Here is a 922746-nt window from a genome sequence, read left to right as displayed (position 1 = left end):
TTTCACCTGTTCTTCTGTGAGCAGACCGATTTTTATGAACTGTTTAGTGGCTTCCTCTCCTACCATTTCGTGGTATTTGGCGATGGTGATACCCGGGCGGAGAATGGATTTGGCGTAGTTATGCAGGTGCAGGCAGGCATCATATACCTGGCGCTGGCGGGGCGAAAACTTACCATTTACCGGTACAGAGCGGGTAAGATCCGCATTGTATCCACCGTATTCTGCACCGAAGTCCATCAGGATTACTTCACCATCCTTACATTCCTGGTTATTAGAGATGTAATGCAGGGTGCGTGCGCGGTCGCCGGAGGCGATGATAGAACTATAAGCTTCACCGGCAGAGCGGTTACGCAGGAATTCGTGTAAAATTTCCGCATGGATTTCATGTTCCCATACGCCGGGTTTAATAAATTTCAGCAGGCGGCGGAAAGTTTTTTCCGTGATGTCCATTGCTTCCTGCATCACCTTGATTTCTTCCGGTGTTTTTACCGCGCGCAGTTCTTTAAAGATAACGGCTGCACGCAGGTAGTTATGGAGCGGGTAGCGTACTTTCATTTCCTGTACATAGCGGTAGTCTTTTACCGGTACCTGGTTTGCCTTGCGGTTATTTTCGTTGGAATTCAGGTAGATGTTGGCGGCTTCGTTGATCCACTGTTGTAAAAGCGCATCCAGGCTATCGAGCCATACTACAGTATTCATACCTGACACCGCATATGCCTCGTCTTTGCGCAGCCTGTGCCCATCCCACTTTTCCTTTAACTCGTTGGGCCGTACCAGCACCAGTACTTCGCGGTACTTCGGGTCGGGGTTATCGGGATATAGCACCACCATCGTATCCTCCTGATCAATGCCTGTGAGCCAATACAGATCAGCATTCTGTTTGAACTTGTACAACGCGTCGCCATTGGTGGGCAGTTCGTCATTGGAGTTGATAATAGCTATAGACTGTGGCTGCATTTTAGCCACAAAACGCTGGCGGTTCTTCACGAACAGCTGCGGATCCAAGGGCAGATTCTTCATATCGCTTAATTTCAAATGAGGCTTCAAACCTATGTAAAATTCGGGAGGTAGAAATATGAAAATGGCCGGAACCGGCAAATCGGTCAATATCTGCACCATTAAATGACAAAATCGTACTAATATTTCCTTACAATTATTTAATAGTATATTCTCTCACTTGTGGTTAGATAATTCCGCAATGAAAAGTAGACATTCTGAAGATATCGCAACAACTACCTCAATCCGCTATTTAATTTCTAAATTTCAATGGTATAACACCTATAAAATTTGACAATATCAAAAAATCGCTAGTTTTGCTTTTACACCAAAACAATCTTGCTTTTATGCAAATGAGTAGCGTAAGGAATCCTGTTGCTGACTTACGGGGACTTGGCATAGAGAACGTAACGAACGTCTATTACCAACTTTCACCCGAGCAACTGGCGGAGCAAACGGTCGCCCGTAAACAAGGGGTATATGCCGATTCAGGGGCATTAGCTGTAAATACCGGCGAATACACCGGCCGCTCACCTAAAGACAAATTCATTGTAAAAGACAACATCACCACAGACACTGTTAACTGGAACGATTTTAACCTCCCCATTTCTGAAGAAAATTTTGATCGTTTATATAGCAGAATCACCCGTTATTTCAGCGGGAAAGATGTATGGGTACGTGATTGCTATGCGTGTGCCGACCAGGATTACCGGGTCAACATCAAAGTAATTACAGAACTGCCCTGGTCAAGTCTGTTTGCCTACAACATGTTTTTACGTCCTTCGGAAGATGAACTGGATTACATGCACCCCGACTGGACCGTGATCCAGGCGCCCGGCTGTTTGGCTGATCCCGCCACTGACGGCACACGGCAGGGAAATTTCTCCGTCGTGAATTTCACCAAAAAGATCATCCTCATTGGTGGCAGCGCCTATACCGGTGAAATTAAGAAAGGTATTTTCACGATCCTGAATTATGAATTGCCGCACAACAAAAATGTGTTAAGCATGCATTGCTCCGCCAACGTGGGCGATGACGGCGACACGGCCATCTTCTTTGGTTTGAGCGGTACCGGCAAAACAACGCTCAGCGCCGATCCTTCGCGGAAGCTGATCGGCGACGATGAACATGGCTGGACTGCGACCGGCGTCTTTAATTTTGAAGGCGGTTGTTATGCAAAATGTATTGATCTTTCTGAAGAAAAAGAACCACAGATATTTCATGCAGTCCGGGAAGGTGCGCTGCTGGAAAATATCAACTTTTTTCCCGGCACCAATACCGTGAATTATGCGGATTGCCGGATCACCGAAAATACCCGTGTGTCTTATCCGTTGCCGTATATCGACAATGCCATGGAGCCTGCTATAGGAGGCATTCCAAAGAATATATTCTTTCTTACCTGTGATGCCTATGGCGTATTACCACCGGTTTCCAGGTTATCGCCCGGGCAGGCCATGTACCAGTTCATTTCCGGTTACACCGCTAAAGTAGCGGGTACGGAAGCGGGCATTACTGAGCCGAAGTCCACTTTCAGCGCCTGTTTCGGTGCGCCGTTCATGCCTCTGCACCCGGCGCAGTATGCACAGATGCTGGGTGAAAGAATGCGGAAATACAACGTAAACGTATGGCTGGTCAACACCGGCTGGACCGGCGGCGCTTATGGCACCGGCAGCCGTATGAAATTGTCGTATACCCGCGCTATGATCACTGCGGCATTGAATGGCAGCCTGGATAAGGAAACATTCCATACGCATCCTGTATTCGGTTTTTCAATCCCCGACCGTTGCGCCGGCGTTCCGTCCAACATCCTGAACCCACGCAATACCTGGGAAGACAAAGCCGCTTATGACAAGCAGTTGAGGGACCTGGCCGGACAGTTCATCCGCAATTTTGAAAAATATGCGGGAGCTGCAGCACCGGAAATCCTGGCTGCGGCGCCTAAAATTTAATAAATAAAGTACTGTGATCCGGCTCTTCCGTTGTATACATCAACAAGAAGATTTATATTTAAGTTTTGCCTTATAATTTCCACTGAACAACTCGTAAGTTCCTGACGGGCGCAATGCCTGAGCAAAGCAAGTTCCTTTACAGGAGCTTGTTTTGCTGGATCTTCGGAAGATGTAAGTCCATAGCTCCCCACTCCTTCTGACAGCGCTTCCCTAAAAAGCTGATTCCCATAGCTGATTACATACAGCTTTTTCTTACCTTTGCACATGCAAATTTTAGACGGTAAACTCGTTTCTGAGGCTATAAAAGCCCAATTAGCCGCTCAGGTGGCTGAATTGAAGGCCGCTGGGAAAAAGGTCCCTCACCTGGCAGCCATATTGGTAGGTAATAATCCGGCAAGTGAAACCTACGTAGCATCCAAAGTAAAATCATGTGCAGAATGCGGTTACAATTCCACCCTCCTGCGTTTTGATGCGCAGATCTCTGAAAAGCATTTGCTGGACCAGATCATTCTGTTGAATGAGAATCCGGATGTGGATGGTATCCTTGTACAATTACCTTTACCAAAACATATTAATGAAGAGCTGGTGATCAACACCATTGATCCGAGCAAAGATGTGGATGGTTTCCATCCCATGAACGTAGGTAAAATGGTAAGCGGTTTACCTGCCTTTATTCCTGCAACCCCTTATGGTATTATGCTGATGCTGGAGCATTACAACATCCCTACCAAAGGAAAACATGCAGTGGTGATAGGCCGCAGCCATATTGTAGGTACGCCTATGAGCATTTTGCTGAGCCGCAATACCAATCCCGGTAACTGCACCGTTACCCTTACCCATTCCCAGACGCACAACCTGGCTGAAATTTGCCGGCAAGCAGATATCATTATTGCCGCTATCGGCAGACCGGATTTTGTGACGGCAGATATGGTGAAAGAAGGCGCCGTAATTGTGGACGTAGGTATTAACCGGGTGGAAGATGCCACCAGGAAAAGCGGATTCCGCCTGAAAGGGGATGTGAAATTTGACGAAGTAGCTCCTAAATGCAGCTATATCAGTCCTGTACCAGGTGGCGTAGGTCCGATGACGATTGCCGCATTACTCAAAAATACCTATCACGCCACTATTGGTTTGAAAGGAAGTATGAATTAAATATAGCCGGAACTAAAAAAACCGGACCTTTGTGAAGTAAGTCATGTCTGTAACAACGATAAATATTAGTACCGATACCCTCCCGCTGATGGAACGCTTTTACACTATCCAGGGTGAAGGCTATCATCAGGGACGGGCTGCCTATTTCATCAGACTGGGTGGTTGTGATGTGGGTTGCGTGTGGTGTGATGTAAAGGACAGCTGGGATGCAGATAAGCATCCGCAGGTAGCCGTTGCCGATATTGTAACTGAAGCTGCGACTTATCCAGGCCGTATTGCAGTGGTTACCGGTGGTGAGCCTTTGCTCCATAACCTCGATGCACTTACCCGTTCGCTGCATAAGCAGGGTTTTCATACGCATATTGAAACCTCTGGTTCGTCGCCGCTCAGCGGAAAGTGGGACTGGATTACTTTATCGCCCAAAAAGTTTAAGGCGCCCCTGCCGGAAATCTGCAAGGCCGCGCATGAACTGAAAGTGGTGATCTTTAATAAAACAGATTTTGCCTGGGCCGAAAAATATGCAGCCTTAGCCGGCAAACACTGTAAGCTGTACCTGCAGCCCGAATGGGAACGCAGCGCCGAAATGACGCCGCTGATAACGGAGTATATCAAGGATCATCCGGAGTGGACAATGTCATTGCAGATCCATAAGTATATCAATGTTCCATAGCGCGGATTTTGTCTTTCTCGCTGATTACGCTGATTATACTGATTTTTTTGATTTTTACTTTTGGATTTTTTTGATTAATAATAATTAAGGGAGATAAGAGCGAATATCCGCTTCTATCTCCCTTAATCCTTTATAAAATCAAAAGTAAAAATCAAAAAAATCAGTATAATCAGCGTAATCAGCGAGAAAGACAAAATCCGCGCGCACTATTTTCACAGTATTTTCGTTAATTACACTGCGAATACATACTATGAAAAAGACCTCCCTGTTAATACTGATTTGCCTGCTGGGCTTCGGACTGCTGTTACAAGCCCAGACAGTTACCTATGAAAATGCCCCTAAAAAAGCCAAAGCCAGTTTTGACCGCGCTATTGATGCCGTAAGAACTTACCAGACAAAAGCTGCTATCGGATTTCTGCAGGATGCCATAAAAGCGGCGCCGGGATTTACTGACGCATACGGACAAATGGGTTTGTGTTATGTAGAGCTGAAAGAATATGCAGCAGCCACTTCCGCATTTGAGAAATTAAAACAACTGGATAGCAGCGGGCTGCGGCCAGTGATGGTGCCCTATTCTAAAGCGATGGCAGGCACCGGTAATTTCGTAGGTGCGTTACAGTTAATCAATCAATACATTGCGTCCATAAAATCGAAAAGTGCAAACGCAGAGAAGCTGAAAGTTAATTATGAATTTGCCGTTAACAACAACCGTCAGGCAGTGCCATTCCACCCGGAAAACCTGGGTGATCCGGTAAACAGTAAAGATCCGGAATACTTTCCCTCATTAACTATTGACAGTAAAACATTGATCTTCACCAGGCGCGTAAATGGCCGCAATGAAGATTTTTATATTACGTACCGGGACAACAATATCTGGTCAGCGGCACAAAACATGGGTGAACCTGTAAACTCCTCTTTCAATGAAGGCGCACAAAACATTTCACAAGATGGTACCATGCTGGTATTCACAGGCTGCGAATTTCCGGAAGGCAAAGGCAGCTGCGATCTCTACTACTCCGAAAAAACCGCTTCGGGCTGGACCGCCCCAAAGAATATGGGATCGCCCATTAACACACGCGACTGGGAGTCACAACCCTGCCTCAGCGCCGACAAACAAACGCTTTATTTTGCACGTGAAACACCAGATCATGGTGCAGATATATTTGTAACCAGCTCGGCAATCCAACGGGCAATGGAGCGTACCACAAAAAATGGGACCCAATATCAATACCAACGGCAGGGAAACCACGCCCTTCATACATGCCGACGGACAAACACTGTACTTCGCCTCCGACGGGCATCCCGGATATGGCGGCCTCGATATCTTTTACTCACGGCGGCAACCGGACGGCAGCTGGGGACCAGCCACCAACCTCGGTTACCCGATCAACACCATCGATGAAGACGCCTCGCTGGTTGTAGAAGCAAATGGTAAAACAGCCTACTTCGCCTCCGACCGCTCCGATACCCGCGGCGCACTCGATATTTACCGCTTTGAACTCTATCCCGAAGCACGCCCTCTGCAAACACTCTACGTAAAAGGCTATGTGTATGATACCCTCACGCAGCAACGTTTAACCGCCAGCATAGATATCATCGACCTCCAGGGCGGATATAACATTGCCACCGTGAAAACCAATGAAACCGGCGACTACCTCGCGCCATTGCCCGTAGGAAAGGATTACGCCATGCACGTAAACAGGAAAGGATATCTCTTTTATTCAGATAATTTTTCACTGAAAGAACATAACCCCGGCATCCCTTACGAAAAAAATATTCCATTGCAGCCACTGGCTGCCAATGCCAGCATCGTATTGCATAATATCTTCTTCGACAGCAAACAGTATAACCTGAAACCCGAATCGGTAACAGAACTTAATAAGCTGGTAAACCTGCTAAAGGATAACCCTACCATAAAAATCGAGATCGCCGGGTACACCGATAATGTAGGCACCGACAAAGACAATCAACTGCTTTCCCAAAACCGCGCAAAAGCAGTAGTGAGCTACCTCGTTGAAAAAGGCATCCCGCTGGATCGCCTTACCGCAAAGGGTTACGGCGAAAACGACCCGGTGGCTACCAACGATACAGAAGAAGGAAGAGCTGCTAACAGGCGGACAGTGTTCAGGATTATCAGCTTGTAGAGCGGCGCGTAGGTTGTCTTTCCCGCTGATTACGCTGATTATATTGATTTTAAGGATTTGAACACTTTGGATTTTAAATGATTTTGGGAGATATAGGCGAATATTTGATTTTATTTTTTTGATAAAAATTTTGGGAGATATAAGCGAAAATATCCGCTTATATCTCCCAAAATCATTTAAAATCCAAAGTGTTCAAATCCTTAAAATCAATATAATCAGCGTAATCAGCGGGAAAGACAACCTACGCGGCAAACCCCTGCATCATTAGTAGTTGCGCAACCGGCTTTGCAGGATGGAGTCTTTTTGTTGGGTGGTTAGTTTGTATTGGAAGTTGTACAATGCCCCTTCCCAGTCGCCGTACATTGGGTTGGGCAATACGATATAGCGGCTGCCGAAGTTGGGGGCTGCGTGTAGGGCAGCGGTATTTCTTTCTTCAAAAGGTTTTTTATCGAAGGTGGCGGAGAAGTCGCCGAGGTTATCGCCAAACAGCATTACAATTTCGTATTGCTGTAATACCTGTTGCCGGCGGGGTTCTTTGCCGGAGGTGGTGGTTTTCAGCAGCAGGTGCTGATCGTCGGCATCGGGAAACTGATAGCGTTGCAGGTTTTGCAATGTAACGGCTCGTTCGCTTTCGGCCCTGTTGGTGATGTAAAATACTTTTACGCCTTTAGAGGCTGCATACCTGAAAAAGGAAGGTGCGCCGGGAACGGTGTCTGCGGCGGCTTTTGCGGTCCATTCCATCCAGCTTTTATCATCGTAGGTTTTACCTGCCAGCGCCTGGTGTACGGAGTAGGGGCTGTTATCCAGCACGGTTTCGTCGATGTCAGTAACTACTGCCAGCGGTTTGTTTCCTTTGGCAGCGAGGTATTGATCGAGGCGAAGGGCCGCCAGTTGATAAGCCTGCAGACACAACGCCTTGTATTCCCCGGATTGTTGCTGCCATAATGCCGCCCATGCCGGTCCGCCCGGGATCAGTGGCGATCCGGTGGTTTTCTCTGCTGCGGGCCGGGTAGTTTTGCAGGCAAACAATCCTGCTACCATTACGCCTGTCAGTATCCATTTCATCTTCATAAAAATATCCGTTGGTAGCTGCAAAAATAATTCATGCAGTGCAGAAAAAGTGCCGCAGGAAAATTGTAAATTATGCGGAAATATTGTTTGTTATGCCCCAGGAACTCATGTATCAACTGGCATTAACCCGTATTCCCCTGATCGGAGATGTGATTATTAAAAAACTGCTCGAGCATTTTGGCAGTGCCGGCAACATTTTCAACGCGCGGAAGCAGGAGCTGGAAAGAATTGAAACGGTGGGCGTCATCAGGGCCGCCGCCATCCGGAATTTCCGTGATTTTACGGAGATAGAAAATGAAATCAGTTTTATGGAGAAGTACAGGATACAACCGTTATTTTGTACAGACCCGGCGTATCCGCAGCGATTGCTTCATTGCTACGACAATCCGGCGATGTTATATTACAAGGGCTGCGCGTCGTTGAATGCCCCGCGGATGATCAATATTGTGGGCACGCGCCATCCATCCGCCTACGGGAAGAGTGTTTGTGAAACATTGGTAAAAGGGCTCTCTGAGGCGGGGATTACCATTGTGAGTGGTTTGGCCTATGGTATCGACATCATTGCCCATAAAACGGCCTTAAAAGCTCAAATACCTACCATTGGGGTGCTGGCACATGGGCTGGACCGGATTTATCCGCCGGCGCATAAGCAGGTAGCTGTGCAGATGCTGGAACAGGGTGGGCTGCTGACGGACTTCCCGAGCCAAACGGCGCCTGACCGGCAGAACTTCCCCAAGCGGAACCGGATAGTAGCCGGCATCTGCGACGCCACTATCGTGATAGAAAGCGGGATGCGCGGCGGGTCGCTGATTACAGCTGATCTGGCCAATGGCTACAACCGGGATGTGTTTTGTATCCCCGGCAGGCTTCATGATCCCCAATCTGCCGGTTGTAATTACCTGATCAAACAAAACAAAGCTGCCCTGCTGACGGGAGCGGAGGATGTGCTGGCGCTGATGGGCTGGCAGGAGAAAACAGCTGCTGTTAAGGCGCCGGTAGTGCAACCGGGGCTATTTCCGGAATTAAGCGAGGACGAACAGCTGATTATGTCGCTTTTCCGGGAAAAATCGCAGCGGCACCTCGAAGAATTGTACCTGCAAACCCGTTTATCCGGAAGCCAGGTGGCTACCGCTGTGTTCAACCTGGAAATGCAAAGTGTGCTCAGAAGCTTACCCGGACAGCTTTACGAGCTGGTTTGTTAATGATTTATTAACAACCAGCGGCGCCTGGCGGGAAGTGATTATTTTATTTATTGGGTAATTAGGTGTACATTTGCGTGCAATTATTTTTTAACTGATTAATAGTTGCATCATGCCTGCGGGAAAATCTAAACCCAAATTTGTAGCTGACGGACTTACATTTGATGATGTGCTCCTGGTACCGGCCTACTCTGAAGTTCTGCCTAAAGAAGTAAATCTCTCTACGCAATTAACAAAAAACATACGTCTGAATATACCAATGGTATCTGCAGCGATGGATACTGTTACAGAAGCAACGCTGGCCATTGCGCTGGCGAGGGAAGGCGGAATAGGTATTCTCCACAAGAACATGAGCATCGAACGGCAAGCCGAAATGGTAAGACGTGTAAAGCGCAGCGAAAGCGGAATGATCATTGATCCCGTTACGCTGAAGGTGGATGCCACCATCGGAGAAGCGCTGCGACTGATGAAAGAGAACGGTATTGGCGGTATTCCCATCATTGATGACCACAACAAGCTGGTAGGCATCCTGACAAACAGGGACTTACGGTTTGAAAAAAATAAAAAACGCCTTGTAAAAGAAGTGATGACCAGCGAAAACCTGATCACTGCTCCGGAAGGCACTGACCTGAAAAAGGCAGAAAAAATTCTTCAGCAATATAAAATCGAAAAGTTACCGGTTGTTAACAAGCAGGGCAAACTGGCAGGACTGATCACTTACCGTGACATCCTTCAGCTGACCAGCTATCCCAATGCAGTAAAAGACGAATTTGGCCGTTTACTGGTGGGTGCAGCATTAGGTATTACTGCCGATTTACTGGACCGCGCACAGGCCCTGATTAATGTAGGTGTGGATGTAGTTTGCCTGGACAGCTCACACGGTCATTCTATTGCCGTACTAAACAACCTGAAGAAATTAAAGAAAACATTCCCCAAACTGCAGGTGATTGCCGGTAACGTAGCTACCGCAGATGGTGCGCTGGCACTGGCACAGGCAGGAGCCGATGCAGTGAAAGTAGGTGTAGGACCTGGTTCTATCTGTACTACCCGTATTGTTACAGGCGCTGGTTTCCCGCAACTGTCCGCTGTAATGGAAGCTGCTGATGCACTGAAGAAACTGGGTATCCCGGTAATTGCAGATGGTGGTATCCGCTATACCGGCGACATGGTGAAAGCCCTCGCCGCAGGCGCTTCTACCATCATGGCAGGATCTATTTTTGCAGGAGTGGAAGAAAGCCCCGGGGAAACTATCATTTACGAAGGACGTAAATTTAAATCTTACCGTGGTATGGGTTCTATTGAAGCCATGCAGGAAGGTAGTAAGGACCGTTACTTCCAGGATGAAGATGATATCAAGAAACTGGTACCGGAAGGTATCGTTGGCCGTGTTCCATACAAAGGTATGTTGTCAGAAATAGTACAGCAATTTGTAGGTGGTTTACGGGCTGGTATGGGTCTTACCGGTTCCAAAGATATTAAGGCTTTACAGGGAGCGCAGTTTGTAAAAATTACAGCAGCTACCGTAAAAGAAAACCACCCGCATGATGTGGTGATCACAAAGGAAGCACCTAACTACAGCAGATAAGCAACTGTTTAGATATAACGCCTGGTATGAAAGTACCGGGCGTTTTTGTTTTCAGTAATTCCCCGCTTATCTTCGTCGTAATTCGTAATTCATAATCCGCAATGCTTACATGAAGAAGCCTTACCTGTTGCTGAGTATACTGAGTGGTTTGATTTGCTGGCTTGCCTGGCCCACCCTGCCGTTTACCCCGCTTATTTTCATCGCCTTTACGCCCCTATTATATATCAGCGATAAGGTGCAGCACCGCTGGAAATATTTCGGGCTTCTTTTCCTGGCTTTCCTCGTTTGGAATGTGGCATCCACCTGGTGGGTGGGCAATACCACCCTTCCGCTGAGCGGCGTTTTTGCCAATTGCTTCAACGCCCTGCTCATGAGCATTCCCTGGCTGGGTTTCAAAAACACGAAGCGGAAATTGCCGGAATCTGTGGCTTACTTTGCATTGATCGTATATTGGTTAACGTTTGAATACATTCACCAGACCTGGGAATTCAGCTGGCCATGGCTGGTGCTTGGTCACGCCTTTGCACTGCGGCCGGGATGGATCCAGTGGTATGAGTATACCGGTACCAGCGGAGGCACTTTCTGGGTGTTACTGGCCAATGTTGTTATTTACAATGTATGGAAACGGGCCCGCCTATACGATTTTACGTGGAAACAGATCCTGTTGGGGGAAAGCTGGAAACCGCTGCTGGTAATTGGTTTACCGTTGATTATTTCTGCCTTTATATCTGCCCCGGTGGATAACCCTTCGCGGAAAACAGAAATCGTGATTGTGCAGCCGAATATTGATCCTTATGATGAAAAGTTCAGCGCAGGATCGGCGATGGAGCAGCTTGGAAAGTTTTTACATCTCACGGAAGAAAAAGCAGATAGCAATACCCGTTATATTATATGGCCGGAAACGGCATTGTTCCCGCAGGGCGCCTGGGAACATGAACTGAACTATCAGCCGGAAATTGTGGCCATCCGTGAAATGCTGCGCAAATACCCGAAGGCGAAGCTTATCAGCGGTGCTGCCACTATGAAACGCTACCTCACTACCGATGAAATACCCACCACCGCCCGCACCATGAATGACGGCACCCGTTGGGATGCCTATAACAGCGCGATCCAGGTAGATACTTCCCGCAACGTCCAGGTATATCATAAATATGAGCTGGTACCCGGCGCCGAACTGGTGCCGTATGTAGGCTACCTATCGTTTATGCAAAGTGTGGCGCTGGATTTTGGCGGTATTACCGGCAGTTATGGCAGGATGCCGGGTGTGGAAATGTTTACAAATCCCGCCGACAGCATTAACGTGTTCCCCGTAATCTGCTATGAATCTGTGTTTAGCAATTACATGGCCACCCATATTAAACCCGGTGCTAATTTATTAGTCATTATAACCAACGACGGATGGTGGGGAAACACCGAAGGTCACCGGCAGCATTTACAGTATGCCCGGATACGCGCCATTGAAACCCGGCGCTGGATAGCCCGCTGTGCCAATACGGGTATATCGGCCGTGATTGACCCGGCAGGAAACGTGCATCAGCCACAACCCTATTGGAAAGAAGCTGTTTTTAAAGCAACTGTAACACCGGAGGCAGGTATTACGTTCTATGTAAAAAATGGTGATCTGGTTTCGAAAGCGGCACTAATATTTTGTATCTTGTTTGTGGTACATGCTTTTATTTCACGATTTATTCCCGGCTTAAGACATGCGGAAATCAATCAATAACGGAAACATCACCTGGCTCGACGAAGGCAAGGGTGCAGCGATAGTGCTTATACACGGTTTTTCAGAAAATGCCACGCTTTGGCACAACCAAACAACGCGACTAAAGGAGCATTACCGGATTATTATCCCTGATTTGCCCGGCACCGCATTATCGCCGCTCACTACTCCGCTGACCATTGAATCTATGGCGGAGTACGTATATGCCATCCTGTTAGCAGAAAATATCAGTGAAGCAGTTGTTATCGGTCACTCGATGGGTGGCTACATTGCGCTGGCGCTGGCTGAAAAATACCCGGCACTGCTGAAAGGACTTGGACTCTTTCATTCGACTGCAAAGGCAGACAGTGAAGAGAAAAAAGAAGGCAGGCGCAAATCCATCCGGATGATGGAACAATACGGAGCAGAAACATTTTTACGGCAAACACTGCCCAATATGTTTAGCCCGGCTACCAAAAGTAAACATAACGAATTAATAGACGCCTATGTAAAACTAGGCATGGAATGCCAGCTTCCTGCGCTGATAGCGTATTACGAAGCAATGGCAGTGAGACCGGACCGGACAGCCGTATTGAAAACCCTTCGGGTGCCGGTATTATTTATGATCGGGAAAGATGATAATGCAGTGCCACTGGATAACGTGTTGCCTCAGATAACTTTACCCCCGGTTAGCAGCATACATATTTTTGAAAACGTGGGCCACATGGGTATGTGGGAAATAGCGGAAGAGAGCAATGTGATATTGGAGCAGTTCATCGCATTTTGTCAACGATAATCTAAAAACACCTGTTGTGAAAAAACTTCTTGTCATCCTGCTATGCATGGTGTGCGCCCTGGTGGCGCAGGCCAGTCATATTATAGGCGGACAGGTATATTACAAGTTTCTCGGGCAGAGTGGAAACAACCTTCAATATTCCATCACACTGAAATTATACCGCATCTGCGGCGATGGGGAGCGGATTGCCAAAATGCCCTCTGCTGTGTATCTTTCTTCTTTTGACAGAAGTGATTACCGGGCGGTAGGCCAGTACAAAATTTCACGTACCAGCTTTGAAGTAAAAAATCTTGCAAAAATAGATCCTTGTATCGTTAACCCACCGGTGATCTGTTACCAGATCGGAACTTACACTACCACTATTTCCATTCCGGTAAACGCCTCGGGGTATACCATTGCTTTCCAGAGCTGTTGCCGCGATCCATATATGGAAAATATAGTGGCAGAACCTATTCCCGGCGGCCGTCCCGGCGACCTGGGCACTGGTGCTACCTACTACGCGGATATTCCCGGCAGCAACTCCGGCGCTACCAATAATTCCAGTCCCGTTTTTAATAAAGAAGAAGCTACCCTTGTTTGTGCAGATAAGAAATTCACGTATGATTTTTCTGCGTCGGACCCGGATGCAGATTCGCTCAGCTACGAGTTCTGCGATGCTTATAAAGGCGGTCAGACCAGTGAAGGAGATGTACCACCTGCAGCGGTAGCGCCTCCCTACAGTTTCGCCAGCTATGTGTCGCCATTCAGCGGCAGCAGTCCGCTGGGATCTACCGTAACCATAGATCCGCATACCGGCATTATTTCCGGTGTGGCGCCGGCGGCGGGTAAGTACGTGGTAACTGTTTGTGTAAATGAATTCCGCCGCGGCCAGAAGATCGGAACGTTGCGGAAGGACTTTCATATCAACGTTACCTCCTGCGTAAAACTGGCCACGGCTGCCATGCCCGAAAAATATGCAGACTGCAACAGCTTAACCGTTACCTTCACCAATAACAGTACGCTCGGAAAACCCTACCACTGGGACTTTGGAGATGGCACCACCCTTGATACCACTACTGCCAATCCTATTCAGCATACCTATGCACGGCAGGGCACTTATACTGTAAAACTTTATGTAGATAAAGCCAGCAATTGCGGCGACAGCGCCACTGCTATCGTATATGCGTACCCGGTATTCAAGCCGGCATTTACCAGCGCCGGCGCCTGTGCGAATAAAGAAACGAAATTCAACTCTGCTCCTACCCGGTCCGATGCCGGTGGTATTGCGTATTATAAATGGGATTTTGGCAACGGGGATACTTCCAACCTGGCAAATCCGCCTTACACCTATACCACGCCGGGCACTTATAACGTAAAGCTGTATGCCCGCAATGTGAAAGGATGTGAGCAAACCATTACACAACCGCTGGTGATTTATGATAAGCCGCCATTCACGGCCACCAACGATACCTTGCTTTGTGCAAAAGACAGTTTGCAGATGCGGGCAGGCAGCGCACTTGCCGGCAGTTATTCCTGGACGCCGGATAATTACTTTATCCTGAATCCCAACGCACCAAACGCCGTTGTATTTCCGCCGAAGTCGGCTGTTTATAAGGTAACGTTTACGGATACACAGGGTTGTACCAATTTTAAAGAGGTAAAGGTAGATGTAAGAGATACCATCCGGGTACGGACGATTTCCGACAGCACCGTATGTACCGGTGATGAGGTGCATTTACCGTCCGTTACAGATGGGTTGTATACTTACCGCTGGACGGACCTGGACCGCAACCAGGTAGTGTCGCTGGTGGCCGATGCGTATGTTACTCCGGCTCCGCCCAAACAAAGCTATGAGATACAGGTAGCATTGGGGAAATGCCGTTCTGCCGATACCGTTACACTCAAAGTGGTGGATCCGCCCAGGGCTACTGCGTCTCCTGATACCACGGTTTGTTTTGGTATTCCGCTCACGCTGCGCGCTACCGGGGGCGCTTATTATAAATGGACGCCGGCTTATTATGTGGATAAATCCACATCGGCAGTTACATTGGCCCATCCGCCGGACACCACCTTGTTTACCGTAACGGTAACGGATACACTGGGTTGCCCTAAACCGGTTACTGCCACCGCGATGGTAAACGTGGTGCCTAAAGTAAATGCGTTTGCCGGCAACGATACCATCATCATGCTGAACACGCCGTTCCAGCTGAATGCTACCGGGGGGGTGCGATATACCTGGGCGCCGCCGGACGGATTGAATAACCGCAATATTTATAATCCGGTAACTACGTATAACCGTGATATTACATATACCGTTACCGCCTATACGCAGGAAGGTTGTTCCGGAACCGACAACATTTTTGTGCGCTTTATCAAAGGGCCGGATATTTATATACCTAATGCATTCTCACCCAACGGGGATGGTTTAAATGACCTATTCCGCCCGTTACCGGTAGGTATTGTGCAGATGGAATTCTTCCGGGTGTTTGATCGCTGGGGTAAGCTGATGTTCTCCAGTACGGCGTATCTCAAGGGATGGGATGGAACTGTTAACGGCAATATTGCTGCAGTGGGTACCTATGTTTGGGTAGTTCAGGGGAAAGATATTAACAATAATACTGTTCAACGTAAGGGGACCGTCACACTTGTAAGATAAAGTTGGCCGAATTGAACCGTATATGCTCTTTTTGTGTTAAATTCAGAGAGCAGTATCCCCCATCATGAAGAGAGCAGTTTTACTGATATTGAGCTGCTGTTTGTTCCCTGTTTTTGCGGCTGGATATCATATCATTGGTGGCGAAATTTTTTATAAAACATTAGGAATGACTGAAGATAACTCCCGCTACCGTTATCTCATCACTCTCAAGTTATACCGCGACGCAGATTTTACCTGTGGCGACCGACAAGGTTGTATTGACAGATTTGAGAACCCGGTTACTGCTAACGTGTTTAGTTCCAATGGTTCCAAAGTTTTATCCTCCGTTTACCTCTACATCGCTTTTACCCGTCCGCTGATAGATACTCTGAAAAATCCTTGTCTTGCTCCGCAGGCGCAACACCTTGAAGTGGCTTTTTATACCGCTACCATCGAGCTGCCACCTGTTGCCGGGGGGTATTATGTTTCCTCCCAACGCTGCTGCCGGGGCGAAAAACTGAGTAATATCTATGATTCTGAACACGAAGGATCCACCTATTATACTGTGATACCGGGAATTGAGTCGAGGCCCAATAATAACAGCGCGTACTTCGACCGGGATACTGCTATTGTCATTTGCAGTGCCATGCCGTTTAAACTGGATTATGCAGCGTATGATGAAGACGGCGACAGTTTAACTTATAACCTCTGCAGCGCCTTAACGGATGGTTCCGACGCCAATGAAAGCAACTCCACCACACCGCCGCCTTATAATTCTACCGTAAGTTATATCCCTCCTTATTCGGGCAATAACCCGATGGGAGGCAGCCCGGGAATCTCCATCTCTCCACAGGGACTGATTACCTGTACTCCTAACCTGGCAGGAAAGTATGTAGTGACGGTATGCGTAAACGAATTTGACCCGGTAACCAAACAGTTCCTGGGTACCCACAGCAAGGATATCTTACTGACCGTATTTAACTGCCAGACAAAAATTACCGCCATCTTTCCATCGGTGCTGAATAACTGTACAGAAGACCCTGCCTTACACGTTCCTATTACCAATTCCAGCGTAGCCGGTTATACATCTACCTATTACTGGACCTTTGGTGATGGTACCGATACGCTCACGGACACCAGAACAATGTTTTATCATCAATATCCCGACACCGGTGTATACAAAGTAAAGATGGTGGTAAACCCCGGGCTGGCCTGTACCGATAGCAGCGAAGGGGAAATATTTAACTACCCGGGATTAACGGCGGGCTTTACCACTACCGGGCACTGCAGGGGTGATCCTGTTCAGTTCAATGATACTTCCTCCTACCGGTATGGAAGTATTACAGGCTATATCTGGGACCTGGGCTTGCTGGACAGTGTGGTTACACCTGGTACACAACGGTCTATGAGATATGTTTTTCCTAAAGGTGACGTATATACGATTTCTTTGACGTTGCTAACGGATAAGCAGTGCGTAAAAACTGTGAGTAAAAACATCAGGATATACGAAGTAAATCCCTTTGCCGGCAACGACACTATCCTGGCGAAGGGGCAGCAAATGGTGATGCAGGGCAGTGGCGGCGAGTTTTATTCCTGGTCGCCGGCAGACGGGCTTGATAATCCCAATATTGCGCAACCCCTGTTAAACTATAATAAGGACATCTCTTTTGCGCTGCGTGTATCTAATCAACAGGGATGTTTTGGTTTCGACTCGGTACACGTAAAATATTACACCGGGCCTGATATGTATATCCCTAATGCGTTTTCGCCCAATGGCGACGGGCTGAACGATTATTTCCGGTTTATTCCTGTGGGCATTACTACCTATACCTTCTTCCGGATCTTCAACCGGTGGGGAGCGGAAATTTACTCCTCAACAAATTTCCGCACGGGCTGGGACGGCACCTTCAAAGGAATGCCGGCTCCGGTGGATACCTATATCTGGATATTACAGGGTACCGATTTCAATGGAAAAGAGATCATGAAAAAAGGAACTGTGACGTTGGTCCGCTGATCCTTAGTAAATTGCACAAAAAAATAACCACTCATGGGAATTGTTCTTATCACCGGCGCAACTGCCGGTTTTGGTCAGGCATGCGCTATTACTTACGCCGGCAAAGGTTATGATGTGATTATTACCGGTCGCCGGAAAGAAAGGCTCGAAGCATTGCAAACCCAGTTAACGCAGGAATTTGGTATCAATGTGCTGGCATTGAATTTTGATGTTAGAAAAGAGGAAGAAGTGAAAGCCGTTTTAGGCACTATTCCGGAAGATTGGCGCAAAATTGATATCCTCGTGAACAACGCGGGCCTTGCTGCCGGTTTAAGCACCATCGACGAAGGCAGCACGGACGATTGGGATGCCATGATAGATACTAATGTAAAAGGACTCCTGTATGTGTCGCGCACCGTTATTCCATGGATGCGCTCCCGCACGATGGGACATATTATTAATATCGGTTCCACTGCCGCCAAGGTGGTATACGCCAAAGGCAATGTGTACTGTGCCACCAAAGCAGCGGTAGACGCTATTTCCCAGGGCATGCGTATTGATCTGCTGCCTTACCGGATAAAAGTAACCGCTATTCACCCCGGTGCGGCAGAAACAGAGTTTTCGATGGTGAGATTTAAAGGAGATGAAGATAAAGCGAAAGAAGTGTACAAGGGATTTATCCCATTAACCGCCCAGGATGTGGCAGACGTAGTATACTACTGCACATCGCTTCCACCGCATGTTTGTATCAACGACCTGGTAATGACGCCATTACAACAGGCCAACGCATATTACATAGATAAAAAATAACACATAGGTGTGATTTCATTACTTGATGATAGTCTTTATATTTGGAAACATTTATATATTTTCTGTACATACCTTACCGTTTCGCAGAAATCAATGCCAATGCAGACTATCCTAAACTATGAAACCATATCCCTATGCTTACATTTATGACTGTGTACATGCTGCGTCTGTACTATCCCCGGTGGAAAGAAGGCTGGCGCTTCTATTTCGGTAATTCCCGGAAAGGCAATTATGGCCGTTGGGCATCGCGTAAAGATTGGGCCGGACAAAAAGGCTTTTCCCTGGGTTACAGCTGAAACAGGTTTTTAAATTTTGGGATTTAGTTATTTGATTTCCCCTTTTTTATTCCGGGAAACAAACAGCTAAATCCCAAAATTATTTTACGGCATACTCAACAGGCTTACCACTACTTCACTCCTGTTACCTGCTCTTCTTTTATAAGCCACCAGTGTTTTATTATCCTTTACTCCGCTGATCACCGGGAAATTAGCATAGGTGCTGTCGGCAGTAAGGTTGCCTGCCTCCATCGTTTTACCATCTGCTGCTTTATACTGAAAGCCGATCCTGCTATTGAAGTCGCCCTTCCACTTTACCGGTTCATCCCATACAATCATGATATGATCTGCGATGGTAGTCATTTGCGGATGCTTTGCCATAGGTGATTTACTCAGCGATTCCTTTTGCGTATAGGTGTTACCGTTATCAACAGAGCGGCAGTAAAAGGCGCCCTGTCCACCACCCATGGTAAACCATGCAAAGTGAAGACCGGTGCTGTTGGCCGTAAGCGTTGGCCCGGTATGTGGGCAGCCATTTACTACCCAGTTATCTGCACTGATGCGCACGGGAGCAGAAAAGGTGCGGCCACCATCTGCAGATACCTGGTGTACCATATCACGGATAGAGTCGTTGATGATATCGCGGTAGGCCAGGTGAATATTGCCGTTTTCTGCCACATACATTTTAGTGCGGCAGCACTGGCAAATAGTGGATGCTACCGGCATTGCATGCTGAAAACCGTTACGGCCGACAGTGGTAGCGAAGTAAAGCGTAGAGCCTTCAGCGTTAGTATCCTTGCGGTTATCCAGCCAGATGGCAGCAGCTTCTCCTCCTGGCAGTAATGCCATATCAAAATACCGCTGGTCGTAGCCGGCGGTATCTGTTACCATGGGTGCGGCCGGCTGCCAGGTTTTACCATCGTCGAACGACTGTGTGTACATTACTTTGCCTGCATATTTATTCCGCGGATCATTGGCTTCCACACCAAAGAGCGCTATCACCGTACCACCGGGCTTAAACAGCAGCTTGGGTAAATTTTCATCATGCGGGTATACGCCTGCAGAAGCAGGAATAGCAACGGGAGTTGAAAACGTATAACCATTATCGTTAGACACTGCATAGTACATCAAACCGGTATCTGCACCGCTGTTCGTTTCCACCCAGCTGATCACCGGGCGGTTATCTGCATCCTTTGTAATAAACGGGCAGGACGCATCTTTCCCGGCGTGCGACACCACTATTGCCTGACCAGGTTGTAAGGCGCCGGAGCGGCACGCGGCAATTCCAATCATCATTAATATCCATACTGCTGCTTGCTTCATTTGTTTATTTTTTTCCGGTGAAGGTATATGCCACGCCGAGGTTAAAAGTTTGACGCGGACCTACCCTGTATGTTTTACCATAGGCGGATTGCTCTGCGGTGGTGGCATACAACTGGTCTCCAACATTCATGCAGTTCAGCCAGCACTCAAATCCCTTATAAGCATATCCTACCCTGGCATTAAACAGGTTATAGCCATTGTATAAAGAAGTGTTGGCGGGATCCATATAATACTTACTGATATGCTGCCATTCGGCGCCGAGCCTGAAACCATTTAACAGCACCGGTTTCCACGTAACTTCTGTATTCGTGATCCACTTAGGCGCACCGCTCATCTGGTTGTTATTGTACACTTTACTGCCATCTGCGTAAGCTTTAAAAATATGTTCCGCGTAAGTGCCGCTGGCGCGGATGAACAAGCTACGCAATGGTGTGTACTTTACGTTCCACTCTACCCCGCTGTGCGTGGTGGCGCCGGTATTCCGGTTTTCATACACACCATCCGCATTTCTTACGCTGATAATTTCATTGGTGCCATTCATGCGGTAAATGCTCACATCGGCATAACCCTTCTGCTGTGCAAAAGCAAACCAGCCGCCGGCTTCATAGTTCTGATAAGTAGCTGATTTCAGCACCGGTACTTTTACGCCTGTATACAATTCTGAGATATTGGGCGGCGCAAAACCTACACTATAATTTGCATACAAACCGCGGTTTTTACCGAGGTTGTAAGTGAGTCCCAGCTTGGGTGTAAGCGCATTAAAATTATTCCGTTCGCTGGGGGCGCCGGTATAGGCTGATGGCGTAAGGTGGTTGTCAAAATTATAATCCATGCGATCATAACGCAAGGCAGCTACCACCCTCATTGCCGGCCATGGAGAAAACTCGAATTGCGTGTATACGGCGCTGTTAAGCAATCCTACACGGTAATCCGTGAGCAGGGAGTCTGTGTTCCGGTAACTCGTATAATAGCCTGCAGCGTCTTTTGTAATATCAATATAATTGGCCACGTAGGTGGCAGGACTGTAATCGGCGCTTACTCCTGCGATGAGTGCCGCCTGTTTCCAGCCGAATTGTTTTTTGTGTTGCGCAATAATGCCATAGCTGTTAAAGCCGTCGCTGTTGATTTGTCCGCCTGCTTTGAGAGTACCTCTTATATCCCTGATGGCATAAAAGGGATTTTGCCCAATGGTATTATTGCGGAAGAAGGCGGTAAAAATAGTATGGTTGCTGTTATCCCATTCATGTTCCAGCGTACTGCGTACCCGTAATGCCTTTACTTCCCGGTAGGTAAATGTTTGAAAGCTGCGGTAATCTTTTGCAAAGAAATGGGCGCTGTCGAGGCCACCGGTTTGATCTGTTTTATAGTTGATGAGTGTAGCGGCATTGGTCCATTTACTCTTTTCATTGACCTGGTAATCCACTTTCGCGGTGAGCGCCAGTTTATGAAAATCGCTGTGATCCATATAACCATTGGTTTGGTTGGCGTAATAGCCACTCACTGCAAATCCAACTTTCTTTACGGTATTGGATACACTGAAATCTGTTCTTTTGTATCCCCAATTGCTACCTTCCAGCTGTATCCGGGCAGTAGGCACCAAGGTTGGCGAAGCGGTGATGAAATTAACGGCGCCGCCTACCGCTTCGCTTCCATACAGGGAAGAGGCCGGACCGCGGATCACTTCCACTGTTTTCAATGCGGCCATATTAATTTCAATCAGCGCATTGTGGTTAAAGTCGCCGATGGTTCTGATGGGTATACCATCTTCCAGGTAAAGGAACAGGCTTTTATACCCGATGGGCTGACGGATCGCCATGGTATGCTGTTCGTTGCCCAGGTCTACCATATATACGCCGCTCACTTTATTCAGTACTTTATCCAGCGTGGTGGCTTTGGTTTCACTCAGTGTTTGGGCAGATATAGTGCTGATAGCTACCGGTGCTTCCGAGCGTTGCTGCTTATCGCGCGAAGATGATACGATGATCTCATTCAGGCTGGTAGTGCTCTGGCGCAGGTAGATCACGGGCATTCCGGCCGCTGATTCAGCGGGTATTTGCACAGGAACGTATCCCACGTAAGATATTTCTATAGAGTCTGCAGCAGTGGCTGTTAATTCATATTTCCCTTGTGCGTTGGTATTACATCCGTTGCCGGCATGCAGTAGTCTTACGTTCACACCCGGCAGGGCCTCTTTGGTTTGTGCATCTGCCACGCGCCCATGTATCTGCTGTGCATAACTGTTAGCAACAGCCATGCATGCAATGAGGAGTAAACAACATTGTTTCATGTATGTATATGTCATTGACTGTTCGCCGGTGGCGAACAGGGTTAGTCAGGTAGTATAAGTTCCAAAAATCAGGCTACTACCAGCTGTGGTGGGTGGAAAACGGAAAGAATCAGTGTATGCGGGTGGGGAGCTTTATAATACGAGGTAAAAACGAGCTGATTAACGGGGGGCGTGGTGTGGAAAGATTGTAACGTTTCTACGAACATCACCTCATATTTATCTTTCCCGGTATTATTATTTTTGTCTTGTTGGGCGTCCCGGTCGAGCTCTTTTTTGAGATGGCAGCGGCCGTTACAGTGCATCTGGGGCTTATTCTTATTTTCACAAAGAACGCTGGCGATATAGGACTGGTTCACTTTAAACTGCACAAAAACCACGCTTCTGCTGAAGTTTTGCAGCAGCAGACCCAGAAATATGCATATAATACCCAATCCTTTCACGCCGCAAACCTAGTAAATAGTTACCATTCCCCTGCCAGGAAAAAACGGATTTATAGTTAGATAAACGGGACAGTTGCTGCCTTTGTTCATCTAACTATAAATCCGTAAAATATTTTTATTACCTACTGTGATAATACAAACCGGAAGGTAATACCACCGCTGGTGCTGGTTATCGGGTAAGCGGTGGAGATAACCGGTATGGTTTGCCGACGGTCGTAGAAGAAGCGTAAATTCAGGCGGTTGTTCACTACGTAGTCGATAGAAGGCGAAATGCCCACTACTTTCTGGCCGCTGGTAGGAATAGACAGGTCGGCATCCAGGCGGTTATTGGCCGTTTTATCGTCCCGGAAGCTCAGATCCAGCCGGAAGTTCATATCGTTTTGCAGTTTTTTGCCACCATTTTTACTGAACGAGAATGGCATCTGAACACCTCTTACCCTGTAGCCTGCTCCAATGATGATTTCGCTGGAGCGTACTTCTGTGAGCTGGTAATCGATGAGGCTCAAGCTGAGGGAACGGCTCTTTCTGAATTCCACCCTCGCATTCAGGCTGTTCACAAAAGTGAGGTCCACACCCAATAACGGGGAGAACGATTCTATAAGCGTGAGGTTAGGTACCAGGAAATAAGGGAAATAATTTCCGGATATAGTATCCCTGAACGCCGGGAACCCGGTGAGCCGCGGATCTTCAAAATACATGGATGTATTATAGGAGTTCATGCTCAGCGTACCGGTGTAGGCGTGCCTGATGGTAAAATTGGTGAGGAAGGAACGGAATGGTTCCAGCTTGGTTAAACCATTGTAGGTAATACTCCAGTTCGGTTTTGGAACATAATTACTGAATGGGTTGCTCTTCACATTATCATTGCCTTGTTTCAGCAGTGATACCTTATCCGGGTCGGCGCCGGTATATGCCGCCAGGAAGGCTGGTATCAGCACGTCCTGCGCATACCTTGTATAACCGTATGCATAAGCCGGATCTTTAGGATCGGTGGCTGGTACGCCCGGATCTTTATTGTATGGATTGGCGGCGCCCAGTCGTTTTGAAATGGCGTTGCGGTATGATTCAAAGTTGCGGAAGGTTTGTGAAATACCATCCGACGTATTGATTTTACCGAACATGGTTTTGATGGCGATGTAAGTAATTTCAAAACCACCGGCATCATATGGACTCAGGTGCTGGAAGTCTGTTGGATCTGTGAGATTTTTGAACAGTTCCGTATGTGTTTTGGTAAACGACTTCGTCATGGTCAGATCAATACGCAGATCGTTTAGCGGTTCCAGCTGGGCCTGTAAGTCCCATCTTTGTGTAAACTGTTGTTGTGCCTGGATATTAAACATGGTATCCGGGGTAATGAGTCCTTTCTGCGCAAACCTGTCGAGCCATTTCCTGTCGGGCTGGTAACCAAATACGAAGTTAAGTCCCGGCGCCATGGTGGGCCCAGTTCATACCAATAATTTTGGTACTGTCGATATACCCTGGCAAACGGGTACCGGCATTTTCATTGTAGTTAAACCCGATTCGTTTCAGCATCATCAGTGGTTTCAGCAGTCCTTTTACCCACGGTGAAATTTCGCTGGAAGAAGCGGTCTGGTTCTGATTGGACTGTTGATTGCCGTTGTTGTTTTTGTTATTGTTATTATTATTCTGATTGTTGTTATTCTGTGGTTTCCTCGCATTTATTTCGCGCAGGAATTTCGATTTATTATACAGTTCCGTGAATTTGAATTCCGCCGTCAGTGTTTTCTGCTGAGAGTTTTCGATCGCGTTACCGAGGTATAAAGCCAGCTGGGAGGCGCCTGTCCACCGGTATTCCGTGCTGTAACCGAATGCGATGTTGGTCCAGCTGAGTGCAGGGAACTTCGACGTAGGCAATGTGTACGTGAAGTTGGCGTTGTGCATGTAGTTGGTATTACGCCCGCCTTTGAAGAAGTTACTGCGCACTGTATCTTTCTTCGCCGAGTTATTGATACGTCCGGCGGGTTCGTCGATGCGTGCGTTATTTACTGCGTTGAATTCAAAATTGATACTACGGGTAAGATCCCATTTAACGGTGTAGTACCGGTCGAACGTAAAGTATTTATTATAGGTTTCCGGGAGCTTGTATTTCACGTCGCCGCCTACATTACGTACGCGGGTAACGCCAAACTGCCTGGAAATATCTGCCCTGAAGCTCAGGATAGAAGGTACATAGTTGACATTGAAATCCCGTATCAGGTCGAGCCAGTGCGTTTTACTTTTGATCAGTTTTTTAAACGGTTCAAGGTAGTGCGGCTGACCGGCATAATTATATCCCAGGCCTCCCCTGTGTTTGGTAAGCACATCATTTTCGATGAGAGGGTTGTGCCGCATGATCTGGGAGAAGGAATAGCTGATATCAAAGTTTTCCACATCCCACAGGTGTCGTTTTCCGCCGCCACCCAGGTTGAGTTTCCGGACGTTGGTGAAGTTGAGACTTTTGATAGAGGTGAAGTCCTGTGCATCGCGCCGGATAGAATCTTTTTCCCGTCTGCTTCTGGCCAGGGCAATTTTATCTTTCAGTTTTATATCCAGATCGTAAGGATCATATTCCGGGTTGCTGGCCGACTGTGAGTAACCGGCATATACGGGGATGGAGATACCTGCTTTCTTTGGCAGCAGTTTACCCAGATCCAGGTTGGCTGCGGCATCGTATTGCAGGAAGTTATCGCGGAACCGTTCATTTACGCGCTGATCAATATTTCCGAAGCCGGCGGTATGCATGTTGCCGGAAACAGAGATGGATCCCAGGTCGGAGAGTTGCACATCTACCCTTGCCAATGCAGCGTATCCGCCTTTCTCATCGAAATCGGAGAGACGCAGTTCATCCAGCCATACTTCCGCGCAACGTGGCTGACCGTCATCTTTCGGGTTCTGGATACCGATCATCATGGTACGGGCATCTCCCAGGCTGGGGTTACCGATTACCGTCATAAAGTTTCCGTACTGGTCGGCTACCGGGTTAGCAGGATAAGGCAACAGCGGTGAACAGGAATCGCACATGTTGCGTTGCTGTTTCAGGGTGCTGAGCTGCGACATGAGCAGGTCGAGATTATTACGTTCCGGCCAGATGTCGAGCGCTGTTTTAGGACCGTTCCAATCCGTTACTTTCAGCGGGATGCGGTATTCATAATAGTTGCTTACAAAGTCGCTACCAATGCGGATTACCGCCTGCACCTGTCCATCTTTCAGGGCAGTAGCGGCGCCTACCGCTTCGGCGTGAATATACATCTGCAGTTTTTTATACTGGCGGAGATCCATATTCAGTGTTTTGTACAATGCGCGGATTTCCCCATCCTGCAGATTACATAACTGAACAGACAACGATTGTTCATTCAGTTGCAGGGTGGTGTTATTGGTGCTGATGGTATTTTGCCTTACTACTCCCGGTGGTAACACGTATGGTATTGGTGTACGGGAAGAGTTTTCTTCAATATTAACAGCAGATGAATTAAAGGTAGTGGTATTATCCAACGGGATAGGATCACCGGGACGCAGTTCGTACATATAACGGCGCCATTGGTTACGTACCAGTTCCAGTTTACCAAAACGCACTACGATGGAGTCGTTAAAGTTGGTAAGGAACATACGCATAAACCGGATGGATTTAAAATCCGGTATGCTGCCTATTTTAGCGTTGTATTGGTTCAACGGTACTTTGAACTGGTACCAGGTTTCTGTTGTTTTCTGGTTATTGGGCAATGTCACATCTGCCTCTACTTTATCCACAATAAAGTTGGAACCTACCGCCATATTGGGTTTCAAATCTACCCTATACTGGAAATATTCCTCTGTTTCATTCATGGTATTATCCCTGTTCAGGTCTTCTGATTCAGGAATATTGGTAGCGGCGGAGGAGAATTGTGATTTCGGGTCAGACACCGGGGAGTTACCTTCCGGGTTGCTGTAGTTCTTATAGCGCTGCAGGATGGTGAGACCATTATATACCGGATCGCGGTAATGCTTGTAGTCATCATTGGCCGGGTCCTGTAAAGCGTGGTTATATACCGGGCTGCCACCGAAATTTTGTCTCAGCGTATCCATGTATCCTTTAAAGAAGGCCCCTTCGTCCTGTGACTTCAAGCCGTCGTAGCCCACATCCTGGTAGTTACGGATATTGGGGTCGTTATCAAAGGCCTGGGTGATCTGCTGCTGGAATTTAGGTACGCGGCCCCATTTGGAAGAGTCAATCTTATTCGGATCCTGGCGGGGATCGGGCATTCCGTTTTCAAAGAACTTTTTGGAGTCTTTGAGGATATCTTCCGACACGTTACCGAGGTTGAAATACAGGGAACCGCCGGTGCTGTTAGGCTGTTTTATAAAGGGGTCCTGTATCCAGAATTCGATGTATTCTATATTGGCTGTTTCGAAATCACTGTTGTCAATAGCCCTCATGATACCGCCCCATTTACCCTGTGGCCGTGCCAGGTGACCGTTATTGTCCATGGCTATGGGGGTATTGGTAAAGTTATAAGGACCTCTTTCCGTAGGATAGTAAGCCAGATCGAGGGTGCTCAGCTGGCTTTGCCCGAAATCGGTAGACCTGTTCTTGAACACTTCTTTCTGGTATACCAGCCTTACCCGCGGGTCCGACTGATCATCTACCGAAATACCTGCCGGCAGGTTGGGGGACTTTGGTAACTGGAGGGTAGGTTCGATGATATACCAGGACAGTTTTGCCCTGTTTTTTCCGTAATCCAGTATATTATTCAATTCTGCTTCCGGGAACATTACCCTGCCGCTGGCATCTGTAGCGCCTTTTGGCGTAGAGGCGAGCGCCCAGCTGGTAGCAGGGAACTTCAGGTCGTAGCCACTTTTTACACCTTCGAAATCGTCGATATAAGCAGTACCGCTTTTGCTGCCGGGTTCATTAACCAGTTTGCTGTGGCCCGGGAATAAGCGGGCTACCTCACCGGTGAACAGGATATTGGAAGGGGAAGTGCTGTTATAGTTGGGTAGTTTATCCAGGAAGCGGTTAAGTCCTTTCCATTCGGAGGCGTAGTTTGCGTCTACGCCCACCATTGTATTTTTAATGGGGTCTTCACCGTAGTTCACCTTTTGGTAATAGGGCCGTTCGCTCATACGCACCACAGTACCTCCGAGGCTTAACTTATCATTTACCAGATAGTCCAGGCGGGTGCCAAAATAGTTCCGGACCTGTTGCCCGAACAGGGAGTTATTTTCAAACTGCACGTTGATAGGTACGCCGGAGTTGAGTACGCCTCCATTGATAATTTTCAGACGTCCGAGGTTATAATCAATGATATAGTCCACATTTTCGCGGAGTTGCTGGCCCCCGGCGGTTACTACCACTGACCCTGGCGGGATGGTGGTGCCGGAGCCAAGGTTGATTTCCGAGCTGCTGGCCGATTTATAGGAGCCCCTGATCACGTACCGGTTCAGCTGCGGGAATTGTTGGGCTATAACTTTGATGGAATCGTATAATACGTTGTAGAGATATTGTTTTTCCAGGCTGGCGTCGCCGTTAAAGGCTTTCTTCAATCCGTCGGCAAAGGGTTCCAGTACGGGGAACATGATTTTACCCGACAGGGAGTTGATCGTATAGCCTTCCACGTAGTCGAACACCCCATCCGGCTGTGGATCCAGCTGGTTATTGAGGCGGTCGAGGCTAAGGATGGTGATGATGGGTGCGCCGGCGTAGTCGCCTTTGGCATCGGGGATATACCGCTTATCGCTGGGGGGCCTTCCTTCAGCGCCCGGATCTTTATAGTATACGTCCATGCGGAAGTCTTCCTTATTTACCTGGAAGGCGCCGGTGGCATAAATATTTTTCATCATCAGGTCCCATACCGGGAGGGTGGGACGGGCGGACGTGGCTTTAAGCAATTTGAGGAACAGAACGGGCTGGTTGGCGCTGTTGTTCTGGTCCGGCGGTACATCCTGGGAGAACTCACCCACCTGGTACACCCTTCCGTTGTAGGTGTATTGATAAGCTACGGCCAGTACTTCATCCGGTTGCAGCTGTTGGTTAAGGGAGATAAAGCCCAGTTGCCTGTTGTAGATGTATTCGGTAGAATCGAGTTTACGGGCGAATGTTTTTTCGAACTCTGATACCGGCTGCAAGCCGATATTGAGCAGGCGGCTCACCACTGTCCCGGTATTCCGGCTGCCCGGATCGCTGATCAGTTTTGAATAGAGGTCGTTGGTTCCTCTATCCGGCAGCTTGGAGCTGGTGAGTACAGTGATATCATCCTTATTATAAGGCTCCTGTTCTGCCAGGTCCATCAAACCAACGATGTCGCGGGTTTGGGTGGTGGCCCCGGTTTTATTGGTAACCCATACTTCCAGCCTGGTGATATTGACCAGTGACTTGATCACCGGCAGGTTGGACATGGCGCTGTTGAAATTATTGCGGAAGTATTGTGCCAGCAGGAAGTGGCGGTTATCTTCATATTCGTCGGCCCTCAGGTTATAGTCCTGTACCTGGGTACCGCCTTTGAGCATGAGGTTTTGTTTCTGCGACTTCTGATTGGAGAGTACACTGGTAACGGTTAAGCGGCCGAACTGCAACTGGGTTTTCACCCCGAAAAGCGACTGGATACCGGATATGAGGGTACTGCGCAGGGGAAAGCTGACGTTACCGGCTTCAATTTTCTTTATAATTTCATCGTTGTAGCCGGTGTATTCCAGTTTTACCTGGTTTTCAAAATCGAACTGTGACTGGGTATTATAGTTGGTGATGAGTTTCAGTTTATCCCCGATTTTGCCGACTACGTTCATGTTGATGCCCATATCAAAATTAAACCCGCCATTTTTCCTGGCTTGTTCCACCAGCACGGGGTTTTTGATATTCTGGCCCTGGTATCCGAAAGTGAGGTCCAGGCTACCTTGCGGGCGGATATCCACTTTGCTGCCTCCGAAGATACGGTCGAACAGGTTGTTGCCATTGTACAGGGTGGGTCCATTGGCACGTTGGTTCAGGTTACCAAGTGCGCTGGCTCTTTTCTGCCAGTAATCCTGTTCACTTTGTTTGGATTGCAGTTTATAGAACTCGTCGAAGTTCATATAGGTAGGGTTACGGTAATACTGGTTACCTATTTTTTCGGTAACGGTGTATTGTTTGGTAACCGGATCGTATTCTACTGACTTGTTGATATTGGAAGGGTCCTTGAGATCAATAGCATTCCCTGACCCCTGATCCGTTATTTTGGGGCCGCGTCTGTCTTGAAGGGGGTATTTCAAGGTATCTTTTTTCCCGGTAGTATCGATTTTGGTTTGAGGAGTAATGGTGGTATCCGGTTTCCATCTACTTCTCGATAATTTCAGATTCCCAGAACGATCCCTAGCGGCAGTATCAACAATGATAAAAGATACAATTGCTGTCACTACAAATGCACCATAGTATGTCTTTCTTGCCAAGAAAAATAGGTTTTATAGAGGATTTTATTTACTTCTTATAACGTTTTCAGAGCCTTCTTTATCAGTTCTTCCAAATTTTGCAATAGCGGCTCGGTTTTCATGACCTTCTGGATAGATGATTCTGCCATACCCCGGGCTATCCCCAGAGTTATCAGAGCATTTAACGCATCTTCGTGGATTGTATTGTTCACGTTTGCAGATAAATGTATACCGGTATCCTTATGCTTCGTCAATTTGTCTTTGAGTTCCAGGATTATTCTTTTGGCTGTTTTCGCACCGATCCCTTTCACGCTTTCGAGCATTTTTTCATTTTCCATCATGATAGCGCGTTGTACATCTTCCGGTTGTAAGGACGACAACATCATGCGCGCGGTACTCGCGCCTACCCCTGAAACACTGATCAGCAGGAGAAAAAGGCTTCTTTCTGCTTCTTCAAAAAAACCATATAATGTGTGTGCATCTTCTTTAATCTGGAGGAAGGTCAACAGTTTGCAACTTTCCATATTCTGTATCCGGGAATATGTATTCAGGCTAATCTGTACTTCATAACCGATTCCATTCACATCCATATGAACAAGAGCAGGTGATTTATATGCTAATTTACCATTCAGATAAGCAATCATACGAGGTAAAGGTTCAGTAAATTAATTAAACTTTTGGAAAATGGTTAATAATGTATCCGGGAAAACCGGGGCAAAGATGCTAACTTTTAACGGATTGACAATCCCTAATATTTGTCATATGCGACTTTTTTAGGAAATATACGTTTATATCGTATTTTTACGCCTCGTTTTAAACACATATTTAGTTTATATGAATAAAATAACGGCCGCTATTACAGCGGTGGGTGGGTATGTTCCCGATTACGTGCTAACCAACCAGGAATTAGAAAAATTAGTAGATACAACGAACGACTGGATATTAACCCGGACGGGCATTTCGGAGAGAAGGATATTGAAGGGAGAAGGGAAAGGTACTTCTGATTTGTGTGTTCCGGTAGCATTGGAAATCTGCAAAAAGAGAGGAATTTCCCCCGAAGAAATCGATCTGTTGATTGTGGCCACCGTAACCCCGGATATGACTTTTCCAGCTACTGCCAACGTGGTAACCGACAAAATCGGCGCTAAAAACGCTTTTGGCTTTGATATCAGCGCTGCCTGTTCCGGCTTTTTATACGCCCTCGAAACCGGTGCCCGGTTCATTGAAAGTGGCCGTTACGCCAAAGTAATGATCATCGGGGCCGACAAAATGAGTTCTATCATTGATTATACCGACAGAACCACCTGTATCATCTTTGGCGATGGCGCCGGTGGTGTATTACTGGAAGCTAATACAGAAGGTTTCGGGTTAATTGACAGCATCCTGAAGAGTGATGGTCACGGCCGTGAATACCTCCACATGAAGGCCGGCGGCTCTGTAAAACCTGCCACCATTGAAACCGTAAACAACCGCGAACACTACGTATACCAGGAAGGTAAAATGGTATTTAAATACGCCGTTTCCAACATGGCTGAAGCCGCGAAGGATGTAATGGAACGCAATAACCTTACCTCAAACGATATTTCATGGCTGGTACCCCACCAGGCGAACAAACGTATCATTGCGGCTACTTCCCAATACATCAATGTACCGGATGAGAAAGTAATGATGAATATTCACCGCTATGGCAACACCACCGCGGGCACTATTCCTTTATGCCTGTGGGATTACGAAAAGCAGCTTAAAAAAGGCGACAACGTAATGATGGCTGCCTTTGGCGGCGGATTCACCTGGGGCGCCAACTACATCAAGTGGGCGTACGATGGCGATAAATATGGTAAATAACCTTACTCCCGATATTACAACGGATAACAGTGGCGGATCACCCGCAGCTGTTATCCGTTTGTGTTTTTACGCCTTCCAGCACGGCCGTAAACACCAGGTACCGTCCTTCGCTGGTGGTAGCCAATACAGCCCCTTTCATCTTTTCCATAAAATCCCGGGTAATAGCATAACTGAGGGCATACATATCATACTGCCAGCAGGCCAGTTGCTGTAAGATCTCTTCTGTAGCAGGGCCGGTATCGGCAATGATGCGGATATATGCTACCCCTTCGTTGTTCCAGGCCGACAGGATCAGCAGGCTGCCCGGCTGTGCATACTGTATGGAGAGCCGCAGCAGGTGCAACTGTGCAATACGGAGCATTTCCGGATCCGCCATTACCACCGCCCCTTCCGGCAGCAGGTTAACTACCACCAGTATTTTTTCCTTTACAGCAGCCGCTGTTTGTTTTAATACCTGCCGGAAGATATCACTCAGCTGGCAATGTGTTCCCTGATAAGCAAACCCCGACAACTGCATGCGGATCCACATTAAGATGTTGTCAAATACACAGAGCGTGCTACCGGATACCGACGCAATTTCCCTGATCAAAGCAGCCATGGCGGGCTGGCCGGCCTCCTGATTCCGCAGCTTCATGGCCACCTCCGAAATATAATACAGCGGTGCGCGGAAGTCGTTGGCGATGATGGTAATCAGCTTGTTCTTAAACTCATCATTTGCCCGCAGGGCCACATTTTTTAGCGATACCTGTGTATAACTGTCTGAAATGGCAGCTTCCTGTTCCTGCCAGGTGATGTATTGCCGGTACCTGCTGTAAAGCAGGATAAACAGCAGGATCACAATAATAAACAGGCCGGCTATTACAAACTGGCTATGCTTTTTCCGCAACTGCACCTGTTCCAGCTCCAGCTGTTGCTGCCTGTTGCTGCGCGACAGCTGTTGCAGGGATTGTTCTTTTAAGAAAAAGGCCATGTAATTAATTGGGTCCTTTCCCTGCTGGTAGCGGTGTTGCGCGGCCAACCGCATGATTTCCCGGCTGTAATAACCGGTTTTCACAACGTTGTTATGCCGTTGGTAATAGTCGTATAACCCCGCCAGCACCGGCAGGTTCAGCTCAATGCACCCGGCCTTCTTCGCCAGCTCATAAGACAGCTCCCTGTAACGGGTAGAATCTGTATGATAGCCGAGCCGGTGATAGTCTTCCAACCGGTTATAAATATCCATGGCCACATAAGGTAGTCCCCTGTTCAGCGCCGCCGCAGCCAGGCTGTTGATCCTGGCCTCTGCCTCTTTTCCACCTCCCTGTATTACCAGCGTATCTGCTGCATAAGCGTCGATGTACAACGGCAACCGGCTTTGCGGATACTTCTTACTGATACGCGCAGCTGTTTGTAATGCCCATTGTACGGAGTCCTTACGGGTACTATCCCTGTAAAAACGCATCGCGTAATTTACCAGTAGTATACTGTAGACAGAATCCTGCGATGCCGGAAGCCTGGCAGCCATATGAAAGGCTTCATAGAAATAGTTATTGGCATCTGCCGGCCGGCCCATATTCCGGTAATAGAGATACAGGTTGCTCAGCGTTTTAGCGATGCGTGCGCTGTCTGATGACGCTTTATGCAGCCGCAGTGCTTCGTAGCCGTAAATGCCGGCAACATTAAAATCTGTTCTCAGGGCGTAACAGAAACTCATCACATCGCAGGCGTCTGCCAGGCCTTGTTTATACTGCCATCGTCCGGCCATTTCATGTTCCCTGACCGCATAGATAAAGCTGCTGTCGAGGTTAATCATCATGTACAGCGCCCCGAGTTTCCCCAGGGTGTTGATATAAGCGATGCTATCCTGCTGAACAGACAACTCATGCAGCAATTCCGGCAGCTGCGGACTTTGGGGTACAGCGCGCTGTGCAGCGCACAACAATGCGAGCGCCAGCAACGTGGCGGATACCCAGCGTTGGTAATATGAGTTGTTTATGCTGCGCGTCATGCTGTTTCCGGTGATTCCGGCAGCTGATAGTAAAAGGTGCTGCCTTCCTCGTAATTGTTTTCTGCCTTTATTTTTCCGTTCATTTTATCTATAAAATCCTTGCAGATGATGAGCGCCAGCCCGGCGCCTTTCCCTGCACGTTCGGGCTCGCTGGTGTGGCTGCCCCAGTTAAAGAGATGCGGCAGTACAGCGGCATCGATGCCGGAACCTTCATCAATAAAAGAAACCGTAAGCCAGTTATTTTTACGTATAGCCTTAATTGTTATTACGCCATAGTCGGGCGAAAATTTAACTGCGTTATGCAAAAAATTCCGGTGGATGAACTGCAACATTTCATAATCTGCCTGAACGGTGGTACCTGCAGGAATGTCGATCGATAACCGGATGTCTTTCGCGGCAAGTAAATGCTGCAGGGCGTTTGCCGTGGCGTTGATCATTTCTTCCAGCAGGAATATCTTCGAATGATACACAAAGCCGGACAATTGGGTACGGATCCATCGTAATATTTCTTCAAAAATAACCAGGGTGTCTGAGGCCGTATGTTCCACCTGTACAATCATGCTGGCGGCATCTGTTACGGTGAGCGCTTTTTCATCTATAAACCCGGTGATATTGACGATGTTATACAGGGGCGTTCTGAAATCATGCGCGATCATGGAAATCAGTTTATTCTTAAAGTCGTCGCTATCCTGGAGCGCTTTATTACCCAGGCGGATCTCCTCCTGCAGCGTGGCCATACTGGCGGCATTTTTCCGGGAAAGGCGGTGGGCGCGCACATAGTAAGTGAGGAGGATGATGAGCAGGATGGCAATGCCGGCAATGATCAGCAGCTGGTAATACCAGAAGTGATTTGCGGCTTTATTAGAGGCCAGTTGCTCCCGTTGTGAGTGGTGTTGCAGCCGGAGAGAGTCCAGCCATTCATCGCCAAAGGCATAGGAAAGATAATCTGCTTCGCCGGCCAGCATATCTTCCTGTTGCTGCTGCATTACGCCGAGGGCGAGGCGGCTGTAACCGTTGGCGTTGGGAGTGTCTCGCAATTGCAGGCAGGTGTTATACAGCCCGGTGATCACGGGAAGCATTAACCCGGTGTATCCGCCTGCTACTGCATAGTCCACCGATTTACGCTGATATAGCAACGAATCTGCCTTTCTTTGCCAGATACAATAGCCTGTTAGTTGCATGCAGGCGTACATGGCGATGTAGTTAAACCCTGCACTGCCGGCCGCGGCCATTACTTCTTTCAGGGTTTCTTCTGCTTTCCGGGTTTCGCCTGCGCGCAGTTGTTCGTGCGCTGCAAATAAGTGGGTGTATAAAATACCCGGGACGTCGTTATACCTGTGTGTGAGGTTGATGGCCTGTTTCAGCGCTTTCTGTGCAACGGGCAAAGCGGTGGAATCCGATTCATTAATAAGGTAGTAACTAACCAGTACCCATGCCCGCAGGGAGTCTAATCCTGCATCCCAGGCTACTTTCAGTGCCTTGTTAATATAGTGCTGGGCTTCCGCATGTTTTTGCTGGTATTGATAAAAGGTGCCAATATTCATCAGCGATACGGTAACCCCTGCGGAGTCGCCGGCAGCGCGGCAGGCAGCCAGTGCATTGTCATAGAAGAGAAAGGAAAGATACCGGTGGGGTCTCAGCGCATAATACCGGCCCATGCCCCGTAATGCGTCGCGTTGCCCTTTGCTGTAATGAATACGCTCCGACAGTTCGTTGGCGCGCCTGGCATATGCCCCGCTGCTGTCCAGCTGTTGCGGCAGATACAACGATGATATCCTGTTTAACGCATCTGCATAGTCAGCACTGTCCGTTAACCGTGGTAACGCATGCTTAATTGCTACAATATCATTATGCTGGGCGCACAATGTCCGCGAAATAAAAAGCAGGGCACACAGGCCCATACGGCGTAAACATGACATAAAAGGGAATCAGCGGCCTGTAAAATAATTTTATTTACAGTCCCTGCTTCCATCCATTTTGTTCATTTTACCACCTAGATTTCAAATACCAATCCCTTACGTTTCAGGGCTTCATATTTTTCGGGATCGAAACGGTACAGGTGAGCCCCTTTTTTGGAGGAGGTTTTGTCTTTTTCCTCCAGTTTTTCCATCACATCCAGCGACAGGATCTTCTTCCGGAAGTTACGTTTATCGAGGGTTTTCTGGTAGATCTCTTCGTAGAGACTTCTCAGTTGCGAGAGGGTAAATTTCTCCGGCAGCAGTTCAAAGCCAATGGGATGGAACTGTGCATTGTTGCGGAGTGCGGCCAGTGCGTCTTCAATCATTTTTGTATGATCGAAGATCAGTTCCGGTATTTCGTGGAGTTCCAGCCAGTGCGCACCATGTTCACGGGCCAGTGGCTTATCGTGGTTTTTAATACGTATCAGCGCATAATAGGCAACAGATATAACCCTGGCGCCGGTATCACGGCCTACATTACCGTAGCAATGCAATTGGTTCATGTAAATATCATTCAGCCCGGTGGTATGTTCCAGCACGCGGGCGGCCGCTTCATCGGTACTTTCATCTTCCTGCACAAAGCCGCCTACCAGCGACCATTCACCGGCCATAGGAGCAACTTTACGTTGCATGATCAATAATTTCAGGCGGCCCTCATCAAAACCGAAGATGATACAATCTACTGCCACCAGGTGTTTCGGGGCTTTAGCATAAAAAGAAGCAGCATTCATATAGGAATTTTAAAAGGCGGAAAATCTATCAAAAATAACAAAACCAACCTATTTTTTCGGCTTAAAACGACTGTATTCCGTAGCCGGTATCTTACTTATGCCTAACAACTCTAACATATATACGAGTTGACCACGGTAAAAGGTACTACTGTTGCACGCCTGCATGATCACATCCTGCACCGCTATTTTATAGTGCTCACTCTTTTTGAGGGTGTAGGCAACGGTGTGGTTCAGCTTTACCTCGCTGGCCTTTTGTACCCATTCTTCCAGTTGTGCCGACTGTGTAAGCCAGGCAGCGCAGGCTGACGCAAAGCTCCCGCTGAAGCCCGCCGTAGGATCGGTTGTTTTCTCCGTGAGCTGTAAACGCTGATACCAGAGGCTTTCCGTATGCCACAGGTGATAAACGGCAGCGCGCAATGTAGAAATCCCTCCTCCCAGGTCCCGGTCCAGCTGTTCATCCGTTAGTTTAAGTAACCCCTTTGCCAGCTGCTGGTTTGCCCAGCAATTGTAAGCAGCATAATGCGCAAGCATATTTTTCATGTAAGAAGAGATTAATGCCGTTTCCATCCCAAACAACCTACAAATTACAATATTGTTTGTCATTTTAACCCACCGATATTTAGTTGCCGGTACATGGGCATCCGTGTACCGGAATGCATGACGGCGACGGACTTCGCAATTTTGATTAATTTGCAGCCTGCGGCCGGAGGCCGTTCCTGCAAACGGGTGTGTATAAACAAACGGCCAGGGTACCTGATTAATATATACAGATATGGAAGATATAACGTTAAGGGTTGCACGAAGAGAAGACAGTGCCAGGTTGATGGAACTGATCCGGGAACTGGCGGCGTATGAAAAAGCATCGGAAGAAGTAACGGTGAGCCAGGAACATTTTGAGGAAGCCGGATTTGGTCCCAACCCGGTGTGGAAGGCATTTGTAGCCTCCACTGCAGTTAACGGGCAGGAAGTGATTCACGGGTTTGCGCTGTATTATACCCGTTACTCCACCTGGAAAGGTTGCCGGATGTACCTGGAAGATATTATTGTTACAGAGAACTGGCGGGGCCGGGGCATCGGCAAGCTGCTGTTTGATCAGCTGATCATTGAAGCAAAGGAAAAGCAGTTCAGCGGCATCGTATTCCAGGTGTTGGAATGGAATACACCTGCCATTAATTTCTACCAAAAATATACGGATAAATTTGATCCTGAGTGGATTAATGTCAGCATAGAACTGCAATAATTTTCCGCTCATACAATTCCGGAACGGTATGTCGTTAATCCTCGTTAATATTGATGACATACCATTCCACTATGATTTTTATCCAGGACTTCCGGACACTTCACAACGTATCCACACCCGACCTCTGCGACACTTTCAACGCGGCTTTCAGCGATTATATAGTACCGTTGCACCTCACTCCGTCTATACTGGAACAAAAGATGCAGGGCGAAAACCTGCTACGGGATTATTCTATCGGCGCCTTTGCCGGGAATTCGCTTGGCGGATTCATTTTACATGCTGTGGACGACAAAGTGCATCCAACGGTGTTATACAACGGCGGCACCGGCATTATTCCCCAATACCGCGGCCAGCACCTCGTGCAGAAAATGTATGATCAGTTTATTCCTGCATACCAGCTGCAGGGTATCCGTAAAATAATACTGGAAGTAATCAGCACCAACCTTCCTGCCATCAAAGCATATACGAATACAGGGTTTCATAAAACCCGCACTATTCATTCTTTCAAAGGCAATATAAAAACGCATAAAAACCCGGCGGGCATCTCCATAAAAGAAAATACAACACCCGACTGGCCCCTGCTGGCTACGTTTATGGATATGATGCCCACCTGGTCCAACAGCGTGAACAGCATACAGCGGGAAGCGCCTTTTACAGTGACCTGGGAAGCTACTGTGGACGGACAAACGGCGGGCTTTATCAGTGTTCACAAAGATACCCGCAGAATCAGGAATATAGCGGTTCACCCCGGGTTCCGCAGAAAAGGTGTTGGCAGCGCCTTATTGCAATACGCAGCCGATCAGTTTATGGGTGCGGCGGTGAGCATTATTAATATCGATGAACATTTTCCGGAGATCGACAAATTCCTGCAACAGGCGGGGTTGATGCATTACCTGTCGCAGTACGAGATGGAGATTGTATTATAGCGGATTTTGTCTTTCCCGCTGATTACGCTGATTTTATTGATTACTTTGATTTTACTTTTTGGATTTTTTAAAGGATTTTAAAAGACTATGGGAGATATAAGCGAAAATATCCGCTTATATCTCCCATAATCTTTTAAAATCAAAAAGTGATCAAATCAGCGTAATCAGTGTAATAAGTTTAATCCTGAGGAAGACAAAATCCGCGGCATTAATTAATTCCGTTTACCACCGTTTCCTTGTTGATTTTCTGGATCAGTCCCTGTAATACTTTACCGGGGCCTACTTCGGTGAATTCCTTGCCGCCATCGGCCACCATAGCCTGAACGGATTGTGTCCATCTCACAGCACCGGTTAACTGATCGATCAGGTTTTGTTTGATCTGTGCAGGTGCTGTTACGGCTACGGCTACCACATTTTGGTATACGGGGCAGGAAGGATTATTGAAGGTGGTGGTGTTGATGGCTGCCTGTAACTCTTCTTTGGCAGAAGCCATTAAAGGAGAGTGGAACGCGCCACCTACCGGCAGGATCAGCGCTCTTTTGGCGCCGGCGGCCTTCATTCTTTCGCAGGCAATTTCCACGCCTTTGAGGGTACCGGAAATTACCAGCTGGCCGGGACAATTATAATTGGCAGGTACTACTATTTCGCCCGTTTCAGCGGTAACAGCAGCACATATTTCTTCTACTTTAGCATCATCCAGGGCCAGTACTGCGGCCATGGTGGAGGGTTGCAGCTCACAGGCTTTCTGCATGGCATTGGCGCGGATAGCCACCAGTTTCAGGGCAGCTTCAAATGACAGCACGCCATTGGCTACGAGGGCGGAAAATTCCCCGAGGGAGTGACCTGCCACCATTTCGGGCTGAGAATGTTCCGTGCAGAGGAAGGCGATCACTGCATGCAGGAATACGGCTGGCTGTGTAACGTTGGTTTGTTTCAGGTCTTCCTCTGTACCATTGAACATGATATCAGAAATACGGAAGCCTAAAATGTCGTTTGCCTGTTCAAAAAGTTCTTTTGCTTTTGCGTTGGTGTCGTACAGATTTTTGCCCATACCCGGAAACTGGGAACCTTGTCCGGGAAATACGTAAGCATGCTTCATGTGAATATAAATTAATATTTTTTCAAATATAAATAAGAATTACGGATTTACAGGTAGCTGATAAATATAAATTACTATTATCATCTACCCATAAATCCGTAATCCGTAATATAAATTATTTTATTTGCTGATCAGTTTCATGAATTCGGCCCTGGTGGTACCATGTTCGAACTGGCCACTGAAAGCAGACGTGGTGGTAAGGGAGTTTTGTTTTTGTACACCGCGCATCATCATACACAGGTGCTGCGCTTCAATCACCACTGCAACGCCCTGCGGCTGCAGGGTTTCCTGGATAGCATCCAGGATCTGGTGTGTTAAACGTTCCTGTACCTGTAAGCGGCGGGCATATACATCCACCACCCTGGCTATTTTGCTCAGGCCAGTGATATACCCGTTTGGAATATAGGCTACATGGGCCTTTCCGAAGAAGGGCAGCATGTGATGTTCACACATAGAGTATAACTCGATGTCTTTTACAATCACCATTTCACTATATGCTTCGGTAAACTTCGCTCCTTCCAGTATTTCGCGCGCGTCCTGCTGATATCCCTGTGTGATGAACTGCATGGCTTTAGCCATCCGTTCAGGTGTTTTCTGCAGTCCTTCCCTTTCAGGGTCTTCCCCCAGCAGGTGCAGGCATTCTTTATAGTTTTCTACAAGACCGGACGTGATCTTTTCATCGTAACTCTCGTTCTTATTATACGCCATTCTTATATGATTTAACAAATTTCAAAGGCCGGTAATATACAGGCATTACTTGCCACCATAGTACTCCACGTAGATGCGCGGGGTTTCATACAGTTTGATACAATGCAGCTGCACTTCTGCAGGCAGGTGTTTGGCCAGCTGATCCCAGATAGCGATAGATAAATTTTCAGCGGAAGTGAATTTATCTTTCATAAAATCAACATCCATATTCAGGTTCCGGTGATCGATCTTTTCTATCACCGCATCCCTGATAATTACCCCTAAAGTCTTGGCATTAAATACAAAACCCGTTTCCGGATCAGGATTACCTTTTATAGTGACGTGCAGTTCGTAATTATGACCATGCCAGTTCTCGTTGGCGCATTTACCAAAAACTTCTTCGTTCTTTTCTTTGCTCCAGCCCGGGTTAGATAACTTATGCGCAGCATTGAAGTTCTCTACTCGCGTTAAATAAATCATTATTGCAAAAAATTTTTGCAAAAATACCACTATTAAGTGAGTAGAGCCAATTTATCCTAATTCCTGTCAATTGTTTTACACGGGGAGCAATCATTTTTGCTGTATTTTTACAGGATGAAAATATTGGTGACCGCGGCTACCACGCTGGAAATACAGCCTTTTTTACAGTACATCGACCAGCACATTCCGGCCCTTAAAGCCGCGAACTGCAATATAGACATACTGATTGCGGGTATTGGCATGATGCACACCGCTTTCAGCCTCGGGAGGCACCTGGTGGTAAACCGGCCCGATATAGCCATACAGGCGGGTATTGGCGGTAGTTTCCGCCACAGCTGGGAGCTGGGACAGGTGGTACTCATTAAACGCGAATACCTGGCCGACCTGGGCGCGGAAGACAACGATCAGTTTAAAGATTTATTTGATATACAGCTCTGGCAGCCATCACAGCCGCCCTTTACCGGTACCAGCCTGGTGAATACCTTTGCTGGATTGCCCGAAGTACCTCCCCTGCCCACGGCTACCGGGGTGAGCGTAAACCTGGTAAGCGGCAGCGAACCTACCATAACAAAGCTGGTGGCCAAATACGACCCAGATATAGAAAGCATGGAGGGCGCCGCCTTTCACTATGCCTGCCTGTTGGAAGAAATACCGTTTTTTCAACTGCGCAGCATCTCTAACTATGTGGAAATCAGGGATAAAAGCAAATGGAAGATTCCCCTGGCAATAAAAACACTCAACGACGAACTGATAAAAACCGTGGAAACACTGGCCGGCATTTAACGACAGACTATAAAATTTTGATAGCTATGCATTTATCTTTAGGTTTTTCACCTTGCCCGAATGATACTTTCATTTTTGACGCACTGGTAAACAATAAAATAGACACCAGGGAATTTACCTTCGATACCCACCTGGAAGATGTGGAAACACTGAACAACTGGGCACTACAAGGCAAACTGGCCATTACAAAGCTGAGTTTTGCCGTATACCTCAAGGTAAAAGATCAATACGAACTGCTCAACAGCGGCAGTGCACTGGGACGTGGTTGCGGCCCCTTGCTCATTGCAAAGAAGGATATTCCCCGCGAAGAGATAAAAAATCTGACCATCGCCATTCCCGGAGAAAACACGACTGCCAACCTGTTGTTCTCCATCGCTTTCCCCGAAGCCACGAATAAAAAGGTAATGCTGTTTTCAGAAATTGAAAACGCTGTGCTGAACGGTGATGTGGATGCTGGCGTGATCATCCACGAAAACCGCTTCACTTACCAGCTCAAAGGCCTCGTAAAGCTGATGGACATGGGCGAGTACTGGGAACAAACCACCGGTAATCCTATCCCGCTGGGAGGCATCTTTATCCGTAAAGATGTACCTGAAGCGACCCGTGCACAACTGGATGCGCTAATCCATAAAAGCCTGCAAAACAGCTATACTACTTACCCGCAGCTGTCTGAATATGTGAAATCACACGCGCAGGAAATGGATGAATCCGTGATGCGCCAGCATATTGATCTGTATGTGAATGATTTCAGCTTAGACCTGGGCGAAGAAGGCAAAGCCGCCGTAGTAGCGCTGATGGAAGCAGCGGAAAAAATCCGCCCGTAAAGCAGCCGATTTTTTCGTTCTTTTGTTGCGGTATGATCGAGAATAAGGATACAGACCTGTGGAACAGGTTCCGGCAAGGAGAGGAACAGGCGCTATATACCTTGTATGAAAAGTATTATCACCTGCTCCTTTTCCTGGGCCTTAAAATATGCGCAAGAAGCGAACCGGTAAAGGATTGTATCCAACAGGTGTTTCTTTATTTTTGGGAGAAGAAAGAAGGACTGGATACCGTCACCAATGTACGCAGCTACATTATCACCTCCTTTAAACGCAAACTGTTATTACATCTTCAGCAGGAAAAAAAGGACAATGGCCTGTTGTCGCTATGGATGGAGACCGAAACCGGCAGCGACATTCCTTCTGCTGAACAATTGCTGATGCAGCAACAACAAAACAAAGAAGCCATCGGACGTATACAGGAAGCCATATCTTTACTGAGTCCGAGACAGAAAGAACTAATTAACCTCCGCTTTTACGAAAACCGGAGCTACGACGAAATAACAGGTATCACGGGCCTTACGCACCGCACTGTTTACAATCACTTGTACGAAGCACTGAAATCACTCAAACAATCACTGGAACAGGATCTTAAATCCGGCAACCTGCATTTGAGAACTTTACTGCTGTTACTTCCCTTATAATTTCCCTGTTAGATTATTTTCAATAAAGCCTCTTTAAAATAAAATTTATCAAAATCTGAAAATTTACCGGTCCATACCCGGTAAAAGAGCAATGATTGTCGCTCTACTTTAAAAATAGATGGGGAATGCTGCCAAAGGACCTGACTGAATTAGACCTGCTGCTCGACGACACCTTTCTGCAATATATCCGGCGAAACAACGACACGGCTATTGCTAAATGGGAAAGCTATATCCTGTTGCATCCTGAAATAAAGGATAAGGTGGCAGCGGCAGTGGCGCTATATTATAACATCAATACGGTTGAGGCGGAAAAAGACAGGACGGTACAGCTAAACAGGCTGCAACAGGCGATCAAAGCCACTCACCCAGCGCGTATCCGGCGGATCAACTGGCGGCAGGTGGCCTGGCGCGCAGCAGCAGTACTCCTGCTCGTGGGAGGCGCTACCCTGTTATGGTCCCGGCTAAAGCCACGGAAGCCCGCAACGGCCCCCAACACCTTCCTGGTGTATTCCAGCGAATGGGGACAACGGAAATTGCTCACCTTACCGGATGGCTCTTCAATCATTCTCAACGCTAATACAACCATTAGGATTCCTTCTGATTACAGCAACCGGCACCGGCATGTAGAACTGGTAAAGGGCGCCGCCCTGTTTGATGTAAAAACAAATTCCGATGATCCCTTTATGGTAACCAGCAAACAGATACAAACCACGGTACTGGGGACTTCCTTCTTAATAAAATCTTATCCGTATGAGCCACAGTCGACCGTTTCCCTGCTCAGCGGAAAAGTAAAGGTAAGTGAGAAATCAGGTAAGGCAGATCCGCTCACACTGGCGCCGGGAGAGCAGGCGCGGTGGAATGAATCTACCCGAAAAATGAGCAGGTCAACATTTGATACCATTGCATTACGCACCTGGAAATCAGGAAAATTAGTGTTTAACAATGCCAGCGCTTTTGAAGTTATACGTGAACTGGAAAGTTGGTATGGAATACCATTCGAGGTAACCGGAAATTCATTATATGCCAAACGGTTCTCCGGAGCCTTCGACAACGATAAATTAGAAAAAGTTTTGAACATCTTTTGTTTTACAGCCGGATGTAGTTTTCAAATACAACCGGACAAAGTGCTGATTCAATTTTAATAACAAAGCGTTTCCACCAAAATCGCTAAAACCGGGATCACATGCAGGCTGCCGGCGCCTGTAGTGACCATATCAACCATCATTAAAAAATCTGATGCATGACTTTTAATTATGCGCGCCTGCGTGCGCCGTTAAGCACTGCAGTAAAATGGCAGTTCCCTCTTTTGGTGTTGTTAATGCTGATGATCTGTATGCTATCATACGCCCAGCAAAGAAAATCAATAGCGCTCCGGGATGTGACAATTTCTACCGCCTTCAAAAAAATTGAAAGCACCTACCAGGTAAAGTTCTTTTATGATGCCGCCACCTTGCCCATCCGGCATGTTACCCTGGCCATAAAAAACAGGAACATCCGCGAAGTGCTGGCAGAGCTGGAAAATGCTTCCGGCCTTCAATTCCGGGTAAGCGGTAACATGATCGGCGTAGTAAAGCCTTACAATCCAACCGGCGTTACAAAGGCCCTACCCATGATAAGAGGAAGGGTAACCGACCGTCAGGGACAGCCGCTTCCCGGCACTACCGTGCGGGACATTATTACCGGCAAAGGCACCGTAACAGATGCTAACGGCATGTTCGCTGTTAGTGCTGAAGAAGGCCACCCGCTGCTAATCAGCAGCATTGGCTACCGCCAAAAAACGCAGGTAGTATCCGGGAAAGAAAATCATATTTCGATGGAGGAAGATGCTACCAGTCTTGGCGGCGTAGTAGTAATGGGCTATACCAATAAACAAGCGGCTGAACTAACCGGCGCTGTGCAAAAAGTTTCGGGCGACCAGTTGCGCAGCTCTGTTTCTTCTTCCAACATCCTCTCTATGCTGAAAGCCAAAACCACCGGCATGTACATCGTGGAACCCAGCGCCGATGCCGGCGCAAGGGGACAGGTATTGCTGCGCGGCGAATCTTCCCTCCCATCCGGTACCAGCGCTTACTTCGGACCGCTGATCGTAATTGACGGTGTGATTTCCAACTCACAGAACCTGCAGGATGTAGTAAATCCTGCTGATGTGGAAAGCGTTACTATCCTGAAAGATGCTGCGTCTACGGCCATCTATGGTTCACGCGCGGCACAGGGAGTCATTGTGGTAACCACCAAAAAAGCTGCCGCCAACAGCGGGGTGCATGTTACACTCGATACCCGTTACGGCGCTATTAAACAGAACCGCGCCATCCGCATGATGAACACCACAGAAAGTACTGCGCTGATGGATAAAGTAATGCAACGCAGATGGGAGGAAACACCTTCTCTTCAGCAACAATTTCCTACTGCAGCAGATTTTATTCAGCAAAGAAGGATTTATACAGATGAAGATAAATCCAAGAACTTCGACTGGGAAAAAGCCATGTTTGATGATGGTGATTTTTCTGATATCAGCCTGGGACTTAACAGTGGCAACGATAAAACAATGGTGTACGCAGGCGTAAACTGGTACAAGGAGAAAGGCATTAACATTGGTAATACCTTCGACCGCCGTAACCTCCGGCTGAACCTTGTCCAGAACTTCTCCAAAAAAGTTTCCGGCGGATTGAACACCAGTGCCATCATCGATAAAACCATTTCCCGCAACGGTGTGCCGGCACTTTATATGACTCAGCCTTTTGTAACGCCTTACAATGCGGATGGTACACTGGCCGACAGTATCCCGGTGAGGCAATCCAATAATTTTGGTGTTCCTTATACCACCTGGTCACAGAATTTTTTAGCCGAAAAGAAATTCGATAATACCGCGGTTATAAACAACCAGCACTTCACTGGTACCGCGTGGCTTAGCTATCGCGTATTGCCCTGGTTAAGTCTTAAAACCACCAATACTATCGATTATATCAATACCCACCGGAACTCATACCTGGATCCCCGTAGCTTCTCCGGGAAATATGGTGGTTATCCTTACCTGTTTGCTCCTGGCGCTGCTACTCCTAACGGAACGCTTACTATTGCAGATACCAGGTTCTTTAATTTTACCTCCACAAATACACTGAATGCCTCCAAACAGTTTGGACAGCACAGCCTGAATTTCCTGGCAGGAACAGAATGGGCAAGACGTAATAGTGAAACCAGCAGTACAGATATGTATAACCTGCTGCCGGGTGAAAGAAACATGGGCGCAGCGAAAAACTTCGGTAGCGCTATCAATGTGGCGTACAATTCCCCCTACCGGCCCTCCGGCGGGTATACAGAAAGAGCGAGCTTCTCTGCTTTTAGTGAATTAAATTATAACTACCTCGCTAAATATTATGCTGCAGCCTCCCTTCGTACTGATGCCTTTACCAACTTTGGCCGTAATAAAAGATACGGTACTTTTTATGCCGTAAGTGCCGGATGGCTGATCAACAAAGAAGCTTTCCTGGCAGATGTGAAAGCAATAGACCTGCTGAAGCTGAGAGTAGTGCACGGAACTTCCGGAAGGGATGTAGGCGATGGATACCTGAACCAAACCCTTTATGCTGCTGCCAGCAACTATACCTACGACAACGTTAATAGCATTGGCTCCGCCATCACACAACTGGAAAACCCGGATATCAGCTGGGAAACCACTGTTAACAATACCGCCGGGATAGACCTCAGTCTATGGAAACGCGTGGAACTCACGGCGGACCTCTACTCCAAGCTCAGTAAAAACCTGCTGCAACAGGTATTCGTAGGTTCTGCACAAGGATCTTTCCAACAGTATCAGAACGTGGGAGAAGTATTGAACAAAGGGCTGGAACTGATGCTGAACACCCGGAATATAGATGCCCGGAATTTCAGCTGGACCACCAACCTCAATGTGAGCTTTAATAAAAATACGATACAAAAATTATACAGCGATTCTCTTCTTGATAACTACAACCGAGCGTATTACCGTTATGAAGGAGAAGACCTGAACGTGATTAAAGCGATCCGCTATGCAGGGGTAAATCCCGACAACGGCGCTCCACTGTTTGAAAATTATGACGCATCCGGCAAGAAGCAGGTGGTGGAAGGCATTGGCGCCATGTCAGATATCCGCAATTACCAGACAGTGGGTTCTGCTACACCCAAATTCTTTGGAGGTTTTACCAACACTTTTACCTACAAACAATTTTCGCTGAGTGCAGAAATGTGGTTCCAGGCAGGCAACTATACTGCGATGAGCCTTATCAACAACTTCCAGGATCCTGGTGCGCCGTTTCTCGGCAGGAACAATGTCAACTGGCAATCCAGCCAGAAAGTATGGCAACAACCCGGTGATAAAAATGCTAACTACCCTGACGTGTACAGCAGCAAGATGAATACCTGGCGGGCATTCGACAGCCGCTCATCGCTGGTGTATGGTAACGCCAGCCATATCCGCATGCGCAACATCAGGATCGGATACGATCTTGCTCAGAAAACACTGGCAAAGATCCACGCACAGCGTGCAGGCGTATTCGTTAGCATGGACAATGTTTTTGTTATCAAACGTAAAGACTATGTAGGCGCAGATCCCGAAGGTGCCTCCATCGGCACGTCCACTTCCTATGGAGGAGTAGGTATCGGGAACGCAAATCCACGGCGCATTACTGCTGGTCTTAATGTTACATTCTAAACTACTGAAAAATGAAGCGTACAATAATAATAGCCGCCGTCAGCCTTATTTCATTAAGCGCCTGCAATAAACAACTGGATGAATTACGTCCGCATAACGTCATCAACGAAGATGCCCAGTTCAGTACTCCCGAAGGATTTTCCCAGGCAGCACTGGGTTTGTATCCGATGATCACCTCGGGTGTTGCTATGGAAAACAGCAGCTTTGGATATGGTGATGTTACGATGTTCCTTTCGGAAACACACGGCAACAATATCCGTTCACTCGATCTGGGGCCCAATCGTTACTCCGATGCGTTCGATTATACCAATTCGCCCGATAAAGACCACAGCTGGACTTACTACTTATGGAGAGGGAGTTACTTTACCATCCTGCACGCCAACAAGTTGCTGGATAATGTAACCAAAGAGGAACAACGTCCTGCCATTTTACAGGCGAAAGCAGAAGCGTTGTTTGTGAGGGCGTTTGTATACTTTAACCTGGTGCGTTTTTATGCAAAGCCTTATTACCAGGACGCAGCAGGATCGCCCGGTGTGATGCTTATTACCACGGCGGCCAACGGCACCGGCTATAAGCCCGCGCGTGCCAGTGTTAAAGCCGTGTACGAGCAGATAGTTTCAGATCTGGAAACAGCTATCCCCTTGTTTAACCAGGAAAAGTCCAACAGCTTCGCCGGTAAAATGAGCGCCGCTGCTTTGTTGTCACGCGTGTACCTTTATATGGGCGGCACGTTCCAACAACCCGACGCCACTTTTAACCAGCAGGCAGTGAGTTATGCTGACCAGGTGATTAACAGTAACAAGTACACCCTGCTCACCGGCAACGACTACCGGGCCTACTACAACAGCAGCAATGCCGCCAATAAGGAAGATATTTTTGCGGGCAATACGGATTATGGCAGCACCTCTATCAGTCAACAGTACGCCTATCCTCCGCAGATCAATTATACCGGCGGTTACTATCGTCCTTCCCCCGATTTGCTGACGAGGATCAGCACAACAGATCTGCGCACATCGCACTATAAAGTAAACGTAACTCCCGGCTTTCCAAACGACAGCATTGCCACGGCCAAGTACATGTACCTGTACTCAGCCATCTATAGTAAATCGCCGTTCCGGTACATCCGCCTCGCGGAAGTATACCTGAACCGCGCAGAAGCCAACGCCAAGCTCGGCAAAAAAGATCTTGCACTGGCCGATCTGAATATCATCCGTAACCGCGCAGGGCTCGCCTCCGTAGATCTTTCCGGGCAGGCACTGTTGGATGAAATCCTCCTGCAACGGCGCCTGGAACTCGCCTTTGAAGGGCATATCGGTTTTGATTTTTTCAGGAATGGATTACCGATGGTACGCAACTATGCTTCTGCCAGCAGCGGCGCCATGACGATTGCCGCCACGAGCCCGAAGATATTACTGCGCATTCCGCAGGAAGAAATTATCCTCAATCCTAATCTTACACAAAACGAACAATAGCATTATGAAAAAAATAATTTGCGTACTATCGTTACCGTTAGCATTCAGTCAGCTGGTAACCGCACAACAGAAATTCAGTATAACCGGTACCGTTACCGGCAATGCGCCCGCGAAATACTACCTGCAGTATAGCAATGGCACGAAATACATTACCGATAGCGCTGAAGTTAAAAATGGCAGGTTCGGCTTTGCGGGTACCTTATCGCAGCCCACGCCCGGCGTGTTTTCTGCAGCGCTGATCAACAACATGACCGGCAACAAAAAAGAGCAGGCCTACCTGTTCCTGGAACCCGCCGCCATGACGATCACTATCACAAACGGTGACCTCAGTACCACCGTTCTGAAAGGCTCTGTAAGTAATGACGAAAATGTACAACTGGAGAAAGAAAGAGAAATCGCTACTGTAAAATACCAGCCATTACTGGAAGCATTACGGAATGAAAAAGATCACGACAAAGCCGGGGCTATCCGCGAGCAACTGGCGCCTTACTTTGAAACAAACAACCAGTTGTCCAGGAAATTTATCCGGGAACATCCTAATTCTTTCCTGAGTATTTATCTCATGCGTTTCCAGGTAGGCAGCATGACATTGGATTCTGCCAAATATTATTACAACGGCTTAAGCGCCGCTTTAAAACAAAGTAAAAATGGTGTGGAGATAGCCCAGGAGATTAAAAAAATTGAACAAGGTTCGCCGGGCAGCGTTGCGTTTAATTTCAGTAAAGCAGATATCAATGGCCAGCCACTCAGTTTATCCGATTTCAAAGGGAAATATGTATTGGTGGATTTCTGGGCCAGCTGGTGCGTACCGTGCCGCGCGGGTAATCCTCATCTGCTGGAACTATACAAACAATACAAGGATAAAGGTTTTGAAGTGATCAGTGTGTCCGACGACGACCGCAATCATGACGCCTGGAAAAAAGCGGTAGAAAAAGATGGTATTGGTGTATGGAAACACGTACTGCGCGGACTGGACATGAATAAACGCCTGAAGAATGAACCTAACCCGGATGATATCAGTGAACACTTCGGCATTCATTCTTTGCCTACCCAGATATTAATTGATCCGAAAGGGATAATTATAGCCCGCTATGGCGGCGGCGGAGAAGAACATGAGGCATTAGACGTTAAGTTGAAAGAAGTATTTAACCACTAACATTCACCATAAAAAAGCAGTGGAGATGAATGATCATCTCCACTGCTTTTTTTATTATTTCTTCAGCGCTTTTCCATATACTTCCAATGCGCGCCGGCGTGCTTCTTCATGCGACACGATCGGTTTAGCATATTCAAATCCTTCAAATTCCGGCACCCACTTACGGATATATTTTAAATCTTTATCAAACTTCTGTGTTTGCAGCGTGGGATTAAATACCCTGAAATAAGGCGCAGCATCACATCCCGAACCAGCTGCCCATTGCCAGCCACCGTTATTTGCAGCGAGATCATAGTCTAACAGTTTAGCTGCAAAATAAGCTTCCCCCCAACGCCAGTCGATCAGTAAATGCTTGGTTAAAAAACTCGCGGTGATCATGCGAACACGGTTGTGCATGAACCCGGTAGTATTCAGTTCCCGCATACCGGCATCTACTATCGGGTAACCGGTTTGGCCTTTACTCCATTTCTCAAACTCTGTTTCATTATTACGCCATACTATCTTATCATATTCTTTCTTAAAAGAATTTCCTACTACATGCGGAAAATGCCAGAGGATCATCTGGTAAAACTCCCGCCAGATCAATTCCTTTGCAAAAGTAGCATTGAGCTGCATGGCCTGCCGCATTAATGCGCGAATGCTTACCGTACCAAAACGCAGATGGACACCTAATTTGGAGGTACCATTCACAGAAGGGAAATCACGGGTTTCATCGTAGTGTTTAATCAGTGCTTCTTTCAGGTCTTTTGCAGGAAAATGTTTTTCACCCGCTGTAAATCCCATCTCTTTTAAGGAGGGAATTTTTACAGGGGATTGTTTAAAAAGATGCTGATAATATTTTTTACAGGGATAAGGCTTCAGATGAAAAAAGGTGAGGGTATCATGCCATTTCCTGCTGTAAGGCGTAAATATCGTATATGGGTCACCGTTATCTTTCAGTACTTCTCCTTTTTCAAGAATCACCTGATCTTTGTAGTTGTGAAAAGAAACACCCTGTTCGCTGAGCTGCTTTGCTATGGCAGCATCCCTGTTTCTTGCATAGGGTTCATAATCATGATTGGTGTATACGTTGGCAATGTTGTATTTGGCGGTCCAGTGCGCAAAAGCAGCCTGCGGAGTACCATAAAAAATGTCCATTGAGGAACCCAGCTGTTGCAGTTGCTCCTGCATATCCTCCAGTACTTCGTGAATAAAGGTGAGCCTGCGATCGTGTTTATCTTCCAGGTCATTGAGAATGTGGGTATCAAAAACAAATACCGGTACTACCGGGTTTCCGGCACGTAATGCATAATAGAAAGCGGCCTGGTCGTCCAGCCGCAGATCACGGCGAAACCAGCATAAACTGATTTTTTGTTCCATGTTAACGGTGATTTTTACAGCATGCTTTCATGTAATACTTCGTGCAAAATAGCGGCGGTGGCGTTACCATAGCTACTGTCGCGGAAGAGGCCCACCCAACGGATACCATAGATGGCGTTGGTTAAAAATACTTCATCCGCATTTTCGAGGTCTTCTATATTGAGTGGTTTTTCTTCTATTTTGAATGGCAGTTCTGTTTTCAGCAGGAACTTGCGCATTACGCCGCACACACCGCCTTCAGACAGCGGTGGCGTATAAAGTACTTTATCCCGCACAATAAATACATTGGCGATGGTGCTGTCGGCAACCCTTCCATATGGATTAAGTAATATCGCCTCGTTCAGCCGGTGCTGCTTGGCATACATGGCAGCCATCACATAGGGCAGGCAATTATTTGATTTAATAGCGGATAATTTATCACAGCTCTTTTTTACATCGGGGAAGACGTCAGTTACGAGTCCGTTCTCATTTAATTCCAATACTGTTCTGCTTAATTCCCAGCATTGGATAATGTAGTTTGGTAAGTTATTGATGGGATCGTATAAGCCGCCATCGGAGCGGAAGATAGCCAGCCGTACGCGGGCCATCTGGGATATATCATTTTTATTGCAGAGTTCCAGTATCTGCTTAACAAAATATGCTTTGGTAAAATGTGGGGGGATATCAAAATGCAGCAGGTGTAAACTGGCGAGCATCCGTTCAAAGTGCAGGTCAGCCAACAACACTTGTCCCTGGTATACTTTCAGGGTTTCAAAGAAGCCATCCCCGTATCTGAAAGATCGATTATCTGCCGTAAAAATCGGGTCGGCTGCAGGAATATATTTACCGTTATAACAGAGAAATCCAACTTGCACCTCGAACTATTTTAGCAGTTTGAAAGGTACCAATTATTTAGGTATTTTTAAGTTTAGAGATTTAGACATTTTGTTTCAGTGAAGTATGTATTCCAAAAACAAAACATCTAAATCCCTATACAGGTTACGTATTATTTACGGAGTTGCAATCCTCCGAAATGCAGACATACAAAGCCATCCGGCTGATGAGAAGATCCTATGCTTCAGCTAAATTTTCATCTCCGGGATATCTCCTTCAATGATCAGCTTACCGGCTGTTTTAGAGCGGATTTCCTCTACGGTAACACCGGGTGCACGTTCCAGGAGCTTAAACCCATCGGACGTTACATCCAGCACCGCCAGCTCTGTAACAATTTTCTTTACACAGTTGACACCGGTAAGCGGTAATGTACATGCTGGTAGCAGTTTGCTTTCTCCTTTTGGATTGGTATGCATCATGGCTACAATGATGTTCCTGGCAGAAGCCACCAGGTCCATAGCGCCACCCATGCCTTTCACCATTTTACCCGGTATTTTCCAGTTGGCAATATCGCCGGTATCGGATACTTCCATTGCACCCAATACGGTAAGATCTACCTTACCGGCGCGGATCATACCAAAGCTTTCTGCGGAATCAAAGAAGCTGCCACCGGGCAGCAGGGTAACTGTTTCCTTTCCTGCATTGATCAGGTCTGCGTCAACGTCATCAGCGGCAGGATACGGTCCCATACCAAGGATCCCGTTTTCAGACTGCAGCATAATAGAAACTCCGGCAGGTATATAGTTGGATACCAGCGTAGGAATACCAATACCCAGGTTTACATACATACCATCCTGCAGTTCCTGTGCAATTCTTTTTGCGATACCATATTTATCGAGCGGCATAAAATATCAGATTGAAGCGTGGAGAATTGGATGAACTACATCTTAACGGTTCTGCGTTCGATCCGTTTTTCATAGTTGCCGCCTTTGAAAATGCGGCGTACGTATATACCCGGCACATGTACCTGGTCTGGTTCCAGCTCTCCGGGTTGCACCAGTTCCTCCACTTCGGCAATAGTGATTTGTCCTGCCCTGGCCATGGATGTGCTGAAATTCCTGGTGGTTTTACGGAATACGAGGTTACCCAACGTATCTCCTTTCCAGGCTTTTACAATAGCGTAATCGGCGTGCAGCGCCAGTTCCATCAGGTGAGGCTTGCCATCGAATACCCGAACTTCTTTTCCTTCAGCGATCTCGGTTCCGTAGCCGGCAGGCGTGAAAAAAGCAGGAATTCCCATGCCTGCCATCTGGATACGCGTAGCCAGTGTTCCCTGTGGAATGAGGTCTACTTCCAGCTCTCCGGCCAGCAGTTGTCTTTCAAATTCTGCATTTTCACCAACATAGGAAGACATCATTTTCCTGATCTGCCTGGTTTTCAGCAGCAGGCCAAGACCAAAATCATCTACTCCCGCGTTATTGGAAATACAGGTCAGATCCTTCACTCCTTTTTTTACCAGGGCGGTAATACAATTCTCCGGAATTCCACACAAACCAAACCCTCCCAGCATCAGTACCGCTCCATCCCGGATATCTTGTATGGCTTCATCGGCATTTGCTACTACTTTGTTCATGTTTTGGTGTTTTATAGATTAGGGCTGCCGCTTGATAAAAGGCCGGGTTGTATCCGCCTTCGGCAGCAATAGTACGCTGTCTGCATAGGGGAAAATACTTTTCATACGAAACCGGAGCGGTGCATTTTCATCGATTGGATTGGGCAACCGTTGTTTCCTGGAAGCAATATCTGTTTGTACCATCTGGAAAACTTCCTTCAGCCTGTTGGGATGACTTTCGTAATACCGGTAGCTCTCCACTAAATTCCTTCACGCTTACTTTATGCAGGTCCAGTATCTGTTTGTAATAGACCTTTACTTTCTCCTGCCGGAGGGAATCGAAATTGGGCGTATAAGTAACCTGCATTTGTTGCTCATTGCTGTAGGCATCTGCAATAGACATATCTACCAGGATACCTGCCATATGTTCCTTTGAAATATATTTACCCGGCACCTGGTCGCTGTTGGCACAGGCAACCAGGAATACCACTAACAAAGCCAGGGAGGCGTATTTCATCATCATGTTCATCATAGCGTTACTTCATCTGTTGATACTTCTGTGCATTGGGCACATCCATCTGGGAGAGCAATTCCGCTGCACGGCTTTTCTCCTGTGGTGTGGCACGGGAGAATATTTTTAATAGCTCCTCTCCTTTGGAAAGGAAGAAGGTTTGCATCAGCATGGAATTGGGGATATCCTGGTGGATGGAATAGAGCATATTCAGGCAGTTCAGAATGGCTGCACGGCCTTTTATCACATCATCATACATCAGGTCCAATCCCTGCCGGTGATACTGGTACATTACATCATGGAACCGGAGGAACTTTGCGTTCAGTAGGTTATCCTGTAACCAGTAACGGTTGCGGTTTCCTTCGAAAGCTTTCCATCCGGAAATCTCCTTTCCATCCGGTGCATTATTTACAATATTAAGCGCTTTCTTAAAATATACATCTCCGCCTTTGGGGGAGAAGGAATCATAATCGAGCCCGAGGATGATATTAACATAATAGGCCAGGATAGCGGTTAAGTTGGAGGCCAGCGGATCATTTCCCACCACCCTGGTATCGCTGAACTCCAGCTGCTGGAATTCCACGTACCGGAACACCACATTGGGATCCTGGATATTCAGCAAACTCGTTACATAGCTGGCGTTATATACCGGCCTGGTGGCCTGTATGGTCAGGGTAGCCTTGTAACTGTCGTTCCCTGAAGTACCGGTGATGTTTAGCAAAAAATTACATTCTATCCGTTCAGCCGGTGTAAAGGCATCGTTTGCCCAATGCCGGTTATTGAGGAAATCCCGGACGGAATTCTGCAGGGTAGTAAATATTTTTTTGTCTACGCCCTGTATCTGTTGGGCAACTACAGACACATTGGCCCTTATTTCCTGGGCTTTAACGGCCGGGGAGCAGCATAGTAAAAAGACGCCTGCAAGCAGCAGGAACAACGGGAAACGATTATGCATGTTGCAATTCGATTATAGCGGAAACAATATCCTGGGCCACGGCCTGTTTGGATTTGAGGGGGAAACTGCGTTCATTCCCGTTTTTGTCAAACAGGGTTACTTTATTGGTATCATAATTAAAGCCTGCACCTCTATCTGCCAGTGAATTCATCACGATCAGGTCCAGGTTTTTATCACGCAGTTTTTTCAGAGCATATTCTTTTTCGTTGTTTGTTTCCAGGGAGAATCCTATGAGCAATTGCCCCGGGCTTTTATTATCGCCCAGCGAGCGTAGTATATCGGGTGTTTTTTCAAGATCGATATGAAGCTGGGCTTCCCCTTTTTTAATCTTTTTGTCGGCCACATTTGCCGGGCGGTAGTCTGCTACGGCGGCGGCGGCCACTACTATTCCGGCGCCGGAATAGCGGGCTGTTACGGCATCAAACATTTCCTGGGCGGTTTGCACATGGGTAATGGTGATACCGGGGTGGGTTGTTTTCTGAGAGGTGGGACCCAGTACCAGCTGTACATCAGCGCCGGCATCTGCCAGGGCTTCCGCAATGGCAATTCCCATTTTGCCGCTGGAGTGGTTGCTGATGTAGCGAACCGGGTCAATATGTTCGATGGTAGGGCCGGCTGTAACAATAGCAGTGGTACCGTTCAGGGCTTTTTTTCCGTTTTTCTGTTGAAAATGCTGTTGCAGGAAAGTCAGGATCTGTTCTGGTTCTGCCATGCGGCCTTCTCCAAAGAGTCCGCTGGCCAGTTCCCCGGATTCCACGGGAATCTGCTGGTGACCGAAGGAAATGAGCTTTTCCACATTGCTGCGGGTAGCCGGGTGATGCCACATGTCTTCATCCATTGCGGGGGCGAAGAGTACGGGGCAGGTTGCCGAAAGGTATACCGCCAGCAGGAGGTTGTCGCACAGGCCCAGGGCCATTTTGGCGAGGGTATTGGCAGAAGCGGGTGCGATGAGCATAATATCTGCCCAGCGGCCCAGCATCACATGATTATTCCAGCTGTTGTGGTCGCTGATATTCAGGGGAACCTCGTTTTTAGAGAGGGTGGCTAGGGTGAGGGGGGTAATAAAGCCGGCGGCGGCGGTGGTCATGACCACTTTTACTTCGGCTCCTTCCTTTACCAGCAGGCGTATGAGGGTAGCGGACTTGTAGGCGGCGATGCTGCCGCTCACTCCGAGCAGGATTTTTTTTCCTTGTAGCATTTTGATAGCGTCCATGGACATATATAAAAACAAAAGCGGCAGAAATCATTCTGCCGCCATGAAATTAATATTTTTATTTTTCGCAATCACGCACCTCACAAAATAATGTGTGGCGGATTAGCTAAACAAATCGTCGTCGTTCTTGCGGAAATAAATTTTGCTGTCCAGGAACTCCTGAGTAGCCTGGATGGCCGGATTTGCCAGTCTTTCATAAAAACGGGAAATCTCAATCTGCTCCTTGTTCTCGTGCACTTCTTCGAGGTTGTCAGTATGACTGGCAAACTCTTCCAGTTTGGAATGGAGCTCCTCTTTCACGGAAATATTGATCTGATTGGCGCGTTTGGCTATTACGGCAATAGACTCATATAAATTACCAGTTCTGTTCTTAATGTCGGTAGTATTTTTGGTTTCTACCCAGGGATTAAGGCTACTGGTTAGACTTCGCTTTAATTTGCTCATTATCCAGTGTTTTTATGTTGTTTTGTGCTAAGGTATAAAATTTTTCGGCATCTGGCTTTAATTTGCTGTTCGGGTAGTGATCCGCGAAGTCCAGGTATTCGTCGAGAACCGTTGCGTAGCGCTCTTTTTGTCTCTCCGGAATACTGTTTTTAGCATAATTATAGTAAGATCTGATGGCCATTACTTTGTAACTGTCGCTTTTATCAGAGTCGGGATAGTTGCGCATCAGGTTTTTGAAGGCAATACCGGCGGCTTTGAAGAAGCCCAGGTTATAATATAGCTCTGCGCTGGAGAATTCTTTCTTTTCCAGCTTTCGTCTGCACAACTCGATTACCAGGTTGGCTTCCGACACTTTATCTGCGGTAGGGTAGTTATTAATGAAGGTTTGCATGGCAGCAATTGCCTTCATGGTATTGGTTTGATCCAGTGATACCTTTGGCGACTGCTTATAGTAGCAATAAGCCTGCATATAATCTATTTCCACCGCTCTCGGGCTGTTTGGGAACAGGTCCAGGTAGTTTTTAAACTGGAAGGCTGCCTGAACGTAGTCCTTAACGTAGTAAGAGCAATATGCGAAATTGTAATACATGGGCTCAAACTTCTCAGTTCCCTTGTACACCTGAACCAGGTCAGTGTAGAGTGTTATTGCCGTATTGTATTTTTTCTTCTGGAACAGCTGATTGGCGTAATCCAACTTCTTTTCAAAGTTGTTACTTTTTTCTATTCTCCGTAACTGGTTGTTACAGGAGGTAGTTACGACAACCGCAAGAACACTGATGTACAATAAAAATTTCCGCATAAAAGAGTGGCAAAATTAAGAATTAAATGTAAATGTAAGGCAGAGAGATTTTGATTGCTGTTAAAATTTTGCAAAAGAGGGAATTAAATCGCCGAAAGACAGGTTTTCCACCACCGCCGGGGTTGCTGACATTTTTCCCACCCCGATGTGGAAAAATTGATTTCAGGTAACGGATGTACCTGAAAAAAGGGCTCAGATTATAAAAAAAATCCACTCATAACGATTTCTGCACCCCATTTTCCCACCCGCTATGCTATTCGGGAATGTCTTATCCCAAGGGGCATCTGCAAGATATAAACACATAATTCACACTTATAAACACGTTATCCACACGTATTATTGTTTAATGCACCGTAAGGGTGCATAAATGAGGGTAAAATGGCTCTGATGCGGGCGCTTGCATCTGTGGAAAAAATTTATAAAGTATTTTTTCGTTAAAAAGTGGGAAAAAGTGTTATTTTGTGTTAGAAAAAGGATTTTCAAGGACTTTGCCCCCATGGTATGACAGGATTTCTCGGTGAATATGAATCGACGCTGGACGCAAAAGGACGCTTTCTGTTACCTGCCGGGTTTAAAAAGCAGTTGACAGACGGGGCCGGAGGACAGTTTGTGATTAACCGTGGGTTTGAAAAATGCTTGTCCCTGTATCCCATGAACGAATGGCAGCCTATTTTCGAACGTATCAGCAAGTTGAATGACTTTGATCCAAAAGTAAGGGAATTCAGGCGGTACTTCTTAAACGGGGCCACCATTCTGGAGTTAGACAGTGCAGGAAGACTGCTGGTACCGAAAAACCTGCTGTCGTACGCCAATCTGGAAAAAGATATCGTGCTGGCAGCAGCAGCATCCAATAAAATTGAGATCTGGGATAAAGGTAAATACCAGGAGTTCTTTGAAAATTTCTCACCAGGGGCGTTCAGTGATCTGGCACAACAGGTAATGGGAGGAGGAGATAATAACATATCAATTTAAAGAGGGGAGCATATGGGCGAACAACAATATCATTTACCCGTTCTGCTGCAGGAAACGACGGAGCTGTTACAGATAAATCCCGATGGGATCTATGTAGACGCTACGTTTGGAGGCGGAGGACACTCAAGAGCCATACTGGAGAAACTGGGTGAAAAAGGACGGCTGATAGTATTTGATCAGGATGAAGATGCTTACCGAAACAGGATTATAGACGAACGTGTCACTTTTGTACAACAAAATTTCCGTCATCTGCAACGCTTTCTGAAGTTACATAAAGCAGACCAGGTAGACGGCCTGCTGGCGGATCTGGGCGTTTCATCGCACCAGTTCGATACAGCAGAAAGAGGATTCAGTATTCGCTTTGATGGCGACCTGGATATGCGGATGGATACCAGAACGGAATTTACTGCCGCTCAGTTGCTGGCAACATGGGGAGAAGCAAGGTTACAACTGATTTTCCAGGAATACGGAGAAGTAACCAATGCAAAAACCCTCGCCCAAACAATTGTAAAGCAGCGCAAAACACACCCCATGCGCACCATCGCAGAATTTAAATCTGTGATTCAGCCCATTGTAAAAGGCAATCCGCAAAAATACCTGGCGCAGGTTTTCCAGGCATTGCGTATAGCCGTTAATGATGAACTGGGCGCACTGAAAGATTTACTGGAACAGGCTACCAATGTGCTGAAACCCGGAGGAAGACTCGCCGTCATCACCTTCCATTCGCTGGAAGACAGGATGGTAAAAAATTTTATGAAGACCGGAAGTTTTGAAGAAGCACAGGAAGACCCGTTTGCAAAAGAAACACCCCCTAAATTGTTCAAATTAATCACAAAAAAACCGGTTACCGCCAGTGATGCAGAATTGAAGCTTAATGGAAGATCCAGAAGTGCAAAACTGCGGGTAGCCGAAAAACAAGCGTGACAAGGTTGTAAACTGCCTGTCACATCCTACCCTATCCTATACACACCCGTTTTGAATTTGCGTTCAGATTAATATTGTCAATTTTTAAAAAGACATAGCGCGTGGGAGACGACTTAGATACAATCCAGGAAAATCCGGCTGAAGAAAGTACCCTTCCCCCGGAGCAACGTAAAGAATGGCGTTTGCGCATCAACTATAAAGCATTGGTGCAAAACATGCCGTTTATCGGTTTCCTTTCCCTCCTGGCTTTAGTATATATCGCCAACAGTCACCTCGCTGAAAAAAAAATCCGGCGCATTAACAAACTAGGCAAAGAAATTAAAGAGCTGAAGTGGGAGTATATCAATGTGAAAAGTGAGCTCATGTTTCGAAGCAAAATGAGTGAAGTCAGTAAGTCAGTAGAGCCGCTGGGCCTTAAACAACTCAGCTCCCCTCCGCAAAAGATTGTGCTGAAAAAGGATACAGAAAAATGAATTTAATATTGATGCCTGACGCTGCCCGCCTGACCCATCACTCAGGTCGGGGATGCTGGTAAATCAAATCAATGGCAAGCATCTCAATTATAAATGCAGCCAGTGTCAGGTATCTTCTTATAAGTTATCAGCCTTTAGCCGTCAGCTATCTGCCCCAGGGTAAATAACTGACAGCTAAAGGCTAAAGGCTAAAATGCTAATACAACATCGTGGATGTAAAAAAGGACATATTGTGGAGAGTGTATCTGTGCCTCATCGGCATGGCGCTGTTCAGCGTCGCCATCCTGGTGAAAGTGTTCTATATCCAGAACGTGCAGGGCAACTACTGGCGTAGTATGGCCGATAGCCTGCACACCGGCTACGTGGCACTGGACGCAGAAAGAGGCACTATTTACTCGGAGGAAGGCAGGATGCTGTCGACCTCCATCCCTTATTTCGACATCCGGATAGATTTTGCAGCAGATGGCCTTCGGGATAAGAACGGACTGGTGTTCAAGGAAAACCTTGACTCCTTATCCTACCGCCTGTCCCAGATATTCACTGACCGCAGCAAAGCCGCCTGGAAGCAGCAGCTGCAGGAAGGATATAAATCAAAGGACCGTTACTTTTTACTTAAAAGAGACGTACCCTTTAATCAATACCAGGAATTACGCAGCTTCCCGATGTTTCGCCTCGGCAAAAACAAAGGCGGCATGATCGCTGAATCCAAAAGTAAGCGCATCAATCCCTTTAAACTGCTCGCCAACAGGACCATCGGGCTGGCCCGCGAAAATTCACAAAGCGTAGGACTTGAAAGAACCTACAACGAATACCTGAAGGGCGTTACCGGTAAAAGACTGATGCGCCGCATCGCAGGAGGTACTTATGTACCCGTAGACGGTTACGATATTGAACCTGAAAACGGGCGTGATATAGTTACCACTATCGATGTAAACATGCAGGACATCGTGGAAACAGCCCTCATGAATATGATGGTGCAGAATGAAGCCGAACACGGCACCTGCATTCTCATGGAAGTGAAAACAGGCAAAATAAAAGCAATAGCCAACCTCGGCAAACAACCCGACGGCAACGGCTACTGGGAAGATATGAACTACGCACTGCAGGTAGGGGAACCCGGTTCCACTTTTAAACTGGCTACCGTTATCGCAGTGCTGGAAGATAAATACGCCACCATGAACTCTATGGTAAACATGGATGGTGGCCGCTGGCAGGTAGGACGCAGAACCGTATTCGATTCTGAACCTCACCCGGGCCCGCAAAATGTAACGATCAAACACGCATTTGAACTCAGCTCAAATGTGGGTATGGCAAAACTGGCCTACCAGTTCTATAACCGGCAACCTAACAAATTCGTCGGCCATCTGAAAAGATTAAGGCTCGACCAGTTTTCCGGTATAGACCTGATAGGCGAAGGAAGACCGGTTATTAAAACCACCGCTTCCAAAACATGGAGCGCCACATCCCTGCCCTGGATGGCATTCGGATATGAAGTGCTTATCAGCCCGCTGCAAACGTGCATGCTGTACAATGCAGTGGCTAACAACGGTAAAATGATGAAACCCTACCTCGTCAACTCCATACAGGAATATGGCCAGGTAGTAAAACAGTTTGAGCCTACTGTATTGCTGGACAGCATCTGCACGCAAAGCACGCTGAAACAGTTACAGGCCATGCTGGAAGGTGTGCCCATTGATGGTACTGCAAAAAAACTGCGCAGCCAGTTTTACACCTTCGCAGGTAAAACAGGTACCGCACTCGTGGCAAACGGCAACCGCGGGTATGCAGATAAAATTTACCAATCGTCATTCGCCGGTTATTTCCCGGCAAATGATCCGCAGTACACCTGCGTGGTGGTGATAAAAAATAAACCGCATGCATTGCACTTTTACGGTGCAGGCGTTGCGGGTCCCGTGTTTAGAGAAGTGGCAGATAAATTATATGCCATCGCGGTAGAAAGACAAAAACCCATGCAGGCCACCATGCAACTGGATACCCTGCTGTCACTGAAAAATGGCAAAGGCAGTGAATGGAAACAAATCCTGGGTAAACTGCAGCTGCCCATCGGCAACGCCCCTGCTAATAACAGCTGGGTAAGCGCTAAGGTAACAGACCGCAAAATTGCCTTCCAGCAGGTAGCACAAACAAAAGGCGCAGTGCCCGATGTTACCGGAATGGGCCTCAAAGATGCCCTGTATCTGCTCGAAAATGCCGGGTTACGGGTAGTAATAAAAGGCGCCGGTAAAGTGAAAATGCAATCACTCCCCGGCGGAACTAAAATAGGAAACGAACAAACAATCGTAATAGAACTGAGCTAGATGAAGACGCTGCAAGACATATTGTATAATGTAAGCATCCTGGCAGTGCATGGTAATACAGATATTGCCATTCACGCACTCGCCATCGATTCCAGATCCATCGGGTCCGGAGATGCTTTTATTGCAGTGAAAGGCGTACACACAGACGGACACGTGTACATTGAAAAAGCAATTGCGTTGGGCGCCGCAGCAGTGATCTGTGAAACATTACCCGAACAACTGACAGAAAATGTTTGCTATGTACAGGTAAACAACAGCGCTGTCAGCAGCGGTATCATGGCAGGTAACTTCTATGATAACCCTTCTCATAAAATACAACTGGTAGGCGTTACCGGTACCAACGGAAAAACAACCATCGCTACCCTGCTGTTCCGTTTGTTCACCAAACTGGGATATCACTGCGGACTATTATCCACCGTGCAAAATCAGATAGGCGATACCGTTATACCCGCCACACATACCACGCCTGATCCCATTAACCTGAATGCCCTGTTGGCACAAATGGTGGATGACGGCTGCCTGTATGTGTTTATGGAAGTAAGCTCCCATGCTATTCACCAGCAACGTATTGCCGGGCTAAAATTCGCGGGAGGCATCTTCAGTAATATCACCCACGACCACCTCGATTATCATAAAACTTTTGATGAATATATCCGGGTAAAGAAATCATTCTTTGACAACCTGCCCTCCTCCGCTTTTGCACTCACTAACCTGGACGACAAAAGAGGAATGGTAATGCTGCAGAATACGAAAGCTAAAAAAGCAACGTACAGCCTGCGCACACTGGCAGATTTTAAAGGAAAGATCCTGGAAAATAATCTCACAGGACTGGTAATGCTGACAGGAGATACAGAAGTGCATTTCCGCCTGATCGGTGAATTCAACGCCTATAACCTGCTGGCCGTTTACGGCGCCGCAGTGCTGTTGGGCATCGATAAAGCCAAAACATTACAGGCCCTCAGCGACACCTCCGGTGCAGAAGGCAGATTTGATTATATCATTTCCGATAAAGAACAGATCATCGCTATAGTTGATTACGCACACACGCCGGACGCACTGAAAAATGTGCTGGCTACCATCAAAAACCTGCGCAAAGGCAATGAACAGGTGATCACAGTAGTAGGCTGCGGCGGCGATAGGGATACCACCAAACGCCCTGTGATGGGAGATGTAGCCGTGGAAAACAGCGATCGCGTTATCCTTACCTCTGATAATCCCCGCTCGGAAGATCCGGCGGAAATTATCCGGGAAATGGAAGCAGGCGTTCCTGTTCACCTGAAAAAGAAAGTCATTTCCATTACCGACAGAAAAGAAGCCATTAAAACGGCGCTGTCGCTCGCCAACCGGGAAGACATCATCCTGGTGGCAGGTAAAGGACATGAAAAGTACCAGGAAATAAAAGGCGTTAAACATCACTTCGATGATAAAGAAGTGCTGCTGGAGCTGATGAAAACCCTGGAGAAATAGACTAAAACTAAAGATAGATACTTAATAATCCAATGACTTAAAAGCCTGTACTCCCCGGACAGCGGAGAACAGGTTACGACTAAAACATATGTTATATTATTTTTTAAATTACCTGAAAACAGAATTTAAGATCAGCGTCATCGGCGGTGGTATGTTTCAGTATATCACTTTCCGTGTAACGATGGCATTACTGCTGTCGCTGGTTATTTCTTTGCTGTTCGGTAAAAGGATTATTAAATTTCTACAGAAAAAACAAATCGGCGAAACGATCCGTGAACTGGGCCTCCAGGGAGAAAACACCAAAAAAGGAACCCCTACGATGGGCGGACTCATCATCTTATCTGCCATCGTAATTCCCACTTTACTTTTTGCACAACTGGCAAATGTATATATCTGGCTGATCCTGTTATCTACCGTATGGTTAGGAATGATCGGGTTTGTAGATGATTATATCAAAGTATTTAAAAAGAATAAAGAAGGACTGGCAGGACGTTTCAAGATCATGGGACAGGTGGGACTTGGTTTGATTGTGGGCTGTACACTTTATTTTAATACAGATGTGGTGGTATCCCGTGAGGTAATAGGCGCAAAAACACTGGCGCCTTATGAAAGACAGGTGACTAATCACCCGGAGCGTGTAACCCGCGACGGACACCGTTTTGTGGACGTTAAAACGCCGATTACCACGATTCCGTTTGTAAAAAATCATGAGTTCAACTACTCCAAACTGATCTCCTGGATTCCCGGCGCAGAAAAGTACACATTCGTACTCTATATCCTGGTGGTCATCTTTATTATTACGGCCGTATCCAACGGCGCTAATCTTACTGATGGTTTAGATGGACTGGCAACAGGCGTTTCGGGCATCATCGGGATAGGACTGGGCATCTTTGCCTATGTATCCGGTAACATCCAGTTTGCGGAATACCTGAACATTATGTACATCCCGAACCTCGGGGAGCTGTCAATTTTCATTGCAGCCTTTGTGGGCGGATGTATCGGGTTCCTCTGGTACAATGCTTATCCGGCGCAGGTTTTCATGGGCGACACCGGTAGTCTGGCGTTGGGTGGCATCATTGCTTCACTGGCCATTATAGTAAGGAAAGAATTACTGATACCTATCTTCTGTGGTGTATTCCTGGTGGAACTACTGTCGGTGATGCTACAGGTATCTTACTTCAAATACACTAAAAAGAAATATGGAGAAGGCAGGCGTATTCTGAAAATGTCGCCGTTGCATCACCATTATCAGAAGATCGGTTACCACGAAAGTAAAATATCAGTGCGCTTCTGGATTATTACCATCATGTGTGTGGTAGTAGCTATTGCAACACTGAAAATGAGATAAAACAACACTAAAACAAGAAGATAAAACGAATGGAATATAAACTCGTCATATTAGGAGCAGGAGAAAGTGGAATAGGTGCGGCTTTGCTGGGAAAACAGCAAGGGTATGATGTATTTGTATCTGATGGAGGAACAATAAAAGATAATTATAAACAGGAACTGGCGGTAAACCAGATCTCTTTTGAAGAAGGACATCATTCCTGGGATATTATACTGGATGCAAACGAAATCGTTAAAAGTCCCGGTATTCCTGAGAAATCGGAATTGATGAAAAAGGTGCGTGAAAAAGGCATACCCGTGATTTCTGAAATAGAGCTGGCCTACCGTTTCTCGACAGGTAAAAAGATCATTGCCATCACCGGCAGCAACGGCAAAAGTACCACTACGGCCCTCACCTATCACATCTTTAAAAACGCAGGTTTGGATGTGGCGATGGTAGGCAATATTGGCGTGAGCTATGCCAGGCAGGTGGCAACCGCACCAGCGGAGTATTATGTGATTGAAATCAGCAGCTTTCAGCTGGATGACATTAAGGACTTCAAACCCAATGTGGCCATCCTGTTGAACATTACGCCTGATCACCTGGATCGCTACGACTATAGCATGGAAAATTACGTAGCCTCCAAGTTCAGAATTGCCATGAACCAGACAGCTGAAGACTACTTCATCTACTGCATGGATGATCCTGAGATCATGCGACATTTAGCGCAGCAACCCATTTATTCAGCATCAATACCTTTTACCATCATGAAACCACTGAAAGAAGGCGGCTCTATTGCCAACGACCAGTTGCACATAGATGTCAACGGAGAACCGGTTATCATGTCAATGTATGACCTGTCATTAAAGGGAAAACACAATCTGTACAATTCAATGGCAGCAGCAATTGCAGGCAGGACCATGGATATAAGAAATGAGAAGATCCGCGAAAGCCTTGCGTCGTTCGAGAGCCTCGAACACCGCATGGAATATGTGACATCGGTTAGAGGCGTGGATTTTATTAACGACAGCAAAGCGACCAATGTAAACTCCGTTTGGTTTGCACTGGAAAGTTTTGACAAGCCCATTGTGCTGATCATGGGCGGCGTGGACAAAGGCAACGACTATGATGCCATCCGCGACCTCGTGAAAGAAAAGGTAAAGGCAATTATTTGTATGGGTGTGGACAACACCCCCATCTTTACTGCGTTATCAAAAGACACACCGGTGATGATCAACACTACCAGTATGCACGACGCAGTACAGGAAGCATTTAAACAGGCCGCAAAAGGAGACATCGTTTTATTGTCGCCCGCCTGCGCCAGCTTCGACCTCTTTAAAAATTATGAAGATCGTGGCAGGAAATTTAAAGAAGAAGTAAAAGCATTGTAACAGGTGTTGATAAACAGAATAAAGGGTTACATCTTAAAAAATAAATGAAAGCAAAACGCAGCTAATGATGGGATTGCTCTATAGAACAAAAGGCGATAAGGTTATCTGGACGGTAGTATTTTTTCTATCGCTGGTAAGCCTGCTTGCTGTATATAGTGCTACCGGCTCACTCGCTTACCGCGAAAGGGGCGGCCATACGGAGTATTATCTCCTGAAGCAGCTCACGGTACTGGTAATGGGATTGCTGATCATCTATTTTGCACACCGTGTGAACTATACGATTTATTCCCGCGTGGCACAAATCGGTTTCCTGGTATCCATACCATTGCTGATGTACACACTGGCCTTTGGGTCTAATATCAATGAAGCCAGCAGGTGGATCAAGCTGCCGATCATCAACCTTACCTTTCAAACATCCGATGTGGCTAAACTCGCCATATTCATGTATGTAAGCAGGCAATTATCAAGACGGCAAAACCTGATCAATGATTTCAAAAAAGGATTTCTGCCCATCATTATACCGGTAGGCATTATCTGCGCACTGATCATGCCCGCCAATATGAGTACCGCACTTTTGCTGGGTGCCAGCTGTATGCTCCTTTGCTTTATTGGCAGGGTGCCTATCCGGTTCCTGGCCTCTATGGTGGCCGCGGGAGCGGTAATGGTAGTGCTGCTTTTTGGAATCGCCAAAGTAACCGGCATGGAGATGCGTACGAAAACATGGGAAAAACGTATCGATAACTTCCTTCATGGTGATCATACAGAAACGCCCTACCAGGTGCAACAGGCCAACATTGCCATTGCAGGCGGCGGTATTTTGGGAAAAGGACCCGGCAACAGTACACAACGTAACTTCCTGCCACACGCCTATTCCGATTATATCTACGCTACTATTATAGAAGAATATGGCATGTTTGGCGCTTTCCTGATACTGGCGGCTTATATGATTTTATTACTGAGAAGTATCAGGATTTATAAAAGATGTCCATATGCTTTCGGGGCATTCCTGGCAGTAGGACTCAGTGTAACATTGGTCATACAGGCGTTAACCAATATGGCGGTAAACGTACAGCTGTTCCCGGTTACAGGGCTGCCACTGCCTTTGGTAAGTATGGGTGGTTCCTCTGTATTATTTACCAGTATGGCCATCGGTATTATATTAAGTGTATCCCGGAACGTGGAAGAGATGGAAGGTAAACAGGCAGAGAAAGAGCGATTGGAAAGAGTTATTGCGCAATCGGAAACCGCTGCAGTCGCTTAATACGTATTTATAACAATAATTGTAATCAGGAATAGAACATGCAACGCAAAGTGATCATAGCAGGCGGCGGTACGGGGGGACACATCTTCCCGGCGATAGCGATCGCGAATGCGTTGAAAAAAATAGAGCCGGACATCAACATTCTTTTTGTGGGCGCCACGGGGAAAATGGAAATGGAGAAAGTGCCGCAGGCAGGGTATCCGATCGAAGGACTTGAAATAGCTGGTTTTAACCGCAGCAATATTTTCAAAAATATCCTGCTGCCGTTTAAAATATGGAAAAGCCTGCGTCGCGCAAAGGCCATCCTGCAACGCTTTCAGCCTGATGTGGTAGTAGGTGTGGGCGGGTATGCGAGCTTCCCCATGCTGAACAGGGCACAGAAAAACGGTACGCCTACCCTGATACAGGAACAAAATTCCTTTGCGGGTAAAACGAATAAAATACTGGGCAGGAACGCGAAAAAGATCTGTGTGGCATACGATGGTATGGATAAATTTTTCCCGTCAGAAAAACTGGTGATGACCGGCAATCCTGTGAGGAACAGCATTTCCCAGTCGGCCGTAACACGGGAAGATGCCTTGCAGCATTTCGGACTGAGTACGGCAAAGCAAACGGTTTTCGCCGTGGGAGGAAGCTTGGGCGCCAAGTCAATAAACGAAGGATTACAACCACTGTTAAAAGAATTAGTGGCTAAGGATATACAGCTGATCTGGCAAACAGGGAAGCCTTATTACGAAACAGCGAAAGCTGCCGCGGCGCCATACGGATCGCATATCAAGGTATACGATTTCATCAACGTAATGGACTTTGCCTATAAAGCGGCTGATGTAGTGTTATCAAGGGCCGGCGCACTGGCGATTGCTGAATTATGTGTAGTGAAAAAGCCGGTAATATTTGTGCCCTACCCGTTCGCGGCAGAAGATCATCAAACGTCCAACGCCATGAACCTGGTAAACAAACAGGCGGGCCTGATCATTAAAGACGACCAGGTGCCATCACAACTGGGCAACGTGCTGTTCAGCCTTTTGCAAAATAAAGCGCTGATGGAACAACTGGAAAGCAATATCGGCAAGCTGGGAAATCCGCACGCGGATGTGACAATTGCGAACCAGGTTTTAGGAATCATTTAGAAGAGATTTTTTAGAAGAGTATATGGATTTGAACAACATACAAAGGGTTTATTTCATCGGTATCGGTGGTATTGGCATGAGCGCCATTGCACGCTTTTTCAATGAGAAAGGGGTGCAGGTAAGCGGTTATGACCGTACCTCCACAGCGCTCACAAAGCAGCTGGAAGCAGAAGGTATGCAAATCCATTATACAGACGATATTAACTTAATCGACAAAACCGCTAACCTGGTCGTATATACGCCGGCGATTCCAGCTACTCATACGGAGTTGCAATGGCTGCGCGATAATGGTTATGAAGTAGTAAAGCGCAGTGATGTGCTGCAGGAAATTACCCGTTCCCTGTTTGCTATCACCGTGGCAGGTACGCATGGCAAAACCACGGTATCTACCATGATCGCCCACCTGCTTACCGACAGCGGTTATGGCTGTAACGCTTTCCTGGGTGGCATCAGCGTGAACTATAATAAAAATTTCTGGAGCAGCGATAAGGCGGTCGCAGTAATTGAAGCAGACGAATATGACCGTTCTTTCCTGAAATTAAGTCCGGATATCGCGGTGTTAACTGCCATGGATGCAGATCACCTGGATATTTACGGCACTCCGGAGGCAATGGAAGATGCTTTTATCCAGTATACGCACAATATTAAGCCCAATGGCACGCTGATTGCTAGGTTCGGCCTGCATCGCAACAAGGAGCTCAATGCAACAAACAAGTTGTTGTACAGTTTACAAAACGATGCTGCCAACGCTTACGCCTCCAACATCCGCATGATCAATGGCGGATATGAGTTTGATGTAATGCATCAGGACTGGATGATCGATAACATTTCCATGCACATTGGTGGTATGCACAACGTGGAGAATGCAGTAGCAGCTATTACAGTAGCACACCTGCTGGGAATAGATGCGGCTAAAATCCGTGCAGCCATTGGTAATTTCAAAGGGATCAGGCGGAGATTTGAATATGTGGTAAAAACAGATCAGCAGGTATATATCGATGATTATGCACACCATCCGGAAGAATTGCGTGCATTGATCACCAGTGCAAAGGCATTGTTTCCAGGTAAAAAATGCACCGTTATTTTTCAGCCGCACTTATTTACCCGCACCCGTGACCTCGCGGATGGCTTTGCAGAAAGCCTTTCCCTGGCAGACGAGGTGATATTACTTCCGATCTACCCGGCGCGTGAGCTGCCGATAGCCGGTGTTACCAGCGAAATGATTGCAGATAAAATAACAGTACCTGTAAAGATTTTACCGAAAGAAGCAGTAGCGGAATACCTGGACAAACAGGACGTGCCATTACTGATTACCGCCGGAGCGGGAGATATAGACCAGTTAAAAGAACCATTGGCTCATCTTCTTAAAAATAAAACAACACAACATTAAAAATAAAAAGCTTGTCTAAAACTACCACAATATTAAAACGACTGGGTGTCGCCGTTCTCTGGGGAATGGTGCTCACAGGCTTTACAGTATTGCTGGTGGCGGCTATACAGGACAAGGATGCCGGTAAATGTAAAAGTATACAGGTAAAATTTGAGGGGAAAGATGATAACTTTTTTATCGAATCAAAGGATATCAAATCTTTGATCACGAAAGATAAAAATCTGAACCCGGTCGGTAAAAGTATTGCCGATATCAATATCGCTCAGCTGGAATCCATTGTAGACCAGGATCCCTGGGTAAAAAATGCGGAGATCTATTTTGACAACGGTCAGCAGCTGAATATCAAAGTAACACAACGCGAACCGGTAGCAAGGGTATTTACTTTCTCAGGGAACAGCTTTTACCTGGATGGCGCCGGCGAACATATACCGGTATCCAGTCGTTACGCAGCCAGGGTGCCCGTATTCACAGGGTTTCCCACGGATGCAGAAAAGCTGCAGCAACCCGACAGCCTGTTGGCAGCGCAGATAGTAGATATGGGTACATACATTGGTAAGGATCCTTTCTGGATGGCTCAGGTAGAGCAACTCATGATCACGGGCGACCGCAGGTTTGAGTTCATACCGAAACTGGGAGACCAGGTGATTGCATTCGGAGAAGGTATAGACATAGAAAAAAAATTCACCAAACTGCTGGCTTTTTATAAGGAAGGATTGAATAAAGTAGGCTGGAATAATTATACACGCATCAACATCGCATTTGAAAACGAAGTGGTGTGTACCCGTAAGGATGGCGTTGTTCCATTGCAACCAGTGATCAAAACGGATAGTTTGAAACTGGCCGATGCAGATGAACCGCCGATAGCGGACAGCGAAGATTCAACGACGGTAGCACCGGTAGTAGCAAAACCGGTACATTCCGAACCTGCCAAACCGGTAACTAAACCGGCACATGCAGCGAAAGAAAAGGCTAAACCGCAGAAAGCAAAGGTGAAGAAAGAAAAAGCAGCTGCGCCGGCCAAACAACAACCTAAAGCAGTGTATAAGCCAGGGAATAAATCTGTTAACACATCAAAAAAACAAAAAACGCCATGAATCAGGAAGCTCCCATCATTGTAGGACTCGATATAGGTACTACGAAGATTGCTGCCATTGCAGGACGGAAGAATGAATACGGGAAACTGGAAATCCTGGGATTCGGTAAAGCTACATCGTTTGGTGTACAGCACGGTATGGTGCTGAACATTGACCAAACCATTAAAGCTATCAGGCAAGCACTCGAGAATTGTTATGCATCCAACCCTAACCTGGAAATTAACGAGGTATATGTTGGTATAGCCGGTCACCATATAAAAAGTTTGCAAACCCGTGGAGATATTGTACGCAATGACACTGATGCGGAAATATCCCAGAAAGACATCGACCAGCTGATCAACGATCAGTACAAAACAGTTATTCCCGCGAGCGATCAGATCATCGATGTGATTCCGCAGCAATATATAGTGGACAGCCTGCAGAACATCACTTACCCTATCGGTATGTCCGGGGTAAAGGTGGGTGCAAACTTCCATATTATTACCGGCGACAAAAACGCCATCCGTAACATTAACCGCAGCGTGGAGAAATCCGGTCTCAAAATCCGCGACCTGGTGCTTCAGCCACTGGCTTCTGCTGCAGCGGTAATGTGCGACATGGATTTTGAAGCAGGTGTAGCCATTGTGGATATTGGTGGTGGTACCACCGACCTGGCAGTATTTTATGAAGGTATATTGAAACATACCGCCGTTATTCCGTACGGTGGTGAAAACATTACCAACGACATCAAGAACGGCCTGGGTGTATTAAAAACACAGGCAGAACAGATGAAAGTACAGTTCGGTTATGCCCTGGCAGATGAAGCCAAAACAAATGCCTATATCACGATCCCCGGATTAAGAGGTCAAAGCCCCAAAGAGATCTCCGTGAAGAACCTGGCACACATCATCCAGGCACGTATGAGTGAAATACTCGATTTCGTGGTATATCATCTCAAGCAGATCGGTATGGATAATAAAATGTTGAATGGCGGCATCATTCTTACTGGTGGCGGTTCTCAGCTGAAACACCTCATACAGCTGACAGAATACACCACCGGTGCAAGCGCCCGTATAGGATTCCCCAACGAGCACCTCGCAAGCGGCCACATAGATGAATTAACAAAACCTATGTATGCTACCTGCGTGGGCCTGATCCTGAAAGGCTACAACGATTTTGAAAACGATCGAAAAGCACTCGAAGAAAATTATGTAAAAATTAATACCAGCTATCTGGCCAAAGAACAAGCTGCTCAATCGGTAGCTTCAGCCGAAGACTGGATAGAAGAAGAAACCCCCAGCAGTCAGGAAATACAGGACCGGAAAGCAAAAGAAAGAAACGCCTCATTGAAAAACTTCCTGGACAAAATGAAAACAAAAATCATTGATATGTTCACCGAAGAAGAAGATGCAAAACTTTAAAAGTTTAATGGCGCAATTGTTGCAAAAAGCAAACGTTTAATATAATAAGAATTAAGAACGATAATTAATAATGACAGGACAAATGAACCATAGTAACATACAAGCATACACGCACTTAATTCTTAATAGTTCATTATTAATTATTCGTACTAACCCATAAAAGTATAGAGTCATGATACATTTTGATCTTCCTAAGGAAAAATCTTCCATCATCAAAGTCATCGGTATCGGTGGCGGTGGAAGTAATGCGGTGAATCATATGTATAGCCAGCGCATTGAGGGGGTAAATTTCATTATTTGCAATACCGATGCACAAGCTATTGCTAATAGCCCGGTTCCCAATAAAATACAGTTGGGCCCGCACCTGACACAGGGACTTGGCGCCGGTGCAAATCCTGAAATCGGGAAACAGGCGACGGAAGAATCCTTTGAAGAAATCAAAAAAATACTGGAGGTAAATACCAAAATGGCCTTCATTACCGCCGGTATGGGCGGTGGCACCGGAACCGGTGGCGCTCCTATCATCGCACGGATATGTAAGGAACTTGGTATTCTGACCGTTGGTATTGTTACCACTCCCTTTTCTTACGAAGGAAAGAAGAGAATGCTGCAGGCTGATGAAGGCGTTAACCGCCTGAAAGAGTATGTAGATACCCTGCTGATTATCTCCAATGATAAATTACGTCAGAAATTCGGCGACCTGAAGTTCAAGGCTGCTTTCGAAAAAGCAGATAACGTGCTGGCTACTGCCGCCAAATGTATTACCGATGTAATCAACTCTACCGGTCAGATCAACGTGGATTTTGCCGACGTTTGTACCGTTATGCGTAACGGTGGCGTAGCGATCCTCGGTGCAGCACTGGCAGAAGGCGAAAACCGTGCACAAAGGGCTATCGAAGATGCATTAACTTCTCCGCTGCTGAACGACAACGATATACGCGGTGCTAAATGGATCCTCATCAATATCTCTTCTTCTGAAGGTGAATTTGAACACACCCTCGATGAAATGGATATTATCCAGGCATATGTACAAAGCCAGGCGGGTGAAGATTGCGATGTGATCCTCGGTGTTGGCTACGATCAAACACTCGACAGGCAACTGGGCGTAACCATCATTGCTACCGGTTTTGAACAAAAACCCATTACACAGCAGAAAATCACACCCTCCAACCCGGAGCGCGTAGAACCTAAAATTGTAATGCAGTTAGGTAAAGATGGTGACGAAAAAAAGATGAGCGTACAACAGGCACAGGGCACCTTATTCCAGGAGCCGCAAGACCTGATGGCGCCACGCCTGATGGAGCCGGTAGTAAGTCATCCTGAGCCTGTAATGGCTTATACGCCACCGCAGCCACAACAACAGGCGCCTATTGCTCCTGCACGTCAAAACTATGTGCTGAACATACAACAGGTACCACCTGCACAGCCACAACAGCCAGACCCGCAGCAGATACAACAACAAATGCAACAGGCGCAACAGCAACAGATGCAGCAAATGCAGCAACAGCCTGTTCAACAACAGCCTGTTCAGCAAGTGCCACCTGCACATACACAACAGCCTGGTGTAAATATCATTCAACCGCAAACAGGTAATGCGGCCGGAGGATATTTAAACAGACCTGCACATATTTACGTGGAACCAGGCGCTCCTGCTCCCGAAATGAAAATGGTATTTAAAGAGGAAGAAGAAAGTGCGGTAAACGTACCTCCTGCTCCTCCGGAAGTGCCTATGCAACAGGCTTACGAAGACCTGGAAGAACAGAAACGCAAACAAGCGGAAAGAGTGGCCAAATTACGCAGCATCAGTTTCAATGTGAAAAACATGGACAACAACGCGGAACTGGAAAACGTACCTGCTTACCTGCGCAGAAATGTGAACCTGGATAATGGTGCTGGCTCTGCTGAACACCTCTACTCCAACTATACGGTGAGTGGTGATCAGGGCCCTAATAATCATACGGAAATCAATACGATCAATACCTTTTTAGATGGGAAAAAGCCCGATTGATGAACACATTTGATTGTTTTTTAGTTGTGTTAAAAAAAGTCCTCCGGTTCCCCGGAGGACTTTTTTTATAATACTTTTATTCAATTAAAGTTCGTTCAACCCTTGCTTGGCTGTATTCAGTATTTGAGCTGCCGGTGTGGTTTTCAGCGTTTCTTCCTCGAAAGGCTTTACTAAATTATCCAGCTTACTCAAACCTGCCGCGTTGCCGCTTTTTGTAAATGCTTCGCGCAATATTCTAATCTTTTCATAGTCCTGTATACCTTCTATCAGTCTTTCATAACGGATAGAAGACCTTGGTCCCGGATATACGAAATAGGTATCTCCTGCAGCCCATGAGCGGAAACGGGAATCATGCAGCGGATCTGCAACCCAGCAGTTGAAAGCCCAGCGCAAATACCCGTTATATCCTTTGTTTGCAGCATGCCAGCCCATAAAAGCTGCTTCTGCAGGTGGGGAAAAAGTAAAAGTATTGGGGAATCCTTCTGTACAACAGGTGTAAAAAGTAGTGGGCAATCCCTTCTCTAAGCGGGTTTTCATGATGTTGGCAGGAAAAGATTCTTTCAGTGCGATACAGTAATCATGTATTTCATTGGCCAATGGTTCATGATAGCTACCCGCCAGTGATAATTTGAAGTCGCTGCTCGCACCACGGATCACTTTCAGTGTTTGCAGCATGTCTTCCATAGGCCGCTCATCCATAGCGATAGCCGTAATATCAAACCAGCCCTTTGCCTTCAGGTGCTTTACAAAATCAGTCAGCATAGGCTGCCAGTGTTTTGTATATTCCGCAGAGCCAGGCTTCGCTACAATAAAAGTATCCTTTGCAGCTGCCTCATCATAATAATAGAACTTCAGGTTCCAGGGGATCATGCTGTAGCAGTTGATTTCCTTCCGGATGCCCTGGTCCATCATAAACTGCACCCATTTATCAAAGATGCTGTAGTCGTATGTCCAGCTGCCATTTTTCTTCTTTGTCCATTTTACCATTGTGCCATAAATGTCCTGTGTCTGGCTATTCCAGGGATCATAAATAATGGTGGTAGTGATCACTTTCTGACCTGCATTTGCCAGCATTTTCATGTAAGGTTTCATAGCTTCGAAGTGTGCATTACTCCAGGGCTTTACGCCATATACGCGTGCTATTGCATAAGGGCTCTGCCACAAATCAAGATGAAATTGCCAGTCTTTCGGAGCAGGCAGGGTATGTTCCAGCACGGTTACTGCAAAAGGCATATCCACTGTTGTGGCGCCTGATTTTACACTTACCGAGCCTTTATATATGCCGGCTGGTGTGTTTGCCGGCACCTGAACGCTTAGCCATACCGGCTGTGTAGTACTGGCGGCAATAGTGCTTTTATTGATGATATCAATGCCATCTGCCACGAGCGAGGAGTCGTAATCCTTCGGGTTGCGGTGCCCGCAGCCGCCGCCGTCTTTATTCAAACCATCTGTGAGTACATATCTAACAAAACCGGTAGTGACTGCCGAAGCCGCAATTTTATTGCCTTTGCTGTCCTGCAGTACAGATGCCCGGAGGCTTACTTCGGGCTGCACAGTGGCAGACCAGATCACCAACTGGGTATGGACCCTTTCGCCTTTCCATGCTTTCGTTTCCCAGGTTGGCGTTAATCTGCTGTTATCGGGTGCATTTCTTTTTTCATAACGGGTATCTGCAGTACCGAATGCAACGTGAAGCCTGGTGTCATTAACAGCCGCCCAGGACGCTTTATTAACGGGTTTGGGATCGGGCAGGTCCCTGTAGCCAGCGGCGGGAGATATTTGCGCCCATACGTTTTGTTGCAGTGCCAGCATTACCAGCACGCCAAAAAATTTGTTCACCATACTAAAATTTAGCGTTTTCAGATATTCGGATAACGTGATTTGTTCACTGATCACCGTCATCCGGAAACCTCAATATCTATAAAAAAAGTGGATTTTTCCCTTTAAAGAGGACGATCGGTTATATAAAACAGAAAAGCCGGATCATAATAAGATCCGGCTTTTCTTGTTAAAGATTTATATTAATGTACGATCCGCTTCAGCTGCAGATTGGTGACCGGCGCTACCACCAATGGGTATTTCTCGATGGTCACATAGCTGGAATCCAGTCCAAAGCCCCTTTCTTCTGACAAACTGATCTTTTTCAGGAAGAAATACATCTTCATCACCATTCTTTCATACAAAGGCAGGTCGTTGTCGTGCGACAGGAATTTCTCCATAACAATAAACTGGAAGTCACCCACCACATTATTCTTACTCAGTGATTCATAGCGGCTGGTGATATTTACTTCCTTGTTACGAACCATATCTTCCACCACCATTCTGAACATCAGGTTAATACGTTGTTCCACTTTGAAGCCCAGGCGAAACTCTACGCGTATCACTTCGTTTGGAATAATTGTTTGTACAGAGTATTCACTCAGGTAAGGTTCGTCTACCACATCCACGTGTACAAACCAGTATATATCCGCCCGTTTGGGTTTTTTATTGAGAATTGAATAGATGATCTTATGTTCTATTTCTTTCGGATTATCGGCACTGCTCATATACACCAGGTGGGTAGCGTATTTTGGAATGGAGGTATCATTGCTCAGTTCCTGGATGATAGGCAGATAATCTTCCAGTCGCACAAATTCCACGTAACGGTTCTTGATCTTACGCGATTTGAACCATACAATCATCACGAGGAAGAGTGCGCCGGCTACAATAACCGTTACATAACCTCCGTGCATGAATTTAATCACATTGGCGAAGAGGAATGAAAATTCTATGGTGAAATAAACGATGAGATATAGCAATATCCAACCTACCCATACCCGCTTTGTATAAAGGTAAAAAGCGAAGAGGCAGGAGGTCATGAGCATACAGATAGTGATGGAGAGGCCATAAGCCGCCTCCATATTCGACGATTCCCGGAAGATCAGCACAATGGAAACGCAACCTACAAACAGCATGGTATTGATACCGGGAATGTAGAGCTGTCCTCTTTCTTCTGTAGGATAGTTTACCCGCATTTTGGGCCACAGGTTAAGCCGCATGGCTTCTGCAATAAGGGTAAAAGAACCTGATATGAGTGCCTGACTGGCAATTACCGAAGCCAGTGTGGCAATTAATACCCCGAAAATGATGAACCATTCCGGCATAATGGTGAAGAATGGGTTCTGATCTTTTGGCAGGATCTGACCTTTTTGCGTGAGCAGCCAGGCACCTTGACCGAGATAGTTCAGGATAAGACATGTTTTAACGAAGATCCAGGATACCCGGATATTGCCTTTACCGCAGTGACCGAGATCAGAATAAAGGGCCTCCGCTCCGGTGGTACAAAGGAATACAGCTCCCAGGATCAGGAATCCCCGGGGATAAGTAGTTAAGAGTTCAATGGCATAATGGGGACTAAATGCTTTTAAAATGCTTAAATCATCTGCTACATGCGAAATACCAAGGATTCCCAGCATCGAAAACCACAATACCATGATGGGGCCAAACATCCGGCCAATGGAAACGGTACCGAACTGTTGCATAACAAAGAGTCCTGTAATAATGGTCAGCACTATTTTGACGATGGTCAACTGGCCCAGGTCTTTAAAGACTTCCAGTGTCCGGAGACCTTCAATGGCGGCAGTAACAGTGATGGGTGGGGTGATGATACCATCTGCGAGCAGAGCGGCGCCGCCAATCATACCAAAAAATCACGGTCCATCTGGCGTGGCGTCTTACGAGTGCATAGAGTGAAAAGATTCCGCCTTCCCCCTTATTATCTGCCCGGAGGGTGAGGATAACGTATTTAACGGTAGTTTGAAGGGTTAGTGTCCAGATGACACAGGAAATACCTCCAATTACCAGCAGATCGCTGATGGGGTTCCCTCCTACGATGGCTTTGAAAACATAGAGTGGAGATGTTCCAATATCGCCGTAGATAATACCGAGCGCTACTACCAGGCCTGCCAGGGATACCCTGTTGATGTTAATTCCCACGTAATAATAAGTTTATTAAAAAAGCCTCCAAAATTAGGGGTAATAATTGACACTTCAACAATATTTCGTACAGGAGTGTTTGCTTCAAAAAAAAGTCCTCTCCCGAATGAACGGGAGAGGACTTTTTTTAAGTTATCATCTTAATGAGTGATACCGATTAGTTAGCAGGAGCTAAGTCAACAGTGCCAGACTCACCAGGAGTGTTTTGTTTGATGAAACGACCGCGGTCGATACCTTGTTTGTCAGCCAGGTAGTCGATTACTGAGTCAACACGACGGCTGCTCAGGTCAACACCACCTTTCTTACCTTTAGCACCTGCGTGACCGGTAACCAGTACGTTGCAGGAAGGGTTAGATTTCAGGGAAGCTGCAACAGAAGCCAGGATAGCTTCCTGATCGTTACCTATTTTGGTAGAGCTGCCTTTGAAAGAAACGCTAGGCAGAACCAGGCTTGCGCAAGGCGCAACTGGAGGATTCTTGCAGCATTCTGGATCTGGGCATTTACCAACACCATCAGCATCAACTGGCTGGCAGTAAGTAGGAGTGATCAGTTGTTTGTCTTTGTAATCAGGAACACCGTCACCGTCAGTATCTTTAGCAACACCGTGAACATCCACTGGTGCACCTGCTGGGGTGTTAGGTTCGCGATCGAACTGGTCAGTTACGCCATCGCCATCAGCATCAGGTAGAACCGGAGTTGGAAGTTTCATGTGACGTGGGTTGCTCAGCTCGCTGTAAGCATATTCCAGTGGGTTGATCCACCATAATGGCTGTACACGTTTAGCTGGGTTACCCAGGTTGAAGTTCAGACGTACGCTTGTGTAAGAGTAGAAATCTTTAGAAGCACCGCCTGGTCCAGCATAGCCGTCCATGTATGCATCGAAAGGCATAGTTACTTTTTCTTCAATACCGATGTTGAAACGTTTAGAAACTTTAAACGCAACGCCAGTACCTACATCCAGTGCATGACGGAGTAACTGGTTGTCGTCGTTACGGCCGATGGAAATACGGTTACCCTGAGAAGGAGCATTTTGCTCGTATTTATCATCTCTCAGATCTTTGATCTGTTTTCTGATATCACTGCGTTTTGCATTGAAATTAATACCGGAATAGTTATAGCCATTTCCGCTTGCATCTAATGCATCAACGTCAACGTCAGCCATTACGATAGAGTAACCAGCCAGTAAATACCAGTTAACCTTAGGTTCAGCTCTGTAGAACAGGATGTTGCTTAAAGAAGCAATCACATCCAAAGACAGCTGATGGTTTTGAGACTTGTAGTTAGGAACAATCATGCCGCCGTTTAAAGCTGCAGTTCTTCCCCATGGATTGATACCACCTGCAGCCTGAGTAGGACGCAGTTTGTAGTCCTGACCCTTATCGATGGAACCGATGTACTCAGCTCTCAGGGAGAAAGTATGTCCCAGTGCTTTTCTCAGGGAAACACCGCCACCAAAACCTGGTTGAGGAGGAACGGTTCCGCTGATCAGGTGTAAACCACCACTAAAACCCAGTTCCCACATATCTCTCGGTTTAGCCGGGAAATTTGATTGGTGGTTCGTGAAGTTATTTTGTTGTACCATACGCTTGCTAGACACTTTGGAGCTATCCAGAGCATCGTAGCCGGTTGGTTGAACCTGTGCAAAACTAGTAGATGCTGATAGTAAACCCACAGCGCCTGCCAGTAATAAGTACTTTTTGCTTGCCATAATTGTTTTTTTTTATTAAAAACTGTTAAAAATTTACTAATAACCCGTTTTTTACCTAGCAAAGGTAAATATCATAAATGAATATACAAATTTTTCTTGCAATATTATTTTCATTGATAAGTCCTTCAAAATTAGAGCTTAAATGAAAGTATTTATATACCTTAATTCCAGTTAAGTTAAAGATCTGTATAACTCGTGTTAAAGGATTCCTTAACTCGTGTTAAAGGAATGTTATACTCCTTATACAAATTAAAGGCCAAAATGTTAAAATGTGATTTATAAAAGTTAGCTTAGCAATCCTTTTTTATTTAATACATGGACGATATTAAACACCTGATAGGTAAAGAATTACAGGATTTTGAAAGTAAGTTCGCAGATTCAGTAAAAAGTCATGTGCCGTTACTGGACCGGATCATGCATTATATTGTAAAGCGAAAAGGGAAGCAGATCAGGCCCATGTTTGTTTTATTATCCGCCAAACTTTTCAGTGACAATATCCAGGAAAGCACTTATCGGGCCGCCGCCCTGGTGGAACTGCTGCATACCGCCACCCTGGTACATGACGATGTGGTAGATGATGCCAACGAACGCCGTGGCCTGTTTTCCATTAATGCCCTCTGGAAAAATAAAATAGCGGTACTGGTAGGCGACTACCTCCTTTCAAAAGGACTACTGCTGTCTCTTAACAATAATGATTTCCGAACTTTACAGATATTATCAGAAGCTGTTAAAGAAATGAGTGAGGGAGAACTGCTGCAGATCGAAAAAACCCGCAAACTGAATATCAAGGAAGATATTTATTTTGAAATTATCCGCCGCAAAACCGCTTCATTACTGGCTTCCGCCTGCGCTGCCGGCGCATGGAGCAGCAGCAACGATGACCATACCACCGAACAAATGCGCCTTTTCGGCGAAAAAGTAGGCATCGCCTTCCAGATTAAAGATGATCTCTTCGACTATGGCTCCGCCAAAATCGGTAAACCTACCGGCATCGACATCCGGGAGAAAAAAATGACCCTTCCGCTTATCTATACCCTGGAACATGCTTCCACTGAAACACGCAGGAGGATTATTAATATCGTCAAAAATCATAATACAGAAAAAGACCGGGTAGAAGAAGTTATCCGGCTGGTAAAAGCATCCGGTGGCATTGACTACACCAGGAAAAAAATGTTTGAATACCGGGATGAAGCCCTTACCATCCTGAATAAATTCCCTGAAAACGCTGTCAGAAACGGATTAGAATCCCTCGTACGATTTACAACTGACAGAACATTTTAGTAAGAATAAAAAATAATGTAATATGCGGAAGAAGCGAGAAGCTTAAGCCTTTAAAATATAATAATGCAAAAACGCTGGACAGTAAAGGCATATCAACCAAACCAGGAACAGTTACTACAGTCATCATTACGCATACATCCGTTGTTATGCCGGTTACTGGTACAACGCAATGTGACCAACTATGAGGCTGCCCGGCAATTTTTTCGACCTACACTGGAAGATCTGCACGATCCCTGGAAAATGAAAGACATGGACAAAGCCATTTCCAGGATTGAACTGGCTTTTTTCCAGCACGAAAAAATACTGATCTACGGGGATTACGATGTAGACGGCACTACCGCTGTTGCTACCGTGTACGCCTTTCTGCAAAAACTCTACAGCAATATTGAATTTTACATTCCCCACCGCTACCGCGAAGGATATGGTATTTCCATACAGGGAATCGAATACGCCAGGGATAATGATTTTAGCCTGATCATCGCGCTCGATTGCGGCATTAAATCAATCGAACATATCACTACTGCAAAGGAATGGGGTATCGACTTTATTATCTGTGATCATCATTTGCCGGATGCAATACTGCCGCCTGCCGTGGCGATCCTGAATCCGAAACAGCACGATTGTCCCTATCCTTATAAAGAACTGAGCGGATGCGGGATCGGATACAAACTGATCTGCGCCTTCGCACAAAAAAGAGGCCTCCCCCAGTCGGAAGCCAATAAATTCCTGGACCTGGTGGCTACCAGCATTGCAGCCGACATCGTTCCGATGACCGGTGAAAACAGGATACTGGCTTTTCATGGTCTTATAAAAGTAAATGAAGATCCTTTACCTGGTATCAAAGCACTGATTACACTCAGCGCGCTGAAAGAAAAACTGACCATTGCCAACCTCGTATTTGTAATTGCCCCACGGGTAAACGCCGCCGGCAGAATGGACGATGCCCGCAAAGCAGTGAACCTCTTCATCGAAAACGACGTGGAAAAGGCTGCTGCCATCGCAGCTGTACTGCACGCCGATAACTTCGACAGAAAAGAAATAGACAGCACCATTACCCAGGAAGCAATCGTTCTGTTACAAAATGATGTGGATATTGCACGCAGAAAATCAACCGTGCTTTACCAGGCCCACTGGCATAAAGGAGTGGTAGGCATTGTGGCTTCCCGTCTGATCGATAAATATTATTATCGCCCTACTATCATCCTCACCCAGTCGAATGATAAAGTAGCCGGCTCCGCCCGTTCTGTGATGGGGTTCAATGTATATGAAGCCATCCACCAGTGTAAAGATCTTCTCGAAAATTATGGAGGACATTTTTATGCGGCAGGGATGACCATGAAAACAGAAAATGTAAAAGCTTTCCAGGAACGCTTTGAAGAAGTGGTAGCCCGGACCATCCACCCGGATCAGCTGGTACCGGAAATAGTGATAGATACCGAAATCCATTTCACGGAAATCACTGCTGCATTTTATAATATTCTCCGGCAGTTTGAACCACTGGGACCAGATAACCTACGCCCTGTTTTTCTTGCCAGAAACCTTGTTGACAACGGCTACTCGAAGATTGTAAAAGATGACCATATTAAATTCTCCGTCAAACAGGGGAGATATGGTCCCACTATGTCCGGAATTGGCTTTTATATGGCGGAGAAATTTCCGTTGATGGCAGATAAAAAGCCTTTCGATATGGCATTTACACTGGATGAAAATGAATGGAACGGACAAACGTCGCTCCAGCTGAAAGTAATTGATATCAGGACTGCAGCTATCCAGTAGCTTTTATAAAAGAGAGATGAAGGCAGTTACAAGTGTTGCTTCAGCAGCCAGGTATAAACATCCTGGTTGGCGTAAGCCCTTGTCCAGGCATCATGGCCGCCGTTTGGATATTCCGTATACTGCACATTATTACCCAACGCTCTTAATGCCTTTACCAGGACACGTGAATTCTCCACATTTACAGTAGGATCGTCTGCTGAATGGAAAACCCATATAGGCATGGTTTTCAGATTTTTCATACGGTTTATATCACCTCCCCCGCTGATAGGAACAATGGCGGCAAATTTTTCGGGGTGTGCAGAACTCCAGTCCCAGGTTCCGTAGCCGCCCATGCTCAATCCGGTCAGATACACCCTTTTGGGATCCACATGATATTTGCTGATCACTTCTTTGTATAATATATCAAGGTACTGTGGATTCCACCATCCGCTCAGGCATTGTGGTGCAATTATCACAAATGGCTTTCCTGCTGACACTTTTACCAATCCAACATTCCTTATCATATCAATATTATTCCCCATTTCCCCTACCCCATGAAGAAATATCACGATCGGCCATTTGTAATCTTTCTTCTCGTTATATCCATCAGGGATATAAAGCAGGTAGCTACTGATGTTGCCTCCTTTGGTGTCTATTTTTTTCGCAGTGATGCCTGTTTGCTGTGGAGGAAAAGTATCGCCTGGCGGCGGCGTTACCGGTATAGTATCCCCCGGCCGATTAGTTACCGGATTAGTCATTTCTGTTTTTGAACAGGAAAAAAATGCGAGCGCACTCAGCACAAAGACATGGCACAAAATTTTAATTGCTCTTTTTTTCATATAACTAGTACAAACTAAAGTCCCCCGGCCTATGGCCGGGGGACAGCTTTACAATATTTTTCGTTTCAGTTTTTCTATTGCAACAACTGCAAATAAAAGACCAAAAGAGCAAACACCGTTATTTTTTTTATTGTGCCCGTCTTATTATTTTTTCTCGCCCATCAATTCCACACTTCTATTCACAAATGCTGTAAGATCTGCACCTGTCAACAGGTTCTGGGACAACAGCGCCAGGTCTGCCAGGTTCTTTATCTGCTTCTGTTGCAATGCGTTGTCTCCTTCCTTAAGAATTTGTGTGTATACCGGGTGGTTGGCGTTGATGGTCATATTTATTTCATCAGGCATACTCGCATACCAGCTCATTCCGCCGCCGCCCATGGCTGCCATATCTTTCATACGACGCATCAGCTCCGGACGGGTTACAATTACCGGTTGCGCTTCTGCGCTGAGCCCTTTCATTTCTACTTTGATATTGGGTTGCGTTACCTGGGAGCCAAACAACTCTTTCAAAGCACCCTCCTGTTCTTCAGATAATACGGTAGTGGTATTTTCTTCTTTATCAATCAGGTTATCGGCAATATCTGCATCCACACGGGTAAAGGAAACGTTATCCCATTTGATCTCCATGTTGTTGATGAATGCAGCATCCACCATTGTTTCCATCTTTACTACCAGGAAACCTTTATTTTTGGCGGCCTGCACATAGCTGTCCTGCTGCACAGGGTTGGTAGCATATAATACCACCAGTTTCTGTTCCTTGTTGGTTTGCAGGGCTGCTGCGGCAGTACGGTATTCTTCCTGTGTATAGAATTTACCGCCTTCCACATCTTCCATTATCAGGAACTTATTGGCTTTTTCCATGAACTTGTCGTCGGTCATCATACCATACTTCACAAACAGTCCGATAGAATCCCATTTATCCTCAAAGGAAGCGCGGTCGTTACGGAATATTTCATCCAGTTTGTCCGCAACTTTTTTGGTGATGTGAGCATTGATCTTTTTTACGTTAGGATCACCCTGCAGATAGCTGCGGCTCACGTTCAGCGGAATATCCGGGCTATCGATCACACCATGCAGCAACATCAGGAATTCCGGAACAATATCCTTCACTTCGTCTGTTACATATACCTGGTTGGAATACAGATTGATCTTGTCTTTCTGCATCTCATAGCTCTTGTTAATTTTCGGGAAATACAGGATACCGGTGAGATTAAAAGGATAGTCTACGTTCAGATGAATCCAGAACAAAGGAGGTTCTGCATATGGATATAATTCTTTGTAGAAATTCTGATAATCTTCAGTGGTCAACTCGCTTGGTTTCTTTGTCCAGGCAGGAGTGGTGTTATTAATCTGCGTGCCTTCAAAAGTTACCGGAACAGGCAGGAATTTACAGAACTTTTCGAGGATAGTGCGGATGCGTCCATCTTCCAGGAATTCTTCGCTTTCCTCGTTGATGTGCATTACAATTTCAGTTCCCCTGTCGGCCTTGCTGATTTCTTCCAGTTCATACTCAGGGCTTCCGTCGCATTCCCAACGTACAGCGGGAGCTTCCTCTTTCCAGGATTTTGAAAAGATTTCCACCTGGCTGCTTACCATAAAGGAAGAATAAAAGCCGAGGCCAAAATGACCAATGATATTGGTACCATTTTCCTGTCCTTTATATTTTTTCAGAAACTCTTCTGCACCGGAAAAGGCGACCTGGTTAATATATTTATCCACTTCTTCTGCAGTCATACCGATCCCATGATCTGCAATGGTGATGGTTTTCTTTTCCTTATCTACTCTTACATCAATAGCAATGTCTCCCAGTTCTCCTTTAAATTCTCCCACACTGGCCAGGGTTTTCAATTTCTGGGTTGCATCCACGGCATTACTTACCAGTTCGCGGATAAAAATTTCATGATCTGAATACAGGAACTTCTTGATAATTGGAAATATGTTCTCTGTCTGAACACGTATTGCACCTTTTTGCATTGATATCTGATTTTTTTGGTAAACTTTTTTCAAAGTGTGTGCCAGCGGGATGAGGGCTGACAAGATGACAACACACAAGTTGAAAAAATATTAAATATGAATATTACGGCTGTGAATATACACTACCTGGGTTTATCCATCATTGTAATTTAATTCTGAAAAAAGGGCAGTGCAGAAAATATCTATAACAAATATTAAAATAAAACCATATTACATTCCGTCAAATTAACAAAATAATCATATTAAAAAAACCGCCGAGAGGGTTTATTCAGTAGATTTATTGTATCGAAACCCGGATTCCCCAATTTTTCAAATATTACTATGGAAAGACCTCTACTCATCTTCTTATTTATGGCTTTTTTTGTTTGTGGTAATGTAAGCGCACAAACCAATCCGGCTGTGCAGCCATTACCGTATGAACAAAATTTTGACGCGTTACCATCGACTGCTGTGATATACCCGGCGGGATGGCAGGGATGGCTGCTCAGCGGCGCTCCTTCCGGCAGCTTTAATACAGCGGCACCGGCATCCGATAAACCAATGATCAGTAACGGCAGTGCATCGGCTACCGCCAATGGTGTTTATAACTACACCGGTAAACTGGGCTTCCTGAACAGCGGCAGCGCCGACAATTCACTGGTGCTTTCCCTTAGTACCAGCGGACAGCAGAATGTACGTTTAAGCTACGATGCCATGACCATCAGGAATCCTTACGATGGCAACTCCAATACAAGGATCAATGAAATGGTTATTCAATATCGTATAGGCGTAACCGGTACCTTTACCAGTATCAATGAAACGGCCTATCAGAATGACACCATTCAGCAAACCGGTTCAGGTGTTACCTCACCGCAGCACCTGGTGAATATGTCAGTGATACTGCCGCCGGATTGTAATAACCAGGCAATACTGCAACTGCGATGGGTAAACCGCCAGATCAGCGGCGCCGGCTCCAGGCCGGGATTTGCCATTGATAACATCACTGCATCCGGCAGTGGCAGAGATACCACTCCCCCGGTAATCACCCTCCTGGCACCGGTTAACGCGGCAGCAGACGTGTCGCCTGTTACATCTCCCGAAATTATATTCAGCGAAAACATAAAAGCCGGTAACGGGTACATCAGGTTGCACAACAGTAACAGCGGAATAACAGACAGTTTTCCGGTGACCGGTAACGCTATTGTAATTAATAACAATGTGCTTACCCTGAAACAAATCCTGCAACCCCACAGTCATTATTACATCACGCTGGACAGTGGATTAGTAAAGGATCTGTCGGATAATAACTTCACAGGTATGGCAGATACCACGCAATGGAATTTCACTACTGGCAGCCAGGAACTCAGCTATAACTTCAACGACTGTACGCCAATTGGCAGCAGCCAGTTGAGCGGGGGTTTCACACAATACAGTGTAACCGGCGCGCAGCTATGGGGATGTACAAATTTCGGTCAGCAGAACAGCAATGGTGTACAGATAAATGGTTACAGTGGCGGAGCTGTTGAAAATGAAGACTGGCTGATATCTCCCGTATTTGATCTCACCGGTTTGCAATTCCCGCTGTTACAATTCAGCAGCCGCACTGCGTTTGCCGGCCCCGCACTTAGCCTGCGTGTTTCCACTAACTACACCGGCAGCGGCGATCCGCGCAGTGCTACCTGGACTACGCTGAATGGCCGTTTTCCTGAACCCGGCAGCGACGTGTGGACGTTATCTTCCGGTATTAATCTCGCTGCCTACAAACAGACAGGCGTTTATATTGCTTTTGTTTATACATCCGGCCCTGCCGTTCAGGCGGCACGCTGGACGATTGATGATTTCAGGCTGACGGATACCACCGCTGCGCCGGCGCCGAGTTTGAACAGCAGTCCTGCTGCTATTGACTTCGACTACGTAAAATCCGGGCAAACATCAGAAGCACAGCGTGTTAGTTTCTGGGCCAATGATTTTACCGGAGAGCTGAAAATCACTGCCCCGGCAGGTTTCATGGTATCAGGTGACAGCTCCAGTTACAGCAGCCAGGTTATTTTCACTGCAGCAGCATTGGCTGCCGGTCCGCAGGAAGTATTTGTAAAATTCGCTCCCACGGCTGCTGATCAGGCTTACAGCGGCCAACTTACCTTCAGCGGTCCCGGTTTCCCCAGCCGTTCCATTGCACTCAGCGGCACATCGTTGCGGTCATTAAAAGTGGTGAACTGGAATATAGAATGGTTTGGCAGCCCGGCTCAAAACCCGGCCAACGATAGTTTACAGCAAGCCAATGTAACTACCATCCTGAAAAAACTGGATGCCGATATTTTTGCGTTGGCAGAAGTAGTGGACACCGCCCGTTTCCGTGCGGTGGTGAGCCAGTTACCGGGTTATAGCTATGTGTTATCTGACTTTGGTTCTTATGCAGATAGTACCACGGATGCTGATTATGTTTCGGCGCAGAAACTCGCGTTTGTGTATAAAACGGCTGTGATCCGTAAAATCAGCACTTACGGCATATTAAGACAGGGAGGCAGCAGCAATGCTTATTATAACTGGTCGTCCGGCAGGTTCCCTTATGAAATGGAGGCTACTGCCAAACTGGGTAATGACTCGGCGCGTATCCGGTTTATATTATTGCATGCGAAGGCTAATACAGGTACAAAGCCCGAAAAGATTACTTCCTGGAATCGTCGCAAAGATGGGTTGAAGGAGTTGAAAGATACGCTGGACGTGCAATATCCGTATAGCAATATTATTATGCTGGGAGATTTTAATGACGATCTGTCAAAAACTATTACAACGGAGTTATTACCGGATACTACTACTTCATATATTGACTTCATCCGCGACAGTATCAATTACCGGCCGTTGACCCTGCCCTTGAGTTTATCGGGTCAGCGTTCCACCGTCAGCTACGCCTCGGTGATCGACAATGTGATCGGTTCCAACGAGGTGGGTGTTGCTTATTTACCGGCATCCGCACGGATACAAACCCAGGTAGCGGGGCTGGTAAGCAGTTATGGTACTACTACCACGGATCATTACCCGGTATTAAGCAGGTATAATCTGGGTATTTTGGGTAATCCTTTACCAGTAGAAAACTTCGATGCCCGGGCCGATGGCGGTAAAGTGCTGGTTAGCTGGCATACGCCTTATGAAATCAACAGCAGCAGGTTTGTGATAGAACGTTCCCGGAATCTCCGGACTTATGAGGCGGTGGACACGGTGGCTGCTCATGGCAGTACCGCGGAGGCATCCGATTATATTTCCTATGATGAGCAACCCTGGCCGGGATTTTCCGCTTACCGGTTAAAAACAATTGGTCTGGACAGCAGCGTAAGGTACAGTCCGGTTAAAATGGTATTGGTAACGGACAAGGACTTCTGGCGGAAGCTGTTATGGTGCATATTTGGCCACCAGTTGCAGTATTGGCTGGATTGGCCCCGCAGTGGTGATGCTAATATAACGTTGCTGGATGTGCAGGGTCGTGTTCGTTACCAGGGCAGAACTACCTTTGTAAAGGGCAGGAACTACAGAACTATCGCTACCGACCAGTTACCTGCGGGCATATATTTCCTGAGAGTGCAGTCGGGTGAATTGGTGCAGGTGACCAAGATTCTTATTAATCAGTGATCTTTTTTGAAAAAACCATGCAAATGAGACGCCGCCCTGCTTACCGGGGCGGCTTTTTATGTATGGGTATCAAGTAATTACGCATTATTCTCTATAAAAGGCAAGATATTTAGGGAAATCGGCCTTTCATGCGTGGAAATAAGGAATAGTTCAGTATCTTTGCGGTCCTAATTTTTTAATTAAACCATTTAAAACAGGGAATTATGAACTACGAATTGATGGTGATCTTTACCCCTGTGCTTTCTGAGGACGACTACAAAGCCGCCCAAAAGAAATTCGCTGATATCATTAAAGATAACGGCGGAGAAATCACGCACGAAAATCCCTGGGGATTAAGATCACTGGCGTATCCTATCCGGAAGAAGACTACAGGAATGTATGTTGTTCTGGAATACAATGCGCCATCCGACCTCAATGAGAAGCTGAAAATCCAGCTGAATCGCGATGAAAATGTATTACGTCACATGATTACTGCGCTGGACAAGCACGCTGTTACTTACAACGGTCGCAAAAGACATGGCGTAAATGCTGAATCTAAAACCACTGAAGCTTAAAACTATGGCAGTTAAACCGAAACAAGAAATCAAGTACTTAACGGCCGTAAAAACCGAGAAACGTCAGAAGAAATACTGCCGTTTCAAGAAGTTGGGCATCAAGTACGTAGATTACAAAGACGCGGAGTTTTTGAAGAAATTTTTGAACGACCAGGGCAAGATGTTGCCACGTCGTATTACGGGTAACTCCCTGAAATTTCAGCGTAAAGTAGCCCAGGCTATTAAGAAAGCTCGTCAAATGGCTTTATTGCCTTATGTTACTGACCTTTTAAAGTAAGAAGTTATGCAAATTATCTTAATACAAGACGTAGATAACCTGGGTCAGAAGAATGAACTGGTTAGCGTAAAAAATGGTTACGCCAGGAATTTCCTGATTCCTCAGAAATTTGCGGTAGAAGCAAGCCCTTCCAACATGAAGCAGCTTCAGGAACGCCTGAAAGTGCAGAAAGTGAAAGAAGAGAAACTGCTGGCTGAAATTGCGAAAGTAGTAGAAGTGTTTGAAAGCTTCTCCTGTTAAAATTGGCGCTAAAACCGGTACATCCGGTAAGATCTTCGGTAGCGTAACTGGTGTTCAGATTGCCCGTGCAATTAAAGAACAGAAAGGTTATGAAATTGACCGTCGCCGCATCCACATCCTGGATGATGTTAAAGAACTGGGTACCTACAAAGCTCGCCTCGATTTCGGTAAAGGCAACGAAACCGAATTGGAATTTGAAGTAGTAGCTGAGTAATATTCCAACTTGTTTGGAAAGAAGAAAGTCCCGGGCTGAATCAGCCCGGGATTTTTTTTGTATCAATATGATTGCATTTATGTTTCATTAACGAATGGCAACTGAGTTGTTGATAGATTTGGTTATATTTGTAATGTAACCACAATGAAACCAGCAAAACACATATCAACACCTGATCCTAAATTTGTCGCTATTTTAAAAAGAATGATAGCAGACAAAAAGATAATTCATGAGCATATCCGAAGCGGAAAAAGCTTAAGTGAATTAGAAGCTAAAGGATTTAAGTTTGTTAAGTTCCTATAACGTTTCCCAGCTAAAAGAAGGAGATTATTTATTCACTACCGATTCCGGCATTGTATATAGTGTATATATGCTAGATGAGTCATTATACTTTGATGCATATCCTGAATTTTCAGCTGATGTGCATACACTCGGTTTTGATATGATATCTAATCCCTTAAGGAAAACGCCTTTTGATAAGAGGGTGCGGGTCACTATTTCCAATATTATCATTGATTATCTGACGACTCACCCGGAAAAGGTTTTCTTTTTGTGTGCGATAGTGCCGATGCCCGGGAAAAAAGCAGAATGAGGATATTCGAATTATGGTATCATCAACGGCAAACAGATACGATTGAAAAATACAACGAATCTATTCATACCGCAGATATGGATATCTATTTTTCTATCATTATTCATTCGAAAAACAACCTGAAGAACTATATCCTTTCCTGCTTTCGCCAACTAACCCAATCCACCGCCGAAAAACTCAAATCTTATTAGTATTTTCATACCAATATTCCGCCATGAGTATGAAAAAAATTATCTTCTTCTTTATCGTTGTTGTTACCGCCTCGGCCTGCAGCACCAGGAATCACAGGCCCGGACTTCCCCGGCTGACCACCATCAGCATCCAGGGAGAAAGCATGCCCCAGTATACCTTCCGGTATGATCAGCAGGGCAATCTCGCTGAACTGGTACATCACCGGCCATTAAACGATACCATCAGCACTTTTTCCTATGATCATTCCCACCGGATTACCGGAATGGTATTATCCAACCGGGAAAATAACGTCACAGCAGTAAAAGAGCGCGCTAAAGTCACTTCCTGGGATAAAGATGGTAACATCGCTACCGTACAATACTTTGATGCAAAGGAACAACTGCTCCGCGTTGCCAATGTTCGCTGGAAGAACGGGTTACCCGCTGCCATGAAGTACTCCGATTCCACACAGGCAGTCAGCTGGAATTATGATGCCGCAAACCCTGTAAGAAAAGATATCTGTATCGATAGTTTCTCAGGCAAAAAAGAAGATACCTTAGTTACTTTGAGAACTGCAAAATACGAATGCGAAGATTCTATTAACCCCCTGCATCCCCTGGCCAATCAGTTGCTGCTCAGTCATGCTGTGGCTCCGGTCGTTAACCTTTCTCCCCAGGGTGACTTATCAGACACTTTTCTGCACCTGAATACCCATAATCCTTTTCTTATCAAGATTACAGAAAAAGAAAAAACACGCTGCCAGCAAGGTTTATTCGAATATGACCGCACTACCACTGTTCAATATGCCTACTATTTCAACGGCGGCCGCCAATATCCGGCTGGCGCCTGGGTGCATTTACACAGTGAAGGATATACCAAATTGGGAAGCGACAACCATTTTGCACTTGAATATCAATACGAATAACGCGCAATTGGGGATTTTTCATTAACTTTTAGGAGATGAAAATCACAGACCGATTAAAGGCGATGCCGGTTACACTGGTGTTGATCGGCATAAACGTACTCGTATTTCTTTACACCATACTAACAGGAATGAATATATGGTGGGGAGATGGAACCCACCTGCTGCATGCCGGCGCCAACTATTGGTCACTGACCATAGAGCAACAGCAGTACTGGCGGCTGTTCGTCAGCATGTTCCTGCATGCAGGAATGGGCCATCTTTTCACAAATATGCTGGGACTGTTTATTGGAGGCATTTTCCTGGAACCGGTATTGCGTAGTTTCCGTTATGGCCTTGCCTATATGATCACAGGATTAATATCCGACTATGTCAGCATCTGGTATCATAAAGGCGCAGTGGGTGTAGGCGCTTCCGGTGCTATTTTTGGTATTTACGGTGTATTCCTGGCGCTGCTCACCACTCCCCTCTTCCCGGCGGAGATAAGGAAAGCGTTTCTGGCTTATATTGGTTTATTTATAGCATTAAATGTAATCGCTGCTGCGGTTTCACAAGGAGTGGATAATGCAGCGCACCTGGCTGGCTTTCTGAGCGGCGCCCTTACCGGGTATCTTTTCTTTTTTACACTGACAAAAGCAGATGGGGAAAGACTTACCCGCTAAACCTCTTCCGAAATTCTAAATACTTACATTTGTACACTTAAATGCAACAAAAGATGATGAATAAGTTATGGTTTCTGCTGTGTGTATGCGCAATAATGATATTGAGCTGCAAAAACAAAACAGCAGTTAACACCAACGCCACTGCCAACGATTCCACACCGCCTGCTATTAATAAAACTCCCGATGATACCGTTCAGCTGGGTAATAAAACCTTCTTCGTGTACTTTATCGAAAAAACAGATTTCGATAAATTTCCGCTTGCTCCCCCGGATTCCAGCGAAGCAGATGTACTGGCAAAAGACAGCCTCGTAAAAAGGGAAGGTAATAAACTAACCATCCAGCTGGAAAATGGAAAGCAAAAGATCATGGCGAATAACAACAACGACGGCGAAGATTATATCGGCTATACCTATGCCGGCAGTTATCCAGCTATCAAAAGAAAAGGATTTTTTATTACCTACTACGAAGGCAGTGCCTTTGAGCTGGTAAATACCCTGAATGGCGATTCTATGGTAACCTGGTCGGCCCCCGCCGTTTCACCGGATAAAAAGTATATCATCACCGCATCAATGGACCTCGTAGCCGCTTTTGATCCTAATGGGTTTCAACTGTTTTCTGTAAATGGTAACGACATAAAAGCCGTGGGAGAAGCCAGCCTCGACGACTGGGGTCCGGGCCTGGTACACTGGATCAATAACAAAACCATTCTATCTGAATACATTACAATAGACGAGGAAGGAAATACACAAATACGCTATGTAAAAATGGTAATGCAATAACAGTATTTAGTATATTTAGTGAGATATCGCATATCAAATCCACGCTCATGAAAAAACTGTTCACCGCTGGTTTATTAATAGCACTCACCTGTTGCTATACCGCTTTTGCCGCGCTCTCCCCAGTTAATACAAGATTTCAGGCGCCTACCATGAATGTGGAGGGAACTGCCAGTTCAATCGTGAGCAAACTGGATAAATCGTTGATCCTTACCGAAACGCAAAAGCCCAAACTACTTAATATCGTGACTAATTACCTGCGACAAAAAGTCAATATCCAACCACTGCAACAAAGTAACCTGAAAGCTTATACTACCAAGATGAACAGTATGCAAAATGGATTGCATGCAAAGCTGAAACCCCTGCTAACACTCACACAATACACAGAGTTCCTGGGGCTAAAACCTAAATCCTTCGACGACACAAATGTTTTGTCGCAATTATATTACTGAGCAACGCGGATGTTGTCTTTCTCGCTGATTACGCTGATTATACTGATTACTTGATTTTTACTTTTGGATTTTATAAAGGATTAAGGGAGATAGAAGCGGATATATTCGCTCTTATCTCCCTTAATTATTATTGAATCTAAAAATCTAAAAAAAATCCAAAAGTAAAAATCAAAGTAATCAGTATAATCAGCGTAATCAGCGAGAAAGACAACATCCGCGGTCCTCAGATAATAATCTGCCGGTCGCGCGCTACGATACGCCAGTTGGCGCCCACCGCATTGCGCTCCGCTACATATGCTTTTTCATATAGCGCCACGGTGGGGCATATATGTTTTGGTACTCCATACAACACTGTGCCAACGGGATATTGGGTTGCATCCGCTACTTTCAATACCAGGTGCTCTTCACTCTGCGATACAGGTTCTGCTGCCGGTGCATTCAGGAATTGCACCCGTGGCTGCGGATTCTCTGCTGCTACGGATTTATGCCCGAGATCAACGCAAATATGCTGTTCATCGATAACAGAAATCACGCGGCTGATTACCAACGCAGCCCATTTAAACGGCTGCTCCGGCAGGTTGGCTGCATAACCCGCATCCCAGAAAATGAAAGTACCCGGACTGCAAGTGATACCTTTCCTTGCTGCATGTACCGGGAACGTGGGTGTGCCACCTGCAACAATCTCCGGCTGTGGTAACCCACTATTTGTTACAGCCGCTGCCAGTGCAGCAACAGGTGCATATGCTTCATCACAACGCCGTTTTCGTATATCCATATCCGTATCATGCAGGTGACCGTCGTATGCGTGTAACCCTACAGGCACTACTCCCGGCAAAGTGTTAAGATATTGGTATAACTCCAGCGCGTCGGGCCCGGGCCTGATACCGGTGCGGTTCATTCCTACATTAAGATCCACATATACGGGCAACCGGCGCCCCTGCGCAGCGAAAACAGTACTGATAGCCAGGGCAGCATCAGCGTTGTCGGTAACACAGGAAAAAACGGTATGCGGATACTTCTGTACCAGTTCCAGCAAACGCACAATCTTCGGTCCCACCGGCTGATAAGCCATTAAAGCATCAGCTGCATTTACCATCCCCAGCATCTCTCCTTCGGCAATGGTGGCAAACTTAAAACGCGTTATTCCCTCTTCCATGATCAGCTGTATTACCTCAGCGATCTTACTCGTTTTTACGTGTGGGCGTAACCGTCGTATGTCATCGATCATTGTTTTTAGCAATGAGATGTTATCCTTTATTCTGTCTTTATAAATAACAATTGCCGGAGAATCAATCTGCGCAGCATTTGTAAGTTGACACCATTCCATGCAGAGAAATTTAAACTATACTACGTATAATCATACACGTTATACAAACAAACTTAGGATCAAACAGCCAATTAAACCTGTTACTGATACAATAGTTTCCATTATCGACCAGGTTTTAATAGTGTCTTTCACAGACAAGTTAAAGTATTCCTTAAACATCCAGAAACCGGCATCATTTACATGGGAAAACATCAGGCTGCCCGCACCGGTAGCCAGTACCATCAGACTCGGATTTACACCGGATGCAGCAATCATAGGCGCTACAATCCCGGCGGTTGTGAGTCCTGCTACAGTAGCAGATCCTATACACACCCGGATGATAGCCGCAATACCCCATGCCAGGATTAACGGGTGCAGGTGCATATTCTGAAGCGTGGTAGCAATGTAACTGCTAACCTTGCTGTCGTGCAGCAACTGCGTAAGCGCACCGGAGCCGCCTATTACCAGGATGATAACGGCTACATCCCGCACAGCATCATCCATTACTACCATTACTTTTTTTGCGGGCATTCCTCTTCTCAATCCCAATAAATACATGCCGTTCAACACTGCCAGCAACATCACTATCAACGGCTCTCCCAGCCAGTTGGCCAGTCTGAAAAGAAAAGTATCTTCAGGTATCCATAACTTTACCAAAGCCGTCACCGCCAGTAAAAATACCGGTAACAACGCAGCAAAGAGACTCACAAACATACCCGGCAACTGCTCCTCAGGAATCGGTGGCGCCACAAACATTTTTCCCGGGGGATTGGTGTAGTGTTTCAGGAAACGCGAAAATACCGGTCCCGCCAGCACAATAGCCGGAATAGCCACCATAACACCGTACAACAAAGTAAGCCCCATGTTGGCATGAAACTGCTGTATCAACGCAGTTGGAGAGGGATGCGGCGGCAGGTATCCATGCGTTACTGATAAAGACGCGAGCATAGGAATACCGAGATATACCACCGGTAACTTTGTACGTGCCGCCACGGTGAAGATCAGGGGTACCATCAGCACAAACCCGATATTGTAAAACAAGGGAATCCCCACTATAAAACCAGTGAGCATCAACGACCATTGCACATACTTTGGTCCGAACAGGTTCATTAAACCTCCGGCAATCTTTTGCCCGGCGCCGCTTTCCGCCACCAGCTTTCCAAGCATGCTGCCGAAAACAATCACCACAATCAGGGACCCTAACGTTTTACCTATGCCTGTTTGAATAGACTGCGTGATGTCTGTTACGTTCATATGTAACGCCAGTCCCATCAGCAAAGACACTATAAGGAAAGAGAGGAAAGTATTTAAACGCCACCAGGCGACCAGTATTACCAGCAAGAGGATGGCCGCAATAACAATTAATAAGGGCATACAGCTGTTGTTTTACATGAACATGGAAAACAACAAGATAATAAAATATTATTCGTATCTCAAGGCTATAATCGGATCTAATTTGGAAGCCTTATAGGCAGGATATAAACCTGAAACGAGCCCTACTGCAGCACAGATAGTTACTCCAATAATGATCCAGAACCACGGTACAATGAAAGCAGAGCTCAGTAATACGGAAACAATATTTCCCAGGAGCATGCCCATAATTACACCGATCACCCCTCCCATTACACTGATAATAATAGACTCATACAGAAATTGGGTACGCACCACGTGACTAGTGGCTCCCAACGCTTTGGTAACACCTATTTCGCGGGTTCTTTCGGCTACCGATACCAGCATAATGTTCATCAGTCCAATAGCAGAACCAAAGAGCGTAATAAAGGCAATAACAATAGCAAAGAGGTTTACTTTGCCCAAACTGGAAAAAAGCATTTCTGCAATACTATCGCTCTTGCTGATTTCGAAATTATCTTCTTCATTAATGTTCAATCCGCGTATAATACGGAACAGGCCTGTGGCCTCTCCCTGGGCGGCGTCCATTTGTTTGATATCTTTTACAGCTACTGCTATCTGGTAACTGGCGTTGGGCCGGTTAAATACCCTGCGGGTATTGTTCACCGTGGTGATCACCACGTTATCGGCGCTCATCATTTTGCTGCTGCCTTTTGATGCCAGTACCCCTACTACGCGGTACCGGATGTCTCCCACGCGGATCGTACTGTTCACCACATTTTTAAGCTGTTTACCAAATAGTTTCTCCGCCACATCAATTCCAAGAATAGCCACATTTCTGCCGGACTGAACATCCAGCTGGTTAAAATCCCTTCCCTGTGAAATCTCATAATTGGAAATCTGCAGGTAGTGTTCATCTCCCCCTATCACCTGTACATTGGGATTCGTTTTCTTATCATCTTTGTATACCGTGGCAATACCGGTGGCCTGGAAAGACACACTCACCACAGCCGGGAAGTGATAACGGTCCCGGAAGGCCACTGCTTCCTGGTAACGGATAATTTTATTGCTGTTGGATTTTTTTACCTTTTTTACATGCTTGTTTCCCTTGGAAGCTTTGTTGTTGTCGTCCCCGATATGCACCTGCATCCCCCGGTTACGGATGGAGAAACTGTTGGCGCCCATGCTCGCAAAGCTGCTGTAGATGCTGTTCTTCATACTGTCGATCGCCGTAAGAATACCTACCAGTACCGTGATACCCAATGCAATGATGGACACAGTAAGACCAGTACGCAACTTGTTGCTGGTTACAGAACGGTATGCCAGGGAAAAAATATCTCTTGATTGCATAATAACGGGTTACCTATAAAGTTAACGTAATATAGCTATTTAATCCATTCAATTTGGGATGAACGGCGGGTAACGGCGATCAGTATAAAAGAGAAGACCGAAGCGGATCAGGTAAATCGCTTCGGTCTTCTCCCTATGTTATAAGCTCACAGCTTTTACATCCAGCATAATAACAGGTTCGGGAACAGGCCCAATACCAGCACCAGTGCTATGGCCAGGATCAGGGCAGCCTTAAAACCGCCTGAAACAGGTTCTACTTCGGGTTCACCCTGTTTAAAATACATGGCAATGATCACGCGGAAGTAATAGTACACGCTGATAGCAGCACACAATACTGCTATGATCACCAGCCATAAAATATGACCATGTTCGATAGCCGCGGCTAAAACAAAATATTTTGCAAAGAAACCAGCTGTAACAGGGATACCAGCCAGGGAAAACAGGAACACTGCCACCGCTGCCGCCAGCAAAGGCTCCTTGCGGGCCAGGCCGTTGAATCCTTCAAAGGTATAATCTTTCAGCTTCATCAGTACCGCAAACACGCCGATAGTGGCAATACTGTAAGCGGCGGAGTACAGGATAATTCCCTGTGCGCCCCTGTTATTCATAGCCACTACTGCGAACAGCATAAAGCCCGCCTGCGCAATACTGGAATAAGCCAGCATCCGTTTTACACTCTGCTGGAAAACTGCGCTGAAGTTACCAAGTATCAGGGTCGCCGCTGTGATAATAGAAAGGATCAGTGTCCAGTGTCCGCTGATGCTGCCACCGGCAAAACTGGTGTGGAACATCCGCAGGAAAGCCACAAATCCACCTGCTTTTACTACGGTAGACATAAAGGAAGTGAATACAGTGGGAGAACCATCGTATACATCCGGTGTCCAGAAGTGGAATGGTACTGCAGATACTTTAAAAGACAGGGCAAATACCATCAGGATGATACCGCATAACGCCAACGGATGCACGCTTTCTGCGCCTAGTCCTAATGCTGCAATATCAAAAGTGCCGGCGGCGCCATAAATCAGGGTAATACCCATGAGCAGGATACCGGTAGAAAAAGATCCCATCAGGAAATACTTCAGGGATGCTTCATTACTTTTGAGGCTTTTCTTATCTGCTCCCGCGAGAATATATTGCGGGATAGACATAATTTCAATCGCCAGGAACAACATCAGCAGGTTACTGAACGAGGTAGCCAGCGAAATACCCGCCAGGATAAAGAATACCAGGGCGAAATAATCAGCTACATGTTCTCCTACCTTTTCAAATTCACTGCCCGACAACAGGAAATATAACAAAGTGGCGCCCAATGCTACAGCGTTGAACAACACACCAAATTTGGTCACTTCAATCATGCCATACATGATATACCCGCCCTGCTCTACAGACGGATATTGCGCCAGATTAGCAATAAATGCTATGAGGATGGCCGCGATGGCAAAAAATTTAATATGCTGCTTATTGCGTACAAATAAACCAACAAACATCAGTACAACGCCCGATAAAGCAGTAGAAATTAGTGCATTCATATTTTTGCGTTACAAAACCCCGTTACAAATTTTTCCATTCCGGTATTCAGTTTTTGGCTGAAGATCAGAATAATTTACTTACCACATCAGACGTGCCGCTCACCAGATCCAGCATAGGTTTGGGATAAACGCCCAATACTATGATCATGATCACCACCAGGCTCAGTGCCAGCGTTTCACCCGGCTGCAGATCTGTAGTAGTTTCGGTTAATTCATTTCCTTCGCCAAATATCACTTTCTGAATCATACCCAGGGTATATACAGCAGAGAGAATGATACCTAATCCGGCAAATGCCATAAACCAGTGATTATATTGGAACAATCCGCTGAACATCAGGAACTCACCAATGAAACCATTGGTCAGTGGTAAACCGATGTTAGCCAGACTGATAATAACGAGGAAAATAGCCATGCGTGGCGCCTTCTGTGCCATGCCCCCCATCTGGTCGAGATTTTTGATCCCTAAGCGGTTCTGAATTACTTCCACGATGATCCACAAACCAATGATATTGATACCATGGTTAAACATCTGTACCATTACCCCCTGCAGGCTTTGTTCGTTGTTGGCGAAAATAGCAGCGCACATCAAACCGATGTGGGCAATGGAAGAGTAAGCAATCAGGCGTTTCAGATCATTTTGTACCATCGCAATGCAGGAAGCATAAATGATACCGATGATGCATAATACAATAGCTACATCAGACCACATGGCAGCGCCCTGTGGCACTACCGGCAGCAGCCAGCGGATCACTCCAAATAAACCCATTTTCACCATTACACCGGAAAGGATCATGGTAACAGGAGTGGGCGATTGCTCGTAAGTATCCGGCTGCCAGGTGTGAAATGGAAATACCGGCATCTTGATGGCGAATGCCACAAAGAACAGCCAGAACAGCCATTTCTGGTCATCCGGATTCAATGCCGCACTTGTAAAGGAGGCCCAGCTGAAGGAATGATCCGGTGTTTGAAAGTAGATATAGATAATACCTACCAGCATCAGCAACGAACCGAGGAAAGTGTATACAAAGAATTTAAAGGTGACGGCGATCCGTTTTTCACCACCCCATAAAGAGCAGAGGAAATAAACAGGTATCAGGGCCAGTTCCCAGAATATGTAAAATTGCAGGGCATCGAAAGCGGTGAATACACCAGTTAAGCCAGCCTGCGATAATAACATCAGACCATAAAAGGCATTGGCCTTTTCGTAGTTGCGGTTATAAATAGTAATGAAAACAAGCAGAGAAGCAATCGCTGTAAGTAAGCAAAGCATCACACCCATTCCATCTAATCCAACACGGAATTGACTTCCCAGCTGCGGAATCCAGTCGGCAACAAAGTTCAGGCTGTCGGGAGCAGTACGAAAGCGGCACCACGATCCAATTGCCAACACCACTGTTGCCAGCGATGAGATCATGCCCAGCACTTTTGGCCCGGCCCCCTTCAGACCAAATGCAATAAGGCCCGCTATGAAAGGAATCAATATTAATAAAACTGTCAACATAATTTATCTGCGCTTGTAACTTCTGCTATTGGTTTATAATAAGAATCCGATCACAAATAATACGATCATACCGATGACCATGGCAAAGATGTAAAAACCTACCTGCCCGTTTTGTACCAGGCGGATCTGCTGACCTCCCCATTGTACACCGCGGCCTACACCGTTCACCAGCTTGTCGATACCCGCCTTTTCCACCGTATCACGGAAGAAACGGGACAATTCATACAATGGTTTTACGATAATAGTATCATACAGTTCATCTATATACCATTTGTTTTCGAGCACTTTTGCCAAACCAGTACTTTCTGTACCCGCATCTTCAAACTTCGTAAATTTCTGACGCGCCAGCAGGATAAATACAATCACCAGCACACTGCTCACACCCATCAGCAACCATTCTGTACCATGCGACAGGTGATGTTCCACTGCAAAAGGTGCAGATGGTGCAAACACCGGCGCCAGGTATTCGGCCAGCATATTCTTTGTTCCAAATACTTCGGGTAAACCAACATAGCCACCTATCACGGAAAGCACTGCCAGGATTACCAAAGGAATGGTGATAGCAGAAGGACTTTCATGCAGGTGATGCTCCTGTTCGTGTGTGCCACGGAATTTACCGGTGAAAGTGATGTAGTATAAGCGGAACATATAAAAGGCAGTCATCAGTGCGCCTACCAGGCCCAGTACATATAATACCGGGTTGTTGGCAAATGCCTGTGCCAGGATTTCATCTTTGGAGAAGAAGCCGGAGAAACCGGGAATACCTGCAATCGCCAGGCATCCTACCAGGAACGTCCATGCAGTAGTAGGCATGAATTTTTTGAGGCCACCCATCTTCCTGATATCCTGTTCGCCACCCATTGCGTGGATCACGGAACCGGAACCCAGGAACAGGAGGGCTTTGAAGAAGGCGTGTGTCATTACATGGAACACAGCCGCTCCATAAGCGCCCACACCGAGGGCAAGGAACATATAACCTAACTGGCTCACCGTAGAATAAGCCAGTACTTTTTTAATATCGTTTTGCTTTAAAGCAATAGAAGCTGCAAACAGGGCAGTAGCCAGACCGATGATCGCGATTACTGTCTGGATATGCGGCGCGAGTGTATAAATCACGTTGCTGCGTGCAATCATATAGATACCGGCGGTAACCATGGTAGCAGCGTGGATCAGGGCAGACACCGGGGTTGGACCAGCCATCGCATCCGGTAACCAGGTATATAAAGGAATCTGTGCTGATTTACCCATTGCGCCAACAAACATCAGCATGGCAATAGCGGTGATAACGCCATTGTTCATTCCCAGCGGCGCCGCTTTGGCAAACACATCAGGGAAAGTAACCGTACCAAACTGCAGGATCATGAAGAAGATGGCAATCAGGAAACCAAGGTCACCGATGCGGTTCATCACGAATGCTTTCTTAGCAGCATTGTTATAGCTGGTATTTTTAAACCAGAAACCGATGAGGAGATAGGAACAAAGACCAACGCCTTCCCAGCCAATGAACATCATCACGTAGTTAGCGCCCAGCACCAGAATCAACATGGAAAACACGAACAGGTTGAGATAAGCGAAATATCTTGCGAAGCTTTCGTCACTTTCCTCATGCATGTAAGAAGTAGAATAGATATGGATCAGGGTACCTACGCCGGTGATCACCAGCAGGAACAAGGCACTTAACTGATCTACCTGGAAGGCGAAAGGAATCTGCAGGGAGCCTACAGAAATGAAATCAAACAGGTGTACTGTCTGAGCAGAAAATCCCGGGGCTTTAACTTCCAGGAATATTAATAAGCTAATCACAAAGGACGCCAGAACTGCGCCACTGCCAACAAATCCTACCAGGGACTTGGATAAAAATCTGCGTCCCAATCCATTCACCAGGAAACCCAATAATGGTAAAAATGGTACCAGCCAAACTAGATTAATCATTTATCAATTCTATTTACGACGTCGAAAAATTTAATAATTAAGAAAGCAGAATTATTAATTTTTCAGCCTGTTAAGAATGTTAATATCTACTGAATGTGTGTTTCTGTAGACCATAGTAATTATAGCCAGTCCTACTGCTACTTCCGCAGCCGCTACCACCATAATAAAGAATACAAAGAGTTGTGCAGCCCCTGCATCTACCCGTCCTGCATCTGCCCACATTTTGGAAAATGACACCATCAACAGGTTTACTGCATTCAGCATCAGCTCTATGCACATAAAAATAATAATCGCATTTCTGCGCATCAGTACACCCATCACACCTATGCAGAACAAGGCGATACTCAGGAATATGTAATATTGAACAGGCATAAAATAAATTACGGGTTAGGAATTACGAATTACAACAGATAATCCGTATTACTATTCTTTTTTACCAATTACCACGGCGCCGATCATTGCGCTGAGGAACAAAATACTGCTCACTTCAAACGGCACCACATATTGTTTGAACAGGATCATACCGAGATTTTTAATTAACCCGATATCAGTAGCATTTGTGCTCAATGCCGGCATGCTGGCATCGCGTAATGCAGCTACCAGTACCACCAGTAAAGCCCCCCCGCTGATAGCGCCGGCGTACTTCAGCCAGTTGCGTTTCTGCGGTTCCAGGTCAGCATTCAGGTTCATGAGCATCAGCACGTACAGGAACAATACCATGATGGCCCCTGCATATACAATGATATGCACTACTGCCAGGAACTGGGCATTCATCATAATATAGTGCCCGGCTATGGTAAAGAATGTTACGATCAGGCACAACACGCTCGTCACAGGATTCTTACTCAATACCACGCCCAACGCTGATACCAGCGCCACGACCGACAGCACCATGAAAATTATTTGTTGTATACTCATTCCCATCTCTGCTATGTTTGACTATTGTATTTTTAGCTAAATGTGCGCTGTGAATAATATTATTTGCCTTCTTTCGGATGAGGAATCAGCAGATCATCTTTTCCGTAGATAAAACCTTTACGCTGATAGTTTGCAGGAGCAAAAGTTTCAGACATATACACTGCATCTTTGGGACAAGCTTCTTCACAAAAACCACAGAAAATGCAACGGAGCATATTGATCTCATATTTCGCTGCATACTTTTCTTCCCTGTACAGGTGCTCTTCTCCCTCTTTCCTTTCCGCTGCTTCCATGGTAATGGCTTCAGCAGGACAGGCTACTGCGCACAATCCGCAGGCAGTACATCTTTCACGGCCTTCTTCATCCCGGTTCAGTACATGTAAACCACGGAATACGGGACTGAAATCACGTGTCTTTTCAGGGAAACTAACGGTAGCTTTCTTCTGAAAAAGGTGCTTAAAAGTGATCCCCATACCTTTGGCAATAGCAGGGATGTACATCTTCTCGGCGAATGTCATCGGCCGGCGGTCTACTGCTTTCGCCCTGTTAGTTAATGCTTGCATAATGAATGCTTTATTTAATCCACACGTTTGGTGTGTATTTTAATCAGATAATATTAATGTTGACGTGCCAATACCAGTGCCCCGGTGATCAGCATATTTACCAGTGCCAGCGGAATCATGATCTTCCAGCCCAAACGCATCAGCTGATCGTAACGGAATCTCGGAACGGTCCAGCGCACCCACATAAAGAAGAAAATGAAAAACAGTGTTTTCAGGAACAGCGCCACAAATCCGAGGATGGTGACCATATTCGGATCCAGTCCCAGCTGATCCATATACGGGAAGGCATACCCGCCGAAGTACATGGTAGAGATCAGGGCAGAACTGATAAACATGTTGATATATTCCGCAAACAGGAAGAAACCCAGCTTCATGGAAGAATACTCCAGGTGATAACCACCGTTCAATTCGTTTTCTGCTTCCGGTAAATCGAAGGGAGCGCGGTTACATTCAGCAAAAGCGCATACCAGGAAGATGAAGAAGCCTAATGGCTGATATACTACGTTCCATAAACCATGACGCTGTTGTTCCACAATATCCTTTAAGCTCAGGGAACCGGTCAGCATCAGTAATGCGATCAGGGCCAGTCCCATTGGCAGTTCGTAGGAGATGATCTGCGAAGCGGCACGTACAGATGCCAGCAAAGAGTATTTATTATTGGAAGCCCAGCCGCCAATCATGATACCATACACACCCATGCTCACTACGCCGAAGATGAAAAGGATTCCGATGTTCACATCTGCTATCTGCAGGGAAACAGGACGGCCGGCAATTACCAGGGTATCGCCCCAGGGAATCACGGCACTGGTCATACAAGCCACCAACATCGCGATGGAAGGGCCCAGCACGAAAAGAAAGCGGTTGGCGTTGGTAGGAATAATTTCTTCTTTGAAGAAGAGTTTGCCACCATCTGCCAGTGGTTGCAGCAATCCCATAAAACCGGCGCGGTTTGGACCTAAACGGTCCTGGATCCAGGCTGCCACCTTTCTTTCACCCCAGGTAGAATACATGGCCACTACCAATGAAAGTACCAGCACCCCTGATATCAGGAGTACTTTTTCAATTATAAAAAACCAATCTATGCTTAATAAGGTCATACTTACACGTAATTACGATTGTTACTTCTTAAAATCATCAGAGTGAGCCGGGCCGTCGATCTTCGACAAATCAATGTCCGGTCTGTTTACCTGGCTTTCAGAGTGAATATTAAACAACAGTTTGGGTTGTCTTCCGTCCAATACATCCACCAGCGGATCTTTAGGTTTTACAGTATTCACGTAATGCCCCTGGGAAATAACGCTGTTACGTTCTATTTTGCGTGGACCTTCAATGATCCAGTCTTTTGCTTCTTTTTTATCAAAGCGGCAAACATCGCAGATAAAGTCTTCCACTTCGCCGTATTTATCTTTACGGGCGGTTACGCGGAATACTTCGTCGCCGCGCATCCAAAGCACAGTTTTACCGCAGCATTTTGGATTTTCGCAATTGCGGTGTGCATCTACCGGTTTCAGGAACCATACGCGGTTTTTGAACCGGAAAGTTTGATCGGTTAAGGCCCCTACCGGGCAAACGTCAATGACGTTACCGATGAAGTCATTATCGAGCGACTGGGAGATGTAGGTGCTGATTTCAGAAGCATCACCACGGCCCAGGATGCCATGTTCGCGTTTTTCGGTAAGCTGATCAGCGGTGTACACGCAGCGGTAGCAAAGGATGCAGCGCGTCATGTGCAATTTGATATGATCACCGAGATCTACTTTATCAAAAGTTCTGCGTTTAAATTCGTAGCGGGTGCTGTCGGCGCCGTGTTCGTAACTCAGATCCTGCAGGTGGCATTCCCCGGCCTGATCACATACCGGGCAATCCAGCGGGTGATTGAGCAACAGGAATTCCACTACTCCTTTACGAGCATCCAGTACTTCCGGGGAAGTGATGTTGGCTACTTCCATACCATCCATTACAGTAGTACGGCAGCTGGCCACCAGTTTAGGCATGGGGCGTGGATCGGCATCGGAACCTTTGGATACTTTTACCAGGCAGGTACGGCATTTACCGCCGCTGCCCTGCAGTTTGGAATAGTAACACATGGCCGGCGGCACTACCTCTCCTCCTATCTTCCGGGCCGCATTCAGTATGGTTGTACCGGGTTCCACCTCCACAGAGATGTTATCGATTTTAACCTTAAATAATTTTATTTCCTCCGCCATCTTAATATCTTTTGTGCTCGCGGGGAGCAACGTTTATTTTATATATTGATTCTTTATTTCAGTATATGCATACCCGTTATACAGCAGCTGGTGTTGGCGCCGGCAATGGGTCTGCGTAATGAGCCAGACCGAAATTGCGGGTCTGTGATTCTTCAGGATTTGCCACATGCCATTCAAATTCATCGCGGAAGTGGCGGATAGCTGCTGCTACCGGCCATGCTGCTGCATCGCCAAGCGGGCAGATGGTGTTTCCTTCAATTTTGCGTTGAATATCCCACAGTAAATCGATGTCGCTCATTTTGCCTTTACCATACTCGATGTTCTGCAGCACTTTCTTCATCCAGCCAGTGCCTTCACGGCAAGGGCTGCACTGACCGCAGCTTTCGTGGTGGTAGAAGCGGGCAAAGGTAAGGGTATTGCGCACAATACACTGGTCCTCGTCCATTACAATAAATCCGCCGGAACCCAGCATAGAGCCTGTTGCAAAGCCGCCATCGGCCAGGCTTTCATATGTCATCATACGGGTTTCACCTTTTGCTGTTTTCAGCAGCAGGTTAGCCGGTAACACCGGAACGGAAGAACCGCCGGGGATACAGGCTTTCAGGCGTTTGTTATTTTTGATACCACCGCAGTATTCGTCGGAGTAGATGAATTCTTCGACGGAGATATTCATTTCTATCTCATAAACGCCGGGTTTGTTGATATTACCGCAGGCAGAAATGAGTTTGGTGCCGGTAGATTTGCCGGTACCGTATTTAATATATTCGTCGCCGCCGATGTTGATAATAGGCACTACTGCAGCGAGTGTTTCCACGTTATTTACTACGGTTGGCGATTGCCATAATCCTTTTACCGCGGGGAATGGTGGTTTGATGCGCGGATTACCGCGTTTCCCTTCCAGGGATTCTATCAGGGCAGTTTCTTCACCACAGATGTAAGCGCCTGCACCACGTTGTACGTATATTTCGAGATCGAAGCCGGTGCCCTGGATATTTTTACCCAGCCAGCCTTTATTTTTTGCTTCTGCAATGGCCTGTTCCAGGATGTCCGGAATCCAGGCGTATTCACCGCGGATGTAGATGTAGCAACTGTTAGCGCCGAGGGCAAAGCTGGAGATCAGTAATCCTTCAATGAGGAGGTGGGGGATGAATTCCATCAGGTAGCGGTCTTTGAACGTACCTGGTTCCGACTCATCTGCATTGCAAACCAGGTAGCGCGGAACGCCTTCCGGTTTGGCGATGAAACTCCATTTCAGGCCGGTAGGGAAACCCGCACCGCCACGGCCTCTCAGGCCACTCTTCTTCACTTCATCCAGTACGCCGTCCGGCCCCAGGGTTTTCAGCGCTTTTTCAGCTGCAGCATAACCGCCGTTGCTCCGGTAGGTGTCATAGTACCGGATGCCTTCAATATGTGCTTTATCTAACAGTAATTTGCGTCCCATTGTCTTCCTTATGGTGTAATGTTACCGGTATTCCCGGCGCCATTATCAGATTTGTGTATATCTTTTATGCCTTACGTATGCCGTGTTGCGAAATGCGTTCTGCCAGTCTGTAAAACAGGAGCCCGGCACTTACGCCACAAATAACGGAAACCAGCCAGTTATCGATCCGCCATAATGCGGTGAGTAACGCCATCAGCAGTATTGCTTCCACTACCTGTAATTTGTGGCGCTGATACATTTCCTTAAAACGCATGATCAGGTTATTTTTTGGATGCATCAGTTGGCGTTTGCTTTAGATCTGCATTCTGCGATGATTTCATCTACTTTAGCCGGTGTAAGGTGCTCCCGGTAATGTTTTCCCAATTGCATCATGGGAGCATAACCACAGGCGCCGAGGCATTCCACCGTTTTAAGGGTAAACAGCCCGTCGGCGGTAGTTTCACCTACGCCGATACCCAGCTTATTTTTAATGTAATCAATGATCTGATCAGAACCACTTACCATGCACGGGCCTGTTTGGCACACCTCAAATAAATAGGTGCCTACCGGTTTCAGGTTAAACATGCTATAGAAAGTAGCTACCTCATACACTTCAATTGATTGCAGTTGCAGTAAAGTTGCAACGTAGTCCATTGTTTCTGCACTCAGCCATCCACCAAATGCTTCCTGAGCCAGGTGCAACACCGGTATCAACGCACTTTTCTGCTTCCCTTCCGGGTAGCGTGCAATGATTTCTTTTACTTTATTCAGTTTCTCTTCAGAAAATTGAACCACAGCCATTATTTTATTCAGCTTTAATCTTCGAAATATTCAATAGCGTAACTACGCATCCAGTTCACCTGCGATCAGGTTCAGGCTACTCATACAAACGATCGCATCGCTCAACATGGCGCCTTCCACCAGTTCGGCGTAGGCCTGGTAGTAAATGAAGCATGGACGACGGAAGTGCAGCCTGTAAGGACTACGGCCACCATCGCTGATCAGGTAAAAACCAAGTTCGCCATTGGCGCCTTCCACTGCGTTGTACACTTCACCCGGAAGCATGTCTGCTTCACCCATCACAATTTTAAAGTGATAGATGAGCGCTTCCATCTTTGTATAAACATCCTGTTTTTCAGGGAGGTAATAAGCAGGTACATCTGCGTGGAACACATCTGCCGGCAGGCTTTTCACCTTATCCATGGCCTGGCGGATGATACTGAGACTTTCCCACATTTCTGCGTTACGCACCTGGAAACGGTCGTAGCTGTCGCCGGTAGTACCTACCGGTATGGAGAAGTCGAAATCCTGGTAAGAGCTGTAAGGATTGGCTACACGTACATCGTAATCCACGCCTGCTGCGCGCAGGTTTGGACCGGTGAAGCCGTAGCTGAGTGCCCTTTCTGCAGTGATAGCACCTACGCCCTGTGTACGTTCCATGAAGATACGGTTACGGGTAAGCAGGGTTTCAAACTCTTTCAGTACAGCAGGATATTCGTTCAGGAAGCGTTCTATTTTTGCGAAAGCTGCGGGTGTGAAATTTCTTTCAAAGCCCCCAATACGACCAATGTTGGTAGTAAGACGGGAACCGCAGATCTCTTCATATATTTCGTATATCAGTTCACGGTAGGTCATCACGTATACGAAACCGGTTAATGCGCCGGTATCTACTCCCATTACGGAGCTACAGATCAGGTGATCTGCAATACGCGCCAGCTCCATGATAATAACACGCAGGTAATCCACTCTTTTAGGCGTTTCAATGCCCAGGAGCTTTTCTACGGTCAGTAACCAGCCCATATTGTTAATAGGGGCAGAGCAGTAGTTCAAACGGTCTGTCAGTGGCGTGATCTGGTAATAGGGACGGCGTTCTGCGATCTTTTCAAATGCGCGGTGGATATACCCTACGGTAGAAACAGCGCTCACAATACGTTCGCCATCGATTTCCAGAATGTTCTGAAATACGCCATGCGTGGCCGGGTGTGTAGGACCCAGGTTGAGCGTGGTCGTATCTTTTTCTATAGAGCCTTCCGGCAGCTTTATATGTTGTTTCTGATCTAACATAACCTCGTTGTATTAAAGATTTCCTCCCCTTCCAAACATCTCATCATCTTTATCAATACGCATGGAGTCTTCCAGCGGAAATTCCTTTCTCATGGGGAAATAGGTCATTTCGTCCACATTCAGCACACGGATCAGGTTGGGATGTCCTACAAAGTTGATCCCGTAGAAGTCGTAAGTTTCGCGTTCCATCCAGTTGGCCGATGCGTACAGCTGGGTAGCGGTAAAAACGTCCGGTTTGGCTACGGGTGTGAATACTTTCAGACGGAGCCTGATGTTATCCTGCAGGTTGTGCAGGTGATATACTACTGCCAGTTCTTCGTTTTTCCTGTCGGGATAATGCACTGCGGTGATATCCGTTAAAAAACGAAAACGCAATTCCTCATCATCAAACAGGAATTGCATTACTTTCAGGTTATAATCTTTCTGTGCGGTGAGGGTAAGCAGCCCAAACGGCTCTTCAAAGCCGGTTAGCACATCTCCAAACTTCTCCGTCAGGCGTTGCTGTATGCGTTCGTTTGTTAAAGACATTAACAATTTGAAATTTACGATTTACAATTAACCATTCCCCTCTCCTTACTTGATACCGTAAGACTCCATCAGTTCTTTATACCTGTCGGAGTTACGGCGGCGGAGACTTTCCTGGCCTACCAGGGCCTGTATTTTCATGAAGCCATCGATGATACCTTCCGGTCTGGGAGGGCATCCTGGCACATATACATCTACCGGGATCACCTGGTCGATTCCCTGTAATACAGAGTAAGTATCAAATATACCACCGCTGGAAGCGCAGGCGCCTACGGCCATTACCCAGCGTGGCTCTGCCATCTGCAGGTATACCTGGCGCACAATAGGTCCCATTTTTTTGGAAATGGTACCCATTACCATGAGTAAATCGCACTGTCGTGGCGTAAAGGCCATACGTTCTGCCCCGAAACGGGCCATATCGTAAGTAGCCGCCATGGTAGCCATGAATTCGATTCCACAGCAGGAGGTAGCGAATGGTAAAGGCCAGATGGAGTTTTTACGCGCCAAACCTATTACCTTGTCAAAAGAGGTGGCATAAAATCCTTCACCGGAATATCCCTCGGGGATTTCCACCATCTTCACCTTGTTATTATATTGAACCGGACGAGCCATTGGTTTTAATTTAAAGAGTTAATTAATCTTCCCATTTCAGAGCACCCTTCTTTGTGATATAGATAAATCCACACAAAAAGAAGCCCACAAACATCAGCACGGCCGTAAAGCCTTCCCATCCCAATTCCCTGAAATTAACCGCATAAGGGTAGAAAAAGATTACTTCTACATCAAATAACACGAAAAGAATAGCGGTCAGAAAGTATTTGATGGCTACCGGCTGGCGGGCGTTACCCTTTTGCTCGATACCACTTTCAAAGTTGATAAGCTTGTCGCTGGTTTTGCGTTTAGGACCTAAAAAGTGAGTAGCTAACATCGTGATCCCAACGAAACCTAAAGCAGCAATTAATTGCAGTACTATAGGGAAATAGCTAAAAGGAGTAGTCGTTGCTGACAAAAATACAGTTTCTGTATACATAAGCTTCCCGATAAAAACATTGTCCGAATGCGCAAAAATACTGTAAGTTGACCAATTATCAAATCTATTAAGAGTTAAAATATTATCTTTTTTCACCAACCGGAAACTAAAAAACCTCCTGCGGGTACAGGAGGTTTTTAGCAATTATATGTAATTAATAACTATTTCTTGTTCTGACCCTGCTTTGCAGCTGGTTTGGCGGCTGGTTTTTCACGGGCAGCCATATTTTCGTTGATCTGTTTAACAGCGGTGTTATTCGGATCTAAGGCAGTCAGTTTATCAGCATATACTTTTACATTGGCTTTATCTTCCTTAAAGTAGTAGTATAACAGCTCATAAGTGTAAGCGTTGATCAGCGTACCCCTGTTTTTAGCAGGATCAACTTCAGAGATTTCTATGTATTTATCATAGAAAGGTTTTGCTACACCGGCCTGGGCCTGTGGATCTTTAGCAAAATTGCTCTGGCCTCTCCAGTAGTAACCGGTACCCAGCTCAGGTTTTGCTTCAATTACTTTCTGGAAAGCAGAATCGGCTTTAGCCAGCAAAGTAGTATCGAAAGGCTTAACATTTACGGCACCGTAGTAGTAGTTGATACCTACGTTGAAGTAATCGATCGCCTGCAGTTGCTCTTTATTAGCGAGAGATAATTCGTTCGCTTTTGCATACCATTCTGCCGCAGCAGTGTAGTTACGGGCTCCTTTCAGCTGCTCTGCGATCTGGATAAAGGTTTCCGGATCTTTTGTAGTGATAGAACCTGCATATTTTTCCAGGTAAGCCAGGGCCTTTGTATTGTATTGGTTCTGGGTAGCGGAATCAGAAGATTTCAGCTTCATGTAGATGGCTGACAACAGTTTGTAATCCGCAGAATCCAGTTTGCTTTCTCCCACCTGCTGCACATAAGTATCCATTGTTTTCTGCGCGTTCAGGGAATCACCTTTCTGGAGGTAAGAGTCCCCGATCAGCAGTACCAACTGGTTCTTATAGGCGTCGGTGGCATTTGGCAATGCTGCCTGACCTTTACTGATAGCGGCATCATAATCTTTCTTGAAGAAAGAAATAGAAGCTGACAGCAGTTCATTCTTGGTTTTATCAGCAGGATCGGCTACTGCCATATATTTCTCCAGGTATTGCGCTGCATTTTCCCAGGAAAGCTGATCTTTTTTAGGAGTGGTGTAGAACAGAAACAGTTCATATAAGGCCGGACCATATTTCGGATCCATGTTGGTGGCTTTCGTATAATCTGCTACTGCTTCTGCTTTCAGCCTGGCGTTATAGTTCACCAAACCCTGTTTCATTACTGCTTCAGCGTTGTTTGGATCAAGTTCCAGTGCTTTTTCATAAGTGGTGATGGCTTTACCGCCGTTTTCACCACCGAGGAAGCGGTAAGCATCTCCCAGCTCAATATAATCGGCTGCAACGGGAGTATATTGTTCTTTTTTCTTACGGCCTTCGTTGTTCAGGAGTTTCTCCATTACAGTGAGGGCATAAGCGCGGTCGCCACCTTTGATTTCGCTGTTTGCATCAGCAATAGCGCGGGCAACATCTCCATCGCGGCCCTGTGTGGCGGCGCTGGCGGCATCAAATTTCTGTTTTGCGGCGGCGGCATTACCATTGATCAGATCAATACGGCCCATACCAGCCTGCAGTAAAGCAGATGTGGGTACTGCCTGTAAGCCTTTCTGGAAGGTAGCAGCAGCACCTGCAGCATCATCCATTCCGAGTTGGGCTATACCGAGGTAATAATACGCTTTGTCTTCCGTAGGCTTTGCTGCGATCACTTTCTCTAAATTCTGCTTGGCAGACAGGTACTTACCGTAATACAGGTCTTTCAGTCCGTCCTCCACAGATTGGGCCATCACACCGCTTGAGGCGGCGCAAAGCAATGCTACGATTAAACTTTTCCGTTTGTTCATGCAATCTGGTTTTTTAGTTTTAGTTGTGTTTTTCTTCTACTTAAGGTTGGCTTCCCTGAATACTACATTCAATCTCGCCGGGAATAAACGGAACTGCTTCATTACCAGCTGTCCCTCATAACTACCGAGAAAGGTTGCAAATCCACTGCCAAGTCCATGATATGGTTCTTTCAGGCAATAGAAGAAGCCGCGTTTTAACGGATAGGTGCCAATACCAATATAGGCCTGGTATGGCTTAACAAATTCTGAACCATTGTCTGCTCTTAGTCTGACTACAGATACCTCACGTGTAAAAGCCATAGACAATGAATCGTTCGGATCAGAGATCCAGCTAACACCTATAACACCAATCGCGTCTTTGTTTTTTGTCACATAATCCACCACTTCCGGGTTGGTTTTCGCAGCCATTGTATTGGTTGGCAGAGGTTTACCCTTGTTGATGGAATCCATGATATACCGCACGGTGCTTGAGTTGGCATTGTCAAACACCAGTTGCCACTTCCTGTCTTTATTGGTGCCGTCCATAATCTCACGTACCTGATTCATATTCAACACAGAATCAGGATTCTCCTTATTTACCACCAGCGCAAGCGCGTCCCAGGCAAGTAAAAGGCTGTTAGGCGTAATTTTGATTTGCTTGAAGTAATCGCGTTCCTGCTGGTTGAAATCGCGGGTAACGATTACCAGGCGGGCACTATCATTTAAAAGATCTTTAAAGCAATCAGCCTCCGGTTTATAGGTAGGGATGATATGTGCTTTTGGATACAGCGATTGAAAAACTTTTATTTCCGAATCAATCAGCGGCTTATATGTCTCATCCACACTTATATGGATGGTGCCTTCTGTAGCTGTATCTAATTTTTTCGCATTTGGATTCTGTCCGCAAGCGGCCATCATCAATGTAATAGCTGCTAAATATACAGCATTCATTCTTTCTAAACTGAAAAACATATCACACCTCTTTAGTTCCTGTTAAAAAAAAGTTTTCTCACTCCATTATAAACCCTAAAGAGGCCGTAAACTATTAAAACCGCACCAACAATACTCATCATCTGTGGCGATATTCTAAATTCCCCGAATCCCAGTTTCTCCGCAAAGATTGCGAACAAACCAAAGAGGATAAAAAATATTCCCCTGATCAGCTCACCCATTGGCCGATACCTGTTTTCCTGCCGTCTGCTTGTTTGTTCTTCGTGTGTTTCCATGTTGCGAATTACAATTATACAAAAAATAATTTTTTAATCGGTCATAGAGAATTTTAGAGGAATGTTAAAAAACTGACTTAAAACCGCACCCTTTTGCTTGTCCAGCCGCAATTTGAGGCATTTTTTCAACATGTTGTTATTTTTTGATTTACAATATGATCATTTACTGACTATTACAATTTGCGGCAAATACTTCTTTGTAACTCATAAATCCCCGTTTTTTTCTTCTAATTCCTGTTAAAAGATGCAAATACACCCACATTTCCATAATATCTTGTAGGTTTGCGGCCTGATATTCAAATATTCATCCGCATGAAGATATTGATGGTTTGCCTGGGTAATATTTGCCGCTCCCCCCTTGCAGAAGGGATTATGAGGCACCTGGCAGCAACAAGGGGACTGGACTGGGAAATTGATTCTGCCGGTACCGGCAACTGGCACGTGGGCCATTCACCAGATCACCGCTCCATAAAGGAAGCCCGGAAAAATGGTGTGGATATCACCGGCTTACGGGGCAGGCAGTTCCAGACCGCCGATTTTGATACCTTTGACCGCATCTATGTAATGGACAGGAATAATTATGCCGATGTGCTGCGCAAAGCCCGGAACAACTCGGATAAAGCAAAAGTAGCCTTCCTGCTGCCGGATCAGCAGGATGTACCTGACCCCTGGTTTGACGATGCCCTGTTTGCTCCTGTTTATAAAATGATCTATCAGGCCTGTGAAAACATCGCAGACCAGCAACCATAAAACTTTTAATATTTTTCAGAGATGATAAAGCCCGGTATTCCTAAAGGCACCCGTGATTTTGGCCCGGTGGTAGTGAGAAAACGTAATTATATTTTCCAGACCATCCGCGAAACCTTTGAGGTATTTGGTTTCCAGCCGTTGGAAACACCCGCGATGGAGAATTTATCCACCCTCACCGGCAAGTACGGAGAGGAAGGAGATAAACTGATGTTCAAAGTACTGAACAACGGAGAGATCTATAACGAAGCCCATCAGGCTAAAGATAATAAGGAACTCGTTTCCGCCATTACTGAAAAAGCATTGCGCTACGACCTCACCATTCCATTCGCACGCTACGTGGTAATGAACCAACACGAACTGGCCCTTCCCTTTAAACGCTACCAGATGCAACCCGTATGGCGCGCAGACAGACCGCAGAAAGGCCGCTACCGCGAGTTTTATCAATGTGACGCCGACGTGGTGGGCAGCAATTCCTTACTTAATGAAGTAGAATTACTGCTGATATATGATACCGTGCTAACAAAACTTGGCTTGCAGGGTTATGAATTACGCATCAACAACCGTAAAATATTATTCGGCCTCGCTGAAGTGATCGGTAAAACGGAATTACTCACCGATATTACCATCTCCATAGATAAACTTGATAAAATTGGTGCAGACGGCGTAAGAAAAGAATTACAGGAACGAGGTTTAACCCCTGCCGATATTGACACCATCGAAAAGTTCCTGGCGATTGAAGGGAGCAGCGAAGAGAAACTGGCACAACTGAAAGAACTCCTTCAGTCTTCTTCCACCGCGTTAAAAGGTATTGAAGAATTGTCGTTTGTGCTCAACTCCGGCTATGCTACCTTCAATACCACTCCCATCATTGATGTGACGCTTGCACGTGGACTTAATTACTACACCGGACTAATCGTGGAAGTAAAAGCCCCGGCTACCGTGAAAATGGGCAGCATTGGCGGTGGTGGCAGATATGATGACCTTACCGGCCTCTTTGGCCTGCCAGGTATTTCCGGCGTAGGGATCTCCTTTGGCGTTGACCGTATTTACGATGTGCTGGAAGAACTGAAACTATTCCCGCAAACGGCGCAGCAATCTACCAAAGTATTATTCCTCAACCTGGGAGAAGCCAGTTCCCGCGCAGCTTTCAGCTATATGATGCAATTACGTCAGCAGGGCGTTGCCGCGGAGTTATTCCATGAACCAGCGAAGATGGATAAACAAATGAAGTATGCAGATAAAAGAGCAATTCCTTATGTCATTATCCTCGGAGAATCTGAACTGCAGGAAAACCTGGTAAGCGTAAAAAACCTTACCACGGGCCAGCAGGAGAAGATCAGCGGGGCGGAATTGATCAGCTACGCATTTTGAATAAACTCATTTCAAAATAAACAAAGAGGGCTGCACAATTAATTGTGCAGCCCTCTTTGTTTATCAGAAGAAACTAACTATTTAGCACCTTTAAATGCATCCAAACCACATTTCAGCCAGTCTGCATATGCTTTTGGGTCCGGTGTGTAACCAACAGGATGTGTCAGCAACTTTTCATCAGGACTAATTAATACATAAAATGGCTGGGAGTTATTGGTGAAGTTTTCTGTTTGCATAGTGGCAAACTTGTCTCCTATTGTTTTAATCTCCTTTTTAAACCCATTGCTGGTAGTAAACAGGAATTGCTGATCTTCGGGCAATAACTTCCTGTCATCCACGTAAAGAGAAACCAAAATGTAATCTTTCTCTATCAACACTTTTACTTCGTCTTTAGGCCAAACGTTCTCCTCCATTTTACGACAGTTAACGCATGCCCAACCCGTGAAGTCAAGCAACAGGGGTTTGTTTTGCTCTTTAGCCAGTTTGAGTGCTTTCTCGTAATCGTTTACTACATTGGCTTCCACTCCTTTGGCCGCATCTTCTCCATAAATGCTGTAATTCAACGGTGGGGGAAATCCACTGATGAGTGAACGGTTCGCATATTTAGTATTGGTGACTCCTGGCAACAGGTATACTGTAAATGCCAGGAAAATCAAGGCAAGAACGATTCTGCCTTTGCTAAGTTTCTTAATCGGAGAATCGTGTGGGAAACGAATTTTCCCAAACAAATACAATACAATACAAAATCCGATAATGATCCAGATAGCAAAGAATACTTCGCGTTTCAGAAGCCCCCAATGCTTAACCAGATCCGCATTTGAAAGGAACTTAATGGCCATCGCCAATTCCAGAAAACCTAATACTACCTTTACAGAAGTAAGCCATCCCCCAGATTTGGGCAATGAATTAAGCCACCCTGGAAACAGTGCAAAGAGCGCAAAAGGTAACGCAAGTGCAAATCCAAACCCGGCCATACCTACCGACAACTGAATAGCTCCACCATCTGTCGATAAAGAGCCCGCCAGTAAAGATCCCAGAATAGGACCAGTACATGAGAAAGACACAAGGGCCAATGTTAATGCCATGAAGAAAATTCCAACAAGACCTCCCACACTGCTTTTGGCATCTACTTTATTAGCCAGGCTACTTGGCATCTGGATTTCAAAATAGCCGAAGAATGAGATAGCGAATACAATGAAAATGACGAAAAAAGTAAGATTTAGCCAAATGTTGGTGGAAATATTATTCAATATTTCCGGATTCAATGAATCCAGGAAGTGGAATGGCAAGCTGAGAAGTACATATATCAGGAAAATGAAAAAGCCGTATATGATAGCGTTCATCACCCCTTTTTTCCTGTCCTTTGATTGTTTTGTAAAGAATGATACTGTTAATGGAATCATTGGGAATACACATGGTGTAAACAACGCGATGAACCCTCCTAACATACCAAGAATAAATAACCCCCAGAGGCTCTTTTTGGCACTGCCTTCCTGGCCTGTGCCACCACAATCTTTTACAGGATGTTGTAAATCGATAGCTGTGCGCTTTAATGTTTGCGCATTATCCGCAGATTCCTGTAAGCCAGCGGCCACATTTATCAGGTTACCTGAAGCGTCTTTATTGAACTTAAAAGCCTCTTCTTCCGGCCCGGCTACCTCTTCTCCTTTCAGTGCCATATAGTTAACACTGCCTTTGATGCTGGCGGGAACTGGTCCATCGAATTTTACCGCTGCCACCAGTTCTACCTCATTTTCAAAATATTTGATTTCCAGATTATCGAATAATGGTTCTTTGCGGTTTTCCAGTTTACCATTTTCTGTGATACCTGTAATAGTGGCTTTTACGCTGCTATCCAGTACTACCCTGGTATTAGGATCATCGTTTCCCATTGTGGTGGAAAAAAGCAACCAGCCTTTTTCTACAGTGCCCTTCAGATGCAGCACATATTCCTGGTCAGTTTTCTTTTCTGCAGAAAACTGCCATTTAACAGGCTTCGGGCTTGCGTCCTGCGCGTTTGCACTAAGTGCGAACAGGGCAAAGACAGGTATTAGAAATGAAAGCAAATGCTTCATATAGTCAATAGGCTTTAAATAATATAAATCTGAGAAAACAAGAAACGAGTTCCGTTGAGGAACTCGTTTTGCAAGTATTGTTATCAGTTACCGGATTCAATTTATTTTCCTCCAACACTTACTGCAAATTCCACTTCTTTCGGTGGCAGGCACTGATGGTCATCACAAACCATGTACTCCACAGATCCTTTTACTTTGGTAGCGGCTTTGCCTTTTACCGTTACTTTTTGTACAAAGTCTACAGAGCTTTCGTAGAATTTCAGTTCTGAGTTAAAGTTTTTGTCGAATGACTTATGCAGTTTACCTACTTCTTCCACCTTACCTACAGCGGCAGTCAGTGGATTTTTGGTGAACTTAAACGAGGTAGCTACCGGACCTTCTCCCGCTTCCTGTGCGTACAGATGCCAGCCGGCATCGATCGTAGCAGTAGCGTGTACTTCGTAGGTAGTGGCATTCACCTTCTTCGCAGTAAAGCTCCATTTTACCGGGTTCTCTATCTGTGCACTTGCCAGGATGGGCAAGGCGAATAAAGCCAGTGCTGTTAATAATTTTTTCATGCTTTTCTTTTTAATTGGTTGGTTGATTTTAATCTATCTAGTTGTTATTGATCAGACTTTGTAAGATCAGCTGCCCGTCTGTATTACCCAGGGCCAGGCTGGTAGCCCTTTCCGGGTGAGGCATCATACCAAAAACATTTTTTGCTTTGTTACAGATGCCTGCTATGTTACGGATGGCGCCGTTATGGTTAGCAGTTTCAATAATGTTGCCAAACTCATCGCAGTAGCGGAATAACACCTGGTTGTTCTTAAACAGCTCATCCAGGGTAGCGTCGTCGGCATAGTAACGGCCTTCTCCGTGTGCGATCGGGATCATTAATGGTCTGCCGGCTACATCTTTGGTGAGGGATGCAGTGGTATTTTCGCTTTTCAGGTATACATTTTTGCAGATGAACTGCTGGTGCTGGTTCTGTAATAATACGCCCGGCAGAAGACCTGCTTCACATAATACCTGGAAACCGTTGCAAACACCAATGACACGGCCACCTTTGTTGGCAAATTCAATCACACTCTGCATCATAGGGCTAAATTTCGCAATAGCGCCGCAACGCAGGTAGTCGCCAAAGGAAAAGCCGCCCGGTAATACGATACAATCTTCTGTGCTGAATGCGCTCAGGTCTTTATCCTTATGCCACAGTTCTATAACTTCCTGTCCCAGGTCATTACGCAGGGAATCAATCATATCATGATCACAATTAGAACCGGGAAAGGTGACAACGCCAAATTTCATCTGAAAATGTTTTGTGTTTATGTGTAAATAATGCTTTTAAAAAACGTTTTTCCCCACATTTTTGCCACCATTTATACGAATGACAAAACTAATGGGAAAGGACAAAATTACTTCGCCGTTCGCAATTTTCCATTGCCGTTTGTCCTGATTTAACAAATTACTGGTAATCAGGCCCTTAAAATGAAGGGATCAGCTGAAATATTGCATAACAATCACATATGCCAGTGCAAAGAAGTGGATAATGTTGGCAAAAGTGTCGTTGGTAACCGACCAGAATACGTTGCCGGCGAACATGGAAATCGGCAAAACTGCCAGTACCCAGTAGGCTGCTGAAAAGTGAACATTAAAGAACGGTACCATCATGGCTACCAGTACATATATGATGAGTGCCGCCCATATTTTACGGCCCTGTATCAACATTTTTTTAAGCGGGCGCTGCAACAGCAGCCATCCTATCACGAAAAAGAGCAAACAGGCGATCATGGCGCCCCAAACCTTATAATCGGTGATCATGGGCAACGAGGCGCCCATATTCGGGATTTTCCAGAGCAGGGTCATCTGACCGGTGAGGAACAGGTAGGTGCCCATCAGGTATAACGGACAAATCAGGCCCAGCAGGGCAATGATCCATTCCGCCAGCCGGAAAGCCCGCATAATCAGCATGCTGGACAGCAACAAAGAACAGAATATAACAGAAGGAAAGTAAAAGAGCCCGCTTATCCCCAGTGCAAACCCGATATTAAACACTACATCACGGGCGGAGGTACGTGTATACAACTCCGTTATACTGGTAAATACCCACAACATGATGAGGTTTACGATCAGTGCCGGAGAAAATACGTTCCAGCTTTGCAGCATGGACGTAAACAGCAGGTAACACATGGCCGGCAGGTAAGTAGGCCGCGGAAATAACCGGTGATGATTAATGATACGGGTGAAAAGCAGGGATTGCAGAAACAGCAGTAGCACGGCCATTGACGTAAACACCAGCGGGCTGCCGCCTGTAAACGTATGCATCCATTTCACCAGCAGGTGATACAAAAGCCCTTCTGATCCGTCTGCCATATAGGTAGATGGGTGGATCAGATAGTAAAACTTAACAACCAGCGTGTATATTAACAACAGCAATACCGTTAGCGGATTGCCTGAGCGGAAAAATCTTATCACAGTGCAAAGGTGTGATTAAAAGTCAATTTTAGCAAAGCAAATATAATTCCTGTAAATGCATGGTATCACTACCGTACGGCCACTGATTTGTTTGCCATACCGGGGCATCCAGGTGAAACCCTTATCCAGGTTACGCAGCGTAGGCATGCGGTTCACTTTACCTCCCGGGGCCAGACTTACATCTGTCAACATATAATTCCTTCTGTCCAGTTCATTATACAGAAAACGTAATTCGCTGCCCACGTTTACCATCAGGTAAGACAGGTACAGGTCGGCGTTATCGTCATACTGGCTCTTATGAACAAAGTTATTCCACTGCATATTGCCCTCATCGTCGAAAGACAATACCGCTACGTTATCATAATGATAACGTAATCCCTGTGAATTATTCCAGTAGTAGGGATTGTAGTACATGGAAGAGTAAGGCGAGTAGTAATAGGGGGCGTACATGCCGCCGTAAGGACTGCCGTACATATAATTCCACCGGTTCCAGGGCTGGTAGCGGGAAGAGGTGGAGAAAGATTCTGCCGTAAGGAGGAATCCACCGTTACTGGTATTGATGATCTTACGGATGAAGTAGTCGTTAAAGGCCGCGGCGGTGCTGGATTCGCCACGGGCATTCATTTTCAGGTCATCGGGGAATACCTGCGATTTCTCATACACCGTTTTATGATTGGCGTAGTCGTACTTGTACAGATACAAGCCATCTACATTTCCCCTTTTCTGTTTATAATAAAAAGCGGTGACCAGGGCCGTTTGCTTATTATTATCAAGCTTCATTTTCACTTCATCCAGCAGCTGTGCTTTGAAGGCCATTACAGAGGTTTCAAAGCTGTCGACCAGCGAACGTTTCACGACCATACTGCCGCTCACCACATAGTCGCGGTTGGACGTGCGTTCCAGCTTATTAAAGAGCAGGTCGCCGGTATTGGTAAGATTAAAGTTGCTGAGGAACTGTTTCTTTTGCATGGGCATGGATAAACGGCTGTTGTTCACCAGGCTCATGGCACTGTCGTACAGGAAGGTATAGAATACGTTGTTGTTTTCGTTATCCTGGTTGATCTTATACACCATGATGCGATTCTTATCTTCCGATACTTCAACAGAATATACTTTGTTCTCTTTGGAGTAGATACCGATGCGGGTGGAGTCGATCAGGATGGGTGCATCTGCAAATTTAGCTTCCGGCGACATGGTGGCGCAGAAACTGTATACCGCATCCTTGCGCTGGAATTGGTAGATCATCAGCACTTTATCCAGATAGGCCACAAAATCCATACTGATCACCTTACGGGGCAGGAAGTCCAGTTTAACCCTTTCTTTCAGCTGCATCGCATTGTCATATACAGACACCACATAGTCGCCGCGGTCTGTTTTATACACCAGTATATTCCCTGCTACCTTGCCAATAATCTCAAACTCGGTGCTTTTATAGTCGTCCTTCTCCGGTTCAGAATAGGTTATTTTCTGTGCCGTTGCTGCTGTGCCGGCGAAAAGCAGCAACAATAATAACTGTAGGCGGTATAGCGTATGCATGCGGTTATATAGATTTCAGATATTTTTGTGATAATGCAGATGGCCCATTTGTATGTGCCATTTTCAAACTTACATTAAAATTCAGAAATTAACTTGTCAATTTAAAGCCGGTAAGTCCTGCTTTTACATAAATTCCAAAAGGCCCGATTTATTGTGTATTTTTAATAAATTATTTTAAAAAAGCAGCTATTATTGGATGGAAACCGTTATTATAACCGGTGGAACAGGACTTATAGGGACGGCATTAACCCGGCTGCTGCTGGAGCGCGGCTATAAGGTGATTATTCTCAGCAGGCGTCCTGATAAACGCAGCAACACGAATGTAACATATGCCCACTGGAACGTGGAATCCCAAACCATAGATAAAGAAGTTATTCAACAGGCGGATTATATCGTACACCTGGCGGGCGCCAACGTGGAAGAGAAACGTTGGACAGCAGCGCGTAAACAGGAAATCATTGACAGCCGTACCCAAAGCAGTGAATTAATTTTCACTGCGCTTAAAAACTTCCCCAACAAGGTAAAGAAGGTGATCAGCGCTTCAGCAACAGGTTATTATGGCGACTTTACAGACCACATCTTCACCGAAACAGACCCTCCTGCTACCGACTACCTGGCCACCACCACCCATGCCTGGGAACAAAGCATTTCCAAAGTAACTACACTTGATAAAAAGCTGGTGATTTTCCGGACCGGCATTGTGCTCAGCCCCGATGGCGGCGCTTTAAAGGAATTCTACAAACCATTGCGGTTTGGATTTGCCACCATACTTGGATCTGGCGAACAATTTGTTCCCTGGATACATATTCACGACATTGTACGGTTGTACTTCAATGCTATTGTGAACGACCGGCTGGAAGGCGTTTACAATGCAGTGGCGCCCAATCCTGTTACCAACCGTGAACTGATACTCAGTATGGCCCGGATGGCCAAAGGACGCAGCTTTATGACTACCTATGTACCTGCTTTTGCCCTGAAACTGGCATTGGGGGAAATGAGTGTGGAAGTATTGAAAAGCGTGAAAGCGTCTGCCGACAAAATACAACGAACCGGTTTCCAGTATTCTTATCCTACCATTAACGATGCAATGGAGCAGCTGTTTAGCCGATAACGGTTTTCTCCATAGCAGCAGCTTTCAGTAAGCACTCTTCCCATTCTTTTTCCGGATCACTGTAAAAAGTGATGGCAGATCCGGTCTGAAAAGAGAGGTAGCGGTTATCTGCGTTGTACAGTATGCTGCGGATCACCACATTAAAGTCGAAATCACCTGCCGGCGTAATATATCCTATGGCTCCGGAGTAAAGTCCCCGGCGGGTTTGCTCATATTGTTCAATCAGTTGCATCACCCTTAATTTTGGCGCGCCTGTCATGGATCCCATCGGGAAAGCATTCCGCAATACTTCCGTGAAGGGCGTTTCGGGAGATAATTGTGCGGAGACGGTAGAAATCATGTGATGCACATGGGCAAAGGAATAGATGCCAAACAGTTCTGTTACCTCCACGGTGCCCTGCAAGGCAGTATGGGATAAATCGTTGCGAACAAGATCTACTACCATTACATTTTCTGCACGTTCTTTCGCACTGTTCAGCAGGTCCTGTTGCAGCTGGCGGTCTGTTACCGGGTCTGCATCTTTCCGGCTGGTGCCTTTAATCGGCTGGGAGATAACGGTGTTGCCTTTCTTTTGCACAAACCGTTCCGGGCTGGAACAGGCAAGGTAACGGTGATCCAGGCGATAATATGCGGCAAAAGGCGATGGCGACAAGGCATTGAGCCGGGTAAATAAAGCCGGTGGATGTATGCTGATATTTTCCATGAAGTTTTCGCGGCAGAAATTAACTTCATAGCAATCGCCCTGCAGGATGTGTTGTTGCAGGCTTTTCACTGCGGCAATATAGCGTTGGTGATCCAGGCGGCTTTGCAGTGGCTGCACCGGGGAAGTAACTACGGGTGTAGGATCCGGCGGCAGGTGCAATACTGCTGTAAGGATCTCCTGCGCGTCTTCCCTGGTAAAGGCTTCTCCACCGATATGCACCTGGTCTTTTTGCAGTTGTATGATGATGCGGGGCACAAAAAAGTGCATATCCGGAAAACCGATACCATCGTAGTGGTGTGAATGCAGACCTGCCGTTTCGTTTTTGAGATCATAGGCAAGGTGCCCGAAGAGCCAGCCGGCGTGTGTTTGATGGAATTGCTGTAAAGCGGGGAATGCGTTGCCGGCGTTTACTTCGAGGGTATGCAGTGCATCTGCAGCGAGTATGGCTTCATATTGATGCCAGGGAGAATCGTAATTATTATTGTCTAAAAAACAACAAATGTTGAACTGGTTTCCCCAATCCAACATTTGTTGTTTAAATATTTTCTGATTATCAACCGGAAAAGTGTGAAATATCCTGATAACAATCGTGTTTAGTGCTTAAAAATCATCATCGTCATCATCAAAACGATCGTTGAACAGATCCATGTCTTTGAATTCATCATCGATACCCAGATCGTCGTCATCATCGGCTTTTTTGCTGCCAGTGCTGGGACGGCCGCGTTTACCTTTCGACTTAGGCATGTCAAATTCCTCAAAATCAGGATCATAATCATCATCTTCTCCTTTCTCCCACGCATCATCTACATCATCCTCTTCATCTGCGTCGTCTTCTTCCTCATCATCATCTTTACGTTTTGATTTGGATGCAGACTTATCTGATTTCTTTGAGGCAGATTTGGAAGGTTTCACATCTTCATCATCCTCCTCATCATCATCATCATCCACCTCTTTCTTAGGCTTGGCCGCAGCTTTGGGAGCTTCTTTTGCAGTCTTAGGAGAAGTAGTTTTTTTGGTCTCTTTCTCTTTATCAGATTTTGATTTCATAATAGGTTACCTTATTTCTTTGCCGTAAAGTTTTAATAGTTTTTTTTATTCGCCAAATTTTTTTTGCTGTTTTTTTTCCTTACTTTTTGGTTCTACTTTTCTAGGATCTGATCGCGCCCAGGTCCGTTGGAAACGTATTTCACGGGCACACCCAGATAGGTGTCTACTGCTGTAACAAATGCTTTCATCTCCGCTGGTAACTCGTTGAACTGCTGACAGGTAGAAGTTTTATCACTCCATCCTTTAAATGTTTCCCAGACTGGTTTAATGTCCAGACCGTTAATCTGGAAAGGCAGTTGCTTTGTTTGTTTTCCGTCAATTTCATAAGCGGTGCAGGCGAGTACTTCGTCGAATTCGTCGAGCACGTCGCTTTTTGTCATTACCAGTTGGGTAACGCCGCTCAGCATACAGGTATAATTCAGCGCTACCAGGTCGATCCAGCCGCAACGGCGTGGACGGCCGGTTACCGCACCAAATTCATGGCCTGCAGAACGCAGTTTCTCGCCGGTTGCATCATGCAGTTCGGTAGGGAAAGGACCGCTACCAACGCGGGTGCAATAGGCTTTGGTAACACCAATCACTTCTCTGATCCACTGTGGAGCAATACCTAAACCGGTACATACGCCGGCAGAAATGGTATTGGAAGAAGTAACGAAAGGATAAGTACCAAAATCCACGTCCAGCATACTTCCCTGGGCGCCTTCAGCCAATACTTTTTTACCGGCTTTCAGTTTCTCATTCAGGAAATATTCGCCGCTTACCACATTCATTTGCTGCAGGAAAGGGATGGCTTCGAAGAATTCAGCTTCCCAGTTGGCAATATCTTCTGAAAATTCATTTATATCGTACTGACATAACAGCTGCAGGTGTTTCTGCTTCAGTTTTTCGTACAGTGTTTTAAAATCGGGGGATAAAACATCACCTACGCGTAACCCATTTCTGCCGGTTTTATCCATGTAAGCAGGGCCGATACCTTTTAAAGTAGAGCCTATTTTATCATTTCCTTTCGCTATTTCAGACGCTTTGTCCAGCGCGCGGTGTGTAGGAACAATGATATGGGTTTTTTCAGCAATAAACAGATTTTTTGTCAGATCTACTCCCAGGGCTGAAATATCTTCACTTTCTTTTTTGAAAGCTACCGGGTCCAGCACCACGCCGTTACCGATCAGGTTGATGGTCTTATCATGAAATACACCGGATGGAATGGTGCGCAATACTACTTTCTGACCGTTTACATACAAAGTGTGACCAGCATTTGGTCCACCCTGGAAACGGGCAATCACGTCGTACCTGCCGGCAAAATAGTCCACAATCTTACCCTTGCCTTCGTCGCCCCATTGCAGGCCTAACAAAACGTCTACCATAATGATTTAATTAAATATCGGAGGTTTGTTGCTTTAAAAGAAGTCGCAAAATTAAGGCGAATATTAAGAATTACAAACAAATTACTAATTACACACCGGAATTGCGGATAAAAGGGAAGATTTCATCAAGATCTTCTGAAATCTTCCCTTTTACCCGCCCTGCTTTATTTGCTGTTTGTATTTTTTACTTTAAGATTCTTCGAGGCGCTGGATAGATTGTATTCCATCGAGCGTTTTAAGCCTGTCCACGAGCTCGTCCAGTTCTTCCTTATCGTGAACATATACTTTGATCAAACCCTCAAATAAGCCTTCTTTTGACTCAATGCTGAGGGCGGAGATATTAATCTTCAGTTCACCGGAAATAATGTTGGTGATTTTGTGGATCACCCCTACATCATCCATCCCGATAATGCGCAAGCCTGTCAGGAAGGAAATTTCACGGTTCTTCACCCATTTGGTTTTTACCACGCGGTGGCCATAATTAGCCAGCAGCTGTGCGGCATTGGGGCAGTTGGTACGGTGTATCTTCAACCCTTCGCTGGCAGTGATAAAACCAAATACGTCATCTCCCGGGATCGGGCGGCAGCAGTTCGCCAGTTTGTAGGCGATTTTATCCGAGCTTTCACCGAAAATGATCAGTTCTGCATCCTTTTTGGAAGGCAGCTGGTGTTTTACATGTTCTTCCGGTACGTGTTCCGGTACTTTCACCGGTTTTGGAGGTTCCAGTTTATCGCCCAGTACAGAAAACTGTTTGAGTTCTTTCAGATCAATGTTGCGGACCGCCACCTGGTAATATAAATCCAGCGGGGACGGTTGTTTATAGAACTGTACCAGTTCATTGATATTATGCTGACTGAAAGAAATATTCATGTGCGACAGCTTACGCTCCAGTGCAGCCTTTCCGTCCATTGCCACTTTCCGCTTTTCTTCCTTCAGCGCATCCTTGATCTTGGATTTGGCTTTGGCGGTGAGCACAAAGTTCAGCCAGTCTTCCGAAGGCTTCTGTTTATTGGAGGTAATGATTTCCACCTGGTCTCCGCTGCGCAGTTTATGGCTCAGGGGCACCAGTTTGTAATTCACTTTGGCGCCGATACATTTATTACCCACGGCACTATGGATAGAGTATGCAAAGTCAAGCGCAGTGGAGTTTACCGGCAATATTTTCAGATCCCCTTTGGGGGTATACACATAAATTTCTTCTGTGAACAGGTTACTCTTAAAATCCGCGAGGAAGTCGAGCGTATTGGAATCGGGGTTGTTCAGGATTTCCCGGATCTGGGTGAACCACTGATCAAATTTAGATTCCTGCTGGGCGGAGGCATTGCTGCCTTCCTTGTACCGCCAGTGTGCGGCCACCCCTTTTTCCGCATAGTCGTTCATGCGTTTGGAGCGGATCTGCACTTCCACCCATTTACCACTGGGACCCATTACGGTTACGTGCAACGCCTCGTACCCATTGGATTTGGGGTTGCTGAGCCAGTCGCGGGTTCTTTCCGGGCTTGGGTGGTAAAAGTCGGTAATAATGGAATACACCTTCCAGCAATCTGCCTTTTCCTTATCTATCGCGGAATCCAGGATGATACGGATGGCAAAAAGGTCATATACTTCTTCAAAGGCAACGCCTTTTGTTTTGATCTTGTTATGGATGGAATGAATGGATTTCGGGCGGCCATAAATCTCGAATTCAAATCCTTCCTCCTGCAGCACCTCTTTGATTGGCTTGATAAACTCGTTGATATAGCGGGTGCGTTCGCGTTTGGTTTCTTTGAGACGCTTGGCTATTTCACGGTAGGTTTGCTGCTCCGTGTATTTCATGGCCAGGTCTTCCATTTCGGATTTAATATTGTATAACCCAAGACGGTGGGCCAGCGGCGCATAAATGAACACGGTTTCAGAAGCTATTTTCAGCTGCTTTTCGCGGCTCATGCTGTCGAGCGTACGCATATTGTGCAGCCTGTCTGCCAGCTTGATCAGGATCACCCTGGGGTCATCTGCCAGCGTCAGTAATATTTTCTTGAAGTTTTCTGCCTGTGCGGTGCTGGTACTGGAGTCTATTACGGTAGATATTTTTGTGAGACCATCTACAATGTGAGCGATCTCATTCCCGAACTCGCGGGACACATCTTCCAGTGTTACTTCGGTATCTTCCACGGTATCGTGGAGCAGGGCACATATGGCGGAGCGTACGCCGAGGCCTATTTCTTCCACACAGATCTGCGCTACGGCCAGCGGATGCAAGATATAAGGCTCCCCGGATTTACGCCGCATTTCCTTGTGTGCATCTGCTGCCATTTCAAAAGCAGTACGTACCAGCTCCCTGTCGCCTTTTTTCAAACGGGGCTTCAACGCCCTCAATAAAGCACGGTAATGCCGAACGATTTCCTTCTTTTCCTGCTCTTCGTCTAAATTATATTTTTGTACAACCACTGTTTCCATTGCAATAAAGTTACGATTTAATATAATCTGAAAGAAAAAACAGGGTGCTGCAAAAAAACACCCACCCTTTGCCGGGATAAACCGGAAAGGGCGGGCAGGTTGATTATCAGGCGGGAAAAAAATGCTATCAGTGAAGAGGCACGGTGATCTTTACCGGCAGGATGTCTTCCGGCACATTCAGGCGGAGCCCAACGTTGTAAACGGTTTCCAGCTCTATGCGCGGCACCAGCCGGAGCAGCCTGCGTACGCGGCCGATAAATACGTCCATACTGCGACTGGCATAAAAATCTTCTTTTCCCCAAACCCGCAGCAATACTTCATCCTTTTGGACGATGATATTGGGCCGGCTGAGGAAATAACGCAGCATTTTTGCCTCGATGGGAGAAATTTTGCCTTTGGCCAGTTTGCTGCTGGTTTCGAAGATCTTGAGTTTCCGGTAATGGAAGGTGTAATTCGCCACTGTGTGCCCTACCAGCAACTCTGTTCTGTTGGGACGGGTCCACTTCAGCATCACCTTCATTCTTTTTACCAGTTCCTCAAAGCTGAATGGCTTTACAAGGTAACCATCCCCTCCCAGCTGGAATCCGCTGATGCGGTCAGCTTCGTCCGTCTTTTCTCCTGTCAGGAAAAAGATCGGCGTCAGCATGGTCACATTCCGGATTTCCTTCGCCAGTTCAAATCCGCTCATTTTCGGAAGAACGATGTCGATAAGACAGATATCATATTTGGACCTTGAGTAAAGGTTCCAGGCATCTACGCCGTCGAAGCAATGTTCCACACTGTAGCCGGCCTGCTCCAGGTGCTGTTTGACGATACCGCCGAATGCCTTGTCATCGTCAACAAGCAAGACTTTTGGATTTCTGTTCATATAGCTACCATTTGTGATCAGTTCGACTATAAAACAAAAAAGAGATGTCCGCGGGTAAGCGTCCATCTCTTTTTTTTATTTATCAACACTAATTCACATTAATTCACACTACAATCACAGCTTTTCCACAGCCGGTATTTTGATAGCTATAGCATGCTGAAATCCTTTATCGCGGATAGATGCAGGGATCTGCACTTCCACTCCTGCTGCCGTAGTTTTCCACACCAGCTTATTATTGGTCCCCAGCACCTGTAAACGGGCGCCTTTAACCGGTGTTAATCCTTTAAATGAAATTACTGCGGGCAGTTTCTCATTTTGATCCAGGAGATAGATCGCATATACGCTGCCGTCTTTTTTACGGGTGAAACACACTTTCCCGTCCTTGTAAGGCGCTACCGCCCGGGTGCCGTAAATAGCGTCCCCGTTGATATGGATCCACTCGCCAATATGCTTCATGGTAGTATATGCATCGTTATGCAGCTCGCCATCAGGACCAGGCGCCACATTCAGCAGGTAGTTACCGCCTTTGGCTACAATGTCCACCAGGTTGTGGATCAGTACATTCACGGACTTGTATTTATCGTCCGGCACATAAGACCAGGAGCTGCCCATTGTCATGCAGGTTTCCCACGGATAGCTGAGCGGCTTGTCGGGGATCTGCTGTTCAGGAGTACGGTAATTTTCGTACGGGCCATGCACACTTCGATCCACTACAATCAGGCCGGGCTGATGGCTGCGGGCCATGGTGGCAATTTTGCCCATGTCTATATCCTGGTCCTGCGGAGCCGTTTGGCTCCAGGAAAGCGATTCCTTGGTTTGCTGCTTCAGCGGGCGCACCCAGCCGCCATCTAACCAGAGGATATCCAGTTTACCATAGCCGGTCATCAGTTCTTCAATCTGGTTATAGGTGTATTGTTTAAACTGGTTCCATCTTTCCGGGTATTTCTTCAGGTCATAATTCGGATTGCGGTCCTTTGGCGGAAAGTAGCTCCACCAGTAGTATTCAGTGTGCCAGTCGGGCTTGGAAAAGTAAGCCCCTGCGTGAATACCTTCCTCACGGAAAGCCTGGAATACTTCCTTCGCCAGGTTGGCGCGGGGGTTCTTGCTGAAAGCGCCGTCCGCAGCGGTTATTTTATAATCGGTTTGTTTGGTATCAAACATACAGAAGCCATCGTGGTGCTTAGTGGTAAACACCAGATACTTCATCCCTGCGTCCTTTGCGGCTTTTGCCCATTTTTCGGGGTTGAAGTGAACCGGGTTAAAGGTTTTCCCTAATGCCTCGTACTTTTTCAGGTAATCGTAATAAGGAATCCCTGCCGGCTTACGCTGTGTCCAGCCTTCATCTTCCGGGCAAATGCTCCAGGATTCCACCACGCCCCATTGGGAATAAGGTCCCCAGTGCATGATCATCCCAAATTTCCAGTCCTGCCACTCATCCAGCTTCTTCACCACCGCCTGGTCTGTTTCAGGCACATAAGGCGGTTCTTCATTCTGTGCGTGCAGACTATTAAAGCCCAGCAACGCAAATCCCAATAAAACCAGGTATTTCTTTTTCATTGTCAGTTTTTATAAGACGATACTAAAGTAGTTACTTTCAAAGCCTGGTGAATAAGTTCGGGCAGTTGTCCTGTCCGCAACCGGATGGTCCGGGTTTCTCCCGGCAACAAATCAAAGTAATTATCTTCAAAATGATCGGTTGCAGTGGCATTGTCAAGCGACAGGTAAACATTTCTTGCCAGCTTATCCGTTTTCAGGCGGATATAAACAACGCCGTTATCTTTGGACACCTTGCTGGTTACCACATCCAGGTGCGGCACTTCCAGGTTCATATCTTTCGCTGGAGCAAAGTAAAAGATATTCCGCTCCATATCCTTACTGTCTATTCGCAGTTGCGCATAGAATATTACCCTTGCCGGGTTATTTCCCTGTAAAATAGCGGCGGTATCTATGCTGTGTAGTTTTTCGCTGGTATTTCCTTTTACAGCGATATCCGTTAATTCCTTTTGCCAGATCACCTTGCCATTCAGGTCCACGGCCTTCATCAATAAATCAGCTTTGCCTTCGTATTCGTCTGTTACGAGGTAGGTACACAGCTGTCCGTTTTCAATGACGCTGGATACCAGTCGCGGCTTGAACGCATCTTTTACATAATACTGCAATGCTTTCCAGCGGCCATCGTAATCCCTGCCCGACCAGGAAGCTCCCGGCCAGCAATCATTCAGCTGCCAGTACAGGGTGCCCATGCAATAAGGCATAGCCCTTCGATGGGCTTCTATGGCTACTTTCATGCCCTCTGCCTGTAAAACCTGGCTGAGGTAAACAAAGGAGGGAAAGTCTTTCGGCTCGCGGTAGTAATGCAGCATATACGTTTTGATAGCCGTATTTCCTTTCGCAGGACTTTTCTGGTGGGCCTGCATTACATTAGAGAAGATATCGTAATCCTCTTTCGCGGCAAATGTGCGGATCGTTTCCATAGATGGGAAGGACTGGAAACCATATTCACTCATGAAGCGTGGTATATGTGTATTGAATGCTTCAAACCATTCCATGCCATGCCATACGCCCCAGTAGTGATTGTCTCCTTTGGTAAAATCTTCCGGCTTGCCCCAGTTGCTGATGGGCGAAGAGTGGAAATAAAAAGCGCCCGGCTGATAAGCCGCTACCTGTTGTGGCAGCACTTCTTTAAACAGTTTATCATATCCCTGCTGCAAACTTTCCCACTGCGTATTCGTATAGGCGTAACCGCTTTGCCAGCCCCAGTTTTTGATAGCTACGGCCACTTCGTTATTGCCGCACCATAGCGCCAGCGAAGGATGATTGCGCAAACGTTTAATATTATCCACGGATTCCTGCTTTACATTTTCCAGGAACGCCTGATCGGAAGGATAAAGGGTACAGGCAAACATAAAATCCTGCCAAACCAGTATCCCGTGCTGATCTGCCAGTTTGTAAAAATTATCATCTTCATAAATACCTCCGCCCCATACGCGCACCATATTGAAGTTGGAGCTTACCATATCCTGAAACAGTTTTTCCTGTTTTTCTTTCGACACACGCGGCAGAAAATTATCCTGGGGAATATAGTTGGCGCCTTTCATAAACACCGGGCGGCCGTTTACTTTTACATAAAACGACTCCCCGAGGCTGTCTGGTTTATTCACTACTTCGATGGTACGTAGCCCCACCCTGGCGCTTTGCGCAGCCAGTACTTTTTTATTGCTGAGCAGATTTGCCTGCAATTCATAAAGGAACGGCGTGCCAATACCGGCAGGCCACCACAGCACCGGTTTGGGTATGGAGAAAGGTACTTTTATTACGTTTATCCCCGCTTGCAGGCTTACCGGCAATTTTGCCAGTTCGCGCATAGCTTTCCCTGGCAGCACCTGCAAGGTATAATCGCCTGCGGCAGCGGCTTCAATGGTTATTTCCGCCTGCATGTCTGCCTTCGCGGAATCCAGCTGCAGCTGTTGCCAGTACACATCGCGGATCACTGCTTTATTCCAGCTCCGCAATACAATTGGGCGGTAGATCCCGGAGGTAACCAGCCGTGGTCCCCAGTCCCAGCCATAGTGATACGGCGCTTTACGTGCATAAATACTTAACGGCATATCGCTGGCATCATTACCAGCGGGATAGATGATGCTGTCCTGCAAAAATTTGGGCATGTCTGTTTTGATGGGACTTTTAAACAGGATGCGCAATTCGTTGTCACCCGCTACCAGCCATTCTTTCACACTTACCGTATGCGAAACAAACATGTTGGCCGATTGCAAAATTAAATGGTTATTGAGATATACATCTGCATAGGTATCCAAACCTTTAAACTCCAGTTCTATCACCTCCGCATTCAGCTCCTGCTTTTTGATATGCCATCTTTTCCGGTATTGCCAGTCTTTCTTATCTACCCACTGCACGGCCTTTTCATTGGTTCCCGCAAAAGGGTCGGGGATTAAATGCTGTGCCAGCAAATCGGTGTGAACCGTGCCGGGTACGGTAGCCGACCGCCAGATGCCTTCATCGGCGCGGGAAAATTCCCAACCGGTGAGCATAGGGTTATTTTGTGCTATTCCATTGGTAAACAGGGTAAAAAACAGTCCCACTGTTAACAGTAAATATTTCATGTCCTATTTTTTCAGAAGAACCAAAAATAGCACTGATTTACGATCTTTGGGAGATGAAAAGTATCTGGCAACAAATATTGAGGTATCTGTATATAGGCAAGAAGGATCCCAATGCACCAAAAACACGTTATGTGGCTATGATGCATGGGATGAACAGAATTTCACTGTTACTTTTTATCATCGCTATTATTATCATGGTGATCAAGCTGATCAGGCGGCACTAAGCGATAGCGTATTCGTAGATCACTTCTGCAGCGCGGCGGGAAGCATCCTTTTCTCCCAGCTTATGCCACAATTCTGCATAGTCTTTCATGACGCGGCTTCTGGCAGCTTCATCATTCAACAGCGCATTTAATTCCTTTAACAGGTTTTCTTCTGTGAGGTCGTGCTGAATTAATTCTTTTACCACCAGTTTGTCCATCACCAGGTTTACCAGGGAGATATATTTTACTTTGATGAGGTGTTTGGCGAAGAAGTACGAAATAGGATTTCCTTTATAGCATACTACTTCCGGCACGCCGAACAAAGCTGTTTCCAGCGTGGCAGTTCCGGAAGTTACCAGTGCGGCTTTTGCCTGGCGCAATAACTTATAGGTTTGTCCTTTTACCATGGATACGTTGGGATGCTGACCGGTGAGACTTTCCAGGAAATGGTCGTCCAGGCTGGGCGCCTGTGCCACTACAAACTGGTATTGCGGAAAGTGCTTTGCCATGGTGAGCATAATCGGCAGCTTTACGCTGACTTCCTGTTTACGGCTGCCCGGCAATACGGCGATCACGGGTTTATCTGATAACGGCGCATCTGCGGGCTGTTCCCTGGCAGCTTTGATTACTTCCACCAGCGGATGCCCTACGTATTCCGTTACATAATTCCATTTATTGTAAAAGTCAGGTTCAAACGGGAGGATGCACAGCATTTTATCTACATACTGCCTGAGTTTTTTTACCCTGTTCTCTTTCCAGGCCCATACCTGCGGGGAAATATAATACACTATTTTAAATCCCTGTTGTTTGCCCCATTCGGCGATGCGCATGTTAAACCCGGGATAATCCACCAGCACCAGCACATCTGGTTTAAAGGCAGCGATATCTTTTTTACAAAGTTCTATGTTCTTTAAAATGGTGCGCAGGTTCATCACCACTTCCACAAAACCCATGAAGGCCAGTTCTTTGTAATGCTTTACCACATGGGCGCCGGCAGCTTCCATCAGGTCGCCTCCCCAGCTACGTATATCCGCAGACGTATCTAATTGCCGTAATTGTTTTACAAGATTGCTGCCATGCAAATCACCTGACGCTTCTCCTGCAATAATGTAATATTTCAATATTCTTTGATTAAAAATTATCTGATCAGTTTGAGTAACAATATGCCGATAGCATACAGCATGGTCATCAGGAAAATACCTTTGGCTGTAATATCCAGCCGTTTTCTTGTATACAGGAAAAATACCAGTCCGTTTAATAACAGGCAGATGCTGGTGAGCTTCGGAATCATCTGTTTATTATCTTTCAGAATACCGAGAAACTGTCCCAGTCCCACGTTATTATGCGGTTTGATAACAAAAAAGTAATACAGGAAAAACGCAAGCAGGGGTGTTAAAAACCCCAGTAAAATCCCTAACGGAAGATTGTCTTTTTTTAACATACTGTAATTATGATGGCGATATAACGAATGTTTACAGGTCTTTCCAATCTTCTTCCAGCTTCTTTTTCAATGAATAGTTCGTCAGGTCAAACTGCACTGGTACCATAGAGGCGTAATTATTTTCCAGTGCCCACACATCTGTATCCTGTCCGGTATCGCGGTTTTTAAATTCTCCTGTCAGCCAGTAGTATTTTTTACCGTGCGGGTCGCGGCGTTCATCAAATTCTTCCACCCATTTTGCGTCTGCCTGCCGGCTGATCTTCAGTCCTTTGAAATCCTTTTCACTCACTATCGGGATGTTCACATTGAACAGGGTGCCTGGTGGCAGATCGGATTCCAGCATTCTTTTGGTGACACTGTGCGCTACTTTTTTGGGCAGCGAAAAATCAGCATCATAGCTGTATTCCAGGAACGAGAAGCCAACGGAAGGAATGCCTTCAATGGCCGCTTCCATTGCGGCAGACATTGTACCGGAATAAATCACGTTGATAGAGTGATTGGCGCCGTGGTTAATGCCGCTCACGCAGATGTCCGGTTTGCCATGCAGGATTTTGTCGCGGGCCAGCTTTACACAGTCGACCGGCGTGCCGGAGCACTGCCATGCCTCTATTCCTTCAAAGATATCCACCTTTTCCAAACGCAAAGGAACGCCGATGGTAATGGCGTGTCCTTTACCCGACTGCGGACTGTCCGGCGCTACCACCACCACTTTGCCCAAGGGTTTCACTGCTTCTATCAGCGCCCGGATGCCCGGCGCCGTGATGCCGTCATCGTTTGTTACCAGTATAACCCGCTCTTGTTTTGCCATAATTCACCTTTTTTCTTTGCTCAACAAATTTAAGCTCTCTGCCAAACATTTCGCTTTAAAAGAATGTGAAATATATGGATATTTCTACAGATCGGATTTTAATATTTTCCTGAAAACCAGGTAGATGCCCAATGCGATATAGGCTATCATGGCGGTTACATACACATACGCTTCGTACTGATCGCCGGTGGATACCATTTTGCCCACCAGTGGAAACGGCAGCAGCTCGTCGCCGCTCTGGAGCGGCAGCAGGCCGCCAACAGGGCCGGCATTTCTTTTAACAATAAAAGACAACAGCTGATCCAGCATCATATTATACGCCACAAAAAGCACAATGGCCAGTCCCGCCCGTTTCACCAACACGCTGATCAGCAGGGCGATGGTCAGCATCACATTAAATTGCAGGAAGTAATACAGCATGTAATGGTATCCATCCAGGCTGAAGGGCTTGTTGCCATAAATGATTCCCACCAGGGCGCCGCTGATAGTAGCCACCACTAGTGTGAGCAGGGAAATAGCCACCAGCCAGAATAACTTTGCGTATACAAACTGGCTTCTTTCCCAGCCGTCGATTACGTTCTGGCGGTTGGTGCGATACGTATATTCATTGGTTACCAGGATGATCAGGAGCAGTCCGAATAATGCGGAGATATAGCTGTTGAGCGAAGCCATGGTTAACCACACTTCCGGGAAGCTGAAGGGATTGCCAAGCATTTTGCTTATCTGTTCCAGGTTTCCGCTGAGTTTGTCGGCTACCATGAAATTGCCGGCGGGGATAATCACCAGTGCCAGCAGCAGCATTACCCAAAAGGTGCGGTAGTTCCTTACTTTCAGCCATTCGGTATAGATGATCTGTTTCATGATGCGGCGATGTTAGTGATTTCCAGGAATGCAGTTTCGAGACTTTTCTTGCGGAGTTGCAGGTAGCTGAGCCAGATGCCCTGTTGGGCGCAGTAGCTGTTGATGGCTGCGGCATCGGGGGATTCAGCGAAAGAAGCCCTGACAATGTTGCCCTGTATGATGGCGCCGGTGCAACCGGGGAACCTGAGCATGGTGGCCTGCAGCTGCGCGTTATCTGCTGCCGCCAGTTCCACGAAGTCGTTCCGGCTGATGACGGTGTTTACCGGTCCTGACAGCAATAACTTCCCGCTTCTCAAAATAGCCACATGTGTGCATACCTTTTCCACTTCATCGAGCAGGTGGCTGGTGAGGATAATGGTTTTGCCGCTATCTGCCAGTTTACGCACCAGTTCGCGCACTTCCGCGATACCGGAGGGATCGAGGCCGTTGGTGGGTTCATCCAGGATGAGTACATCGGGGTCACCGAGTAAAACAGCGGCAATGGCCAGCCGTTGTTTCATACCGAGTGAATACGTTTTAAAGGCCGAGTGCTGGCGGAGTGTAAGACCGCAGATCTCCAGTACCCTGGCAATATCGTCTTTCCCGCGCTGTTTGATAGCAGCGGAGATTTCCAGGTTTTTATACGCGCTGAGATAGTGATAGAAGTTGGGCGTTTCCAGCAACGTTCCTATTTGCCGGCGTTCTGCGGCGGAAGGCGCTTTATCAAAAAGGGTGAAGCTACCGGTATCTGCTTTGAGCACATCAGTAACAATGCCCAGCAGGGTTGTTTTGCCGCTGCCGTTTGGGCCCAGTACGCCGAACACGCTACCAGCCGGCACATCGAAGGATACACCGGACAATGCCTGCACCGTTCCGTATCGTTTGGAAATGTTTTGTAAGGATAGAATTGGCACGGGAGTAAGTCTAAAAGATGAAAATAAAAAGGGAAATGCAGCGAATGATCTTATGGCTAATCTTCACTACATTTCCCATACATTAAAATAACAGTTTCTAATTTCGTACGGGTTTGCCCGTTTTAATCACGCTTTGTAAGCGTTCCAGCGTTTTGCGTTCACCGCATAAACTCAGGAAGGCTTCCCTTTCGAGATCCAGCAGGTATTGTTCGCTTACAAAAGAGGCTTCTGTAAGATCGCCGCCGCACATCACATAAGCGAGTTTATTTGCAACTTTCTGATCATGTTCTGAAATATAATTACCAAACTTCATGGCGTATACACCTGCCAGTAAGGCTCCCAGAGCGCCGCGGCCCATTACTTTGATGTCTGTTCTTTCCACGGGGCGGGTATAGCCTTCGTCGGCCAGTGCAATTACGCTGCGTTTGGCATCGGCAATAAGGCGGCTGAGGTTCATGGTAATTTCATCGTGTCCTTTCTTTAGCACGCCCATATCAAATCCTTCAAAACCGGAGGTGGCTACTTTAGCGGTGGCTACGGTCATGAAGTAATCCTTCAGGGGTTCTTCCTCGATGCGGCCTTCCTTGTATTCCAGGCTGGCGCGGAGCGCCATTTCTTTGGTACCTCCGCCGCCGGGGATGAGGCCTACGCCCAGTTCCACCAGGCCGATATACGTTTCGGCTGCCGCCTGTACTTTATCGGCGTGCAGGCACATTTCGCAGCCACCACCTAAGGTGAGGGCATGTGGGGCCACCACTACAGGTACCGATGAATAGCGCAGGCGCATGGTGCTGCGCTGGAAGAGGCGCACTGCCATGTCCAGCTCATCAAACTCCTGTTCTGCTGCGAGCATGAAGATCATGCCCACGTTGGCGCCGGCAGAGAAATTGGTGCCTTCGTTGCCTACTACCAATCCGCGGAAATCCTTTTCGGCGCGGTCTATGGCCTTATTCAATCCTTCCAGCACTTCCCCGCCAATGGTATTCATTTTTGTTTTCCAGTCGAAACAAACCACGCCATCGCCGATATCAATCAGGTTGCAGGCGCTGTTTTTCCAGACTACATTATTGGAGAAGTTTTCCAGGATAATGAATTGTCCTTCTCCCGGTAATGGTTTGTAGGTTTGGGTAGCTACGTCGTAATATAATTTCTTGCCGTTGTCTACTTTGTAGAAGCTGGTGATTCCTTTCGCCAGCATATCTTTTACCCATTGGGCAACGGTGAGTCCTTTTTCTTCGATGAGTTTTACGGATGCTTCCACGCCGAGCAGGTCCCAGGTTTCGAAGGGGCCGATTTCCCAGCCGAAGCCGGCTTTCATGGCGTCGTCTACTTTATACAGGTCGTCCGCTATTTCAGGAATGCGGTGCGACACGTAGGAGAACAGGAATGCGTGGAACTGTTTGTAGAAGTCGCCGGCCTTGTCGGAAGCTCCTGCCAGCGCTTTGATGCGTTGTTTCAGGTCTTCGATGGGTTTGGCTGCGTCGATACTGGAAAACTTAGCTCTTTGCTTTGGTCCGTACTCCATTGACTGGAGGTTCAGCGTAAGGATTTCCTTACTGCCGCCGTCTCCTTTTGTTTTCTTGTAGAAACCCTGCCCTGTTTTATCGCCCAGCCAGTTGTTTTCCACTACTTTCTGGAGGAAGGGAGGTATTTTAAAGATGCCGATGGCTTCATCCTGCGGGCAGTTTTCCATAACGCCTTTGGCTACTTTCACCAGGGTATCTATCCCTACCACATCGGCGGTACGGAAGGTAGCTGATTTAGGGCGGCCGATGACAGGGCCGGTGAGTGCATCAATTTCGTCGATGCCGAGGCCCATTTCCTGCATGATGTGAAAGATGGCCATGATAGAGAACACGCCTACCCTGTTGGCAATAAATGCCGGGGTATCTTTACACAGTACGGTTGTTTTACCGAGGAAAAGATCGCCGTAGTGCATGAGAAAATCTATGACAGCGGGATCGGTATGTGGTGTTGGAATTATTTCGAGTAAACGGAGATAGCGGGGCGGGTTAAAGAAGTGGGTACCGCAGAAGTGTTTCTGAAAATCTTCGCTGCGGCCTTCTGTCATGAGGTGGATCGGGATGCCGGAGGTGTTGGAGGTGATGAGGGTACCAGGTTTCCGGAACTGCTCCACCTGGGTAAACACGCTTTTCTTCACATCCAGGTTTTCCACAACTACTTCAATGATCCAGTCAACATCCGCGAGGCGTTTCATATCATCGGTGAAGTTGCCTGTTTTAATGCGTTTGATCACATCTTTGGTAAAAACGGGCGACGGGTTGGATTTTATGGCGGCCTGCAGGGCATCATTCACAATCCGGTTCTTCACAGCGGGACTATCCAGTGGCAGATTCTTTTTCTTTTCTGCCTCGTTCAGTTCCTTTGGCGCTATGTCCAGCAGTAAAACCTGTACGCCTATTCCTGCAAAATGGCAGGCAATCCTTGATCCCATTACCCCAGAGCCTAAAACGGCTACTTTGTTGATGTGTCTCATTGCTTTGGCTTTTGGCTGTCAGCTTTTTATTCATTACGCGGAGCTTCCAGCATTTGTAACTTAAATTTACCGATCCTTGAATTTAGCATTTTTTGGAGTTCCATCATCAGGGGGCACCCGATTTCTGTAAAATTTGCGGATCGGAGCGTAGTTTGTCTTTCTCAGGATTAAACTTATTACACTGATTACGCTGATTTGATCACTTTTGATTTTAAAAGATTCAGGGAGATATAAGCGAAAGTATCCGGTTAGGGGATTTGACCTCCTTTGATTTTAAAAGATTCAGGGAGACATAAGCGGATATTTTCGCTTATATCTCCCTGAATCTTTTAAAATCAAAAGTGATCAAATCAGCGCAATCAGTGTAATAAGTTTAATCCTGAGGAAAGACAAACTACGCTCCGATCCGCAAATTATACCGGCTTTATGAAGGCTTCGCCATTACTTCGTATTCGCTTTGCACCTGCTTTACACCCGGAGTATCCGTGCAGTGTACACGGAGGTGACGTGGACTTGATCTGGAAACCAGCTACCCTGCCGGGTTTCAGCTTACTCCGCTGCCCGGCTTTACACCTTCGGCGGGGTTTACGAAAATCAGCTTGCCATTGTCTTCCGCCATCAGGATCATGCCCTGGCTTTCAATTCCGCGCATTTTGCGGGGGGCCAGGTTGGCTACCAGGGTTACCTGTTTGCCTACAATGTCTTCCGGGTTGAAGTGCATAGCGATACCGGAAACGACGGTACGTTGTTCGGTACCTATGTCTACCAGCAATTTCAGTAATTTATCGGCTTTGGCTACTTTTTCTGCCTGCAAAATGGTTCCTACGCGCAAGTCCAGTTTAGCGAAATCGTCGTATTGAATTTCGGGCTTTACCGGGGCGGGAGGCGCTTCTTCCACGGCGGGCGCAGCTGCAGCGGCGGCATCCATCGCCTGTTTTAAACCTGCATGGAGTTTTTCCACCTGAGCGGTTACCTGGTCGTTTTCCACCTGCTTGAATAACAGTTCCGGCGGACGCAGGGTATAGCCCACACTCAGCAGTTTGTCGCTGCCGGCGTTGTCCCATTCCAGCATACGGTCCACCACTTTCAGCATGTGGCAGATCTTTTTCGCGGTAAACGGCAGGAACGGCTGGGAGAATATCGCCAGGTTGGCCGTCATCTGCAATGCGATGTGCAGGCAAATGTCGATGCGACCCTGTAAAAATGCGATGTCCTTTTCTTCGTACTGCGGGTATTTGGCGTGTTGTTCTCCATTCTTCAACTTTTCAAGTACGCTTGCCAGTATCCAGGGTTCATTTTTCTGGAGGTATTGATTGCCTTTCCGGGCAAATTCAATCACCTCAGACAGTGCTTCCCGGAAGCGGTATGTTTCGATGCTGGTTTCAATCTTCTCTTTTGCCAGGCCGAACTCTTTCAGCATTTCGGTATCGCCGTCGTTCATGAACTCAGGATGCAGTGAAGGTACTTTTCCACCGCACAGTTTATGCATCAGCACCATTGCGCGGTTGACGAAGTTGCCGAAAACGGCCACCAGCTCGCTGTTATTACGATCCTGGAAATCCTTCCAGGTGAAGTCGTTGTCTTTTGTTTCCGGCGCGGTAGCACAAAGTACATAACGGAGTACATCCTGCTGATCGGGGAAGTCTTCGATATAGTCGTTTACCCACACGGCCCAGTTACGGGAGGTGGATACTTTTTCCCCTTCAATATTCAGGAACTCGTTGGCAGGTACATTGTCCGGCAGTACAAATCCGCCGTGCGCCTTCAGCATGGCCGGGAAAATGATACAGTGGAAAACGATGTTGTCCTTACCGATGAAGTGCACCAGTTTGGTATCGTCTTTACACCAGTAGTCCGCCCAGTTTTCGGTCAGCTCCTTTGTAGCGGAGATATAACCGATGGGGGCGTCGAACCATACGTACAATACCTTGCCTTCCGCATCCGGCAGGGGTACTTTGATGCCCCAGTTGCTGTCGCGGGTCATGGCGCGGCTTTGCAGGCCACTATCCAACCAGCTTTTACACTGACCGTATACGTTGTTCTTCCACTCTTTATGACCATCAATGATATATTCTTTCAGCCACGGTTCGTAGTTCTGCAAAGGCATATACCAGTGCTTGGTTTTCTTTTTCACCAGCGGTGCATTGCTCAGCGCAGAATGTGGGTTGATCAGTTCATCCGGGCTCAGGGTTCTGCCACAGCGCTCGCATTGGTCGCCATAGGCTTTATCGTTACCACAATTAGGACAGGTTCCGATAATGTACCTGTCTGCCAGGAACATTTCTTTCTCCGGATCAAAAAACTGTTCGCTTTCTTTTTCTTCAAACAAGCCGTCGTTGTACATCTTCAGGAAAAAATCCTGGGAGGTCTGGTGATGTATGGAAGCACTGGTGCGGGCAAAAATATCGAAAGAGATTCCCATTGCAGCAAAGCTGTCGCCTATAATTTTATGGTATTTATCTACCACATCCTGCGGACTCACGCCTTCCTTCATTGCTTTGATGGTGATGGGAACACCGTGTTCATCTGTGCCGCAAACAAACTTCACATCTGCCTTTTTTGCACGTAAATAACGCACATAAATATCTGCAGGCAGGTAGCAGCCGGCGAGGTGTCCGATGTGCACCGGGCCATTGGCATACGGTAATGCCGCAGTTATTAAATATCTATTAAATTTTGCCATATTCTCTTAAAGAATGCTTAAATAAACTTTAAATCAGTGATTGTTTTTGGAATCACCATAACAATTTATCACCTTAGTCAGCGAATAAAGAATGAATTTACGCTAACTAATCTGCAAAGGTAAACAAAAGGAACAATGGTAAAAATTCCGCCCATATTTGAAAAAAGGTGATCTGATCGGAATTACCTGCCCCAGTAGCAAAATGGATCTGCAGGCAGCGGAGTATGCACGTGGCGTACTCATTTCCTGGGGTTACCGTGTACACCTCGGTATCACGGTAGGAACCAGCTTCCATAACTTCTCCGCGCCGGATGAACTACGGCTGGAAGAGTTACAGGATATGCTGAACGATCCGGAAATAAAAGCGATTATATTTGGCCGTGGTGGCTATGGAATGGTGTGTATCATAGATAAACTGGATTTCACCCGTTTCCGGAAGCAGCCCAAATGGCTTTGCGGTTACAGTGATATTACTACGCTGCATGCGCATGTGCAGCGGCACTTTGGAATTGCCACGCTGCATTCCGTAATGTGCAGCGGTATTACCCCCGATACATTTGATAATGAATATACAGAAAGCCTGGCAACAGCGCTGAGAGGGAAAGCCTACCGCTACTCCGCACCAGCGCATCCAATGAACAAGGAAGGCAAAACCACCGGGATACTGGTAGGCGGCAATTTATCTATCCTGGCCAACCTTTCCGGCACTTCGTCACAAATCAACACCAAAGGAAAGATCCTGCTGCTGGAAGATATCGGTGAATACCGGTATAACATCGACCGTATGATGTATAACCTCAAACGTGCCGGTTGGCTCGACAACCTCGCCGGACTGGTAGTAGGCGCCTTTACGGATGGCAAAGAAACAGATACTCCTTTTGGCCAGTCGGAGTATGAAATTATCAGTAACCTGGTTAAAGACTACGACTTCCCCGTTTGCTTTGGTTTCCCCAGCGGACACCAGACAGCCAACTACTCGCTCAAACTTGGTGTGAAGCACGAGTTGAAGATAGGCGCCAAAACCGTGCTTGCGGAGGTGTAGCGGATGGATCGGCAGGCAGCTTCCGCACTAGTCCTCTACGTCAGGAACGATCTCCAGGCCGTATTCTTCCGCGGTGAGGACACCAGCGGCGCGGGTGCTTTCTATCAGTGCGGTATCGGGTTGCAGGTCGTGAACCTGGGTTTGATTGTGGAGGTAGTCGATACCATAGAATTTGCCGGCGATGCCCAGGGGAACACCGATCAGGTATTTGACCACTTCGCAAACGATTTGGGTACCGAGGGCGCCGTGGGTAGCGCCAAGGGCGCCAGCATCGAAATTGCGGTAGCCTTCCGTGAGCGGTAATGCGCAGCGATAGGATGCTGAAGTGGTGCCATCCGGCATGGGCATATTAAACCCGGCGAACCAGCCCATCCAGTTATGTACTTCCCCGGTGATATAAGGTTTGTTGTGTACCAGGCAGGCATCGTTGATCACCAGGTGGGTGGGCAGATGCTGGGTGCAATCTATCACGAGGTCGAATCCTACCAGCATCAGGTTGATGCTGTCGGGTTTTACCTGCATGAGGATGGGGTAATGTTTTGTATATGGGTTGACTGCCCACAGGCGGCTGGCAGCCATTTTTGCTTTGTGTTTGCGGATGTCCTGCATCTGGTAGATGGGCTGACGGTGCATGTCTTCATCATTGATCACGCCATAGTCGGCAATGCCGATTACGCCCACTCCGCTGGCGCTGAGGTATTGTACCACCGGGCTTCCGAGGCCGCCGGCGCCTACTACCAGTACGCGGGCTTCCTTGAGCTTCTCCTGCATGGTGATGCCCATGCCCGGCACGGCAATAGGATTTTTGAAATGTTGTATTTCTTTTTCGCTGAGTATCATATGCTTTATCCTTTATCCAGTTCCTGCGGAAATTCGAGGGTAAACTTGCTGCCTTTACCTACTACGCTTTCCACTTTAATTTTTCCTTTATGTGCGTCTACAATGGCCTTTACATACGTGAGTCCTAGGCCGAAGCCTTTTACGTTATGTACGTTGCCGGTATGTGCGCGGTAGAACTTTTCAAAGATACGTGAAATAGTGTCGCGGCTCATACCGATACCGTTGTCTGCAATCACGATGAACAGGCTTTTGCGGGTATTGTAAGTTTGTATTCTTATCTCCAGCTGATCATTGGAATATTTGATGGCATTATCCATCAGGTTGAAGATGAGGTTGGAGAAGTGAACATCATCTGCCATGATAATGGGGTTGATGGCATCCAGCTGAAGATCCACCACGCCATTTTTGGTGGCCAGCTGCAACTGGAGGTTATCGGCGGTACTTTGAATAACGTTGTGCACATCAGTCGGCTGGAGTTTCAGCGTTATTTCATCTTTCTCAAGGAGGGCGGATTGCAGGATGCTTTCCACCTGTTTGTTCATACGTTTATTTTCTTCTTTGATGATGCCGGAGAAATACTGGATTTTTTCCGGTTTTGACATTACTTTCTCATTCCTGATAGCATCGATGGCCAGCGAAATAGTGGCCAGTGGTGTTTTCAGTTCATGGGTCATGTTATTGATGAAATCCGATTTTATTTCCGAGAGTTTTTTCTGATTGAGCAGGGTGCGGATGGTAAGTGCAAATGCAGTGATGATGATCATGGTAAACAGGACGCCTCCTGATATCATGATACCTAATTGTTTGGCCACCGAATCATCGTTGGGCATGATGATGTAAAGCTTTTCTGCCCGTGGATTAAAATCATTGGATTCCGACAGGAGGATCACCTGTACGCGGTAGTCTTTCTTCTCTTTAATGCTGTCGGCTTCATTTTGCTGGAACATCTTTTCAAACCCGGCCGACTGCATCCGGATGGTACCGAATTCCGATCCGGGAACAGTGCCGATGATGGCAAATTCGAAGCTGGAACTATCGAGGTGATTTTTCCTCATATTGTTCTGGATGCAACGTTTCACTTCCTGCACAGTAAAGAAGTCGCTCACGGAGGGAACGCTGTATTGGGGTACCCGGTTAATGTCGAGATTAAATCCTTTGGTAGCGGCTCCTTCTTTGTTATCGAGCTTAAACATAATGGCAGCCTGGCGGCGGTACATCATATCGTTATATACGTCCCTGGACATACTGACAGCGCGCTGAAAGAGCTGGTCCTGTTTGATATGCACGGCACTGATGATCCAGCTGACCTGGATATAAATGATTCCAAGCAGGGACAAAGTGATCAGGATAACGATGACGGGGAAAATCTTCTTCAGTGGTATCATGTAAGTTTTTGTCAGGCTTTAATTATCTCAAAGATAAGTGCGAAGAAATACTAAAATATGTTAAAAAAGATGTTTGCTATAGCAACTATGATACAAAATTCCAGACGGGATATTGCCTCTGTACTTATTCTCCGCAATACAACATCACTTTAACGTAATTTTAACTGGGTACTGCTGTTTTTATTAATGCTTCTTTCCTTACCTTTGCTTCAGAATCTTGGTACTAAATTTGATTAGTTCAGGATCATAACAAAGTAATTAAACTTTCTACATACATCGATGTGGATTCGTTCCATAAGCGATTTAGATTTTGGTTGATAAAATGGTAAGGAGGTTTTCTAGCCTCCTTTTTTTATTTTTCCTACTTTCCTCTCATTTTTCTTTTTACTTTACTATTCAATGATTTAGTTAAATTTGAACAGGCTATAAAATTGTTTGTCTATGGTAACTTTGTCGCCCGGCATTTTGCTGATAGCTGATCCATTTTTAAAAGATCCAAATTTTGCGCGCACGGTAGTACTTCTTTGTGAATACCAGGAAAAAGGCAGTTTTGGCTTTGTAATCAATAAGTTGTTTGATCAAACGCTTAGTGATCTTGTGCCCGAGGTATTGATAGGCAATGTCCCGGTGTACTATGGTGGTCCGGTACAGATGGATACCATTCACTTTGTGCACCGGCATCCGGAGCTGATCAGCGGGGGGCAGGAGATATTGCCTGGTGTTTTCTGGGGTGGCAGGTTTGACCAGGTAGTGGCTGCCATCAATAAGGGTTTGCTGGAGCCGGACAAGGTTAAATTCTTTATTGGCTATTCCGGCTGGACAGAGGGTCAGCTGGACGAAGAGGTAAAGGAGAAATCCTGGATCTTATCTGACACCGACACTTCACTGATATTTGAGCGCAGGGAGCAGCAAATATGGCAGCAATCCCTTAAAAATCTTGGCAGTACCTTTGCCATGATGGCAAATTATCCAATTGATCCTTCCTTAAATTAATGGTAATATTCTGAGACAGAAGGAGATGGGCTGTGCCCGGTATTTAAAGTGAAAAATGAACAGGATGAATGCTGTTTATTTAAAACAAATTAAATATCTTGCTAAAGTAATTGGGGAATCAAACCAGCTACATAGCCCGTTTTCAGGTAATTTAATAACCGATAAGATACACCTATGAAGGCAAAACCTATGAACATTTTGCTCCTTCTATAGACCGATACCAGCATTTACCTGATCACTAACTGATTATTGTCAAAGGCATTCATTAGGTAATATAAACAGCCTTGATGAGGCTGTCTATTGATGTACATGTAGTTACTGCGGATATCTCGTATAGCCGTGCAGGTAATGTATTGTACATAATGAATAGGAGGAAATCCCGGTGGACAGTCCTGTCCTTAACCGGGTCATCTAAGATTGGAATAGTTAGGACAAAACGAAGGCCGGGTATTCTTACCCGGCCTGGTTATTATATTTTAGCTGGTATGCTTTATTTTTCCACTGCTACAGCGCCTTCTACGAGTACGGTAGCCTTATTGCGCAACACTTCCACAAATCCGCCGCTGATGGTATAGAACTCTGCATGAGCTTTATCTTTCAGCACTTTCATTTTACCATTTCCGAGGGCTGCAATTAATGGCGCATGTTTATCCAGTATTTCAAAAGAACCGTCAATGCCCGGCAGTTGTACTCCGTACACTTCTCCGGCATATATTTTTCTTTCAGGTGTTAATACTTCTAATAGCATGTTATGATCGTAAATGGTGAAGGGTAATGATCCCGGCGGAACCGGGATCATTGACTTAATTAGTTATTCGCTGCTTCCAGTAATTTCTTACCTTTTTCAATAGCTGCTTCGATGTTACCTACCAGGTTGAAGGCTGCTTCAGGATACTCATCTACTTCACCGTCCATGATCATGTTAAAGCCACGGATAGTTTCTTCGATTGGTACCAGTACGCCTTTCAGACCGGTGAACTGTTCTGCTACGTGGAATGGCTGGGACAGGAAACGTTGTACACGGCGTGCACGGGATACTGTCAGCTTATCTTCGTCGCTCAATTCATCCAGACCGAGGATGGCGATGATATCCTGGAGTTCTTTATAGCGTTGCAGGATCATTTTCACGCGCTGTGCACAGTTATAGTGAGCTTCACCCACGATAGACGGAGACAGGATACGGGAAGTAGAGTCCAGCGGGCTCACAGCCGGATAGATACCGAGATCGGAAATCTTACGATCCAATACGGTGGTAGCATCCAGGTGGGAGAAGGTTGTTGCCGGAGCCGGATCCGTTAAGTCATCCGCAGGTACGTAAACGGCCTGTACGGAAGTGATGGAACCATTTTTAGTGGAGGTGATACGTTCCTGCATCAGACCCATTTCAGTAGCCAGTGTTGGCTGGTAACCCACGGCAGAAGGCATACGGCCTAACAGCGCGGATACTTCAGAACCTGCCTGGGTGAAACGGAAGATGTTATCTACGAAGAACAGGATGTCTTTACCACCACCTGCAGTGCCATCTCCATCACGGAAATATTCTGCCAGTGTTAAACCAGACAAGGCCACACGCGCACGTGCTCCGGGAGGTTCGTTCATCTGACCAAACACAAATGTAGCCTGTGATTGTTTCAGTAATTCTTTATCTACAGCGGTAACATCCCAGTCACCGTGTTCCATTGATTCTTTAAACTTGTCACCGTATTTAACGATGTTTGCTTCGATCATTTCACGCATCAGATCGTTCCCTTCACGGGTACGTTCACCAACACCGGCGAATACGGATAAACCTTCGTAACCTTTTGCGATATTATTGATCAGTTCCTGGATCAATACAGTTTTACCCACACCGGCACCACCGAACAAACCGATTTTACCACCTTTTGCATAGGGTTCGATCAGGTCAATTACTTTAATACCAGTGAACAGTACTTCTGTTTCGGTAGCCAGATCTTCAAATTTAGGCGGCTCACGGTGAATAGGGTAACCGTTTGAAGCATCGATATCACCTAAACCGTCAATCGCCTCACCTACCACATTGAACAAACGTCCTTTCACCTGGTCGCCAACCGGCATTTTAATAGGCGCGCCTTTATCAACTACAGCCATGCCACGAACCATACCGTCGGTGGAGTCCATTGCCACTGTACGAACACTGTCTTCACCCAGGTGCTGCTGTACTTCCAATACTACCTTCTGACCATTTTCGCGGGTAATTTCCAATGCGCTGTAGATTTCGGGCAATTTGTCATCAAAGTGCACGTCCACCACGGGACCGATAATTTGTTTGATCTTACCTGTGTTAGGCATATTTTTAAAGAGGTTTATAAAAATACTAAAATGTTACTGTTCCAAAAACCGCACACAATTGCATGTATACAGTTTCCAAAATTTGCCGCAAAGGTAAGAGTTAATGGGTGAAAATCAAAACGCTAACGATGAAAAAAAACCTTTTCCCACCGCATTTTTCGCCGATTTTATCATTAATAAAGTTTTATACCCCGGCAATGCAAAGCGGAGCCTGTCAAATTATATATTTTCATTATTCATAAATAACGTGAAGCTACAGGCGCCATTCATATAAAAATAGCTTCCTTTTCTTAATTCCTTTACTATTTTTAAATCGCTATCCTGATATATACAATATATAAATATGATAAAGTCAAACAGTGAACAATCCCGCAGGTCATTCCTCGGCAACCTTTCCAAAGCAGGATTACTGGGCATCACCGGCATTGTACCGGCCGCCGCCAAAGCTGGCATCTTGTCAGCAACATCCACCACGACAGCTGCTGAACACGCTTTTCTCTGCAAACCGTACCTCCAGTATCCTGGTCCGCATACCATTTCAGTGATGTGGCTCACCAGCCGCCCCTGCTACAGCTGGGTGGAATACGGAACAGACGGGCAGCTTAGCAAAAAAGCCCACCGCGTTACAAACGGACTGGTAGACGCCAATAACCGCCTCCACCGCATAGAACTGGACCAGCTGGAGCCTGGAAAAAAGTATAGCTACAAGGTATGCTCAAAAGACATTGTTTCCTTTGAACCGTATAAGCTAACCTATGGCGAAACCATAGAAAGCGCCACTTACACCTTCACCGCTCCTGATCCGAAGGCGAAAGAAGTGTCCTGGGTGATCATTAACGATATCCACGACCGGCCGGCTTCCATCCCACACCTGATGAAACTGAACGGCGATGATCCTTATGATTTCGTGTTTTTTAACGGAGATGTATTTGACTACCAGGCCGATGAGCAACAGATCATTGATCATATGCTCACTCCCTGCGGTGATACCTTTTCCACACAAACCCCGTTTATGTATGTAAGGGGAAACCACGAAACCCGCGGCAAATATGCCAGGGAATGGCACCAGTATTTTGACAACCCGGGCCATAACAATTATTTCACCTTTAATATAGGGCCGGTGGCGGCTATTGTGCTGGATACAGGAGAAGATAAAGAAGATGAGCATCCTGTATACGCGGGCATCGTTGACTTCGACGCCTACCGGGAACAGCAGGCCCGCTGGTTGGAGCAGCAACTGCAAAGTCCGGCCTTCCGGAAAGCGAAACATAAAGTAGTGATGATGCACATTCCGCACTACCACTCCGGCGAGTGGCATGGCGTAAAACATTGCCGCGAAATGTTTGGCGGCCTCTTTAACAAACACAAAATTGATATCCTCATTTGCGGCCATACCCATAAATACGGCGTGTATGCCCCGGCAAAAGGACAGCATGAATACCCGCTCATCATTGGCGGCGGGCCCAAAGAAGGTAATCGTACCCTGATAAAGATAAAAGCCGATCAGCAGCAACTGGTATTAACCATGCTGAGAGACGACGGCACCAAAGTGGGTGAGTACACCGTGTAAGTACAAAATGGCGGAGTGGGGACTCCGCCATTTTATTTTAACCCTTTTTGCCGGATAATATCCAGCCATTCAGCAGTTCCCACAGCTTTAGTAAAAACCAGGCGCTCCCTGCGGCAAAGAAAATGGCCGCTACCAGCACTGCATAGTACTTGATAGTCCATTCCAGCGCTACTTTTACACGGGTAATAAAAGCAATACCTTTAACGGCGGCGCCTTCATACATGGAGAACTGCACGGTACAAAATTCATTTTCTTCTGCGAAATTGCCAAGCTCCACGCCCAGGCCCTGCAGTTCCTTTTCTACTTCATAGATCTGGTTATGCAGCTGGATAAAGTCCTCTATTTTGCCTTCTTTCTTTTTCAGTTCATTAAAATAAGCCAGTGAATTTTCAAGGGAAGCCTTTTGGGCATTGAGTTTACGGTATTCGCTTGTTTTATCTGTTTTGGTTATTTCGGTAGATTTTATTTCTCCGATCCCTTGTGTTGCCTGGTAAAATGAATCGAACTTTTGAGGCGAAACGCCTATCAGCAGTTGTATCTGGCGGTTCCCGCTGTTGCCGGATTGCTGCTCGTACTGTACAATGGCATCAAATTTTTTAATGGTGCCATGCAGCAGTTTTTCATCTTCCGAAAACTGTGATGATTTCGCCCGTACATTGGCTACTTTTTCATACTTCTGATTGCCGGAAACCATATCCGGTGCATTGTTCTGTGGGTTAAAGGCTTTTATTTTTTCAGATGCATAATTTTTCTGTTGCCTCATTACGCCGGATAAAAAATCATTTTCACCGGATGCTTCCTGCTGGCGGCCTTTATAGAGGTAACCATACCCGATCCTGCAGAGGAACATCAATACAAAAATGGCTATAAATGTAAGGGCTATACGACGGAATTTCTGTTTAAAAGTAAGCATAGGGTTATTTATTGGTAAGTTGTTGCTTATATGTTTTCAACCATTTTGCCAGTCCCATGGCGGCAATGATGAGCAAAATAAAGTATTCTATTCCAAGAAACTTTACATCTTTCTGAAAATAAATAAAGGTAGCTATTGCATCTACCGTTACCCATAGCAGCCAGTTTTCCCAGATCCTTTTCGCCAGCAGGATATTGGCGATCACGCTTAAAACCGCCACCAGTGAATCGGTATAGGGCCATGCTGCGGGATGTTCAAATACGTGGGGCCACCACAGGTGCAGCTGGCTGATAACATAGCCGGTAGCTGCCGACAGCAGCAGGGCTGCAATTCCCAGCCACCAGCGATGACGGGGCTGCAATGCATACACAGGTTCATTTTCCGGTTGCTTCCTGTACCAGAAGAGCCATCCATAAACCCCGGTGGCAAAGAAGTATACCTGCAGGAACATATCGGCATACAATTGCAATTGCCAGAACAATACAAAGAAGCAACTCACGTTGACCAACCCCACCGGCCAGGTAAGGATATGATCCCTTGCGGCCAGCCATACGCATAACAAGCCGGTGACCGTACCGATAAACTCCACATAACTGACCGGATATCCCAGCGTGGTAAAGAAAATATGATGAATACTGAAAAAGGAAGCCATCTTTGATTTAAGTGAGCTGCTGCAATATTACAGGAATGTTTTATTATTCCGCATATGCTTCTGTTACCGGCTGTAATGCAAGCTCTTACAGCGGTTGCGAAATTGGAACCATTTTTGTCTAATGATATATATGACGCTGTAACTGCAGCAAAGCGTTATAAAAATTTTAACATAATCCTTTAACAATTTAAAATGATTCCGCCTTCTATACTTTATTCACAGACCATTAAAAAATGCTTGTCGATATAAACACAATTTTACGCAGCATTCATTACATCTCCAGAGTCTTACAAACAACAATACCTATCAGGACTAAAAAACAGGAGTTATGAACAGTTTATTAAAACACACAGGAATATTACTTTTATTTATAGGTTCATTCATCAGCAGTTGTGCATCAACGTATGCACCCGGATATGATGATCAATATGGCTCATCCTACTCCGGCGGACCGCAGGTGCAGGTGAGCGGATCGATTTCTTTTTATGATGAATTGAGTCCTTACGGCCGCTGGGTAAGTTACCCCGGATACGACAGGGTGTGGATCCCTAATGCGGGCCGTGATTTCAGACCTTACTATACAAACGGGCACTGGGTATACACCGACTATGGCTGGACCTGGGTATCTGATTACGCGTGGGGTTGGGCAGCCTTCCACTACGGTCGCTGGTTATATGACGATTTCCAGGGCTGGATGTGGGTACCGGGTTACGACTGGGGTCCGGCGTGGGTTAGCTGGAGAACCGGTGGTGACTATTATGGATGGGCGCCAATGAGTCCGCAGTATTCTTATAATGCACCTGCTGATTACTGGGCGTTTGTACCAAGACAGTACATTAACAGTCCGCGGATCAACAACTACTACGTTAATAACAGCAGGAACGTTACGATCATTAACAACACCACTGTTATCAACAACACTAATAATTACGGAGGAAGAAGAGTATATACCGGTCCGAGTGCCAACGAAGTACAACGTTATTCCGGCCAGGCAGTACGACCAGTGAGAGTGGAAAATACCAACAGACCGGGAACCGGGGGAAGACTAGAGAATAACCAGTTGCGTATATACCGCCCGGATGCCGCAGCTATCCAGAGAGGACGTGAGGTAGACCGTACAAGACCGGTGCAGGCAGTAGATAATAACAACAACAATCGTCCGGGCCGTGTTACACCGGGCAATACTACCCAACCGGGTAATAATAATAACAATGGTGGTAACCGGGTACGTCCCGGAGAAGCGAATCAGCCTGGAAATAACAATACCGGAAATATACCTCCATATAACAACGGAGGAAGAGTAAGGCAGGGAACTACTACCCAGCCGGCAAATCCGGCTAATAATGCGAATCCGGGTAATAACAATACCCCGGGTAACTTTAACAGGCCATCGAGAGTAACACCAGACAGAACTGCTGAACAACAGCAACAGCAAAGGATCCAGCAACAACAACAGCAACAGCAGTTACAGCAACAACAGAGAGTTCAACAGCAGCAACAACAACAACAGAGAGTACAGCGGGACCAACAGCAACAACAACAGAGGATTCAGCAACAACAACAGCAGCAGCAACAGCAACAACAGCAAAGGGTACAAAGGGAGCAACAACAGCAGAGGGCTCAGCAGCAACAACAACAGCAACAGCAGCAACAGCAACAAAGGGTTCAAAGGGAGCAACAGCAACAACAGCAGAGGGTACAGCAACAACAACAACAGCAACAGAGACAACAGCAACAGCAACAACAGCAAAGGATACAAAGAGAACAGCAACAGCAGCAACAACAACAGCAACGGCAGCAGGAGCAACCCAGACAACAGGGGGAACGTCCTTCACGTGTAGGATAAACTTCCTTTGACATAACGAAAGTACGAATGATAACAGCGGCAAAGATGTTTGTGAGATTACATCATTAATGCCTTGTATCTCATTCGTACTTTTTTTATTTGTTATAAACGTATTTATACAACTGTTCCTTTATATTTGGAAACATAGCAGCAGCGGGCGCTAGTCCTTTCTGCATCAGGCGCAGTTCCAGCGGCGGATAGTGGGGATGATACGGAGGCTGGTGATAGGATTCAGCAAACGCCTGGTAGCCCAGTCGTTCATAAAATTTAATTCTACGTATAGCCTGTTCCGTTACAGGCGGTTCCACTTCCAGTACAATTCCGTTCAGTTGCGCCTCCATCAGCTGCATTACCTGTGTTCCGGCTCCTCCTCCCCTTGTGCCGGGATGAATAGCAAAATGTTCTATAAAACTAAATTCAGGAAGGTTCCAGTAGAAAATAAATCCGGCAAAAGCGTCTTCGCGGTGAATATGCAATAGCTGCAGTTTCCCGGATGCGACCAGCTGCACCTGCTGGTTCCAGGGTCTTCTTTCCTCTTCGGGAAATGCTTCTTCATACAAATCCCTGGTCGCTTCATTGGCGATGGTGGTGAGTATTAGCCGGATCATGCGGCGAAGTTACTGATTATCCTGTGCTGGTGGCGCCGGTATATTTTTAACGGAGGGTACACACTCGAACGGATCGGGATTGCCGGCGGGGGCAGGTTTATCGGCAGCCCAGCAGAAATTCATTGGCTGGCTGGTAATGCTGATCAGTTTTACGGCCACCTTGCTGCCTTTACGGCTGTTGGAGGCTGCAATGCTGCGGGTACCTTTCTCCGGAATATTACTGATGGTATACCGTTCTGTTTTAAAAACTTCGTTGTTGTTGCGCATGTAGGAAACGCTGACTACTACATTATCCAGCGGGTATTCTGTTTGATTTCTTACGATAATATCCAGGTCTTTGATCCCTCCCAGCAGCCCTGTGCGGTAATCGCCGGCGGTAACGGCAATGAACTGTTGCCAGTTTCGCCGGTAATAAGCCCTGCGTTCAATAAACTGGCCGGCCACCCTTTGGCGGAGTTCCTGGTGATCGGTTATTTGCCGGGAAACTGCCCCGGATTGATCCAGACTTTTACGCAGATCACGGTTTTCGTTCCACAGGCGCTGATTTTCGGACAGCACTTTGCGCACTTGCCGTTGTTGCTGACAATAGCCCAGGGTAAATACCACGATGAGCAACAGGAGTATGGCGGGATAAACATAAGTTCTTTTCATATCAGGGGAAAGAGAAAAAATAATGCCAATGCATTTTTATTACATTTGTACAAATGGTTTCAATGCAGCTGATTATTGTAAATAATGAACAAACCGCCCGGCAATTTATCGACGTGCATGTGAATTTAAATAAAAATGTACCTGGTTGGATAAGGCCGCTGGATAAAGATATTAATACTGTTTTCGATCCTGAAAAGAACAAGGCATTCCGTCATGGGGAGTGTATCAGATGGATTTTAAAAGATGACAAAGGCCGGTTAGCCGGCAGGATTGCGGCTTTTACTAACAAGAAATATAAGACAAAAGGAGATGAGTGCCTGGTAGGCGGTGTGGGTTTCTTTGATTGTATAGATCAACAGGAAGCAGCCAACCTGCTTTTTGATACGGCCAAACAATGGCTGCAGGAAAAAGGCATGGGAGCGATGGATGGTCCTATTAATTTCGGGGAGCGCAATAACTGGTGGGGATTGCTTACAGAAGGGTTTCATGAGCCATTATACTGCATGAATTTCAACCCTCCCTATTACATCCGTTTATTTGAGCAGTATGGTTTTCAACTTTTCTTCCACCAACTTTGTTATGGAATGAGGGTTAGTGACCAGCTGCTGCCAAAATTCTTTATCCGGCATGCAGCTATTGAAGCTGATCCGGCTTTCAGGGCGGTGCATATCCGGAAGAATGATCTGCCGCGGTTTGCCGAGGCATTCAGCATTGTGTATAACAAGGCATGGGCGCAGCACATGGGTGGAAAGGAAATGGGGAAAGCGCAGGTGCTGGCGCTGTTTAAGCAGATGAAGCCGTTGATGGACGAAAAGATAGCGTGGTTCGTTTATCACAACGACGATCCTATTGCCATCTGGCTGAATTTACCGGATCTGAACCAGTATATAAAACATATGAACGGGAAATTTGGCTTGTTACAAAAGCTGAAGTTCCTGTGGTTAAAGCAAACCGGTTACTGCAAAAAGATGGTGGGAATTATATTTGGTGTAGTTCCTGAATTCCAGGGGAAGGGCGTGGATGCTTATATGATTGTAGAAGGGGCGAAATTAATTCAGAGCGGCATGTCTCATTATGAAGATTATGAAATGCAGTGGATTGGTGATTTTAATCCGAGAATGCAGAATGTGGCCGAGGGGCTTGGTGCTACGCCAACCCGCAGGCTCGCCACCTATCGTTATTTATTTGACCGCTCGGCTCCATATAAAAGGCATCCGATCCTGGCATAAAAAATAATCCGCCGGAGCGGGGTATATACATCTCTCATATGAATATATGGGAGCATTGGGGGAGTATATAAGTTTATGAATATTATGTAACATTTAAATCTCTTTTGCTGTTACAATCGTATCTAACCTGATGTTTTGTTATGACCAACTTATACCCTGAGTGCCCTGATAACGCGGATCTGGCACTTATTCAGCCCACGTTACTATTCAGGCAACAGATAACGAAAGCCGTCAGCTGCGTGGTGTTGTTCTTTATTCTCTACGTGGTACTGCTATTGGCAACCGTTGCGCTGGCTGTGGCCTGTGTGTCGGGGGGGATTATGTTATTCCGCGCTTATCCGGCCTGGAGCACCGGCATCATCGGACTCAGTTTCATTTTACTGGGTGGGATGGTATTGTTTTTTCTCATTAAATTTCTTTTCAACAAACGTTCTGCGGGTAACCCTTACCGTATGCAGATCTTCCGGGATCATCATCCCCGTTTATTTGATTTTATTACGCAGCTGGTGAAGGACACGCGCATCAGTTTTCCGAAGAAAGTATTTATTGTACCGGATATGCATACTACGGTATTCTATCATTCCAGTTTTCTGAGTTTATTCTGGCCGGTGGGGAAAAACCTCGAAATAGGTTTAGGATTAATTAATAGTGTAAACGTGAGTGAATTTAAGATGTTGCTGGCGTATGAGTGTGCACATTTCTCGCAGCGTAGTATGAAACTGGGCAGCTACATCTATGCATTGAATAAGATGTTGTATAATATGCTGTATGAAAATGAACGGTGGGATGAAATAGAGGCCCGCTGGAGCAGTGGCAGCAGCCTGTTAAGTTTCTTTGCGCATATTACTACGAGGATACTGAACGGAATGCAGTATGTATTGCGGAAGATATATGCGATCATTAACCGGCAGTACCTGGAATTAAGCAGGGAGATGGAATATCATGCAGATACAGTAGCTGTGAGTCTTACCAGTACAGAAACAGCTATCAGCGGTTTACGGCGGCTGGAAATGGGCGGATACTGCCTGGATCATTGTTTTCATAAAGTACCGGATCTTGCAGAAAGAACGCTGCGGTTTGCCAATATTTTTACGGCGCAGCGGGCCATGATCCGTTACTATGCTTCACAGAACCATCTCGCAGTGGATGCTGCCGGATTACCGGTTATCACCGACAATTATTTCCATACTTTTCTGAAGAGCCGGGTGCAGCTGCGGGAGCAGTGGACTTCGCATCTTTCCAGGGAGGCGCGGGAGGCGCATTATTTAGCGGCGAATGTTTCCTGTAAGCCGGTCAGCCTTAGTGCCTGGAACCTGTTTAATGAGCCGGAAAATGTGCAGCAGCACATGACTTCGCTGATATATAATTTCACGGTACATAACAGTGACGAAACATTTACGGAGATCACTCCTGCCGCCTACATTGAAGAGCTTTCGCAACGGCACCGGTTATACGAATATCCGAAAGCATTTAATGATTACTATGATAACCGGCCATTCTGCGGCATTAGTGAGGAGTTTACCCGGCTGTTGCCACCGGAGGAAATAACCGCCGGCAGTTTACAGGCGCTTTATCATCCTGATATTATTATGAGGATGCGGGCTTTTTACCGTGACCGTCAGGATGAGGAAACGTTGCAGGCTATCAGCAGCGGGCAGTTTCAGACCAGTTATTTTGAATTTGACGGACAGAAATACAGTGCCGCGCGGGCAAAGCAGCTGGCCCGGATGTTATCTGCGCAGGTTACGTCCGAAGAGGCGTGGCTGCAGTGTCATGATCAGCAGGCCTTCCGGTATCATTATACCGTTGCCATGCAGCAAAGTCCGGCTAAGGCGGCCCTGCTTAAGGAGAAATACACCCAGATCCTGCAGTATCAGCAAACCGGCCAACAGTTGAATGAGCAGGTGATCCGGATCATTCATTGTATCAGCCTGTTGTTTAATTCCGGCGAACAGGATATCGAATCGCTGCCGGCGCTTTTTGATGAGCTGTCGGCCGAGTGCTGGGGTTTCCGGATGATGACGGAAAACATTCAGCAGGGTGCGTTGTTCGGCAGTTTTCCCGAAGGTATGGAGGAAAAGCTGAAAAGATTCAGGGAGCATGATTGCACTTTTATACAGGATATGATCCCCGACTATGTGGCTATCCAGGAGTTACATGAAATCAGTTCAGCGATGATGGAACATTTCAACAACGGAATCATATTACTAAAAAAATCATATCTGGAATTTATTTTAACCTTAGAGCCGGGAGCGTACCCCGTTTGAAGCGCTGTTCCTGTTGTGCATTTTTCTCTTACTGAATTTGTGCGTATTTTCGGCGCTCGCGAAAGCGTAGCAGTCATATGGAGAATTTTATCGTATCAGCCCGTAAATACCGTCCACAGAACTTTTCAACTGTAGTAGGACAGGCACATATTACCACCACTCTCAAAAATGCCATCCGCAATAACCAGCTGGCGCATGCCTTCCTGTTTTGCGGGCCTCGCGGAGTAGGGAAAACCACCTGTGCGCGTATCCTGGCCAAAACCATTAACTGCGAAAATCTGCAGCCGGATGGGGAAGCCTGTAATGAGTGTCATTCCTGCAAGTCGTTTAATGAGGGCAGCTCCTTCAACATTCATGAGCTGGATGCTGCTTCCAACAACTCGGTAGATGATATCCGTACCCTGGTGGAGCAGGTGCGTTTTGCGCCACAGGCGGGAAAATACAAGATCTACATAATAGATGAGGTACACATGCTTAGTTCCTCAGCTTTCAATGCTTTCCTGAAAACCCTGGAGGAGCCGCCATCCTATGCGATTTTTATCCTGGCCACTACGGAGAAGCATAAAATATTGCCAACGATCCTGAGCCGTTGCCAGATCTTCGACTTCAAACGTATTACCATACAGGACACGGTAGACCATTTGCAGGAGATATGTACCAAAGAGCATATCCAGGCTGAAACAGATGCCCTGCACCTGGTAGCACAGAAAACAGATGGCTGTATGCGTGATTCCCTGAGTACGCTGGATAAGATTGTGAGCTTTACGAGCGGGCATCTTACTTACCAGAATACGCTGGAGCACCTGAATATTCTTGATTACGATTATTTTTTCCGGGTAATGGCTTCTGTGCTTCAACAGGACGTAGCCAATGCCCTGCTGATATTCGATGAAATTTTACAGAAAGGTTTTGAAGGGGATAATTTCCTGAACGGGTGGGCGGAATTTTTGCGTAACCTGCTGTTATGTAAAGAAGACAAGGCTCTTCACCTGGTGGAGGTTTCCGGTAACCTGAAAGAACGATATAAGCAGTTGTCGGGCCAGGTGAGTCCTGCTTACCTGATCACTGCCCTTCACCTGCTGAATGAAACGGAGATCAACTACCGCATGGCGCGTAACAAGCGGTTGCATGTGGAGATGGCGCTGATTAAGCTGTGTTTTCTGCAACAGGCAGTAACCCTGGTCAGTGATGACAGTAACGGGGAGGTGTCAAAAAAAAAGCTGGTAGCTGATGGTTCTCCCCCGCAGAAATTGCGGGCCCCTGTGGCCCAGCCGGTAACTGCTAAAACCATTACCGGGAATCCGGCTACTACGGAGAGTATCGGCACGGTGCCGGGACCACGTTTAACGGTAGACAAGCCGGTTCAGCCTGCTCCGCAGCAAACGGCGCCCGTAGCGGCTCCTGTGACAACAGCGGCCCCTGTGGCAGCACCTGCGCCACCGCCCACACCTGCATTCGTTGCTCCTGCGCAGCCAATACCTTCCAATGGGCATTCAACTGCTACCCACGAACCGGCAACGGCGCCTGTGGCCAGTCAGCCGGCAACCAGCCCTGTATCTGCAACGCCCGCACCTGCCACCGGAGCACCTGCGGCCGGCGGCACCTCCGCAGCTGCTCCGGCCAGCAAACTAACAGGGCTGGCTGCCATGAAAGAAGCGATGGCTGCCAAACAGCAGGGAACCACCCATGTGCAGTCGACGCCGCTTACGATGGGAGCGATCCATGTGTACTGGGACGAATTTATTGATCTGTACCGGCAGGCCAACAAAATGACGGTGGTAAGCAATTTGCAGCTGGCGCAACTGAAACTGCTGGGCACTACGGAGGTGGGAATTGTGAGCCGGAACATTGTGCAATTCCGGTTTATGGAAGAAGAAAAGCTCGTGATTGCTGAGTTTCTGAAGAAGAAATTTAACAATCCGGCCATTGTGCTCACCCTGCAGCTGGATGAGAGTCAGCAGACTCAGGATATAGGTCCGGCGCCGCTTTCCAGCCGGGAGCAATTCCAGCAGATGGCGGAAAAATACCCGCTGGTGAAAGAGTTGAAAGACCGGCTGAACATGGAGTTAGACTTCTAGCGTGATTGCGCTGATTAAATATTAACGATAGACAGACATTTTTAAACAGTTTACAATTCCTTCTTTGCGTTTTTGCGCAAAAACATGTAGGTTTGAACAAAATTTTGAATAAAGCACTATGGCAGAAGTTATCAGAATGCCCCTTTTGAGTGATACGATGACGGAAGGGGTGATTGCGGAATGGCATAAAAAGGTGGGCGATACAGTAAAGGCAGACGATGTAATTGCTGAAGTGGAAACGGATAAAGCCACTATGGAAGTGATGGGTTACGTAGAAGGAACCCTCCTTTATATAGGTGTTGAAAAAGGAAAGGCAGCAAAGGTAAACGGGATCATTGCCATTGTAGGTAAACCCGGAGAAGATTACACTTCCCTGCTGGAAGGTGAAGGTAAAACAGCTGCTGCTGCCCCGGCGCCTGCTGCTAATGCTGCACCTGCTGCTGCTGCACCTGCACCACAGGCTGCTCCGGCTGCTGCTGCACCGGCTGATGACGCTGCATTAAAAGAAGCGCTGAAAAATGCTACTGTTATCCGTATGCCGCTCCTGAGCGATACCATGACAGAAGGTAAAATAGTTGCCTGGAACAAAAAGGTAGGCGACGTTGTGAAGAATGACGATGTACTGGCTGAAGTGGAAACGGATAAAGCGACCATGGAAGTAATGGGTTATGCCGACGGTACCTTATTATATATAGGTGTGAAGGAAGGCGAAGCGGCCAAAATAAACGGCATTATAGCCATTGTGGGCAAACAGGGTACTAATGTAGATGCGATCCTGGCTGCTGAAGGCGCTGCCCCGGCAGCATCAGCTCCATCCGCACCTGCTGCCCCATCACAGAATGGCACGACTGCTGCTCCGGCGGCAACTCCGGCTCCTGCTGCTGCAACCACCAGCGCCGATGGCCGTGTGAAAGCATCTCCGCTGGCTAAGAAGCTGGCAGAGGAAAAGGGCATCGATATCAGCCAGGTTCCTGGTTCAGGTGACGGTGGCCGTATTATCAAAAAAGACGTAGATAGCTATGTTCCTGCAGCCAAGGCGGCTCCGGCAGCACAAAGCGGCGCAGCGCCTGCTGCTCCGGCGTTTGTACCTGCCGGCCAGGAAGGCTTCACAGATATTCCGCTGACCAAAATGCGCCAGGTAATTGCTAAACGCCTCAGCGAAAGCAAATTTAGCGCTCCTCACTTCTACCTGAAAATAGATGTGAATATGGATAAGGCGATAGAAGCGCGCAAATCCATCAACGAAATTTCCCCTGTTAAGATTTCCTTCAACGATATGGTGATCAAGGCTTCTGCCATGGCACTGCGTCAGCATCCGGCAGTGAACAGCAGCTGGATGGGCGATTTTATCCGTCAGAACCAACATATACACATCGGTTCTGCTGTGGCTATTGAAGAAGGTTTGATTGTTCCGGTAATCCGCTTTGCAGATCAGAAAACACTCAGCCAGATTGCCACTGATGCGAAAGGCCTGTACGACAAAGCCAAAAACAAAAAGCTGCAGCCACAGGAATTCAGCGGCAATACCTTCAGTATCTCCAACCTGGGTATGCTGGGTATCGACGAATTCACGGCGATCATCAATCCACCGGATTCAGCGATCCTGGCGGTAGGTAATATCACTGAAACTGCGGTGGTGGAGAAAGGCCAGATAAAAACAGCCAACATCATGAAACTGACCCTGAGCTGCGATCACAGAAGTGTGGACGGAGCGGTAGGCGCACGTTTCCTGGCTACCCTGAAAGGGTTCCTGGAAAACCCGGTAACAATGCTGGTATAAACTAATTGTAATAGCAATACGAAAAGGCGGAGTGTATACTTCGCCTTTTTTGTGCCCGGAAGACGGCTGTATGCCCCGTCATTCACCGGTAAAATGTTTCATTAGCTTTTGAAAGTTCAAAAACTTGATATACATTTGACCTTGTAAATTGTCAAACGCTATAAAATAATAACCTACATGAATTTAGTGGAAGCAAAGGCACAGTTTATTCAAACCTGGGGCTCATTAGGTGCCCAGTGGGGTATTAACCGTACGATGGCCCAGATTCACGCTTTACTGCTGGTAATGCCCGACCCGTTGAGTGCCGATGATATCATGGAGGAACTGAACATTTCCCGTGGAAACACCAATATGAATGTGCGGGAACTCATTAACTGGGGGCTGGTAGAACGTATCCTCATCCCGGGAGAAAGAAAAGAATTTTTTGTAGCAGAGAAAGATATCTGGAAGGTGGCTACTTATATTGCCCGCGAAAGAAAGAAGCGCGAACTGGATCCTATCATGAAAGTGCTGTTACAGCTGCAACAGGCGGAAGGTGATCCGAAGGATAAGGAAATGAAAGCTTTTAAGGATTCTATCTCCAATATCACCAAGTTTGCCCAACAAACGGATAAGACGATCAGTGCATTTATTAAATCGGAAGAAAACTGGTTCTACAGCAGCCTGATAAAACTCATTAAGTAATTTTTTTTGGGCCTTACTTTCATTTATTTCTGAAAGTTCCAAACAAATAAAAAATAAAGATGAAGTCATATTATATAGCAGATGGTATTGTTCAAGGGCTCCTGACTGTTATTTGCGCGATTGATCTGACTCATCTTGTTGTTTTTTCCAAATTCTCCCTGCCGCCGTATCTTACTTTCATCCTCCTGGCCTGGCAATTCTCTGCAGGCGTTATCAATTTTATACTAAGGAAAACAGCTCCTGATGACAGGATGCTACGAAGACTCCAGTGCGTACTGTTCTCTATTATAGGAACCTTATTTCTCCTCGTACAGGCAAACAAGTTACGGGTATTCAGATCTATCGATTTTTTCAATATTTACGGATGGCTGGTTTACGCCAGTTTTTATATTGTGCTGCCGGCGCTGATATTGTCTGTAACGGTATTAACTATACGGAGATGTATTGTTACCCTCCGTAGCAGGGCTACTTCCACCCCGGTTTAACTTCATTTTATGCAAAATAAACGTATTGTTATTGCTGCGGACACCGGCTGTACTCGCGCATCTGCCCCGGAGCGCTTATCACTTGTGGTGAATTCCGTAAATTAGCTATATGGAAACCAATAACGATAAAAAGCTCACCGTGGTACTGGGCGCATCGCCCAACCCGGAAAGATACAGCAACCTGGCCGTGAACCGGCTCAAAGCCAAAGGGCACCCGGTAGTGGCGATCGGCAAACGGGCCGCCGCCATTGGTGATACGCCGGTGATTACCGCGCATCCGCCGCTCGAAAAAGTAGATACGGTTACCATGTACCTGAACCCCGGCGGCACAGAAAGAATATTATGATTATATTTTGCAGTTGCAACCCCGCCGTATCATCTTTAACCCGGGAGCAGAAAATCCCGAACTGGAAGATATTGCCAGGGAGCATAATATTCAGCCGGTGGAAGCATGTACCCTTGTAATGCTTAGTACGGGGCAGTTCTAGCCGTTTTATTTTCTGAATCTTCTTATTTTTTTAATGTACAGCTGTTGGCTATTGCTAACAGCTTTTTCGTATATTCGTAAATATTGCTGTTATTCCCCAATGAACGCATCCCATATTGTTGACCCAATTAGCGCATGGAATTACTTCAGCAGGCAGGCATTATAGCATAACCCAAATACGCATGTTCACCCTTAATTATACATGTATGCAATGGAGAAGATTTAATGGAGAGGTTATCCACCTTCCGGTAAAGGAAGAAGTAAGACAAGCCATCGTTCGTGAAACCGCAAAGGGGTTTCGCCTGAAAGTGTGCATTGGTACTGATTCCCAGGTAAAAGGAGTAGATACGGAATTCGCTACGGTGATAGTATTCCTGCGGGAAGGCCACGGCGGATTTATGTTTATTCACAATGAAAAAACAAAAGACCGCTATTCTATCAAAGAGCGCATGCTGGTAGAAGTAGCGAAGAGTATTGAAATTGCGTATGAATTGTGCGACCTGTTTACAGAATATGATGTAGACATGGAAGTGCATGCAGACATCAATACGAACCCTCAGTTCAAAAGCAACCTGGCCTTGCGGGAAGCAATGGGCTATATCCTGGGTATGGGCTTTGCCTTTAAAGCCAAACCGGAAGCCTTTGCCAGCAGCAGTTGCGCTAATAAAATAGTGAACTAAGGCGCCTCTTTTTTTGTACCTCTCTCAGATTTTTTATGACGTGTTGCCACGTCAGGTGGCATTTTCTCCCCTTATCGAGCTATACAATCCCTCCTTCTGTTGTAACTTTTTCCTGGTTTCTACGCTATACTTTCAATAAAACAGCCTCCTATATGACACTACCAAAATCATTGGCAGCCATACTGTTGCTGGCGTGCCTCTGCGTTCTTTCCTGTAAAAAAGACAAAGTGGAAGCTCCCGATACTACGTCGTTGTTTGTGTATGACGCAGGCTCGAGCATTCCCAACGCCGAATTCAAAACGCTACAGATCACTGCAGATGGCAGCTATATTATTACTCAAAAAAATAGTGAAAAAAGTACAAGGAAATTACCAAATAACGTGCAAGATAGCCTGAAACCTTATCTCACCAACTTTCCCCGGGCAGCTATAAAAGCCGATCCTAATACTTACTCATCACGTGGGGCAGCAGATGGCATCTTCCGGGCATTTATATATGTACAAAAAAATCCAACAGACACTACCGCCATTTATTTAGATATACCCGGTGGTCCCGCTCCCGCCTACTTCGTGGAATTCGAGAACAAGATCAATCAAACGATCATCAACAATAAAATATTTAACTGATCATACCATCTATAAATTATTAAATTAATCCCCCGTTATGAAAATTTATTATTCCCTCATTCTCTTGTTTTTAATACCTGCTTTTTCTGCCTGTAAAAAGAAAGATGCTCCCCTGCTTACTTCTATAGAAGGGAAATGGCGGCTGGCAAAGGTGGAAGGATGTTTCAGTGGGCAAGGCGCATCTGTTACCAATAAGCAGGAAATAATTTTCAAGGGCAAACAATACGAATTATTTGTTGATGGCGTAAGAGAAACCGCCGATACGTTCCACCTTAAACAGGTTAACAATCAAAATGTACTGACAATAGGGAAAAGCAATGAATTCTTTGTCACTTTTACGAGCAATGCAATAATTCTGACCGGTAACATTTCTGATGCCTGCACAATGACTTACGGCAAGGTAGCCTATTAATGCAGCAATTATTATTAAGCAGGGGGATGAAAACGAATATCGCTTTCATCCCCGCTTTATACTTTAATCTTTCAATAACCACATCACGCTATTCACATTATCACTGCCGCTAAACTGCCGCTGTATGGCCTCGTTGAGGTTCGCATTGTTATAACTCAGTTCATTATCAGGATAAAGCCATCTTACCGGAAACTGTGTAGCAGGTGTATTCAGGTTGGTGGTAGCATTCAACTTGAATACGGGATATCCTGTTCTCCGTTGCTCATACCACGCGTTATAATTAGAGCCCTGCAGGAACCCCGCGAGATACTTTTGTGTAATAATCTGCGATAACTGTTGCTGCATGCTGCCAGTGAGTACTACCGATGCTACATACGACTGAATATAACTATCATCCATTTTCATGTTGTGGTGATAATCTTCTATGTCCGGTGTATAGGCGGCGGTGAATTTCATGGAATTGGTAATACCTGCCGCATAATAACTTTGCGCCGGCGTACCGGTGATCCATCCCCGCAGGGCTGCTTCTGCCAATACAAACTGTAATTCGGAGTAGCTGAAAACGCTTACCGGTTCTGCATTCACCATGTTTACGTAACGGCTGTTCAGGTCGGAATAATCTTTTGACAAGCGTATAGATTGCAGTGCGGGGAATGCATCAGAAGGCTCCGCTCCTACATAAGCGTCATAATCATCCGCTGTTTTACCGGCTGCAATTTTTACCGGTGAGGGCTTTGCATAATAAAACAAACGACGATCGTGCAATGTTTTCAGCGGATCTATCAGCGTGGCTGACAACATGGTGTAATTTGACTTTACAAAAGAGTTGCCGGAGCCCGCCGGCACATCGGACCAAGGGTAATTCTGGCCTGCTGCTGCCGTATAGGTAAGAGCAAAATTATCAGCATAAGAACGCATTAAAGGCCTGTTGGCAACTATCTCTTTAAACCGCTCCACTACTTTCAGATCCGCATCGCCTGTTTTCCTGTACAGGTTCATCAGCACATGCAGTTCAAAACTGTTGGTCAGCCGGCGCCAGTTATCCACTTTGCCGTTATACACCGGATCACCGCTAAAATCTTTCCCTGCTGCAAAAAGAAGATTGGCGCTATCCAATTCATTGAGTATGCCGAGAAATACTACCTTCTGCGTATCGTAGCCAGGTTGGATAACGTTTTCTGATTCTCCTTTCACCGCCTGTGAGTAGGGAATATCGCCTACCTGTATAGTGCTTTGAAAAAATTGCCAGGCTCTTATAAAATGTCCCAGTGCATTGTATGATTTCCGGAGTTCTTCATCAGGTGCATAGCCTATCATGGGCGGCACATTACGCAATAATGCGATCCTGTTAAAACTGGCTCTTCCGAATTTATTATACTGGAAATTTTCCTGTCCTTCTCCCCAGGTAAGATATTTACCCAGCAGATAAGGTTGCATAAAACTTTTGGCGGTACTGATATCCGACCTGGTAATACTCAGGATCATATTGGTGGCCAGCATGGCGGAACTCACCTGTGTAGTTTTATTTGGGTTGGTATTGATTTTATCAAATTTTGAGCAGCCTGTTACCATTGCGGCAGTAAGAGATACGGATAATATATATTTCAGTGATTTGTGTTTCATGAGATTTTCTTTGATGGTGAAAGATATCAGAACCCTACTTTGAAATTAACTCCCAGCATCCGTTGAGATGGTGAATTCAGGTTTTCATCATCCACATCGGGATCTGAAAATTTGAAGTTTGTAAACAGGAACAGGTTCTGTGCAGTTAAAGAAACAGATGCATTTTTTATACCGCTCTTTGCCAGCATGGTGGCAGGAAACCGGTATCCGACAGATATTTCACGCACCTTTACAAATGTTTTCTTTTGTATGCCGTAATCGCCTCCCCTGAAATTTTGCGCGTAGTTTTGGTAAGATACTTCTGTATCATTCACCGCATACTTGCGGGTATCGCTGGTGATGTTGCCAAAGTTGTCGTAGGAAACACTTCCGGAGAGTACTTTTACGCCTTGTCCTACATAATTGGTGAGGCCGTTCACTACTTCATCGTAGCGGTATTGGTTATCAGATTCGGGATTGGTACCGGAATCCCACATCTTATCGTAGATATAGTTATACATCACCCCGCCAACGCGGCCATCGATATTAAGTGATGCTGTAAAATTTTTATAGGAGAAGGTATTGATAAAACCAAAACTGAAACTGGGATCACTGTAACCATATTTTTTTTGGTAATCGCTTTCCACGGGATAGCCGTTGTTGTGGATTACATTGCCATCGGGGTCTCTCAGCCAATAGTAATCTGTATAGGTATCGAGTCTTTCTTTTTTCTTCACCCAGGGATTTTGCGCAGAGTACACCGGATCGAGGTTTACATAGTAGCGGTGCTGGTTAGACCAGTTGATGGTGGATCCCCATTGGAAATTCTTTTTCTTTAATACCGTTCCGCCGAGCGTAATTTCCAGTCCTTTTCTTACATAGGTTTCGGCAGTATTTACCAGGGTATTCAGGAATCCGGAGGAGCCGGGAATAGATACAGAAGTTTGCTGGTTGTAATAGTATTTATTGAAGTAAGCAACGTCGATATTCAAACGTTTTTTGAACAGGTAAGCGGGCAGTACCAATTTCCCAGGTACGCTGTGAACTTGGCAGCAGGTTAACTCCCAGCAGGTTACTGGGGTAGCTCGCGGAGTTGGCGCCGTTCCACGCGCCGGTAGTGGTAGTATAGAGACGGTTGATATCATATACGCCTGCGGGTGTTTTAAAGGTAGCCCAGGAGCCCCGGATTTTCCACATATCTGTAAATGCAGGCATTTTGAATAACTCGGACAATACTACACTGGAACCGATGGAAGGATAAAAATACGCCCTGTTTTCTTCCGGTTGTGCGGAGTTCCAGTCGTTACGGCCGGTAGCATCAATAAACACGGTATTTCTCCAGCTTACAGCAGCCCTTCCATACAAACTGTTTACCTGTCTGCTGCTATAGGCAGGTGTGAATGTAGGCGGTTCTACGGAGCCATTAAGCGAAAAGAAAGTCGGGCTTGTTAACCCGTTTTTGGTGGAAGCTTTCAGTCCTTCGTCTACCCAATAATAAATTGTTCCGCCCACCATTGCTTCGAAGTTCCAATCGCCTGCTTTTTTACTGTAGCTGAGCATGGCGTCGTCGTTGGTACTCCAGCCCCAGGTGTTGTTGATGCTGTACAGGCCCCTGGCATTCCATCCGCCGCGGGTGGAGTAGATATTAGCCGTTGGATTGGTAAAGGTTTCTTTATTATGATACACATCATAGCCGATACGCACCAACAGGCTAAGGTCAGGGGAAAATTTATAGTTAGCGGTGAGACTTGCGTTAGTGGTATTTTGCTGGATCGCATTTAATTTCTCGTAGGCAATCAGGTAAGGATTATCATACCAGTTGGTGTACATCCAGTTTTGTGTTTGATTGGGTGTTTTCCAGTAATCACGGTACTGGCGGATATCATATTCGGGGCCTGTCCACATGGTTAGCTGGTAAATGTATCCCTGGTTACCATAGCCGGTGCCCCATACCTGTGGCGCCATTCTTTTGCTTACGCCCATGTGCCCTTCGAGGCTGAATTTCTCTGTCGCCTTGAGCTCACCGCCGAGAGTGAAGTTATACATATTCAGTTTCGCATTAGGAAACTGTCCTTTGTTATAAATATGGTTCAGGGAGGCGCGGAAACTGCCGTATTTCCCACTTTGTGATACGTTGATATTATTATTGGTGATTACGCCCAGTTCCATAAAATTCTTCAGGTTATTTTTTCCTACCGAATTCAGTGGCCGGTTATCCTCAAACTGTTTGGTGACCGGGTTCCAGTCCCTTGCAGTGTTGCCTGCATCCAGCCGGGGGCCCCATACATAATCGTTGTCAATTTTTCCGTTTTGTCCACGGCCGTACGAAGTTTGTGTTTTTGGAATGGCCAGGAAACCGCTCTGGATCATGGTGTTGCTGTTCACGTTTACAGACAGGGCTTCGCCGGTTCCTTTTTTAGTGGTGATGAGGATCACGCCGCCGGCAGCCCTGGAGCCGTACAATGCGGATGCAGTAGGACCTTTCAGGATATCCAGGCTTTCGATATCATCGGTAGGGATATCGCGTAACGACATGTTGCCATACGGCACCCCATCTACCACCAGCAAGGTACCTTCCCCTCTTAACTCAATAGCGGGTTTAGCAAAAAACTCGGTGGAGTTTTTAATAACCAGACCGGATACCTGGCCGGTGAGGGAAGTGGCCAGGTCCACTCCTTTTACCGTTTGTACGGCCTCGCCTTTTACTCGTTGTACGGCGTATCCCAGGGCTTTTTCCTGGCGTTTGATACCGAGGGCGGTTACTACCACCTGGTCGATGCTGATGGCCTGATCGATGAGAACGATGTTAATGGTTTGTTCCCCTTTAATGGTGTATTCTTTTGGTGTGTAGCCGATGAAGCTGAATAAAAGAACATCGCCATCTTTTACGTTATCGAGGGTGAAGTTCCCGTCTTTGTCCGTCATCGTAGCCTTGGAGGAGCCTTTCACCTGGATAATCACGCCTGGTAAGGCATTACCGGTGGAGTCCTTTACAGATCCCCTGATGTTTTGTTGTGGTGCAATGTTGCCGGCGGCAGCCATTACAGACCTGGTATTGGCAGCATCTTCTGCTTTTACCACATAAAGCTTTCCATTGATTCTGCGGCATACTAATCCTAATGGTGCGATGCATTTATTGAGGTTGTTCTCAATGTTATCTGCCTGAAAAATGTCCGTATTCTGCAGTAGAATATTTTTCCCTTTCAGCAGGTTGGTGTTGTAACTGAAGCGGACATCGAACTTTGCTTCCAGTTCATTGATCACCGAAATAAGCGGCACAGTGGTTACCTTGTTTTCGCGGGTTGCTGCTTTTAGTATCTGTGCTTTTGACCATTGCAAACAGCATAGCAAAGCGGTAACCATTACCAGTTGGAAACTGATTGATTTAAATTTTTTCATAACTGAATTTTGGTTGTCTCTAAAGGATTTTTTTGTTGTTCACCCGAATAGTCTTGTGTTGTAAAGTAAATTGTAAATTAAAGGATTCTTCTATCGTAATAATGGCCTGCTGCAGGTTATCGGACGGGAGATAGCCTGTAAACAGCAGTTCCCCGGTTCTTTCCTGGTCAAATACTATTTCATAATCATATTGTTCCCCAAGTTTTTGCATCACTATTTTCAGTGGTTCACTTTTGAATGCGAGCAGGTTGTATTTCCAGGATGTCTGGAACAAGGTATCTACCTTTTGCCTGGTGAGCATTTTAGTGACCGCATTATAGCTGGCCATTTCCCCGGGACTGAGCAACAGGATGCCGGCGCCGGCGTTGACTTTCACGCGTCCTTCGTTCAGCACTACCACTGCGTTTCCATTTGCCGTATTTACATTAAAGGCAGTGCCCAGTACGTTTACATCCACGCCGTTTTCCGTGTGCACAACAAAGGGCATTGCTGCCTGGTGGATCACTGTAAAAAAAGCTTCTCCTTTCAGCCATGCTTCCCTGGGCTGATTTTTACGGGGAGATGTGTTTACGGTGAGGCTGCTGCGTTGATTGAGACTGATCACCGTACCATCTTCCAGCCGGAAGGTTTGCACCTGGCGGGTGTTGTTTACAAAATGGCGTTTATCATTTTTATCTCTGTAAAAAAATAACAACAGGGTAGCCAGGCCAATGAGTGGTACCAGGGCTGCCGCCACTCTGAAGCCGGTTCTTTTCCATAGTGGGATCACCGGTTTGGACGGTGTATGTTGCAGGATAGCGGCAAAAACCTGACCGGCCCTATCCGCCGGCATTGCGGGCCAGTTTTGCTGCAGCAACAACTCTTCCACCGCAGGCAAATACTCCGGCGATGGATGATCCTGTAACCAGGCGAGGAGCTCCAAACGCTCTTCCTGTGTACATTTCCTTTCCGTTAATTTAATAAAGAGAGCAGTGATCCGTTCCTTATTTTCTTCCATTGTTCCTGGTTGACATAACAATAGTACGATCGGGCGGATTTAAAAGACGACCGGACTTAAAAATATTTTTTTCTCAGCGAAGGATATGGCAAAAGGCGGCAATAATAACAGAGATATCGGCATGTTGATAAAGGTAGTGCCTTACAAAGCGGGAAGCCTTTACGAGCTGGTCTCTCACGGTGTTGACAGAGATGCCCAGCTGATCGGCTATTTCCTGGTTGGAACAGCCCTGTACTTTGCTCATTCTGAAAATCAGCTGCCGTTGTGCAGGTAACTGGGCGATGGCATTCATTTTAATGGTTTCCAGCTGCCGGGTGTAGAGCATGTCGTCCATAGCGCCGGTATCTTCTGTATACATCTGCAGAAAATATTCGCGGAATTTCTGATCATGCACCGCCTTTCTCAGGTAATCGAATACATAGTTTCGGGTGGTGGTGTACAGGTAGGCTTTGAGAGATAATCCGGGATTCAGGGTATCTCTTTTTACCCATATCTTCATAAATACTTCCTGAACGGCGTCGGATGCTACTTCCGGCAGGCCGCAGAGTTTCAGGGTGTAGCCATAAATATGATCCCGGTATTTTTCATACAGTACCCTGAACGCTTCCTCATCCTGCGCTATTATCTTTTTACACAGTATTTCATCTGTTGCATCCAGCATTCCAACAAGTATTTGGGTAAAAAAATGCCATCACTGATTAAGATAAACAAATAAAAATAAAAAATTACCCCAGATTACTGAGGTAATAATAGTGTGCAGAAAAGATGAGGCAGCGGATCAGGCGATAGCCCGGAATTGTGCGTTGAGTTCATCGATATAGTTGAGGATGGCATCCCGGCCGGATTTCTTTACGGTAGATGTAACGAAGTTGGGGGGCAGGAACTGCCAGGTTTCCCTCATTTTATTGAGAAAAGATTTTACGTTTTTGCTGACTTCTGCCTGGGTACTTTTATCTGCTTTGGTGAATACCAGGCTGAAAGGGATATTCCATTCTCCCAGTTTGGTAATAAAATCGATGTCGATTTTCTGTGGCTGATGGCGGCTGTCGATGAGTACAAATACGCTGACGAGGTTGGGCCGTTTGCGCAGGTAATTTTCGATCATCTGTTCCCATTGGCGGCGTTGCGACAAGCTTCTTTTAGCGAATCCGTAGCCGGGCAGATCCACGAGGTACCAGGCGTTATTGATGGCAAAATGATTAATCAGCTGTGTTTTACCGGGGGTTCCCGACGTTTTGGCTAATTTTTCATTATTAGCCAGAATATTGATCAAAGAAGACTTACCTACGTTCGACCGGCCGATGAATGCGTATTCCGGCCATATGGGATTGGGGCATTTTTCCCAATCGGGACTACTGATAAGATATTCTGCTGACTTAATAACCATAATGATATTGCTTTGTTCCATTAAAAATCCCGTATCCCTGTTTTTGCATACTGTCACATGACTACATTTCTTTAACTTTGCGCACTATGTCAGAAAATGCAAATGTTCAGAAGATCGTTCCCTTTGAAGGGTCAAAATTAAGCAAGAAGGAGCAGATAGCGACCATGTTTGATGATATTGCTTACCGCTACGACTTTCTTAATCACTTTATGTCGCTGGGGATCGACATTATATGGCGTAAAAAAGCCCTGGGGTATTTGAAATCGCTTCAGCCCAAACTCATGTTGGACGTGGCTACCGGCACGGGCGACTTTGCTATAATGGCGGAAAAGCGTCTTCATCCCGACAAAATTGTGGGCATTGATATTTCTGAAGGGATGTTGAGTCATGGCCGTGAAAAGATCCTGAAAGCGGGGTTAGGCGATAAAATTACCCTGCAAACGGGCGATAGTGAGACAATAAGTTTTCCCGACCAAACGTTTGATGCCATAACGGTGGCATTCGGTGTGCGTAATTTTGAGCACCTGGAAAAGGGGCTGTCTGAGATGTATCGTGTGTTGAAGCCAGGAGGCAAGTTGGTGATACTGGAGTTTTCGAATCCCACAGTTTTTCCTATTAAACAATTATATAATTCGTATTTTCGTTATATCACACCGCTGATCGGGAAATGGATAGCTAAAAGCCAGGCGGCTTATAGTTATCTGCCGGAATCTGTGAAAGCGTTTCCGCAGGGTGAAGCAATGCGAACTATTTTAACCAACACCCGTTTCCAGGCCGTTACATGCAAAACGCTAACATTCGGCATATGTTCCATTTACTGCGCTACGCGCTGATATTCATTGTATTCGGGGTGCTTCCTGCAAGGGCGCAAACCCAGATGAATATGTTGGAACACGATGCAAAACCCTATTACTTTGGTATTACGCTGGCGGCAAACCAGTCGTATTTCAAACTGGAGCATTCTCCTGCCTTCCTGGCCGATGATTCTATTATGGTAGCGGAACCGCTGAAAACCATGGGATTCAACCTGGGACTGCTGGCCAATGCCAGGCTCAGTGAGCATTTTGACCTTCGCTTTAACCCGCAGCTCATTTTTGCATCCAAAAACCTTTACTACCGCGAAACTTATCCCAAGCCACAGGATACTGACAAGAAGATTGAGTCGATATTACTGAGCTTCCCGCTGCAGATTAAGTTTAAATCGGACCGCATCGGCAATATGCGCGTTTATACCATTGCGGGCCTTAAATATGACTATGACCTTGCCTCCAACGCACGCCTGCGCAGAGCAGAGGACCTGGTAAAGATCAAAAAGAGCGACTACGGTTATGAAGCCGGCGCTGGCTTTGAGTTCTATTTCGAGAGCTTCATCTTTGCCCCGGAGTTTAAGATCAGCAATGGTTTTGGCAATGTGCATGTGAAAGACCCTAACCTGCGATATTCCAATGTGGTGGAAAAATTACAGTCGAGGATGATTGTGTTTTCGATTCACCTGGAAGGGTAACCGGAGAGATTGCCTCCCAACCACACCGATTAACCATCATTACGCTGATTTTTTTACCTTTGCGCCATGCAAAATTACCTCATCAGGAATATAGCCGTGGTAAACGAAGGGCGCACCACGGTACAGGATGTATGGATCAAAGACCACCGCATTGAAAAAATAGCGCCTAATATCACTATCAGCGGTAATTACACGGAAATTAACGGGGAAGGTAAGCACCTGCTGCCAGGCGTTATAGACGACCAGGTACACTTCCGGGAGCCCGGCTTAACCCACAAAGCCACCATTTATTCCGAAGCACGCGCTGCGGTAGCCGGCGGTACCACCAGTTTTATGGAAATGCCCAATACCAAACCGGCGGCGCTCACCCAGGAACTACTCGAAGACAAATACACCATTGCACAACATCATTCACTGGCCAATTACTCCTTCTTTATGGGGGCTGCCAATGACAATGTGGAAGAAATACTGAAAACAAACGCCAAAAAAGAAAGCGTTTGCGGCGTGAAAATATTCATGGGATCTTCTACCGGGAATATGCTGGTAGATAATTATCTCACCCTGGAAACGGTGTTTTCCAACAGCGAACTGCTGATTGCCACCCATTGCGAAGATGAAAAGATCATTCGCGCCAATATGGAGGCGTTTCAACGGGAAAAAGGAGATCGCCTCACCGCTGCGGATCATCCGTTGATACGCGATGTGGAAGCCTGTTTTGAATCATCCCTGGTAGCCATACAGTTTGCGCAGAAACACAATGCCCGCCTGCATATCCTGCACATCTCCACGGCGAGGGAGCTTCAGCTGTTCAGCAATATGCTGCCGCTGGCAGAAAAAAGGATTACGGCGGAAGTGTGTGTACACCATCTTCATTTTACGGCCGATGACTACGCACAATACGGCAACCTGATCAAATGCAACCCGGCCATTAAAGCGCCGGAAAACAAAACCGCGCTCTGGCAGGGACTCCTGGACGACCGGCTGGATATCATTGCCACCGACCATGCACCGCATACCTGGGAAGAAAAACAACTGTCTTACCTGCAGGCGCCGTCCGGTGTTCCACTGGTGCAACACAGCCTCCTGCTAATGCTGGAATATGTAAAGAAGGGAAACATCACCCTGGAAAAAGTAGTGGAAAAGATGAGCCATGCTCCCGCTATCTGTTTCCAGATAAAGGAAAGAGGATTTTTGAGAGAAGGGTATTATGCCGACTGCGTAATCGTAGACCTGCAGCACCAGACGAACGTAAATAAAGAAAACATATATTATAAATGCGCCTGGAGCCCGTTTGAAGGCCATACCTTCCCGGCGGCCGTTACGCATACCTTTGTAAGCGGACACCTCGCTTATGCGGATGGCGTTTTTAATGAGAACGTATTGGGTCAGCGACTGGCTTTCAGCCGGTAGTTTTTGCCTCCGTAAATGCAGCGGCAGCCGCTGCATTTACGGAAATGCCGGTACAGCCTTTCAATTCTTATGGAATTTTTCTATCCTTGCATCTTCCACCGTATATTCACCAAAAAGATGCTGCATGCAACTGGACAAAACATCCTACTACGACCTGTCTATCTTTAACCGCGACGAAGAATTTTCCCTGTTCCACCGCCTCGATTTTACTACCACTGCAGGCGGCCGTGAATACCTGCGGCAGCTATACAGCAATCCATTATCCGATATCAACACTATTAAGAACCGGCAGCGTGCATTGCAATATATACTGGAACAGGAAAGCAACTGGCCTTCCATTATTTCCAACGGTACCATTGTAGTGGTGGAGAATTACATGGATGCCCAGATCGAACCTATTTCCAGCACAGAAGGACTTGCCTTATATCTTCATGCAGCTCTCAACAAAACGCTGTATGCGCCTGATTATGGCTATATCAAATTTTCGTTTACACAACTGGTGATATTACTGAAAGGATTTCGTTCGTTTATCAACGTTTTCAATTCAAACGAGACCCCAACAGTGCTGAAAGTGTTGCTGGACAGGGCGCAACAGTTACTTGCCAAAAAAGAGTTCTATGAAATTTTAAAGGCAGATGAAGAGGGAAAACTGAACTTTGTGGAGATCCTTCGTTATGATAATTATATCCGGAAGCGACACAGAAAAGTAATTCAGGAGCTGGTAACCCTTTACCAGCAGCTGGATGCGTACTATGCGATGGCCAAAGCCATGAAGCACTATAACCTGCAGTTCCCGGTTTTCTCCGGCGGCACCACACCTGTTATTAAAGCCACACAACTCTATCATATCATCCTTCCTGAGCCGGTGGCTTATGATGTAAAACTGGATGAAGCAGCTCATTTCATGTTCCTTACAGGTGCCAATATGGCCGGCAAAACCACCTTTATCAAAGCCGTTGGCGTAGCCGTATTCCTGGCACATATAGGCATGGGCGTGCCCGCTGAAAATATGGAGCTGAGCTTCTTTCACGGCATCTTCAGTAACATCCAGGTACAGGATAATATTTTTAAGGGAGAAAGTTATTTCTATAGCGAAGTACAGCGTATTAAAAACACTATCCTGCAAATCAGCAATGGTAAAAACTGGCTGGTGCTGATCGACGAAATGTTTAAAGGCACCAATGTGGAAGATGCCAGAAACTGCTCGCTGGCAGTGATCCGGGGATTTTTGAAAAGTACCAACTGCCTGTTTATCCTTTCTACTCACCTTTATGAAGTGGCGGATGAACTGAGCACAGAAAAACGTATCCAGTTTAAATATTTTGAATCTACCGTTATTGACGACGACCTGCATTTCACCTACCTGCTCAAAGATGGAATTGCCAAAGAAAAAATAGGTTACCTGATCCTGAAAAGGGAGAAGGTACTGGATCTGCTTACGCAGATAAAATAAAAAAGGAAAGCATTTAACTGCGGGCGATGTAACGATGTTTCCAGCAGTTAAATGCTTATATTCGTATCTGTTAACCCAGATATCGATATGATTGTTAAAACCTACGGCAGCGCCATCCTCGGCGTAAATGCCATCACCATTACCATAGAGGTAAATGTATCTTCCAAAGGCAACAAATTATTTATAGTAGGACTACCAGATAATGCGGTAAAGGAAAGCGAGCGGCGTATTGAATCCACTATTCAGTGCATGGGCCTGCGTATGCCCAGAACACGCACAGTGGTAAATATGGCGCCCGCCGCTATCCGCAAGGCCGGCGCTGCGTATGACCTGCCCATTGCCGCGGGTATTATTGCTGCCTCCGGGCAGGCCTCTCCCGTTCATCTTGAGCATTACCTGATGATGGGCGAGTTGTCGCTGGATGGTACCATTCAACCGATCAAAGGTGCGCTGCCAATGGCCATGCAGGCACTGAAAGATGGTTTCAGCGGCTTTATACTGCCCAAACAGAATGCGCTGGAAGCCGCCATGGTTAGTGGTTTGAAAGTGTATGGCATTGCTCACATTTTGGAGGCCATTAATTTTTTAAATGACCCGGATTGCCTCATCCCTGTAACGGCTGTCCGTGACGAATTTTACGCCACGCAGGACCATTGGGGCATTGATTTCAGCGAAGTAAAAGGGCAACAGCATATTAAACGCGCCCTTGAAATAGCCGCCGCTGGTGGGCATAATGCCATATTGATTGGTCCGCCGGGAGCAGGAAAAACTATGCTGGCAAAACGTTTGCCCACCATCCTTCCACCGCTCACATTGCAGGAGGCGTTGGAAACCACTAAAATCCATTCTGTGGCAGGGAAGCTCCCCGAGCACACTTCGCTGATCACGCACCGCCCGTTCCGTTCTCCGCATCATACCATCAGTGATGCGGCATTGGTGGGTGGTGGCAGCATTCCCCAGCCGGGAGAAATTTCACTGGCGCATCACGGCGTATTATTCCTGGACGAACTGCCGGAGTTTAAACGCAAGGTGCTGGAGGTGATGCGGCAGCCGGTAGAAGAAAGAAGAGTGACTATTTCCCGTGCCAGAACAGCCATCGACTTTCCAGCCAGCTTTATGTTGTTGGCGTCTATGAATCCCTGTCCGTGCGGGTATTTCAACCATCCGGAAAAAGAATGTTCCTGTGCGCCCGGGCAGGTACAGGAATACCTGAATAAGGTATCCGGTCCGCTGCTGGATCGTATAGACCTGCACGTAGAAGTAACGCCGGTAAAATTTGCGGACCTGTCGTCCTCCAGTGCGGCGGAGAAAAGTACGTATATACGTAACCGTGTGATTGCTGCGAGGGCGATCCAGGCAAAGCGGTTTGCCGGTCATGACGGCGTGTATTGCAATGCACAAATGCATAGCCGGTTGCTGGCCACGGTATGCGTTATCAGTGATAAATGCAGGGAGCAGCTGGGGCAGGCGATGCAAAAACTAAAGCTCTCTGCGCGTGCATACGACCGGATACTGAAAGTAAGCAGAACGATAGCCGATCTGGAAGGCAGTCACAGTGTAGAACCTGCACATATGGCGGAGGCCATACAGTTCAGGAGCCTCGACAGGGAAAACTGGGGGAACTGAGCATGGGGCAATGGCCGCTGCCAGCGGTAACGATGGTGGCGCACACATTATCCCGTTAAACGCCCAGGTCTTCCTTATAACTTTCGCTCAGCTTACGCTGCATCTCTGCAGGAACGGGTGCATATTCCGCAAACTGGGATTTCAACTTGGCTTTGCCCTGGGTAACATTGCGCAGTGCAGCAAACAGTTTATCTATTTCTGCCTGTGGGGTGCGTGCTTTGATCACCTGGTAACCATTCAGTGTATCCATTCCCGTTATGATGCTGCGATGTGTTTGCAGTTCGCTCATTATGTCGCCCATCATAACATCGGGGGCTACGGCTTCCAGGTCGTACACCGGTTCCAGCAACTGCGGGGCGGCCTGGTGGAACGCTTCGCGAAAAGCCATCATACCGGCTATTTTAAAGGAAATATCGTTACTGTCTACCGGATGCATTTTACCATCGTATACGCTTACACGTATATCGCGTACATATGATCCGGTTAGCGGGCCTTCCTGCATTTTTTCCATCACTCCTTTGAGGATTGATGGCAGGAAACGGTTGTCGATAGCGCCGCCTACGATACAATTGTTGAATACCAGTTTGCCGCCCCAGTTCAGCGCTATTTCTTCCGAATCGCGCACGGTATGTTCCTTGTAGGGCGGCATACCCTCGTACCAGGGTTCTATTTTCATGTATACCTCTCCAAACTGGCCGGCGCCACCGGATTGTTTTTTATGGCGATAGGAAGCCTGGGCAGGCTTTTGGATGGTTTCGCGGTAAGGTATTTTGGCGGCGTGAAAAGCCACCTGCATTTTATAAATATTTTCAAGGCGCCATTTGGTCACCAGTAAGTGCAGTTCCCCTTGTCCGTGGAGGATCACCTGTTTCAGTTCGCGGTTGAACTCCACTAGGAGGGTTGGATCTTCCATGTGTATTTCCGCAAGCACTTCGCTGAGTTTTTCATCGTCGCCTTTATTTTTTGCTTCAATGGCCACCCTCACTTTAGGGGCGGGAAAATCGATGGGAACAATTTGCCCAGGGAAATTCTTTTCGGCCAGTGTATGATTGGTGAGGGTACTTTTCATTTTAAGCGTGCAACCGATATCCCCGGCCTGCAGGCGTTCTATGTTATTGCGGTTCTTTCCGTCTGCGATAAACAGCTGGCTGATACGCTCGGTAGTATTGCCCTGTTCGTTGATAAGCTCCATGCCGCCTTTTACTTCTCCCGACATTACCTTAAAATAAGTGAGCCTGCCGATATGCGGCTCCTGTAAGGTTTTAAAAACAAATAATCCTGCCGGACCAGCAGGATTACAGGGAACAGGTTTACCTCCGGTAGTAACTTCGGCAGGCATTTCCGCTGCACCGGGAGCTACGTTATCGATAAATCCCATGAGGCGGCCGCTGCCCATATTATTTTTGGCGGATAAACAGAACAGGGGGAATACGTGGTGATTGAGCATGCCTATTTTGATGCCTTGCCGGAGTTCATCTTCATCCAGGCTTCCTTTTTCAAAATACAGTTCCATGAGGGTATCGTCGTTTTCTGCTGCTTTTTCCACGAGTTCGTTGTGCAGCTGGTCGGCTCTTTCCTTTTCGCTGTCGGGGATGGGAAGTTTTTCGGGTTTGCCGCCTTTTTCGGGAAAGCGGTACATGGTCATTTTCAGGAGATCGATGATCGCATTGAATCCGGGGCCGGCATTTACGGGGTACTGCATAATAGTAACAGGCTGACCGAATACCCGGGAGGCGTCTTCCACGGTTTTATTAAAATTGGCCAGTTCAGCATCCAGCTGGTTAACGGCCAATATGGTGGGTTTCCGGTATTTGTCCACATAATCCCATACCAGTTCTGTACCTACTTCCACTCCATACTGGGCATTGAGCAGGAGAACAGCAGTGTCGGATACGCGGATGGCTGCAATTACTTCTCCTATAAAGTCTTCCAGTCCGGGTGTATCTATAATGTTGATCTTATAATCTTTCCATTCGGTGTGCAACAGGGTGGCATATACGGAATTTCCCCGTTCGTGCTCAATATCGTGGTAGTCGGACACGGTATTTTTCTCTTCAATTGAGCCTCGTTTACTGATGATGCCGGCTTCAAATAACATGGTTTCGGAGAGGGTAGTTTTGCCGCTTTTGGGTGCACCTAACAGTACGATGTTTTTGATGTGTTTTTCATCATACGTCTTCATATGTGGAGATTTATTTAGATAATAGATACTCACCTGTGTCTTTACAAAGAACTTACTATTAAGTTAACGTTTTTTGACTAAAATAGCCAGTACTTTTCCCCGGAATATGTGACAACATACAGTAACTTTGCACCTCAGGAAAACGGACATATGAAACTATTACTGCATTATTTGAAGAGATATAAATGGTTGGTCGTATTAGCAATGGCTCTGGCCAGTATTAACCAGCTTTTCTCACTGATGGACCCTATGATCTTCGGATGGATCATTGACAGGTTCGCTTCTCATCCAAAAACTTTTAAGGGTGGCACTATATTCCGGCCGGAGAACGAGTACCTCACAGGGGTACTGCTGCTGGTTGGCGCTGCGATAGGCGTTGCAATGGTATCCAGGATCGCTAAGGCTTTCCAGGACTATTTTGTGAACGTAATTGTTCAGAAATTCGGCGCCCAGGTATATACGGATGGCTTGAAACACTCACTCCGGCTGCCATACCAGCAGTTTGAAGACCAGCGCAGCGGTGAAACGCTGGCTATTCTCCAGAAAGTGCGGGTAGACTGTGAAAAATTCATCACCGCCTTTGTGAATGTGCTTTTTGTATCGCTGATAGGTGTATTGTTTGTGATGGTATACGCCACCACCGTACACTGGAGCCTTCCCTTCGTGTATCTGACCGGCTGTATTTTACTGACTATCCTGATGAGTTTACTGAGCAGGAAAATTAAGGTGATACAGAAGACGATCGTAAAAGAAACCACCGCGCTGGCAGGATCAACGACAGAATCGCTCCGGAACATTGAACTGGTAAAGAGTTTGGGCCTCTCCAACCAGGAAATCAGGCGTTTAAACTCCACTACCATGAAGATCCTGTTGCTGGAACTGAAAAAAGTGCGGAGCATCCGCAGTATCAGTTTTGTACAGGGTACTTTTGTGAACCTGATGCGCTCTGCCATCCTGTTCCTGCTGCTGTTCTACATTTACCGCGATGTAGTGAGCATTGGGCAGCTGATGACCTTACAGCTGTATTCCTTCTTCATTTTCGGACCATTACAGGAACTTGGTAACATTATCCTGAATTACCGCGAAGCGCAGGTATCGCTGCTGAATTTCCAGAGCATCCTGAATACGCCGGTAGAGGAAATGCCCGCCAATCCTATCAGGGTAACGCATATTGATGAACTGCAATTCAAACAGGTAGGATTCAAGCACCTGACCGCAGCCACCAAAGCACTTGATAAGGTGAACTTCTCCGTAAATGTAGGGGAAACCATTGCGTTTGTAGGACCATCGGGGTCCGGTAAAACCACGCTGGTAAAGCTGCTGGTAGGATTATACAAACCAAATGAAGGGCATATCTACTACAATGGCATTGATGCCAATGAAGTAGATATGGAAGACCTGCGTCACCAGGTAGGTTTTGTGACACAGGATACCCAGCTGTTTTCAGGTACCATCCGTGAAAACCTGCTGTTTGTAAATCCGGGCGCCACTGATGCCGACGTAATGGAAGCACTGGATAAAGCTTCGTGTTATTCTTTACTGGCCAGGGCCGACAAGGGCCTTGAAACGGTAATCGGCGAGGGCGGTATTAAAATTTCCGGTGGGGAAAAACAACGTTTATCCATAGCCAGGGCGTTGTTGCGCAGACCGCGTTTACTTGTATTTGACGAGGCAACCTCCGCGCTGGACTCTATTACAGAAGAAGAAATTACTAAAACCGTACGTGAAGTAACGGCCAGCAAACAGCATATTACCGTGATGATTGCGCACCGTTTAAGCACTATTATGCATGCCGACCGTATTTACGTGCTGGAAAAAGGACAGATCGTGGAAATGGGTAAGCATGCCGACCTGGTAGCTGAAAAAGGACTTTACTATGCGATGTGGAGACAACAGATCGGCGAGCGCAAAACAGAAGCGGTGTAAGCTCCACTTTCAGTTGCTGAAAGTAATTGATTAATTTTGCAGCATGAGTACACAACAGCCCAGGCGCCCTAACTATTTTGTCAGCATGCTGACTATGAAATGCCCGAGATGCAGGAAAGGAGATATGTTCAGAGATCAGAATCCGTTTCACGTGAGGTTTTCGAAGATCTTTAATATGTATGATCACTGCCCTGTATGCGGACAAAAATATGAGTTGGAAACTGGCTTCTGGTTTGGAACGGGCTATGTTAGTTATGCTTTATCGGTGGCATTCAGTGTGTTTAACCTGATCTGGTTCTGGTTATTTTTTGGATTAACCTGGAGAGATAACAGCATTTTTATCTGGCTTGCCGTGAATGGGGTCCTGTTGGTACTTATACAACCATGGCTGATGCGGCTATCCAGGGCTATTTATCTTTATTTCTTTGTGTATTATGACGACGATACAGAGAAACTGGAAAAGCCGACACATCAACATTAAAAAAAATAACTGAAAAAAATATGGGGCTGTAAAAACAGCCCCTTTCTTTTTCAACCAAAATCTGAACCAATGGTGGTCAGAAAAGTCTTAATAACAAAAACCAATTTTTGAAAACTGAGGGGACTGTTCCTCCTGGCAGGACATTCAATCTGACACTTACATAATTAACGATCCTCTAAACTACAAAATCTATCAATATTTCAATTAAATATTTACATCAATGGTAAAACCACCGTGTATTTCTACTGAAAAAACGATTTTACTTATCAAGCCCGTCAGGACCGGGTTTACGTCCGATACGGCAAATTAATATAAATTAGAAAAGATCATAACGTTATTATTAAAAATAATGTATAAGTAACCTTTATATATTAACAGGAGTCATGATGAGTTCCGTAAAAATTCAATAGCTTTATCTTTCAAACAGTTACTTATCGTGCAAAGAACCTTATTACTGCTCCCTGTTTTACTACTTGGCTGCAAACAGCCGGCTACCCAAACCCCGCAGGAAGCAACTCCGGCCGATGTTACCGGAGCCCAAACAATACCAGTCCCTTTTAGCCTTATAAGTGGAAATATAAACAGCGACAGCGCTGTGTTTGAGGCGGCAGGCATTACGGCTTCCATCGCCAATTCGGGATCGGGCATGCAAACCATCCATATTACGCGGGAAGGCAAACGGCTGATCAACTACATGCGGGCGATTGATTCTGCTGCTGCAACCATACCGGTGCCTCAACTGATGATAACGGGAACGGATACTGCGGTTGGATTTAATACCGAACCCGCGGCCAACCGGAAGATCTTCTTCAAAATAAAAAATAACAGGGCTACCTATACTAAAATGGGAAACGCTCCGGCAGGACCGGCGCCTGACACCATAAAAAAAGCCCCTGCTGACGCAGGAGCTCTTTAAAAGAAACCTTAACACTATTTGAAATCAATCGGAACTGCAAGCTTCACACTGAAATTCCGGCCAACGTTATATACGCCTGATCTGCCCGTTACTTCATTGATGGGTGCATACTTCAACCTGCTCAGGTGATTCTGGTAAGCCACATCTGTTAAGTTATTGACAGCGAAATGCAGGGAGAACAAAGTTTTATTCTTCTTATTTACAAAATCACTGCCTAACCCTGCGTTAAACAAAGTATAACCGGAAGTAGGCGTTTCTGTTTCGTAAGCTGAAAACACATCGTTCTGCGCAAAGTTCAGGTCCATCTGCACACCGATATAAGCATTATGCAACGGACTTTTTCCCACTTTTTTAAATCTTCCTTTTAATTCAGACAGCCAGTGTGCCGCCGGAATATTAGGCAGGTATTTCGTAGAGTCGCTGCTGTTAGCAGTAGTAGCCCTTACGTACGAGAAAGTATTCTCAAAATGAAGCCAGTCGATCGGATGCGGGTGAATATCCACCATCAGCTCTCCGCCATACAGGTTGGCATCTGTTTGCTGGTATTTAAATGCCGCATATCCTTCGTCATTATCCGTTGCCGGAATAGAGTCTGTACCGGCTGCATTAAACAGTTTGCGGGAGAATATGAAGTTATTGATATGATTGTAAAACAGGCTGGCCGACAGGGAAACGTGCTGAGTATTGAAATCCACTCCTGCATCTACCTGTGTGCTTACTTCCGGTTTCAGGTCCTGGTTACCATATTCGTATTTGATGGTTCCTTCATGCACGCCGTTAGCAGACAGTTCTGCCACATTAGGCGCACGGAAACCTCTTGCTGCATTGAGTTTCAGCACTACCTGTTCGCTGGCTTCATAGCTGAGGCCTATGCTACCGGATACGTTATTGAAGTTGCGTTTGAATGCATCAAATTTTGAATCCCCTGTATTGGATGGTTTGCCATCTGCATCCAGGAACAGTGATTTGGCGTTCATGGAACGGTTATCAAAACGCAGTCCGCCGCTCAGTGTGAGTTTATTAAAAGTTTTGCTTGTTACCGCGAAAGCGCCAAAGTCGAACAGATCGTATGCAGGGATCAGGAATTCTTCTCCCTTGTTCTGATTTGTTTGTTGCATGCCATTCACCCCTACAGTTGTTTGCCAGCCGCTCATTTCAGGCAGATAATATTTCAGCGCGTAGTTGAAAGTTTGCAGATGCAGGTACAATTCCGGTGTGGAAGGTTCCAGCACGTTACCGAATTCGCGGCGCTGGTTCAGCTGATAACCCAGAGTAAGACCAATACGACCACCATTATGCAGATAGAGGTTGTTGTCCCATACTATTTTCTGGTGGTTGATCTGTTGCTTGGGTACCGTCATGCTGTACGATTTATTATCGCTGCTGGTGGCGGGTACTTCTTCTTCTGTGCCGTTGTTGTTGATGAGTTTCAGGAAATCGCCGTTGCTGTCGCGGTCACCTTCCACCAGCCCGAGGTGCTGGTTAAAGGACGTGAAGCTCAGGTGAGAGTAGCCCCATTGTTTATTGATCCCGATATTAGCGCCGAAGTTGGTGTTATTAAAGCGGGAATTAAATACGTAATCGTCGTATTTATTCTTGTAGTCGTGCGCTTGTTTTTGTGTTACGAAAGCGCCCCAGCTAAAGCCGTTGTTATTACCGGCAATGTCGGCATGATAGGCCATCAGTCCGTTGTTGGTCTGATAGTTGGCTTCCACGTTGCCTTTAATTTTTCCCAGGGGCAGCGGTGCAGGCGGCACAATGTTCACCACACCGGCCAGTGCATCTGAGCCGTAGATGAGGGAGGCAGGGCCTTTCAGCACTTCAATCCTGCTTACATTGTAATCGTCGATTTCAATTCCATGTTCATCGCCCCATTGCTGGCCTTCCTGGCGTACGCCGTCGCCTACCACCACTACGCGGTTGTAGCCAAGGCCGCGGATAAAGGGTTTGGAGATGGCCGGGCCGGTAGAAAGTTGTGTAACACCGGGCACTTTGGCAATAGCGTCTATAATGTTGGTAGAAATATTATCGTCGAGATAGTCGCGGCGGATTACGCTGATGGGCGTTGGTGTTTTCCTTGCAGATGTTGCCAGGTTGGCGCCGGTGATTACGATTTCATTTTTTTCTATCAGTGTTTCCCCGAGTTCAAAATCCCGGGTAGTAGCGCCGGAAATAGCTACGGGAGCACTGAATGCGGCGTAACCGATGTAGTGTACATCTACTACATACTTTCCTTTTGGAAGATTTTTGATGATATAGTTTCCCTGTGCATCAGCGGCAGCGCCAACGCGGAGATCCGGCAGGTAAACAGTAGCGCCGGGTAACGGTGTATGGGTTAATTTATCCACCACTTTACCGGTTAATGAATTTGAGTATTCCCCTTCTTCGGGGTTAGTGCCGGCATAGGCAGCAGGTAACGCCAGTAACATTACACTCCAAAGGCCGAGTATAAATACACGCAAATAATGCATATCTGAAAAATATAGAATCAGTAATAAAGAATAAACAACATGTACCGATGGTTCACGTTGCAAAAGAGAAGTTATGCCAGCTGTGCGGGCGGCGCTCTGGGAGTAAGATTAAAATAAGGGACGTGCGTGGTTTCCGGTAACGTAAGCGGAGAAAATACCCAGATTACTTTTTGGACCGGTGCTATATATAAAGTAACAAATGACTCATAAGGTTCTACCCCTATCTGCAGAAAATCACAGTGCCGGTGATGTTCAGATATCGTGAGGCCATCGTGTTGATGGAGGGGATCTGTTGTATCGTGGTGACCTGCAAATTCGTGTATAAATTCCCTTGGGATGGTATTTAGAGAAAATACACCCAGGAGAATAATCGCTAATATTTTATGCAGATAGCTCTTGTACACGGAGGCAAAGGTAGCAAAATCCATCTATTTGCAACAGCGTTGCACGAATATTAATGAAATTATAAGGTCAGTTTACTTTCAGCATAGGTCTTACCTGTTGTACCGGGCCGTTCTGGAAGCGGGCGTAGTAAATACCATTGGGCAGGCTATGCGCATCGAAGGTGAACGTATAGGTGCCGGGCGTATGTACTTTATTGACCGGTACGCTGATGAGGCGGCCGGTGGTATCAAAGATCTGGACCAATGTATTGCCGCTGCCGGTGATATAGGTAATAGTGGTATAATTTGAAAATGGATTGGGAGAGTTGGTAATCAGCTTCTTATCATCTGTATTCAGGTCGGGCAGGCCAGTGATGGTACCACAGGCCACGCCGCTGATGAGGGGCAGGCGTTGGTAGTCTTCCCGGAGAATAGTTTTCAGCACGGTTTGATCCACGCAGAACCATTGTTCCAGGATAGATGCATAAATAGAGCGGAAATCGTACTGCATGGGGATGTTATCAATTACAGAAGAAGCGTCCGGCAGTGCGGGTGAATTTCCGAGCACACCCTGGTTCACGTAATCTCCGAAAATGATAATGGGGGCGGCAGCGCCGTGATCCGTACCCATACTGTAGTTCGATTTGATGCGGCGGCCGAATTCGGAGAAGGTCATGCCCACTACCCTGCGGGAAGCGTGCAATCCTTTCAGGTCGTCCATAAAGGCTTTGATGGCATCGGAAACGCCACCGAGCAGGTTAGCGTGACCTCCTTTGGTGGTATCACCACCTTCTGTTTGGTTGGCATGCGTGTCAAAGCCGCCGGTGCTTACCATGTAGAGCTTTGTTTTCAGTCCGCCGGCTACCAGGCGGGCAACAATTTTCAGTTGTTCCGCGAGGCTGTTATTGGCCGGGTAAGCGCCCTGTGAGGTCACTTTTTTCGCGGCTGCGGTGATGGCCTTTTCGTAGCTATTGGTTTGTTTGGCGATGAGGCGAATATATTCCAGTTCTTTTCCCCATTTGGTATTGGGAACAGGATCTGTTACACCATCGATCAGGTTATAGAAATCCGTAGCGCTGGTGATAGCGATGCCCATGCTGGCGTTGGGGCCCTGGAAGGCGGGCGATACGATAGAGCCTATCTGTACAGCCAGCGGATCGGGCGCCTTATCGTTGGGATATCCATCCGGGAAACCTTCAAATTGTGTATCCAGGTAGCGTCCTGCCCAGCCGGTGGTGAGCACTTCGTTGGAATTAGACCCTGTGAGCCAGATATCGGTAGCGCGGAAGTGTGAGAAATTGGGAGAAGGGTATCCGACACTTTGAACGATACTTACTTTTCCGTCGTTATACAATTTCTGTATGCCTGTCATGGCGGGATGCAGGCCTGATTTAATATAATTATCGAGGCGGAGTACTTTTCCTTCCTGGATAGCGATATTGGAACGCGCGGCCTGGTATTTACCGTATACATCCAGTGGGATGACCATGTTGAGGCCATCATTACCGCCGGTCATCTGGATCATAACCAGTACGTGATCATTATCTGCCGAGGCGGTGCTCAGTGCGTCCAGCATCGGGGATGAACCGAAAGCTTTGATAGAAAAGCCATTGATTAAAGTTGGCAGGATAGCAGCTGGCGCTGTATATTTCAGGAAGTCTCTTCTTTTCATAAAAAGGTTTTTCTGCTATCAGGATAATTGATATTCAGACAGGTCCATAATGTATTTATACAGGGCCTGGAGGCGGCTTTCCACATTATCTTTCAGGGTGGCATCCGAAGGCGAGGCTTTCCATGCGTTCCAGGCCTGCGTCCAGTAGTAGTTGCTATCAGGGCTTTGGTCGCTCAGGAGGATTTTATTTTTCAGAAATCCTTTAAGGTTATCGGAAACGCCTACACGATAAAGTATATCCAGGGAATCGTTGACCAGTGCTACGGGGTCTTCCGGGTGAGGAAGGCGGCTGGCAAAAGCGAGTGTGTCTATACGGACGCCGTTATAACCGTTGCTGCTGACGAGGCCATCGCTGAAGCGGTTACGTTTGGGCAGTGTATCTGTATTGATCCACAGTTCATGAAACGAAGGGGCCTGGTAGTATGCGTCCCATCCGGCTACCAATGGGGGATCTCCGAAGTTTTGCAGCATCGAAGCGGCCCTGTCGTGGACCACAGCCCATGCTTTATATTGATTGGTATAATCCGAAGGGAAGGTGATGCCATATTCGCGGCAGATACCGATGCAGAAGTCGGCGGGACTTTTAATCAGGCAGGCCATGTTCAGCGGATCAAAGAAATGTTCGCTGGTGAACAGTGCGTTGAGCGTGACTTTAATATCATAGCCGCTGCTGCGGAAAATATCTGCCAGTGGTGTAATTACATTCTGTTCCGTGGCGGCATCAATATCATAATACACAAAGAAGCGGTATAGTTTACGGCAGATAAATTTTGCGACCTCCGGTTGCAGGAAGATGATCGTGAGGAGTTCATCCAATTCTTTAGCGCCATCCTGGCCTGTTTTACCAGAGATAACTTTATTGAGATAGAATCCTGAAAATTCTTTGTTGGTAAGATCGTGTTGTGTGGTATCGAATAAGCTGACGATGTTGGTTCTATCTACCCGGAAGCCGGTGAGTACGCGGGCGGTGGCCCTTACATCATCTTCTGTATAATGGGAATCGGGGCCTTTTCCTACGGTAAAAAGTTCGTGCAGTTCCCGTGCATAATTTTCATCCGCGGCGCCCTTGGAGTTGAGGTATCCGTTGAGATACACCAGCATGGCCGGATCCAGGGTTATTGCCTTTGTAAGATCTTTAAAATTACCGAGGGCATGTTTACGCAGGGTAAGGTTATATTGGTAGATAAACCGGCTATCGCCAACCATGCCAGTTTCTGTAACGAAATGATTGTGCCAGAAGAGCACCATCTTTTCGTGTATGCTTGCCTGTTGGTTAATCATCTGGCCTGTCCACCATGCTTTATAGGAGTCAATTCTTTTTCTTTCCAGCATTTCATCACCGAGGGGAGCTTTTACCCATGTGGCACCGGGCGTAACGCCGGTGTCATCGATACCGTAGTTGTTAACGGGAGGAGCAGGATCTGGCTGCGCGGTGAGCAATGTATCTACTGCCTGCTGCATACTGAGGCTGCTGAAGGCATTGACGTTTGCGGGTGTAACCCCGAACAGGGTGCGTTTCAGCAGGTGAATGCGTTGTAAAGTATCCCAAGCGCCGGTATACGGAGTAATGCCGGTGGCGGTACGGGCGACAGTAGTGGCAGTCCGCTGTTGCTGGCGGTCAGGTGATAAGGTTAGGAATTGTCTGCGATCCATAAGGCGATATGGTTGATGGCTTAGGGGCCGATTATAGCGCCAAATTAACAAAAAGTTTAATCTAATTAAAAAGAAAGTGAGATTATATTAATAAGAAGTTTCACAATGATATTTTTTATATCATATTGATATCTAAATTATCATTTTAATATCTATCTAATTACTTTGATATCAATTTGTTACAAATATTTTATTTGCCCGATGCACCAAAATCTACTACATTTGAAAATGTATGTTTAATACCTTAATAGCCAAAAGAGAGCTGCCCGTTCCTGGAAAGAAAGACAGCTCCTTTGGTTTTTGTCTTACAAACAAAAAAATTTACGATGGATTTTTTTAGAAATCCGGCGATTGGCCGGTTGTTACATCAATCAGTTTTCCCTTCACCTCTTCTTCCTTCCTCTTCATCTGACTATTTTAACAGCTGTTAGTACCCGCTATTAAATGATTGCATCTCCACATCTTTTTTACCGGTACGCCGGTAATGGGTGTTTTATGTTCAAAATGAAAATCTATCTATCAAAAATTCGCCGCTCATATCAATTCAACACTTTTAAGATCAGTGATTTACACATTACGATACAAATATAGTTAATAATTGTTACAGTGGCACATTTTTGTAACATTTTTAATCCTAATCCATGCAATTATATAATAAGCGGGTAATCAGAATAATCCGTAAATCGCTAAAACTAACGCAGCAGGAAATGAGCAATTTGCTGGGTGTATCGCGCGCCTGCTTTGTGACCTATGAGAATGGAAGAGCAAAGGGAAAGCGTTCTTTTTTTTATGAGAGAATGATGTCCGAATTTGGCATTGACCTGCGACAGCCGGCCGATTCGCGTCGCATTGTATTTGTAGATGCCAGTAAGATTCCACAACCGGTATACCGGTATTTAAGTAAACTGGAAATAACAGGAGAATAAAAAAAGAAAGGAGCCAATGGCTCCTTTTTTAGTATAAAGGTGAGTTGACCGGTATTTATCAGTTGATATTTTCTATGATACCTGCAATGCCTTGTCCCCCGCCAACGCAGGCGGTAACAATACCATATTTTTTATTCAGCCGTTTTAAATCGCCCAACAACTGCACTGTTAATTTTGCACCGGTACATCCCAGTGGATGCCCTAACGCAATAGCGCCGCCATTGATATTCACAATATCCGGGTTGATGCCCAGTTCGCGGATAACCGCAATAGACTGTGAAGCAAATGCCTCGTTCAATTCAACCAGGTCGATATCCTGCAACGATTTCCCCACACGTTGCAACACCTTTGGTATGGCGGCCACAGGTCCTACTCCCATGATACGCGGATGCACTCCTGCAGAAACACAACCCACCAAACGCCCGATAGGCTTCAGTCCCAACTCATTCACCATCCGCTCGCTCATTACCACCACGAAAGCAGCACCGTCGGATGTTTGTGAGGAGTTACCTGCTGTAACGGAACCTCCCGCGGCGAAAACAGGTTTCAGCTTTGCCAGCGCTTCCAGAGAAGTATCGGCACGCGGCCCTTCATCGGTATCCACGATGTAGGAACGTTTTTGTTTCTTTCCTTTTTCATCTACATATACTTCTTCTACTGAAACAGGGAGTATGCCCGGCTTGAAATAGCCGTTCTGAATAGCGTTCAGCGCTTTCTGATGTGATTTATAAGAGAACTCATCCTGGTCCTGGCGGCTTACCTTAAATTCATTAGCCACTGCTTCAGCGGTGAGTCCCATTCCAATATAATAATCGGGATTAGTGCTGGCCACGGTGTAATTGGGGACTGTTTTCCAGCCGGCTACCGGCACCAGGCTCATACTTTCGGTACCACCTGCAATGATACAATCGGCCATACCGGTTTGTATTTTCGCGGTGGCAATCGCAATTGTTTCCAGGCCGGAGGCACAGTAGCGGTTCACCGTCATTCCCGGCACATCAATGCCCAGTGCTCTAACTGAAATCATACGGCCAATCTGTAACCCCTGTTCTGCCTCCGGTACCGCGTTTCCCACAATGAGATCGTCGACCCGCTTAGGATCCAGCTGTGGCAAGGATTTCAGCAATCCCGTAATTACGTCTACAGCCAGGTCATCAGGTCTGTAAAAGCGAAATCCGCCTCTTTTGGATTTTCCCACCGCAGTGCGGTATCCGGCTACTATGTACGCTTCTTGCATGAAAAAAAATTTATAATGAGCTAACGGTTAGATTTTCAACATAATGGGTATTTATCCACATTTCGTCCTTCTTATCAAATTTAATTAAATAAAGTACACAAATATTCAGAAGATCCGTTAAATTTGCGCTCACGTTTTTTAACAAAGACGGTGGAAAGACTCCCTAGCTCAGTTGGTTAGAGCTACTGACTCTTAATCAGTAGGTCCTGGGTTCGAGCCCCAGGGGGGTCACAAAAAATGAACAAAGAAGCCTTCAAGTCGCAAGATTTGAAGGCTTCTTTGTTCAATCAACTTAACAGCCCCGCAATCCTACCTATCTGCCAATTATCGTCTTCCTATGCTCCATCCCCCAATCGGAAAGATTATTAATCACTGTCTGCAGCGTTTTACCGTATTTTGTAAGTTCATACTGAACGGTTACAGGCTGTGTATCCAAAACGGTTCGTTTTACCAGTTTATTGATCTCTAACTCTTTCAATTCCTTGCTCAACATCTTGTTGGAGATACCATTTACATCATTCAAAATATCAGAAAACCTTCTTTTATTGTAATAGCAAAGAGCCGTAATAATAGATATTTTCCATTTTCCATTCAGCACATCCATTGCATCATGGACCGCCATGATTTCTTTCCTGAATTCTTGTTGAAATTCGTTGTCACCCATATGTTACCTGGTTACTCAAAAGTTACTGTTACTTTTTGTTACTTAATATCAAATATAAACAATCACTGCTTAGTTTTGCAGTGTAACCAATAAAAGAATCAAAGAAGATGGGAAAATTAAAGAACAAAGTAACAGTAGTTACAGGGGGTAATAGCGGAATAGGATTCGGCATTGCGGAAGCCTTCCAACAGGAAGGTGCTGTGGGTGCAATCACAGGAAGGAACCAGGCAACCATTGAAGCTGCGGTTAAAACGCTGGGCGAGGGTTTCATAGGTATCAAAGGGGATGTAACAAACCTGGATGACCTGGAACATGTATTCGAGGAAACGTTTAACAGGTTTGGAAAAATTGATACGCTGGTGGTCAACGCAGGCGGGGTTGTAGATGGCAGCCCTATGGCAGCCGTTGCCGATGTTACGGAAGACAACTATGACCAGTACATGAACTTAAATCTGAAGAGTGTTTACTTCACTGTTCAGAAATCACTCCCCTACCTGAATGACGGAGCTTCTGTTATTCTTATTGCCTCCAGTGCTGCACACCGGGCCGCACCAGGCATGACGATATATGGAGCCGCAAAAGCTGCAGTTATATCATTAGCCAAGGGCTTGTCGCTGGATTTATTATCAAGAAATATCAGGGTAAATGCACTTTCGCCAGGTTCTATTGACACGCCGGTATTTGGTAAAATAGTGCCGCAGGAACAGGTAGAGCAGGTTAAACAAATCTGGAGAGATCTGACTCCTGCAGGGCGACAAGGCCTTCCATCTGATATAGGAAAGGCAGCTGTATTTTTAGCATCGGACGACTCCTCTTTTATCGTCGGTACCGAACTTCTTTCAGATGGCGGGATGACAAATATCAGCCTGATGAAATAATGCTTAGCAACAAAAAAAAGCCGCATAAATCATGAAATTTACGCGGCTTTTGTTTTCCGTCCGGAACTAAATCAGGCATCCGGTATATTAGGTTCTACCAGTTTCGCTAATTTTTCCAGAGATTCCTGCCAGCCCAAGTAGCACATTTCTACGGGTATAGCGGCAGGTATTCCTTCCTGCGTAATTTTTATTTCTGTACCCGCCATTGTTTTGTTAAGCCATACGGTAGTGATCATTTCGCCGGGCAGGTTGGGATCGTCAAATTTATCAGTGTACTTCAAAAATTCATTGGGTTTGATTTCCAGGTAGGTTCCGCCGAATGAATGACCATTGCCGGTGGTGAAATTCTGGAATGACATCTTAAAAGAACCACCTGTCTCCGCCTTCATTTCATGTACGGTACACAAAAATCCGTAAGGAGGCAGCCAGGAGGCGATTGCCAGGGCGTCAGTAAATGCGCGGAATACTTTTTCCGGAGATGTTTTAAGAACTCTGTGCAGTGAAACTGTATTGTTTGACATAAGATATATTTTGTTCCTACTCATCTGGCTTTTCGGTCCCGCCCGTTTTTTGTGGTTGCTGCTCCACTTTTATTTATGTTGTTTGATTACTTCGTTAAAACAAAGATGATAAGAAATGAGGATTCGGGCAGGGGGAGTATACGACAATCCAGAGGGTTATTTGCGACCTGAACATCTCCCCGAAAAGGTGAGCCATACAGACAAGTAAATTGAGCCATAAAAGCAAGTGGTGGTAGCCTGCAAAGCCGATCTTTGTGCTGTTAATCAATAAAACAACAATCATGACAACAATAACAAAGATGCCCTTAGGCAAAAATGGACCACTCGTGTCTAAACTCGGATTAGGCTGTATGCGGATGTCGTCCGTTTGGGGCAGCAAGGCAAATGATGAAAGCGAGAGTATTGCTACCATTCAGAGTGCATTGGACAACGGCATTAATTTTCTGAATACAGGAGACTTTTACGGCAGCGGCCACAACGAGCTCCTGGTAGGCAAAGCCATCAAAGGCAGACGCGACGACGCCTTCATAAGTGTGAAATTTGGCGCTATCTTCTACGGCAATCAAATGCTTGGACTTGACCTGCGCCCCATAGCCATCAAGAATTTCATTAACTACTCCCTGGTACGTTTAGGTGTAGATACCATAGATCTTTATCAACCTTGCAGACTCGATAACAGTGTTCCGGTAGAAGATGTGATTGGAACTGTAGCCGACCTGATCAAAGAAGGAAAAGTGCGTTACCTGGGCGTTTCTGAAATCACTGCAGATCAACTCCGCAAGGCGAATAGTGTTCACCCGGTAACAGCATTGGAAATAGGTTACTCATTGGCAGACCGCCAGATAGAAAACGACCTGCTTCCTGCCGCAAAAGAGTTAGGTATAGGAGTGGTGGCGTTTGCCAATACTGCTGAAGGACTACTCACCGGCGAAATGAAAGCGCCTCTTCCGGCCAATGACTACCATCTTCACTTCTCGCGTTTCCAGGGAGAGAACCTGATAAAGAATCTGGAGAAAATAGACCTATTAAAGCAGATGGCAAAGGATAAAGGATATACACCAACCCAACTGGCGATTGCCTGGGTAAATGCGCAGGGTGATCATATCATGCCATTAGTAAGCATGAGCAGGAGAGCACGGCTGCCGGAAAACATACAGGCCATGGATATCAGGTTCACCGCCGATGAATTAAACACGCTTAATACCCATTTTTCGCAAGGAGCAATACTTGGAGGTACCTACCTGCAGCGATAGTGAAATGACACATACACCCCGCCTGTTTTATATCTTTACATCATGATGAATCCAACTGAAATAATCCCGGGAGTCATCTTTTTCTCTTATCACTCCGCCATGAGAAAGGAGAAGATTGCATTCCTGGAACATAACACGCTGGTATTGCAGGTTTTAGGCCGGTTCACATTGGAAACTGCCACCCAAAAGATCTCCATGGAGGCCGGGGAAATGTTGCTGATACGAAAAAATCAACTGGGAGAAATTACCAAGATGCCTTTGGATGGCCAGGATTATCAAACCATTGTGATTCGCCTGACGGAAGACTTGCTCAGGAAAATCGCGCTGGAGGAACAAATAGAGGTAGCGCAGAAATATACAGAAGCTTCCAATCTTCTGATCCCGGGGAACGATTTTTTGCATGCTTTCTTTCAATCCCTGATGCCCTATGTTCGTCACCCGGAAAAGAAAATAACGAATGAAGTAGGCATGCTTAAAGTGAAAGAAGCCGTGTATCTCCTCCTGGATATCATGCCCGGGCTCAGAGAGTTCCTGTTCGACTTTTCGGAACCTTATAAGATGGATCTGGAAAAATTTATGCTCACCAATTTTCATTACAACGTTCCCATTGAGAAATTTGCACACCTCACGGGAAGGAGTCTTGCGGGGTTCAAACGTGACTTTCAAAAAATATTCGGCATGGCGCCCCGCCGGTGGTTATTGGAAATGCGGCTAAAGGAAGCCCTGCACCTTATAGAAAAAAAGAATAAAAAACCATCCGGGATTTATCTTGACCTGGGATTTGAAAGCCTCTCTCATTTTTCTCATTCTTTTAAAAAGAAATTCGGTAAGGCACCTACCGAATGGTTAATTTAAAGCTGCAAACATAACATATGAACAAACCGGTTATTACAAAGACGATCGAAATAAACGCATCCCCAAAAAAAGTATGGCGCGTTTTCACAGATCCTAAGGTAACGAGGCAAATGGGCGGTGAATATGTTTCTGAATGGAAAGCTGGCAGCTCTTTTGGATGGAAAGGGAAAGACAGCAGCCTTTATACGAACGGAGTAATCCTTGAATTGGAACCGGAAAAATTACTGAAGCATAATTTATTTGACCTCAAAGATAAAAGCAGGTTGCTTTCCGTGATAACGTATGAATTTACAAAAAATGGAGATGGAACCATTCTTTCAGCAAGAGAGGAAATCAATTATGAAATTACGGATTACCTGCTTAAAGAAGCAAATGAAGGTTGGGATGCAGCGCTTCAATTGGTAAAATATGTAGCCGAGAAATTATAACTTAAAAGAAAAGCCTACACAAGTTGGCTTTTCTTTTAAGTTACTTTACTTCATTTTAAATTTTGTTTTCAGAAACTGATCAAGATCCGTTACATAGCCATCGAAGAATGATTCCAGGCGCTTCTTATTGCCGGGGTTTACAACTTTGCCATCCGGATCAAAAATACTGTCGGGATAAGCCAGTTTATAATTGATTTTACGTGAAGTTGCCTTACCCAAAAGGCCGCCATGCGGAGCCACGGCACTTTGCGTACGGCCGTCGGCGGGCTGTATAAACTTATACTCATTGAAAGGCACATCTTCCTCAGATACTACATCGTCGCCCGGACTGATACGCAGCTTTGCATCAAAAACAGAAGCGTATATCTTTGAATTGCTTCCGGGACGGATGGAAATATATCCTTCTTCAGGTATCGCAAACAGGAAAATAAGCCCGGTAAGATCAGCAAAACAATTTTGCTTGTTGCCGATCGTGGCAAAATCACGATATACAACAACAGATCCATTATTAAGCACTGTATCAATTTTCAGGGCAGGTCTGTTTTTCAGGTATTCCAGTATGCCCTCCAAAAGCTGCTGCCGGTTTTTGCCCCCATAAGGAAGTTTTACATCGTACTGGTTATTAAGTGGTCTTATTCTTCCATAGTCCATTCCATTGAACACGCCCTTCTCAATAGCTACTTCAAAGTATTTACCTTGTGAGAACCCCGAAAAGTTTATGGCCAGCAAACTGGCCGCGAGTATTGTCTTGAATACGTAATTCATATCAAAAATAGTTACCTGACCGCGAGCTGTTTATTTTATAGTCCACTTTTGTAACGATCCCGTTTTTATCTACAAATACAGTGGTAGTTTCCACATACTGACTGGCCCAGCGCGTATCTTTAGACTGCACTGTTTCTGAGTTTACAGCCTGTCCGAAAACATTGTAACCCGTTATCGTATATCCGGGGGTATAGCTGCCACCCCCATAGTTAGACATCTTTTCATATACCACTACCTGGCCCCCATCTGCATCCGGGAAGGCTTTTGCGGGAGCACCCCATTTTTTATAAATATCTGACAGCCTGGCCCCTACCCATGAATTCTTCCAGTTTTCCCGGTTATAAATACCTCTTTGAAAATCAGCGTAATACTTATCATCCTGATAACGCTGTTCCAGCGCCTCTTTCGTCCGTTTGTCCAGTTTCGACTGCGCATAAGAACCGGCTGCAGAGAAAATGAGCGTCAGCACAATGATGATGGATGTATTTTTCAGGAGCCGCATGAAAAAGTATTAAAATTTGTAATTGAGGTTAACCGTTAATACCGTACCTGGACTGGATGATGCTTCCTTTTTCAATTGGCCATCTACATAAATCCCTACCTTCAATGTGGAGGCATTGCTGGTGCCTATTCCATTCATAACGATATTGGCATTGTACGCGCCTGCCGGCGCCGTAAGCTCAGGACTGCTCCAGGAGGTACCACTAAGGTTAGTAGCACTGTGGGCGTCCGCATCGACCCCATAGGCGGCCCTGTCGACTGTGCCACCTCCTGAAGTTTCGGCTTTAAATACTACTTTGTGTGTCGTTGGGGAATTGTTATCATCCTTATCTTTGGAACAGGACGTGGTGAGCATTGCTGCGAACAGGATACTTGCAATGGATAATTTTCTGTACATATGCTATGGTTTGAAATGATATTCTTTGAATTTAACCCGGTTTTTATGTCAGTACGCAGAACAAAATTACTTATGAAAACAAGGGCGTCCTATACCGTGAAATGGTCATTTTGCGTATAGCTGTTTTCAGTCATTCTCTTCCCGTATCTTTATTATGACGATAATATGTAACAACTTGCAAATTGTTATGAAATCATTTACACTCGTACTTATTCTTCTGTTGTCGGCAGTCCGGAGTTATGCGCAGCAGGCTCCCGGAAAATTTGACAAGGATAGTCTTGCCCATATCCTTGAACAAGCGGTAAACGATAGCATCAAAGCCCGTGTAAGCTTTCGTTTGTCGGATGAATGGGAAGAGACGGACACTACGCTCTCGAAAAAATATATGCAGTCAGGTAAAAGACTTAGCAAGGGCTATCCATTTCTGCAGGGCGTGACACTGTATTACGAAGCCAGGAGACTGACCGCCGCAGCACCGGATTCTGCTGCCAAGATGTTCATGCAGGCGGAAAACATCCTGAAGAAATTTCCGGGCAAAGATGCATTGCTTTTCCGTTCCATGTGCTGGCATGATTACGCGCGGGTATTCCACTTCGAAAAAGATGATCCGGAAACTTATGTAAACCTGCTTGTAAACCAAGCCATCCCGCTGGCCCAAAAAGCCGGCGACCAACTGTACCTGGGAAAGAATTACCTGGATCTGGCTTATGGATTTAAAAACCTGAAAGAATACGCCAAAGCTAAAGCCTATCTGCAACTCTCGATTGAAACGTTACGGAATCAGCAAGGAAATATAAAATACCTGGCTACTGCCTATCATACCTTATCCGAGAATTATTCGTTATCGGGTGATTCCGCGAAAGCCGCTTTGTACCTTGATAGCATGCGGGTGTTATTGGCTCCCTACCCCGAAGCAAATGAGTGGCTGGATTATTATGCCGGAGAAAGTATGCGGCTTACCATCGCGGAAAAATTTGAGCAGTCCCTTGCAGTTGCAGAGAAAGGCATTGCATTGGCCAGGCAACTGCACCAGCCTTATCCTGAACAACGGTTATTGTTACAGAAATTCTATGCATTATACAATAAGAAAGATCTGCAGCAGGCCCGCAGCGTAGCCCTCGACCTGTACAGTAAACAACCATTTATGAACAATTCAGCCAACCGGCTTTTATTGTTCTATGGCCTCGTAGTAACCAATGAAGATCTGAAAAATATTCCGGAGGCCTTCCAGTGGTTGAAACGTTATAGTTACCTGAGCGACAGCGTTGCGCAAAGCAACCTGGAGACAAAAATAAATGCCCTGGAAATAAAATTCAGGAATGCAGAACATCAACGGAAAATTACGGAACTGAACGCGTCCAACGACAAGGCAAACTTTGCATTAAAACGAACTATCCTGCTAAGCTGGTCGTTGGGATTGGTAAGTATTCTTTTATTTATGATCTTACTACTGGCTTACTTCTTTTATAAAAATAGAAAGAGAACTGCCATCCAGCAGGAACAAATAAAGGTTTCGCATGCCATGCTGCTGGGTCAGGAAGAAGAACGCAAACGGGTGGCGCGGGATCTTCACGACAGCCTGGGAGGACTATTGGCTTCCACAAAAATCAATCTTTCTAAAATTGCCGGCGCCGTCAATACCAGTAACCGCCCTGAACTGGAAGGCATCATCGCACAGATGGATACATCAGTGACAGAGTTAAGACGCATTGCTCATAATATGATGCCCGAAATGCTGTTACGACTGGGTCTTGAAGCCGCATTGAAAGATCTTTGCGATTCATTTTCCTCCGAAAAAACAACCATCCGCTTCCTGTGTTTCGGGATTCAGACAAATATCCCGCAGGGAGAACAGCTGATCATTTATCGCATTGCACAGGAATTACTCACCAATGCAGTAAAACACGCCGCAGCAAAAAGTATCCTGTTACAATGCAATCAACGGGATAATAAGTTTTTTATTACTGTTGAAGATGACGGCACCGGTTTCAATGAAGATATGCTGCATGAAAATAAAGGAATGGGCTTCATTAGTATTAAAACCCGTGTAGCGTATCTGAATGGTACAATAGACATCGTTTCCAGAGGAAATCAACCAGGTACTTCCATAAATATTGAAGTGTATGTTGCAACCAAAATATAAGCTGGCCATTCTTGATGATCATCCGGTGGTACTTCAGGGGCTCGTGAATGTTCTTGCAGGGGAAGCGGCATTCGAAATTACAGGTACGTTTACCCATGCCAGGGATTTCCTACAGTTTTTCAATACCAACCCCGTTCATGTGGTGCTCCTTGATATTATACTCCCGGATGGAAACGGAATGGATATCTGTAAGGAAATTAAAAGAACAGCTCCCGATACCATTGTCCTGGCGCTGAGTAATCATGATCAACGCAGCGCCATTATGAAAATGCTTGAAAACGGCGCAAGTGGTTACCTGCTCAAAAATGCATCTGTAGAGGAATTGGTGCGCTGCATCCATGAAGCCCTGCAACACCAGATCGTATTCAGCAATGCCATCAAAGAAATTATTGCCCGGCCCGGAGGGCGGGCCACAAAAGACGTTCCGGCGATTACTACCAGGGAACTTGAAATCCTGAAACTTATTGCTTCCGGTATCACCACCAGGCGCATTGCAGAAATGCTTTTCCTAAGCAAATTCACCGTTGAAAATCATCGTAAAAATCTGCTTCAGAAATTCCAGGTAAAAAATGTAGCCGGGCTTATCAGCGCTGCAAGCCAACAGGGGCTACTTTAGTTAGCGTGCAATAATTATAAAGGAGGGATTGCCAATGCAACCCCTCCTTTATATCATTATGAATAGCTCTGCTATGGATTCTCTACTGTTTTTGTTTCTGCCAGTTCCGCCTCATCCGGTTCTTTTTCCAGATCCCTGTCCAGTGCATACAATGCTTCACCGGTTGCCTTTTCTCCACCTGCCACTTTGATCTTATCCAACAGGTTCAGCGCCAGGGTCTCTTCTTCCGTTTGTTCCTTCACAAACCACTGCAGGAAATTCCATGAAGCCCAGTCGCCTTCGTCAAAACTCATCTTCACCAATTTATAGATTCCCGTTGTGTTATTAACCTCCTGCTGAAATACCTGTTCAAAACAGTTTTGTACGCTGACAGGATTTGCAGGCGGTTGCGGAATAGCGGCTATCTCCACTTTACCACCTCTTTCCAGGATATATTCCAGGAATTTCATCATATGATTACGCTCCTCGTTGGCATGGCGGAAGAGGAAATTGGCAATCCCATTATATCCTTCACTTGCAGCCCAGGATCCATAAGACAAATATATCTGTGCTGCAAACGCTTCCTGGGTCATTTGATTATTAAGTCCTGCTTGTAAGCTGGCTGAAAGCCTGTTCTTGTTCATGATAGTAATTTTTAGGATTTCGCTACGAAAGGCCAAATCAAAAACTACACCACAACAATGTTGCTTTGCTCCTGTGTTTGCTTCATTTGCCGGGAAACGCCATCTCTGTATGGGATTGGCAATCAGCAGGCGGTTGGTGGGTTTAGTTCAGTAAAATATAATGGGACATCTTTCTCTTTATATCCACGGGGAAAAATATGGACGTAATGCGGTATAAGATTATTTTATCATCCTTATCACTGCCAGATCATCTGTATGATTCAATCCAAACTTGTGCTCGATCACTTTTAATTTCATATTCAGCATTTCTTCATTGCCTCTCCCGGTTTGATCATTTAACAGAAAATCTACCGGATTTATTACCTCGGAATTTTCCGGCGCTGCCACCCTGGTAAATGTTTCTAAACCATCGGTAGCAATGCTGATATCGATGAGTTCATGTAAAAATATTTTCTGCAGCTGACATTCATACCAATGATCAAAATCTTCCGACAGATGATAGCCCAGGTAATCAGGCTTGTTATCCTGATCAAAGGTAATAACGGCGCCGTTAATGTTCACTATACCATCTCCTACTACTAAAACCAAACCTTTATCTGCTTTGGTATCTGCCAACAAAATAATCAATGTGGTTAACAACTCTTCTCTCTCCAGTTGTATTTGATTTTTGATAACTTTTAATTCTGAGAATAATTCTTTTAAGATGATTTTCAGATAGTCATCCAATGACATTTCGGGGTATTCTTTGGAATAAAACGATTTATAGCTTAGCGATTTACAGATTTTTCTCAACAGCTTACCTACCAGTGAAGAAATCAGATAGCTATCCTTTCCCATTGTACAGCCGTCCATAACGGCACAAATGATCTTATTGCTATCGATATGATCGAAGAAGAGATAGTCTTCACAGTGGTTAACATGATAGGCGCCTATCTGAAGGGTTGTATATATTTCCATACTTAAACATCAAGATAACAACTTTGCCCCCCATTTCAAAACGTTTTACAGGTTGCCACCACCCGCGGCAACCTGTAAAACGTAACATTAAAATGCAGGATCATCCGGCGTATTCGGATTGTCATTCCGTTCTACAAACGGATATGGAAAATAACTCCGCTTCCGTTCCAACACTGGTCTTCCAAACCGGCGGCTGTCCTCCAGCTCCTGGGCTCCCATAAACAATTCTATTCTCCGGTGCTTATAGATCAACGTCAGCAATTCCGCTTCAGTGACTGCCACTACCGGCGGCAATGCTGCACCAACACCGAACGCATCTTCAGATGCCTTCTTGGTAACAACTTTGTTCAGGTAAAGCAAGCCGTTCACAATGTCATGCTGACGGGCATAAGCTTCTGCTTTAATAAGCAGCATTTCCCCCGGCAGGTAAATGGGCACAGCAGTTAAACTACTTCTGAAAAAGCCGTTGATATTAAACTTCGGCTTCGCTGGCCGGGCAATATAAAACGGTACCCGCTGGTCAGCCAGATCCGGTTGTATAGGCACCGGCAATCCCATCGTAGAGTCAACAACGTTATAGATGTTGTTGGTAGCCGTTACCAGCGAAAAGATGGGGTTGTTGATCTGTGGATTAAAAGAAAGCGTAGACTGTACACCCAGGTTTACTTTATCAGCTGCACTTATTGCCGCCGGGTAGTCACCTGCGTAGAGGGCGTACCTTGCTTTCAGTGCATACAGGGTATTAATGATATCCACATTCTGGGGGATATTGGCCAAAAAGCTAGTTCCTATAGGCGTAGCCGTTATAGTGCTGATCGCGTTGTCCAGGGCGGCTACTGCCATTACATAACCCTGCTTGGCCGGAACAAATTTCACCCCACCGGATGACACAGGGGTGCCGGTATTTTCCGGTACCTGCTCCCAGAAATTCGCCTGCACGCCCAGGGCGAGGGCCTTAAAAATAGTGGTATAACCAATAAGGCCACTGGCAAAGCCTTTATCGGCAACAACAACGCCGGTACGGCGTAAAATGCTATCGGCTTCATACCTGATCTTATTAGACACATTCCACATACCAGTAACTACCACGTTGGTGGTCAGGATTTTATTCCCTCCTGCAGCGATCTGCCCTTCATCTGCGTTACCCGGGTTGGTTACAAAGGTTTCTCCCAATAGCAAACTGCCGGAAGTAACCGTGGTGTATAACAACCCTGTGCGATCTTTTGCATACCATGCCTGCAGGCCCACTGCTGCATTCGCCAAAGTAGCGGGCGAGCTGTAAGCCTGTTCTGATGAAGGTCCCGATGGATCCTGGTAATCTTTCTTACAGGCGGTGAAAATGCAGAACAAAGCGATGGCGAGGATACTATATTGCATATATCGTTTCATAATAGCTCTTTTTTTGTGATTAAAATTTTGCGCGAATAGCCAGGTTATAACTCCGGGGCACCGGCACGGCGCCAAAATCAATTCCGCGCAATACGGTACTTTGTCCTGCCGCATTTAATTCCGGATCGTATCCTTTGTAGTTGTCCCAGGAAATCAAATTCCTGCCGCCAACACTTATCGTTAAATCACTGAGTCCTTTCAGCTTGCCAAAGCTATAGCTGAAGGCAACTTCCCTCAACTTCACAAAGGAGCCGTCATCAATTCTCCATTCCTGTATATTGTAATTGCCCGCTACAAAACCGCGTGGAAGCAACCCGAGATCCTCCTGTTCAGCTACCTTTCCGTTATCAACACCTTGCCTGGTTCGCCAGTCGGCATTGAATACATCGCCACCCTGCACAGCATCTATCTGTATATGAAGACCCAGTTTTTTATATTGGAAATCATTGGTAAGTGTGCCGGTCCAATCGGGGTTAGGATCACCTATTTTTTTATTCAATGCCGTAACGCCTGTTGTTGGCGGCAACCCGGTAGCCGGATCACGTGCAACCGTATACGTTAGTGGTGAATTTTGTTTGCCTGCTTCCGTAACCGGTATGCCGGCAGGTGTTTTCAGGAGATTACCACTTTCGTCCCTGGCGAAGAAGGTACCATAGAAAAAGCCGATCGGCTCTCCATTGGCAATGCCCACAGGAGCGCCGCCTACAGTGTTATAGAGGATCAGCGATTGTCCGATATCCACCGCTTTATTGCGGTTACGGTTATAGATAGCAGTCAGGTTCCAGTTGAAATTAGTCGTCTTCACCGGCATTACATTCAACACTACTTCCACACCGGTGTTTTCCAGTGTACCGATATTATCCTGGTAAAAAGAGTAGCCTTTGGTGGGGGCCACTGCGCGGCTGATTAACAGGTTTTCAACACGTTTTTTATAATAGTTAACGGATAAGCCTATACGATTATTCCAGAACGCCAGGTCCGTACCTACTTCCAGTTCTTTTTGCTTCTCCGGTTTCACATCCGGGTTTGTATAGGTGGAGGGCGACTGGAAAGCAGCGGCGCCTATAAAGGCTGTGGCAGCATAGGTATTGTAACGGCCATATGCGGGGATACCGGTTAAGTTACCGGATTCGCCGTAGGCCGCTCTTAATTTCAACAGGTTCCACCATCCGGCCACGGATGATTTTTCCCAGAAATCTGTGCCGGATATCACATAGCTGCCACTGAGTTTAGCATATAACTGGTTCCTTTCATCTACCCCAAATACGGATGATCCATCCACACGCAGGGCGCCGGTAAGAAACAGCTGGTTGCGGTATTTAAAATTCTGCTGGATATATTCTCCGGAAACAGATAACTCCGTCCGTTGATCTGCACCGGGAATAATAGTAGTGGCCTTATCTGCTGTTTGCACAAAAGGAGGCAGCCCTCTTCCCTGTTCCAGGGTGTAGTGCATGCGCTGGTATTGCACGGAGTAGCCCACCTGTGTTACCGAACTGAGTTTATCATTGATATCCCAGTTATAGGTAGCATTGAGGTCGTGGTTGATCAGAAAGGAATTATTATTACCGGCGCTGGCATAACCATTCTGCGCAGGGTCCAGGGTAGGACCGCCGCCGTAAAAACCAGGACTTACAAAGTAAGCGAATGCGGGCATGAAGGTGGTGCCTTCCTGGTTATAGTTGTCGATACCGAGCCGGTAATCTACCGTAAGGTTCTTGATTGGCCGCAGCTTGACGCCGGCGCCGGCAATCACCCTGCCTACATGTTGCTGCTGTTTAAAATCCTCCATGATAGACACGGGGTTTACGCGGCCGCGTTCTCCTACTTTCATCAGCTGACCTAAGGCGTTACGCTTTTGTATATCATAGTAGTTACCGATGATGGTTACGCCATTCATGGGAGAATAGAAGGTATTGCCATCAGGTTTTTCATTTGCTTTGCTGTAAACATAGTTCAAACTGGCATTGAAGCTTATCCAGCTGGCCAGCTCCTGATCGAGGTTTAAGCGGAAACTGAACCGGCTGAAATCTGTTTTATTGATAATTCCCTGGTTATAAAAGTAACTGCCGGATGCGTAGTATTTTGTTTTGTCTTTGCCACCGGCCACGGATATATTATTATCCGTTCCTACGCCGGTGCGGAAAATATAATCCTGGTAGTCGTACCTGTTTACCGGTGTTTTACTCACGATAGCAGGAGTCAGGATGTTTTGTGTGGAATCGTCCGGAGATCCGCCAAACTTTACCGGGGCCTGATTCACGTCCAGTTTTTTACGCAGTTGATTCACGGAAAAACTGGTGGAAAAATTAACCACCGGTGCTCCGGCGCTGCCTCGCTTAGTGAAGATCTGTACAACACCGGCGTTGGCGCGGGAACCATAGATGGCTGCCGCAGCAGCGCCATTCAGTACTTCTATGCGTTCAATATCTGCCGGGTTAATATCAGAGATACGGCTTTGCCCTACGTTACCTACAAAGTTATTGCCTGCGCCACCTGCCGGATCGGTTGTTCCTCCAACGCCGTAGCTCGGATCAGCATTGGTTACACGCGTAGTAGAGTTATCAATGATTACCCCGTCGATGATATACAAAGGTTCTGTAGAACCTGATATGGTACTGATACCACGGAGTTTTACAGAGATGCCGCCTGCCGGATCCCCGGAGTTCTGGGAAATCTGTGCACCGGCAGTTTTACCCTGCAGGGCTGCCAGCACGTTACCCGAGCCGCTTTTACTCAGTTCATCAGCTTTCACCGTGCTGATATAGTTACCCAGCTGCCGGCGCGTGGTTCCTTCGGAGGTACCGGTTACCACGATCTCATCCAGTTTGGACACTTCTGCCGACAGTTGAATGTTTTGCGTATAGGTGGTGTTGCCGGCGCTTATTACCAGCACCCGCTCACCGGGTGCGAAGCCAATACCTGAATAACCCAGTGTGTAATTGCCGGGCGGCAGGTTGCCGCTGATGGTATAACGTCCGTCCACATCTGTTTTGGCGCCCAGTTTTGAATTCTTCACTACTACCGTGATGCCGGGAATAGGAGATTGCTGGTTATCCGTTACCTGGCCTGAAATTTTTACCTGGGCATAGGTAGCAACGGCCAGCACGTTCATGAACAGGAATAGCAAAAAGGACCGGCCTTTAGCCATCTTCAATAGAAACAAGCTCATAGAAAAAATTTAGCGGGTTTAAGTTTGGTCGATTACAGTCATGGGTAGCATACTAACTACCTTTTCTAATTTTGGTTGTCTTTGTTTTGATTCAATTCTCGCATTTATGTGTTTATCAATACTTTAAGTTCGCTAAAAATTGGCAGGTCACCAAAAGGACCATTAATGTTATTGCAGCACCTGTTCCAGCGGATTGAAATGATATCCCCGCTGCTTCAGCGCCGTGATCAATGCTCCCAGCTGTTTGTAAAATTTATCTGTTCTGCGGGGATCCGTGCCTATATGCAGCAGCAACAGGAAGCCATTCAAACCGCCGGGACGGTTTGCTTCATATTGCAGAATGGATTGATAAATTTCTGCTGAGGTACGGTATTGCTTTCCCAGCGCCGGATAGGTATAGTCTGCATTGGAACGGGTGCCTGGTGTAAAGTTAATCAGCTGCAAACCCGCTGTGGCAGTCCATGCAGCGATGCTGTCATTGTACCATTCATACGCAGGCAAAAACCAGGGGGCAGCTTCTTTTAAAATTCCTGCCACTGCCAATTTTTTATAATTGGCTTGCAGGTCGTCAAGGAACTGTGTTTTTGTAACCAGCAAACTATCCCTGTTTTGCCAGTCGCAATACAACAGGTGCTGATCGCCGTGCGCTCCTAAGTAATGCCCGTCTGCTTTCAGCTGCCGGATGAGCGCCAGGTTAGCGGGTTGCTGATAAAATCTGCCGGTGAAAAAGAATGCCGCTTTTACATGCTGCTGCTGCAATGTTTTGCGGATTACCTGCGCGCCGTCCGCATATTCATCTCCTGTGAAAACAAGTGTCAATTGTTTTTTGCTGCTATCTCCCCGGATTAATCCGCCATGATCGTATTGCCGCTTCCCGGCCCCTTCCTGTGCTTTTGCCGCCAGCAGGTATACCAGGGAAGCCGTGCCATCCATGGTGGGCTCATTGGTGCTGTAATCACCAACATCGTCGTGATACACGGCGAGGTTACTTTGAAATGCCGCATATTCATCGGGGTTCGACAACCGGATGCCGATGAGATTTTTGTAGATGTTGGTATACACAGGTCCGTCTACCAGTCCGCCATCCACCGGGTAGTGGCCAACAGCGGAGAAGGCGGCGTGCGGATCTGCAGGCGTATCGCCGTTTGCAGGCAACCCGTATACCATGCTGGTGCCCCAGGGGTTACAGCCGAAAAGCCAGTCGATGTTTGCCTGCTCCAGGGCAGCAAAAGTATTTTTATGACTGAGTTGCCGGTACCAGTAACACTGGATGGCAAAGGCGGTAGTCAGGTTATTACTGCACCAGATAAATGGTATACCGCGATAAAAAGCATTATGCTTTGCTTTGTTCCACACCCGCTGGATACCGGTTTCATAATAGCTGGTGAGACGGTCCTTTTCCGCACGGTTGCTTTGCTGGGCCAACGCATAATGCCCCAGGTTGATGAACGGATACCACTGGTAATGATGAGCGGTATCGGCGCCCAGCCATGGCGTTACTTCTTCCTGCGCGGCATAGCCGGTGGCCGCCTGTTGGTATGCCGTTTCTTTTGTGATCTGGTACAGTTGTGCAGCGGCCAGCTCCATGTCATCGGTCCAGTTATCTTCTGCATAAATGTAGGGCGATAGTACCGACGCCGTTTGACATACGCCGGGTTGTTTTCTTCCCATTTTCCAGGCAGACAAAGCCCGGGTTTTCAGCAGCTGCGCATAGGCAGGCGCAGTTGTTTTCAGCAGATCATATCCCAGCGCGAAAGTGCTGGAAAACTTTCCTGCCGTAGAAGCTACGCCGGTGCTTTTGTTTTTGTATTTACCTAAGCCCTGCGGTTCTCCTGTGCAAAAATATACGGGTCGTTCAAAGCCTTTGCCATAAAAGTTATCTTCACCGGGCAGGCGAAGACCATGATGATCGCGGTCGTCGGCTAACTGGTTAAACATCACGTTATCCGACGGATGCATTTTCAACAGCCAGTCGAGGCCCCATTTTGCTTCGTCCAGCACATCGCTGATATGATTGCTGCCCGGCAGGCCATTGGCCGAATAGCTATCTCCAAAAACACCCGGAAAATCGCGGTAAGCTGCCAGCAGGTGAAAGGCTGCATTGGCAGAAGTAGTTACATACTGGAGGTAATCGGTGGCATCATGCCAACCACCGGTTACGTCGATATGCGTACTGTCTGGCATAGGACCGTACATGGTGTAGCCGTCGTGCGTGTGACAGGAATCTTTGAGCGTAGGATTGAACCCGCTTCGCTGCTGCCGCATATAACGCAGCAAAAAGTCTGGCGTACGCGCGTACACGTTATCGCCTATACGAAATTCAGGAGAAATGATACTATCTGTTTTCAGGTAATATTTCCCGGGAGATGAATACGCGGAGAAGTCCAGCCGATAGGTTTGATCAAACGGACCGTAGGCGCCGAAAGGCGTACCTGTACCGGCTGTAAAAACAACTTTACCGGTAACCGCCGACACTAGTTGAAAGGTGCGTGGCTGCATGCTTCCTTTGCCGCCCCAAACGGCTACTTTAACGCCACCGGGAAGATAGCCAAGCTGGTTGATGCGTATCCATGCGGCAGGCGCCTGTGCATGGCTACAGGCAGCTACGCACAATAAGAATAACAGGTATGCCGCAAACAGCCGGACGTTTTTCATTATTCAAAAGCGGGTTGAGGATATTCAATAAAAATACCTTTTTTACCGCACAGGGAAAAGAAAAATTATTCTGCCCGCAGGCTCTTCACTGGGTTCGACAGTGCTGCTTTTGCGGCCTGGTAGCTTACGGTGAGCAGCGCTATCAGTAAGGCTCCCAACATGGTGAACACAAATATCTGCCATACGATGGTGGTGTGGTATTCGTACTGCAGCAACCATCTGTCCAGGCAATACCAGGCTACCGGAATCGCAAGGCAACAGGAAATACTGACCAGTATCACAAAATCTTTCGACAACATTTTCCACAACTGGAATACAGAGGCGCCCATTATTTTACGGATACCTATCTCTTTGGTACGTTGCTCTGCGAGGTAAGAAGCAAGGCCAAACAAACCCAAACAACTGATCATGATAGCAAGTATAGCGAAGAAGGTGGAGAGCTGCCCGATGCGTTCTTCTTCACTGAATTTCTTTGCGTATTCTTCGTCGGCAAATTTATATTCAAATGGTGCAGCCGGATTATATTTCTGCATTACTTGCTGTATCACTGCCATCGCTTTACCAGTGGTCACGTCCGGGTTGATCCGGATGTTTACAAAATTGCCGGGTTCACTCAAGAGGTAATAAATAGCCGGTCTTACTTCTTCATAAGGAGAAGCCATGATCATATTATGCACCACGCCGAGTACATGATACTCGAGGCTGTCCTTACGTATAATTTCACCTACAGCATTATCAAATCCCATGTACTTGGCAGCTGCTTCATTCAAAATTATTCCCATAGAATCGGAAGCAAATTGCTCGGAGAAGTCCCGGCCTGCAATAAACTGCCAGTCAACTGTTTTGCCATAACCCATTCTGCCGCCAATTACAGCAAAACCGTCCTCCTGGTCAGATCGCTGTCCTCTCCATTTATAACCGCCGGCGCCGGCCCATATGTCGGTGAGTGGCCCCTGCGACTCCGATACAGCGGTGACCATACCCGAACTTTCCAGTTCATTCTTGATGATCTTATAGTTCCTATAGATCTCCGGGGTGGTCATTTGTATGGACAGCAGGCCGTTACGGGTATATCCTACAGGACGGTTTTTCGCAAACTGAATCTGCCGGTAAATAACAATGGTGCCGATAATTAAAATAATGGATACGGTGAACTGTACTACGATCAGCGCTTTACGCGGCATAGCAGCAAAGCGGCCGGCGCGGAAAGTGCCTTTTAATACTTTCAGTGGCTGAAACGAGGAAAGATACAACGCGGGATAGCTGCCTGCCAGCAAGCCGGTGAGCAAACTAAATCCCAGGCCAATGAGCCAGAACACGGGGCTGCCCCATAATACGCCAATATGTTTGTTAGCTACCTGGTTAAACCAGGGCAACACTATTAATACGATCAATATAGACAACACAAAAGAGAAGAATGCCACCAGCACCGATTCACTTAAGAACTGCCAGATCAGCTGCCGGCGCATAGAACCAATGGCCTTACGGATGCCTACTTCTTTTGCCCGCTTTTCAGACCGCGCGGTGCTCAGGTTCATAAAGTTGATACAGGCCAGCATTAACACAAACAAGCCTATCAGGCCAAATAACTTTACATAACGTATTTGCCCGCCGGTATTCACGCCATTTTCAAAAGAAGAATACAGATGCCACTTACGCATCGGGTGCAGGAATAATTCCTCTTTCAGGCCAGGCTCGAGGGTTAAATGCGGTGTTGCTACCTGGCTTATTTTTGCTGATACTTTGTCCATATCCGCGTTATCTGCCAACTGCACAAACAGTTTCGTCATGTTGAAGTCCCACTTGTCTCTCGCGTCGCCTATCCAGGTCCAGTTATTTATAAACAGCGACCATGGCGCAATATAGTCGGTGCTACTGAAAGAAGTATTTTCAGGCAGGTCTTCATATACACCCGTTACTTTCAGCACGAGGTTACGGTTGTTATCCATCTTCACCAGCTGGTCCATTGGATCTTTGTCGCCAAACAAAGCTGTTGCTAACCGGGCAGACAGGAGTACAGATGCTTGTTCTTTCAGGCCACTATAGGTGCCTTTCAGCATTTTCAGGGAAAGCATTTCAGGGCCGCCGGGTTCAGAAAAAATGCCGGTCCGGGTAAATTTTTTTTCTCCTGCAGCAATGGTATGTGTGCCATCTGCCATAATTACCACCTGCTTAAAATCGTCGGGATAGGAAGTCCGCAAAGCGGCTGCCAGGGGAATGGGGGTTGAATTAAAAGCGCCCGCCTCGTCGCCCTTCGACATCCGTTGCCATACCTGGGCAATACGATCGTAATTAGCGTGGTACTTATCGTACGACAATTCATTCCAGATCCATAGTCCTATGAGCATGGTTACCGCCATGCCGGCAGATAAGCCGAAGATGTTGATAAAGGAGGTGCCCCTGTTCTTCAACAGGTTCCTGAAAGCTATTTTCAAATAATTCCTGATCATGGCAAGGCGGATTTGATGGACGCCCTTAAAGACACAAGAAGACCGCCATAGTTGCATGGCCTTATCCACAAAGGGTTACAAGGGAAGTATTCGTCTCCTTTTGTCCGGAAATGGACGGCAAATGCCCGGAAATGAACAATCAGGAAGGCTGCTGGAGAATCACGCACACGCCTTCTGTATCTCTCAGGGCAAATTCCAGTGCTCCCCAGGGTTGGAGCTTTATCTCCGGTAAATTGGGGTGTAGTAACTCAGGGTGACTTCCTTTCACCAGTGCATATGCTGCTTCTATGTCATCGGTTTCGAGTCGTATTTCCGGCCTGTCCTTGATCGCCCATTCATGACTTTCAATCAGGTGAATCACCAGGTTGTCCCGCTTGATGATGCAAAACGGCTGTTCCCCGCTGTCATCACGGTATGCCACAGAAAAGCCCAGCGTATCCACAAATAGCTGCAAACCCACATTCATATCCGAATAAAAGATATTCGGGATCAGTTTGGTTAGTTGCATATGCTCAATTTTTATAGAAAAGTAAATAATAATTCATCAATTCAGTAGCTTTGAAACCATGAAAGATTACAAAAAACATTTTATACTCGCGGCCCCGCCTGAAGAAGTATATGCGGCACTCACCAATCCCGCCACCATTCAGCTGTGGACAGGCGAAGTAGCTGAAATGTCGACAGAGCCGGGTTCTGAATTCGCTTTATGGGAAGGAAGTATTGTGGGTAAAAACCTGGAATTTGAGCAGGACAAAAAGATTGTGCAGCAATGGTATTTTATGGACGATGAAGAGGAAGAAGAGGAAAATCCATCCATTGTCACCATCAAACTGCATCCATCTGCAAAAGGAACAGATGTGGAGTTGAAGCATGTGAATATTCCGGACGAAGCTTATGAAGATATTATTGCCGGCTGGAATGAGCAGTATTTCGGCTCGCTGATAGATTTTTATAAAGATTAAAATAAGCGGGGCCGGCTAAAAATGTGATTTTATCCCCAACATTTTTAGCCGGTTTGTTATCCTCTTGTCTGGTAAGGGAAGCTGCTGTCCAGCCATTCAAAGCTCATTTCTTTCTCTACAATTTCGTGCAGGGCCACATTGGTCAATCTTCCAAAATCATATACTGCCTCTATGATACCTGCCTGGCGTGGTGTGAGGTAAGGTGCATGTGTGCGCAGGAAGTTGCGGCAGTTTTCTTTCATGTTACCATGTGCAATCAGCGAAGGGTTCCTGGGATCCAGGTCTGTTACTGCTTCCAGCATTTGTAAAAAAATAAAGTCCTGCAGGTTTTTAGCCAGGATGCAGGCTTCATTGGAATCATGAAACACCTGTACAATGGGCACATCGTCGCCGTTTTGCAGGTTGAAGTAAAAAGCGAACCAATCGCCGGCGCCGCTCATGGCAAAGGGAACGAACTGGTGTACAGGATCTGCAAAGAGCAGCCCTTCGTCCATTTCTTCATCCACCGTAGGCAGGGCCATTATTTCGAGATCGTTGGCGTATAGCAGTAAAGGCGGTGCAGTTTTAATAGCAGGGTATACTTTATCCAGCCAGTCTTCCCCAAACTCACCCCAGTTCAGCATACCATCCTTATATAATTGTTTATAGAGCGTAGGATAGGTAAATCCGTAGTCTTTTTCAAGTTCCTCCAGCATAGATTTTCTTTTAGCATCCCGATTGGACCGGCAAAATAGCTAAACTTTCGGAAAAACCCTTTCGTTCTGTCTTTTCAGCGGGTTCATAATAAAAGAGAGCAGGCTGCCGTCTTCCTTTAACTCCACTACCCGGAAACCGTGATAGCCAACTCCCCAGCTGCCGCCTACGTGACCATCGAACAGGAATGGGATGGGGCAGTTATCGAGCATTTTTACGCTGTCCTGGTCATGGTCATGCCCGTTGAAGATGGCCCTGATATTCGGATACTTCCGGATGAGCTGTTGAAAATCCTGACAATCCAGCCCGTTATCTGTCCATTTTACCGGGGTAATATGTAAGAAGATGAATATATTTTGAGCGGTTTTATATTGTTCGAGCTTTTGCGTGAACCAATCAACGTCGGGGCAGATGTATTTTCCTTTCTCATCGGCGGTATTACCGAGGAGAATAACATGGTTACCCATTACCATATCGTGGTTGAGCGGCATTCCCCAGGCCTGTTCCCAGGCAGCAGCCGGCACCATGTCGTGGTTACCATGGGTAACCAGCAACTTGGGATGCAATTGCTTCAATTTGGCGGCGGCAGGCAGCAACAGGGCGGGATCGTTGTGGATAATATCCCCGTTGAGCGCAAAAAATTCGCAGGGATACTGGTGCTGGTATTGGTTAAAAGCGGTTTGCAGATCCAGGAAATACTGGTCGTAATTGGTTTTAGGCTCGCCGTAATGCCAGTCGGACCCGACCGCAAAGCGGAAAACGGTTTTACTGTCGAAGTGCCGGGGCGTTACGGCCTTTACTATTTTACCGCAGGCAGAAATCACTACTGCTGCGGATACTCCTTTTAAAAACAGGCGTCTGTTCATCATAAAATAAAAATAAACTTTCCGGGCAGTCAATTATTTCATTGCCAAATGCTTAACCAAAATATAAATTTATATATACGCAACGAGAAATTCAAAACTTTCAATCCGTTCAGAAAGAATTGTAATAGTATTGTTAAAGTGTAGTAAACGATCAATTTATTCTCCCTGCATAAGTGTTTTGATTGTAACTTTGCACCTCGAATAAAAATGGGGTTATGTTTAGAAGCAAGAGTACAGCTGGAAGAGGTCCGGATGTGGTTTTAATCGGCGCCGGGATCATGAGCGCAACACTTGGAATGCTCCTGAAAGAGCTGGAACCTGAGTTAACCATTGCAATTTTTGAACGACTGGATGTGGCAGCTGCAGAAAGTTCCGATGCATGGAACAATGCGGGCACAGGACACTCTGCATTTTGCGAGTTGAACTACACGCCACAGAAACAGGATGGATCAGTAGACATTAAAAAAGCGGTGAACATTGCAGAGCAATTTGAAGTATCCCGCCAGTTCTGGTCCTACCTGGTAGAAAATAACATTATCTCCAATCCGCACAATTTTATACAGGCTGTTCCCCACATGAGTTTTGTTTGGGGAGAAGAGAATGTGGATTACCTCAGAAAGCGCTACAATGCCCTGCAACAGTGCCATCTGTTTAAAACGATGGAGTATTCTGAAGATCCGGAAAAGCTGAAAAACTGGATGCCCCTGGTAATGAAAGGTCGCGATGCCTCTCAGAAAGTAGCGGCTACCCACATGGAAATGGGTACAGACGTGAACTTTGGCGCATTAACCCGTGCCCTGTTTAATCATCTCGCAAAAATGGATGGTGTAAGCATGCACTTTAACCATGATGTGCGTGACTTTAAAAAGGAAGACGACGGCAGCTGGACCATCAAGGTAAAAAACCGTGGTACACGCGAAAGACAATCCATCAACACTAAATTCGTATTCATTGGCGCCGGCGGCGGTTCCCTGCCGTTGCTGGAGAAGTCGGACATTCCGGAAGGAAAAGGTTTCGGCGGTTTCCCGGTAAGCGGACAATGGCTGCGTTGCAATAATCCTGAAATAATTGAACAGCACCGTGCAAAAGTATATGGCAAAGCCTCTGTAGGCGCCCCTCCTATGTCGGTGCCGCATCTCGATACCCGCATGATAGATGGACAAAGAGCCTTGCTGTTTGGCCCTTATGCCGGGTTCTCCACCAAGTTCCTGAAAAATGGTTCTTTCATGGACCTGCCTTTATCTATCAAAGCCAACAACATTGTACCCATGGTGTCTGCTGGTTTGGATAATATTCCGCTGACCAAATACCTGATTGCACAGGTAAGACAGAAGCCGGAAGACCGGCTGGAGGCGTTAAGGGAATACTTCCCCGAAGCTAAAATGGAAGACTGGGAACTTGAAATTGCCGGACAACGTGTACAGGTGATTAAAAAAGATCCTGAACATGGCGGTATCCTGGAATTTGGTACTGAAGTAGTAAGTGCTGCCGATGGCTCCATTGCAGCGCTGCTGGGCGCTTCTCCCGGTGCATCTACTGCAGTATCCATCATGCTAAACCTGCTGAAACGTTGTTTTAACGAAGACGTTGAAACCGAAGCATGGCAGATCAAACTGAAGAAAATGATCCCGTCATACGGACAGTCGCTCCTGAATAACCCTGCCCTCTGCGATGAGCTGCGTACCTGGACTACCCAGGTGCTGGAACTCGGCGAAATGGAAATGGCGCAATAATATTCCTCCAATAGTTGGATATTTTATTCCTTCTCCCGGAATAAAATATCCAACTAAAAAAATACCAGCTTCCGGTAAAATCATCCCACTTCGGACCAGTTTTTTTATAGACATTTATGTGAATTGAATAAAGATCAGCGCGATAAGCGCTTATTTTTAAACCCTTTTTGCAATCGTTTGCATAACCGACAATACTTTCCACATGACGTTTATGAAAAAACTCACGCTATTCCTGATGGTGCTGTTACCCGCAGCTTCTCTTCACGCACAGCACACACTTACCCACGACCAGCGCATGCAATGGTGGCGCGACGCCCGCTTTGGCATGTTTATCCACTGGGGCGACTATGCCGTACTGGCCGGAAACTACAAAGGACACCAGGTAGGCCGCGGCGGCGAATGGATCATGAACCGCGGCAAAATACCGGTACTGGAATACCAGCAATACGCCAAACAATTCAATCCCGTTAAATACGACGCCGACGCCTGGGTAAAAACAGCCCGGGATGCGGGCATGAAGTATATCGTCATCACCGCCAAGCACCACGACGGCTTTGCTATGTTCAAATCTGCCGCCAGCAAATGGAACATTGTGGATGCCACTCCTTATGGTAAAGATGTACTGAAGCCGCTGGCTGCCGCCTGTAAGAAATACGGTATCAAACTCGGCTTCTATTATTCCCAGGCGCAGGACTGGAACAACCCCGGCGGCGCCGCTGCCCGCAAAGTGGCCACCGAAGGCTGGCCCAACCCCGATTCCGCCAAAATAGATGCTTATACCCTGGCGCACACCGGCCACTGGGACCCTTTGCAAACCTCCGCTACCATGTCGGACTACATCACTAAAGTAGCCGTGCCCCAGGTAAAGGAACTCCTCACCAACTACGGCGAAGTAGCCGTGCTGTGGTGGGACACCCCTACCAATATGACCGACGAATACGCACAGCAACTACAGGAGGTGCTGAAGCTGCAACCCAATATCATTACAAACGACCGCTTAAAAAGACCCAACTTCCCGGGCGACTATAAAACACCGGAACAAAAGATCCCCAACCAGTCGGAGCTGGATGGCAGGGATTGGGAAACCTGCATGACCATGAACGGCACCTGGGGATATAAAGACTACGACCAAAAATGGAAAAGCACGGAAACGCTTATACGAAACCTGGCAGACATCGCCTCCAAAAACGGCAATTACCTCCTCAACGTAGGCCCTGATGCGCTGGGACAATTCCCCGAGGGTAGTCTTACCGCGCTGAAAGGAATTGGCCAATGGATGAAAGTAAATGGCGCCTCCATATACGGTACACAAGGCAGCCCGCTGCCACCCCTGGAATGGGGCCGCTGCACCCAAAAAATAAAAGGAGCCACCACCACGCTATACCTGCACGTTTTCAACTGGCCAACCGATGGCAAACTGCATGTTCCTGGTATAAAAGGAAAAGTAAACAGCGCCCGCCTGCTGGCAACCGGCCAGCAGCTCTCCACCACCGGCAACGCAGAGGACCTCGTCATCTCCGTTCCAGCAACAGCACCGGACCCTATTGACGCGGTGATTGCGGTAACCCTGTAGCGAAGGTTGTCTTTCTCAGGATTACGCTGATTATACTGATTTTTGGGATTTTGTTTTTTTTGATTTATAAAGGATTGGGGGAGATAGCAGCGAGTGTTTTAAAAGATTAGGGAAGACAAAAGCAAAATATCCGCTGCTGTCTTCCCTAATCTTTTAAAATCAAAAACAAATCCCAAAAAAACAAAATCCAAAAAATCAGTATAATCAGCGTAATCCTGAGAAAGACAAAATCCGCTCACCCCGCTAATCCGCCCAGCATGCTGAATAGGATGATACCCAGTACCAGGAGTGTGATGCCTACGTACAGGTAGTCCTTCTCTATTAAAAAGGCGATAACGGAAAAGGCGATACGGATGATAGGCGTGGCAATTAATAATACGATGCCCAGCTGGATGATGTTCATGCCTTTATTTTCCATTACACCCTGCCAGATGCCGGGCAGGTTGGTTAAACCTTCTCTTACACCGGTAAAGTCGCCATAGGAGGGGTGTTCATGGCCATGACGGACGAGGTAAATGACACCACCGATAAATACGATGATGCTGGAAACAATTACGCCTATACGCAGTTGTTTGCCGATGAGCTGCTGGATATCCTTATCCCGGAAATACTTTGCGAGTGCCTGTTTCATCGTTTATAATTTTCCGGTTATCCCATTATAGATCATCTGTAAAGCGAGCAATCCGATTACTACGCTAAAGACTATACGCAGTCCTTTTACATTGGTGCGTGTGAGCAAGCGGGAGCCTGCAAAGGCGCCTGCCAGCACTCCCAGTACTACCGGCATACACAGGCCCGGAGAAATATATCCCCGTTGCAGATATACAACTGCACTGGCAGCGGCGGTAACACCGATCATAAAATTACTGGTGGTGGTAGACACCTTAAAAGGAATACGCATAATATTGTCCATCGCCATCACTTTCAGTGCGCCGGAGCCGATGCCCAGCAACCCGGACATGATGCCGGCGAAGGTCATCATAAAATAGCCCCCTGGTACATGATGCACTTTGTAATTGACCATCTCACCGTCGGAAGGATAGCTTCCGTTGAGCCGCAGCTGCTTCGCTGCTTTGCTGTCGCTATGCCCTGCCGGAAACTCCATTTTCTTGCGAAAAGACATTACGGACGAGAAAATGAGGACCAGTCCGAAAATAATGGCTACGATATTGGTGGGCATATATACGGCTATCAGTGCGCCCATAACGGCGCCCGTGGTTGTGGCTATTTCCAGGAACATGCCCAGCCGGATATTGGTAATGCCCTCCTTTACATAAGCAGCCGCTGAACCGGAAGAAGTGGCAATGGAGGCTACCAAAGCGGTACCAATGGCATACCGGATATCGGTATGAAATACCAGGGTTAGCAACGGGATGATCACAACGCCCCCGCCTAAGCCGGTCAGCGATCCCAGCAGCCCAGCCAAAAAGGCCCCGCCGAGGAGGATCAGGGTGAATGATAAAATCGTCATAAGATAGTTTGGTTGGTTTTAGACCGGATACCCGGGAATTACCAATACTGCCCGGTATCTGATGCTTACAAAAGTAAGCAGAATATGATTCTCGCAATCCGGCAATCTATAAGTAACTTGCAGCCTGACAATTAATCGTTTTTTATGATAAAGGTGGGTGAATACAACCTGTTAAGGGTGAAAAAAGAAGCTGATTTTGGTGTGTACCTCGAAGGCGTAGAACAGGAGATCCTGCTACCCACAAGGTTTGTACCCGACGGTACCCGTGTAGGCGATGAACTGGAAGTATTTCTTTACCATGATTCCGAAAACCGCCTGATTGCCACTACCCAGCGCCCCTACGGGATTGCAGGGGATATTGTGATGCTGAAAGCGGTGAGCATTACCAAACAGGGCGCTTTCCTGGACTGGGGGCTGATGAAAGACCTGTTTGTGGCCTCTTCCCAACAGCTTACCCGCATGGCGCCCGGACAGGAATACCTGGTAAAAATATACATCGATGAGCTGACCGGCCGCCTTGCTGCCACAGAGAAGATTGACCGTTACCTCAGCAATGAAAACCTCACCGTACAGGAAAAAGACCAGGTAAACCTGGTGATTTACCGCCGTACCGACATCGGTTACGTGGTGATCATCAACAACCTGCATACCGGTATCCTGCATCACAACGAAATATTCCGGACCATTGAAATCGGTGACAAATTACCGGGCTTCATCCGCCAGATCAAAGACGATAAAATAGATGTGATCCTGGGTAAACCCGGATTTAATAAAGTGGAAGACGAGTCAGAGAAAATTATGCGGTTACTGCAGGAAAACGATGGTTATCTGCCGTATCACGATAAATCGACACCGGAAGAGATACAGGAGTTTTTTGGGATGAGCAAGAAAACATTCAAAATGACCATTGGCAACCTGTACAAACAACGGAAGATCGTGTTTACACAAACAGGCATCAAAGCAGAAGAAGAGGATAAATAATATCATCGGCCGGTAAGTGCTGTAAGGCATTTACCGGCCGGTAGTCTATTCACTCTGGCTTTCTCCGTCAATAGGAAAACTAATCAGGAAAGTAGTCCCTTCTCCCAATATACTATCTACTGCAATCGTACCCTTATGCTGAAGTATAATATTCTGGGTAGCCGTTAATCCCAATCCCGTTCCCTTTGTTTTGTTGGTAAAAAAGGGCTCAAAAAGTTTCGCCAGGTTCTGCGGGGAAATACCACTACCGTTATCGGTTATACGAATAAATACTTTCTCCGCGTCTTTCCATGTATTGATGGTAAGTTTTCCTTCCCCGGCTTTCATGGCTTCAATGCCATTGATAATAATGTTCAGAAAAGCGATGAGGATCTTGTCTTCATCTGCCAGGATCATACAATCAGGTTGGCACATTTCCTTTACCACGTTAACGTTGCTTAGCTGCAACCTGTCGGCTGCAAGTTGCAGCGCTTTTTCTACCAGCATATTCAGTCCCAGCGGCAGCATATTGAGTTCCGACATCCGGGTGGACTGCAGTAATTCAGTGACCAGGTGATTGATACGATGGCAGTTGCGCTCCATAATATCCAGGTATAAGGTGGCATCTTCTGTTTCAGCCACCGGCTCCGTTTTAAGCTGGGATACTGCCAGCAGGATATTTGTCAGCGGGTTACGGACCTCATGCGCTATCAGGCGGGCAATGCGCCCGGTAATCGCGAATTTTTCCTGTTGCTGCTTTTCCCTTTCCTTCCGTTTGCGGGCGGTGATATCCTGGATAATACACAGGTATAACTGCTTTTTTTCATCCAGCAGGGAAGCGTTGATCATTACATCGAGCTGTTGACCCAGTTTACTGCGGAATACATATTCCTTTTGCACCACACCTTCATCGCTGCACAGCTGGTCGAGGAAAGAATTGATCACTCCTTCCTCCGCGAACAGGCTCTGGAGATGGCTGCTATACAGTTCTGCTTCCTCATACTTTAATACATTGAGTGCAGCGGGATTAGCCGCTACAATTTTGTGCTCGCAGTCTGCCAGCAGGATAAGATCATTGGATTTTTCGAAGATGCTGAAATAGCGTTTCTCGCTTTTTTCAATGGCCAGAAGGTGGCTGAATTTATCGAGGGTGTAGCGAATAGCCCGCTCCAGCAAGGCTGCGTTGATCTCGCTTTTTACCAGGTAATCAGACGCACCGGCCAGCATGGCTTCCTTGTCTATATGGTAATCGCCCTTCCCGGTAAACAAAATAACGGGGGCTTTATATCCCAGGTTGCGGAAATGATGCAACACATCAATACCAGTATGAGCGCCAAGACGATAATCTACCAGGTAAAGATCGTGTGAGCGTGCTTCAATTGCCAACAACCCTTCTTTGTAGGAAGAAACCCACTGCAAAACGTATTGATCGGGCGAAATATCCTGTAGTAAAGAGTTTACAAGGAAAAAGTCATCTTCGTCGTCGTCGATCATCAATATGTGCTTCTTACCATTTGTTGTCATAAATGCCGGAAAAGTTAACCTATCCTCACCAATAATCATGCACTAAAAAAGTCAGGTATCAATGTGGGCATCTGTATCTTTTAATACCACATTCCGGCGCGGAAGGAACCAGGCGGGTATCAGGGTTATCAACAGGATAAACAGGGAAATATGAAAACCCTGCTTGAGTGCCAGGTGATGGGCATAATGGCCTTCCTGTCCGGCCAGCACATGTTTATTGTAGGCAGCCTGGGTTACAATGGCCAGCACTGCGATACCTATGGCGCCGCCCACCTGTTGCATCAGGGTGCTGATAGACGAGGCCATTGTTACTTCGCTTGGCCGTACTGCGCTTAGTGTTGCGGCATTGAGCGGGGCGAGTAAAAGCCCCATGCCCAGCCCCCTCACCGTCATAGTGATGATCACGCCGGTAATAGTGCTGCCTTTGTCCAGCAGGGCAAACAGGTACATAGACACCGCCAGCAACGCAATTCCCAGCATGGATATTTCCCTGGAGCCGTGTTTATCGGACCAGCGCCCTGCAAAAGGCATCATCGCCGCCATAAATACGGAATTGGGGAGTATCAGCAACCCCGACATCCCTTCTGAAAAACCCATCTGTTCCTGTAGCAGGAACGGCATCAGGAATAAGCCGCCGAACAGCGCAGCCGACCTCGAAATAGTTACGAGGATACAACTCACAAAAGAATAATTGGCAAAAAGATCCAGGTTAATGATCGGCTCTTTTTTATGTTTGTCTATCCAGATAAAAACAGCAAACGCAATCAGGGCCACACCCAGTGTAGCCAGTATTTCGGGAGAAGTGATCCCTACTACTTCTGCCCGTGCCACACCATATTGCAGGCAAACCAGGAATATGGTGAGCATTACAAAACCGGTAAGATCAAACGGCAGTTTCAGCTTCGGCTGCTTCCGCAGTACATCCAGGTAACGGAAGGCGAGGATCACTGTAAGGATACCGATGGGAAGATTGATATAAAATATAGAAGGCCACCCGAACTTTTCAGTGAGTATACCTCCCAGCGTGGGTCCCATGGCGGGGCCCACCAGGTTACCAAGGCCCCACCATCCCAGCACAGTGCCGCGCACCCTCGCCGGGAACACGTAAGAAATAATAGCCATAGAGGTAGGCGCCATAGCACCGCCTCCCAGCGCCTGGATCACCCGGGCGGTAAGCAGGCTGTCCAGGCTAGTAGACAAGGCGCACATTAAAGATCCCAGCGTAAAAAGGGAGATAGCGCCAATATAGAGATTGAAAAAGCCAATCCTGTTTTTCAGCCAGTTGGTGAGTGGCATCAATACGGAAAAACTGAGCATGTATACGGTAATCACCCATTCAATCTCGTCGAGCGTACAGTTAAACTGCCTGCTCATAACGGGAAGGGATATATTAACAATACTGGAGTCTATCCCTGCCATAGTGGTGCCCATGATCACTACTATGAGGATGCCTGTCCGGTTGATATCTCTCATACCCGGTCTTTCATCATAAATATCAGCTGGGCTTTCGCTACAAAAGGATTCAGCGGATTACAGTTGATCATGAACAGGTAAGTAGCCAGTTCCGATAACTGCCAGTCGGTGGTAAGTTCCCCATCCCGAAAGCAGTATACTTTCTTGAAATTATAGTCCACCGGGATGTTCAGGGCGGCACACGCATGCATGGCCCTGTCGAGCGGCTCCTGTTCCATGCCCGACTGGCCATATCCCATTTCCTGCATAATTTCGCTGGCGGTATACAGCAGGCGTGGGTTATTGAGTTGTGAGATCCGTTCTGTGGAAATCACTTCTTCCAGATAATCAAAAAGTTTAAGCATGGCCATTCTCATTTAATTGTGAAAGTTGCTGAAACAATTCTTTTTCCTTGTCGGAGAGGTTTGCCGGTATATGTACCATTGCTTTGATGTATAGATCCCCGGCTGTTCCGCTGTTGTCGTAAGCGGGCATCCCCTTGCCTTTTAAACGAAAAACCTTGCCGCTGTCTGTTCCGGCCGGAATATTCATATTCAGGGAAGCGCCCGGTGTGTTTACGGTCAGCTTTCCTCCCAATACGGCAGTATACAAAGGCACTGCCAGATCTGTATAAATATCTTTCCCTTTCAGTTCGTATTGCGGGTTTGGCGCCAGTTGCACGGTAATGAGCAGGTCGCCGTTCTCCCCGCCTTTGCGGCCGGGGTTCCCTTTTCCCTTTAACCGGATCACCTGGCCTTCGTACAGTCCCGGCTTCAGCTTGATATTAAGCCTGCTGCCACCCACTTCTACCTGGCGGGTAGCACCGGTATAAGCATCCTCCAGGGATACTTCCATGGTTGCCTGCACATCGCGGCCCCTGCCAGGACCCTGCTGCTGCCGGCGGCCACCGCCAGCGCCTGAAAACCGGCTGCCAAAAAGCTGTTCAAAGAAATCGGAGAAGTTACCTTCACCGCCGCCGAACATATCATCCATATCCCCGCTGCCATAAGAGTAGGTGCGACGCTGTCCGCCGCCACCACCGTACTGCGACCAATCGTAGTCTTCCGGCCGGCCTCCGTGCTGCTCGTAATACTTGTAGTTTTCGCCAAACTGGTCGTACTTCTTACGCTTTTCAGCGTCACTCAGCACCTCATAGGCTTCATTGATCTCTTTGAATTTATCTTCAGCGGCTTTATCATCGGGATTCTTGTCCGGATGATACTTTACCGCCAGTTTACGGTAGGCTTTCTTAATCTGTTCAGCTGTTGCCGTTTTCTCTATCCCCAAAATCTTATAATAATCCTTTACGTCCATAGCTCTAAAACATGTTAAGGTGATAACTTGTTTTATGAATTTACGAATTAACGGGGAAAAATAACAGGTAAACAGCCACAGCATAGCCAGCAGGGACTTCCGCCGCCGTCCGGCAGGGCGGGCAGCAGGAGAAGCGCAACTTTAGCGCTCATGATTATTCCATTTTTATGCAGATGATCAGAATTTGAAGAACGCGCTGAACTGAGTGCGGATATCATCGCCGGAATGATCATCCGTATTCACCCTTTTCCCATACAGTACTTCACCGGCTATTTTAAAGAAAGAAGTGAAGTAATAAGTGGTATTAAAAGAACCGTAGTGTGTTGCTTTCAGTGTGCCTACGGGCATATCGAGATCCGGCGTGTTCAGTTGCAGGTAACCATACCCGAGAGTAGATCCGAGACTTTTTGTCCAGAAATGATCGAAGTACAGCCAGGTAGCCAGCATGCTGATGTTACTGATACTTTTATCATCTGCCGTTGCGTATCCGTCGTATCCCTGCCCGCTGATATCTTCGCTGTATTTTGCATAGCCGCTGCCATAAGCGAACTGGAATTTCACATCATCGTTTTTAGCGAGATTAATATTTCCGGAGATATTAAAGGCGCCGCCTATACTTGTTTTCGTATCTGCGTCACTGTTCTTGTAATCGATCGGGTGCAGCAGGCCGGACAGCCGTACATGGCTGGCATTCTTTTTTCCAAAGTTTTTCTGAAAAGCGGCTGTTACATCCGGGTAGATGGTTTTGCTGCTCCAGGTGGAAGGAATGGAAATATCGCCACCGGGTTGTTCTGCGGAAACGGAGAAAGTCATTGATTCAGATATGGCCTGTGTAAAGCGCAGCTGTACCTGGCGTGTCCATACATAGGAATTTGGCCCCCAGTAATCCATGATGTTAGGCCAGTTATCACCATCCATAAAGTTGCTCCAATACTGACCGAAGATCCATTTGCCGTGTTGAATATAAGCATGGCGCAATCTTGGCGCACCGGATAAATTACCCCAGAGATCAAATTCCAGCACGGCTTTGAGGGTGCGCCCTTTGGCGTCCGGAACACCAAAGGCGGAAAAAGCAAAACGGGACTGCCGGATGGTAAAGGCCGTGTTGCCATCACTCAACGTGGGCACCGTGATAGTAGATGGCTGCATGGCATGTATGTTGCCGATTTCACTGAAGTCGTGGATAAAATCCGCCTGCACATATCCGCTAAACTGCAGCCGGATGCCCTTTACATCCGTAAAAAGAAAGCCCTGCGTTTTCCCGCCCTCAATCATGTTACGGGTAAGCCCCTTTCCGTTTTCAGCAGTATCTGTTTGTGCATGTGCCTGCGCCGCCCACAAAAGAATGGATATAACGTAAACGACCAAACGTAAATAACTGGTAGGGGTGTCTGTCACGGTGTATCTCATTTATGATGAATAGTTATTCACAACATCAGGTCATCAGCAGCACAATCACCACGCCCCAGATGATGAGCAGCGTATTGCCCACCGCGTATGTAATGGTATAGCCCAATGCAGGCAGGTTGCTTTGTACCTCTTCCTGGATAGCGGAAAGTGCAGCGGTAGTGGTTCTGGCGCCTGCAGTACAACCAAGCACTAATGCCGGATGAAATTTAAAAATATACTTAGCCATCAACACCCCGGATAACAACGGGATAGCTGTAGCTGCAATACCTACTAAAAAAAGTCCCCACCCTACTTCTTTGAAACCCGCCACAAAGCTGGGACCTGCGGTGATGCCCACCACTGCAATGAAAGTATTTAAACCCACATTGTTCATCACCCACAATGCCGGCTCCGGGATTCTGCCAAAGGCAGGATGCTGTGAACGTAACCAGCCAAAAACCAGTCCTGCTATGAGCGCACCGCCACTTGTACTCAGGCTGAGCGGCACCCCTCCTACATGAATGCTCATGGCGCCAACAAGCCCCCCTAACACAATACCAAGGCCCACAAAGATCATATCTGTTTTATCGGTAGGAATATCCGCGTAACCAATTTCTTTGGCAGCTTTGTCCATATCTTTTTTGTAGCCTACCAGTTCCACATGATCCCCTTTTTCCAGTACGGCCTCCGGATACACCGGCATGGCGATTCCTGCGCGCCTGATGCTCTGCACCGGGATACCGTGCATGTAATCCATGGCACGTAAGGCTTTCACTGTTTTCCCAACTACGTTTTTATTCATCACAAATACCTGTACATTTTCCACGGGGAAGTTCAGCAATTCCATATCTACTATTTCTTTACCGATACCCTGTTCTTCTCCGAGGATAAATTCCCTGCGGCCGCTGAGTACAATTTCATCACCGGGATTAATTACATAATCCGGCGTGGCTTCCACCAGCTTCTTGTCTTTCCGGCGAATGCGTTCTACAAACAGACGGTGATTGCGTTGCAGCAATTCAGCTTCCAGTTGCTGTATTGATTTGCCTGCGGCAATGGATGATGCATCAATTAAATAGGCGCGGAATGTAACCGGGATAAAAGCAGAGCGCATGCCGGGATCCTGTGTGGGATCACCGGCGCCCATTGTTTTTTCCAGCTCTTTGCATGCAGCTCTTACCTTTTCAATTCCGCCCATCATCATGGGAGCAATACTGGATAGTAACCACGCCGAACCTGCTGTTCCGAAGATATAGGTTACTGCATAACATACCGGCATGGCGTTGATCCATGCAGCTTTTTGTTCGGCAGACACATTTAACTGGTTAATGGTATCAGAGGCCACTCCCATAGTAGCGGAAATGGTTTGTGAACCGGAGATCAGACCGGCGGCCTGCCCTACGTTATAGCCGCAGGCAAGCGCCAGCAACCACGGCGCCACCAGGCAAACAACACACATAAGTACAGCAAACAATACCTGCGGCAGCCCATCTTTTTTCAAACCACGAAAAAATTGCGGTCCCACACTATAGCCTACTGCAAACAGGAACATGAGGAAAAAGACCGACTTCACATTGGCAGATACCTGTATGTCCATCTGCCCTACAATTACTCCGGTCAACAAAACACCGGTTACGGATCCTAACGAAAATTTCCCTACCCGTATGCTACCTATAAAAAATCCTGCGGACAAAGTAAGAAATACGGCCAGTTCAGGATATTCCTGGAATGTATGCTGTAACCAACTCATTTATATATGGATTATGAGAAGAAGAATATGGTCATCATTCAATTGTAATAGGTAACACAAGTCGTTTCGCATTTGTTCACATAAAATCAATTTTGATCATGGCTGAACAAGTAGCCATCCCGGTTGTTAAATAACAGCGCGCGCTGTCATATTCCGTCTGAAGGCGGAATATGACAGCACGCGCTGATCCGGGATTATAAGAAGGGGCGGCATTTATCATTAGCCGGCAGACTGGCATCCGGAGGATGTTTCCAGGATATCATAGGCATCAATCAATGCCTGTACTTCCGCTGTTATATTTGCCAGCGCAGTTATTTCAGCAGGGGTTACCAACATCATCACATGATCCGCCGGCAGGGGCAAACAAATCATCTTTTCATTTTCTGATGTGTGATAGTGTTCATCCGATAGCCGGTTGACCATCTTTTTGAAGCACTCAAATTCGGTGATATCAAGGTTAACAACCGTTGTACCAAAGGCTAACTGAATGCCTTTGCAATGCGGGCAGCGGATCACATATCCTGCAGCGCCGTGGTATAATGTCTGGTAATTACACATGGGCCTATGGGTTTGTGCCTCCAGCGACCGGGTTACGGCCGCTGTCAGGACTTAATTCATCACTCTTTACCTTTGAAAAATGGTGGTGGCAAACAACGGATGTATGGACTATGTATAGTTAATGACTCCGGGGTATTATTTATATCTCACAAAAATACAGCAGGAAATCGGGGAGTAATGATCGGATCAGGAAAACGACTTACGCAAAAGGGAAAAGATCGCCTTCGGCGATGCGGATTTTGTCTTTCTCGCTGATTACGCTGATTTTACTGATTACTTTGATTTTTACTTTTGGATTTTTTTTGATTTTTAGATTTATAATAATTAAGGGAGATAAAAGCTATATATCCGCTTCTATCTCCCTTAATCCTTTATAAAATCCAAAAGTAAAAATCAAAGTAATCAGTAAAATCAGCGTAATCCTGAGCCAAGACAAAATCCGCGCTAGTAGCCTGGATTCTGCACCAGCTTTGGATTCAGCGTGATTTCATCTACAGGTATGGGGTAAATGCGGTGCTGGGTATTTACATCTGATTTAAAACCCCAGGTGCCTTCAAATACGCCAAAACGGATCATATCATTCCTGCGCCATGCTTCCCAGGCTAATTCCCGCGCACGTTCTTCCAGCAAACCGCTGAGGTTGATACCGCTTACCGACGGGGCATGTGCCCGGGTGCGGATTTTGTTCACCAATACATCTGCATCCTGTAATTCGCCTTTCACTGCTGTGGGAGCAGCACCCCTCAGGATGGCTTCCGCCTTCATAAGCATTACATCTGCCAGCCTGAAAACGGGCACATCATTATTGGAGTTACGTTCTGACGGTTCAGTGTTTTTATCAGGGTAATACTTAATGGAACGCACACCGGCCGCTTTTGCCAGTTCATCATTCCCGATATCCATGGTAGTATCTACACGTAAGGTCATGGTTTTAGAGAACGTAAGCTGCCATTTGATTTCCTTCTTAGGTTCCGAGCCGGCATACTTATCATCTAATCCTTTGTTGGTGGTGGTAATCAGGATAGGCGAGCCGTCGGAATTAACCTGCGGTCCTTCCAGCCAGGTATTATTGCGGACATCCCCTGTTAAATTGAATTTATCATAGAAAGAACCGATGGTGCTCATTGCAATACTTGGGCGGAAAGGTAATGAGTACTTTGCCACCAGGTTTGGATGTAATCCGAAACGGGAAAACTGGTTGCCTTTGATCACATATCCATCATAAGGAATCGCAAAAATGGTTTCCATAATAGCAGGACCGTTATCAGGCATAAAAATGCTGGCGTAGTTGGCATCCAGCTCATATTTGCCGTTGGTCAGGATACTATCAGCCATTACTACCACGTCGTTATACCTGGGCTTGCCGGTGTATACCATTGAATTCAGGTACATTTTTTCCAGCAGTGTAAAGGCAAACCATACAGTAGGCTTCGAATAGGTAATTTGCCCACGTTCCCTTCTCAGCAATGGTAACACTTCTTTCAGTTCCTTTTCTATGAAATTAAATACCTCTTCGCGTGATGATTGCTCTGGCGGTGTTGGATTACCAAATGTGGTGATGATGGGTACTTTGCCGTACAAGTCCATCAGGTAAAAGTAATACAGCGCGCGCATCGCCCTGGCCTCCGCCATTGCCTGCGGTTTGGAATCGCTGTCGGGTGCTTTTTCAAAAAGCGCGAGAATACGGTTGCAGGTGTTCACGCCGCCAAAAGCCCAGCTCCACACATTTTTCACGGTGGTGTGATCTTTCGTCCAGGAATGCCTGTGCAACTGCGCATACACCCCTCCATCCACATAGTTACCACCACGGGCAGGGATAATGGCTTCATCAGTAGAGAGTTCCTGCATCCGCCAGTAGTCAACGGCATAGCCTCCGCTTAGTTGTGTATAAATGGGACCGGATGCGGCAATAAAGCCATCGGGTGTGGTTGGAAAATTTTCCTTTACATATTCAGATTCCACATTTACATCCAGCTTCGTACATGCTGAAAGTAAAGTAAAACTGAGTGCTAGTCCTGTGATAAAAATATTTTTCATGTCGCTATTTTTAACCGTCAGTTTTTAGAATGTTGCGTTTAAGCCAAAGAGGAAAGAACGTGTCTTTGGATAGAAATTGCTGTTGTCAATTCCCGGTGTAAGTCCGCCCATATTGATTTCCGGATCAATACCTGAATAATCGGTAATGATAAACAGGTTATTACCGGAAACGTATAAACGCAGTTTCCTGATATACTTATTCTGCATAGGAACCGTGTAGCCAATAGTAGCATTATCGAGCCGGAGATAAGCGCCATTTTCCAGGTAGCGGGAAGAGATGTAAGGCGCATTTACATCGCTGGGCGACTCTTGTTTGGAATACTGTGGAATATTGATGATACCCGCTTCATAAGGTGCATTCAGGTTAGCCAGGGTAGCGTTCAGTATCTTGTTTCCGGATACGCCGCGCAGAAAAATATTGGCATCAAAATTACGCCAGGTAAAGCTGTTGCTCCAGCCATAGGTAAAGGCCGGCTGTGCGTCTCCGGTATAAACCCGGTCGGTGGAAGTAGGGCCGGTAACCAGGTTGCCTTTGGCGTCGCGGAATTGTGAAAGACCGGCAGCGTTTTTATCCACGTATTGCCAGAGGTAGAACGAACCCAGTGCATATCCGCCTTCCACACGCTGTGATTTATTGCCTGATTGTCCCCTGCCGCCAAGTTCTGCGGTTTCAATATATTTCACAGAAAAAATATCATTGGAGAGGGAGAGTACCCGGTTCTTATTATGCGCAATATTAGCGGAGGTGGTCCAGTTGAAATGAGCTGTTTTTACCGGCACTGCATTCACCTGGAATTCAACACCTTTATTGCTCATGGAGCCTACGTTCGCCAGCATGGTAGATACAAAATACTGCGTGGCGGGTACATTGTAGGAGTAGATCAAATCAGTGGTGCGCTTATCATAGTAATCCACTGCGAAGCCGAGGCGTCCTCTCAGCGTGGTGAAATCCACGCCTATATTAGCCATGCCGGTGCGTTCCCATCTGAGGTTGGGGTTATCGTTCTGTACGGGTCCGATAGCGTTGATCAGCCTGCCGTTGTTATAAAATTTACCGGTGATATCATACCGGAGTGTGGCGATCAACGGATCGAAGCCCAGCGAGTTACCGGTAACACCATAGCCTGCACGCAGTTTAAGATCTTCTATCCAGGATACGCCGGAGAGGAAGCTTTCCTTATTGATTTTCCAGGCGGCGGATACGGCTGGGAAATAACCCCAGCGGTTGTTTGCGCCGAAGGCAGAAGAACCGTCCCTTCTCACAGAGGCCATCAGCAGGTACTTTCCGTCAAACTGGTAATTGGCTCTTGCATAAAAGGAGATGAAGCGCAGGGTTTGAATGCGGGTGGTACCAAAATTAGGCTGGAAGGCGCCATCGGGACTTCCCAGGCCCAGGTTATCGCCTTGGGTGGCGTCTGATACAAAACCCTGGTTGGAGGTCTGGAATCCGTCGCCGCGGCGGTCTTCCTGCCAGGAGTAGCCGGCCAGCAAACGCAGGTCGTGTTTACCAAAAAGCACGTCGTAATTGAAATAGGTTTCCAGTACTTTCCGTGTATTCGTATAGGCGCTGCGGGTAGCTCTTCCGTTAACGCCCTGTGCCAGGCCGGAAGCGCGATTGTTATAAATGTCCCGGTTGATCTGCTCATCCTGCATAGATACATTCAGCGTATAACGCAAACCCGGCAAAAGATTGAGCTCTGCACGGGCATTCCCCAACATGATCTTGTTTTTGGTGCGGTCGCTGTTGTTATTAAGGAGTGATAAGGGATTCAGGTAGTTGCGTGTACGGGAGAAATCTTCTTTATAAGTACCATCCGGGTTAAAGATATTCACGGTAGGCATATAGTTCAGCATGTTCATAAACACCAGTTCCGGGATCTGGTTTTGTGTGCTTACGCTGTTACTGATCGACAGGTTCAGTTTCAACAGGTCGTTGAACGCGCGTTGTTCCAGGTTTGCTCTTACGTTTAGCCGTTCCAGTGATGATTTTTGCATGATACCATTATTCTGCAGGTAGTTCACGCTTCCATCGAATACGGTTTTCTCATTACCGCCGCCAAAGGAAATATTATGGCTGTGCGACAGGCCGTTGCGGGTTACTAGTTTCTGCCAGTCGTTATCAGCGTTATCATCATAAGCCGGTGTAATACTTTTACCGTTGTCTTCCAGGTATTTCGTGAGGTCGGCGCTGGACATCATATCGATGGAATTGGAGATGCGCTCGCTGGCTACGTAGGCATTGTAGCTGATCCAGCTTTGACCGGGTTTTGCGCGGCGGGTGGTGATCATAATCACCCCGTTGGCAGCGCGTGCACCATAAATAGCGGTAGATGCCGCATCTTTCAATACATCCATTGATACGATATCTGACGGAGATACCAGCTGGATATTAGCGCCGGGTACACCATCAATAACATAGAAAGGCTGTTGTGCTTCACCATCGCGGAAAGTGGACGGGCCACGGAGGATCACTGCGGGTGTAGCGTTTGGATCACCGCTGCGGGTAATATTCAGGCCGGGTACTTTTCCCTGTAACAGCTGTTCCGGGGAGCTGAATACACCGGTATTAAAGTTTTCAGCGCCTACATGGGATACGGCGCCGGTAAGATCGCCTTTGGTGGTTGATCCGTAACCTACTACTACCACGCTGCTTAACAGGCTGGCATCGGTTTTCAGTTTAATCGCCAACCGTTGCTGCCCGTTTAACACCAGGCGGGTGGATTTATATCCCAGGGAAGTAAATAACAGGGTATCGCCGGCGTTATCAGCCTGCAAGGAAAAAGCACCGTTAGCATCCGTGATGCTGCCTTGTGTATTTCCTTTTACCAGTACGCTGACGCCGGGTAAACCCACGCCGGTTTCTTCGTCGGTGACTTTACCGGTGACCGTTGTTTTGTTCTTTTCTTTTTTAATGATGTATACGCCTTCTGTAGCGGAGAAGTGGAACCCGCTTCCTTTCAGTAAAACGCGCAATACTTCTTCTATGGGCTGTGAACGGAAGTCCTGTGTTTTCACCGTCAGGTTCTTCAATAAAGCTGCATCGTATACAATGTCAGCGCCGCTTTGTTTTTGCAGCATTTTCAGTGCGTCGGCAAGCGGGCCTGCGGTAATATGCAGTTCCTGCACGACGGTTGTTTTTTGCTGGGACATGACGCTGCCGCATAGCGACAGCATAAGCGCTACAAGAAATATCTGTTTCACAGAGCTCCTTGTACGCAAGTGGGTACTACGTACATTCATAACCGGTGTTTTAGTTTCAGTTCAGGGAATAAATATTTATTGATCTATGTTGTAATTTCCTGCGCCGGCAGGTGTTATTTTCAGCTGATGATCCGTAAGATCTTCCAGTACATTTATGATCTGCGTAATTGTTAAGTGCATGTTGAGCGATCCGCTGATTTGCCTGCCGGGCGCGCTCTTAACGTGGAACTTCACCGGGTAATAATTCTCCAGTAACATCAATGCATCCATAACGGGCATATTATCGAACACTATTTTATCCTGCTTCCAGCCATTTATATCTGGTGAGGATACAGACAACCGGGAAGAAGTATAATTATTTCTGTTAACCTGCAGTAGTTGATTGGCTGTTAAGATATCTATTACCTGGCCGCCTTTGTTAACGCTCACTTTCCCGGTATTCACCCCTATTTCCAGCAGCTGCCGGGGATAGGCCCTGATATGAAACGAAGTGCCCAGCACCTGCACCTGCAGGCTGTCGGTGATTACGCTGAAAGGTTGTCCCGGAGCCTGGGCTATATCAAAAAAGGCTTCCCCTGATACCAGTTGTACCTGCCTGTTATCCGTAAAATGGTCCGGGTATTTCAGTACGCTATTGGCGCCCAGCCAGATCCGGCTGCTGTCGGGCAATAACAGCACTTTCTTTTCACCGATGGCCGTACGCAGTTCCAGCCAGGCGATCTTTTGGGACGACCGGTAACTCATCATCCACCAGCTGCCTATGCCCACCATCAGCAATACCGCCGCCGCTGCGGCCAGTTTCTTCCAGACAGGATATATGGCAGCCGGCTCGCCGGTACGTTGCTTTATGACCTTTAAAATGCTGCGGCGCAGCCGTTCCCGGCTACGGGCATCCTGTTCCGTTCCCGGACCGGCGTCTTCTGCCAGTGCATCCAGCCAGTGGGTAAGCAATTGCTCCTCCTCCGGAGTGGCTTTGCCTTCCAGGTATTTACCGATGAGTGCATTTATTTTTGATCGGATCAAGGTGTGGTGTTTATGACTAAGTTGCACAAACCACCCTTTTTAACTATCCGGAATCCCGGCTTAACGTTAAGGTAACATGGAGAGGGAAAATCAGAGGAACATTAACAGGCGGTTTCAGCAATGGACGGGCTTTCTTGTAGGCGTTTCCGAGCTGGTTACGTACCGTTTGCTCGGCCGTGCCATGCATCATGGCTATTTCGCGGATGCTCAGCTCATCGAAGTGGTACCATTCAAATACCTGCCTTTCTTTTTCCGGTAAATGCTGGAGGTCTTGCTGGAGCTGGTTCAGAATATCTTTATGGATCAGGGAGTTAAGGGTAAGTTCGGACCGCAGCTCACTATGGGTAATAAATTTTTCGAGGTGCTTTTCTTTTAATCCGTCGTCGCGGAACTTACGCAGGATTTGCTTCCTTACCGCGCTAAACAGGTAGTAACGGATATGAGTATGCAGCTCCAGCTGCTGCCGGCGCTCCCAGATACTGGCAAACAAATCCTGTATGATATCCCGTGCATCTTCTTCACTACCCGTAACCTTTGCTGCGTAGGCATACAGCTCTTCCCAGTATGTATTGAAAATCAACTCAAAAAGCTTAAAGTCACCAGCACGTAACCGGTGAATAAGATCAATGGGGAATTGTTCAGGCATATAAATATATATATCCTAAAAATAGATCAGGTTTTTAAGATAAAAAACGGGATAACAAAAATATAGCGAAGTATTAATATAGCGCCGTAAAACGGCTTAAAGCATGCCCGTTTCTTTAAATGGCAGCGTCTTCACTGCGATATTATCTTATTTAGCTATGTTATATCACCGCGGGGATCACTGTATTTTAAAGGTCATCTTCCTGGTATTGATGCCGCCAACAATGCCATAGCCATTGGTTACATTGGTAAATACCCTTACATGGGACCCCAGGGATATCCCTGCATCTTTTTGGGCGGCGAGAGTATTGAAGTACTGGTAGGTAGTATGGGTCAGCGCACTTACCTCTACAGTCATTTCACCTGCATTCATGATGGGATCTGCTGTTTGTAAAACGAAGTTCACGGGTTTACCATTAAAGCGCTCATCATTCATGATCAGGCTGTTATAATTATCCTGGGAAAAATAGTCAACCAGGTTATTATTAAAGGCAGGGTCCAGCCTGAAAAGCAGGAAGGCGCCCTTTCCGGTGGAGGCATCGGTCATATAAATGCGGATCCGGTAATAATCCGCGGAGGCTGGCTGGTCTTTCAATGTGAACTGCACCCGGCTGCTGCTGCGCTGCGCGGTGGCATTGTATGCCACCGGGGCTTGCGGGAGTGTATCCGTAGCCGTTACCGCCTGTAACCCCGCCGCTGCCACGGCCACTTGGTATCGTTGTCCGAGCACCGCTTTCTGGCCAGACACATAGTAGGAAAGTCCTTTTATCGTTTGTACCTGCAACGGCATCACGGATGATTCATTTGTGGTAAGCGTTACGGTGGCGCCGGGAATATCCTTATACACGCCATCGTTATACACGTTGGAGGGCACGCTGCGCGTTACCCGGATATAAACCACACTATCCGGTTGTATCAGCGTGTTCACCACTATTTTATCGCCTTCATAAGGCAACTTAATTTCTTCCCGCTTTTCACATGCGCTCAATAGCATGGATAACCCGATCGTACCTACGAAAAAATATTTTATACTCATCTCTTTAAAACTTAACCGAATAAGTAATACTGGGTAATATAGGCAGGATGCTTACCCTGGACAGGTACCGCTTTTGCGCTGCCGCATCTTCACTGATATAATAGAAGTAAGGATTCTTCTGGTTATAGGCGTTAAACACGCTCAGGTTCCAGCTCCGGATCCAATATTTTTTTTGCTTACTCCAGGTAACACCCACATCGAGCCGGTGAACAGCCGCGCCCCGGTAATTGTTCCGGTTGTCGAAACGATCAATACTGCTATTACCGGTACCCGGCTCCCAGGGAGAGGAGCCCTCCGTTCCGGCATACGTGGATACCGGCAAAGTAAACGGCGTTCCACTGTTAAAATGCCAGGAGGCAGAAAGCTCCCATTGTTTTCCCAGTTGCTGTACCAGCACCAGTTCAATATCATGCCGACGATCATATTTATAGGGATAGATATGCCCGTTATTCACGCCGGGAAACCGGCGGGTAGACCAGGCCAATGTATATGCCAGCCATCCCGTAGTGCTTCCTTTTTTCTTCTGCAACATTAATTCCGTACCATAGCTCCAGCCTTTACCTACGGTTACATTTTCATCCCACCGGGTAGCGGCAGTAGTAATGATACCGTTGGTTTCCCGGGTTTCAATCATGTTGTGCATGGATTTGAAATAACCCTCCAGTGAAAATTCATACTTCAGGTTAGCGGAAGTTTTAGCTACGCCGGCAGCCAGTTGCCGCGAAAACATAGGCGCTACATGTTGCGTGGATGGCACCCATATGTCTGTAGGCAAGGTAGTTCCATCGCCGGACAACAGGTGAATATACTGGTTCATATGTGTAAACGCCGCTTTTACCGCCCAGTTGCGGGGCAGCACGTAACGCAATCCCAGCCTGGGTTGCAGGGAGTAATAAAAACGGCCTTCCACTAAAAACGCAGATGCGTGCAAGCCTATGCTGGCAAAAAAATCAGGCCTGATCTGCCAGTCATCTTCCGCATACAACGACAATTCATAGCCCGTTACTTTCAACGAAGCATCAGCCGTATCCAATGGTATCACCTGGCTGTCCCTGTCTTCGAAACTGGAGTTGCCGGGTTTAAATTTATGTATGGTAGTGATGCCGCCAAATCGAATAGAATGGCGGGGATCCGGGCGGTAGTCAAAATCTATTCTGCCACCGTTATTCTCCATCCTCGAGTTGTATTTTCCGTATACATCCGCCTTTTCACCGGAAGCAGCCAACATATACCTATGCTCGATTTCTGTAAAAAACTCGTATTGCGAATAGTTCAGGGTTACATTGGAAAACAGCTTGGGGTTATAAATGTGGTTCCAGCGTATCGCGCCAATGGTATTGCCCCATCCAAGCCGGAACCGGATGCTTTCAGCAATGTACTTCGACGGACTGCTGAGGCGGGAAGTATCAGGCACCGTCTGTTTCAGCAACAGGTTATCTTCTCCCTTATAAAAACTAAAAAAGAGCCGGTCTTTGGATGAAAAAATATGATTCACTTTTGCATTCACATCAAAAAAGAATGCCTTAAAATCCCCATCCGGGCCTAGTGTATTATCTGATTGTAAAGCCGCCTTGATCAGCAGATCCGGATAAGAACGGCGGGCAGAAAACATGAAGGAGGTTTTGTCTTTTACGATGGGTCCCTCGATATTAAATTTAGCCGCAATGAACCCGATGGACGCGTCTCCGTGAAAGGTTTTCATATCTCCTTCTTTCATCGAAATATCTACCACGGAAGATATCCTGCCGCCAAAGCGCGCCGGGAAGGCGCCTTTATACAGGTCAGTAGTTTTTACCACGTTGGCATTCAGCATAGAGTATACGCCGAAGAAATGAGAGAAATTAAATACCGGTGTGCCGTCTATCAGCACGAGATTCTGATCAGGGCCACCGCCTCTTACATATAAACCACCGGCGCCGTCGGTGCCACCGCTTACGCCCGGAAGCGATTGCAGGGCGCGCATTACATCCACTTCACCGAGTAACCGCGGCATCGCCTGCAAATCAGACGTACTAAGATGCACCCTGCTCATCTGCGTTTGCTCCTGGAGCTTACTGCCCTCCTTTGCGCTGATCACCACCTCTTTTAAGCTGCCCAGGGGTTGCAGGTGGATGTTGATCAGCTGGTCGCCCTTAGCTTTTACCTTTTGCAGATAAGGCTTGTAGCCAATGTAAGAAATCAACAGGCTGTTGGTGTCTTTCACCGTAGTTAAACTATAAAAACCATACTGATTGGCAGTAGTGCCCTGTTTGAGCGCAGGTGAATAAACAGTGGCCCCAATCAGGTTTTCACCACTGACCGCATCTTTGATATAACCACTGATGGTGCGGCTGCTGCGTTGCGCGGGTGATAGCACGATCTGATCGCCTACACGGGTGAAACGGATATCATCGGGAGAAAATAATTCGTCCAGTAATTTTTTAAGACGTTGCTGATGGGCGGTTAACGTAACCTTCCGGGACAAGTTGACAAGTTCCCTGCTATATGAAAAATGAATACCATATTCTTTTTCCAGTAATCCACATACTGCCTCCAGGGGCAGATCCTTTGCTACTATTGTTACTCTTGTTTGCCAGTCCCACCCGAAAACCTGTAAGGGGAAACTACATATTAATATTCCCGTCAGCAGTTTTAAGGCTAACGACATAGTATATCTGAATTGAAAGTGTGACTACAGCTTTAGTTGACGGCTAAAACCTATTTTAATTTGTATTGACGGTCGTTTACTTTTTCGTATGATGCGTTCAGCATAAGTGCCAGCGATTTCATCACCTCTTCTGTTGATTCATCTGTAAAGCTGGCCCGTACCGGCAGTTTCAGCAGGTCGGTGTCCATTACTTCTATTTTAACATCATACACCTCGGTGATCGTATGCAGTACTTCTTCAAGCGGGGTATTGTTGAACGACAACGACCGTTTACCCATATCAGTTACATGGGAAGCGATCCGGAAAGCGGGCCTGTCGTTATCCTTTTGTAATAACATACCATCGGTGAGCACTACGCTGTCTTTTTTATCATGATTAATCACCATTACCTTACCGTTGCTCACATGTACTTTCAGCGTGGCTTCGCCGGGTTGATAATTGATCATAAACCGGGTACCCAGCACTTTTACTTCGTTGTGCCCAAGTATGATCACAAAAGGGTTTTCCGCACTGCCATTTATATCAAAACTGGCCTTACCGCTGAAGGTTACTTTCCGGTTGCGGTCATTAAAGCCCCTGGCCACTTCCATTTTTGCACCTGCTGATAATTCAATCTTACTTCCGTCGCTGAGCACCGCGCTTACCGGGCCGGCATATACATAGTCCGGCTGATTACGGGTGATAAACCACAACCCGGCGCCCAATGCAACCAGCAGTACAGCGGCAATTTTCAGCCAGGTAAAGCGGGGTTTGGACCTGATGGCAATCAATGCCGGCCTATCATCCATTTTTTCCTGGAGTTGCGCCCAGGCGCTACCGGTATCGGCCGCCACTGTTTTTTCGTTGGCCGCAGCAGTATCCAGTACTTTCCCCAGCGATACCAGCAGGGCCATATTACCGGGGTCCGTTTCCCTCCATGCTTCCACCCACGCACGCTCTTCCTCATCCGCTTCATTCAGCAGATACTTGCAGAGCAAGGTATACAGCGCCTCATCGGGCAGTGCCTCGTTAGGAAAAGATGGTGTCATCAGTTGTTGTAAGTTTTTACAGTCGTCGCCCTTCGGGCGGTAATATATTAATAAGACGCACGCGAAATACAGATGCCCCTATGCGCCCGGAAATATTTTTAGAACAGGAATCCTGTCAGTAACGGCAGGTACTCCTTCAACTCCTGGTGGAGGATCTTCAGGGCCTTGCCCATCTGATTTTCCACCGTTTTTACAGAAATATTCATCGCTTCCGCTATTTCTGCATATTTCATATGCTGCTGGCGGCTGAGGATAAACACTTCGCGGCAGCGCTCCGGCAACTTTTCCAAGGCCACCCGGTACAACCGCTCCAGCTCCTTCACTTCTTCCCCCGCGCCAACCGTTGTTTCTGTTATTTTCCCATACCCATTCTCCTTTTCCGAGCGCACAACATCCTTTCGCCACTGGCTGATGGCGGTATTACGGATGGCAGAAAACAAATATGCTTTTACCGGGCCTGTAATAGTGATAGTGTCCCTTTTTTCCCACAACCGCAGGAATACCTGTTGTACTATTTCCTCCGCTACATGGGTATCCCCGGTGTAGTGAGTGGCAAAGGCCAGGCAATAAGCATGGTTTTCCTTAAATAATGCTTCAAATGTTTGGAGCTCCAGCATGATGAAGGGCAAATATAGGAAGGATTTTCACTTACGCGAATTTTGTCTTACTCCAAACCACACAAAATTCGCCCCCTGTCTTGCTCCCAATCGCGTAATGCTTATCTTTGTTCCCGCAATGTACAACCTGATTAAAAATTTCCTTTTCCGCTATCCGCCGGAAAGTATTCACCACAGCGTTATGCGTGGTATGAAAACAATTTATTCGCTGCCACTTGGCAAGAATATCCTGAACGCCTTTTGCGGAGTAAAAACCCCGGGCCTGGAACGTGAAATATTCGGACTTACCTTTTCTAATCCCGTGGGCTTAGCGGCAGGTTTCGATAAAGATGCAAAGTACATTGATGAACTGGCCTGCCTGGGTTTTGGTTTTGTGGAGATAGGTACCGTAACGCCGCTCCCACAGCCGGGTAATGAACTCCCGCGGTTATTCCGCCTGCCGGAAGATAAAGCCCTCATTAACCGCATGGGCTTTAATAACGAAGGAGCTGTGGCTGCCGCAAAAAGACTGCAACGCAAAAGATCCAATATTATAGTAGGCGGGAACATCGGGAAAAATAAAGTGACCCCGAATGAAGAAGCTGTCAGCGATTATGAAAAGTGTTTTCATGCGCTGTATGATGTGGTAGACTATTTCGTGGTAAATGTAAGCTCTCCCAACACGCCAAACCTCCGCGCCTTACAGGAGAAAGAGCCGTTGAAACAACTGCTGCATCACCTGCAGGTACTGAATGCCCAGAAAGTAAAACCAAAACCCATCTTACTTAAAATAGCACCCGACCTCACTACCGAGCAACTGGATGATATTATTGAAATAATAAAAGAAACAAAACTCGCCGGCATTGTAGCCACCAATACTACTATCAGCCGGGCAGGATTAAAAACACCGGCAGCGGAAGTAAATGATATCGGCGCCGGTGGACTCAGCGGTTTACCTGTAAAAAAGAAAGCCACAGAAGTGATCCGCTATATCCATACGCATAGCCAGGGCAGCATTCCCATTATCGCTGTGGGCGGTATTTTCACCGCGGAAGATGCGCAGGAAAAACTGGATGCCGGCGCATCGCTGGTGCAGGTGTATACCGGGTTCATTTATGAGGGCCCAACGATCGTGAAAAAGATCTGCGCGGGCTTACGCCCAACTGGCATTCATTAGTGTTACCGCCACCATACCGGCCGTTTCCGTACGCAGGCGGGTATCTCCCAGCGATACGGGTATATAGCCTTCGTCCAGCGCCAGCTTTATTTCTTCCGGTGTAAAATCACCTTCAGGGCCTATCAGTATAATGCTATCCTTTGCAGGCTGCATCACTTGCTGCAACGGGGTTTTCTGCTCCGGCAAACAATGCGCAATCAGCCGCTGCGGATCTTTATTATTTTTCACCAGCTTTTCAAAAGCCTGTGGTTCCTGCAATTCCGGTAAGTAAAACTGCTGCGATTGCAGCATAGCCGACACCAGGATATTCTGCAATCTCTCCGCCTTCATCTTTTCTTTCTCCGTACGCTGGCTTACCAGCGGAATGATCGTTTGAATGCCTATCTCTGTGGCCTTTTCCAGGAACCATTCTATCCGGGATGCATTTTTTGTAAAGGAGATAGCGATCCGCAATGCCCGCGCAGGCGCCGGCATCGTTTCAGAAGAAACAATCTTTACTACACATTTCTTGCGGTTATCATCGGTGATCACCGCGGTGATCTTATGCCCGCGGCCATCTGCCAGCAACACCTCATCGCCCTTTTCATGACGAAGCACCTGGATACAATATTTGGAAGTATCCTCATTCATGGTATACACTGCGGCATCCTGCTGTATTTCCGGCGCGTAAAAAACTGACATATATTTTTGATTATCCTGATGTGCGAAGATAGTATACAGAGATGATATGGATTTTATCCGGCAGATGATATCCGTAGTTTCCTGGTTTTAACCTGGAAACGCACAAACAACAGCACAGAAGCCACCAGTAAGCCCAGCAGCAACGCCCACCACACGCCTTCCACGCCATAATTCAATTTGATACCCAACAGGTAACCCAAAGGAATCCCCAGCACCCAGTAAGCTAACAACGTTATCACGGTAGGAATACGCACGTCGCCCAGGCCGCGCAAAATACCAAGTCCCACCACCTGCATACCATCAAACAACTGGAAGAAAGCCGCAATGATCAGCAGGCGGGAAGCTATCTGGATTACCTGCGGGTCCTGGATATAAAATGACGGCAACAGCTGATTACCCAGCGTAAACAACAGGGCAGCGGCTCCCATCAGCAGCAGCACCATATGATAACTGGCGATGGCGGATAAACGCAGCGCCCCGAAATCTTTCTTCCCAAAATTATTCCCGCTTTTGATACCCGCTGCCGCGGAGATACCGCTGGCCATCATGTAGGTCATGGCAGCAAGGCTCAACGCTATCTGGTGCGCCGCCAGTTCTGCCGCTCCCATCCAGCCCACCATCACAGCCGCGCCACTGAAGGCGCTTACTTCAAACAGGTATTGCAGCGCCACCGGCGTACCGATGCCCAGGATCTTTTTAATGGCGGCTGCCTTCAGGTTCTTAAACCCGAACGATTGCAGGTATGGTTTGAAGCGGGGCGCACGCAGCACATAAAACGCCATCGTAATTCCCATAATAAGGCGGTCGGTAAAAGTGGCGATACCCACGCCGATCACACCCATCCTGGGCAATCCGAACAGGCCGTACACCAACGTAATCCCTATCAGGATATTCAGCACATTCCCGATGATACTGATATTCATAGCCTGGCGGGTAAACCCAAGCCCTTCGGCAAACTGCTTGAAGGAAAGGAACAGCATCAGCGGAATAAAGGAAAATCCCAGGAAACGCAGAAAGGGCCGGGCCTGATCTGCCACATCCCCTTCCTGGTGCAGGAAAGATAAATGGGCGCTGCCAAAATAAATAACGGCAGACAGCACCACACCCACCACCATATTGATAATAAGACTATGACTCAGTAAATGCCCGATGGCGCCTTTGTTGCCACGCCCGTTTTCCTGTGCAATCAACGGGGTTAGTCCGTACGACATACCAATACCGGCCACCATAAATACGGAAAACAAGCCATTGCCCAGGGATACTGCTGCCAGCGGCACCTTCCCGGTATGACCAATGATAATACTATCTGATAATGCTACTAATGTGTGCCCCAGTTGGGAAATAACTACGGGGTAGGCTAAACTGAAATTGTCTTTGTAATGACCTTTGTACTTTAAATACAGTTGTTTCATTGATTGTTCTGTTATGCGGATTTTGTCTTTCCCAGGATTACGCTGATTATACTGATTACCTGGATTGATTTTTTGGGATTTTTTAAGGATCTGGGGAGATATAAGCGATATATTCCGCTTACATCTCCCCAAATCCTTAAAAAATCAAAAGTGATCAAATCAAAGTAATCAGTATAATCAACGTAATCCTGAGTAAGACAACCTCCGCGTATAAAAAAAGCCGGCGATCATTTCGATGCCGGCTTTTAGCAATATCTTTTTATGCGCTAAAATGGTGCATCTTCAAATCCTTCATCGAAGTTCATGTCGTTCATTTTGGATCCCTTCTGTATGTACAGCTTCGCTTCATCGTTGCCGCCGCCACCTTGTTGCGGACGGTTCATGCCTGCGTAGGGATTGCCGCCACCGGGGTTTTCCAGGCTGCCATCATCTTCAAAGCGCTGATATTCCAGTACGGCTCTCAATTTGATGGTATCCAGCTGACCATTACGGTGCTTGGCTATACGAACGTGGGTTTCACCTTTATTGGATTCGCCCATTTCATTGGTGTTGATTTCATAATATTCAGGACGGTACAGGAACATTACCATGTCCGCATCCTGCTCGATGGCTCCGGATTCACGGAGATCACTCAGCTGCGGCATTTTGTTACCGTCTTTACGTTTTTCCACATCACGGCTCAACTGCGAGAGGGCGATTACCGGTACCTGTAACTCTTTTGCCAGTCCTTTCAGATCGCGGGAAATCTTACTGATTTCCTGCTCACGGTTGGAACCTTTACCATCGCTGCTGCCGCTCATGAGCTGGAGGTAGTCGATGATGATAACGCCTACGCCGTGGTTATGTACCAGCCTGCGGCATTTGGCGCGCAGTTCAAAGATGTTGAGGGCCGGGGTATCGTCAATGAAGATGGGAGCTTTTGCCAGGCGTTCGATACCATGGGTCATCAGCTTCTTCATTTCATATTCTTCCAGCTTACCGCGGGAAATTTTTTCCAGCTTTATTTCTGACTCGGCCGAGAGGATACGTTGTACAATCTGGCCGGACGACATTTCCAAAGAGAATACCGCTGCTCCTTTAGGGAAGCGGGGGTGGAGGGCCGCGTTACGCGCCAGGTTCAGCGCAAAGGCGGTTTTACCCACAGATGGACGGGCAGCGATGATGATCAGATCTGTGGACTGCCAGCCATAGGTTACTTTGTCCAGTGAAGGGAACCCGGACGGTACCCCGGTAATATCATCTCCTTTATTCCGCAGGTCCTCGATGCGTTTCATGGTGTTCACCAGTACGCGGTCGATGGAATCGTAGTTTTTACGGAGGTGATTATTTGTTACTTCAAATAGCTTTGATTCGGCGCTGTCGAGCAGGTCAAACACATCCGCAGTGTCTTCATAAGACTCTGTGAGGATTTCCCCCGAAATGCGGATCAGTTCCCGCTGGATAAATTTCTGGAGGATGATGCGGGCATGCGCTTCGATATTTGCAGAAGACACCACCATGTTGGTGAGCTTCATCACGGTAAATGGTCCGCCGATTTGTTCCAGTGAGCCCATGGATTTCAGCTCTTCTGTTACGGTGAGGATATCCACCGGCATCGACTTACCCGCCAGGCGGGTCATGGCACTAAAAATAATCTGGTGAGCTTCCACATAGAAACACTCCCCTTTCAATATCTCGATAACGGTGTCAAATGCACCTTTTTCCAGCATTACGGCTCCCAAAACAGCTTCTTCCAATTCTTTAGCCTGTGGTGGTATCTTGCCATACACCAAGGATGACACATCAATGGACGGTTTTCTGCGCACATTGCGGTCCTTCTTAAGATTGAGATCCATTTATGGTTAGTGTATTAAAAAAAGTTAATAAAAGGTTACTGTCAATGGGCCTTTCCTGTTGTTTTTACAATCGATATCTGCATTTTCCCGCATTCTATAGGGGTCATAGCTACGTTAAGAAATTGTAAACTTTTTCAAGCCGTACAAACTAAGGTAAAGGCATTTTTCCGATTAATACCCTCTCCTTAGTTATTAAATTTATTAAGCCTCATACACAGGTTATCCACAAGCAAAATGTCAGTTATCCACTGACAGCGCTATGGTTATCCACCAAAACACAGAAAATTCCCTGGCAAAGGTCCGATTATTCACACACATTGTGTAAAAAGATTTTCCACATCCTGCAAAAATACAGCACTGTAGCGGTTTTGGGCTATTTTTAATTTCAAAGAATCAAAGCAGATAAGCCGCAAAGCCCGAAAATCAATTCTAGTTGTTAACTTTACGCCACTTATATAAACCGAGCAGATAAATGACGATTTCATACAACTGGCTATGTGATTATTTACCGGTGAAGCCTACACCGGAGGAACTGTCTACCATTTTAACCAGAATAGGCCTGGAGGTAGAAAGCCTGGAGAAATTTGAAGCAGTAAAGGGAAGTCTGGCTGGATTAGTAATCGGAGAAGTACTGACGGCAGAAAAACACCCCAACGCAGACAAGCTGAAACTCACCACCGTTAACATTGGCAACGGCGAGCCCCTGCACATCGTTTGCGGCGCTCCCAACGTGGCACCCGGACAAAAAGTAGTAGTGGCGCCCATCGGTACCACCATTTACCCGCTGAGTGGCGAACCGCTAACCATGAAAAAAGCAAAGATCCGTGGAGAAGAAAGCCAGGGAATGATTTGCGCGGAAGACGAAATCGGGCTGGGTAGCAGTCACGACGGCATCCTGGTGCTGGACGCCTCCCTGCAGCCAGGCACTCCTGCCAGTGAAGTCTTTAAACCCGCACAGGATTGCATCTTCGAAATAGGTCTTACCCCCAACCGCATGGACGCCATGAGCCATATTGGCGTGGCCAAAGATGTTTGCGCATTCCTTAATAATTTAGAACATACGCATAAATACCAGGTACAGCTGCCTGAAATAAAGGCCCTGCCCAAAGCAGATGCGCCTTTAGCCATCAGCGTTACCATCGAAAATACAGATGCCTGCCCCCGGTACAGTGGTATTTCAATTACCGGCGTACAGGTGGCGCCATCCCCCGAATGGCTGAAAGCCAGGCTCACCGCCATTGGCGTTCGTCCTATCAATAACATTGTGGATATCACCAATTTCATCCTGCATGAAACCGGTCAGCCACTGCACGCATTTGATGCGGCAGCGGTAAAAGGCAATGCCATCGTGGTGAAAAATCTCCCGCAGGGAACGCCCTTTGTTACATTGGATGAGAAGGAAAGAAAACTGGATGCCACCGACCTGATGATCTGCAACGGCGCCGGCGAAGGCATGTGCATAGCAGGCGTATTCGGCGGATTGCACTCCGGCGTAACCGATACCACCCACAACATTTTCCTGGAAAGCGCCTTTTTCAGCGCCGGTGGCATCCGTACCACGTCGTTCCGTCATGGTTTACGCACTGATGCGGCCACTCGTTTTGAAAAAGGAGTGGATATCTCTAATGTCGTGTTCGCCCTGCAACGTGCGGCAGATCTGATCTGTGAGCTCAGCGGCGGAAAAGCAGCATCGGAGATCATCGATGTATATCCGGCTGTAAAAGTAAAAACGCAGGTGGAAACTACGTATAGCTATATCCGTAAACTCAGCGGCGGCAACTATCCCGGCGATAAGATCAAAAACATCCTGCGCAGCCTGGGCTTCGACATCCTGTCGGAAACCACCGAAGGACTCCGCGTAGCCGTGCCCTTCAGCAAACCGGATATCAGCCTGCCGGCCGACCTGGTGGAGGAAGTAATGCGCATCGATGGCCTCGATAATATAGAAATACCATCTAAAATAGCGATTTCCCCTGCCCTCTCCGCCCAACCGGACGCTGAAAGGGTAAAGGAGAAGATTGCAGACTATCTCGCCGGCAACGGGTTCAACGAAATATTCACCAACTCCATTACTAACAGTAAATACTATACGCCGGAAGTGCTGGAGCATGCCGTGAAGATGATGAACAGTCTTACCGTGGAACTGGACATCATGCGCCCGTCCATGCTGGAAACCGGCCTGGAAAGCATTGCCCATAACCTGAACCGCAAAAACGAAGACCTCCTGTTCTTCGAATTTGGTAAAACCTACCAGGTGCTGGAAAAAGGCTATGGCGAAAATAATCACCTGGTATTATATCTCACCGGTAAAAAAACAGCGGAAACCTGGATGCACAAATCCAGCCCGGTAGACTTTTACTTCCTGAAGGGTTTTGTGATCAATATCCTGCAGCAACTGGGTTATAAGCAGTTCACCTGGGCGGAAAGCACCGAAGAGGGCCTGCAGCCCTCCTGGGATATCAAGATAAAAAACCAGGTGGTGGTGACACTGGGAGGCGTGCCCACAGCTAAACTGAAGCAATTCGATATCCGCCAGCCCGTATGGTTTGCTACCTTCAACTGGGATAAAATACTGGGACTCTTGCAAAAAAGTGATAACTTTTACAAGGAAATTCCGAAATTCCAGGCCGTTAGAAGGGATCTGGCACTGGTGCTCGACAAACAGGTTAAGTTTGCCGCCGTGGAAACAGCCGCACGCAGCGTGAAATCGGGCCTGTTACAACAGGTAAATCTGTTCGATGTATTTGAGAGCGAAAAACTGGGTACTGATAAGAAGTCTTACGCCGTGAGCTTTACCTTCCTGGACGCTCAGAAAACACTTACAGATAAAGAAATTGACAGTGTAATGGACAAACTTATCAAAACGTTTGAAACACAGTTACAGGCGGAGATAAGAAAATAAGTAAATGAAATGGTGCTCGAGCAATACATTCAACGTGTAGAAGAAAAATTGCACCTGCTGGTAAAAAAGCTCCAGCAGGTGCAGGCTGAGAATGCATTGCTGAAAGAAGAAGTGAGCATACAGCAACAGGAGCTGCAACAGCAGCAACAGGCGGTACAGGGACTGGAGGAAAGACTGCAACTGATGAAAATTGCATCTACCGCCCAGGGAGGTACCACCATAGCAGCAGAAGACGAAGCGTTCAAAAAAGAGATCCGGGGCAAAATCAATGATTACATTAAAGAAATTGACCGTTGTATCGCTTTGCTGAACAGTTGAATTAAAAATCATACATCATGGAGCAACTCATTCCTGTTAATATTATCGTAGCAGACCGCTCTTACCGGATCAAGATAAAACCGGAAGAAGAAGCGGAAGTACGTCGTATTATGAAAGAAGTGAATGAGAAGATCGTCGATTTTAAAACTGCCTATGCAGGGAAAGACCTGCAGGACTATATCGCTATGGCCCTTATCATGTACGCCACGCACCCTGTAACCAGCGGCGGTAAAGCCCAGGCTAGCACTGCGCCTTTTTTGCAGGAGAAGCTGGAAAAGCTGGAAGAAATTATCAACCAGGCATTGGGTTGATCACGTTACCCATTGCTTAACAATGAATTAGCTAATTGGCTAATTATCACGTATCAAACACGCTTTAACTGCTATTTTTTTGTATTTTCGCGGGTCAGTTCTCGCCCCTGTCGTGTTTTAGCAGCGATATGGGTATGAGGATACTACATAAATCAAGTATAAATAATTCATATGGATGTTACACTTATCACGACAATAGCTGCAGTAGTGGCATTGATCATTGGGATTGTGCTAGGTAAGGTGATTTTTGCCAAAAATACGCAGCATAAGATAGACGAAGCTGAACTACAGGCTAAAAAAATCATTGCAGATGCGCAGATCAGTGCAGAAAATCTTAAAAAAGACAGACTGCTGGAAGCCAAAGAAAAATACCTGCAACTAAAAAGCGAATACGAAAAAGACGTATTGCAACGCAACCAGAAACTGGGAGAATCGGAAAACCGCATCAAACAGAAGGAACAGGCATTAAACCTGAAAAACGAGCAAATCCAGAAGCAATTAAATGAAAATGAGGCGATCAAGGAAACCCTGAACCGCCAGATGGAACTGGTAACCATCAAACGTACCGAACTGGAAAAACACCAGGAAGAGCACATCCGCCGCCTCGAAAAAGTGGCTGGCTTAACCGCAGACGAAGCGAAACACCAGCTGGTAGAGAGTTTGAAAGAAGAAGCCCGCTCACAGGCCCTCTCTCATATCCAGGAAATCATTGAAGACGCTAAATTAAAAGCGAATAAGGAAGCAAAGAAAATCATTATCCAATCCATTCAACGTACTGCTGCAGAGCAAACCATTGAAAATACCATCACGGTATTTACCCTGGAAAGCGATGAAATCAAAGGCCAGATCATTGGCCGTGAAGGTCGTAACATCCGCGCCATTGAAGCGGCTACCGGTGTGGACCTGATTGTAGACGATACCCCTGAAGCCATCGTATTATCTTCCTTCGACCCGTTACGCCGTGAAATTGCCCGTTTATCCCTGCAACGCCTTGTTCAGGACGGACGTATCCACCCTGCACGTATCGAGGAAGTAGTAGAAAAAACCAAGAAACAACTGGAAGAACAGGTAATGGATATCGGTGAAAGAACCGTTATTGAACTGGGTATCCACGGCCTCCATAAAGAACTGGTACGCCTGGTAGGTAAGATGCGTTTCCGCTCTTCCTACGGTCAGAACCTGCTCATGCACTCCAAAGAAACCGCTAACCTTTGTGCGGTAATGGCAGCTGAACTGGGACTGAACCCTAAACTGGCCAAACGCGCCGGCTTACTGCACGATATCGGTAAAGTACCGGATGAAGAAACTGAACTGAGCCACGCTCTGCTCGGCGCCAAGCTCGCTGAAAAATACGGCGAACATGCCGCCGTGGTAAATGCTATCGGCGCCCACCACGATGAAATGGAAATGCAATATGTTATTTCTCCCATCGTTCAGGCCTGTGATGCTATCAGTGGTGCACGCCCCGGCGCACGCCGCGAAATCATGCAGAGCTACCTGCAACGTATTAAAGACCTGGAAAACCTGGCGCTTGCCCACGATGGTGTGGAAAAAGCCTATGCTATCCAGGCTGGCAGGGAACTGCGTATCATTGTAGAAAGTGATAAAGTTTCCGATGGAGACGCAGATCGCTTATCCTTTGAAATTGCCAATAAAATACAAACAGAAATGCAATATCCCGGCCAGATTAAAGTAACGGTAATCCGTGAAAAAAGAGCAGTGAATATAGCAAGATAGTTTTCTGATTTAATAATTCAGGAATTTGAACTTATATTGGAGTCCTCCGGTTTTACCGGGGGACTTTTTTTATAGATCAATGACTGATCTTCATTCACCTGAAAATCACTAAATCTTAGCAGTGTTATGAAAAAAACCTTTTTCAATTGTTTACTGGGAACCGCCCTGTTATTGGGCTCAGGCAGTGCATTCGCACAAAAAGCACAGTCTTTATTCAATGGTAAAAACCTCGATGGCTGGAAAGTATATGGTACAGAGAAGTGGTACGTGGAAAACGGAGAACTGATCTGCGAAAGCGGCCCGGATAAAGAATACGGCTACCTGGCCACCGATGGGCAGTACAAGGACTTTGAGCTGACCGTACAATTCAAACAGGAAGCCAATGGCAACAGCGGCGTGTTCTTCCACTCTTCATTAGATGGCACCAAAATCACCGGCTGGCAGGCAGAAGTAGCGCCGCCCGATATGCATACCGGCGGTATCTACGAATCTTATGGCCGTGGATGGCTCATTCAGCCCGATAAAGAGAAAGAAAAGTTCCTGAAAATGGGCGAATGGAATACCATGAAAGTAAAGGTGCAGGGCGACAATGTAACCACCTGGCTCAATGGTCATGAAATGATCACCCTGAAAGATGACAAGATTGGCGCGGCCAATGGCCAGATAGCCCTCCAGATTCATTCCGGCGGCGGTATCAAGGTAAGATGGAAAAACATCAAACTGGTGCCTTTAAAGTAAATACACCGTTGAATGCACTTTACGGATAAAGTAATATTAATTACAGGCGCCAGCTCGGGTATAGGCCACGAGCTGGCGCTTTTGCTGGCAAAGGAAAAAGCCCGGCTGATACTCGCAGCAAGGAATCAGCCCGCCCTGGAAGCAGTACGCAACCAATGCCTGCTGTACACACCCCATTGCGAAATATTGCTGATGGACGTAACCGATGAAGTCCAGGTAAATGAAGGCGCCCAACGCGCCCTTCAGTTTTTTGGGAAGATAGATATCCTCGTGAATAATGCCGGCGTTACGCAACGGTCCAAACTGATAGATACCTCCATAGCGGCTATCCGCCAACTGATGGAAGTGAATTTCTTTGGCGCGGTGATGCTCACCAAAGCCCTGCTGCCACATTTCAAAGAACAGGGCAGCGGCCAGATCGTGGTGATCAGCAGCATGGCCGGCCTTATGGGCTATCCCTGGCGCTCCGGCTATAACGCCGCCAAACACGCCCTGCAGGGATACTTCGAAACACTGCAAACCGAACAACCCATCCCCCGGTTATATACTACCATTGTTTGCCCGGGCCGCATACACACGCCCATTACCTATTCCGCCATCACTGCCAACGGCGAGCCTTACGGGAAAATGGACCCCGGCCAGGCGAATGGCATACCGGTTGACCGCTGCGCGCAGCAGATCCTCAGGGCCATGCATAAACGAAAAAAAATAGTGCTCATCGCCCGGGAAGAAAAGCTCCTGCTATGGATTAAAAGATATTTTCCACCACTGTTTTACGTGATTGCGCGCAAAGGGAATTAATTTGCAGCAAATTCAACAAACGTATGGACCTGTTACTGCAACAAATAGCTGCGGCTACCACCTATCTGCAATCCTTTTCCTTTGAACAACCGCGTGTAGGCGTAGTATTGGGCACAGGCCTCGGGGAACTGGTAAATCATATTAAAATAGCCCATTCCATTCCCTACCAGCAAATCCCTCATTTCCCTGAATCTACCGTAGAATCACATAAGGGCCACCTGATCCTCGGGCATATCGGCGATACACCAGTAATCGCCATGCAGGGCCGCTTTCATTACTATGAAGGCTATACGATGCAACAGATCACGTTCCCCATCAGGGTGATGAAAGCACTGGGCATCCAGCAGCTGCTGCTCAGCAATGCCGCCGGTGGCATGAATCCGGATTTTAAGAAAGGCGACCTCGTATTGCTGGATGATCATATCAATATGCAACCAGAAAACCCGCTGCGGGGGCTCAACTCACCGGCATACGGTCCACGCTTCCCGGATATGAGCTGCCCGTACCACCCGGAGCTGGGCAACAAATTACAGGCGGCTGCCGCCTCACTGGGCACCACGTTAAAAAAGGGTATATACGTATCCGTTATGGGGCCCAACCTTGAAACACGGGCGGAATACCGCTTCCTCCGCATGATAGGCGCAGACCTGGTGGGAATGAGCACTGTGCCGGAAGTAATTGTGGCCAATCAGCTGCAGTTGCCTTGTGCAGCAGTTTCCGTGGTAACGGATGAATGCGACCCGGATAACCTGCATGCCGTTTCCATAGAAGAAATTATTGCCGTAGCCGGCAAGGCGGATAAATTGCTGAGCGGACTTTTTGCGGGGGTGATTACCGGGTTGTAGCGTAGGTTGTCTTTCTCTGGATTACGCTGATTATACTGATTACTTTGAGTTTTTTAAATAAAACAGCGGCTTCGATGAGCCGCTGTTTCTTTATTTTTTTCCGGAATTGTCGTTTTTTTCGTCATTATCGTCGTCTTCATCATCTTCATCATCTTCATCATCTTCCTCTTCTTCCTCCTCATCTTCCACACCGGGTCCGCTGACCACCAGCAGCTTTTCGCCTAAAATGGCATCTTCCATCATATCATCCGGATCTTTATCGCCATCGTCCTCATCATCATCTTCTTCAGTATCTTCTTCTTTCTCCTCTTCCACATCATCTTCTTTTTCTTCTTCTCCGGAGATGACATCTTCCACGATACCATCGGGATCTTCATTCTCTTCGTTGGGGCTATGAGTAGCGGTATCCTTTACGGCATAAGGGTCTTCGTCTTCTTCCTCCCCATCCTCTTCGGTGGTGCTGGTGTCGCTTTCACCTTCTTCTCCGCCGCTGAGTTCTTCATTTACTTCTTCAATAATATCATCAAAACGAACAATTTCATCGTCAGGTTCCACTTCCTCATCTTCTGAGGCGGGCGGCTCTTCTTCGACGTCCGGGGCGGGGGGGGCCAGGTGATCCAGCTGGTGATCGGGGTCCAGGAGTTCTCCGTCTTCCGACACCATCAGGGAATGGACTGTTTCCGCTTCGGCGGTATGGGTGTTGTGTTCTCCCCGGCCGAGGGTAGCGGTATCGTCGGTGATAAGAGTAGGTTGCACCATTTCCTCATCAAATAATTCTTTCAGTTTAGGCAAATCAGCTACGGAGCTGATGCCGAAGTAATCCATAAAGGAGCGGGAAACGGCGTACAGCAGCGGTTTACCGGGTTGGTCTTCGCTGCGGCCGGTAATCACGATCAGTTCCTTTTCCAGGAGTTTTTGGATAGAATAATCGGTGCTTACCCCGCGGATATATTCAATTTCGCCTTTGGAAATCGGCTGCCGGTAGGCGATGATGGCCAGGGTTTCCAGGGCGGCAGTGGAAAGGCGTTTCAGGAATTTATCCCCGTTGAGCTGCGCCACTGTCTGGTAATACTCTTTTTTGGTGAGGAACTGGTAGCCTCCCCCGCTGCTACGTACTTCGAAAGCATAAAATTCAGAGTTGTATTTCTCCCTGATCGCCTCCATAGCGGCTTCCACCTGATCCAGGTTGGTACGGTCTTCCAGAAAAGCCAGTGCATTGTTGAGCAGATCCACTATTTCCAGCAAAGGTAACGGCCGGTCGGCGGCGAAAATTAATGCTTCCACGTGCGGGATGATCTGTGATATTTCCATACGTTAACAGGAGATGTGGATTTACAAAAAAGGTCAAAGACCGAAAATACAGTCTTTGACCCTAATCTGAAAATATTAATTCAGTTGTTGACTTAGTGTTAATAACCCCTCTATCCTTAGTTCGCCAATGCAGCCGCACCACTCACGATTTCTGTGAGCTCGGTGGTAATAGCAGCCTGACGGGCACGGTTGTAAGAGATCTTCAGGGAACGGAGCAATTCGCTGGCGTTTTCTGTAGCCTTATCCATCGCGGTCATACGGGCGCCATGCTCGGAAGCGTGGGAATCCAGGATGGCTTTGAAGAACTGGGTGTTCAGGATCTTAGGCATCAGTTCAGCAATCAGGGTATCTTTTTCAGGTTCAAAGATGAAGTCCGCTTTCAGACCACTCTTTTCCTTATTTTCTACTTTCGCGATTGGCAGGAACTGCTCTGCTACAAAGATCTGCGTAGCAGCATTTTTGAATTCGCTGTAAACGATTTCAACGGCATCGTAAGTACCATCGGTAAAACCCTGCAGCGCTACTGCTGCCGCTTCTTTCACGTGATCAAAAGTAAGACTGCCAAAAAGCTGCCAGAACTTATCATTTACTTTGTAACCGTTCTGTACAAAGTGATCATATCCTTTTTTACCAATTGGTAAGATTTCTACCTGGCCCTGTTCAAACTGTTCAGCATACTTTTCGCGGATCACACGTTTAGCTGTTTTGATCAGGTTGGAGTTAAAGGCGCCGCACAAACCCCTGTCTGAAGTGATGACCACAACCAGTACTTTTTCAACCTGACGCTGAGCTGCCAGTGGTGTATCGATATTGCCTTCGCTGTTGGAAACAATATTCTGCAACATTTCCTGGAGCTTTACGGCATACGGACGCATCAGCATGATGGCATCCTGTGCACGTCTTAATTTAGCAGCACTTACCATTTTCATGGCTTTGGTGATCTGCTGACCAGATTGAATAGATTTGATTCGGTTACGAACTTCTTTAAGCTGTCCGGACATATATAAAAATCAATTACGAATTACGAATTATCAATGACCAATGCAGGGATAGCCTCCTGAATTTGGCTGCAAAGGTAAGCAATGGCCGTTTAATTTGAAAATCCATGGAAAGATAATTTAAACTTTCTTTCTTCTTCTGATAATCAATTGTTTACACATGTCTATCGATTACAGGGTGATGCTGGTTCCCAGTACCTGCAAAAACGCTGCAATCCACTGCGGATGAGCCGGCCATGCGGGTGCAGTTACCAGCTTGCCATCTACCACGGCCTCATAAACATTTACAGATACATAAGTACCTCCGGAAGCGGTTACTTCCGGCGCTACTGCCGGGTAAGCCGTCAGTTTCTTTCCGCGTACCACATCGGCAGCCGTCAGAATCTGGATACCATGACAAACAGCCGCCACCGGTTTATCTTCCAGGAAAAAATGCCTCACCAGCTCCAGCACATTTTTATTCAGCCGCAGGTATTCCGGGGCACGGCCGCCTGCTATCACCAGCGCATCGTAATCAGCGCCGGCCACATCGTTAAAAGTGGCATTCAACACAAACCCATGACCCGGTTTTTCACTGTAAGTCTGGTCTCCTTCAAAATCATGGATGGCCGTTTTGATTTTATCTCCTGCTGCTTTATCCGGACAAACCGCATGTACATCATGACCAATCATCTGCAGCATCTGGAACGGAACCATTGTTTCATAATCTTCTGCGTAATCTCCTGTCAGTAATAATATCTTTTTCTGTGCCATAGAATTGAAAGTTTTATTGCGTTAAAAAAGGCTGATGAAGATACGCATTTAGCTTTTAGCAAAAATGCAGCAAACGATCATGATGTGATCCCCTGCTGCATTTTTTTATTCCCGTAATATTTTTTGTTTAAATTCGGCTATGGGTTTATAATTCAGGCCATTAAAGTTTTCATGTTAAGCTCATCATTACCCTATATCAAAGCAAATTCCAGATAGAAATGAAACAATTAACCTATTTTCTTACAAAGAAATTTTATCTGCCACTGTTATTTCTGGGTGCCGTAAGTTTCGGACCAGGGTGTCAGAAAGCAAAACACGCCGATCCCTGTGAAGACGTACTGAGCGAAGGCATGCCTACCCAGGTGGGATTGATATTTATAGATGGACAAACAGGAGAAAATATTCTTTTGTCAAAAAATATTGATACTGCCACTATAACAATTACTCCGGAGCCGGCAGATCTTCCCTCAGAACGGGGAGTGATAGAAAAACGACCGGGGGCGCCTATGTATGGATCACTGATTTTTCATATTGCTGATACAAAAAAGGGCGCATTCAAATATAGAATAAACATTCCCACAGTAGGAAGTGCTACCCTGTCTTATATTAATAAGGAAATAAAATCAGACAGTAAATGTAAACCGTTTTATATCAGTGTAACTGATCCGGTAATTGAGGACCATCAGTTTACAGTTTCCAGCACAAACTCCCGGCTGATATTTAAAATAACGCTTTAATTTTCATTTCATCATAACCGGTATCTGCTACTCATAAAATGCAGTAGCAGATACCGGTTTATTTTATCTGCCGGCATTTATCCTTCCGCCAGCAATTTATCCAACAATGCCCGCAGCGCAGGATTGGAAGGCCGCAGCGCATCAGCACTCACAATTTTCCCATCGGGCCCTATCAGTATAAAACGCGGAATGGCATTGATATTGAATTTCTGGATGAAATCAGATTGAAAATCTTTATCCGCCAGCAACTGTATGCCTTTCAGGTTTCCTTTCTGCACAAAATCTATCCATTTTTGTTTGTCTGCACTTTTGTCTACCGACAGGCTTACAAACCGGATCTTTTTGTGTTCATACAATGCTTCTATTTTCGACAAATGCGGGATTTCCATTTTACACGGACCGCACCACGTTGCCCATACATCAATATAAACATACTCCCCGCGTAAATCTTTCAGGGAAACTTTTTTGCCATTAACATCTTCATAAGAAAAATCGGGAGCAGGCGTGTTATCGCTGTAAGTATTGGCATTGCGGTAAATTTCCCGGATCTCTTTCAGGTAAGCAGGATGCTTTGCACTAGCCACGTAACTGTTATACAAACTATCCCGCACCTGTTTATCCTTCAGCATTTTTAAAGCATTCCGGGTGCCGGTATAAGTGTAGTACTGGAGCATAAAAGAATCGCTGATTTCGCCCTTTGAAATATACAATCCCATCAGGGTCCGTATATTATTGTCTTCTACAGATGCTTCAAATAAATGTCTGTACTTGTAGTACTGAATAGTAGAAAGATACCGATCCAGCACCTCCCTGTACCAGGCGGATTGTTGAAACAATGCAGCATCATTCTTATCCCAGTCGCTCATTGTCAGTTTATCCAGCAGCGCACGTTCTGTGCTGTCAAGCCTTTTCACATGCATGGCGCGGCCTGCTTCCTGCATGAGCCGCTGGTATGCTGTATCTTTCCTGTTACCGGTTTCCATCAGTTTATAAAACGCCTCCTGCTTCTTCAGGTCCGTTCCGTAATAGAGGCTGTAGTGGGCTAATACATATTTACCGTAGTACGCCAGGTCCTTACCGGCCATCTCCCGGAAAAATACGCTGGAGGATTGGTCAAACAAATGTTGTCCATCTTTTACGAAAGCATCCATCTTACCGATAAATTCCGGAACAGGGGTATACAAAGCTTCCTGCCCAAGCATATGCTCGGGGTCGGTGGCTACATATTTGGATAATGCTTTCCGTGCGTCTGCAGTGGCATTGTTTTCAAAGCTGCCCTTGCCGCTGAAGCGGTAGGTACTATCCGGCGCCAGTGCCATCTGAAGCTGGTAGCCAGGCTCCAGGTATACCTGCCCCACGCCGGTGAGGGAATAAAATCCCTTTGCAGGCAGGGCTACTTTTGAATGAAAGGTGCCGTCTCCATTTACAGGAATCAGCAGGTCGGCGCCGGTCATATTTTTCAGGTGCAGCGGTGTGGTAATATCGTTGCCACTCAATTTTCCTGAAAGTGTAGTAGTCATTTTCTGCGCAGCAGCAGTTGTAAACAGCAGTGTGCAGGATATCAGTACGGGAATAATATTTTTCATATAAGATGATTAACGGTCATTTAATTGCATGTCTGGATTAAATTGTTGTACGCGTGCGGGGATCTGGAAAACATACTTCTTGCTGCCTGGTTCCAGCGTGGCTTTCAAAGCGCCGGTGCCGTGCACTCTGCGCTCTACCAATGGCATCCGGCCTTCGCGGTCGAGGCGTTTCATATCCATCCAGCGTTGCCCGCGGAAAGCCAGTTCCCTTCTGCGTTCCTGCAACACTTTCATTAACGCATCTTCCTTTCCCGTGGCAGTCAGCGGCGTATAAGCGTCTGTTTTAAACCGGTATTTCCGCAGCTCATTCACGATGTTCATGGCGGCCTCGATTTGATTATCACGCGCCAGCACTTCTGCTTTTGTCAGGTGCATTTCCTGGAACGTTGTGCCAAAATTGGCATAGCCGTTTGTGCCGGAAAAGTAATAGTCATCAGGAAAGTCGTCAAACGCATAAGTGAGCAACAGTTTCCGGAGATCACCGGGTTCGTATAAATCACTCAGCGCGTGTTGCATGCCCATCATAGAAGGGATCGTATAATCCAACGAACCGCGTTGCCATAGTACTTCCGGGCTCAGGTCCGTTTCCGGGAATGAGTAAGGATCTTCGTAATCATTATAATTAACCATGCTGTGCGGCGCCGTTAATGCCAGGTCGGTATACTTTTTCGTTTTTTCATAATCCTGCATGTAGAGATAGATCCTCGACAGCAAACTATACGCAGCGTACTTTGTGGGCCGGTACTTGTTGAGATTGGTGAGCGGCAGCGATGCGATGGCATCCGTTACATTGGTAAGGATCGTATCCAGCGTTGTTTGTACAGAAGACCGCGGCGGCGTTTTATCGGTCACATTCGTGCTTCTTACCAATGGTAAACCCGGATCATTGGCAGCGGTGGCCGGATTATAGGCTTTTGCAAACAGCGTCAGCAACATGAAGTAACAATCTGCACGGATCACCAGCGCTTCCGCCAGTGTGGAAGCACGGGCTGCCGGCGTACCATCTGTGGTAGCCATTACATTATTGATGATTACATTGGCATTGTAAATAGTGTTATACAGATCGCCCCACGCTGCGGGATTCTCTTTTTCATTCTGGTCAATGCCAGGGCGCCAGTAATAAGCATTGGCTGGCGGTACTGTGCTCAGGTCATCAAATTCCTCGTAATAATCGTCTGTACAATACAACAATGCAGGCGGAAAAGTAAGCGTCATTGACCTGGAGTTCAGCATCAGTTGGTAGTCGCTCAGCTTCTCCGGAATTACGATCCCTTTTGGCTTCACTTCCAGGAACTTATCACAGCCGGAAAAAGCAGCGATGGCAAGTAAAAGGATAAAGACAATATTGATTGATCTCATAGATGAATGATTAGAAGTTAGTAAAAAGGGAAATGCTGTAAAGTGGCCGTTGCGGCAATTGGCGCACCCCGCTGGTCCGGTCTATCGCTTCCGGATCAATGTCGTTCCCGCTAAACGTATAGTAGAACAGGTTCTGGCCCTGTAACCGGATCTGCGTTTGACTAAGTCCCATCCGTTTTATAAAATTAAACTTCGGGTTATAGGTAATGATCAGGTCACGCAGCCGGATATAATCCGCCCGGCGTACGAACTGCGATGCATACTGGTAACCGTAACGGGCATACGAAGAAAAATAGAATGGATCCTGTGCAGCACCTGGTGTAAACCCGGGAATATTGGTATGCAGTTCATCTCCGGCTTTTTTCCAGTAATTGGCAGATCCTTCCAGTAATGATGTGCTGTAAGTACTCAGGTTTACAGGATTGGGCTGTTCTACCCGCATCACATGACCACCATAATACATGAAGAGAAATGACAGGTCAAAAGCGCCTACGGAGAACTGGTTATTCAGGCCCAGTACATATTTGGGAGTGGTAGTACCGTTGTAGATCAGGTCCTCAAATGCTACATCTACCTTTGCATTACCATAAAAATACAGGATATGCTGGCCTCCTTTCCGGTCATACACAAATGGTTTGCCCATGTTCGTTAGTCCGCCGTAATTATAGCTGAATAACGCATCCATCGGATACCCCTGCCGGTTAATACGGCTACTGGTTATATCCTCTGTACTTTCATATTCACTGGCTTTTACCGCCAGTACTTTATTATTGTTCAATGAAGCGGTAAGACTTGTACGCCACCCGAACCGGCGGTTTTGTACATTCACGGTAGAAATCAGCAGATCCACGCCGCTATTCCGGATAGTAGCGGTATTGGCATTATACTGGTTAAACCCGCTGGTGGGATCAGCATCATATTGTCCGAACACATCTCCCGTTCTTTTATAATAATAATCCACAGAACCAAACAGGCGGTTGTTAAAGAACCCGTAGTCCAGGCGCAGGTTATAAGTGCGGGTGGTTTCCCAGCGCAACGACTGGTTCTCGGGTGTTATCACATAAAAGGACGGTTGGGGAACCACAAACACATTGTTCAGCTGCGAAGCCAGGATCAGGAAAGGGCCGTTGTTACTCACCGGCACATTACCATTGAAACCCGTAGTAGCATTCAGCTTCAGCTCACTGATCCAGGTGTTGTCTTTCAGAAAATCCTCCATGTGCAGTCGCCAGGCGGCGCCGGCCGACCATAACGGACGATATTTATATTTGGGGTCCACACCAAACAGGTTGGACTGGTCGATACGATAACTACCGGTAACAATATATTTACTGTTGTAGATATAGGTGCCCTGTGCATAGTAAGAAAGAAAGCGCCGGTCGGCACTGGTTTCATTGACATAATCCCTCATGGCAAGAGCACCGCCGAACTGGGTTACATCCGGGAAGGCAGAATTGATATAAAGGCTCGCACGTTGCAGGTTAACGGGTCTGCTGATCAGCGATTGTCCATCATACCCGAAGTAACTGTTAAGATAGCTGTCGTTAGTGGTTTTTCGCTGTTCTACGCCCAGAATACCCGACATTTCATGCCGGCTGTTGGCAGAACGTTTATCAAAATTCAGTTGTGCACGCAGGGTGTAGTTGATGGCTTTCTGATCTGTCCTCCGGAGAATATTACCCTGCGGAATGTCGATGAACATAGGTTTTCCACTGGGGTCTTTGCTGGCTTTAAGGTTCAGCAGCCTGCGTACGGTGTAAGATTGTTCATCCAGGAAGTTGTCCTGGATCCCTTGCTGCCGTTCATAATTACCGCCTACTTCGGCAGACATCCAGTCTGTGATCTTTCCTTCCAGGCGGGCTTGCACCCGAAACGCATTTGTGTTGACCTTAGTTGTATTGGCAGTGAGTTCCCGGTAAGGATAATAAAGCTGGTCATACAATCCCAGGGCGATCAGCCGGTTGTTCCTTGCACGGTTTACACCAAAGTTGAGATAGTCCCTGTTCACTCCCTGAGCTACCGGCAGCGGGGTGCCATCGGCATCAGCCAGCTTTTCATACGGATAAAAATCATTCATGGGAGCGGTAGTACCTTTTTCGGATTCCGCATGCGAATACACGCCGCGAAAATCCATTTTCAGCCGGTTGGAAAGCTGGTAGGTATTGGCAAAATTCAGGATCAGCTGGTTGTTCTTCGATCCCACATTCACCGGTTGCTCCGCAATGTAATTCACCCCCAGCAGGTAAGTGCTTTTTTCATTTCCGCCGCTTACATCCAGGTTAAGATTGGTGGCCTGCCGTGTACGGAAGTAGAGGTCTTCGTATTCCCGTGTATTATCATAGCTCCCCAGCGAATCCAGTTTCTGCCTTGCTACCTCCGGGCTAATGCGTTTTTGCTGCTCGTCGAAGAGGATGGCAATGGCAGGAGCCATAGGCCGGTCATAAGCGGTATAGCCGATTTCATTCGGATTGGCACGCTTGAACTGTGCTTCCTGTAAGGTCACAAATTCCTTTGCCCCGGCAAACTTCAGGTAGCCAAAATCGGGCGACTGCTGCAACGCAGTGGTCGCGCGCAAACTAAATTTTGCCTTACCGGATTTCCCCCGCCTGGTTTCTACCACAATTACACCGTTGGAAGCGCGCACGCCATAAATGGCCGCGGCGGCGGCATCCCGCAGTACGGAAATAGAAACGATATCAATAGGATTGATAGTGTTAAGATCTATTTCTGTTGGAAAGCCATCCACCACTATCAACGGCTTCTTTACCGCATCAAAGGTAGAAACGCCGCGGATAGATAACTCGCCGGACTGACTGTTATACACCAAACCAGGGACCTTGCCTTCCAGGCTTTCCAGGAAGTTACCGGTAACGGCTACACGCTGATCGTATTCTTTTTGCGTTATCACAGAAGCGGCGCCGGTCAGCTGGTATTTAGGAATCTTTTTATACCCCGTGGAAATGGTTACGTTTTCCAGGTTCCGCACATCTGCCTGAAGGGCGATGCGGATATCGCTGCGGCCATTCACGGCAACTTCCTGCGGGGTATAGCCGATCATCTTTACCATCAGTGTTGCGCCGTCTTCTATATCGGCAGTGATCAGGAAAGCGCCGTCATCATCGGTAACGGTACCACGGGTAGTACCTTTCAACAGCACGGTCACACCAGGCAGGGGTTCCCCCTTTTCATTGACCACCGTTCCTTTTAACAGGACCGGCCGGGCCGCCGCCAGGCTGGTTTGTGCGGGGTTCGATGCCTGCTGCGGCCGGGGCCTCCCGGTTACAAGGATGGTATTGTTCCGGATCACATATTTCAGCGGTTGCTCCCTGAACGCAAGGTCCAGGAACGTTTCCAGTTGCATGTTATGCGCATCTACCGTCACCTTTCTGGCATCTTTCAACAGGTCAGCATTATACACCACCAGGTACCCGGTTTGCTCCCTGATGACGGAAAACGCTTTCTCAAGCGGTACATTTTTTCCGGAAAAGGTGATCTGTTGCGCATAGCTGCCCGCGGTTACATGCAGGAATGCAGCTGTAAGAAGAAGCATGGTCAATTTCATGACTTTCAGTATTGGGATCCCCGTTCGGTAAAGGGATCCTTCGATTTTAGTTGACAACCGGGCGCTGCACATAGCTGGTGCTCCGGGGGCATGCGGACGTCGCATACCTTTCCCGGACCGGTTACAAAGAGCATTTAATTGCATAGCTTTGCAATGGTTTAGTTGATAAATAAGCAGTCTTGTGGGACTTGTTTTCTCAGTTAAGCCAATCTTTAACCGGAAGTGCTTCGAACCGCTTCCGGTTTTTTTATGGCATATGACCTGGTTGATAAAAAAATTTAAGGCATGACCGTCAGTTTTCTTCCCGATAATTTAAAATGAACCCCTGATTCCTGCAGGAATTCCAGCACGTCTTTCAGTTCAAGGTCCCGTCCCATTTCACCACCGAAAGTAATGGCCGGGATATTTTTTTCATATACTACTTCTACATCATACCAACGGGCGATTTGCCGCATTACCACTTCCAGCGGGGCTCGCTGGAAATTGAAGATGCCGTTTTTCCAGGCAATTGCCTGACTGGTATTGGCATGCGCATCTACCGTAATGGATCCGGCTACCACCGCCTGTTCACCGGGTAACAATACCTTGCTGGCGGTAGCGGATTTTACGAGTATCTTTCCCTGCAGCAGGGTAGCCCGTAATGCCGATTCATCCGTATAGGCGTTTACGTTAAAGCTGGTGCCCAGTACCTGGATGGCCGTGCCGTTGTCTGTTTCCACGGTAAAAGGTTTGCGGGCATCAGCGGCCACTTCCAAGTAGGCTTCTCCCGTAATCATCACATTCCTTTCTCCTGCGGGAAAAGCAACCGGATACCGGATAGAAGATGCGGCATTGAGCCAAACGGTGGTACCATCCGGCAGTATTACCTGGAACTGGCGGCCACGTGGCGTAGCCACCGTGTTGTAGGCAAGTGAAGCGGATGAAGATCCATTCCGGCTGTTGTACAACAACTGTCCGTTCCGGAGCTGTACGTCGGTGCTTCCCTGCTGCGTGATCACGCCGTTTTTCAGGCTGTCCAGTACCACCTGCGAACCATCCGCAAGAGTAAGTATGGCGCCTTCCCTGCCTGGATGGATGATGTTGTTGGAGCGTTGCGCTATTTCCATATGTGCTTTCGGACGGGTAAGGAAATAAAGGCCCGTACCCAGCAATAATAAAACCGCTGCCGCCGCCCACCAGGTGCGCATGCCCACCACTCCTGCACGCGGGAGCGGAGCAGTGCGACGGTTCGCTTCTTCCAATATGTAACTAAATACTACCTGTTTATCTGCCGGCATTTCACCAGGGTAGCTACTTTTTTGCAACACCGCTTCTATTGCGGCTTCCTGCATATCTACGTCTCTTTCTTCCAGCACCCATTGCCGGAAGCGCTGCAATTCCTCTGTGGTAATGCTATCGTCCAGGAATTTTTGTACAAGGTGCTGAAATTCGGATGGCGACATAATGATGCGTTGTTAAAATGGTAATAGTACCTGCAACCCGAAGGTCATTCCAGGTAAAGACAACCAGATAAGCAGGGGTAAGACGTTTGGAAAAAAATATTTTTTATCTGTAGAGGAAAAAGATCACGATTCCCAGTTTACCGGCATTTTTGCCAAGATGCCTGCGAATCGCCAGGAGGCAGCGGACCATATAGGTTTTGGAAGAAACAACGGAAATATTCATGCGGCGGGCAATCTCTTCATGCGTTAACCCTTCCTGCCGGCTTAGCAGGAATACCGTTTGCATTTGTGGCGGCAGGTTTTTAATGGCCTGATGAACAGATGTTTCCAGCTCCTTATATTCTATCCGTTCCTGCGGCGTTAAATTATTGTCCCTGAAATAAGCATGCAACATCTCCCCGTTCTCTACCGGCAGCACCTTTTTCTTTAGCTCATTGCGGATTACATTCCTGGCCACTGTAAACAGCCAGGCATCAAAGCGATCTACACCGGCCAGTTTTAACCGGTTCATCCATATCCGGATAAAGATTTCCTGTGTGAGGTCCTGCGCCAGTTCTGCTGATTTCGTAAAATGCAGCGCATTCATATACATCCTGTCCGAGTACCGGTCAAATAATACCCGGTACGCCTGCTCGTCTCCGGCAGCTACCTGCCGGAGCAGTTCCCGCTCGTTGTCTGAATTATTGAACATCCTGAAATATGCTACCCTCCTCAGCTATTGGTTGATTTCTGCTAAAAGTAGCAAAAAAGGTCAAAAAAGGGGCCGACCAATTTTACCTGGCCAGCCCCTTTTTGATTTTTTTTGAAAAAGAAAGAAGTATTAATATCCCGGGTTCTGCGGGAACTCATTCACTGTTCTATCGATCTGGTCCTGCGGAATAGGCCGCAGCATATGTGTAAGCTTGATGTTACTACGTGCTTCGTCGTTATGCAGCTTCACCCTTTCCACCAGTTTATGGGTGCGGGTGAGATCAAACCAGCGCAGTTGTTCACCTACCAGTTCCCGGCCTCTTTCATCCAGGATAAAATCGATGGTCATGTCTGCAGCGGTTACGGTCATCGCATCACGGTTAGCCTGTGTTTCGGCAGGTGTAGCGCCAATACGTGCAGATCTCCAGCGAACCACATTTACGAGGTCGGCGGCTTCCTGTTTTTTGCCATCCATCATCAGGGCTTCTGCTTCTATCAGGTAAGCTTCGGCAAGACGCATGGCAATAAAGGGTCTTACGCCGGAAGCCTGGTTATCCGGACGGAGCGCGTCGGCAAATTTATTCAGGGAAGGATACAGCTTTTCAGTGTACAATCTTGGTGGCACCAGCATATAAGGTTTGGTGGCAATCACTGCGTCGGATACGTCATAACCAGGAAGGAACACAGCGGTATCGCCTGTTTTCAGGTTGTCAACCGGCGCATTGGTTCTCCACAGGGTGGTGTAGAATTTTTCATAACGTACATCGTGTATCCTGTCTTTATACAGTGTATCGATCAGGAACTTTGTAGGTCTGAAACGCTTCCAGGGCGTACCGTTGGCCAGATCCCGCTTCATTCCTTTCAACACATCATACTGCATCAGGAAAAAGCGGCAGGCGTTGTTATCAGGGTAACCATAAAGCGGGTCGGTGGTATACTGCGCTGCCCAGATAGTTTCATCGTTGTTTTCTTTTCCCTGTGCCCATACCTGTCCAACGTCGGTGAGTAATTTGAAACCGTAGTTTTTAATGACCATGTCGGCGTATTTGGCGGCATTGGCATAGTCTCCTGCCTTTGCCTGCGGAGAGGAGGCGCGGGTCAGGTAAACCCTTGCCAGCAGGTGTTCTGCGGCAGGCTTGGTAGCACGGCCCCATTCTGCCTGTGTAGCCGGCAATTCAGCTTCTGCTGCAAGCAGGTCGTTGATCACGGCATCGTAGATGGCAGATACGGAGTCGCGGTGAGCTTCTCTTATAATTTCCGCATTTTCGTGCAGGCGTAAGGGTACGGCGCCAAACATCTGCATGAGTACAAAATGATAATGCGCCCGGCAGAACAGCGCTTCTGCCACGCCTTTTTTCTTTGTTGCTTCCTCGAGGTCGGGGACCTTGTCGGCCCGGTCTACCACCACGTTACAGGTGTTGATGGTTTGATAGAAACTGTTCCACACTTCCCTGATATGATCGTAGCGGGAATCCAACTGTGAAGTATACTGACTTGTAAATTTGAAGTTACCGTCGGAACCGTTGGTGACAATATCGGTACCGGTTTCCGTAAGCGTCATACCGCGTTCCGTGCTGTAAAAGTTGCGCATAGACACGTAAGAGCCATTCACGGCTGTTTGAAAGCCGGCTTTAGTATTATAGAAATCATCTGTTACGTTGGTGACAATCTCTTCATCCAGCATTTTATTGCAGGAGGCGGTACCAACGGCCAGCAGCATGATGAGAGGAACTAAATATTTCATAACGTTTTCTTTTAAAGATGTTTAATCAGGATCCGTTGATTTAAAATTTGGCATTTATTCCGAACTGCAGCATCCAGGTGGCTGGTGCATCGATGCCGATCACATTTACGTCTTCAGGATCAACTCCTTTCCAGGTTTGGCGGTAAGGCGCCAGGATCATGGGATTTTTCACTCCTACGTTTACCCGGAGATCTTGCATGCGCATATGTTTCACCACTGCGTCCGAGAAGGCGTAGCTGAGTGTTATGCTCCTGATCTTAAAGAAGGAACCATCAAAGTAGCTCAGCGACTGGTAGTTGCTGGGTCTTTCCTGGTTGGCATTAGGCCGCGGGAAATCGTTGGTAGGATTGGCCGGTGTGTTATAGTCGATATTCAGGTTGTTATAACGGCCAAACAGGGTGTTATAGTTCTGGTAGAAATCACTTTTGATCATGCTTCCCATACGGGCAAAGGCCACGATGGATAATTCAAATCCTTTATAGGAGAAGCGCTGGGTGGTACCGGCAGACCATTTAGGCTGCGGGGAGCCCAGGATCTGGCGGTCGTTCTTAGCATCAATGAGGGTATCTTTATTTACATCTTCCAGCCTGATTTCTCCTGGCTTCAGGTTGTAAAGTTTAGCCAGCTGGGCATCCTTTTCCTGCCATACGCCGACTTTCTTAAAATCATAGTATACATAGGTAGGCTGACCCACAAACCAGGCGTTTCCAATATCGGCTGTTCTGCCATCGCCGAGCGACAGGATCTTGGACCTGTTCAGGAACATGTTGGCGTCCATTTTCCAGCTGAACCCATTAGGGTTGTCAATAATGGTGGCGCCTATTCCGAATTCAAAACCGCGGTTCTGGGAAGTACCGAGGTTCATCAGCACTTCATTAAACCCATTGCTGAACGGGAGCGATTGTGGCATGAGCAGGTCGGTAGTGCGTTGGTTGTACCATTCTACCACACCGGTGATACGGCCGTTGAGGAATCCGAAATCAATACCAATATCGGTAGAGGTGGTAGATTCCCAGGTGAGATTAGGATTACGCAGATCGAGCGGTACAAAGCCCAGTACGCCTTTATTTCCGAAGGAATAAGGAATTCTGCTCAGGTTACCCTGTGTAGCATATGGATTAATACCGGTGTTACCGATACGGCCAAAGCTGGCGCGCAGTTTCAGGTTATCCAGGACTTTCTGTTCTTTCAGCCACTTTTCACTTACCATGTTCCAGGCTGCTGCAATGGAGGGGAAATAACCCCATTTTTTGCCGGGTGCAAACCTGGAAGATCCATCCGCGCGAAGGGTGAGGGTCAGGAGATAGCGATCATCATACCCGTAGTTCAAACGGCCCATATAGGAAAGGATGGTCCAGGAACTAAGGCTGCTGGTTACGCCGGTTACGTTGAGCGACTGACCCAGGTTGTAATATTGTTGTGTTTCTACCGGGATACCTCTCACGTTGGTAGTAGAAATATCTACATTCTGACGTTGAACGCTGTACAAGCCGGTGAAGCCGATATTATGTTTTTTGATCTCTTTGTTGTAGGTAACGATGTTTTCAATGGTATACGCCATGGTAGCAGCGTTTCCTTTGGTAGCTGTAGCGTCTCCACCGCCGATCAGCAGGTTGGTATTGTTTTTACCCTGGAAAAGACCATAGTTATAGTTCTGCACATCCGGACCTACGTTGAGGCGGTATTTCAGGCCATCTATGATTTCCACTTCTGCGAACAGGCTGGTGAAGATGCGGAAACGTTTCATTAATTCAACGCGGTTACCGGGTACATAATCCAGTAACGGGTTAGGCTGCTGGCTATCGCCGGTGGGATAGGTGATCAGCTTTCCATTGTCGTCGTACGGAGCGGCGATGGGCAGCATTTTCAGGGCATTGTCTATCCCGTTGTAGGTTTCGCCATTACGTTCACTGTAAGCGCCCAACAGGGTAGCTCCCACGCGAACGCGGTCGCCGATCATCTGGTCGATGCCCACATTGAAATTATAACGCTCGTAGTCCTGCAGTTTCAGCACGCCCTGGTCTTTGAAGTAGCCCAGTCCCACGGTGTATTTTGTTCTTTCCGTACCGCCGGCTACGCTGAGGCCGTGATTGGTTTGATATCCGGGAGAGATCATCAGGTCCTGCCAGTCTACGTTTGTGCCTTTCTGGATATTCGCGTATTCAACGGTATTAAATATTTTCTTGTCGGAGGCATCGGGGTTGGCATCATCGTATTTACCGATGGTGCGGTTAGCTTCCCGGCGCATTTCTATGAAGCGGTTAGCGTCCATCATATCGGATTCGCCGAGCTGTTGTACATAACCGTAGGAGCCGGTATAGGAAACCACGGGTTTTCCTTCCTTGCCTTTCTGGGTAGTGATGAGTACTACGCCATTAGCGCCCCTGGAGCCATAGATAGCCGTTGCAGAGGCATCTTTCAAAATATCCATCGATTGTATTACTCCCGTACCGATATCGCTGAGTGTACCGGCGTAAGGGATCCCGTCTACTACATAGAGGGGGTCATTGCCGGCCCTGAGGGAGCGGCTGCCGCGGATACGCACAGTGGGTTCATCACCGGGCTTGCTGCTGTTGTTGAGTACTTCCACACCGGGAGCGCGGCCCTGCAAGGCTTGCTGCGGGTTGGTTACCGGTACGTCCTGGATAGCTTTGGTACCTACGGAGGAAATGGAACCGGTTACATCTTTTTTCTTCTGCTGGCCATATCCCACTACCACAATTTCTTCCAGTTTTTTGCGGTCTTCTGTTAAAACTACGGAAACGATTGCACGACCTTTTACAGGTTCTTCATAGGTGTTAAATCCGATGTAGGTAAATACGAGTACTGCGTTGGCGGCATCTGTAACTTTGAGCCGGAAATGTCCCTGGGCATCTGACTGGGTGCCTGCATTTTTCCCTTTGATAGAAACGGTTACGCCTACCAGTGGTTGCTTCTGGGCGTCGAGAACATTACCTTCTATGGTAATTGGGGTGCCTTGTGCCTGGGTGAGTTGGTAGAATAGCAAACATGCTATCATACAGATAAGACGTGAAAAAACTTTTTTCATAACGTAGTTTATAATGATTGTAGATAAAGAGTATTACTTTTTCGATTTTGGCTGTTGCTACGTGGATACTTTCGGAACCAAAATAAGATATTTTTACATTGCTGCAATCGTTTGCATGAATATTTTTATTTCTAATTCTGCAAAACCCCATATTGGTCAGATTATCATGTGGTTAAAAAATAAAAAATAAGATTAAAGTTTTGCAATCGGTTGTAAAAATCATTTTCATTGTTTATTTTGGTCACCTTATTCCGTTTAAGTTATGAAAAAGACGATCCTTTTATTTGGCACCCTGCTGTGTATGTATGGTGGCCTTTTCGCTCAGAAAGCCCAGTGGCAGCAGCTTTTCAATGGTAAAGATCTGAAAGGCTGGAAACAACTGGGGGGTGAAGCAAAATATAATGTGCAGAATGGCGAGATCGTGGGCACCACGGTGATGAATACGCCTAACTCTTTCCTTGCTACTGAAAAAGAGTACGGCGACTTTATCCTGGAGCTGGAATTCAAGCTGGGCAAGGAATTCAATTCCGGGATCCAGTTTCGCAGTCAAAGCAGGCCTGACTACCAGAATGGCCGTGTATTTGGCTACCAGATGGAGATTGACCCATCCGACCGTAAATGGAGCGGTGGTATTTATGAAGAAGGCCGCAGAGGCTGGCAGTACCCGATGGAACTGAACCCTGCCGGTCAGAATGCCTTTAAAAAAGACGGCTGGAACAAATACCGCATCGAGTGCCGCGGCAATGAAATGCGTACCTGGGTGAATGGCGTGCCTACTGCCCACCTGGTAGATACCGCATTACCAAAGGGTTTCATCGCTTTACAGGTACATAGCATCGGCAAAAATGCGGCAGACGACAACAAAAATATCTACTGGAAAAATGTAAGGCTGATAGAAAACCCTGCTGCTTCCCAGTATTCTCCCTACGACAACATCTACGTTGTTAATAATGTGGATAACACTATTTCCGGCCAGGAAAAGAAAAACGGCTACCAGCTGTTGTGGGACGGAAAAACCAGCAAAGGCTGGAGAGGCGTGTATAAAAAGAATTTCCCCACTGCCGGCTGGACCATGCAGAATGGTGTGCTCACCATTGGTAATTCTACGGGAGATGAAGAAGGCAGCGGCGGCGACATTATTACGGAGAAACAATACGGTGCCTTTGAACTGGAATTTACCTTCAAACTCACGCCGGGCGCCAATAGCGGGGTAAAATACTTCGTGAGCGAGTCCTACGAAACAGGAGGCAAGTCGGCTATCGGGCTGGAGTACCAGGTACTGGACGACGAAAAGCACCCGGATGCCAAATTAGGACGCGATGGAAACCGTACTTTAGCAAGTCTTTACGACCTCATGACAAGAAAACAGGAAAAACGTGCCATCAACCCTATTGGAGAATGGAACAAAGGTCGTATTATTGTGTATCCAAATAATCACGTAGAACACTGGTTAAATGGATTTAAAGTGTTGGAATACGAGCGTGGCTCCCAGGCCTTCAAGGATCTGGTGGCGATCAGCAAGTATAAAAGCTGGAAGAATTTTGGTCTGTGGCCTGAAGGGCACATCCTTTTACAGGACCATGGTAATGAGGTTTCTTTCAAAAGTATTCGTATAAAAATTCTTAAATAATATTTTTTACCTTTTTTTTCATTGTTCACTGTTCTAAATAAGCATTCCGATTCTTCGGAATGCTTTTTTTCTTGGATAAAACGGTAAATTACTACCTGTTCACAACCCATCAATATGAAAATGTTACAACGAAAAGGCTACCTCCTCCTGTCGGGGGCTTTGCTGGCCGCAGCTTGTCAGCAACCGGGCAGTCATAGTAATCCGCAGGCCACGCAGGACTCCCTGCGTCAACTGGCCACGCGGTACTACAATGAAAGCATGGCCCTGAACCCGTTGCAGGCTACCCAGAACGGGGAAAACCAATACAACGACCAGTTGCCGATAGATATCAGTGAAGGCTACCGCGCAAAAGCCGATTCTTTCTATGCCAGCTACCAGCAGGCAATCAAAGGCATCGATACAGCGGTACTCTCCGGCAACGACCGTATTACCTATGACATGTTGCAACGGGAGTTCAGCATCAACCGCGAGGGGCTTACCTTTCACGATCACCTGATGCCAGTGCAGCAGTTCACCTGCCTCCCAATCACACTGGCGCAACTGGGTTCCGGTTCTTCCGCCCAACCTTTTAAAACGCTAAAGGACTACCATAACTTCATGCATCGTATGGAGCGCTTTGCCATATGGACCGACACAGCCATCGCCAATATGCGCAGGGGAATGGCCACCGGCTATGTATTGCCGCAAAGCCTGGTGGTGAAAGTGATTCCGCAGGTAACAGACCTGGCAAAAAAAGATACTGCCAACAACGTATTCTATTCGCCGCTGAAAACGATCCCGGATTCGCTGGATGCAGCCACCAAAGTAACCCTGGTGAAAGAGTACAGCGCGGCCATTGAAACATACATCCTGCCTTCTTTTGCAAAGCTGCGCGACTTCATGCAGCAGGAATACCTCCCTAAGGCCCGCACCAGCAGCGGCATTGGCGCTATTCCTGATGGTAAGGCGTATTATGCTTTCCTGATAAAAAGCTGGACGACCACCGACCTTACCCCCGAAGAAATTTTTGCTTTGGGAGAAAAAGAAGTGGCACGGATCCGCGGTGAAATGGAAGCAGTGAAGAACAGCACTGGCTTTAAAGGCGATCTGCCGGCCTTTTTTGCATCGGTGCGTACTGATAAGAAGCTGCGCATCTTTAAAACACCTGCTGCTGTCCTGGATTCTTTCAAAGCCATCGAGGACAAGATCATGCCGGGTGTAAAAAAGATGTACGGTCATCTTCCCAAAACAAAATTTGAAATCCGCCAAACCGAAGCTTACCGGGCTGCTTCCGCCTCCGCAGAGTATATGCAGGGCAGCGCCGATGGTACAAGACCGGGCGTATTTTACGTGCCTATCCTTGATGCAACGGACTTTTCATATACCGGTATGGAATGCCTTTTTTTACACGAGGCCATTCCAGGTCATCATTTCCAGATTTCCCTGCAACAGGAAAACGACTCCCTGCCTAAGTTCCGCCGTTTCTCGTGGATTGGCGCCTATGGCGAAGGTTATGCCCTGTATTGTGAAAGTTTAGGAAAAGAACTGGGATTATACACCGATCCATATATGTACTTTGGCCGTTTAACAGATGAAATACACCGGGCTATTCGTTTAGTCGTGGATGTTGGTTTGCATACCAAAGGCTGGACCCGTGAACAGGCCATCAAGTATATGATGGATAATGAGCCGGTATCCACACAGGAAGCTACCGCTGAAATTGAGCGGTACATGGCCATTCCCGGCCAGGCGCTTTCCTATAAGATCGGGGAACTGAAGATCCGCGGACTGCGGAACCAATATACAAAGTCGCTCGGCAGCCGGTTCAGCTTATCATCTTTTCATGATGAGTTGCTGAAAGATGGTTGTGTGCCACTGTCGGTGCTGGAACAAAAAATGGCGCGCTGGGCAGCTGCCCAACCTTAGTAAAGGCTTATCCATATTGACTTTCGGCTTGTATTACACCCCTGGGGGTGATAGTACAAGCCGAAACTTTTTTGCCTGGAAGGGATTAAATTTCGATTAAGAAAAAAAACGATGTTCCCTTGAAATACCCGCTGGTACAGGGCAAAGGAATTTCCTGCCGGAAGGAAAGTTCATTTTAACATTCAGGATTGGTTTTTATTTCCTATTTTTATAGGGCAGTTTCATTCACTATTTACAGCTTAGATTTACGTTAACCACACATACTTCATATTTTAATATGTTAGTCTGTGCATGTAAACTATTGACACATGTCGTCCTTAAAAAACGGCCCTAAATAATATTCTTTTAAAACCTGCTGCTATGTTTGATCATACCCTTGATCTGTGCCGGTCACTTCCGGCTGTCATCACTGAACAAAAGTGGGACAACGAATTGCGCTTTTACGTAGGCGAAAAATTATTCTGCATGATATCCCTGGAGCCGCCTCACCGGGTATCGTTTAAGTGCAGTCAATCGCAGTTTCATGAATTGATTTCGAGACCTGGTATTGTACCGGCCCCTCACCTGGCGCGGTATCACTGGGTGCAGCTGAAACAGGAAGATATGCTGCCGGCTACCGAGCTGGAAACATTCCTGCAAAATGCCTACGAAATTATCGTGAGCAGCCTGCCCCCTTATGAGCAGGAAGCCATCCATAAGATGAAGGCGCATGCCTGATTACTTCCAGATAGTAAAGAAGATATCGTATACCCCAAATACGATAAGGGTAAGTGCAAATAATTTTTCGAGAACGGGCGTTTTCATTTTCACCGCCGTTTTGGCTCCCAGCCAGGAAGCAGGGAATGCAGTAAGCGACAGCAGCAGCGCTATATTCCAATCTATATGACCCAGCCACCAGTGCGTTAAAGCGCCGGGTATGGATAAAACAGCCGATAACACTACCGCACAGGCCAGCGCCTGTTTAATGGGCATTTTTAATTTCTTTATAAAGAAAGAGCTAAACAATATCCCACCGGCATTTGCCAGCAGCCCTGATAAAAACCCGATAAACAAAGCGGCTACCACTAATTTACCCGTCGGCACGTCTTCACTTACCACGGTTAATTCACCAGTTGATTTACTGCGCAGAAAGGAATACATGAGCGACATACCTGTGGCCATGATAAAGAGGGCTGTCATGATCATCAGTGTTTTGCCGGGCAGGTAACTGCTGAGCCAAGACCCAATGACAGTGGCCGGGACACCGAAAGCAGCCCCCAGCAGGATCACCCGTTTATTAAACAGTTTCTCCTTACTGTATACTGCCGTGGCAGATAAAGTACTGGTGATAGACGCCGGCAGCGGCGATGCCAGTGCAAAAAACGGGTTTACGCCTGCAAAGATCTGCAGGGCTGGTGTGCTGATGGCACTGCCCCCTTTCCCTAATAAACCGGACAAATAGCCTACTACTAAGCCTATCAGCAATACTGACAGGTACTGAGATTGTTGTAAAAACTCCATTCAAATCATCCCTCCGGGGAACGCGCAACTTTTGTGGTTGGTGTGGTTGGTTATAAAAATTACAGGTAGGTCAAAAGTAGGGGATCATTATTAATTACAACGATAACTAAAAGTTATGGGGGATAACAAGATATTATATTTATTGTTAGCCTATAAACCCAATAGGAGAAAGGGTTTATAACTTCGTAAAGATAGGAATTCCGGGTAATAGTACAAGCATTTTTTTTACAAATTTTGTGCTTGCAGCACTATTACCCGGAACCCGTTTTACTGATTTATGCTTTCGGTGTCCAGCCTTTTTCATACTCCCTTTCCCACATTTTCATGGCTTCCTTATCGTTCAGGATATGGCCATTGGAAGGATCGGTATGAAGGATGCGGCCGGTGCGTTGCGCTATATTGCCTAGCAGGCAAAGCAGCGTACTACGGTAACCGATATTGATTTCGGAGTTGAGGGTAGCGTTGCCGCGGATACTTTCCAGGAAGTTGTTGATATGCACGGCGTCATAAAACTCACCGGCGGGACTAACGGTATTGGTTACACTCTGGTTAGGATTGGCGGCCTGTTTTACTTCTTTGATCACTTTACCTTTGGTGTCGATCAGTTTGTAGCTGTCGCCGCCGGAATTATACAGGCTTCCGTTTTCGCCAAACAGGGTAAATCCGCGGCCGCTGCCTTCCAGGTTAAACGGGCTACAGCTGCGGCCTTCCCAGGCGATGGCTTTATTGCCTTCAAACTCGAAGTTCAGGGTTTGGGTATCCGGTGTTTCCCAGTCGTCCTTGGCATAAGCATACCGCCCACCGGCAGAAGTGACTTTGGTAGGGAATTCCACATCCATAAACCAGCGGAGGCAATCCAATTCGTGGGTGGCGTTGTTGCAGGTTTCGGAGGTACCCCAATGCCAGCGCCAGTGCCAGTTGTAGTGTACAATGTTATCCAGGTAATCGCGGCGGGGAGCGGGTCCCTGCCACAGGTCCCAGTTGAGCGTACCTGGAACCGGGATCTTTTTCCCAATACCAATCGGTTCGCGGTTATTTACATACCACCCGCGGCCATAATACACTTTTCCCAATACGTTTTGCTCTTTCACTTCTTTTACTGCCTGCTGGAGATTAGGCCAGGAGCGGCGCTGGTTTCCCATCTGCACGAGGCGGTTGTGTTTTTTTGCCGCTGCCAGCAGTATTTCGCCTTCGCCCGGATTGTGTGCACAGGGTTTTTCCACGTACACATGCTTACCTGCCGCCGTGGCCATGATGGCCGCAGGAGCGTGCCAGTGGTCGGGCGTTGCCACGATGAGTGCATCAAAATCTTTCCGTTCCAGTAGTTTCCGGATGTCCTTAACTACTTCCGGTTTGCGGTCCTGAGCGCCCGCAATGGCCTTGAGCCCTTTGGCGATGGCGCCGTCTTCCACATCGCAGACATAGCCTATTTCAGCTCCGGGCAGTTTCGCTGCACACTGTGCCAGCCAGTTGCCCCTGGAGTTAACGCCCATTACACCCAGTACCAATTTGTTGCTGGGGGCATTTTTTCCAAATACGGGGAAATTGAGGATGGTTAATCCTGCTCCCAATCCGGCCATGCTACCGGTTTTGAGAAAATCTCTTCTTTCCATAACGGTGATATTATTTATTCGTTTCAATCGGTTGCATGAATGTAGAAAAATAAATCAGTGATGGGGAGTTTTTTTGATGAGCGCGAGTTTTGTCTTGAGCACTGATTACGCTGATTTTGCTGATTTAGTTTTTGGATTTTGGGAGATTTTTGGATTATTTAGACGGTTTTTGGGAGATTTTTGGGAGATTTTTGGGAGATTTTTGAGGATGGAATATGGATAGGTGGATGATACTTTGGATATGAAGCAAAGTTAGATAGGTGATGCTAAGCAAATGCTTTGAACATGCTTAGGACATGGAGTAAACGCGCTCTTGATGCGGAGATGAGGTGGACTTGATCGGTAACTGATTGTTTATCATTGGGTTATAGGCGGTTTTTTGAAGCTGCTTAGAACAGCCCTGTAGTCGTAACCAGATGGTTATGAATAAGTTAATACAACCGGAGGATTATTTACCTGCCGGCTGATTACTGATCATTGCGGAGCCGTTATTTGCCTGTCAGCTGGTTCCAGATAACCCCGTACACGTCTGTTGCCTGAAGCTGCGACTTGGGAGCGGGTTGGGAACTGATGACCACCGGGTGATAGGCGGGGTTTTCTTCGATCCTGCCGTGAGAGCCTTTAATGAGGGTTGCATCGAGCGGGATGACGTTCATCAGGTAGCGGAAACCCAATTTCTTTTTGAGCAATTTTCCTGCCGCTTTCAGCTTAATGAGCGGGTCTGCGGGGTCCATGAACATCTCTACAGGATCATAACCCGGTTTACGGAATATATCTACAATTCGGGCGAAATCGGGGGCTTTGTTGTCATCCATCCAGTAGTAGTACGTGAACCAGCTGTTGGCATCGGCTACGGCAATGAGTTCGCCGCTGCGGCTGTGATGGAGATGATGTTGCCGTTTGCCTTCCCGGTCCAGCACCAGTTGTACACCCGGCACCTTTTCCAGGATGGAGCGTACTTTTCTATAACAGGAAGGATCATTGATATAGATATGCGCGATCTGGTGATCTGCTACTGCGAATGCTTTGGAGGCGCCTGCATCCAGCAGTTCGAGGCCATTTTCCACACGCAGGGCCAGCAGCCCTTCTGCCCTCAGAATCCTGTTAAGATGCACGGGGTTATTCACATTGGTAATGCCGTATTCCGACAGTACAATCGGATCACAATTCTTCTGCTGATAATAAGTAATCAGCTGTTTGCATACCGCATCAATTTCTGCCAGTTCCTTTGCATTTTTTACCGGGTCCTGTCCGAATTTCTGCAGGCAGTAATCGAGATGGGGAAGGTAAATAAAAGTAAGGGTAGGATCGTATAGTTTATCCGTGAGGATAGACGCATCAGCGATCCATTGGCTTGATTTTATGCTGGCTGTGGGACCCCAGTAATTAAACAGGGGGAACTTGCCGAGTTGTTCGGTGAGATAATCCCGGAGTGTAGATGGAGAAGTATAGCAATCGGGCACTTTACGGCCATCGGAAAGATAGTTGGGACGGGGTGTCAGTGAGTAGTCCACGTTCGCGTACATGTTGTACCACCAGCACATTTGTGAACAGGTAAAAGATGGATCCAGTTTGCGGGCACGGTCCCATATTTTGGGAGCGTCTACCAGCCGGTTGGATTGTTTCCAGAACTTAACTTCCGCATCGGTTCTGTCGTACCAGCCATTGCCTACTATTCCATGCTCACTGGGCCATTCGCCGGTAAGGTACGTGCTCTGTACAGCCGTAGTCACCGCAGGTAACATAGGCATTACGGTGGCCAGGTGCCGCTGTTGTGTATAGGCCTTTAAAAAAGGCAGGTACTCCAGCAAAGAAGAGGAGAGCCCTACTACATCAATTACTACTGTCTTTCTCATATATTCAATCGCCGTTACAATTCCGGCATAAAGCTATAATACCGGGGGGACAATTCCAAGATTGCGTGTTGCCGCCGGGGCTACCGGTGTTTATCCGGTGGCACCGCGCGGCACTATACAAAGATACTTATAACTGTTCCCTTATCCAGTTCAGCTCACGGGAAACGGATAAAGACATCTCCTGTTTAAGGGCGGGTGGTAACACGTCCCAGGTATATGTTTCCGCCTCCATGTGCTGTGTAAAAGGATGTTCCCGCTGTATGGCCAGTACTTGTTTTATGTCTTCCTGCGTGGATTGCAATACACCGAATTTATCGAGGAACACCGGTACATGAAAATGGGAGCGCCATTCTGTAACAGCTGCATTATTTTCATCTGCCAGCGCTTCCGGTAAGTCGGGATAATGAATAAAAGTGCCGTCCTTTCTTTTCGCGATCACCTGGTGCAGGTATACCGGTTCATTGAATTTACGGAAGGCGTCTGTTACTTCGTTGCGTGCGGTGGTATCTGCGGGCATATCGGCTTTCAGTGCCGCGCTGATCTGCAGTTTGCCGATCTTCAAACCATGATGCTGCATGCGTTCGATGACCCGCTGGGGTGCTTCGTATACAAGTGCAAAATGGCAAACATCGTAACACAGCTGAATATGCGTTTTGATGATATCGGCTGCTGCCTGGTCATCTTCTATATTAAATTTCTCTTTGATAAACGGGATGCCGGCAGGCAGTAAATTTTCGAAGTACCAGTTAATATACTCGCTGGTATTTTCCATCATGCCATCGGGTTCCGGCTCAATATCGAGGTGCATCAAAGGGCCGCCGCTGCGATGTGTGCGCACCAGCTGTTCCAGCACCAGCAACATATTCAGCGTAGCGCTTTCTGTGTAAGAATTCTTTTCTTCTTCGCAGCGGTTGCACCAGTGTTTATATCCGAGCGGATTGGTGGAAATACCTCCTTCCATACCTTCGGGCAGCAATGCTGCCAGGATCCTGAACAGGCGGATGGTATAGGCTACGCGGTCAGCGCTGGTCCAGTCGGGCGCATGTACCTGGTCTTTTACCACTACGTTGTGAAAGCCGCCGTAAGGAAAACCGTTCATCGTAAACACATAGCAATCCTCTTCCCGGAGCCATTGCTGAAATGCTTTCAAAGGCGCTTCCTTGCTTAGTTCCAGGCTGGCGGTATTAGCCAGTCGCAATCCTATTCCAAAAGGTTTATCTGGTGATACCTGTTGTTTAATGGCAGGTATAAATTTTTTGAGTTGCGCAAAATGGTCGTCCCAGTTTTCGCCGGGATGAATATTTGTGCAGTAGGTAAGATGTCCTGCAGCTGTTTTCATTACTGATTATTTTTGCAGATAGCTACTGCTTTATATAATAAGTTAAGGTCCATTTCATGCACTTCTTCTCCTTTTCCTACTGCGCGCAGCAGGGAAATTGTTAAGCGGCCACCGAGATGTTCACGGAATTCTTCCAGTCCTGCTACCACCGGAGAAGGCTTACCATCCTGCATTTCCAGCAAAGGATGCCATACCGGCAGTTTCATATTTTTTAATACCGTGAGAATGCGGTGCATATCTTTTTCGGAGAGCCATCCTAACAGGAACGAGTATACGCTGTCGACCGCAATACCGATAGATACTGCTTCACCATGACGTAATTCAAAGTTGGTGAGTTGCTCCAGTTTATGTGCGCTCCAGTGACCGAAGTCCAGCGGGCGGGAGGAGCCGCTTTCAAACGGATCGCCGGCGCCGCCGATATGTTGGATATGCAGTTCTGCGCAGCGGTAAATAAGTTCGTGCATAGCGGTCATATCACCACCGGTTAGCGCCACTGCATTTTCTTCTATGCGGTTAAAGAAAGCGGCGTCTTTAATAAGGGCTACTTTCACGGCTTCCACCATGCCGGAGCGCCAGTCGCGCGGGTCCAGGGTGGTTAAAAATACCGGGTCGTTGAACACGGCTGCGGGCGGCGCAAAGGAACCGAGGAAATTTTTCTTCCCCTTATAGTTTACGCCGTTTTTCACGCCAACGCCGGAATCGTTTTGCGACAGTACGGTCGTTGGAATCCTGATATGTTTCACACCGCGGTGTGAAATTGCGGCGGCAAACCCCACGAGATCCAGCAGGGAACCGCCGCCGATGCCTATCACATAGGAGTGGCGGTCGATGCTATATTTATCGATGGCATCGACCAGGCTGAAAAGCAGGGGCAGATCATTTTTCACACCTTCGCCCCCGGCGATGGTGATGATTTCAGGGGCCAGCTGAAAGCCGCGCACCTGTTGAAAGTACTGATTGATCTGTTGGGTTAGTTCCGGGTGATGCGTTGCAACGCCACCATCCAGTATAACGAGTAATTTCTTAACGTATGCACTCTCTGCTTTTGATTCCAGGAAGGTAGCTAAACAGGTGTTGGCAGGATCGAATAAATTACTGCTAAAGAAAACACCGTAAGAGAAGTTGACATTGAAGTTTTGTTGAATATATTCCATGGCTAAATCCGCATCATCTGACTAAAAAAAACTATAGCCTTTAAAAGTACATAGAAAAACGTGATTTTTTACAAAGAAAAAGGCCCCGGGAACGGAGCCTGTTTTTTTGGGGTTAGTCTGTAGAATCAATTTATCGGTATGCAAAGAAATTTGTTTTACCCGGTTTTAGCTACGGTATAAACCATTATTTTATAAATTGCGTAGTTCTACTTATATGCGCAGGGCACCCGCCAATGCCTTACCAGCAGGCAATCTACGTAGTTCCCCCGATCTCCTGATCCGCTCCTGCTTCCGTTCATCCCATACGCTGTTGCGTATTAAAACAGAAATACTGAACTTTAGGCCGCTGTAGAAATGAACGACGGTTTCACAGTCTGAGAATTAAATTGTTTGACCAAAAAAACATGGGACGCCCATGTTGTTAACCCTGTAACATCGGTTGTATTTCACATCTTTTGTTGCATGCTGAGCATTTGTCAACGCACTGCGCGATGGCGGGTAATAGCTTTCCGGCTGTTATCCGCCGGGGCATTCATTGTGCGTAATAACCGGTAACCTTGAATTATTAACAATAACAGCCTTCCGGGCTGTAAAAGTGAATCAGAAATGCTGAGAATATTACTTTTTGTTTGTTGTATTTCGATGGGCAGCGGCGGGGTGCTGCAGGCATCCCCGTTTCCTGCGGATGACAGTGTGTTGCAAACGATTAACCGGCAGCCGGCAGGTGCAAACCAGGTACAGGCGCTGATTGACTATGGCTGCCGGCTTTTTCCTTACCAGCTTGATAAGTCGGCTGCCGTCTTCATGCGTGCCTTGCGGATCAGCAGGCAATTGGGGTACCATAAAGGGGTAGCCGATTTTGCGTGTTACTATATGTATATCCAGGATATGCGGGGGCAGTATTTGCAGTCGCTGTACATGCTGAAGCAGGCGGTGATCATTTATGCTTCCCTAAAAGATACGCTTAGCCAGGTGAGGGCCATCAGCTATTGCGGGATGGAATACCAGCAGATGGCGAATTTCCCGGCAGCTGCGGCGGCTTACCTGGAAGCGCTGAAACTCGCCGATGCGGCGAAAGACAGCGCCAGCACGGGCATGATCATGAACTATTTATCGGATGTTTTTATTTCCCTGGGAGATTATAAGAAGGGGTTTAATTATGCGGTGCAGGCTTATGATCATGGGCGCCGGCTGGGCAGCAATTCGCGCATGGCGGCGGCCCTGCTCAACCTTGGAGAAAGTAAAAGCCGGGAGGGTAACTATACGGCTGCCGGCAGGTATTTCAACCAGGCGCTGGAGCTTGGTAAAAAAGCTGGCGACCAGCTGCTGGTACTGAATGCGCTTACTGCAACCGGGCGGGTATATACTGATCTTTCGCAACATGAGCAATCCTTGCAAACCTTTGAAAAAGCGCTGCTTATTTCCACTGATGATCCCGGGCTTGAAAACCGGATGCAGTTATACATGGGATATGCCAATGCCCTTTACCGGAGCGGGAAGCACCCCGCTGCCGGTATTTATCTACAGAAAACAATTACCCTGGCCAGGCAATATTATGCGGGCGATGAACTAAGGCGGGCTTACCTGGCGGCATCCGACAATGAAGCCGCGCAGCAGCATTACCAGCGGGCCTTTCACCTGCGGAAGGCTTATGAGCAGCTGAATGATTCACTGGTAGGGAATGCCACCAGGCTGAATGTACAGCAGCTGGAAATGCAGTACCAGTCTGAGAAAAAAGACAGGGACCTGGCGGAGAAAAAATTAGAGCTGATCCGGAAAGACCTGCTGTTACAGCGGAAAAACAGGTGGCTTGGTTTCATCTTTGCCGGCGTAATACTGATCCTGGTTGGTTCTTTCCTGATATGGCAGAAATTACTGCACCGGCACCGTTTACAAAAACAGCAGCTTCAAACGTTGGAAGTAGAAAAAACCGTACAGGTGCTGGAGGCAATGATGCAAGGCGAGGAAAAAGAGCGCACGCGCTTGTCGAAAGACCTGCACGACGGCGTTGGCGGGCTGTTATCCGCCGTGAAAATGCATTTCTGGGCGCTCAAATATGAACGTACTTTTCTGCAGCAGGATAAAGGTTTTAACCATGCGCTCAACATGCTGGACGACGCCATTGGTGAAGTCCGGAAAACTGCCCATAACCTGATGCCTGAAATCCTTTCCAGGATGGGGCTTGCGGGTGCGCTGGAATTATTCTGCCATAATGTGAGTCACTCCCGGAAGCTGCAGATCACGTTCTATACTTCCGGCGACATGCAGCGGTTCAGGGGCAACTTTGAATTATCGGTATACCGGATTGTGCAGGAGCTGATCAATAATGTGATTAAGCATGCCCATGCTACCGAAGCCCTGGTTCAACTTACGCAACATGACCAGTTGCTTACCATTACCGTAGAGGACAATGGCGTTGGCTTTGAAGATATCGCGAAAAGCACGACCGGTATGGGATTAAAGAATCTTCATACGCGGATCAAATCATTAAACGGACACCTAACGCTGACGGCTATACCGGGTTGCGGCACAACGGCATATATAGAATTTAATATTGCCATTATGCAGCTGATGGAAGTGCAGTCATCGTTTTAATTTAAAAAGAAGATGAGTATCAAACTGGCTATCACGGATGATCACCTGCTGGTGATCAGCGGCATCAAGGCGATGCTGACGCCTTACCCGCACATTTGCGTTGTTTATGAAAGCAACCGGCCGGGCGCACTGATGGAGGCTTTACCCGGTATACAACCCGACGTGTTATTACTGGATATCCAGATGCCTGAAATAGATGGCATAGCGCTTTGCAAGCAGGTGAAGAAAAAGCATCCGTCTGTAAAAGTGATTGCGATCAGCAGTTTTATGGAATCGCATTATGTGAAGCAAATGCTGCGTAATGGCGCCGCCGGCTACCTGTTAAAAGGCACTGATCCGGAAACGCTTATCCGCGCTATTGAGGAGGTGCATGCCGGCGGGCAGTTTCTCGACGACCTAATCAGGAATCAGATAGTGAATGAAGCCATTACCGGTCAAAAGCGCATTAATTACGAGATTCCACTTACGCGCAGGGAAAAGGAAATACTGAAACTGATTGCGGACGAATATTCCAACCAGGAGATTGCAGACCTGTTGTTTATCAGTTTGCGTACGGTGGAAACGCACCGGTTAAATCTTACGCAGAAGCTTGCGGTGAAGAACACCGCCGGGCTGGTAAAAGAAGCGATGAAGCGGGGAATAGCGGAATAGCTATCACCGGAATAATGGTGCCGGTACCCGGCTTGTGGCCGGACACCGGTAATGTGATCAGGTGACGGCAAATATTTTACCCAGTACCAGGGATATCGGTAACAATAATATTACGGCAATTGCGAATGGTATAGTAGCAAAAGCGGCCACCCAGGCGGCATTCATGGCAATCAGTGCGATGATTCCTCCTTTCACTGCCTTTCCTATATTTGGACCCGAAGGGTTTTTCATGGCTTTGAAAAGCGGCACATTGATCATAATAATAAACAGCGCGATAAAAGGCAGTGCCAGCCAGAAGCGGTGGTGCATATATGCCAGGATACCCATTGTAATATATACCAGTGCATAACATACAGCGGTAAAGCGCAGGCTTTTCACGCTTCCACCATGTACTTCTCCCCTGCTGATGTTGGTAACAGCGGCGATATAGAGAATGGGGATGAATCCCATCCACCAGTATACTTCCAGCATTTCCGGTACAATACTGATGCCCAGCAGGAGGTTAAGTCCACGGCAAAGTCCCATGTTGAGGGGCCCGAGGAAGGAATGATGTTTCCCCCATTTATCATAAACGAGTGCGCTGGCAGCTACGCCGATGGCGAGCCAGCCGGCATAGCCGGTAAGGCGGCCTACGGAAAAAGCGGCCAGGATACCTACCAGGAGCAGGTAGCTACCGAGGATAATGGCCTGTGTTTTTGAGATTACCCCGCTTGGGATGGGCCTTTCCGGGCGTTCTGTACTATCCAGTGTGGCATCAAATACATCATTGAATACCACACCACCACCATACAGCCCCATGGTGGCGAGGCACAGGCATACCACCGGCAGCGTAAGATCCAGTGTAACAGTACTGAACGTAACATTTATAAAATAGGCCGACACAGCGACGCCTGCCAATATATCTGCTATTGCAGTTACGATGTTGGCTGGTCGCATCAGGCGTAGGTATCCAAATAATTTGCTAACAATATAACTCACCGCGTAATTAGGTTTTCATGGTTCATTGCCAGCAGGGACGCTGTCAGGCCGTTACCGGATGATGGTTGTGTTTTTATCAATTCGAGGCTGCTGTCCTCCACGTAGTATAGAGCTTCCGTTAAATTTCTCACTTTGATCAATATTTGCTGCTACATCAAAATCTGCTTCATTAATCTGGCCGCTCTGCGCAAAGGCTTTTACAGCATTGGTGTAAGTTACCAAATGAATGTCATTCAAGTCAATACCACTTTCGTGCATTAAAGCGGCGGTTTTGGGAACTGCCAGGGGATCGCTGATTCCCCAGTCCGCAGCGGAATTCACCATAATACGTTCACTTCCATACTGTTTAACCACGGCTACCATGCGTTCATTCCCCATTTTAGTGAATGGATAGATGGTAAACGCAGCCCAGAAGCCACGATCGAGCACTTCTTTGACTGTTTCCTCGTTATTATGGTCTACAATGATCATGTGAGGCTCCAAACCATGTTCCAGTGCAATATCCATACTGCGCTGGGTTCCTTTTTTCTTATCGCGGTGGGGAGTGTGAATTTGTACGGGGAGCCCTGCTTCTTTGGCCAGTTCCAGCTGGGCGCGGTAATATTTTTCTTCCAGGGGGGTTTGATCATCGAAACCGATTTCGCCCACGCCTACTACGCCTTCTTTATAAATAAACTGCGGTAATATTTCCATTACTGCTTCTGCGAGCTTTTCGTTATTGGCTTCTTTGGAGTTGAGGCCAATGGTGCAATAGTGTTTGATGCCGAACTGGGAAGCGCGGAAACGCTCCCATCCCAGGAGGCTGCTGAAATAATCGCGGAAGGTATCTACGCCGGTGCGTGGTTGTCCTAACCAGAAAGCGGGTTCAATGATGGCTACTACGCCTGCATCGGCCATTGCCTGGTAGTCGTCGGTAGTACGGGCGGTCATGTGCACATGCGGATCAAAGAAGCGCATGCCTTTTATTTTATTAAGATAAGCGGGGCTGTAGGTGAGTGGTTGAAGATCTTTTTCTGTTAAGTCATGAATTCCGCACATATCTGATCAGTTTTAATTTAATTATTTAATTATTTTTTGTGCCAGGGTATCCCAGGAGATAGTACCGGCGTGTATTTCTGCCTGCAGTGCCGGGTCTGTGGCCAGCAATGTTTTAGCGGGTTCGTAATGGCATTGGGCATAAACGAGTGCAGCGGCTTCTTTTTCAGCGCTGTTGACGGAGTGCCAGACGCGGGTAATGTCGGCAAAGTTACCTTCGTTTACAAAATTCACAAGCAGCCGCCACTGCATGGGATCGAGCGTTCTGCCGGCGGCCCATCTTTCATGGGCAAAGTCCACGAGAATGCCGGCCAGTGCAGCATTGGCTCTTTCATCCAGCCCGGTGATCCTGTGTAATGGTTTATCGGTAAAGATGGCTTTCATGACCAGCTGGTTCCAGGCGGGTTCCGGGAGATACTCGGCCGGGTAAGGATTGTGCAGCATAATGGCTTCCTGTACAATACCAATATTGGACCTGATCCCTTCCGACGTGCGGGCGATCCATTCTTCCGGCCAGGGCAACAGCGGGAGTGCGCTGTATAAAGCTGCCAGCTCATTCATTTCCGCGCCATTGAAGAGGTTTTCCAGCACCTCCAGGTACATGGCTTTGTTTGTTACCGGCAACTGGAGCAGCCACCATACCCGTACGAGGCGGTCTAACGTCCATCCATGTACGAATAATGACGGCCGCAGCGCTTGCAACTGTTCATTTTCCGTTGCGGAAAGATGGATCAATTCTTTACCTGTGAAGCGCGGAATAGCTGTGAAAGTTTGATTAAACTGCGGGATGGCACCGGTTTGCTGTTGTAGCTGCAAACGTTGTTGCAGCCAGGTATTCGCTTTTTCGTTTCCGTTGTTCCTGATGATCGTTCCAAGCAGCGTGCTCACTTTATCCTGATCGTATACATATTCAGCCACTGACATATCCTGTTTAAAATAATAATGCTGATTTCCCAATAAAATTAACCAGTAATAATGGGATTTTAAGAATCCGGCCACTTTTTTATGATAGATGGCAAAAAAAGAAGATTAAACCGTTCACATCAATGGTTGAACGATGGGATATGCCCCAAAATAAAAGAGAGGCATTACTGCCTCTCCTTCCGCCATTCTAAAACCTGATTATACATCAGGATATCTTTAGCCACGGTGCCTCTGACGACAGGCACAGCGCAATAAGGTATATGTTGGGAAAACGTTGATCAAGAACGATGGCACTTTAAAGATCTGTAATATATGAGTGCTCTTCCTATAAATTCAGATCCGGCAATAAAGCAAAAATCCATGCAGCAATAAATACGGCCGTAAGATACATATTTCTCCTTTCATTCCAAATAAACAAGTGATTTTTACGTTCCGTTTAATGCACAGCATTGTTCTGCAATACTATAAACGGCTGATACTCTTTCCAGTCAGGCTTATAATCATCAAGTATAATAAAACCCTGCGCATAGTTTCCTAGTACAATATCCTGATCGCCATCGTGATCATAATCTTTCACATCCATGCAGATCCACCTTCCTTCCTTCTCCAGTGGCGGTGAATGGGGAATAAACGTAAGTGGTTTATTTCCACCTTCAAAGAAAATAAATTTCTCTTCCGGGCGGTGTTTAAAATCAGCAAAAAAGGCGATGGAAGCAATATCCAGTTTACCATCACCGTTAAAATCCGCTGCCACTGCCTTTGTACAGCCATTCACCGGGTAATGCCATGCTTCTGTATACTTGTTATTTCCGTCATTCAGGTAGACGAATAATCCGTGATAAGGTTTAAGCACCATAGAAAAATCTGCATTGTCACCGCAGGTATATAAAATATCCAGCCTTCCATCTCCGTTAAAATCTGCCAGTTGAAACCCGGTAGAACCATTAACAGGAGGGAATTTCAGCAGGTTGGTAGATACAAAGCCACCTTTCCCTGTCGTTTTCAAATAACCAGATCCCTTCATCACCAGCGGCGAACAATACCATAAAGTCCGTATAGCCGTCGTGGTTAAAATCGCCGGTTTCTGCATGGATAGCGCCGGGCACTTCCCATATGGGAAATTGCTGGTACTTGTGGTCTGGTAACTGTTTCAGCCAGTAGAGGCCTCCCTGGTTATGTCCGAATGCGCATACCAGCAGGTCGGGCAAACCATCTTTATCAAAATCTGCCTGCAGGGTTTGTACCGGTCGTTTGAGGAAAGCCATGAGGTCGTGCTGCCTGCTTTCCGCGTCGTTGGGCCGGATGCTGGTAATAATGCCGGCAGGCGCGTCCAATGCGCGCATGTTGCCTATTTCTGTGAGTATGGCCTGTTGTTGTCCTGCAGTATCTTTTACAAAAAGTATATCAACAGCAGGGGAAGGTAAATTCCGGATGTTAACGACTTGTAAATTTTCGTCCCACTGTGTGAGTGTGTTGGTGAGACCATCGCTGGTCATGAGGTGGCCATTGTCCGGATTAAAGGCCACCATGGTGGTAGCTACGGGGACGGTATCTTTCAGTGCCGGGTGTTTCAGGGTAAAGAAGGACCAGTCGCGTTGCAACGGCTGCGGTATTTTTTCTGCCGGCAGTTTATCCGGGGCGGTATGTTCATAGTATGCCACCAGCAGTTCCCAATCCTGGATCGAAATAAGCCCTGGCTTTTCGCCGGGCATTGGCGGGTAATAAGAATGCTCTCCCCACACTTTAATGCCCAATTTGGGGGCCATAGCGGGCAATACATGCTTTGTCCAGGTTTCCTTATCCAAAAGGTCGGAAGACACCGGCAAATGGCAGCCGGAGCAATATTTATCTGCCAGGGCTTTTCCTTTTTCTTCCGGGGTAGGGGTATGACAGCTGATGATGATGACAAGGCAGGTGGTGATTAAAAATAAAGCGGCGAGACAATACCGGTTCCTCATTGGTTGGTTGGTCATCAGTGAATATTTTAACGGGCATTGTAAAGTACTAAAATGTTATATAAAAACGAATGCAGCGAAAAAGATCGCTGCATTCGTTTTGTTTAAAAAGGGCGACAGATATAGCTATTAATAATTCGGGTTCTGATCGAGTACTCTTACTCCGCCCACCATTGTCAGATCGATCTGGCGTTGCGGGATGGGGAAGTATTCATTTTTCCCTTTTGTAAAATGTCCACCTTTCAGGTCGTCGGTGATGGCTGATTCGTATTGAATAAACGCATTCAGCGCCACATCGGCAATGCCCCAGCGAACGAGATCGAAGAAGCGGTGGCCTTCTGTAGCCAGTTCCAGTTTACGTTCAAAATAGATGGCTTTTAATGCCTGGTCTTTACTTGAAAAAGTAGCGGTGTACCTGCCTATTTTATAATTAGCTGCCATTTGTGTTGGATCGAAACCTAACATGGGTTTCGTATTGTCTTTGTATTTATGGAGCCAGTTTTCAGGGTGATTGATCATCCTGTCGCGGATCTGGTTTACCAGAGCAGTGGCTCCCGGGAGGTCACCGGTTTGGGCATGGCATTCAGCGGCCATGAGGATAACGTCGGCAAAGCGGATCAGCAGTACGTTGATGGCAGATCCTGGCGCCCAGGAGTGAGCATCTTTGTATTTGTCCTGGTTGAACTGCCAGTACACCATTTTCTTTGGTGCATAAGGGCCGGCATATTTCTGGTCCCTGATCCAGTTAGCACCGGGGTGATTGCCCCAATCGTGATAAGGTAGTCCGCGGCGGCCAACGGTCCAGTCGAGGCGTGGATCCAGTGTACCTGTTTCCGGTGTGAATGCAGTGCTGGAAACAATGCCCTGATCGTTTTTCACGGGATTTGCGTTCCAGGTGTCGAGGTTAGGCAGCCCGGTGGCGGGGTCTGTACGGTATGAGTTTACGAGGTCCTGGGTAGGCTGATAGAATCCGCAGCAGCCGAAGGGGCTGTTGTAGGGGAAGTTCAGCATTTCTCCCTGGTTTGCGTTTGCGATGGTATTGGTACCATCGTTTGCGGTCATTTGAATAGCAAATACAGACTCTGAGTTATTCTTCTTGGCGGCATCGAAGTTGTCTTCGAATGCGTTGGTGAGTGCGTATTTAAGGCCATTGGAAGTAACGCCGGAGGCGATTGCCTGGTCGAACAGCGGCATTGCCTCTGTATATTTTTTCTCGTAGAGATAAGTTTTGGCCAGGTAGATCTGTGCAGCCCATTTATTTGCTCTTGCCACATCGCTTTGTGTTGGCGGCAGATTATCTGTTGCAAATTTAAAATCGGCTTCAATAAAAGGCCAGATATCTTTATCATTCTTGATGCGGACTTCCAACGTGGTATCTGTGATATAAGGTACTTTATTGAACAATTTTTTCAGTTCAAAATAATAGTGGCCACGAAGGAAGCGGGCTTCTGCTTCCACTTGTGTTTTTTCGGCGTCACTCATATCTGTTGCCTTTGGAAGTGCTGCCAGTACCGCATTGCAACGGATCACCCCTTCATACACGGCTCTCCATTTGGTGTTGAAGAAACCGTTGCTGGGATCTACCGTAAATTTTGCGATGGGATCGATACCTGGCTGGTCACCACTGAAGCTGCCTTTGTGTGCATCGCCACCGGCCACGCTGCCATAGATCCAGTTGGTAGGAGATGCTTCCCATGGGCCGCCGCCGCCGAGTGCTGCCTGGGCGGTTTGCTGTCCGTCGAGTGAGGCATAGGCGCCTACGAGTAAATAACCGATACCGGATTTATTCGCTACAATTTCATCACTGAGGGAGCCGAGTGGTCCCCGTTCGAGGAAGCTCTTTTTACAAGCACTGATTCCTACTGCTGCCAACGCAAGAATTACACTTAAATATCGTAATGTTTTCATTTTTCTCAATTTTACTTTTCAGGAAAAAATTATCAGAATGTTACATTCACACCAAGCAGGTACTGACGCTGATTAGGATATGCTCCTTCATCCACACCAAAATTGCTGGTACCACCGGTAATTTCAGGATCTATACCTGAGTATTTTGTAATGGTAAACAGGTTTGCAGCCTGGCCATATACCCTGAATTTTGTAATACCCACTCTCTGGAGTATGTTGCTGGGTATGGTGTATCCCAGCATGATATTTTTCGCACGCAGGTAAGAACCATTCTCAACAAAATAGGAGTTCGGCACATTGGAGGTACTGAAGGATGGAGATGTTTCCTGGATAGGTGCTGTTGCGTTCTGACGGGTTGGCAACCAGGAATCATACAGGGCGGTTTTGCTTTTCGCACCTTCGAAGGAAGGATAGAAGTCGGTCCACCATTTCACCTGGTTCCAGATTTTGTTGCCCTGTACTCCATACACGAACATGCTGAAATCCCATGCTTTATAAGTGAGGTTGATATTGAGGCCATAGCTGAACTTCGGATTAGGGTTACCGAGGTAAGTACGGTCTGCTTCTGTGATCCTGCCGTCGCCATTCACATCTGCATATTTGAAACGGCCTGGTTTTGTATCTGTCTGGTATACCAGTGAATTATCGTTATACTGTTTCCTGGTAGCTTCGTTTGCAGCATCTATCTGTGCCTGGCTGTTCCAGAATCCATCTACTTTATAACCAAAAAATTCGCTGATGGATTGGCCCACAGCATTACGGATAATAAATGTACCGTTAAACCGGCGTTGTTCCTGGTCGAAGTAAGGAGCAGCGTCTGATATTTTAACGATTTCATTATTATAGGTAGTGATGTTACCGTTCACTTCCAACTTGAGGTCTTTAGTAAGATTCAGGTTGGCGGTAGCAGAAAAGTCGAATCCTTTATTTTTCATTTGTGCCACGTTCACATAAGGAGCGTTGGCTATACCATAAACACCGGGTAATTCGGGGTTATACAGCAGATCTTTTACATCTTTACGGTAGTAGTCTGCGGTAACTTCCAGTGCGCCTTTGAACAGGGTCGCATCGATACCGATGTTAGCGTTTACGTTACTTTCCCATTTTGCATTGGGGTTACCGATGCGTGTGCGGTAGAAGCCCTGCATGATGGAGTTACCGGTGCCTTTCAGGTCATAGAAGGAGTTTCCTTTTTCAAATCCGTAAGCGGTGAAGGAGTTCTGGGGATCTACGTTGATCTGGTTACCCATGATACCATAGCCTCCGCGGATTTTCAGATCTGAGATCCAGCTGACACCCTTCATGAAACCTTCCTGCGACATACGCCAGGCGGCGCTTACAGCGGGGAAGTTACCATACCTGTTGGATGAACCGAACCGGGAAGATCCGTCACGGCGAATCAGGGCGCCCAGGAGGTAACGGTCTTTATAGGAATAATCTACTCTTGCGAACAGTGAGAATAGTCCATCAGAGAAACGGCCGCTATAATTGGTTGGTGTACCGCTACCTGTGCTAAGGTTGGTGAAGTCGGGATCAAAAGTGAAATAATCGAGGTTGCTTCCACCAACGGTGCGTCCCTGGTTATCGAATGCCTCTGTACCCAGCAGTACTTTCAGGTCGTGTACCTGGTTAAAGTTCTGATGGTAAGTGAGGGTGTTGGTCCAGGTCCAGTCGTAACCATTTCCTGCGTTTTCTGTGTACGAGTTCACCTTATTGTTCTCGGCGTTTTCGTATTCAGGCAGCGTAAAGCTGTGGTTATTGAAAGAATAGATTTCACCGCCAAAGCTGGTGCGGAGGGTAAAATGTTTCAGGATGTCTGCTTCTGCAAACACGTTACCTAACAGGCGGTTAGCCAGTGTTTTGGTAGTACCGAAGCGGTCCTGGATGGCTACGGGGTTACGGGCATTACCCAAACCTTTACCGAAGCTGCCTGCATAGTTGCCCTTGATGTCGTGTACCGGGATGATAGGCATTTCGCGGAAAGCCATACCAATACCGCTACCTTCCGTAAGTGCGCCGATCTGTGGGTTATTGATCAGGGAATATTCCATATTCTGTCCTACACGGATATGATCCGTAACGTTATAAGTGCTGTTAGCGCGAACTGCATAACGTTTGTTATAGGTATTGGTTAATGTACCCTGCTGATTAAAGTAATAGAAGGAGAAAAAGTAGCTGCCGATATCGCCGCCACCTGCTACTGATATATTGTGGCTGGTGATAGGCGCCGGGTTAAATATTTCGTGGAACCAGTCGGTACCTGACTTGTTGGCCTTTACAATGCGGTGAAAAGCATCCACATCACTGGCTACCTTGTAGTTTGGATTTACGAAATAAGTAGATGGATCTGTGCCGGGATCTCCTTCCATTGCGCCCTGCGGCGCGATATAATCCGGCAGGCGTGGTGTGGCGCCGGAGCCATATTGTTCATCATTATATACAGGGTTGGGCGTTGTATTGGCGATGGCCATCCATTTCAGGTTTGCTTGTTCCTGCGGGCTGAGGATATTCCATACATTTCCGCCTTTAGGACGCTGTGTACCATAATACCCATCATAAGAAACCTTTACTTTTCCGGTTCCTCTTTTGGTGGTGATGATGATAACGCCGTTGGCCGCACGGGCACCGTAGATAGAGGCAGCGCCTGCATCTTTCAGTACCTGCATGGTTTGCACATCGTTGGGGTTTATGTCTGTGATGTTAGAGATGGGTACTCCATCTACTACATACAGTGGTGTATTATTTCCGAAGGTATTTACGCCACGGATCTTCACCTGTGGTTCCTGGCCGGGCTGACCGGAGCCGAGGATGGTAACTCCGGAAACCTGTCCCTGCAGCTGGTTAGCTATCTGGGAAGTGGGTTGTTTGGTGAGATTTTCCACTTTTACAATGGACACTGCACCGGTAAGGTCTTTCTTTTTCTGGCTGGCATAACCGGTTACTACTACTTCTTCCAGTGATCCTACTTTCTCGGTGAGAGAAACGTTTACTGGTCCGGTTCCCACTACTGTTTCCTGCGGATCATATCCCACAAAGGAGAATACAAGTGTTTCGCCTGATTTGGCCATGAGGGAAAATGCACCGGAGGGATCTGTGGCAGTACCCCGGTTGGTACCTTTCACAAACACCGTAACGCCTGGCAGCGCATTGCCGGAGGCTTTGTCTGTTACTTTACCCGAGATTTTTGTTTGTGCTGATACAGTGTTGCCGGCCAATAGCAACAAGAGGCCGCATAGAACGGCGAGTGCCTGGTAAAATTGCTTTTTCATAACGTGATTTAAGGGAAACGTTTAAGAAAAAAAATTGTTAGTAAATAAGGATTCCTATCTATTCTATATATGTCACCTTATTGAACAGTCACAACTTTGCATGCAGATTCCTTACCCGCTGCATTTATTTTTTGCGGCAGGTCAATTTTCAATAAATACAAAGCATTAGTTTTTCATCACTGTGCATGATGCGCTACACGGTGTCAAAAAAGAAACAAGTGTCTGTTCAACAGTTAAACGATACCTACTAGTGAATGATGAATTATACTATAAAACAAACACTGATGGTCAAGCTGATTCAGGTCATTTGACTTTGTTTAATTGTTTAATCCGATACGATAATTTAATTAATAATAATGTGAGAATCTTTTGCTCTAGTAACAAACATTTCTAATCTCAGATTTTGGTTCTCACGTGGAACGATGTAATGAACCGAATATATAACATTATTTTAGCCCAAACAAGTAGTCTTTTAACATTTTCTTTAAAAGTGACAAAATTGCAGACTGTCATTCCACTATTCCACACTGCCGGGATAAAATAATACAAGGAATATAGTTTTGAAATTCTTTTGTGTATGTTTAAGTCCTAATTTTTGTGTCATGAAAATATTGAATATTGTGTTTTGCCTGATGTTCGTTTTGTTTGCAGGTTTACAGTACAATGATCCTGATCCTTATATATGGATGCCCATTTATCTTTATTCTGCCTTGTTTTGCTGGTTTGCCGCCCGTAACCGCTTTTACCCGAAGTGGTACATTGCTGGTATACTGGTATACCTGGCTTATGCCATTTATAAGTTTTTTGATCAGAACGGGGTGGAGGACTGGTTCACCAAACACAATGCGGAGAACCTTGCCGAAACCATGAAAGCAACCAAGCCCTGGATTGAAGAAACACGCGAATTCTTTGGATTGTTCATTTGTATCGGCGCATTGGGGATAAATTATTTTTACTCGCGAAGGAAATAGCGCGGATGTTGTCTTTCTCGCTGATTACGCTGATTATACTGATTAGTTTGATTTTTTTTTGGATTTTTTAGATTAATAATAAGGGAGATAAAAGCGGATATATTCGCTTCTATCTCCCTTAATCCTTTATAAAATCCAAAAGTAAAAATCAAACTAATCAGTATAATCAGCGTAATCAGCGAGAAAGACAACATCCGCGTTACAAAACGATTTCCTGCGGCCCACCGTGCAGCGTGATCTCCTTTCCGCGCCAGCGGAATTTGCCAGTGATACCGAACGGGACCCTAACGGTGCCGGTTACACGATTATTTTTAAATGCAAGGTCTACTTCTATTAAGCCATCAGGGTGTACCATGGTGGCTTTTACCCGCGGCGAGGCGCCGGGATCCGGCGCTATTAATACGGTTCTGAAGCCATAGGAGGAGGATTGGATACCGGCCGTAATGCCCAGCAGGAAAAGATTGACCACTGAGGCCGTTGCCTGGTAAGCGGCTGCATTGTTCTGTTCCGGCAGCACGGTGAGCGGCTGCAGTTCTGCCGGGAAGGTTTCTGTGATGCCGGTTTTCTGCATTGCTTTGAAGATGTAATACTTTTCACGCAGCGATTCGCCTGGCGCCGGCTTTTCTGCTAATAACCGCTGCATCACGTTTTTTACCTGCCGGGGTGGCACCGCCTGTGCCAGTACAGCCAGGGCATTGGTATAGCGCGAAAAAGTTTTCTTTGCGGCGGTTTCCGCGTACAACCCTTTCCCCGCATCATAACATTGCTGATACCATACTTCCCTTGCTTTATCTGCCGTGCGGGTATAGGCGAGAGAGTCTGCCGGCTTGTCGCAATAGCCCGCAATAACAGCTGCCTGCCGCAGCGCATACAGGTACTGACCTGTGGCGGGCGACAACGCCACGCTATCGTTGTAAGGCATAGTGCCGGGTAAACCGGTAACGGGGTCCTGGTAGCGATCCACCCAATCGAGGATACTGCGTACTCCCGGGAAACATTGTTTCGCCAGTTCTTTATCTGCTTTATAGCACAAATAATCGTGGATAGCGCCTATCCATACCAGCGCATCTGTTACCGATACCAGCCGGTCGTCCGACGGATAACGGGAACGGACAAGGCCCTCTGGAATGCGCGACTGGTCTGTTTGTACCAGCGCATTTCTGAGCAGTTGATCATCTCCCGAAAAAAAACTGATGGCAAGCCCCTGTATGCGGGCATCCTGTATATACTGAAGCTGCTCATTGAACGGATCATTGTACAGGTTATCCTGCGCACCTGTGAGTGCAGCCTTTTTTCCGGCGGCCCAAAGCGAGTCTGCTGCCGCACCGGCGGTGAAGGTTGATTTATCATTCAGCAGGTATTGTGTATATATGTTATAATAGTCGTGTAATGTAACAGGCGATTTGCCGGTTTCAATATCCAGTTGCACATACCGGAAGCTGCGATACCCGGAAGAGATGAACTTACGGCGGGCGCCGCCATCGGGATGAATAACATCCTGTATCACGGTGCTGCTGGTATACGCCGGCTGATAAGTAATTTTGATAGCAGCATCCAGTCCGCCGCTGATCAGCATTTCAGGGAAGCCGATGGTTTGTTGTCCTGCGTCCAGCAGCAGCCTTACTTTTCGTTTAGCCGGAATCGTTAATGGCGCGGTGCCTTTCAGCAGGGCTGCTTCTGCAGTAATTCCCTGTTGTGAAGTAATGCCGGCGAACGACTGCCGTTCCTGGTACAAGCGGCCTATGGGAGATGGTGCAAGCAGCGGCCAGTTGTCCGCGCTATTGCCTTGCAGTGCTACGCCATGCCCCGCTGCTGCGGATTCCCAGGCACTGTCGTTATATGCAGGCTGTTCCCAGCCCCAGGGATGGTATTGCGCAATTATGCTATCGCCCGGGAAGGCGCCGTAGAAAGCGTTACCGGTGGTTTTTACGGCAGCCGGATGTACCGACTCATCTTCCATTACTTTCCACAAAGCAGAACCGGTGTTAATAATAGCGGCTTCGCGTGGTGTATGTCCCTGTATGACCAGGCCGGTGCTATTGGTGAACTGGCCGCGCGGCTTACAGGGGCCGAAGTTGATCACTTCTGCGGCAATTACGTTGACTCCATATTTCAGGTAAGGGCTGATATCTATTGTTTCATAGTACCAGTTGGCAGCGTCGGAGCGCGCAGGTCCCATTCCGGCAAAGCGTCCGTTTACATACAAACGGTAACGGTTATCCGCAGAAAGGTGGATGATAAAGGGACCGGAATAATTGAGCAGCTGGAACTGCTTCCTGAAAAGATACACCCCATAGGCGGCCGGGGTGGCATTATTGCCGGAAATCCACCTGGCGTCCCATTGAAAGGGGCTATCAGGGCTCTTCTCCTGCCCTTGCAGGGTGGTGGCAAATCCGATGAGCGCCTGCAGCAGCAGGCCCCGTAACAGATATTTCATAGAAAGAGATTGTAGGTAGTCAGGATATATTACTTACAAATATATTAAATATATTATTAAGATGATATAATAAGGGGAAACGGTCTGCTGCCAGGGGAAAATGTTCGTATATTCAGTTTGCTTTAAAACTCACCAGATGAAAAAAAATGCCATCCACCCTGACCCGGGATATTACTCTACCTATACTAACCTGGTACCAGACGTAGATATCAAAACTGCCCTGGAGCAGTCGTTACACGCACTGAATGAACTTGATGCCGCGCAGCTGGAGCCATTGGGGAACTATGCCTATGGTCCCGGCAAATGGACTATAAAGAATGTACTTCAGCATATTACGGATACCGAGCGGGTGTTTTCTTTCCGCGCCCTGTTATTTGCCCGGAAAGATGCCCAGATACCGCCCACGATGGAACAGGACGACTACGCAGCGAATGCAGAAATAGATGAGCGGAGCGTATCAGAAATCCTTGCGGAACTGAAAGCCGTACGTGCGGCCAGCATTATGCAGTTCAATAATTTCTCGGAAGCGGCACTGTTACGGACAGGGATGTGCTGGAAAACGGAAATGTCGGTACTTGCCCTGGGCTTTGCCATTGCCGGGCATCAGACACACCACCTGAATATACTCCGTGAGAAGTACCTCCAGCCCAATTCTAACATGAAGGTTAGTAGTTAACAATTAGTACTCCTCTTCTTTACACCGGTTAGCCGGGCTAGTTTTGCCAGCATAAAATCATTTATTTATGAAACGTCTGGAGAATAAGATAGCCCTGGTAACAGGAGGTAGTCGTGGTATGGGCGCCGCCATTGTAAAGCGTTTAGCCGGAGAAGGCGCCACCGTGGTGTTCACCTATGTAAAGGGCGCAGCGCCGGCAGCAGCGCTGGTTGAAGAATTAACCGCAAAAGGACAGCAAGCTACTGCTGTGGCAGCAGACAGCGCTGATGTGAATGCAGTGCTGGCCGCTGTGGAGCATACGGTTAATAGTTATGGCCGTATAGACATACTCGTTAACAACGCCGGTACCGCCGTAATGAAACCGTTTTCCGATTATACGCTGGAAGACTATGAGCATACCATGGCAGTAAACACCCGTGCCGTATTTGTAGCTACACAGGCAGCCACGCGGCATATGGGCAGCGGCGGCAGGATCATTACCATTGGCAGTTGCATGGCCGACCGTGTGGTAGGCCCGCAGGGCACACTGTACAGCATGAGCAAATCTGCACTTACCGCTTTCAACAAAGGATTGGCGCGCGACCTGGGTTCCAGGGGTATTACCACCAACCTGGTACAACCTGGACCAGTAGATACCGATATGAATCCGGCCGATGGCCCTCATGCCGATTATCAACGCCAGCATATCGCACTGGGTCATTACGGTACGGCCACTGATGTAGCCGGCCTGGTGAGCTTCCTGGCGGGTCCTGAAAGCGGTTTTATCAACGGTTCCGCGCTGACGATCGATGGCGGGCTGAATAGCTAGTCCAGCGGATTTTGTCTTGGCTCAGGATTACGCTGATTTTACTGATTACCTGGATTTTTACATTTGGATTTATAAAGGATTAAGGGAGATAGCAGCGGAGATATCCGCTTCTATCTCCCTTACTTATTATATTATTAATCTGAAAATCCAAAAAACTCCCAAAGTAAAAATCCAGGTAATCAGTAAAATCAGCGTAATCCTGAGCCAAGACAAAATCCGCATAAAATTTGGCAATATGAAAAATACACTTACCTTTGTTGTATAAACAACAGTTGTAAATGTAATTATGAAACTGGAAGAGGAACTGAAGCAAACCCGATTTAAGGACGAATACCAAAAAGCTATTCTCAATATCATCTTTACTGGTAACTGGCTGGAGGTGGGCGCTTCTCATATGCTAAAGCAGTATGATTTGTCCAGCCAGCAATACAATGTATTACGTATACTTCGTGGAAGCAGTCCTAATCCGTTGAACCTGCTGGATATCCAGGAGCGGATGATGGATAAGATGAGTAATGCCACCCGACTGGTAGAAAAGTTACGCCAGAAGGGATTATTAACGCGTCAGCAGTGCGACAGCAACCGCCGGAAAGTGGAAATTGAGATCACTGACAAAGGACTGGCTTTATTAAAGGAACTGGATCCGGTGATAGAAAATAACCACCAGGAAGTGACCATGAAACTGACCAAAGAAGAGGTGAATACCCTCAACAATTTGCTGGATAAACTACGTAGTTGATTTTTTTTGCCCTAATACTTGTATATACAATAAAAGTTCAAACGCTAATAATTATACCCTTATGTTTAAAAGATTACTTCGCACAGACGATCACCTCACTTCCTTTATTATCCGTATTACCGTAGCACTGGTAATGTTGCCACACGGCGCACAAAAACTACTTGGCATGTTTGGCGGTTATGGATTCAAGGCCACTATGGGTTACTTCACTTCACAGGGTACTCCTTCTATCCTTGCTTTCCTGGTAATATTTACCGAAAGCATCGGTTCACTGTTAATCCTTTTTGGATTCACCACCAGGATATGGGCAGCCATGCTAACTATTATCATGCTGGTAGCTACGAACATTCATTCGGCGAACGGCTTTTTTATGAACTGGGGTGGCACGCAGGCAGGTGAAGGCTTTGAGTATCATTTACTGGTAATTGGAATCAACATTGCATTGATCATCAAGGGCGCCGGACGCTGGTCCGTTGACCGTCAGCTTTCTAAATAAATAACTATCACATTCAATAAAAAAACAATCATGAAGAAAAGTTTCTTTTTTACTACCCTCCTGGTATTAGCCAGCATCGCTACCTTTGCACAGGTAAAATGGAATGCAGATCCTGCACATACCAGCATCATCTTTGGCGTAAAACACTTAGGCCTGAGCTACGTACAAGGTCATTTCACCAAATTCAATGGCACCATTGAAACGGCCGACAGCACCAACTTTCAGAATGCAAAGGTAGAGTTCACGGTAGATGCCACCAGCATTTCCACTGGCGTAGATCAACGTGATGGCCACCTGAAAACAGATGATTTCTTCAACGTTGCGGAATATCCTTCTATTACCCTGAAAAGCGTTTCCTTAAAGAAAGTGACAGGCGATAAATATGTTTTGCTGGCAGATCTCACCATCCGCAATACAACAAAACGTGTAACCTTCGACGTTACATACAACGGTGTGATTAAAGATCCGTGGGGTTTGAGAAGAGCAGGGTTCACTGCTAAAACTACCATCAATCGCCTTGATTTTGGAGTAAAGTATGCAGACAAATTACCTTCCGGTGTATGGGCAGTAGCACCTACTGTTGATATCACTGTAAACGTAGAAGCAGTAAAGCAATAGTTACAGATTTAGATAGTGTTTTTGAGTAGCGGTCCCGGTGTAAGCGGGGACCGTTTTTTAGTTGATGATACTAAATATGGACATTCAGTTTATTCTGTACAAACTGCTTTTCCTTCTTCCTGATAGATTTATCTGTTTTAATAAAATGTTCTTTTTTCTTTTCCACTAGCCGATACCAGTAATCGGCGGGAATGGCCCGGTTAGAGTGCAATTCCAATCTTACTGTCACATAATCAGGCGGATCCCTTTTCAAATTGATTAACTGGCTCAACAAGGTTTCATCAATACTGATTTCTTCTGCAAATACCTTCCGTTTCTTCTCTAACAAGCCAACATATTCACCAAGGAAATATCCGAATGACAAATCAGGATTAAAAGTATTGCCATTTATATAATCTTCGAGCTGAAAACGCAGACTTAATAAGCCGCTGATAAGCTTATCCTTATCTGTTGCAGCCGCCCGTCTTTTTCCCCTGGCCATTGCCAGCTGTACTGCCGCTTCCTTTCTTTGCTTTTCAGAGAGCTTAACCGGGAAGACAAAAGAAGATGCCAACTCATCTGGAGATTTTTCGTTTCTTGATTTCTTCTGTCTCATAAAGTATATTTTGCAACAATGTTATTTAATGCGTCCATATCGAGATAAAGTTGCCAGCCGGCATCGAGCATACCATATTTTTTCATATAGTGTTTTTTCAATGCAGTTTTTGGAACCAGCGAAACACAAGCATAAGGTCCATACTTAGCGAGCGCTGTGCGGCCGGCAAAGGCTATCATACAACCCGCAATTCCTTCATACGGGCCATTTTTTCCTACATATTGTCTGGAAACTTCCAATAATTTTATTTCTACCCGTTCTTCCACGGCATAATATATCAAACATACTAATCCCAGAATGTTATGATCTGGCAAAACCAGTTTATAAACTTCGCCACCCTTAACCACTTTCTTCCAATCAAATAAAAACCGTTCCCGTGATATCGTTTTAAAATCTTCTTTTTCAATCAATTGAATCAAAACATCTATAGATATCCCGGATGATTTTTCTATGATCTTCATCCTTTAAATTACAGAAAAATTGACAAAATATGCCAACTTAAGCTCAGAAAAAAAGCTATTCCTTCCGGAATAGCTTTTTTCTGAGCTTTTTAAGATCGTTTTATTTCTTCTTCGCTTTTTTCTTCACATTCGCCGCCGCTCTCTTCTTCACTTTTTTCTGCACTTCCTCCATTTCCTTGTTGTGCTCATCCAGCAGGAGTTGCCAGTTGTCATTGGGAATATCTTCAGAGAAGCTGATGGTTTCGCGGTAATCGTCCTTATTGATCTTCATTTCAGTGATTTCCTTACCGAGGAATTTCTGAATTTCATCCAGGATCGGCTTCTCTTCTGTGCTGCAGAAGGAAACGGCCTGACCTTTCTGCACACCACGGCCGGTACGGCCTACACGGTGTACATAATTTTCCGGGACATCAGGCAGGTCGTAGTTTACCACATAGTCGACATTGGGGATATCGATGCCGCGGGCGTTTACATCTGTGGTAACGAGTACTTTTATATCGCCATTTTTGAACTCTGCCATTACATCGAGCCGGTCGCCCTGCTCTTTGCCACCGTGCATGGTGAGGGATTTGATCCCGATACGTGCCATAGCGGCCATTACGCGTTCTGCCCGTACTTTGGTACGAACAAATACAAGGATTTTGCTTTCAGGAAATTCCTTGATCAGTCTTTCCAGGAAGAAACGTTTATCATCCATTTCCACAAAGGCTACTGCGTGGCTTACATTTTTGGCAACGGGATCTTTGGGAGATATTTGTATGCGGATAGGATTATTTACGACAGAATATGCCAGGTCCTTAATGTCTTTATTCAGCGTAGCGGAGAAAAACAGGGTCTGGTGTTCGCGGGGAATGTGTTTGATTACATCGCGGATATCACGGATAAAGCCCAAATCAAGCATATGATCGGCTTCATCGAGTACCAGGGTTTGCACCTGGCTCAGGTCAATATGTCCCTGGTTAATCTGGTCAAACATCCGGCCGGGAGTAGCAATGAGTACATCCACGCCCTTTTCCAGCACCCTGATCTGGGGAGCTTGCTCAACCCCGCCTACAAGGGCCAGGATGCTGAGTTCTGTATATTGGGCGATAGATTGGAAAACTTCTGCTATCTGGATGGCGAGTTCCCGTGTGGGCACCATTACCAGGCACTTCACTTCGTACTTATTTTTCCGGGAGCGGCGGTCCTGCTGTTGCAGGCGGTGCAGGATAGGGATGGCAAAAGCCGCTGTTTTACCGGTACCGGTTTGTGCGATCGCCATTACATCATCCCCGTTGAGGATGGAAGGAATGGCCTTAAACTGTATATCTGTAGGCTTTTTAAAGCCCATTTCTTCTAAACTTTCCTTTATTTCTGAGGAGATATTATATTGTTCAAATTTCATGTGACATCATTGGAAAGCACAAAGATAGCCAATAGCTGTTAGCTTTCCTTTTTTAACAAAATGGCGTGGAGAAGAAAGGAAATCCCTTCTTCTCCACGCCATTATACGTTGCAGGGAAAGCTATTCTTTCACCAGTTGTATTTCCATGTTGAGTTTCACTTCGTCGCTGAGCACAATCCCCCCGGCTTCGGTGGTGGCATTCCAGCGCAGACCATAGTCGGCCCTGTGCAGGCGGCCCTTGAGTGCAAAACCGGCTTTGGTCTGACCGTAAGGATCTACGGTTACGCCCGCATGCACCACATCCAGTTCAATAGGATGTGTTTCGCCTTTAATAGTGAGGTCGCCGAGCAGTTTGTATTTCTCGTCATCAATTTTCTTCACTTTCTTAGAAACGAAGCTGATCTTCGGGTGATTGGAGGCGTCAAAAAATTCGCCGTTGCGCAGGTGCTCATCCCGTTGATGGTTTTGCGTGTCAATACTATCTGCTGCCGCTTCGAAAGAGATCGTAGCATCACGAAAATCATCGCTCTCTGTTTGAATTTTCCCGGTAAACCGTGTAAAATATCCACTCACGTTCGTAATCATGAGATGCTTAACTTTGAATCCTATTTCGCTGTGTGATTCATCAATTTTCCAGTTTGTCATAGCACATTGTTTTTTATGTTTTCAAAGACTTAATAAAAATAAGTGTAAATCACAGCAATGACGTTGGACATTTTACCGGAAATGGTGGACGATTATAACATTAACATTTCCTTACCAGATTTATTAAAATTCAATTAAATTTATTAGACAATTCCCGAAGATGCCATTTACGATATCACATGCAGCGATAGTTGTCCCCTTTGTAAATACCTCCCGCAAATACCTGTCAGCAACCGGTTTAATCATCGGCAGTATGGTACCCGACTTTCTTTACTTCATTTTACTGAATCCGTACTTCAGTGGCGGACATCAGTGGTGGGGAATTTTCGTATATGATATACCGTTAGCCCTGCTGCTCGCGTATGTTTATCATCTCATCGTAAAACCGGTCGTGCTTCCTTACCTGCCGGCATGGGCCAGCGACCGGCTGCATCTGTTCAGGCCGTTTAACTGGGACACCTACTTCCGCGAACATTATGGCGTAGTGATCTATTCTGTTATACTGGGCATACTCACGCATTTTTTCCTCGATGCGTTTACGCATGAAGAAGGCGGATTTGTGTCATATATACCTTTTTTACAAAAGGATATAACGGTATGGCATCATCCTATGAAGATGTGGTACCTGATGCAATACCTCAGTTCTGTAGCAGGGCTGTTGGTGATGTTATATTTCTTTCTGAAACTGCCGCGGGTGAATAATCTCCCGAAAGTATCACTGCAGCTGAAAGCACGCTTCTGGATTACCGTGGCCGTAATAAGCGGATTAATGTTACTGGTGAATGAGTACTTTCATCATATCGACTGTAAAGGCATGGATTACCTGGCCACCGCGCTGGGCGGCGTTTTCTACGGCATCCTGTTTACCGTGGGATGGTATTGGTGGGTTACTTATTCATCACGGTCTATGCGGTAACTCCATTCCATGTGGAGCGTATCCATAATAGCTTTATACTTTTCTTTCAGGCTGGTACCAATATACACACCATTCGCCTGCCCGTTCTGCTCGGTAGTAAGCACAAGGATATCTTCATAATCATTGGTAAAGAAACGTAGCAGCTGGTTAGAAATACCGGTTTGCTCCTGCCAGTTTGTAGTAACGGCGGCGATGTGTTCCGGCGTGAGGTCTTCTTCCAGGTCGGTGAAGGCCGTGTATGGAAGTCCACCCAGCGCGCCATTCCACCAGGCCATTGATAACAGGAAATGTTCCGTTGTATCGGCGTCGGTAAACCACTCCTGCCGGGCACTGTCGTAGGTACCAAATACCGGCGGATCCGGCAACGCGAGATCTGCTTTGGCAATGCCCCACAGAACCACCGCCTGGTTCTCTTCATAAAAAATCAGGTGATCATCTTCCGAAAAACCAATTTCTCCCAGGGAAGTTAAACGGTTAAAACTATCGTTCACCATTTTGTTTTTACCTATAGCAAGATAGTATTGCCGCAATGCTGCCGGTAATTGAAGCTGTAAGCGGGCTTCCAGCGCGGCTATTTCTGCGGCTGTATAACCGTGATTGGCATCTTCCGGTAAGTTGTATAATTTGTGGATGATTTGTAGATAGTGCATGATAAAACAAACATACAAAGTAAAGTTGAAAACCACATGGCCAGATACGTTGCATTTTTAAGAGCAGTAAACGTTGGAAAACGAACCGTTAAAATGGAAGATCTGCGCCGGCAGCTGGATACCGCAGGCTTCAAAAATGTAAGCACCTATATCCAGAGTGGCAATGTGATGTTTGAATCCGGCAGCAATAATGCGGCGGCGCTGTCTGCAAAAATAGAAAAGCTGCTGCTCACTACTTATGGTTTTGAAGTGCCCACTATTATCCGGTCGGTGCCCGAACTGGAAAACGTGGTGAAACTCACCCCGTTCCCGGGCGTTATCCCGGATAAAACCATGCAGGTATACATCACCTTCCTCTCTGCCGAGGCCGGCGCACATGCCGCATCTGTGATCGCCTCGCTGCAGTCGGCCGCGGAAACCCTGCATATGAACGGCCGCGAAGTGTATACCCTTATACGGAAAGACCTGGAAACCAAACCCCTCGATGTGATTACGCGACTGGAAAAAAAGCTCGGGCTTCCCTGTACTACCCGCAATTGGGCTACGGTGAACAAGGTGATCTGGTAACGGATCAATAATTTCTTTGTGAAAGTGTAAGTTTTTTCCGCATCCTGCAACTAACCCTGATAAATACCCTGCATGGACAAACCCGCATTTCTCGATACCATACAGCAGCACCAGGGCATCCTGCATAAGTTGTGCCGCCTGTACCGCGATAGCCGGGAAGACAGGGAAGACCTGTTCCAGGAGATGATCTATCAGCTTTGGAAATCATATCCTTCTTTTGAAGGCAATGCCCGCATCAGCACCTGGATTTACCGGGTGGCACTCAATACCGCGCTGGCCGACTTCCGCCGGAAGAAACCCGATATTACCTATACCGATAGTTTGCCGGAACTGCCCGACAGCTCTAACAATGCGGCGGCATCAGTACAACAGGAACAGCTTTTTGCAGCACTCAAACAACTGACTGATGCTGAAAAAGCCATCATTGCACTGTATCTGGGAGATATGAGCTACCAGGAAATTGCAGATATTATTGGCATAGATGAAAATTATGTGGGCGTAAAACTTAACAGGATTAAAAGCAAGATCAAAAATATTCTAAAATTATAAACACATGGATCCTCTAAAATCAGCATGGGACAACGCTCCCACCCCTGACCGGGACATTTCCGCTATCATTGTCAAACACACTTCTCCCGTATTAAAAGATATTAGAAAACAGGTGATACTGGAAGCCATCGGATACAGTATTTTCCTGATCGTATACTATGATTTTTTTGACGGCGACAAAAAACCATATTACCTGAACCTGCTGTTGGTGGTATCGATATTATGTATGCTGGCACAAAGTGTTACAGGGTATGTATTGGCCCGCAGTCCTGCGGTGGAATACAACCTGCTGGAGAGCATGCGAAAAAAATTGCACAATATCAGGAAGTACGCGCTGATTACCATCTTCACAAAAATCCTTGCCTTTGCGGGCATCTTTGCATTCTTTCTTGCCAGCATTCGCTGGACGCAGCAAAAGTACCTGACATTGATCCCGCTCGTTATCATTGTTGGTGTACAGGCTTATTTCCAGTGGAAAATATGGAAAGGAAGAATTTACCGGGTAAAGCAAACAGTAGAAGAGTTAAATCAGTAAGAAGATTGATGGTGGTAATCTCTGGCAGAAATAATAGCTTTATGGCTGTTAAAATGAGCCTATGCACCATGTGAGGAAATTTTGTTTTATTTTATTACTGTTAGGAATGGTAACGGGAGATAGCTTCGCTATTGGTTACCCCATCAGATACCTGGGTATAGAGGACGGTCTTTCCAACAATGCCGTTACCAGTGTATACCAGGACCACAAAGGCTTTATGTGGTTTGGTACTTACGACGGACTAAACAGGTTTGACGGCTATAAATTCAGGATCTACCGGAATAAAATTAATGACAGCAGTTCCCTCGTGGATAATGGTGTATACACCCTGGCCGATGACATCCATCACCAGTTATGGGTAGGCGGGCGAAGAGGCGTTTGTGTTTTCAACCCGGTGAGCGAAAAATTCACACTGCCGTGCTACCTGCCCCTTCACAGCAACACTTCCCGGATCATCAGCGAAAATACGCATACCATAAAATCAGATGAAACCGGCAATATTTTAATCGGCACCGAAAAAAGCGGGTTATTGCTGTTTAACAGCCGGCAGTCTGCCGGTAAACAGATTCCTTTAACGATGTACCACGGCGATGTTACCGATTATGAAGTAACTGCCATTGAATTCAGCGGAACTGCAGCCTGGGTATTTGTACAACATGTAGGTTTGTGCAAATATGATATTGCGAGACAGCAGTTGACCATCATCAACAGGGATATCAGCAGGGGCAATTGCCTTACGGCAGATGGAGCCGGCAACATCTGGCTGGGTACAGATGCCGGGGTATTCCGCTACGTTCCTGCCACCGGCAAATATTCAGAAAATGTACTGCCCGTAAACAGCAAGATCGTTAACCTGTATATCGATAACGACGGGACCATGTGGAGCGCCTCGGATGGTAATGGTATTTACCTGGTGAATACCGCCAACAGTACCGCCAAATCCTTTACCACCGCTGGCGAACAACAACTGAGCAGCAATGCCGTGTATTCCATTTATGAAGACCGTCAGGGCCGCAAATGGATTGGCACCCTGCGTGGCGGCATCAACATTGTAGAACCCAAACGCAACCCGTTTGAATTTAATATGCCCAACAGGGACCCGGTGGCCCGCGTAGTGGACAATTTTATCTTCTCTTTTTGTGAAGACAACCACAAAAATATCTGGATAGGTACTGATGGCGGAGGGCTTAAATACTGGAACAGGGAAAACAATACCTGGACCACCTATAAACATACCGGCAACAGTAATACGGATATCAGCAGCAACTTTATTACCTCCATTATCCAGGACGCCCGGCAGCACCTGTGGATTTCCACCTGGTTTGGCGGCGTAAACAGGTATAACGCTGCCACCGGCACTTTTGAACACTTTGTATGTTTTAATCCTTACACCCGCACTGCCGAAAACAATGTGTGGACCGTGTATGAAGACCGGCAGCAACAACTTTGGGCCAGCACCACCAACAACGGCACCCTGTACCTGTTTAACCGGCAGCAAAACCGTTTTGAACTTTTCGACAGCAGCCTGGTAAACCTACAATGCCTGGCAGAAGACAGGGATGGCCAGCTGTGGGGAGGCAATTATTCCACCCTTATCCGGATAGACCGCGACCGGAAACAGCACCGGCGTTTCAACATTGGCTACACGGTGCGCTCCATCCACCAGGACCAGAACGGAACGTTTTGGGTGGGCACCGATGGTGGCGGATTATTGAACTTTGACCGCAAAAACGGAAATTATACACGATTTACCACCTCAGAAGGACTTCCCAGTAACTCTATACTGCGGATGCTGGAAGATAAAACCGGCAATCTTTGGCTTAGCACATTTAATGGTTTATCGCGGTTTGACCCGAAGAAAAAGAGTTTCCGCAACTTCTCTGCTTCCGATGGACTGCAGAGCAACCAGTTCAGTTTTAATGCCGCCCTGAAATTACAATCCGGGGAATTCCTGTTTGGTGGCATCAAAGGATTCAATATTTTTTACCCGGATAGTATTTATTCTCAAACCACAATTCCCCCGGTTTTATTAACCGCCGTGAGAATTAATAACACTTCCGTGACGGAGCTGGATCAATATGTATCCAAACGAAGCCAGGAAGAGATCAGGGAAATTACCGTGCCTTATGATAAGGCCACCATTGCATTTGACTTTGTAGCACTGGAATATACCTTACCGGATAAAATCAGCTATGCGTACCGCCTGCAGGGGTGGGATAATAACTGGAACTATGTGGGGCAAACCAGAACCGCCAACTATACGCATCTGCAGGAAGGCAGCTATGTTTTTGAGATCAAAGCCAGCAATGCCGACGGCGTGTGGAGCAATGCCATTCACACGGTATCAGTGGTGGTATTGCCACCCTGGTACCGGACCTGGTGGGCTTATCTCCTGTACATTAGCAGCATTATGGCCGCTATTTATGCCTACACCCGGTATAAGGCGCGGGAAGAAAGGCTGAAATATGAGATCAAGCTGGCGCATCTTGAAAATGAAAAAGAAAAAGAGTTGAATGAGAAGAAATTATCCTTCTTCACCAATATTTCCCATGAGTTCCGGACGCCGCTCACGCTGATCATTACCCCGCTGAAGGAGCTCCTGCAAAATAAAGAATACCCTGATCTCAGCGTGGTATACCGCAATGCCCGGCGCCTGCTTAGCCTGGTGGACCAGCTCCTGCTGTTCCGCAAAGCCGACCGGGAGGGCGATCAGCTGAACATCTCCCGGCTGGATATTGTGCACCTGTGCAACGAAGTATACCAGTGCTTTTCCCAGCAGGCGAGGATGAAACAGATCGACTACCGTTTTGAATGCCGCGATACGCAACTGGAAATATATGGCGATAGTGAGAAACTGGAAATCGCTGTATTTAATCTTCTTTCCAATGCGTTTAAATTCACCCCCGAAAACGGCAGTATCATTTTTGAAGTAACCGGTGATGACGCACAGGTTACGATTGTCATAAAAGACAGTGGCTGTGGTATTGAAGGAAGCGCCGGTAACCGGATCTTCGAAAAATTCCAGCGGGCGCAGGACCGGAAGGAGTCGCTGCAAACAGGCTTTGGTATTGGCCTTTACCTGGTAAAGCGTTTCATCGACAGTCATCATGGCAGTATTACCTACCAAAGTGAGGTCAACAAAGGCACCGCTTTCCATATCACCCTGAAAAAGGGAAGCGGACATTTTGCCGGTGTGCTGCTAAGGGAAAATGCACCTCAGAAATCTGCTTTCCTCGAAGAACTCACCACTGTTGCGGCCTTGCCTCAACCGGAAGTTCCCGAGGCAGAAGGGACGACTACCACGATTACCGAAAAGAAATCGATCCTGCTGATTGATGATCATGATGAAATACGGCAATATCTCCGGCAGCTATTCAAAGACAAATTTATTGTATATGAAGCTGACAATGGTACCAGCGGGTTTGCCGCGGTTCAGAAATTTATGCCCGACCTGGTGATCAGCGACATCCAGATGCAGGGTATGGACGGGGTGGAGCTATGCAGTAAAATCAAACAAACGGACACTGTAAGTCATATCCCTGTGATCCTGCTTACCGGGTCTTCCGCATCGGATACACGGCTCCGCGGCCTGGAAGGCGGGGCAGATGATTATATTACCAAGCCATTTGACAAGGACCTGCTGATGGCCAAGGTGAATAACATCATCAAGAACCGAAACCTGCTGCAGCAGTACTTCTTTGACCGCATCACCCTCAAAAACAGCAATATTAAGGTACCTGCCGAATACCAGGACTTCCTGAAACGGTGCATAGAGATCATTGAAGACAACCTCGAAAACGAGGAGTTCTCCATTAAAAAGTTCACCCTGGAAATCGGGATGAGCCACTCCAGTTTGTATAAAAAGGTAAAATCCATTTCCGGTCAAACCATCAATTCCTTTATCCGGTCCATCCGCCTCCGGAAGGCAGCCGTTTTGCTGCTCAAGGAAAACTACACCATTACGCAGGCAGCCATGCAGGTGGGCATTGGTGATGTAAAATATTTCCGTGAACAGTTTGTAAAACTGTTTGGGATGAACCCTTCCGATTATGTAAAAAAATACCGCCATTCCTTTAACCGGGACTTCAATGTAACCGAAACAGAGGGGTAAATCCCTATAAATAGCCGTGGTTGGCGCTTTCGATATCTTCCGGGCAAGACGCCCGGGGGAAATACCCCTGTAATATTTTACGATTTTACCCCCTTTTTTAAATGATTTACCCCCTCTATGATGTCTGCCCGGCATAGTACATTGCGGGTATCATGAAAAGATGCGCACATCTTCCATGCAACCAAAATGGGTATTCCACTCTTCCAATTTAAATTATTGCGTTATGAAACAACTTCAATCCGGAACGGACCATCAGGTGTTTGTCCTATTACGGCGCCAACCTTTCTTTCAACTTATGCTGGCAATCACCTTATTATTGATGGGAATGAACGTGCAGGCACAACAAACCCCCATTACGGGAAAAGTAACCGATGCCAGTGAGCCTGTTCCCGGTGTTACAGTACGTGTAAAAAATAAAGCTACTGGTACGCTGACAGATGTGGAGGGCAAATTTTCCCTTAACGCCGCACCGGGTGATACCCTGATATTTAACCACATCGCCTATGAAGCGATGACGGTGCCTGTAAAGAACCTGTCTCCCTTAAAAATAGCATTGACATCCCTGAGCAAAAGTGTAAATGAAGTAGTGGTAGTGGGATATGGCACTCAAAAGAAAGCTACGCTGACCGGATCTATTTCCGTGGTAAAAGGAGCTGATATTTTGCAGAGTCCACAGCCGAACGTGTCCAATGCTCTCACTGGCCGCTTTTCCGGGGTTATTGCCAACAACCGCTCCGGCGAGCCGGGAAAGGATGGTTCCCGCATTACTATCCGCGGACTGGCCACTACCGGCAACAATGATGTGCTGATGGTAGTAGATGGCGTACCCGGACAGATAGGTGGTTTGGAACGGCTGGACCCCAATGATATTGAAAGCATATCGATATTGAAGGATGCATCTGCCGCGGTATATGGTAGCAGGGCCGCCAACGGCGTAATGCTGATCACTACTAAACGGGGTAAAACCGGCAAACCGGTGATCAATTACAGCTTTAACCAGGGATTTTCATCTCCCAGCCGGCTGCCCAAAATGGCCGATGCTGCCACTTATGCGCAGATCAGGAATGAAATCCAATATTATAATAATCCAGCTGGTGGTATGAACCAGTTTTATACTGACGAGCAACTCCAGAAATTCCGTGACGGGTCAGACCCGGTGAATTTCCCAAATACCGACTGGCAGGAAGCTACTTTAAAGAAAGTGGCCACCCAAAACCAACATAGTCTTTCCGTAAATGGTGGCAGTGAAAATGTGCGTTATTATGTTTCACTTGGCATGATCAGCCAGGATGGATTGTACAAAAGCGGGGTGACCAAATATAACCAGTATAATTTCCGGTCAAATATTGATGCAGATGTAACGAAGAGATTAAAGGTAAGCCTCTATTTATCGGGCAGGGAGGAAGACCGCCTTTACCCTACTACCAGTGCAGATGACATTTTCCGGGGTATTTACCGTGCTTATCCTACCGTGTTGGACAGGTATCCGAACGGATTGCCTACTACCGGTATTGAAAACAATAACCCGGTGATGCAGGTAACTGACGCCGGTGGTACTGCGCGCAACCCTACACAGGTATTTAATGGTATCCTGAAAGGATCGTATGCCATACCGGGTGTAGAAGGGTTGTCGCTGGACGGATACTTATCGGCTGATAAATCCTGGAGTTCCAATAAAAGCTTCGCCACTCCTTATAAAGAATATACTTATAACCAGACTACACAATCGTACGATAAAACAGTGGTAGGCGGTTCCAACGGACTGGCTTCACTTGCCCAGCAGCAGCGGAACATGACGCTGATCACCAGCAATATTAAGCTGAACTTTGCCCGTCGTTTTGGCCAGCATAATATCACGGCCCTTGTTGGCTATGAGCAAAGCAAAACTGACCAGGATACCTTAGGTGCGACCCGCTTGAACTTCCCAACGCCGCAAACGCCTGAGATGTCGCAGGGAGGATCTGCTGCCACGGATAAAAACAATTCCGGCACCAGTTACAGTTTTACGAGAAAAAGTTATTTCGGCAGAATTGCCTATGACTATATGGAAAAATACCTGCTGGAAGTACAGGCCCGTTACGACGGTTCCTCTATTTTCCCGAAAGGCGAGCAGTATGGCTTTTTCCCTTCCGTATCTGCCGGCTGGCGCGTTTCAAAAGAAGAGTGGTTTAAAAACGTAAGTTTTATTAATGATCTGAAGCTGCGCGGCTCTTATGGTACCCTGGGAAATGACAATGTGGGTTTATTCCAGTATTTCGATAACTACTCCATCGTAAACCAATACGTAACCGGTGGCCAGATCCTTTCTGGCATTGATCTTACCAAACTGGGCAACCCGTATATCACCTGGGAGATTGCGCGGAAAATGGACCTGGGTTTTAATATGGCTTTCCTGCAACATTTCAACCTGGAGTTCATTTACTTCCAGCAGAAGCGTTCCAAGATCCTTACCCAACGGAATGCGTCGCTGCCGCAGACTTCCGGCATTGTGAATCCATTCGATCCTGCTTTCCCGCTGGTACCTGCTGAAAATATCGGTAAGGTAAACAGCAATGGTATAGAAGCGACCCTGGGTTACGACAACACTACCAGCGGCGGTTTTCACTATAACATTTCCGGTAACATCACCTATGCAAAGAACGAAATCAAATTTATAGATGAGGCCCCCGGCACACTGTCTTATCAACGGAAAACCGGTGGTCCTATGAATAATTACCTGTTGTATGATGTGATCGGTATATTCCGGACTGCGGATGACCTGAATAAGAACGTACACCTGTCGGGCGCACAACTGGGAGACCTGATTTACCGCGATGTGAATAATGACGGACAAATTAATGCAGATGACCAGGTAAGAACAAAGTATGGCAACATTCCTGAAATCACCTATGGTATTATACTTGGCGGTGATTACAAAGGATTTGATTTGTCGGTGTTATTAGCCGGACAGTCGCATGTAAGTCAATATGTATTACCTGAATCCGGTACCATTGGTAACTATTACAGCAGCTGGGCAGATAACCGCTGGAGTCCCACCAATACCGGCGGCTCGTATCCAAGAGTAGATGAACGCGCTTCTAATTCTGTAAATGGCGGCCGTTTCCAAAATAATTTCTGGCTCAACAACGCTGCTTTCCTGCGGTTGAAAAATGTATCGCTCGGTTATACGTTCAAACCGGACATTCTGTCCCGCATAAATATTGGCAGTCTGAGAGTGTATGCCAACGCATTTAACCTTTTCACCATTACCAAGGTAAAAGACTACGATCCTGAAGGAAATAATGAAAGGGGACAGTTTTATCCACAGCAGCGGATCATCAATGTGGGGGTAAATGTTAGATTCTAAACCAGAAAAAAAGCAGTCATGAAAACAACGCACTTTATATACAGTTTAACTTTAGTTGCCGCAGGATTATTTTCCTCCTGCAAGCAGGACTTTCTGAATATTACGCCTACCGACCGTATCCTGGCCGACGCCGTACTGGGCGATTCTGCCCTGTTTCAGAATTACGTGATCAACCGGTACACGAGCATCAAATTACAGGATAAAGAAGGAGAAGGTACTAATCCTGGTTTTGGCAGAGGTTTTGAATACGGCCTTTGGAGCTCTATCACCGACGAATCCATTTATAACAACGACGATAATACCTGGGTGATCCAACAAGGGCAGATTGCACCGGAAAATACCGGCATTGCAGGTACTATCTGGGGAAGAAGCTATCGCAGTATCCGGGAATGTAATTACGCACTGAATAACATCGACAGCGTGGAAATGAGCGCCTCTCTCCGTAAAAAGCTGACCGCAGAGTTGCGCTTTATCCGGGCGTTCCGGTACCATGACCTGATCCGCAATTATGGCGGCGTGGTGCTGATGGGTGATAAAGAGTACCAGCTCACCAGCGACCTTACAGATCCGGCTTTATTTAAAAGGGCCACCCTGCAGGAATCCATGAATTATGCCGTAAGCGAACTCACTGCCGCAGCAGCAGACCTGCCGGTTGACAACGACGGCAGCTGGCAGACCGGCAGGGCTACCCAGGCCGTTGCCATGGCGCTGAAAGCACGCTTATTATTATATGCAGCAAGTCCGTTGTACAACGTTGGCACCTGGCAAGCCGCCGCCGATGCTGCCAAAGCAGTGATGAACCTGTCGAAGTTTTCCCTGGCAGCAGACTACAGCCAATTGTTCCTGAAAGCAGATAACAATGAAATCATTTTTGCACGGCAATACGCCGTAGGCGCCCGCCACGTGTGCCTGGAAATATCCAACGGACCAAACGGTTACGGCGGATGGGCAGGTAATACGCCGCTGCAGAACATGGTAGACGCCTATGAAATGAAAAATGGGAAACTGATCACCGATCCAACATCCGGCTATAACGCCCAACAGCCGTATGCGAACAGGGATGCCCGTTTTTACGCCACTATCCTTTATAATGGCGCACCTTACAGGGGATCTACTGTACAACCATTTTCTCCCGGTGGAAAAGATGGAAAGGATGGCCCTTCCAACTGGAACTCTACTAAAACAGGCTACTATCTTAAAAAATTCATGGACGATAAAAACCCGATCGATAATCCCTGGGACGTAGCCGGATTACAGCCCTGGATCTATTTACGTTATGCAGAAGTATTGCTGAACTATGCAGAGGCACAAAATGAAGCAGCAGGGCCTGACGCCAGCGTATACGCCGCGGTTAACCAGATCCGGCAGCGTGCCAGTGTACAGCAACCGGTGCTTCCGGCTGGCCTGAGTAAAGACCAGATGCGTGAGGCTATTCATCATGAAAGACAGGTAGAACTGGCATTTGAGGAACATCGCTTTTATGATGTACGGCGCTGGAGAACAGCTATTGTAACAGAAAATGTTCCTGCTTACGGCATCAACATCAGCGTTAATAACAGTGGCGTATATACGTATACTAGAAAAGTAGCGCTTGCCGGCCGGTTGTTCGCTGAAAAAAATTACTGGCTGCCGATTCCGAGAACAGAAATTCTGTCTTCCAATGGCCTGTTGGAGCAGAACAAGGGTTATTAAACACTCATCCGCTTCACACAAAGCTGCTATGTTAGCCTGCCGGTTATCATAATTGAAAAATATTTAACGGGCATTTTGCTATTTTCCGGCGGCTTTGTGTGAAGCAAAGCGTTTTAGGAACATGAAAAAAATCATTTGCTCACTGCCGCTGTGCTTTGCGCTGCATACTGCATTATCGCAACAAAGCAACAGCAACATTATCCAGGTAAACATCGACCTACATAAACCGGCGCAAACGATCCGCAACTTCGCGGCTTCGGATGCGTGGGCGGGTCAGTTTACCGGCAACTGGCCGGATAGCAAACGTAACCAGATAGCCGACTGGCTGTTTAGCACCGATACCACCGCCAACGGCCAGCCCAAAGGCATTGGCCTGTCGATGTGGCGTTTTAACATCGGCGCCGGCAGTGCGGAACAAGGCGATAACAGTGGCATCAAAGACGAATGGCGCCGCGCGGAATCCTTTCTGCAGGCGGATCATACCTACAACTGGAAGAAACAATCCGGCCAGTTGTGGTTTTTACAGGCGGCAAAACAACGCGGCGTTACGGATTTCCTGGGTTTCCTGAATAGCCCGCCGGCAGCGTTTACCAGCAACGGCAAAGCCTTTGCTGACAAGGGACAATGCAATCTCTCCCCGGATAAGTACGCTGCTGCCGCTGTTTTCCTGAAAGAGGTAGTGCAGGGAATACGTGTAGCCACGGGCGTTAGTATCAACTATATCAGCCCGGTAAATGAACCGCAGTGGGACTGGAGCGATGGCGGACAGGAAGGCTGCCCTTATAATAATGAACAGATTGCCGGCTTTACCAAAACCATCAGTAAAACTTTCAGCGAAGCAAAACTGCCGGTTAACATACTGATTACAGAAGCAGGAAAAATCAATTACCTCTATGCCCCGGAAGATAAGCCGGACAAAGGCTCACAGATAAATGCCTTCTTTGATCCGCAGAGCCGGACTTACGTGGGCAACCTCCTTAATGTATACAAAGGCATCGCCGCACATAGTTATTTCACTACTTCCCCGGAAGATACGGCCACCGCTATACGAAAACGGCTGCATACCGCCCTGAACGGGCTGGAATTCTGGCAATCGGAATATTGCATACTGGGAGATAACGCGGGAGAAATAAATGGCGCCGGTGTAGACCTGGGCATGGATGCAGCGCTTTATATGGCGCGTGTAATCCACTCCGATCTTACTATTGCAAATGCCGCTGCCTGGCAATGGTGGCTGGCCATTTCGCCGTATAATTATAAAGACGGATTGATTTATATCGATAAAAATAAAACAGACGGGCAACTGCGTGATACCAAAATGATGTGGGTATTAGGTAACTACAGCCGGTTTATAAGACCCGGCGCTACCAGGGTGCAGGCAGTTATGAGCGATAGCGCAGCGTCGAAAAATCTCTATCTGTCTGCTTATAAAAACAAAGATAATACCCTCCGGATAGTAGTGATTAACAACGGCAGCACTGCCGCCAACGCCAACATACACTGCAGGGAGCTAAAAGCAGGCAGTATGCGCAGCTATACCACCAGCGCAAAGGAAAACCTAAAGCCAGGCTATATTTCCGGTAACATTATTCACATTCCGCCACAGTCAGTAGTTACATTGACAGGTAACCTAAGCAATAAACAGTAGATAATGAAAAAACTAAGCGTTGTAATTTTAATGGTATTGTGCAGCATACAGTTGTTTGCACAACACACTTTCCAGCTCGGCGACTCCGCCTTCCTGCTGGACGGCAAACCTTTCCAGATGATTTCAGGAGAGATCCATTACCTGCGCGTGCCGCGTGAAAGCTGGCGTGACCGCCTGAAAATGGCAAAGGCAATGGGACTGAATACCGTAGGCACTTACGTGTTCTGGAACATGCACGAGCCTGAAAAAGGACATTATGATTTTTCCGGCAACAACGATGTAGCCGCCTTTGTAAAAATAGCACAGGAAGAAGGGTTGTGGGTGGTGTTACGCCCTAGTCCGTATGCCTGCGCCGAATGGGAATTTGGCGGATATCCATACTGGCTGCAGAACATAAAGGGTCTCGAAGTACGTAGTAAAGAACCGCAATACCTCGCCGCTTATAATAATTACATCAAGGCAGTTGGAAAACAACTATCGGGCTTGCAGATAAATCACGGCGGCAACATCCTGATGGTGCAGATAGAAAATGAATATGGTTCTTATTCCAATGATAAAAGCTACCTCGACATTAACCGGAAGATGTTTATTGATGCAGGTTTCGACGGGCTGCTTTACACCTGCGATCCCGCAGCCGATGTAGCCAAAGGGCATTTGCCTGGTTTGCTGCCGGCTGTAAACGGCATCGATGATCCGCAAAAAGTAAAGCAGCTGGTGAGAGAAAACCACAATGGCAAAGGGCCGTTTTATATTGCGGAATGGTACCCTGCCTGGTTTGATTCCTGGGGACAAAAGCACCATACCATTCCTTATGAAAACTTCCTCGACCGCCTGGATCGTGTACTCGCAGCCGGCATTTCCATTAACATGTACATGTTTCACGGTGGCACTACCCGTGGCTATATGAATGGCGCGAACTATAATGATAAGAGCCCTTATGAGCCGCAGATCAGCAGTTACGACTATGATGCACCACTGGATGAAGCAGGAAATGCCACGCCAAAATTCATGAAGTTCCGCGAAGTGATAGCCAGGCATCTGCCGGCAGGTGTAACTTTACCTGAAGTTCCCGCAAAGAAACCGGTGATCACCACCCCACAGATCACCTTTGAACGCAGCGCAGCAGTTTTAAGTAAATTGCCCGTGGCCATTAAAAGCGTAGATCCGTTAACGTTTGAAGACCTTAACCAGGCTTATGGATTTGTGCTGTATCGCACTACCGTTCCCGGTGGGCATAGTGGCCTGCTGAAAATAAAAGATCTACGTGATTACGGTATTGTGTTCGTGAATGGCAAAAGAGTGGCTATACTGGACCGCCGTTTGGCGCAGGACAGTGTGGAGGTAATGCTTCCAGCCGGTACTGTTACCCTGGATATCCTGGTAGAAAATCTTGGGCGTATCAATTTTGGCCCCTATCTTCTTAAAAATAAAAAAGGTATTGCCGGCCAGGTATTATTTAATGGCCAGGCTATTCATCAGTGGCTGCAATTTAAACTGCCCTTTGATGTTCAGCCGGCTGTAAAGCCTTCCGCTGCCGGTACGGACGCACCGGTGCTGAAAGAAGGCAGCTTTACGCTTTCCTCTACCGGCGACACCTACCTGGATATGACGCAGTGGGGCAAAGGAGCCGTATGGATCAATGGACACCACCTGGGCAGATACTGGCAGGTAGGTCCGCAACAAACCTTGTATGTACCTGCTGAATGGCTGAAAAAAGGCAGCAATAAAATTACTGTTCTGGAACTGATCAAGCCCGCTGCCAACACCTTGCAGGGCATCGATCATCCGATACTGGACGTATTACAATAACACAAGAGAAGTTTGTAAAAAGCTATTGGGGCGGGTTTCCGTTTCAATAGCTTTTTACTTTACCTTTATACGGTACCTCTAATCCCACTGCTGCCGTATGAAAAAAATTGTTCTGTTAGTAATTGCCTGTATGGCCGGATTACCGGTTTTCTCTCAACGTTTTGTACATGGCATCGGGTTTTCTACATTTATTGATCATACTTCCAGGTACGGCAGCATCGCGAGCTTCAGCCTTTCCTATGCCATCCGTTACAATGTGATGGAAACAGATAAGATGACTGTTTCGGTGGGTATTCCATTATCAGTTGGCGGGTCGGGGGAATCTGACAGCAATATGGAATCGTATTATGATGCGGAGGGTAATATTGTGTATTACTATACCCGTGACGAGGATGATGGTACCAGGACAAAGCCCAGGGGTATGGTCGATATCCCGCTTATTATTAACCTGAACTTCGCCGGATTTTCTTCCCTGGATAATAAAAGCTCCGTAGGTTTCTTTGTGGGAGGCGGGCTGGCCTACCATTACGGCCCTGTAAATGTAAAGTACAAAGACCGTAACGGCGGCAGCTTTACAGATTCTACTACCCAGCATGCTGTGGGGCCGATAGGCAACCTGGGAATGCGGATCGGGCTTGGCAAAAAGAAGAATGGCGCTATTGAAATCAAGGGCTCTTATATGAAGAGCTTAACAAAGCGACAGCCCGACATTTATGGCATCAGCTTATTATATATACTTCCTAAAACAGGCAAATACGCTAATTCCGGCGGTTTATATTAATTCCCACCCTTGCAAAATAAAATGATCCGAGTGTACCCATCTGCACCGACGCATATTTAAACACGCCGAAATAACTGTTGCCATATACCTGTTCGTCCGGGAAAACATCGAGGATGTTATTGGCGCCCACCGTAATGGTAACGGGTTTCAGGTTATAGCTGAAAGACAGGTCCGTTACCACTTTTCCTTTGTGCACCTGCACTTCTCCAAAGGGGAAACTGTTGCGGGATACTTCTCCGAAATATACATTGCGCAGTAACACACTGAATTTTTTATAACCATAGGTAAGCGATAAATTAGCCTTTACGCGTGGTGTACCATCTGTGATAAGAATACTGTCGTTGGGAGAAAAGAAGATCTGTTCCTGTCCTTTTAAACCGTCGGGAATATGCAGGTTGCCGGTGATCTTATTTTTATTGTAGTTGAATCCCAGCGAGGCATTGAAACTATGGGGACCGGAACGTAAGTTATAGTCGGCCACCACATCAATGCCAGCGGTGCGGGTATCAATACCATTGCTGAAAAAGCGTGCAGAACTGGCGCCCAGCGGATTGATAATCTGCTGGATGGCATCCACCGGATCGCCGTTGGCATCAAAGCCAAAGCTGCCGGTTAATACAATCCTGTTTTTGATGTTAGTGAGATAACCATCTACGGAGATGCTGAAATTATGGGCGGCCTGTGCAGTAAAGCCCAGGCTGTAGTTTACAGATGTTTCCTGTTTCAGCTTTGGGATACCCAATGCTTTTGCCACGGTGCTCTGGTTGGTAAAGAACCCGGATTGACCGAGCGTGTTGTCCGGTAAAATATCTGTGCTCACATAACTGAAATACTGCTGATGCAGGGAGGGCGCCCGGAAACCATTGCTCACGGCGCCACGCACGTTGAGCACATCAGAAATTTTATACCTCGTCGCAAATTTACCACTCAGCGCTGTTCCGAAGTCGCTGTAGTGTTCCAGTCGCGATGCCGCGCTGATCAGCCACCTGGAAGTAACATCCAGTTCGCCATCTATATAAACACCGGTGTTATTCCTGTTTTTATGGATGGCATTATCCGGTGAAAACCCGGTAAACGACTGCGATCCGCCTGCCAGCCCGGAGGGGTTAGATACGGTACCATCCGGGTTTTCCACCAATGCATAATTTTTCCAGGAGGCCTCTTCCCCGGTGCGGATGCGGTAATCATCTACCCTGAACTCCGCGCCAAAGGCCAGGTTAAAGCCAGCAGCCACGCCTGCAAAGCGACGGCTGAAATCGAGGTTGGTAGTGTTCTGTAAAAATTCATGTCCGCCGGCTTTGAAGCTGGTGGGAGATGCATTCTGCAACGAGGCATTTACGGTATGATCTACCTCATAGTCGAAACGGTTATCGCCCAGCGTATTGCTTAAGTCGGCCTGCCATTCACCAAATTTATGTTTCAGTCCTACGGCGATGGAACGGTCGTGGATACGTGAATCAGTAGTAGGCTGAAAACCATCCGGATAAATCGTATATACGTTTACGGTAGGATCGCTTGGTAAGCGTCTGAAGCCGAAGCCTTCGCCCTGGCGGTAACTGTAGCCACCAAAAGAATAGAATTCACTTTGGCTGTTGTTAAAAGGGAGCGATAAATTATAGAATACGCCACCATTCTTTATTTGTGCATCGCCGATCTGGAAATTAAAATCATCTCTTTTTAGTCCTTTCTGCTTCAACATATCGTCGTCGTATTTCCGGGAAGCAGCGGGATCGTTGGTAAAGTCGTACGCGAAATAATTATCGAGGGACGACTGGTCAAAGATGATCAGGTTATTATTTTGCGCGCGGGTAGTTTTACCTCTCTGGTAAGCTTCCCCGGTGATATTGATATAACCGCCCTGTTTGCCGAGGCCGGCGCCGTAGTTGAGGCTCAGCTGACCAAGACCGCCGTCGCCACGGGAGGTAACGCCGCCGGTTAATGCAGCAAATAGTTGCTGCGTGTTTTGCTTCAGGATGATATTAATCACGCCTGCAATGGCATCGGAGCCGTATTGCGCAGAAGCGCCGTCGCGCAGCACTTCTATGCGTTCAATGGCAGCAGAAGGAATGGCATTGAGATCTGTTCCTACAGAACCGTTGCCAACGGTGCCCTGGTTATTGACCAGCGAGGTAGTATGACGGCGTTTGCCGTTAATCAGTACCAGCAGCTGATCGGGACCTAGCCCGCGGATGCTGGCGGGATCAATATGCTCGCTTCCGTCTGAAGAGGACTGCCGGTTGGAGTTAAAAGATGGGGAAATATACTGCAGGATCTGGTTCAGATCATTTTGCGGTGTGAGTATTTGTATTTTGGAGAGATGAAAAACATCTACGGGCGCCACGGTGTTTAGTCGTGTGCGGCCACTGCTGCGGGTACCTACTGTTACCACTTCATTCAAAGTGCGTATAGCCGGGGCCGGTATAGTATCTGCCGCGGTTTGCGCAGTGGCGGCGCTGCTGATCAATACAAAAATAAAGGCAGGGTATAAAGATCTTATCATCAGTAGCGATTTATTTTTTAGGAGATAAAGTTACTTCCACGCTCCACTCACTACCGCTTCCGATGTGATAGGCAGCGGCAAAGTTGCCCTGGTTGAGCGCAAAAGACAGCTGCAGTAAGCTGTTCAGGTAGCTCAATGGTTTTCCTTCCGGTACTGCGCCAAAAGTTTGACTGTACGGCGCCGCTGTTTGATGTACTTTTTTCCCGTTATGGAAAAATGTTACCTGCAGTACATCGCCGTATTGAGGATGCAGCTGGTTGAGAAGATCGGCGCTGATGTTGGTCCACACATTACCATATTGCACATCCAGGATGGAGATGTTGCCTTTCAGTTTTCCGCCTTCCAGCACGGCCGCCTGGTAAGGTATTTTTACTACCTCTTTGGGCAATACCGGTCCTACCTCTTCAAAGGTGATAGCGCCTGCTGCCAGTCGCGCGCCGGTATAGGCATATACATCCCTGCCATGGAAAGTGTAGGATTTCTGCGAATCCTTACGACGGTTCACGGCTTCATTGATTTCACGTATTTCCGCGATGCCTTCGGAGGCTGCAATGAGGGTGAGGGTGCCGTTGTCTGGTGTTACAATAAAGTGGCCATTGTTTGTTTTGAGCACTACCGATTTACGGCTGGTGCCTACGCCGGGGTCTATTACCGATACGAACACGGTACCTGTTGGCCAGTAGGGAACTGTTTGTTCCAGCCGGTAGGCGGCCTCCCATATATTGTATGCGGGTATTTCGTGGGTGAGGTCATATAGTTTCAGGTCGGGCGATACGCCGGAGGCTACGCCTTTCATGGCAGAAACGGCGCCATCTTTCAAACCGAAATCCGACTGGAAAACAACTATTTTATTTTGTGCAAATCCAATGCTGGTAGCTAGTAATAATGCCAGGCTGGCGATGAAACGGTGTGTTGCGATGCTCATGGGGGAATGTAATTAGTCTACAAATTTAGTAGATTATTATGAAATCATTAAAAATTATTACCTTGAATATAATTCATCTGCTATTAAAATGAAGTACCAGGAATTACCACCGCCGGCATATCTTAAAAACCACGTCCGTTATTTCTGGACACTGGAGAGTAATGATGTTGCCCACGTGCCTAAAATTTTCGGGCCAATGGCAGATGGTTGTCCCGGTTTAATTTTCCAGCAGTCGGCCAGCGGTACCTTTTACCAGGAAAACAAAGAGTTGCCTGATTTGTTGTTGTACGGCCAAACCACGAAATATACGGAGCTGCATGTAACCGGCACTATCTGTTCCATTGGGGTATGCTGTTATCCGCATGCGTTGAAATCAGTTTTTGGTTTGAATGCCGATGAGTTAACCAATTCCTGTTTAGACCTTGATATACTGTCGGCTAGCAGGGATTTTTACCTGGCAGAAAGGCTTGGCAACACGCCTTCATTAACAGAGAAGATAGCCGTTATTGCTGCCTTTTTATTTAAGCAGATAAATGAAAACAGCACGCCTGCCGATGAGGTGACGCACTTCGCCTTATCGCAGATCATTGCATCCGGCGGCAGTATTCCGTTAAAGGACTTACAGCAGCAGTTGCAGTTAACGGAAAGAAGTTTCGAGCGCCGGTTTAAACAGGGCGTTGGCATCTCTCCGAAATTATTTTCCCGCATATGCCGTTTTCAAAATTCCCTGAAGCAATTAAAAAGCAACAACTACAGCAAGTTGTCTGATATTGCCTTTGAGCATGATTATGCTGACCAATCCCATTACATCAGGGCCTTCAAAGAGTTTGCAGGCTTCTCTCCTTACCAGTACCAGAAAAAATCGACTGAAGCAGAAGCAGGAAGTAATTTCCTGTTGATGACCAGGTAAGTACTCCCAATTTTTGTTCTTATAGATAGTTCCTTTAAATTGGACGGCAAATGACACGTGTATGGAGATTTTCGCATCCACCCCCCGGCTGATTTTAAGGGAACTGATACCTGCTGATGCCGCCGGCATGTTTGAACTGGATTCAGATGAAGCGGTACATTTATACCTGGGTAACAAACCCGTAAGCACCATAGCAGAATCGCGGGAGGCCATTCAGTTTATCCGGCAGCAATACCGGGAGAACGGTATTGGCAGATGGGCGGTGATAGAAAAAGACACCAACCAGTTTGTGGGATGGGCGGGATTAAAACTGATAAAAGAACCTACCAACGGCCATGTTAACTACTACGACCTCGGCTATCGTTTTATAAAAAAATACTGGGGAAAGGGGTATGCTACGGAATGTGCGCGGGCCTGCCTGGAATATGGCTTTAACCGGCTCGGGCTGGAAAATATTTATGCCATTGCCGATGTAAACAACGATGCGTCGAAGCGCGTTTTAGAGAAGGTGGGCCTGAGCCTGGACGGCACTTTTCACGACGGCGAAACGATGCTTAACTGGTTTACAATCAGCCGGGAAGCATGGAACAGATCGCGTAACTGACAGGAGGATACTGACTGAAGTGTAATTACAGCAGCCCGGTTTAACTTGCTTTACACAAAAGTGACCGGTGTTGCCATCCTTTACCCTCAATCAGTATCCCTTTTTATGAAGATTAACAGCATACAGTTATTAAGGGCAGTAGCAGTTATCCTCGTGGTACATGTACACGCCATCGACTTACAGGAAGCATTCACCGTTTCCCATCAGCAAAAATTTTATTTCCTCGAAAACTTTGGTGCTATTGGCGTAGATCTCTTTTTTGGGATATCGGGGTTTATCATTAGTTATGTAGCCAGTAACTATTTTGGTGCGCGTGACGGGGTGGACTTCCTGAAGAAGCGGTTCCTGCGGATCAATCCTATTTATTATGTAGCCAGTGTGTGTTACATGGTATTCTTTTGTTTTTTTGACCAGATGTACCCCATCACGGCTATTCTTTACGGGTGGAGGGATACGATCTTTATGTTACCGGTATTGAACTCGCAGAAGTGGCTGGCGCCTATCCTGGTGGTGGGCTGGTCGCTGAGTTTTGAGTGGTGGTTCTATTTCCTTTTCTTCTTCCTGATCCTGTTCCGTACAAAATACAAAACCTTATTGCTGTTACTTGTTATTCCTGCGCTTGTGGCGGTGGGTCAGTTGCTAAAGCCAGCTGATTTCCGGCTGATATTTTACACTAACCCTATCATGCTGGAGTTTCTCTTTGGGGTGATCATTTTCTGGCTGTACCGGCATGTAAAAGTGGCTGCCGGCATAGCCGGGCTGCTGCTCCTGCTGGGCGTGGGCGGTTATATTTATAACATTGTGTATGGATTTGGAAATATTTCTGAACTGAGCAGTGTGACCGGTGGCACCGGCAGTTTGAAAAGGGTGTTATTGTGGGGGTTGCCAAGTGCGTGTATCCTGGCGGGTTGCATTTTCCTGGAGAAGCAGGGTGTATGGACAAAGCTCTGGAATAACAAACTGGGTTTACTGATAGGCGATGCTTCTTATTCTATTTACCTGACCCACTATACTTTTTATTATTTCATCGCGCAGATATATGCCGCCACCGGCTACTTCCTGAATGCCGATCTTTCCGTTATCGTACATATGGTGCTGGCGGTGGCGGTAGGGGTTTTCTTCTACTACAAGGTAGAGCGGCCGCTGATAAAGCTGCTGCATTCCAGGCCCGCTGCGCGACCTGTTCATACGGCTATGCCATGATTTAATATCAGATCAGGGGGTGTTGGGAATCCAGCCCCCTCTTTTCATCCACCACACCATGGGGTCCAGCCATTCGTTTACGGGTAACCGTTGGGTGAAGCCGTGGTTACCGGTGGGATAGAGATGCAGTTCAGCGGGAATGCCTCCTCTCAGCATGGCCAGGTAAAAGGCGATGCTGTTATTTACATTCACCACGGCATCATCGCTGGTATGCGTAATATAGGCCGGCGGTGTGTTATTGTTCACCCACTCTTCGTTGGAAAAGAAGGCAATTTTTTCTTTGGACGGCTCATTCCCTATCAGGTTAATGCTTGATCCCTGGTGTGCCAGGTCCTTGTTCATGCTTATTACGGGGTATACGAGGATCATGAAATCCGGGCGCAGATCGGTGTTTTCCTTATTGGGCACATAGCTCCTGGCGCTGTGGGTGCCCAGCGTGGAGGCCACGTGTCCGCCGGCGGAATAGCCTGCGATCCCAATTTTATGCGGGTCCAGCCCCCATTCCGCGGCATTCATGCGTACCAGTTTAATGGCCTGCTGTGCGTCCTGAAGCGGTCCTATGCTTTTATCGCGCATGGTGGCATCTGAGGGCAGCCGGTATTTTACCACGAAGGCGGTGACTCCTTTTGTAATGAATGCTTCTGCGATTTTGGTGCCTTCCTCTGCGAAGGCCAGGAAGGCGTATGCACCGCCGGGGAAGATGATCACCGCCGCCCCGTTGGGCTTTTCCGGCTTATAGATGGTGATGGTGGGGGCATCTGCCGGTGCAGTTTTCCCGATACTGTTGGGAATGGAATCTTTGTACAAAGGTCTTATTTCCTGGGCCTTTACGGATATAGCGGTAAATGGCAGCACAAAAACAAGGAGGGCCAGCATTTTCCCGATGCGGGGATAATTATGTTGAATCATCCGTCAAAAGAAAAAATTCCGGCCCGCCGGAGTGTTTTACAATTGTAAAAACGAGGTGATTAACAAATGACTCACCGGAATGGTAGCGTGGTAGTTTGCGTGTTTTTCTGCAAAGGCATAAGAAAAATGGGAACCAATGGTTTTCCCTTACCGGACACATGCTTGGATATCCTTTACCCATCTGCCTAAAAAATATTTTAAAAAAATTTCCGGAAGATGTCCAATTTCCTTTTTCCCGATCCTTATTGGTGTATAAACGAACAAATTCATCACCAATAAAAATTTAAAACCATGAAACAGAGAATCAATCTGCTGACAAAAGGAGCTAACGCAGTAAAAGCATTATATGGCGTAGGTGCATATCTTGCAAAATCATCATCCATTGAAAAATCCCTGCAGCATTTAATTTATTTCCGGGTATCCCAGATGAATGGCTGCGCATTTTGCCTGGATATGCACTCCAAAGATGCACGTGCAGAAGGGGAAACGGAGCAGCGCATTTATATGCTGGCGGGCTGGAGAGAAGCTACTGTGTATACCGACCGTGAGCGGGCTGCCTTTGCCTGGGCAGAAGCAGTTACCAGGCTTACCAACGGCGATGTGCCCGATGAAGTATATGACGTAGTTCGTCAGCAGTTTTCAGAGGAAGAGATTGTAGATCTGACAATAGCAGTTACTACCATTAACAGCTATAACCGTCTTAATGTAGCTTTCCGCACCTCAGCAGGAAGCTATACGCCGGGGATGTTTGCCGCCAAAGCAAATTAATCATATATTTCGTCCGTGATTTAAATTATAAAAAGATGAAAGAATTCTTATTGTTATTTCGCCAGTCGGAATACGCCTACCGCGAATTATCGCCGGATGACTTCCAGTCGCTGATGAAGAAGTGGCAGGATTGGGCGGGCGGTATTGCTGCACAGGGCAAACTGGTGAGTAACGGCCGTCGCCTTTCTACGGAAGGGAAAGTATTAAAACCAGGAGGCGTTATTACCGATGGTCCGTTTGTGGAAATCAGGGAACGGCTTGGCGGCTTCCTGGTAGTGCAGGCCGATACGCTGGAAGAAGCTACTACATTGGCTCATGGCTGCCCGGTGCTGGATGCCCAGGGCTGTGTGGAAGTGAGGGAAATAGTTTCGTAACCAGTATCAGGGGAAATAAAGAAAACCACTCTTTCGTTAGAGTGGTTTTTACTGTTTTAGTATGGAAAAGGAACACGAATCACTGAAGGATTTATTTAAGCAGGAATTCTCAAAGATGGTAGCTGTGATCAGCAAACTTTTCGGGTTGCAGCATATTGAGATAGCAGAAGATATTGTGAGTGAAACATTTTTACTCGCGTCGGAAACATGGGGCGTGAAAGGACTCCCTCCCAATCCTGCTGCCTGGCTTTATACCGTAGCCAAACAAAAAGCCATACATCATTTCAGAAGAAATAAAATATTCGACAAAAAAGTACTGCCTGAAATAATGGCCAGGCAGGAACTGGTGGATGATGCCGAAGCGTTGAGTTTCTCGCAGGAGAATATCAAAGACAGCCAGCTGCAAATGCTTTTTGCCATCTGTAATCCGTCTATTGCCAGCGAGGCACAGATAGGGCTGGCGTTACGCATCCTTTGTGGTTTTGGGATAGATGAAATTGCAGAAGCCTTTTTATCCAACAAGGAAACCATTAATAAAAGATTGTTCCGGGCGAAAGAGAAACTGCGCGAAGAAAAGATCAGGATGGAGTTGCCCCGGGAAAATGAAATTCCGCAGCGGCTGGATAATGTCTTGCATATTATCTACCTGCTTTTCAGTGAAGGATATTACTCCCAGACACAGAACCAGATCCTGCAACAGGATCTTTGCCTGGAAGCGCTCCGCCTGGGATTAATGCTTACCGCTTACGACAAAACCAACCGGCCCAAAACAAATGCGCTCATTGCCCTCATGTGTTTCCACGCTTCCCGCTTCAATGCCAGGCAGGCCGGCGAAGGCGAGGTGGTGCTGTATGAAGCGCAAAACGAAGCGCTGTGGGACCAGGCATTGATCAACCAGGGCATTTATTTCCTGCAGCTTTCTGCTGAAGGCAATGAAATCAGTTCCTATCACCTGGAAGCCAGGATCGCTTACTGGCATTGCATGAAAGAGGATACGCCGGAAAAATGGGAAGAGATCCTGCAGCTATACAACGCGCTGCTGATGATCAATTACTCCCCCAGTGTAGCGCTAAACCGTACCTTTGCCCTGTATAAAGCAAACGGGCAGCAGGAAGCGCTGGCAGAAGCAGAAAAGTTGAAGCTGGAGAATAATCATTTCTATTATGTGCTGCTGGGAGAACTGTATAAGAATATTGATAATGATAAAGCAAAAGCGAGCTTTCATAGAGCCTGGCAGTTAGCTAAAACAGATACCGAAAAACAAGGCATACAAGTACAAATAAACCGGCTTACCGATGAGCATACACACTAATCTGATCAGGGCTATGGAACATTTCATCCGTATGAATGAAGCCGAGAAGCTATTCATTTCCTCGTTGTTTGTGAGCCGGGAATACCAGAAGAATGATTATTTTCTGCGGGAAGGACAGGTTTGCCGGGAAGCGGGTTTTATTGAGAAGGGATTGATCCGGTACTACAGCATTAAAGACTCCGGGGAGGAGCTGACATTTGATTTTGGAAAGGAAAATGAATTTACCTGTAATTACGAAAGCTTTCTTGATCATTCTGCTTCGCAGCGCAGCATCCAGTGTATTGAGCCAACCACAATACTGGCGATTTCTTATGAAAATCTTCAATTGCTTTACAGCAAAGTAAAAGAAGGGGAAAAATTTGGCCGGTTGATTTGTGAGTACCTGTATTTGAATGCCATAAAAAAAATCACTTCTATTTATAGCGATCAGCCGGAGCAACGTTATCTGCAATTCGTTAACAACTATCCCGACCTGCAGCAGCGCATCCCGCAGTATTATATTTCTTCCTTTGTAGGCGTAAAGCCTCCGTCTTTAAGCCGGATCAGGAAAAGGCTGGCGATGTAGATTTATTAACCTGGGTGAACGAACCCGTGGAAAGCTGTTTTTACCTTTGTTGCATCATCATAAAATAATGCAACAAATGAAAAACACATCTGAAAAAATCGCCTTTTACGCCACCGTATCCATGGGGATATTGCTGGTATTTATCGGGCTTCGCTTCCTCCTCTCCCCGCTGGTGGCGGAAGCTGCTTTTGGCATCCACGTACCTGTAAACGGTAATTTCTCCTTTCATTATATCAAAGGTATCCGCGATCTGTTTACCGGCATTGTTATACTTGGCGTACTATGGACCGGCGAGCGGCGTGCATTGGGAGTGCTATTACTGGCAGGAGCCATTATCCCGGTGGTGGATTTCAGCCTGGTGTTGCAAAATCCCGTATATGAAACCGGCAAACTGATTCCGCACGTGGTAGCTATTGTAATGGCGCTGGTGCTGGGAGGTTATTATCTTTCTTCCACCGCCCAAAAAACATCCCATGCTCTTTAATATTGTGTTGCTTCTGCACTTCGGATGCTTTTTAGGATATCTCGCTATATTGGTGGCGCAGCGGACCGATTACCATACAAAAGTGCGCGACCATAAAGGGCTGATACTGGGCATTGTACTGCTGGTAACCGGTATCATACTGGTGGCGCTGAAATATCCGCATGTCAATTATTACAAAGTGATACCCAAAACCGGCCTGTTCGCGGTGGTAACGTTCATCAATATACGTTTCACAAACAAAGTATTTACAAAGCCGGCTTACTATGCGTTACTGGCGTCAACGCTGGCAGCCGCCTGCATAGCGGTATGGCATTAAAAAAGGGAGCTAACCAATATGGTCAGCTCCCCATCGACATCATTGCTCTCTGCTATTGATAATTATAATTATCCCAGTAAGGATTTTTTGCTCTTGCTGCAGCAGGCACCCAGAAAATCGGGCTGGTTAAATTATTTTCTCCTGCTACTTTCTTGAAGTTATCCGGGTTGTTGGTCAGCTCAATAGTTGGATAACGTACTCTTTCCGGCATTGGTTTCCATACGGAAGTATGCCAGGTGAAGGGTTCCAACTTCGGATGACGGGTCCTTCTCAGTTCTGCCCACAGTTCGTAAGGCTGGTAGAGGTTCAGGTGAATATACTTTTGCTGCATCAGGATTTCCATTTTGTCGTCCAGTGTAGCGGCCAGTGTAAATTTGGCTTTAACCACATCGCCCCATGCGCTCACTACTGCTGCAGATGGTTTCGTAGGGTATACCATGGCTGTTTGCTGAGGTGTCATCTGGGTTTTAGCGTAGCTGCTCAGTTGATTAATGGTGTACCAGAAATCTATCGAGTGTGTTACCTCGTCTTTGATGTGTTCCTCAGCGGATTTGCCAGTATTCGCTAATCCTTTCAGCGCTATTTCCGCCAACAGCAGATCCAGCTCTCCCAATGAACTCATATAAACCGGCATCTTCGCATTCTGGTGGAAGGTAGCATGGTTGTAAGTAGATTTGGCATTGGTAGAAAAAGTAGAAGCGATATTATCTGCATACGGATAATACCTTTCTCCGCTGTTATACAATGCCGTTTGTTCTTCAATATTAGCAGATACACCACGGTAATCCAGGTATTTGGTAGGCATAGCCAGCACGGGCAGGCGTGGATCATCAATCCCTTCCTGGTAAGCAGGTGTGCCGTAGTTCATCCTTTTCATGATGATGTTCGGGATAAAGGAGGCGAAGGTATTTTCATACACCCCACGAATCCATGTGCCGCCACCGGTGGGATCAATATCAAACCAGTAGAACCAGTAAAGATCTGTTTGTGGCAAAGGCTTAGCCAGTGCTGCCTGGATCAGCGGTTTGGCATATGCTTCTTCCACTCCGGCGATTCTTACCAGCAATTTCAGGCGGGTAAAATTGATCAGGGATACCCACTTATTGATATCACCGTGGAAGGCTATATCCTGCTCCGTAAATACGGTTTTGGCATCGGCCGACATCTGTGAATAGGCAGCGGGCAGTTCATCCACAATAGTTCCCAGTTCCTGTATGATAGACTGGTAGATCTCTTTTGGATCATCGTATTTAGGGAAGAGGTATTTAGGTTCTTTTTTTGCTCCCTGGAAAGCATCTGAATAAGGAACCGAATTAAAGAAATCTACCAGCTTGGCGCTTTGGTAACATTTTATAAAGCTAACCAGTTTCAGGTATACATCTCCATCCTGTTTCAATTGCCCGGTACGTGCATTCACAGAATCCCTGATCACTTCATAATTCTTCAACCGGGTATAACTGTGTTGAAAGAAAGATTGCCCGTTGATGGGAGAATCATCAAATCCGTTACCGGTGGTTAAATCATTGTATGTGGAGAACCAGTCGTAGCGATAAGATACAAACCGTTGCACCACTTGCTCATAGCCGGTGATACTGGTACCTCCGTTGAGCAGGTAATACCACTCGCCGTAGTCCTGTGCAAATATTTTATTGTTTGTAAGCACGCCGGTAAATAAGCCGGGCACCACATCTATAGTACTGCCGGTGGAGAGCTTGTCTTTGTCGTAGAACCGGTCTTCCAGGTCTTTTTTACAAGCTCCCAGGACGGAAGCAGAAAGCAGGAAAATATATAAGTAAGCTTTTTTCATTTTTTTCAGTTTATACATTAGAAAGCAACATTTAACCCCAGGGAGTAAGTCCTTTGGGAAGGGTAGATGGTATTTTCCACGAAAACATCTGCACCCAGTGCTCCTTCCGGATCAATATTGGGAATAGATTTGTAGAGATAGAACAGGTTACGGGCAGCTGCGGTGACAGTGAGCCTTTGCATTCTTATCCTTTTGGAAATTTCCGCGGGTAATGTATAGGAAAGCGCTACTTCTCTCACTTTGATGTAATTGTTTTTGAATACGCGATCCGGTGGGAAAGAGGTAGCCAGGTCGTTTGCATAGCTTCCATAATAAGAAGAAGCACTGGTGATGATATCATTGGTTACATACTTCCCATTATCATCAATTTTCACACCGGGCAGGACCAGACCATCGTGATACACCTTACCATCCGCAGACTGAGCAGGCGCTGGCTGTGAATGCTGCCACGGCACGTTCTGTTCGTTAGAATTAATATAATAGGCCAAACCGCCGTTTTCTTCATCGCGGTATTTCATGGTATTTTCTAACTGCCCAACACCTGTTAAACGGTTGTTGGTGTAGCTGAAAATAGTACCGCCGTATTTGTAATCCAGCCCGATACGGAAGTTGAAGTTCTTATACTGGAAGTCGGAAATAAACCCGCCGTATACTTTTGGCATTACATTGCCGGCTACGGTTGATTTCTGATCATCGAGTATATAGATACCCTGGTTGTTGACTACTTTATTGCCAGCTTCATCACGTTTATAATCGTTCATTACAATTTCACCATACGGGCGACCTTCATCTGCATGAATAGATGCAGCAGCGCCATTAATCAGGTTACTGAAAGGATAATTGGTAACGCCCGGATACAGGTCTATTACTTTTGATGCCTGGCTGGCGGCATTCAGGGTGAGGCTCCAGCGGTAGTTTTTACCTACCAGTGGTACGCCTGTTAATGCCAGTTCAAAACCCCAGGCCTTTACATCACCCGCATTCACGATCAGACCAGTGGAACTGGAGGCTGAAGAAATAGGTAAGCTGATGATCTGGTTGTAGCGGTGGTTGGTATAGAAAGAGAAATCGAGGATCACCCTATCCTGTGGCAGGAAGGTGTTGTTGATCCCAATTTCAAATTCCCTTTTACGCTCTGGTTTCAGGGCGCCCGGTAACAATTTGTCGGGAGGAGAAACGGAGTTGGCGCCTGTACTTGGCAGACGAGTGTATCCATACAGGTTATTGGCGAAATAACGGGTAGTGCCGTTACCTACATCCGCCCAGGACAATCTCAGCTGTCCACTGTTTACGCCGGCAAGCCGGTAACGTTCTGTATAATTCCAGGTAAGTGCAGCGCCCGGATAAAAATACTTGTTGTTTTCCGGAGGAAGAGTAGAGTTCCAGTCCTGGCGACCCTGCAATTCCAATGTAAATTCATTCTTCCAGGACAGTGCTGCTGAGGCCAGCAAGCTATATAATACGTCAGAACCTCTTGTATAGTTTCTGAGCAGGTGTGCATTGTCGGCACTGGGTGTTCCCAGCTGATTGGAGAAAGAATACCAATCGGGGAAGGTAAGTCCACCAACGGTGCTGGTGGCCAGGTAATCCACATTACGCAGGCGGTACACACCGCCTCCAAATGCGAACAAACGGAGATCGTTGTTCAGGAATGATTTATTATAGTTCAGTAACGCCTGGTAAGTTTGGGTGGTAGCGTTTTCCTTTGCTACGCCAAAACTTCCTTTGTCTACCGTGGGAAGCAACCTGGTTATACTTACCTCTGTATTATAATTGGTGTTATCATAATCCAACCCCGCCTGTCCTACGAGGAAAATATTCTTCGTAAAGTTTAATGTTACTTTGGCAGAGGTAATCATGTGGATGTTTTCATCCTTGTAGCGGTTCTTTTTGTTATTCCAGATATAGTTGCCAAGTAAGTTAAAGGCATCGGATACACGTGCATTGGAAAGATCCCTTTTATAGCCGGTGGCATCTGTATAATAAGGATATACCAGGTTATAATCATAGTCAACCGGGTATCCCCATGCTACCGGTCCATCGTTCTGGGAACGGCGGTTTTGGGTAGAGATGCTGTAAATGTTGGAGATCACTTCAAAGGAAGCCAGTTCGGATGCTTTGATATTACCATTGAAGCTAAAGGAGTTCCTTTTCTGCCAGGAATTATCACCGGCAATATCCTGGTAATTATAGTTGGTATAAGAAGCCCTGATACTACCCTTTTCATTGCTGCCCGCAATTGCTACGTTGGCAGAAGTAGAATGACCGTTCTGGAAGAGTGACATAAAGTTATTCGCGTGTGGCGAATTCTTCACCATGGAACTATCGTAGAACATCACATTGGCACCATCGAAAGCAGGACCGAAGCTGAAGCGCTTATTGGGCAGCATCCTGGTTTTTACGCCATTGATGGTTTCATAGGTCGTATCATAAAGGTTGTCGCCCAGCCCATATTTGGTTTGCAGCTTCAGGTAAGATACCGGTTGTTCTATGGTGTGTTGTATGTTACCGGTCATACCAAATCCTTTCACATTACGGCCGTTTTTGGTAGTAATGATCATTACACCGTTGGCGGCATCGCTACCATACAATACGGTAGCTTTTGCCCCTTTCAGGATATCGATTGATTCGATATCGTCCGGGTTAATGTCATTGATACCGGCGCCATAGTCGAATCCTTGTCCCACATCACCGCCTATCTGTGTTTTACGGTCGCTCAGGATCACGCCGTCTACCACGAACAGGGGTCTTACGTTCTGATCGGGGTTCATACTGGCTGCGCCGCGGATGTTAATCCTAACGCCGCCCTGCGGACCGGATGCGCCCACGTTTACGCCTACACCGGCTGCTTTACCATACAGGGCGAGGAATGGGTTCATGGTTGAACCGGCCTTGGTAAGTTCATCACCTTTGATGGTGCTGATCGCGTATCCGAGTGTTCCCTTCGGGCGTTTGATACCGAGAGCGGTAACCACCATTTCATTCAACCCGCTGGAGGCAATGGAAAGTGTTACGTTCAGGAATGTGGAGGTGCCGAGGGTAACTGATTTTGATTCATATCCTACAGAGGTGAATACCAGTACTACATTGCCTTCCGGCACATCAAGACTAAACCGGCCCTGTACATCTGTGGTGGCGCCGTTTTTAGTGCCTTTGATGAGAATAGTGACGCCGGGGATGGGTGTTCCGGTACTGTCTTTTACCAAACCGCTTATTTTACGGAGTACTACTTCCGGTATGGCGATGAAGGGAGTGGCATTTTCCAGCCTGATATCTTTCTCTTTTACAGCGATGATTTTGCCGATCACTTCATAACTGAAGGGTTGGTTTCTGAAAAGCAGTGCCAGTACATCTTCCAGCGAACCATTCCGGATGGAGATATCTACCGGCTTGCTTTTCGTGAGCATAGCATCTTCATACCAGAACCTATAGCCGGATTGCTTTTTTATTTCTTCAAATACCTTTTGGATCGGTGCGTTCTTTTGCGACAAGGTTATCTGTTGCGACAGAGATTTGGCGCTGATCTGCAAACAAACTACCGTTAAGAGGATAGCCGTAATCTTCATTTGCTTAATCAGTTGTTTTTTTATCCTCAGATGGGCACCTGATTTTCGGAATCTCAGGACGCGATCTTTGATGGTTGATAATAGCCCAGGTACAAAGACGGGCTTTGCATGACAATTAGATTGCATACATTTGTGGTGTTTGGGTTGAGATAAATCTTGATTTCTGATAAGTATTGATGTCAGGTACCAGACCCAGGCTCTTTTCCAGGGGCGGGTGAGATCGCTCCTGGTTTTTTATGCCGGTTCTTACCACACGTCATTCAGGGACCTTTGTTCATGGTAATAGCAATTTGGTTGATATAATGAATAAGATACTTACGGCATAACGATCAGCCTGCGTTGTTCCATTTTAAAATGGATCCTGCTGATTTCCAGTAATCGCAATAATTCTGACAAGTTCGCGTCTCTCGGAATATCTCCTGTGAAGCTGCGGACGGGTATTGCGCCGCTATATACTACTTCCACATCGTACCATCTTTCCACCTGCCGCATGATTGTTTTGATGTCTGCACTTTTAAAAGAAGTAAGTCCGTTTTTCCATGCTACCGCCAGGCTTACGTCAGCATTTTCTATTACTTTCATTTTGCCATTTGGCTCCAGCAGTGATTGTTCTCCCGGCTTTAATACACTGGAAGCATTTGCCTGGCTTACTTTTACGGCGCCTTCCAGCAGGGTAGTTCTCATGGCAGCTTCATCGGCGTAAGCCATTACATTGAAGCTGGTGCCCAATACCGCGATACTGGCGTTATTAACGGATACAAAAAATGGCTGGCTGGCATTCCTGGCTACTTCAAAGTAGGCTTCCCCGTTTAGTTCCACCCGGCGTTCCTTTCCAACAAAGGCAGTTGGAAATTTCAGGGAAGAGGCGGCATTCAGCCACACTTTTGAGCCATCCGGCAGTTCCAGCTGATACTGTCCCCCTTTAGGGGTTTTTAATATGTTATAGGCTATACTATTGGCAGCTGTCTGCTTGTTTTGGTCGTATTTCAGCATTCCCGGGCTCACATGTAAATTCACATCCCCTTGTTTCGCCAGTGTGCCCTTCAGTGAGCTATCCAGCGCTATCACATTCCCGTTTGCCAGTGTGAGCATGGCTTTTGTTCCGCCCGGTTTCACATCTTTTTTTATATTTTCTGTTACCACAGCTGGTAACTTATCTGCTTTCCGTGTTTTGGTGACCAGCAGCAAGATGCTGGTGGCGACGATCAATAATAATACAGCAGCGGCCCAACGCTGCCAGTAAACCCATTTAAGCGGCTGCCGCGCCGGTACCTGGTTTAGCTGGGGCGAGGGAAAAAACATGTCATCTTCCTCACCGGACTGTATCCAGGCTTCTTCGATCAGCAATTCCAGCTGCGTTTGATTATCTGCCGCATTTAAAAAATCACTTAACTCGGATTGTTCCGCCTGGGTGATTGTTTTACCCGCATATCGGCTAAGCAGGTAGCGCAACCTGGTATTATCCATCAGCATAGATTGATTCTACCCTATAAGACAGCAACAAGTATAAAAAAGAGGTAATGGTGTAAGAAAAAAAATTTACCCCCTGAAAGGTGTGGCCAGAATAAGCATCAGCAAATTAATTTCCGGATGCGTCATTGCATAACTCCGGATGGAACGCAGGGCCAGTACCATGTGCTTCTTAACTGTTTCCAGTGAAATGGCCATGCGCTCGGCAATTTCAGCCTGGCGGAGACCTTCATCCCGGCTTAAAAGATATACTTTCTGACGCTGGGCCGGCAGCTCTGAAATGGCCTGGTCTATGATGCGGCGGTAATTCCGGATAACAGTATCATCTTCCTGGTCGTGAGTAGCCGCTATACTGGTTTCCCATGCCTGTTTCCTGGCCAGTTCCCGGCCAAGCTTTTTCAGGAAGGATATGCTATAGTTCCTGGCTACTGCATACAGGTAAGGATGAAAATGTTCTACCTGCCTTAACTTCTCCCGTTTTTCCCAAATCCGGATAAATATTTCCTGTACAATCTCTTCGGCCAGCGGTTTGGACCCCGTCAGCTGCATAACAAATGCTCCCAGCCTGTTTTGGTAGGTATGAAATAAATGTGCAAAGGCAGCCTCATCGCCCTGCGACACCCTGAATAGTAAATCTGGTTCACTATTTAATTGCACGGTATTCAAAATAAATGTAAGTGCTTCCCCCGAAGCTAATCTGGTTGATATAACGTAAAGGTATGCATTCCTGTGCTGATAAAAAATCACACCTTTCGACCACCTGCCGGAAATGTTAATTCCACATCAAGGATTGTTAACCAACAATTAATTTCCACTGCAATGAACCAAATAGTATTCTCCTGTATTTTTAATATAAATACTTCCATTATGAACCTGAAAACCCTTTTGGTGGCCCTGGCCATCCTTTCTCTTTTTGGCTGTAAAAAAGACCTGGCAATTCCTGATGCAGCAGCTGGCGATGAAGCAATGACAAAAAACGCTGTAACCGGCGCTTTAAGCGTAACCCTTACCGGCTGGATGAGCGCCATTGCAGACAATACCAGTCTCACGGCCCTGTCTATTCCCGGCACACACGACAGCGGCGCCCGTGTGGAACCGGTTGGCGGCACCGCCAAATGTCAAAACCTCAGCATCCGCGAACAACTGGATGCCGGTACACGCTTCCTTGATATCCGTTGCCGGCACATCGGCGATGCTTTCGCCATTCACCACGGTTCTATTTACCAGAACCTCAATTTTACGGACGTACTTACCGCCTGTTATGATTTCCTGGCAGCAAATCCTTCAGAAACGATTGTAATGTGCGTAAAAGAAGAGTATGATCCCACCAACAACACCCGCTCCTTTGAGCAAACGTTCGACAGCTATACGCAGCTGCAACCTTCCAAATGGTATCTAAGCGATGCGGTTCCCAACCTCGGCCAGGTAAGGGGCAAAATCGTGCTGCTGAGGAGATTTGGCGCCACCAGTACCCCAAAAGGTATTGAAGCCACCAACTGGGCCGACAATACCACGTTTTCTATCAATAACACCAACTCCTCCCTGCGGGTGCAGGACCAGTATGTAGTACCCGATAATAACGCGAAATGGACAGGCATTACCAACCTGCTCACAGAGGCAAAGAACGGCAGCCAGTCGGTACTATATATCAATTTCACCAGTGGGTATAAATCCCTGATCTTTGGTATTCCCAGCATTACTACCGTTTCAAATGCCATTAATCCACAGATCAACACTTATTTTACCAGTAACACGCATGGCAGATATGGTATCATCCCGATGGATTTTGCAGCGGCCGACCGGAATACGCTGATCATTAATACCAATTTCTAAAGATATATGGTCAATAAATGAAAGGAGGCCGCTTCATCGGGGATGACGCGGCCTCCTTTTTCCCGGTTTTTAAAATGCCGGGAAGTTGTTATCTTTAGATAACTCCAAAAAAGATTCATCAGACAGCTATCCCATAACAGTATAAAACCATTGTGAAATAATATTCTTACCCCCAAATTTTAAAAATCAATTGTTATGAATTACCCCAACAAAGTAATTAAGGCTGGCGAAACAAACAGCCAGATTGTAAAAGCCATTCAACAAAGACTGATTGAACTCGGTATCGGTACTCTACAGGGCACAGGCACCTTTGGCCCTAAAACTGTGTCTGCCGTAAAACAATTCCAGGCGCTGCACCGCGACCGGTTTGGTAATCCGCTTATTGTGGATGGTGACGTGGGCGCCATTACCTGGGAAGTATTGTTTGACGATGGTGTACCGGAAGAAACAAATGCGCCCAATACGCTACTTGCCAAAGCGATTGAAGTGGCCGAAAGCCAGATTGGCGTGATGGAAGTGCCTCCTGGCAGCAACCGGGGACCACAGGTAGAAGCCTATCTGGCCAGTACCAATACCCCTCCCGGCAACTACTGGTGCGCAGCCTTTGTGTACTGGTGCTTCAAAAAAGCCGCAGCAGACCTGGGTATTGCTAATCCCGTTGTTAAAACTGCCGGCTGCCTGGACCACTGGAACAAAACAAAAGCGCTGAAAATCACTACCGCAAAGGCTATCAACAACCCCTCCCTGATAGTTCCGGGCAGCATCTTCATTAAAAGCCATGGTGGCGGCTTCGGTCATACCGGTATTGTAACCGCTGTAAATGGTGGCTTTATTGAAACCATTGAAGGCAATAGCAACCCCAACGGCAGCAGTAACGGGATTGGCGTGTTCCGTATTAAATTCCGGAAGATAAATTCCATTGAAAAAGGGTTCATTATTTACGGATAAATCTCCTGCTTCCGGGCCGCCAACCTGTTGCCCGGAAGTATTACTTCATTACAAATGCCGCTCTTTTCATTTTATAATAAAAAAGATATTTCAAATGACCTTTTATTCCCTTCTTTTTTGATTAAATTCATTAGCGAAAACCTAAGTGTACTACCCCAAATAAATACCCTCAATAAATGATACCTCATTGGAAAGTTATCCAGGAAGTAGCAAATCGTTTTGGTGACCGTCAGCCACAGTTTGAAGCTGCCGAAAGAAAGCTGTATGCCTTACGGGAAGCCAATCAGCCTTTAGTACAACTGGAAGATAATCCCACACGGGTGCAATATCGTGTGGCCCGCGAAAACACGCCCCTGGTGGCAACTGCGCTGGAGCGGATTACAGGCACGGCCGACTTCCAGGACAAATATGTACTGGACAGGTTATCTGAAATGTCCAGGGCCGTGTGCCGTATCCTGAAAGGCGGGACGCCCATTGGCACCGGTTTCCTCGTAACAGAAGACATCCTGCTAACCAACCACCATGTGATTGAATCGGCTGATGATGCAGAAAACATGATTGCAGAATTCAACTATGAAGTGGACGCTACTACAAAAGCGCTGAAAAGAAGCGCTTCCTTCAAACTGGATGCCCGCAAGTTTTTTATGACATCGAGCCTGGAAGTAAGTAAAACTACGCTGAACAGCGGTCTCGATTTCACCCTGATAGGTGTAAGCCTGACCGGCACTTTCGGTGAATTACTGTCGCAGTTTCCCCCAATCCGTCTTGACGGCAACCTCGGCAAAATCATTAAAGGCGAATCCTGTGTAATTGTGCAGCACCCCAACGGCCTGCCTAAAAAAGTGGTACTGAAAGATATCCGCTTCTTCTCTGAAACAGGTACCCGCCTGGTATATGAATCGGATACACTCCCCGGCAGCAGCGGCTCCCCGGTGTTCGGAATGGGTACCTGCGAGATCATTGCCCTCCATCACAGCGGGCTTTCCCGCACGGATGATCAAAACCGCGTACTTACCCGGAGTGGGCAACTGGCCACCCCTGAAACACCGGACGACGAGATTGACTGGATCGGCAATGAAGGCATTAAAGTGAGTGTAATTGTCAGCGCCGTGCGGGAAGCCACGTTAAGTCCGGATATGGAAAAGGGCCGCCGCGCTTTATTAAAAGATACCGACAATATTGCACCGCAGCTGAAGCAGGCCTTACCCGACCAGGCCAGCGTTCGTAGCGGTGTAAACAATGTAGTAACAGCTGCCGCTATGAGCAATAACAGCGCTCCATCCAATGTTCCCGATATTCCTTCATCTCCCAAAGAAAATACTATGGATGTTCCTTCATCTGCCAATATTAGTACTCCCACCGCATTTATAATCTCTGCATTGAATAAACCGGAAACGGTGTCGCAGATAGAAGCGGTATTATCTGTAAAATATCCGCCGGGCATTAAGCTGTCGTTGCTTACACCCGCCACCGCCGTTGCCGGCAAAGAAGAGTTGTTTACGTTTACCACCAACTTCAGTGGCAACGCGCATGAAGAAGCCGGAAAACTGGCACAGGTACCAGGCATCTTTTATGCAGAAGCAGATCTGCCTTTATACCTGAATGCCGATACCGTTAATATTATCAGGAAGGGTGGCGGTCCTGCCGAATCCGGCTTTCTGTTTGACGACGGCTATGGCACGCCCAACGAAGATGCTTTCCTGAAAAATTATACGGTAACGGCTGTGAGCAAATTTGTTGCCGGCCGGAAAGCAGAAGAATACCGGCGTTGGAACTGGTACGCCACCGGGTTCGATAAGATACTGCTGACACAACAAACACCTGCATCGCCTCATGAAAAAGGCATCCGTGTAGTACAGTTTGACACCGGTTATACCGACCATTCCAAAGTAGCCGGTGCATTTGACACCGACAACGATTATAACTTTCTCGATAATACCAATGACGCGTTGGACTTGCGCACCATTTCGCTGGGAAAGCAACCCGGTCATGGCACCCGTACCGGCAGCCTGTTAATTGGCCACGACTTTTCACCTGCCGCAGGTAACGGCAACTGCGGCTTACTGGCTCCCGATAATTACAAACTGGTTCCCTTTCGTATAGCCGAAACAGTGGTCATCATCAACAGGCAGCAGCAACTGGCAGCAGCATTGGATGCAGCTATTGCCCAGGGTTTTGATATCATTACCATGAGCATGGGCATTCCCCCTACGCTCACCACTGCACGGCTGGCAAAAAAGGCATATGAAAGTGGCGTTATCTGGTGCTGTGCAGCCGGTAACAGCGTGCAGGCGGTAGTAGCGCCCGCTGTGTTTCCCGGTACTATTGCGGTGGCAGCATCCAATCCGCTGGACAGGGAATGGACCGGATCTTCGAGAGGAGATACAGTAGATATTACTGCGCCGGGAGAAGATGTGCTGGTACCCATCTGGCAGGCGGCAGGCGACCACCTGGAAGGTTTTGCCTATGGCGATGGCACCAGCTACGCCACACCGCATGTTGCCGCCGCAGCAGCCTACTGGTTGGCAAAATACCAGGACCAGCTCAGGGCGCCGGAATATGCCGGCTGGAAAAGAGTAGAAGCTTTCCGTCAGGCGCTGAAAGACTCTGCCCGCAAAAGCGATCAACTACCCACGAAAGGTTTTGGAAGTGGTATTCTCAACGCAGAAAAACTTCTAAACACTCCCCCTAAACCTGCCGGCAAATTAAACAACCAATACAACGGCTGGAACGAAAGCGCTTTCCTGAACTCGCTGCAGGGCTATGGCGAAATAGTAAAAACTTACTGGAACAAACTTCACAATGCCATTTTTGGTACGAGAAGAGGCAACCAGGAATCGCTCACCGCTATTTCCACTCCAATGTCCGACAGCGCGCGGATGCTGGAAAGCGCCACCTTTGGAAAAAGCAGAAGCGCCTATGAAAGCACCACTCCTGCCACCTATCCGGATCTGCTTCAACGGTTTAACACCGTTCAGTCTATTATTGAAAATGCCGCTAAATAAGTGACCCCATGACAAACAAGATATTCGACTTTCATTTCCATCTGCTGTTTAAACATTATCTCAGCAATGGTACCCCTATAAATGAGCAAGTGAAAACCACCGGCCTGGCCAGTTTGCTGAACGATCTTTTCGGCGGACCGTTTAATAGCCAGTCGTCACCCGACCAGGTGAAAGACAGCCAGCTCTATCTGGGAGTGGCTTCTATTATCAGCCTGGAACATGCTTTTGCCCGTAGAATTTTGCATGTGCTCGGCATCGACTTCTCCCATATATTACCTTTAAACAAAGACATCGTAAATAAAACCAGGGACGGTAAAACCAGCTACTACGCCGAGTTTCAGCAACAGGTAAAAATGTACCTGGATAGTAAGGCCATCCTGGAACAGGCGCCCTATCATATAAAATATACGGGGAGGAAAGATTGGGAAGGCAAAACGCCGCAACAAATAGCAGATGTGCTGAAAGATGATAACACACAACGCTACCTCATTTTTTCTATAGAAGGCGGTCATAATTTGTCCGATGTGCCTATCCGGGGCGCCGCGTTATCCAGGACGCCGGAGCTGAACCTGAAAGATATCCAGGATAACAGTGAACTGGATTTTATCAGCATTAATCTCTGTCACCTCAGCTATATCCCGGAGCAGCCGCTGGGCGGGTTTGCGCAGGGACTTAACAAGCAGGCGCAAATAGCTTTCAGCAGCGAGGACTTCATGCCTAAAGCTGGCCTCGGACTTACACAGCTGGGAAAAAAGGTAATACGCCAGGCGCTGCTGCATGAAAAGAGACCGGTGCTCATCGATCTGAAACATATGAGCGTATACACGCGGTTTCATTATTACCGTTACCGCGAATCGCTGATCAATGAATCGCCCGCCGTCAACAGGCTGCCGATCATCACCTCTCACACTGGTTTCACATTCACTTCATTGAATAACTATCTCGCTAAAAAACAATTCAGATCCACCACTGGTCAGCAGGATGGCGTATTGGTGAGTATAGTGGAATCTGAAAACCGGAAAATCGGAAAAACAAACGACAGCATTAATAGCGGTCTTTATGGCAATCCCTGGACTATCAATTTATTCGATGAAGAAATTATAGAGATCATGAGCTCGCGGGGAATGATCGGTATCAGTCTTGACCAGCGCATCCTGGGTGCAGAAAAAATGGTTGACAGTAACCGGCCTGAATATTTTGATCCCGAATACATTGCCCGGGAAGAATGGGAAAAGCTTTTCAGGGATGGTCAACTTCCAGGCGCAGAGAAATTATTTGATTTCCTGAGCATTCCTTCGAGGGCGGAGCGGCACCTGATGCTGTTGTGTCTTCACATTATTTATGCCGTGAGGATCGGGAATGCCGGCATGGGATGGGAGCCTGGTACTTCACCGTGGGATCATATCTGTATTGGCTCTGATTTCGATGGACTGATTAATCCTATCAACCGGATAGATAATATCCTGAAATTATCCGACCTGGCTGCCGGGTTAAAAAAATATTTACCCGTTGCCGATAAATATCTGAATACGGGAGATGGTAACAATGCGCGCTCACTTCGCTACAATCCTGCAGACGGATCACTGGATATGAATTACCTGGAGGAAGTGATTGGGAAGTTTATGTATACCAATGGGCTGAATTTTACCGCGAGGTACCTGAGTAACTGGCAGGAATAGCGCCGATTTCAAATATCTGTATCGTAGTATAAGATCATTGTTTAACAACCACACTGCGCACAGGTGATGCTCCTCTATGCGCCGCATACACTTCATATTATAATTTAAGATGATTATTCCATTTTGTATATAAGAATCATAGTCGTAAATTGATAACATAATTATCACCAGCAAGCGCGAAATCACCTCATGGAGCAAGTACAAATTGGTAAGTGTGTGTACATTCTGAACACAGGTAAAAACCTGTATAAGATCGGTAAAACGCAGGACCTGCATAAGCGTCTGGCGGCTTATCATACACACCTGCCCGTAATGTTCCGTGTTATCAGGCAGTATGCAGCGTTGAATATGACAGACCTGGAAGAGAGTCTGCATATTGTTTTTCAGCATAAACGTGTAAAAGGCGAATGGTTTGAGCTCAGCAAGAGCGACCTCATCATCTGCGATAATATTGCCCGGAACTATGCTCTGCAGGCCTTACAGAAGCAGCACCGGAAGTATACTGACATTGCTTTCAGCGATAATCCCCTGTTACAGGTAATGGAAGCCAATGAAAAATACCTGCAGGATTATTCCAGGATTGCTGATGACATTAAGCTGGGACTTAATAATGACGAGGTATTTGAGCTTCATGAAGGCACGGTGAATAAATCCATTATTGAAACGGTGAGGCGATTAATGCGGTACCGTACTCCCAATTCAGAATTCCTTGGCAAATGGCTGCGGGTAGTAAACGAGCTGAGTGATGGCGTTAGTGAAAGTACTATTCTCCAAAAATACAAAGGCCAGATCAGCCGTTCCACTATACAAATGATCAAAAGAATTTTACGTAATCAGTTGTATTGAGACCGGCGGCTCATTCCACTTTCTTTGCGACAGCTACACCATTTTGAATTTTTGTTAATCCTGTAACGGTTCCATTTTTATCCAGGATGAACACCAGCTGCGCATCTAAATTTCTTGCAAAAAACCCACAAGTATCATAGGGAACTATTTCCTGCCTGATTTGCCTGCGACCCGGGCCTGTGCCATATAACCGGTTACCATCCCGGGTAATGGCAAGAATAAAGTTATCCGGAAACTGATATTTCCCAATATACCTTTTCAGCGCTTCAGGGGGAATATTTATCGCGTACAGGTTGTTCAGTTTAATACCTGTCCGGATGAATGTAACTGCTTTCCCCGCTGTTTCAGAAACGAGCCCGCCGATACTTCCGTCTTTCTTCTTCAAAAATTCTATGATGGCCAGGTTGTTCTCAAAATAAAATTTGTCATTCCCAAAAGGGATCAGCTGTTCTTTCGGTCCTCCTTTTACAAAGTACAGGAGTCGTCCATCTTCATAAGATACGGTTCTTTGTCCCTCTGTTGCTGATTCATAGATGGCTGCATATGATTTAAGTTGCGCTATGGGCAACCCGATTTCGTTGGTGTGATAAGGTTTACCGATAGCTATGCCCGCAATTTTTGATCCGATGACTTCAGGGTTATTGTTTTCACAGTTGGTAAAAACAGCCACAAATACGTTCTCCTGCGGAAGATAAACAGCGAATGTTGAGAATCCATTGATCAGGCCATCGTGTTTAATATCCAGGCTTCCCTGGATATTTCCCAGCCACCAACCGTATCCGTAACCAGTGGAATTTCCTTTGTTCAGTTGATGGGAGGTATGTGCTTTTTCCAGGCTTTTTTTACTAATAACTTTCCCATCCATCAGGGCTTTATTCCAGATGTACAGATCTTCAACGGTAGAAAGAATGGAACCTGCTGAATAGGGTTGGGTCATACTTAGGAAGTCGGCATTTTTATATGTGTCGTTGTCTTTTTGATAGCCACTGATGCGGCCGGGGATTATAGATGCAGTATTGTCGTAGCCGGAATTTTTCATTCCTAAAGGTTTAAAGAAATTTTCACTGATATATGCTTCATAGGGCATACCCGAAATGCGTTCAATAATATAGCCCAACAGCACATATCCGTTATTATTATAGCGGAAACTCTCGCCGGGCAAAAAGTCTGACGGCTGGTATTTAAAGGAATCAATCAGCGCCTGCGGAGTAAAATCGCGCTTTCTTGCTTCAGCTGTCCATGCGCCTGCACCGGTATTTATTCCCGAAGTGTGCGTAAGTAGCTGTTCAATGGTAACATCCGGCACAGGATAATCACTGATAAATTTAGTGATCTCATCCTGCAACGATAATTTTCTTTCCTCTGCCAGCTTTAAAATTGCGCAGGCGGTAAATTGTTTGGTAATAGAACCTATCCGGAATACATGATCAGACTTCAATTGTACATTCAGCTCCAGATTAGCTTTACCAAATGCTTTTTTGTAAACAATTTTATTTGCTTTAGCCACCAGCACGGCAGCTCCCGGGCCTGCGGATGGAAACGTCCGGGCTAACATGGCATCCAGCTCTTTTTCCAGGTGCTGACCAAAGGATATAAGTGGCAGATATATCAACATGGAATACAGCGCTATTATCAATAATTTTCTCATGGTGTTTATGTTTAATCCTTAAAAAAGAGCAAAGGCTTCCCCTAGCGGGTTAAACCCGCCAGTTCTGGCTGCAATAAATGAAGCAGGAAGTATTACTTTTTCTTATCTATGCTCTTTAGTACAAAATAGGAGACTATCAAACTAATTCCCAAAAACAGGAATATGGTAGCCGGCAGTATAAAATCTCGTATTCCATCAATATTTAATGATCTCAAAAAAGTTCCCAGTACAACTCCCAGGGATATGCCAATACTCACAATGCCAAGAAGCAATATAAATAACAGGTAGTTGGTACCTCCTTTAAAATAGTCAGAAGGGAGTCCTTTTTCAATAATGGTCATTCGCTCTTTATACCTTGTTGTGAAATAGTAATAACTTATCCCGAAAACGACAAGTGCAAGCGAAATGATTAAAGATGCGGACGTTATTTGCATGACTATATTTTTAGATATTTTTGAGTTCCTAATAATAAGACTGCTAAAAAGCCAAAGTGGTCACAATGTGACCACTTTGCTCCCCAGGTAGTCTAAATCATGAGATGGCAACCCACAGAGAAAATAAACAGGAAAATGAAATATGGAATAAAGCCATAAATGGCGATATAAATAGTATTGCCGAATTGGTAAATACCTATAAGGACTTTTCTTTTACAATTGCAAAATCTGTTGTTGCCAATAATGAAGACGCGGAAGAGGTAGTACAGGATGCTTTTATGAAGGCATTTGCAGCGCTGGGTAAGTTCAAACAGGCGTCCAGATTTTCTACCTGGCTATACCGTATTGTTTATAATACGGCGTTGACAAAACTTAAAAACAGGAAAACGCCTACTGTCAGTATAGACCAACAACCCGAAACCGAACAGGATGAGGCTACAGAAAATCATGGATGGAATCTGGTAAAGGACGCGGAAAGAAAAAGATACGTCACCTTAGCGCTTAACAGGCTATCGAAGGAAGACCGGCTGGTACTAATCCTCCACTATATCGAGGAAAAGAATATTGCTGAAATCTGTGAGATCCTTGGCGCCGGAAAGTCTGCCATAAAGATGCGTTTATTAAGAGGAAGGAAACAGCTGGAAGCCGAATTAGGGTTATTGTTAAACCATGAAATAAGAAATTTACTATGAAAAATAATAATACGTCAGAAGATAAGCTCCCGGCTATCCTGAAAGAAGACGGCATAGAAAAGCCGTCGGAATTCTTCTCCCATCGTTTAATGCAGGCCGTTGTACAGCAACAAAAGGAAAAAGCAGCTGCAATTTTTAAACCTGTCAATTGGATAGGAAAATTCATTTTGGGTATCCTCCTATCATTTAACCTCCTGTTACTTTATTATTTGAACCCCTTACGGGAGCAATCTGTACTATTCATTGCCATAGCTGCGTTCTTAGCGGGTACATGGGGCGTAATTGCGGTGATAAGGAGATTCTGGGTATCAAGTTAAACTATCTGTGTCTGATGAATTAAGGGATATGCGTACCGCAGCCCCTCCCTGGAGTTGATGGCTATGCAATCCTTGGCTGCTGGTTGATATCTGAGCCACGATTATTCGTGAAATTATCTGCGGAAGCCGGCGCGATCAGTTTTAAAAGTCAGATTACATTGTTTGCCCGTTTTTCTCTACTCAATTGTTTTCTAAATATATTTTGTACTAATTGGTAAAGTATATATCTTTACGGCAGCAAATTACTTCTATATGACACACTTCACGCAATAATCATAAACAAACACCCGCCACAAACGATATTTTTTTAATTAATAATGTACCAAATAGTACAAAAATAAAATTCAGATGCAAACACTCACTACTACCCCCGTTCTCCACAAAACAGTTACTGTCAATCATCTCAATATTTTCTACCGCGAAGCCGGTCCGGCAGACGCGCCCGTGATATTGCTGCTCCACGGCTTTCCATCCACCTCGCACATGTACCGTGATCTGATCCATGACCTGGCCGGCAGGTATCATGTAATAGCCCCGGATTACCCGGGATTTGGTCAAAGCAGTATTCCCCCGCAATCAGCATTCGATTATACCTTCGATAACCTGGCCCTGGTAATAGAACAGTTTATCGACAAGCTGGGATTAACAAAATTCAGCTGGTACCTGCAGGACTATGGCGGCCCCGTTGCCTTCCGCATCATTAGTAAAAGACCAGAACTGGTGGAAGCACTGATCATACAAAACGCTAATGTATATAACGAAGGATTGGGCCCGGATGTACAGGAAATTGGCGCATTGCAGCAGGCCGGAGATGAGAAAGCATTACTGGCAGCTATTGTGCATAAATTAAGCCTGGAAAAAATCAAGGAAGAACATCTCCTGGGCGCGGCCAACCCCGAAAATGTGAGCCCCGACAGTTATGAACTGGCACATGCCTATATGTCGAGGCCCGGCGTGGAAGCAGTACAGGTAGCCCTGTTTCAGAATTATGGCACCAACTTCCCCAGGTACCCTGAATGGCAGCAATACCTGCGTACGCATCAACCACGGTTGCTGGTAGTATGGGGCAAACACGACCGCATCTTTACCTGGCCCGGCGCAGAAGCTTATAAAAAAGACGTACCCAATGCAGAAGTTCACTTACTGGAAGGCAGCCACTTCGCACTGGAAGAATACCATGAGGAAATAGCTGCCCTGATACATGATTTCTTAAAAAGATAATTACTAAAAAATATTTTATGTCGCACACAAAAATTGCCATCAACGGATTTGAAGAGTACACAGCGACATCATCGGCAGCCACTACGGCTCCCTCTTTGATGCCACTCAAACAAAAGTTTTATCTGCAGGGCAACAACAGATTGTAAGAGTGGTGAGCTGGTACGATAATGAGATGAGTTATGTATCACAGTTGGCTCGTACCGTCATCTATTTTGCCCGGTTAAAACAGTAGTAATTTGCTCATAAAAAAATGCGTCCCGGAAATCCCGGGACGCATTTTTTCTTTACATCTCTTTTTCTACTTCACTACCTCTACCCACTTGCCTAGTGCGAAAGCATGTATGGTATTATCATACATCGCCTCGCAAGAGGTTGCCGGCAGATAATACCTGCCGAGATAGGCAGCGTTCAGCAATACATTATAAGTACGTTTCTTGCTTTCTTCTATATTGAAATAAGTGTATACCCGGTCGTCACGTATATCCATATACGTAGCTGGTGAAGAATGGAACGCGCTGTCGTTTTCCATCAAACGGGTGTTTATTATTTCCCAGCCGGAAGGGAAGACCTGCGACAGGGCCATTTGTTCGTAGTACCCTCTTTTACCAGGGTTATTGACGGTAACGGTAGCCATAAAATCGCTTCCCTGGCGCAATGTAGCCGGGTCTAGCGGTTTGCCATCGCGGGTACTGAAGCTTACCTGCATGCCCAATATATCCGGGTTATTGGTAGCCAGGGGTTCCTGACCAGCATCCGGCTGGCCCTGGAGGATAAGGCGCACGTACAACACATTTTGCCCGTTATTCTGGATGCTGATATTGCCCGCACTGCCGTTGACCGCAACAGGTATTTGCGTAACAAAAGATTGCCCGTTTACACTGCCTTTGGTACCGTTAATAGTATACGCAAAACTCATCTTGCTGCCGCCCTTGTTGTTGCCGCAATATTTGGCAACGGCAATCAGTGAATAAGCAGTTGTTTGTGTGCTGTACCACTGATCGTTTTGCGATAGTTGCGCAGCAATTTGTTTCACGAGTTCATTAGCGCGGTTACGTTGTCCCATGATGGTGAGCGTTTCCAGGATCATAGCTTTGTCGCGCAGATCAGAGCCAAAGGTGCCGCCCAACTGTGTATACGCTTTCACCTCGGTGGTAAGTCCCTGGATAAGGGAATTGGCTACTTCCGGCTGACCGGAAAGCTTATAAGCCGCAGCAAGCCGCCATTTGGCCGGAACGGACAGATATTTGAATTCTTTTAACCGGTTCATTGCACCCAGTTCCGGTGATTTGGCCAGTGCCAGCAGGTACAGGCGGTACGACTGTGTAAGATCTCCACCATAGAAATTAAGGGTGCTGGGCGCCCAGGTACCGGCCTTATTACGCTGGTACTTCTTCCACTGATCCAATAATCCCGCTGGCAACGTATAACCTTGTGCCTGTGCTTCTATAAGGAAATGACCGCCATAGTTGGTACCCCACTCATCAGAGTTTCCTTCACCCGGCCAGTAGCTGAAACCACCGTCGGAAGTCTGGAAACTTTTCAGCCTGTTGATACCCGCTTTCACGTTACGGTCTACTTCTGCCCGCTGACTTTCTTTCAGATCCATCAACTGGTTCAGCACCAGTTGCGGGAATACGCCCGAAGTGGTTTGTTCAATACAGCCATGTGGATACTCTATCAGGAATCGCAGGCGTTTGCCCAGGTTGAGCGACGGAATGGTAGATACTTCCAGCACACCGGAGTTGGTGCCTGTCATGCCCACCGGGCTGAAAGCAGATTGCCAGCTCTTATTTCCCTCCAGCGTATTTTCAATAATGTTGGTGATCACCGGGTTGGGATTACGAACATTCAGCTCAATGTTTTCTTCTGCCTTTTCTGCACCACTGGTGGCTGTTACTTTTATTTTAGCTACGCCCGTTTGCGGACGTACTTTTACGTCGAAGTATACAATTTGTTCCCCAGGTTGAGAGAAGGTCACCGTTTTAGTTTGTTCACCTACAACTTCCAGTAATGAGCTGGTAGATAAACTAACGTTCACGTTGCGGATATTAGGCTCCAGGCCAAACACGGTTACCGGTACCTGGATGGTTTCTGACGGACCAAGTACACGTGGTGCGGTGGTGAGCAGCATCAAAGGTTTCTTTACTGCTACCGCTTTTTCAGCAAAGCCATAGGCGCCGTCCTGTCCGGCTACCACCATTGCTTTTACCGATCCTATGTACGGCGGCAGCTTAAATTTATGTGTTTGTTTTTGTCCTGTTTTCAGGTAGAAGGGACCCATGTATTTTACCACGGGCTTAAAGCGGTTGGCTTTAGCGCCACCTGCATTTTTATCCAATCCTTCATCACCGCCTATACTCAGGATACGGTCCATATCCGCTCCCCAGGCGCCTATTACGTAGTCGAACAGATCCCAGGTTTTTACGCCGAGTGCTTCCCTTGCATAAAATGCATTATGAGGGTCTGGTGTTTTGAAACGGGTAAGATCGAGCAGGCCTTCATCTACAATAGCGATGGTATAGGTCATTGGTTTCCCATTACCTTCACTTACGGTGATGCTGGCTTCTGTTTCGGGTTTCAGCTTGTCGGCCATGGTGATTACCGGTTTCAGGACAGTGCCCGGATCCTCAATGGAAATCGGAATAGTCCCATACATACGGATTGGCAAATCGTTGAGGGTTTGCGCATGTGGTTGCAGCAAACTAACGTTCACGTATATATTGGGCGTCATCGATTTTTCTGCCTTGAATTTAAAAGTAGTCTGTCCCTGTTTGGTAGTGATCCAGTATGTTTTCAGCACTTTGCTGCCGGATTCAATGCTTACCAGTCCGCGGCCGCCTTCACTGCTTGGAATGGTGAGGTTAATATCATCGCCGGTTTTGTAGGTTTGTTTATCGGAGGTAAACACCAGCATGGAGGCCTCAGCAGGATTATCCTTCTGCATCCTTTCCGCCCAGCCGGGCCAGTCGATATACACCGCTTTACCTGCGGTATGACCGCTTTGCAGGTCTTTTACCCTGATCAGGTACCGGCCCCAGTCCGGCGAGTTTACGCGCAATTCCCATTTACCTTTACCATTCTGCAGGGTAACGGTTTCTTTACTGAGTAACTGGTTATAGCTGTCTTGTGTGAAGTTGGAATAGTCGTCCTGTTCACCTTCATCCCACCACCATCTCCATTTGATCTTATATAGTTCTACCTGTACTTCGCGGCTGCCGGTAGTGAGATTGCCATTGCCGTCTACATCTACCAGGTCGATCGAATGTGGGCGGTCGGTAAGCAGCATGCCGGTAGTCCGGTCGCCTGCAGGAATGCGTATGCCGGCGTAGGAAGTGAAAGGATTATAAGGCATGGAGAAGTGGTCGATACTGAAATCTCCTCCCGGTTCAAATACTTTTACTTCAAAGTTAGCTTTCAGCTGGCCCGGTGCTACCTTACCCAGTTGAATATCTGCGTTCACAGGAGCGCTGCCGCTTTCACTCAGCGGGCCTTCAAAGATGGTTTTGTTCTCTGCCTCGAAATGGGTTACCGGGTCATCGAAAGCATAGTCCCCGAATTTAGGGAAGCTGGTGCTTTGCTGTACCAGCGACACATCTACTTTGGCTTTCAGATGCTGTGCAGTGGCGCCAAACAGCCACATGGCAGATAAGTTGCCTGTAGCGCTGCCTTTCGACAAGGAAGTGATACTGCCGAAATCCATTTTTATTTTGAGGCGGTTAGGCTTCACCGTTTCAATGCGTATATTTTTCTGGAAGGTGGCGCCGCCTACTTTTACTTTTGCCACCCAGTTGCCGGTTGGATCATCCGGTGCAGTAGCGGTAGCAAAGCTGTAGAAGCCATTTAGTCCTTCATGTTGATTGATCCGCTTGTAGAGTTGTCCTTTAGGATTATATAATTCCAGCGAAACAGGATGGTCTGCCGGTAATTTCTCTCCTTTATCTTCCAAAATAAAAGTAAGATAAACGGAATCACCGGGACGCCATACGCCACGTTCGCCATAGAGGAAGCCTTTGATACCGTTTTGTACTTCTTCTCCTTTCACATCAAACCGGCTTAATGGAAGCGAGCCGCCATCGTCGAGTTTAAGGTAACCTCTCTCATTTTCTTTTTTGGCGATGAGCAGGTAGGGTTTGCGTTTCAGATCAAAGGAGGCAAGTCCTTCCCCATCACTTTTAGTTTTGAAGATGACCTGGTTTTGATAGTCAAGTAACTCCAGCTCCACTCCGATGAGCGGTTTGGTGTCGCGTATATCGGTTACAGCCACCAGCATGCTGTTATCGTTTCCTCTTTTGGCGATGAGACCGATGTTGGAAGCAATCACGTTGCGGGATGCCCATTTATCTTTGCTGTAGTAGGAGTTGGAGCAGGCATCATTGCGGCGGTCCCAGTTATAGCCATATGGATAGTAGCTGTCATACCGTTGCCAGAATGAGTCATCATCATCAATTTTTTCTCCGCCATAATATTCTTCTTCTCCTTCCTCATCGGAAGACGCATTGTCACCATCCTTGGTAGTATCTGCGGAGCAGGCAGTCATAGCGTATGATTTCCGGAAGCCGATAGTAATGCGGTAAATGGCGCCGGGTTCGGTGCGCAGCATTTTATCCAGGTCCAGGAAGAAGCGGTTCTTCTTATGCAGGTTCACAGATTTATCTCCATCGAGACGGATAGTTTTTTCTACTACGGGCTTGCCTACACGACGGAGCTCCTGGCTGCCGTCGAGGTCATTCCGCTGAAGATATTGCGGCACATTATTCTCGTAGATTTTTATAATGGAAACGTCCACGGCATTGAGGTTCACCGCTTCAAACGGCATCACCAGCTTATTACTTTCCGGGAGAATTACGCCTTTGCCGGGAATGCTCACGCTGGGTAAAGTATTTTCAAAGTTAACGTTGGCGCTGAAGGTTTTACCTAAGCGTTTATCCGTGATGTTTATAACGCCTTCATTTACGATGACGTTATAGCTTCCTTCCAGCCGCACCGGTGCATATACGCTTACTTCGCTGCCATCAATGGTGTAACGCAGGTCGCTTTGACCGCTGATGCCGATCAATCCTTCCAGGGTCTGGGCCATACTTACGGGGTCCGAAAACTGTACCAGGAGATGTTGCTCCGGATCTGAGAGCGCTTTTACATTCAATACTTTAAAGTCGCCGATAGCGGGAACTTCGATGGTATTTTTCCCGGTATTATCCACTTTCAACGATCCGCCGTTCCAGCTCAGTTCCATGTTACGGGCAATGTTAGCCCGTGCAATGTTGGCAATGGTGAAACGGGAAGTACGTTCTGCGGCATTGTGTTGCCAGGTAATAGGTAAGCCTTTACCGGCGTATTGTGCGGTGAGTATTTTTTCAATCGCCTGCGGGTCTTCCACATCCGCTGTATAAATAGCGCCGGTGCAGGTCATGCGGTCGAGTGTATTATTAGTGCTGGCTTTCAGCCCGAAATTCTCAATAGAGAATGATGGCTTGATGATCTTGAATTCAAAATCAAACGATTTGAGTTCCTTGGGCACTTCCAGTATTTTGCCAAGTTTAAAGTTGGCTTCATACGTTTTACCGGGTTGCAGGTTTTCATCCGGTCTGAATTCGATAGTGGTGGCATCAATCCAGTAAGCCTTTCCTTTGATGGAAGGGGAAAACTCAAATACTTCCTTTTCCAGGGGTTCGTTCTGAGTATGGGTTACATTGGTTTGTGAGGTGAGGTGAACACGGATGGCGCTTTGTTTGGAAATGATCCCCGCGGTATATGCCTCAATGTACCGGGCAAATTCGGGGTTCATTTCTTTCTTCGCCGTACGGCAACCATTGATCACAAACAGGGCGGCCAGGAATAAAAACAATGCTGCTACAGCGGTAAGCCTTTTTGTTGGGTGCATCGGGAAAGCAGATTAGGTGATTAACTATTAGGTGCGAATGTCGGGAATTTTCCTTAAACGCGGATTTTGTCTTTCTCAGGATTACGCTGATTTTACTGATTAGCTGGATTTTTACTTTTGGATTTTTTTTGATTTTCTTACTGATTAATATAACTAAGGGAGATAAGAGCGATATATCCGCTTCCATCTCCCTTAATCCTTTATAAAATCCAAAAGTAAAAATCCAGCTAATCAGTAAAATCAGCGTAATCCTGAGAAAGACAAAATCCGCACTACACCATTTCACCCTTGTCCAACCGGATGAACTTATCTACACACGAAGGCAGTTCATCTTCGTAGTGGGTAACGAAGATGAGTGTCACCGGCATGTGTTCACACAACTGTTCTATTACTTTTTTGAAATGTAGCTTTTGTTGGGTATCCAGTCCCTGGCAGGGTTCATCAAAGATCAGCAGGGGTGGATTTTTAACCAGGGCGCGTGCCAGCAGGGCTAAGCGCTGGGCGCTTTCAGGCACCTGTTTGAACGGTGCTTTTTCATGTTCCGCTATATTGAGAACGCTCATCCAGTCGCGGGCCACCTGTTGCTGTTCAGCGGTAGCTGGCCTGGTGCTGCCGATTACATCGGAGAAGCCGGAACATACTACCTGGAGGCAGTTGTCGCGGGAGGTAAAATACTGGTGTAATTCAGGGGAAACGAAGCCGATTTTTTTCTTGATATCCCAGATGCTTTCGCCGCTGCCCCGCTTCCGGTCGAACAACCAGAGCTTATTGGCATATGCCTGCGGATTATCCCCATTCACAAGACTCAGCAGCGTAGATTTGCCGGCGCCGTTGGGACCAAGCAGCGCCCATTTTTCGTTTGGTTTTACCGTCCAGTTGATGCCATTCAGGATGGTGTTTTCACCGTATTTAATATGGATGTCTTCCATCCGGACAATAGTGTCGAACTGTTGCTGCTGACTGTTTTGCACCAGCGCGGCTATTTTATGGGCTTCCATTTCCGGCAGCGCTATTGCTGTTGCTGCGGGCAGCGGCAGCTGTATAAATTCACTGCGTGTATACTTACCTGTTATACCGCCATTTTCCAGGGTAAGGACATGTGTAATATGCTCAGGAATTTCATGGGGAGCGGTGGCCAGCAATACAGTGGCGCCACCGGCAATGATTTCATTGATCATATTGCTGAAATCTTTCCTGGCCTGCACATCCAGCCCGATGTAGGGATTATCCAGCATAAGCAGTTGCGGCTGTTGGATGAGGGCACGTGCAATCATTACCCGGCGGGTTTCGCCATTGGATAATTTGATGAGCCGTTTTTCCAGCAGCGGCGCAATGCGGAGAGGCTGGAGTAATGCCGGTACTTCAGTGAGTTCCAGGTATTCCGTTACAGTAGGGGAATTATCAGCGTCCATACTATTGAAGCGTTGCTGATAATAAAAATCCGTGGTAGTATTGGAGAGATTCCGGAAAGTGTGATGATGCCCTACCAGGGCTACCAGGTTACGGTAATTAAACCAGGGATCTGTGACGGTATGTTGCCGGCACCACTCATCGTAAAAGTGGTAATGGATACTGCCATTGATGATATTAAATTTACCAAGAATGGTATTCAGCAGGGCTGTTTTACCGGAACCGCTGGGTCCTGTAATGGCCCACTGCTCTCCTTTGCTGATCTGCCAGGTGAGGGTATTGAATAATGTTTTATCAAGATACCTCACCGTAATGTGTTCCAGCGAAAGGAACGGTGTTTGCTGTTCTGTCATAGTTTGAACGATTGGGCTCAATATTCTTCTATCGGATATAAAATTAATCCGATTATTGAAAGCTTCCAGTAAATTTATGGCAAAGTTTGAGGGTATGATCTGGAATACAAAATCATTTGAGGAGTTAACTACTGCCGAGCTCTATGCTATCCTGCATTTGCGCAGTGAAGTATTTGTGGTGGAGCAAAACTGCGCCTACCAGGACCTGGACTATTCCGACCAGAAAGGACTGCATTTAATGGGAACAGATGAAGAGGGCCGGTTGCTGGCATATACCCGTATTTTTCCACCGGGAATCAAATTTAAGGAGGCATCTATCGGCAGGGTAATTACATCCCCGCTGGCCCGCGGCAAAGGTGCGGGAAGGGAATTGATGGAGCGCTCTATTGCCACGTTGCAGAAGCATTATGGCATGATTCCTATCCGGATAGGGGCACAGCAATATTTGCAACGGTTTTATACTTCGCTGGGATTTGAGCAAACCAGCGATACTTATATGGAAGATGGGATTCCTCACATTGAGATGCTGCGGCGATAACGCGGATGTTGTCTTTCTCGCTGATTACGTTGATTTTGCTGATTAGTTTGATTTTTACTTTTGGATTTTATAAAGGATTAAGGGAGATAGAAGCGGATATATCGCTCTTATCTCCCTTAATTATATTAAATCTAAAAATCTAAAAAAAATCCAAAAGTAAAAATCAAACTAATCAGCAAAATCAACGTAATCAGCGAGAAAGACAACCTCCGCGTTATCGCTTAGGTATTTTCTTCTTCTTCACTTCTTTATCGGGCGCGTGTTCTTTTATCCGGTAGAAGGGGATAGCGTATGAAATGGTGTATTGCACATCAAAAACTGATCTTTTAGAACCATTACCAAAACCGGGAATGACGAGTGGCGTCATGTTATCGGTTTTTACGTTGTTAACCAGGATGCGTTCCCGGATGTTCCAGCCCATGAAAAAGTTCTTGAGCACTTCTACTTTCAATCCTACCAGGAGCTCCACCCAATGGGCATTTACTGCGGTTTTGGGGACGCTGCCCGTGAGATTATCGCCCCAATAGGTATTTTTAATGGAGTAGGTGGGAACCGAATAATTAAAATGAGAGAATCCATAACGGAAGCCCACATAGAACATATTCTTTTCGGAAACATATTGTCTTTTCAGAAAATTATAATCAATGCCCAGGGTAACAAACATACCATTCCCTTTATAGGTATAATTGGTATCGCTGTACGGGGTATTGGCATATCCGGCTTCAAAGGCAGCGTAAAGATTACTGTTGATACGAGCATCTGCCACGGCAGTTACTTCTTTTCTGTAAGGATAATAGATAGCAGAAACGATACGGCTAAGATCCACTCCTATCCGCACTGCCCCCGGAATAAACCAGGAGCTGTCTTTATGCGCCAACACTGCCGCTTTTGCTGAATCAGCCAGCACTTTATGCGTGGTATCAGCTTTAACAGCTTTGGGCAGCGTATCCGTTTTAGCGGCGGCCGGCTTGTTTTGTGCCGTGGCAGCAACGCTGAGCAGGATACTAGTCAAAAAAGAAATACAAAGTAAGATGCGTGTCATTACTGCTAGTTACGGACTTATTATTAATTACGACAGAATCGATGGTATGCATGGTGGCGATAACAGTATCTATATTAAAATAGGTACCAAAACCACATCCGGGGGAAATAAAATGCTGTTGCCGCGTATACCTGATCTTTAAAGTATCAGGCACAAAGCTGGAATCCACTTTCACGTAAAAGAGGCTGCTGTCTGCTATCGGTGATAGCTGGAAGAACAGGTCGCCCAATGCCTGGCTCCTGTAAATGGTATCTCTGCCAAATGCATATGCGGTTACTTTCGGCATAACAGTGTCTGATAATCTGTCATTGAGTTTGCGCATAAGATGCGTATGGTAATCATTCCGTAAAGTCTGATCGCATACTTTCGTTTCATTTTCACAGGCAATGATGCCCGCGAAAATGAAACAGGTGAGTAATATCTGGTAGATGCTTTTCATTGCTTGTTTACAGTTGGCAAGATATTAAATTCCCAGCTCCTTTTTGAGGAATCTGGCGGTATGACTTTCTTTGCAGGTACTTACCTGTTCGGGAGTGCCGGTACATAAGATGGTGCCGCCGCCGCCGCCGCCTTCCGGCCCCAGGTCTACAATGTAGTCCGCCATTTTAATAACATCCAGGTTATGTTCAATGACCAGTACGGTGTTGCCCCTGTCGACCAATTTGTACAGTACTTTTAACAGCAGCTGTATGTCCTGGAAATGCAGTCCCGTTGTTGGTTCATCGAGTATATAAATAGTCTTGCCGGTATCTTTCTTGGATAGTTCGGTGGCCAGTTTTACCCGCTGCGCCTCGCCTCCGGAAAGGGTTACGGCAGATTGTCCGAGCGTAATGTATCCGAGTCCCACATCCTGCAGCGTCTTTATTTTGCGGTAGATCCATGGTACCGGCTGGAAAAACTCCACGGCTTCGTCTACTGTCATGTCCAGCACATCGGAAATGGATTTGCCTTTATAGCGGATTTCCAGCGTTTCACGGTTATACCGGCGACCGTTACATTTTTCGCAATGCACATATACATCCGGCAGGAAGTTCATTTCGATCACGCGCATGCCGCCGCCTTCACAAACATCACAGCGACCGGTTTTTACATTAAATGAGAAACGGCCGGCATTATATCCCCGGATCTTAGCCTCCGGCACGGAAGCAAAGAGGGTCCTGATGTCGGTGAAAAACCCGCAGTAGGTAGCCGGGTTGCTGCGCGGGGTACGGCCTATGGGCGACTGATCAATTTCAATCACCTTATCTATAAACTCCAGTCCCTTGATGCTTTTGTAAGGCATGGGCACCATCTTGGAGTCGTAAGCGTGTTTAGAAAGAATGGGATACAGCGTTTCATTGATCAGGGTAGATTTACCGCTGCCGGAAACGCCGGTAACACAAATGAAAGTGCCCAGGGGCAGTTTCAGGTTTACATTCTTCAGGTTATTGCCGGTAGCGCCTTTCAGCTCGAGGAAATTACCATTGCCTTTGCGGCGTTGTTCGGGTACTTCCGGGGTGGCGTTACCATTCAGGTATCCCGCGGTGGGTGTATTGAGTTTAAGTATTTGTTTAGGCGTACCCTGTGCAATGATCTGGCCACCGTGAACACCGGCGCCGGGACCAATATCTACCAGGTGATCCGCATGGAGCATAATGTCTTTGTCGTGTTCCACTACAATAACGGTATTGCCCATGTCTTTCAGGTTGCGAAGGGCATCTATCAGCTGCATGTTATCGCGCTGATGTAAACCGATACTGGGTTCATCCAGGATATAGGTGATGCCCATGAGCTGGGATCCTATCTGTGTGGCGAGGCGGATACGTTGCGATTCGCCGCCGCTGAGGCTCCGGGTGGGGCGGTTCAGCGTAAGGTAGTTTAATCCTACGTTCAGCAGGAACCCGAGCCTTTCACGGATCTCTTTCAGGATATCCTTCGCAATTGCATTTTGTTTTTTCTCAAGACGGGTTTCGATATTTCCAAACCAGGCCAGGAGCTTATCCAGGTCCATGTTACCGAGTTCGGAGATATTTTTTTCATCAATCTTGAAAAACAGGCTTTCCTTTTTGAGGCGGGCGCCGTTACATTCGGGGCAGGTGCTTAGCTTCATGAAACCTTCTGCCCAGCTGCGTACATGATCGGAGGAGGTGTCGTTAAAATAACGGCGAACCATGTTTACTACTCCTTCGTATTCAGTGGCGTATTCGGTGCTGCCATTGCTTTCTCCAAATTCCAGGTCTACTTCCAGTTTGCCGTTTTCATCACCAAACAACAATACGTTGAGAGCTTTTTGCGGGATGCTGGAAATAGGGGCTGTTAAGGAAAATTTATACTTTTTGGCGAGTTGTTGTACCTGTTTAAAGGTAAAGGTATCGCGTGCTTCACCTAATGGTTTTAGTCCGCCGTCGGTGATGGATATGTTGTAATCCGGGATTACTTCGTCCATATCTATCTGGTAGATGGTGCCAAGACCTTTACAGCGGGGGCAGGCGCCATAGGGGGAGTTAAAGGAGAAGGTGTTGGGGCTGGGTTCTTCGTAGGAAAGGCCGGTTTCCTCACACATCAGTTGTTTGCTGTACTGGCTCACTTTATTGGTATCGTGGTCCATGATAAATAGCAATCCTTTTCCCATGGTGAGCGCCTTTTGTACGCTCTGGCTGATACGGGTGCGCGCATCTTCCTGAACCTGGATACGGTCTATCACGAGTTCAATGTCGTGGATCTTGTAGCGGTCCACCTGCATTCTTTCTTTCAGGTCTTCTATTTCCCCGTCGATCCGCACTTTGAGGTAGCCTTGTTTACGTACCTGTTCAAACAGTTCCCGGTAGTGGCCTTTTCGTCCACGTACAAGCGGGGCGAGGATGGCAAGCTTTTTATTTTTATAATGTTTGAAAACATGCGCCAATATTTCCTCTTCTGAGAAGCGGGTCATGGGTTTGTTGGTATTGTAGGAGTAGGCGGTTCCGGCGCGTGCATAGAGCAGGCGGAGGAAATCGTAAATCTCCGTGATAGTACCAACGGTAGACCGTGGATTTTTATTGGTCGTTTTCTGTTCTATAGAAATAACGGGAGAAAGTCCGGTGATTTTATCCACATCGGGCCTTTCCATATCGCCGATAAACTGGCGGGCATAAGCGGAAAAGCTTTCCATGTAACGGCGTTGTCCTTCTGCATAGATGGTATCAAATGCCAGTGATGATTTCCCACTGCCACTGATGCCGGTGATTACTACCAGCTTATTTTTGGGCAACTGCAGGTCCAGGTTTTTCAGGTTATGCTCCCGGGCGCCAAAAATGACTATTTGTTCATCTGCCGGGGCTTGCGCAACGGAAGTATCGGGTACATTCTCTTTTTTCTTTGCCATAATATTAAACTACTAAGCTACGGCATAATTGCGAATTTTCGGTTCTGTAATGCTAAGAATTTTAGCGAAGTGAGGGGAGGGCGCCCTCGGCGCCTGTAAATTGTCTTGAGCAGGATTTTGGAATTAACTGTGATGGCACTGATTTTACCACTTTTTGTTATTAATTTAATTAAGGGAGATGTAAGCGGATAATTACTAATTGTAATTACACGGATTTCCTGATTATTAACAAGGTCGTTAACAGATTCGGGGAGATAAAAGCGGATCTATCCGCTTTTATCTCCCCGAAATATTTACAACAAGAAGTGGTAAAATCAGTGCCATCACAGTTAATCCCAAAATCCTGCTCAAGGCAATTTACAGGCGCCGCCTACGCCTTATATTTTTTGAATATTACAATCGCGTTGTGTCCGCCAAAACCGAAAGTATTGCTCATGGCTACGTTCACCGTACGTTGCTGTGCCTTACCGAGGGTGAGGTTCAGGTTGGTAGGGATGCCTTCACCCAACACGGAAGTGTTGATGGTGGGTGGAATGATATCTTCCTGTGTGGCTTTGATACAAGCGATGGCTTCAATAGCGCCGGCCGCTCCGAGCAGGTGACCTGTCATGGATTTGGTAGCGCTGATATTGAGTTTTTGCACATGGTCACCAAAAGCGGTAACAATGGCTTTTAATTCGCTGAGATCTCCTACTGGTGTGGAGGTAGTGTGTGAGTTGATGTAATCCACATCGGTAGTCGCGATGTCGGCATCTTCCAGGGCCTGTTCCATACCTAAGCGTGCGCCCATGCCTTCCGGATGGGTGGCTGTGAGGTGGTAGGCATCGCAGGTCATGGCGCCGCCAATCATTTCTCCATAGATGGTAGCACCCCTGGCGATAGCGTGTTCATATTCTTCCAGGATAATAGCGCCTGCGCCTTCACCCATTACAAATCCGTCGCGTTCTATATCGAACGGGCGGGAAGCGTGGGCTGCATCTTCGTTGCGGGTGGATAAAGCTTTAAGGGCATTGAATCCGGCAATACCGGCGCGGGTTACAGGAGCTTCAGAGCCACCTGCCACAATTGCGTTGGCTTTACCCAGGCGGATGTAGTTAAAAGCATCTACCAGGGCGCTGGTAGAGGAAGCGCATGCAGAAACTGTACAGAAGTTGATCCCCATGAAACCGTATTTCATAGCTATCTGGCCTGCTGCAATGTCACATATCAATTTAGGGATAAAGAAAGGATTGAATTTAGGGACAAAGTTGGCCTGTGTAAATTCAACGATCTGTTCTTCGAACGTAAGCATCCCGCCATTGCCTGATGCCCAGATCACCCCAATTTTAGTTTTGTCGATGTTGGCATTATCGAGGCCGGCATCCTGTACTGCTTCCTGTGCAGCCGCCATAGCGTACTGGGTGAAGCAATCCATTTTGCGGGCTTCTTTCTTTTCCATATATTTTTCCACCTCAAACCCCTTGACTTCACAGGCGAATTTTGTTTTAAACTCTGTGGTGTCAAATTTAGTGATGGGGCCGGCGCCACTAACGCCTGCCTTCATATTGTTCCAAAAAGTATTTACATCATTCCCGATAGGTGTCAATGCTCCCAATCCGGTAACCACAACCCTTTTCAGTGTAACAGTACGCATATTTTTTACTTTAATAAAAAAAGTTAGAGCGCAAATTTAGTTACTTATTGTTATGATTAAGCATATTCATTAAGATAATATAATATAACTTTTTGGAATTTACGATGAAGCGCTGTGCAGACGCGGGTTCGTGCGCATGAGGGCGCAGGATCTGACAGTTCCCTTACTCTTTTCCTGGCATTTTTATCTTAAAAATGTGAGAATGCAAGGGAATTGTAACCTTATAAAAGAAAACCTCCCGTAAATAGACAGTAATATTATCAGGCTGCAGCCACAGCTGCCGGTACAGGCAGTGCGGTAATTTTACGGGTACGCTGCTTCAGAAAGCAAATGATTTCAGCATCTGTCTGGAAGCGGTCGCCGATATTCACAAAGTGTTTTGCCAGCAGGTCGTAACGTTTGCCCATAAGGAAAGCCCATACATGCAGGAAATGGATGCCATCAAATACGATAGCTTCGTTGCTGATGTATTCGTCCAGTGTTTTAGTGAAGTATACGGGATGCTCTGTCCAATGCATGTTTGGTTTTACGTGATGACTGATATGATAGCCATCGTTCCAGCATTTATGGTTATACTTTGTATTGATACAGGTGATGCTGTTTTTATAGGAATTATCCGGTTCTTCCGGGCAGATAAAAGCATGTTGCGCCCAGTTGCCCACCATCATGATTACGCGGGAAATCATAAACGGTAATATAAATACCACGAAAGTAGCAGGGAAGTTGATAAAGGATAAACCAACGCAGGCGCCGAGAAATAATACTTCTCCCCTTACCAGTTTTACCATCAGTTTACTTCTTTTTCTCTGTAAATGATAGCGGGCGGTATCATAAACACCGAAAGTGATAAAGCTTCCCAGGTAAGAAAGAAATCCACGGAGGGAGTCGCGCTGGTAGATCATGGTGCAGCTATCATCGTCGGGCATATTATTTTCCGGATGATGCATGCCAATATGATGAGAATAATAGCCTTCCGGCGTTTGGCCGAACAACGGACCGATGGCCCAGGGCAGATAATTATTCCAGAACTGGTATTTTTTTTCAAAGAAAGCACGGTGGCTGGTGCAATGCAGCATCAGGCCAAAAGGCCCTTTGAAAGTAAAGTTATTCAGGAACTGGTAAGCAATAGCAGCGCCCCACCAAACCCAGTTATTTATTCCGGGAATATACATGAGGATAGCCAGCGGCCAGAGGGTGAAAGTAATTTTCAGTGTCAGGTACACAAAGGGAAGGTCGCGTTCATCCCTGATCCAGCTTTTGAAAAGACGGTCAAGTGCAGTTTCATGTGTAGGCTTGATGTAAACCGGGTCAGTAAGTTGAGAAAGTTGCTTCATATGCTCAGTGTATTTTTTACTACAGTTGTAATAATGTTGGCCAGGAGCCGGTAGATTATTATAACGTTCCCACGGAAGATATATTATGCCGTACGGGGCTACTGAAGATAACCATTTTTTTCTTCCCTGGTAGTAATTACAGGTATTTTTGTAATTTCCGTTTCAATGTGTATCTGTCAGAGGGTAACATACCCTGTAATATGTAATAGATGGATGTGTGGGAATGTCCAGGTAATTCCATTTTCATATATGCCAAAACCAATCACTATACATGAAGCGATTAACCCTTAAGGATGTTGCAAAAATGGCCGGAGTAGCGCCTTCCACGGTATCTTTCGTTTTAAACGGAAAGGGGAAGCAAATGCGTATCCGCGACGAGGTAGCCACCAGGATCATGCAGGTGGCGGAAAAATCCGGGTATGAGCCTCACCGTATGGCGGTGAACCTCCGCACCGGGCAATCCAAGACCCTGGGTCTGATTGTGGAAAGTATTTCCGGAAGTTTTTTTGCAAGTCTTGCTAAAACAATTGAAACGGAAGCAGAGCGCAAAGGATACAATGTGGTGTATTGCAGCACCGAAAACAATGCGCAGAAAGGCGGGGAGTTAATCCGTATGCTTGGCCGGCAAATGGTAGACGGTTACCTGATTACGCCTGCACCAGGTATGGAAAAAGAAATCCAGCAACTGGTGCACCAGCATAAGCCGGTAGTGCTGATGGACAGCTATTTTCCATCTATCAAAACGCCCTATGTGCTGATCAATAACTTTGACGGTGTGCAGCAGGGGATGAAACACCTGATAGGCAAAGGCCTCACCAAAATAGGCTTTGTAATGGTGGACGTGAAACTGATACAACTGGAGGAGCGCCTGCGGGGCTACACCACGGCACTGAAAGAACATAAGATCCCCGTAAAGAAAAAACATATCCTGCAGTTGCAGTACCACCGGCAGCGGGAAGACTCGCTGAATGAGCTGCAGGCCTTTATAGAAGCCAACCCGGAGCTGGACGCCATCTTTTTCTCCACCAACTACCTGGGTATCCTGGGACTGGAAGTAATCGCCAGGATGGGATTGAAGATGCCCGATGATATTGCCGTGCTCTGTTTCGACGATCACGATATCTTCCGTTTATATCCTCCCGGTATATCGGTGATAGAACAGCCGATAGAAGGCATTGCCAAAACGGCCATAGACCTGCTTATGCATCAGCTGGACAAAAACAGCGGGCCAATGAAGAAAACGGCGATAGAATTGCCCGGAAAGTTCATCCTGCGGGGATCGGCTTAATTGCCGGTACCGCTCGTAAAAAAACCATTAAATACTTGCAAATGCTGGAAAAATATTTATACTTTTAGAACCGGCTATTGTCGTTTAAGAGAAAAGGATTCGATGAATCTTTTTTTTCTGTACCTGTGCTAAATCGATTTTGTAAAAATTTCACGGTATCTTCACACAACGGAGTGTGATATTGGCCTAAGGATCATTTTTGTTGTATATAATATCTAATCATGAAAAAAGTTGGACTGTTAGCAGCCGCTTTATTATGCCTGCATGGTGCACACAGCCAAACGGTAAATAAAGTTGCTGAGCCGGCGGACTGGGTAAATACCCTGATGGGCACTGATTCCAAAGTGAGCTTATCAAACGGGAACACCTATCCTGCCATTGCCCTGCCCTGGGGTATGAACTTCTGGATGCCACAAACCAATACCATGGGGAATGGCTGGGCATATCAATATACCGCTGATAAAATCAGGGGATTCAAGCAAACACACCAACCTTCACCCTGGATCAACGACTATGGCCAGTTTGCCATTATGCCCGTTACCGGCACCGTGAAGTTTGATCAAAACAAACGTGCGAGCTGGTTTTCTCATAAATCAGAAGTAGCGAAACCATACTATTACAGCGTATACCTGGCCGACCCGGATGTTACCACGGAAATTACGCCCACGGAAAGAGCCGCCCAGCTGCGTTTTACCTACCCCGCTACCGACAGCGCTTTTATCGTGGTAGACGCATTCGACAAAGGTTCCTATATTAAAATATTGCCGGACGAAAAGAAGATCATTGGATATACCACCAAAAACAGCGGTGGCGTACCTTCCAATTTCAAAAACTACTTCGTTATCAAATTTGATAAACCATTTACGGTAGCCGATATCTGGCATGACTCGGTACTGGTGAAAGGCCAGCTGGAACTGCAGGCAGATCATACCGGCGCCGTGGTTGGTTTTAAAACAAAGAAAGGAGAGAAGGTGGGAATTAAAACCGCGTCTTCCTTTATCAGTTTTGAACAGGCAGAATTAAACCTGCAACGCGAAATCGGCCAGGATAATTTTGACGCTACCTGTAAGAAAGCAAAAGACAGCTGGAACCAGGAACTCGGCAGATTGGCCATAGAAGGCGGTACCAGCGAACAGGTAAGCACCTTCTACTCTTCCCTGTACCGTACCATGCTCTTCCCGCGCAAGTTCTATGAAATCAACGCAAAGAACGAAATCGTACACTACAGCCCGTTCAATGGCCAGGTGTTACCAGGCTACATGTTCACCGATAACGGGTTCTGGGACACTTTCCGTGCAGTACATCCTTTCTTTACCCTGATGTATCCTACGCTTAGCTCGCATATCATGGAAGGACTATCCAACGCTTACAATGAAAGCGGCTGGTTACCTGAGTGGGCAAGTCCCGGTCACCGCGATTGCATGGTGGGTTCCAACTCCGCATCCCTGATCGCTGACGCTTATTTAAAAGGTATCCGCGGATACGACATCAATAACCTGTACAAAGCGATTCTGAAAAACACGGAAAACGAAGGTCCGCTCAGCTCTGTAGGCCGCCTGGGCGTTAAATATTACAACACACTCGGCTACGTGCCTTACGATGTGGAAGTAAACGAAAACGCTGCACGTACACTGGAATATGCATACGACGATTTCACCATCTATCAGCTGGCAAAAGCACTCAACCGTCCGAAGAACGAAATCGACCGTTTTGAAAAACGTTCCCAGAACTACCGTAATCTCTTTGATCCGGAAACAAAACTGATGCGTGGAAAAAAAACAAGGATGGCAAATTCCAGGCGCCGTTCAATCCATTCAAATGGGGAGATGCCTTTACAGAAGGAAACAGCTGGCACTATACCTGGTCTGTATTCCACGATGTGCAAGGCCTGGCCAAACTAATGGGCGGCCGTGAAATGTTTGCCAAAATGCTTGATTCCGTTTTCAATATGCCGCCGGTATTTGATGAAAGCTACTATGGCACCGTTATCCACGAAATACGCGAAATGCAGATCATGAACATGGGACAGTATGCACACGGCAACCAACCCATTCAGCACATGATCTATTTATATAATTATGCAGGCCAGCCCTGGAAAACACAATACTGGATCCGCCAGGTAATGAGCCGTTTGTACAAAGCCACCCCGGATGGATACTGTGGTGATGAAGACAACGGTCAAACCAGCGCCTGGTACGTGTTCTCCGCCATGGGCTTCTATCCTGTTTGTCCGGGTACTCAACAATATGTACTGGGTACGCCACTCTTCTCCAAACTGACCATGACTTTCGAAGATGGTAAGAAAATGGTGATCAATGCTCCGGGCAACAGCGACACGAACCTGTATGTGCAAAAGGCCTCCCTTAACGGGCAGCCTTATACGAAGAACTGGATCAGCCACCAGGACCTGCAGAAAGGCGGTACCCTGGAATTTAACATGGGCGCTACTCCTGAGAAATCAAGAGGAACCGATCCGGCGGCTTATCCTTATTCCTATTCAGCAACAGCGAATAAGTAATATATACCGCCTGTAAACGATTTTCATTGTTCACTGAAATATTTCATCCCGACTCTTCGGGATGTACCAAATTTCTTACGCGAAGGTTGTCTTACTCAGGATTACGCTGATTTTGTTGATTTTGCTCTTTTGATTTTTTTTGATTTTAAAAGATTTTCTTTCAAATTATTTAAAAAAAATTCAGTGAAATCAACAAAATCAGCGTAATCCGGAATAAGACAACCTCCGCTAAAATCAACCGCTATGAGGAAACTACTTTTACCTTTACTCTTCTTTCCATCCCTGTGCGCAATGGCACAGGAGAATGTAATACAATATGTGAAGCCGATTACCGGCACACAGCGGATGGGCCACACCTATCCGGGCGCTACGGTGCCTTTTGGTATGGTGCAGCTTAGTCCTGAAACCGATACCATTCCTTACGAAATGAATGGGAAGTATAACCCCGATGTATATAAGTATTGCGCGGGTTATCAGTATGAAGATAAAACGATTGTTGGCTTCAGTCATACCCACTTCAGCGGTACCGGCCATTCCGACCTGGGTGATTTTCTCATCATGCCTACCGTGGGCGCATTGCAATTAAACCCCGGTACGGCAGATCATCCTGAAAGTGGCTACAGGTCTAAATTTTCCCATAGCACGGAAATAGCGGAGCCTGCTTACTATAAAGTGAAACTGGAAGATGATAACATCCTCGCAGAACTTACCGCCAGCAACCGCGTGGGATTTCACCAGTATACTTTTCCGGGTACCGGCCAGGCGCATATCATCCTGGATATGATGTCCGGTATTTACAACTACGACAATAAAAACGTGTGGACCTTTATCCGGGTAGAAAATGATACCCTGATCACCGGGTTCCGCCAAACTAACGGTTGGGCACGTACGAGAATAGAATATTTTGCCATGACCTTCTCGAAACCCTTTGTTCAGTACGGGCATCAGAATTATGCCAAAGATGTGTACAAAGGCTTCTGGAGAAAGTTTGACCAGTCGAAGAACTTCCCGGAAATGGCAGGAAAACAGATCCGCGCCTATTTCGACTTTAAAACAACACCCGGTGAAAAAGTCAAAATTAAATTTGCTTTATCTCCGGTCAGTACCGAGGGCGCACTGAAAAACCTGCGCGCGGAAATTCCGGGTTGGGATTTCGACCAGGTAAAACGCGATGGACAGGCACTTTGGACCAAAGAGCTGAATAAAATTCATATTGAATCAAAAAGCCGGGAAGAGAAAGAAAACTTCTATACCGCCATGTACCATGCCTTCATCAACCCTACCACTTACATGGATGTGGATGGACAATACCGCGGACTGGATATGAACATTCATACCGCAAACGGGTATACGAACTATACTACCTTTTCACTCTGGGATACCTACCGGGCATTGCACCCACTGTTTAATGTGATCCAGCCGAAACGGAATGCCGATATGATCCAGTCGATGCTGAATCACTATGAACAAAGTGCACAACACATGCTGCCTATCTGGTCGCATTATGCCAATGAAAACTGGTGCATGATCGGCTATCACAGCGTGTCCGTTATTGCTGATGCCATCATGAAAGGCAACGCTCCGTTTGATGTGAACAAAGCACTGGATGCATGCGTAACGACGGCGCGTCACCGCACTTACGACGGATTGGAATATTATATCGACAGGGGTTATATACCGGAAGATAAAAACGGTTCTTCCGTTTCCAAAACCCTTGAGTATGCATATGACGATTGGTGTATTGCACAGGTAGCTAAGAAATTAGGGCGGACAGATCTCTATGAAGAATTTATTAAACGTTCGCTGAATTATAAGAATGTATACGATTCCAACACCGGTTTCATGCGTCCAAAACTGAACGACGGTACCTTTAAAGCTAACTTTGATGCGCTGCAAACGCACGACCAGGGCTTTATTGAGGGGAACGCCTGGAACTATAGTTTATATGTGCCTCACTACCCCGATGAAATGATTGTCATGATGGGTGGTAAGAAACAATTTACCATTCACCTCGATTCCCTGTTTACCATGGAATTGCCCGATAAATTTTTTGCTGAAACAGAAGATATCACCCGCGATGGCATTATCGGTAACTACGTTCATGGCAACGAGCCTTCGCATCATGTGGCTTACCTGTATAACTGGACCGGCTATCCGTGGAAAACACAGGAGCGTGTACGCATGATCCTGAAAAAGATGTACCACCCGGGACCTGATGGTCTTGGCGGTAATGACGACTGCGGACAAATGAGCGCCTGGTACATTTTCACCACGCTGGGCTTCTACCCGGTTTGCCCTGGTTCCGACCAGTATTCGCTGGGCAGCCCGGCTATTGATAAGGCAACGCTGCAGCTGGAAAACGGTAAAACCTTTGTGGTGGATGTAAAAAATCAGGGCGATAAAAATGTGTATGTACAAAAGGTATTGCTCAACGGCACGCCGTTGAACCGTTTGTATATCACACATGCCGATATCATGAACGGCGGCACCATCACTTTTTATATGAGCGCCAAACCAAAGAAATAACAAGAGTGCCCAATCAGACAACTGGCTGTTTCCGATTACGGAAGCAGCCTTTTTTATGCCGTCATATTCCTATCTTGGCGGTAATAAATAACAAAAATGATTGCTATTGTTAAAGCAAACATCAACAACCTGGTTGATGTATGGCGTATAGCCAGCACCCCTTTCAACGCCTGTGTAGAAACGCCGGATTTCAGCTGGTGCAGTGTGCCTGGCCTGGAATGGCCCAATAAACTGTGGTTTAACGGAGATATTACGGAAGAAGTAATGCGAAAGGCACTGGATAGTATTCCTTCCGGCAAAATGGTCATCCCTTATTGGAATGCTACGGGGGAAGAAATTATTATCGCGCAGGGAGGGATAAAGGGTTCTGAGCAGATGGGGTGGGCGTGATTCCGGAGGCGAGAAGAAAAGGATTTGCCAATGAAATTATGGCGTTTGTATTGAATGAATCCCTGGCGCTGAATGCACGCTATGCTACGCTGCAGGCCTCACAAATGGGGAAAGGCATATACCTGGACATGGGATTTGAAGAACAGTTTGTTATCAGGAATTATGCCGTGCATAAGTGAATTTGTCTTATAAAAAGAAAGGGGAACTCTTATACAGAGCTCCCCTTTCTTTTTATAAAAAACTAGTATTATGGATGCAGGGTAAATGACACGATACCCAACTGTACTTTTTGCGCCGCATCAATTGCTTTGTAGCGGAAATACAGGTTGTGTTTCTTGCCGTCTGTTACCGGGGTAAAGCTGAAGTTTACCTTGTTCGGAACTTTTGGTTGTGCACCCGGACCAATGGTCACTTCACCGAGGCGGGTGCCGTTGGCATCATCCAGGAATGCTTCTACTATAAAGCCGGACTGTGGTGTTTCCTGCACCAGGTAAGCGAGTTCGATACCGCTTACACCCGTCAGATCCAGGTTGTTGTAAGTGGCCCATCCTGCTGTGTTAGAAGGAATAAGGAACTTCGTACCATTTACAGCGAATACCGCCATGCCATCTGCTTTGCTGAAATCTGCCGCCGCCAGTTTGGGGCTGATCAGTTCTGCAGAAGCAGTGCCGGTGATAGGCTTAATGCCAGGACCACCCTTATCGGTATAGCTGGCCAACAGGTACAACACACCGTTGTCTTTTGGTTCGCCGCCCAATGTAGGGTTGACGCTGCCGGTTACGGGCAGGGATGGTACCTTAGGTGCATTGCCACCGATGGAATAAATATATTCCACCAGTTGTTTTGCTTCACCCACAGAGATGCCTGGATGTGCAGACATGGCTGTTTCGCCCCACACGCCGCCACCGCCGTTGATGATCTTTTTAGCGAGCATTTCAGGTGCGGCAGGATCGTCCTTATACTTTTCTGTTATTTGCTTAAAAGAAGGCCCGATAGATTTTTCGTCCGGCTTGTGACAGGTTTTACAATCGGATACTTCCATGATATTTTTACCGGCAATAGCACCGGTAATGATCTGGTGTCCCTGTGGTTGTGCAGCTTTGTCACGACCTTCTACATAGTCCGCCTTTACAAAAATGTTATTGGCGTCCAGTTTACCATCTGCAGAATTGCCATCTTCCTTATCCGAGATATTAACCGCATACTGGATGGGTTTACCGGGGAAGTAGAACATCTGGTTACCGGTAATATTGATCTTTACATCAGGTGTTTCATTACCGGCGTAGAGGTCAATGGATTTGCTCTTTGTTTTGGCGCCTTTATCATCTGCCACTTCCACAAATACAGGATATTCACCTGCAGCACTGTAGGTGTATTCTACACTCGGCTCAGTGGTTTCTTTCTTTGTGCCATTACCAAAATTCCAGAGGTAGGTGAGTTTATCGCCATCAGGATCTTTAGATCCTTCTGCGGTTAATTTCACTTTAAATGGTAAGCCGCCGGTGGTGCGCGTAGCGTGTATATTAGCTACAGGTGCGCGGTTGCCGCCATTGAAATCAATGCGGGAAAGACCTGCATCTGCATTTTTGCTGAACCATCCGTTACCATATTCGAGGATATACAGGCGGCCGTCCGGACCCATTTCCATATCGATGGGTGCGTTCAGCTTGGTGTTAGGCATAAACTTTTCCATTTTGGAGAAGTCGCCGTTCTTATCCATGGTTACGGCCATTATCCATCCGCGGATCCAGTCGTAGATAAACAGTTTATCGTTATAGTAATCCGGGAAACGGGTTTCTTTTGGATAAAATTCGCTGTGATAAATGGGGCCTGCCTCTGCGTTACGGCCACCACTACCTACAATCGGGAACTCATCTGATTTCGCATAAGGATACCAGATGAAGGCGGGAGTAGCCGGTGGCAACTCTCTCAGACCGGTATTGTTGCGGGAATCATTGATCGGTTTCAGCGGATCAAAATAAGGACCGCTTTCACCTGTTTCATAATTATATTGACGGTAAGGTTTATTGTTGGCAATAAACATCGGGTAACCGAAGAAGCCGGGCTTTTTCGCCTGGTTTATTTCATCGTATCCTCTCGGCCCTCGCAGGGAGTCGTCGTTATTGGCATCCGGCCCTACTTCTCCCCAGTATACATATCCTGTTTTCTGGTCTACCGACATCCGGTAAGGGTTACGGGTACCCATTGCATAAATTTCAGGACGTGTGCCTTTTGTACCTTTCGGGAACAGGTTACCGTCCGGAATAGTATAGGAGCCATCTGCTTCTACTTTGATACGGATGATTTTTCCGCGGAGATCGTTGGTGTTCGCAGAACCGCGGCGGTCATCATACTGCAGGTGACCGGGACGGTCATCCGTAGGACCATAACCTTTGCTCACATATTGCTGTCCGGGTTCGTCAAATGGCGTGGTGTTGTCGCCTGTGGATAAGTACAGCAGTCCGCCCGGCCCGAATGCAATAGAACCGCCGGTATGGCAGCAGATATCACGCTGGGAGTAGAATTGCAGGATTACTTTTTCAGAAGACATATCCAGTTTGTTGTTTTCAAATTTGAAACGGGACAAACGGTTTACGGAAGTATCTACCGGTGAATACATCGCATAGATGTAGTGATTGTTTTTAAAGTCGGGATCTGCGGCAAGGCCGAGGAATCCTTCTTCTGCATTTACCTTTGGTACATCGGTGTGGTGATATACTTTGAGGAAACCTACCTGTGAAAGTTTCTTTTCTGCTGCATTGTAGAGCATCAGTTCCCCGCGGCGTTGCGCCACCAGGATATCCAGGTTAGGGAGTATAGCCATTTCCGTTGGTTCGAAGAACTCACCGGATACCAGTACATTTTTGGTAAAGCGGTCTTCTTCCGGTACACGCAGCGTTTTAGCGGCGCTGTAGTCAAGTACCTGGTTTTTACCAATGGCGTATTTGATACCGCCGGCGAGGTGTTTCAGGAACAGGCTGTCGGTATAAGATTCTTCCGTATGACCAAGACCGGTATAAAAAGCGCGGCCGCCATCATAATCGTGATACCAGCTGATGGGGTGATTGCCGCCCATAGTACCACCCTGGTAGGACTTTTCGTCCAGTTTCAGCAATACAGTAGTGGTGGTATCTACATTTTTATAATTATACCACTCGTCGGTATGTTCCCATTTTTCGGGAAGTCCTTCTGTAGCGGGAAAAGACTTTTCAATTACATCAACTATAGCTTTATGAACGCCCGGAGGATGGCTCTGGAACCATGCACCGGCGAGGTGGTTATACCAGCCCCATTCGTATTCGGTGTCGGCTGCTGCATGTACGCCTACGTAGCCACCACCTGCCTGGATATATCTTTCGAAATCGGCTTCCTGGTAGTTATTGAGCACATCACCGGTAGTGCTCAGGAAGATAACGGCGGCATATTGCGCCAGGGTATCTTCATTAAATTTAGCGGCATTTTCTGTAGTGTCTACATCAAATCCGTTTTCCAACCCCAGTTTCTGAATGGCTTTAATACCAACAGGGATGGAGCTGTGACGGAAGCCGCTAGTTTTGGTAAATACCAGTACCCTGGGTTTACCGGGGCGTGATTTTTTACAGGCTGCGAGACCAACAACAACGAGTGCCAGCAGCAGAAAAATTCGGAGAGTATGTTTCATTATTACGGATTATTTTTTGGGTTTCCAGTTGCCGATGGCGTATTCGATGCCACCCAGCAAATGTTTTAGATATACGGGGTCCTGGTAAGCTTCTTTCACATGGCCCATTTCGGTATAAAAGGCGCGGCCGCCTTCAAAGCTGTGATACCAGCACATTGGATGGTTATCACCATTTTTGCCACCGGTATAGCTGGATTCATCAATTTTGATGAGCACATGTACGTCGGGGTTAAGATCTTTGAAATTGTACCATTCGTCTTTGCGGATCCATTCGTCTGGTAAATCTTTTGTAGCCGGATGATTATGGTCCACTACTTTGAGGGTAGCTGTTTGCTGGCTCGGATGACTCAGGAACCAGGCGCCTGCCAGTTTGTTATACCACGGCCAGCCGTACTCCGTATCTGTAGCTGCGTGGATACCCATCCATGCACCGCCTTTGTGGATATAATTCTGAAAAGCCACCTGTTGGGTGCTGTCTAGCACGTCGCCGGTGGTGCAGCTGAAAATGACGGCTGCATACTTTTTCAGGTTGTCGGCAGTAAAGGCACTGGCATCTTCAGTAGTGTCTACTTCAAAGCCATTTTCCTTTCCGAGTTGCATGATAGCTATTTTGGAAGCGGGAATGCAATCGTGCCGGAAGCCTTTTGTTTTTGAGAACACGAGCACCCTTTTGGTCTTGTGTTTATGCTTTGCCTGCACGGAAATGGAGCCGGCGAGGAGCAAGAGTGTAATAAACGCGGTTAATGCTTTCATCTTATTTTACGTGGGAATGGAAATAAAAAAAATCAGAGAAGTAAAAAGCAAAAAGCTACTGAAGTATTGAGATAAGCGAGCGCCCATCTCCGCTTCAGTAGCTTTTTGCTTAATGCCTTTGCGCTATCGGAAATTAAAGAACTCTTATTTTGATATTACGGTACCATACATCATCGCCATGATCCTGCAGGGCGATATGACCTTTCGCATGTTTGCCGAACTCTTTCCAGTCGTGGAATTTGCTTTTTGCCACCAGTGCATCCCATTCTGGTGTGCCCATGGTAGTTTCGGCAGTTTTCACGCCATTGAGCCAGAGGGTCAGGTGACCATCTTTCTTCGTTAATTTGGCGGAATTCCATTCACCAACCGGTTTGGCGGGCCTGGTAGAAGCTTTGATGAGATCGTATAATTCACCCGCATTGTGTTTTGGGTTTTTACCATCGGGATGGCCGGCATCATCAATCACCTGCATTTCAGGACCGGAGAGGTAAGTTTGGCTTAAAGAAGGATCTTCATGAACGCTGAAGATAAGACCGCTGTTGCCGCCGGGAGAAATTTTCCATTCGTAACTCAGCTCATAATTTTCGTATTCTGCGTCAGTAACGAGATCTCCGCCGGGTGCGCCATTCTTTTTGGCTTCCTGGTTAAGGCCAATCGCACCATCAGTTACGCCCCATGCGGGACTGGCTGTGGATTTCAGGTAAGTATGCCAGCCTTTGGTAGAAGTACCATCGAACAGGAGTACCCATCCTTGCTTCTTCTCCTTCGCTGACAGGGTATTTAATTTCTGGGCTTTTACTGCGGTGGTACCGAGAACGGCAGCTACCATCAGTGCACCCATGATTAATTTTTTCATTCCGGATGATTGAGTTTATGATAAATCAATTATTTGCCAATAGATAAGATATAGCTTACCATTTCTTTGGCATCTTCTTTTGAAATCTGTGGGTGTGGCAACATAGCTACTTCGCCCCAGTTACCTGAACCGCCTTTGATTACTTTATCGGCCAGTTTTTCCACATTCTCCGGTGTGTTAGGATACTTGCCTGCAATGTCTTTCAGGGCAGGTCCTACCACTTTCATTTCTTCTTTATGACATGTTTTACAATCGCTTTCAGCCATCAGTGTTTCGCCTTTGCTTACTGGTTTGTTGGCATTTGGTGAAACCATTGAATTATCTGCTGCTGGGCTTTCATGAGTGCTAACGCTGTCTGCGTTTTCTGCTTTTTTCTCACCACCTCCGCAAGCTGCAAAGAATAATACACTTAATACGAGCGGCGCCAGATATCTCTTTCTCATTTGTTGATTTTTTTATTTGGTTATTGTTTACTAACGATCGGTGGATTGGTTGGCTTACAAGCCTAATATTCTTTTATTGAAGGCATCATCTGTACCGCCTCCTGCAAAGTCATCAAATGCCTTTTCAGTGACACGGATAATATGATCCTTGATGAAGGGGGCGCCTTCTTTAGCGCCATCTTCCGGATGTTTAATACAACATTCCCACTCCATAACGGCCCAGCCGGCAAAATCGTATTGGGCCATTTTACTGAAGATGGATTTAAAGTCTACCTGGCCATCGCCCAGAGAGCGGAAACGGCCCGGACGATCGATCCATGCCTGGTATCCGCCGTAAACGCCGGAGCGGCCGGTGGCGTTGAACTCTGCATCTTTTACGTGAAAGGCTTTAATCCTTTCGTGGTAAATATCGATATATTCCAGATAATCGAGGCATTGCAGCAACAAGTGACTTGGATCGTACAGCAGGTTGGCGCGGGTATGGTTACCGGTGGCTTCCAGGAAGCGCTCAAAGGTGATACCATCATGCAGGTCCTCTCCCGGGTGAATTTCATAGCAAACGTCTACGCCGTTGGCATCAAATTCATTGAGGATCGGGAGCCAGCGTTTTGCCAGTTCAGCAAAACCTGTTTCCACCAATCCTGCCGGACGTTGTGGCCACGGGTACATCGCCGGGGCCCACAATAGGGCGCCGCTGAATGTGGCGTGGGCATTGAGGCCCAGGTTACGGCTGGCTTTCGCAGCATACTTCAGCTGATTTACCGCCCACTCCGTGCGTGCCTGGATATTATTGTGATATTGTGCAGGCGCAAAGCCGTCGAACATCTCCGTAAAAGCAGGATTTACTGCTACCAACTGCCCCTGCAGGTGTGTGCTCAGTTCGGTGATTTCAAGCCCGGCTGCATTAACAATGCCCTTGATTTCATCTGCATAGGTTTTGCTTTCAGCAGCCTTTTGCAGGTCTATCAGGCGCGTTTCCCAGGTGGGGATCTGTACTCCTTTGAAACCAATGGAGGCGGCCCATTCACAGATAGATTTCAGATTATTGAACGGCGCTTCTTCTCCCATGAACTGCGCCAGAAAAATACCAGGTCCTTTTATCGTTTTCATATGCTATATCTCGAAGTTAGTCCATTTAGCATCGCTTTGTGAAGAGCGTACTACGTTGTCGATGAATGCCATACCACGTACGCCTTCTTCTGTACCCGGGAAATCCAGTGATTCCGGAGATGGCTGAACACCATCGATCTTTGCAGATAGCGTTTGGGCGAAGTTGCGGTACAGGTTACCGAATGCTTCCAGGTATCCTTCCGGATGGCCGCCCGGCGTGCGGGTGTTGTGGGTCATGTAAGACGACTGGAAATTGTATCCGCCGCCTGCGCGGTAAATTTCGGTTGGTTTATCCAGCCATTTTACCAGGAGGGTATTAGGCTCGTGCTGTGCCCATTCGAGGCCACCCTTTTCGCCGTATACACGGATCTTCAGGGCGTTCTCTTCACCGGCTGCCACCTGCGATGCCATTAATACGCCGGCAGCGCCGTTGTCGAAGCGGAGCAATACTGCGCCGTCGTCATCCAGCGCGCGGCCTGGAACCATAATGTTGAGATCAGCGCACAATTTTTCAATTTTAGCGCCGGTGATATATTCTGCCAGGTTCGCTGCGTGGGTACCGATGTCGCCCATACAGCCGCTTTTACCTGATTTTTTTGGATCTGTTCTCCAGGCTGCCTGTGCGTTACCTTCTCTTTCACTGAGTTTGCTGAGCCATCCCTGCGGATATTCCACCCAAACTTTACGGATTTTGCCCAGTGCGCCGTCTTTCACCATCTGCCTGGCTTGTTTTACCATAGGGTAGCCGGTGTAGGTATGTGTGAGTAAAAGCGTTAAGCCGGTAGCTTCTACTTTTGCTTTTAATTGTTTGGCTTCGTCGAGGGAAAATGTGATCGGTTTTTCGATAACTACGTTGAAACCCAGGTCCAGCGCCATCATGGCAGGTTCAAAATGGGCGAAGTTTGGCGTAACGATGGTTACGAAGTCCAGCCGTTTCTCTGCCGGCATTTTCGCTTCATTTTCCAGCATGGTTTTAAAATCGAGGTAGGTGCGTTCCGGATCGAGGAACAACATTTTACCTGATTCTACTGCTACGTCGTTATTAATGCTGAGGGCGCCGGCAGTCAGCTCAATCAGTCCGTCCATATTGGCTGCAATACGGTGAATTGCACCAATGAAGGCATCCTTACCGCCTCCTATCATTCCCATTCTAAGTTTCCGTGTCATATTTACAATTATCGTTTTATAATTTATACTATTTGAACGTGTGCTTTTTCTACTTTTTTGCGGCTGCGCATGTAAAAGAAAAGTCCTGTGAAAGCCACTATCAGGATAACGGGTATTATCAGGGTGGCGTTAATGATTTCCGGACCGGCTACTGCGGTGGCCTGACTGAAAGCGGTAGCTTCTGCAGAACCGGGGGCAGCGGAGCGGTAAGCATCCAGGGATGCACCGGCAGGCAGTTGTTTTACGATGATACTATCATAGAACCCGCCCATAAAATACATGTATACAGATACGGCAAACATACCGGCGCCGCCCATCAGGTTCATGCCCAGTGCACCTGATTCGGGGATATTTTCTGATATAAAGCCCAGCATGGTTGGCCAGAAATAAGTAACGCCCATACCAAAGATAAAGGCCGCCACAAATACCATGTTGCCAGATACATGAGAAAGTAAATATAAGCCCAAAGCGGATAAAATCGCAGAAATAAGTAAAACGCCGGTAGGAGAAATTTTATGCACCACAGGGCCGGCGATGCCTCTTCCAAGTACCTGTACACCTGCAGTTAATGCCAGTATGAGGATGGAATTTTCGGTTACATTTTTCAGTAATACCTCAATCCACTGTCCGGTGAAAAGCTCTGTGATGGCAGTGCCAAACATCAGGATAAACATCACAATAAACAGGGGGCTTAATACAGATTTGTACATCTGCGCAGAAGATACGCCGGATGCCACTCTTTCTGTAACAGGAAACTCAAGCTTCATAAAAAGATAACCATAGATCAGGGTGGGGATCACCATAGTGGCTACCTGCAGCTGCCAGCTGAGGCCAATTTTGGTAAGTAAAAATACCAGCAGGGTACCCACTACGATACCGCCGGGGAACCACAGGTGAAAGTGATTCAGTTTGGTGGTTTTGTTGTCGGGGAAAATAGTGGCCACGAGCGGATTACACGCCGCTTCCACGGTACCGTTGGCCATCCCGATAAACAGGGTGGAGATGAACAGCGACCAGAAGCCGTTCGCAAATACCGTTAGCACAATACCCAGCAGGTGCAGGATAAAAGCTGCCAGCAGTAACCGTTTCATGCCTATGGCATCTACAATGAATCCTCCTATAATCACTGCCAGCGGGAATCCCCAGAAAGCAGTTCCCGCAATGATGCTCAATTGTTTGGTATCCAGGTGGAACTCAACGCCTAAGCGGCTTAATATTCCGGCACGGATGCCAAAGGATAATGATGTTACCAGTAGCGCCATACAGCTTGCTACGAACAATTTTTGCGGCTGAATTGCATTTGCCATAAACGTGGATATTTGTGTAAATAAGTTAAAACGGCTATTAAACCTTTAAATTTATAAAAAGTATTTTCATATTTCCATCTTTTTATATGGACGACAGGCATTTTTTTTGAAAATTTTCTTTTCTGACGCTGACCAGCAATCCCAGCGGGGAGCTGGTCGCAGATCCCCTGTTTGGCTGGTCATATTTTATGATAAGCGGTTTGCCGGGAAAGTGCCGGAATGCCCGGGGTAACACGATAATAAGGCTAACAGTGGCATCAGCCGCAATTTCGTACAGGCGTTGGCGAAAGATATAACGGGAACATCCGGTTAGAAAGCCAGGGCTTAATGCGTTGCAAAATATCCTGCCGGATCTTAGCTTACAGCCACGGATATCCATGCACCACGCCGTGTACTGGTATTTTGGCAGATATAAGCCTGAGCCCTCCCGGCAGCAATACTGCCAATTTGGGCGCTGCGCTATAAACAAATAACCGGCAGCTGGCTGATTGGCTGCTTTCCTGCGACAGTCCTATATTGTACGAAGCCATTTTCCAGGGCATTGCCGGCCGTGGTTTGTTGTATTACTTCCGGAAATTGGCTTGGTATGAGATTTACTGCCCTTAAAAATGGCAGGACTGGCTCGTAAAAAGAATACAGGGTATCCGGCCGGAGTGGCTATACCACTAACTTTTTCCGCTGATATGAAAGATATGTTAATTGATAATGGCAAAATGCAAAATCCCTTCAAAATCCCCCTTGAATCACCGAATTTATTCCTACTTTTACAGGCCTTGCCGGGGCGGGCTGTAAAACTGACACCTTGACAGTTCGTCTTTAACAAGCACAATATTTGAGTAATCTGGATGCCGTCTATCCAACTGACGAAGCCCGCAGCCTTTGTGCCACAGGCTGGTGAAGCAGAAATCTATCAACTGATACACGCTGCCTGGATGGGATCAGGTTACAATAAATAGAAATCGTAATTCGTAATTAAACATTTAACATGTTAGGTTTTTTATCAAAGCTATTTGGAGGGAATAAATCAGAAAGGGATATTAAATCCATCTCTCCGGTGGTGCAGCAGATTAATGAGGAGTACGAAAAACTACAGTCCCTGCCTATCGATGACCTCCGCCATAAAACGCAGGAATTCCGCGCACGTATCGCTGAGCATCTTGCCACTATCGATAAAGAAATAGCGGAAAAACAAGCCAGCGCAGATGAAGAGGAAGATGTAACTGTAAAGGACACGATATACCAGGAAATAGATATTCTTAAAAAAGACCGTGACAAGCAACTGGAAGTAGTACTGAAAGAATTACTGCCCGCCGCTTTTGCAGTAGTAAAAGAAACTGCCCGCCGCTTTACCAATAACACCACGCTGACTGCTACCGCTACAAACCTGGATCGTCAGCTCGCTGTGAGAAAGGATTATGTGACCATTGAAGGCGATAAAGCCATCTGGAAAAACAGCTGGAGCGCAGCCGGCAGCATGGTTACCTGGAACATGGTACATTATGATGTACAGCTGATTGGTGGTACCGTACTGCACCAGGGTAAAATTGCCGAAATGGCAACAGGTGAAGGTAAAACCCTCGTATCCACACTCCCTGCTTATCTCAATGCGCTGGCAGGACAAGGCGTACATATCGTAACGGTGAATGATTACCTGGCACGTCGTGACTCCGAGTGGAACGGACCTCTTTTCGAATTCCTCGATATTACCGTAGACTGTATCGATAAGCATCAACCCAATACACCAGACCGCCGTAACGCTTACCTGGCGGACATTACGTATGGCACCAACAATGAATTCGGTTTTGACTACCTCCGTGATAACATGGTACACAACCCGGATGAAATGGTACAACGTAAACACCATTACGCCATGGTGGATGAGGTGGATAGCGTACTGGTGGATGATGCCCGTACTCCGCTGATCATTTCCGGCCCTATCCCCCGCGGTGAAGAGCAGGAATTCCATGCATTAAAACCACGTATCGAATACCTGGTGGAAATGCAGAAGAAAGCAACCAATCAATATCTGCAGGAAGCAAAGAAACTGATTGCAGAAGGTAAAGATGATCCTAAAACCGGTGGACTGGCCCTCATGCGCGCCTGGAGAGGCTTGCCAAAGAGCAGTGCACTGATCAAATATCTCAGCGAACCTGGTAACAGGGTATTATTACAAAAAGCTGAAAACTACTACCTGGCAGATCAGCAACGCGAAATGCCAAAAGTAGATGAAGGCCTGTTCTTCGCTATCGAAGAAAAACAAAACAGTGTAGATCTCACTGATAAAGGTATTCACCTGATCACCCAGGGCGGAGAAGATGCTAACTTCTTTATCCTCCCGGATGTGGGAACTGAACTGGCCGAAATTGAAAAGCTGCCGCTGACACCAGAAGAAAAACTGCAGCGTAAAGATGTACTGCTGCAGGACTTTGCCGCTAAATCAGACCGTATCCACTCCGTGCAGCAGCTGCTGAAAGCCTACACTTTATTTGATAAAGATGTGGAGTATGTGGTAATGGACGGTAAGGTAAAGATCGTGGATGAGCAAACCGGCCGTATCCTTGATGGACGCCGTTACTCAGACGGATTACACCAGGCAATTGAAGCAAAGGAAAATGTAAAAGTGGAAGCTGCCACCCAAACATTTGCCACCATCACCCTGCAGAACTTCTTCCGTATGTATCATAAGCTGGCCGGTATGACCGGTACAGCATCCACTGAAGCCGGTGAGCTCTGGGAGATCTACAAACTGGATGTGGTAACCATTCCTACCAACGTTCCTATTTCCCGTGTAGATGCGGAAGATCTTGTATACAAAACAAAGAGAGACAAATACAAAGCAGTTATCGAAGAAATCAAGCAGCTGCAGACAAAAGGACGTCCTGTACTGGTAGGTACTACCTCTGTGGAAGTGTCTGAATTGCTGAGCAAAATGCTCACCTTCGAAAAAGTGCCGCATAATGTACTGAATGCGAAGCAACACGCCCGTGAAGCACAAATCGTTGCGGAAGCAGGTTTGCCCGGAGCAGTAACCATCGCCACCAACATGGCGGGTCGTGGTACGGATATCAAGCTCGGACCTGGCGTGAAAGAAGCCGGCGGGTTAGCCATCATTGGTACAGAAAGACATGAAAGCCGTCGTGTTGACCGCCAGCTGCGTGGTCGTGCCGGTCGTCAGGGTGATCCGGGAACTTCACAGTTCTTCGTTTCCCTGGAAGATGACCTGATGCGTATGTTCGGTTCAGAACGTATTGCCGGCCTGATGGACCGTATGGGCTATAAAGAAGGAGAAGTGATCCAGCACAGCATGATCACCCGTTCCATTGAAAGAGCGCAGAAGAAAGTAGAAGAAAATAACTTCGGTATCCGTAAGCGTTTGCTGGAGTATGATGATGTAATGAATAAACAGCGTACGGTGATCTACGCAAAACGTAATCACGCCCTGTTTGGCGAACGACTGGCAATAGACATCGATAACGCTTTCTACGATGTAGCGGAAAATATGGTGTCTACCCACAAAGCCAGCGGAGATTATGAAGCATTCAAGATGGATGCGATCATGAACTTCTCCATCGATACAAAAATCACCAGTGAAGAACTGGCCAAGACAGATATTCCTAACCTGGCCAACAAGCTGTATTTCGAAGGAAAAGATAACTATACACGTAAGGTAAATGATCTTATCAGTAATACTTTACCGGTAATAGAACGTATCTACCAGGAACAGGGCCACCAGATCGAAAATATCTCTATACCATTTACAGATGGTAAAAAAGGTATCAACGTACTGGCCAACCTGCAAAAGGTAGTGGAAACAAAGGGACATGAAACCATGAGCGCCCTGGAACGCAGCATCACCCTGGCTTTGATTGATGAGTCGTGGAAAGAGCACCTGCGTGCAATGGATGACCTGAAACAATCCGTACAGAGTGCCGTATACGAACAGAAGGATCCTTTGCTGATCTACAAATTTGAAGCATTCAACCTGTTCAAGGCGATGGATGGTGAAACCAGCCGCGATATCGTTTCTTTCCTGACCAAATGCGGTATCCCCGTAAGCAACCAGGAACAGGAAGCTGCTCCGGAAATCCGGGAAGGCCGGGAAGAAAAAACCGATATGAGCCGCATGCGTGCTTCTCATGAGGAACTGGCGGAAAACGGCAGTCACCAGAACAGCGCCCCTGAAATTCAAACGGCTGAAGAAGTAAAAGCAGAGCCTATCCGCCACCAGGGTCCACAAATAGGTCGCAATGATCTTTGCCCATGTGGTAGCGGTAAAAAATACAAACAATGCCACGGTAAGAACGCCTAAGCGCACCTGCCTGGAAATGATATCAGAACGGATTACGGCAACGTAATCCGTTTTGCATTAATTTCGCCTTGTAATCAAGTAAATGAATGATGGAGATTAACCGCTATATAGACCATACCGTATTGAAGCCCACCACCACACTGGAAGACGTTAAACAGTTGTGCATGCAGTGTGTGGAGTACGATTTTGCAGCGGCCTGTGTGCCCCCGTTATATGTGAAGCTCGCCAAACAATTCCTGGGCGCTACCAATACCAAAATAGCCACGGTGATCGGCTTCCCTTTCGGTTATTCCGCTATTGAAGCCAAAGTAGCCGAAACAGTACTGGCTATTGTAGACGGCGCCGACGAACTGGATGTGGTGATCAATATCTCTGCTATCAAAAATAAAGACTGGGAATACCTGGAAAAAGAGATCGCCAATATCATGTACCTGGTGCGGGAAAAGAATAAAGTCATTAAGATCATCATTGAAAGTGGCATATTATTGGAAGAAGAAATTGTGCAGTGCTGCCAGCTGTATGCGAAGTATGGCGTGGATTTCATGAAAACGTCTACAGGATATGCAGAAAGAGGCGCTACCGTAGAGGCAGTAAAGCTGATGCGGGCTAATTTGCCGGCTAACATACAAATAAAAGCTTCCGGAGGTATTCGTACCTTTGCTTTTGCGAAAGAGCTGATAGATGCCGGCGCTACCCGGATCGGGGCCAGTGCCAGTGTGAACATAGTAAAAGAAGGCAAGGAAGCCCAGTAACGATTATTCATAGTTAATTATACCGTATTCATGCAAAAGTTATTCATCCTGGTGTGCTGTCTGTTGGGGAGTGGTGTGGCCATGGCGCAGGACAATGCAACCGCCGGCAACGGAAATGTGAGAGTGGTGAAAGATAGTCGTTTGGACGCGCTGATTAAAAAACAGATCTACATTAACACCCTGGCCATCCGCAACCAGTCCGGTTTCCGGGTACAGGTAATTTCTACCAACAAACGCGGCGATGCCAATGAAGCCAAAGCAAAAGTAATGCAGCTTTTTGGCGACTACCGCACCTATCTCGATTACCAGGCCCCGTATTTTAAAGTGCGCGTAGGCGATTTTAAAACCCGTGAGGAAGCATCTGAATTACGGGACAAATTATCCGACCTGTTTGCAGGTGGTGTATTTGTAGTACCCGCCATTATTAACGTGTCACTGGATAAAGAACTATCGAATGAAGAACCGTATTAAAGAGCTGGCAAAAGCATATGCCCCTGAATTTACTGCCATCAGGAGGCATCTGCATTCCCACCCCGAATTGTCTTTCCAGGAATTTGAAACCACTGCTTATATACAACAGCAGTTAACCGCGTTCGGTGTTCCTTTTAAGGCTGGTATTGCCGGCACCGGCATCATCGCGCTGATAGAAGGAAAGAACCCCGCCTCCAAAACCATCGCGCTGCGTGCTGATATAGATGCATTGCCCATCACTGAAGCCAACGATGTGCCCTATAAATCCACCAACGTGGGCGTAATGCATGCCTGCGGGCATGATGTACATACTTCGGTGGTACTAGGCGCTACCAAAATATTGAATGAATTAAAAGAGGAGTTTGAAGGCACCATTAAAGTGCTGTTTCAGCCGGGTGAAGAGAAACATCCCGGCGGCGCCAGCATCATGATTGAAGAAGGCGCTCTTGAAAATCCCCGCCCGGATGCCATCCTCGGATTACACGTGCATCCTTCCATGGAAGCCGGTAAACTTGGATTTCATGCCGGTAAGTATATGGCTAGTGCAGATGAAATTTATATAACCATCAAAGGAAAAGGCGGCCATGCCGCGCAGCCACATCTTACGGTAGATACCATCCTGGTAGCCTCTCAACTGGTAGTAAGCTTACAGCAGATTATCTCCCGTAACAATAATCCTTTCTCCCCCTCTGTATTATCAATCTGTGCTTTCAATGGCGGATTTACTACCAATGTGATTCCCAGCGAAGTAAAGCTGATGGGTACTTTCAGGGCTATGGATGAAACCTGGCGTTTCAAAGCGCATGAGCTGATACGCAAACAGGCCACCGGTATTGCCGAAGCGATGGGCGCCGGAATTGATATTGAAATATTGGTAGGCTATCCTACTTTATATAATAATGAAGAAGTAACCACGAAAGCCCGTGGCTTTGCTACGGATTACCTGGGCGCCGAAGCAGTGGGTGATACCGAAATCAGGATGGGTGCGGAAGATTTCGCCTTTTATTCACAAGTGGTACCGGCGTGCTTCTTCCGGCTGGGTACCGGCAATACAGCCCGTGGTATTACTTCCGGTGTACATACGCCCACTTTTGATGTAGATGAACATGCGATCGAGATAGGTATCGGAACGATGGCCTATCTGGCTACGCAGTTTTAAAGAGAGATAACAACTTTAAAAAGATATAACAGCAACGTCCCGATAGAAATCGGGACGTTCATTTTTAACACAAAAACTTGTTATGTAATTTAAAACCGGCTGAAAAACCGGTTTATGCATTGATAGAATTTATTGCTAAATCTTTAGTTAATCCGTTTTAAACTTTGTAAGGACCTGCCGGTTATATTCAGGTTGTCTAAACTATCCACGCTGAATTCTCCCGACTGATACGGTGCATAAAAATACAGTGAGCCATGTTTAGCCATCGTTACTTTCACCGAGTCCAAAATATTATCTTCATTTACTTCAAGCGTATTGTTTTCTCCTCCCGTAAAGGCAAAAGAATTGATTTTTGTATTGATCACAAAAGTCCGCAGACTTTTACCTGCATTGATTTCCAGCTTTGGCGATTTAACGTCCGAAATGGTCAGGCTGTAATCACTTTTGTTGTCGATATAGCTGATAGCAGGAGTATACAAGGTGATGTCACGCGCCTTATTGATCGCTACGTAAAGTGTGTCGCCCGACATATCATAAGTAGCGTTCTTATAGAATTCGAGACTGTATTCCGGCGATTCACGCACATAGATAGTAACTCCACCATTTGCGGTGGTGTTCTTTAGCACCAGTGCTTTGAAGGCAGGCAGGGTCACTTTCGCATAATCCGGGTCTTGTTGTGGCTCATGATTCTTTATATTAGTGATGCCTTTATTGTAATTGGCTTTTAGTATAATGGCAGAAAACAGCATGAATAACACCATTACACCTGAAAAACCTAATAGTAATTTACTGCTGGTTTTCATGTTAGTTGAAATTTGATTTTTTGAATTTCTCAAAGTGAGGTTTCAGTTCATCGAGATCGAGATCGAGCAGGTACATACTGCGGAAGAAACTTGGCAATTCGTTCCGGATAAAAGCATCTTTTTTGAATTGCTTTATTTTCTTCACTGCATCTCCGCTGATAAAATAGCCGATCCCTCTTTTATTCTGAATAATTTCCTGTTGCTGCAGGAGCTCGCAGGTGCGCATCACTGTATTGGGATTTACTTCCAGCGAAACCGCCAGTTCCCTTACAGAAGGAATACGTTCTTCCGGCTGCCATTTGGTAAGCAATATCTGTTCGCAGATGTAATCCGCGATCTGTATGTATATTGCCTGTGTATCTTTGAATTCCATTTCGCTAAGTTTTTAAATTTCTTGATCCTTCAACCGGAAATAAGCAATGGTCCAGAGCACAGGTGCTATCACAAATTTTATCATAAACAGGTAAGTGTTTTGCAGCCATTCCGGGATCAGGTATACTTTGGTGTGCCATGAGGTAGGGCCGCCTTCCAGCTTGGAGACCAGCAGGAATGGCATCGATCTTTTCCAGAAGTCGTGCCCGAATCCGAAAATCAGGGTAACGATAACACAGTTAATAAGCCACAATGCAAATCCTAATACAAAAATCGATAACACTGTTTTGATAAAGCTGTACTTATGGAAGTAGGTGGCGCCGAGTAAAAATGCCGCGTGCAGAATAATATAGCCGTAATAGATATATACTTTTTCTTTGGGATCATCCAGGAACGCATAGTTGTTAACTATTCCCCTGCCAAATGCCGCCAGTTGTACGCTTTCAATAATTTTAAAGCTGAGGTAACAGCTGATATGATAAAACAACAGGTAGCCTATGCCGGTAACCAGGAACAATGTGATGAACTTTTCAAACTGCGAAGCAGGTAACATCAGGAAGTCTACGCCCTTTTCCTTGCTGCCCAGTTCATTAAAAGCCCTGCTGGTGAACAGCAATCCGCAAAAGAACATGCCGGCGTAATAAAAGCCTACAATGTCGCTCGTTTGGCGGAAAGGTTCGCGGGCCACCAGTATCGTTAAAAGCGCGATACCTGTCATCAGCCCGAATACGGCAAGCATGCCCATTCCGTAGAAGCGGTAATGATCGGTAAAGTGTTTTTGCAGGTATAACTGCATACGACGAACATTAAATACGTTGTTTGGTTGCATGTGTGGATCAGTTGAATATTTCCTGGATGGGTTTATGATTGGTGAGGATCGCGTTGAACAGCAGTTCCATATCTATTTTACTTTGTTCCTGGCCTGCGTTGCGGGTAATGATGGTATGTCCGCGCAGGTTGCTGTCGGCGAAGAGGACACCGGTTGTTTCCTCGATCCTGCTCACGGTTTTGAAGCTCAATTTGTCTGTCACTGTTTGTACATCTTCCCGGAAAATAATTTTGTGGTCATCAATGATCACGATGCTGTCGATGAGATTATCCAGGTCGCGTACCTGGTGGGTGGAAATCACAATGCATTTTTCGTCGCTCACTGCGGCGGCAATCACTTTACGGAACTGGCTTTTGGAGGGGATATCCAGGCCATTGGTGGGTTCGTCCATGATCAGGGCTTTGGTGTTGGCGGCCAGGGCAAAACTGATCAGTACTTTTTTCTTTTGTCCGTACGACATTTCCGTCAGCTGCTGGTCTTTTGGAATTTCAAATTCCTTGAGATAATTGTAAAACGCCGCCTCGTCGAAGTTGGGATAAAAAGGGGCGTAGGTGTTTACATATCTTTTCACACTTACTTTTGGGAGATAGAATTCTTCCGGCACCAGGAATATCTCCCGGAGGAAGGCGGGTTGTCTTTTGGCAGATGGATAGCCCATCACCTCACAGGTGCCGCTGTCGGGGAATAGTAAGCCGGCCATTTGTTTGAGGAGCGTGGATTTGCCCGCACCGTTTTTTCCAAGCAAACCATAAATATGTCCTGCTTCCAGCCGTAGCTGTAAGTTTTCAAACAGGGGTTTGTTTTTCCGGTAGCTGAATGTCAGGGATTGGATGTTAATCATATCTTGTGGTTTAGTGTACTACTTAACTAGTACACTATAAAGATAAGGGTATATTCCGGAAATCAAAATAAATGCAGCGATTTTTTTTGCGGGCCGCTTTCGCCTTCGGCGAAGCGGAAATTGTCTTGGCTCAGGATTATGTTGATTATACTGATTAGCTGGATTTTTACTTTTTTGGATTTTTGGATTTTATAAAGGATCAGGGGAGATAGAAGCGGATTTTGTGTTTCTCTCTGATTACGCTGATTTTTACTTTTGGATTTTTTTCTGATTTTTAGATGTAATAATAAAGGGAGATAAGAGCGAATATCCGCTTCTATCTCCCTTAATCCTTTATAAAATCCAAAAGTAAAAATCCAGCTAATCAGTATAATCAGCGTAATCCTGAGCCAAGACAAAATCCGCCTACAACTCGGGATACAGCGGGAACTGCTGCATAAACGTATTCACTTCGCCTCTTACCTTGAGGATCAGCCCTTCATTGTCTGCATCCAGCAGCAAGGCATCGATCCAGTCAACGATCTGCCCCATATGGCTTTCGTTCATACCACGGGTGGTGATAGCGGGAACGCCAATACGGATGCCGGAAGTAACAAAGGCAGATTTATCGTCGAAAGGCACCATGTTTTTATTGACGGTGATATCGGCCTTTACCAGTGTTTGTTCCGCTTTTTTACCAGAGATATTTTTATTACGGAGGTCAATCAGCATCAGGTGATTGTCGGTACCACCGGAAATGATTTCATATCCTTTGCCTACAAAGCTTTTAGCCATGGACTGCGCATTTTTCAGGATCTGATTGGCGTATACAGTGTACTCGTCAGACAGTATCTCGAAGAAAGAAACAGCTTTAGCGGCAATTACATGTTCCAGCGGACCGCCCTGGATACCAGGGAATACAGCGGTATCAATGAGAGAGCTCATCAGGCGGGTTTCGCCTTTTGGTGTTTTCAGACCGAACGGATTTTCGAAATCTGCGCCCATCATGATCATACCGCCGCGGGGACCACGGAGGGTTTTATGGGTAGTGGTAGTTACGAAATGGCAATGGGCAAACGGAGAGTTCAGTAAGCCTTTGGCAATCAAACCTGCCGGGTGCGCAATATCAGCCAGTACAAAAGCGCCTACCTGGTCAGCTATTTCGCGGATACGTTTGTAATCCCAGTCGCGGCTGTAAGCAGAAGCACCACAAACAATCAGTTTGGGCTTTTCGCGGTTGGCAATTTCTTCCATTTTATCATATTCTACCAGGCCTGTTTCTTTGTTAACGCCATAGAAATGAGGTTGGTAGAGCTTTCCGGAGTAGTTTACGGAAGAACCGTGGGTAAGATGGCCTCCCATGCTCAGATCCAGTCCGAGGATTTTATCGCCCGGTTGCAGAATAGCCAGCATAACAGCGGCATTGGCCTGTGCCCCTGAGTGAGGTTGTACGTTCACATAAGCAGCGCCAAATATTTCTTTAGCCCTGTCAATTGCCAGTTGTTCGCTCTGGTCCACAATTTCACAGCCCGCATAATATCTTCTGCCAGGATAACCTTCGGCGTATTTATTCGTCATCACATGTCCCATCGCCTGCATTACCTGTAAGCTGGTAAAGTTTTCAGATGCGATCAACTCAATGCCGTGGCGCTGACGCTCCAACTCCTGGCCGATTAAATCAAATATTTGCTGGTCTCTTTGCATGTTGCCTTAAATTTGGTGCAAAAATAAATTAAAGCCGGATCAATTGCAAGCGTAAAGGCTTCTGCTTTATGCTTTCCGCTTTTTATGTTAATTTCGCCGCATTCGAGCAGCAATAGCTAATCCTAACTACAACACTAAATGAAGGCAATAATACCAGTGGCAGGGGCAGGCACCAAGCTTCGTCCACATACATATACACAGCCTAAAGCATTAATACCTTTAGCCGGCAGAACCATTCTCAGTATCATTATTGATCAGTTGGTGGATGCGGGTATCACAGAATTTGTTTTTGTGGTAGGCTATCTTGGTGAAAAGATCCAGCATTACGTAGAAAAGAAGTATCCGCAGCTTACCTGTCACTTTGTGCAGCAAAACAGCCGCGAAGGTACCGGTCATGCTTTATCCCTTACCCGCGATGTGGTAGGTAGTGATGAAATACTGATTGTACTGGGCGATACCATCTGCGAATGCGATTTTAAAGAAGTGATCGCCTCCCCTTACTCTATGCTTGGCCTGAAAAAAGTAGATGACCCGCGTAACTTCGGTGTTGCCGAACTGGATGAACAGGGAAAGATTACCCGCGTAGTGGAAAAGCCGCAGATCCCTAAGTCGAACCTCGCACTGGTGGGACTTTACAAGATCAAGGAAACAGAGCAGCTGTACGACTGCCTCCAAAGCAATATTGATAACAGGATAAAGTCGCACGATGAGTTCCAGCTCACAGATGCACTGGAATGTATGATTGAGCACGGTGTGCAGTTCAATGGCTTCAAAGTATCCAACTGGTTCGATTGCGGCCGGAAAGATACGCTGCTGGAAACAAACGCTATCCTCCTGAAGAAATATAAACTGGCCAGCAATCCCGTATTACCATATGAAAATACGATCATCATCCCGCCGGTAAGCGTAGGGGAAGGCTGTAACATTAAAAACGCCATTATCGGCCCTAATGTGGCCATTGGTGATAATACGGTGATCAACTACTCTATTGTAAAGGATTCTATTATCGGCTCTTTCAGTAACCTGTATGAAGTAGTATTGAAATCTTCCCTGATAGGCAGCGACGCCAATATCCGCGGATTGAGCCAGAGCCTGAACATAGGCGATAATACCGAAATAGACCTGGGATAATACCGGCAGCATCAAGCTATAGTATATTCGCTTATGAACAACCGTATCACTTCCTTATTCGATATTCAATATCCTGTTATCCAGGCTGGCATGATCTGGGCGAGCGGATGGCGTTTAGCCAGCGCCGTTAGTAATGCCGGCGGCCTGGGGCTCATCGGCGCCGGAAGCATGTATCCTGCCGTATTGCGGGAGCACATTCAAAAGTGTAAACAGGCAACTGATAAGCCTTTCGGAGTGAATGTGCCGTTATTATACCCGGATATTGACCAGCTGATAAATATTATCCTGGAAGAAGGGGTACAAATAGTGTTCACTTCTGCCGGGAATCCAAAAACATGGACACCGGTATTGAAAGCCGCAGGTATCAAGGTAGTGCATGTGGTATCCAGCGCAGCCTTTGCATTAAAAAGCGAGGCCGCCGGAGTAGATGCAGTAGTAGCAGAAGGATTTGAAGCCGGCGGGCATAACGGCCGCGAAGAAACTACCACCATGGTATTGATCCCGGCAGTATGCGAACAGGTAAAAATACCGGTTATTGCAGCCGGGGGCATAGGCTCCGGGAAAGCCATGGCAGCAGCATTTGCCTTAGGCGCATCCGGTGTGCAGGTAGGCAGCCGTTTTGTAGCAACCCCCGAAGCATCTTCCCATATAAATTTTAAACAGGCGGTGGTAAATGCCAAAGAGGGCGATACCATGTTAAGTTTAAAGAAGCTGGCGCCCGTTCGCCTCATCAAAAATAATTTTTACCAGGCGGTGCGGCAGGCAGAAGATAACGGCGCAGATATAGATGCCCTGAAAACCTTGCTGGGACGCGCCCGCGCCAAATCAGGCATGTTTGAAGGTAACCTCGAAGAAGGGGAACTGGAAATAGGCCAGGTAAGTGCTTTGATACATGATATAAAGCCCGCAGCAGCTGTATTGGCGGAAATATGGACGGAGTTCAGGGATACCATCCGCCATTTAAATAGCTTCGATATTTGATTGGTTACCGGAACCACCGCTCCGGTAACCATCTCAAAAAATTTTTTATGGTTTTCTTACTACCCACTTCATCGCTTCTTTCAGTGTAATTTTCTTTCCATACATCAGGATCCCTGTGCGGTATATTCTGCCGGCTAACCAGGTAGTGCCCAAAAAGCCACCAATAAGACAAACAAACGACAATATCAGCTGCCAGTAAGGTACTGTGCCGGGAACCCCATAGGGCAGCCGCGCCATCATTACCATCGGCGATGTGAATGGAATAATACTGCCCCATACCGCGAGCGGACTACCAGGGTCCTGTACTGCCTTCATCATAATCATGATACCAATGATGATGGGCACTGTTACGGGAATGGTGAGCTGCTGTACATCGGAGGCATCTTCGTTGACCAAACTGCCAATGGCGGCATACAAGGCAGAGTAAAAGAGATAACCTCCCAGGAAGTACAACACAAAGCAAGGTACCAGTAAGCTCCAGTTGATACTGCCTATCACTTCCCGCATTCTGTGCACCATTTCAGCCGTTTGCGCCGGGTTGCCCTGGGCGGCAGCTGCCTGCATGCTTTCAGGAGAAAAGAACAGCGGTATCAGGGAGTATATGGCTGTAATGAAGATACCCCATATAAAAAATTGCAGCAGGCCCACGGCGGCTATGCCTACAATTTTTCCCATCATCAGCTGAAAAGGCTTCACGCTGGAGATCATTACTTCTGCAATGCGGCTCACTTTTTCTTCCATCACACCCCGCATAACGGAGGTACCAAACAGTAACAGCACAAAGTAGATAATGAACCCGCTGGCGTAGCCTACTCCATAAGACACCCAGGAGCTGCCTTTCTTTTCGTCCTTACCATTTTTAAAGGTTACTTCCACATCCGACCTGATTTCATCCATTTTAGAGGGTTCAATCCCCTGCAGCTGCATGCGCTTCTTTTCAATGATGCTGTTGATATCCTTGTTGATACTGTTTTCTATGGTGATGCTTGCCTGGCCGCTGCTGTAAAATTCAAAGCCGGAGGGCCTGTTGATATCAAACTCGGGGATATACAGCACTCCTTCATAGCCGAGATCACTGTAATGCAGTTTGAGGCTATCGATGGGCTGGTTTTGCACGTATTTGAAATATACGCCTTTGGAATCGGGGAACTTGTTTTCAAACAACCCGCTTTTGTCTACCACCGCAATGAGCTTATGTTCGCTGGAAGAAGTAGATAAAAGGATGGGCACAATGATCATGGCGGCAAAGGCCAGTGGTACCAGTATAGTGGTGATGAGGAATGATTTTTTACGCACGCGGGTAAAGAATTCCCTTTTTATAATGAGCCAGATTTTCTCCATAAGTAGCAGGTTAATCAGGCCAGCGGCAAAGCAGCTACGGGGGCGTTGCTGTTTTCGGTTTGCTGTACCTGGGTGATAAATACCTCGTTGATAGAAGGAAGGATTTCTTCAAAATATGTAACAGGAATGTCCTGGCGGATGAAATGCAGCAGGATATCGTTGGTACTGCTGTCTTCATTCATTTTTACGGTAAACGCCTTATCGTGTGTTTGCACAATGTTAAAGTGATAAGTAGCCATTTGTGCAGGATTAGGCATTGTGCCCAGGCCTACTTTAAAAAGGCCCTGTTTAAAGTCCTGCTGGATCTGCTTTACACTGCCATCCAGTATTTTATGACCTTTGTTGATCAGCATGATATGGTCGCAGATTTCTTCTACCTGTTCCATGCGGTGGGTAGAAAAAATGATGGTGGTACCTTGCTGACTGAGGTTGAAAATTTCCTGTTTAATGAGATTGGAGTTGATAGGGTCCAGGCCGGAGAAGGGTTCATCGAGGATCAGCAGCCTGGGCTGATGTAGAACAGTGGAGATGAACTGCACTTTCTGCTGCATGCCTTTACTGAGTTCATCGACCCGTTTGTTGTACCAGGAGTTGATATCGAATTTATCAAACCAGTATTGGATCTTCTGTACCGCTTCTTTCCGGGAGAGTCCTTTGAGCTGGGCGAGATAGAGTGTTTGTTCGCCTACCTTCATTTTTTTATAGAGACCTCTTTCTTCCGGCATATACCCGATGTACTGCACATCGTTTTCCGGGTTGAATTTTTGCCCGTTGAAAATGATCTGGCCTTCATCGGGGTAGAAGATACCGGTAATCATGCGGAGCAGGGTTGTTTTACCGGCGCCGTTAGGACCCAGTAATCCGAAGATGCTGCCCTGCTGTATATCAAAGCTAACATCATCCACCGCTTTGTGGGTATCATAATGTTTTTTCAGGTGTTTGACTTCGAGTAGGTTCATGGTGAAAAATTAGTGATTAATCCCCAATAAATAAGTCGGAATATCGTTACGACAACTTTGCGGCAATGATGGCGGCCACGCGTTCGCCATCCATTGCAGCGGATACGATCCCTCCGGCATATCCGGCGCCTTCGGCGCAGGGATAAAGACCTGCCACCTGCGGGTGTTCCAGCGTATCATTGTTGCGGGGAATGCGTACCGGTGAAGATGTGCGTGACTCTGTGGCCACCAGTACAGCATTTTCGGTGTAGTATCCTTTCATTTTGCGGCCAAAGGCTTTAAAGGCGCCGGCGAGGCGCTGGTGTACTACTTTGGGTAATACGCTGCGCAGGTCCACGCTGTTGAGGCCAGGTACATACGAGCATTCAGGCAACGAGGCAGAAACTTTTTTATTGACAAAGTCGGTCATACGTTGTGCGGGCGCTACGAAATTGCCGCCACCGGCATGATACGCCTGTTTTTCAACCGCCTGTTGAAAGTACATCGCTGCGAGCGGGCCGTGATGTGCGAATGGTGCAAAGTCGGATTCATCAACGGTAACCACCATGCCTGAATTAGCGAAGGGGTTGTTTCGTTTGGAAGGCGACCAGCCATTCACTACCAGTTCGCCGGGATCGGTAGCTGCGGGGGCGATTATGCCACCCGGGCACATACAGAAAGAGAATACGCCGCGGCCTTCCACCTGTTCTACCAGGCTGTAACTGGCTGGCGGGAGATATTCGCCACGCACCTGGCAATGATACTGTGCATTGTCGATGAGTTCCTGCGGGTGCTCCACGCGCACACCGAGGGCAAAGGGTTTGGCTTCCAGCAAAATGTTTTGCTGGTGGAGCATGATAAATATATCGCGGGCGGAGTGGCCTGTGGCGAGAATGAGTTGTTTGCCTTCAAATATTTGCCCGGTGGCGGTTTGCACGCCTGTAACTGCGCCGTTGCTGATTTGTATGGCGCTTACTTTTTGTTCGAAGTGTACTTCTCCGCCGCTGTTGATGATTTGTTCGCGCATAGCGGTGATGATATACGGGAGTTTGTTGGTGCCGATGTGCGGGTGTGCATCGATCATAATCTTATCTTCTGCACCGAAGTGTACGAATATGTTGAGGATGCGGTTAATATCGCCGCGTTTATTGGAGCGGGTGTATAGTTTACCATCGGAGTAGGTACCGGCGCCGCCTTCGCCGAAGCAGTAGTTGGAGTCGGGGTTTACGATACCTGTTTTATTGAGGGCGGCGAGATCACGGCGTCGTGCGCGTACATCTTTACCGCGTTCCAGTATAACTGGTTTTACGCCTGCTTCTATGAGCCGCAATGCGGCGAAGAGGCCCGCGGGTCCGGCGCCTGCAATCAGCACCCGTGGTGCATTGGCTGGCAGGGATGCATATACCGGATGGGTGTGTTGCCTTTCTTCAAAAGGTTCGTTAATGAATACCTGTATGGTAAGGACAAAGAACACCTGCTTGGAACGTGCGTCTATAGAGCGTTTCAGCAGATTGAATCCTGTAATGTCGGCAGGCTTTACACTTAGTGCGGCAGCAGCGTGCTGTATGATATTTGTATGAGAGGCGGCATCGGCCGGCAGTAATTTGAGAGATATTTGTTGTATCATATTAGCGGTTAGGTGTTTATCCTAAAACTGCGGCAAAGATAGCAAATGCGGGGTAATGTATAAAATGAGTAAAGCGAAGACATAAGGGGATGTAATCCGCTTATATCTTCGCTTCAATAGCTTTTGTGTGATGCTTTCAGCTTAGAAAGGCAGGTCGTCGCCGCCATCTCCGCCGCCTGCAGGCATCTGTGGAGTATTGTAGTTAGGCTGTGGATCTGTGCCCGGAGCAGGTGCTGCCATTACAGATTCCATACGCCATGCGTCCAGGTTGGTGATGTAGTTCACTTTACCATCTTTTTCCCATCTGGTGCCTTTGATATTGAAATAAACTTTAACGTTTTCACCTTCATTGAACCGGTCTACAATACCAGTGCGGTCTTGCACCGACTGAAACTTTATATAGTTGTTGATAACACGGCCATTGATGTCGTCGGACTTCTCAATAACGAACTCTCTTGTCTTAAAAGTTTCGCTACGTTGTACCGTGTTGTACTTCACAATCAGCTTTCCGGTAATTTCAAAACTCATAGAAAAATTATTTTAAATTCAGAAGGGTCAAAGATAAGGTATTCGGCTTAGTGCGGACAAATATTTTTTATTAATCCGGTGCGCGCGGATATAAATAAATACTTTCACAATTACTATCCCCTAATACATTTTTTTAAATGGAGATACTAACATAGTTTTGCACCCTCTCCCGAAAAAGTGTGAATATCTCATGACTTATCAGTGAACGTTTTTTTTTGAGAGAAAGGATACAATATTATTTTATCAATTATATATCCATATTTATGATAAAAAGGAGAATGGAAAAGATAAAGGTGCTGTTAATCAATGGGGTTTATAGTAATGAAAACCTTGTCACGTCTGGGCTGTAAAGCCACAGCAGTAGTGGAAAAAGGGGTTTTGGTACTCTGTAATCAGGAGAATATAAACAAGGGTAGATAAATTTTTTTTTTCAACATTTTCTACAGATATTCGTCGTCCTGTCTGAAAATTTTTCAACTTCCTGCGTTGGGGAATTTCGAATTCGAGAACTAAGCATCCTTAATTAAGAAACAACTAATTTTTTTTATCTCAATGAATAAAACTTGCGAACAAGTTTGGGAAAAGTGTCTTAATATAATTAGGGATATAGTAGAATGGCAGCCGTTTAAGACATGGTTTGAACCTATTAAACCCATTAAACTTGAAAACAATGTTTTAACCATCCAGGTCCCCAGCCAATTCTTTTATGAATACCTTGAGGAGCATTATGTGGGATTGTTAGGAAAAACCATCAAGAGAGAATTAGGTAAAGAAGCCCGGTTGGAGTATCGCATTGTAGTAGAGAACGGTACGCCACATCAGCATCCCAGAACAGTAAACATGCCCACGCAGTTTACCAAACCTCAGAAAGACAATGAAGTAGATTTTCCTTTAACGATTCACAACCCGGTTAAGAATCCCTTTGTTATTCCGGGCATTAAAAGGGTACAGATTGACTCGCAGCTCAATCCCAATTATACGTTTGATGCGTATGTAGAAGGAGACAGTAACCGTGTGGCAAGACGTGCAGGTAAAACAGTGGCCGAAAAGCCCGGTGGCACCTCTTTTAATCCGCTGGTAATATATGGTGGGGTAGGTTTGGGAAAAACGCATCTTGCACAGGCAGTAGGCAATGATGTAAAACGTATACATCCGAACAAAGCGGTGTTATATGTAAGTGCAGAGAAATTCATTAACCAGTTTATAGATCACTCCAAGAATAATATCATCAACGACTTTATCCACTTTTACCAGTTGATAGATGTGTTGATCGTAGATGATATCCAGTTCTTTGCCCGCGCAGAGAAAACACAGGACGCCTTCTTCGCTATCTTTAACCACCTGCACCAATCCGGCAAGCAGCTGATCCTAACGTCTGATAAGGCGCCTAAAGATCTGGATGGCGTACAGGAAAGATTACTGAGCCGTTTCCGCTGGGGACTGAGCGCTGATATCCAGATCCCCGATTTTGAAACCCGGATGGAAATCCTGGAAATGAAGATGCGGAACGATGGACTGGAAATGCCGAAAGAAGTAGTGAAGTATGTAGCCTATAACATCCAGACAAACGTACGTGAACTGGAAGGCGCACTGATTTCCCTGCTGGCACAATCATCGCTGAACCGTAAGGAAATTGACCTGGAACTGGCGAAGCGCGTATTGAAATCTTTTGTAAAAACATCTTCCAAAGAAATTACAATCGAGAGTATCCAGAAAATGGTCTGCGAATATTTTGATGTGCCTTATGATAAGCTGTTGCAAAAAACACGTAAACGTGAAATTGTGCAGGCCAGGCAAATCACCATGTATCTCGCTAAATCATTTACTAAAAATTCCCTGAAAACAATCGGTGAACATTTTGGTGGACGCGATCATACCACCGTTATCCACAGCTGTCAAACTGTAAAGGACCTGATGGATACTGACAATAACTTCCGTGACAGCGTAATTGAATTGCAACAGAAAGTACAACTGGCGGCCATGTAAAGCCTGCCTTAGCCCTGAGAACCTATTTTAAAAAGCCGTGCACAACTGCACGGCTTTTTCATGTTCACCCGCATGGGGACTGCCTTTCAGCGGATTTTTATATACTTAGGGCAAGTTTTTTTGTAAAAAACCGAATTTGCTTTTGGAGAATATAAAACTTTTCCTATTTTTGCAACCCCTTCAGGGAAATAATGGAGAGATGCCTGAGTGGCCGAAAGGAACGGTTTGCTAAACCGTCATACGGGTTAAACTGTATCGAGGGTTCGAATCCCTCTCTCTCCGCAAGGAAAAAGCCTTCAAATCGAAAGATTTGGAGGCTTTTTTGATTTGAGGGATTGAGATTGGATGGGCAGCAATCCCACTACCAAACCTTATCCGATCTTACGCGCTACCATCATATGTCTATAAATCTGGCATGTCGATTTTGATGTTTCGCTAATCTTAGGTGCTTGCTTAATAACATTCTCCAAAAAGCTGCGATTAGCATCACCCCATTGGTTCATGGCATCAATAATAGGCATCAGTGAACAGCCGATCTCCGTAAGCGAATACTCCACTTTAGGCGGTAGTTGCGGGTAGGTTTTCTTCTCTATCATTCCATGTCCTTCCAATTCTTTGAGTTGTACATTCAGCACCCTGCGGGTGGCGCCAGGAAATAAGCGTAGTATCTCGCTGGGACGCTTTACATCCATCGAAATAGCACGGAGGATGGCTGGCTTCCATTTGCCATTCAGCACTTCTTTAGTCAGGTGCAGTCCGCAATCTATTGTGAGGGGAGTCTTTCTTTCATACATATGCTGTTCACTTTATTCAAAAATAGGCATTGTATTTTAATTCCTTAATGGGATAAATTTATCCCTATGGTATTAGTTTTTCCCATATTGTAACGCTGGGGCATATGCCCGAAGTTTGCCTTAAAAAAACAATGGGAAATACAGCACAACCTCTGTTAGAGGAATATCAGATAGGTGATTTGAAATTGAAAAACCGGGTGGTAATGGCGTCACTTACGCGTGGACGTGCCACCAATAAAGGCCTGGTTCCTACACCATTGATGGCCAGGTATTATGCACAACGCGCTTCAGCAGGCTTAATTCTGAGTGAAGGTACCTGGGTGAATCCGAAGTCTATTGGTTTTATTAATGTGCCAGGCATTTATACGCAGGAGCAGATTGAAGGATGGAAACTGGTGACCCAGGCAGTACACAACAAAGGAGGACTAATCTTCTCTCAATTAGGGCATATTGGTGCTGCATCTCATCCGGATTTTTTTGATGGTGAATTGCCGGCAGGCCCTTCCGCCATTAATCCGCAAAATCATTCTTATACACCCCAGGGCTTTAAAGATACACAAACGCCCCGCGAGTTCACCGTTGCTGAAATTAAACAAACTATACAGGATTACAGGCAGGCGGCTAAGAATGCGAAAGAAGCAGGATTTGATGGCGTTGAAGTACATGCACAGGCTGGCATGCTAATTCCTCAATTTCTAAGCCTGGCCACTAATCATCGCACCGATGAGTATGGTGGCAGTATTGAAAATCGTGCACGTATTATATTTGAAATACTGGATGTCATCCTGGAAGTATGGGAAAGCACAAGGGTAGCGATCAAGTTTACACCGGTCGCATATAGCCATGTAGGCATCGTGACGCCGGATGAAGAAACTATCCCCATGTTCCAGTACATCCTTAAAAAACTGAATGACTACAATCTCGCTTTCCTGCACATTGTTGGGCCTGCAGAAACTTTAACAGGTACCCCGGTAGAAGTATTGCAGGATAATTATTTCAGCCATTTCCGCTATCACTACAGCGGCAGGTTGATGGCTAATCTGGGCTTTACGCAGGAAAGCGGGAATGCCATCCTGAAAGAAGGCATAGCCGACCTGGTATCTTTTGGTGCACCATTCATTGCCAACCCCGATTTGGCAATCCGCTTTAAATATAATTTGCCATTGTCAGAAATCAACCGCGATACGTTGTATAGTGGGGGTGAAAATGGATATACCGATTATCCTGAAGCGATGTTTTAATATTCCGGACATTGAAGTAAATACTTCTTATATCAATGCAAGAAGTATTTACTTCAATGTCGTTACGTGAAGACAACTAGTCTTTGTAAAAAGACTATCATTTCATGAAAGAAGCGAAAGATTTAGAGGCTTTTTAATTCCAAACATAGTACCCTGACAAAATAACTTAATCTGTTTAGGCTTATAGTTAAACCCTGGGCTTGTAATACAAATGGTACCTCGTCGGGAACATGAATACTTTTCCTTTTTTACGATACGCTCTTATAGAAGAAAGAAGCCATTTTGAATAGAAGGAAAAGTCTGCATCACTGTAGTCGGAAACAAGCTCAAATATTTCACCGTGTCAGTCTACGACTACGTAGGAATAATACTCGCCAATTTTTCCTGCGCTCCACAAGAGACTGTCTGTAGTTCGATACATTGGGTAGCCAAAGGCTTCTGCCATGAATTTTTTATAGTTATCATCGTTCCAGTTGTAATCGCTGTCATATGCTCTGAAAAAGAAATGCATTTGAAAAACATCTTTCCCATTAGAGTACCTATCGTCTTCTCCGGTAGTATTGTCACCTTTTATTAATTTAAACCCCTTAGGAAAGGATGCTTGTCCTAGAGTAGTGATTGCGTAGAGCAAGAGGAGAAAACTAAATAAATATTTCATAAGTCGGATTGTGTTAGTTACTTGATAAATAAGTTCAATTAGTAATATTATCGACTATTCATTAAATAGCAAATAATCTCTCGTAAATTTTCATTAAATAGGTTCGAACTTTGCCCCTCATAGCCCGTTAAATAAATCGAAAGATTTAGCACATAGTTAAAAGCCTTTAGATAATGTCTGCTGCATAGTTTTGATCCTTTTCATCCCAAATATTTCCACTTACGTAACATTTTCATAGATCATTGGACTCATTCGTGTATTTTTAAAATCAATGCCAGGCGCATTGATTCAGGACACATTTAACAAATCTCAATGACTAGAGTAAAGTTGATCCATACCCTATTGTTACTATCGCTGATAATTTGCACTTCGCTCAATATTGCTTCAGCACAAAGCCTTGAAAGCAGGATGGATAGTTTGATTCTAACCCTGTTCAATGATAAAGATGGCCCCGGTGCTGTATTTATGGTTGCTCAAAATGGGAAGCCTATTTATCAGAAAGCGTTCGGCAAGGCTAACCTGGAATCAGACGTGAATTTGACGCCGGAGAACGTGTTCCAGTTGGGTTCCATGACCAAACAATTTACGGCTGTAGCGATTCTCATGTTAGAAGAACAAGGCAAATTAAGTGTAAAGGACCCTGTCTCCAAATACATAGCCGATTATCCTTCAGGAAGTAAAATAACGATACATCATTTATTGACCCATACTTCAGGCATTAAGGACTTCACCAGCATGAAATCTCTTTCGACGATTGCGCAGAAAGATATGAGTCCTGAAATGATGGTCAATTTTTTCAAAAACGAACCAGCTGATTTTGCACCGGGAGAAAGGTTTGCGTATAATAATTCGGGGTATGTGCTGCTGGGATATATCATAGAATTGGTTTCCGGAGAGACATATAAAGATTTCATCGGGAAACATATTTTCGATAAAGTTGGGATGAGTCAATCTTACTACTGCAGCGACAGACAAATCATCAAAAAAAGAGCATACGGGTATCACAAAAAGGAATATGGATACGTGAATAAAACGATGATCAGTTTCAGTGTTCCTTTTTCATCTGGTTCGCTCATGTCCACCACCGGCGATATGCTGAAATGGCAGAATGCTTTGAATCAGCACCTGTTACTCAATGCAGCAGCAACCCAAAAGGCTTTTACGAAGTATAAATTGAACAATGGAGAAGAGTTTGCCTATGGGTATGGCTGGCACATCAGGGAAATAAAAGGGATGCCGGCCAGGGAACATGGCGGCAGTATATTCGGGTTCAAAACAATGGGCGTTTATATTCCCGGTGAAGATATTTACGTAATTGGAATGAGTAACTGTGATTGTAATTCACCGACGAAAATAACAGAAGATCTGACGGCATTGGCGCTGGATGAGTTAAGAAAGCAGAAGTGACGAATGAAAATTTGTTATACCCTTAAGGGTATAACAAATAATGAAAAACCCCATACAATACACTCAACCCAATCAGGTATAAAATATTCATTTTAAACCTCAGCATCAGCACCAATGATACGATCATCCATACCAGCGCCAGGATATCCGGCTTGCTGAATAAAATGCCACCCGGAAAAATCACATCTTTCCCGAGATATAAAGTAAGATTTAGTATCACACCCACTACAGCGGCGGTAATTAATCCAAGAATACCTTCGATGATGTCAATACCGTGCGTTTTCTCAATCAGGGGAGCCCCGGCGAAAATCATCAGGAAACAGGGCAAAAAGGTAAAGTACGTAGTGGCGAGCAGTCCGGCTGCACCCATCCATAAAGAGCCGCCAAAATGGTTATAACCGGCCATAAAACCCACGAATGATAATACAATGATGAGCGGACCGGGTGTTGTTTCCGCCAGTGCAAAACCATCGATCATCTGTAGCTTACTGAGCCAGTGCAGTTTTGTAACACTGTATTGCGCCACATAAGGCAGCACCGTATACGAGCCGCCTACAGTCACAAACGCGGTTTGTGTGAAGAACAACCCCATATTTTTCCAGAAAGTAAAGTCGCTGAAAAACAACAGAAACAGTCCAAACGGAAGCAGCCAGGCGATAAAGGCAATACCCAGTAATTTCAGGAGCCGCCGTGCCTGGAAGCCCTCTCCGGGCGATACGGTGTTTTTATTCAGCACATACGTATGTTCTTCATCTCCGGTTGTTGCTGTATTTTTTTCCTGGTGTTGTAATGCGGCTGGCCATATCATGCGCGTGACGACACCAATAACAACTACGCCGCCAATGATGGCCAGTAAGGAAATATTGAAGAAGAAAATACATACAAATGCCAGCGCCGCCACGCCGTAATGCAGTGGTCCGTGTAACGCTTTCTGCCCGATCCTGAACATGGCGATAAGGATGAGGGCAATCACAGCAGGCTTTAATCCGGCGAACATGGCGGTTACCCACGGGATATTGCCAAAGAGCACGTAAATAATGCTTAGCCCAAGTAAAATGAACATCGATGGCAATACAAACAAGATACCGGCGGCAAGCCCCCCTTTTCTGTCATGCAGCAACCACCCGATATAAATGGATAATTGCTGTGCTTCCGGTCCGGGCAGGATCATACAATGATTCAGGGCATGCAGAAACTTACTGTTGCTGATCCACTTTTTCCGGTCCACTAAATAATCATGCATAATGGCAATGTGGCCGGCGGTACCGCCAAAACTTATCCATCCTAATTTAAACCAGAATTTAAGCGCTTCTCTAAACGCCGGCTTCTGTGTAATAATTTGTTCTTCCATATGATTATTCTTCCTGCCACTGCTACTTTAAAAGCAAATAATCCCCTCCTGTATCCGGAGATACCGTTTTTACATGCAATAAAAGCAGTTGAAAACAACCGGGCAATAACCACCGGCTGAGTGGCAAAAAAAGTAGCTGTTTTACGATTAAAAAAGACTGTCTGATGGCTTCCGGTAAGCAGCAACGAAGATACGAAAATGCTCCCGGTAATGCAAGGATTTTAGCCGGTAAAAGACTGATTTATTTGACATAGCAGGATAACCGTAAGTCCAAAAATAAAGAGACTATTTACCCGTGGAATTGCTCCTGATTTTATGCATGTATTGCGAAATAATATTTTTATCGGCAGCCGTTTTTGCCAGTTGCAAAGCGCTGGCAAAATATTGCAGCGCCTTTCCATCATCGATGCCGGCAGACTGCGGTCTTGTTCTTCATATAAAATATACGCGCCGGAATCACTGGTCCTGGCTTCAAACCGAGAGGCGTGGAAACACATCAGCGACATCAATGCATTTACGGCTGGCGTATTGGTAGGCGTATTTTCCAACAGAAAATAATTCAGCCGTATGGCTTCCAGGCACAACTCTTTGCGCAGCACAAAGCCGCACAGGATACGGAGAGAAAGCCCTATCCGGGCTTCCGTAGGGATAGCCGGGTGACAGATGGCAAACATCATTTTCAACTGGCTGTCCTGGATGTTGGCGGCGGAGAGATCAATATCAATTTCCTCCGGTGGTGGCCGGTGCAGTTTCAGATCGGCAGCTATCTTTTCGCTGAAAATTTTATTTCTTCTGAGGTAATCTTTTGTTTTGTTTTTAGCAACGGTGTACAGCCAGGCGGAAGGATTCTCCGGAACGCCTTTTGAACTCCATGTTTTAGCTGCCAGCAGAAAAGCATCATTAACGACGTCTTCTGCCGTTTCCATGTGCGGGAGGCCGAATAGTTTACAGAGTACAGCAATAATTTTGCTGTACTCTGTTTTGAATAGTTGAGGAAGAAGATCATTATACACCGGACCTGATGATTGTGTTAATTCATTTTTATAATGTCCCTTACTTCCACATGGCCGCCTGCAAGAAGAATAGGACAACCATCAACCAGCTGCATCGCTTCTTCCAGTGAAGCGGCCTTTACAATCAGGTACCGCCTACTATTTCCTTTACTTCTGCATAAGGGCCGTCGGTAATCACGTTATCGGCCCGGAGCGTTTTTGCCTCCTGCCCCAGTTGATCGGTGCTTAAAAACTTCCCCTGTGCAGCAATACCGCCTATCCAGTCCTGCCGCTGCCGGAGGATGGCCTGCATTTGCCCGGGGCTTATCACCCGGTTGGGGTCCGGTGCATGTCGGAAGATCATCATGAATTCTTTCATTTTTTCTGAATTTTAACGTTAAATGATGTTGTTTACGACCTTATGACGAATGACATCCGGACTATTGGACAAATTATTTTTTGCGGAAATTAAGAGGCAGATTTTTGCAGCGGATTAAACCTGCAATCTGCAGGCAGGACAGGTTTAAAAATGAACATATTATGCTTTAAAACCGGACACATTATAAATACTTTAAAGTATAATTATCTAGCATAAAGATATTTCATATCTGGCACCTTGTTGGCTTTTCACAAAACAATCAATCTTGCACCCGTATGTTCAAAAGTTATCTGAAAACAGCCTTCAGAAACCTTTTCAGGAATAAGTTATTTTCCGGCCTCAATATTTTCGGATTAGCTACAGGCATGGCCTGCAGCATTCTTATTTTCCTGTGGGTGCAGGATGAACTGAGCTACGACCGCTTTAACGCTAACGCAGGGCATATTTACCGCCTCACGGCCCGTGTAGGGGATATAGCAGCAGCAGTGGTGCCCGTGCCTGCTGCAATGGCCATCAGGGAAGCTGTTCCGGGCATAAAGAACACCACCCGGCTGGCCGCCCTGCAAAGCATGGTAACAGTAAATAATCAAAAGTATGAGGAGAAAAACATCTACTACGCCGACAGTAATTTTCTCTGCATCTTCGATTATCCCCTTTTGCTGGGAGACGCGTCCAGCCTACTGTCCAGGCCCGATGGCGTGGTACTCACCGCCAGCAGTGCAAAGAAGTACTTTGGCAGCCCGGAAAATGCCATGGGCAAAACCCTGCACATTGACAATGATTACAATGGCAATAACCTGCTGGTAACGGGTGTACTGAAAGACATTCCCCGTAATTCGCACCTGCAGTTTGATATGTTGCTTCCCATTCAGCTCTATGAAAGAACCATCAACCTGGAACAGGGATGGGGTAATTTTGATGTATATACTTACCTGCTGATGGATGATCATTTCAGTGGCACACCAGCAGCCCTGGCATCGTTACAGCAGCAGATCCAGGCGCTTTACCGCCGCCTGGATATAACGAAAACAAATGGATTCCTGTACGTTCAGCCGCTAAAGGATGTGCATCTGCGTTCCCGCCTGATGCTCGATGTAGCCGGCCAGGGTAACTATCAACAAGTAAAGATCTTTTCCCTGATCGCGGTTTTTATTTTACTGATTGCCGGCATCAATTTTATGAACCTGTCCACTGCTTTGTCCGGGCAACGGGCCAAAGAAGTAGGGATGCGTAAAACAGTGGGCGCTTTGCGGTCGCAACTTGTAATGCAGTTTTTAAGTGAGGCGTTATTATTATCTTTTATCTCCCTGATTATCGGGCTGGTGATAGCATGGGCATTGATACCATTGTTCAACCAGCTGGCAGCGAAATCCATCTCCATTAACCTGCTGAATATAAAATTCATAGCGGGTCTTTTAGGAATAGCAATAGGTGTAGGTTTGCTTTCCGGAAGTTACCCCGCGCTGTTCCTTTCTTCTTTTAACCCGGTGAAAGTGCTGAAAGGTGTAAAGATGCTGCATGGCAGGAAAACGTTTTTCAGGAACAGCCTGATCATCGTGCAATTCTCCATTGCAGTGATCCTGATAGTGAGCACTATTGTAGTGTATAAACAACTGCACTTTATCCGGACCATGGATATCGGTTACAACAAGGAAAACCTCCTGTATATACCGATTCCCCGCCTGGGCGACCTGCAGCGGAACCAGGTGGCGCTGAAAGCTGTAATGAGCCAGTATCCGGAGATAGATGATTATACTTTTATCAGTCACCTGCCTACAGATCTGCCCACCGGTACCCGTTCGGTTGAATGGGAAGGAAAGGACCCACAGGCAAACCTGGTATTTCCACAAATGTGGGTGGATGATCATTTTGTGCATACTTTCAGGATGCAGTTAAAGGCCGGCAGGTTTTTTTCCAAAGATTTTAAAGGAGATGAAAATAACTATGTGCTCAATGAAACGGCCATAAAAGCAATGAAGCTAAACGTGGAAACTGCGCTGGGAACGAGAATAACCATGGATAGCCGTACAGGCATTGTCATAGGAATAGTAAAAGATTTTAACTTCAAGCCAGTGCAACAGCCCATACAACCACTGATTATCAGGAACGGCAGTTCCGGCAATTTTAACGGGAACACAGGGTATATTGTACAGCGGACTACGGCTGCCAATATGCAGCAAAGCCTGGCGACGATGAAAAAAGTATTTCAGCAGGTATATATCGATTTCCCATTTTCTTTCGGTTTTGTAAATGAAGACCTGTCGCGCTTATACCTCGCCGAGCAGCGCATGGGAAAGCTTTTCAATATTTTCTCTGTGTTATCTGTAATGGTGTCTTGCCTGGGACTTTTCGGCCTCGCTACTTTTGCCACACAAAAACGTATTAAGGAAATCGGGGTCAGGAAAGTGCTGGGCGCCAGCGTAGCGGGTATTGTAGGGATGTTGTCGAAAGATTTTTTAAAGCTGGTGGTATTTGCTTTGCTGATCGCCTTCCCCGTGGCGTGGTGGGTAATGAATAAATGGCTGCAGAATTTTGCCTATCATATCAGCATCCGCTGGTGGTTTTTCGCGTTGGCTGGTGTTATTGCCATTGTCATCTCCTTTATAACCGTCAGCTACCAATCGATCAAAGCGGCCAGGTCCAATCCGGTAAAAAGCTTGCGTACCGAATAAATTTTTCCGGAAAGGGATGGGCTTTGAGCGATCTTATTTCACAGGTTTGTTACTTTCTTGAGAAAATTGTCACCTCGTGTAATCCAGCGTAGCAGGGCATTCTATTATATTTTGCGTCTTTTTGTTAAAAAAATTTGTTTTTATGTTAAACATTTTCCTACATTTGCACTCCGCAATTGAAGCAAAGGTATTGCCGCAAGGGCAGCTGTTAATGCAGAAGATGCGGACTAAGAAGGGATTTCGGGGCGTAGCGTAGCCCGGTATCGCGCCTGCTTTGGGAGCAGGAGGTCGCAGGTTCGAATCCTGCCGCCCCGACTTAGCATTTAAAAGGCTTTCCGTAAACGGAAAGCCTTTTTTAATTATGTATAACCTCATAACTGCCTCACAGCACTATTTCAAACAAGCTGGAAGTACCCTTCTTGTAATGCACAGGTAACTCATCACTCGCCACCGGCGCCACCACGCCAAGATAATTAAAGCCACAGCTTACATAATAGTTATTCAGCTTATCATTGCCGCTGCCGGTATCCATCCTGATATAGTTTTTCCCGATACTTACTGCATATTCCCTGGCCCACCGTACAATATGCTTTACATAACCATTGCCCCTGAAGTCCGGATGAGTGGCGATACGGTGAATGTAAATGGCCGGATCTTGATCTTTCTCTTTCCATATAAAGGGATCCTGGAATGTAAGAGAAAAGATGCAGGCAATCCGGTCGTCCTCCATTATCTTCCATAACCTCTTTTCACGGATATCTGTTTCCACCAGCGCCTGGTCAAATCCCTCCCAGTGCTTCTGTGCAATTTTCTTTTGAAGTTGTGTGCCGGCTTCATAAAGACTAAAGATTACATCGATATCTTCCGGCGTGCTGTTAATTATCTGCATCATAGAACAAATATTGAGACCGTAAAATTCAGCTATAAAAGGCAAATAAAACAGATTCAGTTTTGTTCATTTCGACCATATCAGATTTGTCGTTATACCTACTGGTGGAGAGTCTGTAAAATATATCTATCTTTATAACATAACTAAGAACTACTGATGAAGCTAACGATATCAGGCTACTCTACCGCCTTATTTTCCACCTGGTACTTCCTGGAAGAACTGGGTATTTTAATGGATGCGGGAGATGGATTAACGGCTGCACTTTTGCAAAAAAGCAGGAAGATCAACTATGTATTTATTTCTCATGCGGACAGGGATCATTTAACGGGCCTGCTGCAGCTAAACCAGCTGAATGCACGGGATGGACTGCCGGTAATCTGTTATCCAAGGGACAGCAGTTCTTTTCCGGCGATGGAAGCATTCTCCAAAAATTTTGATCCTCATATTGCCGGTACACAATGGAGGGCGGTAGCACCGGGCGATGAAATATGGGTAAAAGACGATGTAGTGGTTATTCCTGTGCGTAACGAACATGTAACTACCGATGCGCACATCATCCGGAGCCTGAGCTATAAGGTAATGCAGGTGAAACAAAAAGTGAAGCCGAAGCTGGCAGCGCTTCCCCCCGAAACGATCCGGCAAATCATTATGGAGCAAGGAAAAGAAAGCACCACAATGGAAGTAAGAACCAACCTGGTCGGCTATTCGGGCGATACGCCTGTACAGGATATGGAACGCTGGGATGGCACCGATATCCTGATCCATGAAGCTACGTTTCTAGCCAGTGAAGGGGATGTGAAAATAGTAGCACATAAGAATAAGCACAGCAAACTGGGAGAAGTGATGGATATGGTAAGCCATATCCGCGTAAAACAGCTGATCCTCGGACATTTCTCCTCCAGGTACAGCGCGGAACTCATTGACCGGAGCATTAAAGAACTGTGCAATAAATACGGCATCAGTATTCCCGTATTCCGTTTGTTACCCGGCCTAACGGTGAGGGATATACTTTCCGGTGCGCCTGTCAATAAATGAATATCATTACTGAAGTTTTTTTCAGCAGGATTTGTTTTTGTGGATATTTATTTCCTACATTTGCATCCCGCTACACAGCGTCGGAGACGGGGCGTAGCGTAGCCCGGTATCGCGCCTGCTTTGGGAGCAGGAGGTCGCAGGTTCGAATCCTGCCGCCCCGACTTAGAAAGATTAAAGCCTTACAGTTTGCACTGTAAGGCTTTTTTATGCTGCAAAATCCGTTGCTCTTTTAAACACAGTCCGGAGCCCACCATTCCTACAAAGTGTTAACCGAAAAAATGAACTGACCATCCTGCTGACCTGTTTCTTATCACTCCAAATAAATAAAGCCTGTCCCCCGGTACGTATATAGAATGCGTTGCATCCTTATATGTTTACTATAGCAACATCATATTTGTTTACCCTCTTAATTATTAATTATGATTATTCAAAACATTGATGCCCTTAAGGCACTAGCTTCCCCTGTAGCTACTGAAATTTATGAGGTATTATGCTATTATACCCCCGGCGATAACGGGGGCGGTTCATTTTACTGGGACAGTTTATCCGGAGAGACCCCTAATAATGGAACTATCATTCAGGGTGTAGCATCAGGCCGGTGGAAAAGAATTTATACTACTTTCATTGATTTACGGTGGTTTGGTGTAAAAGATGGGATTGATTGTTCTGCATCTTTAACTGCGGCATTGGGACTCAGCAACATTGTGATATTAGAAAATAAGGTATTTACCACTAGTACAACTGTCGTAGTACCTTCAAATAAGCAATTATCCGGTAAAGGAGCCACTATTTCTTCTACCGCCAATCCGGTGTTATCTGTACAGGCATCTTCAGAAAGAATTGAGATTACAGGCTTATCTATCGCTGGAAACGGATCTAATACTGCTATCGAAATCACCGGAAATTATACGAACTCATATGCTTCAACCGCCAAAGCGTGTGATCTGAATTTTGTCCGGGTAACCAATTGTGCGTTAAGTCTCAAGCTCACTAATGCCAGAAAGATCAATCTCCAATCTTGTGAATTTAATTCCAAGTCCGGCATTTATTATTACGACAGAACCGCAGAAGTAAATATTGATAATTGCTTCATTGTTTCCAATTCAAGCGGTCCTGATGATTATGGATTGAAAGCAGAAGCTAATCCGGGAAATGCCCCGCAAACGCCTGAAGGCTTAACGGTATCCAATACGCTATTCTATTTATTCCCTGTGAATATATGGATTAAGGATCTTTTCATCAGCATGTTTTCGAACTGCTATTTTGATGCAACCGGCAGAGCACAGAATGTCCTCATGGAATATGAAATTAAAAATGAAGGGTCACAATTTAATAACTGTTGGTTCCTTAATCAAGGCATTTCCTATGCTCCTGTTGCTGCAACGAACGTTAAACCGTATAGATCGTCAGTTAGTAACTGTTATTTCCAGAGCCAGTCGGGAACAACTATTAATATCAAGTCATGGCCCCATGAAATAGCTATTTCTTCAAGCAGATTTAATGGTTTGCTTACAGGTACTCAGGTTGGGCTGGTTTGTGCTAATCTTAACAACAATATATCCCTTTCAGATTGCAACTTTTCATATTATGAAAGTGTAGCGCAGTTTAAGGGTAACGGGCAATTCAACACGGTGTCAAATATTGTCTGCAACGGAACAGTAGCGCCTTATTATTGTCAATACCCCGTTAACATTTCTAATGCTGAGGGCATGCCCCGCAGCTTGCAAAGCACTATAGCGCAAGGGTACAGCTTCCCGGTTGCGGGAAACATTTCAAGTATTACCGGAATCTTCTTTGGGGGTATATACAAGGTTGTGCTCAGCGGTGTTATTTCAACCAGTCATGCGGGATATGTTGTGCTTAATTTGCCAATGGGGTGCAAAGTGTTAGATGGAACATACAGGTGGCTGGAAGTTTCAAATACAGCAGTTGAAATATCCTGGATGGTACAAATGGCAGATTACGGAGTAAATGGCACTATCTCCGTCATGTCTGAAACTGGTGGTAATGGTTCAGCAGGTAGTTTTTCTTCATTTTTCAATTATTTTACTGCAGTAAAATTGACTTAATCCTATGATCATTCCTGCATAGCTTATTTTAGTCCCTATACCAACAATGACAAAATGGAGTATCTCATTTTGTCATTGTTGGTATAGGGATTTTGTGATTTAGAAATTAGTATTAATAATTATGTATTCCTGCCGGAATTAATAAAATCCACTGGGAAATGTGCCCTGCCGCCCCAACTTAGAAAAAAGCCTTGCATGTATGCAGGGCTTCTTTGTTTTAGCCATTCCCGGGCAGGTGAAGCTGATCAGTTCCGGATAAGAGAATTCTTCCTTAAGAGCCAACTTCAAGCCTATATCCTTTTTCCTCGTATAACCACAATTTTGATATTCGGATCAAATTCCAGTTTTTTTCTAAGCTTTGATATGAACATATCCAGGCTACGCCCTACAATAACACCTTCATCTTCCCATATCTCTTTTTGCAGCCGGCTTCTCTCTATAGTCTCGTTAGGAGACAACGCGAAAATTTGTAGAACACGGGTTTCAGTTCCGGTTAAGTCTATCGTCTTTCCATCAATTATGAGCTTACGATTCTTCGCATCAAACAAAACCGAACCCAAAGTAATGATGCCCGTATCCTGATCATCCCCTGGTAAAGCGCTTTTCTCAGGTAAAGGTCTCCGCGGCTTAACAGATCTCAAAAAAAGAAAACCAACAAATGCTAAAAACGGCAGGCTGCCCAGGAGATATCCATTCTTTGCAGTATTTATACCCACCGGTTTGAATTTAACATTGATCATGTAACATCCTTTGGGCTGTTTTCTTCCCATACAGGTTACAATATCATCTTTTGTATTTTTGGAGATAGCGTATCCATAGGCTACACTGGAGTTGCTACAGTTCAGCACATTAACAACATAATCACGTGCGAGCGGGTCTTTGGCCAGCAAACGCCGGGTGGTATTCACCAGGGAGTCCGGTTGAAAAGTAAGATCATTCTCAAACGTGATCCGGTATTCATTTTCAGCGATCTTTTTTACCGGGAGCACCCTTGAGGTACTGTCGCCCGACTGTAAAAGTAGTTCATGTCCGATCCGGCGAAGTAAAACCTCCCTTCTGGAAATATCAAAATCGTCACTTCCACCCATAATGAAAGCCACGCAGATGACGGAGACAAACAAGAATAGGATCAATCCCAACAGGTATTTGCGTTTCCCCAGGAGGAGATTTTGACCAAGGTGCATAGTGTCAAGTTATTATTTACAAAGTTTACAATTTTATTTACAATCCAAGCTCCCTGTACTGAAAGATATCAAAGTAATTTCGCCAGATCAACTTTGAGCCCCGCAAAGGCGAAATCGTGGAGCTGGTTGCCCACCAGAAAGACAACCTGGTTGATACAATATAAATACATTATCAATAACAAATTGACATAATGATGTATAAATCTAACAAAACAATTATTCAGACAATCTTCCTTGGCGTCTTTATTGTCGCAGGCATCTTTAATGTTTCCTACGGACAAACTAAAACCGGACCTAAATCCATCACCCGAAATATCATGCAAGATAGAAAGGGCAACATCTGGATTGCCTCGTGGGAGGGAGTTTTTCGATACGATGGAAAATCTTTTACCAATATTACCAGTAAAGTGAGTACGGCCCGTTTTTTTTCTGTTTTAGAAGATAGTAAAGGCAACTTGTGGTTCGGCTCTATTGGTTCAGGTGTTTATTATTATGATGGGAAATCCTTTCAAAATCTCACCACCAGGGATGGACTTCTCAATAATGATGTTGGTAGTATTTATGAAGATAAAAAAGGCAACATCTGGTTCGGTGTTTTTGGAGGAGCAAGCCGTTACGACGGGAAATCCTTCCGGAATTATATCATCAATGGAGATGTAATGAATGAGGACCGGATAGGGAAAACTTTTCCGGAGAGGCCCCCTTATGAAGTTACTGCTATTATTGAAGACAAAACAGGTAAGTTTTGGTTTGCTACAAGAGGCAACACTTTCGTGTATGATGGAAAAACATTCTCCGTTTTTACCCATGAGGACAAACCTTTTAAGAATGTTCGTTCCATAATCGAAGATAAAAAAGGTAATATCTGGCTTGGCGGACCTGATGGTCTTTGGCGCTATGATGGCAGTACATTTATAAATTTCACACAGAAGTTTGTTGGTTATATAGTTGAGGATAAAAAAGGTAATATCTGGACTAGTTCAGAGAGGGATCATAGCCAGGCTTTGGCAGTTCCCAAGTACGACGAAAAGTTTCTGCGCAATCAAGCCTGGGCACTTTCCCGGTATGACCAAAGGTCTTTGCCTGATCAGAGGCCCACGGTAACCGAAATAACGTATAACCCAATGTTCTTTGGGATTCTGGAAGCTAACGATGGAAGTATTTGGTTTGGATCTGTAAACGGAGTGTATCGTTATGATGGAAAGACCATTACGGATTTTAAAGGCAAAGAGGGTCAGAAGTAATGTGTAGAGAGCAACCTGTGATTACACCCTGACTACCAGATATACGAGCCGTTCAAAACAATAAGTTAACTTATCTTTGAACGCGCATAAAAAAATAATGAAGCCTGATATCCTTAAACAATGGTGCATCAAAAAAAAGTGGTGGCTCGCAGCGGCCGCTATTGTGCTCATTGCCTACTATTTTTGTTTACCCAAACAACTCTTTACCAGCCCTACCTCCTATGTGCTGGAAGACAGCAACGGCGATCTGCTGAACGCCAGCATTGCACCGGATGGCCAATGGCGGTTTCCGTACAATGCGCATGTGCCGGATAAATTTGAAAAGTGTATCGTCGCATATGAAGACAAACGTTTCTATTATCACTGGGGCATAGATCCTATCGCCATAGGCCGGGCTATTAATCAAAACGCCCGTGGCAGAAAAGTTGTAAGCGGTGGCAGCACCCTCACGATGCAGGTTATTCGCTTGTCGCGCAATCAGCCCCGCAATATCTGGCAAAAGATGATGGAAGCGGTGTTGGCCACGCGGCTGGAATTTGCGGCCTCTAAAAAGAAGATTATCGCGTTATATGCTGCTAATGCACCTTTCGGGGGCAATGTAGTTGGACTGGAAGCCGCCGCCTGGCGGTATTATGGCCGTAAGGCCGATTTATTGTCGTGGGGCGAAATGGCCGCGCTGGCGGTATTACCTAACAGTCCCGCGCTGGTACATCCCGGCCGCAACAGGGTAACGTTGCTGAATAAACGAAATCAACTGCTGAATAAATTATATCACCAGCGCACCATCGACAGCATCACCTGCCAGCTGGCAAAAATGGAACCCCTGCCGGATCAACCCTTGCCATTGCCACAGGAAGCGCCGCACCTGCTGGACCTGTTCCGCCGTGATTACCTGCAACAGCAAACGGACGAACCTACCCGCATCAAAACAACCCTGCAGGCCGACCTGCAACATAACGCCACCGCCATCGCCGAACGTTATCATAATGCTTATAAGGCGAACGGCATCAATAATGCAGCTGTATTGGTACTGGACGTAGAAACCGGCAACACCCTGGCGTATGTAGGCAACATTTATCATCCTTCAGACCCCGAGCTGGAAAGTCATGTGGATATTGTGCAGGCGAGAAGAAGTCCGGGCAGTACATTAAAGCCCGTGCTCTATGCCGCCATGCTCAACGACGGCCTCATATTGCCCAATACACTGATCCCCGATATTCCTACGCAGATAGCCGGCTATTCGCCGCAAAACTTTGATCTCGGTTACGATGGCGCGGTACCTGCTTCCCGCGCGCTGGCCAGATCCCTCAATATTCCCGCCGTACGTATGTTGCAGCAATACCGCTACGAACGGTTTCATTCCCTGCTGCAAAAAATGGGCATCACCACCCTCAACAAACCAGCCGACCACTATGGCTTATCACTGATCCTCGGCGGCGGCGAAACCACCCTCTGGGAAATGTGCGGTATGTATGCCAGCATGGCCCGCACCCTGCTACACATGGATCAATATAAAGGTAAGTACGATATGGATGATATTCATCCTCCCAATTACCGGCTTAATATCCAACGCCCGTCGAAATACGGATTGAGTAAAGACGGCCTGCTGGATGCGGGCTCCATCTGGTACGCCTTTCAGGCAATGACCGAAGTGATGCGGCCGGGCGAAGAATTGCTTTGGCAGCAGTTCTCCTCTTCGCAACGTATCGCCTGGAAAACAGGCACCAGCTTCGGCTTCCGGGACGGATGGGCGATTGGCGTAACGCCGCAATATGTAGTAGGGGTATGGGTAGGAAACGCCGACGGAGAAGGCCGCCCCGGCCTGATAGGGGTATCCACTGCCGCGCCTATTCTCTTTGATGTGTTCCGTTTATTGCATACCAGCGGCTGGTTTAACACGCCTTTTCAGCAACTGAAAAAGATTGAAGTATGCCGCAAAAGCGGATTCCGCGCAGGCGAACTATGCGATGAAAAAGATTCGATTTATGTACCGGCGGCCGGGATCAGGGCAGGGGTATGTCCGTACCACCAGTTGGTACATCTCGACAGAACCGGCCAGTGGCGTGTAACAGAAGCCTGTGAATCACCCTCGCTCATGCAGCATAAATCCTGGTTTGTATTGCCTCCCTCACAGGAGTATTACTACCGCAGCAAAAACTATTATCAGCAGCTGCCGCCGTATAAGCCGGATTGCCTCGCCTCACTGGGACAGGATAAGGCGCCTATGGAACTGATCTATCCCCGGCCAGGGGCGCGTATATTCGTGCCCGTTGAAATCGACGGAAAGCCTGGTCAAACCATCTTTACCGCCACTCACCGGAACAATGCCACTAAAATATTCTGGCACCTCGATAACAACTTCATAGGCGCTACCACAGAGTTTCACCAGATGGCGCTACACCCCGCAGCCGGGAAACATATTATTACACTGGTAGATGAAAACGGCGAAAGGATAGAACAATCATTTGAAATTTTAGATAAAGAAAGAGAGTAGTATAAGCACACTATCTTCCGGGAACCAGTAATACGGCATCTGCCACAATCACGCCACCCGCCTCATTATTGGAAATAGTGATGTCGGCTTTTTTGCCTGCCGGCAGATTAAATTTCCCTAAATGTACCCATTCACCACTGGTCTGACCGTTTACAATCACCTTCTCTTTAACAATAGTTATCTCCCTGGATTGACTGCCATCAAATACCATTACTTTGGTAGCGGGAGATACATTATTTATCCGCGGCAACACATAGGTGTAGATGTCATAGTTTCCACCTTTCTTCACTTCCGGTATAAATTTTACGGATTTAGGCTCGTCATTTTCAGAAGAATAAAGAGCAGAAGGACCGTAAGTGCCTCCTTTTTTAAGCGACCACTTACCGGTGATTTCCACATGGGCAGCATCATCATTATCCACCAGGATCTCTGGCGTGCTGCCATCCATCAATGGATTTGCAGCCAGCAATGTCTGTATCTTTTTTACATCTACCTGCTGCACCGTGGTGTGCCCGTCAACCGCAAACGCAGCAGCCACCGCGGCCGACTGCCCCAGTACCATGAATACCGGTTCCATTCTTATAGAGCCATAACCAATATGACTGGCAGACAAACAAACAGGCACCAGCAGGTTTTTACATTCGTTCTCTTTCGGCGTCAGTGACCGGTAAGCAATAGGGTACGGACCAGCGCCGCCTTTTTCCACATCTCCCTCATTCTTTACCATCCCGTTAATAACAAGACGCTGGGTATTGTGAGAATCCATGCCATATGCGGCCATCCCTATACCATCCGTTACCACTTCCTTCCGCTCACAATTAGCCTGCGTCATTACATATACGCCGCGCATTCTGCGGGCTTCCCTGATGTACATTTGCGGGCTCCAGTGATTGTTATCAGCGTATTCATCTTTAGGGTATCCCCAGTTCAGCATAAACCGGCGCACACTGTCCGGTATACGGGGATCATGCCCGATAAAATACAGCAGCCCCTTGTTGTACAGTTCATGTTCCTTTTGGATTTTTTCCCTGGTAGCGTAATCTCCATCCGGATATTCCCAATTCCTGCCTATCATGTCGGTAGAAAAGCCGCCACCATTGTTGATGTCTGTTTTATGATTAGGCATCAGGTCAAATTTCAGGATATCCCGGATATCATTCGGTGTAGTGAGCTTTGCTATATAGCGCGGCAATATTTCATACCGGCTGGAATCATAGTCCTCCGGGCGGGTAATAGGTATACGGTTAGCAGGATCGTCGGTTAAACAGATCCGGAAATTATAAGCCTGCACATGGTTATCGCCGCTTCCTATTGGCGCCAGCCTGGCATTGCTGATGCCCCACAGCAAGCCACTGGATGGATTGCCGGATATCTTATACGGGTCTACGCCGTCGGGTACCTGGTTACCATGCTGCGGTGTAGCGGGAGGCTGCACCTGCACGCCATTGTACGATTCGTTGTAAACAGCGGAAGATTCCCTTCCTACCGTATAAGATACACCGGCCCTTGCCATCAGGTCACCTTCATAGGAACAATCAATAAACACGGTTGCACGGATATGTTTTTGTTGCTTCGATGGAGCCGCTGTGCTCTCCACTGAGATCTCCTTAATAAAACCATTTTCCTTTACCGCCGCCACCATCCTCGACTGGTAAAGCACCGGCACGTTGGCTTCCCTGATATACTGCATAAATACATCCTCTGCCACATGCGGCTCAAATATCCAGGACTCAAACTGCCCGTAATGATTACCCACCCTGCGGTAAAAATCAATACCCAAACCGGTAACCGCATACTTGTTGCCGATATCAGTGTATCCCAGTCCGCCGGATGACATGCCGCCAAGGTGCTTCCCCGGCTCAATCAGCAATACCGACTTTCCCATTTTCTTCGCCGTATAAGCCGCTATTACACCCCCGGAGGTGCCGCCATACACGCATATATCATACGTTTCCTGCGACTTTGCAGCTATCGAAAAAATAAGACCCGCCAGTAAAAGAAAGTTTTTCTTCCTCATTATATATGTTTTGAAGAGATAATAATTTATTCCGTGTAGTTAAGATCTTTGGAGAAAGTTTCTTCCATCTTCCATACTGCCAGCAGCGCAAGTATAATGGTAATAATGCCCACCATACCCGCAGCAACGGTAACACCTGAATGATTTTTCAGCAAAAGGAATGCAGGCGTAAAAATATTCACGCTGCCACGTACAAAATTGGGAACCGTAGTGGCCACCGTTGCCCGCATATTGGTACCAAATTGTTCTGCGGCAATCGTTACAAACAACGCCCAGTAACCAATGGCATACCCCAGAAAACCGCACAGTGAATAAAAGACAACAATACTCTGCGACCGCTGACTTAAGTAAACAACTATCGCCGCACAGGTGAGCATCACAAAAATAAGCACCGTTTTTCTCCTGCTTTTTAAATACTGGCTTAACAAGCCACTGCTCATATCTCCCAGCGAAAGCCCGATATAACAGAACATCACCGCTTTTCCCGCTTCCACAGCTGTAGCAAGACCAATAGCCTTTCCGAACTCCGGCGAAAAAGTAATCAGGATCCCGATCACGAACCAGATAGGTAACCCGATCATAATACATCTCAGGTATTTAAAAAATATTTTACCGGAAGAAAATAAGGAGAAGAAATTACCGCGTGATCTTTGTGCTTTTTTTACTTCTTTAAAAATACCCGATTCAAATACATTAAACCGTAGTACAAGCAACGCCAACCCTAGTCCACCGCCAATAAAATAAGCGATCTTCCAGTCGAAAAGGTCTGCTATAAAATAGGCCAGGACTGCTCCCAGCACGCCTACTGACGCTACAATGGCGGTACCATAGCCACGTATTTCCTTTGGCAGTATTTCCGCCACCAAAGTAATGCCGGCGCCCAGTTCCCCCGCAAGCCCTATCCCCGCTATAAAACGCAACAGGGCATATTGATCTACCGTAGTCACAAAACCATTCAGGATATTGGCCACCGAGTATAAGAGAATAGAGCCAAACAATACAGACAGTCGTCCTTTCTTATCTCCCAATACTCCCCAAAAAATGCCGCCGAGCAACATCCCCGCCATCTGCATATTGATCAGGTAAATACCCTTTTCCATCAATTCATTTTCTGCCACGTGCAGGGCTCTTAAGCTCGGCATGCGCACAATGCTGAACAGCAGCAGATCGTAGATGTCAACAAAATAACCCAACGCCGCTACAATCACCGGGATGGAAAGCAGCTGGCCTGCCCTTGTGCTCTTTTGCATAATGTTTAGTTGATTATTGGTGAATACCGGCCACTTTACGGGTTTCTGCAGGATTGTGCTGCATCCTGATCCGCCATAAAAGTTCTTCAATGGAAACAACCTTTGTTCCTTTATCAAGGAGATCCTTTGTCCATTTAACCGGTGTTACGCCGCGTTGGGCGGTAGTAATGCTTTTATCTTTAGTAACAATGGAATGATGTGTGGCACTGTCGCTGAAATGCGACCATGCATGTACAATGGTCCAGTTCAGTTGTTTGCTTCCTGAAGAAGATGATGCGTTGTCGTTGTTTATCCAGCCTGCCAGCTGCACCGGATCACCGGAGCCTTGCTTGCTCAGGTTGGCCCATAGCTGGTATTTACAGGTAACTACCGGTATCTCTGTTCCTTTTTTATTTTTCACCCAGAAAACTTTTCCATAACCGCCATTATAAGGCGAATACTGCACGGCTATCATACCGGTGAGGTCTTCTATCTCTTCCGCATAGATCCTGTAGGTTTCCAACGCCTGCTCACCTGAAACATCTTTACAGATAAATCCGAAAACTTTTGCGCCGGTTCTTTTCATCTGTGTGTTGATCATACCGGCATATTCCCGGAGCAGCTTAGCTGGTTCCGGTCTTGACCTGGCAAAGAGATCCGGGTAATAATAGCCGGCGCCATACTCCACTATGGAGTTGTGTTTGGGCTGGGACTTCGCCAGGCAGGTATATACATCGCTGCCCGCCTGGGCAAGGTTAAGCACGCAAGTGGTAAACGACATCGGGATATCTTCATTATAGGGGTTACTCCAATAGTCTTTATTGTGTATAAAATTGCCGAATGTCCACTGCATGTTGTCACCGTCGCTCATTACAAAGGCATGATAGTTTAGCTGCTCCTCCCAGTTAATTTTCCGGGGATCAAGAGACCGGATCTGCGGCAATTTATTTACCGGCGGTATCGATAACAATGCCAGGTTCATGCACCAATCTGAAGCAGTATTGATCAAACCCCATCTGGTGCAAGGTTCTACATGTTTAAATTCTTCTCCCTTATTCCATCCTATTACCGGAGAAAGTGGCTTTACCCACCTGATAATGGATTGGAAAATAGTATCCACGCCATAATAAACCATAGTTTTCTGCGCAATCGCGTAATCCCTGTTATTGGAATAAGCCGGGTTGGCAATCACCAGCGCATGAGGATTCAGCTCCGGCAGTAAGGCATGAAGAGTGGCTTCCTTAATATCAGCTTTGGTGGCATCATATAATTTTTTCAGCCCCTTACTGCTGGCCATGGCTTCCTGTGTAATATCTATCAGCACTCCTTTTTTAAGAGCGGCGTAAATGGTAGCAAGGTTAACGGAGTTATCATTCCTGTTGAAATCATACAGGATGTAACCTTTGATAATTCCCCTGGCCTTGTATCTTTCTACCAGTTGCCAGGGAGTAAACGTACCCGGCACTTTAGCCTTTAATCTTGCTACCAGTGAATGAAAATAAATGTTGTAGTCGGGATTGGATGTTTCAATCCACACACCTTCATCGCCGGTGCCTTCATTCAGCGCCTGTGCAGCCAGCCCGGCAACAGATTGCGCCAGGTTCATTTCACGGATATCCGAAGGGTGTTTTATGGCAGCAATTACAATTGACCGTGGCACTTTTTGCCCTGGCCACCAGCCAGCATGGGCCGGCAGCCAGAACAGCAATAAAAAGATAAATACTCGCATTTTTAGTCTATTGACGCTGGTGCAGGCAAGTCGCTGAGTTGCTTTATTTTTGACTCCAGCTTAGCTCCCTGTGCTATTAATTTATTACCCAATACTTTCGTATCCACATCCTGCACGGCTTTATTTTCCTTAACAGCCAATGCCGCCGCTGCGCCTGCTGCCTGCCCCATGATCATATACTGCGGCTCCATCCGGATGGTGGCATATACCACATGACTTACCGATATACACACGGTTACCAGTAAATTGCTGGCTTCTTTTTTCTTTGGCAACAGCACGCGGTAAGGTATCTGGTAAGGAATATGCTTCATCCGTTCAGGTTCGGTACGTTGTAACCCGCCCTCATATTTGAGACGGCCTTTACTGTCGGCGTACCCTTGCACACGATGCACATCCAGGCCATAGGAGCCCAGGCCAACTGGATCGGGTTTCTGCATTTCTGAAATCACATCTTTCTGTGTCATCACCCAATCACCAGTCATGCGACGGGCCTCACGCACATATAACTCATAAGGCCAGTTATTATTATCTGCAAATTCATCTTTCGATAATCCCCATTGATTAAACACATTCCTGAATTCGGCAGGCAAACGTGGATCATTTGCCAGGAAATAAACATACCCGGCTACATAATCAATATGGTCCTGCCATATTGCTGCCCTGCGCTTATACGAACCATCAGGATAATCCCAGTTGCCACCAACATAATCCGCCATGTTAAGATCTACTTTACCGTTGGGTATTTTTCCCATGCCAGGGAACAGCTTTGCAGCGGCTTCCGCGGCGCCGAGTTTTTCAATGGCATCCATAGTAGAATAATAAAGTTCAATGTACCTGGCAGGATCATATTTGGCCGGTTTAGGATAAGGTACCTGGTTCGCTTTATTGTTGGTAAGGGAAAGTCTGAAGTTATAAGACTGGGTTTTCTTATCGCCAGCGCCTATTGGCCCCGGAGGTGTTGGCTGGATGCCAGGCAATAATTTCCCGTTTTCAAAAGCGCTCCTGGTCCCGGAGCCTTCCCTGATACCGGCAGAATACTCATCGTACAAACTCTGTGCTTCCCGGCCCACGATATACGATACGCCTGAAAACGCCATCAGGTCGCCTTCATAGGTGGCATCAATAAATACTTTGGCAGAAAAAGAAGCGCCGTTCTCCATGGTAATCGCGGTTATTTTTCCCTCTTTCTTTTTAACGCCGTTCTTTTCTTTCAGGCGGTGATTAAAAAATACGGTCACGTTGGCTTCTTTCACCATATCGTTTAATATTTTTTCGGCTACATGCGGTTCAGGAAACCAGGCAACCGTATCAGTGAGACCGTAATACTTACCGCAGCGCTGGTATACTTCCTTCGCATATCCGCCGATCACGTCTTTACGCCCGAGATCAGTCGCAGAAAGGCCGCTGGTGACCATGCCGCCGAGATGCTTCTTTGGTTCCAGTATGGCTACTTTAAGCCCTTCACGCGCCGCTGTAACCGCCGCCATTACGCCCGACGCGGTGCCGCCGTATACTACCACATCATATTCAGCCGGCGCCATACTATTCGCGCTAACAGAAAATGGTAAGATCATTCCAATGATCCATTTGATTAATACGCTTCTTACTTTCATTTTAGTAATTCGGGTTTTGTTTAAAGTTTTCTTTGTTGGTAGACAAGTCTATTTCAGATTGTGGAATAGGAAACAGGTAATGCTTTGCCGGATCAAAACTGGTGGCTGTATTTACAATTTTTGTATTGCCGGCATCCCGGTTCTTTTTCAGGAATGCCTCAAACCTGCCTGTACGCGCGAGATCGAACCAGCGTTGAAATTCAAAGCAAAGCTCCCGGGCTCGTTCCATCAGTATTTCATCGGTAGTAATATCTGCAGCGGTATAATCATTAAAGCCCGGCGTTTGTGCGGCGGTAACAGGAACACCGCTGGCATCCAGTCCGCGGGCGCGTTGCCTCACTTTATTGATCGCAGCCAGCCCTTCTGCTGAAATGATTCCGTTCATTTTATAATCCGCTTCCGCAAACATCAGCAACACATCTGCAAAGCGCAGCACAATCACATTGTTAGGGCAATTGGAATACAGGTATTGCGAAGTGGTTTGCCAGGAAGCCCCCCAACGGTATTTGGTAACGCCGCAGCGTCCCAGGATAGTTTGGTTGTAAGCATCCGGCGAGTAGGGCGAAGTCCAGATATACGTCAATTTAGACGGTGCATTATTCGCCACATTGATCATGGAATCGGAAAGGTTCCATACCCTTCTTTTATCATAATCCACGTCTTTCGGCGTTTTCTTGTAGTAGGTGTAAAACTTCGGCACATACACGAGGTTATTCACGCCGGCCATAGAATTGGTATAGTAGAGCGGGTTACCATTCACCAGGCCGCCTGTGTAAGCCATACCATATTCCTTGGTCCACTGTGTGCCATAAGGAACGACCGGGCTAAACTGCAATTCAAACAACGATTCCCTGTTCACATTTTTATTCTCAATTTTGAACACATCTCCGTACACCGGCAGCAGATCCGCACCACTGTTATCTTTCACGTCCTTCAGCGCTTCCCAGGCTTTTGTATACAACGCTTTTACATCCATTGCTATATCCTTGTAGCCATCTACTTTGCCCGTTTGTTTGGTGAGTGCGGTTTCCTTTGCAGAGGCCATGGTGAGATATACTTTGCCCAGCAACGTTTTGGCGGCCCATTGATTGGCATGTCCGTCGTTTGTTTTTTGGGTTGTCAGCACACCATCCTGCGACGCAAAGGTGAGATCGCTGAGAATGAAGTCGTACACTTCTTTGAGGGGGCGTCTCGGAAGACCGTAATCAAATTTTCCACTGATTGGCTTCTCTATGATGGGAATATCCCCAAAAGCCTGTACCAGCCGGAAGTACACAAAGGCGCGGATAAAACGGGCTTCTCCTGTAATCACTTTCCTGTCGGCATCAGAGATGGTGGCAACTTTAGCGGCAGCATCAATAACAATGTTAGCCCTTGCCGCAATTTCATAGTGCCTGATCCAGTATTCATAGATCGATCCTTCGCTTACAGAAAAAGTATAACGGTCGAAATTAAAACGTACGCCGGAAGTCCCTTTGAACATGGCTTCATCTGTACCTATTTCTGTCATGAACAACGGGGTATTGGTGTATACGCCGAACAGGTCTTTTGCAGAAGAATACATTCCTACAATTCCTGCTTCCAGTGTGGACTTATCAACAAAAAAATTGTCGGTGGTATATTGAGTTTGCGGTTTTTCTTCCAGAAATTTTTTACAGGAAGAAAAAAGTACGATCGTACATGCAAGTATAATAGCTGATTTCATAACATTTAGAATTGAGCTTTTAAACCGAATGAGTATACCCTGGAGCGTGGATAAGAGGCGTAGTCCAATGATGGCATCAGGTCTCCGAAACCTCCCTGGCGGGTGTTTACCTCCGGATCATACCCGGAGTATTTTGTGCTGATCCAGAGATTTTTACCGCTTACAAAAAGCGTGATATTCCCTACATTCCGCGCAGTAAAATGATAGGACAAGGTTACATCGCTCAGGCGGATAAAACTGCCATCTTCTATCCAGTCGGATAACATCAGCAATTCTTCCGGACTACCGGGCATGCGGTAGCTGTTATTCGGATTCCCTTTTTCAACCAGTTCCCCTGATGTCATATCGTATAAAGACGGACGCCAGGCGTTAACGGATCCTTTCGACATATTATTTGTGCTCCTTCCGGCTTCCATTGCCACCCTGTTGGCATTGTACAGTTTATTGCCATAACTGTACTGCACCACCACATTCAGATTAAATGCTTTATACCGGAGTGAATTAGTGAGGCCGCCGGTAAAGGATGGTTGTCCCTGCCCCAGCACCACACGGTCGGCTGCATTGATGATACCGTCGCCGTTCTGGTCAATAAACTTCCTGGTTCCAGGCCGTATTTTACTGATGGCCTGTCCGTTGATAACGGTAAGCCCCGATGCATCTATTTCCGCCTGCGACTGGAAAATGCCATTGGTTTGGTATCCGAACCATTGCCCTATCGGCTGACCGTTCCTGATAATAGCGGTGGTACCAATTCCTGCTACCACGGCAGGATCGAGACCCAGATCCGGTCCTATTTCCACCGCCTTTGAGCGGTTAACGCCAATGTTAGCATCCAGGTTCCAGCCAAATTGCGCCCGGGTAATCAGCGGGGAGCTGATATTAAATTCGAACCCGCTGTTCTGGATGGAACCGAGGTTATTCCATGAACTCCTGTAGCCGCTGTAACCAGGCGTGATTTGTTGTATCAGCAGGTCTTTAGTCCGCTTCAGGTACCAGTCGGCCGTAATATTTACTTTATCATTCCATAATCCGAGGTCCATGCCGGCATCCACCTGTGTGGTGGTTTCCCATTTGAGGGAAGCGTTTTCAGGTCTTTCCACCACCACCCCAAAATCGGGAGTGTTGCCATCCATCGGGGAAAAGTAAGTAGTAATCGTAGATAGTGTCAGGTAAGACGGGATCGCCGTATTGCCGCTTTGCCCCAGGCTTGCGCGGAACTTCAGGTTACTGATTGCGTGTACATATTTCAGGAACTTTTCATCGCTGGCTCTCCAGGCTACTGCGGCAGAAGGAAAGTAGCCCCACTTGTTATCTTTACTGAAGCGGGAAGACCCGTCGGCCCTCATGGTAAGTGTAGCCATATATTTTTGGCGGTAACTGTACTCCGCCCTTCCCAGGAAAGAGGCCATCGTCCATTTGGTAATGTTATAGGTGGGTATTACCGGCACGGTACCGTTTCCCAGGCCGTATGGTCCCAGCAACTCTATATCGTAATGCTGGTTTTCGGCGGTAACAAGGCTCGCTTTGTTCTGTTCAAAGATGGCGCCGCCCATGATGTTAATACTGTGATCCCTGCCTATATTGCCTTTATAGTACAGCAGGTTTTCATTCATCAGTTTATCAGTGGCGCCTCTCGCCAGCACTGCGCGCCCGCCGTACTTGGCGCCGGAAGATGTATTCTTGGGATAATAGGCATCTGTATTGGTATTTACAGCAGAATAATTGGCGGTTGTGCGAAAGGTGAAATGCCTGTTAATGTTCCAGTCCAGCGCCAGGCGCGTTACCCATTCGGCATTGGATCTTTTATTGGTAACATTCTTTGCCAGCGAATAGGGATTGGTGCTGATGTAACCTTCCACCCCTTCATTATCTTCAATATCGGAAAAGGTGAGCGGCTTTATCGGCTGCTGGCTGAACATACTGGTGATAACACTATTGGAGGTGATGCCGCCGTTCTGTGAACCGGAGATAAAACCGTTGATAGTAGTCCGGCTGCCGGAAATATTGCTGGTCAGGGTTACCGCAGGTGATAGTTTCTGTTGAAAATTAAACCGCCCGTTAAAGCGCTCATAGCCGCTGTAAACGATCAGTCCTCCCTGGTTGAGGTAACCGCCCATAAAAGAAAACTTCGTGTCTTTTGAGCCTCCGGAAGCGATAATACGGTATTCCTGTATGGCGCTGTTCTGAAACATGGCCTTTTGCCAGTCGGTATTTGTTGAATCGGGGTTATTATAGTTGTACCAGTCGTGATATGTTTCATCGGTGGCTACTCCCCAGAAACCGGCGGGACTGCCCAGTGGGGCATCCCGGTAATAGGTGTAGCCGGTGAGTTCTGTGGCCGGCTTATTGGGATCTGTGGCATCTGCGGGCGTATAGGTATAGGCCGAAGCCAGGAAGCGGGCATGCGCGTACTCCGAAGCGTCCATTACGCCTACCAGGTGGCCGGGTGTCTGAAAACCGGTATTGGCGTACAGTTCCACCACTGTTTTTCCTGCCTTGCCGGTTTTGGTGGTGATCATGATAACGCCGTTGGCGCCCCGGGCCCCGTAAATAGCAGTGCCGGAAGCATCTTTCAAAATCTCAATGGATTCAATATCTCCCGGGTTAATATCATTGGCATTTTCCTGCATCACCCCATCTATTACATACAAGGGCGTGCTTCCGCCACTGATGGAGCTGGCCCCGCGGATGCGGATGGTGCTTTCAGAACCAGGCGTGCCATCGTTCTGGGTGATCTGCACACCCGCTGCTTTGCCTTTCATGGCATCTGCCAGGGAAAACAATGTTCTCTCCGACATGGCTTCCTTTGAGATAGAGGATACAGATGCGGTCACATCTTTCTTCTTCACCGTACCATAACCTATTACCAGCACGTCGTTCAGGGTAGATCCTTCGCCCATCAGGCTTACATTGATCTGCGAGCGGTTTTTCACGGCTACTTCCCGGCTTTGAAACCCGATATAAGATACCACCAGTATCCCCGCGCCGTGCGTAACATCGGGGATGTCAAATTCCCCTTTTTCATTGGTAACGCCACCCTTGTCGGTGCCTTTCAGTTTCACGGAGGCGCCGGGCAGCAGTACGCCTTTCTGGTCTGTGATCTTCCCCGAAATACGCATAACAGTATCCGTTAATGCAGGCGCATTGCGCGTGGAATCCGGGGGCAGACCTTCCTTTTTTTTAATGTAAATGACCTTGTCGCGGTACTGCCAGGTAAAACCGTTTCCCAATACGGCTTTCAGTACTTCCTGGAGAGCCGCCTCCTTCAGGTTCAGCGACACCTTTTGCTGGTCGTTGATCTGCTGATTGCTGTAAAATAAGTCGTAGCCAGTTTTAACGGTAATCTGATTAAAAATTTCTTTTAACGATACATTCCTGACATTCAATGAAATTTTGTCTGACGGTAATTGGCCACTGGCCGGGATAAAGTAAAAACATGACAATAGAAAAATAAAAGCACCTCGTACATAATGTGGCATACGTTCAGTTTTTCAAGTACGTGAAATTTGTTCTATAGACAACTTTTGTCTGTAACGGGTGACAAATTTTTTATACTGTTTTGAATATTTTTTTTGTTTAGGTTTGTAAGAGAAATTCCAACCTGTTCCTCGTTAGATTGCTGCTATAAGATGTCAGAACAAAACCAGAAAGCATTCGGTGAAATATTCTCTGTTCATTACAGAAGAATGGTAATGGAGGCATTTTACCTGCTGAGGGATGAGCAGCAGGCTAAAGATGTGGTACAGGAAATATTTATTGATCTGTGGCATAAACAAAACCTGGAAGATATTCTATCCATAAAAGCATACCTGACCCAAAGCGTCCGCAACAGGTGTCTTAATTTAAAAAAATCAGAGAAGTCGCGCGAGCAGAAAGAATTAGGATATCAATATGCGGTACAGTCAGATACCGCTGTAATAAAAGTACACGGAGACGAAGATCAGGCCGTGCAATATCAGCAGAGGGCCGATCATTTATTACAGGTAATGGGGGAATTGCCGCCAAAAACCGCGCGGATCTTCCAGTTGTATTACATAGAAAAGAAAAGCCGTAATGATGTAGCGGCAGAATTAGGGGTGAGCATTAATACTGTTAAAACAGTACTATCCCGTGCCCTGCAATTTTTACGAAAGAAAATGCTTTGAGCTCAAAATATATGGACCATACTGCAGAAGAAATAAAAAGCCTGATGATAGATAAACTGGACAATCATATTGATCCGGAAGATGAGCTGTTGCTACAGCGCCTGATTTCGGAACAGGAAGATGTACAGGTGATGTGGGAGGAAATGCAGCAGCTCTTCTCTGTTGGCAAAGGCAAGGTAATGATGGAGAAACTGGATACGCGCGAGGAATGGGCCAACCTGCACAATGAGTTGAAAAAAGCACGGAGAAAAAAAATCACCCGGTATATCGGCATGGCAGCCGGCATTGCTGCCGCTGCAACAGCCGTTTTGCTGTACCTGAAATTGCCCGGGGCTACTCACCAAAAATCCATCGCCGCTACGGCGCCGGCCAAAGCCATTCTGCTGAAAATTGACGACGGCAAGGAAATTGATCTTACTGGTAGCGGCAGCCAGGCTATTGTAGCCGGAGATGCCCGCTTTCATAACAACGGGAAGGTATTAACCCTGCAGGGAGGCGCCAGCAATCAATGGAGTACGATCAGCGTTCCAACCGGAATGGATTACCAGGTAAAGTTATCCGACAGCTCCATACTTTGGCTGAATGCAGCTACCACCGCGCATTTCCCGGTAAATTTCACCGGCAACACCCGTGAAATAGAGATCAGGGGAGAAGCTTACCTGCAGGTGGCCAAAGACGCTTCGCGGCCTTTTATCGTGCATTTGCCCGGCGGCGCAGCCATTGAAGTACTGGGCACCGCTTTCAATATCAACTCCTATGACCCCGCAGCAGTAAAAGTTGCACTGGTGGAAGGAAGTGTAAACATGCGCACGTCCACGCAAACCGTAGGATTGAAGCCCGGTTACCAGGCACGGGTTACTGCCGGTGCGCCTGTACAAGTAGCTGCTTTTGATGAGCGGCAGGTGCTGTCGTGGATGAAAGGACAATATATATTTTACAATACGCCCGTACAGGAAATTGCACTGACCCTTCAGCGCTGGTACGATGTACAGGTAGTGATAGATAACCCCGCAGTAGGGAAGAAGTGCTTTACAGGGGTTATTAACAAACAAAAGAAACTCCAGGACTTCCTCGACAACCTCATTTCAACTGCTGAAGTGAGTTACTATTTCCAGGAAGGTGTTTTGCATTTCAAATAGGGGAAGTGTATAGGGAGTGTATGAGGAGTGTATCATGAGTGTATCACGAGTGTATGGGGAGTGTATCGGAAGTGTATAGGGACTGTATGGGGAGTACGACACATACGCTACTCCTAAGTATCTGAGAAGTATCCGAGAAGTATTGAAGAAGTATCCGGGAAGTATCCGGGAAGTAACGCCTGCATAAAGACAAAGCGGCCTGTTCAGCAAACTGAACAGGCCGCTTTGTCTTTAATACTTTATCTTTAATAATTATATTTTTCCTTCCACAAACTCTTCAGGTAATTCCTCAATTCATTTTCACGCGGGTTATTTCCCGGATCATAAAATTTCGTTCCCTTGATAGCATCCGGCAGAAATTCCTGTATCACAAAATTGTTTTCATAACTATGTGCGTATGCATACCCTTTGCCATAGTCCATCTCTTTCATCAATTTCGTAGGGGCGTTCCTGATATGCAAAGGCACGGGCAGGTCGCCGGTTTTAGCGACTACCGACTGCGCCGCGCTGATAGCAGCAACCGCTGCATTGCTTTTGGCAGAAGCAGCGAGATAGGTAACGCATTGCGACAGGATAATCCTTGATTCAGGAAAGCCGATCAGGTTTACGGCCTGGAAGCAGCTGGTGGCCAGCAACTGTGCATTGGGATTGGCGTTGCCGATATCTTCCGACGCCAGGATCACCAGCCTGCGGGCAATGAATTTCACATCTTCTCCGCCGTCGATCATCCGGGCGAGATAGTACAATGCCGCATTGGGATCGCTGCCCCGGATGGACTTGATAAACGCGGAAATAATGTCGTAGTGCTGTTCTCCTTTTTTATCGTAGATAGCTACCCGTTGCTGGGCGATGTCCATTACTTTTTTATCGGTAATCACAAGCGGATCTTCCCGTAAAGTAGTCACCACCAGCTCAAAAAGATTGAGCAGTTTACGTGCGTCTCCGCCGGAAATATTAAACAGGGCGCCGGTTTCCTTTATCTCGATATTTTTACTGCGCAGCCACTCATCCCGTTCCATGGCCTGTTGCAGCAACTGCATCAGCTGATCGTTGCCGAGAGGTTTCAATACATACACCTGGCTGCGGGATAATACCGCCGCATTTACCTCAAAAGAAGGGTTCTCGGTAGTGGCGCCGATAAGCGTAATGATCCCTTTCTCTACAGCGCCCAGCAGGGCATCCTGCTGTGATTTATTAAACCGGTGGATCTCATCAATGAATAACACCGCATGCTGTTGCCGCCTGGCCATTTCTATCACTTCCCTCACTTCCTTCACCCCGGCCGATATAGCACTGAGTGTGTAAAAAGGCACCTGTAATGTATGTGCGATGATATTGGCAATAGTTGTTTTTCCAACACCGGGAGGACCCCACAAAATCATGGAAGGAATCATTCCCTGCTCTATCGCTTTTCTTAAAATACTGTCCTTGCCGGTAAGATGCTCCTGCCCCACCAGTTCATCCAACGTTACCGGTCTTAACCGCTCCGCTAATGGTTGCATACTACACTTATTGGTTTATTGTTTATTGCCCGGGTTAACGAGCGGAATTTGATTGCCGGTACCAGGATGATTGATCTGGTTCATTTTAAACGACATGATCCCTTTTACAGACCGGGCGCGGGTAACTGCCAGTGCGGCTTTCTCTCCCGTAAAATTTTCGGCGACGGTGGCTTCAAACAGTTGCAGCCAGCGGTCAAAATAGGCAGGCTCCAATGGGATCAGTTTATTCAGCTTAAAATGAGGATCCATCACATTTCCCTTGTAATTACCGCCGTCCAGCAGAATCCCTTCCCAAAAATTATACATAATGGGCAGGTGATGCGGCCAGTCTACCTTTGCTACATCATTAAAAATAAAGCCGATCAGATCATCCGCTTTTACTTTATCGTAAAAACTGTTTACCAGTAATATGATATCATCCCTGTTGGCTATCTCCCGCTTTTCCATAACTCCGTTTTTTATTCTTCATGTTCTTCGCTCCTCCCGCCCTGCAATTGCAGCCACTGGCGGAGATACCGGAACGACAACCCTATATTCAATGCGATCAAACTTCCCACCACCAGCAGAAAAACGCCTATCGGCGCTATCAGGGTTTGTTTAACCGCCGCCTGCTGATCCGGCGGCAGATTGTCGATCTCCGCTTTCATCTGCTCCGGCGTAACCAGCAATATGGTTAACCCCGACAAAATGAGCAGAACAGCAAATATCAGCCCTATTGTACCCATAAATCTCATGCCACCCGGCGTACTCTCTTTCAGCGGAATTTCCGGTAATAACAGGCTCCGCTGAAGATATAATGATAAAACGCTATGAATAAAACAGGCCCCCATAGAAAGCAGGAATACAATTGACCCGAAGTTGGTACCCAGAAAAAGTATGCTGGACAAGAGCATGAATGTGAAAATACCGGATATCATCAATACTATAGCCGTGGTAACCCTGTACAATTTAAACCTGAAATCCATTTATATGTTAATTTACGTAACACAAACCTACCTAATTATTTAGAGATTCCGGGATTTGATCGGCAACAGCCATCATGGCGGCGATTGCCGTTCATAAAAAACCTTTCATGCAACCTGACCCGTTTTCCATAACTTAGGATACTAAACCTGTTTTAAATATGAACAAAACCAATGCGGTAAAACTACCGTTGCTGGCTGCCATGGTTACATTTGCAGCCTGCAATTCCAACAGTTCCTCGCAGCAGGCGGAAACGGCCGACACCACCAAGGTGCCCGCTTTTAACCTGGCTGATATCGATTCTTCCTACAAAGCCTGTGATGATTTTGACAACTACGTGAATGGTAACTGGAAAAAAAACAACCCCATCCCTTCTACAGAAAGCCGCTGGGGAGCGTTTAACGTTCTCGATAAAGAAAACAAGGAAGTTCGCCTCAAAGGAATCATTGCTGAAATTACCAGCAAAACAGACCTGAAAAAAGGCACAGAAGAACAACAGATCGCCGACTATTACTCATCTTTCCTGGATACCGCTACTATCGAACAACGCGGCATCACCCCGCTGCAACCCTACCTCGATAAGATTGCCGCCATTAAAACACTCGCCGACTGGGCCAGCGTAACCGGTGAACTCCAGAAAATCGGGGTATCTTCCTTTACCGGTTTTGGTGCAGACCCAGATGCCAAAAACAGTAAAATGAATGTGCTTTACCAGGCACAGGATGGCCTGAGCCTCGGTGAAAAAAGCTACTACGAAAGACAGGATTCCGCTACCAAAAATGTGCGCAGCGAATTTGTTAGTCACGTTGATAAAATGTTTAAACTGGCAGGTTTCCCTGAAGCAAGCGCCGGACAAACCATCCTGGATTTTGAAACCAAACTCGCCGCTATCCAGCTGAGCAATGTAGAACTGCGCGATCCGGTTAAAACGTACAACAGGGCCGCCTTCTCAGAACTGAAAACACTGGCGCCCGACTTCGACTGGGAAAACTTCGCCGCTAAACAGGATATCAAAACCGATACCCTCGTGCTCCAGAACAAGACCTATCTCACCAAAGCCAACGCTTTGCTGAAAGCTACGCCACTCGAAACACTGAAAACATATTCCAAATGGCAGCTGCTCGGCCAGTTTGCCGGTTATTTACCTGCTACTTTCGATAATGAAAATTTCCATTTCTACGGTACGGTAATGACAGGTAAAAAGTCGCAGAAAACCCGCGCAGAACGCGCTATCCGCTCCACCGACGGAAAAATGGGCATGCCGCTGGGTAAACTGTTTGCCAAAAAGTACTTCCCGGAAAGCAGCAAACAGAAAGTATCTGAAATGATCGAAAATGTGCGTAAAGTATATGGAGAAAGAATCGATAAACTCACCTGGATGGGCGATTCTACCAAACAAATGGCACACAAAAAACTCGCTTCCTTTACCTATAAAATCGGTTACCCCGACAAATGGAAAGATTACTCTTCCATCAATATAGAAAAAGGTAAACTGGTGGAAAATGTAATCGCCGCAAGCTTATATGTACACAAAGAAAATGTTGATAAAATAGGCAAACCGGTAGATAAAAGCGAATGGGGTATGACGCCTCAAACTGTAAACGCATATTACAACCCGTTAAACAACGAAGTAGTATTCCCTGCAGGTATCCTCCAGCCTCCTTTCTACAATCCTAATGCAGATGATGCCATCAACTATGGCGGTATCATCGCCGTTATCGGCCACGAATTTACCCACGGCTTTGACGACCAGGGTTCACAGTTCGATGCAGAAGGTAACCTGAAAAACTGGTGGACAGAAGCCGACCGCAAGAACTTCGATAAACTGACCAAGCGCTATATCGACTACTTCGGCAGCCTCGAAGCACTGCCTGGTTTCAAAATCAATGGCGCCTTAACCATCGGTGAAAACGTAGCCGACCTGGGTGGTTTAACGCTTGCTTATCATGCCCTCGTAAAATCGTTTGAAGGTAAAGGTGAACCCAAACCTATTGATGGATTTACCTGGCAGCAACGTTTCTTCCTGGGCTGGGCTCAGGTATGGCATGGCAATATCACAGATGCTGCCCTGCGCAACCAGATCCAGACAGATCCGCACTCACCGGCAAAATTCCGCATCAACGGACCACTGCCTCACCTGGCTGAATTCCAGGCTGCATGGGGCTGCGCTCCGGGCAATAAAATGGTGCTGCCGGAAGCAGAACGGGTAGTGATCTGGTAAAATAACTGCTGCAATTACTATATAGTATTACGGATTTGTTGGAAGAAGTGTAATCAGTTCACTATCTCCCGCAAATCCGTAATTCTTTTTTATCTATACCTTCGTTAAAAAATTCTATGAAATATATATTCATTACGTGTAGCGCCTTATTCCTGTTTGCCTGCGCACAAAAGCAGGCGCCCGCTGAAAATACTACTGCTCCTGCTGCCGGAACACCAGCAGCTATTGCAGTCAATAAACTTCCGGACCCCGTTTGTGAAATGCCCTACGATACCAGTTATAAAGAATGGGCAGTATATAAAACAGATACCCTGCATTTTTGCTCGGCTACCTGCAAAAATGTGTTTGAAAAAGCACCGGAGAAGTATATGGCTAAACTGGGCAAATAAAAAATAGCCGCCTGGGTAAAAACCCGGGCGGCCTAAGATTACAGTTTATGAAATTTAAATAAATACTATTTATCTGCAAATTTGGTCCAGCCTTTAAACCAGGTGTCACCTGCTGCTGCTGCACCCACATAGGTAGTGGTAGTAAAAGCGCCACCACCTAATTTCGCGTTGGTGAAATCCGCACCAGCCAACAGCGGAGAACCAGCTGCGGGGCTTGGATCAAAAGTAGTATACCCAGTATTGGTCAGTTTCACATCAGTAACAGCAGCCAGTGTTTTATTGGCAAATGCTGCAGTGCTGAACCAGGCCAGGGAATTAAATGTTGCGGTACCAGCAGCTACCACCAGTGGACTACCGGCAATGGTGTTATTCTTGTACTCCAGTGCATTGGAAGTAGCATTTGCTTCTGTCAGCGCACCATCCACAAACAAGCCAACAGGCCAGCCAACAAATACAGAGTTGAATATTGAAATTTTACTGTTCCTTCTGATATGCGCACCTCTTTTGTAAGGAGCAGCAGTAGCAGCCGGAGCGGCGTTAGCGTAAGGTCCTACAATAGTCATGTTGCTGAAAGTAGCAGCAGTTTGCGGCGTTTTGGTAGTACCGTCCGCATCGTTGTCAGATTCAAAACCGTTGGAAGCACCGCTCGGACCGAAATCAGCGATAGCAGCATCACGCAGTACCAGGCCAAACTGGATCTTTCCGGAGAAACCGTTATCAGTATCGAAATCGTCATCTGTACCGCGATAAGCGATCAGGTGCTTACAATTTACTGTACCACCAAACCATTCGAACGAATCATCGCCGGAATAGCTTACCTGTACATAATCAATGGTAGTTCCTGAACCAACGCTACCAAAAGTAACACCATTGATTTCATCGTTTACGGCAAAGGCAATACCTGGATATTCTACTCTGACATATTTCAGTATGCCGGAGTTATCATCAGCTTTGGTACCACCATGTAAACCGTAACCAGTAGCCGTTTCATTTACACCGCCTTCAATGGCCTGTAAGCCGGCAATACCATCTTTTGCACCATTGTTAGGCGCATTACCCAACAGGATAATACCACCCCAGTCGCCACTGTTAGGAGTAGCCTGGCTGGATGTAAATACAATCGGAGCGGCAGCAGTACCCTGTGCATCAATCTTACCATTCCTGGTAATGATCAGCGCACCTTTATTCGGAGACTTGGATCCTTTAATGGTAACACCTGGTTCTATTTTAATAGTTGCACCGTTCAATACAAAAGTAAAATCAGTCAGCAGGTAAGTTTTACCTGTTTTCAAAACAGTATTGGAAGTGATCTGCTTTGGCAGTGTTTCAGGAGATTCCTTAAATTCACTGTTATCGCTGGTTCTTTCAATAGTAGCCTTAGTCATGTCTACTGGCTGAGCCGGTGGCGGAGTTGTAGGATCATCGTCTTTGCCGCAGGATGAGATAATCACCGCCAAAAACATTACAGGAAACAGAATTTTTTTCATGTCAGATGGATTGAAATTAAATGCAATTTTTAAAATCTACTATTCCTATTATTACGCTTCTCTTTATCAGAATTTATAAGAGAAAGAAAGATTCACATTGGTACCGCCTTTGGTACTTATTCTCAGGAAGTCTGATGTTTTGTCGTACTTGCCGTTGTCGTCATTATCCTGGTAAAAATTGGCCGGCTGATTCAGGATATCACTTACGGTCAGCTTGATTTCTCCTTTACGGAAAACCTTCTGCGCTACCATGAAGTCCAGTAAAGATCTCGGCGCTTCATATACATCAGGCTCCGTGTCGTTACCTACAATGAAAATCCTTCTGCCAATTCGGTTAAATAATACATTCGCCACAGTACCGGTAGATTCTTTTTCAAACTGTAAACCTACATTGATCACATAAGGAGATTGCCCCTGCATAGGCCGTGCTTTCAGCACTTTATCTTTTTCGAAAGAAACTTTATTATAGATATAGGCCACATTAGAAAACACCGTGAAAGAATGCCAGAATCCTGCATTATCAGGATTCAGAAAATCGAGATTCTTTCTAAATTCTACTTCGGCGCCGGCGCTATTCGCCTTAGGAGCATTCAGGTAGGTTAAGCCAACAGAACCCGCACCACTATTGTAAAATCTTTCAATAGGAGATTCAAAGTGCTTGTAGAAACCAGCAATGGTTAATACTTCTCCGGAGCGGGGATACAGCTCATAGCGCAGATCTACATTGGTCACCTTACTTCTCTTCAGGTTAGAGTTACCGGATTCGGTAGCCATGAGATCAAAGTTGTAGAAGGCAAACGGCGCCTGCTCACGGAACTCAGGCCGGATAACGGTTTGAGATGCGCTGAAACGGATATTTGTTTTTGCGTTCAGCAGGTAGGTCAGGTTCACGGAAGGTAATATATCCGTTACCGTAGTTTTATTATTCTGTGGTCCGTTCTGGTTATATTTAATCGACTGGTCAAAGTTCTCCACTCTCACCCCCCATACCAGTCGCCATTTCTCATAAATATTGTTATCAAACTGCAGGTAACCTGCGTTGAGCAGCGCATTGGCGCCATAAGCATCCGGCGTATTGGTAATTTCATCCATCCGCAATAAGCGGTCGGTAAAGTTCTCCGGTGCAAATAATTTATCGGGAGTTAAGCGCACCAGGTCATGTGCATAAGGATCGCCGGCATCAAAAAGGGTGTAGCCAAGCGCACGTGGCGTGAAACCACGTTCCTTACTCTGAACCAGGTAACCCATCTTTACCTGTTGTTGCCGGCCACCGATTTTCACAAACCGGCTCAGGTCCAGGATACCACCGTAAATATTATCATTCAGTTTGGAATAGAAACGGCCGGAACCAGTAAGGGTAGCGGAACCACCGGAAGATATATTGGCATAAAAATCATTCTTACCGGCAATGCTGTTATAACCCAACCGGCGAAGATCCGGCACATCCTGTTTCATGTTGGTGTAGCTACCGTTCCATTTGATCTTCACCTTTGCTTTCTCCCAGAAATGCTCACCGGATAATTGCGAAGTATAGATGCGGTTGCTGTTGAATCCCAATTCATAAGCGCGTACATCTGTTTCGGATGGAATATCGTTACCAGTTCTTACTGTGGTAGCCACGGTAGAATTAACACTGTACAGGTTTTTGAAGCTGATCCTATTCTTGCCAAACTGGTAGGATAAATTAGCAAGTCCGCCCCACAATACATTCTGAGTAGATTTTTTATCGTAATAGTTGTAGATCCGGGATCCGTCATTATCAAAGTCGGTACGGTAAGTATCGAAATTACGGTTGTTACGGTTATAGCTTAGCGACAGTACCGCACCAAAACGGTTACCTTCTTTTCCTTTATTGATACCGCCGGCAATCTGGAAATTAGAGTTAAGCGGTGTTGTTTTTGTATTTACCGACCATATATCCGGGAATGATTTGGATACAGCAATTTTATCTGCTGTTGACAGTTGATCATAACCGGCTTTGGTAGATGGAAAGGAAGACGGGAGCTTTCTGGTATCATCGTCTACCCCAAGCCAGTCTTTGTTGCCGCCTTTATAAGTGTTAAAGTCCTTTCCGGCCGACATGGTATTAAAACCCGTACCGGCCAATACTGTCAGGAAATTTTCGGAAGGGATATCTTTTGTATTTACCTGTACAAGGCCCCCCGCAAATTCTGCCGGTAATTCAGGTACAGCTGCTTTATTGATGACGATGTTTTCAACAATATTGGATGGAAACAGGTCAAAGGAAAATGTTTTCCGGTCTGGTTCTGTACTGGACAACAGGGCGCCGTTAACCGTGGCCTGATTATAACGGTCGGCGAGTCCGCGTACAATGAGGTATTTACCTTCCTGCAAAGAGGCGCCGGATACTCGTTTCAATACTTCTCCGGTATTTCTGTCCGGCGATTTACGGATGGCTTCTGCAGATACTACCTGTGCTACTGTGTTGGTATTCTTTTGCAGCGTAAGCAGGGAATTGATGGTTTCCTGTTTGGCCGTTCCGGTGATTACCACTTCCTTCAGGCTTTTGGAGCTTCTTTCTTCCATTACAATGTCCAGGTACGTAGGTTTACCTGCACTTACGATTACTTCCGAAACTGATTTCGTCTGGTACCCCATGAATTTAAACTCCAGGGTATAAGTGCCGGGGTCAACTGAAATCTGGTACCTTCCTTCCACATCTGTTACTGCGCCTTTGCCGGTACCAGCTACTACTACAGTTAACCCGATAATGGCTTCACCTGTTTTCTTGTCGGTAACCTTACCGGTGATTTTGGCGGGATCAGCTGCAAAGGAAGCATTGGCGAAGGAGCAACACGCTAACAGTGTCCAGATAAGTATAGAAGAGATTCGTTTCACAATAATTTTTTAATCAGATTTTAATACGGTTTTAAGGCCGTTTTAATATTTGATGGCAAAAGTATTGGCACTACATTACCGCAGTGTTAACGGGGTATTACGAGAATGTTAATTGATAAAAGGTTTTTCGCGTAGTTAATTTTAAAGAGAAGATAAGCCGGGTCAGCTGAGAGGATATATAAGGGGGCGAACAAATAATTACCACATATTTTGCTGGGGCGACTGGCGGTTATTATTCGTCAGCATGTCAAGGGAAATATCCAGCTGGTAATTACGATCTGTGTTTCTGTCGGCTACCGGGCAAGCAATCTGGAATAAGTGCTGGCTTTTATTCATGAAGGGTTTGTTGTCCTTGTTGCACAACTCCAGTGAAAAATTGAACCTTTCTTCCACTTCTTCTTCAAACTCCCGCAAACTCAGTGTTTCATCGATAGGATATTCAATCAGAACATCTTCTTCAAAACCTGCGTCTTTTAATGTATCAAATGTATTGGCAAGCGAATTACGCACATACACGGCCACATTACAATAAAGCAAACGCTGGATCTGCATTTGCAATAGGGAGATCGTCATTAAAGGATGTAACTTCAATACTTTCATCTAGCTGTTTTTCTTGCTTATCTAAATGTGCCACTATCGTCACACTTAATTATTTCTCTGGCAAACTTAGTAGTCTACTTTTAATTTAATATTAAGCGCTTGTTATGATTTTGTGAAAATAGTATTTAAATATAAATATATTTAAAATATTTAAATATAATAATAAGAAAGAAAAAATCAGGAGCCGGGGAAGGTAATAATACGGGTAGCATCCCAGTCGGTGAGTCCATCATCGTCGTCCTCAGCGAGTACCGTGCCCTTCCGGGTAACGGGGTGTTGGTACAGGGCCCATTGCTGGTTGGTATATTCAAGGGAAGTAAGACTTTCCACCCAATCGCCCGAATTCAGATAGGTGATTGTTTTATCGCCCACCTGCATTTCTTTGATCAGAGGCTGGTGGATATGACCGCAGCACACTACATCAAACTCTTTATCGGCGGCTATTTCGGCAACGGTTTGTTCAAAATCGGAAATGAATTTTACGGCCGACTTCACCCCCTGTTTTACTTTTTTGGAGAAAGACATCTTTTCCCTCCCCATGCTTTCCAGCACATGATTGACGAGCCGGTTGAGGATAATCAGCAGATCATACCCTTTTCCGCCCAGCTTGGCCAGCCACTTGGAGTTTTTCATGGTTACATCGTACACATCTCCATGAAAGAACCAGTGCCTTTTGCCATCTACGTCCAGCACCAGCTTATTATCGATCGTAAAGTTACCCAGCTCAAACCCTGCGTATTTACGGAGGGCCTCGTCGTGGTTACCTGTCAGGTAATACACCTCGGTGCCTTTGCCGATCATCTTCAGGATTTTGCGGATCACTTTGGTATGCGCCTTTGGAAAATAGCGTTTGCTGAATTGCCAGATATCGATAATATCCCCATTCAGCACCAATATCCGCGGGTCGATACTATCCAGGTACTGAATCAGCTCTTTGGCGTGGCAGCCGTAAATTCCCAGATGAACATCTGAAATTACGGCTATATCTAATGGGCGTTTATCCGACATTATAGGTTTGTATGTACAGGTTGTAGGCAGCCTGTTTATGAGTATAATTTTCTATGCAAAGGAAAAATCGCTATATTACTTTTATATTAATCCAGTGTTAAGGAATTATTAATTCACGTTTTTTACTGGCTGGGATAGATTCTGAAAGCTATTTTTGCGGCAAATTTTATAAACTCAAACGTATGGGAGGCTTCAATTCTTTTGTTAAACTATTCATGCCGAAAGACCGGGTATTTTATTCTTTGTTTGAAGATGTAGCTTCCAATCTGGTAGAAATGGCGACTGTGCTCAATGAGCTGGTAGCCACCACAGATCTGGCTGTGAGAAAGGATAAGGTACACCTGATAGAACGCCTGGAACACAAAAACGACGATTACACACACCGCATATTTGTAGAGCTCGGACAAAACTTTATCACCCCGTTTGACCGTGAAGACATTCACTACCTGGCGGCAACACTGGACGATGTGGCAGATTACATCCACGGTTCTGCCAAAAGAATGGATCTCTATAAAGTACACTACATCAACGACAGCATCCGCAAACTGGCGGAACTGATCCACCTGGGTGTACTGGAACTTGCCAAAGCAATCCCCGAACTGCGCAATATGCAGAATATGCGCATCATTACCGATGCCTGCGTAAAGATCAACAGCCTGGAAAACCATGCTGATGATATCTACGATATGGCTATCGCCGACCTTTTTGATACAGAGCAGAACGCCGCAGAACTGATTAAAATGCGTGAAATCTACCAGGCCCTGGAAATCGCTACCGATAAGTGCGAGGACTGCGCCAACGTAATAGAAACCATTATTATCAAGTACTCCTGATAAAGGGGAATACAGTTCTGAACGCATAATTCTCCTGATGTCATGACTTTACTAGTAATTATTATCATACTGGCATTCATTTTCGACTATATCAATGGTTTCCATGATGCCGCCAACTCTATCGCCACTATTGTGTCGACCAAAGTGCTTACGCCCTTCCAGGCAGTTCTCTGGGCCGCAGTATTCAACTTTGTGGCCTTTTTTGTTGCCAAATACTACATCGGTGAGTTTAAAGTAGCCAATTCCGTAGCCAACTCGGTATTTGAGCAGTTTATCACGCTGAAAGTAATCCTTTGCGGCCTGGTGGCAGCTATTACCTGGAACCTCTTCACCTGGTGGCTGGGAATTCCCTCCAGCTCCTCGCATACCCTGATAGGTGGTTTCATTGGTGCAGCTGTAACCGCCTCCGGTGGCAATATTGACGTAATCAATTTCCACAAAGTTTTGCCCACAGTATATTTCATTGTACTGGCGCCCCTCATAGGCATGGTGGTGGCCTTTATAATAACACTCATCATTGTAAATATCTGCCGTAAGGCAAATCCATACCGGGCAGAAAGCTGGTTCAAACGCCTGCAGCTGGCCTCCTCCGCGGCATTAAGTCTCGGTCACGGTAGTAACGATGCCCAGAAAGTAATGGGGATCATCTCTGCTGCAATGGTATCTGCCGGCTATATCGGCAGCCTCAAGGAAATGCCGGACTGGGTGCCACTGGCGTGCTTTACCTGTATCGCACTCGGCACCATGAGCGGTGGCTGGAAAATTGTGAAAACAATGGGAACCCGTATCACCAAAGTAACCCCGCTGGAAGGCGTGGCTGCTGAAACCTCCGGCGCCATTACCCTCTTCCTCACGGAACACCTGGGTATTCCTGCCAGTACCACCCACGTTATTACGGGTGCTATCATGGGCGTAGGGGCTACCAAAAGGTTATCTGCCGTTCGTTGGGGGGTTACCGTATCACTGCTGTGGGCCTGGGTTTTAACCATCCCCATCAGTGGATTACTGGCCGCAGTCACCTATTTCATCGTAAACCTGTTCATTTAAAAAAGTGAACCAACAGATACTTTTAAAAGCTCTCCGTAACCTCCGGAGAGCTTTTTTTATAAAAAAAAGACGCCAATTGAAAGAGAGCCGCTATTTTTGTGCGGTTTTCTTCTGATCGGAAGAGTTAAGTTAGTGACCATCAAAAATTGATCTTGCAAATGAAAGGAATAATCCTGGCCGGCGGCTCCGGCACCCGGCTGCACCCCATTACGTATGCTATCAGCAAACAGATCATGCCGGTCTACGATAAACCAATGATCTATTACCCGCTGTCTACCCTGATGCTGGCGGGCATTAAGGATATCCTGATCATTTCCACCCCACACGATCTGCCGGCTTTTCAACGGCTCTTCGGTAATGGTCAACAATTGGGACTGAATTTAACTTATGCGGAACAACCCAACCCCAATGGGCTGGCCCAGGCTTTTGTAATCGGCGAGGAATTTATCGGCCAGGACACAGTAGCACTGGTATTGGGTGATAATATCTTTTACGGGGCAGGACTCGGTACACAACTGGCTCATAACACCAACCCCGACGGCGGTATCGTATATGCCTACCAGGTATCCGACCCGGAAAGGTATGGAGTAGTGGAATTTGGTCAGGACATGAAAGTACTGTCCATCGAGGAAAAACCCACACAACCGAAATCCCACTTCGCTGTACCCGGACTCTACTTCTACGATAATGAAGTAGTGGAAATCGCTAAAAACCTGCAACCCAGTCCACGCGGCGAATATGAAATTACAGATGTAAATAAAGAATATTTGCAGCGGGGAAAATTAAAAGTTTCTATCTTACCACGCGGAACAGCATGGCTGGATACCGGCACATTTGACTCGCTGATGCAGGCATCCCAATTTGTACAGGTAATAGAACAAAGACAAGGAATTAAAGTAGCCTGTATCGAAGAAATCGCCTACCGTAAAGGATTTATTGACGCCGGCCAACTAAAGGATCTGGCAAAGCCTTTACTGAAAAGCGGCTACGGAGCTTACCTCGAAACGGTGCTCAATCAAAAAGTTTTCTGAAATATCAAATAAACGTAAATCTGAAATATCATGAAGGTTCTTGTTACGGGTGGTTGTGGCTATATAGGCGCGCATACTATTGTAGATCTGATCAATAATGGATTTGATGTAGTATCTGTAGACAGTAATATCAGGAGCAGCACCCAATTATTAGATGGTATCGAAAAAATTACCGGAAAAAAGGTACGCAACTACAAAGTAGATCTTTGTAACCTGGAAGACACCAATGCGGTATTTCATGAAAACCGGGATATCGTTGGCGTCATCCATTTTGCTGCCCTGAAAGCAGTGGGAGAATCTGTAAACGAGCCCCTGATGTACTTTCAGAACAATATCACCTCGCTGGTCAATGTGTTGAAATGCGTGAAAGAATACAATGTACCCAACCTCGTATTCTCCTCTTCCTGCTCGGTTTACGGCAATACCAAAGCCCTCCCGGTAGTGGAAGAAACACCGCTCGGCGAAGCTCAGTCTCCATACGCCCGTACCAAACAAATGGGTGAACAAATCATCGAAGACTATAGCCGGGTAAATGAAACCAACTCCATCCTGCTCCGCTATTTTAACCCGGTAGGCGCACACCCATCTGCACTTATCGGCGAACTGCCGCTGGGAAAACCAGACAACCTGGTTCCCGTAATCACCCAAACCGCCATCGGTAAAATTCCAAAAATGACGGTATTCGGCACCGATTACGATACCCGCGACGGCTCCTGCGTACGCGACTATATCCACGTAATGGATATCGCCGCCGCTCACACGAAAGCGCTCCAATACCTTATAGAACACCACAATACCAGCAACTGTGAAGTGTTTAACCTCGGTACCGGCAACGGCGTAACCGTGCTGGAAGCTATCAAAGCATTTGAAAAAATTTCCGGCATCAAATTAAACTACACCACCGGCCCACGCAGGGAAGGAGATGTGATCTCTATTTACGCCAATAACAGTAAGGCGAAGGAAAAGCTGAACTGGGAGCCAAAAATTGGTATCGAAGACAGTATGCGCACCGCCTGGCAATGGGAAGTAAGCCTGCGTAATAAAGTACTGAGTAACTAGGATCCTCATTTTTTAATGTTTATATTTACGCTTCATTTTTAAAAAGACCACAATGGTAAAAGATATTCAACCACTAAATGAAAAAGAAACCCGTGGCGGGTTTGGTGAGGGCATACTCGAAGTAGGTCGTAAAAACCCCAATGTAGTTGCACTGACAGCAGATTTGCTCGGTTCTATGAAACTGAACGCTTTTATTAAAGAATTCCCCGATCGCTTTGTACAGGTAGGTATCGCAGAAGCCAACATGATTGGCATCGCTGCAGGCTTAACCATCGGCGGTAAAATACCATACACCACTACTTTCGCTAACTTCTCTACCGGAAGGGTATACGACCAGATCCGTCAGTCTGTTGCCTATTCCAACAAGAACGTAAAAATATGCGCTTCCCACGCAGGACTTACCCTGGGTGAAGATGGCGCCACCCACCAGATCCTGGAAGATATCGGCATGATGAAAATGCTGCCCGGAATGACTGTCATCGTACCTTGCGATTTCAATCAAACCAAAGCCGCTACCATCGCCATCGCCGACTACGAAGGACCGGTATACCTCCGTTTCGGTCGCCCGAAATGGCCCAATTTTACCGCGGAAGACCAGAAATTTGAAGTGGGTAAAGCACAGATCCTCCACGAAGGAACAGATATCACCTTATTCGCCTGCGGTCACCTGGTTTGGATTGCCATAGAAGCCGGTAAAGTTCTGGAAGAAAAAGGCTACAGCGTGGAAATCATCAACATACACACCATTAAACCACTGGACGAAGCAGCAGTAATCGCTTCCCTGAAAAAAACCGGTTGCGCCGTTACTGCTGAAGAACACAACGTACTCGGTGGCCTGGGCGACAGTATCGCACAGGTAGCCGCCCGCCATACACCCGTTCCCATCGAATACGTGGGTACCAACGATACCTTCGGCGAAAGCGGTAAACCACTGGACCTGCTGAAAAAATATGGCCTCGATGCAGATCACATCGTTGCAGCAGCAGAAAAAGCCATCCAGCGCAAGAAACAGGCGTAAGCGGATTTTGTCTTTCTCAGGATTACGCTGATTATACTGATTAGCTGGATTTTTACTTTTGGATTTTTTTGATTTTCATAAGATATAATTAAGGGAGATAGAAGCGAATATATCCGCTTCTATCTCCCTTAGTCGTTATTAAATCTAAAAATCCAAAAAAATCCAAAAGTAAAAATCCAGCTAATCAGTATAATCAGCGTAATCCTGAGCCAAGACAAAATTCGCGCATTAAACTTCGCTCCAATCTCCGCGTCTTATGAACAGGTTTTTATTTATATTCAATGAAATAAAACCTGTTAAGAACCATTTAACCTATGGCCGTTTCACAGGACGATAAATCACTCTTGGCATTATACCGTATACCTGATACAAAGGAAAAAGGGTTTACCCTTATTATCCAAAAGTACCAGGAAAGGCTCTACTGGCATATCCGCAGGATGGTAATGGATCACGACGATGCCAATGATGTGCTGCAAAATGTTTTTATTAAGGTGTGGAAAAACCTGGAAAACTTCCGGGAAGATGCCCAGTTGTATACCTGGCTGTATAAAATAGCCACCAACGAAAGCCTCACTTTCCTGGAGCAGCAAAAACGGAAAACGTCGGTTTCATTGTCTGATGTGGAAAACGGCCTAAGCAACAAACTCAGGGCAGATCCGCAGTTTGATCCCAATAAACTGGAGTGGAAACTGCAGCGCGCTATCCTCAGTTTACCCGATAAACAAAGGATCGTATTTAACCTGCGCTACTATGATGAAATGCCCTACGAGGAAATGAGCAAAGTGCTGGAAACCTCGGAAGGCGCCCTGAAAGCCTCTTATCACCATGCTGTTAAGAAGATCGAAGAGTTTATCCGCAATGGCTGACCATAAATTTTACAAATATTTATTTTAAGTAATTTTTAAAGAATTTTACCAAAAGATTAAAATCACATTAAACTATTAATACCGTTTACTGTCTAAAAAACAGCAAATATGAACAGGCAGACCTACATAACAAATGAATTAATGCAAATAGCGCCAGGCACCAGCTGGCCGGCAGAAGTACCATTTACGGTACCAGCAGGCTATTTTGAACACCTGCCCGCCGCTATCCTGCTGCAAATTCAACTGGAAGATCTGCGTTCCGGAACAGCCGCTGTTCCAAACCAGCCGCCAACTATTCCTGCCGGCTACTTCGAAGGATTACCACAGGCCATCCTGCAACGGATCCAAACGGAAGAAGGAACCAGCTCCCTCACCTCCGTACACACGGAACTGGAAGCCATTTCGCCCTTCCTCGCGGCAATACCCAAACAGACGCCATTTACAGTACCCACCGGTTATTTTGAGTCCCTGCGGGCCAGTTCCAGCCCCGTTATTCCACTGCGGGCAGCCCACCGGAACCGGACCGCCACCTGGTTGAAATGGACCGTAGCCGCCTGTCTTACCGCTTTCATCGGTAGCAGTGCCCTGCTGTTCGTGATCAACAACAACAACCATCATAATGCTATAGAAAGACAACTGGAAGACCTGAATGACCAGGATATCGTTAATTACCTGCAAACCCACACTGATCCCTTTGATAATGAAGCTTTCTTCGCCAGTTCCGCGGAAATAACCCCGGTGCAAAGTCAGCTGAAAGAAGCAGTTCCACTGGAAGCCATCGAAAATTACCTGCAAAAGACCGATTTATCAAAGGAAGTGTTACCTGAAAATAAATGATGAAACATCTTTACTTTATATGGATTACAATGTTTGTGCTCCTCACCCATGCCGGCGTGAGTAAGGCCCAGCAAAACCCGTCGGAAAGTGCCGCCGAAAAAATAAAAGCCATACAGGTCCAATACCTGGCCCAGAAATTAAACCTCACCCCGGAAGAAGCCCAGAAGTTCTGGCCGGTTTATAATAATTATACCCACGAAGTGGAACAACTGATCGCAGAACGCCACCAGAAAAGAGACCAGGAAAAATTAGCCACCGACAACGCCGATGATGCCGCCCGGAAAAATATGGATAAGGAACTGAAATACGAAAAACGGATGCTGGACATCAAATCACGCTACAGTACAGAATTCCAGCGTGTACTCCCCGGTAGAAAAGCAGGCATGGTGTTTAAAAGCGAAAGAGAATTCCGGACCATCATGGTAAACCACCTCAATACCCAACGCATGAACAGGATGGGCGGAGGCCCAAGAAGACGACCATAAAAGAATTACGGGGAACTACCCCGCAATTCCCCCTTACTCTATTATTTATAATGTGCCCTTACTTCACTCACCAGCCCCTTTTCATTAATCACCATCATCTCCGTACTTAATTTATCATTGATGCTTTTATAATAAAGCACAATAGAATTCACCCCTTCCAGGATATGGTATAACTCAAAATGCAGATCAGGATAGGCTTCCAGCCCACGGGTAAAGTAAGCCTTCAGGTTCTCTTTCCCCCGGATACAACCGGTAGGATCATTGTTGATTCTTTTAATTAACGGGGAATAGAAAATAACATCCGCATCGTAATGCGACATGATCTCGTTGAGGTTGTGGGAATTCCAGGCCTGTAGCCAGGCTTCACCAATTTTGGTCAAACTTTCCATTGTCTTTTTTTTCACAATGTAAGCCATCCGCCGGCACAACTATTTGCTGAAAAGATCAGTTTCCATTTTACGCCATTGCAATGGCGTTGCTTTAAAACAGCGGCGAAACTGCCGGTAAAAATGGGTCACATCTTCAAAACCCGTACTGTAAGCTATTTCCGCGATCGGCTGTTCTGTGGTGCGCAGCAGGAAACCCGCCATCTGCAGCCGCTTCTCCAGCACCCAATGCATGGGGGAACTATGATAGATATCCCGGAAACGGCGTTTCAATGTGGCCGTACTCATATGCCCCATAGCGGCCACGTCTTCCAGCAGCCGCACCTCCGCAATCCCGGTACTGAGCTTCTCCATCACCTCCGGAAGCGGGTACATGGCCGCTTTGGCAAGCATGGCACTTATTGCCTCCTCACCGGAAATAAGGTGAAGCGCGCGTGAAAGTATGTTGTAATAATCAGGTGTGGTAAGGGTATCGTCTGCAAAGTGGCGCAACAGCGATTGTGAGAAGTCGTGCCAATGGCTGTTTACCGGCAGTGTAGTTAATGCCCGGCCAACTGTATGAGCTTTATTTCCCGGCCTTTTGAGCAGGCCCAGGATCATTTCATCCGGGATCACGAGGTTAATACTTCCGTATTGCCGCTGTGGCTGCAATATCTCTGAGCAAAGCAGGCTTCCGGCCGGAATCACCATCGCATCCCCGCTGCGCAGGTAATGTACCTGCCTGCCGTCGTACATTCTTTTCTCTCCCTGTACTACCAGGTTAAGCACCGTTTGCGGAATATACAACTCATGCGTGGCCTGATCGCGGTAAACGCTATACGATGCCCAGTTCCGGCCTTGTTGCTCCCATGTTTTATTGGTATGCTGTCCTGTAAGTGACAAGCTGTCAAACGGCGTATACATCTTGACATCTCATAAAATCCAAAAAATTCCGGTAATCAGCAAAATCAGTGTAATCCTGAGTAAGACAACCTCCGCTTAAAACTTAGCAAAAGGTTCTTTTGTATCATGATAAAAAAGGAATGTCCAGCCTTCCTGTTTGCCGCGCTCCAGGAACTCCTGGCGGAGCTCCATACTGCGCTTGCCATCGTAATCATATTTGGCTGCAAACCGGCTTCTCATCTGGGATATCTGTGGCGCCACATCTCCCCCGAAAAATATTTTATCTGCTCCATCATCTACCAGAAATACCTGGTGATAAGGACAGTGACCACCGGTCACTTCGTAATGAATATACCCGTCGATAGTCCCATTACCGGTTGTAAACACCACGTTATCCCGCTGTTGTAATAACATAATATCTTCGGAGAGATAAGATTTGCCGGAATGCTCCACGGCGTAAAGCATTTCCTCGTTGTTTACATAATACGTAGCCCCGGGGAAATTGAGTGTGCGTTCTCCCGTGATAGGATCTTCTGAAGAAACGCCGCCGGAATGATCTTTATGTAAATGGCTCATCAATACTTTGGTGATTTCCATTGGGTTGATGCCATTGTCTATCAGGTGCTGATGGATTTGCAGTACGCCATCGGGGTTACGAAATCCCAGCCCGGTATCAAATAAAATATAATCGCGGTCCGTGATTACAAGGAACGGCTGTATTTCAACCAGCAACGAACCATGCGGGCGATCCTGCATGCTGTCTGTCCCCAGCTTAAAAGGAAAAAATTTCTTGGTCCCGTCTACGGTAAATGACCCTTCTGATAATGGAATAATACGTGCCATTTTGCAAAGATACTATCTTAACACCATCTGCCGGTCGGCATCCAGCCGCAGCAGTATAAATATCAGCATGGTAAAGGTCATCAGGGAAGAACCGCCATAGCTCACCAGGGGCAGGGGAATCCCTATCACCGGCGCAAGACCGATCGTCATCGCGATATTAATAGCCAGGTGGAAAAAAATGATGCTGGCTACCCCATAGGCATAGACTCGCGTAAAGGTCGATCGCTGTCGCTCCGCCACAAAAATGATCCGGAAAAGAAGGGCTACATATATCCCCAGGAAAATCACGCTTCCGAAGAAGCCGAAATCTTCTCCCACAGTACAGAAGATAAAGTCGGTGCTTTGTTCAGGCACAAAATCGTAACGGGTTTGGGTGCCTTTCAGGTATCCTTTCCCCCAGAAGCCACCGGAGCCAATGGCAATCATACTCTGCCGGGTATTATAGGTCGCCTTCGGATCGTTTTCCTTACCCAGCATTACTTCGATACGGCGTACCTGGTAGTCCTTCAGTACTTTGGTAAATACAAAGGGAATGATGAACATCACAAAGAGTCCGCAGAAGGCGTATACGCCCAGGATCAGCGCGAGTTTCGATCGCTTTCGTTTTATTTCGCGCCGCATAAAGTAGATGACCAGCGCGGTGATGACCGTAAAAATAATAAAGAGTATCGTTCGGTCCACCAACAGCGCCGACAACACCAGTACAATTCCCGAAAAGGCGATTACCAGCAGTACGCCGGGCAATCCTTCGCGAAACATCACCAGGAAAAAGGAAAAATATACCAGGGCCAATCCTGTTTCGTCCTGCAAAATGATGATACCGGCAGGTATCAGGGCCAATGCAGCGGCAATCAGTCTTGATCGTAGTTTCGTAAAATCAGTTTCCTGCGACGACAGGTATTTGGCGAGCGCCAGGTTGGTACAAAGCTTGGTCAGCTCCGCCGGCTGAAACTGGAATCCACCAATCACCAGCCAGGAATGCGATCCCTTCACATCTTTACCGATCCCAAGCACCAGCAATAGCAGCAACAGCCCGCCTGCGTACATCAGGTTGGCCGTGGCCGTAAAAAATTTACTGTCTGTAAGCCATATCACCGCAGCCAGTACAATGGATACGCCAAACCAGATCAGTTGTCTCGAATAGTTTTTACTTGGATGAAGGATATCCTGCCACACGTTATCATCACCCCGGTATTCCGCAGCAAAAATAGACATGATGCCTATGATCACCAATGCCAGGTACAGGCCAACTATTGGCCAGTCAATCCCTTGTGTCAGTTTGGCTTGCGAGCGGTTCATTATTGATTAATCGGTTTATTCGATGATTGGTTAAGGCTTGTTCTTCTTAATAACAGCATTCTGATTCAATGAATCCAAATGCGATTTAGCCAGCATGGCCTGATCTATTGTTACTGTTTCCATTACTGATTTCAACAGCGGCTGACGTTTGGTGGAGATACTGTCTTTCAGGTATTTCTCCATCATCAAACTGGCAATAGGCGCTGCATACTTGGCACCAAAACCGGAGTTTTCCACTATTACGGCAATGGCTATACGTGCTTTTTCAGCAGGGGCAAAAGCCACAAACACCGCGTGGTTCTTCAGTTTTGTTCTTACACCGTTTACAATACCATAGTTTTCTGCTGTACCGGTTTTACCGCCAACGGTAATACCTTCAATCTGCGCAATACGCCCGGTACCACTTTCCACCACGTCTGTCATACCATGAATAACCGCGCTGTAGGCCGTATCAGAGATATGCGCTACATCGTGCTTTTGTTTGTATTTATCCAGGAGATGGGTGTTATCGTTATCAATGCTGGCTACAAAATGCGGGATATAGTAGGAGCCGCGGTTAGCCACAATACACATGGCATTGGCCATTTGCAGCGGCGTTAGCAGCAATTCACCCTGACCGATTCCCAGGAATACGGATGTACACGAGTTCCAGCTGCCTTTGTACCGGGCATCGTAATATTTTTTATCCGGTACCAGTCCGCGTCCTTCACTGGGAATATCCACCCCTATCTTATGCCCGAAGCCAAAGTTGTTCATATAGTCGGCCCACTTCTGCATGCCGCCTACCTTGATACCCCCGAATTTGCCTGCATCCACACTCAAACGGTATACATGCGAAAAATAGGAGTTACAGGAATGCGATAGTGCCAGGCGGAGGTTAGCCGCGTGACCAGCATCGTGGTGTTCGCATTTGATAGGTCTTGAACAGCCGTAGTAAGCGCCGCCACAGGGGTATCCGAAGCTGGGGGTAATTACGCCTTCATCGAGTCCTACCAGTGCGATCATGGGTTTAAACGTGGAGCCCGGCGGATAGGTAGCCTGGATAGCACGGTTAAACAGTGGCTTGGTGGTATCTGTATAAAGTTTGCTGAAATTGGCGCTTCGATACGAACCTGTGAGCAGGTTAGGATCGAAGCTCGGACCGCTTACCATGGCCAGGATACCGCCTGTTTGCGGATCGATGGCCACAATACTGCCCGATTTGCCTTTCATTAATTTCTCACCGAGTACCTGTAATTCAATGTCCAGGGAAAGCCGCAGGTTCCTGCCGGCTACTGCCGCACTGTCAAACTCCCCGTTTTCATAAGCTCCCTGCGGTCTGTTCAGGTTATCTTTAACCAGGTATTGTATGCCTCGTTGCCCCATCAATACGGTTTCATAGGTCTTTTCCAGCCCCGTGAATCCAAGATAGTCGCCGGAGCTATAAGAGGCGTAAGTACCAGTATCCTTTAACATGGCCGGGGATATTTCCGCTATATACCCGAGTATATTAGCTGCGGCCGAATAAGGGTAGGAGCGGATTTGCCTGGGTACCAGTTCAAATCCCGGCTGGAAGAGATACATGCTTTCCTGTAGCTGCCCGAATACTTCCGGCGCCAGCAGGGGAGCGAAAACTGATTGTCTTACCCGGCCATTTTTGATAATGGCGGTAACGATCCGTTTCCTGAATTCTTCCTTATCTATTTTTAAAATATTACAGAGATAGCCTGTATCGATGCTTTTTACGCTGGCAGGGGTTACTACGAGGTCGTATAATACGTCGTTGCCGAGGATGCTGCGGTTCTGCCGGTCGTAGATGATACCCCGGCTTGGATAAATGACTTTACGAAGCACGGCATTGGCATCCGCCAGCTTGGCGTACTTCTTTTCCACTACCTGCAGAAAGAATAACCTGGTGATAATCAGTATTACCATCCCAAGTATAATCATCTGTATTACTCTCTTCCTGGGCTGATTGAATACTGACATGCTATTAAGGACGGAATTATTTTAAGTTACAAACCTACGTTAAAAAGCAGAAACTATTTCTTCGAGAAGAACAGCAATTCATACAGCACAATCAGGAAAAGACTGGCCAATGTTGAAGAGACGATCTTCATCACCAGGTATAATGGGTTGCCCATACCAAACACTTCCAACGTAAAGAAAAGTGCATGGTGCAGGAATACCAGGATAGCGGCATAGATGAGAAACTGGGACACACCCATACTGGTCATCGAAGGCGTTTTCTGGGTAGTTTCAAAACCTCCCTGTGGTGACAGGATATTGATAATAAACGGACGCAGATAAGCAATGAACACACAGGCGGCAGCATGCATACCCGGCGTATTCATAAACATATCCAGGGAAAGCCCCATCAGCAATCCCAGGAGCATCAGCCCGGGGCGTGGCAGATTAAAAGGCAGCGCCAGGATAAACAGCATATAAAGATAGGGGCTCACCAGCTGGTGCAACAATATTTCATTGAGCACAAACACCTGAATCAGCAGCAGGAGCACGAAGCGGATTATATTTCTTAACAGTATACTCATTTAATCAACTTATACGTTGAATCTTCCAATCTTTGTTGTTCTTCTTTCAACAGGTTTTCTATCACGTATACATATTGCAGGTTGAAGAAATTGGTAGCCAATTTCAACCGGATAGTAAACGAGGTGCTGGCTTTGTCTCCTACGGCAATGCTTTCTACATAGCCGATCGGAATATTTTCAGGGAACAGGGCAGAGAAGCCGCTGGTCACCACGGTATCACCTTTATGAATTTTGGCGCTTTTCGGGACGTCTTTCAGCAGGGCATAACCGGCGTCTTCACCATCCCAGTGCACGGAACCCATTTCTTTTCCCTGGCCCAGGCGGGCGCTGATGGATACAGAATTGGATTTAGAGAGCATCGACAATACCACGGAGTAGTTGTCGCTCACACTTCTCACCACACCCACCACGCCGCTGCTGCTGATAACGCCCATATTAGGACGGATCCCCTGCAGGCTGCCGCGGTGAATAGTAATATAGTTGACGGGTTTGTTAATGGAGTTGTTGATCACTTTGGCGGAGAAGTACTCGTACCGGCGGATCTGCGTGCCAACAACGCGGTGGGCGGTATCATCGCTGTATTGCCGGATGGTGTCAGTTTTGATCCCGTTGGTGGTTATCATGCTGTCGTAGCTGGTACGGAGCAGGTTGTGCAGGCGCATGTTTTCATTCACCAGGCTGTCGTTGGTCGACTTCAGGTGAAAGTAATACTGTACATTATTATACTTGTCATATAATTTACCGCTGATATCATTTGCGGAACTGAGGTAGGCGGCTCGCTGAAAGTTGTTATGCTGGAATACCAATACCATACAAATCACTTCCAGCAGCAGAAATAAGAAGAAGTTAAAATATCGCCTAAAGAAAATGATTAGATTTCGCACAAGCGCGCACTATTTTAGGATTTGGTTATCCGGATACCCTGTAATTCCCTCCCAATGGGATGAATAACAAAATATCCGGATCACAAATAGTTTTATTGCATCAGGAACGGATACTTACCTACATGCTTTAAGGCAATACCTGTACCTCTTACCACTGCGCGTAACGGATCGTCTGCTACATGCACCGGCAATTTGATTTTTTGGGTAAGACGTTTATCCAGTCCGCGCAGCAATGCACCGCCACCGGTCAGGTATAAACCCCTGCGGTAGATATCTGAGGCCAGCTCAGGAGGCGTTGTTTCCAGCGCTTTCAGGATGGCTTCTTCGATTTTAAAGATAGATTTATCAAGGGCTTCCGCAATTTCCTGGTAAGATACCATGATTTGCTTGGGGATGCCGGTTACCAGATCCCGTCCGTTAACAGGAATATCATCTGGTGGGTTATCCAGTTCTTTCAGGGCTGATCCGATGTGGATCTTAATCTGTTCAGCAGTTCTTTCACCGATCAGGAGGCTATGATAGCGGCGCAGGGCTTCCATGATATCAGCCGTGAACTCGTCACCGGCGATACGGATACTCTGGTCGCAAACAATACCCGCCAGTGCTATTACCGAAATACCGGTAGTACCACCGCCTATGTCAATGATCATATTACCTACAGGCTCTTCTACATCAATGCCGATACCCAGGGCAGCTGCCATTGGCTCGTGCAACAAGTATACTTCCTTTGCGCCGGCCTGTTCAGCAGAGTCACGTACAGCTCTCTTTTCCACTTCCGTAATGCTGGAAGGAATACAGATCACCATCCGCCAGCTTGGTGCAAACAAGGGCTTTTTGGGGTAAACCATTTTTATGAGTTCCCTGAGCATTCCTTCAGCGGCATTAAAATCCGCTATCACGCCATCTTTCAGGGGACGTATAGTACGAAGATATTCGTGTGTTTTTTCGTGCATCATCATGGCCTTTTTTCCAACTGCCACAATTTTGCCACTAGCCCGTTCTATCGCTACAATGGAAGGCTCGTCCACTACCACCTGGTCATTATGAATTATCAGCGTGTTCGCTGTACCAAGATCAATCGCGATTTCCTGCGTTAAAAAATTAAAAAATCCCATTGTTGATACGGTCAAAAATTAGAATGCAAAAATGAATAATTCCAACGAATATACGATGCAAAAAATGGATATTCTTGCAATAATACAGCTAAATATTAAAAAAAGTTATTTGTTGTACAAACGGCATAGTAACTGCTCTCTTTATGCTCCGACCAGATGAACGGGATAACCCCGTTTTAATTGTTCCTACTGCCTAAAATTGTGCCTTTACAAGTCCCGCTTTTCAATTGTCCTGTACCAGTCCTCCCTACTGTAAATTAACTCCGGCTAACGTCTAAACAAATTCGTACCCGATATCCCTGCGGTATACCTTACCATCAAATGCAATCTGCTCCGCTGTTTGTACAGAATGAGCCAGTGCCATCGACAGGTCAGACGCCAGTGAAGTAATGGCTAATACCCGGCCGCCGTTGGTCAGCACCTCATCGCCTTCCTGCCGTGTACCGGCATGAAACACGATCTGGTCGCGGGTAGGCGCCGGAATTCCATGGATCACCTTATTCTTTTCGTATGCTTCGGGATATCCTTTTGATACCAGCATCACCGTAGCAGCGGCACGCTCGTCTGCGTAAATCGTTTGCCCGCTCAGTTTGCCGGTCATTACTGCAGTAAACAGTTCCAACGCATCATTCTTCAAACGTGGCATCACAACTTCCGTTTCCGGATCGCCCATACGGCAGTTGTATTCAATTACAAAGGGCGAACCCTCTACATTAATCAGGCCAAAAAACACAAAGCCATGATACACAATACCTTCCTTGGAAAGGCCTGCTATCGTGGGCCGGATCACTTCATCCTCCACTTTTTTCATAAACGCTGCATCGGCAAACGGTACCGGCGACACCGCACCCATACCACCGGTATTCAACCCAAGGTCACCTTCTCCAATCCTTTTATAATCCTTTGCTTCCGGTAATATCTTATAGGTATGACCATCGGTGATCGCAAATACAGACAACTCAATACCCGTCAGGAACTGCTCCACTACTACCGTTTTACTGGCATCGCCAAACTTGGCTGATTTGATCATCTGCTCAAACTCCTCGGCCGCCTCTTCATAAGAAGTTGCTATCACCACACCCTTACCTGCCGCCAGGCCATCGGCCTTTAATACAATTGGTAAGGAGTGCTGCTGAAGATAGGCCAGCCCTTCCTCATAATTCTTTTCACTGAATTCACGGTAAGCAGCAGTAGGTATATTGTTCCGCTGCATAAACAGCTTGGCATAAGCCTTACTGCCTTCCAGCTGGGCGCCTTCCTTTGAAGGACCCAGTACCGGGATATGCTGTAACAGTTCATCTTTCTGAAAGAAATCATAGATCCCGTTTACCAGGGCCTCTTCAGATCCGGGCAATACCAGGTCTATCGCATTATCCAGGCAAAAGGTCTTTATCTTATCAAATTCACTTACACCCATGTTAACGTTCGTGCCGCATTGAGCGGTACCAGCATTACCCGGTGCTATAAATAGTTGACCGCAAAGGGTGCTTTGTGACATTTTAAGGGCCAGTGCGTGTTCCCGGCCACCACTTCCAAGTAATAGTATGTTCATATGAATTGCCTAATAAATGCAGATGCGAAAGAAAGTGCAAAGAAAGATCAAAAAACCGCAAAAAATGAGCATTTATACCATTTTTTTACGCAGATTAACGATTTTATTTAACTTGCCATATTTAAAGGTTCACGAAATCTGAAACAACTATTGCTAAAACTAACCAATTTATGATGCAAACTACTGTTGCACAAGAGTCCCCTATTGCCTCTGAGAAGGGCCACCCTAAAGGGCTCTCAGTATTATTTGCCACGGAAATGTGGGAACGGTTTAATTTTTATGGTATGCGGGCGTTACTTACGCTCTTCCTGGTAAATGCACTGGCTTTCTCTGAAGCAGATTCCTCTATCATTTACGGGGGCTTTCTCGGCTTATGTTATCTCACCCCCATGCTGGGAGGATACATATCCGACAGGTATCTCGGTAACAGGAACTGTATCATATTAGGCGGTTTTATAATGGGCGTTGGCCAGCTCCTCATGGTCCTCAGCGCCACCATCTATGCCTCCAATGTGGAAACAGCCAAAACCATCGTTTGGCTCGCCCTTTTCATCATCATCTTTGGTAACGGCTTCTTTAAACCCAACATCTCTTCTATGGTGGGCCAGCTGTATCCGAAAAACGACGGCCGCCTCGATTCCGCTTTCACCATCTTTTATATGGGTATCAACATGGGCGCCTTCCTCGGCATGCTCATTTGCCCTATCCTCGGCGACGTGAAAGTAGACGGCGTGAGAATGGTCAGCGCTTTCAAATGGGGCTTCCTCGCCGCCAGTATAGCCATGTTCACCGGAACCATCCTGTTCTTCTTCCTGAAAGATAAATACGTGGTAAAACCAACCGGTGAAGCTATCGGCGCCAAACCGGATTTCTCCAAAGTTTCTGCCGTAACCGGCGAAGCCGATAAAGCCAAATTTACTACCAGCGCTATCCTCGGTGTACTGGTGTTAATGGTGGTACTGTTTTTCGGTATCCACTACCTGTCGCTCGATCCCAACCCCATCAAATCATGGGTGTATCCTTTTATATATGCAGCCGGTATCAGCCTCGCTGTACTGATCCTTACCGATAAATCTATTACCAAGGTAGAAAGACAACAGATCACCGTTATCTACTTCGTGGCCTTTTTCGTGATCTTCTTCTGGGCCTGCTTCGAACAAGCCGGTTCCTCCCTTACCTTTGTAGCTGATTACCAGACAGATCGCCGCCTCCTCGGCTGGGATATGCCTCCTTCCTTCGTTCAAAACGCCAACTCTATCTTCATCATCGTATTTGCATTGCCCTTCAGCTGGTTATGGCTCAAATTACAGCAACGCAACCTGGAGCCGATCTCCCCGATGAAACAATCACTTGGATTGGCATTACTGGCGCTCGGATTTTTTATCATCGCCATACAAATGAAAAATCTCGGACCTAATGAGAAACTGGGCGTAAGCTGGTTGATCCTGATGTACCTTTTCCATACCCTCGGCGAATTATGCCTGTCTCCGATAGGCTTGTCACTGGTATCCAAACTGGCGCCTCACCGTTTCTCCTCCCTGCTCATGGGAGTATGGTTCCTCGCCAATGCCGCCGGTTATGCACTGGCCGGCACCCTGGGCGCTTTGCTGCCTCCAACCCTGGATAAATACAAACTCGCTACCGATAACGGTATCGACCTGAAAGGCATCCTGGATGGTACCATCACCGCTACCGCACAGCAAATGGATAAATTACAGGAACTTAAACTGGCTACACATTACCCTACCTTCGCAGGCTTCACCATCCACAACCTCTATGAGTTTTTCATGGTGTTTGTAATCCTGCCAGGCGCCGCAGCGGTACTGCTGTTCCTGTCTACCAGCTTCCTGAAAAAATGGATGCACGGTATCAGGTAAGTCAACCTTATTACAAAAAGGAAAGGAGGAAAGCTGATAACTTTCCTCCTTTCCTTTTTTAAAAGTAAATTCATTGCTTATAACATCTCTACCTGTAAATCCATAAACGATCTTATGTCCGATAACAACTTCAAACCCTTTGTTTCACCCGGCGTACAAATGAAAGAGTTTACGCTGAAATCCATTTTGCTGGGCTGTGTCTTTGGTATCATCTTCGGTGCTGCCACCGTGTACCTGGCGCTGAAAGCAGGTCTTACCGTTTCTGCTTCCATTCCTATTGCCGTTATCGCTATTACCTTAGGAAGAAAATTTTTCAAGACCACCATTCTCGAAAACAACATCATCCAAACGACCGGGTCTGCCGGCGAATCCATTGCTGCAGGCGTGGTATTCACCCTGCCGGGATTCCTGTTCCTCAGTGACGGCGGCGGCACACAGTTCTTTAATTACTTTACCATCCTCATCCTGGCCATCTTCGGTGGTATCCTCGGTACGCTGATGATGATCCCGCTGAGAAAATCACTGATCGTAAAAGAACATAAAACCCTGCCTTATCCTGAAGGCACCGCCTGCGGTGATGTGCTGATAGCAGGAGAGAAAGGCGGCGACTTTGCCAAAACCGCCTTCTATGGGCTGGGCTTTGCTTTTGCCTATGCCATCCTTCAAAAGATTCTGCATGTGATTGCCGAAACACCGGAATACATGACCAAACAGGCCAGTAAATTTTTCCCTTCCGCCAAACTCAGTGCCGATATCACCCCGGAGTATATGGGCGTTGGTTATATCATCGGACCACGCATTGCCGGAGTACTGGTAGCCGGCGGCGTACTGTCGTGGCTGGCACTCATTCCCTTGCTCGCATCATTGCTGCCGGCAGATGTGATCGCCACCCAGCTGGTCAAAATAGGCTACCTCGCTAATTTGCAAACACCGGGCGGGCAGGGCGACTGGAACCCGCTCACCCATACTTTTGCAGATTATTCTTCCGCTGTTTATTATGCATACGTAAGACAAATCGGTGCCGGAGCAGTAGCAGCAGGCGGTTTCATCACCCTGCTGAAAACCATCCCTACTATCATTTCTTCTTTCAAAGGAAGTATCGGCGCTATCAAAGATGGCTCGGGCAATACAGACGAGAAAGGAAATGTACCCAGAACAGAAAGAGACCTCAGTTTGAAAGTAGTGCTGTTCGGCAGCCTTGCCCTCATCCTGCTGATGGCTTTCTTACCACAGCTTCCAGGTGATTCTATCGGCAAAAAATTACTGGTAGGTCTGCTGGTAGTGGTGTTCGGCGCCTTCTTCGTTACCGTATCCAGCCGCATTGTGGGCCTCATCGGCTCTTCCAATAATCCTATTTCCGGTATGACCATCGCCACACTGATGGGCACCTGCCTGGTATTCATCGCAGTAGGCTGGACCGGCAAATTATATGAACCAATGGCCCTGGTGGTAGGCGGTATGATCTGCATTGCAGCGGCCAATGCCGGCGGTACTTCCCAGGACCTGAAATCAGGCTACATCGTAGGCGCAACGCCCATGTACCAGCAAATAGCACTGTTCATTGGCGCCATTGTATCGTCTGTGGTGATAGGTTTAACAGTGAAGTTCCTGGATAAGCCTACGGCAGATATGATTGCGCACGGGGTTACTGAACACGCAATCGGCAGCGCATACTATCCTGCCCCGCAAGGCACGCTCATGGCTACACTGGCGAAAGGTATCCTTTCATTTAACCTCGACTGGCAATTTGTATTGGTGGGTGTGTTTCTGGCGATAACGATGGAACTATGTAATATTAATTCGCTCTCCTTCGCAGTAGGCGCGTATCTTCCATTGTCCACTACACTGCCCATCTTTGTTGGCGGCGCTATCCGTGGTGTGGTTGATCACAAACAAAAGAAAGCCAATAAAAAATTATCTCCGGAGGAAGAAGAACTGGGCAAAGGCAACCTTTTTGCTACAGGTCTTGTGGCCGGGGGCGCCGTTGCCGGCGTGATCATCGCCATCCTCGCAGGTTTCGACTGGTCGGCCGTTATTCTTGCCAAACTCAATAGCCAACAGCTGCTCACAAATATCCTCGGGCCGGGTGGGTATTACATAATAGGATGCGCCTTTTTTGCGTTTATGGGCTGGTACCTGTACCGCACCGCCCGCAAAGCCTAGATCCAACTTTTCAAGATCAATACCGATGCCGGTAACAGGGTGTAACAATCCATTACCGGCATCCGTTTTTATTTTTTAAATGTTTAATTTAGCCGGGGATTAATTAAAACTGATTATAATATAACCTATGCGCATATTAGTTACCGCAATGCTCAGCGCCATTGTTTTACTGGGCATCTCCTGCGGCAAGGATAAAGATGATAGCCGCCAACGCAGATTTATATCATTGAAGCTGGACGACCGGGTTTATCTTTCAGAAAATCCAAAAGGCATTATCACCCTGCCAAATCTTACGGATGAAAACCCGGACAATGATTATCCTACTATGGAAATCACCGGCCAGAGCTATAACGGGGATGTGATCACCTTTAGCTTAGCTACCGCATCCATGCCCTTCAAACCAGGCGTATATCCCGCTACCCAGAAAGGAAACGGTTTACTGATTGCCCTCAACAGCACTTACTACACCAACCTCACCTCTGCAGGAAGCACTGATTTTCAAATCACCATCACCCACATAGACAACCTCAACGTAGAAGGAACCTTTTCCGGAACACTCAAAGACGCCAGCGGCGCTGGCGGAACACGCGTTACCAAAAACGGCGCGTTCAGAGCGATGATTAGTCAGCAGGGCCAGTAGGCGGAGGGATCTTTTAAATTGTCTTGGAGCACTGATTACGCTGATTATACTGATTGGCTTGATTGGCTTGATTTGATTACGTTTGATTTTTTTGATTTTTTATAAGATGATAAAGGGAGATAAAAGCGATATCCGCATTTATCTCCCTTTATCTTATAAATTCAAAAATTAAAATCAAACGTAATCAAATCAAGCCAATCAAGCCAATCAGTATAATCAGCGTAATCAGTGCTCCAAGACAATTTAAAAGCGCCGAAGGCGCTAAACAAACGACAAATGCGGGTACGTTGCCTTCAGCACCGCCTCGTCATCAGCGCCCAGCCAGTTGGATAGCAGCGTGGCGTACACGCTTTTGAAGTCAACCTGGTATTGCAGGTCCCCGTCTTTCAGGTTAAGCAGGTCTGGACCATCGTTGATAAGTCCGGGTTGCTTTAAACTGCCGCCCACCAGGAACATATTATTCGCGGTGCCATGATCAGTACCTCCACTGGCGTTCTGACTTACTCTTCTTCCAAATTCAGAGAAAGTCATTACTACCACATCTTCAAAACGATGATTCGCTTTCAGGTCATCTGTAAATACTGTTAACGCATCGCTCAGCTGGCCAAATAAACGGGCTTGCTGGTCCTGCTGGTTTACATGGGTATCAAAACTGCCATGCGACACATAATATACTTTGGTATTGATATCCGACATCACCAGGTTGGCAATGGTGCGCAGGTTCCTTCCCAGCTCTGTATTGGGATAGGGGGCAGAAGACTTATATGTTTTAAACTGTTGCTGGATATAGGCTGCGGAAGAAATGGTTTCACCCATCGTTTTGTACAGGTAATCCGCATTATTATGATGATCGTTATCTGTGGTATGCTGCTTTAAAAGCTCCGCAAAATATTTATCATTACTGGTGCCGTAAAGCCTTGCAGGGTCTGTCATGGCAAGGCCCTTGTCGCTGTCGCCTTTCAGCGCCAGGCTCAGGGTATCATCTATTTCCAGCGCCTGTGTTGGTTTATCGCATCCCTTGCATTGGGCGTCGAGATAACGGCCTATCCAGCCATCCGACCAGTACTCGTTCGACTGGCTCGCCGAATGCCAGATATCCATGGAGCGGAAATGCGAGCGGTCGGGGTTAGGATAGCCTACGTTATTGAGAATACCCAGTGCGCCGTCATCATACAGGGCCTTTAATCCTTTCAGCGCAGGGTGTATTCCCAGGTCGTCATTCAGGGAAAGGGCTGCTTCCTTTTTTATGCCCAGCGCCGGGCGCGCCTTATAATAAATATCGTTGCGATAGGGAATAACTGTATTCAATCCGTCGTTACCGCCGGATAGCTGGATGATCACCAGTACTTTGTTGCCCGGGGGCGCCAGATGCCCTCTTTCCAGGGCTTTCAGGAATTTCGGCATCATCACCGCGGCAGAAGCCAGTGAACCCACCTGTAAAAAACGACGCCTGTTGAGAATCAGCATAGCATAACTTTTAGCGGTTAGTAGTTAACACAATTGATATTCCGGTGTACTCATCACATCAATTGTTACCGTTTTAATATAGTTTTCCCGGCTGCTGCTATCAGCATATTTTTCCAGCAGCTGACGGCTTATATTGCCGGGCTGCTGTAACAAAACACCGGCAATTTCATCGGCGAGCCGCTCTCTTGGTACCTTTTCGTAACCGGCCACATAAGGGTCCCAGTTTATATTTGCGTTCACCTTCTTTGCGAATTGCCGCTTCAGGAAATCGTTGATCTGCAGCGTCATTTTATAGTTAGCGCCTTCGCCCATTTCAGGAGTCAGCTCTTTAGGCTTCACATTAAACGCCTGCGAGTATAATATCACCTGGGGCACACGTAGCCGGAACATCAGGCTGGAGCTGTCGATCCAGTTCCGCCCGCCAGGCCAGCCGGCAACATTGGGCGGATAAAAAAGCAACTGACCCAATACCCGCTGAAACAACAACATCACTTCTTCCTTTTCAAACGTCATGGGAATAGTTCTGCGGATGCCTGCCAGCAATTCCACGGGCGATTTTATCCGGTTGCCGATGATATCGGGACTGTAAAACCAGTCGGCCATAAATATTTCCCGCATCAGGGATTTGATGTTGTAACCCGACTGGTAAAACTTTTCCGACAGCGCGGTGATACGTGCTTCATCAGGGGTTTCAGACACAAAATACTGATATATTTTTGCGGTAATGAACCTGGCGGTATGCCGTTGCTCCAAAAGTATTTTCAGTACATCATCTCCATTAAAATTTCCCTGTTTGCCCAGGAAATTTTTCACGCCTTCGTCGTGCTGTTTTTGCCGGAAAACAAAAGCGCCTGTTTCATCAAAGCCCCATCCGGTAAAGGCTCTTGCCGCTTCTTTCACATCCTGTTCGGAATAATTGCCTCTTCCCATCGTGAACAGTTCCATCACTTCGCGGGCAAAATTTTCGTTGGGATGTTGTTTACGGTTCTGCTGATTATTAAGAAATTGCAGCATAGCCGGGCTTTTAGATACCGCACCGAGCAGATCTCCAAAATTGCCGAGTGCATTTTCACGCACTACCGACAACAACTGCTGATTAAATAATACATTTTGCGTACGGCAGGCGAAATGCCCATGCCAGAAAAGACTCATTTTTTCGCGGAGAGGATGCTCGCTCTGCACCATGGCATTTACCCAGGATACATTCAGGTCTTTAATGCCCTGGTCATTCATTTGCCGCACACTTTTCTTTTCCTCCGGCGTCATCGTTTTCTGCTTCCGGTAATCCGGAAGATCATCTGCGGCTACTACATCCACAGAAGTAACTGACGCTCTTGCAGGGCCGATAAGTATCTTATTCACAATTTTTTCCCGCCTTTTGCTTTCCCAGTGAGAGATCACGGGGAGGGTTTCTCCAAAGCCAGCGCGCCAGGCGAGATGTTGCATCTGAATTTTACGGGCAACTTCAGCCATAAGCATTAATTTATGATGAGACTATCAAATGCAGAACGGGTTTAACCAATGAAAGGCTTCTCACAGAAATAATTACCGGGAACGGTTGTTAACGGAACCTCCACACCTGGTAACTGCTTCCTTTCTCAAAAACACTTTCTTCCAATGGCAGGGTGAGAAAAGCATCTGCTTTAAGCAAACTGGCCAGATCGCCCGAACCCTGGTAGGGCTGCGGTATGGCCAGCAGCACGCCATTGGGTTGTGATTGCAGCTTTACCGGCAAATAATATTCCAGGGCTGCATCGAAAATAACTTTCTCCGATAGCTGTGCGTAACAAGGCTCCGGTAAGGCCGCTCCCATAGCGGATTGTATCCACGCGTGAATGTACCTGTAAAAACACATAAAGCCCGATACGGGGTTGCCGGGTAAGGCAAACACAACGGGACCGTCATTAAAAGTACCAAACAGGAACGGCTTGCCCGGCCGCTGCTGTACTTTGTGAAATACCTGTTGCATTCCCAGCTGTTGCAGCACAGCAGGCAGGTAGTCAAACATGCCTGCACTTACCGCACCGGAGCTGATCCAAATATCGGTTTCGTCCAGCAGTGGCTGGAGCTGGTCTTTCATGGCTGCTTCATCGTCCAGGAGGTGTACATAACGGGCAGGAACACCCATTTCTGCCAGTGAGGCCAACAGGCTGTATACATTGGAAATGCGCACCTGGTGGGGCTCTGGCGTTTCGTGTACCGCTACCAGTTCATCCCCTGTAGCAATGACCACCACCCGCGGAAGTTTGCTTACTTCTACTATGGTCTGGCCCACTGTGGCCAGCACACCGGCTTCAGCCGGGCCAATACGGGTACCGGGTTTAATCAGCACCGTGCCGGCATCCACATCTGAACCTTTTTTATGAATATTCTGTCCCTTCTTCACGGCGCCCTGAATAGTAAAACGCCGGAACCCTTCGTGTTCCGAAGGTGTAAGGTGTTCATACTGAACAACGGTATCTGTCATTTCCGGTAAAATGGCGCCGGTCATCACTTCTATACAATTGGCAGTATTGGAAAGCTGCAGCTGCGGAGTGCCTGCAGCCTGTACATCTTCCACGCCAAAAACATGCTGCCCGCGGGCAAAGCTGTCGTAGTTAACAGCAATACCGTCCATCGTTACACGGTCAAATGGCGGAAAGGGCCTGTCGGCCAGTACAGGCTCCCGCAAAATACGGCCGGCAGCGGATTCAAACGGTACCGTTTCAGTACCCAGGTCCCGCACAGTTTGCATCACAGCCTTAAATGCAGCAGCAACAGTCAACATCATTTTGAATTACTTTTGTATAAGGTGAACTTGTTTAAATTTATGCTTTTATGTCCAATGAATCAAGTAATGCTTTTTCACATCTGAACGAGAGCGGCCAGCCTGCAATGGTCGACATCAGCGGCAAACTGGATACTTATCGTATAGCCGTTGCCGAGAGCCGTGTTTACCTCCCGCAGGTGATACGCGACCAGTTCCAGGGACAGGACATCCAAACCCGCAAAGGTGGCGTGTTTCAAACCGCTATCATCGCCGGTATTATGGCCGCGAAAAAAACACCGGAACTCATCCCGCTTTGCCATACCTTACTGCTGGATGGTTGCGATGTAGCGATCCACCTGGAAGGAGAAGAAGCCATCATCCGCTGCACCGTAAAAACCAATGGTAAAACAGGCGTGGAAATGGAAGCCCTCACCGGCGCCAGCGTGGCGGCATTGACCATTTACGATATGTGCAAAGCACTTACCCAGGATATGATTATCAGGGAAACAAAACTTATCAGCAAAACAGGCGGCAAACATGACTATAACCGGTAATAAAGCGCCACTGAAAGGACTGGTGCTCTGCGGCGGCTTCAGCACCCGCATGCAGGAAGATAAAAGCAGCATTAACTATCATGGGATGCCTCAATGGCAATACCTGGTTACTTTACTGCAATCGTTGCTGCCGGAAGTATACATTTCCTGCCGTGGCGATCAGCAGGAACATTTTGCCGGCTACCCTAACCTGGTGCCGGATTCGGTGCCTTTTGGCGGGCCATCCGCCGGATTGCTGAGCGCACACGCGCTGCAACCGGAAGCAGCCTGGCTGGTGCTTGCCGTTGACCTGCCCCTGCTCAGTAAACAAAGCCTGGAACTGCTTATCACCCAACGTGACGTCACCAAAGCGGCTACCACTTTTGTGAGTCCGGTCAACGATTTGCCGGAACCACTCATTGCCATCTGGGAACCAGCTGGTTTAATTGCGCTGTTGGAAAATGTAACCGCCGGGAAAAACTGCCCGCGGAAAACCATGCTGAGTAACAGCATCGCCCTTTTTAAAAATCCATATGCAGTAGAACAATTTAATGCCAACACGCCGGAAGAAAAAGCGGAGGCGCTGAAAGACCTGGAGAAATAAGCAACGGGTTATCATTTACACAATTTCACCATCTGCAAAAAATTCCTTTTTCCAGATAGGCACTGTTTCTTTGAGGGTATCTATCGCAAATTCACAGGCGTCAAACGCTACACCACGGTGAGCAGAGGCCACCGCTATTACTACCGCAAGATCGCCGGGATACTTATCTCCAACGGCATGCAGCATGGCCAGGCGCTGTACATCCCATTTTTCCGCTACCTGCGCCGCTATTTTCTGCATTTCAGAAACAGCCATCGCCTCATAACATTCATAAAATAATTTTAATACCGGCCGTTGTTTAGTGTGATTACGCACGGTACCGGCAAAAATTACCTCCCCGCCGCATTCCGGCGCCTGGATGAAGGCCAGCGCTTCCTCCACGGTAATGGTATCTTTAATATCTATTAATATTTCCATCTCTTAAATACTAAAACTGAAAAACTATACTCAACCTCCGCTTACCGGCGGGATCACCGCAATTTCATCCTGGCCGCTTATCTCCTGTGTATCAGCAGCATACGTCCGGTTTACCGCTATCATCACGGAACGGAGCTGCTGCAACGACGGATATACCTCATACAACCAGGCTTTCAAAGTGGCTACATCTGTAATATGTTCCGGCTTTTCCAGTACCGGCACACCAGCAATATCCTTTGCTGCTCCAAACAATAATATGCCCATACATTGTAAATTGTTGGTTAAAACTACAATATAGCCCGATAAAGTAGTAATTTTAATACGGCAGAAATCAATTTTATGAAAATACGGTTAAGAGGCAACAGCATAAGATATCGTTTGGATAAAGCGGATGTGGAACTCCTGGAAACTACAGGAAAAGTGGAATCAATTACGCATATAGGCGCCGGTACCCTCCATTTCTGCCTCCGGGGAAAAGATATTTCCGACCCCATCATCAAAATGGAACACGATGGTGTACACCTGCTGCTCCCGCTTCCCCGTCTTGCTGCCTGGTACGTACCCGACCAGGTAGGTTTTGAACTGATACTGCCCAACGCCGATGGATCATCATTGACTATCCTGGTGGAGAAAGATTTTAAATGTCTTACAGACAGAAATGAGGACGAAAGCCAGTCATTCGATAATCCGATGGCGGGGAAAAACTGCTGATAAATGCTAACAGATGCACATCATCGTATCATAGACTACGTACGCTTGTCGGTAACAGACCGGTGTAACCTCCGTTGCACCTACTGTATGCCGGAAAATATGCATTTTGTGCAACGAAAGGCATTACTTACCGACGATGAAATTTTACGGCTGCTGCAAACCCTCGCAACGGCCGGTATCTCTAAAATAAGGATCACCGGCGGTGAACCCTTTCTCCGGCCGGGCCTGATGACCCTCCTGGAAAAAATAAAAGCCATTCCAGGTATCAGCGAAATAGCTATCACCACAAATGGCGTCTTAACACAGGCATATATCCCTGCTTTGCAGCAACTTGGCATCACGCATATCAACCTGAGCCTGGATACGCTGCAGGCCGACCGCTTCCTGCAAATCACCCGGCGCAACCGGTTTTCCGCAGTAATGGACACCCTGCAAAGCCTGCTGCAACACAACATGCAGGTGAAGATCAACGCCGTGGTAATGGAAAACGTGAATACCGATGAACTCAATGCCTTCACCGCACTTACACGTGATAATGCACTGTCCGTAAGGTTTATAGAAGAAATGCCCTTTAACGGGCAGGGACATACGTTTTCAGGTATCGTATGGAACTATCATAAAATTTTGTCTGTAATAGGCGAGAATTATACGCTGCAAAAAATAGCGGATGCACCACATTCCACTTCTCTCAATTATCACATCCCCGGCCATAAAGGCAATATCGGTGTAATTTCCGCTTATAGCCGCACTTTTTGCGGCACCTGTAACCGTCTTCGTATATCCGCTACCGGTAGTATGAAAACATGTTTGTATGGCAACGATGTGTTAAACGTAAAAGAGATGATGAGAGATGAACTGCAGCAACACCTTCTGCTGCCGGCCATACAATCAGCCATCCATGCACGTTTTGCCAATGGCTTCGAAGCAGAACAGCATCATACCGAAAAAAATATGGAAAGCATGTCGGTAATAGGTGGTTAACTATTTACTTCAGCAACATCTGCACACCCGCATACAGGATCAGCAACGCCGTAGCACCAGCCACCCACCTGGGATTCAACACTCTCGCACTCAGCCGCGCACCAATTTGTCCGCCGGCAATAACCGCCAGCAGCAAAGGCCCTGCAAACTTCACATCAAACACAATGGCATGCTTTGCCGCCTGACCGCATAAACCGGCAATAGAATTTACGAGAATAAAAAAACTGCTCAACCCCGCAATATTCTTGGTGGTGTCGTATTTGCCCAAACGCAGCACGGGCGAAAGATAGATGCCGCCGCCGATTCCCGTCATACCGGAGAGCAACCCAATACCGCCACCAATAATCCCATACGCCACGCCATTCCCTTTATTAGCTGGGATAATCGGCTCTTCTTTCTCAAAAAACAAACGGTAGCACATCAGCACCGCCGCCAGCGTAAGCGCAAGTCCCAGCAACAGGAAAAAGGTAGCCTGCTTCATAGGTAAGTAACTACCCGCAAAAGCCAGCGGCACGCTTACCAGCGACAACTGCCACGCTTTTTTTAAAGGCAGGTGGCCGCTTTTGTAAAAATGATAAACGCCGCCGGTCACCACTGCTACATTACACAGCAAAGCAGTAGACTTCATCAGCTGAAAATCTACTGCCCAGAAAGGCAACGACAAAATAGCCAGGTAGCTGGAACCGCCGCCAAAACCTGCAGCAGAGTAGGCCAATGCCACTATAAAAAAGAGGATACAAAGTTCAGGGATCACGGTTAATAGGTTTGCATCTGGTGATCAATAACACTGGCCCAGGCATGAATACCGCCTTCCACATTGTATATACGGTTAAAGCCCAGTTCAGTTAAACGTTGTGCCACAGCGCGACTTCGCATGCCGTGATGACAAAGCACCGCTACCGGCACATCATCAGGGATAGCAGACATCTGCTGTAATACGCGCCCCATCGGGATATGCACGGATTGCGGAATATGGCAGATCTCCCACTCATCATCTTCCCGCACATCCAGCAGCATAAAACGGGTATCCCGCTGCAACCAGTCGTTTAATTGCTGCACAGATAAAGATTGTACCCCTTCCAGTTCACAAACTGTTTGCTGGTAGTTTGCCTGCAGGGCCGTGATTTGACCGTTGGCTGCTACCGGGGTGATATTAAAGGTAAGATGGGTATTGTTCAGGGTATCAATGGTCATCAGTTGATTGCGCAGCGGTGTGCCGATACCGGTAATTACTTTCACTGTTTCATTGGCCATATAACAGCCGATGATACCTGGCAAAACGCCCAGCACGCCTATGTCGTTGCAGTTCAGCATTTCGCCGCTTTCCGGCGCCTCCGGGAAAATACAGCGATAGGTAGCGCCCTCCTGGTAGTTAAATACGCTCAGTTGGCCTTCGTATTTATAGATGGCGCCGTATACCAGTGGTTTGCCGGTAATTACACAGGCGTCGTTCACCAGGTAGCGGGTGCCGAAATTATCTGAACCATCCACAATGACGTCGTATTCCCGGAAAAGCGCCAATGCATTATCTGTAGTGAGCCAGGTGTCATGTATCACGTGGGTTATCTCCGGGTTCAGCTGCTGCAGCCGTTTTACGGCCTGTTCTACCTTGGATTTCCCCTGGTCGGCAGTAGTATATAATACCTGTCGTTGCAGGTTGGTGATGGAAACAACATCATGCTCCACAATGCCTATTTTCCCGATTCCCATGGAGGTAAGATATTGCAACACGGGTACACCGAGGCCGCCGGCGCCGATTACCAGCACTTTTGCCTGTTGCAGTAATGCCTGTTTTGCGGAGCCAAATCCTTCCAGTCTTGTTTGCCTGTCATATCTGTCCATACTGCTTCATTTAGACACTAAAATTAATTGTATTCGGAGAAATTTTCCAGGTGTTTTTCGGGAGAAGGATTCCTACACCTCCGGGGTGTTGCGGGCAGCTTGTCAGCGTTTTAACTCCAGGTACATGGTTACCAGGTCTACATAACTGCCGTCTTTCTGCATAATGCCATTGGGCAGGCGGCCACATTCCATGAAGCCGAAATTGCGGTACAGCTGCATGGCCTTTTCATTGGTGGAAAAAACATGCAGGTAAATCAGGCGCAGTGCGGGGCGCGATTCAGTCCACCGCAGCATGGCGGTGAGCAGGCGCCGGCCAATACCCATATTGTTCCATTGCTTTTCCACGGCAATGCCTATCTCCGCGGTATGCGCTTTTTTATGCAAACCGGTGTGGTTTACGTTGATAGAGCCAATGATCTGGTCCTTTACAACGGCTACCAGCAGGAGCTGGTTGGGATTATCGGTGTAAGACTGGATATAATCCTCTTCAGACGCAATGTCCAGCTCCATGGATTCACTGCGGGTAAAGAGCAGGTAATCCGTTTCCCGGGTCAGGCGCTGGAAACTGGCCAGCAACGCTGTTGCATCATTATGTTCGGGAGGGCGAATGATGAGTTCGTCGCCGGTGGGCAGGAAATGTTTCATAATAGAATACCGGGTGGAAATTACGAATTCCAAACGACGAATGACGGATTTCAGGCAATTGTTAGCGGGCATTACTCCGTTTACAATCTCCCTGCGAATCCGTCATCCGTTAAAGATTATCCGTAATGGCTTATATCTTGTGGCTGCCGAAATAGGTTTGCAGCACGGTTGGTATCTGTATGCCTTCCGCGGTTTGGTTGTTTTCCAGCAGGCAGGCCATGATACGCGGCAATGCCAGGGAACTTCCGTTCAAAGAGTGCAGCAGCTGCGGCTTACCATTGTTTTCCTTGAACCGTATTTTCATGCGGTGGGTTTGGTAAGCTTCAAAGTTGCTCACAGAGCTTACTTCCAGCCATTTCTGCTGGGCAGCGCTGTATACTTCGAAATCGTAGGTAATAGCAGAAGTAAAGCCCATATCACCGGCGCATAAACGAAGAATGCGGTAAGGCAGCTCCAGCTGGTTCAGCAACGCTTCTACGTGCGCTACCATTTCATCCAGTGCCTCATAAGATTTATCGGGATGTACCAGTTGCACAATTTCTACTTTATCAAACTGGTGAACACGGTTCAAACCACGTACATCTTTACCATAGGAACCGGCTTCACGGCGGAAACAAGGCGTATACGCAGTCATCTTCACCGGCAGGTCGGTATCTTTTATGATCTCATCGCGGTAAATATTGGTCACCGGTACTTCTGCAGTGGGAATGAGATAATAGTTATCCGCCGTTGCATGATACATCTGGCCTTCTTTATCCGGCAGCTGGCCGGTGCCATAGGCAGATGCTTCGTTCACCAGGTATGGCGGCGCATATTCAGTATAGCCGTTGAGGGTATTATAATCCAGGAAGTATTGGATCAGCGCGCGTTGTAAGCGGGCGCCCCTGTTTTTGAAGACAGGAAAACCACTGCCGGTAATTTTGTTACCCAGCTCAAAGTCAATGAGGTCGTACTGTTTGGCCAGGTCCCAGTGTGGAACGGCGCCTGCATACAGGTCAGGAATTTTTCCACCCTTGCGGATTTCCACGTTTTCTTCCGGCGTTTTACCGGCGGGCACCATCGCAGCGGGCAGGTTAGGAAGTTTCACCAGGGCATCCTGCAATGCTTTTTCGGTGGCATTCAGCTCTTCATTCACAGGGCCGAGGCGGTCTTTCAAAGCCGCTACAGCAGCACGTTGCGCTTCTCCTTCTTCCTTTTTCCCCTGGGCCATCAGTTTACCGATTTCTTTGGATAAACTGTTCACCTGGGCCTGTGTTTCATCGTATTCGAGGGTTAACTTCTTGCGCTTGTCATCCAGCGCCAGCACTTCTTCTACTACTTCCAGCTCCTTGAAATTCTTAAATGCCAGGCGCTCCAATACCAACTCTTTATTTTGACGTATAAACGGTACTTGTAACATGTTGTATGATCAAATTTTAGCAAATATATTAAAATAGCTTAACTCAGGTACTTCCCTACAATGGGCACTCTGCGGCCTACACCAAAGGCTTTGGAGGATACCCGTATAATAGGGCAGAATTGATTTCTCTTGTATTCATTGGTATTCACCATCTTTAAGGCCCGCGAAACCAATGCAGCATCGAAGCCCTGAGCAACTATTTCGCGCGGTCCCTGACGGCGCTCTATGTACTGATAAAGTATCCTGTCGAGGATCGCATAGTCCGGTAAACTGTCGCTGTCCTTCTGATCCGGCCGTAGCTCCGCAGAAGGCGCTTTGTCAATAATATTGGCCGGTATGATCTCTTTCTCCCGGTTAATATATCTTGCCAGTGAATATACCTGCATCTTATACACATCTCCCAAAACGCTCAATCCGCCCGCCATATCTCCATATAACGTACCATAACCGGTAGACAGCTCACTCTTATTGGATGTGTTCAGCAGGATATAACCAAACTTGTTGGATAAGCCCATCAGCAGGTTACCCCGTATGCGCGACTGCATATTTTCTTCTGCCACATTAAATGGCAATCCTTTGAAATAAGGCTCCAGCGTGGTTAAAAACGTTTCGTAAATATTGTTGATACGGATAACATCATGCGGGTTATCCAGGTTTTCGGATAGCGCCACGGCATCATCTACAGAATGACTGGTAGAGTAGGGAGAAGGCATCAGGATAGCCCGCACATTTTCCTTACCCAACGCATCGCAGGCAATAGCCAGTGTAACGGCACTGTCGATTCCGCCTGAAGAGCCGAGGATAGCCTTTGTAAAGCCCATCTTACCAAAATAATCTTTAATTCCCAACACCAGGGCATCATAGATGCGATCAATATTATGGTCAAACACCAGCTCGGTGAGCGGTGTAAAATCAACAGGTTTCACCGGTGGCAAATGGCTGCCAACCAGCATTTCCAACTCCATGCCGCCCATCGCTTCTTCAAAGTAAGGCAGCTCTTTCACTACATTACCCTGCGCATCATAAATAAGGGAGCCTCCGTCAAATACAATTTCCGTTTGGGAACCCACGGTATTGCAGTAATACATCGGGATCTTATACTTCAATACATTGGCGAGAATAATTTCTTTGCGGTCTTCATCATGATCATAATCAAACGGAGAAGCGGAGAGGTTAATCATCACATCCGGCTCCTGTGCAATCAGCTGGTCCATCGGGCAAACACGGTACAGGGGATTATCTCCCAGGTTCCAGATATCTTCACAAATGGTAACAGCCAGCTTTTTGCCTTTAAACGGGATGATATTCCATTCAATAGACGGTTCAAAATAACGGTATTCATCAAACACATCATAGGTAGGCAACAGCGTTTTATGCACCACCTGTTTTACTTCGCCTTCATATAAAAACCAGGCGGCGTTAAACAGGTCTTTGCCCTCCCGTTGCGGGTTGCGGGCCGGACCGCCCACCAGCACGGCAATATCTTTGGTATGCGCTTTTATAACATCTATCGCATGATAGCATTGTGCAATAAAATCTTCAAATTCAAGAAAATCACGCGGAGGGTAACCACATACACATAACTCGGAAAACACTACCAGGTCGGCGCCTTGTGCCTTTGCCGCATGGATGCCGTCGATGATCTTTGCCGTATTCTTTTCAAAATTGCCAATATGATAATTCTGCTGTGCCAGTATAATATTCATGGTAAAAATATTCAATTAAAAAAGAGGGAAAACTAGAAAAATACACCAAGCCGGAGAGCAAAGCTATTCATATTCACCCTTCCGTCGTCCCATTTGCCGTTACGGGTTACGTCCACAAAACCGTTCTGGTAGGTAATGCCTGCCATACCAGTAAGATTGGCGCCCAGCGGATATTCTATGCCCGCTCCTAATAACATGCCTATGTTGATACGGTTCATTTGGGGTAAGATATTCACCTTATCATAGGTTTGCCCCATCGACACTACATCTGCGCGGCCGGTGATAGGAAAATCCAGGTAGGTGCCAAACTGTCCCCAGAAACCGATACCACCTTCATCCGGCAAGGTTTTCAGCTTCAATGCCAGCGGTATTTCTATATAGGAAAGCTTCATATTATACTCAGCAGGATTGGCTTTATAATCGCCTAAACCCTTACCTGCATCATATTTCAGCTTGCTGCCGGCCAGTAATACCTGGAACCCCGACGAAAACGCATAAGTACCTTGTTCGTTCAGCTTAAAATCGGCCATCAGTCCGAAGTTCAGGCCAACTTTGGCACTGTTCCTGTTTACGCCCGATTCCTGTGGCTTCAGGATGGAAACCATCGGGCTCACTGTAAATCCAAGCTTTACTTTTTCCCTGAAAGAATTACCGCCATATTGCGCCATACCTGCTTTCGCCACTCCCATTATCGCCAGTAAAAAGATGATCTTCTTCATAGATGATGCTAATTCGTAATTTTTTATAATACAAGGTAAATAATAATTTTACCTTAGATGAGTTTTAAGAATGATGCAAAGTTACATTAATAAATATACCCTGCTGATAAGTTGCGTGGCAGCCCTGCTGGGTACCGCAGCCTGTAATTCCGGTAATAAAGCGCCGGACGTTAGTCATATAGCCATGAACGTTAGTTTATCGCGTTTCGACTCCGCCCTGTTTACTATTGATACCAATAATATACAACCCGGACTGGCAAAGCTGCATGAAGCATACCCGGTATTCCTGCCCCTGTATATTACGGATATCCTTAACCTGGGCGCGTATTCCGACAGCAACGCAGCGGTACAGCAACAACTGCACCTGTTTTTAACCACACCCGATTTCCGCCAGCTGGAAAAAGCAGTATCTGCCAAATACGGCAGTCATTCCACACTGAAACCAGAACTGGAACAGTGTTTCCGCTATATCAAATACTATATACCTTCTTTCCGTCCGCCCAGAGTAGTCACTTTTATTTCGGGTATCGCCAACTATGGCGCTATTACAGTAGATTCTATCCTGGGCATTGGTTTGGATATGTACATGGGAGAAGATTTTCCACCCTATGCACAGATCCCCGATTACCCGGATTATATGGTGCACCGGTTTGCCCCTCAATACATTACCACCAACTGTATGCAGGTAATCCAGCAACAGTTGTATCCCCCTGCGCGTAAAAACGGGAACCTGCTGGAACAGATGATGGAGGCCGGTAAGCAACAATATTTCCTGGACAAAGTATTACCGGAAACACCGGATACTATCAAGCTGGGATATACGAAAAGCCAGCTGGACTGGTGCCGGGAAAACGAGCGCATGATCTGGCAGTTTTTTGTGCAGAATAACCTGGTATATTCCAGCGACTGGCAGCAGATCAATCATTTTATTGGCGATGGCCCGTCTACACAGGGTATGCCCGAGGGCGCCCCAGGCAAAATTGCCAATTTTGTGGGCTGGCAGATCATAAAAAAGTATATGAGTGAACACAAGGATGTGACCTTGCAGCAATTAATGGAGTCAAAAGAAGTGACGGAGATCTTCAAAGCCTCGAAATACAGGCCCTGAGAAAGGATTACAGGCTAAACGAAAACGGGTATTAATTCAGTTTAAAGGGAACGACCATCTGGAACTCAGGAATTTTCACTTCCAGTATTTTCTTGTCCAGCTGGTTTTCCATTTGATAAGTACCGTACATCTTGCCGATCTCAGTCCGTAAATTGGATCCCGAGACGTACTGATAAGTTTCACCTGGCGCCAGCAGTGGTTGAACACCTACAACACCTTCTCCTTCTACTTCACGGTGTGTGCCATTGGAATCAATAATGTACCAGTGACGGCGAAGCAGTTTGATAGGGAAAATGTTGTTGTTCTCAATGGTAATACGGTAAGCAAACATGAATTCGCTTCCAATAGGATTTGAATAATCCGGCTGGTAGAATGTTTCCACGCTGATGGTGATGCCCTCTGTTACCTTCTTAACCATAAAATCAACCTTTAACGTAAAAATAAGAAAAATAAAACCAGTGGCTGGAAATTTTCTGACTTTAACGATTCTTTAGACTATTTCAATATCATCCAGTATAGCAGGATCTTCCTCTGAAGCCCTGGCGGCCACCTCTAAAGCGTTATTATAGTAGCCCCTCCGCAGGTATTCGGACAAATATCTCCATAAAAATCCAAAAAAGCCCAGATGCTGGTATTGTTTGATATGACAAGCTTCATGCCGCATCCAGGCTGTATCCGCTAAAAAGCGTTCCCGGGACGCCCCATGCAAGTGGATAGTGCGTCCCAGGACCATGGCTACAGACTGCACCCGCATGAAGCGGGCGGCTGTTTTGGCTAACCATGAATTTTCACGTATGCGGCATTTTATTTTTTCCAATCTTTCTTCCCGAATAACGTAAATCTACGGGAAATATTGAAACCCCAACGGAATTGGCCCTGTAACCAGGAAGTAGTGGTTTCAGGAATAAACTGACTTTCCTGTATGGCAGTGGAGTTGGTGAAAGTAATGCTGAATACGTGACCACCGGTTTCTATTTCCAGTCCGACGGCCAGTGGGTTGTAAAAAGAGATGCCCTTCGCAGATTTGAAATAGTCTTTGCTTTCCTGGGAACGGAACGGATAATAGTATTCTGCCAGAAGTCCCATCCTTTTGCTGAGCTTCAGCCTGCCGGCCGCTCCCAGGGCAAACATATTATTCATGTCCATGTATGCCACGTGATTACGGTGCACATAAGTAGGCGACAGGGTAAGTGATAACTTGTCGCCAAATTTCCTAGATACAATAGCCTGGGCCACATACATGAGCCGGTCGGCCCCGTCTTCAAAATAAGCCGCCGAGGTTTTATCCGTGGCAGAAGGCATCCCGCTGATAACGGCGTTACCAAATACGGCCAGCGATAACGGGATATGGTTATCAGTTGTTTGCTGTAAAAAACGGTACTTCACCAGTCCTTCGTACAACTGCTGCAAATCCCCGCTGCCCTTAGTCCGGCTGATACCCACCATGAGGTCGTCGCTCACCCCATATTCAAAAGCAATGCGGATATCGGTTGAATTATCTGTACCGAAAAACGTTTTGGTCCCGCCAAACTCACCACCGGCATCGCCAAAACGGTGGGTAACACGGAAATCCAGTTCGTGCTTGCGCAGCATTTCGGTCGACTGCCCCTGTACAATGCGGGTACTTTTATAGGTATCCCGCACTTTGGTATGACCGGTGGCCGTAGAATCAAAAAGCTTGTCGAGGCTCTGTGCATGCGCACATACAGAGAGCACACAGCATAATAAGATGGTTGATATATACTTCATGGATTGAATGTTGTTATTTACTGTAAGGTGTATAAACTGCATTAACCGTAACGGCTACTACTTCTGCTACATTTTGCACTACCAGGGAAGGTATCTTGATACCGTGATCGGCTACACGAACATTAAAGGTGGATACAGCGGTAAGCGTTGTGCCCTGTGCAGTAATAGTGCCTTTGGCGGTGTAGCTCTTTTCTACCCCGTGAATATTCAGTGTGCCCGTAATCGTTACCGGGTAAGTGCCGTCTTTGCTGAATTCCGGTGATTCATTGATCTTTCCCTTGAATTCTGCAAACGGGTATTTATCACTTTCGAGGTAATTTTCGTTAAAATGCTCCTGCATCAGCTTTTTTTTAAACTGGAAAGAACTGATAGGTACTTTAAAAAAAACTTCCTTCGTTTTTGTGTTAAGTGCAGAAGCGCCTTTATCTGTTTTAGCTTCTATATCCTCCAATGGAGAAGACGAAAAAAATGATAAACGGGTATTTTTGCAGGAGTAAACATCCTGTGCAGATGCAGTAACAACCGGTAGCAGGGCAACTGCAAAAAGCAATAAGTATTTCATGTTTATCTTTTTTAGGTTATTGATCCGGAAGTCCTTTTGCGATCCAGCAGGCGATAGAGTCTTTTAAACCCTGGCTGAGTGCAGGAAAAGACATTGATTGTGGCATATCTGCCTGTGGACCGGTTACACGGGCCTCAAAAACAGTACGGTTGGCATTAATAAATGTTTTCAGTTTTGCAGCGGTGGAAAAATCTGCCAGAGCGGGCGAGTTGCCGCCCGGATGACAGCCACGGCTGGTACAGTTAGCTTGTATGATCGCAAAAACGGTGGCTGTTGTGATATGGGCTGCATCACAGTCTACCCCGCCACTTACCGGCGCAGGGGCCTGTTCATTTTTACAGGCAGCCAGCAGCAGGCATGCCATTAAAAAAAGCTTGTTCCTTGTCATTGGTCTTTCAAATTTGATTGTAGATAGTAAGTACGGGATGATGAGAGAATTGGTTGCTTCACAGGCAGATAAAATTCTGCTATATTACATGATTAACCACTTATTTTTGTACCAAATAAGATCTGACCGTGAATATTGAACAACTATACAGCATCTATGAGCAGCATCGCTCCGTACAAACAGATACCCGTAAACTGAAAGCCAATGATATTTTCTTTGCGCTGAAAGGAGGCAATTTCAATGGTAACGAATTTGCCGCCCGGGCGCTGGAAATGGGCGCCGCCTTTGCCGTGGTAGATGAAGCAGCTTATTTTACCATACCGGATAAAATGATGCTGGTAGACGATGCCCTCACCGCTTTACAGCAACTGGCTTTACATCACCGCAAACAATTAAATATCCCGTTCCTGGCCATCACCGGTACTAACGGTAAAACCACTACGAAAGAACTGATCAATGCAGCATTGTCTGCCGGATTAAAAACATATGCCACCGTTGGCAATCTCAATAACCACATCGGTGTGCCCCTTACTATTTTAAGTATACTCCCGGGCGTAGAAATAGCCGTAGTGGAAATGGGCGCTAACCACCAGCGGGAAATAGCCGGTTATTGTGAAATTGCGTTGCCTACCCACGGCATCATTACCAACATCGGGAAAGCACACCTGGAAGGCTTTGGCAGCGAAGAAGGCGTTAAAAAAGCAAAAGGGGAACTGTATGATTTTTTACGCGCCAACAATGGCACCGTATTCGTATGCAACGATTATGGTTACCTGCTTGAAATGGCGCACGGCATCCCGGAAATTATTACCTATGGCAGCAGCGAAGCCGATTACGTAGGCGAAGCCATCGCCGACAGCGCCTTCCTGGCCGTGGAAGTACGAGGCAGCAGCCAGGTAGGATTTATACAAACACAACTGACAGGCGCTTATAATTTCCCCAATGTAATGGCCGCAGTAGCAGTAGCCAGCCACTTTAACGTGCCGGAATCAGCGATTGCACCGGCTATTGCACATTATACCCCTTCCAACAATCGCTCACAGGTAATAAAAAAAGGCAGCAATACCATTATCATGGATGCCTATAATGCCAACCCCTCCAGTATGAGAGCCGCTATTGAAAACTTTGCCGGTATCCAGGCTGATAAAAAAGTGCTGCTGCTCGGCGCCATGATGGAACTTGGAACAGATAGCGTTAAAGAACACCAGGACCTGGTAAACTTACTGGAACGCACACACTGGGAGGCAGTGGTACTGGTTGGCGGCGACTTTAAAAAAGTTACCCACCCTTACATCTTCCTCGAAAATGCCACCGAAGCCGGAAAATGGCTGCAGCAGCAACAGTACCAGGATACACATATACTTATCAAAGGCTCCCGGAGCACCGGTATGGAGAAAGTGCTGGCCTGATAACCAGGGGCGATTCAGCAGGCAGACCCGAAGCGTTCAAAATATTTGTTAACGATTTCATAATTGTATTATTTTTAATACTTCAATCTGTCATTTGAACTTTACCAAAATCTGAATCGCAATGCACAAAAAAATCTGGCATTACCTTATTAGTATGCTTTGCTGCGTACTATTGATCCCTGCTGCCCTGTTTGCCCAGGAAACAACCGCCGACATAGCCGGTATTATTGTAAGTAAAGAAGGGCCTGTTCCCGGCGCAAGCATTACTGCTACCCATGTGCCCACCGGCACAAAATATAACACCGTTTCCCGGAAAGACGGCCGTTATAATTTACCCAACCTCCGCGTTGGTGGTCCTTATACCTTATCTGTTTCTTATATTGGCTTTAAAGACGAGAAACGCGACAACATTTTCCTGTCGCTGGGACAGGATTTCAAATCAGACATCAACCTGCAATCCAGTACCAGCACCCTCACAGAAATAGTGGTCACTTCTGTAACCCAGAACAAAGTGATTAACAGGGCCCGCACCGGCAGCCAGGAAGTAATTACCCGCTCCCAGATGGACCGCCTGCCTACGATCAGCAGGTCTATGCAGGACTTCACCAAACTCACACCCTCTGCCAACGGCCTGAATATCGGCGGCAGAAGCAATCAGCTGAACAACATCACCGTCGACGGTGCCAACTTCAACAACTCATTCGGTTTGCAGCCCACACTCGGCTCCCAAACAGCATCCCAGCCTATCAGCCTGGAAGCGCTCGAACAGATCCAGGTAAACGTATCTCCCTATGACGTAAGACAAGGCGGCTTTTCCGGCGCCGGTATCAACAGCGTTACCAAAAGCGGTACCAACACGTTCAAAGGAGCCGTGTACACTTACATTCAAACACCCGGATTACAGGGGTTGAAAGTAGGCAACGCCACTGTTCCCAAACCCGACTTTAACTATAACCTGCGCGGCTTCAATGTGGGGGGCGCCATCATCCCCAACAAATTGTTCTTCTTCGTAAGTGCAGAACAGGAAAGGATTAAAGCACCCGCTACCAGCCTCGTAGCCAACAAACCCGGCGGAGTAGCCGGTGGCAACGTATCACAGGCAGTAGCAGATACACTGGATGCACTCAAACAATTCCTGATCAGCAAATACGGATATGATCCCGGCGATTACCAGAATTATACCTACCGCACGCAAAGTGATAAAGTAACACTGAAGGTCGACTGGAACGTGAATGAGCATAACACCTTTACTTTTAAATACAGTTACCTGAAATCATTTAAAGATATTCCTGCCAGCAACAGTGGCGCTCCCGGCGGCGGTGCTGTTGGAAGTGGCCGCCAGCCCAGTGCTACCGGTCTTCCTTTCAGCGGAAGCGGCTATACCATCAACAATAACTTCAACATTTTTATTGCGGAACTGAATACCCGCATCGGCAACCGCGCTTCCAATAAACTGCAGATCGGCTACTCTGCTATGCGCGATTTCAGGAATGCTTTGTCACAAAGCAATTTCCCCCTCGTGGATATCATGAACGGCCAGGGCGCCAGCTATACCGCCTTCGGATATGAGCCGTTCACCTATAATAACAAGCTCAATACCGATGTATACCAGCTGTCTGATATCTTCACCATGTACAAGGGAAAACATGAAATCACGATAGGAACACAAAACTATTATAAAACGTTCCTCAATGGCTTCGCTCCAAACTACAATGGCAACTACCGCTTTAATACACTCACGGATTTTTATGCCAGCGCCAACAGCAACCTGGCAACGGCTTCCCGTTATGCAGTGTCTTATGCAACTACCAAAGACGGATCCTTTCCATACGCAAAAATCAACATGCTGGAACTGGGCGCGTTTATCCAGGATAAGTGGAGTGTTACCAACTTCTTTACCTTCACCTACGGATTACGTATAGACGTACCAGTTATAGGCAGTACATTCTCTAAAAATGATTCTCTCACTGCTTTGACTTTCAGGGATGGAGTAAAGGTAGATGTAGGCCAGGCGCCAAAAACAACACCGCTCCTGTCGCCAAGGATTGGATTTAACTGGGACGTTACACATGACGGCAAAACGCAGCTCCGTGGTGGAGCAGGTTTATTTGCCGGTCCGCCGCCAGCTGTATGGCTGAGCAACCAGGCCGGTAACAACGGCGTACAGTTCGGATCGTTTGTAGCGCAAACAAGTGCTACTGCGCCCACCATTCCTTACCCGTTCAGTTCCGATCCCAATACTTACAAAGCCGGTACAGAAGGACGGTTATCTTCCCAATATAATATAGCCGTTACCGATAAGAACTTTAAATATCCGCAGGTATTAAAAGCAACACTGGCTGTTGACCGACAGTTACCATGGGGCGTAATCGGTACCCTGGAATTCAACTATTCCAAAGATATCAATGCGGTATATTTCCAGAACGTAAACCTTCCTACTGCAGGGTTTCAGCTGGATAGCACCCCCGATCACCGCACACGCTATAATTCTTCCAAAATATACGCAGGCAACAGCCTGAGTAATCCTAATATCAGCGATGCCATCCTGATGCGCAATACCAACAAGGGCTATTCGTATTTTGCCACCATCCAGTTGCAGAAAAACCTGCCTAATCTTTACCTGAGTGCAGCCTATACTTACAGTAAATCTCGCAGTGTAAATGATGGTGGCAGCATCGCACAAAGCAACTGGCGCGATCGCCCCGTTGCCGGCGATCCTAATGCCAATGCTCTGGGCTACTCCAATTACTACATGCCCCACCGTATCATCGCAGCCGCTACCTACCGCTTTACCTGGGCGAAACATTTCGCTACTTCTGTTGGTATTGTGTATGAAGCCGCTCCAAGTATAAACGGACTTTACAGCAACACTTCCTATACTTACAACGGCGACGTAAACAACGATGCTTCCGGTGGTAACAACGACCTGATCTACATTCCAAAAACCAGGAACGATATTAAACTGGTGCCGGTTGGTTATGGCGACAAAACCTACAACCCCGCTACCAATGCAGATAAACGCACCGCAGATATCATCTGGAATCAGCTCGATAATTTTATCAAACAGGATAACTACCTGAGCGGTCACCGTGGAGAATATGCAGAACGCAACGCGGTAGTATTACCTTTCGCCAAACGCATGGACCTGAATATTACACAGGACATCTTCGTATTCAGCGGCAAAGAGAAAACCAAACACACGCTGCGTATCAGTTTCGATATCATCAACTTCGGCAACTTCCTCAATAAGCGCTGGGGTATTTCCAAAATTCCGAACCTGCCCTCTTTCCTGAAATACGAAGGACAATACAAAGACGCTTCCGGCACCGCTACGGCTGCCGCAGCCTACTCCTTCCCTTACCTGGATGCAGCGAACCAGATTCCGCTCACCAGTTCATTCAGAGACAATACCGGCACTATTTCCAGATGGCAGGGACAGCTTGGTATCAGGTATATGTTTAATTAACGCGGATTTTGTCTTTCTCGCTGATTACGCTGATTATACTGATTATCTGGATTTTTACTTTTGGATTTTTTTTAGATTTTTAGATTTTCTTAAAATAATATAATTAAGGGAGATAAGAGCGGATATCCGCTTCTATCTCCCTTAATCCTTTATAAAATCTAAAAGTAAAAATCCAGATAATCAGTATAATCAGCGTAATCCTGAGCCAAGACAAAACCCGCCCGGGATACAATTTATCGGAGTAATAGTGCGTTAATATTTCTTGAAATTAATCCCTCTATTTGTGAGAAGTAGCTTAAAAAAAAGACCTGCAAGCTAAAAAACCCGCAGGTGTTCATAACCTATGCCAACTTTAGAGTAATCTTTAAAACTTAAACTGTTAGAATCTATAAAGCCTAAGTCTTGTAATATTTTGAGTATTGATGTTTTTTCTATTTTGTATATAAGAGATAACGTAATGGAAAATGTATTTGTTCAAAAATTCGTGAAAAAATTTTGGTCTTAACATTTTGGGCCCTTCTTTCCGGGGTGTCTCTCTATTACTTACGGAGGATAAATTCCTTTGGATTGCTAAAATGGAAAAAAAATTAAAAAAAATATTATTATTTAAATTTTAAATATATAAGTAAATGCTTACTTGATATCCTGGCAAATTTCTATCAAAACCCCGTTGCTGTGCTTAGGATGCAGGAAACAGATCAGCTTATTATCAGCCCCCTTTTTTGGCGTTTCCTGTAATAAAACAAACCCTTCTTCCTGTAACCGTTTCATTTCTGCATAAATATCCGTTACTTCAAAGGCGATGTGATGCATGCCTTCTCCTTTCTTATCCAGGAACTTTGCAATAGCGCTGTCCGGCCCTGTGGCTTCCAGCAATTCTATTTTGGTTTCGCCCTGCCGGAAAAAGGCGGTCTGCACCTGCTCGCTGTCCACCTCCTCCTGCTTGTAACATGGCGTGTTCAGCAGCTTTTCAAAAAGCGGAATGGACACAGATAATTTATTAACGGCAATGCCTATATGTTCTACCCTGAGCATGTTTATAAATATTAATAGTGGTACAAATCCGGTATCCGTACCGCTTTCCGGAATATGCTTAACCCGGTAAAAATAGAACTTATGTTGTAAATTTGTTAGGCCCGGATTTTAATATAAACAGAAAGACATTATGCTGCAGCTGCCCGTTTACCTCGATAATAATGCCACCACTCCCTGCGATCCCAGGGTAGTAGCGGCCATGTTACCCTATTTCACCGAAATATTCGGCAACGCAGCAAGCCGCAGCCACCTCCTGGGATGGGCTGCCGAGGAAGCAGTAGACAATGCCCGTGAACAGGTAGCCAAACTGATTGGGGCAACACCTAAAGAAATTGTCTTTACTTCCGGCGCCACAGAAGCCGTTAACCTTGCCATTAAAGGAGTGTATGAAACATACGCCGGCAAAGGCAATCATATTATTACTGCCGTCACCGAACATAAAGCCGTCATTGACACCTGCAAACACCTCGAAAAACAGGGCGCACAGGTAACCTGGCTTCCGGTAAACCACGAAGGACTTATTGACCTCAACGAACTGGAAGCGGCTATTACGCCCCAAACTATCCTGATCAGCCTGATGTATGCCAATAATGAAACCGGTGTCATCAACCCCATACGCGCCATCAGCGATATTGCCAGAAAGCATGGCGTATTATTTATGACAGATGCCACCCAGGCAGCAGGGAAAATTCCGGTAGACGTAAACGACGATGGTATAGACCTGCTTACCCTCAGCGCCCATAAAATGTACGGTCCTAAAGGAACAGGCGCCTTATATGTGCGCAGACGTTCCCCCCGCGTAAAGCTCACCGCACAGATCGACGGAGGCGGCCACGAAAGAGGTATGCGCTCCGGCACCCTGAATGTGCCCGGCATCGTAGGACTGGGAAAAGCCTGCGAACTATGTATGGAAGAAATGGCGGCCGACACACAACGCATCCTTCCCATGAGAAACAGGCTGGAAAAGGCTTTGCTGGAAATAGAGCAAACATATTTAAATGGCGCCCCCGGCCAGCGCCTGCCACATACCTGCAACCTGTCATTTAAATACGTGGAAAGCGAAACCCTCATGATGGGCTTCAATAAAAAGATCGCCCTTTCCTCCGGATCAGCCTGTACCTCCGCCTCCATGGAACCCAGTTACGTGCTGAAAGCAATGGGCCTCAGCGACGACCTCGCACACGCCTCCCTCCGCTTTGGCCTCGGAAGGTTTACCACAGATGAACAAATAGATTTTACTATTCAAACCATTACAGACGCCGTTTCCCAGCTAAGAACCATCAGCCCCATATGGGAAATGTATAAAGATGGCGTGGACCTTTAAGTCCACCTTTCCCCCGGGTCAATGCCGTAGATACTCCGTACATACTCCCCCGTATAAAGCCCCTTAAAAACCTCCCATACAATAGCCGGAAAGGTAATAGCGTTTACCCTATATTTGTATCTTTACTAATATCCTAATCCTTACAAACTGTTCATGCTAGCCATCTTTAAGAAAGAGATTAACCAGTTTTTCAGCAGTGTTACCGGCTATGTAGCCATCATACTGTTTTTACTGGCGAATGGATTAATGTTGTTCGTTTTCCCGGAAACCAGTTTACTGGACACCGGGTATGCCAACCTGGATCCGCTGTTCAACCTGGCGCCGCTTATTTACCTCTTGCTCATACCGGCCATTACCATGCGCTGCTTTGCAGATGAATTTAAAACCGGTACCATGGAATTGCTGAGCACCAAACCACTTACCGGCTGGCAGATTGTAATGGGTAAATTCTGGGGCAGCCTGCTCATTGTAGCCATCTCCCTGCTTCCTACCATCGTTTATTTTTTTGCTATAAAACAATTGAGTGTAGATAACCAGCTGCTTGATACCGGCGGTATCACCGGCTCCTACATCGGGCTTTTACTGCTGGGGGCAACATTCACCGCTACCGGTATCTGGTCTTCTTCTTTAACCAACAATGCCATGATCGCCTTTCTCATTGCACTGTTTACCTGCTTTATACTTTATAACGGCTTCGATGCCGCCAGCAAAATACCGGCGTTCAGCGGCGGAGCCGACTACTACCTGCAAATGGCTGGGATTAAATTCCATTACGCCTCCATCAGTCGTGGTGTAATAGATAGCCGCGATATCGTTTATTTTATCAGCATCATAGGCCTGATGCTCTATCTCACTAAATTATCCCTGCAAAGAAAACTCTGGCAAAACGGTTAATGACCGTCCTTACTAAACAACATGGCTACACGAAAGAAATACATACAACGTGCAATAACAGTTATACTGGTACTCACGGGCATTAATATAGCAGCAGCTTATTTTCATGGCAGATGGGACCTGACAGCAGAAAAAAGATACACGCTCACCGCCAGCACCCGGCAAATGCTCCGCAAACTGGACAGCCCGGTGGAAATTGAGGTATTCCTCAAGGGCGATTACCCCGCCAGCTTCCGTCAGCTGGCACAATCCACTTCCGAACTGCTGGAAGAGTTCCGCGAATACGGTAAACAAAACCTCCGGTTTACATTTATCAATCCCGGACAGGGGCTGACGGACTCCGCACGCATGAAATTCCTCGGTGAACTCACCGCACAGGGCATCATGCCGTTTAATATGAAAGTGCAGCAGGAAGCCAACGACGGCTTCGCCGAAAAGCTGATCTTCCCCGGTGCACTGGTACATTACAAAGGCAAAACGGTAGGGGTGAATCTCCTGAAAAACCAGGGCGGGCAGGATCCCATGCAAACCATGAACAGCTCGGAAGCGTTGCTGGAATACCAGTTTGCCTATGCCATCCATAAATTGCAGGAAAAGGAAAAACCACTCATCGGGTACATGCTGGGGCATGGAGAATCACTTGGCGCCGAAGTATACGACGCCCTGAGTACCCTTCAAAACAGCTACGGCCTGGATACCCTCACCCTGCAGGCCGCTTCCTACATACCCCGCGATTTTAATGTAATCCTCTTTGCCAAACCGGCAGGCACTTTCTCTGATGCAGATAAATTTAAAATAGACCAGTATGTAATGAACGGCGGCAAAGTACTGTGGTTCCTGGATGAATCCAGCGCCACCATGGACAGTTTACATGAGCACCCGGAATTCTTTGCCATGGATCGCGGGCTGAACCTGGAAGACCTCCTGTTCCGCTACGGCGTGCGCATTAACCAGGACCTGGTACAGGACCTGCAAAGCGATGTAGTGCCGCTGGTAGTAGGCAATGTGGGCAACCGGCCGCAGATACAGCCGATGCCGTTCCCATACTTCCCCATGCTGATGCCTACCAAAGCGCATCCTATCGTAAAAAATCTGGATATGGTGCTGAGCCGCTTCGTAAGTTCTATCGACACTATAAAAAACGACGCCATCCGCAAAACCATACTGCTCACCACTTCCAGGAACAGCCGTACCACACGCCTGCCGGCACAGGTAAGCTGGGACATCGTAAAAACACAGCCCAATCCGCGCGAATACCGCCAGAAATACCTGCCCACAGCCGTTTTGCTGGAAGGGAAATTTACTTCCCTGTTCCGCAACCGCGAAAATCCTGATGCGGTAAACCAGCTGTTTCACGCATCCGGGCAACCTTTCAGGGAATCATCCGATACTATCAACAAAATGATTGTGGTAAGTGATGGCGATGTAATTTCCAATGCCGTATCCCGCAAGGAAGGTCCGCTGCAAATGGGCATCAACGAATTTAACCCGGGCTTTGCCTTTGCCAATAAAGAGTTTTTTCTCAACTGCCTGGAGTATCTCAGCGGCAACAGCGGTATCATGGAAGCCCGGAACAAGGAGCTGACACTGCGTTTGCTGGATGGAGAAAAAATCCGGCAGGAAAAAACCAAATGGCAGGTCATCTGTTTCCTCGTACCCGTTGGGCTGGTTTTGCTATTTGCCATGGTATTCCAGTTTATACGGCAACGTAAATTTGCTGAATAGGCTGAAGTGCTGTAAGACACTGGCTTTCAGGGCATACAACAGTGGCCGCTTCCCGGAAATGGCAACCTTAAACCGGAAACCTAGCTGCCGTTTTCCTATCTTTGCTGCTCATAAAATGCAAATCACGTGGGAAAAACAGAAGTAACATATCTGGTATTTTTTATTGTGATCATCCTGGCAGTAGTATTTGACCTTGGTTTTTTTAGTAAGAAAAATACGAAAACAAGCTTGAAGACTGCCCTGTGGCAAAGCATTTTCTGGGTAGTTTTATCTATGCTCTTTTTTGGGTTCATGTGGCTGGAAGACGGCGCAGAACCCGCCATCAGCTTTTTGAGCGCATACCTGATGGAGAAATCCCTGTCGATAGATAATATCTTTGTATTTATACTCATCTTTAGTTTTTTTAAAATAAAAGAAGAGTACTATTCCAGGGTATTGCTGATAGGTATACTAATGGCCATTATTTTCAGGGCTTTATTTATCTGGCTGGGAATTGAGCTCATAGAAAGATTTGAATGGATATTATACATCTTCGGTGCTTTTCTCATTTATACCGGCATTAAAATGTTTGTCACAAAAGAGGATGACGAATTTAAACCGGAAGAAAATGCGATTTACCGTTTTATGAATAAATACATGCGGGTAACTACAGAAGAGCCGAAAGGCAAATTTGTGATCCGTAAACATAATAAGGCATATCTCACTACGTTATCACTGGTTGTGGTGATGCTGGCAGTAACAGATATCTTATTTGCGGTAGATTCTATACCGGCTGTATTTGCCATATCACGGGATCCGATGGTAGTATATACCTCTAATATATTTGCGGTTTTGGGACTCAGGTCCCTGTTCTTTTTACTGAGGGGAGCGGTAGATAAATTTGATTATCTGCCCCAGGGTATTGCCATCGTCCTGGTTTTTATAGGACTGAAAATGCTGGCAGAGTATTTTTTGCACAAGCACAATATTCATATACCGGTATACGTATCATTGATAGTGATAGTGCTATGCCTGGGAGGTTCCATCCTCTATTCTCTCTATCATCAGAAAAAAGAATTACCGGAAGGAGAAGTGAAGTAAAAAGCAGCGCAGACATTAATTTTGCAGCAGCTAAGTGATTATTCAAACCTGATAAACGTGTATAACGCAGCCAGCATCAACAAAACTTTGAAAGGGGAATTGTTGCAAGAGACCGGATTTTCTGAAATTGACCATCTTTTATTGGACAGCAGGAAGCTCAGCTTCCCCGAAACATCTCTGTTTATTCCATTGGTTAGCCCGCGGCGCAACGCGCATCAATACATTGAAGAATTGTACCGCAAAGGGGTGAGCAATTTTGTGGTGAGTGAACAAGTGCCACTGGAGAAGTATCCTAAAGCCAACTTCATTCTCGTAAAAGACACCCTGCAGGCGCTGCACGCACTGGTGGCCTTTCACCGGCACCAGTTCCATATACCTGTTATTGGCATCACCGGCAGCAATGGCAAAACCATTGTAAAGGAATGGCTGTACCAGCTGCTGGAAAAAGATTACAATATTGTTCGCAGTCCTAAAAGCTATAACTCCCAGATAGGAGTACCGCTTTCTGTATGGCAAATGAAACCGGAACACCAGCTGGCCATCTTTGAAGCCGGCATTTCACAACCCGGTGAAATGGTGAACCTCGAAAAAATTATCCGTCCCACTATCGGCATCTTCACCAATATCGGGGAAGCTCACAGCGAAGGATTCTTAAATATCCGCCAGAAAATAAATGAAAAGCTGGTACTGTTCGCTAAAAGCGATATCCTCATTTACTGCAAAGACTATCTCGCTCTCAATGAGTGTGTGCTGGCCTTTCACAACCAGGTAGGCAAAAAAGAAAACCAGGAAGGCGGACCGGAATTATTTTCCTGGTCACGGAAAACCGATGCCGACCTCCGGGTAACCAGTGTGGATAAACACGATAACCATACCCGTATAGATGCCCTTTACAAACAGGAACCCCTGCATTTCCAGATTCCTTTTGTAGATGAAGGCTCCATCGAAAATGCCATTCACTGCCTGGCGCTCATGCTGTACCTCGGCAAGGAACAAGCCGTTATCCAGCAACGGATGGATCAGCTCAGCAATATCGCCATGCGCCTGGAACTGAAACAGGGAATCAATAACTGCTCGGTGATTAACGACAGCTACAGCCTGGACCTCGGCTCTTTAACCATTGCGCTCGACTTCCTCCAGCAACAGCAGCAGCACGCTACCCGCACGGTTATCCTCAGCGATATCCTCCAAAGTGGCAAAAGCGACGCCACCCTGTATGAAGAAGTTGCAGACCTCCTGCAAAAGAAAGGCATCAATAAATTAATTGCTATCGGTAAAAATATAGGCAGGGAGAAAAAAAGCTTCCAGCAGATAGAAGGCCTGAAAACACAGTTCCTTACCACCACCGATGAATACATACAACAATTCAACGCAGATGATTTTCAGAATGAAACCATCCTGGTAAAAGGCTCCCGCATCTTCCAGTTTGAACGCATCGGCAAACTGCTGGAACAAAAGGCGCATCAAACCATCCTGGAAATTAATCTCACCGCTATTTCCCATAATGTAAAGCTGTACCAGTCGCTGTTAAAACCAAACACCAAATTAATGGCCATGGTAAAAGCGTTCTCCTATGGCAGCGGCAGCTTTGAAATAGCCAATCTCCTCCAGTTCCACGGAGTCGACTACCTCGCGGTAGCCTACGCCGACGAAGGAGTGGAGCTGAGAAGGGCCGGCATTACCATGCCTATCATGGTGATGAACCCGGAACCTGCCAGTTTCGACGCCATCCTCCACTGGAACCTGGAACCGGAAATTTATTCCATGCAGATCCTCCTGCAGTTTATGGAGGAAATCACCACAGCAGGCAAAACGGAGTTCCCCGTTCACATCAAGCTCGATACCGGTATGCACCGCCTGGGATTCGTGAAAAGCGAAATTGCCGAACTGGCGCAAATACTCACCGCCACCCCGCTGATGAAAGTGCAATCCATTTTCAGCCACCTGGCTGCCAGTGAAGATCCTGCAAAGGATGCTTTCACACAGCAGCAAGGCCGCCTGTTTTATGATATGAGCCATGAACTGCAGAAAGCATTGGGCTATACTGTAATCCGCCATATTGCCAACAGCGCCGCCATCAGTCGCCACCCCGACCTGCAACTGGATATGGTGCGGCTGGGTATCGGCATGTACGGCATCGACAGCAGCAACGGCATCCAGGACCAGCTTCGCAATGTAAGCACCCTGAAAACCACCGTAGCACAACTAAAACGCCTGGAAGCCGGCGATACCGTGGGTTATGGCGCCAAATGGGAAGCCAAAGGCCCGGCAGTGACTGCTACCGTGCGTATTGGCTATGCCGATGGCTACCCACGCAGACTGGGCATGGGCGTTGGTAAAATGCTGGTTCGTGGCAAACTGGCGCCTGTAGCCGGTGTAGTGGCGATGGATATGCTCATGCTCGATGTAACACATATCCCCGACGTATCAGAGGGAGACGAGGTTATTGTTTTTGGCCAGGATTTGTCCGTACAGGACCTCTCCACCTGGGCTGGAACCATTCCCTATGAAATATTAACAGGAATTTCACAGCGCGTAAAAAGGGTATATTTCCAGGAATAATGATATTGCAGGCTTCGACTTTGAAATAAACTATTATTTTTGATAAAATTCTAATATCAGTTGAAATATCGTCACGTAGTATTTATCGTTATCCTGATCCTGGTTATTGACCAGACACTGAAATTCTGGATCAAGACGCATATGTTTATGCAACAGGAGTTTGTGATTTTCCCCAATTGGTTCCGGATCCATTTTATTGAAAATGAAGGAATGGCCTATGGTCTTAAATTCGGAGGCGACTTCGGGAAGATCCTTCTTACCATGTTCCGCCTGGTAGCTGTAGTGGTGGGCTTTGTGTACATGAAAAAGCTCATCAAAGAAAAATACAGTACCGGCCTGCTGATTTGTGGATCCCTGATCCTGGCAGGAGCAGCCGGCAACCTGATAGACAGTATGTTCTACGGCCTTATTTTTAACGATAGTGTAGGGTATGAAGTAGCGAAGTTTATGCCTGCCGGCGGCGGTTATGGCAGCTTCCTGCATGGCCGTGTGGTAGATATGTTATACTTCCCTATCTACGAAGGCTACCTGCCTAAATGGGTACCGTTTAAAGGCGGCGACTACTTCGTGTTTTTCCGCCCGGTATTCAACGTTGCTGATGCAGCTATTTCTACCGGTGTAATCACTATCCTGCTGTTCCAGAAACGCTTCTTCGGAAAACACATGCAGCCTAAAGCCGTTGAACACTCTGATGCTGTAGCAAAAGATCCCGTAACTTAATTATCAACTTATTTATATAGAAAGCGCTCACCGGTGGTAAGCGCTTTTTTTATGCTATTACTTTAAAGCATAGGAAGATGACCGGCAAAATATCCGTCTTTCATCTTCCAAAATCTTCTGAAATTTCCGCAAAATGCCCGAAATTGGATTTATACTAAGATACCCGTAAACCAAAATCAGGATTATTCACCGGGGGTGTAAACCTATTTCAGGACGTGACAGTGTATAGAGAGTGTATGGGGAGTGTATCATGAGTGTATAGGGAGTGTATAGGAACTATATAGGGACTATATGGGGACTATAACACATACACGAGTCCTAAGTATCCGGGAAGTATCAGAGAAGTATCCAAGAAGTATCACAGAAGTATCCCCGCATATTAAACATAGTTATAAAGCGACGCCTCCAATAAAAAAATATGGCCTTCCAAGCCTTTCACGCTGAGGAGGTTACAAACGCAAATGCTATTCCCACCGCAGTTCCGGACACACCTTTTTCCAAATAATCACCCCATTTGCTTTGAAATGAAAAATACCCGGATTATATTTGTCTACTAATTCTATAGACTATATGATAATAAATTTTACAAATCATTCATTTTCAGTACGATGTTGCGGCACGACATCGTAAAAAGGTCCCCCTTATCATTTTCTCATTCCAGAATCAATAATGTTTACAGCACATGCAAAAGTTTTTAATGCTGGCAAAATACCTGTTCTTAATATTGGCATTCAGTCCGGCACTGGTACATGCTCAACTTAACGGCTCTTATGTCATCCAGGGCAAAATTACAGACGATCATGGGGCAGCCCTTCCAGGCGCCTCCGTACAAATCAAAGGCACTTCCTTCGGCGCTCAAACAGATACCACCGGCCGCTTTGAAGTAACCACCAATTCTAAATTCCCGCTGAAGCTGGTCATCAGGCTCATAGGCTATCAACCCCAGGAGTTTGAAGTAAAAAGCAGCAGCAGCAAACTGGCCATCCAGTTATATACACAATCACTATTGGTAAATGAAGTAGTGGTGTCCGCTTCCCGTCAGCAGGAAAAACTGCTCCGCTCACCAGTTGCCATCGAAAAACTGGACATCAGGGCGCTGAAAGAAACCCCTTCTTCCACGTTCTACGACGCCCTCGGTAACCTGAAAGGCGTGCAAATGACCACCGCCGGCCTTACCTTCAAAGTATTCAACACCCGCGGCTTCAACGTTCCCAACAACTTCCGCTTTATGCAGCTGGTAGATGGTGTGGACAACCAGGCAGCCACCCTCGGCGTGCCACTGGGTAACGCCATCGGACCTACGGAGCTTGATATTTCCAGCGTGGAAGTTACACCCGGTGCATCTTCCGCCCTGTATGGCATGAACGCCATCAACGGAATGTCCAATCTCATCACTAAAAACCCCTTCCAATACCAGGGCGTAAGCGTATACCAGAAAGTAGCCGTGAACCACGTTGGTGACGACGGTGGCGCAAAATTACTCACGGAAACGGCTGTACGCTATGCACAGCAATACTCTTCCTGGTTTGCCTGGAAAATTAACCTGAGCTACATGCAGGGTACCGACTGGTACGCTGATAACCACAGCGACTTTTCCCCGCAATCCAAAGCCAACCCCGACTTTCCACAACTCAGCGGCGCCAACAACATCGCCAACGATGCATGGAATAAATATGGCGATAACTCCAACCTCCAGGTTATCGATAAAGACGGACGCGCCTACAATGTACACCGCACCGGCTACTGGGAAAAAGATATCGTGGGCGACTTTACCGTTAAGAATAAAAAGGCCGACGTGTCTTTTAACTTCCGCTTACCCCACAAACTGGAACTGTCCGCGTCTTACCGCTACGGGGAAATGGACGGCTTCTTTCAACGTGGTAACCGTATTGGCCTCAGAGGCGTAACTGTACAAAACGGCAAACTCGAACTCGTACACCCCGACTTCACCGTGAGGTCGTACATCTCCATTGAAAATACCGGCGATTCCTATAACATGAATCCCCTGGCCGACAACCTCGAAAAATCATTCAAACCAGATAAAAAATGGCTGGCCGATTATACCTCCGGCCTGAACAATGCGCTCACTGCAGGCTCCGACCTGGTAGCCGCACATGCCGCCGCCCGCGCCTTTGCAGACGCCGGCAGATGGACGCCCGGCACTCCCGCTTTTGATGCACAGGTGGCCAAAATAAAAAGTATCAACGACTGGGATATTTACCCTACTTCCAAGAACCCTGAAAATACCAGTGGTGGCGCCGCTCTCCTGCAAAAGAGCCGGTTCTACCACACAGAAGGTACCTGGAACCTGCGTAAATACATCCATTTCGCGGATGTACTGGTAGGCGCCGATTACCGCACCTATGAAATCATCCCGGACGGTAACAACTTCGTGGATTTCTCCCGCCCCGCCGACAAACGCAACCAACCAGGCGGTAAACACATCTGGTACGGTAAATACGGCGGCTTCGCACAAATCAGCAAAACATTCTTCAACGACGCATTAAAGCTCACCGGCTCCCTGCGCTACGATAAAAACGAACAGTTCGAAGGTAAAGTAAACCCACGCATCGCAGCAGTTTACAGCATCAAAGACAAACATAACTTCCGCCTTTCCTGGCAAAACGGATTCCGCTTCCCTTCACTGTTTGAAGCGTATTCCTTCGTAAACAACGGCCAGGTAAGACGTGTAGGCGGACTCGCATTCATTGAAGAAGGACTGGGTTACTTCAAAAACTCCTTCCTCACCAGCTCCGTAGATGCGTTTGGTGTAGCGGTAAATAAAACCATCAACGCGGAACACATCTCCAAAGATGCTGCCGCCGCAAAAAATGCAGGCGTATTGAAAGTGGCCAACCTGGATCCTATCGTTCCGGAACAGATCACCTCTTTCGAAGCCGGTTATAAAGCGGTACTGCTCGATAACAAACTTTTTGTAGACATAGATGGATACTACAGCTCTTATAAACATTTCATAGGCCAGATTGAAGCAGTAGTGCCTAAAACAGGTAACGTTAACAATCCCGATCAAACAGTGCTGAACCAGATGCTGGATAAGTCTTTACAGGATCGCTACCGCGTATGGACCAACAGTAAATCCACCGTAAACAACTACGGTTTCGCTGTAGCAGTTACTTATGACCTGTATAAAAGCTACACCATCAGCGGTAACGCCAACTACAACAAACTGGCGCAGGATAAAACCAAAGATGATGCGTTGATTCCCGGTTTTAACACACCAGACTGGTTCACCAACGTAAGCCTAGGTAACCGCAATGTGTACAAAAATATTGGCTTCAACGTAGTATGGCACTGGCAGAATACTTTCTACTGGCAGAACCTTTTTGGTAATGGCGACGTGCCTTCCTACAACACTGTAGATGCGCAGATCACCTACCGTGTACCAAAGATCAAAACATCCTTTAAACTGGGCGCTTCCAATATCCTGAACTCCAAGTACTTCCAGTATGTGGGAGGTCCCACTATTGGCGGATTATACTACCTGGCGTTAACATACGACAATGTGTTCCAGCGGAAATAATAAATAATAGTTGCTGAGATACAGGGATGCAGCGATATCGCTGCATCCCTGTCTTTAAAAAACTACCTAAAAATAACTGGTATGACTATACGTACAACAGCCGTTGCAGGCACCGTTACCGAAAAGCCGCAGTCCTCCTTCAAATGGTGGCAGATAGGGGTTGTATCGTTGTTGATAGTCACCGCGCTGATTGCCCTTTATTATTACGAAGTACCGGATGCCGTACAGGGAAATGTACGCCGGTTCTTTCACTCTCTCTTTACAACAGAGCTGCTGTTTTATATTGTGGTGGGATTATGCGCGCAACTGGTAGACGGCGCATTGGGTATGGCATACGGCGCTACCTCTTCTTCTTTATTACTGGGACTGGGCGTATCGCCTTCAGTAAGCAGCGCCAGCGTGCATGTGGCAGAAGTATTTACCACCGGCGCTTCAGGGTTTGCACATTTTAAACTGGGCAACGTAAATAAGAAACTGTTTTTATGCTTGTTGATCCCGGGAATGATCGGCGCCATCTCCGGCGCTTACCTGTTATCCGACAAGATTGACGGGGATGTGATAAAGCCCTTCATCAGCGCATACCTGCTGATACTCGGTATTATAGTTATCCGGAAAGGCATCCAGAAAAATAAAAGAAAAACCAAAACAAAAAGACTCGGACCATTGGCGTTTGCCGGGGGATTTATGGACGCCATCGGCGGCGGAGGCTGGGGCCCCATTGTTACTTCCACCTTGCTGAGTAAAGGCCGTACCGTACATTATACCATCGGTTCCGTAAATGCAGCAGAGTTCTTTATTTCCCTTTCCAGCGCTGCCACCTTCCTGATCTTCACCGGTATCTCCAGCTGGCAGGTAATTGTAGGCCTTGTAATCGGTGGTGTGATCGCTTCTCCTTTTGCTGCCATCCTGGTGCGGAAAATAAAACGGAAACCACTGATGATTATGGTAGGCGTCCTCATTATTATTCTGAGTCTGCGTACAATTGTCGCTACGCTACTTCACCTCGTTTAACAATATGCCTTCTTTTTCAAAACTACGTATATTGTTCAGCGTTACCTCTGCTATTTGTGTGAGCGCTTCTTTTGTAAAGAAGCCCTGGTGGGCAGTTACCAGCACATTAGGGAAGGTAGTTAATCTTGATAGTACATCGTCCTGGATAATACTTCCGGAGAAGTTCTGAAAAAACAGGTGTTCTTCCTGCTCATATACATCTATTCCAAGTGCGCCGATATGGCCATCTTTAAGCGCTGCCACCACTGCAGCCGTATCTATTAATCCGCCGCGGCTGGTATTGATCAGTACTACGCCCATCTTCATAGATGCAATAGCATTCGCATTGATCATGTGCCGTGTACGCTCCATCAGCGGGCAATGCAGCGATATCACATCCGACTGTGCAAAAATAGTATCCAGCGACACATACTTTACGCCTGATTCCAGCAGTTCTTCATTCTCATAAATATCATGCGCATACACCTTACAACCGAAGCCCAGCATGATCTTGCAAAACACTGAACCGATATTGCCTGTCCCCACCACGCCGATTGTTTTACCAAAGAGATCAAAACCTTCGAGTCCGTTCAGTGTAAAGTTGCCATCACGTACACGGTTATACGATTTATATATTTTCCGGTTCAGCCCCAGGAGCAAGGCCACCGCATGCTCCGCCACCGCATGGGGCGAGTAGGCCGGCACCCGCACTACCTTTATACCGGCTGCTGCTGCAGCCTTGAGATCTACATTATTAAACCCGGCGCAGCGCAATGCAATAAGACGTACGCCTTTTTGCTGAAGCACGCTGATCACAGCAGCATTCACCTTATCATTCACAAATACGCAGATCACGGGTTCATCTTTTATCAGGGCGGCATTATCTTCATTTAACTGCACTTCCAGGAAACGGAAACGGTGCTCCTCCTGGTGGTTACCCTGGTTGAAGTAATGAATATCGTATGGCTGCGCGCTGAAAAAGACTATATCCATGATCGTGGTACTTGTTTGCATTGAAGGTAATAAAAAAAGAGTCCCGTTATTGGCGGGACTCTTTTCTTCCATAAATATGATCTGTTATTACTTGATTTCTCCTACCATGTTTGCTGGTACTACCCATTCATCAAATTCAGCCGGGGTTACATAACCCAGTTTCACGGCCATTTCTTTAAGGGTAGTTCCTTCCTTGTGGGCTTTCTGCGCAATTTCGGCTGCTTTGTAGTAGCCAATTTTGGTATTCAGTGCCGTTACAAGCATCAGGGAATTTTCCACATGTTTTTTGATATTGGCTTCAATAGGTTCGATGCCTTCTGCGCATTTATCATTGAAGCTTACGCAGCCGTCGCCGATAAGGCGTGCAGAGTGCAGGAAGTTGAAGATCATTACCGGCTTAAATACGTTCAGTTCAAAGTGTCCGTTGGAACCGCCGATACTGATAGTAACATCGTTACCCATTACCTGGGCAGCAATCATGGTGAGGGCTTCGCACTGGGTTGGATTCACTTTACCCGGCATGATAGACGATCCTGGTTCATTGTCGGGAATATGAATTTCGCCGATACCCGCGCGTGGGCCGGAGCTCAGCATGCGTATGTCGTTGGCTATCTTCATTAAACTTACCGCCACTGTTTTCAGCGCACCATGTGCTTCTACGATGGCATCGTGTGCGGCCAGGGCTTCAAATTTATTTTCTGCCGTAATAAAAGGTAAACCGGTTAACAGGGCGATATTCTTTGCCACATTTTCGGAATAGCCTTTTGGCGTATTGATGCCGGTGCCTACTGCAGTGCCACCCAATGCCAGCTCGCTCAGGTGAGCCAGTGAATTGTTGATAGCTTTCAGGCCGTGATTCAGCTGGGCTACATAGCCGCTGATTTCCTGCCCGAGTGTAAGCGGGGTGGCATCCATAAAATGGGTACGGCCAATTTTCACTACGTTTTTAAACGCTTCTGCCTTTTTCGCCAGCGTGTCGCGGAGCTTTGTGATGCCGGGAATGGTAACTTCCTGCAGCATTTTGTAAGCAGCGATGTGCATAGCAGTAGGGAAGGTGTCGTTGGAAGACTGTGACTTGTTCACATCATCGTTGGGGTGAACAAATTTGTCTTTATCAGTAAGCTGACCGCCATGAATTACGTGGGCGCGGTAAGCCACCACTTCGTTTACGTTCATGTTAGACTGGGTACCGGAGCCTGTTTGCCATACTACCAGCGGAAACTGATCGTCCAGTTTACCTTCCAGGATTTCATCGCAAACCTGGCCAATCAGGTCACTTTTTTCCTTGGGCAGTACGCCTGCTTCGAGGTTAGTGATAGCTGCCGCTTTCTTCAGGTAAGCGAATGCCTTGATAATTTCCTTCGGCATTTTGTTGATATCCTGCGCGATCTTGAAATTTTCAATGGAGCGCTGTGTTTGAGCGCCATAATAGGCATTTACAGGCACTTTAACCTCGCCCATTGTGTCTTTCTCTATTCTGAATTCCATGACTTAAACTTTTAAGGCTACAAAAGTACGGCTTTACGGGTTGGGCTGCAAGCTATTCCCCGGTAAAATTCGCCTGTCTTTTCTGAATAAAGGCGGCAGCGCCTTCCTGCAGATCTTTTGTAGCGAAGCAGGCCCCGAACTCCTTCAGTTCCAGCTCAAAGCCGTCCATGTCCTTATCCAGTGCGGCATTAGCGCATTTAATCACGCGGGCTACTGCCAGCGGCGCTTTTGTTTGTATTTTTTGTAAGATGGATTTCGCTTTGGGCAGCAATTCTTCGAGCTTTAAAACATGGTTCACCAATCCCCAGGCCTGTGCTTCTGTGGCATTGATCATGTCCCCGGTGAGCATCAGTTCCAGGGCTTTTCCCTTTCCTATGAGCTGCGTAAGACGCTGTGTACCGCCATAACCCGGAATGAGCCCGAGGTTTACTTCCGGCTGGCCAAACTTTGCGTTGTCGCTGGCAATCCGGAAATGGCAGGCCATCGCCAGTTCGCAGCCCCCGCCCAGTGCAAAGCCGTTTACAGCGGCAATGATGGGCTTAGGGCTGCTTTCTATACGCTGGAAAATTACATGCCCTTTCTTGGCCAGTTCTTCTCCTTGTTTATCTGATAAAGTAAGAAACTCGCTGATATCTGCACCTGCCACAAAAGCTTTTTCACCTGCACCGGTAATAATGGCGCCCTTGATTTCCCGGTTGCTGTATATTTCATCTACCGCCAATGCCAGGTCGGCCAGCACCTGCTGGTTGAGGGCATTCAGCTTTTCCGGGCGGTTGATCGTAATCGTGAGGATATTGTTTTCCAATTGTGTGCTTAACGTCTGATACATGTGCCGTATTTTAGTTTATCAATATTAAGCAATATTCAATAACCTAACGAATCAGCCCGATAGCCGCCTCCCCTCATTTTGGTGATAACCGCTATCGACAAAAAAAACCGGAACCAATTTTACAATTAGTTCCGGTTTGCTAAAAATAGCGGATATATTTCTTAATAGTTCACTTCAAACTCTGCCTTGCCATTTTTCATCTTCATATAGTGTCTTTTCTTCTTTACTTTAAAATAATCGATACCGCTGAAGTTATAATTGAGCGTAACGAACATCATATTTGCTTCTAAGTTTTTATATGGATAAACGGAATTACCGTCTTTATCTTTTGTTTTAAAGTCTTTGTTAAAGAAATTCTGCGGGTAGTATTGCACTTTCAGTCCGAAGCCGGGGTTAATGCGGAACCCGGCAAAAAAGGAGGGCATCAGCAGCGGTGTACGGTCGCTGAACCATTCATTGAACTTATGGACTTTATCACCATCTACAAATTGTTTCTCTTTATAATTAACGGCCAGGTCTATTTCTCCACCGGCAAAAAAGAAGAAGCTGCCGGAAGTCACATCACCTATCTTTATCCCCAGCGGAACACCAAGGGTATACACCCGCTGTTTAAGCTTCAGAGAGTCGGTAGGTTTGGAGATCAGACCAATATTTTTGATATTGATGCCCGTAAAAACTCCAAAGTTTTTAGAGAAGTCTTTATTAAAGTTAGAGCCAACATTAAGAAAGAGGGTAAACCGGGGGATGTTGCGCAGGTGCTCCCCGTTTTCTTTCATAGAAGCAAAGGACAGCAGGGGGCCGTCGCCACCGTGGGTTACGTATACCCCTTCCCGGTGTTTGGGATATTTTCCGAAAATGATGGAAAAAACGGTTTTCCCGGTAGTAGTATCGGGGGCAGCAGCATTGGCTGAATCTTTTTTCTCCTGGGCAAATACATTACAACACAACATCAACAGTAACAGGAATAACGGGCACAACTTACATTTCATAAAAACGGGTGTTATGGTTTTTAGATATTTGGTGGACTATTTCCATTAAAGACGACCCGGTTTAGAAAATGTTACGGCAACAGGGAAATATTTTTAAAAATTCCTATGACTGGCCACCCAGCTGGTGATATACTCGGAAATATCTTTGGTGTTGGTGCCGGGAGGGAACAGTTTTCCTACCCCCATTTCCTGCAGTGTTTCCATATCGGCATCGGGGATAATGCCGCCACCGGTCAGCAGTACGTCGTTCATACCCTTTTCCTTCATCTGGGCAATGATCTTGGGGAATACGGTCATATGGGCGCCGGAGAGGATACTGATACCAATAGCATCCACGTCTTCCTGCAGGGCTGCATTCACCACCATTTCCGGGGTTTGGCGTAAACCGGTATATATTACCTCCATTCCGGCATCCCGCAGTGCTGCCGCAATTACTTTTGCGCCCCTGTCGTGGCCATCCAGGCCTACTTTAGCTACCAATACACGAACAGGACGATTTAACGGGTTGACCATACCATTATCATATTAAGGAAGTAAATGTACGAAAAAGCAGAAAGCTTAAGCTCTCGGCTTTTTTGTACATTTGCCGTCCAAGATAAAATCATTATGAGCGAAGAAAGATCCCTCAATTTTATAGAACAAATTGTTGAAGAAGACATAGCGAACGGCGTTAATGACGGAAGGGTACTGACCCGTTTTCCGCCAGAACCTAATGGCTACCTGCATATAGGTCATGCCAAATCCATTGTGCTGAACTTTGGACTGGCCCAGAAATACAATGGAAAAACCAATCTCCGCTTCGATGATACCAACCCGGTAACAGAAGATACTGAATACGTGGATTCCATTAAAGAGGATATCCGCTGGCTGGGATTTGAGTGGGAAAAGGAATTGTATGCCTCCGACTATTTTGAACAACTTTACGCATTTGCCGTAAAAATGATAGAAAAAGGACTGGCCTATGTAGAAGATGCCAGCGCCGATGAAATTGCCGCAGCCAAAGGTACCCCCACCGTACCCGGTACGCCCACGCCGGCCAGAAGTCGCTCTGCAGCGGAAAACCTGGACCTGTTTGAGCGGATGCGCAAAGGCGAATTCAAAGACGGGGAAAAAACACTCCGCGCCAAAGGAGACCTGGCTTCCCCCAATATGCACATGCGCGACCCGCTCATGTATCGCATTAAACATGCCCATCACCATCGTACCGGCGACAAATGGTGCATCTACCCGATGTATGATTTTGCGCACGGACAGAGCGATAGCATCGAACATATTACCCATTCCATCTGTACGCTGGAGTTCATCCCGCACCGCCCGCTGTACGACTGGTTCATCAAAGAACTGGAGATCTTCCCCAGCCGCCAGTACGAGTTTGCGCGTTTAAACCTCACCTATACGGTGATGAGTAAACGAAAACTGAAACAACTGGTGGAAGAAGGTCACGTAAGCGGATGGGACGATCCCCGCATGCCTACCATCAGTGGTCTGCGCCGCCGCGGCTACACCGCCGCCAGCATCCGCCAGCTCTGCGAACGCGTAGGTGTACAGAAACGTGACAACATGATTGAACTCGGCCTGCTGGAATTCTGTATCCGCGAAGAGCTGAACAGAACCGCCAACCGCGTAATGGCAGTGCTGGACCCGGTAAAGCTGGTGATCACCAATTACCCGGAAGGACAGGTAGAAGAAATGGCTGCCGATAATAACCCGGAAGATGAAAACGCTGGCTCCCGCACGCTGCCTTTCAGCAATACCCTGTACATTGAGCGGGAAGACTTCATGGAGGCGCCTCCTAAAAAGTTCTTCCGCCTCGGTCCCGGCCTGATGGTACGACTGAAAAATGCCTATATCATCAAAGGCGAAAGCTTTGAGAAAGATGCCGATGGCAATATCACTACCATTTACGCCACGTACCTGCCCGAAAGCAAAAGTGGCGGCGACCAGAGCGGCTTAACCGTTAAAGGTACCATTCACTGGGTAAGCGCAGCACATGCCGCTACCGCTGAAGTGCGGATCTACGACCGCCTGTTTACCGCGGAAAATCCACAGGCAGAGGAAGCCGACTTCAAAACGCTCATCAACCCGGATTCGCTGCACATCATCAAACAGGCGTATGTGGAACCAGGACTGCTGCAGGCTGCCCCGGGTGAACGATTCCAGTTCCTGCGCAAAGGCTACTTTGTGGTGGATAAAGACAGCACGCCGGAAAAAATAGTGTTCAACCGGACCGTAACGCTGAAAGATGCCTGGGCAAAAGAAAACGCCAAAGGGAAATAAATATTTTTTTAAAAAAAGTGAAGGCCGGGCAGTTACTGTCCGGCCTTTTTATGTGTATAATTATATGTATTTTTATTTACAGTAAATCACTTATATGTCCAAAACTAATATAGACTTAGACGATAAGCTGATCAAAGAAGCGATGAAGCTTAACAAGGGTAAAACCAAAGAGGAAGTGGTAAACGAGGCGCTGAGGAAGTATATCTTAGGTATGAATCAGCGTAAATTTTTAGATCTGAAGGGAAAGATTGAATGGGATGGAGATTTAAACGAAATGCGAGGTAAATAATGCGACCACTACTCTTCGACACATCCGTTTGGATTGATGCTTTACGGCGGAAGGAAACACCACAAACCAACCTGTTAACTCATTACATCGATAATGATTTTGAAATTCCGCTTATTCCCATGTTGTTCAGGAATGCCTGCAAGGAATAAGAGATGATAACCAGCATCAGAAAGTAAAGGAAACATTCCGCCGTTTTACAAGACTGGAAATTGCGCCTATGGCAGCCGCTATAGGCGCCTCCTCCTTATTCCGTTCACTCCGCAAAAAAGGTATTACCATTCGCAAAAGCAACGATTGCGTAATTGCTTTTTATGCCATGAGCTTTGATCTGGAAGTGGTGCACAACGACAGCGACTTTGAGCTGATCAGCACGCACTCGGAATTAAAAACATGGAAAAATAACTAAGGCTAAGCGACTCACGTCGCTTAGCCTTCATTTATTTGAAACTACTAACAATTCTACTTAAACGCTGCCAGTCCCTTTGCAATCCTGTTACGGGTTTCCGCTACACCGAGCGTGGCCACGATATCAAATACAGGAGGGCCGAATTTACCGCCGGTCAGCATAATGCGGAACGGCAGTTGTACATCTCCCATTTTAAGATTCTTTTCAGCAGCCAGCGCTTTGAAGGCAGTTTCCAAATCGGCAGCAGCAGCAGCAGATAACGATTCCAGCTGTTCAGACCAGGTATGGAAAAATGCTTCTTTATCTGCATTCCATTTTGGTTTTACAGCAGCTTCATCATAGCTGTCAGGGCTTTGGAAGAAGAAAAATCCGTGATCCCATATTTCATTCACAAAATAGCAGCGCTCCTTTACCAGGCCAGCAACGGTAGCCACATAAGCAGGATCGGCGGTAACACCTTTTTCATCCAGCACCGGCTGGAACAAGGCTGCCAGGCTTTCATTGTCTTTGTGGTGAATATACTGGTGGTTAAACCATTTGGCTTTTTCAAAATCGAATTTAGCACCCGCCTTATGCACGCGCTCCAGGGAGAACTTTTGGATCAACTCCTCCAGGGAGAAAATTTCCTGTTCGGTACCATCATTCCAGCCCAGCATCACCAGCATATTAATAAATGCTTCCGGCAGGAAACCGCGTTCACGGAAGCCTTTCGTTACTTCTTTACTCACAGGATCTGTCCAGTTCATGGCGTACACGGGGAAGCCTAAACGATCGCCGTCACGTTTGCTCAGTTTACCATTGCCATCCGGTTTCAGGATCAGTGGAAGATGCGCCCATTGCGGCATATCCGCTTCCCAACCCAGGAATTTCCAAAGCAGGAGATGTACCGGCGCCGAAGGCAGCCATTCTTCTCCGCGGAAGGCATGGGTTATTTTCATGAGATAATCGTCCACTACCACAGCAAGGTGATAGGTAGGCATACCATCTGCTTTCAGCAAAACTTTATCATCTACCTGCGAAGTATGGAAGGTAACTTCTCCGCGAACCAGGTCGGTAAAAGTAACTTCTTCATTGGCAGGCATATTTATACGGATAACATGTGGCGTATCCTTCGCCAGCAGGTCCTGTACTTCAGCATCGGAGAGCGTAAGGGAATTACGCATTTTGGCCCTTACAATATGGTTGTATTGCGGAGAAGGATTCTCCGGCGTTTTCAGCCGCTCACGCATACTTTCCAATTCTTCGGGGGTATCGAAAGCGTAGTATGCATGACCGGTTTTTACCAGCTGTTCCGCATATTGACGGTATAAGTGCTTGCGCTCACTCTGACGGTAAGGAGCAAACGGTCCGCCTGCTTCCGGGCTTTCATCAGGAATAAGGCCACACCAACGCAAACATTCATTGATATACTCTTCCGCGCCGGGAACGTAACGGGTTTGGTCTGTATCTTCTATACGCAGCACAAAATCGCCGTTATGCTGCTTTGCAAACAAATAGTTGAACAATACAGTGCGTACACCTCCAAGATGTAAGCCACCAGTAGGACTGGGCGCAAAACGCACTCTTACTTTTTTGTGATCCATAGGCCGCAAAGATAAGGATTTAGCTTTTAGGTGGAAGTTATTGCCAGGGAGATAATTGGGAGATTAAAATTTTTTAATACGAAGCCCTGCTAACAGACATTAAGTATATTGCAATACTAAAGCTCATCGCTAAAAAGCCAAAGGCTATATGTTCTATCTTACTAAAACTCCCGGCATCCTGAAAGCCTTATACAAAAGCTGTGTCTGGAATCTGTCCCCAGCAGGGAATAAGGTATATCTTACTTTTGATGATGGTCCGCATCCGCAGGCAACGCCCTTTGTGCTCGAGCAACTGGCAAAGTTCAATGCCAAAGCTACTTTTTTCTGTATAGGAAAAAATGTACTGGAGCATCCCGCTATCTATCAGCAGATACTGGAAGCAGGGCATACTACCGGCAATCATACCCAAAACCATTTGAACGGATGGAAAACCAATACCGGAAAATATATTGAGAATGTGCTGGAAGCAGCAAAATATATTGCCTCTCCATTGTTCAGACCTCCCTATGGCAGGATCACTCCCTTCCAGATCCGTCAGATCAGGAATAAGATACCGGGCGCTAAAATTATTATGTGGGACATCCTCAGTGGCGATTTTGATACGCAAATCAACGGGGAAGCCTGTGTGCAGAATGTAGTATTCAAGTTGCAGCCGGGATCTATTGTGGTTTTTCACGACAGCGCCAAAGCCTGGGACCGGCTGGAGTATGCGCTGCCACGGGTACTGGAGTATTGCAGGAAGCAAAAATTTGAAGTAGCCGCTATACTATAATAACTGTTGCTGATAAACTCATTTATCAGCAACAGTTAAGAGGTTTTATAATTTAATCTCTTTGGTTTTATCTCCCACAGTAATCGTAATGGGATCGGTACATTTACCATTACCATAATCAATTACCCCGGTTACTTTATCAAATTCAACCTTCAGTTTTCCTTTAACGAAGTGCTGGCAGTCAAATATTTTCACCAGTGCTTCCTGTGTTGTAAAAGTGGCCGTAACACCAATTACAGGTCCTTTTTCATAAGAAATGCTGGCTGTTCCCTCCACGGTAAACACATCATCAGAAGGATTTAACAACGGTGTTACCGGGTCAAAACCTGCTGTTTGCTTAATGGTTTTCTTACTGGCGTAGTTGATTACAATGGTATCGCTGAGCGTTACTTTTCCGTTAGTTAACTCGGTGGTATACTGGATACCGGTTGTTGCGCTGTAGCTCACGCCACTGATGGTAAAGCGGCCTTCTACTGATTTTCCATTGAGTTTATAACCAACCGGCTCCACCAGGATGATTGAAGCAGGATTAAATAACGGACCGCTGAAAGTAACATTCAATATGCCGCTGCGGAATACGCCATACCTGTCGAGGCACGATTCCCCAAAATCAATCTTTACTTTTTTGGGCCACTGGTCGGGATTGGTGGCATCCATTAGTTCCGCTACCGGGCAGCCAGTGGAGGCTGTATTGGCCAGCGCATTGTTTACGTTATCTGCCTTGCGGGCGGTAAACAAACCCTGCGTAATAGCTACTTCCGCCACTGTTTCAAACAGTCCGCTGTACATAGCACTGGCAGCCGCCTCGTGTTGCGAAGCAGCAATGGTATTGTTATCTGATTGGTTATTCGGTGCTGTATCTGTGGTTACTTCCTTCTTACAGGCAAAGAAAATGGTGACTACCGCCACGCTGGTGAAGGTCCACGCCAGCACACGATTGGTACTGAAATAGCTTTTCATAGTTTAGGTTTTATTAGCAATTAGGTTTTTCGGTCTTTACCTTTACAGAAATAAAGATACCGTTTAAATATTAAAGAAATTACAAATTTAATAAAATAATTATTATGCTTTGGATGGATACCCACACGCACCTTTATTCTGAAGAATTTGAGGCCGACCGGGACGAAATGATAGCGCGGGCCATAGCAGCGGGGGTAGATAAACTGTTGTTGCCGAATATAGACGAGAGTTCCATTGAAGGAATGCTGGCGCTGGAAGCCAGGTATCCCGATCATATTTATGCCATGATGGGAATACACCCCTGTTATGTAAAGGAAGCCGTAGATGAGCAACTGGACCTGGTAAGAGCCTGGTTACAGCAGCGGCCTTTCCGGGCGATCGGGGAAATAGGACTGGATTTTTACTGGGATAAATCCCTGCTCATTCAGCAATACAAGGCTTTCCAGGAGCAACTGATGCTGGCGCGGGAGTATGGGTTGCCCGTATCCATTCACAGCCGGGAAGCTACACGGGAATGTATCAATGAAGTAAAGGCATTGCAGGATGGCCGTTTAAGCGGTGTTTTTCACTGTTTTTCAGGCACCCTGGAAGAAGCTAAGGAAATCATTGACCTGGGCTTTTACCTGGGCATAGGCGGGGTAGTTACCTTCAAGAAGTCCGGTTTGGATAAGCTGCTGGAAGAAATAGACCTGGCGCATATCGTGATGGAAACAGATGCACCCTATCTGGCGCCGGTTCCTTATCGCGGTAAACGCAATGAAAGTGCTTACCTCCCGCTGGCAGGTGAAAAGGTGGCAGATATAAAAAATCTAAAAATAGCAGACGTTGCAGCTATAACAAGCAGCAATGCCCGGAAATTATTCAAAATGCTCTAACTGTTTAGTGAATACCTTTGCAGGCAATGGCTACTAGCACAATGAGTAAAATTCTGATAATTTACACGGGCGGTACTGTAGGTATGATCTACGACGATAAAACCAAAGCACTGCGCCCGATCGGCTTCAATGAAATAAGAAATAATTTACCGGAACTATACCGGATGGGCATCGATTTTTATGTGTACGCATTTAATCCGCCTATTGATTCATCAGACATGCAGCCGGAGATATGGGTGGAACTGGCCAGTATAATTGAAGACCGGTACGACCGGTACGATGGTTTTGTAATTCTGCACGGATCCGATACAATGGCCTTCACGGCGTCCGCCCTGAGCTTCATGCTGGAAAACCTGTCGAAGCCCGTTATCTTAACCGGCTCCCAGCTTCCCATCGGGAAAATACGTACAGATGCCAAAGAGAACATCATTACAGCGATGGAAATAGCCTGCAGCAGGCATAATGGCACTGCCATCTCTATGGTACCTGAAGTATGTATTTACTTTGACTTCTCCCTGTTCAGAGGCAACCGTTCCAAAAAATATAATGCGGAAAAATTTGAGGCCTTCTATACCATGAACTATCCTCAGCTTGCGGAAGCCGGCATTGATATTAAATTCAAGCATCAGTTTATTTTACCGCCGCCTACACAACCACTGAAGGTGCATAAGGAACTGGAAACAAATATCACCGTACTGAAATTATTCCCGGGCATTACCAGGAGAGCTGTAGAAGCCACACTGGGTGTATCCGGTTTGAAAGGTGTGATCATGGAAACCTTTGGCAGTGGCAACACCAACACACAGCCCTGGTTTATTGAGAGCATAAAAAAAGTGATTGATCATGGCGCCATTGTAGTAGACATTACCCAGTGTGATGGCGGCTCTGTGGAGTTAGGCAAATATGAAACCAGTCAGCATTTAGTGGAAATTGGTGTAGTGAGCGGGCATGATATGACCTTTGAAGCAGCAGTCACCAAACTGATGTTCGTATTGGGTCAGGGCCTCTCTGTAGAAGATGCAAAGACAATGCTGGAAACATCCCTGCGGGGCGAACTAACGCCAATCGAAGTATACTAAATACCTTTTTAACGGAAGCTATTACAAGCGGGAGATACATTCAGTTGTACTTTCGCTTTTTTTTATTTTGAATATTTAAGGTAATTTTAACCATCACCAAATTCTCTTCCCCTATTTTCTATTCACCACAAAATTCATTATTCTATGGGAGTTTCCTTATCACAGAAATGCATTGCTGAATTCTTCGGCACTTTTGTCCTGGTATTTATGGGTTGCGGCAGTGCCGTGTTAGCCGGTACGCACGTAGGGTTTCTGGGTATCGCTTTTGCATTTGGTTTATCAGTAGTAACCATGGCGTACGCTGTAGGCCACATCTCCGGATGTCACTTGAATCCGGCTATTACTATTTCCCTGTGGTCTACAGGCAAAATATCCGGCAAAGATGCGGGCGGATATATTGTAGCACAGATCATCGGAGGTATTGTTGCTGCTGCTCTCCTGTATTTTATTGCACAGGGAAAAGCAGATTACAGTCTTGCTGCTAATGGCCTTGGCGCCAATGGTGTGGAAGATGGCTCACCAGACCATTATTCACTGATCAGTGGATTGATTGCTGAAATCGTTCTTACCGCCATTTTCCTGGTGGTAGTTCATGGCAGCACTAGTAAAAACAACGGCAACAGCGCATTTGCCGGACTGGCAATAGGCCTCTGCCTCACCATGATCCATATTGTAGGCATCCCGGTTACAGGGGTATCTGTGAACCCCGCAAGGAGCATCGGACCGGCTCTGTTTGTTGGTGGCGCCGCCCTTTCCCATTTGTGGGTGTTTCTCGTAGGACCCATTGTAGGCGGGCTTTTAGGCGGAGGAATATGGAAGCTGTACGATAAGAATTAAACTTTTTTTTGAAATATAAACTAAAGGATTATCTTTGCAACCCTGAATTGGAAAATCAACCCTTCCTTTGTATTCAGGCAAAGATAATCACGGAGAAGTGCAGGAGTGGTTGAACTGGCACGCCTGGAAAGTGTGTATAGGTGAAAGCCTATCAAGGGTTCGAATCCCTTCTTCTCCGCAAGCTTTAAAGCTCTGGTAACGCAAGTTATCAGGGCTTTTTTGTTTTGCTTATCTACTTAAAAATAGCGCTGTAATTTCGTGTGGGATATTCCATTTTTTCTAAAATGGAAAGTATCTTTAGACTTCCACAATAAGATATTCCTTTATTTGAAGAAAAAGTATAATTAGTCATTGTTTTAACGAGAGTTGTGAACCCATAATCCATACAATCTATTATTTGTCAAAATTTTCAACCCTTATATTTAAATTCTCAAACACATTTTATCTATGAAAAAAAAATGGCTTATAGCGTTATCGCTAAGTGTACTGTTTTATGCCTGTAGCAAAGACAACACCAATGAAAGACCAGACACCCGTCAGGTACAAATTCCATTCAAAGTAAGCGTTGCTGAGTTTATAAAAAAAGTGCAGCAGCTACCCAGCGCTTCCGGCAGAATGGCTCCTTCGTCAATTTTTGCAAAAGATTCAACGCTTAATACAGCGGTTTCTGATATTTACTTTTTTGCCTTTAAAAATAATGGAGACAGAATTAGTTATATACATCAAAGATCCACCGATGCGGATTTTGGCGTTATTTCAGATTCATTACCAAGTGGAGAATGTACAATAGCCCTGATTGCTTCCAGTGATTCTCTGATAATAAGTGATGAATTACGTAACGCTGGTATAAATCTTAATGCAGATTATAACAACAATACTATATTAGCTGCGTTCCCGGATATCTTTTACAAAAAGATGCAAATTACAGTTGGACCCGACACTACCGCAAACAACTTCAGTTTATCTCTGGAACGCATCATGGCTTCTTTGGAAGTAAATATTACAGATGCTCCTGCTATCAGAGCTGATTCAAATATAACCGTCAACGTAAGATCTGAAAACACCTATTTTGAGATTTTTTCGGCCTGGGCATATACAGGGATTCCTATGCAACTGAAAATTCCCCAAAGAACTCAGCAATTATTTAGCGAACTGATTATGAATACAAGTGAAGAAATCAGGATAGATATCAATTATCCAGACAAAGTAACAAATACGATGTTAACTAAAACAATTGGCCCTATTACACTTACTAAAAATACAAAAACAATACTGACTGGTAGTTTATATCCCGCAATACCTCCGGTAACTAATGTCAATAGTGGATTCAGTGTTAGTATTAATAATATATGGAATCCAGCTCAGACAATTGATTTTTAATCTGTTTACTACAACTATTCAGTGCAAAATCTTCTGAACAAGCTTTAAAGCGCTGGTAGCTTAAGTTGCCAGCGCTTTAAGGCTTTTATCCCAAAAAGTTTTTCGTCGAAACAAACCTGTTGTCTTGCAGCTACGAACTAACTTCGGCAATCAAGCCCGGCTAGCTTCATCCCTCATAGTTCTCACGCCATCATCCGCGACAAAATAACCCGGTCCACATAAAACGTTCCGAAAGGAATAATACACGCCAGTAAAACTTTCCAGGTAGTTGTACTGAATTTCCACTTATAGGCAATTCCTACGCTCAGGGTATTCAGGATAAAGAACAGGAATAATATTCCGTGCACGGGGCCTATTGCCTTTACCAGGGAAGCATCATGATATACATACTTCAGCGGTACTGCCACTCCAATCAGTATCAGCAGGGAAATCCCTTCTAAAAAGGCGATCAGCCGCAATCTTCCTATTTTTGTATTAAAGAACTTCAGCATAGTTAAAATGGTCTTATATATGGCCGGTTCGCCAGCGGTGAGAACGGCCACGGTATTGCAATGAAAATAATAATAAGCGCGAGGGAAAACCAAATGGTCATTGTACGGAACCTGCCTGCATCGGTATTTTGCCGTTTGGCTACCGATGAACCAATAGTTATAAAAACAATGGCGATGGTCATCAGCACAATATGTATTAACCCGAAAAACAGGAAATCAAATTGCCGGATAGCCTCATGGTAATGAGACCTGAAATAAGCCACCACCGGGCTGTTAAAGTACAGGATATAACCAATCGCCAGCTGGATATGTGCAATGGTGGCGGTACCATGTCTTACCAGATCATCCTGCCGGGTAAATACTTCTTTGCGGCTCCATCCGCGTATGCCACGGTATACAGCGTATAAAAGGCTTAGTACTACTGCCCAGCGGAATAATGAATGTATGAATAACAAAAAGAAATACATGCCCGCAAAGCTCTGACTAAAAGCAACGGGCTGTTAGGACAAATAAGGGTTGTTTTAGGACAATTCAATCTTCCTGCGGAAATCAGTAGGGGTAATACCTTCATACTTTTTAAAGAGCCGGGTGAAGTACGACTGATCCCCGAAACCCACTTCCTCCGCTACTTCGCTGATGGTGAGATCACTTTGACTTAACAATACTTTTGCTTCCAGCACGATGGCCTCGTCGATCCACCGCGCAGGTGATTTACCGGTAACCGCTTTCACTGATTTGGTTAAATGATTGGGGGAAATATTCAGCAGGGATGCATAATCCGTTACCAGGTGCCGCGACCGGACATTGGTAAATACCAGCTCCTTAAAACGATTGGTGGTATTGACGGCTGCCGTTTGATGACTGCCCGTCAGCGGCTTGTAAAGCAGCTTTACTTCGCATAGTAATGTGATCAGGTATGGCTGGATAATTTCCAAGTGCTGCAGCCCGTTCCGGCTGTAATCAAATAACAGGCGTTTGAAAAGATGCACCACAAACCCCGCGGTTTGCCTGTCGAGACTGATCCTTGGATTGCCCCATACCCTTAAAAAATCAAATGCTCTCAGCGGCTCTTGTGTATTGTATTTGCCGGTAAGGATATCAGTATGGAAATTACACAGATATCCCTTGTTCACCTCCCCGCTTTTAAAGGAAAAAACCTGGCCCGCCGGTACAAACAACATTTCATTTTTGTGGATGGTATACAATTCACTGCCAATTTTTATACTTGCTTCTCCACTGGTAATAAACAGGCAGCTATGGTTGGTAGACCTGGAAGCCGGTACTGACTGCGTTACCAGCCGGTACATCTCTTCCACTTTCACTATAAAAAACTTATCAAAATCGGGTCTTAAGATGTTATCAAGCTCCTTCTTAGGTTGCATAAACCTGGCAGTAAATGAACCAGGACCGTATACCCTTATTCCCTTTCTCGCTGGCATGATCAATTTTCTTTTACCCTGAAGGTAAAAAATTATGCGCTTCCCGGCAGGCCCATATTATGCTGGCCTGGCGAGGGAGTAACACAACAGCCCCGTCAGATCATCTTCCTTTTCCAGTTCTTCTCTCAATGCGTGATCGATTTCAAAGTGATGACGTTCGAGGAGCTTAATGGATTTTTCATTTTTGTCAGCGGGGAGAGCTGCAATTTTTTGAAGATGCAATTGCTCAAATCCAAACTTTATGACCACCGGTATCACTTCCTGCATAATGCCTTTTCCAAAGAAGGCAGAGCGAAGCTCGTAGCCAATTTCAGCCCGGCCGGATTCAGGTACTATGTTCCAGCAACAGATAGTGCCAACGAGTTGGTTACTTTCTTTGCCGGTAATTATCCAGTACAGCGATTTGTTGGCAGCGATGCCTGCTTGTAGCTTTTCAATAAACTGCTGCGCCTCTGCTACCGTAGTGGTGGCAGCCCGGTTCAGGAACTGGTTCACACGCGGGTCCGACCTGAGAGCGGCAATGGCTTCATCATCACTCAAGGCAGGAGCCCTCAAAATAAATCGTTCGGAAACGAGCGTCGGAAAGGGGTTAAAATTAAGTACCAGCATACAGTTAAAATAATCATTATTCAGTTGCTATACTTATCAACAGGCATATCTTTTTAGATATACAGCTACAACCCGCATGTAACAGGTGTTCGTGCGGGTTGTTCTTTTTTAAAAAGATGTACAACGGCTAGCGCTATGCAGGCCAGGGATTCTGGTAAGTGGAGTTATTTAATTTCACCTCCCTCGATGACAAGGTCAGCTGTATTTGCAGGGGTTGCTCATTGGCGGAATTAAACGTCTCTTCGTATTCTACGCAATAGGCGTCTGTAAACTTCAGCTCTTTGAGCCTCGACATGGAATCCCGCCGGAAAAAGGTGATACTGCCGTTTTTCGTCTGGGTGTTGGAAATCATCCAGTCAAACAAACTGGTTTCACCGGCAGACTCGATCAGCAGGTTAATAGTGCCTCCTTTGGGGCGGGCGGCAGGTTTCCCGTTATGATCTGTATTTTGGGTAAATGAAAACCTGCATTCCAGGATGTTCATTTCTTCCCCGTCGATGTTGAGAACAGCTTTAAAAGACATAATTAATCTGGTTAACAGGTCCGTTGCAAGGCACAACAGACAGGCACAAAAATATGGTATACAGAATGAAAATACACATTTCTGTTTACATGCCGAAAAATTGAGGGTTATTTTTGAAGGAAGCCAATGGATCCCGCAGGGATGGCCCTTCCAGCCAGTTGTTGATATACGGTTTAATAACTATATAAGATCAAATGCCTGGGCAAAACTGGTCAGGTCGTAGCTCGACTGTGCCCCGATCTTCGCTTTGATATTTCGCCGGTGTGTAACGGCGGTCTTTTCGGAGATCCCCGCCTTTTCGGCAATTTCACTGGCGCTGAGTCCGAGGGCCAGCAGCCGCAGGATTTCCTTTTCCCTTTTGGTAAGGGAAGCAAAAATATGCTGGTTACGGCGCAGGAAGTTATTTTCTTCCAGCAGGCGGTTTACCTTGCTGGTAACGTGATGCAGCGGATCAATGGGAATGGCGCAGGTAATAACGTGTGTGGGAAGCCCTCCGGCATCCCGCATAAATACCCGCGTAGAGCCCAGATGCCAGGTCCAGTCCCGCGATGCAGTGGTTCGTACCTGCTGGAAAAAGGTGACCGTTATATTGGCTTCCGCCGGTGCGTCCAGCATGTTGATGATCTTTGGCAGGTAATCCGCTACATCGTGTGGGTTAAAGAAGGTGTCGTAATACCCGGCGCCCATTTCCCGTAAAGCCTCCAGCGTAATATCGAGTTCCCGGCAGCCCCGTGGCGACATATACTCCACGTAGCTCTTTACCACATTCATTACAATTACCACTACCGGAAGCTCCTGATCAATGGCCCTTAAAGCGTTCAGCTTCTCTTCCAGCCCTGATCCGTCATTATTAAATGCAGCGTGCTCAATCATGTACCTGATATAAAATCGTGTATAGGAATCCTCTGTGATGTTGGTTGACTACTTACTTCAGTGCTCTTTCGGCAACAAATGTAGTGAAAATAAGAAAGGGTCCCTCACAAAGAAGAGACCCTTTTTTGGGGATAGAAAATACGGTGATTGACTAAATCAGGTGGATGACTTTATATAGAATAATGTGAAATCAGATTATTTTCACAAAGATATGTTAAAGCTAAAGGGAAACAAATACCTACATGTGAGTATTTTTAAAAAAATAAATGACCTTCCTGTCATGAAAGCCAGTCCGGAACATTTCCTCCAAAGCCTTTCGCACATTGCTCCCCTCAGCGATGAAGCAAGGGAACTATTTGCAACACATACTACTTCACAAATAGTAAAAAAGGGTGACTATCTACTGCGTGAAGGACAGCGCTGCCAACACATATGGCTCATTGAAACCGGCGCCTGCAGAGCTTTTCAGCATCATAATGAAAAAGAGATCAACACCGGCTTTTACTTTGAAAATACATTCCTCACTAACCTGAACAGCCTGCGAAACAACGTTCCAGCCGATTACAATATACAAGCTATTGAAGCCGGCACCATATGGAAATGGCATAAGGACAATCTGTTTTCACTCTATCAGCAATCATCCGAAATCACCGCCTTTGGCCGCCAGTGGCTGGAACACCTGTTCATTGAACAGGAAAAACATAACCAATGGCTTAAAAGACACAATCCCGAAGAACGGTATCAGTCCATACTAACTACGCAACCCGAACTCCTGCAACGTGTATCTCTTACACAACTCAGCTCTTATCTCGGCATCTCGCGGGAAACCCTCAGCCGCATCCGCCGCCGCCTGCCCTGAACCCATTATGTGACGTTTGACACAATTGCTTTATAGCAGGCCTTCTACCTTTACGGTATAAAACTAACGGTCATGACTATACAAGAACAGAAAGATTTCATCGGACACTACATTGCCACTATCTGGAACCTCGGCGATACCAGTCATTTGGAGCAATTCCTGCATCCCGATTATGTGGATCATTCATTGCCGCCTGCGCTGCCCGGCAATGCTACCGGCCTGAAACAATGGATTGCATTAACGCATGAATCCTTCCACCCCAAAACCATTATAGAAGAACAGGTAGCCGAACCCGGGAAGTGTATCATAAAAGTAACCATGCGCATGAAACACATTGGACTATGGCGGGGAATAAGTCCTACCGGCTTAACAGTAAGCATTCCTGGCTATCGTTGCTTTCGATTGCAGGATAACCGGATCGCGGAGCACTGGGGTTTAATAGATGGAAATGCACTTGAAAGAAAACTTGCCCCAAAGTCTTAAGGACTCCGTATGCCCGTACCCGTTATAACCGTTTACTAAGAATGGAGCTTGGTCGCCTGCCGCAGGGGGACAAGCCCCTGCCGGAAAGCAACACCACTGGTAAAACTGAGTAATAAAACGTGAAAGTGGAACGGAAAAATGCAACAGTCCATCTGTAAAAAGATCCGTATTAATACAGTAAGCAATAAAAATCCAGGTGTTACGGCCGGCTATGTTCCCTTCCGGAACCATTGTAAAATCAACTATCCGCGCATCCGGATCGTTGATTTCAACAGCCAGCTCCTTCCGGTAATATTCGTCCTCCCCCTTACAACGCCACGCCGGCCATAAACACCTGGAAATAATATTATTCTTCTCCCTGGAAATGTTTCTATACAAAAATGCCTTTTATTCACACATCTGCTTAATACTTTTTTATCTTTTAATTATACTTTGATAATCAAATTCATGATAAAATAAGTGTAATAATAACACCTATATACTCAAATCGCCCGGCAGTTAATACTATAAGGAAAAAAGTAAAAATTGTATTTTACGCCCGATAACCTTATTTTTATAATGCTTTTTTAGCAACCAGGTCATAAAAATCAACAACCAGTACTTACATTCCACGTCAGGATTCCGGTGTGTTATAAAAACTGCGCTCATTATGAAGAGTAAATTATTAAGGGAAATCACTCCTCTTACGCAAAGTGATTGCTTTACGTTGTTTGCCCGTGAGAAAAAAGTGTTCGATTTCCCGTTGCATTACCACGACGAATTTGAATTAAACTTTATCCAGTATGCCAGTGGCGCCAAACGGATCATCGGGGATCATATTGAAGAGATAAGCGACCTTGAGCTGGTACTGGTAGGGCCCAACCTGCAACATGGCTGGTTTGCCAATAACCATGAAGGCGGCAGCGTTAAGGAAATCACCATCCAGTTCCACCGCGATCTGTTTGATGATAAATTCCTGCAGCGCAACCAGATGAATTTCATCAAAAACATGTTTGAACGTTCTCTGCGGGGAATCCTCTTTTCTGCCGAAACCACCCAGCAGATCATGCACCGCCTGATCCGGTTGCCGCAACAGCAAGGCTTCGATTCCGTCCTGGAACTGATGTCTATTTTGCACGACCTGTCTATCAGCCGGAATATGCGCATCCTGTCTGATTCCACTTTCGGCAACACGGAAACCTTCTCCTACAATAGCCGCCGCGTGGAAAAGATCATGACTTACCTGAATGCCAATTACGATAAAAATATTTCACTGGGGGAAGCCGCCAGGCTCGCTGCCATGACGGAGGTGGCCTTCAGCCGCTTTTTCAAGGCCAAAATCGGTAAAACCTTTGTGGATACCCTCATAGAAATCAGGCTGGGACACGCTTCCCGGCTATTAATAGAAACCACACACACGGTAAATGAAATCGCCTATAAGTGCGGTTTTAATAATATCTCCAACTTCAACCGCATCTTTAAAAAGAAAAAAGATTGTACACCCAAGGAATTCAGGCTGGCCTATACTTCTTCAGGGACGCGGACTTTCGTTTAACGCGGATTTTGTCTTGGCTCAGGATTACGCTGATTTTACTGATTACCTGGATTTTTACTTTTGGATTTTTAGATTATAATATAATAACTAAGGGAGATAAGAGCGAATATCCGCTTCTATCTCCCTTAATCCTTTATAAATCAAAGTAAAAATCCAGGTAATCAGTAAAATCAGCGTAATCCTGAGCCAAGACAAAATCCGCTTAGCAGGTAAATTGTAATAGCGACATTTAAAAAAAAAGGTATTACTGGCCACTGTACCGGTTTATATGCCCCGTTTTGCATATATATAAGGGTTAAATCCTCCAAAAATGCCGGTAAAAGCGTAACTTTGCGGCTTCATGCAGACTTCTACTTTATTAAAGCCTAATTGCTACGTAAATGATGCCGGGTTTGACTGGTTGTATCCTGAAAAAATACAGCAACTATCAAGAAGGCACTGGACGCCACTCAGTATCGCTAAAGCAGCGGCCCGTTTCCTCGCAAATGAACCAGGGAAAAAAATTCTGGACATCGGCAGCGGTGTCGGAAAATTTTGCCTGGTAGGCGCCCGCTTTTACCCGGGAACCAATTTTTACGGCATTGAGCAACGGGAAGAGCTTTATCAGCACGCACTTGAAGCAAAGGCTGCCACGCAAATCAGGAATGTGAGCTTTATTCACGGCAATTTTACGCAGGAGGATTTTTCTGCGTATGACGGTTTTTACTTCTATAATTCTTTCTTTGAAAACCTGGTAGATCAGGATCAGATAGATAACAACGTAGAATATTCAACAAGTTTATATAATTATTACAGCCGCTTTTTATTTAAAAAACTGGAAAGCAGTGCAAGCGGTACAAGACTCGTAACATACCACAGTCTTGAAGATGAAGTACCTCCCTGTTATCAGATGGTGGATGCTTCTACGGATTTAATGCTAAAAATGTGGATCAGAAGATAGGACTAAGTAATACAAAAATTAATACAATGACTGCAGACGAACATGCTTTAGAGACCATAGCACAATTAGGCGCCATAACAGATTACCAGCAGGCTGACCAGTTACTGGAAACCATAAAAAAGGAACATGCTGCTTTATATAAAGAAATCTTCACCTCCCTCCAGGAAAAAATAGAAAGTTTGTCACCATTGGAATGTAACAGCTTACAATGGAGCATTTACCGGTATGCCTTGATGCACATACGTAAATGCACGGCATTGGAACCAGCCTGCTAATCAGGCGCTGATAGCCAGCTTTTTGCCAATGGCAGCCACCACGGCTTCCGGCGAAAATTCTTCCTGCAAATACAGGTCAACAAAATCGTAACTGATTTCCAGTGAAGGCGCAATAAGATATGCCGCCGGCACAGGTACGTCTGCATTAACACCGGAAACAAAGCCCCAGATCGGGTCTGATTCCCTGTAAATGCCTGCTTTCCTGGCTATGCGGAACTGTGCGTCGTGCACTACATCAAATGGCAACACCTCCGGATAAACCGATGTAAACTGCTTCTTATCCTCGCTGGACAATACCAGCAAACGGGCGCCGGCAGCCACTATGGCCGCATGGCTTTCTTTCAATCGTTCCATCAGCTGATCAGCGTAATTGTTCCAATGCCAGGAATAAAACACCACTACCAGCGGCTGCAAAGTAAGACTGTGCAATGATGCCCCGGAATGGGCATTATTCAGCAGCGGACCAGCATTGATCACACGCGCTTCTTCAATAAAAAATTCAGGAAAAAAGCTGCCTGATTTTAACGGGTTAATTTTTTCCCTGTTCCTCACAGGGCTGGGGAAGTTTTCCGGTGTGGGCTGCGGTAAGTAATCGGCGTATCTATACAATGATGACATATTAAAGGCTTTTATAATGGCTGATAAAATGGCCGCTGTTATAGGTTTGGTGAATATCTTTTGCTTTCGTAAAACAAAGATAGGGAGAATATTTTAATTACCCTACTATTCCTATAGACTATTAGGATTATAAATTCTAAATAACTGGTTCCTAATAACTTTGAGAGGAAAATATTTTTCCGGGAGATGAAAACAGGGGTATTTAAGTCCGGCGCCAAACATTCAAAGCGTGTACCCGTTATTGTTATAAAGTTATAGCAACCAGGGGCGCCCATCTTTAAAAAAAAGATAAAAACGTGCCAGGATAAACCCGGATGACATAATTTACAGCGAAGCCATAAAAGAATAAATATTGACATATGCTGCTGAAACACAGACTATCACTCGGCCAGATCTTTTCCTTTACCTGGAAGGTAGACCTTATGCTGCTGGGATGTTGTACCCTGGTATATTTTCTCGACTCACGCTGGCTGGCAGCACATATTAACATCCCTATAGCCGTATCTACCGTACTGGGTACCGCCATCGCCTTCTTTATCGGCTTCAATAACAACCAGGCTTACGACCGCTGGTGGGAAGCCCGTAAAATATGGGGCGCACTGGTAAACGACTCCCGCACCTGGAGCCGGTCCATGCTCAACTATCCCTCCCTGGACGCTACGCCCGAAACCAAAGCCCTCATCCGTCACATGATTTACCGGCACCTCGCCTTTATTTATGCGCTCAAAACCGTTCTCCGCAAACGGCCCGACGACTACTACACCCGCTACCTTACCACAGAAGAAATTGAAGAAGTACAAAAACAAAGTAATATCCCCAATGCCATCCTGAACCTGCAGACCCGCGACCTCCAGCAACTCCGGGCCTCCGGCAGCATCGATGGCTTCACTTTTATAGAACTGAACCAGATCCTGGTAAAACACTGCGACTGCATGGGCCAGTCGGAACGGATCAGGAACACCGTATTCCCTCCTAGCTATGTATATTTTACGCAGATGTTTATTTGGTTTTACGTTATCATGAATACACTGATGATGACGGAATCCATCGGCGCATGGGCCATTCCTTTCGGATGGATGTTCGGCTTCGTATTCCATGTAACCCACCTGAACGGCATCACCCTCATGGACCCGTTTGATTTTCAGCCACTCGCTATTCCGCTCGACAGCATCGCCCGGACCATTGAAATCAACGTTATCCAGCTGCTGGGAGATGAACCGGTACCTGCCCCGGTATTGCCGCGACAGGAAGGTTTGTACGTAATGTAAGCCCATAGCGAAACGTATTTACTTTGTAATACGTAATTCCTTATTTTTACACCTATGACGTATGACCAATTATGTAATCTATATGCCCAGTCAGTTACCCTCAAGATACTACGGGCACGTAGCGCGCCAATGATGTTGTCATTTTTTCATTACACATTCAAGGAAAAAAATCATACTACCATTTCCAATGTGGAACTGGTAACCCGTTTGTCCGACTACCTCGGCGTAACCGGCTACCGGGCCGCAGATGATGAAATAGACGCTACCAGCCTGCTGGAACACGACGATGTGAAGGCCAGGAAATATATCGATCAATGGAGCAATAAAGGCTTCCTCCGCAAATATCCCGATGACGACGGACTGGATATCCATGAGCTGAGCAGCGACATGGAAAAAGTGATGCACTGGGTATCTACTCTCCAGAAAAGAGAATTTGTTGGCACGGAAAGCCGCTTCAAAGATATCTTCTCCAAACTCAAAGAACTGATTGACCAGAGCAATAAAGACCCGGAACAAAGGATCCAGGAACTGGAGAGAAAGAAATATGAAATAGAACAGGAAATAAAGGCGATCACCATCACCGGTAAAGTTCAGGTGTTTGATGATACCCAGATAAAGGAAAGATTTTACGACGTCAACCGCATGTCGCGGGAACTCCTGAGTGATTTCAAAGAAGTGGAACAAAATTTTGAACAGATCACCCAGGAAATTTATCGCAAACAAAGCGAAAAAGATATCGCGAAAGGCGCCCTGCTGGCGTATACCCTCGACTCCTTCGAAGCGCTCCGCCAGAAAGACCAGGGGAAAAGCTTCTACTCCTTCTGGCAGTTCCTCATGGATGAAAACAAACAGGAGGAAATGCGGGAGCTGATCGAAAAACTTTATCTCCTCCTGGAAGACCGCAACATCGAATATAAAAATGACCGCTTCTTAAAAAAACTCAAACAATTCCTTCATGCCTCCGGCAAAAAGGTAATTGATGCCAATAAAAAACTGAGCGATAAACTCAGCCGCGTGCTCAGCGAAAATAATCTTACGGATCACCGCAAAGCAATGGAGCTTATCAACGATATCCGGCAACTGGCGTTCCAATCGCTCGAGAACCCACCAGGGGAGGAATTTTTTATAGAGATAGAAAGCGATCCAGAAATAGACCTCCTCGACCGCTGGGATATGGCGGAAGAGAAGAAACCCAACGTTGAAGTGGAATTCCCCGAAGGAATGGGTGGTACCGAATTTGACGACAACGACCTGAACGCATTATTTAACCATTTTAATATAGACCGCGCCCTGCTGGAAGACCGCATTTCCGCACAACTGCAAAATAAAAAGCAGGTAAGCCTGAAAGAACTGGTAGAAATTTATGGCGCTGAAAAAGGGCTCACTGAACTCATTACCTATTTTTCCATCGCGAGCCAGTCGGCACACCATATCATCCTGGAAACTCCGGACCCGGTGATGCTGGGCAGCCGCACCATCAATATGCCGATGGTGCTGTTCACAAATTCACAAAACTAATATCATGGCCGAGAAAAATATATCTCCCTTTGCACACGTGTTTCTAAAACTCATGCAGGGACCTGTATACGAAGAAGATAAATCTTACTGGAAAGACCTGCTTGGATGGCAAACAGAGCTCAGCAAATACCTGCAGCAAACCGGCCTCCAACTGGTGGTAAACGAAGCCGATGGATTTGCACGTATCGTGCAACCGGAAGCAGATGAAACCAACGAAAAACCACTGCCTCGCCTCATGCGCAAATCACGGCTTACCTACGAAGCCACGCTGCTGTGCATTGTGCTCCGCGAAGCCCTCGATGAATTCGATATCCAGGGCAATGGCACCCGTCTTTTTATGACACAAAAAGAAATCAAAGAAAGACTCGCACTCTTCTTTAAAGAACGACACAACAAATCCAAACTACTGAAAGATCTCAATAAACCCATCAACAGCCTCTTAAATGTAGGCGTGCTGAAAATGACCCGGGAGGACGCTGCCAACAAGGAACTGCATCAATACGAGGTAAAAAGAATCATCAAAGCACTGGTAAATAACGAGAAACTGGAAGAAATAAAATCAAAATTAAACCTGCATGTCCACCCTGTTCAATAGTGATTCAAAAGAAAGTGGATTCCGGTTGCAATATTTTGAAATATACAACTGGGGAACCTTCCACAATAAAATATATCGCGTCAATACCAACGGTAATACCTCCCTGCTCACCGGCGCAAACGGTAGCGGTAAAACTACCCTGATCGATGCGCTCTTAACACTGCTGGTGCCCGCCGGGAAAAGATTCTATAACCAGTCGTCCGGAACAGAACAACGCCGCGACAGAGGAGAAGAATCCTATTTCTGGGGCTACTACGGTAAAACCTTCTCCGAAGAATCGCAGCAGTCCAAAACGGACCAGCTCCGTCATAAGGAAAACAACCCTTACTCAGTACTGCTGGCCTACTTCTACAACGCCGCTACCATGCACCAGATCACACTGGCGCAGGTTAGATGGTACTCCGGGGAAATGAAACGGCAATACATCGTTTCGCCGCATAAACTTAATATCAACGATCACTTCGGCAACGGGAAATTTGATGTAAAAGGCGACTGGAAAAAAAGACTGCGCCTCGAATTTCCCAAAACAGAAATCACCGACAGCTTTAAAGAATACGCAGCCCTGTTCAGCAACATATTCGGACTGCGAAGCGAAAAAGCCCTGTCTCTCTTTAACCAAACCGTTGGTATCAAAGTACTCGGCGATCTGAACACGTTTATCCGCGGACAGATGCTGGAAGAAACAGACAGCGAAAACGAATTCCTGAAACTGCGCGAAAACTATGATAGTTTACTCACCAGTCATCGTGCCATTCAGAAAGATGAAACCCAGCTGAAACTGCTGGAACCTATCATCGAAAACCGCGCGGCCTGGCAGCAATTACAAGACAGGAACCGGGAGTTGCAAATGCTCCAGGATATCCTGCCCTCCTGGTTTAATAAACAGGAAAAAGATATCCTGGAAAGAGAACTGGAATCTTTACAGAAAGAACAACAGGCAACTACCCGCAGTCTTACCAATATCAATGAGCAACTCCAGTCGCTGCACCTCCGCAAAGACGAGCTGATAGCCCAGAAAGCCAATAACAGCGTAGATGAACAACTGCGCTCTATCGAAAAATCCATCCATTACGAACAAAAAGCCATGGAGGCCAAACGTAATAAGATGGAAGAATACAATATGCTCACAGACCGGCTGGAGCTCGCACCCAATCCGGATGAACAGCAGTTCCATGAAAATATTACAGGCGCTGAACAGATGAAAACAGCGCACGATAAACAACTGGAAACATTACAGGAAGAAATTTTTCATCACAAAAGCAGCCTCGCCGCAGAAAGGACACAGGTATCAAAGCTGGAAGAAGAAATAGATTCCTTCCTGCACCGGAAAAATAATATCCCTTATGAGCTGATCCGTATCCGTCAGCAGCTGGCAAATATGCTGGATATCCAGGAAGATGACCTGCCCTTTGCCGGTGAACTGATCAAAGTAAAAGATGCAGAGATCCATTGGGAAAGCGCCATCGAAAAAGTATTGCACAACTTCGGCCTGCGCCTCCTTGTACCCGAAGAATATATCCTGGACATCAACCGCTACATCAATTCCAATAACCTGCAAACCCGCCTCGTATACCACAAAGTAGAAGAGGAGAGTTATACCATGTTGCGGATGCCTTCTGAAAAAGAAAGCCTGCTGCAAAAAATAGATATCAAACCCGGCACCATCTTCAAGGAATGGTTACAGAACCAGCTGCTCGATCAGTTCGATTATACCTGTACCGACGACATGACTGTATTCAACCGTTGCCGGAAAGCAGTAACTTCCAACGGACTAACGCGGCAGGCTACACGCCATGAAAAAGATGATCGCCCTAACCGTTCCCAGAAAAATAATTATGTGCTGGGATGGAACAACAAAAACAAATTGCGCCTGTTAAAAGAAGAACAGGATGAATGCAACAAGAATATTGAAACACTGCAGCATAGCATTTCCCAGCTGGAAGACAGCAGGAAAGCCATTGCCAATATCAATGCGCTGCTGAACGCATTGCTGTCGCTGCGTAACTACAGTGAAATCAACTGGCAGATCCATGCCGCCGTCATTGAATCATTTGCACGCGAAAAAGCAACGCTGCTCAAAACCAGCGATAAATACCAGGTGATCTGTGATCAGCTGGACGATATTACCCTGCAAATACAAGGCAAGGAAAAAGAGAAAGAAGGCACCCTCCAGGAAAAAGGCCGCCTGGACGATAAAGCCGCGGAGAAACTGCGCCACTTCAATCAACTGAAGGCCAATAAACTGGACGACGTTTCCCTGCAATACGTGCTGGAATACCTTACAGATCTGTCGCTGACCGAACCGGCGGAAACAACCCTTGAGCTGGCATCTTACCGGAAACGGGCAGATGATAACATGAAGGCAACCATGCACGACGCGATGCGTCTGACCGCGGAAAAAGAAGCTGAAATCACCCGGCAGCTGGCAGCATTTGTGATGCCGCCAAAATCCATCCACGATACCTTCCCCGACTGGCTCGGTGATGTTACGGATCTGCAGCCGCATGTGAAATACCTCGACGAATTTACCTCGCTCTATGAGCGGATTAAATTCCAGCGGCTCATTGAACATAAAGAACGTTTCCGTAAATACATGGACACCAGCATGCTCAATGCCATCACCAACTACCGGGCATGGATATACGGACAGGAAGACCTGATACGCGAAGTAATGGAAGACCTGAACGAACCGTTACGCAACATCACCTTCAATAAAAATCCGGATACCTACCTCCAACTGGAATGCCGCCATGTACGTGATGTGGAGATCCGGAACTTCAAGGAAAAACTCAGCAACGCAGTACCGGATTCTTATAAATATCAACTTGAAAAAGATGAAGCCTATGGCGATCAGCTGTTTGAAAATATTAAACTGCTCATCACCGAGTTACAACAAAACGAAGCATGGCGCCGCAAAGTAACGGATGTACGCAACTGGCTCGACTTCGGCGCAAAAGAATTCTATGTGGCCGACAACAAGGCATTCAAATATTACGAGGATACGGCTAGTCTTTCCGGTGGCGAAAAAGCACAGTTCACCTACACCATCCTGGGAGCCGCCATTGCCTACCAGTTTGGTATCAATGAAGCCAACCGTCAACACCGCAGCCTGCGCTTCATCACAGTAGATGAAGCCTTCAGCAAACTGGACCCTGAAAAGAGTCACTACCTCATGGAATATTGCGGACAACTGAACCTGCAGCTACTGGTAGTAACGCCACTGGACAAACTGAATATTGCAGAACCATATATCCATGCGTGTCATTTTGTAGCAAATAAAAACAAACGCGACTCCGTGGTATACAACTTCACGATGGAAGAATACCGCGACAGGAAGAAAGAGTTCGAATCCATGGCGGCAATGTCCTAAGCGAAGGTTGTCTTTCTCGCTGATTACGCTGATTATACTGATTACTTTGATTTTACTTTTGGATTTTTTTGGATTTTTAGATTAATAATAAGGGAGATAAAAGCGAACCTATCTGCTTATATCTCCCTTAATCCTTTATAAAATCCAAAAGTAAAATCAAAGTAATCAGTATAATCAGCGTAATCAGCGAGAAAGACAACCTTCGCTTAGGACATTGCCGCCAGAGCGGGTTCTGGTTGGCATTGCGGCTCCCGTCCCATTTGTTTGCGGCCCCATTCGCTCAGCAGGGTAATAAAGGGCAGTAGTTCCCTGCCCGTATCCGTTAGCTGGTATTCCACGCGGGGCGGCACCTCCAGGTATACATGGCGGGTAACCAGGTCGTCGTCCTCCAGTTCACGCAGCACTTGTGTGAGCATTTTAGGGGTTATACCGGTCATGATCCTCCGTAGTTCTCCATATCTTTTCACCCCGTTTCTCAGGTGGTAAATAACACGCCCCTTATGCTTGCCGCCAATCCGTTGGAAAGCGTAATCAACCGCGCAAATCGTGTCAGTATGAATATTTTTTCCGGATTTCTTCATTTTTTTGGCATTGATTATCAGCAATAGTATCCATCTGGTACCTACATTCCCAAATGGTGCATACTTGTCTTATATGAAGTTAGGGAGCAATTTTGTGAAAGAAAAAAATAGTTCTTATGAAAGCAATACAACAAGTAGCATTCGGACTGGAGAGTTTACAGCTCAAAGAAATACCCACTCCCATAGCCGGGCCTGGTGAAGTACTGGTAAAAATAGAAGCCGCGGCACTCAATTACCTCGATGTAGCCCTTGCTACCGGAACTTACAGCAAGGAATTGCCGCTGCCGCGCATTCCCACTTCCGATGGCGCCGGCGTGGTAGCCGCCATCGGTGATAACGTTACCAAATGGCAACCGGGCGATCGGGTGGCCATTCATTACAACCAGCTCTGGCAGTATGGCCTGGCCACCGCCGGTACCAATCATATCAGAACCGGTGTAAGCACGCCCGGCCTGCTGGCAGAATATGCAGTGATCCCTGAATATGCACTGGTACGCACTCCTGCCAATTTAACCAGCGTGGAAGCCGCTACATTGCCTGTTGCCGGCGTTACCGCATGGACAGGCCTGATGGGCTATGCTGGTATCAAGGCAGGGCAAACCGTACTTACACAAGGCACCGGCGGCGTCTCCCTTTTTGCCATGCAAATCGCATTGGCAGCAGGCGCGAAGGTGATTGCCACCAGCAGTCATCCGGATAAACTGAAGAAATTACAGGAGCTGGGCGCCCACGAAGTAATCGATTATAAAAAATATCCCAACTGGCATGAAGAAGTAAAACGTATCACGGGCGGGGAAGGTGTACATGCTACCTTGGATATTGCCGGCGCCGCCACCATCGTTAATTCTGTTAAGTCGGTAGGCTTCAATGGCTTTGTGGGCCTGGTAGGCTTCATTGAAGGCGCACAGCTGCCGGTAGACCTGTTTACAGTTGTAGGCAGCTATATCCGGCTGCAGGGCTACTCTGTAGGCAGCCTGAAAAGTTTCCAGGAGCTGGCTGCCGCAATAGAAGTAAATGATATCCACCCGGTAATAGACAGCGTATTCCCTGTAAGCGAGGCGCAGGAAGCATTCAGGTATATGGGCGGCGGTAATTATTTGGGGAAAGTAGTAATAGAAATGAAGTAAAGTGGTGAACATATAAACGTCCTGCGCATCGGCAGGACGTTATACCAAGTAAACCATTACACTAAAATTATTGTTTCAAGATAGTAAAAACAAGTTGAAAAGCGGGTTATTTCCTTGTTAAGGTGATGATAACATTATATTTTTATCAATACATGACAAACATCAGTTTCATGGATATCTTCACCTGCTACCTTTGCATCAATAATTGAACATTATGCCTTCAGTAGAAATACTATCCAGAATACAGTTTGCCTTTACCATTGCCTTCCATTACATCTATCCTCCGCTGAGTATAGGGCTGGGACTGTGCCTCGTGATCATGGAGGGCCTGTACCTCAGAACCGGTTTGTCGCTTTACAAGGACATTACACGATATTGGATTAAAATATTCGCATTGATCTTCGGGATCGGCGTAGCCACCGGCATTGTAATGGAATTTGAATTCGGCACTAACTGGGCTACTTATTCACATTACGTAGGCGACATTTTCGGAAGCGCGCTGGCAGCGGAAGGCATCTTTGCATTTGCGATGGAATCTGCCTTCCTGGGTGTATTGTTGTTTGGCTGGAACCGCGTTCACAAAGGCGTACATTTCTTTTCTACGTGTATGGTGGCGCTGGGCTCTATCTTTTCTGCATTGTGGATCGTTATTGCCAATTCCTGGCAGCAAACGCCAACTGGTTACCGCATAGAAGGGCATGATCTGCAGGCGCGCGCAGTAGTTACTGATTTCTGGGAGATGGTGTTTAACCCTTCTTCGGTCGACAGGTTCTCACATGTGATCATTGGTTCCTTTCTCGCCGGCTCTTTCCTCGTGATGAGCGTTGCCGCCTGGTATGTACTTAAAAACCGCTTTGTCAAACATGCACAGGCTATGTTTAAAGTAGGCCTGGGCGTAGCTGTAATTGCTGCGCTGATGCAGCTTTTCACCGGTCACCGTTCCGCTCACTATGTAAGCAAATATCAACCCGCCAAACTGGCTGCTATGGAAGGGCACTACGATAGTTCTGCAGTAGCGCCCATGTATATTGTGGGTTGGGTAGATAATAAAAATGAAAAAACAACCGGCATAAAAATTCCGGGAGGCCTTTCTTTCCTTACGCATGGCAGCTTCTCCGCCCCGGTAGAAGGTCTCAGAGCCACGCCCAAGGCAGACAGGCCCGGCGCAGTGAACTTTGTATTCCAGATGTATCATTTGATGATTACGATCGGCATGATACTCATAGGACTTACGCTGCTGGCCGTTTTCTTTTTATGGAGAAAGAAACTGTTTAACCAGCGCTGGCTGATGATCATATTTGCATGGGCGGTACTGCTGCCGCAAATAGCCAACCAGGTAGGCTGGTATGCCGCCGAAGTAGGGCGCCAGCCCTGGGTGGTGTACAAATTGTTGCGCACATCTGATGCACTGTCGCGTAAAGTAACCGCAGACCAGGTAATGTTCTCGCTGATATTATTTACGCTGGTATATATGTTGCTGTTTACGCTGTTTATCTATCTGCTAACGCGGAAAATACAGCACGGACCAGATGTTTCAGAGAATGCTGAAATTGAATACGACGGCTATTATCACGATAATATAACTTACCATCCCACTAAATTATAACTCATGGAAACAATTCTCGGACTGGATCTTCCCACCTGGTGGTTTTTAGTGATTGGCGGATTGATCACTGGTTATGGTGTGCTGGATGGCTTCGACCTGGGGGCTGGTGCTTTGCACCTGTTTTTTAAAAAAGAAGAAAGCCGGCGCCTGGTGCTGAATGCGATAGGACCGGTATGGGATGGAAATGAGGTATGGCTGGTAATTGCCGGCGGGGCTTTGTTTGCCGGTTTTCCGCTGGTATACGGCGTGGTATTATCTACCTTCTACATTCCCTTTATGTTATTCCTCGTAGCCCTCATCTTCCGGGCTATTTCAATAGAATTCAGGAGCAAGGAAACCTGGCTCTGGTGGCGCAAAATGTGGGATATCAGTTATACCGTGTCCAGTACCGGTATTACGCTGTTGCTGGGGTTGGTATTGGGCAACCTCATTCACGGTCTCCCGATAAATAAGGAACATGAATTTACCGGCACGCTGCTCACCTTTTTTAATCCTTATGCAATACTGATTGCTTTTACCACCTTATCGCTGTTCATGCTGCATGGTTCTATTTACCTGGTAATGAAAACGGAAAACAGGCTGTACACCAGGCTTACGGTGATAGTGAACAACTGCAGCAAGTTCTTCATTCTCTGCTTTATCCTAACGTCAATGGCTACCCTTATTTATGTGCCGCATATGACGTTTCAGTTTAAATCACATCCGCAGCTCTTCCTGCTGCCCATGCTGGCGGTACTGATCCTGCTGAATATCAAAAGAAATGTGGATGCCCGTAGATATTACACCGCCTTCCTCTATTCTTCTATTATCACTGCCTGTTTGCTTATCCTCTTCGCGGTAGGCCTGTATCCCAACATTGTGATATCTACTACTGATCCTGCTTATAGTATCAGCATTTATGCAGCGGCGTCTTCTGTTAAGTCGTTGAAAATTATGCTGCTCATTGCAGCCATAGGCACCCCGATGGTAATTGGATATACTACTTTCTTATTCTGGACATTCCGGGGCAAAGTGAAGCTGAACGAGATGAGCTATTAGATATTAGCTATTGGCTTAAAAAACAGGTCCCCGCAAGAAATTGCAGGGACTTACCATTTAACCTATATTCTGTACTGTAGCATTGTGTTGATGATCTCCCGAAAGTCGCCAGTTATCATTTTCCCGGTATCCTATCTTTTATCAGGAGAGATGTATTTAAGACGGCCTGCTTTGATAAAAGTTTAACCGGTTTAAAAAAATTTCTGAAAATAATTCCGGGAAGCCGAAATTAGTACCCAGAATTGATCACTTCCATGAATCGTATCGACCGGCTTACCGCCATTCTCATACAACTACAGGGTAAAAAAATAGTAAAGGCAGCGGAAATCTCTGACCGCTTTAACATTAGCTTAAGAACGGTATACAGGGATGTAAAAGCCCTGCAGGAAGCCGGCGTGCCCATTGGTGCGGAAGCGGGTACCGGCTATTATATCGTGGAAGGGTATCATCTGCCCCCTGTGATGTTTTCCAAAGAAGAGGCAGCCGCACTCCTGACCGGGGAAAAACTGATGGAACAATTCAGTGACCACAGTAACCGGAAACAGTTTAGTCTTGCTATGGAAAAGATCCGTTCCGTACTCCGTGGAACAGAAAAGGACTACCTCGAATCACTGGATGAAAACATCGCCGTATTGAGGTACCGGCCTGTAGTAACGGATGCGGCGGAGTTCCCCAACCGGTTCCTTTCCGATATTCAGCAAGCCCTGGGCATGAACCAGGTGATCAGTATGGAGTACTTTTCCTTCCAGGAGGAAGTGGCCACCCGCAGGGAAGTAGAACCAATAGGTATTTTTCATAGCAGCGCCAACTGGCACCTGATCGCCTTCTGCAAGCTCCGGCAGGGCTACCGCGACTTCCGGGTAGACCGTATCCGTAAATTAACCGTGCTGCCGGCCACTTATAAGAAAAACAAGCATCTTTCTTTGCAGGACTACCTGGAACAGCAGCGCAGCCGGAACAGCGAAAATACCTATCTCGTTAAAATAGCGCTGGACAACGATATGTTGCGGTATGTAAGGGAACAGAAGTATTATTATGGCCTTATGGACGAAAAAGTGGTGGGCGATAAAACAGAGCTTACATTCCTCCAGGCCTCCCTGGGCCATTTCGCCAGGTGGTTGATTATGTTTGGCAACCGGGTGGAAGTGCTGCAGCCCCAGGAGCTCAAAACCGCTATCGGAGATCTTGTAACAGAACTCCACGGACATTATTTATAAATCCGGAAATGCTGCTGACATAAGGTTGTCACTCCCAGGCTGTTCTTTTGTATTGTGATCAAAAACAATACAAATATGAAAAAGCTCAGCAATTGCTATGTATTCCTGTTCAATGGCTACTCCGACTGGGAACCCGCGCTGGCCATGTATGGCCTGGGAAGCTTCACAGATACCAACATCGTTACCTTTTCCTTTACCGGCGAACCCGTTACTTCCGGCGGGCAGCTAAAGATACAACCCCGTGCAAGTCTTGATGAGGCATTGAAAGCGGATATCGACCTGCTGATACTTCCTGGAGGTGCGGCCATGGAAAATGATTCCAATGCTGCAATCATTCCACTTGTTAAACAACTGCTGGCACAGCAAAAAACAGTCGCGGCTATCTGCGGCGCCACTGTGCTGCTGGGGCAGCACGGCTTCCTGGACAACATTGCCCATACCAGCAATCACCCTGAAGTGCTAAAGCAACAGGCCCCTGCTTATAAAGGCGCCGGAAAATACCTGGATGAACCCGCAGTAGCTGATAAGCAGATCATAACCGCCAGCGGTACTGCAATGACAGCCTTTGCCAAAGCTATCTATCAGCATTTTAATTTACTGGAGATAGAACCCCTGAAGTTTTGGTTTGGCTTCTTTGATCATTCGGCTGTTCTTCCGGAGATGTTATCTGCGGCGCCCTTTCATTTCTTCTATCAGCGTTACGAAACTAATTATGCCGGTATGCTGTCGCTCGTACGCACCGCTATTAAAGACGTGTACCGGGAGGCCATCAACGCCGGACTGGAAATATGCGGCGCCCCCGAATGGCACTACCGCAACTTCGACGGAAAACCAGATACCGTATTCACCCTGGATATCGGCCTGCCGGTAACGGCCGTGCAAACAGTTACAGCGCCGTGGCAATGCGAAACACTGCCCGCCTTCAACTGCGTAAGCATGCAGCACAAAGGCCTCTGGGAACAGCTCATCACTACCTACGGGCAGCTGTTTACCGGTATCGGTATACTGGGTATGGAGGTAACCGGCTATACGCGGGAACAATACCTCCGGTATAATTTTGAACAACCGGCGCAGAATATCACCAACATACAGATTGGGTTACGCTAGCCGGCGTAAACATCCCCTGGCACTCCCCGGGGGATTTTAACTCTTAAAACAATGAAAGTCTATATCATCATGGGATGGCTGCTGCTCATCACCTTTGCATTTGATATACAATTAACATTTAAAAATATGAGTAAACTGGATTTAACAAAGGAATTCAAACAGTACTATACTGCCGCGTTAGTACCTGAACTGGTTACCATAGAAAAGGGACTGTTTGTAACTATCACAGGCAAAGGGGATCCCAATGGTCCCATGTTTAGTGAAGTAACGGCAGCGTTGTATGCAGTGGCATATGGTATTAAGTTCAGCAGCAAGCAAAGGGGCCGCGACTTTACCGTGAGCAAGCTGGAAGGTTTCTGGTGGGTAAACGTTAATACCGCAGATCCGCTGCAGGTACCCCGCGATCAATGGCACTACGAACTGGCCATCAGGATGCCGGACGACATCACCCGCCAGCAGTTTTCCGAAGCAGTGCTTGCTGCAGAGAAAAAGAAGAAGTCTGTTTTTATCAGGCAGGTGGATTTAAAGCATATAGAAGAGGGGCTGAGTGTTCAGCTGATGCATATTGGTCCTTATAGTGAAGAGCCGGTATCATTGAAAAAGATGGAGGAGTTCATGCTTCAGCAGGGGTTGCGCATGAATGGGCGGCATCATGAAATTTACCTGTCGGATTTCAGGAAAACGGCGCCGGAAAAGCTGAAAACGATATTAAGACACCCGGTAAGTAAGTAGCTGATGATGGGCGGAGCACATCTTACCAAAAACAGTTAGTCGGTTAACCCGAGTTGTATAATGGCTTGTTGTGCAGCGATCTGGCTGGCATCTTTTTTATTGAAGGCTTTGCCGCTGCAAATGAGTTCGCCGTCTACTACAGCCCCTACGGTGAAGATGCGCCGGCCGTTGTCCATCTGTTCTTCGAGGAGTTCGAATTCCAGTGTTTTGCCATTTTTATTGGCCCAGCCGTATAATTTGTTCTTGTGGTTCATTTCCACGGTTTCCAGCAGTTCCATGTCTATATAAGGCATGATAATGCGTTTATGCACAAACTGTTGGGTTTTATTATAGCCGCGGTCGAGGTATACAGCACCTACGAGGGCTTCGAGGGTGTTGCCGAATATCTGGCTTATTTTGAGGAAGCTGTTGTATTTGTCGTAGATGGTGAGCTTTCTTAAGCCCATTTTGATGGCAATGTCGTTCAATTGTTGCCGGTTAACGATCTTGGAGCGCATCTCGGTTAAATATCCTTCTGTTTTATAGGGATATTTTTTAAAGAGATAGTCACCCACAATGGCGCCGAGAATAGCGTCACCGAGGTATTCCAGCCTTTCGTTGCTTTCCAGGAATTTTTCTTTACTGGAACGATGGCTCAGGGCCACTTCATAAAGGGCAAAGTTACCAGGCGGGAAGCCCAGCAGGTTGTGCAGCTCTTTATATAAGTGCCTTTTTTTGGAAACAAGTCGATATAAAAAACCTGGCAGTAAACTCACACAATCAAGATCAAGGAACAAATTTTTTGAAAATCACGGAAGCATTATGTCCGCCAAACCCGAAGGTGTTGGACAATGCAGCGTTTACTTCTCTCCTTTGTGCGATATTAAAAGTAAAATTCAGCTTCGGGTCTAACTGCGGGTCGTCAGTGAAGTGGTTGATCGTAGGAGGAACTATGCCATCGAGGATAGACATAATTACGGCTATGGATTCAACGGCGCCGGCAGCCCCGAGTAAGTGCCCTGTCATGGATTTTGTAGAGCTGATGTTCATTTGATAGGCATGCTCTTCAAAAACGCGCTGAATGGCTTTTACTTCGGCAATATCTCCCAACGGAGTGGAAGTACCGTGAACGTTGATGTAATCGATTTCGTTGGCCTGCATTCCGGCATCTGCCAAAGCGTTCCGCATTACATTTAAAGCGCCCAGTCCTTCCGGATGTGGGGCTGTGATGTGATATGCGTCTGCTGTAGCGCCGCCGCCGGCTAACTCTGCGTATATCCTGGCGCCTCTTTCCTGTGCGTGTTCTAACGACTCCAGTATCAGTGCGCCAGCTCCTTCGCCCATCACAAAACCATCGCGGTCAAGATCAAAGGGTCTGGAAGCAGTTTTGGGATCTTCATTCCTTTCTGACAGGGCCTTCATGGCGTTGAAGCCACCAACACAAGGCTCGTTGATCACATTTTCCGATCCGCCGGTAACCACCATATCGGTTTTGCCGTAACGGATACTGTACATCGCCTCAATGATAGCATTGGTAGCAGATGCGCAGGCTGATACAACGGAAAAGTTGGGCCCCCTGAAACCGTGACGGATAGAAATATAGCCGGCAGCGATATCAAGAATAAGCCTTGGAATTAGAAAAGGACTGAAGCGGGGCGTACCATCCCCAGTATGGAAATCTCTCAGCTCGTGACTGAAATTGATCATCCCTCCAACACCAGTGCCCCATATCACTCCAACACGATCAGCATTGATCTTGTCTTTATTGATATTGGCGTCTAGTATCGCCTGATCTGCGGCAATTACAGCCGTTTGTGTAAAGGGGTCCATTTTACGGGCCTCTTTTTTGTCCAGGTAGTTAGCAGGATCAAAATTTTTCAGTTCGCAAGCAAAACGGGTTTTGAACTTGGAAGCATCAAATTGCTTGATATAATCCGCGCCGGATACACCGTTCGTCAATCCGTGCCAGAAATCGGCCACAGTATTGCCGAGCGGTGTAAGAGCGCCTAAACCTGTAACGACAACTCGTCTTGGTTGCATTAAAACAATTCTGATTAGGAGGATTATTTTACATGTTCTTCCAGGTAAGCAACTGCCTGGCCAACAGTAGTAATAGTTTCAGCTTGTTCGTCAGGAATGGAGATGTTGAATTCTTTTTCGAATTCCATAATCAGTTCTACCGTATCCAAAGAGTCAGCGCCTAAGTCATTGGTGAAGCTGGCTTCAGGAGTTACCTCGGCTTCGTCAACGCCCAATTTGTCAATGATGATCTTTTTAACTCTTGATGCAATGTCTGACATAATTTTAAGTGTTTTTGGTTTAAAACTTGACTGCAAAAATATAATTTTTATTGAATTGCCAACAGATAGCCCGAATTTTAAGGACGCTCTAACCTGGCCAATCTCACCAAACCCAATACAGTAAACATATTCATAGCTTTGTTAATAAAAGAATTTATATATTTTTGATACTGGCTGGATTACAGATTTGCATATTTTACCACAAAAGTCGCCTTTTTCGGGACAATTACGCCATTCTCTGAAATCCAAAACATATAAATCTTAAAATATCTCCATTCAACCGGCTATTTAGCCACTTATCTAAAGCATTAACGCTATTTAACAGTTGCCGGGAGCATTCAGCCTCCTCAATGCGTAAATTTGTCCGGCTTGTGAGATAGTATCCCTTCAGGAGCCTGTTTCTCTGTTATGAATCAGTAGCAAAAGTTAGAAAAACACATATAAATAAGATATGGCCATCACCAAAAAGACCGTTCGCACAATAGTTATATTGGCCGCAGCCGGTATCGTCATTTACCTCGCTTTTAAGAAAATAGCCGGCAAAAAATCAGCCGGAGAGCCGGCCGCTGCGGCATCCGGCGCAAAAGCAGGCGCTTCCCGGCTGCTGCTTACCGATGCCTGGGTTGTTAAAACATCCCGGCTCGACCAATCTATTGAAGCAAGCGGCACCTTGCAGAGCAATGAAGAAGTAGAAGTGAAACCGGAAATTAATGGCCGCATCACACACCTCTATTTTAAAGAAGGAACCACTGTAAGAAAAGGAGATCTGCTGGTTAAACTGTATGACGAAGACCTCAGAGCACAGCTTCAGAAGCTCAAATTACAGCAGCAACTGGCCAAAACAACCCTGGAACGCCAGGAAAACCTCCTTAAAATAAATGGAATCAGCCAACAGGACGTAGATGTGACCCGCAACCAGGTAAGCGCCTACGGAGCCGATATGGAGTATACCCAAACCCAGTTGCAGAAAACAGAACTACGCGCTCCCTTCAGCGGTAAGCTCGGTTTACGCAACGTAAGCGAAGGCGCCATCGTGTCGTCCCTTACCATTATTACCACCCTCCAGCAAATAGATCCGCTGAAAATGGACTTCTCCGTGGCCGAGAAATACCGCAACGCCATCAAAAATGGCGACCAGGTCAACTTCCTGGTATCCGGTGACAATAAAGAATATAAAGGCAGCATTTATGCCATTGATCCGAAAATAGATCTTACCACCCGTACTGTAAAGCTCCGTGCTATCGTTCCTAATAATAACGGTATCCTGTTCCCCGGCTCCTTTGCCAAAGTGAAAATTTTGCTGAAAGACCTCCCGGATGCTATGTTGATACCGTCACAGGCCGTTATTCCCGGTACCCGTGATAAAAAAGTAATCATTGCCGATAAAGGCCAGGCCAAGTTTGTAACAGTAGAAACAGGCATCAGAACCGAAAGCAGTGTACAGATCACCAGTGGCCTACAACCTGGTGACACGGTTATTACCACTGGTATTCTCCAGCTGAAGCCAGGCATGCAGTTGAAGTACAATAAGATACAATAATAGTTTTCCCAACGGCACTACCAACGGCAGCATCGCTGCCAACAGGAAAGCCCGGCAGAAAACCTGAAAATAATTATCATGAGTTTACCTTCATTATCTCTCAAACGCCCCGTATTTGCTATCGTGATGAATATCATTATCGTGATATTCGGCCTGGTGGGCTTTACTTTTCTGGGGGTAAGGGATTTCCCGGCGATCGATCCGCCTGTCGTGAACGTACGCACCTCGTATGCAGGCGCTAACTCCGATATCATCGAAACACAGATCACCGAACCACTGGAAAAACAGATCAATGGTATCGCAGGCATCAAAAATATTTCTTCCAGCAGCAGCCAGGGAAGCAGCAACATCACCGTGGAATTTGAACTTGGAGAAGACCTGGAAGGCGCTACCAACGATGTGCGTGATAAAGTATCACAGGCGCTGCGCCAGCTGCCACCCGATATTGATGCTCCACCCGTAGTATCCAAGCAGGACGCCAACTCCGACCCCATCATCTCCATGACGGTGCAGAGCAACACCCGCAACCAGCTGGAAGTAACCGAATACGCCTCCAACGTACTCCTGGAAAAACTGCAAACCATTCCCGGCGTAAGCGCCATACAGATATGGGGAGAAAAAAAATACGCCATGCGTATCTGGATGGACCCTGCCAGGTTATCGTCCTACAGCCTTACCCCCGGCGATGTACAGGCCGCCCTGTTACGCGAAAACGTGGAACTGCCCTCCGGCAAAATTGCCGGCAACGCCACCGACTTTACCGTACGTACCTTCGGACGGCTGGTATCTGAAGACGATTTCAACGGCCTGATCATTAAAAATGTAAACGGCAGCGAGATACGCATCCGCGACATCGGCCAGGCAGTGCTGGGACCTGAAAACGAAGAAACCGTGCTGAAAGAATCCGGTAGCCCGATGATTGCACTCGCCCTCATCCCGCAGCCCGGATCCAACTATGTAGCCATTGCAGAAGAATTCTATAAAAGATTCGAACAACTGAAAAAAGATATCCCGGAAGATTATTCCGTAAATATTGCAATGGATAACACCCGCTTCATCAAACAATCGATCGATGAAGTAGAAGAAACCCTCATAGTAGCACTGGTACTCGTAATTATTATTGTATACCTGTTCTTCCGCGACTGGCTCATGGCGCTCCGTCCGCTGATAGATATCCCCGTATCCTTAATCGGCGCCTTCTTTATTATGTACGCCTGCGGCTTTACCATTAATATCCTCACCCTGCTGGCCATTGTACTGGCCACCGGCCTGGTAGTGGATGATGGTATTGTGGTAACAGAAAATATTTATAAGAAGATAGAACAGGGAATGCCTCGTATGAGGGCTGCACGCGAAGGATCTGAAGAAATATTCTTTGCCGTAATCGCTACGTCGATCACACTGGCCTTTGTATTCTTACCGATCATCTTCCTCCAGGGCTTCGTGGGACAACTGTTCCGTGAATTTGGCATCGTGGTGGCCGGCGCAGTAATCATCTCTGCCTTTGTATCACTCACGTTAACGCCTGTACTAAACGTGAAGCTGGGCCGTAAAACACATACCCATTCCTGGTTTTATACCAAAACGGAACCTTTCTTCCGCTGGATGGAAGACGGATACAGAAAATCGCTGGAATCGTTTATGCGTATCCGTTGGGTAGCCGGGCTAATCATCGTCGGCTGCCTGGCAATGATTTACTTCCTCTTTAAAACGTTGCAGTCGGAACTGGCGCCACTGGAAGACCGTAGCACTTTCCGCCTGTCCATTACCACTCCGGAGGGCACCGCATTCGATTACATGGATAATTATGTGGATAAGCTCACTAAGTTCATGATGGATTCTATTCCTGAAAAGAAAATCATCCTGAGCGTAACTTCTCCCGGCTTCAGTGGCTCCGGTGCGGTAAACACCGCCTTTGCCAACGTAATGCTCACAGAGCCTCACGATCGAACCCGCTCCCAGAAAGACATCGTGAATATGGTAAACCGGAGCATGAACAAGTTTCCGGAGGGTAAAGTTTTTGCCATTGAATCCCAGACTATCCAGGTAGGCCGCCGCGCGGGATTGCCGGTGTCTTTTGTGTTGGAACATATCAACTTCGACAGTCTTACCAGGGTGCTGCCCAAGTTTATGGAGGAAGTGGGCAACAGCCCTGTTTTTCAGGGAACGGATGTGGACCTGAAATTCAATAAACCGGAACTGCGCATACATATTAACCGCGATAAAGCAACACAACTCGGCGTATCTGTACAGGATATATCCTCCACACTGCAGCTGGCACTGAGTAACCTCCGCTATGGTTATTTTATCAGGAATGGTAAACAATACCAGGTAATGGGACAGGTGTTCCGCGCCGACCGTGATGATCCAATGGATCTGCAAAACCTTTATGTACGTAACTCACGTGGCGAAGCGATACAGCTCGATAACGTGGTAAGTATAGAAGAAGAAACCAGTCCGCCGATCATTTATCACTTTAACCGTTACAAATCCGCTACGGTGTCAGCAGGATTGGCGCCGGGCAAAACTATTGGCGATGGTATCACCGAAATGTACCGGATCTATAATAAACTGCAAAATGAAAGTGTGCTGAATGAATCCTTTAATACCGCCTTGTCCGGTTCCTCCCGCGACTATGCGGAAAGCGGCTCCAATACTATGTTTGCATTAGGACTGGCATTGGTACTCATTTACCTGGTATTAGCCGCACAGTTTGAAAGCTGGGTGGATCCGCTGATCATCATGTTAACGGTACCACTGGCATTTGCCGGAGCGTTGCTGTCGCTATGGGTATTTGACCAAACCTGGAATATCTTCTCTCAGATCGGTGTAATTATGCTGATAGGGCTGGTAACGAAGAATGGTATCCTGATCGTGGAATTTGCCAACCATCAGCGTGATACCGGGATGGCAAAAGCCGATGCCGTAATCCATGCCTCCTCGATGCGTTTACGTCCTATCCTGATGACGAGCCTCGCTATGGCGCTGGGTGCGTTGCCGATTGCGATGTCGCTCGGCGCTGCCGCCACCAGCCGCATTCCGCTGGGAATCGTTATAGTGGGTGGAATCATCTTTTCACTGGTGTTAACTTTATTTGTAATTCCGGCGATGTATACCTTCCTGTCGCGCAGAGGCAGAAGTAATAATACTGACGAGGAAGACGAAATGGCAAACAATGAGGAAGCACAGGTAGCAGCAGCACATGCCTGATAATAACAGATTTGAATGATCACGATTATGCTATTTATGATGAAAAATATAAAGAAGTGTTTCTTCTTATTCCTGTTACTCCTAAGTGTGGGTGCGTTAAAGGCACAGCAACAGGTGCTTACCCTTGAACAGGCAATAGATGTGGCGCTGAAAAACAACTTTGATATTCGCCTGGCCAGGAATACAGCTGAACTGTCTGCTAACGACTACGCCTATGCGAATTTTGCATTTGTACCGCGCGTGAATGCCACTGCAGGTACTACCTGGAATAGCACCGCTACCAAACAGGAGTTTGTAAACGGTACCAAACGCGATACCAGCGGCATCAAGGGCAACAATCTCACTGGCAACGTAACCCTCAGCTGGACGTTGTTTGACGGTTTAAAGATGTTCGCTACACGCAATAAAATAGCATCTATCCGCGACCTAGGGGAACTGGCCATAAAAGACCAGGTGCAGAATTCCATCTCTACTATCATCGGCGGATACTATAACATTGTACAACAAAAGCAACAGTTGAAGGCCCTGGCAGAGCAGATGTCCATCTCCGAAGAACGGGTAAAATTGTCTGACGCCAAATTCAGTACAGGTCTCGCGCCCAAAACGGATCTGCTGCAATCAAAAGTAGACCTGAATGCGCAGAAGGCATTATACATCCGCCAGCAAACGCTGATAGAACAAAGTAAAGCCCTGCTGAACCAGTTGATGGCCGTACCCGCCGGCGCTACCGGATATGACGTGGTAGATTCCATTCCGCTTAACAGCGGGCTATCCTTTTCGGTGCTACAACAAAACATTGCTAACAACAATACCGCTATTAAAGTACAGCAACAGAATGTGAATATTTCTGCCCTGACGGTCAGGGAGCGTAAAGCAGATTACTTCCCTGTTATCTCCTTCAATTCAGGATATAATTATAACAGGAATACTTCCAATGCTGCATCTAACGCATTCAGTCCCCGTTTCAGCCGGAATGCCGTTTTCAACTACGGCTTCACCGCTGCTATCCCTATCTTCAATGGATTTAATGTAAAAAGACAGGTGCAAAATGCGCGGATCGACTTTGATTTCCAGAATATCACATTGGATAACGTAAGATCCCAGGTAGACCTGTCGCTCAACAACGCGTTCAAAGACTACGAATACTATAAAAAACAAGTGTCGCTGGAAGAAGAAACAAACGATCTTGCCAGAGAGAATGCGATGGTTGCGCTGGAGCGCTTCAAACAAGGCGTATCTACCATTCTTGAAGTAAAAATAGCGCAACAAAGCCTGGAAGATTCCTATTACCGGCTTATACAGGCGCGTTATAATGCCAAGCTTGCGGAAACAGAACTGGGTCGCCTGAACGGCGCATTGCTGCAATAGATTATTTTTTTATATCAGAAGCGGATAAGTAAGGGAGATATATCCTGCTTATCCGCTTCTTTTTTTGATCTTATCATCAACTGTACGGGCATGAACAGGCACTTGTATCATTAACGAACACATTAAATAATAGACAATATAAAAAGGATTACCACTCAAAGCTGATTCGTCCGGCATGATTTTGCAAATATCTCCACCGGATTATAAAACACGATACACATGTTACGCTACATTATGCTTACTTTAAGCGGCATTATCTGCTTTACCTACATATGTACAGCCCAGGAGCTGCGGGTGGTAAACCGCGCAATGGTCAGCGACTCCATTATCCATTTGAACGAAGCGCCAGGCGCAGGAATAGCCTGGATTAAAAATAAACAATTTGCCAGTGGCACTATTGAGTTTGATGTAAAAGGAAAGAATGTTTTGCAACAGAGTTTTGTAGGTATTGCTTTCCATGGCGTAAACGATTCTACTTATGACGCCATTTATTTCAGACCGTTCAATTTCCAGGTTCCTGAAGCCGGCAGAAGAGGGCACGCTGTGCAATACATTTCACTTCCCGGAAACGACTGGCCATTTTTAAGAGAACAATACCCCGGAAAATATGAGCATGAAGTAAATCCTTCCACAGATCCCAACAAATGGTTTCATGTAAAGATAGTAGTAACTGATAGGGAAGCAAGTACCTATCTGAATGGCGAAAGATGCTTAACAGTTACATTACTCGGCAAACAAAAAAAAGGAATGATAGGTTACTGGGTTGGTAACGGCTCCGGCGGGGACTGGAAGAATCTGAAACTAAACTAAGATTGTTGATTGATAAGTTAGAAGTCGGGCTTTGAGAACATGTGTTCTTAAAGCCTTTTTTATTTGGTGTTTAGTCACATAGAAAAGTGCGGAGCTTAGTTTCCACATAAATCCCCTCTGCAAAGGAGTCTACAGGATATACTACCTCCATCTCTGTATAGGCATCTTTGGGGATGCAAAGATGAAGAATGTTAAGTCTTACCAGAAGTTCATGGGCAGCGTCAGCGTCACTGCTAACAAGCTCCTGCTGTTCTTTAAGAATCTGTAGCATCTCATTGTAATCTTTCTCTGTCATCTTATAAATTTATCAACCAGGAAAATCAGATCTCGTCAAACCATTCAGCGCCGGTATTTCTTAATGGAACCCGACCTTGCCAGTGTATATCCTTCACAGGGTTAAAATAACCTCTGATACAATTAGGATTTCGGACGCAGATCTGTATGTGGTTTTTATCCTTAAATCCCGCGTTAGGGTAAAGCTCATTACCTTCCATGAAAACACTTCTCACAGAATCGTAGGGTATTAAATTCTTCATTTGTCTGTCGATATGCAGGTTCTCAATTACTGCACAATCGAGATTTCTTAACAATAAATCCTGTGATCCTCGTGCCGGCATATTCACGGGTAGCGTTCTTTTATCATTAACAACAGCTTTGAACAATGCATGATAGGATTCACGTACAAGGTTTAAACATGTTGCATCCAGCAAATCAAGACAGAACTTCAGATCAATAACTGCTCCCAATACCGCCGGTGAGCGGATTACTTTATTCCCCGGAGGATTACAGGCATAATCATATGCCCGTTCATAACTGTTCTCCCAGAAATAGTAGCCACTTCCCAGCCAATCATATGGCTTACTGCTGGGACTCATTTTAATACTCCCTCTCACTAATGCGTCTCTTACATCTTCTTCACAACCGTGAAAACCAAGCACCAATCCAGGCCGTGTTGCGTGAATCATTTCCATGATAGATTAACATGAACAATAAATCATAGAACCAGATTATAACTGAACGAATAGATCAGTTTAACCTGCCCTTTGCAACATACATTTACTATGGATGGAACACCTGTTGTTGTGAAAGTATTTCCGGTAAATAAACCAGCGAACAACGACACAATTTATCATTTTTTCCGGATAAAATAAACACAGGTAAAAAATACTTTCGTTTGCTACACTAAAACGAAATCTCATGAAATGCAATGTTGATATTAGTTGTATCAAAATGATACTAAAAATAAATTTGCAAAAATGAAAAGATAAAAATAATTTTTAGGTAGGAATCTTAATTAATTTTTCATCAATTAAAATTAATTGCATAATTTAGTTTTCACGTTTGTTATCAACAATAACTTCAAGTTAACTCCTCACCAAAACATATCCTCAACTCTTTCAACTCATTTAGTCATGGCACTGTATACAAAAACAACCATATCAGTAGACGAACAACAGTTCAGTCAATTCAACTTCCTGCACCTGAAACAATACATGGACCAGCACCACGAATTTGAGATAGGGATACAATACGATTGGCTATCACAATACGGATCGAATGCGGTTGCAGCAGGCAGGTCGTTACTGGGAAAAGAAATCAGCATCTGTATCAGGCCTGTCGAATCCCCGGGAGTATTCAATCAGTTGCTGTTTAATGGTATCATTACAGGAGTCCATGCCGGAAAAGAAAATAATGGTAATGCCGGCAGCTGCGTCCTTCACGGCAACAGCCCCACCATATTGCTTTCAGGTAATCCACATATGCAATCTTATGAGCAACTGGCCTTATCATCCATTGTAAACACCGTCATGAAAAACTGTTACCCCTTTGCTGTGCATCCGCAGGTGAATCCCCATTTCACACAACCGCTGAAGTATATTGTACAATACAAAGAAACCGGATTCGACTTTCTTCAGCGGCTTTCTCAGCGTTTTGGAGAACATTTCTTCTACAATGGGCAGCAAATTATTTTCGGTCAGTACAGCTCCCCAAAAAACGACCTGGTACATCAGAAAGACCTGATTGATTTCCAGCTGGAATATAAAATTTTACCCATCCATCAAACGTTTCAAACATATGAATACAGGTTACATAATATAGTATCGGAAGATAGTTGTAATGCAGCCTCCGGCAACATGAACCACCACTCGTATCACGCGGAATCAGTGAGCAGGAAACTGTATCCTTATAAAACCAGCTATAAAGTACCACATGTATTTGGCAGGAATGCCGCCGCAGAACTTTCTGCATTTACCAATCGCTTCTATAAAGGACGAATAGCAGAATTGGTTTTCATAAAAGGCAGTAGCAGGAATACCGGTCTGTGTATTGGAAACATAATTGACGTAAAGGAACAGCTATCCGCCCGTGAAGACTATGGTGAATTTATACTTACAAGGCTGGAACACCATTGTAATGGGAATGGCGACTATTACAATACATTTGAAGGTATTCCGGCCGACATAGCAGTACCTGCTATGAACCTGAAAAACCTGCCATATTGCGAAGCCCAAAGCGCCGTAGTAACGGATAATAATGACCCCAAAGGGCTTGGACGTGTCCGGGTGAAATTTAACTGGCAGCAGGGAAGTACGCCCTGGATCAGACTTCATCAACCGCATGGCGGAATCAATAAAGGTTTTTACTTTATTCCTGAAATAAATGAAGAGGTATGGGTAGATTTCGAAGGCGGTAACCCTGAAGCACCATACGTTACCGGCTGCGCGTACAACGGAAAAGCAACTGCTGCCTTCGGGGATCCAATGAATAACATTAAAGCAATTAAAACACGTAGTGGCCACATGATCCGCCTCGACGATACAGATGGCAACGAAAATATTATCATCACCGATAAAGGTGGCAACATGATCACGATGGATACCCAGGGACAGAACATTTCAATTTCGGCGCCCGAAAGAATAAACCTAACCGCCAAAAATATCGACGTTAATGCCACTGAAAATATCAATATAAATGCCGGAAGTAATATCAACCACTCCGCAGGGATGGACATCCTTCAACAGGCAGGTAACTGTCTTTATCAATATACGGTGAACGATTATCAATTAACCGCAACCAATATCACAAAAATAGCGATGGAAAATATCAACCTGCAGGCGAGAGAAATAGATAAACATGCAGAAGAAATAAACATTGACAGCTCCAAAGAAAACATGCAGATAAGCTCAGGAAAGTCTGTCAACATAAAGAGTACAGAAAAGTCAAAACTATTCTAAAACACCAACACATGCGAAATACCCCCACAGGAGGCATGCTGATTGTCTGCAAAAAATATATAGAAACAGGGAAGAGCATTCGTTGGCATAGTTCAGGAGAACTGTTTCTTCATTCCGGCAAATCAGTAATCATCAACGGCAAACAGAAGGGTGTAAAATTCCATAAAATATCATCAGACATTCATAATCCTGGAAAATAAAATTGCATTAAAAAGATGGCTGATAAACACTTTGTGGTGCAAGGAGCATTATGCAGATGTAATTTCGGTAATACTCCCGCCCAAATACAGGTTTCTGCAAATGCAGAATACATGAACGACGTCAGTGGAAACTCCAAACCAGCTGCAGGTTCCAATGAGATAGGCAATCCCTTCATGCCAGGCACATTTGGAATGTGCATGTTAACCCACAAGCCTTGCACGCCTAACATCATTCAATGGGACAATGTATTGCCCGGCGTTACACTTTCGAACGGAGGGAAAATACTAACAGAAAAAAGCACTGCTGTTTGCGCGGCAGCCGGGGCTCCTTGTGTTTGTATTATCCATCACGGTCAAACAGCTTATGTAGCTGAGGATAGCATTGCGGAAAATGAATCCGCTATTATACCGGCGCTAAATCCCCTAGTTGCCAGCAGTTTGAAGTGCAGGGAAGTTCCTGCCATACGCACAATTACCTTATGTATTGAAAAACGTAACCCTGCGGCAATCTTTACCAGTGAAAAGAAGGAGGAGGTTTCCGTCAGGATCATGGAGCCGTTATTGTTTGAGGTTGAAAGCTATTATAATCATGTGATCCCGGACGAATCAGCGGTACAATGGAAAGTACTCAATCTTCACAATGACGGCAACGACGTGGTGTTAATCGAATCATCCGGCTCACGGTTAACATTTTCATTCGATGCATCCGGGCACTACAGGGTACAGGCCTTCGGAAAAGAACAAACAGATAGCGATGCCTTCATTGATCTATATGCGAATAACAACACGCTTAAAGAGGAATTCATCATTAGTGAAACACCTTATAAGTCAGGCTACCTGCAAAGTGGAACTCCGGTTTGTGCAGAAGCTGTATACAAGATAACTCCCCCAACTGAAGCAGAAAGAGCGCTGGTGTCTATGCAAGTAACCGATAACAGCAAAAACATAATTGCCATATCCGATAATGATAAAATCTGGTTCACGCCGACCAACGCATCTGCCACTTACGTTGTTTCAGCCATCATGCGTACGGGTATACATCCGCAACAGATCAGTAAAGAAATCCATACCCAAAACAACAGGGCCATATCAGTGAGCAACGGGGCGTCAACACATGTGGTAAGGCCCCGCACAAATATGAATTTCCAGGTTTCACAAATGATGCATACTAAACTGCCACCAGTACCTGCAGCGGCTATTCAATGGTTTTTAAACGGCCGGCCGGTAGGCATAGGGCCCTACATTACAATCAATGGCGATGTTCATCTTATACTTCCCGGAAAGTATACAGTAGAAGTACACGTAAATATCATGGAGGGGGAGCGTAATAATATTCAACAAGCCTATTGGCATTTCGAAGTAAAAAACAATGAAGTATTAAAGATACTGGTGCCGGGAGATAGTACTAACTGGATCGTTGGAAGGTATTATACTGTTTTTGCGCAAACACTAATGGATTATGAGGAAACACTCGATGGTCCTGTTTTCTGGAATCCCTACGGAGCTTATACCAATAAGTTATCAACGGCATCAGCTTCACAGGAAGGAAGCTTCATGATCAGTGCCCGTCTGGGAAATTCCCGGAAAACGCTCAGTATCAGTGCCATAAAAGCCACGCTCACACGTTGGTGTTTTACGGATGAGCAATTAATTTATAGACCATCGGCTGGTTGGCAGGAGATAGTCCGTATAGTTATCAGTAGTCATGAAGCGGCAAATGAAAAGATACCGCTTCACCTGTTGCAGATAAATCCGGCAAACTGCATTCATCATGTAAAGGATCTGGGAGAGGTGGCTTTCAATACGGATGGACTATTGCGACTTGATGTTAGCATAAATAGCCTGAAACCATTATTAACTAATACCAGTTTCGAATGGGATACATTTCGCGTGTTGTTCGCAATACCTTTGTCTGCTAATTGCATCCGGTTTGCTGAAATGAAAACCATTACTTGTGAAGGAACAGCATACTGGGTGCCGCAAAAGCAAAGCAACAAACGTATGCAGGAAAAGGGAGGGTACCTGGAGCTCAATAACAAACGACGTGTAGTATCTGTACACTTTCACGATCAGCGTAAATATCCTGCCTATAAAGTTTACAAATATGGACAGAAATTCAGCATGCTCGTACAAACCGCTAACCTTGCCGGAGAGGAATTATCCTTTCAGATATGGGAAAACCGGTATCAGGGAAAAGATAAACATTGGTTCAGCGACAGGTTGCATATAAATGAATATGGAACCGCAAATGCAACAATAGATTCAAACCAGCTGAAAGCGGGGAGTACACTGGAAGATAGTTTTCTCCGCTGCTTCTATGCAGTAATAAAGTCTTCTCCGGATAACTATTTCTATCCACATGAGATATCGGATAAAAATATCCTGAACCCTGATAATATCAGTTACTACCAGCATATAAAACTATCCAACTGGTTTGATAATTTTATAAACAGGCATTCCAGGGCAAATGCACCGGTAGTACTGGGCGAGCAACTTGAAATAAATGAGCTTGACTCCAGGTGTCCGGCATGCGAAGAGATGATTACGATAGAACAGCTGGCTAAAATATTCCCTCATGCAACAACCTCCTCATTGCAGATTGCAGCCGCCACTTACAACAGGTTCATGGAACAAACCGGTATGAATACCTGCTGGAATAAGGCACACTTTTTCGCCCAGGTGGCTATAGAAAGCGGTGGGTGTTTGAATGTTAAAGAAGGGGAAAGCTTCAACTGGTATTGGGAAGACCTGGGAAAGAACTTTCCGCCATTCAGAACAGCGGCAGGTAAAATAAAAGCGAAAGCATGGGGGAGAGCGATAAGAAAACCGGCTCGTCCTGGCGTAACAAAAGAAAACCAACGGCATATTGCTGATTATGTATACGGTCCCTATTCGGTAAAGGGGAAATCATTGGGCAACATACAACCGGGAGATGGATGGAAATTCCGAGGCAGGGGACTGATCCAGCTTACCGGCCGGGAAGCTTATACTTATGCAAACAAGTTTACCCGGAAAGAAAAGGCCGATATTCTTCTTCAACCAGACCTGGTAGCCACAGATATAAAAATTGCCGTACTATCTTCAATGGCTTTCTGGAAATGGAAGGGATTGCAGCTTGCTGCTAATGGCAATACAGAAGTAACCGCTAAAATAAGCAAGGTAGTAGGCCTGGATGCGATTTCAAATGGCAAGAGCTCACATGCTGAAAAGAAACATTTCTTCGACACAAATTCATCTGTCTTATTCCAGGTAAACAACTGCCGGCATCGAAAAATATCCGATGGTGCATTGAACAGGTATATTGTCAAAATAGATGCCTTCAGCTACACACTGGTGGAACAAAATGTTACCTCCAATCAATACAAATACGACCTGTACAACGCGGGTACACTTATTAAAACATTCTTACTGCAAAAAAACAGATACGGCTTGCTACCATTCCCCGAAACTGGCCCCAACTGGGGAAGATACGGCACCAGGGATGGAGGAGATGATAATTATATAGCTCCTGATATTGCCGCTCCTTTGTTTGGATTCTTCTATTCGTTACCACAGAATGGCTACACAGATACACTTTATTATAACGATATCTCCGCCGGAGACAAACGGAACATAGGTCATAAAGGACATATTAATGGGAACGACATTGATATCAGGTACCCCGGAAGCTCAAACAGGAAAGGATCTGTATTATGGACGGAAGCAATGGAGACATATGGCAGCGAAAAAGAATTTCTGAAAGTGTTGGAGAAGCTACTCAACATTGCCACTAAATGGGAATTTAGAAACAATTTCGCTTATAACAAACGTATTAATAATACGCTTGGCAGTTCTACAATCGTACATCAAGATCATTTTCATCTCGGTCTCAGGAAAAAAATAAAAAAATGAGAACAGTAAATTTAATACTGATAGTCTTTATACTTAGCAATGTAAGCTGTCAAAACACCCAGCAGCAACCAGTACAAAGCATTGGAAAGAATAACGTTATCAAAAAAGAAAAAATGTACACCATGAATATAGACGCCATTAAACGACACATAGAATGGCAATCCCACATAGAATCAACGGAGGACGGAATACCTGCAAGCTATACGTATACAGAGCAAGATGTTAATATCGCTTTACCTATTATTGCTCAAGGTTTAAAAGACAAAGGGTTTAAACAGCTCAGCGATAGTTCTTTTAATAAAGCGCTGACCAATATATTTGGAAAAATACTTAGTCGTAAAAATGACGGAGTCAGGTTTCATAACAAATTCAATACTATTATTGAAGAAGGATACGAAAAAGAAGATGAATATGACTATACAATTGAGAATATCTTCGTTTCCATAGAATACAAATTTATCTCGTGGGTTCCTCTATTAGGGGATTTCATTGAATTTGAAGATAACAACAGTTATAAAATTGATCTTCATCCAAAAATAATCTCACGCAACAAATACCTCTTCAACAACAGCCAATCAGATCTTGCCTATCTTCTCGCCGAAGATACGCTCTTCCTCAAAACACTGGTCAAATCATTCGGCTATACCAAAGAAGAAAAGATAAATACGCTGGCTATGAACGATTACCTGGACCTCGACAATAATCACATGCCTACAGTAGGCGAGATCATCTTTGTAAAAAACGCAGAAGGGGTGTTAGAAATAAAGCAGGAATTACTACAATGGATTTCGGATCATACCCGTGTCAATGATAACGCCTTGCTTCGGGCGCTGGAGCAATACACCTATTCTTTATATAGCAATACCAATAACGACATATTCGCTAATAATCCCTTCGAAATATTTTCGCTGGATGAAAAAAGAAAAATTGTGGCCTATATCGCCAATATTTATGAACCACTTCAGCACCAGCTTATGCCTAAAAATCCAGGTATATGGCCGGGTTCATCGGTACTGGAAAATATGCTTAACGAAGACAAAGGGCTGGAGGATTTTCTCAAACAACATCGCTATTTTTCATTGCCGGCCTTAAAACAGGAATTGGAACCAGCTGATTAAAATCGTGGTTTCGCCGCCAGCATACCACATGGTAAAAACATAAATATTAAAAAAATTCATAGCAGATATAAACAATTACGTTGGAGATAACTCTCCGGCGTAACATTATTTAAGGTTCTTTCTTTTCTATCTTTCGCTTCTGATATTCTTCAAATGATTGCTTTATATAAAGTAACAGATCGTAGTCTGAAGCGGAATTTAAAAACTGGTATCCCGGCCTGTATTTATACATAAACGAATCCAGTTCCGGGCTCTGTAGCTTGGTCATTCTTCCCACCAGTTCAGGAGAGTAGCGATAGTCGATGAACTTCTCCTTCTCCCAATAAACCAGCTGTTCATGAAACTGCTCTTTTCTTTTACGCACTTTACTTGGCACTAGATAACTTAAAGCCGTAATAGGGTTTGCCGGCAAGGTTTTAAGTACATCCATCGCCCCTGGCTTACGGTAATCAAAGTAGCGTCCATATTCATCTCTCAGCGCCATAGAATCGTTACGGTAGTTCTTACCCCGGATATTTACCCCCTGCAATTCAAACAACCGCTTCTGCATATATACATCCTGGGAAGCTGACATTCCCGGAACAAGCAACATTTTAGGTGTATAGCTCAACATGGAAAATTCAAGGGTATCTCCCGGCAGTGCCTCAATATAAAAACGGCCATTTTCATTACTTAATGTGCCCGTCATTGTCCTCTTGTTAACAATAGAAACAAAAGGCAATCCCGTTTTGGAATCCTGATCCGCCACCATACCGGACAAACGCACCTGTGCGAAGGTTCCCTGCATGTTAATGAAAAAGAAAAAAAACAGTGCTCCGATATATGCTGTAATACGAATCATGAATATACTAATCCTTCAAATTTAATGTTCCACCCGCAAATGAAAAGTTAAAAAACGGGAGAAATATGAGTGTTCAGCAGCAAAATTATTAATTATCAACATTATAAATATCCCTCTAATCACTTATTTTTACGGTTATCACCCATTATTGTGTAAAAGTCATGCCACAGAAAATCATCTTTGCTACCCAACATTATCAGTATCTGAAAAACAGGATCCTCTCAATTGCAGGCTCCACCTGGGAAAATGGGGAATTAGACATACGTGATTTCCCCGATGGGGAGCATTATCACCGCATTTTGAGTAATGTCAGCAACAAAGAAGTGATTTTGCTTGGTGGCACTATCGACGATAAAGAAACGCTGGAACTATATGATCTGGCCAGCGGTTGTATCCAGCTGGGAGCTTATTCCCTGACCATCATCATTCCTTTTTTTGGATATTCTACTATGGAACGCGCCGTAAAATATGGCGAAATTGTAAAGGCCAAAACACGCGCTGTATTGTTTTCGTCTTTACCCAATACCTCCCGTGGCAACAGGATCGTAATGATTGATCTTCATGTGGATGGTATTACCTGGTATTTTGAAAACGATGTTCGCCCGGTGCATTTATATGCAAAGGAATTTGTAATGAATACGGCCATGGAGCTCGCAGCCGGAGAGCCTTTTGTGCTGGCCAGCACGGATGCGGGCAGGGCTAAATGGGTAGAATCCCTTGCCAACGACCTGCATGTACCGGCGGCTTTCGCGTTCAAACGCCGCCTTTCCGGCGATGAAACAGCTATTACTGCCATTAGCGCCGATGTAAAAGACAAAACAGTGATCATCTACGATGACATGATCCGCACCGGCGGATCTCTGATCCATGCCGCACAATCTTATCGTGATGCCGGTGCCGGAAATATCTTCGTTATCACCACCCACGGCATCTTTGCAGGAAATGGCTTCGAAAAAATCAAGCAATCAGGTCTCATTAAAAAGGTAGTCTGCACAGATACCCATCCCAATGCCATCACCATCAACGACGATATGTTGCTTGTTAAATCAGTCGACCAGCTGATCGTCAATTATTTTCAGTCACAGCACTCCTGATTCCTGTTGGCAGGCTATTTGTCATCCAGACACTTGTGAACCATGCAGCGGTAATTCCTGAAATTGAAATGGCATAAATCGGCCATCTGCAAATCTGACAAATCATTATGCTTGATTTTCGTATACTCGAATACGGTAGTTGCGACTACCACACCATGATTGACCTTCGTAGCGAGGTGCTTCGAAAACCATTGGGGCTTACGTTTTCAGCCGAACAATTACAAAAAGAAATCAATGATATTTTCATTGCCGGCTTTACACAAGGGAACGATCATGAAATACTCGCCGGTTGTTGTATTCTCACTCCTGTCAGTGAAAACACAGTACAGTTAAGACAAATGGCAGTGTCGCCCCGCCTGCAGGGCAAAGGAATAGGCAGAGAAATTGTAGTATTCGCAGAACAATATGCACGTAGCAACGGCTTTGATGAATTAACCATGCATGCCCGGAAAGAAGCCACGGGATTCTATCAGAAACTGGGCTATAAAATCTGTGGAGAAGAATTTACAGAGGTGGGCATTCCGCACTACGAAATGAGGAAAAACCTGAATTAATTATTTTTTATTTTTTTGCTTCTGCAACCCATTGTAGAAGGCGTTTTGATTGTATTGTTATATTGATGGATAACCAATATAACAACAGACAGCATAGGAATCCTGTCAAAAAATTTTGTAACCAAATCTTTCATAATACGATGAGAAGCCATGTACTAGCCTGGTCGGGGCTGTGCTATGCCTTTTTCTGCTATACCTCCAGCAGCGCATACGCAAAACCCGAAGGGTATCTCACAGCAAAACAGCTGCAAGCTGATACCACCGTTCCGGTAGTGATTAAACCCGCTGCTGCTGATACCAGTGTTAAACCTAAACAGGATACCACTGCTCCGGTAGTCATTAAACCTGCTGCTACCGATTCCACTGTTAAACCGAAACAGGATACTTCCAAACCAGTAACCGATACCGCCAAAACGGCTGTAGCAAAACCTAAAGAGGATACCGCACTCATCCTTCCCCCGGACTCAGCTACCGCTAAAAGCGAAGTTGGAAAATTCCAGCTTACAGGAACAGTGAAAGATGATAAAGGAACTCCTATTCCCGGCGCCGTTATCCGGAATAAAACATCTAAACTAAACGCACAGTCAGACCCAACTGGTCAATACACCATTAAGGCGGCCGTACGCGATACTATACTCGTCACAGCTCCTACTTTCGGTGAACAGTCTATCCCGGTAGAAAAAAGAGGTGAACTCGATGTTACCCTGGTTCCCTCCAATGCTACCAAAAAAGTTTTGGGAGAAGTAGTAGTCACGGCCCTAGGCATTAAAAAGAATCCCCGCTCCGTAGGTTATGCCATACAGGAAGTAAGCGGTAATGCCGTACAGGAAGCAAAAGAAGTAAACTTTGTAAACGCCCTTACAGGAAAAGTTCCCGGTGTGCAAATCAGCTCTAACACAGGTTCCATGGGCGGTGCCAGCAAAATCACCATCCGTGGGGTAAAATCCATCCTGGGTGATAACAATGCCTTCTTTGTACTGGATGGTGTACCGATGATCAATAACGTAACAAACGATCCCGGACAGCAAAACGGTGGCGGCGGTTACGACTACGGTAGCCCTATGCAGGATATCAATCCGGAAGACATTGAAAACATCTCTGTCCTCAAAGGCGCAGCTGCAACCGCCCTCTACGGAAGCCGCGGTGCCAACGGCGTTCTCCAGATAACCACCAAGAAACGCCCGGATACCGAAAAAGGAATCGGGGTTACCTATAGCCTCAACGCCCAGGTAGACCAGGTAGCTGTACTCCCCGATTATCAAAATACTTACGGCGGCGGTAGTGCAGGAAAATTTGATACCCTCTATTACAATCAGCATCCGGAAGGCTTCCTCAATGAACAAAGCGCTACCTACGACGACAACAACGGCAAAGGACGCTACGACCTGATGCCACAATATGCAGTGGATGAATCATGGGGGCCCAAACTGAACGGACAAATAATTCGCCCTTATTGGTCATGGGATAAGGATAAAAAAAATCCATACTTCGGCAAAACTGATACCTGGTCACCACATCCAAATAATGTAAAAGACTTCTATAAAACAGGTTTTACACTTACCAACAATATATCAATGGCAGGCAGCGACGATAAAGGAAGTTTCCGCTTGTCGTATGGTAACATGGATCAAACCTTCGTACTCCCCAACGCCACCAACAAAAGAAACAACCTCTCTTTCAATGGTAGCTATGAATTAACAAAGGGAGTAAAAGCCGTAGCCTCCATGAACTACACCTCCTTAAAAGTAAAAGGCCGTCCAGGTACCGGCTTTACCGGTCCCAATCCTACATTGCAGTTCACGATGTATGGTCAGCGCCAGCTCGATCTGGAAATGGAGAAAAGATACAAGTACGATGACGGTTCCCAGATCACCTGGAACCGCCGGTCATGGGACGATCCAACTGTTTCCTCCAGCAATGGACCATACTGGAACCGTTATATGGATTACGAAACAGATAGCCGCAACAGGCTCTTCGGATCTGCCGGACTGGATATAGACGCCACAAAATGGCTCTCCTTCTCCGGTCGCGTATTCATGGACGACTATAGTACACTCGAAGAAGAAAGAACAGCAAAAGATTATGCAATAGGAGGATATATCAAACGCGTGAGAAGTAACCGCGAAATGAACTATCAGTTAACAGCAGATATCAAAAAAGATTTCGGTACCGACTTCCAGCTGAATGCAACAGTTGGTGGAAACGTGATGCATCGTAAATGGACCGTTACCGGCGGAAGCGTCGTGGGTGGATTGATCACTAAAGATGTGTACAACCTGCTCAACTCTGCGCAACCCGCTCAGGCCATTGATCAGTACTACGAAAAACAGATCAACTCCGTCTTTGCTACTGCCAACCTGGGATATAAGAACCTGCTGTTCCTCGACCTCACGGGTCGTAGCGACTGGTCCTCTACCCTGGTAAAAGGTAATAACCAATATTTCTATCCATCGGCTTCCCTTTCCTTTGTTTTCTCAGACCTGTTGAAAGAATGGAAATGGCTGTCATTTGGTAAATTAAGAGGTAGCCTCGCTGCGGTAGGTAATGATGCCGATCCGTACCGGATTTACAACACATACGACTTCATTCCTCCTTTCGGCAGCAATCCGGTTATCCAGTTCTCTCCAACATTATACAACGAAGACCTGAAACCTGAACGTACCACGGAAGTGGAAACAGGCGTGGAATTGAAATTCCTGGACAACCGTATTGGTGTTGATTTCACCTACTACAGACGCGTTACCAAGGATCAGATCATCACACTGGCACTGCCTACAGCCACCGGTTTCACAGGAGCCTACGTAAATGGTGGTAGCGTGGAAAATAAAGGTATTGAAATAGGGCTGAACCTGAACCCCATCCGCCTGAAAAATGGCTTCCGTTGGGATATCAGCGCCAACCTCGCACGCAACCGGAACAAGGTGCTCAACCTGGATATTGCACAGTACAATACATCACTGGACTTCCTGACAATCGGCACCGACCGCCGTACACAGAAGGTATCGGTGGTAGGACAAGTAGGAGAGCCGCTGGGAACTATCCGCGGTACGGATTATACTTACCTTAACGGCCAGAAAGTAGTAGATGCGCTCGGACGTTATGTGCCCAGTGAAATCAAACCTATCGGTAACGCCTATCCCGACTATGTAGGCGGTGTTACCAACACCTTTACTTATAAAGGTATTTACCTGTCTGCACTGGTTGATTTCCAACACGGCGGCGATTTCTTCTCCTATACTAACCTATACGGAAATAAATCCGGTCTGCTGGAAACCACTGTAGAAAATGGTATCCGTGAAAATGGTATCGTCGTTCCGGGTGTTACAGCAGATGGCCACGCCAATACAACAAACATCAGTGCACAGGATCACTTCAATTACAACGGTGGAAATGTGATCAGCAAGGCCAACCTGTATGATGCCAGCTATATCTACCTGAGAGAGGCCAAAATCGGTTACAATCTGCCGGAATCATGGTATAAGAAAATAGGAGCCCAGGCCGCCCGCCTTTCTCTCTATGGCCGTAACCTCTGGTTAATTAAATCAAATGCGCCGAATGTAGATCCATCCAATATCCTCAATTCCGCTTCCAACGTGCAGGGAATTGAAGGTGGTGCGCTGCCATCACTCCGGTCTTATGGATTAAACCTGAATGTATCATTCTAAATTTTGTGAAGATGACTAAAAAGATTTTTAAATATAGCAGCATCCTGTTCTTGTTGGCTTCACTGGCAGTTACCAGCTGTAAAAAGTTGGATGATATGAACACTGATCCAACCAGGCCAACTACCGCTTCGCCCGCAAACCTGCTCACGGGCGCCCAGAAAAGCACGATGGACATGCTTTACAGCGGATTACAAAACGGTTTCATCGCCATGAACTATGCACAATTCTGGACTGGAAACTCCAGGACAAATGATAGCCAGTTCAATCTCGATGAAGGTAATAATGCCGCCTTCTGGAATACATTATACCGTATCTCGTTGCATAATCTTGATGACCTGGTTAAACAAAACGCGGCTAACCCGGGGCTGCCCGGCGCGACTAACCAGAGTGCCATCGCAAAAATCACAAGCGCCTGGATCTACCAGATCCTGGCAGATACCTACGGAAATATTCCATATACAAAAACCTTCCAGGGTAGCAGTAATATTACCCCTCAATACGATGATGCCCAAACCATTTATAACTCCCTGCTCGACACCCTGCAGGCGCAGATAAATGTGCTGGACACATCACAGATTAGCTTTGAAACCGGGGATATTATTTATAACGGAGATGTAGAAAAATGGAAGAAACTGGCAAATTCGCTGATGCTCAGATTGGCCATCCGCATGGTGGACGCCAACCCACAAAAAGCCAAACAGATCATTGAAGCGCACTATCAGGATGCCCTTAGCGATAACAGTGACAATGCCGAGTTCGAATACCTGAATGCAGCACCCAACAAATTCCCTTATAATGACTCTGAACGCGATATCATCGACTTTTCTGTAAGCGCCACCCTGGTGGATTATATGAAAAGTGTAAATGATCCCCGCCTCAGCATTTACGCCCGGCCTTCAGCCATTAGCGATACCATCAAAGGTATGCCTTACGGCTCGTCCGCTTCAAATCCGGACAGGCTTCCTATAGACAACTACTCCTTTCCCGGCACACAAATATATAGCGCCACAATGCCAGGCATTCTAATGGGATATGCAGAAGTAGAGTTTATCCTGGCGGAAGCTGCTGCCAGAGGCATGAATGTGGGCGATGATGCGGCTACGCACTATGCAAAAGGCATCACCGCTTCTATCAGCTACTGGCGTACACTTACCAACAACACAGATATCACGGATGCTGCTATCGAGGCATATATAGCGAAAGTACCTTACGTAGCCGCCGACTGGAGAAATGTGATCGGTACGCAAAAATGGCTCGCGCTTTATCCGCAGGGCTTCCAGGCATGGTTTGAAAGAACCAGGCTTCATTTTAGCAAACCAGGCGGACAACCATTATTCATAGCTCCGGTATCCGGTTCACTGGATCCCAGCGTTACAATGGTGCCCTACAGGTTAACTTACCTGCAGACCGAGCAAACACAGAATAAGGCCAGCTACGAAAAAGCTGCTTCCGACATCGGTGGCGACACAAAAGGCACCAAACTGTGGTATAACAAATTCTGATACAACAATCAACTATAGCTAAACAACAATCTACCGGCGCCTGCATCTGCAGGCGCTTTCTTTTTTTATACCGATTTATTTATCTTTAACCCCACCTATATTCAACGATCATGAGGAAAGTACTGCTAACAATGGCCCTGCTGGCTATTGTCCGTTTGGTATCAGCACAGGAAACAACACATGCCTACCAGAATTGGTATACTTATTTCGGCACCATGAAAATTAACAGTAAATGGGCGGTGCCTTTTGATGTGCAGTTACGTATCAGGGATGGTATCAGTAACAAAGGTCAGCTGCTCATGCGCGGCGGTCTGCAATATTCCCTTACCAAACAGGATCATATTTTACTGGGATATGCATATGTACCCACTTACAATGCCACCAGCAATACATGGCTGCCTGAACAACGCATCTTTGAACAATACATCCATAAAGCAAAAAAACTGGATATGACCCACCGGGTACGGCTGGAACAACGCTGGGTATCCCAACCGTCAGCTCCCGGAGATCCGCATGCTATCGGTAATTGGAAATATGGTAACCGCGCCCGCTATTTCAACCGCACACAACTACCCATCCTTCATAAAAAAGCAGCCACCCCGTTTTACGTGGCCCTGCAGGACGAAATCTTTTTAAATCTCTGGGGAAATGATATCAGCAACCTGCTGTTCGATCAGAATCGCTTCCTGGTTGCTTTTGGATATCAGTTCAATCCTAATCTCAAAGCAGATATAGGCTATATGAACCAGCTGGTCCAGGTTACGTCAGGCGCTAAAACCATGAACCATATCCTGCATTTCAGCGTGTTCCAGAATATTAACCTGTAACGCAGAAAGTCTTACCGGTAATTACTAAACTTCGATTTGAGTATGCCCGCGAAATTGCGGTAGGCCTCCTCTGTCTGGAAAGCACTGGTGGGAATGAGAAAGAAAGTTTTCTTATCACGATAGAGGAAGAAGAATTTTTCAGTTTCCACTACCCTGGAAAAATTGCTCCAGCTGATATTACGCGGATGATCACTCCCCCGGGTGGTAATCAATAATCCCTCGTCAGAATACTTGAGATGTATACTGTCTTTAAAAGTAGCCGCCTTATTGTAAATAGAAACAGGTAACAGGTACCAGAATACCCAGCCAAGCACCAGTATCATGATAACAATACCAGTAAGCGCACCGGTGGTCACCACGCTAAAAAAATAACCTGTTAAAGTAGCAAGTAATAAGATGATAAGGGTATTGCGGAAGACTTTAATCTCGCCTCTTCGCATAAAATGATAGCGCAATGCATGCAACACATCCCCTTTATCGTAGTTAAACTCTAAATGCATTATCGCCTGGCAAAACTATTTTATCTGTTAACTGAAATCGACATCGGATTATCCATTTCATCACGCACAGTAACAGGTGCTTCCTTCTTCCGGCTGCGTTTTACATTAGACAGATCGTCCTCGCTGAATCCGGGGAAGTTCTTCTTGATGAACAGAAAATATTGCTGCAAGGTTTTTGGATCTACCTTGAAAGGAAAAGCCATTTCCTTACCACTCCCTTTGAGGAAGTCGTTTGTATTTAATTTAGTCTCGTTTTGTAAATACCACTTGTATAAGTCCACAATAGCTTTCTCCAACTCTGCTTCATCCACTTTCTCAGTTGTCTCTACCCGCGGAAACATTAACACAAACTCTTCTACCCTTACAGGCTTGGCATTATTCGTGTTTTTGGCGTTATTACGGTTATCGTTGTTGTCTCCGTTTTTATCACCATTATTATCCCCGTTTTTGAAACCAGTGCTGGCATTTGCTGATGCGGCTGCGGCCAAAACTACCAACAGCATAAACAACAGCTTTTTCATAAGGCGTCAAATTTTCGAGTTTAAAAATACAATTATATTTTGAGATTTCTAGTAGATTCCAAAATATGCGTAAAAACCCCTAAAAAAAACAAAAGCAATGGGCGAACCATTGCTTTCGAGAGTCATTTACAGTGCATGATGAATCATGCGGTGTAGGAATATTTGGTTTTTCATAGGACAGTAACCATAATAAAAATTAATACAATAACAAATATAATAAAATTATATCGTGAGTTAGGGAAAAGATTAAATATTAGAAATATATTAATATTTCTGCACGTTTTTAAAAAAGATGCAATTAGATTGATCTTTTTAGAAAAATATCAAATCAAAAAAATATGTTGTAAAGAATCAGGACCTAAATATTGCCTGGAGAAAGAGAAGAAAAACAGGGTGTTTTTTGAAAAAAGTAAGGGCGCCTAGAAAAGCGCCCTCAATTTGTTACTATCCTATGAAAACCCTATTTGAATACAAAGGTAAGGGCATGTTATTTTTCTTTGAAATTTTAGAGCCTAAATAACATATCATTAACAAGAAGTTGTAACATCAATCAGCTGCAACCCATGCTGGTACCGCAATTCAAACATTTATAGCAAGTACCCGAACGCACCGTGATATGTCCACAGGTATTACATGCCGGCGCATCACTTTGCATACTTTTCAAGTAATCCTGCGTACCACTTTCCTGCTGAAATGCTGTAGCCGCCTGCATCCTGGGAATACGCGGAGCAGCTTGCCCACTATTGTTTACCTTTCCTGGCAATGGAACCGGCGCCTCCTCATCCGCATCCCCTTCACCCGTATTACCAGGTGCATCCAGCACATGTACCAGGTCGGTACGGCCCAGGTACTCATATCCTAACACCCTGAAAATATAATCGATTAGCGAGGTGGCCGATTTAATATTGGGATGATCTACCATTCCGGCCGGCTCAAACCGCGTGAAGACAAACTTATCTACAAACTCTTCCAACGGAACCCCATATTGCAATCCAACAGAAACGGCAATGGCAAAACAGTTCATCAAACTCCGTAAAGTAGAGCCCTCTTTCGCCAGATCAATAAATATTTCGCCCAACGTACCATCGTTGTACTCCCCGGTACGCACAAAAATTACCTGGCCACCCACATTTGCCTTTTGCGTAAACCCACCCCGTTTGGATGGCAAACTTTGCCGCTCCACAATCCTCGACAACTGGCGCTTTAAGGTGGTGTCCCTGCTGGCCAGCATCCGTTTGTTCACTTCCTCCAGCAACTCATCAATCGTCAGCTGCTGCAGGTCCTGCCCGGCAGCCACCTCGTTCGCCGGCTCCGCTTTCTTCCTTTTATCACTCTTATTGCTTAAAGGCTGACTTAACTTACTACCATCCCGGTACAAAGCACAGGCTTTCAACCCAAGTTCCCAGCTGAGCTTATAAGCATCCGCAATTTCTTCCACAGCCGCCTCATTCGGCAGATTAATGGTTTTGGAAATAGCCCCGGAAATAAAAGGTTGCACCGCCGCCATCATCCTGATGTGACCATGCGCATGTATATACCGCTCTCCATGCTTTCCACATTTATTGGCGCAGTCAAATACAGGTAAATGAGCATCTTTCAGGTAAGGAGCCCCCTCCACCGTCATTGTTCCGCACACATAATCATTCGCCGCTTCTATCTGCTCATCCGTAAATCCCAAAGCATGTAACAGGCTGAACTCAAGACTGTAATAATCCTCCGCCTTAAACCCTAACCGCTGCAAACACTCTTCTCCCAATGTATAAACATTAAATACAAACGATATATCAAAGGAAGAAGAAACGGCGGTATCCAGCTTTTTCAGCTCTTCCCCCATAAATCCTTTCTCACTCAGCGACTGATGATTAATATAAGGCGCCCCCGCAAAATTGCCGGTTCCTTTTGCATAATCCACAATCGCCTTTATTTCATGGGAAGAATAGCCCAGGTTTTGTAACGCTGTAGGAATAGACTGGTTAATAATCTTAAAATAGCCGCCACCAGACAGCTTTTTGAATTTCACCAATGCAAAATCAGGCTCCACGCCGGTAGTGTCACAATCCATCACCAGGCCAATAGTGCCGGTAGGTGCAATCACCGTCGCCTGTGCATTCCGGTAACCATATTGCTCACCCAGCTTCACTGCCTCGTCCCATGCCTTGGTGGCCGATTTCAGCAGATAATCCGCGCAATACCGTGCGTCAATGCCCCTGGGCTTTATCTCCAGTCCATCATACGCATCAGAGGCATCGTATGCGGCCGCCCGGTGATTCCGCATCACCCGCAACATATCTTCCCGGTTCTCTTTATACCGGGGAAAGGCGCCCAGATGTGCAGCCATCTCCGCAGAAGTTTTATAGGCAATCCCCGTCATAATAGCGGATATCGCTCCTGATATGCCACGCGCTTCCTCGCTGTCGTAGGCAATGCCGCTCACCATCAGCATAGAACCCAGGTTGGCATAACCCAGCCCCAGCGTGCGGTATTCATAACTAAGCTGTGCCACTTCTTTAGAGGGGAACTGTGCCATCAGCACAGAAATCTCCAGCACCACTGTCCATAACCTCACGGTGTACTCAAAGCCGGGAACATCAAACAGGTTCCTTTCATCATCGAAAAAACGCCGGAGGTTCACGGACGCCAGATTACAGGCCGTATTATCGAGGAACATATATTCTGAACACGGATTAGAGGCGTTAATACGCCCGCCCTGCGGACAGGTATGCCACTCATTGATAGTCGTGTCATATTGCGTACCCGGATCTGCACAACGCCAGGCAGCATAAGTAATCTGATCCCATAAATCCTTTGCTTTTACCGTTTTTGTGGTTTTGCCGGTACTCCTGGCTTTGAGTTCCCATTCGCCATCTTCCTCCAACACCCGGAAAAAAGAATTCGGTACCCGGACAGAATTATTGGAGTTCTGGCCAGATACCGTTTTATATGCATCTCCTTCATAATCAGAAGAATAGCCAGCTGCAATCAACGCTGCCACCTTCTTTTCTTCCTCTACTTTCCAGTTTACAAATTCCATAATCTCCGGGTGATCAAGATCCAGGCACACCATTTTTGCGGCCCTCCTGGTGGTGCCACCCGACTTAATTGCTCCCGCTGCCCGGTCCCCGATCTTCAGAAAGCTCATTAATCCACTGGAAGTTCCGCCACCACTGAGCTTTTCCCCATCTCCCCGGATATGCGAAAAATTAGTACCCACACCGGAACCGTATTTGAAGATGCGGGCTTCCCGCATCCATAAATCCATAATTCCACCCTCATTCACCAGGTCATCGTTTACACTTAAAATAAAACAGGCATGAGGCTGAGGCCGCTCGTAAGCAGAAGTAGACTTTTCCAGGTTGCCGGTATTTTGCTCCACATAGTAATGCCCCTGTGGCTTGCCTTTAATACCATAGCTCTCAAATAAGCCGGTATTAAACCATTGGGGGGAGTTAGGCACACACGACTGGTTGAGCATACTGTAGGTCAGCTCTTCATAGAAAATCCGGGCATCTTCCGCGGAAGCGAAATAGCCATATCTTTCACCCCAGGCACGCCAGCAGTTGGCCATACGATGCACCACCTGTTTCACCGAAGTTTCCCTCCCTGAAGTGCCATCGGCCTGCGGCACCCCTGCTTTGCGGAAATATTTCTGCGCCAGGATGTCGGTAGCAATCTGCGACCAGGCAGCCGGTACTTCCACGTTATTCATTTCAAATACTACATCGCCACCGGGATTCCGGATCACAGAAGAGCGGAGTTCGTAGGCAAACTGGTCGTATGGACTCACACCTTCTTTGGTAAAATGGCGGGTAAACGCAAGCCCATTCTTACTATTGACTGGATTTTTCATGCCCGTAAATTTTTCTTAGATGATATAAATGAGTTAGTATAGCGGAGTACTCTAAAATTAATTTTAAAATGCCTGGAGCGGCCCATTTATTTTGCACAGATTGTGGATAATTGCGCAAACAGTTTGCCAACACGTTTGTTATAAGCCAAAAAGAAATCCGGCTTAAAATTTGTCATTAACAAAACGTTTACAGTTGCGTTACACATAATCCGCTAGGTATCATGAAGTTCATGAATAGAAAATGAATTGAATGCATATTTATTTAGCAATGTGTGTTATTAATAAAAATATTATACATTTGCGACAACCGGAACAATGCGCTATTGATGTACAATAACATATACACTTCGTTCATCGAAAGAAAGGCTAAAAAGGAAAAGGCATTCGCGGTTTTAATTGACCCGGATAAGGTAACACCTGCCGGCATCATAGAGATTGCTGATAAATGCACTGCTGCCAAAGTTGATTATATCTTCCTTGGAGGTAGTCTGGTGATCTCTGATCACCTTGATGAATGCGTACAACAGCTGAAAGCCAGCTGCAACATTCCCGTTGTATTATTTCCCGGAAGCCCTTCCCAGGTATCAAAATATGCTGATGCCTTACTCTATCTGTCTGTAATTTCCGGCAGAAACCCTGAATTACTGATTGGACAGCATGTGGTATCTGCCGCTGCTGTGAAGAAAAGCGGACTGGAAGTAATTTCCACCGGTTACATGGTAATCGACGGCGGAGCACCCACTACAGTTTCTTATATCAGCAACACCATGCCTATCCCGGCAGACAAGGCAGATATTGCCATGTGTACCGCAATAGCAGGGGAAATGCTGGGAATGAAAGTGATTTATATGGATGCCGGCAGCGGCGCCCGTGTACCTATCACAGAAAGTATGATCAGCAGGGTGGCCAGCCAGGTACAGGCTCCTATTATTGTAGGAGGAGGTATAAGAGATGCAGAAAAAGCTTACCTGAATTGTAAAGCAGGCGCGGATATCCTCGTAGTAGGCAACGCCATTGAGAAAGACCTTTCTCTCATTAAGGAACTGGCAGACGCCGTGCATTCTGTTCCTGTAAAAGCATAAAGATATATAGCATAAAATATAAAACGAATGACAGTAGGAAATCTGCTGTCATTCGTTTTATTAGCCGACCGCTAAATACTTACAGGCTCATCATCTCCTTAAACTTCACTGCCTGCCTGCGGCTTACTTCAATTTTTTCGCCCCCGCGCATTTCCAACAACAGGCCGCCATTAAAGTAAGTATCAATTTTCTCAATCATCCGCAGATTCACAATATGTTTACGGTTTGCACGGAAAAAAGTACGCTCGTCCAGTCTTTCTTCCAGTGCATTCAATGATTTGAGGATCAAAGGCTTGTTGGTTTCAAAATAAACCCGCGCATAGTTACCCACACTTTCAAAAAGCCGGATTTCCTGCAGCTTCACAAACCAGCACCTGTCGCCGTCTTTCACAAAAACCTGGTCATTTTCAGACAATAAATTACGGATACCACCGGATGCCGCCAAACGGTCCTTCTCATCCTGCTGATGCAGTTTGTGGATCGCATCTGCCAGCCGCTTTGGCTCTACCGGTTTCAACAGGTAGTCCAGCGCATTGTACTCAAATGCTTTCAGCGCATACTCATCATATGCAGTAGTGAAAATCACCTGCGGCGTTTTCTCCAGCTCTGCCAGCAAATCAAAACCTGTTTTATCAGGCATCTGGATATCCAGGAACAGTAAGTCAGGATGAAGCGTTTCTATCTTCTCTATACCATCCTTCGCGTTCACAGCTTCCCCCACCACCACTATTTCCGGGTGATCTGCCAGTAATTTTTTCAATTCACTTCTGGCCAGGCGTTCATCATCTATTATCAATGCTTTTTTCATTGGCAATATGAAGTTTGGTTGATGATTTAATTGATTTAAAAATAATAGCTATAACCAGTTAATCCGGCTACAGCAGTTTATAACAAGTGATTTAGAGCAATGGCATCACTACAGTAGCTTCCACCGTTTGCTCATCTTTATTCCTGATTTCAAAAGAAGCCCTGCTGCCAAACAAAAGGCTCAACCGCTGCCGGGTGCTCTGTAATCCAAAGCCATGCCCGTTCATATTGTTTTCTATAATCTGACCGGTATTTTCAATGGTAATTACATGCTGCATACCCTTCAGGGAAGAATGAATATAAACCGAGCCTCCCCGGATTATCCGGGAAATCCCATGCTTAATGGCATTTTCCACCAACGTTTGCAACATCATCGGTGGTACCTGTAACTCCAGCGTATCCGGGTCAATCTCATACTTAACACTCAAACGCTCCTCAAACCGGATATGTTCCAATGCAAGGTAATCCTTTACTATATTCAATTCGTTTTCCAGACTCACCGTTTCCGCCTTCTCCGTTTGCATAGAGCTCCGCAGGATATTGGAAAGCTCTGTGATGGCAGTTCTTGCCCGCTGTGGGTTTTCATCTACCAGCGCCCGGATACTGTTCAGCGCATTAAAAATAAAGTGTGGATTCAGCTGCGCTTTAATCGTTTTCAACTCCAGCTCCTTCACAGTAGTCTCCAGCTTTAACTGATCCACCTGCGACCGCCGGTTCCTTTCAATGTAATGCCATATGAAATATAGAAACCACCAGATGGTAGTGATCAGGAAAGATCCTACAATCCCCACCTGGATGGGCGTATCCGATAAGTGTAACAGGTATATTCCAAAAAAGTAATATCCAATATACGACACCAGCCCCGACCCCGTCATTAACCCGATAAACAGCAGAATCTGGTTCTCAAAATTATAATTCACCCAGGCAAACCGATGGATCAGGTTGCGGAAAAAATGAGTGGCTATAAAACCGAATAACACAAAAATTACCAGATTCAGATAATAAGCCGCGTCCGGAGACGTTTTCCTGTAAACAGAAAAGGCGAAGAAAACATTGATCAGAAAATATGCCGACCACCCCAATATCTGGCACCACCAATATTTGTTTATTTGTTTAAACATTCAATCAAATTAGTAAACTTCACCTATATTCCAAAAATACCCTACAGCGCCCCCAGCAGAAACCTAAATGTTATAAATGGTGAATCAAAAAAGGTAAATGGCAGATGGCTGTATCTGAATGGTGAAATATCACAGAACTGTCCTATTTTCCTGTCATCCTTACACTATTTACCACATATTTTTATGTATTTTTGTTACTTCATATAAACCCTGAGCCCAATTATGAATATAAAGGCAGGTCAACTGTTGAGCCAGATAGAATATCCCGCTGATTTGCGAAAGCTGAATAAAGAACAGCTTCACCAGGTATGTGAGGAGCTGCGTCAATACATTATTGACGTGGTAAGTGTGCATGGTGGCCACTTCGCGGCCAGTCTCGGTGTTGTGGAGCTAACAGTCGCTTTGCATTACGTTTTTAATACCCCCTACGATCAACTGGTATGGGACGTGGGCCATCAGGCCTATGGCCATAAAATTCTCACCGGTCGCCGGGAAACATTTCCTACCAACAGGAAATATAAAGGACTCAGCGGATTTCCTAAAAGAGATGAAAGCCGTTACGACACTTTCGGCGTAGGACATTCATCCACTTCCATCTCTGCCGCGTTAGGCATGGCAATGGCTTCCCACTACAAAGGCGAATTCGACCGCCAGCATATTGCAGTAATCGGCGATGGCGCCATGACAGCAGGTATGGCTTTCGAAGCCCTCAACCACGCCGGTGTGGCAAACGCCAACGTGCTCATTATACTGAACGATAACTGCATGTCCATAGATCCTAATGTGGGCGCGCTGAAAGAATATCTCACAGATATCACCACTTCCCCCACCTATAACAAGGTAAGGGATGATGTGTGGAACCTGCTGGGCAAATTACCGGTAGGAAAGAAATTTACCCGCGACATGGCCTCCAAACTGGAAGCCAGCCTAAAAGGTGTAGTGTCAAAATCCAGCAACCTCTTCGAAGCACTGAAGATGCGCTATTTTGGTCCCATTGATGGACACAACATCACCAAACTGGCCGATACCCTGCAGGACCTGAAAGATATTCCCGGTCCGAAATTGCTGCACATTGTTACCACCAAAGGTAAAGGCTATGCACTCGCAGAAAAGGACCAAACCACCTGGCACGCACCAGGCCTCTTCGATAAAATTACCGGCGAAATATTCAAAAAACCGGTCACCAGCCCGCAACCTCCTAAATACCAGGACGTTTTTGGCCATACCATCATTGAACTCGCAGAACAAAACGATAAAATTATCGGTATCACCCCAGCGATGCCTTCCGGCTCTTCCCTCAAATTTATGATGGAGAAAATGCCGCAAAGAGCCTTCGACGTGGGCATCTGCGAACAACACGCCGTTACCCTCTCTGCCGGCATGGCAACGCAGGGCATGCGCGTTTTCTGTAACATCTACTCCTCTTTCTTCCAACGTGCCTTCGATCAGGCTGTACATGACGTAGCCATCCAGAAACTGCCGGTGATATTCTGCCTCGACAGGGCAGGACTCGTAGGAGAAGACGGACCTACCCATCATGGCGCCTACGATATTGCTTACATGCGCAGTATCCCCAATGTGATCATCAGCGCACCTATGAATGAGGAAGAAATGCGCAACCTGATGTACAGCGCACAACTGCCGGAAAATGATATGCCTTATGTAATCCGCTATCCACGTGGACAAGGCGTAATGCCGGAGTGGCGTACGCCGTTTAAAGCCATTAAAGCAGGTACCGGCCGGAAGATCCGCGACGGAAAAGATATCGCGATCCTCTCCCTCGGACACACCGGTAACTTCGTGGCTGAAGCATGTAAAGAACTGATTGGAGATGGCCTGCAACCCGCTCACTACGATATGCGTTTTGTAAAACCACTGGATGAAGCAATGCTGCACGATATCTTCCAGTCGTTCGACAAAATAATTACCGTAGAAGATGGTACCATTGTAGGTGGCTTCGGTAGCGCAGTCATCGAATTCATGGCTAACAACAACTATAAAGCAACCGTTAAAAGGTTGGGCATACCCGATAGAATTGTGGAACATGGCAAGCCGGACGAATTATACCGCGAATGTGGTTATGATGCCGCCGGCATTGCACGCACTACCAGGGATATGTTGAAAGAAAAAATTACCGTCACTATTTAATAAAAGAATTTAGTTATTTAGCTACCTGAATATTTAATTTCCACAGGAATTGAATATTCAGGTAGCTAAACTTTTTTATACCATGTACTTTCAGCTCAGGATAACGGAGATCATACGCGAAACACCCGGTACTTATACTTATAAGCTGGAAAACACATCGCCGGAGCCACTGGAATATCTGGCTGGACAATTCCTCACCTTTCTCATTACGCTCAACAACAAAGAATACAGGCGCTCTTATTCTTTTAGCTCCACACCAGGTGTAGATCCCTTTCTGTCGGTAACGATCCGCGAAAAAGAAAACGGCGAGATATCCCGCCATCTTATCCATACCTGGAAAGTAAATGATATCGTTACTGCACTGGAGCCCTCCGGCCGCTTCACTTACGAAAAGTCAGATACTGCAGAAAGAGACATTTTCCTGCTGGCCGCAGGAAGCGGTATAACACCCGTATTCTCGCTGCTGAAACATATATTAACAACGGAGCCGCACGCGCATGTTAAACTGATTTACAGCAACGCTGCGCCCGAAACAACCATCTTCTATGAAGCGTTGCTGGCGTGGCAAAAACGTTACCCGCAACAACTGGAATGTATCTGGCTTTTCAGCAATGATCCGGATAGTCATCATATCTACAGAAGGCTCAACAATATTTTACTGGAGCAACTGGTAACCACGCATATCCGTTATCACCGGGAGCATGCACAGTTCTTTCTCTGCGGTCCTCCCGATTATATGCGCACCATCCTGCTTACGCTCACCTTTATGGGCTTCCGGGAATCACAACTCCATAAGGAAAACTTTGTAGTGAATACAGATGCACGGATTGCCAAAACACCGTTACCGCAGGATCACGATCCGAAACAGGTAATCATCCGCTATCGCAATGCAGAGTACAAGCTCGCTGTTCCCGCGAATCAAACCATCCTTAGCTACGCCCTCGCCAATGAAGTATTACTACCTTATAGTTGCAAGGGCGGTGTATGCGGTTCCTGCACAGCGCAGTGTGTGAGCGGCAAAGTATGGATGCCGGTAAACGAAGTACTAACGGATAAAGAACTGGCCGAAGGGCTTATACTTACCTGCGTCGGATATCCGGCAAGTAATGAAATAATACTAGAATTATAAAATCATATAATGTAAAAAATATTATCAATCATAACGATCTGATATTATTTTTTGGATTGCTAAAATTTTAGCTAAATTATGTGGAAAATCAGGTGATGCGGAATACCCCAATCCCAATAAAGCTTACTTGCTTATCGCTTCTGATTGTTGTTATCATTATTAACAGCTACCTCCTGTTTAAAAACGGTTTCCAGTATTCTTCATTATTATTGTCACTCAGCATACTAACGCTTTGCAGTGTATGTGTCCTGCTGATCGTCGCCACATTCTTATCAGACAAACGTCCCCTTCAGTTCGAACATCTCTTTAATGAATATCCCATCCCCATGTGGATCTACGAAAAAGCCACGATGCGCTTTTTGTCTGTTAACAATGCCGCGGTAGAAAAATATGGTTATAGCAGAAAAGAATTTCTGGATCTAACGTTATTGGATATACGGAATGAAGAAGATATACCACTGTTGGTAGAAAATGCCGCGGAGCGGTGTAATGGAGATGAATACAGGGGCATCTGGAAACACCGCAAAAAAGATGGCACCAATTTTTTTGTGGAGATATACTCGCTTCCTGCAGTATATTTTGGTAAAAATGCCCGCTTCATCATGGCCAGGGATATGGATGCACAGGTAAAGGCCACCAGAGAAGCGCGTGAACTGGGTATCCGCTATGAATTACTTGCACAGGCAACCAACGACGCGGTATACGACAAAAACCTTCTGACAAACGTTGTTACCTGGAACCACGGCCTGCATAATCTTTTCCTCTATAACAACCATGATGAAACCGACCTGGTGCAATGGTGGCAGAATAATATTCACCCGGCAGATCACGCCAGGATCGTTACTTCACTTGATGCCTGCAAACGGGCACACCTGAATTACTGGTCGGAAGAATACCGCTTTAAATGCGCAGATGGTAGCCATAAATATGTGGTGGACCGTGCATTCATCATGTACGAAAACAATATCCCCCATCGCATGATAGGCATGATACAGGATATCGACAAGCTCGTAAAACAAGCCAGGCAACTGGAAGAACAAAATGAAACACTCAGGGAAATTGCCTGGATCAATTCTCACGAAATACGCAGGCCGGTAGTATCTATACTCAGCATTGCCGGCTTATTTGATAAAAGCAATCAGGACCTGCATCTCAACACCCAGCTCATGGAATGGCTGCATGAATCCACCCTTCAGCTGGATGAAATCATTCATAAAATTGAGCATAAAGTAAAAGCCCTCCAATAGCTATACCTCACAAGGTATAAACTGGTTGAAGTCTTCCTTTAACGATAAATATAATTTCCGGAAAATCTCCATACGGTGCTGTATGGTTTGAAAGTCATCAATAGGACGGTCGTCATGCACCACGGTTACCGGCGTGTTGGCCACTCTTTTAGCGCATTGCTTGATGTCATGATGCATTTCATCAGCTACTTCGCGCTGGCGCAGTAAACGGTTTTCAAAATGTTCAACCTGTGTCATTACATCCCTGGAGGCTTTGCTGAGGGCGATCTGTTCCAACCGCTCCCGCATCATTTTCACTTCAGCTCTTACTTCGTTTACTTCTTCTTTCCAGGAATTCAACTGCTGGTGCAGTTCTTCAGTGGGAGTTGTGATTTCCATGGTGTATTGATTTATCAATTTAAATGATGATTAAAAAACTATTCATCATACCAAACGCTGTTGTCAATATCCATATTAATTTACCAGAAAAGACCTCTTCCAAGGTACAATCTTTTTCTATTCAACCCCTCACTTTTGCACTTCTTTTTACAGATAAATGCCAAACTCGGGGAAAAAAGCCATCGCCTCCAGGATGCCGCCGGCGCCCGGCCGCTCTGCCTGCAATACGTGCGTCATTCCTGCAGTGCGCGCTATTAATTCGGGCTCCGAATCACCTACTACCACACCTTTAAATCCGGTTTCATACATGGAATAATCATTCATAGAGTCCCCGGCTACCAGCACATTCTGATGCGGCAATGCCAGCACCTGCAACAGCTGTTTCAAGGTAAAGCCTTTGTTCACACCGGAAGGTAATATGTCGAGGTATTTTCCGGCAGATAAAATCAGGTCACATTGCAGCGACGCCGCAATTTCACGGGCGCCTTCAATATCTGTACTATCATCGTAATAGTAAGAACACCGGTATTGCTGATGTGCCTCCTGGTGCAGTAATCCCTTCACTGTTTTCAATGTTTCCCTCACATGATCACCGGGCCATTTGGCGGCAATGTGCGACTGCACCGGCTCTACCGCCGTTAGCGTAGGCAAATGGGTAACAGTGGCCCCTACGTCGCAAATAATATATTCGGGCCACGGTAAATTATTATTTTCCAGTAACGATAATACACTGCGTATGCCCCGCCCGGTTACAAACACCAGCTGTATATCTTTCTGCTGCTGCAATAAACTATATAGTTGTTCCTTATCTGCCGTTGTACCTCCTAAAAATGTACCGTCCAGATCTGTAGCTAATAACATGTGTCCTGGTTGCTTTAATGATTTCAATGAATACGGATGCCGATAAAAATATAAAAAAAAGACCAGCCGTAACGACTGATCTTCTTTTAGATATAATGGGTTAGTATATAACGATGTGATTAGTTCAGCATTGGTACATCTATCAGCAAAAACTCTGCCGGTTTGATTACCTCAATACTTACTTTGTTATATTCAGATAACCCGATCGCATCACGTGTTGTTAATGTTTCTCCATCTATATTCAATTCACCACTAAGCAAAAACAGGTAGGTTCCCATGTTGGTGGCCTTAGCGGTAATGTCCAGTGTTTTGCCCGCTTCATATTTACCCAGCGTAAACCAGGCATCCTGGTTTAACCACAGGCCATTGGCTTCTTTATCCGGTGAAATCACCACCTGTAAAGCGTTTTCACGCGCGGCAGGATCAAATGTTTGCTGGTCGTAACGGGGCGTTACGTTCCTTTCTTTTGGAATTACCCAGATCTGCAGGAAACTCACTTCTTCCGTTTTAGATGCATTAAATTCAGAGTGCACCACACCTGTTCCGGCACTCATAATCTGTACATCATTTTTACGGATCACTTCTTTATTACCCGTGTTATCACTATGGGCCAGTTCACCATCCAACACAATAGATACAATCTCCATATTATCATGCGGGTGGGCGCCAAAACCCATTCCGCCTTTTACGGCATCATCATTTAACACACGCAGTGCGCCAAAGTGGATCCTGTTGGGATCGTAGTAGTTAGCAAAGCTGAAAGTATGATGACTTTTCAGCCAACCATGATTGGCGTATCCCCTGGTATCTGCGCGATGAATAACTTTCTTCATAACTAAATCTCCTTTGTTTTAACACTACAAATATCGCTATAAACGAAGGGGGGAAGAATGGATCATATGTTGAAAAAAGTGGACAAAAAAATACGGATCTTTCTATACAGTAGCCGTTTAAAAAACGGCATGCATATGAAAAATCCGTAAAAGCTGTAACGATGCCTGGTAGCTATTTACACCAGTTTCGCATCTGTAGTAATGGTAGCATTCAGCACCTTGCTTACCGGGCAGTTAGCCTCAGCATCCGCTACAAATTCAGCGAATTTGGCAGCGTCCAGGCCCTCTACGCTGGCAGTTACTTCCAGGTGGCTGGTAGTAATAGCACCGTTATCTAAAGTAATAGTGCATTTGGTATCAATGTTACCGGGAGTAAAACCTGCGCCAGTGATCACAAAGCTCAGCTTCATGGTAAAACAACCGGCGTGGGCTGCTGCAATCAGTTCTTCAGGGTTAGTACCAATACCATCTTCAAAACGGCTGCTGAAAGAGTACTGGGTCTTGTTTAATACAGTTGACTGGGAAGTTAAAGTGCCTTTACCTTCTTTACCGGTACCTTGCCAATTGGCAGATGCAAATCTTTTCATGTTTAATTTTTTATTTTTTCCAGTTAGAAAAATCAGTGCGGAGGCCCAAATTACAAATTAATCGGCAATAAAAAACGCCGGAGCTTCCTGAAACGTAAAAGCACATAAAAAAAGCCGCACAGTTTCCTGCGCGGCTATACATGGTTCCTGTCAATTGATTCCTATATTATTGCTATTAACGCCGCAATAGCCTGTTACAGATCCTGACCTGCAACAGGCAAGTGCCATATTATTGTTGCTTTACCATTTGTACACTGGCCAACAGCTTTACTTCATCACTCAGCAATAATCCGCCGGTTTCAGTAGTAGCGTGGAAAGTAAGACCAAAATCTTTACGGTTAATTTTACCGCTCAGTTCAAATCCTGCTTTAGTTTGACCATACGGATCCACTACTTCGCCGCCAAACTCAACATTCAGCTCTACGGGGCGGGTATTATCCCGGATGGTTAAATCACCTACCAGTTTAAATGTATCTGCATCTATTTTCTTTACTTCTTTAGACACGAATGTGAGCTTTGGATACTTTTCTGCTTCAAAGAAATCTCCTGCCTGCAGGTGGGCATCACGCTGCGCATTCTGTGTGGAAATACTGTTGATGTCTGCTTCAAATGTGATATTGGCAGTGCTGAAATCATTATCAACAGTTTGCATGGTACCATCAAATTTGGCAAACTGACCGGTTACGGTCGTAATCATCAGGTGCTTGATTTTAAATTGTACATCACTGTGTGACGGATCAATTTTCCAGGTTGTCATATAGCTTTGTTTTTTTAGTATTATTAAATGTTTAATTAGTTTAAGACTCCCATTTTACCGGCGTTAAAATCATCTATCGCCGTTCTGATTTCATCTTCGGTATTCATCACAAACGGACCGTAAGCAAAAATGGGTTCATCAATCGGTTCGCCGCTCAGCACCACCATAGCAGTGTCTTTCAGCGCGGTGATGATTACTTCGGTACCCTCTTTTTCAAAGAGAGCGGTTTCCACTCCTTTGAGTGACTGGCCATTCACATCAGCTTCTCCCTGGAATACGACGGCTGCCGTGTTAAAATTTTCCGGTATGCTTAAAGTGATTTTATCATCTTTTTTAAGATGAATATCATAAACATTCACCGGGGAAAAAGTACTGGCAGCGCCTTTCACACCATCATACTCACCTGCAATCACTCTCACATATCCTTCTGCACTTACCTTTACCACAGGAATTTCTGCTTTGGTAAGGTTCTGATAGGAGGGAGGATTATTTTTAAATGCTTTAGGAAGATTTACCCATAACTGGGCAAACTCCACCTTCCCGCCTTGTTTACTGAATGCTTCACTGTATTTTTCTTCATGTAAGATGCCGCCGGCAGCTGTCATCCACTGCACATCACCGGGAAACAACAAACCACGACTACCGGTAGAATCACGGTGTTCCAGTTCGCCCTGGTATACGATGGTAACGGTTTCAAAGCCTTTGTGCGGATGTTCGCCAACACCTTTGGGTCTTACACTCGGTGGGATGTAATTGGGAGCTGCATAATCCATCATGATAAAAGGACTGATCCTGTTACCTTCAGAACGGGTTCCGCCCGGTAAGGTGCTCTGCACCCTGAATCCATCGCCTACCATGTGTGGTGCGGCTGCAATTACGATCTGGCTTACATGTTTTTGTGTTTTCATATTATTTGCCTCCTTAAGACAACACAAAAGTACATGTTACAACATCGGTTAAGAATGGATAAAACACTCCTAGTGATGGACTTTTTTTGAAAATTCCGGAAAATTCAGACGGAAGGGCCTACAGATGTGCGGGATGCCTCTTTAAATTCAGAAGGACTCTGGTTGGTATACTTCTTAAAAAAGCGGCTGAAGTAGTGCGGATCATCAAAACCCAGCTTATAGGCTATCTCTTTGGCGGTAAGGTCTGTATTGTACAAATACCGCTGCGCTTCCAGGATCACCCGGTTGCGGATATGTTCTCCGGCGGTAATACCGGATAATTGCTTGCTGATTTCATTCAGCAGCACGGGTTTGATATGTAAAAGGCCTGCGTAATCAGATACGGTTTTTAATTCGTGGTATTTTTCCTCTATCAGGTTTTTGAATTTCAGGAAGATGGAACTATTATGCGCTGCATGCTGTTCAGGGGTAATGGCTACATTTTCTCCCTTTATGCGGGAAGCCAATACCAGGAAATAACGCAGCAGTCCGTGCAGGGCCATTTCATATTCAGGTTCACGCAGGGTTAACTCCTTCATCATCAGGCGAACAATGGCGTCAATATCTTTCTCCTGTTCATCATCAATATGAATTACGCTGCTGAACTGGTTATTGAAAAACAACCCTGAATTGATGCCGGATACCTGCGTCTGATCCTTTAAACACATGAAAGCATCGCGGAAGGCGATCATGTATCCGTCTATTTTATCGGTTGCCTGCAGGTTATGCACCTGGCCGGGAGCCACAAAAAAAAGCGTGTTCTTTTTTACCTCATGCGTCACCGCATCAATGGTATGCAGCAGTTTACCTTTCTTAATCCAGTAAATGGTGTAGAAGTCGTGCCGGTGAGGTACGCCGATCTGATCAAAAAAAGAGTTACCTAATTCACAAAGACCAGACACCACAAATCCCGGATCTACATGTGAGTACTCCGGTAAGGAAACAATCCCGATATTTTCACGTTTCTCAGCCATCTATTAAGGTTCCTGCTGTTTCTTCCTCCCTTTCGGAAGGATCAATGTATTCAATAATAAAGTTATTCCTGCCTTCGCCCACCATAATCCCCATATGCTTCATTTGCACCAGTTCCAGCATACTGAGGAACAGGAAAATGGCATGCACACGGTCTTTACAGTGATCGAATATTTTTTCAAAAGATAAAGTACGCTCCGCCCGTGCCAGCTCTTCCATATACATCCTGGAGCCCTCCATTGTATAGTCGTACTTGTATACCACGTGCTGGGGCTTGTTATCGCGTTCTTTCATGCGCTGAATCACCTTCTCAAAGGTTTTTGTCAGCTTGAAGAGGGTGAGGGTTTGCACTTCAGTACCTTCACTGGTCACTTCCCCGATTTCGGCCAGTTCCTTTGCAATATTTCCACGTTTTACAGACAGCATACGGTCTGCTTCCATTTCTGCCAGTTCCGCGGCCGCCAGCTTGTAACGCTTATATTCCAGGATTTTGTCTATCAGCTCCATCCGCGGATCAATTTCATTTCCCTGCTCATCCAGTTCCTTGCGCGGCAACAGCATCTTTGCTTTGATTCGCATCAGGGTAGACACAAAGAGAATAAATTCACTGGCCAGCTCTATATTCAACGTTTCAATATGATGAATATAGTCCAGGAAATCCTGCGTGAGGGTATTGATAGGGATATTGTAGATATCCAGCTCATCACGTTCAATGAAGAACAGCAGCAGGTCGAAAGGACCTTCAAATTGCGGTAATTTGATCTTATAGACAGGTGCTTGTTCGCTCACGTAATGCTTTTAAAGATTTTTTATAAAAAGATATCGCACAATTGCCCGGAGTCATTAAATGCCCGGTTAGATAACCGGCTTCCTGTCTCCATGCCGCTGTGCGATATCAAAAATAACAAAATTCCGGCGAATCAGAACTTGGCAGCAAAGCCAATCCCGATCACCTGTTTTATCTGTAGCCGGGGACCCATCACACCGGTTTCTTTATTCTCAAACACTTTTACATCATCATCATATATCATATCTACGGTCAGCAGGGCAGAAATCCACTTGTTTACCTTCAGTTCCAATGCGTTGGTAAAAAACACGTCTATGTTCCCCGGGTTGTGCCTGTAATCGGAAAATAAATCCAGCCGGCCTTTATAAGTCATGTTTTTTGCAAAGGTCTTTATATAGTTGGCAGAGAGGTAAGCGCCTATTTCATATTTAAAATGCGACCCTGTATCCACTCCGTAAGCGCCCTGTTTAGAGAGTACGTCATCCATTACAAACACAAAACGGGAAGTAATTGGCGACAGGAATAAAGAAAATGAATTATCCGGTTTATAATCAAAACCCGGCGACACCAGCACGTAAGCAGGAGAGAAGAATTTTGAGGACAACTGCGGCGTAGTATCCGAAGGATACAAATAACCATTGGTGAACTGGGTACGTAAATTCACCAAACCGCTTAAATACCAGTTTTTGCCAATCTCATAGCCATATTTAGAAGTAAGGTCAATGCGGTCGTCATTTTTCCGTCCTCCCAAACTGGTGGTATTAATATAGCCATAAGCCAGGTCGGCTATGTTGTCCCAGGAATGTTTTCCTTTCTTATAAAACGCCCAGCCAAAAAGATTGGACCCGATAGAGAAAGCAAAATTATCACCGCCCGCAGCCCAGTTACTCAAGGATCCCTGGTTGATATTTACATTAATGTTCATCCCCTTTCTCCACAATTTGGGAATGGTGTCATTAGGGTCTTTTTTGATCTTACCGGCAGCTTCTTCCCTCGACTTCTTCATCCAGTCATTTTGCGCGTGTACCGCCGTAAACAGTAGCATACAGCAGGCAATGGATAAAGTAAATTTTTTCATCAATTTGTGTTTAAATGAGTACGTAATAAGTCACCCCACTTTTTCCCGAAGGAAAAATGGAATGGTAAGGGTATTTCTAAAAATTTTTATCTGGATTTTTTCAGTTCATCACGGATTTCCATGAGCAGTTTTTCCTGGGTAGACAGTTCAGCCGGGGCCGGGGCTTCTTCTTTTTTCTTGGAAAGCTTATTCATAAATTTCACCAGCAGGAAAATACAGAAGGCGATAATCAGGAAATCAATCACACTTTGTATAAAAGCGCCGTAAGCAAATACCGCTATGCCTTTAGCTTTCGCATCAGCCAGTGTGGCCACGTCTCCCTTACTTGTGTCCAATACATAAAAGACGTCGTTAAAATTCTTTCCCCGGGTAAATAATCCGATGATAGGCATCAGGATATTATCTACCAGGGATGTAACAATCTTTCCAAACGCACCACCTATAATCACACCCACTGCAAGATCCATTACATTGCCTTTCATGGCAAACTCCTTAAACTCTTTGATGAACGACATAATGCAAGGTTTTTATTGGTTAAAATAAGTGAACAAAATTAAAGCATAATACCCGAACACGTTAATTATTAAGCTATTATTTCTTTAACCGGGGATATTTCATCTTTAATGATTTCAGTGTATCCCTCAACGTTAGCGCAATCAGGTATTCTTTATACCAGTTCTGATCTGCCGGAACAATCAGCCAGGGCACATAATTACAGTGGTTAATTGCATCTTCATAAACATCCATATATTTATTCCAAAGCTTTGATTCTGTCAGGTCATTTTCGTTATATTTCCACATCTTGCGGGGATCTTCTGTCCGTTCTACCAGGCGCTGCTGCTGGGCTTCCTGTGATACATGCAGGTAACATTTTATGATGTGCGTATTATTATGAACCGTCAGCAATTTTTCAAAATCGTTGATGGCATCCATCCGCTTAAAGGCCATCTTATCGTCTATCCACTTGTGTACGCGTTGGATAAGAATATCTTCGTAATGTGAGCGGTTAAACACCTGGATCATGCCTTTACCCGGCGCATGCTGATGTATCCTCCATAAAAAATCGTGTTCTGATTCCTCGGGGCTGGGTGCTTTGAAAGAGTGGACCGTGCAGCCCTGCGGATTTAAGGTACCGGTAACGTTTTTGATTACGCCGTCTTTCCCGCTGGCGTCCATTCCCTGTACTACCAGCAATACACAGTGTTTATGCTGTGCATACAGCAGGTTTTGGAGTTCATCCAGCTCCTCCAGAATTTCCCGGGTTACTGCCTTTATTGTTTCTTTATCCAGCTTTTTGGGAGCCGATGTACTGATAGCAGACAATTTGATTTTACCCATGTAGCGTATTCTTATAAATAAATTTAACAAAATCGGGACAGAAGTGTTGCGTTATCATGATTTATATTTTGCTGAATATGAAGGATACCTGCACCTTTGTACTCGAAAAACAACAGCTATGCACCAACGTTTCGCCCATTGGGGAGTGTTTCTCCTGTTATCACTCACATGGGGCAGCTCCTTTATATTGATGAAAATAGGCCTGGAATCATTTACTTCGTACCAGGTGGCCAGTTTAAGACTGGTGGCTGCCGGCGTAGCCCTCTCGCCTTTTTTACCAAAGGCATTCAGGCAAACACCCGTAAATAAACTTCCCCTTATTATACTTTCCGGCATCCTGGGCAACGGTATCCCGGCTTTTCTATTTTGCCTGGCAGAAACAGAAATCGACAGCTCCCTGGCGGGTATCCTTAATGCCTTAACGCCGTTAATGGCCCTGCTTTCCGGTATCATTATCTTTAAAAGTCCATTTAAAAAAGCGCAGCTCACCGGCATTTTCGTAGGGCTGGCCGGGGTAGTATTACTGTTCGCTGCCAAAGGCATCAATACAAATGGCCACTGGTATTATGCGCTGCTGGTAATCCTGGCTACAGTAAGCTACGGCGTAAATATCAGCATGGTACATCATAAGCTGCAGGGCTTCAGTTCTCTGCAGCTGGGATCTCTGGCTATGTTCTTTTGTGCCGTGTTCACATTTCCGATTCTGTGGTACAGTAACTTCTTTCCACAGTTTTCCCAACCGGATGCGCCCTGGCGCTCACTTTCCGCAGGCCTGGTACTGGGTGTGATGGGAACCGGCGTGGCAGCTGTGCTCTTTTTCCTGCTCATCAAAAGAGCGGGGTCTATGCTGGCCTCTATGGTAGCATATGCGTTACCGTTAGTAGCCGTGGGATGGGGCTTGCTGGCACATGAAACAATTACCTTGATTCAGCTGGGAAGCATGGGCATTATTTTGTTGGGGGTGTATCTCGTAAACAGGGCCAACAGGGTGTCTACAGCAAAATAAGGCATGCTGCTCATCACTAAAAGGAGCGGAGATATTAACAGGATCGGTATCCGTTAATATCTCCGCTACAATATTTTCAGGCTATACTTTTTAAATAGCCATAATTTCTTTCTCTTTTACTTCGCAATGCTTATCGATCAGCGTAATGTGCTTGTCGGTTAATTGCTGGATATCGGCTTCCGCATCCTTGGCAGTATCTTCACTTAAACCGTCTTTCTGTAACTTTTTAACTGCTTCAATAGCATCCCTGCGGATATTTCTGATGGCTACCTTTGCCTGTTCACCTTCGTTATTCACCTTTTTCACAAATTCTTTTCTGCGTTCTTCGGTTAATGGCGGAAGGAATAAACGGATGATAACCCCGTCGTTTTGAGGATTGAGACCAATATTAGATGCAATAATGGCTCTTTCAATAGGCTGCAGCATATTTTTTTCCCAGGGCTGAATGGTTAGGGTGCGGGCGTCTGCAATGCTTACATTAGCAACCTGGTTCAGTGCAGTTGGTGCACCATAATAGTCAACAAAAATACCATCCAGTATTTGCGGATTGGCTTTCCCGGCTCTGATTTTTGTAAGTTCCGATTCCAGGTGCCCGATAGCTTTCTTCATCGAGTCCGCTGCCTCATCAATGATAAGCGTTAGATCATCTTGCATAACATAAATAGTTAAGTGCGTGCAAACCTACAGGTTTTCTTTTAATCGTCAAAGTAACGCCCTGATAATGGAAGTAGAAATGCTTACAAATAACCACAACAAAAGGATTATTTATCTTGTAATACACCCTCTGTTGTAACACGCAATATTTTGGTGGCTTCTTTTGCTGTTGCCACTGCTGGCTGTATTACCGGCTCTGGAATAGCCTTCACCGCCAGTTTCTTCCGGCGTGCCAGGTACAATACCCCTGTAAAAAAGGTAGCAGAACCTATTACAACCATTAGCAGCCAGGTAGCGCCCATTCCCTGTAACACAAATGCACCAACGATATAGGTGGCATTGATTGCTACAGAAACCAGCGTGGTTTGCCTGTGATTGAGCTTCAGGTCCAGCAGGTAATGATGGATATGGTTCCTGTCGGCAGAGAAAGGAGATCTTCCCTGTAACATACGAACCGCAAATACGCGTAAGGTGTCAAATAAAGGTACGATCAGGATAGCAAATGCTACAGCTGGTGTAGCCCCGATAGGCATTTTACCGGCAGGATTGCCAGCCACATCAATAAATTTCAGTACCAGCACCGCATTTACCAGGCCTATCAGTAAGGATCCCGTATCTCCCATAAAAATACGGGCAGGAGAAATGTTATATATAAGGAAACTGGCTAATCCACCCGCCAATGCGAAGCCTATTACGGCATAAGTGATTTCACCCACATGCAGGAAATAAGCACCAAGCACGGCACTCACCAACAATCCGATGCTACCGGCATGGCCATCTACGCCGTCTATCAGATTGAAAGCATTGATTACCACTATAAAAGTAAAATAAGTCAGCATCAGGCTGATATTCGGAGGCATGGCATAAATTCCCATGAAGCCATACATGCTGGTTATCTGAAGATTGCCGAGGTAAATAATAGCGAAAGATGCCGCCAGCTGCCCGATTAATTTCTTTAACGGAGACAACCCTACGATATCATCCTTCATGCCCACCATGAAAATGATAAAGAACGCCGCCATCATGTACTGAAATGGCGAATTGGCTAACGCGGGTACGCAGATAGCCGTGGCAATTATAAATCCGGAGAAAAAACCGATTCCTCCCAGCGTTGGTATACGCTGTTTATGCGTCTTTCTTTCGTCCGGTTCGTCGTATAAGTGCTTTAATTCCGCCACTCTGATCAGTATTGGAATAGAAAAATAGGTAACAACAAAACTTAGGACGGTAGCAATTAATACATTCTCCATTAGTGGGGCTTAATTGTGCAAAGATATTAATTTCAACGAAATATGAAAAGAAACGTTAAAAAAATCAACTTTTTTAATACTTTGAGATCGCAAAAAAAACATTCAACAGCCACAAAATCTACGAAATTCTATTAGTTTTGCGGCACAAAAATTAACAACTATCATGCCACAGCTCAAAGATATTGCTACTCAGGTAAGGAGAGATATTGTACGGATGGTACATGGCGTTCAAAGCGGTCACCCAGGAGGTTCATTAGGTTGCGCCGACTTCCTGACTGCCTTGTATTTCAAGGTAATGGATCATAAACCGGAACCTTTTGATATGGATGGTAAAAACCAGGACCTGTTTTTCCTGTCCAACGGCCACATTTCCCCGGTGTTCTATAGCGCACTTGCCCGTTCCGGCTATTTCCCCGTACAGGAACTGAGCACTTTCCGTAAGCTGAACTCCCGCCTGCAAGGCCACCCTACCACCCATGAACACTTACCGGGCGTACGCATTGCTTCCGGCTCCCTGGGCCAGGGCATGAGTGTGGCAATCGGCGCTGCGCTTGCAAAAAAACTCAATAACGATAAAAACCTCGTATTCTCCCTGCACGGAGATGGCGAACTGGAAGAAGGACAAATCTGGGAATCTGTAATGTTTGCTCCTCATCATAAAGTAGATAACCTTATCATCACTGTTGATCTGAACGGTCAGCAAATTGATGGGACTACTGATGATGTTGCCGGCCTTGGCGACGTAGGCGCCAAATTCGAGGTATTCGGATGGCTCGTACTTCACATGAATGGTAATGATATGGATGATGTTGTTGCCACACTGGAAAAAGCTAAAAGCCTTACCGGTCAGGGTAAACCCATTGCCATCATCATGAAAACCGTTATGGGTCAGGGTGTTGACTTCATGGAAGGTCACCACGAATGGCACGGTATCGCCCCCAGCGACGACCAGCTGGCCAAAGCACTGGCTCAGTTACCGGAAACTTTAGGCGACTACTAATAGCAGTTACTCATTAAGATATTAAAAAAAAGAGGCGCATGAATTCATGCGCCTCTTTTTTTTAATATCTTAATGAGTCCATATCAGGTTGCCTTCAAGGTAATCGCTTCCACCGCTGCCCTTCTCGCCGGATACCAGCTGGCAGCCACGCCTATCACAATAATCGTAACAAACACCAACCCGAAATCTGCCGCATGCATGCTCACAGGGTATGAATCCACCAGGAAAGAAGTCCCCTCCAGCTTAATAATCCCAAAATGCTGCTGCAACAAACAAAAGGTGATTCCCAGCCCAAAGCCCAGCACCGTTCCAATACCGGCAATAATCAATCCTTCGGCCAGGAAAATACGCATAATCAGCGACTTACGTGCCCCCATCGCCTTCAGGATCGTAATATCTTTCTGTTTTTCAATCACCAGCATATATAACGACCCAATCATGTTAAAAGCGGCAATGATCATAATAAAACTAAGTATCACATATACTGCCCACTTCTCTGTTTGCATGATGGCATATAGCGACTGATTCTGCTCATACCGGGTTTGCACCTTATACCGGCCGCCCAGCAACTTTTCCAGTTGCACTTTCAGCACATTATCGTTTATCCCTGCCCGTGTCCCGATTTCCAGCGACGACATCTCATCGGCCCCCATCTGCAACAGGCTCCGTAAAAATTCAATGTTTGTAATAACATACTTACTGTTGAACTCCTGCTGAATCGCAAAAGTTCCGGCAGGATATAAAACGCCGTTGTTAAGCGCATCCTCCGGGGTCACAAAAGCATTCACATTCCGGCGGGGAAGATATACGGTTACAGGTGCAATGCTATGCACTACATCCACGCCCAGCGCACCTTCCAGCTCCAATCCCAGCACTGCCCGGTAGGCCACACTGTCGCCGGTGTCAAAACGTCCGCGGATAATATTGCTTTTTACATCGGTAACATAGTTATAACTGCTGTCCACTCCCTTCAATACGGCAATCGTAGGCTCGTCACCATAGCGGAGTACCGCCTTCTCTTCAATTACCCGGGAGAAATGGGCTACACCCGGCACCGCTGCTATTTGCTGCAGCTGCGCAGGCGTGAGGATAATTGTTTTACCGGTAACCGGCGCAATTTTCACTGCAGGGTAAAAAGAGGAATAAAGGGATTTTACCAGGCCCTCAAAGCCGTTGAACACGCTCAGTATCACAATCAGGGCGCCAGCGCCAACTGCAATTGCCACCACACTTACCCAGGCAATGATATTGATAGCATTGGTAGATTTTTTGGCCCGGAAGTAACGGGAAGCAAATTGCCAAACCATGTATTTGTAGAATTACGAATGAAGAATAAAGAATCCGTAACCCTTATTTCTTGCCATCCTTGATATTGGCGTCATCTTCCTTGATTTTCTTGAATAACTCTTCCATCTTAAACACGTAATCAAGTGTATCATCCAAAAAGAAGCTCAACTCGGGGATCCTGCGCAATTGTTTGCCTAATCCTATTCCCAGTAACTTCTTGATCTCACCCATTCTTTCCTTGATCCGCTCCAGCATCTCCGAAGGGGCTTTGATCTGGAACATACTCAGGTATACCTTCGCCTCCAGCAGGTCTGGGGTCATCTTCACGGCAGCAACAGATATCATTCCCCCTTCCACTACATTAAATCCCAACCGCTGAAAAATACCACTCAGCTCCTGCTGCACAAGTTGTCCTATTTGTTTCTGCCTTTTAGTTTCCTGCATCTCATTCAGTTTTAATCGTTAGTAAAACAGTCTGCGTACGATAATAACATAATTACCCCGCCCCGCCAAACCATAACCGGCTGCCAGCAGCCCGTCAGTTGCGAAATTAACCATTTCCGGGAAAGAATAGCCGCATTTACACCCCCTCATACCTTAATTATACTATTTTTGCCAGCAAGTTAAACAGACTACCAGGAATGAAGACATTCAAGCGATTACTAAGATTTGCCACGCCTTTGCACCATTATCTGCCGGAATATGTTATATATACCTTTATAGGTATCATATTCGGTATGGTCAATTTTGCTATGCTGATCCCGTTACTGACCGTTATTTTCAACCAGGTGGGCGAAATTCCCCAGGCACTCCCTGAACCACATTTCACCTTTTCTATCAATTATTTTATAGACCTGTTCAACTATTACTTTTACAACTTTATCAGGGCCAGCGGCTCCAAACAAAGCGCCCTGTACTTCGTTTGTGCAGTGATAGGCGTGTGTATCGTAATTGCCAACTTCGGTCGCTACATGAGCGCCAGGGTAATGGTACGCCTTAAAATGACCGTACTCTCCCGGCTACGTATACGCCTCTATGAAAAGTTTACGCAGCAATCACTGTCATTTTACAGCGATCAGCAAAAAGGAGATTTGCTTTCTTCCATGACCAACGATGTACAGGAAATAGAAAACAGCGTAATCAATGCCATACAAACACTGTTGCGCGACCCGTTCATTATAATCGGCTACTTCGCGGCACTGTTCTATCTTTCCGTAAAACTCACCCTGTTCACGATTGTATTTTTTCCTATCTCCGGCCTGCTGATATCTTATGTATCCAAGAAATTAAAATTAAAAGGAAAATTCAGCCAAGACCTGTTAGGAAAAATTCTTTCGGTAACAGAAGAAACACTTAGCGGTATCCGGATCATACAGTCCTTCACAGCAGAGCGTTTCATGAAAAATAAATTTGGCGAGGTAAACAACCGGTTTGTGAAAGTGAGCAAATCGATGTACAACCAGCGCGAACTCGCTTCTCCTATTTCTGAAATATTAGGCGTGATCGTTATTGTAATCCTGGTAATTTATGGAGGCAGCCTGGTATTATCCGGCAGCGAACTGCTTACCGGTGCCACTTTCATGACATACCTCGTTTTCTATTCACAGATCATGCAGCCGGCAAAAAATGTATCTACTTCCATTACCACGATACAAAAAGGAATGGTAGCCAGTGAAAGGATTTTCAAAATACTGGACGCCCCGGTAACCATCCACGAAAAGCCGAATGCACGCGCTGTGAGCGGGTTTAACACCAGCGTGGAATACGATGATGTTTCCTTTAAATACGAACAGCAATATGTGCTGAAACACATCCGGCTTACTATTAATAAAGGACAGATGGTAGCGCTGGTAGGCCGCAGTGGTGCAGGAAAATCCACGATGGCAGATATTTTACCACGCTTCTATGATGTAAATGAGGGCGAAATTCGTATAGACGGCACCGATATACGCGACCTGAAAGTGCATGATCTTCGCAGCCTGATCGGCGTTGTATCACAGGAAGCCATTCTCTTTAATGATACAGTGCTGAACAATATTGCTTTTGGTCAGCCCAATGCCGACAGGGACGCTATAATCACCGCTGCAAAGATTGCCAATGCGCATGAATTTATTGAACACCTGGACAACGGTTATGATACCATTATCGGCGACCGTGGGCTGAAACTCAGCGGGGGCCAGCGTCAACGACTTACCATTGCACGTGCCATTTTCAAAAATCCGCCTATCCTCATATTGGATGAAGCCACCTCCGCACTCGATACCGAGTCCGAAAAACTGGTGCAGGCTGCACTGGATAAACTCATGCAAAACCGCACCACTATTGTGATTGCCCACCGGTTGAGCACTATACAACATGCCAGTGAAATCATTGTAATGGATCACGGTGAAATCAAAGAACGTGGTACGCACGACGCATTGCTGAAACAACACGGCATCTATCACAAACTGGTGGAAATGCAGGAATTTAAATAGATAATCACTAACGTTAAAGAATATACGTAAATGTGGCACGTTCCGCTCAAAAGTGGAACGTGCCCGTTTAACCAGTCTCCGCATGGCTTTCGGTAACATTTTCTTCTTATCGAAAACCCGTAATAGGTATGGTTTTTGTTATTGAAGCGCCCTGACAATGCCAACACCAGCTCTTTGCAGCACTTATTTTTTAACCTTTAACATAGCGAACTCCTATGATATCTATCGTAATTCCTGTATTAAACGAAGGTGCTACCATACGCCAGGTTATTAAAACCGTAAAGAAAACGTCCCGGAAAATTGAGATCATTGTAGTAGACGATAATTCTACAGATAACACAGTGGAAGAGGCGATGAAAGAACATGTGAGAGTGATTACCAGCAGCCAGCGCGGGAAGGGAATATCTATGCGGGAAGGTATGATGGCTGCCAAACACGATATTATTGCCTATGTAGATGGCGACATTCTGACTTACCCCGACAATATTATAGACCTATTAACTGGTCCTATCGAAAAAGATGAAGCCGACTTCGTCAAATCCTACTTTGAAAGGCAGGCAGGCAGGGTCACCCAATTGGTGGCCAAGCCACTGCTGAGTATATTATTCCCCGAGATTGCTCATTTCCAGCAACCGCTCAGCGGGATGATTGCTGCGCGCAAATCATTCCTTTCCCGTGTGCATTTTGAGAACGATTATGGCGTGGATATCGGTCTGCTGATAGATATGCATCACCTGGGCGCCCGTATCACAGAAGCAAATATCGGGAAGGTGGAAAATGCCATGCAAACCTGGGAACAGCTGAGCAAAATGTCGAGAGAAGTATCCCGCACTATTCTCCGCAAAGCGGAAAATATACCACAGGAAAATCTTGAAACACTGGGCAACATTAACCTGATACGGGAGCAAATGGAGTATTCCATCCTCGAGTCTATTGATAAACTGCAGAAGATGGTCATCTTTAACCTGGACCATGCCGTGTTTACACAAGACTACATGCAATGGGCTGCAGTGGCCTTCGGACAGGAGGAAGGGCTACAGGAAATTGAATCTTCCGGGCATGATCCGGTAACTACATTACATTTAAAAGCCACACTTTTTGAAGGACGCAATATTGCAGAATTACTGGAAGTAGCGGATGCCATTCCGTTGGTACCCGGCATCCGCGAAATAGTGCGTGAACTGAAAAAAAGGGGTTATGCTGTTGGCCTGATCACCGACGGGTTTGGTACCGTAGCCCGTCATATCAAGAATCAGCTGGGAATGGATTTCGTATTTGCCAATAAGCTGCACCTGGTTAACAGCGTGGCTACCGGCGAGTTTACTATTGCAGACTACTTTATGAAAGGAAAAGAATACTCCCGGAGTAATATGTTTCCCTACATCGCGCAGCAGTATCATATTAATACACAAAATATCATTTATGTGGGAGATGGAAAACGGGACAGTAAATTATTAACGGAGGCCGGCATCGGCGTTGCTTTTTGTCCACAGTATCCGGGCAATGTTGTAGAAAAGGTTGCCGATAAAATTATCAGCGGCTTATCATTAGCGCCCCTGTTGGATATTGCGCAGGCGAGCCCGGCGAAGTTTGGCATTAAATTGCCGGCTATCAGTAAAAAGCAAGCGCGTACAATTGGAGTAGGCAGCCTGATAGGTTTGGCTGGAGCTGGGTTAATTTACTTCGCTGTGCGACAAATACGTAATAAAAAAGAGATGGCCACCTGTTGATGATATTCATTCAGCTATAAAGGAAAAGGCGCAGCGGATAACCGCTGCGCCTTTTCTGTCTTAATTAGTACTAAGACTATTTACTTTTAGCCAGTTTAGCTTCAATGCTCAATGTAGCGTGAGGAACTGCCCTGAGGCGTGCTTTATCTATGAGTTTACCGGTTACGCGGCAAATACCATAGGTTTTGTTTTCAATACGCATCATTGCTTTTTCCAGGTGATCAATGAACTGGATCTGACGGCTGGCCATCTGGTTCAGTTGCTCTCTTTCCTGGGAGCCGCTGCCATCTTCCATACTCATGTATTTGTTCTCTGTATCGTCGGTACCGGCCTCGTCTTTACGGGTGATCAGGCCTTGCAGATAGATGAGCTCCTTTTTAGCTGATTCCAGCTTCTTTTGGATCAATTCTCTAAACTCCTGCAGGTCTGAATCACTATATCTGTATATAGGACCAGTAGGTTGTGCCGGTTGATCCAGCACTGACTTGGTGAATTCAGGTTGATAAGTTACCAGGGTAGCTTTTCCACCTTTTTTCTCAGATTTTTCAGTTTTTTCGGGTTTTTCGGATCTTTCCGCCTTTACTGACTTTTCAGCCTTAACAACAGGCTTTTCGGCTGCTTTTTTTGTGGATTCTTTCTCCTTAGCAACTTCTACCTTAGTATCTGCTTTCTTTACTGCCATCGTTTTAAGTTCTTTTTCTTCTGACTTAGAAATAAATGGTTTCTCTTTTTCAGCGGAAACACTTTTCGTTACCACTTGCTGCTTTACAGCAGGCTCTTTTTTAACGGTCGATTTCGCAGGTACAGCAACTTTCTTGACGGATGATGTTTTACTGTTTGGTAAGGCAGAGGCCTTTTTCACTGCTTTTTTAGGCGCCGGAGCGACTTTTTTGGCAGTGCTTTTAGCTACCACGGCTTTTCCGGCTGCTGGTTTTGCTGCTGCTTTAGGGGCCGCCTTTTTAGGGGCTGCTTTTGCAGCTGCTTTTTTTGGAGCAGGCGCCGCTTTCTTTACCGGAGCAGGTTTAACAGCTTTCTTCGCTGGTGATGCCTTTGCCACAGTCTTTTTAGCCGGAGCTGCTTTCTGGGTCGTTTTACTAGCAACCTTCTTTTTTGTTGCCATGGGGGATTAGCTTTTTTTGTTAACTAATACATTAAATTTAAGGTCATTTACCTCTATTTCTGTACCATCTTGTAATCGCTCCACTAATTCCAGGCTATCTGCCAAAATTTCCGTGCAAATATAATCATTATAGTTCACAATGGCCGACTTGAGCGTGTCTACACTTTCAATCGTTACGTCAATTCTGTCAGTCAAAGCAAAATCACTATCCTTACGGATCTTTTGTATCCGGTTTACCAGTTCCCTGGCATTACCTTCGTCTTGCAACTGTGGAGTAATAGTAACGTCGAGCGCTACCGTTAAGGCGCCTTTATTAGCTACTGTCCATCCCGGAATGTCTTCGGAAATGATTTCAACGTCAGAGAGTTGGATTTGCAACTGCTCTCCCTCTACAACCAGGTTGAAATGGCCGTCGCGCTCAATGGTGGTAATTTCTGCCTCTGTAAACGCGCTGATTGCGGCTGCTACAGATTTCATCTTTGCTCCCATTTTACCACCGAGGGACTTGAAGTTAGGCTTAATCTTTTTCTTGATAAAACCCTCCGTTTCCGTAAGATAATCAATCCCTTTGACATTAACTTCACTTTTTATCAGGTCGGCTACCATTTCTATTTGCTCCTTCATCCTGCCATTTGCCACCGGAATTAAAATCTTCTGCAGAGGCTGGCGAACTTTAATGTTCACCTTTTTACGCAAGGATAATACCAGCGAGGAAATATCCTGCGCCAGCTGCATCCTTTCTTCCAGATCAAGGTCTACCGCACCCTCATTTATCGCCGGAAAATCAGTGTGGTGGATGGAAGTAGCCTTGCTGCGGCCACTCACACTGTTCAGGTTGTTAAACAACCAATCGGTGAAAAATGGGGAAACCGGGGCCATCAATTGTGCAATTTTTTCCAAACATTCATATAATGTCTGGTAAGCACTAATCTTATCATGCTCATATTCTCCCTTCCAGAACCGGCGGCGGCATAACCGCACATACCAGTTACTCAGCTGCTCATCCACAAACCGCTCCACTGCTCTGCCTGCCTGCGTAGGCTCGTAATCGTCAAAGCTGCTGGTCACGTCTTTTACCAGGGTGTTCAACACGGAAATAATCCACCGGTCAATTTCCGGGCGTTCTTCTAAAGGAATGTATGCTTCCTTGAAAGTAAACTTATCAAGATTGGCGTACATAGCAAAGAAATTATATGTATTGTACAGGGTACCGAACAACTTGCGCTGCGCTTCCCCTATACCTTTTACATCAAACTTTAAGCTATCCCAGGGCGAAGCATTGGTGATCAGGTACCAACGGGTGGCATCTGCCCCAAACTTTTCAATGGTCTCAAACGGGTTTACCACATTACCCAGGCGTTTACTCATTTTCTGCCCTTTCGCATCCAGCACTAATCCATTGGAAACTACTGTTTTATACGCTACGCTATCAAAAAGCATCACACCCAGGGCGTGTAAAGTATAGAACCAGCCACGGGTTTGATCTACTCCCTCCGCAATAAAATCAGCGGGGAATGCCTGTCCTTTATCTATCAGTTCCTTATTCTCAAAAGGGTAATGCCACTGCGCATACGGCATCGCGCCACTGTCAAACCAAACGTCTACCAAATCAGGCTCACGACGCATTGGTTTACCCGACGGGCTCACCAGGATAATATCATCCACATAGGGCTTGTGTAAATCCAGGATACCTTCATGGAGATAAGACTTATTCACATCTCCACCCAACACCTGGTTCGCTTTGCGGATTTCGGCATTCAGTTCCTCAATACCACCGATACAGATCTCTTCCGTGCCATCTTCAGTACGCCAGATAGGCAGCGGCGTACCCCAGTAACGGCTGCGGCTGAGGTTCCAGTCGACCATATTTTCCAGCCAGTTGCCAAAACGACCAGTACCGGTGGAAGCCGGCTTCCAGTTGATCGTTTTATTCAGCTCTACCATTCTGTCTTTTACCGCAGTAGTCTTTATAAACCACGCATCCAGCGGGTAATACAACACTGGTTTATCAGTACGCCAGCAATGCGGATAAGTATGTTCGTACTTTTCTACTTTAAATGCACGGTTCTCCTTCTTCAGTTTCACAGCGATATCCACGTCTACATCTTTGTAATCGGGATCATCTTTATAGTTCTTTACATATCTGCCTGAAAATTCACCCACATTCTCGGTAAACTTACCGGTCCGGTCTACCAGTGTTAAAATGCCTATCCCATATTTCTTACCCACCCGGTTATCATCAGCACCAAAAGCAGGCGCGGTATGAACGATACCAGTACCATCTTCCGTGGTAACAAAATCACCGAGGAGTACACGGAACGGATCGCCTTCTTCCGGCTGGGTGAATGGCAATAACTGTTCGTAACGGATATTTTCAAGCTGACTGCCCTTAAAGCTGGTCAGTATCTTCCATGGAATTACTTTATCGCCTTCCTGATAAGCTGCAAGGTCAGCGTTTTCCCCTTCTGCTTTGAAATATTTGCCTAACAGCACTTTTGCCATTATCACATTTACCGGCAGGTGAGTATAAGGGTTAAAAGTATTTACCAATACATATTCTATATTAGCCCCCACTGTTAAACCCAGGTTGGATGGCAAAGTCCAGGGAGTGGTCGTCCAGGCCAGGAAAAACACCTCATCTGATCCCGCAGCATCAAAAAGGAATTGGGAATTACTTGCCTTTTGGGCTTTAAACATCGCCACTACCGTAGTATCCTTTACATCCTTATAGGTGCCGGGCTGGTTCAGTTCATGGGAACTCAAGCCGGTACCAGCCGCGGGCGAGTAAGGTTGGATGCTTACACTTTTATACAGGAATCCTTTTTTATAAAGCGTTTGAAGACACCACCAGAGTGTTTCAATATAGTTATTCTCAAAAGTGATATAAGGATCTTTCAGGTCTACCCAGTATCCCATTTTCAGGGTCAGGTCATCCCACATATCTTTATATTTCAATACCTCCCGGCGGCAGGTATCATTATATTCAGCAACAGAAATCTTTTTACCTATGTCTTCTTTGGTAATCCCTAAAGTTTTTTCAACACCCAGTTCCACCGGCAAACCATGGGTATCCCATCCGCCTTTACGCTTTACCTGGTATCCGCGCATCGTTTTATAACGACATACCAGGTCTTTTAATGTACGTGAAATAACATGGTGAATGCCGGGTAAGCCATTGGCGCTTGGAGGTCCTTCATAAAATACAAAAGGAGTGGCGCCTTCGCGCACGTCCACACTCTTTTCAAAAGCCTGGTGCTGCTCCCAGTGTTGCAGTATATCTTTCTCTATCTGAGGTAAATTCAACTGGTTATATTCCTGATATTTGCTGGACATAAAACAATTCCCCGCCCTTTGATGTTATTTAGACAATAATTGATTAAAATTGTGCGAAGTTAAGAAAATACGCTGGCTCCTAAATAGGCATCTTTGCTAAAAACCCATGCTTTTTGAATATTTTTTATTGTTTTTTTTGTAATTTGCAATAAAGAATATAGAAGCTGCGTTTTTGGCATTGTTTTAGCTAACTTGCCAGGAAGAATTAGAAAAACCTAGTAGTTAATTTTAGCCCAACGGAAAAAACCATATCGAGTATGAAAAAGTTGACGTTAATATTTTGCGCGGTTCTATTCACTTCCGGCATAACTTTTGCACAGCAAAAAAAATCAGTTAAAAAAACAAAGATAGTTGCCAAAGCGGTGCAAGCACCTGAGGCAGTTAAGAGTTCTTTTGATCAGAATTTTGCGGGAACAGCGGCTGCTAAGTGGACAAAGACAAGTGCGGGACATTGGACAGCGAGTTTCCAAAAAGACAATATAAACACAATTGCAGAGTATGATGCAGATGGCAAATGGGTTGCCACAAGAAGCGCGTATGATGCTCAAAACCTTCCGGAATCAGTGGCTGGTACACTGAAAACAAAATATCCGGCGGCAACCATAAAAGATGGCTGGAAAATTGAGAGATCAGATGTAGCTGCATACTACAAAATCAATATTCAGGATAACGGTACGGACAAGGCAGTGTTGCTGAATGAAGCTGGTACCATCACTGAATAACACAAACAAGTATTTCATAGGTATAGGGATAAATAGGACAGACCCTGCTCTTTTGGGCGGGGTTTTTTATTTGTTACGACTCCTCACTTCTGTTTTTGCAGGCTATCATTTCCCAACATGTGAATTTTTCCCAACGGTAGAACCTGCAAATTCCACAACCACATATCAGCAGGTTGCTTTATCCAAACAAAAAAAGTCGCCCGCAGAAGCGAACGACTTTATAAAATCTGGTAGAAACTTTTCTGGCATATTGCACTTCAATGGTGTTTGATATTCATGCAAGTATGATTTATGGCTTTACTTACTTTGCCAGCCAAGCTTCTTCCAAGGTCAAATCTGATAAGGAAGCTTATAGGAAACGCAAATGGATATCTGCCTATCGTGTTACAAAGAAACACCTATATTTCATCTTCCATTTTCCAAATCGGGAAAACAAATGATCGAAAAGGGAAAATACCAGCTCATTTGCCCAGCTTCAAACCTCTTTTCAGGGCCCGGGAAACGGTAAACCAATAAAACCGGGCTAGCGATCCCTGGTAGAAATACTTCAAAACCCACTTATATTCACCCTGGAAATGTAATACAGACATAGGTTGCACCCTTCCGTCGATAGACCTACAATACACAGTCTCTCCCTTTAAAGTGATCGCCTTCCTGTCGCCAAAGGACTGGTAAACGCCGTTTTCGCTGTAAACAGCCGAAATGTTATGGTCAATGCCCAGTGAATTACCGATGGCATTGGAGTTCAGGTAGGGAATTCCCTTCTCTTTTACCCACATATAGAGCAGGGTCATATCTGAAATAGCCGTTCTTCCTATCTTTTCCTGCTGCATTTCGTAATGCCTGGCCAGGAAATGATCCTGCTTATTTCTCTCATAGGTTTCCAGCAGGTAATCAGTAAAACTATTGATCAGCGCTTTATTCCAGAACGAAAAATGTGGCGAAATCTGGTGTTCGCTGCCTTCTCCGTAAAACCCTTCACTCCCTATAAATATGCCTTGCAGCGATGTATCTTCCCGGATGTGCTGCAGGTTGTTTACCAGGTAAATGTCTGAGTCGGAAAGAATAAAAGCATCCTCACTTTTATGGGCTTCCGCAATGGCGAAATAACGGGCGAAACAACTTACTTCAAACCCAAACGAATTGACACTATAATGTTCATAAAGAGACAGGAATTTCTCATACCTGGCGTTGCCTTTCAACTTATCAGGACCAAGTACTGTAATGTTCAGGCTTAAACGCCGAGCTTTTCGTTCATATAATTTTAAATAGATGAGATCCCTGTTTTCATATATATAGATGTCATTCAACATGTGTGCTGTTTTATCATCTGCTATGAGTTTGAACAGATGATTAAAGATTATATGAAGATAGTTAGGTTATTAACGCAGAAGTACTTCACCTTACGGAAAAATCATAGAAGTGACGTAGAAAGAAAGGAGAAGCTGTTGTTTAGCGCAGCAACAGCTCACAGGGTTTCAGCCCCGTGTGCTTTTTAAAGGCAGTGGAGAAGTGGGAAATGCAGGAATACCCCATCAGCATAGCTACTTCAGAAACAGACATCCCCTTTTCATATAAAAGCCCCTTGGCCTTTTCCATTCTCTCTTTCTGGAAGTAATCATATATGGTGGTGCCGTACATGGCTTTGAAGCCTTTCTTCAGGTAGCATTCGTTCATGGCTACCCGGCGGGCCAGGTCCCTGATGGTAATAGGAGAGTCCAGCTGCTCCAGGAGGATACCCCGGGCATTCTCTATTTTTTCACGGTCTTCCAGGTGGGTGAGGAAGCGGCAACCATAGCGTTCGTCGGTGTCGTTCTGCATAAACTGGTCGGAGCTGTATAGTAACAGGTCCAGCGCCCGGCTTTGCAGGAATATATTTTTCAGCATGCCCTCGTAATCGTGATGTACCATTGTTTCCAGTACGGATTTTGACTTCGTACAGGGCTGGATGGTTTTCACGAAAGGTTTGCGGGACTGATTTTCAAATAAGGAAAAGGTAGTGGTACCCTTTTGCAGCGATTGGATGAATGCAGGCTGGAAGCGAACGGTGATAAGATCTACAGATGGCACCCTGTCATTGCAGGCTTCCTTCTTTCCTTCTGAACAAAGCTGATCGGTACAGGAAGGGTTTTTACAATACTTGCTGCCGGCAACGCAATACCGGAGCTCAATGGCGGCAGATTGCCCCCTTTTGGCCGGCTGGTAAATGACCATCGCCACATCTTCAACAGGTAACGGCTTATCGTAAGTAAAACGTTGTAAGGTAAAATCAAGACAGTCAGGTACTGACACACTATCCTGCTCCGCCAGCTGTAACTGGTCGCTCATCGCGGGCTGCGGAATGGCCAAAGACAATATTTCCTGTATTTCTTTCACTTTATCTGTTTTTAAACGCCGTGCTGTTATAGAAGTCACAAATTTAGTGATTCGTTTTTTAAACAAATACGTTTTGACAATACAGTTACAAACACAACTATCCTTCTCCCCTTAAAACAGCGATTTACTTGGTATAAATTTCGTATATCCTTTAGGGATGGCAAAAAATGGCTTTAATATCCGCAGACTGGTAAAAATCATACTCATTGTAGCCGGTATACTTACCCTGCTGGTAGTGGGTACAGGCTGGTATCTCAATCAACACTGGAATAAGTTGTTGAAACGGGAGCTTCAGGACTATGTGACCGATTTGTCGGACAGTTTGTATACCGTTAAGTTCAAAGACCTGCACCTGGACGTACTTTCCGGCAGTGTCACTATCGATAAAGCCAGTATGACGGCCGATTCTGCGGTATATCAGCGCCTGCTGGCACAACAAAGGGCGCCGGCCGATATTTACACCATCAGCGTTGACCGGCTGGAACTCAGGTACTTTAAGCCGTGGCGTTACTTCTTTGGGAAGCATCTCAACGCAGGAATCCTTACTGTAACGGGTCCCAGTATTATCCTGGATCAAAATGCTACCGTAAAAGATACCAGTACCCCGAAAACGGCCTACCAGAATATCTCGGCCAAAATGAAATCCATTTTCATAGGCAAACTGGTACTGGACAGCACCAATTTCAAATATATTTTTACCCGGAAAGATTCTTCCCGGGTGATCCATCAATTCCACAATCTGAGGGTCCGGATCAATGATTTCCTGATAGACTCAGTTGCCCTGGACGACCCCACCCGTTTTTTATACGCCCGCAATTACGAAATCGGGATGAAGGACTATATGAACCGGACGCGGGATAGTCTTTACTGGATGTATATTCGCGGAATACGGTACGATGCGGCGGAACGTACCCTGCATGTGGGCAGGTTTGAACTGCAACCCCGCTACGATAAAACGGCCTTCCAGAAAAAGACAGGCGTACAGCAAGACCGGTTTGAAGTAGTGTTTAACGACATAAGTCTGCGTAACCTTAATCCCCGCCTGTTGTTACAGGAACAACAGATCTGGGCCGACCGGGTAAATATTCAGAATGGCAGATTAGACATTTACAGGAACCGTATGATGCCTATGCCTCCCGGCAATAAACTGGGCCAATATCCCCACCAGTTGCTGGCAAAGCTGGATGTTCCCATAAATATAGATACGCTTACCGGCAATAATGTTGACATCAGGTATACGGAATTGAGCCCGGTTACCGAACAAACCGGGTATATCGATTTCAGTCATGTACATGGTTTATTCCGCAACATCACCAATATCGATAGCCTGGTGGCCAAAAACAAGCACCTCACGGCCGACCTTGACGCGGTATTTATGAAAAGCGGAAAACTCACTGCCCGTTTCGATTTTGTGCTGAACGAAAAGGGTGGCCGGTTTGGTGTTTCCGGCCGGCTGAGTAATATGAACGGCAAAGATCTGAATGTAATTACCCAGCCAATGGGCAAAATCGAAATCAGGTCTTGCGATATCCAGGACCTGACCTTTACTATCAACGGAGGTGAGCGAAGCGCCAGAGGCCATGTAAAACTGCTGTATCAAAATCTTAAAATTGCCGTTTTAAAGCAAAATAAGGATCACGATGGGTTTAAACGTAAAGGACTCATCAGCCTGGTGGCTAACGCATTGGTAATCAAGTCGGAAAACCCATCCAAAGACGAAAAACCCCGCACGGCCGATGTTACCTATACCCGAGACATCAAGAAGTCTTTTTTTAACCTGGTGTGGAAAACTTTATTTACAGGCGTAAAAGACATTGCTGGTGCTGGAAATCTCTAGTGGAAAAAATGGTGGATCCTCACCGCATAAAAACAGCCCTTCTTTTGTGGAAATGAGGCTTATTTTTCGTACATTTGCATGATTGTCTACCGATTTTATTTCTAATAGATTTTACACCAACATATGAGCGAAGAATTAGTGCAAGCACCCAGCCCCAGCAGCAACGGATATGATGCAGGGAGTATACAGGTATTGGAAGGACTGGAAGCCGTTAGGAAGCGTCCGGCCATGTATATCGGCGATATTGGCGTCAAGGGTCTCCACCACCTTGTTTATGAGGTAGTAGATAACTCTATCGATGAAGCATTGGCCGGGTACTGCAAAAATATTGATGTTACCATCCTGGAAGATAACTCCATCCGTGTAAAGGATGATGGCCGTGGTATTCCAACCGGCATCATTCCCAAGGAGGGTCGTTCTGCCCTGGAAGTAGTAATGACAGTACTCCACGCCGGCGGTAAATTTGACAAGAACACCTACAAGGTGTCCGGAGGTTTGCATGGTGTGGGTGTGAGTTGCGTGAACGCATTGAGCGACAGGCTTTATGTAACCGTAGAACGTGAAGGCAAATTATTTGAACAGGAATTTCACCGTGGCGCCCCACAGTATCCTGCACGTGAAATAGGTACCAGTGAAGTAACCGGAACCACCATTCACTTTAAACCCGATGGCGAGATTTTTAAAGATACCACCTACAACCGTGAAATCCTTGCCGGTCGTTTACGTGAGCTGTCTTACCTGAACCGCAAAATCAAGATTACTTTAACCGACGAACGTGAAAAAGATGAAGAAGGTAACTTCTTCTCTGAAACTTTCTACAGTGAAGGTGGCATCCGCGAGTTTATACAGATGCTCGACAAAAATGGCCGTCGCAACCCGATATTGCTGAATCCTATTTATGTAGAAGTACATGAGCCGATTTCAAATGTAGCCGTAGAAGTTGCGCTGGTATACAACGACGCATTCAGCGAAAACATTTTCTCCTACGTAAATAATATCAACACCATTGAAGGAGGTACACACGTAGCCGGTTTCCGCCGTGCTATTACCCGTGTATTTAAATCTTATGGTGATAAAAATAAAATGTTTGAGAAGTCGAAGATCGAAGTTACAGGCGACGACTTCCGTGAAGGACTGAGCGCTATTATCAGCGTGAAAGTTCCTGAACCGCAATTTGAAGGTCAAACTAAAACCAAGCTCGGTAACTCCGATGTGATGGGCGTGGTAGACAGTTCTGTTGCGGCTGTGCTGGATGCCTTCCTGGAAGAAAATCCACGTGAAGCCAAACAGATCATCAATAAAGTAGTATTGGCGGCACAGGCCCGTGAGGCTGCCCGTAAGGCACGTCAGCTGGTACAACGCAAAAGCGTAATGACTGGCAGCGGCTTACCAGGTAAACTGGCCGATTGCTCCGATAACGATCCTACCAAATGTGAACTGTACCTTGTCGAAGGAGACTCCGCAGGTGGTACGGCCAAACAGGGACGTAACCGTAACTACCAAGCCATCCTGCCGCTCCGTGGTAAAATCCTCAATGTGGAAAAAGCAATGGAGCACAAGATCTACGAGGATAATGAAATCAAAAACATCTTTACCGCACTGGGCGTTACCATCGGTACAGAAGAAGATGATAAAGCACTGAACCTTTCCAAACTGCGCTATCACAAGCTCATCATCATGACGGATGCCGACGTGGATGGTAGTCACATTGCCACACTGATCCTGACCTTCGTTTTCCGTTATATGAAAGCAATGGTGGAACAGGGCTACGTGTACATTGCACAACCACCTCTGTACCTCGTGAAGAAAGGTAAAGAACAAACTTACGCCTGGACAGAAGAACAGCGTAAAGAAGCGACCCAAAGGCTCGCTGGCGGCGGTAAGGAAGACAGCGTAACCATTCAGCGTTATAAAGGTTTGGGTGAGATGAACGCAGAACAGCTGTGGGATACTACCATGAACCCGGAACACCGTACCCTGAAACAGGTAACCATTGAAAGCGCTGCTGAAGCAGACCGCGTATTCAGTATGCTGATGGGTGATGAAGTTCCTCCACGCAGGGCGTTCATCGAATCACATGCGAAGTATGCCAAGATTGATGCTTAATTACGTATATACGTTATAGTTATAAACAAAAAATCCTGCCGCTGAAACGGCAGGATTTTTTGTTTATCTTCTGAAATAATCTCTTTATCCTTCTCTCGTAAGAATATAATTTGCCAGCACCTGGTACAGGAACACACCTATCAGCAAAGCGGTAACCACTATATTAAAGGCATCATTAATGATGAATGCCAGCACAGTGCCCAATACGCCCAGCAGCGCCAGTCCCGCCGTATACCATGTAATTATCCGGCGGTTCTTTTTGCTTTCCGGTATATAAAATCCTGCCGCAGGCAGCAACATGATGCCACTGCAAAGACACAATGCCAGCAATCCCTGCAAGTGAGTAAACAGAAACGCCACACCTGCCGCTAACGACACGCACAACAGGATCCCCACTACATTAGACACCTGTGTTTGCTCTTTACTGAGCGCATACCTGCCGTATGGATTGAGGCGCAGGAACAGGTTGCTCACCGGCGTAATCAGCCAGGTAGAAAGCGCCAGGAATGCCAACAGCACGTACACCGGGAAGAACACCTGGCTGGCGATCTGCGTCAATATAAAAATGGCGATGATAATGATCCATTGCGTACGGGCTTTTTGCCGCGCCATGAAAAAAGCGTAGTTCAGGAACTGCCGGTACAGCCAGTACCGTGCTTTCATGGCCTGCACCATACCTTGGCGCGCCCATTCATTATTAGGATCCAGTTTCAATGACTCCCTGAAATGCTCCAGCGACTTACGGTGATCACCGGCTTCCAGCCACTTCTGCCCGAGGTTGGCGTGGGTATAAGCATTCTCAGGATTGTGCTCCAGTGCTTCATGCAGGTTGGAAAAAGCTTCTTCCTTTTTTCCCAGCCGGAACAAGGCATGGGAACGGAGATTAAGGCAGGCTTCATCTTCCGGGCTAATCGCCAATCCTTCTTCCGCCTTGTGAAGTGCGGCTTCATATTCTTTCCTCGACAACAAAATCTGGCTCCACATAGCAAAATAATTCACCCGGTAGGGATTTATAGCTACTGCATTGCTGATGGTCCTGATAGCTTCATTAAACTGATTTTTTGCAAAAGCAATCCTGGACAACAGGTACAGGAAACGATCGTCGTATGGAGCAAAGCTGAGGGTATTGCTTGCTATTTGTGTTGCTTCTGCGGTGTTGCCTGTTTCCAGGTAGCAGATCGCCAGCAGGTACAATCCGTCGGTATCATGGGCATTGGTGCTCAGGTGCTGACGTAAAGCAGCAAAGGCATCTTGGAAGCGGCCTTGTTGAACTAAAATCTGAGCGCGCTGAATTAATACAGCCATAAACGTTATTTCTTAATATCCAGGTATTTCAATACATCATCATAAAGACCGGTTTCATTTGAATACAGCGCATAATTACGGGCAGTATTAAACCATTCCCTTGTGGTGGGTTTATGTATTTTAGCGGCTTTTAATAATTCTTTCTGTGTAATAGGTTGCGGTACGCCTTTTTGCAGGGCTTCCAGCAGTTTTTCTTCTATCGCAATATCTACAATTGCTTTGAGGTCGGCGCCGGAGTAACCCGGAGTGGCCTTTGCGAGGGCGTTGTAATTAATATCGCTTACGGGTTTATTGCGTAACTGCAGCTTCAGGATTTCTTCCCTGCCTTCCGTTTCCGGTGGCGCCACAAAAATGATCCGGTCGAAACGGCCCGGACGGCGGAATGCGGGATCAAGGCTCCATGGAGCGTTGGTAGCGCCGATAATGAGAATATTTTCATTGCTGGCGGCAATACCATCCATTTCTGCGAGGAACTGGTTTATAATATGCGTTGCGCCCGACTGCCGGAGTGCCGCACGGTTGGCGCCTAAAGCATCTACCTCATCAAAAAACAAAACACAGGGCTTACTCTGACGGGCAAGCTCAAACAGGCTATGCAGATTTTTTTCGCTGGTACCCACCCACATATCCAGCACATCATGAATGCCTACGTTGATAAATTCTGCCTGTATTTGCCCGGCTGTAGCTTTAGCCAGGTAGGTTTTCCCACATCCCGGGGGGCCATACAGTAAAATGCCGCCACCGGCTTTTTTTCCATAAGCTTTATAAAGATCAGGGAACTGCAGAGGCTTGATGATCTTCAGATCTATTTCCTGTTTTTCTCTTTCCATACCGCCTACATCTGAAAAATTAATTTCAGGTTTTTCCAGCATGAACAGGCTCTCGCTTTCTTCCTCTTCCTCATCTTCTCCGTTAAAAGAAACGGAGGGTTGCTGGGCTACCCGGAAAAGCCCGTCTAACGCTTCATCACGGAAGCCCGGATTTATTTGTAGTAAATGCTGGTATATTTCCTTTGCCGGCGGCATAGATTGTTCCTTCACCAGGATACGGCAATGCAGCAACAGCGCATCGAAATGATCCGGTTCACGGTTCTCCAGTTGCTCCAGGACCACAATGGCAGCGGAATATTTGTGCTGATGATAAAAAGTGCGCGCCAGCCCAAGCTGAGCAGCGGTATTGGATGACGACAGTTCCAGTACTTTCCTGTATTGTTCTTCTGCGGCGATATATTCATAATCCTGCAGCAGTACCTGCGCCAGATGCATACGTAAAGGCACATTCTCCGGCGAAAACTGCACCGCCTCCTGTAATTGCTTTATTACTTCCGATGACATAATGTGCTTCTGTTTAATTATTCAGTAACCCCGTAATAATACGCAATTCGGCCGCAAAAAAAGTGTTAATTGTGCCTAAATCCCCACGCATATGAAAAATACACTTGGCAGGGTAGTAATACTGATCCACAACTACGATGAGGCTGCTGCTTTTAATGAAAGCAAACCGGGCTTCCATAAGTTGTATGATACCACCACAAACGGACAAAGGTACCTGCATATGGCCCCGTCGCCCGGTGAATACACCCGAAGCCACCTTCCTGCATTTCCTGGATTTATACGGCAATGAAATCATTCTGGTGCAACTTGCCGGGAAGAAACAATGAACCATCCCTTATCTATATATATTTTATTTAATTAATAAATATTTATATATATTGCAGGCCTATTATCCCTATGCCAACAGAACCTAACCAGTATCCTATGTCAAATTAAATTAATTGCCGGCTGCACAGAAAGCAGCCGGCACTGGTTTCGTTCATCAACAACGGCATGCCTAAACTTAATGTTATGAGAATGAAATTCTTAATGGTTGCCGTTATTGCCGCTTTAGGAACAGTGCTTTGTTCCTGTGATAAAAAAAATGAGACCACACCGGTCAGCAGCTTCTCCTTTAAAATGGACGGTGTTCAATACCAGTCCAACGCCACAGAGGCATACCTCACTGATACCGTATACGCCGGCAAAAAGACCCTGGTAGTAGATGGTGTTACCAATAACTTCGGCCATCATATGGAACTGATGATCACCTTTCCGGATTCTCTGAAAGCCGGTACTTATATAGAAGATGTAGAAATGTCGCTGATGAATATCCAGGAAAAAGAGCCGGGTTACCTGAGTAAAAATATCAAAGTAATTATAACGAGCATTAATAGTAAACACGCGGAGGGAACATTCTCCGGTGTATTAATAAGTGGTGAAACAGAAAAACCTTTAACGGACGGGGCTTTTAAAGTCGGGATTTACTAAACACATTTGATGAACTTTCTCACATGCCCCTCCTTTAAAGGCGGGGCTTTTTACTTCGTAGGCACGTTAAGGTTATATTATATTGTTTGTTGTTTACCCTGGGTTAACAATTAATTCCTATCTCAATTTTAGCGACTGTTAACATTGAAATCAAACAAATGCCTCGTTTCTGATAGTATTTTAACACAAAAAGACTATCAATAGCTCCTTTTCAGGATGTTTTATGCACTTCTTAACAATTCCGTAATAATCTGTTAACATTCTGGTTGCATCAGACTGTTTCCTTTGCACCTGTAAATACTTACAAAACAGTTTATGAAATCATTCTTTACGCTATTAGCTAGCTTCATTGTAATTCTATGTTACAGCGCGAACGCACAGGTGACCACTTCCGTTATATCGGGTAAAGTATCCGATCCGGGTGGACAGGCCATTCCCGGCGTTACAGTAGTAATAGTAAATAACAGCACCGGCGCCAAATCAGGCGTACAAACAAACACTGATGGCCGCTATAATCTGCCTAACCTGAATCCAGGCGGTCCTTACACTATCACTGTTTCATTCATTGGATATAAGAAAGAAGTAAAATCAGATGTTAACCTCGGACTGGGAACCACCAGTTTCAATTTTAAATTACAGGAAGAATCAACCGCACTGAGTGAAGTAGTGGTAACAGGTAATGCGGGTGCAGGTAAATCCGGTACCAGGGTAGGACAGGAGCAAATTAAAGCGCTCCCCACACTGAGCCGCAGCCTGCAGGATCTTACCAAAGTAACACCACAGAGCAACAACAACTCCTTCCTGGGTACCAACTACCGTTACAACAACGTGACTGTAGATGGCGCCATCAACAACGACGCCATTGGCTTTAGCCCTTCACTGGGCGGACAAAGCAACACCAGCGGTCAGCCAGGCAGCAGCACCCGTACCAATCCGGTATCTGTAGATGCGATCCAGGATATACAGGTTTTGCTGGCTCCCTTTGATGTGAAAGTTGGTAACTTCCTTGGTGGTAGCGTAAACGCAGTAACGCGCAGCGGTACCAACGAAGTACACGGTTCCATCTATGGATTTGGCCGCAATGCTTCACTGGTTGGTAAAAACAACGCTGGCGACGGTTCTAAATTACCGAGCGATTTTCATGAGTACCAAACCGGTGTTCGTCTCGGCTTCCCTATCATCAAAAACAAATTGTTCTTCTTCACCAATGAAGAAATTACCCGCCGCGTAGATCCCGTGATCCTCGGCGCAGGCTCCGCTGATGGTGGTGGCATCTTAACAGAAAAAGACGCTGCTGACATCACCGCACTGATGAAAACATACGGCGTAGATCCGGGTACCTCAGGTAACACCAGCATCTATTCCAACTCCAATAAATTCTTCAACAGGATCGACTGGCATATCAATGGAAAGCACCAGTTGTCTGTTCGTAACAACACCATCACTTCTGAAGCCACCAACCTGGAACGCGATCAGCAAAACTTCCGTTTCAAGGGCATTGACTTCAAACAGGTAAATAACCAGACTTCTACTGTGGCTGAACTGAAAAGTAACTTTAACAGCGGTTTCTCCAACAGCCTGATCCTCGGTTATTCCAATGTACACGATTACAGGGAGCCATTGTCAGATCCGGCTACACCACAGATCCAGATCAAAGGAAGAACACCAGGTTCTACCATCTTTCTGGGTACCGACCGTGAAGCCAGTATCTTTAACATGAAGCAAAAAACTTTTGAAATAACAGATAACGTTACCCTGTTCAAAGGAAATCACACGATTACCCTGGGTACACACAATGAGTTTTACAACATCACCTATGGTTTTGTAAACTCCTGGAATGGCCGTTTGGACTACAACAGTATTGAAGACTTCCTGGCTAACAATCCTGCACGTGTACGTGGTAACTACAACTACACCAACAACTCCCGTGATTACATCATGGCTAATCCTCCTGCTCAATTCAAGGCAAACCTGCTGAGCGTTTACGGACAGGATGAGATCCAGTTGTCTGATCGTTTCAGGATTACGCCAGGTATCCGTTTGGATTACACGGGCATTCCCAACAAACAGCCTTTGAGTGATAAAACGATTAAATCACCGGAAGATCCTAACTACGGTAACACTTACAGCTATACGAAACCAAAGGATATCAAAAACGACTTCCTGAATAATGTGCAGATCTCTCCGCGCTTAGGTTTCAACTATGATATTAAAGGCGATAACAGCCTGGTACTGCGTGGTGGTTCCGGCTTATTTACCGGCCGTATTCCTTTCGCATGGATCGGTTATGCATATTATAACAATGGCGTTACTTACGGTGCCTACGATCAGAGAAGCAGCACCAAACCATTTGTCAACACGCCGCTGCCTGCAGCAAAACCATCACAGAATGGTATCGCAGACTTCGCATCTCAGAATGGCGTAGACGTTAAAAATGCTGCCGGCGCCACCCAGGTGGATATGATCGACAACAACTTCAAAATGCCGCAGGTATGGAGAAGCAGCCTCGCATTGGATTACACGACCCACGACCAGTGGAAGTTCTCCATTGAAGGTATCTATACCAAGGTAATCAAGGATCTGATGTTCCAGCAGGTGAACCTGGCGGATAATCCAACTTACTTTGCATACGATGTAAACAAGCAACAGCCTATCTACACCGGTTCTAAAATCAATCCTTTATATACTAACGCTTACCTGTTATCCAACACCGATAAAGGTTACCGTTACAGCATTACCGGTCAGGTATCCAAATCGTTCCCTTTTGGCCTGAACTTCATGGTGGCTTACACTTACGGCCAGGCAAAAGATATCACCAATGGTATCCGCAACTCCATGGAATCGAACTGGCAGCTGAACCAGGCGCTGAATCCTAACAATCCCGGCCTTGCTTACTCTAACTTCGACATCCGTAACCGTATCGTAGCTACTGTTGCTTACAAACAGGATTGGGGCACTAAAGGCAAATGGGTATCTAACTTCTCTGCCTTCTTCAATACTTCTTCCGGAACACCGTTCTCTTATGGTTTAGTGAATGCTACCATCAACGGTACACCACAGCAGGTGAGCCTGACCTACATCCCGAAAGATGTGGCTGAAGCGACTAACTTCTTTACAGATAAAGCAGGCGGACCAACAGCTGCTCAACAGGCGAATGATTTCATGAGCTATGTTAACAGCAACAGCTACCTGAATGGCCGTAAAGGTCAGTTTACTGAACGTAACGGCGGCCGCACACCATGGAACACCCAGGCCGACTTCCGCTTCGCGCAGGACTACAACTTTAAAGCCGGTAAAAAGGTACACACCATCACGTTGACTTACGACATCGTGAACGTTACTAACCTGCTGAACAAAGACTGGGGTATTCAATACTTCACGCCCAACACCTTTAACTCTATGGCGAGCGTTGGTTTGAATCCTACTGGTAAAGTAGTTAACAATTATCCTACTTATACTTTCAGCAAACCAGGCACTCCTTATTCAAAAGATTTCTTTGCATCCCGTCATCAGATGCAGCTGGGCCTGAGATATAGCTTCTAATTCAGCTTGTCTTAATAAAATGTAAAAGAGGTTGTTCCATACGGAACAACCTCTTTTTTGTATTACATCTCCAGTGTAATTATTTGATAGCAAATACTGCTCTTACTTCTGCACGGATCTTAATAGTTTTGAAATCAATATCACTCGCTGCTTCGGCACTATCTGCAGATTTAGCCATGTAGTTAGCCATTACGGGACGAACATCAGAATAGTTATCTGTATTCATTTCCTGGATTTCGATCACACCATCTGTTTTGTTACCAATAGCGGAAAGCATATACTCCGCTTTTTCTTTCGCGGCCTGTAAAGCTTTTATTTTTACTTCTTTACGGTAAGCTTCCATTTTGCTGGAAGAATAAGAAGCTATCCTGGCATTCTCGATACCTTCAGCATCTACTGCGGCGAGGATTTCGTTGATTTTATCCAGCTTGCTTAATTTAAGACGGTATTGTTTACGCGCCATAAATTCCAGCGGATCTTTCTTCTTCCTTAAAATTTCAAAGTTGTTACCATATACATTCTCAATGGTAAAATCGGCTTTCGGAATTCCTGCGTCAGATACGGCTTTCTGCAGTTGTTTTTCCAGAGTGCTGATGTCTACTTTGTTTTTTCCTTTGAGATATTCTCTTAAAGAGATGTTGAAATAAATTTCATCCGGTGTGATTTCCATTTCTGCGGATCCGTTTACTTCAATCTTTTTTACCGGCGGTTGCTTATCTGTTTGCTGTGCAAAAGTGCTCAGTGCAAAAAATAATCCTGCTGCTAATAACATTACCTTTTTCATGTGTCGATGTTTTCTATTGTTAAAAAAATTAGTGTTTGTTGTTGTTATTTACACCCTCATGATGCGGGGTTTAAAAGTGTTTCCACAAAGGGCGATTTATAAAATTTTGTTAATGCAATAGTTACAGAAATAGAATTATACATTTCATATTAGTTATGAAACGATTACAAAGGAATTATGTTACAGGGGGAAGAATTATTTCCGGCTATCGGTCATGGCTTTCAGGAAGTCGTACAGGTCGTTCATATGACGGATACGGGAAGCCACTAACATAAAGTTTTTACCAACCTGTTTTAGCTTGGCGTTGTTGGTGCGGGTTTGTATATACGTTAATATATGATTGAACGTGGGGGATTCGAAGTAAGGGGAATCCGGGTTATTGATAAAGTAGCAACGCAGGTTTTCTTCTTTCAGCATCATTTTTTCGAAGCCGAGCTGTATGGCCATCCAACGGCAGCGGATAGCTGTCAGCAAGTCTTTCACCGGTTCCGGCATAGGGCCGAAGCGGTCTATCATATCATTGGCAAAAGCCTGTAGTTTGCCTTCTTCTGTGATATTATCCAATTCCTGGTAAAGGTTTAGTCTTTCCTGGATGCTTTCAATATAAGTATCAGGGATCAGTATTTCCAGGTCTGTATCAATGGTACAGTCGCTCACGAAATCTTTCTTCTCTTCCAGCTGATCTTTAAACAGGTCGCGGAATTCATTTTGTTTCAGTTCGCGGATGGCTTCATCCAGGATTTTCTGGTACATATCAAAGCCAATTTCGGCCATAAAGCCGCTCTGCTCACCACCCAGCAGGTTACCAGCGCCACGGATATCGAGATCGCGCATAGCGATCTGGAAACCGCTGCCCAGCTCACTGTGCTGTTCCAGTGTTTGCAGGCGTTTCCGGCTATCTGAAGGCAGCGTGCTCATAGGCGGCGCCAGCAGGTAACAGAAAGCTTTTTTATTACTGCGGCCCACGCGACCACGCAGCTGATGCAGGTCACTCAATCCGAAATGATGGGCGTTATTAATGATGATGGTATTGGCGTTTGGAATATCCACCCCACTTTCCACGATATTGGTACACACCAGCACATCGTACTTGCGGTCAATGAAATCGAGGATCACTTCTTCCAGCTGATGTCCTTCCAGTTGTCCGTGTGCCGTAGCAATAGACAGATCCGGGCAAAGTCCCTGGATCAGGCCGGCCATTTCCTTCAGACCCTTTACCCTGTTGTGGATAAAGTACACCTGTCCGCCTCTTTCGGCTTCATAATAAATGGCTTCGCGTATCAGGTCCTGGTTAAACACCTGCACTTCTGTTTCAATGGCCTGGCGGTTTGGCGGCGGCGTATTGATAACAGACAGGTCACGGGCGCCCATCAGTGAAAACTGGAGCGTACGCGGTATAGGCGTTGCCGTTAGTGTAAGGGTATCTACGTTATGCTTGATCTGTTTCAGTTTCTCTTTGGCAGAAACACCGAATTTTTGTTCTTCATCTACTACCAGCACGCCGAGGTCTTTAAACTTCACTTCTTTGCCCAGTAAAGCATGCGTGCCGATAATGATATCGATCTTTCCTTCTTCAAGGCGCTTAAGCGTTTCCTTTTTTTCTTTGGAAGATTTGAACCTGTTGAGATAGTCAACGGTGCAGGGAAAGTCTTTCAGGCGGTCGGCAAATGTTTTATAGTGCTGGAATGCAAGGATGGTGGTAGGCACCAGTACGGCAGCCTGTTTACCATCTACAATAGATTTAAACGCTGCGCGGATGGCGACTTCTGTTTTACCGAAGCCTACATCTCCGCACACGAGCCGGTCCATCGGCGCCGGCGATTCCATGTCGCGTTTCACATCGGCGGTAGCCTTGCTCTGATCCGGCGTATCTTCATAGATGAAAGAGGCTTCCAGTTCTGTTTGCAGATAGGTATCCGGCGTATGCGCAAAGCCTTGCTGGGCTTTACGTACCGCGTACAGCTTGATCAGGTCTTTGGCAATATCTTTTACCTGCGTTTTGGCTTTTTCCTTCAGCTTATCCCAGGCATCGCTGCCCAGTTTATTTACTTTAGGTTCCACGCCTTCTTTGCCGGTATATTTACTGATTTTATGCAGGGAGTTGATATTTACATACAACAGGTCGTTGTTTTTGTAAATGATGCGGATGGCTTCCTGCATTTTACCGCCTACTTCAATTTTCTGGAGACCGCTGTACATGCCCACGCCATGATCAATATGCGTTACAAAGTCGCCCGATTGCAGCTCCCGCAAGGTTTTCATGGTAATCGCCTTATTCTTGTTGTAGGCTTGTTTTACCTTGTATTTATGGAAGCGCTGAAAGATCTGGTGATCGGTATAGCACGCCAGTTTCAGCGAATGATCAATGAACCCGCTGCTGATGGCAACCGGGATGGGAAAAAATACAAAATCTGCTTTAAGGTCCTCGAATATACTGCGCAAACGTTCCAGCTGACGCGGGTTGTCTGAAAATATAAAGAGGGAATATTTATTACTGTTATGTTTACCGAGATCTTTGATCAGGAGATCAAACTGCCGGTTAAACACGGGTTGTTCCTGTGTATCGAAGGCGATGAGCTGAGGCTGGTAGCCGTTGTCTGTCAGCCAGTCCTTATTACCAAAAACAATTGTTGGCTTTTGCAGCAGCTGTTGCAGCAATGGGGTGGCTTTCACAAAATCCTCTTCCTTCAGCACCATTTCTTCATCTTCATCCACTTTCACTTTCTGACCGGTGAGCAGGAAATCATCCAGCCGCTGTTCCATTTGTTCTATCACGCCTTTTACATAGGAAGGATCTTTCATCCATACTACGGTATTGGCGGGCAGGAATTCTGTGAGTGGTGTTTTGCTGTGGTCTGCCGCATGGGTGTCCATGTTGGCGATTAAGCTTACCTGTGTGAGCCTGCGTTCACTAAGCTGTGATTCCGGATCAAACAGGCGGATAGAATCTATATCTTCTCCAAATAATTCAATACGGTAGGGCTTTTCGTTACCAAAGGAATAGATATCCAGAATTCCTCCCCTTACGGCATACTGACCGGGTTCATACACAAAATCGGTGGCGTGAAAACCCCAGCCGATGAGTTGTTCCAGCAGCGGATCTACTTTCAGTACATCGCCTACTTTCAGTTGCACCATATTGGCGCTGAAGGCCTGATTCCCGGCTACTTTCTCCCAGAGTGCTTCCGGATAGGTGACCAGGATCTTTTTCCTCACGGTATCTCCGGAAAATTTCATGAGCGCTTCCGTACGGAGCATACTATGGCTGCCGTTGATTTCATGGAACTGACCGGCTTTCTTAAATGAGTCGGGGAAATAGAAAATATCCAGTGCCTGGCTGAGTTGCTCCAGGTCGTTATGGAAATAGGCTGCCTCCTCTCTATCGTTTAAGATGAAGAGATGATTTGCATCTGCATGCGCCCAGGTGCTGACTGCCACAAAGTTTATTGCGCTTCCACTAATGGAGGAGAGCTGAAAGTATTGTGGGGTGGGTGATTGAATCCCCTTCACCAGCGACTGCAGACGCGCATCACGTTGAAATAGTTGTAATACAGCCTGTAAATTCATGAAGAATGCAAAGGTACGAAGATTTACCGATTCTGAGATTTGATCAGGGAAGATATTTGGAGAAGATACTTCCGCTTTTCATAATAAAAAAAACAAATAAGAAGAGATCCCATTAGTAGAATGCCAAATTTTCGCTATATTCAATAAGACCAAACTCAACTTCCATGCTGGACGTATGGCATACCGGAATCGTAACTAAATTGGTGGATGAAACCCACAATACGCGCCGTTTCTGGATACAGGTACCGGACATGGAACGGTTTGATTTCAAACCAGGACAGTTTGTAACCCTGGACCTTCCTATTCACGAGAAAAAGAACAAACGCTGGCGTAGTTATTCCATTGCTTCCCATCCGGACGGCACCAATGTAATTGAGCTGGTGATCGTTTTACTGGAGGGAGGGTTAGGGAGTACTTACCTGTTCAATGAAATAAAGGAAGGAAGCGAACTGTTGCTGCGTGGCCCACAGGGAGTTTTCGTACTGCCCGAACAGTTAGACAAGGAATTATTCCTGATTTGCACAGGTACCGGCATAGCGCCATTCCGTTCTATGGCGCATTTACATTCAACTGCATGGCGTACCGCATGCGCCTATTCACCTTATTTTCGGCGTCCGCTACCAGCACGACCTGCTCTATGCAGCTGAGTTAGAGCAATTAGCGGCCTCTTTACCCAATTTCAACTACATTCCCACTTTATCGCGTGAAGAAAACTGGAGCGGCAAAAAAGGTTATGTGCATGCTGTTTATGAAGAGCTGCTGCAGGACAAGCGTCCTGCCAACTTCTTTCTTTGCGGCTGGAAGGCCATGATCGACGAGGCTAAGCAACGGATACAAGCCATGGGTTACGACCGGCATGATATTCACCAGGAATTGTATGGCTAAAAGCGTATCCCATTCCAAATTCAGGAATGGAGCGGAAAAGCATACCTGGAGGAAATGATATTTGTAAACCCCCACTTCGTTAAAGGGCTGCAACAGTTATATAGTTTGTATAGGCATAAAGAGTGCTTATACTAAATATAACGGTTGTAGCCCTTATCTTTTACTAGAGAATTTTATTTAATACCAGTGCTTTCACTTCAGACAGCGGGATGCGTTCCTGCTCCATGCTGTCGCGGTGACGAATGGTCACTGTACCATCTTCTTTTGTCTGATGATCAATGGTTACGCAGAAAGGCGTACCAATGGCATCCTGGCGGCGGTAGCGTTTACCGATACTATCTTTCTCTTCATAATAGCAATGAAAATGCTGTTTGCATTCATTGATAAGCAGCTTCGCCACTTCTGGCAAACCATCTTTTTTAGTTAGTGGAAATACTGCCAGTTTAATAGGAGCCAATTTAGGCGGAAACTTCAAAACCACGCGGCTATCTTCTTTTTCCGGTGTGCTCAGATCCTCTTCTGCATAAGCATTACAGATGGTCAGCAGGAACATACGATCCAAACCGATAGAAGTTTCTATCACATAAGGAACATAGTTCTGATTGATTTCTGTGTCGAAGTACTGAATTTTTTTCTTGCTGTATTCCTGGTGTTGTTTCAGGTCAAAATCAGTGCGGGAGTGGATACCTTCTACTTCTTTGAAGCCGAATGGGAACTCGTATTCAATGTCCACAGCGGCATCTGCATAGTGCGCTAATTTGATGTGATCTTTAAAATGATATTTTGCCGGATCGATGCCGAGGCTCAGGTGCCACTGCATACGTTCTTCTTTCCATTTCTCATACCATTCCTGCTGGGTGCCGGGGCGTACAAAGAATTGCATCTCCATCTGCTCAAATTCGCGCATGCGGAAAATAAACTGGCGGGCTACAATTTCATTTCTGAAAGCTTTACCAATTTGTGCAATACCAAACGGCACTTTCATTCTGCCGGTTTTCTGCACGTTGAGGAAGTTTACGAAGATACCCTGGGCCGTTTCCGGACGCAGGTATATTTCGCTGGCTTCATCTGTTACGCTGCCCAGCTGGGTGGAGAACATCAGGTTAAACTGACGTACATCGGTCCAGTTGGAAGTACCGCTTACTGTGCATTTTATTTTGTTGCTTTCTATCAGTGTTTTGAGACCTGCAAAATCATTTTCTTTCAGCAGTTCATCCATCTGCGCCAGAAGGGCATTGCCGGCTTCCTGTGGTAATGTTTCTGCATAACCTTCAATCAGGTGATCCACGCGGTAACGTTTATTGCTATCCTTGTTATCGATCATCGGGTCGCTGAAATTATCCACGTGTCCGGACGCCTTCCAGGTAGTAGGATGCATAAAGATGGCAGCATCGATCCCCACGATGTTTTCGTGCAACTGGGTCATGCTTTTCCACCAATAATCCTTAATGTTTTTCTTTAATTCTGAACCGTACTGACCGTAGTCGTATACGGCGCTGAGTCCATCGTAAATTTCGCTGGACTGAAAAACAAAACCATATTCTTTACAATGCGATATGATCGCCTGGAATTTATTCTGATCTGTAGACATAGTGGCGCAAAGATAAAGGGCTATTTTGAAAATACGTATGCGATTATTAAATAATTTATAAACTGGTGATTAGCCTTCCTGGACGGTCTCCGGCTCATGTGGAATTTCAATTTGTTTGATCCAAACTGCATAATCATTGGGATAAATCTGTGCACCGAAATATTGTACGTAATTGCGGGTAAATACGGCCCCAAAATACAGGATGGCCGCGGAATAGTATACCCATAACAATATAATAACAATGGAGCCGGCAGCGCCGTAGGTAGAGCCCACCCTGCTGGCGCCCAGATAATAACCAATCGCAAACTTACCGATCATAAAAAGGATGGCTGTGGCAATAGCGCCCACCCGTACGTCTTTCCACTTGATCCGTGCATCGGGCAGCACTTTAAAAATGATGGCAAACAATGTAGCGATCACCACAAACGGCACTACAAAATCGGCCAGGGAAAAGAGGATACCTGATGTAAGCTTACCCGGAAGCAGGTTCACCACCAGCGCGGAGAACAATTCCACCAAACCGTTGATGGCCAGTGATACCAGCAAAATGAACCCCAGGCTCACCACCAGTGAAAACGATAACAACCTGTTCAGTATCATCCGTAACAAGCCATTCTTTTTAGGTTTGGATTTCAGTCGCCAGATGAAATTTATGGAGTCCTGGATTTCCGCGAATACCCCGGTGGCGCCAATGATCAGGGTAATGAACCCTACCATAGTAGCCCAGCTCATATCACCGGAGAGGGATGCATTTTTAATCATAGACTGTATCTGTATGGCAGCATCATTGCCTACCAGCCCGCGGATCTGGCCGTAAATATTCCCTTCGATGGCATCCCTGCCCAGGAACAGGTCGCATAAAAAGATAATAATGATCAGCATGGGCGCCACGGAAAAGATCGTATAATAGGCCAGGGCGGCACTGAGCTTCATCACTTTATCATCTATAAAATCAATACCGGATTGCTTCAGTACCTGCCAGATGATTTTAAGCTTGCTCGGTTTTTTCATAGCAGCATTTTAGTAACAGTAAACAAAAAGTATGCAGGCTGTATTAAGACTTTAATTTAGGGTTGTTATGGTGCCGTTGCGCATCACGGATATTCTTCTTTTCAAAATTCTTTTCCAGGGCTACTGTCATATCAATACCGGTTTGATTGGCAATACAAAGCAACACCCACATCACATCGGCCAGTTCATCTGCCAGCAGCTTTTTATTATCACTTTCCTTCGACGACTGATCCCCATACTTACGGGCCATGATACGGGCCACTTCCCCTACTTCTTCTGTAAGGATGGCCATGTTGGTGAGCTCACTGAAATAGCGCACACCGGTAGTATTGATCCAGTTATCGATTTTTTGCTGGGCTTCCTGAATGGTCATGAATTAGTTTTTATTTATTAAAGATAATGGATTGACTTTATTCCCGGTTGTGTGAATCTATGATGATGGTAACGGGACCATCATTTAACAACGCCACTTTCATATCAGCCCCGAAAATACCGCGCTGAATGGTAGTGCCCATATCCTGTTCCAGTTGCACGATCATTTTTTCGTACAGCGGGATTGCTACATCCGGCTTACTGGCACGGATATACGAAGGGCGGTTTCCCTTTTTGGTGGAGGCGTGCAGGGTGAACTGGCTGACGAGCAGAATATCGCCGTGAACATCTTTCACAGATACATTCATCACTCCTTCGTCGTCGTTAAAGATCCGGAGGTTCACTATTTTAGCACTCAGCCACTGAATATCTTCTTCCGTATCAATATCTTCAATACCCAGCAGCACCAGCAGGCCGGTTTGGATTTCACCGGTTACGGCCCCGTCTACTGTAACAGATGCGGAACTAACACGTTGTATAACTGCTCTCATGGATTTTTATTTAACGCCGGAAAATTAAGGCAAATCGTTTGTATCTGTAACATATTACACCCCGTTTGCGTTTAACAGGAATCAAAATCAATGTTCTATGACCCGTATCTGTTACCTGTTTATCAGCGTACTTTTATTTACAGCCTGTACCACATCTTCCGAGAAAAATCCCTGCGAGGGCATCGTGTGCGACTATATGGCTCCTGCCTGTAAATTCAAACTGGTAGAAGCTGGCACTGGTCGCGATCTTGTTTATGGTCCCTATGCCCGCATCCCCGTAGATAGTATCAAAATACTGATGCAGGATACTACTATAAAGGTTAAACAAGTAATAGATACACCCAGTAATACCGCCTTGTTATATTTTTATGTGCTGGGGCCTCAAACCCTGCGGGTTGGCAGGCCGGCTAAGGTTACCCTGGATAAATTGACTTTCCTGTCAAGATCAGTTGGCTGCTGTGGCACAGAGCTATACAGTTTGCAGTTAAACGACAACCCGGTTGCAGTGCCCCGGGATTCCGCCGGTGTTTTCCTGATCCCTTTTACTTTATAAATGCCGTTATAAAACGATGCCGCTGCATTAAATGTTAAACCAGGGAAACCGCTGCCCCGGGTAAAAACAGCACGTATTCGCCGTAATTTGTAATAAATTGCACTTCCTAAGGCATTTTTTATATTATAAATTAAATCAAGATGAATATCAATGTGACCCCCGAAATCACGTTCCGCACGGCCCGCAGCGGTGGCAGCGGCGGACAAAACGTGAATAAGGTGGAAACGATGGTGGAAGGCTACTTCGATATCATGGCTTCTGCCCTGTTAACCCAGGAACAAAAAACAGTGCTGACGGAGAAGTTGTCGAACCGTATCAACGCAGATGGCCTGCTCCAGGTAAAGTCGCAGACGGAGCGCACCCAGCTGGGGAACAAACAAACAGTGATTTCCAAAATGAATGACCTGATCAACAAAGCGCTGATACCACGCAAAAAGCGCGTACCTACGCGGCCCTCCAAAGCTGCTAAGGAAAAACGCATCCAGTCGAAAAAGAAGCATTCCGATAAAAAGCAGCAGCGGAGAGGGGGATTTGAGTAAGCCAGGTCACCGGCCAATCCTCATAAATCCGCGATTCGTAATCCGTAATTCGTAATTTGCGTCAAAATATTTGGGAATTGAGTATTAAGAACCTGGCAGGACAAACGGTATTTTACGGATTGAGTAACATAGTGAGCAAATTGCTCAATTATTTCCTTACTCCTTTTTATCTGACCATCTTAACCCGTGCATCATTCGGGGAGATGTCCAACGTATACGCCTATATACCGTTTGCCAATATTGTGCTGACTTATGGCATGGAAACGGCCTTTTTCCGTTTCGCCAAAAAGGAGAACAAAGCCCATGTACTGGGTACTTCCACCATTTCCCTCTTACTTTCCACTATCAGCATTACCATTTTACTGTTGTTGTTGCGGTCGCCGGTCATTAACTCGTACGCCGGCGAGCTGGCAGGACTGAATGGCCATCCCACCTACTACACCTATGTAGTGCTGTTGATGGCGTTTGATGCGCTCACAGCCATTCCTTTCGCACAACTGCGGCTGGAAGGACGGCCTATGAGATATGCTGCTATTCGTATAGCCGGAATCGTTACTACCATCTTTTTCAATATTTTCTTCCTGGTCATTTGCCCGAAACTGTATGCCGCCGGCCATCACTGGTTGCCAGACCTCCAAAGCGGCAGCGACCAGACGGGGTATATTTACCTGAGCAACATGCTGGGCAGCGCCATTACGCTGGTGCTGTTTCTTCCCCAGATCCGCAAAATAGAATGGAGGTTTGATACCGGTTTATGGAAACAAATGATGCACTATGCCCTTCCGCTGATCGTTGTGGGAATGGCGGGCATGGTTAATGAAACGTTCGACAGGGCCTGGTTTTTACCGCAGTTCCTGCCAGGCGATAACATGGAAGCCAAAAAAGAAGTCATTGCGCTGTACAGCGCCAACTATAAACTGGCCATCCTGATTACCATGTTCATACAGGCATTCCGGTTAGGAGCTGAGCCCTTTTTCTTTAAACAGGCGGAGAGCGGCGATCCGAGGAAAATGTATGCACGGATCATGAAGCTGTTTGTGATCATGCTTTGCTTCATGTTCCTGTTTGTAAGTCTTTACCTGAATATCTGGAAGGCGTTCCTCCGGGTACCGTTCTACTACCAGGGGATGCGTATTGTACCGGTATTGCTGCTGGCCAACATGTTCCTGGGCATTTATTACAATCTCACGATCTGGTTTAAGCTCACCGACCGCACCAAAACGGGTGCGGTGATTACCATCATCACCGCCGTGCTGGCCTTCCTGCTCAATTACTGGTGGATACCGGTGATGGGCTATTATGGCGCCGCGCTGGCAACTATGGTGTGTTATTTTGTACAAATGGTCATCTGCTATGTGTGGGGGCAGAAGTATTACCCCATCCCTTACCATCTCCCTAAACTAATTACCTACATGGGGCTGGCTGCCGGCATTTACTATATATTCAGCTGGCTCAATGCCACGGTGCTGTCGCCGAAAGACATTTATGCCCTCAAACCCCTTCCGCTCGCAGTGGCCACGGCTTTCTTTCTGGCTTATGCCTGGTTCATTTTCCGTATGGAGAAGAAGGAGTTTGCCCGTTTGCCGGTGATCGGGAAGCTTATTAAAGTAGGCTAATCCACCAGGAAAGGATTGTGTTTCTTTTCAAAGCCTATAGTGGTGGCTGGTCCATGGCCGGGGAACACCCTTACCTCATCCGGTAATACAAACATTTGCTCCCGGATGCTTTTCAGCAGGGTGGCATGATTGCCTCCCGGCAGATCGGTACGGCCAATGCTCTGGTAAAACAGCACGTCGCCCCCAATTACGAAATGCTGGCCCGGGCAATAAAAGGCTACACTTCCCGGAGAATGGCCAGGGGTAAACAACACCGTTAACTCATCGGCGCCAAAAAGAATCTTTTCCCCTTCTGTAAGGTAACGGCCGGCCTCCGGGGAGGGATCAAAAGGAATGTTGTACATCCCCGCCGCCCGCTGGGAATTGTCCAGTACCGGCTGTTCCAGCTCATGAAACTCCGGACGCACTTTATACGTATCTGATACGAGCTTATTACCGAATATATGATCAAAGTGGCAGTGCGTATTCAATAATCTTATAACATTTAACCCGTGCGTTTGTATATATTGTAATAATTCTTTTCTTTCGTCCTGAAAATAACACCCTGGGTCTATAATTATACATTCCTTTTTTCCGTTAATAAGCAGGAAAGTGTTTTCTTGTAGTGGACCAAAAGTGAATTGTTGTATTTCAATCATTGTAACCCGATTTTTTTAGGCTAATTTTAAAACAGATCACAATATTATCAATACTTTCTGTATGAACAGATTTATTACCAGGTTATTATTCCACGGTACCCTATTACTTGGAACGATAGTATCCCAGGCCCAGACCAATACAGTAGAATTCGGACAAAATCGTGTGCAGTTCAAGAACTTCAAGTGGAGATACTATCAAAGCCGGCATTTCAACACCTATTTCGCCCAGAACGGGCTGGAACTTGGTAAGTATGCGGCCCAGGTAGCCGAAAAGGAATTACCCCAGCTGGAACAGTTCATGGAATCCAACCCCAGACAGCGTATTAATATTGTGGTTTACAACTCTTTCGGGGAAATGAAGCAGTCCAATATCGGTATTGGCGTGGATTGGCAGAATACAGGAGGAGTGACCAAACTGGTGGGTAACAAAATGATCGTCTATTTCGACGGTAACCATGAAAACCTCCGCCGCCAGATCCGGCAGGGGATTGCCCGCATCATGCTGGAAACGCTGCTGTTTGGGGAAGATATCGGCGAATTTGCCGGTAATGCTGCCCTGATCGACTTTCCGAAATGGTTCACTGATGGCTTTATTGGCTATGCCGCCGAAAACTGGACCGCCAAGCAGGATGAAGAACTGAAGCTCATCATCATGTCCGGCAAATACAGCAACTTCAATTCCCTCGCATATGACCACCCCCTTTTAGCCGGCCAGGCGTTCTGGTACTATGTGGAAAGCAAGTACGGCAAAGATGCCGTGCCTTACCTCATGTATATCACCCGCATTAACCGCGGATTGAAAAAAGGCTTTGAGCAGGTGCTTAACCAAACGCCGAAGAAAGCTACCAAAGACTTCTTTGTATTTTATCAGAAAAGATTCCAGGAAGATAACCGCAGAAGGAAAACTTCTGCCAAGGGCCGTACTATCGTAGCCCAGGAAATTACGCCGAAAGCCGACTACTACCGCTTTAACCCGAATCCTAAAAATAATTCCTACGCAGTAGTTGAGTTTAAAAAAGGAGTTTACCGCGTACAGATCCAACTTGGCTGGAATAAGCCAAAAGTATTGCTGCATAGCGGTGTAATGCAACTGGCCAACCAGGTAGATCCAAACTATCCGCAGATGGCCTGGAACACCAAAGGCAACCGCCTGGCCGTTGTGTACGAGCACGAAGGCAAAACCAAACTGATGATCTATGACCTGATCACCCGCACGACTATACGCCAGGAACTGAACCAGTTTGACCGGATCATCGACTTTAAATACATGCCGGTACAGGAAAATACCCTGTTACTGTCTGCCGTGAAAAACGGACACACCGACATCTTTACCTATAACATCAGCAACTCTAAAACAGACCAGATCACCAACGACGTGTACGATGACCTGGATCCATCTTTTGCCGCATTCCCCGGCAAAAGCGGTATTCTCTATTCTTCCAACAGGCCCGGCCCAAAAGGAAGGGGCAGCGATACTTCACTGCTGAACAATCCTTTCAACATCTTTATGGTGGATAACTGGAACAGGAGCTCTGAAAAGCAGATCACCCAGCTGACCGACCTGCAGTATGGCAATGCCAAACTGCCCATGCAGTATAACACCACCCACTTTACCTTTGTTTCTGATGCCAACGGTATCCGTAACCGTTATGCCGGCTTCTTCAAGTCGCAGGCAGATGGCGTGGATTCCCTCTTTTATGTAGGCTCTGAAATCCTCCATAACCCCGACCAGGAAGAACTGGATTCAGCGATGGCCGCCTATGGTTCTACCGCCCCGGATTCAGTAGAGGCAATCACTATCACCAAGGATTCTACCTATACTTTCCCTATTTCTAACTATCCTTACGGTATCCAGGAATCACGGATTACCGGTGAAAAGGGAGAAGTATCGGAAGTAGTGCAGTATGCGGATATCAAACGGCTGATGAAGCTGAAAGTAGATACCGTGGTGTTGAAAAAAAGGAATATAACGGCAAAAAATACCAATTTCAGGAAAGCCCAGATGCATGCCGACAGTTTACGTTTAGGCCTGCCTACTTACCTGGCGCCGTCAAAAGATACTTCCACACATCCTAATTTCTTCCAGAACGAGTTCGGGAATGAGCCGGCCGATACCAGCAACAACGCTAATACGGCCAACGAACCGGCGCTGTTTGAAAAAAGGAAAGAAAATGAATCGATCCTTAAAAAATCGAAACTGTTCCCATATAAATTCAAATTCGCTTCCGATTACCTGATCCTGCAACTGGATAACTCCATCCTGGTAAATAAATACCAGCCATTTACCGGTCCTCCCAGCGGTCCTATCCGCCTTACCGACCCGGTGAACGGGTTAATCCGCATTGGAGTAAGCGATTTGTTTGAAGATCTGAAATTCAACGGCGGCTTCCGTATTCCGTCTTCCCTGCAGGGATCGGAATACTTCTTTACGGCCAATTACCTGAAGAAACGCTTCGACTATAAATTCACTTACTACCGTAAAGTGGATAAGAGCAGTGGATTTGCCATCCGTGACCAGTCTGGTAACGATTCCGCTTTTGTTCCTACCAAAATGATCACCAACATTTACCAGGGCGAAATGAGGTATCCTTTCGACCAGGTGAGGAGTATCCGTTTATCAGCAGGTATACGTACCGATAAACTGGTAGTCCAGTCAGAGAACAAAGAATCACTGATAGCGCCTGATTACAAGGAAACGTATGCTTTAATGCGCCTGGAATACGTATACGACAATACGATCAACCCGGCTATTAATATCTGGAATGGTACCCGTTATAAAATTTATGGAGAAACCAATGCACAGCTGACCAATGGCGGACTGAATGAGTTATTCAATCCGGGTCTTTCCGCCGGCGCCCAGGGCAGGTTTACCTATAACATGGGAGTAGATATCCGTCACTATACAAAGATTTACCGCAACTTTATCTGGGCAACACGTTTTGCAATGGATATGTCGTGGGGAACACGTAAACTGCTGTATTACCTGGGCGGTATCGACAACTGGCTGAACCCTCAGATCAACACCAGGACTCCGGTAAACCTTAGTGAAAACTATGCTTTCCAGACCCTTGCGGGTAACCTGCGCGGCTACAAACAGAATGCAAGGAATGGTAACAATGTGATGTTGCTGAACACAGAGCTCCGTTTACCGGTGTTTGCCACTTTCATCGACAAACCGATCAACTCTGCGTTCCTGCGCAATTTCCAGGTTACCTCTTTCATTGACATAGGTACCGCCTGGAATAAAAAGCTGAGCTTTAAAGACGCCAATTATACTACTTATGACGATGGTCAGGGTATAACCACCCGCATCAAAGAAGGCTTCCTCGGACCTTTCGTAGGTGGTTATGGTTTTGGTGCTCGCACCACCATTGCCGGCTACTTCCTCCGCGCAGATGCAGGCTGGCCTGCTGTAGCGTTTTTCAGAGGCAGTCCGATCTGGTACTTCGGTATGGGCGTCGACTTTTAAACGGATCGCCTTCGGCGATGAAATTGTCTTGGAGCACTGATTACGCTGATTATACTGATTTTTTTGATTGATCAAGTATGATTTTTATAATGAAGAAGGGAGATATAAGCGACTTTGCTTGTATCTCCCTTCTTCATTTATAAAATCCTAAAAAACAAAAATCAAGCTAATCAGTATAATCAGCGTAATCAGTGCTCCAAGACAATTTCATCGCCGAAGGCGATCCTACGCGTGTTGCTTTTTCACCAGCGGGTACATTAAGCTCAGGAATATTCCCATACAGATGGTAAAAGCCCAGGCATGCCGGTTTTCCACCGGATGCAGGAAAATGTCCCTCATATCTCCCAGCAGCGTAAGCGGGTCTTTTACAATATCCCAGCTGTTATAGCGAAGATACCGGCCAATATATACGCCCATTCCGCATAGGAACATTACAGGGAAAGTAAATAACCATGCAGGCCAGCGGCTATGCCGGTTGCTCCATAATTTCTCCATGCTGCGGATAGACATATACCCGAACATCATGCCGTTCCAGGCGAAAGAGAAAATCACAAACAGATCAAACCACAATGGCACGCCGCCATCAAATAAATGGAACAGGTCCGTAAGGATGTAGGGGGCGTTGGGAATAAACAGCAGCCATACTATAAAGCAGCCGTACCAGTTATACCGGTTTTTGATTTGTTCCGGGTGCTTTTCCATCCAGCCGGTGATAGCGAAAGGAATGAAGGCCAGAAAAAGGTTCCAGATCAGTGATACCCGCAGATAGCTGCCGGTATGAACTACACGACAAAGAAGCAACGCCATACTGAACAGTACAGATGTATACAGGGTGTATTGGTGCCGCGACCGGCCTATACGGTGTTGTAATAAACGAATGGTTCTCATCAATTGCATATGGTTACTTTTAGTCAAATTAAAATATAGGGAATAAATACGACAGCCCCGATAATAACAGCTGCTACAGCCGCTATCAGTACAGCGCCGGCCGCTACATCCTTGATGAACTTCACTTTCGGATGCAGCTGTGGCGAAAGATGATCCATTATTTTTTCGATAACTGTATTAAGCATTTCTGTAATCCACACCAATGTAATGGCGAGGATGATCCAAATCCATTCCGGCGTTGCTATTTTATACCAGCAACCGGCTGCCACCACCACGATGGTAGCGAGGGCGTGAATACGCGCATGTGGCTCACTGCGCAGGAAAGCGGCAATACCACTGAATGCGTATCCGAAGCTGGCCAACCGTTTGCTGATATAAGAGTTTCCCATGTTTGTTTTTATTGCTGGATATTGGTGTTTTTCTGTCCTAATTTATCCCATTTGATGGTGGTGCTGAAATACATGATCAGGGCGAGGATGATAAAGAGTCCTAAGCTTCCCATCAGCAGTGCCTGATCTTCTGCACTGATAATCACGTAAATGAATCCGTAAAGGATGGCTAGCGTAGCCCCGATGCCGGCTGCAATGCGGCCGCTTTTAAAGGCAGCAGCCGTATATGCAATAATCAGACCTATTGTGAGCACACTGGCAATAAGATAAGCCATAGTAAAGTTAATTTGTTCTGAAATAGAGATGAGCAGGGTATAAAAAATACAGAGGGCTAACCCGATGAGGGCATATTGCAATGGATGAAGGGCGCGGCGTTGTGATAGCTCAATAAAATAAAAGACAAAAAAAGTTAACCCAATGATCATGACGGCATACTTTACCGCCCGCATAGACATCTGGTAGCTTTCGGCAGGCATGAATAACTTAATCCCGAAATCAGCGGAATGGATGTCAAATTTCTTGCCTTCCCAGCTTTGCGGATAGTTGCGGTTCAGGTGTTGTATCTGCCAGGTAGCGGCAAAGCCTTTATCGTCCACCCGGCGGGTTTTCGGCGGGAACGCTTCATCGAATGCGGGATCAGTCCAGCTGGAATTGATGCCTACCATGGTTGTTTTACCAATGGGAGAAAAACTGATCCGTCCGGAGCCCTTTATGCCCAGCTCCAGGGAGAAGCTACCGCCCAGGGCGCCGGCGTCGCCGGGGACAACCGATACCGGGGTTTGGATACCATTATCAAACAGGTCCTTGCTGACCAAACCGGGGTTAAATAAATAGGATTTACCATTCCACATCATCTGCACCTGGTTGCCAATGCCCCGCAAATCGCTGATGCCAATGAGTACTGACGCATGTTCCCAATCTAAGGCGGAAGGAGGGATATTAAGCGACAACAGTTCATTGCGGTTAAAAGTGCCGCTCAGCTGTAACCTGGCGTTGTACACGGCTACATTGAAAATACCGCGGTGCAGTTTCTCGGGCAATAACTCTCCGTTGATCCGTAAACTATCCGGCAGGAGGTACACATAGGTTGCTTCATCGGTTCCGGCTTTATACGGAATGGCCAGCACCGGTCCTGTAATATTTTGTTCGCCTCCCCAGCGGCTGCTGATTTCCTGGGTGGCTTCATTTTGCCGGTCGCGGCGTTCCCAGATAATGTTTTGAATCATCGCCGCTGGTACGAGCAGTACCAGCGTCAATACTGAGATGATGATCGCTTTAATAGCGTAGGCGTAGCGGTCGAAGAAAGAAGGAGATCCGTTTGTTGAAGGTTCCATATTTTTTATTTTTAAAAGTACTTTGTATTTCAAAGTAAAAAGACAAAAAAAATTTATTTAGTGAATTTGATCATATGCTCAAGCGCCGCGATATGGCCTTTGAAAGCTTTTTCGCCAGCCGCGGTAATGGCATAGGTAGTATTGGTTTTCCTGCCAATAAAGCCCTTATGCACTTTGAGATACCCGTTCTCTTCGAGTGTATTGAGATGCGATGCCAGGTTACCATCGGTTACTTCCAGCATCTGTTTGAGATCGTTGAAATTTACTTCCTCGTTCACCATCAATACACTCATAACGCCCAGGCGTATACGGCTCTCGAAAATCTTATTTAAGTTACCTATCGGGTTCATGCGATTGATTAAACTGTCCCTTTCCGTTCATATTTCCACCACATCAGCGCTCCATAAATGATGTGCAGTAAACCAAAACCTATAGCCCAAAAATAAAGACCATCGTTCAAATAGAAAAGATTAAGTATACCGAGAACAACTTCACAGATTCCCAGGTACCTCACATCGGGCAAGGTATATTTACTGGCATTGATGATAGCCAACCCATAAAATACCAGGCAGGTAGGGGCTATCAGTCCTTCCAGGTGGTTAAATAATAACCCGGCTATAAAAGCGCCGCCCGCCGCCAAAGGAATCGCTGTGTTGATCAGCACTTTCCGCGACGTTAAGTCCCAGATCGGTAAATTATTTTTCTTCGCCTTGCGCCAGGTAAAAAAAGTTCCGGCGATAAGCGCTGCCGCTAACACAGAAAATCCCAAAACAATTAACCGGTACTTCAGCACTATGAAATCTGAATGACTATGTACACCGGTAGTGTTCCACCTGAAATAATATTCATTCAGCCACATATTGGCAATAAATGCGCCGATCAGGCCACAGATACCGGCGGAGATACCGCTTAATCCACTCAGCGAAATGAAACGGCTGCTGCGTTCCATCATTCGCTTAATGTCTGTTAATGCCTGCAGATGTTGTTGGTCTGTCATACAAAAAAGTACTTTGCAATACAAAGCTAATAGAAAAATCCGAATCACAAAATATAATTTTTTGTTATAACTGCGTTACCTATAGGATACTGACTGTCCAGAATCGCAATAAATGATATAATATTGTTGTCAGATATGGTTGGCTGGAAAAGAATATTAGCAATAATCATCGGCGTAAGCGGCTGGGGTTCGGGTTTGATGGCGCAGCAGTACAAGGTTAGTGGAGTGGTTAGAGACGCGCACTCACAGGAAATCATTCCGTTCGCCACTCTTCAGTTTGTGCGTACCCAAACAGGTATGGTTAGCAACGCGGAAGGGAAATACCTCTTCGAACTAAATGTTATCCCATCAGATTCATTGCTGGTCAGGGTAATGGGATATAACATCCTTAAATTGCCGGTTAACAAAGATCAGAAAGAACAGGTCATCAACTTTGAGGTAACCCGCTCAGATGTTTCCCTGAAAACATACGAGGTGAAAGCCAACGTCAACTGGGCACTCATTCTCCTGAAACAAATCGTTAAACATAAACCGGAGAATAATTATAATCGCCTCGATAACTACAAATACGAGGTATATAATAAGCTGGAGCTGGACATGAAGAATCTCAACAAAGAGAAACTCGGGAAAAACCGCTTCACCAAACCGTTTGCGTTTATTCTTGATAACATAGACAGTACTTCGGAAGACAAACCTTTCCTACCCATTTTCCTCACGGAAACATTATCGGATTATTATTTCCAGTCGAGCCCCCGCAAAACAAAAGAAATCATCAAGGCCGCCCGAACGTCGGGAATAGATAATGAAAGCGTGACCAAATTCCTGGGAGGGATGTACCAGAATGTAAATGTATACGATAACTTCATCCCGGTATTCGATAAACTGTTTGTAAGTCCCATTCACCACAACGGCGCCTTCTACTACGATTACTCCATTGCAGATACACAATACGTCAACAGCCAGCGGTTTATTAAACTAAACTTCACGCCTAAACGCAAAGGAGAAAATACTTTTATTGGTGATATCTGGGTACATGATACCACTTACGCCGTACAAAAAACTACGCTGTCGGTACCCCGGGACGCCAACATCAATTTCGTCCGCAAAATCAGTATGGTACAGGAATTCCGGCAATTACCCGATAGCTCCTGGTTCCTGTATAAAGATAAATTTATTGCCGACTTCTGGGCGCCAAGCCCTAAGCCGGGGAAAACGTTTGACTTCATAGGCCGTAAAACCACGACTTATGATGACGTAATTACGAATGATACCGCTGCTACCAACATCTTCAGTGATAAAAAATATCCGGAAAATGTAATGGTGCTGGATAGCGCAAGAGCGCGGAAGGATTCCTTCTGGATGGATAACCGCCCGGAAAATCTCAGCAAAAATGAAGAAGGCATCTACAAAATGGTGGATACCCTTCAGAAAATGCCGCTTTTCCGGAGCTATTCAAATACAATCCGGTTCCTCGCTACCGGCTATAAACCCTTTGGCCCTATTGAATGGGGACCTTACTATTACCTGTTTTCCCAAAACAGGCTGGAAGGTTTCCGTTTACGACTGGACCTCGGTACTACCCCGCAGTTCAATAAAGATCTGTACCTGTATGGCTACCTGGCCTATGGCTTCACGGATCATGTATACAAGGGGAAAATGTCGGCGCTATGGCTGCTGAAAAGACATCCGCGTACCTATCTGTATGCATCTTTCACAAAAGATCTGGACAATGGCACCCACTACTATGATGAAGTAGGTACGGATAACATCTTTACTCTTGCCATCCGGAAAAATGGCGTACCGCAGAAATTCTTAATGGTGAATGAAAAACGGTTTGAATTCTTCAAAGAATACTACAGCGGTTTTTCCCACCAGATATCGCTCACACACAAACAGGTAAGACCATTCGAACCGCTTCCAACCGCTGCTTTTTATCCGAAAGCGCCCGATGGCCGCGATCCGCTGACCAGCATGGAAGTAGAACTGAAATTCCGATATGCCTTCCATGAACAATTCCTGGAAGGGAATTATTACCGGATCAGCCTGGGTAGCAAATATCCGATTGCAGAACTGAAATTTGCTGCCGGTATACCAGGTGTAGCCAACAGCGGACAAAAATATCAACGCCTTTCACTCAGCGTATCAGATTATGTAAAACTGCCACCTTTCGGCTCTTTTTACTATAATGTTTTTGGCGGTAAAATTTTTGGTACAGTACCTTATACTTCGCTTGAAGTGCATCCCGGTAACGAAATTTACTACTATAATAAGTATGCTTTCAACATGATGAACCGCTTTGAATTCATCAGTGATCAATATGCAGGCTTTAACGTGGAGCATACCATTGGTAACGGTATCTTCGGTTATATCCCACTGATTAAGAAACTGAAATGGCGCCAATTCTGGACCGCCAAAGGCGTAATAGGTTCCTTATCGGAATCCAACAAACAACTGAATCTCAACAACGGCTTTGCATTCAAAACATTACAAGGTAATCCTTACCTCGAACTGGGTACGGGCATAGAAAATATTTTTAAATTCCTGCGGGTAGATTTTATATGGAGAGTAACACCGGATGTGACACCGGGAGAACCTGCCAACAAGCGTTTTGGCGTATTCGGTAGCTTCAAATTACAGTTTTAACCTGCTGCTCATGAAAGATGTAACACATACCCCGCTGTTTGAATGCATCCTGCGGGGAGAAATAGACGGCAGCTCGTACGACCTGGAAAATGACTATCAATGTATCAAAATGCAATTGGATGGAGCAGAGAAAAAATTGCAGCTGAGGTTTATTAATGATGATTATAAAATCATTCTTGAGTTTCATCAAACTACGATAACGTGCTTCACCATCCTGCCTGAAAAAAGCAGCGGCAGTACCTCGCTGACAAGCTTCTACCGGGGACAATTCAAGTTCAATAACAACCTTCACGAAATAACGGCACAAGGCAAATACTATTACTATCTATCTTTCCTCGGCAACGATGCGATAGAGCTGTTTGCCAAACGCGTTACCCTATCTTTAAGCCGGTTGAATTCCTGAATTAAACTGTCATTAAACATGATCGGCTGCTTCGCAGATAATGCTGCAGGCCCATTTTATTTCTTCGGGCGTAATGATCAGGGGAGGCACGATGCGCATACATTCTGCGGCAAAGAGGAACCAGTCGGTGAGCACACCTTTATCAATGCAATAATCAATTACCTTTTTATTTACCGGGAAATTTTCAAATTCTACTGCGATCATCAATCCTAATGAGCGTACCGATTTAATAGCCGGATGTTTCAGGTGTTCCAGGAACAACTGACCTTTTGCATTCACTTCTTTCAACAGATCCTGGTCCAGCAATGCCTGGAAGCCTGCACGGCCTGCGGCGCAATTTACAGGGTGGCCTCCAAACGTAGTGATATGGCCTAATACAGGGCTGTTGGTCAATGTCCACATGATGTCGCGGGAGGCGATGAAAGCGCCTAATGGCATGCCCCCGCCGAGAGCTTTACCAAGCAGTAATACATCGGGTACAATACCAAATTGTTCGAAAGCCCACAGCGTACCGTTTCTCCCAAAACCACACTGAATTTCGTCCAGTATAAGCAAGGCGCCGGTAGCCGAACATTTTTCGCGCAGCGCGTGTAGCCATTCCCGTTGTGGCACTATTACGCCGCCTTCCGCCTGCACACTTTCTGCGATCACGGCGGCGGTGTTTCCGGTGATCAGCTCCAGCGATGCAAAGTTATTATACTCCAGGTGTTGTATACCCGGCAACAAAGGCCGGTAAGCGTTGCGCCAGTATTCATCGCCAAGGATGCTCAGCGCTCCTTGTGTAGATCCATGATAACTACGGTTAAAAGCAGCAATTTCCGTCCGGCCGGTATACCGTTTGGCCAGTTTCATGGCGCCTTCCACGGCTTCGGCTCCTGAATTGGTAAAATATACACAGTTTAACTGTTCCGGAAGATGCTGGGTGAGCAGGCTGGCAAAGGCCACCTGCGGCGATTGTACAAACTCACCATACACCAGCAGGTGCATATATTGCTGCGCCTGTTCCTGTATGGCCTTTACTACAGCAGGATGGCAATGTCCTACGTTACATACACTGATACCGGCAATCAGGTCGAGATACCTTTTCCCGTTTACATCCCACATATACATGCCTTCCGCTTTCACGATCTCCAATGCCAGAGGAGCATCGGAGGTTTGCGCTACGTGCTGCAAAAAAAGTTGCCTGTTATTCATATCACTAACTGCTCTGTTCTTTGCGAAGTTAGAAAACAACTGCTAATTAGTAATTGTTATATTTGTAACATAAGCACTAAAACATTTAATTATGGCGCACATTATTCCACTGAACGGAGTTACTCCTCAAATTCCTGAAGACTGTTACATTGCCCCCAATGCTACCATAGTAGGGGATGTAGTAATGGGTAAAGGTTGCACGATATGGTTCAACGCTGTTGTTCGCGGCGATGTAAACAGCATCCGCCTCGGCGAAAATGTGAACGTACAGGATGGTGCAGTGATTCATTGTACTTATCAGAAAACCAAAACGATTGTAGGCAATAATGTGTCTATAGGCCATAATGCCATTCTGCATGGCTGTACCATTGAGGATAACGTGCTGGTAGGCATGGGCGCCATTGTTATGGACAATGCCCGTGTAAGCAGCAACAGCATCATTGCTGCCGGCGCCGTTGTACTGAGCGACACGCATGTGGAACCAGGTACCATTTATGCCGGTGTACCCGCCCGCAAAGTAAAAGATATTGATATGGCCCTCATCAGCGGGGGAAATCAACCGTATTTCAAAAAACTACAGCATGTACGCTTCCTGGTACCAGAACGCAGAGGAAGTAAAAGTGCCTCAGTAGTCATCTTACAAAAAAATGTTATATTGCAGGCAAATACCGTCCTATGAAAATACTCATATGCCTGCTGACATTGGGAAGCATCCTGTTTGCCAGCTGTTCATCGCAGAAAACAGGATGCCCTGCTTCCAACTACTACACCAAAGATATAAAGCAACAAAACCGTAAGGCTGGCAAACAAATGCGGCTGTTTTAAACCTATCCTATGCGCAAAGTCATCCCACTGGCCCTGGTGGCCATTATCATGTGCTTTACTGCCTGCAGAACACAAAAAAAAGGCTGCCCGCAACCCAAACGGAACTGGGGGGCAGAAAAAGTGCTGGACGAATTAGGCAAACCCAGAAAAGGCTGATCAGTATTGTTCTTCCTCAATGGTTTCCAGGATGGTAGCATAGCTCACATACCTGTCTACATCAATATGCCCTTCCTCTACGGCTACTTTCACCGCACAACCGGGCTCATTGATATGCAAACAGTTATTAAACTGGCATTGGGCAATATAAGGTTGCATTTCAAGGAAATAGTGGGAGAGTTCCGGCTTTGGAATATCCACGATCCCAAATTCCCTGACGCCGGGGGTATCTATCAAACAACCGCCAAAAGGCAGGTCGTACATTTCAGCAGAAGTAGTAGTGTGCAATCCCTTGCCACTCCAGCCGCTCACTGCTTTGGTCCGCAGATCGAGACCGGGCATCAGTACATTGATCAGGGAAGATTTACCCACCCCGGAATGCCCCGCCATTAAGGTGGTTTTGTCTTTCAACTGCGCCCTTACCGTATCTACCCCGTTGCCGTTCGCTGCAGAGATCAGTAATACCTGGTAGCCGATACTGCTGTACAGCTCTTCCAGTTCCTCAAATTTTTCGTTTTCCTTCTCTTTATAAATATCCTGCTTGTTGAAAACAAGTATCACCGGGATATGATAAGCTGCTGCCGTAACCAGGAAACGATCCATAAAGCCCTGCGAAGTGCGTGGTTCCTTTACGGTACACACCAGCATCGCCTGATCCATATTAGCCGCTACAATATGTTTTTTATTTTTACCATGAGGGGAACTGCGCACTATATAATTCTTCCGGGGGCCTATTTCCGTTATCATGGCATTTTTGGCGTTGGCATCACTGTCATCTTCCACAATTTCCACTACGTCGCCCACAGCGATAGGATTAGTAGAAGTAATATCTTCATTCTTTTTGAAGATACCTTTCATCCTCGCCTGGAATGTTTCACCAGTGGCCGTTTTAACCACATACCAGCTTCCCGTTGATTTATATACTGTTGCTTGCATAAGATCCTCAAAGGTAAGCGAATTTTGTTTTATGGGGGAGCGCCTTCGGCGCTGTAAATTGTCTTGGAGCGCTGATTACGCTGATTTTACTGATTAGCTTGATTTTTACTTTTTTGATTTTATAAAGATTTAAGGGAGATAGAAGCGGGTATATTCGCTCTTATCTCCCTTAAATCTTTATAAAATCAAAAAAATAAAATCAAAACATAATCGAATCAGTGTAATCATGGTTAATCAGCGTAATCAGCGCTCCAAGACAATTTACAGCGCCGAAGGCGCTCTACGGCAGGCTCTTGAAAAGCGTATACCGCAACACGGTTTCCAGCAGGATGCAGCCTAAGGCGACCATCGCCAGCAGGAAGAAGTGTTCTGCAAAACGTTTATAGGAAGTGATTTCCACCTTTGTTTTTTCCAGCTGGTCAATTTCACTGTAGATGCTCTTCAGATCGTTTGTATTGGTGGCCCGGAAGTATTTACCACCGGTCTCTTTTGAAATCTTTTTCATCAGTGGTTCGTCGATCTGCACATCCTGCATCACCATTTGCACGCTGCCATCAGACATGGGCATGGGAAACGGCGCTTTACCAATAGTACCCACACCAATGGTGTACACACGGATCTTAAATGCCTTGGCAATTTCCAGTGCGGTGAGCGGATCTACGAGACCGGTATTATTCACCCCATCTGTGAGGAGGATGATCACTTTACTTTTAGCATGACTGTTACGCAAGCGGTCTACTGAAGTAGCGAGTCCCATACCGATGGCGGTACCATCCTGCAACATGCCGCTTTTCACCTGCATGATCTGGTTTTTCAGCACTGCATGATCTGTAGTGATAGGACATTGTGTAAAACTTTCCCCGGAAAACACCACCAGTCCTATACGATCGCTGATGCGTTTATCCACGAAATCGGAGGCCACTTTTTTCGCTGCCTCCATACGGTTGGGCTGCAGATCTTCCGCCAGCATACTGCCGGAGATGTCGATAGCCATTACAATGTCGATGCCTTCACTGTCGATACTTTCAGAAGTGTTGGAAGTTTGTGGTCTTGCCAGCGCTACAATGAGTGCAATTACCGCCAGGATACGCAACACCAGTAACAGGGGTCTGAAACGCACTTTCCAGGATACCGGCAGTCCTTTCAAACCTTCAATGGAAGATACCATCATTACACTTTGCCTGCCTCTGCGCCGCGCAAAGTACCAGTATATCAACACCGGTACCAGCAGCAGAAGCCACAGGAAAACCGGGTAGGCAAATTCAATATTTTTCCAGGTTGAAAAATCCATCAATTTTTAATTAAGATCCATGCTGACTTTATGCTTTTTCCAGGGTAGCATCGGTACCGGTTTCCTCAGCCGGACCCGCTTTTGGTTTGGTCCACTCCAGGATTTCTTCGGCCTTCCGCATACATTCTTCATGTTCATCTGCTGTTGGTTGCAATTTGGCAAACTTTGCCAGATCCGCAATCGCCAACAGCGAACGCAGTTTGTCCCTTTGCTGGTTCAGCTTAGTCACCGGCTTGATATTCTGCAGTAATTCCTCACTGGTTTGCTCCAGCGCAGCAATGCTGAACTGATGCTCAAAGTAGGTACGCAGGATATCCGTTAACCGGGTATAGTATTGTTTAATATCGCCCTGTTGCCATACCTTTTCTTCCTTCAGCGCTTTCAGCTCCTGTACTGCAATTTCGTATGGGGAAACGGTAGGCGTTTGTATAACCGGCGGCGTTTTTTTACGGGTACGGAGATACCATATGAGTCCGCCGATGATGAGCACAGCTGCGGCGCCTATAACGATATACAGCCAGTAGTCCCAGATGCTCCAGGCTACGCCTTTTATTTCTTTAATTGGTTTGAATGCTTTAGTGGTATCTACTGCTACGGTGTTTACATCAATACCGATAGGCAATGTAACGGCAGAATCGGGGGCAGCATTGGCGCCGCTGAAAACTTCAAAACGCATGGGAGGAATTTCCCAATGGCCGGAGTCGAAACTGGTAAGGGTAAACGTCTGATGAAGGATGCGCTGATCCTGGTTTACCATGGTATCAAGATTGGAGCGGGTTACCACCTCAAAATGATCCAGTGAATCGGGTAATACCGGGAAGAGCACTTTAAAGTTAGCGTCCTTAAACTGTTGCGCTGTCAGCGTAGCGGTAAGCTGCAGTTTTATCTGCTCACCGATCCTGATACTATTGGTATCTGCTTTGGCGGTTACATCCACGGCCTGCTGTGCCAGCAGGGAGAAAGGAAATAACAACCCCAGTATGCAACATAAAAACAGACGCCTTATCACTTGTTGTTTATACATGTTTAATTTGCTCTCCTTTAAATCTTATGCCCTGTTCAGGAAAAATGTTTGTAACGCTTTCACATAGTCCTCGTCGGTACGTACGCTCACTAATTCTGCGCCACTTTTCATAAACGCATTTTTGCAATATTGTGAATGCTGCAGGAATTGCTGTTCATAATACTGGCGTACGCGGCGGTCGTTGGTATCAACCCATTGCGTAGCGCCCGTTTCAGCGTCTGCTACCTGGATCAGTCCTACCGGTGGCAGGTCTTTATCCCGCTGGTCATATACCTGCACTCCTACTACATCATGCCGTTTTGCGGCGATGTTCAGCGCATCCTGGTAATTTCCGGATAAGAAATCGCTTAGCATAAAAACGATGCTGCGTTTTTTGGTAGCATTGTTAAAGAAACGCAGGGTTTCTTTTATGTTAGTTCCTTTTCGTTTAGGCGTAAATGATAGTAGTTCACGGATGATGAAAAGAATATGTGATTTACCTTTTTTAGGAGGGATATATTTCTCCATCCCATCGCTGAAAAAGATAACGCCCACCTTATCATTATTTTTGATGGCAGAAAAAGCGAGTACAGCGCACAGTTCCGTGATCAGGTCACGTTTATCCTGCTTTTTGGTGCCGAAGGATGAGCTTTCGCTCATATCCACCAGCAGCATCACGGTAAGTTCTCTTTCTTCTTCAAAAACCTTTACGAAAGGATGGTTGAACCGTGCTGTTACATTCCAGTCGATAGATCTCACATCATCACCAAACTGATAGTCCCTTACTTCGCTGAACGACATACCCCGGCCTTTGAAGGCGCTATGGTATTCCCCCGCAAATATATGGTTGGTAAGCCCTTTCGTCTTAATCTCTATCTGCCTTACCTTTTTTAATATTTCAGCCGTATCCAATGGGAAAAATTTTGAGTTGTGAATTACGAATAAATGCCCGGTCCGGCAGCTTTTGGCTGCTATGGTACTTCTACTGCGTTCAGTATTTCACTCAGGATATTTTCGCTGGTAACGTTTTCTGCTTCTGCTTCATAGGTTAAACCTACGCGGTGACGCATAACGTCGAAGCATATATTACGTACATCTTCCGGGATCACATAGCCGCGACGCTTCATGAAAGCGTAGGCTTTGGCAGCCCAGGCCAGGTTGATGCTGGCTCTTGGCGAACCGCCGTATGCGATGAGCGGTTTCAGTTTATTGAGTTTATATTCTTCCGGATTACGGGTGGCAAAAACGATATCGAGGATATATTTTTCGATCTTCTCATCCATATACACTTCCCTTACCAGTTTACGCGCTTCGAGGATATCGGAAGGCTGGATAATGGGACGGATGGGAGCCGAGAGTTCCGGGTTCAGGTTTTGACGGATGATCTGTTTTTCTTCTTCCTTGGTAGGATAGCCAATCACCACTTTGAGCATGAAACGGTCTACCTGTGCTTCGGGCAGGGTGTAAGTACCTTCCTGCTCAATCGGGTTCTGGGTAGCCAGTACCAGGAAGGGCTCGTCCAGTTTGAAGGTAGTATCGCCGATGGTGATCTGTCTTTCCTGCATGGCTTCCAGCAGGGCGCTCTGTACTTTTGCCGGGGCACGGTTGATTTCATCCGCCAGGATAAAGTTGGCGAAGATGGGGCCTCTGCGTACTACAAATTCATTCTTTTGCTGGTTATAGATCATGGTACCTATCACATCCGCAGGCAACAGGTCAGGCGTAAACTGGATACGGCTGAATTTCGCGTTGATAGCGGAGGACAGGGACTTGATAGACAATGTTTTTGCCAGACCGGGTACGCCTTCCAGCAGTACGTGGCCCTGGGCCAGCAAACCGATGAGCAGTCTCTCCACCATATAACGCTGGCCAACAATTACTTTACCTAACTCCATTGTGAGCAGGTCCACGAAGGCGCTTGCCTGGTGAATCTTCTCATTCAGTTGCCGGATGTCGGACGATGTATTTTCCATGCTAATAATTTTTCAGGTGTGCTAAAATAAACATTCTCTGGTCAAATAAAACTTATCACTATGTGAATGGGCCGTTAAAATGCTGTTAAACTTGCCACTATGGCTCATTTCCGGCAAATAATCATTCTATGACGCTGCCTAAATTAATAAAGCCCTGCATATTTATATAATATTTTTCCCTATAACGTACCTTTGCGGGGAATAAGCGTCTGGCAAAAAGCCAACAATTTAAAAGCAACAGTAATATGGAAGATTTTGAGAAGCGCTGGAAACCGGTAGAAGATATGCTTACCGAAAGATTTGGTAAAAAGCCCAATATGGAAGCCATTCTTTTCCTTATCGGCGTAAATGAAATAAATAATTTAAAGAAGAAATATACCAAAGAACAGAAGCAGGATCTGATGCATGTGGCAGTATGTACGCTGCTGAGCCAGAGCGGCTACTTTGAGCTGGATGGTTACGACGAAGACGGATGGCCGCATTTCAAAGAGTTACAACCCGTTCCGAAAATGGAAATGATGGAACAGGAAACCTTTCTGAAAGAACATGTAATTGCTTACTTTACCGGTCACGAAGAAGCCTAATACACTTTTATGAAGAAACTGCTACTCCTGGGTACCCTGTTTTTGCTGATTGTTAACCTGGCAACTGCCAAAGACCGGAAAGTAAAAGTAACCACCCCTTATGGTACCATGATCATCCGGTTATATGATCAAACCCCGAAACACCGGGATAATTTCATCAGGCTGGCCAGACGGCACTTTTACGACAGCACGCTGTTTCACCGGGTTATCCAGACCTTTATGATCCAGGGCGGCGATCCGGATTCCAAACACGCCCATGCGGGCGATACATTGGGCAACGGCGATGTGGGTTATACCATACCACCTGAGTTCCAGCTGGACTTATTCCACCGCAAAGGCGCACTGGGAGCAGCCCGGGACGACCGTCCCGATAAGGCTTCTTCCGGCTGCCAGTTCTACATCGTACAGGGCAAGGTATTTACCGATGAACAACTGGATAAGCTGGAGCAAACAAGGCTCAAAGGCCGCAAAATCCCAACAGATCAACGGCAGGTATATAAAACGGAAGGCGGCAGCCCACATCTCGATCAAAACTATACCGTGTTTGGCCAGGTGATTAAAGGCATGGACGTGATCGATAAAATCGCCGCACTAAAAACCGACAGCCATGACAGACCATTGCAGGACGTACCTGTGAAGATCCGTGTCATAAAGAAATGGCTGATCTTCTAAATAAAAAAATACCATGTCCGGAGAAAGTCAAAATTTAAGATAGCTTCCCGTCAAAATCATAATAGTTTCTGTATTTTTACGGCTCAAAATCAAACTTGATATGAATTTTCCGTCAAATCTGCGTTACACAAAGGATCACGAATGGATTTTATTAGAAGGTAACGTAGCTACCATCGGTATAACTGAATTTGCACAGCGCGAATTAGGCGATATAGTTTTCGTTGATATCAATTCATTGAGCAAGCCAGTGAACGCCGAAGAAGTTTTTGGTACAGTGGAAGCAGTAAAAACAGTATCTGATCTGTTTATGCCTGTTGCCGGTACCGTTAGTGAAGTGAACCCTGCACTGGAGGCTTCTCCGGAACTGGTAAACCAGGATCCTTATGGTGAAGGCTGGATGGTGAAAGTAACTGTTAACAACCCGGCTGATGTGGAAGCACTGCTGGATGCTGCTGCTTACCAGGCGCTGGTAGGTGAATAATTCCGACCAAAATAATCTTTTATATAAGAAAGGACAACAGGCTACGTTATTGAACGGTCAGCCTGTTGTCCTTTTTACTGGTAGTACTATAACCCGTTCATTAATTAAAAAAGGATCATGAAACTCCTGAGATATTATACGCCAGCTATTCTATGGATCATCCTGATCCTGGTTTTGTGTACCCTGCCCGGGAAAGACATTCCCTCCAACACATTTTTTGATAAAATCCATTTTGACAAATTCGTTCACTTCGGCCTGTTCGGAGGCATTGTTTTATTCCTGAGCCTTGGCATTTACTGGCAAAAAAAGCACGTCTCTGCGGGAACCCTTGTATTGCTGGTGATTTGTGCTGCAGGGTATGGCCTTGCTATAGAGTTTATCCAGGAGTACTGGGCTATTGGCCGCAGCTTTGATATGTTTGACGTGCTGGCCGACACCCTGGGCGCTATCGCCGGCGTATGGGTATTTAAAATTGTCAGATCCCTGTTCTTCAAAAACGCTGATAAATAAAAAATCCCCCCTGTAACCAGGGGGGAATGTATATCTGCTTATGAGAAATAAGTATTCTTAATGTTTTTTATTACTGTTGACCAGCTTCTTTCTTCGCGTCATTTTTCATCTTATCATTTGCGAAGATAGAGAACTCACAACGACGGTTGGTAGCGCGGTTAGCGTCTGAATCATTTGGCACTTTAGGCTGTGATTCACCATACCAGAATCCCTGTATACGACTCTTAGCAATACCCTGTGCTTCCAGATAAGACATTACACTCTTGGTTCTTCTTTCAGATAAACCCATGTTGTACTCATCTGTACCCTTGTCGTCGGTATGACCTTCCACACGTACATAAGTGTCAGGATACTTGTTCAGGATAACAGCCAGTTGTTTGATATTGTCCTGAGCTACGGCAGACAGGTTAGACTTATCAAAACCAAATAATACACCTGCATCAAATGTTACGTTGATACCTTCACCCACACGCTCTACGGTTGCATTTGGTACTTCCGTTTTTATTTCCTGCGCCTGTTTATCCATTTTTTTACCGATCAAAGCACCACCAGCACCACCTAATGCAGCACCAATAATAGCTCCTAATGCAGTATTACCGGCTACTTTACCAATTACAGCACCAGCGGCGGCTCCGCCACCAACACCAATTGCAGCACCTTTTTTAGTATTGTCCATGCCCTGCCAGGTTTTACAACTGAACAACATGGTTGCAGACAAGACCAAGGCTACCAGAACATTGATTTTTTTCATCATAATAAATTTAGACATGAAGGGTTTTTAGCATTAATTCCGTTGACAAAACTAATTGAAATCCTGTATGCAAATAGTTTGCCAACTTGATTTAACAGTCACAACATATTGATAAGTAGAATTAAATAAGCAATAAAAAAATTGCAGGCATAAATCACATAACAATAATTGGGCATGTAAAATGTAACGTGTACGACTATATAACAAGTAAAGTGGTAAAAAGATTATCCAAGCAGATTTTTTAATAATCCGCCGATACCGCCGCCTTCGCCGGCCTGTTGTTGCTGTTGCTGCTGTTGGGCGCCATTTGATAACAGGCTCTTTAAATCATCCAGGTTCACCTGTCCGTCGCCGTTTTTATCCAAACCGCCGGAAAGCCCGCCCAGTATACCGTTCAGATTAAGTCCCTGTGCAGAACCGCCGGTAAGTGAGTTCAGGATACCATCCAGGCTGAAGCTGCTATTGTTGGGATCCTTTGTTTTATTTACCAGGGAGCCTAATACGGTTGGGATCAGGGTAGCCGCCAGTTGTGTAGCCGTACCTTTATCCAGGTGGAATTTCTCCAGGAGCGTTCCGATAAAATTGTTGGAGATATTTCCCACCACGGGATTAGCGGCGGAAGTATCGCTGCCGGCGCCGCCCAGTAAAGATAACACTCCTTCTGTGTTACCGCTGGCCAGTTCCTGTTGCAAACCCGTTGCAATGGAAGAAGTGGCTGCGCCTATTACGGCTTCATTCTGTTCGTTAGGAATAGCAGGATTGTTTACCACAGTACCCTGGGCATTTTCGCGGACGAGGTCCATTAATTGCTCTAACATTTGATGATGATTTAGGGGGAAGAAAAAGGTTTTCCTTAGTGCTACGGCTTGTGACCGCTAACTAAATGTAGGATATTTTGTGTGATTACGACTTAACCCGGAGGAAATTTGTGGAAAGATAACAGCAGGGAAACACCCGTCACTTTCCACAAATTTAAAACCGCTGATCATTAACTGCCCTGCTTCAGCTTTTCTGCGTTTTCTGCAAATTGAAGGGCATCTATCATATCTTTAATATCGCCATTCATAAAGGCGTCCATATTATATACGGTCATACCAATACGGTGATCCGTTACACGTCCCTGCGGATAGTTATAGGTACGTATTTTAGCAGACCGGTCGCCGGTAGATACGAGGCTTTTACGCTGAGAGGCAATGGCATCTTCATGCTTACGCACCGCCGCTTCGTATATACGGGTACGTAACATCTTCATGGCAATTTCACGATTCGAGTGCTGGCTGCGTCCTTCCTGGCACTCCACTACCACACCGGTGGGGATATGCGTTAACCTCACCGCCGATTCAGTTTTATTTACGTGCTGACCACCCGCACCGGAGGAACGGAAGGTATCCATTTTAATATCTGCTTCCCTTACATCCACATCCACCTCTTCAGCTTCCGGCAATACAGCTACAGTAGCCGCCGACGTATGTACGCGGCCCGAAGCTTCCGTAGCCGGTACGCGTTGCACCCGGTGTACGCCCGATTCAAATTTCAGGGTACCATATACATCATCTCCATTTACTTCCATTACTATTTCCTTATAGCCACCTGCAGATCCGGCATTTTCACTCAGCAAACTGGTAGTCCAGCCTTTGAGCTCACAAAAACGGAGATACATGCGAAACAGGTCTCCCGCAAAAAGACTTGCCTCGTCACCGCCGGTACCGGCACGGATTTCAAGGATGGCATTCTTTTCATCCTGGGGATCTTTTGGTATCAGCAGGTTACGGATCTCTGCTTCCAGGGCTGTTTTCTGCTCCTGCAATTCTTCCGTTTCGGCTTTAGCCAGTTCGCGCATCTCATCGTCGCCACTGTCCAGTACTTCTTTGTTAAACGCAATATTGTCCAGCAATTTACGGTAGGCATCATATGCCTTCACGATCTTTTCCAACTGCCGGTATTCCTTGCTGAGCTGACCAAACTTCTTGTTATCACTAACAACCGCCGGGTTGGTAAGCGCCATCGATACCTGCTCGAAACGACCTTTTATAGCTTCCAGTTTGTCTATCATAATTATATTTGACTTTTGAGTACCCTTTCCAACCGGAAATGATACTGCCAATCGGGTTGCAAAATTAACACCATTAACTTAATTAAACAGCAGGTAATTGAAACAGATCAAATTAAAGGGAAAAGATATATTTAACGGTACGCATCTGCTGGGTCCCGGAAAAGTATTGACACTCACTGAAGATGGCGTAGTGACGGGCATTGTAGCCGAATCCGATGCCGGCCCCGGCGTCAGGGAACTGGACGGAATTCTTTGTCCGGGATTCATAAATACCCATTGTCACCTGGAATTATCCCATATGAAAGGGGTGATTCCGGAAAAAACCGGTCTGCCTGCCTTCCTCACCCAGGTGATGCAAACCAGGAACCAGGCCCCCGGCGATTATGACGCCATTATAGACAGGGCCGAGCAGGAAATGTGGGAAAGCGGCATTTCGGCTGTAGGCGATATCTGCAACAGCGCCGCCACCCTCGTAAAGAAACAACAGGGCAGGATGTACTACCATACTTTCGTGGAATGCATGGGTGTAGCACCTGCGGGCGCCGGTAGCCGTTATCAGTATAGTATGGAAGTATTGGCATCATTCCGGGCGATCAACGGCCAGTATCACAGCTGCTCCATTGTGCCGCACGCCCCCTATTCGGTTAGCAATGCGCTGTTTTCATTACTGGCCGGCACACCGGACAATGCGCCCGTATGTATCCACAACCAGGAAACACCGGCTGAAAATGAATTGTATCAGCACAAAACAGGGGAGTTCCTTTCTTTTTACCAGCACTTCGGAATGGATATCAGCGGATTCCAACCAACCGGCACCAACAGCCTGGAAGCTTATCTTCCCTATTTCTCCCGGAATAAAATCCTGCTGGTGCACAACACCTTTACCTCTGAAGCCGATATCCGGTTTACACGACAGCAACCCGTGGAAACCTGGTGGTGCTTTTGCCCGCAGGCGAACCTGTACATCGAAAACCGCTTACCGGATATCCAACAATTCCGGCAGCAGCAATGCAACATCACCCTTGGTACCGATAGCCTCGCATCCAATCACCGCCTGTCTATTTGGGAAGAAATAAAAACCATCCGCCTACATTTTCCGGAAATTCCGTTGGAAGAAATACTCCAATGGGCTACATTTAACGGCGCAAACGCCCTGGGCATACAAAACACCTATGGCAGTTTTAACACTGGCAGTAAACCGGGCGTAATATTGATTAACCAGGAAACCAGCAGAATTATTTAGCTATAACTATGAACGAATTTTTGAACAAAGTAATTTTAGACAACCCCGTACAGGATTACCTGATTTTGATCGGTGTTTTACTGTTTGTGTTTATTATCAAACGGTATATTTCAAAAGGACTAGCCACCATCCTGTTCAGGCTGGTCCGGCACTGGTCGCCGCAAATTGAAGAAAAAGACTTTATCAGCCTGTTGCTACGTCCGCTGGAATATTTCTTCCTGCTGATCACCTTCATGCTGACGATCGACCGCTTTACATTTCCGCAGGTTCTCAATGTTCATGTTTATAACAAGGCAACGCTGCACGATGTTACCAATACCTTACTGAGCCTGGCGTTGAGTATGAGTATTATCTGGATCATGCTGCGGCTGATCGACTTCATCGCACTGGTACTGGAAAAGAAAGCCGATCTCACAGAAGATAAAACCGATAATCAGTTCATTATTTTCTTCCGGGATTTTTTCAAGGCCATTATATTTATCATGGGCGCCATTGCCTTCATCCGTATCCTTTTTGGTCCCGGCCTGGTAGAGAAGATCATCGCCGGTTTGGGAATAGGTGCTGCTGCCCTCGCATTGGCAGCAAAAGAAAGTATAGAAAACCTGATCGGCTCCTTTATTATCTTCTTTGATAAACCATTCCGTGTAGGCGATAACGTTAAAGTGGATTCCTGGCAGGGCACTGTAGAAAAAATTGGCTTGCGCAGCACGCGCATCCGCACACAGGAAAAGACTTTTGTTACCGTTCCCAACAAAAAAATGGTAGACAGTATCCTGGATAATCTTTCCCTGCGTACCCAGCAACGGGTAGCCTTAAAGCTGGAACTGGGTACAGATACACCAGCAGACACCCTGCTGTTGTTTTTACAGGATGTGCGGCAAATGCTGAACAATAATCCCAACGTACTGGAAAACCCGGTGGTAAACCTGAATGATTTCACCAAAGATACCTACGTGATCCAGATCATTTTCAACACGTACATTATTGATGGCACCCAGTATAATGCTTTGAGGGAAACAGTGAACCTTGGTGTGATAAAACTGATGGAGGCCCGTGAGCTCAAGTTGCCTACTACCTCCACGACGGTTACCCTGAGCGACCTGCGGGCGGAGTAGTGCGGATTTTGTCTTTCCCGCTGATTACGCTGATTTTACTGATTAATTTGATTTTGTTCTTTTTGGTTTTATAAAGGATTAAGGGAGATAGAAGCGGATATTCGCTCTTATCTCCCTTAATTATTATTTTAAGAAAATCTAAAAAAAACCAAAAGTAAAAATCCGCGTAATCAGTAAAATCAGCGGGAAAGACAAAATCCGCTATTCCTTTTCCTTCTTCGTGCTGCTCAGCAGGATGCGGGAAATGTCGGCTTCTATGGATTCTTTGGGCGCACCTACGATGCGGCCTTCTTCTTTACCGTCTTTGAATACGATGATAGTAGGTAATTTCTTTACTTTATAATCTACCGGTGCATCTGTCTGCAGTTTTTTATCTGCTGCAAACATTACGATCTGTTCGTCGGGGCTGCCGCCGGTGATCATTACTTTATACAGGGCTGGTACTACTTCGCGGCTGGTATTGTCCCAGGTGCCCATCACCACTACCATGTTGAAGTTAGCACGGTTGGTTTTAATATAGTTCAGCATATTATCGTTAGGCTGGTAGCTGTTTACACCTTTGTAGAACCACGTTGCGGAGGTGTCATTCATCAGTGTTTTCATATCTATCTTGCCCTTCAGTACTGTTTCGTTCTGTGCCCATGCCAGGGATGAGAATAACAGGCCACCACCCAGTAGTAATGTTTTCAATCGCATAATGTTGTTTTTATAATTGATCTTTCAGTTCCGTTAAGAAACCACGTACCTTTAGCAAAGCCTGTACCATTTCAAAATTACGGGCAGCCAGCTTATGATCTTCTTTCAGTTTTTGCTTGGCTCCTTCAATTGTATATTTTCTTTCCCGCAGTAAATGGTAGATTAATTTAAGGTGGTGAATATCTTCCTGCCGGAAAAGGCGGTCGCCTTTCCGGTTCTTTTTGGGTTGCAGTATATCAAACTCATTTTCCCAATAACGTATCAGCGACGTATTCACCTTAAACATGGCTGCAACCTCACTGATAGAATAATACTGTTTCTCCAATACCAATTTATCCAATTCCATAATCAGATCCGGGTCCTCCGATAACTCTTTCAATGATTTACGCCCCCGTTTTTTCCCAGGTATGGTGGTTGCTACGGCAGCTTTCTTGCTGCTGGCCTTTGCTTTTACTTTAACTGGTCTTGTTACCGCAGCTTCTGTGGGATGCGGTACTCCAGATGTCGAAAAAAGGTCTAGCTGGTGCATCGTAGTAAAAAACGAGGTGACAAATATCTTTTACAAGATGAAGTTAAGCTTTTAGCATGTAGCTTGTAACATTCCCACCTCATTTTTTGGGTTTAGACAAGTTACGGAAAGCCCGCAACTGGCTAAAAACTATAACTTTAGTCAAACGACTGGTTCCCTGACCTGGCCATTTTGAGCATGCGGTCAAACTGTTCCGGGGTAAGATCATTAAAGAAGAAATACACGGGGTCCACCTTGTCTCCGTTTTTAATGACTTCGTAGTGGCAGTGCGGTCCGGTAGATTTACCGGTGCTGCCGACCCAGCCTAATACATCACCGCGTTTTACCGCCTGGCCGGCCTTCACTTTCATACGGAGCATGTGTCCGTACAGGGTTTTATAGCCATATCCATGTCGTACAATCACGTGGTTGCCGTATCCCACATCGCTCAGGCTGGCCTCTTCAATCACACCGTCGCCGGTGGCATAGATGGGAGTGCCGCTGGGTGCTGCAAAGTCGAGCCCCGCATGGTATTTCATGGTCTTATAAATAGGATCGATCCGGTACCCGAAACCGGAGGCAATATGTTTAAGGTCTTTATTGGAAACCGGCTGGATGGCAGGGATAGAGGCCAGCATCTGCTGTTTGTTCTTCACCATCTTATCAATTTCATTGTAAGATGCTTCCTGCGCTTTTACGCGGTTATTGAGTTCTTTCAGAAGTACAGAGGTGGAAGCGATAATCTCGCTGCTGGCAAAGGATTGCAGCTGGGCGGCTTCTTCTTCCCGCTTTACTTTACCCATACGGGTGCTATCCGGAATAGGAGAGGCTTCAAATATCACCCGGTAAATTTCATTGTCACGGTCTTCCAGCTCCGCCAGTTTTCCCTTTACTTCCCTCATCCGGCCCTGCAACGCATCGTATTTTTCCTTCATACCTTCCAGGTCGCGGCGAAGTGATTTCTCCTTTGGGGAGTCTACCAGCCGGTATGCCACGGAAAGAAAAATAGCCCCGGTCACGATAGCCGCAGACACAAACCCCAGTATTCTCAGGATTTTTACCCGCAGGGAAACCACGAGCTTCTCGTATTTTAATGTTTGGGTATTATAAAAATATTTAACCTTCTTCATGCACCAGGGTGTACTTTATGCGCCATAGTGCAGTGAACGCTATGACAGCCGATTTATTTCACGAGGCACAAACTTATGGATGGGTAATCGTTGGCATTTCTTTTCCCACTGAACTATTTTTGGCCGGGTAACACAACCTGTTTTGCATAATCATACAGGTTTCGATATTTTTGCACTCCCTTTAACACGGCGGGAAAATAAGGCGCACAAACCTACTGTAATTAGATTAAAACATCAACCTTTTGATTGTCAATTTTCTAACTACTTCATAAGGACTTGAAATACAGCTACAAGCCCCTAACCGGTTATGGCTTATAAGATATAAAATACATATTAATTCGTATCAATATTTATGACAGCATCTGAAATAAGACAGCAATTCCTGGACTTTTTTGCGTCAAAAGGGCACCAGATCGTCCCATCTGCCCCCATCGTTATTAAAAACGACCCTACCCTGATGTTCACCAACGCGGGCATGAACCAGTTCAAGGATTACTTCCTGGGTAACAGGGTTCCTCCCAATAAAAGGGTGGTAGATACGCAAAAGTGCCTGCGGGTAAGCGGCAAGCACAACGACCTGGAAGAAGTGGGTATTGATACTTACCACCATACCATGTTTGAAATGCTCGGTAACTGGAGCTTTGGCGACTACTTTAAAAAAGAAGCCATTGCCTGGAGCTGGGAGCTGCTCACAGAAGTATATAAAATCCCTAAAGACAAACTCTATGTGACTGTTTTCCAGGGAGATGAAAAAGAAAACCTGCCAAAAGACCAGGAAGCCTACGACTTCTGGAAAGAACATATCGCGGAAGACCGTATCCTGTTGGGTAATAAAAAAGATAATTTCTGGGAGATGGGCGATACCGGTCCATGCGGCCCCTGCTCGGAAATCCACGTAGATTGCCGCCCTGCAGCAGAGAAAAACCTGGTAGACGGTAAAACCCTCGTAAATGCCGACCATCCACAGGTGATTGAAATATGGAACAACGTATTCATGCAGTTCAACCGCCTGAAAGATAAATCCCTGGAGCCACTGCCTGCCCAACACGTAGATACAGGCATGGGCCTGGAACGCCTCGTCAGAGTATTGCAGGATAAAACCTCCAACTATGACACCGACCTGTTCATGGGCACCATCCACACCACGGAAGGACTTACCGGTAAAAAATACGCCGGCACTGATGATAAGAAAGATGTAGCCTTCCGCGTAATCGCAGATCACATCCGCGCAATTTCCTTTACCATCGCCGACGGACAGCTGCCATCCAATACCGGCGCAGGCTACGTGATCCGTCGTATTCTCCGCAGGGCGGTACGTTACTACTTCTCTTTCCTCGATGTGAAAAAACCCTTGCTGCACGACCTGGTACCCGTACTGGCGGCACAGTTTTCACATGTGTTCCCTGAACTGCAACAACAGGCGGACTTCGTGAAGAAAGTAGTGTTTGAAGAAGAAAACAACTTCCTGCGCACCCTGGAAAGTGGTATCCGCCGGATCGAAGACTATATCAAAAACGCCACCACCAAAACAGTAGATGGTCAAACAGCTTTCGAATTATACGACACCTACGGCTTCCCTTATGACCTTACCAGCCTGATTGCCTCCGAAAATGGCTTCACTGTTGACAAAGAGGGCTTCGATGCCGCCATGAAACAACAGAAAGACCGCTCCCGCGCCGCCACAGAACTGGATATGGGCGATTGGGTAGTACTCGACGAAACGCCTAACTCCGTTTTCGTAGGTTACGAACAACTGGAAAGCACCACCAAACTGCTGAAGTACCGGACCGTGAAAGCAAAAGGTAAAGAGCAGTTCCAGCTGGTACTGGGCCAAACACCCTTCTACGCTGAAAGTGGCGGACAGGTAGGCGATACCGGTACCCTGCACTTCGGCGATGAGGTAATTCACATAACCGATACCAAAAAAGAGAACAACCTCACCATACATTTCGCGGATAAGCTGCCGGCACAGCCAACTGCAACCGTAAAGGCCGCCGTAGCTAAAGATAAACGCCACAATACAGAGCGTCATCACTCGGCTACCCACTTACTGCACGCTGCACTGCGGCAGGTTTTGGGTACACACGTGGCACAGAAAGGTTCGCTGGTAAATGCGGACGCCCTGCGCTTCGACTTCTCCCACTTCGCCAAAGTAAGCGACGAGGAGCTGGCGCAGATAGAAGCCGTTGTGAACGAGAAAATCCGTGAAAACATACCGGTGGTGATCCGTGAACTTCCAAAGGAGGAAGCCCTGAAGCTGGGTGCGATGGCCCTCTTTGGCGAGAAATACGGCGATACGGTACGCGTAGTAATTATTGACCCCGCCTATAGTGTGGAACTTTGCGGCGGTACACATATCAGCTCAACCGGCGAATTAGGCCAGTTTAAATTTGTTTCCGAAGGAGCTGTGGCCGCCGGCGTGCGCCGCGTGGAAGCCGTAACAGGCGCTAAAGCTGAAGCCTTCGTTAACGAGCAGTTACAGCAACTGAAAGAAATTAAAGCTGCCCTGAAAAATCCGAAAGAACTGGTAAAATCCATAGAAACCCTGATCCAGGACAAATCTTCCCTGGAAAAACAACTGGAAACACTGGAACAGGAAAAGGTACGGGCACTGGCAGCCACCATACGCCACCAGGCGGAAAACATCAATGGTGTTAATTTCCTGGGACAAGTGGTGAATGTAAGCAACGCGGAGGGACTGAAACAGCTTTCTTTCCAACTGAAAAACGATATCCCGGATCATGTACTGCTGTTTATTGCCAATATTGGCGGAAAAGCCAGCGTGGCGCTCAGTATAGATGAGAAACTGGTGGCATCCAAAGGATGGGAAGCGCCAAAGATCATTAAAGAACACATTGCTCCGCTGATAAAAGGCGGCGGCGGTGGCCAGAAAACCTTTGCTACAGCAGGCGGACAGGAAACAGACAAACTGGACCAGGTGATTGCTGCGGTAAAAAAACTGCTCACAACTTAAAATAATGCTCACAGCATAAAAATGAGGGCTGGCTAAAAAGTCAAATTGGGCTTTTAAGCCAGCCCCCTCTATTCCAGGACGTGACTAACACCGTAAACCTTTTCCAGGATTTAACACTTATATTGTAAACTTTAAACAGGGTTATCTAACTAAAGTGTAAACCTTTTTCAGGACGTGACCATTCTATCCAGGGCGGCATAGTGTATGGGAAGCGTATGGGGAATGTATGGGGAGTACGACACATACGCTACTCCTAAGTATCCGAGAAGTATCCCAGAAGTATCGGAGAAGTATCCCAGAAGTAAGGGCGGCACCTTCTTCAAATAATAAAAAAACACCCTGTAAAGCGTATTCTTTTTGCCCCAAAACCATAGATTTTAACTTTTTCTTTCCTGACCCACCCTTTAATTTTGCCGCATTAGTTTAAATTTAATCAACAAAATACCTAATTACCATGACCAGGTTACTGCAAATCCTCACCATAGCAGGTTTTTCCTGCTTCACTATGAGCGCGGTATCTGCGCAAACGAAAGATTCTTCCAAAAATCAGTTGGGAGAGTTCGATGAAATTGTGATCAAACACAAAGGCAACAAAGACGGCAAAGTGACCGTGGAAATTAAAAACGGCGATGTTTTCATCAATGGTCAAAAACTGGACCGGTACGACAATTCCGATCTCTCCGTTTTCCGCAGGAAGATCACGCCGCGGAATGGCAACACCATCACGTTTGACAGCAACAGTTTACAGGGAGGCGGCTTTGATTTGTTTAACGACAACGACGGTGACGATGAAAATGACATAGAAATGCCGGTGATGAATAAAGCCATTCTCGGTGTGATCACTGAAAAAGTAGCCGCCAGCGGTGTAACCGTAAAATCAGTAGCGAAAGGCACTCCCGCAGATAAAGCAGGAATAAAAACCGGCGATATCATTACTTCTGTAGATGATAAAAAGATCAATGAACCCGCAGAATTATTTGAAGAGATCGGCAAACATAAACCGGCAGACAAAGTAACGGTAACGTACATACGTAATACCAAAACAAACAAAGTGGCTGTTACTCTGGATGAAAGAAAAGAAATAGATAATGGCTGGACTATGCACCCACCTTTATCTGCACTGCCGAAGAACGGACCGAGATCTTTCTCTTTCCCAATGCCACGCGACTTCCAGGGATTTGGCGACAGTTGGGATAATAACGAAAAACTGGGCCTCCGCGTACAGGATACTGAAAAAAATGAAGGCGCCCAGGTAATCGAGGTGGCACCTTCCTCTGCAGCTGCAGCAGCAGGTTTCCAGAAAGATGATATCGTATTGGAACTTGCCGGTATACCGGTTAAAAACGCAGCGGAGTTGTCTAAAGCTTATCGCGAAACACAGGCTAAAGTAAAAGGCGATGCCCCAGCGAAAATCCGCCGGAATGGCGCCGATCAAACGCTGATCATTAAGTTACCGGTGAAACTGAATAAGGCAGATATATAAGCCTACTTCATCACCAGTTTCATCATCTTCAATTTATTTTTAAACGGCGGGTACTTCATGGGAACATCCAGCCAGGTAGCCGTTTTCAGCATTCCTTTCTGATGGGTAAAAGTATCAAAGCTGTATTTGCCATGATACTTTCCCATCCCGCTGTAACCGGCGCCACCAAAGGGTAATTCGGGATTGGTGAGATGTACCAGCGCATTATTTACACAACCTCCGCCAAACCGCACCTGCTCTATCAGCGCTTTCTCCGTTTTTTTACTCTTTGTAAAAACATATAATGCCAGTGGATAAGGTAACTGCTTGATGGCTTGTATGGCCTGTGGCAGGCCGGTATAAGTAAGTATGGGCAGCACGGGGCCGAATATCTCGTCCTGCATTACCGGGTCTGTCCATTCCACATCTTCCAGCAGGGTAGGGGCTATATAAAGCTGTTCGCGGTTGGTTTGCCCGCCGTGTAATACATGGCCTTCGCCCAGGTAGCCTGCCACCGTATCAAACCGCCTGGCATTGATAATACGCGCATAATCGTCGCTGCGGGAGGGATCTTCTCCAAAAAATTCCGTTATCGCTGCCTTGAGTGCGGCTACCAGTTCATCTTTCACTTTGTGGTGTACGAGGAGGTAATCCGGCGCCACACAGGTTTGACCGGCATTCCAGAACTTACCCCACACTATTCGTTTAGCCGCCACCGTTACATTCACCTTTTCATCTACCACGCAGGGCGATTTACCGCCTAATTCCAGCGTAACCGGTGTGAGATGCGGCACCGCCATTTCCAGGATCTTCTTGCCCACCGGGATGCTTCCGGTAAAAAATACATGGTCGAACCGGAAACTCATCAGGGTAGGAATCACTGCTGTTCCATCTCCCTCTACTACTGTAATATAAGCCGGATCAAAAGTATCTTTTATCAGGGCAGCGGTTACCGCGGCCGTATGCGGCGCCAGCTCCGACGGCTTAATAATAGCGCAGTTGCCGCCGGCAATGGCTCCCAGCAAAGGACTGAGCAGCAACATAAACGGATAATTCCAGGGGCCAATGATCAGCGTAAGCCCTAACGGCTGCTTATACACCCGGCTGCTGCTGGGATAGGTAACAAAAGGAGAGGTAACCAGCTCCGGCTCCATCCACTGCTTCAACCCTTGCAGGATATAACTGATTTCTTCATATAAAAATCCTATCTCACTACCATAAGATTCCAGTGGATGCTTGTGCAGATCAGCATGCAGGGCAGCAGTAATTTTATCTTCAAACTTTTTAATCCCGTTCTTTAAACGCTTTAGCTGCGTTTTCCGGAAAGAATAAGAAAGTGTGGCGCCGGAGTCGAAATAAACCTGTTGCGCCTGATAAAGCTGACTTGCCTGGGCCTTGCTGATCATAGGGAAGAAATTTTGATGTGTATCTCAATTTAGGGATTTATTGGCACCCAATAGCCTGAAATCACGGTATTATTTGAATATATTTGTGGGAATCAGTACGGAAAATGAGCGATATATACAGCAAATATGAAACAGTGATCGGGCTGGAAGTGCACGCCCAGCTGCTTACCGAAAGTAAATTATTTTGCAGCGACAGCGCAGCTTTTGGCGGCGCTCCAAATACGCATATCAGTCCCATTACCATGGGACACCCGGGCACTTTGCCCCGTATGAACCGTAAGGCGGCAGAATATGCCATCAAACTGGGGCTTGCCTGCCATTGTGAAATTGAAAAGGACAATTATTTTGCCCGTAAGAATTACTTCTACCCGGATCTTCCAAAAGGATACCAGGTATCTCAACATACGGCGCCTATCTGTAAAGGCGGTTATATTACCATTATTACAGATGCCGGCACCCGCAATGTACAGCTGAACCGCATCCACCTGGAAGAAGATGCCGGTAAACTCCTGCACGACCAGGATCCCGACAACAGCTACGTGGATTTAAACCGCGCGGGTGTTCCCCTCGTGGAAATAGTAACTGAACCGGATATGCATAACAGCGAGGAAGCCTACGCTTATCTCACTGAAATGCGCCGCCTGGTGCGCTACCTCGGCGTATGTGATGGTAATATGGAAGAAGGCAGCATGCGCTGCGATGCCAACATTTCAGTTCGCCTGAAAGGCAGCACCACCCTGGGTACAAAGGTGGAAGTAAAAAATATGAACTCTATCCGCAACGTAAAACGGGCTATTGATAACGAGGTAAAAAGACAGATAGATCTCATAGAAGCCGGTGGTACCCTGGTGCAGGAAACACGCAGCTTTGACGCCTCCAACGGCAGCTCTTTTTCCCTGCGCTCCAAAGAAGAAGCCAACGATTACCGCTACTTCCCGGAACCAGACCTGGCGCCATTCAGACTAACAGATGAATTCATCAACAGCGTGCGGGCCACACTGCCTGCGCTGCCGGAAGAACTCATCCGTAAATACACCACGGATTTTGGCCTGCCGGAATATGATGCGCGTGTTATCTGCGATGATAAATCCACGGCAGATTATTATGAAAGTCTCATTGCCGTTACCTCGCAATACAAAGCCGCCGCGAACTGGATGCTAGGCCCCGTTAAATCCTGGCTGAATGAACATTCAGCGGAAATCAGTCATTTCCCGGTAACACCACAGGCACTGGCGGCGTTGATTACGCTTACCGATGCAGGAAAAGTCAGCTTTTCCATCGCGTCTTCCCGCATATTGCCGGAAATGATCCAAACACCCGCGGATCATCCGATGGATATCGCTACCCGGCTGAATTTATTACAGGATCATAATGCCGATAACATTTCTCCCATTATTGATGAGGTGCTGGCAAAATATCCGGATAAAGTAGCTGCTTTTAAAGGTGGTAAAAAAGGACTTATGTCGTTGTTCGTGGGAGAAGTGATGAAACTGTCCAAAGGCAAGGCTGATCCGCGGCTTACCAACGAATTGCTGGCAGAGAAGCTCAAAGGCTAAATAGCATTGAAAATATTTATCCTATATTGAGTGGCTTAGGTCAGATGAATGTTCAAAAAATAGTAGCATGAAAAAATACTTATTATGGATTTCCGCTGCCGCTTTCCTCGCAGGATGCGCCGGACAAACGGAAAAAGGTGAATTTAAAATAGACGGGCACCTGAACAATTTACCATTGGGTCCGGTATTACTGGAAGAACTGACACTTGACAATGTGAAAGTGGTGGATTCTACCAATGTAAAGGACGCCAGCGGCAAATTCACGCTGAAAGGAATGGTAGCCGAACAGGGGCTGTACCGTGTACGCTTTGAAAACGGCAAGTTTATATTGCTCGCACTCGATGCCGGCGATATGAAAATAGATGGCGATATAGATAAACTGGAAGATGTAAAGATCAGCGGCTCCGAACCAACCGCCGAACTGCAACAGTTTATGAGCGATATCAGCAAACAGTCTATTGCACTCACGGAAGAAATGCGCAGCCTGGACAGTCTCCATACAATACTGCCTGATAGTGCATTCCAGCCTAAAGTAGCTGCCTTCCAGAAAAAAGAAAAAGAGTTTGAAAACGGCTTTTTCCTGATGGCCGATAAAACAAAAAATCCTGCTACCGCAGTATTTGCCATCAGCCAGGTAAGAAGCGGAGAAGAGATTGTTGCACACAAACAGGTGATCACCAATCTTGCTACCCGTTTCCCTAAAAACACCCTGGTAAAAAGCATGACAGATAAGATCCTGGAACTGGAAAAGAACCAGGGTGCAGGCGCCGCAGGCGGTGATGCAGCCGGTGGTGAGGAACCTTCTGCTGTGAAAGTAGGCCAGGTAGCACCTGACTTCACGCTTCCGGATCCATCCGGCAAAATGATCAGTCTCAGCTCTTTCCGCGGTAAATATGTACTGGTAGATTTCTGGGCCAGCTGGTGCGGTCCATGCCGCCAGGAAAACCCGAATGTGGTAAAAGCTTATCAGCAATACAAAGGAAAAAACTTTACCATCCTCGGCGTATCACTGGATAAAACAAAAGATAAATGGCAGGAAGCCATCAAAGCAGATGGACTGGCCTGGAACCATGTAAGCGATCTCAAATTCTGGGATTCCGCAGTGGTACCTTTATACGGTCTTAACGCTATTCCTACTAATTTCCTGCTGGATCCACAGGGAAAAGTAATTGCCTCCAACCTGAGAGGACCTGCGCTGGAAGCGAAGCTGCAGGAAGTACTGAAATAAGTTATTTATCTCCACAAAAAAACTCACCGGCATTACACCGGAGTTTTTTTATTATTATAGGTCCAGGAAAAGTTTAGTATTGCGGATTCTGCGCATTTTTCAATGCCGGATTAGCAGAGATTTCAGTAGCTGGCAGCGGCCAGATAAACCGGTAATCAGCATACTTAATGCTGCCGTAACCAGATGGTGTTACCGGTCTGGTTACCGTGTTATAATTGCTGCCATCATCTTTCAGATCATCGATGATCACCTTTGCAGGGATACCACCGGTTCCATACTTTGCATCCAATGCAAGGCGGGTAATGTCGGGCCAGCGGCGTCCTTCACCCGCAAATTCTACCCTGCGTTCGTCCAGTACCGCCTGGATCATGTCGAGCGGAGCAATGGTGATGCGGTTCGGACTGCCTTCTGGTAAAGAACGGTTGCGAACAGCATTGTATAACTTAAACGACTGTACGATATTTCCTGCACGTGCATATGCCTCTGCTGCATTCAGCAGTACTTCTGCATAACGGATCATCGGCGCCCAGTCGGACTTATTCAGGTAATCGCGGTATTTATAATTGAAGTAGAAGTTCTGCACTGGTTTGCCGCCTGATACAGTCACCTGCTTCACCTGTAATAAAACACGACGCATATCATCGCCTGCCCAGAAAGAGGCGTTGTACAAATTAGGGCTGGTAGCTACCAGTCCGCGGCCTTTCTGGTCAGAAGGGCCAAACATCGCTGCCAGCGCACCATTGGAATTACCGTTGGTGATGGCACTGTTGGCAATAGAGAAAATAGATTCTGTGTTATTATCTGCTTTTGTGAAGGGGCCGTCCGGGCTGTCGGTAAGTTTATAACCTTTCACCGGGCTCACAAATGGCGCGCCTTGATCTGCACCCAACTTGGCTGCTTCTGTGATAACACCCTGCCAATCGGCCATATGGAGCTTAATTCTTGTTTTCAAAGCAATAGCCGCTCCTTTAGTAGCTCTGCTGATAGGATTAGCAGTAGTGGGAAGCAGGTTGGTTTCTGCAAAATCCAGGTCCGCCAATATTTTGGTATAATCCTCTTTTACTGTACCACGGCCTATTTTCAGGGCTTCCTGGATTTGAGCTGGTGTGCTTACAGGCATATCCCTGTAAGGAATCCCAACTTGTGCACCTGCACCATCTGCATATGGGCGGCTGAAATGAATGACTGCTTCATGATGTGCCAGTGCACGCAGAAAACGGGCTTCACCTTCCAGCTGCAACGCCTTACCCTGTGAAATCACGTTATTGGCAGCGGCTTTCCGCACACCATCAATAAGTGTATTGGCCTGGTTGATCAGCGCATAAAGATTTACCCACATCTGGACATTATTGGCAGAAGTAGGGCTGTAACTGCCTTTATAAGTGATATCATAAAACGTAGCCAGGTTCACCATATCCTCTCCACGCATCTCATTTTGCTCAATGGAAGCAGCACCGAAGGGATAACCACGGCCCAGGGTATAATCATCATTATAACTTCCCAGCGCAGCTGTATTATACATACCATTTGCAGCCAGCTCGATAGTGGATGAATCCGAAAATACCGCGTCTTGTGGCAAGGCGTTCTTTGGTGATAATTCGGTGTATTTTGAACAGGACGCAGCACCCAGTGATAACACCAGTAATCCTGCTGCTACTGCTTTCATGCTTCTGTTATATTTATATGCCATTGTATTTCTCATGTTCATTATTTTTTATAATCCTACGTTAATACCAAAAGTATAGCTGCGGGGAACCGGGTTGGTGTTGTAATCCAAACCAGGTTGCGTGTTAGCTCTTGCATCCACATAAGTATTTAACTCAGGATCAAGACCGGAATACTTTGTAATGATAAATGCGTTCTGCACCTGCGCATAAATCCGGATGCTGCTCAGTTTAATTCTTTCCAGCATCGCTTTAGGCAGGGTATAACCCAGGCCGATGTTCTGTGCACGGATAAAGCTGCCATCTTCCAGGAAACGGCTGTTAACATTACCATTCTGCAGGATAAAGTTATCTGCGCCCAGGTACAGTTTAGGAACATCTGTTACCTGGCCAGGAGTAGTCCATCTGTTTAAAACTTCTTTACCGTTGTTCAGGAACTTCTGGTTGTTCAGGCCTTCCTGGCGCGTTACGCTGTATACTTTATTACCGCCGGAGAAAGAAAGGAACAGGTTAAAATCGAACCCTTTGTAATTAACGGTATTGTTCAAACCACCATAATAGGTTGGCGTAGCATTACCGAGGATTTTTTTGTCGGAAGATGATAATGCTTTTGCAGAAGTAAAGATGTCCTCAGGCTTTGAAGCATTATAGGCATAGTAAACACCTTTCGATGCATCGCCCTGTATAATGGAGCCGTCGGCTTTTTTCCAAAGCGGGTTACCATTTGCAGGATTCACACCCATTGACTCGTAACCATAAAAAGCACCCATAGATTCACCTACGCGGGTAATGTTATATGGATAAACGATATCTGCATTATCTACCAGTGCGGTAATTTTATTTTTTACAAAAGAGATGTTGAAGGAAGTGGTCCAGGAGAAATCACCGCGCTGAATATTAGTACTGTTCACTGTTAGCTCATAACCTTTGTTATACATTTTACCCACGTTAGAATAAAATACATTCGGTTTGGTAGCACTTGGAACACCTAATGACGGCGGCAGCGGAGATGCCAGGATCATGTTATCAATATCATTCCTGAAATAATCCGCTGTTACTGTGATCCTGTCGTGGAGTAACCCGAGGTCCAGGCCAATGTTCATTTTTTTACTGGTTTCAAAAGTCAGGTCCGGGTTGTACACCTGGTTGAAAGCAATACCCAGTAAAGATCCGTATAGTGCTGGTTTGTAAGTACCGGCATAAGGGTATGCACCGATATCCACGTTACCTACTTTAGCATAACCGCCACGGATCTTCAGGTTGCTGATCAGGTCGGCGATACCACCTTCCTGGAAGAAACTTTCCTGTGAAGCTCTCCAGCCCACAGAAACGCCTGGCAATGTTACATCCTGTTTGCCGATAGGCAGGGAGGAAATAGCATCTCTGCGGAGCGTGGCAGATACCAGGTAGCGGTCTTTGTAGCTGTAGTTAGCCCGGATAAAGTACGATTGGAATGCGCGCTCCACCAGTGTTCCGCCAACAGTTTGAGTACCGGTGCTATTGTCGATGAGGTTATCAGTACCAAAGAAAGGGCTGATCAGGTTAGTACCCTGCGCATAGAAACTTCTTTCTCTTGTTTTCTGATTTTCGGTTCCAATTACAGCGCCAATATTATGCGCACCGATCGTTTTGTTATAGCTTAAAGTATTTACCCAGTTATAACGGAAACTTGGAATAGACTGCTGGTAGATAAAACCATTGGTACCACGGCCATCACCATGGATAGGGTTCCAGTACTGGTAGTCCTCTCCACTCATATAGTTTACACCTACCTGCGTTCTCAGGTCAAAATCTTTCAGAATTTTTACGCTGGCAAAAGTATTACCGGTAAAGTTCAGGTTTTTGTTACGGTAGATGTTATGATCCAGTACGTATTTAATGTTGGTATAGTTATCAGCGATAGTGGCTTTATTGGCGCCACTGCCGAGCGTATTGGTGTTGCTCAGGTTATAGGTGCCATCATTCCACTGTGCAGGTACGTTAGGTAAAGCACGGATAGCGTTGGAAAGATTGCTGGAAAGCCCGTTCTGGCTAACGTTCAGGCCATTGTTGGTAATGTGCGAAACACCGGCATTTACGCCTACGGTTACCACATTAAAAGCTTTCTGTTCCAGTTTCAGGCGTACCTGGTACTTGCGCTGATCGTTACCAACCAAAATACCTTTCATATCGGTGTACCCCAAGGAAACGTAGTAGTTGGTTTGATCATTGGCGCCGCTTAGCGACAAAGCATGGTTCTGTTGGAACCCTGTTCTGGTCACTACTTTCTGCCAATCGGTATCATAAAAACCACCATCAGGATTGGGTGTAGGGAAAGCATCCGGTGCAGCTGTTGGCTTGGCGTTCAGCTTTTTCTCGTTAGCGATGGTTACAAATTCATCTGCATTCAGCAGATCAAATAATTTGGAAGGCGTAGCTGCAGCCATCCACATATCGTAGGTGAGGCGTGGCCTGCCGCTTTTACCTCTTTTGGTGGTCACCAGGATAACGCCGTTAGCGGCCCTGGAACCATAGATAGCAGTAGCGGCGCCATCTTTCAGCACTTCCATGCTTTCAATATCATTCGGATTGATATCTCCCAACGGGTTGTTGGAGGTGATGGTGCTCTGGTTGCCGGTGATATAAGGCACTCCGTCAATTACATACAGCGGATCGGTGCCGCTGCTGATACTGTTGGTACCGCGGATGCGGATACGTGCCGGCTGGCCAAGAATACCACTGGAAACGGTAGCCTGTACGCCTGCTACCTGTCCGGATAACTGACGATCGATGCTGGATGCAGCCACATTTTTCAATGTAGCTCCTTTGATGCTGGATACAGAAGCCGTGAGGTTTTTACGCTCAATAGTACCGTAACCAACTACTACCACTTCGCTCAGTCCTTTAAGATCGGCCGACAACTGAGCGTTCACAGTAGATTTGCCGGAAACACTTACCTGTTGGGCAGTATATCCTACAAAAGAAAATTCAATGGCGGCAGCTTTTTCTCCTACACTGAGCTTAAACTCACCATTGGAGGCGGTCATAGTGCCACTGGAAGTACCAACAATTTTTACGGTAACGCCAGGCAACGGAGATCCATCTTTGGAGTCTGTCACCTTACCTGTGATGACCCTGGTTTGGCCAAGCGCCTGCAGCGCGGTAATAGCCGCAAATAACCAGAGAAACAATCCTTTCTTCATAAGCGATTTTGATTTGAAAAAATAAATGTAATACAGACATGTCCAGGCATAGCATGGCCATTTAGCACAAGTGCTATTATTATCTAACAGTAAAGACTAAACGAAACAATCGTATTGCTTTTGCGGCAACCTTCGCAAAGCACAATTCTACATAAGCATTCCAAAACTCATAAGCAATCCTAACATTATAAAAACAAGTGAATAAGCGTACAGTAGTGGCATGCCACTGAATAATCAGATAATTTTATACAGATTGCTGTAAACGGGTTGCCAGGTATTTTCTGCGGTTACAGAAAATACGGTTCCGTTACTGCGTAAACTGCAGGGTGGCAACTATTGAATCTCATTAAATTAGATGGAAAATCTGGCTGTAAGCCGCTCCCCATAAGCAAATATTCCCGTTATAAATTCCCGATAAGCAAAAAAATGTATTCGTTGTTGTTGTATTGTATTACGCTAAAATGAATCTTGATTCCCGATTTTGGCTTCATGAAAATTTTCATGACGGGAGCAAATATAAGTAAACCTTTCAAGTAAAAAATAACATTTTAGGGGGAGTAGAAAATGGACATAAAAAAAGCGGTTGCCTCGAAAAGAGACAACCGCTTTCTATTATTAGTTAAATGAAGTACTGATTATTGTTTGGTATCCCACCAAACGCGATCAGTAACTTTGGCAGGCTGTTCTGGCTGTGCGTTTGTTTCATTTTCAGATGCTGGATACACCCATCTGCGAGGAACAGTTGTAATACCCTGATAAGCATTCTGTACAACAGTCAGCTTAGGGAAATTGCTTCTGCGCCAGTCATTGAATGATTCAAGAGACAGGTAGTTAGAGATATATTTCTGTGTCATGATCACCTCATATGCGTTAGCAGCAGTGAGGGTGCATTTAGCTGTAATGTAAGCCTGAACCGCTGCACTGGCAGGATTTAAACCACATCTTTTCATATGTGCTTCCACTGCACTTTTAAGAACAGGTTGTGCAGCTACAAAACCGGCAGTCAGGAAAGTAGCTTCCGCTTTAATGAACAGTTGTTCATCATAGGTGGCCAAATACACTGACTGATCAGGAGCAGCAAAGAATTGGCCCACAGCTGAAAGTGAATCAATGTTAATTTGTTCATCACCTATTATCCTGCCCCTGTAACCAGTGCCCAATTTAACCGGATCAACCATTACTGGTAATCTGGGGTCATTTGTTGATTGCAGTAACGTAAGGAAAGTAGATGATACCGCTACGCTACCCCATTTAGCATTATCAGTAAACTGGGACCAAGGTGCCTGCGCTCCTGATTTGCTTTCGAATTTCACGCCGGGATTATAACTTTCATCTGGGAAAGCTTTTGTCAATGCTGTTAAAGCTGCCTGTGCCTGTGTGGCGGCCACTTTACCAGGTGCATATGTTAAACGTAAAGCAAAACGTGCTTTCAGGAAATAAGCGAAGGCGGTCCATTTTTCAGGATCAGAAGCATATATCAGATCTTTATCGCCTACTGATCCAGAAGCATCTTCTTTAGCCAGTAGAGCGATAGCATCATCCAACAGCGTATTAATACTGGTATAAATGCTTTCCTGTGAATCATACTTCGGCTTAAAGTTTTCAAAGCCGGTAAATGCTTGTGAATAAGGAATTGCATTCCACAAGTCGGTAGTAACAGCCAGGTTATAAGCCATTAATATTTTTCCCATACCAGCGGCATGTGGATGATTTGCGGTAGTAGCCTGGTCCTGCAGGATCTTCAGGTTATTCAGGATCTGGGGATACATGTCAAAAGACCAGGTATTATCCACATCGGAAGCTGTTACCTTATAAGTATCCCACTCGGGTGCGGGTTGATCATAACCCAATTGTTGGGTCCAGAAAGCGGCGGTTCTGGCAGGATAACCACCCGCAATATTAAATGCAGTAGTTAATTCGGCTCCGCCCACCAACAGGGCGTCAGTTACGTTTGTGGCTGCAGCCGGGTCATTATTTACATCCAGGAATTTTTTACATCCTGAACCCCCTAACATTACACTTCCCGCTATAATGGATATAATTATCTTCTTGTTCATCATTACTCAGTTTAGAAAGTTAACTTCAAAGTTGCATTGTAAGATCTGGTGCTTGGTGAAACGTAATGGTAAAAACCACCGGAGTTACTACCTGCTCCATAAGTGCTCAATTCAGGATCTGAACCGGTAAAGTGTGGGGTGTAGATCCACAGGTTACGACCGGCAACAGAAAATACTGCTGCTTTAAATGGAGTACGTTTTAACAACTTCGGACTAAAATTATAGGCCAGTGTAACATTTCTCAGTTTTACAAAGGTTGCATCCTGGATCAGGTTTTCATAAGTATCACCCCATGCCTGCCAGTAAGCCTGATCAGTTTTAATGGATTTGGTATTTTGCTTACCATCGGCAGTTACACCGTCATATACCATTGATCCGTCGCGGCTGCTCGTAAGACCACTGGTACCGTAGAAGGTCATGTAGTATTCATCAAAGTTGATCACCTGACCACCAAAACGGCCGTCGAAAGTAAACGACAGGTTGATACCTTTATAAGATACGCTGTTGGTTACACCACCAATCCATCTTGGCTGGGTATTACCAATATCAAAGGAAGTTCCATCTTCCTGGGTAGGATAACCATCATCATCGATCAGCAGTTTACCCTGGTCGTTTCTCATGTAACGTGAACCTCTGATAGTACCATAAGGCTGACCGGCCACCAGGTATATACCCGGAGTAGTGAAACCGCCTATCTGGATTGAAGTTACACCCTCTGTCAACTCATTGATCATTGCTTTGTTCCTGGAGTAGTTAGCAGAAATATTCCAGTTGAAATCTTTTGATCTGATTGGATTGGCATTTAAAGTTACTTCCAGACCTTTATTGGTGATCTTACCGGCATTGATTACAGCCTGGGTATAACCGGAACCAGCAGATACTGCTGTCTGGAATATCAGGTCGGTACTAACCTTGTTATAGTAACTTGCTTCCAGACCAATACGGTTGTCCAACCATTTTGTTTCCAGACCCACTTCAAATTCTTTAATTTTCTCTGGTTTCAGGTCAGGATTACCCAACACGTTATTCTTGGAGAAACCATTTACACCATTGAAAGGAAGATCCAGTGAGCCACGAAGACCATCACCCACTACCGTTTTATTGAAAGGCGTTGCTACCTTGTAAGGAGGTGCGTCATTACCAATGGCGGTGTAAGCAACTCTCACTTTACCAAATGATAATACTTTGCTGTCTTTTAATCCTTCCAGTTCGGAGAATACAAATGCACCAGTCACAGAAGGGTAGAAGTAGGAATTATTCTTAGCCGGCATGGAAGATGACCAGTCATTTCTACCGGTTAATGTTAAAGATAACATGCGGTTATATTCCAGGATTGCCTGTCCGTAAACACTCACCCTTCTTCTATCGTAGAAAGATTTGGTGGAGGTTACAGATTCTGCACTGGTAATATCATAGAAACCAGGTACGGATAATCCTACACCTTTTGAAAACTGGTCAGTATAATGTTCAGAAATGATATTATTACCTACCATTACGGTCAGATCGAATTTATCAAATTCTTTCCTGGCGGTAGCGTAGAAATCGTGGTTAATTTGCTTGTTGTTAATGATTTCATTGTACATACGACCATTGGGGAAACCACCGAAGGAGCCGATTGCTTCATGAAATACACGTTCATCTGTATAAATATCCGCACCTATTCTTTCCGTTAATGTTAACCAATTCAGTGGATTGTATACCAGGCTGAAGTTAGGAATGAAGCGGGATACATTCAGTTGCAGGCCGGTATTAGCCGCGGTCCAGAAAGGGTTATTAGCACTAACCTTATACATATTCTGTGACTTATCTACCGGGTTCTCATATGGTAACAGGTTGTAACTTACTGGCGCATTGTAAAGGTTAGCCAGGTAAGAAGTACCACCACTACCATTACCTTCCAGCAAGCGGTCGTTACGTGAGTCAATATAACTGATACCAGTAGTCGCAGTTAACTTATCAGTAAGATGGGTAGAGAAATTTGCGTAAAAGGAGTTACGGTAATAGTCGGTACCAGGAGCCACACCTTCCTGTCTTAAAGAAGAGTAGGACATCAGGTAATTTGACTTTTCTGTAGATCCGTTCAGACTGATGTTATTATCCCAGGTAGTACCTGTTTTAAAGAACGCGTCACGTGGATCATATTTAACAGCTGGCTTGCCATCCACCTTTAAGGTATCCATTTTGGCACCCCAGGAACGGGAAGTTTTATTGTTTATTCCATCAAAGAATACGCCGTTGTTACCCTGTGACCAACCGGTCTGAAATTCAGGCAATACCACTTTGTCAATGTTCACACTGGAACCTACTGTCAGGCTGAAAGCTTTACCTTTTAAACCAGCGCCGGTTTTCGTAGTGATGATTACCGCTCCACCAGCTGCCCTGGAACCATACAATGCGGTTGCAGAAGCGCCACGGAGAATATTTACTGATTCAATGATGTTCGGATCAATATCAATACCTCTGTTGGGAGTGGTACCTCCTGCCAGAACCGGATCATCGTCAGTGTCACCTGCACCAATCTGGTTGTTATCAATCGGGTTACCGTCCACTACAAAAAGTGGCTGGTTATTTCCGGTTAAAGAGGCCGCACCACGGATAACGATACGGGTACCACCACCGGGAATACCAGAAGTATTACTGATTTGCACACCGGCAATTTTACCCTGCATACCATTCAGGAAGTTTACTTCCTTGGATTGCACGATATCATCACCTTTTACTTCCTGCGTAGTATAACCCAGGGTGCGTTTTTCACGTTTAATACCCAGCGCGGTAACTACCACCTCGCTAAGATCTTTATTGTCGGCGCCAAGAGCCACATTGATAGTGCCTTCGGCCCCAACAGGAATTTCCTTAGAAGCATACCCAATAAAAGAAAAAACAAGCACGGAACCCGCAGGAGCTTCGAGTTTGTAAGTGCCATCGTTGGTGGTTAGGGAACCTTTACCTGTACCTTTAATTCCGACAGATACACCAGGGAGTCCGGAGCCGTCTTTAGCATCCGTAACCTTGCCGCTGATTAATTTTGTTTGTGCATAGGCTTGCACAACACTGATGGCCACGAGCAACCATAAGAGTAGTCCTCTTTTCATAAGCAATTTAGATTTGAAAGATATTGTCAGTTAACTAATAAAAATGGGAGTGCTGTACTCATTTAGCCAAAGGTTATTCCGTAAATCGTTTTCCTCATAACCCATCCTTCCTTATTCGTATTTTCTCAAAGCAAATTCCAGTTTCTCTCCTCTGTTCTCTTCCTAACTATATCAGAAACTGTTTCCGGTATAGATTGAAATGGCGGTTAAATCAACACAAGCACCAACTTAATTAAGATTTTGTTCTTTAGATTCTGTTTTAGATTCTGATACGTATTTGTTAAATATTGTTTAAATTCTACTGCAATATAGGAAATTTAAAAAATACTAGTGCAAAACTGGCTTTTTTTTAAAATATCCGTTCCCGATATATCCAACACCTGCCGGCCTCTGAGGATCACTATTCAATTAATAGTATATTAATTATAATATATAATTAATTACCTTATATACCTTTTCATTTAAAAAGATGCCTCACCTGGTACTCCTTAAATAAATAATGGGTATCCGGTCCGCTTCTTCTTATCCAGTAGTCTCCGGTGAAATAAAAAAGGTGCCTTCGCTGAAGGCACCTTTCAAATCATATAATAATACTAATTGGAATAACCCTGGTTCTGCACCATATTTGGATTTGCATCCATCTCGGCCTGCGGAATCGGGAAAGCTACACGAAAATCATTCGCTTCTGTAACCCTTGTACTCAGCGCATTAGCATCTTTGATATTACGCTGCCCGTTCTTACGGAACAGATCAGACATACCAAAACCTTCACCCACCAGTTCCAATCTTCTCTGTTTAATAATCTCAGCTTCGATATTGGCCACATCAGTAAATGGATCCAGTCCACGTTTCGCTCTCAGCATATTCACATCATCCGTGGCTTTCTGCAGGTTGCCCAGCTCAGCATAAGCTTCTGCACGATTCAGCAACACCTCACTTATTCTCAGGATCTTTACGTTTACAAGACCCACCTGGCCGGTAGCTTCATTACCTGAAAATTTCATCAGGTAGTTACTGCCATCAAGATTCTCCACCAGTGCATTACGCGCATCTTTTGGATCCAACAGTTCCATAAAGCCATCTGTGAGCCTGATATCTCCATACCCACCTAATTTAGCAGGCACATACATATAACCGAAGTTATTGGAGCCACCGCCATCCGGTGTCAGAAAACGCAGGGAAAAGATTTCTTCAGAACCGGCTGCATCTAAATTAAATGCTTTCGCCACTTCAGACGCTTCATATAAAGGATACTTCCCGATCAGCTTATCTGCCTCGTCAATAGCCAGCTGCCAGTCGCCCTTATACAGGTAAGCACGGCTAAGCAAGGCTGTTGCTGCATCCTTCGTAGCATTAAACACATTCGCGCTGTTGCTCTCAGATTTACCGGCAGGAGCGGTTTGCTGCGCCACTTTCAGATCGCTGATAATAGCCGCGTAAGTTTCAGCCAGCGTACTACGACCAGGCTTGAATGTACCGGGTGCATCCACCGCTTTGGTCACCAGGGTAATCCCGGTGTTAGGCTCATTTACTTTTGCTCCTATATTGGTATATGGTCTTGTGTACCTTCTGGCCAGGTCGAAATTAGCCAGTGCACGCAGAAAATAAGCTTCTCCGCGGATCGCACCGGTTTTTTCTGTTTCAGGCAGTTTATCAATCAGCACATTCGCCTGGTTTACCACCCTGTAAGCATTCAGGAAGGTATTTGTTTGTGGCGCCAGCAGCGGTGTGTAGTTCAATTGGAATTCTGTAATAAACCGGTTGGAGTTCTGGGAAGTAATCTTCATATCATTGCCACCCAGGTCTGTTACGATCATGAAGTCGCGACCATAATATTCCAGCGCCTGCATACGCTCATACATTCCGTTTGCAAGAATACGTGCATTCCCTTCAGTTACGGCATCACCTTCATTCAATGATGACTGCGGATTCTGATCCAGCTTGGAACAAGCTGAAAACAAACCAGCCGTAGCCAATGCTAATATGGAGAGTTTTGAATATTTCATAATTAAACTAAATTTTTGTTGTTACTTCATTACAGTCCCACACTAATACCAAACGTGATCACTCTTGAAGTAGGATAACGGTAAAAATCGGTTCCTGCATTGGTAGTAGCCGGAGATGCAGTGCTGGTCGGAGAAATCGGGTTGGTACTCATATCCGGATCCCATCCTTTATATCCTGTCAGCGTAAATAAGTTCTCTGCTTGTGCATACACTCTTAATCCCTGCATTTTCAATCTGCTTAAAGTGCTTTTTGGAAGATTGTAACCCAGTGAAAGGTTTCTCAAACGCACGTAGGAGATATCTTCCAGGTAACGGGTAGAAGAAGCATTAGAGTTGGTACCATTGCCCCAGATAACTTTTGGTCTGTCAGCAATATCGCCTGGCTTTTCCCAGTGGCTGCCGGCATCTTTTGCCTGGTTTCCGGTAGTGTTATTACCATCGCTTTCCAGGAAGGAACGGTTATAGTTGTACGCTTTATTTCCAGCGCTGAATGTGATGAATACAGACAGGTCGAAATCCTTGTAAGAGAATTTATTGGTAAAACCGCCTGTAATTTTAGGCAGCGCCTGGCCAACATATTTTCTCACTGCTGAATTATAATCGGAAGTTGGTTTTCCATCAGCGCCTTCCCAGGTGGCAGCACCGGTAGCAGGATCAACGCCCGCCCACACCGGCATGTACCAGGAGCCAAATGGCATACCTACTTCAATCCGCTGGCGGGAACCTGCCGGGATAAATTGCTGGCCGCCCAGTGACAGTACCCTGTTTTTCAGCGTAGCAAAATTCAGATCTGAAGTCCACTGGAAGTTTTTAGTAGACACCGGGATACCACCCACTGTTACTTCAAAGCCCTGGTTCAGCATCTTACCCACGTTCATCGTCATTACATCAAAACCGCTGGTCATAGATAATGGCAGCTGCATCAGTAATGCGGAAGAGCGCTTGTCGTAATATCCTACGCTACCGTATAAACGTTTTTTCAGCACACTGATATCCAGTCCCACATCATACAGGTTTTGTTTTTCCCAGCTCAATGCCATGTTGCCTGGTTGCTTCAGATAAGCAACTGATCCGCCATCATAAGCGCCCACGAGGCTGTACAGCGGCTGATAGGGATAATCGCCCAAACCTTCTGCGTTACCCATGATACCATAGCTGGAACGCAGTTTCAGGTCGTTCAGCCAGGATATATTTTTAGTAAATTCCTCTTCTGTAATACGCCATGCAGCGCCTACTGAGTAGAAGTTACCATAACGGTTGTCTTTAGGGAAACGGGAAGAACCGTCTCTTCTGAAACTACCGCTTAAGAAATACTTTGATTTATAGTCATAATCTGCTTTCGCGAGTATACCCTGGAAAGCGTAGGAGGTTTCATCACCAGCCATGTCGAAATACTGGGAACCCGCGTCCGGCACCTGTGCCTGACCATTAGGGAAACCATTCTTTGCACTATAGTTCCACACACGGTTCTGGAAGGAGTATTCATTACCTGCCAGTAAGCGGATACTATGATCTTTACCCAGGTTGAAATTATAAGTCAGCAATTGCTGGGTAGTATACAACGCCATGTTGGTATTCACGTTATACAGGTAACCGCCATAGTTACGTCCATCGTAGGAATCCGGAGATGTCCATTGTTTTTCACGGATGTTGGTCAACTCGGCATTACCCTTCACTACGAAACGTAACCCGTCAATAATGTTGTAGCCCAATGCAGCATTAAAAACTGTTTGGGTATTATTGCTCCTGTTGTAGTTACTGTTCACCGTGCTCACGAAGTTGCCTCCACGTAAAACCGGGCGGTAGGAGGAGGGGATATCTGCGAAACCAGCCCAGGAAGTAGTGCCTGGCTGTCCGGCAGTATATCCGTTATAGGGGTTTCCGTTCTCATCACGGGAAGGGATAAACGGAGAATTTGCCAGCGCACCCATCAATGGTGAAGAGTAACTGTTACCTGCGCTTGCACTTCTTTGATCTGTGTAGCTGCCGTTCACCTTTACGCTCAGGTCAAATTTCTCATTGAATTTATGATCCACGTTCAAACGGCCACTGTACCGGCTGAAGTCGGAGCCAATCAGGATACCCTGCTGCTTGAAATAATCGCCGGAAGCATAGAACTGTGTCTTTTCATTTCCGCCGCCTGCGTTGATACCATAAGATTGTGTTTTACCGGTGCGGAAGGCCTCGTCTATCCAGTTGGTATTGATATTTGCCAGGCTGTTCGGACGATTAGCCAGGATCTGTTCTGCAGTGAAAAGCGGCGTGCCATCTTTCTTGGTCGCATTCTTCATCGCCTCGCGCTGATAAGCCAGCAGTTCAGTGGAATTCATCATGTCAATCCCATGCGACAGGTCCTGGAAACCATACTTGGCATTGAAATTAATTCTGCTCTGGCCTTTCTTCCCCGTTTTGGTGGTAATAACTACCACACCGTTAGAACCGCGGGAACCATACAATGAAGTTGCAGACGCATCTTTCAGGATGGTCACGTTTTCAATGTCGGCAGGGTTCAGGTTCGCAATTACATCCTGGGAAGGAGTATTCTGGGTAAAATCCCCGGAGGAAATGATTACCCCATCCACTACATACAGTGGGCTGTTGCTCGCTGAAATAGAGCCGATACCACGGATACGTACCTCCGTTTTCGCGCCAGGCTGACCGGAGTTAGTTGATACTGCAACGCCAGGCGCATTACCCTGGAGCATCTGGTTTACATCCGGCAACGCAACGTTGTTGATCTTTGCACCATTGATACTGGATGCCGCGATGGTGGAGTTGATCTTCTTCTCCATCGTGTAACCCGTTACCACTACTTCATCCAGACTTTTGGAATCTGTTTTCAGTTTTACGTTCAATGTGGCAGCAGTACCCACCGGTACTTCTTTGGCCTCATACCCGATAAATGATACGATCAATGTGGCATTTGCATCTACCTGGATAGTGTAAGCCCCTTCCGGATTTGTGACGGTTCCTTTTGCGGTGCCCTTAATCTGGATGTTGGCACCCGGAATAGCTGAGCCATCTGTGGCATCAGTGACTCTCCCTGTTACTGTGCGGCTTTGCGCATAGACTTGCCCGCCCAGAAATAGCACGGACAAGAGGAGAAATAATACTTTCCTCATAAGCATGATTTTGTTTCCTTAACCTTAAAAAATAATCATCATTATCAAGGCCATACGCCTTAATTCAATTGGTTCCCGTTAAATAAGCAGTTTGGTGAAATTGTAATTGGATACTTAAAGCTGGAGCAGGTATAACGGTACAGTGATATTGACCAAATTAAACAATTGAGCAATTCTCTTGCGATTTATTCAATGAATAAACAGCAGAAACAGTCAACTTCTTCCTCATAAGCAGTTTCCTTAGCAAATTTTCAACCAGCCTCAAATATAATAATTCTTAACAAAAAGTTAAGCTTGGAAAGTTCCCGATAACGTTTGGATAACATCTTTTTAACGCCTCATTAACATATAATTATTACAAGTTATCTGTAAGGGCGTAAAAATAAACAAGCGGCAAGAATACCGCCTGTGCTCATCAACCAAAATCTAAATCGAGATTAAAGTTGCCCCGCATAAATGCGGGGCGAATATTTTTTATCAGGAAAGGGTAAGCGGATATGTTTTTAACAACTCCAGCAATACCGTAAAGAGATCATCATTACGATGATTAAAGCGGTATTCACACTCTTTCAGATGTAAATAGGCAGTATTCCGGTTCAGCCCCTTGAACTTAGCCAGGCGGTGCTTGGTTAGTCCCCAGAAAGCATCTACATCATCCATCTGATGCGTATCAGAAGTCTGACCCAGCCTGTATAAACGGTACTGACCCAAATCCACCAACCCGTTGAACCGGCGCAAACGTTCTGTAGCCACCTGCGTTTCCAATACGGAACGACCGCGGGTAGCCGCATGAATCATAGACCGACTTACGTCTGGAAGAATTTCGGTGTGTAACCTGTCTGAGGATCTGCAGATGCCGAAGATTACGGGCTTAACAATCCGGTCTACTTCCGGTTTTACCGCCACCAGCGTGTCGCTGTCGTGGTCGGAATTAAGGTCACTTTGCCGGGGTTCATACGTTAACACGGGAACAGGCACAGGATGCTGCGTTTCACAGTATCGCGCAATCTGGTGTCGTAGCTTCTTCAGGTAGCTGTTAATAGTTACCCTGCTTACACCGCTGATATTCGCTATCTGGGTCGCAGTAAGATCATCGGCAAACAGCCGCAGGATCTCCTTAAATTTGCGCTCGGATAAATGAGCGCCCTTTAAGTACTTATTTTTCATGAACTATGTGGTTAGAATGGCGTACTAAACCTCATACTTTTTCATTATAATCCCACCCCTTTTTTTACAAGCGGCTATAAGTGTATGTGAATGCTGTCCACTAGATCATTTCAGCTTCTTTTTTTGTCCATTTTAGCTAAATATTTAGCATCCACTGCAGTTTGCCGGCACTAAAAAGCCACCGGGGCAACCAGCAGCATGAAAAACATGCCCTGCTTGACCCGGTGGCTCATATGATTGTCTTTATAAACTATTCCTGATCGCTGATCCCCAGCTCCTTTATGTCAATGTCCTCCTCCTCGTCCAACGGCTTCCACAGCTCTTTCTTCTTCGCTTTCTTCAACAATGCCTTTTCCATCCACAACAGTAAAGCCGGCAAAATAGTCAGATTCGTAACCATTGCCACCACCAGGGTCAGGGAAGTAAGCCAGCCCAATGCCTTTGTACCACCAAATCCCGAGAAACTGAAAATCATAAAGCCGGCAAACAGGATAGCAGAGGTATAAATAATACTCAGCCCGGTTTCATGGATCGTTTGCTTCACCGTAGCACTGATGTCAAAATCATGCCGCGGCAACTCCTGCTTAAAATTAACCAGGAAACGGATGGTAACGTCGATGGCTATACCAAGCGCTACACTAAACACCAATACCGTAGATGGTTTCAACGGAACGCCTACCCATCCCATCACACCGGCGGTAACCACCAGTGGAATCACGTTCGGGATCAATGATATGATCAGCATCCTCCAGGAACGGAACAGGTACAGCATACAAAGCATAATCAACACAAAAGCCAGGATAATACTCTCCATCAGCCCGTTAATAATGAAACGGGTACCTTCCTGGAAAATCACACTGGTGCCGGTAAAAGTTACTTTGTAATGCGCTGTATCAAAAATAGCAGTTACCTGCGGTTGCAATGAATCCAGCAACAACGGCAGCTTCTGCGATCCTACATCTTTCATATTTACACTCAACCTGGCCACCTGCCTGGTGCTGTCCATAAAGGAAGAAACCAGTTTGGAGAAAGTAGAAGCGGGTCCGGCAGTATTCCCACCCTTCATGCGCAGGTAAGGCGCCAGGAAGCCCAGATCAAACTGGTTGGGTACCGCAAAGTTGGAGCTGTCCCCGTTATAATATGCCTGCTTTGCAAACTTAATACCCTCTACTACCGACAATGGACGGCCAAAATCAGGCTGCGCAGCAATCAACTGTGTCAGTTCATCCAACTTATTCAGCGTCTGCAGGTTTATTACACCATTCTTCTTTTTCGTATCCACCGCAATTTCCAGTGGCATTACCCCTTTGAAATTCGTTTCCAGGAATTTCAGATCCGTATACAATTTATCAGTATGCGGAATATCGTCCAGCATATAGCCCACAGACTGCAAGCGCCCCATTCCCACAATGGCCGCTATCACCAGCACCAAACTTACTCCGTACACCCATGGGCGGTATTTAAACACCAGCGTGGTCAGGAAATCAAGTATCGCCCCAAAGAACCGGTTATCCAGGTAAGTAGTATGCTTGCTCTTAGGCGCAGGTAAATAACTTAAAACAGAGGGCAGGAAAATAAAAGAGATCAGGAAGATGAACATGATATTCAACCCTGCTACTACACCAAACTCTTTCAGGATGGCACTGTTTGTGAAACAGAACACCCCAAAACCAATGGCAGCTGTAAGATTGGTAAACAGGGTCACTATCCCCATCCGCTGTATCATATGCACCAAAGCCCGTGTTTTATTGGCATCCTTGGCGTATTCTGTATGGTATTTACTCAGGAAGTATACACAGTTGGGAATCCCTATCACTACTATTAACGAAGGTATAAGCCCGGTAAGTAATGTAATTTTATATCCCATCAGTACGATGGTAGCCACTGACCAGATTACACCGATAGCCACTACAATCATGGACATCAGTACCGCGCCAAATGAACGGAAAAACAGGAACAGGATCAAAGCAGTTAACACGAAAGAGATTTTCAGGAACAGCTTCAGCTCATCCGCTACCTTAACGGCCATGGCTGTACGAATAAGCGGCAGCCCACTCAGACGTACTTCTGTATGCTGCTTTTCCTGGAAGGCATTGGCCAGCTTCGTAATTTCATTCACTACAGCCGTACGTTTCGGGGAATTAAATACATCCTTGTTCACATAAATAGCCATGAGGTAAGCATGGGTATCGGGGTTGTATAGCAGTCCTTTGTAAAAAAGGAGGGTGTGGAAAACACGGGATAAACTATCGATTACCACCTGGTTGGTCAGATCCCCCTGGAAAAGTAAATTAGCCTCCAGCTTCTGTGTGCTGTCGTTCTTCACCAGGTTGATAGCCATCGGCACACTCATAATATTCTCCACTGCAAAAACATTCTTCATGTCCTTGTTCAGCTGAACATAGTCCTTGAAAAAATCTGCCTGGAAAAATTTATCTGTTTGCACGGCAAGCATCAGCACATTACCATCTCCGCCAAATCTCTTCTTAAAATCCTGGTACTCAAGAAATTTAGGATTATCATGGGGTATAGTGGCCACGTAGTCGTATGACATTTGTACCTTGCTGGCAAAATAACCCATCACGCCGGTACCGGCAAGCAGTAGAACAAGAAGCAATAATCGATATTTTAGCACAAAGCCTGCTAAACGTTGCCACATAAGGATTTCCTTTTTAGTAATGGGCGTAAAGGTAATTAAAATAGCTATTAGCTGTTAACAGGCAGCGATGAGCTGACTCCTTTTAGCTGCCAGCTGTTAGGTTTTAGCTTTTAGCCGTTCAATCCCTTCGTTTGTGTAACTTGCATTCCGGTTTCTTTCACTAACTGCTAACAGCAAAAGCCAGGAAAAATTGCTTCACAAAACACGCGGCATCGTATTACGCACGGTAAAGTATGGCGACACCAGCCTGATCGTGAGTATATTTACTGAACTCTTCGGGGTACAATCGTATATGGTAAACGGCGCCCGTTCCTCCAAACCCAAAGCTGCCAAAGGAAATCTGCTGCAGCCAGGTAATATCCTGGAACTGGTGGTATATCACAACGAAATCAAAAACCTTCAACGCATTTCCGAATACAAACTGGGATATCTGTACAACTCCGTACACCTTAATGTGATAAAAAATACGGTAGCCCTTTACATGATAGAGCTCCTCCAGAAATGCCTGAAGCAACCGGAGCAACAAACCGATCTCTATTTCTTTACAGAAAATATCCTGCAACTGCTGGACGTCTCCGGCCTGCCGGTGGTGGCAAACCTGCCTTTGTACTTTACGCTGAAAATGGGAGAGCACCTGGGTTTCCGGCTCAATGGCAGATTTTCTGAGTACACCCCTTACCTGGATTTACAGGAAGGTACCTTTTCCGATCTGCCACCACATCACGCCAATCACCTTGATACACAGAGCAGCGAATTAACAGATCAGCTGTTTCAATGCACGGCAGTAGAGCACCTGGCGGCGATTACAATGAATAAAGAAAGAAGAAGAAAATTACTGTATGCGTACCTGGAGTTTTTCCGGCTGCACTTACCTGATTTTACAGAGATGCATTCCCCGCCTATTTTACACGAGATCCTGGATGCCTGATCTGCTGACCAAGCCTGGCGGCCTTCGCTCCCTCTTCGGTGAAGAATTTCAGATCCACCGTATTCCCATCAAAAACAGCGTAGGAAAAATAATTCAGCCAGTCACCCAGGTTGATATACCTGCTGTCGCCGGGTAATGGAATATCGAGGGGCAGATGCCGGTGCCCGTAGATGAAATAATCGAAATGTTCTTTTTGCAGTATTTCTTTACTGTAAATGGCCAGCCACTCATTTTCCGTTCCAAGGAAATGCTCCAGCTCCTGCCCGGTGGCAGAGCGGCTTTTGCGGCTGAAATAATTGGCAAGGGCAATGCCCCAGGCCGGGTGGATAGCAGAAAACATCCACCGGCAAAACGGGTTTCTGAATACTTTTTTCAGCATCTTATAACCATGATCACCCGGGCCTAAGCCATCACCATGACCGATATAAAACCGTTTATTGCCAATGGTATAGGTTTGCGGCTCATAATAAACCGGGATGTTCAGCTCTTCCTCAAAATACCCGTCCATCCACATATCATGGTTACCAATAAAAATAGAAATACCGATTCCTTTGTCGCTTAGCGCGGCCAGCTTTCCCAAAATGCGGGTATATCCTTTGGGGATAACATGCTTGTATGTCAAACCAGAAATCAAAAATATCACCTACCAGGAAAATATGCTGCGCATCAGATTCCACCTGCTCCAGCCATTGCAAAAGCAGCTTTTCACGCTCCCTGCTGGCGGCAGGATTGGGAGCGCCAAGATGAAAATCTGAGGCAAAATATATTTTCTTATTGGCCGGTAATGCAATATCCATTCTTAAAATTATGAAGCTTTTAGCTTTTAACGGTTAGCCTTCAGTGGAAGAAGCGATACATCGCTCCGGTACTGAAAGTTAACAGCTAAAGACTAAAAGCCATTTATTCATTCGTCTACTAAAAATACGTATACTTCTTTGGGACCATGGATCCCTACTACCAGTGTTTTCTCGATATCAGCGGTACGACTGGGCCCTGTTGCAAAAGATATGGCTGATGGGATATCGTTACCATATTTATCTTTCAGCTTATTAAGCGCATCCTTCAGGTCAAATACCAACTGGTGCGTGTAGGCTACCACGATATGCACAGGCGCATATACCGGTAATGCTCTGCCACTGGGTTGTGCGGAACTCAGCACCAATGTTCCGGTGCGGGCTACCAGGTATTCACAATCCGTGATGGCGGCATCTGCTTCGTGCATGGTCCCCTGGTTGAGTACAGGTAAATCCTGCTGGTGGATTGTTTTCAGCAGGGCAGGTGTCTGGCAAAACACATTGTGCCATTCTTTGTGTTCACAAAGCGCACGAAGGCTTTCCATCAACTCACCTTTTCCTGTACAGTAAACAAACTTTCCCTGCAACCGGGTAAATTCTTCTGCAAACTTTAATTCCAGGCTCTCATTCTCGGTTCTGAAAACAGACGAGTTGCCCTCCGAATTCGGGAAGGGCAACTGTACTGACTGACTTAACGCATTCCGTACTCTCTTCAGAATATTTTCCTTAGCAGGAGAAATCTTCATATCACTATTTACGCATTAGCTGGTGATGGAGAAGGATTGATGATATCTGACGGATGTACTCCTTCAGTAGGAGCGCCTTCTTTACCCAGCTGGTGTTCTTTGTGGGTATCGTAAGGACGTTTACCGATCAATCTTTCCAGGTCGGCCTGGTATAAAACTTCTTTTTTCAGCAGTTCTTCTGCCAGTGCCTTTACCTGATCCATTTTGGATGTGAGCAGGTCTTTAGTTCTGATATAAGCGGTGGCAATCAGTTTCCTTACTTCATCATCAATCATCTTGGATGTTTCTTCTGAGTAAGGTTTGGTAAATGACTGATCACTGTTTGGATCGTAGAAAGATACGTTACCAACTTTATCGTTCATACCATACACGGTTACCATTGCATACGCCATACGGGTAATTACCTGCAGGTCGTTTTGTGCGCCGGTAGAAATTTTACCGAAAACCAATTCCTCTACCGCACGGCCACCAAGGGTCATGCAGATATCATCGAGCAACTGTTCGGTGTTGTACAGATATTGTTCCTTCGGAAGATATTGTGCATAACCAAGCGCAGCTACACCACGGGGAACGATGGTTACTTTCACCAGCGGGTTAGCATGTTCCAGGTGCCAGCCACAAATAGCGTGACCTGCTTCATGGTAAGCAATTACTTCTTTTTCTTCCGGAGAGATGATTTTGTTTTTCTTTTCCAGACCACCAATTACACGATCAATCGCGTCATTGAAGTCGTCCATTTCCACCTGTGTTTTGCCTTTACGCGCAGCAATCAGTGCCGCCTCGTTACAAACGTTGGCGATATCCGCACCGGCGAAGCCTGGCGTCATGGAAGCCAGTTTTTTCACGTCCAGGTTGGGAGAAGTTTTGATAGGCTTTAAGTGCACTTCAAAAATAGTTTCTCTTCCAGCCAGATCCGGCTTATCGATAGAGATCTGACGATCGAAACGGCCCGGGCGCAGTAAAGCGCTGTCCAGTACATCAGGGCGGTTGGTCGCAGCCAGGATAATGATACCACTGTCTGTTCCGAAACCATCCATTTCTACCAGTAACTGGTTCAGGGTGTTTTCACGTTCGTCGTTACTCATCATTACGTTCTTGCCTCTGGCACGGCCGATAGCATCAATTTCATCGATAAAGATGATACATGGCGCTTTTTCACGGGCTTGCTTAAACAGGTCACGTACGCGACTGGCACCCACTCCCACAAACAATTCCACAAAGTCGGAACCGGACATGGAGAAGAAAGGCACCTGAGCCTCGCCTGCCATTGCCTTTGCCAGGAGGGTTTTACCGGTACCCGGAGGGCCTACCAGCAGGGCGCCTTTGGGGATTTTACCTCCCAGGGCGGTATATTTTTTAGGATTCTTCAGGAAATCCACAATTTCCATTACTTCCACCTTCGCTTCGTCCAAACCGGCTACATCGTTGAACGTAATATTCACACGGGTACCTTTGTCGAACAGTGTAGCTTTCGATTTACCAATATTGAAGATGCCGCCCGGACCACCACTGCCACCGGCAGGACCGCCCATCTTACGCATCAGCAATATCCACAAACCAATGATCAGGATAATTGGTAACAGCAACTGGAAAATAGGCTCAAACCAGCTCTGACGCTCATCATAAGAGATCTTTACCTGGTTTTCTACCGGAACACCTTCCTGTGCTTTATCTATATCCTTTTTGAAACTTTCTTCGCTACCAATTGAAAAACGGAAGTGAGGACCGGGGTTCTCTCCACCAAATTTACTTTTGTTAACGTCTTTAAACTTGGCCTCTTTCAGATGGTCATGTTTTATGTAGACTTCTACATATTTTTTATTTACGACAACCAGCTTATCAACATCTCCCGGTTTCAGGTAATCCACCTGAAATTCCTGGAAACTGATTTCTTTGGTTGGGGATCTCAAATCAAAAAAGTTCATTGCGAGCAGGGCCACGCCAATAAAGGCATATACCCAGTATATATTGAACTTCGGTCCTTTCTTAGGTGATTTCTCCGAACCCTTGTTGAAGTTATTGCCTCCTTTTTCCATAATCTTACGCTCCTTTACGGATGTTTATTGCAATCAGAATAATATGAATAATTAAATTCTAAAACAACTGTTTTGTTTAGCTTTCTGTGTGGTCCATCCTGTCCGCGTCGCTCCACATTTCTTCCAGATTATAGAACTTCCTGTTTTCAGGCTGGAAAATGTGAACTACTACATTCACATAATCAACCAGAACCCAGTTTTGAGAACTAAATCCTTCGTGTTTGTACGGTTCCTCTGAAGTATGCTTCTCCACCTCCTCTGACACATAATCAGCAATGGCTTTCACCTGGGTGCCGGAATTGGCTTCACATATTATAAAGAAATCGGCCACGGCTTCAGGAATCTGGCGTAGATCCAGGGACACAATATTTTCCCCCTTCTTATCCTGTATGGCCTTTATGATGGTGGTAAAAATTTCACTTTCTCTGGTCAGGCGTTGCTGCGCCTTCTTTCTCGTGCTCAGAACGGTTAAGGGTGCCAATAAATCTCGTTTTTGTTAAAAATAATCTTTAATTGTCAAAGTTACTAAACAAGCAGTAATATAAGATGTTTAATATCCGCCGCGGGGGGCCTGAAAATGTTAATTAAATAATAAAATGAATTACTTTTCGGGCCGGATACAGACTAAAAAAGATTCATGTGATAGGACACCCGTTTTATATATTAGACGAAATAGACAGCACCAATAACTATGCCATGGAGCAGGTAAATTCCCGCCAGGTGACATCAGGCACAGCCTGGTTTACCAGCAACCAAACAGCCGGAAAAGGAACCCGCGGGAAACAATGGCTCGCCCAACCCGGAGATATCAGCGCTCTCACAATTGCTCTCCAACCGGCTATGTTACCGCTTTCAAGACAGTTTATGCTCAGCGTGGCAGTCGCCCTCGGAACCACCGATTTCTTCACTTCCTATGCCGGTGATGAAACAATCATCAAATGGCCAAACGATATTTACTGGCGTGACAGAAAGGCAGGAGGCATCCTGATTGAGAATGTATTGCGTGGAAATATATGGCAATATGCCATTATCGGGATCGGACTCAACATTAACCAGGCTTCCTTCCCGCCCGACCTGCCCAATGCCGTTTCCCTCAGGCAAATTACCGGCAAGTCCCGTGAGGCGGAAACCCTGGCAAGAGAACTCTGCACTTTCCTCGATAAAAGGATCCGTCAACTGCAACCCGCCATTTATGAAACGCTGCTTGCTGAATACACCTCCCGGTTGTTCCGCTGGCAACAATCAGGGTTATACCGGAAAGACGGGGAAATTTTTGAAGGCATCATCCGCGATGTATTGCCCGACGGCCATCTCTGCCTGGAGAAAAACGGCGAAATATTACAACTTGGCTTTGGCGAAGTGGAGTTTATTATTACCCGGTAACCGGGTTACTTCCGGGAGTAAACGTTTTGCTCTTCATGCAAAGCCCGCTTCAGCGCTGCCGGCAATTCCGGCGAAAGGTCCGACAACAGCCAGGCGCCGGCGCCCCATAAGTATTCCCTGGACAAGGTATCTTTCATTACACAGGTTTGCTGCAACCGGCCTATCATTTTCATATAGGCGCCTTCCGGCTTCTTACCGATTTTAACAATGTAACGGATGGTGTCCATCTCCCTGAACCAAAAAACGTAATCCGCATCCATTGCATTGGCCAATGGAATATTCCTGCCCCTGTTATAGTAATTCAAAGCACCGGCCTCGCCGTAGTTGTCGCAGATCAGCAAGGTGTAACGTTTATCCGCGTCCGGCACCTGCTGCCACGTTTGCCACGACATATCCGCCAGTTCCCTCCAGCCAAGCATATCCGCAAAGTCCTGGGGAAGGGTATGATCTTCCCCGTCTTCCCAGCGCAATAAACCCAGCGCCTGGAACTTGCCCGCCTTTTCACGGATCTTAACAGGCTTCATTACCGGGAAAATAACGTTCGCCAGCAGTCCAAAAGGCACTACAATCAGGGCCACCCAGAGCAAACGCAGGTAACGCGTCCAGTCGTGCGTGAAAATCCGCTCCCAATAAACACTCCCGAAAGCCAGTAATACCGGGTATAAACCAACCGAATAATAACTTTTTGCCCGGAAATAGGTAAACAATAACATGGTTAGTGCGTAAATGCCGATTATCACCCGGTAAGATCGGAACGACGGCGAAATAATTAACCCTATAACCGCCGCCACCACAATAAAAGCACCACCCACAAAGAACTTTAACTGATCTCCCAAAAAAGAAACCCGGCTTACATGTACCAGCTGGCTTTCACTTAATTCCTTCATATGATGCAATACCGGTATGCCATGCTGCAACTGCCAGATGATGTTTGGAGAAATGATCACCACGGCTATTCCCATTCCTGCATACAGGTATTTATTCCTGAACACTTTCCGGTGTGCGGACAGCAGCAGTGCCACCACCATCCCCAATACGAGGAAAATAATATTGTACTTGTTAAGCACGCCCACACCCGTAACCACGCCCATCCACAACAACCATTTGTTCTCCTGTGTTTGCAGAAACTGCATCAGGCACCAGAACAAGGCCGTCCACGCCAGGATATCAAAAGAATTGGGCTGATACAGTATGTTCATGCGGGACAAGCCTGAACATAAAAATGCAAGCGCCGCCAATACCTGCGCAAACCAGCCGCCACCCAGCTTTTCCTCCATTTTCCACATCAGCACCATCGTGAGCGCACCATACAACGCAGGAAAAAATTTCACCCAAAAAAAATTATTCCCCAACCATTGTATCAGTAAAGAATTAAAGGCAGTAAGCGGCGGCACCGATAAGTATCCTGCTGCCAGATGATTGGCCATATCCAGGTGTAGGTATTCATCCCGGTGAAGCTCGTAATACGGGCTCAATACTGCATATTGAAAAACCATCTTTATAATAATGAATGATAATAACAACCATAAAGAAGTGGGGCGATACCCTGGTTGTCCGGCAGTGGGATGTATCATATGCGGTGACAAAAAAAATTTTAATCATTAAAAAAAACGGAAATACCTGCTGATGTTGCAATGTATTTCCGTTATAGATTTTAAAATTTCTTGTTCAGTGGCATATGTGGCAGGCTGCTCTACATAGCGATCATCAGGGCTTGATGATAACAAGATTTTGGTTGATAAAGGCGTTAACAAATTGTGAAATTTTTTCTGATTAATCAAAAATGAAATTGCAACTATGTTTCATTTACGAAAACAAGTCCCTGTCAGCAAGGCTTTACATGGATTTCAAACCAGTAAAAGTTAACATACCCGCAAGAAGTACTGAAAGATTTTAACATAGAATTGTTTAAATTTGGTGTATGCCTTCAAGTAAAAACAACTCCATTACACTCAGGACCTTCAATGACTTCAACGACGATCTGCTATTATACACGCAAAAGGAGGTAACTCCCAAAGCGCCGTTAAATGGTAGTTTTACAGTACATGAAAGATCTGATTGCCCTTGCGTGGATGAAGTGAGAGCCAGCAGACGGGACTATTATAAGATCAGTTTCTTTACCAAAGGTTCCGGCATTTTCACCCTCGGTGATAGCCGTTACGAGATCGATAGTCCTGCTTTACTTTTTATTAATCCATACGAATTAAAAACATGGCAGCCCACCTCGGAAGAACAGGAAGGGTATAACTGCCTGTTCACCGACCTGTTGTTTGAAGCACAGCCCAATCACCAGGAAAACCTGTTACAACACCCGCTTTTACAGATGGGCGCAAAAGCGGTATTCACTTTAACAAATGAACAGGTCGATTATCTCGAGTCCATTTTCAGACAACTGGTAAAAGAATACCGGGAGAATGCCGCCTTTAAACAGGAAGCGATTCTTATTTACCTGAAATTGCTGATGCTGGAAGGAAAACGCCTGTCTGCCCAGGTAAACGAACCCAAACGGCAGCTAACAGCCGCACAGGCGCTTGCTCATCGCTTTACAGACAAGCTGGAAAAACAATTCCCGATCGAATTTACGCATAACCAGTTGTCACTGAAAACTGCCAAGGAATTTGCACAGGTATTAAATACACATCCCAATCATTTAAATGCGTGTGTGAAACAGGCTACCGGTCGTACCGTGAGCGAACATATCCGGCAAAGAATGCTGCTGGAAGCGCGCCTGTTACTCATGCATACTGACTGGCAGATTGCTGAAATTGCCTGGTGCCTGGGATTTGAAGATCCTGGTAACTTTACGCATTTCTTTAAAAATCATAGCGGCGTTTCTCCACATCTCTACCGGGCGCAGTAATGCTTGATTTTTGCAATTAATACTTTGCTTCTTACAATTCCGGAACCTGTACCTGCATGTAAATTTGTATCACTAAAAATTTTAACAATGCAGTACAGAAAACTAGGTAAAACAGGCGAATCAATTTCCGCAATAGGACTGGGTTGCATGGGCATGTCATTTGCATACGGCAATGCACAGGATTTTAATGAAACAGAATCACTGGCTACGCTGGAGCTGGCACTCGATCTGGGCATTAACTTTTGGGATACCGCAGATATGTATGGTCAGGGTGCCAACGAAATCCTGCTGTCAAAAATTCTCGCTACTAAAAGAGATAAAGTTTTCCTCGCTACTAAATTCGGATTCAGATTCAATGAAGATGGCACCAACTATTTCGATGGTTCCCCGAAGTATATGAAACAAGCAGTGGAAGACAGTTTGAAAAGACTGAAGGTAGATGTGATTGATCTTTATTACACCCACCGGATAGATGAAAATATCCCTGTAGAAGAAACAGTAGGCGCTATGGCTCAACTGGTAAAAGAAGGCAAGGTGCGCTATCTCGGATTATCAGAAGCTGGTGTGGAGTCTATTAAAAGAGCCTACGCGGTTCATCCCATTGCTGCGCTGCAATCAGAATACTCCTTGTTTACCCGCGATGTGGAAGATGGCATTTTGGCCACTACCCGCAACCTTGGCATCACCCTGGTAGCCTACAGCCCACTGGGAAGAGGCCTTTCCACCGGCGCCATCAACAACACCGATGTTTTGAAAGATGGTGATTTCCGCAAAAACCTGCCCCGGTTCCAGGGAGAAAATTTTGAGCAGAACTTACAAACGGTGAATGCATTGGAAACTTTTGCCAAAGAAAAAGGTATTACCGCTGCCCAGTTATCGCTGGGATGGTTGTTGGCACAAGGCGAAGATATCGTGCCTATTCCAGGAACAAAACGCAGAAAATACCTGCAGGAAAATGCCGCCGCAGCGGAGGTGAATTTATCCTCAGATGACCTGGCAGCCATCGATAGCATCTTACGCGATAACGCCATCGCCGGCACGCGGTATACACCAGGGGGAATGCGCCTGGTGAACAGGTAGGACGCGAATTTTGTCTTTCTCGCTGATTACGCTGATTATAATGATTTTCTTGATTTTTACTTTTGGATTTTTACTGATTTTCTTAAAAATTGATATAATTAAGGGAGATAAAAGCGAATATATCCGCTTCTATCTCCCTTAATCCTTTATAAAATCCAAAAGTAAAAATCAAGAAAATCATTATAATCAGCGTAATCAGCGAGAAAGACAAAATCCGCTGTATTACTTAGTACGCTTATATCCCCAATCCAGCAACCATTTCACAACTTTCTCCTTGTAGTCGCCCTGAATCAGGATTTCACCGTCTTTCACGCTGCCACCGGTGCCGCATTTCGTTTTAAGTTCTTTACCGAGCTTCTCAATATCTTCCTCTTTACCAACAAAACCGGTAATAAGGGTAACTACTTTACCGGCACGTTGTTTTTTATCTAATGTTACTCTCAGGATTTGTTCTGCAGGTGCAAGTGTTACTGCTGCTTCCTCTTGCTCCGGCTCCAATGAGAAGTTTGGATCGGTGGAATACACGATTCCATTGCCTGGTGTATTTTTCTTTTTCGACATCTCTCTAAAATATTTAAAGGTTATTCGTTTACCACTATATTGATTGCCGCTGTTTGAATACGGATACGTACCACCCCGTTTTCCGTAAGAGGCACTGCATCACCGTCTACCTGCAAATACTGCAATGCACTGCTGCTGATGGTGATATCTTTGCCGGTATAATGTTTCAGGTACCTTGTTTTGTCAATGTTACCCATCAGGGAGAAAACGCTTACCGGTAACAGGCTCAGAATACCTACCGGCGGCATTACGCAAAGATCGAGTTGTCCATCGAAAACACTGGCTTTGGGAGCCAGTTTAAATTCATAGCCAAACTGATTGCCATTAGCTACTGTTAAAAGGAATGCTTTTGTTTGCAACACTTCGCCATCAATATCAATCCTGTATTCTGCCGGTTCATAGCTGTTAAAACTTTTCAATACCAGTTTTGCGTAGCCGGATAAACCACGTTTGGTATTATGCCGGAACTGTTCTGCAATAAGCGCATCAAAACCTACGCCGGCATTGCTGAGAAACAGGTGTTCATTCGCATAACCCACATCGATGGCGCGTTGTTTATTGGCAACAACAAGACTTAACGCCTTATTTACATCCAGCGGAATTTTCAGCGCGCGCGCCAGGCCGTTCCCACTGCCTAACGGCAGGATGGCCATTGCGGTATTGCTTCCTACAAGGCCCTGTGCTATTTCATTGATAGAGCCATCGCCGCCTACGGCCACCACGGTATTTACACCATTACTAACAGCCTCCCTGGCCAGGTCTGCCCCATGGCCAAGGTATGCCAGGTAAGCAGTGCTCACTTCATACTGATCGGAAGGGAAGTGCCGGCTGATAGCGCTTTCCAATCGTTTTTCACGGTCAGTGCCCGCTTTGCGGTTGATGATAAATAGAATCTTCTTCAAAAAAACTGTTTTATAATATAATGGCCTTCAGGCTTAGGTCCAGGCTCACCGCGTGATGTATAATTGCGCCTACAGAGATAAAGTCTACTCCCGTTTTAGCGTATTCTTCAAGGGTATCTATTGTAATGCCGCCGGAGGCTTCTGTTTCGAAACGCCCGTTAATCAGCGCAAGTGCTTTAACAATGTCTGCAGGGGTAAAGTTGTCCAGCATGATCCTGTTTACCTGGCCTATAGCCAGCACTTCTTCCACATCCCGGAGGTTGCGTGTTTCCACTTCAATTTCGAGCGGAAGATTACGTTCTTTCAGATATGCAACGGTATTGGTAACGGCGGCAGTGATGCCACCGGAAAAATCGATGTGATTATCTTTCAGCATCACCATATCATACAATCCCATCCTGTGGTTAACGCCGCCACCGATGCGAACCGCTTCTTTTTCCAGCATCCTGAAGTTGGGAGTAGTTTTGCGGGTATCGAGCACACGGGTATGGTACCCTTTCAGTTTTTCCACGTACCGGTGCGTTAATGTAGCGATGCCGCTCATGCGCTGCATGCAGTTCAGCACTAGTCTTTCACCCATCAGCAGGGTATGTACGGCGGCTTCCACTTCAAAGGCCGTTTCGCCGGCCTTCATGGGGTCGCCATCTTTTTTATGGGGCGTAAAAACCGTAAACATATCCAGCCACTTAAAAATGGCTTCCGCCACTTCCATTCCGGCCAGGATACCGTCTTCTTTAATTTTCAGCACCGCTTTCCCTTTGGCGGTGGGAGGAATACAAGCCATCGTGGAATGGTCTCCGTTTCCGATATCTTCTGCCAGTGCGCTTCTGATAAACGCATTCAGCGCTGCTTCATCTAACATATTGATTGTATTATCTGGTATTCACGCAAAGATTGGTGCTTTGCTTCTGAGCGCGAAAGATAGGTCAAAAATAAAAAGTGCCCCGCAATAAATTGCGGGGCACTATGGTTTTTCAACTAATTTATGTTAGCATCTTTATTTACTCTCAAATCTAAGTTCGTTCAACACCATTGTCCCACCTTTCTTCTGCAGGAAAAAAGAAACCCTGAAGTTACCGCCACCGGTAGTCATATTCCCGATACCAAAACGGGAATTATCCCCGCCCTGATGTACCAGTTCAAATGATTTAACCTGGTTTTTTGAAAAGAAATCTTTCAAAATTATTTCGGCCTGTGCCTTACTGTAAGAATTTGATTTTCCGGATATATTGATCTCTACGTTATTGTCGAGGTAACTGGCTAATCCGCTTACATCTCCTTTCTTAAGTGCTGCCACCACATCATCGAACGGGCCGGCAACAGTGATTTCAATTGACCTGGCTGATAATTTTAATGTTGTAAAAGCACCCCCCAACAACATAATCCCCAGCACCATCAATAGCTTCTTCATTGTCAGTTTTTTTATTAAAAATGTGATTTTCTCCAACTCAAATTAAAAGCGAAAACTATGCCAAACACCCTGCAAATCAACAAAATCACATTATCGTGGTAGCTATTAAGCGCTAAGCAATAACAGTAAGATAATATGTGTTTCATTTTGAATAATTAGAATAACAAATCTATTGGAAGAGGCAAGCAGCACTTATTTTTCACGGAAGCTTTATTTTTGTAAAATATTTAAACCCTTTATAAGTACTTTCACCCTCTCGAGTGAATTTATATTAAACTATAACCAGATAGGATATGGAAAAGAAAAGAGCCATTCTCGTAATTATGGACGGATGGGGCGAAGGTAAAGTTCCTACAGCCGATGCCATTGCACACGCAAAAACCCCTTTTGTAAGCAGTTTATACAAGCAATACCCGCATAGCCATCTTATAACCTGCGGGGAAGCGGTTGGTCTTCCCGACGGGCAAATGGGCAACTCTGAAGTAGGTCACCTGAACATTGGCGCCGGCAGAATCGTATACCAGGAGCTGCAAAGGATCAACGTAGCTATCCGTGATGGCGAAATGGCCCAGAACCAGATCCTGCTCGACACCCTGGCTCATGCTAAAAATAATAACAAAGCCCTCCACCTGATTGGTTTGGTAAGCGACGGCGGTGTTCACTCTCATATTGAACATTTAAAAGCGCTCGCCTCCATCGCCCAGGCGCACGGGCTTGAAAAAGTATATATCCACGCATTCACCGACGGACGCGACACCGATCCTAAAAGCGGATTGGGTTTCCTCGAAGACCTGTCGGCCCACCTGGAAAAAACTACCGGCAAAATCGCTACCGTTACCGGACGCTATTATGCAATGGACCGCGATAAGCGCTGGGAAAGAGTGAAGCTGGCCTACGATGCTCTCGTAAACGGCGCCGGCACGCCAACCCAGGATCTCCTTACTGCTGTGAAGGCATCCTATGCAGAAGGTGTTACAGATGAATTCATTAAGCCTATCATCGTAACCGATGATCAGCATAAAGCCATCGCCACTATCCAGGACGGCGACGCCGTGCTTTGCTTCAACTTCCGGACGGACCGCTGCCGCGAAATTTCGCAGGTGCTTACCCAGGAAGCCTTCCCGGATTTCGGTATGAAACCGCTGGATATCTACTACACCACCATGACAGATTACGACCGTACCTATAAAAATGTACACGTCATCTTCGAAAACGATAATCTGAACATGACCTTGGGTGAAGTACTGGCAAAAGACCACTGCACACAGATCCGTATAGCTGAAACCGAAAAATATCCGCACGTATCCTTCTTCTTCTCCGGCGGACGGGAAAAAGAATTTGAAGGAGAACGCAGGCTGATGGCGGCATCTCCAAAAGTTGCCACCTACGACCTGAAACCCGAAATGAGCGCCAATGAACTGGCAGACCTCATTGTTCCGGAACTGCAGGCTAAAACCGCTGACTTCGTAGTGCTCAATTTCGCCAACGCCGACATGGTAGGCCATACCGGCGTATTTGAAGCCGTAATTAAAGCCGTTGAAACAGTAGACCACTGCGTGGAACGTGTGGTAACAGCTGCGCTCGCAAGCGATTACACCGTTTTCCTGACCGCGGATCATGGCAACGCCGACTTTATGATCAACGCCGACGGCTCGCCCAATACCGCCCACTCACTGAACCTGGTCCCTTTCTTCATTATCAATAAAGATTTCAGAGGCCCGGTAAAAGACGGCAAACTGGGCGACATTGCCCCTACCATCCTGCATTTCATGGGCCTGGAAATTCCGAAGGAAATGACCGGCAACCTGTTGGTATAAGCGCGCGAATTTTGTCTTGGCTCAGGATTACGCTGATTATACTGATTAGCCGGATTTTTACTTTTGGATTTTATAAAGGATTAAGGGAGATAGAAGCGGATATATTCGCTTTTATCTCCCTTAATTATTATTAAATCTCAAAATCAAACAAAAATCCAAAAGTAAAAATCCAGCTAATCAGTATAATCAGCGTAATCCTGAGCCAAGACAAAATCCGCATCGCCGAAGGCGATTTATTTATTCACCCCTGTAACATTTAGTTTATCACCTCCGTTTAACAAGCGTTACCCACGAAAAATATCAGCCCAACACGCTGATTTACATATTTTTAGTGCTCTCGACAGATTTGCTCATGCATCGATGCGCCGTTTTTACGGCGCATTTTTTATGACCCGTATTTAAGTATTAATTTTGCAGCATGAAAAAATACAGGCAAGCAACAGCTTTGTTTACCATGATTGGCTTAATGGCCTGTAACCTGGCAAATAAACCATCAAAAAATAATACGCCCGATAAGTTCATAAAACTGCCGGAATATTTCAGCCAGGAGGATGCTCATATCCGCACTGGTGGCTTTATACTACATAAGTCTGTAACGCTCAACGGCAAAACAGACACTGTGAGCATCCCCGGCAGCGACAGCGCCACGGTGCACGACCTGTTAAAGCCCTTCACAGATGCAGATCTGAATAAACCCTCCCTCCGGGACGAATACGATACCTCCGGTTTGTATGATCCGTTTTCAGGAAGAAGATCGCTGATCTACAAATCCAAAGGAAAACAAACCAATCCTTCCGAAATAACCCTGGAACTGGATAAACATGGCAATATACAACAGGTAAATATCCACTCCTATACCAGTAACATGGTGTATGAATTCCGGCAGGATCTGCACTACCAGCAAAACAGGCAGGTTCGGATGACTACCTATCAGAAAATTGCCTTCCTGTCGCCAAAAGAACTTGAAGTAAATGTAACGATCGCACCAAAAACAGGGATGTAAACATGACAGCAGCGGAGTTTCAGCAAATATCACATACCATACCGGGAGATGCCGGTATCTATAAATACTACGATGAAGCCGGCACCCTTCTTTATGTAGGGAAAGCCAAAAGTTTGCGCAAAAGAGTAAGTTCCTATTTTGTAAAAAATCACGACAACTATAAAACCCGCAAACTGGTTGAACACATCCATCATATTGAGTTTACAATCGTCGACTCTGAACAGGATGCTTTCCTCCTGGAAAATTCACTCATCAAACAATTCAAGCCCAGGTATAATATCAATCTGAAAGATGATAAAACCTACCCTTATATTGTTATCAAACATGAGTCCTTTCCACGGGTATTTTTCACCCGCAACGTTATTAAAGACGGATCCGACTACCTGGGGCCATTCACTTCGGTTGGTCGGGTACGGGAAATACTGGATGTAATCAAATACAATATTCCTCTCCGCACCTGTAACCTCAACTTATCGGAAGAGAATATCCGTAAAGGAAAATTCAAAGTATGTCTCGAATATCACCTGGGAAACTGCAAGGGTCCCTGTGAAGGGCTGCAAACACAGGAAGACTACCGCGAAGGATTACAGCAGGTAAAGAACGTATTAAAAGGCAATCTTACCCCGGTAGTAAACCTGTTCAAGGAACAAATGCTGGAGCATGTGTCGAAGATGGAGTTTGAGAAAGCGGAAATCATGCGAAAAAAAATAGCAAGCCTGGAAGACTATTCCGCTAAATCCACCATCGTAAATACCCGCATGGGTAATGTGGATGTGTTTTCAATTATCAGTGAAGGAAATCACGCTTATGTAAACTACCTGCGCATTCTCAACGGCACTATTGCTGATACCAAAACCGTAACGCTGGAAAAACAACTGGAAGAAAGCGACGAAGAAGTACTGGCCTACGCCATTGCCTATCTCCGGGAAGTATTTAAAAGCATCAACTCGGAAATCGTAGTGCCATTCCCGTTAGTATACCCGGAAAGCAGTGTTACCGTTACCGTTCCTAAAGGCGGCGATAAAAAGAAGCTGCTGGAATTGTCGGAAAAGAATGTGAATTATTTTAAGGAAGAATTATACCGGAAGAAGATTCTGCACCTGGAAGGCAAGTCGGACCTGGAACGGAAACAGGTGCTGTACCAGTTGCAGGCCGACCTCGAATTGCCGGTGCTACCAGAGCACATCGAATGCTTTGATAACTCCAACTTCCAGGGCAGTTACCCGGTAGCCGCCTGCGTAGTGTTTAAAGACGGCGTTGCTTCCAAAAAAGATTACCGGCATTTCAACATTAAAACGGTGGAAGGCATCAATGACTTTGCTTCCATGAAAGAAATTGTTTTCAGGCGGTATAATCGCCTGCTGGCAGAGCAGCAACCACTTCCTCAACTGGTAATCATCGATGGTGGTAAAGGCCAGCTGGGCTCTGCTATGGAAAGCATCCGGGAGCTGAACCTCATAGGTAGCATGACAGTAGTGGGCCTTGCAAAAAATGAAGAAGAAATATTTTTCCCGGGAGATTCCGAAAGTATCAAATTACCCTATAACAGCGAAAGCCTGAAACTTATCCGCCGGGTGCGTGATGAGGTACACCGCTTTGGTATTACTTTCCACCGCCAGAAAAGAAGCAAAGGCACCTTTAAAAATGAGCTGGAAAGCATTAAAGGCATCGGCGAAAATACGGCTACCCAATTATTAAAAACATTCCGTTCGGTAGCCAAAATAAAATTGCTCACGCAGGAGGACCTTGTAAAAGAAGTGGGCGCCGCCAAAGCAAAACTAATCTGGGAACACTTCCATAAAGAAGGCGTATAACATTAACGGCTATACGGCCTTTTTTGCCTCCTGCCTGGTGCCGATGGCACGTTCCGCCTGCAACATATGCCGGCGAATGTGCGCCGTTAAAAAACCAAATGTATCTCCGGCAGATAATTTTATAAACCGCGACAGGGAAGTAGTTACTTTCAGCTGTTGAATATTTACTTTTTCTGCGCGCAACAATAAATCTCTCATCTGTTCCTGCTGATCAATAAACTCCTGCAATACCGCTTCCACATCCGGCTGAACGGATGGCAGGTGTCCTTTAGGGGATTTCATACGGGAACGCAAGCTGCCATCTGCGGCAGGTTCCATGAGGCGGGTAAACCATGCGCCGATCCAGCTGCTGCGGAAGAAGGGAGCGGGCCGGCTGTTACGTTGTTCCCCACGGGTAATGGCCTGGTCCAAGGCCGGCAAATAAAACCGGCCGTAAGTATTCAGGTGCTCCAGGCATTGCGCGGCACTCCATTGGCCGGGACCGGGTGCATGTTGTAAAACAGCATCGGGCTGCCCGCCGAAACGGCTTTCTGCCTGGTATTGCATGGCTGCATTTTTTCTTCGTAAATCCTGCAGGAGCTCATCACTGTTAACGCGGTTCATATTCGGTTTGATTTGACACAAAATTAGGTGGGTTGCTTGTAAAAAATCTTTGTGCAGATCAACATTTTATAGCTTCACAGTACTTAGTAATTTGCTGAAAGTAGCGGGATCGATGCCGAGATAGGAGGCCAGGTATTTATGTGGGATCAGCTGTAATACCTGCGGGCTGCGGGTTAGCAGTTGCCTGAATTTTTGTTCTGCGGTGAAAGACAGCAATTCTTTATGTCTTTCCAATACCCCGGCCAGTGCGGCAGCGGTTCCCAGCCTGGCCCATCTTTCAATGACAGGATATTGCAGGGCAAGCCGGTTAAAATCGGCGTACGTCATCCGCAGGAATTCACTGTGTGTAAGGGTTTCCAGGTACCAGGGTGAGGGTTGCTGAAGCTGGAAAGAATCCAATACGCCAGAGAAGGAGCCGGTGTAAGTGAATACGATCGTAGATTCCTTTTCGCCTTCCAGGGCAAAAACACGCTGTACGCCGGCTGTTACGAAGTAGAGATACTTTTCTATTTCCCCGGCGGCGGTCATTACTTCCCTGCGTTTAAACTGCACCGGATGCCAGCAGGCTGCCAGTGCCTCCCATACGGGATCCGGGAGAGGCATGATCTGGAAAACGGTTTTATGTAGCTGCTGAAGGGACATACGGAAAGATAAAAAAAGAAAGGCAATCAGCATAAACTGATTGCCTTTCCGTATTGATCGGTGATCATTATTTGATTAATACTGCCAGAGGTCCTGCTCTTTATTAAAGATGCGGTCGTGAATACCTTGTCCTTCCAGGAGGCGCATGGTACCATCTTTAATATAGTCTTTGATCTCGCGGTTGTAGGTATTGTTTTCCTTTACTATGTAGCTGCCAAAGAAGCGCATTTCAAAAAGGTCTTCCCAGCTGATAGTGGATGCATCGTTATTCTGGTTATACACATCGTGCTTGGCCAGGATAGCGCGGCAATCCGGATAATACACCCAGAATAAAGGGATGGATGCGCGTATGCTGCCATCTTCATTTATACGGGATACCATAGGAGCTATACCCAGTATACGAACTTTGAGGGCGGAAGCTTCTTTGTCGAATACCCAAACCTCTTTTATTTTGTACTGTTTAATGGTACGTGCATCGAAGTCATCGCGGGTAGTCACCATTTTTTCTTCGCCGGTTACCGGATCTATACTGCGTACGGTTCTTTCTTCGCCTGCGAGTTTAGTTTGTATTTCGGAGTAGGGCATTACAGTAGTGAAGCGATCATCAACAGCGTTGAAGGCTTCTATCTCTTTATTCTTGATAGCGTCGAGCAAAATATTGATGAACAGCTGATTGGTACCAGACTCATCTTCCACGTTGTATTGGAAGGGGAGATTGATCTTTTCCCTGATATCGATTACCTGCCATACACGTTTTTCCCAGAACCTGTCATCCTCCCGGATGTAGTCATAGGCGATGGGTGTACGTTCCCTGGCAAGGTTTCTTTCCACCACACCATCCACTCGCAGTGATTTGCGCGGAGTATCTACCAGCGGGGCTGATATACCATCCGTACGCAGAGAAGCAGGAGGAGCAGAAGATGAAGGAGGAGGCGCTACCGCATTCCCGGTTGCCGGGTTTACTACGCTATCCGGTGCAGGTGTTGCTGTAGTAGCAGTTCTGCGGCGGGTTGTACCGCCACGGCGTTGCGCATCAGCAGCTGTTGCCAGCATCACCAGCAAAAGAGTGCACCAACCAATTCTGTTAAATATTACTGCTCGCATAATTCAGTAATTAATGGACCGTTAGTTTAATTTAAATATAGTACTCGGCATGGAACGAACCACATTATCCGGGCCTTTCACTTTTACGTTTTCAAAGAAAACTTCATCGCCTGGGCGCAGAGAACGGATGGATGCGGCTACATTTCCGGGGAAATAAGCAGAAGTAGCATCGCCTTCCTGGTATTCTTTGCCTTTTGCAGAGATACCTACGCGGTAACCGATTACTTCATATTTCACGCCTTCAAATTCAAAATCTTCGAGGTCGGCACGTAAGCCACCCTGTACTTTAAAGTCAGCTGCTTTCATGCTGCCGCCTTTATTAACTCCCACTTTCAACACCGGATCCGGAACACGTTTCACACGGAATTCTTTCTGGCCGAGTGATTTGGTTTTTCCATCGATGTTAGCGACTACATTAATCACTGCTTTGCCTGGCTGGCTAACAGTTACAAGGTATTCGCCGGAACCGCGTTTGGTCATATTACCACCTGATATAGAAGCAGACACCTGTTCGGCAGGTACGCCGGCAGCAGAAATCGAAATAGGATTCTGGAGGCCGATATACAGCACGTTCATTTTGTCTGCGGAGATGGAGGTAGCAGAAGCACCTACATTATAAGTTTCGGTAAAGGAATAGGATTCAGGAGCGCCACCAGTTGGGCTAGGTAAGGTAATAGACCCGGTTAATGTTTTTTCACCAATGCCGGAAACAGGAACAGTATATACTCCTAAACCTTCATGTGCTTCAATGGTAGAACCATTTACAACAATAGTCGGATTAACCGTAGTGCTGTAAGCACCTACTGCGATGTTGGCAGTTAGGGTTTGTCCTTCCATCAGGTTTTTGGAATTCAGGGAGATAAATGGTCTTACTTTATCGAATTTGAATGTGTTCGCATCAATCTGACGGAACAGGTCATCGATAATGGCAGACTCAGAGTTTTTGATATCATTCTGGAATTTACCCAGGATGGTTACTGCAGCGATAGTAGGAACCATGTTGAAGTGGTAGGTAGTCCATGATTTCGGACCGCCACCATGTTCATCATTTGATTTACCTACTTCAATTTTCAGTGGTAAAGTTCTTGTGAATTGATCTTTCTTTTTAGGATCAACGAAAGAGAGTAATTGATTACGTAAATCTTTCAATTTAGCCTCCAGTTCAGGACCTTTCTTCATATTCTCCATTACCCTGGTAGGAGCGTCCAGTCCGGCTTTATCCTTAATTTCACCATGTTCGTCCAGGCCACCACTTTCTGTGATGATGGTTTTCTTTAAGGACTCTACGTAATCATACATGCTGGCGGATATTTGTTTCACCTGCTGCGCTTTTGCTCTGAGAGGTGCTGTTTTTTCCGCATTATCCTTCATCTGTGCATCAAATTGTTTGTAGATGAAGTCATTCTTGTCAGCTAAGGATTTATTTGAAGTATTGATTGAATTATTTACGATACTAAAAGCGTTCAATATTTCAGCAGAGACGTTCAACGCCAGCATGGCCGTCAAGACCAGGTACATGATGTTGATCATCTTCTGCCTAGGATCTTTAGGTAGTGCCATAGTTTGTTTTCAGATTTAATTGATATGTGTTAATTCAGAAACTATTAGCGTTACCTTATCTTCCTCCGTGCATAGCGCTCAGCATATTACCATAAATTGAGTTCAGGTTGCTGAGGTTTTTAGCGAGCAGGGAAATTTGTTCCTGTGTTTTCTTGGCATCTTCAATGCTGCCACTCATTGCACTGGAAGCATTCTGCAGGTTGCTGTAGAATGAATTCATTGCTTTCAGGTGGTTGTTGGTGTCCTGGAGTTCCAGTTCGTAGATAGCGTTGAGGGAAGCCAGATTTTTAGTCATACCCTGCATCTGTACATGGAAATCTTTAGTAGATTCTGATGCACTGTTGAAAGAAGATACGGCAGCAGCGGCTGTAGTATATGCATTTGCTACATTACCGATAGCGCTGGCAGCTTCTCTTGTTTTCTGTGTGTAATCTCCGGTGGCTGCAACTACATCGCTGATATCTCTCATTTTATCAACGGTAGTACCCAGTTTCTGGAAGTTTTCGCTTAAGCGCTGCAGGTTGGCAGGTGTAATGTCTGCTTCCTGGAGCATTTTGTCCAAACCGGCTACAGCTGGACTTCCTGCTACTGCTACCACCTGGCCTTCCGTGTGTGCGCCGGAATCAGGTACAAAAGCGTAAACGAAAAAGATCAGCGCTTCTACGCTCAGACCCAGGATCAAAGCGATGTCAGCTCCGCGCCAGTGCTGTAATTTGAACAATGCTCCCACGATTACCACGGAAGCCGCAATACATACGAAAAAGTTCAGCCATTTAGCTTTGTTAGGATTCATAGCCATAGGTTAAAATTTACTGGTTAAAATGTTAGTTAAAGTCTGTATGGAATAGTTAATTCTCACTGATTTACTCATAATAGTGTACATACTAAAGGTTTCTTTGGTGTTAATAAATACAGGCTATTATTTATTGATTATCCTATCTGTGCTTCACTCGTCTGCTCAGGGCAATGGTACATCTGAAACCAACATAAGATTTCGAACTGTCCTGATACTCATATGTTCTGGTTCCGGTTTGAAGGAAATATCCTACGTCTTTCCATGAACCACCTCTGATTGCTTTACGCTTCATCTTTAATGGTGCATCATCCGGTACATCCATTCTCAGATATGGGTTCATATCTGATGTGAAAGAATAGGCATTTTCGTAAAAGATATCTGCTGTCCATTCTGCAACGTTGCCGGACATGTTATATAAACCATAATCATTAGGCCAGTAAGCATCTGCACGAACAGTGTAAAAACCACCATCTTCCGGATAATTACCACGGCCGGGCTTGAAGTTAGCCAGTAAACATCCTTTCTTGTTACGGATGTAGTAACCACCCCAAGGATAAGGCGTTTGCTCTCTTCCACCACGGGCGGCATATTCCCACTGCGCTTCAGAAGGTAACTGGAATTTATCTTCCGTAAACAGCTTCTTGCTGGCCCGGTAGTCTTCCCAGAATTTACTTCTCCATTCGCAGAAGGCAGTTGCCTGGTGCCAGTTTACACCTACTACAGGATAGTTATCAAACGCCGGATGCCAGAAGTACATACGTGTCATCGGCTCGTTATAGGCGTATGAGAAATCCCTGATCCAGCACAGTGTATCCGGATAAATGGGCACATCTTTCTTTACAATAAAAGTAGAACGCGGCTTACCGAAATTTTCTCTCAGCTTCGCTTTATCCCAGTTAAAGGTTTCCTGGTGGTAAATCAGTTTACCTACATCAATATCCTTGCGGCCGTATAACCGGTCTGCCTCGGTATACACCATCGCATCCAGTTTTTCCATGGTAGCCTTGTCCTTATAGACAATCTTCTGCTTCCAGTCAATAATATCATGACCATCATCAGATTTTACATGACCCAGCAAAATGTGTGCAATAGAGTCCTGTACCCAATTCACAAACTGGCGATACTCGTTATTCGTAATTTCCGTAGCGTCCATATAGAAGCCGGAAATAGAAATCGACTTGTTACGCGCCGTGTATGCATAGTTTACGTCCTCATCACTGGGACCCATGTGAAAAGTTCCGGCTGGTACGTATACCATCCCGTACGGTACAGGGGGAGAGTACTTCGGTCTCGGACTTACGCCGATCAATTGCCCTTGCGCATTTTTAGGGGTTTTACTACCGCCACAGCTGGCCAGCAGGGAAACCAGCAAAACTGCCAACAGACCTTTTACATAGTTAAGCTTCATAAGGGTAGCTTTCATCAGAATATGTTTTTTCTATTAACCAGCCTGGTGTGATTTGCCTGTATACAAGGGAACACAATTCTCATTTTTTCACCCGCTTTGTTTATATGAAAGATAGCAAATGTAATAATTAATTTTAATCCGTAGTGACTTTTTATCCAACTTTTTCAATTCGCCTTATATCCGTTCTGTAACTAGTTTAAACGCACCTTTTAACATTTTATTATATAAACGTAATAACATTTATTGAATCAATAGCCTCCCTTACGAGAGGCAAGTTACATAATTATTGTATTAAATTAATAATTTCTTCTATATAATGTACGGGCTTAATGCAATGATAATCTTTACATAAATAAACTAAAGTGTCATTTTCCTGCTCCCGCCCGGTCAGCAGGGGAATCGCCGGAATATTTTTTGCTGCGCCGACAAGAATCCTGTACGGGATAAACCATTTTCCCGCTTCATCCATTCTTTCCCTGAAATTTTTTCCGACAATGGCCAATTCGGGGGTACCTTTTACCAGCTGTAATAACTGGCTCGCCCACACGCCAAAGGAGGTAGGGTATCTCACTATCGTTTGCGACAGGCTGGAAACGGCTCCCACACAACGGTTCGCCCATTCCTTCTCATCAAAAACAACGGAAAGGTACCAAAGGTTCTGCATCATCACCGCATTTCCACTGGGCACTGCCCCGTCGTAGATTTCCTTCTTCCGCACAATCACATCATTCTGACCCTCAATGGTATAGTAAAAGAACTGCCCGGCTTCATCACTGAAATGAGCGATCACAAAGGCCGTAATATCACGCGCCTCATATAAATACCGCGTGTCGCCGGTAACTTCCTGCAACGCTATCAGCGCCCGGACCAAACACGCATAATCGTCCAGGAACGCCGGATACTTCGCCTGGTCCTGTTTCCACGTATGGTAAAATGCACTACCGGCAGCCTCCTGGCGGAAATTCGATAAACAGAAATCCATATTGCGGATAGCCATCTCCCTGTAAGCTGGTATGCCCAGTGCCGCATAAGCTTTACAGCAGGCATGTACCATCATGGCATTCCATCCCAGCAGGATCTTATCGTCCAATCCCGGCCGGATACGGTTAGCCCTCACCGCCAGCAGCTTTTCCCGGCAGCCTTTTAACATGGCGCCGAAAATATCCGCATCATATCCTTTTTCTGCCGCGAAATCCAGCAGCGGCTGTTGCACCCATAAAATATTCTGTTCCTCCCAGTTGCCATGATCCGTTACATCATAATACTCGCAGAAAGGCTTTGCCTGTTCCCCCAGGATATGATGAATCTCCACCTTGCTCCAGGTATAAAACTTTCCTTCCACACCCTCAGAATCAGCGTCCAAGGCAGCATAGAAGCCCCCTCCGGGAGCGGTCATTTCACGGGTGATAAAGTCCATCGTATCCCTGACCGTTTGAGCGTATACTTCGTTATGTGTCAGCTGATAAGCATCGCACAACACATCCAGGAGCAGCGCATTATCATACAACATCTTTTCAAAATGCGGCGCCAGCCACTTTTCATCGGTGGAATAGCGGGCAAACCCGCCTCCCAGCTGATCATAGAGGCCTCCCTGCAGCATTTTATCCAGCGACAGCAACGCCTGTTGCAGCGCTTCCGGATGCTGATACGCATGATGATACCTCAGCAGGTAAGCAATGGTAAAGGTTTGCGGGAACTTTGGCGCCCGGCCAAAACCGCCCCACCGGGTATCGGCCTGCTTCAGTATATTTTCACAAATGGTGTCACACTGCGCTTTGGTAAATAATTCTTCGAAGGGAATATCAAGATGCAACCCAGGCTGCTGCCCAAACTGGGCTGATTGCTGTATATGCTGTACCAGGTTATCTGCCTGTGTTTCAATCTCCTCCCGTTTATTCTGAAATGCATCAGCAAGGGATAACAGCACATCTGTCCAGGAAGGACGGCTGTATGCTTTCACCGGCGGGAAATAAGTGCCACCATAAAAAGGCTTTTTATCCGGTGTAAGAAAAACATTCAGCGGCCAGCCACCAGCGCCGGTCATAGCCTGTACGGCATCCATATAAATATGATCCAGATCGGGCCTTTCCTCCCGGTCTATCTTAATATTAATAAAATGTTCGTTCATGATGGCAGCTGTAGCTTCCTGCTCAAAGCTTTCCCGCTCCATTACATGGCACCAATGACAAGCGGCATACCCGATACTTACCAATATAGGTTTATCCTCCTGCAACGCACGTTGCAGGGCTTCTTCCCCCCACGGATACCAGTTTACAGGATTATGCGCATGCTGCAGCAGATATGGACTGGTTTCACTGATAAGCTTATTCATGGATTCCCCCTACGCGATAATAATGATTGATCTTCTTATTTCTTCTACAAAGAAATTTATTTTTTCAGGATTACAAAGAAATATTTTGAAACCGGCCCCTGCATTGCCATCGCAGCAAAAAAAAGCAGGGATGGCATTACGCCACCCCTGCTCAATTTTATCGCAGAAAAATTGCTTACTTCTTTATTAATGTAGTCAGGTACTGCTCCAGCGCAGCTGCCATAGAAGGCGCCTGCGGAAGCGGTGCTTTTACATCCAGTCTTAACCCCGCTTCTTCCACCGCAGCGGAAGTAGTAGGACCGAAGGCGCCGATATGCGTCCCGTTCTGCACAAATTCAGGCATGTTCTCAAACAGTGACTTCACGCCGGAAGGACTGAAAAACACGATCATGTCATAAGCAGTAGCAGCCAATACTTCCTTTACATCTGTAGAAACAGTTTTATAAAGCGTAGCGGTAGCATAGTCGCACTTGTTTGCTTTCAGCCATTCTTCAATATCTTTCTTCTGGCTATCAGAGCTGGGGAAAAGGAATTTCTCATTATCCCGGTGTTTGTTCATCACCTCCAGTACTCCTTTGGTAGAACCGTCTGCTCCGTAAAATACCTTCCGTTTCCGGTAAAGAATGAATTTCTGCAGATACAACGCCACGGCTTCTGTAATACAAAAGTATTTGCAGTCCTGTGACACCTTAATCTTCATTTCTTCACAAATCCGGAAAAAGTGGTCTACCGAGTTACGACTGGTAAAAATTACCGCCGTAAAGCTGAGAATGTCGATTTTCTGTTTTCTGAACTCCTTCGCTGGCAAACCTTCCACCCTTATGAACGGATAAAAATCCAATTTTATATTGAATTTCCTGGCCAGATCAAAGTAGGGTGACTTTTCTGTTTCAGGCTTAGGTTGAGAAATTAGGATTGACTGAATTTGTTTTCCTTGCAAATCTTTTTTTGGCCCGCCTTTTATCATACGTTTTTTGCTCTTGTGTTAACAATAGGCGATAATCAGGGATTACCAGTTAACCAGATATTCTGCAGCACCTTGGTTAATATTAAAACAGGCGCTACTTCGAATGCGCAAAGGTAAAGAAAAAAATGCAATTTACTGAAAGATAGGTACTGCCTAACCAGTGAATAAGATCTAATATACCTGTAGATAATGAGTAATACAATAAAAAACAAGGATATATATAGGAAAGTGCGCGCTATTTCGGGTGTACAGAAGGCAATTATCACCAAAAACGGCACCAGCAACACCCCCAAAATCTTGTTGATCAGGTAAAGAATGAAAATATAAGCATCCGCCAGCTCAGAATTCCCAAATAGCCAGCCGCAAAAACGCAGCATCACATACTTAAATCCATACACCACAGCCACCATCACTATTAAACCCGGTATCAGCAACCAGGGCTCCGCCTGCGGAAATACCTGCTGACGGTACAATACCAGGTAAAAATACAGCCCAAGTACAATAGCGAAGAAAATATTCAGCAACATATTGGGAAAAGGCGATTGCGATAACTGGTCCTTTAGCTGCCGCTGGCTCAGCGTAGGATTCAGGAATGCCCGGAACAGATCCGAGAAATATTTCCGGTAAGCCAGGCGTATCACGCTCAGGATCAACAATACTCCCGCCATCAGGTAAATAAGCCAGTCCATATTACGGTAAGGCCTTATCGGGTTGGTATCCACGAACCGTGGTTTGCCGGGTCTCAGGAAGACGTTTTCCTGCGATATCTTCTTCAGGTAAAGATCATATGCTGATACCGGCTTCACCTTGGGTACTGCCGCCAATGTCAGGCTATCTGTTTTCAGGTGGGCAGTATCCTTCACGAGCTTTGTGGTATCTTTCTTTATGCGCGCAACTGCCGGTAAAGCAGCCCTGGTGCTGTCTCTTTTAACAGGAGCGGTACGCGCCTTCGCGCGCAATGAATCTGCGGCTGTACGGGTTATCACCGGCTTTTTCTTTACTGCCGGCGGCACCGCAGCGGAATCTGTTGTTTGTGCCAAAACGGGCAAATAACCTAAAATGAATAACAGCAGTAACCAGTTTCGCACCAGGAAAATATTTTGCAATGACTTTAAATCGGTTTTTCAATAACCCGTTTCCCACACAAAGGAATCAACGGCAATTAACAACGTCCTGCCCACATAACAAAAAGGAAACGTAATTATGATATCGCAAAGATATTAAAATAGTCCATAGTTGACCGGAGTGTAGTAAAGGGAAGAAGGTATCTTTGCGGCCAATAAGGGTAAACAATCATAAAACGTCATGGCCGGAATTTATTTACATATTCCTTTTTGCAAGCAGGCCTGTTACTACTGCAATTTTCATTTTTCCACCTCGCTGTCGCAGCAGGAGGCAATGGTCAATAGCATCCTGCAGGAAATCACGCTGCAAAAGGATTATCTCGCGCAGGCCCCGGTACACACCATCTACTTTGGCGGCGGCACACCCAGCCTGCTGAAGGAAGAGGAACTCGCAGCGCTGCTGTCGCACCTGCGCGCCACCTTTGCAGTAGCGGAGGATGCGGAAATTACCCTGGAAGCCAACCCCGACGACCTCACCGCTGAAAAACTCGCCCATTTGAAAGCTGCCGGCATCAACCGGCTCAGCATAGGCGTGCAGTCGTTTCACGAAGAAGACCTTACCTGGATGAACCGGGCGCATAACAGCCGGCAGGCACTGGATTGTATCAAACAGGCGCAGGACATCGGGTTTCAGAATATCACCATCGACCTAATTTACGGAGGCCCCACGCTTACCAATGAAGGCTGGGAACAAAATGTGAAACAGGCCATTGCACTGGGCATCCCGCATTTATCGTGTTATGCGCTCACCGTAGAACCGGGAACGGCGCTGGATCAGTTTATAAAGAAAAAGAAGATGGCGGCTACCGATCCGGACAAAGCAGCGCAGCATTTTGAAATGCTGATGGAATGGCTGGGAGCCGCCGGCTATGAACATTACGAAATCTCCAATTTCGCCTTACCCGGATGGCAGTCCCGGCATAACAGCAGCTACTGGCAGGGTAAGCCCTATCTTGGCCTGGGCCCGTCGGCCCACTCGTTCAACGGCGCTTCGCGGCAATGGAACATCGCCAATAATGCCCAATACATAAAGAGCATCACGGCAGGTACCGTGCCCTTTGAAATAGAGTCGCTCACTACGGCCATGCAATTCAACGAATACATCATGACCTCCCTCCGTACTTCCGCCGGATGTAACCTGGAATGGGTGGCAGAGAAGTTCGGCGCCGATCATACCATTCATTTACTGGCGCACAGTGAACCGTATATTAAGATGGGCCGCATAGAGCGGATAGGGGAAACCTTGCGGTTAACAAAAGCCGGTCGCTTGTTCGCAGATGGAATCGCCGGCGAATTATTCATCTTATAAAAAAAGCAGCGGAGGTAATATCCCGCTGCTCTTCTATATAATCATATCTTATAGTTAATTACCATCCCAGGATATACGCGAACATCAGCGGCGCCACAATAGTAGCATCTGATTCTACGATAAACTTAGGTGTATGGATATCCAGTTTACCCCAGGTAATTTTCTCATTAGGCACCGCACCGGAGTAGGAACCATAAGAAGTGGTGGAGTCGGATATCTGGCAGAAATAACCCCAGAAAGGAACATCTGTCCATTCCAGATCCTGGTACATCATCGGCACCACGCAGATCGGGAAGTCGCCGGCAATACCGCCGCCAATCTGGAAGAAGCCAACACCTTTACCAGCGGAGTTGTTACGGTACCACTCAGACAGGTAGATCATATACTCAATACCGCTTTTCATGGTTGACGTTTTCAGGTCGCCCTTGATGCAGTAGGAAGCAAAGATATTACCCATGGTACTGTCTTCCCATCCCGGAACAATGATAGGAATATTTCTTTCGGCAGCAGCAATCATCCAGCTGTTCTTTGGATCAATTTCGTAGTGCTCTTTCATTACACCGCTCAGCAGGAGCTTGTACATGAATTCGTGCGGGAAATAGCGCTCACCGGCCTCTTCAGCATCTTTCCATATTTTGTAGATATGCTTCTGAATACGGCGGAATGCTTCTTCTTCCGGGATACAGGTATCTGTAACGCGGTTAAAGCCCTGCTCCAGCAGATCCCATTCTTCCTGCGGGCTCAGGTCGCGGTAGTTAGGTACTCTCTTATAGTGTGTATGTGCTACCAGGTTCATGATATCCTCTTCCAGGTTAGCGCCTGTGCAGGAAATGATATCCACTTTACCCTGACGGATCATTTCCGCGAAAGAAATGCCCAGTTCAGCCGTACTCATCGCACCGGCCAACGTCACCATCATTTTACCACCTTCCAGTAAATGTGTTTCATATCCTTTGGCAGCATCCACCAATGCAGCTGCATTAAAGTGGCGGTAATGGTGCTGGATAAATTGAGAAACAGGTCCCTTATTCATGTCATTTAATCATTTATACATTAACAGTCTGGCTAATAAAGCCTTAACAGGTGGCAAAGTTAAGATAATTTTTGCAGGGGCAAGGGGCGTGGGGATAAAACAGAAGGGCCCAGAGCAAATGCCCCGGACCCTGTATTTTTAACACTACTAAAACTAAGCTTTTTTCAAACGGCTGTATACTTTCATATTGGCATCCGCATCGGTTTTGACAACAGTCCAGGTATCAGTACCCTCCAGTGTTACAAAGTATACCACGTTGTCTGAAGAAGCATATTCCACTACACAATAAACGCTGGTATTGGAATATTTTTTATTCAGTTTACTGAGTACTTTCAGTGGCAGCTGTTCTGCCTGCAGGTACCGGGAGGTAGCCAGCAGGGTGCCATCTTCTTTAAAGAAGGCAGTCACCTTTGTATTACTCATGGTAAACTTGGCGGTAAACGTTCTATTATCATCCGTGTACCATTTTACATCGGTAGCACCGTTGAAAGATTCATTGAAGGTACTGTTGATCCTTTTGTTAACAGTAGTTTCATAAGGGCTTGCGAGAAGCACATTGGCACTCAACAGGAGCGCTGCACTGACTAATAAGATAAGTTTTTTCATGGCGGAAAAAATTTATGGTGATTGTAATTTTTTTTGTTTCGATAAGTCAAAGCTACGCCGGGAAGTGCCCAGTGGTCAAGGCATACTTTACTGGTGGGGGTACATGATTAGTTGGACTATCCGTTAATGAACGTCCGCCTGACCGGTGGCGGACATACGGCTATTCAGACCAGCCATAGCCTGTTTGTTGGTGCCAACCTGCCAATGTTGCTTGGCTGAGAGTTAAGAAATTGTTAAAATGGATAAGATTTTAAGACATGGACCGATCCCTGCCAATTGCTGTATAAATACGTATCTTGAGATGATGAACCACCTGGCCCATGCTTACTTATCTTTTCGTGAACCGGAGCTGATCACCGGTAACCTTATTGCAGATTTTGTAAAGGGCAGGAAAAACATGGCAGTTTACACAGCAGGTATCCAGCAGGGCATCCGGATACACCGGGCCATCGACAACTTTACTGACCAACACCCGGTAACGGCCAGGGCTAAACAGTTTTTCCGTCCCTCCTGCGGATTATATAGCGGCGTATTCACTGACCTGGTATATGATCATTTCCTGGCTGCTGATCCGGAACGCTTTACAAACGATTCCCTGTATTCGTTTGCCCGTTACGTTTATAACCAGATTAACCAGCGCACAGAACAGCTGCCACCAGCTTTTTTGCAGATGTTTGAATATATGCAGGCCTACAACTGGCTCTACAACTATCATACTACAGAAGGAATTTCCAGCTCTATCAGGGGTGTAGCCCGGCGGGCCAAATACCTGGAAACTGATGGCAATATTGTATTTGCCGTGTTTATGGAACATTATGCCGCCCTGAAAGAATGCTACCAGGATTTCTTCCCTGAGCTGCAAACTTATGTGGAAGGACTGTTGCAAATTGAAAACCGCTAACAGCTTGTTAAATGAGAGAACTACGCTTTTCAGATTCCTTAAAAAAAGGTAGGTTTGCCGCCAATAATCTATAAAAGAAATAAAGCTTTCCAGGATGATGAAAAAAGTTCTCCTTTTTGCCTTTGTAGCGGGCCTAATCAGCTTAAGCGCCGCTGCGCAGGATAAAAAACTGCCTCCACTCGATGCCAGCCCGATGGACATGGCCTATTACCCTGTCATGTATCCCTATGTTGTAAAAGTAAAAGGCGAACCCGGAACACTGGTAGCCAGAGTAATTTACAGCCGTCCCCAAACCAAAGGAAGGGATATCTTCGGGAACCTGGAAGAATATGGCAAAATATGGCGCCTGGGCGCTAACGAAGCCACTGAAATAGAATTCTTCCGGCCCGTGATCATCGCTGGTAAAAGCATCCCGAAAGGACGTTATACCCTGTATGCCATTCCAACAGAAAAAACATGGACCATCATCCTGAATAGAGACACCGACGTATGGGGTGCTTTTAAATACGATCAGAAAAAAGATGTGGTAAGAACTGCCCTCCCGGTATTATCACTGGATACAGCAGTAGAAGCCTTCACCATGGTATTTGAGAAAGGCGATCCCGGCGCCAACCTGATTATCGCCTGGGATAAAGTAAGCGTAAGTCTTCCCATTAAATGGACCGAAGGCGCCACCACCGCAAAAAAGAAGTAATCAGTACATTATAAAATGCCACCGGGGCGGGATAAAAAGCAGTGTTCTGCTGCTTTTTATCCCGCCCCGGTAACGTTTATACGAAAACTGTTTATACAGTTGTTGTTGTAAAAAGAAAAAGCGGTAAGAATACCGCCTTAAGAATTTTAACCATATCCTATGAAAAACCTAAAACGAATGTAGCAGGTTTATTCATATTCGTTAGTTGCTAATTGGTGAACGATATAAAAATGTTCGTAACCGTTGGAATTTATGCCATCATATTTTAATATAAGCTAAAACGGACAAGTTTGCCCTTTATCAATTGGCGAATTTCCAATCGCAAAAACTGGAGTATATTTGGAGACCATCAGAAATTGATCATCTAAACTATTAAAGACATGAAGCTGGGTACTAAACTCATACACGCAGGTGTAGCTCCCGATCCGTCTACCGGCGCCATTATGACGCCAATTTTTCAAACATCTACCTACGTACAAAGTGCTCCCGGAGTGCATAAGGGCTACGAATACGCCCGGACGCAGAATCCTACCCGCGACGCCCTTCAGAACGCACTGGCAGCCATTGAAAACGGCACACATGGCATTTCTTTCGGCAGCGGCCTGGCAGCTACAGATGCAGTGATGAAGCTCCTGAGCCCCGGCGACGAGGTAATTGCCACCAACGATCTTTACGGTGGCACCTACCGGATCTTTACCAAGGTGTTTGAACGTTATGGTATCCGGTTCAATTTCATCGACATGTCTGATGCCCGGAACATAGAAGCCCATATTACCCCCCAAACCCGGATGATATGGCTGGAAACGCCAACCAATCCGCTGCTGAAAATCATAGATATCGCGGCCTGTGCCACCATAGCCCGCAAAAGTGAAGTCATCTTATGTGTGGATAACACCTTCGCATCGCCTTATCTCCAGAATCCGCTTGACCTGGGCGCCGATATCGTGCTGCATTCGGCTACCAAATACCTCGGAGGCCACAGCGACGTGGTACATGGCGCCGTGATCGTAAAAAATGAAGACCTTGCCAAACAACTGTATTTTATCCAGAACAGCTGCGGCGCTGTTCCCGGTCCACAGGACTGCTTCCTGGTGCTCCGCGGAATCAAAACATTACATGTACGCATGCAGCGTCATTGTGAAAATGGGGTAATAGTCGCTAATTTCCTCCGTAACCACCCCAGAGTGGATAAAGTATACTGGCCCGGATTTACAGACCATCCTAATCATGATATTGCCAAACAGCAGATGAGGGGCTTCGGGGGCATGATGTCCTTTACATTGAAAGATGATAGCATAGAGTCGGCTAACCGGATCCTGAGCAACACCCATTTATTTGCCCTGGCAGAATCACTGGGAGGAGTAGAGTCGCTGATAGGCCATCCCGCCAGCATGACACACGCCTCTATTCCCCGTGCAGAAAGAGTGAAGAACGGGCTCGCAGACTCCCTGATCCGGCTGAGCGTGGGTATTGAGGATGCAGATGATCTTACCGAAGATCTTGCAAAAGCTATCGGCTAAGTAATAGATTTTAATTCTTATGCGGTAAAAATTATCTTTACCGGGAAGCGTAAATATTTATCCTAACCATATCCAGCGCCTTTTTATATCTGAATTGAAGATTCCGGTGTAAAAAGGCTTGTGGTAATACACGTGATTAAACTTATGAAGATCCAGAAATTAAGGGAGTTTTTAGATGCCAAGGCGGCATACTATAATCACCCGGACTTTATAGCTAATGATCCTATTAGCATACCGCACCGGTTCAGTGTATTGCAGGATATCGAAATCGCCGGCCTTTTTGCTGCTGTACTGGCATGGGGAAACCGTACCAGTATTATCAACAAATGCACGGAACTGATGAAAATGATGGATGATTCGCCGTATGACTTTATCCGTCATCACCAGCCGCGGGATCGTATGAAATTACTTTCCTTCTGTCACCGTACTTTCAACGGTTTGGATCTGCTGTACTTTGTAGAGTTTCTCCAGCATTATTACACCAATGTAACATCGCTGGAATTTGCCTTCAGTGCCCACATCACCCCGCAGGATGAAAATGTGGAAAAAGCACTGATGGGGTTCCGGAAAGTATTTTTTGCACTGGAACACCCGGAAAGAACTGTTAAGCACATCGCCACACCGGCAAAGAACTCTGCCTGCAAGCGATTGAATATGTATTTACGCTGGATGGTGAGAAATGACGAAAATGGCGTGGATTTTGGGCTCTGGCAGCACATATCACCTTCGCAACTGGTGTGCCCGATGGATGTACATGTAAGCAGAGTGGCCACCAGGCTGGGAATTATAACCGAGCCAAAGGCCGACTGGAAAACAGCCACCGCGCTCACACACCAGCTGAAGAAACTGGATCCTGATGATCCTGCCAAATATGATTTTGCCTTGTTTGGCCTCGGGGTGATCGAAAAATATGTCTGATAAAATAAAAATGATAATGAAAAGAATCCTGGGACTGATTGCAATGGTAGTAACACTGTCTTTATCCGTTAAAGCACAGGAATATGTAGCCCTCAACTATACCTTCAATAAAGGAGAGCTATTTGAACTGGAACAGAAAAGCAGGAGCGAAACCTATATGACGGTGAATGAAATTGTACAAAGAACCACCCGCGATTACAACAACATCATTACCATGGAGGTAACCTCCGTAGAACCAGGCAAAACCATCCTCACTTTCCGGTACAAGGATCTGAAATTCAATTTCAACGCTAAAAATCAGAACATCTTTGTAGATGCAAAGGTCACCAAACAGGAAGAACCCTTCCAGGCCGGGCTGAAAAAAGTGCTGGATCAACCCTTTACTGTAGAAATACAAACCACCGGTATCATCAATAAGGTAGACGGGCTGGAAACTATCCTGGACAACGCCGCCGGCGCTTTCAGCACCCTTAAAAAGGATGAACAGGAAGCCTACAGGAAACTGATGAAAGACCAGTTCGGAACAGAAGCGTTCCAGAGCTGGTTAGAACAACTGCTGATCATGTACCCCGCACATGGCATTAAAACCGGCACCCAGTGGGAAGAAAATGTACCCCTGCGCGGCGGACTGGTAGGCCGGATAGATCTTTACTGGAACCTGCAGACATGGGATGCACAAACAGCAAAAATTGGCGGTACCTCAAAAATCAATACCGATAAGGTGCAGATGCTCACCCTGGATGACGGGATCAAAGCTACCGCGGAAATCAGCGGCACCACTTCTTCCAATTACCTGATAAACCGCAGCAGCGGCTTACCCAGCATCTGTGTACAAAACACCGATATGTCCGGTAACTATACCTACAAGGCCGATAAGGCAAAACGTATAAAACATGACCTGAAAGTACCGGTAAAAGTAGTTACCAACGCCTCCTACAAGATCAAACAAATGAAATAATGACCGCACAGCCAGCGCAATATCTCCAGGAAACAGCTGCCTGGACACAGGACAACTTCGAAATAAGTGTGCCCGTGAATGTTAGTTATGAACTGCTGGAAGAAATACTGGCGGGCAAACTACAGCAACTGATCAGCGAAAATTTCTCCAGGTTTATATTCCTGCTCTATCGTACAGATGTGGCGGAGAAAAAGGTAGAAGGAATACTGGAGAATGCCGCCGCTACAGGGGAAGACCCTTATAAATCCATTGCTGCGCTCATTATAGAAAGACAACTGCAGAAGATAATTTCCCGGGCCACCTATAAACAAAACGATTTGCCCGATGATGAAGAAAGATGGTAAACAAGAAGGGGTGATGCTAAGCATCACCCCTTCTTGTTTACATTTAAAATGTTAGCTCCTTCACTTTTTCCTTGTCCTCCTTTTCCTTTTCCAGGTCAAAGAAGGTTCCGAATACATGATCCCATACGGACGAACTTACCCCAAAACCCTTATCCTCACTTTTATAGTGATGGAGGTGATGGTTACGCCACAATGGCTTCATAAACCGTAAAGGCGGGTTCCACGCATGAATGGCGTAGTGCATACTCCCATAAATCAGGTATCCCAAGATAAAGCCGGGGAAAAACATAAACGTGATTTCACGCAGGAAGATATATTGTACACCAAAAATGGCGGACGCGAGTATCAGGCTTGGTACCGGAGGCATAAATAAACGCTGTTTGTCTCTGGGGTACTCATGGTGGTTACCATGCATTACATAAATAAAACGCTGCACCCTGGGGCTGTCGCTCGCAAAGTGAAACAGAAACCGGTGCATGATATATTCAAAAAAAGACCAGAATAACATGGCCCCAAAGAATATACCTGCTACTGAACCGGGTGTAAAGCCTAAGGTATTGTGGCTATAGTAAAGCATGTAGCCAATAATGGGCAAATATAGCCCCCAGATCACCAACGGATGCGTTTTGGTAAGCATCTCAAGATACTGGCTTTCAAATAATCTTGCCTGTCCTTTGTTCTTAATCTTTTCAAACTTCATAACTCCCAAATTTTAGAGTGCAGTTACGGGATATGAATAAAACCTTCCTTATCTACCCTGGCAGCCGCCTCAAAAATGATGCGCATTTTGAAGATGGATGCCACTATCGAACGCAAAAATACAACGTTCATGTATTATTTCGCTCACTATATTACTCTATAAGGCTATAAATAATATTTATTCCCTCCTGTCAATCTCTATAGTTTATCTTAAAATTTTGCAGGTCGGGTTTATGCTTCCTCCTGCGTTGTAATTCATACCTGTAAATTATTTCCCCCACTTCCTTAAAGAAGGGGTGCCCATTTTCCTCATATTCGTATTTATCATCATTCAAAATACCATCCCTGTTTACATAAATATTCCCGGTGAGCATAAACTCCACCTGGTTTTTAAAGTCAACGATATAGGCCACGTCAGTAAGGAAACCGTAGGACCAGCCAGCTTTATTAAATACACGTATATATGGCGGAATGTTCTTTTTACCGGCCTTGAAAAAAAAGAATTTTGTAAAACTGTCGTAATATTCAGCGGTGTCATATTTCGGCCACAAAGTTTCAGACGGATACTGCGACATATAACGGTATAAAAAACGGTAATCATCTTCCGTAATATCAAACCGTTGTGATGCCGGGACACTCGCAGGAAACAATACCGATTGCAGCATTTGCTGCAAATCCATAAGCGGCAGGTTATTATGCTTTGTGAAGTCCATAGGCGAAAAAACCAGCTTATCATTTTTATCCAGGTACCCCTGTCCCAGCGTTACCTTCCGGCTGTAATCAAAGGTAAGGGTATCGTATGCAACCGGTTGTTCGTATATCACCTTCCCGTTATCCACAAAACGCACGGGATTGGTATGCCGGTTTTCTTCTTCCGTAAGCGGCATAAACCGGCGTACAATACGTACATCTTTATACCCTTTTGCCCATAACTTTTCGTGAATGGTTTGCTGACCAACAAATTCATACAACCTGTTATAGGCATCGTTATCACTGATGAGGAATATTTTTTTGATATAGTGCTCCACCGATGGCAACAGGTTACTGGCAGAACTATCTGTGTGCACGGTTACCTGTCCGTCCCAGGCGCTGTCGGTTAGCATAGGCGTATTCCTGTGAAGGCCGGGAACCTGCAATTCATGCATTTTTTCCAGTGCCAGCAAAGCAATAGGCAGCTTTACCGTACTGGCGGGATTGAAGTACTTGTTCCCGTCCACTTCCAGGTAATAGCTCTTGAAATGTGGCCTGTTGCGGGCATCCCGGTCTATTTGCGTATAAATAAGCTGGTAACGGAATGAATCAGGATATTGCAGCACATGCCGGAGGGCCGGAGGCGCTTCACGGTCCAGCAGGTTTTTCAGCAGCGTATCTGTGCGGGGTTGTGCCTGCACAACGAACAATTGGCCATACATCAGGAGTAGCAGCAAACAGCAACGCATATTGGTGGTTCTGTTTATAAATATAAAGTAATTCGCTGGCAGGACACAAAAAAATAGCCAATGCTTTTAACCGCCATTCTTATATTTGATCCTTCATACAACCAGAACAATTACCAAACCATGAAACTAGTAAGTTATTTAAGAGAAGAAACAGATCAACTGGCCATCCTGGTGGACGGGCTGTTATACAATACACAGGAGCTGTACCCGGATCTTCCCAATAATATGGGCATGTTCCTGATGATGTGGGAAGATGTGATAGACATCGCCAAACGCGCTGATGCCCTGCTGAAAGAAGGGAAAAATCCCAGCTCCGCTATCGGTATCCCCGTAAACAGCGTACAGCTGCTGTCGCCCGTACCGTTCCCTACTTCCTGCAGGGACGGATATGCTTTCCGCCAGCACGTTGCGGCCGCACGCCGCAACCGCAAGGTGCCCATGATCCCCGAATTCGATCAATACCCGATATTTTATTTTACCAATCATAACGCTATCCAGGGTCCCGGCGAAATTGTATGCATGCCCGACCATTTTGAAAAACTGGATTTTGAACTGGAAGTAGCCATCGTCATTTGTAAGGCAGGCCGTAATATCACCGCCGCTGAAGCCGATGACTATATCGGTGGATACATGATCATGAACGACATGAGCGCACGCACCCTTCAGATGGAAGAAATGCTGCTTAACCTGGGCCCCGCCAAAGGCAAGGATTTCAGCACCGTAGTAGGTCCCATGCTGGTAACTGCCGATGAACTGGAACCCCTGAAAATACCGGCGAAAGACGGACATACCGGCAACAACTTTAACCTGAAAATGACCTGCAAAGTAAACGGCATCCCAGTGAGTGAAGGCAACATGGGCGATATGGACTGGACCTTTGCGGAAATTGTGGAACGCTGCGCCTATGGCGTTAACATCTTGCCCGGCGATATTATCGGCAGTGGCACGGTGGGCACCGGCTGCTTCCTGGAACTGAACGGTACCGGCAAACTGAATGATCCGGACTATACCGAACAATGGCTGCAACCTGGTGATGTAGTGGAAATGGAAGTTACCGGCTTAGGTACCTTATCCAATACTATCGTAAAAGAAGATACCGGCTTTTCGCTGCTGGCCCTTAAGAAAAAAGCATAACCATGCAGATAGATCCATCACAGGTGAAAACAAGTGAGCTGCATGCTTACCTCCTGGGTGCGGTTTCTCCCCGCCCCATTTGCTTTGCCAGCACAATAGATGCGGATGGGCAGCCAAACCTGTCGCCCTTCAGTTTCTTTAACGTATTTGGCTCCAATCCCCCTACACTGATCTTTTCACCATCGCGCCGCGTACGTGATAACACGGTAAAGCATACACTGGAAAATGTATACGCCACCAAAGAGGTGGTCATCAACATGGTAAGTTATGGTATGGTGCAACAAGCCTCTTTGTCGAGCTGCGAATATCCCGCTGGTGTAAATGAATTTGAAAAAGCCGGCTTTACGCCGTTGAAATCTGAAAAAGTACAGCCTCTCCGGGTAAAAGAAAGCCCGGTGCAAATAGAATGTATTGTAAGAGAGATCATTGAAACCGGGCAGGGTGGCGGCGCGGGAAACCTGGTTATCTGCGAGCCGGTAATGCTGCATATCAACGAAAACATACTGGATATCAATGGTAAAATAGATCCGCATAAAATAGACCTGGTAGCCCGTATGGGGGGCGACTACTATTGCCGGGCCTCCGGCGATGCCGTATTTGAGGTAGCAAAACCTAATACCAAACTGGGCATCGGCGTTGATGCGTTACCGTTGGCCATCAGGAATAGCCACATTCTTACCGGCAACCACCTGGGGCAACTGGGTAATGTTCATGAAGTTCCTTTTGTAGATGCCGCCTTTCATGATGATCATCTCAAAAATATCATCCAGTATTACAGCGTAACACCGGATGAAATGGAAAAAGAGTTGCACTATTATGCAAAGAAGTTGCTGGATGAAGGAAAGGTAGCCGCAGCATGGCAGGTATTACTGGCCGGCAGCTATTAAGCCGCAAAATAAAAAAGGAAAGGGGCGGGAGATCATCATCTCTGCCCCTTTCCTTTTTTATCGTTGGTACTATTTTGCTCCGAATACTTTCTTCAGCAGGTCAGTAGTTCTGGCTGCGGGATTGGCACGGATGGCCAGTTCCTCTTTCGCTATCTGGTCAAATAAAGCATTTACGGCCATGGTGGTCACGTAGTCCTGTAAGTCGGGATTTACTTTATTGAAGGTAGTAGGCAGCTTATTGTAGTTATTCACGATATCCGCATAATAACGGGTAGCGCTGGTGCTGTCGAGCGATTTCTTAATCACCGGCATGAAAGCGGTTTTCAGGGAATCTGTTGTTTTGCTTTTAAAGAAATCAGTGGCAGATGTATTTCCTCCTTTCACGAGGTTCAGTGCATCGGTGAGGGTCATTTGTTTAATGGCGCCTACAAAGATAGGTGCGGCATAGCCCACTGCTTTTTCCGCGGAGCGGTTGATTTGCAGGATAGCCTTATCTACCTGGCTGCCTAAACCAATTGCCCGTAAGGTGTTGCCAATTTTCACAGCATCTTCCGGCAGTAACAGTTTATATACATCACTTCCAAAGAAACCATCTTTTTTATTCAGCTTTGCAATACCGGCAGCCACGCCTTTAGCCAAAGCTTCCTTGATTCCGGAACCTGCGTCAGATTCAGTCAAACCAGCAAGGGAAGTACTACTACCGGTACTCGTGCTGCTACTCTTGTTGGTGGCCGTTTCCAGCTGTTTACCCAGCTTCTTCAGGAACTGGGCCTGGGTGGCCTGCAGGCTAAAGAAACCCAGCAATACCAATAATGAACGTTTAAGCATAGTGTTATTATAAATATTAATATCTTTCAAAAGTATAAATTATTCGTGTAAAGTCAACAGTGGTATATGTGTTTGATACGCCAGTTTGGAAGTACGGCTGCGTTTAAAGATGCTTTCAAATAAACCGTGTTTTTTAGGAATAGTGAGAATAAGGTCTGCCTTATTTTCTTCGGCAAATTCCACAATTCCTGCTACTACATTGGGATTATCGATGAAATGGTACTCCGGATGGAAATCTTCCAGCAGGGTATCCAGCATCAGTGTTTCAAAAGGTGTATCGGTGCTGAAATGCCTGCTTTCATGATCTATATTGATTACATGCAGTTCCGCATTAAAAATATGCAATAGTTTTTTCAATGGTTCCACGGGAGTGGTTTCCGCCACCTTCCGCAGATCTGCTGCAAAAACAATTTTTTCTATGGGTTTATACTTTGCTGATTGGGGTACCACCAGCACCGGGTAGCTGGTATTTTTCACTACGTCAATGGTATTGGAACCAACCAACACTTCTTCCAGTTTACTGCCGCCGGTAATGCCCATTACAATCAGGTCGGCGTTCTCATTTTTACATACTTCTTCAATAGTAGCTGCCAGCAGGGTGTTATCCGCACGTGTAAGCAGCGTGGTACCTTCCCGGATGAGAGGGCTCAGCTCTGCCTTCATCTTTTCCAAACCTTCCAGGCTGGCGTCTCTCAGATCCTCCGGATTCACCATCGGAATCGCCGTAGGTACATCCGGAATTGGTACAATCAGCTCATATGCGTGGTACAATACAATGCGGGTGGCCTCTAAACTGTTTCCCAGGGCAATAGCGTAGGTAGCGGCATTATAAGCGGTATCAGAAAAATCAGTGGGTACTAAAATTGTTTTCATATGGGCTAATTTTAAGATACTAATAAGCACTACTTAAAGTTAACGATGTGCATTGGTATATGAACGCTTCATGAAAATTTAATGCCACATTTATATCATATAAACAAAAAGGCGAATGACCGTAGCCATTCGCCTTTTATTTTATTAAGATGATTTTATTTCTGTTGTTCCGGCTTCATCTGCGGGAAGAAGAGTACATCCTGGATAGATGGCTGGTTAGTCATCAACATGGTTAAGCGGTCGATACCGATACCAATACCTGAGGTAGGCGGCATCCCGTATTCCAGGGCGCGTAAGAAGTCGTAGTCAATATACATGGCCTCGTCGTCCCCACGTTCCATCAGTTTCACCTGTTCTTCAAAACGTTCACGCTGATCGATAGGATCATTCAGTTCACTGTAGGCGTTGGCAATTTCCTTACCATTCACCATCAGCTCAAAGCGTTCTACCAACCCCGCTTTGCTGCGGTGTTTCTTGGTGAGCGGGCTCATTTCTACCGGGTAATCGGTAATGAAAGTAGGTTGAATATAATTGCCTTCGCATTTTTCACCAAAGATCTCATCTATCAGTTTTGCCTTGCCGAATTTGGCGTCCACGTGGATTCCCAGCTGTTTGCATACATCGCGCAGCTGTGCTTCATCCATATTGGCGATATCAAAACCGGTATGTTCCTGTATCGCTTCATACATAGATACCCGGCGGAATGGCGCTTTAAAATCAATGGTTGTATCACCGACCTGCACGGTGGTGGTGCCATGTAAGGTGAGGGCAATTTTTTCCAGCAGTGATTCGGTGGTGCGCATCATCCACTCGTAGTCCTTGTAGGCGGCGTACATTTCCATTACCGTAAATTCCGGGTTGTGGGTACGGTCCATTCCTTCGTTACGGAAATCTTTTGCAAACTCATATACCCCTTCAAAACCGCCTACGATGAGTCGTTTCAGGTATAACTCGTTGGCTATACGCAGGTAGAGCGGCATATCCAGCGCATTGTGGTGCGTAACAAACGGGCGGGCAGTAGCGCCGCCGGGAATAGGCTGCAGGATAGGCGTTTCTACTTCCAGGTAACCCAGGTTATTATAGAAGTCGCGGATCGTTTGCATCATCCGGGTACGCTTGATGAACACCTCTTTTACTTCGGGATTGATCACCAGGTCCACGTAACGCTGGCGGTATTTGAATTCCGGATCGGTTACTTCATCAAAAACTTCTCCTTCTTTCTCTTTCACAATAGGCAATGGACGCAACGATTTGCTCAGGATGGTGATTTCTGTGGCATGAATAGAGGTTTCACCGGTTTTGGTAATAAATACATACCCTTTCACCCCGATAAAATCGCCGATGTCCAGCAGTTTCTTCATTACAACATCGTAACCGCTTTTGTCTTCACCAGGGCAGATATCATCCCGGCGAACATATATCTGGATACGGCCCGCGCTATCCTGAACCTGGACAAATGAGGCCTTACCCATGTCGCGCTTGTTCATCACGCGGCCTGCCAGGCATACGGCCTGGAATTGTTCCTTTGTTTCTTCCGAATAATTGGCTTTTATATTTACGGAAGTATCATTAACCGGGTACTCAGCTGCAGGGTAGGGGTCTATACCTAAATTATGCAGTTCCTGTAATTTCTCCCGGCGTATAATCTCTTGCTCAGATAATTGTGTCATGTAGTAATTTAATTGCACTAATGGAGTGCAAAAATAGTAAAAAGGGCTGTAAGACTACAGCCCTCTTATTTTTTGACCATATCCTATGAAAACCAGACTAAAGATAACCGCTTCCACTGCCATTTACAGCCCTAATTAACCGGCGCGGGGAAATCTTTCATATCTGGTGGTATTTGACTTGTCCCCGGCTTACACGCGCCGCCCGTTTGTGTAAATTGTGACCGCTATTTTTTAGTTATGCTTATTTTCGTCCGCTAACGACAACAAAACAACCACCTGATATCTTACAAATGATGAGAAGCGAACAATGGTTAAAACCAGCCACTATCAGCAGTATAGGCTTACTGCTGCTGACTGCCCCCTGTTTAAAGGCCCAGCAAAAGCAGGACCTCACCTATGAACAGGCTTTTAAAGGCAAAGCTACCCATATCACCAAACCATTACCAGCCATCCGCGACTGGGCAGATGGAGAACATTACCTGGAAATGCGCCCGGATGAGGCAAATGGCCGCATGCAGGCATGGTCTGTAGATGCCCGCACCGGCAAAGCCACCATTTATACGGCCCCGGTAGACGGTCCCAGTGTAGAAGTACGTGAAAAGGATGTATTCTATAAAGCCGCCGATGGCAACACAGTTCGTTTGACCAACGACGACGCAGAGGAAAAGAATCCAACCCTGTCGCCGGATGGAAAATATGTGGCATTTACCCGCAATAATGACCTTTACAGCGTGGAAGTAGCTACCAAAAAGGAAACCCGCTATACTACCGATGGTTCTGATGTAATATATAATGGATGGGCATCCTGGGTATATTATGAAGAAATCCTGGGCCGTCCCACACATTACCGCGCTTTTTGGTGGAGTCCTAACAGCCGGCAGATCGCCTACATGCACTTTAACGACACCAAAGTGCCGGTATTCCCTATCTACAGCGAAAAAGGACAGCACGGATACCTGGAAAACACGCGTTATCCCAAAGCCGGCGACCCCAATCCCGCTGTGAAAGTAGGCGTGGTACCCGTTACGGGTGGCCCCACCGTTTGGGCCGATTTTAATGAAAACGACGATCAGTACTTTGGTATGCCTTTCTGGACCGACGATAGCCGGCAGCTGTGGATGCAATGGATGAACCGCGGACAGGACAACCTCAAAATATACAGCATCAACCCGCAAAGCGGCGCCAAAAAGGAAATCTATGATGAAAAGCAGAAAACCTGGATCGATTGGTTCGATGCCGTTCCTTTCGTGCAAAATAACCAGGGATTCCTGCTGCAAAGCGATAAAACCGGCTGGTCACATCTCTATCTCCATAATATGGACGGCTCCCTGAAAAAACAACTGACTTCCGGTAACTGGACCGTGAAAGAAGTACTTCAGATAGATAATAAGAATCAACTGGTATACTTCACCGCCCGTAAAGAAGCCTCCACCCGCTTCGATCTGTATAAAGTGAGCATGAAAACCGGCGCACTTACCCGGTTAACCAACGGTAATTATAATAATGTAATCAAACTGGCGCCGGGAGGTAAATACTTTATTACTACTTATTCCAACCTGCAAACGCCTTCAAAAATGGCACTGCTGGACAACAATGGCAGGCTGGTGCGGGAATTAGGCGATAGTAAAGGAGAAAACTTTGACGATTTCAACCTGGCCAAAACAGCATTGAAAACATACAAAACCCGCGATGGACTGGTACTTCCTCTTACCATTACCATGCCCGTGCACATGGAACCAGGTAAAAAATACCCGGTCCTGATCAGCATTTACGGCGGTCCAAATGCCGGTACCGTATACGATACCTGGAAATATGGTAATGTGCAGCAATGGTGGGCGCAGGAAGGCGTGATCCAGGTAGCCATCGACAACCGCAGCAGCGGACAGCTCGGCAAAATGGGCATGAACTATATTCACCGCCAACTGGGTAAACACGAAATCGAGGATTATATGGACGCTGCTACCTGGCTTCGTTCCCAACCCTGGACCGACACCGGCAAAATATGCATGACCGGTGGTAGCTTTGGCGGTTATATGACCTGTATGGCCCTCACCTATGGCGCCGATGTATTTAACTATGGGATGGCCAACTACGCGGTAACTGACTGGCAATTGTACGACAGCCACTATACAGAACGCTATATGGATACACCCGCAGAGAATCCCGAAGGCTATAAGGCTACCTCAGTAATGACCTATGCCGATAAGTATAAAGGGCTGATCCGTATTGTACATGGTACAATGGACGACAATGTGCATATGCAGAACTGTATCCAGCTGATCGATAAATTGGAAAATCTCAATAAGCATTTCGAGTTTATGCTGTATCCCGGCGAACGTCACGGATGGGGTGGCCTAAAAAGCGTCCATTCTTCCGGTGAGTCTTACCGCTTTATTTATAATAACCTCCTGGATAAACCTTATCCGGCGCTATTCACTAAATAGGCACACTGCTATAAAACCGCTACGGCTTAACATACAGATATACGCTTGTATCTGTTTGTTAAGCCGTAATGTTGTTTATCTGTTTGGAAAATAACCGGAGAAAGAGAAAGGCAGAGGGAAAAATAGGACTTCAGAAAAAAGAAACAGGGCTGCAAGACTACAGCCCCGAAAAATTTTAACCATATCTTTATTGAAAAACCTATACCAAAGGTGGCCGATTTTTATCACACTGCGATGGCCATTCTAGTGAATGATATATTTTATCCGGTAAACGTATCAAAAGTGAAGGTGAACGTATGAGGGCAAAAAACACTTCATGATAAGCTGGTATGTGAGTACGGGCACACAATAAATTGATTATCAGCCTAAGAAGGTGTTTAAACAGTTATTTGCCATTTTTCGGCTTTGGGACTGGAAAAAAGCAAAAAAAAGGGCTGGTAAGAATACCGCCCTTGTAATAATTTTAACCATATCCTATGAAAAACCTAGAACAAAGATATACCGCCGATTTTAGGAATAGGTTTCATTTCCGTGAACGATGTATTATTGTTCGTAAACTGATGATAATGGATAATGTGTTATTATATTATTTTAATAATAATATTATTAAAATTCAGAATTATAAGATTTAAATATCTATAATCAACTGATAATTATAAAATAGAGAAGTTTACACGGTTTATTATTAAATCTATTTAAGCTATCCGTTGCCCGTTAAGCACTTTCCTGTCCGGCTGAAGTAATACAATTTCCTTGTTATCGCCTACAGCGCCCAAAACCAGGCATTCCGACATAAAGTTTGCAATTTGCTTTGGCGGAAAGTTCACCACCGCCACAACTTGCTTTCCGATCAGGTCCTCTTTCTGATAGAGATGGGTGATCTGGGCAGAGGATTTCCTGATTCCCGTTTCCGGGCCAAAATCTATCAATAACTGATAGGAAGGATTACGGGCTTTAGGAAAATCGTTCGCCTCCAGGATAGTGCCCACTCTCATTTCTACTTTTTCAAAATCGGGCCAGCTGATAGTTTCCATGCGCTAATTTTTCGCCTAATATAGCCATCCCGGCTGAAGTTTAAAACAGCTTTGCCAGCGGCGCTTATAAATTATCTTCAAATGTTATGAATGGTAACAAACAATGCAGGAAACATGGCAAACTGGCATAATTATTGACTTTTTATCCCAAATTTTAGGTTAAAAAATAGGTTAAAGCGAAAGAACCCCACCTGCATAGGTGGGGTTCTTTCGTATATAGCTTTACGTTAGTGAGATCAGTTGAGGGCAGCAGTACTGTCCTGTACTGTAATAGGACCGCTCACCTTTAGTATTTTCTTTACACTGAAATCCTGATTGGCTTCCAGTCCCCATCCATGCAGCGAGTCGGTAGGCGTTTTGATAAACACTTCTTTAGTAGAGTAGAAGATCTTTCTTTTAGGATCCCAGTTCAGTTCTTTCGTATCCAGACGCTCGCCCTTCTTATTAATTACAATCACGCTATCCGACAGGAACACATCTCCATCATCTTCCATAAATTTTCCTTTCTTGGCCGATAATGTGCTTTCCAGCCCCAGGCTGTCGTTATACATAAATACTTTCAGCCCGTTATTAAAGGCCACATAGGTTGGCTTATCCAAACCACGCTCCATAGTGGGCCCCGTTAATTTTGCATTCACCTTTCCACCCTGGCTGAATATGATTACAATATCCTGCCCGTTTTCGGTGGCTGCCTTTTTGGAATCCAGTTCCATCACCGCATCAATATCATTTTCGCAGCTACTAACGGCAATGGCTATAATAAAAAATAAGATGGCTCTTTTAATCATTTGAATGAATAATACTTCAAAGATAGGAATTCGCTTTCAGCTTAATGCAGCGGAGATATAAGCGTATTTTGTCTTTCTCAGGATTACGCTGATTTTATTGATTTTAAGGATTTGATCACTTTGGATTTTAAATGATTTGGGGAGATATGAGCGGGTATATTCGCTTATATCTCCCCAAATCTTAAAAAATAAAATCAGTATAATCAGCGTAATCCTGAGAAAGACAAAATACGCGCTGTGCAAAAAAGTTATTCGTATTTACGCTTGATAAACCATTTATCACTCAGGGTAAAGCCCAGCGATATACGGTAGATATTTTCTTTCAGGATGGTTTCGTTGTTGCCGCGGTGAGCAACTTCAAACGCCAGGTTGATCATACTGTACTGGTTGGAATAAGGCATGCGGCGTACGGGTAAACCAGCGCCCACCGTGAAGCCCATTGTAGGCATATTTACGCCTTCCAGCTGCAGGTAATCTTTCCCATAGTAACCACCCAGGCGATACGCTACCCTGTTCCAGTAACCGCTTAGTGCAGTTGCATTGGGTACAAACTGTCCGCCGATAGCAAGCTTCCAGGAATTCTGCAGGGAATCTTTATTACCAAAGTTTTTATAATTCTCCCACTGGCTGGAATTAAAGTCTACCCCAACCATCCATTTATCAAATTTGCGCAACATGATACCTGCGCCAAACTCTTGCGGAAACACCACAGTTCCCCTGTCGCCTTTCGCATAGTGAACGGTATCCTGTGTAACATAGTTATTGGAAGATGCGTCGAACTGCACGGTTTCATTGAGTATTTCCTGGCGGGCATTCATATTTTGCTTCAAACTTCCGGAGGCGCCAAACGTCAGATCCATATCCGTTTTCAGCTTGGCCCTGTACTGCACGCCCAATTTATAGAAAAAGCTGTTGTAGGAAGTACGGAACATGCGGTGGGAAGCATACATGGTAGGATCAGGGAAGGTAAGACGGGTATTGTTCTCGATGTTACCGAACAGATAACCCAGGTTTACACCCACGCTGAAATGACCAAAACGCACACCTGTACCGGCATATAACTGGTATAGACCGCCACTTCCTTCATATTTGCTGGTGAGCGGAATCCTCAATGTATCAAAGAAGGTGCCGGTACCTGATTCCTGGATGTTATAGGAAACCCTGGTTACCGGGCGAAGCCCCAGATTTAATCCCCATTTGTTGGTAATCAGCGGAATACCCAACTGCAGGTAAGAGAGTGTACCGAATCCGGAACTAAATTTTGCCCCCTGGTCTGTGATAGAGCGGGCGCCACCTTCCACTCCTACATCAAAGGTAGTAAGCAGCAGGCTGGAGTAGCTGGCCGGATTAATAAAGTTGACTGATTGCGGATCACTATAAGCCTGAGAAACGCCTCCCATTCCACGGTTTACCGTGTTCTGGTTATTATGCAGATCTCCTAATCCGTAGCGGGAATATGGTGAATTGTCCTGTGCGATAGCCTTATTTGCCAATAGAAAAAAACTTCCAAGCAGGCAAAGAATACTGACTTTTGTCCAATGCATTTAGTATCAGAATTGAGTTTAAGCCCTTATTCCAGTGAAAATATGGGTCTGCAAATATCTACTTTTTAAGGCGGGAAGCAAAAAAATCCAAAAAACCACCTGTTAAATGCACGTTAAAGTTGCGGTCATGATGCCCGGAAAAGCAAGTCAGGCGGGCATCTTCATAAAAATTATAAATTATCGGCAGATAAGTTCCTGAAGTGACCATTCAATAAAACACGCTCTTTCAGCCTTTCCATCTCCGCCATCATGGGAATTACCTTGTGCAAATGCCGCTTCAGGTACTCCAGCCGCTGTGCTTCGTAGAAAAGATGGAGCATTTCATATTCCTCATCAAGCGACAGCCCCGCATGGTGCGCCAGGTCGTATGAACTGAGCTGGCTGTCTTCTTTCTTAAACGATTTATGGATCTGGAGGATAGCATGCAATTCCCGGACGCCATGCAATACTTCCTGCAGCAACCGGTTATTGCCGGCTTCATTATTCTCCGGGTAGTTTACAATGGCCCCGGCATACAATTTCTCCGGAATTTCCGAAACATGCTCCAAAATGCGAAAAACACTGTCTCCAACGGTAATTATGTCCATTTCCCCGCTCTCATATATTTTTTCTACCTTTTTTATTTGGACGAGTGTTCCATATTCCATAATTTTTTTATTTATTACAACTGGAATACCAAACGGCTTTTGCTCGGCCAAACAGGCTGCAATTAATTGCTTGTACCGGGGCTCAAAAACATGCAGATTCAACTGCTCTCCCGGATACACTACAATTCCAAGCGGAAATATGGAGATAAAATTCGTCATCTGTATTAATTATTCGCCATCGGACTGACGACCAATATACGCCAGGCTGATAAATTTATCTGGAAAAGGCCGAAAGATAATTATCTCTTTTTCGTAAAAAGTTGTAATATCTTCGCTTAAGCATTTAGTTATATATAAATATATACCTGACAATTATTCAAACTGATTAACATGCCAAGATTTGTGATAGACTGTGAAAGAATGAAATATCCGAACAACGGTCTATATACTTATTGCAGCGAACATTGGCCAAACTCTGATGCAGCTGATCTCTCCTCCCGAGGAGTTGTACTTCTATCTGCCCTCCTATAAAGAAACACTTTTTTCAAATCAGGCACATTACAAACAAAAAGCATGGCATAAACTGTGGATGCCCTATTCAAAAGATATTCAGCTCTGGCATACCACCTACCAGCTTTCCGACTACATTCCTTCATCACCCGACATAAAACGGGTATTAACTATACATGATCTCAATTTCTTATACAAGCCTAACTATAAACACAAAATATCGGGCCAGCTGGCCAAAGTACAGCGGATGATCAATAAAGCTGATCATCTTATTACTATTTCAAATTATGTAAAGGAAGATGTTTTACAACATCTTGAAATAGGAGATACCCCATTGAGCGTTATCTATAACGGTTGCGATGTAAAATCATTCCCCTCATTTAACGCCCCGCTTTACCGTCCCTCCCGGCCGTTTCTTTTCACCATTGGTACCATCTTACCCAAGAAAAACTTTCATGTCATTCCGCGACTACTGAAAGACACTGATTATGAATTGATTATAGCAGGAAACGCAAATACCACCTATCAAAAACAGATCCTGCAGGAAGCAGCCGCCTACGGTGTGCTGGACCGGGTTAAAATTATCGGTCCCATTGATGAGAAAAGCAAATACTGGTATTTCAGCAATTGCGCCGCGTTTGTATTCCCGTCTATTGCAGAAGGCTTTGGCATTCCTGTAATAGAGGCTATGCACTATGGCAAACCGGTATTCCTTTCTGATAAAACCAGCCTGCCCGAAATTGGCGGCAACCTCGCCTACTACTTCGAAAATTTTGACCCTGCCTACATGCGGGATGTTTTCGATAAAGGAATGGCTCATTACGAAGCTACCCAGCCAATGGCTGCTCTTAAAAAGCATGCCGACAGCTTCAGATGGGAGGAGATAGGAGGACAATATCTTGATATTTACCGGTCGTTGATCGCGTAAACAGGGATACCGCTTATTTTTGTTCTTTAAATTCTGTAAACAATAAAATGTACCAGCAGCATATACCCGGACTCTTAAACGGAAATATCAAATCACTGGCCCGTTGCATTTCCCTTGTTGAAAACGAAGCAACGGGATATGAACAGCTGCTGGAACAAATACCCGTGACTGACCATACCAAAGTAGTGGGTATCACAGGCCCTCCCGGTGCAGGTAAAAGCACGCTTGTAAATGCGCTCATTACTCAATTACTGGAACAGGATAAAAGCGTAGCTATCATAGCGGTAGATCCTTCTTCGCCCTTCAATTTCGGCGCCCTGCTCGGCGACCGGATCAGGATGAGCCAACACTTCAACCATCCAAAGGTATTTATCCGCTCCATGGCCACCAGGGGCGCCCTTGGCGGATTAAGCCCTAAAATTATAGAGGTGAGTGATCTTATTAAAGCAGCTGCATTCGACTATCTCTTTATAGAAACGGTAGGTGTAGGTCAAAGTGAAGTGGAAATAGCCGGTATAGCAGATACAACTGTTGTGGTAGTAGTTCCGGAAGCCGGCGATGAGATCCAGACCATGAAAGCAGGGTTAATGGAGATCGCAGACATCTTTATTGTGAACAAAGCTGACCGCGACAATGCAGATGCTTTTGTGAAAAATCTCCGGCTGCTCGCACATAGTAAACATCAGGGTGACTGGGAAATTCCGGTGATCAAATCCGTGGCTATCCAACAGTCAGGCATACACGAAATTATACAGGCCATCGAAAAACATCACACTATCATCTCCCATCAACAACAAAAACATATCCTGCTGCTGGCAGAAAAAGCCTGGCAACTGATACAACAAAGGCGTATGAGAGATATCTCCAAACAAACCCTCCAACAGGAAATACAGGAACTTATCCGGCAAAAAGCGTTTAACCTTTATCGTTATATCAGCACTAAAAGCTAAGCATACATGCGCTACCTCTCCCTGATCACGGATGCATACCTGGTGGCCGCCAATCCGGACAACGCGGTTGCTATGAAAGCGTATATGCGCAACCAGTTTGAATACCTGGGTATAAGTGCGCCGGAGCGCCGTCTTATCAACAAAGGATTGAAAGCAACATATGGATTACCCGCCATTGGTGATATGCCGGTGCTGATAAAAGCATTGTGGAAAAAACCGGAACGTGAATACCAATACGCTGCCATAGATTTTATGCAAATGTTAAACAAGGAATGGCGCGCAGAAGATATCCATCTCTTTGAATACATGATAGTTCATAAATCGTGGTGGGATAGCGTAGATGCCATCGTGTCGTGCCTCGCCGGTCCGTGGCTGAAAAAATTCGGGGAAGAATGGCCCGCCACTACCAATCGATGGATCAATAGTGAAAATATGTGGCTGCAGCGTGCGGCCATTATACACCAGAACGCATACAAGCAACATACCAATGAACAATTGTTGTATCGCTATATAAAACAGTGCGCAAGTTCTAAAGAGTTTTTTATCCAGAAAGCCATTGGCTGGGCCTTGCGGGAGTATGCTAAAACAAACCCCGGCAGTGTGCGAAAATTCGCAGACAGTCACACGCTGGCGCCACTCAGCAGGCGGGAAGCACTCCGCAGAATTAATTAATAATTATGCCCTGGTTAGTTCCTGTCGTTTTTTACGTTTGAAGACAGCAATACCATAAGCCAGGATACAGGCAAGTATGGCAGGAAGCGCTGCATTAATATCATGCGTCATTTCCAACAGTAATATAATAGCTGTTAACACCGCCCGGGAAGTACCCGCCAGCATAGCTCCCATCCCCACCAGCACTACAATCCCTGCATTAATCATTAAAGACGGAAAAGCCATTTGCAGGGGCGCTCCAATCAACAAGCCCAACGCGCCTCCTATGATCAGCAATGGAATGATACCACCACCTGTTTTGTTGGCGCCGGAGAAGAAAATCCAGGCGATCCATTTCATAAAGGCCAGTGTAAAAAGAATCGCCAGCGTTACGTGTGCCTCCAGCAGGTCACGCACATAACCTTCGCCGGTGCCCAGTATCCGGGGGAAAATATATCCAATAATACCCGTAAGCAATGCCGCCAATAACAAATACCAGGCATTGTATTTAGTTAGCACGCCGAACCATTTACCAATAAGATGGTACAATGCTGTACTTAATCTTGCCCACAATCCCACTATTACAGCTACTATCATATAGCCTATCATGGCCTTTGCACTCATAGCCGGCAGTGCTGTAAAGCTTAATACAGGAGTGGTGCCACGATACAGGTAGCTTCCTGCGGCAGCAGTGGCTGCAGCTGCTGCAACCGGTAATATACTGGCAAGCGTCCATTCTGCCAGAAACACTTCCAATGCCAGGAGTACAGCCGCCACCGGCGCTCCAAAGAGGCTGCCTAAAGTACTGCACATGCCTGCTGTAAAAAGCAGTCTGCACTCGTCACTGGTGCAGCCAAATAATTTACCGATCCAGGCGCCTAAGCCCCCGTTAAATAACATGGCGGCATTTTCTACCCCCAACGGATTACCGGCGCCGATGGCAACGGTCAATCCCAATGCACGAAGCAGGAACGAAGTATACCGGGCTATGGCAACAAGGAACAGGGCGCCCGCCACCGGAATACCAATGATCCACAATTCCCGTTCTGTATTTTCGATCCCCCTGTATGCAGTATCTATTTCCCCGTAGTAAACCAGTGAAGCAATCGCATGGATTATGACGTTAATGCCCCATGCTGCAACAGCGCCTCCCGCTGCCACCACTATGGCTGCAACAGAAAGATACAAAGTGCGCGATGCCTTTTTACCGGGTACATCTGCAGGTTCATATGCTGCTGCCGGTACAACCGGTAAACCGTTTTTTGTTATTGCGTATAGCTTATTAATCATGAAAGGGGTATTATCAACCAGATTATCAAAGCTATATAGTTCATTGTAGAATCACAAATAATTTTTTATTAATGTATTTAATAGCTAACGTATAGGAATATACGTCATTATATTTATTGTTTTAGTTAGGCAACCTTATTATATTTGTAATAACCAATCCGTGACGGAAACCAAAATTCAACATGTATGAATGACGCTATGCACCAAGGCACAGCTGGCGCTGATAACCCCCAACCCTCACTGGATGCACAAACCCTGGTCAGATTAAAAAGGATGTTGTTATTCACCCATGAGGACGAGCAATACCTGATGATGGCAGGAAACATCCTCGCTGCACATACAGAAGACATTCTGAATAACTGGTATGATACCATACTAAAGAATAATTATCTCGCCACCTATTTTACCAGGAACGGTGCTCCCGACGTGGGGTACCTGCAATCGCTCCGTCCGCATTTCCGTAAATGGATCACTGATTTATGTAACCGCCAGGAAGGCAAGCCGTGGTGGCAGTTTGAAGAGCGGATTGCTGCACAGCTTCAGTTCAGGTCTTCAGCGGAGCATGATATGGACCCGTTGCCCATGGTATACTTACGTTACCTGTCTTCTTTTATATACCCCGTTTCCGAAGCAGGCCGGCCTTATTTAAGCAAACACGGGCGCCCGGCTGCTGAAGTAGAACGTATGCAGCAGGCCTGGTTCAAAGCAATAAGTTTTAGTGTATTGTTATGGGTATACCCTCAACCCCGACAACTCCCTTTTTAGTGTAACCATTTACGTTAGTATCAAAAGTATTCCTATGGAAGTTGCTGTATTCGACACTTATGTTAAGAAAAAAGATGGGAGATATCTTCATTTCGATATCATCGTTACAAAGGAAACCTCCTTTGATGAAGTACTGAATTATGGCAATACCTATCTTCAAACCAAAAAAGGAGAGGGGTTAATTGTTTCCCGGAAAGACTGCCGCTTTTGCCATATCACTGAAATTATACCACGCTGGGAAACCCAGATCCGGCAAAAAGGCTATTATATCCATGAATTGGAGGGTTGTCACTGAAAAAAGCCGGATTCACTCAGGAATGTCACTAATATGCTATTTCACACCATATATTTATATTGTACCTTGCCACACTAACTATAAGGACAGCAAGAATATATGGGGAAAGTTTCCACATTCAGCCCTGCACAGCAGGCAGAAGACACACCTAGTAAAGTAGTGGCCTCCCTGGAGCGATTATCAGAAGCCTTCCGCGTATTATTATGGCAGGAAGCAACTCAGTATGGACTTAGTCCCATACAAATCCAGGTACTTACCTTTTTACTACACTACCCGGAGGAAAAACGTACTGTAACCACCTTGGCATCGTACTTTAACATGACCAAAGCCACCATCAGCGATGCGGTAAAATCATTGGAACAGAAGAACTACCTGACTCGTAAGGCAAGCCCTACAGACACCCGGAGCCACACTTTACACCTGGTAAGGGAAGGAAAAGCGGTTGCCAGGAAAGTAGAGCAATTTGCGGATCCACTGCACGCAACCGTAGCACAGCTGCCATTGAAAGACCAGGCCGGACTGCTGGAGCAGCTCATGCAGCTGATTTACCAGCTGAATCAACAGGAAATTATTTCCACTCAGCCTATGTGCTTTAACTGTGAGCATCTCAACGAAAAGAAGGGTTACCACTGCAACAAACTAAAGATCTCTTTAAACAACGGTGGGTTAAGAATGGAATGTCCTGTTTTCAAACTCCGCGAAGAGTAGCCGTTATTATTGAACACGGGGCAACTGGCAGGTCATTTCATTGTCTCCGGCCACAAAGCCGAACTGCTCATATAATAAGCGTCCTTCTTTACTGGTATGCAGGCTCACCTTCCCGGTATTGCGTGCTTTAGCTTCATCGAGGATCTTTTGCAGCAGCGCTTTTGCAATACCTTTCCGCCGGAAGGCAGGAAGCGTGTATACGTTCAGAATATAGGCCACTTTGCCTTCAAGGTTGTGGTACAGCGGCGGCTGGTTATAAAAAACTATGCCCGCGCTGGCCACCACCTTGCCTTCTGCATCGGCAAACCAGTTTACAAAATTGTTTTTAGAGAGATGTTCTGTTAAGTAGACCCTTAGCTGATCCTTCAACACGGCATCCTGGGAGTTATCAGACTTAGGGTAAATTTCTTTCAGAAACTGCAGCCGCAAATGCACTAACTGCGGGATATCCGTGATATCCGCCTTTCTGTAGGTAATCATAGTTATTTTGGGTTATACGAAAATTGTCAGGCTTCTTTATTACTTCTCCACCACCGGAATGCCAGAAAACCTATGATAGCCAGGGGCGTTAGGGCCAGCATCAGAATACCATTGTTCAAACCTTTCGCCGGGCCTTCGCCCAGCTGCTGAGCCGTTTTAGTACACAGGGAACATTGCGCCATTACTGATCCGCTCATCACCGTCAAAAACACTGTCAGTAAAAACAAACCTGTCTTCTTCATAGTATTGTTGTTTGATCTCACAAAATTAGGCTATCTGTCTTAAAAAATCTCCTTAATTCTATCAGTGGTAATAGGGAGAAATCATAATATAAACAATCACACCCGTTACTGCCACATAAAACCAGATAGGCCACGTAATACGGGCAATTTTGCGATGACGCGGAATATCATTCTGAAAGCCGCGCAGCAGGGTGAAAAGCACCAATGGCACAATAATAGCCGCCAGTACGATATGTGTCAGCAACAGGAAATAGTAAATATAACGGATGCCGCCCAGCATGGCTTTTTCACCGGCATCCACAATACCGTTGTGATCCAGGTCGCCGAACCGGGTTTCTGTAGCCAACGCATGGTAAGTAACATACGACAGCAGGAACACGGCCGACAAACCCACTGCAATTAAATTGGTGATCTTATGGGCTTTTACATGTCCGTTCTTTATAAAATATAAAGTGGCCAATAGTAAAACGGCAGTGCTGGTATTGAGGATAGCGTGGAACAGCGGCAGTATCCTGATATCAAAACCAGGATGCATTTCCGGCTTGGGCAACACAAACAATAACGCCACCAATGCGGGTATAACTATCGATACGATGGTGATAGGCGTATTGAGATTTCTGTTCTTAAGTTCCATATCCACTAAATGTAAAAGGTGAATAAAGAAAGGTGAACAACCTTTCCTTATTCACCTTTCCTTTATAATTATTTTATTATTTCTCTCCGGAGAACAGCTTTTTGAGGAAGGCTCCAAAACCCGGTCGGTGTCTTTCTTTTGCCAGATGCAATATGGCGATATCACCAGCGCATCTTTTTACATCATTGGAATCAAGACCGTTATAATATCCCCGGATATTCCTGTTTTTGTCGATTAATACCAGCTTCTCGGTATGTATGAAGTCGTCCGGACCACCGTCTCCCTGTGTTACAGAAACAAAAAAGTCGTTTCTGGCGAGGTCGTAGATTTCTTTTTTACTACCTGTGAGCAGCCACCAGTTATCGGGATTTATCTGGTATTCGTAGGCGTACTTACGCAGCTTATCTACCGTATCCCTTTCCGGGTCTACTGAAAAGGAGAGGATCTGCAGCAAAGAATCATTCTTTACATAAGCGCTCTGTACCTTTTTCAGGTTCTTTGTTAAAGTAGGACAGATACTTGGACAGGAGGTGAAAAAGAAATCAACCAGTAACACTTTTCCTTCCATATCTTTCAAACTCACCTGTTCTCCAAGTTGGTTGGTAAGTTTAAAATCTCTGATCTTATGAAAAACGGTATCGTATGAAACTTTACCATCTTCAGAGATCGTATCTACTCTTTCCGGGATGAAGTATCCGGGTACAGGTACCACATTTTTTCCGTAGTGATCTACAATGAGATAACCCAAAAGCGGCACCAATATAGCCAACGACACTCCTAATAAAGCCCTGCGAGAGATGATCCTGATAGTTTATGATGAAATTAATAATGATGTCCTTCTTTTGCAGGAGCCTTTGGTGCTTCCACCGGCGTACCTGGTTTCAGGTCTTTCCGCATGTTTTTCCAGGAATCCCCTTCATACAGGAATGCAACGATAAACCATACAAATAACAGCAACGGAATCAATATGGTAAGGATCAGGTTCTTGATTTCGTGACCCAGGTGCATGAATTCAGCAACTATATAGAAAGCTTTCACCACGGTGAGACCAACGAAGATGGCATTCAGGAATACCCTGCTCGGGAAACCAGTTTCCAGATGTAAAAAGGCCAGACCTACTTCCACCATTGTGATACACAACAGGATCCAGAACGTTCTCCAGATTGTTTTGGTAGATGAATCGGCATGTGCAGCTTCATGCCCAGCCTCAGTATGTGTATGCTCCATTATTATTTAAATTAAATAAATTCTAAAAATCAGATTCCAAATAATCAACAACAAACCTTGTACTATTCTGCTTGTCTTTTACTCAGAGCAGGTAGAAGCAGGTGAATACGAATACCCAAACCAGGTCTACAAAGTGCCAGTACAAACCTACTTTTTCCACCATTTCGTAGTGACCTCTGTGCTCATAAGTACCTTTCAGTACGTTCGCAAGGATTACGATATTCAGGATCACACCGGAAGTTACGTGTAAACCGTGGAAACCGGTAATAGTAAAGAAGAAGTTGGTAAAGTTGGTAGATGCCAGTGTGCCGTCAACATTCATGAAAGGATTACGACCCCACCATGCACCTTCGTGGTACAGATGCGTCCATTCCCATGCCTGACAGCTCAGGAACGCGATACCACCAATGATGGTCCAGATCATCCATTTGGCCACTGCTTTTTTATCTCTCATGTGACCGGCGTGTACTGCCAGTACCATGGTTACAGAACTCATGATGAGAATGAAGGTCATCAAACTCACAAATACCAACGGTAAGTTGGCATGGCCCATGCCAGGGAAGGAGCGGAACACTTCATTCGGATCAGGCCAGGACGGACTGGAAAACCGGATGGTACCATATGAAATCAATAATGCGCCGAATGTGAACGCATCTGACATCAGGAAGTACCACATCATCAACTTACCATAGCTCACATTAAAGGGAGAATATCCTCCGGCCCACCATTTTTTCTTCGCTGTAACTGCTGTATCCATTGTTTGTTTTATAAAATTTTACAAAGTTTATCTGGCGATACTTAAAAAAATTAACAGGTAAATCCACAGTACGTCCACGAAATGCCAGTATGTTGCGGCTACTTCAATGGGCACTGCGCTGTAGGTCCGTACACGGGTTCTGTAAGCCCTGCCAAACATAATAAGCAGTGCTACTACACCACCCAGCACGTGCAGCATGTGCACTCCTACGATAACATAAATAAAAGAAGCGGAAACAGGCCCGTTGAGGGGCAGTCCTACCGACTTCAATTGTGAAAATCCTATCCACTGGCAGGCCGCAAACACCACACCCAAAAATGCTGTGAGGGTGATCAGTTGTTTGTAACGCTGCATATTCCTTTCTCTGAACTGCTTTAAAGCCAGGTGTATTGTTACGCTGCTGGTTAAAATTACGGCAGTGGATATCCAGAAAATATGCGGCAGTTCAAATGCCAGCCAGTTTGCCTGGGATCTTTTAACAATGTAAGCACTGGTAAACCCTATGAACATCATGGTAATACTACCCATGGCGATCCATAAGGAATATTTATGCGGATGTATTTTCTTACGTTGTTCTAATGTCATAGTATCCATCACTCCTCTTTTCATTTTACGCTTTGTCCAGCAGTTGTACCAGCTGAACAATTGTCAGATAAATATAAGATCCGAACATGAGCTTTCTCGCTGCAGGAACATCGTTCTTTCTGTACAGGTTAACTGCCCTGTAAAGGAAGAAACCTCCCGCCAGAATAGCCACTATGGCAGAAATGCTTCCAGTGATCTTCAGGAGGTATGGCGCTACGCCGGCGGGAATCAGCAACAACGTGTACATGGTGGCCTGTATGGCGGTGTACTTGTTAGGCTCTCCGCTGCCCGGCAGCATTTTAAAACCTGCCCTCGCATAATCTTTATACGCAATCCAGGCAATGGCCCAGAAATGCGGAAATTGCCACAGGAACTGGATAGCAAACAACGACCAGCCACCTTCGCTCAGGTTGTTGGCGCCGGCTGCCCAACCGATCAGGGGAGGCATGGCACCAGGAATAGCTCCTACCAGCACGGCAAGAGAGTTCCATTTTTTCCAGGGCGTGTACACAAAACCGTATAACACCAAAGATAACCCGCTCAATGCAGCACTTAACCAGTTAAAGCAGTACCCCATTACGAGGAGTCCCGCAACACCGGTTACCGCAGCCAGCGCTATCGCCTCGTTGTCGTGCATACGCCCGGAAGGCAATGGACGAACAGCGGTGCGCGCCATCAGTTTATCTGTCTCCTTCTCCCAAATCTGGTTAATGGTATTGGCTGATCCGGAAACCAGCAAACCACCAGCAAATAATAAAAGAACTTTTACTAAGTTAAACTCCACGCCAGGCACCAGCAGGTAACCAACCACAGATGAAAATACCACCATAAAGGTGAGATTAAACTTCATTAACTGAGAGTAATCTTTCACCTTGCTTGCTACCGCATATGATGACGACAATTTTATGGAGTTTTCTTGCAACATTTTTTTTCTAGCCACATCCCGGGTTTAAGTCCGGAACAAATTTACAAACATCACAGTGAACAAAATCCCGGAAGGAAGATTTTTCGCCTGAAAGGTGTCTTCCTGCCGGAATTCCGAACTATATTTTAGTGCGCTGATTCATTAGGTCCGATAGGCTCTGTTTGCGGAATGAAATCTCTTCCATCCTTGCTATAGTCATAAGCCCAACGGTATACTTCAGGAATTTCACCAGGCCAGTTACCGTGACCGGCATGGATAGGTGTAGTCCATTCCAGGGTAGTTGCGTTCCACGGATTCTGTGTGGTCATCTTTCTACCTTTGAAAATGCTGTAGAAGAAGTTGAACACAAACAGCAGCTGTACTGCAAATACCAGGATTACCACAATAGTGATGAACTCATTCAAACCACCAAACTGTTTGAAGGAAGCCCAGCCGGATACATCATAGTACCTTCTTGGCATACCCGCCATACCTTCGTAGTGCATTGGCCAGAAGATCAGGTAAGCACCGATCATGGTTACCCAGAAGTGGATATAACCAATGGTCTGGTTCATGAAACGGCCATACATTTTAGGGAACCAGTGGTAGATACCGGCAAACATACCAAAGAACGCAGATACACCCATTACAATGTGGAAGTGAGCGATTACGAACATGGTATCATGCAGGTGAATATCGATAGAAGAGTTACCTAACCAAATACCTGTTAAACCACCGGAGATGAAAGTGCTCACAAAACCGATAGAGAACAGGGAAGCAGGCGTAAAGTTGATATTACCCTTCCAGATAGTAGTGATCCAGTTAAATACCTTGATGGCAGATGGTACCGCAATCAATAAGGTTAAGAGTACGAAGAATGCACCCAGGAATGGATTCAAACCTGTTACGAACATATGGTGCGCCCAAACCAGGAAGGCCAGGATACAGATGGCGAACAGGGAACCGATCATCGCCAGGTAACCAAAGATAGGCTTGCGGGAACTTACCGCCAGTACTTCAGAAACCATACCCATCGCCGGGAGGATGATAATATATACCTCAGGGTGACCTAAGAACCAGAATAAATGTTGATAGAGAATAGCGCTACCACCTTCATTTGCCAGTGCTTTACCAGCAATAAAGATATCAGACAGGTAGAAGCTGGTACCAGCGTGACGATCCATGAGCAGCAGGATGAAACCTGACAGCAATACAGGGAAAGACAATACGCCCAATACAGCAGTGAAGAAGAATGACCAGATAGTCAAAGGCATTTTGGTCATCGCCATACCTTTGGTACGCATGTTCAGCAGTGTGGAGATATAGTTCAAACCACCCAGCAGCTGCGAAACAACAAACAGCGCCATACTGGTCAACCAAAGATCCACACCTATTTTAGAACCGATGGAAGCGTCTCCCAATGCACTCAGCGGCGGATACATCGTCCAACCTCCGGAAGCCGGACCTGTTTGAACAAACAGGGAAGCCATCATTACCAGGCTGGCCAGGAAGAAGAACCAGTAGCTCAAACAGTTCATAAAAGGGGAGGCCATGTCACGTGCACCTACCTGCAAAGGAATCAGCAGGTTAGAGAAGGTACCGCTCAGGCCGGCCGTTAATACAAAGAATACCAGGATGGTACCGTGCATTGTTACCAGTGCATAGTAAGCTTCCGCTGTAATGCGGCCACCTTTAGCCCAATGACCCAGGATACTTTCCAGCCAGGGGAAAGTGGCATCAGGAAAACCAAGTTGCAAACGGAACAGTACAGAGAAGAAAGCACCAATGATAGCCCAAACGATACCAGTAATCAGGAATTGTTTGGCGATCATTTTGTGATCCATGCTGAACACATATTTCGAAATGAAACTGTCTTCATGGTGGTGCTCATGATCATGATGATCATGCGCTCCGTGCATTACCTCCTGTTGACTGTGCAATGTTGCTTCGTTACTCATAATCGGTTCGGTTTATTATAAACTAACGCCCGGGAAGTATCGTCGTTTGTCAGTTTGTCTTTTTAGTTTTTAATTGTACTCCGTCAAAAATTCTTCTACACAAAATTACAGCTTACTGAATATTTGCAGCTACTGCTTTTTGTGTGCTATCTGCTTTGGCTTCGCCGGCAGGCGCAGCCGGAGCTGCAGTGTCAGCGTGTGTCAGGCTGTATGTTGATTTCTGGGCAGCTACCCATTTATCATATTCTGCCTGAGTTTCCACCACTATCACGCCTCTCATGGAGTAGTGACCGCTACCACACATCTGATCGCAGGAAATTTCATAGGTGAAATCCGGGTTACCGGTTTTTTCCTTCATTTGTTTAGTAGTGTACTTAGGTGTAAACCACAGGGTAGTAGGGATACCGGGAACCGCATCCATTTTCATGCGGAAGTGAGGCAAACCTACGTCATGGATTACATCGCGGGAACCAATGATGAATTTTACCGGTTTACCAACTACCAGGTGCAGTTCGGTAGGCATAAAGTCATCCTTGTTCAAAGGATCGTTCCAGTCCAGACCCAGTTCATTACCGGCGGAAGGATCAATATTCTTAATGTCACGACGACCCAGTGCGCCATCCTTACCAGGATAACGGAAGATCCAGTTAAACTGTTTGCCGGTTACTTCTACCACAGCAGCGTCTTTTGGCGCTTCTGAGGTAAGCTGGAACCAGTGTTTCAAACCAAAAGCCACCAGTACTGTTAAGGCAATAGCCGGGATAACGGTCCAGATAACTTCCAGTTTATTATTATGCGGAAAGTAAAATGCTTTACGGCCTTCTTTCTCCTGGTATTTGAATGCAAACCAGAACAATGCAACCTGGGTAACCACGAACACGATACCGGTGATGGCCAGTGTTACGTAAATGAGGGTATCAACGCCTTCGCCCTGTTCTGATGCAGATTCGCCCAGGATCTTGCCCTTCAGCAAATCATTACAGTAGTACACTCCTATAAGCCCCAGCACCAGGAATGCAATCAGCAGGAAACCATTTATACGGTTGCTTTGCTCGCGCGCTTTCTTTTCTCCCTTCAATATGGACACATATTCGCTCGCCTTCGCAATCTGGAAGATGACTATGAATATGAGAACAACAACTAAGACTGCTAAAAATCCTGACATTGCTATATGAAATAATTAAGTTATCTAATGCTTTTCTTTTGCCTAATCTCCTTGATCACCCAATTAGGTGTGGTGAATGATACTTTCTTTCAGGTAAGGATGATTCTTCGGAACCAATGCAGCTTTAGTCAGCTGGTTAGATACCAGGAAGATGATCAGTCCTACGAAACCGAGTCCGAGTCCGAATTCATACCAAGGGAATACCAGGGTTTTAACGGTACCTGGGTAAACCATTTGCCAGAAATCCAGCCAGTGACCGAAGATGATCACAATAGCGATGAAAACGATGGCAGTATAGTTACGTTTGGTGTCCCTTTTCATCAGGAACAACAACGGAGTAACAAAGTTGATCAGGAGGTTCAGGAAAAAGATTGGTCTCCACTGGCCCCAAACACGCGGCTGGAAGTATTCAGTTTCTTCCGGCATGTTGGCGTACCAGATCAGCATGTACTGGGAGAACCAGAGGTAAGTCCAGAAAATGCTGAATGCAAACATGAATTTACCCAGATCGTGCAGGTGCTCTTCCGTTACATAAGCGAGATAACCGTGTTTTTTCAGATATACTACGAACAGTGCTATCAGCGACAGACCGGATACCCAGGTGCTGGCGAAAGTGTACCAGCTGTACATGGTAGAGAACCAGTGTGCATCGATACTCATTAACCAAACCCATGGTGTGGTAGATCCAACGCTCAGGGTAAATACTACCAGGAAGCCACCGCATACAACGGTATTTCTCCAGAGTAATTTACGGCCTGTTTCAGGACGCAGATCCCATCCATCTTCTTCGATAGACATTTTGCGGAGCTTCAGGGTAAAGAATATCCAGAGGCCCAGTGTCAGGATAGTAGCTACGGTAAAGAATCCTTTGTTCAGGAAAGCAGATTTCCAGGTCAGGATCTTATCCTCCGCTACGTGATGTGCGTTTACCCAGTGGTAAATATCTTCTTTTCCACCAAAAACAAGGATCATTACAATCACAAATAAAATGGCAGACAAAACAGGAACGGCCATTGAAATCGCTTCAGGTACACGGCGGAAAGCAATCTGCCAGCCACCATGTGCCAGGGTAGTGGCAGCTATAAAGAAGGTGCTCGCCAATGTAATCAGCAAAAAGAAGCTGCTGTTTTGCAACAGACCGGCCCAAAACCGTGTCGCGTTCTCACCTCGAAACGCAATTAATCCGATCAATAACGTCAGCAAGCCCACGCCCATTAACACGAAGCTGGTCTTTTTTAATCTTGCCGGTACTACAAATTGGTCTTTCATTACTGTATATTAAAATACTTGATTGAAATTCAGTTTAACTCATTTATTTAGCTGCAGTGCTATCGTTAGCAGGAGCGGCAGACGGGGCGGCAGCACCTGGCTGTTTACTCTTGATATAAGCAGCAATCTTCCAGCGCTGGTCTCTGTCGAGCTGACTGGCATAACTACCCATCATGTTATAACCATAAGTCATTACATGGAACAGGCGGCCTTCTGTGTAACCGGATTTTGCACCGGCAATCAGGTTGGCAGGAGCTGCAGGATAAGGTCCATCTCCACCTTTGTACAGCGGACCATTACCATCTAATGCAGTACCATGACAGATACCACAGTAGATATTAAATAAACGTTCGCCTTCCTTCAGATCAGATGGCGTAATAGTTAATGGATTCTTTACCAGATTAGCCAGTGCCGTATCTGATTCTTTCAGATGGTATGGCAAAAGTTCTCCTCTTTTTACTGTTCCTTCCACTGGCTTCAGGCCTGACAAACGAGCACTGTAAAATTCATACGCACGGGATTCATACATGTCTGGCATATAAATCCTGCCGGGCTTTCTGTTATGCTCCCCTCTGTTACAGGCTGCCAGGAAAGCTCCAGTTGCCAATGCGGCTACAATCAATATGTTGGAAGTCCTTTTCATCAGAAATTATTTATCTAGCTTTCATTAGTTCTTGCTTGCTCAAATCCTAATGTCGCAACGGTATGTTTTAGCTGTTATTTTAATTAAGCGTTTGCGGTCTGAATCTTACGGAGATAAGGCTCATCGTCCTTATCGTATCTTCCGAACCACCATCCTGCTTCAGCCTTCTGCTCATTGATATCCTGTGCACCTGCAGCAGCGAGGAAGCTCTTTACTTCTTCCGCATTGGTTTTTTCTGTCAGCTCTATTACCATCACAAACTTATCGTCTGTTTGTCTTGGATGGAAGATGTGTTTCTTTACACCCGGCATTAACTGGCACAGATAACAGAAAGTCATCACCATACCCACCGCCGCAAATAATACGGTCAGCTCAAAGGTGATAGGAATGAAAGCTGGTAACGGGAAATGTGGTTTACCACCAATGTTCAGCGGCCAGTCTACATTAAACACCCAACTCATGAAACCCAATGCTGTAGTGGTACCAGTGATACCATATATGAAACCGGCTGTGTGCAGACTGGTTTCTCTTAAACCCATTGCATGATCGAGGCCGTGAACAGGAAAAGGAGTGTATACATCGTGCAATTTGTATCCTGCAGTGCGTACTTTCTTTACTGCCGGAAACAATACCGCCTCATCGTCAAACAAGCCTACAACAAATTTTTTAACAGCCATATATTTAAAAATTCAAATTCCAGGTAATAAGTTCTCTTAATTCATCTATTAATGTGCGTGAGCCACATCATGAGCAAATTTCTCTGCAGGCTCTTCTTCGTACACTTCCATTTTCTCCTTGTAGTTCTGACCGGATGTTTTCAGGATTGACTTGATTTCAGCCAGTGCAATTACAGGGAAATATTTAGCAAACAGGAAATAGCAGGTAAAGAACAAACCGAAAGTACCCATGTAGAAACCTACTTCAGGCCAGGACGGACGATAGTATGACCAGCTGGATGGCAGGTAATCGCGGTACAGTGAAGTACAGATGATTACGAAACGCTCGAACCACATACCAATGTTCACAATGATGGACATTACGAAAGTCACCATTACATTTCTTCTCATTTTACGGAACCAGAATACCTGCGGCGTTACCACGTTACACGTCATCATGATATAATATGACCATCCTAACGGACCGGCAGCACGATACTTGAAGAAAGTAGCGAACTCGTAAGGGTTAGCGCCATACCATGCCATGAATAACTCAGTCAGGTAAGCACAACCTACTACAGAACCCGTTAACACAATTACCTTGTTCATGGCTTCCATGTGACCCAGGGTAATGTATTCTTCAAGATGTAATATTTTACGTGTAATGATCAGCAGCGTTTGTACCATCGCAAATCCGGAGAAGATCGCACCCGCCACAAAGTAAGGAGGGAAGATGGTAGTATGCCAACCAGGAATTACAGAAGTCGCAAAGTCAAAAGATACGATCGTATGTACAGACAATACCAGTGGAGTAGCCAAACCTGCCAGTACCAGCGACAGCGCTTCATGACGTTGCCAGTGCTTGGTAGAACCGGTCCAGCCGAATGCTGCTACACCATATAATAACTTGCGCAATTTTGTTTTAGCCCTGTCACGAACACTGGCGAAATCCGGAAGGAGACCAGAGTACCAGAACAGCAGGGATACGGTAAAATAAGTAGAGATCGCAAATACGTCCCAGAGGAGCGGAGAGTTAAAGTTAACCCATACCGGACCGCGGGTATTTGGATAAGGCAGAATGAAAAACGCCATCCATACACGACCCATGTGAATGATCGGGAACTGACCGGCGCACATTACCGCGAAGATCGTCATCGCTTCCGCCGCACGGTTCACCCCTGTACGCCAACCCTGGCGGAACAGCAGGAGGATCGCGGAAATCAGGGTACCGGCGTGACCAATACCTACCCACCATACGAAGTTGGTAATATCCCAACCCCAACCGATGGTTTTATTCAGATTCCATACTCCGACACCGAAATAGATCTGCCAGAACACGGAAAAGGCACCAAAGCCCAACAGTGTCAGGGAGATGAAAAAGCCTACATACCACAGTTTTCCGGGCTTCCCTTCAATGGGACTAATGATATCTTCCGTTACCTGGTGATAATCCTTAACCCCGTCTACCAAAGGTTCTCTCAGTGTGGATTCGTATTTTAAATGCATATTCTATAAGCTTTTAGCTGCTAGCTTCTAGCTACTAGCCCTTGTCTTTTGTTATGATCTCAGATTCTGTTCTTTCTGTCTTTTTCTTAACGGTTACCGGTTAAGACCATTACGCGTGATGCGCTTCTTCCTTGTGAGCAGACTCTTTTTCTGCTTTAGGAGCGGCATCCTTGTTTCTGATCTTCGCCAGGTAGCTGATAGATGGCAGTACGTGTGTTTCTTCCAACACATAGTACATCCTGTCTACCTGCTGCTCGTTACGAATCTTATAGATTTCGCTGTTCTTGTCGTTGATGTTACCAAATACAATCGCATCAGCGCCACAAGCTTGCTGGCAGGCGGTTTTAGCAGCTCCATCTTTCAATGGGTGACCAGCTTTCTTCGCATCCAGTTTCGCTTCCTGTAAACGTTGTACGCAGAAAGAACATTTTTCCATCACACCACGGCTACGAACCACTACATCCGGGTTCAGTACCATGCGCGTCAGGTTATCGTTCATATCAGCTACATCGTACAGGTTGTTTTCAAAGCTGTCAGCACCATTCCAGTCTCTCCAGTTCAGGCGACGTACTTTGTAAGGACAGTTGTTAGCGCAGTAACGGGTACCGATGCAACGGTTGTAAGCCATCTGGTTAATACCTTCAGAGCTGTGGTTGGTTGCGCCAACCGGACAAACGTTTTCGCAAGGCGCGTTATCGCAATGCTGACACAACATCGGCTGGAACACCACTTCCGGATTCTCTTCATCCCCGCTGAAGTAACGGTCGATGCGGATCCAGTGCATTTCATGCGCTTTAGCCACCTCTTCTTTACCTACAACAGAAACGTTGTTTTCTGCCTGGCAGGCAATTGTACATGCACCACAACCGAAACAGGTGTTCAGATCAATAGACATGCCCCATTTGATACCAGGGTAGCTGTAATTAGGATACAGGGTAGCATCCTTGCGGAAGTCAGGACCAAATTTCTTCAGTTCCAGTCTGTCTTCGTTTACCTCTTTAGGGTTCTTGATGAACTCTTCCAGGGTAGTTTCTTTAACGATCGGACGACCTTCGTAACTATTATGTGTTTGCGTTAAAGCAACAATTTCTTTTTGACCGGTAGCCTCTACTGTTGCGTCAACAGCGAAGTAGTCGAAGTTCTGACCATTGAAGCTAACAAGCGGATAAACATTTTTACCGATACCACCGGCAGCTCTTCCTACATTATTGCTCCGGCCGTAACCTACTGCAATAGCGATTACTTCAGGGTGCATACCCGGAACAATCAGCAGCGGCAGTTCGATTTCTTTACCGTTGGCTTTAACCTTCAGCACTTTCTTCTCTGCGTTGATTTCGTAATCATCACCTAATTGAGTAGAGAAAGTTTTAGCCAGTTTGTTGGAGATACAGGCGTAGTTACCCCAGGTAGAACGGGTGATCGGATCAGGCATTTCCTGTAACCATGGGTTGTTGGCAGATCTGCCGGTACCGATAGCTACTTTTTCATAAAGCACCAGTTCCAGTTTACCACCTTTCTTGGCACTGCCGATCTTCGATGCAGCACCGGCAATATCACCGGCAAATGTAGCACCACCTAAAGCAGGAGCTGCAGCTGGTTCAACAATACCATCCTGTAATGCTTTATCCCATGCTTCCTGTCCGCCCAGTTTGCTGATCCACTCATTTTTCAGGTAGTCAGCCCAGGTAGTAGTAGTGTTACCAGACCAGGTGAGGAGGGTATCCTGTATAGCGCGTGTTTTAAACAGCGGCAGGATAGTAGGTTGGGCAAAGCTATAGTAACCTGCTCTTCCTTCAGCATCGTTCCAGGATTCCAGGAAGTGATGATCAGGAGCTACATATTTACACAGTTCAGTTGTTTCGTCGTTTCTGTCGTTAAAGGATACCGCGACTTTCACTTTCTTCAGACCTTCTGCGAATTTCTGAGATTCAAAGTAGTCGTAAGCAGGATTAGCGCCATAAATCAGTACAGCACCGATGCTGCCTGCGTTCATATCGCTTACCAGTTTGGTCATGTCGCTGTCGATACCCTGACGGTAGTTGGATGGAGATGCGAAATCGATGGTAGTACCATTGGCGCCAACGATGTTGTTGATGGCGTTTACAATGATCTGTACATTTACATCGTTAGAACCGCTTACTACCAGTGCTTTACCGGCATTGGCCTTCAGTGATTCCGCTGCTTTTTTGATACCATCTGCTACACGTTTGTCAGCAATAGCCGGAGCGGTAACGCTGCCGCCAACTGCTGCCAGCAGTGCCAGTGCTACTGCACCGGTTTCAGAAGGTTTGTGTGTATATCTTTCGTCCGCGTTTGCACCGGTAAGGCTCATATGGCTTTCGAACGCGAAAAGTTTGGACATTTCGGGTTTCTGAGCATTGATCTTACGGGTAGAAGAAAACTGGCGGGCATATTCAACAGGGTTCAGCCAGGTTCCGATAAAGTCTGCACCTAAACTCACTATCGCTTTGGCATTTTCAAAGTGGTAGGAAGGAACAACTCTTTGACCGTAAGAGGCTTCATTTGCCTGCAGCATACCGGAGTAAGAAACTGCATCGTATACTACGTGGCGGGAGTTTGGATATTTTGCCAGGAACTCGCCGATCACTTTTTTGGTAGTGGGGCTGAGTAAAGTGGCGCTTAATAAAACAACAGGAGCACCGCCTAATCCGGCCAGTGCTGCACCTACTTGTTTATCCAGTTCTGCCCAGGTTGTTTCCGTACCACCAATAGATGGGAAACGGAGACGGGCAGTATCATACAGGCTTAATACAGCGCCCTGTACTTTGGCGGATGTAGCGCCCTGTGTGATAGCTGATAAAGTATTCCCCTCCATTTTGATGGGACGACCTTCGCGGGTTTTCACCACAACCGGTACGTATTCGCCATCAATGGCGTAAGAAGAAGCATAATAATTGGCTACACCCGGGGTGATCTCTTCCGGTTTGTTTACATACGGAATCGCTTTCTTAACCGGTGTTTCACAGCTGGCAGCAATAGCGGCTGCAGCGGTGGTGAACCCCAGATATTTCAGAAAATCCCTGCGGGGGGTAGTAGCATTCAACAGGCCTTCACTCTCGAACGGAAGTTCTTCACTGAATTCATTCTTCACAATTTCCTGATGCGCATCGGTATTGTGCAACTCCTCCAAGCCTTTCCAATACTTTTTTTGCTCCATGTTATATTAACGAGTTACGTTTATAAATTTGATATCTTCTGATTAAGAGAAAATCTCTCTAAATCCTTCCTAGTAGTGACATTTTTGACATTCAGTACCACCTACCATCTCAACTGTTACGCTATCGATCTTCTTATCTTTAATATCCTGATGAAGCTTTTCGAAGATGCTGTAATAGTTGTTGTCCGCAAACTGCACTTTGGTAGTACGGTGACAGTTGATGCACCATCCCATAGAGAGATCGGCAAACTGATGTACTTCATCCATTTCGGTGATGGCACCGTGGCAGGTTTGACATTGTTGCTGACCGGCAACCACGTGTTGAGAGTGGTTAAAGTAAACGTGGTCAGGCAGGTTGTGGATTTTAGTCCATTCGATCGGTCTGCCTGGCTTGGTATATTTACCAGCTTCAGGATCCCAGCCTACGTAATCGTATAATTTTGCAATTTCAGCAGTACCATCTACCTTCTTACCTTCTGCAGTTGTCAGCTCAGGACCGGAGTATTCCTTAATGGCCTTGTGACAGTTCATACAGATATTTTCAGAGGGGATCATTGCATGCTTGCTCTTCTCAGCACCGGCGTGGCAGTACAAACAGTTGATCTGGTTGATACCCGCATGCACCTTATGGCTGTAGAAGATAGGTTGCTCCGGCATATAGTCTTTCTGGCGACCCAGGCCGATAGCCCCCTGAATAGTGAAGTAACCGCCTATCATGAACAGCACCAGGATAATCAGCGCCAGGTAAGCTTTATTTTTGTAGAAAGGAACAGGATCCGGAGTAGGAACACCCTCTTTATCACCCGCCAGCTTATTCAGGTTGCTGTTGATCTGCATGAGGATCAGCGCTACTACTGCAAGGATCAGTGTGATGATACCAAACAGTAAACTGTTGTCATTGCCTTTGTCTTCAGCACCTTCAGTTGCACCAGCTTCAGCAGGTTTGGCGCCTCCGGGAGTTTTCGCTTGCTCAACTTTTACGTAAGCCAGGATGTCGTCAATTTCCTCGTTGGATAACTGGGGAAACGGCGTCATCGCTGTCTTGTTGTACTCCTGGTACAGAGCATTAGCATACTTATCTCCCGTAGCCAGTACAGACGCAGAGTTGTGGATCCACTGGTGCAATAATTTCTTATCGGGCCAGCGATCTTCTACCCCCGCTAATGCAGGACCTGTCAGCTTCTTATGGACATTATGGCAGGAAGCGCAATTTGTTTGGAATAATGCTTTACCCTTCGCTGGATCCGCTGCCTTAACAGAAGAAAACGGAATTACTATACTAGCGCATAGAATAAGCACACTCACAAAATGCTTGCGCAAAAGAATGGAAACACGACGATACACAGCCTATATAGTTTAGATTTGACCTAAAGTTTCTTAAAAGTGCCAGCAAAAATAAGACAGAATGTTGACAATTTACCAACAATTAAAAAAAATTATTGTCTTATAGAATGCTGTTTTTAACCCGTTTTTTGAACAACGATTGAGCTGAAAGTCTTGCTGCTGGCCTATTTAAACACTTTGTTTAATATTTCCTTTCAAAACTTATTATTTTAATTGAAAGTTCAATTCCTCTGTGGGCGCACGTCTACATCATAACGTGGGGCAAGGTTTGCGGGGATATAATTATAATATATGCAGATGAAAATCAAATAGTGGTCCCCTATATCCTTCAACACACAATATAATATATTATCTGTCAGCGCAGTTAATTTCTGCGAGAGTTGTTATTTTTACCTTTATAACCTGCCGGCGGACCAGAATGTTCAATCCACCACCGAAAAAATCGCTCCCATGAAAAAAAGTATCATATTCCCCGTTTTGCTTACCGCCTTCGTGGCCTGTAATAATAATGCCTCCACCACCCAAAACGATAGCACCACGCAAAAAAGCACACCGGGTATAACCACCCCCGCCGTGATAACCGGCACCTACCAGGGTACCCTCCCGTGCGCCGACTGCCCCGGTATGGACTACCAGATCAGTTTGTTTGACGATCATACGTTTCATGAACTGGTGGCTTACCAGGGAAGAGGACAGGGGATAGCCTCCGTGGAAACCGGTACCTGGAAACAAACCTCCGACTCCACCGTAATGCTTCAAAAGAAAACGGACAGCACCTCCTTCCTCGCCTCTGAAGGAAAACTCCTCCTCCTCGATACCAAAGGCAAACGGATTGAAGGTGTGCTGGCCAGCAACTATATCCTCAAGCCGGTAGAGGGTGGCGACCGCAGGCAACTGCTCGCCGAAAAGACAAAAGCCGGCATCCGGTTCACCGCCAACGGCAACGAACCCTTCTGGAGCCTCGATCTTGATAACAAAAAAATACGTTTCAACAACGTTAACGGCGACAGCCTGCAGGCAACCCTGCCCCCTGCAAAACCCAATACCGATACTTTAAAGGTGTATACCACACCGGATATCACGGTAAGTATCCGCAACACCGTTTGCACCGACGATATGAGCGGACTGATGAAACCCAATACCGTACAGGTTCAGGTGAAAGACAAAACATACCAGGGCTGCGGGGAATATCTCAAATAAGGATCAAGTCCACCTCAACTCCCCATCAAGTCCACCTCAAAGGCGTGTCAAAGGCTGGTATAAAGCATGCCTGAAGCGTATTCCAGGCATGTTGGGGGCCTCTTTATATTCATTACTTTAAATCCCTGCTAAATTATCTATTTTTGTACCCTACTCAAACAGTAAGAGATTTTGAAAAATATTGCCATATTCGCATCGGGTGCAGGAAGCAACGCGCAGAAAATTATAGATCATTTCAAACAGTCAGATAAGGCCAGGGTTACCGTAATTGTATGTAACAAACCCGGAGCCGGTGTTTTACAGATTGCCGAACGCGAAGGCATTACGAGTATACTCATTGAAAAGGAGGCCTTCCTCCATTCAGATAAATACATCCAGTTATTAAAAGAGCAAAAGATCGACCTGGTAGTGCTGGCCGGATTTTTATGGAAAATCCCCGCTAACCTGGTACAGGCTTTTCCTAACCGCATTATCAATATCCATCCGGCCCTGTTACCAAAATTTGGCGGGAAAGGAATGTATGGACATTTTGTGCACGAAGCCGTTATCGCTGCCGGAGAAAAAGAAAGTGGGATCACCATCCACTTCGTGAACGAGAAATACGACGACGGGGAAACGATCCTGCAGGAACGCATTATCATTACACCGGAAGATACGCCCGAGTCGGTAGCACGTAAAGTACAAGCGCTGGAACATCAGTGGTTTCCGGTAATTGTGGAACGATTATTGACCGGTTCTGAAAGCTGACAAACGCCCGGATGGAGGTCCTGAAGCCAGTCTAACCCTTACAACTGTATGAAAAAGACACTGCTGTTAATATGGTTATCCTGTTCGTTTATTTTATCATCCTCTGCCCAGGATGGTAAAACACAATTGAGCAAAAACACCTTTCTTAAAGTAAATCCCACCACCTTAATTAATGAACTCGATATTTACCTGGAACAGGAAATAACTGATAAATTCAGCCTGGAGGTAGGTATCAGTGGTATCTATACCGATTATCCGGATTATGTGCTGGCGAAAAAGATTGACATCGGCCAGAAAAAACCAGACATCAGTACGGAACAATTTGTGGACGGCCGGGGCCTCGGCTTCCGCGTGGGTGCACGCCTGTACCTTATTTCACAGGAAATGTCGCCCTCCCGCGCAGCCGGCACTTACTTTGAACCTGTATTATTCGTTAAAAAGGTGTTCTATCCTAATGAAGACAATACCTTCAGTAATATTACCTACACTAACTCCGGCGATAAAACCGTAATTGGCCTGCAGCTTTTAATAGGCCGGCAGTTCAAAAAGGACCGCTTTATCCTGGATCCCTTCATCGGCGTAGGTATCCGCAGTAAAATCTATAAATACAGTACCTATCATTTCGATGACGACAAAGTATCACTGAACGATGGTAAAATGGTCAGCATACTGCCAAGTCTCCAGATAGGTATTAAAATGGGACTTAAACTATGGTAATCTTCCCTAAAACGGTACAATCACTTTAGCGCTGAAATTTCTGCCCATGTTATATATGCCCAGCCGCCCATTGGGGGAGGAGCTGTAGTATTCAAAATATTTCAACCGGTTCATATTGGCCTGGTAGGCTACGTTGGCCACATTATCCAGCTGCAGGAATACTTCACACACCGTTTTCCCTTTTTTGTTAAGAATACCCGAACCGGCGCCTATATTGAAAAGAGTATATCCCGGCGTAAATGTTTCAGTATCATCCACCCCGTAAAAATGGGGCTGGTCAGCGATAATATCAGCCTCCACACGGGCATAGGCTTTGGTGAATATCCCATAATTGCGTTGGGTGGTTGCCTTCAGCTCGCTGCGTATATGCGTGGGGGGTATAAACGGCAGATACCGCGCCTCGTCGCCATGCGTACTAATCAGTTCCATATTCCGGTTACGCCCCTGCGTGTAGGCGATACTGTTATTCATAGTCAGCCAGGCAATACTCCGCGGATGGAGATTCACACTCACTTCCGCTCCAAATAACCTCGCGGCAGATTGCTGGTACTTGTAAGTAGCGTTACCTGGCACAATTACCACCGGGTTGCCAGTATTATCATATAGCTTTGCCTGGTAGATATAGTTCTCAATATTATTGTTAAACAACTCCACACTGATATCCGCATCCGGCAACCAGGCCTGAATGCCAATATCTTCCTGCAAACTGAACTCCGGCTTAAATCCACGGTTTCCCAGGTATACAATATGCGCCCCCGGATCAAGACCGTTGGAGCCAATCTCTGTGATATTCGGGGCACGGTAGCCCCTTGCAATGTTAGCCTTTACCAGCACCCGCTCGCTGATGTTCCAGGTAGCGCCCAGGCTGCCGGAAATACCGGTATACTGATGACTGAAAGAAGGGAACTGCAGATGGGCTCCCGCGGTATCCGGCAACTGCGCATGCTGCTCAAAGCCATTCTGTTTATTGGGTCCCACGTAGAAATCATTCCAGCGGATAGAGCGGTTATCGTAGCGGATACCACCCGATACATCTACTTTACCAAAAGACTTCCTGGCAAAAATAAATCCGCCTATGTCAAACAGGTTATAATCCGGAATGGGGAAATCGGTGCCGTTCTTACTTTTATTCGACTGGTACATACCGTTTACCCCTATGGTTGTTTCCAATCCGTTCATTACCGGCAAATTGTAGCGCACATCATAGTTCAATGTATTCAGCACCACGTACAGCCCAGGCTGCTCAGGCATCTCCGGGTGATTATACTCCCGCCGGATACTTTGCTGCACGCCAATCATGGTATTAACATCGCCGGTACCCACATTCCATTTGGAATGGTTATACACGCGATAATGCTGGATACGCTGATGCAACGGGTTAATGGTGTAAGTGCGCAGCTCATTTTCCGGCACCAGTGGCCGGTCTTTTATATCATCCCCACTGTCTTTCACCTGCTTTGTAAACTTGCGGGTCAGGGAATCACGGCTGCCATCAGGAATTTCCTGTGTATTGTCATAAAGTGTAGCGCCGAACTGGGAATGCCCCCACGATTTATCTACCCTTGCCAATGCCGTGAGATTATACTCCCGGAAGGCCGTGCCGTATACAAACCCATCCACGCTGTTGCGGTAATTATGCGCTGCCTTTACAGTGCCCCGCAATACATATTTCCAGTCGTTTTGCCGGTAAGCCAATCCAAGTGAAGAACCTATCATCCCGTTATTACTGTGGTAATCAGTGAGAAAGCTGCCCTGTAATTTTCCGGGTGTCAGTTCCGGGATGTCGGGGATCATGTTGATCACGCCGGCCAGGGCATCGGAGCCATAGGTAAGACTGGCAGGGCCTTTCACCACTTCCGCCCGTGCAATGCCGTATTGGTCTATTTCAATGCCATGTTCATCCCCCCATTGTTGTCCTTCCTGCCGTACGCCATCGAACAGCGTCAGTACACGGTTGTAGCCCAGCCCACGGATAAATGGTTTTGAAATATTGGGGCCGGTGGTTACCGCGCTTACACCCGGTACTCCTTTAATAATAGCATCGATGATGTTATTATTTACATTCATATTCATTTCCCTCTTACCAATAACGGCAATGGGTATAGGATTTTTCCGGACAGCCGTGGCGCGGGATACACCGGTTACTACTACTTCATCTAATTTCGACAGATCCTCTTCCAGTGAAACATTCAATACCGTTGTCTGACCTGCGGTAATTTGTTTCTTCAGCTTAACCGTTTGGTATCCTACCATTGATATTTTGATATCATAAGTACCTGCTGCCAGGTTTTTTATATTGAAAATACCCTGCTGGTCGGCTGTAGCGCCGGTACGCAGGGCAGGAATGGCAATGTTGGCAAATTGCACCGGCTTCCCCTCTTTGTTCACCACCGAGCCTTTCACCATGCCTTGCTGGGCATATGCTGTAGTAATGATTAATAAGAAGAATAGTAATGTAGATACTTGTTTCATGCGTATAAGTAATGTAGGTTTTAAACTTTAGTATAGTGTTTTCACGGATAGTAACAATGGATCACACTTCCAATTTAATTTTCAACAAAACTATCTTCTATTTTTATACTTGTCTTAATTATTTTTTAGATTAGTCTAAATATCAGGAAAAGGATCTTTAAAAAGATGACCATCCCGGAAATTTGTAATCTCGGATTCTGTGCACAGGCAGCTGTCGAGATCAATGATGATATCATGCGTATCCAGCCCCTGGCCTATGATTACCAGTTCATTATACCTGTCTGCAAAGCGGGTATCCCAGCGGTTGGTGATGAGTTCATAGGTTTCGGGATCCATTTGCCATTGCCCCCGGGGAATGGCACACCACCAGTAGCCCGCCTTTTCTGCGCGCAGTGATCCGCCGGCCTGGCTCCAGTTCACCGCTATATCCGGCCGCGAAGCCAGCCAAAACAATCCTTTACTGCGGATAATATTACCAGGCCAGCGTTCATTGATATACTGCCAGAAGCGTTCCGGGTGAAAGGGTTTGCGGCTGCGGTATACAAAAGAAGAGATGCCGTATTCTTCCGTTTCAGGGGTATGCTCATTTTCCAGTTCGGCCTGCCAACCGGCACTTTGGGAAGTGGTGTCAAAGTCAAAAAGACCGGTGTGCAGTATTTCATTCAACGGCACCTGGCCTTTGATTGATTCCACGATGCGGGCAGTGGCATTTAGTTTACGCAGTACGGCTTTCAGGTTGCCCAGTTGGTCTTTTGTTACCAGGTCGCATTTATTCAACACAATCACATTGGCAAACTCCACCTGGTCGGTCAGCAGGTTCACAATAGTGCGCCGGTCAGCCGCATCATCCGTTAAGCTTCTGTCCTGCAGTAACGACATGCTGCTGTAGTCGCCGATAAAATTATACGCATCCACTACCGTCACCATTGTATCCAGCTGGCTTACCGTAGTAAGGTCAATGTTGTTGGCTTCATCCTGGTAGCAAAAAGTTTGCGCCACAGGTATTGGTTCCGAGATCCCGGTAGATTCTATCAGCAGGTAATCAAACCGTTTCTCGGCGGCCAGTGCAGCTACTTCCTTCAGCAGGTCTTCCCTCAAAGTGCAACAAATGCAGCCGTTGCTCATTTCCACCAGGCGTTCTTCCGTTTTGTGCAGCGTATTTTCATTCTTCACCAGTTGCGCGTCGATATTCACTTCGCTCATGTCGTTAACAATAACGGCTACTCGAAGATTTTCGCGGTTGTGCAGCACGTGATTAAGCAGCGTAGTTTTCCCCGCGCCGAGAAAACCACTCAACACCGTAACAGGTAATTTTTCCATGTGTGATAAGTTATATTGCTATAGGACTGTGTATTTTAGTTGTGGCACTGTTTATAAGCCCCGGGTGATACGACCCTGCTGTTTTACAATCAAATTGTTATAATCCTTCTGCTGTCAAATGCTGTTTACCGGATGATGGCCCCAGGTGATTATGAACCCCGTGTTTCCCATTGACGCATTGCTTACAACGCTTCAGGTTTAATATATGCGCAGTCGTTACTCCCGCCGCGCCGGCAAAGATGATAGCGGGTGTCCAGAACCCGCCGGCCACCCCGAAGTGCCCTCCCACTAACAAGGCAAATCCCGCGGTGAAGATCAGCAGCGGCGCTATGCGCCGGTGAAGTCTGAAATACCCGCGCCCCAGCGATAAACAACCCACGCCAAAGGAGAAAGACAACAAGCCATACTCCAGCATTTCATTTTCCAGTACATGCGATCCTATCAATGGTAATACCGTGAGCAGCAAGGGGAGTAAGGCACAGTGCACGGCGCACAACAGGGATGCCCCTATTCCAATAGTGTCCAAACTCATCTTCTTTAAAATATTCACTTCCATGTTCCCATTTTTCTATCCGAACAAAACTACGTAAATTTGCAACAATGTTGCAAATTAAAATATCTCTTATCTTCAGATAATTTATTTTTTCAACTATAAAATGTTGCAGGCGTGTTAAAAAAATAAGAGATGGGCGGTACTGATGGGCATCTGTTAACTATGTGCTACCTTTGTATATCGAATAAAACAAGGAATCATACCTATGTCGAAGAAAGCAATTATACTGATTTCATTTTTTGTGTTGTTGAGCGCAGGCTTCCTGACCTATGCGGGTTATATTATTAAGGGAGAAACAGGCACCTTCTTTGGAAAAGATAAATTGCCTCACCTGGGCGCGCCGGGACATACCATCCCCGGCTTTTCCTTTACCGACCAGGATGGCCGCACAAAAGCGAAGGCAGATGTTGAAGGCAAGATCTATGTATCTGAGTTCTTTTTTACCACCTGCACCGGTATTTGTCCGAAGATGAATGCCAACATGGATAGGGTATATGCGAAGTATAAAGACAATCCCAACTTCCTGATCCTTTCGCATACGGTAGATCCCGAACACGACAGCGTACCGGTACTAAAGGCATATGCCGCCAAACATGGCGCTGATTCCAAAAACTGGTGGTTCCTCACCGGCGATAAGAAACAGCTTTACCGGTTGGCCAGGCAGGGCTACCTGGTAGACGATGGCGTATATACCGGGGAAGAAGACTTTGTACATACCCAGTGGTTCGCGTTGGTCGATAAAACAGGACAAATCCGCGGTTTGTATGAAGGCACAAAAAAACAGGATGTAGATAAATTGATTGAAGACATAGACCGTTTAATGGAAGAATAAAGTTTTTTTTCATCATGGGCACCAAACAACAAATAACAGAACGAATTGGCAGTATACTGCGCGAAAGCAAGCTGAGTGTAACAGAAACCCGGACAAGGATCCTGGAACTGTTCATGAAAAGCAACGGTGCGCTGGAACATAGCGATTTTGAAAAGCTGGCCGGTCAGTCGTTCGACCGTGTAACCGTATACCGTACTTTACAAACATTCCTCGACAAAGGAATCATTCATAAAATACCCACTACAGATACATCTGTACGCTACGCTTTATGTAAGTCGGAGTGTTCAGAGCACCATCATCACGATCATCATATTCATTTCAAGTGCGAAGAATGCGGCAATACGATTTGTTTAGATGAAACTGATGTGCCGCAGATACAGCTTCCCAAAGGTTATGCAGCGCATAATGTGGAAGTAGTGGTGAGTGGGGTTTGTAAATCCTGTAAATAAAAAAATGCCTTTGTTAATGCCGCTACGCGGAACGTTAACAAAGGCATCCTTACTATATCTTTTCTATCTCCGCTTTCACAAAATCGGCCAGCTCCTTCACATAGGCCGGAGAAAAATCAAATTTAATTCCTGCGGCTTTATACAACTCAGGCAACGTTTTGGTATTACCTAAACTTAACGCCTGTACGTAATTATTCAGCGCCTGGGTTTTGTTTTCCTTGAATTGCTTCCACATGGCAATAGCGCCTAGCTGTGCAATACCGTATTCAATATAATAGAAAGGTACTTCAAACAGGTGGAGTTGCTTTTGCCAGGTGATGGCGCGGTAATCTTCATGACCACTCCAGTCAACCACAGCAGGGGAGAACTCATTCAGTATTTCGAGCCATTTGGCGGTTCGTTCTTCTGTAGTGTGCTGCGGATGTTCGTAGATCCAGTGCTGGAACTTATCGATGGTGGCAATCCACGGAAAAATGGTGATGGCTCTTTCCAATTGCTGCAAGCGTGCACGGCGGAGCTGTGTTTCATCATCAAAGAAAATGTTCCAGTAGTCCATGGTAAATAATTCCATGCTCATGCTCGCTACTTCCGCAATCTCCATTGGGTATTCCTTGAAGGCGCTGAGTGCGAGGTGATGACTGAGGAAAGAGTGTACCGCATGCCCACCTTCGTGTACCATGGTGGTAAGATCTTTCATTTGGCCGGCGGCATTCATAAAAATGAAAGGCACGCCTGTTTCTGCCAGCGGGCAGTTATAGCCTCCCGGCGCTTTACCGTTGCGGCTTTCCAGGTCGAAGCGCCCCATTTGTTTCATTACCCGGAGGCAATTGCCAAAGAAGGGGCCCAGTTCATCAAAAGTAGCAATGGCTTTATTCACCAGCTCTTCACCTGTATGGAATGGCTCCAGTGGCTTCACGCCCACTGGTTCTGCCTCTGTGTCCCACGGGCGCAGGGTGTCCAGCTGCAGTTTGGCTTTTTGCTTTTCCAGGATCTGTTGTACCAGCGGAACAATGTGCGCTTTAATGGCTTCATGAAACTGGAAGGCATCTTCTTTTGTATAGTCGAAGCGACCGAGTTCTTCGAATTTATAATCACGGTAATTTGCGAAGCCGGCATTCTTTGCTACCTGGTCGCGTTTTAAAATCAATCCGGTGTACAGGTCATCCAGTGCTTTCCTGTCTTCCAGGCGGCGGGCGCCGGTTTTGGTGAACACTTCTTCCCGCAGGGAGCGGTCGCTGTTTTCCAGGAATTTAGCAGCCTGTTGCAGGGTATATTCCTGGTCTTTTACTTTGATGGTCATTTTACCTGCAATAACACCGTACTGTTGCGCCATTACGCTCAGTTCCGCCTGGATAGGAATGTTTTCCTCCCGGAACAGTTTCACCTGTTTCTCTACATTGCGGAGATAGGTTTTATACAGGTCGGGGTCTAATCCCTTTACAAACGGACTTTCCAGCAGTTTTTTATTGAGCGCATCTGCATAGGGTTGCAGTTTGGGCTGAATTTCCATACAGAAGTAGGCAAAGGCTTCTTCGAGCGATTTATCGGTGATATCGCAGGTCATGCGGATCTGGCGCCAGCAAGCGTCTTCACTGATCACTGCTTCCAGTTCACTCATGTCTTTCAGCCATTTTTCCAGGTCGTGCACACTGTTGATTTTTCTTTCCTTCAGCGCTTCAAAGTAAGGCTGCAGGGTATCCCAGGTGGTTACTTTAAAATCTTCCGGAAGAAATGTACGCGGTAGTTTCTTTATATCTGCACTTAGTTTATCCATGCTATCTGCTATTTTTAAATTTTTCGGATGTAGAAATTTAGGCAATTTTACGCTAATGCCCGGTGTTTCCGGCTAAAAGAATCGTTAAATATCGGAAGGCTAAAACGATTCAGGCTTCTATTTACAGAAAATGATCTCTGTAAATAGAAGCCTGAAATATTTTGCCGGCAGATGATTGTTTTGATCATCAAACCGCCCGGATCCTTACTATTCTTCTGTTTTCTTCTTGCGTGGCTTAGCAGCTTTTTTAGGCTCTTCACCTTCTGCAGCCGGTGCGTCATCTTTCTTAGCTTTGGCTTTCTTAGGTGCTTTTTCTTCAGCGCCTGTTTCGCCTTCTTCTTTTTCAGCGGCCTTTTTAGCGCGTGGCTTCTTAGGCTTTTCTTCTGTAGCTGCTTCTTCAGAAGCTTCAGGAGCTGCTTTCTTCTTTTTCTCCGGAGCAGCGGTTTCTTCTACTGCCACTTCTTCCACTTCTCCTTCACCTTCGGCGAGGATCTCATCAAATTTCAACAGATCGTTTGCTTTGAGGATACCAAACCATTTTACCATCTTCTTCATATCACTCACATACACTCTGTCTTCATCGAATTCAGGGAATACGCTTTTGAAATAAGCTTTGATAGCATTGTTGTCTGCTTTACCGGCTACAGGCGGGTGTGCCGCTGCCTTTTCCTCCATGGCCTTGAATACCTCAGCCAGGTTTACGTTTTCGCCGGTAGTGAATACTTCAATACTTTCCAGTGGAGTAAAATTATGCACGCGGGAAGATACAAACCTTGTACTTTTATCTTCCAGTGACCTTACGATGGCGCCATCTTGTTTACTGGCTACTAACTGAAACAAACCGCCCAATCCGGTTACTGCAACAATTTCTCTGTACTGCATGTTCAAATTTTTAGGAAGCGCAAATATAAATAATTATAATAGATTGCCCGCGGCTATTTTTAGCTTGCAAAAAGCGGGCAACGGGGGCGTGCGTCAATTCAACTTTCGTGCCATGACCACCGTGCGTTTACAGCGTTTTACGTAGCCCTGAAGATTAAATATCTCTATAAAAAATATATAAATCCCTGACGGTAAAACTACTGCATTTTCACCAATTCCATCCCACGGCAAATATCCGGTATTTCCCATCAAAATATTGTGGGCCAGGTATCTCACCGGTTTGCCCTGCAAATCATATACGGTAACATTACCCATGAAGCCCGGGCCGGGCAGTTGCCAGGAAAGCTGTGTTACATCCGTTGTTCCGTCGTGATCAGGTGAAAACACTTCCGGCAACAATGCAATATTTAGCGAATCGTCTGCATTGCCCCGGCGCTGGGAATTGGGCCATCCCGGGGTGGCGTATCCTGCTGTAGCAGCGGCAGAGTGCCAGTTGGCCGCATCAGAAGCGGGAAGCTGGTACGCCAGCCGCTCCAGCGAAATACCCTGCAACTCACTGGCCAGCGGAAAGTGTTGTCCGCTGGTATATGGCAATTCATCAATAACCATACTATCGGCCCGCAGCAGCACAACATCCCCACCGTCCAGCGGCATGGAGGGCAGGCTGCTTACTTCCTGGATATTTTCCTGCGACCGGCAGTTATAATAACTGCAAAGCAAATTCTTGTTGGTGGTAAATGCCAGCAGGTGCCCGGGCATCAGCAGACGGCCGCTGGTGGTTATCTTTTTAAAAGTACTTAATCCGCCACCGGCGGTACGTGCGCAAAGGCGTAGCTCATTTAAGTTCACCACTTTACGGCTCGCGTTATATAGTTCAATAAATTCGGGGATACCGGTGGGCGGGTAAAACAATACTTCATTAATTAATACGTCGTTGCCAGCCGGTGGTTGTGATATGCCAAGTGTTGCACTGTTGTAGATACTGCTGGTAGCCCCATTGCAATCTGCCAGTCCGCTGGTATTAATAGTATATACCTCCTCTGGCCGGATAACAGCATCCAGTTGCAGTTCCACACTGTTAAACAGCGGAGGCTGTACCCGGCAGGCCGTTATGTGTATTCCGCCAGTAATCTGATAACGCGCAGGATCTGCTGCCAGCACACTATCCAGCGTTTTACTGAACTGTAACAACACCCGCATGCTATCTGCAATGGCAGCAAACAGCAGGTCTGGTTTGGAAAGATCCGGGGTGTTCGCGGCCGCAGCATTTACGGAGCCGGGCGTGCCACCGGCAGAGGCAGTACTGGCCATCCAGTTTGCTTTTCCACTGCAAGGAAATGCCGTATTGATCATTTCCAGGCTGATTCCGCCCTTGCCGGCCTTTCCGCCTGCGTACCATCCTTGATGATAATCTACCGCATGTATCACCCTTTTGAATGCGTCATATAAAACAATCAGCGCGCTGTCGTCTGCCACTGCCGGAAAACGGTCTATTCCCCTGATATTGGGAATGTTATAACTGCTCACTGCTGCCTGAGCGCATAGCACCAGCAAACTGTCGGGTTGCAGCAAATACGCTGGCAGCAGCACTTCCCGCTTATTTACCGCTAAACGCCAATTGCTAAGTTGCACAGGTGCAGTGCTGATATTCCGCAGTTCTATGTATTCATACGGTGGCAAACCTAATACAGGAGTGGGTTTGGGCATCACCTCGTGGATAATCACGTCATAAATAGCCGGCGCCTGGGTAAAACCGGTGAGGGCCTGCAGTAGCAGCAGGCAGGAACAAACAATGGGTAACCGCATGAATAATTATTTTATAGCTTTCAAACTTAACATTCTGTTGATCGTCTGGTGTTAATGCCATGTAAATGGTAAAAAAAAATCTTAATGTTATGAAAAGCGGGGGCTATATGTTAATTTTGGGCTTCCAAAATTAAAAATGTAAAACAAAATGAAAGTTGCCGTAGTTGGAGCGACCGGACTGGTAGGCTCAAAAATGTTACAGGTGTTAACGGAAAGGAATTTTCCCGTTACTGAATTGATTCCCGTGGCTTCTGAGAAGTCCGTTGGTAAGGAAGTAACATTTAAGGGCAAGACCTGGAAGGTGGTGAGTGCGGATACGGCGATTTCTATGCAACCAAATGTGGCTATCTTTTCTGCCGGTGGCAGTACCTCCCTGGAGTGGGCGCCTAAATTTGCAGCGGCAGGCATTACTGTAATTGATAATTCCAGCGCGTGGAGAATGGACCCTACCAAGAAACTGGTAGTGCCGGAAGTAAACGGCGATGCTATTACGCAGGAAGATAAAATTATTGCCAATCCTAACTGTTCTACTATTCAGATGGTGCTGGTACTGAAACCCCTGCACGAAAAATATAAAATCAAAAGGGTAGTGGTATCTACCTACCAGTCGGTAACCGGCACCGGTGTAAAGGCAGTGACGCAGTTAATGAATGAAAGACAAGGTATTACCGGTGAAATGGCGTATGCTTACCCGATAGATCTGAATGTTATTCCGCAGATAGACGTGTTTCTCGATAACGGCTATACGAAAGAAGAGATGAAGATGGTAAATGAAACCAAGAAAATTATGAGGGACGACAGCATCCTAGTAACGGCTACGACTGTACGTATTCCGGTAATGGGTGGTCATAGTGAAGCGGTGAACATAGAGTTTGAAAATGAATACGATGTGGCGGAACTGAGGGCATTGCTTGAAAAAACACCTGGAGTAATCGTTGTAGACGATCCGTCGAAGGCTTTATACCCAATGCCAAAGGATGCACACGATAAGGACGAAGTGTTTGTGGGCCGTATCCGCAGGGATGAAACACAGCCTAAAACAGTGAATATGTGGATAGTAGCAGACAACCTTCGCAAGGGGGCTGCTACCAATGCCGTGCAGATAGCAGAATACCTTACCGGTAAAAACTGGCTGTAATCATACTGTTGTGCTATGTAATTTAGGAGTATACCACTCTTAATAGCACCTCCCGTATATGACTATACGAAAATATATTTATAACTCGTTAAGAGCAAGCATTTTACCGCTTGCTCTTTTTTGCGCGTGTTACAAAAGCATAACACACAAACCTTAAAAATTACACGGAAGTAGTATTGATTTGTGCGGGATAAAATCCAATTTTGGTAGTGATAATCCTATGCCAACTTAACTCTTTGAAAAAGAAGAGAAGTCCAATTTTAGAGATGCCGGTATTTTTCGTTATTTTCTAATCAGAAAACACCCTTAAGTCCTATGAAAACCAACACCAATCGAGAGCTTCTGTTAATGCACAAGTTCACCGAAGAGTGGAGCACTAATTTCTCTTCACAAGTATCCAGGATCATGAACATCGTTGATCAGCAGGATACGCTTGACGGAATTATACCGATTATTGAAGTGGCCAATGTTTACAATCAACGTTTTGCTCACGCGCGCACGGACAAGGAAAATCTTTTAAAGAATCGCAAAGCGCGGCCGTTCGAATTCCTGATTCACAAGAATTAAGCCGGAGAAGTATTTATTAGTTTATCAGGTAGTCCGCTATCATGAAATTACCAGGAGAGAATAAAGAACCATTTGCATATCTATTGGTTTGGATACTGGGTATTGGTTGCGGTGTACTTTTTTTAATGATGTTTGCAGCCACTGTTTACATGTTAGTAACAGGCAACTATTAAAAGGTTAACTATCTGATAAACTAATAAACTACTTTACATTAGTCCATGGCGCGGTTAATGAACTGCAATAAGGGTTGCATCAGTGCAAATGTCTTCAGAATTTCCTTTACCATAGCAGGTTGTATACACGCCTCATCTGTAAACGGGTGAGACACAATCACGCTTTTCAGTTTTAGATACGCGATAGCCGGGTTATCTGGCTGATATCCCTGCGGAGCTGTTTTAAGAGCATCGCCCTCTACCTTCCCAAAGTGTTTGATAAATTCTTTATTAGAGATGATTTGTTCAAATTCCCGGAAATTATAGTCGATTTCCTGGCGGAGCTTTTTCAGTTCCGGAGCTGCCGGCATCCAGATACCGCCGCCGGCAAAACTATTGCCTCCTGGTTCAAGTTGAAAATAATAACCGGCAAACGCCGATTTTTTGCCACCTGCCTGAAAAGAAGCACCGAGATTGGTTTTATAGGGAGTTTTGTCTTTTGAAAATCTGACATCCTTGTAAATACGAAACACACAGTCTTTCACCTGGAGCCCCTGCATGGTGGCATCCTGTCTTGCCAAACCATCTATCAGCTGCTGTACCATGCTTTCAAAATCGGCCTTGGCCGCCATGTACTCGGTTTTGTGTTCATCGAACCAGACTTTATTATTATTCAGCCTGAGTGACTTAAGAAATTTTAACGTGGACGGCTGCAACATTACTTCTTTTTCCCAGCAAGATAATACAAATCATTTATGGTTTTTTGAATTTTGAGGGGCCATTTGGAGAGGTTTAAAAAAACAGATGCAGGATGTAAGCCGGAAGGCGATCTCTTCCCGTGGCAAACTCCTGCACCTGTTTGAATGCAACTTTTAGAAGTGGTAGGTGGCGGCTAATAAAACATTGGATGTGATATCAGCAGGTTTACCATCCGACTTGCTGAAAATATCTGCGGAGGCTTTATCCAGCCTGAACTCCGGCATAATAGTAAGGTTTCCTACCTTATAGTTAAAGGTGAGTGTACCGGCAACTACATTACCTCCATCCGGTACGGCTCCAAAAACTTTAAGCCCGTCTTTATCACTGAAATATTCTCCACGAACTGTTAATCCGATCTTGTCAGTGAAATCGAGGTTCACGTACAGCGCATTGCCCCACCATTTTGCGTTTTCGCGGGTGCTTTTAGGTGCACGTGTGTCGGTATAGGTGCTGTAGGTAGCGTTATATCCCAAACCGAATACGGTGTTGATCTGGTAAGTGGCTACCAGGTCTACCTGGTGATTCTGGATACCGAAAGTATCTTTTCCTTCCAGGTAATTCAGGTATAATTTGATGGGTGTTTCTGCCGGGGCAAAGCCCAGCTGAGCACCAATATATTTGTGGCTGTTAAGGGTAACTGATTTCAGATCGGTAGGATTAAATACGCCTACCATAGCGCTTAAAGAAGAGGTGAGTGCAATATCTGCCTTCACACCTGTATTAAAGAAAGGGCCGTAGCTGAACATATAGCTCATGCTATAGTTTCTGTTGGCGTAGGCATCTACCAGTTCGTAACCAATGTGGGTGGCGAAGCTACCGAGACTTATTTTTACTTTCTCAGCTACCTGGTAAGATACATACAATTGTTTAATAGCCATTGACAGGCCATTAGCGGAGCCGGGAACATCGTTATAGGAAAACTCTCCGGCTCTTTTGCCGAAGCCGAGGTCGGCAACGATGCTACCATTTTTAAATCCGTGTTCTACTTTCAGCGATACCATTCCCAATTCGAAAGAGTTGTGGGAGTTGGTAAAGCTGGTTTTATTATCAGTATAATTTCCGTTGAGATTGTATTTATAATACACATCTGCAGATCCTGATAATTTAAACGCGGGAGCAGATGTACTATCTGTCGTGGATTGTGCCATGGCAACGAGGGTGCTGCCCATGGCAAATAAGGTCGTTAACATTCTTTTCATACTTATAAATTTGGTTGATAAAATGGTAAGTACTAATGCGGCCTTTTCTCACGGATTGTTTCGGGGGTGCGTGCTACCGTATCTTCTGATGCTACATTCAGAAAAATAGAAGGAATGGATAATCAGTAATCAATGATTGGTGCGAGTTTCACTTATTTACAGCAAGTTTAACTACCAATTATCCATTCCAGGTTCTTACAACGTAAAGTATATGCGTTTAATAAAGTTGATAAAGATCGTACTCAAAGAACTGTAACTCATTTTTGATACCTCTGAAAGGAATTGTTTTTCAGGAGTGAATCAGTTCGTCTTCTTCTTTCAGTGAACCGTTGTCGGAGATACTGATCATAGAAGGATGATAGTTTTCGTTGTGCTGTGTAACATCCAGACCCAGTTCTTCTTCTTCTTCAGATACGCGCAGTGGGTGAATCAGGTTGATGAGTTTGAAGATACCGTAAGATACAGTGAAGCTGTAACCTACTACCAGTAACAGACCCAATACCTGGTTTTTGAACAGTTCGAAGTTGCCGTAAAGCCAGCCATCAGTACCAGCTGAATTGACAGCCTTGGTAGCGAAGATACCGGTGAGCAGCATACCTACCATACCACCTAAACCATGGCAAGGGAATACATCGAGTGTATCATCAATGCTGGTTTTGGATTTCCAGTGTACCGCAATATTAGAAATGATAGAGGCAATGAAACCGATGAATATACTTTGCGGGATAGCAACAAAACCAGCAGCAGGAGTGATAGCCACCAGACCAACTACCGCACCGATGCAGAAGCCGAGGGCAGATGGTTTGCGTCCGCGGATTACATCGAAGAATACCCATGCTAAACCGGCAGCAGCAGTAGCTGTGTTAGTAGTAGCAAAAGCGGAAGCTGCGAGGGCGTTGGCGCTCAAAGCAGAACCTGCGTTGAAACCGAACCAGCCGAACCAGAGTAAACCGGTACCCAGTAATACAAAGGGAATATTTGCAGGTTGTAATTCTTTCTTTTCGATATGATCCTTTCTTCTTTTCAGTACCAGGGCGCCTGCCAGGGCAGCGCAACCTGCAGAAATATGTACCACTGTACCGCCGGCAAAATCCAGAACACCTAATTTAAACAGGATACCATCCGGATGCCAGGTCCAGTGTGCAATTGGTGCATATATCAGCAAACTGAATAACACCATGAACAATACATAAGAAGTGAAACGGATCCTTCCCGCTACTGCTCCAACTACCAGTGCAGGAGTGATGATTGCAAACTTCATCTGGAAGAGCGCAAACAATAACAGCGGAATAGTAGGCGCCAGGCTCCATGGAGCTCCTGATCCTACATTCTGAAACATAAAGAATGTACTGGGATCTCCAATAATGCCATTAACAGATTTACCAAACGCCAGGCTAAATCCAACTACTAACCAAACGATGCTGATTAAGCCGGTAGCAATGAAACTTTGCATCATGGTAGAAATCACGTTCTTCTTATTTACCATGCCTCCATAAAAGAAGGACAAACCGGGAGTCATCAAAAATACCAGGGACGATGCTACAAGAATCCAGGCGATATCAGCGGAATTATATTTGCTGGCATCAGCAAAACTTGGGAGGGCAGGCATAAAAATTCCAACTATTGCGATGAGCGCAAGGAAAATGAAGGGGAGATAGTCCTGAAAAGATATTTTCTTCATAGCGTTTGATTTTTAAATTTCTTAAATAAAAGTAGGTCCGAAATTTAAAACATCAAATAGAAGGGTCTAAAAATAGAAATATTTGAATAAGAGGTACGATAATTAGGATTAAATCAATGATATTATAATTTATAATAATATTAATTATTATTTTTTAAGATATAGCGGCTTTCAGGAAGATAAAATATTGATCTAAATAATTGAATATCAGTAATATTAGAAGAATATTAAGGAAAGGTTAACAATTTTCAAATTTGCCAGGTGCACGCGCTACTGTAATAAGGGAACAAGCCGCGCAAACACCTGTTAAACAACAATATATAAATTAATAATTAATCACTTTAATTGCTGGAACAACTAATTTATATTACAAATAATTGCATATAATGTTCTGAATTTGCGAAGCCGATTATTGTTTCATTTCGAGTAATTCGCGCTCCATTGCAAACATCTGATCCCTCAAACGGGCGGCTTCCATGAAATCAAGATCGCGGGCAGCCTTCTCCATATCTTTCTTCACTTTGGCAATCGACTTCTCCATCTGTGGGATGGTTTTTACATTGGCTGCAGAGGATTTTGCATAAGCCATCGCATCTTCCGCTACCAACAGCACTTCATCATGGATAGCCATCGGTGAGTTTTCATCGAAGTGCTTGATTTCCAACACGGAAGTTTGTCCCATGATCTGTTCTTTGCTTTTACGGACAGTACGGGGCGTAATATTATGTTCTATATTAAATGCCACTTGCTTCTCACGGCGGCGATCCGTTTCGTCAATCGTCCGCTGCATGCTCTCCGTGATCTTATCAGCATAGAAGATCACCAGCCCGTCCACATTACGTGCCGCACGACCCGCCGTTTGTGTAAGAGAGCGCTCATCGCGCAGAAACCCTTCCTTATCGGCATCCAGGATAGCCACCAATGATACCTCCGGCAAATCCAACCCCTCCCTCAGCAGGTTTACCCCAACCAATACATCTATATTACCTAACCGCAGGTCACGTAATATTTCAATTCGCTCCAGGGTGTCCACCTCAGAATGGATATAACGCGACTTAATATTAATACGTCCAAGATATTTGTCCATTTCTTCGGCCATGCGCTTTGTCAGGGTGGTTACCAGCACGCGGTCGCCTTTTTGCACCCGCTTGTCTATTTCTTCCAGCAGATCATCCACCTGGTTCACACTTGGTCTCACTTCAATAGGAGGTTCCAGCAGGCCTGTAGGCCGCACCACCTGTTCTACCACTACCCCTTCTGTTTTCTTCAGTTCATAATCACCGGGGGTAGCGCTCACAAATATGGCCTGGTTCACCATATTCTCAAATTCATAAAAGTTCAGCGGGCGGTTATCCAGTGCGGAAGGCAACCGGAAGCCAAATTCCACCAGGTTCAGTTTACGGGATCTGTCGCCCCCGTACATCGCCCCGATCTGCGGAATGGTCACATGGCTTTCATCCACCACCAGCAGGAAATCTTTCGGGAAATAATCCAGCAGGCAGAAAGGCCGGGCGCCGGGCTTACGACGGTCGAGGAACCTGGAATAGTTTTCAATACCACTGCAATAACCCAGTTCACGGATCATTTCCACATCATAGTTTACCCGGTCAGACAGGCGCTGCGCTTCTATCAGCTTTCCGTTAGCTTTAAAATATTCTACCTGTGCTTTTAGCTCATCCTGTATTTCATATATGATCTGCTGCATCATATCCTTTGGAGCCAGGTACATGTTCGCGGGAAAAATGGCCGCGTTGTCTACCACTGTGATCCGCTTACTGTTTTGCACATCAATAGTTTCTATCTCTTCTATCTCATCTCCAAAAAAAGTAATCCGGTAACCATAATCCACATAAGGCAGGTTAATATCAAGGGTATCGCCCTTTACCCGGAAGTTACCCCGGTTAAAATCGCCGGTAGTACGGCTATACAGGGAGTTTACCAGGCTATGCAGCAAGGTATTGCGACTCACCGTTTGTCCTTTCTGAATGCGGATAATACCATTTTCATAATCTGTGGGATTACCGATACCATAAATACAGGAAACGCTGGCTACCACAATAATATCCCGTCTGCCGGAAAGCAGGTTGGACGTCGCCTTCAGCCGGAGCTTATCCAGTTCCTCGTTAATGGCCAGGTCTTTTTCTATATAGGTATCACTTACCGGCATATACGCCTCTGGCTGGTAATAATCGTAATAGGAAACATAATATTCTACGGCATTTTCCGGGAAAAACTGCCTGAGTTCGCCGTAAAGTTGGGCCACCAGCGTTTTGTTATGGGTCAGCACCAGGGTAGGGCGCTGCACCTGCTGGATAACATTAGCAACTGTAAATGTTTTACCCGAACCCGTTACCCCGAGGAGCGTCTGAAACGGTTCGCCTTCTTCGATTCCTTTTGTTAATTGTTTGATCGCTTCCGGCTGATCACCAGCTGGAGCGTATGGAGCATGTATATTAAAAGACATATTGAAATTGTATTTGAGCAGTATCTGTAAAAATACTAAAGAATATGGAAGTGAAAGTGTTAAAAAAGAAGCTTTAATTTGCTGCCACAATCAAGAAAGGACTTATGAGAAAAAAAATTTTAATAGGGCTGATACTGGCCTTCCTGTTACCCATTGCCACCTTTGCCTGGGGCCCCAACGGGCACCGTATTACCGCCGAAATAGCCTGGCTTCATCTTACCCCCCAGGCGCGTAAAGCCATTACGAATATCCTGGGCCGCGAAAGCCTGGCGATGATCGCCAACTGGCCTGATTTTATCAAATCAGACACTACACACCAGTACGATCATACCAGTAAGTGGCACTACCTCGATTTTCCCGGCAATATTGACCGGGCAAAATTTGATCAGCTCCTGAGCGCAGCCAGCGGTGAAAACCTGTACACGGAAACACAGGCCATGATAAAGGATCTGAAAAACCGTAACCTGCCGAAAGACAAACAACGGTTTGCACTCACCTTCCTGGTTCATATGATGGGCGATATGCATCAGCCACTCCACGTAGGCCGTGATGAAGATATGGGCGGAAACAAAATCGCGGTTATGTGGTTTGATAAACCTTCCAACCTGCATAAGGTATGGGACGAACAATTGATCGATTTCCAGCAGCTGAGTTATACAGAATACACCAAAGCGCTGGACATTGCGTCTGCAGCGGAAATTAAGGCCATGCAGCAGGGTTCTATCGCCGACTGGATGTTTGACTCACACCAGCTCTCCGACAGGGTATATGCTTATACCCAACCTGATGCCAAGCTCAGCTACCGCTACAATTACGTTTTTGTAACCGACCTGAACCAACAGCTGCTGAAGGGGGGCCTCCGGTTGGCGGCTGTTCTTAATAGTATTTACAAGTAGCGCCTTCGGCGCTGGGAAATTGTCTTGGGCGCTGATTATACTGATTTTCGGATTTTATTTTTTGGATTTTATTATAATTAATAAGGGAGATATAAGCGGATAAGTCCGCATATATCTCCCTTAATCTTATAAAATCAAAACTGATCAAATCCAAAAAATCAGTATAATCAGCGTAATCAGCGCCCAAGACAATTTCCATCGCCGAAGGCGATCCTCTGCTACACCAGGTCAATATCGAAGTTCACCAGCTGAACAAACTGCTCCAGGCGGGCCGCAATATCTTCATGGGTAATTTCGCGGATGCGTTCTGTTCCGAACTTTTCCACGCAGAAAGAAGCCATAGCAGAACCTACGATGATAGCGGTTTTCATGTTTTCAAAGGAAATGTCCTTTGTTTTAGCGAGGTGGCCAATGAAACCTCCCGCGAAAGTATCGCCGGCGCCGGTTGGATCATATACATCATCCAGTGGCATCGCAGGAGCGAAGAACACATGATTTTCGTAAAACAACAATGCGCCATGTTCGCCTTTCTTGATGATCAGGTAACGGGGCCCCATAGACATAATTTTACGGGCAGCCTTTACAAGAGAGTATTCCCCACTCAACTGGCGGGCTTCTCCATCGTTTACCATCAGCACATCCACTCTTTTCAGTACTTTCAATAAATCGTCCAGTGCTACTTCCATCCAGAAGTTCATGGTATCCATCACTATCAGCTTAGGACGTTCCTTCAACTGATCCAGTACACTCATCTGCACCTGTGGGGTCAGGTTACCAAGAATGAGGAACTCACTTCCCTGGTAGCTTTCCGGGATAACAGGCTGGAAATCGGCCAGTACATTCAGTTCTGTTGCCAGTGAATCGCGGGTATTCATATCCATATGGTACTTGCCGGACCAATAGAACGATTTTTCACCCTTCTTCACCTGCACGCCATCCAAAGCTACGCCTTTAGCAGTCAACGCATCCAGTTCTGAAGCGGGAAAGTCTTCGCCTATTACAGACACCTGGTTAATAGGCTGCACGAAATTAGACGCTGCCCATGCGATGTAGGTGGCAGACCCACCAATGATTTTACCTGACTTTCCAAAGGGGGTTTCGATTTCATCGAACGCCATAGTGCCTACGACTGTGAGTGACATGCTTATTGAGTTATTTTTATTATGTAAAAATTTAATGCAAACCTCGCAAAGGTAACTACTTATACAGAAAGCAGGAAGCTAAATCTTCACCTGCTTCCAGGTGCCCCGGCGAAACAGCCATATAGCCACCAAAGCGGAAGTGGACTCCGATATGGCCATAGCCCAGAAAACCCCAACAGGGCCCATTTTAAGCCATATAGCCAGTGTATAGGCCAACGGCATCTGGAATAACCACATAATAAACATATTGATCAACATAGGCGTGCGCGTATCACCGGCGCCATTGAAAGATTGGGTAAGCACCATACCATAGGCAAAGAAGACATAACCGGCACTCATTAACCGGATACACTGCACGCCATAGTTGATTACCACCGGATCGGTGGTAAAGAAACCAATAATGGCAGGCGCCCATGCCATAAATACTACTGCCACCACACCCAGGAAGATCATATTGAAAAAGGCAGCCCTCCAGGCCGATTTTTCGGCACGCTCCGGCTGCTGCGCCCCCAGGTTTTGCCCTACCAATGCAGCAGCGGCATTCGCCATTCCCCAGGCTGGCAATATGGTAAAGATCACCACCCTGATAGCGATCGTATATCCAGCTACCGCATCTTTTCCAAAATATGAAATGATCCGCACCAGGAAAATCCAGCTTGCAGAAGCAATCAGCATTTGCGCAGTAGCGCCGGCGGCAATTTTAAGAATGGCGCCAATCAATGGAAATGCCGGAGCCAGGTGTTTTTTTGTAATGCGGATCAGGTCTTTTCCTTTTACCAGGTGATATAACTGGTACATCACGCCTGTGCCCCTTCCAATAAAGGTGGCTATAGCAGCGCCTTTCAGGCCCAATGCAGGAACCGGACCCCATCCCGAAATTAACAGCGGGCATAATATAATATTCAGGCCATTCGCAATCCATAAAGAGCGCATCGCCAGCGCCGCATCACCCGCACCTCGAAAGATACCATTGATCAGGAATAATAAAATGATGACGATATTACCACCAAGTATTATCTGCGTATATTCGTGGCCGTAGTCAGCCACTTCTTTGGCAGCCCCCATTACCAGCAATATATCTTTCGCGAAAAATATTCCTGCTATACTGATGAGTACAGACACGAGCAATCCCGGGTATAAGGATTGCATGGCTGCATGCGCTGCGGCATCAGGATCCTTCTCACCGGTTCTGCGGGCAATCATGGCGGTTGCCGCCATACTCAATCCCATGGCGCCGGTATATACCAGCGTGAGCACAGATTCCGTAAGCCCTACCGTGGTAATAGCATTCACACCCAAATGACTTACGAAATAAATATCGACTACCGCAAACAATGACTCCATGGCCATTTCAAGGATCATCGGAATAGAGAGCAGAAATATTGCACGGTCTATACTTCCAGTGGTGAATTCTTTTTCACTACCGGTAACGGCTATCTTAAATAACTGAAAAAAACGACGTATACGCTGCGGTGCGTTCGTTAAAAGAGGCATAACTTACTTTTGAAAAATAACAATGAGGAACAGTGCACCATTGGCACTGCAAACTAAAACAGGAAAAGTGGGAGGGCGACAAACGGAAGTACCGTGGTCTGATTAAATTTTCATATGCTATCAGTTCTGGCATCTTATGATGCTTCGCAAATGTAATTTAATTTTTCAATCATCAAAAACCATCTTTTCAAATAGGCGGATCAACATCAGTTATAACAGGTATTTTCTTTCAAAGAGAAAATGCGATCGCTACGATCCACAATAGGTAAAGGTTACAGGCAGGCGAAAAAAATATTTAAAAAATACTTTACCTATAGCTGTAACTTTTTATTTCCACCTCCGTTTAACATTCCTAGTAAGCGCTGAAAACCTATATTAAAACAAGATCACAAATCACAAACATTACAATTACAAAACCACAATCGTAAAACCTTCATAAAAACTGAAATCATGCTTATGTTCAACAAAAACACACTCCTGACGGGAGTAGTGATCGCTACTGTATTGGGTATTACTGTAAGTTCCTGTAAAGATGATGATAATCCAACGCCACCTCCACCAACACCACGTTCCAAGACGTTTGATCTGAAAGGAGCCGGCGCAGACAGAGATAAAAAGGTAGGTGATATTACCATCACCGAGAACACAGATAGCAGTGTGAATGTTGTACTGAATCTCACCAAAAATGTTAAGGATGCGGATCATGGCGTTTACCTGATAGCCGGTACTGCCGCGGCTCCCAAAACAGATACCTTGCTGAAAGGAACGTTCAAAGGAACTGGTGCTGCACTGAAAATAGATCTTTTAACAAAAGTAAAATCTATTAAGGTTTCAAAGCCAGGCGGCATTCAGAAAGATACTGCATTCAAGTATAACAATGCGATAGAACTGAGTTCTCATCTGAAAGTGATGAAAGCTGCTGACACCATTGCTATTGGTCTCTTTGGCAAAAGCAACTAATCCGGAAGTTAAAAATTTACATTACAACTATTGAAAGCATGTTCACAAAATGAACATGCTTTCTCCTGTGTTATATTTAAGAAGGAGTCCTAATAATAATGAAATACTGCAACATCATCAAACAAAAAGCCGACCACGGGGGCCGGCTTTCTAAATGGTTATTACAGGATATGGAAGGATCCGGCTACCAACAGCCGGTTTAAGGGAAAACTTTATTGACTACTACTGTTACCATCTTCCACCTTTACCTGAACTTGTCTTTTTAACACCTTGAATTCAGTTCTGCGGTTAAGCTGACGTCCTTCAGGATTGTCTTTATGATTAGGCAGAGAGTTTGGTGCAATTGGTCTGGATTTACCGTAGCCTTTAGCAATGAGCCTTTCCGCGGAAATACCTTTACTGATCAGGTAATCCACACAGGATTGCGCCCTTGCCTGCGACAGTTTCTCATTGAATTTCACGGAGCCTACGCTATCGGTATGTGCGCTCATCTCGATAGTTAACTTCGGATTATCGTTCAGCATATCAACCACTGTATCCAATACTACTTTAGATTCTTCGCGGAGGGTTGCCTTTCCGAAATCGTAGTAGATATTATTAAGAACAATTGGTTTTTCTATTTCGTAATGCTTGAGGCAAAGTGTGGGATTATCCATTGAATCTATCCGCACTAAAGAATCTGTATTAAAATAGAGTGCTTTGGTGAAGTAATTATCTTTTTCAGCAATTACCTTGTAAAAGCGCTGTGGGTCTACTTCAAAGGTATACCTTCCGGTGGCGTCCAGGGTAACTTTACGGATTGTTTTCTTCCTCACAGTATCAAGCAGGGTAACAGTAGCCCCTTCCAGCGGGAGATGAGTATCGCAGTCGATGATCAAACCGCTTGCTATTTTACGGATGCGGTTAATACTGAATACTTCCAGGCAGCAGATAGATTCCCTGTCGGAGCTGATGAAGCCGGCTGCAAAAGGATGTGTATTATCCAATGCCGTATAATAGATATCATCCTTAGGAGAGTTCAATGGTTTTCCCATATTAACGGGAGCAGACCAGGTACCGAAATCGCCCTCGCTCTGGAAGAAATCGAGCCCTCCCAAACCTACGCGGCCATCGCTGCTAAACACGAGCAGGTTTTTCTCTGCATCGTAAAATGGCGCCTGTTCTTCATCTTTCGTATTGATGGCAGTGCCCATGTTGCGCGCTCCACCGGGTGTGCCGTTGGTCATGATGCAATACCACAAATCATTTTTACCCATACCTCCGGGCCTGTTGGACGCAAACAGCAGGTATTTTCCATCGGCCGTGATATAGGGCTGCATAGAATTATACCCTGCAACATTTACGTTCTCGCCTAATATTTTCGGTTCCGACCATACCCCGTTCTGGCGACTGCTAAAATAGATAGCGGATTGTTTCACGCCATCTTTCACAGACCAGCGGGTGATATAAAGTGAATTACCATCGGGGGTAATGGCAGATACTCCCTGATCGAATCCTTTGGCGGCAGGGATTTTTACCTTCTGGCTGTTGTCGAAAGTATTGCCGCTTCCGGTGGCTGTGTAAAGGTCATTTACATATGGGGTTCCTTTTTTTGCTTGTTTTTTTGTTGTGGGTTGCTTAACAGTGGTTGGCAACGGTGGGTTCTCAGCACGGGAAGAGGTAAACATTAAAGTGCCGGGATCCAAGATCACCGGCGCGTAGTTTGCTCCGCCTTCATTAACATTGCCGGCAGTTTTCACGATCGTAAATCTCGGTTCCTTATTGGATTCGGAAAGTGCGAATTCGCAGCAGGCAATTTCAAGCGGGGTTCTTACAGACAGTTCATCGGCGACGGTGTAGCTTTGTTTGAATTTTTTAAATTCATCCAGTGCTTCCTGGTACTTTCCATTGTACCGGAGGCAGATGGCATACCAGTATCGTGCCTGGGGATATGCCGGGTTATTAAACCCAACCAGCTGTGCATACCAGGTTTCAGCATTTCCATAGTCGTAGAAGAGCCGGTAGGATTCGGCCAGCCGGGCTACTACCTGTTGATAATCTTTTAGTTTACCACTGGGAGGAGCGCCTGCAACTGTATAGGGCAATACCTGCTCTGGCTTGATTTTGAAAGTGCCCAGTGCCTTATTGTAGTACTGTGCAGCGGAATAATAATCCCGTGAGCTATAAAAAACATCCGCAGTATGTTTAAAATCATAAACATATTGCGCTTGTATAGAGCTAATTATTCCTGCAAAAATCACCAGCCAACAGAGAGTAATTTTTTTCATGAGGGTTCCATTTCTTTTTTCTGTATAAGTTTTTGCCTCCATTCTGATCCGGTTTTTGATAGATTATAACCTGGGACAAATAAAGTATTCTTCGTTAAGCGTTCTTCTTTTGCGGCTGATAAAAGAAAGTGATATTTCAAAGCTCTGGCTGCCATTTACGAGGCGGCGCATGTTGGAAGTATTGGCATCATAGCTTAATCCCAGTACAAAGCTTTTGAAATGGAAACCGGCAAAAGGAATCACCGCATCATTGAAGCGGTAGTTACCTCCTACCAGGAAGTCGAATTCAGGATTTACCATTAGCTGCGCATACATACCTGCCACGATTTCCTCGGCATTGCCTTGTCGCATGTAAAGACCAGTAGGAGTAAGCGTCACGGCGTCATTCAACCTGATCTTGGTACCACCGTGAACAAGATATCTCACTGGCAGTTTTCTTTCGGTGCCATCGGAGGAAAACGGATCTTTCGGTTGTGTGAGATGTTGCGCTGCAAATCCGGCGAATGGGTTCAGGATATGATTTGGATTACCATCAAAAAACACAACCCCTGCGCCGGCGTCAAATTGATTGGAGGTTGTATTACTTACATTTTCTCCGTTAAATATGCTTGGATCGAAACCGGTTACCGGCTGATACTGGCTGCCTGTCTGGAATTTGGCAGGGTCCAGTCTTCTGTTGATCAATCCCGCATTAATCCCAAACACCAGCTGGCTGGTTTTGGTACGGCCAAATTTCACACCGGTATAAGAAACGCTGGCCATTGCATTAAAAAAGTTATAGCCTGCGTCACCTGCCGACATATTCATTACATTGATACCTACACCGATGTTCTTATCTGTGGCGGCATCTGCAGAAATGCCCACTGTTGAGAATGGCTTCCCATAATTGGCCCACTGATTACGATAATCAGCGCTAATCCGGTAGTCGCCATCTATTACACCTGTCAGAGCAGGGTTAAGCCATAACGGGTACGCATAATACTGCGAAAAGTGCGGATCAACCTGGGCAACAGCAGTGCGGGGCAATAGGCTGCTCCATAAAATCATTGCAACTATAAAAATCCTTTTCATAGGAACATTTTTAAGTATTTCTGGATAAACCGGGATGCCTTGAAGCACCCCGGTTTTATTTTTGATTTGATCTTGCTGATGAATCATCATTATCTCATGAGGGTCACGTTACCCTTCTTCGTGATCACGGTGCCATCCTGCATAGTAGCCTTCACTATCCATACATACACACCTACAGGTTGTTTCTGTCCGCTCATGGTACCATCCCATCCCTGACGCTGGTCTTTCGATGTGAATACCAACTGACCCCACTGGTTGTAGATCCTGAATTCAAGCTGTGCGATGGCGGTTCCATATACATACTCGATATCATTTATACCGTCACCATTCGGGCTGAACAGGTTTGGTACATAGATGTTGTTGCCTTGCGGGTTCTTCGTTTTGTCCGTTACTGCGGCAGACAGTGCACTGTTCTGGCAGGTGGATGCCCCGATGGCACGTACCTGGATCGTAGCACTCTGGTTCGGCTGCAGGCCGGAGATAGTATGTGTGGTACCAGTTGCACCTGAGCTTGGCGCTGTGAATGTGACGCCATTATCTACTGTCACTTCGTAGCGTTGTGCACCTGTAACCGGTGACCAGCGGAAGGTGATAGCGGTAGCCGTCGTGTTATCCACTGTTACAACTGGTGCAGGCAGCGGTTGTGCCAGGCTGACATCCACCCTTGTTCTGGCGGAGCTGGTGCAACCACCTGCTGTAAATGCTTCTACATAATAAGTAGCATTGGCATTCAGCGCCGGTGTAACAAATGTTGCACCTGTGGTTATCGGCGTACCGCCAGTGGCCACGGAGTACCAGCGGAAATCAACATCCGTAGTGGTGGAAGTAGCCATCAGTATGGCTGTGCTGCCCGGGCATACCGGATCGTTTCCGGTTACACGTGGCCCGGCTGGCGGAAGTGTTACTTCAACGCTTACCGCGGTACGTGTTGGACTTGAACAACCATTATTGCTGGAAGCTTCCAGGTAGTACATCTGATTTGCGGTTACCGCAGGTGTTGTATAAGAAGCACCTGTGGAGACAGCTGTACCGCCTGTTGCGGTAGTATACCATTTGTAGGTGAGCGTGTTATCCGGGTTCAGCGCATTCAGCGTAGCTGTGAGGCCGGTACAAACTTTAATGCTTGCACTGGCTACTGCAGGAGCAGCTGGCGACGGATTCACGGTTACTTCCACCCTTGTTCTGCTTGCACTGATGCAACCGCCGCTGGTAGATGCTTCCAGGTAGTATACGGTACTTACTGTTGGTGTGATGGTGAAATCTGCACCGGTAAATACTTCTACTCCGCCACGTAATACGGTAAACCATTTGTAAATGATGCCCGGCTGCCTGCCTTTCACAGAAAGTACCGCTGTGTGTCCGCTACATACTGTCAGCGGATCTGCCAATGGTGCGTCTATATCGTTGCGGACATTTGCTGTTACGGCTTTGCGTCCGCTGCTGCAACCCTGGCTGTTCAGTGCTTCCACATAGAAGGTGGTGTTTGAGGCCAGCGGTTTGGTTGCGTATGAAGTACCACTTGCGAGGAATACACCGTTGTTCTGCGCATCATACCAGCGATAAGTCAATGAAGCGTCTGCACCCTTGATACTGAATGTTACGGTGCCACCTATGCAGGTTGTCAGGTTATCCGCATTTACTTCCGGTATTGGCGGAGTTGGGTCAACGGTTACTGTTACCGCTGTTCTGCTGCTGGAGCAGCTTCCCAGATTCGCCTGCACATAGAAGGTAGTGTTCTGGGTAACCACCGGTACGCTGTACACTGCATCAGAAGAAAGCAGGTTGCCACCCGTTGCAGCATCGTACCACTGATAGGTAACTCCAGGTTTGATAGTTTTCACAGATACGGTGATACCTGTGCCCGCACATGTTTTAAGTGCGGAGGCTACTACATCCGGAGCTGTTGGCGGAGCCACTACTGTTACAGTAGCTTTCACCCTCGCGGATGGACTACCGCATTGACCCGTAGTTCCGGTTGCTCCCACATAATAATCCATGCTGGCGTTGAGCGGTCCTGTCTGGAATACCGGTCCTACACCTACAGAATCATTACCTGCGGCCGAAGTATACCATTTATAGATTATTCCGTTGGTAGCGGAGGTTACACGGAGTGTTCCGGAAGTTCCCATACAGATAGTGAGTGCGTTGCTTTCCAGGATTGGTGTTGGCGCTTGTCCTACGCCTACGGAAACTTTCGCTCTCACACTATTGCTGCAATTACCATTATTCGCTTCTGCATAGAAATCAGTACTTGTATTTAATGCGCCGGTTGTGTAGCTATTGCCTGTGGCAAGCAATGTACCTCCAGCTGCGGCGCTGTACCAACGATAGGTAACACCAGCCACAGGATTCTGGATAGAAAGTGTTACGCTGCCACCCTGACAAACGAACAGGGAAGTGGATGCAATTACAGGTGTTGCCGGTACGCTCTTCACGGTGATGGTGGCCTTCGTTCTGCTTGCGCTTGGGCAGCCTCCATTTACCAGTGCCTGTACGTAGTAGCTCGCTGTAGAATCCAGTGCCGTGATAGTAAACGTTGGTCCTTCGTTCACTTTATTGCCGCCTGTTGCTGCATCAAACCATTCGTAGGTAACTCCTGCGGCAGGATTTTGTATCTGCAGTGTTATATCCTGGCCTTTACAAACTTCCGCACTGTTGCTTACCAATACAGGAGCCGATGGTACCGGTACTACGTTGATCTTCGCAGCAGCTCTTACAGAAGGTTTACCACAATTTGATGTGTCACCGGTAGCTTCCACATAGTAGGTTACATTAGCGGTCACATTATTCACGGTAAAGATTGGGCCTGTAAACACAGCTACTCCGCCGGTTAATGTGGTGTACCACCTGTATGTGATATTATTCACAGAAGAGGTCACTTTCAGTACAGCTGTTCCGCCCTGACATGCTGTTACATTATTACTTTCCAGTATTGGGGTTGGAGCAACACCCACACCGATTGACACCTTCGTTCTGGCAGCACTGCTACATCCACCCAGAGAAGCTTCTGCATAGAAGTCTTTCGATGCGGTGAGGCCTGTTACCTTGTACACCGGACCGGTGAACAGTAATGTGCCGCCTGTTGCTGCGCTATACCAGCGGTAGGTCAATGTATTGTCCGCATTCTGAATGCTCAGTGTTGCGGTATCGCCTACACAGATGCTGATGGCTGATGCAGTAATAATCGGAGCTGGTATATTACCTACTGTCACTTTCACTTCTTTCGCGCTGCCGGCTGCATTTGCGCATCTGTTGCTTCCTTCTACTGTTACATAGTAAGAAGTAGTTGCGCTCAATGCACTGGTAGTATATGTTGCGCCTGATGCGAGGAATGTTGTCAGGGCAGCATCTGCATACCATTTGAATATTGGGTTTGTTACGGTAGTTGAAGCAGCTGTGAGTTTAACCGTAGTGTTTGCACAGATAGTTGTATCTGCCGCTACAATGTCTGATGGTGTGGCGGTATTATTCACGGTTACTTTTACTGCTTTCAAATCACCTGCTTTATTCTCACACTTGCCGGCGTTGCTTACACTTACATAGTAGGTGTATGTTCCTGGCATTAATCCTGTGATACTTAATACGCCTGTGCTGCTTACACCCTGCGTGATCGGACCGGTTCTGTCGGCATTAGCGTACCATTTGAATACAGGGTTCTGTACGGTAGTGGTAGTTGGTGTTAATACCGCTGTATCACCGGCACAGATTACTTTATCTGTGATCTGAATGTCGGCCGCTGTTGAGGCGCTGTCTACAGTGAGTGTAATTCTGGTGCGGCCGCTGTCGTTAGCGCAGTTACCTGCATTCACTGCTTCCACATAGAAGTTATAGATACCTGCCTGCAGACTGGCCGGCGTAGTATATTCATTACTGTTAGTTACCAATGTTGCTCCGCCTGTTGCTGCGTCGTACCAGTTGTAGCGAACACCTGCTACAGCTTTTACCCTGAGGGTAGTTGGTGTATTCAGACAGGTAGATACATTATTGGCTTCCGGAACCGGAGCTGATGGTGATCCCTGAACGGTTACTGTTATCGCTGCGGATGCGGCGCCCGGACAACCGTTCCTGGTTGGTACTACTGTATAAGTATGTACTCCGGAATCGAGTGTGGTTGGCGTTACATATGCAATACTATCCAGTAAATGATTACCCTGGCTGTTGTACCAGCTGTAAGTGATACCTGGTGCAGGATTTATTACGCTGAGAGTAGCTTGACTACCCTTACAGATAGTAGCGTTGTTCACCTGTACTTTCGGTTGAGCAATAACGCGTTGTGCGTAGTTGAAGTCAACATCGAGTAAGGCTCCCAGGATACCTGATCTGAGTTTCACTTGCACACCGTCAAACTGCTTGGTTGGTACAAACCACAGGATAGCGCTTCTGCTACCGCTCAGCAGATCCAGGTGCAGGATCGGATTGGATGTTAATACGGAATCACCTGGGGTGTTACCGTTGTAGGTAGTGAGTTGTATACTGCCGAGCACCGCTGCAGAAAGGATCTGGCTTGGGTTAGACAGTTTCACTCTTACAGTATCACCCGGAGTAGATAATCCATTGAAGGTTACTTTCTGGAACACCGTTGCATTGATAGCTCCGAGGTTTATCACCAGGGAAGATCCTGTGCTTGTAAAGGCATCCACAGCGAGTTGCGGGTTATATACATTACCCAGCACCAGCAAGCCGGATCCGCCAATTGTTTGTCCGGTAGCGGCTTCACATGGCACCTGACCTGAAGGAGTTACGGTAATTGCATTCACCGCTATCCTTGCAGACTTACAGGTTGCTGCACCCGGCAGGGCTGCTTCCACCCAGTAGGTAACGGTTCCCAGGGCGGTAGACGCAGGACCTTCGAAGGAAGCACCTTTAAATAAGGTGTCTGTTGCTGTTTGTGTTCTGAACCAATAGAATTCTGCGTTAGCCGCATCTGCTTTTGCAATGAACAGCGGACGCTGGCCAATCACAACGGTGTCGTTTACAGGTGTTACTGTTGGCGGCGCCAATGATGTACCTGTTTTAACGGTAACCGCTGTTCTGGTGGCAGATATGGTATTACAGCTATCGTTGATAGCTTCTACGTAATAGATTGCCTGTGCAGTTACGTTGGTCACAGTAAATGTTAAGCCGCTGTCCGGAACCGGATTCAGTCTGGTTCCACCAGTAGCCACATTGTACCATGCGTAGCTGTATCCACTTACCGGGTTGTTAATGGCAAGTTGGGCATCAGATCCGGCACATACTTCCACATTCGCAGATCGTACTACCGGAGGCGCAGGCGCTGCCACCACTTTTACATCCACCCTTGTGCGACCACTGCTGGCGCAATTGTTCCTGAATGCTTCTACCAGGAAGGCAGTATCTGTAGTCAGGGTACCGGTGGTGAAGGATACACCATCTTTACCTGTGAGATAAACACCTTTGCTGGTGTACCAGCGATAAGTAACGCCTGCTGCAGGATTCTGTACATCCAGTTTGGCGGTACCGCCAGCGCATACTGTTACCTGTGCTGACTGAACTTTCGGAGCTGCCAGTGCACGTTGTGCGTAATTGAAGTCTACCGTGGTTAATGCACCGAGTATGCCTGATTTCAGTTTTACTTCTACTGCATCAAATGCTTTGGTCGGTACAAATTCGAGGATAGCCTGTCTCTTGCTGCTCAGTATAGTGAGTTTAATGAGCGGGTTATTTACCAGGAGAGAATCTCCGGGAGTGGTACCATTATAAGTTGTTAACTGCACACCACCCAGCAGTGCTGCAGAAAGCACCTGGCTTGGGTTCGACAGCCATACCCTTACGGTATCTCCAGGAGCAGATACTCCGTTGAATTTAGTTCTTTGCCATACCTGTGCGTTCAATGCGCCCAGGTTAATTACCAGTGAAGATCCGGTGCTTAAGCTGCCATCTACTGCCAGGGCAGGATTGTATACATTACCCAATATGAGTAATCCGCTGCCGCCAATTGTTTGCGTAGAAGCGCCTTCACATGGACCAGGATCCGGACCAGGTTCAGGTCCGTAAACTATTACTGCAGGCACCCTGATAGATTTGCAGGAAGCACCGCCTGTTAACCTGGCTTCCACCCAATAGGTAACGGTTCCTATTACATTGGATACAGGAGGAGTGTATACTGGTCCTGTAAACAGACTATCATTACCAGCCTGACTTGCATACCATACAAACTGAACATTTGCCGTATTGGAGGTTGCTGTCAGTGCAGTTTGTCTGCCTACTACAGTTGAATCCGGATTTGGCGTTACCACCGGCGCGCTCAATGAAGCAGATATCACAATGCTGATGGCTTGTCTGCCTGATGCAGCACCACAACTGCTAACCGCTTCTACATAGAAGGTAGTATCCCTGTTAACCGCTGTTACATTAAATACAAAGCCGCTGTCGGTATTCAGTTTGGTACCGCCGGTTGGCACATTGTACCAGTTGTAGGTCAGTTGATGATCCGGGTTAGAAACCTGCAGAGACGCATTTGAACCAGGGCAAATATTCACGGTAGCCGGAACTCCTGGTACAGGAGGAGCAGGTGTAACGGTAACGGTTACAGGTATACGATCCGGGTTAGGACAATTGTCTGGTCCGCCCAGTACCGCTACATAGTAGGTTACTTTACCTGCTACTTTCAGCGTATCAGTAGTGTAACTGTTTTGTGTGCTTAATACGGTGCTGCTGGTTGAATCAGCATACCACCGAACAGATGTGCCGGCCGCAGGAGTTACAGAAAGCGTAGCCTTGCTGTTGATACAAGCGGTTGCATTTGTCGTATTTACAGTTGGTTTAGGATATATGATCCTTGCACCATAAATATCAATTGAATTCAGGAGATTCAGTACACCTTTCATTCTTACTTCTACCCGGTTGTAAGCAGCAGGAGCTACTACGGTAGCCAGGAATTGCTGGCCATTGAGTAACCGCAGGGTAAGCAATCTTGAGAGGGTGTCTGTTTTAACCAGTACATTATTGTTATAGAGAGAAATCAGTGTACCTCCCAGGAGACTTACGTCCGCCAGTCCTACTGAATTACCAAGACGTACCTGAACACTGTCTGCTGCAGATCCTGCATGCGGGAAGATCAGCTGTTGATATACTGAGCCTCCGAGCGCACTAACAGGTACAGACAGCGTAGTGAAGTTGGTTTTGCTACTGTCTATATCATTAGTAGGATTATTTACACTACACAGGATACAACCCAGGGTAGTACCTGAGGTCTGACTGGTTGGAACATTACAATCCGGAGAAGGAATCACAACTCCTGTTACTTTTACATTTACAGTTGCACGGGCAGATTCGCAGGCGCCGGCAATTCTTACCGCCGCATAATAAGTATAAGTGCCCGGTGTGTTAAATGGTCCTACCTGGATGGTGTCACCCATACCCTGAACAGTAGTCGCATCTCTATACCATACAATAGTGGCCCCTGGTACCGGTTGAGCGCTTAATATCGCTTTTACACCGGTGGTTACCACCACATCGCCGGTTACAACCGGAGCAGCTGGAGCTGGTACCACACGTACTGTTGCTGCCTTCAATGTACCGGCTGCATTTTCACACTGACTGGTTCCGGATACACTTACATAGTAAGTATAGGCGCCGGCAGTCAAGCCAGTGATGGTCAGGTTGCCTGTGCTATCCAGTGCATAGCTTACCGCGCCTTCTACCAGGCCGTTGGTAATTGGAGATGTTTTGTTTGCATTTTTATACCACTTGAATACAGGAGCGGTAACACCTGCTGCAGTTGGAGTTAATACTGCTGGTCCGCTGGTGCAGGCAGTAGTAGTATCTGCGATAGTGATATCACCTGACTGGCTGATTGGGTTAACTGTTACCCTAACCGGCACCCGGTTTGGATTCGCGCAACCATTTGCGCCAACCGCCTGAACATAATAGGTAAATGTACCTGCTGTTTTCAGCGTGTCGGTGATGTATGTATTTAAAGTGCTCTTTATAATAGTGGTAGTAGAATCGGTATACCAGCGTACAGTTGTACCTGCTGCCGGTGTTACTGTTAATGTGGCAGGTTGACCAGCACATACCACCACGTTTTGTGTGGTAACTGTGGGATCCGGAACAACTGCACGTACATCATAGATGTCCAGTGAATTGAGCAGATTAGCAACACCTGTCAGCTTTACTTCCACGCGATCATAAGCGCCGCCTGCCGGAACAGTAGCAAAGTAGCGGGTACCGCTCAATATTCTCAGCGTGAGCAGCTGGGATAATGTTTGAGTGCTTACAACGGTTGAGCCGTTATAAACAGTTACCACTGCACCACCGAGCAGGCTAACATCTGCCAGTCCGCCTGGTGAAGCCAGTTCAAAGCGGATACTGTCTGATGCCGCACGCACTGCAGGGAAGATGAGGCGTTGGTAAACTGAACCTCCCAATAAACCTACCGGTATATTCAGGCGGGTGAAATTAGTAGGAATAGAATCAATGTCGTTGTTTGGATCAACAACGCTACACAGCACGCAACCGAGCGTAGTTCCGGTTACCTGGCTGGTAGGCACGTTACAGCTGGCAGGTATAACCGGACCAGTTACTGTAATCACGATTGGCAAACGGTTGGATAAACAACCACCTGCCAGGCTATCGCCTACATAATAAGTATATACTCCCGGACTTGCGAACGGAGGCAAAGTAATAGAATTGCCAGTAGCAATTGGCGCCAGCGTAGTATCGCTATACCACAGCACAGTGGCGCCCGGAGCAGGCGTTGCGGTGATGGTTAACGGCAACCCGGTGCTGATAGTATAATTCTGTACCACTGTTGGCGGAGCCGGAGCGCTGACAACTTTGATGGTAGCAGCCTTCAAAGTTCCGGCTGCATTTTCACAACGGTTAGCACCGGATACACTTACATAATAAGTGTGATTACCTGGTGTAAGGCCGGTTACACTAAGCTGACCGCCTGCGGTGATGGCAAAGGTAGCACCGCCAATAACAGCACCATTTACAATCGGCGTAGTTTTATTAGCATCTGTATACCATGTAAATACAGGTGTAGTAACACCGGCTGCGGTTGGTGTCAACACTGCCGGTCCGCTACCACAACTGGTTGTGGTATCTGCTATGGTAATATCTGCCGCAGTAGCCAATGGATTTACAGTGGCTGTAACCGGGATACGGTTTGGATTTGGGCAGGTGCCGTCCATTACCTGTACATAGTAGGTATAGGTACCGGCGGTTCTCAGCGTGTCTGTTGTGAATGTAGGTTGATTACCCAGGGAAACGCCGCCGGTTGAATCAGCATACCACTGAACAGTGGTACCAGCGGCCGGAGTGGCGGTGAATACGGCACGCTGACCAGCACATACTGCCACATTTTTGGCGGTAATAACCGGATCCGGAACAACGGAACGCACGCCATAGATATCCAGGGAGTTAAGCAGGTTCGCTAACCCGGTTAATTTTATTTCAACGCGGTCATACACGCCACCAGCAGGTACTGTGGCATAGTAACGGTTACCGCTTAATAATCTTAAAGTAACTAATTGTGATAAATTCTGAGTACTTACCACAGTAGTACCATTATATACAGTGACTACTGCGCCACCCAGTAAACTTACATCTGCCAATCCGCCTGGTGAAGCCAGGTCGAAGCGGATGCTGTCGGTTGCATCACCTGCGGCGGGGAAGATGAGCTGTTGATAAACAGCGCCTCCCAACAAACCTACCGGTATATTGAGGCGGGTGAAATTGGTACTAACGGTGTCGATGTCGTTGGTTGGGTTTACAACGCTACACAACACGCAGCCAAAAGTTGTTCCGGTTACCTGGCTGGTAGGCACGTTACAACTGGTGGTAGTAACAGGACCTGTTACCGTGATGGTGATCAGCACGCGGCTGGAAACACAACCACCTGGCAGGCTGTCGCCGGCGAAGTAGCTATATACACCCGGCGTAGTAAACGGCGGCAAGGTAATAGAATTGCCGCTGCCAATGGATGCCTGTGTAGTATCGCGGTACCAAACTATCGTTGATCCCGGAGCTGGTGAAGCTACCAGTGTTAATGGTAAGCCGGTAGATACGGTGTATGACTGAACCAGCGTAGGAGGTGCAGGAGGGGTAGTTACTTTTATAGTAGCAGATTTCAGGCTGCCGGCTGCATTTTCGCAACGGTTGGCACCTGATACGCTTACATAATAAGTATGATTACCCAGTGAAAGGCCAGTGACAGACAGGCTGCCGGCTGCATTTATAGTAAAGGTGGCGCCACCAATAACAGTGCCGTTGGTAATGGGCGTTGTTTTATTGGCGTCTGCATACCATTTAAATACGGGAGTTGTTACGCCTGCGGCTGTTGGTGTGAGTGTGGCAGCACCACTTCCGCAAACGTTAGTAGTGTCTGCAACGGTAATATCAGCTGCAGTGCCCAATGCGTTCACGGTAACGGTAACCCGTATACGATTTGGATTCGCGCAGGTACCATCCATTGCCTGTACATAATAAGTAAAGGTACCGGCGGTTCTTAACGTATCGGTCGTAAATGTCGGCTGATTGCCCAGGGAGATATTGGTGGTTGAATCAGCATACCACTGAACAGTAGTACCAGCAGCTGGAGTGGCTGTAAATACAGCGCGCTCGCCAACGCATACGGTCAGATTGCCGGCTGTAATAACAGGATCCGGTACAAGAGAGCGTACACCATAAATATCCAGGGAAGTAAGCAGATTCGCTACGCCCGTAAGTTTCACTTCCACGCGGTCGTATACGCCACCAGCGGCCACTGTAGCATAGTAGCGGGTTCCGCTCAGTAATCTTAAAGTGAGCAACTGGGATAAAGTGTGTGTACTTACAACCGTTGTTCCATTATAAATGGTAACTACAGCGCCGCCAAGTAAGCTTACATCTGCCAGTCCGCCTGGTGAAGCCAGATCAAGACGAATGCTGTCTGTTGCATCGCCTGCAGCAGGGAAGATAAGTTGTTGATAAACTGATCCTCCTAATAAACCTACCGGTATATTGAGACGGGTGAAATTCGTAGAAACCGTATCTATATCAAATCCAGGATTTACAACACTACACAATACACATCCCAATGTGGTTCCGGTTACCTGGCTGGTGGGCACGTTACAACTGGTAGTGGTAACAGGGCCGGTTACGGTAATGACCACAGGAACACGGAAAGACGTACAACCTCCGGTAGTTTTTACACCTGCGTAGTAAGTAAATACACCAGGACTGGTAAACGGAGGCAGGGTGATGGAGTTGCCTACTGCAACCGGCGCCTGCGTGGTATCGCTGTACCATTCAATAGTAGCGCCGGATACTGGTGTGGCTGTTAACACCAATGGTATTCCGGTTGTTACCGCGTACGTTTGGGAAAGTACCGGTGGCGCAATTTGCGCGGATACAGTTACCGGAGCCGCCTTCAGGGCGTTAGCTGCATTTTCACAATGATCGCTGTCCGATACGCTTACATAATAGGTGTATGATCCTGCAGCAAGACCGGTAATATTTAATTTTCCGGTAGTATCGATGCTGTATTTAACGGCTCCTTCTATCAGGCCATTTGTAATAGGCCCGGTTTTATCAGCATTTTTATACCAGCTGAATACCGGGTTATTATTAACAGTTGCAGAAGTAGGGGTAATTGTTACGGTATCCGCGATGCAGCCCTGTGTAGTGGCAGGAACAGTAATATCTGCAGCGGTAGAGAAATTATTAACCTTTACAGTCACCAAAGTTTTGGCTGATTCGGTTGAACAGCCGATCCTGGTGGCGGAAACATAATAACGGAAACTTCCGGCAACACCTACAGGAGGACTGTAACTGGTGCTGTTGGAAGCTACCACAGTGGTTTGGGTAGAGTCGTACCAGCTATAAGTTAACCCTGCTTCCGGACTACTTACATTCAATGTAAGCGGCGAATTCAGGCAGGTAGTTCTCAATATCCCACCAGCTGTTGACGGACCTGCCGGGAAACGTTGTATTTCATGTACTCTCAGGGAGGCGAGTGCGCCTGCCAGCCCGGAGCCTATCTGCACTGTTACGTGATCGAAAGGCGCTGTAGGCTGGAAAGTTAACGCCTGTAAATTTCCTCCTCCTGAAAGAAGATTGAGGCGCAATAAATTGCCATCGGCCTGAATATTATCAACTACAGTACCTCCATTATAAGTAATAATTCTAACAGAACTAAATAGCTGTAGGGTAAGCAGCGAAGCAGGATCTGACACTACCACACGGATAGAATCACCTGCTTTAGAGAGACCAGGGAATACTGCAGTAACCTGGGCACTGCTGCCTAACGCCCCAACAACGCTGCTCAGCGTTGCATAATTGGCTGCAGTAACAATACCATCACCTGCAGCAGCAGGATTGGTTACTACTCCAAGTGAAGCTGCCTGCCCGGTAACGCCGTACAGCACATCTATTGCAGCGCCACAGTTTATTGTACCTGAAGCAGGTGTATCATAATATGCTGAGAATACCTGTATGCTACCGGCTACTCCTGCTAATCCGCCATCTACTGTTACTCTTACACGGTCGTATGTGCCGCCTGGAGCAGGTAAAAATATTTCCGCCTGGTTGCCACTTGCCAACAGGGTTAATACTGAGTTATTGGCAAAGACAGTACCACCTACCGGCGTACTGCCATTGTAGGCTTGTACATAAACGCCGCCAAGCAGGTTTAAATTTACCAGCGTGCCGAGTGTGCCGGCAGTACCTATTTTAACTACCGCAGGCGTATTATTGGTAACGGCAGCCGGAAAAATCAGGTCCTGTGAGGCCGTAGCGCCCAACAGTGTTACCAATGTAGAAATAGTGGAGGCTGTAGTAAGGGAGCCATCCACTGCCTGTGTACCATTTGTTACACCACAACCGATGCAAAGTCCGGAGGCTCTGCCTACTTGTGTATTGGCATATACCCTCGTGGTATAGGTTTGCGCCTGGCTGTCCCGCGCGCCTATACCGAATAGTAATAATAGTAGCAGAAAACTTTTCCAAGCTATTGACCCGGCTTTATGAAAAAAGTGGGCAACGCTGGTTTTCACAGCTTCCTTCCCTGCAGAGCGAGGGAAACAGAAAAGGGCAGTAAAAGGGCTATTAGGAGTAGCTTTTGAATGCATAGCATCAAATATTTGAATAAAAATTGTTCAGTTTCATTGCATTACAACAAAACTCTAAGGGCGGCAGGCAGGTTAGGAATAGCTTGGGGAAGGGATACTGGTTGATAAAAAAGTATACTTCCTTGCGGTCATTTGTTAAAAGAATGTTACAAGAACGCTACGAATGTATACTGAAGGGCTGATTTTTGGATGTGTCTTTCTTGTTCATTTCCGGCTGACAATTCAGTTTGTTCAATCTTCGTTTTTACTGTTCATTTTGTTCATTCGGAAGGTAGGAGTTGGAGAAAAACAGGCAGGAAAATAAGGGACCATTGCATTTAAAACAGGAAAAAGAAAAATTTCGGGGCTGGCTAATAAAGTTATTTGTCCGTTTTCATTACAGTCAAAGTACTGGAAAATAATATATAATATATACTCATATAGAAACATTATGCTGTACGTCATCATATTTATATATGATATCCAGATGACAACTAATAATAAAATTAGTTTTATTATTTATTTTCATATATATAATTCAATTTAATATTTTCTGTTCATTTTGTTCATTCGGTCTTCCGAAAATCTAAACGCAAATACGATACGTAATTAAACAGGTACCGACAATTCGAAAATCCATTTATTGTCCCCTATGATTGATCTATCCTATGACTTTATCATTACCCTGCAGAATGAAGTTCTCCGCAGGTTCGGTGTTGAAGTCATGTTGCCAGGAGATTGCAAACATCTCTCTCAGTCCATATTGGATAACACCACGAAACTGGTAAGCGAAACTACGCTTAAAAGGGTGTTCGGATTTGCTGTTGCTCAACACAGCTTCTCCAGATATACCCTGAATACCCTTTCGCAATATTGCCAATATAAAGACTGGGAAGATTTTCAGCAACATCACTACCGGAAGATGAACACCGCTTCCACTGCCACCAATGCGGCTACTTCGGCCGTAGCATTGGATAATGGAAAATGGTCTGACCTGAAAAACAAGGCAGACGCAGTTTCCCATTACACGATGCTAACCCTCAAAAACCGCTCTGGCATTGCTTTTCCGTATACCGTTCACCGGCCCTTCTGTAATGCCCACATCGAAAAATTCCTGGAAAGCGACTACGCCGCTACCGCGTTAATAGCGCCATCAGGATGGGGTAAGTCGCTGGCATTGGTACACCTCGCAGAACATTGCTGGTTTGGCAAAGAAGCCCGTTATAAACAGGACGTTTGCTGGTTCATCCATGCTCATGCGGCCGGCAGCCTCCTGCTGAAAGGATTCTCCCTTTCCTCCTGGCTCGATAACCAGATGAACCTCGGTAATGGTGAAAACTTCCGCGAATACTTTTCCAGCCACTTCGATAAAAAAGGCGGACGCCTTATATTAATAATAGACGGCTTCGATGAAATCGCCGTAGCCGGCGAGAAACTCCGCCTGCTATATTCCAAGCTGGAAGACTTTGTGTATTCCAACGACTTATACCCCTGGGTGAAAGTGATCCTTTCCATCCGGAGCAGTACCTGGGCCGAAATATTCCAGCACTCCCAGCAATACCCCGCCTTCCGGCGCTATTGGTACCTGGGCGCTGAAATGGATGAGGAAACCAATATCAATATGCCCCGGCTTACGGAACAGGAAGTGAAGTCTATTCTTTATAACCACCAGTTTGATCCCGCTACCGTACGGCTGTTTTCTGAAAACTTCCTGCAAAAACTGCGTTATCCTTATTACCTGCAACTATTTTGTCAGCTCAACAGCGGCCCGGATCAAACCTTTGTAGATGAACACCTTAGCCTGTTCGAAATTGTATCGCGCTTTATTCAGAACCGCGTGTTCAATTCGCAAAGCAATTCTTTCAAAATAAAAATCATTGAAAAATTACTCACCCTGCTCGACCTCGGCAGAACAGGGATCTACGCAGATAAAAATTTGCTGCTCACCCAGAATGCCGATCTGTTCCCTGCCTACAAAGAACTACTGGCCGATAATATATTGGTGGAAGAAAACCTGAGCCAGGAAATTATGTTCAATGTGAAGGTGCGCTTTGCCCATACCATGTTGCTCGAATATTTTGTGGCCATGCACTACCTGAAAGAAAACGGCCAGGAAATAAACGAGCCCCTGCTAATGGCAATACTCGAACACCTGCCACAGTCGCCTTACCGCATCGGCGTATTCAGATGGCTGCTCCGCTACGCTATCAACCATGCGCAGATCGATGGCATCATCAAAATGTTGCATTTACCATTATCCAACATAGAAAAATCCCACCTGCTGGAATACCTCGTATTACACTACCAGCATGATGGCAACAACCAGGGTGAACTCAAATCCATCTTCCCCGCGGGCTTCTTCAAGAAGAACCCTATTGGCCCTTTTATCAGTGACGAATTTATTCATTTCAGGAAACGCAAAGTACTTAACGCTTTGCTGGGACTTGCCGAAGCCCGGGAAGACAAGCTCAAAATCAGGAGCAAATTATTTACAATGGCCCTGCTGCAACTCGATGCAGAACAGTGCGAAATAGAACTCAATAATATTAAGAAAATCTACGCAGCCGATGAATTTGAAGATGAGCTTTGGGTAACACCTTATGAAATCCAGCTCTTCATCTATGAATTCCTCAAATTTGGTATTATAAACGAAGATATCCGGGAGAAGATCTATAACTATTTCCGCTACTGGACCGGCACCAGCGGTGGTAAGAAACCTATCAGTGAACCCCAGGAAATCGTATTCCGTAATATGGGGATCGTGTTCACCCTGCTGGGAGACAACGAACACCTCCTCAGCTTTACTACCCGGATTTTTGAAACATATCCTTCTTTACAACACCGTAAAACAGATTCACTACGCCTCATGTTACTCTGCTGGCAGGCGCAAGCCTACCTCGGCCTGGGCCAAACAGCTTCCGCTGCGCGGATCTGCCGGCACACCGACCAGGTGATCAAGAAATATTCTGCCGATTATTTCGGCGGAAAATACCTGGAGTCTGTGCAGAAATTATTATACGCGGGCGTATATTTTAATGAACACGAATTCAATAAAGCTATCCGCACTGCAGAAACAGCTGTAGAGAACGCGCAAAAACTGGATTTCAAAGTATTGGCGCTGATGAATTTCGGATTGCTGAATAAAATCTATCAGCAGCTGCAAATGGATAAACAGAAAAATGATACGGTTCAGCAAATAGAACTCATCCGGAAAAGTACTTCCTTTAAACAGGCCGTTTCAAACTTTGCGAGGTGATTATGGCATAATTTTGCTTTATTGCGTAGCATAATGGCCATAGACGAAAGCAAATATACCGTAGCACAGAATATATTGTTCAACACATTGAGTTTGTTGACCTTATTATTGCTGGCACCCTATATCAACAGCTTTACACCTCCCATCGTAGCGAACGGCTGGCACATCGACCTATTATTGGCCGTGGTAGCGAGTTTCATAGTTGTTTATTTGCTCCGCTGGGTGTTCAGGCCACTGATTATTCCCATCTTTTTACTGGTATGCAGTGTAATGGTCATTAATAAAGTTACTGACCGCTATACCTTTTATAATGTACTCAACGACTATAAAGGTATGGTACAGGGCAACCTTAACACCAAAGGCAGCAAACAACTGGATATCCTCAGTCTTTATCCGAGAAGAGTAGAAAGCTACCGCGATAAAACCGTACGCGGCATGCGGGAAAAAATTAATTTCCAGGACTCGGTGGTCCGCAACTTCTCCGTAAAACACTCCCTCGATTACTACGACGAATATTTTTATAAATACGGGAAAATAACCCGGTTCCTTTCCCTGTTCCGTTATATCAACGGCCAGTTTAAATATGTGCTGGATTCCCGGCGCGACGAATACTTCGCCACTGCACAGGAAACCATACAAAATGGTTTGGGGGGCGACTGCGACGACCACTCCATCCTCATGACGTCCTGCCTGCAATCGATCGGGGCAAGATGCCGTATTGTACTGGTGAAAGGCCATGCCTACCCGGAGCTATATTGCGGTGATAAACAAGAGTTTGAAATCATGAAGCAGGCCATCATCACACTTTTTCCGAAGCCAGCCGTGAAAGAAATATACTATCACGAACTGAAAGGGGAGTACTGGATTAACCTGGATTACACGGCCCGTCGCCCTGGCGGTCCTTATATGAATGATAAAGTTTATGCACTGATTGAGCTTTGATCCTTAAATTTGCCGCATGAGTCAATTTAACCGCCTGCGGAAATACCATAGCTTTTTTCGATTCAAAAAGGATTTTGAACAATACAGTTTAAAGAGTGCCAAAAGCTATGAGCTCATATTACATTGGTTACACAGCAAAATGAGCCGCAGCCAGTTCTTGCTGCTTTCAGGTATACTGGTAGGCTGTTCGGCAGGGTTAGCAGGCGTTGTCTTAAAAAGCCTCGTCCATTACATTCATTATGTAATCACCTATAAAGTACATTTCAGCACACAGGTTATTTTTTATGTGGTGTTTCCCTTCCTGGGAATTGTGCTCACTACCCTCATGGTCATCTGGTTTTTCAAGGGGCAATCGAGGAAAGGGATTCCCGCAATCCTGCACGAAATAGCCCGGAACTCCAGCCTGATCCCACCCGTAAAAATGTATTCACAAATATTACAGAGTGCTATCACTGTGGGGCTTGGCGGCTCAGCCGGATTGGAAAGTCCCATTGCAGTTACCGGTGCAGCACTGGGCTCCAATTATGCGCGTACCTATAAACTTGGCTATAAAGAACGTACGCTGTTACTGGCGGCCGGCGCTACCGCCGGGATAGCGGCGGCATTCAATGCACCGATTGCCGGGATGATGTTTGCTTTTGAAATATTACTCACGGGCGTGGTGTTTTCTGATTTCATGCCGCTGATTGTGGCAGCCGTTTGCGGCAGCTTGCTCTCTAAAATTATTTTACAGGAAGAAGCGCTGTTTCATTTCGAGTCGAGGGTTGCCTTTAACTATCATAACGTACCTTATTACATAGCCCTGGGCATACTCAGCGGATTTTATGCAAGATATTACGTGGTCATCTCACAAAAAATAGAACATTTTTTCCACTCGCTAAACTGGACAGCGATACAACGCGCCCTCCTGGGCGGTGTGCTGGTATCTGCCCTCTGCGTGGCGCTGCCTCCTTTATTCGGTGAAGGCTACTCCAGCGTGAAATCGCTGGCGGCCGGCAATGGCGAGGCCATTCTTCAAAATAGTTTCTTCCGGTATCTTCCCCTGCAAAGCTGGATGATAGTGGTGTTTACCGGCTGCGTGTGCCTGCTGAAAGCATTGGCCGCCTCCGTCACCATACAAAGCGGTGGTAACGGCGGGAACTTCGCACCATCACTGTTTGCCGGCGGATTCCTGGGATTCTTTTACGCCATGGTTTGTCAGCAGATGGGATTCACCGATATTCCGGTTACCAACCTCGTGATTGTTGGTATGGCCGGCGTAATGGCCGGTGTAATGTATGCCCCGCTAACGGCCATCTTCCTGATTGCCGAATCCAGCTCCGGGTACGATCTTTTTATTCCGCTGATGATTGTTTCTACCATCTCTTTCCTGATGGCAAAATGGTTTTCACCTATCTCCCCGGAAATTAAAGAACTGGCCAAAGATGGCAAAGTATTTACGCATGCCCATGATAAAAACATCCTGCTACTCCTGAAAATGGAGGACCTTCTTGAAAAAGATGTACAAACAATTTCTATTGACGCCACCCTGCGGGATATTATAGAACTGGTGAAAGAAGGCAGCCGGAATATTATTGCGGTAGTGAACCACGAACAACTGTTTGAAGGCGTTATTACGCTGGATGAAATCAGGCCGATTATGTTTAATCCTGAACTGTACGATACCGTTACCGTAAAGAAGCTGATGCACGCCCCGCCGGCGGTGGTTAATTTAAAAGATAACATTAACGTAGTGATCAAAAAATTTGATACGGCCCAGGCCTGGAACCTGCCGGTAATACAGGATCAACAACTGGTGGGCTTTATCTCCAAATCCAGTATCCTCAATAAGTACCGGCTGCTTTTACAGGAGTATTCGGAAGGTTGATACGGAATTCGTTATCACAGAAGGACTATGTTTGAAACAAAATACCTAAATTCCTTTATACGAAAATCCAATAATGGCGAGAGTTCTGATAAATTTTGCACATCCCGCCCTGGAAAAATCCAGGGTACATTCCCAGTTGCTGCGGGTGGTTAAAAATATCCCGGGGATTACTTTCAACGACCTGTATGAACAATACCCTGATCTGGATGTGGATGTAGCCCGTGAGCAAAAGTTGCTGGAGCAGCATGATATTATTTTTATGCAACATCCTTTTTACTGGTACAGTGCACCAGCTATTGTAAAGCAGTGGATCGACCTGGTGCTGGAGCACGGCTGGGCATATGGACATACCGGCAAAGCCTTACAGGGAAAGTATTTCAGCAATATTATCACAGCAGGGGGCGCCGAACATTCCTATCAACCGGATGGTCACCACGGACATACCGTGCATGAATTCCTGCTGCCTTTTATACAAACCGCCAAATTATGCAATATGCATTATGCGGCTCCTTTTGTGATATATGGCGTTCACCGGCAGGATATTTCAGATATCCAGGAAGATACGGCCCAGTTGAAACAGGTGCTGGAACGTCTCCGCGACGATAAGTTTGATCTTTCACCTTTGCCTGGCCTGGAAAATCTCCGTCAAATACTTCAACTACCCGCTCAAACCAGATAATATGGATCAACATTCTTTACTATTTCAGTCGATGGTATACCTCGCTGCAGCCATCGTGTTTGTGCCGCTGGCCAAAAAGATGGGACTGGGAGCTGTTTTAGGCTACCTGATCGCAGGTATTATCATAGGCCCTTCTTTACTGGGTTTTATAGGAAGAGAGGGAGAAGATATTATGCATTTTGCGGAATTCGGTGTAGTGATGATGCTGTTCCTCATAGGGATAGAGCTGGAACCGGCGCTGTTGTGGCGGCTGCGTTCCTCCATACTCGGACTGGGAGGGCTGCAGGTGATAATCAGTGCCGCTGCCATTGCGGGCATTGCCTACCTGGTAGGACAACCCATCAACACATCGCTGGCACTGGGCATGATCCTTTCGTTGTCGTCCACCGCCATTGTGTTGCAAACGCTGAATGAAAAAGGGTGGATGGGCACATCTGCCGGGCAGAGCGCCTTTTCGGTGTTGCTGTTCCAGGATATTGCCGTGATCCCGATGCTGGCCATATTTCCATTGCTCGCTGGTAATGTCGCAGCAGATGCCGCTCCACACAGCGCCTCCCTGAGGGATAATTTACCCGGATGGGCGCAAACACTGGTAGTGCTGGGCGCAGTAGCCATCATCATTATTGCAGGCATGTACCTGGTGCGGCCGCTGATGCGTATCATTGCCCGGACCCGTGTACGCGAATTATTTACCGCCACGGCCTTGCTGATGGTGGTTGGCATTGCTGTGCTGATGAACCTGGTGGGCCTCAGCTCTGCGCTGGGAGCATTTTTGGGCGGCGTGGTACTTGCCAACAGTGAATACCGCCATGAGCTGGAAAGTGATATTGAACCTTTCAAGGGATTGTTACTCGGCTTATTTTTTATTGCGGTTGGTGCGTCTATTGATTTCAGGCTGATCATGGAACAGCCCTGGCTGATCATGGGTTTGGTAGTAGGGATCATGGCCCTGAAAGGTATTGTGTTGTTGCTGTTGGGAAAAATATTCAGGCTGAGCACCGACCAGAACCTGCTCTTTGCTTTTGCCCTCGCAGACATCGGGGAGTTTGCGTTTGTGTTGCTGTCGTTTACCAGTCAAACGCGGCTGATGAGTAAGGAAATGACCGCCATGATAACAGCAGTAGTAGCCATCAGCATGGCGCTTACCCCGCTGATTATGCTGCTATATGAAAAAGTGATTCAACCGTATTATACCCGCTCAGAAGTAAAAGCGGAAAGGGAAGCAGATGAGATCAACGAAAAGAACCCGGTGATCATTGCAGGCTTTGGCCGCTTCGGCAGCATGACCGGGCGTTTCCTGCGGGCCAATGGTATTAATGCTACTATCCTCGACCTGGATTCCGACCGGGTAGATGCGCTGCACAACCTGGGTATTAAAGTATATTATGGAGATGCGTCCCGTTATGACCTGCTGGTTGCCGCCGGCGCTAAAGATGCAAAAATGCTGATCATTGCCACTGATCATGCGGAACAAACACTGGAAATAGTGAGAATGGCCCAACGGTATTTTCCTCATCTGCAACTGTTGGTAAGGGCAGAAAATAATGAAGATACTTTTGAACTGATGGACCTGGGCGTACTACATATTTACCGCGAAACGGTAGACACTTCCCTGCGTGTTGGCGTGGATGCCCTGCGCATGCTGGGTGGAAGGGCTTACCGGAGTGAACGTGCCGCACGGACTTTCTTCCGCCAGGATGAACGCACCCTGAAAGGCTTATCTGCATTGCGCGATGATAAAAAACAATACATCAGTTCCATGAAGGAACGTATCGATGAAATGGAAAAGCTCATTTCCTCCGACCGTGTAAAAACCTGGCTGGATGAAGGGCAGGGATGGGACCCTGAATCATTGCGTGACGAGATCCGGGGAGAAAAAATTGATGAGGAATAATTTATTGCTGAATATGCTGGATAATGAGTTCTGCCACATGATGTAGCAATCCTACATCTACAGGATTTAAATGATCGTGCATAGGCTTGCTGGAAACAGCGCGTACGTAGCCTTCTTCATCAGGCTCAAAAGTAATTTCATGTTCCTGAACGGCTACCTTATAAACCGTTTTGAATTGCTGATGAGCGGTTTGCACATCCAGGATGTGCGGATGCCCGTTGTATTCAAATTTAAGTGTGAAGAAGTCAGACATATCGTTATTACCGTTGTGCAGTATTCACTTCGCTTTCATCGTGCTGGCGATGATAGTAACGTTTTATCCTGTTTTTTTCATCACGGGAAAACTGATGAATCAACCACAGGCAAAAACAAGCAAGACCGCTGATGATCAATATGTAGCCTATAAACCCAAGGGTGTGGAACACTTTGAACCACATCCAGTCGTTGACTAAGGCGTACTGCGCTAAGATAGCTAAAATCAATCCTGCTGACGCTAATACAATTGCAATTTTTTTCATGGGGGAACTTTTGGGATGCAAAATCTGTTTACATGAATGAAAGGGACAAACGAAATGCCACAACTATTTACGCGCTATACCCGGTTACGGATGTATTTCACGTAGATATTTTTCTACATTACGAGAGTTATAACGAAGCAGTGTGTAAGATTGTTACAGTTGCAGGCGAATTCCCAGCTTGTTTAATCCCTTTACCAGGAAGAGCATGATTACTGCAAAAAAAGCGCACCAGGCAATACCCGGCAGTCCTTCTCCCAATACAGCCGGCAGGCTGATCCCCGCGAGCAACATGCCATAAAAAACAATGTCCGGCAGGATATAAGTGAGCAAAGGATTGGAACCTGCCGGGCGAAAGAAAGCCGTCCACTTACTGACCTGCTTTACATCTATCAGAAAATATAACAGGGAAAATACAGCCACACATATAGCACTGCAATAGAGGCACCAGCTGGGGGTAGCCTGGATCTTGGATAGTTTATAAGCAGGTCTTAACAAAACACCGGCTATCAACAGTAAAATAAGGTATCCCGTTACCCGCGACACCAGCTTACTTCCTTTCAGGCCCAGGTCTTCATCAAAATAAAATAATGTCAGCAACATTCCCGACAACACAATGGAAGTATGCGCAGCATGACCTGCCTGCGATGTAAGCCAGCCCCATTCTCCCATGAACGGCTGTTTACATAAAATATAATACCCGATACATACCGCTATCATCAGCATGATGGCGCCCGCCGCACCTTTAAACACCTGGTAAATGATACATGCATACAGGTATGCCCAGCCTATCAACCCCAAAATACCCCACCAATCCGGGGTTAATCGCTCCGTTCCATCTTCACCTCCGCGGAAAATCAATGCCAGGATGATCAATCCGATCATGCCCGCACCCTTGAAACACCATGCGAGCCATGCGTTTTTAAATTTATAAACATTCCAAACCAGTATAGCGCATACATAAAATAGAAGTGACCACGCGGCGCCACTCATACCGGTAGCAGCTGCATTCACCTTTTCAGCATTTACCATAAAAATACCCAGCACCCACAAACCCAATGTACGCCAGGCAATATGCCGCTGCAACTGCCAGAAAGTATCTCCCTTTGCCAACCGGCTATTGATAGCAAAAGGTACCGACATCCCCACTATAAACAGGAAGGCAGGGAACACCACATCTACAAAGGTCATCCGGTCTTCATTACCATGCGCATGCTGCATCCAGGAAGGGATACCGCTCACTCCCGCCACACTGTTAACGAAAATCATGACAAGAATAGTAATGCCGCGGAAAGCATCGATAGATAAAATGCGGCCAGTCTTTAAATTGTTGATCATAAGCGTTGCAGGTAAGGAAATGACTTTGTACCAAAATACATTATTTACTTTATATTCTCCTGCTGCCGTTAAGCCCATTTTAATAATCAGGTAATAAAAAATAATTACCTTTCTTCCGATAACAAAATCTCAACAGCTTATGATAAAATCCATCCTCACCGGAACCGGTCTGGCTGCCATTACCTGCTTTGCTGCATGTAACCAGGGACAGAAACAACCCGGCACCGACGCATCTTCCACCCCCGACGCAGTAGCCGCTAATGTAGACAGCACCGTAAATCCCACCCAAGATTTTTTTGATTATGCCAACGGCGGCTGGATAAAACGCAATCCCATACCAGCAGAATACAGTTCATGGGGCATCGGTAACCTGGTACAGGAAGAACTGTACAAACGCCTGCGTATCATCAATGAAAAAGCGGTAGAAAATCCTACCGATCCTATCTCTAAAAAAATTGCCGCCTTCTGGACCAGCGGAATGGATTCCGTGCGCATCAACCAGGAAGGCATAAAGCCTATTGAAGCGGAGCTGAAAGCCATTGATGCCATTACCACCATCCCGCAGCTGGTGCAAATGGCCTCCAAGCTGAATATCAACACCGGTGCCTTCTGCAGCCTGTACATCGGGCAGGACGCCAAAAACAGTGACGTCATCGCTGTGCAGCTGGCACAAGGCGGGCTGGGTCTTCCCAACCGCGACTACTACTTCAACACCGACGCACGCACCACCAACATCCGGAATGCCTATCCCGGTCACGTTGCTAAAATGCTGCAATTTGTTGGCTACGACAGCACCGCCGCTAAAAAGGCTGCTGCCGGTATCGTACAACTGGAAACAAACCTGGCTAAAAACAGCCGCAAACTGGAAGCACTCCGTGATCCGGAAGCCAACTACCATAAGATGGCTGTCACCCAGCTAAATAAAATTGCCGGCAACATCGACTGGAATGAGTTCATCAAACAACAAGGCATCAGTAAATTCGCCGATACAATTATTGTTGGCCAGCCGGAATTTTATTCCAACCTGAGCAACGCCGTTAAATCGCAACCACTTCAAACCTGGAAGGACTACCTCAAGTGGAACCTGATCAACGCAGCCTCCCAACATCTCAGCGATACCATCGCCAACACCGACTTCGCATTTTATGGTACCCTTCTCAAAGGACAAGACAAGCAGAAACCGCGTTGGAAACGAGTGCTGGACGCAGAGGAAAGCGCAATGGGAGAGGCCCTCGGCCAACTGTTTGTAAAAGAGTTCTTTAATACCACCGCCAAAAAAAGATATGAAAACCTGGTAGAAGAAATCCGTGCGGAACTGAAAATACGCATTGAACACCTCGACTGGATGAGCGATAGCACCAAGCAAAAAGCATTATACAAACTCTCCAAGATCACCAAGAAAGTAGGCTATCCCGATAAGTGGAAAGATTTTACTGCAATGGATATCAAGGAACAATCGTACCATCAGAACATCGAAGCAGCCCACCAGTGGTGGCAAAACTACCAGATCAACAAACTCGGCAAACCGGTTGACCGTAATGAATGGGATATGACGCCGCAAACATACAATGCCTACTATAACCCCAGCAACAACGAAATTGTGTTGCCTGCCGGTATCTTCACCGTTCCCGGTAAGCGCGATGAAGAGCTGGACGATGCCGTTGTATACGGCTATGCCGGCGCCTCCACCATTGGCCACGAAATCACACACGGGTTTGATGATGAAGGCCGCCAGTTTGATGCCGCCGGCAACCTGAAAAGCTGGTGGACCAAAGACGATGAGAAAAAATTCAATGAGCGCGCATCCGTCATGGTAAAACAATTCAACAACTACGTAGTAGTAGATACCTTACGCATCAACGGCAAAGCCACTCTTGGTGAAAATATCGCGGATCTCGGCGGTATCCTGCTGGGATGGGAAGCGTTCAAAAAAACAGCACAATATAAGAAGAACGAAAAGATCGCCGGATACACGCCGTCGCAGCGGTACTTCATGGGCTACTCCCTGGGCTGGCTGGGCCACACCAAGAAAGAGTCGCTGGCCAGGCAGGTACTGACCGATGTACACTCTCCCGCCAAATTCAGGGTGAACGGTCCTTTTAGCGACGTGGACGCCTTCTACGAAGTGTATGGCGTGAAGCCGGGGGATGGCATGTACCGGGCGGATAGTGCGCGTGTACGCATCTGGTAACGCGCGCGAAGGTTGTCTTACCCAGGATTACGCTGATTTTGTTGATTACCGTAATTTTGTTCTTTGTGATTTTATTACTGATTTTACTTTTGAGTTATTGGTTCTGATTTTACTTTTTTTGATTTTATTTTTTTTAGCCGGATAAATTATCCGGCTCTTTTTTTTATTGGAATAGTTAAATTAGCGTCATTGTTTGTTTAACCTTAATACATGACGTATGATTAACCCAATTTATAAGCATTCGGAGCTTACCGGAAAAATTATTGGCTGTGCCATGCAAGTGCATCAGATACTCGGATCAGGATTTCAGGAAGTAATTTACCAGCGTGCATTGGCCATCGAAATGAGCGAAAAACAAATTCCATTTGAAAGAGAAAAAGACATGCCTATATACTATAAAGGTGAAGTAGTGGGAAGCAGACGAGCTGATTTCCTGGTGGAAAACGTTGTTGCTGTAGAACTAAAGGCTTTATCATTAATGGAGCAATCAAACATCTTACAAGCCAAAAGCTATATCGAAGCATATAACGTAGAAACCGGATTACTTATTAACTTTGGCCGGCCAAGCTTAGAATTTAAAAGACTCATTAACGGAAAATATAAATGACAATAAATCCTTCCATCACAAAAAAAATTATCAGCGCAATCATTATAATCAGCGTAATCCTGAGTAAGACAACCTCCGCTCAAACCGGGCTGGAATTGTATAAGCCCGTAAACGAAACACCCCGCCACTACGTATGCCAGGAAACGAAAAATAAAGTAGTGATCGATGGTAAACTCGATGAAGCCGCCTGGCAACAAGCCGCCTGGACGGAAGATTTCAAAGACATCGAAGGCGACGCTAAACCGGCGCCGGCACTGCGCACCAGGGTGAAGATGATGTGGGACCAGCAATATCTTTATATCGCAGCTACGCTGCAGGAGCCACATATCTGGGGAACACTGGTGGAGCATGACGCCATTATTTTCCGGGATAATGACTTTGAAGTATTTATAGATCCCGATGGAGATACCCACCAATACTACGAGATAGAAATCAATGCTTTAAATACCGTGATGGACCTGTTTATGGGTAAGCCTTACCGCAACATGGGAGAGGCGCTGATCAACTGGGACACCAAAGGAATTATCACTGCCATACATATCGATGGCACTATTAATAATCCGTCGGATACCGATAAAGAGTGGACAGTAGAGATGGCCGTGCCTTTCAGCGCCCTCAGCTTCTTCAATAAAAACCAACGACCCGGAGAGAATAGCCTGTGGCGCATCAATTTTTCGCGGGTGGAGTGGGACACTGATACTAAAAACGGCAAGTACGTAAAACAACAGCAGCCAGAACACAACTGGGTTTGGTCGCCACAAGGAATTGTGAATATGCATGCGCCTGAACGGTGGGGTTACCTGTTGTTTACCAGCAAAGCCAATACTACTTTCCAGCTACCTCCGGCGGAGGAAGCCAAACAATATCTCTGGCAGATTTACAGCGCCCAACTACAATTTAGGCAAGCCAATGGCCGTTATGCTAAAAACTTAAAAGAGCTGAAGATCTCTGAAAAACAAACCGGTACTAATAAAGAAGCATATACATTATCAATGGAAGGCATTTCATTACAGTATAACGCTAGCGTTACCGGTAGTAGTTTTGCTGGATCCGTAAATATCAACCAGGAAGGTAAAGTGTATAGTAACAGAAAATAAGCGCTATGGATAAACGTCTTTTTATAAAATCATTGGGCATCGGTGGATTGGCACTGGCGAAATCTGCGCTGCCGGCCAGCGCAGCTACTGCAAAAGAAACAGCGCCCACACTGGAAAAGAATGCCGTGCAACACCGCGTGTGGATCAATCCGGATCATAAAGATACCGCCGCTGTCTTAAAAGCAAGATACGCTGCTTACAGAAAAGCAGGGATCACGGATATTATGTTTGAGGAAGATAGCGAACTGCATTTTAAAACCGCTAAAGCCAACGGCATCAACGCTCACCGCTGGATGTGGACTATGAATCGCGGGGAAAAAGAACTGCTTGCCAGTCACCCGGAATGGTATGCGCAAAACCGCAAAGGTGAATCCTGCGCCAACCATCCTCCCTATGTGGATTACTACCGCTGGCTATGTCCCAGCAAACCGGAGGTAGTGAATTATCTGAAAGACCAGGTGGAAAAAATCCTTTCACTGGATTACGTGGATGGCATCCATCTCGACTATGTCCGTTACTGCGATGTGATATTACCCGTGAACCTCTGGAGTAATTATGGTATTGATCAGTCGAAGGAATTGCCAGAATACGATTTCTGCTATTGCGAACAATGCCGCAATGCCTATAAAGAAAAACATGGCGCAGATCCTTTACAAATAGAGCATCCCGATCAAAGTCCTTCCTGGCGCAAGTTCCGCTACGACCGGATCACTAATGTGGTGAGCAATCTCGCACAAGTAGCCCGGCAACATAAAAAGCCAATTTCCGCAGCAGTATTCCCTACTCCTGAAATCGCCAAACGTATCGTACGCCAGGATTGGACCAACTGGCCATTGAACGCCATCTGCCCAATGATCTATCATGGCTTTTACAGGGAAAACGTGAGCTGGATCGGCGATGCGGTAGCAGAAGGTGTGAAGGGGCTCCATGGCGCCTTTCCATTATACGCAGGCCTGTACCTCCCGGACTTCCATGGCAACTACGCCGACCTGGCCGAAGCTGTTAAACTGGCCATCCAGCATGGCGCGGCAGGCGTTTCCATCTTCGGCAACGTAACACCAGAGGTATTGCGCGTGCTGGGCGAGAATGCCTAACGCGTAGGTTGTCTTACTCAGGATTACGCTGATTTTGCTGATTACATTGATTTTACTTTTTGGATTTAAAATGATTATGGGAGATATAAGCGGATATTTTCGCTTATATCTCCCATAATCATTTTAAATCCAACGTGATCAAATCCCGAAAATCAATAAAATCAGCGTAATCCTGAGTAAGACAGCCTCCGCTAAAGCGCGTTTGATGGTCTGTCCGCTGCAGCCTTACCAAAGCTGAGGTTGGGTTTGTTGCCCATTTTAACTACCAGCGTTCCGCCGGCTACCACATCCTGGTGAGTGATGAAACTCTTCGTATATGGTTTACCGTTAAGGGTAACGCTTTGGATATAGATGTTCTCTGCACTGTTGCCGATGGTTTGTACCGTGAAAGTTTTACCGGCGCCTACTTTAATAGTTGCTTTGTCGAACAGCGGGCTGCCTAATACATAGGTGCCGCTGGCCGAGTTTTCAGGGTAGAAGCCCAGGGAGGAGAATACATACCAGGACGACATCGCGCCGCAATCTTCGTTACCAGCAAGACCTTCCGGCTGATCGAAGTAAAATTCTTTCATTACCTGTCTTACTTTTTCAGCGGTTTTCCATTGATAACCGGAGAATGCGTACATATAGGTAACGTGATGACTTGGCTCATTACCATGCGCATACATACCTATGAGACCGGAGATATCGCTGGATGCTTCCGCGCCCATATCGCCTTTAGCGGTGAAGAGGCTGTCGAGTTTGTTGGTGAACGCATCGTCGCCACCCATCAATTGGATCAGTCCTTCCACGTCCTGTGGCACCAGCCAGGTGTATTGCCAGCCGTTACCTTCGGTGAAGTCACCTTTTTCGTGGACGGAGTTAAACGGATCGTAAGGCGTTTTGAAGCTGCCATCGCTCATACGCGGACGTACAAAACGGATGGTGCTATCGAAATAATTGCGGTAGTAAGCAGCGCGTTTTTTGTAGTATTCGAAGTCGGCAGTTTTGCCTAATTTCTTCGCCATGGCTGCAATGCACCAGTCGTCGATGGCGTATTCCATGGCTTTGGAAACGGATTCGTATTCTTTATCTGCCGGGATGTAACCCAATTCCTTTACGTATTTCAAGCCCAGGTCGTCGCGGTTAGCGGTAACCTTCATGGCTTCAAAAGCCTCTTCTGCGTTGAATCCTTTAAATCCTTTCAGGTAAGCGTCCACAATAGGCGGTACGGCGTGATAGCCCACCATACAGTTGGTTTCATTGCCCATCAGCGGCCATACCGGCAATTTGCCTTGTTGTTTGTGGATGGTGAGCATGGAGTTCACGAAACTGTTCACCTTTTCAGGATGCAGGATGGTGGCGAGTGGTGCGCAGGAACGATAAATATCCCAGAGAGAAAATACGGAGTAGTTATCGAAGCCTGGATTGGTATATACTTTTTTATCGGTGCCGCGGTAGCTGCCGTCATGGTCATTGAACAATGCCGGATCAATCATGGTGTGATACATGGCAGTGTAAAATACGCGGCGGGCGGCTTCGTCTTTTGTTTCAATGCTTACTTTAGCCAGTTCCTTGTCCCATTTAGCGTTAGCGCTGTTAATGGTTTTGATGAAGTCCCAGCCTGGTATTTCTGCTTTTATATTTGCCAGTGCGTTTTCGCTGCTTACGGGAGAAACGCCTACTTTCAGCATTACCTGTCCGGGCGATTTATCGAATACAATCACCCCTTTCGCTTCTTTCGATTTTACTTCTTTACCGGTTTGTTTATTATCTCCATCAAATACCAGGAATTGTTTCACCGGTACATTTGATTTAATGGCAAACCAGAGGCGTTGGTCTTCCGCCCATCCCTTGGAGTAGCGGTATCCTTCGAGCGTATATTCATCTACCTGGCGGATAAATGTTTCTACCGGCGCATCCCAGCCGATACCTTCTTTCAGGTCGATGATAATATTGGCAGGTTGATCTTTCGGGAAGGTATACTTATGAAAAGCAACTCTTTCTGAAGCGGTTAATTCTGCTTTGATATTGTAGTCGTCCAACTGAACGGCGTAGTAGCCGGGACGAGCAGTTTCGCGGTCGTGGGAGTAATGGGAGCCGTATCCTGAAGTTGGATCTTCCTGTGTGCCGCGGTTAGTTCTCACCTTGCCGGTGTAGGGCATAATGAGTACATCGCCCAGGTCGCCGATACCGGTTCCGCTGAGGTGCATCTGGGAAAAGCCTATTAATACGCTGTCTGAATAATGATATCCGGAGCACCAATCCCAACCTTTTACAATGTTGGTAGGACCTGTTTGTACTGCGCCGTATGGAACGCTGGCGCCAACAAATACGTGTCCGTGGCCCCCGGAGCCGATATAAGGATCTACTGAAGCAACTGATTTACTTTCAACAAAGCCTGGCAATGATGCTGACTTCTTCTGTGCACTTGTTTGAATGCCGTGAAACAGCATAGCAGATAACGCAAATGCACTACCTATCTTGAATCCCGTGTTCATAATCAAAAACCTTTAATAATCCGGCAATTTACGTCCGGATTATTACTTTTTTCGTTAATTTTTTCACAATACGGCAACGGGTTCCAATTCCTTGACAGGCGCGGGAGAAACATCTTTTTTTAACAGATATTTCCGGGTGTAGATCTGATAGACGATCACCAGCCATAATACCAGGCATGGCAAGGCTTTCACGGCATATGGCATAGCAATATTTCTCCTGAACCAGGGAGTAAGTATATCTGAATGGGAAAAACTGATCAGGAAGATGAGGAAAAACATAAATATGTTATTCCTTCTGGTAGATGGCTGCATTACATACCAGATACATACCGCCGGTATAGCGATGATGTAGGTAGGCGACTCAGAACTGGTGCTGAAAAGTACCGGGAATATCAGTGTGGAGCAGAGTATATACAGCCGGTAACGGGAATTGTAGCGATCTGCCAACCGGGTATATTGTAAAAAGAAAAGTACTACCGCAGGAATGAGTACTACATTATTACTCAGGTCCGGTAAATGAAATACCCTTTTTATAAAGCCTCCGGCAGATATATCCTGGAACAGGATATTCGCGCCTTCATTCAGTTCGTTTTTGTGTACCAGCGCAGCATACCAATCAAAGTAACATTGAATAATATATTGGGGAGAAGATATGATCATGGGTAGTGCAAACATGACCGCGCCCCATAAAAACAGGTAACCGATAAACCGTTTGGGATTGGGGGTAAAGAAGAAGAATGCAAGTCCTACGATACCATAAAAACTTTGTCAGCGTTCCCAACACAATAAAGAAAGCCGCCCAAAGTTCTTTCCCTTTAACCGTATTGGCAAAAGTGAGGATAATGAAAGCGCCGATGAACTGGTTCATCTGGAACCAGCTGCTGGCGCCCATCAGCTCCATTGAACATAGCAACAGGATAATATTCTGTTGCATGCGTAAGAGTGGCAGTTGCCGGATGGCATAAAATAAAACAGCGGAACCGGTGAGCGACCACAACATCGCTCCGAGGTGGATTTCCAAACCTGCAAAAGGAGCAATTACGAGGCTGAATAAGGGGCCATAAAGATTTACATCATAATAATCGGCCGGGTAGGGGATGTATAGTGGCTGCTGGTGAATGACGTGAAAAAATACGTCTTTAAATATGCGGTAATTATTAAAATTATTCCGGGATACTTCCATGAAGGCGCCGATAAAGGACAGGCCAAACCATAAACTCATGATCAGCCATTCCTTTTCTGCCAGGTAAGTCAGCACATTCCTTTTTTCACGCATATCGATAATTGCTAATTAAATAAAAGCTATAGTACGCAGGTATAACGCACCTGGAAGGGGTATCCCTCTATTGTAGTTTTTATTTATTCAGCTCAGATATCCGGTACTCAATTAAAGCGCAGTATTAGTTTTCTGATGCCGCCCATTGTTTGGATTGCTCATTTACAGCGTATACAACGCCGGCAACAATCACACAACAAACGATCAGCAAGGAAACGATCAATAATAACATAGCATTCTGGTTTATTCACATGAACCCAAATTTAAAACAAATCCTTTTAGATAATGCGCTTATGTTTGGAGAAGCAATTTTCGTAAATTACCGGTATGAGTGCAATGGCAACGCCCCGGAAAAAACGCCCGGGGAAAGACGAGAAATTAACCTTCAAAGAGCGGCTGGCAGCTCTTCGCAACCTACCGGCATTTTTCAGGATGGTATGGCAAACCAGTCCAGGGCTCGCTATAGCGAACACTATTCTCAGGGTGGCTCAATCTGCCATGCCGTTATCGTTATTATATGTGGGCAAGCTGATCATCGACCAGGTGGTACACCTCACCAAAGATGCCGGGCATTCCACCACCTGGCTGTGGCAACTGGTGGCGCTGGAATTCGGACTGGCCATATTATCTGATGCGCTAAGTCGCGCTATTTCATTGCTGGATGGCCTTTTGGGCGATCTGTTCGCCAACCATACTTCGGTGAAGATCATGGAACATGCCGCCAAGCTGGACCTCGACCAATTTGAAGATGCAGAATTTTATGATAAGCTGGAACGTGCCCGGCAGCAAACCTCCGGCAGAACCGTGCTGCTGGCACAGGTGCTCAGCCAGGTACAGGACATCATCACGATTGTTTTCCTGGCGGCAGGACTGGTATTCTTCAATCCCTGGCTGATATTATTATTGCTGCTGGCAGTAATCCCGGCGTTCCTGAATGAATCGCACTTCAACGACCTGTATTATAAACTGGCCTGGGGCCAAACGTCCGACCGGCGTGAGCTGGATTATATCCGCTATCTCGGCGCCAGCGATGAAACGGCTAAAGAGGTAAAAGTGTTTGATCTTTCCAATTTCCTGATCAATCGCTTTAAGGTCATCTCCAATAAATTTTATACCGATAAAAAAGTACTGCAGATCAGGGATTCTATCTGGGGAACTGCTTTCGCGGTCGTTGGCGCGGCGGGATATTATGCCGCTTATGTGATCATCATCCTGCAAACGATCCAGGGGCATCTTACCATCGGCGACCTGGCTTTCCTGGCGGGGTCTTTCAGGCAGTTGCGTACCACCTTCCAGGGTATCCTTATCCGGTTTTCCAGTGTTACCCAGGGCGCCCTTTACCTGCGCGACCTGTTTGAATATTTTGAGATACAGCCTAAAATGGTTCCAGTGCTTCATCCCCGGGCATTCCCGCGGCCTATTCAACAGGGATTTACTTTTGAAGATGTAGGCTTTAAATATATCAACTCCGACAAATGGGCTATCCGACACCTCAACTTCACCCTTCATCCCGGCGAGAAATTAGCGCTGGTAGGGGAGAACGGCGCCGGCAAAACCACGTTGGTAAAACTATTATCCCGCCTCTACGACCCCGTAGAAGGACGCATTTTGCTGGATGGCATAGATCTCCGTGAATATGATCTTAAAGAACTGCGTACGCAGGTAGGCGTTATATTCCAGGATTACCAGCGTTACCAGATGACGGTTTCCCAGAACATCGCCGTGGGGAATATCGCAGAAAGCAACAACCTTCCCATGATTGAGGATGCGGCCAGGCAAAGTCTTGCTTTCCCACTCATAGAAAAAATGCCGCTCGGCTATGAACAAATGCTGGGGCGCCGCTTTAACCAGGGTATAGAACTCTCCGGTGGCGAATGGCAAAAGATAGCGCTGGCAAGGGCCTACATGAAAGACGCGCAACTCCTCATACTGGACGAGCCCACCTCCGCCCTCGACGCCCGGGCAGAATACAATGTATTTCTCCGGTTCGCTGATCTTACCCGTGATAAAACCGCCGTGTTAATCTCACACCGGTTTTCCACAGTACGCATGGCTAACCGCATCTTAGTACTGGAACGCGGCACGCTGGTGGAAATCGGGAGCCATGAGGAATTGCTGGCCCGTAAAGGACGTTACGCCGAATTATTTGAATTGCAGGCTGCCGGATACAAATAAAGCGCCTCCGGAAGGAGACGCTTCATAAAAACCTATGGCGGAAAGAAGAGGAAATCCCTCTTTCACTACAGGACGCAGCTCAACGGCTGGTACCCCTATTCTCTATCTTTTTATCGGCAGGCAGCGCCTCGCGGAGATAACACCACTTCAACGTAATGGCCAGCAGCAACATAATTAACGTGGCAACCACCCCTGCCCAGGGCACCTGTTTTCTTTCCTTTCTTGCGGCTTGAATTTTCTTCCAGGCCTGCTGCGGATAATAGTTGCCCATCTGTTTCAACTCTTCCTTCAAAGTGGCTTCCTTGCTTAACTCCGCAAACAACAGCTGGTTCTCCTCACTGGCATCTATCCACGCCTCCAGCTCCTCACTTTCCGCTGCTGAAAGTGCGTTTTCCCAATACTTTATTATTAACCGGGACCGGTGGTAATATGATTCCAGATTATTCTGCAATGGATAAGAAGAAGTTTAATACGAGAAAAGTTTCCGGCTTCAGTCGCCAGTGCAATAACTCCTGTGCCCTTGCTTTCTGGGTTTTCACCCAGCTTACCGGCATCGACATCTCTGCCGCAATCTCTTCGTTTCTCAGTTCCTCCACATAGCTAAGCTTGAAAACTTTACTGCAGCCCTCCGGCAGTGCAGCGATAGCCCGGTTTATTTCCCCGCCTACTTCCGCCCTTATAAAGGCAGCTTTTATACCCGCTTTATGCGCGTGGCAGGCATTCAGCACTTCTTTGTACAGGAACATTTTGATGGCCGGGAAATCATCGTCTTCATGCTCATAATTTATAAACACTTTTTGCACGATATCCTCTGCCAGGGCGGAATCCGCGATCAAAAGATCAGCAAACCGGCAAAGGCGCAGGTATAGCAGGTCAAATAATGACTTCAGTTGGAGGTGAGATTGTTTTGGTAGGTGCGTGGACATTATAGTAAAAATAGGGAGAAAAGAGGGGATTAGCAAAGGGTGATAGGTATTCTATATTTATATTTGTATATCATTTCAAGACAAGTCATACTAATAATGCCATTGAACATCCCACAGCTTATTCTGCAGTTTATCGAAAACCAAACAGAGACACGCACCATGTTATTGCCCTTTCATTACCCCAAAAAGGAGGAATGGGAGGAATTTCAAAGCGGTTTCAGGTATCACGGTCTTTCGGGGGAAGATCTGACTTCAACTAAAGAAGGTGAATGGCAGCCCGGCTGGTACGTCATAGCTCTCAACGAGATGGATGATCCTTTTTTTATTGACCTGAACGAAGAAGCTTCCAGCTTTCCGGTTTATTATGCACTGCATGGAGCGGGGCGATGGGATGCCATTCCCCTCGGTTTCAATATTGTTTCTTTGGGCCACTTTTTGGAAAAGATGGAAAAGGCTGGTAAAGATAAAACCGCCTGCCTTCAACTTGTGGAGCATTCTACAGATATCCGGAATCCTTTCTGGTTAGAACTTCACACGACCATACAGGAATGGGACGATGAAGAAGCGGAAAGCACAGAAATAGACCCTGCATTGCTCCGGTACGGAAAACTGGTGATTACAAACGCCGGCCCCAACAAAGTAAAGGTGGCCAAATACCTCATGAAGATCTGGGATATCGGTCCGCAGGAAGCATTAGTCAGACTGACCCAACAGAATGTACTGGTAGCAAATGGCTTTCTCCTACACTTACAAAAGCATATTGATAATTTGCAGCAGCTTGGAGCAACGGTGGCCTGGACTGATTTACCGATTTAAAATTCCAGGTCCGATTAGGTTCAGGGAAACAACCCAATATTATCCACCACCATATTGTACAGCCGGTCAACGATCAACGATCTTCCGGCCATAAATCCTGACTCGTGTTGAGAAAACTCCGCATCTCCAGCCATTTTATTGGCAATTACCGATTCTGTTTGGCCTTTATATTGCTGATAAATTTCATCGCTACATTTCCTTGCAATGCGCAAATGATCCGCAACCTGCGGTAGGTTAAGCATCGTTTCCAGCTGCGAAACAACTATATCCGGATGAAAGTAAATAGCGCTGCTAAAGCCTTCCCAATCTTCATAACTTAAAAAATCGTGCAGTATTAACAAACAATATACATGAGGGGGTAAATGTCCCAGTTCTTCCAAAGGCAGCCAAAATTTCCGCTGGATATTCTCTGTGGATTCAATGCTTTGTACGATGAGGGTTAAGGCTTCTTCTTTATTATTCTTTGCTTTTTTTAAGATGCGCTGGGATAAGGTAAAGCGCTCCTCGTCAATACTGGAGATGGTTTGCGCAATATCATAATTATGGATTATCAAATGCTTCCTGGCTATTTCTGGTGAGACGGCCGTTTTATTCACGATAACCTGGACCATTTCGGCTTCAAATAACAGCCTTGCTTGCTCTACGTTTCCATTTGTTTGATTAAGCAGGTTAAGACCATGACGGGCGCCAATGGGGATTTGTTGGCGAAGGAGGGCAAGACTTTCTTTATGTAACATTTAATGCGATCACTTGGGTCAGGAGTAGATTATTTGGTTTTTCTTAATACCAGCAATTCTCTTGCTTCAACGTCCAATGCTTCTGCAATCTTAAAAAGAGTTTCCACCGTCGGTTGCATTTGATTCGTACACCATTTAGAAACGGTATTCCGATTCATATCTAAAGTTTCTGCTAACCAATTATTTGTTTTTCCTTTTTCAGCGAGCACTGCTTTTATTCTATTGAATACTTTATCACCCATATTACTGCCTTATAAGCATATTTTTCATCAATATAAGCAGAAACACAATCATTATGACAGCATAAAAATCATACAAATAAGCAGATTATCACAATAAATAATACGCATAATCACATTTATTATTACATTTTTACTATCTTAGCGCACAATAAAAATCTATTGTTATGCAAACCTCCCAATCCTTTTTTCATTACACACACTTATCCGGGCCGGAATCTGTTGATCCCATGCTCGCCATTAACCGCTTTTGTGAGCTGTTCCCTCCTGCTGCAGCACGACAAACACTGTGGCAGTGGCTTTCAGAAACACTCGCTGCGGAGGACACTCAATATGAGGACGCCCAACACAGGGCTGACCTGCTTTTACGTTACAATGAATTGCTGAGACTATTGGGCGCCAATTATCTTTTAAGCTAAAGGCGGCAAATAATAACGAAGCGCTGGTAATATCCCTCTGATATCAATTCCATTTCAAATGAGCAGCATTGACCCCAAAGCGGGCAGCATAGGGGTATGCAGTTGGCTTGCAAACATCTGGATCTGGGCGCAAATGACAAGATCCGGTTGCCGGGGTCAATGCTTATTTGTAAAATTGTCGAAACTTACCTGTAAGCCAAATGCAGGATTTAAGAAAACAGGTGTAAACCTATTTCAGGACTATTCAACCCTAAACTAGGGGCCATAGTGTATTGGGAGTGTATGGGAAGTGTATTGTGAGTGTATGAGGAGTGTATGGGAAGTGTATGGGAACTATATAGGGACTATATGGGGAGTGTATGGGGAGTACGACACATACGCTACTCCTAAGTAACTGAGAAGTATCCGAGAAGTATCCAGGAAGTATAACAGCAGTATTAAGAATACAGGGTGTAAACCAGCTACAGCCCGCTATTTGCCCCTCCACAAAAAAGCCCGGCATCACTGCCAGGCTAGTTCCATAAACCCATTATCTTCAGAGGTTATACAATTCTATACCACGGCAAGCCGTCACAGCCCTTTGGGTGGTGAATGGATGGCCGGATACTGGTACCATTGATTTCAAACCAGGGAAAAGAACTCCAGCCATGCGGATGGTGAATCGTAGGATATAGTTTATCCTCCCGCACCTCATACCAGGGTAGGGAACGGGATCCGCCCGCGTGGTGGATAGTGGTAAAAACATTATTGTCTCTTATTTCATATTCTGCTAATGAACGCCCACCATCAGGATGATGCAATGTTCTGTGGAGTTTCATGGTTAATAATTTTGTAGTAAATAAATTTGGTTAACGGTTATATTTTGGGTTTACTAAACAGTAACGAATATAATAAAATATCTGGTTAGGAAAACACACCAACAACACAAAAAATATTGGGATAAATAGGCAAAAAAACCTTGCGGCAACAGGAAGTCATGGCACAATTAATTTATACCCTTTACCACGTACATTATGAATTCTTGAACCCGGGTGATCTTTAATAATGCGCTTGAGCCTGGATATGTATACGTACAATTTATTAATATCGTGATGCTCCTTTCCGAAAACCGTATCCATAATTGCTTCCATGCTTATTAGTTCATTGCGGTTATCATAGAGGCATCTGTAAACCTTCTTAATTTCCGGTGCAACTTTTCTTGGCCTTCCGTGGGAGCCGTAAAACTCCTTATCTCCGGGAGAATAATAAGGCACCCTTATAGTTCCTTTCATAAGATGTAATTATTGGTGTAGATAAGAGACGCCTGCAATCTGCCTGTCAACTCACGCAGGTTAAAAGTTTTAGGGAAATAGCCATTTGCACCACCTCTGCCAAATACTTCTGCTGATACCAGTGCCAGATCTTCACCGGATAAATAGAAGATAGGTATCTGGCTATCCCTGCTACGTATACGTTCACCAAGATCAATCCCATTCATGCGGGGCATCATAATATCCAACAAACAGGAATGAAATGACATTTCATTAAACAGCATCCATGCGTGCTCTCCGTCAAAAGCGCTATAAACTTCAAGTCCTTGCTGATGGAGGATTTTTTTTACAATGCCGGAAAATATGGTGTCGTCATCGGCATGTAGAATGCGGTGTTTCATAGAAGGTTAAATGGATTACAGGTGATAATAAATTAGCTAAGAGTGCTGAACGGCAAGGCGTCAGCATAATCGTATATGCTTTCCGTTTACCTGAAATATATTTATGATAATCTCTCATACACTCCGATTAATAACTCAAAGAAAAAAACTATTCATCACTAAACCCGAAATCTTAACGGAAAAATTTAATTCTAAAAATCAAAGTGCAGTTTAAATTATCAGAACAACAAAATCTACTACAATAAAGGGTTTCGTAAGTATACATGAGCTTCATTTGTTAATCAGCATTAACAAACATTTGATAAAGTTAGTAGTCCGAAATATTTGTTAATGCGCCAGGTATTTACATTTCATTAATAAACACCAGTTTAACATGAAATAAAGCATACGCATAAACGAATTCTCCCTGCTTATAAATGCTGCCTTATTTATCTACCCAAAAAATATTTTTAAAATTTATTTGGAGATATTAAAAAAATATACTCACCTTTGCATCAACAAAAAAACAACAAACATGTACCGCTCAATTTTTAACATACAATCAAAACACCAGTTTAGTCTGATACCAGGCTATACCAGTGGCGGGGCATGTTATGCTGAAGAATAAGTTGAAATAACGAATTCGATATAACACAGGCCCCGCAAGAGATTGCGGGGCTTTTTATTTGTACTAAAAACTAAAAATACGCATGCAAATGCATACTCATCACATACAATTTAGTAGCGATCATAACAAACCACTGTTATCGGTTTGCTATGGCTATCAAATATTTCATCAACGACGCCGGTTTCGATGAACATAAGTAACGCTTATGTACATACGTAGAAACCGGTCGTGCTGAACGCCCGGTTTTTTTTATGCCCGGTTAAGAACCGCCGCAGAAAGCACAAACACAGTCCGGTAGCTCAACGGTTAGAGCGCCTGCCTTATACGCAGCCAATTATTGGTTCAACTCCAATCCGGACTACAAAAAGCCCTGTGGCGCAATGGTTAGCGCGTCTGCATTTGGAGCAGAAGGTTATTGGTTCGAGTCCAATCAGGGTTACTAAAGACAGTGAGTAAGCAGCGTAGCTACTCACAACCCGGATGAATAGCTCCAATGGTAGAGCAGCGGTTTGAAGCACCGCCCGTGCAGGTTCGACTCCTGCTTCATCCACCCCGCAAATGGAAAGCATTTGCTAAAAAAGCTTCCTCAACAGGAAGACGGGGACAGATGTTCTTCAAAGCAACCCAGGCAGGAGTATCATACTACTCCGCAGTGCAGCCGTAATAACGAGCTGTATGCTGTTGCCGCAAAACACTGTTCCCGCATACATAGTCTGTGGGTAGAAGGTTCGAATCCTTTCCGTTCTTGAAAAACGGTAGCTCATTGGTTAGAGCAATAGACAATCACAGAAGGACTTGGAGTCCTTTACAACAACAAACAAAGCCAGGGCTCACCGTCCCGCCGCCTCATCAAAAGGATGATGCCGGCAGGAGGGTAAACACCTGCAAACAAGGACTACATCAACCCCTTATCATCACTTAGCACTTCCGCCCTAACTGATGAATAAGCACTGATCAACACCTGGTTTTCCGTGTTCATCATCCGGGCAACAGCACTGGCTTTATTTATCAACACCCCCAAAATGAAAGAAAATGAAAAGAGTTACCATCAACGCCTACGAAAGAGGCCTGGTTTTTAAAAACGGCGTTTACCAGCGAATGCTGCCGGTAGGCCGCCACTGGCTGATTAACGAAGATGTAACCATCTACGATATCAACAAGCCATTCATCGCTCCGGTAGAACTGAACATCCTCCTGCAGGATGCAGACGTCACCAACGCATTGCAGGTAGTGGAAGTAAAAGAAACTGAAATTGTGCTGCACTACGAAAATGGATTACTGAAGCAGGTATTGACCGCCGGCAGGTATGCCTTCTGGAAAAATATCATCGACAACAAATTTGTTCGCGCAGATATCGCTAAAATAGCGATCACTGAAAATATAGACCGGTCTACCTTGTGCCACCGGCTGGTAGCGCCTTACGTAAGAACCTTCAGCGTGGAAAACCACGAACAGGCCGTGATGCTGGTAGATGGTAAGTATGCCATGACCCTGTACCCAGGCGTTTATTGCTGGTGGAAGAATAACATCACTATCACCGTTAGTAAAATAGATACCCGGCAGTTACAGGTGGAAGTAAATGGACAGGAAATCCTGACCAAAGACAAAGCAGCACTGCGAATCAACGCATGGGCACAGTACCGGGTTACAGATATCAATAAAGCCGTGTTACAAAACAAGGAATACGAACGGCAGCTGTATGTACAGTTCCAGCTGGCTTTGCGGGAATATATCGCAGCCCTGAACTTCGATGAATTGCTGGAAAAGAAAGATACCCTCGCGCCGGCTATACTGAAAGCAGTAAGCACAAAGGCGGAAGTTCTCGGCATTAACGTGACCAGCTTCGGTATCCGGGATATCATCCTGCCAGGTGATGTGAAAGACATCATGAACCAGGTACTGGTAGCCGAAAAGAAAGCACAGGCCAATATCATCATGCGAAGGGAAGAAACTGCCAGCACCAGGAGCCTGCTCAATACCGCCAAACTCATGGAAGACAATCCCATGTTGTTTAAATTGAAGGAAATGGAGTATGTGGAAAAAATCGCGGAAAAGATCAACAGTATCAGCGTCAGCGGAAATGGCGTACTGATAGATCAGCTGCGGCAAATCTTCATCCCTAAATAAAAAACGGTGGGTCAGCATATGATCCACCGTTTTTATAAAATTCATAGCTTTGCAGTTATGGACGGACAATATAGAAAAGATATCTACCCTGGCCTGGAAGTGGCCATCATCCTGAAGAAAGATCAACGCAGCGGTAAAAAAACCTATGGCATTGTAAAGGATCTGCTCACCTCTGCCGCTTATCATTCCCGCGGTATCAAAGTACGGCTGGAAGACGGACAGGTAGGTAGGGTTGTAGAAACGGATGTGGTAGGAGACGAAGACTAAAGCAACTTCAGGTCCTTCGTGATCCGGTCTATCTCCTCATTTGAATTAGGCCCGATGGCACAACAGGTTTTGGTAGGCACACCACCAAATTCTGTTAACCCCGAATCCGTAATCAACGTGGCATTCAGACCATCTTCCACCGCCTGTTGGTATACCCTTTCCAGGTCTTCTTCAGAATCTACCGACAAACAAATCTTTGTAAAACCTTTCGTCATCCACTCCGATACCTCTTCCGGATTCCTGATATTGGTTTGCAACGTATGCCCGTCGATGGTAGCATGGCGCGTCAAAAAAGCAATGGAAGCATGGGCGCCTTGTGCAATCATTTTTCCCTTGCGCATATTCAAATCCTTGCGCATCACTATTACCTGCTTAACTATCCTGGATGACATATCTCACTGTTTAAGCAGCTAATTTACAAAATTACATAGCCAAAGTTGATGCGTGCACTGGGATACACCGAATTACTATAACCATCGTCCGGCACAAAAGAAACGCCGAAGCGGGCTTCAAAACTGAAATGACGGCCCCAACTGCGCTGCATTCCCCACGCTGGTGTAAAAACAGCCGTGCCTCGGGGAGAATAATAGTCCGTAGTCGTAATAGGACTGCCCTGGTAACCTCCCGTGAAACTGAAAAAATTCCCGGCATTGTTATCTATCCGCTTATTCCGCTCAGCCCGCCGGGCAATACCATAGTACTGCCGAAACTCTGCCGAAAAAACCGGGTAAAGCGCAAACTCCCATTCTTCTCCTAAATAGCTACCATTAGAATAGGAAACTCCCATTTCAATTCCCGCTTCCAGGTTAAGGGTTGCATATTTTAACAAACGTAATTCGTAATTTGCATTAACGCCCACCAGGGAAATATTTGCTTTCAACTGACCTGGTTTTCTCCAGAGATCTTCCTGGGCGCTGGCATGCAAACAAATAAATAATAAAAAGGTGGTGCTAAGGGTTAGCAATTTCTTTGTCATAGTGTATAGAAAATAGGTTTAGAATCCCCACAATATATAGTGTTTCAGGGGAAGCAGAAAAAGTTGTACTTTAATCTTTTCAAGTGTCCAGATAAGAATGCGAAACATACCCACCCTGAATGATGTACACCAGCAATTTGCCGAGTATTTTGATATACCGGCGCTGAAACCGTACGCTTATCTGTTATCAAAGAAAGGCAGCGAAGGGCACATCTGTCTTCATCTCGATAAAATAGCCGCAGAAAAAGAAAATCTCCCGGAATCCTACCAGAAAATAGAAACCAGCAATCAATTGCTGGAAAGTATTCCACTGGTAGGCACGGAGGGCAACGATAAACAACCCTTTGTAATTTACCAGAACCGGCTGTACCTGCAACGCTATTTCCGGTATGAAACCGCATTCCTTCAAAGTATCAGGCAATTCCTGGTAAAGGAAAAAACACAATTGCCTGAAAGGATTGCCCTGTTGCAACAACAGCAACCGCTGATCAGTAAACTATTTGCCGCCACTGGCAGCAATGATAATAACGATCCGGCCGACTGGCAGCTGGCCGCCGCCATCACCGGGGTGCTGAATAATTTTACCATCATCACCGGCGGCCCGGGTACCGGGAAAACCACTACCGTCGCTAAAATACTGGCCATCCTGTTTGCCACCGATCCGGCGCTGAAAGTAGCGCTCGCCGCGCCTACCGGTAAAGCCGCCGCCCGTATGGCGGAAAGCCTGCGCAATACTACTATCGAAGTAGATGCGCCCATCTCTGAAAAGTTCGGGCAGCTGCAACCGGCTACCATACACCGTTTGCTGAAGTCTGTTAATGGCAGCCCGTATTTCAGGCACAATAAAGATAACCCGCTCAACTACGATGTAGTGATCATCGATGAGTGCTCCATGATAGATGTGGCCCTGTTTGCCAAACTGCTGGACGCCATCCATCCGGATACGCGCCTTATTTTGCTGGGCGACAAAGACCAGCTGGCCTCCGTGGAAGCAGGCAGCCTGTTCGGAGACCTCTGCCAGGCACAGGAACACCTGAACCGCTTTACTTCCGGCCGCCGGCAGCTGATCAATAGTTTTATACCGGAACAAAACCGGCAGATTCCCGCCGCAGCAGAACAAAACGATGATCATCACCCGTTGTTCCAGCATCTCGTGGAACTGCGGCGCAGTCACCGTTTCACCGGCGACAAAGGCATTGGTAAATTCAGTAAGGCTATCATCAGTAATAATGTACCGGTAATAACTTCTTTTTTTCCGCCTTCGGCAGATGAACAGGTAGTCGTTGACCCGGATGCTTCGGTACCGCTGTTCGAAGACTTCATTGCCGGCTACGCCGCTTTCATCGCAGAAAAGGATATCGCGGCCGCGCTCAAGCTCCTGAACGCGCAGCGTGTACTCACTGCCGTAAGGGAAGGGCCGCAGGGACTTTACGCCGTAAACAAACAAATAGAAAAATATCTGTTCGATAAAAAACTCATCACCGCCAATGGGGAATTCTATGAAAACCGGCCGGTGATCCTTACCCGTAACTATTATGAACATGGCTTGTTCAATGGCGATACCGGCATCATTCGTGCAGATGAAAATGGTGTGCTCATGGCCTGGTTTGAAGACAGCACCGGCGCCTTAAAAGCCGTGCTGCCCGGCTATTTAACCCAGGCGGAAACCGCCTTTGCCATGACCATCCATAAAAGCCAGGGCTCCGAATTCGGAGAAGTACTGGTATTGTTGCCGGATACCACCGATGTACCTATTCTCACCAGGGAGCTGTTGTACACCGCTGTAAGCCGTGCAAAAAATAAAGTGTATGTACAGGGAACGCCGGAGGTAATACTCATGGCAGCAGAACGCTTCGTGGAAAGGGCCTCCGGCATCGCCTCGAGGTTCAGGGAAGTGAATGCAGCTGCAAATTAAATCACCTGCTTCGGGAATGGCGGAGTGCAAACAAAGGACTTATCAATGGCATTGTTTTTAAAAGTTTCGAACTCACTGAACAGTTTATCATCCGGACTGGCGCAAAACCTCCGCGATGCAGGCAACAGTGTGTTCCAGCCTCACTATATCATTACCCAAACGGAAGGGATGAACAACTGGCTGAAACTCCAGCTGGCCAGCCACCTGGGCATTGCAGCCAACTGCCGCTTCATGAAGCCCAACGACCTGCTCTACCAGCTGTACGTAGTGCTGGGAGGGCCGCATTCAGAAGTGCTGTCGCCGCAAAACCTCAGCTGGCTGGTATTTAAACTGCTCGGCCAGGAAGAGTTCATCGCCAAATACCCGAAAGTTGCCGCCTACTATACGGCCGATGAAACGGAAAGTGACCTGAAACGTATGGCCCTCGCAGAAAAAGTAGCCGATCTGTTTGACCAGTACCAGGTGTACCGCCCGGAAATGATCCAGGCATGGACCTTTACCGATACCCCCGAACTGGCCACCGCCGGATGGCAACACTGGCTGTGGGTAAAAGTAAAACAACTCTCCGGCGGCTCGCTTCCGGATAAAACCATCGTAGGGAATTTTATCCTCGACGCCCTCCGCAGCAACAGCCCGAAAACAGGACTGCTCACCCGCATGCCGGTCGTACACCTGTTTGGCTTATCCATCATCACCGCTTATCACGTAAAAATATTGCACGAACTGTCGTCTTTTATAGACGTGCATTTTCATATCATCAACCCTTCTCCGGTTGTATTCTGGTTCGACGACCGCAACGAAAAACAACTGGCCCGCTGGCGGCAAAAAGGTCTCAAAGATATCCAGGACTCCAAAGCAGGCAACGCCCTCCTCACCGGCTGGGGACGGGTTATACAGGACAGCTTCGGCCTCTTCTTTACATACGATGCCTTCATCAACGCCTACGAAGAAATTGATACCGTGGAACCGGAACCGGATAGTCTCCTGCATAAAATACAATACGATATCTTCACCGCGGCAGCCACCACGGCCGACCGGCAGCTGATCACACCGCAGGATATCCGCGACGGCTCCATTACCATCAACGCCTGCTACACCGTATCCCGCGAAGTGGAAGTGCTCTACAACTACCTGGTACACCTGGTAGCGCAACGGAAAGAAGCCTTATCGCCCCGCGACATCGTGGTAATGGTAAGTGATATAGATGCCTATGCGCCCTATATCAAAGCCGTTTTCAACAACGCGCCTTATACCTTCCGGTATACGATTGCGGATGAAAGTTACACCGACAACGACAATCTCTTTAACGCCCTGCATGCGGTCCTCACCATGAATGAAGAAAACTTCAAATCGGAAGCCGTGATGCAGCTGCTCGACTTCTCCTATATCCGCAAACGCTTTAACCTCCAGGACCCGGTGCTGATCCGCCGGATTATTGAGGCCGCCAATATCCGCTTCGGCATCAACGGCAGCAAAAAGGAAGAAACGCATTTCGTGAGCTGGCAATACGGTATCCAACGCATTATGTTTGGTATTTGCATGAGTGGGGAAGAAGAATACGGCCTCGGGGAAGACAGCTTCTTCCCGTTGGATATTACCGAAGGCAGCGACGCGCACGATGTGATCCGCTTCTGCCATTTTGCAGAAGTGCTCATGTCGTCTATCCTCGACAGGCGGCGCCCACGCACCATTGTGGAGTGGGTTGCCTATACCGAAAGGGTATTGCATAATATCGTGTACGAACCAGTAGATGATATCGACGAAGATTATAACACCCTCATCAAACAGCTCACCGCCTACAACGCGCTAAACGAATTTATGAGCGAAAAAGTAACCTTCGAAGTGTTTAGCCACAGCTTCCTGGACACGCTTACCGGCAGCACCCGCGCAGGATTGTTCGTAAACGGCGGCGTCACTTTCTGCTCGCTCATTCCGATGCGCAGTATCCCCTTCAAAGTGGTGGCGCTGATGGGACTGAACTACAATAAGTTTCCCCGTCGCGAAAATAAGTCGAGCTTTAACCTCATGGAAAAAGACCGGCAAAAAGGCGACCGTAATGTGAAGGAAAATGATAAGCACCTGTTCCTCGAAACCCTGCTTTCAGCAAGGGAATACCTGTATATCAGCTATATCGGGAAAGATGCAAAGGATAATACGGACCTTCCGCCATCCGTGCTGGTAGACGAACTGGTAGACTATATAGAAGCCGGTACAGCCGCGCCGGAAGCCGTGCGCAGCGAACTGGTTACATTGCAACCTTTACAAAGCTTCAGCAGGAAATATGCCGGTACAGATAGCCGTCTTTTTTCCTATCTGAGCAATAAGGATACCGGCAAAAAAACATATCTCAACGAAAATAAAATTACTACTCCCTTAACCTTCGAAGAAATTACCCTGGAAGAACTGATCAGCTTCTTTAAAAATCCTTTCCGGGCTTATTACAATAAAGTACTGGGCATCCGGTATAACGACAGCCAGCTGCTGCTCAGCGAAACGGAGATCTTTGGTCTCAACAGGCTGCAGCAATGGTCTGTTAAAAATGAACTGCTGCCGGCTGCCGGCGATAAAAAGAATACACTGCAAACCACGCTGGTAAAAAAAGGCAAACTTCCGCTCCGCAATATGGCTACCGTTTCTATTCAAAAAATGGAAGAAATGGTAGTACCCGTGCGCAGCCTGTACGAAGCCGTTACCAAAGGCGCGGAAGAAAAACGCATTACCGTTGAATTACCGGTACATAACAGCATGCTGAAAGGAAATCTGCGGATCTTTGATCAAACCCTGGTGCAGGTGTCGTGGTCAAAAAAAGAGAGCAAATACCTGGTAGAGGCCTATCTCCGTTATCTCGCAGGAAAAGCGGCAGGCGTGGTAACAGATCTCTGCTATATTTCCGGTGCTAAAAAAGAAGATGCTTTCCAGGCGATCCCATTAACATCTGAAGAGGCATTGAGGAGATTAACGGAAATTGTAAAAGTTTATAAGACGGGCTTCAGCAAAATAATATCCTTTTATCCCGACCTGGAAATCACGGAAAAAGATTGGCTCTCCATGGACCTTAAAAAGTTCAGGGATAAAATATCCGGGATGATCGACCGGCAGGAATCGCCGGACCCATATCTCGTGCAGGTATATGAGCAGGGATTTTTTGAGAAAGAAGAAGCATTAACCGGCTACCTCGATATTTATGAGCTGCTGATATTGCCGTTAACAACCCTGCTGCCGGCTTATTTAGAAACACCCGATAAAGAGAAATGATCGATAGCATTATATATAAACAGTTTGACGCAGGCACCGTTCCGCTGGAAGGCAGCAACCTCATTGAGGCCAGCGCCGGCACCGGTAAAACGTACTCCATCGCGATACTGGTTTTACGGTTGATACTGGAGCAAAAGCTGTCTGTCAAAGAAATCCTGATGGTTACCTTTACCCGCGCGGCGGTAGCAGAACTGGAAGAAAGGATCCGGCTGTTTATCCGGCAGGCGTACAAAGTAAGCCGTGGACAGGAAATCAGCGATCAGAAAATTATGGACCTGGTGTTCAGCGTAATCGACTTCGATGATCCGCGCCCCGTGCAGCAGCTGTTGCGCGACGCCATCCTGTTGCTCGATGAAACGGCTGTACTTACCATCCATGGCTTCTGCCAGCAAACACTGAATGAATTTGCGTTTGAAACCAACCAGCTGTTTGGCGCCACCATGGTACCTGATCTCACGCCGGTTATTGAAAACGAACTGAATAAATTCTGGCGCAGGAGTGTAACCACGCTCAACGCTGCCCTGCTGGAACAGATCTGGGATGAGGACATGAAAACGGAGATGCTCAACGTGATCAAAGAACATCTCAGCGGAAAGAAATTCCTGGGCTACCGGGAAGATACTCCCGACGATATCAGCGAAACCCTGCAGGAACAATGGATGCAGGAGCTACAGCAGTTAATGACAAAAGAACAGGCAGCGAACGAAGCGTTGTATGCATACATTACTGCCAACAACGCGCACCTTGCCGCAGCCTGTGCTACCAATCATAATACCCGGAAAGAATGGCCTGAACTGATTTCCCAACCGGAGCTGCTGGTAAAAAGGATCCGGAGTAAAAGAAGCAGCGCCAAATACATTGAGAAAGTTTTTGCAGACTTATTACCGGCAATTGACCAGGCAGATGAAATCAGCAAACAACTGCTGGAGCATCAACAATTGATCCGCCGGCAGGTGTATTATGCCGCCATCAAGGAAATCAGCGAACAGGTACGCGCCTTCAAAGAGCGCAGCAACATGATGGGCTATGATGACCTGATCAATAACCTGCATACCGCTTTAGTAAAGAATAACAACGAAGAACTGATTGCTTCCCTGCAAAATAAATACAAGGCCGTTTTTGTGGATGAATTCCAGGACACCGATAAAGAACAGTTTGAAATATTCGATCGTGCCTTCGGCCAGAACACGATCCTGTTCTACATCGGTGATCCCAAGCAGAGTATTTACGCCTGGCGCAAAGCCGACATATTTACCTATTTCAATGCCCGCAACGGGGTACAACATGTTTACGACATGAACCAGAATTTCCGCTCGTCGGAAAACATGATCCGTGCCATGAACGTATTCTTTAAACCCACCCCGGACTTTCCAACATTTGATTTCACGGAGGAAAGCGACAGCATTGACTATATAGAAGTACACAGTCCTGATAATAATAAGAAAGGCTATCTCTATAAAGGCAATACACCGGATACACCTATTGAAGTAATTGCCTGCGATAAAAAAGAAACCATCTGCAACAGCGTAGCCGCGCAAATTGCGCAGCTGCTGCTGAATAAGGACTACCGCATAGAAAATAAAGAGGACTCCCGCTCCATCGTTCCGTCAGACATTGGTATTCTCGTGCGCACAGGGCAGGAAGGCAGGGACATTAAACATGCCCTGGCGAAGTTGGGCATCCCGGCCGTTACCATCGACGAAGCCAGGGTGCTGAGGTCCGCGGAGGCACAGCAATTACTGCACCTGCTGGAAGCGATGGAAACACCGGACCGCTCATCTATTAACCGCGCATTGCTCGGTTCATTTACCGGCTACAACAGTCAAACCATCCTGCAACTGGACGATGAAACCATGCTGGACCTGTTTGCCAAGTACCGCACCTTATGGCAGCGCGATGGCGCGTACACGGCGCTCATGGAGTTTATTGCAGATTTCAGCGTGCGCCAGGTATTGCTCGATGGCCACACTGAAAACGGCGAACGGATCATCACCAACCTGTACCAGCTATCAGAACTGGTACACCAGGTGCAAAGCCGGAAAAACCTTTCCATGCGCGATCTTATCTCCTGGCTCAAACGCGGCATCGATGGCATGACCACCGATGGAGATGAATATGCACAGCGCGTGGAAAGTGATGAAGATGCCGTGAACATAGTAACTATCCATAAAAGTAAAGGGCTGGAATACAAAATAGTGATGGCGCCTTTCCTGGATTTTGTAGAGAAATCGAAAATTGAATTTGTGAGTTTCCGTGATCCGGCAACCGGCGATTACCTGGGCACACAAAAAGCCCTGCTCACGGAAGAGCAGTTAAAAGCCTATCAACACCAGCAGGAACAGGAAAACCGCCGCCTGATATATGTAGCCATTACCCGCGCAGTATATAAATGTTATCTCTTTAAAAACTGTTATCATGCTTTTAAAGATTCGTCGCTGTCGGTTTTCCTGAAAGCACTGGCGGCCGAAGCGCCGGATGCCTCCCTGATACAGCTGCAGGGCCCCGTACCCGAAACGCCGGCAGAAAGCTATCGCCAGCAGCTCCACAAAGGCCAGCTGGCAGTGAGCCTCGCGCCGGTATCCTTTCAATTGAAAGAACAAAACTGGCGGAAGATGAGCTATACCATGCTGGCGGCAAAGCCGGAACACCAGCCACGGGTGCGCTCCTTCCTGCAAGCCGACCCTTACGATAACTTTATATTTACCACCCTGCGCAGAGGCGCTAAAACCGGTAACCTGCTGCACTTTATCTTTGAAAGCATCAACTTCTCCGATAGCAGTAAATGGGAACACTGGCTGGAAGAAGCCATCCGGAAATTTGTGCCCGGCCAGCGGGAGGTATATCTCGAACGGCTGCACGAAATGCTGCAACATGTGATGTACTCTACAATACATATCGATGGCGCCAGTTTCCAGCTGGCATCGGTAGGGCGGCAGCAGCGGCTGGCAGAATTTGAATTTGATTTCCCGGTGCCGGTGTTTAAGTCGAACCTGCTCAATAATCTTTCAGACGACCAGGTAAGCATAAGCGTAAAACGGTTTTCAGAATACAGCAGCCAGGAGCTGGAAGGCATTATGAATGGGAAAATAGACCTGTTCTTTGAGCACCAGGGGAAGTATTATATCCTCGACTGGAAATCGAATTACCTGGGCAACAGTGTGGCCGACTACGATGCGGCGGGTTTAGCGGCAGCGATGAACGAAAACAATTACCATCTCCAGTATTTCATTTATACGGTAGCGGTAAAAAAATACCTGGAAAGCCGGATTCCTGGCTTTAATTATGAGAAGCAGTTTGGAGGCGTTATCTATTGCTTTGTACGCGGGGTCAGGAATGTGAGCGGGCAGGGAATATTTACCACGAAGCCGGATCTTAAAAAGATAAAGTTGCTGGAATCATTACTTACAAAATAAGAAAGGCTGGTCCGCAAAGACCAGCCTTTTACTTTTATGGCTTTTTGAAGATGCTTTCATCCACTGGTACATTATTTTCCAATTTGGTAATGTTGATCTTTATACCTACTGGTTCCTGTGAAATAGCGGTACCATAGTTATAACCATCCGCCGTTTTCAGGAAATTGCTGATGTCTGTTACCAGGTCCATCTGTTGTCCCTGGATTTCCAGCGAATTGGATGTTCTCAACACATTACCCGTTACAGGGTCTACAAAGCAGGTAGTGGCGTTGCCGTTAGTGTAGGTAACTTTCACTTTGGCAAGTTTAGCGCCATTCACTGTGTCGGCGGACAGCAGCTCCAGTTTGTTACCTTTCTCATTATAGCGGTAAAAATCACCGGTCAGATCCAGTTGTTTGCCCAACGCCTTAATGGTGGCGGAGTCCATGTCTTCCGGATTAGTTTTACCCATTACCGGCATCTGCATCCAACCGCCGGCATCCGTTAACACCTGGATATTGGTGGTACCCATCGCTGTAAATTCCAGGCGCATGGCTTTGTCTTGCAACACCCATCTTTTGAAGGGAAAATTCATTCCCTGCATTTCCATGGTACCCTCTGCATACTGGGTTTTCAGTGTTTTCAACTTATCGGCGCCGCCGAGTGCCGCCACGTTTTTATTAACGATATCCTCCAGGGATTGCGCCTGTGTGATGATGCCTGAAAATATTACGAGCAGCAGCAGTGCGATTCTTTTTGTGTTCATCATAACCGTTAGATATAGGTTTATTTCACACAAATTAATTATCTCCCGGAAGAAAAACAAAAGCCGGGGAATTAAAACAGCCAGACGCCATTCATCATAGCTACGCCGCAGGTAGTTTCAAACGAGTTCACGTAGTTATCCGGGGTTCTGTGCCACCACTGGCCCCACATAAGACCATTGGAGTTACGGTAGTTCCATGCCTCCGCGGCGTTGTAGTTAAGCCAGGAGGCATAAGTACCCTGGTAGCTATGGTCCTTTACAAACCTGCAGGCCCAGCGGGCAAAGATGGCTTTGAAGCCCTGGCAGTCTTCGTTGTCATATTCATCCGGAAGCAGGCCCTGTGCGTTGCACATACTGATTTTCGTATAGTCCATGGCTTTAGCCCCCATTGCCTTGTAGTTATTGGAGGGGTAGGAGTTATGGAGCATGCTACAGGCGCCGATAAAAGTACCCTGGGTATAGGTACGGGCACCTTCGGTAATTACGCCGGCAGCGTTCATGGCGCCTTTCACCTCGCCGGTGCCGGGTACATACAACTTAGTGACCATCCAGTCGACGATTTGTTTGGCTTTGGTTTTATAAGCCGCGTCGCCGGTAGCCTGGTAGAGATACATAGCGCAAATGGCGGCGGGCGCATTTACGCAGGCATTTTTGGTATTGTTGGCGGTGGTCCACCACAGGCCGCCACCCAGGTTGGTGTCCCATGCGCGGTTCCATACCATATCGAAATTGTTTTTGGCCATATCTTTCATGCCGCCGTCGTTGGTGATCTGGAAGGCACGGATGCACATTAATGCGCCCCAGATCACGTCGTCGTTGTAGATGTTCGAGGTCCAGAGCAGGCCATAGGCATCGCGCATACCGTTGTACAGGTACACCATTTTGTTTTTGAGATCTGCATCGTTGTTGATATTGTATGCATCAATCAGGGTTTCGATGGCTTCTGCCTGCCGCCAGAAATCCATCCGGCCGGTATGGTTTACATCTGAATAGTAATAGGCTTTAAACGACGGGCCATAGGAGCCGTACTGGTGATAAAATGCGTTGTTGTAGCATTGCATTGCCAGCAGCGCTTCAGATTTTACGGGTTGAACGGAGTTAATTGCCACCAGGCTGGAAGCAGTGCCTTCGGGGGTATTTTCGGAAGATTTGATCATTTCCGGCTTCTTACAGCCAGTAACCATAAATGCCAGGAGGAGCACTGCCATGCAGGTGCTGCGGAAAAGTGTTTGAGTTTTCATGTTTTTCAGTTTTGTGGAATAAAAAGATATCAGGTTTTCAATGTGCTCAGCCAGTCGTATATAAAGCCGTATAACTCAATAGGGGATGAGCCTGCGCGCTCATAACAGTGGAACCGGGTTTTGCGCAGGTGCTCACATACGAGGACAGGTATACAACCGGTAATTACTTACAACCGGTAAAAATATTTTTTGGGAGATGCTAGCGGGGATGGCTACACGAAAGGGGGAATCTTATAACTGCACCTGGCTGTTGACCAGCTGAATAATTTCTTCGTGGATTTCCCGTATCGGGCGCATTTGTGCCGCTTCATTATAGCAGGTGATCCTGTTAATAGTTTTATCGGTTACCAACAGTGCATCATATTCCTTTTTCACGGCCAGCTGCAGGGAGAAGTCCGCTTCATGGATATCATCTTTTCCCTGGAGGTATTCCCGGTCTTCGTTTGCGCGTCTTTTAGTCAGCGCCGACTCGGTGAACGAAAACGGTACATCGAGGTAAATGGAGAAATGTGGCTTGGGGATTTTATTATAGTTGTATTCAAATTCATTGATCCAGTTGCGCAGGTATTGTTTTTCTTCGTTGGTATGGAGTTTAGCGCACTGAAAAGCAATGTTTGACAGCACGTACCTGTCTACCAGTACAAAATAACCATCGTTCAGCCATTGGTTGATGGTGGTGGAAAATTCTTTACGGTCTTCTGCAAACAACAGGGCTACCAGTTGTGGGTGCACGTTTTTCACGTCGCCAAATTCACCACGCAGGAATTTAGCGATGAGTTCCCCAAACATGCCCTGGTTGCTCCGCGGGAAATGTACAAACCTGGTCTTCTCATTTTTAGACTCGAGGTATTTCGTCAGCAGGTCAATCTGCGTTGATTTCCCTGCGCCATCTAAACCTTCTACCGCTATAAATTTGCTGCTTTTATCCATTATGGAACGATTGTTAATCCGGAAGTTAAAGAAAATCCTTCGTGAGTGGGCGTACAATGGCACTGCTTCCAATAAAAAAAGCCTGGTAAAGTTACCAGGCTTTTTTGCTCCCCCTGCTGGACTTGAACCAGCGACCCTCTGATTAACAGTCAGATGCTCTAACCAACTGAGCTAAGGAGGAATATGACTATAAGCCCATTCAGATGAAGATGTCTTATAGATGCTCACCTTTTTGTGAACATCGGCGGCAAATCTAGTTAAATATTTGATTAAATGTGCAGGTTATATTGATTTTTATTGGATGATGTAGAAATCGCCTACGGAGGAAGGGGACTGCCCGATAGTAGTTTCGGTCAACTTACCATCTTTCTTTGCTAAAATTGCATATGGAAATATTATATGAAATACTTAATATTGTCTCACTCCCTTTTTTGCCTGAAAAATATCAACCAATTCTGTAAATAAAATCATGGGGTTAAAAAGTATCGACAATGAAGAAGAAATACTGACGCAAATCGCCGGCGGCAGCCAGCAAGCATTTGCCAGGCTTTTTCACGGCTATGTAAATCAGGCCGGGCGTATTGTTTATACGATTGTTGGCTCCAGGGAACAAACAGAAGAAATTTTGCAGGACATCTTTATAAAGCTGTGGAAAGACCGGGAAAAACTCACTTCGGTAAAACAGTTCAACGCTTACCTTTTTATTCTTCTTCGAAATCATACCCTTAATTACCTGACAAGCCTGGTGGCGGAAAGAAAGAAGCAGGAGCAGTATGCGCTCTTTGCCCAAAAGCAGGAAGATAAGGCGCCAGGCTATCCCGATAACCGCCTCGATATGCTGGATAAGGCTATTGATGCGCTACCCATGCAGCAGAAAACAGTTTTCCTGTTGCGGGCGCAGGGATACCGGAACCCGGAAATTGCCCACCGGATGAATTTGTCCACCGATTCTGTAAAGAAATATAACCAGCTTGCGATTAAATTTATTTACCGGTATATGAAAGTGAGGGAAACAATTTTCTTGTCCCTGCTGGCTATCCGGTTGTTCAAATAAATTTTTCATCTCCATATCTCCTTTTACACCCCCTTTACTGTCTTATATATTGGGCACCTACTTTAAGCCGCTATTATGCAGGAAGACAGGTTAATATACTTATACCAAAAAGCCGTTAACAACAGCATTTCCAAAGAAGAACGGGAAGAGCTGCTTGTTTTACTGGCTGATCCTGAGGCGAAGCAGCTTTATCATCAACTGTTTGACTGGGGCGCCAGGCAAACAACCCCGCAGGAGGACTTATTTTCACCACAGCAGGCCGGTGCTTTACTGGACCGCATTAACAAGGTGAATGAGCCCGGCAACCGCAGTAGTATATTTAAGTTGAGGCCAACACTTACATGGACAGCTGCCGCGGCTGTAACGTTGTTATTAGGGCTGGCTTCCTACCAGTTGTTTTACAGGCCCGCGCCGCCGGTAAAGGTCAACAGGGAAATTGCGCAAATAACACCGCAACCACCTGCGAAGGCACATGTAATGCTTACTTTGTCTGACGGCAGACAGGTAGCCCTCGACAGTGCCGCAACAGAGCAAATAATTGAGCAAAAAGGCATCCACGCAGTGAACAGCGGAAAAGGAGCGCTTACCTATGCCAGGCCAACCGGAAACGATGCAGCGCAGCCGGAGATTGTATTTAATACCCTTACCACGCCGCGGGGAAAGTATTATAAGATCATACTTCCGGATGGTACCCGGGTTTCTTTAAATGCCGCTTCGTCCCTTCGCTATCCTACCATTTTCAGCGATGGTCAGCGCAAGGTAGAACTAACCGGTGAGGCATATTTTGATATCGCCAAAGATGCCGGCCAACCATTTGTAGTAGTAACGGGAAAGCAGGTTATTGCTGTACTGGGCACGGCTTTCAACGTGAAAGCATATGCCGATGAATCTTATATTAAAACTACCCTGGTAGAAGGCCGCATAAAGATTGATCCCAGGAATGGAACGGAAGCAAAGTTGCTTAATCCTGGAGAACAGGCCATACTGGAAAATAACCAGTTGCAAATCAGGAAAACAGATACCAGGGAAGATATCTCCTGGATGTCTGACATGTTTTATTTTTCAGACACCGACCTTCACGCTGTTGCACACCAACTGCAGCGCTGGTATGATATTGAAGTGGATTATTCGTCCCTTCCGAACGCAAAATTATATGGGCAGCTGCCCCGCAGTACACCACTGTTACAATTACTGAGAGCTATAGAGAAAACAAGTGACATAAAACTAAAAATGAGCAATAACCGGGTATTAACCGCGCATTAACCGCGCATTAATACCGTTTTTTTATCAACCAACAGTCAATCCTTTAAAATCACATTTATGGAAATTAAACGTGGCCACTTTGTGGGCCATTGGAAGCGTTATGCCTGCAGCCTAATGCTTGCGGCCTTCTATTCCCTGGCAACAGCCGCTGCTGTTTTCTCACAGCAGGTAAGCCTGCGGGTTACCGATGCCAGGCTTGAACAGGTGCTCGCTTCCATCAGAGCCCAAACGAATTATTCCTTTGTTTTCGATGCCAGGTTTAACCGGAACGCTTTGCCGGTAACCGTTAATATCAAAGAAGCGCCGCTTCAGAAAGCACTGGAAGAAGTATTTAAAGATCAGCCATTCACTTTTGAAATAAACGATAAAATTGTAACGGTACTCTCTTCCCGCCAGGGACAGGCCGCCGTTGTATCGTTGTCAGGTAAAATCCTGAGCCCCGACAACCAGCCAATCATTGGCGCCACTGTGATAGTACAGGGCTCCCGGCAAGGCGCTACCGCAGATGAAAATGGTAAGTTTACACTCAACGGCGTTCCTGAAGATGCTACCATCGTTATTTCATCCATTGGTTTCAACACCCTGTTGCTCCGTTTGAACGACGGCGTGCTAACCACTGCCGGTAAAGAGTTTAAAAGTCAGCTGGTGAGAAATACCCCGCAAAACCTGCTGATCACACTGCAGCCTTCTGCCTCCCAGCTCCAGGAAGTGAATGTAACCGTTGGATACGGAACGCAGAAAAGAAGGGAAACAACTTCCGCGATATCCACCATCAAAGGATCGCAGCTGCAAAATAAACCGTCCGGCTCTATAGAAGGACTGCTGCAGGGTTTGGCTCCCGGGCTGGTGGTACAGAATAATTCCGGTATGCCCGGCGGCAGAAGTATGGTACAGATCAGGGGACTTGCTTCATTTTCCAACTCCGCCAACTCCGGCGTAGTAAGTACGCCGCTCTTTATTATTGATGGCGTACCGCTTGAACAGGATGTTTTTAATCCTTCCGACCCGCGCCAGGCCATTACCAGCGTACTGGCCGGTTTCAGCCCCTTCGACCTGGAGTCCGTGGATGTATTGAAAGATGCTTCTGCCACCGCTATCTATGGATCGAGAGGCGCGAACGGCGTTATCATCATCAATACCAAACGCGGAAAAATCGGTAAGCCTATTGTATCCTTAAATACACAATATGGCCTGAGCTATTATCCGTCCCTTCGTAAAACATTAGGCGGTAAAGCAGAACGCGATTTCAAGATTGCACTGTACAATCAATACAAATCCTCTAAAGTAGGTGGCGGTTATACCGATCTGCCCATTGAGCTATCAGATAGCCTGAACAGCTTTTATAACAACTCCACCGACTGGCAGAAGTTATATTTCCGTGATGCAGATCTGAAGAATATCAACCTCGGTATCAGCGGAGCCACGGAAAACGCCAGCTACCGCTTAGGTGTAGATTATTATAAAGAGAAAGGTATTGTTCTCGGTTCGGACTTCTCCCGTTTTTCACTGACGTACAACGGCATATTTAAGCCAACGTCGAAATTAACCGTAACCGGCCGGGCCAACCTGAGCCAAACAGATGCGAGCCAGAAAAGAGGTGATACCTACAATGCCGCCGTAGTAGGCAATAACTTTTCGTCGTCCTTTCGTCCGGGCCCCAGCAGCGGATTTTTTGATGCCTTCCTCGAATCTTACAACAAAGGAGTGAACATCGACCTCACCAGGAGAGCCCTGGCGCAACTGGAAGTAAGTTATGATGTTTTTAAATTCCTCAACATTACTTCCCGCGCATCCGGCAACTATGAATTTTACCGCACGCGGACATTTGAGCCTTCTGCCACCAGGAATGATCTGAAAGCAGCCGCCTCTTATTATTCACAAGAAAAAGTAAATCTGCTTAGCGAAACATTTCTCCGTTTATACCATACGTTTGAATCAAAACATTCCTTTGACCTTGTATTAGGTAACACCATTAACACCAGCGAAAACAATAACATTTACGGCGCTGCCACCGGAGGTCCAAGTGATGCGCAACAGGTGATACTCGGCTACCCGCAGGCAAATCTTAAACTCGAAACGCATAATCTTCAATACGGGTTGCTGTCGTATTACTCCAGGCTGTCTTATAACTACAACAGGAAATACCTGCTCCAGGCAGTGGTACGTGCCGATGGTTCTTCCAAGTTCGGCAAGGATAATCAATGGGGTTATTTCCCTTCTGCTTCGGCAGGATGGGTATTTACAGAAGAGAAATTTGTCCGCAATAATATCGGCCGCTGGTTAAACTTCGGAAAGATCCGTGCCAGCATGGGAAAATCCGGTACGCAGTATGAAGACAACTACCTCGCTGTAGGCGCTTATCTTACTAAAAGCGGCGACAATGCTACCTACAACGGTATTCCATTGCTATCGCCTAACTATGGCGGCGGCAACGGGATTGCATTACCTAACCTCACCTGGCAAACTACAAAAGACCGCGGCATAGGACTGGATCTTGAATTCCTGAATAGCCGCATCACCATGGTACTGGATTATTACGATAAAAAAACCGATGGGTTCCTGTTCCCCGATGCATTGAACGGCACCAGCGGATACGCATCGCGGTATATCAATAGTGGCGCTGTACGTAACTATGGCTATGAAGCAGCTATCACCGGGTACATCACCAAACCCGGCAAAAACTTCCAGTATTCAGTAACCTTTATTGGCGCCATCAACAAAAATGAGCTGACTAAACTCCCGGATTTCGGCAGAAGCGTGTCCAGGAGCAATTATGCTGTTGGCCAGCCGTACCTGCAAATTGGTCGCCCCCTGAATGGCTTCTACCTGATGAAATACCTGGGCGTGTATCCCGATGATGCATCCGTTCCTGTTAATAAATATACCGGCAAAAAATTGTTCCCGAACGTTAGCGGTTTCTCCTCACAAGACCCTTACCACGCCGGCGACATCCGGATACTGGATGTAAACGGGGATGGCAGGATAGGCGTGCTGGATAATTCCGACAGGGTGTACAGCGGCGATCCGAATCCTAAGTTTACCGGAAGTTTCTCCCATAGCTTCAGCTATAAATTTAAAAACAACTCTAACCTGCAGCTGGATGTATTTTTCAACTATTCTGTCGGCAACAAGGTATTCAATAAAGTAAAAGCCGACCGTATCCGCGGAGTAAGCTGGACCGCCAGTGAAAACGTAAACTATCCCGGCGGACAACGAAACCTGCTGGATGTTTCCGACCTGGATTTCTGGACGCCGGAACACACCAATGCCAAATATCCCGTGTTAAATCCCTGGAGATATTATGGTACGTCGAGTTATGATTTTATAGGCAACTACGAAATCAATACTGACATGTTCCTGGAAGATGGAAGCTTTATCCGGTTGAATAATGTGAACCTCAGCTACGACTTCTCCACTGCGTTGCTGAACCGGATAAACATCCGCCGGCTGCGCGTATACGGAGGCATGAGCAACGTGTTCATTCTTACAAAATATACCGGCGTGGATCCGGAAAACGTGGATCCATACGGATATGACCTGGGCAACGGTTATCCAATCCCCTACAAATTCAACTGCGGCTTAAACTTTGAATTCTAAGCATATGAAAATAATAACTACCCGGAAAAACAAAATTGTGTGCGTACTACTGGCCTCCTTCGCATTATTATTTTCCTGTAAAAAAATACTCGACCCGGAGATCATAGAACTTCCTACTGCTGCCAATGCCATCACCTCATCTTCCGATGTTGAGAAAGGCATCGCCAGTGCCTACTCGCTGCTTCGCACAGTAGTGCCGGATAAAATCTTCCTCATGGGCGACGTGCGTGCAGATGTATTTTCCAGTTACTCGCAAAGTTCGAACGTACGCGTAGAAACCAACATCGCTACCAATACGGCATCCGCTTTATTCAACAACGGCGGCGGCAACTGGAACCAGTTCTATACTGCTATTGCACAATGTAACCTGCTGCTGGAAAAGATCCCGGCGATTACTTCCTACGATGAGTCACTGCGGAAAAGACATATTGGAGAAGCCAGCTTTATAAGGGCGCTTACTTACTTTTACCTGGTTCGTTTTTGGGGAGATGTACCGCTGAACCTGAAAAGCGTGAACACGGATAATTTATCCAGAACACCGCAGGCAGATGTATTCAACCAGATCAAAGCAGACCTGGATGTAGCCATCAGCAACCTGGAACTGGACTATGGCGACGGCGACAAGGCCGTAAGAGCAACCAGGGGCGCGGCCTGGGCGATCAAGGCACATGTACTGGGCTGGTTGCAGGACTTCGCCGGCTGCGAGAAATTATGCGACAGCGTAATCACCAAAGGCCCTTATAGTTTGGTTACAGATACCACCAATCTCCTCAGCATTTTTATTGGCAAATCGACGGAAGGCATCTTTGAGTTTAACTTCGATGCCAATTTAAGAGAAGTACAAAAGAACCGCGTATACAACAGAACATTGGGAAGGCCCTGGTACAAAGATCAATCCGATGGCGGCGGCGGAAGCGACCGTTACTTACTGTGTCCTACCAGGCAACAGATCAATGTGATGTTCACACCCGGTGCGCGGGATGCACGGTTATTCACCTGGTTTATCCGCGAAACCTATCTGCAGGGCGTGAACGAAGACCGCATCTTCCTGGGAAAATACAGAACCTTACAGTTAAAAGGTGATACTTCTACCCAGAACATCAACGAGTCTAACATTATTATTACCCGCCTGCCGGATATTATGCTGCTGCGGGCAGAAGCCCTCGCCACCCCGGCAGTTGGCCGAACAGCAGAAGCCATTGTGCTTCTTAATAAAGTACGGGAGCGCGCATTTGCCACACCTTATACCGGCGGAGGAAACCTGCAGGATACCATCCTGCTTGAACGTAAAAAAGAGCTGCTTGGAGAAGGGCAATATTTCTTTGACCTGGTAAGAACAAGAAAGCTGGATAAGGATTCGAAAATTACGGATGGCGACTGGTTCAAAAAAGGCGCATGGCTGTTACCAATCGACCAGGGTATCATTGCCAAAAGCAATTTCATGATTACACAGAATGAATTCTGGAAATAATTACTCCCATTTCTTGATAAAGATATAGTATGAACAAACTTACTTCGTTAAAAACAGCTATACTCCTTGCAGTAGGCGCCGTGCTTGTACTGGCGTCCTGCAGGAAAAATGACTACTACCTGGATGGTGGCCTCTCACAGCAATCCGAAGCCGAAAAGAACATGCCCTTATACGATTTCCTGAAAAGCAGGTCCAACCACATGTTCGACTCCCTGGTTAAAATCATTGACCTCACAGATGCCAAGTCGATCGTAAACCAATCCAACATCACTTTTTTCGCAGCGCCTAACAACGCCGTGATGCGGCTGCAAATGAACTTCAACCCCGACGATCGGCAGGCCTTGAGACCATTGGAAAACATCGGGAAAGATACCTTGCTGAAATTACTCGGCAGGTTCCTCATCCCCAATGTAAAAATAACGCTGGAACAAGCCTTAAAAGATAAATCGAAATACTATAGAGCCCTCAACGGCGACAGTCTGTTCATTTATGGCAGGGGAGGCGGTGTAAGTGCCGGCAGTTCTTTACAAACATCCGCGTTCTATGTAGAGTATGAGCATCTAAAAATACCGGGTATCGACTCTATCAAATATACCGGTGGTATCCAAACACACAACATGATTACTGCCAATGCAGTAGTACATGTATTAACCTACGGCTCCAGTTTCGCTGCCGGATTGAAGCAGAAATATTTCAGATAATCCTAACTATTTTTTATCATGAAAATATCAATAAAAATAACGTGCATACTATGGCTGGCTGTCACTCTGTTCGCTATATCATGCACCAAAGACAGCAGCGACGGCTTTTTAAGTCCGGCGCTGAAATATACCAATCCTTCCATTAAAGTAGCCGTAGGCGCGTCGCTGATTCAATCCGGAGCCATGGTAACCGATGAATCCACCAAGCCGCTGGAATTCACCATCGACGGCATTTACACGGAGGATGGCAAGCGCGCCGATAAAGTATTGGGCTACAAAGTAGATACCTACTTCTGGCAGGCGGAATACACCGGGAAAGAAAAAACGGTGCAGGAACTGGATACCAAACGTCAAAAGGTAAACCGCCCGGCCATAGACATCAACCCGGAGAATGGCAACATTGTGATCTACCCCGAAGCCACCGATTCTTTACTGCTCACTAAAGGGAAATATACCATAGATGTGAAAGTAAAGAACAGCTCCGGTGAAAGGGTGATAAAAGCTGCGCTGACAATAGACGTGAGCTACGCTTTGCCCTATACCTACCGGTTCTCCGGCATCGACGGTAAACTCACCGGCATTGATGTAACATTTGAACGGCAGGTAAATACCGGCAACAAAATACTGGTGTACGTATTGAAAAAAGATGGCTCCGCAGTTGACCCGAAATTATTATTCGGATACGATTATTCCAGTACCCCCGGCGTAACAGATTTAAAAGACTGGCATAACCTGGGCCTGAACAATCCTACCAAATACACGGAATTCCCGGATCACCTGGAACTCGAAATAGCGGGGTTTCCGCTGCCTTTCGTAGCAGGGCAGGTGCTGAGAATTGATATGTATAACAACGGTGAAATCAATGGCGACTATTTCAATTATTGGTTTGATATGTCTATTCTGAAAGAAGGGATTTGGAAGGTGACGATTAAGCTGAAGTATAATTAAGGCTTTTATATAAAGTGGGCTGATCAGGAAGCGAAATACTTTCGGGTCAGCCCATTTCATTTTATGACGCTTCGTTGCTGGAATAATTGATGGCTTACTTTGTCTTTAGCTTATCTACCAGGTCTTTAAAATATTGGGGACTCCAAATATCAAGTGCAGAAGCATCCGGTATAAACCTTACAATATCTTCCCGGATACGATCAAAGGAAACAGCATCGATTTTTGTTTTTAATAATTCGATCAATTGATCTTGTGTAATGGTGTCTTCCATCCAATCACCGGTATCCTGCGCGCGAAGCAGAAAGTGATGCAAGTCGAGCACTATTCCCTTCTTGATATACCATTCGAGATCATACCAATCCCTACCTTTTACCCGCGTTCCCCATTTGCGAAAGAGCAATGCATGCATTTTTCCTGCAAAGAGATTCGGCAACGTAAAGCATTTCACATAAAAGGAAAACGGTCGTAATAGAAGCTTCTCTTCTGTTTCAAAACCGAGAGGAGGCTCACGATCTATTTCTATTTTAATCCTTATACTTGGAGAAGCTTGTACCCCTGCCTGTGGTATAATTCCGTCAAGGATCAGCTCTTTCCAAACGGTCTCGGATTTTAAAAATGCGGAGTCTATATTGGTTTGATTAGTTTTCTTTTTCTCTCTAATGCTTACTTTCATTCCAATAGCCTCAAACTCCTTAATGATCCCTTCAAAATATGCCTCAAGAGAAAAGTCCGGGTTCACTTCAAGCAGAGAAAAATCCAGGTCTTCAGAGAACCTGTTTAGACCGTAAAATATTCTGAGAGCTGTACCACCATAAAAAGCTGCTTTCTCAAAAAAGCCTGTTCTTTGTAAACCTGCCAGGGCAACTTCCTGCATGATTTCCCGCAATGCGGATTCCGCTTGTTCTTTATTTTGAGGATTATATTCCTGAATCCATTCCTTGATCATAAGCTCTTGATTGTTTTTACCAGCATAGATAAGCTTTCTTTCTTGGGAGCATCCTTGATCCAGGAACTAATGGCACCCAGGTCAAGTTCGCGCAATTTCTCGTCATCTATTCTTAGATCATCAACTAAATATTCCCGTGCTTGCCTGGAGCTGCGTAGAATTATACCAGATGTTGTAATTATTTTATCACAAATCGCTTTTTCCGGAGAGGCGATTAAAGCAACCTGTTTGGGAGTAAGTTGAACACTTTTAATCCCAAAGGAGTAATAAGGTAACGGGGCATTTATGTAACTAAATCTACCAATTGAAGTTTTATACATCTTCGATATTTTGGTAGTAAGGGAACTAATCTCAAATACCTTTTCGGGAATCAATCCCCAGTATGAAAGGGCGGCATCCATGGATACATAGCTTGGCCCCCAGAGATGATTGGCTATCAGAAAAGGTTCAGGCTTGGCAATATTGATTTTAGGTCCGGTCACATACAGCCCTTTCTTTATGCTTGTTAACTCTCCTTTTTTGATCAACTCATTTATTTTATCGTTTGGTCGCTTAAAATCCTTTAGCAGATCCATCATGATTTGCCTGGTGAGTGGCTCTTCCGCGTATTCATATACGGCATCCCTGAAACTCATATTGTAAGAATTTGATGCAAAAATCGGATTATTTCCGATTATACGCTAAAAAATTAACAATATTATGTCAAAAAAGTCGCTGGCAAGCCGGAAACTAACCGATTTACTCGTAAAAAATTTACATAAATTACTATTCATTGCCAGCAGGTAGGTATGCCTTTGAACATAAATGTGAGAGACCAGTTTGAAGAAAAAGTGAAAGCAATATTTGAAAAAATCTTGACTAATCTTGAACGAACCAACAACTGTCTTTCCTTCGCGATTGACTTCTGCCAATGTTACAACAGGACAATTAGACAAGCTATTCAGATTAATGGCAATAAATTGATTCAATCTTCTTATAATTGGAGTGAGCAAAAAGTGGGTTTGGTAAATTGATAAAAAGGACAAAAAAAATAGCTAGTGTTATGCCAATACCGGACTATCAAACAATAATGTTGCCTCTATTGAAGCAGTTATCTGATCGAAAAGAATACTTGTTTAAGGATGTAATAGCTTTACTAGGCAAACAATTCAAGTTAACTGAGGAAGAAATGAGTGAACTTCTTCCCAGCGGTCAATCCCTATTGTTTGCGAACCGGGTTGGTTGGGCGAGAACTTATTTGAAAAAAGCAGGTTTGTTAGACTCTCCTAGAAGAGGAGTAGTTTGTATAACCGAGCGGGGCTTACAGGTATTAAAAGGAAATCCGAAGAAGATCGACAACAATTTACTCAAACAATTTCCTGAGTTTGTAGAGTTCCAGAACATAAAAAAAGAAGAATCTGGATCATTGGAGCAGCTCGATACTACTCAAGTAGAAAAACAAACTCCCGAAGAAACAATCGATCTTGCCTACCAAAGTATACGCCAATCCCTGGCACAGGAACTTATCGATACAGTTCGTCGATTAAGTCCGGCTTTCTTTGAGCGTTTGGTTGTGGAATTATTGGTAAAAATGGGTTATGGTGGTTCTATGAAGGACGCTGGAAAAGCGATTGGGAAAACTGGCGATGAAGGGATTGATGGGACCATTAAAGAAGATAAATTAGGGCTGGATATTATCTATATTCAGGCAAAGAGATGGCAAGCAGGCAACATTGTCGGCAGGCCGGAGTTGCACAAGTTTGTTGGGGCTTTAGCCGGGCAGGGAGCGAAGAAAGGGATCTTTATCACCACTTCATCTTTTTCAAAGGATGCACTTAACTATGCCCCTAAAAACGAAACAAAGATTGTATTGATAGATGGCGTGCAACTAGCACAATTAATGATTGATTATAATCTTGGCGTATCGGTACAGAGATCTTATGATATTAAACGTCTGGACAATGATTATTTTGAAGAATAATCAACTTGATCCGGTAAGCATCTCAACCTCCACTTCTATAAACGAAAGAAGCCTTACTTAGTAAGGCTTCTTTTTCTTCGCTCCCCCTTCTGGACTTGAACCAGAGACCCTCTGATTAACAGTCAGATGCTCTAACCAACTGAGCTAAGGAGGAGTGTTTCCCGTATCGTTTGCACGATTTGGGATTGCAAAAATAGGTAAATTTTCATTTTTGCAAAATCTTATTTCATTTTTTTTAGAAAAAAATTAGAAACCGGCCGCCATAGCGGGTTAAACAATCCTATTTTTTCACTGCCACCAGCAGCCTTTCCCCTAAAGCGCCCGCCCGTGTCGCCTTGCGGATAAATGGCAAATCCAGTTTGCTCACATAAAAATGCGGGAACGACCGGATCACTGTGCAGGTATATCCCTGCTGTTGCAGGGAAGTCACGGCATCGGGAGTAGTAAAAACGAGTGCAGTAGCGGAATCAGGACGTAACACCGGCGCCTGCAAATAAAAGTCGAAGGCATAGGAATTTGCCTGATACAGGCCGATGCTTTTACCGGGAAGATGAGCATTAGCATAGGCTGCTGCTGTACTTCCGCTTTGGTATTGCATCATATCGGGATATAAAATAGTGTTCAGGTAAAGGTTCAGCAGAATACTGATGGAAATGGTGCGGTAAAATACGGCCTGCCGGGTAGATTTATCCAGCCAGTAGTGCAGCAGCAGGTAAAGCAGGAGCAGGGCGGCGGCCAGCAGCAGCCACGCATAATGCATAGCCGGCTTGTACAGAAGGTCGATTACTACGCCTGCAACGGCTATCAGGATGATGATAGTATACTGTGTAACCCGGAAAAATTTCAGCCCTTTTTCTGTTTGCAGCGATAAAATATAATGGGCGGTAAGGATGGCAAAAAACGGAAAGATGATGTTCAGGTAGTGCGGCAGCTGGAAACGGGAGAGTGAAAACAATGCAAAAGTGGCCAGGGCTGCGCAAATGCAGTAGTATTCCTTTTGCTGTTTCCATTTTTTTATGAAGATGATGATCGCTGCGTACAGCATCACCGACCAGGGAAGGAAAGCCCACAGGAGTGTATGAAAAAAGAAGAATGGATCGCCGGAACCCTTGATGGGACCGGTGTTCATAAAGCGCCCGAACTGGCTGTCCCAGAAGAAAAAGCGGATGCCTGATACGCTGGTAGCGCCGAATACAATTTTCTCCGGGTGCTGGTCGAATTGCTGGTACAGGGCATACAGCTCCGGTGTAATGAAAAGCGCTATCAGTACTACTGCCAGCGCCCAACGCCAGTGAAACAGCTCTTTCCAGTTGCGTGTAAACAGTAAATGACCGCCAATAGCAGCGCAAACCGGCACCAGGGCGAACAACCCCTTCGTCATGATGGCAAAGGCCGTAAAAAGGGCGCCCAGGAGGATGCCACGGCGGTAGAAATGATACACTGCCGCAATAATCAGCCCCGTGAGATAAGGCTCTGCTCGTACATCATTGTTGGATATAACAAGATGTTCGGCCGTAAGTAAGATACACACGGCCCAGCGGGCTATTTTTTCATCATATAAATGAAGTGCAAAACGGTAAGTGTACCAGGCGCCCATCAGCAAAAAAAGGATGGCGGGCAATTTATACGACCAGGTGTGAATACCAAAAAGCTGGAAGCTGATAACGGCCATCCAGAAAGGGAAGTGGGGCTTGTCGAGCCAGTCATGACCATCGGCATAAAGATTCCAGTAGTCGTGTTTAATCACCATGGTTTTGGCGATGCCGGCATACAGCGCGCCGTCGGGTTCCAGGATGGGTACAAAAAGGGCACTAAACTGCAATAGTATCAGCATAGCGGTGATGAGCAGCCATACTTGTTTTTCAGAGAGAACAAATGAGCGTGTAACAGTTGTAGTCAGCATAACGAAAAGTTACAGGCATATACCGGTTACTTCAAATACGACGATCACTCTTAACAAAAAGATAATTATTTTACCAGAACCAGCCGCTTTTCTCCATGCCCAGCCAGGGCCCGTCTTCACGCTGCTCTATGGGATACGTTTTCAGGTAATATCCTTCCCCGCTGCTATTGTACCCATTTTTAAGACTGAACTTATAACGGTGCAGCGGGCATACCACATTACCGGCGGCATCTATCACTCCATCGGCCATAATGCCACCGGCATGCGGACATTTATATGCAAAGGCAAAAAGCTGCCCCTGGTGCAGGGTGCAGCAAATTTTTTTGCCATTTACCTCCATTACACTGATCTCTTTCTCTGCAAAGGGCAAACGGCCTTCTTCTAATTTATACCAGGAATATTCTTTGGCCATTAGTAGAAGAATTCGGTTTTATACGGGAAGCGCTCCTTGTACAATTGGGTTACCTTGTCCAGAATGGTTTTGCGCAGTTCCTCGATGTTCCTTTTTTCCAATGCGGAAATGAATACACAATTCCCCTGGGTTTTTGTTTCCCAGTCCTGTTTCAGAGTGTTCAGGATATCCTGTTTGATTTCCGGCTCCAGCCATTTATCAAAGGTGTTGGCCTCGTACAGGTCCATCTTGTTAAAGATCATGATGGTGGGCTTCTCAAACGCTTTCAGTTCCTGCAGCGTGCGGTTCACCACTTCAATCTGCTCTTCATACTGCGGATGGGAAATATCTACCACATGGATCAGGATATCGCTCTCGCGTACCTCATCCAGCGTGGATTTGAAGCTTTCCACCAGGTGGTGGGGCAGTTTACGGATAAATCCTACCGTATCGCTGAGCAGGAAAGGCGTTTGATCGAATACTACCTTACGGGTGGTGGTATCCAGGGTAGCAAACAGTTTGTTTTCTGCAAACACCTCACTTTTGCTGAGCAGGTTCATGAGGGTGCTTTTGCCAACGTTGGTATACCCCACCAGCGCCACACGGATAAATTCGCCGCGTTCCTTACGCTGGGTAAGGGATTGGCGGTCGATATCCTCCAGGCGTTTACGCAGCAGCGATATTTTATCTTTTACAATACGGCGATCCGTTTCAATTTCTGTTTCACCAGGCCCCCTGCTGCCGATACCGCCTCCCTGTCTTTCCAGGTGACTCCACATACCGCGCAAACGTGGCAGGATATACTGGTACTGCGCGCCAGCTCTACCTGCACCCTTGCCTGCGCCGTGCGGGCACGGTGGGCGAAGATATCCAGGATCAGGTCACTACGGTCGATCACTTTTACTTTCAGCACCTTTTCAATATTGGCGATCTGTGAGCCGGTAAGCTCATCATCAAATATAACCAGTGATATATCCCTGCCTGCAATAAACTGCTGGATTTCTTCCAGCTTACCTTTCCCTACAAAGGTGGCCCTGTCGGGATGCGCCAGCCGCTGGGTAAAGCGCTTAACAGCCGTAGCTCCCGCAGTTTCCGCCAGGAACATCAGCTCATCCAGAAACTCATTCACCTGGCGCTCTGTCTGGTCTTTGGTAATAACACCAACTATGACGGCTCTTTCCTCTTTTTGTACTACTTGTTTTTTCTCAATCAAGTTATTTCAGAATTTGAAGCAAATTTACAGAGAATTTAATCGCTACGCCATTTCTTCCTACATTTACCCGATCCAAAACAACCTTTCGATATCATGTTTAAACCTTTTTTACTGACAGGACTATTAATATCAACTATGGCAGTAGCCCAGGATAAGATGACACCCGAATTGCTATGGCAACTTGGACGGGTGAGTGGAGAGGCGTTGAGTGCTGACGGCAAAACCGTTATCTATGGCGTATCTCAGATCAATATGGCAGAGAACAAAAGCGAGAAGAACCTCTATGCGATCCCGCTGGCAGGCGGCGCCGCAAAGCAACTCACGCAAACACCCGGCGCAGAAGGAGATGTAGCCGTATTACCCGGCAACAAAATTGGTTTCTCCCTCAAAGGACAGTGGTATGAAATGAATGCCGATGGATCTGACCCGGTGCAAAAAACCAACGTGGACGGCGGAATGCAGAACATCCGCATTTCTCCCGACGGGAAGCATATTTTGTTTTCGAAAGAAGTAAAAATAAAGAAGATATCCGGCAGCGACCACTACGCGGATCTTCCGAAATCCAATGTGCAGATCTACGATAACCTGAACTACCGCCACTGGGATACCTGGGAAGATGGCAATTTCTCCCACGTTTTTTATGCCACTTACAATAATGGCGAAGTAGGCACGCCCGTAGATATTATGGCGGAAGAACCACACGATTGCCCGCAAATGCCCTCCGGTGGCCCTGAAGATATGATCTGGAGCCACGACGGGAAAAGTGTAATTTATGTTTGTAAGAAAAAATTCGGAAAAGATTACGCCATCAGCACCAATACGGATATCTACGAATATAACCTGGATACCAAAGCCACCCGCAATCTCTCCGAAGGAATGATGGGCTACGATGTGGCGCCCACCTTCAGCCAGGACGGCAAATACCTCACCTGGTTAAGCATGGCCCGCGATGGCTATGAAGCAGATAAAAATGATGTAATCATCATGGATCGCGCTACCGGCGTTATCACCAACCTTACCAGGGGCTGGGATGGCACCGCTGCTTCTTCTCGCTTCAGCAACGACGGTAAAAAGATATATTTCCTGGCCGTAATAAAAGGCACAGAACAGCTGCTGGAAATTGCCCTGCAGAAAAATATCGCCCAAACAACGGAAAAGCATATACGCCAGGTAACCACCGGCGACTTCGATATCAACGATATGCTGGCACAATCCGGTAACACCCTGGTTGTGTCCCGCACAGATATGAACCATGCAGCGGAACTGTTTACTGTGGACCTGCAGAAAGGCGCCGTTACCCCGCTTACCAGCGTAAACAAAGCCGCTTACGATAAAATAGGCATGTGCAAAATTGAAAAGCGCTGGGTAAAAACCACGGACGGTAAGGATATGCTTACCTGGGTGATCTTCCCGCCGGATTTTGATCCTGCTAAAAAATATCCGACCCTGCTGTATTGCCAGGGCGGACCGCAATCGGCCGTATCGCAGTTTTACTCCTACCGCTGGAATTTCCAGCTGATGGCATCCCAGGGTTACATCGTGGTGGCCCCCAACAGAAGAGGGATGCCGGGTCACGGCGTAGAATGGAATGCATCTATCAGTAAGGACTGGGGCGGGCAACCGATCAAAGATTACCTGAGCGCTATTGATGATGTGAGCAAGGAAAGTTATGTGGACAAAGCCCGCTTAGGCGCTGTAGGCGCCAGTTACGGCGGCTACTCCGTATACATGCTGGCAGGGGTACACGAAAACCGCTTCAAAAGCTTTATCGCCCACGATGGCTTATTCGACCTGAAAAGCTGGTACGGTACTACCGAAGAACTGTGGTTTGCCAACTGGGATATCGGCGCTTACTGGGACCCCGCCAATGCCAATGGCTACAAACATTTCAACCCAAGTGAATACGCCAATAAATGGAATACACCTATTCTGATCATCCAGGGTGGTATCGACTTCCGCGTTCCTATTGAACAGGGCCTGCAGGCCTTCCAGCTGGCGCAGCTGAAAGGCATTAAAAGCAAGCTGCTGTACTTCCCGGAAGAAAACCACTGGGTGCTGAAACCGCAGAACGCCATCGTATGGCAGCGCGAGTTCTTCAACTGGCTGAAAGAAACCCTGTAAATCACTTATTAACCATATTATCATGGCTGCTTTATTACTGGATATTCAGGATGGTATTGCCACCATCACGTTAAACAGGCCTGAAGTATACAATGCGTTTAATGATCCGCTCAGCTATGAGCTACAGGACGCATTAAAGAAAGCAGAAAAAGATCCGGCAGTGAGGGTGGTAGTGTTAACAGGCGCCGGCAAGGCTTTCAGCAGTGGACAGGACCTCAAGGCTTCTATGGAGTCGGGAAAGCGCGACCTGAGCGAATCGCTGCGCAAACGCTATAACCCGATTATACGCGCTATCCGCAATATGCCCAAGCCGGTTATCTGCCGGCTTAATGGCATGGCGGCCGGCGCCGGATGTTCCATTGCACTGGCCTGCGATGTGATCATTGCCAGCGAGGAAGCTACTATGATAGAAATTTTTGTAAACATCGCCCTGGTACTGGATTCCGGCTCCTCGTATTTCCTGCCCCGTACCGTGGGCTACCACCGGGCGTTTGAACTGGCCACCAAAGCCAGTAAAATCAGCGCGGCGGAAGCATTAAAACTGGGCCTGGTAAACAAAGTGGTGCCTGCTGCCGAACTGGATGCCGCCGTACAGGCGGAAACCGCTTACTACGCTGCCGCACCTACGAAAGCCATTGCACTCATGAAAAAAATGCTCACCAAAGGCATGACGGAAAACCTCGATGAAGTACTCGAGTATGAAGCATATTGCCAGGAAATTGCCGGCAACTCTGCCGATAACGCGGAGGGGATCCAGGCTTTCCTTGAAAAAAGAAAGCCTGTATTCAAAGGTGAGTAACCGGTAAAAGATAAGAGATCGCTCTGATTATCTCCCAATAAAAAACGGCCCAGGTGTTAAACCCAGGCCGTTTTCTTTATATAAAAGCCCGGAGGCTGTTACAATCCGCTTAAACAAATACCGATCTGGTAAGGTCTGATATCCAGGTTATTGCTGGCGTTGTCTTTCAGCATTGGATTCAGGGGAATATGCGCCAAACAAGGCAAAGTTACCATAACCTACGCGGGCAGTTGCCGCAAAGCGCCATGGGTTAAAGAATCCCCTGTTGGCATCTTTATCAATATCCTTGCTGCCATTGGCGCCGGTATATTTTACTTTGGTATGAGCATCCACCAGGGCGCCTACTTTTACACCAATTGCCGCTTTGAAGCCTTTATTGGCGTTGTCCGGCACACTGCGATACCTTAATTCAATAGGAATTTCCAGGTAAGTGGTCGCTACTTTATTCTTTTTAGCCGAAGAAGTAGGGAAAGATACCTGGTTAGGATTCAGCTTTCCCTGGATATCCATCGTATGATCTTTCAGGTAAACACCGCTGGTGCTGATACCTAACCCTGCTGCCATACTCAGTTTGGATTTCTTGAACGGGAAGTCGTACATCAGGGCAATATTAAAACCCCTGTTAAGGCCGCTCTTAATACTGTCAGGCGCACCCGCCCAGCCATCGTATGACAACTGTACCATTAAAAAGTCGTTGGAATGGGTAACCTTATTAACCGCCTTATTCATCGGTGAGCCACCATCCTGTGCAAAAACTCCAATAGAAACAGCTATCAGACCCAGGGTAAAAATTATTTTCTTCATATAATATACATACTTAGGAAAAAGAATATTAGGCAAATATAATGGAATGATTGTAAAGACAATCCGTTAAAGTATTGCTAAAACATTCACCCGGTCCTACATTCGCACGCCGAAAGTAACAGAAAAAGAAATATTGACCACCATAATCTTTTCCTGGTCCATACGTTGGATTGAACAAGATGAACAACAATATTGCCGCAAAATATCCTATTTTGAATAAATAATCCATCACCAACCTCATAACCCCTGCCAATGCTATTAAAGAGCCGTTGAAAAACTTCGCATGAAAAAAATTGTGAATACAGTGCTGGTACTTATCCTGGCAGTATTTATGGCGCTCATGGGCTTTGTTTATTATGCCTGGATCGTTAAAAACAGGAGCAGGAGCGCAGCTGAAGACATAATACAAACCAACCTGCTGATAGATAAGGTAAGATCCGTAGCCATGCTGGATAACAACTATACCAACAGCATCCGCGACATGCTGCTGAGGGGACAATCCACCATACCCGCCGCCAATTATGCCCTGCCAGACAGCATGCTGCACGTCCTGAAGTCTGTTGCCGCCAGCATGCCCGGTGATACGCTCTCTCAAAAAATACTGGATAATTTCAGTACCCTTCTCCAACAAAAAATCGGTTATCATCAACGGATACTGGCAATAGCAGCCACTCAACCAGCACTGGCCAGGCAACTGATAACCGCCCCTGAAAACGCCCGGTTCCGGGAAAACGTAAGAGCCGCCGTGAATAGTTTCCTGCAGGAAAACCGGCGGAAACTGATTGTACGGATCGATAAAGACAATCGCTATACCCTGTACTCCTTCTGGACTACCATTATCATCAGCCTGTTCACCCTGGTGCTGCTGCTGGGCGAATCGCGGTACTTATACCGGATGTTCAGGAAACTGAAGCAGAAAACCAACCAGCTGCATAAACGGGAACAATCCTTCCTGCGACTGGCGGAAGAAACAGAACTAATCCTCTATAAAGCCCGGCTGGATGGCACCTTCACTTACGTAAGCAAAGGGGCCACCGAAATGACCGGCTACAGCAATACAGAACTGGTAGGCAAACATTACTCCCTGTTCCTGGAAGAAGATACCTGGAAACGGCTCGAAGCTTTTTACACCAACCAGGTGAAAACAAGCGACGACTATACCTCCCAGGAATTTGAAATCATTACCAAATCAGGCGCAAAAAAATGGGTGGAACAAATGGTCGCACTGGTGTATGACGAAGATGGCCGCGTAAAGGAATTTCAATGCGTTGTAAGGGATATTGATAAGAAAAAAAGGAACGAAGACCAGGTAATGTATCTCCAGGAACGGTTGGACGCTATCCTCGACTTTATGCCATCCATGATGTTCATAAAAGATATGCCAGGGAAATACCTGCTCGTAAATAACCGGTTTACCGAAATACACGGCGCAGATAAAAAAAATATTATCGGCAAAACAGATGCAGAGCTGCCATACGACTGGGTGCAACGCTATACCAGCCTGGATCGCGAGGTAAGAGCAACAGGCGCCAGGATAAAATCAGAACAGACCTTTGCCGTGAACGATAAGACCTATCACTTTCTCATTACTAAATTCCCGCTCCGGAATGCAGAAGGTGAAATGATCGGTATCTGCGGCATAGGACAGGACTTCACCGAAAAAAACAACTATATCGCTGCCATTGAAAATGCAAACAACCTTGCACAGGAGGCCGTCAGCGCGCAGGAAATGTTCCTCGCCAATATGAGCCACGAAATTCGTACCCCCATGAACGGTATCATCGGCATGACCAACCTCCTGATGCAGCAAAGCCAGTTATCTACCATACAAATGGAGTATACCGGCGCCATCAAAACATCCGCCAACCGCCTGCTGGTGATCATCAACGAAATCCTCGACTTCTCAAAAATAAAAGCCGGCAAACTATTGCTCCTACATGAACCGATGGATATTTACGAAGTAATAGACAATGCCCTCTTTCCCCTGAAACTACAGGCACAACAAAAGGAACTATTGTTTTTTGATGAGATAGATACCGCCATACCACCCTGTCTTTTAGGAGATGAAGTGCGTCTTAACCAGATCCTGACCAACCTCGTGGAAAACGCTATTAAATTTACTCCCGCCGGAAAGGTAACCGTGAAAGTATCCCTGGTGGAGGAAGATAAAGAACAATCCACACTCCGGCTGGGCTTTGAAATAACGGATACCGGCATAGGCATAGATCCGGAACAACATGAACTGATCTTTAAAAGCTTCTCCCAAACACATGCTAACAATGCCCGCAAATTTGGCGGTACCGGCCTGGGATTAGCCATCACCAAAGAACTCATTACCCTTCAACATGGATTCATCCGGGTAAACAGCCACCTGAATGAAGGTGCTACTTTCTATTTTGAACTGCCGTTCACCCGCAATAACAAAGCAATGACCAGTAAAAATGAAAAAGGCCCCCTGCACCAGGCGGAAAAACCACTGCAGGGAAAAACGATATTGGTGGTAGAAGACGACGACATCAATCAACAGGTGGTATTTCATACGCTGCGAAATGCCGGCGCTAGAACAGACGTGGTTAACAGCGGGAAATCGGCCCTTGAAATGCTGGACTGCAAAACGTACGATTGCATCATTATGGATATACAGATGCCGGGAATGGATGGCTACCAGACCAGTCAGGCCATCCGCCGGAAAGGCATCCGGACTTATATGATTGCCATGACCGCCTCCGCACTGAAAGGAGAAAAGGAACGCTGCCTGGCCGCCGGGATGAACGAATATGTGTCCAAACCATTTGATCGTTCCGACCTGTTTCAGAAAATCCTGAAAGGACTCGGGGAACAAGTGCCGGAATCAGCCACTGACAAAGAAAAAACCACTGAAATGCCCAACAGCGAACTAAACTTATCCGCCGCATACGGCATGATGTCCGGCGAAAAAGAACATGTAAAAATAATGCTGGAGGAACTGCTGGATAGCATCCCGCGAAAGCTTTCAGAGATGCACCAGCTGCTGGCAGAAAAAAACTGGCAACCACTTTATATGCTGGCGCACCAGATGAAATTTAACCTGAACATGGTTGGCATGCAATATGCATCAGATATAGCCTTATCTGTTGAGAGAGATGCCCGGCTGGAGGAAAACCTCGACAGCATTCCCGCCAGGCTGGAGGAACTTACTACCTTCTATTATCAGCATGTGCCCCTGGTAAAAGCGCACATTGAACACCCCTGACAACGTTATGCTTCGGGTAAGGTGAAATAAAACTGGCTGCCTTTCCCTTCCTCGCTATTTACGCCAATAATACCGCCCTGGGCTTCGATAAACTCCTTTGAAATGGCCAGTCCGAGGCCGTTTCCCTGGCCTTTCATCCCAGGCACCTGGAAAAATCTTTCAAAAATTTTACCCCGGAAAGCTTCCGGGATACCTTTCCCGTAGTCCTGTACCACAAACGATACCATCTCTGTTCCGGTAGGCGTTACCGTTAGTTTTATGGCAGCACCATGAGCAGAGTAGCGGATTGCATTGGTTAAGAGGTTCACCAGCACCCAGGCGGTTTTCTCCACGTCTGCCAATACTTTTGGCAAGGTGTCCGGCACCTGTGTGCGGATAGTGATTTCGCGTTGGGCAGCCTGTTTCTGCACCGTATCCATGGCGTATTGTACAATACTCATAGCAGTAACCGGTTGCGGCTGTAATTGTATATTGCCGCTTTCTACCTGCGACAGATCCAGCAATTCACTCACAATTTTTATCATGCGCCGGTTGTCCTGTTTCAGGCTGTCGACCAGTTCTTTTTGTTCAGCACTAAGTACCCCTGTCCGTTCATCTTCCAGCAGTTTAATACTGAAATCAGAGGCCGCCAGCGGCGTTTTCAGCTCATGGGAAATGGTGGCAATAAAATGTGTTTTGGCAATATCCTGTTCTTTGAAAGTGGTAATATTCCGGAGGATCACTACATAGCCTATACGATTTTCCTCATGCCTGATATTTGTTGTTTCCCGCGTGAAGAAACATTCTTTTCCATCCACCACTATTTTTAGCGGCGCATTTTCCTTTGTATTCACGAGGAAACGCAGCAGGTCGTTGCGTTTGGATATTTCTTCCGCCGGCTGCCCGATCAGATCCTTCTCGGGTATGTTCAGCAATTGCAGGGCAGGGGTGTTGGCAAACAGGATCACATTATTTACATCAAAACCAATGGTGGCATCTTTCAGGCTGCTGATCACGGCTTCCGCGCGTTGCTTTTCAAATACAATGCGCGCCAGGTTACTGTGCTCGTATTCATCCAGCCGCTGGGCCATGGTATTGAAGGCTGTAGCCAGATCGCCAAACTCGTCGCCGGATTTAAAGTAGAGTCTTTTGCCGTATTGTTTATTGGCAATGTCTTTAATCCCTTGGGTAAGCGCACCAATAGGATTGGCAATGTACCCGGGAAAATTATACACAAAAGTAAAGCCCAGTACAAAGCAAAGCCCGCTGATGATGGCAATGTAAAGCAGTGCATTGTCTGCGGTTTTCTTTACCCTTTCATTTTTTCCTACGATAGCCGCCATATTGAGATCCATGATGGTGTAGATATTTTTCTTTATGGCGCCTGTTTCTACTGTGGAATCTTTTTGCAATAGTTCAAAAATGCGGGTTACTGCTGCCGTTGCATCTTTCTCGCCTCTTTCTGTTACGTTGGCCTGTTGCTTTTTGAGATTATCGGAAAAAGTTTGTATCGCAGCAGCACGATGAACCGGCAGATCTTCCAAAGCTACCAGCATATTTTTCGAATACTCCAGTGATTCATAGTTATCCTTGAGAATAAACTTCGCCTTTTCGTTCAGGCGGTTCAGATAGTAATAGCCCAGTATGCTCACCACCAGCAGCATGATGTACAGGAACAATACCCCAAGCGTAATCTTTGTTTTTAATCTGAACGTATTCATGATAATATGATAATGTCGATATCGTTGGAAGAAAGCGTTTTCAACAACTGGTTAAACAGATTGGTGCGCAAAATGATACGAAAAAGACTGATATGCGGTTTTCCCATACAAATAGTGGTAACATGTTTTTCCAATGCAATGTTAATGATAGCTTCCGATACATTAGCGTTATGTTCCTGGATAACTTCCGCACCGAGTTCTGTAGCCAGTTTCAGGTTATTAATAAGATGACGTTGGGCAGCGAGCGCGATTTTGTCGGCACTTTCGCCAGGGGTTTGCACATACAATACAAACCAATCGGCGTGATAATAGGCCGCCAGCCGCGCTGTTTTCCGTATTACTTTCCGGGCCACTTCATCGTTGGTAGAAATGCATGCCAGGAAGCTTTCATGGCGCATCTGTAAGTTACGCGGGATCTGGATCTCTACTTTCCGCTCCACCTGCGTGGTTACTTCTTTCAGTGCCAGCTCACGTAGTTGCAGGATTTTATCTGCCTGAAAAAAATTGCCCAGGGCGCTCTCCACTTTAGAGCGATCATAAATTTTACCTTCTTTCAAACGGGTGATCAACTCATCGGCGGTGAGGTCGATGTTCACCACTTCATCGGCCATTTGCAGCACCAGATCAGGAACGCGCTCCTGTACTTCCACACCGGTTATGGATTTCACCTCCTGGTTAATGCTTTCGATGTGTTGTATGTTCACGGCAGAAATAACATTGATCCCTGCATTCAGGAGGTCCACCACATCCTGCCAGCGCTTTTCATTTTTGGAGCCGGGGATATTGCTGTGTGCCAGTTCATCCACCACTACCCAGTCGGGCGACAGGAGCAGGATGGTGGAAAGATCCATTTCTTCCAGCATTTTCCCTTTGTAAAATACCTGCCTGCGGGGAATTTGCGGTAATCCATCCAGCAGGGCATGCGTTTCCGCACGCCCATGTGTTTCGATGTAACCAATCTGGATATTCACCCCATTTCTTAACATGGCATGCGCTTCCTGCAACATACGGTACGTTTTTCCTACGCCGGCGCTCATACCGATGTAGATCTTAAACTTCCCCCTGCCGGCGCGGTTAGCCAGGTTAAGAAATTGCTGTACGGAGTGTTCTTTATCTGTCATTATTTATTTAGTTAGAACCATACGGCCAGTGATGCGGTAATCGCTGTATTCGTGTTCTTCAATTCTGTTCCTTTTATAAATGTGTTGTCTTTTCCGTTAAACGTTCTGCCTTCCAGCCGGAACATCACGTTATTCACCGGGGTAAAATCCAGGTTAAGTGAATAGCCGGTGGTTTGGAAGCCATCCGGTGTACCGGTGCTGATGATAACGCCGTTCTTATCATTATACTGCTCTACGCGTCCCGCCATCGCAAATTTATCTGTAAAGGCGTACCGGGCAATTACAACAGGACTGTACCAGCTATTGAAGTTGGATGATCCTTTAGTTTTTTGCTGTAATCCATAGTCGAATCCTGCGATGACACTGAATTTATCCGTTATGCTAAAGGTACCATAAACATTATTAAAGTAGCGCATCTGGCGTACACTATCCGGGAGATCATTACCGATATAAGTGCTCCAGTTGAGCAATATTTTTGTTGTTGGCTTAAAGGTGATTTGTGTACCAAAAGCAGGGGTTTGGTTGCCATCCACTTTTTTAATCCTTTGCCATCCGTTCAGGTACATAGCGGCAAACGACCATTTGTCGTTGGGCGTCCAGGTTACTTTGGCGCCGGCTTCATAATAGGGGGAGTTCTCTGCGAGGATGCTCCGGGTAAGCGTAGGGCAATCTTTTCCGATGGCGCTTTCAAAACCGATGTGTGCGGGCATTACTCCTGCATCGATCCAAACGTTCTTGCCTATACGGATACCGACGTTTGCCTCGTATACATACTGCATCAGGGTGGGTTCTGCTGCCAGGTTGTATTGGGGATAGGTGCCGGCCATCAGCCCTACGTTGGCACGGATACGGTCCGATGTGTAGTTAACTTTTACCATCGCCAGGTTGAGGTTTAATTCATTGTGGCGATTGTAGTTATACAGGAACCCAGGCTTAGTATGATTGGCCGGGTTGTTCAGGTCGTAACTGTAATATGCCTCTGCATAGCCGGAAAAGGTTACTTTTCCTTTCTCTTTCTCTTGTGCCGGTGCGTCCTGCGCAAACATAGTAATAGCAACTGCCAGAGCGCCGGCCAGTAATAAAAGTTTCTTCATTTTAAATATATAGGTTCGTGTTGGTAGATCACTGGTAACCTGCTGCGACAGGCCACCAGTTAAAAGGTTGTTCACAGGACATTCAGAGGTAAGGAATAATAGAACTGCGCGCTACTTCATATCGTCGAGCGCTATGTTTAATTTTAACACATTAACAGTAGATAGTCCAAACAGTCCCATCAAGGGGCCTTTGGTATTGGCATCGATCAGTTGTTGCAGTTTGTCCGCAGGAATGCCTCTTAGTTTCGCCACACGCGGCACTTGTACATAAGCCGCAGCGGGAGTGAGGTGCGGGTCTAAACCGCTGGCAGAAGCGGTGACCAGTTCTGCGGGGATGTTTTCTTTTTTTACATCCGGGTTGTGTACCATGAAAGAATCAATTCTTTCCTGTACCGTTTTCAGGTAATCCGGGTTACCCGCTGCTTTATTGGACCCACCGGAACCGGCGGCGTTATAATCAACCGTAGAAGGACGGGGCTGGAAATACTTATCATCACTGAATTTCTGCGCAATGTTTTCATAGCCCACTACTTTTCCGTTATGCATTACTTTGATACCATCGCCTTTTCCGGGAGCCATTTTAGCCACGCCGGCAATGAACAGCGGATATATTCCTCCCAATAATACCACCAGTAACAGTGTGAGTTTTACAGAAGGCCAAAGATATTTTTTCATCTCTTTAAAAATTTATCAGTTTACAATTACATAAAAAGCGCTATCAGCATATCAATCAGTTTGATACCGATGAAAGGCGCTACAATACCGCCAACACCGTAGATCAGCAGGTTGCGGCGAAGCAATGCGCTGGCGCCGATAGGCTTATAGGCCACGCCGCGAAGGGCCAGCGGTATCAGCATCGGGATAATGATGGCGTTGAAAATAACCGCACTCAGGATCGCTGTTTCGGGGCTGTGCAGTTTCATGATGTTGATGCCCTGCAAGGCTGGTATGGAAGCCACAAACAGCGCGGGCACAATAGCAAAATATTTTGCCACGTCGTTGGCGATGGAGAAAGTGGTAAGGGTACCGCGCGTCATTAACAGCTGCTTCCCGATTTCCACAATTTCAATCAGCTTGGTAGGGTCATTATCGAGATCCACCATGTTACCGGCCTCTTTTGCAGCCTGGGTACCGCTATTCATGGCCACGCCTACATCTGCCTGTGCCAGGGCGGGCGCATCGTTGGTACCATCGCCCATCATGGCTACGAGGCGGCCCTCGTTTTGCTCTTTGCGGATATAGCTCATTTTATCTTCCGGTTTGGCTTCGGCGATGAAGTCGTCCACACCGGCTTTGGTGGCAATATATTTAGCTGTAAGCGGGTTATCACCGGTTACCATCACCGTTTTCACGCCCATTTTACGCAGGCGGTCGAAACGCTCGCTGATACCCGGCTTAATAATATCCTGCAATTCAATAACGCCCTGCACCTTGCTGTTGAGCGCTACTACCAGCGGCGTACCGCCGTCGTTGGAAATAGATTCTACTTTTGCGAGTGTTTCCGCGGGGAAAGAAAATCCTTCTTTTTCAGCGAGCCGCCTGATGGCATCATAGGCGCCTTTGCGGATACGGCTACCATCGGGTAGATCGATGCCGCTGCTGCGGGTTTCGGCGGTGAACTTCACCAGGCTGGCGCCACTCACCGATAATTTACTCACCACATCTTTGCCCGCCAGTTCCACGATGGATTTACCTTCCGGTGTTTCATCCGATAAAGAGCTGAGTGCGCAGAGGCGGATAAAATCCGCCGTGGGTATACCATTGGTAGCGTAGAAGTTAGTGGCCTTGCGGTTACCGATGGTGATGGTACCGGTTTTATCCAGCAACAGCACATCAATATCGCCGGCAGTTTCCACGGCTTTCCCTGATTTGGTGATTACGTTGGCCCGCAGGGCGCGGTCCATTCCCGCAATACCGATAGCCGATAATAAACCACCGATGGTAGTAGGGATGAGGCATACAAACAGGGAGATGAAGGCCGCAATGGTGATCGGTGTTTGTGCGTAGTCGGCAAATGGTTTCAGCGTTACGCATACAATGATAAATACCAGGGTGAAGCTGGCCAGCAGGATGGTGAGCGCAATTTCATTCGGTGTTTTCTGCCTGCTGGCGCCTTCTACGAGGGCTATCATTTTATCCAGGAAAGATTCACCGGGCTCAGTGCTTACCCGTACTTTAATATGATCGGACAATACCTTGGTACCGCCTACCACACTGGATTTATCACCGCCGCGCTTCCCGGATAACCGGTGCACTTTCACCGGTGATGGCAGATTCGTCGATGCTGGCCAGGCCCTGTACTATTTCGCCATCGGCGGGAATAACATCGCCTGGCTCACATACGAAGATGTCGCCTTTACGCAGGGAAGAAGAGGATATGATTTTGATTTCGTTGGTAAAGATTTCACCTACCAACTCTACTTTCTTTGCTGGTGTTTCTTCTCTTGTTTTACGTAAACTTTCGGCCTGTGCTTTACCACGCGCTTCCGCAATGGCTTCGGCGAAGTTGGCAAACAACACGGTAAGGAAGAGTACTATAAAGATGGCGACATTATACGCCGCACTGCCCTGTTCCTTATTGCCGGTAAAGAGTGCATACAGCGCTACTATCAGCATTACGGCAGTACCTATTTCCACGGTGAACATCACCGGGTTTTTGATCATTAATTTCGGATTCAGTTTTACGAAAGACTGCTTCAGGCTCTCCATCACCAATTCTTTCGGAAACAATTTATTATCATGCTTCATGGTAGTCAGTCATTAAAAAAATTAGAGGGAAAAATACTCTGCGATCGGACCCAGTGCCAGCGCCGGGAAATAAGACAAGGCAGTAAGGATCACGATCACCGCGAAGGTCATGGCGCCAAAAGTGAGTGAATCTGTTTTCAGCGTACCGGCGGATTCAGGTATATATTTTTTCGAAGCCATCAAACCTGCAATGGCCACTGGTCCTATGATAGGCAGGAATCTGCCGAGGATCAGTATAAAGCCGGTAGATACATTCCAGAAAACGTTTCCATCTCCCAAACCTTCAAAACCGGAACCGTTGTTAGCATTGGCAGAAGTATATTCGTACAGCATTTCGGAGAAGCCGTGATAGCCGGGGTTATTTAACCAGGCCGATGGCTTCACTGCCCAGTTGGCATCCGGATGGTGCGACAATACCCATGATGATAAAGCAGTGCCCGCCAGTATCAGGAACGGCGACAACAGCGTAATAATAGCGGCGATCTTTACTTCCCGCGCTTCCAGCTTATGCCCCATAAATTCAGGCGTACGGCCTACCATAAGTCCGGATATAAACACCGCGATAACAATAAAGATGTAATAGTTGAGGATCCCCACGCCACAACCGCCATAGAAGCAGTTCAGCATCATCCCCAGCAGTTGCATTAAACCTGTCATAGGCATGGTGCTATCGTGCCAGCCGCATACGGAACCAGTAGAAATAATAGTGGTTACTGTACTCCAGTACCCTGTGGCGGCGGCTCCAAACCGCACCTCCTTTCCTTCCATGGTCCCGGTAGCCTGCTGGATACCCATGTGGGCAATGGCAGGATTACCAGCCATTTCCTGCTGCATGGAAGGAATCAGCAGGCATATCATACCGATGGTCATGATCCCGAAGATGACCATCGCAAATTTTTTCCGTTGAATAAACATCCCCAGTGCAAATACCATTGCGATGGGAATGAGTACCTGCGCCACCATTTCTGTCATCCAGGTAACGTAGTTGGGATTTTCCAGCGGGTGTGCGGAGTTGGCGCCAAACCATCCACCGCCATTGGTGCCGAGGTGCTTGATCGCCACAAACCCTGCTACCGGGCCATGAGACACATTCACGGTGTCGCCCTGCATGGTAACAATAGCCTCTTTGCCGGCGTAACTGGCAGGCATGCCATTGAAAACAAAGATCAGTGCAATTACGATGCTTATTGGCAGCAGGATGCGGGTGATTGTTTTCAAGAAAATATCCCAGAAGTTCCCCAGCTTAGTGGTTGTTTTTTCTTTCATGGCTTTGAACACCACGATCAGCGCTGCAATACCGGTAGCGGCGCTCACAAACTGCAGGAAGGCCAGTACAAATAATTGGGTGAAATAAGTAACGCCTGTTTCACCGGAATAGTGCTGCAGGTTACAGTTTACCACGAAGCTGATGGCGGTATTAAACGCCAGGTCGGCCGACTGGCCGGGGTTTCCATCCGGGTTCAGTGGCAGCTTGTCCTGGAAGAACAGCGCAAAAAAGGCATATACAAACCATACCAGATTGATGGTCAGTAATGCCTTCAAATGCTCTTTCCAGTTCATTTCCTCATTAGGATTGATACCGGAAATTTTAAAAAAGAGGCGTTCCAGCGGCGCCATAAAATCGGACCAGGTACGATCGCCCCTGAATACCTTAACAATGTACCTCGACAAGGGCCAGGCCAATAAAAGCGTGATGCCGTAGGTGGCGATTACGCCTAAGATTTCTGTTGTCATTTAAATAAGCTTTTTTGCGTATAGGCGTGGGAGTAATATCTCCAATCAGAATTTTTCAGGTTTTAACAGTACATAGATCATGTAGCCGAAAACGAAAAGTGACAAAACAAATAATGCAGTCATGATAACAAGTGTTTTAGTTAGATCTTTTCGAAATAGTCGACCGATTTAAAGAATACGGCGAAGCAGGCCAATCCTGCCAGCACCAGGAGAATAGTCATCATCATAAAAGTGTTTAAATAGCTATAGTTTGTAAATGCTGAATCCTTACGTTCTTCAGTGATATAGGAAGCAGTTCCTTATGCTTTCCGCAGAGCAGGGGAGAGAGGGTATACATAAACGCGCTTTCGATGGCGTTACGCAGGGCATTGCTTCCATTGTGATACAATACAGCGGCCACGTTAAAACAACGTTTCACCTCATGAAGTTGCTCACTCCGGATCATCCTGCCGGTATAATCAGCAAAAGTGTGGATCACCTTACTGATGGAACTCTTTGCAGGTTGATGCTGTTCTGCGGGAAATGTTAACCCCGGAATCTGTAAACCTATCAGTTGAGAGATTTTTGAATCTGGTAGCATATGAATCAATTGTTTTGATACAAATGAGGTAATGCCAGCGGAGTGCCATCATTGGGAATGAATGCTTCAAAAGGGAATAAGCAGTTATTAATCAGGGTATTAAATAATTTTCAGGGGAGACAGGGAGAAGATATTCATTGGCCAAACCATGCAAAAATGGTAGGGTGTATGCAAAAATGAAAGAGTTTTGATATCTTTAATTTATATACCATATAACCCAATCCCTTACCTAAACCATGTGTATAAATGGATGAACTAAACGAAGAAGCTCCCAGAAATGGTTGTCATAATTGTTCCAACCCCGAAATAGAACCCGGATATCAAGCACCACTTTGCCGGGACTGCAGGAAAAAGTTGAGCCGTTACCCTGTACTAACCAGTGTAAAACTTGCCGCCGCAGGAGTACTTCTGCTTTTTTTAATTTCGGGCTATAACTTCCCAAAGTATTTTAAAGCAGGCGTTATCTATGAAAAGGCGATAAAAGCAGAAGCGACTCATCATTATGTAACGGAAAAAAGATTGTTAGAAAAGGTATTACAGCAGTTCCCCGACAATTTTGAGGCCTGTGAGCATTATATTATAGCCGCTTTCAATAATGTGGAATTAGAAGAAGCAGATAGTGTAATAAGGCTGGTAGCCGGCAGAAAGAATGACAACGTGGAGTTAATTGACAAGACAAACAACATTATAGCAGATTTTCGTTATTATATGATCGCGGATACTGCATTTGCTGCGTCCCTAAGCCGCATACCCATTGACTCGCCTTTGTATGAACAGACATTGGAGAAATATTGCAATAATCATCCTGAAGATGCCTGTGCAAACTATATCCTGGCTAAGCATGCATTCAATAATGATAATTTCTCCCGGGCCGACAGTTTGCTTAATAAGCTGTTAAAAAGCAATCCCGATTTTCAAGTCGCTAAGATCATGCTCTCTCATAGCTACAGGAAAGAGAAAAAATTTGAAAAAGCACTGCAATTGTGTGAAGAGGTACTGCAACAAAATGCAGAATCTTACTATGCACTGGCCAGCTATGCAAAGATTTTGCTGGCGCAACAACGCAATAAAGAAGCGTTGCAAAGGGCGCAACAGGCTTATGAACTGAATCCGCATGAAGTAATGACATTAGGCACGTTGACGCTTGCCAATCATTTTAACGACAATATTAAAGAACGCGACCGGTTACTTAAAGTACTAGTATCCCTGCCAGGAAGCGATTCCAGCAGCATTGCTGATATAACCGGTATCATCAACGGTAAAATCAGTTATCGCTAATCATCTCTCTGATCTTAAAAAATAAAAATAATGTTTGTCCCAGGCATTCTTATTACCACGCTTACGTTTCCAGGTGTTGTTGTGCATGAATTTGCGCATCAGCTTTTTTGCCGGTTGTTTGGTGTTGCTATATTTGAAGTAAAATATTTCCAGGTGGACAATCCCGCTGGATATGTGATCCATGAAATACCGCGTAACCCATTACATCAGCTCATGATCAGCATAGGCCCATTCATTGTAAACAGTCTGCTGGGATTAATTATTGCATTCCCCGCAGCCATCCCGGTAATAACCTTCGAATCGGGTACCGTGTTCGATTATGTGCTGCTTTATCTCGGTATCAGTATTGCCATGCATGCTTTCCCAAGTATTGGCGATGCAAAAAGTATGTGGTCTATTTTATGGCATGGTGAAAGTACGCCGCTGTGGCTGAAAATCATTGCTGTACCGGTAGCTGGCATTATTCTGCTTGGTGCCCTGGGTTCCTTCTTTTGGCTGGATCTTGCTTACGGCATCTTCGTCGCCATTGGATTACCGAAGATCATCATAGCGCTTTGTGCATAAAAAAGGGAGCGATGCAACATCGCTCCCCTATAAATTTATTCCGTTCTAACTGAACAGGTACAATACATCTTCTTTCGTCAGCTTCTTCACAAAACCACTGTCGTCAGAAATAATTTCCTTCACCAGTGATTTCTTACGTTCCTGCAGCTGCAATATCTTTTCTTCCACGGTGTCTTTACAGATCATGCGGTAAGCGAAGATATTCTTCGTTTGCCCGATACGGTGGGTACGGTCAATGGCTTGTTGCTCTACTGCCGGGTTCCACCACGGATCTACAATATAAACATAGTCGGCAGCAGTAAGGTTCAGCCCCACACCACCGGCTTTCAGTGAAATAAGGAACACGCGGCACTCGTCGTTGTTCTGGAAGTTCTGAATAGCCTTTTCACGATCAACGGTGGAAGTGCTGCCATCAAAATATTCATAAGGTATTTTGAGATGCTGCATCCGGTCGCGGATCAATCCGAGCATGCCCAGGAATTGCGAGAAGATCAACACTTTGTGGTTGCCGATGTTTTCAGAAATTTCGCGGGTGAGTTCATGCAGCTTCACAGAATGGTTCGGATACTGTTCCGTATCATTCAGGATAGCCGGTGAATCGCAGATTTGCCGCAGCTTCATCAGGCCCTGCAGGATGGTGAGCTGAGAGCGTTCCATACCCTGATCTTCAATAACACCGAGGATCTTGGAGCGATAGGTATTCCTGTAGGCATCATAAATATGCCGTTGTTCCGCATCCATTTCGCAGAAAATTACAGTTTCTATTTTTTCCGGGAGATCTTTCGCTACCTGTTCTTTTGTACGGCGAAGGATAAACGGATAGATCAGCTTACGCAGATGTTCTTTTCTTTCTTCATCCTGGAATTTATCGATCGGCGTAGCAAATTCGTTACGGAAAAAGTCCACGCTGCCGAGCATTCCCGGGTTCAGGAAGTTCATCTGGGCATAAATATCGAAGGTATTATTCTGCATCGGAGTACCGCTCAGCGCCAGCCTGTTCTTTGTCTGGAGCAGTTGTGCGGCTTTGGTTACTTTCGACTGCGGATTTTTAATGGCCTGTGATTCATCGAGGATGACATAATCAAACTCCAGTTTCATCAGCAGTTGAATATCACTGCGAAGCGTACCGTAAGTGGTAATGATAGCATCAAATTTACCCAGCTCTTCAGACGATTTTAATCGTGCCGGCCCGTGATGGATATGATGCCTGATATCAGGTGTAAATTTCCTGATTTCATTTTCCCAGTTATAGATCAGCGTAGTAGGACAAACAATCAGCGCCATTGTTTTACCACCGTGCTTGTTCTTGTAATACTGCAGGAAGGTAAGCGCCTGGATGGTTTTACCCAACCCCATGTCATCCGCGAGGATACCACCCCATTTGATATCATCGAGATAGTTCAGCCATTGGAAACCGCTTTCCTGGTAGGGGCGCAGGGTGGCCTGCAGGTTTTCCGGCAGGGCAATATTGCGGATTTCATCAAACTGCAGCAGTTTCCGGCGCTTTTGTTCAAGTTCCAATACTACTGCTTCATCATCAATAAATTCATAGAGTTCATCGATGACACTGAAATTATATTTGCTGAGTTTGAGTCCTTTATCTTTTTCTTCCCCAACTTTGAAGAGCAGGGAATATTTGCGCAGCCATTCTTCCGGCAACAGGCCCAGGGAGCCATCTGCCAGCTGTACATAGTTCTGTTTGTTGGCCAGCGCATTTTTAATATCCTTGATACTTACTTTCTGATCACCATACAATACTTCAATCTGTGCATCAAACCAGTCGATGCCGGAGCTGATCTGTAAATTGGTAACCGGCTTATGCGAACTGAACTTAAAGTTGCGCAGGTTATCGAATCCGAACACCCGCACATTCATTTCTTTCAGTGCATCGAAGAACAGGAAGAACCAGTTATTTTTCAGCGCCTCTTTAGCACGCAGGTAAAAATAATTGTGGTTATCGTGTTGCGTGAAGTTGGTATGTAAGGTGCGGAGTTTATTTACAAAAGTTTCTTCGGCTTCTTTATTCCGGTGGATGATGAGTACTTTATTTCCTTCCTGCACCGTGATCTTGCTCTCATCGTTCCACTCCACTTCCTGGCCGCGGTAAGCAAATCCGGGTTGTATGATAAAAGTTTCGCCCAATTCTTTCAGGAATACCCGTGGCTCGGGCATTACATCTTTCAGTTCTGCCAGCAGTCCTTTATCGAACTGGATATCGTACTGACGGCTCAATGGCAGCAGGTAGTCTTTCAGGTAAGCGGGCCAGTCTTTGCTAGCGATGCGCAGCTGACCGTTTTGACGGAAGAGTTCCACGTGCAGGGCATCCTGCGGGCTTTCAAACAAATAGATCATCTGTTTGTGCAGGAACAGCAACGGGCTTTCCCATTCGTTTTCAGACACATTCACCAGTTCTCCTTCGATGGTCACGTAGCAGTTAATGTCTACATGCGTATCGCCGGTGTTGGTTTTAATGACCAGTTTGAGCCTGTCGGCGCCTATCTGCAGTTGTTGCAGGTTCTTTGTTTTAAACGCCTGCCGGTTGGGCAGTTCAAATACCAATCCATGTTCTGCCAGCTGCGGGAACAGTTTGGCGAGTTTAGGATGCAGGTATTCCAGCATCAGTTCTTTTGTTTCTGTGGGAAGTTCTTCTGCATTTTCGTGCGTTATATTTTCCCAGATACCGGCAAACGGAGAATTTTTGCTGAGAAATTTGCTGACTTCGCTGCCCTGTAATTTTCGTATAGGCGCTATCAGTTCCCGGTCTTTTTCCTTGAACTGGTAGAAGTCGACGTATTTGGTAAGATCCAGTTTGCTGGCCAGTGATACGAAGGCCGTTTGCTCTTCGTTAATTTCGCCGCTTACCAGGTCTATTTTGAAATAAGGGTATAATGTTTCGTTGGCGTTGAAAACCGCTGCCAGCCGTTGTGTAATGGTAATGGTCTCCTCCGGTGGCGGGGGGGCCGTAACCGGTTGCCTGCTGCCTGCGGCGGCGCCATCTACCCGTTTGATGGTGGGGTCCAGTACACGTAAAAACGGTTTGCCGTCCATATAGGAGAAGGCAAACTTTCCGTCCAGGTCGTCGGTAAGAGAATAGCCGTATAAGGATAGCAGCTTGTTCTTTTCTTTGTCCCAGTTGCGGAGGGTATCGAAATAAAACGGACCGTTTTTCTGCAGGAGTTGCAGGAAGAGGGCTGTTTTATGTACACACAGTGCATGTTCTGTTTCATCGCAGGTGCAATGCGTATCAAAAAACCGTTCTTCATTCCGTTGAATGATCAGCGGGAACTCTTCTCCATTGACTTTCAGCAGGGCTTCTACCTTTTCATCTTTGGCCAGGCTTATTTTGGCGGGATGTTTCTTGGCAATTTCCTCTGCTTCTGCCAGTATAGTACCGGAGGTAAGCAGTTTAATGGATTTGATATCGATAGACTTCATTTTAATCAGCGTATGCTGCTGATCAAACTGTGTGTCGAAGCTCTCGAAATGATTTTTGTCCAGCATTTCCTGGAGCTGGAACAGTGCTGCCGCCTCGTGCCGGCAGATGTCGCCCAGGTTGTAAGGGCATTGGCACCGGATGGACATACCGGTAGTTTCTCCATACTTATTGATGGAAACACGGTAATAATTGGCATGTGTGTCGCTCTTAACGCGGAAGGTAGCTGTTTTCAGCACCGGGTCTGCCTCGATGAGCTCAACGCCCCCGGCCGAAAAAATACGCTTCCCCCTGCGGATCACTTCATCAGTGCCGTTGTTGTAAACATATTTTAGCAAATGGGGTAGCGACATACTATACGTTGTTGCCCGCTTTTTATTATCAGCAAAAGGGTTACTAGATATATCAAAAAAACTTAACAGCTGATAAAAAGGCAATCCACAAAAGTAAGCAGAAAATTTCTAATAACCCGCGGGTCACTCATTAAGAACCCGTTAACCGCTCTCCGTTTACTATGGCGGTGTAACGCGTATTTTTCAACATAATTTTTTTTAAATATAGAAGCTTGTTTATCAAGCGTTTACCGGATACGTTTCAGATATCTTTCCAGTGAAAAGTCGACAGCCTCCCTGGCGCCGGTTTTAATATATTTTCCAAAAGCGCCATACATCGCATCATAGTTTAACGGTTTTATGGCGGCATGCAGGGTATTAATTTCGGTGGCAGATAAAGGAATATTATTCGGATAACTGTACATCACCGACACAGTTTTCCTGTCGGAAGATACCTGCACCACATCGCCCACAAGCAAACATCCCTTTCCGGCCGGGGAATACAACACATTGCCGCCGGCAAAATGACCACCGCATAATACCAACCGGATGCCGTCCCACAGCAGCAATTCATTGCCTGCCCATAATTTAATCACATCGTCGTGGCGCTGCAGCCATTGGGCGTCCAGTTGGTGCACATAAACGGGAATGTTGCCAAAAGCATGACTCCATTCCACGATGGTGGAGAAATAATGCGGATGGGAGAGGGCAATAGCCTTGATGCCACCCAGTTTCTCAATAATATTAATCGTAGAGGCGTCGAGGTTAGCTATGCAATCCCAGAGGATATTCCCGGATGGGGTAATCAATAAATGCGCCCGCTGCCCGATGGCAAAATCCGGCGTTGTGTAAATAGCATAAAGATCGGACGCCACCATTTCTATAATATTCCGGTGGGTTTGCCGCACCTGTTCCAGGGTCGTCCATGCTTGTCCGCCGGGATTTACATACTGCCGCTCATCTTCACAAATAGGACAGCATGCCGGCGCCTTTTCTGTGGCATCATATTGCACTCCGCAGGTGCTGCAGATATAGTGTGTCATATCATCCTCTTTAGAAAACAGAATATAGGATTTTTTAGTCAAAGCGAACAAGCCGGCATAACAGAACCATTTGTTTTTATTTCATGGATGCTCCAAGATTTAGTCCACCTGGCTGACCAGCCAATGAAACAAGGCCGGTAAAAAAAGTCCAATACAAAACACATTTTATCCATCGACTTCCCTGGTTCATCATCTTATTTTTGCATCACATTTTTAAACTCTTTTCTATGACAAACAACAACAAACTGGCATTTCTTATTCTTCGTATAGGCATTGGCGTATTATTCACAATTTTTGGTATTATGAAAATTGCCGGCGGCGCCGGTACCTGGGAATTTCTTGGCGGCACCCTGAAAATAATGGGTATTACTTTCTGGCCGGCGGTTTGGGGTATTCTGGCTACCATGGCTGAATTCCTTGGCGGCATTGCACTGATCACCGGCTTCTTTGTACGGCCGGCGGCAATTGCCTTACTACTTACCATGGTAGTGGCAACGCTGTTTAAAATTACCAGCGGCGCGCCCTTTGCCGAAATTTCCTATCCGCTGACGATGTTACTGGTAACCATATTTTTCACACTGAACAAAGGTATCGCCCCAAAGGAGTAGGAGTTTGTCTTGGCTCAGGATTACGCTGATTATACTGATTACTAAGATTTGACCATATTTGATTTTAAAATGATTAAGGGAGACATAAGCGGAAATATCCGCTTATGTCTCCCTTAATCATTTTAAAAATCCAAAGGATAAAATCCAAAAAATCAGTATAATCAGCGTAATCCTGAGAAAGACAAAATCCGCGCTCACCCTGCAATGAGTTCCCCGTCTCTGAACAGTGGCAACACGTTGGCGCCGTCTGCAGTAAGACAGTAGTGAATATCTTTTTCCAGACCGTACTGCGCGAGGCGTTTGTAGTGGGAGGCCTGTTTCATGAAGGTATAGATATCGTGTTTAGCGGAGTGGTAAAGTGTTTCCGCAGCAATGGCGGAGTCGCAGTTTACGTCAAAGTGCTCTTTAATGCGGCTTACCACGGCACCGGCAAACAAGGTATCTTCCATGTTTACACGGTCTTTCCAGGCAGCGCACCCGAGGATGACATTTTGGTTTTGCGCCACCAGGTAATCGCAAACAGCGCTGATGTTGGGGAAGGAACCGGTAATGATTTGTATGGCATCTTTAGCCATGTGGAGCAGCTTAGTACCGTTGGTGGTGGTGAGTACCAGTGTTTTATTTTCCACGAACTCGCGTGGATATTCAAAGGGAGAATTGCCGTATGCCAGTCCTTCTGCTATCCTGCCATCTCTTTCACCGGCGGTGATACCGCTGATCGCGCGGCCGATGTTCACACATTCCTCCACGCTGGCAACCGGTATTACCCGGGAAGCACCGTTGTACAGGGCGGTGCAGATGGTAGAGGTAGCGCGCAGTACATCTATGATAACTACGATGCTGTTTTTTACATCAAACAAATGTAATAATGCCGGAGATAAACATACTTCCAGGCTGGGTTTGTTGCTATCTGTCATTCAGTTATGTTTTGCTTTAATCAAGGATTACCCGCCACTTTTCGCTCTCTGCATAATCCTTAATGGTATTATTTCTTTCCTGCAGGAGCCTGGTCATATATTTTTGCAGGTAGAGCCGCTCAAATATTTTTCCGAACCAACCATAAGGGGCGCCAAAGTCCATAATATCAATCATCACCGTGGCATTCTCTATTGGTTTAAAGTAATGTTCATGATTCATATGGGTAAAGTCGCCGGCAGTCATCTCATCGGTAAAAAACTCGTTTTGACGCATGGCAGTGATTTTAGTGGTCAGTTCCCTCATCTTTCCCAGGTGCTTTGCTCTCCAGGTCACTGTTTCATTATAAGATATCAGGCCGTTGGTGCGGCCTTTTATCGCATCTTCCTGCCGGTGCGACATACTTCGCTTGTGCAGCGTAATGCTCCTGCTCAGGTCGTAGACCCGCTCCAGGGGAGCATAGATAACGGTAGTTAAATGAATAGTAGGCATAGATATGGTAATAAAATATAAAAATTCCGGTGCACCGAAAACTTCCAGGCACCGAAATTAACAACTTTAACCGGCTATTCATACATATTCCTAGCTCAGGAAAGGCACTTTTACCACTTTTGCTTTCAGGGCCTTGTCTCTTACCGCAATAAAAATTTCTGTATCCTGTGCTGCAAAAGCTGTTTTCACATAACCGAGACCGATAGCCTTCTGCATAGAAGGCGATTGGGTACCCGAAGTTACGCGGCCAATTACATTACCTGCAGCATCCCTGATTTCGTAGTCGTGGCGGGGAATGCCTTTATCTACCATTTCAAAGCCTACCAGTTTTTTGGTAACGCCTTCTGCCTTTTGTTTTGCGAATAACTCGCTGGAGGTAAATGGTTTGGTGAATTTGGTAATCCAACCCAAACCTGCTTCCATTGGAGAAGTGGTATCGTCGATATCATTTCCGTAGAGGCAGAATCCCATTTCCAGGCGAAGTGTGTCACGTGCGCCCAAACCGATAGGCTTCAGACCTTTAGGAGTGCCTTCTGCGAAGATGGCATCCCAAATCTTATCGGCTGCTCCGTCGGTATCTTCAAAATAAATTTCGATGCCGCCTGCGCCGGTGTATCCGGTAGCGCTGATCACTACATTTGGTACGCCTGCAAAGGTTCCTTTGGTAAAGGTGTAGTACTTCATGTTCACCAGGTCGGTTTCTGTAAGCGGCTGGAGGATGCTGGTAGCATTGGGGCCCTGGATGGCGAGCAGGCAGGTTTTATCGGAAATGTTGTGCATTTCCACTCCTTTGGTGTTGAACCGGGAAATCCAGTTCCAGTCTTTTTCAATATTACTGGCGTTTACCACCAGCATGTATACTTTATTTTCTTCGATACAATAAACGAGCAGGTCATCTACGATACCGCCTTCGTTGTTTGGCAGGCAGCTGTACTGCGCTTTCCCGGCAGTGAGCTTGGAAGCGTCATTGCTGGTAACACGCTGAATCAGGTCCAGCGCATTTTCACCCTTTAAAATAAATTCGCCCATGTGGCTTACATCAAACACACCGGCGTTGGTACGTACCGCCTGATGCTCATCGTTAATACCAGTGTAGGAAATAGGCATGTTGTAACCCGCAAAGGCAGCCATTTTGGCGCCCAGCGCAATGTGTTTCTCTGTAAAAGGCGTGTTTTTCATACTTTGTTTTTAAAACGGGGCAAAAATAGCGATTTGGAAATTATGAACGGCCAACATAAAACGGCGTATGACTGTTTTAAGACGAAAGGCATACATTATAAATACTTAAAATACAATGATATAGTCAAAAGAATTAACTGCCGATGTGCTTTGGGCCGTCTGTAATTCGTAATTTTGCTGCAACACCCAAAACAGATTCGCTGTGAAAAAGAAGACCTGGCTGTTACCATTGGTAGTTGTAACCATACACGTTCATGCCCAGAAAAAGGAAGACCGCAAAACAATTGGTAACCTGCAAACACACATCAGTTACCTGAGCAGCGATAAGCTGGAAGGCCGCAGTACCGGTGCTCCTGGCGAACAGCTGGCAGCCGCCTATATCTCTGCGCAAATGCAGAAAATAGGATTGACGCCTATGGGCGAGGATGGTTTTTTACAGGCATTTACAGTTAAAGAAACCCGTGAACCGTCGGCAGACTGTCAGATGACCATTGGCGGAAACAAACTGGAAGCAGGTAAACAATTTGTGCCACTGCCTTTCAGTGCCGGTAAATCGGCCAAAGGAGAAGCTATTCCGGGGGTGAACGAACCCGATAATATCTGGCTGATCAATGCAGCCGAACTGGATACCGACGGCCGGAAAAGCATGTCAGACCAGTATTTACAGCAAACACAGACTGCCGAAAAAGCCGGCGCCACCGGTGTGGTATTTTACAATGGCAAAGAAACAGCTCCCGAAGTAATGAAATGGCTGGCCGAACGTCCCAAAGCCGCCGGCATCCCGGCCGTATGGCTTAATGCCGACGTCAGCAAAAAACTGAGCGCTGACGACGCGGATGGATTTCCTATTCACATGCAGGTAGCCTTCAAAACTATAAAACGTAATGGCACCAACGTAATCGGCTATATCAACAATAAAGCTCCCAGAACCATCGTGATTGGCGCGCATTACGATTACCGCGGCTGGGAAACCACCGACAAAACGGAAGACAATGCCAGCGGTACCGCCGCCATGCTGGAAATAGCCCGCTTACTGAAAGGCTCCCGTCTTCATAACAACAATTATATTATTATCGCCTTTTCAGGGAAAGAACAGGGACTTTCCGGCTCTTCTTACTTTGCGTCCCACAGTACCGTAGATCTTTCGCAGGTGAACTACATGATTAATATGGATGGTATCGGCACCCTGAACCCGGGTACGGCATTACAGATCGGTGGTACCGGCACATCGCCCGGATGGTCGGCCATTGTTCAGGAAGCTGCCGGCAAAGAGCTGCCACTGGTATATGATTCCAGTGGTATCAGCAACTCCGATCATGCATCTTTCTACAAAAAAAATATACCGGTACTCTATTTCTGCAAAAATACTTCCGCAGATAAAGTGAACTACGATGGCACCCTGCATGTGCTGAAGCTGGTGTACAACATCATCGACAAAACAAATAACAGGGATAAACTCGCGTTCAGCAGCATCCAGTGAGGTGCCCGAATTAAGATCGCTTCAAAATTTGCAGGTTACATATAAGTGCGAAATGTATATTTTCGCATAAATACGTCATTCGTAAAATTTCAATTTATCCCTATAAATGGACGAGAAACTGGCGCTTATATACCGGTATTTCCAGCTGCTGGAGAGCTTTTCAGCAGATCCCGTTGAATTTGCCAGGATCTTTCATCCAAATATTATTCAGACTGAATATCCAAACCAGCTCTCGAATGAAATTAAACAACGGAACTTTGAGATCATGCTGGAAAGCATGATCACCAATAAAATAATTTTGAAATCGCAGCACTTCAGCGTGCTGAAAGTAGTGGAATCAGGAAATACCCTGGTGGTAGAGGCCAAATGGACAGGGGAAATAGGCGTGGATGCCGGGCATTTCCGCCGGGGACAAATAATGAAAGCATTCATTTGCACCATCATAGAATTCCGCGACGGGAAAATTTACCGGCAACGCAACTATGATTGTTACGAACATTAAAGCTATGAGATTATGAAAAAAATATTATCACTACTGGGAGTTGCTTTGTTGCTGTTTGCGTGTAACCATACCCGTAACGATGAACGCACCACCGACAGATCGGCCTATGACGTTATCACCGAAAAATGCTACGTGTACCGCGAGTTCAAGCCGGCCTCCAACCCGCTGACCGATTCTGTACTGCAATTGAGAAAAGAGCTGACTGATTACCTGGATCAGCACCAGTATAAAAGACATATGGCGGGAAAAGACAGTTTGCTTTTCCACCGCGAAAACGGCCAGGAAGTGATCATTGAGCTGCCCACCCCGCAGGATATCTGGGAACAAAGCACCATCATCGTTTTTGATCCGCAGAAAAATCCTTTGTTCGTAAATTTACACAAAGGCACTGCCCAACTGGAACATTACATTCAAGCAAAATAATCAGATAAGAGTTTGCCGATCATACAAAACATCAGACTAACTGTAGATGCAGTGGTATTTGGATATATTCCCAAAGAAGGCATCGTGGTGCTGCTAATCAAGCGTACCATTGAGCCATACCTGCACAGCTGGGCGCTGCCCGGCGGCTTTGTGCTGGACGATGAAGCCCTGGAAACAGCCGTTACCCGTGAGCTGCTGACAGAAGCCGGCGTAAATATCAACTACCTCGAACAGCTATATACTTTTGGTTTACCCGGCCGCGACCCGCGCGGAAGGGTAGTATCCATTGCTTACTTCGGACTCGTAAATCCCACCAATTTCAAACTGGCCGCCAGTTCCGATGCAGAAGACGCCAAATGGTTCAATATCAAAGACCTGCCCACACTGGCTTTTGATCACGCCGCCATTATTGATATTGCCGTACAACGCCTCCGCAACAAGATCCGTTACGAGCCTATCGGCTTTGAACTGCTGGATAATAAATTCCCTATCGCCGACCTGGAAAAACTTTACGAAACCCTGCTGGACCGGCCTATCGACCGCCGCAATTTCCAGAAGAAGATTAATCATCTCGGGATATTGATCGCCCATAACGAAAAACAGAAACAGGTATCGCAGGGCAGGCCCGCGAAGCTGTTCAGCTTTGATGAAGCCAGGTATTTTAAGCTGAAGAAAGAAGGAATGACGTTTGAAATATAAACCCGTCGCATCATACAGGCCGGTTAAAGATTGAACAGCCACGGCATGCCGGCAATCTTCCACATGCCATTTTCCCTGCAATAATCCCTATATTAATATCCTGTAGCAACCGCATTTCCTATTTTGTGTATTTTTTACAAGAAATATTTTGGGAATACAGAAACGGTTTCTATATTTGTGTAACAATTACACAAAATAGCTCGGATATGCAAAACACAAAGCCCACAGGAGTTATTATCGCCCGGTTCCAAACGCCTTCCCTCCATGAAGGGCACCTGGAACTCATCCGCCAAGTGAAACAAAAGCACAACCGCGTACTCATCATACTCGGCGTTAGCCCGGTGAGAGGCAGCCGTAAAAACCCACTGGATTACTATACCCGTGAACGGATGATCAAGCAGCAATTTCCGGAAATCATTGTACTGCCCCTCAGTGATCAGAAAAGCGATGATGTATGGTCACAGAAACTGGATGAACTGCTTAGCAACAACTTCCCGCACGAAAGCTTTTTGCTGTACGGCAGCCGCAACAGCTTTATGGATACCTACTCCGGCAAATATAAAACAGAAGCCCTGCCTCCGGTACAGGATTATAACGCCACCGCCATGCGGGAAGCGATATCTGACAAGGTGTTTGATACGGAAGAATTCCGCGCCGGTATCATCTACAATACTTACAATCTCTTTCCTTCTGTATATGCTACCGTAGATATTGCATTGTTCAGGAACGATAAGAAAGAACTGTTGCTGGGCCGCAAGCCAAACGAAAACGTATGGCGTCTCCCGGGAGGTTTTTCCGACCCAACAGACGACAACTTCGAAATGGCCGCCGCCAGGGAGTTACAGGAAGAATGCGGCGCCGTGGAAACCGGTCCCATGCAATATGTAGCTTCCCTCAGGGTAAATGACTGGCGCTACCGCAGCGAAGTAAACAAAATCATCACCACGCTGTTCAGCACAGACCTTATATATGGCGAACCCACCGCTGGCGACGACTTACAGGAAATCCGCTGGATAACGGTAACGGATATACCTGGTTTAATTGCCAAAGGAGAGATCAATGATACACATATCCCCCTGCTGGCAAAACTGACCGAAAAATATATTGACTAAGACTAAAACTTTTGAGACATGACAAAGGAAAATCTCATCCTCCTGGCCGATGCTTATAAATATTCCCACCATAAACTGTACATTCCCGGTACACAATTCATCTACTCTTACCTGGAAAGCCGCGGCGGTAAATTTGAAGAAACTGTTTTCTATGGCTTACAATACTTTCTGAAAGAATACCTGAGCGGTGTGGTATTCACCAAAGAAAAACTGGACGAGGCCGAAACCATTCTCACAGAAGTGTTTGGCCGGAAAGATGTATTTGACCGCAGCCGCTTTGAATACATCATCGATAAATACGGCGGTAAACTCCCCGTTCGTATCAAAGCAGTGGCAGAAGGCACGGTAGTGCCTGTACGAAATGTGCTGATGACCATAGAAAACACCGACCCGGAATGCTTCTGGCTCACCAACTTCCTTGAAACACTGCTGATGCAGGTATGGTACCCCTGCACCGTGGCATCCGTATCCAGGGAAATAAAAAAAGTAGTAAAGAAATATTATGAAGAAACAGCCAGTGCAGCTGCCTTCGGCGGTATCGACTTTGTGCTGAACGACTTTGGATTCCGTGGCGCCAGCTCTGTTGAAAGCGCTGGTATCGGCGGGAGTGCCCACCTGGTAAGCTTTGCGGGCAGCGACACCATCCCCGGCTCCGTATTTGCGAAGAAATATTACGATGCACCTGCCGCCCCCGGTTTATCTATCCCGGCTACCGAACACTCCGTTGTTACACTTCTTGGAGAAGAAGGAGAACTGGAAATATTCAAACATATATTGGATAGTTATCCTACCGGCACTATCGCCTGTGTATCTGATTCCTACAACATTTTCAGGGCCTGTGAAGAATACTGGGGCACTGCTTTAAAAGAACAGATCCTCAAAAGAGAAGGCACGCTGGTAATTCGCCCTGATAGCGGCGATCCGGTACAAACCCTGCTCCGCATCTTCACCATACTGATGGATAAATTCGGCTATAGCACCAATGAAAAAGGATTTAAAGTACTGCCTCCGCAGGTAAGGGTAATCCAGGGCGATGGCATCAGCTATTCATCTATCCCCGGCATACTGGAAGCCGTGAAGCAGGCCGGCATCAGCGCAGAAAACCTGGTGTTGGGCATGGGAGGCGCCTTACTGCAACGTGTAAACCGCGACACCCAGGAGTTTGCCCTCAAATGCGCTTACGCTGTGGTAAACGGAAAAGCAATTAATGTTCAGAAGATGCCCGTGGAACTAGACGCCAGCGGCCAGTTACGCACTTCCTTCAAAAAATCAAAAGCCGGGAAACTCAGGCTCATAAAAGACAACAATACTTTCAAAACAGTGTCTGAAGAAGAGGCGCCTGCATCTGCCGACCTGTTACATACGGTATTTGAAAATGGTGAAGTAACACTCAGCTACACCTTTGATGAAGTCAGAAAAACCGCAACACTATAACGTATTCTTATTTCTTCCAACCGTGTTTTCCTCAGGAGGGTGTATCAGATCTACGATACACCCTCTGTTATTTTTGCATAATACGTATACAAAAAATCATCGCATTCCTTAACTTCATGGCATGTATTTACTCATCCCCGGCCGGCATCACCTGCTAACAGATTTTCAGTTCAAATACCTGAACCGCCTGATCAAATGTAAACTGGAAGGCGAAAAAGACGTGTATGGCCAACCGTTAGTCGCACAGGAAATAGAAGGCGTGATCTTCGCGGTTACCTCCGCCAATCATTTAGGCACCAAACGGAACCCGGTGCCATTCTACCTCCGCGCTATGATCATCCAGGAATTTTCTAACTCCCTGGATGTGCCGGTATACGTATACGGTATCGACGATGTAGGCGTGATCAATGATTTTACAGAATATACGGTAAAGACTATACGGCATTCCAGTGAAGGGATCCATTCCCTCACCCCGGCCAATACCCTCGTTATTTGCTCCACCGCAGTAAAGGAGATGTACATCAAACATGGCTTCACCATACTGCCGGCAGAGTGGGACCCGGAAAGCAACCAGTTCACACAACCCATGCCCTGGGATATTGTAAAGCTGGTAGCGCAGGCCGGCGACTGGCGAAAAAACAAAACCGTCCTCGACCAGATGCACCCGGCCTCTTTCAAAATCTGGTCGCTCTACAACGTAGGAGACAAGGTGCAACATATCCTGAAAGATCCTATCATTGGCGCAGACGGCGATCTTACTGCTACGCGCGACTACAACGTATACGTGAAACAAATGGACGACATCGCCGCCCAGAAATACCGGGAAACAGCTCCTTATATTCAGCCTGGCAACATCGGCGATATCGGCTGCGCCGTTGGTTCGTGGATAAAAATGGCCTGCGAAGATGATCGCCTGCATGAATGCGATTTCTACGGTATAGAGGTATCCCGTCATTTGTATGATATCTGTCTTCAAAGAAAACATAACGGTGAATTCGCCAACCCTTCCGTGTTCTTCTCGCAAAAAAATGCAGTGACCAGCCTCGTATTTGAAGCAGGCAGCATGAATACCATTCATACTTCTTCGCTCACCCATGAAATAGAATCATACGGCAGCCGGGAAGACCTGATCGCGTTTATACGTAACCGTTATAATGAACTGGTTCCCGGCGGGGTCTGGATAAACCGGGATGTAGTAGGACCGGAAAACAAAGACGAAACCATTTTGCTCTGGCTCAATGAAACCGACGGGGAAAATGATATCGCATTGCCTGAAAATGCAGGTACGCCCGAACTGGCGGCCTGGCTGGGAAAGCTGTCGACCAAAGCGCTGTTCACGCAGTTCGCGAAAGACTTTCGCCGTCAGGAGGGCTTTCAATTACCCTATGAATGGGTAACCATAGCAGGACAAACTTACGCACAGCTGTCCATGCAAAATGCGTGTGAATTCCTGTTCAAAAAGGATTACCACGATAACTGGCTCAGTGAAATGCATGAAACGTTTTGTTTCTGGAATTATGAAGACTGGAAAGCCGCCCTGGAAGAAGCCGGCCTGCGGCTGGATAATTTGTCTGCTACCTGGCGTAACGAGTGGATTGTGAATAACAGGCTGGAAGGTAAGGTACAATTGATGCGCCCGTGCAAAAATGGTGTACCCTTACCTATCCCTTTTCCTGTTTCGCATATGCTGCTTTTAGCAAGAAAATAATCTGTCACCGGGAAGTGGCTGTAAATCACTTTCCGGTACATCTCATAATCCATAGTCTTTCAGTGGAATTATTTTCGGCTGGTTATCCGCCACCAGCATGTTTTCTGTCTGTTGATCGTTTTTTGGGAGAAGTGTCAGGAATAAATGCATTTGCTGCAAATATAAACTGTGGAGAGATAAACGGGATTGTGAAAAGGAAAGAATTTATTGTTAAAATCAAAGAAAAAGAAAGCCGGAGTATGATTACTCCGGCTATTACCTAAACCTACAACTGTTACACTGTTAGTAACATATCTTTAATTCGAATGAATTTCATTTAAAGGCACTTCCTCATAAGAGGCCACCATACGTTGCCTGATATAACGTTTGCTGGACAACCTGCCCATTCCCAGCTTCGCCATACCCATATCTACGATCATATATACCACCGGCACCACAATCAGGGTAAGGAACATGGAGCTCATCAAACCACCGATGATAGCCCAGGCCAATCCATTTTTAATGGACCCCACACCACCTGTTGCCAATGCAATAGGCAACATACCTATCACCATCGCGATGGTGGTCATCAGGATAGGACGCAAACGTGCGTGGTTGGCATGAATCAGCGCCTGGTAAGTACTTTGGCCCTGCTCTTTCATCTGGTTCGTAAAATCCACCAGGATGATCGCATTCTTCGCCACCAACCCGATCAACATAATGATACCCATGATGGTAAAGATGTTCAGCGTATTGTTGGTGAGTGCCAGTGCCAGTAATGCACCGATGATCGCCAGCGGAATAGAGAACAATACCACGAAAGGATAAATGTAGTTGTCGTACAACGCCACCATGATCAGGTACACCAGCACAATGGAGATCAGCAATGCCGCGCCCATGGTACCAAAGGAGTCGCCCTGGTTTTCTGCATCACCGCCAAAAATGTAGTTGATGCCGGCGGGCTTGTCCATCTTTGCCAGCTTGTCGGAAAACTCCTGGGTAACCGTACCTGACGGACGCCCCATTACCTGCGCCTGCACTGATACAGAAGTGTTTTTATCCCTTCTTTCCAGGTGACTGGGTCCTGAGCCTTCTGTTATCACAGCAAACTGCGACAGCTTGATCAGTTGCCCCTTATCGTTGATGAACTGTATATTGGATACATCTTCCAGGTTCTTACGGTTGAAATCATCAAAACGGATGTTGATATCGTACTCATAATCCCCCTGACGGAACTTTACTTTAGAGTCATCGGCTGTACCGCTGAATGCGGTTTGCATAGTACCACCCACGGCATCCAGTGTGAGGCCCAGTGCGGCCATCTTATCCCTGTCTACCTGCACATTAATTTCCGGGTTACCATCTTCTACCGACAGTTTTACTTCTGTAGCACCACTGATAGTTTTGAGCGTATCCATGGCTCTTTTAGCGTAGTTTATTACGCTGTCCAGCTCCGTACCCATCACCACCAGCTCTACCGGCGCCCGCTCTGCGGTACCGAGGATACTTACATCCGTGGTTTTTACCTTTACACCCGGTAAGATACTTTTCAGTTCTTTTTTGATCTTGGCGGCATAGATATCGGAAGCATCCAAACGGTGTTCCGGCCCCACCAGCATTACGGTGATCTCCGCTTTATAAGCAGTTGACTGGGCATTACCAAAACCATCTTCACTGGTTTGACCTACTGTTGTGATCAAACGGGTAACTTCCTGTTTTTTATTAAGATATTTTTCTGCAGTACGTGTGGCCAGGTTAGTTTGTTCTACAGATGCATCCTTTGGCATTTCCAGCATTACAATGAACTGTCCGCGGTCGCCCTTGGGAATAAACTCTCCACCGATGTAGCCTTTACCTACCAGCATGAAAGAAGCTACCAACAAACCAACTGCCACGGCTATGGTGATCCTTTTATGACCCAGCGCCCATTTCAGGATGCTGGTCATCCAGTTGGTGAACTTCTGCAGCTGTGCTTCAAACCAGAGAATGAATTTCTCAAAAATGTTTTTACCGGTAATATGTTCCAGCTTACCAAAGCGGGATGATAATAGCGGCACAATCATAAACGACGACAACAAGCTAAGCATCGTGGAAATCATTACCACCACGCAAAACTCACGCAGGATCTTTGATACCAGCTCATTAGTTAAAGAGATGGGCAGGAACACCACCACAATTACCAGCGTAATAGAGGTAACGGTGAAGCCTATCTCTTTCACACCATCAAATGCCGCACGAACACGGTTCTTACCCATTTCCATATGCCGGTAAATATTTTCCAGCACCACAATCGCATCATCCACGAGGATACCTACTACCAGCGACAAGCCCAATAACGACATGAGGTTCAGCGAGAAGCCCATCAGTTTCATACCGATGAACGTAGCAATGAGGGAAGCCGGAATGGAAATCATTACAAACAACGCACTTCGGATACTGTGCAGGAACAACAGCATCACAACAGCCACCAGCACTACCGCGAGGATAAGGTCATGTATTACCGAGTCGGCAGATTCCAGTGTAAAGTCGGAGGAATCGTTTGCTACCAGCATTTTCAGGTCGTTCGCAGCATAATCTTTTTCAATTTTGCTGATGGCCTTTTTCATTTCTTCACTTACGGTTACCGCGTTGGCATCCGTTTGTTTCTGTACCTGCAGGGCAATCGCACTAACACCATCTACGCGGGCAATACGATCCGCATCTTTCTGGGCATCCTGTACATCGGCAACGTCTGTCAGCCGCACCTGTGTGCCATCCTCAGTTGTTTTCAACACCAGGTTACGCAGCTGGTCTACGTTTTTATATTTACCGGCCAAACGGATCAGGATCTGCTCATTGGCAGTTTTCACCTTACCGGTTGGAAAGTCAAGGTTAGCGTTGGTGATCAGCTGACGTAATTGCAGGATAGATAAGTTGAAAGCCTGCAATTTTTTTGGATCTACGTTTACCTGTATTTCGCGCTCCTGGCCACCAATCAGTGATACCTGGGGCTACACCAGGTAACCGGGATAATAATGGCTGCAGCTTCTTATCTACCAGGTCGTAAAACTGTTTGTCATCCATTTTAGCGGTGGCAGACAGCGTCATGATCGGAAGGTCATCCAGGGAGAATTTGTTGAGCGACGGCGGCTTGGCATCACCCGGCAGATCTGCCAGGATAGCGTTTACCTTGCGTTGTGCATCCTGCAGGGCAATATCCACATCCGCATCGTTGTTCAGCTCAACGGTAATAACAGAAAGACTTTCAGAAGATTTGGAAATGATCTTTTTGATCTTTTCCATAGATGCTACCGCATCTTCAATCTTCTTGGTAATCGTACTTTCCACCTCATTGGGAGAGGCGCCGGGATATACCGTAGAAATGGTTACGATAGGGGAGCTGAACTTTGGCAACAGCTCGTAGTTCAGGGATTTATAACTCATCACGCCCAGCAGGGTGAGGATGGTGAACACCACCACCACGATCGTAGGTCGCTTAATTGATACTTCAGTAATCTTCATGTTGCAAAAATTTGGTCAAACACCAGATACATTTTCCTCGCTTACTTTTTGCCGTTCTGAGCCACTACAACAGCGCCTTCAGTCAGGTTAATCTGACCGCTGGTAATCACGGTGTCCCCTTCGTTCAGCCCTTCCCGTATTTCCACCTGGTCGCCAACAATGCGGCCAGCCACTACTTTGCGTTTCTTTGCCACATTACCGTCCATTACATAAATGGTATTGCTGTTTACGCCACCCACAAATGCGGTGCGGGCAATGAAAATTGTTTTGGCCGCATTCGGATCTACGAAATGTGCAGTACCATACATACCTGCTTTCAGGTCTTTTCCATCAATATTGCGGACTTCCATCTCCACCGGGTAGTTGAGGGAGTTATCGCCTTTTGCAGCAATAAAGGTAATAGTGCCTTCATACTGGGTTTCAGGGAATACGTTGGAAGTAACCTGTACTTTCTGGCCGGTTTTGAGTGTTACCACTTGTCCTTCCGGTTACAGATACAGACAGTTTCAGCCTGGATACATCCACGATGTCGAACATTTTATTGCCTACAGAGAGGTAAGCACCCTGTTCAATATATTTTTTATTAATAATTCCGGAGATAGGCGCTTTCACATAAGTATCGCTTACGCGACGGCTGGCAGCCTCATAGCGCGTTTTCGCAATGTCGTATTGCAGGCGTGCATCATCCATTTGTTTCTGCGTAACGCCTCCGGTCTGGAACGCGCTCTCGTATCTTTCTTTATCTACTTTCAGCTGGTTGAGGTTAGCTTTTGCAGATTCGAGGTCGGTATTTAAAAGCTGACCATCAATGTAAGCAATGGGTTGTCCCTGTCTTACCACGCTGCCTTCATCTACGAGCAGTTTGGTAATACGGCCGGCGGTTTCGGCGAGGTACGTCAGTTCGCGTACTGGCTGAAAGTTACCATTGGCCAGGAATCCCTGGGAAAAATCATTGCGGGATACTTTCTGTACCAGCACCGGGATGTCGCCGATATTGCTTTGTTTTACGAATTCTGTTTTAGCCTCGTTCGCTTTTTTGTTAGCGCTGAGTTTCCACATGATCAGTACTACTGCACCTACTGCCACCAAGCCCCAGATTATAAACTTTTTCATCTGCAAAATAGTTTGTGTGTTCTATCGTTGTTTTCGTTTATACGTTTAGTTCAGGAGGTCTTTCAAACTTCCTTTGCTTTTTATTATCTCCAGCTCTGCCAGTTTGTATTGCAGCAGGGCTTCGTTATAACTGTTTTGTGCATCTGCCAGCGAAGTTTCTGCGTTCAGCAGATCCGTCAGGCCTGCCAGGCCAAGTTTGTAGTTATTCTGAGTAGAATAATACACTTCATTGGCGAGGTCCACGTTCTCCTTTTGCGTGGTGATGGTAGATAAATTACTACGCACCATCAGCTTGGCGTTTTCGTAGTCGGTGTTGAGGGTCAGCTCTGTGTCTTCCAGTTGCTTGCCCAGCTGACGCAGGGTTACATTAGCCTGACTCACTTTGGAGCGGCGGCCAAAGCCATCGAAGATGGGTACCTTCAGTGATACGCCGATGGCTGCTGCACCAAACCAGCTGGTTGAGTTGGTCGGGTCTTTCGAAAAAGCCCATTGCTGACTCATCCCGTTGTAAGAGTATCTTCCGAACAACGACAGCGAGGGATAATTTTCTGCCTGGTAAGCTTTCTTCTGGAATAACTGCAGTTCTTCCTGTTTCTTCAATAATTTGTATTCCGTTCTGTTGGCGAGATTCATATCATCATACTGCAACACACCGGCGGCTTTGTTTTCAATGTCTTTCAGTGAAGCCGGCGGCAACAGGAAAGTTGACTGCAGCGGCATACCCATCACCTTTTTCAGGTTGTTGGTTTGCGTTGCATATTGATTCAGCAACTGTGTACGTTGTGTCATATTGTTGATGAGGTTCACTTTGATACGGTCCAGGTCAATTTTTTTGGCGAGGCCGTTATCAAATTGAGATTTGGTGGCGCTTACCAGTTGCGTAAGCTTCTCGATGTTGCTGTTGATGGTGATGATCTTTTCCTGTGTTACCAGCAGCTGGTAGTAGAGCTGTGATACATTATAGATCACATTTTCAACAGATTGTTCCGTTTGTATCTTATAATATTCTTCTCCTGCCTTGGAAGCTTTCAAACCGGTAAACACTGCCTGATTAAAGATTTGCTGGCTGAGTTCTGCGCCTACGGTAGCATTGTATTTAACACCAAAAGCCACCAGTATGGAACTATCCGGTTTGCCAAATACAGCACCGGGGATGAGCGATTTCTGCAGCATCAGGTTGTCTGTATAAGAAGCGTTACCATTCAGTTGTGGCAGGGCCTGGGAGCGGACTTCCTGGGTTTTGTATTTACCCATTTCTTCGTCCATTTTGGTTTTGGCCAATTGTTTATTGTTGTTCAATGCAAACCTCAGCGCTTCCTGTAAGGTCAGTTGCGTTTGGGCATAGCCGTTATATACCCCTATCCCAATGAGGAGGACAAGCGTTAACTTTAATCGCTTCATAAAATAAATCTTAGCGTAGTAGTTTTATTCTTCTTCTTTTATTTGCAGGTACTGGTTTACCAGTTTATGTCCCCGGATAGTGGCAATTCCCAGTATAAAGTGGGCGGTTACCTGTTCCATTACCTCATGCATTTCAAATTGATCTGCGGGGTATTGCTCCGGGTCAAAAGCTGCCTCCAGCTGCAGCTGGCGCATACGTGCTACAATATCTATATGAAGGTTCTGGCGGTATAGGCCTTCCGCCATTCCTCTTTTTAAATTCTTTTTGATGTTACAAAGCATGTTATCCGACTTAAAACTCTCAATACTGCGCCAGGTATCCGGATGATACTTCTGGATTTCGTGCAGCATTACCGGGTTCAGGGTTTTAGCCAGATTGGTAATGTACTTCATGTTACGCACCAGTTCTTCGATGGCATTGTCTGTGGTTTGCAAACACTCATGGAAGTAGTTAATATGGTTTGTCAACAGTTGTTGCATCCCTTCGTCTATCAGCGCCTGTTTGTCTTCGAAATGCTCATATACTGTTTTCTTGGAAATCCCACAGTCGCGGGCGATATCAAACATAGTTACCCCTTTCACACCGTATGTCCTGAACATTTTCAGCGCAGTTTCCAGTATCCTTTCCCTCACTACCATGATTTCCGTTTATGCTTTTATTCCTTTTATGAAAATTTCGAGTAACTGTTTTTGTTTTTCTATTACCTGGTCCATCATTTCTTCATCCAGCTCCATGTCTTCCCGGATATGATCGGGCACAGAAAAGCGCAATCCCATAGCAGCCAGCACCAATAGTTCCGCGGTTTTTTCAGGATCTTTTACTTTAAACTCTCCTGATGCAATACCTGCTTTAATGATGGTGGTATGGATATTAAATTCCCGTTGTTTTGCCTTCTTCTTTTCTTCGAGGAAGAGCGCCGAGTTATCCTGTAATATTTTAAATATTTCCAGCCGGCAGAATTTGCTGATAAAATCTTTCCGGAGATCAATGATATTATATAATGCTTCGGCAGCCGATTTCACCTGAACTGCTTCCTTCTCCATTTGCTGAAAATATGCTTCCGCAATTTTTTGCAACACGGCAATGTGCATCGCCTTTTTATCGGGGAAATAGTAATACAGCGATGCTTTGGAGCAGTGAAGATCATCTGCTATTTCGTTCATCGTTGTTTTAGAAGCGCCATAATGAGTAAAACGCTTCAGAGCCGCCTCCAGGATCTTATCCCTCATTTCATCTTTAGCTTCTGTGTGCATTAACTTTTTGACTTTTTTAGTTTCAAGGTCAAAATTAGGGACTTTTTTTGAAATAGTAACTAAAGTTGACCTTTTAACACCCATTTAACTTTTCGAAGATAAAAGTCAGAAAGTCAGGATGGGGAGATTTGAGCGGATGGATCGCCGCGGAGGTTGTCTTGAGCACTGATTACGCTGATTATACTGATTTTTCTTTTTGAATCTTTTTGATTTTCGTATCTCCCTAGAAACAAAAAAAGGAGATATGAGCGAAACCCGCTCATATCTCCTTAAACTTATAAATCAAAAAAAGAAAAATCAGTATAATCAGCGTAATCAGTGCTCAAGACAACCTCCGCAATAATCCGCTATTTCAGTTTTTCGAGTGCAGCCTGCAGTTTCTCAAACATCGCCGGAATCTCTTCTTTCACGCAGGTACCTACGCTGAGGCGGTACCATGGAGAGTTTTTAGCGGATCCGAAAGCATAGAACGGCACCAGGGCTATTTTAGCTTCATTCAGGATGTAAGAGGTAACAGCGGCCTGATCTGCAAGCGCAGTGCCATCAGCCGTTTGTTTGCCTACCAGGTCAAATTTAACGGTGAGATAGATAGCAGCCTGTGGAGCAATGGCTTCTACTTTATGACCTGCATTTTTCAGTTTGTCGAAGCCTTCGTAGATTTTCACCAGTCTTTCTTCGATTTCGCCTTTAAAGTGTTGCAGGTATTTATCCACTTTTTCTTTCTGTACCAGGTAGCGGGCAGCAGCTTTTTGTTCTGCCATCGGGCTCCAGGCGCCAACATGGGAAAGGATGGATTTCATTTTACCAATTACGTGTGCGGGTCCTAACGCCCAGCCAACTCTTACGCCGGTAGCAGCGAAAGCTTTACTCATACCGTCGATGAAGATCGTATAATCCCTCATTTCCGGGCGGAGGGTAACCGGGTTGTGGTGGTGTGTTTCACCAAAGGTGAGCACCCAATACATCTGGTCGAACAATACATAGAGGGGCTTTTCATCGGCGCCTCTGCTTTTGTTTTCGGCCAGTACCAGGTCGCATATCTCTTCCAGCTGTTGCTTACCGAAAGCGGTACCGGTTGGGTTCTGCGGAGAGCAGAGCGCCAGCAGGGTAGCACCTTTCAGGAGCGGCTTCAGTTCTGCAGCCGTGGGCATGAAGAAGTTTTCTGCTTTGGTTTCCAGCACTACGTGTTCCGCTTCCAGGAAGTGGGTATAGTGGTTATTATTCCATGATGGTGTAGCGTATACTATTTTCTCGCCACGGTCAACGATGGTTCTGAAAGTAGCATAAATGATAGGACGACCGCCGCAGGAAATAACGATTTCCTTTGCAGGATCGTAGGAGAGACCCTCACGCTCAGCTATAAAACCACCTACTGCCTGTCTTAACTCCGCGATACCATCGGCAGGAGGATAATTGGTCAGGTGCTCCTTATAGGCTGTTATGATTTCCTGTTCAAATTCAACCGGGATAGGAAATACCTTCGGGTCAAAATCGCCAATCGTGAAGTTGTATATCTTCTCACCCTTGGCCTGTTTCTCCTTTATTTCAGCTGCTAACTTAATGATTTCGGATCCAATCAACGTTTCGGCTAAATGAGACAGTTTCATAACCTGCTTTTTTTTGTTGGTTTGTAATAATTTTTCAGCGCGGCAAAAGTAACCGATTTGAAGATAATTTAAAAGAATAGGTAAATTCTTTTCACTTCCGTTAATAAATGGTACTGGTTATTGCATCTCATCTAACCAGAAGGGGTATTTTTATTCTTTCTATCTAGTATTATACTAAAAAGAAATATATGAATGACTGCAAATCGTTGTGTAAAACCACGTTATCTTAGTGTATAAGATGTGATGAAATTAGGGAGAACGACAAAACTTTCTATCTTTGTTTACAGTACATTTGACCTTTTATGTGAGGTGCCAGGAGAAAATCAGGGCGGCATGCCCTAAAGGTTACCCTTCAACAAAAAATGATAAGCAAACTTATATAAACCATGAAATTTATTGTTTCTTCCTCTACTTTATTAAAACAATTACAACAGATCAGCGGGGTTATCAATTCAAACACAGTATTGCCTATACTGGAGGATTTTATGTTCCTGATTGACAAAAACGAACTGACTGTAGTTGCAACTGACCTGGAAACTGTTATGCGGGTGAAGCTGGAGGTGGAAGCCAAGGAAAGCGGTCGGATCTGTATCCCGGCAAAAATCCTGATGGATTCCCTCAAAAATCTGCCCGACCAGCCACTGACTTTCCACATTGACCTGAACTCCTACGCAGTAGAAATCACTTCAGACAATGGTAAATATAAAGTGATGGGGGAAAATCCGGAGAACTTCCCGAAAGAACCCGCTGCGGATGATACCACCTCCTTTACCATGGCTGCTACAGGTCTTGTTACCGCCATCAATAAAACCCTGTTTGCGGTGAGCAACGATGACCTGCGACCTGCTATGACAGGCGTATTCTTCGAGCTGGCTCCGGACAGTCTTACTTTTGTTGCCACCGATGCACATCGCCTGGTGAAATATGTAAGAACAGACGTAAAATGCCCGCAGGCAGATACCTTCATTGTGCCTAAAAAACCGCTGAACCTGCTGAAATCAGCCCTGCCTGATAACGAAACTGAAATTAAAGTAGCTTATAGCCAGAACCACTTCTTCGTGCAACACGAGGGTGCACAGATGATCTGCCGCCTCATCGATGCCCGTTTCCCTGACTATAAGGTAGTAATACCAAAAGATAATCCTTACCGCCTCACCGTGGTAAAAAGCGATTTCCAGAACGCCTTAAAACGTGTGGGTGTATTCGCCAATAAGAGCACCAACCAGGTAGCTTTAAGCATCACCGGCAGCGAGCTCCAGTTGTCTGCCCAGGATGTGGACTTCTCCTTTGAAGGTAACGAACGCATGAACTGCCAATACACCGGCGATGATATGCAGATTGCTTTTAATGCGAAATTCCTCATCGAAATGCTGAATGCAGCGGAAGGAGATGAAATCTCCATCGATCTGGCCACTGCCACCAAAGCAGGTATCCTCAGACCATCCGAAAAAGAAGAGAATGAGGACCTCCTTATGCTGGTAATGCCGCTGATGCTGAACAACTAATCGGCGGTTGTTAGCTAAATGCTAAAAAGATAAATACTTATAGCTAAAAACTCATACATAAAGCAATCTCTGACAAAGAGGTTGCTTTTTTCTTTGCCTGTGGCCTAAAAGAGGCCTTTTTATATTCCCCAAATAGTTGTAATTTTTCTCCGGAATCAGTGGTTGGAACACACCCGAGGATTCAGGACAGTAACGCAAGGGTAATAACAGTAACGGATATATGTTTACTGCGTATTACAAGATCACATCCCCCATATCCACTGCAGAGATTTTGTTGGCCTGGTTAAGGAGAACCACAGCATAGCGTAAAAAGACCGTTATATATATTACCATGATATGGTAAGTTTTTTTGAAAATATTCCGTCAGTATACCGTACTGCTATCCTGGTGAGCGGGCTATTGTTGTTATGGATCATTGAGGGCATAGCCCCCCGGTTCCGTTTTAGCAGCAACCGCTACCGCCATGCCGGTACCAATCTCTTTTTTACATTAACCACGGTGATTGTAAATACAGGGCTGGCATTTCTTATTGTAAAGGCTTCCCGGTGGACCAGCGCCCAGAAGTTCGGCATCCTGTACCTGACCCAACTGCCGCTGTGGCTACACACCATACTGGCATTATTACTGCTGGATTTTATTGGGGCCTGGCTCATACATTGGGTACAGCATAAAACGGCCTGGATGTGGCAGTTTCATAAAATTCACCACATAGATACACAGATAGACGCCACTACCGCCCTCAGACACCACCCGGTGGAAAGCCTATGGAGAGTAATAGCCCTTTTTGCCGCTATTATGATTCTCGGAGTGCCTTTCTGGATGATTATGTTATACCAGACCATATCGGCCTTAATGTCGCAGTTCAATCACGCTAATATCCATCTGCCCAAATGGCTGGATAACGCGCTTAGCTGGATCATTGTATCACCGGATATGCATAAAGTACATCATAGTCATTACCAGCCCGAAACAGACGCTAATTATGCCAATATATTTTCTATATGGGATCGCCTCTTCGGCACTTTTGTAAAAGTACCGGATACACTGGCGATCAGATACGGACTGGATGAATACCAGGACGCCCGCTACCAGGAAATAGGATCTCTGTTAAAAGTGCCCTGGGAACACGATAATCCCGTGATGAAGGAAAAGATCAGTAGTCAGCAAAAATAAAATACCTGCAAATAATTATTCCTTCACCTGTTCTTTAAAATTCGAATATATGCAACACTCAACAGCATTAACAAAAACAGCCTGTATATCAGCGCTCATCATTGGTGTACTATCGGCAGCATTCGCTTTCAGTACACACACGCCTTCCTATGCAGTTACCGCAGGCTCAGTAGCTATAGTAGTTGGTCTTCTTTCCCTGTATATAGGAAGAAAAAATATTGACGATATGCAGCTCGCTGCTGCCGGCGTATTTATGGCGGTAGTAGCCTGCCTGGTAGGACTCTGGCAGCTATATAATTAATTGCTTCTATGGTATTTTTCCACGTAGCCTTCGGCGGCTTTTACAGGAAACAATACCAGTGAGGTGTCTGACAGTTCTTTTATAATAGTTGTATCCACGATCGTGGAGGTATCTTTTACGCCTTCAGAATGATTCCACAACAGCAGGGTGTCGTGTGTCAGTAACCATTTTTCGTATACCAATGTGTACATGTTAATGGATCTGGCAGTTCCGTTCTTTCTAAGCTGAAAACCCTGCGTTTCCTTATCCAGGCCCGCTACGGGCTGTATCCACTTTCCTATGAGCTTAGCTGCGTCAATATGCAGCGTATCCGCAACAGCAGCAATGCTGTCAGTAATGCCGGCATTACTGCTGTCTGCGATTATACTAACCAGGCTGCTGTCATCCTGTAATTCTTCCTGCTCCGCCTCCTTCTTACTCCCCTTACAGGCAACCGCCAGTATCAATAAACACATTAAACTGAATCGTACCATAATTTAAAAATACACAATTCATCATTTGTAATGTAATTTTTAAATATTTCCATTACTTTTACATCTACACTTTAGGGGTGTTTATCCAATATGAAGGATAAACTGAGATGATACCCTCAGTACCTGAAGCAGTTCATACTGCCGTAGGGAAAAGTAACTGAACCTTTCTCATCTTTCCACATCCTTAAAGTTTATTGTTTCACTTAAATTCCAATTAACATGGAAGTGCATGTAAACAATAAACTTTATGCGGTGCAGCCGGGAACAACCATCGCTGCACTCTTACAGTTTATTCAGATCTCTGCTCAAAAAGGCATTGCAGTGGCCGTCAACAACCAGGTGATACCGAAAACCTCCTGGGAAAACCAACCACTATCTGCAGCCGATAATATTACTATTATCCGGGCTACCCAGGGCGGCTAAACCCTGCATTTCATTTTTCGTATAGTCTTTTCCGTGATGCATCATTACGGACCGGCATTTCTATCTCTAAAAAAACCAGACATCATGCATAATCAGCCTGTGGCACTTAGCCGCACACCCTTTCCTGCTTCAGAAAAAATATATGTGGACGGAACTATCCACCCGGTAAAAGTAGCCATGCGCAAAATAACGCTCACGGATACACGCATTCATGGAAAAAACGGAGAAGCCGTTCCTAACGCCCCCGTTGTTGTATACGATACCAGCGGCGCCTTTTCCGACCCCAATATCCATATTGATGTGTCCACCGGTATTCCGCGCATCCGTGAAACATGGATCAGCAGCCGGAAAGACGTGGAGCAACTCCCGGAGTATACCAGTCCCTTTGTAAGAGAACTGATGAAAGAAGGAGGCAAGATGCCTTTGATGAGCCACACGCATAAACCGTTGCGCGCCAAACCCGGTCAAAATGTAACCCAGTTGTACTACGCACAACAAGGCATCATTACACCCGAAATGGAATACATTGCTATCCGGGAAAATCAATGCGCCGATAAACTGTTTGAGCAAAACAACCCCCTCTGGGACCAGCATAAAGGCCAGAGCTTTGGCGCCAACACACCTGTAAAGTTCATCACCCCTGAATTTGTACGCCAGGAAATTGCCGCCGGCAGGGCCATCATCCCCGCTAATATTAACCACCCGGAAAGTGAACCCATGATCATTGGCCGCAATTTTCTTGTAAAAATAAATGCCAACATCGGCAACTCCGCGGTTACCTCCAGTATAGAAGAAGAAGTGGAAAAAGCAGTATGGTCCTGCCGTTGGGGCGCAGATACCATCATGGACCTCAGCACCGGCAAAAATATCCACGAAACCAGGGAATGGATTATCCGTAATTCGCCCGTGCCCATTGGCACCGTACCTATTTACCAGGCACTGGAAAAAGTGAACGGAAAAGCGGAAGCCCTTACATGGGAAATTTTCCGCGACACATTGATTGAACAGGCAGAACAAGGTGTGGACTACTTCACCATCCATGCCGGCGTGCTGCTGAGATATATACCGTTAACAGCCAAACGCGTAACCGGCATTGTTTCCCGCGGAGGCTCCATCATGGCTAAATGGTGCCTGGCGCATCACAAGGAAAATTTCCTGTATACACATTTCGAAGAGATCTGCGAAATCATGAAGGCATACGACGTTTCATTTTCCCTGGGCGATGGATTACGCCCGGGCAGTATTGCCGATGCCAATGATGCAGCGCAGTTTGCAGAACTTGAAACCCTGGGGGAACTTACCAAAATAGCATGGAAACACTCAGTACAGGTAATGATTGAAGGCCCGGGCCACGTACCCATGCACCTCATCAAAACCAATATGGATAAGCAGCTGGAACACTGTCATGAAGCTCCTTTCTACACACTTGGTCCTTTAACCACCGACATTGCACCTGGCTACGATCATATCACTTCAGGAATAGGCGCCGCCATGATAGGCTGGTTTGGCTGTGCCATGTTATGTTATGTAACACCAAAGGAACATCTTGGGTTACCAAATAAAGAAGATGTACGGCAGGGGGTGATCACCTATAAGATCGCTGCGCATGCTGCCGACCTGGCGAAAGGCCACCCGGGTGCGCAACACAGGGACAATGCACTCAGCAAGGCCCGCTTTGAGTTCCGCTGGGAAGACCAGTTCAATCTGGCACTGGATCCGGAAACAGCCCGCTCGTATCACGACGAAACACTGCCTGCAGACGGCGCCAAAGTGGCTCACTTCTGTTCTATGTGCGGTCCCAACTTCTGCTCCATGAAAATAACGCAGGAAGTACGTGACTTCGCCGCGCAAAAAGGTTTGGAAGAAGAGGACGCCATGACTGCCGGCATGAAGGAAAAGGCCGCAGCTTTTGCAGAACAGGGCGGCGAAATTTACCTGTAGATACAGCATTTAAACACAAATATTTGATCTGGATCATCACATCACCCGAACGTATACACGAAGAAGTGGATATCCTTGCGGCCTTATTAACTACGGGAGTAGAGCGGGTACTGTTAAGAAAGCCTGGCTGGTCAGCCGGGCAGTATGCCGCTTTACTGGACAAGCTGCCGCCGGAGTGTTACAACCGCGTACTTATCCGTGATCATGGTGCGCTCGCTGCCAGGTATAGCCTCGCGGGCGTACACTGGAGCAGAGAGTGGATACAACGGTTTTTATCAGATGCTGCGACCAGTAACGAAAAAACGGCCCCAGGTGCCGGTGAAACGGAACCACTAACCAGTTATCTATCTCCGGAAAATTTTAAGGAAAACAGCACAGGTATTCATTCGCCGGAAGGTATAACGCTAACGGACAAACGCTTTCAAACATTGTTACTGAGCCCGGTATTTAACAGTATCTCAAAACCTGGCTATCATGGCCGGGTACAAGGGATGTTACCTGATAAAAACAACCGCCGGGTGCTTGCTTTGGGAGGCGTGGATCACAGCAATATACATTTATTAAAAACATGGCAATTTGATGGTGCAGCTTTGCTGGGAGCCATCTGGAAAATACCGGCGCAAGCCGTGGAACACTACTGCCGTATTCAACAACTATGGAACAAGAGCGACCTTACGTGATGAGCTTTGCCGGCCTGGATCCCAGCGGGGGCGCAGGTTTACTGGCAGATATCAAAACGTTTGAACAACACATGGTAAACGGAATGGGCGTTTGTACTGCCATCACGGTGCAAACACCTGCACAATTTATATCAGTGGAGTGGATACCGGTAACGCATATACTGGCGCAGGCAAAACCGTTGTTATGCAGTACGCGGCTGCAATACTGCAAAATAGGTATCATGCCGGATATACAGTCTTTGCTGGAGCTGGTAAGACAGGTAAAACAATTATCGCCCGGTATACGTATCATCGTGGACCCGGTATTAAAAGCGTCGGCGGGTTTCTCTTTCCACGGCAGCATTCACCAGCAGGCCTGGAAAGAACTGCTGGCCGAAATTTACCTGTTAACGCCTAATTACGACGAAGCATTGTTGTTAACAGGGCTTACGGATGGAGAAGCAGCCGCCCGGCAATTATCTGCCGGCTGCGCGGTACTGCTAAAGGGAGGTCATCATAAAAACAAACCGGGATACGATATACTTTATACCGGTGATGTGATCCATACCTTTCCTCCTGTACAGAAAGAAGTATTTCCAAAACATGGTTCGGGCTGTGTGCTGTCGGCCGCCATCACTGCTGGTTTGGCACGCGGCGTTTCACTGCCGGAAGCATGTGCTAACGGTAAAGTATATACGGAAAATTTATTGGCCAGTCATTCATCATTAACAGGATACCATCACATATGATCAGCAACTTACATTACATATCGCAACCATCGCATACCGATAATATACTCGCCGCCTGTGACGCCGGCTGCAAATGGATCCAGCTTCGTATCAAAAACGAATCACCGGCCACCGTATTGCCGCTGGCGGAGCTGGCAAAAAAAATCTGCGATCGTTACCAGGCGTCTCTCATTATCAACGACTATCCGGAGATCGCGGTAGCGGTAAATGCAGCGGGCGTACACGTAGGCAAACTGGATATGACCGTTGCCGCGGCCCATGCCATTACCGGCAGGAACATGATTGTTGGCGGCACGGCTAATACCCTTGAAGATATCCTGCAGCATGTGCAGGATGGCGCCAACTACGTAGGTGTTGGTCCGTTCCGGTTCACTACCACCAAGCAAAATCTCAGCCCCATATTGGGACTGAGCGGTTATCAATCTATCCTGCAATCTTTAAAAGAAAAAAATATAGGCATCCCCGTTATTGCCATTGGCGGTATCCTGCCGGAAGATATCCCGGCATTGATGGAAACCGGTATTCACGGTATTGCCCTCAGCGGGCTAATTACACATGCAACAGACAAACGGGCCGTTGTGAACCAGATTCATCAACAGTTAAAACAATTATCCACATGGAGCCATTAATTATTGCCGGCAGGGAATTTCATTCCCGTTTGTTTACCGGTACCGGTAAATTTTCTTCTCCCCAGGTGATGGAAAGTGCGCTGCTGGCCTCTGGCAGTGAGCTGGTCACCGTGGCGCTGAAACGGGTAGAAATGGATAATAAGGCAGATGATATGCTGCGGCACCTGTCGCATTCAAGAATACACCTGCTTCCAAATACTTCCGGCGTACGTACTGCCAAAGAAGCCGTATATGCGGCACAGTTAGCCCGTGAAGCGTTGGAAACCAACTGGATAAAGCTGGAAATCCATCCTGATCCCCGCTACCTCATGCCCGACCCGATAGAAACATTACTGGCGGCGGAAGAGCTGGTGAAACTGGGTTTCGTAGTGCTTCCTTATGTGCATGCCGACCCGGTATTATGCAAGCGGCTGGAAGATGTGGGCACTGCGGCGGTGATGCCGCTTGGCGCTCCTATTGGCAGCAATAAGGGATTGAAAACCTTCGATTTCCTGGAAATCATTATCGCACAAAGCAATATACCGGTAATTGTGGATGCAGGTATTGGCAGTCCTTCCCATGCCGCGCAGGCAATGGAAATGGGCGCCAGCGCTGTGCTGGTAAACACCGCGATAGCCGTCGCCCGTAACCCGGTGGAGATGGCCGCCGCATTTAAAGCAGGAGTGGAAGCGGGGCGCATGGCCTACGAAGCTGGTTTACCTGCCAGCAGCCAGCACGCGGTAGCTTCCAGTCCGTTGATCGCATTTCTTGATGAAGCATAATTATTTTATCATCTTATTAATCCTTCCGTATGTTTAAAAGCATATTTGATCAGTATGACTGGAACGAGGTAAAGGCCGGCATCTATGCTAAAACAGCCAGGGATGTGGAACAGGCCCTGCATAACCAGCGCCGTTCACTGGAAGATTTTGCGGCACTTATTTCCCCGGCGGCGGCGCCTTACCTCTCCCAAATGGCGGCTATCAGTCAGGCGCTCACCCGCCAGCGGTTTGGGAACACTATGCAGTTGTATATCCCGATGTATTTGTCGAACGAATGCCAGAACATCTGCACCTATTGCGGATTTAGTCTCGATAACAAGATAAGGCGAAAAACCCTCAGCTCTGCAGAAATCCTGCAGGAAACAGCTGCTATCAAAGAAATGGGGTTTGAGCATGTTTTGCTGGTAACGGGAGAAGCTAATCAGCTGGTTAGCACCGACTATTTTAAGAAGACCTTACAACTACTCCGGCCGCATTTTGCCAATATTTCGATGGAAGTGCAGCCGATGGATGAACAGGATTACCGGGAACTGGCGGAACTGGGATTACATGCAGTGTTGGTGTACCAGGAAACGTACCACCAGGACGACTATAAAAAGCACCACCCCAAAGGGCGGAAGTCCAATTTCGACTACCGCCTGGAAACGCCCGACCGGCTGGGACGCGCCGGCATTCATAAAATGGGCCTTGGCGTGCTGATAGGGCTGGAGGACTGGCGCACCGACAGTTTCTTTACTGCGCTGCACCTGGCCTACCTCGAGAAAAAATACTGGCAAACAAAATACAGTATCTCCTTTCCGCGGCTGCGGCCATTTTCAGGCGGGTTAACACCGAAAGTAGTAATGAACGACCGGGAGTTGGTACAGCTGATCTGCGCCTACCGGCTCTTCAACCAGGAAGTGGAGCTTAGTATTTCTACCCGGGAAGAGGAAAAATTCCGGAATAACATTGTGCATCTGGGCGTGACAGCCATGAGTGCTGCGTCAAAAACCAATCCTGGTGGCTATGTGGTGGATCAGCAATCGTTGGAGCAGTTTGAAATATCTGACGACCGGAGCGCCGCCACTATTGCCGGTATGCTACGGGAACAAGGATTTGAACCGGTTTGGAAAGATTGGGATCCTGCCTTCTCGGGGGACATAAAAAAGGTGGTTGGTTAGACCACCTGGTAGTTATTGTTGTTGTTTTTCATGGGGAGGTTAAAAGTAATACAAGAGATACTTCTCTCAATCATTTCAAAGATAGTATAGGCCTTTGAATTCTAAAAGCACCTGGTCAAACTGAACAAAATGAACAGCAATACTGCCATTGAACAGAACCGGTTCCTGTTCGCTGTTTTCTGGAGCTTATTTCACGGAAAATCTCCCATATCCAATATAAAAAAGGGCTGCTTCAAACGATGAGGAAGCAGCCCTGTACCGAAAATCCCGTAGTTGCCATATTACTTATTAATATAAGTATGATTGGAATTTCATGAATCTAAAAGTAATATGGCTATCCTGAACAACCGCTTAATGGGTTGATTTGAACAAAAAGAACAGACGCTACCTATCTGCACAGCATGTTACTGGCTCACCACATCGCGGTAGCTCTTGATAGTATCGTGTGCTTCCTTGAGATTTGCCTGTTGATTACCAATGATTTCCCTCATACTATAGGGCATAGCTACATCCATACTGAGGGCATCGGCGTAGGCACGCTGCACGGCATCTTCCCCATATTCACAGGAGGAAAAAAGAGAATACCGGTCCCTCCCTGTAAAGGTGGTTTTTATGGCCATCCAGGTGCGATATAGTTTCCCGCTAACAGTAGTATCAGTTTCCGCATCTGCGCCCTGCGCTCTCAATAACAGGTTTAGTTCTGCTACATATTTTAAACTGTCGTTGATCATATGTTGAAACAGTGCCTTCACATCTGCGTCATCACTGGCGTCCTGCGCTTGCTTATATCCTTCTATCCGGTCATTGTTGATTTTTACGAGATCGCTTAAAAGTGTGACCAACTTTTCCTCTTGTAACATGATCAAAAATTTATGGTTAAAAAAATAGTCTTATAATATACCCGTTTTATTTCCAAAAATGTGTCCATACTATAAAACCCTTTAGCACAAAGTATTTCCGGATGGAGAGCCTGCTATTTCCCGTCCTTTTTCTTCTCGGATGGTGGAGAAGGTTCCACAATGGAACGGCGTCAGCAATGGAAAATAGCTGTATACAAAGCGATTATCTTATTGGCATAAATTTTCTAGTACAAATAAGCGAATCAAATCCTTAAGACATGAACAGCCTTCTTTATTTAATTGCCGTAATTCTAATTATTGGATGGATACTTGGATTCTTTGTTTATTCAGCCGGTGGTTTAATACATGCCTTACTTGTGCTGGCTATTATTGCCATCCTTATAAATATAATCAGAGGCAGGGCCTTATAGGATTACGCTGCACGTTATTCTTCCCTGTCTAATTGGTGATTCGTTACCAATTGGACGGGGAATTTTTTTGTTATCCCTTCCATTAACGTCGTGATAAAAATATTTTAGCTTTTTTAAAACTGCTTTTTGCCACACCCCGTATATGGTCGTCAGGCACCTGTGCGGGCATACCTCCAGGCGCCTTTGAAACCCGCTACTGTTAGGCAACGGGGCATTGTGATCATGTATTATCTATTCACGTAAAACTTTTTCTTATGCACATTATCAAGCACCCTTCTCAGGAGGAGGGTAAGGAAGTTATGCCTAAACTGCAGCGCCGCAACTTTCTGAAATACCTCGGCATGGGCTCCGCATTTGTTACTGCTGCTACCATTGCCGCCAGCTGTAATAAAAAAGATGATAACAATATGGGCGGCTCCGGTGTGAGCCTGGGTTCAGGTGACGTAGCCGTGCTAAATTATGCTTATGCCCTTGAGCAGCTGGAGGCGGCCTTCTATACACAGGTGGTGCTTACACCCTACGCAGGTATGTCCGACACGGAACTGGATTTTTTTAAAGATATCAGAAATCATGAAATAGGGCATCGCGAGTTTTTCAAAACCGCTTTATCAACCAATGCCATCGCTGGCCTGGAGGTAGACTTCAGTTCCATTGACTTCACCAAAAGGGCCAGCGTACTGGCAACGGCTAAAGCATTTGAAGACCTGGGTGTTTCCGCCTACAACGGCGCAGGCCAGTATATTTCATCTTCTTCAACAGGATTGGTATATCTCGGTCTCGCAGGCAAAATAGTGTCGGTAGAAGCACGTCATGCAGCCTATATCCGGGACCTGATTGAGCCGGGATCATTTGCTGCCGGCGATGTAATAGATGCAAACGGACTGGATAAAAGCAGGACGCCGATAGACGTTTTCAACATTGCCAAAACGTATATCAAAACCAGGATCAATACAAACACATTACCTAAGTAAAGCAACTGCTATTATTATTTTATCTGTTTAAATCTGATCATATGGACCTGTTCAATATTTTCAAGGAAATCGAAAAAATCGATCCTGATGTATACGACCGGCTGGATTCCCGCCGCAATGCCATGAAACAATTTACCAATATCAGCGGTAAAATTGCACTCGCAGCTATTCCGTTTGCACTGGGCAGCATGTTTAATAAAACATATGCGCAATCTACCGGCACTTCGGTAGCAGATGTATTGAAATACGCCCTTACACTGGAATATCTTGAAGAGGCTTTTTATGTAAAAGGGGTAGCCACGCCCGGCCTGATACCTACCGCGGCTGCAACTGCCGCCCTCACCACCATCAGGAACCATGAAACCGCTCACGTTATTTTTTTGAAAAGTGTGCTCAGTAACATGGGTGGCGCGCCTGCCAGCCCTGCGTTCGACTTCACCGCCGGTGGCACCTTCCCCGCCGTTTTTACCGATTACAATTTCTTCCTGGCTATCGCACAAACATTTGAAGATACCGGCGTTCGCGCCTATAAAGGCCAGGCAGGAAACTTATCAGGAAATAATACGGTGCTCACGGCGGCACTGAATATACATTCTGTGGAAGCACGCCATGCAGCCCATATCCGGATGATGCGCAGGGCATTGGGTACGCTGGGTGCTTCCCCTGCACTTAAACCCTGGATCACGCTGAATCAAAGCGGCATCGCTACTACCGCGGTAAATCCTTCCTATGCAGGAGAGGAGTTAACCATGCAGGCAGGGGTGGACATTGCCGCATTGGGTGGTAACATCGGGGCTAACAGCGCATCAGAAGCATTTGATGAACCATTGTCGATGGCGCAGGTATTACCCATTGCTTCTTTGTTTATAAAATCTTAAGTACGCTATATAGTTGGTCAGATGTAGAAAAGGCTGGCTCTTTCGGGCCGGCCTTTCCGTGCGCATAACAAATCCTTCATGCAGCGCGGCGATCTGAATGCAGGAGATTTCCTAACTTGCCGTCATGAAAAAATACCTGCTTTTTCTGATCCTCCCTGTACTGGCGGGCATCTTCAGCTGCAACACCACCCGTAAAGCGGCTACCGCTGCCAATACCATCGGCCAGCTAAAATTTATCGGTGAATATATTGTTCCATATAACCTTCCTTTCAATGGTACGGTAACCGGTGGTTTATCCGGTATCGATTACGCCCCTTCCTCCGGGCAATATTATCTTATTTGTGATGACCGCTCCGCACTGAACCCGGCGCGTTTTTATACCGCCCGGCTTTACTTTTCCGATAAATCATTCGACAGTATAAAGTTCACAGGTGTTACTCCTTTGTTGCAACCCAACGGACAGCCTTATCCCGATACCAAAACCAATCCCTCGCTTACGCCCGACCCGGAAGCGATGCGGTATAATAGTAAAAAGCAACGACTGATGTGGAGCAGCGAAGGCGAACGCATTGTAAACGAAAAAGATACCATTCTTACCAATCCGGGTATTTATGAGATCCGCATGAACGGGCAATACCTGGATTCATTCGCGCTGCCATCGCAATTCAGGATGCAGGCCACAGAGAACGGGCCACGCCGCAATGGTGTATTTGAAGGACTGGGATTTACCCCCGGTTATAAATACCTGTATGTGAGCCTGGAAGAACCCCGTTATGAAGATGGTCCGAGAGCCGAAGTAGGGCAGGGCGCCTATACCCGTATCCTTAAATTTGACAACAACACCCGGCAACCGGTGGCGCAATATGCGTATAAACTAGAGCCGGTGGCGTTTCCCGCCATTCCTGAAAATGCGTTCAAAGTGAATGGCATTTCAGATATCATGGTGTTGGACAATAATAAAATATTAACCATTGAAAGGTCATTTTCCAGTGGCGTAAAGGATTGTACCATTAAAGTGTTTATCACCGATCTTAGCAATGCTACTGATATCAGCGGTATTAATTCCCTGCAGGCGGATACCCGTTTTAAGCCAGCGGCCAAAACGTTACTGCTGGATTTTGTGCACCTTGGGAAATATATAGATAACATTGAAGGCGTTACTTATGGTCCTGTTTTGCCTAACGGGCATCGGAGCCTGGTGTTCGTAGCAGATAATAATTTTTCTGATAAAGAAGAAAACCAGTTTTTCCTGTTCGAAGTTATCCCGTAAAACAATAATGACCACCGGTTGTTTATAATCAGAAAACCCCCGATATGAAACACTTGCCACTATTGTTGCTGCTGGTAGTCCTGGCTGCCTGTCAGCATTCCGGCGCCAAAACCGGCCAGCCGGATAGTATAGCAGTAAACTCTCCTTCAGACACTGCCTCCGGCGTTACTTATTCAGGAATGTTGCCCTGTGCTGATTGTGAGGGCATTGTTACGGAGCTGACCCTCCAAAGGCCACCGGATGATCATTTCACATTAAGAGAGACCTACAAGGGGAAGAACCAGACCTTTGCCAGTGAAGGCATTTATACCATTGTGCATGGCACCGCTGTTGACCCGGGAGCTACCGTGATTCACCTCAATCCCAATAAAGACAGAAACCTCCAGCGCTATTACCAGCAGGTGAATGAAAATGAGCTGTTGTTACTGGGTGCCGACCAGAAAACTATACAAACCAGCCTTAATTATACCCTGAAAAAGGTACTTTAATATTAAAGGAAGATAGAAGGAAGATGGGGAGCCGGTTTAAAATAAACCGGCTCCCCGCATTATATCAAAAAAGTCGCTTAAATTTAGCGGTGACCTGTGACCTTTTATCATTCTAACTTATTATGAATCGAATTCGGGGCTATCTGATTTTATGTTTATTCTTCTCTATACATACCTATGCCAAAGCACCGGTAGACAGTCTTCTGAAGGAGCTGAACAAGGTGATGGCGAAATCGGCTGCTTATGATTCCATTAAACTCCGTGGAATTGACAGCATAAAACTTACCCGGCAGGTGGCAGGCAATGATCCTGCCCGCCAGTACCTTATTTGCCGGCAATTATATAATGCTTACAAGGTATTTAATTTCGATTCCGCATTTACATATGCCCAGCAGCTGCAGGTATTGGCCGGCCAGTTGCATGATCCGGTATTGTTAACCGATGCCCGGATTAAGCTGGGATATGTTTTATTGTCATCGGGCATGTTTACAGAAACTGCTGCTTTTATTAATACCATTGACCCTACCGGCGCTCCGGATAGTATCCGGGTGGAGTTTTTCCTGATGAAGAGCCGGTTGTATTTCGACCTGGCAGACTATAACCAGGATAAGTATTATACCCCCGCCTATATTAAAGTGGCCAGTACATTTGTGGATTCTGCCCTCCACCTGATGCGTCCCAACTCTGTTGAGTACCGATACAATAAAGGATTGCAGCTATTCAAGCTGGGTAACATTCCGGCAGCGCTGGCCATTTTCCCGGATCTGAACCAGCCTGGTATTTCAGGGCGGCAACTGGCCATATTGGCCTGCACCCTGGGCTCTATTTATGATGCAGCCGGTAATAAGGATACCGCCATCAGCCTGATGGCCAGGTCGGCCATTGCGGATCTGCAGACTTCCACCAAAGAAACGATGGCCGCCTACAGCCTGGCAACCCTGCTTTTTGAAAGAGGTGATGTAAAGAATGCATCTCATTGTATTGAGCGGGCTATTTCGGAAGCGGTGTTTTACGGTGCAAGGCAAAGAAAGGTAATGGTAAGTAGTATTTTACCAATAATTGAGCATGAACGAATCATTACAGCAGAAGAAAGAACCAAGTCACTGCTGATCTATGCCGCTATTGTGACCCTGTTGCTGGTTGCGTTGGTGATATTGGCCATTACGGTGTTCCGGCAGGTACAAAAATTAAAAACCGCGCAGCGCATTATTACCGCAGCCAATCTTAAACAACAGGAAATCAACAACCAGTTGCTCGAAGCCAATAAAATTAAAGAGGAGTACGTGGGGTATTGTTTTAACATCAATGCTTCCTACATCGGTAAAATAGAAAAGCTAAAACAGAATCTTGAGCAAAAATTAACGGATAATAAGCCTTCAGAGCTAAGGTTCCTTGTAAATAATATCAATATCCGCCAGGAGAGAGAGGAACTATTTACCAGCTTCGACCGGGTATTCCTTAAAATATTCCCACATTTTGTGGCCGAGTTCAACGCGCTTTTTGACAAGGAGAACCAGGTGATCCTGAAAGAAAACGAACTGCTGAATACAGACATCCGGATTTTCGCGCTGATCCGTATCGGTATCAACGACAACGAAAAAATTGCCCGTATCCTGGAGTATTCTGTGAACACTATTTATGCCTATAAAACCAGGATCAAAAAGCGCGCGCTTATTCCAAGCGAAGAGTTCGAAACCCATATTATGAGCATTAAAGCCTTGTAAAAAGCGGGAAAAACCGTCTCACGCCATTAATATATTAATTATTTATATATAATCATAACCGTCTGATTATCAAAATTTTTTGTGAGATAATTTTGGTTTATTCGGCTTTATTTTCTATATTTTAACTGTAAAACTTGTTACCCTGCTGATTGATTTTTTACTTTGAATCAGTAGAATGATAATACCAAAACTCTAAATTCTAACAGGAGAACTAAAAACCACTAAAGAAGACAGAACGGCTAAGGTCGATTTAAAAAAACAAACATTATCCACGTTGACAAATTGCGGGCATCCCCGGCAAACAACGCCTTATTTCCATTATTAAAATTTAATGAAAAACATTTAATCCACGGAAGCAGTATTACATAACTGCTCAAAAAATCCACTTTATGTTTAAAACAAGATCCATCAAGAATCTTTTTTTGTGCTCATTGCTTTTAGCAATACAAGGTATAGTAGGTGCACAGAACAAGACCATTACCGGTAAGGTCACTGACAGGAACGGCGTTGCTATCCCAGGCGCTACTGTTCAGATAAAAGGTACCAAAAGCGGAACATCCGCCGATGCCGATGGGGTTTTTAAAGTAACTGCACCACCTGAAGCCTCCGCGCTGATCATCACTTTTATAGGATATGCCACCCAGGAAGTGAGCATTGCTGGTAAAACAACTATAAACGTACAGCTGGCACAGGAAAATACAACCCTCACTGATGTGGTGGTAGTAGGCTATGGTACCTCCCGTAAAAAGGACATTACCGGCGCTATAGCCCAGGTGAAAGCCGCTGATTTTAATAAGGGTATCACCTCCGCTCCCGATCAGCTGATCCAGGGTAAAGTATCCGGATTGATGATACTGAATAATAACGGTGCTCCCGGCGCCTCCGCCACGGTAAGGATCAGGGGCGTATCTTCTGTCCGTACTGGTAACCAGCCGCTTTATGTGGTGGATGGAGTACCCCTGGATGGCCGTGTGGCCCGCCCTTCCCTGAACCTCACAGGATTGGGACAAACACCGGACGCCAACCCGCTCAACTTTATCAACAGTAATGATATTGCGACCATGGAAGTATTGAAAGATGCTTCTGCCACCGCGATATATGGTTCCCGTGGTTCAAACGGCGTAATCATTATCAATACAAAAAAAGGAGTAACCGGTCCTACGGTAGTAGACGTAAACTACTCTGTAGGGATGAGCAACATCATGAGAAAGCTTGATGTACTCAATGCAGATGAATACCGTGCTGCCTTAAAAGAATACAATCTTACCGGCGACGGCGGCGGTAGCTCCGACGGACTTGGCTCTATCCTCAGAACAGGCGTTACCCAAAATGTACAGGTAGCAATGAGCGGTGGAAGTGAAACCAGCCGCTACAGGGCATCCTTTGGCTTACAGGACCAACAGGGTATTGTGAAGAAAACAGGCATGAAGAAATACACCGCTTCCCTCAGTGGCCAGAACAAATTCCTGGAAAGCAAACAATTGGGAATTGACTACGGCATCATGGCGGCACAAACCAGTGAACAATTGGCGCCTATTTCCAATAACGCCGGTTTCACCGGAAGTCTGATCGGTCAGGCATTACAATGGAACCCAACAGTTCCATTGACTAAACCCGACGGATCACTGAACATCCTCGCTAAAAACCAGGCGATCAACCCAATGAACATGTCGCAGGGTTATAACGATAAAGCCAACATCAGTTATATCCTGGCAAGTATTTCCCCGTACTTCAAATTCAATGACAACTGGGAATACCGCATGATGTACAGCGTAAACCACCAGGTAGGGCAAAGAAGGGCATCCCTGGATTCTTCCATTAACATCGACCAGGTACTGGGAGAAGGTATTGCCGCTTATAATACCGCAGAGCTGACTACCCAGTTATTCAATAATACCTTGAACTACACCAAAGAGTTTTCCGGTGGCTGGAATCTCGGCGCAATGGTGGGCTATGAATATCAGAAATTTGCTTACTCCGGTGTAGGTATCGGCGCAAGAGGCTTTCCTACTAACGCGGTAGATTACACGGATATCCTCCAGACACCTGAACAGGTGAATACCAACATCAACTCTTTCCGTAATCCTAGCTCAGAGCTGCAGTCTTTCTTTGGCAGGGTAACTATAAATGCAAAAGATAAATATCTCCTCACTGCTACAATGAGGGCAGATGGTTCCAGCAAGTTTGGCTCCAACAACCGTTATGGTTACTTCCCTTCCTTTGCAGCCAAATGGAATATTTCCAACGAAGGCTTCATGAAGGATAACACCTTCTTCAGCAACCTGGGATTAAGAGCCGGTTATGGTATCACTGGTAACCAGGAATTTCCTGCCGGTGCGGCACAAGCTCAGTACGGTTTAACCACCGGCGGCAAAGCCAGTCTCATCAACGTACCAAATCCAGACCTGAAATGGGAAGAATCCAAACAACTGAACGTTGGTGTTGATTTCGGATTCCTCAAAGGCCGGATAAGCGGTACCGCGGACTACTTCCTGAAAAACACCACCAACCTGTTGTTCAGCTTCCCGGCTATTCAACCGGCGCCAGCCTCCAGTTACTGGATCAACTTACCAGGTAAAGTAATGAATACGGGTGTGGAACTGTCTCTTAAAGGAAATATCATCCAGTCTAAAAACTGGCTGTGGAACCTGGGTGTAAACGGTACCTGGCTGAAAAATGAAATGTCTGGTTATTCCGGTCCTACGGTTAATACCGGTTCCATCGACGGACAAGGCGTATCCGGTGTAACCTCACAGCGCCTGGCGAACGGCTACCCGTTAAATACATTCTATCTCCGCAGATTTGAAGGCTTCGATGATAAAGGGGTGAGCATTTATTCCGATAACGGCAACACCCTTTATTACATGACAAACCCGAATCCGAAAGTATTACTGGGTATCAACACAGAAGTAGCCTATAAAAAATGGAGCCTTTCTGCCAGCTCTCACGGCGCCTTTGGTTTCCAGGTGTATAACAACACTGCCAACACGGTATTACCCATCGGTAATCTTGGCTCCAGGAACATCGCCAAAGCACTGGTTGGTAACGGCGAAGCACAAACGAACTCTCCCGCCGCTTCTTCCCGCTACCTGGAAAACGGTAACTTCCTGAAACTGGATAACCTGACTATCTCCTATAACCTAGGTCCTGTGGGTAAGGTTTTCAAAGCTGCTGCCGTATCCCTGACTGGTCAGAACCTGTTTGTAATTACAAAGTATACTGGATTTGATCCGGAAGTAAATACCGATAAAAACATAAATGGTGTAAGTTCATTTGGTATAGAATACTCTCCATACCCAACTGCAAGAACCTTTATGCTTGGTGTACAGTTTACCTTATAATCTACTTCTAAAAAAAGACCACAATGACGACTCAACATATAATTAAAACAGCCATAGTAATAGCCAGTGCCATTGGTTTCACGGCTTGTAGCTTAAATGAAGACCTGGGGAGCAACCTGAATCAGCAGCAGGCAGATTCACTGATCAAAGCATCCCAGCTGCTGGGATCTGCTTACGATAACCTTCAGAATGCCTACCAGGATTTTTCGCAGACATGGGGCATGTCTGAAATCAGTACCGATGAAGCGCTCGGACCCACACGTGGCGGCGACTGGGATGATAACGGTGTATGGCGCGCTCTTCACCAACACCAGTGGACACCGGATCACTCACATATTCAGAATACCTTCAGCGCCCTGTTGCTGGAACAGTTCAGCGCTACCAATGTATTGAATTTCCATCCTTCACCAAGACAGGAAGCAGAAGCACGTTTTCTGCGTGCCTTCTCAATGTTTGCGGTGATTGACCTGTACGGTCAGGTACCCTATCGTGAGCCGGGCGAAAACCTGCTGAAGCCACCAAAAGTTTTCAAGGCTGCCGAAGGATTGGACTTCATTGTCTCTGAATTGAATGCTATCCTGCCCAACCTGCCGGACAGGGTTACAGCCAAGGATGCTTATGTAGCCAGCCAGGATGCGGCCCGTTTCCTGCTGATGAAGATATATCTGAATAAGGGTGCTTTCCTGAACAGAAAAGCACCCACCTTCGATGCGGCAGATATGCAAAAGGTGATTGCCCTGGCCGACCAGATAACAGCCAGCGGTTATACCCTCCAGGCGAAATATTTCGACACCTTTGCAAGGGATAACGATGCAAAATCCACCGAAAATATCTTTACACAACTGAATGGCCCCGGGGTTAGTAATAACCGTAGCGGCAATAACGTTTACTGCCGTTGGATGTGTACCCTGCACTACAGCCAGAACCCCAGCGGATGGAATGGGTTTACCACTTTATCTGATTTCTACGATTCATTCGAAGCAACGGATACCCGCAGAGGCGGCGACTATGCAGGCGTTACAAATGTTTCCGGTTTGAAAGTAGGTTTCCTTTTGGGCCAGCAATATGATCAGACCGGTAAGAAGATCCTGGATAGAAGCAACCGCCCGCTTATCTTCACCCGCGAAGTGGAATTGAGAGCCACCGGCACGCAAGTGGAAATGTCTGGTATCAGGGTAGTGAAATATCCTCCTGACATGGGTTCCAGCGGTAGCAATGCCACCAACGACTTCGTATTTTTCCGTTATGCAGATGCGGTGCTGATGAAAGCTGAGGCGCTGATCAGAACCGGCAATACCGCGGCAGCACTCCTGATTGTAAATGACCTGCGTTCGAAACGCGGCGCTACGCTATTCACCAGCATTGATCTCACCAAGATGCTTGCTGAAAGAGGCCGTGAATTATATTGGGAAGGCTGGAGAAGAATGGATCTGATCCGCTTTGGTAAATACCTGGACGCATGGCAGCTGAAAACTGTAAGCGATCCAAAATACCTGCTGTTCCCGATTCCAACCAGTGATCTTGCTGTAAATCCAAACCTGGTACAAAACCCGGGCTACTGATAATTATTCTTTTGTTGCGGGCAGGGCTATCCGGCCCTGCCACCGCAGCAAATCCTTCTCCCAAAATATATTTTATACCTGCTACGCATTACATAGCTAATGCGACAGGGGAGTTTTTTGCGTAGCAATTCAATTATTCTTATGT

762 protein-coding genes, 10 tRNA genes, 4 pseudogenes and 1 riboswitch (2 of these 777 only partly in view) are annotated in these 922746 nt (G+C 46.3%); of the genes and pseudogenes, 356 read left to right on the top strand and 420 right to left on the bottom strand.

What is annotated here, in order from left to right:
- Positions 1 to 1020, bottom strand: partial view of an aminopeptidase P N-terminal domain-containing protein gene (locus QFZ51_RS07790; protein ID WP_429044845.1) — the 5' portion only. The gene continues 276 nt to the left of window position 1, outside the view; 1020 of the gene's 1296 nt are visible here — the first part of the coding sequence; the start codon lies at positions 1018 to 1020; its stop codon lies off the left edge, out of view.
- 323 nt (positions 1021 to 1343) lie between these two features.
- Between QFZ51_RS07790 and pckA the strand changes: the two genes are divergently transcribed.
- The 5 genes from pckA to QFZ51_RS07765 all read left to right on the top strand — a co-directional run bounded on the left by pckA (position 1344) and on the right by QFZ51_RS07765 (position 6911).
- The gene (gene pckA, locus QFZ51_RS07785) at positions 1344 to 2945 is read left to right on the top strand and encodes a phosphoenolpyruvate carboxykinase (ATP) (protein WP_429044843.1); all 1602 of its coding nucleotides are present in this window, start codon (positions 1344 to 1346) and stop codon (positions 2943 to 2945) included.
- Positions 2946 to 3209: 264 nt separating this feature from the next.
- Positions 3210 to 4097, top strand: a complete 888-nt coding sequence (gene folD, locus QFZ51_RS07780) for a bifunctional methylenetetrahydrofolate dehydrogenase/methenyltetrahydrofolate cyclohydrolase FolD (RefSeq protein ID WP_079469351.1) — start codon at positions 3210 to 3212, stop codon at positions 4095 to 4097.
- A gap of 43 nt (positions 4098 to 4140) precedes the next feature.
- Entirely contained in the window at positions 4141 to 4767 is a 627-nt protein-coding gene (locus QFZ51_RS07775) for a 7-carboxy-7-deazaguanine synthase QueE (RefSeq protein ID WP_370909350.1), read from the top strand.
- A gap of 250 nt (positions 4768 to 5017) precedes the next feature.
- A complete protein-coding gene (locus QFZ51_RS07770; RefSeq protein ID WP_429044840.1) occupies positions 5018 to 6169 on the top strand; it encodes a hypothetical protein in 1152 nt (383 codons plus the stop codon).
- 286 nt (positions 6170 to 6455) lie between these two features.
- Positions 6456 to 6911 carry an OmpA family protein gene (locus QFZ51_RS07765; RefSeq protein WP_429051567.1) on the top strand — a complete coding sequence of 152 codons (456 nt, stop codon included), beginning with the start codon at positions 6456 to 6458 and terminating at the stop codon, positions 6909 to 6911.
- A gap of 264 nt (positions 6912 to 7175) precedes the next feature.
- On the opposite strand, the gene QFZ51_RS07760 is transcribed toward QFZ51_RS07765, so the two are convergent.
- Positions 7176 to 7976 carry a 5'-nucleotidase, lipoprotein e(P4) family gene (locus QFZ51_RS07760; protein WP_429044838.1) on the bottom strand — a complete coding sequence of 267 codons (801 nt, stop codon included), beginning with the start codon at positions 7974 to 7976 and terminating at the stop codon, positions 7176 to 7178.
- Positions 7977 to 8074: 98 nt separating this feature from the next.
- On the opposite strand from QFZ51_RS07760, the gene dprA reads away from it, so the two are divergent.
- The 8 genes from dprA (at position 8075) to QFZ51_RS07720 (ending at position 18974) form a co-directional block, all read left to right on the top strand.
- Positions 8075 to 9184, top strand: a complete 1110-nt coding sequence (gene dprA, locus QFZ51_RS07755; RefSeq protein ID WP_429044836.1) for a DNA-processing protein DprA — start codon at positions 8075 to 8077, stop codon at positions 9182 to 9184.
- Between the two features lie 109 nt (positions 9185 to 9293).
- The gene (gene guaB, locus QFZ51_RS07750) at positions 9294 to 10766 is read left to right on the top strand and encodes an IMP dehydrogenase (RefSeq protein WP_370909346.1); all 1473 of its coding nucleotides are present in this window, start codon (positions 9294 to 9296) and stop codon (positions 10764 to 10766) included.
- 109 nt (positions 10767 to 10875) lie between these two features.
- Positions 10876 to 12489 (top strand): apolipoprotein N-acyltransferase, encoded by a 1614-nt coding sequence (gene lnt, locus QFZ51_RS07745; protein ID WP_429044834.1) that lies wholly within the window; start codon positions 10876 to 10878, stop codon positions 12487 to 12489.
- Positions 12470 to 13261 (top strand): alpha/beta fold hydrolase, encoded by a 792-nt coding sequence (locus QFZ51_RS07740; protein WP_429044832.1) that lies wholly within the window; start codon positions 12470 to 12472, stop codon positions 13259 to 13261. The genes lnt and QFZ51_RS07740 overlap by 20 nt, the downstream gene beginning before the upstream one ends.
- 16 nt (positions 13262 to 13277) lie before the next feature.
- Positions 13278 to 15896 carry a PKD domain-containing protein gene (locus tag QFZ51_RS07735; RefSeq protein ID WP_429044830.1) on the top strand — a complete coding sequence of 873 codons (2619 nt, stop codon included), beginning with the start codon at positions 13278 to 13280 and terminating at the stop codon, positions 15894 to 15896.
- Between the two features lie 166 nt (positions 15897 to 16062).
- On the top strand, positions 16063 to 17889 hold the full coding sequence (locus tag QFZ51_RS07730) for a gliding motility-associated C-terminal domain-containing protein (RefSeq protein WP_429044828.1): 1827 nt from the start codon (positions 16063 to 16065) through the stop codon (positions 17887 to 17889).
- Positions 17890 to 17922: 33 nt separating this feature from the next.
- Positions 17923 to 18678, top strand: a complete 756-nt coding sequence (locus QFZ51_RS07725; protein WP_370909341.1) for an SDR family NAD(P)-dependent oxidoreductase — start codon at positions 17923 to 17925, stop codon at positions 18676 to 18678.
- A 134-nt stretch (positions 18679 to 18812) separates the two neighbouring features.
- On the top strand, positions 18813 to 18974 hold the full coding sequence (locus tag QFZ51_RS07720; protein ID WP_429044826.1) for a hypothetical protein: 162 nt from the start codon (positions 18813 to 18815) through the stop codon (positions 18972 to 18974).
- 84 nt (positions 18975 to 19058) lie between these two features.
- On the opposite strand, the gene QFZ51_RS07715 is transcribed toward QFZ51_RS07720, so the two are convergent.
- The 5 genes and pseudogenes from QFZ51_RS07715 to ruvA all read right to left on the bottom strand — a co-directional run bounded on the left by QFZ51_RS07715 (position 19059) and on the right by ruvA (position 31024).
- Positions 19059 to 20276 carry a sialidase family protein gene (locus QFZ51_RS07715; protein ID WP_429044824.1) on the bottom strand — a complete coding sequence of 406 codons (1218 nt, stop codon included), beginning with the start codon at positions 20274 to 20276 and terminating at the stop codon, positions 19059 to 19061.
- Positions 20277 to 20280: 4 nt separating this feature from the next.
- Positions 20281 to 22530, bottom strand: coding sequence for a TonB-dependent receptor (locus QFZ51_RS07710; RefSeq protein WP_429044822.1), 2250 nt, complete (start codon positions 22528 to 22530; stop codon positions 20281 to 20283).
- 101 nt (positions 22531 to 22631) lie between these two features.
- A complete protein-coding gene (locus QFZ51_RS07705; protein ID WP_429044820.1) occupies positions 22632 to 23003 on the bottom strand; it encodes a hypothetical protein in 372 nt (123 codons plus the stop codon).
- A gap of 122 nt (positions 23004 to 23125) precedes the next feature.
- A pseudogene (sprA, locus tag QFZ51_RS07700) lies at positions 23126 to 30368 on the bottom strand (cell surface protein SprA).
- Between the two features lie 68 nt (positions 30369 to 30436).
- Complete coding sequence (gene ruvA / locus QFZ51_RS07695) at positions 30437 to 31024, bottom strand: Holliday junction branch migration protein RuvA (protein ID WP_370909334.1); 588 nt, start codon at positions 31022 to 31024, stop codon at positions 30437 to 30439.
- Between the two features lie 190 nt (positions 31025 to 31214).
- Between ruvA and QFZ51_RS07690 the strand changes: the two genes are divergently transcribed.
- The gene (locus QFZ51_RS07690) at positions 31215 to 32225 is read left to right on the top strand and encodes a beta-ketoacyl-ACP synthase III (RefSeq protein WP_429044817.1); all 1011 of its coding nucleotides are present in this window, start codon (positions 31215 to 31217) and stop codon (positions 32223 to 32225) included.
- A 37-nt stretch (positions 32226 to 32262) separates the two neighbouring features.
- Here the strand turns inward: QFZ51_RS07690 and QFZ51_RS07685 are convergent, their stop codons facing one another.
- The 4 genes from QFZ51_RS07685 to QFZ51_RS07670 form a co-directional block, all read right to left on the bottom strand.
- Entirely contained in the window at positions 32263 to 34212 is a 1950-nt protein-coding gene (locus QFZ51_RS07685; RefSeq protein ID WP_429044816.1) for a sensor histidine kinase, read from the bottom strand.
- Positions 34209 to 36131, bottom strand: a complete 1923-nt coding sequence (locus QFZ51_RS07680; protein WP_429044814.1) for a sensor histidine kinase — start codon at positions 36129 to 36131, stop codon at positions 34209 to 34211. Before QFZ51_RS07680 ends, QFZ51_RS07685 begins: the two co-directional genes overlap by 4 nt.
- Positions 36132 to 36205: 74 nt before the next feature.
- Positions 36206 to 36901, bottom strand: a complete 696-nt coding sequence (locus tag QFZ51_RS07675; RefSeq protein ID WP_370909330.1) for an NUDIX hydrolase — start codon at positions 36899 to 36901, stop codon at positions 36206 to 36208.
- Positions 36902 to 36949: 48 nt separating this feature from the next.
- Complete coding sequence (locus QFZ51_RS07670; protein WP_429044812.1) at positions 36950 to 37441, bottom strand: DinB family protein; 492 nt, start codon at positions 37439 to 37441, stop codon at positions 36950 to 36952.
- A 232-nt stretch (positions 37442 to 37673) separates the two neighbouring features.
- Here QFZ51_RS07670 and QFZ51_RS07665 point away from each other — a divergent pair, with 232 nt between their 5' ends.
- Both QFZ51_RS07665 and QFZ51_RS07660 read left to right on the top strand, forming a co-directional pair.
- Entirely contained in the window at positions 37674 to 38141 is a 468-nt protein-coding gene (locus QFZ51_RS07665; protein ID WP_370909328.1) for a GNAT family N-acetyltransferase, read from the top strand.
- 71 nt (positions 38142 to 38212) lie between these two features.
- On the top strand, positions 38213 to 39067 hold the full coding sequence (locus QFZ51_RS07660) for a GNAT family N-acetyltransferase (protein ID WP_429044809.1): 855 nt from the start codon (positions 38213 to 38215) through the stop codon (positions 39065 to 39067).
- Between the two features lie 208 nt (positions 39068 to 39275).
- On the opposite strand, the gene fabD is transcribed toward QFZ51_RS07660, so the two are convergent.
- The 3 genes from fabD to QFZ51_RS07645 all read right to left on the bottom strand — a co-directional run bounded on the left by fabD (position 39276) and on the right by QFZ51_RS07645 (position 41333).
- Positions 39276 to 40166, bottom strand: coding sequence for an ACP S-malonyltransferase (gene fabD, locus QFZ51_RS07655; RefSeq protein ID WP_429044807.1), 891 nt, complete (start codon positions 40164 to 40166; stop codon positions 39276 to 39278).
- 120 nt (positions 40167 to 40286) lie between these two features.
- Positions 40287 to 40874, bottom strand: a complete 588-nt coding sequence (gene folE, locus QFZ51_RS07650) for a GTP cyclohydrolase I FolE (RefSeq protein WP_429044805.1) — start codon at positions 40872 to 40874, stop codon at positions 40287 to 40289.
- A 45-nt stretch (positions 40875 to 40919) separates the two neighbouring features.
- Positions 40920 to 41333: a 6-pyruvoyl trahydropterin synthase family protein gene (locus QFZ51_RS07645; protein ID WP_079469374.1), complete on the bottom strand. Its 414-nt coding sequence runs from the start codon at positions 41331 to 41333 to the stop codon at positions 40920 to 40922.
- A gap of 114 nt (positions 41334 to 41447) precedes the next feature.
- Between QFZ51_RS07645 and mqnB the strand changes: the two genes are divergently transcribed.
- From mqnB to QFZ51_RS07610, 7 genes are all read left to right on the top strand, one after another.
- A complete protein-coding gene (mqnB, locus tag QFZ51_RS07640; protein WP_429044804.1) occupies positions 41448 to 42116 on the top strand; it encodes a futalosine hydrolase in 669 nt (222 codons plus the stop codon).
- A gap of 26 nt (positions 42117 to 42142) precedes the next feature.
- Entirely contained in the window at positions 42143 to 42940 is a 798-nt protein-coding gene (locus QFZ51_RS07635; protein ID WP_429044802.1) for a 1,4-dihydroxy-6-naphthoate synthase, read from the top strand.
- 32 nt (positions 42941 to 42972) lie between these two features.
- The gene (locus QFZ51_RS07630; protein ID WP_429044801.1) at positions 42973 to 43581 is read left to right on the top strand and encodes an RNA polymerase sigma factor; all 609 of its coding nucleotides are present in this window, start codon (positions 42973 to 42975) and stop codon (positions 43579 to 43581) included.
- A gap of 125 nt (positions 43582 to 43706) precedes the next feature.
- Positions 43707 to 44723, top strand: a complete 1017-nt coding sequence (locus tag QFZ51_RS07625) for a FecR family protein (RefSeq protein ID WP_429044799.1) — start codon at positions 43707 to 43709, stop codon at positions 44721 to 44723.
- A 98-nt stretch (positions 44724 to 44821) separates the two neighbouring features.
- On the top strand, positions 44822 to 48268 hold the full coding sequence (locus QFZ51_RS07620) for a SusC/RagA family TonB-linked outer membrane protein (RefSeq protein ID WP_429044797.1): 3447 nt from the start codon (positions 44822 to 44824) through the stop codon (positions 48266 to 48268).
- A gap of 11 nt (positions 48269 to 48279) precedes the next feature.
- On the top strand, positions 48280 to 49740 hold the full coding sequence (locus QFZ51_RS07615) for a RagB/SusD family nutrient uptake outer membrane protein (protein WP_429044795.1): 1461 nt from the start codon (positions 48280 to 48282) through the stop codon (positions 49738 to 49740).
- Between the two features lie 4 nt (positions 49741 to 49744).
- Positions 49745 to 50896, top strand: coding sequence for a TlpA disulfide reductase family protein (locus tag QFZ51_RS07610; protein ID WP_429044793.1), 1152 nt, complete (start codon positions 49745 to 49747; stop codon positions 50894 to 50896).
- A gap of 54 nt (positions 50897 to 50950) precedes the next feature.
- Here the strand turns inward: QFZ51_RS07610 and QFZ51_RS07605 are convergent, their stop codons facing one another.
- From QFZ51_RS07605 to QFZ51_RS07565, 9 genes are all read right to left on the bottom strand, one after another.
- Entirely contained in the window at positions 50951 to 52255 is a 1305-nt protein-coding gene (locus tag QFZ51_RS07605; RefSeq protein WP_429044791.1) for a cryptochrome/photolyase family protein, read from the bottom strand.
- A gap of 14 nt (positions 52256 to 52269) precedes the next feature.
- Positions 52270 to 53109: an aminotransferase class IV gene (locus tag QFZ51_RS07600; protein WP_429044789.1), complete on the bottom strand. Its 840-nt coding sequence runs from the start codon at positions 53107 to 53109 to the stop codon at positions 52270 to 52272.
- Between the two features lie 207 nt (positions 53110 to 53316).
- Positions 53317 to 53973: a 3-oxoacid CoA-transferase subunit B gene (locus QFZ51_RS07595; protein ID WP_429044787.1), complete on the bottom strand. Its 657-nt coding sequence runs from the start codon at positions 53971 to 53973 to the stop codon at positions 53317 to 53319.
- Positions 53974 to 54008: 35 nt separating this feature from the next.
- Complete coding sequence (locus QFZ51_RS07590) at positions 54009 to 54701, bottom strand: CoA transferase subunit A (RefSeq protein WP_429044785.1); 693 nt, start codon at positions 54699 to 54701, stop codon at positions 54009 to 54011.
- Positions 54702 to 54828: 127 nt separating this feature from the next.
- Positions 54829 to 55212, bottom strand: a complete 384-nt coding sequence (locus QFZ51_RS07585; RefSeq protein WP_429044784.1) for a DUF4296 domain-containing protein — start codon at positions 55210 to 55212, stop codon at positions 54829 to 54831.
- Positions 55213 to 55216: 4 nt separating this feature from the next.
- Complete coding sequence (locus QFZ51_RS07580; protein WP_370909312.1) at positions 55217 to 56146, bottom strand: DUF4835 family protein; 930 nt, start codon at positions 56144 to 56146, stop codon at positions 55217 to 55219.
- On the bottom strand, positions 56139 to 57359 hold the full coding sequence (gene coaBC / locus QFZ51_RS07575; RefSeq protein WP_429044783.1) for a bifunctional phosphopantothenoylcysteine decarboxylase/phosphopantothenate--cysteine ligase CoaBC: 1221 nt from the start codon (positions 57357 to 57359) through the stop codon (positions 56139 to 56141). Before coaBC ends, QFZ51_RS07580 begins: the two co-directional genes overlap by 8 nt.
- A gap of 102 nt (positions 57360 to 57461) precedes the next feature.
- Positions 57462 to 57803 (bottom strand): DNA-directed RNA polymerase subunit omega, encoded by a 342-nt coding sequence (locus QFZ51_RS07570; RefSeq protein WP_079469388.1) that lies wholly within the window; start codon positions 57801 to 57803, stop codon positions 57462 to 57464.
- Positions 57772 to 58602 (bottom strand): outer membrane protein assembly factor BamD, encoded by an 831-nt coding sequence (locus tag QFZ51_RS07565; protein ID WP_370909310.1) that lies wholly within the window; start codon positions 58600 to 58602, stop codon positions 57772 to 57774. Before QFZ51_RS07565 ends, QFZ51_RS07570 begins: the two co-directional genes overlap by 32 nt.
- 501 nt (positions 58603 to 59103) lie before the next feature.
- Between QFZ51_RS07565 and mraZ the strand changes: the two genes are divergently transcribed.
- The 13 genes from mraZ (at position 59104) to ftsZ (ending at position 75757) form a co-directional block, all read left to right on the top strand.
- A complete protein-coding gene (gene mraZ, locus QFZ51_RS07560) occupies positions 59104 to 59574 on the top strand; it encodes a division/cell wall cluster transcriptional repressor MraZ (protein ID WP_429044781.1) in 471 nt (156 codons plus the stop codon).
- Between the two features lie 12 nt (positions 59575 to 59586).
- Positions 59587 to 60498: a 16S rRNA (cytosine(1402)-N(4))-methyltransferase RsmH gene (gene rsmH / locus QFZ51_RS07555; protein WP_429044779.1), complete on the top strand. Its 912-nt coding sequence runs from the start codon at positions 59587 to 59589 to the stop codon at positions 60496 to 60498.
- A 101-nt stretch (positions 60499 to 60599) separates the two neighbouring features.
- Positions 60600 to 60971, top strand: a complete 372-nt coding sequence (locus QFZ51_RS07550; protein WP_429044777.1) for an FtsL-like putative cell division protein — start codon at positions 60600 to 60602, stop codon at positions 60969 to 60971.
- A gap of 209 nt (positions 60972 to 61180) precedes the next feature.
- Positions 61181 to 63289, top strand: coding sequence for a penicillin-binding protein (locus QFZ51_RS07545; RefSeq protein ID WP_370909307.1), 2109 nt, complete (start codon positions 61181 to 61183; stop codon positions 63287 to 63289).
- Positions 63290 to 64756, top strand: coding sequence for a UDP-N-acetylmuramoyl-L-alanyl-D-glutamate--2,6-diaminopimelate ligase (locus tag QFZ51_RS07540; protein WP_429044774.1), 1467 nt, complete (start codon positions 63290 to 63292; stop codon positions 64754 to 64756).
- 88 nt (positions 64757 to 64844) lie between these two features.
- Positions 64845 to 66104, top strand: a complete 1260-nt coding sequence (mraY, locus tag QFZ51_RS07535) for a phospho-N-acetylmuramoyl-pentapeptide-transferase (RefSeq protein ID WP_370909305.1) — start codon at positions 64845 to 64847, stop codon at positions 66102 to 66104.
- Positions 66105 to 66133: 29 nt separating this feature from the next.
- Positions 66134 to 67474 carry a UDP-N-acetylmuramoyl-L-alanine--D-glutamate ligase gene (gene murD / locus QFZ51_RS07530; RefSeq protein WP_429044772.1) on the top strand — a complete coding sequence of 447 codons (1341 nt, stop codon included), beginning with the start codon at positions 66134 to 66136 and terminating at the stop codon, positions 67472 to 67474.
- Positions 67475 to 67538: 64 nt separating this feature from the next.
- The gene (locus QFZ51_RS07525; protein WP_370909303.1) at positions 67539 to 68735 is read left to right on the top strand and encodes an FtsW/RodA/SpoVE family cell cycle protein; all 1197 of its coding nucleotides are present in this window, start codon (positions 67539 to 67541) and stop codon (positions 68733 to 68735) included.
- 38 nt (positions 68736 to 68773) lie between these two features.
- On the top strand, positions 68774 to 69865 hold the full coding sequence (gene murG, locus QFZ51_RS07520) for an undecaprenyldiphospho-muramoylpentapeptide beta-N-acetylglucosaminyltransferase (protein WP_429044771.1): 1092 nt from the start codon (positions 68774 to 68776) through the stop codon (positions 69863 to 69865).
- Positions 69866 to 69887: 22 nt separating this feature from the next.
- Positions 69888 to 71255 (top strand): UDP-N-acetylmuramate--L-alanine ligase, encoded by a 1368-nt coding sequence (murC, locus tag QFZ51_RS07515; protein WP_429044769.1) that lies wholly within the window; start codon positions 69888 to 69890, stop codon positions 71253 to 71255.
- 11 nt (positions 71256 to 71266) lie between these two features.
- Positions 71267 to 72349, top strand: coding sequence for a cell division protein FtsQ/DivIB (locus QFZ51_RS07510; RefSeq protein ID WP_429044767.1), 1083 nt, complete (start codon positions 71267 to 71269; stop codon positions 72347 to 72349).
- The gene (gene ftsA, locus QFZ51_RS07505) at positions 72346 to 73749 is read left to right on the top strand and encodes a cell division protein FtsA (protein ID WP_429044765.1); all 1404 of its coding nucleotides are present in this window, start codon (positions 72346 to 72348) and stop codon (positions 73747 to 73749) included. The genes QFZ51_RS07510 and ftsA overlap by 4 nt, the downstream gene beginning before the upstream one ends.
- A 172-nt stretch (positions 73750 to 73921) precedes the next feature.
- Positions 73922 to 75757: a cell division protein FtsZ gene (ftsZ, locus tag QFZ51_RS07500; RefSeq protein ID WP_429044763.1), complete on the top strand. Its 1836-nt coding sequence runs from the start codon at positions 73922 to 73924 to the stop codon at positions 75755 to 75757.
- 84 nt (positions 75758 to 75841) lie between these two features.
- Here ftsZ and QFZ51_RS07495 read toward each other — a convergent pair whose 3' ends face one another.
- From QFZ51_RS07495 to QFZ51_RS07480, 4 genes are all read right to left on the bottom strand, one after another.
- Positions 75842 to 77599: a glycoside hydrolase domain-containing protein gene (locus tag QFZ51_RS07495; protein ID WP_429044762.1), complete on the bottom strand. Its 1758-nt coding sequence runs from the start codon at positions 77597 to 77599 to the stop codon at positions 75842 to 75844.
- A 179-nt stretch (positions 77600 to 77778) separates the two neighbouring features.
- Positions 77779 to 79437: a KUP/HAK/KT family potassium transporter gene (locus QFZ51_RS07490; RefSeq protein ID WP_429044760.1), complete on the bottom strand. Its 1659-nt coding sequence runs from the start codon at positions 79435 to 79437 to the stop codon at positions 77779 to 77781.
- A complete protein-coding gene (locus QFZ51_RS07485; protein WP_429044758.1) occupies positions 79367 to 79732 on the bottom strand; it encodes a KUP/HAK/KT family potassium transporter in 366 nt (121 codons plus the stop codon). The genes QFZ51_RS07490 and QFZ51_RS07485 overlap by 71 nt, the downstream gene beginning before the upstream one ends.
- A gap of 157 nt (positions 79733 to 79889) precedes the next feature.
- The gene (locus tag QFZ51_RS07480) at positions 79890 to 81440 is read right to left on the bottom strand and encodes an OmpA family protein (protein WP_429044756.1); all 1551 of its coding nucleotides are present in this window, start codon (positions 81438 to 81440) and stop codon (positions 79890 to 79892) included.
- A gap of 315 nt (positions 81441 to 81755) precedes the next feature.
- Between QFZ51_RS07480 and QFZ51_RS07475 the strand changes: the two genes are divergently transcribed.
- Together QFZ51_RS07475 and recJ are read left to right on the top strand one after the other, a co-directional pair.
- Positions 81756 to 82721, top strand: a complete 966-nt coding sequence (locus QFZ51_RS07475; RefSeq protein ID WP_429044754.1) for a polyprenyl synthetase family protein — start codon at positions 81756 to 81758, stop codon at positions 82719 to 82721.
- Between the two features lie 63 nt (positions 82722 to 82784).
- Positions 82785 to 84497: a single-stranded-DNA-specific exonuclease RecJ gene (recJ, locus tag QFZ51_RS07470; protein ID WP_370909294.1), complete on the top strand. Its 1713-nt coding sequence runs from the start codon at positions 82785 to 82787 to the stop codon at positions 84495 to 84497.
- Between the two features lie 26 nt (positions 84498 to 84523).
- Here recJ and QFZ51_RS07465 read toward each other — a convergent pair whose 3' ends face one another.
- Together QFZ51_RS07465 and htpG are read right to left on the bottom strand one after the other, a co-directional pair.
- Positions 84524 to 85234 carry a prolyl oligopeptidase family serine peptidase gene (locus tag QFZ51_RS07465; RefSeq protein WP_429044752.1) on the bottom strand — a complete coding sequence of 237 codons (711 nt, stop codon included), beginning with the start codon at positions 85232 to 85234 and terminating at the stop codon, positions 84524 to 84526.
- A gap of 225 nt (positions 85235 to 85459) precedes the next feature.
- Complete coding sequence (gene htpG, locus QFZ51_RS07460) at positions 85460 to 87289, bottom strand: molecular chaperone HtpG (RefSeq protein WP_429044750.1); 1830 nt, start codon at positions 87287 to 87289, stop codon at positions 85460 to 85462.
- Between the two features lie 321 nt (positions 87290 to 87610).
- On the opposite strand from htpG, the gene QFZ51_RS07455 reads away from it, so the two are divergent.
- From QFZ51_RS07455 to QFZ51_RS07405, 11 genes are all read left to right on the top strand, one after another.
- Positions 87611 to 90895, top strand: coding sequence for an Ig-like domain-containing protein (locus QFZ51_RS07455; protein ID WP_429044748.1), 3285 nt, complete (start codon positions 87611 to 87613; stop codon positions 90893 to 90895).
- A 203-nt stretch (positions 90896 to 91098) separates the two neighbouring features.
- On the top strand, positions 91099 to 91449 hold the full coding sequence (gene rpsF, locus QFZ51_RS07450) for a 30S ribosomal protein S6 (RefSeq protein ID WP_227024404.1): 351 nt from the start codon (positions 91099 to 91101) through the stop codon (positions 91447 to 91449).
- Positions 91450 to 91453: 4 nt separating this feature from the next.
- The gene (rpsR, locus tag QFZ51_RS07445; RefSeq protein WP_079470050.1) at positions 91454 to 91726 is read left to right on the top strand and encodes a 30S ribosomal protein S18; all 273 of its coding nucleotides are present in this window, start codon (positions 91454 to 91456) and stop codon (positions 91724 to 91726) included.
- A gap of 6 nt (positions 91727 to 91732) precedes the next feature.
- Positions 91733 to 91966 carry a 50S ribosomal protein L9 gene (gene rplI, locus QFZ51_RS07440; protein WP_429044746.1) on the top strand — a complete coding sequence of 78 codons (234 nt, stop codon included), beginning with the start codon at positions 91733 to 91735 and terminating at the stop codon, positions 91964 to 91966.
- Complete coding sequence (locus tag QFZ51_RS07435) at positions 91947 to 92180, top strand: 50S ribosomal L9 C-terminal domain-containing protein (protein WP_429044744.1); 234 nt, start codon at positions 91947 to 91949, stop codon at positions 92178 to 92180. Before rplI ends, QFZ51_RS07435 begins: the two co-directional genes overlap by 20 nt.
- 144 nt (positions 92181 to 92324) lie before the next feature.
- Positions 92325 to 92483 carry a hypothetical protein gene (locus QFZ51_RS07430; protein ID WP_429044742.1) on the top strand — a complete coding sequence of 53 codons (159 nt, stop codon included), beginning with the start codon at positions 92325 to 92327 and terminating at the stop codon, positions 92481 to 92483.
- A 249-nt stretch (positions 92484 to 92732) separates the two neighbouring features.
- Entirely contained in the window at positions 92733 to 92963 is a 231-nt protein-coding gene (locus QFZ51_RS07425) for a DUF6169 family protein (protein ID WP_429044740.1), read from the top strand.
- Positions 92964 to 92992: 29 nt separating this feature from the next.
- Positions 92993 to 93868 carry a hypothetical protein gene (locus tag QFZ51_RS07420; protein ID WP_429044738.1) on the top strand — a complete coding sequence of 292 codons (876 nt, stop codon included), beginning with the start codon at positions 92993 to 92995 and terminating at the stop codon, positions 93866 to 93868.
- A 35-nt stretch (positions 93869 to 93903) separates the two neighbouring features.
- Complete coding sequence (locus QFZ51_RS07415) at positions 93904 to 94527, top strand: rhomboid family intramembrane serine protease (RefSeq protein ID WP_429044736.1); 624 nt, start codon at positions 93904 to 93906, stop codon at positions 94525 to 94527.
- Positions 94528 to 94580: 53 nt separating this feature from the next.
- Positions 94581 to 95306, top strand: coding sequence for a hypothetical protein (locus QFZ51_RS07410; protein ID WP_429044734.1), 726 nt, complete (start codon positions 94581 to 94583; stop codon positions 95304 to 95306).
- A gap of 47 nt (positions 95307 to 95353) precedes the next feature.
- Positions 95354 to 95755: a hypothetical protein gene (locus QFZ51_RS07405; protein ID WP_429044732.1), complete on the top strand. Its 402-nt coding sequence runs from the start codon at positions 95354 to 95356 to the stop codon at positions 95753 to 95755.
- A gap of 223 nt (positions 95756 to 95978) precedes the next feature.
- Here the strand turns inward: QFZ51_RS07405 and QFZ51_RS07400 are convergent, their stop codons facing one another.
- The 21 genes from QFZ51_RS07400 to QFZ51_RS07300 all read right to left on the bottom strand — a co-directional run bounded on the left by QFZ51_RS07400 (position 95979) and on the right by QFZ51_RS07300 (position 116568).
- Positions 95979 to 97082, bottom strand: a complete 1104-nt coding sequence (locus tag QFZ51_RS07400) for a D-TA family PLP-dependent enzyme (protein WP_429044730.1) — start codon at positions 97080 to 97082, stop codon at positions 95979 to 95981.
- Positions 97083 to 97121: 39 nt separating this feature from the next.
- Complete coding sequence (locus QFZ51_RS07395) at positions 97122 to 98435, bottom strand: gluconate:H+ symporter (RefSeq protein WP_429044728.1); 1314 nt, start codon at positions 98433 to 98435, stop codon at positions 97122 to 97124.
- 48 nt (positions 98436 to 98483) lie between these two features.
- A complete protein-coding gene (locus tag QFZ51_RS07390; protein ID WP_429044726.1) occupies positions 98484 to 99761 on the bottom strand; it encodes an ABC transporter permease in 1278 nt (425 codons plus the stop codon).
- Positions 99762 to 99916: 155 nt separating this feature from the next.
- Entirely contained in the window at positions 99917 to 101290 is a 1374-nt protein-coding gene (locus QFZ51_RS07385) for an NADH-quinone oxidoreductase subunit N (protein ID WP_429044725.1), read from the bottom strand.
- Positions 101291 to 101354: 64 nt separating this feature from the next.
- Positions 101355 to 102791, bottom strand: coding sequence for a complex I subunit 4 family protein (locus tag QFZ51_RS07380; RefSeq protein ID WP_429044723.1), 1437 nt, complete (start codon positions 102789 to 102791; stop codon positions 101355 to 101357).
- A 33-nt stretch (positions 102792 to 102824) separates the two neighbouring features.
- Positions 102825 to 104723 (bottom strand): NADH-quinone oxidoreductase subunit L, encoded by a 1899-nt coding sequence (nuoL, locus tag QFZ51_RS07375; RefSeq protein ID WP_429044722.1) that lies wholly within the window; start codon positions 104721 to 104723, stop codon positions 102825 to 102827.
- 54 nt (positions 104724 to 104777) lie between these two features.
- On the bottom strand, positions 104778 to 105095 hold the full coding sequence (nuoK, locus tag QFZ51_RS07370) for an NADH-quinone oxidoreductase subunit NuoK (protein ID WP_429044720.1): 318 nt from the start codon (positions 105093 to 105095) through the stop codon (positions 104778 to 104780).
- 51 nt (positions 105096 to 105146) lie between these two features.
- Positions 105147 to 105641 carry an NADH-quinone oxidoreductase subunit J family protein gene (locus tag QFZ51_RS07365; protein WP_370909279.1) on the bottom strand — a complete coding sequence of 165 codons (495 nt, stop codon included), beginning with the start codon at positions 105639 to 105641 and terminating at the stop codon, positions 105147 to 105149.
- Between the two features lie 59 nt (positions 105642 to 105700).
- Positions 105701 to 106204 carry an NADH-quinone oxidoreductase subunit NuoI gene (gene nuoI, locus QFZ51_RS07360; protein WP_370909278.1) on the bottom strand — a complete coding sequence of 168 codons (504 nt, stop codon included), beginning with the start codon at positions 106202 to 106204 and terminating at the stop codon, positions 105701 to 105703.
- Between the two features lie 53 nt (positions 106205 to 106257).
- Positions 106258 to 107301, bottom strand: coding sequence for an NADH-quinone oxidoreductase subunit NuoH (nuoH, locus tag QFZ51_RS07355; protein WP_370909277.1), 1044 nt, complete (start codon positions 107299 to 107301; stop codon positions 106258 to 106260).
- 21 nt (positions 107302 to 107322) lie between these two features.
- The gene (locus QFZ51_RS07350) at positions 107323 to 108411 is read right to left on the bottom strand and encodes a 2Fe-2S iron-sulfur cluster-binding protein (RefSeq protein ID WP_370909276.1); all 1089 of its coding nucleotides are present in this window, start codon (positions 108409 to 108411) and stop codon (positions 107323 to 107325) included.
- 76 nt (positions 108412 to 108487) lie between these two features.
- On the bottom strand, positions 108488 to 109852 hold the full coding sequence (gene nuoF, locus QFZ51_RS07345; RefSeq protein ID WP_429044718.1) for an NADH-quinone oxidoreductase subunit NuoF: 1365 nt from the start codon (positions 109850 to 109852) through the stop codon (positions 108488 to 108490).
- 64 nt (positions 109853 to 109916) lie between these two features.
- Positions 109917 to 110105 (bottom strand): hypothetical protein, encoded by a 189-nt coding sequence (locus tag QFZ51_RS07340; RefSeq protein WP_420987513.1) that lies wholly within the window; start codon positions 110103 to 110105, stop codon positions 109917 to 109919.
- Between the two features lie 23 nt (positions 110106 to 110128).
- A complete protein-coding gene (nuoE, locus tag QFZ51_RS07335; RefSeq protein ID WP_079469428.1) occupies positions 110129 to 110632 on the bottom strand; it encodes a complex I 24 kDa subunit family protein in 504 nt (167 codons plus the stop codon).
- 42 nt (positions 110633 to 110674) lie between these two features.
- The gene (locus QFZ51_RS07330) at positions 110675 to 111895 is read right to left on the bottom strand and encodes an NADH-quinone oxidoreductase subunit D (RefSeq protein ID WP_370909273.1); all 1221 of its coding nucleotides are present in this window, start codon (positions 111893 to 111895) and stop codon (positions 110675 to 110677) included.
- A gap of 12 nt (positions 111896 to 111907) precedes the next feature.
- Positions 111908 to 112423 (bottom strand): NADH-quinone oxidoreductase subunit C, encoded by a 516-nt coding sequence (locus tag QFZ51_RS07325; protein WP_079469430.1) that lies wholly within the window; start codon positions 112421 to 112423, stop codon positions 111908 to 111910.
- A gap of 45 nt (positions 112424 to 112468) precedes the next feature.
- Positions 112469 to 113032: an NADH-quinone oxidoreductase subunit B gene (locus QFZ51_RS07320; RefSeq protein ID WP_142683785.1), complete on the bottom strand. Its 564-nt coding sequence runs from the start codon at positions 113030 to 113032 to the stop codon at positions 112469 to 112471.
- 22 nt (positions 113033 to 113054) lie between these two features.
- Complete coding sequence (locus QFZ51_RS07315) at positions 113055 to 113546, bottom strand: NADH-quinone oxidoreductase subunit A (RefSeq protein ID WP_325640829.1); 492 nt, start codon at positions 113544 to 113546, stop codon at positions 113055 to 113057.
- Positions 113547 to 113611: 65 nt separating this feature from the next.
- Positions 113612 to 115363 carry a hypothetical protein gene (locus QFZ51_RS07310; protein ID WP_429044714.1) on the bottom strand — a complete coding sequence of 584 codons (1752 nt, stop codon included), beginning with the start codon at positions 115361 to 115363 and terminating at the stop codon, positions 113612 to 113614.
- A gap of 36 nt (positions 115364 to 115399) precedes the next feature.
- Positions 115400 to 116314, bottom strand: coding sequence for a substrate-binding domain-containing protein (locus QFZ51_RS07305; protein ID WP_370909271.1), 915 nt, complete (start codon positions 116312 to 116314; stop codon positions 115400 to 115402).
- An 11-nt stretch (positions 116315 to 116325) separates the two neighbouring features.
- Positions 116326 to 116568 carry a hypothetical protein gene (locus tag QFZ51_RS07300; RefSeq protein ID WP_370909270.1) on the bottom strand — a complete coding sequence of 81 codons (243 nt, stop codon included), beginning with the start codon at positions 116566 to 116568 and terminating at the stop codon, positions 116326 to 116328.
- Between the two features lie 312 nt (positions 116569 to 116880).
- Here QFZ51_RS07300 and QFZ51_RS07295 point away from each other — a divergent pair, with 312 nt between their 5' ends.
- Both QFZ51_RS07295 and hisS read left to right on the top strand, forming a co-directional pair.
- Entirely contained in the window at positions 116881 to 117318 is a 438-nt protein-coding gene (locus tag QFZ51_RS07295; RefSeq protein WP_429044711.1) for a low molecular weight protein-tyrosine-phosphatase, read from the top strand.
- A 21-nt stretch (positions 117319 to 117339) separates the two neighbouring features.
- Positions 117340 to 118689: a histidine--tRNA ligase gene (hisS, locus tag QFZ51_RS07290; RefSeq protein WP_429044709.1), complete on the top strand. Its 1350-nt coding sequence runs from the start codon at positions 117340 to 117342 to the stop codon at positions 118687 to 118689.
- A gap of 77 nt (positions 118690 to 118766) precedes the next feature.
- Here the strand turns inward: hisS and QFZ51_RS07285 are convergent, their stop codons facing one another.
- The 5 genes from QFZ51_RS07285 to QFZ51_RS07265 form a co-directional block, all read right to left on the bottom strand.
- A complete protein-coding gene (locus QFZ51_RS07285) occupies positions 118767 to 120764 on the bottom strand; it encodes a protein-disulfide reductase DsbD family protein (protein ID WP_429044707.1) in 1998 nt (665 codons plus the stop codon).
- 101 nt (positions 120765 to 120865) lie between these two features.
- A complete protein-coding gene (locus tag QFZ51_RS07280; RefSeq protein ID WP_370909266.1) occupies positions 120866 to 121321 on the bottom strand; it encodes a protein-disulfide reductase DsbD domain-containing protein in 456 nt (151 codons plus the stop codon).
- A gap of 37 nt (positions 121322 to 121358) precedes the next feature.
- Positions 121359 to 122051, bottom strand: coding sequence for a phosphoribosylformylglycinamidine synthase subunit PurQ (gene purQ / locus QFZ51_RS07275; protein ID WP_429044705.1), 693 nt, complete (start codon positions 122049 to 122051; stop codon positions 121359 to 121361).
- 189 nt (positions 122052 to 122240) lie between these two features.
- Positions 122241 to 123218 (bottom strand): hypothetical protein, encoded by a 978-nt coding sequence (locus QFZ51_RS07270; RefSeq protein ID WP_370909265.1) that lies wholly within the window; start codon positions 123216 to 123218, stop codon positions 122241 to 122243.
- Positions 123219 to 123233: 15 nt separating this feature from the next.
- Positions 123234 to 124754: a hypothetical protein gene (locus QFZ51_RS07265; protein ID WP_429044703.1), complete on the bottom strand. Its 1521-nt coding sequence runs from the start codon at positions 124752 to 124754 to the stop codon at positions 123234 to 123236.
- Between the two features lie 196 nt (positions 124755 to 124950).
- On the opposite strand from QFZ51_RS07265, the gene QFZ51_RS07260 reads away from it, so the two are divergent.
- Positions 124951 to 125865, top strand: a complete 915-nt coding sequence (locus QFZ51_RS07260; protein ID WP_429044701.1) for a TIGR01777 family oxidoreductase — start codon at positions 124951 to 124953, stop codon at positions 125863 to 125865.
- On the opposite strand, the gene QFZ51_RS07255 is transcribed toward QFZ51_RS07260, so the two are convergent.
- The 7 genes from QFZ51_RS07255 to QFZ51_RS07225 form a co-directional block, all read right to left on the bottom strand.
- On the bottom strand, positions 125855 to 127096 hold the full coding sequence (locus QFZ51_RS07255; protein WP_429044699.1) for an anthranilate synthase component I family protein: 1242 nt from the start codon (positions 127094 to 127096) through the stop codon (positions 125855 to 125857). The two genes, QFZ51_RS07260 and QFZ51_RS07255, sit on opposite strands and share 11 nt — an antisense overlap.
- A 72-nt stretch (positions 127097 to 127168) precedes the next feature.
- The gene (locus tag QFZ51_RS07250) at positions 127169 to 127615 is read right to left on the bottom strand and encodes a hypothetical protein (protein ID WP_429044697.1); all 447 of its coding nucleotides are present in this window, start codon (positions 127613 to 127615) and stop codon (positions 127169 to 127171) included.
- 92 nt (positions 127616 to 127707) lie between these two features.
- A complete protein-coding gene (locus QFZ51_RS07245; protein ID WP_370909260.1) occupies positions 127708 to 128979 on the bottom strand; it encodes an adenylosuccinate synthase in 1272 nt (423 codons plus the stop codon).
- 189 nt (positions 128980 to 129168) lie between these two features.
- Complete coding sequence (locus QFZ51_RS07240; protein WP_370909259.1) at positions 129169 to 131415, bottom strand: RelA/SpoT family protein; 2247 nt, start codon at positions 131413 to 131415, stop codon at positions 129169 to 129171.
- Between the two features lie 127 nt (positions 131416 to 131542).
- Positions 131543 to 132283 (bottom strand): response regulator transcription factor, encoded by a 741-nt coding sequence (locus QFZ51_RS07235; protein WP_370909258.1) that lies wholly within the window; start codon positions 132281 to 132283, stop codon positions 131543 to 131545.
- A 114-nt stretch (positions 132284 to 132397) separates the two neighbouring features.
- Positions 132398 to 133840 (bottom strand): alpha-L-fucosidase, encoded by a 1443-nt coding sequence (locus QFZ51_RS07230; RefSeq protein WP_429044695.1) that lies wholly within the window; start codon positions 133838 to 133840, stop codon positions 132398 to 132400.
- A 2-nt stretch (positions 133841 to 133842) separates the two neighbouring features.
- Positions 133843 to 136404 (bottom strand): beta-mannosidase, encoded by a 2562-nt coding sequence (locus QFZ51_RS07225; RefSeq protein WP_429044693.1) that lies wholly within the window; start codon positions 136402 to 136404, stop codon positions 133843 to 133845.
- Positions 136405 to 136457: 53 nt separating this feature from the next.
- Here QFZ51_RS07225 and QFZ51_RS07220 point away from each other — a divergent pair, with 53 nt between their 5' ends.
- Positions 136458 to 136628: a DUF6728 family protein gene (locus QFZ51_RS07220; RefSeq protein WP_370909255.1), complete on the top strand. Its 171-nt coding sequence runs from the start codon at positions 136458 to 136460 to the stop codon at positions 136626 to 136628.
- On the opposite strand, the gene lpxB is transcribed toward QFZ51_RS07220, so the two are convergent.
- The 7 genes from lpxB to metG all read right to left on the bottom strand — a co-directional run bounded on the left by lpxB (position 136625) and on the right by metG (position 145790).
- Positions 136625 to 137728 (bottom strand): lipid-A-disaccharide synthase, encoded by a 1104-nt coding sequence (lpxB, locus tag QFZ51_RS07215; RefSeq protein ID WP_370909254.1) that lies wholly within the window; start codon positions 137726 to 137728, stop codon positions 136625 to 136627. The genes QFZ51_RS07220 and lpxB overlap by 4 nt on opposite strands.
- Before the next feature lie 17 nt (positions 137729 to 137745).
- Entirely contained in the window at positions 137746 to 138048 is a 303-nt protein-coding gene (locus QFZ51_RS07210) for a hypothetical protein (protein ID WP_370909253.1), read from the bottom strand.
- Between the two features lie 31 nt (positions 138049 to 138079).
- The gene (gene surE / locus QFZ51_RS07205; protein WP_370909252.1) at positions 138080 to 138856 is read right to left on the bottom strand and encodes a 5'/3'-nucleotidase SurE; all 777 of its coding nucleotides are present in this window, start codon (positions 138854 to 138856) and stop codon (positions 138080 to 138082) included.
- A gap of 84 nt (positions 138857 to 138940) precedes the next feature.
- On the bottom strand, positions 138941 to 139717 hold the full coding sequence (locus tag QFZ51_RS07200; protein ID WP_429044691.1) for an ABC transporter permease: 777 nt from the start codon (positions 139715 to 139717) through the stop codon (positions 138941 to 138943).
- Positions 139714 to 140610 (bottom strand): ABC transporter ATP-binding protein, encoded by an 897-nt coding sequence (locus tag QFZ51_RS07195; protein WP_429044689.1) that lies wholly within the window; start codon positions 140608 to 140610, stop codon positions 139714 to 139716. The genes QFZ51_RS07200 and QFZ51_RS07195 overlap by 4 nt, the downstream gene beginning before the upstream one ends.
- A gap of 97 nt (positions 140611 to 140707) precedes the next feature.
- Complete coding sequence (locus QFZ51_RS07190) at positions 140708 to 143107, bottom strand: 3-hydroxyacyl-CoA dehydrogenase/enoyl-CoA hydratase family protein (RefSeq protein ID WP_429044687.1); 2400 nt, start codon at positions 143105 to 143107, stop codon at positions 140708 to 140710.
- A 544-nt stretch (positions 143108 to 143651) separates the two neighbouring features.
- Positions 143652 to 145790 carry a methionine--tRNA ligase gene (gene metG, locus QFZ51_RS07185; protein ID WP_429044685.1) on the bottom strand — a complete coding sequence of 713 codons (2139 nt, stop codon included), beginning with the start codon at positions 145788 to 145790 and terminating at the stop codon, positions 143652 to 143654.
- A gap of 157 nt (positions 145791 to 145947) precedes the next feature.
- On the opposite strand from metG, the gene QFZ51_RS07180 reads away from it, so the two are divergent.
- Positions 145948 to 146832: a S66 peptidase family protein gene (locus QFZ51_RS07180; RefSeq protein ID WP_370910907.1), complete on the top strand. Its 885-nt coding sequence runs from the start codon at positions 145948 to 145950 to the stop codon at positions 146830 to 146832.
- Between the two features lie 27 nt (positions 146833 to 146859).
- On the opposite strand, the gene QFZ51_RS07175 is transcribed toward QFZ51_RS07180, so the two are convergent.
- Positions 146860 to 147672, bottom strand: a complete 813-nt coding sequence (locus QFZ51_RS07175; RefSeq protein WP_429044683.1) for a HesA/MoeB/ThiF family protein — start codon at positions 147670 to 147672, stop codon at positions 146860 to 146862.
- A gap of 5 nt (positions 147673 to 147677) precedes the next feature.
- Complete coding sequence (locus QFZ51_RS07170; RefSeq protein ID WP_429044679.1) at positions 147678 to 149057, bottom strand: sensor histidine kinase; 1380 nt, start codon at positions 149055 to 149057, stop codon at positions 147678 to 147680.
- Between the two features lie 441 nt (positions 149058 to 149498).
- On the opposite strand from QFZ51_RS07170, the gene QFZ51_RS07165 reads away from it, so the two are divergent.
- Entirely contained in the window at positions 149499 to 150050 is a 552-nt protein-coding gene (locus QFZ51_RS07165) for a YqgE/AlgH family protein (RefSeq protein ID WP_370910910.1), read from the top strand.
- A gap of 490 nt (positions 150051 to 150540) precedes the next feature.
- Here the strand turns inward: QFZ51_RS07165 and atpC are convergent, their stop codons facing one another.
- A complete protein-coding gene (gene atpC, locus QFZ51_RS07160) occupies positions 150541 to 150798 on the bottom strand; it encodes an ATP synthase F1 subunit epsilon (protein ID WP_079469459.1) in 258 nt (85 codons plus the stop codon).
- Positions 150799 to 150857: 59 nt separating this feature from the next.
- Positions 150858 to 152360, bottom strand: coding sequence for a F0F1 ATP synthase subunit beta (gene atpD, locus QFZ51_RS07155; protein ID WP_370910911.1), 1503 nt, complete (start codon positions 152358 to 152360; stop codon positions 150858 to 150860).
- Positions 152361 to 152703: 343 nt separating this feature from the next.
- Here atpD and QFZ51_RS07150 point away from each other — a divergent pair, with 343 nt between their 5' ends.
- The gene (locus QFZ51_RS07150) at positions 152704 to 153930 is read left to right on the top strand and encodes a metallophosphoesterase (protein ID WP_429044675.1); all 1227 of its coding nucleotides are present in this window, start codon (positions 152704 to 152706) and stop codon (positions 153928 to 153930) included.
- A gap of 37 nt (positions 153931 to 153967) precedes the next feature.
- On the opposite strand, the gene QFZ51_RS07145 is transcribed toward QFZ51_RS07150, so the two are convergent.
- The gene (locus QFZ51_RS07145) at positions 153968 to 154843 is read right to left on the bottom strand and encodes a DUF4349 domain-containing protein (protein WP_429044672.1); all 876 of its coding nucleotides are present in this window, start codon (positions 154841 to 154843) and stop codon (positions 153968 to 153970) included.
- A gap of 4 nt (positions 154844 to 154847) precedes the next feature.
- Positions 154848 to 155495 (bottom strand): nicotinamide riboside transporter PnuC, encoded by a 648-nt coding sequence (pnuC, locus tag QFZ51_RS07140; protein ID WP_429044669.1) that lies wholly within the window; start codon positions 155493 to 155495, stop codon positions 154848 to 154850.
- A 328-nt stretch (positions 155496 to 155823) separates the two neighbouring features.
- On the opposite strand from pnuC, the gene QFZ51_RS07135 reads away from it, so the two are divergent.
- The gene (locus QFZ51_RS07135; protein ID WP_429044667.1) at positions 155824 to 157341 is read left to right on the top strand and encodes a DUF6600 domain-containing protein; all 1518 of its coding nucleotides are present in this window, start codon (positions 155824 to 155826) and stop codon (positions 157339 to 157341) included.
- A 95-nt stretch (positions 157342 to 157436) separates the two neighbouring features.
- On the opposite strand, the gene QFZ51_RS07130 is transcribed toward QFZ51_RS07135, so the two are convergent.
- Both QFZ51_RS07130 and QFZ51_RS07125 read right to left on the bottom strand, forming a co-directional pair.
- On the bottom strand, positions 157437 to 157949 hold the full coding sequence (locus QFZ51_RS07130) for a GNAT family N-acetyltransferase (RefSeq protein WP_429044664.1): 513 nt from the start codon (positions 157947 to 157949) through the stop codon (positions 157437 to 157439).
- A 9-nt stretch (positions 157950 to 157958) separates the two neighbouring features.
- On the bottom strand, positions 157959 to 158600 hold the full coding sequence (locus QFZ51_RS07125) for a hypothetical protein (RefSeq protein ID WP_429044661.1): 642 nt from the start codon (positions 158598 to 158600) through the stop codon (positions 157959 to 157961).
- Between the two features lie 62 nt (positions 158601 to 158662).
- Between QFZ51_RS07125 and QFZ51_RS07120 the strand changes: the two genes are divergently transcribed.
- From QFZ51_RS07120 to QFZ51_RS07070, 11 genes are all read left to right on the top strand, one after another.
- Positions 158663 to 159829, top strand: coding sequence for a hypothetical protein (locus tag QFZ51_RS07120; protein WP_429044659.1), 1167 nt, complete (start codon positions 158663 to 158665; stop codon positions 159827 to 159829).
- 140 nt (positions 159830 to 159969) lie between these two features.
- Positions 159970 to 162096 (top strand): M48 family metallopeptidase, encoded by a 2127-nt coding sequence (locus tag QFZ51_RS07115; RefSeq protein ID WP_429044656.1) that lies wholly within the window; start codon positions 159970 to 159972, stop codon positions 162094 to 162096.
- Between the two features lie 77 nt (positions 162097 to 162173).
- The gene (locus tag QFZ51_RS07110; RefSeq protein WP_429044653.1) at positions 162174 to 164174 is read left to right on the top strand and encodes a DNA polymerase III subunit gamma/tau; all 2001 of its coding nucleotides are present in this window, start codon (positions 162174 to 162176) and stop codon (positions 164172 to 164174) included.
- A gap of 118 nt (positions 164175 to 164292) precedes the next feature.
- The gene (locus QFZ51_RS07105) at positions 164293 to 165954 is read left to right on the top strand and encodes a pyruvate dehydrogenase complex dihydrolipoamide acetyltransferase (RefSeq protein WP_429044650.1); all 1662 of its coding nucleotides are present in this window, start codon (positions 164293 to 164295) and stop codon (positions 165952 to 165954) included.
- A gap of 177 nt (positions 165955 to 166131) precedes the next feature.
- A complete protein-coding gene (locus QFZ51_RS07100; protein ID WP_079469472.1) occupies positions 166132 to 166638 on the top strand; it encodes a GbsR/MarR family transcriptional regulator in 507 nt (168 codons plus the stop codon).
- Between the two features lie 59 nt (positions 166639 to 166697).
- Positions 166698 to 167123, top strand: coding sequence for a hypothetical protein (locus QFZ51_RS07095; protein WP_429044647.1), 426 nt, complete (start codon positions 166698 to 166700; stop codon positions 167121 to 167123).
- Positions 167124 to 167232: 109 nt separating this feature from the next.
- Positions 167233 to 167469, top strand: a complete 237-nt coding sequence (locus tag QFZ51_RS07090) for a CoA-binding protein (RefSeq protein ID WP_429044644.1) — start codon at positions 167233 to 167235, stop codon at positions 167467 to 167469.
- Positions 167470 to 167476: 7 nt separating this feature from the next.
- Entirely contained in the window at positions 167477 to 167611 is a 135-nt protein-coding gene (locus tag QFZ51_RS07085; protein ID WP_429044640.1) for a CoA-binding protein, read from the top strand.
- A gap of 205 nt (positions 167612 to 167816) precedes the next feature.
- On the top strand, positions 167817 to 168290 hold the full coding sequence (locus tag QFZ51_RS07080) for a ribonuclease H-like YkuK family protein (protein WP_079470056.1): 474 nt from the start codon (positions 167817 to 167819) through the stop codon (positions 168288 to 168290).
- 152 nt (positions 168291 to 168442) lie between these two features.
- Positions 168443 to 168916 (top strand): hypothetical protein, encoded by a 474-nt coding sequence (locus QFZ51_RS07075; RefSeq protein ID WP_429044636.1) that lies wholly within the window; start codon positions 168443 to 168445, stop codon positions 168914 to 168916.
- A 37-nt stretch (positions 168917 to 168953) separates the two neighbouring features.
- Positions 168954 to 169328, top strand: a complete 375-nt coding sequence (locus QFZ51_RS07070) for a hypothetical protein (RefSeq protein ID WP_429044633.1) — start codon at positions 168954 to 168956, stop codon at positions 169326 to 169328.
- A 63-nt stretch (positions 169329 to 169391) separates the two neighbouring features.
- Here the strand turns inward: QFZ51_RS07070 and QFZ51_RS07065 are convergent, their stop codons facing one another.
- The 6 genes from QFZ51_RS07065 to yihA all read right to left on the bottom strand — a co-directional run bounded on the left by QFZ51_RS07065 (position 169392) and on the right by yihA (position 176713).
- On the bottom strand, positions 169392 to 170951 hold the full coding sequence (locus QFZ51_RS07065; protein ID WP_429044631.1) for a SusD/RagB family nutrient-binding outer membrane lipoprotein: 1560 nt from the start codon (positions 170949 to 170951) through the stop codon (positions 169392 to 169394).
- Between the two features lie 26 nt (positions 170952 to 170977).
- Positions 170978 to 171922, bottom strand: coding sequence for a hypothetical protein (locus tag QFZ51_RS07060; protein ID WP_429044628.1), 945 nt, complete (start codon positions 171920 to 171922; stop codon positions 170978 to 170980).
- Positions 171894 to 174329 carry a SusC/RagA family TonB-linked outer membrane protein gene (locus QFZ51_RS07055; protein WP_429044625.1) on the bottom strand — a complete coding sequence of 812 codons (2436 nt, stop codon included), beginning with the start codon at positions 174327 to 174329 and terminating at the stop codon, positions 171894 to 171896. The genes QFZ51_RS07060 and QFZ51_RS07055 overlap by 29 nt, the downstream gene beginning before the upstream one ends.
- 19 nt (positions 174330 to 174348) lie before the next feature.
- Positions 174349 to 175326, bottom strand: a complete 978-nt coding sequence (locus QFZ51_RS07050) for a FecR family protein (protein WP_429044623.1) — start codon at positions 175324 to 175326, stop codon at positions 174349 to 174351.
- Between the two features lie 73 nt (positions 175327 to 175399).
- The gene (locus tag QFZ51_RS07045; RefSeq protein WP_429044620.1) at positions 175400 to 175987 is read right to left on the bottom strand and encodes an RNA polymerase sigma-70 factor; all 588 of its coding nucleotides are present in this window, start codon (positions 175985 to 175987) and stop codon (positions 175400 to 175402) included.
- 117 nt (positions 175988 to 176104) lie between these two features.
- Entirely contained in the window at positions 176105 to 176713 is a 609-nt protein-coding gene (gene yihA / locus QFZ51_RS07040; RefSeq protein ID WP_429044616.1) for a ribosome biogenesis GTP-binding protein YihA/YsxC, read from the bottom strand.
- Between the two features lie 86 nt (positions 176714 to 176799).
- On the opposite strand from yihA, the gene ubiE reads away from it, so the two are divergent.
- The 5 genes from ubiE (at position 176800) to QFZ51_RS07015 (ending at position 182706) form a co-directional block, all read left to right on the top strand.
- On the top strand, positions 176800 to 177546 hold the full coding sequence (gene ubiE, locus QFZ51_RS07035; RefSeq protein ID WP_370910931.1) for a bifunctional demethylmenaquinone methyltransferase/2-methoxy-6-polyprenyl-1,4-benzoquinol methylase UbiE: 747 nt from the start codon (positions 176800 to 176802) through the stop codon (positions 177544 to 177546).
- Entirely contained in the window at positions 177519 to 178217 is a 699-nt protein-coding gene (locus QFZ51_RS07030) for a porin family protein (RefSeq protein WP_429044613.1), read from the top strand. The genes ubiE and QFZ51_RS07030 overlap by 28 nt, the downstream gene beginning before the upstream one ends.
- 66 nt (positions 178218 to 178283) lie before the next feature.
- Positions 178284 to 179627: a dihydroorotase gene (locus tag QFZ51_RS07025; RefSeq protein ID WP_429044612.1), complete on the top strand. Its 1344-nt coding sequence runs from the start codon at positions 178284 to 178286 to the stop codon at positions 179625 to 179627.
- Positions 179628 to 179751: 124 nt separating this feature from the next.
- Positions 179752 to 181080: a MutS-related protein gene (locus QFZ51_RS07020; RefSeq protein WP_429044610.1), complete on the top strand. Its 1329-nt coding sequence runs from the start codon at positions 179752 to 179754 to the stop codon at positions 181078 to 181080.
- An 87-nt stretch (positions 181081 to 181167) separates the two neighbouring features.
- On the top strand, positions 181168 to 182706 hold the full coding sequence (locus QFZ51_RS07015) for a YifB family Mg chelatase-like AAA ATPase (protein ID WP_429044607.1): 1539 nt from the start codon (positions 181168 to 181170) through the stop codon (positions 182704 to 182706).
- Between the two features lie 55 nt (positions 182707 to 182761).
- Here QFZ51_RS07015 and QFZ51_RS07010 read toward each other — a convergent pair whose 3' ends face one another.
- Positions 182762 to 184888 carry an elongation factor G gene (locus QFZ51_RS07010; protein WP_429044605.1) on the bottom strand — a complete coding sequence of 709 codons (2127 nt, stop codon included), beginning with the start codon at positions 184886 to 184888 and terminating at the stop codon, positions 182762 to 182764.
- A 150-nt stretch (positions 184889 to 185038) separates the two neighbouring features.
- On the opposite strand from QFZ51_RS07010, the gene QFZ51_RS07005 reads away from it, so the two are divergent.
- The 3 genes from QFZ51_RS07005 (at position 185039) to QFZ51_RS06995 (ending at position 188211) form a co-directional block, all read left to right on the top strand.
- On the top strand, positions 185039 to 186814 hold the full coding sequence (locus QFZ51_RS07005) for an ABC transporter ATP-binding protein (RefSeq protein WP_370910938.1): 1776 nt from the start codon (positions 185039 to 185041) through the stop codon (positions 186812 to 186814).
- 43 nt (positions 186815 to 186857) lie between these two features.
- Positions 186858 to 187295 carry a DUF983 domain-containing protein gene (locus QFZ51_RS07000; RefSeq protein ID WP_429044601.1) on the top strand — a complete coding sequence of 146 codons (438 nt, stop codon included), beginning with the start codon at positions 186858 to 186860 and terminating at the stop codon, positions 187293 to 187295.
- Positions 187296 to 187731: 436 nt separating this feature from the next.
- Entirely contained in the window at positions 187732 to 188211 is a 480-nt protein-coding gene (locus QFZ51_RS06995) for a hypothetical protein (RefSeq protein ID WP_429044598.1), read from the top strand.
- Between the two features lie 14 nt (positions 188212 to 188225).
- Here the strand turns inward: QFZ51_RS06995 and QFZ51_RS06990 are convergent, their stop codons facing one another.
- From QFZ51_RS06990 to QFZ51_RS06975, 4 genes are all read right to left on the bottom strand, one after another.
- Entirely contained in the window at positions 188226 to 190682 is a 2457-nt protein-coding gene (locus tag QFZ51_RS06990; RefSeq protein WP_429044596.1) for a TonB-dependent receptor, read from the bottom strand.
- A 71-nt stretch (positions 190683 to 190753) separates the two neighbouring features.
- Positions 190754 to 191110, bottom strand: coding sequence for a hypothetical protein (locus QFZ51_RS06985; protein WP_429044594.1), 357 nt, complete (start codon positions 191108 to 191110; stop codon positions 190754 to 190756).
- A 43-nt stretch (positions 191111 to 191153) separates the two neighbouring features.
- On the bottom strand, positions 191154 to 192737 hold the full coding sequence (locus tag QFZ51_RS06980; RefSeq protein ID WP_429044591.1) for a DUF1501 domain-containing protein: 1584 nt from the start codon (positions 192735 to 192737) through the stop codon (positions 191154 to 191156).
- An 18-nt stretch (positions 192738 to 192755) separates the two neighbouring features.
- Positions 192756 to 194390 carry a DUF1800 domain-containing protein gene (locus tag QFZ51_RS06975; RefSeq protein ID WP_429044588.1) on the bottom strand — a complete coding sequence of 545 codons (1635 nt, stop codon included), beginning with the start codon at positions 194388 to 194390 and terminating at the stop codon, positions 192756 to 192758.
- A gap of 707 nt (positions 194391 to 195097) precedes the next feature.
- Here QFZ51_RS06975 and QFZ51_RS06970 point away from each other — a divergent pair.
- Complete coding sequence (locus QFZ51_RS06970; RefSeq protein ID WP_429044586.1) at positions 195098 to 195316, top strand: hypothetical protein; 219 nt, start codon at positions 195098 to 195100, stop codon at positions 195314 to 195316.
- Between the two features lie 58 nt (positions 195317 to 195374).
- Here the strand turns inward: QFZ51_RS06970 and QFZ51_RS06965 are convergent, their stop codons facing one another.
- Positions 195375 to 196553: a thiolase family protein gene (locus QFZ51_RS06965; protein WP_429044583.1), complete on the bottom strand. Its 1179-nt coding sequence runs from the start codon at positions 196551 to 196553 to the stop codon at positions 195375 to 195377.
- A gap of 157 nt (positions 196554 to 196710) precedes the next feature.
- On the opposite strand from QFZ51_RS06965, the gene QFZ51_RS06960 reads away from it, so the two are divergent.
- Positions 196711 to 196784, top strand: a tRNA-Lys gene (locus tag QFZ51_RS06960).
- Between the two features lie 82 nt (positions 196785 to 196866).
- Here the strand turns inward: QFZ51_RS06960 and QFZ51_RS06955 are convergent.
- Positions 196867 to 197217 carry a winged helix-turn-helix transcriptional regulator gene (locus QFZ51_RS06955; protein ID WP_370910951.1) on the bottom strand — a complete coding sequence of 117 codons (351 nt, stop codon included), beginning with the start codon at positions 197215 to 197217 and terminating at the stop codon, positions 196867 to 196869.
- Between the two features lie 107 nt (positions 197218 to 197324).
- Here QFZ51_RS06955 and QFZ51_RS06950 point away from each other — a divergent pair, with 107 nt between their 5' ends.
- Entirely contained in the window at positions 197325 to 198095 is a 771-nt protein-coding gene (locus QFZ51_RS06950; protein ID WP_429044580.1) for an SDR family oxidoreductase, read from the top strand.
- A gap of 71 nt (positions 198096 to 198166) precedes the next feature.
- Here the strand turns inward: QFZ51_RS06950 and QFZ51_RS06945 are convergent, their stop codons facing one another.
- Positions 198167 to 198616: an SRPBCC family protein gene (locus tag QFZ51_RS06945; protein WP_429044577.1), complete on the bottom strand. Its 450-nt coding sequence runs from the start codon at positions 198614 to 198616 to the stop codon at positions 198167 to 198169.
- Between the two features lie 281 nt (positions 198617 to 198897).
- Between QFZ51_RS06945 and QFZ51_RS06940 the strand changes: the two genes are divergently transcribed.
- From QFZ51_RS06940 to QFZ51_RS06930, 3 genes are read left to right on the top strand one after another with little or no spacing between them, the layout of a single operon-like run.
- Entirely contained in the window at positions 198898 to 199869 is a 972-nt protein-coding gene (locus QFZ51_RS06940) for an aldo/keto reductase (RefSeq protein WP_429044574.1), read from the top strand.
- Positions 199870 to 199911: 42 nt separating this feature from the next.
- Entirely contained in the window at positions 199912 to 200724 is an 813-nt protein-coding gene (locus QFZ51_RS06935) for a helix-turn-helix domain-containing protein (RefSeq protein ID WP_429044572.1), read from the top strand.
- Positions 200725 to 200741: 17 nt separating this feature from the next.
- Positions 200742 to 201152, top strand: a complete 411-nt coding sequence (locus QFZ51_RS06930) for an SRPBCC family protein (RefSeq protein WP_429044569.1) — start codon at positions 200742 to 200744, stop codon at positions 201150 to 201152.
- A 45-nt stretch (positions 201153 to 201197) separates the two neighbouring features.
- On the opposite strand, the gene QFZ51_RS06925 is transcribed toward QFZ51_RS06930, so the two are convergent.
- The 3 genes from QFZ51_RS06925 to QFZ51_RS06915 are packed head-to-tail and all read right to left on the bottom strand — an operon-like array spanning position 201198 to position 202815.
- The gene (locus QFZ51_RS06925) at positions 201198 to 201917 is read right to left on the bottom strand and encodes a hypothetical protein (RefSeq protein ID WP_429044567.1); all 720 of its coding nucleotides are present in this window, start codon (positions 201915 to 201917) and stop codon (positions 201198 to 201200) included.
- A 1-nt stretch (position 201918) separates the two neighbouring features.
- Entirely contained in the window at positions 201919 to 202419 is a 501-nt protein-coding gene (locus QFZ51_RS06920; protein WP_429044564.1) for a hypothetical protein, read from the bottom strand.
- A gap of 9 nt (positions 202420 to 202428) precedes the next feature.
- Positions 202429 to 202815, bottom strand: coding sequence for a hypothetical protein (locus QFZ51_RS06915; protein WP_429044561.1), 387 nt, complete (start codon positions 202813 to 202815; stop codon positions 202429 to 202431).
- Between the two features lie 187 nt (positions 202816 to 203002).
- Between QFZ51_RS06915 and QFZ51_RS06910 the strand changes: the two genes are divergently transcribed.
- Complete coding sequence (locus tag QFZ51_RS06910; protein WP_429044558.1) at positions 203003 to 204958, top strand: sensor histidine kinase; 1956 nt, start codon at positions 203003 to 203005, stop codon at positions 204956 to 204958.
- Positions 204939 to 205574 (top strand): response regulator, encoded by a 636-nt coding sequence (locus QFZ51_RS06905; protein ID WP_429044555.1) that lies wholly within the window; start codon positions 204939 to 204941, stop codon positions 205572 to 205574. The genes QFZ51_RS06910 and QFZ51_RS06905 overlap by 20 nt, the downstream gene beginning before the upstream one ends.
- A 71-nt stretch (positions 205575 to 205645) precedes the next feature.
- Here QFZ51_RS06905 and QFZ51_RS06900 read toward each other — a convergent pair whose 3' ends face one another.
- From QFZ51_RS06900 to QFZ51_RS06870, 7 genes are all read right to left on the bottom strand, one after another.
- Positions 205646 to 206197, bottom strand: coding sequence for a ferritin (locus QFZ51_RS06900; RefSeq protein WP_370910957.1), 552 nt, complete (start codon positions 206195 to 206197; stop codon positions 205646 to 205648).
- 219 nt (positions 206198 to 206416) lie between these two features.
- Entirely contained in the window at positions 206417 to 207154 is a 738-nt protein-coding gene (locus QFZ51_RS06895) for a protein phosphatase 2C domain-containing protein (protein WP_429044552.1), read from the bottom strand.
- An 87-nt stretch (positions 207155 to 207241) separates the two neighbouring features.
- A complete protein-coding gene (locus QFZ51_RS06890; RefSeq protein WP_429044550.1) occupies positions 207242 to 208543 on the bottom strand; it encodes a RagB/SusD family nutrient uptake outer membrane protein in 1302 nt (433 codons plus the stop codon).
- A gap of 19 nt (positions 208544 to 208562) precedes the next feature.
- Positions 208563 to 211715, bottom strand: a complete 3153-nt coding sequence (locus tag QFZ51_RS06885; protein ID WP_429044547.1) for a SusC/RagA family TonB-linked outer membrane protein — start codon at positions 211713 to 211715, stop codon at positions 208563 to 208565.
- A gap of 168 nt (positions 211716 to 211883) precedes the next feature.
- Complete coding sequence (locus QFZ51_RS06880; protein ID WP_429044544.1) at positions 211884 to 214370, bottom strand: glycoside hydrolase family 9 protein; 2487 nt, start codon at positions 214368 to 214370, stop codon at positions 211884 to 211886.
- A gap of 65 nt (positions 214371 to 214435) precedes the next feature.
- A complete protein-coding gene (locus QFZ51_RS06875) occupies positions 214436 to 216820 on the bottom strand; it encodes an ABC transporter permease (protein WP_429044541.1) in 2385 nt (794 codons plus the stop codon).
- A 139-nt stretch (positions 216821 to 216959) separates the two neighbouring features.
- Positions 216960 to 217328, bottom strand: coding sequence for a hypothetical protein (locus QFZ51_RS06870; protein WP_429044539.1), 369 nt, complete (start codon positions 217326 to 217328; stop codon positions 216960 to 216962).
- 58 nt (positions 217329 to 217386) lie between these two features.
- On the opposite strand from QFZ51_RS06870, the gene QFZ51_RS06865 reads away from it, so the two are divergent.
- Positions 217387 to 217782 (top strand): SRPBCC domain-containing protein, encoded by a 396-nt coding sequence (locus tag QFZ51_RS06865; RefSeq protein WP_429044536.1) that lies wholly within the window; start codon positions 217387 to 217389, stop codon positions 217780 to 217782.
- 56 nt (positions 217783 to 217838) lie between these two features.
- Here QFZ51_RS06865 and QFZ51_RS06860 read toward each other — a convergent pair whose 3' ends face one another.
- Positions 217839 to 218477 carry an SMI1/KNR4 family protein gene (locus tag QFZ51_RS06860; RefSeq protein WP_429044533.1) on the bottom strand — a complete coding sequence of 213 codons (639 nt, stop codon included), beginning with the start codon at positions 218475 to 218477 and terminating at the stop codon, positions 217839 to 217841.
- A 39-nt stretch (positions 218478 to 218516) separates the two neighbouring features.
- Positions 218517 to 219344 carry a metallophosphoesterase family protein gene (locus QFZ51_RS06855; RefSeq protein ID WP_429044530.1) on the bottom strand — a complete coding sequence of 276 codons (828 nt, stop codon included), beginning with the start codon at positions 219342 to 219344 and terminating at the stop codon, positions 218517 to 218519.
- A gap of 212 nt (positions 219345 to 219556) precedes the next feature.
- On the opposite strand from QFZ51_RS06855, the gene QFZ51_RS06850 reads away from it, so the two are divergent.
- Both QFZ51_RS06850 and QFZ51_RS06845 read left to right on the top strand, forming a co-directional pair.
- The gene (locus QFZ51_RS06850) at positions 219557 to 221074 is read left to right on the top strand and encodes a malate:quinone oxidoreductase (protein ID WP_429044527.1); all 1518 of its coding nucleotides are present in this window, start codon (positions 219557 to 219559) and stop codon (positions 221072 to 221074) included.
- A gap of 211 nt (positions 221075 to 221285) precedes the next feature.
- On the top strand, positions 221286 to 222647 hold the full coding sequence (locus QFZ51_RS06845; RefSeq protein WP_429044524.1) for an alpha-L-fucosidase: 1362 nt from the start codon (positions 221286 to 221288) through the stop codon (positions 222645 to 222647).
- 235 nt (positions 222648 to 222882) lie between these two features.
- Here QFZ51_RS06845 and QFZ51_RS06840 read toward each other — a convergent pair whose 3' ends face one another.
- The gene (locus QFZ51_RS06840; RefSeq protein WP_429044522.1) at positions 222883 to 223278 is read right to left on the bottom strand and encodes a DUF1634 domain-containing protein; all 396 of its coding nucleotides are present in this window, start codon (positions 223276 to 223278) and stop codon (positions 222883 to 222885) included.
- A 3-nt stretch (positions 223279 to 223281) separates the two neighbouring features.
- A complete protein-coding gene (locus QFZ51_RS06835) occupies positions 223282 to 224118 on the bottom strand; it encodes a sulfite exporter TauE/SafE family protein (RefSeq protein WP_429044520.1) in 837 nt (278 codons plus the stop codon).
- A 144-nt stretch (positions 224119 to 224262) separates the two neighbouring features.
- Here QFZ51_RS06835 and QFZ51_RS06830 point away from each other — a divergent pair, with 144 nt between their 5' ends.
- Positions 224263 to 225099 carry a CvfB family protein gene (locus QFZ51_RS06830; protein ID WP_429044518.1) on the top strand — a complete coding sequence of 279 codons (837 nt, stop codon included), beginning with the start codon at positions 224263 to 224265 and terminating at the stop codon, positions 225097 to 225099.
- Between the two features lie 45 nt (positions 225100 to 225144).
- Here the strand turns inward: QFZ51_RS06830 and QFZ51_RS06825 are convergent, their stop codons facing one another.
- The 15 genes from QFZ51_RS06825 to QFZ51_RS06755 all read right to left on the bottom strand — a co-directional run bounded on the left by QFZ51_RS06825 (position 225145) and on the right by QFZ51_RS06755 (position 245311).
- Positions 225145 to 226602: an ATP-binding protein gene (locus QFZ51_RS06825; protein ID WP_429044516.1), complete on the bottom strand. Its 1458-nt coding sequence runs from the start codon at positions 226600 to 226602 to the stop codon at positions 225145 to 225147.
- A 51-nt stretch (positions 226603 to 226653) separates the two neighbouring features.
- A complete protein-coding gene (locus tag QFZ51_RS06820; RefSeq protein ID WP_429044513.1) occupies positions 226654 to 228075 on the bottom strand; it encodes a DHA2 family efflux MFS transporter permease subunit in 1422 nt (473 codons plus the stop codon).
- Positions 228072 to 228419 carry a hypothetical protein gene (locus QFZ51_RS06815; RefSeq protein ID WP_370910973.1) on the bottom strand — a complete coding sequence of 116 codons (348 nt, stop codon included), beginning with the start codon at positions 228417 to 228419 and terminating at the stop codon, positions 228072 to 228074. The genes QFZ51_RS06820 and QFZ51_RS06815 overlap by 4 nt, the downstream gene beginning before the upstream one ends.
- Entirely contained in the window at positions 228412 to 229368 is a 957-nt protein-coding gene (locus QFZ51_RS06810; protein ID WP_429044511.1) for a DnaJ C-terminal domain-containing protein, read from the bottom strand. Before QFZ51_RS06810 ends, QFZ51_RS06815 begins: the two co-directional genes overlap by 8 nt.
- 177 nt (positions 229369 to 229545) lie before the next feature.
- Positions 229546 to 230778: a DcaP family trimeric outer membrane transporter gene (locus QFZ51_RS06805; protein WP_429044508.1), complete on the bottom strand. Its 1233-nt coding sequence runs from the start codon at positions 230776 to 230778 to the stop codon at positions 229546 to 229548.
- Between the two features lie 25 nt (positions 230779 to 230803).
- Entirely contained in the window at positions 230804 to 232507 is a 1704-nt protein-coding gene (gene aspT, locus QFZ51_RS06800; RefSeq protein WP_429044505.1) for an aspartate-alanine antiporter, read from the bottom strand.
- Between the two features lie 219 nt (positions 232508 to 232726).
- Positions 232727 to 233065: a DUF6686 family protein gene (locus QFZ51_RS06795; protein ID WP_429044502.1), complete on the bottom strand. Its 339-nt coding sequence runs from the start codon at positions 233063 to 233065 to the stop codon at positions 232727 to 232729.
- A 444-nt stretch (positions 233066 to 233509) separates the two neighbouring features.
- Positions 233510 to 235102, bottom strand: a complete 1593-nt coding sequence (locus tag QFZ51_RS06790) for a RagB/SusD family nutrient uptake outer membrane protein (RefSeq protein ID WP_429044500.1) — start codon at positions 235100 to 235102, stop codon at positions 233510 to 233512.
- A gap of 24 nt (positions 235103 to 235126) precedes the next feature.
- Positions 235127 to 238303, bottom strand: a complete 3177-nt coding sequence (locus tag QFZ51_RS06785) for a SusC/RagA family TonB-linked outer membrane protein (protein ID WP_429044497.1) — start codon at positions 238301 to 238303, stop codon at positions 235127 to 235129.
- Between the two features lie 75 nt (positions 238304 to 238378).
- Entirely contained in the window at positions 238379 to 239326 is a 948-nt protein-coding gene (locus QFZ51_RS06780; RefSeq protein ID WP_429044494.1) for a FecR family protein, read from the bottom strand.
- A 43-nt stretch (positions 239327 to 239369) separates the two neighbouring features.
- Complete coding sequence (locus QFZ51_RS06775) at positions 239370 to 239972, bottom strand: RNA polymerase sigma factor (protein WP_429044492.1); 603 nt, start codon at positions 239970 to 239972, stop codon at positions 239370 to 239372.
- A gap of 177 nt (positions 239973 to 240149) precedes the next feature.
- A complete protein-coding gene (locus tag QFZ51_RS06770; RefSeq protein WP_429044490.1) occupies positions 240150 to 241007 on the bottom strand; it encodes a DUF4249 domain-containing protein in 858 nt (285 codons plus the stop codon).
- 4 nt (positions 241008 to 241011) lie between these two features.
- Positions 241012 to 243654 (bottom strand): carboxypeptidase-like regulatory domain-containing protein, encoded by a 2643-nt coding sequence (locus QFZ51_RS06765; protein WP_429044488.1) that lies wholly within the window; start codon positions 243652 to 243654, stop codon positions 241012 to 241014.
- 50 nt (positions 243655 to 243704) lie between these two features.
- The gene (locus tag QFZ51_RS06760; RefSeq protein ID WP_429044485.1) at positions 243705 to 244682 is read right to left on the bottom strand and encodes a FecR domain-containing protein; all 978 of its coding nucleotides are present in this window, start codon (positions 244680 to 244682) and stop codon (positions 243705 to 243707) included.
- 98 nt (positions 244683 to 244780) lie between these two features.
- Entirely contained in the window at positions 244781 to 245311 is a 531-nt protein-coding gene (locus tag QFZ51_RS06755) for an RNA polymerase sigma-70 factor (protein ID WP_429044482.1), read from the bottom strand.
- A gap of 85 nt (positions 245312 to 245396) precedes the next feature.
- On the opposite strand from QFZ51_RS06755, the gene QFZ51_RS06750 reads away from it, so the two are divergent.
- Positions 245397 to 246455 (top strand): quinone-dependent dihydroorotate dehydrogenase, encoded by a 1059-nt coding sequence (locus tag QFZ51_RS06750; RefSeq protein ID WP_429044479.1) that lies wholly within the window; start codon positions 245397 to 245399, stop codon positions 246453 to 246455.
- Here the strand turns inward: QFZ51_RS06750 and QFZ51_RS06745 are convergent.
- The 3 genes from QFZ51_RS06745 to dnaB all read right to left on the bottom strand — a co-directional run bounded on the left by QFZ51_RS06745 (position 246432) and on the right by dnaB (position 250383).
- A complete protein-coding gene (locus tag QFZ51_RS06745; RefSeq protein ID WP_429044477.1) occupies positions 246432 to 247136 on the bottom strand; it encodes a 16S rRNA (uracil(1498)-N(3))-methyltransferase in 705 nt (234 codons plus the stop codon). The two genes, QFZ51_RS06750 and QFZ51_RS06745, sit on opposite strands and share 24 nt — an antisense overlap.
- Before the next feature lie 53 nt (positions 247137 to 247189).
- Positions 247190 to 248548, bottom strand: a complete 1359-nt coding sequence (locus QFZ51_RS06740; RefSeq protein WP_429044475.1) for an MATE family efflux transporter — start codon at positions 248546 to 248548, stop codon at positions 247190 to 247192.
- Positions 248549 to 248814: 266 nt separating this feature from the next.
- Positions 248815 to 250383: a replicative DNA helicase gene (gene dnaB / locus QFZ51_RS06735; protein ID WP_429044472.1), complete on the bottom strand. Its 1569-nt coding sequence runs from the start codon at positions 250381 to 250383 to the stop codon at positions 248815 to 248817.
- A 472-nt stretch (positions 250384 to 250855) separates the two neighbouring features.
- Between dnaB and pheT the strand changes: the two genes are divergently transcribed.
- From pheT to QFZ51_RS06700, 7 genes are all read left to right on the top strand, one after another.
- Positions 250856 to 253285 carry a phenylalanine--tRNA ligase subunit beta gene (gene pheT, locus QFZ51_RS06730; protein WP_429044469.1) on the top strand — a complete coding sequence of 810 codons (2430 nt, stop codon included), beginning with the start codon at positions 250856 to 250858 and terminating at the stop codon, positions 253283 to 253285.
- Positions 253286 to 253294: 9 nt separating this feature from the next.
- Positions 253295 to 253603, top strand: coding sequence for a hypothetical protein (locus tag QFZ51_RS06725; protein ID WP_429044466.1), 309 nt, complete (start codon positions 253295 to 253297; stop codon positions 253601 to 253603).
- A 17-nt stretch (positions 253604 to 253620) separates the two neighbouring features.
- Positions 253621 to 253914: a cell division protein ZapA gene (locus QFZ51_RS06720; protein WP_142683921.1), complete on the top strand. Its 294-nt coding sequence runs from the start codon at positions 253621 to 253623 to the stop codon at positions 253912 to 253914.
- Between the two features lie 171 nt (positions 253915 to 254085).
- A complete protein-coding gene (gene rny / locus QFZ51_RS06715) occupies positions 254086 to 255651 on the top strand; it encodes a ribonuclease Y (RefSeq protein WP_370910991.1) in 1566 nt (521 codons plus the stop codon).
- Between the two features lie 126 nt (positions 255652 to 255777).
- Positions 255778 to 256389: a 3-keto-disaccharide hydrolase gene (locus QFZ51_RS06710; RefSeq protein ID WP_429044463.1), complete on the top strand. Its 612-nt coding sequence runs from the start codon at positions 255778 to 255780 to the stop codon at positions 256387 to 256389.
- A gap of 12 nt (positions 256390 to 256401) precedes the next feature.
- The gene (locus QFZ51_RS06705) at positions 256402 to 257190 is read left to right on the top strand and encodes an SDR family oxidoreductase (protein WP_429044460.1); all 789 of its coding nucleotides are present in this window, start codon (positions 256402 to 256404) and stop codon (positions 257188 to 257190) included.
- A gap of 23 nt (positions 257191 to 257213) precedes the next feature.
- Complete coding sequence (locus QFZ51_RS06700; RefSeq protein WP_429044458.1) at positions 257214 to 258035, top strand: purine-nucleoside phosphorylase; 822 nt, start codon at positions 257214 to 257216, stop codon at positions 258033 to 258035.
- 90 nt (positions 258036 to 258125) lie between these two features.
- On the opposite strand, the gene scpB is transcribed toward QFZ51_RS06700, so the two are convergent.
- The 3 genes from scpB to QFZ51_RS06685 form a co-directional block, all read right to left on the bottom strand.
- Complete coding sequence (scpB, locus tag QFZ51_RS06695; RefSeq protein ID WP_429044456.1) at positions 258126 to 259346, bottom strand: SMC-Scp complex subunit ScpB; 1221 nt, start codon at positions 259344 to 259346, stop codon at positions 258126 to 258128.
- Between the two features lie 116 nt (positions 259347 to 259462).
- The gene (atpG, locus tag QFZ51_RS06690; protein ID WP_429044454.1) at positions 259463 to 260347 is read right to left on the bottom strand and encodes an ATP synthase F1 subunit gamma; all 885 of its coding nucleotides are present in this window, start codon (positions 260345 to 260347) and stop codon (positions 259463 to 259465) included.
- A gap of 168 nt (positions 260348 to 260515) precedes the next feature.
- Positions 260516 to 261097 carry a DJ-1/PfpI family protein gene (locus QFZ51_RS06685; protein WP_079469564.1) on the bottom strand — a complete coding sequence of 194 codons (582 nt, stop codon included), beginning with the start codon at positions 261095 to 261097 and terminating at the stop codon, positions 260516 to 260518.
- A 218-nt stretch (positions 261098 to 261315) separates the two neighbouring features.
- Between QFZ51_RS06685 and QFZ51_RS06680 the strand changes: the two genes are divergently transcribed.
- Positions 261316 to 261834, top strand: a complete 519-nt coding sequence (locus tag QFZ51_RS06680; protein WP_429044451.1) for a hypothetical protein — start codon at positions 261316 to 261318, stop codon at positions 261832 to 261834.
- A gap of 77 nt (positions 261835 to 261911) precedes the next feature.
- Here the strand turns inward: QFZ51_RS06680 and QFZ51_RS06675 are convergent, their stop codons facing one another.
- The 7 genes from QFZ51_RS06675 to QFZ51_RS06645 all read right to left on the bottom strand — a co-directional run bounded on the left by QFZ51_RS06675 (position 261912) and on the right by QFZ51_RS06645 (position 275266).
- The gene (locus QFZ51_RS06675; protein ID WP_429044449.1) at positions 261912 to 263420 is read right to left on the bottom strand and encodes a TlpA family protein disulfide reductase; all 1509 of its coding nucleotides are present in this window, start codon (positions 263418 to 263420) and stop codon (positions 261912 to 261914) included.
- A 9-nt stretch (positions 263421 to 263429) separates the two neighbouring features.
- A complete protein-coding gene (locus QFZ51_RS06670) occupies positions 263430 to 264779 on the bottom strand; it encodes a RagB/SusD family nutrient uptake outer membrane protein (RefSeq protein ID WP_429044447.1) in 1350 nt (449 codons plus the stop codon).
- A gap of 10 nt (positions 264780 to 264789) precedes the next feature.
- Entirely contained in the window at positions 264790 to 268341 is a 3552-nt protein-coding gene (locus tag QFZ51_RS06665) for a SusC/RagA family TonB-linked outer membrane protein (protein WP_429044444.1), read from the bottom strand.
- A 278-nt stretch (positions 268342 to 268619) separates the two neighbouring features.
- A complete protein-coding gene (locus QFZ51_RS06660; protein ID WP_429044442.1) occupies positions 268620 to 269783 on the bottom strand; it encodes a FecR family protein in 1164 nt (387 codons plus the stop codon).
- Between the two features lie 103 nt (positions 269784 to 269886).
- On the bottom strand, positions 269887 to 270474 hold the full coding sequence (locus tag QFZ51_RS06655) for an RNA polymerase sigma factor (protein ID WP_429044440.1): 588 nt from the start codon (positions 270472 to 270474) through the stop codon (positions 269887 to 269889).
- A 129-nt stretch (positions 270475 to 270603) separates the two neighbouring features.
- Complete coding sequence (locus QFZ51_RS06650) at positions 270604 to 272217, bottom strand: RagB/SusD family nutrient uptake outer membrane protein (protein WP_429044437.1); 1614 nt, start codon at positions 272215 to 272217, stop codon at positions 270604 to 270606.
- Between the two features lie 40 nt (positions 272218 to 272257).
- Positions 272258 to 275266, bottom strand: a complete 3009-nt coding sequence (locus tag QFZ51_RS06645; RefSeq protein ID WP_429044435.1) for a SusC/RagA family TonB-linked outer membrane protein — start codon at positions 275264 to 275266, stop codon at positions 272258 to 272260.
- A gap of 262 nt (positions 275267 to 275528) precedes the next feature.
- On the opposite strand from QFZ51_RS06645, the gene QFZ51_RS06640 reads away from it, so the two are divergent.
- The 3 genes from QFZ51_RS06640 to QFZ51_RS06630 all read left to right on the top strand — a co-directional run bounded on the left by QFZ51_RS06640 (position 275529) and on the right by QFZ51_RS06630 (position 279518).
- Positions 275529 to 276896 (top strand): 3-keto-disaccharide hydrolase, encoded by a 1368-nt coding sequence (locus QFZ51_RS06640; protein ID WP_429044432.1) that lies wholly within the window; start codon positions 275529 to 275531, stop codon positions 276894 to 276896.
- Positions 276897 to 277010: 114 nt separating this feature from the next.
- Positions 277011 to 278801 (top strand): DUF885 domain-containing protein, encoded by a 1791-nt coding sequence (locus QFZ51_RS06635; RefSeq protein WP_429044430.1) that lies wholly within the window; start codon positions 277011 to 277013, stop codon positions 278799 to 278801.
- Between the two features lie 360 nt (positions 278802 to 279161).
- Entirely contained in the window at positions 279162 to 279518 is a 357-nt protein-coding gene (locus QFZ51_RS06630; RefSeq protein ID WP_370911006.1) for an MmcQ/YjbR family DNA-binding protein, read from the top strand.
- Here QFZ51_RS06630 and QFZ51_RS06625 read toward each other — a convergent pair whose 3' ends face one another.
- From QFZ51_RS06625 to QFZ51_RS06605, 5 genes are all read right to left on the bottom strand, one after another.
- Complete coding sequence (locus tag QFZ51_RS06625) at positions 279519 to 280301, bottom strand: sulfite exporter TauE/SafE family protein (RefSeq protein WP_429044427.1); 783 nt, start codon at positions 280299 to 280301, stop codon at positions 279519 to 279521.
- A 275-nt stretch (positions 280302 to 280576) separates the two neighbouring features.
- Entirely contained in the window at positions 280577 to 281914 is a 1338-nt protein-coding gene (locus tag QFZ51_RS06620; protein WP_429044425.1) for a Gfo/Idh/MocA family protein, read from the bottom strand.
- Between the two features lie 488 nt (positions 281915 to 282402).
- Positions 282403 to 283770, bottom strand: coding sequence for an alkaline phosphatase family protein (locus QFZ51_RS06615; protein WP_429044422.1), 1368 nt, complete (start codon positions 283768 to 283770; stop codon positions 282403 to 282405).
- Between the two features lie 127 nt (positions 283771 to 283897).
- Positions 283898 to 285109: a metabolite traffic protein EboE gene (eboE, locus tag QFZ51_RS06610; protein ID WP_429044420.1), complete on the bottom strand. Its 1212-nt coding sequence runs from the start codon at positions 285107 to 285109 to the stop codon at positions 283898 to 283900.
- The gene (locus QFZ51_RS06605) at positions 285109 to 286263 is read right to left on the bottom strand and encodes a 3-dehydroquinate synthase (RefSeq protein ID WP_429044418.1); all 1155 of its coding nucleotides are present in this window, start codon (positions 286261 to 286263) and stop codon (positions 285109 to 285111) included. Before QFZ51_RS06605 ends, eboE begins: the two co-directional genes overlap by 1 nt.
- Positions 286264 to 286869: 606 nt before the next feature.
- Between QFZ51_RS06605 and QFZ51_RS06600 the strand changes: the two genes are divergently transcribed.
- Positions 286870 to 288858, top strand: coding sequence for a tetratricopeptide repeat protein (locus QFZ51_RS06600; protein ID WP_429044415.1), 1989 nt, complete (start codon positions 286870 to 286872; stop codon positions 288856 to 288858).
- A 12-nt stretch (positions 288859 to 288870) separates the two neighbouring features.
- Positions 288871 to 289509 (top strand): response regulator, encoded by a 639-nt coding sequence (locus tag QFZ51_RS06595; protein WP_429044413.1) that lies wholly within the window; start codon positions 288871 to 288873, stop codon positions 289507 to 289509.
- 57 nt (positions 289510 to 289566) lie between these two features.
- On the opposite strand, the gene eboC is transcribed toward QFZ51_RS06595, so the two are convergent.
- The 7 genes from eboC to QFZ51_RS06560 all read right to left on the bottom strand — a co-directional run bounded on the left by eboC (position 289567) and on the right by QFZ51_RS06560 (position 299578).
- Entirely contained in the window at positions 289567 to 290445 is an 879-nt protein-coding gene (gene eboC, locus QFZ51_RS06590; protein ID WP_429044410.1) for a UbiA-like protein EboC, read from the bottom strand.
- Between the two features lie 93 nt (positions 290446 to 290538).
- Positions 290539 to 291525, bottom strand: a complete 987-nt coding sequence (locus QFZ51_RS06585; protein WP_089892383.1) for a TatD family hydrolase — start codon at positions 291523 to 291525, stop codon at positions 290539 to 290541.
- 21 nt (positions 291526 to 291546) lie between these two features.
- A complete protein-coding gene (locus tag QFZ51_RS06580; protein ID WP_429044406.1) occupies positions 291547 to 292446 on the bottom strand; it encodes an EboA domain-containing protein in 900 nt (299 codons plus the stop codon).
- 436 nt (positions 292447 to 292882) lie between these two features.
- Entirely contained in the window at positions 292883 to 293452 is a 570-nt protein-coding gene (locus QFZ51_RS06575; protein WP_429044404.1) for an FG-GAP repeat domain-containing protein, read from the bottom strand.
- A complete protein-coding gene (locus QFZ51_RS06570) occupies positions 293391 to 294419 on the bottom strand; it encodes an FG-GAP-like repeat-containing protein (protein WP_429044401.1) in 1029 nt (342 codons plus the stop codon). Before QFZ51_RS06570 ends, QFZ51_RS06575 begins: the two co-directional genes overlap by 62 nt.
- Positions 294420 to 294530: 111 nt before the next feature.
- Positions 294531 to 296309, bottom strand: a complete 1779-nt coding sequence (locus QFZ51_RS06565) for a RagB/SusD family nutrient uptake outer membrane protein (RefSeq protein ID WP_429044398.1) — start codon at positions 296307 to 296309, stop codon at positions 294531 to 294533.
- Between the two features lie 32 nt (positions 296310 to 296341).
- Positions 296342 to 299578, bottom strand: coding sequence for a SusC/RagA family TonB-linked outer membrane protein (locus QFZ51_RS06560; protein WP_429044395.1), 3237 nt, complete (start codon positions 299576 to 299578; stop codon positions 296342 to 296344).
- Between the two features lie 602 nt (positions 299579 to 300180).
- Between QFZ51_RS06560 and QFZ51_RS06555 the strand changes: the two genes are divergently transcribed.
- The gene (locus QFZ51_RS06555) at positions 300181 to 300549 is read left to right on the top strand and encodes a transmembrane 220 family protein (protein ID WP_429044392.1); all 369 of its coding nucleotides are present in this window, start codon (positions 300181 to 300183) and stop codon (positions 300547 to 300549) included.
- Between the two features lie 199 nt (positions 300550 to 300748).
- Here QFZ51_RS06555 and QFZ51_RS06550 read toward each other — a convergent pair whose 3' ends face one another.
- Complete coding sequence (locus tag QFZ51_RS06550) at positions 300749 to 302986, bottom strand: alpha-L-rhamnosidase C-terminal domain-containing protein (RefSeq protein WP_429044389.1); 2238 nt, start codon at positions 302984 to 302986, stop codon at positions 300749 to 300751.
- A gap of 136 nt (positions 302987 to 303122) precedes the next feature.
- Between QFZ51_RS06550 and QFZ51_RS06545 the strand changes: the two genes are divergently transcribed.
- The 5 genes from QFZ51_RS06545 (at position 303123) to QFZ51_RS06525 (ending at position 306323) form a co-directional block, all read left to right on the top strand.
- A complete protein-coding gene (locus tag QFZ51_RS06545; RefSeq protein WP_429044387.1) occupies positions 303123 to 303662 on the top strand; it encodes a DinB family protein in 540 nt (179 codons plus the stop codon).
- Between the two features lie 67 nt (positions 303663 to 303729).
- On the top strand, positions 303730 to 304470 hold the full coding sequence (locus QFZ51_RS06540) for a 3-oxoacyl-ACP reductase family protein (RefSeq protein ID WP_370911023.1): 741 nt from the start codon (positions 303730 to 303732) through the stop codon (positions 304468 to 304470).
- Between the two features lie 286 nt (positions 304471 to 304756).
- Positions 304757 to 305209 carry a MarR family winged helix-turn-helix transcriptional regulator gene (locus tag QFZ51_RS06535; RefSeq protein WP_429044384.1) on the top strand — a complete coding sequence of 151 codons (453 nt, stop codon included), beginning with the start codon at positions 304757 to 304759 and terminating at the stop codon, positions 305207 to 305209.
- Positions 305210 to 305270: 61 nt separating this feature from the next.
- Positions 305271 to 305705 (top strand): DoxX family protein, encoded by a 435-nt coding sequence (locus tag QFZ51_RS06530; protein WP_370911025.1) that lies wholly within the window; start codon positions 305271 to 305273, stop codon positions 305703 to 305705.
- 30 nt (positions 305706 to 305735) lie between these two features.
- Positions 305736 to 306323 carry a YceI family protein gene (locus QFZ51_RS06525; RefSeq protein ID WP_429044381.1) on the top strand — a complete coding sequence of 196 codons (588 nt, stop codon included), beginning with the start codon at positions 305736 to 305738 and terminating at the stop codon, positions 306321 to 306323.
- 70 nt (positions 306324 to 306393) lie between these two features.
- Here the strand turns inward: QFZ51_RS06525 and QFZ51_RS06520 are convergent, their stop codons facing one another.
- From QFZ51_RS06520 to QFZ51_RS06505, 4 genes are all read right to left on the bottom strand, one after another.
- On the bottom strand, positions 306394 to 306918 hold the full coding sequence (locus QFZ51_RS06520) for a hypothetical protein (RefSeq protein WP_429044378.1): 525 nt from the start codon (positions 306916 to 306918) through the stop codon (positions 306394 to 306396).
- Positions 306915 to 307379, bottom strand: coding sequence for a hypothetical protein (locus QFZ51_RS06515; RefSeq protein WP_429044375.1), 465 nt, complete (start codon positions 307377 to 307379; stop codon positions 306915 to 306917). Before QFZ51_RS06515 ends, QFZ51_RS06520 begins: the two co-directional genes overlap by 4 nt.
- 100 nt (positions 307380 to 307479) lie before the next feature.
- Positions 307480 to 308763, bottom strand: a complete 1284-nt coding sequence (locus tag QFZ51_RS06510; RefSeq protein ID WP_429044374.1) for a DEAD/DEAH box helicase — start codon at positions 308761 to 308763, stop codon at positions 307480 to 307482.
- Positions 308764 to 308883: 120 nt separating this feature from the next.
- Positions 308884 to 309408: a YceI family protein gene (locus QFZ51_RS06505; RefSeq protein ID WP_370911031.1), complete on the bottom strand. Its 525-nt coding sequence runs from the start codon at positions 309406 to 309408 to the stop codon at positions 308884 to 308886.
- A gap of 160 nt (positions 309409 to 309568) precedes the next feature.
- Between QFZ51_RS06505 and QFZ51_RS06500 the strand changes: the two genes are divergently transcribed.
- Complete coding sequence (locus QFZ51_RS06500) at positions 309569 to 310324, top strand: DUF4184 family protein (protein ID WP_429044371.1); 756 nt, start codon at positions 309569 to 309571, stop codon at positions 310322 to 310324.
- On the opposite strand, the gene QFZ51_RS06495 is transcribed toward QFZ51_RS06500, so the two are convergent.
- Positions 310300 to 310974, bottom strand: a complete 675-nt coding sequence (locus tag QFZ51_RS06495; RefSeq protein ID WP_429044368.1) for an SMI1/KNR4 family protein — start codon at positions 310972 to 310974, stop codon at positions 310300 to 310302. The genes QFZ51_RS06500 and QFZ51_RS06495 overlap by 25 nt on opposite strands.
- Before the next feature lie 36 nt (positions 310975 to 311010).
- Here QFZ51_RS06495 and QFZ51_RS06490 point away from each other — a divergent pair, with 36 nt between their 5' ends.
- From QFZ51_RS06490 to QFZ51_RS06450, 9 genes are all read left to right on the top strand, one after another.
- On the top strand, positions 311011 to 311541 hold the full coding sequence (locus tag QFZ51_RS06490; protein ID WP_429044366.1) for a DUF1697 domain-containing protein: 531 nt from the start codon (positions 311011 to 311013) through the stop codon (positions 311539 to 311541).
- Positions 311542 to 311613: 72 nt separating this feature from the next.
- Positions 311614 to 312090, top strand: coding sequence for an RNA polymerase sigma factor (locus QFZ51_RS06485; RefSeq protein ID WP_429044363.1), 477 nt, complete (start codon positions 311614 to 311616; stop codon positions 312088 to 312090).
- Positions 312091 to 312094: 4 nt separating this feature from the next.
- On the top strand, positions 312095 to 312625 hold the full coding sequence (locus QFZ51_RS06480; protein WP_429044361.1) for a hypothetical protein: 531 nt from the start codon (positions 312095 to 312097) through the stop codon (positions 312623 to 312625).
- A 61-nt stretch (positions 312626 to 312686) separates the two neighbouring features.
- On the top strand, positions 312687 to 316736 hold the full coding sequence (locus tag QFZ51_RS06475) for a hybrid sensor histidine kinase/response regulator (RefSeq protein ID WP_429044359.1): 4050 nt from the start codon (positions 312687 to 312689) through the stop codon (positions 316734 to 316736).
- A 223-nt stretch (positions 316737 to 316959) separates the two neighbouring features.
- The gene (locus QFZ51_RS06470; RefSeq protein ID WP_429044357.1) at positions 316960 to 320082 is read left to right on the top strand and encodes a SusC/RagA family TonB-linked outer membrane protein; all 3123 of its coding nucleotides are present in this window, start codon (positions 316960 to 316962) and stop codon (positions 320080 to 320082) included.
- Positions 320083 to 320100: 18 nt separating this feature from the next.
- Positions 320101 to 321774: a RagB/SusD family nutrient uptake outer membrane protein gene (locus QFZ51_RS06465; protein ID WP_429044355.1), complete on the top strand. Its 1674-nt coding sequence runs from the start codon at positions 320101 to 320103 to the stop codon at positions 321772 to 321774.
- A 121-nt stretch (positions 321775 to 321895) separates the two neighbouring features.
- Positions 321896 to 323422 carry a glycoside hydrolase gene (locus tag QFZ51_RS06460; protein ID WP_429044352.1) on the top strand — a complete coding sequence of 509 codons (1527 nt, stop codon included), beginning with the start codon at positions 321896 to 321898 and terminating at the stop codon, positions 323420 to 323422.
- Positions 323423 to 323425: 3 nt separating this feature from the next.
- Complete coding sequence (locus tag QFZ51_RS06455; RefSeq protein WP_429044350.1) at positions 323426 to 325231, top strand: beta-galactosidase; 1806 nt, start codon at positions 323426 to 323428, stop codon at positions 325229 to 325231.
- Between the two features lie 97 nt (positions 325232 to 325328).
- On the top strand, positions 325329 to 326012 hold the full coding sequence (locus QFZ51_RS06450; RefSeq protein WP_429044348.1) for a hypothetical protein: 684 nt from the start codon (positions 325329 to 325331) through the stop codon (positions 326010 to 326012).
- Here QFZ51_RS06450 and QFZ51_RS06445 read toward each other — a convergent pair.
- Together QFZ51_RS06445 and QFZ51_RS06440 are read right to left on the bottom strand one after the other, a co-directional pair.
- Complete coding sequence (locus QFZ51_RS06445) at positions 325990 to 328512, bottom strand: TonB-dependent receptor plug domain-containing protein (protein ID WP_429044345.1); 2523 nt, start codon at positions 328510 to 328512, stop codon at positions 325990 to 325992. The genes QFZ51_RS06450 and QFZ51_RS06445 overlap by 23 nt on opposite strands.
- Positions 328513 to 328522: 10 nt before the next feature.
- Positions 328523 to 329437: an SAM hydrolase/SAM-dependent halogenase family protein gene (locus QFZ51_RS06440; protein WP_429044342.1), complete on the bottom strand. Its 915-nt coding sequence runs from the start codon at positions 329435 to 329437 to the stop codon at positions 328523 to 328525.
- 88 nt (positions 329438 to 329525) lie between these two features.
- On the opposite strand from QFZ51_RS06440, the gene QFZ51_RS06435 reads away from it, so the two are divergent.
- The 3 genes from QFZ51_RS06435 to QFZ51_RS06425 all read left to right on the top strand — a co-directional run bounded on the left by QFZ51_RS06435 (position 329526) and on the right by QFZ51_RS06425 (position 332154).
- The gene (locus QFZ51_RS06435) at positions 329526 to 330347 is read left to right on the top strand and encodes a DUF6597 domain-containing transcriptional factor (RefSeq protein WP_429044341.1); all 822 of its coding nucleotides are present in this window, start codon (positions 329526 to 329528) and stop codon (positions 330345 to 330347) included.
- A gap of 61 nt (positions 330348 to 330408) precedes the next feature.
- Positions 330409 to 330951, top strand: coding sequence for a GNAT family N-acetyltransferase (locus QFZ51_RS06430; RefSeq protein WP_429044340.1), 543 nt, complete (start codon positions 330409 to 330411; stop codon positions 330949 to 330951).
- 105 nt (positions 330952 to 331056) lie between these two features.
- A complete protein-coding gene (locus QFZ51_RS06425) occupies positions 331057 to 332154 on the top strand; it encodes an acyltransferase family protein (RefSeq protein WP_429044338.1) in 1098 nt (365 codons plus the stop codon).
- Positions 332155 to 332166: 12 nt separating this feature from the next.
- On the opposite strand, the gene QFZ51_RS06420 is transcribed toward QFZ51_RS06425, so the two are convergent.
- Positions 332167 to 333063: an alpha/beta hydrolase gene (locus QFZ51_RS06420; protein ID WP_429044335.1), complete on the bottom strand. Its 897-nt coding sequence runs from the start codon at positions 333061 to 333063 to the stop codon at positions 332167 to 332169.
- 291 nt (positions 333064 to 333354) lie between these two features.
- Between QFZ51_RS06420 and QFZ51_RS06415 the strand changes: the two genes are divergently transcribed.
- The 6 genes from QFZ51_RS06415 to QFZ51_RS06390 all read left to right on the top strand — a co-directional run bounded on the left by QFZ51_RS06415 (position 333355) and on the right by QFZ51_RS06390 (position 336882).
- Positions 333355 to 333831 carry a carboxymuconolactone decarboxylase family protein gene (locus QFZ51_RS06415; protein WP_429044333.1) on the top strand — a complete coding sequence of 159 codons (477 nt, stop codon included), beginning with the start codon at positions 333355 to 333357 and terminating at the stop codon, positions 333829 to 333831.
- Positions 333832 to 333866: 35 nt separating this feature from the next.
- On the top strand, positions 333867 to 334205 hold the full coding sequence (locus QFZ51_RS06410) for a YciI family protein (RefSeq protein WP_429044330.1): 339 nt from the start codon (positions 333867 to 333869) through the stop codon (positions 334203 to 334205).
- Positions 334206 to 334266: 61 nt separating this feature from the next.
- Positions 334267 to 335517 (top strand): RNA polymerase sigma factor, encoded by a 1251-nt coding sequence (locus QFZ51_RS06405; protein WP_429044327.1) that lies wholly within the window; start codon positions 334267 to 334269, stop codon positions 335515 to 335517.
- Positions 335501 to 336082, top strand: a complete 582-nt coding sequence (locus QFZ51_RS06400) for a Crp/Fnr family transcriptional regulator (protein WP_429044324.1) — start codon at positions 335501 to 335503, stop codon at positions 336080 to 336082. Before QFZ51_RS06405 ends, QFZ51_RS06400 begins: the two co-directional genes overlap by 17 nt.
- Before the next feature lie 76 nt (positions 336083 to 336158).
- On the top strand, positions 336159 to 336566 hold the full coding sequence (locus tag QFZ51_RS06395; protein ID WP_429044321.1) for a DUF4267 domain-containing protein: 408 nt from the start codon (positions 336159 to 336161) through the stop codon (positions 336564 to 336566).
- The gene (locus QFZ51_RS06390) at positions 336556 to 336882 is read left to right on the top strand and encodes a hypothetical protein (protein ID WP_429044318.1); all 327 of its coding nucleotides are present in this window, start codon (positions 336556 to 336558) and stop codon (positions 336880 to 336882) included. Before QFZ51_RS06395 ends, QFZ51_RS06390 begins: the two co-directional genes overlap by 11 nt.
- A 52-nt stretch (positions 336883 to 336934) precedes the next feature.
- Here QFZ51_RS06390 and QFZ51_RS06385 read toward each other — a convergent pair whose 3' ends face one another.
- From QFZ51_RS06385 to QFZ51_RS06370, 4 genes are all read right to left on the bottom strand, one after another.
- The gene (locus tag QFZ51_RS06385; protein WP_429044315.1) at positions 336935 to 338689 is read right to left on the bottom strand and encodes a SusD/RagB family nutrient-binding outer membrane lipoprotein; all 1755 of its coding nucleotides are present in this window, start codon (positions 338687 to 338689) and stop codon (positions 336935 to 336937) included.
- Positions 338690 to 338706: 17 nt separating this feature from the next.
- Positions 338707 to 342255: a SusC/RagA family TonB-linked outer membrane protein gene (locus QFZ51_RS06380; protein WP_429044310.1), complete on the bottom strand. Its 3549-nt coding sequence runs from the start codon at positions 342253 to 342255 to the stop codon at positions 338707 to 338709.
- Between the two features lie 315 nt (positions 342256 to 342570).
- Positions 342571 to 343722 carry a FecR family protein gene (locus tag QFZ51_RS06375; protein ID WP_429044307.1) on the bottom strand — a complete coding sequence of 384 codons (1152 nt, stop codon included), beginning with the start codon at positions 343720 to 343722 and terminating at the stop codon, positions 342571 to 342573.
- Positions 343723 to 343794: 72 nt separating this feature from the next.
- Positions 343795 to 344382, bottom strand: a complete 588-nt coding sequence (locus tag QFZ51_RS06370) for an RNA polymerase sigma-70 factor (protein WP_429044305.1) — start codon at positions 344380 to 344382, stop codon at positions 343795 to 343797.
- Between the two features lie 210 nt (positions 344383 to 344592).
- On the opposite strand from QFZ51_RS06370, the gene QFZ51_RS06365 reads away from it, so the two are divergent.
- The 5 genes from QFZ51_RS06365 (at position 344593) to QFZ51_RS06345 (ending at position 352036) form a co-directional block, all read left to right on the top strand.
- A complete protein-coding gene (locus tag QFZ51_RS06365; RefSeq protein ID WP_429044303.1) occupies positions 344593 to 345558 on the top strand; it encodes a phosphatidylinositol-specific phospholipase C in 966 nt (321 codons plus the stop codon).
- A gap of 195 nt (positions 345559 to 345753) precedes the next feature.
- Positions 345754 to 346506 carry a CHAP domain-containing protein gene (locus tag QFZ51_RS06360; RefSeq protein WP_429044301.1) on the top strand — a complete coding sequence of 251 codons (753 nt, stop codon included), beginning with the start codon at positions 345754 to 345756 and terminating at the stop codon, positions 346504 to 346506.
- A gap of 176 nt (positions 346507 to 346682) precedes the next feature.
- The gene (locus QFZ51_RS06355) at positions 346683 to 349511 is read left to right on the top strand and encodes a S8 family serine peptidase (protein WP_429044298.1); all 2829 of its coding nucleotides are present in this window, start codon (positions 346683 to 346685) and stop codon (positions 349509 to 349511) included.
- A gap of 8 nt (positions 349512 to 349519) precedes the next feature.
- Complete coding sequence (locus QFZ51_RS06350) at positions 349520 to 351190, top strand: hypothetical protein (protein ID WP_429044296.1); 1671 nt, start codon at positions 349520 to 349522, stop codon at positions 351188 to 351190.
- A 189-nt stretch (positions 351191 to 351379) separates the two neighbouring features.
- Positions 351380 to 352036, top strand: a complete 657-nt coding sequence (locus QFZ51_RS06345) for a GIY-YIG nuclease family protein (RefSeq protein WP_429044294.1) — start codon at positions 351380 to 351382, stop codon at positions 352034 to 352036.
- A 10-nt stretch (positions 352037 to 352046) separates the two neighbouring features.
- Here QFZ51_RS06345 and QFZ51_RS06340 read toward each other — a convergent pair whose 3' ends face one another.
- Both QFZ51_RS06340 and QFZ51_RS06335 read right to left on the bottom strand, forming a co-directional pair.
- On the bottom strand, positions 352047 to 353684 hold the full coding sequence (locus QFZ51_RS06340; RefSeq protein WP_429044292.1) for a serine hydrolase: 1638 nt from the start codon (positions 353682 to 353684) through the stop codon (positions 352047 to 352049).
- Between the two features lie 92 nt (positions 353685 to 353776).
- Complete coding sequence (locus QFZ51_RS06335; RefSeq protein ID WP_429044291.1) at positions 353777 to 354118, bottom strand: DUF6249 domain-containing protein; 342 nt, start codon at positions 354116 to 354118, stop codon at positions 353777 to 353779.
- Between the two features lie 104 nt (positions 354119 to 354222).
- On the opposite strand from QFZ51_RS06335, the gene QFZ51_RS06330 reads away from it, so the two are divergent.
- From QFZ51_RS06330 to QFZ51_RS06315, 4 genes are all read left to right on the top strand, one after another.
- Entirely contained in the window at positions 354223 to 354810 is a 588-nt protein-coding gene (locus QFZ51_RS06330; RefSeq protein WP_429044289.1) for an RNA polymerase sigma factor, read from the top strand.
- Positions 354807 to 355127, top strand: a complete 321-nt coding sequence (locus tag QFZ51_RS06325; RefSeq protein WP_429044287.1) for a hypothetical protein — start codon at positions 354807 to 354809, stop codon at positions 355125 to 355127. The genes QFZ51_RS06330 and QFZ51_RS06325 overlap by 4 nt, the downstream gene beginning before the upstream one ends.
- Before the next feature lie 348 nt (positions 355128 to 355475).
- Positions 355476 to 356348, top strand: a complete 873-nt coding sequence (locus tag QFZ51_RS06320) for an alpha/beta fold hydrolase (RefSeq protein ID WP_429044285.1) — start codon at positions 355476 to 355478, stop codon at positions 356346 to 356348.
- Between the two features lie 17 nt (positions 356349 to 356365).
- Positions 356366 to 356494: a hypothetical protein gene (locus QFZ51_RS06315; protein WP_429044282.1), complete on the top strand. Its 129-nt coding sequence runs from the start codon at positions 356366 to 356368 to the stop codon at positions 356492 to 356494.
- Between the two features lie 152 nt (positions 356495 to 356646).
- Here the strand turns inward: QFZ51_RS06315 and QFZ51_RS06310 are convergent, their stop codons facing one another.
- Positions 356647 to 362229, bottom strand: coding sequence for an alpha-2-macroglobulin family protein (locus QFZ51_RS06310; RefSeq protein WP_429044280.1), 5583 nt, complete (start codon positions 362227 to 362229; stop codon positions 356647 to 356649).
- 272 nt (positions 362230 to 362501) lie between these two features.
- Positions 362502 to 363992, bottom strand: a complete 1491-nt coding sequence (locus QFZ51_RS06305) for an ATP-binding cassette domain-containing protein (protein WP_429044278.1) — start codon at positions 363990 to 363992, stop codon at positions 362502 to 362504.
- Positions 363993 to 364068: 76 nt separating this feature from the next.
- Between QFZ51_RS06305 and QFZ51_RS06300 the strand changes: the two genes are divergently transcribed.
- Positions 364069 to 364530 (top strand): GNAT family N-acetyltransferase, encoded by a 462-nt coding sequence (locus QFZ51_RS06300; protein WP_429044275.1) that lies wholly within the window; start codon positions 364069 to 364071, stop codon positions 364528 to 364530.
- A gap of 214 nt (positions 364531 to 364744) precedes the next feature.
- Here the strand turns inward: QFZ51_RS06300 and QFZ51_RS06295 are convergent, their stop codons facing one another.
- The 5 genes from QFZ51_RS06295 to QFZ51_RS06275 all read right to left on the bottom strand — a co-directional run bounded on the left by QFZ51_RS06295 (position 364745) and on the right by QFZ51_RS06275 (position 371882).
- On the bottom strand, positions 364745 to 365542 hold the full coding sequence (locus tag QFZ51_RS06295) for a DUF6048 family protein (RefSeq protein WP_429044272.1): 798 nt from the start codon (positions 365540 to 365542) through the stop codon (positions 364745 to 364747).
- Entirely contained in the window at positions 365535 to 366011 is a 477-nt protein-coding gene (locus tag QFZ51_RS06290) for a DUF6452 family protein (protein WP_429044269.1), read from the bottom strand. The genes QFZ51_RS06295 and QFZ51_RS06290 overlap by 8 nt, the downstream gene beginning before the upstream one ends.
- Before the next feature lie 24 nt (positions 366012 to 366035).
- A complete protein-coding gene (gene uvrA / locus QFZ51_RS06285; protein WP_429044267.1) occupies positions 366036 to 368915 on the bottom strand; it encodes an excinuclease ABC subunit UvrA in 2880 nt (959 codons plus the stop codon).
- A 370-nt stretch (positions 368916 to 369285) separates the two neighbouring features.
- On the bottom strand, positions 369286 to 370548 hold the full coding sequence (gene fabF, locus QFZ51_RS06280; RefSeq protein ID WP_429044265.1) for a beta-ketoacyl-ACP synthase II: 1263 nt from the start codon (positions 370546 to 370548) through the stop codon (positions 369286 to 369288).
- 260 nt (positions 370549 to 370808) lie between these two features.
- Positions 370809 to 371882: a fatty acid desaturase gene (locus tag QFZ51_RS06275; protein ID WP_429044262.1), complete on the bottom strand. Its 1074-nt coding sequence runs from the start codon at positions 371880 to 371882 to the stop codon at positions 370809 to 370811.
- 271 nt (positions 371883 to 372153) lie between these two features.
- Here QFZ51_RS06275 and QFZ51_RS06270 point away from each other — a divergent pair, with 271 nt between their 5' ends.
- The 6 genes and pseudogenes from QFZ51_RS06270 to QFZ51_RS06245 all read left to right on the top strand — a co-directional run bounded on the left by QFZ51_RS06270 (position 372154) and on the right by QFZ51_RS06245 (position 378783).
- Positions 372154 to 373170: a LacI family DNA-binding transcriptional regulator gene (locus QFZ51_RS06270; protein WP_370911078.1), complete on the top strand. Its 1017-nt coding sequence runs from the start codon at positions 372154 to 372156 to the stop codon at positions 373168 to 373170.
- Positions 373171 to 373391: 221 nt separating this feature from the next.
- A complete protein-coding gene (locus QFZ51_RS06265; protein WP_429044258.1) occupies positions 373392 to 375071 on the top strand; it encodes a GH92 family glycosyl hydrolase in 1680 nt (559 codons plus the stop codon).
- A pseudogene (locus QFZ51_RS06260) lies at positions 375011 to 375688 on the top strand (GH92 family glycosyl hydrolase); the annotation flags it as partial. The gene QFZ51_RS06265 and the pseudogene QFZ51_RS06260, both read left to right, overlap by 61 nt.
- A gap of 243 nt (positions 375689 to 375931) precedes the next feature.
- Entirely contained in the window at positions 375932 to 378214 is a 2283-nt protein-coding gene (locus QFZ51_RS06255; RefSeq protein ID WP_429044256.1) for a GH92 family glycosyl hydrolase, read from the top strand.
- Between the two features lie 96 nt (positions 378215 to 378310).
- The gene (locus tag QFZ51_RS06250; protein WP_429044254.1) at positions 378311 to 378604 is read left to right on the top strand and encodes a hypothetical protein; all 294 of its coding nucleotides are present in this window, start codon (positions 378311 to 378313) and stop codon (positions 378602 to 378604) included.
- A 38-nt stretch (positions 378605 to 378642) separates the two neighbouring features.
- Positions 378643 to 378783, top strand: a complete 141-nt coding sequence (locus QFZ51_RS06245) for a hypothetical protein (RefSeq protein ID WP_429044253.1) — start codon at positions 378643 to 378645, stop codon at positions 378781 to 378783.
- A gap of 68 nt (positions 378784 to 378851) precedes the next feature.
- Here the strand turns inward: QFZ51_RS06245 and QFZ51_RS06240 are convergent, their stop codons facing one another.
- From QFZ51_RS06240 to QFZ51_RS06205, 8 genes are all read right to left on the bottom strand, one after another.
- Entirely contained in the window at positions 378852 to 382265 is a 3414-nt protein-coding gene (locus QFZ51_RS06240; protein ID WP_429044250.1) for a ThuA domain-containing protein, read from the bottom strand.
- Between the two features lie 9 nt (positions 382266 to 382274).
- Positions 382275 to 383018: a ThuA domain-containing protein gene (locus QFZ51_RS06235; protein ID WP_429044248.1), complete on the bottom strand. Its 744-nt coding sequence runs from the start codon at positions 383016 to 383018 to the stop codon at positions 382275 to 382277.
- A 133-nt stretch (positions 383019 to 383151) separates the two neighbouring features.
- Positions 383152 to 383874 carry a 3-keto-disaccharide hydrolase gene (locus QFZ51_RS06230; protein WP_429044246.1) on the bottom strand — a complete coding sequence of 241 codons (723 nt, stop codon included), beginning with the start codon at positions 383872 to 383874 and terminating at the stop codon, positions 383152 to 383154.
- Between the two features lie 29 nt (positions 383875 to 383903).
- Positions 383904 to 384317: a c-type cytochrome gene (locus QFZ51_RS06225; protein WP_370911085.1), complete on the bottom strand. Its 414-nt coding sequence runs from the start codon at positions 384315 to 384317 to the stop codon at positions 383904 to 383906.
- A 54-nt stretch (positions 384318 to 384371) separates the two neighbouring features.
- Complete coding sequence (locus QFZ51_RS06220) at positions 384372 to 385427, bottom strand: sugar phosphate isomerase/epimerase family protein (protein ID WP_370911086.1); 1056 nt, start codon at positions 385425 to 385427, stop codon at positions 384372 to 384374.
- 3 nt (positions 385428 to 385430) lie between these two features.
- Entirely contained in the window at positions 385431 to 386594 is a 1164-nt protein-coding gene (locus QFZ51_RS06215; RefSeq protein ID WP_429044241.1) for a Gfo/Idh/MocA family protein, read from the bottom strand.
- A 23-nt stretch (positions 386595 to 386617) separates the two neighbouring features.
- Positions 386618 to 387901 (bottom strand): MFS transporter, encoded by a 1284-nt coding sequence (locus tag QFZ51_RS06210; protein WP_429044240.1) that lies wholly within the window; start codon positions 387899 to 387901, stop codon positions 386618 to 386620.
- Between the two features lie 359 nt (positions 387902 to 388260).
- The gene (locus tag QFZ51_RS06205; RefSeq protein ID WP_429044238.1) at positions 388261 to 388443 is read right to left on the bottom strand and encodes a hypothetical protein; all 183 of its coding nucleotides are present in this window, start codon (positions 388441 to 388443) and stop codon (positions 388261 to 388263) included.
- A 66-nt stretch (positions 388444 to 388509) separates the two neighbouring features.
- Here QFZ51_RS06205 and QFZ51_RS06200 point away from each other — a divergent pair, with 66 nt between their 5' ends.
- The 5 genes from QFZ51_RS06200 to QFZ51_RS06180 all read left to right on the top strand — a co-directional run bounded on the left by QFZ51_RS06200 (position 388510) and on the right by QFZ51_RS06180 (position 394592).
- Positions 388510 to 388707 carry a hypothetical protein gene (locus QFZ51_RS06200; protein WP_429044235.1) on the top strand — a complete coding sequence of 66 codons (198 nt, stop codon included), beginning with the start codon at positions 388510 to 388512 and terminating at the stop codon, positions 388705 to 388707.
- A gap of 179 nt (positions 388708 to 388886) precedes the next feature.
- Positions 388887 to 392210: a preprotein translocase subunit SecA gene (gene secA / locus QFZ51_RS06195; RefSeq protein WP_429044233.1), complete on the top strand. Its 3324-nt coding sequence runs from the start codon at positions 388887 to 388889 to the stop codon at positions 392208 to 392210.
- Positions 392211 to 392296: 86 nt separating this feature from the next.
- Positions 392297 to 392962 (top strand): deoxyribose-phosphate aldolase, encoded by a 666-nt coding sequence (gene deoC, locus QFZ51_RS06190; protein ID WP_370911090.1) that lies wholly within the window; start codon positions 392297 to 392299, stop codon positions 392960 to 392962.
- A gap of 30 nt (positions 392963 to 392992) precedes the next feature.
- On the top strand, positions 392993 to 393433 hold the full coding sequence (locus tag QFZ51_RS06185) for an SPOR domain-containing protein (protein WP_370911091.1): 441 nt from the start codon (positions 392993 to 392995) through the stop codon (positions 393431 to 393433).
- Positions 393417 to 394592: a M20 metallopeptidase family protein gene (locus QFZ51_RS06180; RefSeq protein ID WP_429044228.1), complete on the top strand. Its 1176-nt coding sequence runs from the start codon at positions 393417 to 393419 to the stop codon at positions 394590 to 394592. The genes QFZ51_RS06185 and QFZ51_RS06180 overlap by 17 nt, the downstream gene beginning before the upstream one ends.
- A gap of 143 nt (positions 394593 to 394735) precedes the next feature.
- Here the strand turns inward: QFZ51_RS06180 and QFZ51_RS06175 are convergent, their stop codons facing one another.
- From QFZ51_RS06175 to glyA, 5 genes are all read right to left on the bottom strand, one after another.
- A complete protein-coding gene (locus tag QFZ51_RS06175) occupies positions 394736 to 395395 on the bottom strand; it encodes a hypothetical protein (protein ID WP_429044226.1) in 660 nt (219 codons plus the stop codon).
- A gap of 1 nt (position 395396) precedes the next feature.
- Positions 395397 to 395768: a GntR family transcriptional regulator gene (locus QFZ51_RS06170; protein ID WP_429044223.1), complete on the bottom strand. Its 372-nt coding sequence runs from the start codon at positions 395766 to 395768 to the stop codon at positions 395397 to 395399.
- Between the two features lie 12 nt (positions 395769 to 395780).
- Positions 395781 to 396596 carry a hypothetical protein gene (locus QFZ51_RS06165; RefSeq protein WP_429044220.1) on the bottom strand — a complete coding sequence of 272 codons (816 nt, stop codon included), beginning with the start codon at positions 396594 to 396596 and terminating at the stop codon, positions 395781 to 395783.
- 7 nt (positions 396597 to 396603) lie between these two features.
- Positions 396604 to 397437, bottom strand: coding sequence for an ATP-binding cassette domain-containing protein (locus QFZ51_RS06160; RefSeq protein ID WP_429044218.1), 834 nt, complete (start codon positions 397435 to 397437; stop codon positions 396604 to 396606).
- A gap of 405 nt (positions 397438 to 397842) precedes the next feature.
- The gene (gene glyA, locus QFZ51_RS06155) at positions 397843 to 399120 is read right to left on the bottom strand and encodes a serine hydroxymethyltransferase (RefSeq protein ID WP_429044216.1); all 1278 of its coding nucleotides are present in this window, start codon (positions 399118 to 399120) and stop codon (positions 397843 to 397845) included.
- Between the two features lie 138 nt (positions 399121 to 399258).
- On the opposite strand from glyA, the gene QFZ51_RS06150 reads away from it, so the two are divergent.
- Positions 399259 to 400251: a sugar phosphate nucleotidyltransferase gene (locus QFZ51_RS06150; protein ID WP_429044213.1), complete on the top strand. Its 993-nt coding sequence runs from the start codon at positions 399259 to 399261 to the stop codon at positions 400249 to 400251.
- Positions 400252 to 400284: 33 nt separating this feature from the next.
- Positions 400285 to 401232, top strand: coding sequence for an NAD(P)H-dependent flavin oxidoreductase (locus QFZ51_RS06145; RefSeq protein ID WP_429044210.1), 948 nt, complete (start codon positions 400285 to 400287; stop codon positions 401230 to 401232).
- Between the two features lie 45 nt (positions 401233 to 401277).
- Here QFZ51_RS06145 and QFZ51_RS06140 read toward each other — a convergent pair whose 3' ends face one another.
- The 4 genes from QFZ51_RS06140 to QFZ51_RS06125 all read right to left on the bottom strand — a co-directional run bounded on the left by QFZ51_RS06140 (position 401278) and on the right by QFZ51_RS06125 (position 405666).
- Positions 401278 to 402573, bottom strand: a complete 1296-nt coding sequence (locus QFZ51_RS06140; RefSeq protein ID WP_370911099.1) for an ABC transporter permease — start codon at positions 402571 to 402573, stop codon at positions 401278 to 401280.
- A gap of 14 nt (positions 402574 to 402587) precedes the next feature.
- On the bottom strand, positions 402588 to 403532 hold the full coding sequence (locus tag QFZ51_RS06135) for an ABC transporter ATP-binding protein (protein ID WP_429044206.1): 945 nt from the start codon (positions 403530 to 403532) through the stop codon (positions 402588 to 402590).
- Positions 403533 to 403578: 46 nt separating this feature from the next.
- A complete protein-coding gene (locus tag QFZ51_RS06130; RefSeq protein WP_429044203.1) occupies positions 403579 to 405138 on the bottom strand; it encodes an NAD(P)/FAD-dependent oxidoreductase in 1560 nt (519 codons plus the stop codon).
- A gap of 141 nt (positions 405139 to 405279) precedes the next feature.
- On the bottom strand, positions 405280 to 405666 hold the full coding sequence (locus QFZ51_RS06125; protein ID WP_079469647.1) for a DUF3127 domain-containing protein: 387 nt from the start codon (positions 405664 to 405666) through the stop codon (positions 405280 to 405282).
- A gap of 552 nt (positions 405667 to 406218) precedes the next feature.
- Here QFZ51_RS06125 and dnaA point away from each other — a divergent pair.
- Both dnaA and QFZ51_RS06115 read left to right on the top strand, forming a co-directional pair.
- Entirely contained in the window at positions 406219 to 407652 is a 1434-nt protein-coding gene (gene dnaA / locus QFZ51_RS06120; RefSeq protein ID WP_079469646.1) for a chromosomal replication initiator protein DnaA, read from the top strand.
- Between the two features lie 193 nt (positions 407653 to 407845).
- Positions 407846 to 407934, top strand: a tRNA-Ser gene (locus QFZ51_RS06115).
- A gap of 89 nt (positions 407935 to 408023) precedes the next feature.
- Here the strand turns inward: QFZ51_RS06115 and QFZ51_RS06110 are convergent.
- A complete protein-coding gene (locus QFZ51_RS06110) occupies positions 408024 to 408446 on the bottom strand; it encodes a winged helix-turn-helix transcriptional regulator (RefSeq protein WP_429044200.1) in 423 nt (140 codons plus the stop codon).
- A 104-nt stretch (positions 408447 to 408550) separates the two neighbouring features.
- On the opposite strand from QFZ51_RS06110, the gene QFZ51_RS06105 reads away from it, so the two are divergent.
- Positions 408551 to 409687, top strand: coding sequence for an alkene reductase (locus QFZ51_RS06105; RefSeq protein WP_429044198.1), 1137 nt, complete (start codon positions 408551 to 408553; stop codon positions 409685 to 409687).
- Positions 409688 to 410030: 343 nt separating this feature from the next.
- Here QFZ51_RS06105 and QFZ51_RS06100 read toward each other — a convergent pair whose 3' ends face one another.
- The gene (locus QFZ51_RS06100; protein ID WP_429044195.1) at positions 410031 to 410198 is read right to left on the bottom strand and encodes a hypothetical protein; all 168 of its coding nucleotides are present in this window, start codon (positions 410196 to 410198) and stop codon (positions 410031 to 410033) included.
- 459 nt (positions 410199 to 410657) lie between these two features.
- On the opposite strand from QFZ51_RS06100, the gene QFZ51_RS06095 reads away from it, so the two are divergent.
- Positions 410658 to 411752 (top strand): serine hydrolase domain-containing protein, encoded by a 1095-nt coding sequence (locus QFZ51_RS06095; protein ID WP_429044192.1) that lies wholly within the window; start codon positions 410658 to 410660, stop codon positions 411750 to 411752.
- 22 nt (positions 411753 to 411774) lie between these two features.
- On the opposite strand, the gene chrA is transcribed toward QFZ51_RS06095, so the two are convergent.
- The 3 genes from chrA to QFZ51_RS06080 all read right to left on the bottom strand — a co-directional run bounded on the left by chrA (position 411775) and on the right by QFZ51_RS06080 (position 414474).
- The gene (chrA, locus tag QFZ51_RS06090; RefSeq protein ID WP_429044191.1) at positions 411775 to 413103 is read right to left on the bottom strand and encodes a chromate efflux transporter; all 1329 of its coding nucleotides are present in this window, start codon (positions 413101 to 413103) and stop codon (positions 411775 to 411777) included.
- Between the two features lie 221 nt (positions 413104 to 413324).
- Complete coding sequence (locus QFZ51_RS06085) at positions 413325 to 414116, bottom strand: RNA polymerase sigma factor (protein WP_429044189.1); 792 nt, start codon at positions 414114 to 414116, stop codon at positions 413325 to 413327.
- A 124-nt stretch (positions 414117 to 414240) separates the two neighbouring features.
- The gene (locus QFZ51_RS06080; RefSeq protein WP_429044187.1) at positions 414241 to 414474 is read right to left on the bottom strand and encodes a YciI family protein; all 234 of its coding nucleotides are present in this window, start codon (positions 414472 to 414474) and stop codon (positions 414241 to 414243) included.
- Positions 414475 to 414749: 275 nt separating this feature from the next.
- Between QFZ51_RS06080 and QFZ51_RS06075 the strand changes: the two genes are divergently transcribed.
- Positions 414750 to 417146: an ABC transporter permease gene (locus tag QFZ51_RS06075; protein WP_429044184.1), complete on the top strand. Its 2397-nt coding sequence runs from the start codon at positions 414750 to 414752 to the stop codon at positions 417144 to 417146.
- Positions 417147 to 417387: 241 nt separating this feature from the next.
- Positions 417388 to 417461: transfer RNA gene (locus QFZ51_RS06070), tRNA-Pro, on the top strand.
- 67 nt (positions 417462 to 417528) lie between these two features.
- On the opposite strand, the gene QFZ51_RS06065 is transcribed toward QFZ51_RS06070, so the two are convergent.
- Positions 417529 to 418038, bottom strand: a complete 510-nt coding sequence (locus tag QFZ51_RS06065) for a GNAT family N-acetyltransferase (RefSeq protein ID WP_429044182.1) — start codon at positions 418036 to 418038, stop codon at positions 417529 to 417531.
- A gap of 153 nt (positions 418039 to 418191) precedes the next feature.
- On the opposite strand from QFZ51_RS06065, the gene QFZ51_RS06060 reads away from it, so the two are divergent.
- The 3 genes from QFZ51_RS06060 to QFZ51_RS06050 all read left to right on the top strand — a co-directional run bounded on the left by QFZ51_RS06060 (position 418192) and on the right by QFZ51_RS06050 (position 421139).
- Positions 418192 to 419070, top strand: coding sequence for an MBL fold metallo-hydrolase (locus QFZ51_RS06060; RefSeq protein ID WP_429044180.1), 879 nt, complete (start codon positions 418192 to 418194; stop codon positions 419068 to 419070).
- Between the two features lie 87 nt (positions 419071 to 419157).
- Positions 419158 to 419231, top strand: a tRNA-Pro gene (locus QFZ51_RS06055).
- A gap of 258 nt (positions 419232 to 419489) precedes the next feature.
- The gene (locus QFZ51_RS06050) at positions 419490 to 421139 is read left to right on the top strand and encodes a hypothetical protein (protein WP_429044177.1); all 1650 of its coding nucleotides are present in this window, start codon (positions 419490 to 419492) and stop codon (positions 421137 to 421139) included.
- 290 nt (positions 421140 to 421429) lie between these two features.
- Here the strand turns inward: QFZ51_RS06050 and QFZ51_RS06045 are convergent, their stop codons facing one another.
- Positions 421430 to 422278 (bottom strand): winged helix-turn-helix domain-containing protein, encoded by an 849-nt coding sequence (locus QFZ51_RS06045; protein WP_429044174.1) that lies wholly within the window; start codon positions 422276 to 422278, stop codon positions 421430 to 421432.
- 236 nt (positions 422279 to 422514) lie between these two features.
- On the opposite strand from QFZ51_RS06045, the gene QFZ51_RS06040 reads away from it, so the two are divergent.
- Both QFZ51_RS06040 and pbpC read left to right on the top strand, forming a co-directional pair.
- Positions 422515 to 423567, top strand: a complete 1053-nt coding sequence (locus tag QFZ51_RS06040; protein ID WP_429044171.1) for a ligand-binding sensor domain-containing protein — start codon at positions 422515 to 422517, stop codon at positions 423565 to 423567.
- A gap of 97 nt (positions 423568 to 423664) precedes the next feature.
- A complete protein-coding gene (gene pbpC, locus QFZ51_RS06035; protein ID WP_429044168.1) occupies positions 423665 to 426061 on the top strand; it encodes a penicillin-binding protein 1C in 2397 nt (798 codons plus the stop codon).
- Between the two features lie 10 nt (positions 426062 to 426071).
- Here pbpC and QFZ51_RS06030 read toward each other — a convergent pair whose 3' ends face one another.
- The 6 genes from QFZ51_RS06030 to QFZ51_RS06005 are packed head-to-tail and all read right to left on the bottom strand — an operon-like array spanning position 426072 to position 437833.
- A complete protein-coding gene (locus QFZ51_RS06030) occupies positions 426072 to 428078 on the bottom strand; it encodes an FAD-dependent oxidoreductase (RefSeq protein ID WP_429044165.1) in 2007 nt (668 codons plus the stop codon).
- A 26-nt stretch (positions 428079 to 428104) separates the two neighbouring features.
- Positions 428105 to 429328: an MFS transporter gene (locus QFZ51_RS06025; RefSeq protein ID WP_429044162.1), complete on the bottom strand. Its 1224-nt coding sequence runs from the start codon at positions 429326 to 429328 to the stop codon at positions 428105 to 428107.
- Positions 429329 to 429341: 13 nt separating this feature from the next.
- Entirely contained in the window at positions 429342 to 431036 is a 1695-nt protein-coding gene (locus tag QFZ51_RS06020) for a hypothetical protein (protein WP_429044160.1), read from the bottom strand.
- 2 nt (positions 431037 to 431038) lie between these two features.
- On the bottom strand, positions 431039 to 432649 hold the full coding sequence (locus tag QFZ51_RS06015; RefSeq protein WP_429044157.1) for an FAD-dependent oxidoreductase: 1611 nt from the start codon (positions 432647 to 432649) through the stop codon (positions 431039 to 431041).
- 1 nt (position 432650) lies between these two features.
- Complete coding sequence (locus QFZ51_RS06010) at positions 432651 to 434354, bottom strand: RagB/SusD family nutrient uptake outer membrane protein (RefSeq protein WP_429044154.1); 1704 nt, start codon at positions 434352 to 434354, stop codon at positions 432651 to 432653.
- 5 nt (positions 434355 to 434359) lie between these two features.
- Positions 434360 to 437833, bottom strand: coding sequence for a TonB-dependent receptor (locus QFZ51_RS06005; protein ID WP_429044152.1), 3474 nt, complete (start codon positions 437831 to 437833; stop codon positions 434360 to 434362).
- A 150-nt stretch (positions 437834 to 437983) separates the two neighbouring features.
- Between QFZ51_RS06005 and QFZ51_RS06000 the strand changes: the two genes are divergently transcribed.
- Both QFZ51_RS06000 and QFZ51_RS05995 read left to right on the top strand, forming a co-directional pair.
- Positions 437984 to 438499: an RNA polymerase sigma factor gene (locus tag QFZ51_RS06000; protein WP_429044150.1), complete on the top strand. Its 516-nt coding sequence runs from the start codon at positions 437984 to 437986 to the stop codon at positions 438497 to 438499.
- Between the two features lie 11 nt (positions 438500 to 438510).
- A complete protein-coding gene (locus QFZ51_RS05995; RefSeq protein ID WP_429044149.1) occupies positions 438511 to 439638 on the top strand; it encodes a FecR family protein in 1128 nt (375 codons plus the stop codon).
- A gap of 245 nt (positions 439639 to 439883) precedes the next feature.
- On the opposite strand, the gene QFZ51_RS05990 is transcribed toward QFZ51_RS05995, so the two are convergent.
- The 3 genes from QFZ51_RS05990 to QFZ51_RS05980 are packed head-to-tail and all read right to left on the bottom strand — an operon-like array spanning position 439884 to position 442105.
- The gene (locus tag QFZ51_RS05990; protein WP_429044147.1) at positions 439884 to 441140 is read right to left on the bottom strand and encodes a replication-associated recombination protein A; all 1257 of its coding nucleotides are present in this window, start codon (positions 441138 to 441140) and stop codon (positions 439884 to 439886) included.
- Between the two features lie 15 nt (positions 441141 to 441155).
- Positions 441156 to 441587 carry a group III truncated hemoglobin gene (locus QFZ51_RS05985; protein WP_429044146.1) on the bottom strand — a complete coding sequence of 144 codons (432 nt, stop codon included), beginning with the start codon at positions 441585 to 441587 and terminating at the stop codon, positions 441156 to 441158.
- Positions 441588 to 441598: 11 nt separating this feature from the next.
- Positions 441599 to 442105 (bottom strand): hypothetical protein, encoded by a 507-nt coding sequence (locus QFZ51_RS05980; RefSeq protein WP_429044143.1) that lies wholly within the window; start codon positions 442103 to 442105, stop codon positions 441599 to 441601.
- Positions 442106 to 442263: 158 nt separating this feature from the next.
- Between QFZ51_RS05980 and QFZ51_RS05975 the strand changes: the two genes are divergently transcribed.
- Entirely contained in the window at positions 442264 to 444324 is a 2061-nt protein-coding gene (locus QFZ51_RS05975) for a M13 family metallopeptidase (protein ID WP_429044140.1), read from the top strand.
- 116 nt (positions 444325 to 444440) lie between these two features.
- Positions 444441 to 444713: a YHS domain-containing protein gene (locus tag QFZ51_RS05970; RefSeq protein WP_370911132.1), complete on the top strand. Its 273-nt coding sequence runs from the start codon at positions 444441 to 444443 to the stop codon at positions 444711 to 444713.
- A gap of 65 nt (positions 444714 to 444778) precedes the next feature.
- Here QFZ51_RS05970 and QFZ51_RS05965 read toward each other — a convergent pair whose 3' ends face one another.
- From QFZ51_RS05965 to QFZ51_RS05950, 4 genes are all read right to left on the bottom strand, one after another.
- Positions 444779 to 446200, bottom strand: coding sequence for a hypothetical protein (locus tag QFZ51_RS05965; RefSeq protein ID WP_429044137.1), 1422 nt, complete (start codon positions 446198 to 446200; stop codon positions 444779 to 444781).
- Positions 446201 to 446266: 66 nt separating this feature from the next.
- A complete protein-coding gene (locus QFZ51_RS05960) occupies positions 446267 to 449059 on the bottom strand; it encodes a TonB-dependent receptor domain-containing protein (protein WP_429044135.1) in 2793 nt (930 codons plus the stop codon).
- 198 nt (positions 449060 to 449257) lie between these two features.
- The gene (locus QFZ51_RS05955; RefSeq protein ID WP_370911135.1) at positions 449258 to 449659 is read right to left on the bottom strand and encodes a hypothetical protein; all 402 of its coding nucleotides are present in this window, start codon (positions 449657 to 449659) and stop codon (positions 449258 to 449260) included.
- Between the two features lie 177 nt (positions 449660 to 449836).
- The gene (locus tag QFZ51_RS05950) at positions 449837 to 450667 is read right to left on the bottom strand and encodes a UDP-2,3-diacylglucosamine diphosphatase (protein WP_429044131.1); all 831 of its coding nucleotides are present in this window, start codon (positions 450665 to 450667) and stop codon (positions 449837 to 449839) included.
- A gap of 182 nt (positions 450668 to 450849) precedes the next feature.
- On the opposite strand from QFZ51_RS05950, the gene QFZ51_RS05945 reads away from it, so the two are divergent.
- From QFZ51_RS05945 to QFZ51_RS05910, 8 genes are all read left to right on the top strand, one after another.
- On the top strand, positions 450850 to 451500 hold the full coding sequence (locus QFZ51_RS05945; protein WP_079469694.1) for a DUF47 domain-containing protein: 651 nt from the start codon (positions 450850 to 450852) through the stop codon (positions 451498 to 451500).
- Between the two features lie 42 nt (positions 451501 to 451542).
- Positions 451543 to 452547 carry an inorganic phosphate transporter gene (locus tag QFZ51_RS05940; protein ID WP_370911137.1) on the top strand — a complete coding sequence of 335 codons (1005 nt, stop codon included), beginning with the start codon at positions 451543 to 451545 and terminating at the stop codon, positions 452545 to 452547.
- 158 nt (positions 452548 to 452705) lie between these two features.
- Positions 452706 to 453578 (top strand): glucose-1-phosphate thymidylyltransferase RfbA, encoded by an 873-nt coding sequence (gene rfbA, locus QFZ51_RS05935; RefSeq protein WP_429044128.1) that lies wholly within the window; start codon positions 452706 to 452708, stop codon positions 453576 to 453578.
- A 30-nt stretch (positions 453579 to 453608) separates the two neighbouring features.
- The gene (gene galE / locus QFZ51_RS05930) at positions 453609 to 454637 is read left to right on the top strand and encodes a UDP-glucose 4-epimerase GalE (protein ID WP_370911139.1); all 1029 of its coding nucleotides are present in this window, start codon (positions 453609 to 453611) and stop codon (positions 454635 to 454637) included.
- A gap of 52 nt (positions 454638 to 454689) precedes the next feature.
- Positions 454690 to 455655: a transketolase family protein gene (locus QFZ51_RS05925; protein ID WP_429044125.1), complete on the top strand. Its 966-nt coding sequence runs from the start codon at positions 454690 to 454692 to the stop codon at positions 455653 to 455655.
- Positions 455656 to 455969: 314 nt separating this feature from the next.
- Entirely contained in the window at positions 455970 to 456521 is a 552-nt protein-coding gene (locus QFZ51_RS05920; RefSeq protein ID WP_370911141.1) for an RNA polymerase sigma factor, read from the top strand.
- Between the two features lie 108 nt (positions 456522 to 456629).
- Positions 456630 to 457358, top strand: a complete 729-nt coding sequence (locus tag QFZ51_RS05915) for a hypothetical protein (RefSeq protein WP_429044123.1) — start codon at positions 456630 to 456632, stop codon at positions 457356 to 457358.
- Positions 457355 to 457843 carry a hypothetical protein gene (locus QFZ51_RS05910; protein WP_429044120.1) on the top strand — a complete coding sequence of 163 codons (489 nt, stop codon included), beginning with the start codon at positions 457355 to 457357 and terminating at the stop codon, positions 457841 to 457843. Before QFZ51_RS05915 ends, QFZ51_RS05910 begins: the two co-directional genes overlap by 4 nt.
- Before the next feature lie 41 nt (positions 457844 to 457884).
- On the opposite strand, the gene QFZ51_RS05905 is transcribed toward QFZ51_RS05910, so the two are convergent.
- The 9 genes from QFZ51_RS05905 to purD all read right to left on the bottom strand — a co-directional run bounded on the left by QFZ51_RS05905 (position 457885) and on the right by purD (position 467335).
- Positions 457885 to 458232 carry a nuclear transport factor 2 family protein gene (locus QFZ51_RS05905; RefSeq protein WP_429044119.1) on the bottom strand — a complete coding sequence of 116 codons (348 nt, stop codon included), beginning with the start codon at positions 458230 to 458232 and terminating at the stop codon, positions 457885 to 457887.
- Between the two features lie 39 nt (positions 458233 to 458271).
- On the bottom strand, positions 458272 to 459132 hold the full coding sequence (locus QFZ51_RS05900) for a helix-turn-helix domain-containing protein (RefSeq protein WP_429044116.1): 861 nt from the start codon (positions 459130 to 459132) through the stop codon (positions 458272 to 458274).
- 75 nt (positions 459133 to 459207) lie between these two features.
- Positions 459208 to 459954, bottom strand: coding sequence for an MBL fold metallo-hydrolase (locus QFZ51_RS05895; protein WP_370911146.1), 747 nt, complete (start codon positions 459952 to 459954; stop codon positions 459208 to 459210).
- 12 nt (positions 459955 to 459966) lie between these two features.
- Entirely contained in the window at positions 459967 to 461253 is a 1287-nt protein-coding gene (gene rodA / locus QFZ51_RS05890) for a rod shape-determining protein RodA (protein ID WP_429044113.1), read from the bottom strand.
- 30 nt (positions 461254 to 461283) lie between these two features.
- The gene (mrdA, locus tag QFZ51_RS05885) at positions 461284 to 463221 is read right to left on the bottom strand and encodes a penicillin-binding protein 2 (protein ID WP_429044111.1); all 1938 of its coding nucleotides are present in this window, start codon (positions 463219 to 463221) and stop codon (positions 461284 to 461286) included.
- 53 nt (positions 463222 to 463274) lie between these two features.
- Entirely contained in the window at positions 463275 to 463784 is a 510-nt protein-coding gene (gene mreD, locus QFZ51_RS05880; protein WP_370911148.1) for a rod shape-determining protein MreD, read from the bottom strand.
- Complete coding sequence (gene mreC / locus QFZ51_RS05875; RefSeq protein ID WP_429044109.1) at positions 463781 to 464668, bottom strand: rod shape-determining protein MreC; 888 nt, start codon at positions 464666 to 464668, stop codon at positions 463781 to 463783. The genes mreD and mreC overlap by 4 nt, the downstream gene beginning before the upstream one ends.
- A gap of 92 nt (positions 464669 to 464760) precedes the next feature.
- Positions 464761 to 465783, bottom strand: coding sequence for a rod shape-determining protein (locus tag QFZ51_RS05870; RefSeq protein WP_079469708.1), 1023 nt, complete (start codon positions 465781 to 465783; stop codon positions 464761 to 464763).
- Positions 465784 to 466057: 274 nt separating this feature from the next.
- Complete coding sequence (gene purD, locus QFZ51_RS05865) at positions 466058 to 467335, bottom strand: phosphoribosylamine--glycine ligase (RefSeq protein ID WP_429044107.1); 1278 nt, start codon at positions 467333 to 467335, stop codon at positions 466058 to 466060.
- Positions 467336 to 467505: 170 nt separating this feature from the next.
- Here purD and QFZ51_RS05860 point away from each other — a divergent pair, with 170 nt between their 5' ends.
- The 3 genes from QFZ51_RS05860 to QFZ51_RS05850 all read left to right on the top strand — a co-directional run bounded on the left by QFZ51_RS05860 (position 467506) and on the right by QFZ51_RS05850 (position 472015).
- Positions 467506 to 469212: a peptide MFS transporter gene (locus QFZ51_RS05860; protein WP_429044104.1), complete on the top strand. Its 1707-nt coding sequence runs from the start codon at positions 467506 to 467508 to the stop codon at positions 469210 to 469212.
- Positions 469213 to 469326: 114 nt separating this feature from the next.
- Positions 469327 to 471375, top strand: a complete 2049-nt coding sequence (locus QFZ51_RS05855) for an OPT family oligopeptide transporter (protein WP_429044101.1) — start codon at positions 469327 to 469329, stop codon at positions 471373 to 471375.
- A 127-nt stretch (positions 471376 to 471502) separates the two neighbouring features.
- On the top strand, positions 471503 to 472015 hold the full coding sequence (locus QFZ51_RS05850) for a hypothetical protein (RefSeq protein WP_370911153.1): 513 nt from the start codon (positions 471503 to 471505) through the stop codon (positions 472013 to 472015).
- Between the two features lie 261 nt (positions 472016 to 472276).
- On the opposite strand, the gene QFZ51_RS05845 is transcribed toward QFZ51_RS05850, so the two are convergent.
- The 3 genes from QFZ51_RS05845 to QFZ51_RS05835 form a co-directional block, all read right to left on the bottom strand.
- Positions 472277 to 473482 carry a DUF1501 domain-containing protein gene (locus tag QFZ51_RS05845; protein WP_429044098.1) on the bottom strand — a complete coding sequence of 402 codons (1206 nt, stop codon included), beginning with the start codon at positions 473480 to 473482 and terminating at the stop codon, positions 472277 to 472279.
- Positions 473483 to 473506: 24 nt separating this feature from the next.
- Entirely contained in the window at positions 473507 to 474955 is a 1449-nt protein-coding gene (locus tag QFZ51_RS05840; protein ID WP_429044095.1) for a DUF1800 domain-containing protein, read from the bottom strand.
- An 88-nt stretch (positions 474956 to 475043) separates the two neighbouring features.
- Positions 475044 to 476252, bottom strand: coding sequence for a molybdopterin molybdotransferase MoeA (locus tag QFZ51_RS05835; RefSeq protein ID WP_429044092.1), 1209 nt, complete (start codon positions 476250 to 476252; stop codon positions 475044 to 475046).
- Between the two features lie 47 nt (positions 476253 to 476299).
- On the opposite strand from QFZ51_RS05835, the gene moaC reads away from it, so the two are divergent.
- A complete protein-coding gene (moaC, locus tag QFZ51_RS05830) occupies positions 476300 to 476785 on the top strand; it encodes a cyclic pyranopterin monophosphate synthase MoaC (protein ID WP_429044089.1) in 486 nt (161 codons plus the stop codon).
- Positions 476769 to 477368 (top strand): NTP transferase domain-containing protein, encoded by a 600-nt coding sequence (locus QFZ51_RS05825; RefSeq protein ID WP_429044086.1) that lies wholly within the window; start codon positions 476769 to 476771, stop codon positions 477366 to 477368. Before moaC ends, QFZ51_RS05825 begins: the two co-directional genes overlap by 17 nt.
- 15 nt (positions 477369 to 477383) lie before the next feature.
- On the opposite strand, the gene QFZ51_RS05820 is transcribed toward QFZ51_RS05825, so the two are convergent.
- Together QFZ51_RS05820 and moaD are read right to left on the bottom strand one after the other, a co-directional pair.
- Positions 477384 to 477785, bottom strand: coding sequence for a molybdenum cofactor biosynthesis protein MoaE (locus QFZ51_RS05820; RefSeq protein ID WP_429044083.1), 402 nt, complete (start codon positions 477783 to 477785; stop codon positions 477384 to 477386).
- A gap of 30 nt (positions 477786 to 477815) precedes the next feature.
- Positions 477816 to 478049: a molybdopterin converting factor subunit 1 gene (moaD, locus tag QFZ51_RS05815; protein WP_370911160.1), complete on the bottom strand. Its 234-nt coding sequence runs from the start codon at positions 478047 to 478049 to the stop codon at positions 477816 to 477818.
- A gap of 75 nt (positions 478050 to 478124) precedes the next feature.
- Here moaD and QFZ51_RS05810 point away from each other — a divergent pair, with 75 nt between their 5' ends.
- Both QFZ51_RS05810 and moaA read left to right on the top strand, forming a co-directional pair.
- Positions 478125 to 478496 carry a DUF7009 family protein gene (locus QFZ51_RS05810; RefSeq protein WP_429044079.1) on the top strand — a complete coding sequence of 124 codons (372 nt, stop codon included), beginning with the start codon at positions 478125 to 478127 and terminating at the stop codon, positions 478494 to 478496.
- A 3-nt stretch (positions 478497 to 478499) separates the two neighbouring features.
- Entirely contained in the window at positions 478500 to 479477 is a 978-nt protein-coding gene (gene moaA / locus QFZ51_RS05805) for a GTP 3',8-cyclase MoaA (RefSeq protein ID WP_429044076.1), read from the top strand.
- A gap of 4 nt (positions 479478 to 479481) precedes the next feature.
- Here moaA and QFZ51_RS05800 read toward each other — a convergent pair whose 3' ends face one another.
- The 6 genes from QFZ51_RS05800 to QFZ51_RS05775 all read right to left on the bottom strand — a co-directional run bounded on the left by QFZ51_RS05800 (position 479482) and on the right by QFZ51_RS05775 (position 485788).
- Entirely contained in the window at positions 479482 to 480231 is a 750-nt protein-coding gene (locus QFZ51_RS05800; protein WP_429044073.1) for a sulfite exporter TauE/SafE family protein, read from the bottom strand.
- A gap of 2 nt (positions 480232 to 480233) precedes the next feature.
- The gene (locus QFZ51_RS05795) at positions 480234 to 481319 is read right to left on the bottom strand and encodes a ThiF family adenylyltransferase (RefSeq protein WP_429044071.1); all 1086 of its coding nucleotides are present in this window, start codon (positions 481317 to 481319) and stop codon (positions 480234 to 480236) included.
- A gap of 102 nt (positions 481320 to 481421) precedes the next feature.
- Entirely contained in the window at positions 481422 to 481964 is a 543-nt protein-coding gene (locus QFZ51_RS05790) for an N-acetyltransferase family protein (RefSeq protein ID WP_429044068.1), read from the bottom strand.
- Positions 481965 to 482094: 130 nt separating this feature from the next.
- On the bottom strand, positions 482095 to 483363 hold the full coding sequence (serS, locus tag QFZ51_RS05785) for a serine--tRNA ligase (protein ID WP_370911166.1): 1269 nt from the start codon (positions 483361 to 483363) through the stop codon (positions 482095 to 482097).
- 38 nt (positions 483364 to 483401) lie between these two features.
- On the bottom strand, positions 483402 to 485069 hold the full coding sequence (locus QFZ51_RS05780) for an NAD+ synthase (protein WP_429044065.1): 1668 nt from the start codon (positions 485067 to 485069) through the stop codon (positions 483402 to 483404).
- 32 nt (positions 485070 to 485101) lie between these two features.
- Positions 485102 to 485788: a porin family protein gene (locus QFZ51_RS05775; protein ID WP_429044062.1), complete on the bottom strand. Its 687-nt coding sequence runs from the start codon at positions 485786 to 485788 to the stop codon at positions 485102 to 485104.
- Between the two features lie 70 nt (positions 485789 to 485858).
- Between QFZ51_RS05775 and QFZ51_RS05770 the strand changes: the two genes are divergently transcribed.
- A complete protein-coding gene (locus QFZ51_RS05770) occupies positions 485859 to 486896 on the top strand; it encodes a hypothetical protein (RefSeq protein WP_429044061.1) in 1038 nt (345 codons plus the stop codon).
- Positions 486897 to 486927: 31 nt separating this feature from the next.
- Here the strand turns inward: QFZ51_RS05770 and apaG are convergent, their stop codons facing one another.
- From apaG to QFZ51_RS05745, 5 genes are all read right to left on the bottom strand, one after another.
- On the bottom strand, positions 486928 to 487314 hold the full coding sequence (gene apaG, locus QFZ51_RS05765; protein ID WP_079469727.1) for a Co2+/Mg2+ efflux protein ApaG: 387 nt from the start codon (positions 487312 to 487314) through the stop codon (positions 486928 to 486930).
- Positions 487315 to 487386: 72 nt separating this feature from the next.
- Positions 487387 to 487650 (bottom strand): DUF4157 domain-containing protein, encoded by a 264-nt coding sequence (locus QFZ51_RS05760; protein WP_429044057.1) that lies wholly within the window; start codon positions 487648 to 487650, stop codon positions 487387 to 487389.
- Positions 487651 to 487700: 50 nt separating this feature from the next.
- Positions 487701 to 488645 (bottom strand): DUF5777 family beta-barrel protein, encoded by a 945-nt coding sequence (locus tag QFZ51_RS05755; protein ID WP_429044056.1) that lies wholly within the window; start codon positions 488643 to 488645, stop codon positions 487701 to 487703.
- 13 nt (positions 488646 to 488658) lie between these two features.
- A complete protein-coding gene (locus QFZ51_RS05750; protein ID WP_429044054.1) occupies positions 488659 to 489207 on the bottom strand; it encodes a YceI family protein in 549 nt (182 codons plus the stop codon).
- Between the two features lie 16 nt (positions 489208 to 489223).
- On the bottom strand, positions 489224 to 489595 hold the full coding sequence (locus tag QFZ51_RS05745; RefSeq protein WP_370911173.1) for a hypothetical protein: 372 nt from the start codon (positions 489593 to 489595) through the stop codon (positions 489224 to 489226).
- A gap of 128 nt (positions 489596 to 489723) precedes the next feature.
- On the opposite strand from QFZ51_RS05745, the gene QFZ51_RS05740 reads away from it, so the two are divergent.
- Positions 489724 to 491004, top strand: a complete 1281-nt coding sequence (locus QFZ51_RS05740) for a UDP-N-acetylmuramoyl-tripeptide--D-alanyl-D-alanine ligase (RefSeq protein ID WP_429044052.1) — start codon at positions 489724 to 489726, stop codon at positions 491002 to 491004.
- Between the two features lie 121 nt (positions 491005 to 491125).
- A complete protein-coding gene (locus tag QFZ51_RS05735) occupies positions 491126 to 494470 on the top strand; it encodes a TonB-dependent receptor (protein WP_429044049.1) in 3345 nt (1114 codons plus the stop codon).
- A gap of 633 nt (positions 494471 to 495103) precedes the next feature.
- On the opposite strand, the gene mce is transcribed toward QFZ51_RS05735, so the two are convergent.
- Positions 495104 to 495505 (bottom strand): methylmalonyl-CoA epimerase, encoded by a 402-nt coding sequence (mce, locus tag QFZ51_RS05730; protein ID WP_079469734.1) that lies wholly within the window; start codon positions 495503 to 495505, stop codon positions 495104 to 495106.
- A 130-nt stretch (positions 495506 to 495635) separates the two neighbouring features.
- On the opposite strand from mce, the gene QFZ51_RS05725 reads away from it, so the two are divergent.
- From QFZ51_RS05725 to QFZ51_RS05690, 8 genes are all read left to right on the top strand, one after another.
- Positions 495636 to 496829, top strand: a complete 1194-nt coding sequence (locus QFZ51_RS05725) for an IscS subfamily cysteine desulfurase (RefSeq protein WP_429044045.1) — start codon at positions 495636 to 495638, stop codon at positions 496827 to 496829.
- A 153-nt stretch (positions 496830 to 496982) separates the two neighbouring features.
- Entirely contained in the window at positions 496983 to 497723 is a 741-nt protein-coding gene (gldF, locus tag QFZ51_RS05720; RefSeq protein ID WP_429044043.1) for a gliding motility-associated ABC transporter permease subunit GldF, read from the top strand.
- Between the two features lie 21 nt (positions 497724 to 497744).
- Complete coding sequence (gene gldG, locus QFZ51_RS05715) at positions 497745 to 499448, top strand: gliding motility-associated ABC transporter substrate-binding protein GldG (RefSeq protein ID WP_429044041.1); 1704 nt, start codon at positions 497745 to 497747, stop codon at positions 499446 to 499448.
- Positions 499449 to 499574: 126 nt separating this feature from the next.
- Complete coding sequence (locus tag QFZ51_RS05710; protein ID WP_429044038.1) at positions 499575 to 500528, top strand: TerC/Alx family metal homeostasis membrane protein; 954 nt, start codon at positions 499575 to 499577, stop codon at positions 500526 to 500528.
- Positions 500529 to 500585: 57 nt separating this feature from the next.
- The gene (locus tag QFZ51_RS05705; RefSeq protein WP_429044035.1) at positions 500586 to 503090 is read left to right on the top strand and encodes a bifunctional UDP-N-acetylmuramoyl-tripeptide:D-alanyl-D-alanine ligase/alanine racemase; all 2505 of its coding nucleotides are present in this window, start codon (positions 500586 to 500588) and stop codon (positions 503088 to 503090) included.
- A 60-nt stretch (positions 503091 to 503150) separates the two neighbouring features.
- A complete protein-coding gene (locus tag QFZ51_RS05700) occupies positions 503151 to 503810 on the top strand; it encodes a lipoprotein signal peptidase (protein ID WP_429044033.1) in 660 nt (219 codons plus the stop codon).
- A 682-nt stretch (positions 503811 to 504492) separates the two neighbouring features.
- Positions 504493 to 507351 carry a TonB-dependent receptor gene (locus QFZ51_RS05695; RefSeq protein ID WP_429044030.1) on the top strand — a complete coding sequence of 953 codons (2859 nt, stop codon included), beginning with the start codon at positions 504493 to 504495 and terminating at the stop codon, positions 507349 to 507351.
- 81 nt (positions 507352 to 507432) lie between these two features.
- Positions 507433 to 508362 carry a sulfite exporter TauE/SafE family protein gene (locus tag QFZ51_RS05690; protein ID WP_429044029.1) on the top strand — a complete coding sequence of 310 codons (930 nt, stop codon included), beginning with the start codon at positions 507433 to 507435 and terminating at the stop codon, positions 508360 to 508362.
- Here QFZ51_RS05690 and QFZ51_RS05685 read toward each other — a convergent pair.
- The 5 genes from QFZ51_RS05685 to QFZ51_RS05665 all read right to left on the bottom strand — a co-directional run bounded on the left by QFZ51_RS05685 (position 508345) and on the right by QFZ51_RS05665 (position 513153).
- Positions 508345 to 509334 carry a 2-hydroxyacid dehydrogenase gene (locus QFZ51_RS05685; protein WP_429044027.1) on the bottom strand — a complete coding sequence of 330 codons (990 nt, stop codon included), beginning with the start codon at positions 509332 to 509334 and terminating at the stop codon, positions 508345 to 508347. The two genes, QFZ51_RS05690 and QFZ51_RS05685, sit on opposite strands and share 18 nt — an antisense overlap.
- Positions 509335 to 509421: 87 nt before the next feature.
- The gene (fumC, locus tag QFZ51_RS05680) at positions 509422 to 510822 is read right to left on the bottom strand and encodes a class II fumarate hydratase (RefSeq protein WP_370911185.1); all 1401 of its coding nucleotides are present in this window, start codon (positions 510820 to 510822) and stop codon (positions 509422 to 509424) included.
- Positions 510823 to 510874: 52 nt separating this feature from the next.
- Positions 510875 to 511651 carry an enoyl-CoA hydratase/isomerase family protein gene (locus QFZ51_RS05675; protein ID WP_370911186.1) on the bottom strand — a complete coding sequence of 259 codons (777 nt, stop codon included), beginning with the start codon at positions 511649 to 511651 and terminating at the stop codon, positions 510875 to 510877.
- 161 nt (positions 511652 to 511812) lie between these two features.
- A complete protein-coding gene (locus QFZ51_RS05670; protein ID WP_429044024.1) occupies positions 511813 to 512640 on the bottom strand; it encodes a hypothetical protein in 828 nt (275 codons plus the stop codon).
- A 93-nt stretch (positions 512641 to 512733) separates the two neighbouring features.
- A complete protein-coding gene (locus QFZ51_RS05665) occupies positions 512734 to 513153 on the bottom strand; it encodes a cobalamin B12-binding domain-containing protein (protein WP_429044021.1) in 420 nt (139 codons plus the stop codon).
- Between the two features lie 93 nt (positions 513154 to 513246).
- On the opposite strand from QFZ51_RS05665, the gene QFZ51_RS05660 reads away from it, so the two are divergent.
- From QFZ51_RS05660 to vapC, 4 genes are all read left to right on the top strand, one after another.
- Positions 513247 to 514917: a glutamine--tRNA ligase/YqeY domain fusion protein gene (locus tag QFZ51_RS05660; protein WP_429044020.1), complete on the top strand. Its 1671-nt coding sequence runs from the start codon at positions 513247 to 513249 to the stop codon at positions 514915 to 514917.
- Between the two features lie 94 nt (positions 514918 to 515011).
- On the top strand, positions 515012 to 515206 hold the full coding sequence (locus QFZ51_RS05655; protein WP_429044017.1) for a type II toxin-antitoxin system VapB family antitoxin: 195 nt from the start codon (positions 515012 to 515014) through the stop codon (positions 515204 to 515206).
- Positions 515206 to 515355 carry a hypothetical protein gene (locus QFZ51_RS05650; protein ID WP_429044015.1) on the top strand — a complete coding sequence of 50 codons (150 nt, stop codon included), beginning with the start codon at positions 515206 to 515208 and terminating at the stop codon, positions 515353 to 515355. Before QFZ51_RS05655 ends, QFZ51_RS05650 begins: the two co-directional genes overlap by 1 nt.
- Positions 515343 to 515612: a type II toxin-antitoxin system VapC family toxin gene (gene vapC / locus QFZ51_RS05645; protein WP_429051565.1), complete on the top strand. Its 270-nt coding sequence runs from the start codon at positions 515343 to 515345 to the stop codon at positions 515610 to 515612. The genes QFZ51_RS05650 and vapC overlap by 13 nt, the downstream gene beginning before the upstream one ends.
- Positions 515613 to 515665: 53 nt before the next feature.
- On the opposite strand, the gene gltX is transcribed toward vapC, so the two are convergent.
- Positions 515666 to 517195 (bottom strand): glutamate--tRNA ligase, encoded by a 1530-nt coding sequence (gltX, locus tag QFZ51_RS05640; RefSeq protein WP_429044013.1) that lies wholly within the window; start codon positions 517193 to 517195, stop codon positions 515666 to 515668.
- A 148-nt stretch (positions 517196 to 517343) separates the two neighbouring features.
- Between gltX and QFZ51_RS05635 the strand changes: the two genes are divergently transcribed.
- Entirely contained in the window at positions 517344 to 517967 is a 624-nt protein-coding gene (locus tag QFZ51_RS05635) for a polysaccharide deacetylase family protein (protein ID WP_429044010.1), read from the top strand.
- A gap of 45 nt (positions 517968 to 518012) precedes the next feature.
- On the opposite strand, the gene QFZ51_RS05630 is transcribed toward QFZ51_RS05635, so the two are convergent.
- Positions 518013 to 518927 (bottom strand): hypothetical protein, encoded by a 915-nt coding sequence (locus QFZ51_RS05630; protein WP_429044007.1) that lies wholly within the window; start codon positions 518925 to 518927, stop codon positions 518013 to 518015.
- 104 nt (positions 518928 to 519031) lie between these two features.
- Between QFZ51_RS05630 and QFZ51_RS05625 the strand changes: the two genes are divergently transcribed.
- From QFZ51_RS05625 to QFZ51_RS05605, 5 genes are all read left to right on the top strand, one after another.
- On the top strand, positions 519032 to 519802 hold the full coding sequence (locus tag QFZ51_RS05625; RefSeq protein ID WP_429044005.1) for a TatD family hydrolase: 771 nt from the start codon (positions 519032 to 519034) through the stop codon (positions 519800 to 519802).
- A gap of 41 nt (positions 519803 to 519843) precedes the next feature.
- The gene (locus tag QFZ51_RS05620; RefSeq protein ID WP_429044004.1) at positions 519844 to 520881 is read left to right on the top strand and encodes an asparaginase; all 1038 of its coding nucleotides are present in this window, start codon (positions 519844 to 519846) and stop codon (positions 520879 to 520881) included.
- Between the two features lie 144 nt (positions 520882 to 521025).
- Complete coding sequence (gene aqpZ / locus QFZ51_RS05615) at positions 521026 to 521718, top strand: aquaporin Z (protein WP_370911196.1); 693 nt, start codon at positions 521026 to 521028, stop codon at positions 521716 to 521718.
- A gap of 91 nt (positions 521719 to 521809) precedes the next feature.
- Positions 521810 to 521896, top strand: a tRNA-Ser gene (locus QFZ51_RS05610).
- A gap of 269 nt (positions 521897 to 522165) precedes the next feature.
- On the top strand, positions 522166 to 523098 hold the full coding sequence (locus tag QFZ51_RS05605) for a FimB/Mfa2 family fimbrial subunit (RefSeq protein ID WP_429044000.1): 933 nt from the start codon (positions 522166 to 522168) through the stop codon (positions 523096 to 523098).
- A 182-nt stretch (positions 523099 to 523280) separates the two neighbouring features.
- Here QFZ51_RS05605 and QFZ51_RS05600 read toward each other — a convergent pair whose 3' ends face one another.
- From QFZ51_RS05600 to QFZ51_RS05575, 6 genes are all read right to left on the bottom strand, one after another.
- Positions 523281 to 523589, bottom strand: coding sequence for a DUF3817 domain-containing protein (locus tag QFZ51_RS05600; protein ID WP_370911199.1), 309 nt, complete (start codon positions 523587 to 523589; stop codon positions 523281 to 523283).
- A gap of 2 nt (positions 523590 to 523591) precedes the next feature.
- On the bottom strand, positions 523592 to 524044 hold the full coding sequence (locus tag QFZ51_RS05595) for a hypothetical protein (protein ID WP_429043997.1): 453 nt from the start codon (positions 524042 to 524044) through the stop codon (positions 523592 to 523594).
- A gap of 66 nt (positions 524045 to 524110) precedes the next feature.
- Positions 524111 to 525028 carry a helix-turn-helix domain-containing protein gene (locus tag QFZ51_RS05590; RefSeq protein WP_429043995.1) on the bottom strand — a complete coding sequence of 306 codons (918 nt, stop codon included), beginning with the start codon at positions 525026 to 525028 and terminating at the stop codon, positions 524111 to 524113.
- 57 nt (positions 525029 to 525085) lie between these two features.
- On the bottom strand, positions 525086 to 525637 hold the full coding sequence (locus QFZ51_RS05585; protein ID WP_429043992.1) for a GNAT family N-acetyltransferase: 552 nt from the start codon (positions 525635 to 525637) through the stop codon (positions 525086 to 525088).
- 133 nt (positions 525638 to 525770) lie between these two features.
- Positions 525771 to 526160 (bottom strand): type VI secretion system tube protein TssD, encoded by a 390-nt coding sequence (tssD, locus tag QFZ51_RS05580; protein ID WP_079469761.1) that lies wholly within the window; start codon positions 526158 to 526160, stop codon positions 525771 to 525773.
- A 180-nt stretch (positions 526161 to 526340) separates the two neighbouring features.
- Complete coding sequence (locus QFZ51_RS05575; RefSeq protein ID WP_370911203.1) at positions 526341 to 527033, bottom strand: response regulator transcription factor; 693 nt, start codon at positions 527031 to 527033, stop codon at positions 526341 to 526343.
- Between the two features lie 280 nt (positions 527034 to 527313).
- Between QFZ51_RS05575 and QFZ51_RS05570 the strand changes: the two genes are divergently transcribed.
- The 5 genes from QFZ51_RS05570 (at position 527314) to QFZ51_RS05550 (ending at position 531124) form a co-directional block, all read left to right on the top strand.
- On the top strand, positions 527314 to 527892 hold the full coding sequence (locus QFZ51_RS05570) for a Crp/Fnr family transcriptional regulator (RefSeq protein WP_429043989.1): 579 nt from the start codon (positions 527314 to 527316) through the stop codon (positions 527890 to 527892).
- 72 nt (positions 527893 to 527964) lie between these two features.
- Positions 527965 to 528375, top strand: a complete 411-nt coding sequence (locus tag QFZ51_RS05565) for an ester cyclase (RefSeq protein ID WP_429043986.1) — start codon at positions 527965 to 527967, stop codon at positions 528373 to 528375.
- Positions 528376 to 529024: 649 nt separating this feature from the next.
- Positions 529025 to 529909 carry an AraC family transcriptional regulator gene (locus tag QFZ51_RS05560; RefSeq protein WP_429043984.1) on the top strand — a complete coding sequence of 295 codons (885 nt, stop codon included), beginning with the start codon at positions 529025 to 529027 and terminating at the stop codon, positions 529907 to 529909.
- A gap of 340 nt (positions 529910 to 530249) precedes the next feature.
- Positions 530250 to 530849: a class I SAM-dependent methyltransferase gene (locus QFZ51_RS05555; RefSeq protein WP_370911207.1), complete on the top strand. Its 600-nt coding sequence runs from the start codon at positions 530250 to 530252 to the stop codon at positions 530847 to 530849.
- 26 nt (positions 530850 to 530875) lie between these two features.
- Positions 530876 to 531124, top strand: a complete 249-nt coding sequence (locus QFZ51_RS05550; protein ID WP_429043982.1) for a hypothetical protein — start codon at positions 530876 to 530878, stop codon at positions 531122 to 531124.
- Here QFZ51_RS05550 and QFZ51_RS05545 read toward each other — a convergent pair whose 3' ends face one another.
- Positions 531125 to 531742 carry a redoxin domain-containing protein gene (locus QFZ51_RS05545; protein ID WP_370911209.1) on the bottom strand — a complete coding sequence of 206 codons (618 nt, stop codon included), beginning with the start codon at positions 531740 to 531742 and terminating at the stop codon, positions 531125 to 531127.
- Positions 531743 to 532101: 359 nt separating this feature from the next.
- Between QFZ51_RS05545 and QFZ51_RS05540 the strand changes: the two genes are divergently transcribed.
- Genes QFZ51_RS05540 through QFZ51_RS05525 form a run of 4 tightly spaced genes read left to right on the top strand, consistent with a single transcriptional unit; the run spans position 532102 to position 538493 of the window.
- Positions 532102 to 533010 carry a bestrophin family protein gene (locus tag QFZ51_RS05540; RefSeq protein WP_429043979.1) on the top strand — a complete coding sequence of 303 codons (909 nt, stop codon included), beginning with the start codon at positions 532102 to 532104 and terminating at the stop codon, positions 533008 to 533010.
- A gap of 54 nt (positions 533011 to 533064) precedes the next feature.
- Positions 533065 to 534528 (top strand): DUF3375 domain-containing protein, encoded by a 1464-nt coding sequence (locus tag QFZ51_RS05535; protein ID WP_429043976.1) that lies wholly within the window; start codon positions 533065 to 533067, stop codon positions 534526 to 534528.
- Positions 534529 to 534532: 4 nt separating this feature from the next.
- Entirely contained in the window at positions 534533 to 535123 is a 591-nt protein-coding gene (locus QFZ51_RS05530; protein ID WP_370911212.1) for a DUF4194 domain-containing protein, read from the top strand.
- A complete protein-coding gene (locus QFZ51_RS05525) occupies positions 535104 to 538493 on the top strand; it encodes an ATP-binding protein (RefSeq protein ID WP_429043974.1) in 3390 nt (1129 codons plus the stop codon). The genes QFZ51_RS05530 and QFZ51_RS05525 overlap by 20 nt, the downstream gene beginning before the upstream one ends.
- A 206-nt stretch (positions 538494 to 538699) precedes the next feature.
- On the opposite strand, the gene QFZ51_RS05520 is transcribed toward QFZ51_RS05525, so the two are convergent.
- A complete protein-coding gene (locus QFZ51_RS05520) occupies positions 538700 to 539074 on the bottom strand; it encodes a winged helix-turn-helix transcriptional regulator (protein ID WP_429043971.1) in 375 nt (124 codons plus the stop codon).
- 116 nt (positions 539075 to 539190) lie between these two features.
- Here QFZ51_RS05520 and QFZ51_RS05515 point away from each other — a divergent pair, with 116 nt between their 5' ends.
- The 6 genes from QFZ51_RS05515 to QFZ51_RS05490 all read left to right on the top strand — a co-directional run bounded on the left by QFZ51_RS05515 (position 539191) and on the right by QFZ51_RS05490 (position 545901).
- Positions 539191 to 540201 (top strand): zinc-dependent alcohol dehydrogenase family protein, encoded by a 1011-nt coding sequence (locus QFZ51_RS05515; RefSeq protein ID WP_429043968.1) that lies wholly within the window; start codon positions 539191 to 539193, stop codon positions 540199 to 540201.
- Positions 540202 to 540415: 214 nt separating this feature from the next.
- On the top strand, positions 540416 to 541807 hold the full coding sequence (locus tag QFZ51_RS05510) for a cytochrome ubiquinol oxidase subunit I (RefSeq protein WP_429043965.1): 1392 nt from the start codon (positions 540416 to 540418) through the stop codon (positions 541805 to 541807).
- A gap of 3 nt (positions 541808 to 541810) precedes the next feature.
- The gene (cydB, locus tag QFZ51_RS05505; protein WP_370911217.1) at positions 541811 to 542845 is read left to right on the top strand and encodes a cytochrome d ubiquinol oxidase subunit II; all 1035 of its coding nucleotides are present in this window, start codon (positions 541811 to 541813) and stop codon (positions 542843 to 542845) included.
- Positions 542846 to 543099: 254 nt separating this feature from the next.
- The gene (locus QFZ51_RS05500) at positions 543100 to 544062 is read left to right on the top strand and encodes a helix-turn-helix transcriptional regulator (RefSeq protein ID WP_370911218.1); all 963 of its coding nucleotides are present in this window, start codon (positions 543100 to 543102) and stop codon (positions 544060 to 544062) included.
- A 75-nt stretch (positions 544063 to 544137) separates the two neighbouring features.
- The gene (locus tag QFZ51_RS05495; protein ID WP_429043961.1) at positions 544138 to 545169 is read left to right on the top strand and encodes a DJ-1/PfpI family protein; all 1032 of its coding nucleotides are present in this window, start codon (positions 544138 to 544140) and stop codon (positions 545167 to 545169) included.
- Between the two features lie 51 nt (positions 545170 to 545220).
- Positions 545221 to 545901: a GyrI-like domain-containing protein gene (locus tag QFZ51_RS05490; protein WP_429043959.1), complete on the top strand. Its 681-nt coding sequence runs from the start codon at positions 545221 to 545223 to the stop codon at positions 545899 to 545901.
- 35 nt (positions 545902 to 545936) lie between these two features.
- On the opposite strand, the gene rnc is transcribed toward QFZ51_RS05490, so the two are convergent.
- From rnc to QFZ51_RS05475, 3 genes are read right to left on the bottom strand one after another with little or no spacing between them, the layout of a single operon-like run.
- Positions 545937 to 546656 (bottom strand): ribonuclease III, encoded by a 720-nt coding sequence (gene rnc / locus QFZ51_RS05485; RefSeq protein WP_079469778.1) that lies wholly within the window; start codon positions 546654 to 546656, stop codon positions 545937 to 545939.
- Positions 546657 to 546666: 10 nt separating this feature from the next.
- The gene (gene fabF, locus QFZ51_RS05480) at positions 546667 to 547920 is read right to left on the bottom strand and encodes a beta-ketoacyl-ACP synthase II (RefSeq protein WP_370911221.1); all 1254 of its coding nucleotides are present in this window, start codon (positions 547918 to 547920) and stop codon (positions 546667 to 546669) included.
- Between the two features lie 23 nt (positions 547921 to 547943).
- Entirely contained in the window at positions 547944 to 548180 is a 237-nt protein-coding gene (locus tag QFZ51_RS05475) for an acyl carrier protein (protein WP_012788038.1), read from the bottom strand.
- A 451-nt stretch (positions 548181 to 548631) separates the two neighbouring features.
- On the opposite strand from QFZ51_RS05475, the gene QFZ51_RS05470 reads away from it, so the two are divergent.
- From QFZ51_RS05470 to QFZ51_RS05455, 4 genes are all read left to right on the top strand, one after another.
- Entirely contained in the window at positions 548632 to 549720 is a 1089-nt protein-coding gene (locus QFZ51_RS05470) for an efflux RND transporter periplasmic adaptor subunit (RefSeq protein WP_429043952.1), read from the top strand.
- Between the two features lie 78 nt (positions 549721 to 549798).
- Entirely contained in the window at positions 549799 to 552930 is a 3132-nt protein-coding gene (locus QFZ51_RS05465; RefSeq protein ID WP_429043949.1) for an efflux RND transporter permease subunit, read from the top strand.
- 36 nt (positions 552931 to 552966) lie between these two features.
- Complete coding sequence (locus tag QFZ51_RS05460; RefSeq protein ID WP_429043946.1) at positions 552967 to 554298, top strand: TolC family protein; 1332 nt, start codon at positions 552967 to 552969, stop codon at positions 554296 to 554298.
- 219 nt (positions 554299 to 554517) lie between these two features.
- Entirely contained in the window at positions 554518 to 555108 is a 591-nt protein-coding gene (locus QFZ51_RS05455) for a family 16 glycoside hydrolase (protein ID WP_429043944.1), read from the top strand.
- Between the two features lie 70 nt (positions 555109 to 555178).
- Here QFZ51_RS05455 and QFZ51_RS05450 read toward each other — a convergent pair whose 3' ends face one another.
- Together QFZ51_RS05450 and QFZ51_RS05445 are read right to left on the bottom strand one after the other, a co-directional pair.
- The gene (locus QFZ51_RS05450) at positions 555179 to 555403 is read right to left on the bottom strand and encodes a hypothetical protein (protein ID WP_429043942.1); all 225 of its coding nucleotides are present in this window, start codon (positions 555401 to 555403) and stop codon (positions 555179 to 555181) included.
- A gap of 25 nt (positions 555404 to 555428) precedes the next feature.
- Positions 555429 to 556073 (bottom strand): hypothetical protein, encoded by a 645-nt coding sequence (locus QFZ51_RS05445; protein ID WP_429043939.1) that lies wholly within the window; start codon positions 556071 to 556073, stop codon positions 555429 to 555431.
- Positions 556074 to 556520: 447 nt separating this feature from the next.
- Between QFZ51_RS05445 and QFZ51_RS05440 the strand changes: the two genes are divergently transcribed.
- Genes QFZ51_RS05440 through QFZ51_RS05425 form a run of 4 tightly spaced genes read left to right on the top strand, consistent with a single transcriptional unit; the run spans position 556521 to position 563553 of the window.
- A complete protein-coding gene (locus QFZ51_RS05440; protein WP_429043936.1) occupies positions 556521 to 558344 on the top strand; it encodes a type VI secretion system Vgr family protein in 1824 nt (607 codons plus the stop codon).
- Between the two features lie 11 nt (positions 558345 to 558355).
- A complete protein-coding gene (locus QFZ51_RS05435) occupies positions 558356 to 558544 on the top strand; it encodes a hypothetical protein (protein ID WP_429043934.1) in 189 nt (62 codons plus the stop codon).
- 15 nt (positions 558545 to 558559) lie between these two features.
- Positions 558560 to 562435 carry a PAAR-like protein gene (locus tag QFZ51_RS05430; protein ID WP_429043932.1) on the top strand — a complete coding sequence of 1292 codons (3876 nt, stop codon included), beginning with the start codon at positions 558560 to 558562 and terminating at the stop codon, positions 562433 to 562435.
- Complete coding sequence (locus QFZ51_RS05425; protein WP_429043930.1) at positions 562432 to 563553, top strand: hypothetical protein; 1122 nt, start codon at positions 562432 to 562434, stop codon at positions 563551 to 563553. Before QFZ51_RS05430 ends, QFZ51_RS05425 begins: the two co-directional genes overlap by 4 nt.
- A gap of 109 nt (positions 563554 to 563662) precedes the next feature.
- Here QFZ51_RS05425 and QFZ51_RS05420 read toward each other — a convergent pair whose 3' ends face one another.
- Entirely contained in the window at positions 563663 to 564340 is a 678-nt protein-coding gene (locus tag QFZ51_RS05420; protein ID WP_429043928.1) for a carboxypeptidase-like regulatory domain-containing protein, read from the bottom strand.
- A gap of 215 nt (positions 564341 to 564555) precedes the next feature.
- Between QFZ51_RS05420 and prs the strand changes: the two genes are divergently transcribed.
- The 5 genes from prs to QFZ51_RS05395 all read left to right on the top strand — a co-directional run bounded on the left by prs (position 564556) and on the right by QFZ51_RS05395 (position 572036).
- Positions 564556 to 565488 (top strand): ribose-phosphate diphosphokinase, encoded by a 933-nt coding sequence (gene prs, locus QFZ51_RS05415; protein ID WP_370911232.1) that lies wholly within the window; start codon positions 564556 to 564558, stop codon positions 565486 to 565488.
- A 107-nt stretch (positions 565489 to 565595) separates the two neighbouring features.
- Positions 565596 to 566042 carry a GNAT family N-acetyltransferase gene (locus QFZ51_RS05410; protein WP_429043926.1) on the top strand — a complete coding sequence of 149 codons (447 nt, stop codon included), beginning with the start codon at positions 565596 to 565598 and terminating at the stop codon, positions 566040 to 566042.
- A gap of 140 nt (positions 566043 to 566182) precedes the next feature.
- On the top strand, positions 566183 to 569707 hold the full coding sequence (locus tag QFZ51_RS05405; RefSeq protein WP_429043925.1) for a SusC/RagA family TonB-linked outer membrane protein: 3525 nt from the start codon (positions 566183 to 566185) through the stop codon (positions 569705 to 569707).
- Positions 569708 to 569718: 11 nt separating this feature from the next.
- Positions 569719 to 571209, top strand: a complete 1491-nt coding sequence (locus QFZ51_RS05400; RefSeq protein ID WP_370911235.1) for a SusD/RagB family nutrient-binding outer membrane lipoprotein — start codon at positions 569719 to 569721, stop codon at positions 571207 to 571209.
- Positions 571210 to 571319: 110 nt separating this feature from the next.
- On the top strand, positions 571320 to 572036 hold the full coding sequence (locus tag QFZ51_RS05395) for a DUF2490 domain-containing protein (protein ID WP_429043923.1): 717 nt from the start codon (positions 571320 to 571322) through the stop codon (positions 572034 to 572036).
- A gap of 11 nt (positions 572037 to 572047) precedes the next feature.
- Here the strand turns inward: QFZ51_RS05395 and QFZ51_RS05390 are convergent, their stop codons facing one another.
- The 3 genes from QFZ51_RS05390 to QFZ51_RS05380 form a co-directional block, all read right to left on the bottom strand.
- Positions 572048 to 572536: a YcxB family protein gene (locus QFZ51_RS05390; RefSeq protein ID WP_370911237.1), complete on the bottom strand. Its 489-nt coding sequence runs from the start codon at positions 572534 to 572536 to the stop codon at positions 572048 to 572050.
- 20 nt (positions 572537 to 572556) lie between these two features.
- Positions 572557 to 573057 carry a hypothetical protein gene (locus tag QFZ51_RS05385; RefSeq protein ID WP_370911238.1) on the bottom strand — a complete coding sequence of 167 codons (501 nt, stop codon included), beginning with the start codon at positions 573055 to 573057 and terminating at the stop codon, positions 572557 to 572559.
- 550 nt (positions 573058 to 573607) lie between these two features.
- On the bottom strand, positions 573608 to 576904 hold the full coding sequence (locus tag QFZ51_RS05380) for a vitamin B12-dependent ribonucleotide reductase (protein WP_429043920.1): 3297 nt from the start codon (positions 576902 to 576904) through the stop codon (positions 573608 to 573610).
- Positions 576905 to 577230: 326 nt separating this feature from the next.
- Here QFZ51_RS05380 and QFZ51_RS05375 point away from each other — a divergent pair, with 326 nt between their 5' ends.
- Entirely contained in the window at positions 577231 to 577986 is a 756-nt protein-coding gene (locus QFZ51_RS05375; protein WP_079469798.1) for a geranylgeranylglyceryl/heptaprenylglyceryl phosphate synthase, read from the top strand.
- Positions 577987 to 578065: 79 nt separating this feature from the next.
- Here QFZ51_RS05375 and QFZ51_RS05370 read toward each other — a convergent pair whose 3' ends face one another.
- Positions 578066 to 578794, bottom strand: coding sequence for a LytR/AlgR family response regulator transcription factor (locus QFZ51_RS05370; protein ID WP_079469799.1), 729 nt, complete (start codon positions 578792 to 578794; stop codon positions 578066 to 578068).
- Between the two features lie 91 nt (positions 578795 to 578885).
- Positions 578886 to 579914: a sensor histidine kinase gene (locus QFZ51_RS05365; protein WP_429043918.1), complete on the bottom strand. Its 1029-nt coding sequence runs from the start codon at positions 579912 to 579914 to the stop codon at positions 578886 to 578888.
- 222 nt (positions 579915 to 580136) lie between these two features.
- On the opposite strand from QFZ51_RS05365, the gene dxs reads away from it, so the two are divergent.
- From dxs to QFZ51_RS05350, 3 genes are all read left to right on the top strand, one after another.
- Positions 580137 to 582062, top strand: a complete 1926-nt coding sequence (gene dxs, locus QFZ51_RS05360; protein ID WP_429043916.1) for a 1-deoxy-D-xylulose-5-phosphate synthase — start codon at positions 580137 to 580139, stop codon at positions 582060 to 582062.
- Positions 582063 to 582144: 82 nt separating this feature from the next.
- Entirely contained in the window at positions 582145 to 583191 is a 1047-nt protein-coding gene (locus QFZ51_RS05355; protein WP_429043914.1) for a 2Fe-2S iron-sulfur cluster-binding protein, read from the top strand.
- An 80-nt stretch (positions 583192 to 583271) separates the two neighbouring features.
- Positions 583272 to 584438: a PAS domain-containing protein gene (locus QFZ51_RS05350; RefSeq protein WP_429043911.1), complete on the top strand. Its 1167-nt coding sequence runs from the start codon at positions 583272 to 583274 to the stop codon at positions 584436 to 584438.
- Here QFZ51_RS05350 and QFZ51_RS05345 read toward each other — a convergent pair whose 3' ends face one another.
- The 11 genes from QFZ51_RS05345 to QFZ51_RS05295 all read right to left on the bottom strand — a co-directional run bounded on the left by QFZ51_RS05345 (position 584439) and on the right by QFZ51_RS05295 (position 592976).
- Positions 584439 to 584816, bottom strand: coding sequence for a hypothetical protein (locus tag QFZ51_RS05345; protein WP_429043908.1), 378 nt, complete (start codon positions 584814 to 584816; stop codon positions 584439 to 584441).
- 147 nt (positions 584817 to 584963) lie between these two features.
- Positions 584964 to 585677 (bottom strand): HAD-IIB family hydrolase, encoded by a 714-nt coding sequence (locus tag QFZ51_RS05340; RefSeq protein ID WP_429043907.1) that lies wholly within the window; start codon positions 585675 to 585677, stop codon positions 584964 to 584966.
- Positions 585678 to 585796: 119 nt separating this feature from the next.
- Positions 585797 to 586510: a pirin family protein gene (locus QFZ51_RS05335; protein ID WP_429043906.1), complete on the bottom strand. Its 714-nt coding sequence runs from the start codon at positions 586508 to 586510 to the stop codon at positions 585797 to 585799.
- 176 nt (positions 586511 to 586686) lie between these two features.
- Entirely contained in the window at positions 586687 to 587097 is a 411-nt protein-coding gene (locus tag QFZ51_RS05330) for an OsmC family protein (RefSeq protein WP_079469807.1), read from the bottom strand.
- Between the two features lie 229 nt (positions 587098 to 587326).
- On the bottom strand, positions 587327 to 587854 hold the full coding sequence (locus QFZ51_RS05325) for a YceI family protein (RefSeq protein ID WP_079469810.1): 528 nt from the start codon (positions 587852 to 587854) through the stop codon (positions 587327 to 587329).
- A 35-nt stretch (positions 587855 to 587889) separates the two neighbouring features.
- On the bottom strand, positions 587890 to 588762 hold the full coding sequence (locus QFZ51_RS05320; protein WP_429043903.1) for a pirin family protein: 873 nt from the start codon (positions 588760 to 588762) through the stop codon (positions 587890 to 587892).
- 104 nt (positions 588763 to 588866) lie between these two features.
- A complete protein-coding gene (locus tag QFZ51_RS05315) occupies positions 588867 to 589775 on the bottom strand; it encodes a helix-turn-helix domain-containing protein (protein WP_429043901.1) in 909 nt (302 codons plus the stop codon).
- Positions 589768 to 590562, bottom strand: coding sequence for a segregation and condensation protein A (locus tag QFZ51_RS05310; protein WP_079469813.1), 795 nt, complete (start codon positions 590560 to 590562; stop codon positions 589768 to 589770). Before QFZ51_RS05310 ends, QFZ51_RS05315 begins: the two co-directional genes overlap by 8 nt.
- 131 nt (positions 590563 to 590693) lie before the next feature.
- The gene (locus QFZ51_RS05305) at positions 590694 to 591638 is read right to left on the bottom strand and encodes a DUF3078 domain-containing protein (protein ID WP_429043898.1); all 945 of its coding nucleotides are present in this window, start codon (positions 591636 to 591638) and stop codon (positions 590694 to 590696) included.
- A gap of 86 nt (positions 591639 to 591724) precedes the next feature.
- Entirely contained in the window at positions 591725 to 592153 is a 429-nt protein-coding gene (gene mscL, locus QFZ51_RS05300) for a large conductance mechanosensitive channel protein MscL (RefSeq protein WP_429043895.1), read from the bottom strand.
- Positions 592154 to 592229: 76 nt separating this feature from the next.
- The gene (locus QFZ51_RS05295) at positions 592230 to 592976 is read right to left on the bottom strand and encodes a PPK2 family polyphosphate kinase (RefSeq protein ID WP_370911253.1); all 747 of its coding nucleotides are present in this window, start codon (positions 592974 to 592976) and stop codon (positions 592230 to 592232) included.
- 118 nt (positions 592977 to 593094) lie between these two features.
- On the opposite strand from QFZ51_RS05295, the gene QFZ51_RS05290 reads away from it, so the two are divergent.
- Positions 593095 to 593982 (top strand): DMT family transporter, encoded by an 888-nt coding sequence (locus QFZ51_RS05290; protein WP_429043892.1) that lies wholly within the window; start codon positions 593095 to 593097, stop codon positions 593980 to 593982.
- Positions 593983 to 594072: 90 nt separating this feature from the next.
- Here the strand turns inward: QFZ51_RS05290 and frr are convergent, their stop codons facing one another.
- A complete protein-coding gene (frr, locus tag QFZ51_RS05285) occupies positions 594073 to 594636 on the bottom strand; it encodes a ribosome recycling factor (RefSeq protein WP_370911255.1) in 564 nt (187 codons plus the stop codon).
- A gap of 107 nt (positions 594637 to 594743) precedes the next feature.
- Positions 594744 to 595886, bottom strand: a complete 1143-nt coding sequence (locus QFZ51_RS05280) for a glycosyltransferase family 4 protein (protein WP_370911256.1) — start codon at positions 595884 to 595886, stop codon at positions 594744 to 594746.
- A gap of 163 nt (positions 595887 to 596049) precedes the next feature.
- Between QFZ51_RS05280 and QFZ51_RS05275 the strand changes: the two genes are divergently transcribed.
- Positions 596050 to 596886 (top strand): transketolase, encoded by an 837-nt coding sequence (locus QFZ51_RS05275; RefSeq protein WP_429043889.1) that lies wholly within the window; start codon positions 596050 to 596052, stop codon positions 596884 to 596886.
- A gap of 83 nt (positions 596887 to 596969) precedes the next feature.
- Here the strand turns inward: QFZ51_RS05275 and QFZ51_RS05270 are convergent, their stop codons facing one another.
- Together QFZ51_RS05270 and rbfA are read right to left on the bottom strand one after the other, a co-directional pair.
- Positions 596970 to 598193, bottom strand: coding sequence for an FtsX-like permease family protein (locus tag QFZ51_RS05270; protein WP_429043886.1), 1224 nt, complete (start codon positions 598191 to 598193; stop codon positions 596970 to 596972).
- A 43-nt stretch (positions 598194 to 598236) separates the two neighbouring features.
- Positions 598237 to 598617, bottom strand: coding sequence for a 30S ribosome-binding factor RbfA (rbfA, locus tag QFZ51_RS05265; RefSeq protein ID WP_370909242.1), 381 nt, complete (start codon positions 598615 to 598617; stop codon positions 598237 to 598239).
- A gap of 197 nt (positions 598618 to 598814) precedes the next feature.
- Between rbfA and QFZ51_RS05260 the strand changes: the two genes are divergently transcribed.
- Both QFZ51_RS05260 and QFZ51_RS05255 read left to right on the top strand, forming a co-directional pair.
- Positions 598815 to 600647 (top strand): ABC transporter ATP-binding protein, encoded by a 1833-nt coding sequence (locus QFZ51_RS05260; protein WP_429043884.1) that lies wholly within the window; start codon positions 598815 to 598817, stop codon positions 600645 to 600647.
- A 215-nt stretch (positions 600648 to 600862) separates the two neighbouring features.
- Positions 600863 to 602377 carry a glycosyltransferase gene (locus tag QFZ51_RS05255; RefSeq protein ID WP_429043881.1) on the top strand — a complete coding sequence of 505 codons (1515 nt, stop codon included), beginning with the start codon at positions 600863 to 600865 and terminating at the stop codon, positions 602375 to 602377.
- Positions 602378 to 602453: 76 nt separating this feature from the next.
- Here the strand turns inward: QFZ51_RS05255 and QFZ51_RS05250 are convergent, their stop codons facing one another.
- Positions 602454 to 603497 carry a TraR/DksA C4-type zinc finger protein gene (locus QFZ51_RS05250; protein ID WP_429043878.1) on the bottom strand — a complete coding sequence of 348 codons (1044 nt, stop codon included), beginning with the start codon at positions 603495 to 603497 and terminating at the stop codon, positions 602454 to 602456.
- A 6-nt stretch (positions 603498 to 603503) separates the two neighbouring features.
- Positions 603504 to 606830, bottom strand: coding sequence for an isoleucine--tRNA ligase (ileS, locus tag QFZ51_RS05245; RefSeq protein ID WP_429043876.1), 3327 nt, complete (start codon positions 606828 to 606830; stop codon positions 603504 to 603506).
- Positions 606831 to 607087: 257 nt separating this feature from the next.
- On the opposite strand from ileS, the gene QFZ51_RS05240 reads away from it, so the two are divergent.
- Positions 607088 to 607552 (top strand): PepSY-like domain-containing protein, encoded by a 465-nt coding sequence (locus tag QFZ51_RS05240; protein ID WP_370909237.1) that lies wholly within the window; start codon positions 607088 to 607090, stop codon positions 607550 to 607552.
- Between the two features lie 461 nt (positions 607553 to 608013).
- Here QFZ51_RS05240 and QFZ51_RS05235 read toward each other — a convergent pair whose 3' ends face one another.
- Positions 608014 to 608865, bottom strand: a complete 852-nt coding sequence (locus tag QFZ51_RS05235; RefSeq protein ID WP_429043873.1) for a hypothetical protein — start codon at positions 608863 to 608865, stop codon at positions 608014 to 608016.
- Between the two features lie 139 nt (positions 608866 to 609004).
- A complete protein-coding gene (locus tag QFZ51_RS05230; protein WP_370909235.1) occupies positions 609005 to 609967 on the bottom strand; it encodes a helix-turn-helix domain-containing protein in 963 nt (320 codons plus the stop codon).
- Between the two features lie 118 nt (positions 609968 to 610085).
- Between QFZ51_RS05230 and QFZ51_RS05225 the strand changes: the two genes are divergently transcribed.
- Positions 610086 to 611765, top strand: coding sequence for a hypothetical protein (locus tag QFZ51_RS05225; protein ID WP_429043870.1), 1680 nt, complete (start codon positions 610086 to 610088; stop codon positions 611763 to 611765).
- 123 nt (positions 611766 to 611888) lie between these two features.
- On the top strand, positions 611889 to 613871 hold the full coding sequence (gyrB, locus tag QFZ51_RS05220) for a DNA topoisomerase (ATP-hydrolyzing) subunit B (protein WP_429043867.1): 1983 nt from the start codon (positions 611889 to 611891) through the stop codon (positions 613869 to 613871).
- A gap of 84 nt (positions 613872 to 613955) precedes the next feature.
- Here gyrB and QFZ51_RS05215 read toward each other — a convergent pair whose 3' ends face one another.
- Positions 613956 to 615176: a tetratricopeptide repeat protein gene (locus QFZ51_RS05215; protein ID WP_429043864.1), complete on the bottom strand. Its 1221-nt coding sequence runs from the start codon at positions 615174 to 615176 to the stop codon at positions 613956 to 613958.
- A gap of 5 nt (positions 615177 to 615181) precedes the next feature.
- On the bottom strand, positions 615182 to 616510 hold the full coding sequence (locus tag QFZ51_RS05210; RefSeq protein WP_429043862.1) for an AAA family ATPase: 1329 nt from the start codon (positions 616508 to 616510) through the stop codon (positions 615182 to 615184).
- Positions 616511 to 616601: 91 nt separating this feature from the next.
- Here QFZ51_RS05210 and QFZ51_RS05205 point away from each other — a divergent pair, with 91 nt between their 5' ends.
- The 3 genes from QFZ51_RS05205 (at position 616602) to QFZ51_RS05195 (ending at position 621022) form a co-directional block, all read left to right on the top strand.
- Positions 616602 to 616799: a hypothetical protein gene (locus tag QFZ51_RS05205; RefSeq protein ID WP_429043861.1), complete on the top strand. Its 198-nt coding sequence runs from the start codon at positions 616602 to 616604 to the stop codon at positions 616797 to 616799.
- Positions 616800 to 617020: 221 nt separating this feature from the next.
- Positions 617021 to 617479 (top strand): hypothetical protein, encoded by a 459-nt coding sequence (locus QFZ51_RS05200; protein WP_429043858.1) that lies wholly within the window; start codon positions 617021 to 617023, stop codon positions 617477 to 617479.
- Positions 617480 to 617794: 315 nt separating this feature from the next.
- Entirely contained in the window at positions 617795 to 621022 is a 3228-nt protein-coding gene (locus QFZ51_RS05195; protein WP_429043856.1) for a TonB-dependent receptor, read from the top strand.
- Between the two features lie 79 nt (positions 621023 to 621101).
- On the opposite strand, the gene QFZ51_RS05190 is transcribed toward QFZ51_RS05195, so the two are convergent.
- Positions 621102 to 621806: an SIMPL domain-containing protein gene (locus QFZ51_RS05190; RefSeq protein WP_370909228.1), complete on the bottom strand. Its 705-nt coding sequence runs from the start codon at positions 621804 to 621806 to the stop codon at positions 621102 to 621104.
- Between the two features lie 195 nt (positions 621807 to 622001).
- The gene (gene mfd / locus QFZ51_RS05185; RefSeq protein WP_429043853.1) at positions 622002 to 625373 is read right to left on the bottom strand and encodes a transcription-repair coupling factor; all 3372 of its coding nucleotides are present in this window, start codon (positions 625371 to 625373) and stop codon (positions 622002 to 622004) included.
- A gap of 164 nt (positions 625374 to 625537) precedes the next feature.
- On the opposite strand from mfd, the gene QFZ51_RS05180 reads away from it, so the two are divergent.
- Complete coding sequence (locus QFZ51_RS05180; RefSeq protein ID WP_429043851.1) at positions 625538 to 626020, top strand: ferredoxin--NADP reductase; 483 nt, start codon at positions 625538 to 625540, stop codon at positions 626018 to 626020.
- Positions 625932 to 626258 (top strand): ferredoxin--NADP reductase, encoded by a 327-nt coding sequence (locus tag QFZ51_RS05175; RefSeq protein ID WP_429051563.1) that lies wholly within the window; start codon positions 625932 to 625934, stop codon positions 626256 to 626258. Before QFZ51_RS05180 ends, QFZ51_RS05175 begins: the two co-directional genes overlap by 89 nt.
- A gap of 163 nt (positions 626259 to 626421) precedes the next feature.
- On the opposite strand, the gene QFZ51_RS05170 is transcribed toward QFZ51_RS05175, so the two are convergent.
- The 4 genes from QFZ51_RS05170 to dtd form a co-directional block, all read right to left on the bottom strand.
- Positions 626422 to 627849 carry a glycine--tRNA ligase gene (locus tag QFZ51_RS05170; protein ID WP_429043850.1) on the bottom strand — a complete coding sequence of 476 codons (1428 nt, stop codon included), beginning with the start codon at positions 627847 to 627849 and terminating at the stop codon, positions 626422 to 626424.
- Positions 627850 to 627918: 69 nt separating this feature from the next.
- Positions 627919 to 628860, bottom strand: coding sequence for a YihY/virulence factor BrkB family protein (locus tag QFZ51_RS05165; RefSeq protein WP_429043847.1), 942 nt, complete (start codon positions 628858 to 628860; stop codon positions 627919 to 627921).
- A 43-nt stretch (positions 628861 to 628903) separates the two neighbouring features.
- Positions 628904 to 629233: a nucleotide pyrophosphohydrolase gene (locus QFZ51_RS05160; RefSeq protein WP_079469839.1), complete on the bottom strand. Its 330-nt coding sequence runs from the start codon at positions 629231 to 629233 to the stop codon at positions 628904 to 628906.
- 37 nt (positions 629234 to 629270) lie between these two features.
- The gene (dtd, locus tag QFZ51_RS05155; RefSeq protein ID WP_079469840.1) at positions 629271 to 629723 is read right to left on the bottom strand and encodes a D-aminoacyl-tRNA deacylase; all 453 of its coding nucleotides are present in this window, start codon (positions 629721 to 629723) and stop codon (positions 629271 to 629273) included.
- 97 nt (positions 629724 to 629820) lie between these two features.
- Here dtd and QFZ51_RS05150 point away from each other — a divergent pair, with 97 nt between their 5' ends.
- The 3 genes and pseudogenes from QFZ51_RS05150 to QFZ51_RS05140 all read left to right on the top strand — a co-directional run bounded on the left by QFZ51_RS05150 (position 629821) and on the right by QFZ51_RS05140 (position 632431).
- Positions 629821 to 630276: a hypothetical protein gene (locus QFZ51_RS05150; protein ID WP_429043844.1), complete on the top strand. Its 456-nt coding sequence runs from the start codon at positions 629821 to 629823 to the stop codon at positions 630274 to 630276.
- A gap of 155 nt (positions 630277 to 630431) precedes the next feature.
- Positions 630432 to 630815 (top strand): annotated as a pseudogene (gene arfB / locus QFZ51_RS05145) (alternative ribosome rescue aminoacyl-tRNA hydrolase ArfB); the annotation flags it as partial.
- A 77-nt stretch (positions 630816 to 630892) separates the two neighbouring features.
- Positions 630893 to 632431, top strand: a complete 1539-nt coding sequence (locus QFZ51_RS05140) for a polysaccharide biosynthesis C-terminal domain-containing protein (protein WP_429043842.1) — start codon at positions 630893 to 630895, stop codon at positions 632429 to 632431.
- On the opposite strand, the gene QFZ51_RS05135 is transcribed toward QFZ51_RS05140, so the two are convergent.
- Positions 632428 to 633069, bottom strand: coding sequence for an MBL fold metallo-hydrolase (locus QFZ51_RS05135; protein ID WP_429043839.1), 642 nt, complete (start codon positions 633067 to 633069; stop codon positions 632428 to 632430). The genes QFZ51_RS05140 and QFZ51_RS05135 overlap by 4 nt on opposite strands.
- Positions 633070 to 633130: 61 nt before the next feature.
- Between QFZ51_RS05135 and QFZ51_RS05130 the strand changes: the two genes are divergently transcribed.
- Positions 633131 to 636538, top strand: coding sequence for a hypothetical protein (locus QFZ51_RS05130; RefSeq protein WP_429043837.1), 3408 nt, complete (start codon positions 633131 to 633133; stop codon positions 636536 to 636538).
- Positions 636539 to 636763: 225 nt separating this feature from the next.
- Here the strand turns inward: QFZ51_RS05130 and QFZ51_RS05125 are convergent, their stop codons facing one another.
- From QFZ51_RS05125 to QFZ51_RS05105, 5 genes are read right to left on the bottom strand one after another with little or no spacing between them, the layout of a single operon-like run.
- A complete protein-coding gene (locus QFZ51_RS05125) occupies positions 636764 to 637435 on the bottom strand; it encodes a DUF1361 domain-containing protein (protein WP_429043836.1) in 672 nt (223 codons plus the stop codon).
- 14 nt (positions 637436 to 637449) lie between these two features.
- Positions 637450 to 637815 (bottom strand): diacylglycerol kinase family protein, encoded by a 366-nt coding sequence (locus QFZ51_RS05120; protein ID WP_429043833.1) that lies wholly within the window; start codon positions 637813 to 637815, stop codon positions 637450 to 637452.
- An 8-nt stretch (positions 637816 to 637823) separates the two neighbouring features.
- Positions 637824 to 639149: a cell envelope integrity protein CreD gene (gene creD / locus QFZ51_RS05115; RefSeq protein WP_429043831.1), complete on the bottom strand. Its 1326-nt coding sequence runs from the start codon at positions 639147 to 639149 to the stop codon at positions 637824 to 637826.
- A gap of 53 nt (positions 639150 to 639202) precedes the next feature.
- On the bottom strand, positions 639203 to 639499 hold the full coding sequence (locus QFZ51_RS05110; protein ID WP_079469850.1) for a winged helix-turn-helix domain-containing protein: 297 nt from the start codon (positions 639497 to 639499) through the stop codon (positions 639203 to 639205).
- Between the two features lie 8 nt (positions 639500 to 639507).
- Positions 639508 to 640146: a hypothetical protein gene (locus QFZ51_RS05105; RefSeq protein ID WP_370909213.1), complete on the bottom strand. Its 639-nt coding sequence runs from the start codon at positions 640144 to 640146 to the stop codon at positions 639508 to 639510.
- A gap of 135 nt (positions 640147 to 640281) precedes the next feature.
- On the opposite strand from QFZ51_RS05105, the gene QFZ51_RS05100 reads away from it, so the two are divergent.
- Together QFZ51_RS05100 and QFZ51_RS05095 are read left to right on the top strand one after the other, a co-directional pair.
- Positions 640282 to 642789, top strand: coding sequence for a DUF5686 family protein (locus tag QFZ51_RS05100; protein WP_429043828.1), 2508 nt, complete (start codon positions 640282 to 640284; stop codon positions 642787 to 642789).
- Positions 642790 to 642799: 10 nt separating this feature from the next.
- On the top strand, positions 642800 to 643192 hold the full coding sequence (locus QFZ51_RS05095; protein ID WP_429043825.1) for a hypothetical protein: 393 nt from the start codon (positions 642800 to 642802) through the stop codon (positions 643190 to 643192).
- A gap of 12 nt (positions 643193 to 643204) precedes the next feature.
- On the opposite strand, the gene QFZ51_RS05090 is transcribed toward QFZ51_RS05095, so the two are convergent.
- Positions 643205 to 644386: an aspartate aminotransferase family protein gene (locus tag QFZ51_RS05090; protein WP_429043823.1), complete on the bottom strand. Its 1182-nt coding sequence runs from the start codon at positions 644384 to 644386 to the stop codon at positions 643205 to 643207.
- Positions 644387 to 644477: 91 nt separating this feature from the next.
- Between QFZ51_RS05090 and QFZ51_RS05085 the strand changes: the two genes are divergently transcribed.
- Genes QFZ51_RS05085 through QFZ51_RS05075 form a run of 3 tightly spaced genes read left to right on the top strand, consistent with a single transcriptional unit; the run spans position 644478 to position 645367 of the window.
- A complete protein-coding gene (locus QFZ51_RS05085; RefSeq protein ID WP_429043821.1) occupies positions 644478 to 645065 on the top strand; it encodes a gamma carbonic anhydrase family protein in 588 nt (195 codons plus the stop codon).
- On the top strand, positions 645062 to 645211 hold the full coding sequence (locus QFZ51_RS05080; RefSeq protein ID WP_370909208.1) for a hypothetical protein: 150 nt from the start codon (positions 645062 to 645064) through the stop codon (positions 645209 to 645211). Before QFZ51_RS05085 ends, QFZ51_RS05080 begins: the two co-directional genes overlap by 4 nt.
- Positions 645212 to 645220: 9 nt before the next feature.
- On the top strand, positions 645221 to 645367 hold the full coding sequence (locus QFZ51_RS05075) for a hypothetical protein (protein ID WP_370909207.1): 147 nt from the start codon (positions 645221 to 645223) through the stop codon (positions 645365 to 645367).
- Here QFZ51_RS05075 and rsgA read toward each other — a convergent pair whose 3' ends face one another.
- The 5 genes from rsgA to QFZ51_RS05050 form a co-directional block, all read right to left on the bottom strand.
- Positions 645368 to 646303 carry a ribosome small subunit-dependent GTPase A gene (gene rsgA, locus QFZ51_RS05070; protein ID WP_429043818.1) on the bottom strand — a complete coding sequence of 312 codons (936 nt, stop codon included), beginning with the start codon at positions 646301 to 646303 and terminating at the stop codon, positions 645368 to 645370.
- 280 nt (positions 646304 to 646583) lie between these two features.
- The gene (locus QFZ51_RS05065) at positions 646584 to 647594 is read right to left on the bottom strand and encodes a vWA domain-containing protein (protein ID WP_429043817.1); all 1011 of its coding nucleotides are present in this window, start codon (positions 647592 to 647594) and stop codon (positions 646584 to 646586) included.
- A 28-nt stretch (positions 647595 to 647622) separates the two neighbouring features.
- Positions 647623 to 648618 carry a hypothetical protein gene (locus QFZ51_RS05060; RefSeq protein WP_429043815.1) on the bottom strand — a complete coding sequence of 332 codons (996 nt, stop codon included), beginning with the start codon at positions 648616 to 648618 and terminating at the stop codon, positions 647623 to 647625.
- A gap of 24 nt (positions 648619 to 648642) precedes the next feature.
- Positions 648643 to 649509, bottom strand: coding sequence for a DUF58 domain-containing protein (locus tag QFZ51_RS05055; RefSeq protein ID WP_429043813.1), 867 nt, complete (start codon positions 649507 to 649509; stop codon positions 648643 to 648645).
- 59 nt (positions 649510 to 649568) lie between these two features.
- Entirely contained in the window at positions 649569 to 650570 is a 1002-nt protein-coding gene (locus QFZ51_RS05050; RefSeq protein ID WP_429043811.1) for an AAA family ATPase, read from the bottom strand.
- Positions 650571 to 650815: 245 nt separating this feature from the next.
- Between QFZ51_RS05050 and QFZ51_RS05045 the strand changes: the two genes are divergently transcribed.
- The 4 genes from QFZ51_RS05045 to QFZ51_RS05030 all read left to right on the top strand — a co-directional run bounded on the left by QFZ51_RS05045 (position 650816) and on the right by QFZ51_RS05030 (position 652817).
- Positions 650816 to 651154, top strand: a complete 339-nt coding sequence (locus QFZ51_RS05045; protein WP_429043809.1) for a hypothetical protein — start codon at positions 650816 to 650818, stop codon at positions 651152 to 651154.
- Between the two features lie 9 nt (positions 651155 to 651163).
- A complete protein-coding gene (locus tag QFZ51_RS05040; RefSeq protein WP_429043807.1) occupies positions 651164 to 651826 on the top strand; it encodes a peptidylprolyl isomerase in 663 nt (220 codons plus the stop codon).
- 100 nt (positions 651827 to 651926) lie between these two features.
- Positions 651927 to 652307, top strand: a complete 381-nt coding sequence (gene gcvH / locus QFZ51_RS05035; protein WP_370909200.1) for a glycine cleavage system protein GcvH — start codon at positions 651927 to 651929, stop codon at positions 652305 to 652307.
- Positions 652308 to 652424: 117 nt separating this feature from the next.
- Positions 652425 to 652817, top strand: a complete 393-nt coding sequence (locus tag QFZ51_RS05030; protein ID WP_429043805.1) for a VanZ family protein — start codon at positions 652425 to 652427, stop codon at positions 652815 to 652817.
- A gap of 70 nt (positions 652818 to 652887) precedes the next feature.
- Here QFZ51_RS05030 and QFZ51_RS05025 read toward each other — a convergent pair whose 3' ends face one another.
- From QFZ51_RS05025 to prfA, 3 genes are all read right to left on the bottom strand, one after another.
- Positions 652888 to 653586 carry an OmpA family protein gene (locus QFZ51_RS05025; RefSeq protein ID WP_429043803.1) on the bottom strand — a complete coding sequence of 233 codons (699 nt, stop codon included), beginning with the start codon at positions 653584 to 653586 and terminating at the stop codon, positions 652888 to 652890.
- Positions 653587 to 653792: 206 nt separating this feature from the next.
- A complete protein-coding gene (locus tag QFZ51_RS05020; RefSeq protein ID WP_370909197.1) occupies positions 653793 to 654386 on the bottom strand; it encodes a hypothetical protein in 594 nt (197 codons plus the stop codon).
- 170 nt (positions 654387 to 654556) lie between these two features.
- Positions 654557 to 655621, bottom strand: a complete 1065-nt coding sequence (gene prfA, locus QFZ51_RS05015) for a peptide chain release factor 1 (protein ID WP_079469866.1) — start codon at positions 655619 to 655621, stop codon at positions 654557 to 654559.
- A 97-nt stretch (positions 655622 to 655718) separates the two neighbouring features.
- Between prfA and QFZ51_RS05010 the strand changes: the two genes are divergently transcribed.
- Complete coding sequence (locus QFZ51_RS05010) at positions 655719 to 656864, top strand: amidohydrolase family protein (RefSeq protein ID WP_429043799.1); 1146 nt, start codon at positions 655719 to 655721, stop codon at positions 656862 to 656864.
- Positions 656865 to 656872: 8 nt separating this feature from the next.
- A complete protein-coding gene (locus QFZ51_RS05005) occupies positions 656873 to 657979 on the top strand; it encodes a mechanosensitive ion channel family protein (RefSeq protein WP_429043796.1) in 1107 nt (368 codons plus the stop codon).
- A gap of 201 nt (positions 657980 to 658180) precedes the next feature.
- Here the strand turns inward: QFZ51_RS05005 and QFZ51_RS05000 are convergent, their stop codons facing one another.
- The 3 genes from QFZ51_RS05000 to QFZ51_RS04990 form a co-directional block, all read right to left on the bottom strand.
- Positions 658181 to 658675 (bottom strand): thioredoxin domain-containing protein, encoded by a 495-nt coding sequence (locus QFZ51_RS05000; protein ID WP_079469869.1) that lies wholly within the window; start codon positions 658673 to 658675, stop codon positions 658181 to 658183.
- A gap of 10 nt (positions 658676 to 658685) precedes the next feature.
- Complete coding sequence (locus QFZ51_RS04995) at positions 658686 to 659054, bottom strand: MerR family transcriptional regulator (protein WP_332006222.1); 369 nt, start codon at positions 659052 to 659054, stop codon at positions 658686 to 658688.
- A gap of 287 nt (positions 659055 to 659341) precedes the next feature.
- Complete coding sequence (locus tag QFZ51_RS04990) at positions 659342 to 660313, bottom strand: M23 family metallopeptidase (protein ID WP_429043793.1); 972 nt, start codon at positions 660311 to 660313, stop codon at positions 659342 to 659344.
- A gap of 352 nt (positions 660314 to 660665) precedes the next feature.
- Here QFZ51_RS04990 and alaS point away from each other — a divergent pair, with 352 nt between their 5' ends.
- Together alaS and QFZ51_RS04980 are read left to right on the top strand one after the other, a co-directional pair.
- On the top strand, positions 660666 to 663287 hold the full coding sequence (gene alaS / locus QFZ51_RS04985; RefSeq protein ID WP_429043790.1) for an alanine--tRNA ligase: 2622 nt from the start codon (positions 660666 to 660668) through the stop codon (positions 663285 to 663287).
- 454 nt (positions 663288 to 663741) lie between these two features.
- Positions 663742 to 664770 carry a PDZ domain-containing protein gene (locus QFZ51_RS04980; protein WP_429043787.1) on the top strand — a complete coding sequence of 343 codons (1029 nt, stop codon included), beginning with the start codon at positions 663742 to 663744 and terminating at the stop codon, positions 664768 to 664770.
- Positions 664771 to 664772: 2 nt separating this feature from the next.
- On the opposite strand, the gene QFZ51_RS04975 is transcribed toward QFZ51_RS04980, so the two are convergent.
- Positions 664773 to 666155, bottom strand: a complete 1383-nt coding sequence (locus QFZ51_RS04975; protein WP_429043786.1) for an aldehyde dehydrogenase — start codon at positions 666153 to 666155, stop codon at positions 664773 to 664775.
- 104 nt (positions 666156 to 666259) lie between these two features.
- Here QFZ51_RS04975 and gatB point away from each other — a divergent pair, with 104 nt between their 5' ends.
- Positions 666260 to 667711 (top strand): Asp-tRNA(Asn)/Glu-tRNA(Gln) amidotransferase subunit GatB, encoded by a 1452-nt coding sequence (gene gatB / locus QFZ51_RS04970; RefSeq protein ID WP_429043784.1) that lies wholly within the window; start codon positions 666260 to 666262, stop codon positions 667709 to 667711.
- Between the two features lie 67 nt (positions 667712 to 667778).
- On the top strand, positions 667779 to 668939 hold the full coding sequence (locus tag QFZ51_RS04965) for a redoxin domain-containing protein (RefSeq protein ID WP_429043781.1): 1161 nt from the start codon (positions 667779 to 667781) through the stop codon (positions 668937 to 668939).
- A 73-nt stretch (positions 668940 to 669012) separates the two neighbouring features.
- Here QFZ51_RS04965 and QFZ51_RS04960 read toward each other — a convergent pair whose 3' ends face one another.
- From QFZ51_RS04960 to QFZ51_RS04925, 8 genes are all read right to left on the bottom strand, one after another.
- Positions 669013 to 670641: a RagB/SusD family nutrient uptake outer membrane protein gene (locus QFZ51_RS04960; protein ID WP_429043778.1), complete on the bottom strand. Its 1629-nt coding sequence runs from the start codon at positions 670639 to 670641 to the stop codon at positions 669013 to 669015.
- A gap of 12 nt (positions 670642 to 670653) precedes the next feature.
- Positions 670654 to 673785, bottom strand: a complete 3132-nt coding sequence (locus QFZ51_RS04955) for a SusC/RagA family TonB-linked outer membrane protein (protein ID WP_429043775.1) — start codon at positions 673783 to 673785, stop codon at positions 670654 to 670656.
- 635 nt (positions 673786 to 674420) lie between these two features.
- Positions 674421 to 675842, bottom strand: a complete 1422-nt coding sequence (locus QFZ51_RS04950) for a SusD/RagB family nutrient-binding outer membrane lipoprotein (protein WP_429043772.1) — start codon at positions 675840 to 675842, stop codon at positions 674421 to 674423.
- An 11-nt stretch (positions 675843 to 675853) separates the two neighbouring features.
- Positions 675854 to 678934: a SusC/RagA family TonB-linked outer membrane protein gene (locus QFZ51_RS04945; RefSeq protein ID WP_429043770.1), complete on the bottom strand. Its 3081-nt coding sequence runs from the start codon at positions 678932 to 678934 to the stop codon at positions 675854 to 675856.
- A gap of 593 nt (positions 678935 to 679527) precedes the next feature.
- Complete coding sequence (locus QFZ51_RS04940; protein ID WP_429043767.1) at positions 679528 to 680940, bottom strand: RagB/SusD family nutrient uptake outer membrane protein; 1413 nt, start codon at positions 680938 to 680940, stop codon at positions 679528 to 679530.
- Positions 680941 to 680969: 29 nt separating this feature from the next.
- Positions 680970 to 684062: a SusC/RagA family TonB-linked outer membrane protein gene (locus tag QFZ51_RS04935; protein WP_429043764.1), complete on the bottom strand. Its 3093-nt coding sequence runs from the start codon at positions 684060 to 684062 to the stop codon at positions 680970 to 680972.
- Between the two features lie 477 nt (positions 684063 to 684539).
- On the bottom strand, positions 684540 to 685229 hold the full coding sequence (locus QFZ51_RS04930) for a hypothetical protein (RefSeq protein WP_370909180.1): 690 nt from the start codon (positions 685227 to 685229) through the stop codon (positions 684540 to 684542).
- A gap of 250 nt (positions 685230 to 685479) precedes the next feature.
- Positions 685480 to 687846, bottom strand: coding sequence for an efflux RND transporter permease subunit (locus QFZ51_RS04925; protein WP_370909179.1), 2367 nt, complete (start codon positions 687844 to 687846; stop codon positions 685480 to 685482).
- A 232-nt stretch (positions 687847 to 688078) separates the two neighbouring features.
- On the opposite strand from QFZ51_RS04925, the gene recO reads away from it, so the two are divergent.
- Positions 688079 to 688816 (top strand): DNA repair protein RecO, encoded by a 738-nt coding sequence (recO, locus tag QFZ51_RS04920; protein ID WP_429043761.1) that lies wholly within the window; start codon positions 688079 to 688081, stop codon positions 688814 to 688816.
- Here the strand turns inward: recO and QFZ51_RS04915 are convergent.
- The 4 genes from QFZ51_RS04915 to rsfS form a co-directional block, all read right to left on the bottom strand.
- Positions 688788 to 689438: a UDP-2,3-diacylglucosamine diphosphatase gene (locus QFZ51_RS04915; protein ID WP_429043758.1), complete on the bottom strand. Its 651-nt coding sequence runs from the start codon at positions 689436 to 689438 to the stop codon at positions 688788 to 688790. The genes recO and QFZ51_RS04915 overlap by 29 nt on opposite strands.
- Before the next feature lie 282 nt (positions 689439 to 689720).
- Positions 689721 to 690356 carry a LutC/YkgG family protein gene (locus QFZ51_RS04910; RefSeq protein ID WP_370909176.1) on the bottom strand — a complete coding sequence of 212 codons (636 nt, stop codon included), beginning with the start codon at positions 690354 to 690356 and terminating at the stop codon, positions 689721 to 689723.
- Positions 690357 to 690364: 8 nt separating this feature from the next.
- Positions 690365 to 692392, bottom strand: coding sequence for an ATP-dependent zinc metalloprotease FtsH (gene ftsH / locus QFZ51_RS04905; protein ID WP_370909175.1), 2028 nt, complete (start codon positions 692390 to 692392; stop codon positions 690365 to 690367).
- 76 nt (positions 692393 to 692468) lie between these two features.
- Positions 692469 to 692873, bottom strand: a complete 405-nt coding sequence (rsfS, locus tag QFZ51_RS04900) for a ribosome silencing factor (RefSeq protein WP_429043755.1) — start codon at positions 692871 to 692873, stop codon at positions 692469 to 692471.
- A 158-nt stretch (positions 692874 to 693031) separates the two neighbouring features.
- Here rsfS and QFZ51_RS04895 point away from each other — a divergent pair, with 158 nt between their 5' ends.
- The gene (locus QFZ51_RS04895; RefSeq protein WP_429043753.1) at positions 693032 to 693775 is read left to right on the top strand and encodes a biotin--[acetyl-CoA-carboxylase] ligase; all 744 of its coding nucleotides are present in this window, start codon (positions 693032 to 693034) and stop codon (positions 693773 to 693775) included.
- Between the two features lie 5 nt (positions 693776 to 693780).
- Here the strand turns inward: QFZ51_RS04895 and QFZ51_RS04890 are convergent, their stop codons facing one another.
- Positions 693781 to 695271, bottom strand: a complete 1491-nt coding sequence (locus QFZ51_RS04890; protein WP_429043751.1) for a glycosyltransferase family 39 protein — start codon at positions 695269 to 695271, stop codon at positions 693781 to 693783.
- A gap of 425 nt (positions 695272 to 695696) precedes the next feature.
- Here QFZ51_RS04890 and QFZ51_RS04885 point away from each other — a divergent pair, with 425 nt between their 5' ends.
- Together QFZ51_RS04885 and QFZ51_RS04880 are read left to right on the top strand one after the other, a co-directional pair.
- On the top strand, positions 695697 to 696635 hold the full coding sequence (locus QFZ51_RS04885; protein WP_370909171.1) for an AraC family transcriptional regulator: 939 nt from the start codon (positions 695697 to 695699) through the stop codon (positions 696633 to 696635).
- Between the two features lie 87 nt (positions 696636 to 696722).
- On the top strand, positions 696723 to 697715 hold the full coding sequence (locus QFZ51_RS04880; protein ID WP_429043748.1) for an aldo/keto reductase: 993 nt from the start codon (positions 696723 to 696725) through the stop codon (positions 697713 to 697715).
- 222 nt (positions 697716 to 697937) lie between these two features.
- On the opposite strand, the gene QFZ51_RS04875 is transcribed toward QFZ51_RS04880, so the two are convergent.
- From QFZ51_RS04875 to QFZ51_RS04860, 4 genes are all read right to left on the bottom strand, one after another.
- A complete protein-coding gene (locus QFZ51_RS04875; protein ID WP_429043746.1) occupies positions 697938 to 698276 on the bottom strand; it encodes a translation initiation factor in 339 nt (112 codons plus the stop codon).
- Positions 698277 to 698296: 20 nt separating this feature from the next.
- Positions 698297 to 699178, bottom strand: a complete 882-nt coding sequence (locus QFZ51_RS04870; protein WP_429043745.1) for a diacylglycerol/lipid kinase family protein — start codon at positions 699176 to 699178, stop codon at positions 698297 to 698299.
- Between the two features lie 10 nt (positions 699179 to 699188).
- The gene (gene nadC, locus QFZ51_RS04865) at positions 699189 to 700040 is read right to left on the bottom strand and encodes a carboxylating nicotinate-nucleotide diphosphorylase (protein WP_429043743.1); all 852 of its coding nucleotides are present in this window, start codon (positions 700038 to 700040) and stop codon (positions 699189 to 699191) included.
- A 135-nt stretch (positions 700041 to 700175) separates the two neighbouring features.
- Positions 700176 to 700589: a DUF4783 domain-containing protein gene (locus QFZ51_RS04860; protein WP_429043742.1), complete on the bottom strand. Its 414-nt coding sequence runs from the start codon at positions 700587 to 700589 to the stop codon at positions 700176 to 700178.
- Between the two features lie 293 nt (positions 700590 to 700882).
- Between QFZ51_RS04860 and gpmI the strand changes: the two genes are divergently transcribed.
- The 3 genes from gpmI to uvrC all read left to right on the top strand — a co-directional run bounded on the left by gpmI (position 700883) and on the right by uvrC (position 705223).
- Positions 700883 to 702406: a 2,3-bisphosphoglycerate-independent phosphoglycerate mutase gene (gpmI, locus tag QFZ51_RS04855; protein ID WP_429043740.1), complete on the top strand. Its 1524-nt coding sequence runs from the start codon at positions 700883 to 700885 to the stop codon at positions 702404 to 702406.
- 418 nt (positions 702407 to 702824) lie between these two features.
- Positions 702825 to 703409, top strand: a complete 585-nt coding sequence (locus tag QFZ51_RS04850; RefSeq protein ID WP_429043738.1) for a hypothetical protein — start codon at positions 702825 to 702827, stop codon at positions 703407 to 703409.
- Positions 703410 to 703411: 2 nt separating this feature from the next.
- Positions 703412 to 705223 (top strand): excinuclease ABC subunit UvrC, encoded by a 1812-nt coding sequence (uvrC, locus tag QFZ51_RS04845; protein ID WP_429043737.1) that lies wholly within the window; start codon positions 703412 to 703414, stop codon positions 705221 to 705223.
- Positions 705224 to 705232: 9 nt separating this feature from the next.
- On the opposite strand, the gene QFZ51_RS04840 is transcribed toward uvrC, so the two are convergent.
- The 9 genes from QFZ51_RS04840 to QFZ51_RS04800 form a co-directional block, all read right to left on the bottom strand.
- Positions 705233 to 705826 carry a DinB family protein gene (locus tag QFZ51_RS04840; protein ID WP_429043734.1) on the bottom strand — a complete coding sequence of 198 codons (594 nt, stop codon included), beginning with the start codon at positions 705824 to 705826 and terminating at the stop codon, positions 705233 to 705235.
- Positions 705827 to 705892: 66 nt separating this feature from the next.
- Positions 705893 to 706468, bottom strand: a complete 576-nt coding sequence (locus tag QFZ51_RS04835) for a Crp/Fnr family transcriptional regulator (protein ID WP_429043733.1) — start codon at positions 706466 to 706468, stop codon at positions 705893 to 705895.
- A 75-nt stretch (positions 706469 to 706543) separates the two neighbouring features.
- Positions 706544 to 707572, bottom strand: coding sequence for a gliding motility protein GldN (gene gldN, locus QFZ51_RS04830; RefSeq protein ID WP_429043731.1), 1029 nt, complete (start codon positions 707570 to 707572; stop codon positions 706544 to 706546).
- 21 nt (positions 707573 to 707593) lie between these two features.
- Complete coding sequence (gldM, locus tag QFZ51_RS04825) at positions 707594 to 709132, bottom strand: gliding motility protein GldM (protein ID WP_370909159.1); 1539 nt, start codon at positions 709130 to 709132, stop codon at positions 707594 to 707596.
- Between the two features lie 55 nt (positions 709133 to 709187).
- Positions 709188 to 709931 (bottom strand): gliding motility protein GldL, encoded by a 744-nt coding sequence (gene gldL, locus QFZ51_RS04820; RefSeq protein WP_370909158.1) that lies wholly within the window; start codon positions 709929 to 709931, stop codon positions 709188 to 709190.
- A gap of 136 nt (positions 709932 to 710067) precedes the next feature.
- A complete protein-coding gene (locus QFZ51_RS04815) occupies positions 710068 to 711351 on the bottom strand; it encodes an SUMF1/EgtB/PvdO family nonheme iron enzyme (RefSeq protein WP_370909157.1) in 1284 nt (427 codons plus the stop codon).
- Positions 711352 to 711619: 268 nt separating this feature from the next.
- The gene (locus QFZ51_RS04810) at positions 711620 to 713668 is read right to left on the bottom strand and encodes a thioredoxin domain-containing protein (RefSeq protein WP_429043726.1); all 2049 of its coding nucleotides are present in this window, start codon (positions 713666 to 713668) and stop codon (positions 711620 to 711622) included.
- Between the two features lie 175 nt (positions 713669 to 713843).
- Positions 713844 to 714635: a uroporphyrinogen-III synthase gene (locus tag QFZ51_RS04805; protein WP_079469908.1), complete on the bottom strand. Its 792-nt coding sequence runs from the start codon at positions 714633 to 714635 to the stop codon at positions 713844 to 713846.
- A gap of 35 nt (positions 714636 to 714670) precedes the next feature.
- The gene (locus QFZ51_RS04800; protein WP_429043723.1) at positions 714671 to 715723 is read right to left on the bottom strand and encodes a DUF4271 domain-containing protein; all 1053 of its coding nucleotides are present in this window, start codon (positions 715721 to 715723) and stop codon (positions 714671 to 714673) included.
- Between the two features lie 217 nt (positions 715724 to 715940).
- On the opposite strand from QFZ51_RS04800, the gene hemW reads away from it, so the two are divergent.
- Entirely contained in the window at positions 715941 to 717068 is a 1128-nt protein-coding gene (hemW, locus tag QFZ51_RS04795) for a radical SAM family heme chaperone HemW (protein WP_429043721.1), read from the top strand.
- A 58-nt stretch (positions 717069 to 717126) separates the two neighbouring features.
- Here the strand turns inward: hemW and QFZ51_RS04790 are convergent, their stop codons facing one another.
- Together QFZ51_RS04790 and QFZ51_RS04785 are read right to left on the bottom strand one after the other, a co-directional pair.
- Positions 717127 to 718101 carry a deoxyhypusine synthase family protein gene (locus tag QFZ51_RS04790; RefSeq protein WP_429043718.1) on the bottom strand — a complete coding sequence of 325 codons (975 nt, stop codon included), beginning with the start codon at positions 718099 to 718101 and terminating at the stop codon, positions 717127 to 717129.
- 153 nt (positions 718102 to 718254) lie between these two features.
- The gene (locus QFZ51_RS04785; protein ID WP_370909152.1) at positions 718255 to 718707 is read right to left on the bottom strand and encodes a hypothetical protein; all 453 of its coding nucleotides are present in this window, start codon (positions 718705 to 718707) and stop codon (positions 718255 to 718257) included.
- Positions 718708 to 719008: 301 nt separating this feature from the next.
- Here QFZ51_RS04785 and QFZ51_RS04780 point away from each other — a divergent pair, with 301 nt between their 5' ends.
- From QFZ51_RS04780 to QFZ51_RS04755, 6 genes are all read left to right on the top strand, one after another.
- Positions 719009 to 719608 carry an ACP phosphodiesterase gene (locus tag QFZ51_RS04780; RefSeq protein WP_429043715.1) on the top strand — a complete coding sequence of 200 codons (600 nt, stop codon included), beginning with the start codon at positions 719009 to 719011 and terminating at the stop codon, positions 719606 to 719608.
- Positions 719609 to 719702: 94 nt separating this feature from the next.
- Positions 719703 to 720302: a DUF2911 domain-containing protein gene (locus QFZ51_RS04775; protein ID WP_429043713.1), complete on the top strand. Its 600-nt coding sequence runs from the start codon at positions 719703 to 719705 to the stop codon at positions 720300 to 720302.
- 380 nt (positions 720303 to 720682) lie between these two features.
- Positions 720683 to 721822 carry a cystathionine gamma-synthase gene (locus QFZ51_RS04770; RefSeq protein ID WP_370909149.1) on the top strand — a complete coding sequence of 380 codons (1140 nt, stop codon included), beginning with the start codon at positions 720683 to 720685 and terminating at the stop codon, positions 721820 to 721822.
- A gap of 144 nt (positions 721823 to 721966) precedes the next feature.
- A complete protein-coding gene (locus tag QFZ51_RS04765) occupies positions 721967 to 722740 on the top strand; it encodes a TIGR02757 family protein (RefSeq protein ID WP_370909148.1) in 774 nt (257 codons plus the stop codon).
- A gap of 16 nt (positions 722741 to 722756) precedes the next feature.
- On the top strand, positions 722757 to 723698 hold the full coding sequence (locus tag QFZ51_RS04760; RefSeq protein WP_429043710.1) for a DUF6263 family protein: 942 nt from the start codon (positions 722757 to 722759) through the stop codon (positions 723696 to 723698).
- Complete coding sequence (locus tag QFZ51_RS04755; RefSeq protein WP_429043709.1) at positions 723698 to 724042, top strand: hypothetical protein; 345 nt, start codon at positions 723698 to 723700, stop codon at positions 724040 to 724042. Before QFZ51_RS04760 ends, QFZ51_RS04755 begins: the two co-directional genes overlap by 1 nt.
- A 43-nt stretch (positions 724043 to 724085) precedes the next feature.
- Here the strand turns inward: QFZ51_RS04755 and QFZ51_RS04750 are convergent, their stop codons facing one another.
- The gene (locus tag QFZ51_RS04750; RefSeq protein ID WP_370909145.1) at positions 724086 to 724742 is read right to left on the bottom strand and encodes a sterol desaturase family protein; all 657 of its coding nucleotides are present in this window, start codon (positions 724740 to 724742) and stop codon (positions 724086 to 724088) included.
- A 190-nt stretch (positions 724743 to 724932) separates the two neighbouring features.
- Positions 724933 to 726180 (bottom strand): serine hydrolase, encoded by a 1248-nt coding sequence (locus QFZ51_RS04745; RefSeq protein WP_429043706.1) that lies wholly within the window; start codon positions 726178 to 726180, stop codon positions 724933 to 724935.
- A gap of 120 nt (positions 726181 to 726300) precedes the next feature.
- Here QFZ51_RS04745 and QFZ51_RS04740 point away from each other — a divergent pair, with 120 nt between their 5' ends.
- A complete protein-coding gene (locus tag QFZ51_RS04740; RefSeq protein WP_429043703.1) occupies positions 726301 to 727314 on the top strand; it encodes a fumarylacetoacetate hydrolase family protein in 1014 nt (337 codons plus the stop codon).
- A 2-nt stretch (positions 727315 to 727316) separates the two neighbouring features.
- Positions 727317 to 728201, top strand: a complete 885-nt coding sequence (locus QFZ51_RS04735; RefSeq protein ID WP_429043701.1) for a flavin reductase family protein — start codon at positions 727317 to 727319, stop codon at positions 728199 to 728201.
- Between the two features lie 69 nt (positions 728202 to 728270).
- On the opposite strand, the gene QFZ51_RS04730 is transcribed toward QFZ51_RS04735, so the two are convergent.
- From QFZ51_RS04730 to lysS, 3 genes are all read right to left on the bottom strand, one after another.
- A complete protein-coding gene (locus tag QFZ51_RS04730) occupies positions 728271 to 729029 on the bottom strand; it encodes a DUF4197 domain-containing protein (protein ID WP_429043698.1) in 759 nt (252 codons plus the stop codon).
- A 39-nt stretch (positions 729030 to 729068) separates the two neighbouring features.
- On the bottom strand, positions 729069 to 729902 hold the full coding sequence (locus QFZ51_RS04725; RefSeq protein ID WP_429043695.1) for a universal stress protein: 834 nt from the start codon (positions 729900 to 729902) through the stop codon (positions 729069 to 729071).
- Between the two features lie 155 nt (positions 729903 to 730057).
- Positions 730058 to 731572, bottom strand: a complete 1515-nt coding sequence (lysS, locus tag QFZ51_RS04720; protein WP_429043693.1) for a lysine--tRNA ligase — start codon at positions 731570 to 731572, stop codon at positions 730058 to 730060.
- A gap of 290 nt (positions 731573 to 731862) precedes the next feature.
- Between lysS and QFZ51_RS04715 the strand changes: the two genes are divergently transcribed.
- The gene (locus QFZ51_RS04715; protein WP_429043691.1) at positions 731863 to 734016 is read left to right on the top strand and encodes a S9 family peptidase; all 2154 of its coding nucleotides are present in this window, start codon (positions 731863 to 731865) and stop codon (positions 734014 to 734016) included.
- Between the two features lie 695 nt (positions 734017 to 734711).
- Here the strand turns inward: QFZ51_RS04715 and QFZ51_RS04710 are convergent.
- From QFZ51_RS04710 to QFZ51_RS04695, 4 genes are all read right to left on the bottom strand, one after another.
- Positions 734712 to 735050 (bottom strand): tRNA-binding protein, encoded by a 339-nt coding sequence (locus QFZ51_RS04710; RefSeq protein ID WP_429043689.1) that lies wholly within the window; start codon positions 735048 to 735050, stop codon positions 734712 to 734714.
- Positions 735051 to 735286: 236 nt separating this feature from the next.
- Entirely contained in the window at positions 735287 to 735838 is a 552-nt protein-coding gene (lptC, locus tag QFZ51_RS04705) for an LPS export ABC transporter periplasmic protein LptC (protein WP_370909136.1), read from the bottom strand.
- Between the two features lie 248 nt (positions 735839 to 736086).
- Complete coding sequence (locus QFZ51_RS04700) at positions 736087 to 737382, bottom strand: hypothetical protein (protein WP_429043686.1); 1296 nt, start codon at positions 737380 to 737382, stop codon at positions 736087 to 736089.
- Between the two features lie 170 nt (positions 737383 to 737552).
- Entirely contained in the window at positions 737553 to 738188 is a 636-nt protein-coding gene (locus tag QFZ51_RS04695; protein ID WP_079471736.1) for an LON peptidase substrate-binding domain-containing protein, read from the bottom strand.
- 259 nt (positions 738189 to 738447) lie between these two features.
- On the opposite strand from QFZ51_RS04695, the gene QFZ51_RS04690 reads away from it, so the two are divergent.
- The 3 genes from QFZ51_RS04690 to QFZ51_RS04680 are packed head-to-tail and all read left to right on the top strand — an operon-like array spanning position 738448 to position 741029.
- The gene (locus QFZ51_RS04690; protein ID WP_429043683.1) at positions 738448 to 739407 is read left to right on the top strand and encodes a glycosyltransferase family 4 protein; all 960 of its coding nucleotides are present in this window, start codon (positions 738448 to 738450) and stop codon (positions 739405 to 739407) included.
- 47 nt (positions 739408 to 739454) lie between these two features.
- Positions 739455 to 740357, top strand: coding sequence for a methylmalonyl Co-A mutase-associated GTPase MeaB (gene meaB, locus QFZ51_RS04685; RefSeq protein ID WP_429043680.1), 903 nt, complete (start codon positions 739455 to 739457; stop codon positions 740355 to 740357).
- Between the two features lie 6 nt (positions 740358 to 740363).
- On the top strand, positions 740364 to 741029 hold the full coding sequence (locus QFZ51_RS04680) for a DNA alkylation repair protein (RefSeq protein ID WP_429043678.1): 666 nt from the start codon (positions 740364 to 740366) through the stop codon (positions 741027 to 741029).
- A gap of 3 nt (positions 741030 to 741032) precedes the next feature.
- On the opposite strand, the gene QFZ51_RS04675 is transcribed toward QFZ51_RS04680, so the two are convergent.
- Positions 741033 to 742298, bottom strand: coding sequence for a chloride channel protein (locus QFZ51_RS04675; RefSeq protein WP_429043675.1), 1266 nt, complete (start codon positions 742296 to 742298; stop codon positions 741033 to 741035).
- A gap of 186 nt (positions 742299 to 742484) precedes the next feature.
- Between QFZ51_RS04675 and QFZ51_RS04670 the strand changes: the two genes are divergently transcribed.
- The 3 genes from QFZ51_RS04670 to QFZ51_RS04660 all read left to right on the top strand — a co-directional run bounded on the left by QFZ51_RS04670 (position 742485) and on the right by QFZ51_RS04660 (position 744066).
- Positions 742485 to 743063: a protoglobin domain-containing protein gene (locus QFZ51_RS04670; RefSeq protein WP_429043672.1), complete on the top strand. Its 579-nt coding sequence runs from the start codon at positions 742485 to 742487 to the stop codon at positions 743061 to 743063.
- 34 nt (positions 743064 to 743097) lie between these two features.
- On the top strand, positions 743098 to 743358 hold the full coding sequence (locus QFZ51_RS04665; protein ID WP_370909129.1) for a DUF2024 family protein: 261 nt from the start codon (positions 743098 to 743100) through the stop codon (positions 743356 to 743358).
- A gap of 99 nt (positions 743359 to 743457) precedes the next feature.
- A complete protein-coding gene (locus tag QFZ51_RS04660) occupies positions 743458 to 744066 on the top strand; it encodes a MarR family winged helix-turn-helix transcriptional regulator (RefSeq protein WP_429043670.1) in 609 nt (202 codons plus the stop codon).
- Between the two features lie 6 nt (positions 744067 to 744072).
- Here the strand turns inward: QFZ51_RS04660 and QFZ51_RS04655 are convergent, their stop codons facing one another.
- The 16 genes from QFZ51_RS04655 to QFZ51_RS04580 form a co-directional block, all read right to left on the bottom strand.
- Positions 744073 to 744546 (bottom strand): GNAT family N-acetyltransferase, encoded by a 474-nt coding sequence (locus QFZ51_RS04655; protein WP_370909127.1) that lies wholly within the window; start codon positions 744544 to 744546, stop codon positions 744073 to 744075.
- Between the two features lie 26 nt (positions 744547 to 744572).
- Positions 744573 to 744788: a hypothetical protein gene (locus QFZ51_RS04650; protein WP_079471726.1), complete on the bottom strand. Its 216-nt coding sequence runs from the start codon at positions 744786 to 744788 to the stop codon at positions 744573 to 744575.
- A 61-nt stretch (positions 744789 to 744849) separates the two neighbouring features.
- On the bottom strand, positions 744850 to 745422 hold the full coding sequence (locus QFZ51_RS04645) for a DUF420 domain-containing protein (RefSeq protein WP_429043667.1): 573 nt from the start codon (positions 745420 to 745422) through the stop codon (positions 744850 to 744852).
- A 76-nt stretch (positions 745423 to 745498) separates the two neighbouring features.
- The gene (locus QFZ51_RS04640) at positions 745499 to 746191 is read right to left on the bottom strand and encodes an SCO family protein (RefSeq protein ID WP_429043665.1); all 693 of its coding nucleotides are present in this window, start codon (positions 746189 to 746191) and stop codon (positions 745499 to 745501) included.
- A 53-nt stretch (positions 746192 to 746244) separates the two neighbouring features.
- Entirely contained in the window at positions 746245 to 746649 is a 405-nt protein-coding gene (locus QFZ51_RS04635; protein WP_370909124.1) for a cytochrome C oxidase subunit IV family protein, read from the bottom strand.
- A gap of 82 nt (positions 746650 to 746731) precedes the next feature.
- The gene (locus QFZ51_RS04630) at positions 746732 to 747406 is read right to left on the bottom strand and encodes a cytochrome c oxidase subunit 3 (protein ID WP_370909123.1); all 675 of its coding nucleotides are present in this window, start codon (positions 747404 to 747406) and stop codon (positions 746732 to 746734) included.
- Positions 747407 to 747433: 27 nt separating this feature from the next.
- Positions 747434 to 748015, bottom strand: coding sequence for a cytochrome c oxidase subunit 3 (locus tag QFZ51_RS04625; RefSeq protein WP_370909122.1), 582 nt, complete (start codon positions 748013 to 748015; stop codon positions 747434 to 747436).
- 1 nt (position 748016) lies between these two features.
- Positions 748017 to 748916, bottom strand: coding sequence for a heme o synthase (gene cyoE, locus QFZ51_RS04620; protein ID WP_429043660.1), 900 nt, complete (start codon positions 748914 to 748916; stop codon positions 748017 to 748019).
- Positions 748917 to 749041: 125 nt separating this feature from the next.
- Positions 749042 to 750853, bottom strand: coding sequence for a cytochrome c oxidase subunit I (locus QFZ51_RS04615; protein WP_429043657.1), 1812 nt, complete (start codon positions 750851 to 750853; stop codon positions 749042 to 749044).
- A gap of 112 nt (positions 750854 to 750965) precedes the next feature.
- Positions 750966 to 752018, bottom strand: coding sequence for a cytochrome c oxidase subunit II (locus QFZ51_RS04610; protein ID WP_370909119.1), 1053 nt, complete (start codon positions 752016 to 752018; stop codon positions 750966 to 750968).
- Between the two features lie 63 nt (positions 752019 to 752081).
- Positions 752082 to 753287: a quinol:cytochrome C oxidoreductase gene (locus QFZ51_RS04605; RefSeq protein WP_429043654.1), complete on the bottom strand. Its 1206-nt coding sequence runs from the start codon at positions 753285 to 753287 to the stop codon at positions 752082 to 752084.
- A gap of 43 nt (positions 753288 to 753330) precedes the next feature.
- Positions 753331 to 753930 carry a c-type cytochrome gene (locus QFZ51_RS04600; RefSeq protein WP_370909117.1) on the bottom strand — a complete coding sequence of 200 codons (600 nt, stop codon included), beginning with the start codon at positions 753928 to 753930 and terminating at the stop codon, positions 753331 to 753333.
- 83 nt (positions 753931 to 754013) lie between these two features.
- A complete protein-coding gene (locus QFZ51_RS04595; protein WP_370909116.1) occupies positions 754014 to 754607 on the bottom strand; it encodes a DUF3341 domain-containing protein in 594 nt (197 codons plus the stop codon).
- Positions 754608 to 754655: 48 nt separating this feature from the next.
- The gene (gene nrfD, locus QFZ51_RS04590; protein ID WP_370909115.1) at positions 754656 to 756092 is read right to left on the bottom strand and encodes an NrfD/PsrC family molybdoenzyme membrane anchor subunit; all 1437 of its coding nucleotides are present in this window, start codon (positions 756090 to 756092) and stop codon (positions 754656 to 754658) included.
- A gap of 109 nt (positions 756093 to 756201) precedes the next feature.
- Positions 756202 to 759270, bottom strand: coding sequence for a TAT-variant-translocated molybdopterin oxidoreductase (locus tag QFZ51_RS04585; RefSeq protein WP_429043650.1), 3069 nt, complete (start codon positions 759268 to 759270; stop codon positions 756202 to 756204).
- 69 nt (positions 759271 to 759339) lie between these two features.
- Entirely contained in the window at positions 759340 to 760614 is a 1275-nt protein-coding gene (locus QFZ51_RS04580; protein WP_429043647.1) for a c-type cytochrome, read from the bottom strand.
- A gap of 450 nt (positions 760615 to 761064) precedes the next feature.
- Between QFZ51_RS04580 and QFZ51_RS04575 the strand changes: the two genes are divergently transcribed.
- The 3 genes from QFZ51_RS04575 to QFZ51_RS04565 all read left to right on the top strand — a co-directional run bounded on the left by QFZ51_RS04575 (position 761065) and on the right by QFZ51_RS04565 (position 763278).
- A complete protein-coding gene (locus QFZ51_RS04575; RefSeq protein ID WP_429043645.1) occupies positions 761065 to 761814 on the top strand; it encodes a copper resistance protein NlpE N-terminal domain-containing protein in 750 nt (249 codons plus the stop codon).
- Between the two features lie 171 nt (positions 761815 to 761985).
- Positions 761986 to 762561, top strand: coding sequence for a phosphoribosylglycinamide formyltransferase (gene purN / locus QFZ51_RS04570; protein WP_429043643.1), 576 nt, complete (start codon positions 761986 to 761988; stop codon positions 762559 to 762561).
- 48 nt (positions 762562 to 762609) lie between these two features.
- Positions 762610 to 763278, top strand: a complete 669-nt coding sequence (locus QFZ51_RS04565; RefSeq protein WP_370909110.1) for a hypothetical protein — start codon at positions 762610 to 762612, stop codon at positions 763276 to 763278.
- Between the two features lie 6 nt (positions 763279 to 763284).
- Here QFZ51_RS04565 and QFZ51_RS04560 read toward each other — a convergent pair whose 3' ends face one another.
- The 3 genes from QFZ51_RS04560 to QFZ51_RS04550 form a co-directional block, all read right to left on the bottom strand.
- A complete protein-coding gene (locus tag QFZ51_RS04560; RefSeq protein WP_429043640.1) occupies positions 763285 to 765750 on the bottom strand; it encodes a TonB-dependent receptor in 2466 nt (821 codons plus the stop codon).
- A 135-nt stretch (positions 765751 to 765885) separates the two neighbouring features.
- Positions 765886 to 767070 (bottom strand): GTP-binding protein, encoded by a 1185-nt coding sequence (locus QFZ51_RS04555; RefSeq protein WP_429043637.1) that lies wholly within the window; start codon positions 767068 to 767070, stop codon positions 765886 to 765888.
- A 97-nt stretch (positions 767071 to 767167) separates the two neighbouring features.
- The gene (locus QFZ51_RS04550; RefSeq protein WP_429043634.1) at positions 767168 to 767626 is read right to left on the bottom strand and encodes a MerC domain-containing protein; all 459 of its coding nucleotides are present in this window, start codon (positions 767624 to 767626) and stop codon (positions 767168 to 767170) included.
- 202 nt (positions 767627 to 767828) lie between these two features.
- Here QFZ51_RS04550 and QFZ51_RS04545 point away from each other — a divergent pair, with 202 nt between their 5' ends.
- A complete protein-coding gene (locus QFZ51_RS04545) occupies positions 767829 to 768455 on the top strand; it encodes an SCO family protein (RefSeq protein ID WP_429043631.1) in 627 nt (208 codons plus the stop codon).
- 14 nt (positions 768456 to 768469) lie between these two features.
- Positions 768470 to 768904: a Fur family transcriptional regulator gene (locus QFZ51_RS04540; protein WP_079471705.1), complete on the top strand. Its 435-nt coding sequence runs from the start codon at positions 768470 to 768472 to the stop codon at positions 768902 to 768904.
- A 52-nt stretch (positions 768905 to 768956) separates the two neighbouring features.
- On the opposite strand, the gene QFZ51_RS04535 is transcribed toward QFZ51_RS04540, so the two are convergent.
- The 3 genes from QFZ51_RS04535 to QFZ51_RS04525 all read right to left on the bottom strand — a co-directional run bounded on the left by QFZ51_RS04535 (position 768957) and on the right by QFZ51_RS04525 (position 773366).
- Positions 768957 to 770678 carry a M3 family oligoendopeptidase gene (locus QFZ51_RS04535; protein ID WP_429043628.1) on the bottom strand — a complete coding sequence of 574 codons (1722 nt, stop codon included), beginning with the start codon at positions 770676 to 770678 and terminating at the stop codon, positions 768957 to 768959.
- 207 nt (positions 770679 to 770885) lie between these two features.
- Positions 770886 to 771560 carry a DUF5606 family protein gene (locus QFZ51_RS04530; RefSeq protein ID WP_370909104.1) on the bottom strand — a complete coding sequence of 225 codons (675 nt, stop codon included), beginning with the start codon at positions 771558 to 771560 and terminating at the stop codon, positions 770886 to 770888.
- 93 nt (positions 771561 to 771653) lie between these two features.
- Positions 771654 to 773366, bottom strand: coding sequence for a lamin tail domain-containing protein (locus tag QFZ51_RS04525; RefSeq protein ID WP_429043625.1), 1713 nt, complete (start codon positions 773364 to 773366; stop codon positions 771654 to 771656).
- A 148-nt stretch (positions 773367 to 773514) separates the two neighbouring features.
- Here QFZ51_RS04525 and QFZ51_RS04520 point away from each other — a divergent pair, with 148 nt between their 5' ends.
- Together QFZ51_RS04520 and QFZ51_RS04515 are read left to right on the top strand one after the other, a co-directional pair.
- Complete coding sequence (locus QFZ51_RS04520; protein WP_370909102.1) at positions 773515 to 774504, top strand: aspartate-semialdehyde dehydrogenase; 990 nt, start codon at positions 773515 to 773517, stop codon at positions 774502 to 774504.
- 315 nt (positions 774505 to 774819) lie between these two features.
- The gene (locus QFZ51_RS04515; protein ID WP_079471700.1) at positions 774820 to 775071 is read left to right on the top strand and encodes a hypothetical protein; all 252 of its coding nucleotides are present in this window, start codon (positions 774820 to 774822) and stop codon (positions 775069 to 775071) included.
- 211 nt (positions 775072 to 775282) lie between these two features.
- Here the strand turns inward: QFZ51_RS04515 and QFZ51_RS04510 are convergent, their stop codons facing one another.
- The 4 genes from QFZ51_RS04510 to uvrB all read right to left on the bottom strand — a co-directional run bounded on the left by QFZ51_RS04510 (position 775283) and on the right by uvrB (position 781326).
- Positions 775283 to 775942: a DUF2461 domain-containing protein gene (locus QFZ51_RS04510; protein WP_429043622.1), complete on the bottom strand. Its 660-nt coding sequence runs from the start codon at positions 775940 to 775942 to the stop codon at positions 775283 to 775285.
- Positions 775943 to 776095: 153 nt separating this feature from the next.
- Positions 776096 to 777181: a porin gene (locus QFZ51_RS04505; protein ID WP_429043619.1), complete on the bottom strand. Its 1086-nt coding sequence runs from the start codon at positions 777179 to 777181 to the stop codon at positions 776096 to 776098.
- Positions 777182 to 777470: 289 nt separating this feature from the next.
- On the bottom strand, positions 777471 to 778862 hold the full coding sequence (locus QFZ51_RS04500; RefSeq protein WP_429043616.1) for an ammonium transporter: 1392 nt from the start codon (positions 778860 to 778862) through the stop codon (positions 777471 to 777473).
- A 409-nt stretch (positions 778863 to 779271) separates the two neighbouring features.
- On the bottom strand, positions 779272 to 781326 hold the full coding sequence (gene uvrB, locus QFZ51_RS04495; RefSeq protein WP_429043613.1) for an excinuclease ABC subunit UvrB: 2055 nt from the start codon (positions 781324 to 781326) through the stop codon (positions 779272 to 779274).
- Positions 781327 to 781430: 104 nt separating this feature from the next.
- Here uvrB and QFZ51_RS04490 point away from each other — a divergent pair, with 104 nt between their 5' ends.
- Positions 781431 to 782222, top strand: a complete 792-nt coding sequence (locus QFZ51_RS04490) for a S1/P1 nuclease (protein WP_429043610.1) — start codon at positions 781431 to 781433, stop codon at positions 782220 to 782222.
- Between the two features lie 218 nt (positions 782223 to 782440).
- Here the strand turns inward: QFZ51_RS04490 and QFZ51_RS04485 are convergent, their stop codons facing one another.
- Both QFZ51_RS04485 and QFZ51_RS04480 read right to left on the bottom strand, forming a co-directional pair.
- Positions 782441 to 783364: a PfkB family carbohydrate kinase gene (locus QFZ51_RS04485; RefSeq protein ID WP_370909096.1), complete on the bottom strand. Its 924-nt coding sequence runs from the start codon at positions 783362 to 783364 to the stop codon at positions 782441 to 782443.
- A gap of 78 nt (positions 783365 to 783442) precedes the next feature.
- Positions 783443 to 784858, bottom strand: coding sequence for an MATE family efflux transporter (locus QFZ51_RS04480; RefSeq protein WP_429043607.1), 1416 nt, complete (start codon positions 784856 to 784858; stop codon positions 783443 to 783445).
- 456 nt (positions 784859 to 785314) lie between these two features.
- Between QFZ51_RS04480 and QFZ51_RS04475 the strand changes: the two genes are divergently transcribed.
- Complete coding sequence (locus QFZ51_RS04475; RefSeq protein ID WP_429043605.1) at positions 785315 to 785818, top strand: hypothetical protein; 504 nt, start codon at positions 785315 to 785317, stop codon at positions 785816 to 785818.
- A 212-nt stretch (positions 785819 to 786030) separates the two neighbouring features.
- Here QFZ51_RS04475 and QFZ51_RS04470 read toward each other — a convergent pair whose 3' ends face one another.
- The 3 genes from QFZ51_RS04470 to QFZ51_RS04460 all read right to left on the bottom strand — a co-directional run bounded on the left by QFZ51_RS04470 (position 786031) and on the right by QFZ51_RS04460 (position 802232).
- Positions 786031 to 788085 carry an OmpA family protein gene (locus tag QFZ51_RS04470; RefSeq protein WP_429043603.1) on the bottom strand — a complete coding sequence of 685 codons (2055 nt, stop codon included), beginning with the start codon at positions 788083 to 788085 and terminating at the stop codon, positions 786031 to 786033.
- A 63-nt stretch (positions 788086 to 788148) separates the two neighbouring features.
- A complete protein-coding gene (locus QFZ51_RS04465) occupies positions 788149 to 789156 on the bottom strand; it encodes a PorP/SprF family type IX secretion system membrane protein (RefSeq protein WP_429043600.1) in 1008 nt (335 codons plus the stop codon).
- Between the two features lie 89 nt (positions 789157 to 789245).
- Positions 789246 to 802232, bottom strand: a complete 12987-nt coding sequence (locus QFZ51_RS04460; protein WP_429043597.1) for a gliding motility-associated C-terminal domain-containing protein — start codon at positions 802230 to 802232, stop codon at positions 789246 to 789248.
- Positions 802233 to 802863: 631 nt separating this feature from the next.
- Between QFZ51_RS04460 and QFZ51_RS04455 the strand changes: the two genes are divergently transcribed.
- The 5 genes from QFZ51_RS04455 (at position 802864) to QFZ51_RS04435 (ending at position 810849) form a co-directional block, all read left to right on the top strand.
- The gene (locus QFZ51_RS04455) at positions 802864 to 805467 is read left to right on the top strand and encodes a hypothetical protein (RefSeq protein ID WP_429043594.1); all 2604 of its coding nucleotides are present in this window, start codon (positions 802864 to 802866) and stop codon (positions 805465 to 805467) included.
- A 33-nt stretch (positions 805468 to 805500) separates the two neighbouring features.
- Entirely contained in the window at positions 805501 to 806409 is a 909-nt protein-coding gene (locus QFZ51_RS04450) for a transglutaminase domain-containing protein (protein WP_429043591.1), read from the top strand.
- A gap of 16 nt (positions 806410 to 806425) precedes the next feature.
- Positions 806426 to 808276 (top strand): chloride channel protein, encoded by a 1851-nt coding sequence (locus tag QFZ51_RS04445; RefSeq protein WP_429043589.1) that lies wholly within the window; start codon positions 806426 to 806428, stop codon positions 808274 to 808276.
- A gap of 73 nt (positions 808277 to 808349) precedes the next feature.
- Complete coding sequence (locus tag QFZ51_RS04440; RefSeq protein ID WP_429043586.1) at positions 808350 to 808955, top strand: NAD(P)H-dependent oxidoreductase; 606 nt, start codon at positions 808350 to 808352, stop codon at positions 808953 to 808955.
- A gap of 1 nt (position 808956) precedes the next feature.
- The gene (locus tag QFZ51_RS04435) at positions 808957 to 810849 is read left to right on the top strand and encodes a monovalent cation:proton antiporter-2 (CPA2) family protein (RefSeq protein ID WP_429043584.1); all 1893 of its coding nucleotides are present in this window, start codon (positions 808957 to 808959) and stop codon (positions 810847 to 810849) included.
- Between the two features lies 1 nt (position 810850).
- Here the strand turns inward: QFZ51_RS04435 and QFZ51_RS04430 are convergent, their stop codons facing one another.
- The 3 genes from QFZ51_RS04430 to QFZ51_RS04420 form a co-directional block, all read right to left on the bottom strand.
- The gene (locus tag QFZ51_RS04430) at positions 810851 to 811102 is read right to left on the bottom strand and encodes a hypothetical protein (RefSeq protein ID WP_370909085.1); all 252 of its coding nucleotides are present in this window, start codon (positions 811100 to 811102) and stop codon (positions 810851 to 810853) included.
- A gap of 7 nt (positions 811103 to 811109) precedes the next feature.
- Positions 811110 to 811367 (bottom strand): hypothetical protein, encoded by a 258-nt coding sequence (locus QFZ51_RS04425; protein WP_370909084.1) that lies wholly within the window; start codon positions 811365 to 811367, stop codon positions 811110 to 811112.
- Positions 811368 to 811520: 153 nt separating this feature from the next.
- Entirely contained in the window at positions 811521 to 812702 is a 1182-nt protein-coding gene (locus tag QFZ51_RS04420) for a DUF5009 domain-containing protein (RefSeq protein WP_429043581.1), read from the bottom strand.
- A 139-nt stretch (positions 812703 to 812841) separates the two neighbouring features.
- Here QFZ51_RS04420 and QFZ51_RS04415 point away from each other — a divergent pair, with 139 nt between their 5' ends.
- From QFZ51_RS04415 to QFZ51_RS04400, 4 genes are all read left to right on the top strand, one after another.
- Positions 812842 to 814893: a M13 family metallopeptidase gene (locus QFZ51_RS04415; protein WP_429043579.1), complete on the top strand. Its 2052-nt coding sequence runs from the start codon at positions 812842 to 812844 to the stop codon at positions 814891 to 814893.
- Positions 814894 to 815110: 217 nt separating this feature from the next.
- Positions 815111 to 815500, top strand: a complete 390-nt coding sequence (locus QFZ51_RS04410; RefSeq protein WP_429043577.1) for a GxxExxY protein — start codon at positions 815111 to 815113, stop codon at positions 815498 to 815500.
- Positions 815497 to 816597, top strand: coding sequence for a carbohydrate-binding family 9-like protein (locus QFZ51_RS04405; RefSeq protein WP_429043575.1), 1101 nt, complete (start codon positions 815497 to 815499; stop codon positions 816595 to 816597). Before QFZ51_RS04410 ends, QFZ51_RS04405 begins: the two co-directional genes overlap by 4 nt.
- A gap of 5 nt (positions 816598 to 816602) precedes the next feature.
- The gene (locus QFZ51_RS04400; protein ID WP_429043572.1) at positions 816603 to 817691 is read left to right on the top strand and encodes a family 10 glycosylhydrolase; all 1089 of its coding nucleotides are present in this window, start codon (positions 816603 to 816605) and stop codon (positions 817689 to 817691) included.
- Positions 817692 to 817882: 191 nt separating this feature from the next.
- Here the strand turns inward: QFZ51_RS04400 and QFZ51_RS04395 are convergent, their stop codons facing one another.
- From QFZ51_RS04395 to QFZ51_RS04385, 3 genes are all read right to left on the bottom strand, one after another.
- The gene (locus QFZ51_RS04395) at positions 817883 to 820171 is read right to left on the bottom strand and encodes a GH92 family glycosyl hydrolase (protein WP_429043569.1); all 2289 of its coding nucleotides are present in this window, start codon (positions 820169 to 820171) and stop codon (positions 817883 to 817885) included.
- Positions 820172 to 820234: 63 nt separating this feature from the next.
- Entirely contained in the window at positions 820235 to 820846 is a 612-nt protein-coding gene (locus QFZ51_RS04390; protein ID WP_429043567.1) for a hypothetical protein, read from the bottom strand.
- The gene (locus QFZ51_RS04385) at positions 820788 to 821447 is read right to left on the bottom strand and encodes a glycosyltransferase family 87 protein (protein WP_429043565.1); all 660 of its coding nucleotides are present in this window, start codon (positions 821445 to 821447) and stop codon (positions 820788 to 820790) included. Before QFZ51_RS04385 ends, QFZ51_RS04390 begins: the two co-directional genes overlap by 59 nt.
- Positions 821448 to 821774: 327 nt before the next feature.
- Between QFZ51_RS04385 and QFZ51_RS04380 the strand changes: the two genes are divergently transcribed.
- Positions 821775 to 823622, top strand: coding sequence for an ABC transporter ATP-binding protein (locus QFZ51_RS04380; RefSeq protein WP_429043562.1), 1848 nt, complete (start codon positions 821775 to 821777; stop codon positions 823620 to 823622).
- A gap of 79 nt (positions 823623 to 823701) precedes the next feature.
- Here the strand turns inward: QFZ51_RS04380 and QFZ51_RS04375 are convergent, their stop codons facing one another.
- A complete protein-coding gene (locus QFZ51_RS04375; RefSeq protein WP_429043559.1) occupies positions 823702 to 824073 on the bottom strand; it encodes a hypothetical protein in 372 nt (123 codons plus the stop codon).
- Positions 824063 to 824548 (bottom strand): sigma factor-like helix-turn-helix DNA-binding protein, encoded by a 486-nt coding sequence (locus QFZ51_RS04370; protein WP_429043557.1) that lies wholly within the window; start codon positions 824546 to 824548, stop codon positions 824063 to 824065. The genes QFZ51_RS04375 and QFZ51_RS04370 overlap by 11 nt, the downstream gene beginning before the upstream one ends.
- A 96-nt stretch (positions 824549 to 824644) precedes the next feature.
- Between QFZ51_RS04370 and QFZ51_RS04365 the strand changes: the two genes are divergently transcribed.
- On the top strand, positions 824645 to 825364 hold the full coding sequence (locus tag QFZ51_RS04365; protein WP_429043554.1) for a hypothetical protein: 720 nt from the start codon (positions 824645 to 824647) through the stop codon (positions 825362 to 825364).
- Between the two features lie 20 nt (positions 825365 to 825384).
- Here QFZ51_RS04365 and QFZ51_RS04360 read toward each other — a convergent pair whose 3' ends face one another.
- Both QFZ51_RS04360 and QFZ51_RS04355 read right to left on the bottom strand, forming a co-directional pair.
- Positions 825385 to 826101 (bottom strand): hypothetical protein, encoded by a 717-nt coding sequence (locus QFZ51_RS04360; RefSeq protein WP_429043551.1) that lies wholly within the window; start codon positions 826099 to 826101, stop codon positions 825385 to 825387.
- A gap of 29 nt (positions 826102 to 826130) precedes the next feature.
- Positions 826131 to 826343, bottom strand: coding sequence for a helix-turn-helix transcriptional regulator (locus QFZ51_RS04355; protein WP_429043548.1), 213 nt, complete (start codon positions 826341 to 826343; stop codon positions 826131 to 826133).
- A gap of 164 nt (positions 826344 to 826507) precedes the next feature.
- Here QFZ51_RS04355 and QFZ51_RS04350 point away from each other — a divergent pair, with 164 nt between their 5' ends.
- Entirely contained in the window at positions 826508 to 826759 is a 252-nt protein-coding gene (locus QFZ51_RS04350) for a hypothetical protein (protein WP_429043545.1), read from the top strand.
- A 542-nt stretch (positions 826760 to 827301) separates the two neighbouring features.
- Here the strand turns inward: QFZ51_RS04350 and QFZ51_RS04345 are convergent.
- From QFZ51_RS04345 to QFZ51_RS04335, 3 genes are all read right to left on the bottom strand, one after another.
- Positions 827302 to 827577 carry a hypothetical protein gene (locus QFZ51_RS04345; RefSeq protein WP_429043544.1) on the bottom strand — a complete coding sequence of 92 codons (276 nt, stop codon included), beginning with the start codon at positions 827575 to 827577 and terminating at the stop codon, positions 827302 to 827304.
- 156 nt (positions 827578 to 827733) lie between these two features.
- On the bottom strand, positions 827734 to 828030 hold the full coding sequence (locus tag QFZ51_RS04340) for a winged helix-turn-helix domain-containing protein (RefSeq protein WP_429043542.1): 297 nt from the start codon (positions 828028 to 828030) through the stop codon (positions 827734 to 827736).
- Positions 828027 to 828410 carry a response regulator gene (locus tag QFZ51_RS04335; protein WP_429043539.1) on the bottom strand — a complete coding sequence of 128 codons (384 nt, stop codon included), beginning with the start codon at positions 828408 to 828410 and terminating at the stop codon, positions 828027 to 828029. The genes QFZ51_RS04340 and QFZ51_RS04335 overlap by 4 nt, the downstream gene beginning before the upstream one ends.
- Before the next feature lie 895 nt (positions 828411 to 829305).
- Here QFZ51_RS04335 and QFZ51_RS04330 point away from each other — a divergent pair.
- The 5 genes from QFZ51_RS04330 (at position 829306) to QFZ51_RS04310 (ending at position 831411) form a co-directional block, all read left to right on the top strand.
- Positions 829306 to 829378 (top strand) — tRNA-Ile (locus QFZ51_RS04330).
- A gap of 5 nt (positions 829379 to 829383) precedes the next feature.
- Positions 829384 to 829456, top strand: a tRNA-Gln gene (locus QFZ51_RS04325).
- A 39-nt stretch (positions 829457 to 829495) separates the two neighbouring features.
- Positions 829496 to 829567: transfer RNA gene (locus QFZ51_RS04320), tRNA-Phe, on the top strand.
- 482 nt (positions 829568 to 830049) lie between these two features.
- Positions 830050 to 831144 (top strand): slipin family protein, encoded by a 1095-nt coding sequence (locus tag QFZ51_RS04315; RefSeq protein ID WP_429043537.1) that lies wholly within the window; start codon positions 830050 to 830052, stop codon positions 831142 to 831144.
- A gap of 18 nt (positions 831145 to 831162) precedes the next feature.
- On the top strand, positions 831163 to 831411 hold the full coding sequence (locus QFZ51_RS04310; RefSeq protein WP_429043535.1) for a YwbE family protein: 249 nt from the start codon (positions 831163 to 831165) through the stop codon (positions 831409 to 831411).
- On the opposite strand, the gene pth2 is transcribed toward QFZ51_RS04310, so the two are convergent.
- The gene (gene pth2 / locus QFZ51_RS04305) at positions 831408 to 831803 is read right to left on the bottom strand and encodes an aminoacyl-tRNA hydrolase (protein WP_429043533.1); all 396 of its coding nucleotides are present in this window, start codon (positions 831801 to 831803) and stop codon (positions 831408 to 831410) included. The genes QFZ51_RS04310 and pth2 overlap by 4 nt on opposite strands.
- 23 nt (positions 831804 to 831826) lie before the next feature.
- Positions 831827 to 832387 carry a hypothetical protein gene (locus QFZ51_RS04300; RefSeq protein WP_429043530.1) on the bottom strand — a complete coding sequence of 187 codons (561 nt, stop codon included), beginning with the start codon at positions 832385 to 832387 and terminating at the stop codon, positions 831827 to 831829.
- 97 nt (positions 832388 to 832484) lie between these two features.
- Here QFZ51_RS04300 and recD point away from each other — a divergent pair, with 97 nt between their 5' ends.
- The 3 genes from recD to recB are packed head-to-tail and all read left to right on the top strand — an operon-like array spanning position 832485 to position 840970.
- On the top strand, positions 832485 to 834302 hold the full coding sequence (recD, locus tag QFZ51_RS04295; RefSeq protein WP_429043528.1) for an exodeoxyribonuclease V subunit alpha: 1818 nt from the start codon (positions 832485 to 832487) through the stop codon (positions 834300 to 834302).
- Positions 834303 to 834347: 45 nt separating this feature from the next.
- Entirely contained in the window at positions 834348 to 837557 is a 3210-nt protein-coding gene (gene recC, locus QFZ51_RS04290) for an exodeoxyribonuclease V subunit gamma (protein ID WP_429043526.1), read from the top strand.
- The gene (gene recB / locus QFZ51_RS04285) at positions 837554 to 840970 is read left to right on the top strand and encodes an exodeoxyribonuclease V subunit beta (protein ID WP_429043523.1); all 3417 of its coding nucleotides are present in this window, start codon (positions 837554 to 837556) and stop codon (positions 840968 to 840970) included. The genes recC and recB overlap by 4 nt, the downstream gene beginning before the upstream one ends.
- A gap of 34 nt (positions 840971 to 841004) precedes the next feature.
- On the opposite strand, the gene QFZ51_RS04280 is transcribed toward recB, so the two are convergent.
- The 4 genes from QFZ51_RS04280 to QFZ51_RS04265 form a co-directional block, all read right to left on the bottom strand.
- Complete coding sequence (locus QFZ51_RS04280; protein WP_429043520.1) at positions 841005 to 841718, bottom strand: hypothetical protein; 714 nt, start codon at positions 841716 to 841718, stop codon at positions 841005 to 841007.
- 68 nt (positions 841719 to 841786) lie between these two features.
- Positions 841787 to 842956: a glycoside hydrolase family 76 protein gene (locus tag QFZ51_RS04275; RefSeq protein WP_429043519.1), complete on the bottom strand. Its 1170-nt coding sequence runs from the start codon at positions 842954 to 842956 to the stop codon at positions 841787 to 841789.
- A gap of 231 nt (positions 842957 to 843187) precedes the next feature.
- The gene (gene tmk, locus QFZ51_RS04270) at positions 843188 to 843886 is read right to left on the bottom strand and encodes a dTMP kinase (protein WP_429043516.1); all 699 of its coding nucleotides are present in this window, start codon (positions 843884 to 843886) and stop codon (positions 843188 to 843190) included.
- 107 nt (positions 843887 to 843993) lie between these two features.
- Positions 843994 to 844067 (bottom strand) — tRNA-Asn (locus tag QFZ51_RS04265).
- 288 nt (positions 844068 to 844355) lie between these two features.
- Here QFZ51_RS04265 and QFZ51_RS04260 point away from each other — a divergent pair.
- The 6 genes from QFZ51_RS04260 (at position 844356) to QFZ51_RS04235 (ending at position 852920) form a co-directional block, all read left to right on the top strand.
- Positions 844356 to 844940: a sigma-70 family RNA polymerase sigma factor gene (locus QFZ51_RS04260; protein ID WP_429043515.1), complete on the top strand. Its 585-nt coding sequence runs from the start codon at positions 844356 to 844358 to the stop codon at positions 844938 to 844940.
- Between the two features lie 75 nt (positions 844941 to 845015).
- Positions 845016 to 846203 carry a FecR family protein gene (locus tag QFZ51_RS04255; protein WP_429043512.1) on the top strand — a complete coding sequence of 396 codons (1188 nt, stop codon included), beginning with the start codon at positions 845016 to 845018 and terminating at the stop codon, positions 846201 to 846203.
- A 57-nt stretch (positions 846204 to 846260) separates the two neighbouring features.
- Positions 846261 to 849800 carry a SusC/RagA family TonB-linked outer membrane protein gene (locus QFZ51_RS04250; protein WP_429043510.1) on the top strand — a complete coding sequence of 1180 codons (3540 nt, stop codon included), beginning with the start codon at positions 846261 to 846263 and terminating at the stop codon, positions 849798 to 849800.
- 4 nt (positions 849801 to 849804) lie between these two features.
- Positions 849805 to 851271 (top strand): RagB/SusD family nutrient uptake outer membrane protein, encoded by a 1467-nt coding sequence (locus QFZ51_RS04245; RefSeq protein ID WP_429043507.1) that lies wholly within the window; start codon positions 849805 to 849807, stop codon positions 851269 to 851271.
- Positions 851272 to 851300: 29 nt separating this feature from the next.
- Complete coding sequence (locus QFZ51_RS04240; protein ID WP_429043504.1) at positions 851301 to 851972, top strand: hypothetical protein; 672 nt, start codon at positions 851301 to 851303, stop codon at positions 851970 to 851972.
- Positions 851973 to 851990: 18 nt separating this feature from the next.
- Positions 851991 to 852920, top strand: a complete 930-nt coding sequence (locus tag QFZ51_RS04235) for a DUF5007 domain-containing protein (protein WP_429043502.1) — start codon at positions 851991 to 851993, stop codon at positions 852918 to 852920.
- 94 nt (positions 852921 to 853014) lie between these two features.
- Here QFZ51_RS04235 and QFZ51_RS04230 read toward each other — a convergent pair whose 3' ends face one another.
- Positions 853015 to 853866: a nucleotidyl transferase AbiEii/AbiGii toxin family protein gene (locus tag QFZ51_RS04230; RefSeq protein WP_370909049.1), complete on the bottom strand. Its 852-nt coding sequence runs from the start codon at positions 853864 to 853866 to the stop codon at positions 853015 to 853017.
- A complete protein-coding gene (locus QFZ51_RS04225) occupies positions 853863 to 854501 on the bottom strand; it encodes a type IV toxin-antitoxin system AbiEi family antitoxin domain-containing protein (RefSeq protein ID WP_429043499.1) in 639 nt (212 codons plus the stop codon). The genes QFZ51_RS04230 and QFZ51_RS04225 overlap by 4 nt, the downstream gene beginning before the upstream one ends.
- A gap of 407 nt (positions 854502 to 854908) precedes the next feature.
- Between QFZ51_RS04225 and QFZ51_RS04220 the strand changes: the two genes are divergently transcribed.
- Positions 854909 to 855826 carry a restriction endonuclease gene (locus tag QFZ51_RS04220; protein ID WP_429043497.1) on the top strand — a complete coding sequence of 306 codons (918 nt, stop codon included), beginning with the start codon at positions 854909 to 854911 and terminating at the stop codon, positions 855824 to 855826.
- An 80-nt stretch (positions 855827 to 855906) separates the two neighbouring features.
- Here QFZ51_RS04220 and QFZ51_RS04215 read toward each other — a convergent pair.
- The 5 genes from QFZ51_RS04215 to QFZ51_RS04195 form a co-directional block, all read right to left on the bottom strand.
- A tRNA-Asn gene (locus QFZ51_RS04215) sits at positions 855907 to 855980 on the bottom strand.
- A gap of 126 nt (positions 855981 to 856106) precedes the next feature.
- Positions 856107 to 857729 (bottom strand): ArnT family glycosyltransferase, encoded by a 1623-nt coding sequence (locus QFZ51_RS04210; RefSeq protein WP_429043494.1) that lies wholly within the window; start codon positions 857727 to 857729, stop codon positions 856107 to 856109.
- 70 nt (positions 857730 to 857799) lie between these two features.
- Positions 857800 to 858141 carry a Rieske (2Fe-2S) protein gene (locus QFZ51_RS04205; RefSeq protein WP_429043491.1) on the bottom strand — a complete coding sequence of 114 codons (342 nt, stop codon included), beginning with the start codon at positions 858139 to 858141 and terminating at the stop codon, positions 857800 to 857802.
- On the bottom strand, positions 858141 to 858899 hold the full coding sequence (gene hflX / locus QFZ51_RS04200) for a GTPase HflX (RefSeq protein WP_429043489.1): 759 nt from the start codon (positions 858897 to 858899) through the stop codon (positions 858141 to 858143). The genes QFZ51_RS04205 and hflX overlap by 1 nt, the downstream gene beginning before the upstream one ends.
- Positions 858812 to 859333, bottom strand: a complete 522-nt coding sequence (locus QFZ51_RS04195; protein ID WP_429043486.1) for a hypothetical protein — start codon at positions 859331 to 859333, stop codon at positions 858812 to 858814. The genes hflX and QFZ51_RS04195 overlap by 88 nt, the downstream gene beginning before the upstream one ends.
- A gap of 135 nt (positions 859334 to 859468) precedes the next feature.
- Between QFZ51_RS04195 and QFZ51_RS04190 the strand changes: the two genes are divergently transcribed.
- Positions 859469 to 861454, top strand: coding sequence for a prolyl oligopeptidase family serine peptidase (locus QFZ51_RS04190; protein WP_429043483.1), 1986 nt, complete (start codon positions 859469 to 859471; stop codon positions 861452 to 861454).
- Between the two features lie 22 nt (positions 861455 to 861476).
- Positions 861477 to 862253: an enoyl-CoA hydratase-related protein gene (locus QFZ51_RS04185; RefSeq protein WP_429043481.1), complete on the top strand. Its 777-nt coding sequence runs from the start codon at positions 861477 to 861479 to the stop codon at positions 862251 to 862253.
- A gap of 147 nt (positions 862254 to 862400) precedes the next feature.
- Here QFZ51_RS04185 and QFZ51_RS04180 read toward each other — a convergent pair whose 3' ends face one another.
- On the bottom strand, positions 862401 to 863057 hold the full coding sequence (locus QFZ51_RS04180) for a porin family protein (protein WP_429043479.1): 657 nt from the start codon (positions 863055 to 863057) through the stop codon (positions 862401 to 862403).
- 283 nt (positions 863058 to 863340) lie between these two features.
- Between QFZ51_RS04180 and QFZ51_RS04175 the strand changes: the two genes are divergently transcribed.
- Complete coding sequence (locus QFZ51_RS04175) at positions 863341 to 866289, top strand: PAS domain S-box protein (protein WP_429043476.1); 2949 nt, start codon at positions 863341 to 863343, stop codon at positions 866287 to 866289.
- A gap of 5 nt (positions 866290 to 866294) precedes the next feature.
- Here QFZ51_RS04175 and QFZ51_RS04170 read toward each other — a convergent pair whose 3' ends face one another.
- The 7 genes and pseudogenes from QFZ51_RS04170 to QFZ51_RS04140 form a co-directional block, all read right to left on the bottom strand.
- The gene (locus QFZ51_RS04170; protein ID WP_429043473.1) at positions 866295 to 867989 is read right to left on the bottom strand and encodes an ATP-binding protein; all 1695 of its coding nucleotides are present in this window, start codon (positions 867987 to 867989) and stop codon (positions 866295 to 866297) included.
- The gene (locus QFZ51_RS04165) at positions 867986 to 869110 is read right to left on the bottom strand and encodes a sensor protein KdpD (protein WP_429043470.1); all 1125 of its coding nucleotides are present in this window, start codon (positions 869108 to 869110) and stop codon (positions 867986 to 867988) included. Before QFZ51_RS04165 ends, QFZ51_RS04170 begins: the two co-directional genes overlap by 4 nt.
- An 11-nt stretch (positions 869111 to 869121) precedes the next feature.
- Complete coding sequence (locus tag QFZ51_RS04160) at positions 869122 to 870204, bottom strand: porin (RefSeq protein ID WP_429043468.1); 1083 nt, start codon at positions 870202 to 870204, stop codon at positions 869122 to 869124.
- A gap of 111 nt (positions 870205 to 870315) precedes the next feature.
- A complete protein-coding gene (gene kdpC, locus QFZ51_RS04155) occupies positions 870316 to 870879 on the bottom strand; it encodes a potassium-transporting ATPase subunit KdpC (protein ID WP_370909035.1) in 564 nt (187 codons plus the stop codon).
- Between the two features lie 26 nt (positions 870880 to 870905).
- A pseudogene (gene kdpB / locus QFZ51_RS04150) lies at positions 870906 to 872952 on the bottom strand (potassium-transporting ATPase subunit KdpB).
- Between the two features lie 21 nt (positions 872953 to 872973).
- Complete coding sequence (kdpA, locus tag QFZ51_RS04145) at positions 872974 to 874686, bottom strand: potassium-transporting ATPase subunit KdpA (RefSeq protein ID WP_429043465.1); 1713 nt, start codon at positions 874684 to 874686, stop codon at positions 872974 to 872976.
- 235 nt (positions 874687 to 874921) lie between these two features.
- The gene (locus QFZ51_RS04140; protein WP_429043462.1) at positions 874922 to 875266 is read right to left on the bottom strand and encodes a DUF7674 family protein; all 345 of its coding nucleotides are present in this window, start codon (positions 875264 to 875266) and stop codon (positions 874922 to 874924) included.
- 246 nt (positions 875267 to 875512) lie between these two features.
- Between QFZ51_RS04140 and QFZ51_RS04135 the strand changes: the two genes are divergently transcribed.
- Together QFZ51_RS04135 and QFZ51_RS04130 are read left to right on the top strand one after the other, a co-directional pair.
- Positions 875513 to 876544 carry a tetratricopeptide repeat protein gene (locus QFZ51_RS04135; RefSeq protein WP_429043460.1) on the top strand — a complete coding sequence of 344 codons (1032 nt, stop codon included), beginning with the start codon at positions 875513 to 875515 and terminating at the stop codon, positions 876542 to 876544.
- Between the two features lie 30 nt (positions 876545 to 876574).
- A complete protein-coding gene (locus tag QFZ51_RS04130; protein ID WP_429043457.1) occupies positions 876575 to 877108 on the top strand; it encodes a DUF3267 domain-containing protein in 534 nt (177 codons plus the stop codon).
- Between the two features lie 45 nt (positions 877109 to 877153).
- Here the strand turns inward: QFZ51_RS04130 and QFZ51_RS04125 are convergent, their stop codons facing one another.
- Both QFZ51_RS04125 and QFZ51_RS04120 read right to left on the bottom strand, forming a co-directional pair.
- Positions 877154 to 880894, bottom strand: coding sequence for an SNF2-related protein (locus QFZ51_RS04125; protein ID WP_429043454.1), 3741 nt, complete (start codon positions 880892 to 880894; stop codon positions 877154 to 877156).
- A 227-nt stretch (positions 880895 to 881121) separates the two neighbouring features.
- Positions 881122 to 881916, bottom strand: a complete 795-nt coding sequence (locus tag QFZ51_RS04120; protein ID WP_429043451.1) for an MBL fold metallo-hydrolase — start codon at positions 881914 to 881916, stop codon at positions 881122 to 881124.
- 227 nt (positions 881917 to 882143) lie between these two features.
- On the opposite strand from QFZ51_RS04120, the gene QFZ51_RS04115 reads away from it, so the two are divergent.
- Positions 882144 to 882524, top strand: a complete 381-nt coding sequence (locus tag QFZ51_RS04115; RefSeq protein WP_429043448.1) for a DoxX family protein — start codon at positions 882144 to 882146, stop codon at positions 882522 to 882524.
- Between the two features lie 194 nt (positions 882525 to 882718).
- On the opposite strand, the gene QFZ51_RS04110 is transcribed toward QFZ51_RS04115, so the two are convergent.
- From QFZ51_RS04110 to gcvT, 3 genes are all read right to left on the bottom strand, one after another.
- Positions 882719 to 883441 carry a 2-phosphosulfolactate phosphatase gene (locus tag QFZ51_RS04110; protein WP_370909026.1) on the bottom strand — a complete coding sequence of 241 codons (723 nt, stop codon included), beginning with the start codon at positions 883439 to 883441 and terminating at the stop codon, positions 882719 to 882721.
- Between the two features lie 16 nt (positions 883442 to 883457).
- The gene (locus QFZ51_RS04105; protein ID WP_429043445.1) at positions 883458 to 883931 is read right to left on the bottom strand and encodes an SRPBCC family protein; all 474 of its coding nucleotides are present in this window, start codon (positions 883929 to 883931) and stop codon (positions 883458 to 883460) included.
- Between the two features lie 90 nt (positions 883932 to 884021).
- Positions 884022 to 885110, bottom strand: a complete 1089-nt coding sequence (gene gcvT / locus QFZ51_RS04100; RefSeq protein WP_429043443.1) for a glycine cleavage system aminomethyltransferase GcvT — start codon at positions 885108 to 885110, stop codon at positions 884022 to 884024.
- 202 nt (positions 885111 to 885312) lie between these two features.
- Between gcvT and QFZ51_RS04095 the strand changes: the two genes are divergently transcribed.
- The 8 genes from QFZ51_RS04095 (at position 885313) to QFZ51_RS04060 (ending at position 892731) form a co-directional block, all read left to right on the top strand.
- On the top strand, positions 885313 to 886590 hold the full coding sequence (locus QFZ51_RS04095) for a M28 family peptidase (RefSeq protein WP_429043440.1): 1278 nt from the start codon (positions 885313 to 885315) through the stop codon (positions 886588 to 886590).
- A 106-nt stretch (positions 886591 to 886696) separates the two neighbouring features.
- On the top strand, positions 886697 to 887092 hold the full coding sequence (locus QFZ51_RS04090; protein ID WP_429043437.1) for a nuclear transport factor 2 family protein: 396 nt from the start codon (positions 886697 to 886699) through the stop codon (positions 887090 to 887092).
- Positions 887093 to 887104: 12 nt separating this feature from the next.
- Entirely contained in the window at positions 887105 to 887515 is a 411-nt protein-coding gene (locus tag QFZ51_RS04085; protein ID WP_429043435.1) for a hypothetical protein, read from the top strand.
- A 12-nt stretch (positions 887516 to 887527) separates the two neighbouring features.
- Complete coding sequence (locus tag QFZ51_RS04080; RefSeq protein ID WP_429043432.1) at positions 887528 to 888214, top strand: NUDIX hydrolase; 687 nt, start codon at positions 887528 to 887530, stop codon at positions 888212 to 888214.
- 206 nt (positions 888215 to 888420) lie between these two features.
- On the top strand, positions 888421 to 889326 hold the full coding sequence (locus tag QFZ51_RS04075; RefSeq protein WP_370909019.1) for an NUDIX domain-containing protein: 906 nt from the start codon (positions 888421 to 888423) through the stop codon (positions 889324 to 889326).
- Positions 889327 to 889344: 18 nt separating this feature from the next.
- Positions 889345 to 890760, top strand: a complete 1416-nt coding sequence (locus QFZ51_RS04070) for a nicotinate phosphoribosyltransferase (RefSeq protein ID WP_429043429.1) — start codon at positions 889345 to 889347, stop codon at positions 890758 to 890760.
- A 121-nt stretch (positions 890761 to 890881) separates the two neighbouring features.
- Complete coding sequence (locus QFZ51_RS04065; RefSeq protein ID WP_429043426.1) at positions 890882 to 892468, top strand: transferase; 1587 nt, start codon at positions 890882 to 890884, stop codon at positions 892466 to 892468.
- Between the two features lie 62 nt (positions 892469 to 892530).
- Positions 892531 to 892731, top strand: coding sequence for a hypothetical protein (locus QFZ51_RS04060; RefSeq protein WP_429043424.1), 201 nt, complete (start codon positions 892531 to 892533; stop codon positions 892729 to 892731).
- 33 nt (positions 892732 to 892764) lie between these two features.
- Here QFZ51_RS04060 and QFZ51_RS04055 read toward each other — a convergent pair whose 3' ends face one another.
- From QFZ51_RS04055 to QFZ51_RS04020, 8 genes are all read right to left on the bottom strand, one after another.
- Positions 892765 to 895374, bottom strand: a complete 2610-nt coding sequence (locus QFZ51_RS04055; protein ID WP_429043422.1) for an efflux RND transporter permease subunit — start codon at positions 895372 to 895374, stop codon at positions 892765 to 892767.
- The gene (locus tag QFZ51_RS04050) at positions 895319 to 895948 is read right to left on the bottom strand and encodes an efflux RND transporter permease subunit (RefSeq protein WP_429043419.1); all 630 of its coding nucleotides are present in this window, start codon (positions 895946 to 895948) and stop codon (positions 895319 to 895321) included. The genes QFZ51_RS04055 and QFZ51_RS04050 overlap by 56 nt, the downstream gene beginning before the upstream one ends.
- 41 nt (positions 895949 to 895989) lie before the next feature.
- Entirely contained in the window at positions 895990 to 896424 is a 435-nt protein-coding gene (locus QFZ51_RS04045) for an efflux RND transporter periplasmic adaptor subunit (RefSeq protein ID WP_429043417.1), read from the bottom strand.
- Positions 896369 to 897061, bottom strand: coding sequence for an efflux RND transporter periplasmic adaptor subunit (locus QFZ51_RS04040; RefSeq protein ID WP_429043414.1), 693 nt, complete (start codon positions 897059 to 897061; stop codon positions 896369 to 896371). Before QFZ51_RS04040 ends, QFZ51_RS04045 begins: the two co-directional genes overlap by 56 nt.
- A 45-nt stretch (positions 897062 to 897106) precedes the next feature.
- Complete coding sequence (locus QFZ51_RS04035) at positions 897107 to 898462, bottom strand: TolC family protein (protein ID WP_429043411.1); 1356 nt, start codon at positions 898460 to 898462, stop codon at positions 897107 to 897109.
- A gap of 24 nt (positions 898463 to 898486) precedes the next feature.
- A complete protein-coding gene (locus QFZ51_RS04030) occupies positions 898487 to 899101 on the bottom strand; it encodes a TetR/AcrR family transcriptional regulator (protein ID WP_370909011.1) in 615 nt (204 codons plus the stop codon).
- Between the two features lie 9 nt (positions 899102 to 899110).
- Positions 899111 to 899716 (bottom strand): TetR/AcrR family transcriptional regulator, encoded by a 606-nt coding sequence (locus QFZ51_RS04025; RefSeq protein WP_429043407.1) that lies wholly within the window; start codon positions 899714 to 899716, stop codon positions 899111 to 899113.
- 347 nt (positions 899717 to 900063) lie between these two features.
- Positions 900064 to 901323 carry a pyridoxal phosphate-dependent aminotransferase gene (locus QFZ51_RS04020; protein WP_429043404.1) on the bottom strand — a complete coding sequence of 420 codons (1260 nt, stop codon included), beginning with the start codon at positions 901321 to 901323 and terminating at the stop codon, positions 900064 to 900066.
- 386 nt (positions 901324 to 901709) lie between these two features.
- Here QFZ51_RS04020 and dnaN point away from each other — a divergent pair, with 386 nt between their 5' ends.
- The 3 genes from dnaN to QFZ51_RS04005 all read left to right on the top strand — a co-directional run bounded on the left by dnaN (position 901710) and on the right by QFZ51_RS04005 (position 904302).
- Positions 901710 to 902828: a DNA polymerase III subunit beta gene (gene dnaN, locus QFZ51_RS04015; RefSeq protein ID WP_370909008.1), complete on the top strand. Its 1119-nt coding sequence runs from the start codon at positions 901710 to 901712 to the stop codon at positions 902826 to 902828.
- Between the two features lie 336 nt (positions 902829 to 903164).
- Entirely contained in the window at positions 903165 to 904001 is an 837-nt protein-coding gene (locus QFZ51_RS04010) for a sterol desaturase family protein (protein ID WP_429043401.1), read from the top strand.
- 49 nt (positions 904002 to 904050) lie between these two features.
- Positions 904051 to 904302, top strand: a complete 252-nt coding sequence (locus QFZ51_RS04005; RefSeq protein ID WP_370909006.1) for a hypothetical protein — start codon at positions 904051 to 904053, stop codon at positions 904300 to 904302.
- Here the strand turns inward: QFZ51_RS04005 and QFZ51_RS04000 are convergent.
- Entirely contained in the window at positions 904299 to 904775 is a 477-nt protein-coding gene (locus QFZ51_RS04000) for a lipocalin family protein (RefSeq protein ID WP_370909005.1), read from the bottom strand. The genes QFZ51_RS04005 and QFZ51_RS04000 overlap by 4 nt on opposite strands.
- Positions 904776 to 904838: 63 nt before the next feature.
- A riboswitch (TPP riboswitch) is annotated at positions 904839 to 904942 on the top strand.
- A gap of 52 nt (positions 904943 to 904994) precedes the next feature.
- On the opposite strand from QFZ51_RS04000, the gene thiS reads away from it, so the two are divergent.
- The 7 genes from thiS to thiH all read left to right on the top strand — a co-directional run bounded on the left by thiS (position 904995) and on the right by thiH (position 911097).
- On the top strand, positions 904995 to 905198 hold the full coding sequence (gene thiS, locus QFZ51_RS03995; RefSeq protein ID WP_079471618.1) for a sulfur carrier protein ThiS: 204 nt from the start codon (positions 904995 to 904997) through the stop codon (positions 905196 to 905198).
- Between the two features lie 84 nt (positions 905199 to 905282).
- A complete protein-coding gene (gene thiC / locus QFZ51_RS03990; protein ID WP_429043396.1) occupies positions 905283 to 907139 on the top strand; it encodes a phosphomethylpyrimidine synthase ThiC in 1857 nt (618 codons plus the stop codon).
- Between the two features lie 23 nt (positions 907140 to 907162).
- A complete protein-coding gene (locus QFZ51_RS03985; protein ID WP_429043394.1) occupies positions 907163 to 907819 on the top strand; it encodes a thiamine phosphate synthase in 657 nt (218 codons plus the stop codon).
- Entirely contained in the window at positions 907795 to 908547 is a 753-nt protein-coding gene (locus QFZ51_RS03980; RefSeq protein WP_429043391.1) for a hydroxymethylpyrimidine/phosphomethylpyrimidine kinase, read from the top strand. The genes QFZ51_RS03985 and QFZ51_RS03980 overlap by 25 nt, the downstream gene beginning before the upstream one ends.
- Positions 908544 to 909176, top strand: coding sequence for a thiamine phosphate synthase (locus tag QFZ51_RS03975; RefSeq protein WP_429043388.1), 633 nt, complete (start codon positions 908544 to 908546; stop codon positions 909174 to 909176). The genes QFZ51_RS03980 and QFZ51_RS03975 overlap by 4 nt, the downstream gene beginning before the upstream one ends.
- The gene (locus QFZ51_RS03970) at positions 909164 to 909937 is read left to right on the top strand and encodes a thiazole synthase (protein ID WP_370909000.1); all 774 of its coding nucleotides are present in this window, start codon (positions 909164 to 909166) and stop codon (positions 909935 to 909937) included. The genes QFZ51_RS03975 and QFZ51_RS03970 overlap by 13 nt, the downstream gene beginning before the upstream one ends.
- A gap of 29 nt (positions 909938 to 909966) precedes the next feature.
- Complete coding sequence (thiH, locus tag QFZ51_RS03965) at positions 909967 to 911097, top strand: 2-iminoacetate synthase ThiH (RefSeq protein ID WP_429043384.1); 1131 nt, start codon at positions 909967 to 909969, stop codon at positions 911095 to 911097.
- Positions 911098 to 911501: 404 nt separating this feature from the next.
- Here thiH and QFZ51_RS03960 read toward each other — a convergent pair whose 3' ends face one another.
- The gene (locus QFZ51_RS03960) at positions 911502 to 911957 is read right to left on the bottom strand and encodes a ferritin-like domain-containing protein (protein WP_370908998.1); all 456 of its coding nucleotides are present in this window, start codon (positions 911955 to 911957) and stop codon (positions 911502 to 911504) included.
- 257 nt (positions 911958 to 912214) lie between these two features.
- On the opposite strand from QFZ51_RS03960, the gene QFZ51_RS03955 reads away from it, so the two are divergent.
- From QFZ51_RS03955 to QFZ51_RS03915, 9 genes are all read left to right on the top strand, one after another.
- A complete protein-coding gene (locus tag QFZ51_RS03955; protein WP_325640676.1) occupies positions 912215 to 912367 on the top strand; it encodes a lmo0937 family membrane protein in 153 nt (50 codons plus the stop codon).
- A gap of 254 nt (positions 912368 to 912621) precedes the next feature.
- Positions 912622 to 913338: a ferritin-like domain-containing protein gene (locus QFZ51_RS03950; protein WP_429043381.1), complete on the top strand. Its 717-nt coding sequence runs from the start codon at positions 912622 to 912624 to the stop codon at positions 913336 to 913338.
- Positions 913339 to 913379: 41 nt separating this feature from the next.
- Positions 913380 to 914216: a ferritin-like domain-containing protein gene (locus QFZ51_RS03945; RefSeq protein WP_429043380.1), complete on the top strand. Its 837-nt coding sequence runs from the start codon at positions 913380 to 913382 to the stop codon at positions 914214 to 914216.
- Positions 914217 to 914340: 124 nt separating this feature from the next.
- Entirely contained in the window at positions 914341 to 915486 is a 1146-nt protein-coding gene (locus QFZ51_RS03940) for an esterase-like activity of phytase family protein (protein WP_429043377.1), read from the top strand.
- A 44-nt stretch (positions 915487 to 915530) separates the two neighbouring features.
- Complete coding sequence (locus QFZ51_RS03935; protein ID WP_429043375.1) at positions 915531 to 915974, top strand: copper resistance protein NlpE; 444 nt, start codon at positions 915531 to 915533, stop codon at positions 915972 to 915974.
- Between the two features lie 122 nt (positions 915975 to 916096).
- The gene (locus tag QFZ51_RS03930; protein ID WP_429043373.1) at positions 916097 to 917698 is read left to right on the top strand and encodes a DUF6377 domain-containing protein; all 1602 of its coding nucleotides are present in this window, start codon (positions 916097 to 916099) and stop codon (positions 917696 to 917698) included.
- Positions 917699 to 918087: 389 nt separating this feature from the next.
- Entirely contained in the window at positions 918088 to 921039 is a 2952-nt protein-coding gene (locus QFZ51_RS03925) for a SusC/RagA family TonB-linked outer membrane protein (protein ID WP_429043372.1), read from the top strand.
- 23 nt (positions 921040 to 921062) lie between these two features.
- Positions 921063 to 922601: a RagB/SusD family nutrient uptake outer membrane protein gene (locus QFZ51_RS03920; protein WP_429043370.1), complete on the top strand. Its 1539-nt coding sequence runs from the start codon at positions 921063 to 921065 to the stop codon at positions 922599 to 922601.
- A gap of 141 nt (positions 922602 to 922742) precedes the next feature.
- A protein-coding gene (locus QFZ51_RS03915) for a TIM-barrel domain-containing protein (RefSeq protein WP_429043367.1) crosses the window boundary here: on the top strand, positions 922743 to 922746 show its 5' end (the start). It continues 2456 nt past the right edge of the window; 4 of the gene's 2460 nt are visible here — the first part of the coding sequence; its start codon is at positions 922743 to 922745; its stop codon lies off the right edge, out of view.

This window comes from Chitinophaga sp. W3I9 (assembly GCF_050434025.1).
Taxonomy (GTDB): Bacteria; Bacteroidota; Bacteroidia; order Chitinophagales; family Chitinophagaceae; genus Chitinophaga.
Note: the sequence above shows the minus strand (reverse complement) of the source record. Positions and strands in the feature narration are given on the sequence as shown.

Coding starts and splice junctions, on each gene's coding strand:
- QFZ51_RS04880 (WP_429043748.1), top strand. CDS start 696,723: ATGCAGTACAGAAAACTAGGTAAAACAGGCGAATCAATTTCCGCAATA.
- chrA (WP_429044191.1), bottom strand. CDS start 413,103: ATGGAAGAACAAATTATTACACAGAAGCCGGCGTTTAGAGAAGCGCTT.
- QFZ51_RS04360 (WP_429043551.1), bottom strand. CDS start 826,101: ATGTTACATAAAGAAAGTCTTGCCCTCCTTCGCCAACAAATCCCCATT.
- QFZ51_RS06880 (WP_429044544.1), bottom strand. CDS start 214,370: ATGAAAAACGTCCGGCTGTTTGCGGCATACCTGTTATTCTTATTGTGC.
- QFZ51_RS06930 (WP_429044569.1), top strand. CDS start 200,742: ATGAACAAACCGGTTATTACAAAGACGATCGAAATAAACGCATCCCCA.
- QFZ51_RS06815 (WP_370910973.1), bottom strand. CDS start 228,419: ATGCTTAAACTTTTTGATTATCTGGAAGAAGTGATTTCCACAGAACGG.
- QFZ51_RS04220 (WP_429043497.1), top strand. CDS start 854,909: ATGCCAATACCGGACTATCAAACAATAATGTTGCCTCTATTGAAGCAG.
- QFZ51_RS04465 (WP_429043600.1), bottom strand. CDS start 789,156: ATGAAAAGGATTTTTATAGTTGCAATGATTTTATGGAGCAGCCTATTG.
- QFZ51_RS06830 (WP_429044518.1), top strand. CDS start 224,263: ATGATAAAGGTGGGTGAATACAACCTGTTAAGGGTGAAAAAAGAAGCT.
- QFZ51_RS05590 (WP_429043995.1), bottom strand. CDS start 525,028: ATGCCAGCGAGAAAGGGAATAAGGGTATACGGTCCTGGTTCATTTACT.
- fumC (WP_370911185.1), bottom strand. CDS start 510,822: ATGGAATTCAGAATAGAGAAAGACACAATGGGCGAGGTTAAAGTGCCT.
- QFZ51_RS06790 (WP_429044500.1), bottom strand. CDS start 235,102: ATGAAAAATATTTTTATCACAGGACTAGCACTCAGTTTTACTTTACTT.
- QFZ51_RS04365 (WP_429043554.1), top strand. CDS start 824,645: ATGCCATTGAACATCCCACAGCTTATTCTGCAGTTTATCGAAAACCAA.
- QFZ51_RS05520 (WP_429043971.1), bottom strand. CDS start 539,074: ATGAAGAAATCCGGAAAAAATATTCATACTGACACGATTTGCGCGGTT.
- kdpA (WP_429043465.1), bottom strand. CDS start 874,686: ATGACAACAGAAATCTTAGGCGTAATCGCCACCTACGGCATCACGCTT.
- QFZ51_RS05925 (WP_429044125.1), top strand. CDS start 454,690: ATGGTAAAAGATATTCAACCACTAAATGAAAAAGAAACCCGTGGCGGG.
- QFZ51_RS05320 (WP_429043903.1), bottom strand. CDS start 588,762: ATGAAAACACAAAAACATGTAAGCCAGATCGTAATTGCAGCCGCACCA.
- kdpC (WP_370909035.1), bottom strand. CDS start 870,879: ATGAAAAAATATCTTTGGCCTTCTGTAAAACTCACACTGTTACTGGTG.
- QFZ51_RS06745 (WP_429044477.1), bottom strand. CDS start 247,136: ATGTCAGTTTTTTACGCGCCGGAAATACAGCAGGATGCCGCAGTGTAT.
- mfd (WP_429043853.1), bottom strand. CDS start 625,373: ATGAATTTACAGGCTGTATTACAACTATTTCAACGTGATGCGCGTCTG.
- QFZ51_RS04785 (WP_370909152.1), bottom strand. CDS start 718,707: ATGAAAAAACTTATCTTATTAGTCAGTGCAGCGCTCCTGTTGAGTGCC.
- QFZ51_RS07525 (WP_370909303.1), top strand. CDS start 67,539: ATGATGGGATTGCTCTATAGAACAAAAGGCGATAAGGTTATCTGGACG.
- QFZ51_RS06630 (WP_370911006.1), top strand. CDS start 279,162: ATGTTTGATCATACCCTTGATCTGTGCCGGTCACTTCCGGCTGTCATC.
- QFZ51_RS06270 (WP_370911078.1), top strand. CDS start 372,154: ATGAAGCGATTAACCCTTAAGGATGTTGCAAAAATGGCCGGAGTAGCG.
- QFZ51_RS07190 (WP_429044687.1), bottom strand. CDS start 143,107: ATGAGACACATCAACAAAGTAGCCGTTTTAGGCTCTGGGGTAATGGGA.
- QFZ51_RS06660 (WP_429044442.1), bottom strand. CDS start 269,783: ATGTCGCCATCCGAATTTCAGCACCTTGTACAAAAATTCCTGGACGAT.
- QFZ51_RS04485 (WP_370909096.1), bottom strand. CDS start 783,364: ATGTCACTCACAGTCGTAGGCACTATGGCGTTCGATGAAATCGAAACC.
- QFZ51_RS04655 (WP_370909127.1), bottom strand. CDS start 744,546: ATGATTACCTACAGAAAGGCGGATATCACGGATATCCCGCAGTTAGTG.
- QFZ51_RS05375 (WP_079469798.1), top strand. CDS start 577,231: ATGTACAATAACATATACACTTCGTTCATCGAAAGAAAGGCTAAAAAG.
- QFZ51_RS07245 (WP_370909260.1), bottom strand. CDS start 128,979: ATGGTAGACGTTTTGTTAGGCCTGCAATGGGGCGACGAAGGCAAGGGT.
- QFZ51_RS04370 (WP_429043557.1), bottom strand. CDS start 824,548: ATGTCCACGCACCTACCAAAACAATCTCACCTCCAACTGAAGTCATTA.
- mraY (WP_370909305.1), top strand. CDS start 64,845: ATGTTATATTATTTTTTAAATTACCTGAAAACAGAATTTAAGATCAGC.
- QFZ51_RS07115 (WP_429044656.1), top strand. CDS start 159,970: ATGACCAACTTATACCCTGAGTGCCCTGATAACGCGGATCTGGCACTT.
- QFZ51_RS04475 (WP_429043605.1), top strand. CDS start 785,315: ATGTTCAACAAAAACACACTCCTGACGGGAGTAGTGATCGCTACTGTA.
- gldM (WP_370909159.1), bottom strand. CDS start 709,132: ATGGCACTACCTAAAGATCCTAGGCAGAAGATGATCAACATCATGTAC.
- QFZ51_RS04035 (WP_429043411.1), bottom strand. CDS start 898,462: ATGAAGCGATTAAAGTTAACGCTTGTCCTCCTCATTGGGATAGGGGTA.
- QFZ51_RS04840 (WP_429043734.1), bottom strand. CDS start 705,826: ATGAACCGCGTTAACAGTGATGAGCTCCTGCAGGATTTACGAAGAAAA.
- QFZ51_RS07240 (WP_370909259.1), bottom strand. CDS start 131,415: ATGGAAACAGTGGTTGTACAAAAATATAATTTAGACGAAGAGCAGGAA.
- creD (WP_429043831.1), bottom strand. CDS start 639,149: ATGGAACCTTCAACAAACGGATCTCCTTCTTTCTTCGACCGCTACGCC.
- QFZ51_RS06460 (WP_429044352.1), top strand. CDS start 321,896: ATGAAAAAAATCATTTGCTCACTGCCGCTGTGCTTTGCGCTGCATACT.
- QFZ51_RS05325 (WP_079469810.1), bottom strand. CDS start 587,854: ATGACAACCTGGAAAATTGATCCGTCACACAGTGATGTACAATTTAAA.
- QFZ51_RS04205 (WP_429043491.1), bottom strand. CDS start 858,141: ATGGCCAAAGAATATTCCTGGTATAAATTAGAAGAAGGCCGTTTGCCC.
- QFZ51_RS04310 (WP_429043535.1), top strand. CDS start 831,163: ATGATCCACCGTTTTTATAAAATTCATAGCTTTGCAGTTATGGACGGA.
- QFZ51_RS05000 (WP_079469869.1), bottom strand. CDS start 658,675: ATGCGATTGAAAACATTACTACTGGGTGGTGGCCTGTTATTCTCATCC.
- metG (WP_429044685.1), bottom strand. CDS start 145,790: ATGGCAAAATTTAATAGATATTTAATAACTGCGGCATTACCGTATGCC.
- QFZ51_RS04515 (WP_079471700.1), top strand. CDS start 774,820: ATGAAAACCAACACCAATCGAGAGCTTCTGTTAATGCACAAGTTCACC.
- QFZ51_RS07415 (WP_429044736.1), top strand. CDS start 93,904: ATGAAAATCACAGACCGATTAAAGGCGATGCCGGTTACACTGGTGTTG.
- QFZ51_RS06980 (WP_429044591.1), bottom strand. CDS start 192,737: ATGAAAAGAAGAGACTTCCTGAAATATACAGCGCCAGCTGCTATCCTG.
- QFZ51_RS05050 (WP_429043811.1), bottom strand. CDS start 650,570: ATGGAAAATACATCGTCCGACATCCGGCAACTGAATGAGAAGATTCAC.
- QFZ51_RS06015 (WP_429044157.1), bottom strand. CDS start 432,649: ATGAAAGTAAGAAGCGTATTAATCAAATGGATCATTGGAATGATCTTA.
- QFZ51_RS04180 (WP_429043479.1), bottom strand. CDS start 863,057: ATGAAGAAAATAATTTTTACCCTGGGTCTGATAGCTGTTTCTATTGGA.
- QFZ51_RS04255 (WP_429043512.1), top strand. CDS start 845,016: ATGCAGGAAGACAGGTTAATATACTTATACCAAAAAGCCGTTAACAAC.
- QFZ51_RS05305 (WP_429043898.1), bottom strand. CDS start 591,638: ATGAAAAAATTTACTTTATCCATTGCCTGCTGTATGCTACTGTTTACG.
- QFZ51_RS06720 (WP_142683921.1), top strand. CDS start 253,621: ATGGAGCAACTCATTCCTGTTAATATTATCGTAGCAGACCGCTCTTAC.
- QFZ51_RS04730 (WP_429043698.1), bottom strand. CDS start 729,029: ATGCTTAAACGTTCATTATTGGTATTGCTGGGTTTCTTTAGCCTGCAG.
- QFZ51_RS05255 (WP_429043881.1), top strand. CDS start 600,863: ATGATATCTATCGTAATTCCTGTATTAAACGAAGGTGCTACCATACGC.
- lnt (WP_429044834.1), top strand. CDS start 10,876: ATGAAGAAGCCTTACCTGTTGCTGAGTATACTGAGTGGTTTGATTTGC.
- QFZ51_RS07720 (WP_429044826.1), top strand. CDS start 18,813: ATGCTTACATTTATGACTGTGTACATGCTGCGTCTGTACTATCCCCGG.
- QFZ51_RS04555 (WP_429043637.1), bottom strand. CDS start 767,070: ATGGAAAAATTACCTGTTACGGTGTTGAGTGGTTTTCTCGGCGCGGGG.
- QFZ51_RS04010 (WP_429043401.1), top strand. CDS start 903,165: ATGGTAAGTTTTTTTGAAAATATTCCGTCAGTATACCGTACTGCTATC.
- QFZ51_RS07740 (WP_429044832.1), top strand. CDS start 12,470: ATGCGGAAATCAATCAATAACGGAAACATCACCTGGCTCGACGAAGGC.
- QFZ51_RS05855 (WP_429044101.1), top strand. CDS start 469,327: ATGTCCGATAACAACTTCAAACCCTTTGTTTCACCCGGCGTACAAATG.
- pnuC (WP_429044669.1), bottom strand. CDS start 155,495: ATGGCTTCCTTTTTCAGTATTCATCATATTTTCTTTACCACGCTGGGA.
- QFZ51_RS06040 (WP_429044171.1), top strand. CDS start 422,515: ATGATGTATAAATCTAACAAAACAATTATTCAGACAATCTTCCTTGGC.
- QFZ51_RS06540 (WP_370911023.1), top strand. CDS start 303,730: ATGAAACGTCTGGAGAATAAGATAGCCCTGGTAACAGGAGGTAGTCGT.
- QFZ51_RS04540 (WP_079471705.1), top strand. CDS start 768,470: ATGGGCACCAAACAACAAATAACAGAACGAATTGGCAGTATACTGCGC.
- recJ (WP_370909294.1), top strand. CDS start 82,785: ATGCAAAAACGCTGGACAGTAAAGGCATATCAACCAAACCAGGAACAG.
- QFZ51_RS06375 (WP_429044307.1), bottom strand. CDS start 343,722: ATGGATAATACCAGGTTGCGCTACCTGCTTAGCCGATATGCGGGTAAA.
- QFZ51_RS06860 (WP_429044533.1), bottom strand. CDS start 218,477: ATGCTGGAGGAACTTGAAAAAGACTACGGATTTACCTATCCTACGCTC.
- QFZ51_RS05005 (WP_429043796.1), top strand. CDS start 656,873: ATGAACGAATTTTTGAACAAAGTAATTTTAGACAACCCCGTACAGGAT.
- QFZ51_RS05225 (WP_429043870.1), top strand. CDS start 610,086: ATGGCAAAAAATGGCTTTAATATCCGCAGACTGGTAAAAATCATACTC.
- QFZ51_RS06505 (WP_370911031.1), bottom strand. CDS start 309,408: ATGACAAACTGGAAAATTGATGAATCACACAGCGAAATAGGATTCAAA.
- QFZ51_RS07235 (WP_370909258.1), bottom strand. CDS start 132,283: ATGAACAGAAATCCAAAAGTCTTGCTTGTTGACGATGACAAGGCATTC.
- QFZ51_RS06940 (WP_429044574.1), top strand. CDS start 198,898: ATGACAACAATAACAAAGATGCCCTTAGGCAAAAATGGACCACTCGTG.
- QFZ51_RS04135 (WP_429043460.1), top strand. CDS start 875,513: ATGGATGAACTAAACGAAGAAGCTCCCAGAAATGGTTGTCATAATTGT.
- QFZ51_RS06775 (WP_429044492.1), bottom strand. CDS start 239,972: ATGCCTGAACAATTCCCCATTGATCTTATTCACCGGTTACGTGCTGGT.
- QFZ51_RS07495 (WP_429044762.1), bottom strand. CDS start 77,599: ATGGTGAACAAATTTTTTGGCGTGCTGGTAATGCTGGCACTGCAACAA.
- cydB (WP_370911217.1), top strand. CDS start 541,811: ATGGAAACAATTCTCGGACTGGATCTTCCCACCTGGTGGTTTTTAGTG.
- coaBC (WP_429044783.1), bottom strand. CDS start 57,359: ATGGACGCTATCAAAATGCTACAAGGAAAAAAAATCCTGCTCGGAGTG.
- QFZ51_RS05605 (WP_429044000.1), top strand. CDS start 522,166: ATGAAAAAAAAATGGCTTATAGCGTTATCGCTAAGTGTACTGTTTTAT.
- QFZ51_RS04780 (WP_429043715.1), top strand. CDS start 719,009: ATGATGAACCACCTGGCCCATGCTTACTTATCTTTTCGTGAACCGGAG.
- QFZ51_RS07070 (WP_429044633.1), top strand. CDS start 168,954: ATGAAAATTTATTATTCCCTCATTCTCTTGTTTTTAATACCTGCTTTT.
- QFZ51_RS04190 (WP_429043483.1), top strand. CDS start 859,469: ATGGCAGTAGCCCAGGATAAGATGACACCCGAATTGCTATGGCAACTT.
- QFZ51_RS05820 (WP_429044083.1), bottom strand. CDS start 477,785: ATGGAAATATTAATAGATATTAAAGATACCATTACCGTGGAGGAAGCG.
- QFZ51_RS05270 (WP_429043886.1), bottom strand. CDS start 598,193: ATGGTTTGGCAATTTGCTTCCCGTTACTTCCGGGCCAAAAAATCTACC.
- fabD (WP_429044807.1), bottom strand. CDS start 40,166: ATGAAGCATGCTTACGTATTTCCCGGACAAGGTTCCCAGTTTCCGGGT.
- QFZ51_RS05515 (WP_429043968.1), top strand. CDS start 539,191: ATGAAAGCAATACAACAAGTAGCATTCGGACTGGAGAGTTTACAGCTC.
- QFZ51_RS05915 (WP_429044123.1), top strand. CDS start 456,630: ATGAACAGGCAGACCTACATAACAAATGAATTAATGCAAATAGCGCCA.
- QFZ51_RS05275 (WP_429043889.1), top strand. CDS start 596,050: ATGCCACAGCTCAAAGATATTGCTACTCAGGTAAGGAGAGATATTGTA.
- QFZ51_RS04140 (WP_429043462.1), bottom strand. CDS start 875,266: ATGCTACCAGATTCAAAAATCTCTCAACTGATAGGTTTACAGATTCCG.
- QFZ51_RS07490 (WP_429044760.1), bottom strand. CDS start 79,437: ATGATTGGCGGCGCCGCTCTGCTCGCAGATGGTATCATCACCCCACCC.
- QFZ51_RS07630 (WP_429044801.1), top strand. CDS start 42,973: ATGATCGAGAATAAGGATACAGACCTGTGGAACAGGTTCCGGCAAGGA.
- murC (WP_429044769.1), top strand. CDS start 69,888: ATGGATTTGAACAACATACAAAGGGTTTATTTCATCGGTATCGGTGGT.
- QFZ51_RS06915 (WP_429044561.1), bottom strand. CDS start 202,815: ATGTACAGAAAATTATCCATTGCAAGTATCCTGTTCGCAGCAATGCTC.
- tmk (WP_429043516.1), bottom strand. CDS start 843,886: ATGGATAAAAGCAGCAAATTTATAGCGGTAGAAGGTTTAGATGGCGCA.
- QFZ51_RS04250 (WP_429043510.1), top strand. CDS start 846,261: ATGGAAATTAAACGTGGCCACTTTGTGGGCCATTGGAAGCGTTATGCC.
- QFZ51_RS05420 (WP_429043928.1), bottom strand. CDS start 564,340: ATGCAGGGAACCTTCGCACAGGTGCGTTTGTCCGGTATGGTGGCGGAT.
- gyrB (WP_429043867.1), top strand. CDS start 611,889: ATGAGCGAAGAATTAGTGCAAGCACCCAGCCCCAGCAGCAACGGATAT.
- QFZ51_RS04385 (WP_429043565.1), bottom strand. CDS start 821,447: ATGCGTGAAAAAAGGAATGTGCTGACTTACCTGGCAGAAAAGGAATGG.
- QFZ51_RS07760 (WP_429044838.1), bottom strand. CDS start 7,976: ATGAAATGGATACTGACAGGCGTAATGGTAGCAGGATTGTTTGCCTGC.
- QFZ51_RS06820 (WP_429044513.1), bottom strand. CDS start 228,075: ATGAGAGATATCAACCGGACAGGCATCCTCATAGTAGTGATCATGGGC.
- QFZ51_RS03970 (WP_370909000.1), top strand. CDS start 909,164: ATGGAGCCATTAATTATTGCCGGCAGGGAATTTCATTCCCGTTTGTTT.
- QFZ51_RS05860 (WP_429044104.1), top strand. CDS start 467,506: ATGATGCAAACTACTGTTGCACAAGAGTCCCCTATTGCCTCTGAGAAG.
- QFZ51_RS04020 (WP_429043404.1), bottom strand. CDS start 901,323: ATGAAACTGTCTCATTTAGCCGAAACGTTGATTGGATCCGAAATCATT.
- QFZ51_RS06135 (WP_429044206.1), bottom strand. CDS start 403,532: ATGAACCTACTCGAAGTCAAACACCTGAAAAAACATTATGATACCCAC.
- QFZ51_RS05210 (WP_429043862.1), bottom strand. CDS start 616,510: ATGTCATCGGAAGTAATAAAGCAATTACAGGAGGCGGTGCAGTTTTCG.
- QFZ51_RS04115 (WP_429043448.1), top strand. CDS start 882,144: ATGACAAACAACAACAAACTGGCATTTCTTATTCTTCGTATAGGCATT.
- QFZ51_RS04185 (WP_429043481.1), top strand. CDS start 861,477: ATGGCTGCTTTATTACTGGATATTCAGGATGGTATTGCCACCATCACG.
- QFZ51_RS05655 (WP_429044017.1), top strand. CDS start 515,012: ATGTCCAAAACTAATATAGACTTAGACGATAAGCTGATCAAAGAAGCG.
- QFZ51_RS06900 (WP_370910957.1), bottom strand. CDS start 206,197: ATGAACAAGAACAGGCTTTCAGCCAGCTTACAAGCAGGACTTAATAAT.
- QFZ51_RS06565 (WP_429044398.1), bottom strand. CDS start 296,309: ATGAAAACATTACGATATTTAAGTGTAATTCTTGCGTTGGCAGCAGTA.
- QFZ51_RS04170 (WP_429043473.1), bottom strand. CDS start 867,989: ATGAATACGTTCAGATTAAAAACAAAGATTACGCTTGGGGTATTGTTC.
- mreD (WP_370911148.1), bottom strand. CDS start 463,784: ATGAGTATACTGTTAAGAAATATAATCCGCTTCGTGCTCCTGCTGCTG.
- QFZ51_RS04945 (WP_429043770.1), bottom strand. CDS start 678,934: ATGAAAAGAGGACTACTCTTATGGTTGCTCGTGGCCATCAGTGTTGTG.
- QFZ51_RS06770 (WP_429044490.1), bottom strand. CDS start 241,007: ATGAGTATAAAATATTTTTTCGTAGGTACGATCGGGTTATCCATGCTA.
- QFZ51_RS07420 (WP_429044738.1), top strand. CDS start 92,993: ATGAAAAAAATTATCTTCTTCTTTATCGTTGTTGTTACCGCCTCGGCC.
- QFZ51_RS04850 (WP_429043738.1), top strand. CDS start 702,825: ATGAAAAAATACAGGCAAGCAACAGCTTTGTTTACCATGATTGGCTTA.
- QFZ51_RS06500 (WP_429044371.1), top strand. CDS start 309,569: ATGCCATTTACGATATCACATGCAGCGATAGTTGTCCCCTTTGTAAAT.
- QFZ51_RS06515 (WP_429044375.1), bottom strand. CDS start 307,379: ATGAAGATCATAGAAAAATCATCCGGGATATCTATAGATGTTTTGATT.
- QFZ51_RS04470 (WP_429043603.1), bottom strand. CDS start 788,085: ATGAAAAAAATTACTCTCTGTTGGCTGGTGATTTTTGCAGGAATAATT.
- QFZ51_RS05475 (WP_012788038.1), bottom strand. CDS start 548,180: ATGTCAGACATTGCATCAAGAGTTAAAAAGATCATCATTGACAAATTG.
- QFZ51_RS06650 (WP_429044437.1), bottom strand. CDS start 272,217: ATGAAATATTTAGTTCCTCTCATCATGCTGCTGGCCGTTGGTACCGCC.
- QFZ51_RS05075 (WP_370909207.1), top strand. CDS start 645,221: ATGCGCAAAGTCATCCCACTGGCCCTGGTGGCCATTATCATGTGCTTT.
- QFZ51_RS05945 (WP_079469694.1), top strand. CDS start 450,850: ATGGGAGGCTTCAATTCTTTTGTTAAACTATTCATGCCGAAAGACCGG.
- QFZ51_RS07210 (WP_370909253.1), bottom strand. CDS start 138,048: ATGTTAAAAAAAGACAATCTTCCGTTAGGGATTTTACTGGGGTTTTTA.
- QFZ51_RS04275 (WP_429043519.1), bottom strand. CDS start 842,956: ATGAAAACTCAAACACTTTTCCGCAGCACCTGCATGGCAGTGCTCCTC.
- QFZ51_RS04225 (WP_429043499.1), bottom strand. CDS start 854,501: ATGAGTTTCAGGGATGCCGTATATGAATACGCGGAAGAGCCACTCACC.
- QFZ51_RS05195 (WP_429043856.1), top strand. CDS start 617,795: ATGAAATCATTCTTTACGCTATTAGCTAGCTTCATTGTAATTCTATGT.
- QFZ51_RS06200 (WP_429044235.1), top strand. CDS start 388,510: ATGGCAGGACTGGCTCGTAAAAAGAATACAGGGTATCCGGCCGGAGTG.
- QFZ51_RS06485 (WP_429044363.1), top strand. CDS start 311,614: ATGGACAAACCCGCATTTCTCGATACCATACAGCAGCACCAGGGCATC.
- QFZ51_RS05555 (WP_370911207.1), top strand. CDS start 530,250: ATGCAGACTTCTACTTTATTAAAGCCTAATTGCTACGTAAATGATGCC.
- QFZ51_RS04350 (WP_429043545.1), top strand. CDS start 826,508: ATGCAAACCTCCCAATCCTTTTTTCATTACACACACTTATCCGGGCCG.
- QFZ51_RS07770 (WP_429044840.1), top strand. CDS start 5,018: ATGAAAAAGACCTCCCTGTTAATACTGATTTGCCTGCTGGGCTTCGGA.
- QFZ51_RS06110 (WP_429044200.1), bottom strand. CDS start 408,446: ATGTATGAAAGAAAGACTCCCCTCACAATAGATTGCGGACTGCACCTG.
- QFZ51_RS04615 (WP_429043657.1), bottom strand. CDS start 750,853: ATGAGTAACGAAGCAACATTGCACAGTCAACAGGAGGTAATGCACGGA.
- QFZ51_RS06005 (WP_429044152.1), bottom strand. CDS start 437,833: ATGCCACATTATGTACGAGGTGCTTTTATTTTTCTATTGTCATGTTTT.
- QFZ51_RS07725 (WP_370909341.1), top strand. CDS start 17,923: ATGGGAATTGTTCTTATCACCGGCGCAACTGCCGGTTTTGGTCAGGCA.
- QFZ51_RS05030 (WP_429043805.1), top strand. CDS start 652,425: ATGAAACTCCTGAGATATTATACGCCAGCTATTCTATGGATCATCCTG.
- QFZ51_RS05995 (WP_429044149.1), top strand. CDS start 438,511: ATGGACCATACTGCAGAAGAAATAAAAAGCCTGATGATAGATAAACTG.
- QFZ51_RS04525 (WP_429043625.1), bottom strand. CDS start 773,366: ATGCGGTTACCCATTGTTTGTTCCTGCCTGCTGCTACTGCAGGCCCTC.
- QFZ51_RS07400 (WP_429044730.1), bottom strand. CDS start 97,082: ATGGAATGGTGTCAACTTACAAATGCTGCGCAGATTGATTCTCCGGCA.
- QFZ51_RS05090 (WP_429043823.1), bottom strand. CDS start 644,386: ATGAATAACAGGCAACTTTTTTTGCAGCACGTAGCGCAAACCTCCGAT.
- QFZ51_RS05215 (WP_429043864.1), bottom strand. CDS start 615,176: ATGGCTGTATTAATTCAGCGCGCTCAGATTTTAGTTCAACAAGGCCGC.
- nuoI (WP_370909278.1), bottom strand. CDS start 106,204: ATGCAAGCATTAACTAACAGGGCGAAAGCAGTAGACCGCCGGCCGATG.
- serS (WP_370911166.1), bottom strand. CDS start 483,363: ATGTTACAAGTACCGTTTATACGTCAAAATAAAGAGTTGGTATTGGAG.
- eboE (WP_429044420.1), bottom strand. CDS start 285,109: ATGAAAACAGCTGCAGGACATCTTACCTACTGCACAAATATTCATCCC.
- QFZ51_RS07295 (WP_429044711.1), top strand. CDS start 116,881: ATGAAGATATTGATGGTTTGCCTGGGTAATATTTGCCGCTCCCCCCTT.
- dnaN (WP_370909008.1), top strand. CDS start 901,710: ATGAAATTTATTGTTTCTTCCTCTACTTTATTAAAACAATTACAACAG.
- QFZ51_RS05095 (WP_429043825.1), top strand. CDS start 642,800: ATGAAAGATGTAACACATACCCCGCTGTTTGAATGCATCCTGCGGGGA.
- QFZ51_RS04450 (WP_429043591.1), top strand. CDS start 805,501: ATGGCCATAGACGAAAGCAAATATACCGTAGCACAGAATATATTGTTC.
- QFZ51_RS07645 (WP_079469374.1), bottom strand. CDS start 41,333: ATGATTTATTTAACGCGAGTAGAGAACTTCAATGCTGCGCATAAGTTA.
- QFZ51_RS05630 (WP_429044007.1), bottom strand. CDS start 518,927: ATGAAAAGCTATTTCAGTACCAATCGTGTGCTGGCGTGGACCTTCACC.
- QFZ51_RS06060 (WP_429044180.1), top strand. CDS start 418,192: ATGAAGCTAACGATATCAGGCTACTCTACCGCCTTATTTTCCACCTGG.
- QFZ51_RS04890 (WP_429043751.1), bottom strand. CDS start 695,271: ATGGTTTTTCAATATGCAGTATTGAGCCCGTATTACGAGCTTCACCGG.
- QFZ51_RS05535 (WP_429043976.1), top strand. CDS start 533,065: ATGACGTATGACCAATTATGTAATCTATATGCCCAGTCAGTTACCCTC.
- QFZ51_RS04440 (WP_429043586.1), top strand. CDS start 808,350: ATGGCGAGAGTTCTGATAAATTTTGCACATCCCGCCCTGGAAAAATCC.
- QFZ51_RS06585 (WP_089892383.1), bottom strand. CDS start 291,525: ATGTGCGGAATTCATGACTTAACAGAAAAAGATCTTCAACCACTCACC.
- QFZ51_RS04430 (WP_370909085.1), bottom strand. CDS start 811,102: ATGTCTGACTTCTTCACACTTAAATTTGAATACAACGGGCATCCGCAC.
- QFZ51_RS07080 (WP_079470056.1), top strand. CDS start 167,817: ATGCAATGGAGAAGATTTAATGGAGAGGTTATCCACCTTCCGGTAAAG.
- QFZ51_RS05490 (WP_429043959.1), top strand. CDS start 545,221: ATGAAAGTCTATATCATCATGGGATGGCTGCTGCTCATCACCTTTGCA.
- QFZ51_RS05335 (WP_429043906.1), bottom strand. CDS start 586,510: ATGAAGAAAGTTATTCATCGCGCAGATACCAGGGGATACGCCAATCAT.
- QFZ51_RS05825 (WP_429044086.1), top strand. CDS start 476,769: ATGACTATAACCGGTAATAAAGCGCCACTGAAAGGACTGGTGCTCTGC.
- QFZ51_RS06570 (WP_429044401.1), bottom strand. CDS start 294,419: ATGACCAACCAACCAATGAGGAACCGGTATTGTCTCGCCGCTTTATTT.
- QFZ51_RS06475 (WP_429044359.1), top strand. CDS start 312,687: ATGCACCATGTGAGGAAATTTTGTTTTATTTTATTACTGTTAGGAATG.
- QFZ51_RS06865 (WP_429044536.1), top strand. CDS start 217,387: ATGAAAGATTACAAAAAACATTTTATACTCGCGGCCCCGCCTGAAGAA.
- QFZ51_RS06740 (WP_429044475.1), bottom strand. CDS start 248,548: ATGAAACAACTGTATTTAAAGTACAAAGGTCATTACAAAGACAATTTC.
- QFZ51_RS03935 (WP_429043375.1), top strand. CDS start 915,531: ATGAAACACTTGCCACTATTGTTGCTGCTGGTAGTCCTGGCTGCCTGT.
- QFZ51_RS04560 (WP_429043640.1), bottom strand. CDS start 765,750: ATGAAACAAGTATCTACATTACTATTCTTCTTATTAATCATTACTACA.
- fabF (WP_429044265.1), bottom strand. CDS start 370,548: ATGCGTACTGTTACACTGAAAAGGGTTGTGGTTACCGGATTGGGAGCA.
- QFZ51_RS06935 (WP_429044572.1), top strand. CDS start 199,912: ATGATGAATCCAACTGAAATAATCCCGGGAGTCATCTTTTTCTCTTAT.
- QFZ51_RS04860 (WP_429043742.1), bottom strand. CDS start 700,589: ATGAAGAAGCTATTGATGGTGCTGGGGATTATGTTGTTGGGGGGTGCT.
- ubiE (WP_370910931.1), top strand. CDS start 176,800: ATGTCAGAAAATGCAAATGTTCAGAAGATCGTTCCCTTTGAAGGGTCA.
- QFZ51_RS05130 (WP_429043837.1), top strand. CDS start 633,131: ATGAACAGATTTATTACCAGGTTATTATTCCACGGTACCCTATTACTT.
- QFZ51_RS07175 (WP_429044683.1), bottom strand. CDS start 147,672: ATGATACTCAGCGAAAAAGAAATACAACATTTCAAAAATCCTATTGCC.
- QFZ51_RS03945 (WP_429043380.1), top strand. CDS start 913,380: ATGGACCTGTTCAATATTTTCAAGGAAATCGAAAAAATCGATCCTGAT.
- QFZ51_RS07685 (WP_429044816.1), bottom strand. CDS start 34,212: ATGACGCGCAGCATAAACAACTCATATTACCAACGCTGGGTATCCGCC.
- QFZ51_RS04625 (WP_370909122.1), bottom strand. CDS start 748,015: ATGAAAAGAGGAGTGATGGATACTATGACATTAGAACAACGTAAGAAA.
- rpsF (WP_227024404.1), top strand. CDS start 91,099: ATGAACTACGAATTGATGGTGATCTTTACCCCTGTGCTTTCTGAGGAC.
- QFZ51_RS05065 (WP_429043817.1), bottom strand. CDS start 647,594: ATGGATTTTTCAACCTGGAAAAATATTGAATTTGCCTACCCGGTTTTC.
- QFZ51_RS06350 (WP_429044296.1), top strand. CDS start 349,520: ATGACAAACAAGATATTCGACTTTCATTTCCATCTGCTGTTTAAACAT.
- QFZ51_RS06365 (WP_429044303.1), top strand. CDS start 344,593: ATGAACCTGAAAACCCTTTTGGTGGCCCTGGCCATCCTTTCTCTTTTT.
- QFZ51_RS06180 (WP_429044228.1), top strand. CDS start 393,417: ATGAAGAACCGTATTAAAGAGCTGGCAAAAGCATATGCCCCTGAATTT.
- QFZ51_RS07585 (WP_429044784.1), bottom strand. CDS start 55,212: ATGATGAACATGATGATGAAATACGCCTCCCTGGCTTTGTTAGTGGTA.
- deoC (WP_370911090.1), top strand. CDS start 392,297: ATGATGGAGATTAACCGCTATATAGACCATACCGTATTGAAGCCCACC.
- QFZ51_RS05745 (WP_370911173.1), bottom strand. CDS start 489,595: ATGACAAGGAACAAGCTTTTTTTAATGGCATGCCTGCTGCTGGCTGCC.
- QFZ51_RS06010 (WP_429044154.1), bottom strand. CDS start 434,354: ATGAAATCAGCTATTATACTTGCATGTACGATCGTACTTTTTTCTTCC.
- QFZ51_RS05200 (WP_429043858.1), top strand. CDS start 617,021: ATGAGAATGAAATTCTTAATGGTTGCCGTTATTGCCGCTTTAGGAACA.
- QFZ51_RS07030 (WP_429044613.1), top strand. CDS start 177,519: ATGTTCCATTTACTGCGCTACGCGCTGATATTCATTGTATTCGGGGTG.
- QFZ51_RS05950 (WP_429044131.1), bottom strand. CDS start 450,667: ATGTCGGATAAACGCCCATTAGATATAGCCGTAATTTCAGATGTTCAT.
- mqnB (WP_429044804.1), top strand. CDS start 41,448: ATGAAAATATTGGTGACCGCGGCTACCACGCTGGAAATACAGCCTTTT.
- QFZ51_RS05440 (WP_429043936.1), top strand. CDS start 556,521: ATGGCACTGTATACAAAAACAACCATATCAGTAGACGAACAACAGTTC.
- QFZ51_RS05570 (WP_429043989.1), top strand. CDS start 527,314: ATGAAAGCCAGTCCGGAACATTTCCTCCAAAGCCTTTCGCACATTGCT.
- QFZ51_RS05025 (WP_429043803.1), bottom strand. CDS start 653,586: ATGTCTAAATTTATTATGATGAAAAAAATCAATGTTCTGGTAGCCTTG.
- QFZ51_RS04635 (WP_370909124.1), bottom strand. CDS start 746,649: ATGGAGCATACACATACTGAGGCTGGGCATGAAGCTGCACATGCCGAT.
- thiH (WP_429043384.1), top strand. CDS start 909,967: ATGTTTAAAAGCATATTTGATCAGTATGACTGGAACGAGGTAAAGGCC.
- prs (WP_370911232.1), top strand. CDS start 564,556: ATGCCACAGAAAATCATCTTTGCTACCCAACATTATCAGTATCTGAAA.
- QFZ51_RS05430 (WP_429043932.1), top strand. CDS start 558,560: ATGGCTGATAAACACTTTGTGGTGCAAGGAGCATTATGCAGATGTAAT.
- lysS (WP_429043693.1), bottom strand. CDS start 731,572: ATGACACAATTATCTGAGCAAGAGATTATACGCCGGGAGAAATTACAG.
- QFZ51_RS04775 (WP_429043713.1), top strand. CDS start 719,703: ATGATGAAAAAAGTTCTCCTTTTTGCCTTTGTAGCGGGCCTAATCAGC.
- ftsZ (WP_429044763.1), top strand. CDS start 73,922: ATGATACATTTTGATCTTCCTAAGGAAAAATCTTCCATCATCAAAGTC.
- purQ (WP_429044705.1), bottom strand. CDS start 122,051: ATGAAATTTGGCGTTGTCACCTTTCCCGGTTCTAATTGTGATCATGAT.
- QFZ51_RS06390 (WP_429044318.1), top strand. CDS start 336,556: ATGCTCTTTAATATTGTGTTGCTTCTGCACTTCGGATGCTTTTTAGGA.
- QFZ51_RS07065 (WP_429044631.1), bottom strand. CDS start 170,951: ATGAAACACAAATCACTGAAATATATATTATCCGTATCTCTTACTGCC.
- QFZ51_RS06510 (WP_429044374.1), bottom strand. CDS start 308,763: ATGAAATTTGAACAATATAATATCTCCTCAGAAATAAAGGAAAGTTTA.
- gldG (WP_429044041.1), top strand. CDS start 497,745: ATGGCTACACGAAAGAAATACATACAACGTGCAATAACAGTTATACTG.
- QFZ51_RS06765 (WP_429044488.1), bottom strand. CDS start 243,654: ATGTCGTTAGCCTTAAAACTGCTGACGGGAATATTAATATGTAGTTTC.
- murG (WP_429044771.1), top strand. CDS start 68,774: ATGCAACGCAAAGTGATCATAGCAGGCGGCGGTACGGGGGGACACATC.
- QFZ51_RS05460 (WP_429043946.1), top strand. CDS start 552,967: ATGATGAAAAATATAAAGAAGTGTTTCTTCTTATTCCTGTTACTCCTA.
- QFZ51_RS04005 (WP_370909006.1), top strand. CDS start 904,051: ATGCAACACTCAACAGCATTAACAAAAACAGCCTGTATATCAGCGCTC.
- QFZ51_RS05020 (WP_370909197.1), bottom strand. CDS start 654,386: ATGTTAGAGCAATTAATGGACCTCGTCCGCGAAAATGCCCAGGGTACT.
- QFZ51_RS04600 (WP_370909117.1), bottom strand. CDS start 753,930: ATGAAAAGGACTTCCAACATATTGATTGTAGCCGCATTGGCAACTGGA.
- QFZ51_RS06130 (WP_429044203.1), bottom strand. CDS start 405,138: ATGATACAACAAATATCTCTCAAATTACTGCCGGCCGATGCCGCCTCT.
- QFZ51_RS05810 (WP_429044079.1), top strand. CDS start 478,125: ATGAAAATACGGTTAAGAGGCAACAGCATAAGATATCGTTTGGATAAA.
- QFZ51_RS04415 (WP_429043579.1), top strand. CDS start 812,842: ATGATAAAATCCATCCTCACCGGAACCGGTCTGGCTGCCATTACCTGC.
- QFZ51_RS05205 (WP_429043861.1), top strand. CDS start 616,602: ATGAAAAATACACTTGGCAGGGTAGTAATACTGATCCACAACTACGAT.
- QFZ51_RS06525 (WP_429044381.1), top strand. CDS start 305,736: ATGAAGAAAAGTTTCTTTTTTACTACCCTCCTGGTATTAGCCAGCATC.
- QFZ51_RS05750 (WP_429044054.1), bottom strand. CDS start 489,207: ATGAAATACTTATTGCTTTTTGCAGTTGCCCTGCTACCGGTTGTTACT.
- QFZ51_RS06325 (WP_429044287.1), top strand. CDS start 354,807: ATGAAAAATAATAATACGTCAGAAGATAAGCTCCCGGCTATCCTGAAA.
- QFZ51_RS05550 (WP_429043982.1), top strand. CDS start 530,876: ATGACTGCAGACGAACATGCTTTAGAGACCATAGCACAATTAGGCGCC.
- QFZ51_RS05690 (WP_429044029.1), top strand. CDS start 507,433: ATGACTATACGTACAACAGCCGTTGCAGGCACCGTTACCGAAAAGCCG.
- QFZ51_RS05395 (WP_429043923.1), top strand. CDS start 571,320: ATGAGGAAAGTACTGCTAACAATGGCCCTGCTGGCTATTGTCCGTTTG.
- QFZ51_RS03955 (WP_325640676.1), top strand. CDS start 912,215: ATGAACAGCCTTCTTTATTTAATTGCCGTAATTCTAATTATTGGATGG.
- QFZ51_RS06165 (WP_429044220.1), bottom strand. CDS start 396,596: ATGCAACCAAACAACGTATTTAATGTTCGTCGTATGCAGTTATACCTG.
- QFZ51_RS05725 (WP_429044045.1), top strand. CDS start 495,636: ATGCTGCAGCTGCCCGTTTACCTCGATAATAATGCCACCACTCCCTGC.
- QFZ51_RS04940 (WP_429043767.1), bottom strand. CDS start 680,940: ATGAAATATTCAAAACTCTCCATATTAGCATTGGCTACGGCTGGTTTG.
- QFZ51_RS04645 (WP_429043667.1), bottom strand. CDS start 745,422: ATGGAACTTAAGAACAGAAATCTCAATACGCCTATCACCATCGTATCG.
- QFZ51_RS05105 (WP_370909213.1), bottom strand. CDS start 640,146: ATGACAGACCAACAACATCTGCAGGCATTAACAGACATTAAGCGAATG.
- QFZ51_RS06970 (WP_429044586.1), top strand. CDS start 195,098: ATGAGCAATTTGCTGGGTGTATCGCGCGCCTGCTTTGTGACCTATGAG.
- QFZ51_RS05560 (WP_429043984.1), top strand. CDS start 529,025: ATGAAGAGTAAATTATTAAGGGAAATCACTCCTCTTACGCAAAGTGAT.
- QFZ51_RS07045 (WP_429044620.1), bottom strand. CDS start 175,987: ATGCTGGATGCAACAGATGAAATACTGTGTAAAAAGATAATAGCGCAG.
- QFZ51_RS04520 (WP_370909102.1), top strand. CDS start 773,515: ATGAAAGTTGCCGTAGTTGGAGCGACCGGACTGGTAGGCTCAAAAATG.
- QFZ51_RS05895 (WP_370911146.1), bottom strand. CDS start 459,954: ATGGCACGTATTATTCCATTATCAGAAGGGTCATTTACCGTAGACGGG.
- QFZ51_RS06850 (WP_429044527.1), top strand. CDS start 219,557: ATGTTTAGAAGCAAGAGTACAGCTGGAAGAGGTCCGGATGTGGTTTTA.
- QFZ51_RS05355 (WP_429043914.1), top strand. CDS start 582,145: ATGTACTTTCAGCTCAGGATAACGGAGATCATACGCGAAACACCCGGT.
- QFZ51_RS04130 (WP_429043457.1), top strand. CDS start 876,575: ATGTTTGTCCCAGGCATTCTTATTACCACGCTTACGTTTCCAGGTGTT.
- QFZ51_RS06985 (WP_429044594.1), bottom strand. CDS start 191,110: ATGGATTTTGCTACCTTTGCCTCCGTGTACAAGAGCTATCTGCATAAA.
- mrdA (WP_429044111.1), bottom strand. CDS start 463,221: ATGTCAGTATTCAATCAGCCCAGGAAGAGAGTAATACAGATGATTATA.
- QFZ51_RS04565 (WP_370909110.1), top strand. CDS start 762,610: ATGAAAAAGACACTGCTGTTAATATGGTTATCCTGTTCGTTTATTTTA.
- QFZ51_RS07090 (WP_429044644.1), top strand. CDS start 167,233: ATGGAAACCAATAACGATAAAAAGCTCACCGTGGTACTGGGCGCATCG.
- QFZ51_RS06445 (WP_429044345.1), bottom strand. CDS start 328,512: ATGATAAGATCTTTATACCCTGCCTTTATTTTTGTATTGATCAGCAGC.
- QFZ51_RS07075 (WP_429044636.1), top strand. CDS start 168,443: ATGACACTACCAAAATCATTGGCAGCCATACTGTTGCTGGCGTGCCTC.
- QFZ51_RS04165 (WP_429043470.1), bottom strand. CDS start 869,110: ATGACAGATAAAGAACACTCCGTACAGCAATTTCTTAACCTGGCTAAC.
- QFZ51_RS06635 (WP_429044430.1), top strand. CDS start 277,011: ATGAAAATGTTACAACGAAAAGGCTACCTCCTCCTGTCGGGGGCTTTG.
- QFZ51_RS05290 (WP_429043892.1), top strand. CDS start 593,095: ATGCACCAACGTTTCGCCCATTGGGGAGTGTTTCTCCTGTTATCACTC.
- QFZ51_RS03960 (WP_370908998.1), bottom strand. CDS start 911,957: ATGTTACAAGAGGAAAAGTTGGTCACACTTTTAAGCGATCTCGTAAAA.
- QFZ51_RS05465 (WP_429043949.1), top strand. CDS start 549,799: ATGAGTTTACCTTCATTATCTCTCAAACGCCCCGTATTTGCTATCGTG.
- QFZ51_RS07365 (WP_370909279.1), bottom strand. CDS start 105,641: ATGAGTATACAACAAATAATTTTCATGGTGCTGTCGGTCGTGGCGCTG.
- QFZ51_RS05910 (WP_429044120.1), top strand. CDS start 457,355: ATGATGAAACATCTTTACTTTATATGGATTACAATGTTTGTGCTCCTC.
- QFZ51_RS06255 (WP_429044256.1), top strand. CDS start 375,932: ATGAGGAAACTACTTTTACCTTTACTCTTCTTTCCATCCCTGTGCGCA.
- QFZ51_RS04280 (WP_429043520.1), bottom strand. CDS start 841,718: ATGATGAACACAAAAAGAATCGCACTGCTGCTGCTCGTAATATTTTCA.
- QFZ51_RS04630 (WP_370909123.1), bottom strand. CDS start 747,406: ATGGATACAGCAGTTACAGCGAAGAAAAAATGGTGGGCCGGAGGATAT.
- QFZ51_RS04595 (WP_370909116.1), bottom strand. CDS start 754,607: ATGGCTGTTAAAAAATTTGTTGTAGGCTTGTTTGACGATGAGGCGGTA.
- QFZ51_RS06050 (WP_429044177.1), top strand. CDS start 419,490: ATGATTATTCAAAACATTGATGCCCTTAAGGCACTAGCTTCCCCTGTA.
- QFZ51_RS04550 (WP_429043634.1), bottom strand. CDS start 767,626: ATGGAAGTGAATATTTTAAAGAAGATGAGTTTGGACACTATTGGAATA.
- QFZ51_RS06480 (WP_429044361.1), top strand. CDS start 312,095: ATGGATCCTCTAAAATCAGCATGGGACAACGCTCCCACCCCTGACCGG.
- QFZ51_RS04230 (WP_370909049.1), bottom strand. CDS start 853,866: ATGATCAAGGAATGGATTCAGGAATATAATCCTCAAAATAAAGAACAA.
- recB (WP_429043523.1), top strand. CDS start 837,554: ATGATCGATAGCATTATATATAAACAGTTTGACGCAGGCACCGTTCCG.
- QFZ51_RS05795 (WP_429044071.1), bottom strand. CDS start 481,319: ATGGACAGATATGACAGGCAAACAAGACTGGAAGGATTTGGCTCCGCA.
- QFZ51_RS07025 (WP_429044612.1), top strand. CDS start 178,284: ATGCAAAATTACCTCATCAGGAATATAGCCGTGGTAAACGAAGGGCGC.
- QFZ51_RS05760 (WP_429044057.1), bottom strand. CDS start 487,650: ATGCGGGTGCAGTCTGTAGCCATGGTCCTGGGACGCACTATCCACTTG.
- QFZ51_RS04810 (WP_429043726.1), bottom strand. CDS start 713,668: ATGAATAAGCTTATCAGTGAAACCAGTCCATATCTGCTGCAGCATGCG.
- pth2 (WP_429043533.1), bottom strand. CDS start 831,803: ATGTCATCCAGGATAGTTAAGCAGGTAATAGTGATGCGCAAGGATTTG.
- QFZ51_RS05260 (WP_429043884.1), top strand. CDS start 598,815: ATGAAGACATTCAAGCGATTACTAAGATTTGCCACGCCTTTGCACCAT.
- QFZ51_RS06095 (WP_429044192.1), top strand. CDS start 410,658: ATGACTAGAGTAAAGTTGATCCATACCCTATTGTTACTATCGCTGATA.
- QFZ51_RS07130 (WP_429044664.1), bottom strand. CDS start 157,949: ATGATCCGGCTAATACTCACCACCATCGCCAATGAAGCGACCAGGGAT.
- QFZ51_RS04700 (WP_429043686.1), bottom strand. CDS start 737,382: ATGCATTGGACAAAAGTCAGTATTCTTTGCCTGCTTGGAAGTTTTTTT.
- QFZ51_RS06955 (WP_370910951.1), bottom strand. CDS start 197,217: ATGGGTGACAACGAATTTCAACAAGAATTCAGGAAAGAAATCATGGCG.
- QFZ51_RS04885 (WP_370909171.1), top strand. CDS start 695,697: ATGCCTTCAAGTAAAAACAACTCCATTACACTCAGGACCTTCAATGAC.
- QFZ51_RS05425 (WP_429043930.1), top strand. CDS start 562,432: ATGAGAACAGTAAATTTAATACTGATAGTCTTTATACTTAGCAATGTA.
- QFZ51_RS07265 (WP_429044703.1), bottom strand. CDS start 124,754: ATGCATACGCTATACCGCCTACAGTTATTATTGTTGCTGCTTTTCGCC.
- QFZ51_RS04670 (WP_429043672.1), top strand. CDS start 742,485: ATGAATGACGCTATGCACCAAGGCACAGCTGGCGCTGATAACCCCCAA.
- rny (WP_370910991.1), top strand. CDS start 254,086: ATGGATGTTACACTTATCACGACAATAGCTGCAGTAGTGGCATTGATC.
- QFZ51_RS06530 (WP_370911025.1), top strand. CDS start 305,271: ATGTTTAAAAGATTACTTCGCACAGACGATCACCTCACTTCCTTTATT.
- QFZ51_RS07000 (WP_429044601.1), top strand. CDS start 186,858: ATGAGTACACAACAGCCCAGGCGCCCTAACTATTTTGTCAGCATGCTG.
- QFZ51_RS06290 (WP_429044269.1), bottom strand. CDS start 366,011: ATGAAAAGCATCTACCAGATATTACTCACCTGTTTCATTTTCGCGGGC.
- QFZ51_RS05165 (WP_429043847.1), bottom strand. CDS start 628,860: ATGAAAAAACCGAGCAAGCTTAAAATCATCTGGCAGGTACTGAAGCAA.
- QFZ51_RS06355 (WP_429044298.1), top strand. CDS start 346,683: ATGATACCTCATTGGAAAGTTATCCAGGAAGTAGCAAATCGTTTTGGT.
- QFZ51_RS07135 (WP_429044667.1), top strand. CDS start 155,824: ATGAACAGTTTATTAAAACACACAGGAATATTACTTTTATTTATAGGT.
- QFZ51_RS06100 (WP_429044195.1), bottom strand. CDS start 410,198: ATGCATTTCTTTTTCAGAGCATATGACAGCGATTACAACTGGAACGAT.
- QFZ51_RS05080 (WP_370909208.1), top strand. CDS start 645,062: ATGAAAATACTCATATGCCTGCTGACATTGGGAAGCATCCTGTTTGCC.
- nuoE (WP_079469428.1), bottom strand. CDS start 110,632: ATGGCTGTGGTTCAATTTTCTGAAGAGAAACTGAATAAAGTAAAAGAA.
- rpsR (WP_079470050.1), top strand. CDS start 91,454: ATGGCAGTTAAACCGAAACAAGAAATCAAGTACTTAACGGCCGTAAAA.
- QFZ51_RS05840 (WP_429044095.1), bottom strand. CDS start 474,955: ATGGCTGAAGTTGCCCGTAAAATTCAGATGCAACATCTCGCCTGGCGC.
- QFZ51_RS07330 (WP_370909273.1), bottom strand. CDS start 111,895: ATGTTAGATCAGAAACAACATATAAAGCTGCCGGAAGGCTCTATAGAA.
- QFZ51_RS05315 (WP_429043901.1), bottom strand. CDS start 589,775: ATGGCTGAGAAACGTGAAAATATCGGGATTGTTTCCTTACCGGAGTAC.
- QFZ51_RS06440 (WP_429044342.1), bottom strand. CDS start 329,437: ATGAGCATCGCAACACACCGTTTCATCGCCAGCCTGGCATTATTACTA.
- QFZ51_RS04680 (WP_429043678.1), top strand. CDS start 740,364: ATGCGCTACCTCTCCCTGATCACGGATGCATACCTGGTGGCCGCCAAT.
- QFZ51_RS04075 (WP_370909019.1), top strand. CDS start 888,421: ATGCAAAACACAAAGCCCACAGGAGTTATTATCGCCCGGTTCCAAACG.
- eboC (WP_429044410.1), bottom strand. CDS start 290,445: ATGCGACCAGCCAACATCGTAACTGCAATAGCAGATATATTGGCAGGC.
- QFZ51_RS06225 (WP_370911085.1), bottom strand. CDS start 384,317: ATGAGAAAGAGATATCTGGCGCCGCTCGTATTAAGTGTATTATTCTTT.
- QFZ51_RS07300 (WP_370909270.1), bottom strand. CDS start 116,568: ATGGAAACACACGAAGAACAAACAAGCAGACGGCAGGAAAACAGGTAT.
- pheT (WP_429044469.1), top strand. CDS start 250,856: ATGACGATTTCATACAACTGGCTATGTGATTATTTACCGGTGAAGCCT.
- QFZ51_RS05160 (WP_079469839.1), bottom strand. CDS start 629,233: ATGACCATTCAGGAAGCCCAGCAAAAAATCGATAACTGGATCAATACT.
- QFZ51_RS07570 (WP_079469388.1), bottom strand. CDS start 57,803: ATGAGCAAATTAAAGCGAAGTCTAACCAGTAGCCTTAATCCCTGGGTA.
- QFZ51_RS05955 (WP_370911135.1), bottom strand. CDS start 449,659: ATGAAAGTATTGAAGTTACATCCTTTAATGACGATCTCCCTATTGCAA.
- ileS (WP_429043876.1), bottom strand. CDS start 606,830: ATGTCCAGCAAATATCAGGAATATAACCAGTTGAATTTACCTCAGATA.
- QFZ51_RS07120 (WP_429044659.1), top strand. CDS start 158,663: ATGCAGCTGATTATTGTAAATAATGAACAAACCGCCCGGCAATTTATC.
- QFZ51_RS04500 (WP_429043616.1), bottom strand. CDS start 778,862: ATGAAGAAAATATCTTTTCAGGACTATCTCCCCTTCATTTTCCTTGCG.
- QFZ51_RS05385 (WP_370911238.1), bottom strand. CDS start 573,057: ATGAAAAAGCTGTTGTTTATGCTGTTGGTAGTTTTGGCCGCAGCCGCA.
- QFZ51_RS06810 (WP_429044511.1), bottom strand. CDS start 229,368: ATGGACGTAAAGGATTATTATAAGATTTTGGGGATAGAGAAAACGGCA.
- QFZ51_RS06495 (WP_429044368.1), bottom strand. CDS start 310,974: ATGCACTATCTACAAATCATCCACAAATTATACAACTTACCGGAAGAT.
- dxs (WP_429043916.1), top strand. CDS start 580,137: ATGAATATAAAGGCAGGTCAACTGTTGAGCCAGATAGAATATCCCGCT.
- QFZ51_RS06555 (WP_429044392.1), top strand. CDS start 300,181: ATGAAAATATTGAATATTGTGTTTTGCCTGATGTTCGTTTTGTTTGCA.
- QFZ51_RS06450 (WP_429044348.1), top strand. CDS start 325,329: ATGAAAAAAATTGTTCTGTTAGTAATTGCCTGTATGGCCGGATTACCG.
- QFZ51_RS05565 (WP_429043986.1), top strand. CDS start 527,965: ATGACTATACAAGAACAGAAAGATTTCATCGGACACTACATTGCCACT.
- QFZ51_RS06885 (WP_429044547.1), bottom strand. CDS start 211,715: ATGAGCTTGTTTCTATTGAAGATGGCTAAAGGCCGGTCCTTTTTGCTA.
- QFZ51_RS06670 (WP_429044447.1), bottom strand. CDS start 264,779: ATGAGATCAATCAATATTGTCTTTATCCTTTTACTTGCCATCGCTGCT.
- QFZ51_RS05635 (WP_429044010.1), top strand. CDS start 517,344: ATGTTCTATCTTACTAAAACTCCCGGCATCCTGAAAGCCTTATACAAA.
- pbpC (WP_429044168.1), top strand. CDS start 423,665: ATGAAGCCTGATATCCTTAAACAATGGTGCATCAAAAAAAAGTGGTGG.
- QFZ51_RS04770 (WP_370909149.1), top strand. CDS start 720,683: ATGAAGCTGGGTACTAAACTCATACACGCAGGTGTAGCTCCCGATCCG.
- secA (WP_429044233.1), top strand. CDS start 388,887: ATGTTAGGTTTTTTATCAAAGCTATTTGGAGGGAATAAATCAGAAAGG.
- QFZ51_RS06725 (WP_429044466.1), top strand. CDS start 253,295: ATGGTGCTCGAGCAATACATTCAACGTGTAGAAGAAAAATTGCACCTG.
- QFZ51_RS06580 (WP_429044406.1), bottom strand. CDS start 292,446: ATGTCAGTGGCTGAATATGTATACGATCAGGATAAAGTGAGCACGCTG.
- QFZ51_RS05110 (WP_079469850.1), bottom strand. CDS start 639,499: ATGAACCCGATAGGTAACTTAAATAAGATTTTCGAGAGCCGTATACGC.
- QFZ51_RS04875 (WP_429043746.1), bottom strand. CDS start 698,276: ATGTCGAAAAAGAAAAATACACCAGGCAATGGAATCGTGTATTCCACC.
- QFZ51_RS06845 (WP_429044524.1), top strand. CDS start 221,286: ATGAAAAAACTCACGCTATTCCTGATGGTGCTGTTACCCGCAGCTTCT.
- pckA (WP_429044843.1), top strand. CDS start 1,344: ATGCAAATGAGTAGCGTAAGGAATCCTGTTGCTGACTTACGGGGACTT.
- QFZ51_RS04935 (WP_429043764.1), bottom strand. CDS start 684,062: ATGAGGAAAGTATTATTTCTCCTCTTGTCCGTGCTATTTCTGGGCGGG.
- purD (WP_429044107.1), bottom strand. CDS start 467,335: ATGAACATACTATTACTTGGAAGTGGTGGCCGGGAACACGCACTGGCC.
- QFZ51_RS07305 (WP_370909271.1), bottom strand. CDS start 116,314: ATGTTTTTCAGTTTAGAAAGAATGAATGCTGTATATTTAGCAGCTATT.
- QFZ51_RS07055 (WP_429044625.1), bottom strand. CDS start 174,329: ATGAAAAAATTTAAATCAATCAGTTTCCAACTGGTAATGGTTACCGCT.
- QFZ51_RS06300 (WP_429044275.1), top strand. CDS start 364,069: ATGGCAAAGTTTGAGGGTATGATCTGGAATACAAAATCATTTGAGGAG.
- QFZ51_RS07260 (WP_429044701.1), top strand. CDS start 124,951: ATGGAAACCGTTATTATAACCGGTGGAACAGGACTTATAGGGACGGCA.
- QFZ51_RS05390 (WP_370911237.1), bottom strand. CDS start 572,536: ATGCATTTAGAGTTTAACTACGATAAAGGGGATGTGTTGCATGCATTG.
- dnaA (WP_079469646.1), top strand. CDS start 406,219: ATGAATAAAACTTGCGAACAAGTTTGGGAAAAGTGTCTTAATATAATT.
- QFZ51_RS07230 (WP_429044695.1), bottom strand. CDS start 133,840: ATGAAAAAGAAATACCTGGTTTTATTGGGATTTGCGTTGCTGGGCTTT.
- QFZ51_RS06675 (WP_429044449.1), bottom strand. CDS start 263,420: ATGAAAAATATTATTCCCGTACTGATATCCTGCACACTGCTGTTTACA.
- QFZ51_RS07095 (WP_429044647.1), top strand. CDS start 166,698: ATGAAGTCATATTATATAGCAGATGGTATTGTTCAAGGGCTCCTGACT.
- QFZ51_RS06265 (WP_429044258.1), top strand. CDS start 373,392: ATGAAAAAAGTTGGACTGTTAGCAGCCGCTTTATTATGCCTGCATGGT.
- QFZ51_RS05150 (WP_429043844.1), top strand. CDS start 629,821: ATGACCCGTATCTGTTACCTGTTTATCAGCGTACTTTTATTTACAGCC.
- QFZ51_RS06710 (WP_429044463.1), top strand. CDS start 255,778: ATGAAAAAAACCTTTTTCAATTGTTTACTGGGAACCGCCCTGTTATTG.
- QFZ51_RS07150 (WP_429044675.1), top strand. CDS start 152,704: ATGATAAAGTCAAACAGTGAACAATCCCGCAGGTCATTCCTCGGCAAC.
- QFZ51_RS04835 (WP_429043733.1), bottom strand. CDS start 706,468: ATGTCCCTTCAGCAGCTACATAAAACCGTTTTCCAGATCATGCCTCTC.
- ruvA (WP_370909334.1), bottom strand. CDS start 31,024: ATGATTGCTTATCTGAATGGTAAATTAGCATATAAATCACCTGCTCTT.
- QFZ51_RS07665 (WP_370909328.1), top strand. CDS start 37,674: ATGGAAGATATAACGTTAAGGGTTGCACGAAGAGAAGACAGTGCCAGG.
- QFZ51_RS06855 (WP_429044530.1), bottom strand. CDS start 219,344: ATGATGAACAGACGCCTGTTTTTAAAAGGAGTATCCGCAGCAGTAGTG.
- QFZ51_RS06760 (WP_429044485.1), bottom strand. CDS start 244,682: ATGACACCATCTTTTCCTAACGAGGCACTGCCCGATGAGGCGCTGTAT.
- hflX (WP_429043489.1), bottom strand. CDS start 858,899: ATGTGGAGTCACCTGGAAAGACAGGGAGGCGGTATCGGCAGCAGGGGG.
- QFZ51_RS05190 (WP_370909228.1), bottom strand. CDS start 621,806: ATGAAAAAGGTAATGTTATTAGCAGCAGGATTATTTTTTGCACTGAGC.
- atpD (WP_370910911.1), bottom strand. CDS start 152,360: ATGCCTAACACAGGTAAGATCAAACAAATTATCGGTCCCGTGGTGGAC.
- QFZ51_RS04990 (WP_429043793.1), bottom strand. CDS start 660,313: ATGAAGAAGGTTAAATATTTTTATAATACCCAAACATTAAAATACGAG.
- QFZ51_RS05085 (WP_429043821.1), top strand. CDS start 644,478: ATGGCGCACATTATTCCACTGAACGGAGTTACTCCTCAAATTCCTGAA.
- rsmH (WP_429044779.1), top strand. CDS start 59,587: ATGGGCGAACAACAATATCATTTACCCGTTCTGCTGCAGGAAACGACG.
- QFZ51_RS04955 (WP_429043775.1), bottom strand. CDS start 673,785: ATGAAGAAAGGATTGTTTCTCTGGTTATTTGCGGCTATTACCGCGCTG.
- QFZ51_RS04210 (WP_429043494.1), bottom strand. CDS start 857,729: ATGCTGACTACAACTGTTACACGCTCATTTGTTCTCTCTGAAAAACAA.
- QFZ51_RS05755 (WP_429044056.1), bottom strand. CDS start 488,645: ATGAAGTATATATCAACCATCTTATTATGCTGTGTGCTCTCTGTATGT.
- gatB (WP_429043784.1), top strand. CDS start 666,260: ATGAGCGATATATACAGCAAATATGAAACAGTGATCGGGCTGGAAGTG.
- QFZ51_RS05410 (WP_429043926.1), top strand. CDS start 565,596: ATGCTTGATTTTCGTATACTCGAATACGGTAGTTGCGACTACCACACC.
- QFZ51_RS07765 (WP_429051567.1), top strand. CDS start 6,456: ATGCACGTAAACAGGAAAGGATATCTCTTTTATTCAGATAATTTTTCA.
- QFZ51_RS05180 (WP_429043851.1), top strand. CDS start 625,538: ATGCTGGACGTATGGCATACCGGAATCGTAACTAAATTGGTGGATGAA.
- QFZ51_RS06220 (WP_370911086.1), bottom strand. CDS start 385,427: ATGAAAACGATAAAAGGACCTGGTATTTTTCTGGCGCAGTTCATGGGA.
- QFZ51_RS07050 (WP_429044623.1), bottom strand. CDS start 175,326: ATGGAAGAAAATAAGGAACGGATCACTGCTCTCTTTATTAAATTAACG.
- QFZ51_RS06250 (WP_429044254.1), top strand. CDS start 378,311: ATGATTGCTATTGTTAAAGCAAACATCAACAACCTGGTTGATGTATGG.
- QFZ51_RS06275 (WP_429044262.1), bottom strand. CDS start 371,882: ATGAAGCAACTTTCTCAACTTACTGACCCGGTTTACATCAAGCCTACA.
- QFZ51_RS04980 (WP_429043787.1), top strand. CDS start 663,742: ATGACCAGGTTACTGCAAATCCTCACCATAGCAGGTTTTTCCTGCTTC.
- QFZ51_RS07610 (WP_429044793.1), top strand. CDS start 49,745: ATGAAAAAAATAATTTGCGTACTATCGTTACCGTTAGCATTCAGTCAG.
- QFZ51_RS06185 (WP_370911091.1), top strand. CDS start 392,993: ATGCAAAAGTTATTCATCCTGGTGTGCTGTCTGTTGGGGAGTGGTGTG.
- QFZ51_RS05530 (WP_370911212.1), top strand. CDS start 534,533: ATGGCCGAGAAAAATATATCTCCCTTTGCACACGTGTTTCTAAAACTC.
- QFZ51_RS04965 (WP_429043781.1), top strand. CDS start 667,779: ATGAAAAAATACTTATTATGGATTTCCGCTGCCGCTTTCCTCGCAGGA.
- QFZ51_RS05450 (WP_429043942.1), bottom strand. CDS start 555,403: ATGACAGAGAAAGATTACAATGAGATGCTACAGATTCTTAAAGAACAG.
- QFZ51_RS07660 (WP_429044809.1), top strand. CDS start 38,213: ATGATTTTTATCCAGGACTTCCGGACACTTCACAACGTATCCACACCC.
- QFZ51_RS06125 (WP_079469647.1), bottom strand. CDS start 405,666: ATGAGTTTTGAAATTACCGGAAAGCTGATTGTGAAGTACAACACGGTA.
- QFZ51_RS04105 (WP_429043445.1), bottom strand. CDS start 883,931: ATGCCTACTATTCATTTAACTACCGTTATCTATGCTCCCCTGGAGCGG.
- QFZ51_RS04660 (WP_429043670.1), top strand. CDS start 743,458: ATGGGGAAAGTTTCCACATTCAGCCCTGCACAGCAGGCAGAAGACACA.
- QFZ51_RS05980 (WP_429044143.1), bottom strand. CDS start 442,105: ATGGATTTCAGGTTTAAATTGTACAGGGTTACCACGGCTATAGTATTG.
- prfA (WP_079469866.1), bottom strand. CDS start 655,621: ATGATAGACAAACTGGAAGCTATAAAAGGTCGTTTCGAGCAGGTATCG.
- QFZ51_RS06875 (WP_429044541.1), bottom strand. CDS start 216,820: ATGATCAGGAATTATTTGAAAATAGCTTTCAGGAACCTGTTGAAGAAC.
- QFZ51_RS07635 (WP_429044802.1), top strand. CDS start 42,143: ATGCATTTATCTTTAGGTTTTTCACCTTGCCCGAATGATACTTTCATT.
- rfbA (WP_429044128.1), top strand. CDS start 452,706: ATGAAAGGAATAATCCTGGCCGGCGGCTCCGGCACCCGGCTGCACCCC.
- QFZ51_RS07615 (WP_429044795.1), top strand. CDS start 48,280: ATGAAGCGTACAATAATAATAGCCGCCGTCAGCCTTATTTCATTAAGC.
- QFZ51_RS07710 (WP_429044822.1), bottom strand. CDS start 22,530: ATGGCTGTTGCTAACAGTTATGCACAGCAGATACATGGGCGCGTGGCA.
- QFZ51_RS06360 (WP_429044301.1), top strand. CDS start 345,754: ATGAATTACCCCAACAAAGTAATTAAGGCTGGCGAAACAAACAGCCAG.
- QFZ51_RS07465 (WP_429044752.1), bottom strand. CDS start 85,234: ATGACTAATCCGGTAACTAATCGGCCGGGGGATACTATACCGGTAACG.
- meaB (WP_429043680.1), top strand. CDS start 739,455: ATGTACCAGCAGCATATACCCGGACTCTTAAACGGAAATATCAAATCA.
- QFZ51_RS05900 (WP_429044116.1), bottom strand. CDS start 459,132: ATGTATACGCCGTTTGACAGCTTGTCACTTACAGGACAGCATACCAAT.
- QFZ51_RS04585 (WP_429043650.1), bottom strand. CDS start 759,270: ATGGAGCAAAAAAAGTATTGGAAAGGCTTGGAGGAGTTGCACAATACC.
- QFZ51_RS05675 (WP_370911186.1), bottom strand. CDS start 511,651: ATGTATCAGACGTTAAGCACACAATTGGAAAACAATATCCTCACGATT.
- QFZ51_RS07475 (WP_429044754.1), top strand. CDS start 81,756: ATGGACGATATTAAACACCTGATAGGTAAAGAATTACAGGATTTTGAA.
- QFZ51_RS05870 (WP_079469708.1), bottom strand. CDS start 465,783: ATGGGATTTTTTAATTTTTTAACGCAGGAAATCGCGATTGATCTTGGT.
- QFZ51_RS06925 (WP_429044567.1), bottom strand. CDS start 201,917: ATGAATTACGTATTCAAGACAATACTCGCGGCCAGTTTGCTGGCCATA.
- QFZ51_RS04815 (WP_370909157.1), bottom strand. CDS start 711,351: ATGAAAGCTACCCTTATGAAGCTTAACTATGTAAAAGGTCTGTTGGCA.
- uvrB (WP_429043613.1), bottom strand. CDS start 781,326: ATGTCTTTTAATATACATGCTCCATACGCTCCAGCTGGTGATCAGCCG.
- atpG (WP_429044454.1), bottom strand. CDS start 260,347: ATGTCCGGACAGCTTAAAGAAGTTCGTAACCGAATCAAATCTATTCAA.
- QFZ51_RS06345 (WP_429044294.1), top strand. CDS start 351,380: ATGGAGCAAGTACAAATTGGTAAGTGTGTGTACATTCTGAACACAGGT.
- dtd (WP_079469840.1), bottom strand. CDS start 629,723: ATGAGAGCAGTTATACAACGTGTTAGTTCCGCATCTGTTACAGTAGAC.
- QFZ51_RS06385 (WP_429044315.1), bottom strand. CDS start 338,689: ATGAAAAAAGCTTACTTATATATTTTCCTGCTTTCTGCTTCCGTCCTG.
- QFZ51_RS05575 (WP_370911203.1), bottom strand. CDS start 527,033: ATGATTGAGCACGCTGCATTTAATAATGACGGATCAGGGCTGGAAGAG.
- QFZ51_RS06340 (WP_429044292.1), bottom strand. CDS start 353,684: ATGAGAAAATTATTGATAATAGCGCTGTATTCCATGTTGATATATCTG.
- QFZ51_RS05650 (WP_429044015.1), top strand. CDS start 515,206: ATGCGACCACTACTCTTCGACACATCCGTTTGGATTGATGCTTTACGG.
- QFZ51_RS04665 (WP_370909129.1), top strand. CDS start 743,098: ATGGAAGTTGCTGTATTCGACACTTATGTTAAGAAAAAAGATGGGAGA.
- murD (WP_429044772.1), top strand. CDS start 66,134: ATGGAATATAAACTCGTCATATTAGGAGCAGGAGAAAGTGGAATAGGT.
- folD (WP_079469351.1), top strand. CDS start 3,210: ATGCAAATTTTAGACGGTAAACTCGTTTCTGAGGCTATAAAAGCCCAA.
- QFZ51_RS04175 (WP_429043476.1), top strand. CDS start 863,341: ATGAAAAAAATTGTGAATACAGTGCTGGTACTTATCCTGGCAGTATTT.
- QFZ51_RS05365 (WP_429043918.1), bottom strand. CDS start 579,914: ATGTTTAAACAAATAAACAAATATTGGTGGTGCCAGATATTGGGGTGG.
- QFZ51_RS05940 (WP_370911137.1), top strand. CDS start 451,543: ATGACTTTACTAGTAATTATTATCATACTGGCATTCATTTTCGACTAT.
- QFZ51_RS07145 (WP_429044672.1), bottom strand. CDS start 154,843: ATGCTTACTTTTAAACAGAAATTCCGTCGTATAGCCCTTACATTTATA.
- QFZ51_RS05965 (WP_429044137.1), bottom strand. CDS start 446,200: ATGAAAAAAATTCTGTTTCCTGTAATGTTTTTGGCGGTGATTATCTCA.
- QFZ51_RS06490 (WP_429044366.1), top strand. CDS start 311,011: ATGGCCAGATACGTTGCATTTTTAAGAGCAGTAAACGTTGGAAAACGA.
- QFZ51_RS07455 (WP_429044748.1), top strand. CDS start 87,611: ATGGAAAGACCTCTACTCATCTTCTTATTTATGGCTTTTTTTGTTTGT.
- QFZ51_RS07220 (WP_370909255.1), top strand. CDS start 136,458: ATGAAAAGTATCTGGCAACAAATATTGAGGTATCTGTATATAGGCAAG.
- QFZ51_RS07285 (WP_429044707.1), bottom strand. CDS start 120,764: ATGAAGCATTTGCTTTCATTTCTAATACCTGTCTTTGCCCTGTTCGCA.
- QFZ51_RS04735 (WP_429043701.1), top strand. CDS start 727,317: ATGCAGATAGATCCATCACAGGTGAAAACAAGTGAGCTGCATGCTTAC.
- dprA (WP_429044836.1), top strand. CDS start 8,075: ATGCCCCAGGAACTCATGTATCAACTGGCATTAACCCGTATTCCCCTG.
- QFZ51_RS06550 (WP_429044389.1), bottom strand. CDS start 302,986: ATGAAATATCTGTTACGGGGCCTGCTGCTGCAGGCGCTCATCGGATTT.
- QFZ51_RS06950 (WP_429044580.1), top strand. CDS start 197,325: ATGGGAAAATTAAAGAACAAAGTAACAGTAGTTACAGGGGGTAATAGC.
- QFZ51_RS04490 (WP_429043610.1), top strand. CDS start 781,431: ATGAGAAAAAAAATTTTAATAGGGCTGATACTGGCCTTCCTGTTACCC.
- QFZ51_RS06235 (WP_429044248.1), bottom strand. CDS start 383,018: ATGAAAGCATTAACCGCGTTTATTACACTCTTGCTCCTCGCCGGCTCC.
- QFZ51_RS04650 (WP_079471726.1), bottom strand. CDS start 744,788: ATGAAGAAGACAGGTTTGTTTTTACTGACAGTGTTTTTGACGGTGATG.
- QFZ51_RS05125 (WP_429043836.1), bottom strand. CDS start 637,435: ATGCAATTGATGAGAACCATTCGTTTATTACAACACCGTATAGGCCGG.
- QFZ51_RS04975 (WP_429043786.1), bottom strand. CDS start 666,155: ATGATCAGCAAGGCCCAGGCAAGTCAGCTTTATCAGGCGCAACAGGTT.
- QFZ51_RS04765 (WP_370909148.1), top strand. CDS start 721,967: ATGAAGATCCAGAAATTAAGGGAGTTTTTAGATGCCAAGGCGGCATAC.
- moaC (WP_429044089.1), top strand. CDS start 476,300: ATGTCCAATGAATCAAGTAATGCTTTTTCACATCTGAACGAGAGCGGC.
- QFZ51_RS07625 (WP_429044799.1), top strand. CDS start 43,707: ATGCTGCCAAAGGACCTGACTGAATTAGACCTGCTGCTCGACGACACC.
- QFZ51_RS07565 (WP_370909310.1), bottom strand. CDS start 58,602: ATGCGGAAATTTTTATTGTACATCAGTGTTCTTGCGGTTGTCGTAACT.
- QFZ51_RS04950 (WP_429043772.1), bottom strand. CDS start 675,842: ATGAACAAGAAGATAATTATATCCATTATAGCGGGAAGTGTAATGTTA.
- QFZ51_RS04245 (WP_429043507.1), top strand. CDS start 849,805: ATGAAAATAATAACTACCCGGAAAAACAAAATTGTGTGCGTACTACTG.
- QFZ51_RS03950 (WP_429043381.1), top strand. CDS start 912,622: ATGCACATTATCAAGCACCCTTCTCAGGAGGAGGGTAAGGAAGTTATG.
- QFZ51_RS05790 (WP_429044068.1), bottom strand. CDS start 481,964: ATGAAACATTTCCTGCCCACCGGCGACGAACTCATCATTCGCCCTCCC.
- QFZ51_RS05060 (WP_429043815.1), bottom strand. CDS start 648,618: ATGTATAAACAACAAGTGATAAGGCGTCTGTTTTTATGTTGCATACTG.
- QFZ51_RS04340 (WP_429043542.1), bottom strand. CDS start 828,030: ATGAAAGGAACTATAAGGGTGCCTTATTATTCTCCCGGAGATAAGGAG.
- QFZ51_RS05455 (WP_429043944.1), top strand. CDS start 554,518: ATGTTACGCTACATTATGCTTACTTTAAGCGGCATTATCTGCTTTACC.
- QFZ51_RS07675 (WP_370909330.1), bottom strand. CDS start 36,901: ATGAATGCTGCTTCTTTTTATGCTAAAGCCCCGAAACACCTGGTGGCA.
- aqpZ (WP_370911196.1), top strand. CDS start 521,026: ATGGGAGTTTCCTTATCACAGAAATGCATTGCTGAATTCTTCGGCACT.
- mscL (WP_429043895.1), bottom strand. CDS start 592,153: ATGTCGTTCATCAAAGAGTTTAAGGAGTTTGCCATGAAAGGCAATGTA.
- QFZ51_RS06455 (WP_429044350.1), top strand. CDS start 323,426: ATGAAAAAACTAAGCGTTGTAATTTTAATGGTATTGTGCAGCATACAG.
- QFZ51_RS06140 (WP_370911099.1), bottom strand. CDS start 402,573: ATGGAGAAAATCTGGCTCATTATAAAAAGGGAATTCTTTACCCGCGTG.
- QFZ51_RS05600 (WP_370911199.1), bottom strand. CDS start 523,589: ATGCTGAAGTTCTTTAATACAAAAATAGGAAGATTGCGGCTGATCGCC.
- QFZ51_RS06030 (WP_429044165.1), bottom strand. CDS start 428,078: ATGAGGAAGAAAAACTTTCTTTTACTGGCGGGTCTTATTTTTTCGATA.
- QFZ51_RS07715 (WP_429044824.1), bottom strand. CDS start 20,276: ATGAAGCAAGCAGCAGTATGGATATTAATGATGATTGGAATTGCCGCG.
- nadC (WP_429043743.1), bottom strand. CDS start 700,040: ATGTTAGATGAAGCAGCGCTGAATGCGTTTATCAGAAGCGCACTGGCA.
- glyA (WP_429044216.1), bottom strand. CDS start 399,120: ATGCAAAGAGACCAGCAAATATTTGATTTAATCGGCCAGGAGTTGGAG.
- gldF (WP_429044043.1), top strand. CDS start 496,983: ATGCTAGCCATCTTTAAGAAAGAGATTAACCAGTTTTTCAGCAGTGTT.
- QFZ51_RS04535 (WP_429043628.1), bottom strand. CDS start 770,678: ATGGATAAACTAAGTGCAGATATAAAGAAACTACCGCGTACATTTCTT.
- QFZ51_RS05525 (WP_429043974.1), top strand. CDS start 535,104: ATGTCCACCCTGTTCAATAGTGATTCAAAAGAAAGTGGATTCCGGTTG.
- QFZ51_RS04125 (WP_429043454.1), bottom strand. CDS start 880,894: ATGTCGCTACCCCATTTGCTAAAATATGTTTACAACAACGGCACTGAT.
- gldN (WP_429043731.1), bottom strand. CDS start 707,572: ATGCGAGCAGTAATATTTAACAGAATTGGTTGGTGCACTCTTTTGCTG.
- QFZ51_RS07690 (WP_429044817.1), top strand. CDS start 31,215: ATGAATAAAATAACGGCCGCTATTACAGCGGTGGGTGGGTATGTTCCC.
- ftsH (WP_370909175.1), bottom strand. CDS start 692,392: ATGGAAAAAGGAGGCAATAACTTCAACAAGGGTTCGGAGAAATCACCT.
- QFZ51_RS06380 (WP_429044310.1), bottom strand. CDS start 342,255: ATGAAGATTACGGCTATCCTCTTAACGGTAGTTTGTTTGCAGATCAGC.
- QFZ51_RS05250 (WP_429043878.1), bottom strand. CDS start 603,497: ATGGCAACAAAAAAGAAGGTTGCTAGTAAAACGACCCAGAAAGCAGCT.
- QFZ51_RS04740 (WP_429043703.1), top strand. CDS start 726,301: ATGAAACTAGTAAGTTATTTAAGAGAAGAAACAGATCAACTGGCCATC.
- ftsA (WP_429044765.1), top strand. CDS start 72,346: ATGAATCAGGAAGCTCCCATCATTGTAGGACTCGATATAGGTACTACG.
- QFZ51_RS04090 (WP_429043437.1), top strand. CDS start 886,697: ATGGACGAGAAACTGGCGCTTATATACCGGTATTTCCAGCTGCTGGAG.
- QFZ51_RS07010 (WP_429044605.1), bottom strand. CDS start 184,888: ATGAAGACGTATGATGAAAAACACATCAAAAACATCGTACTGTTAGGT.
- QFZ51_RS06025 (WP_429044162.1), bottom strand. CDS start 429,328: ATGCAAAAGAGCACAAGGGCAGGCCAGCTGCTTTCCATCCCGGTGATT.
- QFZ51_RS03925 (WP_429043372.1), top strand. CDS start 918,088: ATGTTTAAAACAAGATCCATCAAGAATCTTTTTTTGTGCTCATTGCTT.
- QFZ51_RS04355 (WP_429043548.1), bottom strand. CDS start 826,343: ATGGGTGATAAAGTATTCAATAGAATAAAAGCAGTGCTCGCTGAAAAA.
- QFZ51_RS06595 (WP_429044413.1), top strand. CDS start 288,871: ATGAGTATCAAACTGGCTATCACGGATGATCACCTGCTGGTGATCAGC.
- QFZ51_RS07540 (WP_429044774.1), top strand. CDS start 63,290: ATGAAGACGCTGCAAGACATATTGTATAATGTAAGCATCCTGGCAGTG.
- cyoE (WP_429043660.1), bottom strand. CDS start 748,916: ATGTTGCAAGAAAACTCCATAAAATTGTCGTCATCATATGCGGTAGCA.
- QFZ51_RS07110 (WP_429044653.1), top strand. CDS start 162,174: ATGGAGAATTTTATCGTATCAGCCCGTAAATACCGTCCACAGAACTTT.
- QFZ51_RS06245 (WP_429044253.1), top strand. CDS start 378,643: ATGGCGTTTGTATTGAATGAATCCCTGGCGCTGAATGCACGCTATGCT.
- QFZ51_RS04110 (WP_370909026.1), bottom strand. CDS start 883,441: ATGACAGATAGCAACAAACCCAGCCTGGAAGTATGTTTATCTCCGGCA.
- QFZ51_RS04160 (WP_429043468.1), bottom strand. CDS start 870,204: ATGAAGAAACTTTTATTACTGGCCGGCGCTCTGGCAGTTGCTATTACT.
- QFZ51_RS05295 (WP_370911253.1), bottom strand. CDS start 592,976: ATGGGTAAAATCAAATTGTCTGCTATCAGTACATCGGCTCCCAAAAAG.
- QFZ51_RS06020 (WP_429044160.1), bottom strand. CDS start 431,036: ATGCGAGTATTTATCTTTTTATTGCTGTTCTGGCTGCCGGCCCATGCT.
- QFZ51_RS07125 (WP_429044661.1), bottom strand. CDS start 158,600: ATGAAAAGAACTTATGTTTATCCCGCCATACTCCTGTTGCTCATCGTG.
- QFZ51_RS05510 (WP_429043965.1), top strand. CDS start 540,416: ATGCCTTCAGTAGAAATACTATCCAGAATACAGTTTGCCTTTACCATT.
- QFZ51_RS06890 (WP_429044550.1), bottom strand. CDS start 208,543: ATGAAACGATATATGCAATATAGTATCCTCGCCATCGCTTTGTTCTGC.
- QFZ51_RS07605 (WP_429044791.1), bottom strand. CDS start 52,255: ATGGAACAAAAAATCAGTTTATGCTGGTTTCGCCGTGATCTGCGGCTG.
- QFZ51_RS06605 (WP_429044418.1), bottom strand. CDS start 286,263: ATGGAATATATTCAACAAAACTTCAATGTCAACTTCTCTTACGGTGTT.
- QFZ51_RS05985 (WP_429044146.1), bottom strand. CDS start 441,587: ATGGAAAAGCGGGAGATAGCCAACAGGGATGATATCATATTACTGGTA.
- QFZ51_RS04750 (WP_370909145.1), bottom strand. CDS start 724,742: ATGAAGTTTGAAAAGATTAAGAACAAAGGACAGGCAAGATTATTTGAA.
- QFZ51_RS05780 (WP_429044065.1), bottom strand. CDS start 485,069: ATGAATATTATACTGGCACAGCAGAATTATCATATTGGCAATTTTGAA.
- QFZ51_RS07595 (WP_429044787.1), bottom strand. CDS start 53,973: ATGCCGCTCGATAAATATGGTATCGCAAAAAGAATTGCACAGGAACTG.
- QFZ51_RS06315 (WP_429044282.1), top strand. CDS start 356,366: ATGTCGCACACAAAAATTGCCATCAACGGATTTGAAGAGTACACAGCG.
- QFZ51_RS05845 (WP_429044098.1), bottom strand. CDS start 473,482: ATGCTGATTCTCAACAGGCGTCGTTTTTTACAGGTGGGTTCACTGGCT.
- QFZ51_RS04960 (WP_429043778.1), bottom strand. CDS start 670,641: ATGAGAAATACAATGGCATATAAATATAACAGAAGCATGAAAGCAGTA.
- QFZ51_RS04510 (WP_429043622.1), bottom strand. CDS start 775,942: ATGTTGCAGCCGTCCACGTTAAAATTTCTTAAGTCACTCAGGCTGAAT.
- QFZ51_RS05040 (WP_429043807.1), top strand. CDS start 651,164: ATGAAGAAACTGCTACTCCTGGGTACCCTGTTTTTGCTGATTGTTAAC.
- QFZ51_RS04400 (WP_429043572.1), top strand. CDS start 816,603: ATGGATAAACGTCTTTTTATAAAATCATTGGGCATCGGTGGATTGGCA.
- QFZ51_RS07430 (WP_429044742.1), top strand. CDS start 92,325: ATGAAACCAGCAAAACACATATCAACACCTGATCCTAAATTTGTCGCT.
- QFZ51_RS06205 (WP_429044238.1), bottom strand. CDS start 388,443: ATGCCCTGGAAAATGGCTTCGTACAATATAGGACTGTCGCAGGAAAGC.
- QFZ51_RS06560 (WP_429044395.1), bottom strand. CDS start 299,578: ATGAAAAAGCAATTTTACCAGGCACTCGCCGTTCTATGCGGCCTCTTG.
- QFZ51_RS04805 (WP_079469908.1), bottom strand. CDS start 714,635: ATGATAAAAGGCGGGCCAAAAAAAGATTTGCAAGGAAAACAAATTCAG.
- QFZ51_RS07225 (WP_429044693.1), bottom strand. CDS start 136,404: ATGAAATATTTACTGTTAACAGTGGGACTGTTTTTTACCCTGTTTACC.
- QFZ51_RS06310 (WP_429044280.1), bottom strand. CDS start 362,229: ATGCACCCAACAAAAAGGCTTACCGCTGTAGCAGCATTGTTTTTATTC.
- QFZ51_RS07020 (WP_429044610.1), top strand. CDS start 179,752: ATGCAACTGGACAAAACATCCTACTACGACCTGTCTATCTTTAACCGC.
- QFZ51_RS07250 (WP_429044697.1), bottom strand. CDS start 127,615: ATGAAATCAAAATCTGATAAAGAGAAAGAGACCAAAAAAACTACTTCT.
- QFZ51_RS04575 (WP_429043645.1), top strand. CDS start 761,065: ATGAAAAAAAGTATCATATTCCCCGTTTTGCTTACCGCCTTCGTGGCC.
- QFZ51_RS07590 (WP_429044785.1), bottom strand. CDS start 54,701: ATGAACAAAGTAGTAGCAAATGCCGATGAAGCCATACAAGATATCCGG.
- QFZ51_RS06330 (WP_429044289.1), top strand. CDS start 354,223: ATGGCAACCCACAGAGAAAATAAACAGGAAAATGAAATATGGAATAAA.
- recD (WP_429043528.1), top strand. CDS start 832,485: ATGCGAAACATACCCACCCTGAATGATGTACACCAGCAATTTGCCGAG.
- QFZ51_RS04425 (WP_370909084.1), bottom strand. CDS start 811,367: ATGAAAAAAATTGCAATTGTATTAGCGTCAGCAGGATTGATTTTAGCT.
- lptC (WP_370909136.1), bottom strand. CDS start 735,838: ATGATTAAAAGAGCCATCTTATTTTTTATTATAGCCATTGCCGTTAGT.
- QFZ51_RS06405 (WP_429044327.1), top strand. CDS start 334,267: ATGGAAAAGGAACACGAATCACTGAAGGATTTATTTAAGCAGGAATTC.
- rsgA (WP_429043818.1), bottom strand. CDS start 646,303: ATGCAAGCAACAGTATATAAATCAACGGGAAGCTGGTATGTGGTTAAA.
- QFZ51_RS07480 (WP_429044756.1), bottom strand. CDS start 81,440: ATGGCAAGCAAAAAGTACTTATTACTGGCAGGCGCTGTGGGTTTACTA.
- gldL (WP_370909158.1), bottom strand. CDS start 709,931: ATGGCTATGAATCCTAACAAAGCTAAATGGCTGAACTTTTTCGTATGT.
- QFZ51_RS07410 (WP_429044734.1), top strand. CDS start 94,581: ATGATGAATAAGTTATGGTTTCTGCTGTGTGTATGCGCAATAATGATA.
- QFZ51_RS04395 (WP_429043569.1), bottom strand. CDS start 820,171: ATGAACACGGGATTCAAGATAGGTAGTGCATTTGCGTTATCTGCTATG.
- yihA (WP_429044616.1), bottom strand. CDS start 176,713: ATGGTTATTAAGTCAGCAGAATATCTTATCAGTAGTCCCGATTGGGAA.
- QFZ51_RS06335 (WP_429044291.1), bottom strand. CDS start 354,118: ATGCAAATAACGTCCGCATCTTTAATCATTTCGCTTGCACTTGTCGTT.
- QFZ51_RS05240 (WP_370909237.1), top strand. CDS start 607,088: ATGAAAAAGTTGACGTTAATATTTTGCGCGGTTCTATTCACTTCCGGC.
- QFZ51_RS06000 (WP_429044150.1), top strand. CDS start 437,984: ATGTCAGAACAAAACCAGAAAGCATTCGGTGAAATATTCTCTGTTCAT.
- QFZ51_RS07015 (WP_429044607.1), top strand. CDS start 181,168: ATGATTGTTAAAACCTACGGCAGCGCCATCCTCGGCGTAAATGCCATC.
- QFZ51_RS07620 (WP_429044797.1), top strand. CDS start 44,822: ATGACTTTTAATTATGCGCGCCTGCGTGCGCCGTTAAGCACTGCAGTA.
- QFZ51_RS06320 (WP_429044285.1), top strand. CDS start 355,476: ATGCAAACACTCACTACTACCCCCGTTCTCCACAAAACAGTTACTGTC.
- frr (WP_370911255.1), bottom strand. CDS start 594,636: ATGCAAGATGATCTAACGCTTATCATTGATGAGGCAGCGGACTCGATG.
- htpG (WP_429044750.1), bottom strand. CDS start 87,289: ATGCAAAAAGGTGCAATACGTGTTCAGACAGAGAACATATTTCCAATT.
- QFZ51_RS04335 (WP_429043539.1), bottom strand. CDS start 828,410: ATGAAACACCGCATTCTACATGCCGATGACGACACCATATTTTCCGGC.
- QFZ51_RS07405 (WP_429044732.1), top strand. CDS start 95,354: ATGAAAAAACTGTTCACCGCTGGTTTATTAATAGCACTCACCTGTTGC.
- QFZ51_RS05380 (WP_429043920.1), bottom strand. CDS start 576,904: ATGAAAAATCCAGTCAATAGTAAGAATGGGCTTGCGTTTACCCGCCAT.
- QFZ51_RS04930 (WP_370909180.1), bottom strand. CDS start 685,229: ATGAAAAATAAGTACTTAAAGGGCGCTCATTTATCCGAGCGCAAATTT.
- QFZ51_RS04240 (WP_429043504.1), top strand. CDS start 851,301: ATGAACAAACTTACTTCGTTAAAAACAGCTATACTCCTTGCAGTAGGC.
- QFZ51_RS04505 (WP_429043619.1), bottom strand. CDS start 777,181: ATGAAAAGAATGTTAACGACCTTATTTGCCATGGGCAGCACCCTCGTT.
- rodA (WP_429044113.1), bottom strand. CDS start 461,253: ATGAACCGCTCGCAAGCCAAACTGACACAAGGGATTGACTGGCCAATA.
- QFZ51_RS06420 (WP_429044335.1), bottom strand. CDS start 333,063: ATGATTCAACATAATTATCCCCGCATCGGGAAAATGCTGGCCCTCCTT.
- QFZ51_RS07580 (WP_370909312.1), bottom strand. CDS start 56,146: ATGCATAATCGTTTCCCGTTGTTCCTGCTGCTTGCAGGCGTCTTTTTA.
- QFZ51_RS04675 (WP_429043675.1), bottom strand. CDS start 742,298: ATGATTAATAAGCTATACGCAATAACAAAAAACGGTTTACCGGTTGTA.
- tssD (WP_079469761.1), bottom strand. CDS start 526,160: ATGTCTTTTAAAGCTGTTCTCAACATCGACGGGGAAGAAATGAACATC.
- hisS (WP_429044709.1), top strand. CDS start 117,340: ATGATAAAGCCCGGTATTCCTAAAGGCACCCGTGATTTTGGCCCGGTG.
- QFZ51_RS06535 (WP_429044384.1), top strand. CDS start 304,757: ATGAAACTGGAAGAGGAACTGAAGCAAACCCGATTTAAGGACGAATAC.
- QFZ51_RS06685 (WP_079469564.1), bottom strand. CDS start 261,097: ATGGCACAGAAAAAGATATTATTACTGACAGGAGATTACGCAGAAGAT.
- QFZ51_RS05835 (WP_429044092.1), bottom strand. CDS start 476,252: ATGATGTTGACTGTTGCTGCTGCATTTAAGGCTGTGATGCAAACTGTG.
- QFZ51_RS05280 (WP_370911256.1), bottom strand. CDS start 595,886: ATGGAGAATGTATTAATTGCTACCGTCCTAAGTTTTGTTGTTACCTAT.
- QFZ51_RS06170 (WP_429044223.1), bottom strand. CDS start 395,768: ATGGAATTCAAAGATACACAGGCAATATACATACAGATCGCGGATTAC.
- QFZ51_RS06150 (WP_429044213.1), top strand. CDS start 399,259: ATGAAGGCAATAATACCAGTGGCAGGGGCAGGCACCAAGCTTCGTCCA.
- QFZ51_RS04420 (WP_429043581.1), bottom strand. CDS start 812,702: ATGATCAACAATTTAAAGACTGGCCGCATTTTATCTATCGATGCTTTC.
- QFZ51_RS06600 (WP_429044415.1), top strand. CDS start 286,870: ATGCTGAGAATATTACTTTTTGTTTGTTGTATTTCGATGGGCAGCGGC.
- QFZ51_RS06870 (WP_429044539.1), bottom strand. CDS start 217,328: ATGCAACTAACCAAACTGATCCCGAATATCTTTTATTCGGATATGAAT.
- QFZ51_RS05100 (WP_429043828.1), top strand. CDS start 640,282: ATGGTTGGCTGGAAAAGAATATTAGCAATAATCATCGGCGTAAGCGGC.
- rplI (WP_429044746.1), top strand. CDS start 91,733: ATGCAAATTATCTTAATACAAGACGTAGATAACCTGGGTCAGAAGAAT.
- QFZ51_RS06705 (WP_429044460.1), top strand. CDS start 256,402: ATGCACTTTACGGATAAAGTAATATTAATTACAGGCGCCAGCTCGGGT.
- QFZ51_RS04380 (WP_429043562.1), top strand. CDS start 821,775: ATGAGTGCAATGGCAACGCCCCGGAAAAAACGCCCGGGGAAAGACGAG.
- QFZ51_RS06835 (WP_429044520.1), bottom strand. CDS start 224,118: ATGACGATTTTATCATTCACCCTGATCCTCCTCGGCGGGGCCTTTTTG.
- QFZ51_RS07170 (WP_429044679.1), bottom strand. CDS start 149,057: ATGATACCACTGAAGAAGATTTTCCCCGTCATCGTTATCCTGATCACT.
- mraZ (WP_429044781.1), top strand. CDS start 59,104: ATGACAGGATTTCTCGGTGAATATGAATCGACGCTGGACGCAAAAGGA.
- QFZ51_RS04460 (WP_429043597.1), bottom strand. CDS start 802,232: ATGCATTCAAAAGCTACTCCTAATAGCCCTTTTACTGCCCTTTTCTGT.
- QFZ51_RS04745 (WP_429043706.1), bottom strand. CDS start 726,180: ATGCGTTGCTGTTTGCTGCTACTCCTGATGTATGGCCAATTGTTCGTT.
- QFZ51_RS05685 (WP_429044027.1), bottom strand. CDS start 509,334: ATGGATATAGTCTTTTTCAGCGCGCAGCCATACGATATTCATTACTTC.
- QFZ51_RS05135 (WP_429043839.1), bottom strand. CDS start 633,069: ATGATTGAAATACAACAATTCACTTTTGGTCCACTACAAGAAAACACT.
- QFZ51_RS06645 (WP_429044435.1), bottom strand. CDS start 275,266: ATGAAAAAAGTTTTTTCACGTCTTATCTGTATGATAGCATGTTTGCTA.
- QFZ51_RS04530 (WP_370909104.1), bottom strand. CDS start 771,560: ATGCAGTACAGAGAAATTGTTGCAGTAACCGGATTGGGCGGTTTGTTT.
- QFZ51_RS05120 (WP_429043833.1), bottom strand. CDS start 637,815: ATGGGAAACTCTTATATCAGCAAACGGTTGGCCAGCTTCGGATACGCA.
- QFZ51_RS06435 (WP_429044341.1), top strand. CDS start 329,526: ATGAAGTACCAGGAATTACCACCGCCGGCATATCTTAAAAACCACGTC.
- QFZ51_RS07280 (WP_370909266.1), bottom strand. CDS start 121,321: ATGAAAAAATTATTAACAGCACTGGCTTTATTCGCCTTGCCCATCCTG.
- QFZ51_RS05670 (WP_429044024.1), bottom strand. CDS start 512,640: ATGAAATGTAAGTTGTGCCCGTTATTCCTGTTACTGTTGATGTTGTGT.
- QFZ51_RS06065 (WP_429044182.1), bottom strand. CDS start 418,038: ATGATGCAGATAATTAACAGCACGCCGGAAGATATCGATGTAATCTTT.
- QFZ51_RS05920 (WP_370911141.1), top strand. CDS start 455,970: ATGGCCGTTTCACAGGACGATAAATCACTCTTGGCATTATACCGTATA.
- QFZ51_RS04455 (WP_429043594.1), top strand. CDS start 802,864: ATGATTGATCTATCCTATGACTTTATCATTACCCTGCAGAATGAAGTT.
- QFZ51_RS04690 (WP_429043683.1), top strand. CDS start 738,448: ATGCAGCTGATCTCTCCTCCCGAGGAGTTGTACTTCTATCTGCCCTCC.
- QFZ51_RS04480 (WP_429043607.1), bottom strand. CDS start 784,858: ATGCCTCTTTTAACGAACGCACCGCAGCGTATACGTCGTTTTTTTCAG.
- QFZ51_RS06105 (WP_429044198.1), top strand. CDS start 408,551: ATGCCCGAAGTTTGCCTTAAAAAAACAATGGGAAATACAGCACAACCT.
- nuoF (WP_429044718.1), bottom strand. CDS start 109,852: ATGGGACGCAAATTACTGTTAGATAAAGCACATATTGAAGGCATCCGG.
- QFZ51_RS05340 (WP_429043907.1), bottom strand. CDS start 585,677: ATGTTATTAGCTACAGATCTGGACGGTACATTTTTAGGAGGTACAACG.
- QFZ51_RS06700 (WP_429044458.1), top strand. CDS start 257,214: ATGGACCTGTTACTGCAACAAATAGCTGCGGCTACCACCTATCTGCAA.
- surE (WP_370909252.1), bottom strand. CDS start 138,856: ATGGCAAAACAAGAGCGGGTTATACTGGTAACAAACGATGACGGCATC.
- QFZ51_RS05850 (WP_370911153.1), top strand. CDS start 471,503: ATGCGCATATTAGTTACCGCAATGCTCAGCGCCATTGTTTTACTGGGC.
- folE (WP_429044805.1), bottom strand. CDS start 40,874: ATGGCGTATAATAAGAACGAGAGTTACGATGAAAAGATCACGTCCGGT.
- fabF (WP_370911221.1), bottom strand. CDS start 547,920: ATGCAACCAAGACGAGTTGTCGTTACAGGTTTAGGCGCTCTTACACCG.
- uvrA (WP_429044267.1), bottom strand. CDS start 368,915: ATGGCAAAGAAAAAAGAGAATGTACCCGATACTTCCGTTGCGCAAGCC.
- QFZ51_RS06240 (WP_429044250.1), bottom strand. CDS start 382,265: ATGAAACATACTCTCCGAATTTTTCTGCTGCTGGCACTCGTTGTTGTT.
- QFZ51_RS03930 (WP_429043373.1), top strand. CDS start 916,097: ATGAATCGAATTCGGGGCTATCTGATTTTATGTTTATTCTTCTCTATA.
- QFZ51_RS04760 (WP_429043710.1), top strand. CDS start 722,757: ATGAAAAGAATCCTGGGACTGATTGCAATGGTAGTAACACTGTCTTTA.
- QFZ51_RS06410 (WP_429044330.1), top strand. CDS start 333,867: ATGAAAGAATTCTTATTGTTATTTCGCCAGTCGGAATACGCCTACCGC.
- QFZ51_RS05545 (WP_370911209.1), bottom strand. CDS start 531,742: ATGTCATCATTGTATAGATACGCCGATTACTTACCGCAGCCCACACCG.
- aspT (WP_429044505.1), bottom strand. CDS start 232,507: ATGAGTTGGTTACAGCATACATTCCAGGAATATCCTGAACTGGCCGTA.
- QFZ51_RS04715 (WP_429043691.1), top strand. CDS start 731,863: ATGATGAGAAGCGAACAATGGTTAAAACCAGCCACTATCAGCAGTATA.
- nuoH (WP_370909277.1), bottom strand. CDS start 107,301: ATGACCTTATTAAGCATAGATTGGTTTTTTATAATTGAAAAAGTACTC.
- atpC (WP_079469459.1), bottom strand. CDS start 150,798: ATGCTATTAGAAGTATTAACACCTGAAAGAAAAATATATGCCGGAGAA.
- QFZ51_RS04445 (WP_429043589.1), top strand. CDS start 806,426: ATGAGTCAATTTAACCGCCTGCGGAAATACCATAGCTTTTTTCGATTC.
- guaB (WP_370909346.1), top strand. CDS start 9,294: ATGCCTGCGGGAAAATCTAAACCCAAATTTGTAGCTGACGGACTTACA.
- QFZ51_RS07395 (WP_429044728.1), bottom strand. CDS start 98,435: ATGCCCTTATTAATTGTTATTGCGGCCATCCTCTTGCTGGTAATACTG.
- QFZ51_RS05370 (WP_079469799.1), bottom strand. CDS start 578,794: ATGAAAAAAGCATTGATAATAGATGATGAACGCCTGGCCAGAAGTGAA.
- QFZ51_RS04725 (WP_429043695.1), bottom strand. CDS start 729,902: ATGAAAACAATTTTAGTACCCACTGATTTTTCTGATACCGCTTATAAT.
- QFZ51_RS05330 (WP_079469807.1), bottom strand. CDS start 587,097: ATGAAAAGATTTGCATCTGCCAATTGGCAAGGTACCGGTAAAGAAGGT.
- QFZ51_RS05775 (WP_429044062.1), bottom strand. CDS start 485,788: ATGAAGAAGATCATCTTTTTACTGGCGATAATGGGAGTGGCGAAAGCA.
- QFZ51_RS07320 (WP_142683785.1), bottom strand. CDS start 113,032: ATGGCTCGTCCGGTTCAATATAATAACAAGGTGAAGATGGTGGAAATC.
- QFZ51_RS03980 (WP_429043391.1), top strand. CDS start 907,795: ATGGAACAAGAGCGACCTTACGTGATGAGCTTTGCCGGCCTGGATCCC.
- QFZ51_RS06655 (WP_429044440.1), bottom strand. CDS start 270,474: ATGTTCAATAATTCAGACAACGAGCGGGAACTGCTCCGGCAGGTAGCT.
- nuoK (WP_429044720.1), bottom strand. CDS start 105,095: ATGCCTGTTCAATATTACATATTCCTGAGTATCGCCTTGTTCTGCATA.
- QFZ51_RS05620 (WP_429044004.1), top strand. CDS start 519,844: ATGAGTAAAATTCTGATAATTTACACGGGCGGTACTGTAGGTATGATC.
- QFZ51_RS05170 (WP_429043850.1), bottom strand. CDS start 627,849: ATGTCTACAGATCAGAATAAATTCCAGGCGATCATATCGCATTGTAAA.
- QFZ51_RS04030 (WP_370909011.1), bottom strand. CDS start 899,101: ATGGTAGTGAGGGAAAGGATACTGGAAACTGCGCTGAAAATGTTCAGG.
- QFZ51_RS06615 (WP_429044422.1), bottom strand. CDS start 283,770: ATGAGAAAGACAGTAGTAATTGATGTAGTAGGGCTCTCCTCTTCTTTG.
- QFZ51_RS04085 (WP_429043435.1), top strand. CDS start 887,105: ATGAAAAAAATATTATCACTACTGGGAGTTGCTTTGTTGCTGTTTGCG.
- QFZ51_RS06425 (WP_429044338.1), top strand. CDS start 331,057: ATGAAGATTAACAGCATACAGTTATTAAGGGCAGTAGCAGTTATCCTC.
- QFZ51_RS07670 (WP_429044812.1), bottom strand. CDS start 37,441: ATGAAAAATATGCTTGCGCATTATGCTGCTTACAATTGCTGGGCAAAC.
- QFZ51_RS05975 (WP_429044140.1), top strand. CDS start 442,264: ATGAACAAAACCAATGCGGTAAAACTACCGTTGCTGGCTGCCATGGTT.
- QFZ51_RS05400 (WP_370911235.1), top strand. CDS start 569,719: ATGACTAAAAAGATTTTTAAATATAGCAGCATCCTGTTCTTGTTGGCT.
- QFZ51_RS06680 (WP_429044451.1), top strand. CDS start 261,316: ATGAAACAATTAACCTATTTTCTTACAAAGAAATTTTATCTGCCACTG.
- QFZ51_RS07165 (WP_370910910.1), top strand. CDS start 149,499: ATGGTAACTTTGTCGCCCGGCATTTTGCTGATAGCTGATCCATTTTTA.
- QFZ51_RS04390 (WP_429043567.1), bottom strand. CDS start 820,846: ATGTTTGCACTACCCATGATCATATCTTCTCCCCAATATATTATTCAA.
- QFZ51_RS06400 (WP_429044324.1), top strand. CDS start 335,501: ATGAGCATACACACTAATCTGATCAGGGCTATGGAACATTTCATCCGT.
- QFZ51_RS07325 (WP_079469430.1), bottom strand. CDS start 112,423: ATGTCTTTAACAAACGAACGCATACAGCAACGCCTGACGGAGAAGTTT.
- QFZ51_RS06920 (WP_429044564.1), bottom strand. CDS start 202,419: ATGCGGCTCCTGAAAAATACATCCATCATCATTGTGCTGACGCTCATT.
- QFZ51_RS04315 (WP_429043537.1), top strand. CDS start 830,050: ATGAAAAGAGTTACCATCAACGCCTACGAAAGAGGCCTGGTTTTTAAA.
- QFZ51_RS05770 (WP_429044061.1), top strand. CDS start 485,859: ATGATGCAAAGTTACATTAATAAATATACCCTGCTGATAAGTTGCGTG.
- QFZ51_RS05540 (WP_429043979.1), top strand. CDS start 532,102: ATGCTGCTGAAACACAGACTATCACTCGGCCAGATCTTTTCCTTTACC.
- QFZ51_RS06430 (WP_429044340.1), top strand. CDS start 330,409: ATGGAGATTTTCGCATCCACCCCCCGGCTGATTTTAAGGGAACTGATA.
- QFZ51_RS06620 (WP_429044425.1), bottom strand. CDS start 281,914: ATGGAAAGAAGAGATTTTCTCAAAACCGGTAGCATGGCCGGATTGGGA.
- QFZ51_RS07390 (WP_429044726.1), bottom strand. CDS start 99,761: ATGCAATCAAGAGATATTTTTTCCCTGGCATACCGTTCTGTAACCAGC.
- QFZ51_RS06545 (WP_429044387.1), top strand. CDS start 303,123: ATGAAAAAAAATGCCATCCACCCTGACCCGGGATATTACTCTACCTAT.
- QFZ51_RS04695 (WP_079471736.1), bottom strand. CDS start 738,188: ATGACGAATTTTATCTCCATATTTCCGCTTGGAATTGTAGTGTATCCG.
- QFZ51_RS07730 (WP_429044828.1), top strand. CDS start 16,063: ATGACTGAAGATAACTCCCGCTACCGTTATCTCATCACTCTCAAGTTA.
- gpmI (WP_429043740.1), top strand. CDS start 700,883: ATGGAAAAGAAAAGAGCCATTCTCGTAATTATGGACGGATGGGGCGAA.
- QFZ51_RS04755 (WP_429043709.1), top strand. CDS start 723,698: ATGACCGCACAGCCAGCGCAATATCTCCAGGAAACAGCTGCCTGGACA.
- QFZ51_RS04610 (WP_370909119.1), bottom strand. CDS start 752,018: ATGTCAGGATTTTTAGCAGTCTTAGTTGTTGTTCTCATATTCATAGTC.
- QFZ51_RS04065 (WP_429043426.1), top strand. CDS start 890,882: ATGTATTTACTCATCCCCGGCCGGCATCACCTGCTAACAGATTTTCAG.
- thiS (WP_079471618.1), top strand. CDS start 904,995: ATGGAAGTGCATGTAAACAATAAACTTTATGCGGTGCAGCCGGGAACA.
- moaD (WP_370911160.1), bottom strand. CDS start 478,049: ATGGGCATATTATTGTTTGGAGCAGCAAAGGATATTGCTGGTGTGCCG.
- apaG (WP_079469727.1), bottom strand. CDS start 487,314: ATGGTTAAGAAGGTAACAGAGGGCATCACCATCAGCGTGGAAACATTC.
- QFZ51_RS05500 (WP_370911218.1), top strand. CDS start 543,100: ATGAATCGTATCGACCGGCTTACCGCCATTCTCATACAACTACAGGGT.
- QFZ51_RS07005 (WP_370910938.1), top strand. CDS start 185,039: ATGAAACTATTACTGCATTATTTGAAGAGATATAAATGGTTGGTCGTA.
- QFZ51_RS04300 (WP_429043530.1), bottom strand. CDS start 832,387: ATGACAAAGAAATTGCTAACCCTTAGCACCACCTTTTTATTATTTATT.
- QFZ51_RS06990 (WP_429044596.1), bottom strand. CDS start 190,682: ATGCATTATTTGCGTGTATTTATACTCGGCCTTTGGAGTGTAATGTTA.
- QFZ51_RS04405 (WP_429043575.1), top strand. CDS start 815,497: ATGACAATAAATCCTTCCATCACAAAAAAAATTATCAGCGCAATCATT.
- QFZ51_RS05435 (WP_429043934.1), top strand. CDS start 558,356: ATGCGAAATACCCCCACAGGAGGCATGCTGATTGTCTGCAAAAAATAT.
- QFZ51_RS05695 (WP_429044030.1), top strand. CDS start 504,493: ATGCAAAAGTTTTTAATGCTGGCAAAATACCTGTTCTTAATATTGGCA.
- QFZ51_RS07385 (WP_429044725.1), bottom strand. CDS start 101,290: ATGAATGCACTAATTTCTACTGCTTTATCGGGCGTTGTACTGATGTTT.
- QFZ51_RS06895 (WP_429044552.1), bottom strand. CDS start 207,154: ATGGAAATATATACAACCCTTCAGATAGGCGCCTATCATGTTAACCAC.
- QFZ51_RS04000 (WP_370909005.1), bottom strand. CDS start 904,775: ATGGTACGATTCAGTTTAATGTGTTTATTGATACTGGCGGTTGCCTGT.
- QFZ51_RS07380 (WP_429044723.1), bottom strand. CDS start 102,791: ATGTTGACAGTTTTATTAATATTGATTCCTTTCATAGCGGGCCTTATT.
- QFZ51_RS04910 (WP_370909176.1), bottom strand. CDS start 690,356: ATGAAGATTTCTCCTGCTAAGGAAAATATTCTGAAGAGAGTACGGAAT.
- QFZ51_RS06395 (WP_429044321.1), top strand. CDS start 336,159: ATGAAAAACACATCTGAAAAAATCGCCTTTTACGCCACCGTATCCATG.
- QFZ51_RS05970 (WP_370911132.1), top strand. CDS start 444,441: ATGAAATATATATTCATTACGTGTAGCGCCTTATTCCTGTTTGCCTGC.
- mce (WP_079469734.1), bottom strand. CDS start 495,505: ATGCTCAGGGTAGAACATATAGGCATTGCCGTTAATAAATTATCTGTG.
- QFZ51_RS05990 (WP_429044147.1), bottom strand. CDS start 441,140: ATGCAACCATTAGCGGAGCGGTTAAGACCGGTAACGTTGGATGAACTG.
- gcvT (WP_429043443.1), bottom strand. CDS start 885,110: ATGAAAAACACGCCTTTTACAGAGAAACACATTGCGCTGGGCGCCAAA.
- QFZ51_RS04710 (WP_429043689.1), bottom strand. CDS start 735,050: ATGGAAACTATCAGCTGGCCCGATTTTGAAAAAGTAGAAATGAGAGTG.
- QFZ51_RS07100 (WP_079469472.1), top strand. CDS start 166,132: ATGAATTTAGTGGAAGCAAAGGCACAGTTTATTCAAACCTGGGGCTCA.
- QFZ51_RS04050 (WP_429043419.1), bottom strand. CDS start 895,948: ATGAAGATTACTGAAGTATCAATTAAGCGACCTACGATCGTGGTGGTG.
- rbfA (WP_370909242.1), bottom strand. CDS start 598,617: ATGCAGGAAACTAAAAGGCAGAAACAAATAGGACAACTTGTGCAGCAG.
- QFZ51_RS06965 (WP_429044583.1), bottom strand. CDS start 196,553: ATGCAAGAAGCGTACATAGTAGCCGGATACCGCACTGCGGTGGGAAAA.
- QFZ51_RS06415 (WP_429044333.1), top strand. CDS start 333,355: ATGAAACAGAGAATCAATCTGCTGACAAAAGGAGCTAACGCAGTAAAA.
- QFZ51_RS05625 (WP_429044005.1), top strand. CDS start 519,032: ATGCTTTGGATGGATACCCACACGCACCTTTATTCTGAAGAATTTGAG.
- dnaB (WP_429044472.1), bottom strand. CDS start 250,383: ATGGATCTCAATCTTAAGAAGGACCGCAATGTGCGCAGAAAACCGTCC.
- QFZ51_RS07680 (WP_429044814.1), bottom strand. CDS start 36,131: ATGTCATGTTTACGCCGTATGGGCCTGTGTGCCCTGCTTTTTATTTCG.
- QFZ51_RS03920 (WP_429043370.1), top strand. CDS start 921,063: ATGACGACTCAACATATAATTAAAACAGCCATAGTAATAGCCAGTGCC.
- QFZ51_RS05405 (WP_429043925.1), top strand. CDS start 566,183: ATGAGAAGCCATGTACTAGCCTGGTCGGGGCTGTGCTATGCCTTTTTC.
- thiC (WP_429043396.1), top strand. CDS start 905,283: ATGCATAATCAGCCTGTGGCACTTAGCCGCACACCCTTTCCTGCTTCA.
- QFZ51_RS05495 (WP_429043961.1), top strand. CDS start 544,138: ATGAAAAAGCTCAGCAATTGCTATGTATTCCTGTTCAATGGCTACTCC.
- alaS (WP_429043790.1), top strand. CDS start 660,666: ATGACAGCATCTGAAATAAGACAGCAATTCCTGGACTTTTTTGCGTCA.
- QFZ51_RS06945 (WP_429044577.1), bottom strand. CDS start 198,616: ATGTCAAACAATACAGTTTCACTGCACAGAGTTCTTAAAACATCTCCG.
- QFZ51_RS07105 (WP_429044650.1), top strand. CDS start 164,293: ATGGCAGAAGTTATCAGAATGCCCCTTTTGAGTGATACGATGACGGAA.
- QFZ51_RS06665 (WP_429044444.1), bottom strand. CDS start 268,341: ATGAAATTGACCATGCTTCTTCTTACAGCTGCATTCCTGCATGTAACC.
- QFZ51_RS06840 (WP_429044522.1), bottom strand. CDS start 223,278: ATGAAACAGGCACTCGCAAAGTATTTCCGGGATAAGGATATCCAGCAG.
- QFZ51_RS04345 (WP_429043544.1), bottom strand. CDS start 827,577: ATGAAACTCCACAGAACATTGCATCATCCTGATGGTGGGCGTTCATTA.
- nrfD (WP_370909115.1), bottom strand. CDS start 756,092: ATGCATTTAAAATACGAATCCACACTGAGAGAACCTTTGGTAGACGGG.
- QFZ51_RS07775 (WP_370909350.1), top strand. CDS start 4,141: ATGTCTGTAACAACGATAAATATTAGTACCGATACCCTCCCGCTGATG.
- nuoL (WP_429044722.1), bottom strand. CDS start 104,723: ATGATTAATCTAGTTTGGCTGGTACCATTTTTACCATTATTGGGTTTC.
- QFZ51_RS06145 (WP_429044210.1), top strand. CDS start 400,285: ATGAACAACCGTATCACTTCCTTATTCGATATTCAATATCCTGTTATC.
- QFZ51_RS05585 (WP_429043992.1), bottom strand. CDS start 525,637: ATGCTGGTACTTAATTTTAACCCCTTTCCGACGCTCGTTTCCGAACGA.
- galE (WP_370911139.1), top strand. CDS start 453,609: ATGAAGGTTCTTGTTACGGGTGGTTGTGGCTATATAGGCGCGCATACT.
- QFZ51_RS06210 (WP_429044240.1), bottom strand. CDS start 387,901: ATGGCAAATGCAATTCAGCCGCAAAAATTGTTCGTAGCAAGCTGTATG.
- QFZ51_RS03975 (WP_429043388.1), top strand. CDS start 908,544: ATGATCAGCAACTTACATTACATATCGCAACCATCGCATACCGATAAT.
- QFZ51_RS07340 (WP_420987513.1), bottom strand. CDS start 110,105: ATGCGTTTTAAGGAAATGTATCAGCGCCACAAATTACAGGTAGTGGAA.
- QFZ51_RS07350 (WP_370909276.1), bottom strand. CDS start 108,411: ATGGCGGAGGAAATAAAATTATTTAAGGTTAAAATCGATAACATCTCT.
- QFZ51_RS04025 (WP_429043407.1), bottom strand. CDS start 899,716: ATGCACACAGAAGCTAAAGATGAAATGAGGGATAAGATCCTGGAGGCG.
- QFZ51_RS06625 (WP_429044427.1), bottom strand. CDS start 280,301: ATGGAGTTTTTACAACAATCTCAGTACCTGTCAGTATTGCTGATAGGC.
- QFZ51_RS05665 (WP_429044021.1), bottom strand. CDS start 513,153: ATGGTCAACCCGTTAAATCGTCCTGTTCGTGTATTGGTAGCTAAAGTA.
- QFZ51_RS06795 (WP_429044502.1), bottom strand. CDS start 233,065: ATGTGTAATTACCAGACATTATACCACGGCGCTGCAGGATATGTGATC.
- hemW (WP_429043721.1), top strand. CDS start 715,941: ATGGCCGGAATTTATTTACATATTCCTTTTTGCAAGCAGGCCTGTTAC.
- scpB (WP_429044456.1), bottom strand. CDS start 259,346: ATGGAAATATCACAGATCATCCCGCACGTGGAAGCATTAATTTTCGCC.
- QFZ51_RS04435 (WP_429043584.1), top strand. CDS start 808,957: ATGGATCAACATTCTTTACTATTTCAGTCGATGGTATACCTCGCTGCA.
- gltX (WP_429044013.1), bottom strand. CDS start 517,195: ATGGATCACAAAAAAGTAAGAGTGCGTTTTGCGCCCAGTCCTACTGGT.
- QFZ51_RS04410 (WP_429043577.1), top strand. CDS start 815,111: ATGATTAACCCAATTTATAAGCATTCGGAGCTTACCGGAAAAATTATT.
- QFZ51_RS06640 (WP_429044432.1), top strand. CDS start 275,529: ATGAAAAAGACGATCCTTTTATTTGGCACCCTGCTGTGTATGTATGGT.
- uvrC (WP_429043737.1), top strand. CDS start 703,412: ATGACAGCAGCGGAGTTTCAGCAAATATCACATACCATACCGGGAGAT.
- QFZ51_RS03940 (WP_429043377.1), top strand. CDS start 914,341: ATGAAAAAATACCTGCTTTTTCTGATCCTCCCTGTACTGGCGGGCATC.
- QFZ51_RS06750 (WP_429044479.1), top strand. CDS start 245,397: ATGCTTATCTTTGTTCCCGCAATGTACAACCTGATTAAAAATTTCCTT.
- QFZ51_RS06230 (WP_429044246.1), bottom strand. CDS start 383,874: ATGAAAAAATTAATCATGGGTGCACTGATGGTAGCTGCCGTTCTCGGT.
- QFZ51_RS07310 (WP_429044714.1), bottom strand. CDS start 115,363: ATGAACAAACGGAAAAGTTTAATCGTAGCATTGCTTTGCGCCGCCTCA.
- QFZ51_RS04790 (WP_429043718.1), bottom strand. CDS start 718,101: ATGAATAAGGGACCTGTTTCTCAATTTATCCAGCACCATTACCGCCAC.
- QFZ51_RS06305 (WP_429044278.1), bottom strand. CDS start 363,992: ATGACAGAACAGCAAACACCGTTCCTTTCGCTGGAACACATTACGGTG.
- QFZ51_RS06905 (WP_429044555.1), top strand. CDS start 204,939: ATGTTGCAACCAAAATATAAGCTGGCCATTCTTGATGATCATCCGGTG.
- QFZ51_RS05660 (WP_429044020.1), top strand. CDS start 513,247: ATGAGCGAAGAAAGATCCCTCAATTTTATAGAACAAATTGTTGAAGAA.
- QFZ51_RS04605 (WP_429043654.1), bottom strand. CDS start 753,287: ATGAAAGACCAATTTGTAGTACCGGCAAGATTAAAAAAGACCAGCTTC.
- QFZ51_RS05905 (WP_429044119.1), bottom strand. CDS start 458,232: ATGGAAAGTTTGACCAAAATTGGTGAAGCCTGGCTACAGGCCTGGAAT.
- QFZ51_RS06465 (WP_429044355.1), top strand. CDS start 320,101: ATGAAAACAACGCACTTTATATACAGTTTAACTTTAGTTGCCGCAGGA.
- QFZ51_RS06080 (WP_429044187.1), bottom strand. CDS start 414,474: ATGAAAGAATTCATGATGATCTTCCGACATGCACCGGACCCCAACCGG.
- QFZ51_RS07200 (WP_429044691.1), bottom strand. CDS start 139,717: ATGAAACAGATCATCTATACCGAATGGCTGAAAGTAAGGAACTACCGC.
- gcvH (WP_370909200.1), top strand. CDS start 651,927: ATGAATTTTCCGTCAAATCTGCGTTACACAAAGGATCACGAATGGATT.
- QFZ51_RS05735 (WP_429044049.1), top strand. CDS start 491,126: ATGCACAAAAAAATCTGGCATTACCTTATTAGTATGCTTTGCTGCGTA.
- QFZ51_RS04070 (WP_429043429.1), top strand. CDS start 889,345: ATGACAAAGGAAAATCTCATCCTCCTGGCCGATGCTTATAAATATTCC.
- QFZ51_RS04120 (WP_429043451.1), bottom strand. CDS start 881,916: ATGACACACTATATCTGCAGCACCTGCGGAGTGCAATATGATGCCACA.
- QFZ51_RS05235 (WP_429043873.1), bottom strand. CDS start 608,865: ATGTTGAATGACATCTATATATATGAAAACAGGGATCTCATCTATTTA.
- QFZ51_RS06975 (WP_429044588.1), bottom strand. CDS start 194,390: ATGGATCGCAGACAATTCCTAACCTTATCACCTGACCGCCAGCAACAG.
- QFZ51_RS06825 (WP_429044516.1), bottom strand. CDS start 226,602: ATGACAACAAATGGTAAGAAGCACATATTGATGATCGACGACGACGAA.
- recC (WP_429043526.1), top strand. CDS start 834,348: ATGGCATTGTTTTTAAAAGTTTCGAACTCACTGAACAGTTTATCATCC.
- QFZ51_RS04235 (WP_429043502.1), top strand. CDS start 851,991: ATGAAAATATCAATAAAAATAACGTGCATACTATGGCTGGCTGTCACT.
- QFZ51_RS06470 (WP_429044357.1), top strand. CDS start 316,960: ATGAAACAACTTCAATCCGGAACGGACCATCAGGTGTTTGTCCTATTA.
- QFZ51_RS06520 (WP_429044378.1), bottom strand. CDS start 306,918: ATGAGACAGAAGAAATCAAGAAACGAAAAATCTCCAGATGAGTTGGCA.
- QFZ51_RS06215 (WP_429044241.1), bottom strand. CDS start 386,594: ATGACACGGAAACTTAGAATGGGAATGATAGGAGGCGGTAAGGATGCC.
- QFZ51_RS06160 (WP_429044218.1), bottom strand. CDS start 397,437: ATGATTAACATCCAATCCCTGACATTCAGCTACCGGAAAAACAAACCC.
- QFZ51_RS05045 (WP_429043809.1), top strand. CDS start 650,816: ATGGAAGATTTTGAGAAGCGCTGGAAACCGGTAGAAGATATGCTTACC.
- QFZ51_RS05445 (WP_429043939.1), bottom strand. CDS start 556,073: ATGATTCACGCAACACGGCCTGGATTGGTGCTTGGTTTTCACGGTTGT.
- QFZ51_RS06075 (WP_429044184.1), top strand. CDS start 414,750: ATGTTCAAAAGTTATCTGAAAACAGCCTTCAGAAACCTTTTCAGGAAT.
- QFZ51_RS04260 (WP_429043515.1), top strand. CDS start 844,356: ATGGGGTTAAAAAGTATCGACAATGAAGAAGAAATACTGACGCAAATC.
- QFZ51_RS06805 (WP_429044508.1), bottom strand. CDS start 230,778: ATGAGATACACCGTGACAGACACCCCTACCAGTTATTTACGTTTGGTC.
- QFZ51_RS06910 (WP_429044558.1), top strand. CDS start 203,003: ATGAAATCATTTACACTCGTACTTATTCTTCTGTTGTCGGCAGTCCGG.
- QFZ51_RS05345 (WP_429043908.1), bottom strand. CDS start 584,816: ATGGAAATCACAACTCCCACTGAAGAACTGCACCAGCAGTTGAATTCC.
- QFZ51_RS06175 (WP_429044226.1), bottom strand. CDS start 395,395: ATGAAAACCAGCAGTAAATTACTATTAGGTTTTTCAGGTGTAATGGTG.
- moaA (WP_429044076.1), top strand. CDS start 478,500: ATGCTAACAGATGCACATCATCGTATCATAGACTACGTACGCTTGTCG.
- QFZ51_RS04040 (WP_429043414.1), bottom strand. CDS start 897,061: ATGAAAAAGTTTATAATCTGGGGCTTGGTGGCAGTAGGTGCAGTAGTA.
- QFZ51_RS07255 (WP_429044699.1), bottom strand. CDS start 127,096: ATGTTGGATTGGGGAAACCAGTTCAACATTTGTTGTTTTTTAGACAAT.
- QFZ51_RS04545 (WP_429043631.1), top strand. CDS start 767,829: ATGTCGAAGAAAGCAATTATACTGATTTCATTTTTTGTGTTGTTGAGC.
- QFZ51_RS05470 (WP_429043952.1), top strand. CDS start 548,632: ATGGCCATCACCAAAAAGACCGTTCGCACAATAGTTATATTGGCCGCA.